The organism is Flavobacterium sp. MDT1-60, assembly GCF_014844035.1.
In the GTDB taxonomy this organism is placed as follows: Bacteria; Bacteroidota; Bacteroidia; order Flavobacteriales; family Flavobacteriaceae; genus Flavobacterium.
The window spans coordinates 2,191,152-3,113,897 of sequence record NZ_CP062159.1 but is presented as its reverse complement, the minus strand read 5'-3'; the positions used below and the strand labels follow the sequence as shown (position 1 = coordinate 3,113,897).

General features: G+C 34.5%; 693 protein-coding genes, 8 tRNA genes, 3 rRNA genes, 2 other RNA genes and 9 pseudogenes. 315 read left to right on the top strand and 400 right to left on the bottom strand.

Annotated features, from left to right (window positions below; genetic code table 11):
* Positions 1-180 precede the first annotated feature (180 nt).
* Both IHE43_RS12965 and IHE43_RS12960 read right to left on the bottom strand, forming a co-directional pair.
* On the bottom strand, positions 181-2,439 hold the full coding sequence (locus IHE43_RS12965; RefSeq protein WP_192184271.1) for a GH92 family glycosyl hydrolase: 2,259 nt from the start codon (positions 2,437-2,439) through the stop codon (positions 181-183).
* A gap of 96 nt (positions 2,440-2,535) precedes the next feature.
* The gene (locus tag IHE43_RS12960) at positions 2,536-4,689 is read right to left on the bottom strand and encodes a glycoside hydrolase family 3 N-terminal domain-containing protein (RefSeq protein WP_225585098.1); all 2,154 of its coding nucleotides are present in this window, start codon (positions 4,687-4,689) and stop codon (positions 2,536-2,538) included.
* A gap of 459 nt (positions 4,690-5,148) precedes the next feature.
* On the opposite strand from IHE43_RS12960, the gene IHE43_RS12955 reads away from it, so the two are divergent.
* The 3 genes from IHE43_RS12955 to IHE43_RS12945 all read left to right on the top strand — a co-directional run bounded on the left by IHE43_RS12955 (position 5,149) and on the right by IHE43_RS12945 (position 9,343).
* Positions 5,149-6,822 carry a GLPGLI family protein gene (locus IHE43_RS12955; RefSeq protein WP_192184270.1) on the top strand — a complete coding sequence of 558 codons (1,674 nt, stop codon included), beginning with the start codon at positions 5,149-5,151 and terminating at the stop codon, positions 6,820-6,822.
* A gap of 202 nt (positions 6,823-7,024) precedes the next feature.
* Positions 7,025-8,356: an alpha-L-fucosidase gene (locus tag IHE43_RS12950; protein WP_192184269.1), complete on the top strand. Its 1,332-nt coding sequence runs from the start codon at positions 7,025-7,027 to the stop codon at positions 8,354-8,356.
* A gap of 18 nt (positions 8,357-8,374) precedes the next feature.
* Positions 8,375-9,343: a M20/M25/M40 family metallo-hydrolase gene (locus IHE43_RS12945; protein ID WP_192184268.1), complete on the top strand. Its 969-nt coding sequence runs from the start codon at positions 8,375-8,377 to the stop codon at positions 9,341-9,343.
* A 286-nt stretch (positions 9,344-9,629) separates the two neighbouring features.
* Here IHE43_RS12945 and IHE43_RS12940 read toward each other — a convergent pair whose 3' ends face one another.
* From IHE43_RS12940 to IHE43_RS12910, 8 genes are all read right to left on the bottom strand, one after another.
* Positions 9,630-11,195, bottom strand: coding sequence for a SusD/RagB family nutrient-binding outer membrane lipoprotein (locus IHE43_RS12940; RefSeq protein WP_192184267.1), 1,566 nt, complete (start codon positions 11,193-11,195; stop codon positions 9,630-9,632).
* Positions 11,196-11,226: 31 nt separating this feature from the next.
* Positions 11,227-14,565, bottom strand: coding sequence for a SusC/RagA family TonB-linked outer membrane protein (locus IHE43_RS12935; protein ID WP_192184266.1), 3,339 nt, complete (start codon positions 14,563-14,565; stop codon positions 11,227-11,229).
* Positions 14,566-14,842: 277 nt separating this feature from the next.
* Positions 14,843-15,859, bottom strand: coding sequence for a LacI family DNA-binding transcriptional regulator (locus tag IHE43_RS12930; protein ID WP_192184265.1), 1,017 nt, complete (start codon positions 15,857-15,859; stop codon positions 14,843-14,845).
* A gap of 542 nt (positions 15,860-16,401) precedes the next feature.
* Complete coding sequence (locus IHE43_RS23645; RefSeq protein WP_225585096.1) at positions 16,402-16,653, bottom strand: hypothetical protein; 252 nt, start codon at positions 16,651-16,653, stop codon at positions 16,402-16,404.
* Positions 16,654-16,709: 56 nt separating this feature from the next.
* On the bottom strand, positions 16,710-17,738 hold the full coding sequence (locus IHE43_RS12925; protein WP_225585094.1) for an alpha-L-fucosidase: 1,029 nt from the start codon (positions 17,736-17,738) through the stop codon (positions 16,710-16,712).
* Positions 17,739-17,791: 53 nt separating this feature from the next.
* Positions 17,792-18,571: an SDR family oxidoreductase gene (locus IHE43_RS12920; protein ID WP_192184264.1), complete on the bottom strand. Its 780-nt coding sequence runs from the start codon at positions 18,569-18,571 to the stop codon at positions 17,792-17,794.
* A gap of 67 nt (positions 18,572-18,638) precedes the next feature.
* Positions 18,639-18,986, bottom strand: coding sequence for an L-rhamnose mutarotase (locus tag IHE43_RS12915; protein ID WP_192184263.1), 348 nt, complete (start codon positions 18,984-18,986; stop codon positions 18,639-18,641).
* Positions 18,987-19,416: 430 nt separating this feature from the next.
* Positions 19,417-20,283, bottom strand: a complete 867-nt coding sequence (locus IHE43_RS12910; protein WP_192184262.1) for an AraC family transcriptional regulator — start codon at positions 20,281-20,283, stop codon at positions 19,417-19,419.
* Between the two features lie 266 nt (positions 20,284-20,549).
* Here IHE43_RS12910 and IHE43_RS12905 point away from each other — a divergent pair, with 266 nt between their 5' ends.
* The 4 genes from IHE43_RS12905 to IHE43_RS12890 all read left to right on the top strand — a co-directional run bounded on the left by IHE43_RS12905 (position 20,550) and on the right by IHE43_RS12890 (position 27,794).
* Positions 20,550-23,003 carry an alpha/beta hydrolase-fold protein gene (locus IHE43_RS12905; protein WP_225585092.1) on the top strand — a complete coding sequence of 818 codons (2,454 nt, stop codon included), beginning with the start codon at positions 20,550-20,552 and terminating at the stop codon, positions 23,001-23,003.
* A gap of 165 nt (positions 23,004-23,168) precedes the next feature.
* The gene (locus tag IHE43_RS12900) at positions 23,169-24,173 is read left to right on the top strand and encodes an isoaspartyl peptidase/L-asparaginase family protein (RefSeq protein WP_192184261.1); all 1,005 of its coding nucleotides are present in this window, start codon (positions 23,169-23,171) and stop codon (positions 24,171-24,173) included.
* 33 nt (positions 24,174-24,206) lie between these two features.
* Positions 24,207-25,655, top strand: a complete 1,449-nt coding sequence (locus IHE43_RS12895) for an alpha-L-fucosidase (protein ID WP_192184260.1) — start codon at positions 24,207-24,209, stop codon at positions 25,653-25,655.
* A gap of 15 nt (positions 25,656-25,670) precedes the next feature.
* Positions 25,671-27,794 carry an alpha-L-fucosidase gene (locus tag IHE43_RS12890; RefSeq protein ID WP_192184259.1) on the top strand — a complete coding sequence of 708 codons (2,124 nt, stop codon included), beginning with the start codon at positions 25,671-25,673 and terminating at the stop codon, positions 27,792-27,794.
* Positions 27,795-27,999: 205 nt separating this feature from the next.
* Here the strand turns inward: IHE43_RS12890 and IHE43_RS12885 are convergent, their stop codons facing one another.
* The 7 genes from IHE43_RS12885 to IHE43_RS12855 form a co-directional block, all read right to left on the bottom strand.
* A complete protein-coding gene (locus IHE43_RS12885) occupies positions 28,000-30,234 on the bottom strand; it encodes a GH92 family glycosyl hydrolase (protein ID WP_192184258.1) in 2,235 nt (744 codons plus the stop codon).
* Positions 30,235-30,265: 31 nt separating this feature from the next.
* Positions 30,266-32,587, bottom strand: a complete 2,322-nt coding sequence (locus tag IHE43_RS12880; protein WP_192184257.1) for a beta-N-acetylhexosaminidase — start codon at positions 32,585-32,587, stop codon at positions 30,266-30,268.
* Positions 32,588-32,591: 4 nt separating this feature from the next.
* A complete protein-coding gene (locus tag IHE43_RS12875; protein ID WP_225585090.1) occupies positions 32,592-35,615 on the bottom strand; it encodes a glycoside hydrolase family 2 TIM barrel-domain containing protein in 3,024 nt (1,007 codons plus the stop codon).
* Between the two features lie 342 nt (positions 35,616-35,957).
* Positions 35,958-37,040 (bottom strand): putative glycoside hydrolase, encoded by a 1,083-nt coding sequence (locus IHE43_RS12870; protein WP_192184256.1) that lies wholly within the window; start codon positions 37,038-37,040, stop codon positions 35,958-35,960.
* A gap of 6 nt (positions 37,041-37,046) precedes the next feature.
* Positions 37,047-38,114 (bottom strand): carbohydrate-binding family 9-like protein, encoded by a 1,068-nt coding sequence (locus IHE43_RS12865; RefSeq protein WP_192184255.1) that lies wholly within the window; start codon positions 38,112-38,114, stop codon positions 37,047-37,049.
* A 7-nt stretch (positions 38,115-38,121) separates the two neighbouring features.
* Entirely contained in the window at positions 38,122-39,087 is a 966-nt protein-coding gene (locus IHE43_RS12860; RefSeq protein ID WP_305038513.1) for a glycoside hydrolase family 130 protein, read from the bottom strand.
* Positions 39,088-39,267: 180 nt separating this feature from the next.
* On the bottom strand, positions 39,268-41,145 hold the full coding sequence (locus tag IHE43_RS12855) for a sodium:solute symporter family protein (protein WP_192184254.1): 1,878 nt from the start codon (positions 41,143-41,145) through the stop codon (positions 39,268-39,270).
* 429 nt (positions 41,146-41,574) lie between these two features.
* Between IHE43_RS12855 and IHE43_RS12850 the strand changes: the two genes are divergently transcribed.
* Together IHE43_RS12850 and IHE43_RS12845 are read left to right on the top strand one after the other, a co-directional pair.
* A complete protein-coding gene (locus tag IHE43_RS12850; protein ID WP_192184253.1) occupies positions 41,575-42,633 on the top strand; it encodes a sensor histidine kinase in 1,059 nt (352 codons plus the stop codon).
* Positions 42,634-42,695: 62 nt separating this feature from the next.
* A complete protein-coding gene (locus IHE43_RS12845; protein WP_192184252.1) occupies positions 42,696-43,409 on the top strand; it encodes a LytTR family DNA-binding domain-containing protein in 714 nt (237 codons plus the stop codon).
* A gap of 258 nt (positions 43,410-43,667) precedes the next feature.
* Here IHE43_RS12845 and nagB (IHE43_RS12840) read toward each other — a convergent pair whose 3' ends face one another.
* The 5 genes from nagB (IHE43_RS12840) to IHE43_RS12830 all read right to left on the bottom strand — a co-directional run bounded on the left by nagB (IHE43_RS12840) (position 43,668) and on the right by IHE43_RS12830 (position 49,624).
* Complete coding sequence (gene nagB, locus IHE43_RS12840) at positions 43,668-45,581, bottom strand: glucosamine-6-phosphate deaminase (protein WP_192184251.1); 1,914 nt, start codon at positions 45,579-45,581, stop codon at positions 43,668-43,670.
* Positions 45,582-45,804: 223 nt separating this feature from the next.
* Positions 45,805-46,695 carry a TonB-dependent siderophore receptor gene (locus tag IHE43_RS23640; RefSeq protein ID WP_225585089.1) on the bottom strand — a complete coding sequence of 297 codons (891 nt, stop codon included), beginning with the start codon at positions 46,693-46,695 and terminating at the stop codon, positions 45,805-45,807.
* Between the two features lie 5 nt (positions 46,696-46,700).
* The gene (locus IHE43_RS23635; RefSeq protein ID WP_225585088.1) at positions 46,701-47,297 is read right to left on the bottom strand and encodes a hypothetical protein; all 597 of its coding nucleotides are present in this window, start codon (positions 47,295-47,297) and stop codon (positions 46,701-46,703) included.
* Positions 47,207-48,217: a TonB-dependent receptor gene (locus IHE43_RS23630; protein ID WP_225585086.1), complete on the bottom strand. Its 1,011-nt coding sequence runs from the start codon at positions 48,215-48,217 to the stop codon at positions 47,207-47,209. The genes IHE43_RS23635 and IHE43_RS23630 overlap by 91 nt, the downstream gene beginning before the upstream one ends.
* Positions 48,218-48,409: 192 nt before the next feature.
* Positions 48,410-49,624 (bottom strand): MFS transporter, encoded by a 1,215-nt coding sequence (locus tag IHE43_RS12830; RefSeq protein WP_192184250.1) that lies wholly within the window; start codon positions 49,622-49,624, stop codon positions 48,410-48,412.
* 117 nt (positions 49,625-49,741) lie between these two features.
* On the opposite strand from IHE43_RS12830, the gene IHE43_RS12825 reads away from it, so the two are divergent.
* Positions 49,742-51,133 carry an IS4 family transposase gene (locus tag IHE43_RS12825; protein WP_225585084.1) on the top strand — a complete coding sequence of 464 codons (1,392 nt, stop codon included), beginning with the start codon at positions 49,742-49,744 and terminating at the stop codon, positions 51,131-51,133.
* Position 51,134: 1 nt separating this feature from the next.
* Here the strand turns inward: IHE43_RS12825 and IHE43_RS12820 are convergent, their stop codons facing one another.
* From IHE43_RS12820 to IHE43_RS12790, 7 genes are all read right to left on the bottom strand, one after another.
* Complete coding sequence (locus IHE43_RS12820) at positions 51,135-51,716, bottom strand: TetR/AcrR family transcriptional regulator (RefSeq protein WP_192184248.1); 582 nt, start codon at positions 51,714-51,716, stop codon at positions 51,135-51,137.
* A gap of 85 nt (positions 51,717-51,801) precedes the next feature.
* Positions 51,802-52,887 carry a nitronate monooxygenase family protein gene (locus tag IHE43_RS12815; RefSeq protein WP_192184247.1) on the bottom strand — a complete coding sequence of 362 codons (1,086 nt, stop codon included), beginning with the start codon at positions 52,885-52,887 and terminating at the stop codon, positions 51,802-51,804.
* Between the two features lie 17 nt (positions 52,888-52,904).
* A complete protein-coding gene (locus tag IHE43_RS12810) occupies positions 52,905-53,357 on the bottom strand; it encodes a nuclear transport factor 2 family protein (protein WP_192184246.1) in 453 nt (150 codons plus the stop codon).
* A gap of 1 nt (position 53,358) precedes the next feature.
* The gene (locus tag IHE43_RS12805; RefSeq protein WP_192184245.1) at positions 53,359-54,093 is read right to left on the bottom strand and encodes an SDR family NAD(P)-dependent oxidoreductase; all 735 of its coding nucleotides are present in this window, start codon (positions 54,091-54,093) and stop codon (positions 53,359-53,361) included.
* Positions 54,094-54,098: 5 nt separating this feature from the next.
* Complete coding sequence (locus IHE43_RS12800) at positions 54,099-54,317, bottom strand: 4-oxalocrotonate tautomerase family protein (RefSeq protein ID WP_192184244.1); 219 nt, start codon at positions 54,315-54,317, stop codon at positions 54,099-54,101.
* Between the two features lie 4 nt (positions 54,318-54,321).
* Entirely contained in the window at positions 54,322-54,876 is a 555-nt protein-coding gene (locus IHE43_RS12795) for a YceI family protein (RefSeq protein ID WP_192184243.1), read from the bottom strand.
* A 305-nt stretch (positions 54,877-55,181) separates the two neighbouring features.
* A complete protein-coding gene (locus tag IHE43_RS12790) occupies positions 55,182-55,754 on the bottom strand; it encodes a Crp/Fnr family transcriptional regulator (protein ID WP_192184242.1) in 573 nt (190 codons plus the stop codon).
* A gap of 161 nt (positions 55,755-55,915) precedes the next feature.
* Here IHE43_RS12790 and IHE43_RS12785 point away from each other — a divergent pair, with 161 nt between their 5' ends.
* The gene (locus IHE43_RS12785) at positions 55,916-56,305 is read left to right on the top strand and encodes a DoxX family protein (RefSeq protein WP_192184241.1); all 390 of its coding nucleotides are present in this window, start codon (positions 55,916-55,918) and stop codon (positions 56,303-56,305) included.
* A 236-nt stretch (positions 56,306-56,541) separates the two neighbouring features.
* Positions 56,542-57,339, top strand: coding sequence for a thioredoxin family protein (locus IHE43_RS12780; RefSeq protein ID WP_192184240.1), 798 nt, complete (start codon positions 56,542-56,544; stop codon positions 57,337-57,339).
* Between the two features lie 342 nt (positions 57,340-57,681).
* On the opposite strand, the gene IHE43_RS12775 is transcribed toward IHE43_RS12780, so the two are convergent.
* The 9 genes from IHE43_RS12775 to IHE43_RS12735 form a co-directional block, all read right to left on the bottom strand.
* Positions 57,682-58,449 (bottom strand): LytTR family DNA-binding domain-containing protein, encoded by a 768-nt coding sequence (locus IHE43_RS12775; RefSeq protein WP_192184239.1) that lies wholly within the window; start codon positions 58,447-58,449, stop codon positions 57,682-57,684.
* Positions 58,430-59,446: a sensor histidine kinase gene (locus IHE43_RS12770; protein ID WP_192184238.1), complete on the bottom strand. Its 1,017-nt coding sequence runs from the start codon at positions 59,444-59,446 to the stop codon at positions 58,430-58,432. The genes IHE43_RS12775 and IHE43_RS12770 overlap by 20 nt, the downstream gene beginning before the upstream one ends.
* Positions 59,447-59,572: 126 nt before the next feature.
* Entirely contained in the window at positions 59,573-59,719 is a 147-nt protein-coding gene (locus tag IHE43_RS12765) for a hypothetical protein (protein WP_192184237.1), read from the bottom strand.
* Entirely contained in the window at positions 59,716-60,489 is a 774-nt protein-coding gene (locus tag IHE43_RS12760; RefSeq protein WP_192184236.1) for a thioredoxin family protein, read from the bottom strand. Before IHE43_RS12760 ends, IHE43_RS12765 begins: the two co-directional genes overlap by 4 nt.
* Positions 60,490-60,522: 33 nt before the next feature.
* The gene (locus IHE43_RS12755) at positions 60,523-61,548 is read right to left on the bottom strand and encodes an alpha/beta fold hydrolase (RefSeq protein WP_225585082.1); all 1,026 of its coding nucleotides are present in this window, start codon (positions 61,546-61,548) and stop codon (positions 60,523-60,525) included.
* A gap of 289 nt (positions 61,549-61,837) precedes the next feature.
* On the bottom strand, positions 61,838-62,257 hold the full coding sequence (locus IHE43_RS12750; protein WP_192184235.1) for an organic hydroperoxide resistance protein: 420 nt from the start codon (positions 62,255-62,257) through the stop codon (positions 61,838-61,840).
* A gap of 103 nt (positions 62,258-62,360) precedes the next feature.
* Positions 62,361-63,644 carry an epoxide hydrolase family protein gene (locus IHE43_RS12745; protein ID WP_192184234.1) on the bottom strand — a complete coding sequence of 428 codons (1,284 nt, stop codon included), beginning with the start codon at positions 63,642-63,644 and terminating at the stop codon, positions 62,361-62,363.
* 36 nt (positions 63,645-63,680) lie between these two features.
* Positions 63,681-64,091 (bottom strand): cupin domain-containing protein, encoded by a 411-nt coding sequence (locus IHE43_RS12740; RefSeq protein WP_192184233.1) that lies wholly within the window; start codon positions 64,089-64,091, stop codon positions 63,681-63,683.
* Between the two features lie 363 nt (positions 64,092-64,454).
* Complete coding sequence (locus IHE43_RS12735) at positions 64,455-65,198, bottom strand: SDR family oxidoreductase (protein WP_192184232.1); 744 nt, start codon at positions 65,196-65,198, stop codon at positions 64,455-64,457.
* Positions 65,199-65,526: 328 nt separating this feature from the next.
* Here IHE43_RS12735 and IHE43_RS12730 point away from each other — a divergent pair, with 328 nt between their 5' ends.
* The gene (locus IHE43_RS12730; RefSeq protein ID WP_192184231.1) at positions 65,527-65,892 is read left to right on the top strand and encodes a helix-turn-helix domain-containing protein; all 366 of its coding nucleotides are present in this window, start codon (positions 65,527-65,529) and stop codon (positions 65,890-65,892) included.
* Positions 65,893-65,910: 18 nt separating this feature from the next.
* On the opposite strand, the gene IHE43_RS12725 is transcribed toward IHE43_RS12730, so the two are convergent.
* The 10 genes from IHE43_RS12725 to IHE43_RS12680 form a co-directional block, all read right to left on the bottom strand.
* Positions 65,911-66,459 carry a hypothetical protein gene (locus IHE43_RS12725; protein WP_192184230.1) on the bottom strand — a complete coding sequence of 183 codons (549 nt, stop codon included), beginning with the start codon at positions 66,457-66,459 and terminating at the stop codon, positions 65,911-65,913.
* A 360-nt stretch (positions 66,460-66,819) separates the two neighbouring features.
* Positions 66,820-67,089 carry a hypothetical protein gene (locus tag IHE43_RS12720; RefSeq protein WP_192184229.1) on the bottom strand — a complete coding sequence of 90 codons (270 nt, stop codon included), beginning with the start codon at positions 67,087-67,089 and terminating at the stop codon, positions 66,820-66,822.
* Between the two features lie 41 nt (positions 67,090-67,130).
* The gene (locus tag IHE43_RS12715) at positions 67,131-68,474 is read right to left on the bottom strand and encodes a S41 family peptidase (protein WP_192184228.1); all 1,344 of its coding nucleotides are present in this window, start codon (positions 68,472-68,474) and stop codon (positions 67,131-67,133) included.
* Positions 68,475-68,520: 46 nt separating this feature from the next.
* Positions 68,521-69,294, bottom strand: coding sequence for a hypothetical protein (locus IHE43_RS12710; protein ID WP_192184227.1), 774 nt, complete (start codon positions 69,292-69,294; stop codon positions 68,521-68,523).
* 58 nt (positions 69,295-69,352) lie between these two features.
* Positions 69,353-70,081 carry a hypothetical protein gene (locus IHE43_RS12705; protein ID WP_192184226.1) on the bottom strand — a complete coding sequence of 243 codons (729 nt, stop codon included), beginning with the start codon at positions 70,079-70,081 and terminating at the stop codon, positions 69,353-69,355.
* Positions 70,082-70,404: 323 nt separating this feature from the next.
* The gene (locus IHE43_RS12700) at positions 70,405-71,703 is read right to left on the bottom strand and encodes a hypothetical protein (protein ID WP_192184225.1); all 1,299 of its coding nucleotides are present in this window, start codon (positions 71,701-71,703) and stop codon (positions 70,405-70,407) included.
* A 547-nt stretch (positions 71,704-72,250) separates the two neighbouring features.
* On the bottom strand, positions 72,251-75,103 hold the full coding sequence (locus IHE43_RS12695) for a TonB-dependent receptor (RefSeq protein WP_255513796.1): 2,853 nt from the start codon (positions 75,101-75,103) through the stop codon (positions 72,251-72,253).
* 20 nt (positions 75,104-75,123) lie between these two features.
* On the bottom strand, positions 75,124-75,489 hold the full coding sequence (locus IHE43_RS12690) for an STN domain-containing protein (RefSeq protein ID WP_192184224.1): 366 nt from the start codon (positions 75,487-75,489) through the stop codon (positions 75,124-75,126).
* 211 nt (positions 75,490-75,700) lie between these two features.
* Positions 75,701-76,510 (bottom strand): FecR family protein, encoded by an 810-nt coding sequence (locus IHE43_RS12685; RefSeq protein ID WP_225585081.1) that lies wholly within the window; start codon positions 76,508-76,510, stop codon positions 75,701-75,703.
* Between the two features lie 126 nt (positions 76,511-76,636).
* Positions 76,637-77,218: an RNA polymerase sigma factor gene (locus tag IHE43_RS12680; protein ID WP_192184223.1), complete on the bottom strand. Its 582-nt coding sequence runs from the start codon at positions 77,216-77,218 to the stop codon at positions 76,637-76,639.
* 323 nt (positions 77,219-77,541) lie between these two features.
* Between IHE43_RS12680 and IHE43_RS12675 the strand changes: the two genes are divergently transcribed.
* Positions 77,542-78,126, top strand: a complete 585-nt coding sequence (locus IHE43_RS12675; protein ID WP_192184222.1) for a helix-turn-helix domain-containing protein — start codon at positions 77,542-77,544, stop codon at positions 78,124-78,126.
* Positions 78,127-78,303: 177 nt separating this feature from the next.
* On the opposite strand, the gene IHE43_RS12670 is transcribed toward IHE43_RS12675, so the two are convergent.
* The 5 genes from IHE43_RS12670 to IHE43_RS12650 form a co-directional block, all read right to left on the bottom strand.
* On the bottom strand, positions 78,304-79,989 hold the full coding sequence (locus IHE43_RS12670; protein ID WP_192184221.1) for a DUF4983 domain-containing protein: 1,686 nt from the start codon (positions 79,987-79,989) through the stop codon (positions 78,304-78,306).
* 171 nt (positions 79,990-80,160) lie between these two features.
* Positions 80,161-80,841 (bottom strand): phosphonatase-like hydrolase, encoded by a 681-nt coding sequence (locus IHE43_RS12665; RefSeq protein WP_192184220.1) that lies wholly within the window; start codon positions 80,839-80,841, stop codon positions 80,161-80,163.
* Between the two features lie 308 nt (positions 80,842-81,149).
* Positions 81,150-82,307 carry a TIGR03364 family FAD-dependent oxidoreductase gene (locus tag IHE43_RS12660; protein ID WP_192184219.1) on the bottom strand — a complete coding sequence of 386 codons (1,158 nt, stop codon included), beginning with the start codon at positions 82,305-82,307 and terminating at the stop codon, positions 81,150-81,152.
* A 296-nt stretch (positions 82,308-82,603) separates the two neighbouring features.
* Positions 82,604-83,884: a DUF5690 family protein gene (locus IHE43_RS12655; RefSeq protein ID WP_192184218.1), complete on the bottom strand. Its 1,281-nt coding sequence runs from the start codon at positions 83,882-83,884 to the stop codon at positions 82,604-82,606.
* A gap of 147 nt (positions 83,885-84,031) precedes the next feature.
* A complete protein-coding gene (locus IHE43_RS12650) occupies positions 84,032-86,908 on the bottom strand; it encodes a TonB-dependent receptor (RefSeq protein ID WP_192184217.1) in 2,877 nt (958 codons plus the stop codon).
* 828 nt (positions 86,909-87,736) lie between these two features.
* Between IHE43_RS12650 and IHE43_RS12645 the strand changes: the two genes are divergently transcribed.
* The 9 genes from IHE43_RS12645 (at position 87,737) to IHE43_RS12605 (ending at position 97,533) form a co-directional block, all read left to right on the top strand.
* Positions 87,737-88,423 carry an AraC family transcriptional regulator gene (locus IHE43_RS12645; protein WP_192184216.1) on the top strand — a complete coding sequence of 229 codons (687 nt, stop codon included), beginning with the start codon at positions 87,737-87,739 and terminating at the stop codon, positions 88,421-88,423.
* 242 nt (positions 88,424-88,665) lie between these two features.
* Positions 88,666-89,031, top strand: coding sequence for a carboxypeptidase-like regulatory domain-containing protein (locus IHE43_RS12640; RefSeq protein ID WP_192184215.1), 366 nt, complete (start codon positions 88,666-88,668; stop codon positions 89,029-89,031).
* A 2-nt stretch (positions 89,032-89,033) separates the two neighbouring features.
* On the top strand, positions 89,034-91,520 hold the full coding sequence (locus IHE43_RS12635; protein ID WP_192184214.1) for a TonB-dependent receptor: 2,487 nt from the start codon (positions 89,034-89,036) through the stop codon (positions 91,518-91,520).
* A gap of 98 nt (positions 91,521-91,618) precedes the next feature.
* A complete protein-coding gene (locus tag IHE43_RS12630; RefSeq protein WP_192184213.1) occupies positions 91,619-92,434 on the top strand; it encodes a tyrosine-protein phosphatase in 816 nt (271 codons plus the stop codon).
* 200 nt (positions 92,435-92,634) lie between these two features.
* The gene (locus IHE43_RS12625) at positions 92,635-94,278 is read left to right on the top strand and encodes an FAD-dependent oxidoreductase (protein WP_192184212.1); all 1,644 of its coding nucleotides are present in this window, start codon (positions 92,635-92,637) and stop codon (positions 94,276-94,278) included.
* 503 nt (positions 94,279-94,781) lie between these two features.
* Positions 94,782-95,228 carry a hypothetical protein gene (locus IHE43_RS12620; RefSeq protein ID WP_192184211.1) on the top strand — a complete coding sequence of 149 codons (447 nt, stop codon included), beginning with the start codon at positions 94,782-94,784 and terminating at the stop codon, positions 95,226-95,228.
* 184 nt (positions 95,229-95,412) lie between these two features.
* Entirely contained in the window at positions 95,413-96,300 is an 888-nt protein-coding gene (locus IHE43_RS12615; protein ID WP_225585080.1) for an SDR family oxidoreductase, read from the top strand.
* A gap of 31 nt (positions 96,301-96,331) precedes the next feature.
* A complete protein-coding gene (locus IHE43_RS12610) occupies positions 96,332-96,985 on the top strand; it encodes an SRPBCC family protein (protein WP_192184209.1) in 654 nt (217 codons plus the stop codon).
* 239 nt (positions 96,986-97,224) lie between these two features.
* Positions 97,225-97,533: a hypothetical protein gene (locus tag IHE43_RS12605; RefSeq protein WP_192184208.1), complete on the top strand. Its 309-nt coding sequence runs from the start codon at positions 97,225-97,227 to the stop codon at positions 97,531-97,533.
* Between the two features lie 77 nt (positions 97,534-97,610).
* Here IHE43_RS12605 and IHE43_RS12600 read toward each other — a convergent pair whose 3' ends face one another.
* From IHE43_RS12600 to IHE43_RS12590, 3 genes are all read right to left on the bottom strand, one after another.
* Positions 97,611-99,413 (bottom strand): glycoside hydrolase family 2 protein, encoded by a 1,803-nt coding sequence (locus tag IHE43_RS12600; RefSeq protein WP_192184207.1) that lies wholly within the window; start codon positions 99,411-99,413, stop codon positions 97,611-97,613.
* 305 nt (positions 99,414-99,718) lie between these two features.
* Positions 99,719-101,992 carry a catalase/peroxidase HPI gene (gene katG, locus IHE43_RS12595; RefSeq protein ID WP_192184206.1) on the bottom strand — a complete coding sequence of 758 codons (2,274 nt, stop codon included), beginning with the start codon at positions 101,990-101,992 and terminating at the stop codon, positions 99,719-99,721.
* A gap of 424 nt (positions 101,993-102,416) precedes the next feature.
* Positions 102,417-102,959, bottom strand: a complete 543-nt coding sequence (locus tag IHE43_RS12590; protein ID WP_192184205.1) for an NAD(P)-binding domain-containing protein — start codon at positions 102,957-102,959, stop codon at positions 102,417-102,419.
* A gap of 193 nt (positions 102,960-103,152) precedes the next feature.
* Here IHE43_RS12590 and IHE43_RS12585 point away from each other — a divergent pair, with 193 nt between their 5' ends.
* Complete coding sequence (locus tag IHE43_RS12585) at positions 103,153-106,173, top strand: ATP-binding protein (protein ID WP_192184204.1); 3,021 nt, start codon at positions 103,153-103,155, stop codon at positions 106,171-106,173.
* Here IHE43_RS12585 and IHE43_RS12580 read toward each other — a convergent pair.
* Complete coding sequence (locus tag IHE43_RS12580) at positions 106,170-106,799, bottom strand: response regulator transcription factor (RefSeq protein ID WP_192184203.1); 630 nt, start codon at positions 106,797-106,799, stop codon at positions 106,170-106,172. The two genes, IHE43_RS12585 and IHE43_RS12580, sit on opposite strands and share 4 nt — an antisense overlap.
* Before the next feature lie 156 nt (positions 106,800-106,955).
* Positions 106,956-108,566, bottom strand: a complete 1,611-nt coding sequence (locus tag IHE43_RS12575; RefSeq protein ID WP_192184202.1) for a family 43 glycosylhydrolase — start codon at positions 108,564-108,566, stop codon at positions 106,956-106,958.
* A 201-nt stretch (positions 108,567-108,767) separates the two neighbouring features.
* On the opposite strand from IHE43_RS12575, the gene IHE43_RS12570 reads away from it, so the two are divergent.
* On the top strand, positions 108,768-109,898 hold the full coding sequence (locus IHE43_RS12570) for a hypothetical protein (protein WP_192184201.1): 1,131 nt from the start codon (positions 108,768-108,770) through the stop codon (positions 109,896-109,898).
* 80 nt (positions 109,899-109,978) lie between these two features.
* On the opposite strand, the gene IHE43_RS12565 is transcribed toward IHE43_RS12570, so the two are convergent.
* From IHE43_RS12565 to IHE43_RS12530, 8 genes are all read right to left on the bottom strand, one after another.
* Positions 109,979-110,464: a nuclear transport factor 2 family protein gene (locus IHE43_RS12565; RefSeq protein ID WP_192184200.1), complete on the bottom strand. Its 486-nt coding sequence runs from the start codon at positions 110,462-110,464 to the stop codon at positions 109,979-109,981.
* Between the two features lie 111 nt (positions 110,465-110,575).
* Positions 110,576-110,977 carry a PPC domain-containing DNA-binding protein gene (locus tag IHE43_RS12560; protein WP_192184199.1) on the bottom strand — a complete coding sequence of 134 codons (402 nt, stop codon included), beginning with the start codon at positions 110,975-110,977 and terminating at the stop codon, positions 110,576-110,578.
* Positions 110,978-111,241: 264 nt separating this feature from the next.
* Positions 111,242-112,462, bottom strand: coding sequence for a response regulator (locus IHE43_RS12555; RefSeq protein ID WP_192184198.1), 1,221 nt, complete (start codon positions 112,460-112,462; stop codon positions 111,242-111,244).
* 27 nt (positions 112,463-112,489) lie between these two features.
* A complete protein-coding gene (locus IHE43_RS12550; RefSeq protein ID WP_192184197.1) occupies positions 112,490-118,849 on the bottom strand; it encodes a HAMP domain-containing protein in 6,360 nt (2,119 codons plus the stop codon).
* Positions 118,850-118,935: 86 nt separating this feature from the next.
* Complete coding sequence (locus IHE43_RS12545) at positions 118,936-119,367, bottom strand: response regulator (protein ID WP_192184196.1); 432 nt, start codon at positions 119,365-119,367, stop codon at positions 118,936-118,938.
* Positions 119,368-119,370: 3 nt separating this feature from the next.
* Positions 119,371-120,813: an ATP-binding protein gene (locus IHE43_RS12540; RefSeq protein ID WP_192184195.1), complete on the bottom strand. Its 1,443-nt coding sequence runs from the start codon at positions 120,811-120,813 to the stop codon at positions 119,371-119,373.
* 141 nt (positions 120,814-120,954) lie between these two features.
* The gene (locus IHE43_RS12535; RefSeq protein ID WP_192184194.1) at positions 120,955-121,377 is read right to left on the bottom strand and encodes a response regulator; all 423 of its coding nucleotides are present in this window, start codon (positions 121,375-121,377) and stop codon (positions 120,955-120,957) included.
* A gap of 104 nt (positions 121,378-121,481) precedes the next feature.
* Entirely contained in the window at positions 121,482-122,054 is a 573-nt protein-coding gene (locus IHE43_RS12530) for a phospholipid scramblase-related protein (protein WP_192184193.1), read from the bottom strand.
* A 754-nt stretch (positions 122,055-122,808) separates the two neighbouring features.
* Here IHE43_RS12530 and IHE43_RS12525 point away from each other — a divergent pair.
* The 5 genes from IHE43_RS12525 to IHE43_RS12505 all read left to right on the top strand — a co-directional run bounded on the left by IHE43_RS12525 (position 122,809) and on the right by IHE43_RS12505 (position 128,280).
* Entirely contained in the window at positions 122,809-123,177 is a 369-nt protein-coding gene (locus tag IHE43_RS12525) for a response regulator (RefSeq protein ID WP_192184192.1), read from the top strand.
* 379 nt (positions 123,178-123,556) lie between these two features.
* Complete coding sequence (locus tag IHE43_RS12520; protein WP_192184191.1) at positions 123,557-126,358, top strand: CheR family methyltransferase; 2,802 nt, start codon at positions 123,557-123,559, stop codon at positions 126,356-126,358.
* A 561-nt stretch (positions 126,359-126,919) separates the two neighbouring features.
* On the top strand, positions 126,920-127,384 hold the full coding sequence (locus IHE43_RS12515) for a hypothetical protein (protein ID WP_192184190.1): 465 nt from the start codon (positions 126,920-126,922) through the stop codon (positions 127,382-127,384).
* A gap of 28 nt (positions 127,385-127,412) precedes the next feature.
* Positions 127,413-127,712, top strand: a complete 300-nt coding sequence (locus IHE43_RS12510; protein ID WP_192184189.1) for a hypothetical protein — start codon at positions 127,413-127,415, stop codon at positions 127,710-127,712.
* Positions 127,713-127,794: 82 nt separating this feature from the next.
* Positions 127,795-128,280, top strand: coding sequence for a hypothetical protein (locus tag IHE43_RS12505; RefSeq protein ID WP_192184188.1), 486 nt, complete (start codon positions 127,795-127,797; stop codon positions 128,278-128,280).
* A gap of 97 nt (positions 128,281-128,377) precedes the next feature.
* On the opposite strand, the gene IHE43_RS12500 is transcribed toward IHE43_RS12505, so the two are convergent.
* Positions 128,378-129,607: a PQQ-dependent sugar dehydrogenase gene (locus tag IHE43_RS12500; RefSeq protein ID WP_192184187.1), complete on the bottom strand. Its 1,230-nt coding sequence runs from the start codon at positions 129,605-129,607 to the stop codon at positions 128,378-128,380.
* Between the two features lie 462 nt (positions 129,608-130,069).
* Between IHE43_RS12500 and ligD the strand changes: the two genes are divergently transcribed.
* A complete protein-coding gene (gene ligD / locus IHE43_RS12495) occupies positions 130,070-132,619 on the top strand; it encodes a DNA ligase D (protein WP_192184186.1) in 2,550 nt (849 codons plus the stop codon).
* Here ligD and IHE43_RS12490 read toward each other — a convergent pair.
* Positions 132,616-133,395, bottom strand: a complete 780-nt coding sequence (locus tag IHE43_RS12490) for a Ku protein (RefSeq protein WP_192184185.1) — start codon at positions 133,393-133,395, stop codon at positions 132,616-132,618. The genes ligD and IHE43_RS12490 overlap by 4 nt on opposite strands.
* A 249-nt stretch (positions 133,396-133,644) precedes the next feature.
* A complete protein-coding gene (locus IHE43_RS12485) occupies positions 133,645-142,668 on the bottom strand; it encodes a gliding motility-associated C-terminal domain-containing protein (protein WP_192184184.1) in 9,024 nt (3,007 codons plus the stop codon).
* A 734-nt stretch (positions 142,669-143,402) separates the two neighbouring features.
* On the opposite strand from IHE43_RS12485, the gene IHE43_RS12480 reads away from it, so the two are divergent.
* Genes IHE43_RS12480 through IHE43_RS12470 form a run of 3 tightly spaced genes read left to right on the top strand, consistent with a single transcriptional unit; the run spans position 143,403 to position 144,496 of the window.
* Positions 143,403-143,774 carry a hypothetical protein gene (locus IHE43_RS12480; RefSeq protein WP_192184183.1) on the top strand — a complete coding sequence of 124 codons (372 nt, stop codon included), beginning with the start codon at positions 143,403-143,405 and terminating at the stop codon, positions 143,772-143,774.
* Positions 143,775-143,789: 15 nt separating this feature from the next.
* On the top strand, positions 143,790-144,188 hold the full coding sequence (locus IHE43_RS12475) for a hypothetical protein (protein ID WP_192184182.1): 399 nt from the start codon (positions 143,790-143,792) through the stop codon (positions 144,186-144,188).
* A gap of 38 nt (positions 144,189-144,226) precedes the next feature.
* Positions 144,227-144,496, top strand: coding sequence for a PrgI family protein (locus IHE43_RS12470; protein ID WP_192184181.1), 270 nt, complete (start codon positions 144,227-144,229; stop codon positions 144,494-144,496).
* Between the two features lie 234 nt (positions 144,497-144,730).
* Here the strand turns inward: IHE43_RS12470 and IHE43_RS12465 are convergent, their stop codons facing one another.
* The 7 genes from IHE43_RS12465 to IHE43_RS12435 form a co-directional block, all read right to left on the bottom strand.
* Complete coding sequence (locus IHE43_RS12465) at positions 144,731-145,105, bottom strand: STAS/SEC14 domain-containing protein (protein ID WP_192184180.1); 375 nt, start codon at positions 145,103-145,105, stop codon at positions 144,731-144,733.
* 224 nt (positions 145,106-145,329) lie between these two features.
* Positions 145,330-145,809 carry a hypothetical protein gene (locus IHE43_RS12460; RefSeq protein ID WP_192184179.1) on the bottom strand — a complete coding sequence of 160 codons (480 nt, stop codon included), beginning with the start codon at positions 145,807-145,809 and terminating at the stop codon, positions 145,330-145,332.
* Between the two features lie 43 nt (positions 145,810-145,852).
* Positions 145,853-146,503 (bottom strand): outer membrane beta-barrel protein, encoded by a 651-nt coding sequence (locus IHE43_RS12455; RefSeq protein WP_192184178.1) that lies wholly within the window; start codon positions 146,501-146,503, stop codon positions 145,853-145,855.
* Positions 146,504-146,794: 291 nt separating this feature from the next.
* The gene (locus tag IHE43_RS12450) at positions 146,795-148,564 is read right to left on the bottom strand and encodes a RagB/SusD family nutrient uptake outer membrane protein (protein ID WP_192184177.1); all 1,770 of its coding nucleotides are present in this window, start codon (positions 148,562-148,564) and stop codon (positions 146,795-146,797) included.
* Between the two features lie 5 nt (positions 148,565-148,569).
* The gene (locus IHE43_RS12445) at positions 148,570-151,854 is read right to left on the bottom strand and encodes a TonB-dependent receptor (protein ID WP_192184176.1); all 3,285 of its coding nucleotides are present in this window, start codon (positions 151,852-151,854) and stop codon (positions 148,570-148,572) included.
* 73 nt (positions 151,855-151,927) lie between these two features.
* Positions 151,928-152,851: a FecR family protein gene (locus IHE43_RS12440; protein ID WP_192184175.1), complete on the bottom strand. Its 924-nt coding sequence runs from the start codon at positions 152,849-152,851 to the stop codon at positions 151,928-151,930.
* Positions 152,852-152,934: 83 nt separating this feature from the next.
* On the bottom strand, positions 152,935-153,459 hold the full coding sequence (locus IHE43_RS12435) for an RNA polymerase sigma-70 factor (RefSeq protein WP_192184174.1): 525 nt from the start codon (positions 153,457-153,459) through the stop codon (positions 152,935-152,937).
* Between the two features lie 263 nt (positions 153,460-153,722).
* Between IHE43_RS12435 and IHE43_RS12430 the strand changes: the two genes are divergently transcribed.
* Positions 153,723-154,784, top strand: coding sequence for a phosphatidylinositol-specific phospholipase C1-like protein (locus IHE43_RS12430; RefSeq protein WP_192188214.1), 1,062 nt, complete (start codon positions 153,723-153,725; stop codon positions 154,782-154,784).
* 168 nt (positions 154,785-154,952) lie between these two features.
* Here the strand turns inward: IHE43_RS12430 and IHE43_RS12425 are convergent, their stop codons facing one another.
* Positions 154,953-156,896, bottom strand: coding sequence for a metallophosphoesterase (locus IHE43_RS12425; RefSeq protein WP_192184173.1), 1,944 nt, complete (start codon positions 156,894-156,896; stop codon positions 154,953-154,955).
* Between the two features lie 348 nt (positions 156,897-157,244).
* Here IHE43_RS12425 and IHE43_RS12420 point away from each other — a divergent pair, with 348 nt between their 5' ends.
* On the top strand, positions 157,245-157,619 hold the full coding sequence (locus tag IHE43_RS12420; RefSeq protein WP_192184172.1) for a YdeI family protein: 375 nt from the start codon (positions 157,245-157,247) through the stop codon (positions 157,617-157,619).
* An 87-nt stretch (positions 157,620-157,706) separates the two neighbouring features.
* Here IHE43_RS12420 and IHE43_RS23625 read toward each other — a convergent pair whose 3' ends face one another.
* The 7 genes from IHE43_RS23625 to IHE43_RS12385 all read right to left on the bottom strand — a co-directional run bounded on the left by IHE43_RS23625 (position 157,707) and on the right by IHE43_RS12385 (position 174,507).
* The gene (locus tag IHE43_RS23625; RefSeq protein WP_225585079.1) at positions 157,707-160,586 is read right to left on the bottom strand and encodes an RICIN domain-containing protein; all 2,880 of its coding nucleotides are present in this window, start codon (positions 160,584-160,586) and stop codon (positions 157,707-157,709) included.
* A gap of 222 nt (positions 160,587-160,808) precedes the next feature.
* Complete coding sequence (locus IHE43_RS12410; protein ID WP_192184171.1) at positions 160,809-162,446, bottom strand: glycosyl hydrolase family 18 protein; 1,638 nt, start codon at positions 162,444-162,446, stop codon at positions 160,809-160,811.
* Positions 162,447-162,700: 254 nt separating this feature from the next.
* Complete coding sequence (locus tag IHE43_RS12405; RefSeq protein ID WP_192184170.1) at positions 162,701-165,373, bottom strand: beta-1,3-glucanase family protein; 2,673 nt, start codon at positions 165,371-165,373, stop codon at positions 162,701-162,703.
* 121 nt (positions 165,374-165,494) lie between these two features.
* On the bottom strand, positions 165,495-169,454 hold the full coding sequence (locus tag IHE43_RS12400; protein ID WP_192184169.1) for a family 16 glycosylhydrolase: 3,960 nt from the start codon (positions 169,452-169,454) through the stop codon (positions 165,495-165,497).
* Between the two features lie 539 nt (positions 169,455-169,993).
* Positions 169,994-172,924 carry a triple tyrosine motif-containing protein gene (locus IHE43_RS12395; RefSeq protein ID WP_192184168.1) on the bottom strand — a complete coding sequence of 977 codons (2,931 nt, stop codon included), beginning with the start codon at positions 172,922-172,924 and terminating at the stop codon, positions 169,994-169,996.
* Positions 172,925-173,325: 401 nt separating this feature from the next.
* Positions 173,326-173,964 carry an HAD family phosphatase gene (locus IHE43_RS12390; protein WP_192184167.1) on the bottom strand — a complete coding sequence of 213 codons (639 nt, stop codon included), beginning with the start codon at positions 173,962-173,964 and terminating at the stop codon, positions 173,326-173,328.
* Between the two features lie 78 nt (positions 173,965-174,042).
* A complete protein-coding gene (locus IHE43_RS12385; RefSeq protein ID WP_192184166.1) occupies positions 174,043-174,507 on the bottom strand; it encodes an NUDIX domain-containing protein in 465 nt (154 codons plus the stop codon).
* Between the two features lie 185 nt (positions 174,508-174,692).
* Between IHE43_RS12385 and IHE43_RS12380 the strand changes: the two genes are divergently transcribed.
* Complete coding sequence (locus IHE43_RS12380) at positions 174,693-175,862, top strand: DUF4861 family protein (RefSeq protein ID WP_192184165.1); 1,170 nt, start codon at positions 174,693-174,695, stop codon at positions 175,860-175,862.
* A 145-nt stretch (positions 175,863-176,007) separates the two neighbouring features.
* Here IHE43_RS12380 and IHE43_RS12375 read toward each other — a convergent pair whose 3' ends face one another.
* Complete coding sequence (locus tag IHE43_RS12375; protein WP_192188212.1) at positions 176,008-177,015, bottom strand: LacI family DNA-binding transcriptional regulator; 1,008 nt, start codon at positions 177,013-177,015, stop codon at positions 176,008-176,010.
* Between the two features lie 226 nt (positions 177,016-177,241).
* Here IHE43_RS12375 and IHE43_RS12370 point away from each other — a divergent pair, with 226 nt between their 5' ends.
* From IHE43_RS12370 to IHE43_RS12315, 12 genes are all read left to right on the top strand, one after another.
* Positions 177,242-177,691 carry a YhcH/YjgK/YiaL family protein gene (locus tag IHE43_RS12370; RefSeq protein ID WP_192184164.1) on the top strand — a complete coding sequence of 150 codons (450 nt, stop codon included), beginning with the start codon at positions 177,242-177,244 and terminating at the stop codon, positions 177,689-177,691.
* A 246-nt stretch (positions 177,692-177,937) separates the two neighbouring features.
* On the top strand, positions 177,938-178,750 hold the full coding sequence (locus IHE43_RS12365; protein WP_192184163.1) for an SDR family oxidoreductase: 813 nt from the start codon (positions 177,938-177,940) through the stop codon (positions 178,748-178,750).
* A 218-nt stretch (positions 178,751-178,968) separates the two neighbouring features.
* Positions 178,969-180,153 (top strand): mannonate dehydratase, encoded by a 1,185-nt coding sequence (gene uxuA / locus IHE43_RS12360; RefSeq protein ID WP_192184162.1) that lies wholly within the window; start codon positions 178,969-178,971, stop codon positions 180,151-180,153.
* Between the two features lie 316 nt (positions 180,154-180,469).
* Positions 180,470-182,152, top strand: coding sequence for a glycosyl hydrolase family 28-related protein (locus IHE43_RS12355; RefSeq protein WP_192184161.1), 1,683 nt, complete (start codon positions 180,470-180,472; stop codon positions 182,150-182,152).
* Positions 182,153-182,369: 217 nt separating this feature from the next.
* Positions 182,370-186,464, top strand: a complete 4,095-nt coding sequence (locus IHE43_RS12350; protein ID WP_192184160.1) for a two-component regulator propeller domain-containing protein — start codon at positions 182,370-182,372, stop codon at positions 186,462-186,464.
* A 214-nt stretch (positions 186,465-186,678) separates the two neighbouring features.
* A complete protein-coding gene (locus IHE43_RS12345) occupies positions 186,679-189,681 on the top strand; it encodes a TonB-dependent receptor (protein ID WP_192184159.1) in 3,003 nt (1,000 codons plus the stop codon).
* Positions 189,682-189,693: 12 nt separating this feature from the next.
* Positions 189,694-191,211 (top strand): RagB/SusD family nutrient uptake outer membrane protein, encoded by a 1,518-nt coding sequence (locus IHE43_RS12340; protein WP_192184158.1) that lies wholly within the window; start codon positions 189,694-189,696, stop codon positions 191,209-191,211.
* A 282-nt stretch (positions 191,212-191,493) separates the two neighbouring features.
* Positions 191,494-192,666, top strand: coding sequence for a glycoside hydrolase family 88 protein (locus IHE43_RS12335; RefSeq protein WP_192184157.1), 1,173 nt, complete (start codon positions 191,494-191,496; stop codon positions 192,664-192,666).
* A 111-nt stretch (positions 192,667-192,777) separates the two neighbouring features.
* A complete protein-coding gene (locus IHE43_RS12330) occupies positions 192,778-195,198 on the top strand; it encodes a glycoside hydrolase family 2 protein (protein WP_192184156.1) in 2,421 nt (806 codons plus the stop codon).
* A 147-nt stretch (positions 195,199-195,345) separates the two neighbouring features.
* Positions 195,346-197,160: a glycoside hydrolase family 2 protein gene (locus tag IHE43_RS12325; RefSeq protein ID WP_192184155.1), complete on the top strand. Its 1,815-nt coding sequence runs from the start codon at positions 195,346-195,348 to the stop codon at positions 197,158-197,160.
* A gap of 97 nt (positions 197,161-197,257) precedes the next feature.
* A complete protein-coding gene (locus IHE43_RS12320; protein WP_192184154.1) occupies positions 197,258-197,821 on the top strand; it encodes a DUF2911 domain-containing protein in 564 nt (187 codons plus the stop codon).
* A gap of 121 nt (positions 197,822-197,942) precedes the next feature.
* On the top strand, positions 197,943-199,337 hold the full coding sequence (locus IHE43_RS12315) for a serine hydrolase (RefSeq protein ID WP_192184153.1): 1,395 nt from the start codon (positions 197,943-197,945) through the stop codon (positions 199,335-199,337).
* 120 nt (positions 199,338-199,457) lie between these two features.
* Here the strand turns inward: IHE43_RS12315 and IHE43_RS12310 are convergent, their stop codons facing one another.
* The 4 genes from IHE43_RS12310 to IHE43_RS12295 all read right to left on the bottom strand — a co-directional run bounded on the left by IHE43_RS12310 (position 199,458) and on the right by IHE43_RS12295 (position 204,437).
* Entirely contained in the window at positions 199,458-199,913 is a 456-nt protein-coding gene (locus tag IHE43_RS12310) for an Hsp20/alpha crystallin family protein (RefSeq protein ID WP_192184152.1), read from the bottom strand.
* 686 nt (positions 199,914-200,599) lie between these two features.
* Complete coding sequence (locus IHE43_RS12305) at positions 200,600-202,810, bottom strand: xanthine dehydrogenase family protein molybdopterin-binding subunit (RefSeq protein ID WP_192184151.1); 2,211 nt, start codon at positions 202,808-202,810, stop codon at positions 200,600-200,602.
* 8 nt (positions 202,811-202,818) lie between these two features.
* Entirely contained in the window at positions 202,819-203,799 is a 981-nt protein-coding gene (locus tag IHE43_RS12300) for a xanthine dehydrogenase family protein subunit M (protein WP_192184150.1), read from the bottom strand.
* Entirely contained in the window at positions 203,796-204,437 is a 642-nt protein-coding gene (locus IHE43_RS12295; protein WP_192184149.1) for a (2Fe-2S)-binding protein, read from the bottom strand. The genes IHE43_RS12300 and IHE43_RS12295 overlap by 4 nt, the downstream gene beginning before the upstream one ends.
* A gap of 169 nt (positions 204,438-204,606) precedes the next feature.
* Between IHE43_RS12295 and IHE43_RS12290 the strand changes: the two genes are divergently transcribed.
* Positions 204,607-205,740, top strand: a complete 1,134-nt coding sequence (locus IHE43_RS12290; RefSeq protein ID WP_192184148.1) for a cysteine desulfurase family protein — start codon at positions 204,607-204,609, stop codon at positions 205,738-205,740.
* Between the two features lie 152 nt (positions 205,741-205,892).
* Here IHE43_RS12290 and IHE43_RS12285 read toward each other — a convergent pair whose 3' ends face one another.
* Entirely contained in the window at positions 205,893-206,480 is a 588-nt protein-coding gene (locus IHE43_RS12285; protein WP_192184147.1) for an NTP transferase domain-containing protein, read from the bottom strand.
* An 11-nt stretch (positions 206,481-206,491) separates the two neighbouring features.
* Positions 206,492-207,613, bottom strand: coding sequence for an XdhC family protein (locus IHE43_RS12280; RefSeq protein ID WP_192184146.1), 1,122 nt, complete (start codon positions 207,611-207,613; stop codon positions 206,492-206,494).
* Between the two features lie 233 nt (positions 207,614-207,846).
* Here IHE43_RS12280 and IHE43_RS12275 point away from each other — a divergent pair, with 233 nt between their 5' ends.
* On the top strand, positions 207,847-208,179 hold the full coding sequence (locus IHE43_RS12275; protein ID WP_192184145.1) for a YegP family protein: 333 nt from the start codon (positions 207,847-207,849) through the stop codon (positions 208,177-208,179).
* Positions 208,180-208,231: 52 nt separating this feature from the next.
* Here the strand turns inward: IHE43_RS12275 and IHE43_RS12270 are convergent, their stop codons facing one another.
* The 14 genes from IHE43_RS12270 to IHE43_RS12210 form a co-directional block, all read right to left on the bottom strand.
* Positions 208,232-208,621 (bottom strand): helix-turn-helix transcriptional regulator, encoded by a 390-nt coding sequence (locus IHE43_RS12270; RefSeq protein WP_192184144.1) that lies wholly within the window; start codon positions 208,619-208,621, stop codon positions 208,232-208,234.
* 216 nt (positions 208,622-208,837) lie between these two features.
* Positions 208,838-209,257: a hypothetical protein gene (locus tag IHE43_RS12265; protein ID WP_192184143.1), complete on the bottom strand. Its 420-nt coding sequence runs from the start codon at positions 209,255-209,257 to the stop codon at positions 208,838-208,840.
* 388 nt (positions 209,258-209,645) lie between these two features.
* Positions 209,646-211,583: a family 43 glycosylhydrolase gene (locus IHE43_RS12260; protein WP_192184142.1), complete on the bottom strand. Its 1,938-nt coding sequence runs from the start codon at positions 211,581-211,583 to the stop codon at positions 209,646-209,648.
* Positions 211,583-212,956 carry a glycoside hydrolase family 27 protein gene (locus IHE43_RS12255; RefSeq protein WP_192184141.1) on the bottom strand — a complete coding sequence of 458 codons (1,374 nt, stop codon included), beginning with the start codon at positions 212,954-212,956 and terminating at the stop codon, positions 211,583-211,585. The genes IHE43_RS12260 and IHE43_RS12255 overlap by 1 nt, the downstream gene beginning before the upstream one ends.
* Positions 212,957-213,276: 320 nt before the next feature.
* Positions 213,277-215,700, bottom strand: a complete 2,424-nt coding sequence (locus tag IHE43_RS12250) for a sugar-binding domain-containing protein (RefSeq protein ID WP_192184140.1) — start codon at positions 215,698-215,700, stop codon at positions 213,277-213,279.
* Positions 215,701-215,868: 168 nt separating this feature from the next.
* Entirely contained in the window at positions 215,869-217,452 is a 1,584-nt protein-coding gene (locus IHE43_RS12245) for a glycoside hydrolase (protein ID WP_192184139.1), read from the bottom strand.
* Between the two features lie 130 nt (positions 217,453-217,582).
* Positions 217,583-219,220, bottom strand: a complete 1,638-nt coding sequence (locus IHE43_RS12240) for a glycoside hydrolase (RefSeq protein ID WP_192184138.1) — start codon at positions 219,218-219,220, stop codon at positions 217,583-217,585.
* On the bottom strand, positions 219,220-219,762 hold the full coding sequence (locus IHE43_RS23620; RefSeq protein WP_225585078.1) for a RagB/SusD family nutrient uptake outer membrane protein: 543 nt from the start codon (positions 219,760-219,762) through the stop codon (positions 219,220-219,222). The genes IHE43_RS12240 and IHE43_RS23620 overlap by 1 nt, the downstream gene beginning before the upstream one ends.
* Positions 219,759-220,820, bottom strand: a complete 1,062-nt coding sequence (locus IHE43_RS12235; protein WP_225585073.1) for a RagB/SusD family nutrient uptake outer membrane protein — start codon at positions 220,818-220,820, stop codon at positions 219,759-219,761. The genes IHE43_RS23620 and IHE43_RS12235 overlap by 4 nt, the downstream gene beginning before the upstream one ends.
* 11 nt (positions 220,821-220,831) lie before the next feature.
* Positions 220,832-223,864, bottom strand: a complete 3,033-nt coding sequence (locus IHE43_RS12230) for a TonB-dependent receptor (protein WP_192184137.1) — start codon at positions 223,862-223,864, stop codon at positions 220,832-220,834.
* A 23-nt stretch (positions 223,865-223,887) separates the two neighbouring features.
* Positions 223,888-225,306: a hypothetical protein gene (locus IHE43_RS12225; RefSeq protein ID WP_192184136.1), complete on the bottom strand. Its 1,419-nt coding sequence runs from the start codon at positions 225,304-225,306 to the stop codon at positions 223,888-223,890.
* Between the two features lie 767 nt (positions 225,307-226,073).
* Positions 226,074-228,869, bottom strand: a complete 2,796-nt coding sequence (locus tag IHE43_RS12220; RefSeq protein WP_225585071.1) for a glycoside hydrolase family 2 protein — start codon at positions 228,867-228,869, stop codon at positions 226,074-226,076.
* Positions 228,870-229,002: 133 nt separating this feature from the next.
* Positions 229,003-232,413 carry a DUF5107 domain-containing protein gene (locus IHE43_RS12215; RefSeq protein WP_192184135.1) on the bottom strand — a complete coding sequence of 1,137 codons (3,411 nt, stop codon included), beginning with the start codon at positions 232,411-232,413 and terminating at the stop codon, positions 229,003-229,005.
* 14 nt (positions 232,414-232,427) lie between these two features.
* On the bottom strand, positions 232,428-233,804 hold the full coding sequence (locus IHE43_RS12210) for a sugar porter family MFS transporter (RefSeq protein ID WP_192184134.1): 1,377 nt from the start codon (positions 233,802-233,804) through the stop codon (positions 232,428-232,430).
* 365 nt (positions 233,805-234,169) lie between these two features.
* On the opposite strand from IHE43_RS12210, the gene IHE43_RS12205 reads away from it, so the two are divergent.
* Positions 234,170-235,054, top strand: a complete 885-nt coding sequence (locus IHE43_RS12205; protein WP_192184133.1) for an AraC family transcriptional regulator — start codon at positions 234,170-234,172, stop codon at positions 235,052-235,054.
* Positions 235,055-235,115: 61 nt separating this feature from the next.
* Here the strand turns inward: IHE43_RS12205 and IHE43_RS23615 are convergent, their stop codons facing one another.
* The 11 genes from IHE43_RS23615 to rhaT all read right to left on the bottom strand — a co-directional run bounded on the left by IHE43_RS23615 (position 235,116) and on the right by rhaT (position 250,933).
* Positions 235,116-236,717 carry a response regulator gene (locus IHE43_RS23615; protein ID WP_225585069.1) on the bottom strand — a complete coding sequence of 534 codons (1,602 nt, stop codon included), beginning with the start codon at positions 236,715-236,717 and terminating at the stop codon, positions 235,116-235,118.
* Positions 236,718-236,785: 68 nt separating this feature from the next.
* Positions 236,786-239,164, bottom strand: coding sequence for a two-component regulator propeller domain-containing protein (locus tag IHE43_RS23610; protein WP_225585067.1), 2,379 nt, complete (start codon positions 239,162-239,164; stop codon positions 236,786-236,788).
* A gap of 211 nt (positions 239,165-239,375) precedes the next feature.
* Positions 239,376-239,852, bottom strand: coding sequence for a GNAT family N-acetyltransferase (locus IHE43_RS12195; RefSeq protein ID WP_192184132.1), 477 nt, complete (start codon positions 239,850-239,852; stop codon positions 239,376-239,378).
* Positions 239,853-240,221: 369 nt separating this feature from the next.
* Entirely contained in the window at positions 240,222-240,809 is a 588-nt protein-coding gene (locus IHE43_RS12190; protein ID WP_192184131.1) for an LUD domain-containing protein, read from the bottom strand.
* The gene (locus tag IHE43_RS12185) at positions 240,802-242,202 is read right to left on the bottom strand and encodes a lactate utilization protein B (protein WP_192184130.1); all 1,401 of its coding nucleotides are present in this window, start codon (positions 242,200-242,202) and stop codon (positions 240,802-240,804) included. The genes IHE43_RS12190 and IHE43_RS12185 overlap by 8 nt, the downstream gene beginning before the upstream one ends.
* Positions 242,203-242,239: 37 nt before the next feature.
* On the bottom strand, positions 242,240-243,610 hold the full coding sequence (locus IHE43_RS12180) for a glycoside hydrolase family 28 protein (protein ID WP_192184129.1): 1,371 nt from the start codon (positions 243,608-243,610) through the stop codon (positions 242,240-242,242).
* A 133-nt stretch (positions 243,611-243,743) separates the two neighbouring features.
* Positions 243,744-244,481: a (Fe-S)-binding protein gene (locus IHE43_RS12175; protein ID WP_192184128.1), complete on the bottom strand. Its 738-nt coding sequence runs from the start codon at positions 244,479-244,481 to the stop codon at positions 243,744-243,746.
* Positions 244,482-244,782: 301 nt separating this feature from the next.
* Positions 244,783-246,144 carry an FGGY-family carbohydrate kinase gene (locus IHE43_RS12170; protein ID WP_192184127.1) on the bottom strand — a complete coding sequence of 454 codons (1,362 nt, stop codon included), beginning with the start codon at positions 246,142-246,144 and terminating at the stop codon, positions 244,783-244,785.
* 107 nt (positions 246,145-246,251) lie between these two features.
* Positions 246,252-247,526: a TIM barrel protein gene (locus IHE43_RS12165; protein ID WP_192184126.1), complete on the bottom strand. Its 1,275-nt coding sequence runs from the start codon at positions 247,524-247,526 to the stop codon at positions 246,252-246,254.
* Positions 247,527-247,716: 190 nt separating this feature from the next.
* Entirely contained in the window at positions 247,717-249,855 is a 2,139-nt protein-coding gene (locus tag IHE43_RS12160) for a bifunctional aldolase/short-chain dehydrogenase (protein ID WP_192184125.1), read from the bottom strand.
* Between the two features lie 28 nt (positions 249,856-249,883).
* Positions 249,884-250,933 (bottom strand): L-rhamnose/proton symporter RhaT, encoded by a 1,050-nt coding sequence (rhaT, locus tag IHE43_RS12155; protein ID WP_192184124.1) that lies wholly within the window; start codon positions 250,931-250,933, stop codon positions 249,884-249,886.
* A gap of 392 nt (positions 250,934-251,325) precedes the next feature.
* Between rhaT and IHE43_RS12150 the strand changes: the two genes are divergently transcribed.
* The gene (locus tag IHE43_RS12150) at positions 251,326-252,366 is read left to right on the top strand and encodes a GntR family transcriptional regulator (RefSeq protein WP_192184123.1); all 1,041 of its coding nucleotides are present in this window, start codon (positions 251,326-251,328) and stop codon (positions 252,364-252,366) included.
* A 309-nt stretch (positions 252,367-252,675) separates the two neighbouring features.
* On the opposite strand, the gene IHE43_RS12145 is transcribed toward IHE43_RS12150, so the two are convergent.
* From IHE43_RS12145 to IHE43_RS12135, 4 genes are all read right to left on the bottom strand, one after another.
* Entirely contained in the window at positions 252,676-254,553 is a 1,878-nt protein-coding gene (locus IHE43_RS12145) for a rhamnogalacturonan lyase (RefSeq protein WP_192184122.1), read from the bottom strand.
* Between the two features lie 254 nt (positions 254,554-254,807).
* On the bottom strand, positions 254,808-256,934 hold the full coding sequence (locus tag IHE43_RS12140; protein ID WP_192184121.1) for a hypothetical protein: 2,127 nt from the start codon (positions 256,932-256,934) through the stop codon (positions 254,808-254,810).
* A gap of 205 nt (positions 256,935-257,139) precedes the next feature.
* Positions 257,140-258,000: a hypothetical protein gene (locus IHE43_RS23605; protein ID WP_225585065.1), complete on the bottom strand. Its 861-nt coding sequence runs from the start codon at positions 257,998-258,000 to the stop codon at positions 257,140-257,142.
* Complete coding sequence (locus IHE43_RS12135; RefSeq protein ID WP_225585063.1) at positions 257,975-260,551, bottom strand: DUF4450 domain-containing protein; 2,577 nt, start codon at positions 260,549-260,551, stop codon at positions 257,975-257,977. The genes IHE43_RS23605 and IHE43_RS12135 overlap by 26 nt, the downstream gene beginning before the upstream one ends.
* Positions 260,552-260,796: 245 nt before the next feature.
* Here IHE43_RS12135 and IHE43_RS12130 point away from each other — a divergent pair, with 245 nt between their 5' ends.
* The 3 genes from IHE43_RS12130 (at position 260,797) to IHE43_RS12120 (ending at position 266,797) form a co-directional block, all read left to right on the top strand.
* On the top strand, positions 260,797-262,164 hold the full coding sequence (locus IHE43_RS12130) for a rhamnogalacturonan acetylesterase (protein ID WP_192184120.1): 1,368 nt from the start codon (positions 260,797-260,799) through the stop codon (positions 262,162-262,164).
* A 21-nt stretch (positions 262,165-262,185) separates the two neighbouring features.
* The gene (locus IHE43_RS12125) at positions 262,186-265,041 is read left to right on the top strand and encodes a glycoside hydrolase family 2 TIM barrel-domain containing protein (protein ID WP_192184119.1); all 2,856 of its coding nucleotides are present in this window, start codon (positions 262,186-262,188) and stop codon (positions 265,039-265,041) included.
* A gap of 247 nt (positions 265,042-265,288) precedes the next feature.
* Positions 265,289-266,797: a rhamnogalacturonan acetylesterase gene (locus IHE43_RS12120; protein ID WP_192184118.1), complete on the top strand. Its 1,509-nt coding sequence runs from the start codon at positions 265,289-265,291 to the stop codon at positions 266,795-266,797.
* A 138-nt stretch (positions 266,798-266,935) separates the two neighbouring features.
* Here the strand turns inward: IHE43_RS12120 and IHE43_RS12115 are convergent, their stop codons facing one another.
* The 15 genes from IHE43_RS12115 to IHE43_RS12050 all read right to left on the bottom strand — a co-directional run bounded on the left by IHE43_RS12115 (position 266,936) and on the right by IHE43_RS12050 (position 290,885).
* On the bottom strand, positions 266,936-267,112 hold the full coding sequence (locus tag IHE43_RS12115; RefSeq protein WP_026983373.1) for a histone H1: 177 nt from the start codon (positions 267,110-267,112) through the stop codon (positions 266,936-266,938).
* A 231-nt stretch (positions 267,113-267,343) separates the two neighbouring features.
* The gene (locus IHE43_RS12110; protein WP_192184117.1) at positions 267,344-268,726 is read right to left on the bottom strand and encodes a sulfatase-like hydrolase/transferase; all 1,383 of its coding nucleotides are present in this window, start codon (positions 268,724-268,726) and stop codon (positions 267,344-267,346) included.
* A 1-nt stretch (position 268,727) separates the two neighbouring features.
* Positions 268,728-271,136 (bottom strand): glycosyl hydrolase 115 family protein, encoded by a 2,409-nt coding sequence (locus tag IHE43_RS12105; protein ID WP_192184116.1) that lies wholly within the window; start codon positions 271,134-271,136, stop codon positions 268,728-268,730.
* A 142-nt stretch (positions 271,137-271,278) separates the two neighbouring features.
* Complete coding sequence (locus tag IHE43_RS12100; RefSeq protein WP_192184115.1) at positions 271,279-272,607, bottom strand: glycoside hydrolase family 28 protein; 1,329 nt, start codon at positions 272,605-272,607, stop codon at positions 271,279-271,281.
* Between the two features lie 33 nt (positions 272,608-272,640).
* Positions 272,641-273,981, bottom strand: coding sequence for a hypothetical protein (locus IHE43_RS12095; protein ID WP_192184114.1), 1,341 nt, complete (start codon positions 273,979-273,981; stop codon positions 272,641-272,643).
* A gap of 242 nt (positions 273,982-274,223) precedes the next feature.
* Entirely contained in the window at positions 274,224-275,576 is a 1,353-nt protein-coding gene (locus IHE43_RS12090) for a glycoside hydrolase family 105 protein (protein WP_192184113.1), read from the bottom strand.
* Positions 275,577-275,607: 31 nt separating this feature from the next.
* Entirely contained in the window at positions 275,608-276,894 is a 1,287-nt protein-coding gene (locus IHE43_RS12085; protein ID WP_192184112.1) for a DUF4861 domain-containing protein, read from the bottom strand.
* 61 nt (positions 276,895-276,955) lie between these two features.
* Positions 276,956-277,021 carry a hypothetical protein gene (locus IHE43_RS24050; protein WP_370526744.1) on the bottom strand — a complete coding sequence of 22 codons (66 nt, stop codon included), beginning with the start codon at positions 277,019-277,021 and terminating at the stop codon, positions 276,956-276,958.
* A gap of 4 nt (positions 277,022-277,025) precedes the next feature.
* Positions 277,026-277,286, bottom strand: coding sequence for an L-rhamnose mutarotase (locus tag IHE43_RS12080; protein WP_370526660.1), 261 nt, complete (start codon positions 277,284-277,286; stop codon positions 277,026-277,028).
* A 27-nt stretch (positions 277,287-277,313) separates the two neighbouring features.
* Complete coding sequence (locus tag IHE43_RS12075) at positions 277,314-278,384, bottom strand: glycoside hydrolase family protein (protein ID WP_192184111.1); 1,071 nt, start codon at positions 278,382-278,384, stop codon at positions 277,314-277,316.
* Position 278,385: 1 nt separating this feature from the next.
* The gene (locus IHE43_RS12070; RefSeq protein ID WP_192184110.1) at positions 278,386-279,918 is read right to left on the bottom strand and encodes a sialate O-acetylesterase; all 1,533 of its coding nucleotides are present in this window, start codon (positions 279,916-279,918) and stop codon (positions 278,386-278,388) included.
* Between the two features lie 751 nt (positions 279,919-280,669).
* Complete coding sequence (locus IHE43_RS12065) at positions 280,670-282,613, bottom strand: RagB/SusD family nutrient uptake outer membrane protein (RefSeq protein ID WP_192184109.1); 1,944 nt, start codon at positions 282,611-282,613, stop codon at positions 280,670-280,672.
* A gap of 22 nt (positions 282,614-282,635) precedes the next feature.
* Complete coding sequence (locus IHE43_RS12060; protein WP_192184108.1) at positions 282,636-285,755, bottom strand: TonB-dependent receptor; 3,120 nt, start codon at positions 285,753-285,755, stop codon at positions 282,636-282,638.
* A gap of 447 nt (positions 285,756-286,202) precedes the next feature.
* Positions 286,203-287,735 (bottom strand): RagB/SusD family nutrient uptake outer membrane protein, encoded by a 1,533-nt coding sequence (locus IHE43_RS12055; protein WP_192184107.1) that lies wholly within the window; start codon positions 287,733-287,735, stop codon positions 286,203-286,205.
* 6 nt (positions 287,736-287,741) lie between these two features.
* Positions 287,742-290,885, bottom strand: a complete 3,144-nt coding sequence (locus tag IHE43_RS12050; protein ID WP_192184106.1) for a TonB-dependent receptor — start codon at positions 290,883-290,885, stop codon at positions 287,742-287,744.
* 568 nt (positions 290,886-291,453) lie between these two features.
* Between IHE43_RS12050 and IHE43_RS12045 the strand changes: the two genes are divergently transcribed.
* The 6 genes from IHE43_RS12045 to IHE43_RS12025 all read left to right on the top strand — a co-directional run bounded on the left by IHE43_RS12045 (position 291,454) and on the right by IHE43_RS12025 (position 301,652).
* Positions 291,454-292,509 (top strand): GntR family transcriptional regulator, encoded by a 1,056-nt coding sequence (locus tag IHE43_RS12045; protein WP_192184105.1) that lies wholly within the window; start codon positions 291,454-291,456, stop codon positions 292,507-292,509.
* 438 nt (positions 292,510-292,947) lie between these two features.
* Positions 292,948-293,634, top strand: a complete 687-nt coding sequence (locus tag IHE43_RS23600; protein ID WP_225585062.1) for a glycosyl hydrolase — start codon at positions 292,948-292,950, stop codon at positions 293,632-293,634.
* A 55-nt stretch (positions 293,635-293,689) separates the two neighbouring features.
* Entirely contained in the window at positions 293,690-295,753 is a 2,064-nt protein-coding gene (locus tag IHE43_RS12040) for a glycosyl hydrolase (protein WP_225585061.1), read from the top strand.
* A 22-nt stretch (positions 295,754-295,775) separates the two neighbouring features.
* Entirely contained in the window at positions 295,776-296,894 is a 1,119-nt protein-coding gene (locus IHE43_RS12035) for a glycoside hydrolase family 88 protein (RefSeq protein WP_192184104.1), read from the top strand.
* Complete coding sequence (locus IHE43_RS12030; protein WP_192184103.1) at positions 296,894-299,860, top strand: glycoside hydrolase family 2 protein; 2,967 nt, start codon at positions 296,894-296,896, stop codon at positions 299,858-299,860. The genes IHE43_RS12035 and IHE43_RS12030 overlap by 1 nt, the downstream gene beginning before the upstream one ends.
* Positions 299,844-301,652, top strand: coding sequence for a prolyl oligopeptidase family serine peptidase (locus IHE43_RS12025; RefSeq protein WP_192184102.1), 1,809 nt, complete (start codon positions 299,844-299,846; stop codon positions 301,650-301,652). Before IHE43_RS12030 ends, IHE43_RS12025 begins: the two co-directional genes overlap by 17 nt.
* Before the next feature lie 115 nt (positions 301,653-301,767).
* Here IHE43_RS12025 and IHE43_RS12020 read toward each other — a convergent pair whose 3' ends face one another.
* From IHE43_RS12020 to IHE43_RS24045, 3 genes are all read right to left on the bottom strand, one after another.
* Positions 301,768-302,217 (bottom strand): hypothetical protein, encoded by a 450-nt coding sequence (locus IHE43_RS12020; protein ID WP_192184101.1) that lies wholly within the window; start codon positions 302,215-302,217, stop codon positions 301,768-301,770.
* Between the two features lie 219 nt (positions 302,218-302,436).
* Positions 302,437-303,021: a phospholipid scramblase-related protein gene (locus IHE43_RS12015; RefSeq protein WP_192184100.1), complete on the bottom strand. Its 585-nt coding sequence runs from the start codon at positions 303,019-303,021 to the stop codon at positions 302,437-302,439.
* Between the two features lie 230 nt (positions 303,022-303,251).
* A complete protein-coding gene (locus IHE43_RS24045) occupies positions 303,252-303,572 on the bottom strand; it encodes a YcxB family protein (RefSeq protein WP_370526659.1) in 321 nt (106 codons plus the stop codon).
* A 911-nt stretch (positions 303,573-304,483) separates the two neighbouring features.
* Here IHE43_RS24045 and IHE43_RS12010 point away from each other — a divergent pair.
* The 6 genes from IHE43_RS12010 to IHE43_RS11985 all read left to right on the top strand — a co-directional run bounded on the left by IHE43_RS12010 (position 304,484) and on the right by IHE43_RS11985 (position 307,654).
* Complete coding sequence (locus IHE43_RS12010) at positions 304,484-305,017, top strand: DMP19 family protein (protein WP_192184099.1); 534 nt, start codon at positions 304,484-304,486, stop codon at positions 305,015-305,017.
* 179 nt (positions 305,018-305,196) lie between these two features.
* Positions 305,197-305,334, top strand: a complete 138-nt coding sequence (locus IHE43_RS12005; RefSeq protein WP_192184098.1) for a hypothetical protein — start codon at positions 305,197-305,199, stop codon at positions 305,332-305,334.
* On the top strand, positions 305,328-305,486 hold the full coding sequence (locus IHE43_RS24040; protein WP_192188210.1) for a GreA/GreB family elongation factor: 159 nt from the start codon (positions 305,328-305,330) through the stop codon (positions 305,484-305,486). Before IHE43_RS12005 ends, IHE43_RS24040 begins: the two co-directional genes overlap by 7 nt.
* A gap of 100 nt (positions 305,487-305,586) precedes the next feature.
* A complete protein-coding gene (locus tag IHE43_RS11995; RefSeq protein ID WP_192184097.1) occupies positions 305,587-306,087 on the top strand; it encodes a hypothetical protein in 501 nt (166 codons plus the stop codon).
* Positions 306,084-306,566 (top strand): AraC family transcriptional regulator, encoded by a 483-nt coding sequence (locus IHE43_RS11990; RefSeq protein ID WP_192184096.1) that lies wholly within the window; start codon positions 306,084-306,086, stop codon positions 306,564-306,566. The genes IHE43_RS11995 and IHE43_RS11990 overlap by 4 nt, the downstream gene beginning before the upstream one ends.
* A 68-nt stretch (positions 306,567-306,634) precedes the next feature.
* Positions 306,635-307,654, top strand: a complete 1,020-nt coding sequence (locus IHE43_RS11985; RefSeq protein WP_192184095.1) for a helix-turn-helix domain-containing protein — start codon at positions 306,635-306,637, stop codon at positions 307,652-307,654.
* 65 nt (positions 307,655-307,719) lie between these two features.
* Here IHE43_RS11985 and IHE43_RS11980 read toward each other — a convergent pair whose 3' ends face one another.
* The 15 genes and pseudogenes from IHE43_RS11980 to IHE43_RS11915 all read right to left on the bottom strand — a co-directional run bounded on the left by IHE43_RS11980 (position 307,720) and on the right by IHE43_RS11915 (position 333,771).
* The gene (locus IHE43_RS11980) at positions 307,720-309,348 is read right to left on the bottom strand and encodes an OmpA family protein (protein ID WP_192184094.1); all 1,629 of its coding nucleotides are present in this window, start codon (positions 309,346-309,348) and stop codon (positions 307,720-307,722) included.
* 377 nt (positions 309,349-309,725) lie between these two features.
* Positions 309,726-310,640 carry a type IX secretion system membrane protein PorP/SprF gene (locus IHE43_RS11975; protein ID WP_192184093.1) on the bottom strand — a complete coding sequence of 305 codons (915 nt, stop codon included), beginning with the start codon at positions 310,638-310,640 and terminating at the stop codon, positions 309,726-309,728.
* 27 nt (positions 310,641-310,667) lie between these two features.
* The gene (locus tag IHE43_RS11970; RefSeq protein WP_192184092.1) at positions 310,668-311,954 is read right to left on the bottom strand and encodes a gliding motility-associated C-terminal domain-containing protein; all 1,287 of its coding nucleotides are present in this window, start codon (positions 311,952-311,954) and stop codon (positions 310,668-310,670) included.
* 275 nt (positions 311,955-312,229) lie between these two features.
* Positions 312,230-317,419 carry a collagen-like protein gene (locus IHE43_RS11965; protein WP_192184091.1) on the bottom strand — a complete coding sequence of 1,730 codons (5,190 nt, stop codon included), beginning with the start codon at positions 317,417-317,419 and terminating at the stop codon, positions 312,230-312,232.
* A gap of 550 nt (positions 317,420-317,969) precedes the next feature.
* Positions 317,970-318,712: pseudogene (locus IHE43_RS11960) on the bottom strand (rhamnogalacturonan acetylesterase).
* A gap of 175 nt (positions 318,713-318,887) precedes the next feature.
* Positions 318,888-320,237, bottom strand: a complete 1,350-nt coding sequence (locus IHE43_RS11955; RefSeq protein WP_192184090.1) for a glycoside hydrolase family 28 protein — start codon at positions 320,235-320,237, stop codon at positions 318,888-318,890.
* 26 nt (positions 320,238-320,263) lie between these two features.
* Positions 320,264-322,276 (bottom strand): pectate lyase, encoded by a 2,013-nt coding sequence (gene pelA, locus IHE43_RS11950; RefSeq protein ID WP_192184089.1) that lies wholly within the window; start codon positions 322,274-322,276, stop codon positions 320,264-320,266.
* 7 nt (positions 322,277-322,283) lie between these two features.
* Complete coding sequence (locus tag IHE43_RS11945; protein ID WP_192184088.1) at positions 322,284-323,882, bottom strand: glycoside hydrolase 43 family protein; 1,599 nt, start codon at positions 323,880-323,882, stop codon at positions 322,284-322,286.
* Between the two features lie 86 nt (positions 323,883-323,968).
* Positions 323,969-325,192 carry a glycoside hydrolase family 105 protein gene (locus IHE43_RS11940; protein ID WP_192184087.1) on the bottom strand — a complete coding sequence of 408 codons (1,224 nt, stop codon included), beginning with the start codon at positions 325,190-325,192 and terminating at the stop codon, positions 323,969-323,971.
* Between the two features lie 21 nt (positions 325,193-325,213).
* Positions 325,214-326,440: a glycoside hydrolase family 105 protein gene (locus tag IHE43_RS11935; RefSeq protein WP_192184086.1), complete on the bottom strand. Its 1,227-nt coding sequence runs from the start codon at positions 326,438-326,440 to the stop codon at positions 325,214-325,216.
* A gap of 12 nt (positions 326,441-326,452) precedes the next feature.
* Positions 326,453-327,388: an alpha/beta hydrolase gene (locus IHE43_RS11930; protein ID WP_192184085.1), complete on the bottom strand. Its 936-nt coding sequence runs from the start codon at positions 327,386-327,388 to the stop codon at positions 326,453-326,455.
* Positions 327,389-327,484: 96 nt separating this feature from the next.
* Positions 327,485-328,396: a RagB/SusD family nutrient uptake outer membrane protein gene (locus IHE43_RS23595; RefSeq protein ID WP_225585499.1), complete on the bottom strand. Its 912-nt coding sequence runs from the start codon at positions 328,394-328,396 to the stop codon at positions 327,485-327,487.
* 186 nt (positions 328,397-328,582) lie between these two features.
* A pseudogene (locus IHE43_RS23590) lies at positions 328,583-329,157 on the bottom strand (RagB/SusD family nutrient uptake outer membrane protein); the annotation flags it as partial.
* A gap of 11 nt (positions 329,158-329,168) precedes the next feature.
* A complete protein-coding gene (locus IHE43_RS11920) occupies positions 329,169-332,300 on the bottom strand; it encodes a TonB-dependent receptor (RefSeq protein WP_192188126.1) in 3,132 nt (1,043 codons plus the stop codon).
* A gap of 31 nt (positions 332,301-332,331) precedes the next feature.
* Entirely contained in the window at positions 332,332-333,771 is a 1,440-nt protein-coding gene (locus tag IHE43_RS11915) for a glycoside hydrolase family 28 protein (RefSeq protein ID WP_192188125.1), read from the bottom strand.
* Between the two features lie 286 nt (positions 333,772-334,057).
* Between IHE43_RS11915 and IHE43_RS11910 the strand changes: the two genes are divergently transcribed.
* The gene (locus IHE43_RS11910; RefSeq protein WP_192188124.1) at positions 334,058-335,086 is read left to right on the top strand and encodes a LacI family DNA-binding transcriptional regulator; all 1,029 of its coding nucleotides are present in this window, start codon (positions 334,058-334,060) and stop codon (positions 335,084-335,086) included.
* Positions 335,087-335,361: 275 nt separating this feature from the next.
* Here the strand turns inward: IHE43_RS11910 and IHE43_RS11905 are convergent, their stop codons facing one another.
* The 9 genes from IHE43_RS11905 to IHE43_RS11865 form a co-directional block, all read right to left on the bottom strand.
* Entirely contained in the window at positions 335,362-336,978 is a 1,617-nt protein-coding gene (locus tag IHE43_RS11905; RefSeq protein ID WP_192188123.1) for a UxaA family hydrolase, read from the bottom strand.
* 29 nt (positions 336,979-337,007) lie between these two features.
* Positions 337,008-338,450: a tagaturonate reductase gene (locus IHE43_RS11900; protein ID WP_192188122.1), complete on the bottom strand. Its 1,443-nt coding sequence runs from the start codon at positions 338,448-338,450 to the stop codon at positions 337,008-337,010.
* A gap of 221 nt (positions 338,451-338,671) precedes the next feature.
* On the bottom strand, positions 338,672-339,340 hold the full coding sequence (locus tag IHE43_RS11895; protein WP_074661805.1) for a bifunctional 4-hydroxy-2-oxoglutarate aldolase/2-dehydro-3-deoxy-phosphogluconate aldolase: 669 nt from the start codon (positions 339,338-339,340) through the stop codon (positions 338,672-338,674).
* Between the two features lie 10 nt (positions 339,341-339,350).
* Positions 339,351-340,373, bottom strand: coding sequence for a sugar kinase (locus tag IHE43_RS11890; RefSeq protein ID WP_192188121.1), 1,023 nt, complete (start codon positions 340,371-340,373; stop codon positions 339,351-339,353).
* A gap of 94 nt (positions 340,374-340,467) precedes the next feature.
* A complete protein-coding gene (gene uxaC, locus IHE43_RS11885) occupies positions 340,468-341,874 on the bottom strand; it encodes a glucuronate isomerase (RefSeq protein WP_192188120.1) in 1,407 nt (468 codons plus the stop codon).
* 24 nt (positions 341,875-341,898) lie between these two features.
* Positions 341,899-342,687: a gluconate 5-dehydrogenase gene (locus IHE43_RS11880; protein WP_192188119.1), complete on the bottom strand. Its 789-nt coding sequence runs from the start codon at positions 342,685-342,687 to the stop codon at positions 341,899-341,901.
* Positions 342,688-342,692: 5 nt separating this feature from the next.
* Positions 342,693-343,529, bottom strand: a complete 837-nt coding sequence (kduI, locus tag IHE43_RS11875; protein WP_192188118.1) for a 5-dehydro-4-deoxy-D-glucuronate isomerase — start codon at positions 343,527-343,529, stop codon at positions 342,693-342,695.
* 88 nt (positions 343,530-343,617) lie between these two features.
* Positions 343,618-344,934, bottom strand: a complete 1,317-nt coding sequence (locus IHE43_RS11870) for an MFS transporter (protein WP_192188117.1) — start codon at positions 344,932-344,934, stop codon at positions 343,618-343,620.
* A 42-nt stretch (positions 344,935-344,976) separates the two neighbouring features.
* Positions 344,977-346,446 carry an MFS transporter gene (locus tag IHE43_RS11865; protein ID WP_192188116.1) on the bottom strand — a complete coding sequence of 490 codons (1,470 nt, stop codon included), beginning with the start codon at positions 346,444-346,446 and terminating at the stop codon, positions 344,977-344,979.
* A gap of 436 nt (positions 346,447-346,882) precedes the next feature.
* Here IHE43_RS11865 and IHE43_RS11860 point away from each other — a divergent pair, with 436 nt between their 5' ends.
* From IHE43_RS11860 to IHE43_RS11815, 10 genes are all read left to right on the top strand, one after another.
* The gene (locus IHE43_RS11860) at positions 346,883-347,821 is read left to right on the top strand and encodes an alpha/beta hydrolase (protein ID WP_225585482.1); all 939 of its coding nucleotides are present in this window, start codon (positions 346,883-346,885) and stop codon (positions 347,819-347,821) included.
* Between the two features lie 929 nt (positions 347,822-348,750).
* Positions 348,751-349,065: a hypothetical protein gene (locus IHE43_RS11855; RefSeq protein WP_192188115.1), complete on the top strand. Its 315-nt coding sequence runs from the start codon at positions 348,751-348,753 to the stop codon at positions 349,063-349,065.
* Positions 349,066-349,285: 220 nt separating this feature from the next.
* Complete coding sequence (locus tag IHE43_RS11850; RefSeq protein ID WP_192188114.1) at positions 349,286-349,975, top strand: hydrolase; 690 nt, start codon at positions 349,286-349,288, stop codon at positions 349,973-349,975.
* A 147-nt stretch (positions 349,976-350,122) separates the two neighbouring features.
* Positions 350,123-351,907, top strand: a complete 1,785-nt coding sequence (locus tag IHE43_RS11845) for an amidohydrolase (protein WP_192188113.1) — start codon at positions 350,123-350,125, stop codon at positions 351,905-351,907.
* Between the two features lie 3 nt (positions 351,908-351,910).
* The gene (locus IHE43_RS11840) at positions 351,911-352,072 is read left to right on the top strand and encodes a hypothetical protein (protein WP_192188112.1); all 162 of its coding nucleotides are present in this window, start codon (positions 351,911-351,913) and stop codon (positions 352,070-352,072) included.
* 172 nt (positions 352,073-352,244) lie between these two features.
* Positions 352,245-354,506: a CocE/NonD family hydrolase gene (locus tag IHE43_RS11835; RefSeq protein ID WP_192188111.1), complete on the top strand. Its 2,262-nt coding sequence runs from the start codon at positions 352,245-352,247 to the stop codon at positions 354,504-354,506.
* Positions 354,507-354,522: 16 nt separating this feature from the next.
* Entirely contained in the window at positions 354,523-355,086 is a 564-nt protein-coding gene (locus IHE43_RS11830; protein WP_192188110.1) for a 2'-5' RNA ligase family protein, read from the top strand.
* A gap of 250 nt (positions 355,087-355,336) precedes the next feature.
* On the top strand, positions 355,337-356,260 hold the full coding sequence (locus tag IHE43_RS11825) for an AraC family transcriptional regulator (protein WP_192188109.1): 924 nt from the start codon (positions 355,337-355,339) through the stop codon (positions 356,258-356,260).
* Between the two features lie 169 nt (positions 356,261-356,429).
* Entirely contained in the window at positions 356,430-357,152 is a 723-nt protein-coding gene (locus IHE43_RS11820; protein WP_192188108.1) for an SDR family oxidoreductase, read from the top strand.
* A gap of 103 nt (positions 357,153-357,255) precedes the next feature.
* Positions 357,256-358,020 carry an SDR family NAD(P)-dependent oxidoreductase gene (locus tag IHE43_RS11815; RefSeq protein ID WP_192188107.1) on the top strand — a complete coding sequence of 255 codons (765 nt, stop codon included), beginning with the start codon at positions 357,256-357,258 and terminating at the stop codon, positions 358,018-358,020.
* Positions 358,021-358,189: 169 nt separating this feature from the next.
* On the opposite strand, the gene IHE43_RS11810 is transcribed toward IHE43_RS11815, so the two are convergent.
* Positions 358,190-358,663: a PepSY-like domain-containing protein gene (locus tag IHE43_RS11810; RefSeq protein ID WP_192188106.1), complete on the bottom strand. Its 474-nt coding sequence runs from the start codon at positions 358,661-358,663 to the stop codon at positions 358,190-358,192.
* Between the two features lie 197 nt (positions 358,664-358,860).
* On the opposite strand from IHE43_RS11810, the gene IHE43_RS11805 reads away from it, so the two are divergent.
* Positions 358,861-359,589: a DUF4386 domain-containing protein gene (locus tag IHE43_RS11805; protein ID WP_192188105.1), complete on the top strand. Its 729-nt coding sequence runs from the start codon at positions 358,861-358,863 to the stop codon at positions 359,587-359,589.
* A gap of 204 nt (positions 359,590-359,793) precedes the next feature.
* Here the strand turns inward: IHE43_RS11805 and IHE43_RS11800 are convergent, their stop codons facing one another.
* Positions 359,794-360,492: a LytTR family DNA-binding domain-containing protein gene (locus IHE43_RS11800; protein WP_192188104.1), complete on the bottom strand. Its 699-nt coding sequence runs from the start codon at positions 360,490-360,492 to the stop codon at positions 359,794-359,796.
* The gene (locus IHE43_RS11795; RefSeq protein ID WP_192188103.1) at positions 360,492-361,529 is read right to left on the bottom strand and encodes a sensor histidine kinase; all 1,038 of its coding nucleotides are present in this window, start codon (positions 361,527-361,529) and stop codon (positions 360,492-360,494) included. The genes IHE43_RS11800 and IHE43_RS11795 overlap by 1 nt, the downstream gene beginning before the upstream one ends.
* A 163-nt stretch (positions 361,530-361,692) precedes the next feature.
* On the opposite strand from IHE43_RS11795, the gene IHE43_RS11790 reads away from it, so the two are divergent.
* The 8 genes from IHE43_RS11790 (at position 361,693) to IHE43_RS11755 (ending at position 373,529) form a co-directional block, all read left to right on the top strand.
* Entirely contained in the window at positions 361,693-363,078 is a 1,386-nt protein-coding gene (locus tag IHE43_RS11790) for a TolC family protein (protein ID WP_192188102.1), read from the top strand.
* Between the two features lie 12 nt (positions 363,079-363,090).
* A complete protein-coding gene (locus IHE43_RS11785) occupies positions 363,091-366,372 on the top strand; it encodes an efflux RND transporter permease subunit (RefSeq protein WP_192188101.1) in 3,282 nt (1,093 codons plus the stop codon).
* A 104-nt stretch (positions 366,373-366,476) separates the two neighbouring features.
* Positions 366,477-367,565, top strand: coding sequence for an efflux RND transporter periplasmic adaptor subunit (locus tag IHE43_RS11780; protein ID WP_192188100.1), 1,089 nt, complete (start codon positions 366,477-366,479; stop codon positions 367,563-367,565).
* Positions 367,566-368,291: 726 nt separating this feature from the next.
* Entirely contained in the window at positions 368,292-369,410 is a 1,119-nt protein-coding gene (locus tag IHE43_RS11775; protein ID WP_192188099.1) for an SIR2 family protein, read from the top strand.
* 167 nt (positions 369,411-369,577) lie between these two features.
* Positions 369,578-370,105 (top strand): hypothetical protein, encoded by a 528-nt coding sequence (locus IHE43_RS11770; protein ID WP_192188098.1) that lies wholly within the window; start codon positions 369,578-369,580, stop codon positions 370,103-370,105.
* A gap of 272 nt (positions 370,106-370,377) precedes the next feature.
* Complete coding sequence (locus IHE43_RS11765) at positions 370,378-371,613, top strand: hypothetical protein (RefSeq protein ID WP_192188097.1); 1,236 nt, start codon at positions 370,378-370,380, stop codon at positions 371,611-371,613.
* An 11-nt stretch (positions 371,614-371,624) separates the two neighbouring features.
* The gene (locus IHE43_RS11760; RefSeq protein WP_192188096.1) at positions 371,625-372,218 is read left to right on the top strand and encodes a hypothetical protein; all 594 of its coding nucleotides are present in this window, start codon (positions 371,625-371,627) and stop codon (positions 372,216-372,218) included.
* Positions 372,219-372,800: 582 nt separating this feature from the next.
* Positions 372,801-373,529 (top strand): hypothetical protein, encoded by a 729-nt coding sequence (locus IHE43_RS11755; RefSeq protein ID WP_192188095.1) that lies wholly within the window; start codon positions 372,801-372,803, stop codon positions 373,527-373,529.
* 233 nt (positions 373,530-373,762) lie between these two features.
* Here IHE43_RS11755 and IHE43_RS11750 read toward each other — a convergent pair whose 3' ends face one another.
* The 3 genes from IHE43_RS11750 to IHE43_RS11740 all read right to left on the bottom strand — a co-directional run bounded on the left by IHE43_RS11750 (position 373,763) and on the right by IHE43_RS11740 (position 376,446).
* Positions 373,763-374,311 carry a type 1 glutamine amidotransferase domain-containing protein gene (locus IHE43_RS11750; RefSeq protein ID WP_192188094.1) on the bottom strand — a complete coding sequence of 183 codons (549 nt, stop codon included), beginning with the start codon at positions 374,309-374,311 and terminating at the stop codon, positions 373,763-373,765.
* A gap of 494 nt (positions 374,312-374,805) precedes the next feature.
* Positions 374,806-375,039 carry a hypothetical protein gene (locus tag IHE43_RS11745; RefSeq protein WP_192188093.1) on the bottom strand — a complete coding sequence of 78 codons (234 nt, stop codon included), beginning with the start codon at positions 375,037-375,039 and terminating at the stop codon, positions 374,806-374,808.
* A 261-nt stretch (positions 375,040-375,300) separates the two neighbouring features.
* Positions 375,301-376,446 carry a hypothetical protein gene (locus IHE43_RS11740; protein ID WP_192188092.1) on the bottom strand — a complete coding sequence of 382 codons (1,146 nt, stop codon included), beginning with the start codon at positions 376,444-376,446 and terminating at the stop codon, positions 375,301-375,303.
* A gap of 313 nt (positions 376,447-376,759) precedes the next feature.
* Here IHE43_RS11740 and IHE43_RS11735 point away from each other — a divergent pair, with 313 nt between their 5' ends.
* The 4 genes from IHE43_RS11735 to IHE43_RS11720 are packed head-to-tail and all read left to right on the top strand — an operon-like array spanning position 376,760 to position 379,109.
* Positions 376,760-377,242 carry a hypothetical protein gene (locus IHE43_RS11735; RefSeq protein ID WP_192188091.1) on the top strand — a complete coding sequence of 161 codons (483 nt, stop codon included), beginning with the start codon at positions 376,760-376,762 and terminating at the stop codon, positions 377,240-377,242.
* 31 nt (positions 377,243-377,273) lie between these two features.
* On the top strand, positions 377,274-377,636 hold the full coding sequence (locus IHE43_RS11730) for a hypothetical protein (RefSeq protein ID WP_225585481.1): 363 nt from the start codon (positions 377,274-377,276) through the stop codon (positions 377,634-377,636).
* Between the two features lie 59 nt (positions 377,637-377,695).
* The gene (locus IHE43_RS11725; RefSeq protein ID WP_192188090.1) at positions 377,696-378,301 is read left to right on the top strand and encodes a hypothetical protein; all 606 of its coding nucleotides are present in this window, start codon (positions 377,696-377,698) and stop codon (positions 378,299-378,301) included.
* 34 nt (positions 378,302-378,335) lie between these two features.
* On the top strand, positions 378,336-379,109 hold the full coding sequence (locus IHE43_RS11720) for a hypothetical protein (protein ID WP_192188089.1): 774 nt from the start codon (positions 378,336-378,338) through the stop codon (positions 379,107-379,109).
* A 166-nt stretch (positions 379,110-379,275) separates the two neighbouring features.
* On the opposite strand, the gene IHE43_RS11715 is transcribed toward IHE43_RS11720, so the two are convergent.
* Positions 379,276-379,485: a hypothetical protein gene (locus IHE43_RS11715; protein WP_192188088.1), complete on the bottom strand. Its 210-nt coding sequence runs from the start codon at positions 379,483-379,485 to the stop codon at positions 379,276-379,278.
* Positions 379,486-379,835: 350 nt separating this feature from the next.
* Here IHE43_RS11715 and IHE43_RS11710 point away from each other — a divergent pair, with 350 nt between their 5' ends.
* From IHE43_RS11710 to IHE43_RS11700, 3 genes are all read left to right on the top strand, one after another.
* Positions 379,836-380,630 (top strand): AraC family transcriptional regulator, encoded by a 795-nt coding sequence (locus IHE43_RS11710; RefSeq protein WP_192188087.1) that lies wholly within the window; start codon positions 379,836-379,838, stop codon positions 380,628-380,630.
* Between the two features lie 86 nt (positions 380,631-380,716).
* Positions 380,717-381,148 (top strand): DoxX family protein, encoded by a 432-nt coding sequence (locus tag IHE43_RS11705; protein ID WP_192188086.1) that lies wholly within the window; start codon positions 380,717-380,719, stop codon positions 381,146-381,148.
* Between the two features lie 12 nt (positions 381,149-381,160).
* Complete coding sequence (locus IHE43_RS11700) at positions 381,161-381,505, top strand: dimethylsulfonioproprionate lyase family protein (protein ID WP_192188085.1); 345 nt, start codon at positions 381,161-381,163, stop codon at positions 381,503-381,505.
* A gap of 235 nt (positions 381,506-381,740) precedes the next feature.
* Here IHE43_RS11700 and IHE43_RS11695 read toward each other — a convergent pair whose 3' ends face one another.
* The gene (locus tag IHE43_RS11695) at positions 381,741-382,715 is read right to left on the bottom strand and encodes a DUF1080 domain-containing protein (protein WP_225585480.1); all 975 of its coding nucleotides are present in this window, start codon (positions 382,713-382,715) and stop codon (positions 381,741-381,743) included.
* Between the two features lie 405 nt (positions 382,716-383,120).
* Here IHE43_RS11695 and IHE43_RS11690 point away from each other — a divergent pair, with 405 nt between their 5' ends.
* The 4 genes from IHE43_RS11690 to IHE43_RS11675 all read left to right on the top strand — a co-directional run bounded on the left by IHE43_RS11690 (position 383,121) and on the right by IHE43_RS11675 (position 385,344).
* Positions 383,121-383,441, top strand: a complete 321-nt coding sequence (locus IHE43_RS11690) for a helix-turn-helix transcriptional regulator (RefSeq protein WP_192188084.1) — start codon at positions 383,121-383,123, stop codon at positions 383,439-383,441.
* Entirely contained in the window at positions 383,438-383,938 is a 501-nt protein-coding gene (locus tag IHE43_RS11685; protein ID WP_192188083.1) for an SRPBCC domain-containing protein, read from the top strand. The genes IHE43_RS11690 and IHE43_RS11685 overlap by 4 nt, the downstream gene beginning before the upstream one ends.
* Positions 383,939-383,943: 5 nt before the next feature.
* Positions 383,944-384,384 (top strand): VOC family protein, encoded by a 441-nt coding sequence (locus IHE43_RS11680; protein WP_192188082.1) that lies wholly within the window; start codon positions 383,944-383,946, stop codon positions 384,382-384,384.
* 108 nt (positions 384,385-384,492) lie between these two features.
* Positions 384,493-385,344: a hypothetical protein gene (locus tag IHE43_RS11675; RefSeq protein ID WP_192188081.1), complete on the top strand. Its 852-nt coding sequence runs from the start codon at positions 384,493-384,495 to the stop codon at positions 385,342-385,344.
* A gap of 68 nt (positions 385,345-385,412) precedes the next feature.
* Here IHE43_RS11675 and IHE43_RS11670 read toward each other — a convergent pair whose 3' ends face one another.
* The 3 genes from IHE43_RS11670 to IHE43_RS11660 form a co-directional block, all read right to left on the bottom strand.
* Positions 385,413-386,831 carry a gluconokinase gene (locus IHE43_RS11670; protein ID WP_192188080.1) on the bottom strand — a complete coding sequence of 473 codons (1,419 nt, stop codon included), beginning with the start codon at positions 386,829-386,831 and terminating at the stop codon, positions 385,413-385,415.
* A gap of 8 nt (positions 386,832-386,839) precedes the next feature.
* Positions 386,840-387,283, bottom strand: coding sequence for a cupin domain-containing protein (locus IHE43_RS11665; protein WP_192188079.1), 444 nt, complete (start codon positions 387,281-387,283; stop codon positions 386,840-386,842).
* 98 nt (positions 387,284-387,381) lie between these two features.
* A complete protein-coding gene (locus IHE43_RS11660) occupies positions 387,382-388,395 on the bottom strand; it encodes a zinc-binding alcohol dehydrogenase family protein (RefSeq protein ID WP_192188078.1) in 1,014 nt (337 codons plus the stop codon).
* A 178-nt stretch (positions 388,396-388,573) separates the two neighbouring features.
* Here IHE43_RS11660 and IHE43_RS11655 point away from each other — a divergent pair, with 178 nt between their 5' ends.
* The 3 genes from IHE43_RS11655 to IHE43_RS23585 all read left to right on the top strand — a co-directional run bounded on the left by IHE43_RS11655 (position 388,574) and on the right by IHE43_RS23585 (position 391,611).
* Positions 388,574-388,801 (top strand): hypothetical protein, encoded by a 228-nt coding sequence (locus IHE43_RS11655; protein ID WP_192188077.1) that lies wholly within the window; start codon positions 388,574-388,576, stop codon positions 388,799-388,801.
* Positions 388,802-389,661: 860 nt separating this feature from the next.
* The gene (locus tag IHE43_RS11650) at positions 389,662-390,585 is read left to right on the top strand and encodes an SMP-30/gluconolactonase/LRE family protein (protein ID WP_192188076.1); all 924 of its coding nucleotides are present in this window, start codon (positions 389,662-389,664) and stop codon (positions 390,583-390,585) included.
* 105 nt (positions 390,586-390,690) lie between these two features.
* Positions 390,691-391,611 carry a bifunctional helix-turn-helix transcriptional regulator/GNAT family N-acetyltransferase gene (locus tag IHE43_RS23585; protein ID WP_225585479.1) on the top strand — a complete coding sequence of 307 codons (921 nt, stop codon included), beginning with the start codon at positions 390,691-390,693 and terminating at the stop codon, positions 391,609-391,611.
* 38 nt (positions 391,612-391,649) lie between these two features.
* Here IHE43_RS23585 and IHE43_RS11635 read toward each other — a convergent pair whose 3' ends face one another.
* Positions 391,650-392,486, bottom strand: a complete 837-nt coding sequence (locus tag IHE43_RS11635) for an AraC family transcriptional regulator (RefSeq protein WP_192188075.1) — start codon at positions 392,484-392,486, stop codon at positions 391,650-391,652.
* 98 nt (positions 392,487-392,584) lie between these two features.
* Between IHE43_RS11635 and IHE43_RS11630 the strand changes: the two genes are divergently transcribed.
* On the top strand, positions 392,585-393,523 hold the full coding sequence (locus tag IHE43_RS11630; RefSeq protein WP_192188074.1) for a ketopantoate reductase family protein: 939 nt from the start codon (positions 392,585-392,587) through the stop codon (positions 393,521-393,523).
* A 121-nt stretch (positions 393,524-393,644) separates the two neighbouring features.
* Here IHE43_RS11630 and IHE43_RS11625 read toward each other — a convergent pair whose 3' ends face one another.
* Positions 393,645-395,036, bottom strand: a complete 1,392-nt coding sequence (locus tag IHE43_RS11625) for an IS4 family transposase (protein WP_192188073.1) — start codon at positions 395,034-395,036, stop codon at positions 393,645-393,647.
* 455 nt (positions 395,037-395,491) lie between these two features.
* Here IHE43_RS11625 and IHE43_RS11620 point away from each other — a divergent pair, with 455 nt between their 5' ends.
* From IHE43_RS11620 to IHE43_RS11540, 17 genes are all read left to right on the top strand, one after another.
* The gene (locus IHE43_RS11620; RefSeq protein ID WP_192188072.1) at positions 395,492-396,085 is read left to right on the top strand and encodes a TetR/AcrR family transcriptional regulator; all 594 of its coding nucleotides are present in this window, start codon (positions 395,492-395,494) and stop codon (positions 396,083-396,085) included.
* 189 nt (positions 396,086-396,274) lie between these two features.
* Positions 396,275-397,492, top strand: a complete 1,218-nt coding sequence (locus IHE43_RS11615) for an efflux RND transporter periplasmic adaptor subunit (RefSeq protein ID WP_192188071.1) — start codon at positions 396,275-396,277, stop codon at positions 397,490-397,492.
* 11 nt (positions 397,493-397,503) lie between these two features.
* Positions 397,504-400,671, top strand: coding sequence for an efflux RND transporter permease subunit (locus IHE43_RS11610; protein ID WP_192188070.1), 3,168 nt, complete (start codon positions 397,504-397,506; stop codon positions 400,669-400,671).
* 130 nt (positions 400,672-400,801) lie between these two features.
* The gene (locus IHE43_RS11605; protein WP_192188069.1) at positions 400,802-402,220 is read left to right on the top strand and encodes a TolC family protein; all 1,419 of its coding nucleotides are present in this window, start codon (positions 400,802-400,804) and stop codon (positions 402,218-402,220) included.
* Between the two features lie 636 nt (positions 402,221-402,856).
* Entirely contained in the window at positions 402,857-403,237 is a 381-nt protein-coding gene (locus IHE43_RS11600) for a DoxX family protein (RefSeq protein WP_056192491.1), read from the top strand.
* 12 nt (positions 403,238-403,249) lie between these two features.
* Positions 403,250-403,459: a hypothetical protein gene (locus tag IHE43_RS11595; protein WP_192188068.1), complete on the top strand. Its 210-nt coding sequence runs from the start codon at positions 403,250-403,252 to the stop codon at positions 403,457-403,459.
* Positions 403,460-403,533: 74 nt separating this feature from the next.
* Positions 403,534-403,920, top strand: coding sequence for a VOC family protein (locus IHE43_RS11590; protein ID WP_192188067.1), 387 nt, complete (start codon positions 403,534-403,536; stop codon positions 403,918-403,920).
* A 9-nt stretch (positions 403,921-403,929) separates the two neighbouring features.
* The gene (locus tag IHE43_RS11585; RefSeq protein ID WP_192188066.1) at positions 403,930-404,439 is read left to right on the top strand and encodes a DinB family protein; all 510 of its coding nucleotides are present in this window, start codon (positions 403,930-403,932) and stop codon (positions 404,437-404,439) included.
* A gap of 44 nt (positions 404,440-404,483) precedes the next feature.
* A complete protein-coding gene (locus IHE43_RS11580) occupies positions 404,484-404,951 on the top strand; it encodes a DUF1440 domain-containing protein (protein WP_192188065.1) in 468 nt (155 codons plus the stop codon).
* A 417-nt stretch (positions 404,952-405,368) separates the two neighbouring features.
* Complete coding sequence (locus IHE43_RS11575; RefSeq protein ID WP_192188064.1) at positions 405,369-406,448, top strand: pesticidal protein Cry7Aa; 1,080 nt, start codon at positions 405,369-405,371, stop codon at positions 406,446-406,448.
* Positions 406,429-408,699, top strand: coding sequence for a glycosyltransferase (locus tag IHE43_RS11570; protein ID WP_192188063.1), 2,271 nt, complete (start codon positions 406,429-406,431; stop codon positions 408,697-408,699). The genes IHE43_RS11575 and IHE43_RS11570 overlap by 20 nt, the downstream gene beginning before the upstream one ends.
* A 266-nt stretch (positions 408,700-408,965) precedes the next feature.
* Positions 408,966-409,730, top strand: a complete 765-nt coding sequence (locus tag IHE43_RS11565; protein ID WP_192188062.1) for an ABC transporter permease — start codon at positions 408,966-408,968, stop codon at positions 409,728-409,730.
* Positions 409,727-410,506, top strand: coding sequence for an ABC transporter ATP-binding protein (locus IHE43_RS11560; protein WP_192188061.1), 780 nt, complete (start codon positions 409,727-409,729; stop codon positions 410,504-410,506). Before IHE43_RS11565 ends, IHE43_RS11560 begins: the two co-directional genes overlap by 4 nt.
* A 25-nt stretch (positions 410,507-410,531) precedes the next feature.
* Positions 410,532-411,398 (top strand): MlaD family protein, encoded by an 867-nt coding sequence (locus IHE43_RS11555; RefSeq protein ID WP_192188060.1) that lies wholly within the window; start codon positions 410,532-410,534, stop codon positions 411,396-411,398.
* Between the two features lie 18 nt (positions 411,399-411,416).
* Positions 411,417-414,221, top strand: a complete 2,805-nt coding sequence (locus tag IHE43_RS11550; RefSeq protein ID WP_192188059.1) for an AsmA family protein — start codon at positions 411,417-411,419, stop codon at positions 414,219-414,221.
* Positions 414,222-414,227: 6 nt separating this feature from the next.
* Complete coding sequence (locus IHE43_RS11545) at positions 414,228-414,758, top strand: low affinity iron permease family protein (RefSeq protein WP_192188058.1); 531 nt, start codon at positions 414,228-414,230, stop codon at positions 414,756-414,758.
* Positions 414,755-415,954 carry an FAD-binding oxidoreductase gene (locus tag IHE43_RS11540; RefSeq protein WP_192188057.1) on the top strand — a complete coding sequence of 400 codons (1,200 nt, stop codon included), beginning with the start codon at positions 414,755-414,757 and terminating at the stop codon, positions 415,952-415,954. The genes IHE43_RS11545 and IHE43_RS11540 overlap by 4 nt, the downstream gene beginning before the upstream one ends.
* 233 nt (positions 415,955-416,187) lie before the next feature.
* Here the strand turns inward: IHE43_RS11540 and IHE43_RS11535 are convergent, their stop codons facing one another.
* Positions 416,188-417,222: an AraC family transcriptional regulator gene (locus tag IHE43_RS11535; RefSeq protein WP_192188056.1), complete on the bottom strand. Its 1,035-nt coding sequence runs from the start codon at positions 417,220-417,222 to the stop codon at positions 416,188-416,190.
* Between the two features lie 212 nt (positions 417,223-417,434).
* Here IHE43_RS11535 and IHE43_RS11530 point away from each other — a divergent pair, with 212 nt between their 5' ends.
* From IHE43_RS11530 to IHE43_RS11520, 3 genes are all read left to right on the top strand, one after another.
* A complete protein-coding gene (locus IHE43_RS11530; RefSeq protein ID WP_192188055.1) occupies positions 417,435-417,923 on the top strand; it encodes a DNA-deoxyinosine glycosylase in 489 nt (162 codons plus the stop codon).
* A 405-nt stretch (positions 417,924-418,328) separates the two neighbouring features.
* Positions 418,329-418,763 (top strand): DUF6526 family protein, encoded by a 435-nt coding sequence (locus IHE43_RS11525; RefSeq protein ID WP_192188054.1) that lies wholly within the window; start codon positions 418,329-418,331, stop codon positions 418,761-418,763.
* A gap of 548 nt (positions 418,764-419,311) precedes the next feature.
* Complete coding sequence (locus IHE43_RS11520; RefSeq protein WP_192188053.1) at positions 419,312-420,226, top strand: hypothetical protein; 915 nt, start codon at positions 419,312-419,314, stop codon at positions 420,224-420,226.
* A 317-nt stretch (positions 420,227-420,543) separates the two neighbouring features.
* Here IHE43_RS11520 and IHE43_RS11515 read toward each other — a convergent pair whose 3' ends face one another.
* The 6 genes from IHE43_RS11515 to IHE43_RS11490 all read right to left on the bottom strand — a co-directional run bounded on the left by IHE43_RS11515 (position 420,544) and on the right by IHE43_RS11490 (position 430,482).
* Positions 420,544-422,568, bottom strand: a complete 2,025-nt coding sequence (locus IHE43_RS11515; RefSeq protein ID WP_192188052.1) for a glycoside hydrolase family 97 protein — start codon at positions 422,566-422,568, stop codon at positions 420,544-420,546.
* Between the two features lie 25 nt (positions 422,569-422,593).
* Positions 422,594-423,838, bottom strand: a complete 1,245-nt coding sequence (locus IHE43_RS11510) for a glycoside hydrolase family 71/99-like protein (RefSeq protein ID WP_192188051.1) — start codon at positions 423,836-423,838, stop codon at positions 422,594-422,596.
* A 382-nt stretch (positions 423,839-424,220) separates the two neighbouring features.
* Complete coding sequence (locus IHE43_RS11505; RefSeq protein WP_192188050.1) at positions 424,221-425,723, bottom strand: RagB/SusD family nutrient uptake outer membrane protein; 1,503 nt, start codon at positions 425,721-425,723, stop codon at positions 424,221-424,223.
* 24 nt (positions 425,724-425,747) lie between these two features.
* Complete coding sequence (locus tag IHE43_RS11500; protein ID WP_192188049.1) at positions 425,748-428,750, bottom strand: TonB-dependent receptor; 3,003 nt, start codon at positions 428,748-428,750, stop codon at positions 425,748-425,750.
* 121 nt (positions 428,751-428,871) lie between these two features.
* Complete coding sequence (locus IHE43_RS11495; RefSeq protein ID WP_192188048.1) at positions 428,872-429,954, bottom strand: hypothetical protein; 1,083 nt, start codon at positions 429,952-429,954, stop codon at positions 428,872-428,874.
* 6 nt (positions 429,955-429,960) lie between these two features.
* Complete coding sequence (locus IHE43_RS11490; protein WP_192188047.1) at positions 429,961-430,482, bottom strand: DUF5004 domain-containing protein; 522 nt, start codon at positions 430,480-430,482, stop codon at positions 429,961-429,963.
* Positions 430,483-430,964: 482 nt separating this feature from the next.
* Here IHE43_RS11490 and IHE43_RS11485 point away from each other — a divergent pair, with 482 nt between their 5' ends.
* A complete protein-coding gene (locus IHE43_RS11485) occupies positions 430,965-432,563 on the top strand; it encodes a DUF6377 domain-containing protein (protein ID WP_192188046.1) in 1,599 nt (532 codons plus the stop codon).
* A gap of 300 nt (positions 432,564-432,863) precedes the next feature.
* Here IHE43_RS11485 and IHE43_RS11480 read toward each other — a convergent pair whose 3' ends face one another.
* The 11 genes from IHE43_RS11480 to IHE43_RS11430 all read right to left on the bottom strand — a co-directional run bounded on the left by IHE43_RS11480 (position 432,864) and on the right by IHE43_RS11430 (position 442,276).
* Complete coding sequence (locus IHE43_RS11480) at positions 432,864-434,087, bottom strand: sterol desaturase family protein (RefSeq protein ID WP_192188045.1); 1,224 nt, start codon at positions 434,085-434,087, stop codon at positions 432,864-432,866.
* A 119-nt stretch (positions 434,088-434,206) separates the two neighbouring features.
* The gene (locus IHE43_RS11475) at positions 434,207-435,493 is read right to left on the bottom strand and encodes a Glu/Leu/Phe/Val dehydrogenase (RefSeq protein WP_192188044.1); all 1,287 of its coding nucleotides are present in this window, start codon (positions 435,491-435,493) and stop codon (positions 434,207-434,209) included.
* A gap of 462 nt (positions 435,494-435,955) precedes the next feature.
* Positions 435,956-436,810: a DMT family transporter gene (locus tag IHE43_RS11470; protein ID WP_192188043.1), complete on the bottom strand. Its 855-nt coding sequence runs from the start codon at positions 436,808-436,810 to the stop codon at positions 435,956-435,958.
* Positions 436,811-436,855: 45 nt separating this feature from the next.
* Positions 436,856-437,236, bottom strand: coding sequence for a hypothetical protein (locus IHE43_RS11465; protein ID WP_192188042.1), 381 nt, complete (start codon positions 437,234-437,236; stop codon positions 436,856-436,858).
* Between the two features lie 40 nt (positions 437,237-437,276).
* Positions 437,277-437,870 carry a 2OG-Fe(II) oxygenase family protein gene (locus tag IHE43_RS11460; RefSeq protein ID WP_192188041.1) on the bottom strand — a complete coding sequence of 198 codons (594 nt, stop codon included), beginning with the start codon at positions 437,868-437,870 and terminating at the stop codon, positions 437,277-437,279.
* 164 nt (positions 437,871-438,034) lie between these two features.
* Positions 438,035-439,498, bottom strand: a complete 1,464-nt coding sequence (locus tag IHE43_RS11455; RefSeq protein ID WP_192188040.1) for a sigma 54-interacting transcriptional regulator — start codon at positions 439,496-439,498, stop codon at positions 438,035-438,037.
* 91 nt (positions 439,499-439,589) lie between these two features.
* Positions 439,590-440,708 carry a VWA domain-containing protein gene (locus tag IHE43_RS11450; RefSeq protein WP_192188039.1) on the bottom strand — a complete coding sequence of 373 codons (1,119 nt, stop codon included), beginning with the start codon at positions 440,706-440,708 and terminating at the stop codon, positions 439,590-439,592.
* A gap of 106 nt (positions 440,709-440,814) precedes the next feature.
* The gene (locus tag IHE43_RS11445) at positions 440,815-441,192 is read right to left on the bottom strand and encodes a YchJ family protein (protein WP_192188038.1); all 378 of its coding nucleotides are present in this window, start codon (positions 441,190-441,192) and stop codon (positions 440,815-440,817) included.
* Positions 441,182-441,415, bottom strand: coding sequence for a hypothetical protein (locus IHE43_RS11440; protein ID WP_192188037.1), 234 nt, complete (start codon positions 441,413-441,415; stop codon positions 441,182-441,184). Before IHE43_RS11440 ends, IHE43_RS11445 begins: the two co-directional genes overlap by 11 nt.
* A gap of 172 nt (positions 441,416-441,587) precedes the next feature.
* Positions 441,588-441,737 carry a hypothetical protein gene (locus IHE43_RS11435; protein ID WP_192188036.1) on the bottom strand — a complete coding sequence of 50 codons (150 nt, stop codon included), beginning with the start codon at positions 441,735-441,737 and terminating at the stop codon, positions 441,588-441,590.
* Positions 441,737-442,276, bottom strand: a complete 540-nt coding sequence (locus IHE43_RS11430; protein ID WP_192188035.1) for a hypothetical protein — start codon at positions 442,274-442,276, stop codon at positions 441,737-441,739. The genes IHE43_RS11435 and IHE43_RS11430 overlap by 1 nt, the downstream gene beginning before the upstream one ends.
* An 86-nt stretch (positions 442,277-442,362) precedes the next feature.
* Here IHE43_RS11430 and IHE43_RS11425 point away from each other — a divergent pair, with 86 nt between their 5' ends.
* From IHE43_RS11425 to IHE43_RS11405, 5 genes and pseudogenes are all read left to right on the top strand, one after another.
* Positions 442,363-442,614, top strand: coding sequence for a hypothetical protein (locus IHE43_RS11425; RefSeq protein WP_192188205.1), 252 nt, complete (start codon positions 442,363-442,365; stop codon positions 442,612-442,614).
* A 297-nt stretch (positions 442,615-442,911) separates the two neighbouring features.
* Positions 442,912-443,352, top strand: coding sequence for a KTSC domain-containing protein (locus tag IHE43_RS11420; RefSeq protein ID WP_132036946.1), 441 nt, complete (start codon positions 442,912-442,914; stop codon positions 443,350-443,352).
* A gap of 259 nt (positions 443,353-443,611) precedes the next feature.
* Positions 443,612-444,373, top strand: a complete 762-nt coding sequence (locus IHE43_RS11415; RefSeq protein ID WP_192188034.1) for a DUF4369 domain-containing protein — start codon at positions 443,612-443,614, stop codon at positions 444,371-444,373.
* Between the two features lie 18 nt (positions 444,374-444,391).
* A pseudogene (locus tag IHE43_RS24035) lies at positions 444,392-444,778 on the top strand (peroxiredoxin family protein); the annotation flags it as partial.
* Between the two features lie 186 nt (positions 444,779-444,964).
* A tRNA-Tyr gene (locus IHE43_RS11405) sits at positions 444,965-445,045 on the top strand.
* A 410-nt stretch (positions 445,046-445,455) separates the two neighbouring features.
* Here IHE43_RS11405 and IHE43_RS11400 read toward each other — a convergent pair.
* Entirely contained in the window at positions 445,456-446,286 is an 831-nt protein-coding gene (locus IHE43_RS11400) for a M57 family metalloprotease (protein ID WP_192188033.1), read from the bottom strand.
* Positions 446,287-446,848: 562 nt separating this feature from the next.
* On the opposite strand from IHE43_RS11400, the gene IHE43_RS11395 reads away from it, so the two are divergent.
* Entirely contained in the window at positions 446,849-449,563 is a 2,715-nt protein-coding gene (locus tag IHE43_RS11395; RefSeq protein ID WP_192188032.1) for a S8 family serine peptidase, read from the top strand.
* Between the two features lie 348 nt (positions 449,564-449,911).
* Here IHE43_RS11395 and IHE43_RS11390 read toward each other — a convergent pair whose 3' ends face one another.
* From IHE43_RS11390 to yiaA, 9 genes are all read right to left on the bottom strand, one after another.
* On the bottom strand, positions 449,912-450,424 hold the full coding sequence (locus IHE43_RS11390) for a PRC-barrel domain-containing protein (RefSeq protein WP_192188031.1): 513 nt from the start codon (positions 450,422-450,424) through the stop codon (positions 449,912-449,914).
* Between the two features lie 94 nt (positions 450,425-450,518).
* Positions 450,519-450,671: a hypothetical protein gene (locus tag IHE43_RS11385; RefSeq protein WP_192188030.1), complete on the bottom strand. Its 153-nt coding sequence runs from the start codon at positions 450,669-450,671 to the stop codon at positions 450,519-450,521.
* Positions 450,672-451,406: 735 nt separating this feature from the next.
* Positions 451,407-451,853, bottom strand: coding sequence for a hypothetical protein (locus IHE43_RS11380; protein WP_192188029.1), 447 nt, complete (start codon positions 451,851-451,853; stop codon positions 451,407-451,409).
* Positions 451,854-451,876: 23 nt separating this feature from the next.
* Positions 451,877-452,206, bottom strand: coding sequence for a hypothetical protein (locus IHE43_RS11375; protein WP_192188028.1), 330 nt, complete (start codon positions 452,204-452,206; stop codon positions 451,877-451,879).
* Between the two features lie 51 nt (positions 452,207-452,257).
* The gene (locus IHE43_RS11370; RefSeq protein WP_192188027.1) at positions 452,258-452,857 is read right to left on the bottom strand and encodes a transposase; all 600 of its coding nucleotides are present in this window, start codon (positions 452,855-452,857) and stop codon (positions 452,258-452,260) included.
* A gap of 349 nt (positions 452,858-453,206) precedes the next feature.
* Positions 453,207-453,653, bottom strand: coding sequence for a hypothetical protein (locus IHE43_RS11365; RefSeq protein WP_192188026.1), 447 nt, complete (start codon positions 453,651-453,653; stop codon positions 453,207-453,209).
* 24 nt (positions 453,654-453,677) lie between these two features.
* Complete coding sequence (locus IHE43_RS11360) at positions 453,678-455,906, bottom strand: RHS repeat domain-containing protein (RefSeq protein WP_192188025.1); 2,229 nt, start codon at positions 455,904-455,906, stop codon at positions 453,678-453,680.
* An 801-nt stretch (positions 455,907-456,707) separates the two neighbouring features.
* Entirely contained in the window at positions 456,708-457,025 is a 318-nt protein-coding gene (locus IHE43_RS11355) for a hypothetical protein (protein ID WP_192188024.1), read from the bottom strand.
* 74 nt (positions 457,026-457,099) lie between these two features.
* Positions 457,100-457,573 (bottom strand): inner membrane protein YiaA, encoded by a 474-nt coding sequence (gene yiaA, locus IHE43_RS11350; protein ID WP_192188023.1) that lies wholly within the window; start codon positions 457,571-457,573, stop codon positions 457,100-457,102.
* 126 nt (positions 457,574-457,699) lie between these two features.
* On the opposite strand from yiaA, the gene IHE43_RS11345 reads away from it, so the two are divergent.
* Positions 457,700-459,220 (top strand): hypothetical protein, encoded by a 1,521-nt coding sequence (locus IHE43_RS11345; protein WP_192188022.1) that lies wholly within the window; start codon positions 457,700-457,702, stop codon positions 459,218-459,220.
* Positions 459,221-459,385: 165 nt separating this feature from the next.
* Here the strand turns inward: IHE43_RS11345 and IHE43_RS11340 are convergent, their stop codons facing one another.
* The 8 genes and pseudogenes from IHE43_RS11340 to IHE43_RS11305 all read right to left on the bottom strand — a co-directional run bounded on the left by IHE43_RS11340 (position 459,386) and on the right by IHE43_RS11305 (position 471,541).
* On the bottom strand, positions 459,386-459,886 hold the full coding sequence (locus IHE43_RS11340) for a GNAT family N-acetyltransferase (RefSeq protein WP_192188021.1): 501 nt from the start codon (positions 459,884-459,886) through the stop codon (positions 459,386-459,388).
* Between the two features lie 325 nt (positions 459,887-460,211).
* A complete protein-coding gene (locus IHE43_RS11335) occupies positions 460,212-460,586 on the bottom strand; it encodes a hypothetical protein (RefSeq protein WP_192188020.1) in 375 nt (124 codons plus the stop codon).
* Positions 460,587-461,093: 507 nt separating this feature from the next.
* Positions 461,094-463,531, bottom strand: a pseudogene (locus IHE43_RS11330) (DUF4982 domain-containing protein).
* 105 nt (positions 463,532-463,636) lie between these two features.
* On the bottom strand, positions 463,637-464,668 hold the full coding sequence (locus IHE43_RS11325) for a glycosyl hydrolase 53 family protein (RefSeq protein WP_225585477.1): 1,032 nt from the start codon (positions 464,666-464,668) through the stop codon (positions 463,637-463,639).
* A gap of 3 nt (positions 464,669-464,671) precedes the next feature.
* Positions 464,672-465,769 carry a glycosyl hydrolase 53 family protein gene (locus IHE43_RS11320; protein ID WP_192188019.1) on the bottom strand — a complete coding sequence of 366 codons (1,098 nt, stop codon included), beginning with the start codon at positions 465,767-465,769 and terminating at the stop codon, positions 464,672-464,674.
* Positions 465,770-465,881: 112 nt separating this feature from the next.
* On the bottom strand, positions 465,882-466,949 hold the full coding sequence (locus IHE43_RS11315) for a SusE domain-containing protein (RefSeq protein ID WP_192188018.1): 1,068 nt from the start codon (positions 466,947-466,949) through the stop codon (positions 465,882-465,884).
* Between the two features lie 31 nt (positions 466,950-466,980).
* Complete coding sequence (locus tag IHE43_RS11310; RefSeq protein ID WP_192188017.1) at positions 466,981-468,588, bottom strand: RagB/SusD family nutrient uptake outer membrane protein; 1,608 nt, start codon at positions 468,586-468,588, stop codon at positions 466,981-466,983.
* A 10-nt stretch (positions 468,589-468,598) separates the two neighbouring features.
* Positions 468,599-471,541 (bottom strand): SusC/RagA family TonB-linked outer membrane protein, encoded by a 2,943-nt coding sequence (locus IHE43_RS11305; protein ID WP_192188016.1) that lies wholly within the window; start codon positions 471,539-471,541, stop codon positions 468,599-468,601.
* Between the two features lie 1,080 nt (positions 471,542-472,621).
* On the opposite strand from IHE43_RS11305, the gene IHE43_RS23580 reads away from it, so the two are divergent.
* The 3 genes from IHE43_RS23580 to IHE43_RS11295 all read left to right on the top strand — a co-directional run bounded on the left by IHE43_RS23580 (position 472,622) and on the right by IHE43_RS11295 (position 478,101).
* Entirely contained in the window at positions 472,622-473,428 is an 807-nt protein-coding gene (locus tag IHE43_RS23580) for a two-component regulator propeller domain-containing protein (RefSeq protein ID WP_225585476.1), read from the top strand.
* Between the two features lie 46 nt (positions 473,429-473,474).
* Positions 473,475-476,693 (top strand): hybrid sensor histidine kinase/response regulator transcription factor, encoded by a 3,219-nt coding sequence (locus tag IHE43_RS11300; RefSeq protein WP_225585475.1) that lies wholly within the window; start codon positions 473,475-473,477, stop codon positions 476,691-476,693.
* Positions 476,694-476,811: 118 nt separating this feature from the next.
* Positions 476,812-478,101, top strand: coding sequence for a M20 family metallopeptidase (locus IHE43_RS11295; RefSeq protein WP_192188015.1), 1,290 nt, complete (start codon positions 476,812-476,814; stop codon positions 478,099-478,101).
* Positions 478,102-478,146: 45 nt separating this feature from the next.
* Here the strand turns inward: IHE43_RS11295 and IHE43_RS11290 are convergent, their stop codons facing one another.
* The 19 genes from IHE43_RS11290 to IHE43_RS11205 form a co-directional block, all read right to left on the bottom strand.
* Positions 478,147-479,199: an exo-alpha-sialidase gene (locus tag IHE43_RS11290; protein ID WP_192188014.1), complete on the bottom strand. Its 1,053-nt coding sequence runs from the start codon at positions 479,197-479,199 to the stop codon at positions 478,147-478,149.
* Between the two features lie 91 nt (positions 479,200-479,290).
* Entirely contained in the window at positions 479,291-480,877 is a 1,587-nt protein-coding gene (locus tag IHE43_RS11285) for a SusD/RagB family nutrient-binding outer membrane lipoprotein (protein WP_192188013.1), read from the bottom strand.
* Between the two features lie 17 nt (positions 480,878-480,894).
* Positions 480,895-483,981, bottom strand: a complete 3,087-nt coding sequence (locus tag IHE43_RS11280; protein ID WP_192188012.1) for a SusC/RagA family TonB-linked outer membrane protein — start codon at positions 483,979-483,981, stop codon at positions 480,895-480,897.
* A gap of 399 nt (positions 483,982-484,380) precedes the next feature.
* Positions 484,381-486,390, bottom strand: a complete 2,010-nt coding sequence (locus IHE43_RS11275) for a DUF2264 domain-containing protein (RefSeq protein WP_192188011.1) — start codon at positions 486,388-486,390, stop codon at positions 484,381-484,383.
* 115 nt (positions 486,391-486,505) lie between these two features.
* Positions 486,506-490,105 (bottom strand): family 78 glycoside hydrolase catalytic domain, encoded by a 3,600-nt coding sequence (locus IHE43_RS11270; protein WP_192188010.1) that lies wholly within the window; start codon positions 490,103-490,105, stop codon positions 486,506-486,508.
* 36 nt (positions 490,106-490,141) lie between these two features.
* Positions 490,142-491,683: a glycoside hydrolase family 2 TIM barrel-domain containing protein gene (locus IHE43_RS23575; RefSeq protein WP_225585474.1), complete on the bottom strand. Its 1,542-nt coding sequence runs from the start codon at positions 491,681-491,683 to the stop codon at positions 490,142-490,144.
* Complete coding sequence (locus IHE43_RS23570) at positions 491,592-492,575, bottom strand: sugar-binding domain-containing protein (RefSeq protein WP_225585473.1); 984 nt, start codon at positions 492,573-492,575, stop codon at positions 491,592-491,594. The genes IHE43_RS23575 and IHE43_RS23570 overlap by 92 nt, the downstream gene beginning before the upstream one ends.
* A 117-nt stretch (positions 492,576-492,692) precedes the next feature.
* Positions 492,693-493,814: a glycoside hydrolase family 43 protein gene (locus IHE43_RS11260; protein ID WP_192188009.1), complete on the bottom strand. Its 1,122-nt coding sequence runs from the start codon at positions 493,812-493,814 to the stop codon at positions 492,693-492,695.
* A 2-nt stretch (positions 493,815-493,816) separates the two neighbouring features.
* On the bottom strand, positions 493,817-494,671 hold the full coding sequence (locus tag IHE43_RS11255) for a family 16 glycosylhydrolase (protein ID WP_192188008.1): 855 nt from the start codon (positions 494,669-494,671) through the stop codon (positions 493,817-493,819).
* 117 nt (positions 494,672-494,788) lie between these two features.
* Entirely contained in the window at positions 494,789-498,673 is a 3,885-nt protein-coding gene (locus IHE43_RS11250) for a glycosyl hydrolase (RefSeq protein ID WP_192188007.1), read from the bottom strand.
* A 438-nt stretch (positions 498,674-499,111) separates the two neighbouring features.
* A complete protein-coding gene (locus IHE43_RS11245; protein WP_192188006.1) occupies positions 499,112-501,094 on the bottom strand; it encodes a RagB/SusD family nutrient uptake outer membrane protein in 1,983 nt (660 codons plus the stop codon).
* A gap of 11 nt (positions 501,095-501,105) precedes the next feature.
* Positions 501,106-504,435 carry a SusC/RagA family TonB-linked outer membrane protein gene (locus IHE43_RS11240; protein ID WP_192188005.1) on the bottom strand — a complete coding sequence of 1,110 codons (3,330 nt, stop codon included), beginning with the start codon at positions 504,433-504,435 and terminating at the stop codon, positions 501,106-501,108.
* A 525-nt stretch (positions 504,436-504,960) separates the two neighbouring features.
* Positions 504,961-506,118: a glycoside hydrolase family 88 protein gene (locus tag IHE43_RS11235; RefSeq protein ID WP_225585472.1), complete on the bottom strand. Its 1,158-nt coding sequence runs from the start codon at positions 506,116-506,118 to the stop codon at positions 504,961-504,963.
* A gap of 24 nt (positions 506,119-506,142) precedes the next feature.
* Positions 506,143-507,387, bottom strand: a complete 1,245-nt coding sequence (locus tag IHE43_RS11230; RefSeq protein ID WP_192188004.1) for a DUF2264 domain-containing protein — start codon at positions 507,385-507,387, stop codon at positions 506,143-506,145.
* 37 nt (positions 507,388-507,424) lie between these two features.
* Positions 507,425-509,938 carry a response regulator gene (locus tag IHE43_RS11225; protein WP_192188003.1) on the bottom strand — a complete coding sequence of 838 codons (2,514 nt, stop codon included), beginning with the start codon at positions 509,936-509,938 and terminating at the stop codon, positions 507,425-507,427.
* A gap of 38 nt (positions 509,939-509,976) precedes the next feature.
* Positions 509,977-511,494: a two-component regulator propeller domain-containing protein gene (locus IHE43_RS11220; protein WP_192188002.1), complete on the bottom strand. Its 1,518-nt coding sequence runs from the start codon at positions 511,492-511,494 to the stop codon at positions 509,977-509,979.
* A 155-nt stretch (positions 511,495-511,649) separates the two neighbouring features.
* Complete coding sequence (locus tag IHE43_RS11215) at positions 511,650-514,766, bottom strand: glycoside hydrolase family 2 TIM barrel-domain containing protein (RefSeq protein ID WP_192188001.1); 3,117 nt, start codon at positions 514,764-514,766, stop codon at positions 511,650-511,652.
* Positions 514,767-515,164: 398 nt separating this feature from the next.
* Positions 515,165-516,409 carry a BNR repeat-containing protein gene (locus IHE43_RS11210; protein ID WP_225585471.1) on the bottom strand — a complete coding sequence of 415 codons (1,245 nt, stop codon included), beginning with the start codon at positions 516,407-516,409 and terminating at the stop codon, positions 515,165-515,167.
* 84 nt (positions 516,410-516,493) lie between these two features.
* Complete coding sequence (locus tag IHE43_RS11205; RefSeq protein WP_192188000.1) at positions 516,494-518,173, bottom strand: beta-xylosidase; 1,680 nt, start codon at positions 518,171-518,173, stop codon at positions 516,494-516,496.
* 324 nt (positions 518,174-518,497) lie between these two features.
* Between IHE43_RS11205 and IHE43_RS11200 the strand changes: the two genes are divergently transcribed.
* Positions 518,498-519,100 carry a nucleosidase gene (locus tag IHE43_RS11200; RefSeq protein WP_192187999.1) on the top strand — a complete coding sequence of 201 codons (603 nt, stop codon included), beginning with the start codon at positions 518,498-518,500 and terminating at the stop codon, positions 519,098-519,100.
* Between the two features lie 70 nt (positions 519,101-519,170).
* On the opposite strand, the gene IHE43_RS11195 is transcribed toward IHE43_RS11200, so the two are convergent.
* Positions 519,171-520,229: a cellulase family glycosylhydrolase gene (locus IHE43_RS11195; RefSeq protein WP_225585470.1), complete on the bottom strand. Its 1,059-nt coding sequence runs from the start codon at positions 520,227-520,229 to the stop codon at positions 519,171-519,173.
* A gap of 1,130 nt (positions 520,230-521,359) precedes the next feature.
* On the opposite strand from IHE43_RS11195, the gene IHE43_RS11190 reads away from it, so the two are divergent.
* From IHE43_RS11190 to IHE43_RS11160, 8 genes are all read left to right on the top strand, one after another.
* A complete protein-coding gene (locus IHE43_RS11190; protein WP_192187998.1) occupies positions 521,360-522,121 on the top strand; it encodes a LytTR family DNA-binding domain-containing protein in 762 nt (253 codons plus the stop codon).
* Between the two features lie 59 nt (positions 522,122-522,180).
* The gene (locus IHE43_RS11185) at positions 522,181-522,555 is read left to right on the top strand and encodes a PAS domain S-box protein (RefSeq protein ID WP_192187997.1); all 375 of its coding nucleotides are present in this window, start codon (positions 522,181-522,183) and stop codon (positions 522,553-522,555) included.
* On the top strand, positions 522,552-523,019 hold the full coding sequence (locus IHE43_RS11180) for a PAS domain-containing protein (RefSeq protein WP_370526743.1): 468 nt from the start codon (positions 522,552-522,554) through the stop codon (positions 523,017-523,019). Before IHE43_RS11185 ends, IHE43_RS11180 begins: the two co-directional genes overlap by 4 nt.
* Entirely contained in the window at positions 523,004-524,461 is a 1,458-nt protein-coding gene (locus IHE43_RS11175) for a PAS domain-containing sensor histidine kinase (RefSeq protein WP_192187995.1), read from the top strand. The genes IHE43_RS11180 and IHE43_RS11175 overlap by 16 nt, the downstream gene beginning before the upstream one ends.
* A complete protein-coding gene (locus IHE43_RS11170) occupies positions 524,455-524,859 on the top strand; it encodes a response regulator (RefSeq protein WP_192187994.1) in 405 nt (134 codons plus the stop codon). Before IHE43_RS11175 ends, IHE43_RS11170 begins: the two co-directional genes overlap by 7 nt.
* Before the next feature lie 699 nt (positions 524,860-525,558).
* Complete coding sequence (locus IHE43_RS11165; RefSeq protein WP_225585469.1) at positions 525,559-527,079, top strand: secretion protein; 1,521 nt, start codon at positions 525,559-525,561, stop codon at positions 527,077-527,079.
* Positions 527,037-527,375 (top strand): T9SS type A sorting domain-containing protein, encoded by a 339-nt coding sequence (locus IHE43_RS23565; RefSeq protein WP_225585468.1) that lies wholly within the window; start codon positions 527,037-527,039, stop codon positions 527,373-527,375. Before IHE43_RS11165 ends, IHE43_RS23565 begins: the two co-directional genes overlap by 43 nt.
* Positions 527,376-527,433: 58 nt before the next feature.
* Positions 527,434-528,933, top strand: coding sequence for a hypothetical protein (locus IHE43_RS11160; RefSeq protein WP_192187993.1), 1,500 nt, complete (start codon positions 527,434-527,436; stop codon positions 528,931-528,933).
* Between the two features lie 351 nt (positions 528,934-529,284).
* On the opposite strand, the gene IHE43_RS11155 is transcribed toward IHE43_RS11160, so the two are convergent.
* From IHE43_RS11155 to IHE43_RS11120, 8 genes are all read right to left on the bottom strand, one after another.
* Positions 529,285-529,370 (bottom strand) — tRNA-Leu (locus IHE43_RS11155).
* Positions 529,371-529,381: 11 nt separating this feature from the next.
* Positions 529,382-529,454, bottom strand: a tRNA-Phe gene (locus tag IHE43_RS11150).
* Between the two features lie 68 nt (positions 529,455-529,522).
* Positions 529,523-529,632, bottom strand: a 5S ribosomal RNA gene (gene rrf / locus IHE43_RS11145).
* 181 nt (positions 529,633-529,813) lie between these two features.
* Positions 529,814-532,697, bottom strand: a 23S ribosomal RNA gene (locus tag IHE43_RS11140).
* A gap of 192 nt (positions 532,698-532,889) precedes the next feature.
* Positions 532,890-532,963, bottom strand: a tRNA-Ala gene (locus IHE43_RS11135).
* A gap of 92 nt (positions 532,964-533,055) precedes the next feature.
* A tRNA-Ile gene (locus IHE43_RS11130) sits at positions 533,056-533,129 on the bottom strand.
* Between the two features lie 124 nt (positions 533,130-533,253).
* Positions 533,254-534,767, bottom strand: a 16S ribosomal RNA gene (locus tag IHE43_RS11125).
* Together the 16S, 23S and 5S rRNA genes with 4 tRNA genes alongside form the textbook arrangement of a ribosomal RNA operon.
* An 869-nt stretch (positions 534,768-535,636) precedes the next feature.
* On the bottom strand, positions 535,637-536,656 hold the full coding sequence (locus IHE43_RS11120; RefSeq protein ID WP_192187992.1) for a hypothetical protein: 1,020 nt from the start codon (positions 536,654-536,656) through the stop codon (positions 535,637-535,639).
* Positions 536,657-536,853: 197 nt separating this feature from the next.
* On the opposite strand from IHE43_RS11120, the gene IHE43_RS11115 reads away from it, so the two are divergent.
* The 8 genes from IHE43_RS11115 to IHE43_RS11080 all read left to right on the top strand — a co-directional run bounded on the left by IHE43_RS11115 (position 536,854) and on the right by IHE43_RS11080 (position 544,345).
* A complete protein-coding gene (locus IHE43_RS11115) occupies positions 536,854-537,369 on the top strand; it encodes an RNA polymerase sigma factor (RefSeq protein ID WP_192187991.1) in 516 nt (171 codons plus the stop codon).
* Positions 537,370-537,419: 50 nt separating this feature from the next.
* Positions 537,420-538,319 (top strand): FecR family protein, encoded by a 900-nt coding sequence (locus IHE43_RS11110; RefSeq protein WP_192187990.1) that lies wholly within the window; start codon positions 537,420-537,422, stop codon positions 538,317-538,319.
* Positions 538,320-538,346: 27 nt separating this feature from the next.
* Complete coding sequence (locus tag IHE43_RS11105) at positions 538,347-540,854, top strand: TonB-dependent receptor plug domain-containing protein (RefSeq protein ID WP_225585467.1); 2,508 nt, start codon at positions 538,347-538,349, stop codon at positions 540,852-540,854.
* A 332-nt stretch (positions 540,855-541,186) separates the two neighbouring features.
* The gene (locus IHE43_RS11100) at positions 541,187-542,062 is read left to right on the top strand and encodes a hypothetical protein (protein WP_192187988.1); all 876 of its coding nucleotides are present in this window, start codon (positions 541,187-541,189) and stop codon (positions 542,060-542,062) included.
* 118 nt (positions 542,063-542,180) lie between these two features.
* Positions 542,181-542,576: a hypothetical protein gene (locus IHE43_RS11095; protein ID WP_192187987.1), complete on the top strand. Its 396-nt coding sequence runs from the start codon at positions 542,181-542,183 to the stop codon at positions 542,574-542,576.
* 2 nt (positions 542,577-542,578) lie between these two features.
* Positions 542,579-543,424 (top strand): DUF5777 family beta-barrel protein, encoded by an 846-nt coding sequence (locus IHE43_RS11090; RefSeq protein ID WP_192187986.1) that lies wholly within the window; start codon positions 542,579-542,581, stop codon positions 543,422-543,424.
* Between the two features lie 11 nt (positions 543,425-543,435).
* Positions 543,436-543,786: a cytochrome c gene (locus IHE43_RS11085; protein WP_192187985.1), complete on the top strand. Its 351-nt coding sequence runs from the start codon at positions 543,436-543,438 to the stop codon at positions 543,784-543,786.
* Positions 543,787-543,799: 13 nt separating this feature from the next.
* Positions 543,800-544,345 (top strand): YceI family protein, encoded by a 546-nt coding sequence (locus tag IHE43_RS11080; protein ID WP_192187984.1) that lies wholly within the window; start codon positions 543,800-543,802, stop codon positions 544,343-544,345.
* Between the two features lie 78 nt (positions 544,346-544,423).
* Here IHE43_RS11080 and IHE43_RS11075 read toward each other — a convergent pair whose 3' ends face one another.
* Together IHE43_RS11075 and IHE43_RS11070 are read right to left on the bottom strand one after the other, a co-directional pair.
* Positions 544,424-545,113: an SIMPL domain-containing protein gene (locus tag IHE43_RS11075; RefSeq protein ID WP_192187983.1), complete on the bottom strand. Its 690-nt coding sequence runs from the start codon at positions 545,111-545,113 to the stop codon at positions 544,424-544,426.
* A 52-nt stretch (positions 545,114-545,165) separates the two neighbouring features.
* Entirely contained in the window at positions 545,166-545,813 is a 648-nt protein-coding gene (locus tag IHE43_RS11070) for a rhomboid family intramembrane serine protease (protein WP_192187982.1), read from the bottom strand.
* Positions 545,814-545,925: 112 nt separating this feature from the next.
* Here IHE43_RS11070 and IHE43_RS11065 point away from each other — a divergent pair, with 112 nt between their 5' ends.
* Both IHE43_RS11065 and IHE43_RS11060 read left to right on the top strand, forming a co-directional pair.
* Positions 545,926-546,798 carry a lysophospholipid acyltransferase family protein gene (locus IHE43_RS11065; protein ID WP_192187981.1) on the top strand — a complete coding sequence of 291 codons (873 nt, stop codon included), beginning with the start codon at positions 545,926-545,928 and terminating at the stop codon, positions 546,796-546,798.
* Between the two features lie 230 nt (positions 546,799-547,028).
* Entirely contained in the window at positions 547,029-548,513 is a 1,485-nt protein-coding gene (locus IHE43_RS11060) for a glycosyl hydrolase (protein WP_192187980.1), read from the top strand.
* Between the two features lie 79 nt (positions 548,514-548,592).
* Here IHE43_RS11060 and glmM read toward each other — a convergent pair whose 3' ends face one another.
* Positions 548,593-549,981: a phosphoglucosamine mutase gene (glmM, locus tag IHE43_RS11055; protein ID WP_192187979.1), complete on the bottom strand. Its 1,389-nt coding sequence runs from the start codon at positions 549,979-549,981 to the stop codon at positions 548,593-548,595.
* Positions 549,982-550,221: 240 nt separating this feature from the next.
* On the opposite strand from glmM, the gene IHE43_RS11050 reads away from it, so the two are divergent.
* The 10 genes and pseudogenes from IHE43_RS11050 to IHE43_RS11005 all read left to right on the top strand — a co-directional run bounded on the left by IHE43_RS11050 (position 550,222) and on the right by IHE43_RS11005 (position 566,506).
* Positions 550,222-550,806 carry an ACP phosphodiesterase gene (locus tag IHE43_RS11050; protein ID WP_192187978.1) on the top strand — a complete coding sequence of 195 codons (585 nt, stop codon included), beginning with the start codon at positions 550,222-550,224 and terminating at the stop codon, positions 550,804-550,806.
* Between the two features lie 37 nt (positions 550,807-550,843).
* Positions 550,844-552,520 (top strand): gamma-glutamyltransferase, encoded by a 1,677-nt coding sequence (ggt, locus tag IHE43_RS11045; protein ID WP_192187977.1) that lies wholly within the window; start codon positions 550,844-550,846, stop codon positions 552,518-552,520.
* Between the two features lie 86 nt (positions 552,521-552,606).
* Positions 552,607-554,390 (top strand): annotated as a pseudogene (locus IHE43_RS11040) (chloride channel protein).
* Positions 554,391-554,453: 63 nt separating this feature from the next.
* A complete protein-coding gene (locus tag IHE43_RS11035) occupies positions 554,454-555,407 on the top strand; it encodes a Fic family protein (protein ID WP_192187976.1) in 954 nt (317 codons plus the stop codon).
* Between the two features lie 101 nt (positions 555,408-555,508).
* Positions 555,509-558,340, top strand: a complete 2,832-nt coding sequence (uvrA, locus tag IHE43_RS11030; RefSeq protein WP_192187975.1) for an excinuclease ABC subunit UvrA — start codon at positions 555,509-555,511, stop codon at positions 558,338-558,340.
* 101 nt (positions 558,341-558,441) lie between these two features.
* Positions 558,442-559,347, top strand: a complete 906-nt coding sequence (locus IHE43_RS11025) for a hypothetical protein (protein WP_192187974.1) — start codon at positions 558,442-558,444, stop codon at positions 559,345-559,347.
* A gap of 200 nt (positions 559,348-559,547) precedes the next feature.
* Complete coding sequence (locus tag IHE43_RS11020) at positions 559,548-559,907, top strand: cupin domain-containing protein (RefSeq protein WP_192187973.1); 360 nt, start codon at positions 559,548-559,550, stop codon at positions 559,905-559,907.
* A gap of 226 nt (positions 559,908-560,133) precedes the next feature.
* Positions 560,134-560,862 carry a TIGR00730 family Rossman fold protein gene (locus IHE43_RS11015; protein WP_192187972.1) on the top strand — a complete coding sequence of 243 codons (729 nt, stop codon included), beginning with the start codon at positions 560,134-560,136 and terminating at the stop codon, positions 560,860-560,862.
* A 290-nt stretch (positions 560,863-561,152) separates the two neighbouring features.
* The gene (locus IHE43_RS11010; protein WP_192188201.1) at positions 561,153-563,906 is read left to right on the top strand and encodes an aminopeptidase; all 2,754 of its coding nucleotides are present in this window, start codon (positions 561,153-561,155) and stop codon (positions 563,904-563,906) included.
* Positions 563,907-564,094: 188 nt separating this feature from the next.
* Positions 564,095-566,506, top strand: coding sequence for a thiamine pyrophosphate-dependent enzyme (locus IHE43_RS11005; protein ID WP_192187971.1), 2,412 nt, complete (start codon positions 564,095-564,097; stop codon positions 566,504-566,506).
* A 240-nt stretch (positions 566,507-566,746) separates the two neighbouring features.
* Here the strand turns inward: IHE43_RS11005 and kdsB are convergent, their stop codons facing one another.
* On the bottom strand, positions 566,747-567,481 hold the full coding sequence (gene kdsB, locus IHE43_RS11000; RefSeq protein WP_192187970.1) for a 3-deoxy-manno-octulosonate cytidylyltransferase: 735 nt from the start codon (positions 567,479-567,481) through the stop codon (positions 566,747-566,749).
* Between the two features lie 296 nt (positions 567,482-567,777).
* On the opposite strand from kdsB, the gene IHE43_RS10995 reads away from it, so the two are divergent.
* On the top strand, positions 567,778-570,855 hold the full coding sequence (locus IHE43_RS10995) for a non-ribosomal peptide synthetase (RefSeq protein ID WP_192187969.1): 3,078 nt from the start codon (positions 567,778-567,780) through the stop codon (positions 570,853-570,855).
* A 94-nt stretch (positions 570,856-570,949) separates the two neighbouring features.
* On the top strand, positions 570,950-571,600 hold the full coding sequence (locus IHE43_RS10990; protein ID WP_192187968.1) for a 4'-phosphopantetheinyl transferase superfamily protein: 651 nt from the start codon (positions 570,950-570,952) through the stop codon (positions 571,598-571,600).
* Here the strand turns inward: IHE43_RS10990 and ygiD are convergent.
* Positions 571,584-572,417: a 4,5-DOPA dioxygenase extradiol gene (gene ygiD, locus IHE43_RS10985; protein WP_192187967.1), complete on the bottom strand. Its 834-nt coding sequence runs from the start codon at positions 572,415-572,417 to the stop codon at positions 571,584-571,586. The two genes, IHE43_RS10990 and ygiD, sit on opposite strands and share 17 nt — an antisense overlap.
* Before the next feature lie 82 nt (positions 572,418-572,499).
* A complete protein-coding gene (locus tag IHE43_RS10980) occupies positions 572,500-573,924 on the bottom strand; it encodes an ATP-dependent RecD-like DNA helicase (protein WP_192187966.1) in 1,425 nt (474 codons plus the stop codon).
* 405 nt (positions 573,925-574,329) lie between these two features.
* On the opposite strand from IHE43_RS10980, the gene IHE43_RS10975 reads away from it, so the two are divergent.
* A complete protein-coding gene (locus IHE43_RS10975; protein ID WP_192187965.1) occupies positions 574,330-575,151 on the top strand; it encodes a DUF3822 family protein in 822 nt (273 codons plus the stop codon).
* Positions 575,148-575,753 (top strand): RsmD family RNA methyltransferase, encoded by a 606-nt coding sequence (locus tag IHE43_RS10970; RefSeq protein ID WP_192187964.1) that lies wholly within the window; start codon positions 575,148-575,150, stop codon positions 575,751-575,753. The genes IHE43_RS10975 and IHE43_RS10970 overlap by 4 nt, the downstream gene beginning before the upstream one ends.
* A 15-nt stretch (positions 575,754-575,768) precedes the next feature.
* On the opposite strand, the gene IHE43_RS23880 is transcribed toward IHE43_RS10970, so the two are convergent.
* Both IHE43_RS23880 and IHE43_RS23875 read right to left on the bottom strand, forming a co-directional pair.
* Positions 575,769-576,722 carry a TonB-dependent receptor domain-containing protein gene (locus tag IHE43_RS23880; protein WP_255514111.1) on the bottom strand — a complete coding sequence of 318 codons (954 nt, stop codon included), beginning with the start codon at positions 576,720-576,722 and terminating at the stop codon, positions 575,769-575,771.
* Entirely contained in the window at positions 576,640-577,884 is a 1,245-nt protein-coding gene (locus IHE43_RS23875; protein ID WP_255514110.1) for an outer membrane beta-barrel protein, read from the bottom strand. The genes IHE43_RS23880 and IHE43_RS23875 overlap by 83 nt, the downstream gene beginning before the upstream one ends.
* 296 nt (positions 577,885-578,180) lie before the next feature.
* On the opposite strand from IHE43_RS23875, the gene IHE43_RS10960 reads away from it, so the two are divergent.
* Complete coding sequence (locus tag IHE43_RS10960; protein WP_192187963.1) at positions 578,181-579,539, top strand: sensor histidine kinase KdpD; 1,359 nt, start codon at positions 578,181-578,183, stop codon at positions 579,537-579,539.
* 10 nt (positions 579,540-579,549) lie between these two features.
* Positions 579,550-580,239 carry a response regulator transcription factor gene (locus IHE43_RS10955; RefSeq protein ID WP_192187962.1) on the top strand — a complete coding sequence of 230 codons (690 nt, stop codon included), beginning with the start codon at positions 579,550-579,552 and terminating at the stop codon, positions 580,237-580,239.
* Between the two features lie 33 nt (positions 580,240-580,272).
* Here the strand turns inward: IHE43_RS10955 and IHE43_RS10950 are convergent, their stop codons facing one another.
* The gene (locus IHE43_RS10950; protein WP_192187961.1) at positions 580,273-580,815 is read right to left on the bottom strand and encodes a DUF3575 domain-containing protein; all 543 of its coding nucleotides are present in this window, start codon (positions 580,813-580,815) and stop codon (positions 580,273-580,275) included.
* Positions 580,816-581,010: 195 nt separating this feature from the next.
* Here IHE43_RS10950 and IHE43_RS10945 point away from each other — a divergent pair, with 195 nt between their 5' ends.
* On the top strand, positions 581,011-581,205 hold the full coding sequence (locus tag IHE43_RS10945) for a hypothetical protein (RefSeq protein WP_192187960.1): 195 nt from the start codon (positions 581,011-581,013) through the stop codon (positions 581,203-581,205).
* A gap of 3 nt (positions 581,206-581,208) precedes the next feature.
* On the opposite strand, the gene IHE43_RS10940 is transcribed toward IHE43_RS10945, so the two are convergent.
* The 3 genes from IHE43_RS10940 to rnpB form a co-directional block, all read right to left on the bottom strand.
* On the bottom strand, positions 581,209-582,123 hold the full coding sequence (locus tag IHE43_RS10940) for a ketopantoate reductase family protein (RefSeq protein WP_225585466.1): 915 nt from the start codon (positions 582,121-582,123) through the stop codon (positions 581,209-581,211).
* A gap of 113 nt (positions 582,124-582,236) precedes the next feature.
* Positions 582,237-583,487, bottom strand: a complete 1,251-nt coding sequence (locus tag IHE43_RS10935; protein ID WP_192187959.1) for a cation:dicarboxylate symporter family transporter — start codon at positions 583,485-583,487, stop codon at positions 582,237-582,239.
* A 30-nt stretch (positions 583,488-583,517) separates the two neighbouring features.
* Positions 583,518-583,835: RNase P RNA component class A (gene rnpB, locus IHE43_RS10930), an RNA gene on the bottom strand.
* 124 nt (positions 583,836-583,959) lie between these two features.
* On the opposite strand from rnpB, the gene IHE43_RS10925 reads away from it, so the two are divergent.
* Positions 583,960-584,253, top strand: coding sequence for a hypothetical protein (locus tag IHE43_RS10925; RefSeq protein ID WP_056194495.1), 294 nt, complete (start codon positions 583,960-583,962; stop codon positions 584,251-584,253).
* 315 nt (positions 584,254-584,568) lie between these two features.
* On the opposite strand, the gene IHE43_RS10920 is transcribed toward IHE43_RS10925, so the two are convergent.
* The 5 genes from IHE43_RS10920 to IHE43_RS10900 form a co-directional block, all read right to left on the bottom strand.
* Positions 584,569-584,940 carry a LysM peptidoglycan-binding domain-containing protein gene (locus IHE43_RS10920; protein WP_192187958.1) on the bottom strand — a complete coding sequence of 124 codons (372 nt, stop codon included), beginning with the start codon at positions 584,938-584,940 and terminating at the stop codon, positions 584,569-584,571.
* 7 nt (positions 584,941-584,947) lie between these two features.
* On the bottom strand, positions 584,948-585,424 hold the full coding sequence (locus IHE43_RS10915; protein WP_192187957.1) for a BON domain-containing protein: 477 nt from the start codon (positions 585,422-585,424) through the stop codon (positions 584,948-584,950).
* 175 nt (positions 585,425-585,599) lie between these two features.
* Positions 585,600-586,049: a nuclear transport factor 2 family protein gene (locus tag IHE43_RS10910; protein WP_192187956.1), complete on the bottom strand. Its 450-nt coding sequence runs from the start codon at positions 586,047-586,049 to the stop codon at positions 585,600-585,602.
* A 99-nt stretch (positions 586,050-586,148) separates the two neighbouring features.
* Positions 586,149-586,652 carry a LemA family protein gene (locus IHE43_RS10905; protein WP_192187955.1) on the bottom strand — a complete coding sequence of 168 codons (504 nt, stop codon included), beginning with the start codon at positions 586,650-586,652 and terminating at the stop codon, positions 586,149-586,151.
* A 10-nt stretch (positions 586,653-586,662) separates the two neighbouring features.
* A complete protein-coding gene (locus tag IHE43_RS10900; RefSeq protein WP_192187954.1) occupies positions 586,663-587,457 on the bottom strand; it encodes a peptidase in 795 nt (264 codons plus the stop codon).
* A 258-nt stretch (positions 587,458-587,715) separates the two neighbouring features.
* On the opposite strand from IHE43_RS10900, the gene dnaX reads away from it, so the two are divergent.
* Together dnaX and IHE43_RS10890 are read left to right on the top strand one after the other, a co-directional pair.
* Complete coding sequence (dnaX, locus tag IHE43_RS10895) at positions 587,716-588,801, top strand: DNA polymerase III subunit gamma/tau (protein ID WP_192187953.1); 1,086 nt, start codon at positions 587,716-587,718, stop codon at positions 588,799-588,801.
* A 311-nt stretch (positions 588,802-589,112) separates the two neighbouring features.
* Positions 589,113-589,529 carry a DNA polymerase III subunit gamma/tau gene (locus IHE43_RS10890; RefSeq protein WP_225585465.1) on the top strand — a complete coding sequence of 139 codons (417 nt, stop codon included), beginning with the start codon at positions 589,113-589,115 and terminating at the stop codon, positions 589,527-589,529.
* Positions 589,530-589,550: 21 nt separating this feature from the next.
* Here the strand turns inward: IHE43_RS10890 and IHE43_RS10885 are convergent, their stop codons facing one another.
* From IHE43_RS10885 to IHE43_RS10860, 6 genes are all read right to left on the bottom strand, one after another.
* The gene (locus IHE43_RS10885) at positions 589,551-590,129 is read right to left on the bottom strand and encodes an NAD(P)H-dependent oxidoreductase (RefSeq protein ID WP_192187952.1); all 579 of its coding nucleotides are present in this window, start codon (positions 590,127-590,129) and stop codon (positions 589,551-589,553) included.
* Between the two features lie 56 nt (positions 590,130-590,185).
* Positions 590,186-590,746 (bottom strand): Crp/Fnr family transcriptional regulator, encoded by a 561-nt coding sequence (locus IHE43_RS10880; RefSeq protein ID WP_192187951.1) that lies wholly within the window; start codon positions 590,744-590,746, stop codon positions 590,186-590,188.
* Positions 590,747-590,906: 160 nt separating this feature from the next.
* The gene (locus IHE43_RS10875; RefSeq protein ID WP_192187950.1) at positions 590,907-591,482 is read right to left on the bottom strand and encodes a TMEM175 family protein; all 576 of its coding nucleotides are present in this window, start codon (positions 591,480-591,482) and stop codon (positions 590,907-590,909) included.
* Between the two features lie 182 nt (positions 591,483-591,664).
* Positions 591,665-592,555, bottom strand: a complete 891-nt coding sequence (locus IHE43_RS10870) for a Ppx/GppA phosphatase family protein (RefSeq protein ID WP_072976074.1) — start codon at positions 592,553-592,555, stop codon at positions 591,665-591,667.
* 35 nt (positions 592,556-592,590) lie between these two features.
* The gene (gene ppk1, locus IHE43_RS10865; protein WP_192187949.1) at positions 592,591-594,672 is read right to left on the bottom strand and encodes a polyphosphate kinase 1; all 2,082 of its coding nucleotides are present in this window, start codon (positions 594,670-594,672) and stop codon (positions 592,591-592,593) included.
* Positions 594,673-594,677: 5 nt separating this feature from the next.
* Complete coding sequence (locus tag IHE43_RS10860; RefSeq protein ID WP_192187948.1) at positions 594,678-595,163, bottom strand: histidine phosphatase family protein; 486 nt, start codon at positions 595,161-595,163, stop codon at positions 594,678-594,680.
* Between the two features lie 996 nt (positions 595,164-596,159).
* Here IHE43_RS10860 and IHE43_RS10855 point away from each other — a divergent pair.
* From IHE43_RS10855 to IHE43_RS10845, 3 genes and pseudogenes are all read left to right on the top strand, one after another.
* Entirely contained in the window at positions 596,160-608,099 is an 11,940-nt protein-coding gene (locus IHE43_RS10855) for a gliding motility-associated C-terminal domain-containing protein (RefSeq protein ID WP_192187947.1), read from the top strand.
* Positions 608,100-608,260: 161 nt separating this feature from the next.
* Positions 608,261-609,178 carry a type IX secretion system membrane protein PorP/SprF gene (locus IHE43_RS10850; protein ID WP_192187946.1) on the top strand — a complete coding sequence of 306 codons (918 nt, stop codon included), beginning with the start codon at positions 608,261-608,263 and terminating at the stop codon, positions 609,176-609,178.
* Positions 609,179-609,190: 12 nt separating this feature from the next.
* A pseudogene (locus IHE43_RS10845) lies at positions 609,191-611,112 on the top strand (OmpA family protein).
* Positions 611,113-611,242: 130 nt separating this feature from the next.
* On the opposite strand, the gene IHE43_RS10840 reads toward IHE43_RS10845, so the two are convergent.
* The 8 genes from IHE43_RS10840 to pyrR all read right to left on the bottom strand — a co-directional run bounded on the left by IHE43_RS10840 (position 611,243) and on the right by pyrR (position 616,445).
* Positions 611,243-611,749, bottom strand: coding sequence for a CAP domain-containing protein (locus tag IHE43_RS10840; RefSeq protein ID WP_192187945.1), 507 nt, complete (start codon positions 611,747-611,749; stop codon positions 611,243-611,245).
* 174 nt (positions 611,750-611,923) lie between these two features.
* Complete coding sequence (gene pdxH / locus IHE43_RS10835) at positions 611,924-612,568, bottom strand: pyridoxamine 5'-phosphate oxidase (protein WP_192187944.1); 645 nt, start codon at positions 612,566-612,568, stop codon at positions 611,924-611,926.
* Positions 612,569-612,646: 78 nt separating this feature from the next.
* Positions 612,647-613,552, bottom strand: a complete 906-nt coding sequence (locus IHE43_RS10830) for a ribonuclease Z (protein ID WP_192187943.1) — start codon at positions 613,550-613,552, stop codon at positions 612,647-612,649.
* A gap of 95 nt (positions 613,553-613,647) precedes the next feature.
* A complete protein-coding gene (locus IHE43_RS10825) occupies positions 613,648-613,980 on the bottom strand; it encodes a ribonuclease Z (RefSeq protein ID WP_192187942.1) in 333 nt (110 codons plus the stop codon).
* A 165-nt stretch (positions 613,981-614,145) separates the two neighbouring features.
* On the bottom strand, positions 614,146-615,072 hold the full coding sequence (locus tag IHE43_RS10820; protein WP_007805228.1) for an aspartate carbamoyltransferase catalytic subunit: 927 nt from the start codon (positions 615,070-615,072) through the stop codon (positions 614,146-614,148).
* An 85-nt stretch (positions 615,073-615,157) separates the two neighbouring features.
* The gene (locus IHE43_RS23560; protein ID WP_225585464.1) at positions 615,158-615,316 is read right to left on the bottom strand and encodes a hypothetical protein; all 159 of its coding nucleotides are present in this window, start codon (positions 615,314-615,316) and stop codon (positions 615,158-615,160) included.
* On the bottom strand, positions 615,301-615,798 hold the full coding sequence (locus IHE43_RS10815) for a hypothetical protein (RefSeq protein WP_225585463.1): 498 nt from the start codon (positions 615,796-615,798) through the stop codon (positions 615,301-615,303). Before IHE43_RS10815 ends, IHE43_RS23560 begins: the two co-directional genes overlap by 16 nt.
* 107 nt (positions 615,799-615,905) lie before the next feature.
* Positions 615,906-616,445 (bottom strand): bifunctional pyr operon transcriptional regulator/uracil phosphoribosyltransferase PyrR, encoded by a 540-nt coding sequence (gene pyrR / locus IHE43_RS10810; protein WP_192187941.1) that lies wholly within the window; start codon positions 616,443-616,445, stop codon positions 615,906-615,908.
* A gap of 266 nt (positions 616,446-616,711) precedes the next feature.
* Between pyrR and IHE43_RS10805 the strand changes: the two genes are divergently transcribed.
* From IHE43_RS10805 to IHE43_RS10780, 6 genes are all read left to right on the top strand, one after another.
* On the top strand, positions 616,712-617,788 hold the full coding sequence (locus IHE43_RS10805; protein ID WP_192187940.1) for a topoisomerase II: 1,077 nt from the start codon (positions 616,712-616,714) through the stop codon (positions 617,786-617,788).
* Between the two features lie 62 nt (positions 617,789-617,850).
* Positions 617,851-619,098 carry a hypothetical protein gene (locus IHE43_RS10800; RefSeq protein ID WP_192187939.1) on the top strand — a complete coding sequence of 416 codons (1,248 nt, stop codon included), beginning with the start codon at positions 617,851-617,853 and terminating at the stop codon, positions 619,096-619,098.
* A gap of 47 nt (positions 619,099-619,145) precedes the next feature.
* On the top strand, positions 619,146-619,739 hold the full coding sequence (locus tag IHE43_RS10795) for a dihydrofolate reductase family protein (RefSeq protein WP_192187938.1): 594 nt from the start codon (positions 619,146-619,148) through the stop codon (positions 619,737-619,739).
* A gap of 215 nt (positions 619,740-619,954) precedes the next feature.
* Entirely contained in the window at positions 619,955-620,362 is a 408-nt protein-coding gene (locus IHE43_RS10790) for a hypothetical protein (protein WP_192187937.1), read from the top strand.
* Between the two features lie 344 nt (positions 620,363-620,706).
* Positions 620,707-621,165 carry an IS200/IS605 family transposase gene (gene tnpA, locus IHE43_RS10785; protein ID WP_192187936.1) on the top strand — a complete coding sequence of 153 codons (459 nt, stop codon included), beginning with the start codon at positions 620,707-620,709 and terminating at the stop codon, positions 621,163-621,165.
* Positions 621,166-621,637: 472 nt separating this feature from the next.
* Positions 621,638-621,811 (top strand): hypothetical protein, encoded by a 174-nt coding sequence (locus IHE43_RS10780; RefSeq protein ID WP_164502527.1) that lies wholly within the window; start codon positions 621,638-621,640, stop codon positions 621,809-621,811.
* 66 nt (positions 621,812-621,877) lie between these two features.
* On the opposite strand, the gene IHE43_RS10775 is transcribed toward IHE43_RS10780, so the two are convergent.
* The 3 genes from IHE43_RS10775 to IHE43_RS10765 form a co-directional block, all read right to left on the bottom strand.
* Positions 621,878-623,497 carry an ABC-F family ATP-binding cassette domain-containing protein gene (locus tag IHE43_RS10775; protein ID WP_192187935.1) on the bottom strand — a complete coding sequence of 540 codons (1,620 nt, stop codon included), beginning with the start codon at positions 623,495-623,497 and terminating at the stop codon, positions 621,878-621,880.
* Positions 623,498-624,110: 613 nt separating this feature from the next.
* Positions 624,111-624,884 carry a TlpA disulfide reductase family protein gene (locus tag IHE43_RS10770; RefSeq protein ID WP_192187934.1) on the bottom strand — a complete coding sequence of 258 codons (774 nt, stop codon included), beginning with the start codon at positions 624,882-624,884 and terminating at the stop codon, positions 624,111-624,113.
* 77 nt (positions 624,885-624,961) lie between these two features.
* Positions 624,962-625,192 carry a helix-turn-helix domain-containing protein gene (locus IHE43_RS10765; protein ID WP_192187933.1) on the bottom strand — a complete coding sequence of 77 codons (231 nt, stop codon included), beginning with the start codon at positions 625,190-625,192 and terminating at the stop codon, positions 624,962-624,964.
* Positions 625,193-625,274: 82 nt separating this feature from the next.
* Here IHE43_RS10765 and IHE43_RS10760 point away from each other — a divergent pair, with 82 nt between their 5' ends.
* Complete coding sequence (locus IHE43_RS10760) at positions 625,275-625,505, top strand: hypothetical protein (protein WP_192187932.1); 231 nt, start codon at positions 625,275-625,277, stop codon at positions 625,503-625,505.
* 207 nt (positions 625,506-625,712) lie between these two features.
* Here the strand turns inward: IHE43_RS10760 and IHE43_RS10755 are convergent, their stop codons facing one another.
* The 5 genes from IHE43_RS10755 to IHE43_RS10735 form a co-directional block, all read right to left on the bottom strand.
* Entirely contained in the window at positions 625,713-631,208 is a 5,496-nt protein-coding gene (locus tag IHE43_RS10755; protein WP_192187931.1) for a glycosyl hydrolase family 18 protein, read from the bottom strand.
* Between the two features lie 500 nt (positions 631,209-631,708).
* Complete coding sequence (locus IHE43_RS10750) at positions 631,709-633,775, bottom strand: beta-N-acetylhexosaminidase (RefSeq protein WP_192187930.1); 2,067 nt, start codon at positions 633,773-633,775, stop codon at positions 631,709-631,711.
* 151 nt (positions 633,776-633,926) lie between these two features.
* Complete coding sequence (gene nagB, locus IHE43_RS10745; protein ID WP_192187929.1) at positions 633,927-635,864, bottom strand: glucosamine-6-phosphate deaminase; 1,938 nt, start codon at positions 635,862-635,864, stop codon at positions 633,927-633,929.
* A 106-nt stretch (positions 635,865-635,970) separates the two neighbouring features.
* Positions 635,971-637,539 carry a RagB/SusD family nutrient uptake outer membrane protein gene (locus tag IHE43_RS10740; protein ID WP_192187928.1) on the bottom strand — a complete coding sequence of 523 codons (1,569 nt, stop codon included), beginning with the start codon at positions 637,537-637,539 and terminating at the stop codon, positions 635,971-635,973.
* A 10-nt stretch (positions 637,540-637,549) separates the two neighbouring features.
* A complete protein-coding gene (locus IHE43_RS10735; RefSeq protein WP_192187927.1) occupies positions 637,550-640,582 on the bottom strand; it encodes a SusC/RagA family TonB-linked outer membrane protein in 3,033 nt (1,010 codons plus the stop codon).
* A 263-nt stretch (positions 640,583-640,845) separates the two neighbouring features.
* On the opposite strand from IHE43_RS10735, the gene IHE43_RS10730 reads away from it, so the two are divergent.
* The 3 genes from IHE43_RS10730 (at position 640,846) to IHE43_RS10720 (ending at position 644,235) form a co-directional block, all read left to right on the top strand.
* On the top strand, positions 640,846-641,898 hold the full coding sequence (locus tag IHE43_RS10730; protein WP_192187926.1) for a sensor histidine kinase: 1,053 nt from the start codon (positions 640,846-640,848) through the stop codon (positions 641,896-641,898).
* On the top strand, positions 641,888-642,589 hold the full coding sequence (locus IHE43_RS10725; RefSeq protein ID WP_192187925.1) for a LytTR family DNA-binding domain-containing protein: 702 nt from the start codon (positions 641,888-641,890) through the stop codon (positions 642,587-642,589). The genes IHE43_RS10730 and IHE43_RS10725 overlap by 11 nt, the downstream gene beginning before the upstream one ends.
* Before the next feature lie 176 nt (positions 642,590-642,765).
* Positions 642,766-644,235 (top strand): MFS transporter, encoded by a 1,470-nt coding sequence (locus IHE43_RS10720; protein WP_192187924.1) that lies wholly within the window; start codon positions 642,766-642,768, stop codon positions 644,233-644,235.
* Positions 644,236-644,329: 94 nt separating this feature from the next.
* On the opposite strand, the gene IHE43_RS10715 is transcribed toward IHE43_RS10720, so the two are convergent.
* The 4 genes from IHE43_RS10715 to ffs form a co-directional block, all read right to left on the bottom strand.
* Positions 644,330-644,824, bottom strand: a complete 495-nt coding sequence (locus IHE43_RS10715; protein WP_192187923.1) for a hypothetical protein — start codon at positions 644,822-644,824, stop codon at positions 644,330-644,332.
* 87 nt (positions 644,825-644,911) lie between these two features.
* Positions 644,912-645,568 carry a fructose-6-phosphate aldolase gene (gene fsa / locus IHE43_RS10710; protein WP_192187922.1) on the bottom strand — a complete coding sequence of 219 codons (657 nt, stop codon included), beginning with the start codon at positions 645,566-645,568 and terminating at the stop codon, positions 644,912-644,914.
* 43 nt (positions 645,569-645,611) lie between these two features.
* On the bottom strand, positions 645,612-646,415 hold the full coding sequence (locus IHE43_RS10705) for an SDR family oxidoreductase (protein WP_192187921.1): 804 nt from the start codon (positions 646,413-646,415) through the stop codon (positions 645,612-645,614).
* Positions 646,416-646,588: 173 nt separating this feature from the next.
* Positions 646,589-646,686: signal recognition particle sRNA small type (ffs, locus tag IHE43_RS10700), an RNA gene on the bottom strand.
* Between the two features lie 88 nt (positions 646,687-646,774).
* Between ffs and IHE43_RS10695 the strand changes: the two genes are divergently transcribed.
* Together IHE43_RS10695 and hutI are read left to right on the top strand one after the other, a co-directional pair.
* Positions 646,775-647,827 carry a glutaminyl-peptide cyclotransferase gene (locus tag IHE43_RS10695; protein ID WP_192187920.1) on the top strand — a complete coding sequence of 351 codons (1,053 nt, stop codon included), beginning with the start codon at positions 646,775-646,777 and terminating at the stop codon, positions 647,825-647,827.
* A gap of 95 nt (positions 647,828-647,922) precedes the next feature.
* Entirely contained in the window at positions 647,923-649,161 is a 1,239-nt protein-coding gene (gene hutI, locus IHE43_RS10690; protein WP_192187919.1) for an imidazolonepropionase, read from the top strand.
* A gap of 89 nt (positions 649,162-649,250) precedes the next feature.
* Here hutI and IHE43_RS10685 read toward each other — a convergent pair whose 3' ends face one another.
* Positions 649,251-650,129: a hypothetical protein gene (locus IHE43_RS10685; protein ID WP_056194348.1), complete on the bottom strand. Its 879-nt coding sequence runs from the start codon at positions 650,127-650,129 to the stop codon at positions 649,251-649,253.
* 96 nt (positions 650,130-650,225) lie between these two features.
* On the opposite strand from IHE43_RS10685, the gene IHE43_RS10680 reads away from it, so the two are divergent.
* The gene (locus IHE43_RS10680; RefSeq protein ID WP_192187918.1) at positions 650,226-651,263 is read left to right on the top strand and encodes a formimidoylglutamase; all 1,038 of its coding nucleotides are present in this window, start codon (positions 650,226-650,228) and stop codon (positions 651,261-651,263) included.
* Between the two features lie 135 nt (positions 651,264-651,398).
* Positions 651,399-652,650 (top strand): annotated as a pseudogene (locus tag IHE43_RS10675) (DEAD/DEAH box helicase).
* On the opposite strand, the gene IHE43_RS23555 reads toward IHE43_RS10675, so the two are convergent.
* The 4 genes from IHE43_RS23555 to aroC all read right to left on the bottom strand — a co-directional run bounded on the left by IHE43_RS23555 (position 652,647) and on the right by aroC (position 657,625).
* Positions 652,647-653,399, bottom strand: coding sequence for a response regulator (locus IHE43_RS23555; protein ID WP_255514078.1), 753 nt, complete (start codon positions 653,397-653,399; stop codon positions 652,647-652,649). The pseudogene IHE43_RS10675 and the gene IHE43_RS23555 sit on opposite strands and share 4 nt — an antisense overlap.
* Before the next feature lie 32 nt (positions 653,400-653,431).
* Positions 653,432-654,832: a histidine kinase dimerization/phospho-acceptor domain-containing protein gene (locus IHE43_RS23550; RefSeq protein ID WP_225585461.1), complete on the bottom strand. Its 1,401-nt coding sequence runs from the start codon at positions 654,830-654,832 to the stop codon at positions 653,432-653,434.
* A 391-nt stretch (positions 654,833-655,223) separates the two neighbouring features.
* Positions 655,224-656,513 (bottom strand): dicarboxylate/amino acid:cation symporter, encoded by a 1,290-nt coding sequence (locus IHE43_RS10665; protein WP_192187917.1) that lies wholly within the window; start codon positions 656,511-656,513, stop codon positions 655,224-655,226.
* A 53-nt stretch (positions 656,514-656,566) separates the two neighbouring features.
* On the bottom strand, positions 656,567-657,625 hold the full coding sequence (aroC, locus tag IHE43_RS10660; RefSeq protein WP_056194335.1) for a chorismate synthase: 1,059 nt from the start codon (positions 657,623-657,625) through the stop codon (positions 656,567-656,569).
* A 188-nt stretch (positions 657,626-657,813) separates the two neighbouring features.
* Here aroC and IHE43_RS10655 point away from each other — a divergent pair, with 188 nt between their 5' ends.
* Complete coding sequence (locus tag IHE43_RS10655) at positions 657,814-658,641, top strand: UDP-2,3-diacylglucosamine diphosphatase (protein ID WP_192187916.1); 828 nt, start codon at positions 657,814-657,816, stop codon at positions 658,639-658,641.
* Positions 658,642-658,800: 159 nt separating this feature from the next.
* On the top strand, positions 658,801-659,298 hold the full coding sequence (locus tag IHE43_RS10650; RefSeq protein ID WP_192187915.1) for a hypothetical protein: 498 nt from the start codon (positions 658,801-658,803) through the stop codon (positions 659,296-659,298).
* Positions 659,299-659,400: 102 nt separating this feature from the next.
* Here the strand turns inward: IHE43_RS10650 and IHE43_RS10645 are convergent, their stop codons facing one another.
* The 8 genes from IHE43_RS10645 to IHE43_RS10610 form a co-directional block, all read right to left on the bottom strand.
* Positions 659,401-659,823 (bottom strand): protease complex subunit PrcB family protein, encoded by a 423-nt coding sequence (locus IHE43_RS10645; protein ID WP_192187914.1) that lies wholly within the window; start codon positions 659,821-659,823, stop codon positions 659,401-659,403.
* 27 nt (positions 659,824-659,850) lie between these two features.
* Complete coding sequence (bshA, locus tag IHE43_RS10640) at positions 659,851-660,987, bottom strand: N-acetyl-alpha-D-glucosaminyl L-malate synthase BshA (RefSeq protein WP_192187913.1); 1,137 nt, start codon at positions 660,985-660,987, stop codon at positions 659,851-659,853.
* A gap of 581 nt (positions 660,988-661,568) precedes the next feature.
* Positions 661,569-662,051 carry an ABC transporter ATPase gene (locus IHE43_RS10635; RefSeq protein WP_192187912.1) on the bottom strand — a complete coding sequence of 161 codons (483 nt, stop codon included), beginning with the start codon at positions 662,049-662,051 and terminating at the stop codon, positions 661,569-661,571.
* A gap of 81 nt (positions 662,052-662,132) precedes the next feature.
* Positions 662,133-662,729: a hypothetical protein gene (locus IHE43_RS10630; RefSeq protein WP_192187911.1), complete on the bottom strand. Its 597-nt coding sequence runs from the start codon at positions 662,727-662,729 to the stop codon at positions 662,133-662,135.
* 1 nt (position 662,730) lies between these two features.
* Entirely contained in the window at positions 662,731-663,522 is a 792-nt protein-coding gene (locus IHE43_RS10625) for a (Fe-S)-binding protein (RefSeq protein WP_192187910.1), read from the bottom strand.
* Between the two features lie 136 nt (positions 663,523-663,658).
* Positions 663,659-664,990: a (Fe-S)-binding protein gene (locus IHE43_RS10620; protein WP_192187909.1), complete on the bottom strand. Its 1,332-nt coding sequence runs from the start codon at positions 664,988-664,990 to the stop codon at positions 663,659-663,661.
* 6 nt (positions 664,991-664,996) lie between these two features.
* Positions 664,997-665,962: an MlaD family protein gene (locus tag IHE43_RS10615; protein ID WP_192187908.1), complete on the bottom strand. Its 966-nt coding sequence runs from the start codon at positions 665,960-665,962 to the stop codon at positions 664,997-664,999.
* A gap of 50 nt (positions 665,963-666,012) precedes the next feature.
* The gene (locus IHE43_RS10610) at positions 666,013-667,134 is read right to left on the bottom strand and encodes an N-acetylmuramoyl-L-alanine amidase (RefSeq protein WP_192187907.1); all 1,122 of its coding nucleotides are present in this window, start codon (positions 667,132-667,134) and stop codon (positions 666,013-666,015) included.
* 82 nt (positions 667,135-667,216) lie between these two features.
* Here IHE43_RS10610 and IHE43_RS10605 point away from each other — a divergent pair, with 82 nt between their 5' ends.
* A complete protein-coding gene (locus tag IHE43_RS10605; RefSeq protein WP_192187906.1) occupies positions 667,217-669,913 on the top strand; it encodes a putative LPS assembly protein LptD in 2,697 nt (898 codons plus the stop codon).
* Between the two features lie 25 nt (positions 669,914-669,938).
* The gene (locus IHE43_RS10600; protein WP_026984483.1) at positions 669,939-670,319 is read left to right on the top strand and encodes a RidA family protein; all 381 of its coding nucleotides are present in this window, start codon (positions 669,939-669,941) and stop codon (positions 670,317-670,319) included.
* Here IHE43_RS10600 and IHE43_RS10595 read toward each other — a convergent pair.
* The 5 genes from IHE43_RS10595 to IHE43_RS10575 all read right to left on the bottom strand — a co-directional run bounded on the left by IHE43_RS10595 (position 670,300) and on the right by IHE43_RS10575 (position 678,548).
* Positions 670,300-670,674, bottom strand: a complete 375-nt coding sequence (locus IHE43_RS10595) for a methylglyoxal synthase (RefSeq protein WP_056194557.1) — start codon at positions 670,672-670,674, stop codon at positions 670,300-670,302. The two genes, IHE43_RS10600 and IHE43_RS10595, sit on opposite strands and share 20 nt — an antisense overlap.
* A gap of 10 nt (positions 670,675-670,684) precedes the next feature.
* Positions 670,685-671,536 (bottom strand): N-acetylglucosamine kinase, encoded by an 852-nt coding sequence (locus IHE43_RS10590; RefSeq protein WP_192187905.1) that lies wholly within the window; start codon positions 671,534-671,536, stop codon positions 670,685-670,687.
* Between the two features lie 129 nt (positions 671,537-671,665).
* Positions 671,666-672,670: a type I glyceraldehyde-3-phosphate dehydrogenase gene (gap, locus tag IHE43_RS10585; RefSeq protein ID WP_026984486.1), complete on the bottom strand. Its 1,005-nt coding sequence runs from the start codon at positions 672,668-672,670 to the stop codon at positions 671,666-671,668.
* Positions 672,671-672,765: 95 nt separating this feature from the next.
* On the bottom strand, positions 672,766-673,752 hold the full coding sequence (pfkA, locus tag IHE43_RS10580; RefSeq protein ID WP_192187904.1) for a 6-phosphofructokinase: 987 nt from the start codon (positions 673,750-673,752) through the stop codon (positions 672,766-672,768).
* A 308-nt stretch (positions 673,753-674,060) separates the two neighbouring features.
* Entirely contained in the window at positions 674,061-678,548 is a 4,488-nt protein-coding gene (locus IHE43_RS10575) for a translocation/assembly module TamB domain-containing protein (protein ID WP_225585460.1), read from the bottom strand.
* Positions 678,549-678,754: 206 nt separating this feature from the next.
* Here IHE43_RS10575 and tsaD point away from each other — a divergent pair, with 206 nt between their 5' ends.
* The 8 genes from tsaD (at position 678,755) to IHE43_RS10535 (ending at position 685,839) form a co-directional block, all read left to right on the top strand.
* A complete protein-coding gene (gene tsaD, locus IHE43_RS10570) occupies positions 678,755-679,777 on the top strand; it encodes a tRNA (adenosine(37)-N6)-threonylcarbamoyltransferase complex transferase subunit TsaD (RefSeq protein WP_192187903.1) in 1,023 nt (340 codons plus the stop codon).
* Positions 679,778-679,780: 3 nt separating this feature from the next.
* Positions 679,781-680,494, top strand: coding sequence for a 16S rRNA (uracil(1498)-N(3))-methyltransferase (locus IHE43_RS10565; RefSeq protein ID WP_192187902.1), 714 nt, complete (start codon positions 679,781-679,783; stop codon positions 680,492-680,494).
* A gap of 142 nt (positions 680,495-680,636) precedes the next feature.
* A complete protein-coding gene (locus IHE43_RS10560; RefSeq protein WP_192187901.1) occupies positions 680,637-681,275 on the top strand; it encodes a DUF4159 domain-containing protein in 639 nt (212 codons plus the stop codon).
* Positions 681,276-681,285: 10 nt separating this feature from the next.
* A complete protein-coding gene (locus IHE43_RS10555) occupies positions 681,286-681,780 on the top strand; it encodes a TrmH family RNA methyltransferase (protein ID WP_192187900.1) in 495 nt (164 codons plus the stop codon).
* Positions 681,781-681,938: 158 nt separating this feature from the next.
* Entirely contained in the window at positions 681,939-682,889 is a 951-nt protein-coding gene (locus tag IHE43_RS10550) for a zinc metalloprotease (RefSeq protein ID WP_192187899.1), read from the top strand.
* A gap of 108 nt (positions 682,890-682,997) precedes the next feature.
* Positions 682,998-684,089: an AI-2E family transporter gene (locus IHE43_RS10545; protein ID WP_192187898.1), complete on the top strand. Its 1,092-nt coding sequence runs from the start codon at positions 682,998-683,000 to the stop codon at positions 684,087-684,089.
* A gap of 2 nt (positions 684,090-684,091) precedes the next feature.
* Positions 684,092-685,273: a class I SAM-dependent methyltransferase gene (locus IHE43_RS10540; RefSeq protein ID WP_192187897.1), complete on the top strand. Its 1,182-nt coding sequence runs from the start codon at positions 684,092-684,094 to the stop codon at positions 685,271-685,273.
* 2 nt (positions 685,274-685,275) lie between these two features.
* The gene (locus IHE43_RS10535) at positions 685,276-685,839 is read left to right on the top strand and encodes a hypothetical protein (RefSeq protein WP_192187896.1); all 564 of its coding nucleotides are present in this window, start codon (positions 685,276-685,278) and stop codon (positions 685,837-685,839) included.
* A gap of 4 nt (positions 685,840-685,843) precedes the next feature.
* On the opposite strand, the gene IHE43_RS10530 is transcribed toward IHE43_RS10535, so the two are convergent.
* The 24 genes from IHE43_RS10530 to IHE43_RS10415 all read right to left on the bottom strand — a co-directional run bounded on the left by IHE43_RS10530 (position 685,844) and on the right by IHE43_RS10415 (position 718,751).
* Complete coding sequence (locus IHE43_RS10530) at positions 685,844-686,497, bottom strand: M15 family metallopeptidase (RefSeq protein WP_192187895.1); 654 nt, start codon at positions 686,495-686,497, stop codon at positions 685,844-685,846.
* 337 nt (positions 686,498-686,834) lie between these two features.
* Positions 686,835-687,173: a hypothetical protein gene (locus IHE43_RS10525; protein WP_192187894.1), complete on the bottom strand. Its 339-nt coding sequence runs from the start codon at positions 687,171-687,173 to the stop codon at positions 686,835-686,837.
* Positions 687,140-687,475 (bottom strand): hypothetical protein, encoded by a 336-nt coding sequence (locus IHE43_RS10520; RefSeq protein ID WP_192187893.1) that lies wholly within the window; start codon positions 687,473-687,475, stop codon positions 687,140-687,142. The genes IHE43_RS10525 and IHE43_RS10520 overlap by 34 nt, the downstream gene beginning before the upstream one ends.
* A gap of 153 nt (positions 687,476-687,628) precedes the next feature.
* Positions 687,629-688,333 carry a YD repeat-containing protein gene (locus tag IHE43_RS10515; RefSeq protein ID WP_192187892.1) on the bottom strand — a complete coding sequence of 235 codons (705 nt, stop codon included), beginning with the start codon at positions 688,331-688,333 and terminating at the stop codon, positions 687,629-687,631.
* Positions 688,272-688,502: a hypothetical protein gene (locus tag IHE43_RS10510; RefSeq protein WP_192187891.1), complete on the bottom strand. Its 231-nt coding sequence runs from the start codon at positions 688,500-688,502 to the stop codon at positions 688,272-688,274. Before IHE43_RS10510 ends, IHE43_RS10515 begins: the two co-directional genes overlap by 62 nt.
* A 625-nt stretch (positions 688,503-689,127) precedes the next feature.
* A complete protein-coding gene (locus IHE43_RS10505) occupies positions 689,128-689,532 on the bottom strand; it encodes a hypothetical protein (protein WP_192187890.1) in 405 nt (134 codons plus the stop codon).
* 42 nt (positions 689,533-689,574) lie between these two features.
* Entirely contained in the window at positions 689,575-699,333 is a 9,759-nt protein-coding gene (locus IHE43_RS10500) for a SpvB/TcaC N-terminal domain-containing protein (protein WP_192187889.1), read from the bottom strand.
* Positions 699,334-699,416: 83 nt separating this feature from the next.
* On the bottom strand, positions 699,417-701,381 hold the full coding sequence (locus tag IHE43_RS10495; RefSeq protein ID WP_192187888.1) for a T9SS type A sorting domain-containing protein: 1,965 nt from the start codon (positions 701,379-701,381) through the stop codon (positions 699,417-699,419).
* A gap of 32 nt (positions 701,382-701,413) precedes the next feature.
* Entirely contained in the window at positions 701,414-702,145 is a 732-nt protein-coding gene (locus IHE43_RS10490) for an outer membrane beta-barrel protein (protein WP_192187887.1), read from the bottom strand.
* A 14-nt stretch (positions 702,146-702,159) separates the two neighbouring features.
* A complete protein-coding gene (locus tag IHE43_RS10485) occupies positions 702,160-702,861 on the bottom strand; it encodes an outer membrane beta-barrel protein (protein WP_192187886.1) in 702 nt (233 codons plus the stop codon).
* Between the two features lie 269 nt (positions 702,862-703,130).
* Positions 703,131-704,234 carry an acyl-CoA desaturase gene (locus tag IHE43_RS10480; RefSeq protein ID WP_192187885.1) on the bottom strand — a complete coding sequence of 368 codons (1,104 nt, stop codon included), beginning with the start codon at positions 704,232-704,234 and terminating at the stop codon, positions 703,131-703,133.
* A gap of 116 nt (positions 704,235-704,350) precedes the next feature.
* Positions 704,351-705,172: a phospholipase A gene (locus IHE43_RS10475; protein ID WP_192187884.1), complete on the bottom strand. Its 822-nt coding sequence runs from the start codon at positions 705,170-705,172 to the stop codon at positions 704,351-704,353.
* 245 nt (positions 705,173-705,417) lie between these two features.
* Complete coding sequence (locus tag IHE43_RS10470) at positions 705,418-706,266, bottom strand: DUF4249 domain-containing protein (RefSeq protein ID WP_225585459.1); 849 nt, start codon at positions 706,264-706,266, stop codon at positions 705,418-705,420.
* Positions 706,266-708,878 (bottom strand): TonB-dependent receptor, encoded by a 2,613-nt coding sequence (locus tag IHE43_RS10465; RefSeq protein WP_192187883.1) that lies wholly within the window; start codon positions 708,876-708,878, stop codon positions 706,266-706,268. Before IHE43_RS10465 ends, IHE43_RS10470 begins: the two co-directional genes overlap by 1 nt.
* Before the next feature lie 101 nt (positions 708,879-708,979).
* Positions 708,980-709,831, bottom strand: a complete 852-nt coding sequence (locus IHE43_RS10460; protein WP_192187882.1) for a FecR family protein — start codon at positions 709,829-709,831, stop codon at positions 708,980-708,982.
* A 268-nt stretch (positions 709,832-710,099) separates the two neighbouring features.
* Positions 710,100-710,621 (bottom strand): RNA polymerase sigma factor, encoded by a 522-nt coding sequence (locus IHE43_RS10455; RefSeq protein ID WP_192188196.1) that lies wholly within the window; start codon positions 710,619-710,621, stop codon positions 710,100-710,102.
* A gap of 556 nt (positions 710,622-711,177) precedes the next feature.
* Positions 711,178-712,179 (bottom strand): NADP-dependent oxidoreductase, encoded by a 1,002-nt coding sequence (locus IHE43_RS10450; protein WP_192187881.1) that lies wholly within the window; start codon positions 712,177-712,179, stop codon positions 711,178-711,180.
* Positions 712,180-712,202: 23 nt separating this feature from the next.
* Positions 712,203-712,970 (bottom strand): SDR family oxidoreductase, encoded by a 768-nt coding sequence (locus tag IHE43_RS10445; protein WP_192187880.1) that lies wholly within the window; start codon positions 712,968-712,970, stop codon positions 712,203-712,205.
* A gap of 102 nt (positions 712,971-713,072) precedes the next feature.
* Positions 713,073-713,663: a TetR/AcrR family transcriptional regulator gene (locus IHE43_RS10440; protein WP_192187879.1), complete on the bottom strand. Its 591-nt coding sequence runs from the start codon at positions 713,661-713,663 to the stop codon at positions 713,073-713,075.
* A 172-nt stretch (positions 713,664-713,835) separates the two neighbouring features.
* Entirely contained in the window at positions 713,836-714,027 is a 192-nt protein-coding gene (locus tag IHE43_RS10435) for a cold-shock protein (RefSeq protein WP_056194237.1), read from the bottom strand.
* Positions 714,028-714,696: 669 nt separating this feature from the next.
* Positions 714,697-715,620 (bottom strand): NAD(P)H-binding protein, encoded by a 924-nt coding sequence (locus IHE43_RS10430; RefSeq protein WP_192187878.1) that lies wholly within the window; start codon positions 715,618-715,620, stop codon positions 714,697-714,699.
* A gap of 30 nt (positions 715,621-715,650) precedes the next feature.
* Positions 715,651-716,574, bottom strand: a complete 924-nt coding sequence (locus IHE43_RS10425) for an NADP-dependent oxidoreductase (RefSeq protein WP_192187877.1) — start codon at positions 716,572-716,574, stop codon at positions 715,651-715,653.
* Positions 716,574-717,647, bottom strand: coding sequence for an alkene reductase (locus IHE43_RS10420; protein ID WP_192187876.1), 1,074 nt, complete (start codon positions 717,645-717,647; stop codon positions 716,574-716,576). Before IHE43_RS10420 ends, IHE43_RS10425 begins: the two co-directional genes overlap by 1 nt.
* Before the next feature lie 120 nt (positions 717,648-717,767).
* Positions 717,768-718,751: an AraC family transcriptional regulator gene (locus IHE43_RS10415; RefSeq protein ID WP_192187875.1), complete on the bottom strand. Its 984-nt coding sequence runs from the start codon at positions 718,749-718,751 to the stop codon at positions 717,768-717,770.
* Between the two features lie 265 nt (positions 718,752-719,016).
* Here IHE43_RS10415 and IHE43_RS10410 point away from each other — a divergent pair, with 265 nt between their 5' ends.
* From IHE43_RS10410 to IHE43_RS10380, 7 genes are all read left to right on the top strand, one after another.
* Positions 719,017-719,805: an SDR family oxidoreductase gene (locus IHE43_RS10410; RefSeq protein WP_192187874.1), complete on the top strand. Its 789-nt coding sequence runs from the start codon at positions 719,017-719,019 to the stop codon at positions 719,803-719,805.
* Between the two features lie 86 nt (positions 719,806-719,891).
* The gene (locus IHE43_RS10405) at positions 719,892-720,185 is read left to right on the top strand and encodes a putative quinol monooxygenase (RefSeq protein ID WP_192187873.1); all 294 of its coding nucleotides are present in this window, start codon (positions 719,892-719,894) and stop codon (positions 720,183-720,185) included.
* Positions 720,186-720,236: 51 nt separating this feature from the next.
* Entirely contained in the window at positions 720,237-721,091 is an 855-nt protein-coding gene (locus IHE43_RS10400) for an AraC family transcriptional regulator (protein ID WP_225585458.1), read from the top strand.
* Between the two features lie 307 nt (positions 721,092-721,398).
* The gene (locus tag IHE43_RS10395; protein WP_192187872.1) at positions 721,399-721,980 is read left to right on the top strand and encodes a Crp/Fnr family transcriptional regulator; all 582 of its coding nucleotides are present in this window, start codon (positions 721,399-721,401) and stop codon (positions 721,978-721,980) included.
* Positions 721,981-722,119: 139 nt separating this feature from the next.
* A complete protein-coding gene (locus IHE43_RS10390; protein ID WP_192187871.1) occupies positions 722,120-722,959 on the top strand; it encodes an MBL fold metallo-hydrolase in 840 nt (279 codons plus the stop codon).
* Positions 722,960-723,024: 65 nt separating this feature from the next.
* Positions 723,025-723,414: a nuclear transport factor 2 family protein gene (locus IHE43_RS10385; RefSeq protein ID WP_192187870.1), complete on the top strand. Its 390-nt coding sequence runs from the start codon at positions 723,025-723,027 to the stop codon at positions 723,412-723,414.
* 47 nt (positions 723,415-723,461) lie between these two features.
* Complete coding sequence (locus tag IHE43_RS10380; protein WP_192187869.1) at positions 723,462-724,043, top strand: Crp/Fnr family transcriptional regulator; 582 nt, start codon at positions 723,462-723,464, stop codon at positions 724,041-724,043.
* A 61-nt stretch (positions 724,044-724,104) separates the two neighbouring features.
* Here IHE43_RS10380 and IHE43_RS10375 read toward each other — a convergent pair whose 3' ends face one another.
* From IHE43_RS10375 to IHE43_RS10360, 4 genes are all read right to left on the bottom strand, one after another.
* Entirely contained in the window at positions 724,105-724,569 is a 465-nt protein-coding gene (locus tag IHE43_RS10375; RefSeq protein ID WP_192187868.1) for a cyclophilin-like fold protein, read from the bottom strand.
* 8 nt (positions 724,570-724,577) lie between these two features.
* Positions 724,578-725,621, bottom strand: a complete 1,044-nt coding sequence (locus IHE43_RS10370; protein ID WP_192187867.1) for an alpha/beta hydrolase — start codon at positions 725,619-725,621, stop codon at positions 724,578-724,580.
* An 11-nt stretch (positions 725,622-725,632) separates the two neighbouring features.
* Complete coding sequence (locus IHE43_RS10365) at positions 725,633-726,193, bottom strand: sugar O-acetyltransferase (protein ID WP_192187866.1); 561 nt, start codon at positions 726,191-726,193, stop codon at positions 725,633-725,635.
* 94 nt (positions 726,194-726,287) lie between these two features.
* Positions 726,288-726,725: a nuclear transport factor 2 family protein gene (locus IHE43_RS10360; protein WP_192187865.1), complete on the bottom strand. Its 438-nt coding sequence runs from the start codon at positions 726,723-726,725 to the stop codon at positions 726,288-726,290.
* A 126-nt stretch (positions 726,726-726,851) separates the two neighbouring features.
* Here IHE43_RS10360 and IHE43_RS10355 point away from each other — a divergent pair, with 126 nt between their 5' ends.
* Positions 726,852-727,256: a helix-turn-helix domain-containing protein gene (locus tag IHE43_RS10355; RefSeq protein ID WP_192187864.1), complete on the top strand. Its 405-nt coding sequence runs from the start codon at positions 726,852-726,854 to the stop codon at positions 727,254-727,256.
* Here IHE43_RS10355 and IHE43_RS10350 read toward each other — a convergent pair whose 3' ends face one another.
* Complete coding sequence (locus IHE43_RS10350; protein WP_192187863.1) at positions 727,257-728,084, bottom strand: AraC family transcriptional regulator; 828 nt, start codon at positions 728,082-728,084, stop codon at positions 727,257-727,259.
* Positions 728,085-728,380: 296 nt separating this feature from the next.
* Here IHE43_RS10350 and IHE43_RS10345 point away from each other — a divergent pair, with 296 nt between their 5' ends.
* Positions 728,381-729,388 carry a zinc-dependent alcohol dehydrogenase family protein gene (locus IHE43_RS10345; protein ID WP_192187862.1) on the top strand — a complete coding sequence of 336 codons (1,008 nt, stop codon included), beginning with the start codon at positions 728,381-728,383 and terminating at the stop codon, positions 729,386-729,388.
* A 176-nt stretch (positions 729,389-729,564) separates the two neighbouring features.
* On the opposite strand, the gene IHE43_RS10340 is transcribed toward IHE43_RS10345, so the two are convergent.
* Positions 729,565-729,897, bottom strand: a complete 333-nt coding sequence (locus IHE43_RS10340; protein WP_192187861.1) for a helix-turn-helix domain-containing protein — start codon at positions 729,895-729,897, stop codon at positions 729,565-729,567.
* 115 nt (positions 729,898-730,012) lie between these two features.
* Between IHE43_RS10340 and IHE43_RS10335 the strand changes: the two genes are divergently transcribed.
* The 4 genes from IHE43_RS10335 to IHE43_RS10320 all read left to right on the top strand — a co-directional run bounded on the left by IHE43_RS10335 (position 730,013) and on the right by IHE43_RS10320 (position 733,117).
* A complete protein-coding gene (locus IHE43_RS10335; RefSeq protein WP_192187860.1) occupies positions 730,013-730,777 on the top strand; it encodes an MBL fold metallo-hydrolase in 765 nt (254 codons plus the stop codon).
* A 24-nt stretch (positions 730,778-730,801) separates the two neighbouring features.
* Positions 730,802-731,698, top strand: a complete 897-nt coding sequence (locus tag IHE43_RS10330) for an SDR family oxidoreductase (RefSeq protein ID WP_192187859.1) — start codon at positions 730,802-730,804, stop codon at positions 731,696-731,698.
* A 179-nt stretch (positions 731,699-731,877) separates the two neighbouring features.
* A complete protein-coding gene (locus IHE43_RS10325; RefSeq protein ID WP_192187858.1) occupies positions 731,878-732,240 on the top strand; it encodes a DoxX family protein in 363 nt (120 codons plus the stop codon).
* A 73-nt stretch (positions 732,241-732,313) separates the two neighbouring features.
* Complete coding sequence (locus IHE43_RS10320; RefSeq protein ID WP_192187857.1) at positions 732,314-733,117, top strand: pirin family protein; 804 nt, start codon at positions 732,314-732,316, stop codon at positions 733,115-733,117.
* A 135-nt stretch (positions 733,118-733,252) separates the two neighbouring features.
* Here IHE43_RS10320 and IHE43_RS10315 read toward each other — a convergent pair whose 3' ends face one another.
* The 14 genes from IHE43_RS10315 to IHE43_RS10255 form a co-directional block, all read right to left on the bottom strand.
* The gene (locus IHE43_RS10315) at positions 733,253-734,158 is read right to left on the bottom strand and encodes a carbohydrate kinase family protein (protein WP_192187856.1); all 906 of its coding nucleotides are present in this window, start codon (positions 734,156-734,158) and stop codon (positions 733,253-733,255) included.
* A gap of 23 nt (positions 734,159-734,181) precedes the next feature.
* Positions 734,182-735,735, bottom strand: coding sequence for a glycoside hydrolase family 32 protein (locus IHE43_RS10310; protein ID WP_192187855.1), 1,554 nt, complete (start codon positions 735,733-735,735; stop codon positions 734,182-734,184).
* Between the two features lie 21 nt (positions 735,736-735,756).
* Complete coding sequence (locus IHE43_RS10305; RefSeq protein ID WP_192187854.1) at positions 735,757-737,154, bottom strand: DUF4960 domain-containing protein; 1,398 nt, start codon at positions 737,152-737,154, stop codon at positions 735,757-735,759.
* A gap of 19 nt (positions 737,155-737,173) precedes the next feature.
* Positions 737,174-738,865 carry a RagB/SusD family nutrient uptake outer membrane protein gene (locus IHE43_RS10300; RefSeq protein WP_192187853.1) on the bottom strand — a complete coding sequence of 564 codons (1,692 nt, stop codon included), beginning with the start codon at positions 738,863-738,865 and terminating at the stop codon, positions 737,174-737,176.
* Positions 738,866-738,887: 22 nt separating this feature from the next.
* A complete protein-coding gene (locus tag IHE43_RS10295) occupies positions 738,888-741,992 on the bottom strand; it encodes a TonB-dependent receptor (protein WP_192187852.1) in 3,105 nt (1,034 codons plus the stop codon).
* Positions 741,993-742,010: 18 nt separating this feature from the next.
* Positions 742,011-743,279 (bottom strand): glycoside hydrolase family 32 protein, encoded by a 1,269-nt coding sequence (locus IHE43_RS23870; RefSeq protein ID WP_255514178.1) that lies wholly within the window; start codon positions 743,277-743,279, stop codon positions 742,011-742,013.
* Positions 743,252-743,617 carry a hypothetical protein gene (locus tag IHE43_RS23865; RefSeq protein WP_255514052.1) on the bottom strand — a complete coding sequence of 122 codons (366 nt, stop codon included), beginning with the start codon at positions 743,615-743,617 and terminating at the stop codon, positions 743,252-743,254. The genes IHE43_RS23870 and IHE43_RS23865 overlap by 28 nt, the downstream gene beginning before the upstream one ends.
* Positions 743,580-744,938 carry a sugar porter family MFS transporter gene (locus tag IHE43_RS10285; RefSeq protein WP_192187851.1) on the bottom strand — a complete coding sequence of 453 codons (1,359 nt, stop codon included), beginning with the start codon at positions 744,936-744,938 and terminating at the stop codon, positions 743,580-743,582. The genes IHE43_RS23865 and IHE43_RS10285 overlap by 38 nt, the downstream gene beginning before the upstream one ends.
* Positions 744,939-745,168: 230 nt before the next feature.
* Positions 745,169-747,880, bottom strand: a complete 2,712-nt coding sequence (locus IHE43_RS10280) for a substrate-binding domain-containing protein (RefSeq protein ID WP_225585457.1) — start codon at positions 747,878-747,880, stop codon at positions 745,169-745,171.
* A 443-nt stretch (positions 747,881-748,323) separates the two neighbouring features.
* A complete protein-coding gene (locus IHE43_RS10275; protein ID WP_192187849.1) occupies positions 748,324-749,091 on the bottom strand; it encodes an SDR family NAD(P)-dependent oxidoreductase in 768 nt (255 codons plus the stop codon).
* A 123-nt stretch (positions 749,092-749,214) separates the two neighbouring features.
* Entirely contained in the window at positions 749,215-749,631 is a 417-nt protein-coding gene (locus IHE43_RS10270; RefSeq protein ID WP_192187848.1) for an OsmC family peroxiredoxin, read from the bottom strand.
* Positions 749,632-749,747: 116 nt separating this feature from the next.
* Positions 749,748-750,644 carry an AraC family transcriptional regulator gene (locus tag IHE43_RS10265; protein ID WP_192187847.1) on the bottom strand — a complete coding sequence of 299 codons (897 nt, stop codon included), beginning with the start codon at positions 750,642-750,644 and terminating at the stop codon, positions 749,748-749,750.
* A 58-nt stretch (positions 750,645-750,702) separates the two neighbouring features.
* On the bottom strand, positions 750,703-751,521 hold the full coding sequence (locus IHE43_RS10260; protein ID WP_192187846.1) for an SDR family NAD(P)-dependent oxidoreductase: 819 nt from the start codon (positions 751,519-751,521) through the stop codon (positions 750,703-750,705).
* Positions 751,522-751,709: 188 nt separating this feature from the next.
* Positions 751,710-752,471, bottom strand: a complete 762-nt coding sequence (locus tag IHE43_RS10255; RefSeq protein ID WP_192187845.1) for an NADPH-dependent F420 reductase — start codon at positions 752,469-752,471, stop codon at positions 751,710-751,712.
* Positions 752,472-752,627: 156 nt separating this feature from the next.
* On the opposite strand from IHE43_RS10255, the gene IHE43_RS10250 reads away from it, so the two are divergent.
* Both IHE43_RS10250 and IHE43_RS23535 read left to right on the top strand, forming a co-directional pair.
* On the top strand, positions 752,628-752,945 hold the full coding sequence (locus IHE43_RS10250) for a helix-turn-helix domain-containing protein (RefSeq protein ID WP_225585456.1): 318 nt from the start codon (positions 752,628-752,630) through the stop codon (positions 752,943-752,945).
* Positions 752,946-753,231: 286 nt separating this feature from the next.
* Positions 753,232-754,182, top strand: a complete 951-nt coding sequence (locus tag IHE43_RS23535) for a carboxymuconolactone decarboxylase family protein (RefSeq protein WP_225585455.1) — start codon at positions 753,232-753,234, stop codon at positions 754,180-754,182.
* Positions 754,183-754,414: 232 nt separating this feature from the next.
* Here the strand turns inward: IHE43_RS23535 and IHE43_RS10240 are convergent, their stop codons facing one another.
* The 8 genes from IHE43_RS10240 to IHE43_RS10205 form a co-directional block, all read right to left on the bottom strand.
* Positions 754,415-755,923, bottom strand: a complete 1,509-nt coding sequence (locus IHE43_RS10240) for an aminotransferase class V-fold PLP-dependent enzyme (protein WP_192187843.1) — start codon at positions 755,921-755,923, stop codon at positions 754,415-754,417.
* 23 nt (positions 755,924-755,946) lie between these two features.
* Positions 755,947-757,950, bottom strand: a complete 2,004-nt coding sequence (locus tag IHE43_RS10235) for a cytochrome c biogenesis protein CcdA (RefSeq protein ID WP_192187842.1) — start codon at positions 757,948-757,950, stop codon at positions 755,947-755,949.
* 119 nt (positions 757,951-758,069) lie between these two features.
* A complete protein-coding gene (locus IHE43_RS10230; protein ID WP_192187841.1) occupies positions 758,070-760,862 on the bottom strand; it encodes a pitrilysin family protein in 2,793 nt (930 codons plus the stop codon).
* Between the two features lie 84 nt (positions 760,863-760,946).
* Positions 760,947-762,077 carry a TlpA disulfide reductase family protein gene (locus IHE43_RS10225; protein WP_192187840.1) on the bottom strand — a complete coding sequence of 377 codons (1,131 nt, stop codon included), beginning with the start codon at positions 762,075-762,077 and terminating at the stop codon, positions 760,947-760,949.
* Between the two features lie 188 nt (positions 762,078-762,265).
* The gene (locus IHE43_RS10220) at positions 762,266-763,456 is read right to left on the bottom strand and encodes a TlpA disulfide reductase family protein (protein WP_192187839.1); all 1,191 of its coding nucleotides are present in this window, start codon (positions 763,454-763,456) and stop codon (positions 762,266-762,268) included.
* Positions 763,457-763,518: 62 nt separating this feature from the next.
* Entirely contained in the window at positions 763,519-764,925 is a 1,407-nt protein-coding gene (locus IHE43_RS10215; protein WP_192187838.1) for a RagB/SusD family nutrient uptake outer membrane protein, read from the bottom strand.
* 17 nt (positions 764,926-764,942) lie between these two features.
* Positions 764,943-768,395 carry a SusC/RagA family TonB-linked outer membrane protein gene (locus IHE43_RS10210; protein WP_192187837.1) on the bottom strand — a complete coding sequence of 1,151 codons (3,453 nt, stop codon included), beginning with the start codon at positions 768,393-768,395 and terminating at the stop codon, positions 764,943-764,945.
* 306 nt (positions 768,396-768,701) lie between these two features.
* On the bottom strand, positions 768,702-769,853 hold the full coding sequence (locus IHE43_RS10205; RefSeq protein ID WP_192187836.1) for a FecR family protein: 1,152 nt from the start codon (positions 769,851-769,853) through the stop codon (positions 768,702-768,704).
* A 288-nt stretch (positions 769,854-770,141) separates the two neighbouring features.
* On the opposite strand from IHE43_RS10205, the gene IHE43_RS10200 reads away from it, so the two are divergent.
* Positions 770,142-770,792 (top strand): RNA polymerase sigma factor, encoded by a 651-nt coding sequence (locus tag IHE43_RS10200; RefSeq protein ID WP_192187835.1) that lies wholly within the window; start codon positions 770,142-770,144, stop codon positions 770,790-770,792.
* Positions 770,793-770,909: 117 nt separating this feature from the next.
* Here the strand turns inward: IHE43_RS10200 and IHE43_RS10195 are convergent, their stop codons facing one another.
* From IHE43_RS10195 to IHE43_RS10175, 5 genes are all read right to left on the bottom strand, one after another.
* Positions 770,910-771,599: a DUF4397 domain-containing protein gene (locus IHE43_RS10195; protein ID WP_192187834.1), complete on the bottom strand. Its 690-nt coding sequence runs from the start codon at positions 771,597-771,599 to the stop codon at positions 770,910-770,912.
* Positions 771,600-771,635: 36 nt separating this feature from the next.
* The gene (locus IHE43_RS10190) at positions 771,636-772,082 is read right to left on the bottom strand and encodes a DUF2141 domain-containing protein (RefSeq protein ID WP_192187833.1); all 447 of its coding nucleotides are present in this window, start codon (positions 772,080-772,082) and stop codon (positions 771,636-771,638) included.
* 263 nt (positions 772,083-772,345) lie between these two features.
* Positions 772,346-773,116, bottom strand: coding sequence for a LytTR family DNA-binding domain-containing protein (locus tag IHE43_RS10185; protein WP_192187832.1), 771 nt, complete (start codon positions 773,114-773,116; stop codon positions 772,346-772,348).
* Positions 773,097-774,155, bottom strand: coding sequence for a sensor histidine kinase (locus tag IHE43_RS10180; protein ID WP_192187831.1), 1,059 nt, complete (start codon positions 774,153-774,155; stop codon positions 773,097-773,099). Before IHE43_RS10180 ends, IHE43_RS10185 begins: the two co-directional genes overlap by 20 nt.
* 165 nt (positions 774,156-774,320) lie before the next feature.
* A complete protein-coding gene (locus IHE43_RS10175) occupies positions 774,321-774,905 on the bottom strand; it encodes a porin family protein (protein WP_192187830.1) in 585 nt (194 codons plus the stop codon).
* A 681-nt stretch (positions 774,906-775,586) separates the two neighbouring features.
* On the opposite strand from IHE43_RS10175, the gene IHE43_RS10170 reads away from it, so the two are divergent.
* From IHE43_RS10170 to IHE43_RS10100, 15 genes are all read left to right on the top strand, one after another.
* Positions 775,587-776,405 carry an alpha/beta fold hydrolase gene (locus tag IHE43_RS10170; protein ID WP_192187829.1) on the top strand — a complete coding sequence of 273 codons (819 nt, stop codon included), beginning with the start codon at positions 775,587-775,589 and terminating at the stop codon, positions 776,403-776,405.
* A gap of 74 nt (positions 776,406-776,479) precedes the next feature.
* Entirely contained in the window at positions 776,480-776,797 is a 318-nt protein-coding gene (locus tag IHE43_RS10165; RefSeq protein ID WP_192187828.1) for a phosphoribosylpyrophosphate synthetase, read from the top strand.
* Positions 776,798-776,808: 11 nt separating this feature from the next.
* The gene (locus IHE43_RS10160; RefSeq protein WP_192187827.1) at positions 776,809-777,441 is read left to right on the top strand and encodes a hydrolase; all 633 of its coding nucleotides are present in this window, start codon (positions 776,809-776,811) and stop codon (positions 777,439-777,441) included.
* A gap of 48 nt (positions 777,442-777,489) precedes the next feature.
* Positions 777,490-778,887, top strand: coding sequence for an alginate export family protein (locus IHE43_RS10155; RefSeq protein WP_225585454.1), 1,398 nt, complete (start codon positions 777,490-777,492; stop codon positions 778,885-778,887).
* A gap of 214 nt (positions 778,888-779,101) precedes the next feature.
* A complete protein-coding gene (locus tag IHE43_RS10150; RefSeq protein WP_192187826.1) occupies positions 779,102-779,842 on the top strand; it encodes a M17 family peptidase N-terminal domain-containing protein in 741 nt (246 codons plus the stop codon).
* A 7-nt stretch (positions 779,843-779,849) separates the two neighbouring features.
* A complete protein-coding gene (locus tag IHE43_RS10145; RefSeq protein WP_192187825.1) occupies positions 779,850-781,736 on the top strand; it encodes an amidohydrolase in 1,887 nt (628 codons plus the stop codon).
* 10 nt (positions 781,737-781,746) lie between these two features.
* A complete protein-coding gene (locus IHE43_RS10140) occupies positions 781,747-782,175 on the top strand; it encodes a DoxX family protein (protein ID WP_192187824.1) in 429 nt (142 codons plus the stop codon).
* A gap of 1 nt (position 782,176) precedes the next feature.
* Complete coding sequence (locus tag IHE43_RS10135; RefSeq protein WP_192187823.1) at positions 782,177-782,650, top strand: Dps family protein; 474 nt, start codon at positions 782,177-782,179, stop codon at positions 782,648-782,650.
* Positions 782,651-782,661: 11 nt separating this feature from the next.
* The gene (locus tag IHE43_RS10130; protein ID WP_192187822.1) at positions 782,662-783,324 is read left to right on the top strand and encodes a YoaK family protein; all 663 of its coding nucleotides are present in this window, start codon (positions 782,662-782,664) and stop codon (positions 783,322-783,324) included.
* 55 nt (positions 783,325-783,379) lie between these two features.
* On the top strand, positions 783,380-785,659 hold the full coding sequence (locus IHE43_RS10125; protein WP_192187821.1) for a histidine kinase dimerization/phosphoacceptor domain -containing protein: 2,280 nt from the start codon (positions 783,380-783,382) through the stop codon (positions 785,657-785,659).
* 9 nt (positions 785,660-785,668) lie between these two features.
* Positions 785,669-787,018, top strand: a complete 1,350-nt coding sequence (locus tag IHE43_RS10120; protein WP_192187820.1) for a sigma-54 dependent transcriptional regulator — start codon at positions 785,669-785,671, stop codon at positions 787,016-787,018.
* A gap of 4 nt (positions 787,019-787,022) precedes the next feature.
* Positions 787,023-787,313 carry a GNAT family N-acetyltransferase gene (locus IHE43_RS10115; RefSeq protein ID WP_192187819.1) on the top strand — a complete coding sequence of 97 codons (291 nt, stop codon included), beginning with the start codon at positions 787,023-787,025 and terminating at the stop codon, positions 787,311-787,313.
* Positions 787,314-787,434: 121 nt separating this feature from the next.
* The gene (locus tag IHE43_RS10110) at positions 787,435-788,055 is read left to right on the top strand and encodes an alpha/beta hydrolase (RefSeq protein WP_192187818.1); all 621 of its coding nucleotides are present in this window, start codon (positions 787,435-787,437) and stop codon (positions 788,053-788,055) included.
* Positions 788,052-788,402 (top strand): hypothetical protein, encoded by a 351-nt coding sequence (locus IHE43_RS10105; protein ID WP_192187817.1) that lies wholly within the window; start codon positions 788,052-788,054, stop codon positions 788,400-788,402. Before IHE43_RS10110 ends, IHE43_RS10105 begins: the two co-directional genes overlap by 4 nt.
* Position 788,403: 1 nt before the next feature.
* Positions 788,404-789,021, top strand: coding sequence for a TMEM175 family protein (locus IHE43_RS10100; RefSeq protein ID WP_192187816.1), 618 nt, complete (start codon positions 788,404-788,406; stop codon positions 789,019-789,021).
* Between the two features lies 1 nt (position 789,022).
* Here IHE43_RS10100 and IHE43_RS10095 read toward each other — a convergent pair whose 3' ends face one another.
* Complete coding sequence (locus IHE43_RS10095; RefSeq protein WP_192187815.1) at positions 789,023-790,615, bottom strand: sigma-54-dependent Fis family transcriptional regulator; 1,593 nt, start codon at positions 790,613-790,615, stop codon at positions 789,023-789,025.
* Positions 790,616-790,933: 318 nt separating this feature from the next.
* On the opposite strand from IHE43_RS10095, the gene IHE43_RS10090 reads away from it, so the two are divergent.
* The 3 genes from IHE43_RS10090 (at position 790,934) to IHE43_RS10080 (ending at position 793,591) form a co-directional block, all read left to right on the top strand.
* Positions 790,934-791,872, top strand: coding sequence for a ring-cleaving dioxygenase (locus IHE43_RS10090; protein ID WP_192187814.1), 939 nt, complete (start codon positions 790,934-790,936; stop codon positions 791,870-791,872).
* A gap of 223 nt (positions 791,873-792,095) precedes the next feature.
* Positions 792,096-792,656, top strand: a complete 561-nt coding sequence (locus IHE43_RS10085; protein ID WP_192187813.1) for a Crp/Fnr family transcriptional regulator — start codon at positions 792,096-792,098, stop codon at positions 792,654-792,656.
* Positions 792,657-792,727: 71 nt separating this feature from the next.
* Positions 792,728-793,591 (top strand): SDR family oxidoreductase, encoded by an 864-nt coding sequence (locus IHE43_RS10080; protein ID WP_192187812.1) that lies wholly within the window; start codon positions 792,728-792,730, stop codon positions 793,589-793,591.
* A 157-nt stretch (positions 793,592-793,748) separates the two neighbouring features.
* Here the strand turns inward: IHE43_RS10080 and IHE43_RS10075 are convergent, their stop codons facing one another.
* The 4 genes from IHE43_RS10075 to IHE43_RS10060 all read right to left on the bottom strand — a co-directional run bounded on the left by IHE43_RS10075 (position 793,749) and on the right by IHE43_RS10060 (position 797,140).
* Positions 793,749-794,105, bottom strand: coding sequence for a nuclear transport factor 2 family protein (locus IHE43_RS10075; protein WP_192187811.1), 357 nt, complete (start codon positions 794,103-794,105; stop codon positions 793,749-793,751).
* A 120-nt stretch (positions 794,106-794,225) separates the two neighbouring features.
* Positions 794,226-795,362, bottom strand: coding sequence for an NADH-dependent flavin oxidoreductase (locus tag IHE43_RS10070; protein WP_192187810.1), 1,137 nt, complete (start codon positions 795,360-795,362; stop codon positions 794,226-794,228).
* A gap of 258 nt (positions 795,363-795,620) precedes the next feature.
* The gene (locus tag IHE43_RS10065) at positions 795,621-796,256 is read right to left on the bottom strand and encodes an SDR family oxidoreductase (protein WP_192187809.1); all 636 of its coding nucleotides are present in this window, start codon (positions 796,254-796,256) and stop codon (positions 795,621-795,623) included.
* A gap of 23 nt (positions 796,257-796,279) precedes the next feature.
* A complete protein-coding gene (locus tag IHE43_RS10060; RefSeq protein WP_192187808.1) occupies positions 796,280-797,140 on the bottom strand; it encodes an AraC family transcriptional regulator in 861 nt (286 codons plus the stop codon).
* Between the two features lie 336 nt (positions 797,141-797,476).
* On the opposite strand from IHE43_RS10060, the gene IHE43_RS10055 reads away from it, so the two are divergent.
* Entirely contained in the window at positions 797,477-797,761 is a 285-nt protein-coding gene (locus IHE43_RS10055) for a hypothetical protein (protein WP_192187807.1), read from the top strand.
* A gap of 267 nt (positions 797,762-798,028) precedes the next feature.
* On the opposite strand, the gene IHE43_RS10050 is transcribed toward IHE43_RS10055, so the two are convergent.
* From IHE43_RS10050 to IHE43_RS10040, 3 genes are all read right to left on the bottom strand, one after another.
* Positions 798,029-798,102, bottom strand: a tRNA-Arg gene (locus tag IHE43_RS10050).
* Positions 798,103-798,133: 31 nt separating this feature from the next.
* A tRNA-Pro gene (locus IHE43_RS10045) sits at positions 798,134-798,208 on the bottom strand.
* Between the two features lie 15 nt (positions 798,209-798,223).
* Positions 798,224-798,307 (bottom strand) — tRNA-Ser (locus IHE43_RS10040).
* Positions 798,308-798,545: 238 nt separating this feature from the next.
* Here IHE43_RS10040 and IHE43_RS10035 point away from each other — a divergent pair.
* Positions 798,546-799,724, top strand: coding sequence for an acetyl-CoA C-acyltransferase (locus IHE43_RS10035; RefSeq protein ID WP_192187806.1), 1,179 nt, complete (start codon positions 798,546-798,548; stop codon positions 799,722-799,724).
* Between the two features lie 70 nt (positions 799,725-799,794).
* Positions 799,795-800,556: a C40 family peptidase gene (locus IHE43_RS10030; RefSeq protein WP_192187805.1), complete on the top strand. Its 762-nt coding sequence runs from the start codon at positions 799,795-799,797 to the stop codon at positions 800,554-800,556.
* A gap of 87 nt (positions 800,557-800,643) precedes the next feature.
* Here IHE43_RS10030 and IHE43_RS10025 read toward each other — a convergent pair whose 3' ends face one another.
* A complete protein-coding gene (locus tag IHE43_RS10025; protein WP_192187804.1) occupies positions 800,644-801,489 on the bottom strand; it encodes an AraC family transcriptional regulator in 846 nt (281 codons plus the stop codon).
* Positions 801,490-801,608: 119 nt separating this feature from the next.
* Here IHE43_RS10025 and IHE43_RS10020 point away from each other — a divergent pair, with 119 nt between their 5' ends.
* From IHE43_RS10020 to IHE43_RS10000, 5 genes are all read left to right on the top strand, one after another.
* The gene (locus IHE43_RS10020; protein ID WP_192187803.1) at positions 801,609-802,595 is read left to right on the top strand and encodes an aldo/keto reductase; all 987 of its coding nucleotides are present in this window, start codon (positions 801,609-801,611) and stop codon (positions 802,593-802,595) included.
* A 164-nt stretch (positions 802,596-802,759) separates the two neighbouring features.
* Positions 802,760-803,362, top strand: a complete 603-nt coding sequence (locus IHE43_RS10015; protein ID WP_192187802.1) for an NAD(P)H-dependent oxidoreductase — start codon at positions 802,760-802,762, stop codon at positions 803,360-803,362.
* Positions 803,363-803,388: 26 nt separating this feature from the next.
* Entirely contained in the window at positions 803,389-803,667 is a 279-nt protein-coding gene (locus tag IHE43_RS10010; RefSeq protein ID WP_192187801.1) for a putative quinol monooxygenase, read from the top strand.
* Positions 803,668-803,682: 15 nt separating this feature from the next.
* Positions 803,683-804,669: a zinc-dependent alcohol dehydrogenase family protein gene (locus IHE43_RS10005; protein ID WP_192187800.1), complete on the top strand. Its 987-nt coding sequence runs from the start codon at positions 803,683-803,685 to the stop codon at positions 804,667-804,669.
* A gap of 53 nt (positions 804,670-804,722) precedes the next feature.
* On the top strand, positions 804,723-805,190 hold the full coding sequence (locus IHE43_RS10000; RefSeq protein ID WP_192187799.1) for a DUF3291 domain-containing protein: 468 nt from the start codon (positions 804,723-804,725) through the stop codon (positions 805,188-805,190).
* 124 nt (positions 805,191-805,314) lie between these two features.
* Here IHE43_RS10000 and IHE43_RS09995 read toward each other — a convergent pair whose 3' ends face one another.
* Entirely contained in the window at positions 805,315-806,022 is a 708-nt protein-coding gene (locus IHE43_RS09995; RefSeq protein ID WP_192187798.1) for a class I SAM-dependent methyltransferase, read from the bottom strand.
* A 256-nt stretch (positions 806,023-806,278) separates the two neighbouring features.
* Here IHE43_RS09995 and IHE43_RS09990 point away from each other — a divergent pair, with 256 nt between their 5' ends.
* Together IHE43_RS09990 and IHE43_RS09985 are read left to right on the top strand one after the other, a co-directional pair.
* Positions 806,279-807,163, top strand: coding sequence for a LysR family transcriptional regulator (locus IHE43_RS09990; protein WP_192187797.1), 885 nt, complete (start codon positions 806,279-806,281; stop codon positions 807,161-807,163).
* A 242-nt stretch (positions 807,164-807,405) separates the two neighbouring features.
* The gene (locus IHE43_RS09985) at positions 807,406-808,683 is read left to right on the top strand and encodes a DUF2130 domain-containing protein (protein ID WP_192187796.1); all 1,278 of its coding nucleotides are present in this window, start codon (positions 807,406-807,408) and stop codon (positions 808,681-808,683) included.
* A 123-nt stretch (positions 808,684-808,806) separates the two neighbouring features.
* Here the strand turns inward: IHE43_RS09985 and IHE43_RS09980 are convergent, their stop codons facing one another.
* A complete protein-coding gene (locus tag IHE43_RS09980; RefSeq protein ID WP_192187795.1) occupies positions 808,807-809,577 on the bottom strand; it encodes an META domain-containing protein in 771 nt (256 codons plus the stop codon).
* A 293-nt stretch (positions 809,578-809,870) separates the two neighbouring features.
* Between IHE43_RS09980 and nirB the strand changes: the two genes are divergently transcribed.
* From nirB to IHE43_RS09925, 11 genes are all read left to right on the top strand, one after another.
* A complete protein-coding gene (gene nirB / locus IHE43_RS09975; RefSeq protein WP_192187794.1) occupies positions 809,871-812,384 on the top strand; it encodes a nitrite reductase large subunit NirB in 2,514 nt (837 codons plus the stop codon).
* A gap of 125 nt (positions 812,385-812,509) precedes the next feature.
* Complete coding sequence (gene nirD, locus IHE43_RS09970) at positions 812,510-812,890, top strand: nitrite reductase small subunit NirD (RefSeq protein ID WP_192187793.1); 381 nt, start codon at positions 812,510-812,512, stop codon at positions 812,888-812,890.
* A 172-nt stretch (positions 812,891-813,062) separates the two neighbouring features.
* Positions 813,063-813,647, top strand: a complete 585-nt coding sequence (locus IHE43_RS09965) for a DUF4202 domain-containing protein (protein ID WP_192187792.1) — start codon at positions 813,063-813,065, stop codon at positions 813,645-813,647.
* 15 nt (positions 813,648-813,662) lie between these two features.
* The gene (locus IHE43_RS09960) at positions 813,663-815,468 is read left to right on the top strand and encodes an ATP-binding protein (protein ID WP_192187791.1); all 1,806 of its coding nucleotides are present in this window, start codon (positions 813,663-813,665) and stop codon (positions 815,466-815,468) included.
* A 684-nt stretch (positions 815,469-816,152) separates the two neighbouring features.
* Positions 816,153-816,815, top strand: coding sequence for a response regulator transcription factor (locus IHE43_RS09955; protein WP_192187790.1), 663 nt, complete (start codon positions 816,153-816,155; stop codon positions 816,813-816,815).
* A gap of 98 nt (positions 816,816-816,913) precedes the next feature.
* On the top strand, positions 816,914-818,392 hold the full coding sequence (locus IHE43_RS09950) for a nitrate/nitrite transporter (protein WP_192187789.1): 1,479 nt from the start codon (positions 816,914-816,916) through the stop codon (positions 818,390-818,392).
* Positions 818,393-818,739: 347 nt separating this feature from the next.
* On the top strand, positions 818,740-820,008 hold the full coding sequence (locus IHE43_RS09945; protein WP_192187788.1) for an alginate export family protein: 1,269 nt from the start codon (positions 818,740-818,742) through the stop codon (positions 820,006-820,008).
* 137 nt (positions 820,009-820,145) lie between these two features.
* The gene (locus tag IHE43_RS09940) at positions 820,146-820,511 is read left to right on the top strand and encodes a hypothetical protein (RefSeq protein ID WP_192187787.1); all 366 of its coding nucleotides are present in this window, start codon (positions 820,146-820,148) and stop codon (positions 820,509-820,511) included.
* 137 nt (positions 820,512-820,648) lie between these two features.
* Positions 820,649-821,350: a hypothetical protein gene (locus tag IHE43_RS09935; protein WP_192187786.1), complete on the top strand. Its 702-nt coding sequence runs from the start codon at positions 820,649-820,651 to the stop codon at positions 821,348-821,350.
* Positions 821,351-821,381: 31 nt separating this feature from the next.
* Positions 821,382-822,095: an endonuclease/exonuclease/phosphatase family protein gene (locus tag IHE43_RS09930; protein ID WP_192187785.1), complete on the top strand. Its 714-nt coding sequence runs from the start codon at positions 821,382-821,384 to the stop codon at positions 822,093-822,095.
* Between the two features lie 3 nt (positions 822,096-822,098).
* Entirely contained in the window at positions 822,099-822,722 is a 624-nt protein-coding gene (locus IHE43_RS09925) for a bifunctional 2-polyprenyl-6-hydroxyphenol methylase/3-demethylubiquinol 3-O-methyltransferase UbiG (protein WP_192187784.1), read from the top strand.
* Positions 822,723-822,784: 62 nt separating this feature from the next.
* On the opposite strand, the gene IHE43_RS09920 is transcribed toward IHE43_RS09925, so the two are convergent.
* From IHE43_RS09920 to IHE43_RS09900, 5 genes are all read right to left on the bottom strand, one after another.
* Entirely contained in the window at positions 822,785-823,591 is an 807-nt protein-coding gene (locus IHE43_RS09920) for an ABC transporter ATP-binding protein (RefSeq protein WP_192187783.1), read from the bottom strand.
* Positions 823,592-823,694: 103 nt separating this feature from the next.
* Positions 823,695-824,582 carry a nitrate ABC transporter permease gene (gene ntrB, locus IHE43_RS09915; protein ID WP_192187782.1) on the bottom strand — a complete coding sequence of 296 codons (888 nt, stop codon included), beginning with the start codon at positions 824,580-824,582 and terminating at the stop codon, positions 823,695-823,697.
* 173 nt (positions 824,583-824,755) lie between these two features.
* Positions 824,756-825,982: a CmpA/NrtA family ABC transporter substrate-binding protein gene (locus IHE43_RS09910; protein WP_192187781.1), complete on the bottom strand. Its 1,227-nt coding sequence runs from the start codon at positions 825,980-825,982 to the stop codon at positions 824,756-824,758.
* A gap of 28 nt (positions 825,983-826,010) precedes the next feature.
* Positions 826,011-827,450: an alginate export family protein gene (locus IHE43_RS09905; RefSeq protein ID WP_225585453.1), complete on the bottom strand. Its 1,440-nt coding sequence runs from the start codon at positions 827,448-827,450 to the stop codon at positions 826,011-826,013.
* Positions 827,451-828,063: 613 nt separating this feature from the next.
* Positions 828,064-828,768 (bottom strand): Crp/Fnr family transcriptional regulator, encoded by a 705-nt coding sequence (locus tag IHE43_RS09900; protein ID WP_192187780.1) that lies wholly within the window; start codon positions 828,766-828,768, stop codon positions 828,064-828,066.
* 187 nt (positions 828,769-828,955) lie between these two features.
* Here IHE43_RS09900 and IHE43_RS09895 point away from each other — a divergent pair, with 187 nt between their 5' ends.
* A complete protein-coding gene (locus IHE43_RS09895) occupies positions 828,956-832,474 on the top strand; it encodes a nitrate reductase (RefSeq protein ID WP_192187779.1) in 3,519 nt (1,172 codons plus the stop codon).
* A 106-nt stretch (positions 832,475-832,580) separates the two neighbouring features.
* On the top strand, positions 832,581-834,011 hold the full coding sequence (locus tag IHE43_RS09890) for a rubredoxin (protein WP_192187778.1): 1,431 nt from the start codon (positions 832,581-832,583) through the stop codon (positions 834,009-834,011).
* A gap of 104 nt (positions 834,012-834,115) precedes the next feature.
* Here the strand turns inward: IHE43_RS09890 and IHE43_RS09885 are convergent, their stop codons facing one another.
* A complete protein-coding gene (locus IHE43_RS09885) occupies positions 834,116-834,493 on the bottom strand; it encodes a hypothetical protein (protein ID WP_192187777.1) in 378 nt (125 codons plus the stop codon).
* 7 nt (positions 834,494-834,500) lie between these two features.
* On the opposite strand from IHE43_RS09885, the gene IHE43_RS09880 reads away from it, so the two are divergent.
* The gene (locus IHE43_RS09880; RefSeq protein ID WP_192187776.1) at positions 834,501-834,809 is read left to right on the top strand and encodes a hypothetical protein; all 309 of its coding nucleotides are present in this window, start codon (positions 834,501-834,503) and stop codon (positions 834,807-834,809) included.
* Between the two features lie 192 nt (positions 834,810-835,001).
* Here the strand turns inward: IHE43_RS09880 and moaA are convergent, their stop codons facing one another.
* From moaA to IHE43_RS09795, 17 genes are all read right to left on the bottom strand, one after another.
* Positions 835,002-836,009 carry a GTP 3',8-cyclase MoaA gene (gene moaA / locus IHE43_RS09875; protein WP_192187775.1) on the bottom strand — a complete coding sequence of 336 codons (1,008 nt, stop codon included), beginning with the start codon at positions 836,007-836,009 and terminating at the stop codon, positions 835,002-835,004.
* Positions 835,996-836,910, bottom strand: a complete 915-nt coding sequence (gene moaCB / locus IHE43_RS09870; protein ID WP_192187774.1) for a bifunctional molybdenum cofactor biosynthesis protein MoaC/MoaB — start codon at positions 836,908-836,910, stop codon at positions 835,996-835,998. The genes moaA and moaCB overlap by 14 nt, the downstream gene beginning before the upstream one ends.
* On the bottom strand, positions 836,903-837,340 hold the full coding sequence (locus tag IHE43_RS09865) for a molybdenum cofactor biosynthesis protein MoaE (protein ID WP_192187773.1): 438 nt from the start codon (positions 837,338-837,340) through the stop codon (positions 836,903-836,905). The genes moaCB and IHE43_RS09865 overlap by 8 nt, the downstream gene beginning before the upstream one ends.
* 205 nt (positions 837,341-837,545) lie before the next feature.
* The gene (gene moeB, locus IHE43_RS09860; protein WP_192187772.1) at positions 837,546-838,625 is read right to left on the bottom strand and encodes a HesA/MoeB/ThiF family protein; all 1,080 of its coding nucleotides are present in this window, start codon (positions 838,623-838,625) and stop codon (positions 837,546-837,548) included.
* A gap of 8 nt (positions 838,626-838,633) precedes the next feature.
* Positions 838,634-838,870: a MoaD/ThiS family protein gene (locus IHE43_RS09855; RefSeq protein WP_192187771.1), complete on the bottom strand. Its 237-nt coding sequence runs from the start codon at positions 838,868-838,870 to the stop codon at positions 838,634-838,636.
* Positions 838,870-839,661: a uroporphyrinogen-III C-methyltransferase gene (gene cobA, locus IHE43_RS09850; protein ID WP_192187770.1), complete on the bottom strand. Its 792-nt coding sequence runs from the start codon at positions 839,659-839,661 to the stop codon at positions 838,870-838,872. Before cobA ends, IHE43_RS09855 begins: the two co-directional genes overlap by 1 nt.
* 5 nt (positions 839,662-839,666) lie before the next feature.
* Positions 839,667-840,239, bottom strand: coding sequence for a molybdenum cofactor guanylyltransferase (locus IHE43_RS09845; protein ID WP_192187769.1), 573 nt, complete (start codon positions 840,237-840,239; stop codon positions 839,667-839,669).
* A 179-nt stretch (positions 840,240-840,418) separates the two neighbouring features.
* Positions 840,419-841,165, bottom strand: a complete 747-nt coding sequence (locus IHE43_RS09840; protein ID WP_192187768.1) for a sulfite exporter TauE/SafE family protein — start codon at positions 841,163-841,165, stop codon at positions 840,419-840,421.
* Between the two features lie 191 nt (positions 841,166-841,356).
* Positions 841,357-842,529 (bottom strand): gephyrin-like molybdotransferase Glp, encoded by a 1,173-nt coding sequence (glp, locus tag IHE43_RS09835; RefSeq protein ID WP_192187767.1) that lies wholly within the window; start codon positions 842,527-842,529, stop codon positions 841,357-841,359.
* 251 nt (positions 842,530-842,780) lie between these two features.
* Positions 842,781-843,026 carry a DUF6755 family protein gene (locus tag IHE43_RS09830; protein ID WP_192187766.1) on the bottom strand — a complete coding sequence of 82 codons (246 nt, stop codon included), beginning with the start codon at positions 843,024-843,026 and terminating at the stop codon, positions 842,781-842,783.
* Positions 843,027-843,049: 23 nt separating this feature from the next.
* Entirely contained in the window at positions 843,050-843,562 is a 513-nt protein-coding gene (locus IHE43_RS09825) for a ubiquinol-cytochrome c reductase iron-sulfur subunit (RefSeq protein WP_192187765.1), read from the bottom strand.
* 10 nt (positions 843,563-843,572) lie between these two features.
* On the bottom strand, positions 843,573-844,142 hold the full coding sequence (locus IHE43_RS09820; protein WP_099708769.1) for a 4Fe-4S dicluster domain-containing protein: 570 nt from the start codon (positions 844,140-844,142) through the stop codon (positions 843,573-843,575).
* 19 nt (positions 844,143-844,161) lie between these two features.
* Positions 844,162-846,378, bottom strand: coding sequence for a molybdopterin oxidoreductase family protein (locus IHE43_RS09815; RefSeq protein WP_192187764.1), 2,217 nt, complete (start codon positions 846,376-846,378; stop codon positions 844,162-844,164).
* A 102-nt stretch (positions 846,379-846,480) separates the two neighbouring features.
* The gene (locus IHE43_RS09810; RefSeq protein WP_192187763.1) at positions 846,481-847,530 is read right to left on the bottom strand and encodes an MFS transporter; all 1,050 of its coding nucleotides are present in this window, start codon (positions 847,528-847,530) and stop codon (positions 846,481-846,483) included.
* Between the two features lie 27 nt (positions 847,531-847,557).
* Positions 847,558-849,150: a magnesium transporter MgtE N-terminal domain-containing protein gene (locus IHE43_RS09805; RefSeq protein ID WP_192187762.1), complete on the bottom strand. Its 1,593-nt coding sequence runs from the start codon at positions 849,148-849,150 to the stop codon at positions 847,558-847,560.
* Between the two features lie 21 nt (positions 849,151-849,171).
* Positions 849,172-850,644 (bottom strand): nitrate/nitrite transporter, encoded by a 1,473-nt coding sequence (locus IHE43_RS09800; protein WP_192187761.1) that lies wholly within the window; start codon positions 850,642-850,644, stop codon positions 849,172-849,174.
* 203 nt (positions 850,645-850,847) lie between these two features.
* A complete protein-coding gene (locus IHE43_RS09795) occupies positions 850,848-852,320 on the bottom strand; it encodes a nitrate/nitrite transporter (protein ID WP_192187760.1) in 1,473 nt (490 codons plus the stop codon).
* A 1,020-nt stretch (positions 852,321-853,340) separates the two neighbouring features.
* Between IHE43_RS09795 and IHE43_RS09790 the strand changes: the two genes are divergently transcribed.
* From IHE43_RS09790 to IHE43_RS09720, 17 genes are all read left to right on the top strand, one after another.
* Positions 853,341-856,472 (top strand): TonB-dependent receptor, encoded by a 3,132-nt coding sequence (locus IHE43_RS09790; RefSeq protein ID WP_192187759.1) that lies wholly within the window; start codon positions 853,341-853,343, stop codon positions 856,470-856,472.
* A 16-nt stretch (positions 856,473-856,488) separates the two neighbouring features.
* Positions 856,489-857,961 (top strand): RagB/SusD family nutrient uptake outer membrane protein, encoded by a 1,473-nt coding sequence (locus tag IHE43_RS09785; RefSeq protein ID WP_192187758.1) that lies wholly within the window; start codon positions 856,489-856,491, stop codon positions 857,959-857,961.
* A gap of 27 nt (positions 857,962-857,988) precedes the next feature.
* Entirely contained in the window at positions 857,989-859,557 is a 1,569-nt protein-coding gene (locus IHE43_RS09780) for an arylsulfatase (protein WP_192187757.1), read from the top strand.
* Positions 859,558-859,644: 87 nt separating this feature from the next.
* The gene (locus IHE43_RS09775) at positions 859,645-861,570 is read left to right on the top strand and encodes an arylsulfatase (RefSeq protein WP_192187756.1); all 1,926 of its coding nucleotides are present in this window, start codon (positions 859,645-859,647) and stop codon (positions 861,568-861,570) included.
* Between the two features lie 350 nt (positions 861,571-861,920).
* Positions 861,921-862,979 carry a sterol desaturase family protein gene (locus IHE43_RS09770; protein WP_192187755.1) on the top strand — a complete coding sequence of 353 codons (1,059 nt, stop codon included), beginning with the start codon at positions 861,921-861,923 and terminating at the stop codon, positions 862,977-862,979.
* A 71-nt stretch (positions 862,980-863,050) separates the two neighbouring features.
* On the top strand, positions 863,051-864,109 hold the full coding sequence (locus IHE43_RS09765; RefSeq protein ID WP_192187754.1) for a sterol desaturase family protein: 1,059 nt from the start codon (positions 863,051-863,053) through the stop codon (positions 864,107-864,109).
* 107 nt (positions 864,110-864,216) lie between these two features.
* A complete protein-coding gene (locus IHE43_RS09760; RefSeq protein WP_192187753.1) occupies positions 864,217-864,936 on the top strand; it encodes a rhodanese-like domain-containing protein in 720 nt (239 codons plus the stop codon).
* Positions 864,937-865,040: 104 nt separating this feature from the next.
* Positions 865,041-865,256: a hypothetical protein gene (locus IHE43_RS23530; protein WP_225585452.1), complete on the top strand. Its 216-nt coding sequence runs from the start codon at positions 865,041-865,043 to the stop codon at positions 865,254-865,256.
* Positions 865,241-866,656, top strand: coding sequence for a sulfatase-like hydrolase/transferase (locus IHE43_RS09755; RefSeq protein ID WP_255514018.1), 1,416 nt, complete (start codon positions 865,241-865,243; stop codon positions 866,654-866,656). Before IHE43_RS23530 ends, IHE43_RS09755 begins: the two co-directional genes overlap by 16 nt.
* Positions 866,657-866,904: 248 nt before the next feature.
* On the top strand, positions 866,905-868,167 hold the full coding sequence (locus tag IHE43_RS09750) for a YeiH family protein (RefSeq protein ID WP_192187752.1): 1,263 nt from the start codon (positions 866,905-866,907) through the stop codon (positions 868,165-868,167).
* 630 nt (positions 868,168-868,797) lie between these two features.
* A complete protein-coding gene (locus IHE43_RS09745) occupies positions 868,798-870,456 on the top strand; it encodes an arylsulfatase (protein WP_192187751.1) in 1,659 nt (552 codons plus the stop codon).
* Between the two features lie 34 nt (positions 870,457-870,490).
* Positions 870,491-871,402 carry a cysteine synthase A gene (cysK, locus tag IHE43_RS09740; protein WP_192187750.1) on the top strand — a complete coding sequence of 304 codons (912 nt, stop codon included), beginning with the start codon at positions 870,491-870,493 and terminating at the stop codon, positions 871,400-871,402.
* A gap of 74 nt (positions 871,403-871,476) precedes the next feature.
* Positions 871,477-872,397 (top strand): family 2A encapsulin nanocompartment shell protein, encoded by a 921-nt coding sequence (locus IHE43_RS09735; RefSeq protein ID WP_192187749.1) that lies wholly within the window; start codon positions 871,477-871,479, stop codon positions 872,395-872,397.
* Positions 872,381-874,312 (top strand): family 2A encapsulin nanocompartment cargo protein cysteine desulfurase, encoded by a 1,932-nt coding sequence (locus IHE43_RS23970; protein WP_192187748.1) that lies wholly within the window; start codon positions 872,381-872,383, stop codon positions 874,310-874,312. The genes IHE43_RS09735 and IHE43_RS23970 overlap by 17 nt, the downstream gene beginning before the upstream one ends.
* Before the next feature lie 366 nt (positions 874,313-874,678).
* Complete coding sequence (locus IHE43_RS23520) at positions 874,679-875,470, top strand: TonB-dependent receptor plug domain-containing protein (protein WP_225585451.1); 792 nt, start codon at positions 874,679-874,681, stop codon at positions 875,468-875,470.
* Positions 875,419-877,677: a SusC/RagA family TonB-linked outer membrane protein gene (locus IHE43_RS09725; RefSeq protein WP_225585495.1), complete on the top strand. Its 2,259-nt coding sequence runs from the start codon at positions 875,419-875,421 to the stop codon at positions 877,675-877,677. Before IHE43_RS23520 ends, IHE43_RS09725 begins: the two co-directional genes overlap by 52 nt.
* A 10-nt stretch (positions 877,678-877,687) precedes the next feature.
* A complete protein-coding gene (locus IHE43_RS09720) occupies positions 877,688-879,082 on the top strand; it encodes a RagB/SusD family nutrient uptake outer membrane protein (protein WP_192187747.1) in 1,395 nt (464 codons plus the stop codon).
* Positions 879,083-879,201: 119 nt separating this feature from the next.
* On the opposite strand, the pseudogene IHE43_RS09715 reads toward IHE43_RS09720, so the two are convergent.
* Positions 879,202-879,653, bottom strand: a pseudogene (locus IHE43_RS09715) (DUF1810 domain-containing protein).
* 236 nt (positions 879,654-879,889) lie between these two features.
* Positions 879,890-881,143, bottom strand: a complete 1,254-nt coding sequence (gene rocD / locus IHE43_RS09710) for an ornithine--oxo-acid transaminase (RefSeq protein ID WP_192187746.1) — start codon at positions 881,141-881,143, stop codon at positions 879,890-879,892.
* Between the two features lie 222 nt (positions 881,144-881,365).
* Between rocD and IHE43_RS09705 the strand changes: the two genes are divergently transcribed.
* From IHE43_RS09705 to IHE43_RS09680, 6 genes are all read left to right on the top strand, one after another.
* Positions 881,366-881,818 carry an Lrp/AsnC family transcriptional regulator gene (locus tag IHE43_RS09705; RefSeq protein WP_192187745.1) on the top strand — a complete coding sequence of 151 codons (453 nt, stop codon included), beginning with the start codon at positions 881,366-881,368 and terminating at the stop codon, positions 881,816-881,818.
* Between the two features lie 26 nt (positions 881,819-881,844).
* On the top strand, positions 881,845-882,708 hold the full coding sequence (locus tag IHE43_RS09700) for a cyanophycinase (protein WP_192187744.1): 864 nt from the start codon (positions 881,845-881,847) through the stop codon (positions 882,706-882,708).
* 2 nt (positions 882,709-882,710) lie between these two features.
* Entirely contained in the window at positions 882,711-884,909 is a 2,199-nt protein-coding gene (locus IHE43_RS09695; protein WP_192187743.1) for a penicillin acylase family protein, read from the top strand.
* Between the two features lie 101 nt (positions 884,910-885,010).
* Complete coding sequence (locus IHE43_RS09690; protein ID WP_192187742.1) at positions 885,011-885,784, top strand: dienelactone hydrolase family protein; 774 nt, start codon at positions 885,011-885,013, stop codon at positions 885,782-885,784.
* A 45-nt stretch (positions 885,785-885,829) separates the two neighbouring features.
* Positions 885,830-886,738: a DUF3667 domain-containing protein gene (locus IHE43_RS09685; protein WP_225585450.1), complete on the top strand. Its 909-nt coding sequence runs from the start codon at positions 885,830-885,832 to the stop codon at positions 886,736-886,738.
* Between the two features lie 71 nt (positions 886,739-886,809).
* Positions 886,810-887,826: a M28 family peptidase gene (locus IHE43_RS09680; protein WP_192187741.1), complete on the top strand. Its 1,017-nt coding sequence runs from the start codon at positions 886,810-886,812 to the stop codon at positions 887,824-887,826.
* Positions 887,827-888,000: 174 nt separating this feature from the next.
* Here the strand turns inward: IHE43_RS09680 and rho are convergent, their stop codons facing one another.
* On the bottom strand, positions 888,001-889,836 hold the full coding sequence (rho, locus tag IHE43_RS09675) for a transcription termination factor Rho (protein ID WP_192187740.1): 1,836 nt from the start codon (positions 889,834-889,836) through the stop codon (positions 888,001-888,003).
* A gap of 183 nt (positions 889,837-890,019) precedes the next feature.
* Between rho and IHE43_RS09670 the strand changes: the two genes are divergently transcribed.
* The 3 genes from IHE43_RS09670 (at position 890,020) to IHE43_RS09660 (ending at position 892,199) form a co-directional block, all read left to right on the top strand.
* Positions 890,020-890,436: a DUF4293 domain-containing protein gene (locus IHE43_RS09670; protein WP_026984590.1), complete on the top strand. Its 417-nt coding sequence runs from the start codon at positions 890,020-890,022 to the stop codon at positions 890,434-890,436.
* Between the two features lie 148 nt (positions 890,437-890,584).
* A complete protein-coding gene (locus IHE43_RS09665) occupies positions 890,585-891,247 on the top strand; it encodes a response regulator transcription factor (protein WP_192188193.1) in 663 nt (220 codons plus the stop codon).
* 40 nt (positions 891,248-891,287) lie between these two features.
* Positions 891,288-892,199 carry a sensor histidine kinase gene (locus tag IHE43_RS09660; protein WP_192187739.1) on the top strand — a complete coding sequence of 304 codons (912 nt, stop codon included), beginning with the start codon at positions 891,288-891,290 and terminating at the stop codon, positions 892,197-892,199.
* A gap of 5 nt (positions 892,200-892,204) precedes the next feature.
* On the opposite strand, the gene IHE43_RS09655 is transcribed toward IHE43_RS09660, so the two are convergent.
* The gene (locus tag IHE43_RS09655) at positions 892,205-892,699 is read right to left on the bottom strand and encodes a metallophosphoesterase (protein ID WP_192187738.1); all 495 of its coding nucleotides are present in this window, start codon (positions 892,697-892,699) and stop codon (positions 892,205-892,207) included.
* Positions 892,700-892,887: 188 nt separating this feature from the next.
* A complete protein-coding gene (locus IHE43_RS09650; protein ID WP_192187737.1) occupies positions 892,888-894,804 on the bottom strand; it encodes an SPFH domain-containing protein in 1,917 nt (638 codons plus the stop codon).
* A 416-nt stretch (positions 894,805-895,220) separates the two neighbouring features.
* Between IHE43_RS09650 and truA the strand changes: the two genes are divergently transcribed.
* The 6 genes and pseudogenes from truA (at position 895,221) to IHE43_RS09620 (ending at position 902,375) form a co-directional block, all read left to right on the top strand.
* A complete protein-coding gene (truA, locus tag IHE43_RS09645) occupies positions 895,221-895,955 on the top strand; it encodes a tRNA pseudouridine(38-40) synthase TruA (RefSeq protein ID WP_192187736.1) in 735 nt (244 codons plus the stop codon).
* An 89-nt stretch (positions 895,956-896,044) separates the two neighbouring features.
* Positions 896,045-897,799 carry an ABC transporter ATP-binding protein gene (locus IHE43_RS09640; RefSeq protein WP_192187735.1) on the top strand — a complete coding sequence of 585 codons (1,755 nt, stop codon included), beginning with the start codon at positions 896,045-896,047 and terminating at the stop codon, positions 897,797-897,799.
* 143 nt (positions 897,800-897,942) lie between these two features.
* Positions 897,943-898,527, top strand: coding sequence for an NUMOD4 domain-containing protein (locus IHE43_RS09635; RefSeq protein WP_192187734.1), 585 nt, complete (start codon positions 897,943-897,945; stop codon positions 898,525-898,527).
* A gap of 344 nt (positions 898,528-898,871) precedes the next feature.
* Positions 898,872-900,260: a dihydrolipoyl dehydrogenase gene (lpdA, locus tag IHE43_RS09630; RefSeq protein ID WP_192187733.1), complete on the top strand. Its 1,389-nt coding sequence runs from the start codon at positions 898,872-898,874 to the stop codon at positions 900,258-900,260.
* Positions 900,261-900,579: 319 nt separating this feature from the next.
* Positions 900,580-900,846: pseudogene (locus IHE43_RS09625) on the top strand (DUF1214 domain-containing protein); the annotation flags it as partial.
* 38 nt (positions 900,847-900,884) lie between these two features.
* Positions 900,885-902,375 (top strand): DUF1254 domain-containing protein, encoded by a 1,491-nt coding sequence (locus tag IHE43_RS09620; RefSeq protein ID WP_192187731.1) that lies wholly within the window; start codon positions 900,885-900,887, stop codon positions 902,373-902,375.
* Positions 902,376-902,455: 80 nt separating this feature from the next.
* Here the strand turns inward: IHE43_RS09620 and IHE43_RS09615 are convergent, their stop codons facing one another.
* Positions 902,456-902,671: a helix-turn-helix domain-containing protein gene (locus IHE43_RS09615; RefSeq protein WP_192187730.1), complete on the bottom strand. Its 216-nt coding sequence runs from the start codon at positions 902,669-902,671 to the stop codon at positions 902,456-902,458.
* Positions 902,672-902,759: 88 nt separating this feature from the next.
* Between IHE43_RS09615 and IHE43_RS09610 the strand changes: the two genes are divergently transcribed.
* The 23 genes from IHE43_RS09610 to IHE43_RS09495 all read left to right on the top strand — a co-directional run bounded on the left by IHE43_RS09610 (position 902,760) and on the right by IHE43_RS09495 (position 919,501).
* Positions 902,760-902,954 carry a SymE family type I addiction module toxin gene (locus IHE43_RS09610; protein ID WP_225585449.1) on the top strand — a complete coding sequence of 65 codons (195 nt, stop codon included), beginning with the start codon at positions 902,760-902,762 and terminating at the stop codon, positions 902,952-902,954.
* Positions 902,955-902,991: 37 nt separating this feature from the next.
* The gene (locus IHE43_RS09605; protein ID WP_192187729.1) at positions 902,992-903,891 is read left to right on the top strand and encodes an arginase family protein; all 900 of its coding nucleotides are present in this window, start codon (positions 902,992-902,994) and stop codon (positions 903,889-903,891) included.
* A 113-nt stretch (positions 903,892-904,004) separates the two neighbouring features.
* Positions 904,005-904,664, top strand: a complete 660-nt coding sequence (locus tag IHE43_RS09600; protein ID WP_192187728.1) for a carbonic anhydrase — start codon at positions 904,005-904,007, stop codon at positions 904,662-904,664.
* Positions 904,665-904,977: 313 nt separating this feature from the next.
* Positions 904,978-905,367, top strand: coding sequence for a DUF1801 domain-containing protein (locus IHE43_RS09595; RefSeq protein ID WP_192187727.1), 390 nt, complete (start codon positions 904,978-904,980; stop codon positions 905,365-905,367).
* 64 nt (positions 905,368-905,431) lie between these two features.
* Positions 905,432-906,061, top strand: coding sequence for a hypothetical protein (locus IHE43_RS09590; RefSeq protein ID WP_192187726.1), 630 nt, complete (start codon positions 905,432-905,434; stop codon positions 906,059-906,061).
* Between the two features lie 131 nt (positions 906,062-906,192).
* A complete protein-coding gene (locus IHE43_RS09585) occupies positions 906,193-906,624 on the top strand; it encodes a hypothetical protein (RefSeq protein WP_192187725.1) in 432 nt (143 codons plus the stop codon).
* Between the two features lie 74 nt (positions 906,625-906,698).
* Complete coding sequence (locus tag IHE43_RS09580) at positions 906,699-907,439, top strand: hypothetical protein (RefSeq protein ID WP_192187724.1); 741 nt, start codon at positions 906,699-906,701, stop codon at positions 907,437-907,439.
* A 454-nt stretch (positions 907,440-907,893) separates the two neighbouring features.
* Positions 907,894-908,994, top strand: a complete 1,101-nt coding sequence (locus IHE43_RS23515) for an NAD(P)H-dependent oxidoreductase (RefSeq protein WP_225585448.1) — start codon at positions 907,894-907,896, stop codon at positions 908,992-908,994.
* 12 nt (positions 908,995-909,006) lie between these two features.
* A complete protein-coding gene (locus IHE43_RS09565) occupies positions 909,007-909,363 on the top strand; it encodes a DUF4180 domain-containing protein (protein ID WP_192187723.1) in 357 nt (118 codons plus the stop codon).
* 60 nt (positions 909,364-909,423) lie between these two features.
* Positions 909,424-909,765 (top strand): nuclear transport factor 2 family protein, encoded by a 342-nt coding sequence (locus IHE43_RS09560; protein ID WP_192187722.1) that lies wholly within the window; start codon positions 909,424-909,426, stop codon positions 909,763-909,765.
* 151 nt (positions 909,766-909,916) lie between these two features.
* Entirely contained in the window at positions 909,917-910,402 is a 486-nt protein-coding gene (locus IHE43_RS09555) for an SRPBCC domain-containing protein (RefSeq protein ID WP_192187721.1), read from the top strand.
* A gap of 80 nt (positions 910,403-910,482) precedes the next feature.
* The gene (locus IHE43_RS09550) at positions 910,483-910,896 is read left to right on the top strand and encodes a hypothetical protein (protein ID WP_192187720.1); all 414 of its coding nucleotides are present in this window, start codon (positions 910,483-910,485) and stop codon (positions 910,894-910,896) included.
* Positions 910,897-911,087: 191 nt separating this feature from the next.
* Entirely contained in the window at positions 911,088-911,456 is a 369-nt protein-coding gene (locus IHE43_RS09545; protein ID WP_192187719.1) for a nuclear transport factor 2 family protein, read from the top strand.
* A gap of 125 nt (positions 911,457-911,581) precedes the next feature.
* Positions 911,582-912,628: a serine hydrolase gene (locus IHE43_RS09540; protein ID WP_192187718.1), complete on the top strand. Its 1,047-nt coding sequence runs from the start codon at positions 911,582-911,584 to the stop codon at positions 912,626-912,628.
* A 3-nt stretch (positions 912,629-912,631) separates the two neighbouring features.
* The gene (locus IHE43_RS09535; protein WP_192187717.1) at positions 912,632-913,057 is read left to right on the top strand and encodes a DUF1801 domain-containing protein; all 426 of its coding nucleotides are present in this window, start codon (positions 912,632-912,634) and stop codon (positions 913,055-913,057) included.
* Positions 913,058-913,340: 283 nt separating this feature from the next.
* The gene (locus IHE43_RS09530) at positions 913,341-914,438 is read left to right on the top strand and encodes an MBL fold metallo-hydrolase (RefSeq protein ID WP_192187716.1); all 1,098 of its coding nucleotides are present in this window, start codon (positions 913,341-913,343) and stop codon (positions 914,436-914,438) included.
* 168 nt (positions 914,439-914,606) lie between these two features.
* Complete coding sequence (locus IHE43_RS09525; RefSeq protein WP_192187715.1) at positions 914,607-915,137, top strand: GNAT family N-acetyltransferase; 531 nt, start codon at positions 914,607-914,609, stop codon at positions 915,135-915,137.
* A gap of 26 nt (positions 915,138-915,163) precedes the next feature.
* A complete protein-coding gene (locus tag IHE43_RS09520; protein ID WP_192187714.1) occupies positions 915,164-916,288 on the top strand; it encodes a lactonase family protein in 1,125 nt (374 codons plus the stop codon).
* Positions 916,289-916,494: 206 nt separating this feature from the next.
* Positions 916,495-917,019: a GNAT family N-acetyltransferase gene (locus IHE43_RS09515; protein ID WP_192187713.1), complete on the top strand. Its 525-nt coding sequence runs from the start codon at positions 916,495-916,497 to the stop codon at positions 917,017-917,019.
* A gap of 80 nt (positions 917,020-917,099) precedes the next feature.
* Entirely contained in the window at positions 917,100-917,681 is a 582-nt protein-coding gene (locus tag IHE43_RS09510) for a TIGR00730 family Rossman fold protein (RefSeq protein ID WP_192187712.1), read from the top strand.
* 173 nt (positions 917,682-917,854) lie between these two features.
* On the top strand, positions 917,855-918,322 hold the full coding sequence (locus tag IHE43_RS09505; protein ID WP_192187711.1) for an SRPBCC family protein: 468 nt from the start codon (positions 917,855-917,857) through the stop codon (positions 918,320-918,322).
* Positions 918,323-918,445: 123 nt separating this feature from the next.
* Positions 918,446-918,814 (top strand): iron chaperone, encoded by a 369-nt coding sequence (locus IHE43_RS09500; protein WP_192187710.1) that lies wholly within the window; start codon positions 918,446-918,448, stop codon positions 918,812-918,814.
* A gap of 6 nt (positions 918,815-918,820) precedes the next feature.
* Positions 918,821-919,501, top strand: a complete 681-nt coding sequence (locus tag IHE43_RS09495; protein WP_192187709.1) for a 2'-5' RNA ligase family protein — start codon at positions 918,821-918,823, stop codon at positions 919,499-919,501.
* A gap of 119 nt (positions 919,502-919,620) precedes the next feature.
* On the opposite strand, the gene IHE43_RS09490 is transcribed toward IHE43_RS09495, so the two are convergent.
* From IHE43_RS09490 to IHE43_RS09480, 3 genes are read right to left on the bottom strand one after another with little or no spacing between them, the layout of a single operon-like run.
* Positions 919,621-919,980 (bottom strand): VOC family protein, encoded by a 360-nt coding sequence (locus IHE43_RS09490; protein WP_192187708.1) that lies wholly within the window; start codon positions 919,978-919,980, stop codon positions 919,621-919,623.
* Between the two features lie 36 nt (positions 919,981-920,016).
* Entirely contained in the window at positions 920,017-920,445 is a 429-nt protein-coding gene (locus IHE43_RS09485) for an SMI1/KNR4 family protein (protein ID WP_192187707.1), read from the bottom strand.
* Between the two features lie 35 nt (positions 920,446-920,480).
* On the bottom strand, positions 920,481-922,628 hold the full coding sequence (locus IHE43_RS09480) for a cation:proton antiporter (RefSeq protein ID WP_192187706.1): 2,148 nt from the start codon (positions 922,626-922,628) through the stop codon (positions 920,481-920,483).
* Positions 922,629-922,746 lie beyond the last annotated feature (118 nt).

Below are 922,746 nucleotides of genomic sequence, written 5' to 3'. Positions count from 1 at the left end.
ATAAAAATATAATACCTGAGGTATAATAATTAATTCAATATTACCCTTGTTTAATTAGTAATTATCTTTTTCCCTAAAATTAGAACAAATAAAAATGCACTTACAAAAAATCCGGAAAACATTTCTATTTGTAATAAATAAAAAACATCTTCCGGACTCACTACTCACTCCTTCAAAAAATTATTCTGCAGAATAAGGTCTGTCTTTAGTCGAAACACCCCAGGTTTTAGAAGGTTTTTCACCCATAGTAAAAATCAATTCTCCTCCCTTCATGATATCCGAATGAAGCAGGTAACTTTTGGTATACGCCTTTCCGTTCAAAGTTGCTTTTTGAATGTATATATTTTTTGAACTGTTGTTGATGGCTTTCATTGTAAAACTTTTTCCATCAGCTAAATTCAACACTGATTCATCCATAGTTGGACTTCCGATAACATAAATTCCGTTGAAAGGATTTACAGAATACATCCCTAATGTGCTCCAAACATACCAGGCAGACATTTGTCCAACGTCTTCGTTTCCACACAATCCATCTGGTTTGTCGCTATATAAATTATCAACGATATAACGTACTTTTTCGGCTGTTTTCCAAGGCTGTCCTACGAAATTGTATAAATAAGTAATATGGTGACTTGGTTCGTTTCCGTGAGCATATTGCCCAATCAAACCTGTAATATCGTTTGATGCTTCAGCTCCCATATCGCCTTTAACGGTAAACAAGTTGTCTAGTTTTTTCGTGAAAGGTTTTTCTCCTCCCAACATTGCAATTAGTCCTTCAACATCGTGAGGCACTAACCACGTGTATTGCCAGGCATTTCCTTCTGCAAAATCATCTTTCATATGTGCTGATTTAAACGGATCAAAAGGTGTTCTCCATTGCGTATCGCTTACTTTTCCGCGTACAAAAGTGGTTGAAGCATCATAATATCTTTTATAAGCTTTTGAGCGATTGAAGAAATAATTATAATCTTCCGTTTTGCCCATTTTTTTAGCCATCATGGCAATCGCACCATCCGAGATTGCATATTCCATTCCGATCGCTACTGATTCTTTCAGACTATCTGCCGGAATGTAGCCTATTTTTTTGACGAAATTTAATCCGCGGTCGTCCTGCATAGCAGTTGCTTTTACTGCTTCGAAAGCCAATTCAGCATCAATTCCTTTGATTCCTTTTAAATACGCATCAGCAACAATCTGAATGGCGCTGTTTCCAGGCATACAATAGGTTTCATTTCCCATCAAATGCCAAACCGGAAGATGTCCCGTTTCCTGATAAATCGCCAACATCGTATTGACCATATCCGAAACTTTCTCTGTTTGTGTTAAGGTAAACAAAGGGTTTGCACCCCGATAAGTATCCCACAATGAAAAAGTAGTCAAATTGGTAAATCCTGCTGCTTTATGAACTTGTTTGTCTGAACCATAATAATCGCCATTACTGTCATTGTAAATCGAAGGCGCAATCATGGTGTGATATAAAGCAGTGTAGAACGTTTTTAATTTGGCATTATCATTTGATTTTACCGCAATTTTATTCAGCTCTTTATTCCATTTTTCATCAGCCTGATCTGCTGTTTTTTCAAAGTCCCATCCTGCGATTTCTTTTTTAATGTTCATCAAAGCATTATCCATGCTTACTGCCGAGATTCCTACTTTAATTTTAATCACTTCATCTTTTGAAGTTGAAAATTGAAGTACCGCTTTTGCACTGTCTCCCAAAACCACTTTGTTTATCATCTCCTTTGTACTGTTGTACAATTGAATTTTTTTTGCCGGCTTAGATAATATTGCCGCAAAATAAATTCGTTGGTCATTTGCCCAGCCTTTCGAAAAACGATAGCCTTCAATTAAAGTGTCATTCTTTACACGGATGTAAGTATCTACAGCTTTATCCCAACCAATTCCTTCAACCAAATCTAAAATGATATGTGATTTGTCTGAAGACGGAAAAGTATATTTTTGAAAACCAACTCTTTCCGAAGCAGTCATTTCAGCTTTGATTCCGTTTTTCTTCAAAATAACCGAATAATAACCCGGTTTTGCTATTTCATCTTTATGATCAAAACCTGAAATATATCCGTTCTCCATGTCTTTCGCGCTTCCTTTTTTCAGATTGACTTTACCAACCGCGGGCATAAAAAGAAAGTCCCCAAGATCACCAATTCCCGTTCCACTTAAATGCGTGTGCGAAAATCCGATAATAGTCGGATCAGAATAATGATAACCCGAACACCAATCCCAACCTTGCGAAATATTGACAGGCCCTAACTGAACCGCCCCAAAAGGAACATTTGCCCCCATAAAAACATGTCCGTGAAATCCCGTTCCAATAAAAGGATCTACATATTGGGTTAAATTTTGCTTAGAATTCTGACTGTGCAATTGCAGCGAACAAACTCCTAGAATTGCAAAAAAAGCTGATTTAAAATTTTTATTCATCTTTCTTCTGTTATTTTATACAAAGAGCAAAGCATAAAATCTTGCTTCTTACTTCTTGCTTCTCTATTCTATTTTCTATTTTCTATTCTCGTTTCCTTACTTCGCAATTTCAAAACTCGTTTCCAACATTACATCTCTCGAATTCGAACCGATTTTTACTTTGTATTGTCCTTCGTAAATTTTAAACTGTTTTTTAGTATCATCCCATTTTTGAAGTTCTGTCAGTGGAATTTCTAAACTGATTGTTTTTGAATCCCCTTTAGAAATTGATATTCTTTTAAAAGCTTTCAATTCTTTTAATGGCATTCGGTCTACATTTGGATATTCGATATATAGCTGAGCTACTTCATCAGCATCGTAATTTCCGTTGTTTTCAATTTTTATTTGCATTGAAATTTTATCCGAAGTCGATTTAATATTCTCCGGTTTTTGAATCCAGTTGTATCCAAAAGTCGTATAGCTTAATCCAAAACCAAAAGGATATTGTACCTCTTTGTCGAAGTAACGATAGGTTCTGCCTGCCATAGCATAGCTATTATAATCTGGTAAATCACTAAAAGATTTATAGAAACTAATTGGTAAATGTCCTGATGGCGATACTTTTCCGAAAAGAAGATTAGCCAAAGCAGTTCCGCCTTGTTCACCTGGATACCAGGCAAAAACAATAGCATCAACATAAGGTTCAATTGCCGAAATATCTACTGCACTACCACCAGTAATTACGGCTACAAGAGGTGTTTTCGTTCCTTTTCTAAGCGCTTTAATGTAGGCAATGTGTGAAGCAGGCAAATCCATATTTTTTCGGTCACCTTTTCCATCAGCCAGGAAAGCATCTCCTTCTTCGCCTTCGTAAACAGGTGTAAAACCAATTACTGCAATTGTTAAATCAGCCATAGAAGCAGCCCACACTCCACCAAAATTGGTTGTATCTGTAAAGTCGCAACCCATATCGTATTCTATACGGGTATCAGGATCAACAGCTCCGGCAATTCCTTCCACAAAATTCACCGCTTTATCAGTAATTCCATGATAATTTCCTAGTAGAGCATCCAAAGAAGCAGCGTTTGGCCCTACCACCATCAGCGATTTATAATCTTCTTTTTTCAGAGGCAGTAACTTTGTTTTCTTCTCACCTACTTCTCCGTTTTTCAATAAAACCATACTTTGCTCTGCCATTTTTCGGCTAAGATTTCTATGGTAAGTATTGGCTATACTATCGATACCATATTTTCTATACGGATTGTCTTCAGGTTTGTCATAAAACCCAAGTTTGAATTGTGTTCGCAACGTTGGAGCCAAAGCATTATCAATGTCTTTTGCAGTAATCAATTTCTGATTCAGGGCATTGATAGCGTCTTTTTGCAGCAATCCGCTGCAATCCATATTCACGCCTCTTTTTATTGCTTCTGCAGCAACTGTTACACTATTTGGCAACGTTTTATGTCCTTCATAAATGTCTTGTAATGCCCAACAATCGGTTACTACATGTCCACCGAATTTCCATTCTTTTCGTAAAATATCCTGTAATAATGTTTTTCCCGTACAACAAGGTTCAGAATTCACGCGATTGTAGGCGCACATTACTGTTTCAACTTTCGCGTCAACAAGCTTTTTGAAAGCATACAAATAGGTTTCTCTCAAATCTTTTTCATCTACAATAACATCTATTGAATGTCTTGTTTTTTCAGGCCCGCTATGCACAGCGAAATGTTTGGCACAAGCTGCAGTTTTCATGTATTTTGGATCTGTTCCCTGCAATCCTTTAATGTAAGCCGTTCCCATTTTTCCGGTCAGAAAAGGATCTTCTCCATAAGTTTCCTGTCCTCTTCCCCAACGCGGATCTCTAAAAATATTGATGTTTGGCGACCAAAAATTTAATCCCATATATTGCAAACGACGGTCCTTGGCAACCGCCATATTGTTCTTTGCTCTGGCTTCAGTCGAAATAGAATTTGCTACTTCATTTAATAAATCATCATTAAAAGAAGCTGCCATCCCGATAGCCTGCGGAAAAACAGTCGCTTTACCCGCTCTGGCTACGCCATGTAAGGATTCATTCCACCAATTATATTGCGGAATATCCAATCGCTTAATTGCTTTGCTTTCAAATCCTAACAAAGAAATTTTCTCCTCAGTAGTCAATTGTTTCAATAAATCTTCTACTCTTTTATCAATTGGTAAATTCTGATTTTTATAAGGAAATGCTTTTTGCTGGCCTTGCAGCATACTTACGCCGAAACAAAAAATCATTATTAAACTGTAGCTTTTTAAACAATTCATTATTGTATTTTAATTATGTTAATACTAAAACAATGGTAACGCTTTAAATTTAAGCGTTTTATATAATACACAGAAAAAAGCATTCTACTGTATTTTCTGCCAATTTTATATTCTTTTAGAAATTGAAAGATATAGGGACTTCCATTTATATATTAATTCAATATTATCTTTGTTTAATCAATTTTTACCTTTTGATAAAACAAAACAGTGTTATTTCCTGTTACAATTCAAAAATATTTATCTTAGCTTTTAATAAAAAATCAGCTCAGATCATAATCTCTATTTCGTAATCCTATAATACTAGAACACAATGGAATCAGAATTTTATTCGTCTTTAGTTAAATCGATTTAGTAAAATAACGAAACCTCTTTTAATTTACCAAATAACCGTCAGTTTTTATTCAGGGAGCTGATCAACAAAACCAAAACATGAAGAAAACTTTATTTACATTCTTTGCTCTTTGCTTAATCAATTTATCTTTTGCACAAAAAACAAACAAAGCGATTAAAGTTACATACCAAAGAAGTTATAACGGAAAAGTGACTCCAAATCAGGATCCTTTATTTTTATACGCATCGCAAGATCTGAGTTTGATCACAACAGATAAAATCATGCAACAAAAAGCGGATCTTCCGTTCGAGCAGACTTTTGTTGATTTCAAGACCAAAACCATTTTGCAATTGGCACAACTTAAAACCAATAAACTGATTCTCAATCGGGATAATGAAGCTTTGGGAAAACAAAAATTTGAATTCACAGCTGAAACCAAAAAGATTCTAAATTTCAATTGCAAAAAAGCAATAACCATAGTGAATTCGAATAAAATCGAAATTTGGTACACGAATGAATTGGGACTAAAAGGCGGACCAAGTGTTTTGGGACAAGATTTAGGTTTGGTTCTGGAAACTATTCGTAACGGGAATAGCATTGTTACAGCTACCAAAATTGAGAATTTAAAAACAGTTCCGGCAATTCTTTCAATACCAGCAGTTCAGGAAGTTGACCAATTGACCTATAAAGATTTATTGTGGAAAAGCCGTTTTGTGAATATTTCTGTTTTTAACAAAGAGCAAATTCATTTTGTAAATGATGCAAAATCGAATGACAGTATCTTTAGATACGCCAGTGGAACGGTAATTGTTCGAAAGGTAAAATTCCCTGAAATAAAAAAAGGAAGTTCTATTTATGTAGATGTGACGCAACAATCGAACGGTGATGCCTATGACAGAACCGGTTCGGTTTTTATGATTCCAATGGATAAAAAAAGTTCTTTTCTTGACGGATTAAAAAATGGAGTCAACACATTACCGGTTTATGAAAACGGGAACGGTAAAAAATATCAGGGTGTTGCGGCGACAGACGATTATACACCTTTGCTGGAATTGATGCGCTTTTTTACTCCTTTTGGTGTGAAGCATTTTAACTATCTACAATTAAAAAATAAGGTTTGGCAGGATAGTGTTTTCTATCGTCAGGACATTTCGCTTCTACAACCCAAATTGAGTAATCAGGAAGTGTATATCGGAATGTTTATAGGAAATTATGATGCGGGCGGACATAAAGCAAGTTTGAACATTACGATTCATCAGGGCGAAGATAATAATCCAAAAGGCGATTTTATTTTACCCCTTTTCAATACATTAAATGTAATGGAAATGGCCGGACAAGAATATGCCACCATGTTTGATAACGAAAAAGGATTGGAAATGACTTTTGAGGTGCCGGAAGGATATAAAAATTTCAAATTGAGTTACACCACAACGGGCCATGGAGGCTGGGAAAATGGTGATGAATTTTTACAAAAAAAGAACACAATTTTTATTGATGGAAAAGAAGTTTTTGGATTCACACCATGGCGCACCGATTGTGGTTCGTATCGATTGAGCAATCCGGCTTCGGGGAATTTTGGAAACGGATTATCATCTTCTGACGAAAGCCGTTCTAACTGGTGTCCGGGAACCACTACTAATCCAAATCTAATTGATTTAGGAAATCTTTCGCCTGGAAAGCATACTATTCGTGTATCCATTCCACTTGGAAAACCCGAAGGAACCAGCAGCAGTGCGTGGAATGTTTCCGGATTTTTGATTGGAGAAAGGTAATTGATGATTATATTTAGATAATATCTACTTACTGGCTATGAGGAAGTCTTTATATATTTAAACTTCAAAAAAACGTAAATTAATTAAGCGCAATGAGTTATGGCTTTTGTTAAATCTATCGTCATCATTCTAAATCCTTATTTAATTCTGGTTTTTAATCACTATTAAAACTTTACTATCAAACCACTTAACTTTAAAAAACATGAAAAAAATCACACTTTGCCTGCTGTTTTTCTCGATGAGCTGTACGACATTATTAGCACAAACCTATACTCCATCAGAAGGAAATCTAAAAAACAGAAAAGAATTTCAGGATAATAAATTTGGAATGTTCATTCACTTTGGACCTTATAGTGTTCTTGGGAATGGTGAATGGATTATGACCAACCAAAATATAAAAGTTACCGAATACGGAAGATTGCTTAACGTTTTTAATCCACAGGATTTTGATGCCAAAAAATGGGTTGGCACTGCAAAAGCGGCCGGAATGAAATACATCACTTTTACAACCCGCCACCACGACGGTTTTAGCAATTTTGACACCAAATTATCCGATTGGAAAATAACAAATACGCATTTCAAAAGAGATCTCTTAAAAGAATTAGCCGACGAATGTCATAAAGAAGGTATTAAACTCTTTTGTTACTATTCACTTCTGGACTGGACCAGAACAGATTATCAATACGAAACAGGAAAAACAGGACAAGGAACTGGCAGAACTAAAAAGAGCGACTGGAACAGTTATATCGCTTTTATGAAAGGTCAGTTAACAGAATTACTGACCAATTACGGAGAAATTGGCGGAATTTGGTTTGACGGACATTGGGATCAATTGGATAACGACACCGATAAAACATTGACATCAAAAGTAAACTGGCATTATGACGAGATTTACAAATTGATTCATTCCATCCAGCCGAATTGTTTAATCTCTAACAATCATCATCTTACTCCAATTCAGGGTGAAGATTTTCAGGCATTTGAAAAAGATTTGCCAGGTGGAAATACTTCTGGATTTGGAGGACAATCTATTTCTCAATTGCCTTTGGAAACCTGTGAAACCATGAACAATTCGTGGGGTTTTAATATCAATGACAGAAAATACAAATCAACCAAAGATTTATTGCATTACTTAATAAACGCTGCCAGTCTGAATGCCAATTTTCTTTTGAATGTCGGGCCAATGGCTGACGGAACGATTCAGCCCGAATTTGTTGCAACTTTAAAAGAAATAGGAATCTGGATGGATAAAAACGGAAATAGTATTTATGGAACAAGAGGCAATGTGATGAAGCCACAAGATTGGGGCGTATTTACTGCTAAAGATAAAATTTGGTTTGCACATATCATTAATACACCAAAACAGACTACTTATATTTTTATTCCTGAAATGAAACAAAAAATTAAAAAATGTTATTTGATGGACAGTAAAAAAGAACTAAAATTCAAACAACAACCAGAAGGAACTTTTGTGTATTTGGATGGCACAAAGATGGATGCAATCGATACGATAGTTGAAATGCAAATACAATAAGATCATAATTATTATAATATGTTTAAAAAAATTCTTTTCCTCTCTGTTTTAGCTTTTATGGCAACCGAAAAAGGAACTGCACAATCTACATTTTCAGTCGAACAATTCCTGAAACACGATACTTATTTGGCTTCGGATAAATTAGAAGGACGTCTTGCCGGAACAAAAGGCAATAACGAAGCGGCAGCTTACATTAAAAAATATTTTAAAAAATTTGGACTGAAAAAATTCAATAACGATTATTATCAACCATTCAAAATATTCATAAAACCCGACATCAACAAGATGAAATCGGACAGTGTAGCAACTCAAAATGTTGTGGGCTATATAGAAGGCTCTGATGAAAATCTAAAAAAGGAATTCATCGTCATTGGGGCGCATTATGACCACTGGGGATGGGGCGGAAAAGGTTCTGGCAGCAAGAAAAAAGATACGCTTGCAATTCATAACGGAGCAGATGATAATGCCTCAGGAGTTTCCGCACTTTTATCTATTTTAGAAGAATTTCATCATAACAAAATGGCTCCAAAAAGAAGTATTATTTTTATTTCTTTCAGTGCTGAAGAGGAAGGTTTATTGGGTTCTAAGTATTTTGTTAATCATCTTCCTGTAGATAAAAATGCCATAAAAGTAATGATCAACATGGATATGGTAGGAAGATTAAATGATAAAAAAGAACTTTATATGGGCGGTGCCGGAACTTTTCCTGGCGGTGTAGAACTGATGAAAAAACTAGGCGAAGGCAGCGGACTAAATCCGATTGTTTTTGCAGGTGATGTAGGTGGTTCTGATCATGTTACTTTTTATAAAAATGATATTTCCGCTATCGGCTTGCACACAGGCGGGCATCCACAATACCATACACCAGAAGATGATACCGCTTTGATAAACAGCGAAGGAGCTATTTTAGTTTCTAAATATATTTACAATGCTTTGACCGCAATTGCTAACTACGGACAACCGCTAACTTTTATCAAGCAGAACTAAAATACAGACAATCTTTCTCTACTGTCTTTTTAGAGTAAAGATCAAAAATAAAAAATCGGTGAACTGCAGTACAATCAACTGCAAATTCGCCGATTTTTTTATGCTATACAGTTCTAATATTCAGAATTGAAATTGATAAACATTTGTTATTGATATTGCAATTGTCATTGATATTGATATTGTCATTGAATATTGCCATTGATATTCAAAAGAAACCCCATCCTCCGTGATGATCCGGACTCTGGGGTTTCTTACTAATAAACAAAATAATTAATTTAAAGGAGGATTATTTTACATCCCAGAAAATTTTAGTACCTAAATTATCTTTATCCTTAACTGTGTTATAATTAGTTGTATTATAAATACTTTCATTAGCTGGATAGGTCCAACGCGTTGGAGGAGTTTTTCTGGTAGGGCTTGTCTCATCTTCGATGAAAGTTAAAGCTGGTAATTTTAATCTTCTTTGTTCAGCCCAGGATTCATCAACCTGCATAATATTGTAATGAATATACTTTTGGAAAGCAATCAATTCCAATTGAGCAGCAGCTGTTGTAGCACCTGCAAAATTAATTTTAGCAATATAAGCTTCAATTTCTACTGTCGTTGGTTCGCTGGTTGGTTTCCATGTAGTATCATCAGCTTTATCACCTAATCTTACATAGTATTCAACCGATTGTCTGATTGCTTTTTCGAAATATGTTTTTGCTGTTGCAGCATTTCCACTTCTTGAATAATACTCTGCCAAAAGTAAGTTTACCTCTGCCGAATTTACCAAAGTACCTGGTAACCAGTCGTTTCTACTAATTACAGATCTGTTGTAGATCGCAATTTTACCAGTGCTTACTAAATTATCCTGAGCTGCTGATCCCAATGCCGGATCAAGTCCCGTATAGACAGTTGCAGTTGCTCCTTTTTCAAACAACCAGGCTTCACGAGGATCACTATTCGCATTCATATGGTCAATCATAGGTTTTGGAGCCAGATTGTTATTAAAACTCTCTAAAGCATCAAAGAACCCTGAAGTATCTAAATCCGTATCTTGTGTATATATTCTAAATGCGATATTTTCTGCATTTTCGTCTACAATTTTTGCTTCAGCAATAATTTCAGCAATCTCACTATTTGCTCTTGCAGTAAAGGCAGGGACAGCAGAAACTCTGTTCAGTAATTTCAAACGTAAAGAATTACAATAGTTTTTCCACATTACCAGGTTTCCTTTGTTGATCAGGTCCTGATTCTTGAATACTGTTTCTACTCCCGCAGACAAGGTTATTGTATTTAGCTCCGTAGAAAAAGCTTTCAAATCATCCAGCATCTTAACATAAAGTTCTGTCTGGTTGTCATACTTAGCTAACGCTGCAGTATAATCTCCCCCTGTCATGCTAATTTTACCTGCTTCAGAAAAAGGAATATCCCCAAAATTATCGATCATTTTTGCAGTATGATCATACAAGTAAATCGTTGAAGTTACTGTGAAGATTCTGTTAGCTGCCTGATCTGCTGGAGACAAAGAGCCCATAACTTTTTCCAACTCTCTATATTGGGTAATAAATTTGTAATATCTGGTCCATCTGTCATTTACAGCTGCGCCTGGAACGTAACGTCCAGTGGTATTAGTAAATCCGTGTCCTTGTGTATAACTTAGAGAAGTTGATCTTAGAACCGTAAAATAATTCCAATATGCTGGAATCACATCCTCAAAGTTAATTTTCATAAATCCTGCATATTGTTTAGGCACAGTTGTCTGGGTTACAGTAGCTGGGTTTCTATAAGCATCTGCAAAATCCTCATCTGAACAAGAGCCCAGAAAAATTGCTGCTGTTGCTAATGATATATATAATAATTTTCTCATGTTATCTATTTTTTAATTATAATTTATAAAATTAGAAAGATGCTCTCAACATTACTCCATAACTTCTGGTTGATGGGCCTAATCCTGCATTGTTCACATTTTCAGTCCATCTTGATCCTGAAGTAGTTGCTTCAGAGTCCATATCTTTAATGGTTCTATAGAAATAAAACAAATTACGTCCGAAGAAAGACAAACTTAATTTTGTAGCTCCAAATTTACTGGCGTATGATGATGGCACATTAAAAGCAAGTGAAACTTCTCTTAATTTAACATAATCATTCTTTTGAATGTACAACTCATAACGAGAAATACTACCATATTGTGGACCACCCCAGTTGTAAGTAAGAGCATAATATCCTGCCTGAGATATAACATTTGTATTTTGTGTACCATCTGGAGCAATACCATCCATCAACATACCATCACGGTATAATGGTTGACCAGCTGGCCCTGCAGTAGCACTATTAGGAACCTGAACTCCTTTTCCACCATCCAAATAATAAGTCAAACCACCACGCTCATTAGTACTATAATTCAGAGTCTCTTCTGTCAAACCTCTAGAATTCATCCAATTAACACCTGTAGGCATTAAATAACCTCCATAAGAGTAATCGATACTTACATCTAATGTAAAACTTTTATAGGTAAATGAGTTCAACAAACCTCCAACACCTTTAGCCATAGCAGATCCGTATTTTTCCCATTTGTCTCCATCAAGCATATAATAACCATCAGCATCAACCATTTTATTACCATTTGCATCTGTTTTTACCGGGTGTGCATAAATACCTCCCATCTGTTCACCTACCACTGATTTTAGCTGTGCAGCTGATCCATCATAATCTTTATGTAATAATTCGGTTGCACCGTTAGCTAATTTCACAACTTTATTCGTGTTTTTTGCCCAGTTTAAAGTTACATCCCATGAAAAATTCTCTGTTCTAAACGGAGAACCAGTCAGAGCTACTTCAAAACCTTGATTGCTCAACTCCCCTACGTTAGCTAATATCTTATCTGCTCCTGAAGTCTGAGCCAGACTTAAATCAAGAATTTGATCTTTAATCTTTGCATTGTAGTAAGAAAAATCTAAACCTAATCTTCTATCAAAAAATTTAGTTTCAAAACCAAGCTCATACTCATTTTTCATTTCAGGTTTGATTCCCTCATTTCCATATCTATCCCACATTGAAGTTGTAGTCAAAACTGGACTAACAGTCCCTTGAGACCCCAAAGGTGTTTGAGTAAATGCAACATTAGCAGCATAACGATCTGGATAGTTACCAACTATACCCCAGGAACCGCGCATTTTTGCATAACTAATGAATTCTGGCAACTCAACTGCATCTGACAATACGAAACTTGAATTTACAGATGGGTAAGTAAAAGCATTGTTATCTGGATTCATTGTAGAAGTTCGGTCTCTTCTTATCGTTCCTTCAATGAACAAATAATTTCTGAAGCTACCACTTAAAGTTCCAAAAACTGCATCTTTAATCGTTTTTTCTCTTTTTGAAGTACTTGTAGCTATTCCGATAGATGAATTCATATCATACCATCCTTCAACACTTAAACCTCCATTGGTAGAACGCGTTAAAGTTCTAAAAGTATCCTGTGTACCTGAATAACCAGCAACAGCGTTTATCCCAAAATCCTCATTTATTTTTTTATTATAGGTCAATAATAAATCGCCATAAAGAATATTATAATCCTGGCCCTCCATCATAAATGAACCTGAACTATCTCCTCCAAATTTATAAATCAAAGGTATTTCTACAGGATTTTTATCTTCAATGTTTATTGAACTTAAATCAGTTGAAATACGACCTCGTAAGGCTAAATCTTTAGTAATTGAAAGCGTTTCTGTAACACTGGCAATTATACGATTTGTAACCTCCGTTTGCTGTTTAGCATTTGTATTCCAAAAATAATCTCCAATATCAGCTTTAAAACCATTATAAAAAATATTTTCATCTGGAGTCAAACTTTGAGTTTGCATACCTGTAACATATTTATATCCTAAACTGGTTTTATATTTAGCTTTGTACCAATCTCCATTATCAAAAGGACTCATCATACCTGTAAAGTTATTAACCAAACGATCCATACCAAAAGTTCGATTATTTACACTCTGATTTAAATAACTTATAATTACATCTGTTTTTAATTTACCTGTTTTAAATGAAGTATTTAAGTTAAAATTGTTCTTTTTGTTATGGTTACCCATGCTTAAACCTTCAGACTCAATATGTGTATAAGAAAAACGAATACTGCTATTTTCTGTATTGTTTGTAAGTGCAAAGTTTGTCGTTGCATCCCATGCATTTTGGAACATATTTTTATATCCATCTCTTTGAGCAGAATACGGGCGTATAACACCGTCCCAAGATCTAATTGGCTGTCCATCAAACCAGTTACCAAAGTTAACTGAACTAGCAGGTACCTCTCTCATGTCAGTAATACCATCCTCATTTCTATCAAGATGCGCAAAACCATCTGGTGCGCGATATGCTCCAGGATTGAAGGCTGGATTAGCATATCCCGGACCTCTTTCGTATTGAAATCTTGGCAAATAGGCAATCTGATTTCCTGAATAACTGGTACTGAAATCAACACCTAAACCTTTTTTTCCCTTACCAGATTTAGTAGTAATCAAAACAACTCCATTTACTGCTTCAGAACCGTATAATGCAGCAGCAGAAGCTCCTTTAAGAATGGAGATGTTTTCAATATCCTCAGGGTTAATATCTGCTAATCCATTATTTTTAACACGTGGTGCATTCCAGTAGTCATCGTTTTTAATCTCCTGATCACGAATTGGCACACCATCCATTACTATAAGAGGCTGGTTTCTACCTGTGATCGAGTTAATTCCACGGATCTGAATATTGATTGCTCCAGCTCCACCCGGAGTAGAACTAATACGCACACCCGGTGCTTTACCGTATAAAGAGTTAGCAATTGTAGGCGAAGCTGTTTTTACAATGGCATCTGCTTTAATTACACTCGTAGCATAACCAATTGATTTATTCTTTTTAGATTGCCCCAATGCAGTTACCGTAACACCTTCAAGTTCATTAGTTCCACTAGCTAACCTGATTTTCATTCCATCAGCAGCTTTTAATTCTGCTGTTTTATACCCTATTGAACTTACAATAAGAGTAGCACCTTCTCTTACAGAGATTGTAAAAGCTCCGTTCTCATCTGTAATCGTTTCTGCTTTTGTTCCTTTTTCTTTAACAATAACTGATGGAACGGGCAAATTTGCATTATCTGTAATAACCCCAGAGATTGTTGTGTTTTGCGCTTTCGCATTCTGAAAGCACAATACCATTAGAAAAACTAACAGCGATTCATATAACAGTTTTCTCATAATTAATATTAGTTTGGTTTGGTTTTTAAATTTTGTTTTTCATTGAAGATTTCGATTTCTAAAAAATAGGGAATACTAAAATCTTTAATTTTAAATTACCGGCTTCTCCTTATCAGAATCAGGTAATAATTTTCTCGATTAATACTCTGTTTTTTTTATATCATAAGCTTTTTGTTTGTTTAATAATTTGTTTAAGTTTTCTGAATTATTTTCTGAAATTGTGGTTTACCAGTACTATAACGTTTTAGTGTTTTGATTTTAAAAAAAGGCTTTTTAATTATGAAACTGATTCCCTTATAATTAGATTGCCTTTTTTCTTCTCTTTTTCAATTTTATAATTACTTCCGTCATTCATTTGCATCATTAATAACCTTACAGCTTTTTTTCCCATTTCTTCAATTGGTTGGGATAAAACGGTTATAGAGGGCGAATGCAATCTAAAACTGTCGTGATCATCAAAACTAATTACTGCTTTATCAGTTGGGATTTTTAATTTCAATTTACTTAAGGACTGCAAGCCCGCCAGCAACAAATAATTTGCCCCAAACAATACAGCATCTATTTCGGGACTACTACTCAAAAAATCAGCAATCTTTTCTATTCTTTCCTCTGCAGGAATACGGTATTCCAAATCAAGTATTTTAGTTTCATCATACAAGCCCGCTTTTTTCATCGCATTACTGTAACCCTCTTTTCTGAACCGCATCTGAATTAATTGTGAGTAATTACTAATAAACGCAATTTTTTTAAACCCTTTTTCCAAAAGATAATTGGTTGCTGTTTCTCCTCCCTCAAAATTATCCAGCACGACATGGCTTACCTCTTGTTCTTCAAAATAACGATCAACTAAAACAACCGGACATTGAAGTTCTGATAAGCGGTCTATAGTTGCTTTCATGTTTTCTGTAGGGGTGATAATAAAACCATCAACATTAGCCTGTAATAAGCTATTCACTAGTTCAATTGCCCGGGCATCATCTCCGCCTGTACTACAATAAAATACTCTGTAATTTAAATTTATTGCCTCTCTCTCAATTACTCTTGCCAAATCAGAAAAAAACTGATTTGAAATATCTTCGACAATAAGCCCAATAGATCTTGTTTTACCAGTTCTTAAACTACTGGCGATCATATTGAGTTTGAATTTCATTTCTCCACTAATTTTAAGAACTTTTTCAATCACTTCCTTGCTGATCCCCATCTTCTCTCCCTTATCGTTCAGTACAAATGAAACCGTAGTTACCGATACATTTGCTGCTTTCGCGATATCTTTGATGGTGATCTTTTTTTTCATGAAACGTTAACTTTATCTTAAACCTTCGTTAATTATTATTAGCAAATATATATTTAATAAAACGATTTACAAAAACGTTTTAGTAATTTTTTATTTGTTATTATTACTTTTTAACATTTTATAGGAATAATTCCTATTTAAAGTTACAATAGTCTACAGATTAAACAAATACAGATTATTCAACGAATAGCTTTTTATCATAAATACAGTAAAAACCTATCGCATTTTGATAAAAATTAAAGCCTCAAAAAAAGCACCTGTAAAATCAAAAAAATTATGATATTGTTAACATAAATAGAGAATACTTAAAATTCATTTAACTTTTTTATTTTAACAGTTTTCCAGAACTTTTTTTGCAAGCATCATTTCTTTTTTTTTTACTTTTCTTAAAAATTGATTCGATAAATTATTTTCATCTCCTGCTCCTCGTTTTTACTTCAATTTTAGTATTTTCAAAAGTTTTAAGTATTTTTTTACATTTTAATAATCTTACTTTTGAAACACCACTGAGGCATGAATTATAATCTGTTATTTTAATGATATTAGTTAGTTAAAAAACCACCCTGACCTCTGTATAATTTAACTGGCGTATTTAAAGTAACTTTAATACATGTCACATATTTATCGACAGCGTTCTCTGGCAAATCAATATAAACCAATCCGGGAACGGCGCTCCAGGAGATTTTACCTACTACTTTATGAGTCAATTTTACGTTTGATCCCAAAACCGTAATATCTTCAATTTTATTATCAATACCTTTCAGCATCAATTGTCCTGAAGTTTTTCCGTGCACAAATAAATAAAGTGTTTTTGAATCTTTAGAAAGTGTCGTTGGTCCGTAAAAATGTCCTAATGGAATTCCAGGAATGGTTCCGAAATCCCTTCACCATTTCTTCTGTTCCAATCACCTAGTTCTTTCAATGTAGAAACAACAGTTTCGGGATAAGTTCCATCAGGTTTTGGGCCGATGTCTAATAATAAATTTCCTCCGTTTGAAACAGCATCCACAAAAATAGTGATGATTTCATAAGGCGTTTTCCAATTGGTGTCGCTTACGCGGTAACCCCAGTTTTCATTCATGGTCATACACAATTCCCACCATTTGAAAGCTGGACGCACAACCGGGAAATTTTGTTCCGGAGTATCATAATCGCCATAACCCTGCAAACGACCATTGATAATTGTATTCGGATTTCTGTCTAACATCATTTTACGCGTTTTTTCAGCCTGCCATTCTTCTGCGCTGTGTTCCCAGTCTCCATCAAACCACCATAAATCAGGGTTGTACCAATCTGAAATTTCTTTGATTTGCCCCTGGAAGAACTTTTGAAAACGTTCCCAACGAGCCGGCTCTTTTTTGATGTCATAACGCGCTTTATCTTTCAGAAATCCCGGATAATCATTATGAGTCCAGTCGATTAATGAGAAGTATGCACCGCATTTTATATCTCTTTTACGCAATTCTTCAAAAAAAGGCTTCACCATATCTTTTTTAGCAGGACAGGTTTTTACCGAACTTAATTTTCCTAATTTGGTATCGTACATCGCTACACCATCATGATGTTTTGTTGTAATTACTGCATATTTTGCACCTGATTCTTTAATCATATCCGCCCAGGCCGCAGGATCATAATGGCTTAAGGTGTAGCTTTTTTGTTGTTTCATATAATCTTCAACAGAAATATTTCCGTTGTGAAAACTCCAGGATTCAGAGACATCGGCAACCGAATAAATTCCGGCATGGATGAAGATCCCTAATTTGGCATCTTCAAACCATTTCATTTTTTCAGCAATATCCTTTGCCGCGATTTTGTTCTGCGCATTCCCTGTGATAGTTGTTCCAACGACCAAAGCCGCTAAGATTATTTTTTTAATCATTTTTATCTTTTTACAATTATTTACTATTTAATTCTAAAGGCTTCAATTAAAAATTATAACGAACGATCTAGATGTGTATAGCCTCCATCTACATAAATCAACTGACCAGTGGTGTGGCTTGATTTATCAGATAATAAAAACACGACCATATTGGCAATTTCTTCTGCAGTTGTCATTCTGTTTTCTAACGGAATATTAGCCATAATTTCTTTTAATTTTTGCTCCGGATTTTCAAGTGTTTTAATCCACGTATCATATAATGGCGTATAACATTCAGCGACTATAACCGAATTTACACGGATTCCGTATTTCAATAATTCAACAGCCCATTCGCGGGTTAAAGCATTACGCCCACCATTTGAAGCGGCATAAGCTGAAGTATTTCCCTGTCCGGTATCAGCAGTTTTTGAACCAATGTTTACAATTGCTCCTTTTGTTTTTTTCAACTCCGGCAAAGCGTGTTGTGCCATCAGATAATAATGTATCAGGTTTTTATGAATTGATGCCACAAATTTTTCGTAATCACCACTTTCTAAACCTACCCCATCATTTACGCCTGCATTATTGATTAACCCGTCAATTCGACCGCACATTTTGACTACTTGATCTACTGCATTTTTACAAGCTTCCGGATTCGTTAATTCAGCAACTACAGACAAGGCTTTTCCTCCGTTCGCTTCTATTTCTTTAACCGCTATTTGATTGTCGGCATCTGCTCTGCCAACTATTACCGGAATCGCACCTTCTGCAGCTAAAACTTTACAGATTCCAAGACCAATTCCTTTTGCGCCACCCGTTACAATAATTATTTTGTCATTAAGATTAAGATTCATTTGTTCTGTTATTTTTGGTTGGATAGTTAGTTGTTATACGATTAAGATGAACTTGCCATCAAATCGATTATTTATTCTTATGCAGGTCAAATATTTTTTCCATCAACATCCATTTTTCACCTTGTTTCGCTCCTGGCAATGCTTTTTGATATTTCCACATGAGTTCTTCCCATTTCTGAACCACCGGATTATTAGCATCCATCTCCCCTTTTCTTTCAAAAGTAAAAGTTTCGTTCGCCTCGATGATCATAAACATTCTGTTGCCTGCGCAATAAATATCAAGATTTTCAATCCCGGAATTGACAATACTTTCTGTGATTTCCGGCCAGATCTTTTCATGATATTTTTTGTATTCAGCGATTAAACCCGGATCGTCAATCAAATCTAATGCGAAGCAATATTTTTGAGTTACCATAATTATTCTATTTAAAAATTTACGCTTAAAACCTAAAAATGAGTGATTAAACAATTGACAAATTTGCCAAACATGAGATGCTTTTTGCTTTCTCCATTTATTAATGAAAGGAAGCTGATTCACTAAAACGTTTTACATGCTCATGTACAACATTTTGACACAATCTCAAAAAAATAAAATTATTTCATTATTATATTAAATATTAGCTCAAAATTATCATTAATTAAGCAATTATTATCTTTATAATTAATTTCACAATTAAACGAGAAATAGCTGCACATTTTAGAAATAATTTAGGAACTAAAAAAATAAAGATTATTTACAAAATAAAGATTCAAAAAAACATATTAAAAAACAAAACAGATCTAACAAAATGATATTGCATCACTGCCTAATATTATTTTAATTAAAAAAGAAGAATTCTCCAATCTTAAACTAAAGCATTTTTTCGATATTCCTTTGGAGTTGTTCCAATTAATTTTTTGAACAGCTTATTGAAGTTGGAAGCTGTTTTATAACCACATTCGTAAGCAATTTCAGAAATTCCCAAATCGGTTTCAATTAAATATTTACAAGCATTTGAAACCCTGATTTCATTAAGGTATTCTACAAATGGTTTTTTGGTTTTGGCTTTAAACATTCTGCAAAAAGACGTAGGCGTGAGATTAGCGATTTTAGAAATTTCATCAAGTGATATTTCTTCTTTATAATTTGTTTTTACATATTGAAAAACAGCAGCAAGCCGATCATTTTTATTTTCGTCGCTGACAGAAACATACGAATCATCATTGATATACCTAAGATCTTTGCTTTTTGATAAAAGAAATAAAATTTCAATCAGTCCCATAACGACTTCAAAACCTTTCTTTTTGAGCAGTTTTTCCATCTTTTTAGAAATGATTGCATTAGTTTGTCCGGTAATAGATACACCTTTTATGGCCTGAGAAAAAAACTTTTTGACTTCCAGCGCTTCCGGTAATTCATAAAAAGAATCTCCAAAAAGATCTCTGCTAAAATAAATCACTATAGCTTTAGCTTTTAAACTATTTATTCCTTTATAAAAAATTTCATCATTAAGCCAAACATGTGGAATATCATCTCCCAGAAAAACCATATCTCCGGATTCGAAACATTCTACAGAATTTCCAATGATACGTTTTCCGTGACTTTCTAAGATATAAACCAACTCAAATTCCGGGTGCGAATGAAAAGGCGATTGGAAAAAAGATTCCTCACGTGAAAACACAGATAGTGACGTATTTGTATAAGAAGCGATATTTGTTTTAACAATTTTCATTTTTAGAATAACAATGATAATTAATAACTAAATAAGGATAAAATTGGAGTATTTATTAAATTAATTTAGATATAATTTTATATTTCATAAAAAACAAAAATAGCAAAAAATCTTTAAGGCATTACTAAATCGATTTAATAAATTTAAAAAAATGTAAAATTATCGGAAATAAATTGTTAAATCATCAATTTTATTATTTTTTAAGTAAAACGATTTAGTAAAAGTCTGAAAAATTGGAATAAAATAAAAAAATTATACCCGAAAAAATGAAAAAAGGACTCTTGATTTTCTTGATTATGTCATGCATAAATTCGATTGCACAGACAAAAACGACCGGAAATGTTGTAGAATATTTTGGAAAAGAAAAAATCGTTAGTACAGCCGAAGGAAATGTTTTATATCAATTTATAAATGGATTTACACTGCAAACCGAAAATAAAACAGGAACCCTTTTTAATGGACAAGATCCTATAGCCTGGCAATATGCGGTTGGTAAATTTGTAAATCCGAATAAAAAAAAAGGAGACTGGCAGGAAATCAATGTAGACTCTGCAAAAGTTTTCAGCGGAAAGCCTATGAGATCAGCTTTTCTTTATACCCAATATACTGCTTCAAAAGAACAAATTGTTCTCTTAGAAACTACGGGAGGCACACGTACTTATATAAACGGTCTGCCGCATGAAGGTGATCATTATGATTTTGGATATTCTTTGATTCCTTTTAAACTCCGAAAAGGCGTAAATGAATTTATTTATACCAAAGGTCGTTTTGGTCGTGTGAAATCAAAAATTATTGTTCCTTCAAAAAGCATTCAGTTTACCAAACGTGATTTGACACTTCCTGACGTTATTAATGGCGAAAAAGATGAGAAATGGGCTTCCGTTCGTGTAATCAACGCGACTGAAAAAGAGTTGAAAAATCTTGTAATCACAGCTACTTTATCAAGCGGAGAAAAAGCTACTTATGCAACAGATGCCATCATGCCTATGTTTGTCAGAAAAGTAAAATTTAAAGTTCCGGCTGCAAAAGCCGATTTTACAGGAGAATTAAAAATGGAAATAACACTTGCAAATAAAAATGGAAAAGTAATCGACAAAACAGAAATCACAATCCAACAACGATCTGCGACTGTTCATCATGAACGAACTTTTGTAAGTAAAGTTGATAACAGTGTTCAATATTATAGTATCGCCCCGGCATTGAGCACTGGACCAAAAGCATTGGTTCTTTCTGTTCACGGTGCTTCGGTCGAAGCCAGAAATCAGGCAAGAGCCTACAAACAAAAAGATTGGGTCCATATTGTCGCCGCTACAAATCGTCGTCCTTTTGGTTTTAACTGGGAAGATTGGGGAAGAATTGATGCGCTGGAAGTTTTAGCCGAAGCCAAAAAAGTTTTTAATACTATTCCGGCCCAAACCTATTTAAGTGGTCACTCCATGGGCGGACACGGCACCTGGTTTCTGGGAACAACCTATCCTGGTAAATTTGCAGCCATTGCTCCTTGTGCCTCCTACCCTGACATTTCAATGTACGGATTTGATAAAGGCGATGAAATGCATGATATGTTCAAAGCATTTGAACCAATCAAACGTTCGGCTAATTCTGGCCGTGTTAAAAGTATTGTTCAAAACCTAAAACAAACAGGAGTTTATATGCTGCATGGCGATGCCGATTCGACTGTTCCGATTTCGCAAGTGCGGGAAATGCGCCAGATTTTAGGCACTTTTCATCCTAACTTTTGTTATTATGAATATCTTGGTGGCGAACATTGGTATGGTGATCATTCGGTTGATTGGTTTCCGATATTTGAATTCTTCAAACGTCAAACGATTCCAACCAATAAAGAAGTTAAAGAAATTGATTTTCACACCGCAACTCCGGCAGTTTCTTCAACTGATTACTGGATCAAATTACAACAGCAGATTCACCCTTTTGATTTTTCTAATATCAATGCAAAAATTGATAAACAGCAAATTAACATCAAAACGGTAAATGTTTCGATAATGGAACTTGATTTGGCTTCTTTAGATTTAAAAGGAGAAATTACATTAAATATTGATGATCAGCTTGTAAAAACAACTTCAGATAAAAAAGCTATTCTGAATTTAAAAGATGGTAAATGGGCTTTCATAAACGAAATCAACACAGCTGAAAAATATGCTGAACGTCAGGGCGGATTCAAGTTTGCCTTCGATAATAATGTCGTTTTTGTATATGCGACAGGTGGTTCCGAATCAGATCGTGAATGGTATTTAAACAGAGCCCGTTTTGACGCAGAAACTTTTTATTACAGAGGAAATGGAAGTATCGATGTGATTGCAGACAAAGAATTTTCATTAGAAAAATACAAAGACAGAAACGTGGTAATTTATGGAAATGCATCAAACAACAGCGCCTGGAAATTACTATTGAAAAATGCTCCAATTCAGATTGACAATCAACAAATAAGAGTTGGTGATAAAGTGTTAAAAGGAGATGATTTGGCTGCCTATTTTGTAGTTCCAAGAAAAGACAGTAAAACAGCCATGGTAGGCGTTGTTGCCGGAACTTCAGAAAAAGGAATGAAAGCAACCTGGGCAAACAATTATATTTCCGGAATTACAGGTTTTCCCGATGTTATGATTTTTAAAGCTAATTTGCTTTTGAATGGATTGCCAGATATGAAAGTGAGTGGCTTCTTTGATAATAACTGGTCAACCAAAACGTTAGAGTTTTTTTAATTTAAAAAACAAAAGGCAAATCCAGAGAGAAAGGATTTTCTATTGAAATTTTAAAGAAAACAAAAAGTACAAAATAGTGTAGCAAATTATTTTACTAATACGATTTAGTAATTAAATAAAAACACTTATTTTTAACAACAAAAGCAAAATAAAAAGATACAACATATGAACAATCGTAGAAATTTTCTAAAAACCGCTGCAATGGCTTCGGCTGCTGTGGCGCTGAGCTCTTTCACTGGGAAATCAGAAGAAGACGAAGATCACAATACTCTTTCCGCCGGAAAAATAAGAAAACCAATTGTACTCTCTACCTGGAATTTTGGTTTAAAGGCCAATGAAGCTGCCTGGGAAGTATTAAAAAAAGGTGGGCGCGCCCTGGATGCTGTAGAGGCAGGAGTTAAAATTCCGGAAGGTGATCCAACAGAAAGAAGTGTTGGGTATGGAGGAAGACCTGACAGAGACGGACGCGTAACTTTAGACGCCTGCATCATGGACGAAATGTCTAATATTGGTTCTGTAGGTTGTCTGGAATTTATTAAACATCCTATTTCTGTTGCGCGTGCTGTGATGGAAAAAACACCACACGTAATGTTAGTTGGCGATGGAGCACTTCAATTTGCTTTAGCACAAGGTTTTCCAAAAGAAAATCTATTAGTTCCCGATTCTGAAAGAGAATGGAAAGAATGGCTAAAAACTTCGGAATACAAACCAATTGCTAATATTGAAAATCATGATACCATCGGAATGATTGCTTTAGATGCTGATGGAAATCTTTCAGGAGCTTGTACTACTAGCGGAATGGCTTTCAAAATGCACGGCCGTTTAGGAGACTCTCCTATTATTGGTGCTGGTTTATATGTAGATAACGAAATTGGTGCCGCAACTGCAACGGGTCACGGTGAAGAAGTAATTAGAATTTCAGGAAGTCATTTGGTTGTTGAATTGATGCGTCAGGGAAAATCTCCTCAAAAAGCATGTGAAGAAGCCGTTATGAGAGTCGTGAAACTGATGAAAAACAGAAACAAAGATTTAAAAGATATTCAGGTTGGATTTATTGCTTTGAACAAAAAAGGGGATTACGGTTCTTATTGCGTACAGAGTGGTTTTAACTATGCTGTTTATGACGAAACCGGGAACAAGTTGATCAATCCTGAGTTTTACATAAAGTAATCGAAAACAAGTACTCATTAAAAAGATATAAAAATGAAAAATAGATTCAAATTATTATATACAGCATTTGTCTGTGCCAGTGCACTTTCAGTTCATGCACAGGGCGATTTCAGTATGAAAGCTGACAAATCAGAAGAAGCGGGTTATGTGTGGACAAAAGATCCTTTAGTAAAAGCTAATCTGGACAAATGGCAGGGTTACAAATTTGGAGTACTAATTCACATGGGACTTTATTCTCAGTTGGGAATTGTAGAATCCTGGGGCCTGGCTCCGGAAGATTGGGTCACCAGAGACGGCTATGACGATTATTACAAATATGCTACGGATTACAGAAATACCAAATTTAAATTAAATCCGACGAATTTAAACTCTGAAAAATGGGCCAAAATGTTCAAAAATGCCGGAGCAAAATATATGATTTTTACATCGAAACATCACGATGGATTCTGTATGTATGATTCTAAATTTACAGATTTTAAAATCACCAATCCGAAATTGCCGTATGCTAAAAATCCTAAAGCCGATGTCTTAAAAGACGTTTTGGATGCTTCAAGAAAAGAAGGACTGGCAGTGGGCGTTTATTTCTCAAAACCGGACTGGACTACAGAGAACTTTTGGTGGTCGTATTATCCTCCAAAAGACAGAAACCCTACTTACGATATCCAAAAATTCCCGGAAAGATGGCAAAGTTATGTACAATACACACAAAATCAGTTGAACGAATTGACTACCAATTATGGAAAAGTTGATATTCTCTGGCTGGATGGCTGTTGGGTTCGACCGTTATCAACTATCAATAAAAAAGTAGAAGATTTTTGTAAATATCCTTATGATATGGATATCAACATGAAATTAATATCCGAAACAGCCCGCAAAAAACAACCCGGAATGTTGGTTGTAGATCGTTGGGTTCCGAGCGAATATGAGAATTATTTAACGCCTGAGCAAAAAACGCCAGAGAAACCATTAAGTGTGCCTTGGGAAAGTTGTATTACTCTTGGAGGAGCCTGGGGATGGGTGCCAAACGACAATTACAAATCTTCAAAAGAAGTAATTCAATTGATGACCAGTATAGTGGTAAAAGGGGGAAATCTATTATTAGGTGTTGGACCAGATGCTAAAGGAGAATTTGATCCAAAAATTGAAACAACTTTAGCTAACGTTGGAAAATGGTTATCAGTAAATGGTGAAGCTATTTACGATACTAAACCTGTTGCCCCATATTTAGATGGAAAAGTTGGTTATACACAGAAAGGAAAGTCGATTTACGGAATTTATATGCCTGCCAAAGACGAAAAAGAATTACCGGCGGAAATCAGCATCAAAACTGATATTAAAGGAAATTTAAAAGCTTCTTTACTGAACAACAAACAAAAATTGACCAGTAAAAAAGTGAATGACGGAATCGTTGTCACCATCCCAAAAGAATTGAGAACTTCATTAGCCAATCAGGAAGCGGTGGTCATTAAAATAACGCAATAATTGATATAAGATCAAATGAAAAAACTAGTATTAACTTTCTTAGGATGTTTTGTCTTTTTGTCAATTTCGGCACAGAGAGTTGGCCCTCCGGCTCCTTATGGGGCTTTGCCAACTGAACCGCAATTGCGTTGGCAGGAATTGGAACAATATGTTTTGGTGCATTTTACGCCAACCACTTTTCAGAATAAAGAATGGGGATATGGCGATGCCGATCCTAAAATTTTTAATCCTGCAAAATTTGATGCGAGCCAAATTGTGAACGCTGCCAAAGATGGTGGTTTTAAAGGTGTAATTTTTGTGGCCAAACATCATGACGGGTTTTGTTTATGGCCAACGAAAACAACAGCTTACAACATTAGTGCAAGCCCTTTTCGTAATGGAAAAGGTGACATGGTAAAAGAATTTGAAGTTGCAGCACGTAAGGCCGGAATGAAATTCGGGCTCTATTGCTCACCTTGGGATCGAAACAATGAAGATTATGGAAAACCTGAATATGTAGAAAAATACCGAAATCAGTTAAGAGAATTGTATTCCAATTATGGCAACTTATTCATTACCTGGTTTGATGGTGCAAATGGCGGCGACGGTTATTATGGCGGTAAAAACGAGAAAAGAAGCATTGACCGATCTACGTATTACGGCTGGGATAAAACCTGGGGAATATCTCATGAATTACAACCCGGAGCTGTTATTTTTGCTGATAATGGCGATGTGCGCTGGGTTGGAAATGAAAGAGGTTTTGCTAATGAAACTTCCTGGGCAACTTTTACTCCAGAACCAATAGCGGGCAAAGCAGTAGCTGTTCCCGGAGAAACAGATTCGGAGAAAGCTCAGGGCGGAACACGAAACGGTAAGTTCTGGAAACCAGCTGAATGTGATGTACCTCTTAGAAATGGCTGGTTTTATCATGCCAATGAAGACAATAATGTAAAATCAGTTTCGGAGTTATTCGAAATTTACTTAAAATCTGTTGGAAGAGGCGCTGGTATGGATATTGGAATTGCACCAAATACTGACGGTGTATTACATCAAAATGATGTTAAGGCTTTGAAAGATTTCGGTGATTTTCTGAAGAAATTATTTACAGATAATCTTGCACAATCGGCTGTGATTACGGCTTCGGAAATTCGAGGTGAAAATCAAATATTTTTCGGAACCAAAAATCTTACTGATAACGACCGTTATTCATATTGGGCAACCAGTGATGAAGTAAAAAAAGCAACCCTGACTTTAGAATGGAAAACAGCACAAACGTTTAATATCATTCGTTTAAGAGAAAACATCAAATTGGGTCAACGCATTGAAAAAATCGAAATTGATGCTTTTATCAATGGAATTTGGAAAAAAGTAGGCGAAGCTACCAGTATTGGTGCCAACCGATTGGTCCGTTTACCAAATTATATCACAACTTCAAAATTGAGAATTAGTATTAAAGAATCTCCAGTTTGTATTGCTTTAAGCGATGTCGGTGTGTTTAGGGAGCCTGAACATTTAGCACTTCCAAAAATTAAAAGAGATAAAGATGGGAATGTTTCTATCACTACTGAAACACCCGTACACCAAATCCGTTATACAATTGACGGAACAGAACCTACTGTACAATCTCCAATTTATGTAAGTCCATTTCCATTTTTAACCTCAGGTGATGTGAAAGTAAAATCATTTGGAACAGACATGAAATCAAGTGAAACTGTAGTTCAAGCCTTCAATGTTTACAAAAAAGACTGGAAAATAGTTACCGCTAGTTTTGAAAATGAGGAAAAGGAAAAAGCATTAAACGCTATTGATGAAAATACTGAAACTTTTTGGAGTACGGCTGATAATACGTCCTTAACGCCTTTACCACAATCCATGGTTATTGATATGGGACAAGAAATGGAAATCACATCTTTATCGTACTTGCCTCGTCAAAATGGAACGGGTGGAATTGTAAAAAATTACCAATGGGAAGTAAGTACAGATAATATCACCTGGAAAACTGTTGCAGAAGGTGAATTTGCTAATATCAAAAGTAATCCGGTGGAGCAAAACATCACTTTAAAAGCATCGGCGAAAGCCAGATATATTAAATTCATTGGAAAGACCAGTGTAGATGGAAAATATATTACTGTTGCTGAAATTGGTGTAAAAACGAAATAATCCTGTTTCTTTTACATAGTTAGATAAAGACAAAAAAGTCCATTCGCCGCAGCGAATGGACTTTTTTTTAAGATTCTAAGTGGCTAAGCTTAAATTCGTTATTCGTTATTCGTTATTCGTTATTCGTTATTCGTTATTCGTTATTCGTTATTCGTTATTTTTTATTTTTTATTCTATTTTCTTTATTCTATATTCTTTATTCTTATTATTCCTGAATCACTTTCAAGGTAGTTCCATTTACAAAATCATCATGTGAAATAAAGAAACTATTCAGGCTTTTTCCATTTAACTGAATGTCTTTAACTTTTCCATCAGTATTGATTTCTCGCTGAATTACGATATTTTCTTTCTTGTAATATCTTGGATCTAATTGAATCGTTATTTTATCAAACATTGGCGTTGTAATGGTATAAATTGGATCTCCGGGTGATATTGGATAGAATCCCATCATAGAATACACCAGCCAGGCCGACATAGTTCCTGTATCGTCGTTTCCGGGTAATCCTTTTGGTTCATTCTTGAAATATGCTGCCACTAATTTCTTTACCATATCCTGACTCTTCCACTCCTCACCTTTTATGTAATTGAATAAATAAGGATAAGCAATATCCGGCTCGTTTGCCATATCAAATTGTTTGCTATCAAAAACTTTTTGCAATTGATCAGAGAAAGGTTTATCACCGCCCATTAATTTTATCAATCCCCTGATATCGTGTGGTACCATAAAAGCGTATTGCCACGCATTACCTTCAATAAAGCCAACATTGGCCTGAAAATTAGCTCCTGCTTCAGGATCAAAAGGTTCATACCATTTATCGGTAGCAGTTCTTGGTCGAAGTAATTTTAAATCTTTGTCATATAATTTTCGGTACGATAAGGAACGTTTACTAAAACGCTTAAAATCTTCTTTTTCACCTAAAGCTTTCGCTAAAAGTGAAATCGCATAATCTGAAGTATTATATTCTAACGTTGTAGAAACAGGTCCAGGATAATTGGTTGATAAATATCCTTTGTCGAGATATTCTTTAAGCCCGGGACGCAAGGGATTATCTTCAATTTGATCTGCACCTTTTAACATGGCATGGTAGGCTTTGTAAATATCAAAATCCTGAATTCCTTTTAAGCAGGCATCTACAATAACTATACTTGCAGGATCGCCAACCATTGTAAAGGTTTCTGTTGAATTTAATTCCCATTTTGGTAACCAGCCGTTTTCATCATACATTTCCAACATGCTTTTTATCATATCCGATTGTTGCTTAGGATAAACCAAAGAAGTTAACGGATGCATGTTTCGATACGTATCCCACAAAGAAAATACTGTATAACGTGTATCTGCAGTTTTTCCAATCTTAGTTCTTTTTATTCGGGGATATTCTCCATTACTATCATTTAAAGTATTAGGATGAATTAAAGTGTGATACAATGCCGTATAAAAAATAACTTTATCCTGATAGGAACCACCTTCAACTAAAATTTTAGAAAGTTCCTTATTCCATTCATCATACGTTTCTTTATAAACAGTGTCAAATGATTTACCTCCGGTTTCTTTTTCTAAATTCTCACGGGCATTTTCAATACTAACATAAGAAACTCCAATTTTAACTTCAACTGTTTCTTTTTTATCAAATTCATACGTAAAATAAGTTCCGATACTATCTCCAACAACTGTTTTAATGGTATTTTTCATCATTCGGGTTTTACCATTGTACCCCATCCATTGTGCTTCTACACCTTCATATTTTGGTGTTTTTTTCCAAACTCCATAATGGTTCGCCGGTTTTGAAAATTTAGCTACAAAATAAACCGGATATGCTTCTTCAGGACTATTATAACAAAACGAACCAACAGTACGCATTCCTTCTATTTCTGTTGGAGAAACCACTTTTACCATCGCTCCTTCTTCATTTGTCAATCCTAAACCAAGATTCAGTAAAATATTAGATTGTCCTTTTGGAAAAGTAAATTTACTTACTCCTACTCTTTTCGAAGCCGTAAATTCTCCCTTAACTTTATATTTATCAATATTTACGCTATAATAAGCCGTTTTGGCCACTTCATTAGAATAAGTAGAACCATATTTCATATGATTGGTTTCAACCGCTCCGGTCGTCGGCATTAGCAAGAGCACACCCAAATCAGGACAACCTACACCGCTTAAATTCACCTGACTAAATCCGGTTAAAAATGTATTTTCATTTACATAAGGATTAGACAGCCATTGACTGTCTTTTTCTAAAGGTCGGTTTTTAGATCCCGCTACATTAAACGGACTAATACTTGCCATTCCTCTTGGTGCGATTGGTCCCGGAGATGTAGCACCATAATTTGAAGTGCCTATAAACGGATTCACAAGATCTGCGGGCTGCTGCCCAAAAATACTTATGCTAAAAAACAGCATGTAAAAAAAACATGCTGTTTGGATTGTTGTATTTCTCATTTCTTTTTTAGCTATTATTACTTCAGCTACTCTAATTCACTACTATTTCATCTACAAATAACCATGAACTATCGCCCTTTGGACTTTTTCTTAAGTTAACTGCAATTATTTTTACAAATCTCGCATTTTGTTTTTGAAAATCAATTTTAAAATCTTTTAATTCTGAAATTGGATTTGCCGCATAAGCACGGCTCACTTTTCCAACTTCTTTATAATTGATACTATCATTTGAAACCAACACTTTTATTTGTGTAGGAAAATTAATTCCCGCTCCCTGACTTTCCAGTGTTCCAACCGATACCTGCTGTATGCTTTCTTGTTTTTCAAGATCAATTACAATTTCCATATCATTGACTAACCAGGCCTGCCATTGTCCATCGTGAAAATTTTTAGAACCGCGAATTGTATTTACCATTCCAAAAGGTCCATCGCCTTTGTAATTTTCATTGTATGGCGTAAGGTAACTTACTTTATGCGCCACCGCTTTATGAAAAACTATCGTATCCGTAAATGTTTTTCCAACTGGCTTGTCATTTTGAAATAAGGAGGCTTTTAGAATCGTTGTTTCGTTAAACGGAATTGGATTGGTATATTTTAAAGCCTGTTGATCTAATGGTTTATTGCCAATAACATAGCGAATATCCGGATTTGGGAATTCATTTTTTAGTGTAATATTAATTTGTTTATGAGCTAAATCTGCACTTGAAGAAGCCGTTACTAAATAAGCACTTTTTGCATAATTGATACCTAAATAATTGTAACGCTGAAATAATGAAGCTAATCTTGTAGTAAAATCATTCCAGTTGCGACTTTCTTTTGGACTCCATAAAACTTCAGATAAAGCAGCCAGTCTCGGGAAAATCATATATTCTGAAGCACTTGGATTTGAAAGATGTTCTGCCCATAAATTCGCTTGTCCACCTAAAACATGTTTTGCCTGCTCCGGTGCCATAGTAGGTACAACAGGATCAAATTCGTAAACTTTGTTTAATGGGTTATATGCATCAAAAGCCAAAGGTTCTTCATTTTGAGGCCCCTGATAAAAATTAAAATAACAAGGTGATTCCGGTGTCATAATAACATCATGACCTTGTTCTGCCGCTTCAATGCCCCCATTGGTTCCTCTCCAGCTCATTACAGTTGCATCAGGAGCCAGACCGCCTTCTAATATTTCATCCCAGCCAATTATCTTTTTGCCTTTAGAATTGATGTATTTCTCCATTCTTTTTACAAAATAGCTTTGCAGTTCATGGGTGTTTTTCAAACCATTTTCCTGCATTCTTTTTTGACAATGCGGACATTTTTCCCAATTGGTCTTAGTTGCTTCATCACCTCCAATATGAATGTATTTTGAAGGAAAAATGGTGATTACTTCGTCTATTACATTTTGCAAAAATTCAAAAGTAGTTTCTTTTCCGGCACAATAAATATCAGTAATTGGCCATAAACCTCCTGACGGAACTCCAATACGCTGATCAAAACAAGCCAGTTCCGGATAAGCGGCAATTGCACTGCTTACGTGTGCCGGCATTTCGATTTCAGGAATAATTTCAACGTTTTTTGATGCCGCATATTTTACGATTTCTTTTAATTCTTCCTGAGTTAGAAATCCTCCATAAGTTCCTTTTTCGTCTGGATTTGTGGTAAGTCTCGCATTCCATGACAAATTCTCCTGATCGACCCTCCAGGCACCAACTTCGGTTAATTTTGGATATTTTTTAATTTCAATTCTCCATCCCTGATCATCAACCAAATGCAAATGCAAAACATTCATTTTGTGCATGGCCAAACGATCTATCGTAGCCAGAATATAATTTTTATCGAAGAAATGACGTGACAAATCCAACATTAAACCTCTCCATTGAAAACGCGGTTTATCATTGATAACCACACTCGGAATTTGCCATTTTTGCTTTGCTATCACATTTTTACTTTCGATAACTACCGGAAGCAACTGTCGAATACTTTCCAATCCGTAAATAAAACCTGCCTGTCCTTTGGCGGTAATGGTAATGAATTTAGAATTTACATCTAGTACATACGCTTCTTTCTCTAAAGTTTCATCCACTTTAAATTGTACATAATTGCTATTCGGAGTCGCGGTAGATACTTCAGGACGAAATCCTCCTGCTTTTTCAAATTTATTTATAAGAGCATTTGAAATTTCCTTTTGAAAATCAGTAACAGCTATAAATTTTGTGCTTTTAGAAAATTCAAACACACCTTTGTTAATTACTAACTGCGTTGGTTTCGGAATAATTTTAATGTCTTTTTCCGTGTAGACTTTTTGACTGTAACCCGCAGTTAAAACGGTTAAGAAGATTAAGACAAATAATGGTTTTAATGTTCTCATACTATTATTTTAAAGATGGTGTAATTTTAAATTGATACTGATAAATTTTGTCTTTCAAAAGATATTTTTCCATTGGCCACGCTTGCCAGCTATCAATACCTCCCACTCCCATTTGTTTGTAATCGATCTTTAAACTGGTTAAATCTCTTTCTTTTAATTCGGCTGCGTGTCTTTGATCTTTTTTCAATCCGTCATCTAAATCTTCGTTTAGATAATGTAAAGCTGTTATTGACAACAAATCATCTGATTTTACAGTTAACTTCAATTTGTCGTTTGATAATTCAAGCCAACGAACATCTGTTTTATTTCCTGTTTCCTGCGGGCGAATATAAGGATAATATTGCTCTGAAACCGTTTGATTATAAAGACCGACTTGCGAACTGTAATTACGGTCGATATAATTTTCATGGGGTCCTCTTCCATAATAACTCATATTGTTAAAATCTTTCGGAACAATTATTTCCATACCAAATCTTGGCAGCATTGGCTGTTCTTTTGCTTTATCAATATTGATTTGCTCTTTCACGCTTAATTCTCCACTGCCGCTAAGTTCGTAATTCAAAACTAATTTTGAAGCAACCTGAGGTAAATCATATGTTGCGGTAACACTAATTTTATTGTCTTTAGATACGGTATAAGCCCAATTTACAAGCATCGGATTTTCTGTTGCGTCTTTCCATGCTTTTAATTTTTCCTGAAGATAGGCCCCAAAATCATTGTCGTTTGGCGCTCTCCATAAATTAGGACGCAATTGATAGCCTTCTTTTATAATTGGCTGATTTTGGAATGAATAACCACTTATGAATCCCGTTTTTTTATCAAAAGCAATCTCCGTTTTATCACTTTTAAATACGGTACTTTTTTCTTTTTTCTCTACCATTATTTTTGAACCGCCTTCGATTTTAATATCGTTTTTCCAGCTTCCTTTAAATGCCAATTGATCTGTTGCAATCTGAAAATCTTTTGGTAAAAACGGTTCGTCTTGTTTTATATGATAAGTCAAATTTATAAAAGCTTCCTGAAACTGTTTTCCATCTAAATTAACAGGTAATTTATACGATTTTGATTCATTAGATTTTATTTCTAAATTATCAATAACACCACTTTCGACCTCTTTTCCATCCAAAATTAATTCCCAATGCAAACTTACATTACTTAAATCTTTAAATGAAAATTCATTGTAAACTTTTATAGTTGCAGTCTCTTTATTTTCCCACGTAGTAAGAATATTTTGATACACATTTCGCACTTCAAAAGCATGCGGATTTGGCTCTCTTTCTACAGTAAAAACTCCGTTGTTTACAAAGTTGTTGTCATTTTTCATGTCTTTGGGACCAAAATCTCCACCATACGCCAAAATTCGGGTTCCGTCAGCAGTTGTTTTATAAACCGACTGATCAATCATATCCCAAATAAAACCTCCCTGTAAATTTGGATATTTTCGAATGATATCCCAATAATCTTTAAAATTCCCCATCGAATTCCCCATCGCATGTGCGTATTCACACAAAATATATGGTCTTGACGGATTTGGGTTTGCCAATATATATTCTTCCATTTTATCAGGTGAACTGTACATTGGATCGATAATATCAGAATTCCATTCGTACTTCAAATCTTTTCCATCCCATGCTCCGGCTGTAGCTCTTTCGTACTGAATTGGTCTTGATTTATCGCGATTTTTAATCCACAAATAACCTCGGTAAAAATTGTAACCGTTACCCGCTTCATTCCCCATACTCCAGATAATTATAGAAGTATGGTTTTTATCCCTTTCTACCATACGCTGCATACGCTGTAAGTGCGCCAGCTCCCAATCTGGTTTATTACCTAAGGTTTTGGTAATATCATAACCCATTCCGTGTGATTCTATGTTGGCTTCATCAACCACATAAATTCCATATTTATCGCATAATTCATAAATATATTCATCGTTTGGATAGTGCGACATTCTCACCGCATTGATATTAAATTCTTTCATGATCTTAATATCCTGTTCCATGCGCTCTCTTGAAATTGTTTGCCCCGTTACCGGATCAACTTCATGACGGTTTACTCCTTTTATATAAATGGCTTTTCCGTTTACTAAAAGCTGTCCACCTTTGATTTCTACTTTTCTAAAACCAACATTTTGGTTAATTACCTCTATTAAAGTTCCTTTTTTATCTTTTAAAAGAAAAGATACCTGATATAAATTCGGAATTTCGGCGCTCCATTTTTTAGGATTATTTACAGCAAAATCGAACGTTTGTTTTTCGCTTAAAGCGGAAATCACTTTTGAGGTAATGATTTTATCTCCGTCTTTTAATTGAACCTCTAAAGTATAATTGTCTTTTTGATTTAAATTTGAAAATTCAGTTGAAATTTTCAAGCTTCCATTCACATAAGAAGGATCTAAATCCGGAATAATTTCATAATCTTTTAAATGGGTTTTATTTCTCGCAACTAAATAAGAATCACGTGTAATTCCGCTCATTCTCCACATATCCTGACATTCTAAATACGAACCGTCATTCCATTTCATTACCTGCAAAACGATCGTGTTTTTACCGGTTTTTACATATTTGTTTAGGTTAAATTCAGAAGGCAGTTTTCCATCTTCGCCATAACCCACATAAACACCATTTACCCAAACGGTAAGGTTTGATTTTGCTGCACCAACATGCAGAAAAATGTCTTTTCCTTCCCAGGATTTATCAATGGTAACTTCTCTTCTGTAAACTCCGGTTGGATTAAATTTTGTTGGAACAAACGGCGGATTTGGTGCCATTAAATAATCAAAATCATAAGTGGTATTTACATAAACCGGATAGCCATAACCATTTACATCCCAGCTTGCCGGAATTTTAAAATTATCCCATGACTGGTCGTTAAAATTACTTTTTTCAAATTCCTTCGGAAGATCTGCCGGGCTGTCAACATATTTAAATTTCCATGCTCCGTTGATATCCAAATAGTTTTTTGATGATTTCCAGTCGTTATTGGCTGCTGATTTTTCATTCTCAAAAACATAATAGGCCGCGTGCATCGGCTCTCTATTATCTTCATTGATTTTTTCATTTTGCCAAAAAGGAGTACTTTCCTGCGCCTGAACAGAAAATATAGAAACTATTGTGAGTGTGGCTATGAATACAGTTTTTTTTCATTATTTAATTTTTATTCTTGTGTGCTGAATCTTAAATTTTATTTCTTCAAAAAAAATAGTATAACACCCTCTTTACTCACAAAGAATGAATCCTATCTCAATAAAAACAAACAGAACCACAATTACTATCATGGTTCCTGCAAATATATAAAGTTACTTTTGATCAAAATCCGAATATCTACACTAACCAAAAATTGCAGACATCCGGATTTGATAAAAAAACCACTAATTTTTTAAACTTGCTTTTGTTTCCTTAATTGTTTTCAGATTGCTTTCAGATAAAGCACCACCATCAAAAAAAGAAACTCCTACAGCACCATTTTCTTTTGCTAATAAAATGGCTTCTTTTAATTCCTTGTCCGATTTTAATCCCGGAATATAAATTCCCGTATTAATTTTCGTTTGTTTGCCTTGTAAATCGGCTACACCTTGTTTTGTTGCATAGCCAACCCAGTCAATTTCTTCGTCATAGAAACTATGATAAATCATTGGATATACTTCATCAATATCCCATTTATCCCAACGCTGACGTACCATATGATCTGCCATTTCAGGATAAGGAAATACGGCTGCTGTTAGTTTTTTATTGTGTTTGTGTACAATTTTGTAAGCGTCATTAACTACAGCTTGTATCGCATTAAGTCTGAAGTTTTTCCACTCCATATCAATAGAAGTATTATGGCTCGTTTTTGGATTTTTATGATGGATTTTTTCAAACGCTTTCACACATTCATCACAATAACAAAAATCAAACTGAGGCAATTCTACATCCTGAACCAAGTTGTATTTTGGCAATAAACTGATTGGTAAAAAGATGTCCGGGAAACGAATGTAATCTAAGTGAACGCTTTCGATTCCTTCTACTTTTGCCAGTTCTTCAACTAAATGTAAAACGTGCTCTCTTGATTCTTTTCTTGTTGGACATAACCATTGATAATAATCTACATAAGGACGGTTATCAAAACAAGATTTTCCTTCTTTACTTACCTGATACCAATCCGGATGTTGCAAAGCAATTGAATCTCCGGGTCTGTTCATCGCCATAATCCAGGCGTGCACTTTTAGTCCTTCTTTTGCTGCTAAAGGTGCTATTCTTTTTAAAAGTTTTGGATCAGTTCCTGTATTTATTAATACTTCATCAATTCCGCCATCTTTGTATTTTTTGAATTCTTTTTTGTAATCTGCATCAGATTTTTTAGCGTCTGCGGTTGTCCAGACTCCAAATTTAAAAGTGGTTTGTTCTTCTTTTTTTGCACATGAAAAAATACTTAGTGCCAATAAAAAAAGTAATAATTTTGGTAATTTCATAGTGGTTTATTTTGATATTATTTTGCCGTCTTCTTCTATAATTAAAGTGTTATTAGAAAAGGGACTTTTTACTGAAATATTAAATCCGGAGGCATGATTTTCAAGTACTGGTTTTAATACTTTTCCATCAACAACAATCGGTTTTTTAGTAAGATCTGTTACCGATTTTGCCCAGGTTTTATGCTTTCCGTGATATTCTTTCTGCGCGCGGTAAAGTGTGTACAATTCCCATTTTACTTTTTCATCCTTCGGAATTGCAAAACTGTCTTTTCCTTCTTTAGAAGAAAAATAAACATAGCCCCATTTTTCAGGTTCATGCATGTTGATTACGCCCATTGGCGACCACACCCAATTGTATTCCGGAAGAAATTTTCCGCCAGTATCTTTCTTACGTTCATAACTGCCATTTTTAATATCGTGCTGCCAGTTTACTCTTGAGAAATTAACTCTCCAGAATTTGTCTACAGGAACATTTTGATCGAAATAAGATGTTTTATAAGATGCCCAAGGAATAGCCATTTCTAAAATCCAGCCTTCATCAGTATCATTTGGGTTATTTAAAGTTCCGTTGATTTTTACAGCCGATTTTAAACCCGGAATATTCCAGTCATTTAAAACAACTTTATCATCTTCTCTATACGGTTTTGTTAAAAATAGATCCCAAGCTGTATTTAAAGCATTAATTTCTAATTCATAATAGTTAAAAGTATCGCTGTCGGGATCTATGAAAACTTCAAAATCATTGTTATAAAAAATAATGGTATCACGTTGTTTTAGATTAGCCCAAACGTGCGGTTCTTCCATTTTTGCCAGTATGTAAAAGTTGGTTTCGTCCCAAAGCATTTTTACTTTGGTTGCATATTTTGGTTTTATATCATTCTCAATATCTTCAAAAAGAGCAGTCCATTCTACTTTATTCCACGAAGCATCCCTTTCCTCTCCATCAATTACAATTGGAGTTGAAGTTTTAGCAGCTACATACGTTTTTGGTACAACATCCTTTTTCGGTTGTGAATAGCCACTTATCGAAAAAACACCTAAAGCAATCGTTAACCATCTAAATTTTAAAAGCATATTTTTTCTATAAACTGTTATCTTTTGTAAACTGCACCACTTCGCTTAATTTACCAAATGCGATAGCCACAACTGTATCAGCAGCACCATAATAAACAGCTAATTTATCTTCTTCTGTATCGTGCAAAGCAGCACAAGGAAATACTACATTTGGTACATCTCCAACCATTTCATAAAGTTCCGCAGGTCCTAATAAATAAGGTTGTGTTCTGTATTTTACTTTATCCGGAGAATTGACATCTAAAAGCGCCGATCCCATTGCATAACGGAAACCGTTGCAAGTATTAATAACTCCATGATAAATCATTAGCCAGCCATCCTCTGTAAGAATCGGGATTGGTCCTGCTCCTACTTTTGTACATTGCCACGCACTATCTTCAAACGGAGTTGGCTTCATCACCAAACGGTGTTCTCCCCAATATTTCATATCCGGGCTGTAACTGATCCAAATATCTCCAAAAGGTGTATGACCATTATCACTTGGACGGCTTAACATTGCGTATTTTCCGTTAATTTTCTGTGGAAACAAAACACCATTTCTGTTGAAAGGCAAAAAGGCATTTTCACATTGGAAAAATTCTTTGAAGTCAAAAGTATATCCAATTCCGATTGTTGGTCCGTTGTATCCATTACACCATGTAATCCAGTAACGATCTTCGATAAAAACCACACGAGGATCATATTTGTATGCCGATTCGATCATTTCAGTATTACCGGACTGCATTACAATTGGTTCGTGATTAATGTCCCAATCGATTCCGTTTTTACTGAAACCAGCAAAAATATTCATTTGAACCGCTTTGTTATCACATCTAAAAACGCCCGCAAAGCCATCGCCAAATGGAACAACAGCACTGTTAAAAATACTGTTTGACGATGGTATAGCATATCTTTCTATAATAGGATTTTCAGAATATCTCCACATTACATCATTACTATTTACGGGTCTGTCTTGCCAAGGAATTGTACTCATCTTTTTTATTGTTTGTTGTTTTTTGTTTTTTATAATATAAAGCTTTGTTCTCAATCTTGTCATCCTGAGGAACGAAGGATCACACTAGAAACTCCGCAATCTAAATCGTTAATCTTTGTCGAGTTCCGTGTGTGATCCTTCGTTCCTCAGGATGACCAAACTGCGACTGTTCTATCTAGGCTAATCCTCTATTTTCCGAACTTTATCCAACCATGTAAATTTCAAGATTGTTGTAGTCACTAAAAAGACTACTAACGCTATAATCGCTTTTGGATAATCTCTGATAACGAAGAAAATCGGAAGCAAAATCATACTGGATTGCCACACAATTCCGATAACACAATTCAGCATATCTTTCCAGAAATCATTATTTTTTTCGAAAGTCTGATCTTCGATTTTTAATGTTTTATAAACCGGACTCCACCAGCCCCAAGGTCTAACATTGGTGTAGAAAGATCTTAAAACATCCATGTCTGTTGGTTTGCTTAAGAAAGTTCCTAAAAGACATCCCAAAATAGAGAAACCAAATATCACCGGAAATAAGTAAATCGCCTGCACAGCTGCCAAATCAAACAAAAATGATCCTTCTGTAAAAGTTCCTTTGTATTGTCCTAAAACAAACTGTAAAGAAGCTACAATTAATCCTGCAAACATTCCCCAGAAGTAACCCCAGCCATTAAAACGCCACCAAATCCATTTTAGAAAATTGGCTGCAACATAACCTCCGTACAAAGCGCTGGTAATCCATAAGGTTAAGGAATTAATAGAATCTGCAAAGAATCCCATAAAAACACCTAAACCCACAACTATGAAAGAAGAAATCTGGCTCACCTTTATATAATGTGCGTTTGTGGCAACCGGTTTGAAGTATTTTTTATAAATATCATTTACAATATAAGCTGGTCCTGCATTTACAAAAGCAGAGAACCCGGACATAAATGCCGCCAATAAACCGGCAAGTAAAAGTCCTTTTATTCCGACAGGAAGATATAAGTTCACCACTTTAGGCATTAGCAATTCTAAATCGGCTCCGGTTAAACCTGTATTTGCATTTAGCTCTGGTGCCAGGTTTATCAAAGCAATTACCACAATTCCGGTAATTAATAAATATCTTGGAATGAACAAAATCAAATTCGTAAAACCACTCATATAAGCCGCTTCTTTTACCGATTTTGTAGACAGAATTCTTTGTAAATCATAACTTGGTGTTGGTCCGGCAACACTGGCGAAAAAACCTTTGAATAATGTCATTCCGATAAAAGCGCCAAACATTTTATAACCTTCAGAATCAATTAAATTATTGAAAGTCTGAAACTTTTCACTCCATTGGGTTTCAAACTGCCATCCGAAGAATACATTTTTCCATTCTTCACTGATTACGGAGTTGATCTGAATATCAGTATAATTTACAAAGGCATAACCCGCGATCAAAACACTGGCAATAATCATAATTAGATATTGCACCACTTCTGTAGCTACTACAGAAAACATTCCGCCTTTAACGGTATAAATTGTTGTTAAAAAGATAATTATTAAAGCATAAGATCGCTCTGATGTCAATAGAATTAAATCTCCATACTGAAGCGTTAAATCCCAGGGAAGAATAATAGTTATGAATTTCCCAATTCCTTCAAAGAAGTAAGCAATAAAACCAATTGTAGAAATTATGGCAAAAATGGCCACAATAATATGAGATGCTTTTCCGGCTTTGTCGTTTCCAAAACGGGTTAAAATCCATTCAGAACCAGTCATTACTTTTGATCTTCTGATCCAGACCGCAAGGAACATCATCACAAAAATCTGATTCCAAATCGGCCAAAGCCACATAAACATGAAACTTTTTACTCCATATAAAAACAGGACTCCAATCATCCAGGAAGTTCCTGAAACATCAAACATTCCTGATCCGTTACTCAAACCTAAAAAATACCATTTGATTGTTTTTCCGCCAAGGAAATAATCATCTAATCCTTTTGATGCTTTTCTTGAAATCCAAATTCCTATTCCTACTGAGAGCAGAATATAGGCTACGATGATCGATACGTCAATGATATCCATTAATTTTAGTATTTATTTGTTGGTTAGTTAATTGTACTTCTTCTTTTGGTGCTTTGTGTGATTGTTATTTTGTTTGGTAATCTCTATAATAAACTAGTACTACATTGATTTTAAGATCCTCAGGAAAAACCTGTTGATGATGCGATATTGTTTCTTCGTTAACATAACTATATTGTTTTTTTATGTAAATTGATTTAGTGAAGAAAACAGGATTAAAAAAAATCATGTCGACTTTTATTTTTATACACTTTTATTTTACAACTTGCAATCAGAATTGGCAGTAAAATAAAAGACCGATTTCTTCAAATAAAAACAATCTTAATTTAACTCTAAATCTAAACAAATTTGATTTTTGGTAAAACTATTTTAGACGGACGACATATAAACGAAGATAAACATCAAAAAAAGTCACAAAAAAACACTCCTATCATGAATTTCAATTCTGGCAAACTTTATCGTATACCGTTGCGTTATCATGTCTTTTTTTGGCTTACCTACTTTTTATTTAATACTTTTCGCTGGGGAAGCTATTTCAATGATTACTGGTATTCCTTAAAAACAAATTTACTGGGTTTTCCTATTCATATGACTTTATGTTATCTGAATATTTTGATTTTTATGCCTTATCTGGTTTATAGAAAAAAGTATTTTCTGTATGTAGTTGCGATTCTATCCTCTATTTTTTTAATGGTGATTCTAAAATACAACCTTACGTACTTATTAATAGCGCATAATGTTTGGCCTGAAGGACCAGAAGTCATAAGCAAACTGACACTCAATTACAGCATTGAGATGATGATGGGAGAATTGTATGTAATCACTTTTGTGGCAGCAATTAAAATCACCTATGATCTTTTAAAAGAACAAAAAAGAGTTACGGATCTTGAAAAATCGCAACTGGAAACAGAATTGCTTTTTTTGAAATCTCAAATTTCTCCGCATTTTTTCTTTAATACGCTGAATAACATCTATTCTTTAGCTGTTGAGAAATCAAACAAAACGCCAAAAGTTGTCATAAAACTTTCTGAATTAATGCGTTATATGTTGTATGATACCAAAAGTAAAAGACAAACTTTAGAAAATGAAATATTGTGTATTCAGAATTATCTGGATCTCGAAAGGATTAGAAATGATGATCGATTAGAAATAAACATGTCAATTTCCGGTGATATCCATGATAAGGAAATTGCTCCAATAATATTATTGACCTTTATTGAAAATGCCTTTAAACATGGTGTCAACAAAAACACGGGTAAAGTTATAATTAATATTAACTTCAAAGTAAAAGGCGATTATCTGCATTTTACAATTTTCAACCCAATGCCAGAAATTACGCAACATACAGACAATTTTAACCAGTCAAGTGGCATAGGAATTGAAAATGTCAAAAAAAGACTGGAATTAGGTTATAATAAAAATGAATACAAACTTTCTTTTAAAAATAAAAAGAATATTTTTGTCGTGAAGCTTAAAATTAAAGTCGCTTAATACAAGCTTAGTTTAAGAAATACCACCAAAATTATTTCGCTCAAAAAATAATATTTATAAAGATGAGAATAAATTGTTTAATCATAGATGATGAGCCATTGGCAATTAATGTCATTAAAAATTATTTAGAGCCAATTGAAAATTTTGAGGTAATAAATACTTTTAGTAATGCGATAGAAGGTTTGAATTTTTTGAAAAACAACAATGTTGATGTCATTTTTCTGGACATCAACATGCCGGTTCTTGATGGCATCAATTTTATAAAAAGTCTTGAAAATCCACCGCTACTTATTATTACAAGTGCTTACAGCCAATTTGCTATTGAAACTTACGAATTAGATGTTTTAGATTATCTGGTAAAACCGATCGAATTTCCAAGATTAATGAAAGCTTTAAATAAAGTAAGTAAAAGGCTTGAAAATAAAAACAATATCTCGCCGGAAAGTAGCCCGGAAAGCCCTTTTATTTTTGTAAAGATTGATAAGAAAAGAATGAAGAAAATTTTCTTTAATGAAATTTTGGTCATTGAAAGCTTAAAAGACTATTTAAAGATAAACACCCTAACAGGTAAATATATTATTCACAGCACCTTATCTGATTTCACCGATTTACTTCCCGAAAGAAATTTTTTAAGAATCCACAGATCGTACACCATTGCCATTGACAAAATCGACGCCGTTGAAGGAAACAGCATTGAAATTGAAGGCCTAAGATATGTAATTGGAAGATCGTACATGGATCATGTGAAGCAAAGAATTTTGAATTCTTCGATTTAGATTTGTTATAACGCCATTTGTCATCCTGAGCGAAGTCGAAGGATCACTAGCAGCTCGACAAGATTGACGACTCTCATTGCGGTATTTCTTTGCGTTCTTTCCACTTCACTCAGATAAAGAAACAAATAACCTTTGCGTGCTTTGCGGTTAAATACCCCTACATAAAAAAAATGCAGCCTTACCAGGGCTGCATTTTCAAATTGGTAACTAACCACCAAATAAACCACATGAAAATAGTTTATTATATTTTAAATCAATCTAGAAATAATAACGTTTAAAGGCTTCGATAGCCGAATAATCTGCTAATCCTAAAGCGTGATATTTTTCTGCTGTTAATCTGTTTCTGTCTTCTACTCGTACCCAGAATTCTCTACTGTCATCTCCCTGGAACATAACGCCGTCTTTTTGTGACTGGTGATAGAAAATAGCGTGACGTTTCTTAAGAACCTGATCAGGACTCATCGGTACTGCCATTTCAATTTGGTATGACTCCCATTCATGCCAAGCCCCTCTGTATAACCAAACCCAGCAATCATCCATATAACTGTTGTGTTTTAGTCTTTTTAAAGCTTCAAACAAACTATCCAGACACACTTTATGCGTTCCGTGCGGGTCTGCTAAATCTCCGGCTGCATAAATTTGGTGTGGTTTAATTCTTTCGATTATATCACACATAATTTCGATATCCGCTTCGCCAAGATTGTTCTTCTTTACTGTTCCGGTTTCATAAAAAGGAAGATCAAGGAAATTTACATTTGAATCCGGTAATCCTAAATAGCGGGTTGCGGCTAAAGATTCACTTCTTCTGATCAAACCTTTTAATTTTCTCACTTCTAATGAATCAATATCATTACTTTTCTTGCTTTTCAAAAAGTTGATAATATTCTCAGATTCAACTGAATTGCTATTTAATGCTTTCGAAATCTCCGCAAATTTTAAAGCCTCTTCATTCGAAACGGCAATATTTCCAGACGTCTGATAAGCGATATGAACATCGTGACCTTGTTCTACAAGTCGGTCGAAAGTTCCTCCCATTGATATAACATCATCATCCGGATGTGGACTAAAAATGATAATTCTTTTTCTCTCAGGTGTTGCACGTTCTGGTCTGTAAGTATCATCTGCGTTTGGTTTTCCACCTGGCCAGCCTGTGATAGTTTGCTGCATTTTATTAAACATTTTAATGTTTAAATGATACGCAGTTCCTTCTTCGGTTAACACGCTCGACATTCCGTTATCGTTATAATCTTTGTCGGTCAGTTTAAGGAAAGGTTTTTTGGTCAATTCGCTCAACCAGGCAACGGCTTTTAATTTTAATTCTTCTGTCCAGATTACAGATTTTACTAACCAGGGCGTTTTTACTCTGGTTAATTCTGATGAAGCTTCTGTATCTAAAACAAATGTTGTGTTATTATGTTGTTGTAAATAAGTTGCCGGAACACGAGATGAGATTTCACCTTCAATTGTCTTTTTTATAATTTCTGCTTTGCTGATTCCCCATCCTAGCAATACAATTCTTTTAGCATTTTTTACGGTCCCAATTCCCATTGTAATGGCTTTTCTTGGGACATTATCTATACCTAAAAATGAAGAAGCCGCATCAACACGGGTTAGATGATCAAGCGTAATACTTCTGGTTCCTGAATTTATGTGAGATCCCGGCTCATTGAAACCAATGTGACCTGTTCTTCCAATTCCCAAAAGCTGAAAATCAAGTCCACCGTAATCTTTAATCTTCATTTCGTAATCAATGCAATATTGCTGAAGATCTTCACTGCTAACATTTCCGTCCGGAATATTAACATTTTGAGGTAATATATTGACATGATCAAAAAGATGTTCATGCATAAAGTGCCAGTAACTCTGAATATTATTTTTATCCATCGGATAATATTCATCTAAATTGAAAGTGACCACATTCGCAAAACTCAAACCTTCTTCTTTATGAAGTCGTACTAATTCTTCGTATACTTTTACAGGAGAAGATCCTGTTGCCAAACCTAAAACACAAGGTTCATTTAGTTCTTCTTTTCTCTGAATTATATTGGCAATCTCCTGAGCTACTAATATCGAAGCTTCCTGAGACGATTCAAAAATTACATTATGAATCTTCTCAAAACGGGTTTCTTCAAACTTTCCTGCTTCTTTAAAATTGATGGTTTCTTTAATCATTTGTGTTTTGTCATTTAATTAGTCAGTATAAAATTAAATATTACATATTCTAAACAATTAAAAATTCGACAGATGACTTCTAACCTTCGGCAAAAAGCATAAAATAGAAACTTAAAGAAAATTTCCAACTGTAAGATAAAATAATAAAAGGGTTTAATTCATTACCAATGAATTAAACCCTTTTATATATATTCTGAAATAGCCTTAACAGCAATAACTAAGCTTAAAACTTAAATGTCACATTTGCAGTAACACGGGTTGGATTTTGGGCTGCAAGCCTGTATGACCAATATTTTTCATTAGTTAAGTTGTCAATTTTAAGACCAATTCTGTATTTTGGCTGATCGTAAAAAAGAGAAGCATCTAAAACGGTATAAGACGGAATTGAGAATTTGAAAGTTGTTGTATTTGTCTGATAATATTCACTTCCGTAGATACCTCCAAAACCAATTCCTAAACCTTGTGCACTACCTGTAACCAATCTGTAACTTGCCCATAAATTGGCAGTTCTCGGCGATCCTGCGGTAGTTGGCCTTAGCCCCTGAACACTTGCATTACTCTTTTCGTATTTACTGTCATTATAAGTATAACCTGCCACAATATTTAATCCTGAAATTGGATTGGCAATCAATTCGGCCTCAAAACCTTTACTCACCTGCGTTCCATCCTGAATTGAAAAATTAGCATGATCCGGGTCATCACGTGTTATATTTGTCACAGCAATGTCATAATAACTTAAAGTTGCTGATATTTTATTAAGATCAAATTTAAAACCACCTTCCCATTGATTAGCTTGATTTGGTTTGAAAGTATTACCATCAAAATCTGAACCTGAAACGTTACTAAAACCATTCATGTAATTACCAAAAGCAGCAACTTTATCTTTCACAATTTGGTAAACTACCCCAAATTTCGGTGATACCGCAGTTTGATTGTAATTTCCTGCTATCGAATCTTTACTAGGATAATACGTTCCATGATTCTCATATTTATCAATACGAACACCGCCCATTACTAATAATTTGTCCGTTACATTTAAAACATCAGAAACATAAGCGCTATAAGTATCTTCATCATTTGAAACAAAATTATTAAAAGTAGCATTTGCAAACATTGGCTCTACTTTTGGACATTAAAATTATTATAAGCATCACCCGGTTTTTTATAATCCATTGCAGGCATATTAACAATAGCATCGTTTCGGGTAGCACGCAGACTATAAAAATCAAAACCGGCTACTACCCTGTTTTTAAGTTTGCCAATATTAAATTTCCCAATAAAATTTTGCTGAATATCAGTTCCATAAAATGGTGATTCCTGATAGGTTACCTGTTGTCTTAATGTTGTAGGCGACCTCATTTGCAAAGCCACAACATAGCCATCAGACGATGATCTTGTTCTTGACAAAATAGTTTGAGACGTCCATTCATCAGACATTTTATATTTTAACTGAGCAAAAATATTGTATTGCTGACTGGTATAATTAATCGTATTATTCGCAAAAGATAATTTATAAGGCATCTCAAGTTCCTCAATACTGCTTTGTGTATTTGCGACTACAAACGGCGCAAGTCTGGTTGGCGAAGTTGCTTTGTACATACTAAATTCGGCATCAATTAACAGCGTTAATCTATCATTGATTTCATAGGAGAAACTTGGCGCAATTGAAAAGTTTTTATTGAATCCTGCATCCTGAAAGCTTCTTTCACTGTGCAAAGCCGTGTTGATTCTAAACAGAGCTGTTTTGTCTTCGTTAGTGGTGTATTAATATCAAATGTCAGTCGGTTCAAATCCCAACTTGCTGCAGAATAGGAGACTTCACCTTTAAAAGTATCAAAAGGCTTTTTGGTAACACGGTTAAATAATCCACCAAATGATGATAATGTACTTCCGAAAAGTGTTGCAGATGGTCCTTTGATAACCTCAATACGTTCTAAATTTGAAGGGTCGATTGTAGTATAGGTAAAACTTCCTACACCGTTTCTAACGACTTGCGGAGTTGGAAAACCTCTTGAAATAGAAGTGGTACGTCCCTGGTTTCTCACTTCTGCAATACCGGCTCCCGGAACATTTTTAAAAGCACTATTATAGTCTGTTACTACCTGCTCTTTCATTAATTCCTTACTTACGACGATATAAACCTGTGAGTTTTCGATGTTCTTTAAAGGCATTTTAGCAACGTCAAAACTTTCTTTTTTGGCAAAACGATTTCCTCCTGTACGGATTACAACATCTTCAAGATTCTGAACAGATGAATTTACTTTGATGTCGATTGAAACTGATGGATTCTGCTCTGTAATCTCAACAGTTTCGGTAGAAGATTCATAACCTGACATCGTAACTTCTAAAGTATATTTTCCAAAAGGAACTTTTTTAAACTCAAAATTACCCGCAGAGTTTGTTACTGCGTTTTTATTTGCTTCTATTAATTTCACAATTACACCCTGGCTGGCATTTCCGTCATTTGTAATTACACTACCGGAAATTGATCCCGTAGATAATGCCTGAGCCTGAATAGATCCGGCATTAAATAATAAAAACATCAGCAATACTAGTGCTGATGTTTCTGGTAAATCTGCTATTTTTTTATTGGAAGATTTTATAAAATCGAAAATTAATTGTAATAGTACTTTCATGTTTTATATTTATTTAAACTGATTCTAAATTAAAGCGCAAAAGAACAATATATTTCTAAATATATCAACAGCAAACCATTATTTTTTAAAAATAAATTTGGATCAAAATTTATAGAAAACACTATTTAAATTGTGCCTTAAATAATTTTATTGAATAAAAAAAGAGCCTATTTAAGCAAGCTCTTTCACTATTTATGCTCTAACAGTCGCTGCTATAACATTTCTCGATCTGTATCTATTAAAAACAAGAAAAATAAATCCCATAATAAATAGTAACGAAATGTTTGCTGTCCCAAGCAGTAATTGACTTTTAACCGCATATAAATTAACAAATCCATAGCTGAAGACGGAGCTGACCATATAAGTAGCGCCACCTGTAAGTCCGCTTGCTATACCTGTATTTTTTGAAAAACGACTTAAGCAGTATCCGTAAATAATATTAAAGATAAAACCTCCACAGACATTCAGCCCCATTGTAAAACCAATTACAGTATAGATATTACTTTCAAACTGTGCCGTAAATATCATTAGTAAAACTAACGCAAGTTGTACAGAAACCGCAATTGATACTTTTTTTGACAAAGGTTTATGAATAAGAGATTTGGCAATGATACCGCCTGTCATAACAGATAAACCGGACAACAAAGAACTATAACCTGTTGTAATTGCTGAATACCCAAATACACGTTCAATAATAAAAGGGCTTACTAAATTATAAATGACTACTAAGCCAAAACAAATACCAAGGATAACGATTCCTAATGTAAAGTCGGCAGTTTTTAACATAACTGAATAAGTTTCCGCAATAGATTTTAATTTAAACGGATGAAAATATTTTAACGATTCTCCACTATATAAAAGCTCCAGAATCAAAAAAAGTAATGATAATCCGCCAAGGAAATAAAAATTAGATCTCCAGCCAAACAAACTTTGCAAATAACCTCCTAAAAACGGAGCCATAATTGGCGCGCAGGCCCAAATAATAGAAAATAAACTGATATAGCTTTTTAATTTGTCACCTGAATACAGATCGACAAAATAAGCACGTTTCGAGACTACAATAAATGCAATTGCAATTCCCTGAATGATACGCATGGCGTATATAACATAGATATTAGGCACAAAAGCAATAACAAAACTCGTTACTGAAAATACGGCCAGTGAAGCAATACTGATTTTAAAACGCCCAAAACTATCCAATATACTTCCTATAAAAATCTGGCTTACTCCCAAACTGAACATAAAAAAGACTAATGAAAGTTGTATTGCCCCGGCTGTTACATTTAAGTCTTTTGCCATGGCAGGAAGTGATGGTAAATAAATATCTGTTGCAAACCCGGATAGCGGAATAAGTGCCAGGGCTAAAAGGGTGCTGAAACCTTTATGGTTTTCTTCTAAATTTCTCATTTTGTAAAATTATCATTAATTAAAATAGACCAATCGGTCTAAAACTGTTTAAAAAAAATAGGCTATAAAACCTACCGTCTGGACACAAATATTTTTTTTAATTATATTTGAGAAAAAGTGCAGACTAGATATTTTGAAAATTTAAAAGACAAGCGATTGTTGAATAGAGGTAATTCTATTCTCAATCGCTTGTTTGCTAATAGTATTTATTCGATAAGACAATTAGCAGAAAGTGACGCTGAAGCCAAAGCGATTTACCGATTTTTGCAAAATGATAATGTCAGTGAGGCTGATATTATAAAGAACATGTCTCTTAATTGTGTAAGCTGCGTTGAAGATAAATCTGTTTTGTGTATTCAGGACAGTAGTGAAATAAACCTTTATAATCACAGAAACAGGATCAAAAAGGATGAGTCAATTGGACTGACCAATGCTTCTGTTGGTGGACTTGGCTTTTTTATTCATCCGAGTTTTATCATAGATGCAGATACTTTAATGCCATATGGTTTTTCAGATGTGAAAATATGGAATAGAAGTCATGAACTGCCACCTAAAATGAAGACCAATACTCACAATCGTATACCCATTGAAGAAAAAGAGTCTTACAGATGGATCGATTCTTCTCTTGAAACTAAGAAAAGACTAAGTAAAGCAAAAGAAATAATCATTATTCAGGACAGAGAGGGAGATATTTTTGAACAATTTTGCCTTGTCCCAGACAGTAAAACACATTTATTGATTAGATCCCGATTTAATCGATTGTTGGGTAATAAAATCAAACTTTTCGATCATCTAAGTTCTCAGCCGCTTCAAGGGATGTACACAATTGAACTAGAAGGAGACAAAAGGAGAAATATCCAGAAAAGAACAGCTACTATAGAAGTACGCTTTTCAGAAATAACAATAGGCAAACATCAATATTCAGGTAAACATCTTCCTGATAAAATCAAGCTTTACGCTATTGAGGCAAAAGAGGTTGGAGAAAACATTGAAAACCCAATACTTTGGAGATTACTAACGACAAAGAAAGTTGAAGATCTGCAAACTGCATTACTTTGTATCCAATGGTATACCTACAGGTGGACTATCGAAGAAGTATTTAGAATTTTAAAGAAAGAGGGCTTCAACATAGAAGCTAGCGAATTATCCCAAGGCAAAGCAGTTCGTAAACTATGTCTTTTGATGCTGGAGACTATTATAAAGCTCTTTATTATGCAAATCGCCTATGGCTGCGAAGAAGAGACTGAACCCAGAAGCTGTTTTTCAGAGCAAGAAATGGAATGTTTAGAATTGCAAATCACACAATTAGAGGGTAAAACAGAAAAACTAAAAAACCCATATAAATCGTCAGATTTGAAACGATATATATGGGCTATTGCTAGATTAGGAGGATGGAAAGGTTATCTTTCAGAAAGAAAACCAGGCATCACAACCTTTTGGATTGGCCTGCAAAAATTCAATTCAGTCATGCAAGGTTGGATACTCTTTAGAGATGTGTCCAGACGGTAGGCTATAAAACATATTTTTTAAATTCATTTTTGATACTGTCCAGAACAATGTTCATTTGATCATCGTTCCCAAATACTTTACGGCACAAAATAGCACCTTCTATCAATGCGAAAGTCCTGATACTAAATTGCTCCGGATTTATTTCTGAAGACAATTCTTTATTCTGAATACCGTCTTCAACTATGTTGAAAAATCTTTTCTGAGCAGAAAGAATTGCTTTTTTTACTTGTTCTCTCATGACCGGATTTGTGTCATCGGCTTCTGTTCCAAAATTCAAAATCGGACAGCCTCCTGCCATATTTTTGTCATTGCCATAAACATCTAGCAAATTAAAAAGTTTTTCTTTTGCTGATTTACCTTTAGAAACAGCTAAATCTAATTTGGAAGCTAGTTGTGTCCTTAGATATAAAAAAGATTCCATACAGATTTCCTCTTTATTCTCAAAATTACCGTAGATACCGCCTTTGGCTAACTTTGTAGCTTCCATAATATCACTCAATGAGGTACCGGCCATGCCTTTTTTATTAATAAGAGGCGCCGACGTTTCAATTATAAATTGTCTGGTTCGTTCTGCTTTACTCATGATTCTCAATTCTAAGCTGCAAATATAGACCGAACGGTCTTTATTTTGCAACTATTTTAACTATTAATTTAAAAATGTATTTTGATTACCCTTTTAAAGCATCAAAATAAGCCGTCGTTTCTTCAATTAAAGAATGCATTAATTCACCGGCTTTTGTATGTTTTAATATAGGAGCAATTTGTCCTCCCCAAAACAATATCATATCCCATTTTTCCTGATCCAGGGCTGCTTTACGTAAGGGTGACATAAAAGTAGTTTGTAATGGAAATGGCAAAACATCAGCTTCTTTACCCATAATTTCTTTTGCAATTCTGCTGGTTAATCCACGCCCCAATCTTCCCGTGTAGGCGCGTGACAAAGTAGAATATTTTGCTGCATCCGAGAATAACATTTGTTTATGGATTGGTAACGCATTCGATTCGTCAACGGCTAAAAAAGCTGTTCCGATTTGGGCTGCACTTGCTCCCAAAGCTAATGCCGCTGCTACCCCTTTTCCGTTTGCAATTCCACCAGCCGCAATCACCGGAATTTTTACTTTCTCCCGAATTAACTGCAGCAAAACAAAAGTTCCGTTTAAAGAGCTTTCTGCCGAAGCTAAGAAGGAAGGTCGATGTCCGCCAGCTTCAAAACCTGAAGCAATTATCATATCAACACCTGAATTTTCTAAAAAAATGGCTTCGTCTAAAGTTGTTGCTGCACCAACTGTTACAATTCCTAATTTTCGGCATTGTTCTAAAACATCAGGAGGCAACGCACCAAACATAAAACTGAAAACTTTTGGACGAACATCTAATATCACTTCCAATTGATTTTCAAATCTGGATTGAAATGACGCTGGTTTCTCCGGTAACGAAATTCCAGCTTCATCAAAATAAGGCTTGAATAATGCTGCAGCTTTTTTGAATTGTTCATCGGTTAAACCGGTTCCGGGAATATCATGATCAGAAACCCAAAGATTAAGATTATAAGGTTTATCTGTTGCGGCCTTTATTTGTTTATCAATCTCAAAAATTTCCTGAGGTGTCAGTGTATAAGCACCGTAGCCGCCAAGTCCGCCAGCATTTGAAACCGTCGCTGTCAAGGCCACAGAGGATAAATTACCTCCAAATGACCCTTGTAATATTGGATATTGAATTCCTAGTAATTCTGTTGCTTTTGTATTGTACCACATGACTTTACTTTTTAAAGTTATTCACTTATATTGGTTAGTATTTTATTGACTATAAACCATTTTCCATTAATCCTATGGAAAGATAAAAAATCCCGATAATTAAACTCGTACATTTTTAAATTAATCTCCGCCATCGCAATTGAATTTACGACTTTTATGTTCAGAATTTCACCCTTAAAAGGTTTCCCTGAATCTTTCGGACTTTGTCTGTTTTTTACACCATTTAAATAAAGGTCTGCTGTTTTAAAGTATGGCTGTCCGTTTACATCTCCATAAACTAATGTTCCAGGATAAAAAATACTTTCCAATAGTATTGCATCTCCTTCATAAATACCTTTAAAATAGTAGTTTTCTATTGCGTCTGTGATGGCTAATACATCTTCGTGTTGATTTTCCATTTTGATATTGTTTTGTGCTTTTATGCCTTGGAATGTCCAAAGCATAAAAGCAGTTAATAAAATAGTTTTCATCTTAATTTAAATTATGACCAGCTGCTTTTCCACCATCAACATTGATAATTGATCCGGTAATGAAAGTACTTTTGGCAACAACGTATACCATTTCGGCAACATCATCGATTTCCCCTACTCTGTTTAATAAGTGCAGACCAGCATTCTGATCGGCTTTATCTCCGTGCATTGGCGTTCTGATCACCCCTGGAGCAACAGTATTAAAACGAATGTTTTGTTTACCGAATTCTGCTGCCAATTGAATCGTTAAAGCATGAATGGCACCTTTACTTGAAACAGGAGCCGAAGCTGGCCATCCGCCTAATCCGTGATTTACCAATGGTGTCCCGATATTAATGACAACACCATCTTTTTGTTTCAACATTTGAGGAACAACTGCCTGAGTAGTAAAATAAGTTCCTTTTAAGTTTGTAGTTAAAAATTTATCCAGATACGCTTCATCCACTTCCAAAAAGGGTTTGCTGTCAAAGATTCCGGCATTGTTCACCAATACATCTACAGAACCAAATTTTTCGATTGCGATTTTTACCAGTTGTTCACCAGTGTTTTTATCGCTGATATCTCCGGCATACATTGCCAAATTATCTCCTGCTCCAAATTCGTTATAAGCAATTTCTAATGAAGCCGGAGTCACTGAATTGATGACTACATTATCGCCTCTGTCTAAAAAATATTTAGCGATTCCTTTTCCTATACCAGATGCTGCACCTGTTACAATTATTGTTTGTTTTTTCATGATAATTATTTTTTATCGGCAGTTATGCCTTTTTCTCTTAATACTGATACTTGTTCTCCTGCATAACCCCAATCGTCTAAATCTACTTCCTGAATCACGATATGAGTTAAATGCGGATCTTTGTTTAATACTTCTGTAATCAGGTTGGTTATACCACTGATTAATTCTTGTTTTTGCTCGCGGGTTACTCCTTCGCGGGTCAATTCGATTTTTACGTAAGGCATGGCTTTAGTTTTTAGATTGTCCTGAAAATATGGCTTCGGCAGTAATATTAAAATCAAGCTCAAAGTCGTTGTAAATCAATGTATCTCCTAAATCTTTGAAGAAATTCCCTGAACGGAATCTGATGTCATATTTAGTACGATCAATAATCAATTTACCAGCAAGTTTAATTGCATTTCTATTGTTTTCAACCGTTGCTTCAAAACCAACAACGTGTGTAATATCTTTTATAGTAAGATTACCTTCAAGATAAAAAATACGGTCTGATAATTCTTTTACTGAAAGAATATCAAAAGAGGCTGTAGGAAATTTTTCGATTGAGAAAAAATCATCTGAGGCAAGATGGCCTGCGAATTGTGTATTAGTTGCCGGATCTGTTACATCCAGGATTTTAATGGAAGCTGTATCGATAACAACTTTTCCATTGCTTACTTTTCCATTGTTTAAGATGAAATTACCTTCTTTGATACCAATTGTACCATTATGAGCACCGGTAACTTTTCTACCAGTCCATTCTACGTTGCTATTTGAGCTTACGATTTTAAAATTTGTTGTTTCCATTTTTATTGTATTTAAAAGTACAATACAAAGGAACGGCGACTATAGAAATTGGTTACGTGATGTAGATCACATTCTGATTTTTGGATTTAAATGAAAAATTATACCAACTTATTTCACGCAGATTAAAAAAGATTTATACAGATTAGCGCAGATTTATTTTAACTGATCTACAAATTAAATCTGCAGAATCTGCGTGAAAAAAAAATCATTATAATCCTTTAATCTGTGACATAAAAACGGAATTTATCTTTTTAAATCTCCGTGAAACATTTTTTATTTACAGCTCCAAAAAATTAAAGCTTCTTTTACGAACTATGCAATCGGCTTAAAGTTTCTCTTGAAACACCAAGATATGCGGCAATCAAATGCTTTGGAACAAGATTATATAATTGAGGATACAATGCCAAAAGCTCTTCATAGCGTGTTTTGACATTATTATTCATAAAGGACAAAAGCCTTTTCTGAGAAGCAATATATCCTTTATTGGTACGCCAACGGAAAAAATGCTCTAGCTGATGAAATTCCCTGCATAGTTTTTCGCGATCTTCACTAGAAAGACAAAGCACTTCTGCATCTGTAATACAATCTACACTTATGGTTGCCGGCGTCTGGTTATATAAAGCAGCATAATCTGAGGCCCACCAGGTTGGCATGGCGAACTGCAATATATACATCTTGATTTCGTCATTAATAAAGAAAGCTTTCAGACAACCTGAAATTACAAAATACTCGCAATCTACTTTATCTCCTTCACTGATAATAACCTGTCCTTTTTTAAAAGACTCGCGTTTAAAATGAGAAAAGATATAACTGAATTCTTCTTCTGTTAATGAAGCCGTTTTCGCAATATGTTGTTGTAATAGTTCTTTGGCTTCCATTTAATAAACCGATTTAATTTCAAATTGTAAAGTTATAAACAAATCAACTTATTGATTGTCTATTTAAACATCGAAATTGTCCACTTCACTAAATTATCACTATTTAATGAGAGTGTTCTGACGCAAATTTGTCCTGTTTAACAACTTAAAAATTTAAAATCATGAATGCAAAAACAACAAAAATTATTTATTGGACAGGTGTTATCTTAACTTCTTTATGGTTTGGCGCCAGCGGTTTTTTTGAACTTACAACAAATCCAATCGTTTGGGGAATTACACAACAATTAGGTTATCCGGAACATTTCATTTATTTATTGGGCGTATTCAAAGTAGCAGGAGTTATCGTGTTATTAATTCCGAATAAATTATTGCGATTAAAAGAATGGGTATTTGCCGGTGTTTTCTTCGACATCACTTTCGCTTTCTTCTCAAAACTGGCTCTATTAGGTTTTTCTGCAACAACCGACGCTATTATTGCTTTTATAATGGTAAGTGTGACTTATTTCATGTTCAGAAAATTATATAGCGTTCAGTATAGTGTTAAATACTGAGGGCTTTATAAAAACGCAAAGGTCGCAAAGCTAGTAGATAGCTTTGCGACCTTCGTAAACCCTTGCGCACCTTGCGGTTAAATTCCACGTACCAATTATCTTTTTATTTCTACACCAAAGATTGAACTATTCAACTGCTATTATGGACACTTGACACTTATTAGACTTTAGAAACAGAGACTACGGTTTTACCTTTGAGGTTATTAATAGAATATGAAATTTTAAAAATAGAAATTATGAAAAATAGTATCCTGATCTTCTTTGCTATAACACTTTCCTCACTCTTCTTTTTAAATTGTTTTATGTTTCCGGAAAGCGAAATAGCCGGGACTTTTAAAACCGAAAAAGCAAAATTAGAAACAGTCAATAACAATGGTTTTGCTGTTGTAGAACTTTTTACTTCCGAAGGATGTTCGAGCTGTCCTCCTGCCGATGAATTACTGGCAAAATTACAGCGTGAAGCGGGAGAAAAAAACATTTACTTACTAGCTTACCATGTAGATTATTGGGATCGTTTGGGCTGGAAAGACCAATTTAGTTCAAACGATTTTACAAAGCGTCAACAAAAATACCAGGATTGGCTTAATTTGTTTGTGATGTATACACCACAATTCATTATCAATGGAACTACTGAATTTGCAGGTTATAATGAAACTTCATTATACGGAAAAGTTTCAGATGCCTTAGAAGCCAAAACAACGGCTGATTTAAATCTTACAGCAAAAACCAGTAAAGATTCTTTAGAAATCCATTATACAACTCATCAGTTTCAAAAAGATATTAATTTGTTTGTTGCCACGATTCAGAAGCAAGCCATTTCAAAAGTATTTCGGGGAGAAAATCAAGGCGCTACACTACAACATGTTCAGATTGTAAAACACCTTAATTCTTTTCAACTAATCAAAAAAGAAGGAAAAGTAAAGATCGTACAACCCTACAATTTCAACTCAAAAGATTTTGAAATAATTGGTTTTATTCAAAATACCACAACGGGAAAAATCTCCATAAGCACAAAAGCTGATCTACATTTATAATTTGTTTTTTCTTACCAATTAGCGTAGATAATTTATTAGCCACAGATTAGAAGATTAAAAAGATTAATCACTATAATCTGTGAAATCTGTGGCATCTTAAATGAAAAAATTATCTATTCTCTAACCATCTCAAAAATGCAGTGGCTTTCTCTTTTTCCTACCAGTAATTTTTCTTCCTTCGGGATGGTTAACTTCGAAGATGTGAAAAATTTTAACCGCAAAGTACACAAAGAATTACGCAAAGGTCGCAAAGTTAACATTTAGCTTTGCGACCTTTGCGTAATTAAAAAGTACTCTACTTCAAAAAAAACTTTGTTCTTTGCGGTTAAATTCAACGTACAGTTATCTGTTTTCCAACCAGCTCAAAAATGCTGTGGCTTTCTCTTTTCCTACCAATAATTTTTCTTCTGTTGGAATGGTTAATTTGATGATTAATTTACGGGAGAAATAATGTTCTGCTTCTCTTATTGCTGCGAAATTCACCAAATATTGTCTGTTGATTCTAAAGAATTGTGTTGGCGATAATAGTTTATGAACCTCATCCAGGGATTGCGTAATTTGATACTCAGTTTTATCAAAACACATAATTGTCGGGGTTTCATTTTTAATATAAAACAAGGCAATATTCTCTGTTAAAACGGTTTGGTATTTATTGTTTTTAAAAACCAAAAAACTGCTTTTTCCTTTATTTTCGCCAGTTCGAGTTAATAAGTACTCGAAATCCGGCATCATTTTTTTATTTCTCTGGAAGAAATTCTTTAGTTCGGCTGCTTTTTTAATAGCCTGAGCTATACTTTCTCTTGAGAATGGTTTTAATACATAATCGATTCCGTTTGATTTAAAAGCTTCAATAGCATAATCATCAAAAGCGGTACAAAATATTACAGGGGATAAAACGGCAACATTCTTGAAAATCTCAAAACACAAACCATCTGCCAGCTGAATATCCATAAAGATAAGATCAGGCTGATCATTTTCTAACAGATAGCTCACGGCTCCGTCTATGCTTTGTATATACGACAAAATTTGAGTATCTGGTCTGATGCTCAAAATTAGCTGGCCAAGTGCTTTGGCTGTTTTTACTTCATCCTCAATTATTATGATAGTCATAGATCATTGGTATTTTTACTTTAAAAATAGTTTCGGTTTTGTCAATTTCAATTTCCTTATGAATCAAATGCATAAAGCGCTGATTGATATTGTCAAGACCAACACCTGTTGACAAAACACCTCTTTTGAGCTGTATTGGATTTTCAATAACTAAAAAGTCATTTTCAGAATATAATTTAATCTGCAACGGTTTATCCAAAGAAACCACATTGTGCTTAATGCAATTTTCTATCAATAATTGCAAAGTAAAAGGCGGAATAGCCGAATCATATTGTTTTTGATCGACTTCATTTATTAAAACGAATCCGTCTTCAAAACGCGCTTTCAGCAAATAGACATAAGAATCTAATATTTGAAGTTCTTCTTTTAGAGGTATTAAATCTAATTTTCGACTTTCGAGTGTAAATCGGTAAAAATCAGATAATTTCAGAATAAAATCAGCACTCTGCGGATCCTGAATTTCTACCATCGATTTCAACGTATTCAGACTATTAAACAAAAAATGCGGATTGACCTGCTGTTTCAATAGTTCGTACTGTGCTCCCAAATTTACAGCATGAGTACGTTCGAGTTCAACTCCCATTTGTTGTGTCTGATAATTTTGAAAAAGCAAATGCAAAAACATATAAACGATCAAATTGATTAAAATACCGCGCAACTCGAACATAATTGGGGCATCCATTTTAGAAATTTGAAAAAGCTCCTGGTGTCCAATTACAAGGATAACCATAACTGCTATACCAAGGATAACACTCAATAAAAGTTTCCAGTTGAATAATTTTGTATTCGTACGTTGCGACGAAAATTTAGGCAGGCTGTAAATATTGTAATACCAAATAAAAACAGAGAACATCAACGTAATTGAAGAATTGATTACAATATCTCCCGGAGTCGAAACGCCGTCAAATAATTTTGGTATTGAAGCAAGAATCGCCAATGCTATAGAACTTCCCCAAATCACCTTTTGGGAAACGCGAAAGTTTTTTACTTTTTCCATATTTTTTTATGTGTTTTTAGATCTCGCTTTGTCAAAGATAGGATATTTTGAAAAGGATTTTTTAATGACGGAAAAAATCGGAATAAAATATTTTATCCGATTTCATCCTCTTTCTAAATTAAAATTTTAGAGCCAAAGTGCTTTGTTTTCCTGCATTAACTGCATGATGTTTTCTTTTATAATAAGATCATTTTCATGACGCTTTAAATTATTACTGCGTTTTACTTTTGTCGTTTTACTGCAATAGGTTAAGCTTAAGAATAGCGTTTTCATAAGATAGAAGATGGTTTAAAAATAGCTCTTGTTGCTCCCGAAATAGTACCATTATTTTTGTCCTGAACAAAACCAATCACTTCAAAATCTTTTTCACTAAAACTTTTTGGCAAATGAATAGAAACTGATCCTTTTTTATCTTTCAAACTTACTGAATGTAAATGATGTACAATTTGATAATGTGATAAAACGCGATTTGCATTTTCCCCTCTTTTTACATTAGTTTTAGCTGCTTTTTGAACAATTGCAATTAGTAAATTGCTGTTTTTAAAAGTTCCTTCGATATTATAATTTACATTAAGATTATTAGTGGTCTGGCTCGCTTCCAAAGATAAATCGGTCGTAACAGGTTTTGAAAGCGCTGATTTGATTCCGTTTCTAACCATCGTTTCCTGTGAAGCAATATAATCTGCTTTTCCGTTTACAATTAGCTGTGGCGTATAAATTGGTTCTTTTCCCAGAAATTTTGTATAATCATATTGTCTTTGGGTATAATCTGCATTACTAAAAACATCTTTCCAGCCCTGTCTGTCCCAATAATCGACATGATATGCTAAAACATAAACATTGTCGTCTTTATATTCATTTTGGATCCTTCCCATCAATTCATCTGCAGGCGGACAGCTTGAACAGCCCTCAGAAGTATATAATTCTAAAAGTGCAAAACCTTTCTGAGTAGTACTATTTTTATTATTCTGACCGAAAGAATTTATCACTATTAGTGAAAATAGTGCAACAAAAAAACGGGGTATTAATTTTATCTTTTTCATGATATTGAGTTTTAGATTTTAGATTATTGAATTTTATTTTTTAAAGGCATCCACATCAATAATTGCCTGTGCAAATGCTTTTGGATCTTCCTGAGGTACATTGTGTCCGATGCCTTTTAGGATTCGATGTTCGTATTTACCGGTGAATTTGTCTGCGTACGCTTTTCCATCCGCGAAAGCGCCATCAAAATCACTTGCAATTGTAATCGTCGGAACTTTAATTACCGGTCTTGTTGCCAAATGTTTTTCTAAACTATCGTATTTAGATTCTCCTGCTTCAAGAGATTGTCTCCATCTGTAATTGTGAATTACGATTGCTACGTGATCCGGATTATCAAAAGACTGAGCCGTTTGATCGTAAGTTACTTTGTCGAATTTCCACAATGGAGAAGCTATTTGCCAAATTTGTTTATTAAACTCGTAGGTATTTTGAGCGTATCCTAATTTCCCTCTTTCTGTAGCGAAGTAATATTGATACCACCATCCTAATTCTGCTTTTGGAGGCAATGGTTTTAAATTAGCTTCAAGATTTACTACCAAATAACCGCTAACTGAAACCAATCCTTCTAAACGTTCCGGCCAAAGTGCCGCCATAACTACAGCTGTTCTTGCTCCCCAGTCAAAACCTCCAATAACAGCTTTATCAATTTTAAGTACATCCATCAAGGCAATAATATCGGTTGCTAACGCTGCTTGTTGTCCGTTTCTAAAAGTATCTTTTGATAGAAAAGTTGTAGTTCCGGATCCTCTTAAATAAGGTGTGATTACTCTGTAGCCTTTTGAAACTAAAATCGGAACCACTTCATTATAGCTATTAATGTCATAAGGCCAACCGTGAAGCAGAATTACTGGTTTTCCGTTTGAAGGTCCGGCTTCAGTATAACCTACATTTAATAAACCGGCGTTGATTTGTTTTAATGTTCCTAAAGAAGGGTTCACTTCTATTTGTTTTGCTGATTGCGCATTAATCACTGTTGCTACGAAAAGGACTGCGATTAAAACTAATTTTGAAATTGCTGTTTTCATTGTGTTTCTGTTGATATTAGATATTGTTTTCATAATTTCTGATGTTTTAATTATTTGATTATTAGTTAATTTCTTCGTCAAAAGTATGTCGACAATAGTCCTTATACAATCAGAAAATAGCTCAAATGGACAAAGTAAAAGGTGAAATGGACGGGCATAAAGTTGAAGTTTTATGCTTGATTGGGTATGAGATTACAACAAACTCTAATTGATAATAGAATAGAGATAAAAGACCGATAAATCGTAAAACAGACATCTTAACTAAAGAAAAAAGGCCCTGTTCCAAAAATTGGAATCAGGACCTTTTTAGAAAATCTATTTATTAGATAAGATTATACTCTGTTTTAATATTGCCTTTTATAGCTTTAGAGTAAGGACAAGTTTGTGATGCACCTTCTATAATACTTTTGGCTATTTCAGGATCTAAGCCTGGCAGGCTAATGTTTAAACGTGCCTGTAACGAATACCCATCATCACCTGAAACTAAGTCAACCTCTGTACTAACGTAATGTCCTGCAGGAAGCCCCACTTGCAAATTTGCTGCCGCTTTTCCCATCGCTCCAATAAAACAAGCTGACCAGCCTGCTGCGAATAATTGTTCCGGATTAGTACCCGGACCTGTAGAGCCCGGAGTTGAAAGTTTGATATCTAATTTACCATCTGAACTGCGAGATTCGCCTGTTCTACCCCCTGTTGTGTGCGTTACAGCTGTGTAAAGCACTTTTGAATTGTTTGTTTCCATTTTTGTGTTTATTAAAATTATTGTTTGTTTTTAAGATTCTGAGGTACTAAGGTTCTAAGGTTCTGAGATAAAAATCTTGTATCTTAGCCACTTAGCATCAAAATTATCGAAGTGTTTTGAATGCAAGGCGTAATTCTGCTGTAAACAATTGTGGTTGTTCCCATGCTGCGAAATGTCCGCCTTTATCAACTTCGTGAAAATAAATTAGGTTTTTGAATGCTTTGCGTGCCCAGGTTTCTGGTGACGTGAAGACGTCTTCCGGAAATACTGTAATTGCAACCGGTAATTTAATCTGATCGGTCTTCATTGAAGCCGAACTAACGATCTCGATGTTTCTGTTTTCCCAATAAATTCGTGATGCAGAAGTTGCACTGTTAGTAAGCCAGTACAATGAGATATCATCCAAAACTTCATCTCTGGTAGGCGATTGTTTAGAATCTGTACCATAAGACCAATTAGCAAAACCAGGATGTAAAAGAAGCCATGCTGCAAGACCGGCAGGAGAATCATTAAGAGCGTAACCCACTGCTTGCGGTCTTGTGGTCATTGTCATTTTATAAGTAAAATCACCACCTCTGATTGATTTACTCAGATGATCAAAAGAAGCACGTTCCTTTGCAGAAAAACTTTCCGGAGCTATTCCACTTCCTAGAGCCTTTCCGGCTTCTGTTGGTAATGTTGCCGGTAAGTTGCTGTGAATACCCAGTAATCCTTTTGGTGTTTGTAATGCCATAGAATTTACAATCCCAGCTCCCCAATCTCCCCCTTGTGCAACATAGTGTTTATACTCCAAACGATTCATCAACACTGCCCATGCTTTTGCAATTCGGTCAATATCCCATCCTGCTTCTGTTGGTTTTCCTGAAAATCCAAATCCTGGTAATGATGGTATGATCACATCAAAAGCATCTTCCGCTTTTCCTCCATAAGCGACTGGATTAGTTAAAGGTCCGATAACATTTATAAATTCAAATACTGATCCCGGCCATCCGTGACTTAGAATAAGGGGCATTGCATTTTTTTCTTTAGAGCGCACATGAATGAAGTGAATATCTACACCATCAATTTTTGTTATAAACTGTGGATATGCATTTAGTTTAGCCTCTGCTTTTCTCCAGTCGTAACTTGTTCCCCAATAGTGTACTAAATCCTTCATTTTAGAAAGATTTGCTCCCTGAGACTGATCAGTAACAGTTTCTTTTCCTGGCCATTTCGTATCCTGAATGCGTTCTTTAAGATCTTGCAAATCTGCATTCGAAATATTTACGCGATACGGACGAATTGCCTCATCTGTTTTATTTTTTTCTTGTGCTGTAACTTCGCTCAACACTAGCGCGAATAGTATTACCCATAAGGTATGAGCAATGATTTTTACTGTATTTTTCATTTTGTATCTTTTTTATTTTTTTTGTTGTTAAATGTTTTATTTTTTTAGTACAAAAATCGGCTTCCCTTTTTCTACAATATAAGTTGCCAGTTCTGAAGCTTTTACATTACTATTATTTCTTGCTGAATGAATTACGCCTGCCGGAATAAAAAGTACTTCTCCTGCTTTTAGTGTTACAGGCTTATCCTCATTGATCTGATATTCTAATGAACCTTCAAGTACATAAATAACTTCTTCACCCGGATGAGAATGTTTACCGAAAGCAGTATGCGGTTCAAAATCAATTCTCGCCTGTAACGTTTCGTGTCCTGCAATACTAAGATCATGTTGTTGTAAATTGGTACGTTTTATTCCTGATTGTTGTGCCGAAACACTGCCTGAAATAATTAATGCAAAAAAGCTTAGAATAGTGATTGCATTTGATCTGAAATTTTTATTTGTTTTCATATTATTTGATTATTAAATTGTTTGATTATCAGTTAATTTCTTCGTCAAAAGTATATCGACAATCCTGTTTACGAAATCAAAAAATAGCTCAAACGGACAAACTAAGAAGGGAAATGGACAGAGAGAAATGCGAGATTTGAAATGCTTTGCTATTTAACCGCAAGGGACGCAAAGTTTTTTTTAGCAGGGTGTTCTAAACACGTAAAGATCGCAAAGCTATGCAGAATAACTTTGAGACTTAATCGCAAAGACTGCAAGGATTTTTTTAAAGTAGTGTTTTATAAAAACGCAAAGATCACAAAGCTATGGAGAATAACTTTGCGACCTTTGCGTAAATCCTTGCGCACCTTGCGGTTAAACCTTTTAAGCTAAAACCATTCCGCCGTCCATAATAAAATCGGCACCGGTGATGAATTTTGAAGCTTCACTACTTAAATGCGAAACCATTTTTGCAACATCCTCTGAAGTTCCCATTTGTTTTAGGGGGATTTTATCAACTACAACATCCATAATTGATTTTACGGTTTCTTCATCTAAACCTACTTTTTTCATTACTTCTGTTTCTGTCGGGCCAGGGCTAACTGAATTTACTCTGATTTTTCTTGGCGCTAATTCCACGGCCGCTATTCTCATTACTGCATTAAGAGCCGTTTTACCTGAAGAATAAATGGAAGATCCGGCTCCACTCATACTGGCTGTATTAGAAGAAAGAAATACTACGGATGCACCATCTTTCAAGATTGGAATAAATCGGCTAAGGGTAAAATAAGCTCCTTTTAAATTGATATTCATGATATCATCATATAAGGTTTCTGTTGCCTGTTCAATTGTTCCCAAACCGGCTATTCCGGCATTAATGAAAAGAATATCAACTTGTCCAAAATCCTCTTTTACTTTTGAAGCCAGGTTTTCAATGTCTGAAACACGGGATTGATCCGCAACAATGGCATGCACTCCTAAATCTGAAGCTGCTTTTTCAATTGCTTCTTTTCTTCTTCCGGTAATGATAACCGTTGCGCCTTGCTCTTTAAATTGTTTTGCTGTTGCGTAACCAATTCCGCTATTTCCTCCGGTAATTACAGCAACTTTATTTTTTAAATTGTCCATTATTTATGTTTTTAAATTAACGATACAAATTTAAATCTGAAAAGACATTGTTTTATCAGCGGTATCATGGAGTATACTGCGGTGTGTGTTTTTCACCATATAAGTTATATAAGTTCATACAATAGTGCTTGTTTAGCAACCTTATGTAGCAATCGAGATCATATAAGAGAATAGTAATGAGTTTTTAACACTTAAACTAAATGCGATAAAAATCCAGCTTAAATGAGCTTATCCGCAAAGATTAGTCAAACTAAACACACAGTTTAAATGAACTTATATAACTTATATGGTGAAAAAAAAAAAATATCTTAGTGTTAAAATACTACGAATGGCGAGAAATCAGAAAGAAGAATTTCAGGCGCTTCAGGATACTTTATATGTTTTGGGAGGGAAATGGAAATTGCCTATTATCAACTCCATTTGTAATGGAAATACCCGATTCAAGGAAATTCAGCAAAGTATTCCCGGAATTACGTCACGTATGCTTTCGAAAGAATTAAAGGATATGGAACTCAATAATCTGGTTAAACGAACGGAAGACCATGATGCAAAAGTGCCCATACTTTATGAATCGACTCCCTATTGTAAATCTTTTGGGCCAATAATTACCGAAATGATCAATTGGGGAATATCGCATCGGGAACACATTCGGAATAATGAAAATACTTCTTTGGTAAAAAAAATAAAGCCCTGAAATTTCAGGGCTTTATTTTTATTTTTTCTTTTTCGATTTTGATTTCGATTTTTTAGCTTTCTTTTTAGCAATTTTTTTCGCCTTAGCTTTATCTTTTGCTTTTTTTGCTTTGGCTTGCTTTTTAGCTTTTGCTTTTTGTTTTGCCTTTTTAGCTTTCTCTTTCTTTTTATCCTCTTTCGCTTTTTCTTTTTTCTTAGCTACTTGTTTTTTCTTTTTTGCTTTTTCTTTGTCCTTGTCTTTTGCGTCTTTTTCTTTCATCTTTTTCTTCTTCGTTTTATTTATACTATTATTTTCATCTTCTGAAACAATTTCTTCAGTTTCTTGCGAAACATCAGCAGAAACAACTTCTTCTTTTTTTTCTATCACTTTTGGTGTTGAAACTGGTGCTTTTCTTACAGGTTTTTTAGCTGTAACAATAGTCTTTGGCTTTGCTGGTTCTTTTGGTTTTGAATCAGCTACTTCAGTTTTTTCATTGTCAGAAGCAATTTCATTTTTAAGAGTTTGCTCACTGGCTTTTAAACTATCATTTTCAGAATTCTCATTTAATTCATTTTCTTTTTCTTTCATGTGCAGATATATTTATTAGAGTGAAATTTTAAATAATTTCCAATGTTACTTTTGTTTTAACTTAATGTTAATTAATTATTAACAAATATACCGTTAAAAACAACATCCCAATGTTAAGTTTTGCTTCAGAGTAAAAACTTAACATTGGAAATAAACAGAATGAAAAAAGGATAGGGAATTGACAAAATTTTTAAAGTATCCGAATTAAAAATGGCTTTACATCAAATTTAAAAACAGCTATAAAAATCAATACCAGTTATTAAGAAATAAAGTATATTAAAAGTATCGTATTACTTAAAAACCAATTAAAATAAAACCCGTTGTAAAATGTTTGCTACAACGGGTTTTATTTTATACTAATTAAACAAAAATGGGAATCAATTTTCGGAGGCACCTATTAATAATACTTCGTGTTGATTTCTTTTTGAGTTCATATTGTTTGGCACAATTTTCAAGCTCAGCAAATAATATTTGAAATTTATCGTAGAGCGCATCGAGTTCTTCCATGGCTCGTCGTGTATTAGCATCTTCGTTTTCCTCTACTTTATTCCTGGAAATTGCAGACATCTGTTCGAATTTGCGGAATGCAGCCAGCAAAATCCGATGCTCTGAAGAATTTATTCCTTGCATAATTAGATATTATACTATAAAAAATTAAAAACATTTTTAATTTAACGTGCAATCAGCAACGGATCTGCATCGATATAAATTTTAGAAAGTGGTAATGATCTTGATGTTGCAGTTTTCATTTTACTTGTATTTCCTGAAATTGAATTAATGGCTGTACTTAACAAAATTTCAGAGCGATTGCCTAAAGGAAAAATTTCAGGATTGCGAAGTTCATCAACAGCTACTGATGGGTATATTCCGCCTGAATAATTACCTTCGTGTCTGGCGTTGAATAATTTATAAATAGATGGATATAAAATCCAGCCTTTAGTATTTGGAATCCTATCGTCTTCAATAGGAAACCCCGCCACATCTTTACCAACGGTTTTCTCGCCTATTGTAATGACATTCATAAAAGGACGAAGATTGTTAATCATTATTTCTGAAGCAGAAGCAGTATGTTTTCCGCATAAAATATAGACGCTTTTAATATTGGGATGCACATTTTTAAGCAGATCAAAACTTACATTGCTTTCATTACTTTGTAAAGCCTGCTGAAAAGATTGTTTGACAATACCTCCGTTTTCGTTTCCTTCAAATTGTATAAAAAGATCGTTTGATTTTATATTAGGTGCCAAAATTATGCTTAATGCTGTTGCAGAAGATATATCTCCGCCTCCATTATATCTCAAATCTAAAATTAATTCTGTTATATCTTTATTTTTTAATTCCTGAAAAATCTGCAGAAACAATGTTGCCTGACCAACATCAAAATGAGGGATTTCTACATAACCTATTTTAATATTATTAGCTGTAATTATTTTATTAAGAACAGGCTGAGAAAATGAAAAACCTTGCAATAAAGAAACTTGTTCCGGTTTTGAAAAGCCCATTTCTTCTGAATAGGAAACTACCATCAGATCTAAATGGGTTGCTGTTATCATATTTTTGTAAATCTGCTCATAATTATTTATACTGAGTTCAACGCCATCAATTTCAGTTATTAATTGTCCTCGTAATAATCCGTTATTTTTAGCAGGAGAATCATACAATGCATATAATATTACTCCGTAAATTTTGTTTTGATAAGCTACAAAAGAAATATCAAACCCAAAATTCCTTCTTAAACTTTTTGGTGCAGTTTCCGGCAAATTAGGATGTAAAGCATATGAATAAACATCGTCCTCGTGTAGTAATCTTCCAAAATATTCTTTTGGATTTATTGATAAATTCCCCTGATCAGGCATTGTTTCATTCCATTTATAATATTTTTTCATTTGATCATACATCCAGTCATTTACGTATTTATTTGAACCTTCTTCGTATACTTCCGGCCTGTCATCAACTTCACAGGAAAGTACTAATAGTGCCAGAAAAAGTATTTTAATAAGAGAAGAATATTTCATTTTTTACTTTTAAAATTAATGGACATACACTCTTATCATAATTCAATTAGAAAGAAAAAAAATCTACCAGATTCAAAGTTGCATCAATACCCGAAAATTGACCATTATCTGCCTTTTTTTCATCCAGTACAATCAATCTTGATTTGTTTTTTGTCATCAACATAGTAACAAAAACCTGCTTTCCGGCTATATAAGATTCTGTTGTGCCGTGTTTCACCAATTCCATTTTTATAACTGGAGGCAGCGAAGCAGGAAATTCAACAAAACTGCTGTATTGATCTTTCCCTATGTTTTTTGCTACAGCGATTGTTTCGCCGCTCAATTTTCGAATAATGCCGTCTAAATTTCCACTATACCCGCTGGCTGAATAACGATTAACGGTGGGAAAAATAAATTTGAATCCCGCATTTCCGGTCGATGTTAGCAGTCCGGGTTTTGTGGACAAGACCTTATCAACCCATAAATCTTTTTTGGTATAAAACGAAATCGTATCTATGTCTTTTTCATTTCCTATTTGATAGGAATGCAAAATTTCTTTGGTTCTTTTATTTGTAATCACAACATTTTTGGGCTTATTTTCATAGATCACAAAATCATAATCTTTGACAATATTTTTGACGAATGCATCCTGCTTTCCAATTTTTATTACTTTGCCATCAACAGCAATCTGAATAGAATCCCGCCTTGCATTATAACCTCTAATCACTAACTTACCAGGTTCTTGCTGTTGGTAATAAGGCACTAATTCGTCATTTGCGCATGACCCTAAAAAGAGAAGCGCCATTAAAGGAAAAAGTATTTTAACAATCTTGTTTTTCATTTTATATATGTAATGGGCAACTGTTTTGCTCTGCGGCTAAAACAATTACTGATTTATTTTACTTTTTGATAAATTTAAACTTCGGTGCTTTTTTCGAAATACCATTTTCTAAAAGTGCTCCGGCAGTAATCCATATTTTGTCAATTTCATAGCCAATAAATGTCACGTTTGCATTTACTAGTGAAATATAAACTTGGGTTTTACCAACAAATTCTGAAATATCTACTGTGTAATCTTTAAACTCTGCATCGAACATTGTTTCTCGCTTTAAATGTATTGTAGCCAAAGGTTTAAAAGTTGCTGGATCCGGTGATGTTGAACCATATACTAATAAATCCTGCGGGCCATCATAAATAGAAGTTTGCGCATTAATAATTAATTCTATTTTTCCTGAGTAATACGAAAGGTCAATTGGCGCTGTTGTAGCCCAATTTTCTTCCATTACACCAAGCGGTGCACCATTACTAAGATCTATATTATATGTTCCTAAAATATTTATAGTACCCTCGACTACAGCACCGGTACTTTGGTCTAATTGAATATTTTTTCTGGCAATCCAGCTGCTATTATTTCCATCCTTATCCAGAAAAACCCAATCAGAAACGTCTCCATCCTCAAAATCGTCTTCCCAAATTGTAAAACTCCCCTGTACAGGATCTACTTCTTCAGGGTATTCAGGGTCAGGATCTACAGGTTTTGGAGTACCAGTAGAATCGTTAAAAGGATCATCATTTTGACAAGAACTCACAATCAGAATTATGAGTGCGAATAAATAAAAATTTTTCATAATAAATTAATTGTTGCATTTGCTGCTATTAAACCACGTTATTGGAGAGGGCAGCAAAATTCCTTTCCTTAGGTCTCTCTATATCGTTTTTGGTAAATACTTTTATATAAACTTTTCCGCTTTACCACCAGAGGTTTACGTTTAATCTATCCGACAAAGCCTGATCAGAAACATTACCACCATCAAATCATCTTCCCACATTGTAAAGCAGGCAAATGCTATATTTAAAATTTTCTAACGTATAGTTCTTTTATTTTTTATTTTTAAAAAGCATGGGCAGAATTTCTACCCATGCTATTCAATAATTTATTAACCAAAAAGTATTAGAAATTTGTAAATTTAGTCCAGGTATTAGTCCAAAGTGCTTCTGTTTTAAATGCACCTGTTGCCCCAGTAAAGTCTAATGCACCATTGTTAAAGAATGGTTGTGTAAGTGCCCAATTTGTAGCAGGATTAACCGTTGAAGTTGTGTTACCAAAACCTAAAGTTGTTCCTACAGGCAATACTGGATTAACAAATCCGTGAATAGATAATGCTGTCCAAGTAGAATTACTTGGCAATGAAGGAGACTCCCAGTTGATTCCTTTATTGTATCCTGTAACAGTAACGTTAGAAAGACTGATTTGTCCTAATCTACGAACGTGGATTGCATTTTCGTATAAGTTAGCAACTGTAGCAGAGCTAACTCCAATGATAGACAATTGAGAAATTACAGGACGAGTGATTAATGTTGTTGCAGTACCTCCAGCGTTGTTATCTAATTCGATACCGTTTGAATCTGGGTTTCCTCCACTCAAACTGTGAGTAGAATTACTATCAGCAAGTGCAATAGCTTTTGTAATTGTTCCTGTGTAACCAAGATCAAAATCAAAGTTATCGTCATCTGGTGCAAAAGAAACTAAATACGAAGCGTTTACTCTTCCTCCAAAAAACTCAAATGAATCATCTCTACCGTAGGATACCTGAACGTGGTTCACGGTTGTAGCAACACCTACACCACCAAAAGTAAGACCATTGATTTCGATACCATCATCTAAAATTCTACCAGCAAATTCGATACGTACATAACTGATAGTTCCTGCGTTGTGAGCAGCATTAGAACCACCATAATAAAAATCAGAAATAGCAGGCTGATCTCCTAATCCTTCGATAACATTGGTAGTCAATCCGTTATTTACCTGATCGTCACCCAAAATCACTACACCTGCAAAATCTCCAGGAGTTGCTGTTGTTGTAGCATTACCATCTAATAAGTTATAACTTGTAAAAATAATTGGAGCATTTGCTGTTCCTTGTGCATCAATTTTACCTGTTTTAGTAATTACAAGAGCTCCTGTAGCAACCCCTGGCGCGAGAGGTTTAGCTTTAATAAACGTTCCAGCCTGAATTGTTAATGTAGCCCCGGCTTTCACACTCACCACTCCGCTAATTTCCCAAACTTTGTCGCTCGTCCAGGTTGTGTTTGTTGTGATATCACCACTTACCGTTTGTACTGTTGCAGGATATCCTGAATAGTCAGCACCAGCAGCTTTCATAGAAAAAGAAGAATCAGCAGAAGAATCATCATTTTGGCAAGAACTCACAAGCAGAGCTACAATTGCGAATAAAAAAAAGTTTTTCATAATAATTTAATTATTTCTATATTTGCTGCTATTATACCAGGCCTTTGGAGAGGGCAGCAAAATTCCTTTCCTTAGGTCTTTCTCGTTTTTGGTAAATACTTCTTTTTCTATAAACGATTCCGCTTTACCACCGGAGGTTTACGCCTACTCCATCTTTCATTCTTAGGATTTTATTTAATGAAAGGATTCAATGTCATTTCTCTTTAAACTTTACAACAAACAAAAGCTAGATGTTTATGGATATGATGAACCCGACGCCATTAAATACACATTGGCTTTTTTATTGAAGATTCCGAATATCTGCAACCTTTACAATTTTGTCTGTTTAAAGTTTATCAAGGAACTAATTAGAGATTCTGCTAAAACAGAATCTTTACCAACACCAGTGTTTAGATTTATCTAAGTAGAAAATGTCTTATCTTCTATTAGGTATTAGCTTTTAAAGAAGCAAAAAATCATGTCTGTTTTTTTGTTAACGGTTTCTTAATATCCGTGAAAAGAACGCCCACAATTCTCTGCCATTGATTTTAAAGTATGACTAAGAATGCTAAAACCCATAATTAAGAGATACACTTATAGTTCTTCCACTCCAGGCTTTAAATACAACCTGATCAATATCTTCATCATACTTATCTGTTGCTCCTGCTCCCAGATTAAATCGTTCTCTTGGATTTGACCCATAGGGAACATCCGTAATTTTACTGTAACTATTAGTGTTATTATAAGTTTCTATACCTGCATCAAAGATATTTTTCATGCTGCATTTTAGTTCCAGATTTTTCTCTTTAAAAAATTTGAAGCTTACCTGAGCATCCGTTATCGCATATGGTCTTCGAATTTCCTCGGCACTGTATTCAAAACCTACCAGTATATATTGATCTCCAATAGCATTATGCCTAAGACTAAAGCCCAAACGGTCACCTACATAATCCAGACCAAGATTGTAAGTATAAGGTGATTGCCCGTACAAAGGCCTGTTGGCTTCATAAAGTCCTCCGGTTCCGTCTATATTAACATAGGATGTTACTTTTGTATCATTAAAAGAAGCGTTCCCATAAACAAACAGATCTTTTAAGATTTCTCCTTCGCCTAAGAAAGAAAGATCTTTATAAAACTCAAATTCAACACCCCAAAGTTTGGCATTGTTTGAGTTCAAATTGTAGATATCCCTTGTCCCTGAAGGATTGCGGAAACCAACTGATTCGATTGGATCATCAATGTTTTTATGATAAATACCAAAAGACAAAATCTCAGCACCGGATGGAAACCATTCTACTTTAAAATCATAATTATTAGCTACACTTGAAACCAATCCATCTGAGTAATTGTAGATTTTCGCCGAACGAATTGGGTCGTAATAAGGAATACCCAAACGCTCTGCAAATTGTGGACGCAAAACAGATTTATTATACCCCAATCTAACATTCATTTTATTAGTTGGACTAATTATTAAACTTGCTGATGGCAGAAATTGCCAAACTTTATCATCTGCCTGGTCTTTTCCTAAACCATTGGGAGCTTCAGACTGACTTTGTATTTCTGTATAAATGTAACTTTCTGCTCTTACTCCCCAAACCAATCTTACGTATCGGCCAATTTTATCATCGAGCATTAAAAATGGTGAATGTATTTTTACATCACCTTCATACTTATTGCCGTATGTGCCATAATCCTGCCATCCAAAACCTCCCCAATAATAATTTGATACGTCTAAAAATTCAGAAAGTGGTTCATAAATCTTAGCTCGGTCAGTTCCCTGCCCAATAACAACCATTTTGGCAGATTCCTGTTGATTTGTTGCTTTTTTATAGGTTCCAAAATAGCCCCCTTTTATATCATTTGTAAAAGAATCACCAAAATTAAAAGTGTATTTGAAATTAATGGCCCAGTTATAATCGGCCTCATCATTGGTGAAATTGCTTCTGCTAAACGGGAATCGGCCGTTTGCAGCGTTATAAACATTATAGTACTCCAGCACATCATCACCTACCTTCTCACGGCGAATTTCTGCAAATGTTGCATCTTTGGTATCTTTTGCTACATTTCCATAGGCGCCATACCAATTAACTTCAAGCTTATCGAATTTGTGATTTCCTTCAATTTTATTTTGGATGAAAGTCGTATAAACAGGATAATTAGATTCTAACGTTACAGGTAAATTAGTACCATCTAATATTTCTGAAATAGCATTTTCATTTTCAAAACCTGTGATTTGGGTTAATTGATTGTTATAAATATGCATAACAGTATTACGCATTGTAATTTTATGATTATCCAACTGAATAGCCGCATTAAACATACCGCCTAAAGTTGAATTATAATTATAATTGGCTCCTGAATTTTTAAATCCATATTTTCTGAAAGTTGAATACAACTCTTTCTCATTCTCCGCAGAAAATTCGGTATTACTTTTATTATTTCTTTCTGTATGCTCAATTTCAAGTTTTTCCTGCGTATTCTTAAAAATTAAAGAACCAACAAATCCCCATTTGTTATTGTCTTTCAATTTATAGACACGTCCTAAACCAAATTGCAATGTCGTTCCCGGAGCACCGTAGGTCTTATAAGTTGAAAAATTATCCTCCGTAAACTCTTTTGATTGTTGAATAAAAAGATCAGATGTTGCCTCAGTTGTTGGTACTTCTAGCGCTATAAGGTTATTAGGATAATCACGTCGTCCGTCATCAAAACCAAAATAATCATAATCGCCTTCCTGCCTTGTTAATCGCTCCTTAAAAGCACTTTTGCTATTATAAGAATTACTGATAGAAAAATTGTTAAAATTTTCCTTAGGAATATCCATTGTCTTAACTTCAACATAACCTCCGGCAAAATTGGCGTACATATCCGGCGTTGCAGATTTGCTTACCATAATACTTTCGACTATAGAAGTTGGAATAATATCAAAAGAGAAACTTTGCTGATAAGCGTCTGTACTTGGTAGTGCGATTCCGTCCATAACCGCCTGATTCCATCTCTCGCCCATAGAACGTACCACAACATATTTATCGCCAATTGTTGTTACACCCGTAATACGTTTTAATGAACTTGCCACATCTCTGTCTGGTGTTCTGGCAATTTGCTCTGCCGAAATACCATCAGAAAACTGAGCTGCTTTTTTCTGTTGCAGCAACATACCACCAACTGAGGCTGTTGCTTTTTTATAATCCTGAATAATGATAACTTCATTCAGTGATTCGGCATCTTCTTTTAAGGATACAACAAGTGGTGTTTCCTGATCTTCAACGACTTTTACATTCGTTATTTTTTGAGTCTGAAAAGAAATTACACTTATTTCTATCGTGTATACTCCCGGTTCGAGGTTCAAAACATAATTCCCATCGATGTCTGTTTGAGTTCCTAAACCTGTTTCGACAACTTTAATATTTGCACCAGGCAATGAAAGTCCTTTGTTGTCAACTACCTTTCCGGTAATTTTCCCATTCTTTTTTTTTTGACCACATCATTTCTCTTAACCGCAATATTATTTTCGGTTCTTTTGAAATTTAAGTTTGTCAGATTTTGTAAATCATCTAAAATCTCATCAATCGAGACATTGTCTTTTTTTAATGTTACTAAAGGAGTGCTTAAGTCCAAATCTTTCTGATAAACAAACTGATAAGGAGTCTGAGTCTTTAAATTATCAATTATTTTTTGTGGGGAAGAATTTTTAAAATCAACCGATACGGTGCCATTTTGTGCATAAATCGTGCTTGTTCCAAGAAATAATCCGAAAAGCAAAATCCAGAAGGCAGTAATAAATTGCCTGGAAGAATCATTGTTCATAATTGATAAATATTTAGTTTAATTAGAATTTATTTAATAGTTCTTTTTTGATTTAATTTCATTTTTGTATTCGAACAATTGCATAACAGCTCTTTCAAACTTTTTTGCAAAAATTTGAAAATCGCTACAATCACATTATGATCTAAATGTATTTTTGAAAATATGGAAATCCCTTACCGACTAATCAGATAAGTGTTATTTCCGGTGGGTCTTATTTTATTTCCAATGCAAAAGCAATAGTTTGCAGCATCTCATAAAAGCCTTGTCTGGTATCAAGAGTTCCTTGAATTTTCAGATTTTTCAGATCGTCTTCTAAATAATTTACAGAGAATGAATGCTCTTTTTTTAGCTTTGCTATGACTTCTTCCAGTGTTAAACCATCAACATAAATCAGAACCTTTTTCCAGTCCGGTTCCAGAATTTTTGTTTTGTTCTTATTTACGGTAAACGTTTCAGGACTATAAACTGCCTGGTCACCTCTTAGTAGAAAAACGGTATTATGTGCACCCTCAACTTTTACTTTACCGGTTCGTACATTCACTTCAGATTGTTTGTCACCATAAGCTTTAATGTTAAATGACGTTCCAAGAACAGTTGTTTTAACAGGTCCCGAAGTAATAATAAACGGTCTGGAAGTATCACGTTTTACTTCAAAAAAAGCTTCCCCCTTTAAAGTAATCGTTCTTTCGTTTTTTGAAAAATGCGATGGATATTCTATTTCCGTATCCTCATTTAACCAAACCCTTGTTCCGTCAGGCAGACATAAAATACGAACATCTTTTTTAAATGTTCGAACAGAAGCAATTTTATTTGCCGCTGTATCCGGAGACGAAAGAAACTGATGGCCAGTTATCGATAATGCAATTACAGCACAAGCAGCGGCGGCCCACTTATAATAGTTTTTGTACTTATCAGTAGTGCTTTTCCGAATTTTGCTCCACATTCGCAATCTAACTTCCGAGGGAAGAAATCCCTCATTGGGTATTTCATCCCATTCGTCTCTAAATCTATTTGACTTCATTTAAATTAAATTTAATAGCTGGAGAAAACACAGTTGTTTATCGCCATTTAGTACATTAGATTTGCAAGGCTTCAAATATCACCCTTACGGTTCAGACTTAACTATTTCTTAATAAACGAGAAGTTTTTAGCAAACAAATGCGTCAGACTGACTCATACAAAATAATGCGAACCAATAGAGTTCATGGTTTTTTACTGAGTTTTTTTTGAGGTATTGTAATGTTTTTGAAATTTGATTTGCTACAGCACTTGGAGACATATCCATTTCGGCAGCAATCTCTTTGTAACTAAGGTCTTCAAACTTATGAAGGTTAAATATCTTTCTTCTTTTTTCAGGAACCTGATCGAGAAGATATTGTATTTTTTCAAGCTTTATATCTATACTATCGTCGGACTCTTCGGAAGAATCAAGTTCCCGAATCAATTGATCGTTTTCTACTGAAAAAATCCTGTTTTGCTTTTTATACCATTTTGAAATTTCTTGTTTTGAGCTTTTAAACAAGATGGCTTCCAACTCAACATTTGGATCTAGTTTAGTTCTATATTTCCAAAGATGAATAAAGACATTTTGCGTCACATCTTCTGAATCTGCCAGTTGAGCAGTATATTTTTTTACAAAACAAAATACTTTAAAATGATATAAATCGTAGATTTCTTTAAAACAAGAATCATCACCCTCCCGTAACCTTAATATCAAATTAGAACTCATAATGCAAATTTAAATTGTTAAAGAAGACCCTTACAAAAATAAGACAAACCGTTATTGATAATTTCGCGATTCATTCATTTAATAATTTATTAATATTGCCTGACTGTTTCTAGGTTTTTTTAATTTATTTCTAAGTTTCTTAATATTAATCAATTGCTGTTTTACTTTTGGCTATTTCATTAATTTCAAAGCATAAATTCATTTTAGACACAACTACGCGGAGTGCTTAGACATTTTTAGAGAAGTATTTTCTTCTCTGGAATTTCTTAAAAAGTTTTAATGCTAATTGTACTATATTTACAATTCAAACTACAGGTTTTATTATGGACGATTTTTTAATTGGTATTGGAAAAAGATTAAAAGAAATTAGAAAGAAAAATTCGCTAACCATTCATGAAGTTGCCAACAGAGCCGGAGTTAGTAATGGATTAATTTCGAGAATCGAAAACGGACGAACTATCCCGTCATTGCCAGTTTTAATTGAATTGATACAATCCTTAAATACCGATGTCAGCTATTTCTTTGAAGGCGTCGAAAACACCAAAAATGCCAAATACATTCATATTAAAAAAGAAGACTATCAAAAGATAGAAAAAGAAGACAGAGCTGAAACTACTGGTTTTAATTACTATCATATCTTCAGTAAAAGCATTAATTCTATTGGTTTTGAAGCTGTAATTCTTGACGTTGAACCTAATTGCAAACGTGAAAAAGTAATCACAGATGCCTGGGAATTTAAATATATCATCAAAGGAAGTGTAACTTATCTTATAGACGATGTTGAAGTTATTGTAAACGAAGGCGATTCGTTATGTTTTAATGGTAGACATCCTCACGTTCCTGAAAACAGAACGACAGAAAATTGTGTTATGTTAGTGCTTTACTTCTACTCTGAAAGTAATAGTTAAATCTACGTTATACTTAACCGCAAAGAGCGCAATGAAATAAACCGCAATGTTCGCAAAGCTTTGGTTATAAAACTTTGCGAACATTGCATAGACCTTAGCGTTCCTTGCGGTTAAATCATAAAAAGGTCGTCTCCACAAACAGAGACAACCTTTTAACAATAAAAAACACAAACTGAATTAATTTCCCGCCGGAAGCCAGGAGCGTCCGTCTAACGACCACGCTGAGTTGATCGGTACTCCAAACCATTGTAGAGAAGAATAGGCAATATCTGTCATTTTTGGAACTACTCCTGTAGCAGTTCCGCATTTTAAAGTAGCTGTACTTGTTGTCCATGTTGGCGCATTCGGAAAAGTAAGCGCTATCTGTTTGCTGCTCGAATCGGTAAAACTGTTTCCTGAACCATTATTTCCTTTCCAATAACCGATAAGATTGGCATAATCCGGATGCGAAGCTGTGACAGATGAACAGGTATAGTTTAAAATCGAAGCTTCAGACAAAGCTTTATTCCATACACGAACTTCCGCTATATTTCCGTTTACATTGGCACCGTACGTTAAAGTTCCGTCCTGACCAACAGCAAACGGCAATCCCGAAGTTAAACTTCCAAAATTATTCACAATTGATGCCTGTCCAACAAAAGCACCATCCTGATAGGTTTTAACCAATTTTGCTGTACGATCCACTACCATGGTTAAATGATGCCATTTCCCGTCATTGATTGTTCCTCCGGAAATATCAACACGATTTTGAGTATCACCAATATTTACTTTCCATGTTCCTCCGGTATTGGCACAAATCACAAATCCGCGATTTTTACCACTTACCCAATTTTTGTTCGATACTAAAGAAGGATCGCTAGAGTAACCAGAAGTTTTCACTCTGCATTCTACCGTAAAACTTGAAGTCCCAAAATTGTAAAGCGTATTTGTTGTTGAAGCGTATTTGTTGTTCGAATTAAAATTGGCAAAACTACCTGTAATCGATGTGGTTGGATCAACTGCTTTTTCAATTTTTGTTGAATTGAAATTTTTATTATTGAAGATGGTAAAAATATTTCTTTCTTCATAAGATGATCCTCCGTGAGATCCTGTTGAACCCGTAACTATTCCGCCATGATCTGGTGCTACAATAACCAGCCAGTCTTCGTTGGCATAATTGGGCCTGTTTTTTAAAGCAGTCAAAATTTCTCCGATATAACCATCTGTTGTTTCGATCGTAGCTTTGTATTGTGGTACATTCAATGAAAATCCGTAGCTATGACCTGCGTGATCTACATCGTCAAAATGTAAAAATAAAGCATCCGGATTGTCGTTTGTAAGTGCTGCTACTACTTCATTTTTTACAGCTAAATCTGTGGTAACTGTTTTCTCCAGATCAATTCCGTCAACAATATAAGTATTGATTGGAGCCCAATGTACAATCGACATGGTTTTCAAAGCAGCATTATATGTTTCCAAACGCTTTAAAAAACTTGGATAAGTTCCAAATTTCGGACTTGAAAAGGAATTATCTGTTACACCATGTTTTAAGTGCGTTACACCACTAAGCATCGTCGACCAGCCATTTCCGCTCCATGTTGGTGCTTCTGTTAAAGCATCAAGACTATAAACTGAATTGGGTAATAAAGCATGTACATTTGGCGTATTGGCCCCCATTAAAGCATCTCCGCGACAGCCATCAATACCAATAATAAGCAGTTTTTTAGTACCACTACTTAGGAATGCTGTTTTAGCCGTTTTTGAAATTGTTTTAGTATTTACTGCATTTTCATCTCCCAAAAACGCAGGATCATTGGTACAAGATGCGATTAAAAATACACTTGCCAGAATTGTAACGTAACTTAATCTAAAAATCTTTTTCATTGAGTTGAATTGTTTTATGGGTTACTATTTATTTACTTATTAGAGATTCTAGGTAAGGCTGCAAGATTTATTCACAGATTAAAAGATTATAATGATTAAAAATGTTTGCCAATAATTGCACTAATTTTCACTAATTAATTCGTGCTAATTAGTGAAATTAGTGGCAAAAAATCAATTTTCAATACTGTATAAAGATGCCAGAGAATCTAAAATATAATCCGGCTTTGCTTCTTCGAGTTGTGATCGTGTCTGCGCTCCCGATAAAACGCCAATTGTAATACCACATTTTGCATTTTTTCCTTCTTCAATATCAATAGCCGAGTCTCCCGCTTTTAATACTTTTGAAGCATCTCTAATATCAAAAAGCTGCATCGCTTTGTGGATCATATCCGGAAAAGGACGCCCTAGTACAACATCATCAGCCGTAATTAAAGCATCAAACTGATGGTCTTTTTTCCAGTTTAATTTTTGCAATAAAGTATTGGCAACATGACTGCTGTAGCCTGTATTTAAAACTACTTTTACGCCATCTTTTTTAAGGTTCTGAAGTACATTTTCAACTCCTTCAATCGGTAACACTTTTGCAGATAAATATTCCTGATTCAGTATTTCCCTGAAATATTCAAATATTAAATCTGATGTATTTGAATCCGTGTTATTGATATGCTTCAAAATATCTTTTATCGCTTGGTGTTTTTCTTTTCCTGCTCCTAACGACAGCACCAATTCCAGCGAAACATCAAATCCAAATTTATTGATTGCTTTATGAAGCGATTTGTAAACTATATTTTGTTCGTTTATTGTTGTTCCGGCCATATCAAAAACGACCATTTCAATTTCATTAATTTTCATTTTGTGTGTTTTATTTTTTGAACATGTTTTTACATGTTGAGAATATTATAATTGAAATAAAATAATCTGTCCAGCTTCGCTTTTTTTGCTTATGAAAAAGCAAAATCAGTCATGCTTCTTTAAAAATTAGCATGCCTTAAAATTCTCTCGCAGATCTGGCAGATTGAGCAGATTTTTGAATAATTTAGGATTGAGACTTCTCTTTGTAATTGTTTCATGCAGATTTTAAAAATAATTTAAGCAGATTAAATTGATGAATTTAAATCTCCAAGATCTGCTAAATCTGCGAGAAAAATTAATTCGCAGCTTTAAGCATTAAAAATTTTATCAATGTTATGTTTGGCAAATCCTGCGCTTCCGGTCATTCCTTTGCCTCCTATTCCGGTTATGATATGAATGTTCTCATCAACGGTATGTTCAAAAATATCTTTGGTTTTGCATTGCGAATACATTCCAAACCATCTGTTTTGAATTTCATACGTTGGCAAATCGATTATCTTTTTGGCTTCTTCAATCATGAAATTGTCAATATCCATATTCAAATCAAATCCCAGAGCATCAATATCTTTTGCCGGTGCATACTCGTGCGAATCGCCTAAAATTACAGATCCGTCCAGCGCCTGTTTGAATAAGATGTGAACACCATATTTTTTCTCAAAACTATCCGGGTCTTCTTTTGCCTTAATTGCGGCATACGATTTACATTCTTCAAAAGATTCATATCTTCTAATCGTTAATCCTGTCAAAATAGAACCGTCTAATTTGTAATTGTTCTGAGGTTTGGTCTGTAGCATCTGAAGTTTAGAAACAACCAAATCACTATTATTATAAATTTCAGGGTATAGAATTTTGAAATCACTTCCGTTACAAATAATGATTTTTGAAGCTTTGTATTCCAATCCTGTAGAAATCGTTGCCACTACTCCATCATTTCTGTTTCCAACATTCAAAACAGTGGTATTCATAAATAAATCAAGGCCTAAATTGGTAGTCATATAGTGATGTAATTTATGAATCATTGTTGAAGGTTCAACTGTTACTTCCTGTGGAAAAAATAAACCGCCAGTGCAATAATCAGATCGTAATCCGGCATATTTTGACAAACATTGTTCTTTAGTCAGCAAACTGGATTCATAATCATTTGAAATATTTATTTGATGCAATTCTTCAATTAACTGCATTTCCTCTTCGTTTGAAGCCAAATAAACAGTCCCATTCTCGCGAATGCTGATATCAAATTGCGACTGAATATCTTTGTAAAATTTTAAACTTTCTTTTCCGAAGTTTTGCCATTTTCTGTCCATTCCTGATGGTACAACCTGTCCAAAATTTCGAACGGTTGCACCTTCCGGTTTACTGTTTTTTTCCAAAATAGCAACCGACATTCCTTTTTGTAAAGCGTGATAAGCATGAAATGTGCCTAAAACTCCCGACCCTACAATTATTAAATCATATTTCTCTTTCATATGTTTGTGTTTGTGTGATTGTTTGTGTGATTGTTTGTGTGATTGTTTTTATGGCAATCCGCAAAGAGTACCAAATTTGTTTTTTTGCCACGAATTTCTCTAATTTCCTCTAATTTTTATTCTGAAAATGCTTAAAAAAACTAACCACAAATTGCACAGATTTGCGCAGATTTTTAATCTGTACAACCAAGATAATTCGGGGAAATTCGGGAAATTCGTGGCAAACTTTTTTATATTATCATAGCTAGGTATTCGTCATGGATATTCATATTTATTTTTTATTCTATTTCTTTATTTCAAGTGTATAAAGGTGTTGTACTAATTTTTGATGTTTTTTTGAATTTGCGTTTAAAGTAATTAAACGACATTATGGTTGTAATTATCCCTACGAAGGATAACAGATATATACAAGTGGTAAAAAAGCTTAATAGTGAAATATTCTTGTCTCCAAAATTTTTGAAAAACAGAACCAAAACACTTCCCAAATAACCAAAAGCATCGGCGATATAAATTAAGAATCCAGTGTTTCCGTCTATTTTGTAAGTCGCAATCATTCGGTCAAAAAATAAACCGTTAAACGGAATGTAACAGACATACATACCAAAACCTGAAATGATCATCCACGGAAGTGGTCCTATTAAATGTTTTTGAAATAAAAAAGTCGTGATCCCGATAAGTAACGAACCTAAAAATAGAACCAAATGATAATTTTTGAATGCTTTATAATTGTTTTTCATGCTTCCCAAAAAACCCAGGATCAACAAAACCGATATGGCGATAGGAATTTCAGAATACATATAAATTGAAATACTCTCTTTATATCCTAAAGTATCCCACAATTCCCTGGCAAAATTATCTCTGAATTCCCTCATTGCTGTTAGCATCGCATAGAAAATAATAATTGCCGTTAACGGAAAAGCAAATTGCTGAAATAACGAAGCACGTTCTTTTTTGCTCAAGGGTCTTCTTTTTGATCGTAAAGCCAAATCTTCGCTATCCGGATTTGGGATTTTCTCCAAAAACAATGAAAATGCAATTAACGGAATAATAAAAATTAATCCAGAAACAAAAGGCATCCAAAACTCATTGCATCCCAAAACCTTCAAGACAAATATCCCCACAGACTTTGCTGCTCCGGAGGAAACAATAAAACTCGAACATAAAATAACGCCTAGTAATTCAGTTGTTTTTCTTCCTTCGATATAAGAAAAAACGATTCCCCAGATCATTCCCAAAGGCAATCCGTTTATAAATAAAAACAGAATATTATAAGGTGCCGGCACTACTGCAAAACCTAATAAAGCTAGTTCAGAAATGGCTATAAAACTTATTAAATAAAGTATTCTTCTTGCCGATTTTAATTCTGAAATGACCTTGATTCCCAAAAACTTAGAAAACGTATATCCCAGGACCTGTGCTAAAATCAACAAGATTTTATAGTCAATTCCCCAGAAAGACATATGGTCGAATGTCGCTACTGTAAAAGGTTTCCTGAAAGCATACATACAAAAATAAGTACCAAATGCCGCTATGGATGTTTTTAATATAAACCTGAAATTAGATGATTTTGTAGACATTAGTTCCTTACGATTAAAATGATAATTGTGCTGTAAAATTGAGATTGAGTATTCTTTTTTAGAAACCCGTTGAATGCAGTTGATTAAAAAAAAAATAAACTGTAAAAATAAAATCTCCCAACATCCAACGGGTTAACTTATAGTTGTCTATAAATTATATTTAAGTCCAAGATTGAATTTCACTCCATAGTACTCCACCTGTTTTGGTCGGTTTGGAGTTTCTCCAAAATGATACATTAAAGGCTCATTTAATACATTATTTACATCACTGAAGATGGTGAAATGCTCACCTACTTTATAAGAAGCAGAAAAATCAAGTGAGTTGTATTTACCATAATAAATATCGTTCCTATCTGTATTTTTGGCATTGGCATCAAAACTGGTTGCATAGGCTCCTTTATGGTTAAAAGCCGCTCTCACATTAAGTTTACCACTTTCATAAAACAATTGTAAGTTGTATAATTCTTTTGCCTGATATGGAGTTGACACTTTTCTTCCGTTCGGATTATTAGCATTTTGTCCCAATGTCATTTCAGAATTCATGAAGGTTGCATTGATCTGAGTTCCAAAATATTTTAAGAATCCAGGCAGAAAACTGAATCTTTTTGTGATTCCGAATTCAACTCCGCTAATCCATGCGTTACCACCATTTGTTGGCGAACTGATTTCGATATCCGAAATTCCGTTAATAGTTCCCTGGTAGGTATCATCAAAAATTGGATCTGTGATTGATTTGTAGAAAACTCCTGCATTAATAATTCCCACTTCATCAAGGAAATATTCTCCCAGTAAATCAAAGTTCCAGGAATAAGTTGGATTCAAATTTGGATTTCCACCAGCATATTCGCCATCAATAGTATTCAAAGAACCGGCTGGAGAAATGTCTCCAAAGTTGGGTCTTGCAAAAGTTCTGGTTGTCGCAAAACGAAGGTTTAAATTCTCAACCGGAGTATATTTTACATGTAACATTGGCAATACTGATGTATAATTTTTGGTGTTTTCAGCATCAACAACTACATTATTCTCTACCGTTTTTCCTGTCACTTTTGTATTGGTATTCGTAACTCTCACCCCTCCTAAAACAGTCCATTTATCAGTTGCTAAATAGGTTGCCATTCCATAAAAAGAAGAGGTAGTTTCGTCTACATTAAAGTTTCTTCCCAATCCTTTTCCTAATTCCGGAATTTGAGAATCTGCAGGATTTAAAACCAAATTACCTTGTGAAGTGTTGAATAAATTCGTCATTCCATCCGTAGATAAAACCGGTCCGAAAGTATTTCCAATAGAAGTTCCGGTTTCTTTTCTCATATAATCTGTTCCGCTGGGCTGATTAATTAAATCAGCACTATAGTTGGATAAAAATGGTGTTGGAGATCCTGTCCAATTGTAATATTCATCTCGAAAAGTGGCGATACGATCTTTGTCTGTTAATTTCAGACCAAATTTCATTTTTAGTTTTTCATTAAAATTATGCTCATAGTTTACAGCCGCAATAATGTTATCTCTTTCTACAATGCTAATTTTATACAATTCTAAGGTTGAGAATTTCATTTTTGTCGGATCTGTTTTGAAATTTGGATCTGAGTAAAAATCAAATATTGATTTTGGATTATTCGGATCCAGCATTCCGCCATCAGCAGCCCAATACGCTCTGGGTCCTCCTGCTCCGCCATTAGCAACCGGAACAGTATTCATATATTCCGGCTTAACTCCAACTCCGGTTTGATTAAACTGAATTAAAAAATAACTGTTGTCTTCTGCATTTGGAATATTTCCATACTTAAACTGATTTCTGTAAGAAGCCAGGCTCCAGTCTAAAGTTCCATTTGCCAATTGATGTTTTCCACCTAAATCAATACCAATAAACTGTGTCATTAATTCGTTGTGAATATCCTGTTGTTCGACAGTCAACGCATTTGTTGTACTGCTGAATTTATCAAAACGGATTCTGTGTTTATAATGTGTTTCTTCATCTGTAAGTCCACCGTAAGTTGCTTTCAGGAAGATTTTATCTCTTGATGATGGATTAAATTCCATTGCACCATTTAAACCCGTTGTTTTTCTAACTCCGGTATAATCACGCAATTCTAATCTGTACACTCCCTGGTCACCTTGTCTTCTGGCTTCGTAATTATCCGTAGCCCAGTTTCTGTTCCAGTAAGTTCCGTTTACAATGTAACCGAATTTTCCATTTTTACTTTTATCACCAATAGTAAGCGATCCGCTGTAAATTCCTTTATCCGATTTTTGATTGTATCCGCTAAAAACGCTTGCTTTAATTGTTCTTTTTGTTGGAGCAGTCTGCGTGGTAAAATTTACGCTTCCGCCGATTGCATCTCCATCCATATCAGGTGTAATGGCTTTTGTAGCCTCAACATAAGCGATAAGATCTGATGGAAAAAAGTCGAATGCAGTTGCTCTTGAAGTTGTTTCTTCTTCAGCCGTTGGAATCCTGTTACCGTTAATTGTAGTTGATGACCAAAACGGTGGCAAACCTCTTACGGACACAAAACGTCCCTCACCCTGATCTCTTTCAATAGAAACTCCTGGCATACGCTGTACGGTTTCTGCTGCATTACGATCCGGAAGTTTTCCTATTCCATCGGCAGCAATTACGTTTACAATGCTCATGGATTTCTTTTGCATGTTTAGCGCTCTTGCTTCACTATTTCGTTGGGTCATTCCGCTTACCACTACTTCGTTTAATTCTTTTGAATTTGTAGCAAGTCTGATGATTCCCAGATTTAATTTTTGATTATCTTTTATTTCAATTGCAATCGTTTTTGTTTCATATCCTATATAAGCAATTTGCAATTCAAAATTTCCTGGTCTGACATCCTGAATCGTAAAATAACCACTGAAGTCAGTTGTTGCTTTTTGATTATTAGACAATATAATAGTTGCTCCCGGCAATGGAGATTGTGCATCGGTAACAGTTCCGCTAATAGTTGCTTTTTGCGCTGTCATGTTTTGTGCAAAGAGTATAGCAGAAAAAATAAAAATTGCCTTGTAAATTGTTTTCATGGTTAATTTGTTTACAAATATTAAATTTATTAAAGCAAATTAACAATGAATTTTACAAATAGTGAAAAAATGAAAATTATGTAATTGTTAAAAAAAGGGAAATTTAAGAGCTCTAATTTGTTAAGTATTTGTAAAAAAAACAGAAAATGCAGATCATTGAAAACCAAGACTTTTACAGCTTTTTCTCTTTAAAATTAAGGCTTTACAGCACTTTACAAAGCAATAAAAAGGAAGTGATTTATCGGGTTTTCCAAAAGCTCATGATAATCCATATTTTTACTATTAGTAAACTTTTAAAATTTTACAGCCTTAATATTTTATAATTTCATTTACAGAATGAAAACCAAATTGTCGTTTAATTTTTCACTATCAGGTAGCTTAATCTTTAGGTAACCTTTTAATAATTATCATCGAGTAGTTTTGTTTATCAATACAACTATTATGTTATTTCTCCTTTATTTAACCTTGATTCAATCTTTAATTACTGCTCTATTAATCTTCTTTAATAAAAAATTCAGACAGGAAGATTTTTACCTTAGTATTTTTTTCGGAACTATTTTTTTTCACCTTCTTTATAAGATTTCCATACTCTTCTTTTATCAGGATGCCAACCTGTTTGAAAAACTGCATGGAAGTTTCTCTTTTCTCTACGGTCCGTTGCTTTATTTTTATATGCTTTCGGTATTTGGTAAACAAATTTCGACCAGAAAGATATGTTACCATTGCATTCCGTTTTTCATCGGTTTTGCATTCAACATTATGATTGTTTTTATTGCGGTAACAAATCCTGTATTTCCAAAAATCATTAAACTTTCTAACCTCATAGTTATGTTGCTTCTAATGCCGTCTTTCCTGGGCTATAGCATTTATTGTTTGAAGTATATCCGTTCTTCTCAGCCAGATAATACCCGAATTTTCAATTTAAAAATCAGCATCGTAAAAGTTATCGGAAGTGTTTATTGTTCGTTGGGAATATTAACCGTTTTAGGACTTGTACTTTTGGCTTTTAATATGGAGATGAAAATAAATCTTCGATTCGTTTATTATTGTCTGATGCTTTTCATTTTCATTTATGTCATTCATATTCGGTTTGCTATATTTTTCGAAATTCAAAAACTGGTAATCGAACTTAAAAACGAAGAAAAATATAAAAACTACGAATTGAAATCGGATGAAATGAATGAGATCGTCAATGCTATTCAATCTTATTTCAAAACCAAAAAAGGCCATCTTGATTCTGAATTTAACCTGGACAAACTTTCGTCTGATTTAAATATCTCCAAAGTAAAAATCACACAAGCGCTTAATATCGAACTAAAAACGAATTTTTATCAATATATAAATTCCCTCAGAGTCGAAGAAGCAAAAAGATTAATTGATAAAAAACAAGATGCCAATTTTGTCACTATTGGTTATGAAAGCGGATTCAAAAACAAATCGACTTTCTATAAATATTTTAAACAAATTACCGGAGCAACTCCAAGTGACTATAAAAAAGTTCTTGAAGAAGCTTAATCATCAAAAAAAACATTCTTTTACAGTATGTTTTTTATAAGAAAAGTATTTCCATACCAAATTCAATTTCAAAATAACAAGTCCTTCATATTTAGTTAACCATTTGATATTATTCACAAGTGTTTAATTATCAATTAGTTGAAAATAATTTTAGCCTTTTTTGTACGCCTAAATTTAAAAAGACTTCCGGAAAATAACCATCAGATAGTTTTGCAGCAGAAAATAAAAATTAACTAAACACAATGAAAAAACTACTATTGTTATTTGCTTTGATTTTATCCGGAAATCAACTTATAGCGCAAAATTATGCTTCAATGATCGGAAAAGTTTCTGATGGGAAAACGTTTTTGCCGGGAGTAAATATTTCTATTTTAGAACGAAAAACAGGAACTTCAACAGACTTTGATGGAAATTTTCAAGTTTCGAATTTATCGGGAGAAAAGCTTACAGTCTCATTTAGTTATATGGGATATCAAACGATTACCAAAGAAATAAAATTAGTTTCGGGTATTAATAATTTGGGAACTGTTACTCTTGCTGCAGAAGAAGGTGCATTAAAAGAAATTATTGTAAAAGGTTTTACCGGACCTTCTCAATTAAAGCCCTAAGCATGAAAAAGAAATCATTGGCCATTATGGACGTGCTTTCTGCAGATGCTGTCGGGAAATTACCGGATCGTAATGCTGCAGAAGCGGTACAAAGAATGCCAAGTGTAAGTGTAAACCGTTATCACGGAGAAGCCAATCAGGTAAGTGTGCGAGGAACTCCTTACGGCTGGACATCAACTCTATACAACGGAACAAGATTGCCAAGTGCCTCTGTTGCCGGAACTAGAAACACGCTGTTAGATGCGATTCCTACTGAAATGATTCAGTATATTCAGTTATCAAAGGCAATAACTCCGGATATGGAAGGTGATGCCATTGGTGGATCTGTGAATTTTATATCAAGATCTGCACCTAAAAAAACAATGCTGAATGCCAGTCTTGGAGGTGGTTATAATCAAAAAGCCGAAAAGGGTTCTTACAATGCCTCTTTAGTTTACGGACAAAGATTCTTTAAAGATAAATTGGGAGTTGTACTTGCAGCTTCTGTATGGGATAGAAATTTCGCTACTGATGAAATGGTAGTGGATTACAATATTAATGCGCCAGTACAATCTCAAAAATATGGTATTAATACCGTTAATGCTAAACGTTATTTTGGAGAAAGAATTACAAAAGCTATAAGTGGTGCGATAGATTTTGAACTGAACGACAAGAATAAATTTTTCGCGAAATTCTTATATGATAAATTCAGGGATGTACGTCCGGTCTATGAATCTTTCTATGACTTTGCTAAAAAGAGATACACTTTTAGCTACCGTTATTCTGATTATAAAACAGATTTAAACGGAGTAGAAATTGGCGGAGAACACAGAATTGGTTCTAAATTGAAATTTGACTGGTCGTTTGCCAATAATGAAATGACCTATCTTTTAGATACTCCTCCCAATATGCCGTCGGATATGAGAGGGTTACCGATTGCACAGTTTTCTCAAAAATTAGTTGGCGATTTTGGTGTAAGGTCATCAGATGGAGCCGTTTATAACACCTTTGATTCTCCTGACGGAAATGGTGTAAACATTTATAACATCGATCCAAAACTGACCAATCCAACCGACGTTATGGATCCTGCACGATTAACTTTACAGCAATTGGTCATTACCAAATTAGATCAAAGAGATCACGATAAAGTGGGACAAATTAACTTTAATTACGATGCAACTGAAAAATTTGTAATCAAAGCAGGTTCAAAATTAAGATTCAAAGACTATCAGGGACAGCAAACGCCAATTGTTTATTTGCCAGGCGCTGCTTTAGGAATTCCGGGTTCGCCTGCCTTAATTCCGATGAGTAGTTTACAGACTGAGCCTTACCCAAATGCAAATAATTTCTTCTCAGAAATTGGAAGTCCGTTCAATAATCTAATTGTAAATCCAATTACAAAAAATCAATTGTTTGATATTTTTACACCATCGTATTTAAAGGCGAATGGCTTTGCAGATTATTCTCCGGCTTCTAATGTAACAACAAAGTTTAAAGGCGAAGAAAATGTTTTCAGTGCTTATGTAATGGGAGTTTATGATTTATCAGATAAAACAAAAATCATTGCCGGTGCCAGAAACGAAGAAACGAATGTTACGATGAGCAGTACTGCTTATAATTCTCAAACAAAAGTAGCAACGCCAATTACCAAAACATCATCTTATAATGCGTTTTTGCCAATGTTGCATTTGAAATATGCTTTCAATGAAAACATCAATTTCAGAGCAGCTTATACCAGAACTTTTTCAAGACCAAATTTACCGGATTTAAATCCGAGTGAGATTATAGACATCACGGCCGGAGTTCCAAAAATTACCAGAGGAAATACGGATTTGAAGCCTACTTTTTCTAACAACTTAGATTTCATGGGAGAATATTTCTTAAAAGATATTGGATTGATTACTGCGGGAGTTTTCTATAAGGACATAAGCGATTATATTTTCAGGGATATTTCTGCAGAAAGAATTAATAACGTTAATTATATCGTTACGCAGCCTAAAAACATTAAAGACGCCAGTTTATTAGGTTTTGAATTTGGAATCACTAAAAGATTTACAGAATGGAGTGGTTTCTGGGGCGGATTTGGAATTGATTTTAATACTTCAATTATTAAATCAAAATTAGAAGTTTCAAGATATGATGCGCAAGGAAATGTAACTACTACAGATAAAACTACATTGCCAAATCAATCTAAGCTATTGTTTAATTCTTCTCTTTTCTATGAGAAATATGGCTTCATGTTTAGAATCGCCGGAAATTACAGAGGAAAATCGGTAGAAACGATCAATCAAAATTTGGGTCCTGATTATTATATTTCAGCTAAAAACAATTTTACTGTTGATTTCTCTGCGGATTATTCTATCAGCAATAAAATCAAAGTTTTTATGGAAGTTAGAAATCTTACCAACGAACCATTCAAACAATATTTAGGAAATAATCAAGGCCGAATTACTTCTAGCGAATGGTCATCCATCAATGGTCAGTTAGGTCTTAAATACCAAATTTTATAAGATTCATTTCTTTTTAAATCCTTCTTAAATAATAAATGATGCAAGCTGAGAATTTCAGTTGCACTAAAAGTCCAATTTCTAATTTCAAAATAAATACTATGACTCAAACTCTTTTACGTACTACAGCGATATTTTTAATGATTGCTTTTCAAAGTCAGGCTCAAAAAAATATGGATATCGAAAACAGCCCAAATTTCAGATCACTATCCGGAATTCACAATAAAGACGGCAAAAAAATCAAGGAAGGAATTATTTATCGCTCTGGAAATTTCTCCAAATTAACGCCTTCTGATGTTACCAAATTTGATGCATTACACATCAATACCATAGTAGATTTTAGAAACGATGATGAAATAAAAAAAGATCCTGATTTTATTCCGGCAGGACAAAAAATTGAAACAACAAGAGCGAATATTGGTTCTATAAACGGAAAAGAAATGGGACAATTTATGAAAATCATGATGTCACCAACATTCAACGAAGCACAGGCCGATTCATTAATGGTTGCCGCCAACGCAGGATTCGCAGAAAGTGCAAAAGACTTTAAACCTTTCTTTGATGAAGTGAAGAAAAAAGAAACTGTTGTTTTGTTTCATTGTACAGCCGGTAAAGACAGAACAGGATTTGCTTCTTCATTACTATTACATATTTTAGATGTTTCTGATGAAGAAATCATGAAAGATTACCTGAGATCTAATGAAGCAATCGCAAAAACAGATTTGAGCAAGTACAAAGCATACGGGATTCCGGAAGAAAGAATGGCGAAATTAATGGGCGTAAAACAAACCTATTTAGAAGCTGCCTGGGCTACTGCTATCAAAAAATATGGCAGCATTGATAAGATGTTATTAGTTGAATATGGCATTGATAAAAAAGTCAAAAAACAAATTCAGAAAAAATATTTGGTGAAATAATTTTGTTTTTTATTTAGTGTTAAACCGCTTAAAGCAATTTAAGCGGTTTTTTTATTGTCGTAATTTCAATACAACTACAATGGTAATCCTATAAAATTTAGCATTAAACTTATAAGATTTCTGTACAAACCATTACTAGCTTTGATACCAATTACTTAAAAATCAGCATCTAACTCAGATAATTTCAAAAACAAACAATCATGGACAATAAATCGAATCATAGTTTAAAAAGCTCCAGTATTACTTCAGGCGACAATGTTTCGTTTTGGATTGATTCTACACAAATAATTTCCTGCAATATCCCTGACCAGGATATAGAGACTGAAGTATTAATTATTGGAGGCGGAATTGCGGGCTTAACAACCGCTTATAAATTACTCAAAGCCGGAAAAAAAATCGTACTGGTAGAAGATGGTTTTATTGGAAGCGGCGAAACCGGGCGAACTACAGCACATTTAACCTGCGCTTTGGATGACCGTTATTATTTTCTGGAGAAAATCTTTGGAGAAAACGCTGTTAAACTTGCAGCTGAAAGTCATACTGAAGCTATAGATGAGATTGAAAAAATTGTTACTGAATTAAATATCGATTGTTCTTTTAAAAGAGTAAATGGTTATTTGTTTCTTGATCCAACTGATAAGGAAGAAAATTTAGACAAGGAATTTCATGTCACACAAAAAGCGGGATTAAAAACTTCTATTTTAAAAGGTATTCCGTCATTGGCGAATGCCGAAAAACAACGATGCCTTGCCTTTGCAAATCAGGCACAATTTCATATTCTGCATTATCTAAAAGGGCTTACTGAAGCAATAACTTCTTTAGGAGGCGTAATTTATACAGAAGCACATGCTGAAGATATTACCAAAAGAGGTGCAAAAGTGAACGGATATAATTTTTCTGCGCAACATATTGTGGTAGCAACAAATAGTCCTGTTAATGATGTCCTGACCATGCATACCAAACAACATGCTTATAGAACGTATGTTATAGCCGGAAAAGTTCCGAAAGGGCAGCTTCCTTACTCGCTTTGGTGGGATACCGGCGATCAGAAATCAAAGTGGGTTTCGCAACCTTACCATTATGTACGTTTGGAAAATTATGATGAAAACTACGATTTATTAATTTCCGGAGGAGAAGATCATAAAACTGGTCAGTCAGATGAAGAAGGAATTTCGGCAGCTGAACGTTATGACAGACTCGAAGCATGGACCCGAAATTATTTTCCGATGCTTGAAAATGATTTAACTTACAGGTGGTCTGGCCAGGTAATGGAACCCGTAGATTCTTTAGGATTTATGGGGAAAAACCCAGGCGATGACAATATTTATATTATAACCGGAGATTCTGGAAATGGTATGACGCATACCACAATTGGTGCTATGATTATTTGTGATAGTATAATGGGTATTAAAAATAAATATGAAAGTTTATATAATCCCTCACGCATTACCCTTAAAATTGCGGTTGACTTTGCAAAAGAAATGGGGAATATGGCTTCGCAGTATGTTGATTGGATTACTTCATCCGACTTAAAAAATACGGCAGATTTACATGCCGGAGAAGGTGGTGTAATTTTGTCCGGATTAAAAAGAATTGCCGTTTACCGGGATTATGATAATTCGCTAAAAGCATTTTCTGCTGTCTGTCCTCATTTGGGATGTATTGTAAATTGGAATTCCGACGAAAAATCTTTTGATTGTCCTTGTCACGGATCAAGATTCTCCACAGACGGATCCGTTATAAATGGTCCGGCGCAAACAGATTTACATAAAATTCATATCAAATCAAAAACCAATGAAAGCAATTATATTTCTGGCCACACTAAAAAAGAAAGGCCGCTCTAATATTGAAATTCTCATTGAATGGTAAAAATGCCAAAGCTATGGCAGAATCCTTAAAAAAGTATCAAAGTAATGACTATGTTTAATTTTTTAAGGAGCTCAATCCCGCTATCCGTTTCAAACGAAGTTCACTGAATTCCAAATAAAAATTAAGTGAAGTAATCTTTTGTGTTCACCGCGGCGGGCACAAAAGGATTTCCACTTCTATCGGAGCTAGGGCACTCATTTTCAAAATAAACTTTTATTAACCTTAATAAAATTTAAAGTTTTTTCACGCAGATATAAAAAGATTTAAGCAGATGAAAGATGATCTGTAAATAGTGACTTTTGGAAAATTAAAAATATGTTAATTACATCATTACCAAACAATTATACTATAATAATAAATATAGTGTACTCCCTTTTCAATTGTTTTTGATTTTAATACTTACTGATTTTTTGACACAATTATTATTCGAAACGATGATAATTGGAGTACATTTTTTAATCACCAAAACATTCTACTTATGAATTTTTACATACCATCTCAAATAATAATTGCCTCAATAGCAGGAACCTCTGTAATGACTTTATTTAGTTATGCTGTTTCATCAAGTGCCAGAGAATTGTATAAAGAGCCTGTATTGCTTACCTACGTTCTGTCTTCGCTAAAAGTTGAAGTATCTCCGCAAATAAAAACTTTTTTAGGATGGCTGTTGCATTACTTAATTGGACTTTTCTTCGTAGTGATTTATCATTATTTATGGTCGTATGACATAATCGAAATGTCCTGGCCTGCAGCCTTTGTTTTAGGAGCTGTCAGTGGCATCATAGGAATTTTGAGCTGGTTTTTTCTATTCAAAACTGTACCTCAAAAACCTAATATCGATTTTAAAGGCTATTATATACAATTGTTTTTTGCACACATCATTTTTGCGATAGTTGCCTTTTTTGTCTACAAACTTTTTATCTAAATAATTGTTGCTTTTTGCCACAGATTAAAAAATTGAAAGGATTTAATCTTTGCGAGTCTGTGAAATCTGTGGCTAAACTTTTTTAATCAAGCTTAATTCTGTAAGAATCAAAATATAATGTTGTAAAGAAAAAATTTCATTAAACGCTTACTTTTAACTTGTTACAACTTTTAAAATGAAATATATGAAAACGAATAAGAGCCTGCAAAACCCATTGACCCAATATATAGAACCACCTTATACAGAAAAAAGACAAGAACCACCCGGATATGAAGTTTTTATGCAAACAAAACCGGACCACGGTGAAGATTCATATACCGGATCTGGGAAATTGAAAGGAAGGAAAGCAATAATCACTGGTGGCGATTCAGGTATCGGACGGGCCGTTGCCATTGCGTTTGCACGCGAAGGAGCTGATATTGTCATTTCGTATTTAGATGAACACGCAGATGCAAAAGAAACCGCAACCTATATTGAAAAAGCTGGTCAAAAAGCTATTTTACTGCCAGGCGATATAAGCAAGGAAGAACATTGTATTTCGATCGTTAATCAGGCAGTCGAACAAATTGGCGGTATTGACATCATAGTAAATAATGCCGCTTTTCAAATGTCAAGAGATTCTCTTCAGGATATTTCTGCAGAAGAATGGGATAAAACTTTTAGGGTGAATATTCATTCTATGTTTTATATCTGCAAAGCTGCAGAACAATATTTGCAACCGGGAAGCACGATTATTAACACCACATCTGTTAATGCTTACAAGGCGCCGCCTCAGCTTATCCCTTATTCAGCTACAAAAGCGGCGATACAAAATTTCACAGCTAGTCTGGCACAGCTTTGGGCAGAAAAGGGAATTAGGGTTAATTGTGTAGCTCCGGGACCAATCTGGACTCCTCTTATCTCATCTACACTTCCTGATGAAAGAGTTAAGAATTTCGGATCAGAAACACCTTTAAAACGTGCAGGACAACCTGCAGAATTAGCACCCGCATTTGTATTGCTTGCCTCACAGGATTCAAGTTATATGACCGGATCTACAGTTCAGGTAACAGGCGGATATCCTACAATATAAATTTAATTTAATAACAATAAAAAATAGAATTATGGAAACAGCAGCAAAATCTTCTAAACTTAAAACAAATGTTTCAGCACTCGAAAGAATTTTAATGGTTACCAGCGGTGGTTATCTTTTATATAAAGGGTTATCAAAAGAGGATAAAAGTATCTCACAAATTGGTTCTGGAGGCGCGATGCTTTTACGTGGACTTTCCGGCTACTGTCCCGTTTATGATGCGGTCGATCATTTAAAAAATGACAAAGCTTCAAATGTAAACATTAGAGTCAATAGTTTCATTAACAAGCCAATCGGTGAAGTTTACAATTTTTGGCGTGATTTTGAAAATCTTCCAAAATTTATGAATCATCTTGAATCTGTAAAACCTTTAAGTTATACCACTTCTAAATGGACAGCAAAAGGACCAGCCGGAATTGGCAAATTAAGCTGGAAAGCTGAAATAGTAAAAGATGAAAAAGAAAGATTAATTAGTTGGAATTCGCTTCCGGATTCATCGATTAAGAATGCCGGAAAAGTTGTTTTTAGACCCAGTGGAAAAGACACAGAAATTATTGTAACCATTTCGTATCATGCTCCACTAGGAATTGCAGGCGAAAGTGCTGCAAAATTGCTTAATCCGTATTTTGAAAAACTGGTAAAAAATGATATTATGAATTTTAAAACCTATTTAGAATCTATTTAGAATATATTTAATACTGATGTGAAATACTTTAAAATAAAAAACCTGTAATGAGAAATCCATTACAGGTTTTTTATTTTTCTCAATAGTTTGCTCTTATTTTAGAGTTGTTGTTTTTAGTTGTGTCTGCTCTTGTGAACAAAAATAAAAACCTGTAAATCATATAATTAAACCAGTTCATTTTGTAATATTTTAATTTTAACAACCTTTATTTTAGCATATTAATTATAAAATTTATTATTATGAATACTTCAAACCACAGAAACAGCAGATCAGATAATGAAGCGATTAATTCTGAAACGATGGAAAACAAAGATCCTGCAATTAATCAGCATCAAAATAATTATCAGAGCAGAAAGTCATACAACAATGATAATTCAGACGGTCAAAACCTGGATGACAATGATGATATTAATCTTCAAAAAAACAGCAATCGAACAATAGATGCTGAAAGAGATTTAAGCGACAAAAATGATCCGAACCGAAGAACTTTAGACGAATACAGCGCCAATAAAGCAGAACCGGATGACGATGAAGAAGAAGATGAGTAATTTAAATCAGATAAATAACAGCAAAAAGCCGTCTTAGACGGCTTTTTGTATTAATAGTACTTTCAAAGAAAAAATCCTTACTTATACTCTTCTTCTTTTTGAGTATACCAATCTTTCATTACATAAAAAGCTTTCTTTTTAATTCCTCCACTAGAAATTAATCCTTTCCGATTAAAGAAATCCTGAATATTTGGAAGTTGGCGTCGTGGTGATCTAAAATCAACCAAAATCCATGGAGACACTCCTGCTAAACCGTCTATATGATTGAACATTTGGGTATTTTGCTTGTACAATTCTTCCTGATATTCTTCTGTCCAGCGTTCGGTTTTATCTCCATGTCTCCCTTGTAAAGCCTCTCCTCCAAATTCACTGATAATAACCGGTTTGTTATAAGGAATAATCCATTTCATGTCTTTACAAGATTCATTTGTTCCTCTGTACCATCCTAAATATTGATTAAAACTAACAATATCTACAAACTCATTCATGTTATCGTGAAGCGTATTGGTGTTGTCTGCACTTTTAGTAACTTCCATCGCCATGCTTATCAAACGTGAATTATCTTGTGTACGGGCGTATTTGGCTAATTTACTCAGGAAAATATCTCTATCGTCACCATGTGGTGTTTCGTTTGCTATGGACCAGATTATGATTCCGCAACGGTTTTTATCTCTGTAAACCATGTCGTGCAATTGGCGTTCTGCATTGGCGTAAGTATCCGGATTTGTCCATGAAATAGTCCAATAAACCGGAACTTCTGACCAAATCATTAAACCCATTTTTTCAGCTTGTCTTACCATATTTTCGTTATGCGGATAATGTGCCAGACGTACATAATTGCATCCTAACTCCTTAGCCCAGGTCAATAAAGTAACAGCATCTTCCTCTGACCAGGCTCTTCCTTGTCTGAAAGGGGCTTCTTCGTGAATGCTGATTCCTCTTAGAAAAACCTTTTTTCCGTTAAGCAGAATTTCTTTTCCTTTGGTTTCTACTGTTCTAAAACCAATTTTATCGGCTATATTTTCATCGGTTTTCGTTATTAAAACATCGTATAATTTTGGTTTTTCCGGTGTCCATAAAACGGGTTTGGTTTTGATTTCAAAATAGGCCATTCCTTTGGCATCCGTACTAATATTTTTCTTGATTTTTAATTCGGGAATATTGATAGAAACCGATTGATTTGCTGTTTCGCTATTCAGTTTAATCCATCCTGAAATCTTCGTTTTGTCTTTTTTATCCAACTGAACCAAATAATCTTCGATATAAGTATTGGGAACCTGGGCTAGTACCACATCTCTCGTAATTCCGCCATAATTCCACCAATCCATATTCACCGTTGGTACGTTGTCTTTATGACGTTTGTTGTCTACTTTAACCACCACAAAATTATTGCCATCGACTAAAAGGTTGGTTACATCAAAATTAAAAGGCGTGTATCCGCCAACATGACTTCCTGCAAATTTGCCATTTACATACACTTTAGCATCATAATTAACAGCGCCAAAATAGAGAATTCCTTTTGTCTGTGCCGATTTTTTATAAGTGAAGTCTTTTTCAAACCAAACGGTTCCTTCATAAAAAAACAATCTCTCATCTTTACTGTTCCAGTCAGACGGAATATCCATAGTTGCAGAAGTCGCGAAATTATATTCGACCAAATCAGACGTTGAAAATGCTTTGTTTTGGAAAAATCCATTGTCTTTAAAAGGCATTAGACGATAATCATAATATCCGTTTTCTAATGGATCGACTATATAACTCCATTTTCCGTTTAGGTTTATGTTGTTTCGGGATGAAATATTCGATACCAACGGAACTTCTTGTGCTATTGTTTTTCCTATAAATAAAAAAGTAAAACATAACATTATTATTTTTTTCATATTCTAAAATCATTTAATTAACTATAATTCTGGTCTTATTTCTTATCAAAATATTGCGCCAATTATAAGCACATTATCATTATTGTTAAAGTTAAATGTTTATGTAAGCCGATATTATGCGAAGGCAACTTATTATCAGTAAAATAACCCATCAAAAACTTATCATTTTCATAGTGAAAAATGGGTTCATCGCTTTTTTAGGTAACCATCAAATTCTTTTTTAGTGTTTCTACTAATATTTTAATTTCTGGTCAATAAAAAAGGCGCCGAATTACCGACGCCTTTTAGCTATTTAATTTTCTTACTTAAGCAAGATCAAATCGATCCAGATTCATGACTTTATTCCATGTTGCCACAAAGTCTTTTACAAATTTTTCCTGTGCATCGCTACTCGCGTAGACTTCTGCAACAGCTCTTAATTCTGAATTAGATCCAAAAACCAAATCGGCACGTGTTCCTATCCATTTTGGCTGTCCTGTAGTACGATCGTTTCCTGTATAAAGTTCCTTATCGTTCGAAACAGATTGCCATTGTGTGTTCATATCAAGCAAGTTTACAAAGAAATCATTAGTAAGCTGACCCGGACGATGTGTAAAAACTCCGTTTTTAGAACCATCACTATTAATATCCAATACACGTAATCCTCCTAAAAGTACTGTCAATTCTGGTGCAGTAAGCGTTAACAAATGTGCTTTATCTATTAGCAATTCTTCGGTCGCTACTGATGATTTTGTTCTTCTGTAATTACGGAAACCATCTGCTTTCGGTTCTAAGTATCCAACAGACTCCACATCAGTTTGCTCTGCGGTTGCATCCATACGTCCCTGGTAAAAAGGTACACTAACTGAACTTCCGGCAGCTGCAGCTGCTTTTTCTACTCCTGCACAACCTGCCAAAACAATTAAATCTGCTAATGAAACTCTTTTTCCGCCTCCTTGTGATGCATTAAAGTCTGCCTGAATACTTTCCAGTTTATCTAAAACCACCTTAAGTTGCGCCGGATTATTTACGGACCAGTCTTTTTGTGGAGCCAGTCTTATACGTGCACCATTCGCTCCACCACGTTTATCTGATCCCCTAAAAGTAGAAGCCGAAGCCCAGGCTGTTCCTACTAATTGGGAAATGCTTAATCCTGAATTGAGAATTTTTCCTTTTAATTGCTCTATATCGTTCTGATCTATTAATTCATGGTTTAGTGCCGGAATAGGGTCCTGCCATAATAATTCTTCCTGCGGAACATCAGGTCCTAAATAACGCGAGATAGGTCCCATATCACGATGTGTTAGTTTATACCAGGCACGTGCAAAGGCATCTGCAAACTGATCCGGATTTTCAAGAAAGCGTCTTGATATTTTTTCATACTCAGGATCTAATCGCAATGATAAATCTGTCGTAAGCATGGTTGGTAAATGTTTTTTAGAACTGTCAAAGGCATCCGGAATAATAGGCTCTGCATTTTTTGCTACCCATTGGTGTGCACCTGCAGGGCTTTTAGATAATTCCCATTCAAAACCAAATAAGTTTTCGAAGAAGTTATTACTCCATTGTGTTGGTGTTGTTGTCCAGGTAACTTCAAGTCCACTAGTGATAGCGTCTGCACCTTTACCTGAACCAAAACTATTTTTCCAGCCAAAACCTTGTTGTTCTAAACCTGCAGCTTCAGGCTCTTTACCTACATGGTCTGAAGAAGCGGCACCATGCGTTTTTCCAAACGTATGTCCACCAGCAATTAGTGCAACCGTTTCTTCGTCATTCATGGCCATACGACCAAAAGTATCTCTAATATCTTTCGCAGCTAAAATAGGATCAGGATTTCCATCTGGTCCTTCAGGATTTACATATATAAGTCCCATTTGCACGGCTGCAAGCGGTTTCTCCAGATTTCTGGAATGAACATGTCCATCGGCATCATCATCTGACGATACTACTCCATGCCCTTTCGGTACTCCTTCAGATCCATCTTTGTAACGCTCATCTCCACCTAACCATGTAGTTTCTGATCCCCAATAAACTGCTTCGTCCGGTTCCCAAACGTCTGCTCTTCCTCCGGCAAAACCAAAAGTTTTAAACCCCATTGATTCCAAAGCAATATTTCCTGTTAGAATCATCAAATCGGCCCAGGAAATTTTTCTTCCATATTTTTGTTTTATAGGCCATAGCAATCTGCGTGCTTTATCAAGACTTACGTTATCAGGCCAGCTGTTTAAAGGGGCAAAACGCTGTTCCCCGGCACCTGCTCCTCCACGACCATCTTCTACACGGTACGTTCCTGCGCTGTGCCATGCCATTCGGATAAAAAGACCTCCATAATGACCAAAATCTGCCGGCCACCATTCTTGCGAATCCGTCATCAGGTCATGTAAATCTTTTTTTAGTGCTTCAAGATCAAGGCTTTTAAAAGCTTCTGCATAATTAAAATTACTTCCCATTGGGTCTGATAATGGAGAATGTTGTCGCAGGATATTTACTTTTAACTGATTGGGCCACCAGTCACGATTTTTTGTGCCTGTAGCTGCTACATTGTCCATACTGCCATTATGAAAAGGGCATTTGCTAATGTCATTTGAGTGGTCTTCCATGATTACAATTATTTTTTGTTTTTATTAACTTGTCTAAATTAATTTATGATCAGACTAATTTACAAACAAAATAAAAGAGTTAAGCGAAAGATGTATATTAAATCAATCTACTTTGATAGATAAAATCTATTATTACAAGGGGATAAGATTTTATATCTTGAGGATAAAATGAGGTAAATCAAAAGTTTACATTCCTTTTTTGCAGCAATAATTTATTGAAATTGGACTGAAATACGAAGTGATAATTATATAAGTGCAAATTTTAATTTTATAAACTTCCGTTATAGTAAGGTGCTATATTTGAAAATATAATTATCGAAATTAAAATCAAATTTTGTACTTCCGTGTTTGAATGTGTTTTTTTCATGCTGATATTTACAGAGGATAACCTGGAAGTACATTTTTAAATCTTAATGCTTACAATTTAGCATCGGTTTAATTGATAGTCTTCAAGATCGCAGCCTGAAAAATTTATAGTTTTTAAAAAACTTTTTACCTTATTTTTTGCCCTTGTATTTGTTCCTGTATAGAATATTTCATTTCCGTCTTGATTTTGAGATTCTGGCAAGAATATTCCCGGTTGCAAAATATTGAATATTTTAATCACATGAGCAGCTGGTAACAGAGAAGCTATAATTTCACTGGAAGATTTGGTATCTTTATCAGATTCCAGATATTCCAGACTAAAAAGGGGATTGTTTGTATGAAGTAATATCTTTTCTGTCATATCAGGCAAATCATCAAAAAAAGCTTTAAGATCCTGGCGAGGAATAAACAATATGATCATATTGGCTTTTATTGCTTTCTCTTTAGTAACTAATTTTACCTTATTTCCCATTTTTTCAATAATAGGTTTTAAACTTTGGCTGCAACGATTATGACTAATCAGTACCTCATGTCCTGATTTGGCAGCTCTGTCAGCAAAATCTAAAGTTATATTACAGACTCCTATAATACCTATTTTCATAATCTAATTTTTATTCATCTTTCTTTTTAATGCAAAAGTTTTAAGACTACGATTTTAAACAAATATAACCGTATCGGACATTGTAAAATTACGACAACTTGTACAAATAAACCTACAGTAATGTAGATTTAAAACTACAAAATCAAAAATTATGAATTATGTTTGTTAAGTTTGTGTGCCTAAAATCAGTCCGATGTCAAAAATGACGTTGTTTTCATCTTTTCGTTATTGCTTTCTTGTAGTATTACTAACTGCAATTAAAGTAAATTGTCAGGAAAACTATACAGCAAGATGGTATACGGCAGACAATAATGAATTACCTCAAAGTAGTGTAAAAGCAATCGTACAGGATAAATATAATTTTATCTGGATGACAACTGAAAATGGACTGGTTCGCTATGACGGCAATAGTTTCCTTACTTTTAATTCTTCTAATACAGACTTAAAACAATGTCGTTTTACCGAGATTTTAGGCAACGTACAAAAAGATAGTTTGTTCTGTTATAATACTGATAAAAAAGAACTTATTCTTATTCATCAGAGAAAAATACAGCTTATCAAAAAGGCAGGACCTGCCTATAATATTACCAGAAATGGACAGCGTTTTTACTATCATGACGGACTTCCTTCCAACAACACCATAAATCCGCGTGAGCCTTATTATATCAGAACGTCTACTGGGAATCTTTTTTTTATAGATACTGAAAAAATAGAACTCTGTGATGCTAAACTGCAGCGCATTTATAAAACAAACTACAAAAGCGATAGTGTCTTTAAGTTTTTTACCATTAACAACACGCTATTTTATCTCAAAGAGAACGGTGACATTGATTGCTTTTCAGAACAGGGAAAATCGGCAACGCTTCATTCTCCCCTTTTAAAAAACAAATATAAACTCTACTGGAATATTAGTGCCAATCAGGTATTTATTTATTCACAGAACAATATATACCTTCTAACAACACGTGCAGGTCATTTATCATTTATACCAATAGTAACATTCAAAGAATTTGAAAAAAGCAACATCGTTTCTCTTTTTTATGACAACAAAAACCTAAAGCTGTATTTAGGAAGTTATACAAATGGATTATGTATTATCACTTTTCCTGATTTTAATACTGTAAAAAAAGATTTACATAAATCAGCAGAAGTTTATTATGGAGCCATTTCCGCCAGTGACAATACAATTATTACTGCTGAGGGGTTGATCTTAAATAATAAAAAAGTTATTGATAGTATTTCATTTATTAAATCTACCTATTTAAACGAACACATAACAATTGCAAAAGATGATGATGAGAATTTATGGATCGGCAGAGCCTTTGATGTTTTTTGTTATTTAAAGAAATCTAATTATAAAAAATATACTACTTATAATTTTAGGCAATCTGCAAAAGCTATATTTAAGGACCAAAACAATACAATATGGATTAGTCTGGCAAAAGATGAATTTCGAAAAGCAAAATTATACAGTATTAAAAAAGGTGCTTTATCGCTTGTAGCGATATTTGAAGATAACATCAACCATATTGCTCAGTATGATGATAATACCTTGTACTTGGGAACTGAAATAGGTCTTTATAAATATAAAAAAGAGGAAAAGAAGTTATTTTTTATAAAGAACTCCAAAAAAATACATGTTAGGGGTATTTTTATTGATAGCGAAAAAAAAATATGGCTTACTACTTATGAAAAAGGTTTTTTCCTTTACTCAGACAAGGTTTTTCATACCTTCCCCAAAGATGAACACAATTATCTTAACTCCTCTCATTGTATAATCGAGGACAAAAATGGTTTTTTCTGGATTCCTACTAATAAGGGTCTCTTCCAGATGTCCAGAAAAGCATTATTAGATTACAGTAAAAATAAAAAGCAATCTATATATTACCATCAATACAATAAGACAGATGGTTTTTTAACCAATGAATTTAATGGCGGGTGCCAGCCTTGTGGAAATTTTCTCAGAAATGAGCAAATCGCTTTTCCGTCGATGAATGGTATCGTTTTTTTTGATCCTTATAAAATTACTCCGTTACTTCCCAGTCAGGAACTTTTTATTGACAAAGTGCTCGTTGATCAGAAAGTTTTTTATCCAAAAGATACTATTGTACTGAAAAACAATTTTCAAAGAATAAGCTTTTCAATAGTTTACTCGTATTATGGCAACCCGGAAAATATAAACATTGAAGCAAGATTGGATAAAATAGCCAATAGCCGCTGGGAAAAAATAAGAGAAGATAATTTAATATCCTTTACTACATTGCCTCCGGGAGAATACACGCTGACAATAAGAAACTTATCAGGATTTGATGGAAAGTATACCTATAAAAAAATTACAATCATTATACCTGCCAAATTTCATCAGACTATTTGGTTTCAGATTCTTTGTTATGTATTAATATTACTATTTCTAATTTTTATCTGGTATGTACGATTGTATTATATCGAATTGAAAAATATCGAACTTCAGGAGATTATTGCAAAAAAAACCAAAAAACTGGCACGAACTGTCAGTAAACTAAAAACCACAGAAAAAGATTTAAAACAGGAAATCAAACAACAAGAGACTTTGGTAAAAAGTATAAGTCATGATATAAAAAGTCCATTAAAATTTTTAACATCCTCTATAAATCACTTGTCTGATAATGAAAATATTCAGCAAGACGAAAAACTTAAACGACAAATAGAAACGATACAATTATCATCTGATCAATTATATGAGTACGTTGAAAACCTTATAAAATATTCGACGATATTTAGTGAAGGAAAAAAACTCGAAGACAAAAGTTATTCATTATACGATCTGATTGAAGAAAAAATTCAGATTTTCAAAAAAATTGCTGCAGCAGAAAACACGATAATTGTTAACAATGTCGATCAAAATCTATTCATCAGAACAAATAATAAAGCGTTATCTATTATCATTCATAATTTACTTGATAATGCCATAAAGAATACGAAAAATGGAAAAATAGAATTGGTGTCATTTACGCAGGATAATATGCTAACCTTAACTATTATGGATAATGGGAAAGGCATGAGTAGAGAACTGATTGATTATTATCTTGATTTTTACAAAAATCCAATCGTAAAAAATTATCATTTGGGCCTGCATATGATTATTGAACTTCTTCTAATTATTAAAGGAAATATCAATATTAAGAGTACCATTAATGAAGGAACCACTATAGAAATAATGGTGGATTTTAACTAATACTCAAAAGTTTTATACAGATTAATAAGTTCTACCAGATTATTAATTTTAAGCTTCTCAAAAACTCTTGCTTTATAAGTGCTCACTGTAGACATGTGGATATTCAGCATATTGGAGATTTCAAGATTACCATTACCATTTATTAATAGTTGTGCTATTTGAAGTTCTCTTTTAGATAAAACTTCCAGCGGGTTTATTGCCTTTTTGCGTCCCTTTGCTTCTACTAATTTGCTTACGAGTTCAGCAGAAATATAAGTCGAAGATTCAAAAATAGAGGTAATAGCAAACATCATTTTCTCTTCACTGCAAAGTTTATTCAGATATCCATTAGCGCCGGCAGAAATGTACTTTAAGGCATACTGCTCTTCTTCATGAGCTGAAAAAACCAGAATTCTAACACAAGGCTGAATGGCTCTCAAATCGGTAATCATCTCCGTACTTTTACCTCCCGGAATATTGATATCCAAAATAATCAGGTCAAAAGAATCTTCTTTTAAAAGCGCAATAGCTTCAAAAAAATTTTCGGCATTTGAGATCGCTACATCTTCAATTTGTTTCTCTAAAACCATAGCAACTCCATTTCGAACTACTAAATGATCATCAACTATTAGAATTTTTTTTGCCATAATGAATTACATTTCTACAAATGTAAATTATTTAGTTATTCAGCCAAATTTCAAACTAGAAATTCCAAACTAGAAATTCCAAATTCCAACTTCTTACTTCTTACTTCTTACTTCTTACTTCTTACTTCTTACTTCTTACTTCTTACTTCTTACTTCTTACTTCTTACTTCTCACCAAAGAAACATCATCAACTAAACAAAAAGCATTTGCATTTCCATCTGCCTTAAAACCTACTTCAACCCTGCCTCCTTTAACAATAATATTTTTAATCACAATTGTTTTCCAGTCTGCATTCTCGTTTTTAATAATAGAATTAAATGTTTTTCCGTTACTTAAAGCATACATTTCCAAATTCGTAAACCCATTACTGTTTTTAATTTTGGCAGTTAAAGTATAAGAACCGTCCTCCAATTTTACATAGAGTGAAGAGGATATAAGCTGAAAAATTTTTCTTTTGAAATTAACTTTATCGCTAATATTTAAACTCTTTTCGCCTATAACAATTTTTCTCTCGCTTTCTGTATTAAAATGATTTAAAACCGGTGAATTAATACTGTCTAATCCAATTTTATTTCCTTCCATAACTTCACTTGCCCAGCCTGTCAATTGAATTTGTATTGGTTTAACAGGACTCGGAATATGTCTTCTGTCAGCTTCGAAACTACCATTTTTTATATAATTATTGTCTGAAGCAACTTTCCAGTTTCCAGTTTTAGCATCGAGATTCCATGAACTTAAAGAATTAAAATAAGGTGTTTTTCCATCAAAAGAAATCGGACACCATTGATTGTATCCCAAACCGTTTCCTGCAAAATCTGCCCAACGATCTCCGCAATAAACAATTGTTTCTTTCTGGCTTCCTTTGACAGAAAAGAAAAATCCGGTTTGCGAAATATGTGCAAAATCTTCTTCACAACCTTTCATTATCAACATGTCATTTGTTGGGAGATAAGGTCCTCTGATATCATCAGCAACTAAATAATAAGCAAAAGAAGCATCCCAGCCATAAATGTTAGAAGCAAACATATAATACTTATTTTGATACTTGAACATACAATTTCCTTCACGACTTTCTCCTTTAAAAATTTCTGTACAATCTAACAGATTCACTTTTCCGTCTTTCAGGCCAATTTCAGAAACATAGATTTTGTTTCGGCCTCTTCCGTAAGAATAAATTAAATAGGATTTTCCGGTATCTTCATCTGTAAAAACGGTTTGATCGCCTGTATTACTCGTTCCGATCATTTTCTCCATATTTATTTTCTTATCCCATAAAAATTCTCCTGTAGGCGAATCTGAAAGCGTAATCAATACTTCTTTGTCATGCTGAACAAACATAGCATACTTTTTTAGCTCTTTGATATAACAGACACCTAAACGTCCCACCCAACTTTTACCAGTCGGATTAGCTTTTTCTTTTGTCAAAACGTTGCCTTCAAATGTCCAATTCACCAAATCAACTGAACTATAACATGTCACAGCTTCAAAAGTCGAAGTTGTAAGTGTAATAGCCGGATTAGCACGATAACGATTGGCTTCAACATACTGCACGCCATACCAGTAATATTTTTGTACACCAGTTACAGAATCAGCAAATTTAAAGATTCCACCACCCTGACTGTTTAAAGGAAGACCATCTTTGGTATTCCAGAATACATCATTTTTGATATTTAGTTCCTGAGCAATACTGTTATTTGATATTGTAATGATGAAGAAGAAAATCATCAACGAAATAAAACTAAAAGAATATCTTTTTTTAGTATTCATATGATTTTGGTTAGATTAGTCTTTAATAAAAGTATCTAATACTAACGAACTTAGCGTCATGTACTATCCTGTTTACTAAATTTTACAGAAAAAATATTTTGTACAAATAAGAAATTCAGATCTGAGCAAAACAGCCTATAATATTTTTTTATATTACTGATATTCATTAACTTGCAGTATATTCATCTAAACTCTTTTATTATGAAAAAACTTTTTTTGTCATTATTAGTGGTTGCAATATGTTTATCGAATCAGTCTGTGTTTTCTCAAACAAAAGATGAGGATGTGCCTCCATTGGGTTTGCCCGGAGATAATCTGGATTTATATGCTGTTCTTGATCTTTTTCAAAAGTCAAAAACCATTGAGGATTTTGAAAAGTCATTAAATCAAAAAGAGACAAAAATCAATAATCTGGATCTGAATCTTGACAAAAAAGTTGATTTTATTAAAGTAGTTACTAAAAAAGATGGCAATGCTTTTACGTTTGTTCTTCAGGTAAATGTAAGTGATAAAGAAACCCAGGATGTTGCTGTCATTTTAGTGAATAAAGACAAAAACGGAAAAGTCTCTTTACAAATGGTTGGAGATGAAGATCTCTACGGTAAAGATTATGTTATCGAGCCCAAGACTACAAGTTCTTCAGTAACTGCCAATCCGGCTTATGTTGGTTCAAACCCTGTTACAGTTAACGTTCCTGCCACAACTACTGTTGTCGTAGAATCGGCACCAATTGTACAGTATGTGTATTCTCCGGCCTATGTACCTTATTATCCTCCTTATTATTATGGATATTATCCTCCTTATTTTGCAGCATTTACTGTTTTGGCAGTAGGTATTTATCGTCATAATAATTGGTATCATGGTGGTTATTATGGCGGACATTATGGTGGTGGAAATACGGTAATCATTAATAACAGAAATCAAATTAATCATTATAATAACGATAGAAACCGATCCAATACCGTTTCAGATAACAGAGCAAATGGAAAGTACGGCAATAACCGTGGAAATAACAGCAATCGACCGACAGCAGGTACATCCGATCGCGGATCTAACACAAATCGGGCATCAAATGCAAATCGGGCATCAACATCAGATCGATCATCAAAAGTGAATCGTCCTTCAGCAGGTACCTCAGATCGCTCCTCAAACATAAATCGCCCTTCAGCCGGGACTTCAGACCGATCTTCCAACATAAATCGTCCGTCGACTTCAAATCGTTCAGCATCTCCAAGTTTTGATTCTGGTCGTACCAGAAGTAGCGGAAGTAGTTTTAGCGGAGGTAGCAGAGGTGGTGGTGGCTTTGGAGGCGGAGGTGGAAGAAGACGTTAAAAAGGTTTCTTTGAAAAAAATAAATGGACTAAAACTTAATACGTTTTAGTCCATTTATTTTATCTGCAAATTTGGTTTCTTTATTTTGCCTCCACATCTGAAGCGCTCATATCTCTGACACAAACATATTTACCGTCTCTTTTTTCAAATAAACTAAGATAGTTTCCGCTATTTAAAACAGTTTTGCTAGAATCTGTTACGGTAAAAGAACCGCTTTCTACAACCTGATTTCCATCATTTGAAACAAAAACTTCATTCGTTTTAAAAGAAATTAAATTAGAATTTGCTCCTAAATCAGCTATCAAAAACTCAGAAATTGCCTGCTTACCAACTAAAGGTTTCCTGTGTTGATAATAACTTACAGCATCATCAGCATAATAGCCAATATTTTTAAGTTCTCCTGAATTATAAGTTGCTGCAAATTCATCTTCTTTTGCCTGAATTTCCTTTTTTATCTGTTCTTTATCAACTACCACAGGTTTTTCTTCCTCTTTTTTTTGATTACAGGCGAACATTGAAATCAGTACACTTCCTAATAATAATCCATTTAAAATCTTGTTTTTCATATGATAAAAAATTAAAATATTACAACTTAAAAGTACTATAAAAATCTCAATATCAGATGGTTTACCTCTAAAAATATTAAAAAACAGGTTTTAAACTTAAAATTTGATAAGTTAATTTTTCATACAAGGTAATTGTAGCACATTTGCATCCAATGGCTGTTCCATTTTTCTTTCTAATTTTTCCTGATTTACGGTTACATAAATTTCCATTGAACCTGTTCCTACTTTAAGCGCCAAAATATGTCCGCCATGTGCCTGAAACTGATCATCGGTTGCGACGCCATGAATATGTAAAGAGGGTTTTCCTTCACTCCACGCAATAGATCCGGTAAGGCTTCCCAACTCTACCTTGTTAAATGTCTTCGGATTGAATTTCTTCTGATTAAAGTCAAAAAAACCAAAGGTGGCTTCTTCTGCAAAACCAATTCCGGTAAAATTTCCTGAAGGAATTTGTTGCTCTTTAACGAGATTTTCTATTGATGTAATAACGTTATCTCCTTCGCGTAATACCATCAGGAATCCGGTGGATGTTTTACTATAACGGCAGGGAGAATTTGTTGTGTTTTTGCTGTGCGTTTACGAAACCACAAGTCAAACAAAGAACTACTGTAACGATTCTATTTTTTATAGATAAAAACATGGTGATTTATTTTAAAATTAATCTTTAAACAAAAAGAATAATCATTTCATTTTCAGAACCTTAAAATTAATTCACCACACGTTTTAAATTTTATATAAATCCAAAATAGTATTACAGGAATTCAATCCTAACCATTATTAACAAGGGATATAAATATTAAAAGTTGCGCCTTGCATAGGCTCACCAACAGCATTTATGTGACCATTATGATTTTCGACAATTTTCTTGACGATCGCTAGTCCAATTCCCGTTCCTTCGTACAAATCCCTTCCATGCAATTTCTGAAAAACACCAAAAATTTTCTCGCTGTGTTGTGGTTCAAAACCAATTCCGTTATCTCCAAAACTAATGTGACAATAATTTACATCTGTCGACAAGTTTTCAATTTTTAAATCAATACCATATACCAAACGGCTTTTAATATTGATTTCTAATGGTGTTTCTGTCTTGGCAAATTTGATAGCATTATGAATAAGATTTTCCATTAACTGAACAAACTGAAAAGGGATTACCTTTGCCGTATCATGAAAATCAGTGATAATGGTAGCTCCTTTTTCGTTTAAATTTTCGTTTAACGCCTCTTTTACATCGTTAATTATCACATTAAGATCAACGGTTTCAAATCTTCTGTCAACAAGTGTGGCACGGGAGAATGTAAGAAGACTGTTAATCAGTTCACGCATTCTGTTGCAGGCATACAAAATCCTGTCAAATTTTGTCTTTCCATCTTCTGATAAATTACCATATTCATTAGACATAATGAGATTTGCAAAAGTCTGAATTTTTCGCAGTGGTTCCTGAAGATCATGGCTTGAGATGTATGTAAAAGCGTCCAACTCCATGTTTTTCTTTTTCAATTCTTCGGCATGTTTTTCTATCGCTGCATATTGAGAAGCAAGTTCTTTATTGGTCTTTAGAATGATTTCGTTAAGCGCATGGGTTTCTTCTTCTTTCTTTCTTAATTCCTGGTTTTTTCGGAACAATTCGGTAAAAACCATCACTTTTGCCTGCAAGATTTCTGGCGACAAGGGTTTAATCATATAATCAACCGCGCCAGACTGATACCCTTTGAAAATGTATTCATTGGTATTCATATTGGCAGTTAAGAAGATAATGGGAACGTGTTTTAGTTTTTCACTTTGGCGAATTAATTCGGCTGTTTCAAAACCATCCATTAATGGCATTTGAACATCCATGAGGATAATAGCAAAATCCTGATTTTTCAGGAGGATCCGCAAAGCATCTTTTCCTGATGTTGCTTCAACAAACTGATAACCACGTTCAGCCAGGATGACTTGTAAAGAAAGTAGGTTTTCTTTTTTATCATCGACTATTAAGATTTTAATTGCGTCTCCCATTCTTATTTTGCATTGAATATAAAATTATTATTTAAGCCATACGCGCATTAACGAAGACAACTGCTCAACATTTACGGGTTTTGTCATATAATCTGAGGCTCCTGATTCTATGCAACGCTGTCTATCGCCCTTCATTGCTTTTGCTGTTACGGCAATAATGGTAAGATCCTTATGTTTGGCATCTTTTCGAATGCGTTTCATCGTTTCATAACCATCCATTTCGGGCATCATAATATCCATCAGGACAATATTTATATCTTTATTTTGATTCAGAATATCGATTGCTTCCTGACCACTTTCGGCACTAATTACATCCAGGTCATATCTTTCCAGAGCTGTTGTTAGTGCAAAAAGATTACGTACATCATCATCCACTAATAAAACTTTTTTGCCCTGCAATACATCCTCTTTCAAATAAAATGATTCGATGATTTCTTTCATTTCACCAGGAAGTTCTTTATGAACACGATGCATAAACAAAGCGGTCTGATCAATCAATTCCTCCATAGAACCAGCACTTTTCGTAATGATACTATGAGCGAATCTGTTTAGTTTTAGTCTTTGTTTTTTTGTAACATCGCCAGCCGAATGTATAATAATAGCTGTTTCCTGTCCGGCAATATTATTCTCCAAATCCGTAATTATCTCAAGACCGTCTGCATCTGGCAAAACTAAATCTAAGATAATACAATCAAATGATTTTTCCTGTATTAATGCAACTGCTTCGCTGGCTGTTTTTGCACTGGATATCGTAATATCATCGCCATCAATAGCATTTATTATTCGGCTCAATTCAAGTTCATTATCATCTACTACTAACAGATTTTTTATCTTTTTATTCTTAAAGTCGTGAATATCGTTAAAAAGATAAGACAGCGAATCGTTTTTAACCGGTTTTAAGAAAAAGTTTCTTGCACCACGTTTAAGTCCTTTGTTTCTCTCGTCTTCACCAGAAATAATATAAACCGGAATATGGCGTAAATTGAAATCGGTTTTTAAACGGTCCAGGATTTTCCATCCACTGGTGTCCGGCATGTTTAAATCCATTGTAATTGCGTGCGGATGAAACTGATTAATGAAATCTATAACATCATTCCCTTTTGTGGTTACAATCGCCTTGATTCCGTTGATATGGGCCTGTTCCAGCATAATCTTAGCAAATGTCAGATTATCTTCCGCAATCAATAATACTTTGTCGCCTGGTTTAATATCAGTTCTGTCATCGCCAATTTCATCTACAAAAAACAAATCAATATCAGATCGGTTGAATTTTTCAGAAGGCAATGATTTGATACGGCCTTTTACATCTATTTCTTCTTCTACATCAATATCTTCTATTTCAGAAATATCTACATATTGCAAAGGAAGGAATAGGGTAAATTTACTTCCGATATTCATGTCACTTTCCAATTCGATACTTCCTCCCAATAAATCAGAAAGTCCACGGCTAATTGATAATCCCAAACCAGTTCCTCCATATTTACGGCTGGTTGAACCTTCGGCCTGTTGGAATGCTTCAAATATGATGTTTTGCTTTTCTTTGGAAATTCCGATTCCAGTATCCGAAATCTCAAAAGCAACCACTGCTTCTGCTTTATCTAAACTAAGATTTGTTGTTTTCCAATTGTTATTGGCTTTGTATATTTTTAATTGTACTTCTCCTTTTTCAGTAAACTTGAAAGAATTCGACAGCAAGTTTTTCAAAATTTGATTTAATCGTTGTGAATCGGTTTCAATCAATTCCGGAAGTTCTTTATCCATGCTGATTTTAAAGCGTAGATGTTTGGCCTCCGCAATTGGATTAAAGGTTGACTCCACAAATCGACTGATTTCATCAAAACTAATCGGATTGTAATCCACAGAAATATAACCGGATTCGATTTTCGAAAGATCCAGAATGTCATTAATCAACTGAATTAAGTCATCTCCACAAGAATTGATTGTTTTGGCAAACTGAATTTGTTTTTCTGAAAGGTTTCCGTCTCTGTTGGCGATTAATTCGTTGGCTAAAATCTGTAAACTGTTCAATGGCGTTCTCAACTCATGCGACATATTCGCCAGGAATTCCGATTTGTATTTGGATGTTAAGGTCAGCTGATCTGCTTTTTCTTCCAAAGCTTTTCTCGCCACCTCTACCTCTTGGTTTTTAAGCTCTACTTCCTCTTTTTGATTTGCTAACAAGAATGCTTTTTCTTCCAGTTCTTCGTTCGTATTTTTTAGTACTTCCTGTTGGCTTTTTAGCTCTCCTGCCAAAGATTGAGATTGTACCAATAATTCTTCGGTTCTCGAGTTGGATTCAATCGTGTTCAATACAATACCAATACTTTCTGTCAATCCTTCAAGGAAATCTAAGTGCGTCTGGCTGAAAGTATCTAAAGATGCCAATTCAATAACGGCTTTTAATTGTCCTTCAAAAAGTACCGGCAGAATAATAACGTCCTGTGGCTTGGCATCTCCCAAACCTGAATTAATTTTAATATAATCCTTGGGCACATTACTCAGAATAATTCTTTCTTTTTCGATTGCCACCTGACCAATAAGTCCTTCTCCCATTGCATATTGCGTAGGTGAATTTTTTCTTTTGATGTAAGCATAAGAAGCAATAAGATTCAGTTTTGAATCTTCAAAATTTTCATCTTCCTGCAAAATATAAAACAGTCCGTGTTGTGCTGTTACAACCGTTGCCAGCTCAGAAAGAATTTTTCTGGTAACCGAATTCAATTCTTTTTGCCCCTGAAGCATTTGTGTGAATTTAGCTAAATTCGATTTCAGCCAGTCTTGTTCCTGATTTCTTAAAGTTGTTGCTTTCAGATTCGAAATCATCTGGTTGATGGTATCTTTAAGAGCTTCTACCTCACCTTTAGCTTCAACACCAATTGTTCGTGTTAAATCCCCCTGTGTTACCGCAGAAGCTACCTCAGAAATCGCACGTACCTGAGTCGTTAAGTTCGCCGCAAGCTGATTTACGTTTTCTGTTAAGTTTTTCCACGTTCCTGAAGCTCCGGGTACATTCGCCTGCCCTCCCAATTTTCCTTCCGCTCCTACCTCACGTGCCACGGTTGTTACCTGATCTGAGAAGGTTGCCAGCGTATCAATCATTTCATTGATCGTATCTGTTAATTGTGCCACCTCACCTTTGGCATCAATTGATAATTTTTGTTTCAGGTTTCCTTTTGCCACAGAGGTTACAACTTTTGCAATTCCACGTACTTGTGATGTTAAATTGGATGCCATCAAGTTAACCGAATCCGTTAAATCTTTCCACGTTCCGGCAACACCTTTTACTTCAGATTGTCCTCCCAGCTTTCCTTCAGTACCTACTTCACGCGCCACACGAGTTACCTCGGATGCAAACGAGTTCAGCTGTTCCACCATGGTATTGAAAGTATTTTTCAAATCCAAAATCTCCCCTTTTACGTCAACCGTAATCGGTTTTGAAAGGTCGCCATTTGCCACGGCTTTTGTTACCTCGGCAATATTACGCACCTGATCCGTTAAGTTCGATGCCATTTGGTTCACCGAATCCGTTAAATCTTTCCAGGTTCCGGCAACTCCCGGTACGAAGGCTTGTCCACCTAATTTTCCATCGGTACCCACCTCACGCGCCACGCGAGTTACCTCAGATGCAAAGGCACGAAGCTGATCCACCATCGTATTTACGGTTTCTTTTAATTGAAGAATTTCTCCACGAACGTCTGCGGTAATTTTTTTCGACATATCCCCGTTTGCTACGGCAATCGTTACCTCGGCAATATTACGTACCTGAGTCGTTAAGTTACCCGCCATTTGATTAACCGAATCTGTTAAATCTTTCCACGTTCCGGCAACTCCGGGAACATTTGCCTGGCCTCCCAGTTTACCTTCGGTACCCACCTCACGGGCCACACGAGTTACCTCTGATGCAAATTCACGAAGCTGATCCACCATCGTATTCAGGGTTTCTTTTAATTGAAGAATTTCCCCACGAACGTCAACGGTAATTTTTCGGGACATATCCCCATTTGCTACGGCAATCGCCACATCGGCAATATTACGTACCTGAGCGGTAAGGTTTCCTGCCATCTGGTTAACCGAATCCGTTAAATCTTTCCAGGTTCCGGCAACTCCCGGCACATTTGCCTGACCTCCCAGTTTTCCTTCTGTTCCTACCTCTCTTGATACCCTGGTTACCTCCGAAGCAAAGCCTCGAAGCTGATCCACCATGGTATTAATTGTATTTTTAAGCTCCAGGATTTCTCCTTTTACGTCTACTGTAATTTGTAATGATAAATCCCCTTTTGCCACCGCTGTGGTCACCTCGGCGATATTACGCACCTGCCCCGTTAAGTTCGATGCCATCTGGTTCACCGAATCCGTTAAATCTTTCCATGTTCCACCAACACCTTCCACCTGTGCCTGACCTCCCAGTTTTCCTTCGGTACCAACCTCACGCGCCACACGGGTTACCTCTGATGCAAATGAGTTTAGCTGGCCAACCATCGTATTAATGGTGTTTTTAAGCTCCAGGATCTCTCCTTTTGTATCTACGGTAATCTGGCGTGATAAATCTCCTTTTGCTACCGCTGTGGTTACCTCTGCAATATTACGCACCTGACCGGTTAAATTCGAAGCCATCTGATTTACAGAATCCGTCAAATCTTTCCAGGTTCCTCCAACTCCTTTTACTTTGGCCTGACCTCCCAGTTTTCCTTCGGTACCCACCTCAAGTGCCACACGGGTTACCTCAGAAGAAAACGAGTTCAGCTGATCCACCATCGTATTAATGGTTTTCTTTAACTCCAGAATTTCTCCTTCGGCTACAGCAGTAATCTTTTTCGATAAATCCCCATTGGCCACCGCAGTGGTTACTTCGGCAATATTTCTTACCTGCCCTGTTAAATTCGATGCCATCTGATTTACCGAATCGGTTAAATCTTTCCAGGTTCCACCAACACCTTTTACTTTTGCCTGACCTCCCAGCTTTCCTTCTGAACCTACCTCTCTTGCCACACGGGTTACCTCGGCACCAAAAGAGTTCAGCTGATCCACCATCGTGTTGATGGTATTCTTAAGTTCCAGGATTTCTCCCGCAACGTTTACGGTAATTTTTTTAGATAAATCTCCTTTTGCTACCGCCGTTGTTACCTCGGCAATATTACGTACCTGACCCGTTAAATTCGATGCCATCTGGTTTACCGAATCGGTCAAATCTTTCCAAACTCCTCCAACACCTCGTACTTTTGCCTGACCTCCCAGTTTTCCTTCAGAACCTACCTCTACCGCCACACGCGTTACCTCAGAAGAAAAGGAATTCAGCTGATCCACCATCGTATTAATGGTATTCTTCAACTCAAGAATTTCTCCTTTTACGTCTACGGTAATTTTTTTAGATAAATCCCCTTTTGCTACTGCCGTTGTTACATCGGCAATATTACGTACCTGACCCGTTAAGTTGGATGCCATCTGATTTACCGAATCCGTTAAATCTTTCCAGGTTCCCCCAACTCCTTTTACCTGAGCCTGACCTCCTAATTTTCCTTCAGTTCCTACCTCTCTTGCCACACGGGTTACCTCAGATGAAAAAGAGTTCAGCTGATCCACCATAGTATTGATGGTATTTTTTAATTCTAAGATTTCTCCTTTTACGTCAACCGTAATTTTTTTGGATAAATCCCCTTTTGCTACCGCTGTTGTTACATCAGCAATATTACGTACCTGACCAGTAAGGTTACTCGCCATTTTATTTACCGAGTCGGTTAAATCTTTCCAAACTCCACCAACACCTCTTACTTTTGCCTGACCTCCCAGTTTACCTTCTGTACCTACCTCACGTGCCACACGCGTAACCTCCATCGAAAACAGATTCAGCTGTTTTACCATTCCGTTTACCTCTTTTGCAATTCTGAGGAATTCTCCCTGAAGCGGGTTTCCCTCAATAGAAAGTGGCATTTCCTGAGATAAATTTCCTTTTGCCACCGAGGTAATTACGTGCGCAATTTCGATAGTTGGGTGCACAAGATCTGAAATCAGTGTATTTACCGAATCAACGCAGGAACTCCATGAGCCTCTTGCACCATCGAGGGCAACTCTATTGGTTAGTTTTCCTTGTTTACCGATGCTCTTTCCTACTTTCTGAAATTCAAAAACCATGCGTTCGTTAAGATCTATGATTTCATTTAAGGTATCGCAAATTGATCTTTTAGTTCCATTCTGATCCGTTGGGAAACGCTGGGTGAAATTACCATTTTTAACTTTTATCAAAATCTTTAAAAACTCTGCATCGGTCAAAATAGATTCTTCAGCATCTGCCTTTTTGCCCCTTTCTTTTGATGGTTTTTCTGCCAAAACAATCGGAAACTCAAGAACATCCTGAGATTCTGTCGTTTTAATTTCTTTTTTATTTTTCATATTCCCAACTTTTATCGAATGATTTAAAAAATATGCCCCTTATTTTTTTACTAATCTACTATTTTTTACTATAAAAAACACTTTGTTTATATACCGTCATCAAACAATATTTTCCTTAAATGAAATTGCACAAAAGCATCCATAGAATCGGAACGTTTTGTGTTATCATTGTAATTCAAAGGTTTTATAATATAACCTGATATTCCCAACTTTTCTGCTTCTGAACGATCCATTTCTTCTGAAGAAGTTGTCATAATAAAAACCTTCAAATCCTTTAGTTTTTTATCTTCTCTCAGTACTTTCAGGAATTCTATTCCATTCATTCTTGGCATGTTAATATCCAGTAAAACAACATCCGGAATTAATCCCAAATCAGGATCTCTAAGAAATTTTAATGCTTCAATTCCGTTATAAGCGGTGTATAATACATACTCGCTTTTTAATTTTTTTAAAGAACGCTTTACACTTATCACATCCAGCTCGTCATCTTCAACTAATAAAATTGTTGGCTTTTTCATAATTTAATTATTTCTCCATGTAAAAATAAATTCGGCACCTTGACCCAATTTCGATTTAACTATAATGGTTTCCTGATGATCATCAATTATTTTTTTCACGATTGCTAATCCAACTCCGGTACTTTCCTGTTCATTTTGCTCACGAAGCGTCTGAAATATTTCGAATATTTTATCATGATATTCTATCGCAATCCCAATTCCGTTATCCTTTACTGAAAATTCATACACACCACCAAATGTTTGACAGCTGATCTGAATCAATCCATTTTCTTGTGGTGTATATTTTACGGCATTACTAATCAAATTAGCAAAAACCTGTTCGAGTTTAATTCTTTCCGTAAATAAATTAGGGAGATTTCCTATTTCGAGTTTGAAATTTCTCGGAACAATCGAATCCGCAATTTCGTGCACCAAAACATTTGCATCGATATTTTCTGAAGCTGCTTTTATATTTAATCTGGCATAATCTAATAAACCATTTATAAGCGCTTCCATGCGTCTGGTTTTTTGCGGAATAATCCTGAGATATCTTTTTAATTCTGGCGATAACTCGTTTTCCATGTCTTCCTCTATCCAGCTTACCACATTATGAATACCACGAATGGGTGCTTTAAGATCATGAGAAACGGCATAGGCAAATTTATTGAGCTCTGCATTTCTGTTTTTCAGCTCATGAATGTTTTTGTCCAGTTTACCTGACATTCTGTTGAGTGATGTTGCCAGGGCAGTCAGTTCATCGTTTCTGGTATCCTTCACTATAGTGAAATTTCCTTTGGAAATATTTTCGGCAAGACGAACCATCGAAGTAATTCTTTTATTAGTGACATACATAATAAAAATGGTACTTAACAGCCCGACGATGACGGTTAAACTTAGAAATATAAATGAAAAAGTATGTGCATATTTTAAAGAAGTGAGCAACATTTCTGTATGATGTTTCCTCTTCTTATATTCGATTTTATCAAATCGGGAAAATTTTTCGGCAATAGCGTCGTTTATTTTTTTTCCAACATGCCTTTTTAAAGAAGTATTGAATAACGTTTTATACGAATCCGGCATTTCTTTTCTGGATTTTATCAATTCTTCAGAATATTGAACCCAATTAGTGTGAAGTGTACTGATAGAATCTAATGTGGCACGCTGATCATTCTTATTTCCAATGCGAAGTTGCTGTTCTTTGATTAATGAAGGTACTCTTTTTAGTCCTATGAAATAAGAATCCAGAAAAGTATAATCATCAGTAAGTAAAAAACCTCTAAAAGCGCTTTGCATTTCGATTATAGCTTTATGGGTTTTATTAGAATTACGAATGATCTCTTCAGATCTGGCGAGAAACTGCGAGTTAAGCTGCACCTTTTTCGATAGCATATAATTCGTGTATGAGTCCGCAATAGACAACAAAATTACAAGGGTAAACGCAACTAGAATTTGAGTAGATAATTTCATCTAATTACAATTAAAGGACCATATACACGATTTGGTACTAGATTATCCAATAAAAATAACAAAATCTTCCCTGAATATTTTCTTAGCATCATTTGCACTGATGAACCTTTTATGGCTACAATAATATTTAATTAATAATGGTTAAACTGAAAAAGTATATTGACTTAAAATCCGTTTTAAATCATTAAAATTGTTTGGCTTGGATATAAAATCATGAGCTCCATACAATTTGGCTTCGCGAATAATATCATCTAATTGCGAAGTCGAAAAAACGATAATAGGGATTTCTTTTAACTCTTTCTCTTTTTTAATTTCGGTCAAAAATTCAAGTCCTGACATGATGGGCATGTTTAGATCTAGAAAGATAACATCCGGGTTAATTTCTTTCTGCATTAATTTTCGCAATGCTTCTACCGGATCATAAATAGCAGTGTAGTTAGCGGCAGATACCGCTTCCAGTGCTTCCATGAATAATTCACAATCGTCTGAATCGTCATCAATTTGTAGTATATTACTATAAGTAACGCGTTTATTTTGCATTTCTGATGTGTAAAGTTCTTTCAATAATTCTAATTTTTTAAAATTAAAAATAGTTTACTTACTATTTTAATAGGCTTATAAATATGAATGTCTACTTTTTGAATTTGAAAATATAAAACATTATTTAATCAATTAAAATAAAGCATATTGATTGCAATAGCACTGGTTAAAATCGCAACCCTATTTTCATTTTCTGAATAATTTGTACTCATATTTACATTATAACTGCGATTCGATTTTACAAAATTCCTCATCCGTCCAGTCCATTTTTTATCGATAGAACCAATTTGTTTTTCTGTTGTATCATAAACAACAAAATTTGGTCCATGCCAGGCGTCACGGATTTCGGCTATAACTTCATTGGCAGTATTTAAGACTTTAAACTCAGGTTTAAAAAAATTTCTTTTATTAATTGTCCCTACTTTTTTACCATGTGCATCATATAAAGCAATTTCAGACATGAGTGAAAAACTATGTTTTGCAATTGAAGATTCAAGACCTCCATTTGCATTTCTAATTTCTATTAAAAAAGGAAACAAAGTTTTACACGGAATTAATTTTAATATTTTTTGCCTAAATGTTAAGTTCTGTCTTATACTTCCAATACGCTCACGTTTATTATTATAAATGTGATAGTTTTTACGTAGACTACTTCTATTATCAACGAAATAGTTATTTATTTCAAAGAAATCTGAATTCATATAATTAAGTTTAACAGGTTTCAAAATCTTTATTTGAAGATTTGTTTTTTAAATATTCAAGTATATGAATCTCATTATGCAATTATTTTTCAGGTTTTCAATTTGTGTTTTTTTGGCTTTATATCTATCATTTTTAATTACAATATCCATTTTTGATTCCAGTTTATCCCAGGTATTTACGACAACAAAATTGGACATATATATTTGCTGGTTTTTTACATAATTTGATTTAAATATTACAAGGTTTCAATCTTCACCTCTTCACTTTAGGCTTTTAATTTAAATTAGAAATTTACTAAAAATAATGCACACTTCATCGAACATGGGAATTATGTAACTAAAAACAAAAATTATATAAAATCGTCTTTTATCATCAATTTATTTTTATAAAAAATCAACAATTAAAACTTAACTTTTTTACAATGAATAATTTAACTTTAAGATTATTACCGGCGCAATCCTTTTAATAATTGCATCCATGAGCTGTAGTAAACATTGTGATGATGAGATTCAAAAGCTAAAAAGCTATAACTTGAGATTCTTTTAAAAGTATTTTCAACCCATCACAACGAAACCTAATATAAAATTGAGAACTTGTTTTAAAAGCAAGTTTTTTTATCCCTGCTCAAATTAAAAAATCATGATAATCTTTTAACTTACTAAAAAACAGGACAATAAATTACTTTATTACCTGCAAAAGATTTAATTTTACTAGGAAGATCATCTGACAAAACAATCAAACCAAACAAACTATATGAAGTATAAAAATATTTTGCAAATTGATGATGATTTTGATGATTGCGAATTCTTTCAGCAGGCGCTGGAAGGAGTGTCAACTGCTGCATATATGGCACTTCATAATCCCATAGAGGCTTTACAAAAATTGGTTGATAGAGAAATAAAACCAGACTTAATTTTCCTTGATATTAATATGCCCCTGATGAGTGGTATTGAACTTTTGGCAGAAATTAAAAAAAGAGATATTATTAAAAATATTCCTGTCATTATATTTTCAACGGCTCCTATATCTGAGAATCTGGCAAAAATGCTCGATGCAAAAGATTGTGTAACAAAACCGAGTAATTTTAATGACCTTAAGAACATTTTAAGAGGGCTTTTATAATTTCAAAGATGCCAAAAAACAACAAAGAAAGCCTGAATTTTGCAGGCTTTAATGTTCATTCTACAATTAACCGAATCTGTCTTATACGCAGAAGATTTTGTTGTATCACTATTTTTTGTTTTTGCTTTTTTAGTTGTTTTTAGGAGTTTCTTGTGCAGAGACAGTTCCAACAAAAAGAAGCAAGACTAATGTCATTATAAATTGCTCATAATGTTGATTTTAAATATTATATTTTTTTAATACTTGTAATTAGATAAATTTTAAAAAGATTTTTACCAATTTTTACATATTTATTATTTAAGGATTACATCATTTCCATATTTTTCTTAAAATGAGATACTTATCCTATCTTTAATATAGGTAATTAGCATATAAACCCATGAAACTTACTGATACAAAACACCCAAAAAAAGCAGAACAGAATTTTCCCGTTGTTGGCATAGGCGCCTCTGGAGGGGGATTAGACGCTGTTAAAAGATTACTGAAGGCAATACCTGCTGATTCTGGAATAGCTTATGTAATTCTGCAACATTTATCTCCTAATCGTTCTGTGAGTTTATCTGAGGTTTTGGCGCAAAACACAAAAATACCCCTTCACGAGATTATAAATGATATTAATCTTGCTCCTAATCATATTTATATTATTCCTGAAAATAATAATCTTATCGTACAAAACGGAGTATTAAAACTTCACCAGAGAACGCGTGGTGAAAGAAAAAATGCAAGTATTGATATTTTCTTTGAATCTCTGGCAGAAGTACATCAAAGTTTTACTATTGGCGTTATTCTTTCCGGAACTGCTTTTGACGGCACTTTTGGATTTAAAAAAATAAAAGAAGTTGGCGGAACAACAATTGTTCAGAATCCTGAAACGGCAGAATTTAAAGGAATGCCACAAAGTGCCTTAGATGCAGATATTGTTGATTATGTATTAGAGCCTGAACGTATTCCTGAGCAACTATTGGAAATACGAAAAAGCTATACGGCGAATCACGCCTATAGTAACGAAGAACATCTTCCAAAAAATGAAGAAGAAATATTAATGCAAATTATAAACCTAATTTTTCTAAGAACAGGAAATGATTTTCGTCATTATAAACAACCTACAATAAGAAGACGTATTGCCAGAAGAATGGTAATGAATCACAAAGAGACCCTGCAGGATTATTATTTCCATCTTCGAAATGATAAAGTAGAACAAGATTTGCTTTTTAATGACTTTCTTATTCCTATAACGTATTTTTTTAGAGATCAAAACTTTTTTGATACTCTGCCAGAACTGGTATTCCCACAATTAATTCAAAATTCAGTCAATAACAATTTACGTATCTGGGTTGCCGGATGCGCCACTGGCGAAGAAGCTTATTCATTGGCAATAGTACTTCATGAATATTTATCAGAAAAAAACAGCGATTTAAAAGTTCAGATATTTGCTTCTGATATTTCAGAAAAATGTATTTCAAAAGCGAGAGCTGCCATTTATTCTGCTCAGGATGTACAGCAGGTTTCACAAACCAGATTACATCATTATTTTACCAAAAGAGACGGTCATTATCATATCAATAAAGTTATCCGGGACATGTGCATTTTTGCCGTACATAACTTTATAAAAGACTCTCCTTTTGCCAGATTAGATTTAGTTTCTTGTAGAAATGTGCTTACATACCTGGATTCCTTTTTACAAAATAAAGTTTTAAACTCGTTTCATTATTCCCTTAAAGACGAAGGTATTTTGTTTCTCGGAAAATCTGAAAACATTCATAATGGAACGTATATATTTACAACTCTCGTAAAACCTGAAAAAATATTTGTTCGTAAACCTTCGCCTGAAAATTATTTGCCCGATCCTTTGGAACATACCAATACAGAGAAAAATGAAGAGATCTCAGATAAAAAGAAATCTCAGGAATTGCGAGTTAAGGAACTTGAAAATGAGTTAGCTGAAGCTCATGAAAAGCTTAAAAGAATAAGTATAGAACTGGAAACTGCTACGGAACAATTACAATCAAATAATGCCGAGTTAGCATGTGTAAATGATGAATTAATGAATCGTCAGGAACAACTCATTTTAATGAGGAATTATTCTGAATCTATTGTCAATACTATTCATGAACCTTTGTTAATTATTGATCAGGATTTTTTTATAAAAAGTGCCAATCCCGCATTTTATAAATATTTTGAAACCACACAAAAGGAAACAGAAGGTCATTCTTTTTTTGAAATTGGTGACTGTCAGTGGGATATTCCTGAATTTAAAGAATTACTCTTTAAAATGCTTGTTGAAAAAGATATTGTAGAAGATTTTAAAATCGATACCATTTGTACTGGTCTCGGTAAAAAAATTATGGTCGTCAATGCTCATCGTATTATGAATACACAATCATCCGGAATGATACTTCTCGCTATTGAGGATGTTACAGATCTTATCACAACCAATAACTTATTAACTAAAAAGAATCTGGAACTAGAGAAATATAATGACCAATTAGAAATTATTACTTCTGCAGCAAGTAATGATCTGCAGGAACCACTTCGTAAGATTCAGATGTTTTGCAACAGAATTATTGATCATGAAAAAAATTTAACAGAATCCGGTATTCATAATCTCGATCGAATTCAAGTTATTTCAAGTAATATGAGCCAGTTAATTGCAGACCTAATTACTTATTCGAGAATTAAATCTATTGAAAAAGCATACAAAAAGATCGACCTGAATGTGCTTTTAAAGAAAATAATTGCTGATTTAAAGCATCGCATTCTGGAAAAAAATGTACTCATTACTATTTCATCTCTACCACAGGTAAATGTTATTCCGTCTCAAATGCAGCAGTTATTCATTAACTTGATTGTGAATGCAATTAAGTATACAAAAGATGAAGTTATACCTCAAATTAAAATTGATGCAGAACATCCATTGAAGGAAGAAATAGTCAAAATTGGTGGAGATCCGGAAATCAATTATGTAAAAATCAATGTAAGTGACAATGGTATTGGGTTTAATGAAGAATATGAAAAGAAAATTTTTGATCCATTTTACAGATTGCACAGTAATGATCAATATAGCGGAAGTGGCCTTGGATTAACTATTTCTCAAAAAATTATTTCCAATCATCACGGATTTATTACCGGAAAGAGTAAAATTAATCATGGTAGTACATTTTCTGTTTACATCCCATTGTAGATCCAAAGTTTAAAAACACATACTATTTTCAAAACCACCACCAATTCACTGATAATTATACAATTACTAACTAAAATTTTGTAAATAAAACTATCAGGACAGTTTTAAATTTGAATTACAACATTTAGATAAGTAAAGAATGAATTTATAATTCAGACCATTTAGAATTGATTTTGTACTTCCGGTATCCATAATAACTTTTTTCATCACAAATAAGAATTAGTAAAATGTACCTTAAAATTCAGTTGAATTTCAGGCACTAATACCAGGAAGTACATTTTCATATTCAAAACATAAACATCTGAAAATTATAAAATTACAAATTATTATAAAAAATTTATTTTCTACCGATTCGAATTTGTAAACCTATTATTTATTAATTAAAACTAATTATCATGAACACTTCAAATCAAAAAAGCGGTAGCACTACGAGTGCAAAAACTTCAGACAAAAAATCTGATTCTAAAGCAAGTACTTCAAAGAGCAGTACAAAATCAAATAGCGATGATAAAAAATCGGCTTCGAAAAAAAAATATTTTTTTTTTAACAAAAAACTCAAATATGAGAACAGAAAATCCAGAAAATTACGGTCAGGCTGACCGTGATTTTCATTTTAACGAATCAGCAGTTACAGATCCTCAGTCAGATGAAAATTCTAGTTACGTTGATGAATATGAAAGTAATAAAACCGATACTGATTATGATCCTAATGAGGAAATCGTTAATGAAGAAGATTCTATTACAAATGATCAGGATAACTTAGACCAGGAATTTTTAGATGCTTTAAAAGAAGATGACCTGGATAAAGAAATCTATGATGATCCAAATAATCTTGACAAAGGTGATCCTAATGCTTATGATAATGGAAACACTGATGTAGATGATCTCTTCAAAAACGAAGATGCAGATGATGATGATCTTGTAGACAATAATCTTAATGATCTGGAAGGCGATCATCTTAATAATCCGGATCTGGACAGAGAAGAACAAAATATCCGTAATAAAGATTCGTCAAAAGTTGACTAATCTCTCTCTAACAAATAAATCTAAAATCATGGAAAACATTTTTAATCCCGAAAGCATGGGAAATTTTGGAGAAACCTTAGAAAAGAAATTTTCAGGTCTTTCATCAAATTCGTTACTGTATGCGGGAGCCAGCTCTTTGTTTCTGGCAGCAACTTTAAAACTGGCAGGAAAAGGTAAAGCCAGTTCATTCTTTGGAAAATGGGCTATTCCGTTACTAGCCATTGGATGTTATAAGAAATATTCAGACTCTTCTTTTTCTAAAACCAATGAAAATAAAGAAGGAGAAAAAGAAAACCAGAAAGATAATGATCCAATTGCGAGTACTTAATAATAATTGATGTGTTTTTTCTATTTCACTAATCAATGGTAAAAGTGAAACACATCAATTTTATTATTTCAAAATATCTGTTATGGATCTTTATATTATTTTTCAAATAATAATTGTATCAATTGCCGCAACATCGACCATGACCTTATTTAATTATGCTGTCTCAGCAAGTTTTAGAGAAATGTACAAAGAGCCTTTATTACTTACTTATCTAATGCATAATTTTAGAATCAATCTCTCAAATGCTTCCAAAAACACATTGAGTTGGTTGCTACACTACGGAATTGGAGTGTTTTTAGTAATTGTTTACCATTATTTTTGGGCGCGTAATATATTAGAATTATCCTTTTTAGACGCTCTTTTATTGGGCGTTGCAAGTGGTTTTGTCGGTGTCTTCAGCTGGATAATTCTCTTTAAAATTTCACATTATCAGCCTCCATTCAATTTGAGAGGTTATTACATACAATTATTCGTCGCCCATATTATTTTTGCCCTTACTGCGACTGCAGTCTATGCTATTTCCTTAACGGTCATTTTGCTAACAAATACTTATTTTGCCCCAAAGTGATCTAAAAATCCAACAAGGAAAATCTTCTTTCACACTAATTTACAAAACAAAAAATGGCGTATAATAACGCCATTTTTATTTTACATTTCTAATATTTTTATTTCTTGTCAATTTTATAAAGTCGACCCTGATCTGTAACTGCATATAACGCGCCATCATTTCCTTGTGTAATATCTCTAAAGCGTTGACCTTCTCCGGCAAGAAGTCTTTCTTCGCCAACAACTTTATTGTTTTCTATAGCCAGACGAACAATGTGCATACCACTTAATGCACCAATAAAAAGGTTATTTTGCCATTCAGGAACACGATTTCCTGTGTAGAAAGTCATTCCGCTTGGCGATACTACCGGATCCCAATAATAAACAGGTTGTTCCAGACCATCTTGTTTTTGAATTCCGGCTCCTACTTTTTCTCCGCTGTATTCGATTCCGTAAGTAATCGTTGGCCATCCATAATTTGCACCTGCTTTCAGGCGATTAATTTCATCTCCTCCTCTTGGTCCGTGCTCAGACAACCAGATTTCTCCAGTTACCGAATTAAGTGCTAATCCTTGCGGATTTCTGTGACCAATACTATATAATTCCGGTAAAGCTCCGGCTTGTGTAAAAGTTGGATTACCTGTTGCAGCTTGTCCATTTTTTGTAATTCTGATTACTTTTCCCAATCCCGCTGTAACAGATTGTGCCAACGGTCTTGTTTGTAATACAGAGCGTTCTCCGGTACTTACAATCAAATTTCCGGTTTGGTCAAAAAGTATACGTCCACCATAATGCAAATCACTCGGATTTGCAGGATTAGCGCGATAAATTACCACCGCTCCTTCTATTGTTTTTTCATCTGCTGATAATTTTCCTTTGGCAACTGAAGTTTGATTTCCTCCTGTTGATGCTTCAGAAAAAACCCAGTAAATCATTCGGTTTGAAGAAAATTCAGGATCAAGACATAAACCTAATAATCCGCCCTGCCCTGCCGGATTCACCGTTGGAATACCTGTAATTGGAGCACTTACCTCTCCGGTAACTTTAACAATACGCATCGTTCCTGCTTTTTGAGTAATCAGTAATCTGCCGTCAGGAAGACTTTTTACACCCCAGGGAGCAGTTAGTGCTGAAGTAATAACTTTTCCTTCATAACTAGTATTCGTTTGTAAACCACCAATTCGCGTTTGCCCTGAAAAAGCCGGACTATAAGTTGTATTAGCCGGATTATTTTCTACCGGATTTGTCGGTGTTCCGGGATCCGGATTTGTAGCAGGATTATCGTTAGAGCAGCTACATGCAATTAGCAAAGCGCTCGAAAAAACAGCAATATAATTAAAGTGTCGCATTGTATTTAGTAGGTTAAAGGTTAATATAAATTATTTGGTAATAAAATTAGAGACGAAGTTCTAAAATAAAATATAGAAAATCTTACATAATTAATCGTAGAACTTATACAATTTATTGTAAGTCAGTGCAAATAATTTTAATAAGAAGGTACTTTGTGATACTACATTTCGTTTCCCAACGGTTGAAACCGTTGGCTATGTTAAAAACAAATTAGACTGTAGCATAACAAATCGTGACAATAATTATCTCTGGTGACTCAAACCGTTGGCAATAGCAGGCTGATTATTTGCAATAAAATCTGATAATTATGAAATCGTCAGACAGAATCTTATAAAAAAATTCTTCCTTTTCAATTCTATATTTGTTATATTAACCAGTATAATAATCATTTAAAATTTTAAGCTATTATTTCTATAGTTTGAGACAGTTCACTCATTTATCTAACTCATCAATTCTAACCTATGTCACTTTCCAAATACAATAAAAAAAGAGATTTTAAACAAACACAGGAACCCAAAGGTAAAGTTGAAAAATCACTAAACAAATTAATTTTTGTGGTGCAAAAGCATGCAGCTTCGCATTTGCATTATGATTTTAGGCTGGAAATGGATGGTGTTCTTAAAAGTTGGGCAGTTCCAAAAGGACCTTCAATGGATCCTGATGTTAAGCGTCTCGCTATGATGGTTGAAGATCATCCGTACAGTTATAAGGATTTTGAAGGTACTATTCCGGCTGGAAATTATGGTGCCGGAAATGTTATTGTCTGGGATAACGGAACTTATACTCCATCAGAAAAAACAACATCACCTGAAAAAACGTTATTGGCAAATTTAAAAAAAGGCCGGTTGAGCTTTGTTCTTAATGGCGAAAAACTTAAAGGTGAATTTTCATTGGTAAAATTAAATGGAAAACAGGAAAATGCCTGGTTATTAATCAAGAAAAATGATAAATATGTCAACGATAATGACATATTACGAAAAGATAAATCGGTTATTTCTAAAAGAACGTTAGATCAATTGGGAGAAAAAGCTACTGAAATAATTCCTGATTCTAAAGAAGAGGAAAAACAAACCGAAAAAACAGCTAAAAAGTCTGGTAAAGCTGCTGAATTCATTAAACCGATGTTAGCCACAATTACTGATAAGGCATTTGATGATGAAGATTGGATATTTGAAAATAAGTATGATGGTTACAGAACTATTGCAGTTATCAACCCAAATGATGATGTTGAATTATATAGTAGAAATGAAATCTCTTTCAATACTAATTTTAAACCCATTGCAGAAGAATTAAAAAAAATTGATCATGCGGTTGTGTTAGATGGAGAAGTTGTCGTTGAAGATGAAAAAAGCAAAGCAAGTTTTCAATTGCTTCAAAATTACCTTAAAACAGGTTTTGGAAACCTAAAATATTATGTATTTGATTTACTTAGTTTAGACGGAAATCTTGTCACCAATTTGTCTACTCTTGACCGAAAAGAACTATTGAAAATTTTATTTAATAAATATAATTTTTCAAATATTTTTTATGCCGACCATACTATTGGCGACGGTATAAAACAATTTGAACTCGCTACAAAAAATACAGACGAAGGTATTGTTGCTAAAAAAGCAGATAGCATTTATCTATCAGACAAACGCAGTCATGACTGGCTTAAAATTAAAACCGCCAATCAGGAAGAAGCGATTATCATAGGAATTACAGAACCAAAAAATTCGAGAAAGCATTTTGGTGCCATTTTGATGGCGCAATATTATGGAAAAAGACTTCAATATATTGGAAAATGCGGAACCGGTTTTACGGAACAAATACTTGAGGAATTGTACACTAAACTACAACCCTTTTTTATTACCGATTCGCCTTTGAGCGAAAAAACGGGCCTTAGAGATACCATTCAATGGGTAAAACCAAAATTAGTTTGTCAGATAAAATTTTCTGAATGGACAGATGATAAACGCCTCAGACATCCTGTCTATCTCGGTCTGAGAATAGATAAAAAGCCGAATGAAGTTTTTTTACCAACGAATGTTAAAAATCCAACTGAATTAAAAGAAGAAGAAAAAATGGAGGATATTAAAAAAAATAAAACAGAGGATGATTATGATTTAAAAGTGGGCAAAACAGTACTTCATCTAACCAATCAGAATAAAATTTATTTTCCTGATGATAAAATTACCAAGGGAGATGTTGTTCAATATTATAATGAAGTTGCTGATTTGATGCTTCCATATTTAAAAAACAGACCACAATCAATGAATCGTTTTCCTAACGGAATTGATGGCACCAGTTTTTATCAAAAAGAAGTTGATATAGAAAAAAGTCCGTCCTGGTTAAAAACAAAAAAGATATTCTCTGAATCGAATGATGCAGACATAAACTATCTTATTTGCAACAATAAAGAAACCTTACTTTATATGGCCAATTTAGGCTGTATTGAAATCAATCCGTGGAATTCTACTATTCAGCATCTTGATAATCCGGATTGGCTCGTTATTGATATTGATCCTGACAATCAAGATTTTACCGAAGTCGTAAAAACAGCTTTGACCGTAAAAGAAGTCATGGATGAATTGGAAACCGAATGTTTATGCAAAACTTCAGGATCTACCGGACTCCATGTTTATATTCCGTTAGGAGCACAATACGATTACGATTCAACAAAGATTTTAGCTGAATTAATAGCCAAAGAAGTGCAATCGCGTTTACCGGATACAACAACTTTAGAACGCAGCATTAAAAAAAGAGATCGTAAAATTTATATTGATTATTTACAAAACAGACGTGCTCAAACTTTAGCGGCGCCGTACTCTGTTCGTCCTAAACCGGGTGCGACAGTTTCAACTCCTTTAGAATGGAGCGAAGTAAATAACAAATTACATCCATCGCAATTTACCATAAATAATGTATTAAACCGTTTTGAAAAAAAGGGAGATCTATGGACACCCGTTTTACAAAAAGGGGCTAACGTTAAAAAGATCATTAAAAAAATTGAAGATCGCGACAGAGGTTAAGAAGACTTTTTCTTTTTAGTTTCTAAACTTGCTTTCAGCATTTCCATAAGATCATCAGATTGTTTGTGAACCACTTTAAGTTCTGCCGGTTTTTTGGTTACTTTTCCTTTGGCTTTCTTTTTAATAATATCCAAAAGTTTAGCTGTATATTCATCTTTAAAACTACTGATGTCAAATCTTTCGGTAAGCTGATCAATTAATTTTTCAGCCATATTAATTTCTTTCGCGCTGGTTTTAGCAACTGGAGGAAGTTTTAATTCGGATGGATCTCTAATTTCCTGTTCGAATCGGATTCGGTTTAAAACAATAACATTTTTATAGGGTTTTAAAATAGCCAGACTTTCTTTATTTCGGAGAACAAAACTGGTTACCCCTACCTTTCCAGATTCTGCAAGTGCATCACGAAGCAATGCATAGGCTTTCATTGCGCCTTTGTCAGGTTCCAAAAAATAAGGCTGCTCATAATATATACTGTCAATATCTTTTTCAGCCACAAAACTTTGAATATCTATTGTTTTGGTTTTTACCGCATCGGCAGCCTGAAAATCTTCATCTTCCAGAATTACATATTTGTCTTCAATTTTGTAGCCTTTAATGATATTTCCATATGTTACTTCTTTGCCTGTACTTTCATTAAATCTTTTAAAAGTAATGTTTGAATGATCTTTTGAATCCAGCATATCCAAATCGAGGTTACTTTCCTGTACGGCTGAAAATAATTTTACCGGAATATTTATTAAACCAAAACTGATTGAACCTGTCCATATTGATCTCATGATTTCTCCATTTAAAAATTAAGCTTAAAATTAAACTTACAGCGTGTATTATCTTTTATACGATCTTCAGAATCTTTTATAAAATACCGAGTCGGTAAAACGCTTAAAATTTTATAAGATTTCTGATTTTTTCTATAATTCCTACTTTTTGATAAACAGTAAATTTATTTTCATGAAAATTATCAATATGGAAAATTTTATTCCGGGCATTTTTAAGCACGTAGAAAATTATTAAAATTAATATTCTAATTAATTCTTCCCGGAAAGATATAAATATCCCGTTTTACTTACTGGTTCATTCATATATGTGGTGTAAGTAATGACATAGAAATAAGTTCCGTCCGGCAATCCTTTTTGCTTATTGATGGTGGCCCTTCCTTCAGAAATACCTCTAAACGCTACTGCATTGTTATCATAGTTATAAGCATCATAAACCAGAACTCCCCAACGGTCATAAATTTGTACATACGCGTTAGCATAACATTCGATGCCATCTATTTTAAAGATCTCGTTTTTACCATCACCATCTGGAGAAAAGGCATTGTGAATTGTAACTTTACAAGCGTTTAAAGGAAGAATTGTAGGGTTATCTTCTGAAATAGAATTATCATCAGAAAGATCTTTTACTGTTAGCCCGTTAGCGCTCAAGGCAGTAACCTCAGCCTGATTTTCTACAAGGCCGGCATCAATATCAGCTGCAGTTAGCACATAGTTGCCAACAAAAGCATTGGTATTGCTTTCTTCCTGTTTCAAGCTGATCGGAACTTCGGAAATGGTAATTCCGGGTTTAGGATCTTTTACAACAATGTTTACTAAGTCAACATTTCCGGAATTGGTAACTGCAAAGCGGTAGGTTACTGTCTCTCCTGTTTCTGCATAACCATTTTTGTTTTCATCATTAAATAGTGCTGTCTTAACCAGGGCTATTGAAGGTCGTACCGTCAAATCAATAACTGTCGGATCATCATCACCGGCTAGTGTCGGGTCGGTACTATCAGAAACAGCTGTAACAGGTTTTCCCTGTAGATCATCACCAATCGCAAGGGCGGTATTTATTACTTCTCCATTCGCAACATCGCTTGCTTTTACTGTATAAGAAGCCGTCGCAGTTCCTGTTGCGCCAGGTGCTAACGTGCTTGGCGTTACCAGTATTGAACTTGTAGTCAACATCGGATCTGTTATAGTAACATTCGAAAGAGGTACGTTTCCTGAATTTCTCACGGTGAAGCTGTAATTTATTAGAGAACCAGCGTCTCCGTTTCCAGTTAATTGTCCTCCTTTAATTAACGTTAAATCTTTAAGCTGAATAACTGGCGTTACCGTTGGATCATCATTCCCTATAAGTGTCGGATCATTACTGTCTGATAAATCCTGAATAGCAGTTCCAACAGTAGGTTGAGCTCTAACCAAAGCCTGATTAACAACAAATCCTGCATTGATATCAGCTTGTGTTACTATATAAGTTCCTGTGTAATTGGTTGTATTAAACTGTCCTGCTGCCAACGTTGCGATTGGAGTTCCGGCAATAGTTACTTTTGGATCTGTAACCGTAACATTAGTCAAATCTATGGTTCCTGTATTTGTAATACGGAAAGAATAGCGAATCAATTCTCCGGGTTGCGCGTAACCATCGCCATTAGTATCAGAGAAAACACCTTGTTTAACCAATGCAATTCCAGGTTGCGAAACCGAGATTTTAATGACCGCCTGATCACAATTTACAGCATTCAGATTCTCACAAATTCCATAAACAATAGTATATATTCCGGATGATGTACCGACCGGAACACTTACCAAACCTGTTGTTGCATTCAGTACCGGAACTACTGCTCCGGAAACAGGATTCGCAGGAGACAAAACCGTTATTTTAACCTGAGATAAAGTTGGTGCCACATTCTCTAATAAATCATTTGTTAAAACATTTACCACATTGACAGCTCCGTCTAAACCATTGATTCCGGTTGCGGCATCGTCATTGGCTATAATTGGCCCTGAAATAACCGTTACAATAATTTCTGCCTGACTGCAATTTATTGGATTTAAATTTTCGCAAATAGAATAACGAATCGTATACGTTCCGCTTGGCGTGCCTGCCGGAACACTTACCTGTCCTGAAACAAGATCTAATATTGGTATTGGGCCAGCATTAATTGGTGTAGCTGGTGTCACAACTCCAATAGTAATCTCAGATAATAGCGTTGCCAATCCATTTAAATTATCATTGGTAATGGCATTTACAACATTGGCCTGACCGTTAAAACCATTTATGTTTAACACAGTATCATTATTGGCTTCAATTGCCGTTGCTGTAACTGTAACAAATACTGTAGCGTCATCAAAATTTGATGGATTTAAATTCTCTGCAATCCTGTATTGAATAGTATATAATCCAGCCGGAGTTTGCGGAGGAACATTTATGATTCCGGTTGCAGGATCTAAAACAGGAATATTTGGATTTCCGTTAATAGGATCTGCCGGATCTAAAATTGCAATGGTGATTTGGCTACTATTTATAGCAACTACTTTTGCTTTTTTAGCTTCAATTGAAGAATCATTAAAAAAGTCATTCTCTAAAACATTTAATGCATTTGGATTTCCAATATAACCGTTGACAGTGATATCAATATCATTATTAGCAATTATTTTAGCTGCATTTACGACAACAATAATATTTGCTTCGCTACAATTTGTTGGATTCAGTTTTTCGCAAATATTATAGTGAATTGTATACGTTCCTGCTGAAGTTTCTGCAGATACATCTACACTTCCTGTTTCGGTATTCAGAACCGGAACAGGATTTCCTGCAACATAATCTGTCGGAGTTGCAGTATTTATTGAATTGATATTTATTTGCGTTAATTGAACTGTCGCTCCGTTTAGCAAGTCATTTGTAATTGCATTTATAACATTGCCTGCACCTATATACCCATTAACATTGGTTGCTGTGTCATCAACAGCAAGAATTGGTGCTCCAATAATTTTAATATAGACAGTTGCATCATTACAATTGACTGGATTTAGATTTTCGCAGATATGATATTTAATCTCATAATTACCTGCCGGAGTGCCAGCCAGAATATGCACTTTTCCAGTTAAAGGATCGAATATTGGAACTGGTCCGTTATTAATTGGCGTTGCAACACCATCAACCCTGATAGTAATATTGCTTAAACTGGCTGATACCCCGTTAAGTGTGTCATTTGCTAAAACATCGATCGCATTATTTGTTGCGATATACCCGTTACTATTTGCCAAAATATCATCGTTGGCTTCTATAACAAGCGGAGCAACTACAATTGTAACAGTAGCTGTATCATTATTGCTCAAGGTTGATACTTCCCGAAGCATGTATGTAATTGTATAGGCTCCCGGAGTTGTTCCTGCCGGAACATTAACAATACCCGTTACAGCGTCTAATACTGGTACTGCTCCTCCGTTTATTGCTGTTGCCGGAATAACATTGCTAATAAGTACAGCTGCCGGAATAACTAAAACTCCGTTTAAAGTATCATTATCTAAAACATTAATAGCATTTGTTGTCCCAACAAATCCATTGATTCCAGAAGCGTTATCATTAACTGCGTCTATTGGTGCGGGAACCACTCTAATTTTAATCACAGCTTCATCACAATTAAATGGATTTAATTTGCCGCAAATTTTATAAACAATAAAGTATTCTCCCGCATGCGTACCTGCCGGAACATCTACATTTCCTGTCACAGCATTAAATAAAGGAACGGGAGCACCGTTGATAGTAGCTGGTCCGGAAACTAATGTACCTCCTGAATTCAAAATTGTGATAGGATTGCCATCTAAAGTATCATTATCATAAGCGTTTAATACATTATTTGCCCCTGTATTTCCGTTAATATTATCTACAAAATCATCATTTGCAACAATTGGCGGCACTACTACAAGAACAGTGATAGTTGCTTCATCACAATTTAAAGGATTTAACCTGTCACAGATTGCATATTTAATTTGATAAGTTCCCGCGGGCGTTCTTTGCGGAATAGTAACTAGCCCGGTTGCAGGCAAGAAGAAAGGAACTACACCTCCATTAATTGATGTTGCAGGAGATACAATAGTACTTATTACTAAATTAATATCACTTAAAAATGCTCCGTTATATTTATCATTGCTAGTTAAAGCATTCACTACTTCTGGTGCACCGGGAAAACCCCCAACGTTAGAAATTAAATCATCTTCAGCTTTAATTTGAGGCGCGTTCACAATAACGACAATTATTGCCTGGCTACAATTGACTGGATTTAATTTTTCGCAAATTTCATATTGAATTGTGTAAGTTCCTCCCGAAGTTCCAGCTGGAATGTCAACATTTCCGGTAGACAAATCTAATACTGGCACAATTCCATTTGTTGAAGTTGCAGGCACTATTGTGTTTATTAAATGAATATCAATTTGAAGTGCCTGAACAGGCACACCATTAAGCTGATCATTTGTTACAGCATTAATAACATTGTAAGCTCCTGTATATCCATTAATATTACTCGCAAGATCATTATTGGCATCAATTATTGTTGCTGAAACATTTAAAACAATATCTGCTTCACTGCAATTTGAAAGGTTTAATTTTTCGCAAATTTTGTAATGAATGGTATAAGTTCCTCCTGATGTTCCTACAGGTACGTCTACATTTCCCGTTATTACATTCAGTACCGGAATTGGATTTCCTGAAACATAATTTGCAGGCGTTGTTGTACTGACTGATGTAATATCAATTTTAATTAATGGAATATCCATGCTGTTTAATCTGTCATTTGTAATAGCATTTATTACATCATTTGCTCCATTGCATCCATTAATATTAACTACAGAATCATTATTAGCAATAATATTTGGAGCTGTAACAGCGATCGTTATGGTTGCAGTATCAAAATTTGAAAGATTCATATTCTCGTTTAGACGATAAGTAATAAAATAAGTGCCTGCTGTTGTACCTTCAGGAATGCTAACATATCCGTTTGTTGCATCTAATACCGGAATTGCCCCACCATTAATAGCACTCGCCGGAATGACATTACTTATGGTTACCTGGGACAGAATTATAGCAATTCCGTTAAGAGTATCATTAGTCAAAGCATTCACCACATTTGCTGATCCTGCAAATCCATTAACCGGAATTGAAGAAATATCATCATCAACTGCGTCAATTGGTGCGCCAACTACATTAATAAATACTATTGCATCATTACAATTGGCTGGGTTTATTTTTTCGCAAATGTGATATTTGATTTCATAATTTCCCTCAGGAGTTCCTGCCGGGACCCTTACAATGCCGGTTAATGGCTGCAGGACAGGAACCAGCCCACCATTGATTGATTTTGCAGGAGCATCAACTGTAACAGTTACCTGATTTAAGTTTGTACTTAGTCCATTTAGCGTATCATTAATTAAAACATTGATTGCATTCCCTGTTGCGATATAACCATTAATATTAGCAACGGTATCATCATTTGCTTCAATAGCCGCAGCTATAACATCTATTATTATAACTGCTGTATCGTTATTGGCAAGATTTAATTTCTCAGTTAAACGATAAGTTATAGAATAGCTGCCTGCCGGAGTACCCGCCGGAACATTAACATTTCCGGTTAGGGGATTTAAAATTGGAACAGGATTTCCATTTATAGAAGTTGCCGGTATTAGAACATTTATTTCAACTTCTGAAGAATTTACTACAACACCATCTAAAGTGTCATTCCCTAAAGCATTTATAGTGTTTGAATTTCCTGTAAATCCAATTAAAGCTTCAAAAGGAACATCATCTTCTGCAACAATTGGAGCCGCAACAACAACAATAGTTATGATTGCATCATCACAATTGTTTGGGTTTAGCTTCTCACAAATCTTGTAAACAAATTTATATTCTCCTGCAGACGTTAGCGGAGGAACACTTACGCCCCCCGTTGCTGTATCAAATGACGGAATTGGGTCTCCGTTTATTGCGCTTGGACCAGATATAAGAGTAGAGGTTACAGTATTAAGATCAAGTGTACCTCCATTTAATAAATCATTATCATAAGCGATCAGAAGATTTGTTTTACCACTATAGCCATTTACAGCTGTTATTAAATCATCTGTTGCTGTAATTGTCGGTGCAATTACATTTATTGTAATTATGGCATCATTACAATTACCGTAATTAAGATTTTCACATAACTGATATTTGATCTGATATTTTCCCGCCGGAGTTCCCGCCGGAACATTCACCCTTCCGGTAGTGACAATCAATTCAGGGATGGGGCCACCATTTATAGAAGCAGCCGGACTTAGAATTTTTGGTGTAATAAAACCTGCTAAACTTATATTAACAATAGCTCCGTTAAAAAAATCATTATTCGCGTAAACATTAATTACATTACCAGCTCCCTCAAAACCATTAATATTATTCACAATATCATCATTAGCGACAAGCGGACTGGCATCTACAACAATTGCGATACTGGCATCTGAACAGTTGGCTGGATTCAATTTCTCACAAATATGGTAGGTAATAAAATAAGTCTTTGCCGGAGTTTCCGCAGGTACACTTACATTTCCTGTTGTTGTACTAAATAGTGGGACGTTCGCTCCTGAATATAAAGGAAGCGCAGCAGAACCTTGCGTTATCGTTATGTCATTAAAAGTTGCACTACTAATTGGCACATTGTTTAATTCGTCATTTTCGATCGCATTAATCACATTCAGCCGACCAAGAAACCCATTAATATTTTCAATTACATCATCATTAGCATCAATATGGGCTACTCCTACTGACATTACAATTCTTGCTGTATCGCAGTTTCCGGGAGCAGCTAATTCGCATATTTTATATTCTATTTCATACATTCCAGTTACAGTTCCTGCCGGTACATCTACATTTCCTGTTGCCGTATTTAAAACAGGAACCAAAAGAACATTAGGATCAGCAGGCAAAGCAGGATGAACAACCGAAATCTGAACATTTGAAGTTGTTGCTGGTATACCAACCAGTTTATCATTTGTTAAAACATTTACAACAGCTAAATTTTCTATAGATCCATTTAATATAGTAGGAACAATATCAGTTATAGCATCTATTCCATCCGTAGTTACTTGTATTACTTCTGTAGCGGCTGAGCAATTGGAAGCATTTGCATTTTCACAAATTGTATAGTTCAGTGTATAATAATCTGCAGGTGTTCCGGGTAATACTGAAATAGTGTTTGTAACAGCATTAAATGTTAAATAACTCGAGATAGAATTTACAGTTACAGTCACATCTGCCGGATTTAAAATTACTCCGCTCAATAAATCAGAATCTAAAATACTATGTGTTCCTGTGGTTCCTCCTGAATTTCCTGAAATGGTTGCAAAGACTTCAGGAACTGCGCATAATCTGTCGAAAATTGTGAATTCGGTATTAGGAGAGATACAAGTATTTAAACCAAGCTCTCTAACAGAGACTTGTTTAACACCGGATGCAAGATTGGTAAAAATATTACTTGTCTGGAAGTTAACCCCATCTATACTATATTCGTATCCTGTTCCCAAATCGGGATTTGAAATTGATATTGTTCCATAAGCATACTCACATGATGGCTGTTGCGTAACACTGCCAATTGGGGCTACTGCTCTATCAGAGACATTCAAAGTAACCAGATTTGAAATTGTACTACAAGCTGCTTGCGATTGAGAGATTAAAACCTTAAAATATCTATTTCCTGCTGTTGCATAAGTTGGTGTTGTGTAAGAGGCTGTTGTACCTCCTGTTCCGTCAGTTACATTTAAATATGGTCCTGATGAAACTGTTGCCGTCTGCCATTGATATAATATACTTCCCGGTAGAATATTTCCGGAAGCTACTACTGTAAATGTATTGGTTTGATTAATACAAACTTTTCCATCTATAGGCTGTGTACTTATTATTGGAGATTCGAAAATATCAACTTTAGCCGGATTTGAATTTGCAACACCACAACCAATGCCTGAATCAATCGCCTTTAATCTATAAAAAGTATCCATACTAACAGGGCCAGTTGTATAACTTGTTGTATTGGCACCTGTACCATTAGTTACATTTGTCCATCCTGTTAATCCATCTAATGATTTTTGCCACTGATAAGTAAAATTTCCGGAACCATTTGCAGCAGCGGATGACATTGTAAAGGTTCCTCCTTCACATATATCTCCGCCAATTGGCTGCATTGTAATTGTTGGATCAGGAATAACAGTTGCCATAACTGTATCAGTTATGAGTGTACATCCTGGATTTGAAGACGTGATTACAGCCCGATAATATGTTGTGCCTGTTAAACCTCCAGAAGTATAATTTGCTGTTGAACTGCCTGTCCCGCCCGAAATGTTGGTCCATGCTGTTGTGCCATCTAAAGAACTTTGCCATTGATACGTAAATGTTGCTGAACCTCCATTTGCAGAAGCTGTAGCAGACAGTGAAATTGTTCCTCCAACACAAACAGTAGCAGGAGTTATGGGCTGTTTAATAATACCCGGAATCATAACTCCTGAAACATTTGAAGTAACGGGATTACATCCCTGAGTAGTATCTGAAATTTCAACTACATAAAAAGTATTTTGTGTTAAAACAGGAGTTGTATAAGATGCTGAATTAGCATCTGAAATAGTAGTATAAGGGCCGGCTAATACCGTAGAATTTTTCCATTGATAACTATAATTACCAGAACCTCCGACTGCTGTTACATTTAAAGTTGCTGTTGAACCACTACAAATATTTGTTCTTAATACGGGTTGCTTAGTAATTAAAATATTTGGCAGAACAACCACAGGAGCAACAACTGAGGTTATTGCCAATTCATTTCCACCAGTTGAAACAGTTACTTTGTAATAAGTCGTCTGTGTCAAAGCTGGTGTTATATATGTTGCTGATGTTGCTCCGGAAACAGCTGTAAAAATAATATTATCTGTACTCTTAAACCATTGATACATTAAGCCTGGCGTATCGTTAGTTGCTGTTACAGATAATGTATGGTTTCCTCCGGAACAAATTGTTGTTCCGGCTGGCTGAACCGTAATTGTTGGTTCAGGAACAACAGCTTTTAAGGTACAATTCAGACTAGTTTTCTCAGTATATGCTGTTCCAGATAAATCGAAATTATCTGGCAGAAGCGATGGTTCTCCCTCTGGACATATAATTCCGGGTGTATTTGCATTTACGTCATTAGAAATTGTATAAATTGGTACAATAAAAAACAGATAAACTAAAACTTTTTTAATCGTTTTAAAATCAATCAAAGAGTGAATTAATATCATAAATTCTTTGTATTAAAACTGTTTTGGCGCTTTTTGCAAAAAAATGGGCAACTGTTATGTAAAAGGCAGGCGTTTAAAAAATTGTATATCAACGACTATCAATTATTCTAAAAAAACTTTTGGGGTTCATTTTTTTAAAATAAAATTTAAATTTTAGTAACGCTTAGACTATCAATTCAAAGGAGCGTCAAGGCTTATGTTGTAAATAGAAAAACTGGCTTTTATTTGAAGAATATAAAAAAGAATAAACAACGACTCTATTTGCTAAATATAAGAAATAAGTACTTATTAATAAAATTTTCTACTTATTTTTTTAACGAAAAACCTTTCATTTATATTACTTTCGGTTTTACAGTTAAAATCATAGATGTTCAATCCTTTTATTTCTTCTAAGAGCTTTTTAAAACAATAACAATAATGTAATCGATGACTTAAATAAAAAATTATTCGGTAAAATCTTATTTATCTAACATTTTTCTTTTAAAAGGGAGAATTTAAATGATAACAAACAATTCCGCCAATTAAAATTTTTCTCGAATCAATAACGGTAGAAAACTCATAATTAAGTTTTCCGGCTGAAGCATTCTATTTTTCGTTTCAACTGATAATTATAGAAATAGATTCCAATTTTCTGTAACAATTTCAAACGATCCAAAAGCTAATTTTGTAAAATACAAGCCTTTAAAGTAAAAATCGGAAGATTTCTTCCAGGGAAATAATTAAATTTAAACGTCATGGAAAAGTATAACAACGAAAATTATGGTCCGAAAGACCCGGATTTTATCGATCAGGAAACACTTATTGATACTGATAATTATAAAAAAGACGAAGATCCATATGAGCAACAGTATCGCGGGGAATTTATAGGAGATGTTAATCATGAGACAAATGATTCTAACCGTAATGAAAACATTCCGAATGAAGAAAGAATCATTAATGAAGATGGTTTAATTACTAATGATGAAGAAAAGGATACTGAATACATTCCGGACGATGTCGATGATCATAGCCAGCCCGAAGACGAGGAAGAGCATATAGATGACGACACAAAGGATATGGACGATTTCGAGGCAGAACATTTTCCTGAAACGCATCCGAGAGAATAAGCAAAACATCTATTTATGGATCTTTTAACCCAAATTATTTGGCTTTTTGTTTTAGCAGTTCCAATTGCATGTATCAGTTGGACTGTAACGCATGAAGAAATATTTAGGGAACCTCGCGAATGGTGTGTCAGACATTCTAAAAATGACAGGACATTATTGTCACGAAAAGCGTTTTATCTTTTTACGTGTGAATACTGTTTTAGTCATTATGTCACAATTGCCTGTTTATTCTTTACAGATTATAAACTTTTGTTAAATGACTGGCGTGGCTATATTTTGGCAGGATTCTCGCTGGTTTTTGTAGCAAATATTTATATGAGTCTTTTAGCCTTATTAAGACAAGCCATTAAAAAAGAAAAAGTAGAAATTGAAAAAATTGAGATCGAAACAGATCATGAAAAGATCTCCTCATAAAATACAAAAAAGTTTAAACAAATAAAATTACAATAATCATGGAAAATTTAAATTTTATAGACCCTTTATTGCACGGAATTACACCAAACCCGGCATCAAAACTTTCAGTTAAAAATTTAGTTTGTGCCGGTATCAGTTCAATTGTTATTGGTGCTGTATTAAAAAAAGTAGGGCACAATAAAACAGCAGCAGTTGTTGGAGGTCTTGCACTGCCATTATTAGCTTCAGCCTGCTATAAACATTTAGAAAAATCTTCGAAAGCAAAAAGAGAAGTTACTGATAGTAGTGGTATCGAGTATAATCACTAAAAATTTTGTTTGCTTCGCCAATTCGGCTAAAGCCTCGTGTCAGGTTTTTCAGGTTTCAGGTTGAATGCTGCATGTGATTCTGAAAACGAAAAAAAATAAACAAAAAATTAGCCACGAAAAATTCATGAGTTTCTATAGTTCTGTAGAAGATTCCTGAAGGCGTGGCTGATTTTTTAACGTTCGCAGAGAACCTGAAACTTGAAACCTGAAACAAAGAAAACCTTGAAACAAATTTTATGCTATATTAATATTTCCCTCGACCCAGTTTAAGGCTTTATTAAATTCTAATTTTTTGAATCCGTGGAATTCTCCCGGAACGACATAACTAAATCCGTTGGTAAAAGAAATAATATCTTCTGAATCTGTAATTATAGCTGCTCTGTTCCATTTTCCAAGATGTTTTAATCCCAGTAATGCATCTTCAAGCCAGGCACCGGCAGTAAAATTTTCAAGATCGGTATCCAGAACTAATAAAAAATTAATTTCATTGGTTTGTTTCACTAAATGCTCAACCGCAGGAACTACTACACTCAGAAAATCGTCTTTAGTTACTTCTGCCAATGCTCTAAAAGCCACTATATTATCTGTTGTATCAATTTGATGTATCATGATGTTATATTTTGAATTATTTTTAATTTGTCAAGTTGATAAATTATTTCTTTTTCACAGTCAATATGAAATGCTATCAAAAATACCACTAGTATACCATTCAAATATTATATCATTGCAATCCTTTTTTATAAAATAACTATCTTTTGGAAGCTCTAAGGTACTGAGGTTCTAAGGCTCTAAGGTTTTATGAAAAACAGTAGAACCTCAATACCTTAGAACCTTTATTTACTAATTTTTGATTTATCAATTTCACCAATAAAAGGAATCGAATCCTGAATTTCCGCTCTTATGGTTACTTGAAGATATTGTTCTAATTGTGCAAATTTAGCGGCGTTTATACCTCCAATTGCATTTTTAAGTTTACTGAAAGTCGAAGACAAAAGTTTATCCAATTCTATATTATTTTTAAGATTGGCTTCCGTCAATTGTGTTGCTTTTGCATCATCCAGTGTTGCATAATTAGTCGCATAATCATTAATGATTTCAATTTTTTTCTGACCTAATGCTTTTCTTTCTGTTTCATATTTATCATAAATAGGCTGAAACGCTGCGGCCTGAGCATCGGTTAGGCTCAAATATTGTTTAACTAAATCTGTTTTAGATTTACCGTATACAGACTGAATAATAGCCACATCTTCTTTTGATTGTGCAAATGCACCTGTTGTCATAATAAGGACAAATAATAAAAATATCTTTTTCATAATTTAATTTTTAATGGGTAAATTTTTTCTATGGTTTTCTTGTTTATTTACTGAAGTCGTAGCTTAGAGAAGCTCCCAGTCCAAACTGAAATGTTGATGCATAATCAGTAACTCCCACAGGGCCCCAATAGTAGTCCCAATAGTAATCATATCCAACAGCTGCCGACATAGATTGCAAATAAGCATGAAGATTAATTGATAATGGTGAGTTAGTTTTTACTTTTACACCCGCTTTAATTTCCCACGCAAAATAAGTTCCGTTTCCACTTTGAGGTGATTCCAGAATCGCTACACCTGCTCCTGCTCCTAAAAATGGTAATGCTTTTTGAGAACTTGACCCGAAATAATACGTATAATCAGCTAATATATAATTAATAGCACCTTCATCATCTCCGGCATTAAGCTGAGTCCCAGCGGGAACAGGATTATTAGGTGTCAAAGCCTTCGTGTATAAAGGCATTTTTGTATCAAGTCGGTTATATTTTAATTCTATAGAAGCATTATCCATTATAAAATATTCAAAACCTGCACCGTATTCAAAACCATCTTCTACATAAGCATAAGAGTTGTCAAATTCCACCTTGTCCTTAAAAGTATAACCTCCGTACAAATTAAGCAAAAATGCCCCTGAACTCTGTGCCGACATTGCCAGCGAAAAGAAAAAAACAACGAATAATAAATGATACTTTTTCATGATTTCTAATTTTTGTTTGATTTATAATTTTATTTGTTTTTAAAGTGAGAATGTCAATTAAATATTACATTTTTTCTTAAAATTAGCCCAAAGCTAAATAGAATTAAAAAATAAATATTTGAAATATTCGGCTTTAATGGTTTCAAATTATAACTTGAAACCAATAAGTTAGATAAAAACTTAGGAAAAAATCTTCTTTAATATTCCTGATTCTTTGAAAAAAACAAAAGCCTGTTTCGAAAGAAACAGGCTTTTTGTAAAAAAAATAAATAAAAATAAACTAACACAAAACTAATTATATCCTTGATTTTGTTTGAATTCCTTAGTCACATCAATTGTTGACTGCGGAATTGGGAATACTCTTCTAAAGGGTTGTGAAGCTGCTTTTGCAGTTCCTGGTAAATCAAACTTTCCAAAACGGATCATTTGTGGTCTTCTGTACAATTCCCAATACAATTCGAAACCTATTTCTTTATACAATTGTGTTGCATCTAAAGATGTTAAGGCTTTTCCCGGGGCACTTGCATACAAAGATTCTCTTTTTCTGCTGGTACGTAATTTATTCAAATCATCCATTGCTAATCCGTTACTTCCTTTTCTGAAATAAGCCTCAGCTCTCATCGTGTACATTCCGCCTAAACGAAACAATGGAATATCAACATTACTATTTCCGTTTCCTCCTTCAGGATCAAATTCATATTTAAAAACACGAGCTCCCTGATTAATTTCGTTTTGAGCAAAAACAGCCTGAGCAGGATTCTTAAATGTTAATGATGGCGTGAAATTCATTCTTGTAGTGCTGCTTTTTTCCATATATAAAGGAGAAACTTTAATACGATTACCTATCATTTCTAAAGATCCTGATGGCAATAATATTGGACCATACTGAAGTCCGGCCTGAATTCCTCTGTTAAAATGAAACCATGGTAAATTAGTACTTTTAGGTACAATATCTGTCGCAGGAACGCTTACATCTGTACCGTCATTCATAAACCATGTACCATCTGCGTATTGGTAATGTTGTTCAAATCTAGGATCATCGTGATTTCCATCCCATGTTGCATAAAATTCAGGAGTTGTACAAGCTGCATTTGTTCCTCTGTTTGCAGCAGATGCTCTCTGGTTACGTTCCATACACACATACGCAAAACTATTAGAACCGTTACGGATATAATCTATCTTTTGAGAAATAGCAAAAATAAGTTCCTTACCATTTTCGTTATCTCTTGCAAAGTTTTTGAAATAATCACTTTCTAAACTGTATTTTCCAGAGTTGATTAATAATGAAGTGTAATAAATAACACGGTCCATATCAGTTCCTCCACCACTTACTGCAGGCTCACTAAAATTAAAACTTGAATTTGCATTAAAACGATCTTTAAAAACAGCACGGTTCAAATACATAGTAGCTAAAAAACCATACGCTGCTTCTTTTGTAAAACGTCCGTGGTGCGTTTGCTGCTCTCCCATAGGAGCTAAATCAGGAATCAAAGCTTCAACATCTGTAATTAATTGATCGATTTGAGTATCGGCTTTTAAAATTTGCAAAGGCGCATTCGGGTTCATTGGATCTCTGTATGGTGTTTGTCCGTACAAATCCAAAGTTGTGTATAAATAATACGCTAAAAGGGCTTTGGCCTCAGCCAAAAACAATTTTTTCTGCGGAATAGAACTTTCTTCAATCGACTGAATTGCTGTTAAAGAACGTGTAATTCCGTTAGTCAATTTGTTCCAGTTGTCACCTACAACCGCATTATCAGATTTCCATGTAAACTCGTGCATGTCTCTCCATTTTCCACCATCTCCCCAGTCACTTCCACGAGTTGGCAAAATAGCTTCATCAGTTGTATATTCCTGTAAAGAAAAAATTGCTCCGTGATCTGTAAAAGTTCCGTCTCCCAGTCGATCGTAAGCTGCAGCAAGTGCACCAGCAGGATTAGAAGCATTATTTCCTAAAACCTCATCAAGAACAACTTCATCAAGATCAGTACAGCTGGCAAACAACCAGACGAAAGAGAAAAATGCGATTAATTTTATATTAAAAATTTTATTTGTCTTCATAATAATTATAATTTTAAAGTTGCTCCAAAACTGAACGTTCTGGAAGTTGGATAACTAGCGTAATCAATACCAATAGACTGATTTCCTCCGTTTGATTTCGGACTGTTGATTAAAGGATCATAACCAGAATAATTCGTAATTGTAATTAAGTTTTGTCCTGTAACATAAAGTGTCAATCCGTTTATCCAGTTTAATCCTTTTAAATCAAAATTGTAACCAACACGCGCCGTATTAAGTCTGATAAAATCTGATTTTTCTAAGAAAAGTGTAGATAAAATTGGAGAGTTTGTAGCATTTGCACCAGACTCATAATATCCTGTAGCAACGTTTCTGTCAGAAGCTAAGTTGTTTATATTCAAAGCATTTAATCCTGTGTTATTCAATAAATAACCTCCGGTTTGACCAATGATAGAGAAAGAGAATGTAAAGTTTTTGTATCTCATGTCACTATTGAATCCGTAGTAGAAAGTTGGCAATGCACCTTCGATAATTACTCTGTCGCTGTTATCAATTTTTCCGTCTCCGTTTTGATCTTTAAAAACATTAGCTCCGTTTGCATCAAAACCAGTATGTTGTAACAAATAGAAAGATCCCGCAGCATAACCGCTTTTGTAAATATTAGCATTAACTCCGGATTGTCCTGGTCCTGAAATAGTCCCTGTCAGGATTTCTGAAACTGGAAGATCTTCAATTTTATTATCTAAAGTTGCTCCATTCACATCAATATTCCATGAGAAATCTTTTTTATCAATTAGCTTAGATCCTAACATAAACTCAAAACCTTTATTGATAATTTTTCCGTCGATATTCGTCCAGATAGTTGTTGTTGGGCTCAAAGCTTGTGAAGGAACATTCAAAATTGCATCCGTTGTCGTTTTGTTGAAATAATCTAAAGTTCCGTAGAATTTATCATTCCAAAAACTAAAATCTAAACCAGCATTATATTGTGTTACAACTTCCCATTTTAAATCAGGATTTGGTGTTCTGTTTACAGAAACTCCGTTTACCAAATTCAAGTCGTTGTACAAATAATATCCGTCAGCACCTGCCAATGAATAACTTGCCTGAGTGATTTTGTTTTCTACTTCCTGATTTCCAGTTTGTCCCCAGCTTAATCTTAATTTTAAGTTACTTAGGGCTGTAGCGTTTTCTAAGAATTTTTCTTTAGAGATATTCCAACCCAAAGCAGCTGAAGGAAAATATCCGTACTTATTATTTTGACCAAAACGAGTTGAACCGTCTGCTCTCATCGAAGCTGTTAAAAGATATTTTTCATTGAAAGTATAATTTACCCTTCCAAAATAAGACTGCAATTCATTTTCCTGAGCATAACCGGAAACTCCGGATTGTGTTCCCGCAAATCCAGGATTAATAGATGGTGGTACACCCACTCCCTGATTTGAAATTCCGTCAATACTGAAACTTGTTCCTGATCTTTCAAACTTCTGATAAGAAAATCCGCCTAAAGCTTCTATTTTATGTTTGTCTAACAATAGATTGTAAGTCAGATAATGTTCGATCAAAGAGTTTTTTGAATCTAAATTGTTCTGAACATATTTCCCTTTTGGATTCAAGTCCGTTAAATTTGGAAAAATCGTCGTGTTTCTTTCCGCTGCAGAACGGTCAAAACCAATGTTTACTTTATATTCCAATCCGTCTACAATTCTCAATGACGCTTCTAAATTGGCCAAAACTCTTATTGTACGGGTTTGGTCATCGTAAATACTTAATAAATAAGCCGGATTGTAATGCGCGTTCATATTGAAGTTAGTATACTTTCCATTCGCATCAAAAACAGATCTTGTTGGATTTGCCATTAAAGTATGAACGATCAACTGTCCGTTTGAACCTCCGTCATCACTTGTAGGAACTCCATCATCTTTGGTTTCACTCGCAGTAAGATTCATTTTTACTTTCAAACGTTTGTTATCCAAAAATGATTCAGCAGCGTTAATTCTACCCGACATACGTTTAAAATTACTGTTTCTGATAATTCCTTCCTGATTCATTTGCGCTGCAGAAGCATAATAATTTCCTGTTTCTGTTTGTTTAGAAAAAGCCAATGAATTATTTGTTGTAATAGCGGTTCTGTAAATTACATCTTGCCAGTCTGTATTTCCTCCGTGGTCAAATGCAGGATCTTTAATCGCTTTTCTGTATTGACCAGCATCCAAAACATCTAATTTATTAGCTACGGTCGAAATTCCTGTGTAAGAATCAAAAGTTAAAGTTCCTTCGCCTTTGGATCCTTTTTTCGTTGTTACCAAAACAACACCATTTGATCCTCTTGCACCATAAATTGCAGCAGCCGAAGCATCTTTCAAAACGGTAATAGATTCGATATCACTATTATTCAAAAAGTTCAATGGATTTTTTGCCTGTGAGCTTCCAAAACCAACATTACTTGCACCAGGGCTAACATCGTCATTTGATAACGGAACGCCATCAACTACAAATAAAGGTGTACTTCCGCTTCTGATAGAACCAACTCCACGAATCGTAACATTTACTCCTGCTCCTGGCTCACCGCTTGTGCTAACCACACGAACACCAGCAACTTTTCCTTGTAATAATTGGTCTGGAGAAGTAGAAATACCTTGTTTAAAGTTGGAAGCTTCCAACTGTGTAACAGCCCCAGTAACATCTTTTTTAGATTGCTTACCGTAACCAACAACTAAAACCTCTGCCAATTCAGATGTATTTGGTTCTAACTGAATTGTTATAAAACCACTTTGTGCAGCAACTGTTTTTGTTTTATAACCTAAATACGAGATTTCGATTGTTTTTCCTTCTCCAACCGTAAGTTCAAATTCACCATCAAAATTTGTAGTTGTTGAGTTCGATGTACTCGTTTCTATAATTGTCGCTCCAGGAATTGGGACTTTGTTTTCGTCAACAATTTTTCCTTTTACTTTTATTCTGTCAACCGCTTTATGTGTTGTCGTTTTTGGAGCTTCTGTTTTCTGAATTAAAACTAATTTTCCATTAATGTTATAATTGAAATTAGCTTTTTTAGAAAGGTCACTTAAAATTAACGAAACAGATTCGTTTGTATAATTTACCGTATAAACAGTATTATCAGCGATAATAGCCTGCCCATAGCTAAATTTATAATCTGTTTGCTGACTTAATTTTGAAAAAATAGAAACTAGCGTAGCTTTTTCTACTTTATTTTTTACGTTTGATTTTTCAGGGAAATTAGTTGTACTGTAACCATTTTGAATGGCCAGTAACGCCATTACTAAAAAGACAATTCTCTTTAGATTTAAATAGGAAAGTTTAAAATACATGATTTAAGTTATTGGTTTTTTATCGATACTTACTTATTAATCCAGTTGTTCTCAGCAACTGCTTTTTTGTTTTTTAATCCACTTTTACTATTTCGCCATAAACTTTAAATTTTAGGTTTGTGATATAATTTATTTGTTCTAAAACATTCTCTAATGATGCGTCTTTCTTAATAAACACCGTTAACGGCGTTGCTAATACTTTTTCATTATCATACTGAAATGAAACTCCGTATTTATATTGTAAAATCGTAATAACATGTTTAAGAATTGTCTGATTTAGTGTGATATCAGTATTGTACCAATTGACTAAATAGGATTTATCTGCCAGTTGTTTGGTCAGTTTTTGAGATTCAAACAAAGCTTCTTCATTCGGAACCAAATCAACACTCTGTCCTTTTGAAGTAACATTTACTTTTCCCGTTACGACGATCACTTCGCATTTTGATTTTGATAACTGAATGTGGAAAGAAGTCCCAACCACTCTTGTTTTAATTTCGCCGGAAGTAATAATAAAAGGATGTTTTTTGTCTTTGGCCACTTCAAAAAATGCATTTCCTTTTAATAGCGAAACCTTTCTTTCGTCTCCCAGAAATTTTTCAGGATATTGAAATATAGAATTTGCTGCCAGATAAATTTTCGAGCCATCATTTAACTGGATAGATTTGGGGATATCTAAAGTTTTAAATGTTAAGTGCTTTTCAACTGAAAAACCTGGTTTGAAAAAGAATCCCAAACCAACAAGAAAAAGAATACTGGCAGCGGCCATGTATTTTAAATAAGGATTGAAGCTTCTCTTCTTTCCTATTCGAAGTTGAATTCCTTCATATATATGTCGCGAAACTTCATTAGGATTTCCCATTGCAGTTTCGTTCCATTTTGAATTTTGATATTGATCAAAAGCAAAATCATTTAATAAATTTTCTTCTGCAATTGAAGTTTTATTTCGTGAACTTTTATCTATAAGATGTTCTAAACTATGTTTGATTCTTTTTATCATATTACTTATTATTACAAGTAAGTACGGGAATCATAAAATCGTACTATCGGGAAATATTAGGAAAACATTAACGGAAAGTTATCTTAAAACTTTTGATGCAAAATAATGTATGGAGCCAGCCAGGCCAGGTCTTTTAAGCCTTCACGAAGCTGTTTTAAGGCAGAAGAAATTTGGTTTTTAACTGTTTGTTTCGAAATTCCGAGTTCATCGGCAATCATATCGATTGACATATCCTGAAATTTGTACATCAACAAAACTTCTTTTCTTTTCTCCGGAAGTTTATCTAGTAAAGAATAAAGTAAATCCATTAATTCAGGATCAATCGAAGCGAAATTATCAATAATATAATCTTCAAACTGATCTTCCAGAATGGTCTTATCAAACCGATTATTTTGATAATGTTTGAAGACCTGATTTTTTACGGCACGAAATAAATACGGTTCAATCGCATTAATATTCAGATCGTCTTTTCGCTCCCATAAATCAATAAAAACATCCTGAACAATGTTCTGCGCCAAGTCTTTATCCTGAGTCATCGTATACGAAAACGCATTGAGCTTTTTCCAGTATTCGGTATACGTTTGTTCAAAAATTTCAGGATTCTTCATAACTGCTTTTGGTAGTATTTGTTGATGTAAAATAATAAAATGTTATACCAAAGTTTTTTGTCTGAAGGTTAACTTTAAATTAAATAATGAATTCTTTGCTGTATAAATACTACTATTTTAAGGCAAAAATGATAATCGGTTTGCGATTTCTTTTTCTTAATCTAACATAAAATTGAAATTTTTCTTTTAATTTAGTCATGGATAAAAATGTATTCTCTTTTGATGCGTCCCTTAATCTGGAAACACTTTTTATACCTTACATCATGAAACAAATTCTGTTTACATTATTTCTTGCCGGCGCTATAAACACCAGCGTTCAGGCACAAAACGACAATCTAAAAATCAATCAAATTCAGGTCATCGGTTCTCATAACAGTTATCGTCAGGCTATTGAGACCGATTTGTACAATTTTATTCAGGCCAAAGACACAAGTCGTTCTTTAAAAGGTCTGCAATACACTCATATTCCAATTACAGAGCAGTTAAACAAAGGTTTAAGAAATCTTGAAATTGATGTTCAGGGTGATACTAAAGGCGGAAAATATGCACACCCAAAAGGTTTAGACCTTGCAAAATCTGAAAAAGCTTATGATCCAAATGGAGAAATGCAGAAACCGGGTTTTAAAGTTTTTCATATGATCGATATTGATTTTAGAACATCCTGCTACACGCTTCAAAATTGTCTTGCAGAATTAAAAAAATGGTCTGATGCAAATCCGGATCACGTTCCGGTTTTTATTACGTTGGAACCAAAAGATGACGATAGCTTCTTAGGAACGAAAGCTGAAAAATTTACACCTGAGTTATTTGATGCTTTAGACAAAGAACTTCGAAAAGGTTTAGGAAATAAACTAATCACGCCAGATATGGTACGTGGAAAATACAAAACATTGGAAGAAGCCGTTTTGAACAACAATTGGCCAACACTGAAAAAAGCAAAAGGCAAATTCTTGTTTATTTTGGATAATAACGGAGCGAAAAGAGATTTGTATGCTTTGAATCACCCTTCACTTAAAGGGCGCGCTGTTTTCATCAACGCTGAACCTGGAAAACCGGAAGCGGCGACCTTGTTTAGAAATAATTCTGAAGATCCTCAAATAGCCGATTTGGTTAAAAAAGATTACATCATTAGAACCAGAGCTGATTCTGATACTAAAGAAGCCCGCAAAAATGATTATTCGCACTTCGAGGCAGCCAAAAAATCAGGAGCACAAATCATCACAACAGATTATTATTTGCCAAGTACGTTTTTCAATTCTCCTTATCAGATCAAATATGATGACGGAACTTATGTGAGAGTTGATCCGATTAATGGTGTTAAATAAGTTTTCAGTCTCAGTGACAGTTTTCAGATTGAAATGAGTAAAGTTTAACCGCAAGGTTCGCAAAGGTTTACGCAAAGGTTCGCAAAGTATTTATTGACAAAGCTTTGCGAACTTTGAGTTTTCTAAACATCAGCTGCGACAAAAACCCTTGCGAACTTTGCGGTTAAATTACTTCAATCCAGTAACCGCACCCGTTTTCAAATCAACTGTAAAATGATCTGCCGGGACTTCATGCATGAATTTATTGAAGATGATTAAAAACAATCGCATTTGGTTTTGCAAAGGTTTTTCTTTCGAAGTATCAGCTGCATGATTTTCAAAAAACAACTGAGACAATATTTTATATTGTTTGGCTCTCGCTGTTCCAACATCGGCTAAAGCCAATTCATCGGCACTTCTGAAACGATAAAAATCGACCAGTAAATCGTAGCCTGTCCAATTGAAATCTTCTTTTTTAAGTTTGTTTTCTTTTAAATATTGAGCCGATTTAAGTTGTGCCTCACTCCATTCTTTTTGGAATCTTTCCTTATTTTTTAAAACTTCATTAAAATCACTATCCGATTGAACGCTCGCTAAAACCAATAAATCCTGCCCGGAAAGTTTCAGGAAAAAATCTTTGAAACTAGATGGCCAATCGTCTGATAAAAAGCGTAAACGAACCAGCTCTTTCAAATGAAAATCGGTAAAATCATGGTAGTTTTTAGTTTTTAGAATATCGATATTCCAAATGCCTTTTGTCTGCTGACTTTGCAGAAACTGATACTCCATTTTATACAAATCAAAAAGTTCGTTGTATCCCGGAACATTATCAATGGTGATGGTTTGAATATCAACTACATTCTCTTTTTTAATCGTCAATAATTTATAGGCTGGAATATAAGCTGCCAAAGACGGCGTTTGAATATTCACCAAAGTATTCCCTTTTTCTGTCGTGCGTATTCCGGTATCGTTGATATGCATATGTCCGCCAAAATGAATTTTCAATCCGGCATCTGCAAACTTCTTCGCTACTTCTTCAACCGGAACCCGGTTCAACTGCCATTTGTTTGGTCCAAGTAGTTCTTTTATTTCTGCAGAAGCATCATCATTAAAATCAATCATCGGAAAATGACTGAAAGCAATTAAAGTTTTGCCTTGTTTTTTGGCTTCCGCCGAAATATCCTGAACCCATTTTATAAGATGCTTTTTGTTTGAAAGCACATTATTGTACCCCGTACTCGCCTCTGAATAATTTTTAGGATCTTTTGGATCTCCATCATTTTTCTTCGGAACATAAACGTTTCCGTCAATCGCCATTAACCATAATCCGTCAATTGGTTCAACAACATAACTCACATCCGGAACTTCGTAACCCGGTGTTACGTTATAAACTCTGTTAGACAGTAAAGCGGCTTCAGAAGCTTTTTCAAAACTATAATTTTGGCTGTTATAAGTTGAAAATGGAGTTGCCCAGAATTTGTATTTTTTATTCGGATAAAAACCAAAATCTTTTAATCCGTCTGTGATTCCTAAATAACCCATTTTGGCAATATCGGCTGTTACAATTACAGGCTGTTCGGTACTTAAATTTGGCTTATAAAGGCCGTCTTTGCTATAAATGGGCTGGCTTTTTCCGTCTTTACCAAGAAAATCTTCTTTACCGGAATCTTGTGCAAAAGGTCCAACGGGATCGTGATTTCCTGTTGTGATAAAAAACTCGATGTTATATTTTTTGCTGTATTGCGCTAAGATCTTTTCTAAACCTCGAACGTGAATGGGCTGACCGTCATCGGTATAATCACCGGGAAGCGCGACGTATTTTATTTTTCGCTTTGCGATATCCTCCAAAGCAGCAATAAAAGCAAAATAATTTTCATTGAAGATTCTGGTCGAATGCAATTGAGAAGCCATCGTTCGCAGTAAAACATATTGACCGGTTTTCGGATTTAAAACACCTTTATACGCATTGTCTGAAAAGGTTCCGAATAAATCCTGTAAATGTACATCAGATAAAAAAGCAATTTGAGTGCCGTTAAGATTCTTTGGATTTTGGGCTGAGATAACAAAGGTGAAAAAAAGGAAAAACAATAGGAAAAGATTGTTTTTATATAATAAAGCATATTTAAAATTCATTGATTAAGTTTTAAAAGGTGGGATTTGCAATTTTATACATTAATGAATGAAATGTCTTTACCTAATTGTTATTTAATAATAATTTTTTCTGAATGATTTCAACGGATAAATTTTTATTAATTCACAAGCTCCAGAGGAGTAAAATATGTATAGTAAATATCTAAGATTGCGAAATAAAGCTCCATCGGAGTGATATACTATTTTTACATGAAATTTAAAAATATCACCCCGCTGGGGTTACGTAATATATATTCTAAATTTTCTATAAATATATCGTCCCTCTGGGACTTAAAATTTCTACATCAATGAATTATTTATTAAATTTATTCATTTCAATTCGTATTTATCATGGAAACAAAAGACGGAAAACTAGCCATTTATGCCCAAACCAGAAAAGAATGGCGCGATTGGCTTCAGCAAAATTCCCAAACAGAGAAATCAGTCTGGTTGATTTTATACCACAAAAAAAGTAAAGTAGAAAGCATCAATCTAAATGATGCTACTGAAGAAGCCTTGTGTTTTGGCTGGATTGACAGTTTGTGTAAAAAAAGAGATTTTGAAAGTTTCTATCTGACCTTTACACCCAGAAATCCGAAGAAAAGCAAATGGAGTCAACCCAACAAAGACCGCGCAGCAAAAATGATTGAACAAGGTTTAATGACCGAACACGGCCAGCTTATGATCGATCTTGCAAAAGAAAACGGTAAATGGGAATCTGCATAAAAAAAGGCTGCCATTTCTGACAGCCTTCCATTACATTAAAACCTTAAAATTAATGTATCTAAAACCATTATGGCGAATGGGTTAGGATTATTTTTTAATAAAACGCTTGATCGTCTTCTCTCCATCCTTCTCAAAAACAACTAAATAAATTCCTTGTCTCAAATTCGAAACATTCAAACTATTGTCATTTATTTTTTGAGATAAAACTACATTTCCTGTTTGAGAATCAACAACATTCAGATTTCCTCCCGAAACGTCTTTTGTAAAGAATAACGTCTCTGAAACCGGATTTGGGTATACATTAAATGCAATATCAGCTGGTTTTTCTTCTTCAATAATAGATGAAGTTTCACGAGTTATGGCAGCTGCACCAATTTTGGTAATTTTAATCCAGTTGATGTTCATACCAGTATTTTGAATGTAGATTCCGAAATTATACGTTCCGGCATTTACGTTTACCGTTTGTGTAACGGTTTGCCAGTTTTGCCAGCCTCCTGTATTGGGTATATCAACATTTCCCAGAACAATCGTTCCTCCGTTTAAATCAGATGATAATCTGCCTCCGGTTACGCCACTTGCTACTCTGTATTCAATTAAATAAGAACCTGTGGTTGGAAAATTGATGTTATTGTACGCAATCCAATCACCCGTTTCAGTATAACCAACGTTTGATCCTCCTCCGCTATCTGTTGTAGCTTCTACCTGAATGCCGCTCATAGCAGAATAATCTTCGGCCTGAATTAAAGTTGAAGTTTGGGCAGTTGTGGTGGAGATTAATTTCCATTGTCCGCAAGTCTGGCCATTATCCTGCCATTGCTGTACATTCGCACCATTTGCCGTGCTCGCTCCTGCCACTTCAACCAGTTTACCGCTGTGTCTGGCAATAATCTTGTAAAATCCGTCACCAGCTGCAAATAAAATAAATTGCTGATTGGTGGTTCCGTTGTATGGATATTGCTCCACATTGGCACCATTATCTTTATTAAAATTATTTACATCTAAAGATTGCCCGCTGTGATTGGCAATAATTGTATACATACCATCCCCTAAATGCGTCAAAGTAAATTTTTGATTGTTTCCTGTATTTACAGTTCCCTGCGCTACATTGGCTCCGTTAGCTAAACTGGCATTCCAGACATCCATATTGAGACCGCTGTTTCTGTTTTGTAAATAGAAAGTCTGATTTCCTAAAGTCGTAACACCATTGGCAAGAATTCGAATCGAACTTACTTTATCATTCCACGTTGTATTTAAACACGAATTATCAGAATTAATTACAGTCGAGGCTCCGGTAAAATTATCATCCTGATATAAAATCGCCTGAAAGCCCTGCGTAATTCTAAGTGACGAAATATCATCATTTAAGATTCCCAAAGAATTTAAGCGTGCCAGATTATAATCACCGATGGTTAATCCACCCGAAAATCCGGTGTAATTACAATCTTTGTAAGCCGTAATAACATCGGTTGAAGGGGCTATATTTCCTCCTGGCGGAATTGTTCCGGTAATCGAATAACTCCCGATAGAACCGTAAGCCGAATATCCTCCGTAACCCGCACTTCCTGCTCCGTTACCGTCAACACCGACAAAATATTTTCCGGCAGGCAAATTCACATTCATCGAAGCATTTAAAGCAAATGGATCAGAATTCCAATACGTTCCCATTTCGGTTCCAGCCGAATTATACAATCGAAGCAAAAGATGCAGATTTCCGTCTCTTGAAACCGTATTTACATTTATTGAAACATTTCCTCCTCCCGTCGTAAACGTAAAGAAGTCATAATCGGCTTCACTTGAAATAATTCCGTTTTTCTGATTAATAGCGCCACTTCCGTTATAATCTAAAGTGGCTGCAGCTGCTGTAGTATTTCCATAATCATCGCCTCTGTATCCCACTCCAAATTTAGCACTTGCTATGGTTGCCACATCATCTTGTTTGTTATTGGCATAATCATACTCTCCTTTGCTCCATTGCACAACGGGTCTGTAATAACCTGCTCCCATAATGGGTGCCCACGAAGTATTGTTTATTCCGACAAAATAATCCTCTTTGGGAGTGGTACGGCCATCATGACCAAGATCAAAAGTATGTCCAACTTCATGCGCTGAGGCATCTCCACCCGATTTACCTGAAGTAATAAATACCCAACAAGGTACATCATTGTCCCAATTGAAGGAACCAATATAAGCGACACCTCCTGCTCCCGGAGCTGCAGTATTGGTTGGAGTTACCACCACGCGCATTCTTCTGTTTCTTGGATACGAATTAAAAACGGCTTCACTTGTTGTCACGTTCAGATTAAAAGGTCTGTAATCTTCTGCAACGACTTCCCAATGTTGCTGTACATCGGCGTCGCTCATTCCGGATGGTGCTGCGTTGATTGCGTTTCCGTTATTCCAAAGATTTCCTGCAGGCATATTATAACCGTCAAAATCTAACATCACACAGCCTGCCGCACCCGGTAAACTTTGCAAATTCAATAAAGCAGGTGCAATTGCAGCAGCGACTGCTGTTTTATTTGTTGCTTTTTTAGTATTTTCAGGTATATCTTTAAAATTGATACAAACGATTGTATTGATATCCACTTTAGAAACATACGCATTTCCCTGAGCGTCTGAATAATATTTGTAGGCTTCTTTTGTTTTCTTTAAAATAATATGACCTTCCAACTTTTTATCCAACACTTTGACGAAAAAAGAAGATTCAGGAACATCTTTGATTTCTCCAATCAGAAATTCACTTGATTCATTTGATTCTTTATAATTTATTTTTCCTTTAAAGTTTTTTGAATTATCGACTTGCAGCAAAATTGTTTTCTCTGTACTTTTTGCAGTGGTATTTACTAACTCATTCTTTAATTTATTCATGAAGGTTTTACTAGAGCCTAAAGAAGTCTGTGCAATTGCAAAACTGCTAAAAGCCAGAAATAAGAATAAGCTAAACCGAAATTTGTAATTGTTTTTCATATGTAAGGTAGGATTTGGGGGTTACTTTATTTTTCACGCAGATTTAAAAAGATTTAAGCAGATACACGCAGATACTTTATCCAAATTTAAATCTGTTCAAATCTGCAAAATCTGCGTGAAATAAAAATCTTTTTAATTCTCTAATCTGTGGCTTTATTTTTCCCCACAGACTGAACAGACTTTTAATTTTTAATTCTCAATTTTTAATTCAAACCAGAAATGCTATTTCTTAATAAAACGTCTCACTGTTTTGATTCCGTCTTTTTCAACTAAAATCAGATAGATTCCCGATTTTAAACCAGAAACATCAAGACTGTTGTTACTAATTTTTTGTACCGAAACCGTATCGCCACCCTGAGAATTTATAACACTCACATTGGCTCCTGAAACTTCAGCAGTAAAGAAAATAGTACTTTCTGTAGGGTTTGGATAAATAGTCAGACTTTCAATTTTTTCTTCAGAAACTGTTTCTGTTAAAGCTGTTTTCGCAGCCAAACCAGAAGCCGATTTTGTGATTCTAAACCAGTTTAAATTCACACCAGAACTCTGAATGTAGATTCCGAAGTTATACGTTCCTGCGTTTACATTAACCGTTTGAGTGATGGTCTGCCAATTTTGCCAGCCTCCTGTATTGGGTACATTAACTGCACCAAGCTGAATTGTTCCTGCACTTAAATCTGATGATATTCTGGCACCGTTCACAGCACTCGCTACTCGGTATTCAATTACATAATTACCGGAAGTTGGAAAATTGATGTTGTAGTATGCCATCCAATCACCTGTATCTGCGTAACCTACATTTAAACCTCCACCAGTATCCGTCGTCGCTTCGGTTTGAACACCACTCATTGTGGAGTAATTTTCTGCCTGAATTAAAGTTCCGCCTGTTGGTGGCTGACTTCCGGTAATAACCTGATTTACGGCTGTTAATAATGATTTAGAACCAACCGCATCCTGAGATAATTCCCAAATCATGACACCACCGGCATTTTGAATCGCAAAAGTTGTTTTTGCTTTGATAGTTGGAATTCCGTTATAATAAATAGTATTTCCAACCTGATCTACATTTTCTGCTCCAGGATATTGGGCCACAATATTAGCATAAGAAATTCCCTGATTTGCTGAAGCTCCAAAACCATATCCGTAAAACGGAAGACCAATGATGGCTTTACTTGCCGGCAATCCTCTTCCTGTCCAGTAATTAAACTGATTAACCGCCATACTGTATGGAGAATGTTGTCCTGGACTATTTGGTGCCCAAGGACCTGTTGCATCATAGGCCATGATATTGATCCAGTCATAAGCGGCAAAAGTTGATGCAGGTACATTGGCACCACCATATCCTTCTGAAAGTGCTGCTGAAATCAATTTACCATTGGCATGCAGTTTATTCGCCAAAGCGATTACAAAACCGCCATAATCGCCATTAATTGCCGGACCTTCTAAATCGACATCAACTCCGTCAAAATTGTGGGCAACAACATAGTCATAGATTTTTTGAACAAAAGCGGTTCTGTTTGCGGGCGTAATCAGATTAAAATAATTGTCACGAATGGCACCGCCTTCGGAAACTGAACCTCCTCCAAGGGAAACAAAAACTTTAATATTCTGACCGTGTGCTGCATTAATAATGGTATTACTTCCTGAATTGAAAGTCAGATATCCATTTGCATCCGGATTTTCAAACGCAATATTAATGTGCGTTAATTTACTGTACTGGATACTGCTTGAAAAAGCATTCAAATCTATCCAGTTTGGAATATAAGCGATAACTTTTTTCTGGGCTGTTGCTAAATTAAAAATACCCAACATTAAAATAATTATGCATTTCTGCAACATTCTTCTGTAATTGTTTTTCATAATAATTGTTTTAATAGATTAATAAACTCGTAAATAATGGGGACGGCTTTTGAGTTGTATTTTGGTTTTAGATTTTAGATTTTAGATTTTAGATTTTAGATTTTAGATTTTAGATTTTAGATTTTAGATTTTAGATTTTAGATTTTAGATTTTAGATTGGAATTTGGCTGTGCCAAATTCCAATTAGTTTGCTTTACAACTCATTCAAAATCAATCTAAAATCTATCCCGACACTTCGGGACTGCCATCTAGAATTATTTTTTAATGAAACGTTTGATCGTCTGTTTGCCCTCTTTTTCAAAAACAATCAAATAGATTCCTTTTCTTAAGTGCGAAACATCGATACCGTTATTATTGCCTTTTTGAGTTGAAACAACCGCTCCGGTTTGTGAATCCACTATTTTTATGTTTTCTCCGGAAATATCTGTGGTAACAAAAAGTGTGCTTTCAACCGGACTTGGATAAACATTTAAAACTGTTTCAATCGGAGTTTCTTCTTCAGCGGAAGCTAAAGCCGTTTTAGCAGCTAAACCAGCCCCAACTTTTGTGATTTTTATCCAGTTAATATTCATTCCGGTATTCTGAATATAAATTCCAAAATTGTAGGTTCCGGCATTCACATTTACCGTTTGAGAAACCGTTTGCCAGTTTTGCCATCCTCCAGTATTCGGAATATCTACATTACCTAATACAATAGTTCCTCCATTTAAATCAGATGATAATTTACCGCCAGTTACGCCACTTGCCACTCTGTATTCGATTAAATAAGAACCAGTAGTTGGAAAATTTATGCTGTTGTAAGCAATCCAGTCACCTGTTTCAGTATAACCTACATTCGAACCTCCTCCTGTATCTGTAGTTGCTTCAACCTGAATTCCGCTCATGGCAGAATAATCTTCGGCCTGAATTAAAACAGAAGTTTGAGAAGTTGTAGCGGGAACTAATTTCCATTGTGCACAAGTCTGACCGTTATCCTGCCATTGCTGAACATTGGCACCATTTGTCGTACTTGCACCTGCAACTTCTATTAGTTTACCACTGTGTCTGGCTACGATTTTATAAAAGCCATCGCCTGTTGCAACCAATATAAATTGCTGATTTGGAGTGGCATTGTATGGATATTGCTCTACATTGGCACCATTATCTTTATTAAAGTTATTTACGTCTAAAGACTGGCCGCTGTGGTTGGCAATAATTTTATACATACCGTCACCCAAATGTGTAAATGTAAATTTCTGATTGTTTGCTCCGTTTACAGTTCCCTGTGCAACATTGGCACCGTTTGCATTACTTGCGTTCCAAACATCCATATTCAAATTACTATTTCTGTTTTGTAAAAAGAAAGTCTGATTTCCTAAAGTAGTGGTTCCGTTTGCAAGAATTCTGATAGAAGTTACTTTGTCATTCCATGTTGTATTCAAACAAGAATTATCCGAATTGATTACGGTTGAAGCTCCGGTAAAATTATCATCCTGATACAAAATTGCCTGAAAACCTTTTGTCACTTTAAGCGAAGAAATATCATCATTTAAAACGCCCAAAGTATTCAAACGTGCCAAATTATAATCTCCAATAGTTAATCCTCCGGAAAACCCGGTGTAATTACAATCTTTATAAACCGTAATCACATCTGTTGTCGCAGGCACTGAAGGAACTGATCCGGCATATCCTCCAAAAGCAGCAATTACTTTTGTTGGTTGTGGAGAATGAAGAGAAGGTGATTGATCAGCCACGTCATCATATGCAAATCCATAAGCCAGATTATCAACACTAATGCCTGGCAAATGCCAAAATTTAGAATAATGATTCGTTGGATTTACCTGATAGAATTTTGAGGCATCATACCAGTTCTGCTGTCCCGGATTTGCAGTGGTTGTGTTTACAACATGTCTGTTGATTGCCGCCGTTAATTGGGCCTGAATAACAAGATCTAAATCTCCGTCGACCAGTCTTCTGTCCAGAACACCTTTTCCTTCGAGCGCTTCCTGAGTCGAAGGTCGGTTTTGAACTCTTCCGGTACGGCCTGTAAAACCTCCTGATTGTCCAACCATTTCAAGTTGTTCTCCAATTACTCTTCCTTTGAAAACTCCGGCATCTCCGGCATAAAATATTAAATCTTCATTTTTATATTTGTTCCAAATGGCATCAATATAAGATTTTAGATAATTGGCCTGAGGTCCTACTGAAGTTCCTCCGGTTCCATCTGCAAATGCAGGCGTTTTTGATGGCGCTGTAATTTCTCCTGTCGCATCATTTACACAACCCTGAAACTCTGATGGAACATTAGCTTTAAAAGACGCCACAATATCAGCATGCTTTTTTAATTCACCTACTCTTTTCTGATAGCCGTTTGCTCCAAATAACTCTAATCCCATTGGGTATTTATACGAATCAACTCTTGAAGGATTTCCGAAGAAACCATATTGATTATTAGTCAATTCGATGATTTCATATAAAATTCCCTGATTCGGATCGGTTGCATTCAACGGGTTCGGAGAAGTATAACCAGAAGGGGCTCCAGTGGCTCCAAAAAAGTAAAAATACAGCTGTTGTCCTTTGGCAATAAAAACTCTACAGCCTGCAATTTGTGGCAGTGTAAAAGTCTTATTGGGAATCTCACTCAATTTGGTAAAACAATTGGCATATTTTGAGTTTTGTCCCGGACCGGTGTTGCCGCCAATTGTTGGTCCTGTAACCGTGTTATAAGACGAACTCATTGGTAAAACCTGACTCGTTTTGGCATTTACCCAAACGTGATTTCCGGTGGTGTAATCAATACCCACAATAGCAACATACAATTCGTTGTCGTTAAAGGTGGAGGTATTGCTGATGGTAAAAGGTATAGGTCCCTGCCCATACATAAAATTGGATAGCAATGCGAAGAGCACTACTGCAAAAAAGGTTTTTAGTAATTTAAAATTTCTCATTTTTCATTCATTTTTAGTTAATAATTGGTTTGTAATTAATTAGTTAGTAATAATGAGAAAATATTTATGCGTAAAAAGCCGGGTGTAACTATTTAGGATCATCACACCCAGCCTGTTTTAATTATTGCTTAATCAGTTTTTTAGACCAGCTTTTTTGATCTGATTTGAAATTCAGAATATAAATGCCTCTTTTAAATTGACTAATGTCAATCTGACTTTCATTAACATCAGCATCCAGTTTTTTATCTAGCAGTAATGTTCCTGATTCATTGTAAATTGTGATCACTTTATTGTCTAATTTTTCAGGTATTGAAAGTTGAATATAATTACTCGCCGGATTTGGATACATCACAAATTCTGTTGCTATCACTTGCGTATCTTCCAGAGCTACAGCAGCTTTTTTGGCTGTCGAAGCAGCTCCGTACGCTTCAATTTCGAATAGCGAATACCCGTATGGAGTCAAAGCTTTAGTGTTGCATAAAATTCGGATATATCTTCCTGTTCCGCTTACCGCTAAATCATCGGTTCCTCCATCGCTGGCCGTTTGTGTATTTACAGTTTCATTTTCGGTGAAAACATTATCTGTAGAAATCTGTATTTTATATTGGGTTGCAAAAGCAGCTTCCCATTTCAAAACCACGCGGTTAATGTTGTAATTGCTTCCCAAATCAACATAAATCCATTCGCTTGTATTGGCAAAACTACTTGCCCAACGTGTTCCTGCATCTCCGTCTGTGGCTTTCGCCGAAGAATAAGTAGCATTTTCTTCTGTAGATGCTGTAGTTGTTTTTGCCAAGGCTAAATTGGTATTAGTTGGAGCAGTGATATTTCGAACGATAACATCGCTAAAAACTCCCGTTGCCAAAGTTCCATTTGCATGGGATGTTACAGCCATACCCACATAAATAGTACTTGCCATGGCAATCGTTCTTGGGCTACCAAGTTGCGTCCACGTCGTTCCGTTATCTGAAGTATAAGAGGTGAAAATGTTTCCTGATCTGACAATACGAATCCATTTTGGAGCCGTTCCTGCCGCTACAGAAGCAGTTGTGATTCCTGAAACAGCATCTCTTGATAGAAATTCTACACCTGCCGCCGCACTTACATCGGTCATAGCATGTTTAGAAGTTGGCGTAAGTGTTTCTCGGAACATTACTCCTGCTTTTGCGTAAGTATTGGTATTGGTTAACGAATTTACTTTGGCAATAATTTCAGCATCACCTGTAATCGGTTGGTTTACAAATTGAAATTGGTCGCTGGTTTCCCAAATGTCATTTCCTGAACCTTTGATGGTAAAAGTCCCACTGGCATGCGTTGCTTCTCCGGCTGGAGTTACGGCACCTAAATCGGTACTAACCCATGGTGCTGGCAAAGTTGCTGGCGGATTTTCTGTAGAAACTAAATTTAATGCTCTTAGATTATCAAAATAATAAGTATTTCCAGAACTCGTTCCCGGTTCTAACAAGAAAACAAAACGATTTACTTCGCTGTCTAATGTCGATGCATCCGGCGAACTTGCATACGTAAAAGTAACGGTGTGCCAGGCATTACTTTGTTTTACTACACCTTGATAAATACTATGTCTTCCGACAGGATAATTTGACGGAATTGAAGCGCTGCTTTCTGCCTGCCATGAAATTATAGATCCAACCGGTGCAGAAGTGTATACATCCATCGCAAACTTTTTAGTACCCGCTTTGAAATCTCCAATGTTGGTTAAAGTGGTATTGAATGAAAAATTATCATACAATTCCGTTGCTTTTCTAACATATTTTCCAACGTTTGAAGAAGTATTAATGCCGCTTGCGTTTGGATTAGCCGTGTTTGGCGTATAAGTTCCGATGGCATCTCTAAAAGTGATATTGTGAACGGTTTGATAATCTTCATAAACTACTCCGGGTGTAAATGTATCCGGAAGTTTGGTTGAACCAATTCTGATGTTATCAAAATAATAGGTGTCGCTGGTGTAAGAACCTGAGTTGGCTAAAATAACCATTTGGTTAATCGCCAGATTTGAAGTTCCCGCATCTGGACTTGAATTATAATAGAATGTAAGTGTTTCCCATTGATTTTGTTTGGTGGTAATCGCGACATAATTACTGTTTCTTCCCGTTGGGAAATTTGCCGGAAGCGATGTTGCACTATTCTCTAAATTCAAACTTACAACCGTACCGATTGGTGCTGAAGTATAGACATCAATCATGATTTTATTGGTCTGATTTTTCAGTAAACCTGCATCTTCAATTGTGCTTTGTGTGTTGAAGAATAACACATCGTATTGTTCGGTTACATTTCGAACATATCTCGCGACATTAGCAGAGGAGTTAACTGAATTTGCTCCCGGATTCGCTACTACAGTATACGTTCCGGTTGTAGTTCCTTTTATGATTTTATTAATGCCATCGTAGTTTTGCAAAACATCGGTAGCAATAATTGGTTTCTCGGGTGCTGCTTTTGTGAGCAGATTATCGAAATAATAAGTTGCACCTGAATTCGAATTCGATTCAAAAAGAAATACAACATTATTGATCGTCAAGGCACTTGTATTTGGGTCAATTACTTTTTCGAATTCAAATTCAATTGTTTCCCATTTGTTTTGTACCGTTGTCGTGGCTTTGTAACCACTATGTCTTCCTGAAGGAAAATTGGTTGCTGTTGTTACGAGGCTATTCTCTAGCTGCATAGAAATCTTCGTACCAACCGGTGCTGATGTATAAATATCAAAAGAAAGCTTTTTTCTGCCATACACATAATCATTTGCATTGCTGATTGTTACATTTTTGATATTCAAAACATCATATAATTCAGAGGCATTACGAACATATTTTCCAACTGAAGCAGAAGTATTAATTCCCGTAGCCGATGGATTCGCAACAGCTTCAGTCAAAACTCCGGTTTTGTTTCCGTAGACGATATTACGGTTTGATTGAAAATCTTCGTGAATTCTCTCCACTGGTAATGGCGCTTCTGTTGTTACCGCTAGTTTATAAGTATTTGCGGCACAGCCCGAAACTGTTGTAGCTACAGCAACATCTCCCCCAGATGTTCCCCAGTTAACAGTAATCGTGTTTGTACCTTGTCCTGAAGTAATTGTGGCTCCAGCCGGAACCGTCCAGTTGTAAGTTCCTCCTGCGATTGCATTTATAGAATAGGTTTTACCCGTTTCATTATGATATACTTTTGCATCACCAATAACTCCGTAAGTAAAACTACCGCTGTAAACGCGAACGTAATCAACTTGTAGTTTGGCCGGAAAATCAGCCGGAATTGGCTCCACTCCTGCACCGTTTACACTTGTATAAGGCGTTCCTACACTACCAACAGCCAGATTTAAAATAATATAAAACTGCTGATCATTAAAAGGCCATCCGCCGTTTACGGTTGTATTTGGTGTAGCGGTGTGAAATAAATTTCCATCAATAAACCATTTGATACTATTTGGTCCCCATTCTACCGCATAAACGTGAAATTCAGTCGACAAATCAGTTGGTGAGCTATAGCTTCTTCCTGTATAATGATAGCCGCCCCCGTCGTAATGAATGGTTCCGTCTATAGATTGCGGATTCCTGTGCTTGGCTTCCATGATATCAATTTCACCTGTAAAAGGCCAATTTGATGTGCCTGCCGGTAACATCCAGAAGGCCGGCCACGCTCCCATTCCCGAAGATAATTTCATACGAGCTTCAATTCTACCATATTTAACGGCATATTTTCCTTCCGTTGTCAGTTTTGCAGACGAATACGGTTGCTGCGGGAATGATGCATTTGGCTCGTACTTCGCCTGAATATTTAGGTAACTATTTGTTCCTTCTTTTACAATTGTAGCCTGATTAGGATCGTAACGTTGTGCTTCCCCATTTCCAAATCCGCAAAGCGAAGGACAGCCGTTTCCGGAAATACTTTGCCATTTGGTTAAATCTACAGTTGTTCCGTTAAACTCATCAGACCAAATTAAAGTGTTGCATTGTGCCTGAAGTTTAAGAAAAGGTGTAAGAAAAAATAGTATCAGAATGGCACACCTTTTTAAAAAATAATAATTGTTTCCCGGTGGTCGGCCGAAAAAAGAGTCTTTTTGTTTCATTATTTGTAGTTTTTTGTTAGTAAAGCTTATTAACACAATAAATCTTCTATTTTTTAAAAAACAGAACTATATTGTATTAATAAGATGACAATATTAACAAATAAACTACCCATGATGTCAATTTTGGGCTACGGTTTGACTACGGTATTTATAAAAAAATGTAATAAACAGCTTTCAAAAAGCGTAAAACTACTTAGGAATTAACTGATAGGAAAAGAACTCGTTTTTCAGCATTTTAAGGAGTTAGAGATCGGTTTTAATTTGTAAGAATAGAAAAAAATTAAAAATTGAGAATTAAAAATTAAAAATGTGCCAGACCTGCGCGAGAAAATATAAATAGATAAAAAATCTGCTCAATCTGCCAAATCTGCGAGAGGTAAAAATCTTTTTAATCCTTTACTCTGTGGCTAAAAATTTCTCTCGCAGATTTGGCAGATTAAGCAGATATTCATCATCGTTGTAGAGCCACTCGCGAAGATTTCTCCTTCGTCGAAATGACAAAAATGAGGGTAAATCTTCGTGAAATATTTTAAACACACTTAAAAATTAAGAATAAACTCCGTAATGTTAGCATCTGACGGAAGTTGTAATTTTTTACGAATTCGGTAACGGGTGTCTTCAACGCCTCTTACGGAGATTCCTAAAAGTGGGGCAATTTCTTTAGTATTGAAATTCATTCGCAAATAAGCACACAATCGCATATCGCGAGGAGTCAATTCCGGAAATTTCGTTTTTAAACGCTGCATAAAATTATCATGAAGCTGATTAAAGATTTCTTCAAACTCATTCCAATGCTGATCTCCCTGAAGTTCATGATCGATTATCCGGTTTATTTTGGTCAGCAAACTGAAATTAGTATTGGAATCATTTTTCTTATCAATCTGACCAATAAGCTCTTTAATAGAAAGCAGTATTTTATTTAAATGGATGAGATTCACCGTATTCGAAGCTACTTTAGCATTTTTAAGATTAATAGTAGCTTCGAGGTTTTCCCTCATAATGACCATATTTTCCTGTTCCAAGGTTAATTTCTGCTCATTTAATTCGGCACGATTTCTCAACAATTCTTTTTCCTGATTCAGTATTAATTGTTCGCGATCGCGTTCTGCCAGGTTTTTTTGGTATTTGATAATCGCATAAATCAAAACTCCAAAAAGTACTAAATACAAAATATAAGCCCAGGTGGTTCTGTACCAAGGCGGCAAAACTTCGAATTTAAAAACGGCTTCTTCACTTACAACATCGTATATATTTTTTGCCCTTACATGAAAAATATATTCATTTTCAGGCAAATTGGTATATTCTTTTTCGGTCTGAAGACTCCATTCTGACCATTTGGGTTCAAAACCTTCCAGCCAATATTCGTATTTCGTAGCATCGGCTTCATCATAACAAAGTGATGCAAACGAAAAATGCAAGGCGTTATTCGAATAGGGTAAATCCGGACAAAATACTTTCTCATCTGATTTTATATTTGTGGAAAGTACATCATATCGACTTGAAAACAACAGACTGTCTTTCGGAAAAATGCATTTAACCTCTGAAATAACCGCTTTATATTTAAACTGATAACTTTTAGTTTTCATCTTATTATAATGAATCAAACCGTCCTGGGTTCCAAAAAATACATCTCCGTTTGTTGTGGTTTGAATATTTTCAAAACCTGGGACATATAAGTATCTCAATTTCCTAAAGGGCAATTCTTCCACATCAAAATTGCCTCCTGTTTTTTGACTCATTTTTCCGGTATTTTCTCCAGAAACGTACCAGATATTATTTTGATGATCCTCTTTTAGCAAACGAATATGATTTTGCATTCCAAGATATTTTCTGAAAACAGGATCCGGAATCATTTTGTTTTGAGCCGAATTTTGTTTGTAAACCCCTTTTGTTGTTCCAAAAAGTATTTGATTATTTATCTTGAAAGTATTCAAAAACAAACTCGACGGAAAACCAGCTTCCTGATTGTAAAACTGAATATTTAAAACGGTATCAAAGGTTTTATTGAATTTTAGTTTATAAATTCCTTTATAACCGTGAGCGATCCAGATATTTCCTGCTGCATCCGTTTCAATTACCCTGCTGCTTTCTTCAAATCCTTTTATTTTATGCTGAAAGACCCAGGAGTTATTTATTTTCTTTAATAAATATAATCCGTTATAACCGCCAACTAATAATAAATCAGCATGATTCGGAACAATCACACCTTGCCAGGCACCATCAGTCTTGGCTAATAATTGAGCCGAATTGCCTTTTATTTCGAAGATCCCGTTTTTTTCAAAAGCCAAAAGCGAATTCCCAAAAACACCAATATTCCATACATTTTCAGACATTCCCGAAATATGTTGGAAGTGTACGTTTTTATGCTGATCCTTTTTATAATCCTCCCAGTCCATCCAAAAAACGCCATTATCCGTCGCAATGTAGAGTTTGTTCTGATAGATTTTACTGCAGTATATTTTGGTTTCAGAACTTGAAGCATCCAATATTTTGGACAAAGGAGATGAAATCTGAATCAATGAAACCCCTTCTTTTAAAGTTACCCACAAACTACCAGCGACATCTACTTTCAGATTGGTAACATATTCGTTCTGCAAACCCATTTGTTTATTAATATGCTGAATAAGATTTCCTGCACTATCCAGAACTATCAACCCCGATTGGCGCGTCCCAATTCCGAAATAGCCATCAGAAAGTAAAATAGCTGTTGAGATTTGATTTTGCTTAAGTAAAGCATCAGCTTTGGTAACAAAAGGTTTTAGCTCGTTTTTTTTGTATGTAAAAAGTCCATTTTTTTGCGTCAGAAGCACTAAACCGTCTTTTGTATCAAAGATTTTCCTGATCTTCAATCCGATAAATTGCATGCTATTAGGAATTGTAACCAAAGTTCCATTTTCCAGTTTTAATAATCCTCTCGCATTATCTGAAACATAGATTACTTTGCCGATTTCAAAAAACGCATCAAATTTAGCGGGAGATTGTATTACTTTGATTTTGTTTTTCCTATAAATAAAAATCGCTTCATTAGAAAAAAATATGACTTCGTTATTACGGATAACGGTATGTAAAACATCACCAAAATTTTTGGCTGAAGCGGGAAGTAATTTTACCAGAGAAGTGTATTTATATTGTCCGTTGGGCAATTGCACGGCATAACCAAAATCACCCTGAGCGCCCACATACATTTTATCCTTTTTGTCGATGGCCAGAGAACGAACCATGCTTTTATTTTCCGGCTGTGTAACGATGTTCCATCGTACGCCATCAAACTGCATAATACCAAAATGATTGGCAAAAAACATCATGCCTTTTGAATCTTGTACAAGATCACAGTTTTCTGAAGCTGCTTTATACGTTTTCGGATTGTAATTTGTGATAAAAGGGACTCCAATTTTCTTAATTTGAGCGTTAACAATTGAAGGCAAAAGAGATATTGTCAGAACTAAAATTCTAATTATAAATTTCGTCATTTTGTTTCTTTCTGTAGGTTAGTTTTGTGGTGTTTGAGAACCACAATCCAAAAATCAGCTCTTGGGGAAAAGTCAATTTTCAGGCAAAAAGAAATTATTTTATCAAGGCTTCTACAATAACATTTTGACAATTTGAAGCACTAAAAAAAATGAATCTCTATAATCAAATATATAAAAATTTATTTTAGTGTAACAAATTGCATTTTAATTAGATAATTTGGTAATTAGAGAATTAGATAATTTTTAACGCAATCTTGTCATCCTGATCCCGAGCCTTCGGGAGAAGGATCACACACGAAACTTTACAAAGATTGGCGATTTTGATTGCGGATCTTCTCGTGTGATCCTTCGTTCCTCAGGATGACAAACTATCGCAACCTGAAACCTGAAACTAAAAAAAACTAAATCCCAAGCAAACTGCTTAGCTCTTCGTACGTATGAAAGAGAATCGCTCCTTCAATTTCTAAGTCTTCGTTGTTGTATCCGTTGGCAAAACCGTACACTTTAAAACCGCCGCTAATGCCTGCTTTTACTCCTGCCTTGCTGTCTTCGAGAACAATACAATCCTTTACCTCAAAACCCATTTCTTTTGCGGCAAACAAAAATATTCCCGGTTCTGGTTTCCAGCTTTTTATTTGGTAGGAACTGAATATTTTACCTTCAAACTTGTCTAATAAACCAGCTACTTCAAGATTTAATCTGATTTTTTCAACGGGACCACTCGAAGCTACACAATACGGAATTTTTAATTTTTCGATAAATGCGACAACGCCTTCCATCGGTTTCACCTGTGTTTTGAAAGCCTCAAAGCTTTTTTCCCGGTATTCATTCTCAAAACTATCCGGAAGTTTTTTATCGATTGCAGTTTCTATATGCTGAAAACATTCTTTTAAATTACGACCATTAAAATCGCGATATGCATCTTCAATTTTCATTTCGAAACCATGTTCCGCAGCCATTGACAGCAGAATTCCGTTCCCTATTTTTTCTGTATCTACAAGAACTCCGTCACAATCGAAAATAATACACTTAACTTCCATACTTTATTATTACATTTTTAATTATCCTATTGACAGGAAATGTAAAGTACAAAATTATTTTTATAAAGCCATTGGGGTTTAAAGTGAAGTTGAAATTTTTGAAATGATCTGAATTATAAAATCAGCCTGAGCAGGATTGATTTTTTTCAGAGCTTCTGCGGTTTGAAACCATTCGGCTTTATCAATTTCAGGAAAACTTTTCATGCTTCCTGATTTTGGCGGCCATTCTATTTCGAATTCATTACTTTTTACCAAAGTAACATCAATGTCAAATTCTACGGCCCAGGCAAAAACTGTTTTTCCTGATTTAAGTTTAACCCATTCAAGTGCTATAAAATCACCATCCACATCAAAACCAGTTTCCTCCTGAAACTCGCGTTTTGCAGCCTCAAGCGGATCTTCATCGTCTGTAAATTCGCCTTTAGGAATAGACCAGCTTTCCAAATCTTTATTTTTCCAAAACGGTCCACCCGGATGCACCAATAAAAAATAAATAGTTGAATCTACAAACTTGTAAAGTAATAGACCGGCGCTTTGTTTCATAGGAATAGTAATGATTTCTAGTTATAAAGATACTGTTTTAGAAGAAATTTCTCTATTTAAAATCTTTTAATAATCAGCTCCCTGTACATATTTATCCTCATTCTGTACTTATCTTCAAAAATTGATTCGTAAATTTAAACTTTCGTGATGATAAACATACACAAGAAAATTAAACCCTATATATTTTGAAAAAACAGATTCTATTAACCACAATCCTCGCAAGTAGCTTTGCCCTTCATTCACAAATTAAAACAGCTACGGTTACCAATTCACTTCCAATTGACAGGGAATTTGAAACTGTTGAACTAACAAAAAAGTTACTCAAATTACCTCATTCGGTTAAACTGGAAGAACTTGCCGTGAAAGAAAAAAATAGCGATTTGTTTCTCGAAAGTCAGACTGTAGATAATGATGGCGACGGAACTATGGACGTATTATTATTTCAGCCGAAGATAAAGGCTTCTTCTCAAAAAGAATTTGAAATTGTTCCGGCAGCCAATACATCAGCATCAAAAAACATTAATTGCTATTCGAGATTTGTTCCTGAAAGAACCGACGATTACGCCTGGGAAAACAATAAGGTAGCTTTTAGAACCTACGGTCCGGTGGCGCAAAAAATGGTGGAAGATAAAATCGCCGGCGGAACTCTAACCAGCGGAATTGATGCCTGGCTAAAAAGAGTCGATTATCCTATTATTAATAAATGGTACGAAAAAACCGTTTCCGGAACGGGATCGTATCACAAAGATACTGGCGAAGGTCTGGATAATTTTCAGGTTGGTCCCAGTCGTGGAATTGGCGGTATTGCTGTAAACGTAGATGGAAAATATTATTTTTCGAAGAATTTCATCAGCTGGAAAACCATCACAACAGGTCCAATCAGAACGAGTTTTATTCTAACTTATGCCGATTGGGATGCCAACGGCAATAAAATAACCGAATCAAAATTGATTAGTCTGGATTACGGAAGTTATTTATCGCGTTTTGAAATTCATATTAAAGGCACAAAAACAATTGCTGCCGGATTAACACTTCATGACAAAAAAGGAACTATCGGAACCAATATTAAGGAGGGCTGGTTAAGTCAATGGGAACCAATTGATAATTCTGAAATTGGGATGGGTTTAGTTGCTCCAAAAAATACTTTACTCAGTTTTGATAATCATATTACGGATGAAAAAGACTTAAGTAATTTGTACGGGAACTTAAAAGTGAAAAATAAAAAAACGGTTTATTTTGCTGGTTTTGGATGGAAAAAAGGAAGCCCGTTTCAGACGAAAGCAGAATGGGAAAAATATTTAAGCTCTTTTGCTGAGAAGGTAAATAATCCGCTTGAAGTGAAGGTGAAGAAGTAATTTGTTCTCATTTTTTGTCATCCTGATCCCGAGCCTTCGGGAGAAGGATCACACTAGAAACTCCGCAAACAAAATCTCCAATCTTTGTCGAGTTACGGGTGTGATCCTTCTCCCGAAGGCTCGGGATCAGGATGACAAGATTGGGTTAATTCCTTGCGGGAAAATAATTCTCTTTCAGAATAATTTCCAACGGAATATAATGCGTCTTTTCAACCGATTCCTGAAGGACCAATTTTTTATACAAATGATTAACCGCCATATAACCTTGTTCTTCTGGTCTTTGGTTAATCAGGAAATCGATAATTCCTTTATTTAGGTATTCGATATTTTCTTTCAATAAATCGTAACCAATAATTCGGACACCTTTGATATTGTTTTGTTCTAAAAATCGCGCCAAAATGTAAGCTCTTGAATTAGGTACAAAAACACTATTTATTCCTGAAAACATTTCCAGACTTAGTTGATCAATTCCCGAATCTTTGATGGTAACTTCTGAGAATTTAAAATTGGTCAATTCGTTATGGTCTTTAAAAAAAGAATAAAAACCATCAATGCGTTGCAAATAAACTGATGTACTTTCTATTTCACGGGTAATTTTAAAAATTAAAACGTGTCTTTCATTGTTTACAGCAAAACTAATCAGTCTTCCAGCCAAATAACCGCTCTGAAAAGCATCCTGACCAACATACGCATGCTCTTCATCACTTGAAATATTTGAATCGATCATTACTACGGGAATATTTTTCTTTTCATATTCATTTAAAAAACGAACCGATTCTTCATAAAAAATAGGGGCAAACAATAATCCGTCACATTCAAAATTCAAAACTTTTTCGGTTGATTCCTTAAAAGAAGTGGCGTTAAAATCATAGAAAAAATAGTCTAACATCACACCAAATTTTCTAAACTCTATAGCAGCTTTCTCTATTCCCGTCACCTGGCTTTTCCAATATTCAATGTTTTCATATTTAGGTAAGAAAACGGCAAATCGGAATTTCTTATTTAGAGCCAGATTGCTTGCCAGAATATTTCGTTTATAACCGTATTGTTCGATAATAGCATTTACCTTATCTACATTTTCCTGTGCTACCTGACCCCGATTGTGGATGATTCTGTCAACAGTTCCGGGTGAAACATTGGCTAATTCTGCTATTTTTTTTATTGTTATGATATTCTTACTTTTTAAGTTAAAACGATTTTGAAACCTTCTAAATTTAATTTTTTTAAGTAAAGATAAGTTGTTTTACTTAACTTTTTCTATACATTTGTAAAAGCCCGTGTGCGTACACGTAAAATTACATAATTTACATACAAAACAATAATTTGTTTGCATAATAAAATAATATCTCTGTAAAAAAACCAAATAGAAAATTTAAAATATGATTATAGATGTTTTAAGTAATGCCGCAAAATATTGTGGGTTACATCCAAATTTCAAAAAAGCATTTGATTATTTGAGTCAAAATGATTTAATTAATCTTGAAGATGGGGCATTTGAAATTGCAGAAGGTTTAAAAGTAATCGTGATTTCAGGAGAAGGAACAACTAAAGAAGAAAGTATAAAAGGTTTTGAATGTCATGATCAAAACATCGACATTCAGATTTCGCTAAAAGGGCCTGAAACCTTCGCCTGGAAACCAAGAGAAAAATGTGTGAATCCAAATGGAGAGTATAGCGACGAAAGAGATGTTCGCTTCTTCCATGACAAACCAGATATGTTTTTTGAATTGCAGGAAGGACAATTTGCAATTTTATTTCCAACAGATGTTCACGCTGCCATGATTGGTGAAGGAATATTGAAAAAAATTGTTATTAAAGTCAAACTTTAAAAAGAGAAATTCCAATATTCGAAATTCCAAATTCCAAACCTTAAAAATTACAAACTCCAAAATTCCAATATTTGAAATCCCAAATTCCAATTTTTAAAACTTGAAACAATAAACGCAGCTCTTTTTTTAATTTGGAATTTGGAATTTGAGAAAATTGGAATTTAAAATTTGGAATTTGTTCTGAAAATTAAACATGAAATTTAAGTATAGAGGTGCTTAAAAAATATATAATCATAAAACTTAAAAATGAATCCAATATTTAATCTTGAAGGAAAAATTGCTCTTATTACTGGCGGTGCAGGTGTATTGGGAAGCAACTTTGCAAACGTTTTGGCTAAACAAGGCGTAATCGTCGGAATTGTGTCTCAATCGATTGAAAAAGCCAATAAAACTGTAGCGGCCATAGAAAGCAATGGCGGAAAAGCTTTTGCTGTACAAGCCAATGTTTTAAGCAAAGAAGAACTGGAAAAAGCAAAAGATTTAATTGTAGAAAAATACGGCCGTCTTGATATTTTGATCAATGCAGCAGGAGGAAATATGCCGGGAGCTACGATACAACCTGATCAGGCTATTTATGATATGAAAACAAACGATTTACAACAAGTAGTCGATTTAAATATCATTGGAACAATGCTTCCGTCACAGGTTTTTTCTGAACTTTTTGCAAAACAAAAAGAGGGAAATATTATCAATATTTCATCAACATCGGCACAAAGACCTTTAACGCGTGTAGTTGGTTATTCGGCAGCAAAAGCGGCAATTGATAATTTCACCAAATGGATGTCGGTTGAACTGGCTTCAAAATATGGAGAAGGAATTCGTGTCAATGCTATTTCTCCGGGTTTTTTCATTGGAGAACAAAACAGAGCTTTATTGTTAACTCCGGAAGGAAAATTAACACCAAGAGGTGAAAAAATTATTGATCATACCCCGATGGGAAGATTTGGAAAACCGGAAGATATTGACGGTGCGCTTTTATTTTTATGCAGTGACATGTCCAAATTTGTAACGGGAACCATTATAGTAGTAGACGGTGGATTTGCCGCTACAAGTATTTAAAATTGAATTAGGTATACTCGTCTTCATACAAATTGAGATTTAATGAAATGAGAAACCGAATTATGAAAATGAGTACCCTAGCCCCGATAGTAGTGGAAATCCTTTTGTGACGGGGTTCGGCACAAAAGATTGAAACGGATAGCGGGAAATAGCTCCTGAAAAAATTAATAAATACCTACAAGGTTTTGAAAACCTTGCAGGACAAAAAACGAATAAAAATGGAACAAACATTAAGATGGTTCGGACCAAACGATCCGGTTTCTTTACAAGATATTAAACAAACCGGCGCTACCGGAATTGTTACTGCATTACATCATATTCCGAACGGACAAGTATGGGAAATTGAAGAAATCATTAAACGAAAAGTTGAAATTGAACATGAAAACGGTGATCCTAAAAAAGGTGCTTCCGGTTTGACATGGTCAGTTGTAGAAAGTATTCCGGTTCACGAAGACATCAAAAAACAAACAGGAAACTATCTTCAATACATTGAAAATTATAAAGAAAGTATTCTAAATCTGGCCTTGTGCGGTATCAAATGCATCTGTTATAATTTCATGCCAGTTCTGGATTGGTCACGAACTGATTTATCTTATGAAGTGAAAGACGGTTCAAAAGCTTTGCGTTTTGACATTAATGCTTTTGCTGCTTTTGAATTGTTTATTTTGAAAAGACCCGGAGCAGAAAGAGAGTACTCGTCGATACAAATCGAAAAGGCTACAAAATATTTTCACGCCATGACGGAGGAAGATAAGGTGAAATTACAACAAAACATTTTGGCAGGACTGCCGGGTGCTGAAGAAGCCTATTCTGTAGAGGATTTTCTGGTGACTTTGAGCGCTTATAATCATATTGACAGAGATGCTTTAAAGAAAAATCTTTTCCATTTTTTAAAGGAAATTATTCCGGTTGCTGAAAGTAAAGGCGTTTTAATGGCAATTCACCCTGACGATCCACCCTACCCTATTTTAGGTTTACCAAGAGTCGTAAGTACGGAAGAAGATTTAATAGAATTGATGAATGCTGCTCCGTCTAAATCAAACGGATTTACAATGTGTACGGGTTCATATGGCGTTCGAGCTGATAATGATTTACCGGGAATTGTAAGACGTCACGGTGATAAAATGAATTTTATTCATTTAAGAAGTACGCAACGAGATGAAGAAGGAAGTTTCTACGAAGCCAATCATCTTGAAGGCGATGTGGATATGTATGAAGTTGTAAAAGCCATTATCGAAGTAGAAAAAAGAAATAACAGCCAATTGCCAATGCGTCCGGATCACGGGCACCAGATGCTGGATGATTTAAAGAAAAAGACAAATCCGGGTTATTCTGCCATTGGGCGTTTAAGAGGTTTAGCCGAATTACGAGGGCTTGAATTGGGGATTAAAAGAACTTTATAAAGTTTTTGCTTTTTGCCACGAAGACGCTAAGGCACGAAGTTTTTATTTATAGCCACAGATTAAAGGATTGAAAAGATTTTTTTAATAGTCTAACATTTAGTTTGTCATTTCGAGGAACGAGACTCGAGCGATAGCGACTGGCGAAGCAAATCTCCGCAAGTAGCTCCGCACAGAAAATACCCAATCTTTGTAGAGTTACTTGCGGAGATTTCTCCTCCGTCGAAATGACAAGATTACGCTAAAAAACCTTTGTGTCTTAGTGCCTTCATGGCAAATGGCAAACAAAAAACTAACTACCACCAATAACCACAAAACCATGAACCATCAAACCATTATTATTTGTTGCAGTCTTTTTGTAAATAGTATTGTAATGGCGCAACAAACACCAAAAATACTAACCGATTCAAAAACAAATTATCTTCCTGATTTTAGTTATGCGGGCTATCATTTCGGCGAAAGCCAAATTCCGGAATCAACTGGAAAAATAATTAATGCTACAGATTTTGGCGTAAAAGCAAATGATGGTTTAGATGACTCCAAAGCTTTATTAAAAGCTATAAAAGCAGCTAATTCAACTGAAGGAAATGTAATACTGCAATTGCCTGCAGGCCGAATTATTCTCAGTGAAATTTTATACATCGAAAGAAGTAATTTCGTACTTCGCGGCGCAGGTTCAGATGAAAACGGAACCGAGATTTACTGCCCAAGACCGATGATGTATCTTAAAGATCCTGAATCGCTTGCAGAACTTCGCGAATATTTAACCACTTTTGATAAAAGACAACGCGAAGCTGAAAATAATATCGATTTGCCTTTTTCGCAATATGCCTGGTCAGGTGGCTTTATCTGGACGCAGGTGCCAAATGAACGTGTAAAATCGTATTTGGATAAATATGAACCGACTCCAAATGTTTTGGCGAAAGTGAGTTCGGGAAATATGGGCGAACACGTCATAAATGTTTCTGAAGTAAAAGGATTGAAAGTTGGTGATATTGTCGAACTTCAATTATTCAATAAAGACGGAGAAAGTGGAGAAATCATTAATGATTTATATAAAGGAGCCAAGGTAAAACCGGGTTCTCATCACTGGAAATTCCCAAAATTGCCAATCGTGCGACAACAAGTTGAAATTACTAAATTTTCAAATTCAAAAATTACCATCAAAACACCTTTGACCATTGCGATAAAACCAGGTTATCAGGCGCAATTGGTGGAATGGAAACATTTAAACGAAGTGGGTATTGAACATATCCGCTTTACTTTTCCTGATATTCCGAGAGTGGCGCATCATGTTGAACCGGGGAATAATGCCATATTTTTAACGCGTTTATTTAATAGTTGGGTTAAAGATATTGTTATCACAAATTCAGACAGCGGGATTCTGGCGGAAGAAGATTCCAATGTTACGATTCAGGATATTGTAACTGATGGACCACATATGGCACATTATACCGTAACTTTAGGCGGTGTACATAATATTTTGGTAAAGAATCTTAAAATTTATAATAAAACAGTTCACCCTTTGAGCTTCAATACGTTTGCTACAAAAAACGTATATCAGAATTGTGAAATATTTGCTGAACCTTTATTAGATCAGCATTCAGGAGCGAATCATCAAAATTTATTTGACCATATTACAGTTCATATCAATCCGGATAAAAACAATAGTTACCTATTGTTTGGCGGTGGAGGCGCTGATTATTGGAAACCGTCACACGGACCTTTCAGTACGTTTTGGAATTTAAATGTTCAGGTTGAAAAACCAGCTGATAGTGCAAAACCGGTTTTATTATACGGAATGAAAGATGGTCCATTCGCGAGAATTATTGGCGTAAACGGTAATGCTAAATTCGAAGTAAAATACGAACCTGATCCTTATATTGAATTTTTAAATACATCCTTGGATAAAATTCCTTCGCTGTACGATTATCAATTGCAAAGGCGCTTAAAAAATAATCTCGCAAAGTCGCGAAGTCGCAAAGTTTTTTTATGTAATTAGTAAGCGCGTAGTTTGTCATTTCGACGAAGGAGACTCGAGCGATAGCGACTGGCGAAGCAAATCCTCGCGAGAAGCTCTACAAAGATTGGCTTTTAGTAACGGAGTTACTTGCGAGAATTTCTCCTTCGTCGAAATGACAAAAATGAGATAAAACTTTGCGACTCTGCGACTTTGAGATTAAAAACCTTTGTTGCTTTGCACCTTAAAAAAAATCACCATGAAATACAAAATAGCTTTTCTGGTTTTATTATTTATTTCCGGGAATATATTCTCCCAAAATAAATATCGTCTCAAAAATATTTCTACGACTGACGGGCTTTCGCAGAGTTCTGTTATTGCCATTCATCAGGATAAATTTGGGCAAATGTGGTTTGGTACACGCGACGGACTTAATAAATATGACGGTAGTCACTTTACGATTTTCAGAAATGATGTTGCTAATAAATTGTCTATCAGCAACAATGATATTTTGGCTATTGAAGAAGACAATTCAGGAAAGATTTGGGTCGGGACATATAACGGGTTGAATTGTTATAACCCTGTTACCAATACTTTTACAAGATATTTGCACACTAAAACCAATCACACGATAAGCGGAAATGCCATTTGGAGTATCGAAGAAATTGGTGATGAAATGTGGTTTGGAACGTCGAAAGGGTTGACTGTTTATAATAAGAAAACGGGACAATTTACTTCTACATTTCATTCTGATACCGACAATACAACGCTTCCAAGCAATAATATTCTCAGTATTTTAAAAACCAAAAAGGGTCAAATCTGGATCGGAACGACAAAAGGTTTGTGTGTACTGACGAATAGAAAAAACAGAAAATTTTCGTTTAAAAATTACCCTTTAAATACTACTGATTTGTTGACGGTACAAGCACTTGCTGAAGATCGCGACAATAACATCTGGGTTGGAACTAAAAACAAAGGACTCTTAAAATTTAATCCTGCTACAAACAAATATATTTCTTTTTTATCTGCTGAAAAGCACCGTGAACTCAACACTGATATCCGCGCTTTAACTATTGACAAAGAAGGCTCTTTATGGATTGGCGCTTATGACGGAATTTATATTTTGGGTCAGGATAAAAGCATTGAAAAAATAAATAACAGCAACAATAACAACGGAATTGATAAAGTAAAATCGGTTTTTTTGGATAAAAAAGGTTCCGTTTGGATTGGCTGTTATTACAAGGGTGTGAATATCTGGGATGTTTCGAATGTGAACTTTTCTAACTACAATCAGAATTCTAAAAAGATTCCGATGAGCTTTGATGTCGTAAGTTCGATTATTGCTGATAAAAATAAAAACGTCTACTTTGGAACTGAAGGCGGCGGAATCACAATTTACAATGCAACTACCGGAGCTACGAGCTACATCAACAGCAAAAGCGGGCAAACGACTAAAAACGATATTAAATCGATGTGTCTTGCTGAAGATCATATTTTGTGGATGGGAACTTTCTCCAAAGGAATTTCGGCCTATAACACTATTTCTAAAAGAATTGAAGACAACCGAATTTCATCTGAATTAAATGATTTATTGAAAGACACAGGCGTTTATTCCATCAAAACAGAAGGAAACGGCATATTGTGGATTGGTACTTTTAGCAAAGGATTGATTCGGTACAATACAATATCTAAAACTTTTCAGGTTATTGGAAATGATAATACAAAACCGAATTTTTTAACCAATAATATCGTCAGAACAATTTTAGTCGACAAACAAAAAAGACTTTGGGTGGGAACTCAAAACGGACTAAATCTTATTGGGCTTCAAAATTTTCAGCCCAATAAATATGCTATCAAACATTTCTTTTTTGATGCTGCAGCTTTAGCAGGTGATGATATTTTGACGTTGTTTCAGGATTCTCAAAATAAAATTTGGGTGGGAACAAAAGCAAAAGGATTGCATTATTTTGATGGAAAGAAATTCAACAGAATAAATCTTAAAATAGGAAATACGGTCATCACATCGATACACTCTATTTTAGAAGATAATGACAAAAACCTTTGGATCAGCACCAATCAGGGCATTATAAAATACAGTACCACCCGAAAAACAGTTGTGATTTACGATCAAAAAGACGGTTTGGCGAGCAATGAATTTAATGACAATTCCGCTTTAAAATTAGATGCCAATAAGTTTTATTTCGGAAGTCCGTCCGGAGCCACTTATTTTGATGCCAGAAAAATTTCTTTAAATCAATATGTACCTCAGGTTTTAATTACTGATTTGAAAATCAAAAATGAAACGATTAATCCTCAGGACTCGACAGAAATTTTAGAGAAAAGCATCGGTTATACAAAAAACATCACATTGGATTATGACAAAGCCAATTTCTCGATCAATTTTGCGATTCCGAATTACATTCGATCAAAAAACAACCAATACAGTTACCGCTTAACCGGACTGGAAAATAACTGGACCATTACCAAAAATACCGAAGCCATTTATGCGATTCAGAATCCGGGAACTTATGTTTTTGAAGTACGGGGCGCTAACAATGATGGCGTTTGGAATAGAGTTCCCACTACCCTGACTGTTGTTGTAAAACCAGCTCCTTGGCGCAGTATCTGGGCGTTTTTATTGTACGGAATTATAATTGGTTCAGCCTTATACGGTTTGATCTGGATTATGAAATCGAAAGCCAGATTGAAACAAAAACTCGAATTAGAGTACCTTGAAACCAAACGTATTGAAGAAAACAACAGGGCAAAACTGGATTTCTTTACTAATATTTCGCATGAATTCAGAACCCCTTTAACTTTGATTTTAGGACCGTTGCAACAAATTTTATCCAATTATAACGGGACGAATGAAATGTATAAAAAGTTGTTGGTTATCGAAGGAAGTGCCAATCATCTTTTGAGTCTGATTAATCGTTTGATGGATTTCAGGAAACTCGAAAACGATCAGGTTAAATTAGAATCGGCAAATGGAAATATTGTAAAATTCACCAAAGAAATCTTTTTGTCTTTTATAGAATATGCCAAAGACGGCGGTTATGATTATACTTTTGAAGCTTCTGAAGATGAGATTCTGGTCTATTTTGATCGCTATAAACTCGAACGTGTTTTTTATAATTTGATTTCGAATGCATTTCGTTATACGCCAAAAGGTGGAACTATCAACATCAAAATCAATCACGATCACGAAAACTTATTTATTGCCGTAGAAGATTCAGGAGCCGGAATTGCCGGGGAGCATATTGACAAAATTTTTGATTTGTTTTTTGAAGTTCCGTTGCACAACAATGTTCAGAAAAACTATAATAAAGGAACCGGAATTGGTTTATCAATCGTAAAAAACATTGTCAAACTTCACAAAGGAAACATTGATGTAACGAACAAAGAAACTGGTGGTGTTGTTTTTAAAGTAACGCTACCTTTAGGCCGTGCCCATCTTTCAGACGATGAAATTATTCAGGATTTTAAAATTAGTGATGACATTGTTCAATACACGAATCAACTGGAAACTGCAGAAATAACAGAACCGGAAGATATCGAAGACTTTGTTGTAAGTACTGAAAAACAAACTATTCTGCTGGTTGAAGATCATAAGGTTTTACGAACCTTCATGAAAAATTTACTCAAAAAAGAATACAATATTATTGAGGCTGAAAACGGCAAAATTGCTTTTGAAAAAGCATTACAATTTGTTCCGAATTTGATTATTAGTGACGTTATTATGCCCGAAATGGTTGGGACAGAACTTTGTTCAAAAATAAAAGAAAACCTAAAAACAAGTCATATTCCGGTCATATTACTGACTTCCAGATCATCATTAGTTTATAAATTTGAAGGACTAGAAAGTGGTGCCGATGATTATATCAGTAAACCTTTTAATTTAATGGAATTTAAACTTCGCGTTAAAAATCTTTTGAATTCAACAGAAAGACTGAAAAACAAATTCGCAAGCGAGGATAATTTTATACCGTCGGAAATTACAGTTTCTTCTTTGGATGAAGAACTATTAAAAAAGGCATTTAAAATTGTCGAAGAAAACATTTCAAATGAACAATTTGATATTCCGTTTTTCTGTTCCGAATTAGGTGTGAGCCGAACCATGTTATTCTTAAAAATAAAAGCATGGACGAACTACACGCCAAACGAATTTATTCATGAAATACGATTAAAACGTGCTGCTCAATTATTAGAACAAAACAAACTTAATGTTTCTGAAGTGAGTTATAAAGTTGGTTTTAATAATCCGAAATATTTCAGCAAATGCTTCCAGAAAAAGTACGGAGAGACTCCGTCGCAATTTGCTGACAAATTTTCAAAACCTATGTCGGTAATTTAAAAAATCTACTGTTTTCAAGGCTTAAAAAAGGGTATCTGTATTTTTAGATACCCTTTTTTGTATTTCTATATCGTTTTCGCAACCTACATTTGCCTTATGAAAATCAAGAAAACAAAATTCTTATTGCTGCAAATCCTCTTCATGCTGCTAATAATCGGAATGAGTCTATTGCTTTTTTATTTTATCTAACATTAACCTTAAAACCAAAAAATGAATGTTTACAAACCAAACAATTAAATCGCTTAAATGGTGTTTTCCGGTACTCTTCTTACTAGTCAATATCGTGATGAATGCACAGGAAAGAAAAGTCACCGGAAAAGTTACTTCCAGCGAAGATTTACTTGGCCTTCCTGGTGCAAATGTTTATATCAAAGGATCTTCTGTTGGAGCATCTGCAGATATGGACGGGAATTACACTGTAATCGTTTCAGAAAAAAATGCTGTCTTAGTTTTCAACTATGTAGGATATCAAACTGTAGAAGTTCCGTTAGGAAATAAAACAGTTGTAAATGTAAGTTTGAAAGCAGATACTAAAAATCTTGACGAAGTTGTCGTTGTAGGTTACGGTACCCGTAAAAAGAGCGACATTACAGGTTCTGTATCTTCAGTAACAGCAAAAGAGCTAACAGCTTATCCTTTATTAAATGCAGAAATGGCTTTACAAGGTCGTGCTGCAGGGGTTTCTGTACAATCGAATAATGGTGGTGAGCCAGGTGCTCCGGTAAAAATCAGGGTTCGTGGCGGAACATCGATCAATGCAAGTGGAGATGCCCTTATTGTGGTTGACGGTTTTGCAGGCGCTTCTATGCCGGCTCCTCAGGATATTGCTTCTATTGAGATTTTAAAAGATGCATCGGCTACGGCTATCTACGGATCAAGAGGTTCGAACGGGGTTATTATGGTTACGACTAAAAAAGGAAAACCGGGAGCACCGGTTATTGAATTCAGCAATTCGACTTCGACTCAATCGGTAAACAACCAATTAGATTTACTTAACGGAGATCAATTTGTGGCTTACAGAAAAAGTTTTACAACGCACACTTCAGGCGGAGCAAACACAGACTGGCAGGATGTTATTTATCGTGACGGAATGATTTCAAATTCACAATTATCGTTTTCAGGTGGTTCAGACAAAATCAGATATTATGTTTCCGGAAATTATTACAATCAAAATGGAGTTGTTATTAATTCAGGAATTGATAAATACACGATCGTAAGTAACCTTGAAGCTGATTTGAGCGACAAGTTTAAAGTGGGATTAAATTTATTCACCAGCAAACAAAACAAAGACGGAATTATCAGCCAGACTGGAGCCGGAGGAACTGGTGCTGCGGGTGTAATTGCTGCTGCTTACCGTTTTATGCCGGATAAAGGAATTTATAATGCAGATGGTTCTTATACAACTACAGCTCCAATTGGAGATGATATTGACAATCCGTATGCTACTGCAATGGAAAATATTCTGGAAGTAATCAATATTACCAACAGAAGTAATTTCTTCGCTTCGTATCAGATTACTAAAGATTTAAATTTCAAAACTACGTTAGGATTAACAGAATCTAATTCTCAAACCGGAAGATATATTCCATCTACTTTAATTGCAGGAAAAAACATCAAAGGAGAAGCTTCTGTAAACAACACCAGATTTTCTTCTTTCTTAACAGAGAATTATTTGACATATAAAAAAGAAATTATCCAAAAAGGAATTTTAACCGTTCTTGGAGGTTATTCATATCAAAAAAATACCAACGAAAATTCGTATGCCGCGTCAAGAGGGTTTCTTACGAACACCAATTCTTATCATAATTTAGGTGCCGGAACAGTATTTTTAAAACCAGATTCAGGTTTATCTGAAACAGAATTAATTTCTGCTTTCGGAAGGCTGAATTTTGATTACGATGATAAATACTTATTCACTTTCACAGCACGTCGTGACGGTTCTTCAAGTTTCAGTAAAAACTACAAATACGGAACTTTCCCTTCCGGAGCCGTGGGTTGGAATATTGCTAAAGAAAACTTCTTAAAAGATAACAAAACAGTTTCAAACCTTAAATTGAGAGCGAGTTACGGAGCAACCGGAAATCCATCGATTGGTGCCTACTCTACTTTATCGAGATTCTCAGAAATTTATGATGTCAGTGGTGACGTAATTGTAAATGCGGTTCAGTTAACGTCTTTGGATAATCCGAACTTAAAATGGGAAACATCGTATCAACAGGATTACGGAATTGATTTAGGTTTATTCGATAACAGAATCAGTCTTACGGCAGATTATTACAAAACAATTACTAAGGATTTGTTGTTCAACAGACCTTTGCCTGGAATTTCAGGAATTGCTTCTCAGCTTCAAAATGTGGGAGAATTAGAAAACAAAGGTTGGGAATTAGGTATCAATACTAAAAACTTTATTGGAGCAGATTTCACATGGTCTACGAATTTTAATATTTCGTCAAACAAGAATAAAGTATTGAAATTAGCTGATAATAAAGATTTATTAATCAACTCTGCACCAGGGCATTTCCTTGCAACAGAATCTCAGATCCTGAGAGTTGGTCAGCCGGTTGGTTCTTTCTTTGGATTTATTTATGATGGTGTAATTCAGCAAGGAGAAACTGTACTTCCGGGGAATTTTGAAACGGCTGCAGGTGGTGAAAAATTCAGGGATGTAAATGGTGACGGAAAACTGGATTCGAATGATAAAACAATTATCGGGAATCCAAACCCGGATTTCATCTTCGGATTGAACAATGATTTCACTTATAAAAATTTGGACTTGAATATTTTCTTTCAGGGTTCAGAAGGAAACCAAATTCTAAATTATACTTTAATGGAATTGGCTTCAGGAAACAATAATGCAACGACTGAGGTTTTAGATGCCTGGACACCAACAAATACGGATACAAATGTTCCAGCAAATGCAGCAAGAACCAAAAGAATTACTTCAAGATTTGTTTATGATGCAAGTTACATCCGTTTGAAAAACGTTTCTATTGGATATAGTTTAGATGATAAAGTGGTCTCGAAAATGGGATTGAGCAAAGTTCGTTTTTACGTTAGTGCGCAGAACCTTTGGACTATTACAGATTATCCGGGTTCAGATCCTGAGGTAAATTACCTAAACGACACTAACGCCAGAAGTAATACCAACTTAGGATTGGATTATGGAAGTTATCCAAACGTGAAAACATTCACTTTCGGTTTCAATTTAAAATTTTAACAGAATCATATTATGAAAAAATATATAGCCTTATTTTTCTTGGGAATATTCGCTTTTGGCTGCTCTGATCTTGAAGAAAAGCCGGTAGGAATCATTCGCCCTGATAACTTTTTTAACAATACAAATGACCTGCAAGCTGCTGTAAACGGAGCTTTTGCCAACATTGCCCACAATAATTATTGGGGAAGAGAATTTACAATCGCTTTGATGTTGCGAGATGACATGGCTGATATTGGTGACAGAACCACTCAGGCCGCGCGTATCGATGTAAATGATATGACGATGAATGATACCAACGCACTGGTTGCCAACTTTTGGCCACAATCGTATATCATTATCACTGCAGCAAATCAGGCCATTGAAGGTGCTAAAAAAACACCTGGAGATCCTGCAAAAGTAAATGCCATTGTAGCTCAGGCTTATTTTGCAAGAGCTTTTGCTTACTACCATTTGGTTCGGATTTTTGGAGATATTCCGTACGTTGATTTTGTTGTAAACGATGTTAATCAGGTAAATACGTTAGGCAAAACCAAAGAAGCTGAAGTATATGCTAAAATTATAGCCGATTTAGAATTTGCAAAACAATGGCTGGAAGACAAACCAAAAGTAAAAGCGGTTCCGGGAAAAGGTACTGCTGCAGGTTATTTGGCATCGGTTCATTTAACATTAGGAAATTATCAAAAAGCGTATGACGAAGCTAAATATGTCATTAACAATGAAGCTAAATTCGGTTTAGGTCTGGATGCTGATTTTCAGGATTTATTTAACGCTACAAAAGCGGCTTCATTAAAAGAACCCTTATTCACAATTGATTTTAATAACTTAGTATCAGGAAATTACGGCCAGGATTATACCGCATTTTTTACAGGTTCATTAAAAGACGACAGTTATAGTTACGGACAGGGATTTTCTGTAGCAGTTCCTTCTTTAAAAGTGTTTAATGACTGGGATAAAAGAGATTACAGAAGAGCGGTAAGTTTTGATACCATTATAAGAAAGAAAACCGGTCCAGGCGGAGCTTTACAGATTTATCCTTCAAGCGATAATGAAAAAGCACCTCGTCCGCATATTGCTAAATATTATCGTTTTCCGGGAAAAGCCGGTGCAAACGGAAGAACATCAGAACACAATTATATCACGATGCGTTATGCTGAAGTTTTACTGACTGCTGCTGAAGCCTTAAATGAAATTACACCCGGAACCACAGAAGCTGATGGTTATGTAAACCGAGTGCGTGCAAGAGCGAGAAATAAAGCAGGGAAACAAGTTTCTTTTCCTGCCAATGTAACTCCGGGACTTTCTAAAGCCGATTTTAAGAAAATGGTTATTAATGAAAGAAGATTAGAATTGGCTTTTGAATATATAAGATGGTATGACATCAAAAGGTTGAAAAACGGACCGGAAGTATTTGGACCAAATGGTTTTGAACCACATGCAAACTTTGACCCAAACAAAGATTATTTATTTCCATTACCAGGAACTGAATTAGCCATAAATCCTAATTTAAAACCGAACAATCCTGGTTATTAAAACAGTAGATTAATTAAAAATTTAGAATTAAAAATTAAAAATCTTTGAAAAATGTAATTATGTAAAACTCATGTTGTCATCCTGACGAAGGAAGGATCACACTAGAAGTTCCTCATGCAAAATCGCCAATCTTTGTCGAGTTTCTAGTGTGATTTCTCCTTCGTCGAAATGACAACTCTGAGAAATCTGCTCACTCGATAGCGAACAGGTGAAGCAAGGTTCAGTAGATTTTAATTTTTAATTCTCAATTTTTAATTTAAAACAAAAAATTAATTAGTAAGTATGAATAAATTTAATTCATCAGTTTTAATTCTTGGATTTGCACTACTGGCATCGTGCAAATCCGGGATTAATTCTCAGACCAAAACCACATCAGCTCCGGAAAATCTTCTGGAGAAAAGATATAAAATGCTGCTCGATTATCCGGTTGACTCAATGTCAATGCCACGCAGCATGACCATAAAAACCAATTTAATTAAAAAAGTTCCTTCACGAGACTGGACAAGCGGATTCTTTGCCGGAAACTTATGGCAATTGTACCGATTGACAGGCAATGAAGCTTATAAAAATCAGGCAGAAAAATGGACGCCTTTTAGTAAAAAAGAAAGTGTAAATAGTAATTCGCACGACGTTGGATTCAAAGTGTTTTGCAGTTTTGGAGAAGCGCTAAAAGTGGAAAACAAAGAAGAATATAAAGCCGTCATTATTAAAGGTGCCGAAACATTATGCACGCGTTTTAATGCCAAAGTCGGTGCCATCAGATCCTGGGATTTCAACAAAGAAATTTGGGATTATCCGGTAATCATTGACAATATGATGAATTTAGAATTGCTTTTTGAAGCCTCAAAATTATCAGGAAATAAAAAATATCAGGAGATTGCGATCCAACATGCCAATACCACTTTAAAAAATCAATTTAGGGAAGACAATAGCTGTTATCACGTTATCGATTATGATCCAGCTTCAGGAGCGGTAAGAAAGAAAACAACACTTCAGGGTTATAATGATGACTCTGTTTGGGCACGCGGACAAGGCTGGGCCGTTTACGGATTTACGATGTCGTACCGATATACCAAAGATCCGGCTTATTTAAAACAAGCCGAAGCGACCGCAAAGTTTTTCATATCCAATAAAAATTTGCCTGAAGATGGAATTCCTTATTGGGATTTTAAAGATCCTGCTATTCCAAATTCGGCACGCGATGTTTCTGCTGCAACCGTTATTGCATCTGCTTTATATGAATTGTACGGTTATACTAAAAATAAAACTTATTTGGCTTTCGCCGATAAAATAATCACTTCTTTAAATTCAGATAAATACATTTTAAGTGATGCTGTAAAAGCGCCTTTTATTTTAGATCACAGCACCGGAAACTGGCCAAAACACGACGAAATTGACGAACCTATAATCTATGCCGATTACTATTTTCTGGAGGCATTATTAAGAAAAAAGTAACAAATAAGTTGCAAAGGGACAAAGGTGCAAAGAGACAAAGGTTTTGAACCTCGGAGCCTTTGAACCTTTGAGCCTTTGAACCTTTGAACCTAAAAAAAAGCTTTATAAGCAATGAGAAACCAACCGCAGCACAATAACACATTTTTTACTTTTGCACTTTTTGTTTTTTTTCAGATTTGTCTGAGCAGCAGTTTTGCTCAGACAAAAATGAATATTAATGACAATTGGCTGTATTTAGAAAATCATACTTCTACCCTTTCCGAAGCTCAAAAAGCTACAAACTGGAACAACATAAATTTACCACACAGCTGGAACGCCGAAGACGCCACCGATTTAAATCCGGGATATAGACGCGATGCAAGCTGGTATCAAAAGAAATTGAATATTTCTCAAATAGATAAAAACCGACGTTATTCTATATATTTTGAAGGTTCAAATGTGACTACAAAAGTGTATGTAAATGGCAAAGAAGCCGGCGGACATATTGGTGGCTACATTGGTTTTACTATTGATATTACCAACTTAATAAAAGAAGGGAACAACGATGTTTTTGTACGCGTGGATAATAGTTATGACATCGAAATAATTCCGTCACAAAAGAGCGATTTCTTTATTTACGGCGGAATTACAAGAGATGTCTGGCTGTTATCTCAATACAAAAATCATATCAATAATCTCAAAATTACTACTCCTGAAGTTTCTGCTAAAAAGGCTTCAGTACAAATTCTGGCTTCGACAATAAATCCTGAAAATGCTAAGGATCTCTCATTAACAGTGATTCTTAAAAATCCGAAAGGGAAAAAAGTAGGCAGTAAAACGATTCCGGTTTCAGATAAAACATCAAATATAACTTTTGAAAACATCAAAAATCCGGAATTGTGGGATACAGATAATCCGAATTTATATTCTGTTACCGCTATTTTATCCGAGAAAAACCAAATCAAAGACAGTGTAAACGAAAAAGTAGGTTTCAGATGGTTTGAGTTTAAAGATCATGGTCCCTTTTATCTGAATGGAAAACGATTATTGATTCGCGGTACACATCGCCATGAAGAACAAGCGGGTGTTGGCGCTGCAATGAGCAATGAACAACATTGGGCAGATATGAAATCCATCAAAAATATGGGTGCTAATTTTGTTCGTCTCGCACATTATCCACAAGATCCCGAAGTTTATAAAGCTTGTGATGAACTTGGACTATTGGTTTGGGATGAATTGCCTTGGTGTCGTGGCGGAATTGGCGGTGAACTTTGGCAAACAAACACCAAAAATATGCTGACAGAAATCATCAGTCAAAATTACAATCACCCAAGTATTATAATCTGGTCTTTGGGGAATGAAATGAACTGGCTTCCTGATTTTCCCGACGGAGATAATACAGAAAAAACAAATATTTTTTTAACCGAATTAAACGACCTCGCACACAAACTTGATCCGACCAGAAAAACGGCTATCAGAAAGTATTATGAAGGGTCTCAGATTGTGGATGTCTTCTCCCCTTCTATCTGGTCTGGCTGGTATTCCGGAAGTTATAAAAGCTATCAAAAAGCGATCGATGTTTACAAGAAAGAATACAAACATTTCATACATGCCGAATATGGCGGAGACAGTCATGTGGGACGTCACAGCGAAAATCCGGTTACAGGTGAAAACGTCATAAAGGCCGAAGGCTGGGAAGAAGCCATCGTACAAACCAAAGTAGCAAATATTGCACAAATTGGAGATTGGAGCGAGAATTATATCGTTGATTTATTCGACTGGCATTTGCACATATCCGAGAATGATCCAACGTTTGTGGGCAACGTACAATGGGCGTTTAAGGATTTTGCAACGCCATTGCGACCTGAAGATGATATTCCGTACATGAACCAAAAAGGATTGGTGGACAGAAACGGAGTTCCGAAAGATGCTTATTATGTTTTTAAAAGCTATTGGAGCAAAGAACCGTTTACGTACATCGAATCGCATACCTGGACCGAGCGTCAGGGACCTGAAAATACACCAAGAACACTGAGTGTTTTCAGCAATTGTGAGAAAGTAACTTTATACCACGATGGAAAATCACTTGGTGAAAAATTGAGAAATCTTTCGCTATATCCTGCAAATGGTTTAACCTGGGATGTCAATTTTAAAAAAGGAGACAATATTCTGGTTGCCATTGGTGAAAATAAAGATGGGAAAACGGTTTCAGATACTTTAAAAGTAAACTATCGTTTCAACAAAAATGATACAGCGACTTCGTTACAACTGTCTTCTCAAAAATTAAAAAATGGCAATTATCTGGTTACGGCAATTGCAATTGATAATAATAATTTACGTTGCCTGGATTATGAAGAAAGCGTTTATTTTCAATGCCTAAAAGGTGGAAAAACCTTAAAAAATCAAGGAACACCAACTGGGAGTGAATCGATAAAGATGGCAAATGGAAAAGCGTCGATTGAGGTTGTACCGGATGGTTCCGGTGCACCGATTGAAATGACAGCTTTAAACCAGAGTTTTAAAGGCGAATATTTGAAGATCCTGATTGAATAAAATGCTTACTTAACCGCAAAGTTCGCAAAGTGAAAACGCAAGGTTCGCAAAGTTTAAAGAAAGCTTTGCGAACTTTGCGTAAAACCTTGGCGGTCTTTGCGGTTAAAAAACATAACTAATTACAATAAAATAAATACAATATTACCAATGAAAAAACTATTAACCGTAATCTTCTTAACCACATCTATTTTAGGATTTGCACAAAATCAAAACCTAATCTCAAACGTACCACACCGAAATACAACATCTTTAAACGGTGTTTGGAATTATATTATTGATCCGTATCAAACGGGCTTTTACAGCTTTCATCTTGATCAATACGATAAACAGGAAAAACCAGCAAAATCTGCTTTCTACAGTAATTATCATGCGGTAAACAAACAAGAATTGGTGGAATATGATTTTGATAAATCTCCACAAATCAATATTCCGGGCGATTGGACTTCACAAGTTCCGGAGCTTAAATATTACGAAGGAAACGTTTGGTTCAAAAAGTCATTCGATTATGATTTAAAAACAGGAAAACGTCTTTTTATTTATTTGGGAGCGATCAATTATAAAGCTGATGTTTATTTGAATGGAAAAAAACTAGGAACCCATATTGGAGGTTTTACACCATTCAATTATGAAGTGACATCGATTGTAAAACCAAAAGACAATTATTTGGTTATTAAAGTGGATAATACACGTCATAAAGAAGATGTTCCGACAATCAATACTGATTGGTGGAATTATGGCGGAATCACTCGTGATGTGACTTTAATTGAAGAAGAAGCGTCATTTGTTGAAGATTATAATATTCAGCTTAAAAAGAATAATCTGGTTTTGATTTCTGGTTTTGTAAAAATTAACAATCCTGATGCCGTAAAAAATGTTGTAACTATTACAATTCCGGAATTAAAAATCAATTACAAAGGAAAAGTAGGTTCTGATGGTCTTTTAAACTTCGAAATTCCGGCTAAAAAAATCTCGTATTGGTCACCTGAAAATCCAAAACTTTATGATGTAACAATTGATTTTAACGGACAAAAATTAAAGGATAATATCGGTTTCAGAACCATTGAAACCAAAGAAGATAAAATTCTATTGAATGGAAAACCAATCTTTTTACGTGGTATTTCAATTCACGAAGAAAATGCAAAAGGCGGACGCGCTAATTCTGAAGAAGATGCTTTGCGTTTGTTGAACTGGGCAAAAGAATTAGGTTGTAATTATGTTCGTCTGGCACATTATCCGCATAATGAAAACATTATCAGAACAGCTGATAAAATGGGCTTAATGGTTTGGGAAGAAATTCCGGTGTACTGGACAGTAGAATTCACCAATAAAGATACTTACAAAAATGCAGAAGATCAATTGACAGCAGCAGTTACCAGAGATAAAAACAGAGCTTCTATTATTATCTGGTCAATGGCAAATGAAACACCGGTTTCTGATGCCCGAAATACTTTTATCAAAAATTTAGCTGACCACACAAAATCTTTAGATAATACAAGATTAATCAGTGCGGCTTTACTAACAAAAAAAGAAACAATCAATGATGAAATTGGCGAATTTCTGGATATCATCGCGTTCAATCAGTATTTAGGCTGGTATGGCGGAAATCTGGAGGATGCTGAGAAAATAACCTGGAAAACCAAATACAACAAACCAGTTATTGTTTCTGAATTTGGAGGAGATGCCAAACAAGGTTTACACGGTGAAAAAAAGGAACGCTGGACCGAAGAATATCAGGAATACCTGTATATTCAAAACTTAAAGATGATTGAAAAAATACCTCATCTTAGTGGTTTGAGTCCCTGGATTCTGGTTGATTTCAGGTCTCCAAAAAGGCTTCTTCCGGGCGTTCAGGATGGTTACAACAGAAAAGGATTAATATCAAATGATGGTAATAAAAAGAAAGCTTTTTACATTATGCAGAATTGGTATGAAAAAAAGAAAAAAGAGCAAAACCAGAATTAAGAAACATTACCAATTCATTAACAAAAAACAAACTGTAATTATATGATTTTTCTTCATTATTAACTTACTTTGTAGTTATTCTAAAAATTGTAATCCTATGAAAAAATTATGCTTACTGGCAGTTATTTTATTTACTGCCGTTACAGTTCAGGCTCAAGATGCGGTAAAATTTGCTCCGTTAGATGCAAGTCCGGTTGATATTTCTTATTTCCCAAGCAGATCTGTTAAATTCAAAAAAACGGATACTCCTTCGCCTTCAATTAAAGTTATTTATTCAAGACCAGCTGCTAAAGGGCGTGTTATTTTTGGAGATTTGATTAAGTATGGTGAAGTTTGGCGTGTTGGTGCCAACGAAAATACAGAAATCAAATTCTACAAACCGGCTACTATCAATGGTGTTGCAGTTCCTGCAGGATCTTATAGTTTGTTTGCCATTCCTGAAAAAGACAAATGGACAATCATTATCAATAAAGAAGTTGATATGTGGGGTGCCTACGCTTATGATGAAAGCAAAGATCTGGTAAAAATCACAGTTCCGGTTAAAACAGTAACCACTCCAATTGAATTATTATCGATTGCTTTTACATCAAAAGATGGGATAACAAATTTGGTTATTGGTTGGGATAAAACAACGGTTGAAGTTCCTATTACGATCAAATAACAAATCGTTATTTTAACCTAAATATCAAAGAGACACTTAATTAAACAATAAGTGTCTCTTTTTTTTGTTTAATATTGAAGTAAATTTAACATTACCAAAAACTAACCAAAAACCACAAAGAATGAAAAGAACATGTTTACTTCTGTTATTTTTATTGTCCCTTTTTTCCGGATACTCGCAGCAAAAGTTTAAGATTACGTATGAACAATTAAAAGAGTATGAAGGTATTTATGAATATCAAAACAATACCACTTTACAAATAGCTGCGTCTCCAAAAGACACGATTTTATATGCTATTATCAACGAAAGCAAATATGCGCTAAAGCCTTCTGAAAAAGACATCTTTCTCAATATGTCTAAAGAAAAAATAACCTTCTTAAGAAATAATACTGCTGTTATTACCGGTTATACCTCTGACGGGAAAACTTTTAATCTCATTAATAAAAAAGTCAACTTTCCAAAAGAAATGTGGTATCCACGACTTAATTCAAAAGATTTTAAATATGTCTATCAACAACCCAAAAAAGATCTTGATGGTTTAGTAACGGAGTTGATCGATAATACCACATTAGATAAAGCATTGTTGAATAAAATGATGCAAAAAATAGTTGATGGTACGTATCCAAACGTGCATAGTGTTTTAATCATAAAAGATGGGAAGCTTGTATTTGAAGAGTATTTTTATGAATACAACAAAACGAAGTTACACGAAATGCGTTCTGCTACAAAAAGTCTGGTTTCTGCGCTTACCGGAATTGCGATTGATAAAGGTTTAATTAAAGACGCAAATGAAACAGTGCTTTCTTTTTTTCCGGAGTACACTCTTAAAAATCTAACAGAAGATAAAAGACAAATTACAATCAAAAACCTTTTAACCAACCAAAGTGGTCTTGATTGTGACTTGAGCAATCCCAAATCTGAAGGAAATGAAACTACCATGAATTATTCTGAAGACTGGGTAAAATTCACCTTAGACTTACCAATGGTTGATGTACCTGGCGGTAGAGGAATGTATTGTTCCGGTAATCCAATCACATTGGGTAAAATCGTTGAAAAAGCAACAAAAATGACACTTCCTGATTTTGCAAAAGAAACTCTTTTCAAAGATATTGGTATAAAAAACTTCAAATGGAATTTTAAACCAGATGCATCGAGTGCCGAAACATTTTGCCAAATTTATTTAACTCCCAGAGATATGGCTAAATTTGGTTTGCTTTATCTAAACAAAGGCGTTTGGAATGACAAACAGGTTATTTCTAAAGAATGGGTTAAAGAATCACTAACAAAACATTCTGTTGTTCAAGGTGTAAATTATGGTTATTTATGGTGGATTAAATACCTGGAAGTTAACGGAACTAAATATTATGGAAAAGCAGCACAAGGAAACGGCGGACAGAAAATTTACATTTGGGAAGACCAAAATATGGTTACAGTTATTACCGGCGGAAACTATAATTCGCAATCGCCAAGTGATGAAATAATTCAGAAATATATTTTACCTGCTTTTAAGAAGTAATAATTAGATTATTGGATCGTTGGATCTTGGAGAATGTTTTAAAATAGAAAAGGCTGTCAAAACTGACAGCCTTTCATGAATAAAAAACGGAGTAAATAATCTCAAAATCAGTTAAAATTATTATTCAATTTCAATCAATTTTGGACCTTTTTGTTTTGCTTCTTCTTTTTTAGGGATGGTAAGATACAGAAGTCCGTTTTCGTAACGTGCATTTATTTTATCTTCATCGACTACGTGTTTTGGCAATTCAAAACTTCTTTGAAACGATTGATAACTAAATTCACGACGAGTGTAATTTTCATCTTCTCCCTTGTCTTTTGTGTTTGTAGATTTCACACAAGAGATTGTCAATAAATTGTTATCCAGCGTAACGCTAAAATCTTTCTTGTCCAGCCCTGGCGCTGCGACTTCAACTTCATAGTTCTCAGCAGTTTCCTTCACATTTATAGAAGGTACCGTAGTACTGGTGGAAGAAAAATTACTGTTTCCCCAGTTAAAAAGCTCACGACTAAAAAAGTCATCAAATAATGCTGGTAATGCTTGAGAGTGATTCCCATTTCTTCTAATACTTAACATGATTTTTTCTTTTTAAAAAGTTATACATAGTAAATTAAATTCACATACAAAAAATGCAAAATAAATACCAAAGTAAAAAAACTGTCAATTTTTCAAGTTACTTGACATATTTTCAGACACATACGTAAAAATGTCAGTTTTGCAACTAAAACATGGTAATTATGTAACATTTAAACGAAATTATATAAGCATCGTATACACTTCAAGTGTATATTTGACACTTATCATGTTAATTTTCGATTTTAATTGTTCCACATACCTACTACAAATCGGAATTAATATTGTAAACCATAACCAAAACCAATGCGAAAATGGTGCAGTATTACACAACGTAATATAGTTTTATAAGTCAATAAAGAAACTATATTATGTCCCCCAAATAATGATGTAGTATTCTTCTATTTATTATAATTCTAAAAACTTTGTTTATTAGAAAACTGCATCATTTTTTTAATGAGCGTTTTCAATTTTCTTTTCTCAGAAAATAATCAAATCAGCAATATTTCCCATCAACAACTAGCAAGCATTCTTTTAATTTGTATCTTTTAAATCTGATGTTTTAGTTTAAGATGTTTTGTATCATTTTTTTATGATATTACAAAACTTATCCATTTTTCTTTTAATTAAAAAATCCCTTTAGGAAGTCAAGGCTTCCTAAAGGGATTTTTTAATTTTAGAATCAGGTATTACGCTGTTGCTACATTTGGTTCTAGTATCTTATCCAACGTAATTGGCAAATCTCGTACACGTTTTCCAGTGGCGTTAAAAACGGCATTTGCAATTGCAGGCGCCATTCCGACCAAAGCCGTTTCACCAAGACCTTTTGTTCCCATCGGATTACTGATTGGGTCTTTTTTATTGACGAAAAATACTTCTTGTTTTTCAATATCAGCATTTACAGGAACATGATAATCGGCAAAATTATTGTTTATCGGGCGACCAAAACGATGGTCAATTTCTAATGCTTCCATTAATCCCATTCCGATTCCTCCAACCGCCCCACCGTACATTTGTCCGGCAGAAGTTTTCTGGCTGATTACAGTTCCAATATCTGCGCAGGAAACCACATGTGCCAATCTTATTTTTCCTAAATTAGGATTCACCAGTACTTTTACAAAATGCACAGAAAATGAATAAATGGAATATTTTTTTGCTTCCTCGGTAGCTTTTGATACATTTTCTACTTCAAAATTTTCAAGCTTATTGGCACTCAGCAATGAGGCTAAAGAAACTGTTTTCGAATTGTCTTTTTTGGATGTTATTACACCATTGGCGAAAGCCAAATCAGTAATAGCTGTCCCTTTAAAAGTTGAAGTTTCAGCAGCCAAACCAAGTATTTTGCTGACCAATAAATTACAGGCATCGTGAACCGCAGAACCTACAGATGATGTTGTAGCAGATCCTCCCTGAGTTGGACCTTTTGGAAGTCCGCTTTTTCCCATTTCGATTACTACATTTTCTGTTGGTAATCCGGTAATTTCAGCTCCAATTGCGGTCATCATGGTTGCTGTTCCGGGTCCCATATCGTTTACACTACATTGTAATACTAAATTTCCATCGGATAAGAATTTTGCTTTTACAGAAGTTGGACTTCTATAACAGCCAAAAGTTCCGGTTCCCATTCCGTAACCTACCAGCCACTCACCTTCTTTAACTGAGCCTGGTTTATTTTTACGGTTTTTCCAGCCAATGCGTTCCATTCCGCCTTCATAACATTCCAGAAGATATTTACTGCTCCACGGTTTGTTTTGTTCCAAATCCTTTTCGGCATAATTTAGTTTACGAAACTCAATCGGATCCATATCTAATTTATGCGCCAGTTCGTCCATGGCACTTTCTAAGGCAAAAGAACCAGTCGCTTCACCAGGACCGCGCATCCAGATTGGTGTACAGGTATCCAGTTTTACAATACGATAGCGGGTAGAAACATTGTCACAATTATAAATAAATCGGGACATGTTTACCGTTCCTTCCATAAAATCTTCATAACTTGAAGTCATCGCTACAGCTTCATGCGTTAAACCAATCAATTTACCTTCTTTAGTAGCTCCTAAACCCATTTTTTGAATGGTGCAAGGTCTAAACCCAACATTGGTAAACATTTGCTCTCTGTGAAGCACTAATTTAACCGGACGATTTAATTTCTTTGATCCGATAAGAGCTGCAATTTCATAAGGCCAGGTGTGCAATCCCATTCCGAAAGCACCTCCAAGATATTCCGAATTTACAGAAACATCTTCTGGGGGAATTCCAAACACACCTCCTATACTTCTTCTTGTTCCTTCAACACCCTGACTTTTGGTATACACTGTTGGTTTGTTTCCGTCCCATTTCGCAATAATATTAGCCAATTCCATCGGATTGTGAACTTCAGTCGGAATAATGTATTCTTCCTCTAAAACAACGGCAGCATTTTTATAATTGTCGTGAACGCCGCGATGATAATCATCACCTTTATCGGTTTCTACTTTTTTCTCTTTGTCTTTTGCTTTTTGAAGATCTGTGATATGTTCTTCTTTGATATATTCCGCTTTAATTAAACTCGCTGCATATTGCATACGTTCAAAAGTATCAGCAATCACCATTGCGATCGGCTGATCGTAATACAGAATCGTATCGTCTTTAAAAACCTGAAGTGGTTGTCCAAAATTATGTGGATCTTTTGCTTTCTCGTATCCGGCGGGTTTATCTACATTCAAATGCGAAATAACAGCCAGAACTCCCGGCGCCCATTCGGCTTTTTTTGTATCTATGCTTTTGATTCTTCCTTTTGCAATCGTACTTCCAACCAGGCATGCATACACAATACCATCCGTTTTATACTCGGCTGAATAGGTTGCAGAACCCGTTACTTTAGCAAACCCATCTACTCTATTTATATTACTTGTCTTGCTCATAATTCAAATTATTTAGATGATGCTATAGTTAATGCTTCTACAATGGCATTTGGTCCGAGAACTAATTTAAAATCATTATCTCCATAACCTCTTGCTCCTTTCATAGCCAAATCAGCTGCTTGTCTGAAAATTGTTTCTGAAACTGTTTTCCCTTTTAAAAATTCTTCCGCTTCAGTAAGTCGCCAGGGTTTATGTGCTACGCCTCCCATTGCTAAACGTACGTCGTTAATCGTATTATTTTGAATATCTAAAGCTGCAGCTACCGAAATCAGTGCAAAAGCATAACTGCTTCGGTCACGAACTTTTAGATAGTGAACATTTTTAGTAAAGTTATTATTCGGGATTTCAACTGAAGTAATCAATTCTTTGTTTTGAAGTGTATTGTCTTTTTCCGGAGTATTTCCCGGAAGGCGATGGAAATCAGTAAATTTAATTTCTCTTTTTCCTTTTGGCCCTTCCACTAGGACTGTCGCGTCCAATGCTGCTAAGGCAACGCACATATCACTCGGGTGAACAGCGATACAACTATCAGATGCACCAAAAATGGCGTGCATTCTGTTTGATCCGCCAATAGCACCACAACCGCTTTTTGGAACTCTTTTATTGCAGGGCATATCGGTATTATAAAAATATGAACAACGTGTACGCTGCAACATATTTCCGCCAACCGTCGCCATATGTCTAATTTGCTGAGAGGCTCCGGCACTTAAAGCCATTGCCAGCAAAGGATGCTTTTCTATTATGGCGCTATCTTCGGCAACCTGACTATTTTTTGCCAACGCACCAATTGTTGTTTTCCCCGTTAGGAATTCTATCTTTTTTAAGTCTATTGCGGTAATGTCGACAAGTTTGTCAGGAGCGACCACATTTTTCTTCATTAAATCGACAAGATTGGTTCCTCCGGCAATAAACATAGCGGAAGATTCTTTACCGATGCTTGTAACAGCCGATTTTGATGATAATGCTTTTATGATTTGGAAGTTTTTCATGATAGCATCCCTCCTTCCTTAACTTCGGTAATAGCATCAACAATATTGTGGTAAGCGCCACAACGACAAATATTACCACTCATATATTCTCTAATTTCTTCTCTGCTGTTGGCATGACCTTCTTTGATGCAGGCAATTCCCGACATGATTTGTCCGGGAGTACAATACCCACATTGAAAACCATCATTTTTGATAAAGGCTTCCTGCATTGGGTGTAGTTTTTTCCCTTTTGAAAGTCCTTCAATTGTAGTAACCTGAGCATTTTGCTGCATTGATGCCAATGCTAAACAAGACAAAATTCTAGTACCATTAACATGTACGGTACATGCTCCACATTGCCCGTGATCACAACCTTTTTTAGTTCCGGTCAAATGTAATTGTTCACGCAGTAAATCCAATAAAGTGGTACGGGGTTCCACATTAAGATTTTGTTTTACTCCGTTTACTTCTATAGAAAGCGGAACCGTTTCAAGATATCCGGCGATTTTTTCATCCCATTTATTTTCAGAGGCCATCACCAATGAAGGCGGTGCCAAAGCAAGAGCGGTAAACAATCCAGACTTTTTTAGAAAGTCCCGACGAGATGCATTCGATTCATCTTCTGTCAATTTGTCTTTGGTTGATCTTTTGGCGGCCATACCTGGTATTTTTAAGTTAGAAAAAATCAAAAATGTTATTCCTAACAAATTTAACAATCCTACGCAATAAATACTTATAAAATTCACACAAAATCGTAATTTATTTGAGTAATAAATAAGAGATTATTTAAATTACAAAATTGTATTTTTACATCTTTAAGTAATATTTATGCCTCAATTACGCACTATATATTTAGACAATAATGCGACAACCCGTCTTGATGAACGGGTGCTCGATGCAATGCTTCCTTATTTTACGGATCTTTATGCCAATGCAAGCAGCAGTCATTTAGCCGGATTAGAAATTCAGGAAGCTGTTGAAAATGCCGCCTGGCAAACCGCTAATTTAATTGGTGCTAAAGAAGAAGAGATCATCTTTACTTCCGGAGCAACAGAATCAATTAATTTAGCCATTAAAGGATTGGCAATTGAAAACAAAAAACATATTGTAACTGTTGCTACAGAACACAAAGCTGTTCTTGAAACTTGCCGCTATATGGAAAGTATTGGTTTTGATGTTACCTACCTGCCAGTTGCTTCAGACGGAATTCTTGATATTAATATTTTAAATGAGGTAATTACAACTAAAACACTGATTGTCATAATAATGTTTGCAAATAATGAAACCGGAGTCATTCAGAATATTACTGAAATATCAACCGTTATTCATGCAAAAAATGCACTCTTTTTATGTGATGCAACACAGGCTGTCGGAAAGATTTTAATTGATGTAAAAAAACTTGGAATTGACCTTTTGGCACTTTCTGCACATAAGTTTTATGGTCCGAAAGGTGTTGGTGCCTTATACATTTCGGCGGAAGCCAAAATAAAATTATCGCCATTACTAAACGGCGGAAACCAACAACGAAAACTAAGAAGCGGAACTTTAAACATTCCTGGAATTATTGGTTTAGGTAAAGCAGCTGAAATTGCTGTTTTAGAAATAGATAACGACAACAATAGAATTATACTATTGAGAGATCAGCTAGAAAATGGTCTGTTAAAAATTAAAGGATCATTCATAAACGGAAATACCCATAACAGAATTTACAACACATCCAATATTTGCTTTCCGGGTGTCAATTCTGAAAAACTCATTATGGCATTGCAAAACATTGCTGTGTCAAATGGCTCTTCGTGCTCTTCTGTAACATCAGAACCTTCACATGTTTTAAAAGCTTTAGGATTATCTGATGAAGATGCTTTAAGTTCGATACGTTTTAGTTTAGGCCGATTTACAACTGCCGAAGAAATTGAAGAAACAATTGAAAGAGTAACTGCTTTGGTCGAGCAGCTTTCTTAATGCCATGAAGGCTAAGCCCCAAAGATTTTCAACTTTATCTAATTATAAAGACCAAAAAGAATTGTTTCTTTTATAGCTCACATTTACTTGTGCCTTTCCAGCTTGCACTTCAACAAAAAAACTTTGTGCCTTAGTGCCTTCGTGGCAAAACCCTACAATTCAGAAATGAGCTTATTATAATCTTCTTCTGTATCAATGTCGATATTACCTTTTTCAAATGGAATTGAAGCCGTATCGTCTAAAAATTGATTAATGATTTTTTTGGCTCCTTCCTGCCCTTTTAAATTCAGCAATTCGCCAAAGTATTTTTTATCAAATAAAACCGGCGTTCCTAATGTTTCAGCATAAGAAGAGGCTATAATTCCTTTTCCGTTTTTTTGGTGTTCAGCTATCAGATTTTCAAAAACAGAGTGAGAAACAAATGGTTGATCGCAAACGGCAAGAATGCATTTCTCTATTTCAGGAAATAATTGCAATGCTTTATTTATGCCTGTATTTATGGATGAAGACATTCCTAATTCCCAATCCTGATTAAAGGCCGTTTTTATTTTAGAAGAATCAATTTCCTTTTCTATTAATTCGTGATTTGCGCCGGTTACAACAATAACGACAGACTCTTTTATTGCAGAGGCTTCTGCAATAATGTGCTGCAAAAGGGTAGTGTCTTTATAAACCAGTAATTGCTTTGGCTGCCCCAATCTTGAAGAATTTCCTGCTGCTAAAATTATAATACCTGTCATCACTTCTTTTTTTAGATTACTATTTTTGAATCGTGTATTTTTTGTGTTTTGTGTTTGAGTGAAGTTCCTGTTTTTCCACTCATAACTGCTTTAATTTCTGCTATAATGGATAAAGCAATTTCTTCTGAAGTTTCAGCACCAATATCAAGTCCGATTGGGCCGTAAATACGATTCAATTGTTCTTCACTTAAAATTATTCCTTCCGAACTTAAATCGTCGAGCATTCGGTTTAATTTTGATTTTGGCCCCAGAATTCCAATGTATTTACAATCAACTTTTAAAAGTAATTTTAATACCGCCAAATCATATTTATAATCATGGGTCATTAAAACGAAATAAGTCTGCTCATCGATCTGAATATTATCGAGAAATTGTTCCGGTTTTACAACAAAAGTCTGTTTGGTTTCAGTAAATCGTTTTGTAGTCGCATGCGTTGCCCTTCCATCACCTATAATTGTTTCCCAACCTAATAAAGTAGCTATATTTACAAGTGGCTGAACATCATTTCCAGCGCCTGCAACAACAAGTGCAACAACCGGTTCTATGCACTCAATTAAAGCTTCATTTTCATCCTCGTCCTGTATTTGTTTTATGATGGTCGTCTTGCTTTCAAGTGCTTTTTTCACATCCGGAATAGTGTTTATTGCGATATCGTTACTATGTAAAATATCTGAATCTTTTCGATAAAATAACACTGTTCCTATTTGTGGTGCATTTCTTTTAAGCGAAAAAAAAGTTAAGATTATGGCGGCTTTTCGTTCGGTTTCTAATTGTTGTAAAAGCTGTATGGGGTTATTGATTAAATCATCATTAATATATTCAAAAAGAATATGAACAATTCCGTTGCAACCCAATTGTAGTCCAACTTCACTATCATTTTCATTAGTGGTATTGTAGGTAATTAATTTATTTTGCTGTTGATGAATAGACAGTAATGCTTTTCGTAAAGCATCACCTTCTAAACAACCACCACTAATGGCACCTGTCAGATTTCCATCCTCAGTAACCAACATGCGTGCACCGGGCTGGCGATAAGACGAGCCTTCTACTTTTACCACAGTGGCAAGAGCAGTCTTTTTTCCGGCTTTTTTCGCCACTGAATAGGCTTTTAGAATTTCATTAATTTCCTTCATAGTAATAACGGTTACTAACAAAAGTAGATAATTATTTTTTTGATGAAGACCTAAACCATTAAAAGTATTAACCCAAAAAAGTAGTGTTTAATTGAAATCTGCTTTCTGAGGTTTATATAATGTGTAATCTTCTAATTTTCAATTTTATTTTTCTGAAAGATTAATTTATACCATCAAGTTTTGTATTTTTATTAAAGCAAAGTTTATTAATACCTAACTTAAAAATAAATAATATGGGAAAATTTGTAATTACTAAAAGAGGAAACGGTGAATTCCAATTCAATTTAAAAGCAGGAAATGGACAAACAATTTTAACTAGTGAAGGCTATAGTACAAAAGCGGCCTGCACGAACGGAATCGAGTCTGTGAAAACCAATTCACAAGATGATAGCCGATACGATAAAAAAGAATCCAGCAACGGAAAACTATATTTTAATTTAAAAGCCAGCAACGGTCAAATTATCGGATCAAGCGAGATGTACGAAAGCACATCGGCCAGAGATAATGGAATTGCATCAGTAAAATCAAATGCTCCCGATGCAGCTGTAGATGATCAGACTTCATAAATCATAGCAATACAAATTAAAAAACGAGGTTTAGCACCTCGTTTTTTTTATATTATATCTGACCGAATTTTCTTTTATAACGATTTAATTCCTCTTCTGTTTTACTTAAAAGTTTTTCTAAAAGCCTTATTTTATCTTCATACAATTCTTTTAAGGCGGCACTGTTATCAGAGTTAATTAAAATATTTCCATTATTACTATTTCCTTTTACGGTATTTATGCTATTAAAATATCTTTCACTGTCAAAACTAATGATATCTTCTACGCTAACTTCTAAAATCCGGGCTATTTCAACCAATTTTACATAGGTTAAAATAGTTTTTCCTTTTTCAATTTTACTATAACCCGCCTGGGTGACACCAAGTTGATCTGCCATATATTCCTGGGTATAATTTTTTAATTCTCTAATGCTTTTAATTTTATTTTTTATTGAAGTGGCCATAAGTTTTATTTGGGGGACGTGTATAGCTAAATCAGCTGCTACTAAACTTAAGGATTGTAGCTATATTTTGGAAATCTGATAGCGCTTCAAATGTAGGTTAATGAAGCAGAATTTGTCTAGTTGTTTATTTTTTTCTAGTTGTAATGATAAAACCGTATACCAGAGCAACAATAATAAAAGCCAAATCATAATCAGAAATTTCATGTAATAATTGATTCATTTTAATACCTTATTTTTGGTTTGGTGCAATATTCGATAATATTCATGATTCAGGTACTGATCGATTTGCTTTCCAATTAATGGACGGTCCTGAACATCAATTTTAACCTTAATTTCTTTTTGATAAATGTCTTTTACAACCACATAATATTCAAATTCGATATTGGTGTGTAATCTTAAAATAATTAAGATTGCATAACAGAGTAAAGTTGGTATTACATAGTATAAATCCATTAAATTAGTAAAAAGCATGCAATAATAGGCCAAAGCCGTAACGGCAATAAAAGTACAATTTACAAGAAAATAGGTTTTCTTTTTTTTGAGCAATAGAAGCTCTTCAATTTCATTAAAATTGTATTGCCATCGTAGTGATCCATAATAAAATTGCACCTGGTCATGGGTAAGGGAAATGAACATAATAATTAATAGTATTAAAAATAATCGAATCTATCTTAAGAAAACCTACAACAAACCCTTAAAAAAGAATTAGTTACAGTGTAAAAAAGCTATTTGAAAGTATAAAATGTTACAGCAACACTTCATATCGCAATATTACGGAGAATCTCTATTTTTTTTCTTACAAACCATCTTATAGAATATAACCAACAGTTGTAATTAAATCCAAAACATCAATTTTTACTGACATTCTACAAAATACGTTTAACATTTTACTCATATAATTAAACAAAACTTACACTATTGCTTTTTTTATTACAATTATATTCTGGCCAATTGAATAAACGCAAAAAGCCATTTCTTTTGACAGAAATGGCTTTTTATATTTTAAAAAAATAATACTAATAAACTATTTTATTTCATTTATTCCGCTGTGGGTTGGAGTTACCTGCCTGATTGTTCCATCAGCATTAAACTCTAATTTATCGATACAAACTTCCCGGTGAAAACCACCGGCATCTCCCATTTTTATTCCTGTTGGATAAGAAAAACGGTGATACGTAATGTACCATTCGTCTTTCTTTGGAATTTGTAAAACCGAATTATGTCCTGTTGCATAAATTCCCTGATCAGGAATTCCCTGGATTACAATATTGTTTTCCGGAATTTCAATTGGTCCTAAAGGAGATTTTGATGTTCCATATCTTACTTTATAATTAGGACTTCTTGTATCGTCTTCACTCCATAAAAAGTAATAAATTCCTTTTCGATAGATGATATAAGTTCCTTCCCTGAAAGTTTTGTCAACCTGAATTAATTTCGTACTTCCCGCTTTAATCGAAATCATATCAGTATTCAATTCGGCTACAGCCATATACCCATTACCCCAATACAAATAACTTTTACCTGTTTTAGGATCTGTAAAAACATCCGGATCAATTTCCTGACCGCCTTTTACTCCATCGGGTCTTTTATTTATCAAAGCTTTTCCACTGTCTTTAAAAGGTCCCGTTGGGTTATCCGAAGAGGCCACTCCAATTTTTTGAGCCGCTGTGAAATAATAAAAATACTTGTATTTTCCTTTTATCTTTTTCTCTACAATACAAGGCGCCCAGGCATTTCGGTTGGCCCAGCTTACGTCTTTTCGCAGATCTACGATAATTCCTTCGTCTTTCCAGTCTGTCAAATTATCTGATGAGAAAGTTTTGAAATAATTTCCAGACCAGCCATCAAAACCATCACTGGTTGGATAGATGTAATACTTTTTTGTTTTGTTTGAATATAAAATTTCAGGATCAGCATAATATCCTTCTAAAACAGGATTATTGTTTATTTTTGGAAATTTTTCAGGCATTCCCCATTTCGCAATTAATCTTTTCAGTTCAGATCGTGTGATAGGTAAAATGGTTCCGTGACGCGGATTAAAATCCATTGAAATATCATTGTCAATTACGGCGAAATTTTCAAGATCTTTACTTTTTGTAAATTGATATTTCCCCTTTGTATAGACATCATACATCAAAATATAATCATCAGAATTGTTTAATTTAAAAATGCTTGAACCTTCGACAGGATCTTTTGTCTGTTGCAGATAATTGTCGTTTTCTGTCCAATTCCCGGAAGTCAAATCCGTTGTTGTGGCCACTTTTATTCCCGCTTTTTCGGTTTCAGTTTTATAAAAAAGATGATATACGCCATCTTTCTCTATAATATCGCCGTCAATACAAGATCTTTCAGATTTTGGAACAAATAACAATTTTGGAGCACTTTCTAAACCTGTAAAATCTTTATTGGCGTAAGCGTAATAAATTTTGTCCGGACCGCCTGCATGCTGCAAACTAAAGTAAATCAGGTATTTTCCTGTTTTGGCATCATAAATAGTCTGCGGTGCCCAAACTCTTTTCAGATTCTCGTTTCCGGGAAAGGTTGTTTGAATATTTACAATACTGCTTTTCCAATTTACAAGATCAGTGCTTTTTAGCAAAACCATTGCACGATTGCTATCCCAGCCTTTTGAAGATGTCATATCAGTCAAAACCATATAAAAAGTTTTGCCATCATCACCACGCAAAATATGCGGATCACGAACACCTCCAGTTGAGCTGATTACTTTGCTGTCTAAAACTGGTTTATTAGTATTGAGATGATAATAATGATAACCATCTGCACTAATGGCAAATCGAACAGCTTCATCTTCAACAGAATTTCCGGTGAAGTAAACAAACAAATAAGCTGTTAAATCTTTCTCAGCGATTATGGGCGGAACTCCTTTTGTATTGTTGTTTTGAGCTTGTAAAAGATTAAAAATCATTAAAAATAATACAAGGCAAAAATGTATTTTTCTCATTATTTTTTAGCTTTTAATTGATACAAAATTGAGCTGTGAGGTTTTAATTGTGCCGAAATTGCTCCTCCAACAGCAACTTTCGATTTCTCGCCTGTCCATATATTTAAAACTTCTGTATTTCCTGAAATTCCAAGATCAGAAAGATTTATCGAAATCGTTTCTGAAGCTGTATCCGAAATATTAAACAAAGCCAGATAAACACTTCCGTCTTTAGGATTCTTTGAAGTCACCGCAATTTTTCCGTCTTTCTGGAAAAGCTGTTTTACATCGGTACTTTCATTGTGCATTTTAACCACATCTTTATTGGTTAATAAGGATAAAGTAAAAGCATCGTTGCTTGGTAAATCTCCACCAAAAAACAATGGCGATTTAAAAATATTGAAAAAGGTAATTAAGGTATATTGCTCGTCTTTTGTTAAGCGTGTCATTCTGTCTTCGCCACGTTCTCCCCTAACTGAAATACGACCTAACGGAATCATATCGCAGTCTGGCCAGGTTCCGGGTGCAATATACGGGTACCATTTTTCGCTTACTTTCATTAAATGTGTAATATGAGGCCAGGTGTCCCAAACATCATCAACCATACGCCACATATTGGCATGTTCTTTTACGTGAGGAGCTGCGGTTATAGGAGTTTCACCTGGAGAAGTACTCAATACGATTTTGCGTCCAGATTTGTCGATCGCATTTCTAATTAAGTTGATTTCGCCTTCGTGATAGGGTCTGGATAAATCATCAATTTTGATGAAATCAACTCCCCAACTTGCATAAAGCTCAAATATAGAATCATAATATTCCTGTGCTCCCGGCTTATCAGCAAGAACGGTGTAATTATCCTTTAACCATTCGCATTGCAATGCTGTCGTATAAATTTGGTCTGCTGTGATTCCGTTTGCACCTTTAATTGGCATTTTGTCTTCCACCGCTTTTTTCGGGATGCCACGCATAATATGGATTCCGAATTTTAATCCTTTTTTATGAATATAATCTGCTAAAGGCTTGAATCCTTGTCCGTCTTTTGCTGACGGAAAACGATTTACGGCTGGCAAATATCTTCCATATTGATCGATTACATATCGTGGATCTGTTTGGTTATAGCCTCCTGCTTTATCATTTTCGACAAACCATCTGATGTCGACAACGATATATTCCCAACCGAATTTTTTTAGGTTTTTTGCCATATAATCGGCATTGGCTTTAACTTCGTGTTCTTCAACTGTTGGTCCATAGCAATCCCAGCTGTTCCAGCCCATCGGTGGCGTTTGTGCCCATTGTTTGAATTCCTCTTTTTTAAAAACTTTTGTCTGGGCATTAGAAGAAACCGATACTAAAACCAATCCCAAAATCAACGGAACTATATTTTTTATTTTCATTTTGATCTTAATAAGTGTTAACAATACACTTCAAATATAATAAACTTTTAGTCATTATATACAATTAACCTGTCCGCTAACCAAAAATGCTGACAGGTTAATTGGCAATTTAAAAACTAACTACTAATTTGTGTGAATTAGCTCCGGAGGAGCAACATATTTATAGCAAATCATAATCCCTTCCGGATATAGCTCCGGAGGAGCGATATGTAAAAAGATTTTCAGGTTTCGATGGGGGCTCTCACGCATAAATCTTTTATTTTCTATAAACATGTCGTTCCGCTGGAACTCAAAACTAATAACATATAACTTCTTACTTCTTACTTCACATTTACAATAACTTCAACCGGTTTTAACCATTGACTTGTAAACGTAACTTTTATAGGCTGAGATGATTCTCCCGTTGCCTGAACATAAGCCGCAATGTGACCGTGGAATACGCGCTGAACATTATCTGTATAATCTGTCATATCGCTGTTGTTTCCTGCCTCAAGTCCTAATAAAGTTCCCGGACCCGTTATTGTACAAGTTACTTCATTATCTGAAAGCATTACCGGAAGACCGTTTTGGTCTTTTAGCTGCACCATAATTTTAGCCACTCCCTTTTCTTTTGCAATTGTAATATTAGTATCAGTAATGGTTAATTCAACAGGTTGTTGTGTTGAATTAATCACGTATCTGCTTACTTCCTTATCATCCTTATTTAAACCAATAGCTTCTAATTTTCCGGCAGCAAACGGGATATCCCAATAAATAATTCCTGTTTTCTCATCATATGCTTTTGTTTCACCAATTACTTTTCCGTTTAATTCTAAACGTGCTTTTGCAGCATTTGTATAGCACACAACACGAATCTTTTCACCTTGAGTGTAATTCCAGATTGCCCATGCATCTTTAGAAATATCTTTATCATTTTTTAAAGGATAGGTTCCAATGTAAGCCATTGGTTTATCAGACCATAAAGATTGACGGAAATAACCTCTAGGTTTAATAATTCCGGCAAAATCAACCAAACCTGAATAAAATCCTCTTGAAGACCATCTTCCTGATTCTCCTAAATAATCAATACCCGTCCAAAGGAATTGTCCAAAAATATGTTTGTTGTTTTTTACAGCAAGCCAGGGTTCCATATCGTGAACATTCTCACTTCCGTAGATAACTCTGTTTGGATATTTTTCGTGATCCGATTTATATTTGCTTTCTGTATAATTATAGCCTGTGATATCCAAAGCTCCCGGATATTCTGTTTCGTTAGACATCGCAACACCTGCTAAACCTGCCGTTGTTGGACGAGATTTGTCGTATTTTTTTACAGCTGCAACCAAACGTTTTGCAATTACTCCAAGACGCATCGCATCTGGAGCATCTTTTTTATAACCTCCGTAAGCCGCTTGTCCAAAACCATCTTTTCCTTTGTCTAAAACTGGGTGAGAATAAGGATCATTTGGATAATCAACCTCGTTACCAATACTCCACGCAAAAACGGAAAGGTGATTTCTGTCACGACGTACAAAATCTTCTAAATCTTTCTCTGCATAGTCTGCAAAAATATCAAACGAACCTTCGAATCCCGGTGTTCCATAATTCCAGCCTTCTAACCATTTACGTTTTGGGAATTCCCATTCGTCATAAGCTTCATTCAATACTAAAATTCCTAATTCATCACACAATTCGTAAAAAACCGGTGCTTGTGGATTATGACTTGTACGAATAGCGTTTACACCAATTTCTTTCAATGTTTTTAATCTGGTTTCCCAAACTTCGCGAGGTACTGCAGAACCTAAAACTCCGGCATCGTGATGTAAACAAACGCCTTTCATTTTCATCCATGTTCCATTTAATGCAAAACCATTATTAGAATCGAATGTGAAAGTTCTAAAACCAGTTTTTGTAACCGTTTGATCTATTTGTTTTCCATCTTTCAGGACGGTTGTTTTAAGCTGATATAAGTTTGGATTATCTATGTCCCATAATTGTGGATTTTTGACATTTAATTTAGCTGCAATTTTACCACTCTGATTCGCTGCAACTTCTACTTTATTAGAAGCTTTTGCAACAGATTTTCCCTCTTTTGAAATCAATTCATTAATAACAGTTAAAGTTGATTTTGCTGAAGATCCATTCTCTACATCAACCTCAACATTCAAAGTTCCTGTTCCTTTTTTTATTTCCGGATACGCATAAACGCCCCATTGTGCAATATGAACCGGATTTGCATAAACTACCCAAACATTTCTATAGATCCCTGAACCCGTATACCATCTGGAATCGGCACTTTGACTATGGTCTACACGTACTGAAATGGTGTTTTCTCCTCCGTATTTTACAAACTGAGTAGCATCATAAGCAAAAGAAATATAACCGTTCGGGCGTTTTCCTAAAGAATGTCCGTTGATGAAAACTTCGCTTCTGTTGTAAACTCCTTCAAAATACAAATACACTTTTTCTCCAGCTTTGCTTTGCGGAATATTGATTGATTTTCTATACCAGGCAATTCCGCCCGGTAAATAACCTGTACAGCTTGCCAGCGTTGGGCTTAGCTGTCCTTTTACGCTCCAGTCGTGAGGCACGTTTACTGACTGCCATTTACTGTCGTCAAAAGTTGTATTTTTTGCATCTGAAACATCCTGAAGATTGAATTTCCAGTTGTCATTAATTTTCTTCGAATCTCCAAACGAAATCTGGCTGAACGCCGAGACGCACGAAAAGAGTAAAACAGGTAATAAGATTTTTTTTGTAAACATTTTTTTAAAGTTGCTAAGTTGCTAAGACTCTAAGATTCTGAGCTTTTTATTTAATACTTAATTTTGTTTCCGGTTTTCAGTTTTCAGTCGCAGTCTCAGTTTTCAGTTTCAAATGCAACTGCAACTGCAAACTGAGACTGTGACTGTGACTGAGACTGCGACTGTAAACTAATACTTCAATTCACCAACAAACGTTACAACTGATTTTGCCGGGATTTCCAAGTTATCAATTTTCTGAATATTGGTTCTTTTTAAATTTGAATTTTCTGAAGTTACATAGGGCATAACTTCATTATTTTTGAGTGTTCCTTTTGATAAATCAAACTTGTATTTCTGAGATGATTTTCCGCAATTTACGGCAACGACAATCAGTTTTTTGTTTGCTGTATCTTTGTAGGCTGTTAGCATAACATCATTTGCTGCATCGAGTTCATTTTGATTTGGAACATCAATTCTCAACATTCCCGGACGTACAAACAAAGAGTAATTTCCTAAAGCCCAAAGTAGTTTTGAATCATGAAATTCTCCGTCGTTTCTAACATAATCCGGTGTGGTTCCTCCGTTGCTTTTTCCATCATCCAGATAAATCAAACCGTCTTTGTAATCAACGCGGGTTATAGAAGTCCACCATTGCCACGAAGCTGCATTCGCCACAGCAATATCGTTATGAATCAAACGTGCTACGAATAACGCGGTCTGCATTCCTAAATCTCTTCCTCCTCCTGAACCACCCGGAATTTCAGCTTCACCCGGATTTTCTAAAATACAATATTCAGACTGCCAATACTTTAATCCCGGATTTTGTTTCACATTGGCAGCGATCAATTTACGGCTTAAAACTTGCTTTTCTATTGGCCAGGTTGTAAAATAACTGTGACCTAAAATTACATTTTTAACATTTGGAAGTTTAGCAATGTTTGTTTTTGTTTTTCCGAAAAAATAATCAATTTGATTGTCACGGTTTTCTCCATTTACATTCTCATATAAATAATTGATTTGTGCGGCTTCAGCAATTACAATCTCAGTACTCATTTTTTGAGCTTTGAGTTTTTCTGAAAGTGATTTGGTCAAATCATAAATTTCCTGATTGGTTGCCGGTGTTCCTTCCTGGCTGTTGGTATCACCATGTTTCGGCATCCATTCCCACTGCGGTTCGTTTATTGGACTTATATAATCGAATTTTATTCCTTCTTTTTTCTCCAACCCTTGAATACTTTGAACTAAGAAATCGGCAAATTTTGGAATTGCACCATCTTTTAGATTCAGTTTATTCTTTTGAGAGGCAAAAGATAATCCGTTATTTGTCATATAAACTGGCGGGCTATTGGTAAAAATCAGGAATTTTTCAACACCTCGTTTTTTAGCAGCCTGCAAAAACCATCTTTGTCCTTCTTGTTTAGAGAAATCATAAGTTCCATCCGCTTGCAAAAAAGATTCGCTTCTTCTCCATTCGTCCGAAACTTTACTCTTTTCGCCTTGTTCTGCACTTCCCGCACCCAAATTAAATCTCCAGATCGAAAGTCCAATTCCTTTGGGGTTTCCCTTTGCATCGATTTCTTTACTAAAAAGTAAATCAGCAATGGCATTCTTTTTCTGTTCCGGCCATTTACCCACAAACTGGCATCTCCAGGCATCAGAACCTCCAAAACCATCCATGGTTTGTACAACATTATCTGTGCTAATGGTTACGGTTCGCTGCCCATAAGACAGCGAACTCATTACCAATAAAAGCGAGATATATATTTTTCTCATTTTTTGTATTCTATTTTTCTATTGACACCAATCTTTGTCGAGCTACTCGCGGAGATCCCTCGTTCCTCGGGATGACATACTTGCCGGTTAAAAACCTTAGTCCCTCAGCATCTTAGTTCCTCAGCACCTTCTATTTATACGTCCCAACATAAGTCACAACAGACTTGGCAGGGATCACAAAATTAGAAGCATCGACAGCGGCACCTTTTTTCAAACTTAAAGTTTCAGAAGTCGTGTATGGCGTAAATTTATTATCGGTTAAAGCTCCTCCCGTAAGATTTAATTTGTAGGCTTTCGCCGATTTGCTAATGTTAACCGCAACAACAACCAATTTTTTTGTTGCCGCATCTTTATATGCCGTTACCATTACATCATTCACGGAAGTGGCATTATCCACACTTGGAATCTGAACTCTTACCATTCCCGGTTTTACGAAGAAGGAGAAATTTCCTAAAGCCCAAAGTGTTTTAGAATCTCTAATGTATCCGTCGTTTTTGCAATAATTGGCATCTCCTGCACCTTTACTCGCATTGTCGTCTACATGAATTAATCCGTCTTTGTAATCGCCACGGCTTATCGCAGTCCACCATTGCCATGACGTAACGCCTCCAATTGCAATATCTGTACTGATAATACGGGCTGTCCAAAGTGCCAGCTGAATTCCTAAATCTCTTCCTGCACCGCCACCACCTTGTAATTCTGATGTTCCCGGGTTTTCTAAAACACAATATTCTGAAGACCATAAACTAACTGCGCCAACTCCCTGAATTCTTGAAGCCGCTTGTTGTCTTGATGAAACCAATTCGCTCAAAGGCCATGCCTGCCAATAACTGTGTCCGGAAATAGTTTTCTTTACATTTGATAATCCTGTAATTTTTTTAGCAGAATTTGGTGCAAAGAAATAATCAATCTGATTAGATCTGCTTTCTTTTCCTGAAACTGTTTTATATAAAGCATCATAAGCTCCGGCTTCTCCCACAACAATTTGAGCAGTAAGCCCTTTTGACTGTAATTTTGGAGATAATACATTTACAAAACTGTAAATATTAGCATTGGTAGCCGGAGAACCTTCTTGTGCAGTTCCGTCCCATTCGTATTGCGGTTCGTTAAACGGACTCACATAATCGATTGTTAAACCTTGTTCTGTTTTTAATTTATCCAATGAAGTCGCCCAGAAATCAGCCAATTCAGGCATTTTTCCTTCTTTTAAATTATAGAATTCTTTGATGCTGGCGTGTGCTTTTCCATTTTGAGTCAAATAAACCGGTGCACTGTTGGTAAAAGCCAATAATTTCTCAACACCACGCTCTTTTGCTGCTTTCATAAACCAAACCTGACCGGCTTGTTTGCTCATGTTGTAACTAACTCCGTCTGTTGTAAAACATTCTGTACGTCTCCATTCATCTGTAATATCGCTGGCATCGCCTTGTTCTGTGCTTCCGGCTCCAAGATTAAAACGCCATAATGATAGTCCAATTCCTTTTGGATTTCCGTCAGCATCCAATTCTCTGCTGAAAAGCAAATCGGCCATTTTATTTCTTTTATCAGAAGGCCAGTTTTTTCCAATGAAATTACACTGCCAGGCATCAGAAGCACCAAAACTTTCCATTGTTTGGAGATTCATATCCAGATTTACACTTAATTCTGCAATAGCGTTTTCAGCACCTGAATCATCAGATTTTTCAGAGTCGCAACTAACGAACAAAGCGTTAGCGAAAAGTAAGCCTGCACATAGCAGACTTACTTTTTTGTTATTTATAAATCTCATTAGTAACCAGGGTTTTGTTTAATTAGTCCTCCACTTAAATCAATTTCTAATTGTGGAATTGGCCATAATAAGTTTTTAGCAGGGTTAAAATTGATTCCCTTATCCTGCGCTTCTCTTAAATTGGTTGTTTCATACGGATCTGTAGAATTCAAATTATATTGAACAAATGTTCCATTTGGTCCCATTAAACCTTCAATTACCCGTTTACCTGTCGTTGGGTCTTTTTCACGGCGAATGTCAAATAAACGCAAACCTTCAAAAGCCAATTCTAAACGGCGTTCTTTATAAATTTGTTTTAGCAGCGTTGGGCCTGATATTCCTGTTTTAGGATCTAATTTTACACGAGCTCTGATAATGTTAATATCCCCTAAGGCATCTCCTGTTGTATGATAACTTGCTTCTGCTCTTGTTAAATACATTTCAGCCAAACGAATCAATGGTACATTTAATGGCAATTTACCGTCTTTTTGATCTAAAGCACGACGTGTTGCTATCGGAATATAATATTTACGGCAAATACGTCCTGATTTATTATCGTTCAAACTGAATTGTGTGTTGGATTTAAAACCTCATCTCCGTAAGCTGCTTCTCCCCACTTCGTAATAGTACTTCTGCGACGGATAACATCATTTTCAGAAAGATAGGCATTCTCTAAATCGCTGGTTGGCATACACCATCCCCAACCGTCAATAACATCTGCTGCGTCATTACTTGGGAAATTCTTCTTGTCTTCACCCCTTGCTCCAGAGAAAGTAGGAAGCATAGAACCTAAACTTTTATCTTGTACAGATGAAGATTGCGCCTCAAGAATTGACTCTACTCCATTATGATTATTTACATTCCAGATGTTTAGGAAATCTGCTTCAAGAGCAAAAGGCCCTTCGGTAATAACTTTGTTAGAATATAATTTGGCATCTGCCCATTTTTCCTGAAATAAAGATACACGCGCTAATAAGGCATAAGCTGCCCATTTATTCACTCTACCGCTTCTGTTTACCGGAATGCTTTCTAATTTTGCTGCCGATTCTTTAAGGTCAGCTTCAATTTGTGCATACACTTCAGCAGCCGGACTACGCTGTAATTTCAAATCAGCGGTTCCAAGCGATGTTGTATATAATGGAACATCTCCATAAAGATTTACCAACTCATAGTAGCAATACGCGCGAATAAATAATGATTCTCCCATATACTGATTTTTTTGAGAATCAGAAATTGGCGCTACGGCCATTTTCTCTAAACCTATATTTGCAGATTGAATCGTATAATAATGAGCCGTATAAATACTGTTCATTGATCCCATGTTTTCTGGCGTAATAAGGTATTGTGCAGCAGGCTTAAAAGCCCCACTGTCCTGTCCTGTATTACCCATCCAGGCATCATCAGTAGCCGATTCATTCGCTAACCTTGGGGCCAGCAAAGTATACCAGTCATTTGACAATAATATTCTATGCGTTAGTTCATTGACATAATTCTCGCATTCTTGTGCCGTTTGAAAGTAGTTCTCTAAAGTTTGAGTTCCTCTTTGTTCTTTTTCGATAAAATCATCGCAGGAAACTGCAATAAGGGAAAAAGTTAGTATTGATAATATGATTTTTTTCATGTTCGTTTATATTAAAATGCTACATTAAGACCCATCAAAATTGTTGGCTGAACCGGATAGTTCCATCCTCCAAAACCAGCTCCTTTAACTCTGTCACCTTTATCCGGATCTCCTCCTGCAACTTCAGGATCAACTCCTGAATAGTTTGTCCATGTCCACAAGTTTTGGCCTGATAATGATAATCTCAATTTATCTAATCCGAATTTGTTGTAAAATGAATATCCTAACTGAAGGTTTTTCATACGAACAAACGATCCGTCTTCCACATATAAAGAAGAGAATTTTGTGTAATTTTCGTTGTTATCATCTTTAGATAAACGAGGAACCGAATTTGAAGTTCCTTCACCATGCCAGGCCATTTGCTCTAAGTTGCCTACTTTATTTGATAAGCTAACTCCGTTATACAGATCGGAAATATTTTGATTCACGATATCGTTTCCAATACTTGAATAGAAGTTTGCAATTAAATCGAAATTTTTATAGCCAAAATTCAGGTTAAGACCAACATTGTAATCCGCCCACGGAGAACCAATTTTCGTTCTGTCCTTATCATCTAATTTCCCATCTCCGTTCACATCTTTAAAACGAATATCTCCGGCTTTTGCATACGGCTGTAATTTAGTTCCGTGTTCGTCTGTATGTGAGTTCAATTCTGTTTGGTTTTGGAATAAACCATCAGCAACATACCCGTAGAAATATCCAGGCTCATCTCCCTGAACAGTTAATGTTCTGTTACTTGATCCGTATAATTTTTCACCATCAGCGGATAAATTAAGCATGTCGACATTAACCGTTGTAAAAGTTACATCTACTCCATAAGTAAAATCACCTTTTTTATCTTTGTAAGAAACCAGTAAATCGATACCGCTTGATTCCATTGAACCAACGTTTGTCCACATTGTAGAATATCCAGGGAATCCGCTATAAGTAGGAAACTGTTTTAAGAATAACATATCCTCCGTTTTCTTTTTATAATATTCTAAAGATCCTGAAAGTTTGTTTTTCCATAATCCGAAATCAATACCAAAACTCATGTCTTCAACAGTTTCCCATTTAATATCTTTATTGGCCATAGTTGATGGATATGCTGTATCGGCAATATTGTTCCCAATAGGATAGAACCCTTGTCCGATATTCGATTGGTAAACAGCGTCTGGTAAATTTTGGTTTCCGACTTTACCCCAACCCGCTCTAAATCTTAAATCACTAAGTACATCTTTAGTAGATTCCATAAAACCTTCATTTAAAATTCTCCAGGAAACAGATGCAGATGGAAAATTTGCCCATTTATTATTTTCCATGAATTTAGAAGAACCGTCACGTCTAAAAGTACCTGTGAAATAATATTTATTGTCATAATTATAAGAAAGACGTGAAATATAAGACATCAGAGAATTAGACCAGGTGTTACCACTGCTGTTACGGTTTTTGGTTGCTGCACTTAGCTCTCTCATTAGATCAGAGTTATTTGGAACACCTTCTCCATAACCCCACACCTCTTTACGATTGTACTCTTCCATTGTGTTACCAATCATGAAAGATGTATTGTGTTTTTCAGCAAATGTTTTAGAATAGGTAATTGTATTTTGCCATGTCCAGTCAACATTTGTATTGTTTCTTCTTTCCACGCTATTGATTTCTGCTTTTTCATGCGCTGCATCAATCTCAAAATCAGGTTTAAAAATGTCCTGTGTTTTATCTCCAACTTCAATAGATCCTTGTGTACGAATTACCAAACCTTTAATTGGCTCATATTGTAAATACCCGTTCGTATTTAAATTATACTGGTCTGTAAAATCATCATATCTTTTTACGGCTGCAATTGGATTCCAGACATAAGATGGAGAACGTGCGTAAATACTATACTCATTTTCTAATCCGGTTAATTGACTGGCCGGTTTGTAAATTGGCGTAATGGGATCAATTCTATCAAAATCAGCCCAGTTTCCGGGACCTCCCCATGTTTCATAACGAGGGTTTAAAGTGATTCCTGCAGAGAATTTATCTGTGAATTTAAAATCATTTGCAATTCTCATTGTAATTCTTTCCCATCCTCCTACTTCATAAATAGACTCTGAGTCGTAGTAGTTTAAACTAATGGCAAACGTATGTTTTTCAGAACCTCCGCTTACTCCTAAAGAAGCATTTGTAACGGGTGCACCTTGCTTAATTCCGGCTTTCCACCAATCTGTCGTTTTTCCTCTGTATTGAGAAGGATTAGGCAAATAATCAGCATAACCCGAATTGTTGTAAGCCGTATTCATAATTCTGGCATAGGTTTCACCATCTGCCATACGATATGGATTGTTCATGAGTTGCATACCCGAACTTGTATCAAAGTTGAATCTTGTTTTTCCAACTTTACCCTTTTTGGTAGTAATCAAAATAACTCCATTAGAAGCACGAGAGCCATAAATAGCACTTGCAGAAGCATCTTTCAAAACCTCCATAGATTCAATTTCATTTGTGCTCAAAAAGTTAATACTGGTTCCCATCGGAATACCGTCTACTACATAAAGCGGATCAGTACTTAAATTTAGTGTAGAAATTCCACGAATCAAAACTCTTGGCTGAGCACCGGGACCCCCTTGCCCTGTAACCTGAACCCCGGAAACTTTTCCCTGTAATGATTCGGTTACATTACCAACTGTCATGGTTTGAAGTTCTTTTCCTTTTATGGAAGAAATAGAACTTGTTACGGTGCTCTTTTTTACCGAGGCGTAACCTACAACGACAATCTCATCTAGTGCCTGGCTTGATTCCTCCAGGACAACATCAAGAGTTGTTTTATCGCCAACCTGAATTGTTTTGTTAGAAAAACCAACAAATGAGAATTCGATTTGAGCATTATTATTGGGTACGCTGATAGAATATTTTCCATCAAAATCTGTTGATGTTGTTGTTGATGTCCCTTTTACTGTCAGATTAACTCCGGGAATTGGCACATTGCCTTTATCCTTAACAGTTCCTTTTACTGTTATTTGCCCAAATGTTGCAACAGTGCACAACATGGTGAAAAATAACCATATAAATTTATATTTCATATTAATATATTTTTTTATTAATGCTAAAACTTAAGTTCTAACAAACTATTTTTTGTGATAAAGACTCTTTCCAATTCCGTATCCAGTACAACTTTGTATACTCCCGGAGCAGCTGGATATTTTGCATTTCCATTTTCACCAGGTGACATTGTAGCGATACCATTTTTGATTAATCTCCATGACGGATTCCACCACTGACCTGTAAAAGTTGCCTCCATTTGTCCTGTCAGGGTATATTCTCCAAGTAATTGATAGGGATTGTTTGCATTATTTGCCAAATGCAATCCGGTTTGTGTCCAGGCCGTCCATGTATCCCAGTCCGCACCCTGAATACCACCTCCGCATACGCTCACAAAAGGTCTTCTTTGAGCTTCATCATCGTGCCATAAACCGTTGGCTATATTAGCCCAAACTTTGCTTGAAGGTGTATATTTTGTTGCAGTATAAACCAATGTATTTGGATTTACTTTTATTTTGTAATATCCTTTTGTTGGTAAAATGATTGGAGTTGAAGCCACATCGTCTACTAATCCTCCACTTGCATTTAAACCAAAACAATGTGGACCAAAATCAGATTCCTGACCTAAGAAATACACTTCTTTATTGTCTTTATCAGCATAATATTTAAATTCGAAATCCTGTCCGTTTTTCTCGTGGAAATACATCGGAACCCCAACAGCATCAGTAGTAAGATTTGTTCCTTTTGGCTGATCACATAAGTATAGCGCAGGATATTCGTTTGTCGCCACGATATTGATATTTAAAGTTCCTGTATTAGGAATTGCAAATTTATCTTTGGCTGTAATTGTCAATACATAATTTGCTGCAGTTACAGGCAAAGTATACGTTTTATTAAAAGTATAAGATTGAGGTGAGCCCGTTAACTGAACCGTTTCATTAATACCTAAAGCAGCACATTGTACCTGAATATAGTCGATACCAGAATCGTCATTAACAATAAAATTCACAGGCATTTCTTTGCTGGTAGATAGTAAAATAACAGCTCCTTCTTTTGGCGTAACCATGGTTATTGCCGGTGCAGCAAATTCTCCATCCAGACGTAAATTGATATTTTCATCTATGACATTCCCTGAAACATCTGTGATTGTTAATTTAATTTTGAAAGATTCTGAAGTTCCCCTGTCCGAAGGCACTTCAAAAAAATAGCTTAAATCATATGATTCAAGTAATGGGTCACTAGCAAACGTGATTAGTTTATCTAAGGATAATTCAGGAATTTGAATTCTCACACTTTTCAGTCCTAAATCGTCAGTAAGTGCAGCTTTAATTTCGAATTTTCTATTTGGTGCTCCGTAAATTTCCTTTGTTGTCACTACAACTGTAGGATCATCAGAAGAAGGATAACCAGATTCGTTATTTTGACATCCGGTAACAAGGACGGCAAAAAGGGCGAGAAAAAATAAAAATACATTTTTTTTCATTTCTTTAATTTTAAGGTTAGGTTAGTTAGTTTGTTGTTATGCTAAAAAAAATTGTTGTTGAAAATGAGATAAACTCATTTTTGAAGAGAATCTAAATTGTCTTTCTCTTTTTGATAAGGAGAGTAAACAATAAGAAAGTAATGGTGTGGTTTTTGTCATTTGAGTAAAGTTTGGTTAATATTCTTTTTTTTATTTTTTGTCTCTCTAAACGTATTGATGATACTCAATACAAAAAGTTTTTATTTTTAATTTTTAAACCCGCAATTTTTTAACTGCGGGTCGATAAGTAATACGTAAAACCAACTCTTACTATCTTATCTTAAAGAAGGCTCAGTTCTTTAAACAGATTTAAAACTTACCCAAAAAAAATAAACACTTAATTTATTACACAGTAACAACTTAAAACTATTACTATAAGTGCAAAGAAATATGTATTACAGATTTCTAAGGAGGGGTAAAATGGAAAAAAAAGGAGGTCAAAATGGCAATTAACTATTATTTTAGAATAAAAATTACCAAGTATGAAAAAATAACAGGAATTTTTTACACAATACACAATTACCATCTCAAACTTATTTTTTTTACTCCAACGTTTGAGTTCTAATTCCGTTATATACAAACTTTAACCCTAATGCTAAAATTTGTCTTTAAGCAGCTGTTTTTTTACCTCTTTTTTATTTCAATTATTAAAAAAAAGAAACCAAACCTATTCACAAATTTAAATTACTGCAAATAGATTTGTCTTAGTTTTTTTTAAAAAACCTGAGCTAATAAATACTGATCGCTGCTTCTTTTCCTTTTTCCTTTTGATCTGCTAGTATTGTTTTCAAAACTTCCGGGTTTTTAATTTCTTCCGGGTTAAATGCTGCACTATTCATGTACTTTAATATTGAAATCAGCATTTGTTTTGCAACCGGGCGTTTCTCTAAATCAGTATTTAGATCAAAAGAGGCAACTATCAATTTTCCGGATTTCACACTTCCTTCATAAAGCGATGCCAGCTTGCGGTTGTTCGCAAAATTGTCTACCATCTCTACAATAGGATTTCCTCCCACTATCGCATCCATTATTAACGTAGTAGAATTTACATTTAAATCCCACCATTGCCAATCGGTATGCATGTCGGTTGGAAAATCGGCTAAAGCCCTGTGCGAAGGATCACAAAGTACGCCCATGGTACCGGCTTGTTTTGGAAAATGAACCGGACTCCAGAATACAGGAACAAATTTTCCTTCGATACCTTTAATTTTTTTCCAATCCGGATTTAGTAATACTTTTTTACCTGCGTTTAGCAATTTGTACGCTTCATCAAGACTTCGGGTATAAACAACTTTTCCGTAATCAATAGTTTGCTTTTGAGGATAGATCCAAACATTCCATTGGTTTTTATAGTGTGTCCCTTTTAGATTTACTTTAATTGTTAATTTGGTTGCTTTAATTATCTTTTGAAGGCTTTCGTTTATATTTAAAACTTTATGATTGTATCCGGGCGCAATTGTTGCTTTTGTACTGCCGGAAGCTAACACAGCATTTCCGTCGTTGATACTCCATTCGATTTGCTGATCTTTCAAACTGCTTTCCCCATAATTACTTACATCTAAAGAAGCGTCAAATAATTCATTGTTTAAGTAAGTTGCTTTTGCAAAACGTAAAAGTGGTACCAACGGAGCTGAAAACTCTCTGAACTCTTCTGCCGAAATTAAGCCTTTACTATCCCAGAAAGCATCTAAAAGCCCTACTAATGCCGTTCCCTGTCCTGGAAAATCATGTAGATCTAACAATTGAAATCCGCTTATTCCGGCTGTTTTTAGCGCTCTTTCAATTTCTTCTTTATAAAGTATTACTGCCAATTTACCTGAGGCTTTTGTATAATCTGAGGCTTTGCTGATTAGTCCTTTGCGTTCTAAATCTTCTTTAACCGATTTAAAATTGATGGGATCTAAAACTCCTGTGTATTTAGCAATTTCATCTATTTTAGGATAGACTGCATACTGTCCTATTTCATGTGTTATCAAAGGCACTGTCATTCCTTCCACAGAAGTAACATAATCTTTATTGAATGTTGGCGATTCGCTGTTAAACACACCTTGCCCGCGTACCCAGCCTTTTTTTGTCCATTGCGTAATGAAAAAATCATCTTCAGGTTCCGGCCAAACGCCATGTTCTTTTTCGAAAGTAAAAGAAGTTGTTGTGTAAAGATGTCTGCTATCCTTCTCCTTTAAACTATTCATTAATTTTGTTAAAACTGTTATATCGCCTTGTAATTCATTCCCCATTGACCACATGCAAAAGGAAGGATGATTACCATATTCATCGATCATTCGTTGGGCTTCGGCATATAAAAAATCGGTTGTTTTTTGATCTTCTCCAATTTTTAACGTCCACACCGGCAATTCAACCTGAAGATAAAATCCCATTTCGTCTGCTACTTCAAACGCAGCTTCCGGAGGACACCAGGAGTGAAAACGCAAATGATTCAATCCCCAGTTTTTTGCTGTTCCAAATACTTTTCTCCAGCCTTCTTTATCCATTGGCGTATGTCCTGTAAGCGGGAAAATATCACATTCTAATGTTCCTCTTAAAAATACAGGCTGATCATTTATCGTCAAAACCGATCCGTTTTTAGAAAAACTGCGCATTCCAAAATCTACAGCCGTTTCTGATTTATTTTTTCCTGCTTTCAGCTCCGCTTTCAGTTCATATAACTCAGGAGAAAATTCACTCCATAGTTTTACATCTTTGCCCATATCGTAATCCACTTCCAACACAGATTGTCCCGCTTTAATCTGGATATCTTTTTGAAGTGCATCAACAGCGACTTTACTTTTTTTATGTACCGCAGTAATTCCTAAAACTCCTTTGTCTAATTTTTTAGTATTGTTATTTAGTACTAAAGTCAACTTTGCTTTTCCTGCTTTTATGTCTGGTTTTACCTGTAAATTTGCAATACGAACAGCATCAAATGCCTCAATTTCCATTTTGCCAATGATACCGTTCCAAATGATTTGCGTTTCATTAGTATAGGCATGCGCCATATTATCTACACTGATATCAAATTGTTTACGATTATCAACCCGAATAGTTATGCGATGTGTTTTTCCGGCAGTTAAATATCCTGAAAGATCATAATAATGAGGTGCAATCAGGCTGTTTTGTCCAGTTTCTAATTCTTTACCATCGATCCAGACATTTGTTTTCCAAATAACACGTTCCAGTTTTAAAATAAGTTTTTTTCCTTTCCAATCTTTCGGTATTGTAATTTCACGAGTGTACCAGGCTGCGCCCAAATAACTATTTTTTCTGGTTAAATGGCTCATTTGAAGTTTTTCTAAACTTGGTTTTAGCTTGTTTGGAACTCCAATTCCGGCATCATCTGTAGTTCCCGGCAATTTCATTAATTGCAAAAAACGCTTATTCTGCCAGCCATTCTGAAGCCCAATATCGGTGCTGTCAAGCTGAACAGTCCAATCGCCGGCTATATTCATTATCCTTCTGTCTTCGGAATCCCAGGAGCAGAGAAAAAGTAAAAGCAAAACTGATGTTATAATAGATTTGATTTGCATTCTTTCCATTTTATAATTATTTCTATATACTATTTAGATGGCATTATAATAAAATAACGCGTTGGTTATAATTAACAAACAATCCTACACTATGTGTTAATAATATTACTCCCAACGAGTTAAAACTATTTTTCTATTTGCGAAATGTCTGTTTATTTTGATCTAACTGTTTCACTTTTTGATAATATTTTTCAGATTCGGTTTCATTCCCTAATCCGCTATGACCTAGCGCCATTACATAATAACAATGCGCCTGATTTCGAATATTTAAATCATCTTCCCATATAGCAAGATCCGGTAACGAAACTGCAAAATAATCGATTCTGCATTTTTCGAACAAATATTTTTCGCCATGTGCAAGCAATTTGTTGAAACGGCTGCGGGCCTTATCTTCATCTCCTAATTCACGCCAAGCCAATCCCTGATAAAAAATCTTATCCGGCTGTTGATCGTTATAGAAAAAAGCCTGAACCGGTTCTGATGATCCAAGAGTAGCCTGCATAAAATTGGCAGTGGCGTTTTCTACATCTCCAAGTCCTTTATAGGCTAGTCCTTTATAATAAAATACTTCGTTTTCTTCGGCATTTTTAAGTTTACCTTCTCCTAAATTATGCGGATAAAATTCGGTTTCTTTCAATAACTGTAAGGCTTCTGCAAAACGATTTTCTGCTATGGCAATTTTTGCCAATTCTACTCTGCATAAGGTGTATTCTCCGGTTACTTTTCCTTCTCCTCCTTCCCAGGGGTGGAATTTTCGTTTCGAAATCAAATCTTTTGCAATAGCATATTTTCCTGCCTGATTGTAAAGCGTGATGCGTTCTATGCACAAATCGTCGCGTTCTTCTACTAAATCAGGATATTGATTCAAAATTTCCAATCGATCTTCAGGAGATTTACCTATTTTTTTATAAAGCTGATCCAATTCCATAAAAATCCTTGAATCTGTTGTGTCTAAAGCAAAAGCTTTTTCCAGCATTTCCTGTGCTGCCACTTTATTGTTTGTTTTATTGAAATAAGCCAATGCGAGATTTCGTAGTAAAGTTGAAAACTTCGCATCTATGCTAAATGACAATTCCCAATTCTTGACAGCCTCATCGTATTGACGAAATGCATACCAGAAATTCCCTAAATAATAAGGTGCTTTTGCATCTTCAGGATTTAATCGAATGGCATCTTGCAGAATATTCACTTCTTCAATTCGGTTAGGGAAGCATTTTTCAGACGACTGTACGGCTGCTTTTTTATACCAGTCAATTGCTGTATTTGTATTTCCTTCTATCGAAGAAAAATAACCTAAAGTATAATATACCATTGGATAAACGTTCTCGGTATCTTGTATCGATTCCTGCAATAACTCACTCGCTTCCTGGTACAATCCGGCTGAGGCAAAGTCAAGTGCGTACTCGATATAACCGTGCGGCCATTGACGCATGATTGTATTCATTTCACTTACTACAGTCTGATCTTTTGTGATCAAATATTTCTCAAAACGGCATCCCATATTAAAACGGTCGATTTTGAGGGAATCTTCAATCCACGCTAAAGCTTCCTGATTTCTATTTAATTTTCTTAAAATAGACGCTTTCAACTGACGTGCTTTATGATTGTGCCAATTGCGAATTAGAGATGATTCTACTCTTTCTAAAGCTTCTGTCCAATCTCCTTTTATGCTGTCAATTTGCGCCAGCGCGTAAAAGGCGGCATCTTGCCAGGCAGCGTTCCAGGTCGATTTAAAAAGAGAATTGTAAGCCTCATCATGTTTTCCCTGTAATTTTAAACAATATCCCAGATTGTAAAGCGGTTCTCCATCAATTGGATTGGGATTACGTTCTGTCAAAACCTCAACTGCCGTTCTAAAATAAGCTTCCGCTTTTTCAAATTGTCCTCGTCTTAATAATAAAAGACCAACAGCATTGTTGCATCTTACATCTTTTGAATCCCGGTTTAAGGCTTCAAAATAGTAATCCAGCGGGTTGTAAGTCGCGTGTCTGTATTGTTCCAAATGCAGACCTGTTAAATAAAGCTGTTCCATTGATGCAATCTCTTTTGGGTCTAATGCCGCTTTTGCAGGATCCGGAACGGGTTTTATTTCTGATTTTTCTTCCTGATACTGAACCAAAATTTTTCCGTCAGAACTATAAACTGTAAAGACTAAATGCTCTGATAAAACATTTCCAATCGAAACTCTTTTTTTATACGGATTTACAGGCGAAATTGTAATTTCATCCTGAAATAAAACTGTATTCTCTTTGTCTTTCAATTCTATCTTTAAATTTTCATAAAGGCTTGTGGTGTATAAAACTAAATCGGCTTCCGTGCCCTCAACTTCAATATTGATGATGGCATCTTTGGTTGCATTCTTTACATAACCCACTTCAGCATAGGGCATGAAATATTGTACCCAGGACTTTTCTTCGTAAGCTTGTAACCACGAAAAATCAGGCTGATTGTCTGTAAAAACGCCCGTCATTAATTCAATATACGGCCCATCTTTATCAGTCAAATTGCGGTCCCATGCTAATCCAAAATCGCCATTACCCCAAGTCCATTGTTTTTTACCAGGCGATACATGATGATTGGCTACATGCAGTAATCCCGCTTGTGCATCATCTTCATAACCTCCCACAAAATTATATTTGGACTGCACCGCCATATAAGATGTTGGAACCGGAATATTTTTGTATTTCGAAATATCAACACCTGCAGAATAATCTTGTTTGTAATATTCGCCTGTTGCAATCGGAAATTTAGAAACATCTCTTTTTCCGTGATCAAATACCGCATTTACATCCGGAGGAAAAACCGATTTATAGCCATCATTCACAACCACCGCAGGATTTGCCCACCAAAGAAACGTTTGAGGAAAAGCGGTACGATTGTATATTTTCACTTTGATTTCGATGTAAGCCTTGTCAGGATGCAGCGTAAATCCCTGCATTCCTTTGGTTCTAAACATTCTCTCTACTTCATTACACCAAACCGTTTTACTGCCGTCTTCGTTTTCTTCGATACTAAAATCTGTTGGTAAAAAAGTACTGGGGCGGTGGTGTTGCGGCCAGTTGAATTCAATTCCACCTGAAATCCACGGTCCTGTAAGTCCCACAAGAGCAGGTTTAATGACCTGATTGTAATACACAAAATGGCGTTGTTTCACTTTGTCATACGCCATATGAACGCGCCCTCCCAATTCAGGAAGAATCATTATTTTAATAAATTTATTTTCAATGAATAGGGCATGATACGATTTATCAACCTTTTCATCTGATAATTTTTCTACTACAGGATACGGATAAACTGCTCCTGAACTTCCCTGATACACTCGTTTTTCAAGAAAGATTGGATTTTTTTCTTCTTCACCTATTTGATAAGTAGGCAACAATATATCTTCTTCCCAAACACGCACTACTCCATCTTCATTAACCGTAGATTGAATTAAGTATGCTGTGATTTTCTCGTCTTGTACATTTTCATTTATTATTTGCCCTGAACGTAAATCTTCTTTAATTGAATGAGTTGGATTTACATCTGAAATTATATTTTCCATCTTATTATGCTTTATTATTTTGTCAATTCATTTTCAATTTCTTCTAAGGATTTCCCTTTCGTTTCAGGCAAATAAATACGCAGGAAAAGATATCCAAGCAGGCAAACAATTCCGTACAGCCAGAAAGTTCCGTAAGATCCCAGACTATTATTTAATAATGGAAAAGTATAAGTCAGAATAAAACAGGCTGTCCATAAAGAAAAAGTAGAAACAGCCATTGCCATTGCTCGTATTTTTGTTGGAAATATTTCAGATAAAACTACCCAGGTTACAGGCGCCAATGTCATTGCATAACAGGAGATCGCTGCAATTACCAAAGCTAAAACGGCAATACCGGTTACTCCAAAGTAATAACAAGCTCCTAATAGAGCATAAATAAAAGTTAATCCGATAGATCCAAAAAGCATTAAAGTTCTTCTTCCTAATCGGTCCACAAAGTACATTCCCACAAATGTGAAAATTACGTTCGTTAAGCCTGTAATAACAATATTGAATAAGATATCTGAGACGCCATAACCTGCAGCAGAAAATATTTCCTGTGCGTAATTAAAAATTACGTTAATACCGCACCATTGCTGAAAAGCGGCAATGACAATTCCGAGTAAAAGAATTTTGGGCATTTTGCCTTCAAAAAGCATTTTATAGTTTACGTTCTCTTTTACAAGACTAACTCTTGATTTTAGTTCTTCTATTTGTTGCGCTGCAAAAATGCTTCCGCCAATTTTAGAAAAGATTGATTCTGCTTGGGCATATTTATATTGACTGGCCAACCATCTTGGACTTTCAGGAATAATCAATATTAAAGCAAAAAAAGCAACGGACGGAATTGCTCCTGCCCAAAACATATATCTCCATCCCCATTGTCCGTTCCAGGAATTCAAAATATCCTGTCCTTCTATAATGGGATCTGCGATTAACCAATTTGCAATTTGAGCTGCAAGCACACCAATAACAACCGTTAACTGATTGATAGAAACAAATTTGCCTCTGGATTCACTTGGTGCAATTTCTGCGATATACATAGGTGAGAGATTCGATGCAATTCCAATACCAACTCCACCAACAACTCTCCATATAATAAACCACTCGATAGTATTAGCCATACCAGTACCTACTGCTGCAAGAGTAAAAAAGACAGAAGCTACAATCATTAAAGGTTTTCTTCCGTATTTATCAGATAAACTTCCGGAGATCATTACACCAAGCAAACATCCTAAAATAGCACTTCCCATTACCCAGCCCTGCATTGACGGCGAATTTGCAATATTAAAAAAGACTTCATAAAAAGGCTTTGCACCTCCAATAACAACCCAGTCATACCCAAATAACAAACCGCCCATGGCTGAAACTAGTGCGATGAAAAGCAAATAAGAAGAATTATACTTACTCATATATTTTATATTTAAATTTATTTATCGTTTACAAATATCGTTACTTACCTTTCCTTTCAAAATGTAATATTTCAATAAAACATGTATAAAAGCATGATTATCCAAAATAACCTATCATACTAAAAATAAAAAAACACTTTTTTTATAGTAAATGTAATATTTCAGTAAAAAACTCAAATTAACTACATAAAGAACATACAAAATATCTGACTAAACCCTCCATTATTTGGCAATTTAGCCTGATTTTTAAAAATAAGAATACATAATATGTAAATTACCACGGTTTAGTATAATTTTGCATTTGATACTTTTTTTTAAAATATGATAGATGGTAATTCTAAATATATCATTTCAAAATATTCTACATGGATCAAATAGCGGATGGTTTTAAAGGCGAAAGAGCAATAGTAGTACCTTACAGTGTGCGTAATTTTCAATCGGAGAATGAAATTGCAAAAAACTTATTTATTACACATATTGGCTATTATCCCAATGCAAAACATCATTTTAGGAAAAGATCAAAAGGGGCGTTGGAACATATTTTAATTTACTGCGAAAACGGAAAAGGGTTTATCACATTTGAGAATGAGCAATTTTCACTTACTAAAGATCAGGCCTTTATTATTCCCGCACATAAAGCACATAGTTATGAAGCTGAACTATCAAAACCCTGGAGTATTTACTGGCTTCATTTTAAAGGTACTAGCAATTCTTTACACGCGTCTATTTCTGGAAAAATTATAAATTTAAGCGACACCAGAGTATCTGACCGCTTAAATCTTTTTGAAGAGATTTATCAAAATTTAGAAATGGGATTTTATCCTGATAATCTCGAGTATGCAAGCATTTGTTTGCAACACTTTTTAGCCAGCATAAAATATACTGATCAGTTTTTAAAAATAAAAACGGCTGACACTGAAGTTTTAGATGTAATACCTATGAGCATCATTTACATGAAAAATAATCTGACAACCAAAATAACGCTGCATGAAATTGCACAATATGCAGGGTATTCGAGCTCGTATTTTGGGGCATTATTTTTAGAAAAAACATCGTTTACGCCAATGGAATATTACAACCAATTGAAAATCCAGAAATCGTGTTCCCTATTGCAATTTAGTACCATGAAGATAAAAGAAATCGCTTATCATCTAGGTTATTACGATCCATTTCACTTTTCAAAATCCTTTAGATTGGTTATGGAAATATCGCCAAGAGAATATCGCCTAAGGTACAAGAGCCAGGTTTAAAATTAATTGGAAAGACATAAAAAGTTTTGAAAACAGACTAGTTGTTCGCGAAAGAACCCTTTTATTTAATAATATTCAAATCAGAATTAAAAGAACTTTTGTACTTTTTAATATACTCTGAAGGCGTCATTCCAAAAAGTTTAACAAATTGCTGTCTAAAATACTTTGGATCTTCAAAACCAACTTCGGCACTTGCCTGCGCAATATTCATATCTTCTGTCAACATTAACATCGCCGCTCTTCGAATTCTTAGCGAACGAATAAAAGCATTTAAAGTCTGACCTGAAATGATCTTGATTTTGGTATAAAGTGTTCTATGGCTCATTCCCATTTCGAGTGCAAAATTCTTAATCGTAAAATCTTTTTTATGAATATTGGCTTCGACAATATCGATACATTTTTTTAAGATTTCCTGGTATTCAACCGGAACCTTTTGTGAGTTTTCCCTAAGCGTTATACTGTCTAAGAAATAAGTACGCAGGTTGCTTCTGTTTCGCAATAATGACTCCACACGCGCTACGAGTATATCATCATCAAAAGGCTTTGTAATATAATCATCAGCACCATCTGTAATACCCTGTAAATGTGTTTCCGGGTTTTTAGAAGCTGTTAATAAAATAACCGGAATATGAGATAAACTTTCGTTTTCTTTTATTTTTCGGCATAATTCCAGACCATCCATATGTTCCATCGTAATGTCACTGATGACCAGATCAGGCATATGTTTCCTGGTCAGCTTCAGGCCTTCTTCTCCATTTTCAGCATTATAAACAATATAATTTTCCGAGAATAATTTGATCAGATAGGCCCTGATTTCTGCATTATCATCTATTATTAAAACCGTACGTTTATCAGTAAGCATGATTTTCTGAAAATCACTTTCTGAAACTGTATTATTTAAAGACTGATTATTTTGTTCTGAATCATCAATGATAAGTTCATCAAATAACTGACTTCTTTTTGCAACAACATCAGTAATTTCAATATTTTCAAAATGACGGTTTCCTTTCAGGAATGCCAATGTAAAAGTGCTTCCTTTTCCTACTTCACTGCTGCAGCTTACTGTTCCTTTATGTTTGTCAACAAAATATTTCACAATATAAAGTCCAATTCCGAAACCCGTTCCAACGGAAACTTTTGAATTGATCTGTTTGAATTTTTCGAAAATAATGTCAATATCTTTCTTTTCAATTCCATCACCATTATCGGAAATTTCTAATATAACTTCATGATCATTTTCAGAAAGCTTTAGGTTAATCTCTCCCCCAATTGGTGTGTATTTAAAGGCATTTGACATTAAATTAAATAAGGAAATTTCTATTTTTTCATAATCTCCAATAATTTCAATATCATGCTGCGGAATATCAAATTTATATGTGATGTTTTTCTCCTTTGCCTGATTTACGAAGCATTGATACACTTCATTGCAAAGATTATTTACATTTATATTCGATAATCTGAGAGAATCAGCATCATTTTCAGCTTTACGGAAAAGAAGCAACTGATCAACCAGACTCAATAGTCTACGGGCATTTCGGTGTGCAATGGCCAAATCACTTCCAGAAGAACCGTTTTGAATACTTTCTTTCTGAACTGCTTTTTTCAGCGGATTTATAATCAGCGAAAGCGGCGTTCTAAACTCGTGCGAGATATACGTAAACATCGACGATTGTTTTTCGGCAACCTCCTTTTCTTTCTTGCTTTCCAGTTCAGCAATTTTTACTTTATATTTTAGTTTTTCTTTATTTTATGATATTCCAAATAGGCAAAAAGAATCCCTGCCAAAGCCAGTAAATACAAGGTATATGCCCACCAGGTTCTATACCATGGCGGTAAAATTTCGATTGTTACAAGGCTTATTTCCTTATTCCAGCCTCCTTTAAAATTGGTTGTTCTTACTTTAAATGTATATTTTCCTTCGGTTAGACGGGCATAATTTGCTTTTCGGGCCTGACCCACATAATTCCACTGTTCGTCCCAGCCTTCTAAATAATACGCATAATTTATCTTGTCGGCATTGTTATAATCTAAGGCCACGAACTCTAATGATAAAGTTGTTTGATCATAAGGCAGGCTAACTTCTTTAATTTTACCCAATTTCCATTCTGATACTACGTCATTTTTATTTTCTTCGATTGGCTGATTGTTGACATAAAAATCAGTTAGTAATAAATTGTTTTCCTGATTAAACCCTTTAATCGCTTCCGGGAAAAAGATATTGAAACCGTTTATTCCACCAAATAAAAATTCTCCTGTTGATAATTTGATGCCTGCATTAAAACTAAATTGATTGCTTTGAAGCCCGTCATTGACAGAAAAATTACGGAAGGTTTTCATTTTTTTGTCAAATCTGCAAATTCCGTTGTATGTACTCATCCAGAGATTTCCTTCCTTATCTTCTAATAATCGTAAAACAGTATTTGAAGGCAAACCATCGTCTGTTGTGAATCTTTTAAAAGTACTGGTTTTACGGTCAAACAATACTAGTCCGCCTTCCTGCGTACCCAGCCACAAATTTTTGTCTTTGTCTTCATGAATGCATCGAATAGGATTCCCAAAAGCCTTTTTATTAACTTTTCTGGTATTTTTTTCTATAGAAAACAAGGTACTGTAATTGGCTCCCCAAAGTTTTCCATCACTGGTTTCTATCAAACATTGCAAGTTATTGATTGTGTTATCAAAAAGTACAAAACTATTTTTATCGCGATCATATATATATAAAGACCCCTCGTTTGTTGCACTTGCCCAAATATTAGCTTTTGAGTCTTTGTACACAAACCAAATGTTTTTTTCAACTTGTTTAGTATACGGATTGTAACAGGAAAATCGTGTTACTGTATTGTTTTTTTTGTTAATACGGTTTACGCCGCCCGCCCAGGTAGAAACCCAGATATCGTTATTATTATCGCGTACTATCCCTGTAATAAAAGTACTTGAAAGTGCAATGCCATAATTTACGTAGGTATTATTCTTTCGGTTCCAATATTTTAAACCTGCTCCATCTGTTCCTACCCATAAATTGTTTTTTTCATCTTCACAAAAAGATAAAATAAAATTCTCAGCAGAATTTTTTGCATTGTATCGTATACTTTTAAAATATTTGGGCGTACTGCTCAGCATACTAATTCCACCACGTAATGAGCCAAACCATTTGTTTCCGGATTTATCTTCGTATAAACTCCAAACCGAATTACTTTTGGCTAATTGATTGTCATTTATGGTATTATAAGCGATTGCTTTTTTATTTATTGCATCGACTTTAAAAATTCCGCAACCGTCTGTAGTAATCCAGATTTCTCTTTTTTTATCCAAAAGAATATCGGTAACACTGCATTTGATCGAAAAATAATTATCAGAAAGCAAACCTGATTTGGTATTAAAAAGAAAAAGTCCTTCGTCAGTTCCCAACCAAAGATTTTCATCTGACGATAATTTCATTGCTTTCACTTCTTTAGAAAGTGGAAAAACAACTTTTAAGCGTTTAGAAGAATAACTGTAACTACAAACCCCAACGTTTCTGACGTAAACCCAGCAATTCGCTTTTTTTTTATCGTCCTGAAGTGCAATAGCATCATAATTATTGACTGCAATTTTGTTTTCTAACAGGTTTAACGGAATATGTTTTCCAACAAAAGAGCCATTTTCAAAAGTAATTAATCCCAAATTCTGTGATGCGACCAAGACCAAATTATCAGAAACAGATCTCATTTGGTGAATAATGTCTTTTAATACTTTTTGTTTTGAATTACCTAAAGAAAACTGGACAGGATTAAATGTGGCATTGGTTTTATTATAAACACATACTCCATTAGCACCTCCAACCCAAATATTTTTTCGGGAATCTCCTTCGATGCTATAAATCGTATTAAAGAGTAATGATTTCTTATCGTTGATTCTGTTGCGGAAAACTTTGAAATTATAGCCGTCATAGCGGTTCAATCCGTCATAAGTTCCAAACCAAAGATAACCGTCGCTGTCCTGAAAAATGGTGGTTACCGAATTATTAGACAAACCATCAGAAATATCAAGAAATTTTATGGGATTATCCTGTGCAAAACTTACAGAAGAAAAACCTATTAAAAAAAGAAGATGTAAAACAAAATACCTCAAAATAAATATTTTTTTGTTTGGTGTAAAAGGTACAATTATAAGTTAATTTTATAGATATTTCATAAAAATGAGTATATAAAAATTAATATACTTCTTTACTTATAAGATTTTATCCCTAATCTGTATTTTTAATAAAGTTATACCTGCAAAAAAAAGTATCTATATGTTCAATTGGCATTTTTATAATTCTTTACTTCTCAACTGTCCCGCTTTAGCTTATATCGCAACGCATCGTTGTCAATATCTGCTTAAAACCGGCTTTTTCATAAGCTCTGATTGCTGGCTCGTTTTCAGAGTAAACCTCGAGTCTAACCTCAGTTATTCCTTTAGATAAAACCCATTTTTTAAGATCATTCAGCAATAGATTATTAAACCCATTTCCTCTAAATTCCGGGCTTACATACATGAAACCAAGATAACCGAATAATTCATGGTTTTGATACGGTTTTGCTGATCGAATCTGGGCATATCCACAACCAATGATTTGATGCTTATAGTCGATAACCAGAAGTTCTGTTTTCTCATCGGATATAAAATCTTCTATGTTATAATAGAAGATTTGACCCTCTTTAAGTGTTGGGTCAAATGGTCGCTCTGCAGCAACAAGAAACTGCAGAAATTCTACCAGTTTAGGTAAATCAGCAGTAGTGGCACGTTTGATAGATATGTCTTTTATATTTACATCCATATTTCAAATATACGAAAAATGCTTTTTGGATAAATTAAGAAATATTTTAAATTTGCGTTCAAGAACGGGACGCCTGGACTAGCAAGGAGTTTTATTTTGATTTATGATGGGAATTATTTTTTATGGCTCTACTTTTTAAATAGAAAAAAAACTTTTTATTGCCCTTCGCTTTCTATTGCGTACAGACGCGATTTATCGCGTCTCTGCAGTTCCATAATCAATTAATCGGCAAATGCGCATTTCATCATCAATTAATCGCCATTGCACATTTTCATTTTAAGAGTAGAGACGCGATGAATCGCGTCTCTGCGATTTACACAATCCGAATCAAATCCTAATATTATAAATTCTTTATGAAACGATATATTTTTATTCCATCAAAAAAACAACCAATCCTCTTGCCCCATGTGCACCCAAAACCAAAGACTGTTCAATATCCGCAGTCTTAGAAGGTCCGGCGATAAAAGTTCCGAAACCATATTCCTGATTTCCGATTCGATCGTAAGCCTGATGCATTGTTGGAATAAGGTCTTTTTTATTTACTATGATAGCCAGATATTGTGTAATAAAAGGTGCTACACGTTGTCCTAAAATAGCATCGGTTACCCAAAGGGCACTATTTTCAGCAACACCAAAATGTGCTTTTATAATCGTTAATTCTACATTTTGAAGCGAATGCGGATCATCATTGGTCCAATCTAAAACAGCGATTTCAGAAAGCTCCGAAATTGTCGTTATAATGCGTTTCTCCAGTGGATAATTATTCCTGATATAAGCTAGTATTTCATTATAATCAGCCACTTCTACCGGATTTCCTCCAATGTTTTTTAATACCGTTTTATACATTTCCAGCACATCAAACTGTTCTGAACCCAAAACTTTTAGATCAGGTAATTCAGCAGTTAGATTAGGCTGACTTTGTTTTATTTTATTTAAAATTTCAGCTTTACTACTCATCTTTTTTCGCTTTAGATTCCCTTGAATTTTTCTTGTACCATTCTCTAAAAGATTCTTCCGGAACGTCTGGCATTTCACGTTGATCGTACCATTTGTTCATTTTATTATTCACTAATGCCGGAATATTTTTCATTACAAATCTTCCTGATTTTCCGGCTAAATTAAATACGGTTGGATTCGCTAAAACGGTTGCCATGGTTTTCATCGCAATCGTTTTTGAAGTTGGCGTATGACCCTCCTTCACCAAAACCTGACGCCATTTGTACAACTGATCGTGAATATCAATTTTTACCGGACATACATTCGTACACGAACCACAAAGTGTGCTTGCAAAAGGTAAATCGGCATTTTTGCTCATGTCTAAATTAGGGGCTAAAATAGACCCAATTGGTCCTGCCACCGCATTATGATAACTATGTCCACCACTTCTTCTGTAAACCGGACAAGTGTTCATACAAGCGCCACAACGAATACATTTTAAAGAGTTTCTAAAATCGGGTCTTCCTAATTGTGTACTTCTTCCATTATCAACAATTACAATATGAATTTCTTTTCCGTCTCTTGGCTTTTTAAAATGACTTGAAAAAGTGGTAATCGGTTGTCCTGTTGCACTTCTGGCCAATAATCTCAGGAAAACACCTAGATGTTTGCGTTGCGGAATCAGTTTTTCGAATCCCATACACGCAATGTGAACATCTGCTAAATGCGCACCCATATCAGCATTTCCTTCATTGGTACAAACTACAAATTCGCCTGTTTCGGCAACTGCAAAATTAACTCCGGTTAAAGCCGCTTTACGAGTTAAAAATGTATCACGAAGTTCACGCCTTGCTGATTCGGTTAAATATTGAGGATCAAAATTTCCTTTTTCCGTACCCAGATGTTCGTGAAATGTTTCACTTACATCTTCTTTTTTTAGGTGAATTGCCGGCAATACAATGTGGCTTGGCGGTTCTTTACGGAGCTGAACAATATATTCTCCTAAATCAGAATCGATAACTTCGATACCTTTATCCGCTAAATAATCATTCAGGTGACATTCTTCTGTAAGCATTGATTTTGATTTCACCATTTGCTTTACATCGTGTTTTTGCAAAATCGAATGCACAATTTCATTATGCTCTTTTGCATCGGCAGCCCAGTGCACGATGATTCCGTTTTTCTGAGCATTAGCTTCAAAATCACTTAAATAATCGTGCATATTGGCCAGCACATTATTTTTGATTCGAGAAGCAGTTTCACGAAGCAGTTCCCAATCCTGAATTTGATTCGCCGATTTATCACGTTTTTCACGAACAAACCAAAGCGTTTCATCATGCCAGTTTACCCGTTCAACATCTTTATTAAAACGTGTTGCGGCTTCGCTGTGTTCTATTATTTTTTTTGAAGACATCTTTTATTACTTTACTATAAAACAGTTAGTCTTATAATTAATTTTTATTCTCAAAATTCACTGCATTTTCATGAATATTCTGATTTCCCTGAACCGCATCTGCATGAACATTTTTCAGAAATATATTTTCTACAGGAAGTTCTTTCTGACCTAAAATTCTCGAGATAAACTTCACATCTGTTGCTTTTACATTCTCCAGATACACATTTTTTATGGGAGTCAGTTTACGTTCAATTGTCGGAACTAAATCACGCCATTGATATAAAACATCGGTTTCAATTCCCAGAATTCCGGCATCAATTTTTCCTGCTGTGATATTCGTCATATGAATGTTATTTACAAATCCGCCTCTTCTTTCATTTGTTTTAATGAATAAAAGATGATTCAATTTTGCGCCATCCACGACAGTGCAATTATCAATAAAAACATTTTCTATTCCGCCCGAAAGTTCACTTCCGATGGCTACTAATTGATGTCCATTTTTAACGGTACAATTACGCATTACAATATTTTTTGAAGGAGTATGCAATCTCCAGGCATCCTGATTACTCCCTGATTTTATCGCAATAGCATCATCTCCCTGATCAAAAATACAATTTTCAATTAATACATTCTGACTCATTTCAGGATCGACACCATCATTATTGTGACCGTGTGCATAAACTTTCAAATTTCTGAGTACAACATCCTTCGATAGAAAAGGATGAATCGTCCAGAATGGACTGTTGGTAATGGAAACGCCATCCATTAATATATTTTCACATCGATTGAACTGAATAAACTGCGGACGAAAATGAGCGCTGTCATTTACCATTTGACGCTCTTTTAATGGTTTGTTGTAAGAAGCCAGATAATACAATCTTTTCAGGCTTTCCATATGCGCTTTTGGACGCGCAAACCAAACTTGCCAAACATCCATTTTGGCTTTTAATTCGCCCTCGCCAGTAATGGCAATATTTTTACATTTATAGGCATAAATCAAAGGAGAATAATTATAACATTCATACCCTTCCCAAGTCGAGCTTACAGCCGGTAAATAATCGTTTGGATCTTCTGAAAAAAGTAAAACCGCTCCTTTATTCAGATGTAAGTTTACATTACTTTTAAAGTGGATTTTCTTCATTAGCCATTCTCCTTCCGGGATCACAACCGTTCCTCCTCCTGCTTTATTGGCTTTTGCAATCGCTTTATTTATGGCTTCTGAAGTTTTTTCTTTATCGCCTTTAACAGCTCCAAAATCAGCAATAGAGAATTCTTCGCATTTGCTAAAATCAGGAATTTTTATGGCTGGCATTTCAAAAGGAGCCTTTACTATAACTTCCTGTAAAGTCACACCAGACTTGTCTTTTTTAAAGGATAAAAAAACAAGTGAAAGTAATAGTGCAAAACAAAGCGTTATTTTTTTCATGATTACTTTTTAAATGGACCACGGGTTTTGCGGGTTTAAACGGGTTGACGCGGGTTTATTTTTAATATATTGACAAAATAGGTTTAAAATCTGTGTTAACTCGTTTAAATCCATTTAATCCGTGGGCAATTTTTTATACCAACGTATTCAATATTTCAGCAATATGGATGGTTTTTACATTGCTATTTTGTCTTTTCAGAATTCCTTCTAAATGCATTAAACAAGACATGTCGCCTCCGGTAATATAATCCACATTATGGTTTTCATGGTCTTTAATTCTATCCTGACCCATTTTGACAGAAACCGCTTCTTCGGTCACACAGAAAGTACCTCCAAATCCACAACATTCATCTTTTCTGGTTAAAGAAATCAAATCGAGTCCTTTTATGTTGTGTAATAGTTGCTCTGGTTTCGAGAAAAATGGAGCGTTTAATTCGGTCATCTGCGAAAGCTTTAAACCGCGTTGTCCATGGCAACTATTGTGCATTCCGACTCTATATGGAAAGTTTCCGTCTATATGATCTACTTTCAAAATATCAGTAATAAACTCTGTCAATTCGAAAACTTTTTTACGAATTTCGGTTGCAACAACTTCAAGTTTATCATCGTGTAAATGATCTTTTACATGCAAAACACAACTTCCTGAAGGACAAACGATATAATCAAAACCAGCAAAATTGGCTATAAAATTGGCATCGCAGCCTTTGGTTAAATGCTGATATCCGCTATTTGCCATTGGTTGTCCACAACAGGTTTGTCCCATCGGAAAATGAACATCACAGCCTAATTTTTGTAAAAGTTCATAGGTTGCAATACCCACTTTTGGATAAAACTGGTCGACGTAACACGGTATAAAAAGTCCAACTTTCATATTCTTGATAATTTTTTAAACACATAGAAATATAGACTATGTGTTAAATATTTTTTCACGCAGATTTGAATAGATTTTATTTTAATCTTTTTAATCCTTTAATCTGTGGCTATTATTTTATTTCACGCAAATTTAAAAAGATTTAGGCAGATGCACGCAGATCATTATCAAAATTAAATCTGCTCAAATCTGCTGAATCTGCGTGAAACAAAATCTTTATAATCCATTAATCTGTGGTTATTATTCCTTTTCACAAATTGAGTGGATTTTTAATTTTTAATTCTAAATTTTCAATTCTAATCTAGTGTTTGTAAAACTTCAAATCAATTAAATCATTCTGGATTGGTTTTGGATTCCAGTTTTGATGAATCGCCAATGCAGCTCCCAATGCACTCGCCTGTGCCATAGATGCGGCATATACTTCTACATCCGGGAAAGCTTCTGCCAGTAAATTCATGAAAATTGAATTTTTACTGAAACCTCCATCCACAAAAATTTTCTTTACAGGGCTGTTGTTAATCACTAAATTAGTTGAAAAAACCTGTTGCTCAACAAGATCTAACATCAATTGATGATAGGCGATGTCGTAACTTTTGAAAGTATTTAGATCTCTTTTTTGAAATGGACATTCCTTAAGAATATCAAAATCATATTTCTTTGGATAAACAATCTGGAAGTTTAAAGCCCTTAGATTTGATACTATTTTTTTATCAAAATAAATATCTTTAAACGTATCAAACGGCACATTAAAATGCTCTGCCAGTCTTTTGGCTTGTATTTCATGTTCGTTACCTGAAAACAAACGGGCCGCTTTTACAGGCTTTTCCGTGTATTGCATGTAACACAAACAATCGTATTTTAATTCTTCGAAAGTTAAAGGTCTATTATTGAAAGGATTTAGCGAAATACTCCAGGTTCCTGTTGATAATAAAACAAAAGGTTCTGTAAAGTTGATCGTGTACGGAATTATTGCAGATGAACTATCGTGCAAGCCTACCCCAACGGCCAAACCGTCTTCTTTTTTTATGATGTCTTTTCCAAAATGAAGTGGTGGAATCTTTTCGATTATGGCTTCTTTTTTCAGCCATTTGTGATACTTCATCTTTTTAAAATTCCAAAGATTCGTATGACATCCGATGCTTGTAATATCAGAATAAGCTTCACCAGTTAAAAGAAAACTAAGGTATTGCGGCAAATGAAGACAATATTTAACCTTATCAAAGAGTTCTGGTCTTTCTTCTTTCAGCCTGTAAATTTGCATTCCGGAATTAAGACTTCCTAAAACAGGAGAAGCTGTTTTTACTGCAAAAACTTCTTCTCCTTTATATTTTTTATAAAATTCCTGCTTTAATTCCTCCGGATAATCTTTTAGATAATTATACAAAGGTGTCAAATTTTTGCCTTCTTCATCGATATAGACAAAACTGGCTCCGTAAGTGCTGAAATTTATTGCTTTCAGAACATAGTTTGTCAGATTTTTTATTTCTGATAAACACTCCAATATCCAGTTTTTAAGTAACTCAATATCCTCGCAGGGAAAACCGTCTTCGTCGACAGTTTCATCGAAATTCACCGATTTTTCCCAAACAATTCTATAATTTTCATCAAATAAAAAAACCTTTTTGTTTGTCTTACCAATATCAAAAATTGCAACTACATTCATTTAGTTAATTATAAATTGTGAATTGTAAATTGTGAATTATTGAATTATGAAACCGATATAAACTCCAGGAGTTTACTAACTCATAATTCATAACTAATAATTAATAACTATAAGCCTGTTGCTATCGTTTTTAATCCTCTTTCTCCAATTAGATTTTTTCTAACATCAAGGCCACGATACAATGCAACCGGATTTAGTGCCGCACCTGAACGTAAACGAGCTTCAGCAACTAATGCGCGAACATCTGTACGGAAAGCATTTTGCAGGATTTCCTGTGCTTTTACAACATCATTTTCGTCTTGTGCAACTTCCAATGCTTTTCTGTCAACTAAAAGTGCCTGAGCATAAGCAATCATAATCGCTTCAACAGATTGTAATAAATCTTCTAAAGGATCTTTAATGTTGTGAGAAGCATCAATCATCCATCCTAAATCTTTAGCGTGATTCATTCCTCTTTCATCCATTCCTTCAACCAATTCATTGAAAATCAAGAATAATTGATATGGTTTTAAAGCTCCGGCAGTTAAATCATCATCTCCATATTTTGAATCATTGAAGTGGAAACCACCTAATTTTCCTTCCATTAATAATAAAGAAACAATTTGCTCGATATTAGCATTTGGTAAATGATGTCCTAAATCAACTAATGTCTGAGCTTTGTCTCCTAATTTTTTCACATACGAATAAGATTGTCCCCAATCTGCTACTGTAGTCGAGTAAAAGTTCGGCTCTGCACATTTGTATTCTAAGAATAATTTCCAGTTTGAAGGTAATGCTGCGTAGATTTCTTCTAAACTTTCTAGTGTATTTTGATAAGCACGACGGAAGTTTAATTGTCCAGGGAAAGAAGATCCATCTGCCAACCAAACGGTTAACGATTCTGATCCTAAAGCGATTCCTTGTTGAATAACTTCTATATTGTGAGCAATCGCCTGTTTGCGAACTGCTTTATTTACGTTTTGTAAGGATCCGAATTTATAGGTATGATCCTGACTTGACTGATCCTGAAAAGTATTAGAGTTTACAGCATCAAACTTTAAGTTATGTTGTGCTGCCAAAGCTTTAATCGCATTATGATCTGTTGGAATATCCCACGGAATGTGCAACGAAATCGCTCCTGAAGCATTGTTTAAAGCATGAAGCAAACCTACATCTTCGATTTTTTCTTCTAAAGAACGTGGTTCTCCGCCTCCGGGAAAACGCCCGAATCTTGTTCCTCCTGTTCCTAAGGCCCAAGATGGAATTGCGATTTGAAAATCGATTAATTTTTGAATAATTGATTCTGTTTCACCAATTTCAGATGCTGTAAAGGCAAATTTATTTTGGTGTTTTTTTAATAACTCATCATTATGAGATTCTATTTTGTTTGCTCCAATTAACATATTCTTTTTCTTTTAATGGAATTACAATCGATAAATATATACAATCAATTCCTGTTTAACTAACCTATTTGTGCAATCTTGTTTGTTTAATAATTTGTTCATCTTAAAAAAAATCTAACGTCCGAGGGCTGTCGGACGTTAGATTCACAAAAAACCACTTTTGCTTAAACAAACTTAAAAAAAACTATTTTTATCTATAGAAGCCCATTGATACTCCGCCGTCTACGTTTAAGGCATTTCCTGTCGATTTACTCAACAATCCTCCTGTAAACGCAAAACACGCATTGGCAATATCATCAGGCAATATGATTTCATTTAATAAGGTGCGTTTGGCATAGTAAGCCGGTAATTCTTCTACCGTAATACCATACGCTTTGGCACGACCTTCTGCCCATCCTCCAGACCAGATATTCGAGTCTGAGATTACAGCATCCGGATTTACCGTGTTCACACGGATTTTATCAGCTCCAAGCTCCGCTGCCATAAGGCGAGTCAAGTGAGCCTGGGCTGCTTTGGCCGATCCATATCCAGGGTTGTTCGGACCTGCAACAACAGCATTTTTAGAAACAATGTTTACAATGTCTCCGCCAAAGCCTTGTTTACGCATTACTTCAGTTCCGGCTTTCGATACAATAAATTGTCCTTTTACCAGAATGTCATATAATCTGTCCCATTCTTCAAGGGTATGTTCGGCGATTGATTTTGAGATACTGATTCCGGCATTGTTTACCACGATATCCACGCCTCCAAAAGCAAGGCAAGCTTCGTCTAATGCTTTTTCAGTGCTCTTTTCATCTGTTACATTCAATAGTGTACTTGATACGGCATCTTTTCCGAATGACTTGATAAAGTCTTTTGTTGCTTCTTCCAGTCTTTCTTCATTGATATCATTGATAATGACACAGGCGCCTTCCTGAGCAAATTTCCTGGCAATTGCCTTTCCTATTCCTCCGGCTGATCCGGTGATTAGGGCTACTCTTCCTGAAAGTGCTTTTGGTTTTGGCATTCTTTGAAGTTTAGCTTCTTCGAGTAACCAATATTCAATATCAAAAGCTTCCTGATGTGGCAGTGAAGTATATTCTGAAACTGCCTCTGCGCCTTTCATTACGTTCACTGCATTCACATAATATTCTGATGCCAGACGTGCCATGGTTTTATCCTTGGCAAAAGTGAACATTCCAACTCCGGGATATAAAATTACCACAGGGTTTGGGTCACGCATCGCTGGTGAATTATCTTTTTTACATTTGTTGTAATAATCCTTGTACATCGCTCTATAGCCTTCAAAAGCAGGTTGTAATTTTGCTTTGATAGCGTTTACATCTGACAGGTCTTCGTTTGGATCCAGTTCCAAAACTAGCGGACTGATTTTAGTTCTTAAAAAGTGGTCAGGACAAGAAGTTCCAAGCGGGGCCAATTTCTCTAAATCATTAGAATTGATGAATTCCAAAACTCGTGCATCATCGGTATAATGTCCGATCATCTGGCGCTCTGATGAGCAGAATCCTCTCAGGATTGGAGCTACTTTTGCAGCTTTTAATCTTCTTTGGTCCAGCTCAAGGCTTTCTATTTTTTGTCCTCCAAAAACAGGACGTTTTTTTCCATAGTTGTTCTCAAGGTAAGTCGCACATTTCTCGATTACTTCAAGTGTATTGATATAACTTTCATACGCGGTGTCTCCCCAAGTGAAAAGTCCGTGAGAACCCAGCATGATGCCTCGTAATTTTTTTCCTTTTTTCTCTGCTTCTTCAAGACAAGATCTTAACTGAAGTCCAAGGTCGAACCCAGGACGCTGCCAGCCCACCCAGCCGATTTCACCATTGAATAATTCTTCGGTGATTTTTGCCCCGTCTTTTGCTGCTGCAATGGCAATAGCCGCATCAGGATGCAGGTGGTCAATATGTTTGAAGGGTAAAAATCCGTGTAATGGTGTATCGATAGAAGGCGCTTTTGAAGCCAGATCGAAAATACAGTGGTTGAATAATTCTACCATCTCATCTTCGAATTCAATGCCTCTGTAAACATTCTCCAGATTACGAAGTCTCTCTAAATAAAGTGCCGCACAACCTGATTTTGTCAGTGTTCCGATATCTCCCCCCGAACCCTTGATCCACATTACTTCTGAGTCTGCTCCCGTTAAAGGATCCTTGTCCGTAATTTTAACTGAAGTATTTCCTCCTCCGTAATTGGTCAATCGCAAATCAGCTCCCAGTAAATTGGAACGATAAATGAAAAGCGCTACTTCATCTCCTGCCAAAGCTGCTGCCTTAGACTCATCCCAAAGGTAGCTTACATGCTTAAAATTCAAATTTGTATTTATATTCGACATTGGTTATAATTGGTTGGTTATTTGTTTTTTATAATGAATTTCCGATTCCGACTAAAACAATCGAAAGCATAATTAATCCGATTCCCCATAAAAAAGTTCTGAAAGTCTTTTTCGACACTCCTGACCATTCTTTCAAATAGAATCCCCAGAAATTTGCAGTAAGGATAATCGTTGCCATGTGTAGAATCCATGAACTTGCTCCGTTTCCTAATTTGCTCTCTCCCATTCCGTAGAAGAAAAACTGCAAAAACCACATGGTTCCGGCAAGAGCAGAAAAAAGAACATTTTTAGTAATTGGAGTTGCTGTATTCGTATAATCTCCAAAAGTTTTATTCTTGAAGTTAAGATACATACACCAGATAAAATTGGTTGTAAGTCCACCCCACATCAAAACGATATAAGTTACATTATTTTGAAATAAAGGATTACAGCCCGCTACAACAGCTGCTTCTGCCATTGGTTTTCCGGCTTCAATTCCGAAATTGAAAAATGAACTCAAAATACCTGAGATCACTGCGATAATAAGACCTTTTGTAAGACTGAAATCTTTGTCTTTATCTTCGTGTCCTGTTGCAAAATCTTTTTCTTTCAAAATCCCTGCTTTCCCTGAAATAGCAATTCCTAAAAGGCAAACTACAACTCCCAATAAAACGAGTTGTCCACCTTGATTTGAAAGCATATGACTAAATGAAATTTTTCCTTCAGTAGGATATATATCATAATAAATAGAAGGTACTAAAGCTCCAAAAGCAGAACAAAATCCTAAGATAATAGAGTTCCCAAGAGACATTCCAAGGTAGCGAACCCCTAACCCGTAAGTTAGTCCACCAATTCCCCAGATTAATCCCATTGTATAGGTAAACGCTTTGATTGTTGGCGATGCTGCCGCGATAACTTCTGTAAAATGTGGAATCGTTAAATAAGCTGCAATGGGTGGTACAATTAACCAGGAAAAAAAACCTCCTACGATCCAGTAGCTTTCCCAAGCCCAGTCTTTAACTTTTTTGAATGGCATATAAAAACTCCCTGAAGAAAATCCTCCAATGGAGTGAAAAATGATTCCTAATAATGATTCCATTTATTGTTTTTGTTTGTGGTTATTTGTGATAGTTAATCTCGTTTTGTAAAATAAGAGAATGTATAAAACAAAACTATCCTGTACTATCCTTTATGATTTGCATTTATGTTAAAACCGAATAATATTGCAAAGAAGAACGCATTTATAGTCGATAAATAAATTTAAAATTTCTATTTTAGCAATCGATTTCGCAATTGTTATATCCACAATTAGCCTTTAAATTAGCAAATCACCAAAATATGAAAGTATTACCTTATTTAATTGGATACTTTTATCGAAAAAGCAGCAAAAAATGGTGTTGAGAAATTTTTTCGAATTCAGCTTTTAATACAAATTATAATTCAGAATTATGTTACGCTTTTATTTAAAACATAATTTGCAAGACTTACAAAATGATTAAACTTATTAAAATCGATGAAGATTCAAGGGTTCCTAAATACAAACAAATTGTAGACTCTATCCTGCAAAATATTGCTAACGGAAATTTGAAGATAAATCAAAAAATACCTTCCATAAATAGCTTTAGCGAAGAGTTTTACATGTCTCGCGATACGGTTGAAAAGGCGTATAACATATTAAAGGAACGAAAAATCATTTCTTCTATCAGAGGAAAGGGCTATTATATTACCCGAACCAAACTTGAATCTAAAGTAAACATATTGTTTTTATTTAATAAACTGAGTGCGTATAAAATGAAAACGTACAACTCGTTTATTGATACTGTTGGTGCCAATGCACATACCGATTTACATATTTATCACTGCGATGAAACCTTGTTTTTGAATTTATTGGATAAGTTTGAAGGTGCATACGATTATTATGTTATCACAACACACTTTAAAACGGATGAACTGAAACATTTAAGTTTTACGGATGATGTTGTAAAAGCCATTCAAAGAATTCCACAAGAAAAACTGGTTATCATGGATAACATCAAGCTAAATATGGATGGTGAAATTATCAAGATTTATCAGGATTTTGAAAATGACATATACAACGCACTAAAAGAAGGGCTTTCTAAAATAAAGAAATACAAAAAACTTATTTTGGTTTATCCGGAAAAAGCGGTTTATCCTTACCCACGCCGAATCTTACACGGATTTAGAAAATTCTGTGTGGAATACGAAATAAATTTTGAAATTCTCGATGAAGTTTATGACGATATGATCCTTAAAAAAGGAGATTTATTTATTACTATCGAAGAATCTGATCTGGTTAATTTGATGAAACAAATCAGAGATGAAGAATATGAATTAGGAAAAGATATTGGCGTTATTTCGTATAACGATACGCCATTAAAAGAACTTCTAGGTATCACTGTAATGTCCACCGATTTTAATGTAATGGGAGAAACTGCAGGACGAATGATTTTGAATAAGGAAAAAGGATCTGTAAAGGTGCCTTTTAATTTTATTGATAGAAATTCGATTTAGAGTTTTGCCACGAAGACACAAAGTCGCCAAGTTTTTTTCTTTTTAATCTCGCAAAGACGCAGTCCCGAGGCTTCGGGAGCAAAGTTTAAGTTTTTGACTATTAAAATGAGTTGCCTCCTGCTTTAGCTGAAGGTTAAATGAATCCTATTTGAAAAGGTTTTAGCCAAAAAAACACTCGTTTTTGACTAAAGCCTTTTTTACTTACCTATATTAATTACCTCCAGCTAAAGCAGGAGGCTATTCAATATTTATTTAAAAAACTTCGCTCCCGAAGCCTCGGGACTGCGTCTTTGCGAGATTAAAAACTCCCTACAACCTTTGCCCCTTTGCCCCTTTGTCACTTTGAACCTTAACTAAAACTATATTCGGTTTAGGTGCCGGTTTCATGTCTTTTCCCATATAAAAACTCGTGTGTGGTGGCTGATTGTATCCTACATTTTGCCAGGCTATACTTAATCTGTATTGTGAATCGTGCATTAGCGTATATTGCCTAACTTCAGTTGGAATCGTTGTCGAATAAATTCTTAATTCTTTATTGTCTTCCGATCTTAAAATTAATTCTTCTCTCCAGTCTCCCAAAATATCTGCAGAAAGTGCCGGTGTTGATTTTGTGCCATTATTGGATGCGGCTCCAGTGGCGGTAAATAATCTTCCTGCATTATACTTATCAATGTAATTTGAATTCAGGAGTTCTCTTGAAGTATCACCATCCCAATAAATTAAAAAATTTGTTGATGTTGGTGCTTTTCCAATCGCATTTCCTTTCATATCATGTAAGTCCGGAGAGCCCGACCACCAACATTGTGCACCCTTTCTGGTCGGGTCGATATTGTCTGCAACACCACGACCAACATCTTCATTTAGAGAAGCAGTAAACAAAACTTTTCCATCAGCGGCTGAAAAGAATGTCACTCCCGGACCTGTTGTTCCGTTTTCGATTTCATGTATTCCGAAAACTTCTAAGCCCGGAACATCCAAATCGAGATCCGTAACGTGCAAAGCGTCGCCATGTCTAAAACCAGTGGTATACAAACCTTGTCCGTTATCATCAACACACATAGAACCGTAGACAATTTCATCTTTTCCGTCATTATCCACATCGGCTACTGTAAGTCCATGATTTCCCATTCCGGAATAAGGATTTTCAGCATCTTTGCTATCAAAAATCCATCTTGACGTAAGTTTTCCATTTTTAAAATCCCAGGCCGCTAAAACCGTTCTTCCATAGTAACCACGACACATCACCACACTTGGATGAATGCCGTCTAAATAGGCAATACACGCTGTAAAACGATCGATTCTGTTTCCTTTGGTATCATTTCCACCGCTTCCGCCATGTCCACCCCAACCTCCAAGATCACCACGCTCTGCGATATAATCTACAGTTGTAACTAGTTTTCCGGTTCTTCCATCAAAAACCGAAAGATATTCCGGGCCTTTCAAAATTTTTCCATAAACAGGAGAATTTGGATCTCTGTCTACCCAGTCTTTCGAGGCATCTCCTACTACATTATTTTGGCTGTCGGTTGTTCCATCTGCTGTTTTACAAACGAATTCTGAAATTCCATCGCCATCTAAATCGTACACCATAAACTGTGTATAGTGTGCGCCTTCGCGGATGTTCTTTCCTAAATTAATTTGCCATAAAAGTTTTCCGTCCAAAGTATAAGCCTGAAATATGGGTGGATCTGTTATTCCGGTATGCGAATTGTCGTGGGCTTTTCCAGTCATATGCACAATCAAATCATATCTTCCATCGCCGTCTAAATCGCCAACAGAAAGATCATTCGGAATGTAACCTTCAACTGGTTTTAAAACAATTGATAAATAATCTTTATCCGGACTTGCTGCGGGAATAGTAAAACTTCCTTTTGCATCTGTTTCTTTTCCTTTTAAAACTGTTTTTACAAACCAGGTATTTTCTTCTTGCGGATTTGCTTTGGTATCTATAAAATTTGTGGCACCCGAAATTGGTTTGTCATTTAATTTGATTGCTTTTTTAGTACCGCTTTTTCGATATAAATTGAAAGCCAGATCATCAGCATCAGTTCCTAAAACGCGCCAGCCAATAAAAAACTGACCTTTATCTTTAACGGCAATAATACCACGGTCCAGGTTTTCCATTTGTCGTTGCGCAAAAATGGAGCAAGATAAAAATAACAGTAATAATAGAATTCTATTTTTCATAATTGTCTTTTTTATGTGGATTAGAAAGTTTCACGCAGATTTAAAAAGATTTAAGCAGATCAGCACAGATTTTTATTTTTAAAGCAATCTTGTCATCCTGACGGAGGAAGGATCACACTAGAAGCGCCGCAAAGTAATTTTCCAATCTTTGTCGAGTTTCTAGTGTGATCCTTCGTTCCTCAGGATGACAAACTGGATGCAAAAAACTTAGAACCTCAGAACCTCAGAACCTTAGCAACTTAGTATCTTAAAAATCAAAACATCTTTTTAAATCCTTCACTTTTTACTTTCCATGTTCCATCTTTTGGGAAGCCCGGGTTTTCTTCTGTGGTTCCATCCCAACCCGCGCACATCATGGCAACAGCAGTCAATAGTCCTCCGTTTCCGGGAAGGTATAAAGTCAGTCTTTCTGCCTGATAATTATGTCCGTTTTTTAAATATGTATTCGTGGTAACATTCATAAATAAGGCATCAATTGCTTTATCCGGCATGTTTAAACGCGCTGCAGACATTGCGGTCATTGGGAAGTCCCAACCCCATGTTTTGTCCCATGACCATGTTTTCCAAACCAGATCAAACGTATTTTTCATGATTTTTTTATCCAAAAGAGAAGTTTCAGGAAGCATTCCGAAAGTCCCTAAAACGGATGGATGATCGGTTTTGAATTCTGGATTGGTGTACGAATCTGTTGCACTTTCAGTAGCCAGATAAACCTGATCAGCGATTGGCAATGGCGATAATTTATCCAAAACCGTTTCCCATTTTTCCGGTACTTTTTGGTTTAATTTTTTCTTCCAGGCGATTGCTGTTTTTAGAGCCCAATTCCAATACGCTAATTCATATGTTGGGTTAAAAGTTTCCATTGCTTTGAATCTTTCCTGCGCCGGAATCACGCCTGGTCCTAACACATAACGATCCTTTTTAGCGTCGTAATTGGCAAACGAAGCCATAAAATCAGCTGTTGCAAAAACTCTTTCACTGTATAAATTTAAAGTTGAAGTTGTTGGTTTGTCACGATACATTAATTCGGCATACGTAATAAAATGTGGTTGTTGCCAGATCAAAAATGAACCGACAGATGACGGACTTTCATTCCCGTCAGGATCTGTCATTTTTTGCCATCTTGCTCCTTCAAAACCTTGTCTTTTGGCAATATTTTTAGCTTTATCAAAAATCTTTTGATACCACGGAAGACTTTTCTCTAATAATTCCGGTCTGCTCCAAAGTGCAAAATGAACACCATGCCACCAATGCATTTCTAAATGCGGTTTTCCATACCAGCTGTTGTATGTCAGACCCGTTTCCTGAGGCGGCACTTTTCCTGTACACTGTACTTTTGTTAAATATTGAGATAATATAACTCTTCGCTCTAATTCAGGAGCACGTTTGTCTGTACTTCCTGAAAAATCTACAGCTGCTCCGCTTTTCCAGAATTGTTCCCAGCCTTTTATACTGCTACTTTCAATATCCGAAAAAGAAGAATTTGTAGCCGATTTTTTATCGGCTAAAGCAAAAAGACAACTTACTTCCAAAGTATTGGTATTCGATGCTTCAATCACAAAATAATGATCTGCAATCTTTTTAATTTGCGCATTTCCTTTCCAATTCAAATTGACATTATACGAAATGCTATCCATCACATGTGTTATAACCGCTTCTGTTTTTGATTTTTCAACTAATGTGCTTTTGTAATCGTCTTTTCCTTCCCATTTTGTTCCCATATCCGCCCAATCTCCGGTTGGAAACGGAATTCTTAAACTGATTTTTAAACGTTTTTGCGGCAATAGATCTGATTTCACTTTCACGCCAATCGCGTCTTTTTCCTGATGTGAAACCGTTAAAACCGTTACCGGAGTTCCTTCTACTTCAAAATAACTTTCGATTTCTCCTGTCCATAAATTCAGTTTTTGTGAAATGGATTTGATGTCTTCCGGTTTTGCCTGACTTCCATCTTTTTTAGTGACTTCAAAACCTAAATTCCCCAACTGCAATAAATGCGGATTTTGTCTGAACCAGTTTACAGCTTCTACTTTTCTTGCTGGTTCCTTAATCTGAACCGTATACGATATGTCCCTCCCATACTGTTTGTAATCACGTAAAGTTTCAGAGAATTTATATCCTTTGGTATTTTTATAACTGTCCCATCCCCACTCTGACTGCGTTCCTAAAGGAATTCCATTTTGGTATTTCTTAGGAAAAGTCTGCAATCCGGTAGCATCAACAGTAAAAGCAAATGCACCGTTCCCGACAGTTAAAGAAGCCAGAGTATCGATGGCGGTTATTTGAACGTTATGTCTGGTTACCAAAGCTTTTCTGTCTATTTTTTGGGCAAATAGCGAAGCCGAAAATAGCATTCCAATAAGTAAGAGGTGTTTTTTCATTTGGTTATTTTTTGATAGTTTCAAGTTTTATTTTTTGTTTCAGGTTTCAGGTTTCAGGTTGAAATGAGAAAAAATTTAACCGCAAGGTGCGCAAAAGTCTACGCGATGTACGCAAATCTTTGCGAACCTATTAAAGCTAACTGCAAACACACCAAAATAAAAACTTTGCGTGCTTTGCGGTAAAAATTTTATACTACCCATATCTTTATCTAATTAACGTAAGCCCCATCAAACCAATAACTACATCATTTGCAATCGTTCTCAAAGTAAGATTCTTTAATGTTTTATTTTTATTTAATGGCAATTCCAAAATCGTTCCCCCACCGCCATCAATTCCGTAATTTGAAAATCCTTTTATCGTTTTAAAATCTTTAAAGTTTCTTGAAATTTCTCCCGATTTAAAATATACTCTTGGAGGTTTTGGAGCATCTGTGGTAAAAGCCAGGCCGTCTACGAAATAATCCTGTTCAATCGGCCACCAGTTTTCCGGATTTTTTAATGGTAAAACTTCCGATGTTCCATCTGTATATTCTACTTTAATTTCACCATTTACCATTCGGCTTTGCATTGGGTTCGTTGTTCCGGTCATCATAAAATAAGCATGTGAAGCTTTTCCGTCAAGCGGAATAATAACACTTTCCGGGAAATTATCCCACATTGAAGTGAAAACTATATTCTTCAAATTTTCATCAGAAGGCGTTTGAAAGGGAATCCCATTAGGAGTTGTAATTTGTCCGTTTGCTTTTGCTTTTTGGCGTAAGCCTGAATCATCAATTTTTACCGATACATTTGGATAACACCAATTCCCAATTCCTTGTTTTGGTAGTTGTAAGGTTACCGTTTTTGGTCTTGGTGAAAGATATTCGTAACTAAAAATATCGGTTACTTTCGAATTAAAAAAGGATGAAAGCGAAACGGTTTCTATTTTTGTGGATTTATCTAAAGGAACATCCCAATTTGTTTCCGTTTTATTTGATTTCTCTGCAGCTTTAATACTCAAATCAATGGGATTCCACCACGATAACTCACCTTGTTTTAATTCAATAAAAAAAAACTTTATGTCCATCACTATTGATTTTCGCTTTAAGTGAATTATCTGTTTTTGAAATCGCACTTAAAATCAATTGCGGATCATTAACAGAAACAATTTTAGCTTTTGAAGAAGTCAGATTCAATGATTCACCAGAAGTATAAAGTGTTTCCGATTTTAATTCTTCTAAAACATTTCCTTTCCAATTAATGATCACATCATAAACAGAATTATAAGGTACTTCAATACTTATTTTGGGAGTTCCAATACTTTCCGGAATCGCTTTCCAACTTACCGTTTTTCCATTTACTTTGATACTTTCAATTCCGTCAAAAGGCGCGTTTAAAATCAATTTTAAGTTCATTTTTGACGCCAAACGATTCTCAATTTTATAAGCATCTTTTTTATTTTCTCTTTTGAAAGAAAAAGAAATATCCGGAATTTCTAAAGAAGCTTCCTTCCATTTTGAAGGAAAACCGGGCTTAATCGTTAAAACTCCTGCAAGCGCGTCTGGCTGGATTCCGTAAAGCCCTTCCACTAAAGTACGTGACGCCATACCAATCGGATCTGCAAAATCACGATACAATTCACCACGAATGGCATCCTGATATAACAGCTGTTCAAAACCTCCCGGAGAAGCTCCCAAATACATACTTTCAATCAAAGCGCTTTCCCACATTTTGTACGCTTCTTCCGTTTTTCCACCTTGCCAGAAAGCCAATGCCGTATGCAATTGTTCAGCCAAAGCCACATTGTTGATGGACCACGTATAGGGCTGCCAATTGGTTGTGCTAATTACATAAAGGTCTTTTTTATCAAGACCTTCTGCTGAAATCGGGATATGCGGAATGTAATTATCGACATAACCCAACATTTGATAACTTTCAAACGGATTCGACAGCTCCGAATCTATTGTATGGTAAATGCTCCAAATACCAGGCGTGTCATGTAATAATCGGTTTCCGTGTGCGTCTTTATATTCGGCGAAAATTCCCTTATTCGGAATCCAAAGCTGTTCGTTTGTGGCTTTTAAAATTTTATCTGCTTCTTTAGAAAATGGTTCTGGATTTGCATCTATTTTTTTTGCCGTTTCAGCAACTGTTTTGTTGGCATAATAATTATAGGCCGAAGAATGAATAACGCCGCCACCGCTGTATTGCAAGGCATCGCTGGCCCAAATAGACGCGTAAGCATCGTAGACTCCATCGCCATCTGCATCAAAATTTCGTTTTTCCCAATTCAAATGTCTTTGAATCGTTGGCCACATTTCTTTCATAAAGGCAGTATCACCCGTCCATTTAAAATGACGCAGCATCTGATCGATAAAAACCAAATTCATGTCATAATGATGTGCCACAGTATTTTTATTCGGATGTCGGCTAATGTATCCACTGCTGAACATTGAGATTCCGATTTCTTCTTTCTGGCGTGCTAAATTCTTTTCTTCATCAAAAACCACCGGTCCATTTTCCGGCGTTGTAACCTGCGATTTGCTATAACTCTCAAAATGTGATTTTGCTCGATCGTGCCATCCTAAAGGATCCGCAGTATAAGCACCACGCCAGGCATTTAAGTACATTCTCCACGCAATCGCACCATGAAGATACGCGGGCCTTTCCCAAATTCCGTCAGAAGCAATCGATAGTGCGGCACCTAAAGTATTGATATAAGGATCCGGCGTTACAACCTTAACTCTATTAGCCAAAACCTGTGTTTGCTGTACTGATTTCTCATATAATGCAGCCAGGCCTTTTTGCGAAACATCAATTTTTAACTCTTCAGTCGTTAAAAGCCAATAGTTGCTTTTTTCAGTAATTGAACTTATTTTTCCTGTAATAATGGGCAATGTTTCAGCATTAGAAGCAAACAGTTCAAAAGGTGTTTTTTGCTGATTTGCATTGGCTAAATGTGCTTCTGATTCCGAAAAAAATCCAACAAGGCTTTTGTTATTTCCTGTTTTTTGTCTGTTGCTTTCAGAGCCGTATTCCAATAAAAAAGATTGTTTTTGGATTGTATATTTATTATTGATGCAGTAATTCGGCTGTAAATAAAACACCGATTCCGGATCAGCACCAATATCGCCATCACGACTAAATTTCTTGCCTGTTGCGCCACCAAAAGCCCATATTAAATTGGCATTTTTAGAAATGTTTTTTCCATAAACTTTTACAATAAAACCTTCTTTTTCTTTTAGAGCAACAACATCAACAAATAATTTTCCGTTTCCTAAAATAGCATCTTCAATTGTATACTGCATAATTCCCAAAACATATCTCGTGTCAATTTTAGAGGCTTCGGTAATCCATTTGCTTTCTTTCCCGTTAATAATTCCTAGTTTGAAATTCCCTCCCATTCCCGGCATATACATGGCAAACTCAGGCAAATCGCCGGTTTCAACCCTAAAACCTGTGTTAGAACCATATAAAGCACGATTGAATTTTCGTGTTCCATTTTTTAAAACAAAACTATTTCCTTCTGGTGCATAATGTATTTTACGTATTACATTTTTTTCCTGACCAAATGAAACCATTGAACAGAGAAAAAATGTTGCGATAAGAAAGAAAATATGTTGTATTTTGATTTTCATAAAATTCATGCAAAAAGGCGTATTAACACTATTTACCAAACAAGTAACTTTATCAATTTATTCCTAATTATTTGATAATTCAACCGCAATTTCTCTGTTTTTTTATGGTATAGTATCCTGTACCTACCTGATTTTTATAATATAATAATTTATAATCCTACAACATTTTAACATCATAGTACAGGATACTATATAATAAAGGAACTGTTAGCTTTGAAAGTGAAATAAACTTAAATTCAGAAAAATTGATAAAAATCAGTACTTTTTTATGTGTCTTTTGTTTGGTTATGCCTGCTCCTTTTTTTGCAATGCATGTTGACAATCATTTAAATAACAATCACTTTCAATCAAAAACACATTTATCTGATAGCGTCAAAAATACAAAATCACTTTTGTTTCATTTTGGCACTTCAAAAGCTTCGAAAGGAATTGCAATCGATAAACCGATAGTTTACGATACTAATACAGGATTTGGTTTCGATTTTAATTCTTCTTCGAAAGTAAAAATCAATAGCAATTCTTTCTCTACAGAAAAACCAACCTACTTCTCCGTCCAACTTCCAGAAGGAAATTATCAGATTGAAGTTACCATGGGAGGCAACGAAAAAGCTTCAAACGTTTCTATAAAAGCCGAATCAAGAAGATTGATGTTAAATCAATTGTCTGTACCAAAGGGACAAAAAATAACCAAAACGTTCAATATAAATGTCAGAACACCCAAAATAGATGATCAATTAAATGTTACACTTAAAGACAGGGAAAAAGATATTTTGGATTGGGATGATAAACTGACACTTGAGTTTTTAGGCCAAGTTGCTATTCAGGATTTAAAAATTACGGCAAAAGATAATCTAACTGTGGTTTACTTAGCTGGAGATTCAACCGTTACCGATCAGGATGTGGAACCTTGGGCTTCCTGGGGACAATTTATTACCAACTATTTTGACGAGAGTGTTGTTGTCGCTAATTATGCTTATTCCGGTTCTTCGTTAAGTTCTTTTAAAAACGGAAATCGTTTAAAAAAGATCCTTACCCAAATTAAAAAAGGAGATTATCTGTTTGTGGAGTTTGGTCATAATGACGAGAAAATAAAAGGCGAAGGAAATGGCGCCTGGGGATCGTATTCAGATTTATTGACGGAGTTTGTACAATCAGCAAAAGATAAAGGCGCCATTCCGGTTTTAGTGACGCCAACGCAACGTCGTTTCTTTAATGAAAATGGTAGTTTGAAAGATACGCATGGAGAATTTCCGGATGCAATGCGTGCCGTTGCTCAGAAAAATAATGTTGCTCTTATTGATATTACTAAAATGACAACCGAATTATACGAAGCCTGGGGCGACGAACCTTCACGAAAAGCTTTTGTACAATATCCTGTCAATACTTTTCCGGGACAGGAAAAAGCATTGGATGACAATACCCATTTTAATAGTTTTGGCGCTAACGAAATTGCGCTTTGCGTTCTGAAAGGAATTCGCGAACTTGATATTCCGTTAAAGAAACAAATCAAAAAAGAAACACCAAATTACAATCCGAAGAAACCAAATTATATTTCGAGTTGGACACTCCCTATGAGCGACCAATTTGAAATAGCTAAACCAGATGGTAATTAACCATCGAAGAATTAACCAATTATGCAACTAAAAAATACTATCCAAAATCTCTCTATTGCTGCCTTTGCGCTTTTTATGACCCAAAATGGCCATGCACAGCAAACTGACAAAGTGTATCTTTCAGGTAAAGATTTTGAACATCCTGTACAATGGGATTTTTATTGTACGGGTGGCAATAACAGTCAAAAATGGTCCAAAATAAACGTTCCGTCCCAATGGGAATTAGAAGGTTTTGGTGAATATACCTACGGACGATGGTACAAGGAATTAGAGCAAAAAGAACCCAGTAAGGAAGAAGGTTTGTATAAATATGAGTTTGATGTTCCTGCTGATTATAAAGGCAAAGACGTTTTAATTGCCTTTGGTGGTGCCATGACGGATACAGAAGTTAAAATAAACGGAAAATTGGCCGGAGCGATTCATCAGGGTGGTTTTTATGAATTTAAATATGACATCTCTTCTTTACTGAAATATGGTTCTAAAAATCTTTTGGAAGTTCATGTTTGGAAACATTCTGCCAATAAATCAGTAAATGCAGCTGAAAGAAGAGCAGACTGGTGGTTGTTTGGCGGAATTTATCGTCCGGTTTGGCTGGAAGTGTCTCCTAAAACACATATTCAGAATATCGCTGTAAATCCAAAAATGGATGGTTCTATTACTGTTGATTTGAATCTTAAAGAGGTTCCGAAAAATACCACTTTAGAAGCTACATTAAAAGGTTTAAATGGAGAAAATTTCCAAACTTTCACTTTCCCTGTAAAAGCAAAAAGTACTGTAGCGAAGATAGCTGCACAATGGAAAAATATCAAACCGTGGAATCCTGAAACTCCAAATTTATATGATTTACAATTGGTTTTAAAACAAAACGGAACTGTAATTCATCAATATGATAAACGCATTGGTTTTAGAACATTAGAGTTTAAAAAACAAGACGGAATTTATATGAATGGTACTAAAATTATCATGAAGGGAATTAACCGACACTCGTTTTGGCCAGAAGGCGGACGAAGCACCAGCAAACGCATCAGCGAATTGGACGGAAAATTAATCAAAGACATGAATATGAATGCGGTTCGGGGGCACTACCCGCCAGACGAGCACTTCTTAGAAGTTTGCGATTCATTAGGTCTTTTTGTTTTGAATGAATTGGCCGGCTGGCAAAACTCTTATGACACAGAAACCGGCAAAAAAGTAGCAACTGAAATGATTACGCGTGATGTCAATCATGCCTCAGTTATTATTTGGGACAACGGAAATGAAGGCGGCTGGAATTATGACACTGATAAAGTTTTTGCAGACCTTGATCCGCAAAAAAGAATTGTGATTCATCCCTGGGCCGATTTTAATGGCTGGGATACCCACCACTATCCTACTTACTTAACCGGAATGCACCGTTTTAATGCTGGTGAAAATGTATTTTTCCCAACTGAATTCATGCACGGAACTTACGATAACGGACATGGAGCTGCTCTGGAAGATTTCTGGAATCGCTATAAAGAAAGTCCACTTTTTGCAGGAGGTTTTATGTGGGCGATGTTAGATGAAGCCGTAAAACGATCTGATTGGACGGGAGATGTGAAATTTGACTCGAAAGGTTCATTAGCCGCAGACGGAATTCTAGGACCACATCGTGAAAGAGAAGGTAGTTATTATACCGTAAAAGAAGTTTGGGCACCAATTCAGTTTCAGCCAAAACAGGTTTCTGAGAATTTTGATGGTTCTTTCTTCATCAAAAATGATTATCTGTTCAGCAATTTGAATAGCTGCAAAATGGAATTTAAAGTAATGAAAGCAGAGAATAATGTACTTTATTCTAATGGCGTTTTGTTAGCCATAAGTTCAGGAAAAATTGAACTTCCGAGTATTGATCCGGGTGAAACTCGTAAAATTCAATTTGCTGTTCCGAATAATTTTACTGAAGGCGATGTTTTATCAATCACGGCTTACGATCAGTTCAACAAAGAAATTTATACCTGGGCATGGCCCATTCACAAAGCTTTGTTTTATGCGAATAAATTCCTGGCGGTTCAAAACACAAAAGCTAAAGCTTCAGCAATAAAAACCGGAAATGAAATTACTTTAAAAGGAAGCGATATCACCGTTTCTTTAAACGCTACAACAGGAGAAATTACTTCTATTAAAAATGGAATCTCAACTATTCCGTTGACAAATGGTCCTCGTCCAATTGGAATGAAAGCCAAATTAAAAGATATTCAGGTTTCGCAAGATGGAGATAAAGCCATCTGTATTGTAAATTATTCTGGTGGTTTATCATCCATAAAATGGATTATGGAACCTGACGGAAGATTTAAAATGGAATTGGTTGCCCTGAAAAATGCTTCGGGCGGTGAAGGTTTTGATGGTGCTTTTTTTGAAGATAAGATCAATTCTTTCGGAATTACATTCAGCTTTCCGGAGAAAGAAGTTACAGGAATTAAATGGTTTGGAAGAGGCCCGTATCATGTTTGGAAAAACAGAATTAAAGGAACGACTTACGGCATTTGGGAGAAAGACTATAACAATACGATTACCGGAGAAAGTTTTGAGAATTTGATTTATCCTGAATTTAAAGGCTATCACGCCAATTTATTAGGAGCGAATTTAAAAGCCGGAGCATCATCATTTAAAGTTTTCAGTGAAAATGATAATTTATTCCTGAGATTGTTTACACCTGATTTGCCTAAAAATGGTTTCCCTGGAAGTTATCCTCAGCCGGCATTTCCGGAGGGCGATATCTCGTTTATGTATGAAATTCCAGCGATGAGAGATTTTAAACCTTTAGAACAACAAGGACCGCAAAGCCAGCCAACAAACATCCGAATCAAAAGCGGGGATGACGGAATTAAGATGAATTTGTGGTTTGATTTCAGAAATTAATTGCCACGAAGGCACAAAGGCGCAAAGTCTTTTATCTCTTTGTGCGAAGACACCGTAAAAGTTCACAAAGCTTGCGTACATCGCGTAACCCTTTGCGAACTTTTTAACCGCAAAGGCCGCTAAGATTTTATCTCTTTGTGCTAAGACACCGTAAAAGTGCGCAAAGCTTTGCGTACTTGGCGTAACCCTTTGCGAACTTTGCGGTTAAATGCACACATTTCACAACTCACAATTCACAATTCAAAATATGAAATCAATTAAAATACTCTCTGTCTTATGCCTTACGGTATTATTTTTCAATTTCACTTCAAAGCAAGATAATAAACCAACTGTTTATATGGTTGGGGATTCGACTGTGAAAAATGGCAAAGGTGACGGAGCTGGTGGGCTTTGGGGCTGGGGAGATTATATTGGTCAATTTTTGGACACTACCAAAGTCCATATTGAAAATCATGCTTTGGGCGGAACCAGTAGCAGAACTTTTCAGGATAAAGGTTTATGGATAGAAGTTTTAAACAAACTTAAAAAAGGCGATTATGTTTTGATTCAGTTTGGTCATAATGATGATGGGCCAATCAATGACACTATTCGCGCCAGAGGAACGATTAAAGGCATTGGAAATGAAACTCAGGAAATCGACAATCTAATAACCAAAAAACATGAAATCGTTCGCAGTTACGGCTGGTACATTCAGAAAGTGGTTCGCAAAGCCAAATCAAAAGGAGCTATTCCGATTATTTGTTCGCCAATTCCGAGAAACGACTGGAAAGATAGAAAAGTACCTCGTAACGATAAATCATATGGATTATGGGCCAAACAAATTGCTGAAAAGGAAAAAGTAACTTTCATCAATTTGAATGAAAGAATGGCACTTGAAATGGAAAAAACCGGCGAAGCAAAAGTAACCGGAACTTATTTCTACAAAAAAGACCATACGCATACGTCTGCAAAAGGCGCGGTGCTCTCGGCTTCAGTTATTATTAATGAATTGAAAACAAGCAAAAATTCTTTAAAAAATTACATTTTAGAAAATCCAAAAATTATACTTCCTGCAAAGAAAAAATTGTTTTTAATTGGAGATTCGACTATGGCAAGTAATGACGGTAATCCCGATGCTGTAGGTTGGGGAGTTGCTTTTCCGCAATATTGCGATACCACAAGAATTGAGGTTATCAATAAAGCCCGTGGTGGCAGAAGTACCAGAACCTTTGTTTATGAAGGACTTTGGGATGAAGTAAAAAACCAATTACAACCCGGGAATTTTATTCTGATTCAGTTTGGACATAACGATGCCGGCGCTGTTGACAAGGAAAAATTAAGAGGTTCACTAAAAGGAAATGGAGACGAAACACAGGAAGTGACGCGTCCTGATGGCTCAAAAGAAATCGTAAATACTTTTGGGTGGTATATGGCGAAATTCATCAGAGAAGCCAAAGAAAAAGGTGCGATCCCGATAGTTTTAAGCCAGACGCCAAGAAACGAATGGCCCAACGATAAAGTAGAACGCAGAACTGATACCTACGGAAATTGGTCTAAAATTGCAGCTGATAAAGAAGGTGCTTATTATATTGATTTGAATGAAATTGTCGCCCTGAAATACGAAGCTTTAGGAAAAGAAAAAGTAAAAGCATTCTTCCCGAAAGACCACACGCACACAGGTTTGGAAGGTGCTACACTAAATGCTTTGACCGTTGCCGAAAGCATTAAAAAAATTAAGGAATGTGGTTTGAAGGATTATATTGAAATTGGAAAATAATTGTAAATGGTGAATGGTTAATTGTGAATTATAAATGCAGAATTTATTCCTTTCAGAATTCACCATTTACAATTCACAATTAAAAAAAACCTCGTTTAATTGCTTAAACGAGGTTTTATCTTTTTAGTTCAAAAAAGATTATTTTTTTGATTCTTCGATAGAAACTTTTCTGAACTCTTTTAAAAGTTTTTCAAGTTCTAAAGTTGATTTACGTGCTCTAGCTCCGGCAGCTTTAATACCTTTTTCAGTTAAAGATTCAGCTTCTGCTTTGAATGTGTCAATTTCGGCGTTGATTTTTACTAATAGATCTTTCATGCTTATAAGTGTTAAATTAAGGCGCAAAAATAAAAGTTTGCTTGATAGATAACGCATCTTTAATGTTAAAATTATAACTCTTTTTGCCCTTTCCGTTAATAATAAATTAATCTCGACGCTTTACACTTTATTATCAATTACTTACCTCAAATAAATGCCAATCTTTTTTTCTTCTTAAATACTTTATACCACCTCTTAATACCTATTTACCTTAATTTCTCTATCCCTATCTTATTTAATATTCTCATTATTAACTTTTTTAGCATCCTTTTTAAACTGATTTTCGAGAGCAATTTTCATTTGTGCTCCAATTGCTTCATTTTGGCTCCAGACATTATTCTTTTCTTCCGGATCCTTTTCTATGTTATACAATTCATAATCTGCAGGTATTGCTTTGGGATGCCTCGTTCTGATTATTTTCCAGGGTTTGCTGATTAAACATTCCTGCAAATGGCCTCTAATGTAAATTTCCTGATTGGAAATTGTTTTGTTTTCAGCAATCATTGGCCAGATATTTTTTCCTTCTACAGTTTGAGGTAAATTCTTGTCACCAGTCAAAAATAAAATACTTGGCAACAGATCAATAACTGAAATATAATTTGAGTTTTTATAACTCTTCAAGTGATCTTTCCAATATAGCACACAAGGCACTCTTATAGCACCTTCATAGTTGGATGTTTTCCAGTCCCTAAGCGGCTTATTGTCTCCAAGTGTATTATTAGATGGATGAATGCCGTTGTATTCGTTTTTAGAATCCCAATTTTCCATAGCGCCATTGTCACTCATAAAAATTACCAATGTGTTTTTATCCAGTTTTTGCTGTTTTAATTTTTCAAGCAGTAAACCTATACTGTTATCCATATGGCTTACTGCCGCAGCATAATCTCTACGCGAAGGATCTTTGATAGAATTCAAATAAGGGTCTTTCCACCTTTTTTCTTCCTGCAAAGGAAAATGCGGGGCACTATAAGCAACCTGCAAAAAGAAGCTTTTATTAGGATCTCGTATTTCCGAAATCCATTTGATCGTTTCATCTGTTATTAAATCGGTGGCATGACCTTTTTCTTCAATAAATTCACCATTTCTATGCCAACTCTTATCTCCATTTTTGTACAGATGTGTGTATTGATCCAGCTGTCCGTGTAAAAAACCGTACGAATAGTCAAACCCATATGCTTTGGGACCGCTGCTGAGTTGCAATCCTAAATGCCATTTTCCGATAAGTGCCGTCTGATACTTATTTTGATGCAATAATTTCGGCAAAGTAGGTATTGAATCAGGCAGTTTGGTCTGATCCCGATCTCCAATTGGGGCAACAATTCCCATGCGGCTCGAAGGCCTTCCTGTTAAGAGACTGGCTCTCGTAGGTGAGCAAGTAGGATTAACATAAAACCGGTTGAGTTCTATACCGTTTTGAGCTAAATAATCAATGTTTGGTGTTTTGATTACTGAACCATGATAGCCAACATCATTCCATCCCATATCATCGGCAATAATCAAAATAATATTAGGTTTTTCTGCTAATCTCTTTTTAATTTCCTGACTATACGAAATTGAAAAACAAAACAATAGCGTGATTAACAACTGTATTTTTGTATTCCTCTTTTTCATCATTTTAATTAGCTTTTACCGTTATGTAATCCAATACAATTCCGGTTTGATTGACTTCTACTTTAACACTATGTTTTCCTTTTTGCAAATTTGACGCTGCTACTTTTACAATGGCACTGTTTCGCAACACATTTTCCTTCCAGGTTTTATCTCGATCTCTGGTATTGATTTTGAAAAACTGGGCTTTATTCCTATCCAATTGAACTCCTATTTCATCATCAAAATTGTTGGAATGCGTCGGAAGCAAATGAATGTCAATTTCGTAGTCTCCTGCATTTTCTATTTCAAATTCATATAAAACAAAAGGCTTTTCAGTTTTAAAATACTGCTGTTTTAACGCAAATAAGGTAACTGCATTATTGCTGTATCCCAAACCGTTAATAGTCTTCCAGTTATAATCTTTAAATCCTTTTTCAGAAATAAATTGATTCGCCTGAATAACAATTTGTTTTGAGCTTGATTTTGGGGATTCTTTAGAAAATGTATTCTTTTTAACCGCATCAAAAACAGGCAAATCCCTCGGATGCATCGACATCATATGCTTCCATTTTCCATTACTTAATTTGGTATTATAATAGTCCGTCAATTCTTCAATTTTCTGATAAGCTTCTGAGGCTAAAACCTGATATTTTTCCTTTTGATTTTCATCAGAAGTTGTCGCTTCTAAATTCCAATATAGAAATTTGTGATTCATATAGGCAGCACCTTTTACAGGATAAACTACCAATTGAAACCAGGCATCTTTTCGTTCTGCCGGAATCAAATCAGATAAATTATTTACCTTATCAATAAGTTTATCATACGCTTTAATTCTGTTCCAAATTTCTTCTTCAGAGAAATCTGAAAGTTTTACAGGCGTTGTTGGTTCTGTTTGACTCCAACCCATATATTCGGGCTTTCTGAGAAATGCTAAACGATAATATTCTTCGAAAATCACACTGACTTCTGCGCTTACTTTAGACGAAAATTCTCTTGAAGCCCAATCCTTTAAATAGTCGTTTAATCCATCTGATTTTATACTGTTGATGTTCCATGCTAAATCTAAAAAAAGTTCTGTGTCATATTCCGCAGGTTTGATGTCGCCAACATTTACAATCCACATTTTCTTTGCTCCGTTTTCGTATGCCTTATTCATTTCATACCAAATTAAACCCGGCTGCGTTGTACTTAACCAAAGATAATCATGTGGTCTTCCCCAGTAACTGATGTGATAATAAACACCACTCCCTCCCGTTCTTTTCTGTTCCTCTTCGTTACTCAAACGACGGATATATCCATAATTATCATCGGGCCAAACTAACGTAATATCATCCGGAACTTTGAGTCCGTTATCATATAATTCCAACACTTCTTTATACGGAACAAAGGCTTGCGGAATGGCTGACAGCCGCTTTTTGAAAGTATTCGAAAGCATTTCACGTTGATTAACAATGATTTTTTCGACCATTTCAATTGATGCTGCTAAATCTTTTGCGCCTTCCATTTTGCTGTCGTGTACGCCACGCATTCCCACTGTCATGATCGTCTCGTTCTGAGCCGATTTTAATTCGTCCAAACGATCCTGCCAATATTTATCGACTTGGGTTTTATTGGTAAAATAATTATACTCGCCGTAAATTTTTGGTTTCCATTCGTCAACATTATTCCGAAGCATTGGTTCTGCATGAGAAGATCCGATAATGATATGGTATTTTTGCGCCATTTCTTTATTCCCCGGAAGGGTAAAAAATCCTTTTGTAGACGGATGCATTGCCGACCAAATCGTGTTGGCTTTTAATCGCAACAATAACTGAAATATTTTTTCATACGTTTTTGGACCGATATCACCTGTTTCCGGTTCAAATGTTTTGGCCGCCCAAGGCTGCAATGCCCAATCTTCATCATTTAAAAAGATGCCCCGATATTGTACGGATGGCGCTGAAATTATTCCCTTACGGGGAAGTTGTAATGCTACCTTTTCTTTTTTTAGAGGATGTACATCTGCCCACCATTTCCATGGAGAAATTCCAAGTCGTTCTGCGATTTCAAAAATCGCATAAACGGTTCCGCGTACATCACTTCCTATAACTAATAAATTCTCTTTTTCTTTTTGGATGGAAAATTTCTCCCATTGATTTGCTACTTCTTTACTATTTTTTTGTGATTGAAATAGATTGGAAGACGATTCTCCAATATAAATACCACTTTTCAAAAATGAATTTGTTGGGATAATTTCTGGTCGTTTTCCAGTTATTTCCTTAATATTATCAGCCAAATCATTTACCGCCCAAACAATTAAAGCATCGGTATTTTTATCGATATAAATAGTTGCTGTTTGATTGGCATCCGCAATTGAAAAGTCAACCGAATTTTTATTTTGACTATAGGATGTCAAAGTTAAAATTGCGAAGATAAATGCTAGAAATTTATTCATAAATAATGTTTTTTTGCCACAAAGGCGCTAAGGCACAAAGTTTTCTATTCAAGCTTTGTGGTTACTTTGGGTTAGACGCACTGCTGTGCGTCTCTACAGACAACCTTTGTCCCTCTGAGCCTTTGAGCCTTTGAACCTTTTTTCAATCAACAAGCACTTTATTCACATACACATTTTTAAAAGTCACTCCGTTTATAATGCTTTTATTAATCTCTGTTTTAGTAGATTCTATATTTAGATTTTCGAAAGTGAAATTGGACAGACGCACATTCGGGTCGTTTTCAACTCCGTAAAAATTGTCGCATTTTATTTCGATGTTTTTTAAAGTCACATTATCACCATACGAAAGTGGGATATCAGGACGGCCTTTTAAGTCGAAAAATTGTTTCCATGCAAAAACTGCCAAACCAGTTTTTGCTGAACCTTTGATGTCTTCTACTCTAATGTATTCATATCTTTGAGGCGTATCCGGACGCATTTTTAACCATAGTAATCTTGATACTCCGTCGATTTTGCAGTTACGCATAATCACATTTCTGTTGTGAATCGATTCGCTTCCGTTGGTTAAAGAAGAATGGCAAAATCCGAAATTACAGTCTTCGATAATGATATTTGAATTTGGTCCGTTGTTTTTGTCCTGATCTGCATAAGGGCCTTTTCCGCCCTTTAAAGCAATGGCATCATCGTTAACTGACAAGAAGCATCCTTTTACTAAAAAGTTGCTGCAAATGTCAATGTCGATAGCATCTGTACTTGGTGCTTTATCTTTAAGATGCGGTGAAAAAATATACAAGTCCAACATTTTTACATTATTACATTTGTAGAAATGATTCGTCCAAAAGCCTGAATTGATCAGTTTTACATCTTGCAATTGTACGTTGTTTGAATTCCATATAAAAACCAATCGTGGTCTTGAAACCTCAAGATTGGTACATTTTGGATTCTCTTTACGGCGCGCCCAGAAAGCATCCCAATATTTTTTTCCGTTTCCGTTGATAGTTCCTTTTCCTGAAATTGAAAATTTATCAACGCCATACGCATTTACAAGTGCCGGAAAATAATCCAGATTTTGACCTTCCATTCTGGATGGCATAATTGGATAATTGGCAATATCGTCAGAACCTTTTAAAACTCCGCCTTCACTAACGTACAAAGCCGTTTTTGGTTTGAAGAATAAAGCTCCACTTAGGAAAACTCCTTTCGGAATAATGATTACACCTCCACCATTTGCAGACGCTTTATCAATTACTTTCTGAATCGCAACGGTTTGAATTTTGGTACTGTCTTTACCCACTCCAAAATCCGTTATCGTGTATTTTTTGCCTAAATCTTTTAATTGAAGTTTGGTATAGTCTTTAAACCAAGCTGTGATTTCGCTTCCGTCAGGAAACTTATCATTGGCATATTTTTGCGAAAATGTAACCTGAGAAATTCCCAGAACACATAGAGCTAAAGTGAAAAACTTTTTCATTGTCGTTGTTTTATTTTAATATTTTTTGATTTCTTATTTACGTTTCAGCCATTCTTTTGGAACGTTCACAATGCAGATATTCATCGTTTTATTATCTGCAGAAAGCATTGCGGACTGAATTTGAATTTTTGCTCCGGCTCTGTTAAAAGTTGGATGAATGTGATCTGCAGCTGTTTCTTTGTGGCCTGCAGTCAGCAGCAGCATTTCGTTTGTTTTTCTGTCAATTAAATATAAGCTTCTTGAAAAATCATCTCCAACAGCCCATCTTCCATCTGCAGAACCATGAACGTGCCATAAACCGCTGCCACTTTTCGTTTGTCCGGCGATAATCATTTCGCGGGTTCTTAAATTTACAATTGCCAAGCCTGTTGGCTTTTCACGTGTTCCTGAATTTCCCCAATTACTTTCCTGTCCTGGATTTTGAGGGTTTTGCACTTCTGTACTTGTAGTAACTTCAACTGGTATTTCTTTCTGAATATCTATTTTTCTATGTCCCATAATTGCCATGGCAACCTCATCTTTCGAAATAACAGCTTCATGCGTTACCCATTCAAAATCAGATTCGGGATATAACGGTCTCAAACCTGTTCCATCAGCCATAACCGTCCACGTTCTTTGAGGAGATTTGCCACCTGTTTCCCAACAAAAAACCAATTCTCCCGGATTCCAAATGTTCGACTGAATATGCCCAACCTGAAATGGAACAGAAATCACATGTTTGAATTCGCCTGTTTTGATATCCATACTGGCAATACCACCCGGGCCTGCACCCATATTTCTTGGCCCAAAATTCTTTTCAATTTTTACATTTGGGTCTATATGTCTTGCTGCTTCTTCTTTTCCAATTCTAAAGTAAACACGATCTTCATTAGCATCCAAAGCCATATCCCCAGAAGCTCCCATTTCTGAATTTGTAATGCCGCAGACACGTTCGTAAGACGAAACCTGTTTCATCTTTCCAGCCTGACTGTCTTTAAAAACAGCTTCCAAATTTACTTCCATAATTTGCATTTTATCGCCATCTGCCTTACGCATAAAATACAGTTTCATCGATTTTTGAGCTATACATAATGTTCCAGTATAACCGCCTTCGGTAACCTGAACTATTATTCCTGATTTTTCGTTTACCGCCATCGCTTCATCATTGGCTCTTTTGCTTCTAAAAATCAACCATTCTCCATCGGCAGTCCATTGCGGATGCGTTGGGTAGGTTTTGGAATCACCAGCGGATTTCGTGGTCAGAAAAATTAAATCAATACCTGTAACGGGATCTTTTATGATCTTTTTTTCTGATGGGAATCTGGTTCCAATCTGACCAAAAATTGTTATGGTGAATAATAGGAAAAGTATATTTATGGATGTTTTTAATTTCATAGTTTTTGTTTGTGATTTAATCTCGCAAAGGCGCAGAGTCGCAAAGTTTTTTGTACTTTAATTTTGCCATGGAAGACAAAGGCGTGAAGTGTTTTTGCTTTGAATAATTTGGCTAAAGCCGATTAACTAAATTTTTATCTCCAGCTAAAGCTGGAGGCTATTCAATTTAAAAACTTTGCGACTTTGCGAGATTAATTCGCACAGTACATAAACTTCTAACACTTAACTTTTAACTCTTCACATTACTTATGTAAATTATTTTTTCCTTCTATTTTTAATTGAATGGAACTGTCATTTATTTGGAACTGACTATCATTCAATAATAAAATCACTTCGGCTCCGGCCAATAAAACCGGACCGTAACCGTGAGCTGCGAAAACATTTACAGGACGATAATAATAAAATGCAGGATCAAAACCCATTCCCGTTCCAACACAGGTTCCTTCTACCTGACCTTTATCATTTACTTTTGTCGCCACTGCATTCCACGCCAATAAAACGGCCGGAGCGTATGTCATTTTATCCACGTAACCGCGATTAATAGCTCTCGCAATAGAATAGGCATAAATGGCTGTCGCCGATGTTTCTAAATACGTATCATTTCTATCTAATAATTGATGCCAAAAACCAGTTCCATCCTGATATTGTACCAAACCTGCGATATGTTTTTGCAATTGTGCCAAAACCTGAGGATATCCCGGATGATTTTTTGGTAAAACTTCTAACAATTCAACCATTGTCATAACTGCCCAACCATTGGCTCTTGCCCAATGAAACTGCGGATGCACTGTCATCGACTCTACCCAGCCGTGCATGTAAATACCTTTTTGTTCGTTAAACATTCTTTTAGAGAACTGATTTACTTGTTTAACGGCATCATCAAAATATTTTACATCGCCCGTATAACTTCCCATTTGAGCTAGTGCCGGTACACTCATAAACATATCATCCAACCAAAGTGTATTGTCCTGTGGTCTGTTTCTGGCCAAGGTTCCGTCTTTTAATCGAAATTGTTTATTGCTGATAAAGTCGATATAATTATTTATCAAAGGATCAGCATTTGCTTTTAAACCTTCTTTTTTTGCTTTGATGAAGGCTGCACAAAGCGCTCCTGCAAAATCTAATGCTTCCGGATGAAGCGTCTTGAGCATGTCTTTGTCTTTGATATTTTTTTCGTTGTAATTAGCCGCGATATCCGCAATCAACTGTATTCTTTTATTGGAATAATCTGCAAAGTATTTTTCACCTGTGGCTTTAGATGCCAAAAGCATTCCGGCATATGTCACACCCCATTCGTAACTAGTCAAACGAAAAGCTCCCGGCTCAAACACGATGTCCTGCTTACCTTTTTTATAATCTGTAATGGCAACTTTCGTATTGGCATCTACAATTTTAGAAGCCGTATTTTTATCTAAAAAATTATAGACTCTGTCTAATACAACTTTTATATTTTCTTTTTGCGGAATAACATATGGCGTTGGATAATCCGGCTGCATTAAGTGCAATGGCGCAGTGGCATCCGTTTTTTGCGCATTTATTGCAGTACAAATTCCGAACGCAAATAATGTTATAATTTTGGTCGATTTATAGTTCATAGTTAGTGTGTTAGTTTAAAATGAGATTATTTTATTTTCCTATTTCAACATTTATTTTGGCAGAAAGCTGTTTAGCCAAAGTGGTTACATAATTGCTGAAATAAGCGGAATCTTTAAAGTTTGGATCGGCACTCAATTCCCAACCTGCTATTGCATAATAGCTGATTTCTTTATTGTTCTCTACCGATAATTTTGCCAGATAAGAATCTGTTAATTGTCCGGTTTTAGGAGCTTCGATATACCCTTTGTATATTTTCTTCGGAACCAGAATTGCTGTTCCTAAAATCCATTTGTGTTCGTAGGTTAAATAATCATGCTGAATCAGACATACCCAATCTCCAGCCTCAACCACTTTCAATGGATTTTTATTATTCAGATTTGAAATGGCTGCCAGAAAAGTTTCTTTTCCTTTAATCCCATCAATCTTAACCGTGTTTTTATAACCGTACATTCCCGGCCAGATTGAGGTAGTTTCCTGAACCTGATATTTATTTCCTGAGGCTTCCCAATTTTGATATTTATAACTTAATACCGAATTAACCGGACCTTCACTTACGATCTTAAAAGTTGTTTTTTCGACATTATTCAACGTATCATTCGTTAAAATTCCAAGTCGGTTGATTTTATCATTGATTAATAAAGCATAACCTCCTAAACCAGCCGAACTTCCAACCGGAAAAATATCCCTTCCCCAATCGTACATTACATGATAATTGTCTTCAACAGCGCCTTTGCTATTTATCCCGACGTCTTCTGGTGTCATCGCAGGTGTTTTTTTTCCGAAAACATCTTTTGAATTTCTTCCATCCAAATAATGCCTGAAACCTACTTTATCATTTTCCCAGGTTGGGCCGTCCGTTTGATATTTTTGAAAACCTAACTTTTTGTGTACCTGATTAGCCATCAAAACTTCTTCGGTTGCAGGCTGAACCGGCAGGTCTTTGGCTTCTCTTTTTCCAAAACGAACACTTGTTTTTATTGGAAATTTAGGATCAACTGAGGACCATTTTAGTTCCACCGTTTTCTTTTCGTTTGGCGTAAAATCAGTTACCAGAAAAAGTTCGTCCCATTTTCCGTCTCCATCTAAATCATTTAATTGCGCTGGAATCGTATCTTTTTTGTGGATTAAAATTGGATAAACTTTCGAATCCATTTTTACAGAAAGTTGACTTCTCTTTATTGCAATAGCTTTTTGCGGCACCGACAATTCAGAAGTATTCTTTAGCGTAATTTTAATTCCTTCTACTTTTTGTTGCGCTTTACAACTTGCTAATATCGTTGCCGTTAATGCGATTGACAGATAAAGATTCGTTTTCATTTTATTTAGTTTCAGGTTTCAGGTTTTCTTAGTTGTTGTTTCGGGTTTTCAATTTAATCATTTAATCCAAATGAAAAACTTCTTTTAACGGAACTGTAACTGGCGAATTATTAGGGTATGTTTCCATTATATCAGCCATATAGGCCCACCATTTTTTTTACGATTGGATGATTGGGTAACAGTTTTTCATCAAAATCCGGGCTGATTTTTTGAACTGCAAAGAGCGATAAAGTATCTTCATCTAAAAAAATACTATAATCCTGAATTCCTGTTTCTGAAAGCAGCGACTGTAATTCAGGCCAGATTTCGTCGTGTCTCTTTTTATATTCTGCTTCAAAACCTGGTTTTAATTGCATTTTGAAAGCGTTTCTGATAGTTTGGTTATTTTTCATTTTTTTGGGGTTAAAAATTAATTTTAATTAAACTATTTTAAAAATAAATCCGGAAGACGTTTCATACTTTCCTCCTTGTGAAGCCATAAATAAATAAGTTGCTTTTCCGTTTTGAAATAATAATTGCGGGCGTTCTCCACGACCGTATCGGTTTAAATGTTTTGGTGCTTCAGGCTGTTTTATATATTTATTTAAAGGCTGATACGAAATCAAAGGATCGCTCCAATGAATGCCATCATCAGAATCCATATACAAGCCATTGTCAATTCCGAAAACGCCCATATCCCGTGCTAACATTTTGAATTTTTTATTTTCATACCAGACAAAAGCGTCTTCGCATTGTTTATTATCTCCGAGTTTAGAAAAATCTACTACCGGATTGTTTTTGTATTTTTCATAAGGACCTTGTAATGATTTTGAAATGGCTAATCCATATTTTCTGTTTCCTTTAATGGGAAATTTTGGATGTTCATAATTCTCCGTATCCAATGATTTGTAATAAAGCCAGTACTCGCCATTTGGATGTTTTAGGAAAGAAGGATTTGTAGTCAAAAGATCGTCCCATTCTCCTTGTTTTCCCGGAAGCAATAAGGGTTTATCAGGTCTTTCCCATGGGCCATAAAGCGAATCTGCAGTGGCTAACCCTACACGTTTGGTATTCATTTTTCCATTGGAATTTCCCATAAAAAACAGCGCATATTTTCCGTCTACAAAATGAACACTCGGATTATGACAGGTTGTTGCATCCCAGAAGCCTTCACCTCGTGGCGCCAAAATAGTACTTACATATTCGTATGGGCCTTCAGGTTTATCAGCAACAGCGTGGGCAATTTCAGAACTGTTTATCCATCCGCTCATGCCTTTTGCTTTTGGCCATCTTGAAAAGAACACATGAATTTTACCATCCGGGCCTTCAATCGGGCTATTGCACCAAACGTAATAATCTTCAAATTCGAGCGCGCGACCAACTGGCCGAAGTCTTTTTTCAAAATCTGAAAGTTTTGGATCATCCATAAAATCATTTGCCATACCCGGAAACGGAAGACAAAGCGCCATAACAGCAAGGGAATTTCCTATTATAAATTTTCTACGATTCATTTTATTTCTTTTGAACTCCCACTTCCCAATCATCGGTTCTGAAAGGTGATGCAGGTAAATTTTCATTATTGAATAAATTGGGTTCCGGAACGGCTTTCCAGGCAAAACGAACTGCCGTTGGATTTTTTACTTTTGATGAGGAAACCACAATCATTTTTCCATCTATTTTTGCTTCTGCAGGATAGAAAACCTGATCATTTCCGGCAATTTCAAATTCTTTTAAATCTTCTGATGGCTTTTTAAAACCCGAATCTACATTATCAAAAAACAACTGAATTTTATCCTTTTTGACTTTCAAATGGTTGTATATTGGGCCAGAATACACCAGTTTATTTTCTCCGTATGTTTTCGCTCTTGCAATTAAAGCCAAACGATAACCTACGGTTTGTTTGTCTATAGGATGAATATTGGTGGCATTTCCAACATCAGTCGTAACGACCATTCCTGTATTTGAAATTGTTTTTGACGCAATTAATTGTGCTTCCCTAATGTCTGGATTTTGCCCTTTGTGGGGTGCGATCTGAACAAAATAAAATGGAAAATCGCCTTGTTTCCAATCGTCCCGCCAGCTTTTTACCATTGCCGGAAATAAACTTCTGTATAAAAATGCTTTTTCTGCATTGCTTTCACCCTGATACCAAATCACCCCTTTCATGGTATAATTTACCAAAGGATGCAGCATCGCATTATAAAGTACGTACGATGTTTTATTCTCTTCTTTTTTAGGCTTTTTAAGCTGACTTTTAAAACCTTCAATGTTGTTTGCAATACGCTCCTTTTTTAAATCGGCGTAATACGTTTCTAATTTTTCCTGAAAGAGTTTTTCATTTTTTGCATCTTGTTCCAGTAGAGGCAGAAAGTCTGTATTCCCTTCTAAAACCGTCTGAGAAGTCCAGGCCTCGGCTTTTGTTCCTCCCCAGGAAGAAGAAATTAAACCGATTGGAACTTTTAATTTTTGATATAAATCCCTTCCAAAAAAATAAGCAACTGCCGAAAATGTTTTTATAGAAGACGGAGAACATACTGCCCAACTTCCGGTCACATCCTCTAATGGTTTTTGAGAGGCTTTTGTTAATACTGTAAACAATCTGATGGATGGGAAATTGGCATTCTGAATCTCTTCTTCATAATTTTTCACTCCTGTTTTCCAGGTTCCATCTTCCTTCTCAACAGGGAAATACATATTGGATTGTCCGGAACAAATCCAGACTTCACCAATCAGAATATTTTTCAGTATAATTTTATTTGAAGCTTCAATTGTAATGTCATATGGTTTTTCATTTCCAACTGGTGTACTTACAGCGGTTTTCCAGTTTCCATTTAAATCTGTTATAATTTCTACAGGAGTATTTTGCCATCCTAACTGAATGTTTATTTTTTCATTTGGAGCAGCCCATCCCCATAAATTTACCTTTGAATTTTGTTGTAAAACCATATTATCACCAACCAAAGCGGGCAATTTTACCTGAGCGTTGAGTGTCAATTTAAATCCTAAAACAATGAGTAATAAAGAAAGCTTTTTCAAATAAATCATCAGTAATGTAATTTTAATACTAAAGCTTTAAAGATATGTTAGTAAATCGATATCGGTATCCTGTTCTACCCTGTAAATTTGGAGAATATTATGGAACAGTTTGATATAATTCAGGACTTACTTAAACACGTAGAAATATAGTTTATAAGAAAAAAAGAATCACAATTCGTCATATAGATAACGCTGTGCATTTTGTCCAGACGAAATGTTAGCTATTTTTTTTAACATAGCCCACGGTTTCAACCGTGGGGAGCATAATTTTATTCCGATCCATTTCTCATGATACGTATTTTAAGAAACGTCTCTTATGATACGTCTCCCACGGTTGAAACCGTGGGCTATGGTTCACATAGGGTAATGAAAAATGCTTTTTTCATTTTCATATTAATTGGTACAAAATGTTTCCTATGATACGTCTCTTAAAATACGTCTCCCACGTTTGAAACCGTGGGCTATGATTGAAATAGGGTAATAAAAAATACTTTTTTTTATTTTCATGTTTAATTTGTACAAATTGTATGATGTAATAAAAACAAAAAAGGCAGTAACCGAGTTACTGCCTTTTGTAAAATTAAAACCACTTAATTTTACCAATTACCACTTAAATTCCAAACCATTCTTATTGAAAAATTTAATAATCAAATTTACTTATTAAATAACTGATAACTATCCTGTTGTACCCTGCCTTGACATAAAAAAAACCGTCTCACAATTGAGACGGTTTTCAACAATAAAAATATAAAATAGTATACTAATAACCAGGGTTTTGCATAGTTGCTTTTTCTTCAGCAGTCAATGGTCTGCCATTTGCATAAACAGCATCAAGGAAAGTTTGAGGAACAGGGCGTAAATTATGATATTCCTGAATATTAGCAGCCGCTTCAATGTTATACGCTTTTGCTCTTGCAACCAAAGTTTTAGTTCTGCTCAAATCTCCCCAACGGTGAAATTCTCCACAAAGTTCTCTGGTACGCTCGTTTAATATCAAACATAACATTCTGTCGTAATCACTACCGTATCCCAGTTTTGTAATTACTGCCATATCTTCTAATGGTAAAGCATTCACATTCGCAATTGTTAAACTTGTTGCTGTTGTTGCAACTGCGATATTATTAGATTCGTAATATGAGTTTTCAGGAATATACGAAATTGGGATTCCAGCCTGACCCGTAACTGTCCAGGCCGCTGAGCCATCTACATAAGCAGCACGATTTTCTCCAGATTTGTAGGCCGCACGAGTACGAACTGTGTTGATATAGGGTAATGCATCAGCAAATGATGCAGATCCTAATTTTGCAAGACGTACTTTTGCTTCAGCAGCCATTAAGTACGTTTCTGCAGAACGTGCCAAAATGATATCACGAGATCCTTTAATATTACTTAAATCGATCCTGTTTCCATCCATATATTTACTTAGAGACGGGAATCTAACATCGGCCATTAGACCTACTTTATCTGCTGCATAAGCAACATAAGCACTTGGAATTGTTTTTCCTGTTTTTGGATAAATTATAGCATCTGTGTTTTTAGTTTTGGCAAAACGCGTGTCAGCCGGTGTATTTACAATATACATAATTCCCAAATCTCCATTTTTATAAACAGCACCAGATTGGTTATTCACGATACTTTTTGTTTGAAAACTTTTCCAGAAACGAGAGTCGTTTACATGATCAAAAGTATCATATACAAAATAAGTTGGTGCCAAACGGCTAAATGGTCTTCCTCCTGCAAGATTACGTCTCATTTGAGGTAACTGATCATAAGTAGAAAGGAAATATAAATGCTGTTGATTTCCTCCCGTAGTCAATGTACTTGCATTGAACTGAGCAGATAAAATTAACTCCGGAAGTTTTTCGTTTGCACCATCTGCAATCGTATAATTCCATAAATTATCATAATTTGCTGCTAGTGGATGATGAGAAATTACCTCATCAGATAACGTAACTACTTGTTGCAAATCTGCCGCTTTTGTAGTTCCGTTCCAGCTGTCATTAATTTCACTGGCACGCATCAAATAAGTTTTTGCTAAATAATGTGCAGCAGCGTCTTTAGTAATTTTAGCAGGAGCTCCGGCATTACCCAACAAAGCATAAGCCTGTTTAAAATCTTCTATTACTTGTGCTAAAACTTCCTGAGGCGCTGTTCTTGTAAATTCTAATTCAACTGTAGAACTAGTTTTTAATTTTAAAGGAACAGCACCGTATTGGCTTACCAATTTTAAATAATTGAAAGCTCTTAAAAAATAACCTTCACCTAAAGCTGTTTTTTTGATAGCGTCATTTGTTGAAACAATATCTGTAGCAGATTCAATCAATTGATTCGCATTTCCAATTCCGATATATAAGTTATCCCAATTGGTATTTGCCGCTACAGTATTAGCGTTTGATACGGTTACAAAAGCTTTGAAACCTGAAGAATAAGAATTCCAGATCCAGTTTGACGGATCTCCTCCGGCATGGAATTCATCTGTACCAGATTCAGTTGCCGAAAGCGGAACCTCACCTTGGAATTCTGCAGCAAAAACCTGATAATAGGTACCATTTGCTAATGCCTGAATTCCTGCTTCGGTTTTATAATAGTCTTTACTATAAGCTGTGGTCAGCTCTTCATCAAGAAAATCTTTGTTGCATGAGCTTGTTAAAGTCAATGCTGCAACAAGCATCAAATTGATATATAGTTTTTTATAATTTTTCATAATGATCTTTTTTAAAATTAATTTAGAATTCTACATTTAACCCTAAAGTTACACCTCGGTTTGAAGCCGTTGTCTGTGTATCCAAATCAGTCCATTTAACTTTTGTGAAAATCATACCCGGATTGGTTGCCTGGCAATACAATCTCAATTTAGAAAGTCCTAGCTTTTGTACTAGCTCTTTATCAAAGTGATAAGCTAAAGAAATATTTCTCATTTTTAAGAAAGAACCGCTTCTATATCCTAATATTGGGTAGTAAGGATCTCCCGTACCGGCAGAATAAATTGGTTTTTGATATTCGGCATTGGTGTTATTATCTGTATAATAATTAATTGATCTCTGGCTTCCTTTAGCTCCTTCGTTTTCTCCTAAAGTATCATAATAATAGCCCATACGACCATAGATAAAGAATGACAATTCTACATTTTTATAAGAAAAGGTATTTGTTAGTCCCATGATATATTTTGGATCTTTAGAACCTATAATCACACGGTCGTTATTTGCGTCAATTTTATAATCACCGTTTTGATCTACCGGTCTTGCATTACCAAATGTAAAAATAGTCGAACCTGCAGCGGCGTTGAATTTTGCCATTTCAGCAGCATCTTCAGGTTTCCAGATTCCGTTTGATTCGAAACCGTAAATTACATTTTGAGAATCCCCAATAAATAAGTTATTGTTGATATCATCAAATTTTCCATTTTGAAGTGATACAATTTTACTTTGTTGGTACGAAGCACTAAGGCTGGAAGTCCACTCAAAATCTTTTGTTGTTACGTTTACTGTATTCAAAGTAAGTTCTACTCCACTTCCTTCCGTTTCTCCTACGTTTTGATACGTATCTTTAACTCCGATAACTGTTGGAACACTACTTTTTAATAATAAATCGGTAGTTTTACTTGTATAATAATCTAAGGCTCCTGATACTCTGCTGTTAAACAAAGAGAAATCGATACCATAGTTAAACTGAGCTGTTTGCTCCCAACCTAATTCTATGTTTCCTAAAGAAGTATTATTTACCACTCCGGATCCATTTGGATAAACGATCCCTGTTAATGGAGGCTGAGTAGCGTAAGCCGGAACTGCAGCATTTCCGGTAACACCATAACCAGCTCTTATTTTTAACTGATTGATCCAGGATACGTTTTCAAGAAATTTTTCTTTATTGAGAACCCACGCCGCAGAAGCACTCGGGAAAAATGCCCATCTGTTCTCTGATGCTAATTGTGAAGCTCCGTCAAAACGGCCAGATGCTGTGAATAAATATTTATCGGCATAACTATAATTTGCCCTTCCCATATAAGATAATAAACCTGTATCTGTCAAACCTGAAGAATAACCTGCGAGTGTAACATTTGCTGGATTTAAAGCATTCCATTTGTTTTCAGGATTTTTTATATCATTAGCAGACATAGCACTTTGTTCATTGTGATATTCAGTCTGGCTCATTAACAAGGTTCCTCCAATAGTGTGATTACCAAAAGTTTTATTGTAAAAAATCAAGTTATCTAATGTATATGAAATTGTCTGTTCTTTAGCTAATGAAGCAAAACTTGTTCCTGAACGAATCGCTGACTTACCATCTAAAAATACACCATCACGGAAAGAAGTAAGATCAGGTCCAAAATTAATACGGTATTTTAAACCATCTAGTTTAGAAGAAAGTCCTCCTAAATCAAACTGTGCATATAAACTAGCAAAAGCCCTTAATGTTACACGTTGATCCTGAGATAATTTGTATTCATCCACAGGAGTTCTAATCGTAGAATCCCCACCAGGGCTATCAATTCTGTTTCCGTTAAGGTCATAAGGAACAGCGTATGGAAGATTCGTACGAGCCGTTGCGTATATTCCTGTAGAACTTGTAACAGCAGTTCTACCTGTGTTAGATTGTCCATATTCATTTACACCGTAACTAGTATTAAGACCAACTCCCATAGAGAACCATTTTGTTGGTGTAATATCAACATTGGCCGTACCACTGTAACGTACATAACTTTGCCCAAATAATGTTCCTGTATTGTCTAAATATCCAAAAGACCCATAAGCTTTCATTTTTTCAGTACCACCACTAACACCTATTGTATGTTGTTGTGTAACTCCGGTACGGGTTACAAATTTAGTCCAGTCTGTAGTTGCTACTTTAGAACCGTCCCAGGTACCTCCTGCCCATCCTTTTTCGATGTTTGCCCATGCAGCAGGATCAGCAGAAGCAAGGAAAATTAATTTATCATTTTCTATTGTAGGAGCATCTCCTTTAGGAAAAGCTGATGGATTAGAATAATACCTTCCCCAACGGCGAAATTCGATATATTCGCCCGCACTCATCATTGGTGCATTTTCATGTATCGTTTCCATTACAATAGAAGTATCATAGTTTAAAGTAAACTTTCCGTTTTTACCTTTTTTAGTAGTTACGATAATAACTCCATTTGCACCACGAGAACCATAAATAGCTGTAGCAGATGCATCTTTTAATACGTCAATTGTTTCAATATCAGTAGGATTTAAAAAGTCAATTCCACCAGAATTGGCATCTACACTAATTTTTCCGGTAGATGAATCTGTCACAAGTCTTGAATTCAAAGGAATACCATCAACCACATAAAGCGGCGCATTTGAAGCAGAAATAGAACGGGCTCCACGAATGGTGATGGCGCCTACCGTTCCAGGGCGTTCATTTGAAGCAACATCAACACCGGCTGCTTTTCCCTGCATGGCTTGTACGGCATTAACAACTGGTCGTGAAGCTATTTCTTCAGCACTTACACTAACAATAGAACCGGTAAGATCTTTTTTCTTCCTTGTACCGTATCCTACAACAACAACTTCCTCAAGGGAATTGTCTTCTTCTTGTAATACGACATTAACAGTAGCCGCGCTTCCAACAGTGATTTCCTGTTTTTTAAAACCGATAAAACTGTAAGTAAGAACATTTCCCGGAGCAGTATTGATGGAATAACTACCATCAAGATCTGTACTCACTCCATTTTGGCTCCCTTTAATGAGGACGTTTACTCCTGGCACCGGTAGTCCTGATGCATCTTTAACGGTACCTTTAACTACTTTGCTCTGTGCGTAGCCTGATGCATGGAATAATGCGATCATTGCTATCAGCAACAGAACACTAAATTTGTTTTTCATAAAAGTTAAAATTTGGTTAATTAATTAGTTAACCAAATTTATCCAGAAGTAAACTCCGTAGCGTCCTGTAGTATCCTGTAAAATAAATTAGTAGAGATCTAATTTATAGTATATTATACATTTTAATTAAGTTTTTTTTAACCATAAAAACCTTCAAACCCTTGATTTTCAAAGAAAATTAAATAAAAATTACAAAAATACACATATCAAAATTTAATAATATAATTTTTCAACATACAGTAATTTTGTTCAAAAATTTTTATTGAATAAAAAAAATATTACTAAAAATATTACATATTTAACACCAGAATAACTTCAATTGAAAAACCATAAAAAGTTGCTTATGAATGACAAAAACACCATCTTGTTCTTCACTGAATAAATTAAAAAAACCGCCTCAAAAAATGAGACGGTTTCAAAAAAAACAAAAATTTAAAATTTTATTTATTAATCATATCCAGGATTTTGATCGTAAAGTCCAGGAACGGCCAAAAGCTCCTGCAATGGAATAGGATACAATAATGAATTATTATCAATTACTCTAATTTTATTACCTGTATCCTCAGCTATTCTCCATGCATTCATAATGGTCACCGCTTTTCCTGATCTGATTAAATCAAACCATCTTGTACCTTCTGAAAAGAATTCTTTTCTTCTTTCATCAAACAATTGATCCAAAGTGATATTTACAGCATTTGCCGGTACACCCGCTCTGGTTCTAACCTGATTAACAATTGCATCTACATCTGCCTGAGTTCCACCACCGCCATGTAATGTACATTCTGCCATTAACATCAAAACATCAGTGTAACGAGTTACCATAAAATCGACACCCCAGTCCTCACGACCGTTTCCGTATCTTGTCGGGTCTATATATTTTATGAAAACCGGCTCTGTATAACTTCCTTTGTAAGTTCCCGAAGCTACTGTATAACTTGTAGCAATACCCGCAATTTTTCTTTTATCTGTCGCAGCAAACATATTTAAAAACCCTTTCGAAATTGGTTTAGCTTCTAAAGATCCCTGTGCAGATAAATTTACCGAAGCAAAATAAGGCTCGTATCCAACTTCAACCATAAAATTTCCTCCAACCGGAGTTGAAATATTTTGTGTATACGGAATAGTTAATACATTCTCTTTGTTTGCAAGACCTTCTGTTTTAAAAATGGCTGCGTAATCTGTTCCGAAAGTGTATAATCCACTTATCTTAATATCATTTAACTCTTTATACGCTTTATCCCATTCGTTTAATCCAAGCATTGCGCCATCAATTCCGTATTTTGGACTAGAGCGTGTCATGTATACCAAACCTAATAACGATTTTGCACCATATTTCGTTACTCTTCCAAAATTAGCAGCATCATAAGTCGGGCTAAGACCTGCAATAGCCAAATTCAAATCAGAAAGAATTAAATCATAAATTTCAGTTACGGGAGTTCTGCCCACTTTAGAGGCTTCCTGAACCGTCATTGTTCTGTCAATTAACGGAACTCTTCCAAACCATCTGATCAAATCAAAATAACAAAACGCTCTTAGAAAACGAGCTTCAGCCACCATTGCTGTTTTGTCTGCAGGATTTGTAAAAATTGCGTCTCCTTTTTCTGCAAGTTTTTCCAATAACTGATTTGCTTTGTATATTGCATTATAATTACTTGTATAAGCCTCTTTTACATAAGTATTAGAACTGATAGAAGTATAAAAACTATTGATTCCCTCCCAATCTCTTGATGCTGTTGTTGTTGCCAACAAGTTATCAGATCTTACTTCGCTCAGATTCAAAACCCTGTTTGCATAACCATAGGTTCCTGCTCCGTGAAAAGCTACTGAATAAGTGGCGTTTCTCGCCTGAACAAAGTCACCCGGAGTAGCATAAAAATTCTCAATTGTCCCTTGTGATAACGGCAATTGATTCAACTCATCTGTACAAGATGTCAGCGCAAATAATACAGCGCCTGCCATTAAATAAATATATTTTTTCATTTTCTTTTAATTAAAATTAATGTTAAGTCCGATAACTAAAGATTTTGCCAAAGGCGCTCCACCGTAATCAACTGGTACAGCAAAATCAGAGCTTGAACTTGCTGAAGTATTTACCGCTTCGGGGTTAAAACCAACTTTGTATTTGTTCCAATAAAACCAGTTCTCACCTGTTACATATAATCTTGCTTTATCAATTCTTTTAATTCCTTTTAATGCTTGTCTTAAATTATATCCGATAGAAATATTCCTAACACTTATATAGTCTGATTTATATAACCAGTCAGAGTTTGCCTGATAACCAAAAGAAGTTCTCCAGTTTCCTCTAACTGCAGGGTCAACGTTTAGAGAATTCTCCACAGATCCCATTCCGGTACGGTCAATAGCGCGACCTGTTAATCCGTAAACTGTTCCTCCATTTTGTCCCTGAACTAAAATATTCAAATCAATGTCTTTGTATTTAAAAGTATTCGTAATTCCCCACGTATATTTAGGAGTTGGATTTCCTAAATCTATACGATCTTCTGAGTTAATTTTTTTATCTCCGTTCTGATCTACATATCTTGGATCTCCAAGAACCAATTTGTTCCCGCCAATAGTGGTTCCACCTGTATCTATATCCGCCTGACTAACTACTCCATCTTGTTTTAATCCAAAAATGGTATACATTGGCTTGCCAACTTCTAATTTTATAAAAGGGATTCCTCCATCAAAAGAATTACTAATTTCAATTTTGTTTTGACCCGGACCTAAAGCCACCACTTTATTTTCGTTATGGCTAATATTTGCTGATGTTCTCCATTCAAAACTAGGTGTTATAACGTTTAAAGAGTTCATCTCAAATTCCCATCCCTGATTTTGCACTTCACCAATGTTGGTTTGAAATGTTCCAAACCCGGAAGAACTCGGAGTTGGAACTCTTAAAAGTAATTCGTTATTATTTTTTCTATAGACTTCAAATGTTCCGCTAAGTCTGTTTTTTATGAATGCGAAATCCAATCCAAAATCTATACTTTTTGATTCTTCCCAATGTAAGTCTGAATTCGGAATTGAGGCTGCTCCCTGACCAGCTGCCGCTGCACCACCAAGTGAATAATTGAATGACCCAAGGGTTGCATACTGAGCATAACTTCCAATATTATTACTTCCGTTTGTACCTGCACTGGCTCTTAATTTTAATTCTGTTAACCAGTCAACATCCTGTAAAAATGCTTCTTGTTTTACTCTCCATCCCAGAGAAAGAGATGAAAAAGTTCCCCATCTTCTATCAGTACCAAATTTCGAAGAACCATCACGTCTTATACTTGCTGCCAGAATATATTTTTCCTTGAAATTGTACTGAAGACGGGTAAAATAAGAAAGTAATGTGTTTTTTTCGGCAGTTGTTGAACCGATAGATCCTGCGGGCAATGTCTCTATAGTTGAGCTATTATAAAGCGCTCCTGAAGACATTGTAGATTTTGTAATTTCATACTTATTAAAAGATTGTCCTAAAAGCACATTAAAACTGTGGTTTCCAAAAGTTTTATCATAAGTAAGGGTGTTTTCATTGACAATATTTTGTCTTCTGTATGTATTATAAGCTCCTCTGATGCTGGCAATTACATCATTTGGAGTATAACTTTCATTCACATTATCAGAGTTATCAAAGTTAATGGTGCTTTTGAAGGTAAAACTTTTAGCAAATTGATAATTCGCATATCCAGAAATCAAAGTTCTATACATTGAATTTCTGCCTGTTCGGGCTAAAGCATTCAACATATTTGTTGTACTAGATCCCCATGCATATCGTGTTGTGTATTTTTCTCCAGCAGCATTTGCCGCGCTTTCAAAAACCGGAGTTGCGGTAAGGGCTTTAAACAAAGTATTGTCTTTTCCTTCAACTCCCGGATCATTTTTAATAGAATAAGATGGCGCTAAATTGATCCCCATCTTAAAGCTATCTGATAATTTAACATCAATATTTGCTCTTCCTGAAAAAAGAGTATAATCAGTTCCCACGATATATCCTGTATTTTTCTGATAGTTTGCAGAAACATAATAATTCACAGCATCCGTAGCACCGGAAGCAGTTAACTGATAGTTACTAAATTCTCCGGTACGAAAAACTTTATCCTGCCAATCAATATAATCTAATCCCGGGTGGCCTGGAATATCCCATCTGTCGTCATACAAATACGTATAATATCTGCTGTTACTTGGAATAAGAGGCGCTGTTGGGTTTTTTAAATTATAAGCAGCTATTCTTTCAGCATTAGTCTGACTGGCAGAAGCACCTGTAATTCCAGATCCAAGCCACTGTCCGTCAATCATTGTTTTTGCACGATCAATCCATCCCTGAGCAGAGAGCATATCAACTCTGTTTGCTTCTTTATTAACTCCTCCGTATGTATTAAAAGTAAATTGTGGCTTTCCTTTTTTACCTTTTTTTGTTGTGATGATAACCACACCATTAGAAGCACGGGAACCATAAATTGCTGCAGCTGCAGCGTCTTTTAAAACTTCAACAGAAGCCACATCATTAGGGTTCATATTATCTAGTGGACTTCCGTTTGAAAACCCTCCATTAGAATTTGATCCCTCTGTATAAATAGGAAATCCATCTACAACGTACAATGGCTCGTTTCCGGCAGTAATAGAACCTGAACCTCTAATTTCGATACTAAAAGGCTGTCCTGGTAAACCTGTTGTTTGTTTAACACGAACCCCTGCTACCTGTCCGATCAAACCCTGATCTATTCTTGAAATTGGCCTTTCTGTAAAATTCTCTGTTTTAATTCCAGATATGGCACCACTAGTTAATTTTTTCTTTTGGGTACCATAACCAATAACTACTACTTCATTTAAATTTGAACTTTCAGCATCTAAGGAAATATTGTAGCTATTTGAAGCTCCAACTACCTGTTCTTTTTTGATAAATCCCACAAACGAAAAAATCAAAGTTTCTCCCGGAGCTACAGAAATACTGTATTTTCCATCAAAATCGGTACTCGCTCCTCGATTTGTTCCCTTAACAATTACATTAACTCCCGGAATAGAGAGTTTGGACGGATCCGTAACTGTTCCTGTAACCGTTTTGTTTTGCCCATAGCCTGATGTATGCAGAAGTGCAAACAAGGCCATAATCAGCAAAAGATTAAATTTGTTTTTCATAAAAGTTAAATTTGGTTAATTAATTAGTTTAACCAAATCTATTTAGAAGAAGACTGCACCGCATCCTGTAGTATCCTGTTAACACTCAGTATCTTATAAACTATTTTATATTTAATTTAACTAAAAAACCATTCAACTTATTGATTTTCAATATTAAACAAAGCATTACCGTATCAACTAATAATATCAAAATAAAAGATCATTTTTTTTTCATATATCATATTTATCTTCTAAAAAAACTGAGAAATAAAAACATTACAAGAAACTTTTACAATATTTTCCCGCATTTTTGAGCAACTTCAATTCGTTCTCAGTCGTTCAATTAGTTGTTAACCTTTTGTATTTTTTAATTGCTTAAATTTTAGCATACAGTACGGGATACTATATAAAGAATTATATAATATATTGCGGCAAATTATAAGATTATTTTAAGATTTTAAATGCAACTAAATCAAAAAATTAACTATTTTACAGAAATAAATTCAAGAGCAATTGCAAATACTTTGTGGTATTACAATGAGTCTAAATCTTATTGTTTATTGTCCAATTATTACATTTATTATTCAGTATGATCCCAGAGACAGAACACATTATAGTCAACATCAAAGAAAATTCAAGCATTCCTAAATTTATTCAGGTAGCAAACAGTATAGCCGCTGATATCGAATCCGGAATAATAAAAACAGGGCAGCGCCTCCCATCAATTAATGAATTAAGTGACAAAAATTCGATGTCAAGAGATACTGCCGAAAAAGCATACAAAGTTTTACGTGACCGTTACCTCGTTATATCTGTAAAAGGAGTTGGAAACTTTGTCCGTGATATAAATTCAGATATTAAAACTGATGTTTTCTTTCTCATCAACAAACCCAGTTCTTATAAAATGGAAGTTTATAATGCTTTTGTTGATACTATAGGTCTAAAAGGACGCGTAAATATGTATATTTATTATTGCGACGAACAGCTCTTCATTAATTCCCTGAAAAAAAACATTAACAACTACAATTACTTTATCATTATGCCTCACTTTATAGGCAAAGGGAAAAGCCATGTTAACTATACTCCAAAAGTGATTAAAGCTATTGAAGCTATTCCAAAAGAAAAATTAGTAATACTTGACAATTCTTATTCTGAAATATCAGGAACTTTTACCGCTATTTATCAGGATTATAAAAAAGATATTGCTCAGGCTCTGGAAGAAGGTGTGGAGAAAGTTAAAAAGTATAAAAAATTTATACTAGTTTACCCCAGCAAATCTCTTTTTCCGTATCCTAAGGCAGTTTTACAAGGATTTGTACAATTTTGCAAAAAACATCAAATGGATTTTGAAGTTCTTGACGAAATCTATCCTGATCAGGAATTTGATTCCAGTGAAGCTTATATCACGCTTGAAGATAGTGACCTTGTAAATTTGATACAGCAAATCAGGGCGAAAAATTTGACCATGGGTGTTAATGTAGGCGTTATTTCGTATAACGAAACTCCATTGAAAGCGCTTTTAGGGATAACGGTTATTAGTACTGATTTTCAGGCAATGGGAGAACAAGCGGCGAAACTACTCCTAAGCGGTAAAAAAGAATTCATTAAAAATCCCTTCCAGTACATAGAACGGAATTCCTTATAAAAAACCATTATAATTTGGCTGTAAATTCTATGTTTTGCTCGTTTAAGATTTAAATATTCTTAGCGATATTTTTAATAAATAATACTCCTGAGGAAAATAAATCAAGTCTCTTTGAGGGTTTGCTATTTTTGATACACGGTTAAGATTAGATCCCGGTGTTTTTCTTTATTTTATATTTCATTGTAACTAAAAATGAGTTCAACCCATTTCCTTTAAAATATTAAATTCATAAATATATTATATAAACTTTTATTGAAATATTTTTTAGCATTTCACATCTATTTTACTCAAAAAATAAGAATTAATAATAAAAAACATAAATTCATTATCCATTTTACTTTTTTACAAATTCGTTTTAAACAGGATGCTACAGGATAGCAATTTTACGAACTACTGCTACTTTTACTTTTAACTAACTGACAACCATTTGAAACGATAATGATGAGATTTACTAAACCAAATTGCTCCCTTATTCTTCTGTTTTTTTATTGCTTTATAAATTCGTTTGCTCAGGAAACAATTTCTCCATGGCCAAAATCAACGAATATTAATCAGCCATGGGCGCGCTGGTGGTGGATGGGAAGTGCTGTAGACAAACCTAACTTAAAGAAGAGTCTTGTTGATTTTCATAAGGCCGGAATTGGTGGCGTAGAAATTACCCCTATCTATGGTGTTAAAGGAGAAGAAAGTAATTTCATTGATTATCTCTCTCCAAAATGGCTGGAAATGTTAGATTATACCATTCATATTTCTGACAGTCTCCATATGCAGGTTGATATGGTTTTAGGAACGGGCTGGCCTTATGGAGGTTCACATGTCACTTTGCCTTATGCTGCTACAAAGTTGGTTGTCGAAAAATACCAAGTGAAAAAGAATGAAACAATTGATCGAAATATTAAACTGGAAAACGCCAAAGAAAAACAACCTGCAGAACTGTTATATGTGGTTGCTTATGGAAGTGATGGTTCTTTTATCAACTTAACAGATCAACTGAAAAAAAATGGCTCCAAGCCAACGGATAAAGGTATTGACGGAAAATCCGTTTCTATTCCCAATCCATTAGAACCAAATAAATTAAAATGGAAAGCAAAAAAAAACAGATTATACCTTATATGCTGTTTTTAGCGGTAAAACCGGACAGCAGGTAAAAAGATCTGCTCCCGGAGGAAGCGGTTTTACATTGGACCATTATTCAGAAGAAGCCTTAAATACTTACGTCGTTCCGTTTAATAATGCTTTTAAAGGCCGTGAAGGAAAAATCAGAGCAATTTTTAATGACAGTTATGAAGTTTATGGAACTGATTTTACGCCTAATTTTTTCGAAGAATTTCAAAAACTCAGAGGCTATGATTTAAAAAAACAAATGCCATTATTATTGAGTGAAACGGATAATGAAATTGGTAACCGAATAAAAAGTGATTACAGACAAACTATTGGCGATTTATTACTGAATAAATTTGACAAACCATGGACACAATGGGCAAATTCAAAAAACTTTAAAACCAAACTTCAGGCACATGGATCTCCCGGAAATTTAATTGATTTATACGCTTCCGCGGATATCCCGGAATGCGAAACTTTTGGTTCCATGCCATTTGATATTCCGGGTTTCAGACGCGAAAAAGAAGATATCCGTGAAGGAGATGCAGACCCTGTAATGCTGAAATTTTCTTCATCTGCAGCGCATGTTTCAGGAAAAAACCTTGTTTCTTCTGAAACATTTACCTGGTTGAGAGAGCATTTTAAAACAGCTTTATCACAATGCAAACCTGAAGCAGAAGATTTAATGCTAAACGGAGTCAATCATATTTTCCTTCATGGCTCAACTTATTCTCCAGAAAGAGCAGCCTGGCCGGGATGGAAATTTTATGCCTCTGTAAATTTTAATTCCAATAACAGTATCTGGGAAGATGCCCCTGCTCTATTCTCTTATATTGCAAACTGTCAGTCGATGTTGCAACAAGGAAAATCAGATAATGAAATATTACTTTATTGGCCCATTTTTGATACCTGGGACAAATATCAAAATGGAACTTTGTTTTTTCAATTCAAAATACATTCTCTATCTGAATGGTTATATGAAACTTCTTTTTATGATACAACCAAAAGTTTAATAAAAAAAGGATACGGAGTAGACTTTATTTCAGATAATTTTATTGCTGAAGCTAAAGTGGTAAACGGAAAAGTCAGTCTGCCAGGCGGAACTTTTAAATCACTGATTATTCCGGCATGTAAAAAAATGCCGCTTTCTACTTTGCAGAAACTTATTGAGTTGAAAAAAGCGGGTGCGAATATTATATTTGAAGGACTTCCGGAATCTGTTCCCGGTTTTAATGATTACCAAAAGCAGGAACTAGAGCTTAAAACACTTTTAACTGCAAACAGTGAATTGGTTAAACCAACAACTGATATATTTACAACATTAGAAAATGCTCAAATATATCCTGAAACACTTGTAAATACAGGTCTAAAATTCATTCGAAGAAATATTGACGGTGAAAAAATCTACTATCTGGTAAATCACACTCCTAAAACGATCGATGAATTTATTCCGATTCAAATTGGTAATAAAGAGGTTGTAATTTTTGATCCATTAAACAGAAATTATGGGAATGCTATTGTAAAAAAAGACGCGAATACAACATTAGTAAAAATCAAAATAGAACCAGGGCAATCTTATTTTCTAAAAACAGAAAACACGGTTTCTCAAAAGAAATGGAATTACTATGAACCAACTGCTGCTGCTATTCCGTTAAAAGGAAACTGGAAAATTACTTTTGATAAAGGCGGTCCTCAATTGCCTCCAAGTGCAACAATTTCAAATTTAGAATCCTGGACAAAATTGGGTCCTGAGGCAGAAGCTTTTTCAGGATCTGCAACGTACGCACTTCAATTTGATAATCCGAATACCAAAACAAAATCATGGAGTTTAAATTTGGGAGATGTCCGCGAAAGCGCTAAAGTTTGGCTAAATGATGAATTTATTGGTACGGCCTGGTCAGTTCCATATAATTTGAATATCAGAAAATTAAAATCTGGAAAAAATACCCTGAAAATTCAGGTTACAAATCTTTCTGCTAACCGAATTAGAGATAAAGAATTAAAAGGCGAAGAATGGAAAATTTTCTACGAAATCAATATGGTTGATAAGGATTATAAGAAATTCGATGCAACAAAATGGAGCCCAATGCCTTCAGGATTATTAGGACCTGTTACTCTAACGCCATTAAAACAACAAAACTAACTACTAAATAACGAATACTAAAATGAGAAAATTACTTTTAATCCTCGCTATAGGCTTTTTATATACGACAAATGCACAACAGCCATTTGATAAAAAACTGGTGCTGAAACAAATGATTTTGGCCAATGATTATTTTATGCAAAAATGGCCGGAAACAGGCAAAACTATTATTACCAATAAAGAACGCCCTAGTAACATTTGGACACGAGGAGTTTATTATGAAGGACTAATGGCTTTACACGAAATTTTCCCAAAAGACACCTATTATGACTATGCTTATTCCTGGTCAGAATTCCATAAATGGGGATTCAATAGCGGCAACACAACCCGCAATGCCGACAATTATTGCGCCGCGCAAACCTATATTGATTTATACAATTTAGAACCAGATTCTAAAAAACTAAAAAATACAAAAGCTAATATCAATATGCTTTTGAATACAGCTCAATTGGACGATTGGTCCTGGATTGACGCCATTCAGATGGGAATGCCGGTTTTTGCAAAAATGGGAGTTTTAGAAAAAGACAATCGTTATTTCGAAAAAATGTACCAAATGTATATGTATTCCAGAAACAAACATGGAGACAATGGACTTTTTAATCCGAAAGATGGTTTATGGTGGCGAGATGCCGATTTTGACCCTCCATACAAAGAACCAAATGGTGAAGATTGCTACTGGAGTCGTGGAAATGGATGGGTAATTGGTGCATTGGCAAAAGTATTGACCATCATTCCTGAAAATGCACCTCACAGAGAACAATATGTAAAGGATTTAAAAGCAATGGCAGCAGCGCTTGTTCCTATTCAAAGACCTGACGGATTCTGGAATGTAAGTTTACATGATCCAACAAACTTTGGCGAGAAGGAAACTTCAGGAACTGCATTATTCGTTTATGGAATAACCTATGGAATAAATAGTGGGATTTTGAAAAAAGAAACTTATTTGCCTGTAGTTCAAAAAGCGTGGAATGCAATTACAACGGAGAGTTTGCATACTAATGGATTTCTAGGCTTTTTACAATCAACCGGAAAAGAGCCTAAAGACGGTCAGCCGTTATCATACGATAAAATTCCAGATTTTGAAGATTACGGATTAGGGTGTTTTTTACTGGCTGGTTCTGAAATTTATAAAATGAAATAATGAAAAAAGCGTTATTGTATTTTATTTTAATTCTTTTTAATTCACCTTTATTTTCTCAGGAATTTAAGAGAGAAAAATACAATTTCAATGCCGATTGGAAACTAAAAACAGGAGACTCTAAAAACGCAGAGTCTCCTTCTTTTAATGATAATTCCTGGAAAAAAGTAACACTTCCTCATGCTTATAATCAGGAAGAAGCTTTCGAAAAAGATATTGAACATCTTACTACCGGACTTGTCTGGTATCGAAAGAAATTTAAACTTCTAAAAGGAATCAAAGACCGTAAAGTTTTCTTAGAATTTGAAGGAATTCGTCAAGCAGGAGTAATTTATCTAAACGGTCAAAAAGTTGGTCTCCATGAAAATGGTGTAATGGCTTTTGGCTTTGATATTTCAAATTTGGTAAAACCTTTTCCGCAGGAAAACACAATTGCCCTTAGAATTGATAACGACTGGAAATACAAAGAGCAAGCTACAGGAGCTCCCTATCAATGGAATAATATCAACTTCAATGCAAATTATGGAGGAATTCCAAAAAACGTTTTTCTGCATATTACCAGCAAATTATATCAGACACTTCCTCTCTACTCCAATTTAAAAACGACTGGAGTTTATATTTATCCATCTAAAATTGATATTCAGACACAAAGTGCTGTGATCAATGCTGAAACAGAAGTTCGTAATGAATTTGAAACTTCAAAAACAATTCAATATGATGTTGTCATTGAAAATTTCGACGGGAAAAAAATCGCTAATTTTTCTGGTGACAAAACGACTATTCTACCAAATGAAACAAAAATTTTAAAAGCTAATAATGTAGTTAACAATCTGCATTTTTGGAGCTGGGGTTACGGTTATTTATATACTGTAAAAACGATTTTAAAAGTAGATGGGAAAATTATTGATGAAGTTTCAACTAAAACTGGTTTTAGAAAAACAGATTTTAAGGAAGGTCAATTTTGGCTAAATGACCGTGTGCTTCAGATAAAAGGATATGCACAAAGAACCAGTAATGAATGGCCAGCAATTGGAATGTCAGTTCCTCCCTGGTTAAGTGATTTCAGCAATAGATTAATTGTTGAAGGGAATGGCAATTTAGTTAGATGGATGCATGTAACGCCATGGAAACAAGATATAGAATCCTGTGACAGGGTTGGATTATTACAAGCAATGCCGGCTGGTGATGCTGAAAAAGATGCACAGGGAGATATCTGGAAACAACGTGTAAACTTAATGCGTGACGCTATTATCTACAACCGAAATAATCCGAGTATTATTTTTTATGAAAGCGGAAATGAGTCCATCAGCGAAGCTCACATGCACGAAATGAAAAGTCTTAGAAATACGTATGATCCTTTTGGAGGACGCCCTATTGGCTCTCGCGAAATGCTGGACAGTCAAGAAGCCGAATATGGCGGAGAAATGCTTTATATAAATAAAAGTGCCAGAAAACCATTGTGGGCAACTGAATATTCCAGAGATGAAGGCTTGCGCAAATATTGGGATGAATTCTCACCTCCTTATCACAAAGAAGGCGATGGTCCTTTATATCGCGGAAATCCTGCTAATGATTACAATCATAATCAGGATCATCACGCTATTGAAGATGTTGTACGGTGGTATGATTATTATAAAGAAAGACCCGGAACAGGAATAAGAGTGAACTCCGGTGGCGTAAACATTATTTTCTCAGACTCAAATACACACCACCGTGGTGAAGAAAATTACAGAACCAGTGGTGAAGTCGACGCTATGCGTATTCCAAAAGATGGTTATTGGGCACATCAGGTCATCTGGGATGGTTGGGTAGATGTTGAGAAACATCGTACGCATATTTTAGGACACTGGAATTATAATGAAACTGTTACAAAAAACATCTATGTAGTTTCAACAGCTGTTAAAGTTGAATTATTTATCAATGGAGTTTCTAAAGGTTTTGGAAAAAGAAGCAATGAATTTCTTTTTACGTTTGAAAATATCGCTTGGAAATCTGGAACAATAAAAGCTATTGGTTACAAAGAAGATGGAACTGTTTTAAGTGAAGATGAAAAATCAACAACAGGTGAACCAGCAGAAATTAGACTAAAATTAAGAACACAGTCAAAAGGCATGCTGGCTGACGATGCCGATGTTGCCTTAATTGATGTTGAAGTTGTAGATAAAAATGGTAATCGCTGTCCGATTAGTAATAATCTAATTTCATTTTCAATTGAGGGACCTGCAACCTGGCTGGGTGGAATTGCACAAGGGCCAAAAAATTATATTCTTTCAAAAGATATTCCGGTAGAAAATGGGATTAATCGTGTTATGGTTCAATCTTTGGCGAAAGCCGGAAAAATAAAAATTACAGCAAAATCAGCCGGATTGAAATCATCTGAATTGTTTTTTGAAACAAAGTCCGTTATAGTAACAAATGGTCTTTCAGAAGAAATTCCCGGAATAAACCTTCCATCAAATTTAGAACGTGGCCCAACTCCAAAAATAGCTTCTTACACACAGAAAAGAATTCCTGCATATATTTTAAATGCTGTTTCACCAGCCAATAATAACGATACCTATAAAAGCTATGACGACAACGAGCTAACCGAATGGAAAAACGACGGGAATATTAATACCGGAACAATAACTTATACCCTTTCAAAACCTTCAATCGTAAATGAAATTGTAGTAAAATTAACTGGCTGGAGAACTAAAATATACCCTATTCGAATTTTGGCTGATGAAAAAGAAGTTTTTAAAGGAAGTACAACCCAAAGTTTAGGATACATTACAATTTCGTTAGAACCAGTTTTGGCTGAAAAAATCACGATCGAATTAATCGGTGTGAATACAGAAAAAGACGGTTTTTCAAAAATTGTTGAAGTAGATCCAACAAAAGAATTAGATTTATATAAAGATAAAGCAGCAACAGACGCTACCGGACAATTACGCATTGTTGAAATAGAATTTTATGAAAAAATCAAATAATTTAACCCCGGCTAAAACAGTTTTAATTCTTGTCTCTTTTGGGATGAGCCTTTCTGTTTTCTCTCAAAAAAAGGAAATCTCTCTATGGGATAAAATTCCGGATGAAATTATATCCAAAGATTATTCAGAAAAAATAGTGACGGATAAAAACGGAATTGAAGAAGATGTTCGAAAAGTTACCAAACCAACCCTTACAGCTTATTTTGCTGATTCAGAAAAATCTAATGGAACATCGGTTATAATTTGCCCTGGAGGCGGTTATGGCATGCTGGCTATCAATAAAGAAGGATTTAAAGTTGCAGAATGGCTTAACGGTCTGGGCATAAATGCTTTTGTTCTCAAATATAGATTGCCTAGTGATCTAATTATGAAAAATAAAACGGTTGGTCCACTACAGGATGCGCAGGAAGCTGTGAGGCTGGTTCGTCGAAATGCCGTTAAATGGAAATTGAATCCTAACAAAATCGGTGTTATGGGGTTCTCCGCTGGCGGTCATTTGGCCTCTACTTTATCTACACATTACAATGATATAGTTTATGTTTCAGCAGATACTACGAGCGCCAAACCAAACTTTTCAATTTTAATTTATCCGGTTATTTCAATGCAGGAAGAAATTACACATCAAGGATCTAAAGATAATTTATTAGGCAAAAATGCTGACACAGAAACAGCGTATAAATATTCAAATGAAAAACAGATAAATGCCAACACACCAAAAACATTTTTAGTTCATGCCACAGATGACAAAGCGGTACCAGTTGAAAACAGCATTAATTATTATCTGGCTTTGAAAAAAGAAAAAGTTTCTACTGAAATGCATTTATATGGAAACGGGGGCCATGGTTTTGGTTTGGACTTGAAGGGAACAAATATGTCCTGGCCAAAAACCTGTGAAAAATGGCTAATAACTAATGATTTCATGTTAAAACCTGATGGTTATGTATTTACTTATTTTAAAGGAAACGGTGAGGACGGTCTGCATTTAGCTTACAGTGAAGATGGATATAAATGGACCGCTTTAAAAAATGACGCTTCATTCTTAACTCCGGAAGTAGGTAAAGATAAACTCATGCGAGATCCTTGTGTTATAAAAGGTGGAGACGGATTATATCATATGGTTTGGACTGTTAGTTGGACAGATAAAGGGATTGGATATGCTTCATCAAAAGATTTAATTCATTGGTCAAAACAGGAATTTATTCCGGTAATGGCATTTGAAGAAAAAACAAGAAATACATGGGCTCCTGAAATTACATATGATGAAAATTCTAAAAAATACATGATCTATTGGGCGTCTACAATCGACGGAAAATTTTTAGAGACAAAATCAGCGGAAGAAAAAGGTTATAATCATAGAATTTATTACACCAGAACAAAAGATTTTAAAAAATTCTCCAAAACTAAATTACTTTATGAACCGGGATTTAATGTTATAGATGCTTCAATTGTAAAACAAGATCAGGGATTTGTAATGTATTTAAAAGATGAAACCCGAAATCCGGTTCAGAAAAATATTAAAATAGCTGTTAGCAAAAAATTAAAAGGTCCATATAGTAAAGCGAGCGATGCTATTACAGGCAATTATTGGGCAGAAGGTCCAACAGCAATTAAAGTAAACAATAATTGGACTGTTTATTTTGATAAGTACACCGAAAAGAAATATGGAGCGGTCAAAGAAACTCCTGAAGGTTGGAAAGATATTTCAGAACAAATTAGTTTGCCTGCAGGAACACGTCATGGTACGGTTATAAAAGTTTCTGAAGAAGAAATTGCTGCTCTTAAAAAAGAATAGAAAATATTAAAAGGCTCCTAAATAAAAATGTAGGATATTGAGCAACCTTTATCCTACATTTTAAAGTGAATTAATATAAAATAACTTTTAATTAATAAAAGCCCTCTAATACAAGCTAAAGCAGAAAAAATAATGCATTATATGAATTATAAAATTGCGTTTGAAAGATTGCTGAACTTTCAAGTAAAGTTTTAGATACTTGCTCGGCAGGCTCCTGAGCCTTTTTAAAGTGGGCTTTTAAATCTTTTAAAATCTCTGGCTTTGTTTTAGATTCATCTAATAGAATTAGATTATTAATTTCCTGAAAAAAAGCTAAACTGCCATATAACTGCTTATTGAATAAACAAACTAAAACATTTGCTCCTTTCTTTTCTAATTTCAGATAGTCAATCATTTCAGTTTTATCATAAACCACAAATATCGAACGATCGAAATCTTTATAATCATTTTCATTTTCGATCAGAAATGAATTTCCAGAGAAATCAAATTCATCTTTAAACTTTCTTTTAAACATTTTAAGGAAAACCCCTTTATTATCACGTACTAAAACTTTTTCTCTCTCCATAATACTAATTGTCTTTGTCAAATTTTTTTTTGGATAGTTACCTAATCATTAATCAGTTATAACCGCTTCTTAAATAATGATACAAAGGTATAATCGATATTTATATCAATATTGTCACAATAAGTCAAAAAACAATTAAATTAAGCCATATTTTCAATTTAACAACTTGTTAACTAAACAATTGAATAGTGGATCTAAATAAATATGCATGACTTAAATTTATTTTTTCATAACCATATCAATAATAATTGCACTTGATAAAATGGTAATTTTTTTCTTTTTATCAACATAATCAGCCTCAAAATTCACATTATATTTATCGGCCGATTTGAATAATCCTTTCATTGCTTCGATCCAGTTTTTGTCTATTGAACCAATTTGTTTATGAAAAGGATCGCTAATAATAAAATTCCATTTTTTCGAATCCCCAGAAATTTCAGCAATTATTTCATCTGATGCGTTTAATATGCTGAAAACTGGTTTAAAAAAGGCAAAATTTCGTTTTATACTCCCTATTTTTTCTCCCTGTGCATCATGAATAATAATCTTTGATTTTAAAAAAATCCATCCTCTGGAAATTGATGCTAACAACGCCCCGTTACAGCTTCTTATTTCAAATACAAAAGGTAATAAAGTCTTACTAACAAAGGATCTCAATATCTTTTGTCTTAATGTAAGTCTTTGCTTAATGAGACCAATGCATTCCCGTTTTTCATTATAAATTTGATGGTGTCGATAAAACTTAAAAAAGAGACGTTTTTGGTCTACAAAATAACTATTAGCATTAAAGAAATCTGTATTCATTTTTATATTTTATAAAAAGACAGTATAAAGTATTTACTATCTTTTGTTCGCAAGATGTCTGATATTATATTTGATAAATTCAAAATGAGATTTAGAAACTGAACAGTAAAAATTATCTCAATAAATTTAAAAAGACTAAATCAAACATTAAATATTTACATTCATTTAAGAATTAACATAATTGAAATAAAGTTTACTTACCGACACTAAATTCAAAATATAATCATCTATTAAACTTTCGTAACCTGGATTACATTCCTTTCTACAAAAGTTATTAGTTCTTTTATATTTCTATTCTCGTTCTTATTCGAAATAGAAATTATATATCCGTTTTTTTCTTTAACATATAAAAAGAAAAAATCTTTAGTTAAAATTGCTTTTTCAATCTGAGTCCATTTATGAACGAACTCCCCTAACGGAGAATGAACGTAAATAAAGGAATTTGTAAAATTGAATTTGTATTTTACTAAGAACCTGTCAAATCTTAAAAGCTTTTTAATTAACTCAAAAGTAATTTTGCAGGTCGTATTGACAAATGAATACTGAAACATAAAAAAAATAATTACGAAAGTCAGATTCCGTATTATCCATATGATTAAATCACTGCCACTATTCAGATCAAAAAAAGAGTAAAAAATATAAAAGATTAAAGCAAATCCGAAAAAAATCTGAACTCGTCCCTTATACAGATTTTTAAAATACATTTTATTTAACTTCCGTACTTCATCTGCATTTAATCGAAACTCTAAAGAAAAATCAGAAGCATTCATATTGTTTAAATTACTTAATATATAACTTTTTTAATTCCTTAATTTTTTTTCAGAAAAAGAGAAAATTAATAACCAAAAGTATAAGACAAAATTAAAAAAGGTTAGAATATTAATTTTCCCATTCCCGTCATTAGAATATCAAAATAAGACTTAATAAAAAACGATAATGACAGCTAAATCTAAAATAAAAATTGTTTTTTAGTCAAAGCATCAAAATAGGGAAGTCAATAAAACCTATGGATTCTATCGCTTAAAAAAAAAGATATCAATACTGCAAAAAGTTCAAAAAGTATCAGAAAAAGACTTAAAAAACAATATTATTTAGTTTGTTTTCAAATAGTTAAATAAACAAACCTTTTTTAAATTGGAATTCAAATATTTAATTACATTTGAATTTGATTGAAATTAAGTGTAAATATTTACTTACATTAAAAACACCTTGATTTAAAGAAAACCTCAGTGTTAAAAACAAATAATAAAAAGTCAATTATAAAAAAATAAAAGCAAATAATATTATTTCTAATATAAAAAGAGAATCTAAATTATTAAAAATTGGCCTTCCTATTAAATACAAAATGAATCTAAAAACATATAGCTCTTTTGAGCTTTATTTTATTTATATAAATGGAATTTCAAAAAATATTACAAAATACATTCTCAAATTAATTATTAAAATAAAAATGCAAACGAAGATGAAAACAGAGAAAGAAAGAATTGAAAAAATCAAAAGACACAAAAAAACACTGCCGTACATTAAAAAAGAAGAATTGCTAAATTACAATGATAATACATGGGATTTATTCTTTCTACTACTTTCCAACTATTATGAAATCATGGACATTGAAACAGAAGATGATTTTACGGATTCACAGCGTACCCTAATTGCATATAATATTATGTATGGCGAAATTACAACAGGCGGGTTTTTAGAATTGATTAAAAACGGATATGGCAGTTATATTTTTGAATCGATATTTTCTGAGACATTAAAAAAATGGGGGGCTACAGAGATGGCAGTTCATATCAATAAAGCTAAAGAAATTTACTTTCAGAATAAAACCGAACTTGAAATAGTGAGAACATGTGAAGATCTTTTTGATATGTATCAGCAGTATCCCGAATTTAATGTTTTAGATAATGAATTCTTTAAAATCATGAATTCAGAGTCCGATAAAATTAAACAATATATTCAACAGCACATCAATGAATTTGCTATTGTCGCTTAGGTACGCAGCCAAAAGATAATAAAGAGATAGTCCACACAAAATGCAGGCTAATTTATGAAGATGCAGTAATAAATAGTAAGATGAAATATGATCAAATAATTATCGAAGAAAAAGATTTAAAGCTATTAAAAACAATAATATCTAAATCTAAAATATTTAAAGGCAAAAATTATTATTCATTGATCAAAAAACTCAGAAAAGAACTTGAATATGCCCAAATACTTTCAAACGATGCAATTCCGGAAGATATTATAAGAGTAGATTCTACTGTAACAATTCAAATGTCTTCTAATGTTATCAGAAGTTTTCAATTGTAACACCTGAGACATGCAATGTTATTCAGGACAAATTATCCATACAATCACCAATTGGACTGGCTGTGATTGAATATGCTGCTAATGATGAAATTTTATGGCAGTTTACTTCCGGTCCAAATAAGCTCAAAACATTAAAAGTTATGCAAAATTAAAAAGATTCATTCCAAATTTAAAAACACCAACCTACTAAATACTAAAACATTACAAAAATAATAGTAAATTAAACTAACTTTATATATAAAAAATATTTGCGTGAAAACAATCGAACATTCTTATGGTGCAGATTTATCATGGGTTGAAAATTTTGCAAAACAATTTGGAGGAAAAATTGAAGGCAATTTTATCATTATGCCTGAGGAACTTCAAACAGGTACACGATATTTTCTTGATTGCGGAGAAGGTATAATAGCATATTATGTAAATGTATTATACAATAAAAATTTTCGCTTTATTCAAAAAAATAAAAACAACGACTTTGTTGGACTTTATTATAACCTGACAGAAGGTGAAGCAACAGTTTCAAGTAATAGTTCCGTTTATGATGTTGGTCGTTGGCGCTATAATTTATCCGTACTTGATGGATCATTGGAAACTGATTATAATGTTAAAGCAGGGAGTTGCACTTTTGCTCTATGCATTTTCATAAAGAAATCCATGATAGCGAAATTTGTAAAAAAAAACAACATTCCCCTTCCTGATGTTGATAAAATAACTGATCCTTCAAAAATACCATTGTCAGATTTGACAGAATGAGTAGTGACAGCTATCATTTATTAAATGATCTACGAAAATTAAAAGTTGGCGGATCCATATTTAACCTAAATATGATAGGGACAGTACAAATGCTGATCTCAAATTATTTAAAAAAAATGTCAACTCACAGAATTATAATCCAAACGGTTAATTCCAGTGATCTCAATGGTATCATTACCACACAAATGTTTTTAATAGAACATATAGACGAACATTTTCCAAGTATTGTTCTTATGGCAAGAATGGCCAATATGTCTGAATCAAAGTTTAAAAACTTATTTAGAAAAATAACGGGACTAACTCCAAATAAGTTTTTTATGGATAATAAATTACTCAAAGCAAAAGAGCTCCTTGAAAAAAAACAACTATCAATATCTCAGGTGTCAGATCAGTTAAGCTTTACTAACAACTCTTATTTTGCTTCAAAATTTAAAGAGAATTTTGGAATATCACCAAAGACATTTATCAAGCAATTATAATTATTTCAGGTATTGAGACTGTGTAATAGCAAACTAAACTTCTTTCATTAAAATATATTCATTTACACATGAAAAAAATTACACATTATTATAGTTTGACCCCAGAATGGCAAAAAGAGTTTGCGGAAAAAATCGGTGCAGAATTTATCGACAATAAAATCATTAAATTTCCGGAAACAATCGGTAAAGGGCATTCTTATTTTACTCAGATTATCCCAGGAATTTCAGTTTTGTTTATTGACTTTTTAGTAACCTCACCATTAAAAATAACCAGACTTGCATCTGATAGCGAATTGTATATTTTTCACTTTGATTTAAGTGAGCATGTCAATTTAATAAAGATTAACAATAAGGACTATGAAATTGGTTCTTACGATAAATTAGATCTTGCCATTATTGATAATGAGATAGAAAGTTCTTTTAAGCCATCGGTTAACGAAAGAACGATTGCAATACGAATACTAGTTGACAAAAGTTTGCTAAATGATTTTATAGCAAAGCATTCTAAAAAAGAAGAAGTCAAAGCAAAAAGCAAAGACGGTAAACGGGTATTTTATCATTATGGCAATATTGACAGCAACAGTATTTTACTGATTCGGTCAATCAAAAATAAATCTATTAATGATCTCTCATTTGAACCACTACTTAAAGGTGTCTCATTAAAATTGTTAGGTAATTTTTTTAATAAATTTTACGACACGCCAGTCACAAAAAACAATATGACCACAAATGAACAAGAAGCTATTGATAAAACCAAAGAATACCTTCTTAATAATTTGTACGGCTCCTTTCCTTCTGTAATATTTTTAGCCTCAATGGCAGGAATGTCTGAATCAAAATACAAAATATTGTTCAAAAAATGTTTCAATAACACTCCAAACAATCTTTTTATTAAAGAAAAAATGTTGTTAGCACAACAACTTTTACAGAGTGGAAAATTTAATTCCCTTACTGATATTATTTACGAATTGAACTATACCAAATTAAGTTATTTTTCATCCAAATATTATGAACTCTTCCATAAAAAACCATCACAAGATTTTGTAAAAAAAACTGGTACAAAAATTCAGAACAAAGAAATTAAATAGTAACAAATTAGGGGATATTTTTCAGATACCCCCTAATTTTATCAGATGCTACAGTTTCAAAGCTGTTATTTTTTATTTAACTGTATAATAAACTCTGAACGCCTGTTTTTCTGGTGTTCTGCTTCAGAACATTTTACTCCATTTGAACATTTGTTTATTAAGCGTGTTTCTCCAAATCCTTCAGCACTCACCCTTTCTTTCTCAATTCCGTGCGATACGATGTAATCCATAGTTGATTTAGCTCTGTTTTGTGATAATTTCATATTAAAATCATCTTTTCCTCTACTATCTGTATGGGAATTAATTTTTATAGAAATAACAGGACGAACCTTCATTACTTCCACAATCTTATCCAATTCAGTTTTAGAAGATTCTCTTATTTTATATCCATTATAATCAAAATAAATTGGGTTTAATTTTAATTTATCGGTAAGATCATCTCCTTCATGTATTGCTACTTTCTCATTATTTACAATTACCTCCATCTCATTAATAAAATCAAATGAATACTCTCGTTTCTCCGCCGGTTTAAAAGGTGGTGCAATTTGTTCTTTTTCAGTAAGTCCTGCTTTTTTATATGCCAGTTTATAATCTGTAAAAGGTAGCAAGTCAGCTGAATATTTACCTTCTTTATCACTATATACAGTATTTATTTTTTCATTTTTAGCATTATAAACCTCAACAACAATTCCTTCAATTGGTTCACCAGTTGTATATCTTAATGTTCCAAATACTAAAGGTTTTATATTGAAATTAAAATCAATCGGTTTGTTCTCCGTAAAGCCATAGATGTCATCATTACCACTCCTGTTGGAAGAAACATAACCTTTTTTTATATCATCTTTAAACGTATAAGCAAAATCATCTGAATTGGTATTCACACCATCTCCAACATTTACGACATGATATTTACCAGACTCATCTTTAATTGCTGCAAATACATCAAGACCACCAAGACCAGGATGTCCGTCTGAAGAAAAATACAATATACCGGAAGCATCCATAAATGGATAAGTCTCTCTTCCTAATGTATTAATTTCATCGTCTAATCTAGTTATATCATTACCAATAAAACCACCTTTTTTAAGACTTACTTTATACAGATCGGAGTTCCCAAATTTATTATTTCGGTCTGAAACAAAATAGAGTTCGGTTTCGTCCGGGCTTAATGCAGGATGTGCAGACGAGAAGCCATCTCCATTTAGAGGATAACCTAATTCTTTTACGTTTTTCCATTCACCATTAACATTTTCAGCTACATAAATTTTCAAAAAAGTAGTTCCGTTTTTATCAACTCCAAGTTTACCTTCAATATAATTATTTCTGGTAAAAAACATTGTTTTACCATCTTTTGTTATTGCTGGAGTACTCTGATGATATCTTGTATTTACCTCCCCTTTTAAAAGGGCTGGATTCTGCAATCCTCCATCGACTGTTACATCTGCAGTATATAATTTTAAAAATGATTTATCATTCCAGCTGTGTTTACGTTTGATAATCACACCAGTATCTTTTGCTGAAGCATACATTACTTTTTCTTTATTCAGATAGGAAGTTCCAAAGTCCGAAAATGGAGAATTAATTTCTACTGCTTTTAAATCATAACGACCCGATTGTTTTTGTATATCAGCTAATAATTTTTTTTCACCCCAGCCTTCACTTAAATCTTCTTTTCCAGACTTTGAGTAATACATTTTCATTATTGATTCTGAAGTCTTATACTCTTGCGCATTATTAAGGCATTGGGCATATCTAAAATAGTACTCCGGCGAAACATTATTTGAAGCTGTTACCACTTTAGCATAACACTTTGTCGCTTCCGGATAATTTCCATTATAATAATAACAATCCCCAAGTTTTGTATAAATCTCTATTGTACTGGTTCCTTTATTTAATTCTTTCTCATATAATTTTATCGCTTCAATAAAAGCAAATTAATTATAAGCTTCATTTGCTTTTTCCAGTTTTTTATCCTGAGCTGTAATACTTCCTATATGCATTATACAAGCCGTAAGAAAAACTAAAACAATTTTTATTTTTTTATAAATCATCTTATTTTTTAATTAAGTTATTAAAAGAATCTTGGACTTACCAGCCTCGTTTTCGATTTACTTAATAAATCAAATCTTAAAAATATTTCGTGAGAACCTGAATTGTAATGTCCAAGATTTGTGGTATCATGATCATATGCATATCCTATTTGAATACCATCTGTTACTTGAAAACCAGCTAAACCACTAATACTTGCATCCCAACGGTATGCTGCTCCAAGCGTCAATTTATCATTAATCAAGAAGTTGGCTGACATATCAACCGCTACTGGTGCCCCTACAACAAACTTAGCCAACACTGCAGGTTTAAATCTTAGATATGGGTTAATATCAAAAACGTATCCACCCATAAAATAGTAATGTGCTTTAGTCGAATATACTGATGCAGCTACATCATCATAAAATTCAGTCTTTAATAATTTTGGAACAGATATTCCCGCATACCATTTAAATGTGTGAAAATAAACGCCGGCACCAACATTAGGTGAAAACTGAGATTCGGTCCCTGTCATATATGGATCTTGATATTCCGGATTTAATTTTGTGTAATCAACTTCGAAATTGTCAAAACCTCCGGAAATACCAAACGAAATTTTCAATTCATCTGATGGCATAATGGTGTACGCATAATTAACTGTAAAGCCAGTATTTTTTGTCGGTCCAATCTGATCACTTGCTACATTTAAACCAAGACCATTTCCATGATACCCTAAAGGTGTCTGAACTGAAAAATTCATCGTTTTTGGAGCTCCGTCCAAACCAACCCATTGGGTTCTGTATAATGCCATAGCACTTAAAACCTCTCTTGACCCTGTATAACCAGGATTAAAAGTCATAGTATTATACATGTATTGTGAATATTGTGATTCTTGTTGCGCAGAGGCTCCGAGAATACCTAAAAACAATAATGATACTATATAAAAAAGCTTTTTCATTATTTCTATTTATTACGTTCTGTTTAATTATTGATTATTGATGTACAGATAGCCTGATTGCTCCACTACCTTCTTAGTATTATTATATTTCAATATGTAGAAATAAGTTCCTGTAGGAAGTTTTTCTCCTCTATTTATTGTTGCTCGTCCATCTGAGTATCCTCTAAACATGTTATCTGACTCATTGTAAGATTTTGTTTCAAATACTTTAACTCCCCAGCGGTTATATATTTCAACCATATTGTCTGGATACTTATCAATTTCCTTTATATGAAAACTATCGTTGATTCCGTCACCATTGGGAGAAACGGCATTGTAAACGATAAGTTTTTCATCTATGATAATCTCTTTAACAATGGCCATGGTAAATATTCCATAACCTGTTACCTGAGCTGTTAAAAGTTTTTCATAATTCAATGTTTGAGTTGGATCACTCGACTCCCCATTGCAATTAGTCCATTTTTGAAGTATATCGTCCCAACGCACGATTGCTAATTTTGTATTTGGAGGTATATTAAAAAATTCAGATGGTGTTGTCTTATCGTTTAATGTCAGACTTAATACAATTTTTTCGTTACCACTATCTTGTGTTACTTTCCAGTATTCACTGTCATTTATGCTTAAAATTGTCTCCTCTTTTTGAGAATGAGGATAAAGCGCATTCGAGTTTTGATAAAAATATTGTGTTGTAAAAGCATTTTTCAAATCAGAAGTTACTCCAGAAATTGCCGGTCTGTAATAAAGCTGATTTCCAACCGGAAATTCAAACATCGCATTCCCTTTTTTCTGTACTTCTCCGTCTACAAAACTCTGATTTCCAGCATTTGTAAAAGAGGCTTCCGTATCAAAAATCATTCTACTACTATACTCTCCCGCATTTACAATTCCGTTTTTAAAATCCGCATTCTTACCAACTTTAACGGCTGTTTTGAGCTGAAAAGGCATTAATGATGTTACATTATTAAAAACAACATTCTGAAAGTCAGACACCTGGGAACCTGCAATTATTTGTTCTTGTTCTCCTGTAAAAAATGTTGTTCCCGAGCTTTTATCTGTATAAGAAATTGAACCGTCATTATTATAGTTTTCAAAAGCATGGACTTGGCCATCATTGACAAAATTTCCTGTGATTTTATTATCATAGTTCATATATACTGACAATATGGTATTACCACTTACTTTTAAATCTCCTTGATTTATAAATTGCGCCTGTCCTTTTTGAGACAAAAGCAGGATTGCTATAAAACTAAATATGCAGCTTAAATCTTTTCTGTTTTTCAAGACAAACTGAAATTGTTGTAAATCTTTTATCATTTTATATAAATTTATTTTTTATACTACTACTTGAAAATCATTCTAAATGAAAGTGCAAAATTAGAAGCATAACTATCATTTATTGACCCTTAGAAGTTATTGATATATCACAATAGGGTCAATTTACTATTTGAAACATCACAACTTCTAAAGAAAAAAAGGAGTATAATCTTAATTAAAAGTTATACTCCTTTTGCATTACAATTTTCTTTATTAGTGGACTGTCACTTATTTTAAGATTTGTACACTTTATCTAAAAAAGTGTGATTTCTCCATTATTTTAAGTAATCAATTATAACATTATCGTTTGCCATCAATGCATATGAACCATTGTTTGTAGGGTTATAAGAAACCACACTTCCATTTATAGTTAATGCATCTTTATCAATACGCACGCCATTTATATAAAATTTCACTTTAGATAAAGAAGATGGCATCGCTGCTAATGTAAAACTTGACTGACCAGCCATAGCAGTAAATTCATCAATTGCCTGGGTCAATTGTTGAGGAACTGTTGCATTTACTATGTATGGACTTGCATCTGTTCCTGCTCCTGTTATTGTTACATTTGTTCCAGCAGTTGTTTTTCCTCCGATTCCTGCAAGACCTTGAATTCCCTGTGGTCCTGTAGCTCCAGTCAATCCAATTGGACCTTGTAAGCCTTGAAGTCCCTGCGGACCTGTGGCTCCAGTTAATCCGATTGGACCTTGTGCACCTGCAGCTCCAGCTGTCCCAGTATCACCTTTGTCTCCTTTTAATCCGGCCAATTGTGTTGGAGTAAAATCAGTGTATTCGAAATCTTTACCAGCATCTCCCTTATCACCTTTGTCTCCTTTTAATCCTGCCAATTGTGTTGGAGTAAAATCTGTGTATTCGAAATCCTTACCGGCATCTCCTTTATCACCTTTGTCTCCTTTTAATCCTGCCAATTGTGTCGGAGTAAAATCTGTGTATTCGAAATCCTTACCAGCATCTCCTTTATCACCTTTGTCGCCTTTTAATCCTGCCAATTGTGTTGGAGTAAAATCCGTGTATTCGAAATCCTTACCAGCATCTCCTTTATCACCTTTGTCTCCTTTTAGTCCTGCCAATTGTGTCGGAGTAAAATCTGTGTATTCGAAATCCTTACCAGCATCTCCTTTATCACCTTTGTCTCCTTTTAATCCTGCCAATTGTGTTGGAGTAAAATCCGTGTATTCGAAATCTTTACCAGCATTTCCCTTATCACCTTTGTCTCCTTTTAATCCTGCCAATTGTGTTGGAGTAAAATCCGTGTATTCGAAATCCTTACCAGCATCTCCTTTATCACCTTTGTCGCCTTTTAGTCCGGCCAATTGTGTTGGAGTAAAATCAGTGTATTCGAAATCCTTACCGGCATCTCCTTTATCACCTTTGTCTCCTTTTAATCCTGCCAATTGCGTTGGAGTGAAATCCGTGTATTCGAAATCTTTACCAGCATCTCCTTTATCACCTTTGTCTCCTTTTAAACTTGCCAAGTATTCCGTTACAGTTTTTCCCTCATTTCCAGAAATCTCTTTCCAGATTTCAAAAGCTGATTTTCCATCTGCTCCTGCAACACCGTCAGCACCTTTCAAGCCATCAAGGTATTCCGTTATTGATTTTCCGTCATTACCCGGAAGTTCTTTCCAGATCTCAAAAGCTGACTTCCCATCTGCTCCTGCAACACCGTCAGCACCTTTCAAGCCATCAAGGTATTCTGTTATTGATTTCCCGTCATTACCCGGAAGTTCTTTCCAGATTTCAAAAGCTGACTTTCCGTCTGCTCCTGCAACACCGTCAGCACCTTTCAAGCCATCAAGGTATTCTGTTATTGATTTCCCGTCATTACCCGGAAGTTCTTTCCAGATTTCAAAAGCTGACTTTCCGTCTTTTCCATTGATGGAAGTCCAGGTTCCGTCAGGATTCTGAACGTAAACCGTACTGGTTTCTGTATCAGTATAAATATTAACGTCTTTTCCAGGAGCACCAGGTGTTCCTGCAATTCCAGGAACACCAGCACCAGCAGCAGTTCCTACCTCGCCGTCTTTTCCATTGATAGGAGTCCAGGTTCCGTCAGGATTCTGAACGTAAACCGTACTGGTTTCTGTATCAGTATAAATACTAACGTCTTTTCCAGGGGCACCAGGTGTTCCCGCAATTCCAGGAACACCAGTACCTGCCGCAGTTCCTACCTCGCCTTTATCTCCTTTTTCTCCTTTAAGGCCATCCAAAAATTCCGTGATCGATTTCCCGTCATTACCCGGAAGTTCTTTCCAGATTTCAAAAGCTGACTTTCCGTCTTTTCCATTGATGGAAGTCCAGGTTCCGTCAGGGTTCTGAACGTAAACCGTACTGGTTTCTGTATCAGTATAAATATTAACGTCTTTTCCAGGGGCACCAGGTGTTCCCGCAATTCCAGGAGCACCAGCACCAGCTGCAGTTCCTACCTCGCCGTCTTTTCCATTGATAGGAGTCCAGGTTCCGTCAGGATTCTGAACGTAAACCGTACTGGTTTCTGTATCAGTATAAATATTAACGTCTTTTCCAGGGGCACCAGGTGTTCCCGCAATTCCAGGAACACCAGCACCAGCAGCAGTTCCTACCTCGCCTTTTTCTCCTTTTTCTCCTTTAAGGCCATCCAAAAATTCCGTTATTGATTTTCCGTCATTACCAGGAAGTTCTTTCCAGATTTCAAAAGCTGACTTTCCGTCTTTTCCATTGATGGAAGTCCAGGTTCCGTCAGGGTTCTGAACGTAAACCGTACTGGTTTCTGTATCAGTATAAATATTAACGTCTTTTCCAGGGGCACCAGGTGTTCCCGCAATTCCAGGAGCACCAGCACCAGCTGCAGTTCCTACCTCGCCGTCTTTTCCATTGATAGGAGTCCAGGTTCCGTCAGGATTCTGAACATAAACCGTACTGGTTTCTGTATCAGTATAAATATTAACGTCTTTTCCAGGGGCACCAGGTGTTCCCGCAATTCCAGGAGCACCAGCACCAGCTGCAGTTCCTACCTCGCCTTTATCTCCTTTTTCCCCTTTAAGTCCATCCAAAAATTCCGTGATCGATTTCCCGTCATTACCCGGAAGTTCTTTCCAGATCTCCAAAGCTGATTTTCCGTCTTTTCCATTAATAGAAGTCCAGGTTCCGTCAGGATTCTGAACATAAACCGTACTGGTTTCTGTATCAGTATAAATATTAACGTCTTTTCCAGGGGCACCAGGTGTTCCCGCAATTCCAGGAGCACCAGCACCAGCTGCAGTTCCTACCTCGCCTTTATCTCCTTTTTCTCCTTTAAGGCCATCCAAAAATTCCGTGATCGATTTCCCGTCATTACCAGGAAGTTCTTTCCAGATTTCAAAAGCTGACTTTCCGTCTTTTCCATTGATGGAAGTCCAGGTTCCGTCAGGGTTCTGAACGTAAACCGTACTGGTTTCTGTATCAGTATAAATATTAACGTCTTTTCCAGGAGCACCAGGTGTTCCCGCAATTCCAGGAGCACCAGCACCAGCTGCAGTTCCTACCTCGCCTTTATCTCCTTTTTCTCCTTTAAGGCCATCCAAAAATTCCGTGATCGATTTCCCGTCATTACCAGGAAGCTCTTTCCAGATCTCCAAAGCTGATTTTCCGTCTTTTCCATTAATAGGAGTCCAAGTTCCGTCCGCATTCTGAACATAAACCGTATTGGTTTCTTTATCAGTATAAATATTAATGTCTTTTCCTGGGTAACCTGCCTCACCTTTGTTTGCAGGTACTCCGTTACCTCCAGCTGTTCCAACTTCCCCATCTTTACCATTGATCGGTGTCCAGGTTCCATCAGGTTTCTGAACATACACATCTCCGCTTGAATTGTCAACATACATATTGATATCTTTTCCCGGGTAACCTGCCTCTCCTTTGTTACCAGGTGCTCCGGTTCCGCCGGCTACGCCAACTTCTCCTTTATCTCCTTTTGCTCCTGTAATAGGAGTCCAGGTTCCGTCCGCATTCTGAACATAAACCGTATTGGTTTCTTTATCAGTATAAATATTAATGTCCTTTCCTGGGTAACCTGCCTCACCTTTGTTTGCAGGTACTCCGTTACCTCCAGCTGTTCCAACTTCCCCATCTTTACCATTGATCGGTGTCCAGGTTCCGTCAGGTTTCTGAACATACACATCTCCGGTTGAATTGTCAACATACATATTGATATCTTTTCCCGGGTATCCTGCTTCTCCTTTATTGCCAGGTGCTCCGGTTCCGCCAGCTATGCCAACTTCTCCTTTGTCTCCTTTTGCTCCTGTAATAGGAGTCCAGGTTCCATCCGCATTCTGAACATAAACCGTATTGGTTTCTTTATCAGTATAAATATTAATGTCCTTTCCTGGGTAACCTGCCTCGCCTTTGTTTCCAGGTACTCCGTTACCTCCAGCTGTTCCAACTTCTCCATCCTTACCATTGATCGGTGTCCAGGTTCCGTCAGGTTTCTGAACATAAACATCTCCGGTTGAATTGTCAACATACATATTGATATCTTTTCCCGGGTATCCTGCTTCTCCTTTATTGCCAGGTGTTCCGGTTCCGCCAGCTACGCCAACTTCTCCTTTGTCTCCTTTTGCTCCTGTAATAGGAGTCCAGGTTCCGTCCGCATTCTGAACATAAACCGTATTGGTTTCTTTATCAGTATAAATATTGATGTCTTTTCCAGGGTAACCAGCTTCTCCTTTATTTCCAGGTACTCCGTTACCTCCAGCTGTTCCAACTTCCCCGTCTTTACCATTGATCGGTGTCCAGGTTCCGTCAGGTTTCTGAACATACACATCTCCGCTTGAATTGTCAACATACATATTGATATCTTTTCCCGGGTAACCTGCCTCTCCTTTGTTACCAGGTGCTCCGGTTCCGCCGGCTACGCCAACCTCTCCTTTATCTCCCTTATCTCCTTTTAAACTTGCCAAGTATTCCGTTACAGTTTTTTCCTCATTTCCAGAAATCTCTTTCCAAATTTCAAAAGCTGATTTTCCATCTTTTCCCGGTGTTCCTCCACTTCCATTTATAGGAGTCCAAGTTCCATCAGAATTTTGAACGTAAACCGTACTAGTTGATTTATCTGTATAAATAGTGATATTTTCACCCGGATATCCAGTCTCACCTTTAGCACCAGGCACAGAATTACCGGCGATAGCAGTAAGATCTCCAGAAATTAACATTCTATTCCATCTATTATCAAACCAATAATAGTAACCTGGGGTAATGTTAGCATTATCAGTAGTATTATAAACCAACAAACTAATAATATTACCATTTACAATCGTCTTATTATCAGTTGTACTTGTTAAGGCAATCTGTGGTATCAACATACCTTTGTTGTTGGAAAAAACTTCCAGCTGAGCAGAAGATTTCGGATTTAATGTTCCGACACCTACCTGCGAGTGAGCAGAAAAAGTTCCTAAAACAACAAATAAAGGGAGTAATCTATTTTTCATAACCTTTTAAATTATTATGTGTTTAATTATTTTCTTAAGTGTTTATAATTCAAACATCTAAATTTGAAAGTGCAAAGTTCTCCTTAAATACCTTTTTCCTTTGCCACCATAAGTTTTTAAAGTTATAAATTAGGGTATTTGAAGTACAGCCCTATAATCCAATCAAATATGAAGGATCGTTTGGTAATAAAAACAATCAATTGAATTTATGACATTAATACAACTGTCTTTCTTATAAATAATGAATCCAATACGTTCTATTAAAAACAAAAAATGGGAGAACCTAAGCTCTCCCATTCTTGCGAAAAAAACATCAAAATATTTAAAAGGTTAAAATATTAAGACTAAAACAATAAACATTCTATCAAGATAAGGGTTCTTAATAAAGTGATACAAAATTGAGATATACAGAAAATTAAATTGACCTCTTTAAGTTATAATACTTACAGATTAGGGTATTATTTATTTCGATTGCTATTGTTCATAAAAAAAACTATAACATAGGGAACTCTAATGTTATAGTTTTAAAAATTGTAAGAATGTATAAAATCTATTTAATAGATTTCCTGAGTTTTTCTATGGTGGGGTCTTCTAAAATCTTAAGCTGATTCATAACAATTGTAGCAATCTTCGTTGCACCTAATAAAGACAGATGCGTATCATCAGCCTTATCTTTATCATAATAAGGATTTTCGCCTGCTTTGAAATGCAAATGCAGTTGTTTTGATTTTCTGGTCCATAAGATTGCTCCATTAATTCGGTATAATATTCTAAATCAATAAATGGCACTTTATATTCCTGGGCTACTAATCTCGTTTCTAAAGGATAATCACCATGTGTTGGTACTAATACTCCTTTTTCATTAAAATTTCGTCTGGCGATTGAGGTAAGCAATATTGGAGTTGCACCTTTAGCTCTTGTTTCTTTTACAAACCGAATTAAATTGTATCTGTAACTCGTATGTGGATTGGTATATCTGGTAGAATCTTCTATTTTTTCATCATTATGCCCAAACTCAATCAATACATAATCTCCTTTTTTTAGCTTTTTATATATCGAATCCCATCTTTTTTCATTTATAAAACTTTTGGTACTTCTTCCGTTTACGGCTTTATTTTCTACAATAATATTGTCTGTAAAAAAAGGCTGAAGTACTTGTGCCCATCCATGTTCAGGATTGCGGCCCGGGTCTTTTTTATTTGCCATGGTTGAATCACCAATGCAATAAACTGTTGTTTTTTGTGCAAAACAGGTTGTTGCAATTAGGAAGAAGAGTAGTATGTAATGTCTCATTTTTTAGACTTCTTAAATTGTTAGGTTTTAGATTGTTATTTTTGATAACCTTGTTGATTTACTTTGGCGATTTTCTTTTGTAATCCTTCCTTCGTCAGGCTGACAAAATTGCAAAAAAACATTTGCCCTGAAGCCTCGGGGTTACCTCTATGCCTCTTTGAACTTCCCAAAAAAATTATTTAGCAGCTGAAGGAACAGTCGCTCTTTTTCCAATAAAAACATCTGTCATTAGAACGTTTTCGGCATTTTCGTTTGATATCGCGTTTTTAGCTGACTTTATCTCAATAGTATTTAAGGAAATATTTTTGATTTTTTTGTCTGGAAATCCCTGAATTACAATTCCTGATTCTGATGCTTTATTACAGATAATATTTGAAAAATGGATATTTGAAATTTCTGATTGAAATCCTTTGCCTTCTCCATGATAATTCGCTGTCATATATAAACAATCTTCAACTTCATCTAACTGAATGTTTCTAACAAAAATATTTTTTATAAAACCACCGCGATCGGCATTCGTTTTTAAATAAATTCCCCTTTTTAAATAGCCAACTGTTTTGCAATTTTCTACATACACATTTTGGACTCCTGCCGACATTTCACTACCAATAACCACTCCATGGAGCCCTTTAAAATTACAATTTCTAATTACTATATTCTCACTTGGCGTTGCCGTATTTGCTCTTCCCTCATGATCTCTTCCTGCTTTGATTGCAACATTATCGTCGCCATTATCAAAAGTTACTTTTTCGATTAAAACATCTTTAGCATATTCGGGATCAATTCCATCATTATTATAATTTAATGATTTATAACTTATACCACGAACTGTGATATTTTGTGACTTCAGCAAATGCAGACACCAAAAAGGAGAGTTTTCTATGCGAATATTTTCTACCAAAATAGTTGCGCAATTAAAAAACTGAATCATTTGCGGGCGTAAAAAATAACCTTCACCAAATTTTCTGTCTTTTAAAGGAACGCTATTGTGATTCATATCTCGGCTTCTGTTTTTACCTGCTTCTTCTTTAGCCTTAAAGCCTTTCCATGTTTTACCTCCTTCTCCATCAATTGTTCCTTCACCTGTTATAGCAATATTAGAACAATCATATGCATATATTAATGGACTATAGTTGTACAACATTGTACCTTCCCAACTTGTTAAAACCATAGGCAGATAATCTTGTGGATTATCACTGAACTTGATTTTTGCACCTTTTTCAATCTTAAGATTTACATTGCTTACAAAATGTATTGGTCCGTTTATCTTGTAAATTCCTTTAGGAACTATAATAGTCCCGCCATTGTTCTTTTTACACAATGCCATTGCTTTGTCGAAAGCAGTTTTATTATTGGTTACGGAATCACCCTTAGCGCCTAATTTTGCAATATTTATTTGATAAGAAGGGAAAACCGGCAACTGGATCCTATTGACAATTGAGTCAACTTTTGCCGTTGGAAATTCGGTATTCTGAGCAAAAGAAAAGCAAGAAACCAATAAAAAAATGATACATTTAAAATTCATATTTTTTGTTTTTTTGAAGTCAAAATTTATTTAGAATACCACTTTGCATCTGAATCTTTAAGAATGTTTTCTATAGTATATTTGTCTGCTTCTGATTTTTTAAGCTGATGTGACCATGACACTCTTTTGGTGGGTTGAAAACCTTCGCCTTTACAATTGTATTCGGCATAAAAAGAGTTTTTTTCTGCATCAGATTTAGACCAATTTTCCCAACCTTCAGGTCTGATCTGTTTTCCCATATCACAATTTATGTAAACTGTTTTAGCATAAATTCTCCAGGGTCTTCCTAAATAAACTGTTGTAGCTTCAGTATTTGCTATTAGTTTGCAATTTTTAAAAACAAAACCAAATGTTATTCCTTCTGGTGTTGAAGCTGCTGTTATATAGGAACTTTTAATACTATTAATAATACAATTTTCGAATAAGGCAGTTGCGCTTCCAAAAATAAAATCAGTTGTACCTTCTATATAACAATCTTTGAAGTATTGTTTTGCTTCTTTTCCTGATAAGTATAAAGTATCCTGATTTCCTAAAATAGCACAGTTTGAAATCTTTGCGCGATCGGCCACCACTGACAATGCAATCCCTTGACCGTGATCTCCTGAAGTATTTTTAATAGTTAAATTTGATGCTGAAAAATCATCGCCTTCAACTAAAACTGTATAGGTATAAAAAGTACTATTTCTACCTAAATTGATTTTCTTGAAATTGTCATCAAAAGCTATAATCGTGTTTTCTTTACTTTCTCCAATCAGCGTTAAATGTGTGTTCCATTCCGGAATTCTAACTTTCTCATTATAGACTCCGTTTTTGATATTTATTACCACTTTTTCATATGGAAAAGCCGGTGATGCATATATCGCATCCTGAATTTTAGTAAAATCTCCGGAACCATCTTGCGCAACAGTTAAAACAACATTGTCATTTTTTTTTGCAGGAGTTTCTTTAGAACTAACTTTTACTCCATTTTTGATTGCCCAGGCAGGATATTTCTTTAATACTTCTTTTGGTGCATCAGAATACCAGGAATAGCCATTTCGCCTTTCAGAACCAATTTGATCTAAAGATTTTTTCCTGATTCCGTCACGGTCACAAAAGAAAGGTTCATTTGTTTCAAGATCCATAAATCTGGCCCAAATAGGATCAGCATTTTCTTTTGGAATCATTTTTTTATCAATGATTTTTCCGGCTTCATTTAAAACTCTTTTTTCTTCTAAATTGGTAATTTTTGTTTTTTCGAACCATGCCTGTGCACTTTTTACAGCTGTAATGATTTCCGGTGAAGGTTTTTCAATCGACATCAAAAGCAATACAATCTTTGCAGATTCAAATCCGCTTAAAGAAGCCAGTTCAAAAGCTCTTGCATTCGCCGGGGCTAAAGTAACTTCATCATGTTGTGCACACCACGCAGTTAAAGCTCCATTTTGTTTGTATTGCGTTTTTAGAATACAATCAATTCCTTTATCAAAAGCCTTCTTCGTTTTCTCAACTATTTCTTTAGAAGGTTTTATGCTGTAATAATCTGTTTCTTCTTTGATTTCTTTCAATATTATTAAGATGTTAACCATCGAATTATCATTGTAAGTGATGTGCGTATAATAGCCTTTTTTTAATGGGTAAAACTGTGGCCAGCCTCCATTAGCATATTGAGCTTCTAATAAATAATTTAAGCCTTTTAAAAAAGATTCTTTATAACGTTCATCTTTCACCTGAGCATACATTCTGGATATAAAAAGCATTTCCTGACTGGTTGCGCTATTATCAGTTGTTACTTCATGGTCATCATTTTTTAATGCAATCAGCTTTTGCTTTTCTGCTTCACTAAGCGAATTTTGCATTTGGATATTTTTTGGCCAGCCACCAATATTTCTTTGATATAACAACACGTTTTCTGCAATTGCTTTTGCCTCTACCGTACCAAACCACGCTGCATCATTTTTACGAATAATGTCCGGCCAGTTTTTATAACTGTTTTGAGCATTTACAGCAACACCCACAACAAATAAAAAAAGCAATATAATTTTTCTAAATTGAGTCATTTTCATCTTATTTAGTAATTCTAAACCAATCTACCGCAGCATTTCCTGAGTCATTTGTAACTTTTTCGCTCAAGGCAAAAAGCCCTACTTTCGCACCAATCCATTTTCCTTCTTTTGAAGTAAAATCAGTTCCAATTGGTTGGTATTTTTTATCATCTAAACTGTAATAAAAACTACAAATACCTCCTTTTTTAACCTGAACTCTAAGGTAAATTGTATTGTTTGAAATCAAAATTGGAGCTGTTTCTGTTTCAGAAATTTTCTTGTCAAAAGTTCCTGTTTTCTGGCTTAGATACAATTTTCCGTTATCATTTTTAAGACACAAATAACTATAGTCCAATCCCATGATCAAGAGCCCTGTTGATTCACCATTTAATCTGGTATTAAAAGTTAATTTAGTTGTCGTTGTAAATTCTTCAGCAGGAAATTTTTGCAATAATAAATTTGGAGCTTCGAAGATTTTGTTGCTTTCTTTGATTGTTGGTAAACAAAACAAATTCACATAGCCTAAACTTGTTGGAAATCCCCATTGTACCTGAGCATTTGCCTGCCATTGCCATTGCAATCCTAATTTTGGTTCATTAAATTCATCTGATTCTGCCGGAGTTTCAATTGGATATTTCTTACCAACGTTTGGCTTTTTGAAAGTCGTTACCGGTTCTCCAATTCCGTTTTTATCAAAATCCTGTCCCATTACAGGCCAATCCTTTTCCCATTTCATAGGCTGAAGATGAACAATTCGTCCGTATGCTCCTTTATCCTGAAAATGTATAAACCAGTCTTCGCCTGTTTGTGTTTGTACCCACGCTCCCTGATGCGGCCCATTTATAGTAGTTTTACCCTGCTCTAAAACTTTCTTTTTCTCATAAGGTCCAAAAACATTTTTAGATCTTAAAACGGTTTGCCAGCCTGTCGATACTCCACCAGCCGGAGCAAAAATATAATAGTAACTATTTCGTTTATAAAACTTTGGCCCTTCTATTGTGCCTTCACTTTCATGACCGTCTATCACCATCACTTCATCATTATTAGCAATAGTTCCTTCGGCATTCATTGTGCAAACCGTAATTAAACTTTTAATCTTTGCACGACTTCCTGCGTAAGCATGAACCAGATAAACTTTACCATCATCATCCCATAGCGGGCTAGGGTCTATCAATCCTGATCCGCCTTTTACTAAAATCGGTTCTGACCACGGTCCTTCCGCTTTTTTAGCTTTGATCATATAAATTCCAAAATCAGGATCCGGATAATAGATATAAAATTCATTATTATGAAAAGTTATACTCGGCGCCCAAACTCCATTACCATGCTGCACTTTATCAAAAGTTTCTGTTGGTATTTGTTTGGTTATTGCATATCCAATAATTTTCCAGTTGACCAAATCTTTAGAATGCAAAATGGGCAAACCCGGAATGCAGTTAAAAGAGGATGCGGTCATATAAAAATCATCACCTACTCTAACAGCGTCTGGATCTGAATAATCAGCATGAATTATTGGATTTGTATACGTTCCATCTCCATTATCAGACACCCAAACCTGGGCGTAATTCTTTTGTGCTGTGAACACTGATAATAAAAGAATAATGACTTTTATATTTTTCATTCTGTAATAATTAAAGGCTTTTTAATTAGACCTGATAGTTTTAAAAAACTCTCAGGTCTATTGTGAAATCAAAAAAATGATTCAAATTATCTGTTCAATTCTAAAGCTGCCAAAATAAAAGGACCAGTTGCTTTAGGATCGTTATCTTTTTTTCTTTCGTTTATGTAGTACTCATATGAACCATCTCTGTAAGGAGTTCCGCCTAAACCCGCTACCTGACAGCAATTTGTTAACGTGATACCACCATCTTCGTCTACCTTTTTAATTAAAACTTTAGTCAAACCATCGAAAGCTTTATTAGCCAGTTTTTTATATTTTGCAGGTAAATATCCTTTGTTTGCTCCTTTTGCAAAAGCATAAGCAAACATTGAAGATCCTGAAGCTTCTAAATAATTTCCTTTTTCTCCACCTTTATCTGTTACCTGGTACCATAAACCAGATTTATCCTGATATTTAGCTAAAGCTGCGCAAGCATTGTTTAAATACTTTACTAATTCTTTTTGTTTTGGATGCTCTTTTGGCATATAATCCAATACATCAACCAAGGCCATAACATACCATCCTAAAGCTCTTGACCAAAAGTTTGGTGAGTTTCCGGTTTGTTTATTTGCCCAAGGCATTTGTTTACTTTCATCCCAGGCGTGGTATAACAGTTCTGTTTTTGGATCTGTTGCATGTAGTTGAATTAACTCAAATTGTTTTGCGATATCGTCAAAACTTTTACCTTGTTCGAAAGTAAGTGTGTATTGTGCATAAAATGGTTCTCCCATATATAATCCATCCAGCCACATTTGGTTTGGATAAATTTGCTTATGCCAAAACCCACCACTTGCCGTTCTTGGCTGTTCTGATAATTGTTTGCGTACTAATTGCATTGCTTTTAAATATTTTTCTTCTTTAGAAGTTTGATAAACATCAAAAAGCAAGCGTCCAGGCACAACCAAATCGATATTGTATTTGTCAAATTCATACGTTTTAATAGAGCCGTCACCTTCTACAAATTGGTCTACATAACTTCTTACGTAGGCATTGTATCTAGGATCTGGATTTTTTTTGTATAATTCTTCGAATGAATGTAAAACTAAAGCATGTACATAATCCCATTTCGGTTTTTTAGAATCATCTATCATGTAACTTTCAGGATGACGTTTCATCAAAGTTAACGCCATTTTATCAGACCACTTTAGATCTTTAGAAATTACGATATCTTTACTTGCCGGCTCTTGCGAAATCACTTTACAGCTCGTAAAAGCCATAACACAAACTAATAAAGCCGATACAAAATAACCTTGTTTTCTCTTGTTCTTCATTTTAAATATATTTAAATTCTACTATTTTTCTAATTCTAATGCGGCTAAAATAAAAGGCCCTAATCCATGAGAGTTGTCTACTTTTATTTTTTCTTTTATATAATATTCATAAGAGCCGTCACGATAAGGATTACCGCCTAAACCTGCGCTTGCACACACTTGTGTAATATGTATTTCACCGTCAGGATCAACCGTAATTAACTTCTTTGTAATACCGTCAAAACCTTTTATGGCCAACTCTTTGTATTCTTTTGGCAAGTATCCTTTGTTTACTCCTTTTGCAAAAGCATAAACAAACATTTCTGAACCTGAAGCCTCCAGGTAATTTCCTTCTTTTGACCCCGAATCAGTAACCTGATACCATAATCCTGATGGATCCTGATATTTTGCAACAGCTACTGAAATTTCACTTAAAAACTGAATCAATTCTTTTCTCTTCGGATGGTCTTTTGGCATGTAATCTAATACATCAACCAAAGCCATCATATACCAGCCAATAGAGCGAGACCAAAAATTAGGTGAAGTTCCTGTTTCTTTGTTTGCCCACGGCATTTGTTTGCTTTCATCCCAGGCATGAAATAATAGACCTGTTTTTTTATCGATGGTATGCAAATGAATTTGCTCAAACTGTTTTGCGATATCATTGAAATCCTTTCCTTTATCAAATTCTAAGGTGTAATGAGCATAAAATGGTGTTCCCATATACAAGCCGTCCAGCCACATTTGGTACGGATATATTTTTTTATGCCAAAAACCACCGGAATTCGTTCTCGGATGCGTTTCTAATTGTTTTCTTAAAGTCTTTATTGCAGTCAGATAACGCTCATCTTTTGTTCTTTTATAAAGATCAAAAAGCATTTTTCCGGCATTGATGTTATCAATATTATAATCTTCAAGCTTATAATTCAGAATTTCGCCTGAAGTATTTACTACTGTTTCACCGTACTCTTTAATGTAATCACCGTAAACCGGATTGTTTGTTTTGTGATACAATTTTTCAAAAGAAGTCATTAACAATCCCAATTTATAATCCCACTTTGGCTTTTCGTTATTATCAATCTGCCAGGCTTTAGGATCACGTTTGATGATAGAAAGTGCCATTCTCTCTGACCATTTTAAATCTTTGGAAATAACGACCTCTTTTTTTTCAGGTTGCTGACCGATAACTTTAAAACAAAAAAATAACATCAAACAAATCGACATTACTGATCTGGAAAATAAGCTTGTTATTGTGATTTTTGTTTTCATTTTTTATGATAACTATTTAAAAATTTTATCTAAGAATTGGGTTGTACAAAGAACTGTCTCTGTAAACCATGGGTTGAAAAACCAAAAAGAATGAGGAGAATTCTGAATTGTTTTTACTTCATTATAAATTTTGTATTGATTTAAAATGGCAATCATATCATCTCTTCCGGCATGAAACCTGTCAAAACTACTGTTTATAAAAAGTATGGGAGGCGTGCTTTCATTCGTATGATTTAAGGCCGAAGCATTATTCCAGTTTTCAGGTTTTTCATCATAAGTTCCACCAAGCCAAAATGAAGCCATATCTCCTTCTGAAGATTCCGGGTGTTTAAATGCTAAAACGCCATCAATATCAATAATTGCCTGTACTTTTGAAGAAGATTTACTTTTAAATGATTTATCTTCAAAATCTAAAATTTCATTTGTTGTGCCAATCAAAGCTGCCATTTGTCCTCCTGAAGAGCAACCTAAAACGGCAATTTTGTTTGGATCTACATTGAATTTTATGGCATTATCTTTTATAAATTTTATTGCATTTTTTACATCATAAATTCCTTCCGGATATTTTGCTTCTAATGATAATCTGTATTCAATTGCAAAACAAGAATAGCCTTTTGAAGCAATTTCTCTGGCCATGTCGTGCATTTGGTTTTTATTTCCTGATCTCCAGCCACCACCGTGAATCATGATTACAGCAGGGTTCTGTTTTTGTTTAGTATTGAAAAGAGCATCAAAATGCAATGCTCTATTTTTATCTTCCTGATAAATAACCTCTTTAATTTCAGTAACTGCAGTATTATTTTGCTTCTGTGGAATCGTTATAAAAGGATATTTTTTGATTAATTTATTGTAAGTACTCTTTATAGTATAAGAAGTATCGATACTATAATTGCTCTGGGCAAGAATAGTATTTGAGATTAACAACATTATAAAAAGTATCTTTTTCATCTTAAAAAAAATTTAGTTAAGAGAGGAGTTCGGGCAATTTGCCAAACTCCTTCTTAACTTCTTCAAAAAACAATTTCTCAAAAAATCATCAAATTACTAATAACCAGGATTCTGAGGAAAATCTTTATTTTGATTTAAATCTAACACACTCTGTGGAATTGGTCTTAAAATTTTAAGCTTGCCATCAACACCCACAAAATTAGCAGCTTTAATTTTATAATTATGTGTAGAAGCTCTTGCAACTAGCGTACCAGTGCGTTTCAAATCGAACCAACGTTTGTATTCTCCAAGCAATTCTCTTCCTCTTTCATCTAATATATAATCAATATTAAATTGTGCAAGAGTTGCATTTGCCACGCCAGCTCTTCTTCTTACTTCATTTAAACGATCTAAACCTGTTGAAGGAACTCCCGCTTTTAAATAAGCCTCGGCAGCTATTAAATACGTTTCTCCAAGTCTTGAAACAATTATATCTCTTGTACTTACAGGACCTGTACTTGATGGAGTTGTTGGATCCGGATCATCAAATTTCTTAACCGGAATAGTATAACAATCCAAATTTTTAATTAAAGTATATGCCGCTGAATATTCTCCATAAGGATGATATACAAAAGTAGCTGATTTTCTTGATGCATTAGCTGTTTCCCATGCTAGTCTGTCTGCAGCTGTAAACCATTTTGGTGCATAAAAGTGTCTTACTTTTAAAGAAGCAGGATTTGTGCTTCTGTAATATGGATAATACAAAATATTTTTTGTTACTCCGTTTGTCGTTTCAGGTCCTTCAAGGATTTCTGTCATGAATGTAGCTTCCCATCTTTTATCTCCTTTTTCATATAATCCTAAAGCATAATCTGTTGGACATAAATTATAGCTTCTTAATGGAGCTCCAGTCTCTGCACCTCCTAAATAAGAACTGAAATAGTAAAACTGATTGTTTCCTAATTTTGTTGGATCAGTACTTGTTGAAGCTTTATCGTATTGTACAGAGAAAATAGTTTCTGCATTCAAATCATTTCCTGGTTTGAATAATTGGTCAAAAGCTACATTTAAGGCTTGTCCTGCAATTGCTGCATCTGCATAAGCAGCCGCTTTTGTAAAATCAGCAGCAGTACCGAAAGTTTCATAACCTTTTGTCAAATAAACTTTTGCCAATAAATCATTTACGGCTCTTTTGTTTACTCTTCCAGTTGTGCTGTAAACTCCAGTACCAACACTTGCAAGTGAGGCATCTAAATCAGTAATAATCTGAGCATATACTTCTTCAGCCGTGTTTCTTTTAAAGGATAAAACCGGAGTAGTAATATTATCCAAAACAATCGGCACACCTCCATAAGTCTGAACCAATAAAAATAAGCGTTGGCTCTTAAAAATTTTGCTTCACCAACAAGCGTATTTAAATTTGATGTTTGCTCTGTTATCGTTGAGTAATACACTGTTTTGTTTACAGACTGAATTAACTGATAACAGGAATTATACAACTCATCAACATTTGAAGATGACGGAATTAACTGTGTGTATTGACTTAAACCAGCCGGTTCAGGAGTTCTTCCTTCGGCATACATATCTGTACCAGATTCAAACAACCATGGATTTCCTCCATAAATTCCTTTAAGCCATGCATAATTAGTGTTTACTAATAATTGAAATCCTGATGCTGTTTTATATGTTGCATCAGCAGGAACATTAGAAAGACTTTCTTCTTCAATATAATCATTACATGAACTAAAAATGGTAACGATTAATCCTAAAATTAATATTATTTTTTTCATTTTATATCTTATTAAAATTTAACACTTAGTCCCAATTGCGTAGTCACAGATGCCGGACGGTTTACACCAAAAGCTGAACCAGCCCACTCCGGATCGTATCCATCAAATTTTGTAAATACGAATGGGTCTAAAACATTTACATAAATTCTTAAATTACTCATTTTAATTCTTTTAAGCAATTCTGAATTGAAAGTGTATCCTAGAGATATATTTTTAATTTTCACATAAGATGCGTCTCTGTAATAAGCAAATAGAGAAGTCCAATAAGCTCCTGCTCCAGTTGCAACTGGTCCCGGACGTGGATTTGTCCCATTTGCATTAGCCTCAATACCTGCCCCATTTGTTGGAATAAAATAATCCATTGCAATTTTTTGGCGACCTCTGTCACTTACATCAGCAAAATTCTGGTGAAAAGTACTTAATACAGTCTGACCCTGACTTGTCAATACAGAGAAATTGAAATCGAACTGACCCACATTCAATTTAGAATAAAAACTTCCTTGCCATTCCGGGTTCGGATTACCAATTACCGTTCTGTCATTCTGATTAAATTTGCCATCACCATTTAAATCTTTTGGTCTTGCCTGTCCGGGAGCCATTCCGTAAGTAGCTGCCTGAGCTGCTTCGCTTTCCTGCCAAACACCATCATAAACATAATTATAATTAGGGTTTAATGGAGAACCAAGAATTAATGTGTTTCCGATATCACTTACTTTATCCTGATTGTAAATTGATTCTAGTGTATTAACATTTTTAGTAAATGTAAATGTAGTTTCCCAGCTTACGTTCTTAGATTTAATGTTTTTTGTAGTCAATAAAACCTCAATACCTTTGTTACTTACTGAACCAACGTTTGCATAAGTATTTTTCCAGCCTGATTCAGAAGGTAATTGTTGTTTGTAAATCAAATCATCTGATAATCTGTCATAAACATCGATTGTACCTGTAATTCTGTTGTTTAAAAATCCATAATCAAGACCTAAGTTGAACTCTCTTGTTTTCTCCCAGCTTAAAAGTGGATTTGCCAAAGTTTCAGATTGCCATCCAGGAACGACATTAGAACCATTAGCATAAAAGGTTTGTTGGTTTAATAATGCTTGTGAAGTATAAGGAGCAACGTTATCATTTCCTGTATAACCAACACTCGCTCTCAATTTCAAATCTGAAATAGTAGAATTACCAGCTAAAAATGATTCTTTACTTATTTTCCAGCCTAAAGCCAAAGATGGAAAACTTTCCCATTTTGCACCTTCTGCCAATACAGATGAACCATCCCATCTATTAGATGCCGTTAATAAATATTTATCTTTAAAACTATAATTCAAACGCAATGCATACGAGTTAAGCGTGTTTTTTGTATATGCTGATTTCACAACATAACTTGTCTGAACTCCTGAACCAATATTATTTATATCAGTATCAAAAGGTTGTGTATTCGAATATAAGTAAGAACTTTCATCAACATTTGAGTACAAACTTTGCAATAATAAAACACTAAAATCATGTACTTCATTAAAAGTATGTTTCAAATCTATCTGATTATCCCAAGTGTAATTAAAGTTCTCTAAATTTTCAATTGACGATGAATTTTTACCGTTTAATGTTACACCGGCATTCGATTGCGCCCCATAAGCAGCTCCTCTTTTTGTATTGTTAATTCCGGCAGCAAAAGTTGTTTTAAAAGACAACCACTTAATAGGTTGGTATTGAAAATAAACATTTCCAACCGTTTGCCATGTTTTTTCAGTTTGAGAAGAATTTGCAATCTCCACCAATGGGTTAACCGCACTTGTTTTATTGATTGCCCATGAACCATCAGGGTAAGTTAATTTTCCAGGAAGAAAAAAGTTTGTACCAACTAACTCATTTCCGGCTGCATCAATAGCCCATGGCGACATAAGCGGACTTAATCTAAAAGCGTCCTGCATAGCCAGATCACTACCTAATTGTGTGTCAAGACGAGCAACAGTAACATTTGCTCCTGTAGAGAATTTGTCGTTTATTTTATGATTTAAACCTAATTTAAATGAGTATTTGTCTGTTGAATCATTATCAATAAGACCTTCATCGCTTTGGATACCAAAACCTAAATTATAGCTTAATCCAGAATCAGAACGTCCCGAAACATTCAAATAATTATTTTGAGTCATACCCGGTTTAAGTACAGCATCATACCAATCAAAATTATAACCAGCTTTTGCTCTTGAAACTAATAGCGGACTTTGATTTCCGGCCAATGCAGCCAATTGTGCAGGAGTTTGAGTTAAAGGAGTAGCACTCATATAAGCTACCTGATGAAATTTCCACCATTCTTCGCCGCTCATCATCTCTGGCAATCTTGCCGCAGTTTTAGTTCCGTACGAAGTATCAAAAGTAACATTCATTCCTGCTTTAGCACTTGTACCACTTTTAGTTGTTACGATGATTACCCCATTTGAACCTCTTGATCCATAAATTGCAGCAGAAGAAGCATCTTTTAAGACATCCATTCTGGCAATATCCTGTGGATTCAAAAAATCAATTCCGTCCATTGGCACACCATCTACTACATATAAAGGAGATGAACCTACCATTTTTGGGTTACTTGAATCGGCTACTAATGAGTTATTTCCTCTAATCACCACTTTAAATCCGTCACCGGCACGTCCTGAACTAGATGAAATCTGTACCCCAGGAGTACTTCCCTGAATAGCTTCTAATGCATTTATGGTATTTCTTTCTGTGATTGTTGCAGCACTGATCGTACTTACAGAACCTGTAAGATCTGTTTTCTTTACAGATCCATATCCTACTACAACAACTTCTGTAAGTGCATTTGATTGCTCTGCAAGGCTAACATTTACTTTAGATTTTCCTGCTACACTAACTTCTTGTGTCTGAAAACCTAAATATGAAATTACTAAGATTGCTTTAGAGCTTGATACGTTTAATTTAAAACTTCCTTCAAAATCTGTTGAAGTTCCGTTTTTTGTCCCTTTTTCAAGAATGTTCACACCCGGCAAAGATAATCCGGCAGCATCTGTAATTTTTCCTTCTACTACACTCGACTGAGCGTTTATTGCATTACTGCAAAGGAGATTTAAGAAAAATAAAAATACAAGATTGTATTTTATTTTTTTCTTTAAGAATGTTTTAATTTTCATAAGTTTTGGTTATTGGTTAAAGTGATTGTTATTAATTTTTAAATGGTTCTACTTTTTTTTCATTGATATAAGTGTCAATGAAATTTATATTTTTTACATTTTTTAACTTATAAAGGGAATCTACTTTATGAATTACCACATTCTTCAATGTGATATTTTCCACGGGAGATTCTTTATAGCCTTCAGCCCAAACGCTATATTTTCCTCCGTTTTTTACATTTATATTTTCCAGATATATGTTTCTTATTACAGGTATAAAATTCCCTGTTTGTGATCCGTATACATTATAAAACATGTTCAATTTTAAAACACATTCCTTTACTGTTCCTACTTCAATATTGCGAACAAAAATATCTTCTATAACTCCTCCTCTTTTTGAATTTGTTTTAATACGAATTACCCTGTCCAGATTTGGGCTGTCCATTACACAATTTTCTACAAAGACGTTATTTACACCCGCAGAAATTTCACTGCCAATAACTACACCTCCGTGCCCGTCTATCATTTTACAATTCTGAACAATGATATTTTTACTTGGTATTGCCACTCTCCTGCCATCAGCATCCCTTCCTGCTTTAATAGCAATACAGTCATCACCGGTATTAAAAGTGCAGTTTTTAATAATTATGTTTTGAGAATATTCAGGATCACAACCATCGTTATTAGGTCCATGACTGTTTACTGTAACTCCGTCAATAATTATATTATTCGATTTTAAAGGATGTAAAATCCAAAATGGAGCATTTATTATGGTTACGTCTTTAACAAGGATTGTATTGCACTCGAAGAATTCAATAAAATTCGGGCGCAGATAGCGTCCATCACCAAAAACTCGTTCTGAAACCGGTATACCTTTTTCGGCCATATCAACCAAAACTTCTCTGTTTGTCGGATCGTTTTGTGACGGAATTCCTTTTTGCCATCCATAACTTTTACCTCCAGACCAAATCCACCAGTTTGTGCTATTGGCCTGACCATTTAAAGTGCCTTTTCCGGTTATAGCAACATTGGTTTTATTTTTAGCATATATAAGAGGTGAATAATTCATTACTTCTGTTCCTTCCCATGAGGTGTGAACGATTGGATAATCTTTTGGATTTATACTAAAAAGAATTTCAGCTCTATCTTCTAAATGTAGATTTACATTGCTTTCTAAATGTATTGCACCAGTCAGAAATTTTCCATTTGGAACAATTACTTTTCCGCCTCCATTTTCTGAGCAAGCTTTAATAGCCTTTTCAAAAGCTGTAGTATTCATTGTTTTTCCATCGGCTACAGCCCCAAAATCATTTATGTTGTATTCCTTATCCAAAAAGTGAGTTTCAGGAATACTTTTTACGATTAAATCCATTTTATTCCATGGATTAGTTTCAGAAACAGCAGAAACTTGTTTACCACAAGATAAGATCAGCGTAGTTACAACACTAAAAATCACAATTGATTTTAACATTAAAGCCTTATTTGTAATCATTTACGTTGGGTTTAGTATTTTTTGAAATAAAAATCAATAAATATGTAATCGATTACACGAAAATAGAAAAATACATCGGATGCACCAAATTAATTTAGAAAAAATTTATATATTTAATTTTTATTAGTAATTTTATTTACACTTTGTGCAAAAAAAGATATAATTTATTATCATTGTAGAATCTAAAACGATATAAATATAAATTATGGTAATCGATAACATTATATATTGGATTATATAAAAAAAATGTATTTTTGTCTATAAATTAATCAAAAACTATTTTTGAATGAGCGAAAAAATAACCATCTATGATATTGCCAAGAAATTAAATATCACCGCAGCTACTGTTTCCAGGGCATTGAACAACAATCCCAAGATAAAAGAGAGCACGCGTGACCTGGTAATTAAAACCGCTGCTTCAATGAACTACAAGCAAAACAAACTTGCTTTAGCATTAAAAAGTGGTCGAAGTAATAATATAGGTGTTATTGTTCCTCGTATTGACAGTAATTTTTTCGCTTCGGTAATCCGCGGTATTGAAGAAGAGCTACAGCCTCATGGTTATCAGGTAATTATATGCCAGACTCACGAAGATCTTAAACGAGAAAGCGAAAATTTATATACTTTAATAGATGCTCAGGTAGACGGCATACTTATGTCTGTTACCGCTGTAAGCACTGAGAATGATGCTGCTTTTCGGAATGTTTTAGAAAAAAATGTTCCGCTTATCTTTTTTGACCGTAGTAAACATATTGATGGCGTAAGTTCTGTAACAATCAATGACTTTAAAGGCGGTTATATTGCCACAAAACACTTAATAAGTGAGGGTTGCAAATCTATTGCCCATTTATCAGGAGATCAATCTCTTGAAATTTTCAAAAACAGATTTTTAGGCTATAAGCAAGCTTTATTAGATAGCGGAATGACATTTAAAGAAGAATATGTTGTCCCGGTTAGAAGTAGTGTTGAAGCCGGAAAAGATGCCGTTGATATTTTATTACAGCTTGAAACCCCACCTGATGCTATATTTTCTTCGAGTGATTTTGCTGCGTTAGGAGCTATTCAGGAATTAAAAGAAAGAAACATCAGTATTCCAAAAGAATTTTGCGTGGCTGGCTTTAGTAATGAGCCTTTTACCAAATTCATGGAATTATCAATTACTTCTGTAGATCAGTCTCCGCTTGAAATGGGAAAAATGTCGGCACGCGTTTTCCTTGAACAGGTAGACAAAACAGACACTATTAAAATCGAAAAAAAGGTGGTTCTTGCACCAGAATTACACATTCGCAAGTCATCGTCCAGAACAACATCTTAATTTCTTTTATTTTCCACCATATAAGTAAATAAGTTCATTTTACTTTATCTATATTTCCATATCGCAGCTTATAAATTTCACCATATAGGTCATATACTTTTTTTTGACTAAACTAAAAGGTAGCTCTTAAATGAGCTGCCTTTTTTACTAAGTAAAGTATATAATATGAACTTATATGGTAAAAAGAAAAAGCAGCCCTTAAATGAGCTGCCATTTTCATTAAACTATAGTATATAAATTAAATGAAACTTATATTACTTATATGGTGAAACATTTTATAAAGAAACTCCTCTTTTCCAAGGAATAAAATCGTTTTGATTTAAAATTGCAGCTTTCGTTTTGATAGTTCCACTTGCAACATCAATAATAAATTCAAGCATTTCATCAGCCATTTCGTCGATTGATTTTTCTCCGGTGATAATTCCACCAGTGTCAATATCGATAATATCTGACATCTTTTTAGCTAATTCTGTGTTAGATGAAATCTTTACTACCGGCGCAATTGGATTTCCTGTTGGAGTTCCTAAACCTGTTGTAAACAATACCATATTGGCACCCGAACCTACCATCGCAGTTGTACATTCAACGTCATTTCCTGGCGTACATAACAATGTAAAGCCTGCTTCATTAATATATTCTCCATAATCGTAAACACCTACAATTGGTGAAGTTCCTCCTTTTTTAGCAGCACCAGCCGATTTCATTGCATCAGTAATCAAACCGTCTTTAATGTTACCCGGAGATGGATTCATATCAAATCCTGAACCTGCATCAACAACTGTTTTTTCGTACCATTGCATTAAGTCTAAGAAACGTTTTCCATCCTTATCATCTACACAACGGTTTACCAATTCCTGTTCTACTCCACATAATTCAGGAAATTCAGAAAGAATTGTAGTTCCTCCTAAAGCAACTAAATGATCAGATAAAACTCCTAATGTTGGATTAGCTGAAATTCCGGAGAACCCGTCAGAACCACCACACTCTAAACCAATTCTTAATTTAGATAAAGGAGCTGGTTCTCTTTTTATTTCGTTTGCCTTTTTAATCGCTTCAAAAGTATCTTTTACAACACTGCTCAACATGGTCTCAATTGTTCCGATTTGTTGTTGGTCGTAGATTAAAACAGGCTTTTTACTGTTTGGATTAATAGCATCCAATGCATCTTTGAAGATCTGAATTTGAAGATTCTGACATCCTAAACTCAAAACGGTAGCTCCTGCAACGTTTGGATTGTTTACATAACCAGCTAACAACTTAGCCAAACTATGCGAATCCTGACGAATTCCGCCACATCCACCCTGGTGTGTAATAAATTTTACTTCAATATTATTGAATAAATTAGCATCGTTAGAAGCTGCTTCGTTTCCAGTACCACCCGTTTCTGTTTTTACCAAAGAACGCAATAACAATTGGTAATCGTTTTCCTTTGGTTTTAATAATTCTTTCTCAAAGATATCTTTTAAGATTTCGATATTTCTGTTTTCACAAAAAACCAATGGAAAAAACAACCAAACATTTTCAGTTCCTACTTGCCCGTCTTCTCTATGATAGCCCTGCCACGTTCTGTCTTTCCATTTATCAATATTTGGAGAGTTCCAGCCGATAGTTTCAGTTTTACCCGTTACTTTATCACTTTCGTGTTTTACGTTTGCAGTAGAAAGCAATCCTCCTTTTTCGATTCTGGCACTTGCTTTACCCACCAAAACACCATACATAATAATACGATCTCCTACATTGAAGGGAACCATCGCAATTTTATGTTTCATTTTCACATCAGATTCGACAGTGATATCTTGTCCTTCAAAGTTGATTACTTCGCCGGCAACCAGATTAACCAATGCAACAGCAACGTTATCTGAAGGGTTTACTTTTATTAATTTTTTTTGCATGATCGTAATTTTTAAAAAGTGTAATCTAATTAATATTGTTTGCTGAAATTAGCAAATCCTTTTTCTATTCCGTTTTCTTCAATTTCATTTAAGGCCAATACTAAAGCTTCTGATAAGCCTTGCACTTTGGTTAAATCTTCACCCCAGAATTCAGCATTAGCTAATACCTTAGCTACAACTAAATCTGCAGATCCTAATTGCCAGGCGTTTTTAAATGCTTCAACTATCTCTGGAGAATCTTTTACAGGTAATGCTTCGTTATTCCATGTTCCTTTGTAGAACTGAATTAAACTCGCTAATGAAAAAGTCAAATTAACAGGCAATTTTTTGTTAGCATTATAATATCCTAATAAACTAGGTAAAACTCTTACTTTGAATTTTGATATAGAATTTAATGCAATATCAGCAAGTGCATGTTTGATAAATGGATTTTTAAATCGGTCCATTACCTCTTCAGAATAGGCCGTAATTTCATTTTTGTCCATATCAAGAGTTTCACTAATTTCACTAATAACACTGTTTACGAATTTTCCGGTAAAATCTCCGTTAACAGTTTCCATTACTAATTTGTTACCGTACAAAAGTGAAAAAGGAACCATTGCCGTGTGTGCACCGTTTAGAATACGAACTTTAATCATTTTAAAAGGACGTATATCATCAACGATTTTTACATTCAAATCCGTTTTATGAAAAGGCAATTTTGCTTTTAAAGCATCGCCACCTTCAATAGCCCAAAGGAAGAAAGGTTCAGCAGCAACAATTAAATTGTCCTGGTAATCTAATTTATTATTGTATTCTTCAATTTCAGCTCTTGGATATCCAGGAACAATTCTGTCAACCAAAGTACTGTGATACGTACAAGCATCTGATACCCAAATTTTAAAGGCATCCTCTAGCTTCCATGTATCGCAATATTGCAAAATATATTTTTTTAGCGTCTCTGAGTTATAATCAATCAATTCACAAGGAATGATAGTTAATCCTTTAGAAGCATCTCCATTAAAATGTTTGAATCTTTCATATAATAAAACAGTCAACTTTGCAGGAAATGAAACTGGCGGTTGCATATCCGGCGTATCACTTTCAATGAATTCAATTCCAGCTTCAGTGGTATTTGAAACAATAAATTGAAGTTCTTCTTCTTTCGCTAAAGCTAAATAATCGGCAAATTCAGTATATGGATTTATAGCTTTTACAATGTTAGTAATCAACTCAATATCTTGTATTTTTTCGCCTTTTTTAATTCCGTTCATAAACAAGGTATAAAGACCATCCTGATCATTAATCAGGTGTACCATACCGTCTTTCAAAGGTTGAACTATTGCAATACCGGCATTAAAATCAACTTCTTTATTTAGTTTGTGAAAAGCGTAATCAACAAAAGCTCTTAAGAAATTCCCTTCTCCAAACTGAACTACTTTAATTGGCTGTAATTTTTCTAATCCTGTATTTTTTCTATTTAACTGTTTCATTTTAATTCATTAAAGTGTTATAAATAACCACGATAAATACCTTATTGCTTTATAAGAAGTCCTTTTTAATTGTAAAAGAAACATTACACTTGTAAGAGTAAAATACAATTTGCTGTGAGGAGTGACAAATTATATTTAGCAAGCGTAATGCTCAATTACAAAACGTTAAAATCTAAAAAAAACTGCAATCTAAATAAGGAATCGGTATGATTACTCCTTATTTATTTTCTAATATTTTTGATGATATCCAAAACCTGACTTACTTTATTTTTCAAGCCGTCAAAGTCATTTTTATCTAATATGTCTTTCGAAATTAATTGAGATCCAAGACCCACACAAGTTGCTCCTGCGTTCAGCCATGAAGACAAACTTTCTACTGTTGGGTAAACACCTCCGGTAGGCATAATATTCGTCCATGGACATGGCCCTTTTATGGCTTTTATAAACTCAGGTCCGTAAATATCAGCAGGGAATAATTTCACAATTTCGCAACCTAATTCTTCTGCTCTTGCAATTTCAGAAAGCGTTCCGCAACCTGGCGACCACAATACTTTACGACGGTTACAGGCAATTGCAATATCTTCTCTAAAAACCGGTGTTACAATAAAATTAGCACCCAAACTCATATATAAAGAAGCTGAAGCGGCATCAGTAATCGAACCAACTCCTAACATCATCCCCGGCAATTCTGCCAAAGCATATTTGTTTAAAGCTCCAAAAACTTCATGAGCAAAATCTCCTCTGCTGGTAAACTCCATTAGTCGAGAACCACCATCATAACAGGCTTTTAAAACTTTCTTGCTTATTTCTATATCTGAATGAAAAAACAAGGGTACCATCCCGTTATCTTTCATTTGCTGTGCTACTTCAATTCTTGAATATTTTGCCATTTTTTATATTTTATCTTGATACTAATCCCGCTGAATCACCACCAAGCATATTTTCAACTTCTTTTAAGGTCACTAAATTATAATCTCCTGCAATTGTATGTTTTAAACAACAAGCTGCCACTGCAAAATCTAACGCTTTTTGATTATCATTTTTATATTGTGACAATCCGTAAATCAATCCTCCCATAAAGGCATCTCCACTTCCTACTCTGTCTACAACAGGGGTTACTTCTTTTACAGCAGCGTGATAAATTGCTTTTCCGTCAAACAAAACACCACCGATTCTTTGGTGTGAAGCACTTACAGAATAACGTAAAGTTGTTGCTACAGTTTTTAAATTCGGAATCAAATCAAACAACTTCGTGTATAAAACAGGAAGCGATTTTTCATCCTGATAATTTGGATTCACTTTCGGAATTCCCAACATGAAATAGGCTGTGTCGATGTCTCCTAAAATAACGTTGCTATATTGCAGCATTTCCGGCATAACCTCACTTGGAGTTTTACCATACTGCCATAATTTTGATCTGTAATTCAAATCACAAGAAATAGTAATGCCCATTTTGTGTGCCACTTTAATAGCTTCTAAACAGGCTTCAGCAGCACTTTCAGAAATCGCTGGTGTGATACCACTCCAGTGAAACCAATCAGCACCTTCCAAAACTTTTTCCCAGTCAATAAGTCCTTTTTCAATAGTTGCCATCGAGCTATGCGCGCGGTCATATACTACATTACTTCCTCTTGTTCCGGCACCGGTTTCAAGAAAATAGATTCCTAAACGCTCTCCTCCAAAAATTATATTTTTAGATTCTACGTTCATTTTTCGCATTTCTTTCAACGCAGATCCACCTATTTCGTTCTCAGGCAATCTTGTTATAAACTCTGCATTTAAGCCATAATTTGCCAAAGACACACAAACATTAAACTCACCACCTCCGTAAGAAGCGCCAAATGCCGTAGATTGTGAAAAACGCAGGTGTCGTTCTGTAGAAAGACGTAACATAATTTCACCGAATGCAACTATTTTACTCATTTTTTACTTTTTTACCAGTTAAAGATTTCTCTTTTATCATTAAAAATCTTTCCTCTTTATTCTATACTCTTTACTCTTTATTCTTCCCTCTCAATTAAAATTTGAAATACTCTTTTGCATTGTTATATGAAATATCAGAAACTAATTTTCCAATCCATTCCATATCAGCAGGAAGTTCTCCTCTTTGAATTTCATCTCCTAAAAGATTACAAAGAATACGTCTGAAATATTCATGTCTCGGGAAAGACAAAAAGCTTCTTGAATCTGTCAACATTCCAACAAAACAGCTAATTAATCCCATGTTTGAAAGGGCGTTTAATTGTTTTGTCATTCCGTCTTTCTGATCTAAAAACCACCATCCTGAACCAAATTGTACTTTTCCTCTAACGCTTCCGTCATTGAAGTTTCCAATCATCGTAGCCATAACTTCGTTATCAGCAGGATTCAGGTTATAAATGATTGTTTTTGTCAACTTATCTTTGCTGTCTAATGCATTTAAAAAAGAAGATAGTTTTTGTGCCTGTGGATAATCACCGATAGAATCCCAACCTGTATCAGGACCTAATATTCTGTGCATACGAGCATTATTGTTTCTTAAGGCCCCTAAGTGAAATTGCTGAACCCAACCTAATTCATGATACGTTTCTGATAAGAACAACAAGATGGCACTTTGGAATTTCAATGCTTCTTCAGGCGTTATAGTTTGATTTTCTCTTTTCTTTTTGAAAATTGAAGCCACTTCGGCTTCTGTAAAGTTTTCAAAATAAATTTGATCTAAACCGTGATCACTTAATTTACATCCATTTTGATTAAAGAATTCGATTCTCTTTCTCAAAGCATCGCGTAAATCAGCATAAGTATTAATCGCAATTCCGGACACATCCCCCAATGTGTCCAGATATGCGTTATAGCCATCATTTGAAATAAGGATAGCTTTATCAGGCCTGAAAGCAGTACTCATTTTTGTTCCAATTGGATTTTTAGTCAGTTTCTGATGAAACTCTAAATTATCAATTGGATCTTCAGTAGTACAAACTAATTCAGCGTTTACCTTTTTAAGTAAGTTTTGTGTGCTGTAAGCTTCTGATTTTATTTTTTCAGAAGTTTCGATATATATTTTCTCAGCTGATTTCTCATTCAATAAATCATAGATATCAAAATAACGGGCCAATTCTAAATGTGTCCAGTGGTACAAAGGATTACGCATTGTATACGGAACCGTTTTTCCCCAATTTAAGAACTTATCTTTATCTGAACCATTTCCGGTTACAAATTCTTCCTTGATTCCTAATGTACGCATTGCACGCCATTTGTAGTGATCACCATTAATCCAAACCTGTGTGATATTATCAAAAATTTTATCTTCGGCAATAAACTGTGGGTTTAGGTGATTGTGATAATCTATAATAGGCTGATTTTTTGAGTAATTATGATATAACTCTTCAGCGTATTTATTTTCAAGTAAAAAATTGTCGTTTATGAATGTCTTATTTGAACTCATGTCTTTTTAAATATAATTTGGAAATTATTCGTTTGATGGTTTACCAATAGTTGCTAAAATTCCGCCATCAACATATAAAATATGCCCGTTAACAAAATCACTTGCTTTTGATGATAAAAATATCGCAGCTCCGGCTAAATCACCTGCATCTCCCCATTTTGCTGCTGGAGTTCTGCTGATGATGAAATCGTTAAAAGGATGTCCGTCTACTCTGATTGGTTTTGTTTGTTCAGTAGCAAAATAACCAGGTCCAATTCCGTTGATTTGAACATTGTGTTTTGCCCACTCCGTCGCCATGTTTTTAGTCAGCATTTTCAAACCGCCTTTTGCAGCAGCATAAGCACCAACCGTACTACGACCTAATTCGCTCATCATCGAACAAATGTTGATTATTTTTCCTTGTTTTCTTTCAATCATTCCTTTAGCAACATGCTTTGAAACAATAAAAGGAGAAACTAAATCAATATCAATAACTTCTTTAAAATCGGCAACTTCCATATCGATCAACGGAATTCTTTTGATGATTCCCGCGTTATTAATCAAAATATCAATTGGTCCAACTTCACTTTGTATTTTTGCTACGGCAGCCATAACTTCCTGCTCATCGGTTACATTAAATCTATAACCAACAGCATTTATTCCCTGGTTCTGAAGATCTTTTACAGCATCATCAATTTTTTGCTGGGAAGAATTACCATTTACAACAATCGTTGCTCCTGCCTCACCTAATCCTTTTGCCATTGCCATTCCCAGTCCGTGTGTACTTCCTGTAATCAAAGCAACTTTTCCTTTTATATCAAATAAGTTTGTCATGCTTCTTATCTTAAATCTGTTATTTTACAAACATCCATATCACCATAATCCAAATTCTCACCGGCCATTCCCCAGATAAAAGTATAATTACTAGTTCCAGAACCAGAATGTATAGACCATGGCGGAGAAATAACTGCCTGATGATTGTTCATCCAGATATGTCTTGTTTCTTGCGGTTGTCCCATAAAATGACAAACAGCCTGATTTTCCGGAATGTCTAAATAGAAATAAACTTCCATTCTACGATCGTGTACGTGCGCCGGCATTGTATTCCAAACACTTCCTGGTCGCAACTCCGTCATTCCCATTTGCAATTGGCAAGTCGTAACCACACCACCAATAATCATTTGATTAACGGTACGGTGATTCGCTGTTTCCATTGTACCTAATTGCAATTTATTAGCTTGTTCTAAACTTACTTTTACAATTGGATAATTAGTATGAGCTGGCGCAGAGTTTATGTAAAATTTAGCCGGATTTTTACTGTCGGCACTTTTAAAAATCACTTCTTTATTTCCGCTTCCGATATATAAAGCATCTTTAAAATCTAGTTCATAAGATGTTCCTTCAACAACAACAGAACCACTTCCTCCAACATTGATGATTCCCATTTCTCTTCTTTCTAAAAAATAACCTGCTTTTAGAGGGTCAATAGTTTCCAGAGTAAGATCTTTTACAGGAACAACAGAACCGGCAATATATCGATCATAGTGAGAATACGTTAATACGATTTCATCCTCCTGCATTAAGTCATCAATTAAGAATTCATTTCTCAACTGTTGAGTGTCATATTGTTTTACTGCTTCAGGGCTTGACGCGTATCTTGAACTATATTTTGTCATAATTTTTATTTTAATGTAATCGATTGCACAAAATTATATTTTTATCTTCAAATATCATAATACAAATGACAGTTTATTTGTGTAAATTCTACACTTCTACTTTTTTCATTCGGGGAACTAAAATATGCATGATTAGCCAAGCCAGTAAATACGAGGCTCCGCAGATACAAAACATAATAAAATAGCCTGTTTCTATTTTTCCTAATTTAGTATAATAAACAAACATGTTTTTTTGAACCACTAAAGTTAATAAAATTCCTCCAAGTGCTCCGAACATTCCGCCAATTCCTGTTACTGAGGCAGTTGTCTTTTTCGGAAACATATCTGAAACTGTTGTAAAGATATTAGCGCTCCAGGCCTGATGCGCAGAAACAGCCAAACCAATAACTAAAATTGCCAACCAGATACTTATCGCTCCTAAATATTGTGAGAACAATACAGGCAACACTGCAAAGGCATAAATTAACATACTTGTTTTTCGTGCTTTATATGCCGGCCAATTTTTGTTCATTAATTTTAATGGCAGCCATCCACCTCCAATACTTCCGATACTTCCAATAACGTAAACTAAAGCACAAGGCCAGATAATTCCTGTCGCCGAAAGTTTATATTCCTTCATTAAGAAATCAGGCAACCAGAACAAATAAAACCACCAAACCGGATCTGTAAGTAATTTTCCGATGGCAAAAGCCCAAGTTTGACGAAAACTTAATAATTTAAACCACGAAACTTTTTCTGTATCTTCAACTTCAGTTGTTATTACTTTATCTGAATTTATATAGTCTAATTCAGCCTGAGATAAACGCTTTTGTTTTTCAGGAATTTCATAAAAAATAAACCATAATATCAGCCAGGCAAATCCAACTATTCCGGTTAGAATAAAGGCCCATTGCCAGCCATAATTCTCTGCTATAAAAGGCACAGATAATGGCACAATGATAGCGCCGATATTACTTCCCGAATTAAATATACCCGTTGCTAAGGCTCGTTCCTTTTGTGGAAACCATTCGGCTGTAGCTTTTATAGCTGCAGGAAAATTTCCAGCTTCTGTAATTCCTAAAAATACACGAGCGATTAAAAATCCGCCTGTTCCAGTTGCCAGTGCATGTCCAATTGCTGCCAAACTCCATAAACCAGTCGCAATGGCGTAACCAATTTTAGTTCCTAATTTATCTATAATTCCTCCGGCAACCAACATTCCAAGTGCGTATGCAATTTTGAAAGCCAGTTCTATATTTGAATAATCTATTACTTCCTGTTCCGGTGTCCAATGAAAGGCCTCTGCTAAAAAAGGTCGAAGGTAACTAATTACATTTCTGTCTAAATAATTTACTGTCGTAGCAAAAAAGACTAAGCTACATATTGTCCAGCGATACTTTCCTATTGCTGCATTGGCTTCATTCATAGTTTTTGTGGTTTGGTTAGTTAGTTTGGTTGATCAGAACCTCTAAAGATCTGTAATCGGACTATACTTTGGAACTAAGCTTTTCATTACAACCCAGCCTGTTAAATAACAAACGGCACAAATTGAAAAGATGATAAAATAGCCGGCTTCAATTCCTTTAAAGCCCATAAAAGCCATATTAGTTTCTTTTGTATAATCGAATAACATTCCTGATCCTTTATTAATTAAAGTCGAACCAATACCTCCTGCCAAGCCACCAATACCTGTAATCGTCGCAATTGCTTTTTTAGGAAACATATCTCCAACCGTTGTAAAAATATTTGCTGACCATGATTGGTGTGCAGCACCTGCAATACCAATAATGATAACCGGCAACCAATAACTAATATAACCCAAAGGTTGTGCAATTAGTGCCAATAATGGGAAAAATGCAAAAATCAACATGGCTCTCATTCTTCCTTCATACGGATTCATTCCTTTCTTTTCTACAAAATAAGTTGGCAACCAACCTCCAATGATAGAAAGTAAAGTAATCATGTAAAGCACAAATAATGGTAAAGCTGCTTCTGTAGAATCCATTCCGTAAACCGAACTCAAATAGGCTGGTGTCCAGAATAAAAAGAACCACCAAACACCATCAGTCATAAATTTTCCGAAAGCAAAAGCCCATGTTTGTTTGTATTTAAAACAATCTATAAATGAAACTTTTGTTCTGGTATCAGGAACATATCCAACTAATTTACTGTCAGCAATATCATCTTGTTGAATATATTCTAATTCGGCAGCGCTAACTTTTGGGTGTCTTTCCGGTTTATCATACATAAAAACCCAAAATCCCATCCATACAAAACCTAAAGCACCAATGATGATAAATGACATTTCCCAACCAAAAGATTTCGCAATAAACGGAATCGAAATTGGAGCGGCCAATGCACCTACAGTTGCTCCTGCGTTAAAAATACTGGTAGAAAATGCTCTGTCTTTTTTAGGAAAATATTCAGCAGTAGTTTTGATCGCTGCAGGAAAGTTCCCTGCCTCACCTATTGCCAAAACAAAACGGGCAAAAATAAACAAGCTTACACTTACATTAATTACCATTCCGGTATCGTTAACTGTTCTGATAGCCTCTTTTGCCCCTTCAAAACCTACAAACCAATCGCCTGTAATAATTCCTGATGTTGCAATTCCGCAAAAGGCATGTAAACAAGCCCCAATAGACCATATTCCAATTGCCCATAGAAAACCTCTTTTGGTATCTAACCAATCCACGAATCTTCCGGCAAAAAGTAAGGATACAGCGTAAAAAATCGAAAATAATGCGGTAATATTTCCGTAATCGTTATTTGTCCAATGAAATTCAGGAGCGATAAAATCATTCCATGTCAAAGAAAGAACCTGTCTGTCTAAGTAGTTTATAGTAGTTGCAAAAAACAACAAAGCACATATACTCCAACGATATCTTCCTGTTGATTTATTAGTTTTACTAATAGAAATTTCATTTGTTTGATTCATGGTAACGGTTTTATTCTAAATTTATATTTTTTGGTCCTCGGGTTTATCAATTTATTTCTAACTCAGATCTTCAAAATCAACAGATTAATGCAATAAAAACAAATTAATGTAATCGATTGCACAAATATACTTTTAAATCTTAATAATACAAATAAATTGTTTAAAAAATTATTTTAATACGTTAAATTAACATTTCACATAAAAAAATGAACTCAAAATTACACATTAAACAATATATATGTTAAATAACGACATGTGAAATTTGTCCGTTTCGTATGTCAAAATTGTACTAAAATCACTATTTGCAAATCGATTTATAAAGACTATTCCTATCGAATATTAGAATTATCTAATATATCATAAAATTGAAAAATCAATAAAAAACTCTAAATTTGAGTCTTTCCATAAAAACTCAACTTAAATTAAACTTTATAAAGTGAAAAAACTGACACATTTAATAACTGCAAAATCAATATTTAACCTGATACTGCTTTTTGGAATCACAAATCAATTACAGGCTCAAAATCAGGTAGTCCCACTTTGGAAAACGATTCCACAAGAAATCAAAGCTTCTGACTATCAGGAAAAAGAAATCATAAAAGACGGAAAAGTACAAAGTACAAGTCAGGTTTCAATACCCACATTAAGTATCTTTTTTACAAAAGAAATCAAACAAAATCAAACCGCTGTAATTATTCTGCCTGGTGGTGGCTATTCGCATTTGGCAATTGATAAAGAAGGGACTAAAGTTGCAGAATGGCTTAATAGTTTAGGAATTGTAGCATTTGTTTTGAAATACAGATTGCCAAACGATTTAATCATGACAAACAAAATAGTTGGCCCCTTGCAGGACGTGCAGGAAGCCATGCGTATTGTACGACTAAATGCTGCAAAATGGAATATTGATCCGAATAAAATTGGTATTATGGGATTTTCAGCAGGCGGACATTTAGCATCAACGTTATCCACTCATTATGATGAAAGAGTATATGAAACTTCATCAAAAATAAGCGCTCGTCCTGATTTTTCTCTTCTGATTTACCCTGTTGTATCTATGGAAAACGATATAACCCATAAAGGATCACAAACGAGTTTATTGGGAAATAATCCATCAAAAGATTTAATTGATTTTTTTTCGAATGAGAAAAAAGTAACAGCCCAAACGCCAACTACTTTTATTGTCCATGCTACTGATGATACAGCTGTTTTACCGGAAAACAGTATCAATTATTATTTGGCACTCAAAAAAAATGCAGTTACATCTGAGTTACATTTATACGAAAGCGGCGGACATGGTTTTGGTCTTGGTGTAAAAGATACCAGTAAATTCTGGACCAGAGATTGCGAGGAGTGGCTTAAGAGCCATGGATATTGATATTGGCTCGTCTTTTTAAACATAGCCAACGGTTTCAACCGTTTAGACACAAATCAAGGCTCAAAGAGTATAATAACATTGCGATCATTGCGTAAATCTTAGCGTTCCTTGCGGTTAGGCTTTAGATTTTCAGAATTTGTGAAATAAAAAAGGGTTTTTAAATTTAGTTAACGTGTAACCAAATCTAAAAACCCCATAAAAATTAGACTTCTTGTATGTCTTGCAAACTTACACAATGCATCCACGATCAAATGAACTCGTCAAATTTTCATTAAAAAATGTTTCTCCAAAAACAGTTTTAAGAAGAACATTATGCTGTTAAAAAAGGCAAAGCAGCATAACTTTTTGATCTTCTACGGCACAAAACTACAAGCTACTTTCAAAAAAAACTTACGGTTTTCCTCATTTTTGTGCATTTTTTTTACTTTTAACATTTTGTGTTTTTTCAATATGTTGTGTTTCTTCCAGTTAAACTTTTTTTCTAAAAAATGAAAAAAAAAATTCTTAAAAACTTTGCAAGTAAAATACTTCAAAGGTTTTAAAAAATTACTGAAATACTAAGTTGATAAGATGCTAAGATTTGTTTCTTATCCTAGATTAAGCTGGAACTTTGAATTATGAAATACATTTGTTTTTATAAAGTGGCTAAGCTACTAAGGGACTAAGATGCTAAGATTTGTTTCTTATTCTAGATTTAAGTTTAAACTATGAATTAAGAAATAAATTTGTAAAGTAGATTACAAGTTTTGTCACAAGCTGAAATAAAAATAAAATTTAGAAACTTAGAAAGAATTTTTCTTATTCTAGATTAAGTTGAACTCAGAATTTATGAAATACATTTGTAAAGTAAATTAGAAGTGTTATCGACAGATGAAATGAAACTTAGTGCCTCAGAACCTAAGAATCTTAGAACCTTTAAAGTAAAAATTATGAAAATATTTGAATTCTTAATACTCGGAAAAAACGAACCAATACTGGAGATTTTACTTCGCTTGGTGAATGCTTACGAAGACTGGAATGCAGTAGGCTTCAGTGATGAAAAGTCGGCTCAGGAATATTTTCTAAACAACAAAATCGATATTGTTCTTTTGAGTTCCGGAATCGAAGATCATGTCGAAAAAGAGTTTACTTCTTTTTGTTTAAAACAGCAACCCGATGTCGAAGTAATTGAGCATTTTGGCGGAGGAAGCGGTTTATTAAAATCAGAAATACAACACAGATTACATCTTAAAGGAAAAATTTAGGTACCAAAATTTTTCTCATCAATACCTTTTTATTAAAACATTTACGAAGATCGCCTAAAAATTGACGATATATCGTTAAAATCATTATTGCCTTTTTTCAAAAATTCGCTATAAATCAACACCTTACAAACAAGGCACTGCTTTTGAACGCAATAAACTGAAAATCAAAATGAACATAAATTTTTAAAAACCTTTTATTAACACACAAAATTACATTACCATGAAAAAATTAATCTCAACAGCAGTTTTATTATTCTTAACATTTATTGGTTTCGCGCAAAAACCAAGTCCGGCATTATTAGATCCAACAAATCATACTTTGGTTTTAATTGATTACGAAAGCCAAATGGCCTTTGCAGTAAGTAACATTCCAATTGATCAGCTTCGTAACAATACCGCTTTAGTTGCCGGTGCTTCAAAAATATTTAAAGTTCCAACTATCGTAACAACAGTAGCAGAAAAATCATTCAGCGGACCTGTTTTCCGTGAAATTGAAGAATTCTATCCACAAAAAAGTTCAAACTATATCGATCGTACATCAATGAATACCTGGGAAGATGCTCCTGCTCACAAAGCTATTACTGGAAAAGGTAAAAAGAAAATCGTATTTGGCGGTTTATGGACAAGTGTTTGTATCGTTGGGCCAACATTATCAGCAATTAACGAAGGTTACGATGTTTACGTAATTACAGATGCAAGCGGAGACGTTTCTAAAGAAGCACATGAAATGGCTGTTACCCGTATGGTTCAGGCTGGTGCTCACCCAATCACTTCATTGCAATATTTATTAGAATTACAACGTGACTGGGCTCGTCAGGAAACTTATGTTGCCGTTACGGATTTGGTTAAAAAATACGGTGGTGCTTACGGTGTTGGTGTTCAATATGCACACGAAATGCTTAAACACTAAATTATTTATAAATTAAAAATTGAGAATTAAAAATTAAAAAAAACTCCTAAATCTGCGAGAAATAGTAAACTATGTCTTTAAACATTTTTAATTTTTAATTCTCAATTTTTAATTAAATCTACCCAAAACCTAAACAAAACCACTCTCATGAAACCAAAAACCTTATTATCAGCTTTACTTTTAATTCTTTCACTACCAATTTTTGCTCAAGGCAAAAGTGCCACACTTATCGTTCATCATGCTGTTATTCACACTTTGGATGATAAAAACACAATTGTTGAGGCTATGGCTGTCGCCGATGGAAAAATCCTGAAAACAGGAAAAAACAATGAAATTTTAAAATTAAAAAACAAAAACACAACGATAATTGATGCTAAAGGAAAAGTAATTATTCCGGGAATATTTGATTCTCACATGCACATTATCCGAGGAGGAAGATTTTTTAATACCGAATTACGCTGGGACGGCGTTCGTTCCCTAAAAAGAGCTTTGGCAATGCTAAAAGAGCAGTCTCAAAGAACACCAAAAGGACAATGGGTTCGCGTTGTTGGTGGTTGGAATGCCTATCAGTTTGAAGAAAAAAGACTACCCACTTTAGAAGAAATAAATGAGGCAACTGGCGACGTTCCTACCTTTGTTTTGCATTTATACGGACACGCTTATTTGAATAAAGCAGGTATAGAAGCCTTAAAAATTGATGCTAATACCCCAAATCCAAATGGAGGATTGGTTGAAAAAGATGCTTCTGGAAATCCAACCGGATTATTGATTGCAGAGCCAAATGCATTCATCTTATACTCTACCCTTTCAAAACTTCCGGAATTAACTCCTGATGAAAAAATAAATTCAACCAAACAATTTATGTCTGAAATGAATCGTCTTGGTGTAACAGCAATCATTGATGCCGGAGGCGGATTTCAAAACTTCCCTGATGATTATGGAGTGACAAATGGTTTATGCAAAGAAAGCGATTTGACTGTCAGAATGCCTTATTATTTATTTGCACAAAAAGCAGGAAGCGAATTAAACGATTACACCAAATGGGTTAGTACCGTTGAAATTGGCGAAGGCTGTGACGATCATGACGAAGATAAAGTAGAATACCATGCACAAGGGGCAGGAGAAAATCTGGTCATGAGTGCCGGAGATTTTGAAAATTTTGACAAACCCAGACCCGAATTAAGTCCGGCGATGGAAGGGCAATTAAAATCGGTTTTGTCATTGTTGATTAAAAACAGATGGCCGTTTCGAATTCATGCCACTTATAACGAAAGTATTACCCGTTTTTTAAATGTCATAGAAGAGATTGACAAAGAAACACCATTAAACGGATTATTGTGGTTTTTCGACCATGGAGAAACGGTTTCAGTTGAAAATCTAAAAAGAATCAAAGCTTTAAACGGAGGTTTGGCAATTCAGCACAGAATGGCGTACCAAGGGGAAAGTTTTATAAAAAGATATGGAAAAACGGCTGCTGCAAACACAGTTCCGCTTAAAAAGATCCTTGAAATGGGAATCAAAGTCGGAATGGGCACCGATGGAACCCGTGTTGCCAGTTACAATCCCTGGGTTGGTTTATATTGGCTGACAACCGGAAAAACTTTAGGAGGTACAAAATACATGCTCCACGAAAATATTCAGGACAGAACAGCCGCTTTAAAATTATTCACTTACGGAAGCGCACAATTGATTAATTTAGAAAAAGACCGTGGTATGCTGAAAGCAAATAATTTAGCTGATTTCGTAATTCTTTCTGATGATTATTTCAATACTTCTGAAGAGAAAATTTTAAACATAGAATCAAAACTGACTGTTGTAAACGGAAAAGTGGTGTATGCGGATAATGACTTTAGAACATTCGCAAATCCGATTCCGAAAGCCATTCCGGAATGGAGTCCTGTAAATTATTTTGGAGGTTATCAAAAAAACTAAATCATGAAGATTATAATCCGAATATTGTTGCTTTTGGGATTCTTTTATAGCGCAAATGCGCAACAAAAAATGACATTCCAAAAGCTGCGATATGACGATGATCTAACTTATTTGAAAGATTTTACCAGAAATTGGTATGAAAAAATCAAATATATCCCAATTTAATGCAGGTTCTTTTTAAAAGAAGTAGGGAACAGGAAAAGATTATTTTTATGCAGCTTTCTCCGCTTAGTTTAAATTTTAAATACAATTTAAACCGTTATCTGATTAATAAGAAATTTATACTATTTTTGAGAAGACAAATTTAAACCAAAACCTCAAAAATAAATTTCCCGGCATGACAAAGAGTATCATAATACTATTGATTTGTTTCTCCTTTCAAATAGGAACTTCACAAAAAATATATTTCGATAAAAGTAAATTCAGTGACAGTCTAAGCATTAGTAAAAATATGCCTTTATTGGCAAAAAAAATACTGCCGATCTATAAAAATGCAAACAAAGCAACGTTTTTGGACAGCTATGCCAGAATACAATTTGTTGCGGGAGATTACAAAGACATGGAACGAAATTTTGTTACCTACTCACAAGAGGTACTAGGTGATAGCATCGCAAACAGACCTATGGGATTTATCTATAAAGCGTATGCCAGAACAATTACAAAAGCACCTAAATCAAATTCAGATTTTGAAGGGACTTTTACGGCTGAATTTTACAGATTATACAATAGCTTTGACAATAATGGGAAAAACTGGGCTGAAAGTTATTATGAAATAAAATTGGCTGAAATGAAAACCAATTTTGAATCACGCTTAAAAACCGCCCAGGCAAGCGACAGTATTAGCACCGAAGATGCAGCGGTTTTATGCCGCCATTATTCACGATATTTTATTTACAGTAAAACGCTTTCTATTGCAAATAAAATAATTGATAAAATAGAAGCAGATACTTACATAATCGATAAAAACATCATTATTACGTTACCAAACAAAAGTACAATTTCCGGTACTATGGTCAGATATAGAAATGTATCCCAGCCACAACCGGTGGTAATGAAATATAATATCTATGCTGGAAATGAACTAAGCCAATGCAAAGAAATAGCTAATATGGGTTACGTTGGTTTTATTGCCAATACAAGAGGTAAAAATTTAAGCAATGATCCTATCGAACCTTACGAACACGACGGCGATGATGCTTATTACATTCTGGATTGGGTTAGCAAACAACCGTGGTGCAATGGCAAAATCGGATTATATGGCGGAAGTTATCTGGGATTTGCACAATGGAGTGCCATGAAAAAAGTGCATCCTGCCTTAAAAACAATTGTTCCTTTAGTATCTGTTGGTGCAGGAATTGACTTTCCGATGCAAAATGGTATTTTTATGAGTTATGCTTTAAGATGGATTCATTATGTCGCTAATAATAAATTGACAGATCTTGGTGATTTTCAAAACAGCAAAAAATGGGATGAAGTTTTTTCTCAATATTATAAAAGTGGCAACAGCTTTAGGAGCTTAGATTCAATAGAAGGTAATCCTTCACCGTTATTTCAAAGATGGTTAGATCATCCAACATATGATACTTATTGGCAAAATATGACGCCTCAAAAAGAAGCTTTTGCCAACATAAATATTCCCATTTTAAGCACTACTGGCTATTATGACGACGATCAGCTCGGTGCTATGTACTATTATAATCAATATCAAAAATACAATAAAACAAACAACTATTATTTAATAATTGGGCCTTATGATCATGGAGGTTCACAGGGACATCCAAAAAAAGAATTAGGAGGATATGTAATAGATGAAGCGGCAAATATTCCAATTAATACTATTATTTTCCAATGGTTTGATTATATCCTAAAAGATGCGAAACGTCCGGATATTTTAAAAGATAAAGTAAACTTTGAAATCATGGGCAAAAACGAATGGAAAAGTGTTGCATCATTAGAAAAAATGCACAATCAGGATCTTACTTTTTATCTAAGCAGCAAAGACACCAAATATTCTTTACAAAAAACAGCTCCTAAAAAGACAACCTCTATTAATCAAATAGTGGATTTTAAAGATCGTTCTGAGATTAATATTTACAACGACAATTACATAAATGGATTTCCTAATGTTATTGATTCTATTATTAAGCCCGAAAAACACTTATTAGTTTTTGAAAGTGACCCAATTTCAGAACCTGTAATTATAAGTGGTTCATTAAAAGCTTCCTTAAAAATAAGCAGTAATAAAAAAGATATTGATGTTGAATTACAGCTTTATGAAAAAACTGCAAAGGGTCAATATTTTGCTTTAAGCAATAATTTACAAAGAGCAAGTTTAGCAAAAGACAGAACTAAAAGGCAACTATTACTGCCAAATAAAATCGAAACTATCGATATCAATCAAACTTTTATAACTTCGAAAGAGTTACAAAAAGGAAGTTCTATTGTTATTGTTATGGGAGTTAATAAAAATCCAAATTGGGAAGTGAATTATGGTTCAGGAAAAGATGTTAGTTCTGAAACACTCGCCGATGCCAAAGAGCCATTAGAAATAAAATGGTATACAAACAGCACGATTACATTACCAATCCTGAAATTATAAAATCATTTTTTATATAATGGAAAAGAAATATTCAGTTGCCATTTACCCTTCGCAAGAAGCTATCGATGCTGTCAAAACGATAAAAGATTATCTGAAAAATAAAATAGATTGGTATAACAGCTGTAATTCTGTTGCACATATTACGATTTGTGAGTTTACAATTTCGGAAACTGAAATGGATAAATACAAACAAAAACTATTTAAAATCTGCGACACGTTTACTCCATTTCAAGTTTATTTAGATCACTTCGGATTTTACGAAAATAGCGGTGCCTTTTTTATTGCTCCCAATGAAGATTCGAAAGCAAAATTAAAACCGATCCTCAAAAAAACACAAGAAATATTAAAACCTTTAAGCCTTAAAAAAAGCGACGATCCACATATGTCCATTGCCCGAAGATTAACTCCCGAAAATCTTAAAATAGCGGCACAGCTTTTCACTACAATTGATATTGATTTTTTGTGCTGTGAAATTGTATTACGAGAATTGGATCCAATTAAAAAGCAGTTTTTTGTAATTGATACGATTCCATTTGGAAGTAATCCTCAGCCGGAATTAATTCAGGGAACTTTATTCTAACCGCAAGGTTCGCAAAGATTTACGCGAGGTTAGCAAAGCTGCCTTATTTAATCTCGCAAAGTCGCGAAGTCGCAAAGTTTATTTTCTTTACGACTTCGCGATTTTGCGAGAAATTACTAGCGCCCTTTGCGTAAACCCTTGCGAACCTTGCGGTTAAATCCACACAAACCAAAGAACCTGAAACAAAGAAAACCTGAAACCTGAAACTAAAATCAATTTTTCGTATATTTGAATTTTACAATTCAAGCATATGAAATCCCTAGATTCATTTTACCAGGATATTACCAAAGGCACCTCTATTGAACCAAGTTCCTTATTACCCAACGACATCAAAAAAGAAATTGGTCATTTTAATGTATTTGACATTAAAGAACTGCTGGAGAGAATGCAGGGAAAATCAGCTATGCCTTATGACAGAAGAGCTTACTACAAAATAAGTTTGATACGAGGCAAAAACAGATCTGAATATGCTGATAAAATAATTGAAATCGAAAAGCAGGGACTTTTATTTGCTACGCCTAAAATCCCGTATAATTATATACCGCAAGACACCAATCAATCCGGGCAATTTTGTGTTTTTACAAGCGAGTTTTTATCCAAAAATAAAAGCGGAATTGATTTGGATGATCTTCCCATTTTTGCTTCTGACGGGTATCCGATTTTTCAGCTTACCAATGAAGAAGTTGTCGAAGTTGAATTGATTTTCAACAAAATACAAAAAGAAATCAATTCAGATTATATCTATAAATACGATTTGATCCGAAATTATGTTGCCGAGTTAATTCACTTTGGGCAGAAATTACAACCTATAACTGCACTTTATTCCAAACATAATTCGGCTGCGAGAGTTTCTTCTTTATTTGCCGAATTATTAGAAAGGCAATTCCCTATTGAATCTCCGCATCAGCGATTAGAACTAAGAACGGCCAAGGACTTTGCAGAAAGATTATCCGTTCATGTGAATCATTTGAATAAGGTTTTAAAAGAAAATACCGGAAAAACCACAACCGAATTAATTAGCACACGTTTGATAAACGAAGCCAAAATCCTTTTAAAACAAACCGACTGGAACATTTCTGAAATTGCTTTTTCTCTAGGTTTTGAAGAACTAGCGCATTTTTCTAATTTCTTTAAAAAACAAACTTCTTTTACGCCTTTAGCATTCCGAAGTTGATTTTTGTTTCAGGTTTCAAGTTTAAAGTTTCCCAATTTGGAATTTGGAGTTTTAAAAATTGGAATTTATTATTTCTGATTTGAATTTCGCAAACTTCGGTTTGAAATTTACAATTCCCCAACGCTGCTTTGCTCCTACCTTTGTCTTATCAATTTAAAAGATCAAAAAGATGAACTTAGCAAACAACAAAATTTTAATAACAGGCGGTGCAAGCGGCATTGGACTTGGCCTGACTGAACGCTTTATTCAGGAAAATAATACCGTAATTATCTGCGGAAGAAGAGAATCTGTTTTAAATGAAGTTAAAGCAAAATTTCCAAGCGTAATTACAAAAGTATGTGACTTATCAGATGAAAAAGAGCGCATCGCACTATACGAATGGATTACAGAAAATCACCCTGATTTAAATGTATTAATCAACAATGCCGGAATTCAGAAATGGGTTTCTGTTACCGATGCTGATTTCTACGAGAGCATGAAAACAGAGCTTAATACTAATATCGAAGCGCCTTTGCATTTAACTTCGTTATTTATTCAGTTAAAATCGCTTACAACAGTAATGAATGTAACTTCCGGATTGGCCTTTTCGCCTTTTGCAAAAGTTCCGGTTTATTCGGCTACAAAAGCTTTTTTCCGTTCGTTTACGCTTTCACTTCGTCATATTTTAAAAGCAAAAAACATTGAAGTAATTGAAATCATTCCACCTGCTTTGAATACAGATCTTGGCGGCACAGGCTTACATGATGCGCATCCAAGTGTGGCCGACTTTATTGTTTCAATTTTTGAGCAATTAAAACAAGGCAGAAACGAGCTTACTTTCGGCACCAGTGAAACCAGACTAAACGCAAGTGTCCCGGAATTAAAAGCTTCATTTGAGGCATTACATTCATAAGATGCAAGAAGCAAGAAAAAAGATATGATGTAAATCGTAAAACATCTTACTTCTTGCATCTTACATTTCACCAATAACAATCAACAATAAACATTATATAAAAATGGCAATAAATACAAAAATCGCCTTAGTAACAGGCGGCAGCAGAGGTTTAGGGAAAAATATGGCAATCGCAATTGCAAAAAAAGGAATTGACGTCATCATTACCTACAACAGTAAAAAAGAAGAAGCTGACTCAGTAGTAAAAGAAATCGAAAACTTAGGTCAGAAAGCAGCTTCACTTCAATTAAACGTAGCGGATTCAGGTACTTTTGATTCTTTCTTCGGAAGTGTTTCAACAACATTAAAAAGTACTTTTAAAACTGATAGATTTGATTTCCTGGTAAACAATGCCGGAATCGGAATTCATAATTCTTTTATCGGAACTACAGAAGCTGAATTTGATCAATTGACCAATATTCAGTTCAAGGGACCGTTTTTCTTAACTCAAAAAGCATTGAATGTAATGAATGACGGCGGCGGAATCGTAAATATTTCAACTGGTTTGGCGAGATTTTCTTTCCCTGGTTATGCGGCTTATGCTTCTATGAAAGGCGCTATCGAAACTTTAACCAAATATCAGGCAAAAGAATTAGGTGAAAGAAAAATAAGAGCCAATGTTGTAGCTCCGGGTGCCATCGAAACTGATTTTGGCGGAGGTGTTGTTCGCGACAACGAACAAATGAATCAACAAATTGCATCAGTAACTGCTTTAGGAAGAGTTGGTTTACCAGACGATATTGGCGGTGTTGTTGCTTTTCTATGTACTGAAGACGCGCGCTGGATAAATGCGCAGCGTATTGAAGTTTCTGGAGGAATGAATCTTTAATAATTGTGAATTATGAATGGTTAATTGTAAATGGTAAAAAGTGAAATGACAATTCCTTCAATAAATGAAACCTAACAGTTTTATAATTTAAAAAACAAAACCCGATAGATTTTTAATCTCTATCGGGTTTGTCGTTTTAAATATATTTGAATTAGTAAGCAAGCGTATTTTAATTTTTCTCTATAATGACATCAAAACCGCCGTTGTTATCGAAGACTACATCATAAAATCTGGCATCTTTTTCTACTATAACTTCATAGGTTGTTTTGTTTTTATAATCTACTACAACCGCAATTTCACGAATGGCTTTTGGTGGATAATTTTTCTTCAGATAAGCCTGTGCTTTTGCTGGCAACTGACTTAACGGAATCTGTAATTCGTAAGCTTTTAAAACACCCAAATTGTCATAAACGGCAAGCGCTTCGGCATTTGTATCTGTTTTGAATTTCGCTTCGTATCGCACTTCATCATTATCATCTCCCACATATTCCATTGCCCAAACGGGTACTTTATTTGGATATTCTTTCTGAAAAGTGAATAAAACTTTCTCAGGCGGTGTAATTTTCTCCTTCATATTAATTCCTTCCTGCGCCATCAAAAAGCCGCTGCATAAAAAGAAAACAGCTACAAATACGTTTTTCATGATTTCAATTTTTTTAAATTTACCAATCAAATCAGCGTATTAAAATTACTACTTTTTTTATAACAAAAACTAGATTTTAAAGATATTTTTTACACATAAGCTTATTTTTAAAAAGTATAAATACACTTTTAAAAAAATGTTAAAAAATCAGTAACAAACTGAGAATTAATACGTCTTACCTTAAACTACCAACCACTATGAAATTTAACCTTAAAAAATTTGAAGATTCGCCTCAGCTTTATATCAGAATTGGCGGAATACTCTATCTCATTATCATAATTGCCGGCATATTCGGACAACTTTTAGTTCGGAATAAATTATTGGTTTATGGAGATCCAACTATGACTGCCAACAATATTATCCATTCAGAATTTCTATGGCGAATCGGAATTGCGGGCGATTTAATCATGCACATTTTCGACCTGCCTATTATGATTCTTTTGTATTACTTATTGAGACCCATAAATAAAAAACTGGCTTTACTGAATTTATCTTTTAATTTAATTCAAACCGCAGTATTGGCCCTCAACAAACTAAATCTTCTGGCTGCTTTATTTTTCCTTGGAGATGCTGAATATTTAAAATCATTTAGTCACGATCAACTGAATACCTTATCGTATTTGTCTATTAAATTACACGATTTTGGATTTGCCATCGGATTGATCTTTTTTGCATTTGTTTGTCTTATCGAAGGTTATTTGATCTTCAAATCGGGTTATTTGCCAAAAGCTTTGGGAGTCATGATGGCAATTGCAGGCTTGTGTTATGTAACAAACAGTTTTGCGTTAATTCTTGCGCCAGAATTTTCTAATCTTGCCTTGTTATTACCCTGCTTTATTGCAGAATTATCATTGACTCTTTGGTTTATTTTTAAAGGCGTAAACCTGACGGTCTGGAAACAAAAAATGCTAAAAAATTCGGTATAAAAAATATACAAATCAAAAAAGCCTGCGAAAAATTGATCTTCTACAGGCTTTTCCTTAAATAACTGAATTAGTAAGCAGTATTTTTTTGAATTGTGAATTGTGCAAGTCTAATTTCTTTTTAAATCTTAAATTTTACATCATCCATCTTGCCTCTGACATCTGCCTCTTGCTTCTTGCATCTAGCTTCTTGCGTCTAACAATTCATTATTTTTTAATCCGATCAGAGAGTTCTCTTTTATAGGTAATCCCAATGGGGAGTTTTTCATTTTTAAGGATCACAAAGTCCTTTTCCGTAGCATCAATTTTATCCAAAGCAACGATATACGATTTATGAATGCGCATAAAACTCTTTTCCGGCAGGCATTTTTCTAATTCGCTTGTGGTTATTGAGGCCAAATACGTTCTTTTAATTGTGTGCAGTTTCACGTAATTCCCAAAACTCTGTGCGAATAAAAGCTGGTCTAATTCAATATCCATAAAATAACCATCCACTTTTACACTGATCGAATTTACAGTTACTTCCTCTTCTTTCACTTTTGCATTTTCTGTTGAAAAAAATCGGTCTATCGCTTTCAAAAATCTCGGAAAATAAATCGGTTTCAAAAGATAATCAATCACGCCATAATCATAGCTTTCTAATGCAAATTCAGAATAAGCTGTAGTTAAAATAGTATGAGGATGATTCGGAATAATCTTTAATAATTCCATTCCTGAAATCTCCGGCATATTAATATCCAGAAACATCAAATCGACTTTATTTTCACGCAGGTAATTCATCGCTTCGATTCCGTTATAACCCTGAAAAACAAGTTCCAATTCGGGATTTTGTTTGATATAATTCGCCAAAACATAATGTGCCGCCGGCTCATCATCTACAATAATGCATTTTTTGGTTTCTTTCATTACACAAACTTTTTCAGTTGTAATTTCAAGTCTACGATGTAGGTATTTTTATCGTCCTGAATATTTAATTTATAGTCTTTTCCGTAAAGTAAATTCAAACGTTCAATAGTGTTTTTCAAGCCGATTTTAGTCGAAACAACATCTGTTTTTTTATTAGGAATTGAATTTACAACATGCAAATGCAGTAAACCGTTTTCGACCGTAACAATAATGCGGACAAAACATTTTTCAATCGCGCAGGTTCCGTGTTTAAACGCATTTTCTATAAAAGCAATCAACAACATTGGCGACACTTTATAAGCATTTTCATTGTCAATTTTACAATCGTAAGTAATGTCACAACGGTATCCAACACGTTCTTTTTCGAGTTGGACGTAACTGTTTATAAATTCCAGTTCATCTTCTAAAGATACGCATTGTTTGTTGTTACTTTCCAATTGATAACGCATCAATTGCGACACTTTCATAATCAAATCCGGCGTTCTTTCCGGAAATTCTAAACTGATTCCGTAAAGCGTATTGAAAGTATTGAATAAAAAATGTGGATTTAATTGCCCTTTTAAGGCATTCAACTGCATTTGGTTGAACAATAATGTTTCGTCAGTTTGTTTTCTGTGAATTCTGTAGAATTTAAAAACGATAATCGGACTCAATATACAAACCAAAGTTCCTAAAACACTGGCCAATTGATACACATAACTTCTTTGATGCGAGTTTTGATACAAGCGGCAATTGCTGAACATATCGAGCATTGTGATCTCGTACAAAATTAGCGAAAACACGAACACTCCAAAAAGCGTTAAAAAAATATAAGTTAAAGGACGTTGGGTTTTGAATAATATCGGAAGAAGAAAAAAACGATTGAACTGGGCGTGCATATAGAGAATGAAATAGAAAAAAATGCCCATTAAGACTGATGTAAGTGAACTAAATAACATCCAGTCATTTTTTAAAGTATATATGGTAAAGGAAAATGCGACGACGGCAATCTCCTGCCACCATTTGTTATCCAATATGTTATCAAACTTTTTATTCATTTTAATTTTTAAATAGTTTACAAATTAACCACAAATATTTAATTATTATCCCCAATAAATGACAAATTCAATTGGTCATTTTTAATTGCATTACATCATTTAAGAAGGCTTATATCCGCGTAAGAGAAATAATTTTGGAATATAATTTCACACTTTGAGTTTTATGTATTTCAAAAAAATTACTTTATTATTTTTCTTGATTTTTGCCTCAATTGGTTATTCACAAACCTTGTCTTTAAAAGAAGCGATAAAAACAGGTCTTGAAAACTACGGTTCTATCCGGGCAAAAAGCAATTACACCAATGCCTCGCGCGAGACGCTGAAACAATCCAAACGCGATTACTTGCCGAATCTGAACTTATCAGCTCAACAGGATTACGGAACGATCAACGGGCAAAATGGTGCTCTTTACGGATTAAATGGTTTGGCCGCTGCTTCTTCAGGTCCTGCTTTACCAAACCAAAACTGGAACTCCGCTTTTGGTGCCCTTTATTTAGTCAATATGAACTGGGATTTTTTCACTTTCGGAAAAGCAAAGGAAAAAATCAATTTGGCTAAAGTTGATGTTCAGGCTAAAGAAAAGGATTTGCAACAGGAAATGTTTCAACAGGAAATCAAAATTTCTGCAGCTTATTTGAATCTACTGGCAAGCCAAAGATTATTAATCTCTCAGCAAAAGAATTTAAGCCGCGCAGAAGTTTTCAAAAAGACAGCTGTTGCCCGGGTTAAAAACGGATTATTGGCTGGTGTCGATTCTACATTGGCTACAGCCGAAGTTTCAAAAGCTAAAATTTCTTTGAATCTGGCTCGTAATTTCGTCAAGGAACAAAACAATAAACTAGTCGATTTAATGGGTGTTGCGCCTCAGGATTTCAAAACAGACACTTTGTTTGTGAATCAGATTCCGAAAGCCATTTTAACAGCCGAAAAAACTACTGATAGCCTTCATCCTTTACTTCAATATTACAAAACAAGAATTGATTACAGCGATCAGCAAACGAAATTATACAAACGTTTTTATTACCCAACCATGAGTGCATTTGGTGTTTTACAAACCCGTGCTTCTGGTTTTGATACGAATTATGTTCAGGATCAGACAGCTTTCACCAGAAATTATTGGGATGGCGTAAATCCGGATCGTTCTAACTATTTGGTCGGAATTGGAATCAGCTGGAATTTGACCACTCCGTTTAGAATGAGTAGACAAGTAAGTGCTCAGAAATTCGTTTCTCAGGCTTTGAAAGAAGAATACAATCAGGCGGACAGAGAATTAAAATCGCAAATGAGTTTTGCCGAAGATAAAATAAAAATCACGCTGGAGAATTTTGCCGAAGCGCCAATTCAGGTGAATGCAGCTCAAAAAGCCTACCTGCAAAAATCGACTTTATACAAAAACGGATTAACCGATTTAACCGATTTGACCCAAACTATGTTTACGTTAAACCGTGCCGAAATTGACCGTGATATCGTCAACAACAATGTGTGGCAATCGTATTTGCTAAAAGTAGCCGCAACAGGCAATTTCGACTTATTTATAAATGAATTTTAATTATAAAGCCTAATGAATTTAATACGTTTTGCACTCCGCAAACCCATCTCCATATTAGTTATGGTGGCTGGTTTATTTTTCTTCGGAATTGGTGCCATCAAGGACATTAAGGTAGATATTTTACCAAAAATGAACTTGCCGGTAATTTATATCGCGCACCCTTTCGGAGGTTATACGCCAGACCAGATGGAGGCTTATTTTGCCAAGACTTATGTCAACATTTTACCCTTTGCAAACGGTGTAAAATCAGTTGAAACCAAGAATATTCAGGGGTTAATGATTATGAAATTAACCTATTATGAAAACACAAATATGGCTCAGGCTGCTGCCGAGCTGAGTTCACTTTCGAACAGAATCCAGGCGGCTTTTCCTCCGGGAACACAGCCTCCGTTTATCATTCGTTTTGATGCTTCTTCGTTGCCAATCGGGCAATTGGTTTTGAGCAGTAAAATCAGATCGAACAATGAATTACAGGATTTAGCCAACGTTTACGTTCGTGCGTCGTTTACTTCGATTCCCGGATTATTATCACCGGCACCTTTCGGCGGAAGCCCAAGAACAATTGAGGTTAACGTTGATCCGGATTTGTTGCGTTCGCACAATATGACACCGGATCAAATTGTGGAGGCGATTCGTATCAACAATCAGACGGCTCCATCCGGAAACGTTAGAATGGGGAATACCAATTATATTACACCAACGAATAATACGATTAAAGAAGTTAAAGATTTTGAAAATATTCCGTTGTTTAAAGGAAGCGTTCAAAACTTAAAATTAGGCGATGTGGCAACCGTAAAAGATGGTGCCGATATTACACAGGGTTACGCTTTGGTAAACGGAAAACGTTCGGTTTATATCAGTATTGCAAAAGCCGGAGATGCTTCGACCTGGGATGTGGTTCAGAAATTGAAAGCCGAATTGCCTAAAATTCAGAGTACACTTCCGGAAGACGTAAAATTATCATACGAATTTGACCAGTCGGTTTATGTAATCAACTCGGTTAAAAGTTTAATTACAGAAGGAATTATCGGTGCGGTTTTAACCGGATTAATGGTTTTATTATTCTTAGGTGACAGACGTGCGGCTTTGATCGTAATCTTAACCATTCCAATTTCGATTATTTCCGGAGTTTTATTCCTGAAATTATTCGGGCAAACCATCAACTTAATGTCTTTAAGCGGACTGGCTTTGGCAATTGGAATTTTGGTGGATGAAAGTACCGTAACAATCGAAAATATTCACCAGCATCTCGACATGGGAAAACCCAAGGCACTTGCCATTTGGGATGCCTGTCAGGAAATTGCGTTGCCAAAATTATTGATCTTACTTTGTATTCTGGCCGTATTTGCTCCGGCATTTACGATGGTTGGTATTCCCGGAGCGTTGTTCTTGCCGTTGGCTTTAGCAATTGGATTCTCAATGGTAATTTCGTTTTTATTATCCCAAACTTTTGTGCCTGTAATGGCCAACTGGTTGATGAAAGGACATGCAAAACACGAACATGGTCCGGAAATTACAGATGATGAAGCAGAATTTAATAAGTGTGGATTAACGCCGGAATCTGAAAAACAACTGATCACTCAGAAAAAAGATTACGTAGAAAGAACCGATACAGATGGAAACGGAAAAATTGGCGCTTTCGAGCGTTTCAGAATTCGTTTTATGCGAACTTTAGATCGATTGTTTCCATACAAAAAAACAGCCGCTTTGGTCTATCTTATTTCTGCTACAATTTTGGCTGTTACCTTTATTACTTTCATTGGAAAAGATGTTTTCCCGAAAGTAAATTCAAGTCAGTTTCAGCTAAGAATGCGTGCTCCCGATGGAACCCGTTTAGAGCGTACCGAAGAAAAAGCTGTTATTGTATTGAAAGAATTACAAAAAATGGTGGGTAAAGAACATATCGGAATTTCCTCTGTATATGTGGGGCAACACCCGTCGTTGTTCTCGATCAACCCGATTTATTTGTTCATGGCTGGTTCACACGAAGCAGTATTTCAGGTGAGTTTGAAAGAATACCATGTGGATATGGACGAGTTTAAAGATGATTTCAGAGCCCGAATTAAAAAAGTATTACCAGATGTAAAACTTTCTTTTGAGCCAATTGAATTGACAGACAAAGTTTTGAGCCAGGGTTCTCCTACTCCAATTGAAGTTCGTATTGCAGGAAAAGACAAAAAACGAAATGAGTTATACGCAAATCAAATTGTAGCCAAACTACAGAAAATAGCCTATTTCAGAGATGTGCAAATTGGCCAGCCAATACACTATCCGGCAATGAATATTGATATTGACAGAACCCGTGCTGCCGAATTGGGTGTGGATATGAATGATATTTCAAGATCGCTTGTCGCTTCAACCTCATCTTCAAGATATACGGAGAAAAATACCTGGATCGACGAAAGAGCCGGATTGTCCTACAACGTTCAGGTTCAGGTTCCGTTAAACCAAATGAAAAGCAAAACTGATATTGGAGAAATTCCGGTATTGAAAAATTCGCTTCGTCCGGTTTTAAGTGACGTTGCTAAAATTACACCCGGCTTTGTAAGCGGTGAAAATGACAATTTAGGGGCTATGCCATACATTACTGTTACAGCAAACATCAACCAGACTGATTTGGGGACGGCGGTTAAAGATGTGAATGCAACAATAAGCTCATTGGGAGAATTGCCACGTGGTTTGTTCATTTCTCCAATTGGTTTAAGTAAAGTATTGGAAGAAACATTAAGTAGTTTACAAGTAGGATTATTGGTTGCCATTTTTGTAATCTTCTTAATGTTAGCCGCTAATTTCCAATCCTTCAAGGTTTCGCTGGTTATTTTAACAACCGTTCCGGCGGTAGTTTTAGGAGCGTTATTAATGTTAACTATTACAGGTTCAACCCTAAACTTACAGTCGTATATGGGAATCATCATGTCGGTTGGGGTTTCGATCGCGAATGCCGTTTTATTGGTTACCAATGCCGAGCAATTGCGCAAAATAAACGGAAACGCCTTAGAGTCGGCACGTGAAGCTGCGGCGCTGCGTCTTCGTCCAATTATCATGACTTCGGTGGCGATGATTGCCGGAATGTTGCCAATGGCAATTGGTCATGGCGAAGGTGGCGATCAGGTTTCTCCGTTAGGTAGAGCGGTTATTGGCGGATTATTATTCTCGACCTTTGCCGTATTGCTAATCCTGCCACTTATCTTTGCGTGGGCACAAGAACATACAACGACACAATCGGTTTCTTTAGATCCTGAAGACGAAGAAAGCATCCATTATATCTCATCATTAAGTAAGTCGAAAGTTTGAAAGTCATAAAGTTGAAAGTCCAATCGTGGTGAAAAAAAACTTTGATACACTTTTATTCTTTACGTTTTTTATTAAACAAGACAATAATTATATAAAACCAAAAAATGAACACTAAAATTATAAAATATAGCGCGCTGTTTTTTGCAGCACTATTTTTCCTGAACAGTTGTAATTCTAAGAAAGAAGAAGCGCCTGTTGCAGAATTGGAACCTAAAACAGAAACGTTTCTGTTAGAAAAAGAAAAACTAACAACCGAATTGCGTTTGCCGGCCGAATTAACCGGTTTTCAACAAGTAGATTTGTATGCTAAAGTAAGCAGTTTTGTAAAATTACTTAAAGTTGATATTGGTTCAAAAGTAAAAAAAGGACAGCTTTTGATTGTTTTAGAAGCTCCTGAAATCAGTTCGCAACTGGCTGCAGCCGAATCAAGATTAAAATCGATGGAAGCTATTTACGCCACGAGCAAAAGTACCTACAACCGTTTGTATGAAACCAGCAAAGTGGAAGGAACCATTTCTAAAAATGATTTAGAAATGGCCAGCGGAAAGAAAAACTCTGACTACGCACAATATCAGGCTGCAGTTGCGGGACACAAAGAAGTTTCGATTATGAGAGGTTATCTTGAAATCCGTGCTCCGTTTGATGGTGTTGTAGCGGCAAGAAACGTGAATTTAGGAACATTTGTAGGTCCGGCAGGAAAAGGTTCAGATTTGCCTTTATTGACGATTCAGCAGCAGGATAAATTGCGTTTGGCGGTTTCTGTTCCGGAATTGTACACGGGATATTTACACACGGGCGACGAAATGAGTTTTAATGTAAAATCATTGCCGGAAACCTTTAAAGCAACTATCACAAGAATGTCCGGTGCTTTAGATTTAAAATTACGTTCGGAGCGTGTAGAAATGGACGTTCAAAACACTAAAAAAGATTTATTACCCGGAATGGTAGCCGAAGTGCTATTACCGCTTAACGCGAAAGACAGCACTTTTGTAATTCCGAAATCGGCTTTGGTGAGTTCTGCTGAAGGTACTTTTGTAATTAAAGTAATCGATCACAAAGCCACAAGAGTGAATGTAAAAAGAGGAAGAGAAATCGACGATAAAATGGAAATATTTGGCGACTTAAATCGCAAAGACAAACTGGTAAAAATTGCCAGCGAAGAAACTAAGGAAGGCGATATCATAAACGAATAACCTGCGTTTTGCTTTCTGTTTAGTGATTACCAAAAACTGTACGCATCTTCGAATGCGGCATTCTAAAATTTGATTTGGTTTTAGAATGTAAATTAAAATTTTCCTAAGAGGGCGGTGCTATTAGTGCCGCCCTCTTTTTGTTTTGGGAGGTTTCGCAGAGATTCGCTAAGATAGCACGGTCCCGAGGCTTCGGGACGCGAAGGTTTTTTTTGGTTTGTGAATTAATCTCGTAGTCCCGATAGCTATCGGGAGCAAAGTCGCAAAGTTTTTTACTCTCATTTTTTGTCATCCTGATCCCGAGGCTTCGGGAGAAGGACCACACTAGAAACTCCACAAAGATTGGCGAATCACTATGCGCAGAATGGATTAAAAAATTCCATAAGCATAATCTACAAGTACAGTTTGTCATTCCGAGGAACGAGGAATCCCCGTAAGTAGCTCGACAAGGATTGGAATTTTAATTTGAAGCTATTCCTGCTGTTCCTTCCAATCTTTTGTAGTGAACCCCATCACAAAAGGATTTTCCTCCCGACACTTCGGGGCTAAGGGTTTAGTTTTCATAATGAATAATCAGGTATAAGTACGTGGTTGTTTAGATTGGTAAATTGATATTTTTGCCAAAGAGAGTATGAAACAAACTTCTAAAATAAAGCCAAATTTTATTATAATTAGTAAAGGTTTGTTTCGACATATAGCAAGTAACTTGCTATATTAAAACATAACAATATGAGTACAACTTATACATTATCTTCAGAATATCTTTCAAAAGAAAAAATTGAAGAGGCATTTCGAATATTGAATAATGCTAAAACAAAATCTGATTTTATAAATAACCTTCCTAAGTCGAAAGCGATCTCTAGAAAACAAATTGTCAAAGAGTTAATAGAACATTACGAGAAAGAAAAATTAGTTTTTGTTTTGGGTGCGGGAGTTTCGATGAGTTTTGGTTTACCTAATTGGGATACTCTACTTCAAAAGCTGATGATTACAACAATTGAGAAAGAACAGAATGTGTCAACAGTTCTCTCAAAACTTTTCACAAATGTTTTTTCTCCTAGCCCATTAATCGCGGGTAGATATCTACAAAAATTTTACGATGATAAAAATTTGTCGTTTGAAAATGCTGTTAGAAAAGTCTTATATGCTGAGATTGATATAAATAAGAAATCTCTATTAATGGATGAAATAATCAATTTTTGTGTTTCTCCAGGAAAAAGTCCTAATTTAGATAGCATTATAACATATAATTTCGATGATATATTAGAACAAAGATTAGTGAACGTTGGTGTTGAAGTACCGCATAAACCAATTTATGGAATTGGTATGAACCCAGATGGCCACTTACCTATATTTCATGTTCATGGATTTTTGCAACAAAATGGGGAATTAACTGAACAAAATCAAATAACTTTTGGTGAACTTGTATATCATAAGCAATATATTGATATTTATAGTTGGAATAATATAGTTCAGATCAATAAATTTCGCGATTCGAATTGTCTTTTTATTGGATCTTCACTAACTGATCCAAATACTAGAAGGTTACTTGATATTGCAAAGAAACAAAATGGCGAGAATGAAGGAAATCATTATATTTTTAAAATGCGTCATAAGGAAGATATTGTCAAAATTAAATTGCAAAGTTTACTTAAAGAAAACAAAGAGCTTTTAGGGGAAAAATCTTCTGCTGAACTAAATTTTGATGAAACAGTAAAATTTCTAATTGAAATTATTGAAAGATTCGAAGAATCAGATACTACTTCTTTTGGAGTGAAAACCATTTGGATCGATAAATGGGATGATATTCCTGAAATTATGAAGGAAGTAAGATTACGCAAAAAATAAAACAACAGATAACAGCGGCTATATGCAATTGCTGCTTTCGGTAAATTGAACATTTTATTTTCATAACTTCGTTTGCGGTAACAAAGAATGCTCTGATTCGAAATCCCACAACTTACGTGTAGTCGCGAAACGTTAGCAGAAATCATACAACACAAATAATCTAAAAAATGATACAAAATTCATGGAAAGATCCTGTATGGAGTAAAGTAATATCTGCAATAATAATATCTGTTGGAGCATTCTTTATTTCCTTTACATATAGCCAACTAACGGATTTAACAATTAAAGAATCTTTTCTTGTTCTCTGGAATTATAAAATATTATTAGGTCCAACTATAATAATTCTAATTTTGCTATATTTAATTGTTTCAATAATTAAATCAATTAGAAGACGGAAACCTAATAATTCGAACAAACTTGAAAATATATTTCATAAAAAATACAGTAAATATGTAGATTCTGAAAACAAAGTTACTTATCGTTTTAATGCGTATATAAGTAGTTATAACAAATTTCCTTTTATTTCTGAATTAAGAGTCTATTGTAACAATCACAATCCAGAGGCTTTAATGAAACCTTATAGTGGTTGTAATAGACAAGGTTGTATACATTTAAATAAAGGATATAATGAAACAGAATTAAAACAAGAAATAGAAACATATCTTTTGAATGAATGGGAAAAAATGAAAGCCTAAAACCCCGCTCCGCAAAGTCTCCCGACTTTGCGTTTTTTTATCAGTTCTTAAAAAAAAGTCTCCCGCTCGCACGAGCGTCTCACTCGTGAACGCAAAGAATGGCTACAATCTAACTTAAAAATTAAAATTTGGAAATCCTTACAAAAGTTTTTTATGTAAATAAAAACTTATTTTGATATTTTTTAGGCTTTTTAGTCGGATTCTTCTTTCTTCTTTTATCTAATTTAGGGATAAATAATTGTAAGAATTTAACCAATTAAAACCTTTAAAAGATGAAGAAAAAAATTAAAAAATTATCAGTTTTACTATTGACCTTACTTGTCGCTTTCTTGCTGGCGAAGTGTGCCCACGATGAGCAAACAGGAAACAATGGCGTAGCACAAAATTCAGATGTCAATGCTGCGAAAAAATGGTTTGCAAAGTATGAATCGAGTAACGAGAATTATTCTTTATTTCAAAACTTAGATTACGATTGGGATGAAGCAAAACTTACAACTTCAGAAGACGGAACAAAGACCGTTATTGTGTCCATTAATGAATTGAAGAGCGACCCACGCGATTTTTGGGAACAAAGATTGTATATTTACAAAACAGGCAAAGAAGTTTATAGAGCACTAGTTTACGAAATTTATACAAATAAATATGTTGAAAAGAAAAACCAGTCTTTAGAAGGTGGCAGCTTTACAGGATATATTAGTGTTTGGGATTTAAAAACTGGTTTTATCAGAGCCGCTAGATTTGAAAACAATAAAGTTGTAGAAACTGGAACTGTTGAAGTTGTAGACTACTCACAGAGAAATATAACGAACAAAGCACCAATCGAAGCGCCTTGCATATACGCTGATTTTGGCGATGGGGGTTGCGGAGGCAAAAGTAACGGAGGCAACGACACAACACTAAACGGTGGTGTATTAAGAGATGTTCCTGTATTTGGACCTAGTAATGGAACTCAAGGGAGTCCTGTTGAATATTATGGGCCACGGTCTCCTGTAATTGGTGGTGGTGATACCGGCAATTATACTTCGCCAAATGGTGGTGGGGCGAGTACTGGTGGTGGTGGAACTAGTACGGAAGCTACTCCTCCTAGTTGTGAAAGTTTTAACTTCTTAAAAGTTGCTGGGCTTTGGCAAGAATCAGCTGTTAAAAATATTTATTTTAGAGTGATTTTGGTAAATGAAAAGGGACTTGAAATACTTCATGTAATTAGCTACTCACAACCTGTCCTTTTTGGAACTCCAACAAATGTACTGGTGGGTAATACAAATATAACAGCTGGAATAGCCGCTAATTCCTCGGCAAAAGTTTTACGTGATACAATGCAGGAGGTTATTGATAAATATGGAGGACAAAGGGTATCCGAATTGACAGTAGATCTCTATTTTAGAGAGCGATTAGAAAGAAATTATCCTTTAGCTATTCCTGGTGGTAGGGTACAATTTAATTCAAAAACAACATTGTCTGCGACGGAATATAAAACTAATTTCTTATATTCCAGTGATTGTAGATGAAAATAAAAGTTATGAATGAAAAAGATTTAAAAAATATAGTATATGCATTTTACCCTAAAAATATAAGTTATAATGCAGAAAATGATAGGTATATTGTTACCGAGGAGTTTCAAAGATTAAATCAGGTAATAAATGATTTTGATTGTAAGTACAAAAAATCTATTTCGGAAAAAATTCTAAAAGAGTTTGAAAATGATTATACATTGAAGAATTTTCAAGATTTTACATTGTTTCATTGGGGGGATAGATGTATGACATTTAATTTGAGTATAATAGAGAATAGGGAATTGTATACAGTATCATTATTAATTAGTGTTTTAGCTCCTTACTATACTATTAAATGTCAAAAAAATATGATAGAACTACTTTTCTCTGAATCTAGAATTGCAGAATTGGAAGAAAAGAATTTAGAGAAAAGAAATTTAAAAGATATTATCTTAAAAATTGAAAGCATTGTAGAGGAAAAATTACTTTATAATAAATTTCCTAATGAAATTCTTAATCTTATTGTGGAAGATATAAGTTTTCAAGAAGCAGAAATTGGATACTTCAAAATGTTTAATGCTTTTTTTAATAATTTAATGATGACAGAAAATGAAGAATAAATTTTTAGTATTTCAAGCCATCGGTATTTCAATTTTTGTGTTTTTTTATTTTACAAAATACTATTTTGATATTTTTATTTATGATACAATTTATATTATAAGTTCTTTTTACATTCCGTTGCTTATTCTGCTAATTGGAAATATTTACTTTTTTGTTAAAAAGGTATTAGTAAAAAGATAAAATTGTTTAATTCAGTTTAAAAAATTAAGACCTCGAAAGAATTTTTGAGGTTTTTTTATGCAAAGTAATTGCTAATATTTGTGTATTTAATCCTGCCCTGCTCCGCAAAGTCTCCCGACTTTGCGCTTTTTTATCAGTTCTTAAAAATTCAAAACGCAATAAAAGTCTCCCCCTCGCGCGAGCGTCTCACTCTTGAACGCAAAGAATGGCTACAATCTAACTTGAAAATTAAAATTTGGAAATCCTTACAAAAAATTTTTATGTAAATAAAAACTTATTTTGATATTTTTTAGGCTTTTTGATCAGATTCTTCTTTCTTCTTTCATCTAATTTAGGGATAAATAATTATAAGAATTTAACCAATTAAAACCTGCTGTATATTGTAATTAAATTATTTTCTTATGAATAATAAATTTGTAAATATTAATATTGATGATCTTTCTCACAACTTTTCGGAGATAAGTGATTGTATAAAGAAATATTATCCAATAGGACTAACAAGTGAAGATGAAAATTACTTTTCTTATTCAGGAATAGTTGCATTAAATAAAATAATTAAAAAAAATAGTATAGTAGATTATTATGAAAAAGAATGGAATATTGGTTTTTTGGAAAAATTAAAATCAAATTTTCCTGACGTATATGGCACAACAGCGGGATTAGTTCCCAATTTTTCGGGAGTTGTTAGATTAAAAAATACTTTAGAGAGTAAAACAGAATTACATTTTTATAAAAGCTTGATAGGGAATTATTTTACTATTGAAGTTTTAGAGAACATCCATAGTAAGGAAATTTCACATCCACTTTTTGGCAAACGAAAGATTTGGGCTATTGAAAATATAATTGTTTCACCTGTTGGAGATTATGAAGAAGTTTTTCTTAAAGTATATCAATCAATTGTTGATAAATATAAAGGAGTTAAATTCCTTCCTTATATTTTTGATTTATATAAAGTAAACGATTTATACGTTCCCTACAACTCAAATAATAAAGAGGTAACTATTGCTGGAGCATTTTTTCAAAAATTTTCTTCTTATGATGAATCAATTACAATAATAGGGGATATCAATTACCATATTAATCGATTAAAAAAAGATGGCGACAATACTCAAAATTTACCCCGCTCGTGAACGCAAAGATTGGCAGGAGCCCCGTTGTACGATGTGTTCTTCCCAACCGTTGCGCGAACATCTCTGACTTCGCACCCGCAAAGTAATTAAATCCTCAACCACATGAATTGGAGAATAGAAAACACCGATAACTATTTAATTACGAGTAATTAAACTGGAAATAAAAAAAAATGCAAGACCAAAATTGGTCTTGCATTTTTTGTAACTTCATAAATCTAAATAAAAAAATCTTTTTACACTGTCTGACGTTCGTGTTTTCCTTCTTTAATTTCTTCCACCATTTTTTTATTAAAAGCGGGCAAATCATTCGGATTTCGGCTGGTCACCAATCCATTGTCTACGACTACTTCTGAGTCTTCCCATTGTGCTCCGGCATTTTTCAAATCGTTTTTAATAGAGAAGAACGAAGTTACTTTTCGACCTTCTAAAACATCTGCATCTACCAGAATTTGAGGACCATGACAAATGGCTGCTACTGGTTTTTTACTTTTAAAAAAGGAACGTACAAAATTTACTGCAGCCTCTTCTCTTCTCAATAAATCTGGGTTTATAACTCCTCCCGGAAGAACCAAAGCATCGTAATCTGCTTCATTTGCCTGATCTAATACTACATCAACATTATATTCCTTGCTCCAATTACCGTCTTTCCAGGCTTTGATAGTTCCTGATTTCAAACTGATAATATCGGCATTCCAGCCTTGCTCTTCGAGATAGGCTTTAGGCGATGATAATTCTGATTCTTCAAAACCGTTTGTTGCTAATATGGCTATATTCTTTTTCATAATTTTAAATATTTAAAACGTTATTAATTTGATTTAGCTAAAATTAGTTATTTCAGACAGCCAGCAAAAACAGAGCATGTTAAACCTTTCTTTAATAAAAGTTAATTAATTGATATTCAAATTATTATTAAAAATTAAATTGAAATTATATAAGATTGATGTCACTTTAGTTAATTATTTTATAGGATGAAAGCTAAGAAATAATTGTATAATATTCCTTTACCTGACAGCTTCTAAAAACCCCTATCAAGATGGCAAATCTTTGTCGAGCTACTAGCGAGGATTTGCTTCGCCAGTTTCTATCGCTCTAGTCTCGTTCCTCGAAATGACAAAAATGAGTATAAACTTTGCGAATCTCTGTGTTAACTCTGTGAAACTCTGTGAAATTAAACTTAACGTTTTGCATGATTATTTTTTAAATTTCAAAACCTAAAATAAAAAACCTCGGTTTTAAAAATCGAGGTTTAAACTTTATTCAAATTCTAAAGAAAATTCTATTCCTTATCCAAATAAGGATTTAAGATTTCGGCTAGTTTATTCAGCCAATAATAGCCGTTTTCTAAATTGGCAATTTCGTTTTGAAGCGTTTCATGTTCTCTCATAACGCCTAAAGCGAGTATATAATTGACTTGCCTTAGTGTCTTAGCCATAGTTTCCGGCTCTATTGTTTCGTTGAAAAAATTCATCAGCCTGGTTTCGGCTTCTTTTGAAAGGGTGTTTGTACTCATAATATCTTTAAATTAGGAATAATAAAACCCTTGCATGTTAGTGTTCCTAACACCTACGACAGCGTTTACGGTCGTTTCCGATACCGCACACATAATACAAAGGCAATTTCATTTAGTTCTTAATGTGAAGATTTAAGAACTTCAAATATAAGAAAAATCATTAAAAATATATTCTTTTTCTTACAATATTTATTATTCTAACAGAATAAATCTTCTATGAAACAAACTCTCTTAACCTACTGGGAAGGAAAATACTTAAAGCTAATTTAAACTTGGATCAAGAGGAAAATCTTTAATAAGAGTAAAAGAATAAATTTCATCATTCCTTTTAACAACTATTTCTAATCTGTCCAGCCAGCTAGGGTCAACAAAAAATGGATCTCTTTCAAAATTTTGTTCTACAATTTGTTGCTTTAAATCATTGCAAAAAACAGCAAACATTTTTATGAAATTACTTCTGTAATTCTCAAAAGCAGGAATAGCACGAAAATGAAAATTAATTCCTGTTTTTTTTGATAAAGTAATAACCATATCAATATTTTCAGGTCCGGTAACAACTAATTCATCGTACTCAGGAAGTGCAACACGTGTGTCGTCACCATTTAATTTTAAAGCATATCCTAGTTTTCCTAAAATGTATGAATAACAATCAGAACAATTGGTATGGTATTCTTTCAGAGCGCCTAGTATATCAGATTCATCAAAGGTCATTTTCTTTTCTCCATTCCACCATAGAAAATATTCCTTTAACTTTTCACCTTCAATTTTTTGACCTTCATCGTCTAAAGTAAAACTATTTGAATCAAAACTTACAAATTCAATTTCTTTTTCTTCATCTTTAATTGTATCTGGATCTGTGGTAGCATAATAAATTAGATCCTCGAATCCTTCGTCTAAAAAATAGTTCTTTAATTTATTTATATAATGTATTGATTCTGATCTATCGAACAATATAACGGCATATTTTTTATAATCGTCAATTACAATTCCATGTGTTTTAATAATTCCTTTTGCAAAAACTTTTTCAATACAAAAACTAGTAGCGAATCTGTCTTTTGATTCTAGTAAAGAGCTTCCAAATGAATTTTCAACTGATTTACTTGTTTTTGTTAAAAGCCATTGATTTAATTTACCTATTAACACCAATGAGTTAACCATAAACATTCTTTTTCTCAAAATAACATCTCCTGTTTTTTCATCAAATGTATTGCTGAATTCTTTATTACTACTCAAGAAATCATTGATAACCACAGGCCAGTGTTCAGGAGCATTTGTAAAAAAAGGATCGCCTGCTGGTGGAATAGTTTGCTCTATTTTTTGTTCAGGTATTATTCGCTTTCCTGAATTTGTTGTTAATGGAGTTGGTGTAGGCATATCACGCCCAAATAATCTTGAAAAGAAACCCATAATATTATAATTAGTTATAGCTGTTTTTAAATAGAATTTATAAAGAATAAAATGAGATTTTAAATCTTTCGTTTTAGCTAATATAGAAACATTTTCAATTAAAAAAATGAATATTTTATAGAATTCTTTGAATATAATTTCTAAATTCTACGAAGTAATTTTTAATAATATTACGATAATACAAGAATGTCAAAAATCTTTCTAAAAATTAAAATTAGCCAAAAATAAATATAACATTACTGAAAAAAATGCTTTCTTTGAATTACGACCAGAGAGAAGCTCGTGCCAACAGAATAACGTTATACGACACTTTATGAAAATCTATCTTAGACTAGTATTGCTTTTAACATGTTTACACATTAGTGCTCAGGAAGACACTACGGGTATCAGGATTGACACTGTTTATAACAACTTACTCAACAAAACACCAAAAGGCTTTCGAATTAATGAAGCTAGTAAACCCAAAAACAGATACTTCGAATTCAATATGAATTCAATAGGTGGATTAGAAACCATTTATGGTTTTCAAAAAGAATTAAAGTTGAATGCAATAGAGATAAACTGGCTGAACGAACAAATTGATCAAATTGCTTTAGCTTTCTATTTAGAAGGAAAACCTATTTTAATCAGAGCAGTTGGAGGTTATGACGGTTGTCCGGATGAAAACATTTATACCGAAAAAATCAAAGCTAGCAATGTAACCATATTGAACTTTTGTTTTACTTGTACAGATTCAAGAAAATTAGATGATTTTATTAGTGTTTTTAATAACAGAACTAATTCGTTGTTGAGATAAAACAGCTAACACAAAAAACAATCAAGAAAACATGAAGAAAATTAATCAAATCACTCTAATTGCTATTGTAATACTATTTCTGTTTTTTGGACTACGCGGAAAAATATCCGGTGAAAAGTTCGATTCTGAAAAATGGAAAACTGCTGATTTAGCTTTAGAAGACAATTGGTCATTACGCTGGGATATGATGAATAGTTTGCGAAACAATAATAACTTAATTGGAATGTCTAAAACTGAAATCATTACTTTGTTAGGAAAACCAGACGGAAGTTTAACAACAGGAAGTACTTTTAAATATTATCTGGGTTACAGTCATACAGGAATAAATACGGGATCACTAGTTTTAACGTTCGATAATGGAATTGTCTCTGAAATAAGTGTCTGGCAAGGATAAAAAAACAGAAAATAGAAGTAACTAAATTAAAAAACAACTAAATATTCCATTAAAAATTTATGGCTGATAATCCTGAAGATTGGGAGAAAAAACAAAAAGATTATTTAGCGGTAGCTATATTATGCTTAATTGTTGGAACATATTTCTTTATGAAAGTGATAACCGGAAGTTACATAATAAAACAATCAGACCTTGAAGTTTATGAAAATCTAATAACTTCCCAAGTTCCTAAATTCAAAGAAACTAAAGGAAAACGTGGTCGAAGATGGATAGAATTCAAATGTGTAGATAACTGGTCTACTTTTGAGATAGAAAATTTTGATTATCGTTGTGCCAATAGAAATGAAATACTTAACGAAATAAAAGCGGGAGATACCATTTCAATTGCGATTTTAAAAGAGGACATAGAAGACTTTGATGCTGAAACTGCTTGTAAAATTCATTCACTTATAAAAAACGATAAGGAATATTTAAATATCCAATGCAGAAATAAAGTGGATAATAAGGATGGAAAGATGGGGTTTCTATTATTATTTGCAATCTCTATTATGACAGCAATAGTATATTCTTTCTCTCAAAAACCTAAATTTTTTAATGAAGTTAGTCCAGAAATCATAATTGGGATCATAGTTGTAATACTTTTTATTATTCTGCGATCCAATTAAATTTCTTTAAAAAATAAAACCTACCTAAATAAATATGGATACAATTCTAATTCTTTTTGGAATACTAATGTTCGTTCTAGCACTAATACCTGTTGGGGCAATCGCATTTTTAATATTTTATGTCATAAAACGATCAACAGAAAAGAAAACACCTCAATTTTTACAAAATGAAAAAGTAAAAATGGAGGAAAAGGTACAAGAATTAAAAAAGGATATTCAGAATTGGAAAAATTATACACCACAGGATATAACTAATTATCTGACCTATTCGTTTGCAAAATCAATGTCAAACAGATTAACGGGGCATTTATATTCAAATGATGGTTCGGCTATAATAGCCTTCCAAAGAATAGACAGAGGACTTTATGCTAATACCAGAATAGTTGCAAGCTCTACTGACTTTAAAATTTATATTGAATTTTATAACAATGAAAAGATGTTCTTTTTTGATGATGTTTATTTAGGTAAAATAATAAACAACTCGATAATACTGGATTCGTTACACAAACAAATTGGAATTTGCAATCGACAAAACTCATCTAATCAACCTTCTTATAAAATAGAAATTCATTCAAAAATAATAGCGGAAATAAATAGAAATTCAGACCGAAAAACGATTGTAAAAACTCAATATTACAAGCCAAGCAGGTCTGGGAGTAATTATAAAACCAGGCTGGATTTTAGAGAAGCCGGACCGTCTTATTCCTTAATACATTCGATTGATACCACAGATAGCGAAGACTTAAAATGGATAATTTCAATTGCTGTCTTTGAGTCAATTTACTATGGATTTGATTTTGTTTCATAAGGATTTACTAATTTTTAAAAAATCAAACCTTCTTATGAATCGAGTCCCCTAGCCCTGATAGTCCCGAGGCTTCGGGAGGAAATCCTTTTGTGTCTCGTTTCTTTAACGAGACACAAAAGATTGTAACGGATAGCGGGATCAGCTCCTAAAACTTCTAAAGCGTTATCTAATTTTTAAAATTTTCAACTCGTCTGGTATATATATTATTACCAAAAATAATTGCTGACATTACGAACGGAACAAAATGAGAAATTTGCCAAAAAAGAGCTACGCCTGTTTTTAATCCTTCGTCTAGAGTTTCGAATATACCCAGACCAATAAAGAACAAGCAAAGAACAAATAGAGCAAATTGAATTTTATAATTTATTTTGATCATAGGGTTTTGTTTTTGTAAAAATAAGATAAATATGTCAAAATATCTGATGTAATAAATTTTAAAAACCTATTCTTAAATGAGAAAATTTTGTTTTCAAAAGCCTTCGACTTCGCTCAGGGTGACAATTGTGTTTACTTAAAAATGAGAATAAAAACTTTGCGACTCTGTGCCTTTGCGAGATTAATTCACAAGCCTTAAACAAAAAACTTTGCGAATCTCTGTGCCTTCTTCGAGCAGCTCTGTGAAACCATAAAACTTTGCGTCTTCGCGACTTTGAGAGATTAATTCACAAGCCTTAAAAAACAACTCTGCGAAATAAATCTTATTTTTGATAAAGAATTATTCCCACTATGGTTTCGATAAAAACATTTGATCAGGCGACAGATTTAGAAAATCCGAGACGTGTTTTAAAATACGTTTTAGTTTTTTGTACTTCAGGTACAACGACTATTTCTGTCGATGAAAATGAATTTATACTGACCGAAAACGCTGTTATTACCATTACTTCCGGGCAAATTCATTATTTCAAAAACATCCGGAATGCAACCGGATTTGTTCTGGAATTTACCTACGCTTTCTTTTGTAAGGATGATAATGATATGGAATTGATTTTCCACAACGGTTTATTTTGCCATTTTGCAATGAACGAAATGATTACCGTGGATCATCCTGAAATTATTGTTAGGGAATTAGAGGAAATCAGCAAAGAAATTACCGAAACGCCGTATCAATATTTAATTTCTATTCACAGCCGAATCGAATTGATTTTGATTGAAATCAACCGCACCAAAATTAATCGCGGCGACGAAATCTACAAACCCGATGCGCTTTTTCTGCATTTTCTGGAAACCACTTTGCAGAATTTCGAAAAGAATTTATCGGTAAACGAAATCGCAGCTTTAATTGGTACTACCGAGTCCAAACTAAATGAACTTTCGAAACTCCACACCAACAAAACGGCACAAAATGTCATCTTCGGGTTGGTTATTTCTGAGGCTAAAAGGCTTTTTACTTATGAAAAGCTTTCGGTGAAAGAAGTGGCTTATGCTTTGGGTTTTAATGATCCTTTTTATTTTTCAAATTTCTTCAAAAAACACACGGAGATTTCTCCAAAATCATTTAAAGGGAAAGCGGTTAATTTGTAATTACATGCTTTTTCCGGAATTCTCTATTCTTTAGCAAGCCTACTTGCAACATCTTTGTATCTCAATAATTACTAACAAATTAGTATATGAAAAGATATCAGGATTATGCAGCTTTTCTTTTGCGTATTGCATTAGCAGCAGGATTTATGTCCGCTGTTTCGAGTCGGTTAGGATTTTGGGGAAATTATTCTTCGGGCTGGGAAAATTTTCTGACTTACGCCGAAAAAGTAAATTCCTTCGCACCAAAAAATTGTATTCCAACAATCGCCATCATCGCCACTATTGCCGAATCGGTTTTGGCTTTACTCCTATTGGTTGGTTATCAAACCCGATTGGCTTCTTTTGCTGCGTCAATTTTGACTTTGCTGTTTGCACTTGCCATGACGTATTCTTTTGGCGTAAAAGATCCGCTTGATTATTCTGTATTTGTATTTGCTATGGGCGCTTTTCTTTTGGCGACTATGAAAAACTGCAAATGGAGTTTAGATGAAATTAGTATGAAAAATAAAAACAATTAAAACGGAAGTACAATGGAAAAACAAATCACAAAAAGCAGTGAAATAGACTGGAAACCTCTTATTGAAGAAGGTGTAAATACGGATGGTATTTATTCAAAGGCATTATCTTTTGATGAAGCCACAAACAGACCCAATGCCTTTTTATTAAAATTTGAAGCCGGCACTTCGTACCCCAATCACATTCACCCCGCAGGAGAAGAAATTTATGTTGTCGAAGGCGAAGTCCGCTCTGGAAAAGACGAACTCAAAAAAGGCGATTATATGTACATGCCACCCGGAAGTACGCACTCGGTCTTTTCGAAAAACGGTTGTGTATTGTTGTTTAAAGTCCCGGAGGAAGTTGTTATATTGAAGTAAAAAAATTTCCACCATATAAGTCATATAAGGTAATTTAAGGTTTGGGTTGAGTTTAAAATTTTAGAAATATAAGCTTTGATATTTTCTTTGCTATTGCAAAGAAATAGCATTAAAAACTTTACGCCTTTTCGTAATTTCTTTCCGAAAAGAAATAAAAACAAACTTATATTCCTAAGCTTTTATCCTGCGCACAAAAACTTAAATTTTCTTATATGACTTATATGGTGGAAAAAAATTATTTAGCTGGTGTTATGATAATATTGCGGTATTCTACAGGACCGTGATCACCCTGAAGAAATATTGGTCCAGGTTCTGCTTCGTTGCTGTCTATGGCTCCGCCGGTAATTCCGGGAATATACTGATTGTTGATTACGGTTTTACCATTAGCAACAACGGTTACCATTTTACCGATCAGGGTAATATCATATGTATTCCATTCGCCGGCTTCTTTAGCAACCATTTCATTTGGAACCAGAAGCCCATAAATGGCTCCCATTTGATCCAAAGCAGGTTCCATTCCCTTGCCGTCGGTTACCTGCACTTCGTAGCGACCGCGAAGATATACGCCGCTATTACTGCCTTTTGGAATACGAAATTCTATATGGAGTTTAAAATCATTAAATTTCTCGTTGGTCACGAGATTGACACCCGATTTTGGACTGCGTAAAATACCATTTTCTACAACCCATTGACTGGTGCCTTCTGTGTGCCAATCTTTTATTGAATTGTCTTTGATAAGGTGAATCGGTTTGCCCCAAACGGGTGCAGCAGTACGACGAAGTGTAGGCGCACGAACACCCGTCCAGCTTTGCGTTTTGCCATCAACAGTCTGGAGGGTTCCGAATATTTTTTCACCTTCAATTTTACCTTCCACACGAAGATCGTTGCTTCCATTCTCCCATTGCTTTGGTATTGCAAAACTAAATTTTCCATCTTTCAAATGGATTTCAGATATAGGGCGGGCGCTGCCTACTACGCACATAAATTGCCCAACAAGCGTTGTTCGACCCGAGCGCCTGATTTCAAGCCAGGCTGGCGCCGGTTTTCCGTCGACATCAATTGTTATGTCCCAACTGCCTTTCAGAGTGTCTTTTTCGACTGCATAAAGAGTATTGCTGATTATAGTTATAAGAAAAATAAATAATAAGCTCATTCCCTTATTCTTGCTAAAGAAATTAGCGAATGATTGGCTTGTGGTTTTCTGGTTCATAAAGTTTTTTTTTTGGAAATTAAAGTTAGTCAATTTACGATAAATATTGATTCGCGTGAATAATCGCATTCGCGCCAAACTTAATTTACCATATAAGTCATATAAGGTAATTTAAGCTTTGGGTAAAGATTAAAATTTTAGAAATATAAGCGTTGTTATTTTTTTGCTATCGAAGGAATAACTTAAAAACAAAAACTTCGCGACTTCATTTCCGATAACTATCTGGATTGTGAGATTTTCTTTCGCAAAATCAAAACTTATATTTCTAAGACTTTAGCTTACGTACCAAAACTTAAATTTCTTATATCACTTATATGGTGGAAAAAAATCATCAAAAAATTTGCGAAACCGAATAGTTGCACTTATATTTGCAACTGATTGGCTTCATAATTAAATTGCGACACTATGAGACGAGACATTTTTCAGGCAATAGCCGATCCGACAAGAAGGTCTATTCTAACCTTGATTGCGCTACAGGCAATGACACCAAATGCCATTGCGGAGAACTTTAATACGACACGCCAATCTGTTTCTAAACACCTTCGCATCCTTACGGAATGTGATTTAGTAAAACAAGAACAGCGTGGCAGAGAAATTTACTATTCACTTGAAATAGAAAAGATGAAAGAGATTGATAAATGGATCAAACAATTCAGAGAAATTTGGGAAACCAAGTTTAATCAGCTAGATGAACTATTAGTAACACTAAAAAAACAGAAAAAATGAAAAACGATTTGCTATTTGATTTTACCGTTGATAAACCTAAGAAAACGGTATATATAACAAGAGAATTTGCAGCAGAATTACCGCTAGTTTGGGATGCTTTTACCAAAGCAGAACTTTTGGATCAATGGGTTGCACCAAAACCATGGTCGGCCAGAACAAAACATATGAATTTTGAAGTTGGCGGGCGAAGATTTTACGCGATGGTAAGTCCGGAAGGCATGGAACGCTGGGCGGTTCAGGAATTTACTTCTATTACGCCAAAGACCAATTTTAAAATGTACAACACATTTTCGGACGAAAATGAAAACCGCGAATTACCGGGTTCTGATTGGGATTATACTTTTACTGAAGAAAACGGCATTACAAAAGTGAGTATTAGCATTTTTAATGAATCGCTTGAACGTCTGGAGAAAATGATTGAAATGGGCTTTGTACAAGGCTTTAAAATGTCTGTTGAAAAATTAGAAAAATTATTGGAAACATTATCTAAAAAATAGAAATTATGGCAGCGATTAATCCTTATGTACATTTCAACGGAAATGCCGAAGAAGCTTTTACGTTTTACAAATCTGTTTTTGGCGGCGAGTTTGCCAATATCAGTCGGTATCGGGACATCTCGAGTGATCAATATCCAATACCGGAGAATGATCAAAACAGCATTATGCACATTGCCTTGCCTATTGGTAAAACTGGTGTATTAATGGCAAGCGACGTCATGCAGGCTATGGGAAAAGTCAACGAAACCGATAACAGATACACTGTTTCCATCATTGCAGAAAGCAAGGAAGAAGCCGATAAACTTTTCAGCGGACTTTCAGCAGGCGGTAAAATTGAAATGCCCTTAATTGATGGCCCTTCAGGAAATTACTTTGGAATGTTTGCGGATAAATTTGCCGTTCAGTGGATGGTAAATTATAATCCGAAATTCAGCGGAAAGCTATAAGATTGCATTGTGATATTCAATATAAATTTTCATAAAAAGCATATATATTTATTAAACAAACGCAACCATTTAATTAAAAACACATCTTTATAGTAAAATCAATAAAAAATGAGAAAAATTTTAACTTTAATTATTGTAGTATTATTTTTTAGTTGTTCTTCAGAGAATTCGAATTCAGATGTTCCGCCAACTGGTGAAAATTCATCCGAAGTAAATCTTGCTATCGGAATCAAAAAAGATGCTGATTTAAATTTAGTATTTAAAACCTTGAACGAATTGAAATTTGATATTCGACAAATGAGTGGCTTTGTTTATAATTCGAATACTGCAGAAAGTGGAGTTAGTAATTTAATGGCCGAATTAAACAAGAAACCTTATATAAAAACAAGTGGCTGGAGTGCTACACCTTATACTGTTTATTTTAATCAGACAGAAAATAAAACTATGATTCTGAATAGTTATTTCGAAATGAATGCTGCCAACCAAACTGATTTGCTAAATTTAATTTCTTCATTAAAATGGCAAGACAGATTAAGTGAATATAAAAGTATCACCTTAAGCATTCCTGAAGGATCACAAACGTATTGGAAAACTAAAATGATGAAATATTCATTTGTAAAATGGACAGAAACATTTGATCAGGTTTGCATATCTTACGAACACGCTCCTGTACTGTCGGCAAATGTTCCCGATAGCGGAAATAGAAATCAGGTAATTCCAATTCCATTGATTTTTGTAGTTCATAATGGCTGTGGAGGCTTTAGTGCTATTACTGAAACAAATTCAGGAAATACAAAAACGATAACCGTAAAAGCTAAATATGAAGGATGTCTCTGCACTCAAAGCATTGGAAATATTCAAACAACCTATAATTTTACCTCTACAACAACAGGAATCCACACTATAAAATTTTTACAGCCTGATGGGAAGTTTTTAACGTACTCTATTACTATTCAATAAAAAACACTTTATAAACGTTTATTCTAAAGCCAGAACAATTTCAACAATTTTCGAAATTGTTCTGGCTTTTATAAATCTCTCAATATTGGATACACTTTTTTAAACTTAGTAAAAGCAGCTTCATAAACACTTTTATGATCTGTATTAGGATAAAAAGTATTTCCGGTATTGTTTTCATAACTAATATCTTTGTCCATAGATTTCATACCTATTAAGACAGCGCCCCAGGCAGAACCTTCAATAGTTTGCGAGGTTTCTACCTGCATCTGAAAAATATCGGCAACCATTTGGAGCCAAAGCTCACTTTTACCAAATCCACCACTGGCCATTATTTTGGTTTGTTTTCTTTTTTCAGGATCGGGTAGTAAAATTTCTGTAATCTGAAAGAGTCCAAATAAAATACCTTCTAAAGTCGCCCTTACCAAATGTGCCTGAGTGTGGGTAATCTGTATTCCTAAAAGAGCTCCTTGTGCTGCTGCATCCCAAATTGGAGCTCTTTCACCTAATAAATAAGGCACGAATAGCAATCCTTCAGAACCGGCGGAAATTTTTTCTGCTTCTTCAAAAAGCACTTCAAACGACTGATCGGTTTTCAATAAAGTTTCCCTGAGCCATTGCAAAATAATAGCGCCGTTATTTACAGCTCCTAAAACAAGATATTGGCCGTCCATCAAATGGTAACACTGGGTTCGCATTTGCTCGTCGAGATATGGTTTATCGATGGGTAATCGTACGGCTCCACTGGTACCAATGGTTAGAGCTATACAACCTTTATTCATCGCTCCTGTTCCCAGATTAGCCAAAGCGCCGTCGCCACCGCCTATTATGTACAGAAAATCATCTGAAACTCCTTTGCATTGATGGGTTACTTCACAAACTGTAGATAATTGCTCTGGTTTTAGGTTTAAAAAATCTAAAATTTCGGGATCCCATTGTAAAGTATGAATATTTAACAATCCGGTTCCGGATGCCATTGAAGTATCTGTACAATATTCATTCGTAAGATGGTGCCAAACATATTCTTTAATACTAATGAATTTATAGGTTTGAGAAAAAATATCGGAATCAAATTCTTTAAACCATGCAATTTTGGTCATAGGTGAAAAAGGGTGAATTGGGATTCCGGTTTTTTGATAAAAATGCTTTCCCTTTTCAGAATTCTTAATTTTTTCAGCAATGGTATTAGCTCTGTTATCGGCCCATAAAACAGCATCAGTTAAGGGGTTACCGGTTTCATCAATAGCGATAATACTTTGCATGGCTGAACTGAAACTAATAAACTGTGGCTGAATTCCTTTCGTAATTTCTGCAATACAATCTAGGACAGTCTGTAAAATCTCTTGCGGATTTTGCACACTCCAATCCGGTTTTGGATGATACATCGGATAGGCATTTGAAACCTGTTTAATCACATTTCCGTGTATGTCAAAACAAATGGCTTTTGTGGCCGTGGTTCCAATGTCGATTCCTATATAAAATGATTCCATGTTTTTTACTACTTCAAATCCTTCTTAATCACCAAATACTTCAAATCCGTTTTTCCAACATTACTAATTCCGTGTTCCATATTGGAGGGACAATAAAAACTGGTATTGGGACCAGCGGTTATGGTTTTTCCGTCAAGATAGAATTGAGCTGTACCTTCGAGAATGAAAAAGAATTCTTCTTCGACATGGTGATGCGGAGCGTGTGTTGATTTCCCAGGCTCGACGATACTCATTTTGAGTGTGTTTTCCTGAGTGAAGTTTTTATCGGCAAACCAATATTGATAACCTACTTTTGTTTTGGTGGCTTTGTCTAATTCAAAGTGGTTAACACAATTTTCAATCGTATATTTTGGTTCTGTTGAAGTCGTTTCTTTTTTTACTTCCTGTGCTTGTGCAGATTGCTGTATGAATAATGTAAGAACTGCAATGGTGATGGTTGAGGCTAGTTTCATTTTCTTTTTTATTGTAATAATACAAAAAATGCTTTTACGCAGCTCCTAAAAACAAAAAACAAGCTTTATTAGCCTGCTTTTTGTTTTTATAATTTCCTTTAAAATTTAATCGCAATTTTTCCGATCGTAGTTCCTGATTCCAGTAACTCATGCGCTTTTTTGAAATTGGAAACAGTTAGACCATTCAGTGTCGTTTTTAAGGTAGACTGAATCGTACCATTATCTAATAAATTGGCTAATTCGTTTAAAATATGATGCTGCCTGATCCTGTCTTCTGTTTGAAACGTCGAGCGTGTAAACATCGATTCCCAATGAAAACTGACACTTTTACTTTTTAATTGAAGAAGATTCACATTTTCGTCAGGAGTACTAATAGAACCAATATGTCCCTGAGGTTTTATTAGTTGTGTAAATGCATTCCAATACTGATTGGCGTCAACCAAATCCAAAATAAAATCAACTTGCTGAAAACCTGCATTACGAACTTCTTCAATCAAATTTTTATGATTTACTACGAAGTCGGCGCCTTGTTGTTTACACCATTCGATAGATTCAGGACGCGAAGCTGTAGCGATTACTGTTAATCCCGCCACTTTCTTGGCCAATTGAATGGCAACCGAACCTACTCCGCCTGCGCCGCCAATGATTAAAATACTTTTGCCTTTATCTTTCTCCGGATTGATACGAATTCGGTCAAATAAGATTTCCCAGGCTGTTAAACCGGTTAACGGCATTGCGGCCGCCTGTTCTGTTGAAAGTGATTTGGGCCTTCTACCCACAATACGTTCTTCAATAATTTGATATTCGGCATTACTGCCTTGTTTGGTAATATCGCCTGCATAGAAAACTTCGTCTCCTACTTTAAATAAACTAACCTGATCACCAACAGCTTCGACAGTTCCCACAGCATCCCAGCCTATAATTTTTGGAGTTTCTAAAACAGTTTCTTTGGCACTATTCTGGCGAATTTTAAAATCAACCGGATTAACAGAAACAGCTTCGATCTTAACTAACAAATCATGCGCTCCCGGAATTGGTTTTGGAGTTTCAAATTCAATGAAACTATCTTCTTTATCTATGGGTAACGAGGTTTTAAATCCTATTGCTTTCATCTTTTTTATCTTTTGATTTAAACTAATAACACAAAGATATTCACAAAGAAGGATTTGAGAATTGTACAAATTCGTTATGAATTGGTACATGTTTATCTTTTAGGATTTATTATTTTTATATACTTATTAATCTTGCAAATTCCAGTGCCAACAATCTATACTTAATAAGCTTTAAATCATGCACCCAATTAATATCACAATATATACCGAAGATACTTCTCAGATAGAAGCTGTAAAAACTTTTATGAAATCAATGAAGATAAAATTTGAGATCGCAAATATAAAATCTTATGAGCTAACTGCTGAACAGCAGCAAGTTTTAGATAGTCAAATTAATTTAAATAAAAATTTATATAAAGATGCTGAAACAATTTATACTGATTTGAAAAATAGTTATAAGCTATAAATCATATTTAAAGTCTATATTTCTATAATCTACGCTTCTAAATTAATAATAAAGTTGCAATACAAAAAAATACATGAAACTACTTATAAAACTAGTACTACTCACGATCATTGACTTTATAATTATTTGGTTTTGGCTAAAAGAAAACGAACCAGATCCTAGTAGTTCTCTGGTGCTTTTATTATTAATTCCATATGTAATTTTAATAAATCTTCTTATTGCTTTAGTCCTTTATTTTATAAAACGAGAGTATACAAAAGCTTTTGTAATCAACTCTTTCATTTCTGCTGTCCTAATGTATTTTTTATTTATTAATGCAATTAACATACATCAACAAAAAATAGTTGAGAGCTGGAAGTTTAATATAAAAGATACAGTATTTTAAATAAACCATTGGAAACTAGACAATACTTTTAGCATTAGTGAAAGTACTGATCCAGGCTCATCAACTGGTTTTTTGGACGGGAAATTTATAACAAGAGGAAATGAACATTATTTAACAACTGACTCTACAAAATATTACATAAAAAAGGGATACTTCTATGGTTTTAGAAATATTAACGACAGTATTAAATTGACCAAGATTGAATGATCTCCTAAGGACATTTCCTAAATCTTATAAAAAACAAACCTCTAGTCTAGCCCCGATAGAAGTGTAAATCCTTTTGTGGCGGGGTTCGACACAAAAGATTGAAACGGATAGCGGGACAGGTCGTCTTAAAAAAAATAACTCTTCTGCTCCTAAAAAAGAATATCCTCAATACTAGCAAGTGAATCTTACTTATGAACACAAAGAAATTAACTTGAGAACTATATAAATCATAGTATATTAGCCTTTCATTTTTTTTAAAGCAACCTATATGACTCCATTCCAACTTAAAATAAAATCACACCTTCTATTTGTTATTGCTTTTACTTTTACAAATTTTATATACGCTCAGCTATCAGCAGAAAAAAACCATAACTTAATTGCAAAAGGCGCAGTTCTGACAAAACTATCCGATCAATACAGTTTTACCGAAGGACCTGCCGCAGATAAAAAAGGAAATATTTATTTTACCGATCAGCCTAATAACAGAATCATGAAATGGTCCGTTAATGGCGAACTTTCTGTTTTTATGGAAAATGCAGGAAGAGCTAACGGTTTGTACTTTGATCACGAAGGCTACCTTTTGGCTTGTGCCGATGAAAAAAATGAAATTTGGAAAATAGACCAAAACAAAAATACTACTGTACTAATAAACAACTACGAAGGAAAAAGGCTGAATGGCCCCAATGATCTTTGGGTAGATCCAAAAGGCGGTATCTATTTTACTGATCCTTTTTACAAAAGAGATTACTGGATACATACCTCCAAAGAAATAGAGAAAGAATGTGTTTACTATTTATCTCCGGATAAATCCAAAATTATTAACGTTGACGATGAGCTTGTAAAACCCAATGGAATTATTGGGACTTCGGATGGAAAAACGTTATTCGTAGCGGATATATCGGCAAATAAAACGTACTCTTACACCATCAACAGTGATGGTTCTTTAGGCAAAAAAACGCTGTTTACGGAATCCGGTTCAGATGGAATGACAATAGACGAATCCGGAAACATTTACTTAACCGGAAAAGGAGTTACCGTATTTAATCCACAGGGAGAAAAAATAACCCATATTGAGGTTCCTGAACCGTGGACAGCAAACGTTTGTTTTGGAGGGAAAAAATTTAAAACATTATTTATTACTGCCGGTAAAAGTGTTTATACGTTAGAAATGAACGTTCGGGGAATGAAATAATACACCCATTTTAGAAACCCAAACATTATAAATAAAACTTAAATTTCACTTTTGATTTTGAACATATGTAGTTAACTACGTAAATTTGCATACAAATTATTTGTTATGGTATTAGAAAAATCAAAATCATTAGTATTAGGGAATCTTTTGCAGCGTTTGACAGAGAACTTGCGGAAAGAAGCACAGCTATTTTACAGGAGTCAGAATATTGATTTTGAACCGAAATGGTTTCCGGTAATTTATGTGCTTTCGCAAAGAAAGGCGATTAGTGTAGTGGAACTATCACAGGAAATTGGGTATTCTCATCCGACGACGATTTCTCTTTTGAAGGAATTAGAGAAAAAAGAACTTATTGGTTCTACTAAAGATGCCAAAGACGAAAGAAAACGACTGATCACACTCACAGAAAAAGCAAATGAACTCATACAACAACTGCAACCGTTGTGGGCTGTTATGACGCAGGCTTTAGTGGAATTGACTGATACCGAGAATAATTTGTACAAAGCCATAAACGAAGTAAATCAAAACTTAAAAACAAAAAACCTTTTTGACCGAATGACAACAATTAAAGAAATGAGCCTTAATACTCCTGAAAAAGCAATAGTTAATGATATTAAAGTAGAGAAAATTGAAGATCCTAAACTAGAATCGATCGCATTTGCTATTAGAAGGCAAGTTTTTGTTGAAGAGCAAAATGTATCGCAGGAACGCGAATCTATGGATGATGCCGAGGCGATTCATTATCTCGCAACGGTAAACGGTTTGCCTGCCGGAACGGCGCGCTACAGAATTATGGAGAAAGGAGCAAAAATTGAACGTATTGCGGTTTTGAGTACTTATCGCGGAAAAAAAGTTGGAGAAGCTATTCTGAAAAAAATTGTGGAAGATTTACGCGACGAAAAGAAGATTTACCTTTATGCGCAGGTCAATGCCAGTCCGTTTTATATTAAAAACGGATTTACACAAACCAATAATTATTTCCTGGATGCCGGAATTGAGCATGTCGAAATGGATTTGGTTAAATAAAAGTGAAATAAAGTATTTCTTAGCAGAGGATATTGCTGCTAAGAAATGCTTAACGATTTTTTAAATTCGGATGGTGAGATTCCGGTGCTTTTCATCATGAATTTATTAAAATGACTACTATCAATAAAACCTAAATCGTTACCAATTTCTGAAAAAGTTAAATTGCTTTTGGTCATTTTTTCGGTTACAACTTTAAGCTTGGTCTGCACAATATAATCTCTTAAAGTAATATTTAAATGATTTTTAAAATATTCGCCAATGTAATGGATCGAAACATTAAAATGACTGGACATTTCTTTTTTCTTCAGCAAATGCGGGTTTGCAATGTTTGATCGAATATAGCTTAAAATTGTATCAATCTTTAATATTTCAGTAGTTTGTAAATTTAAATTGTTTTCATTTAAAGCGGCATTTCGGCGAATTATTTGAATCAATGCCGTCATTAAACTTTTGATTATAAGTTCGTTTTGCCCTTTTGGTTTGGCAACTTCGTCTAATATTTTTACAATAAGTATTTCGCAAAACGCTTTATCATCTTCAAGAAAAATTAAATTTCCATTGGTTTGATTGTGGTAATAAAACAATTTTTCGATCTCTTCGATTTCTTTTTTATTCGAAAAGAAATTAGGTAAAAAGCGCAGGCAATGAAACTTTGTTGGTTTTAGGGTTTTAAACGAATGATAATCTTTTGGCGTGAGCAAATAAATATCGTGTTCTTTATAATCGTGATGAATTGAATTTAAGATGTGATTTCCTTTTCCGTATTCAATGTAGAGTAATTCGAAAAAATTGTGTCGGTGGACTTCCTTCTTCCACGTCAATTCTTCGACAGAATAAATTTCGAAATCTTTGTATATAAAAAAGGTGTCTTTCATAATCCTTAATTTTTACAAATATAACCTATATTTTTACATCCTATAATAAAACTTAACGCACTTACTTTGCATCGATAATTAAAACCTAAAACGACAACATGAACTCAGAAACAATAAAAATAGGAATACTTGGAATTGGTGGAATCGGCGGATTTGTTGGTGCTCCATTGGTAAAAAAATACAAAGACAGTACGACCAAAATCATTTTTATTTGCAGAGGCGAAACTAAAAACGCCATTCAAAATGAAGGTTTATTGTTTGAATCTAAAGGCGAAACAGAAATACTATTTCCTAATTTAGTATCTGATAATCCGGCAGAAATAGGAATTTTGGATGTATTAATCCTTACATCGAAATCTTATTCCATAAAAGATGTGTTGTCTACTTATAAAGATTGTATAAATGCTGAGACTATTATAATCACTTTGCAAAACGTGGTAAATGCCAAAGAAATTATCCGTGAGACATTACCTCACTCAGGTCAAATTATGGAAGGTTGTATTTATGTTGCTTCGAATGTAAAGAAACCAGGACATATACAGCATGTTGGTGGTCCCGGAAAAATTTTCGTTGGCGGAAAAGAAAATAAACCTTTGATCGATTTATTAGCAGCTGGAGGTCTGGACATTACTTATCTGGAAAATATTAATGAAACGTTATGGAAGAAATATTTGTTTGTTGCGCCGGTTGCAGCCATAACTTCTGCTTATAAAGTTAGTTTTGGTGAACTTTTGGAAGATCAAAATTTAATGCATATTTTGGAGAATATGATGATTGAGATTCAATTGCTTGCTCTCAGAAACAATATCAGTTTGACAAACGAAGACATTGAAACCGCTAAAAATTTATTGACTAAATTTCCATTTGAATCGAAATCGTCTTTGCAATTGGATTTTGAAAACAACAATCAGACTGAAAAACAATTTTTGGTTGATTATGTAATTGAAAATGCCAATAAATACGGAATTCAAACTCCATTTTATAATAATGTGAATGAGAAAATAAGAGCTTCTTATATCGTTTCTAAATCAGAATGAATTATTAAAACGAAATCTTTATATATTTTAAATGGACTAAAGTCCAGTTTAACGTATAGTTTTGCATTTTTTTAGTATCATTTTATGAAAACTGAACCTCTCGTCTAGCCCCGATAGAAGCCTACCGTCTGGACACATCTTGGAATAGTTGCCATCCTTGCATAATTGAAGTAAATTTCTGCATTCCAATCCAAAATGTAGTTATTCCAGGTTTGCGTTCTGAAGCATATCCTTTCCATCCACCCAATCTGGCAATTGCCCAAACATATCGTTTTAAATCTTTACTTAAATATGGGTTTTTCAATCTCTCAGTCTTCCCTTCTAAAGCTATTATTTGATATTCCAGACATTTTATTTCATCTTCTGAAAAGCAACTACTGGATTCTATTTCTTCTTCAGGACAATTATAGGCTATTTGCATTAAAAATAACTTCACAATAGTTTCCATCATCAGTAAGGAAAGTTTGCGAATCGATTTAGCATAAGTCAATTCACTTGCCTCTATGTTAAAGCCTTCTTTTTTTAAGATTCTAAAAATCTCTTCTATAACCCAGCGGCAAGTATACCAAGAAATACAGTTCAAAGCTGTTTCTAAATTCTCAATATTTATAGTGGTCAATAATCTCCAACATATTGGATTTTCAACATCGGTATTTATTTCTTTGGCTTCTATGATATTAAGTGTGATATTTTGCGGAGCAGTTTTAGAACTTAAATCATTTTTGTTTATTGTTACTCCAGAGTAGCGAACTTCTAAAATTGCTTCTCGCTTTTTTATATTTCTTCTCTTGTCGCCCTCCAATTCTATACAATAAGTTCCTCTGGGTGGTTGGTTTGCGATATAATCAAAAAGTTTTGTCTTATTTGAAAGAGTTCTATTGGCTCTTGCTCGAACTAATAGATGTGTTTTTTGGTCGGGAACAATCCCAAATTGCTCATAAATATCACCTTCTCTATCCTGAATGATTATAATTTCTTTTGCTTGACTTAATACCTTTTTTGAGTTTTGTGAAGATTCTATCCATTTATAAGATTCTTTTTCTTCTATTGGAAGTTTATTATAATCCCGCTGTTTTTTAGTTAGTTTCTCCAAAGGTCGATTCCATATCCTGACATCAGAAAAACCATAGGGAACTAATGTCTGAGCATCTAAAACAAAACTGGGATGAAGTAAAAATCCAATACCTCCCTTAACGGCATTGGTTGTACCAATGTAATGATCCTTTTTTACTCTGTTTTTATGGTTGTATAAATTAACTTCGGTAGTATCCTGAATACACAAAAGAACTTTGTTTGAGCAAGATGAAACGCAATTAGCCCTCATATTGCGTATAATATCTGATTCGGAAACATTATCATTTTGCAAAAAACGGTAAAAAGATTTTGCTTCAGAATCACTTTGAGTAATTTGACGAATCGAATGAACACTATTCTTAAATAATTTGTCTAAAATTATGTTTCCTCTCTTTAATAAACGCTGATCCTTTATATCGCTTAATTGTCTTTCTCTCAAAATTTATTTTTTGCCAAATATAAATATTTGTGTCCAGACGGTAGGATAGAAGCGGTATCTCCCGATTTAGAAAAACAAGGCTTTTTAGCCGTAGTTTTTGTTAATCGGGAATATAGCGGATAGCGGGACTAAACGTTTGAGAATATGGAAACTTCTGCTCCTAAAAAATCAAATTATTTTAAATTTTGAACGAATTTTTATTCGTCACGAAGAAAATGAGACGTTTTTCTGAATTAAAAAGTATCCAAATGATCTTAATCGGAACTGAATTTTAGTTAAACTTTAATTAAAATTAGACTTTCAGAAAATATAAAACCTTTCGTAAACCCTTATTCTACAGCTATTTTAATATTCTCTATGGCAAAATAAGAAAAAATTATAATGAAATTATATTATAATTAGAAAAACCGACATACATTTGCCTAACGGTGTTAGATTATTTAATACTTATCAAAATGGCAAGTAAAGATCGTATTTTAAGACAAAAAGAAGAGACAAGAAATAATATTCTTGGCGCTGCTTATGATATCGTAAAAGAAGAAGGTTGGAATGGTTTGAGTATGCGTAAGATTGCAGATAAAATTGAATATACAGCTCCTATCATCTATGAGTATTTTTCTAATAAAGATGCCATATTAACAGAGTTGACAGGCAAAGGTTTCATTAAGTTATCGAAAGAACTTCAGGAAGCCAGAGCAAAATTTGACAAACCAGAAGATCAATTAGAAGCCATGTGGATGGCCTATTGGGATTTTGCCTTTACAGACACTGAAATGTATCAGGTAATGTTTGGTGTACAAATGAATTGTTGTTCGCAGCAATGTTCAGCTGCAGAGGCGCCTTATAAATTATTTACTGCGGTCATAGCGGAAATTATGAAAAACAGTAATCCGAGTGAGGATATTATTAAACAGAAGTATTTTACTTTCTTTTCTGTTATTCACGGTTTAATTGCCATTAATATCATTAATAAAAGTGATGTCATGGCAACCATAAATGCTCAAATTTTAAAAGATGCCATTAGTGGTATCATCAAATCAATACAGTAAAAAAATTTTCCATTCTACTTAACAGTGTTAGAAAATTTAATTAGAGTAATTTAGTAACCTTTTTTTACTATTTACTTAACAATGATAAATAATTTAATACCGATTTTTTTAAAGGATCGGAATGGGCTCACTATATGGAATTTTGCCCTCTTTAACTTAACATCGTTAGATAATTTAATACAATTAATTATGAATCCCGGGAATACAAGAATACAAAAGATTTTAACTCAAATAAATGTCCAACAAATTAAAACCAATATGAAAATGAAAAATGTAATTATAACCAGTTTTATTCTGGCACTTGTACTAAGTAGTTGTGCAGATAAAGCGCAGGCTCCTGCTCCGGCAGCTCCTCTCCTGCCTGTTTTAGCGATTCAAAACTCTGATGCTGTTACTGATGCTGAATATCCAGCTTCGATACAAGGAACAGTAGACGTGGAGATTCGCCCGCAAGTAAGCGGAAACCTTGATCGCGTTTTAGTAGATGAAGGTGCTTATGTAAATAAAGGTCAAACTTTATTCAAAATAAACGAACGCCCTTTCCGTGAGCAATTAAATAATGCTTTGGCCAGCCTTCATGCTTCTGAAGCAGCTTTAATAAACGCTCAGTTAGAAGTAGACAAATTAACTCCTTTAGTACAAAATAAAGTAGTTTCTGATTATCAGTTAAAAACTGCCAAAGCTTCTCAAAAAATTGCTGCTGCTAATATCGAGCAAGCAAGAGCAATGGTAGAATCGGCTAAAATTAATTTAGGATACACTAATGTAACAGCCCCTGTTAGTGGTTACATTGGAAGATTACCTAAAAAACAAGGAAGTTTAGTTTCGGCTACTGATATTGAACCGTTAACCAAACTTTCTGATGTGCACGAAGTTTTTGTTTACTTCTCTTTAGGTGAAACTGATTTCATCAAATTCAAATCGCAATATGCAGGAAATACCCTTGGTGATAAAATCAAAAAATTACCTCCTGTAACTTTAATTCTTGCTGATAATAATGCTTATGCACAATCAGGAAAAATTGATATGGTGGATGGTCAATTTGATAAAAACACGGGTGCGATTACTTTAAGAGCGACTTTCCCAAATGCAAACGGAACTTTACGTTCTGGAAATACAGGAAAAATTCGTTTAGGAATCAATCATGACGATGCGATTCTGGTACCACAATCGGCTACGATAGAAATGCAGGATAAAGTGTTTGTTTATACCCTAAACAAAGGAAATAAAGTAAACAAAATGCCTATCACGATTCTTGGTAAAAGCGGAACCAATTACCTGATTAAAGATGGTGTAAAATCTGGCGACCAAATTGTATTGAGCGGAATCGATAAACTTCAGGAAGGACAAGTGATCCAACCTCAAAAATCAACTGCTGAAGTTGCCCAAATAATTAACAAAAAATAATTTTTACGACAATGTTCAAAATATTTATACAAAGACCTGTACTGGCAACCGTAATCTCCATTTTATTGGTGATCCTGGGTGTACTTGGACTTACAAAATTGCCCTTACAACAGTTTCCTGATATTGCGCCACCATCGGTTTTAGTAACGGCGGTTTATCCGGGAGCGAATGCCGAAACGGTTTTACGTTCGGTTGCACCGTCTCTGGAAGAATCAATAAATGGTGTTGAAAACATGACGTACATGAGTTCAACAGCGAGTAACGATGGTACATTAGCGATTACTGTTTTCTTTAAATTAGGTACAGATGCCGATCAGGCCGCAGTTAACGTTCAGAACAGAGTTGCTCAGGCGACAAGTCAGTTGCCTGCAGAGGTTGTTCAGCAAGGTGTAATCACCGCAAAACAACAAAACAGTTTCATCATGGCGATTGGTATATATACCGAAGACGAATCGAAATACGATCAGACTTTTGTTGCCAATTATGCTCAAATTAATATTATTCCGGAGATTAAACGTATTCCGGGTGTTGGTTCTGCCAGTATTTTTGGTGGAGTTAAAGATTACTCGATGAGAGTTTGGTTAAACCCTACTCAAATGTCGACTTATAATGTTACGCCAAATGAAGTTATGGCAGCTATTCAGGACAAAAGTTTAGAAGCTGCTCCGGGTAAATTTGGAGAAAGAAGTAAAGAAGTTTTTGAATATGTAATTAAATACAAAGGGAAACTTACCAAACCGGAGGATTATCAAAACATTGCGATTCGTTCCAATGCTGACGGTTCTATTCTTCGTTTAAAAGATGTTGCCAGAGTTGAGCTTGGTGCTTATTCTTATAACAGTTTAACTCGTTTGAACGGTAAAAAAGGAGTTGTAATTGGTGTTATTCAGTTAGCAGGTTCTAACTCAAATGAAATTCAGATTGCGATTAATAAATTGATGGTGAAAGCCTCTAAAGATTTCCCAGCTGGGATAAAACACAATATTTTCTATAGTACAAAAGTATCGTTAGACCAATCGATCGAACAGGTTGAACATACTTTGATTGAAGCTTTTATACTGGTATTTATTGTGGTATTCATCTTCTTGCAGGATTTCAGATCAACATTAATTCCGGCCATTGCTGTACCTGTAGCAATTTTAGGAACGTTCTTCTTCATGCAGTTATTCGGATTTTCGATCAACCTTTTAACGCTTTTCGCTTTAATCTTAGCGATTGGTATTGTGGTGGATGATGCGATTGTCGTCGTCGAAGCCGTGCATGCGAAAATGGAGCACAAACATTTGTCTCCAAAAGTAGCCACACATGAAGCAATGCACGAAATAACGGGTGCTATTATCTCGATTACGCTGGTAATGGCTGCTGTATTCCTGCCGGTCGGTTTTATGGAAGGTTCAACGGGAGTATTCTATCGTCAGTTTGCTTTTACAATGGCAATTGCAATTGTAATTTCAGCCGTCAACGCTTTGACATTGTCCCCTGCCCTTGCCGCTTTATTCTTAAAAGATAATCATGCTGCACACGAAGGAGATGCTCCATACAAAAAACAAGGATTTAAAGAAAAATTCTTTACCGGATTCAACAATAGTTTTGAATCATTGACCAACCGTTATGTAGGCGGATTAAAATTCTTAATTCGTAACAAATGGGTTAGTTTAGGTGGATTGGCTTTAATTACTTTCGCAACAATTGTAATGGTTAAAACCACTCCTGCAGGATTTATCCCAACAGAAGATCAAGGTTTTATCGCCATTGCAGTTAATACACCATCCGGAACATCTCTTGACGGAACTCAGAAAGTAATGACGCAGGCGGAAAACACTTTAAAACGTTTAGATGCATCACGATTTGTAACAGCTATCTCTGGTTTCAACTTATTGACGAATTCTACAAGCCCTTCATCGGCAGTTGTTTTCGTATTGCTTAAACCAAATGAAGAACGTGGTGATGTTAAAAATATTGAGGAAATCATGAATCAGGTTCGTGGCCAATTGGGCGCGATTTCAGGTGGAAGTTTCTTCGTATTCAGTTTCCCAACCGTTCCTGGATTTAGTAATGTTGAAGCTTTGGATTTAGTTCTTCAGGACAAAACCGGGGGTAAGCTGGACAAGTTTAGTGGAATCTCACAAAACTTTATTGGAGAGCTAATGAAACGCCCTGAAATCGCGGTAGCTTTTACCAGTTTCAAAGCCGATTATCCTCAATTACAATTGGATATTAACGATGAAAAAGCAGATCAGTTAGGTGTTAAAGTAAAAGATATTCTGCAAACGATGCAGGCTTATTTTGGTAGTGCACAAGCATCCGACTTTAACCGATTTGGTAAATATTACCGAGTTGTAGTTCAGGCAGATATAGCCGACAGAGCAGATCCATCAGCAATTGACAGAGTTTTTGTAAAAAACAAAAATGGCGAAATGGTCCCAATAAATACTCTGGTAAAACTAAGCCGTATTTATGGCTCTGAAACCGCTTCAAGATACAACTTGTTTAATTCGATTTCAATTAATGCGATTCCGAAACCTGGATTTAGTTCCGGAGATGCCATTAAAGCGATTGAAGAAGTAGCAGCTCAACAATTACCTGCAGGTTATAGTTATGAATTCTCAGGACAAACCCGTGAAGAAATTTCTTCCGGAGGTCAATCGGCAACAATTTTCTTACTGTGTTTGATATTCGTCTATTTCTTACTTGCTGCACAGTACGAAAGTTACATCTTGCCTTTAGCAGTAATCTTATCAATACCTGCAGGAATTTTTGGAGTATTTGTAGCGATTGGTTTAACAGGAATTGAAAACAACATTTATGTACAGGTTGCATTGGTAATGTTAATTGGATTGCTCGCCAAGAACGCGATTTTGATTGTCGAGTTCGCCGTCCAGAAACGAAAATCCGGACAGGCCTTGGTTAAAGCTTCTATCGATGCAGCTAAACTACGTTTACGTCCAATTATCATGACGTCACTGGCTTTCGTAGTAGGATTAATTCCGATGATGAGTGCCAAAGGACCATCAGCACAAGGTAACCACTCGATTAGTATTGGTGCCGCCGGAGGTATGATTTCAGGAGTAATTCTTGGGTTGTTGATCATCCCGGTTTTATTCATCGTATTCCAACATTTACAAGAAAAAGTTACTGGAAAACCGGTAGCTGTAGTTCATAACGAAGAAGAAAAATAAATATGGAAAATTATATAACGACAATTCTGGTGGCCATTATATTTGGCATCGGCTATATATCGTACAGAATCTCAAGAGATCTTGAAACTAAAAAAGATACTTGTACAGAAATTTAATGACAAAATATAAAATGAAAAAGTATATAACCAAAATCGTGATGGTCGCTATTTTGATCACCACATTGATATCCTGTTCTGTTTCGAAGGATATTGAAACTCCAAAAGATGCACTTCCTGAGAATTTCAGGAATGCATCGGTTTCAAAAGATACGACGAGTATTGCCGATTTGGAGTGGAAAAACTTCTTTACAGAAAAAGATATTATCAAGCTTATTGACAGTGCGGTAGTTCGAAATAACGATTTACAAATCGCTACTAAAAACATCGAAATTGCGCAATACCGATTTACACAATCAAAGTGGAACAATGTTCCTCAGATTAATTTGGGTGTTAATGCCAGCACAAGCAATCCGTCAGACAATAGTTTTACAGGAAAAAACCTGGGTCAGGCTTTGGGTCAAAATCATATTAATGATTTTACAGCCGGAGCAACACTTTCATGGGAAGCTGATATTTGGGGGAAAATCAAAAATCAGAAAAAGGGGGCCTTTGCAGAATATCTTCAATCTGAAGAAGTAAAAAAAGCATTGCAAACCACTATTGTTGCCAATGTTTCTAAAGGATATTACAATCTTTTGATGTTGGATGCACAATTAGAAATTGCCAGACAAACTCTAAAACTGAACGATAGCACAACTACTATCATCAAATTGAAATACGATGCAGGACAAGTTACTTCATTGGCTATTCAGCAATCGGAAGCACAGAAATTAAACTCAGCGCAATTGATTCCGTTATTGGAACAAAACATTGCCATTCAGGAAAATGCTTTGAGCGTATTGACAGGATCTTTTCCTGATTCAAAAGAAAGAACGATTCGTTTGAGCACTATAGCTGTAAAAAACAATGCCACTATCGGAATTCCGTCTTCATTAGTAAGCAGAAGACCAGATGTAAAAAGTGCTGAATTGGCTTTAAAAGTAGCCAACGCTAATGTCGGAATCACAAAAGCAGATTTTTATCCTGCACTTAGAATTACAGCACAAGGTGGCGTGAATTCATTCGAAACCAGTAATTGGTTCAATATTCCGGCTTCATTATTCGGAACGGTTGCGGGAGGTTTAACACAACCTTTATTGAACAATAAAAAAGTAAGAACACAATATAATATTGCTGTTGTTGAAAGAGAAAAAGCCGTTATCAATTTCAGACAGTCTGTTTTGGTAGCAGTGAGTGAAGTTGCTGATGCTTTGGTGGCTGTTGAAAAATTACAGCAACAGGAAGCTTTTCTTCAGGAACGTGTTAAAACGTTGCAACAAGCGATTAAAAATGCCAATCTGTTATTTAAAAACGGAATGGCGGAATACCTTGAAGTACTTTCTGCACAAGCCAGTTTATTGCAAAGCGAATTAGAATTAGCTGATATAAAAAGAGCACAACTTTCTGCCAATACCGAGTTATATCGTGCATTGGGCGGTGGTTGGAGATAATACCCGTTTTAATTATTTATTTATTTGAGATGACGCTGTAAGACTTCGGTTTTGCAGCGTTTTTTTTGACTTAACCGCAAGGGACGCAAAGAGGTTACGCTAAGTTCGCAAGGGTTTGTTTTGGATTGTGTTGAAAATGGTACGCGGATGACGCGGATTTGAATGGATTGTCACAGATTTTTTGTTTTTTGTTTTTGTTACATTTTGAGATTTATCGCTATTTTGTCACCCTGAGGAACGAAGGGTCGCACTAGCTGTTCGACAAAGATTGGCGATTTCTACATTGACAAGATTGACGAATTCTGTGTAGAGTTTCGTGTGCGGCCCTTCGTTCCTCAGGGTGACAAAACTTTGTGGTTACTTTATTAAAAAAGCCTCTCGCAGATTTTGCAGATCCAGCAGATTTCTTTCTTCTTGTTTCTTGCCTCTATATTCTATTCTCTATGTTCTATTCTCTTGCTTCTTGCTTCTTGCCTCTATTCTCTTTCAAAATCTAAAATCAACCCTCTAAAATCTAAAATCCTTCAATCTGTCCCAAATGCCCCTAAAATAGTCGTAAATAACTATTCCGTAAGAAAAATAACATTAGTAGATTTGTATAAATAATTAACTAATAACTATTTAAAACAAAACCACATGAAAAAAGCAAAGATTATTTTCTGGATTACTACAACTATTATTTTCTTGTTTGAAGGCGTTATGCCGGCTTTGACTTCTCAGTCTGAAATGGCTAAAGAGGGAATTCGACATTTGGGCTATCCTGAATATTTTGGAAATGCTTTAGTTGTATTCAAAATTTTAGGAGTTTTAATTCTGGTGATTCCATCAATTCCTAAAAACGTAAAAGAATGGGCTTATGCCGGATTTGGTTTTGATTTTATATTTGCCTCTATAAGTCATTTTGCAGTTGACGGCGTTAATTTTCAATCTTTCTTTCCGTTAATCTTTTTAGTGATTTTGGCTATTTCATACCATTACTATCATAAAATAGAACGCTATAAAAATATTGCATTATAAACTTTTAAGACGATGATAGAAGTTTTCAAAACAAATGTTCAGGAAGTCGAACAATCTATTTTGATTGTGGGGAAACTTCTTGAGCATTTTCCAAACAGTGCGATCAATTTTGATTTGGAAGATTGTGATAAAATTCTGCGAATTCATGGCGCTTCCATTTCACATAAAAAAATTATCGAACTTCTTGATTCGTACGGTTTTCATTGCGAAGTACTTTTGTAATAAAAATATAATCATTTGATTTTTAAATATTTAATTATAAATTTGGTTAATCACTAATCATCAAATCATACAAAATGAATATTCCAAAGAATCATCAAACCGTAATGCCATATTTAATTCTAAATGGTGCATTAAACTTTATTGACTTCACAAAAAATGTTTTCAATGCGACCGTGTTACATGCACCTAAATTACGTGATGACGGCACTGCATTACATGCTGAAATTACCATTCACGGAAGTACTATCATGGTAACGGACGCAACTAATGATTGGAAACCACAAACGGCAAACTTATTTGTGTATGTCCCAAATGCCGATGAAAGTTTCAAAAAAGCAATGGAAGAAGGAGCCACAGAATTGATGGGATTAAGTGATCAGGAATATGGCCGTACTTGTGGCGTAACAGATCCTTTTGGAAATGTCTGGTGGATCACATCAGTAAATGAATTCACAATTTAAATCAGAAAAATGAAAACAGCTCTTCAAGCCAACATTGTCGAAACATTCAAAAATTTAAACGAAATTCATTCTAAGTTTTCTGAAGCTGAGCTCAATACCGTTCCTTATCACGGAAGCTGGACGGCAGGACAAACAACGCAGCATATTCTTAAGGCCTGTTCCGGTTATGCCACATTATTTTTAGGAAAAACAGAAAAGACGAACAGAAAGCCAGATCTGTACATTAAAGATATCGAAGCTCTGTTTTTAAACTTCAACATAAAAATGAACTCCCCGGATTATCTACTACCTGAAATTACGGACTACAATAAAAATGAACAAACTCTGGAACTGCTCAATAAAGAATCTGATTTATTGACCTTGGCCGAAATCCATAATTTAACATTAACTTGCCTTGATTTTCAAGTTCCCGGATTTGAAAAGTTTACCATTTTAGAATGGATTTCTTTCGCACTCATTCATACCCAACGACATACCAAACAATTAAATGATATTTTTAAGATGTTAACTAAAGTGTAATATAAAACCAACCTTTCCATAACCAAACCTCAAAACCACAATATATGAAATCAAAAAACGGAACAATATTTTTATCTGGTTTAATTGCCGGCACACTCGACATACTTGCAGCTCTTATTATTTATTCGGTTATTTTGCAAAAAACAACTGCCATTAAAATCCTGCAATCCATTGCTTCAGGAATATTTAAAAAAGATGCTTATACTGGTGGTTCGCAAATGGCATTGTATGGCTTACTATTACATTATTTTATAGCGCTTACCTTTGCCTGGTTTTATTTTACGATTTATCCGTATTTTAATTTTCTAAAAAAGAATACCTTACTATCAGGGATTTTATACGGAATTTTTGTCTGGATCATAATGAATCTAGTGGTTTTGCCAACGGTATTTCCAGCCCTTCCGGAAAAAAATCTTGACTTCCCTTTAATTTTATCCATATTGATTTTAATTTTTTGCATCGGAATTCCTATTGCCTTTATTACAAGAAAACATTATTCGTTTCATCGTTAGAAGTTTTTAGTCTCAGTCTCAGTTTTCAGTTACAGTGTCAATTGCAGTTCAACATTGAAAAGTACAACGTGAAACTGACGAGTGAAAACTGTGACTGAAAACTGAGACTGTGACTGAAAAACTGTGACTGAGACCAAAACCTGAAGCTTAAAACTTACAGAAACAAAACTTTTAATACCTAAAAAAAGCGAAACTAATAATCTGGTTTCGCTTTTTTATGAATAGTATAAAAGGGTCATACATTAACGTTAATTTATCACTGCAACACCTTATAAACCAGTTTTTTGCATTAATTTTATAATCCCCCACTTCTTATTACATAATTCCCACATCAATCCTTTTGAGTCAATTTTTTGATCGATTGGATCAATTGAGCCTGTATTCGTAAAGTAATTTTAGCAAAATAAAATTTAAGAGATGGAATTGGCAGTAACGCAAAGTTTAATTGCAAGAAAACACGGTGTAATTTTAGAAAAAACAGAAAGAGCATTTGAAGAATTAGGCGTTTTAAATCCTGCCATTTATCAGGATGGGAATACAGTTCATATGTTTTACAGAGCTGCTAAAAGGGGAAATTTTTCAACAATAGGATATTGCCGTTTTGAAGGTCCGACGACTTTAGTCGAAAGACATAAAGAGCCCATTTTTGTACCAGAATATATTTATGAAATTCATGGGGTTGAAGATCCTCGTATCACCAAGATTGATGATACTTTTTATATGACTTATGTTACATATGATGGTATAAATGCTAGTGGTGCACTGGCGACATCAAAAGACCTGATTAAGTTTAAAAAGAAAGGAATTATAACGCCAAAGTTCATATTACATGAATTTACAAACTTTATTAGAAATCATTTACAAAATCCAAGTATTGCAAAAATACTGGCTGTTAACACCGCACGAAATTATCCGTTAACGGAAACAATGAAAGAGCATTTATTGGTTTGGGATAAAAATGTAGTGCTTTTTCCGAAGAAAATAAATGGAAAATTTGTGGGTTTACACCGATTATTTCCATCCATACAAATTTTTTCCTATGAGAAAAAAAGTGAATTGACACCAGAATACTGGAAAGAATACTTGAAAAACCTGCCAGATCATATTGTAATGGAGCCAAAATACGATCATGAAACAAGTCATATTGGTCCGGGTGCTCCTCCAATAGAAACAGAAGATGGCTGGTTATTGATTTATCATTCAGCAGAAAAAAGAGAAAAAGGATTGGTTTATCATGCTTCGGCAGCTTTATTAGACCTTGAAAATCCGCAAAAAGTTTTGGCCCGATTGCCAAATCCCATTATCACACCTGCAGAACATTATGAACGACACGGTTATGTAAATTATGTGATTTTCCCAACAGGAACAGCCATTTTTGATGACCAATTATATATTTATTACGGTGCCGCCGATGACAAGATTGCGGTGGCTTCTTTGAACCTTAACGACTTATTAACGGAACTAAAACAGAATCCCAATGAAAACGATATCAAATAAATCGAAAATAGTTTTTCTATCTACGTTTCCACCAACTCAATGTGGAATAGCTACTTACACGCAGGATACCATTAAAGGAATTACAGATGTCTTTGGTAAATCAGTAACTTGTGAAATTTGTGAATTGGTCAATGAGCCAAAAGCAAAACCAACACAGGCCTTTACCTTAAACACAAAAGATAAAGTGGAATATGCTAAAGTTGCCGAACAAATCAATAATGACAAATCGGTAAAATTGGTTCATATTCAACATGAATTTGGTTTATTTGGAGGAAATTATGGCGATTATTTGCTGAACTTTTTAAACGTAATCAAAAAACCGCTTACTTATACATTTCATTCTGTTATTCAAAATCCGAATAATGAATTGAAAACTTTTGTGAAATTATTGTTGAGCTACAGCAATTCGGTTTTTGTAATGACCAATCAGTCAAAACAAATTTTGATGAGAGATTACGACATCGACGAAAAAATAATTACTTGCGTCCCACATGGAACTCACATTGTAATTTATGAAGCTCCGGATCAGGCAAAACAAAAATTCGATATTCAGGACAGAAAAGTGCTCTCGACTTTTGGACTTTTGGGTGAAGGAAAAAATATTGAAACGGGACTTCAGGCTTTACCGAAAATCATCGAAAAAGAGCCAAACGTATTGTATTTAATTATTGGAAAAACACATCCAAATTTAATAAAAGACGGTGTTGACACTTATCGCGATAAATTGGAAGGCATAGTTGAAGATCTTAATTTAAAAGACAATGTCCGTTTTATAAATCAATATCTGGATACCAATGAACTTTTGGATTATCTGAAAGCAACTGATGTTTATCTTTTTACTTCAAAAGATCCAAATCAGGCAGTAAGTGGCACTTTTTCTTATGCAATGAGTTGTGCTTGTCCAATGGTGGCGTCAAAAATCCCGCATACTTTAGAAGTTTTAACTTCAGATTGTGGAATTCTGGTTGATATTGGAAACGTAGACCAATTTTCAAAAGCAACTATCAAATTGCTTTCAGATGATAATTTGAGGCGAGAAATGGGAATTAACGCGTTTACAAAAACACGTGCTTCTTCTTGGGAAAATGTAGCAATTATACACATGAACACTTATAAAACTTTAATGGAGAATACTGCTGAAATTAAATTCAGCTATCCTTCAATTCAGTTAAGACACATCAAAAAATTAACTACAGATTTAGGAATTATTCAATTTAGTAAAATCTCGATTCCTGATCTTTCTTCAGGATATACTTTAGACGATAATGCCCGTGCTTTAATAGCTTTTTGTATGCATTATAAACTGACAAAAGATAAAGATGATTTACCTTATATTCTAATTTATCTGGACTTCATTGAACGTTGTCAAAAACCAAAAGGTAATTTTATCAATTATGTAGATCAGGAAAACAGAGAACATATTGAACAAAATGCCGAAGTAAACTTAGAAGATTCAAACGCAAGAGCTTTATGGGCATTAGGAACTGTGGTTTCAAACGCTGATATTCTGCCGGAAGCCATTTCTAAAAAAGCGTCAAAAGTTTTATTGAATTCATTAAAGTGGGCCGAAACAATTCAGTCGCCACGTTCAATTGGTTTTGCTACAAAAGGGCTTTATTTATACCATACCGCTGTTCCAAATTTATATGTTGCAGCGATTATCAATAAACTGAATGCAAAATTGCTTTCTAATTATGAAATTCATGCTTCGAGTGATTGGAAATGGTTTGAAAATTATATGACGTACGGAAATGGAATTTTACCAGAATCAATGTTGTTTGCTTATTTAGTAACCAACAAGCCAATCTACAAAAAAGTAGCCATGGATTCATTGGATTTCTTAATGTCGAAAATGTTTGTCAATAAAAATTTCAAAGTAATTTCGAATAACGGATGGCTGCACAAAGGTGAAGAGCCAAAAGAATACGGTGAACAACCAATTGATGTTGCATACACCATTCATACTCTGAATTCATTTTACGACGCTTTTGGAACACCAGAATACAAACATAAAATGAAAACAGCCTTTAACTGGTTTTTAGGAAAAAATCACCTGAATCAAATTATGTATAATCCTGTAAGTGGTGGTGGTTATGACGGACTTGAAAAAGAGAACGTAAATTTAAATCAGGGTGCAGAATCAACAGTATGTTATTTAACATCCAGACTGTTAATGGAAAATCTTAAATTATCTGATACGAAAGTAATTCCGTTACTGAAATCAAATTCAGGTGTAGCAATTAACTTGTAAAAATAATAGCTATAATAAAACTGGCCAAACGCTATAAACCCAGGAAATCCCTTTTTTTTAAGGGATTTTTTGTTTTATAAAACTGTACTTAACGCTTCTTCTTTAAAATTATTGTGTCTTACAATGTTAATTATATAAACTTCCTAAAAAGTTCTGTAATAGTTTTCCTTTCGTTATAAAATACCTTTAATACTTGATAATCAAGACATAGTCGATTTTATAAAGAGTTGATATTTAAAGGTTTTCAAACAAAACTAAAACATAATATGATTTTCACTTTAAAAAATACATTCAACGAAATTGGAAGTGCAACTTTGTTTGCAAAGCAGTTTTTTAAGGAGGTTTTCGTTCCTCCGTATGAAGCCAAAGAGTTTTTGAAGCAATGTTACCTCATTGGATATAAATCATTGCCTTTGGTGGCGATAACTGGTTTTATTATGGGTTTAGTACTTACGCTGCAATCAAGACCAACATTGGTTAAATTCGGGGCAGAATCCTGGTTGCCAGGAATGGTAGCACTTTCGCTGATAAGAGAAATCGCTCCGGTAATCACAGCTTTGATCTGTGCGGGGAAAATTTCATCAGGAATTGGGGCCGAATTAGGTTCAATGAAAGTTACAGAACAAATTGATGCCATGGAAGTTTCAGCAATCAATCCTTATAATTACTTGGTTGTAACCCGAATTTTAGCCTGTACTTTAATGGTTCCGGTATTGGTGTTTTTTGCCGATGCTATTGGAATTTTAGGAGGTTATATTGGTGTTAATATTCATGGTGATGTCAATTTCTACCGTTATATGACCCAAATTTTCCAGTCCCTTGAGTTTTTAGACTTATTTCCAGCCACAATCAAAACATTCTTCTTCGGATTTTTTATTGGAATGATTGGATGCTATAAAGGATTTAATGCTGCAAATGGAACGGAGGGTGTGGGTAAAGCAGCAAATTCTGCAGTAGTAACGGCATCTTTAGCCATTTTTATTCTTGATATGGTCGCAGTTCAAATAACTGATTTATTCTTTATACAATGATTAAAGAGAAAGAAAATATAGAACCAAAAACAAAAGAAAAAGCAAAAACTCCGATGATTGAGATCAGGGATTTGTACAAAACTTTTGGTAAAGACAATAAGGTCCTGCAAGGCGTAAATCTGACCGTAAATAAAGGTGAAGATTTAGTGATTTTGGGTCGTTCCGGTTCCGGAAAATCGGTTACGATCAAATGTATTGTCGGCTTGATTGAGCCTGATAAAGGTGAAATTAAAGTGTTTGATGAAAATGTTTTAAATCTGACAAAAAAAGAATTAAACGAAATCAGAGTCCGAATTGGGTTCCTATTTCAAAGCGGCGCTTTATACGATTCGATGTCGGTTAGGGAAAATCTGGCCTTTACTTTAAGAAAGCACAAAAGTGAGTTGACAGCCGAAGAAGTTGAAAGTGAAGTAATAGAAGCATTAGATAACGTTGGTTTAGCTGATGCCATTGACAAAATGCCATCTGAATTATCCGGAGGAATGCAGAAAAGAATTGGCCTTGCCAGAACTTTAATTTTAAAACCGGAAATTATTTTATACGATGAACCTACAACAGGTTTAGATACGATAACATCGAGAGAAATCAGCGAATTAATTTTAGATATCAAACACAAGCAAAAAACAACATCAATCATCATAACACACGATATGGCCTGCGCAAAACTTACCGCCGATCGCATTATGGTTTTGAAAGACGGAAAAATACACGCTGAAGGAACATACGAAGAACTAGAAAAAGACGAAGACGAATGGGTTCGTTCTTTTTTCGAATAAACCAAAAAATAAACTATTAGAAATCATGGAGAAGCAATCTGGATATACTTGGAAATTAGGAATGTTTGTAACAATAGGCTTACTGCTTTTTATACTGGCCGTTTACTTTATTGGAAAACAAAAAAACCTTTTTGGCTCAACATTCAACATTACCTCGCAATTTAAAACCGTGAGCGGTCTGGAGGTTGGAAACAATGTACGTTTTTCAGGAATTAATATCGGAACGGTCGAAGAAATCAGGTTAATAAACGATTCTTCGGTTGTCGTTTCAATGGTGATAAAAGATGAAGTTCGCGAATTTATCAAAACAGATGCCCGTACCAGTATTGGTTCTGACGGATTAATGGGCGATAAAGTTTTAACCATTTCTCCGGGTGTAAAATCAACTAAAATAATAGAAAATGGAGGGCAATTGGCTTCTCTTAAGGGAATCGAAATGAATGACATTATGAAAAGTGTTAAAAAAAGCATGGATAATGTTGGTGTAATATCTGAGGAATTAGCGGTTTTCAGTCATAATATGAACCACGGAAATGGAGCTTTGGCAAGACTGGTTCGTGACGATAAAATGGCAAGCAGCGTTAGCAATACACTTTCAAATCTGGAATCCGGAACAAAAGGTTTTAGTGAAAACATGGAAGCCGCTAAAAGTAATTTCCTTTTAAAAGGATATTTCAAGAAAAAAGAAAAGCAAAAGGAAAAAGCAAAAGAAGAGGCTGAGGAGCAGAAGGAAGAACAAGCTGAAAAACTTGAAAAAGCCAATAAAGAAAAAGAAGAAAAGGCTAAAGAGGAAAAGGAAAAAGAAGAAAAAGCGAAGGAAGAAAAAGCTAAAGAAGAAAAGAAAAAGCTGGAAAAGCAAAAAGAAGAAGAGGCTAAAAAAGCCAAATCATAAACTTTTGAAAATAATGTTATGAAAGCCACGTACAAAAATATAAGCCTTAAAATTTTAAAAGTTACAGGAGTAGTAATAGCAGGAATTTTGCTATTACTATTTTTGATTCCGATGCTTTTTCCCGGCAAGGTGGCAGCAGAAGTAAAGAAAATTGCTAACGAACGTCTGGATACGAAAATGGAATTTTCGAAATCCAGACTTTCCTTTTTTACTCATTTCCCGTCATTAACCGTTTCTCTTGACGATTTGTCGATGACAGGATCGGCACCATTTGGAAATGATACTTTGATTAAGGCAGAACAAGTAGCATTTGGAATCAACCTTAAAAGATTACTTTTTGATAACGAAGTAAAAATCAACAAACTATACGTATCAAAAGCCCTGATCAATATAATGGTCAACCAGAAAGGTCAGGCCAATTATAATATTTATGTTTCTCCGGATAAAAATAAAAGTGATAAATCCGAAGAAGGAACTGCTATTCGACTAGAGCGTATTGACTTAGAAGACTGCCGTGTAAAATACAATGACCGTTCCGCCAAAATTCTGGTAGATGCGCACGGATTTAATTATGTGGGAAAAGGTAATTTGAGCGAAGATATTTTTGATTTAAATACCGATGCACAAATTGATAAACTGGATTTTTATTACAAAAAAACAGGTTATTTAAGAAGAAAAGCAGTTCATGCTGATTTAATTACAAGAATCAATACGAACGCACTTTCATTTATTCTTCGAAAAAATGAATTGCAAATTAACAAACTGCCGCTAAAATTCACAGGGCTTTTAACCATTTTAAGAGATGGTTATAAAATTAATATTCAGGCTGCTTCTGAAAATACAACTGTAAAAGATTTATTATCGGTTATGCCTCCCGAATATCTGACGTGGCTGGAAGAAACTGAAATTTCTGGCCGAAGCGATTTGCTTTTCACTTTTAAAGGAGATTATAATGTGGCGAAAAAACTAAAACCCAACTTAGCTTTCGACTTAAAAATAGACGGAGGCGCCATAAATTATCAAAACGCCCCAGTTCCGTTAACAGATTTCCAAATGGATTTGAAAGCCATGCTCCCCTCACTCGATATAGAACAATTAAAAATAAATCTTCAGAACTTAAAATTTAAAGTAGGCGAAAAAGATTATTTTAATGCCTATCTGTACAGTAAAGGATATACTGAAATGACGGTCGATGCGGGTGTAAAAGGCGCTCTGGATCTTGCCGTGGTTGACGCAGCTATAGGTTTAAATACTGTTGAATTAAAAGGTCTTTTAAAAACCGATATTAAGGCAAAAGGTCTTTTTAGCACGTCAAAAAAACTTTTCCCGCAGACTATCGGAGGTATTTCACTTCACAATGGCTGGCTTAAAACGGACTCCTACCCTAACCCAATTAGCGACATTACATTTGTCGCTAACGTACTCAACAAAGCAGGAACTTTTCAAGATTTGATTGTGGCGGTTGCTCCGGCTTCCTTTGTTTTTGAAGGAAATCCAATGTACGTCAATGCAACGTTATCAGATTATGGGAATTTAGCTTATAATGCAAAAATAAAAGGCGAACTAAACGTAGGCCGAATCTATCAGGTATTTTCTAAAAAAGGAGTTGATGTTACAGGTTATGCAAAAGCAGATCTTTCGCTAAAAGGAAGACAAAGTTATGCAACAACCGGACAATATGATAAACTGGACAACAGGGGAACTTTAATCCTGAAAAATATAAAAGCAACCTCAGAACTTTTTCCGAAAGCTTTCTTTATCAAACAAGGAAATTTCCGTTTTCAGAATGAAAAAATGTGGTTTGAAAAATTCAATGCCACTTATGGAAAATCTGATTTTGATATTAACGGATATCTTTTAAATACCATAAATTACTTTCTGGAATCGCATGGAACTTTGAACGGAAACTTCAACATGAAATCAAAATTGATTAATGTGGATGAATTTATGGCACTTGAAAAAGGCGAAAATAAAGACCGAAATATTGAAGTAGAATACGCTAAAGAAGATCATCCAAAAATGAGCGGTGTTGTCATTATTCCGAAAAACTTAAACGTAGTGCTTACTACAAATGCTGATAAAGTTGAATATAATGGGCTCACTTTAAATAAACTTGCCGGTAAATTAGGCATTGCAAAAGGCAGTTTCTTTTTAGAAAATACCACTTTTAATATTATTGATTGTATTTTAGGAGTCAACGCTTCTTATAAAGACGAAACACCAGCATCTGCCCATTTTGATGCTCATTTTACAGCCAAAGAGTTTAGCATACAAAGAGCGTACAAAGAAATCCCTATGTTTCGTGAAATGGTTTCTGCAGCCGAAAAAGCACAGGGTATTATTTCTGTTGATTATACCGTTAAAGGAGATTTAAACGGAAATATGGGACCAATATATGAATCTCTTGAAGGTGGCGGGACTATAAATTTACGTGATGTTCAGGTTAAAGGTCTTAAATTATTTGACGGAATTAGTTCGCAAACAGGGCAAAAGGGTTTAAACAACCCTGATATGAAAGGAATTGAAATTATATCGACAATTGATAATAATTTAATTCATATTGAGCCCTTTACCTTTAGCGTAGCGAGTTTTAGACCGACCATAAAAGGCACAACAAGTTTTGACGGGTTATTAGATTTAAGAATGCGATTAGGGCTTCCGCCTTTTGGAATTGTCGGATTTCCTATTGTTATTACGGGAACGCATGAAGAACCGAAAATCAAAATTTTCAGTAAAACAGGACAAAAAATATACGATGCCATATATGACGAAAAAAATAACAGGGTTGTTCGGGAAGAAAAAGTAAGCAAACGAAAAAGTTAAGAAAAAATGGAAAAGAAAAAATCAAAAGGCAATAGTGCCTTCGAAGAATTTGCAACCAAAGTTTCAAAAGCTGCAGGGAGTACAACTGCGTTTATTGGTGCTTTTTTAATTGTCGTTGCATGGGCAGTTTCCGGTCCAATTTTCAATTATTCCGAGACCTGGCAATTGGTAATCAATACGGGAACTACGATTATTACTTTCCTGATGGTTTTTTTAATTCAGAAAGCGCAAAATAAAGATTCACTTGCCATTCAGTTGAAGTTAAACGAATTAGTTGCTTCAAGTGAATATTCAAGCAACAGTTTGGTTGATATTGAAAGTATGACCGAAGAAGAAATGATTATTGTTCAGAAATATTATCAAAGGCTGAGTGAATTAGCTAAAAAAGAGGAAAGCATCAGAATTTCTCATTCTATTGGCGAAGCATACGATCAGCACGAAAGAAAAGGTAAAAACAGAATCCAGCAAAAATCTGCTAAGAAACCTGCTGAATCTACAAAAACTATTAAAGCTGCAAAAAAAACAAATAAGAAATGAAACTCCGGTCAACAGAAACCTTCTGGCCTTTAAAAAGCGCCATGACCTACAGTTATCCGTCGATCGACCAAGATTTAAACACTGAAATTTTAATTATTGGCGGCGGTATAACGGGCGCGCTTATTGCGTATAAATTAATAAATGAAGGTAAAAAAGTGGTACTTGCAGACCGACGTGACATCTGTAACGGAAGTACGGCAGCAAGCACTGCATTGCTTCAATATGAAATTGATGTTCCCTTGCATGAACTCATTAAAATTAGAGGTGAAGAATGCGCCGTTGATAGTTATAAAAATGGAAAACAAGCCATTTTTGATTTGCGAACTATAATAGATGAGATTAAAAGCGATTGTCAGTTTGAATTCAAAAAAAGTATCTATTATTGTTCTTTTAAAAAAGACATTCCCTTTTTAAAACACGAATTCAAAGCCCGAAAACAGTTTGGTTTTAATGTCAATTGGCTTGAAGAATCAGACTTAAAACAAATGGGGTTAAACGCTATGGCAGCCATCGAATCGAATACGGCCGCAGTTATGGATCCGTATGCTTTGGCAAATGATTTATTGCATTATTGCCAACAAAAAGGAATGCAGATTTTTGACCGAACTAATATTACTTCCATTCAAAATCAAAAAACAAAACTTATTGCCCATACCGAAAGCAAGCATCTTATTACCGCAAATCATATTATACATTGCAGCGGTTATGAAAGTACCGAAACACTAACAGAAAAAGTCGTAGATCTTAAAAGTACTTACGTTATTGCTTCTGAAGCCTTACCGGAAATTCCAAATTCTTTTAAAAACGCTATTTTTTGGGATACAGGCGCACCTTATTTTTATTTTAGAGCTACATCAGATAACCGAATTATTATGGGAGGCGGTGACGAGGAATTTAAAGACCCTAAAAGAAGAGATAAAATATTGCCTAAAAAAGAACAAATGCTTTTAAGACAATTCCAAAAAAAATTCCCTAATATAAATTTTAAAATAGATTATTCCTGGGCCGGAACTTTTGGAGAAACACAAGACGGACTACCTTATTTTGGAAAACCAAATCCAGACAAAAACGAACATTATGTTTTAGGCTTTGGCGGGAACGGAATTACATTTAGCGTTCTGGGAATGAATTCTATTATGGATTCGATTAATAATAAAAAGAATAAGGATTTGGAGTATTATAGGTTTGGACGTTGATTTTAGGTTCAAAGGAGCAAAGGTTCAAAGGGACAAAGGTCTTTTTCGCTTCGCTCCTTCTTATGAAAATGAGTGCCCTAGCCCTGATAGGAGCGGTATCCTTTTATGGTCTCGTTTGGAGAACGAGACCATAAAAGATACAAGCGGATAGCAGGTATCAGCTCCTAAAAAAACTAAAAACCTAATAATTAAGACCTCTGTCCCTTTGAACCTTTGCTCCTTTGAACCTGCAATTACGCAGTAATCGCCAAAGGATTCAAATTAAATTTATACTCTTTTGGACTACAATTAAATTTTTGTTTGAAGATTTTTGAGAAGTAACTTCTGCTTGTAAAACCAATGCAATATACGATTTCAGATATATTTAAGTCGGAAGTTCTGATTAACAATTCGGCTTTTAAAACTCTCATATGTGTAATATAATCGTTTACGGTGCGATTGTGAATCATTTTAAAACCTTCCTGTAATTTATTAGGAGACAAACCTGATTTTTTGCTTAATGATTTAATGGTGAAAGGTTCTTCCGGAGAATTTTTTATAAATTCTGAAAGCTCTTTTATTTGTTCCATTTCTTTCAAGGTCAAACAATTTGCATCTTTTGAAAAAGCATTTAAATCGTCAGTATGTTGTTGAATTTCCATTGCCAGGATAATTCTTAAAATACCTTCTTTAAGCAATTTTCTAACAATTCCGGTTTGTGATACAGCATTTAATTGTTCAATTTTTTCAGCAATTTGAAGATTGTATGAGCCTAAATAAAAGAAATCTTCGTCATTATTATTTTCAAAAAAGGTCTCTTTTACTTTATCACTCAAAGAATTATCCAGAGCATAAAGTTGGTTATCAGCAGCCTGAGTTCCAACAATAATTAACGTGAATTTTGTATTCTTATCTTTCTCAAAAAACAAAACAGTATCCTGATTTACTTTTGAGGTTGCAATGGCGGTCTGAAAAGTTTTAAACTTTCTTTCTTCGCCCAAAACACCAAAACTATGCGACAAGCTTCCCTGAGAACAATACGCAAAATAAATTGGCGCCGATTGTACATTAGTAATATCAATTCGAACATCAACAGCAAAATTCAAGTCGAATTGCACATACGAAATGTTGTCATTAAAAGAAGCTCCAATAATAGATCCTCTGCCAGTACTATTATTAATTTCTAAAGTAAATTCATCTAAATCAGAAGTTACTTTTCCTCCTAAATTAGAGTGTAACTGTTCAAAAATAGCATTAATTTTTTCTGTATTAATAGTAACTGTTTTCATTTTGCTTGTAATTAAAATTGAGATTCTACGTTTATAGATTTCCAATAAAAACGAATTCTTGTAAGGTAGCAGAACTCTAAAAATCTAAGATTCAAAGTTCGTCACACAATACCCAAATGTGTTATACAATTTTTCGTTTTTGTTTTATAATTCCCTATAAATGACTATTTTAACATTTATTAATTTTGAATTACATCACAATCTTAAAAAGCATGAAAAGTTTTTCATTCGCCCCAATCACTTCGCAAGATGCTAACATTTTGATTTTAGGCACAATGCCCGGAGCAAAATCGTTAGAACTGAATCAGTATTACGGACACAATCAGAATAATTTCTGGAAATTTATGTTTCTTATTCTACAAGAAGATTTCTCAAATGATTACCAAACCCGAAAAGTATTGTTGCAAAAAAACAATATTGCGCTATGGGATGTACTTCAGTTCTGCGATCGCATAGGAAGTTTAGACAGTGCCATAAAAAACGAAATAGCCAATGATTTTGAAACGTTTTTAGAAGAACATCCAAATATAAAAACCATCCTTTTCAACGGTCAAAAAGCCGCTGCCTTCTTTAAAAAATATGTTCCTCTAAAAAAAGAGTATCGCCTGATAACATTACCATCAACAAGTCCCGCAAACGCAGGAAAATCGTTTCAATCAAAACTGGAAGAATGGGAAAAAGCTGTAAGCAATAAGCTTTAGGCAATAAGCTTTAGGCAGTAAGCTTTAGGCGATAGCCTTTAAGCTTTTCTCTTGCCTCTTTGTTCTTGCCTCTTATTTCTAAAGTCTATTTTCTATATTCTATTATCTATCTTCTTAAAAAAAATATTGAAATCATATAACATTATCAAATTAAAGTATAACAAGAAACATCTCCAATCCATCTAATTTTACTTTAAAGAAATAAGAAATAAAAGCCATTTGAAACGGATTACATGCAATTGAGGCTTTTTTAAAATATAGATATCGTATAAGAAAACTCAAAAGAAAATCTTTCGGGTTTATATATAAAGAAACATTGGTTATGTTAGTTTATTTTGAAAAAAAAGCTATTCTATTCATAGGGTAGCTTTTTCTTATTTAACTTTAAACCTAAATACAAAAACTATGAAAATTCAAACCTATTACAACCACATACGTTTTTACACTCCCCATCATTTTGTTTATTATCCCATTTTAATTATTTTTTTGATTGCCAGTATTTACTTTGCGTTCAATACAGATCAGCCATTAATTTGGTCCTTTATAAGCGTTGCTTTTATTTTTCTATTTTGCCTTGCCTTCATGTTACGCCAACATTACGCCTTAATTTTACAAAACCGAATCGTAAGACTAGAACTCCGCTACCGTTATTTCACCCTAACCGGAAAAAGGCTGGAAGAATTCGAATACAAATTAACAGACGATCAAATATTCGCCCTGCGATTCGCACCTGATAACGAATTGCTCCCTCTTATAGAAGATACCCTAAAAAACAGCCTAACCGGTGACGCCATAAAAAAAGCCATCGTTCACTGGAAAGCAGATTATAATAGGGTTTAAGAAAAAAAAACAATTTTTTAAATTTAATAGCAGGGCGTGCCACCATTTAAAAAAAGGCCCAATCAACTTTGCGTTCATTGGGCCTTTTCTTAAAAGCTGTCGGGCTATCCGCGCTACTTTGGTAGCGTGCTTCTATCCCTCACGCGATCCCGTTTTCATAAGAACGATTATTGAATTATAAATTTCAAGACCATTTCAAACTAACAAAAAAAGACACACTACTGTACGCCTCTACGTGTACTTCTACATGAATATCTTAACGTTTAATTTGGCTAAAGCCTTTAAATATGTCAATTTAAATCACCAAAGAACTGACTTCAATCTGTTCATCAGGAGCTTTACCAAATGGTTTTGAATTTGTATCTGTTTAATGGTTCAAAAACATAAAAAAAAGAGTGATGTGTCAATTAACTTCAACCAAAAAACATATACTTATCTGATAATCAAAAAGATCATCAATAATAAAACAAAGAAAAAAAATAAATGAATGATTTTTTTTGTTAACTTTAATTGTTAAAATTATCTACCAAAACTTAAAAATAAATCTTATGAAAAAATTATTTTCTTTATTGATTATTTCCCTTTTTTGGTTTTCGGCAAACGCTCAGAATACTGCTGAAATCTCCGCCGAGAGTACTTTACCTACCGTACAAAATAATTCCGATAAACCTCAGGATTATAATCCTGAAGATTTACCCTGGCATGCAAGACGTTTTAAATTTAATGCCGGCGTTTTTTTTCCAACTAACAACACTCAGGTAAAAGTTGGCAGCAACAACGGTAATGGTGGAGATATGATTGATTTTGAAAAAGATTTGGGCTTTAATAAAACTTCTACATCATTTGCAGGTAGTTTTGAGTGGAGAATCTCCAGAAGATCAAGACTTGGAACCGAGTTTTTCTATCTAAAAAGAACCTCAACTAAAACTCTGGAAAAAGACATCGAATTTGGTGATAATACCTACCATGTAAATACAACTATTTCAGCATTTCAAGACAGTCAAATCGCTCGTATATATTATGGTTATGCCTTTATATCAAAACCAAAATACGAAATTGGAGCACTGATTGGAGCGCATGTTTTATTTGGCGATGTTGGTTTAAGAGTTGTCGGCGAAACACAACAAGCTGAATTCAAAGATAATTTTGACTTTACTGCTCCACTGCCTGACCTTGGACTTTGGGGAGAATTTGTTTTAGCACAAAGATGGGGACTGTATGTAAATACAAATTATTTTGCCCTAAAAATTAACGATATTGACGGTCGAATACTAAGCTATAACATATCTGTTTTATATAATGTCTACAAAAATTTAAGTTTAACTGCCGGGTATACAGGATTAAATATAAGAGTTGATGTCGAAAAAGAAAGACTTAACGGATTCTTTAAATGGGGATACAATGGTCCGACTTTAACTGCTACTTATTCTTTCGGAAATCATGTTAAACTATATAAACACTAAAATTTTGTTTCAGGTTTCAGGTTTCATGTTGCCTGGCTTTGAACATAAATTTAACCGCAAAGTTCGCTAAGTTTTTTATCTAACAGTCGGTTCAGAAAACACAAAGTTCGCAAAGCGAGATCAACTCAAAGCTTTGCGAACTTTTCGTTTTTAAAAAACAACGCAAGTAAAAAACTTAGCGAACTTTGCGGTTAAAATCACTCGCCTAGATTGCAACCTGAAACCTGAAACTTAAAATAAATAATAAGCCCGATAACTTTTACAGCTATCGGGCTCATCAACTCAAACTTAAACTAAAAAAACTTCAACTAACTCAATTATTTCTGTATCGGAGAGAATTTTATAGCTGTTCCTCCACCAGCTGCGAGTTTGATATCTAATACTGTTTTACTGTTTACTTTTTGCTTTGAAATCACTACCGGACACGGATTTGTTTTATAATTCGCTCCTGCACCATCAGCATAAATTTCGGCTTCATATTCTTTTCCTGCATCTAAAAATGATAATTGCACTTTAAGATTTCTGGCGTCTTTGTTGGTAATAGATCCTAAGTACCAGTTTTTATCGTCCCAGTCTTTTCGGGCAATAGTTGTATATTCTCCAATCTTAGAATTTAAAACTTTGGTATCCGACCACGTGCACGGAACGTCTTTTATGAATTGAAATTCGGGTTTCCCAACATAATTCTCAGGTAAATCTGAAGCCATTTGTAACGGACTGAAAATAATAACATACAATGCCAATTGATTTGCCAAAGTCGTTTGCACTCTCGCTCCCGATGGTGTTTTATAATCAAAATTGAAATTCCCGGGTGTATAATCAAATGGTCCTGACAACATTCTTGTAAAAGGCAAAGTTGTCAAATGTTCCGGCGTATTTCCACCATCAACAGACCATGCATTATATTCCTGACCTCTTCCGCCTTCCTGAGACATAAAGTTCGGATAAGTACGTTGAATTCCCGTTCCTTTCATTGGTTCGTGGTTGTCAATCATAATATGATATTTAGCTGCCGTTTCGATTACTTTTCTGTAATGACGTGCTCCATACTGACTGTCGTGCCATTCTTTTTTGTCCAAGTATTTATTGACATAACCCGTTTTAACCGAATTCACGCCCATTTTCTGATACAGTTTAAAAGCATCTTCTAATTGGCTTTCATAGTTTTTTGTAGCACCTGCCGTTTCATGATGTCCAATTAAACGAACATTTTTGATGGCCGCATATTTAGTGATTTCCTCCAAATTAAAATCCGGATACGCTTTTACAAAACTAAATGCAGTTCCATCAGCTGTCCAGTCTCCATCCCAGCCTTCGTTCCAGCCTTCTACCAGAACACCGTCAAAATTGTTTTTCGCAGCAAAATCGATATATTCTTTTGTGTTCTTTGTTGTTGCACCGTGTTTTGGTCCTTGTCCCCAAGTGAATTTCTCCAGATGCATTCCCCACCAAATTCCGATGTATTTTGATGGCGTAATCCACGAAAGGTCTTCAATTTTTGAAGGCTCGTTCAGATTCAGCATTATGGTTGAAGTGGCAACATCACCAGGCGTTTTTCCAACAACAATAGTTCTCCAAGGCGTGTGAAAAGGTGTTTCAGCATATACTTTTACACCATCTGCCCACGGCACCAAATCGCTTTTGTATTGTTTATCACTTGTCTTTAAAAGTGTCATTGATGCAAAATCAGTCAAATTGGCTTCGTGAATCGCTACAAACAATTTCTCTTTTGTTTCAAAAGTGGCCGGAGTATTAATCGTATCGGTTTTACTGATTGGCGTTTTGCGATAGGTACTTTCGTAATAACTGTTTTCACGATGCACCGGAATCCACCAAACATCATTATCAGACTTAAAAGTAAATTGCGTGATTTCATTCGAGATCTTTACTTTACCTAAATGAGGTTGTTTTGGAAAAGAATATCTGAAACCTACTCCATCATCAAAAACCCTGAAAATAATATCTACCAAACGCTCTTCTCCCTTTGACTCTTTCAAATGAATAATCAATTCGTTATGATGATCTCTCACTTTTTTGAATTCTCCCCACGGTTGTTCCCAGGTTTGATCTGACGTTTTTTCTTCGGTTGAAACCACTTCAAAACCTTCTGTCATTTTCTGGATTTCCTGAAATTCAAATCCCATCAAAGAAGGTTCGATTACTGATTTCCCATTAGATGTAAAACTATATTGTGGCTGACCTGAAGCTGTTAATTCAAAAACTAATTCGGTGTTTTTACCCGGAGAGCTGATTTTGTATGTTTTTTTAGTACTGGCACTGCAAGCGTAAATCAAAATTGACGCAAAAAGAATAAGACAGTATCTATATTTTATGTTTTTCATTATTTAATTGTATTAATTACAACTCTTATTTTATTTCACTTATTAACTGTTTTGCTTTTGCAGGCTGCATAGAAACAAAATAATTAAAGGCCTGATCTAATTTTTTCTGGGCATCGGAATTGCCTTTCTTTTCTACTCGCAGATTGTACATTTTGCTAATCTCAGGAAAAACAGATTCGGTATTTTTTACACCTGCAAAGGTTTTTACTTTTTCGATGTAAGTATATCCAAATTCTACTGTTGGTTCGAACATAGTTCCTTCGCCAAAGTCATTCCACGTGATTAGCTGCAGATAGCTTAAATTGGCATTTTTGGCCAATGTAAGCGTTTCATCCAAAGTAGCTCCATTATTATGTTCAATTGTCCAACCTATTGCTGCACCTCCTCCACCTTCGGCATAAAAATCTTTAAAACCAGGATAAGCACTTCCCATGGCAACTGAGAGTTTAGGTTTTGTATTGGTATAAAAATTGGTCAAATAGGTACTGTTTTTATATACCCATGCATACTCTCCTGAAGCATTCGCACCTGCCTCAACAGATTGATCCCAAAGGGTTAAAAAAGTAGGTTTTGTAGTCAGCGTACCAAAAACATTTGTCCATTCCGCTGGAGTTTGCAATACAATTGGGCCGAAATTCAACAATAAAGGTTTACCGCTTATTTTGATATAATTGGCATCATCAAAATAATTTTTGTCCATATACGCCAGATCCGTTTTAGCAGCACTGGTAACCGAAATTGCTTTTCCGGCATTGACAACATTTGATGTTACTCTGTCTTCGTAAACAATGGCATATTCCAATCCCACTTTGTCTAACATGGCAATTAATTGCTCTGTGTTTTCTTTGACCATTCTGTAATCATTAACATCATAAGTGCCATACCAATCGATTAATACACCATCAATTCCTGAATATTTCATCAATAATAAATGATTTTCAATCACATTTTTATCGCCCGAATGATAAGGACCAATTAGAGGATAATAGTACGATGCGATTTCTCTTCGATTGTTTGCACCTATAGTATTCGGATTCTTGTTTGCCATTGTCCAATGATATCCCCATTTTTTATCGGCACTACTTTCATTGGTTTCAAACCAGGGCATGTAATGCACATAAATTTTGGTGCTATTTGTTTTTTCAATCGCAACAGGCTGAATTGTTTCTGGTTCTGTGGGTTTATCTGAACCTTTGTCATCTCTGCTGCATCCAGAAGCCATGAGAATGTTCATTATTCCAAAAAACAATAATGTGATAGTTTTTTTCATCTTAGTTTAATGTTTGTTTTTGTTTTTTTGCCACAGATTAAAAGATTATCACAGATTTTATAATCATTTTAATTCTCTAATCTGTGGGTAAAATTTTCTCTCGCAGATTTTGCAGATCAGGCAGATTTTTTAATTCTTATCCTTAACCTTTAGCTAAAAATATTGCACGCAGATTTAAAATTATTTCACGCAGATTTAAAATGATTTAAGCAGATTCAGCAGATTTTTTATAACTATATTTTTTTAAATCTGCCTTAATCTGCAAAAATCTGCGTGAAATCTTTTTTTAGCGTTTGAATCTTATAATCTGTGGCATAAAATCTTTTTTAAAATATGTCAGCCTTCCACGACTAACCAACATGGAAGACTGACATTCAATAACCTAATACCCGGGATTCTGTACCAGGTTTTTATTTGTAGTTAAAACAGTGCTTGGAATAGGGAAAATTGCTCTGTATTTTTCTGTAGTTCCTTTTTCCCACCATGGCAGGAAGAATGTTCCAAAACGAATATTATCCGTTCTTCTTCTTCCTTCAAAAGTGAATTCTTTAAGCAGTTCTTTATCAATAAAATTAAGATCTATCGTTGCAGGCATTTCTTCTCCGGCACGAGCGGTTACTTGCTGTAAAAATGGTTTTGCCAAATCAGCAGATCCTAAACGTACATAACATTCTGCCTGCATCATCAGGATTTCGGCATAACGTATTACAACTAAATCATGGTCACGCTCCCATTGTTCTCCTGCTTTCATTTCATATTTCCCAAGACGAACTCCCTGATTTTCTTTTGCATCAGCAACACTTGTTACTTCTTCTGTATACGTTAAAGGTTCTCCATTATCCATAACAATAACCTGCCCGTTTGCTAAATTGATCTGATCTCCGGCAACCATGCATTTTTTTCTTCTGTCAGTATCTGCAAAAGCAGAATAAACTCCTGGCTGTGCACACATTCCGTTAGCGCTCCAAGGATAATCTCCAATTGGAGAAAGCGTTAATTTATGCAAGTAATGACAAGACATTGAGGACATGTAGTTTCCTACTGTTCCTGCTTTTGAATCGTATGGAATTGCAAAAATGATTTCAGGTGACTTTTGATTCTCTGTAGCAAAATTGGCGAAGAAATCCGGAGCTAAAGAATAACCCGTTACTTTCTGACACATATTGATACAATCCTGCCAACGCGCTGTTCCTATAAAAGCTTGTGAATTTAGATATAATCTCGCCAACAGAGAATAGGCAACATTTTTTGTGAATTTAGAGTAAACCACATTTGAAGTTAAATGCGGAATAGCATCCAACAATTCTTTCTCCACAAAATCATAAACTTGTTTACGGGTAGAATTTGACGGTAATGCGGTATCTTCAAAATTGGTTACAATTGGCACATTTCCGAATAAATCCAAAAGATTATAATAGTAATACGCTCTTAAGGCTTTTAATTCAGCATAAATTGGAGTTTTTGCAGCATCTGTCAAAGATGATTTATCGATTTGATAAATGATCGAATTGATCTTTGCAATTCCGGTATAATTGTAACGCCAGGCGGATAGAATCATACGATTGTCTGCTTTCCAGGTGTGTTTTTGTGCATCTTGATATTGTCCGCCATCATACCAGTTTGTTCCTCTGGTAGGTATGGTAGCTTCATCAGAAACCGTTTCGTTCAAAAAGAATACATACTCGCACGTTGGATAATTATTTGATATCCCATCTGCAAATCCTCTTAATGAAGAATAGGCTCCACCAACTAATGCATCAATTTCTTTTGGCGTATTTCCAAAATCCCCATCTTCTACTCTATCATATAATTGTTCATCCAAATTGGTACATGATATCGTAAAAAGCATGCTTATTAATAGTGCTGCTGTTATTTTGATTTTCATTTGTTCTATTTTTGAGTTAATCGCTTAATTATTAAACGTAAAATTTAATCCAACAGAAATCGTTGTTGGTCGCGGATAATTATTGTACTTATCGATTCCGGGCGCTGCTAATCCGGTTTGATCTACACCATCTTGTGCATTTAGACCAATCTCAGGATCAACCCCTTTGTAACCTGTAATTACAAACAGATTCTCTCCCATAGCATACACTCTGAATTTTGATGATTTAGATTTCAAAGGAAAAGTGTAACCAACTGAAAGAGTCTGAAGTCTGAAGAAAGAAGCATCTTCTATCCAATAATCTGAATATTTTGGAGATGAAGTAATACCGCTATTTAAGAAATCATCCGGAACATTATACGCTGGTAAACGGTTAGGATCATTTAACATCATATTAGTAGCATTTAATGCTTTTTGGCCAAACATTCCGTAACCTGAAACACCTAAATCAAAATTTCCGTAGGTAAAATTCATTCCGATTCCTAAAGTCAAATCTGGCTGAATATTTCCTAAATCGCCTTTATCAGCGTCAACTAAAGCATCACCTAGAACTTTATCACCGGCTGCATTGTAGTATAACATTTTTCCATCAGCGTCAAGTCCTGCATTTTTGAATCCCCAGAAAGTTCCAACAGGATATCCTTCCGCTATAATTTGAGAATATTGTCCTGACATTCCAGATAATCCGTGCAGAGATCCACTATAGATAACATCTGTTTGATAAGTTGGATTCGATAATTTTTCTATTTTCTGAACGTTGTGTCCTAAAGTCAAATTAGCATTCCATGAAAATTTATCTCCTTTGATAACATCTGCATTCAGCGTAAGCTCAACTCCTTTATTTGACATTTCACCAACGTTTGCTAACATTGTTCCCACTAAATATGGAGGCTGAGGCACTTCATAAGTGTATAACAAATCTTCTGTGTTTTTTGAATAATACTCGAATGATCCTGTGATTCTGTCAAACAGCGTAAAGTCAACACCAATATTTAATTGTTTTGTAGATTCCCATTTCAAGTCCGGATTCGGATTTTGTTTTGGAGAATAAGCCAAGCTCCAGGTTTGTGTAACCGGATCGTAGTAACTGTCATTTCCAACTCCTAATATTGAAAGCGATTTATATTCGCCAATTCCATCCTGATTACCTGTAACTCCGTAACCCACTCTTAGTTTTAAATTACCCAACCAGTCTTTTGTCGAGCTCATAAATTCTTCGTTAGAAATTCTCCAAGCTGCAGAAGCTGATGGAAAAGTTCCCCATTTATTGTTTTCTCCAAAACGGCTTGAACCATCTCGTCTTACTGTTGCAGTAAACAAATATTTGCTGTCAAAACTATAATTAGCACGAGCATAAAAAGAAACCAAATTTGATTTTCCTTTATAAGAATACACATCACCTAAACGATAATTATATCCGGCTCCTAAATTGTTATAACTAAATGCATCGGATACAAAACCGCTTCTTTGTGCGCCAAAACCTTCATAAATATTTTCCAAATAAGAGTATCCGCCTAAAGCACTAACCGTATGTTTTCCAAAAGTTTTATTGTAATTCACATACAGTTCTCCTTGTGCATTGGTGTATTCTGCATATGTTTTTTGAGCGTAACCATCTTCTGTTCTTCCTTCCATAACAGCATAACTTGGTTTGTAAGTACTTCCCTGAACTGCGTTATGTTCTAATGAAATATTGGCCACAGCCATAAAATCATTTAAAAATTTAACTTCAGTTTTAAAATAGCCTAACAATCTGTGTCTTTCGTTATCAACAGTTCTGTTGGTTAAAATTTCAACCGGATTTTCATAAATTGTTCCTCCAACTGATGTGAATTCTCCATTAGCATCGTATACCGGAATCGTTGGGTTTAAGTTATAAGAACGCTCAAAAATTCTGTAATCTAACGGATGCCATTTGTCGATATTAGCAAATAAACCCATATCAAATTTCACCTCTTTATTGTCTCCAAGATATTGGTATCCGCTAACGTTTCCGCTCAATCTTTCAAGTCCTGTCGATTTGATAACACCTTCATTATTCAAATAAGAGAGTGACATTCTAAAACCGCTGTCTGCTTTACCAGAATTTATACTTAACGTATGCGATTGTGAAATAGCCGTTTGTTCGATTGCTTTTTGCCAATCGGTATTTCCACCGTAATCAATGGCATCTTTATTTCCGGTTTGGCGTACATATCCTCTCCATTGATTGGCTGATAAAAGATCTAAGTTGTCATTCACATAACCAATGCTTGATAATCCGCTATAGGTAACTGAAACACCTTTTGTTCCTGATTTTGTAGTAATAATGATAACTCCATTTGCTCCTCTTGATCCGTAGATCGCTGTCGCCGAAGCGTCTTTCAAAACATCTACCGATTTGATATCAGAAGGCTGAACAACATTGATATCAACACCGGCAATTCCATCAACTACAATAAGCGGACTGTTGCTTGCTGTTAATGAAGTTCCTCCACGTAAACGCAAAGTTGAACCCGTTGCAGGATCTCCTGAAGGACGAATAACATTTAAACCCGCCACTTTTCCTTGTAAAACCTGTTCTGTAGAAGAGATTGTTCCTTTTACTAAATCATCTGCCCGAACGGTTGAGATGGCACCAGTTAAATCTGATTTCTTTTGAGTTCCATAACCAACAGCAACAACCTGAACTTCTGCCAACTGATAACCATCGTTTTGCAGACGAACATCGATATTGGATTTCGTTGCCGATGTAATCTGTACTTTTTGAGTTGTTGATCCAATAAATGACACTTCAATCGAACCTCCTACGGCTACAGACAAAGTAAATTTTCCGTCAAAATCTGTTGTGGTGGCATTTTTAGTATCAACCTCAATTACCGATGCACCTGGTAATACAGTCCCTGTATTATCATAAACGGTACCTGATACCTGCTTTTTTTCCTGAGCAAACGTTCCTGCCGAAAGAAAAAGCATGAAAATCAGGAATACCACAGTTTTAGTAGTCCACATTTGATGCAGGACTATTTTTTTATTTTTACTATTCATATGTAGTTATTTTTTGTTTTTTTATCGGTCATATGTAATTCGCATATCCAATATTGGAATCATGACCCTTTTTTGGTTTATGCTCATTTCATTAGAATTGATGTTTTAATTCGATAGTGAATTATTTGTCTAAAGTTTTAAGAGGAATTGTGGTATCCGAAATTGTTTTGTCTTTATTGTCTTTTACCAAAACATGAATTTCAGTTAAACCAGGAATTCCATTAAGTTCAGAAACCAAATTGACAAATCCTTTAATCTCAGCTGTTCCTCCGGCAAATTCACCTGAAATTACTTTACTGCCCGCGTTAATCTTATAAATTAATTTATTTACACCCGGCTCGTTATTTTTACGAGACATTCCCAGAAAATCTTTCTGACTGATTTGTAAAGGAAAAAATCCAAATACTGGTGACGGTGGCGGAATGTATTCTCCAGCGTATAAAACCTGATCCGGAATCGTTCCTGCCCAATCGTCTTTTACCATCAGGAAAACCAAATTTTCCATTACATAACCATCTGGTGCATTGTAATAATCTTTTGGAACTAAATCCATTTTATAAAAACCGTTTCCTAAATCTTTTAGTTTAGTTTTTTCTACGATGTCCGGAAGCCATGATTGGTATTCTTGTTTAATATCCCAATTGTTCAGTCCACTATGCATGTGTACACTCGTAGCACCAGCAAAGCCCGGAGCCAAATTGGCATTAAACAAAATACTAACTCCTTTGTCTATTGTTGGTTTTGTAGGATAGGCTCTGATTAACTCATTAGCTGTATAAAATGAGGAGAAATCAGTGTACGCCACATTGGCTACACCACTTTGCTTCGATCCGTTTTTGTTTTTTAAACGAAACCAAAATCCAGCGCTTGCTGCAATTTCAGCTGGTGTTTTAGAAAAATAAGTAGTTGGTGTTAAAGTGAAACTCCAGGTTTTATCTTTTACGTGAGTAAGTTTTGCAAAATCGGATGAGTTCTCCCAATGTCCTGCATCCGGTTCAGATGGTGACCAAATCCAGATATAAAGATCTTCATTTTCAGCAAATGTAGTTTCTGAAAGATCAAAGTACCATGTTACTTTTTCATCGTATTTGTAAACTACAGGAAATGATGTTATACTGCCTACAGCTCCGGCTTCTTCCTGAGCCTGAATAAAATTAGGAGCCATCAAAAGGGCAAGTAAAATTGTATATATAAACTTTTTCATATTACTTTAATTAATAGCATTTAATTTGAATACATAAGACACAAAAGGAGTTCCGTTAGAAGAATGCACTAACTGAAATTCCATTTCGTCGTTGCTTCCCGGAACTGATGTTAATCGAAGTTCATCTGTTTTTTGTGTTTTTTGAGCATCGCTGTACAGATAGATTCTTACTGCACTTGCATTAGTCTGCTGAAAATCTGAGCTTAATTTCCAATATCCTTTCGGGGCAAATAAAGGAGGAACATTGCCCATAACTTCGTAACTTGTTGGTTGGTTCTTTTCGTCTACACTAAATCTGATTTTAAAATCCTCGTAGTTAAAGTACGTACTCAAGTTTTCTTCGTCTGGCTTGATCGCATTTGCTTTCGCAGATTCATCTACCATTTTCAAATTTGTTAATCCCCAATCTCCATTTACTTTCTCATAAATGGTAATCGGATCGACATAGCTTCCGTCATCAATATTGTCACAGCCAATGGCAACCAGACACATCATAACAGCTAACCAATAAATACTTTTACATCTCATAAATTTGTGGTTTGTTTGTTAGTTTTTTTATCCCTTAAAAGGACAAGGCGAAGCTAGATGTTAAAAAAACCTAAAAAAAAATATCTGATAAAAATCAAGATGTAATTCAAATATTTCAACAATCAATAAACTGACAATCAAATATTTACAATATTTTAACAAATACAAAAATCAAGATGTTGTTTAGATAAAAACTGACATCTAAATAATAGTATTTATGACAATATGTAAATTAAAGCCTATATTTTTTTCACTATACATATATATTATTGCTTTTTATTGTATAATTGCAAATTATTAGACTACTTTTAACATTTAGATCTTGTTTTTGTTCGATGATCCAAATTTTATAGCTTTGTTATTAAGAGAATTACCAGAATCTAAAAAGCTATGTAATCATTATCGATTACCATTTACCCTGAATAAAAAACGAATTAACTCAAACTCACCAAAATATTTTACCCTAAACCAAAAACAAAACCATGCGAAGAATATACATTCTGTTTTTTTTTATTACAGGTTTTTCTCTAACTGCGAAAGAGACAAATCCTGTTCTGGAAGAATTAGATAAAGCGCTTCTTAAAAAAGATATTTACTTAAAACAGAAGTATCGAAAAATAGAATCATTAAAAAAAGACGTATCAAAATTTACCGTAAGTCAAAACAACGAGCAGCTTTATAATAGTTATATGTCGTTGTTTGACGAGTATAAATCATTTAAATACGATTCGGCTTATTATTATTTAGAAGAAGCAAAAGTTAAAGCAATTGTTTTAAAAGATCCTAAATATTTGGCTAAAAGCCGAATTAAAGAAGGTTTTGTACTACTTTCATCCGGACTTTTTAAAGAAGCTATTGACACGCTGAATGTAATTGATGACAACAAACTTGATCAAAAGAACAAATTCGAATATTATTCCATAAAAGCCCGCGCGTATTACGATTTAGCCGATTACAATAAAGATCAGCGTTTTAACATTCATTATGTGCAACAAGGAAATCATTTCCTCAAAAAAGCTTTAGAATTGATTGGAACCAATACCAATGAATATTGGGCCGCCGAAAGTTTAAAAAGATTAAAACAACAAGATTGGCGTGGCGCCGAATTTGCCTTCAGCTATTGGATCAACAATTACAAATTGCCGCCAGATTATTACGGAATCGCAACGTCGAGCCTCGGTTATATTTATTCCGAAAGAGGCTATACAAAAAAAGCCATTTATTACCTGGCACTTGCCGCTATTGCCGATGTTAAAAATGCGACGAAAGAAACCGTTGCACTTCGGAATTTAGCCAATGAACTCTTTAAAATGGGGTATTTGGATAAGGCTAACGAATACATCAATATTGCGATGGATGACGCCACTTTTTATAATGCCAGACATAGAAAAATTGAGATTTCGTCGATCTTACCTATTATTGAAAAAGCACAGTTAAATAACGTAAAAGATAAAAATGATAAACTTGAAAGAATCATTATTTTATTGACGATCCTTACTGTGATTATTGTTTTGTTCCTGATTATCATTTTCAAACAATTAAAAGAAAGAAACAAAGCCAGAAAAATAATGGCTTCTTCGTATGCACAGCTTCAGGAAATGAACATTAGTCTGAGTGAAGCCAATGCCATTAAGGAAGAATATATTACGTATTTTATTAAGGCAACCTCAGCTTTCATTAATAAAATAGATCATATCCAGAAAAGTACGCTTCATAAAATCATCACCAAAAGAACAGATGAAGTTATTGCGAGTTTGAAACGTTACAATGTGAAGGAAGAACGCGAGAATCTTTTCCATCAATTTGATGAAATCTTCCTGAAATTATTCCCCACTTTCGTGACCGATTTTAATCATTTATTCCCAAATGATCATAAATGCACCGTCAAAAAAGGAGAGCTTTTAAATACTGAACTCAGGATTTTTGCCTTATACCGATTAGGAATTCAGGACAGTAATCAAATGGCTGAATTTCTGGAACTTTCTGTAGCTACCATTTATACGTACAAAACAAGAATCAAAAGCAAATCTGATTTTAAAGATACTTTTGAAGAGAAGATAATGGCGATTAAGACGATTTAAAAAGTTTGCCACTAATTGCACGAATTTTCACGAATTATAAAATCGAAACGGGACTATATATTTATAGGCAATTATTACACGTTGACAAGGTAAAGCTCCAGCGAGGCATTATGTTTATAGCAAATATATTTAGGTTTACCAATAAAGCTCCAGCAGAGCGAAATATGTCACCCTGATGGGGTTCGATCGCATGATTTAAACATTTCTATAAACATTATGTCCCGCTGGGACTCTATATCATAAATTAAAAAATCTTTTTTTTTCTTTACTCTTTACTCTTTACTCTTTACTCTTTACTCTTTACTCCGAAGTCTCTAACTGCAGCACGACATTTTGATAACGTTTGCTCAATGAAAACAATTGCTCGGCAAAAATCATAATCGCTAATGGTACAAAGAAAAATACTGTCAAATCTTCTTCATATAAAAAATAGGTTGTAACCATAAAAATTCTGCCATATTCCAAATAGTAAATCCATTTTCGCTGTTCTAATAAAGCACCGCAATTAACCAATGTAATAAGAATAAAGAACAACACAAAAGCTTTATCTAAAGCATTTAAATACTCAAAATAATAGGTAAAAACGGTTAAAAGCAAAGTGCAAACTCCTAATTGAATATAAAGATAATTTCGGAATCGAAGTCGTTGATGGGGATTCTCCTTGTCTTGTAAAAAGCGTTTTTCTAATGTTGGTCGAATATCCTGATCCATATGTGCCGGACTTCCAAAAACGGCTTTCCATCTGGCTTTAAATCCATTGGAACGTCTCCATAATTCATAAATCTCAAAGTAATAATGAAAATGCTGCCAAAGAAAACTGTAGCTTTTTAGCGGATGGGTCAATCCGTATTTTGGTTTTTCTTCCTCTTCCTGAAAAGTTCCAAAAAGACGATCCCAAAAAGTAAACATATCTCCGTAATTTTTATCCAGATATTTTTCATCAGAAGCATGATGAACACCATGAACAGAAGGCGTTACAAAAACATATTCGAGCCATTTTATTCTGCCGATAAGTTGAGTATGCGTAAAAAAAGAATACGCACCATGAACAATCAGCATTGTAATAACCATAGCCGGATGAAATCCAACGAAAGGCAAAACACACCAAAATCCTGTTCGAATAACTGCCTGAAAAGTCGTAATTCGGGCAGCAGCCGTAAAATTAAATTCTTCACTATGATGGTGCACGATATGCGCGGCCCAGAAAAAATTAACTTCATGTCCTAATCTATGATACCAATACCAAACAAAATCGGTAGCGAGGATTAAGGCAAACCAAACAAAAATAGTACTCGGAATATCAAAAAGCCTGTAATTATCATAAATCAAATAGTACAATTGATAAAAACTGGCAGCGATAAAAAGATTAATTAATCTTTCGGCAATACCAATGCTAATGTTTGAAACAGAACTTTCATAATTGAAAATCTCAGGTCTTTTTTTGCGTTGTGCCAGCTTATATTCTAAAAACAGAAACAGAAAAAAAGCAGGCATTGCGAAAGCGAGAAAATTAATATGTCTCATTTTAAAGATTACTTTATATTGATTTGATACAAAACGAAAAAAGACATTTTCATCAATCAAAAAATTGCAATCGCAAGTTTTGTAACTGATGAAAATAATCTTAATCTTATTACAAAAATTTAATTCTGTTTGAATTTTGGTTCTTCTAATGCTACCTCTTTTACAGCTTGCGTATCAGCCACTTTTTGCAAAGCAATAATATACGCTGCGATTCTTGGCGTCACATTGTGTTTTAATGCAATTCTAAAAACAGTTTCAAAACCTTTTTCCAAAATATCTTCCAAACGTGTATTAATCTGATGAATTCTCCATGATTCTAAAAGCGAATTCTGAAGCCATTCAAAATAAGAAACGGTTACACCTCCGGCATTCGCCAAAATATCAGGAACAACTAAAACTTTATTATCATGCAATATTTTATCTGCATCTGACGAAATAGGTCCGTTTGCTCCTTCCACAATGATTTTGGCCCGAATATCCTTTGCATTTTTCTGTGTAATTACATCTTCTTTAGCCGCCGGAATCAATACATCAACATCTAAGAGCAACAAATCTTCGTGTTTAATAGCACCTGAATTCGGATACCCTTTAATGTTTTTGTTGTTCAGGTTGTAATACAAGATTAACTCTGGAATATTAAGTCCGTCAGGATTATAAAAAGCTTCTGAAACATCACTAACCGCAACAATTTTTACTCCTTTTTCATATAAAAACAAAGCCGAATGCAATCCTACATTTCCAAATCCCTGAATAGCAGCAGTAGATCTTGCAGGCCTTAATCTTAATTTTTGAAGGGCTAATAACGTAATAATACTCACACCTCTTCCGGTTGCTTCTACTCTTCCTAAAGAACCTCCGGAATGCAAATGTTTTCCGGTTACCACAGCATGAATTGGTTTGCCGTGAAGTAACGAAAATTCATCCATTAACCAGCCCATTTCGTCAGGACCTGTTCCCATGTCCGGTGCCGGAACATCTTTATTTGGTCCAAAAATATCAGCTAATGCTTTGGTGTAGCCTCTGGTAATTTTTTCTAATTCTGTTTTAGAATGTTTTCTGGGATCACAAATGATACCGCCTTTTGCTCCTCCAAAAGGAATTCCAATAACGGCAGATTTCCAGGTCATCCAGGCTGCAAGTGCTTTAACTTCATCAAGATTTACGGCTGTATCATAGCGAATTCCACCTTTTGATGGTCCCAAAGCTGTATTGTGAATAACGCGATATCCTTCAAAATTTTGAACCTTTCCGTTATCTAACACAATCGAAAAATTAACGACAATTTGTTTTTCGGGACGTTGTAATTTTTCTCTGATTGATTCCTCTAAATTAAGAATATCAGCTGCGACATTAAAACGATCAATCATCGATTGAAAGGGGTTCTGTTTAATTATTTCTGCACTCATAGTGTATATATTTTTAAATTTGAATATTTGATTTGTATTTTTTTTCATCATTAAAAACTCCTTTTCATTCTTTTATGAAAAGCGTTTATTCCACATGCACATTCGACAACATGGAATTTTTATCAGACAACACTGCATCATAATATTCGTATTTCTATTTGATCTCATTTCCTTAATTTTTTAATAGTTCTAAAAAAAGCCTTTCATGGTGCATGAAAGGCTAAAAAAAAAATAACTAACAAGTGATTTTCTATTAACGCCATTTCACTGCATAGTTCATCATGCAACACAACGTGGTGGCGCACATGACCTGAATGATATATTGACTAGAGTATTTCATTGTTGGGGCAAATTTATAAATATATTTCTTAAATTCTATAGAATTAGTAGAGTTTATTTTTGAATAATTTAAAACTTAACATTAAAGAGCCTGTAAATTAACGAATTAAGCTACAGAAAAAATTACTTAAATTGCGAAATAACGATAAAAACAATCGCAATTAAGGCCAAAAAGAGACCAATGAAGTTAATTTTGGATAATTTTTCTTTAAAAAAAAGCAAGCCAACAAGACTTCCTAAAATAATAACACCCATATTCATTCCGGCAAAAACAGTTGACGGATTATCTGAAAATGCCTTATGTGCTTTTAGGTAAAACAATATATTTCCGAAATTAAAAATTCCGACCAAACCTCCAAAAAGAATATTTTTAGCTTTCAATTTTACCTTTCTCAAAACGATTTCATAAACAACAACCAGTAAAGAAATGGCTAAAGAAATATCAAAAACTACAAATAAAGAAGTTGTATAAGGTAAAGTGGTATAAAGTGCTATTTGTTTGAAAAGAATATCAATCAAGCCAAAACCAAGTAAAACAACCGTTGGATAAATCCACTTATTTTCTGTATTTGCTGATTGTTTTTTGAGAATGAATAAAAGAGCCACAAAGCCTATTAGGAGTCCGATAACTTTATAAGAATTAAATTCTTCCTTAAAAATAAACCAGGCAGCCAGTATAGGGATAAAAAGTGATAATCGTTGTGCGGCATCGGTTTTTACGATTCCCATATGTTTAATCGAAGTAATTAAAAACAGGAAAACGATTGGTAGTAAAACACCAATGGCGATGTAAATATTCCAGGGAGCATTTCCATCGACCTGACTTATATCAGGTTTAAAAGTAAAGTAACAAAGCAGTAGAGCAAATATGTAATTGAATGCTACAATTTGAATGGGACTAACATTATATTTTCGGGTAATTTTGAATATAACACCAACTATTACACTACACAGAATACTTAAAATAAGGAATAACATAGGTTCAAATTTTGAGTGCAAAAATAAGACATATGTTTCTGGTTTTTATTCATGCTTATAATATCTTATATAATGATGTTTAAATTCAGTTTGCATTAACTCAGAAGAAATACCTCCAAATTGAATTTCAAATTCATCAGAATCCATTCCTGAGATTGCTCCGCCCCAACCGTGCAATTGATTTTCATTTTGCAAAAACACTTTTAATTGAGGAATTATAGCTGTATCAATAAACTTTTCGTTAGGGAAATCTGTATTTATCTGAACATTAAATTTTTTACAATGATTTTTAAAAAAGTCATACGGAGAATCAATTTCATCAAATATTATTTTTCCATGCACTACCCCCATTGGTGGGTCTGCAAATTCAAATTCTGTATAACCTATTATTATACCGTTGAGTTCTAAAATATATTTGATTTCCATTTTTTCATTTTTATCAAAATCAAAAATAACATTTATAAATTTAATCACTTTTCAGCCAACCCGTAATACTCATTCGGGTATTTTGAGTAACCAAAACTTCATGAACTAATTCATTGCTTTTAAAGAAAACCGTTTTGCCCTGAGTAGGCGAAATTTTTTGATTGTTATTTTCCTGATGAATCATTAATTCACCGCCATCGCTTTCCAGCCAATTACTATTAAGATAACTGATCATAGAATACTTCCGACTCGGATTATTTTTAAACTGATCTAAATGTTGTAGATAAAAATCACCTTTTTCATATAACGAATAATGGAATTCATATCCCGTAATTCCGGCATAACAGCTTTCATTTAGATAAACGATAAAAGCATCAATTTGAGCAAAAAAGGCATTTTCAAAAACATTATTATGCTTTTTATCCAGCCAATATATCGAATCACTCCTAACAGCGCCATCATAAGAAAGCTTCTCTGAATTCCCTATTCCCGCCTCTGACAATAAACTTCTCTTCTTTAAATCGAGCAGATTTTGTTTGAGATTATCAGCCAATTCGTTGCTTAAAAAATGCTCCGAAATACCTACTTTATTCTCGATATAACTCGCAATCAAATCTTCAAAACCTTCTTCCATTTTAATTTTGGGAAAGACTGCAAATACAGCCAACGGAGCAAGGTAGAGGAAATAAAACTGGTAATTACCTTATTTTCAACAAATAAAAAACCCGAAAGCTTTTTAAAAGCTGTCGGGTTTGATTTTTATGCAATTTTATTAATTCCTAATTTATAATTCACAATTTATAATTTGCTAATATAGCTTCCGTACATATCTTTAAACTGATGTCCTTGCGCAAAACGATCTTTGCTTAATTTTTTGTATTCAACCAAAGCCCATAAAATAAATTCTTTCATGAAATAGTTATCTTTTTTATCTAATTGAGGCTGATACTTCTTCACTAAAATATCCAATGGCGTTACTTCATCAAGGATATTTTGATATTCTGCATCAGTAGCATCGTCTAATAACTCGAAACCGCTTTCGGCAAAAAACCATTCTATCAAATCAGAATATGGTGTTTTTTCTCCTGGTTTTTCTAATTTTTCAATTTTTGGAAAGAAATCTGAAAACAAAGTTCGAATCGCAGAACCAATTAAATTCTGCGCCACCACAGCCGCTCCCTCCTGCTCTCCTTCATAAACCAATTCTACTTTTCCGGTAATAGCGGGGATAATTCCGATGAAATCAGACAAACGCAAAATGGTATGATCCACTCCGGCTTTTAAGGCACGACGCTCTGCAGTACTTATTAAATTCTCAAAAGCTGTAATACTCATTCTGGCACTTACACCACTTTTATTATCTATATATTCGCTGTCACGAGCTTCAAAACTAATTTGCTCTAAAATATCTTTAGCCAGACTTGGCACATACACTATTTCACTTTGCGTTTCGTCCAGTTTAGCTTCCTGCTCTGTAATTATTCGTGCAATGGCAACACTTTCGGGATAATGTGTCAGGATTTGAGAACCAATCCTATCTTTAAGAGGTGTTACTATACTTCCTCTGTTGGTATAATCTTCCGGATTTGCGGTAAATACAAATTGCATATCCAACGGCATTCTCAATTTAAAACCTCTTATCTGAATATCACCTTCCTGTAAAATATTAAATAAAGCCACCTGAATTCTGGCTTGCAAATCGGGTAATTCGTTGATTACAAAAATGCTGCGATTCGCTCTCGGAATCATTCCGAAATGAATCACACGATCATCTGCATACGATAATTTTAAATTCGCTGCTTTAATTGGATCCACATCCCCAATTAAATCGGCAACGGTTACATCTGGTGTGGCTAATTTTTCAAAGAAACGTTCGCTTCTGTGTAACCATGAAATTGGTGTTTCATCCCCTTTTTCGGCAATCAAATCTTTTCCAAAACGCGAAATCGGATTTAACGGATCGTCATTAATTTCAGAACCCGTAACAAACGGAATATATTCATCTAATAATTCGATCATTTTACGCGCCAAACGTGTTTTCGCCTGACCGCGAAGTCCCAATAAATTGATATTATGTCTAGATAAAATAGCGCGTTCCAACTCCGGAATTACTGTGTTTTCAAAGCCATGAACACCTTCAAAAACTGGCGCTCCAGACTTAATTTTCTCGCGAAGATTATTTCGCAATTCATCTTTAATACTAATGCTTTTATATCCTGAAGCCTTTAATTGACCGAGTGTTTTTATATTATTTATTTCCATTTTATTGAAATGTCTTGTTGTTATTTTATTTAGATTGTGTTAGACGCACTGCTGTGCGCCTCTACACTGAGACTGAGACTGCGACCGAAAACTATCTAACGCGTTTTTTCCTATTCGTTTCGTAATCTTCAAAAATCATTTCTCCCAAACCTTTTAGTCCGGTATAAAATGCTTTTCCTTGATTCGCTTCTGTAAAATGATTCACAAAACGCTGTAAATACGGATCGTTTGCAATCATAAAAGTGGTAATCGGAATATGTAATTTTCTGGCTTGTTGGGCCTGAGTGTAACATTTATCAACTATATACTCGTCAAGTCCGTTACTGTTCATATAATAGGAACCGTCGCGTTCGCGCACGCAACTTGGTTTTCCGTCGGTAATCATGAAAATTTGTTTGTTGGTATTTCGTTTTCTCCGCAAAATATCCATCGCTAATTGAAGCCCTGCCACGGTGTTGGTGTGATACGGGCCAACTTGCAAATAAGGTAAATCCTTAATTGGAATCGTCCAGGCATCATTTCCGAAAACTAGAATATCCAATGTATCTTTTGGATAACGCGTTGTGATTAATTCGGCTAGAGCCATTGCCACTTTTTTGGCAGGCGTAATTCGGTCTTCACCATACAAAATCATACTGTGACTGATGTCAATCATCAAAACGGTACTCATTTGAGCTTTGTATTGTGTTTCTTCGACAACCAAATCATTTTCGGTCAGCATGAAACCTTCTACGCCATTGTTGATTTGTGCATTGCGCAAACTTTCAGTTAGCACAATACGCTCTAAACCGTCACCAAAATTAAATTCGCGAAATTCTCCAGTATGTTCATCGCCATTTCCGGCATGTTTGGTTTTATGGTTTCCGTTTCCGGAGCGCTTCAAATTTCCGAAAATCTGATCTAAAGCTTGTTGTCTGATTGCCCTTTCTGTTTTAGCAGTAATTCCAAAACCAGACGTGCCATCGGGTTTTGCTTCGTCTTTTATGTAACCTTTCTTTTTTAAATCTTCGATAAAATCATCGATAGTGTAGTTCTCATCCGTCAGTTTATATTCTTTATCTAACTCCCGAAGCCAGTCTATAGCTTCATCAAAATCGCCCGAAGTATGGGTGATAAGCTCTTTGAAAATGCCAAAAAGTTTTTCAAACGGAGACTGAAATGGGGCTTCGTACGACTTAAAATAAAAACCTTTTTTAAATTCGTTTTTCATAATTCTAAAATTACACTATTTTAGAATTACGAAAAAAGAAACGTTTATTAATTTTTAGTTAAAATATTAAAGCAAAAGTAGTTGAAACCGAGGCAAATTCTGTCAATTATTCAAACTTTCCGTCAACATAATACCAGGCATTATTCTCTTGTTTAAAAGTGGAAAATTCATAATGCGTTTGTGATTTTCCATTTGAATCCAAAAAATAAGCTTTAAATTCTACTGTATTTTCAGTAAAATTTCTAATTTCTAATTTTTGCCATTTATTGGAAGTTGCCCATTTTAGAATTTCTGTTTTTGAATAATAGGGTCTTTCTGAAATATGAGTTGTTTCCAATAGATAATCTGCATTATGAGTCGCATATGCAGAATATCTTGAGCGCATTAAGGCCAATGCGGTTGGTGCTTTTTGATTGTTTTCAAGATACAAACCACAGCAATCTTCAAACGGTAATCCTGTATCGCAAAAACATTTATTCTTCATCAAGTTTTTCTTCGCCGTTAATCTTCACATGTAACTGATTCAATAAAACCTGATATCTGCTGATTTCTCTTAATTCTTCATCTTCTTCGGCATGATCAAGCATTTCGTCTAAAGTTTCATTTACTTCAAGCAATTTATTATTAGCTTCTCTATCTTGTTTTGCAGTGATCAAATCAATGATTTCCTGTACACTTACTTTTAAATCTTCAAATTTTGTGTTCATATGGTTGTTGTTTTTTCGCCACGAATTTGCTTCGCCTGTTCGCTACAACTCGAGTCACTAATTTACACTAAATTATCTGTGTCTGAAAAAATTCGTGCTAATTTGTGAAATTCGTGGCAAACTTTAATTTTTAATCTTTGCTAATCTCTTAATCTGTGGCTATAAATCTCTTTTATTGTTCAGAAGCTTTGTCCTCATTAAACTTTTTAATGATTTCTTTCAGCTTTTCTTTACGTGCAATTTCAGCCTGTTTTACTTTGTTTTGGGCTTTGTGCAATTTGTCGTTGTGTTTCTTAATATTTCTTTCGTTGTTGCGTCCCATTATATTTCTCTTTTAATTTCTTCTAAAGTTTTCTCGGTATAAATCAATTCAGTAATAATCGTTTTCCTCAAAACATCAATATCTTCATCAAAATGTTTTGCCCAGGAAGTCAGTTGCTGCAGATTCCTAATTTGTTTGATTCGTTTTGTGGTTTCAAAACTCGTTCTCAGAATCGCTTTTTTATCATATTCCGAATTATTTTTGTGCTGATAGATTACCGTGTTTTTATCAAAATAAGCTTCAATATAGTATAATTTTTCTTCGGCATTATCCGGATGAAATTCGCTCCAGGCCGCAAAACCAATTTTAGTTTTTGAAGGAGTTTCAGGTTCCATTGCAATCAAACGCCATTTGCTGTTGGCTAATCTTCCCCAATGATTCGAAACGCGATACATTCCTGCTTCTGTATAATAATAGGTACTTCCGGCTTTACTTTCGAACTGTTTTTTTAAACCCGCAATTTCATCTGGAAGCACTTCATGAAAAACACAAAAGGTATTTTTAAATGAATTTGGATGTGGCTTAAAGTTTTTTTGCATGTGCAAATATACTCAGATTGTCGCGAACTCCCTAAAACAAACATAAAATGCTTAACTTTGCAGCATCAATTTTAAATTTAAAAGTTATGTCTAAAGATTCACAAGAAAAAATGCCCCAAAAAGGAGTTTATACCGGTATCATCGAAAAAGATGAAAACAACAATTATTTTTGTGGTGAATATCTTTTAGATTATAAAATCGCTCATTCAAATTTTAATATTGGAGACTGGGTTACCATTAAATCAGTAATCGAAAACCCAAGCGACATCAGTTATGATAAATATCCAAAGAAGTCTAAGAACTTCGATAAGGCAAATCATAAGCCTGAGAACAAATAATTTGTTTCAGGTTTTTATTGTTTCAAGCTTCAAGTTTTGAAATGATAAAAAAAAATTAACCGCAAAGTTCGCAAAGCTTATACATACAGCTTTGCGAACTTTGCGGTTTATAAATACTACATGGTTAAAAAACTTTGCGAATTTTGCGGTTAAATCAAGACGCATACTTTATTTTTTCGAATATTTTTTGCTTCAAAAGTAAAAAGTTAAAAAAAAGTGTACCTTTGCAAAAAATTTGTCGTTTTGAAGTATAAAACACTCATTTCAAACTAATAGACAATACGTTACCTTTTATTTATGAAAAAAATAGTTGAATACCGCAAGTTACTAAACGTAGAAAAAACTGCTGAGTTAAAAGATTTAAAAACCATTTACCGTAATGCAATGAAAGAATCTCATCCTGATAAATTTCAAGGTGATGATGCTGGTTTGAAAGCGGCTGAAGAAAAAAGTAAAGCGATTATTGAAGCTTATCACTTTTTGGTAAGTATTAATCCTGAAACGATTAAAGCAAATTTACCTGAATATACAGAAACGATTTCAACTTGTTCAATTACTGATTATAAATTTGTTGACGGTCGTTTAATTATTGATTTCTCTAACGGAAGTGTTTATGAATACATTAGTGTTCCTAAAGCAACTTACGTAAAAATGGTTAACGCTGATTCTCCTGGAAGATTCGCAAAAAGACACATTTTGAACTCTTTTACCTGGAGAAAGAAAACAAATCAAGAATAGTTTTTTACTATTATATACCCAAAAGCACTCTATTATCAGAGTGCTTTTTTTATGCCTGAAAATTAAGAAATCGTAGCTTTTTTATCAAAATAAAAATATATTTAATAGTTTTAAATGGAACAAAACAAACAAATCCCTTGATATTAGGGACATTAAGCACATAAAAACTATAACAAAATTTTAGGTTACAAAATTCTTTCTGTTTTATATTTTTAGATACTTTTGTTGCACAAATCAATTAACTAATTAATATTTAATAATGAAAAAAATATTTTTTTTACTTACAGCTTCTGTAGCGATTATTTCATGCAGCAAAGTTAAAGACGGAGAATACCTAATTACAGGAACTGCAAAAGGAATTGCGAACGGAAAAACAATCATTCTTCAAGGTCAGGATCCAACAACAAAAATGACAGTTGCCCTTGATACAGTAAAAGTTGAAAACGAAAAATTTGAAATAAAAGGAAAAGTAGCTGAACCAGCTTTCCATACATTAATTCTTCAGGATGCACAGGGACCAATTCCTTTCATCTTAGAAACAGGAGAAATCACTGTTGCAATTGATAAAGACAGTATTCACAAATCTAAAATTGCAGGTACTTACAGTAATGAAGAGTTTGTGAAGTTCCAGGATGAATTAAACAAAACTCAAAAGAGATTGGTCGATTTTCAGAAAAATAACACTCAGAAAATGCAACAAGCTCAACAAGCTCAGGATACTGCCACTATCAACGGTTTGATGAAACAATATATGGCTATCCAAACGGAAGTTCAGACAGATTCTAAAAAGAAATATCTTACTTACGCTGAAGGTCACCCAAAATCGTTCATTTCTGTTTTGATCATTCAAGGTATGTTAGGTGATCCTACAACAGATATAAAAAAGGCAGAGTCTTTATATAACTCATTAGATGAGTCATTAAAAAGCACTACACCTGGTAAAGAAATCAAAACAAAAATCGGTGCAGCAAAATTGCCTGCAGTTGGTGCATCAGCTCCTCCTGTTGGCAGCGCTAAATGAAGATCAGATTTTTCTGCTCCAAATCCTGAAGGCAAAGTAGTTTCGCTTAAAGAAAGTTTAGGAAAAGTAACTATTGTTGACTTTTGGGCTTCATGGTGCGGACCATGCAGAAAAGAGAATCCGAATGTTGTAGCTATTTACAAAGAATTACACGCTAAAGGATTAAATATAATTGGAGTTTCTTTAGATAAAGAAGTTGGCAAGTGGAAAGAAGCCATCGCTAAAGATGGTTTAACCTGGACACATGTTTCGAACCTAAAATTTTGGGACGAACCAATTGCTGCTCAATATGGAGTTCAATCAATACCGGCAACTTTTATTCTTGATGCATCAGGAAAAGTAGTTGCTCAAGACTTAAGAGGTCCTGAATTAAAAGCAAAAATTCTAGAACTTTTAGCCAAATAAGAACAATATTCAGTATAAAATAAAAAAATCTCCCTAGTGGAGATTTTTTTATTTTATTCAATACCAACTAATTAAAAATTAATTCAAAAATAACTTAAAATTAAGTGCTAATTTAGTTTGTAAACATCAAAAACGTTTATATATTTGCAACCGCTTAGAACAACAAAGCGCATCAATGCTGAGATCGGGGAGATACTCAAGCGGCCAACGAGGGCAGACTGTAAATCTGCTGTGTGAACTTCGCAGGTTCGAATCCTGCTCTCCCCACAAAAAGTCCTAATGAAAATTAGGACTTTTTTTATACTCAAAATTCAAACTAAATAGTTGTCTGAATAGAATTCAAAGGATTGCCATTTTTTTCATTTAAAACACTTTTCAATCTTTATAAAAACACTCAAAAGTTTTGTGGCAGAATCGTGGCAAAACTTAGATTTTTGAAAACTACGGTGAGTTATTGAATTTCATATTCTTTGATTTTAAATTTAAAATCCTCAAAAAGTGTTTAAAATCTGCTTGCTCATGTTAAGAAAAGCAACATTCCCAAATACTCTTATTGTTAATTAATTCTAGATATAGTAAGAATCGATTCAGAACAGACATCCAATAAAAGAGAGGCTGCTTCACAAATTGTGTGAAACAGCCTCTTATATTTTGTAAAGACAACTCTAATTCAACTTTTAGTATAAATAATTCAGAGCTGTAATATCGTTAGCATTGAAAGCTCCTGTTACGCTTGAATTGAAACATGCTAACATGTAAGATGTAGCATCATATCCTGAAGGTGTTCCCGGGATTTGAATTGCTCCAACACCAGCTGTTCCTTCGTTTGAATTCTGTCCACAGCTTTGACGGCTAAACCAGTCTGTATGACGTAAACCAATACAGTGTCCTATTTCGTGTGCAGCTACGTGTGCATTTACATTTGTTGAATAAGAATCTAATCCTGAATATAATGTAACTGAATTATAAGGATTCCCTCCTGAAGGGAAACCTGCTACTCCACCGGCAGACCCTGTCTGTCTTCTTACAACAATATTTGCACCTGAAGTACTTGAACTAAAGGTTAACGTAAAATTAATAGACAAACCTAAATTATTGTATCTATTTATAGCCGCTTGCAGTCCATTCCGCATATTTGTACTCAAGGCTGATGTACCAGTTCCTGTTAATCCAACAACTCTGATAGTTCTTGGAGCAGAAACTAAATTAGTAGTACGGTATTGTTCTGTAGTAATACCTCCGTGAAGATCCATTTTGTCTAATTGATCTTGTGTGATGACAATATCACCTTCTATAAGGAAGGCATCCTCAGTTGTACCATCTAAATTAGTATTTTTAATAACCTGAACATCTGTAGTATTAAGTGAAAGAGATTTAATTTTACTTAATACTTCTGGTGTTACTTTAAGAGATTCCTGATTTGTTTGAACTGTCTCATCTTCTTTATTACAAGACAGCACTAGTAGCACTATAAGCGACACGGCTAAAATTGATTTAATTTTTTTCATAAGTAGTTTTTTTTGGTTGTTAAATTCAGTTGATAAAAAGGGGGTCTTCACAAAATATTGTAATATTTGTCATCAAATTTATATAATTTTTAATCTTAAAATACTTATAAATTTAAAATTTAACACTTTTAACATTTTTTCGCAGTTATTTTTTTGGCAATTATTTAATAATAATTATCTGATTATTACGGCAAGCCCAGTAAAATCAGTAATTAAATACAAATCAATCATTTAAGCATCATTATGCTACTTCCACGTTTTTTTTTGAGCAGTGTTAAAAAAATTATTTTTCATCTTTCAGAATAGCATTAATTATAAAAGACGATTACTATAGAATTTTATTCTCACAGATTTTGAAGATTTTCAGTGAAATAAAAAATCATAAAATTTTTACAAATAATTTAATAACTTTGATTTTACTACATGGATAAATATTTCAAATAGAAACCATTAAGTACAATTTCATCTTTGCCTTATCTAATTAAAAAGCGATAAACATATTTGAAAGTTAACCTTTGTTGCAATTGACAAGAATGTTTATAATTTCTAACCTATATAGTAAATGAAGAAACAAATTACCTTCCTCTTTTTTATGATAACTATAATCAGTTTCTCGCAAAGTGCTGAAAAATGGAAACGATACATCAAAAAAGAAAACGAAAGAAAATTTGAGAAATACTATTTTACATCTTTAGAAAATGCACATCAAAACAAATACAAGGTTGTAAAAAAACTGGACAGTACTTTTTGTATTATTGAAAATGAAAATTTACGATTTGACCAGTCTTTAAAAAAAAATCTTCCCGTTAATAGTTTATGGAAATTACCCTCAAATTTTTCAAATCATGAGGAAAAAAAACAGTATATAATTGCAACTGATACAATCGAAGCTTTAATTACTGAATTGAAATCAGTTCGTATTTCTGATATTAAAATACTCGATAACCATCTTGTGATCATAAACAGTGATTCGAAAAAAATTACTGATGAAATCATAGGGTTGAACAATGTGTCTTCTATTTCGCAAGAATCCCTACATCCAAAAGCTGAATCTAAAATAATAGATCAAAATTTTAGTATAAATTCTATAAATAAAGCGAATATTAATTTTCCTCTTTTAACAGGCGAAAATCAGGTTGTTTCTATCAAAGATGATTTTTTTGATCTAAATGATATAGACCTGTTAAATAAACACATTACTTCTCAAACACAATCGGCTAATGTAACGAGCCATGCAACAGCTATGGCAACTATAGTTTCCGGATTAGGAAATAGTTCTGCATTAGGAAAAGGAGTCGTTCAAAAGGCTAAAATACAATCGTCTGACTTTTTGAATATTTATCCCGATGAAGTAGCAACTTTAGAGGGTGCAGCCACCCAAAATCATTCCTACGGCACATTGATTGAGAATTTTTATGGCTCCCTCGCTAATGCCTATGACTTTCAATTATTCTCAAATGCAGATTTGACGCATTGCTTTTCCTCGGGTAATAGTGGACTCCAGGGTTATAAATCTATTACGGGTAATTTCAAGCAATCTAAAAACAGTATTGTATTGGGTTGTATTAACCAAAATGAAATAATTATGCCGTTTTCATCAAAAGGCCCAGCCTATGACGGACGTGTAAAACCAGAGTTAGTGGCCTTTAGCACACAGGGAACTTCAAATTCTACAGCATTAGCTACAGGAATTATTACGTTGATGAAGCAACATTATAAAACAATAAACAATACCTCTTTGACGAATGCGCTCACAAAAGCAATTTTAATTAATAGTGCAAAAGATTTAGGCAACACAGGCCCGGATTTCACCTATGGCTATGGTAATATCAATGCTAATAAAAGTTTAAAAACCATCAGCGAAAATAGAATTATATCTGGTAATTTGACATCTGGACAGACTAATTCACATACCATTAAGGTTCCGTCAAATGCAGAAAACTTAAAAATCACATTAGTATGGAATGATTTGCCCGCTGCAATCAATAGTAATATAAGTTTGGTAAACGATTTAGATATAGAAGTAATTTCGGCTGACAATACCACTTTTTTACCCTGGATTCTTAATCCTGATGCTCCAGAGCAACAAGCTGTAAGAGGTAAAGATAAAATTAATACTATAGAGCAAGTAACTAGTGAAAACCCAGTATCCGGATCTTATACTATCAACATTATTGGTTCATACGTCTCCAATACGTCTCAGGAATACAGCATCGCTTACGAGTATGAATTGGAAAATCAATTTGAATGGAACTACCCTATTCATAATGATAATTTCCCTTATGACGGAAAAACTATTTCGCCTTTCAAATGGGATTCTTCATTTTCTGGTATTCAAGGACAATTGTCTATTAGTTACAATAATGGACAGACTTGGGAAATTATTGCGAATAGTATAAATCTGGATAGTGAACAATTTACTTATACCCCTGCAGAACAAAAATTTTCAAAAGCAAAATTAAAAATGACCATTGCTAATACCGATTATATCTCTGATAGCTTTACGATTTCTTATGATTTGAATATCAGTACGAGTTTAGTTTGTGATGGTACAACAGAAATTAATTGGGACAAACCTGCCGATGTTGCTTCATTTAATATTTATCAACTTACAGGAGATCATTTAGAATTTAAAGAGCAAATAACAAACGCTACTTACACCTATACTGACGGAAAAACTTACACTGTTATTCCTGTATTTGACAATAGCGAAGGAATAAAAAGTGAATCAACATTACAGTATGCTCAAAACTCAAATTGTTATTTTGAGTTGGCTTTGGCAGAAATTTTTGAAGAGAATAATGTAAAGATCAATGCCAGTCTTTTTAGCTTGTACAATATTAAAAGAATTGAGTTAGTAAAAATGATTAATAATGCCGAAAGTGTTATTAGCACCATAAATGATATCAATTCAAAAACATTCTCCTTTTTAGATGCTGCCCCGATAAAGGGCAGCAATAAATATAAAATCAATATAATTTTAGAAAACAATAATGTAATAAGTTCTCTAATTCTTGATGCTAATTATTTAGGCAATGATTTGTTTTTTGTCCAGCCCACACTATTAAGTAAAAATGAAGAATTAAATATTGAAGCAAAAAAAGAGCAAAACGCTATTTTCTATTTATATAATATTAGTGGACAAAGTATTATTACGCACCCCTTACTTTCTAAAACCACTAACATCAATCTGAAAAATACTGCTTCAGGAATTTATATCTATAAAATAATTACAAGCTTAGGCGAAATGCAAACAGGAAAAATTGCAGTTTTTTAAGCTATTACAAAAGTCACTATCATTGACTATCTTATATCAAAATTAAATTACCAGCAAAATTCGATTTAAAATGACCAGCAAATTTTTATCACTATTTAATCCGTTTTCATATACAAATAAATACGATTTGTATGTCCAAAAGATGACTTAACAGAATTCAAATCATAAAGTGTTGGTTTACTTTTAATATAAAAATATAAATGTTAAAATATAAGGCTATACTTAGTTTGATTTTATTGCGCAGGATACTGCAAAAAAAAGATCAAACATTATTAAACGTTTGATCTTTTTAATCTTATTTTTTAATATAACAATTCTCCCTGATATAAGATACGCTAATCAATAACACTAGTGGTTATCAAATTCCCTGCGGTTGTAAAAAGCGTCATCATCACTATCATAGCCGGGGCCAGGATCATTTTCAGGATAATAGGACTTCATTACTCTTCTTTCATAGTCCCTGTCAAAATTATACTGCCTGTTATATCTGCTTGTGTTTCTAAATGTATCATAACCAATACTGTTAGCCATAACAATTTTCGTATCTTTATTTATGTTTACAGATCCAATTGGTATGATTATATGGCTGTCTCCTTCTTTATAGATAAATCCCTTTCCATTGTCGTTCGCTATAACATCACGCACCTCATTACGGTTGTCGTCTATTAATCCTTTATCTAATTTCACATCCAGGTAGACTACGCGCTGCATATCTTTATTAACCCACAGATTATCAATTTTGCCTATTGTATGGTTGTCAGCGTCTACTATCTTCCATCCTCTTACATCAGAATAATTTGAAGCAATTTTATAATTAGATAGTTCGTCCAGTCTATATAAGTTTTTGTCTTTATTTTCCATAATTTTTTATAAATAATATTATCAACTGTTTTTTCAATTTTACCTAATACGCGAAAAAACCAATATTGATTTCAATGTTTCCTGTTATTGTGTCCTATTGTGCACTTGTAGTATTTTCGATTTCAGTGCTTTCACTGTGAACTTCATGATCTTTTACAAAGATGTAGTATATAAGTGCTCCGATTATCAGCACTGCCGCAATCCACGGCCATATCGGTTTCTTTTTCTCAATTTTAATTTCTGCCATAACTTATTTTTTTGATTATAAAATGGTTTTAAAATACGATTAAAGATACAAATGAGAAGATGCTAAGAAGTATTTAATTTCAGCAGGATGTTACAAAATTCCCAGTAGATTGATTGGAAGATCATTTTATAATTATACACAAAAAACCTATTCGAAACTGATCGAATAGGTTTTTCTGTTTTTTTTAAAGTCTGTTATATTCTGTCTCCTCCGCTCTTTGAAGTGTTCCTTATTCACGCTGCTCAAATGTCTCTTACTTTGCGCCATTTTAAACAAATGTAATTGGAAAACGAAAACATCTCAAAGCCTCTGACTTTAAAACTAATTTTCTTAAATGTTGTTCCTGAATAACAAAATCAAGGCAATAAGAATTAAACGTAAAAAGTCGGGAGACTTTTATCAGGTTTGCAATTTCTAAGAAACAAAAAAAATTGCGCAAAGTCAGAGACATTTGCGCAGCTTTTCATAAGGAAGACCTCGGAGAGCAGGGGTCTCTGACTTTAAAACTAATTTTCTTAGAATATCGTTTCCTGAATGAAAAAAAATCAAGATAATATAAGAACTAAACGTAAAAAGTCGGGAGACTTTTAGCAAGTTTACAATTTCTAAGAAACAAAAAAAATTGCGCAAAGTCAGAGACATTTGCGCAGCTTTTCATAAGGAAGACTTCGGAGAGCGGGGACATTTGCGCAGCTCTTCATAAGGAAGACTTCGGAGAGCGGGTAACTACCGTTCTTATATCAATCCTTTTTCTTTAAAATAATCTTCTAAATCTGTTTTAAAATTTATCAAATCGAAGTCTTTAATTTTAACTTTCATAGTTTCTATAATTGCTAATGATTTTATAATTTCTGATGATAAATATTTTTTAGCTTCGACTTCTGAAGAGCTCTTAAATGTTTCAAAATCTAATTTTATACTATATTCTAGGCATTTTTCAACTTCATATTCAAATCCCTCACTTTTTATATGTTTTTTTTCCTTTGTATATTTTGGTGGCTTTGGCTTAAAAAATTGCTCAAATATTGGACTGACACATATAATTCCAATTACAATTTCCATTAAATCATTGCCATATTTTTTTTCTGAAAACCATACTTCCAAGTCATTTGAAAAATCAATTAAAAATCTAGTTTCTTTTTTTATTTCAGCTGATGTATATTGTGCTAATGCTACTTTCATATATAATTGTCATTAATTTATCATTATCTAAAAATTGGATTTCCTGGAGGCCTTTCACCATGCAAAAAATAATATCCGTATATGTAAAATTTTTCTTGAATTAATATTTCCATTTGATTTCCCCCAGGTGGAATAGGTATCATTTCTAAGCCTTTAGCTTGAAGTGATTTTTCAGAATATCTTCCAAAACCTTTAGTAGTTTGACCGTACTTCCATACATCACCAGTATTAAGATAAGTTGTACCGCCAGTATTTAAATTTGGATAATAACCATTTTTTGTTGCTACCAGCTCTACGAAGTGTTCCTTACTCTCGCTGCGCAAATGTCTCTGACTTTGCGCCTTTTTAAACAAATGTAATTAAAAAACGAAAACCTCTCAAAGTCTCCGACTTTACAACTAAAGTCAATATAAATCGTAAAGAGCTATTGATCTCGGATCTAATACATTTACTATTGGGTTATCAACTTTTTCAATTTCCAATAATCCCGAATCATTAACATAATTGCTTGCGCTTGAGTAAATATAATCTGAAGCTTTTGCAACCAATCCTGATCTCACAGGATTCAAATGTATGTAATGCAACTTAGACCACATAAATGTCGTGGAATAAATTTCCTCAGCATGATTACCATATTGCCACAATTGATATTCTTTATTACGCTGATGTTTTTGAGTTGCAAGCTTAAAACGTTCCAGCATCCATTCTCTTCTGCTTTCAGGACTATTCTGAATTTTATCTAAAATGTTTTTTGCTATAAATTTTTTAAAATCTCTTATTAAATCAGATAGCTTACCTTCTTCAGACTGAACAATTAAATGAATATGATTACTCATAATAACATAACCATACAAAATCATTCCTTTATTTTTAATACAATAATCTAAACATTCAATAACAATATCTCTATAAGTTTGACGTGTAAAAACATCAATCCAGTCTACAACTGTTGATGTTATAAAATGAGGTAGCTTTTGATCCCGAATTACATATCCGTCTTTCATTTCAAATTATATTTCTTTCAAAAATAATAGATTTTTCTTACTTAATTTATTCTTCAGAAGTAATCGTAAAAAGTCGGGAGACTTTTGTCAGGTTTACAATTTCTATGACGCAAAAAAAATTGCGCAAAGTCTAAAGACATTTGCGCAGCTTTTCATAAGGAAGACTTCGGAGAGCGGGGACATTTGCGCAGCTCTTCATAAGGAAGACTTCGGAGAGCGGGGGAATAATTAACTACCAACACATCTGATACATTCCCTTTTTTTATTTCAGCTGATGTATATTGAGCTAATGATATTTTCATACTTAATTGTTATTAATTATCAATATCATACAATGCTCTATTATTCTCTATATTATTTTTTTTTCTTTAAAATAATCTTCTAAATCTCTTTTAAAATTTATCAAATCGAAGTCTTTAATTTTAGCCTCCATAGTTTCAATGATATCTAATGATTTTAAAATTTCTTGGGCCAAATATTTTTTTGCCTCACCATTAGAAGCTATTTTAATTATTTCAAAATCTAATTTTAAATCAAATTCCAAATATTTTTCAATATCATACTCAAAACCTTCACTTTTTATATGTTTTTTATTTTTTGTATACTTTGGTCTTCTTGGTTTAAAAAAAAATTCAAGGCTTGAGCTAACACAGATAATTCCTATAACAATATTCTTTAGACCATCTCCATATTCTTTTTTACTAAAATGAGATTTTAAGTCGTTCGAAAAATCAGTTATAAAATTTGTTTCCTTTACAATATCTGCCGAAGTATATTGAGCCAATGCTAATTTCATATATATATAATTTTATAATTATCATTATCTAAAAATTGGATTTCCTGGAGGTCTTTCACCGGTATAGAAATAATATCCATATATGTAATATTTTTCTTGAATTAATATTTCCATTTGATTTCCTCCAGGTGGGATTGGTACCATCTTTAATCCTTTTTCTTCAAGTTTATTTAATGAATATCTTCCAAATCCTTGAGTGGTTTGACCGTACTTCCAAACATCTCCAATCTTTAAATCAATTGTACCTCCTGTATTTAAATTCGGATAAGGACCATTTTTTGTTGCTACTAATTCATAGACAAACCCTTGTGGGCCTAATGTTCGTCTTTTTATTCCCTCAATTTCACGAGTCATTTTCTCAATATAATCACCTGAATAAAGATAAGCTGCAGCACCACCACCAGCTATTCCATATCCTACCCATTTAGGCCAGGCAGCATCTAATGGATCAGGCGTCACTGCATCCAGAGCTATCCACTCCAATGTGCCTTCTGCCAAGGCCGTTCCTGCTGCTCCTTCTGCCCAAGTAGCTCCTGCTATCGGTAAAGCTCCTGTAATTCCCAAAAATGAGTCACTAGTTTTAGGACCAACAACAGGTGCATTTTGAGTAACACCAGGAATATGATTTTTCGAATCATCATAACCAAAATCAGTAGTTACGGTTGCACTAAAACTAATTCCTGCATTATTTGATGCGGCGTTCCAATCTCCTGTTTTAGTATATTCAGCATATGCAGCACCAAAATGTGCTACTCCAGCTCCAATTAATACAGCTCCAACTGGAGCCCAAACTCCAGTTGCAGACAAAACTGTTCCAACAGCGATTGCCACTCCCGCAATTATGTCATTCAAGTTAATTTTAAACTCCCCACTAGGATCCGTGTATTTTAGAGGGTTGTTTAGTACATACCCATAACGATTGTAATTTTGGGTATTACCAGGATCTTGTACATAATTATCAGGCTGCAGGAAACGGTGGAGTTTAGGATCATACAGACGTCCATTCATGTGTATTAGACCTACGCTTTGTAAGTGTTCATGCCCTGTGTAACCTCTGTCAAGAATAGTAAGATCGTTTAATATATTACCTGCACCATCCTGTACTTTTTCAATAGCTCCCCAAGCGTCAAACTTTCTTTTTTCTACTATAGCTCCTGTCTCATTGGTTATTGCCAAGATACTCCCTTGATAATCTCTATGCAAATATAATGTTTGTTCTTGTATAGCTCCTACATTACTATATGCTTTTTTATAAACAACCGGCGCCGAGTACCCATCACCACCAATATAAGTTACGAACTCAATCGCTCCTGTTTGGGTATTTTCTTTGATCTCCATAGTACCATCGGCACTGTAATGTTTACGATAAGTTCGTGTTTCTTTAAGCCCTAATCCTCCATAAAACATAACACTACGATTGTTGTGGGCATTATACACAAAGCTTATTTTGTCTTTACCATCTTCTACTATTTCTACAGGACTCTTAAAAGTGTTATAACTAACCGTCTGTAAGGGTTTGTTTTGATAATCAGGTAAAGCCGAGGCAGTTAATGCTATCGAGGTATTTTGGTATTTTTTATTTGAATTACCATAATTGTACGTTCCTAATTTGTTAGATTTAATACGCCCATCGTCTTCATAGGTCTGATTTTCCTGCACACCTTGTGCATTAGGGTACTGTATAAGACGATCCTGGCTATCATAATCAAAATTTTCGGTAACATTTCCAAAAAGGCTATTTTTACGCCACTTAAGATTGCCACGTTGCGTGTCAAAATTGGTCCCTAATTCCATAGTGGTGGTCATGCCCAAAGTGTGCTTTGCGGTAGTTACATAACCATAGCTGTCATATATATTATTAATAGCAATTCCATTTCCTAGTGTCGCTTTTGTCAGCTGCCCTTGAGCATTTACCTCAGTTGTTTCCCAAAGAGTTTTGGTCTTTTGGCCATTTTTTATTTCGTATATTTTATATGCAAAGCCATTTTTGTACTCATTTTGCGTACCAGAGGTGCTAGTTTTTCCGTTTAAAGATGCCGTTTTGGTTTCTTTTTCAACCCTGCCCCAAGCATCGTATTCTAATTTAATTTTAAAAACAGCACCATAGCCTGTAGTTTCTGTCGTGGTCTCTAGTCGTTTTTTAGCGTCGTAGGTAAAATCGGTAATAATTGTTTTCCCTGCATCCCCACCGTCAGTATACTCAATTGTGTACAAGGTCAATTCTTCAATTTTCTGTAAAAGTTTAATATTCATTTCAGATAAATTAATTCCGTCTTTCTCCGTATCGGCAGCTGAAGCAATTTCAGGTAAATTTATTTTCTTTGATATAATTTTCTACTTCCTATAATGATTTTAGTTTGTGGTCTTATTTAAAAATATAATCAGGGACTAAATCTTTCATTTCATAAAAAAAATAAACACTTGTTAAAAAAATGCAAATAAATAAAAATTATAATATAATTCCTAGGTAAAAAAAATAGTATTAAAGAATATTAATAAAAATCCAATTACATCATTAAAATGCTTTTCCAGTTTTATCACATACAAAACTCCCTGTCAATATAAATCCATAATCGGCTGTTGGCTGGGCATCAAACAGATAATCTGCATGGGTACCTCCATATGATTTTTCCCAAAGGATGTCATGGGAATAACTAAGTAACGGTAAGAAAAGAGGAAGTAGTAAGTAACGTTTTTTCATACTCAATATTCGATAAAAATTTGGTGAAATTTAGTTTTACGCGCAAATCTAAGTTACTCATTTGTTAAAATTTTACGGGAAACCACATTTTGGATTTTATCATTCTTGCTTCCCAATAAACATGCGGAAAATTCTATTTTTATTTTTTATAAAAATTAAAAACCTCCGAAATCAAAACTGATCTTGAAGATTGGATGTTTATCCAAAAGTGAAATACTATTAAGCTTAAATATTATGTATTTAAAGTCAAGTTATCAATAAAATGGTTCGAAATTTGTCCCGTTAGGGCTACTAAATAAAAAAGCTTCAGAAAATCTGGAGCTTTTACTTAAACCTAAAAAAAAATGAATCTTTCACATTAAAGAAAAAACACTCCATCCAAAAAGAATTAAAGAAATTATCATCAAAATTTTGGATGCTTTTTTTTGATAAATAGCCTTTTTAGATTCTGAAAAGATAATCGCTGCTACTGCTAATAGAAGTATTTCAATGACAGTTAAGAGAAAAGCATTCTGAAAACGCTCAGGAAACAAGCTAAGGTAAGCAACCCTGCACTCCTCAAACTCAGTGTATATGGTGCATATATATAGCCACCAGAGTTTGTCTAAAACACCAACTGTAAGTAATAGTACACCAATACTATAAATAATCGATTTGTATTTAGATTTCATAATCATGCAAATTAGACTTTAGAAAACCTCAAAACTCCACAGTGTTGTGAAAGTAATGAGGCTCCGCTAAAATATTATACCGTAATGGATTCAAATTGCTTAAGGTCTCGGGTATTTTTTTGCACAGCAAGGGCCGAAAACAATCCTAATACAAACGACATTCCGAAGAAACCTTTTTCACTAAGCAGTAAACTAGCATTCCACAGACCGATAACGAGCAATACTATAGAGGCAATAGTACTAAACCAGCTTATACTGTAATACAAATCCGTTACGGGTATGCCTTCCAGCCTGTCGCGCACACTTTTTTGTACTGATATTACCGAGAAAAGACCAAAAAGAAGAATTGTAAAATAATAGCCTTTTTCATTGTAAGCCATTTCCGAATTATAAAGACCAATACAATACGAGGTCATACCTATAATTAAGGCCATCCAGGAAGCTCCCACAAAGGCAGTACTTGGTTTTAAGGCGTCATATCCAATATTTAATCCTGCATTTTTTGATTCTGAATTGTTGTTTGATTCATTTGATTTTAGCGGTTCCATAATTTTATGTTTTATAATTATGAGACAAATCTCAGAAAGAAACGGGAGTTGCCAAAACTAATTTATTTATAAAACTGACGATATAAAGTTCATTTTTATTATTTTTATCTCAGTAAAACCATATTTATGAATGCACTACACGAAATATCAAATATGATGAATAAAAATGATAGAAAAGCATTCATACACTATTTATCAAAGAAAAACAAACGCAAAGATACAGGCAATATAGAATTATTTAATTCTTTAAAAACTGACGATATAAAGCTTAATAAAAAAAAATTATCAGATAAAAAAAGTACCGATGCTTATCATGCTCTAAGAAAAAGACTTTACGACAACATGATTGACTTCATGGCTAATCGAAATTTTGAAAATGATACTTCGCAGGAAAATACTATACTCCGTCTAATTGTTGTGAGCCGTCTGTTTTTCGAAAATAAACTTGAAAAAACGGTCTTTAAATGTTTGGCAAAGGCTGAAGTGCTCGCAGCAAACATTGAACATTTTAGTCTGCTTAATGAAATATATCTCACTCAGATACAATTTGCCCATTTTGATCTGTCACTGCCAATTGAAAAAATAATACAGAATTTCAAAACAAATAAAAAACAGCTTGAATATGAGCAGCAGCTTAATTTGGGCTATGCTGTTTTGCGCCGTGAACTGGCTGCTATAAATCATGAAAGCCGAATTGTAGATTTCGAGTTGCTTATAAAAAACACTATTGAAACCTACGGAATATCATTAAAACAGGGATTAACTTTTAAATCTCTTTACCAGATATTATTTATTGCCAATGAATATGCCTCTATAAATAACAATTACGCACTTATAGAGCCATTTGTTGTTAAAAGCTATCGGTTTATTAGTAAAAAAGCAAATTTGACCGATAAGCATTTGTACTATCATATCTACATATTGTATTTTATAGCCAACTTCTATTTTCGTAATGGGCAGTTTACAACGTCTTTAAACTATCTTAATTCAATGTTTACGGAAGTGAAGAAACAGTCTGACAAATACTATCAGCGTTTTTGTCTGAGGTATTTTTTACTGCTTTCTTTCAATGAAAATTATCTTGGGAATTTTCAAAAAGCGATAGCGATAGCCGAAAAATCTTTAGCTTTAAATAAAAAAACAGATCCTAATGACAATAACGACATTCGTCTCATGCTTATCGTTTTTTATATACAGCAAAATACGGGACGTAATGCCGTAAAAGAAATGGCAAAACTAAACCATACCGACAGCTGGTACGAAAAAAAAATGGGCATGGACTGGACAATAAAAAAATGTCTTGTAGAAATCTTACTTCATATACAGGAAGAAAACACAGAACTGGCGATATCCCGAATAAAAAGTTTTAAACGGCGTTATAAAAAATACCTTTTAACTGTGAATGAAGAACGCGTTGTACACTATCTCTTGTTTGTAGAACAATATGTAATGAAGCCAGAAATTATAAAAACTGAAAAATTTCAAAAAACAATAGAAGGATTTATAATTACATCGCAAAACGGACCTAAGGACATTTTAATCATGAGTTTTTTGGCCTGGCTGCTCGCAAAAGTGAGACAGAAACCGATTTATGAGACAACCTTAAATCTTCTAACTACCTATTTCCCCGCCTCGCATTCAATATAAACTATACAATATTCTACAGTAAGCATCTAATTTTGTTCTTAATCAATGAATTTACTTTGCTCTTGCAAGGGCAAAGTAAATTCATAATTCTTTCATTTGAAACTGTGGTATCTAAATGAAGATAATGAAAAGCGTTTATAAAAAAAATAGTATGATTAAATGACATTATAATCTTTCTATCTTAAAATAAGCTACTTCTTCTTCATTTCTTATTAAATTATTTAATCGTTCAAATCCGGCTTTTTGCAATACATTCTGTGATCCAGTATTGTAAAGGTCCGTTATAGCTACAACTTCTTTCGTATTTGTATTTGCAAAACTATATTGAGTTATAGCCTTACATACTTCTGTAGCAATACCTTTTCCCCAATATTCCCTACTAAGCACATATCCTATTTCTATCTGGTTTGTATTGTGTACAAAAATACGAGCCACACATATTCCGATAAAATTATTATTTATAGTATCGAATATTGCCCAGCGACTAAGCCTTTTATTTTCATAATTTTCAAGCAATTCAGTAAACATCTCCACATATCTTTCCGGTGAAACATCAGGTAAATATTCTGTAACCTGACTGTCCTGAAAGAGCTCTAAAAATGTTTGCTGTTCATGAGATAAAAATTCACGAATTAGTATTCTTGGGCTTTGATAAAGAGTAGACATTAATTACGATAGTATTGAGATAAATAATTTAGAAGTTTTTTAAGTTTTTCGTTAAAAACTTTCTTTTGCAATACAAACGAATTTAGATTAAATAATAAAGCAATACAAACCTTTTTGAACTTCAAAAAAACAGAGGTGATAAAGCATACAAGCCAAATGAAAAGGCTTTGTGAAGGCGTGAAATACCTTTTAAAACCCAAAATAAATAGAGGCGAGCTGTCGCTCACCTCTATTTATTTAATTTCTTTTAATAAAACATTCTTTTGAAGCAGTTATATTACATTATGTCATATGACAAAACTAATCTTGAAATATTGCACTACTTTTAGTTAAAACAAGCAATATAGGTAACTAACCCTGACGAATTAACCGAAACAACTGTTATTGATGTCCCCGCAACTAACTTATAATAAGTTGACGTAGCCCCCGTCCATTTTGATGAAAGAGATGAATCAGTATACAATTGTGTACCTTCTGAAATAAAGGAAGAATCCGTATATAAATTTCTTCCAAGGTTTACACCCAAGTTACAAGTATCACTCCCCCCTTTATCATACAATGCAAAAGCATTACTTACAACATATTGAGTACCCTTCGAAAAGGAAAATAACGATACTTTTGGCAAAGGTTCACAGTTAGGTATTTTACCAAAAGAAATTCCAAAAGCAAATAATGCGATAATTAAAGCTGTTTTTTTCATTTGTTATTTTTTAAAATTATGTATCTCAAATATAAGAAAATTTATACAGTAAAATTAAATATTTTATACTTTTATCAATAAAAATCACAAAAACAAGACAAAAATAAAACGAAAACACAATTTAACAGAGATATATTTAAAGTGTGTTTTAAAACAAAAAGCTCTTACTAAATCAATTTAGTACTACAAAAAAGTTACACGAAATTCTCCCAGAAAATTTAATAAAAAGCGTAATTATTAAAAACATCGATTGGAACAAAATTCTTCAATATGCATTCATTTGAGTATAATTTAACAGATTCTTATGCTTGATTTGAGGTCAAAGTATTGCTTACGATAAAAAAGTCTTACTTTTTTCACTTTTTTTTACAAAGTAATACTAAAAACTATCCATAAAAATGAAGGACTTTTCATCAGGTTTAGATTTGCTAAGAAACAAAAAATGCGCAAATAACTTTGCGCATTTTTTATAAGAACATTGTTTCATCTAAACAGCAAGTCTGATTATTAAAGTTCCGACTTTAAACCTATTTTACCTTTCTGAAGTCCTTTAGCTGTTACTTCCAATTGAATGGCACCTGCAGTTTTAACTGCTTTAACCAAAACTACAAGTTTACCGCTGAAAAGCTTCATTTTATTCTGGTGAAATATTTCCAATGACGTAGCATCGCCATTACATGCAGCTCTGTACGTTGCTGCACCGGTTACTTTAAATTGCAGTTCATTAACTGCTGTCGGACATGGAATTCCGTTTTTATCTACCACTGATACCGTTACAAAAGAGATATCCTCTCCATCGGCCTTGATAATTTGGCGATCTGCTTCGAGAACAATTTTATAGGGATCTCCGGCCGTTTTAACCTCACTTTCTGCGGCTATCTTCCCATTTGAATCAAATGCTACTACTTTTACCGTTCCTGGCTCATATTTCACATCGTTCCACATTAAACGATAGCGGTTTTGTGGAGTAGAATTGTTTTTTTTCTGCACACCCATACTTTTTCCGTTTATAAAAAGCTCTGCACTGTCATAATTTGTGTAAACGAAAATCGGAGTAATTTCTCCTTCTCTTCCTTTCCAGTTCCAATGTGGCAGTATATGAAGCGTTTTATCCTGTGTATTCCATCTGCTTCTATAAAGATAAAAACGGTCTTTAGGAAGTCCTGCTAAATCTGAAATTCCGAAATAAGAACTTCTCGATGGCCATTTTTCATCATAAGGCGTAGGCTCTCCCAAATAATCAAAACCGGTCCAGACAAATTCGCCTATAACCCATGGCTTGTCATCCTGAAGCACAAAATCTTCATCAGGAACATTCGACCAGCTGCAAGCTTCGAGATCATAAGACGAACATTGAAGATCATCGTATTGCTTTTCTTTTTGCTGTACGACAGGAAATTTATAAATTCCTCTTGAACTCACAGTCGAAGCAGTTTCTGACCCTAATATAAATCCTTGTGGAAATGATTTGTAAGCTTCTTCGTAAAGATGCACTCTGTAATTCAGTCCCGGGACATCTAATAAAGATCCGAAACCTGACGCCATAGTCTGTTTTACCTGATCCATTCCCACCGTTACCGGACGCGTAGGATCTTCTCTATGAAAAACATCCTGCAAAAATTTAGCTCTTGTCAAACCTTCAGCTCCATATTGATCCGGAACTTCATTTCCTGAACTCCACATTACAATACAAGGATGATTACGTGTGGCTCTCACTAAATTTACAATGTCTTTTTCTGCATATTCTTCAAAAAAGCGATGATATCCGTTTTGTACTTTTGGTTTGGCCCATTCGTCAAAACTTTCAGCCAGAAACATAAATCCCATTTCGTCGGCCAATTCAAGCTGTTCAAAAGAAGGCATATTATGAGAACTGCGAATCGCATTACATCCCATATCTTTTAGAATCGTAAGCTGTCTTCGAAGTGCCGCTTTGTTTACCGCAGCACCAAGAGGCCCCAAATCATGATGAAGACAAACTCCTTTAAATTTCGTCACTTTTCCGTTAAGACTAAAGCCAACATGAGGTTCGTATTTAATTGATCTGATTCCGAATTTTATACTTTGTTCGTCTTTTAAAGTTCCGTCAGCTGCGTATAATTTGGTAATGGCTGTATACAAATAAGGTGTCTCAGGACTCCACAAATGAGGTTTGGCAACAGAAATAGTCTGATGAAATTTTCCGTCTTTCATTTCTGTATCTTTCTGTGTGGCTACAATAGTGTTATCTGCATCTTTTATTTCCGTTACCATCGACAAATTATGGCCATTAACCTCCGCTTTAAGATCAACAACAGCAGTATTCTCTTTGATGTCCGGGGTTGTAATAAAAGTTCCCCATTGTACAAAGTTTTCCTCTTCTTTTATGACAATACTCACTTTTCTGTATAAACCAGCTCCGGGATACCATCTTGAAGAAAATGGCATATTAGTCAGTTTTACAGCCAATACATTTTCTGATCCGGCTATTAGATCTTTGGAAATATCAATATAAAAATAGCTGTATCCATAACCCCAGTTTCCTATCTTTTTTCCATTTAAAAAAACCTGAGGTTCGCTCATGGCGCCTTCGAAATAAGAAGTGCTTTCTTTCCCTTTTTAAACTCGGGAATAGAAAATGTATTTCGATACCAACCTGTACCAATGTGAGGAAGTGCTCCGGTACGACCCGTTTTTTCGGTTGGAATTTTTTCTCCGTTTTGTTCAATTGCCGAAACTTGTTTATCCCATTCTTTATCAAACGGTCCGTAAATGGCCCAATCATGAGGTACACTGACTTTTTCCCATTTGGAAGCATCGAAATTTATTGAAGATGCCTCTTCTTTTACGGCTTTAGAAAAACGCCAGTTATCTTTTAAAATAACTGTAGTTGATTGTGACATCATTTTTCCAGACGAAAAAATCAGTAGAAATAACGATACTATTGATCTAAAAATTAATTTCATTTTCTGTTTTATTTTTTCACCACTAAGATATTAAGACAACTTATTAACGGTAAAATTTAATTTTTAATTTTTAATTTTTAATTTTTAATTTTTAATTTAAAAAAATCATTCTTTAAAAGCATCCAGTGCCGGTGATGGTTTTCCGTCAGGAAGCCAGGCGTTTAATTGATAACCGCTCCAGCTTTTTTCGCCTTGTGGTTCCCAATAAATAACGCCTAAACCTTTGTTATCAGGCACGCTTTTTACGGCTTTTATAGTAGCTTCTAGCATTTCTTTGGTGTTTTGTACTAATGTATAATCACCTCCAACTTCGACCACCATCACTTCTTTGTTGTAGCGGGAAGCCATGTCTTTTAGATTATTTTCTAAATCTAAAATGGTACTTTGATAATCAGTCTTGATCCAGTACGGATAATACGACAAACCAATTACATCATATTTCACTTTATTTTCTGTGGCTTTATCAAAAAACCATCTGAATTTTTCGCTTTTATTTCCTTCGTCCAGATGAACTATTACTTTAATTTTTGGGTCGATGGCTTTGGTCGCTTCATATCCTTTATCAAGTAATTGTGCCAGCTGATTAAAATTGTCTGTGTGTCCTTCCGGCCAAAGCATTCCACTTGGAATTTCATTTCCAACCTGAACCCATTCCGGAGTTACGCCTGCTTTTTTCAACAGTTGCAAAACATTGTAAGTATGTTGGTAAACATCGGTTAACAATTCCGGAAAAGAATGTTTTGCCCATGCAGCCGGTTTATTTTGTTTGCCGGGATCTGCCCAGGAATCACTGTAATGAAAATCGATCATGATACGCATTCCCATTTTTTGCGCGCGAACTGCCATGACAACCGTTTCTTCCGGACTGCAGTGTCCGCTGGCTTTATCATCATTTGGATTTACCCAAACGCGTAACCTGATGGTATTTATTCCGCGATCTTTTAATAATTGCAGACAGTCTTTTTGAGAACCGTCTGCATCATAAAATTTATAGCCTGTTGCTTCCATTTGTGGCAGCCAGCCTACATCTGCACCTTTTGAAAAAGAATATTTTTCACTTACCATTTTAGATTTACAGGAAGTAAACAGAACGGCAGTTATTATTAAAAAAGATACAATTTTTAGTGATTTTTTCATGTTTTAGTCTTTACTGAAAGCTTGCATTACGGATAAGGCATTGTTATCAAAACTATATAAAGCCTGATTTTCGAATGTAGAACCGCTTGTCGATTGTGGTCCTTTAAAAGCAACCCATTCCCCTCCCCAATACGCAAATCCTTGCCCAAATTCTGATGTTTTTACGATGTTTTTAATATCCATAACAAAAGTTCGTTGTCCTGCCGGAGTTGCCGGATAACCTGGTACCAACTGATCGTTTGTCCCTACAATATTATTAGTCTGATCATTGTGTAATAAGGTAAAAGGATAAGCAGTTTCTGCAATCAGGACTTTTTTAGTGAATTTTTTTCCTAAAGCATCAATTGTATTTTTTACTACTGTTAAATCTTTACCGTGCCAAACAGGGTAATAAGATAGCCCTATATAGTCGTAATCAACACTTTTCATTTTGGTGAAAAACCAATCCGTAGCACCGCCATTTACACCCGCATAATGAATCATTATTTTTGTGTTTGGTGCTTTACTGCGAACTGTCGCGCTGGCAGCAGTTAATAACGCAATACATTGTTGTTCGTTATTGATTAGATTTCCTTGCGGCCATAATAATCCGCTATTTATTTCATTACCAATCTGAATAATATCCGGATTGATTTCTGTAATTATTGTAGCGGTATAATCAGAAACTGCCGTTTTTAAATCGGTAAAAGATAAGTTTTTCCATTCTTCGGGAATGGTCTGCACTGCCGGATCTGCCCAATTATCAGAATAGTGAACGGTAAGCCAGACTCTTAAACCGGCTTGCCTTGCTTTTTGAGCCAATTGTTTTACTTCACTTAAACCAGAACGCCCATTTACAGGATTTTTCCATAAACGAATTCGGACTGTATTACAACCTGCATTTTTTAGTGTTGTAAGCATTTCTTCGGCTTTGCCATTGCTGTAAAATTTAGTTCCCAAAGATTCCATTTGAGGAAGAAAAGAAACATCTGATGCTCTGATAAAAGTATCACTTGCATCTGGCGGGTTAACAGCTTCTGTGTCTGCAGCATCATTACCTGAACACGAAACCTGAATTGCCGTTATAGCAAGTAACCCAAGAATTTTTATATATTTTTTCATGAATATGAATTATAATTAATGAGATTTTAAATTTAAAAATAAGTTCTTTTAATGTAAAGAAGAAGCCTCAAAATAAGCTTATTGAGGCTTCTCTTATTTTTTTAAATTCAATTTATGGAGTTGCTATGAACATGTAACGACCATCCAGGTCATTGAACCAGATTTCATATTTTCCAGCCTCAACAATAATATCTCCGCCATTATCGCCCCAGCTTACATCCCAGCTGTTGTTTGCTTTGAATTTCATTTTTCCGGCTTTTAAGGTTTGAGTAACTTTCCAGATATGGCTATCAAATGCAGATTTCACTAAAGGAACCTCTGTATTCCAACCCGTATCATCGCCTGTTAATACAGATCCGGTCAAACCAATTGTTGCATACGTTGTCATTGGTCCTGTATAAGGCGTGATTTTGTACGTTAATTCTTCAAGATTAACTTCAAAACTATAATAACCTGCAGCTGCCGTAGGGAATACACCCGGATCAGTATCGCTTTCTGTTGCTCTGTATTGTACTTTGGCTCCATTTGTTCCGTAAGCAGGAGCCCAGAAACCAATTTGTTCTATTAATTTAAAACCATCTTTATTAAAATATCCTGTATAATAAAACTTTACGTTTTCTTTTGTATCTCTGTAAATTGGCATGTTGTTGCTTGTTACACTCCATCCCGCTGCGGAACCAGGTCCTACTAAAAACAAATCAATTCTAGGAAATACACCTCTGTAAGGAGTCAATGCAATCGTAATTGGTGTAGAAAGTTTTGGCTCTGAAAGTGTTGTTCCAACCGTTGATTTAATTCGAACATCGATTGTTCCTTCAACCTCAGCTGTAAGACCAAGTTCAAGTGCTTTTGCATTAAGCTCAGCCACTGAAATAGAGGCATGAGTAGAAGTAGAAGAAGTAATATCTACCGGAGCTGCAAACTCTGTATTACTGGCTGCAAACTGTACCGTATAGGTAACGATTGTAGGTGTTCCGTAACTCACTTTTTCCCAGGTAAAAGTCAGGGCAGTATTGTTAGGTGTGTCTTTATTTAAAATAGTCGAAGAACCATTATCAGGTGTAATCATGGAAAAAGCAGCTTCCTGAGGTTCTAAGATCATCAAATTCTCTTCGTTTTCACAAGACCAAAGTCCTGTAATTATGGCAATAGCTATAAAAATTTTATATATGTGTTTCATTTTTTGTATCGTTTATGTTTTTAAAAAAGTTTTAGTAACCCGTGTTTTGAGTCAAATTTCTATTGGCTCCCAATGATCCTTCCGGAATAGGAAAAACGCTCATGTAAGAAGGAATAGAGATTCCTTTTGAAGAATTTCCTTTCCATGCCCAATTGTAAGATCCTCCGGTATATTTTCCAAAACGAATTAAATCTTGTCTTCGGTGTGCTTCCCAGTGTAATTCACGTGCTCTTTCATCAATTAAAAAATCAAGTGTTAATTCGCTTAGCGCAATGTTTCCAACAGTCAAGTTACTATTAGCCCTTTGTCTTAAAGCGTTTACATAATTTAAAGCCTGAGTAGTTGTCCCGTTTCCACCTCTTAAAGTGGCTTCTGCATACATTAAATATACATCGGCTAATCTGAATAATGGAAAATCAGTATCAGCATATGTAGAACTGATCCCGTTAACTCCTGTGGAAGTTTTATTAGAAAATTTAGATAAAATATAGCCTTGTGTTTTTACTCCAATATCTTCAATATCAATAGATCTTTGTTTGGCCGGATCGCCCTGAACACCTTTCCCTATAGTATTTCTGGTATCCTGACTGAATTTTGTCCCGTCAAATTTTTGAGCAAATTCTTTTCTTATTCTAAGTGCTCCTGTCCAGCCGCCAATTCCAAAGTCGGCACCATTGTTTTCCCATGCACCAATTTGTCCGTTTGTTAAAACCGTTGTTGCGCCCCAGTTTTGAGAAACTGCTCCATCTGACTGGATTCCGAAAATGATTTCTGCAGAGGTGTTGTTATCTGCTTTAAAGTTATCCAGGTATTTTGGTTTTAAAGTATAAGCGCCTGCAATGATTTCATTACACATTGTAATACAGTCATTAAAACGATTTTCCTGAATATATACCTGGGCATTCAAATACATTTTTGCCAAAATCATACGTGCCATAGATTGGTCCAGTCGCCCGTATTCATTCGTTCTGGCCGCTTTTAAATCTGGTAAAACAGCTTTAAGTTCCGTTTCGATAAAATCAAATAATTGTTTTCTGTTAAACTCAGGTCCGGTAAAATTTACAGGATCATTTTCGGTATACATTGGTGCTTTTCCAAATAAATCCATCATGTTATAATAAGCGTACGCTCTTAAAACACGAACTTCTTTACGGTAAAGTTCAATATCGGCCAAAGTTGCAGCATTAGTAATACCTCTTGAACTTAGTTTTTCAGGTGTACTCTGACGTAAAAATTCATTTGCATAAGAAACAGAAACCATCGTTCTGCTAAACATTCCTAAAATAACAGGATTTGCGGCCGTCCAGATATTACGTTGTAATTCTGCGGTTCCTCCGTCATTTTCATAACTCCAAACCAGTTCGTCTGTTGTTAATTCCTGCATGTACAATAAACATCTCGTAAACTGGCTTGTTCCTGCATCTACACCTTCAAGCGAAGAATTATCAGGGCCCAATACTCCGGTTAAAGTTAAATTTCCGTATACTCCTGCAAAAGCTTTTTTATATCCGTCCGGAGTCGAAAATAAAACATCAGACGAAAGAACGTCATCATCTTTAGAGACTACGTTTAAGTCATCAGTACAAGACTGAAAAACGGTAGTCAATGCTAAAATTGTTATTAAAATATATTTTTTCATCGTTTCGTTATTAAAATTTAAGATTAAGACCAAATAAAACAGATCGTTGTCTAGGGTAAATTGTTTTGTCTACACCGTTATTTGTAATTTCAGGATCTAAACCGCTGTATTTTGTAATTACAAAAACGTTCTGAACTCCAGTCGACATTCTTAACGATGCTTTGCTGTTTAGCCAGTTGTTTAAAGTATATCCTAACGTAATATTGTCCATTTTTAAGAAAGAAGCATTCTCTATATAAAGATCTGACAACACAACATTTGAGGTAGTCTGAAAATTAGTTTCTGTTACCTGAGACGGAATATTACTTAAAACTCCTCCGTTTTCCATAGCATCATATTGTGCTCTGCTGGCATCTACCGCATTAAAAATTCGGTTACCAATACTGGCTCTTAAATTAAATGAAAAGTCAAACTTTTTATAATTCATGTTGGATGCAAATCCTAAAGTGAAATCCGGGTCCGGATTATTATAAATGTATTTATCGGAATCATTTTTAATATTATCACCATTTAAATCTACAAAAGCGCCTTCAATTGGCTTTCCTTCGTTGTTGTATAATTGTTTGTATACGTAGTAAGAATAAGGAGTGTAACCTTCTCTGAAAATTTGTCCCGGAGTTCCTGTTCCTGCGATGTTGTCTCCTAAAAAGATATCAGTTCCGTTAACCAGATTTTTGATTCTTCTTTCGAATTTGGCTATATTAAAATTCATATTCCAGTTAAAATTTTCTGTTTTAACGGCATTTGCATTAATCGTAAACTCGACCCCTTTTGTGGTAAAGCTCCCTACGTTTTGATACACACGGTTAGAAAAATTACTACCATCAGATATTGCTGCATTTACTAATAAATCTTTAGATTCTTTGTAATAAACATCAAGTCCGGCAGATAAGCGATTGTTTAAAAAACCAAAATCAAGACCTGCATTATATGAAGTGGTTTCTTCCCATTTCAAATTGTTTGTTCTTTTTGAAGGAAGTGCAACCGGAACTGGACTTGTACCAAAATAGTATTCAGAATTTCCACCGCCAACCTGGTACTTTTGCAGGTATCCGTTTGGTTCAGGAATATCCTGTTGTCCCGTTATACCCCAACTTAGCCTTAATTTTAAATCAGATAATGTATTGCTTTCTTTAAAGAAATCTTCTTTGATTTTCCATGCAAAAGCTACAGAAGGAAAATTTCCCCAACGATTAGCTTCTTCAAATCTTGATGAACCATCTCGTCTGTAAGACATCGTTAATAGATATTTGTCTCTAAAATTTAAGTTTGTTCTGGCAAAGAATCCCAATAAAACAACATCTGTATCCAAAGTGGTTTCAGGAAATGTTGATGGTAAATCCGGATTTAGGATATTACCGGTTTCAAATCTTGAGCTTTGAAATTTTTGATACGAATAACCACCAGTCGCTTCAAAATTCAATGCATTAAAAGTTTTGTTATAAACTAAATAAGTATCTAGTAATTTATTTTTTCTGGTTGCTTCTGTATATTCATTTGTCCCATACGGAATGTTGTTGTTTGATGGAGCAGAACCGGCATCAGCACCAACCAATCTTCTTCTTTCTCCATTCGATTCATCATAACCAACATTTACAACAGCTCTTAAAGCGGGTAAAAAATGAAATTTATAATCCATTTCAAAATTTCCAAAAATTCTGTCATTCGTTCCTCTGTCATTTGTGTTCAACAATTGCGAAACAGGATTTCTAGCTGCAGTTGATACTAACGGGTAATTTCCGTTTGCATCTACACCAGTAGTATATTCAAAATAACCTCCATAAGGTGCACCATCAACTTTTATAGGCTGTGTTGGGTCAAAACCAATAGCAGCTCCTTCAACAGCATCTGTAAATCTGTTTTTTTCGTTTGTATAATTGGCCGAAAGCCTTAGTTTTAAATGATTGTCTAAGAATGTAGGATTCATTACCAAACCAATCGTATTTCTTTTAAACTCATTCGTCAGACGCAATCCTTGCTGATCTGTATTTCCAAGCGTTAAACTTGTTGGAATGATATTGAATAAACTTCCTCTAACGGCTAAACTTTGATCTACCGTTCCGGTGTTTCTGTAAATTGCTTTTTGCCAGTCCGTATTTGCAGTTCCCAGTTTACTTAGATCATCGCTTCTTCTGTCTGCAATAACACTTCTAAATTCATCTGCACTAAAAACATCGACAGTTTTAGTCAGCGTACCCGCAGCATATTGTACATTATAATCTACGGATAATGTTTTGCTTCCTTTTTTAGTCGTAATTATAATTACTCCATTTGAAGCGCGGGAACCGTAAATTGCTGAAGCAGATGCATCTTTTAAAACCGTTATGGATTCGACAGTTGCCGGATTTAATGATGCTAAAAAGGAAGAAGAACCTGTATTTGTAGCATTATCAAGAGGTAATCCGTCGATGACAATAAGAGGATCATTACTTGCAAAAAGTGAACTTCCTCCACGAATTCTAATTTGAGAACTAGAACCTGGAGCACCCGTTGAATTTACTGTTAAACCAGCTACTCTACCGCTAAGCAGATTTTCTGTTGTAATATTATTTCCTTTGTTAAAGTCTTTGGTAGTAAGTGCCGTAACAGATCCTGTGGCATCTTTCTTTTTAACGCTTCCGTAACCTACCTGAACAACTACTTCTTTCAGCTGGTTATTATCTTCCTCAAGATATACGGTTATGTTTTTCTGTCCAGAAGCCGGTACAGTCTGATTGGTATAACCGGTATAAGAAAATGTAATTTTACTATCTGCTTTTACTCCGGATAATTGAAATTTTCCGTCAAAGTCAGTCGTGGTACTGATATTTGTTCCTACTACTTTTATGTTTACTCCTGGTATGGGCTGCTTGGTAGAATTTTCCAAGACAACTCCGCCAATTGTGTTTTGAGCAAAAACACAAAAAGGAAGTAAGAGTAATAAAAGTAAAAATTTGGTTTTAATTATTTTCATACTTTTTAAATTGGGTTGGTTTAAGTTAGTGTTTATTAATATAAGTGTTGGTTACAAAATGATTGAAAGAATAATTAGTCTACTCTTTCTTTTACAATGAGAAAAGATCTCCGGCTGTAAATTTTAATTGGAATGTTGGTCATGTTTAAATTGTTTTTGGTTAGGATATTTGGTTAGTTTGTTTTCATTGACTTACGCTGAACAAAAAATAATGTATTACTCAAACGTTATAGCTTATCAACTCACTCTGCAAATTAAGTACAGAGCGAGATATTAAGACAGGGAAAAATTCATTTATAAAAGGGGACAATTTCGTAAAAGTGTACACACAACACTTTATAAAAGCATATTCTGTATTTTTTTGCTTTAAAAAAAATGATAATATGAATTATTAACCTTTATAATGATAGATTTAATAATCAAGCATCCTCTAATTTTAATCGGTATATTTTCAAAAAAAATAATTGCAAAAGATCTCAAATCTTAATTTTTAGAGGAGAAAATTCAAAAAACGACAAAATCAGAAGCTATCACGTTGGGTGTAATTGTTTTAACACATCCCGATGTTTCGGGCAATGTCATTAAGTAAGCTTTTAGAAAATAAAATTATTGCAAATAAAATCCGTTTTTATCCGCGTTTTTACGAAGTAAATCTGTTTTATCCGCGTCAAAATTATACGCTGATTTTACTGATTCGCTAAAGCGAAAACGCTGATAAAAACGGATTTTTATAATTCCTTTCTTGATTAAACTGTAGTAATTTTATATATTTCCGTTTAACCTATTGACATTGTGCTTTGGGACTATGTGTGAGAAACGAGTTTCTTTTTTGATTTACCTTTTTCGAAATCATAAAATATATGTTTCTATGTGTTTAATTAAATTTTTATGCACAATTAACAGGTTATCGTTAATCTAAAAAAAACAGTAGTGTTTTTTAAACATTACATAATAATTGTGTTAATTTCGCAAAGTACACAGATTTCAAATATATTCACATAAAAAATTGATCCCGCTTTCTGATCACATCCCTTTTATTTTCGTATATCAAAGAGCAGCACGCTTTTTAAAAAATTTTCTATGAATAAGTTAATGTTCTTTCTTGTTATTAGTCTTTTGCATATACAGGCATCCGGACAGAACTACCCGATAAGACATCTTGATATTTCATCAGGACTTTCTAACAATTCTGTTGCCTCAATATATCAGGATCAAAATGGCTATATGTGGTTTGGAACTTTTGATGGACTTAACCGATATGATGGAAATGATTTTAAGATTTACCGCCATATTCACACTGATCCAAATTCTATTCAGGGAAACGCCATTAGCTGTATAGAAGGTGACTTTGAAAATAATTTGTGGGTAGGTACAACTGCCGGGCCAGTGGTTTTTAATGCAGAACGATCTTCTTTTAGTCCATTGCAATATTATGATACAAACAAAAAAATCAAACCTTTAAACGTTACAGCCTACGAAATAATTGCTGTACATGGGCTGCATATGATTCTTGTCGCGACAAAAGAGGCAATTGTAGTTTATAAAGAAGGTGAGAAAATTGGAACCGCTATACCTTTCAACGGAAAATTAAATTATATCGCAAGATCAATATCTTATAATGCGAAAAAACAAATCTTCTATGTTTTTATAACGGGAACCGGTCTTTGCCAGTACGATATTAAATCAAAAAAACTAACACTTCTCAACAATACCATTACGGGTGCAAATTGTATTAAACTAACAAATGAAGGACTCTGGATTGGATCAGACGAAGGGGCGTACTTATATAATGACCGCCTGAATACCTTTTCTAAAAATTACTTTTTGGAAAAAAACAGTCGTACGAGATTTTTTTCAGCAGGAAAACAGACTTTGGATTGCCACTGACGGAGCTGGTCTTTACACCCTTACAAAAAATCAGACTGCTCCTGTTTTGTATCGTGCCAGCGGCCCTGTTTCATTGCTTAACAGTAAATCACTGTATGATATATTCGAAAGCAAAACCGGAGAAATGTGGTTCGGAACCCTGCGTGGGGGTGTGAGTATGATGGGGAAGAATCCGCTCTTCTTTAATCATTTTAAAAGCAAAGACCCGCTGACCAATAAAGAAGACGAAGATCCTGCTGCAAACTTCATGCTTTCTTTCTGCGAAGATGAAAAGAAAAACATCTGGATTGGCACTGATGGCGCCGGAATGCGGTACTGGAACAGAAAACAAAATACCTACGATGTTTACTCGACAACCTCAACTGCGGGCAGAAAAATTCAGAGCAATTTTGTTACAAGTATCGTCAGAGATGCTGATAATGCGATCTGGGTTGCTATGTGGAAAGGCGGAGTCTGCCGTATTGATCCCCAATCAAAAGCAATTCAGAATTTCTCCATTTATAATCCATTTACTAAAAAAGCAGAACAGGAATCATGGCTGCTGTTTATAGATTCAAAAAAAACATTATGGCTTGCCGTTACTAACGGCGGAGCACTGTATCAATTTGATAAAAAACAAAATAAATTCATTTGCTATAGTACAACTTTGCGGGATGTTACTTGTCTCTACGAAACCAAAGACGGAAAAATCTGGGGCGGAACCTTTAATTCCTTTTTTGAGATAGAACCCAAAACAAAAAAAGTAAAAAACTATCATTCAGCTTATACTATTAGATGCATAACGGAAGATCAAAACAAAAATCTTTGGATTGGCACCGTTGAAGGTGGTCTGCTTTTATTTAACCGAAAAACAGGCACTTTCAAAAAGTATACTACACAAAACGGTCTTTCAAGCAATACAATACTTCGCCTTTTAGAAGACAAAAAAGGTGATTTATGGATGAGTACGTATCACGGGATTTCAAGATTAAATCCTAAAAACAATACTTTCAGAAATTTCGTAGTCTCTGATGGGATTCAGGGCAATCAATTTAGCTGGAATGCAGGTACAAAACTTTCTACAGGAGAATTTATTTTTGGCGGTATAAACGGATTCAATGTTTTTGATCCTGACAATATAAAAGACAAAAAAAATACCAGTAAATTTTTATTAAATGATTTGCTGGTAAACAATCAGTCTTTAAAATTGGACAGTCCTTATATCATAGAAAAAAAACTCGAAATGATAAGTGGTGCCGAACTTCCTTATGAAAAATCGGCATTGAGTTTTGATTTTGTTTATCTTGATTATGTCAATTCCGAAAAAAATACTACCGCTTATTTTCTCGAAGGCTGGGACAAAGACTGGAACTATACCTCAAAGAATAACAGGGCAAATTATTCAAGGCTAACAGAAGGCACTTATCTTTTTAAAGTAAAAACAACAGATGTTTTTGGAAATTGGACCAATGAAGTAACGCTCGCGACAGTAAAAATCCTTCCACCCTGGTATAGAACATGGTGGGCCTATACCTTTTATCTAATTGCTGCTGCCGGTGCCATTTACGCCTACGTAGGTTATCATAAAAACAAGGAAAGACTTCGCTATGAAATAAAATTGGCCCGTATGGAGCATAAAAAAGACAAAGAACATGCTGAAAAGCAGTTTTCTATGTTTACTTATATGGCTCATGAATTGCGCACTCCCCTATCTTTAATTATAAATCCGCTAAAAAGCGCCATTGACAGAAAAAACCGTTCTGAAGATGATCTCGACCTGAATCTCGCCTATAAAAATGCCAAAAGGTTATTGAGTCTCACCGATCAGTTACTGTTGTTTAGAAAAGCAGAAACGGATCTTGATGAACTCAAAATTTCTAAGATTAATTTAAACAGCTTGTGCCGTGAAATCTACGACAGCTTTACGCAAATGGCAGCCGTTAAAAGTTTGAATTATCTGTTTATTGAAGAAAAAACACCCGTTGAAATATATGGTGATTATGAAAAAATAGAAATTACGCTGTTTAATTTAATCTCAAATGCTTTCAAATTCACACCTAACAAAGGATCTATAAGTATTGAGATCATCGAGAAAACTGCTGATGTTTCTATTATTATATCGGACACCGGCAGCGGAATTGATCAGAATGATATTGCTACTATTTTTGAAGAATTCAGACAGATTAAGTCTAAAGCCAGCAATGGGTTTGGAATAGGTCTTTATGTTGCCAAATATTTTGTGACTAAACATCATGGCGAAATAAAGTGTGAAAGTAAAGTTGGAAAAGGTACTTCGTTCACTATTACGCTTCCAAAAGGAAAAAGTCATTTTTCAGAAATGAGCATTAATGAGAATCATCCGCAAATGTCGCCTCTTGTAGGTGAACTTCTTGAAGGAATGCCGGCAGATAATCAAAATACATCTAAAAACAGCAATCAGCCATCAAATCCTGAAAATATACAGTCAGCATTAATCAGTACAAAAAAAGTATTGCTCATTGTTGAAGACAATCCCGAAATGAATCATTATCTGGTACAGCTTTTCTCCAAAAACTATATTGTTTATTCGGCAGCAAATGGACTCGAAGGGCTTAAACTTGTCGAAAAACACTTGCCTGATATTGTACTGAGCGATATTTCTATGGAAGGTATGAATGGTTTGGATTTATGCAAAAAAATCAAACAAAATGATGATTTAAGCCATATTCCGGTGATACTTCTCACGGCTACAACCAGCAATGATATTCATTTGCAGAGCATTACTGAAGGTGCAGACGACTATGTTACCAAACCTTTTGACAGTGAAATACTTCTGGCACGAGTTGATTCCGTTATTCGAAACAGAGGGCAATTGCGCAAGTATTTCCTGGACAGCATAACACTTCGTGAAAATGTAAATAAGGTTCCTACTGAATACAAAGAATTTCTTGATAAATGTATCGAAATCGTCGAAGCCAATCTTGAAAACAGCGAATTTAACCTAAAGAATTTCTCTGCTGCAATGGGTATGAGTCATTCAAGTCTTTACAAAAAGATTAAGGCAATTTCGGGACAAACCGTAAATGTTTTTATCAGATCTATAAGAATCCGCAGAGCCGCAGTAATTATGCTTACAGAAAATATTAATATCGCGCAGGTTGGCCCTCAGGTTGGTATAGAAGATCAGCGCTATTTCCGTCAACAGTTCGTAAAATTGTTTGGGATGAAACCTTCAGAATATATCAAAAAATATAGAAATTCTTTTAATAAGGAATTAAATATTATTCAGAAAAAAGATATTACATAATTAAAAATCTTTAAGGATAACTATATTAGCTAAAAAATGAATTAATGCTTAAATCTTTGTAAAGTATGGAGATTGAAGTGTATATAATCAGGTTAACTGGCATTTTAACAAACTCAAAATGAACAAACAAATTCTATTGTTATTACTTGTTGTAAACACATTTTGCACGCAATACATTGTTTACGGACAGGGAAAAAAGAGTGAAATTGCTACTCATGAATCTATTCGACTTGAAACTGATAAAATTTTTGAGAGGCTCGTTCAAATTAGAAGAGATTTTCATGAAAATCCGGAACTTGCGGGCAAAGAAAAGAGAACACAGGAAATAATAAAAAAATATTTATTGGACTTAGGACTTCAAGTTGAAACGGACATCTACGGCTATGGTGTTGTTGGAATTTTGGAAGGTGCTAAAAAGGGTAAAAAAATCGCCTGGCGAGCAGAAATGGATGCATTACCAAATGACTTTCCCGATAAATCTGATTTTAAATCTAAGGTAAAAGGTGTTCAACACGGATGTGGACATGATATACACATGGCGATCGCAATAGGAATTGCAGAAGTTTTGGCAAAAAACAAAAAGTCATTGCACGGCACAGTCTATTTTATTTTTCAGCCAGAAGAAGAAACATTTGCAGGAGCAAAAAAAATTACTGAAAATGAAATATTTTCTAAATTTAAACCTGATGAGATTTATGGGCTTCATGTAACAGCATTACCGGTGGGACAGATAATGGTAAAACCAAATGAAATGTTTGCCTACCAAAAAGAAATAAGAATACAATTTAAAAATACACTATCTGCCGAAGAGGTAAAAGAGCTTACAGTAAAAATCCGCAATTCCTTAGTTAGGTCGAAAAATGGAAGCAAGCCATGGGAGATCCAGTCTATTACCGATCCAAAAATTGGATTAACAAATCCAAACACAATATTTAAAGATTATTTAATTGCTGAGGAAAATTTTAGGGCTTATTCTAAAAACGATGTGTTCCGTATAGATGCAGAAGTATATGAAACTGATGCAGCCCGATTAAAAAACATTATTCCTACCATTGAACAGGTAATGAAAGATAACAATTATGCTTCTCATTTACTTTCTATTATGTACATAAAAGAAAATCCAACAGTTTTAAACGATCCAAATTTAACACGAAGCTCTATAAATACTCTTGACAATATTTACGGAAAAGGATTTGTTACACCTGACTATGGGCAAGTCCCGTATTTTAATGATGATTTTGCCTATTTTCAACAAAAAATACCCGGAGTTTATTTCTTGCTCGGAGGTTCTAATTTCGAAAAAGGAATTATAGCAATGAATCATGCTCCTAATTTTGAAGTCGATGAAGAATGTATTAGAACGGGAGTCAGAACATTTTCTTCGTTGTTATTTCAAAAGGGTAAATAAAGCAAAGTTTTTTTTACTCGAGTAAAGAATTATTTTAAAACTCAATTATTTCATCAGTTTAAATACAACATGCTTAATGTACTTTCTATTATAAGTATACAATACATGAATTTTATGATCTGACGTTTGAATAATAGCCGGATAACTGAATTCACCTTCGGATTGGTTTTCCAGATTAAATATTTTCTTCCAATGCACACCATCTTTTGAATATTCTACATCTAAAACATTTCGGCCATTAAACCAATCTTTTCCCATTTTTAGAGGATTATTCACTAATAAAAATGATTTGTTAGACAATGTCACAGCATCAACTCCTGAATTTGAGTTGACAACATTAATACTATCCGTTCGTTGCCATGTTTTGCCGTAATCATCTGACCAGCTTGAAATTAATTTATTATGCCTGCTTCGGGATAAAATTTGAATTTCTTTATCTGAATGAACCAGGAATGTTGGCTGAATAATATCAAAGTTTTTCTTATCCTGAATATCTGTTATAAGCCAGCTATCAGTTGCTTCTGTATAGGTTTCTATAAATACCCGCCATTTATTATCAGTAATGCTTTCGGTACTGCTTCCGCATAAAATAATTCCCGGACTTGTTTCGATTGGTTTATTTCTGATTGGCCCCAATATTCCTTTTGGCAGATATTTAGCATTGCTCCAGGTCTTTCCGTCATCTTTTGAAACGATCATAGCGCCAAACCATTCTCTCGGGTTTTTCCCCACTTTATAAAACAAATATAGATTCTGACTTTTACTTTTAAACAAAACCGGATTCCAGCATGGCAGGGTATCGCCATCTTTTATTAAAGGATTTATAATTTTTTTAGGAGCTGACCATTTTTTTTCTTTATATGATGAAATATAAATGCCGACATCTTTTGCGCCTTCATATTTTCCGCCAAACCAGGCTGCTAAAAGCGTATTGGGTTCGATTTCAACTAATGTTGATGCATGACTAGCCGCCGTTACCGGATTTTCGGCAATATAATTTTGGGTAATAGTAACTGCTTTAGGTTCGTTTTTAATTGATTTACAAGCAAGAAAAACAGAAACTAATAAAACAATCAAGCAATATTTTTTTAAATTCATAATCTAACTTTTATATAAAACAAAAGGAGAGTTCCCTCTCCTTTTGCATTTTTAAGTAAAGAATGTGTTTGTCTTTACTCAACCAAATTAATTATTTAGTATCCCACCAAAGTTTAGTCCCTCCGGTATCCGGACCTTTAAGTTTTGTGATTCCGTCTGTAACAGCATCTTTATTAGCAGAATATTCATTTGTTGTATAAATAATTCTTTTCATTAAGCTTTTACCAACTCCGGCATCATTATTATCTGTGTTAAGAACCGGATAAATTACTTTTGCATCACTTCGGCGTAAATCTGCCCAGGATTCCCAAGATTCAGGGAAAATCGCCAAATATTTTTGAACCGCAATTTGTGTACGTTGATTTGCAACTGTAGCTGACCATGCAACAGGCAATTTTACAGGTATATCTTGTAAGTCTAAAGTTGGATAAACTGTTAAGATGTTTGGTAAAGTTGGTAATGTATTTCCAGCCACATAAGCATTGATTGCTGCTGTATCTGTAATTCCCCATTGTCTTAAAGACATTCTGATACCTTCTTCATACAAACTCTGAGCACTTCCACCCATGTTCCATCCTTTCAAAGCACCTTCTGCTCTGCTGAAATAGTTTTCAGAAGCCATGAATACTTCGATATTTTTAGTTTCACTTAGGTTTCCTGCAGCACCATTCCCCATAATATCATTGTTAAAAGCAGAGAATTTAGTAGTTCCAAACTGATCTTCTAAACCTCCAACAGGCTGACCACGGTAAACACCCGTATCAATTTTAGCAAACCATTTTGCTAACCTTGGATCATTATATCCGACAAGTATACTTTCCATAGAAGCTGTCATCGTATAACCCCAGCTGTTTACAATCATGTTTAAATTGTTTGGAGTAATATTACTTGCTTTAAAGAAAGCTCCCTGCTCGTTTGTTTGCATAACACCTGCAGCTACAGCAGCTTCAGCTTGTGTTTTTGCTTTATCTGGCTGAATATCAGAGATTCTTAATGCTAAACGTAATCTTAAACTGTTTCCGAATACTCTCCAGTTAGCAACATTACCAGCATATAAACGATCATTTGGCTGAAAAGCAGCCACTGTTGTTAGAGAAGAACTACTTAAAGAAGCATTTGCTTCGTCAAGTAATTTAAAAAAGTCTTCATAAATAGATTCTACACTGTCATAAGGTACCTTTTCTTTACCGTTTCCTGCCTGAGTGTATGGAATTGGCCCGTAAGCATCTACCATTTGATTGTACATGAAAACTTTCCAAATTTTAAGAATTGCCAAAGCTTCGGCGTTTCCTTCAGATGCTTTAACAGCATTGTTTAAAGCGGGCACGGCAACGGTGTAAAATCTTGTCCATCCACGTCCTTCGTATCCATTTACAAACGCATTTCTCTCAGTACCATATCCACAATTTAAATAGTGAATAAAAGTTGACGATAAAATACCCGTTGCAATACCCCAGGTTCCCTGATCATCTACACCTGGTGATGAATAAGATCCGTTGTGAATACCTGCATAAATTGCAGATGCAAATGATGGTCCTGCCAGCGTAGCATCTAACTGATCTTCAGTAAGCGAATTAGGATCTGTGTTTATTTCATCAAAATCGCTATTACAACTTGACAAAATAACAGCTGTCATTAATGCAGCTCCTAATGTTTTTATTTTAAAACTATATTTCATGATGTCTCTTTTTTTAATTAAAATCCGAATTTAACATTAACTCCATAATCTCTCGTTGAAGGAATGTTGAAAGATTCTATACCTTGTAAGTTTCCTGTACCAGCCCCTGCTTCCGGATCAAAATATTTAGCTTTATTTACAAAGAAAAATAAATTTCTTCCTACCAATGAAAAGTCAATACTTGTAAAACCTGTATTGCCTAATACACGTTTTGGTAATGAATATCCAAAAACAAGCTCTCTTAATCTGATGTTTGTTGCATCATAAATAAAAGGTTCTGCCACAGGTGTTCTTTGTCCAATTGCTGTCCAGTATTGTTCAGATGTAATACTTGTCGTATTCGGAGTATAAGTTCCGCCTGCTCCTGCAACAACACCATCAACAATGATACCTCCTTCTCTTCCTGCCAAAGTAATATCACTAACCCCTAAACCTGCTTGTCTGGCCTGAGTATATGAAATAACTTCTCCGCCAATTCTAAAATCAACTAAGAAACTGAAATTGAAATCTTTGTATTTAAAGTTGTTTTTTAAACCTCCGGTCCAGTCTGGGTTAAAGTTACCCGCACGAACATCAAAACCGTTTGTTGCTAATGGAAGACCTGCACTGTTTACAATAATTTGACCATCAGGATTTCTTTGGAAACCTTTAATGTATAAATCACCATATTCACCACCTACAACAACTTTACTTCTAACTAAACGTCCTTCACCAAGAACTAATTCATCTCTTCCTTCAAAAATAGATTTTACTTTTGATTTATAAGAAGCGTAGTTTGCTGTAATATCCCAGCTAAAATTTTCTGTTTGGATAGGAGTTGCAGTAAGTGTAAGCTCAATACCTTTATTTTCAATATCCCCACCATTTACGATAGCTCTTGAATATGAAGAAGACTCAGGAGTATTGATATAGAAAATTTGGTTATCTGTTAATGTATTAAAGTAGGTAAAATCTAAACCTAAACGATTATTAAAGAATCTAACATCTGCACCAAACTCTGTTGAAGAAGATATTTCTGGTTTTAAGTTAGGATTTGCAGCCGTTGTTTGTCCGTATAACATACCGCCATTTCCACCAATATAAGAAAATCTTTGTTGTGTTTGGTAAGGATCTGTATCGTTTCCAACCTGTGCGTATGAAGCTCTTAATTTTGCAAAACTAATTACTTCAGGTAATTTAACCATGTCAGAAATAACAGCTGAAAGACCTACAGAAGGATAAAAATAATCCGTTGGTAAAGTAGAAGACCAGTCATTTCTGGCAGTTAAATCTAAGAATAAATAGTTTTTAAAACCAAGCTGACCAAAGGCGTAAACGGAATTAATTCTTTTTTCTGAAGATGTAGATGTAGATTGAATTGTTTGTACATTAGACAATGCAAAAAAGTTTCTCTTACTTAAAACTCCTCCTGAATTTAAAGCTGAACTGTTTTGTTGCAGTGAACTTGCACCTCCATTAAGCCCAACAGAAAAATCTCCAAATTTTTCATTGTAAGAAAGTAAAGCATCAATATTCAATTCACTTACTGTTTCATACGATTCGCTGTATGAACCTAAGTTATTGTTAAATGCAACTGTAGCATATCTGTTTCTAACATTTTTATTTGTCATTTGGTCTAAACCAGCTCTACCTTGTAAACTTAGCGTTTTTGTAAATTCATATTTAAGAGAAGCTAAACCAATAAATCTGTTTCTTTTATCTGTACGCGCATCATCTCTTAAGGCAGACCAGAATGGGTTTCCTCCTGGTGCTCCAGTTTCATCGATGAAATAATTCATTTGTTTTTGTCCTGCAGCATCGGTGTATTCATAATTTCTGTAATCATTATACGCAATACTACGAGGCAGTAAATAAGCTGATGTACCAATAGATTCTTCTCCGGTTCTCAATAAATTATCGATATCCTGAATGATATAATTTGTTTTTACATCCAATGATAATTTATCAGATATTTTACTTGTCAATCTTAAATTAAGATTATGTCTGTCTAATTGATTCCCGCCCACAATACCTTCAGCACGTGTGTTTGTATAAGAGAAATAACCTTGCGCTTTTTCATTTCCTGCCGTAACAGTTAATGTATTAGCTAAATTATAACCCATTTTATAAAAATCAATAACGTTATTTGGTTGTGGAGAATAACTTTGTGTAGCCGGTCCTGAATAATTTGGATTACGAACTAACTGCCAGTTTGAAACCTGGCTTCCGTCTAATTTTCCTCCCCAGCTTGAACTGGAAGTTGGATTGTAAACACCATTTGTTCCCTGACCGTACTCATTTTGCAAATTCATCAAATTATAAGCAGATGAAGCCATAAAATTAGTTGACAATGAAACCGATGTTTTTCCTGCTTTACCAGATTTTGTTGTTATTACAATAACACCATTACTCGCTCTGGAACCATAAAGAGCCGCAGCTGAAGGTCCTTTAAGAACTGTCATCGAAGCAATATCTTCCGGGTTAATGTTTGAAATACCATCTGGCTGTGTAGTTCCTCCTGTATCAATATCAGGATTTGTTGTTGTTGTACCGTTACTAATTGGTACACCATCTACTACATACAGAGGCTGATTGTTTCCGTTAAGAGATCTGTTACCCCTTAATGTAATTCTCGATGAACTCCCCACACCATTTGATGTTGTAGAGAAGTTAAGACCGGCAACCTTACCCGAAAGTGAGTTGGCAACGTTTAATGATCTTGCCTCCGAAAGTTCGTCTACAGCAATGTTTTGAGCAGAATACGTAATCGCTTTTTTCTCTCTTTTAATACCAAGAGCTGTTACTACTACTTCTCCTAATTGTTGTGTAGCTGCACCCAAAGCCACATCAATTGTAGTTTGTGTTCCTACTGCTACTTCTTTTGGAGCGGAGCCCACATAAGTGAAGATCAAAACTGCTGAGTGATTTGGAACTGTTATACTGTACTTCCCATCAAAATCTGATGATGCACTTGTCTTTGTTCCTTTAACAATAACATTTGCTCCAGGAACCGGAATTCCGCTCACACCATCTGTTATCGTTCCTTTTACTGTTGTTTGTGCTTGCAGACCTGTAAATCCGAATAAGCATATAACAAACAGTAATTTTAGTACGTCCTTAATCATATTGGTTGTTTTTTAAGTTAATATCATGTTAAACTTAAGAATACGTTGTGTAAACAAATTATTATTTCGACAAATGACATATTTGAAGAGGTGTAGGTTATACATTTATAAAAAACTTAGAATTTTACTGTTAAAATTGTATCCTTTACGCCTTATGGGTGATGCATTATGAATGTTTGTGATTTATCAGATATTTATAGTTTTAAGAATAACATGAACACCTTTAGCAGGGTTACCGTCAGAAGTGGTAATTTTTCCTTTTTTTTTCGTTGTTTTGTTGGCAACAGTCTCAAATACAAATCACAAGAAAATGAAAAAGCCTGTAAAGTATTAATTTACAGGCCTTTTATTTAGAAAAATTTCAATGCAGTTGAATCATTGTTACATATCGATATTTTTTTAATTAAAATCAATTACTTTCTTTGTTCCATTATTAAATTGAATGGTAATAACATTATCAGTCTTATCAAGAATTTTTACAGGAACTAATTCATTTTTCGTCCATTTTTCACCGGATTTTTTCCAAAGCATTAAAGTGGCATAAATATTTGATTTTTCTGATTTGGAATCACTTGTAACATTAATAACAGTACTTTCATTACTCTCCGGATGTAACCCTTTTGCTTTTACAACTTCAGATTTTTCCCATCCTAAAACCGGAATCATAGCTAATTGATATTTTCCATTATCAATAATGGTCACATCATATCCTTCAACGTTTCTTTTAGTCGTGATAATTTCTTTGTTTAATTTTGGTAAAGCATAATGCCCTAAACGTATTGAAATTGGCTTGTTACTATTATTCTTATCAATTCTTAAAATTCCATTAGGCAGCGGAATATCAGCTAAATTAAATTGAATACTTTCATCTGTTTCTAAAACTACATTTCTATAGTAAATACCGTTTTCAAATTTTTTAAAAGTGTACAATCTAAAGGCTTCCCAGAGATTATTTTTATTTTTAACAACATAATTCATGGCAACTTCTCCATTTTCACCATCTGCCTGCCACGGAAAAGCACTATTGTAAGACAACCTGTTATAGTTTTCTGTTGCTCTAAACTTTTGCCAATCGCTGCTTACTTTTTCATGACACCAGGCTCTTACTTCTGAAGCTCCAATGTTAGTGTAATCTGTAATTAAAATTTGTGAATCTCCCTGATACTTATTGTAAACAGTATCTTTTTTAAATTTCGTATCCCAATCACCATTATTTTCTTTGGCATTCCAAAATGGATTGTCATCCGGAACCAGCAAACCTAAAAATATTTTGCCCATCCAATACACACTTCCCCTGCAGCTATAAATTTGAACCGAGGGTTCAAAAGCGCCATAAAATCCGAGTGTTGGCACATTATCTTTCATAAAATCAGGATGCGTTAAAAATTGCTTAATCACTCCTGATGAAATTCTTCGCATCCAGCCATAATTGGTATTTGGATCATTTTTAAATCCCATCAATGGAAAAGGAACAACAGCTCCGGTTCTGTAACTTATGCTTCTTCCCCACATAATCATTTCGCCATCTTTGCTAAACAAGTATGGGTAGTTGTCTTTTAAATCACTGAAATTTGCTGTAAACTTAGCAGCGAGTTCAGGATAATATTTTTTTCCAAAAAATTCAGACCAAATTGTACCGTACATCTGAAATGCCCACATGCTGTAATAATCAAAAGCAGGACTGTCATTGTACCATCCGTTGCCTCTGTAATGTTTAAGTGATTTTTCTAAATATTCAACAAGTAATTTTTCATTGACGCTATAACCCTGTTCTTTAAAAAAGCTTAACACAAAAATGTTGAAAAATTTCCAGTTAGAATCTACAGTCGGCCCATCGCCATAGCTAAGCATTATTTTAGCCAGTTCCTCTTTTTGAGATTGTGGCAAAGGTTTCCATAAAACATCCGGATTTGTAAGCATTGAAAGTGCTAACGCTCCAAATTCAACTAATTTTTGGCTTGGCCCTCCATTTTTAGCACGAGGTTCAATATAAGATGGACTTGCCGGATCTGTTAATTTCCCTATTTGATATCTATAATAATCTGCTACCTTAATAGTATTGATAACTAATTCCGGATTCTCTTTTAATAATGGAGAAGCGATGAATAAAGTTCGGCAAAGCCCTTCCAGTTTTTCTGTTGGAATCTGGGTTTCATTTACAGGATAACTTTTTCCTTCTTGTTTAGGAAACTTCATCGGATCATCCAATGTATGAATATAACTAAAAGCGCCTTCTAACAAATAAAGAGCAGCATCCTTCCAATGCTGTTTTGTCATTCCTGTATAAGGACTGATAGTATAATTAGGATTTTTTATCTGAAAGACATTAGACGTATTTTCTTTTTGCTGTGAAAACAAAGACACACTGAAAATACTGGCTAAAAGCAACAATGTTTTTAATTGATTCATTTTTTAAAGGATTTTGCAATGCTGGTTTTTACAAACAAAATTGTAGAAAATCTAATTTCAATTTAATTTAACCAACCTGTTTTATATTTATTATGCTGTACTTTTCCATCCTAATTTAATTCCTAACAACTGTTTCTAACCTATATTCTCCGGATTCTACTTTAAAAACAGCCTTATTATTCTCTATATTCAAAAATTGGATTCCGTTCTTTTTACCATTTATCGTCACATCACTTTCTTTTAAAGCTGGCAGGTAAAGCATTGCATTTGTATTTGTCGGAACAACAAAATGAAAATAATATTTGCCATTTTTTCTTTCCCAACTGCTTTCAATACGTCCGTACATCGAATCGTAATATCCATTTGCAAAGGTCATTTGTCCGGTAGTATCGGGTTCTGGCTGCAAAATAAAATGTTTAAATCCCGGAAAATTGTCATCTCTTAGAATTCCTAATGAATAATTATACATCCATGCGCCTACAGCACCAAAAGCATAATGATTAAAAGAATTCATTCGATTATTACCTCCAAACCCGTCTTTATGCGTATACGAATTTAATCGTTCCCAAATAGTCGTTGCTCCCTGACTAACCGGGTATAGCCATGATGGATAAGAAGTTTGCTGCAATAATTGATAGGCAATATTTGAATATCCATTATCTGAAAGCGCTTTATTCACCCATGCAGTTCCAATAAATCCTGTCATTAATGAATACGGCGGACATACAGTACCCTGATCTGTTTTGTTTTCTCTTTGTACAGAATTTACAAACTGCTTTATAGCCAGATCTGAATTCTCTTTATCCAAAACGTTAAAAGCAAAAGGCAGCACATAAGAAGTTTGTGTATCTATAATTTTACCTCTAAAGGAAGTTTTTCCCGTTGTTTTATCAATGTAGGTTTTATTGAAAAAATCTTTTCGTTGCTTATAATATTCTGAAAAATATTCCTGATCTTTCTTTTTTTCTAATAAGGCTGCCGCTTTAGACATAATTTCCAAATCATAAATAAAATAGGCTTCCCAAAATAGTGTTTTTTCATTTTTAGAATCTTCTAAACTCAACCAATCTCCTAAAGAACCCCAGGTATTTCTTTCTTTTTCTTTTAAAACACCCGTTTGCTTATCGATATCGGCTATTAGGTAATTGGCGTAACTTTTCATAGCATTATAATGCTCTTCTAATAAACCGAGATCTCCATACTGCAAATAATTTTCCCAGACAACAGTAATTCCTGCACTTCCCCATAAAGTTTCTCCAAATCCTACACCTATAGGAGCTACATCCGGAAAACGTCCATCTTCTCTCTGAATATCCCGCATTGCCAGCATGTGCCTTTTCAGAAATTGTTTAACATCTGATAAATGAACTGCAGTTCGCGAAAAAACCGAAATATCGCCACTCCATCCTAAACGTTCGTTACGCTGAGGACAATCGGTAGGTATCGACAAGAAATTTCCATACATAGACCATGTTATATTTTCCCATAATTTATTTACCAAAAGATTTGAGGTTTGATAATAAGAAGACAATTGATGAATGGAACTTAAGACCGTTCCTTTAACATCTATTAGCGGTAAAGGTTTTTCTATTCCTGTTATTTCTACATAACGATATCCATGAAATGTAAATCGCGGCGTTATGGTTTCGTTACCTCCTTTGGCTATGTAAATATCTTGTGACATAGCCGCTCTAACATTTTCAAGCATCAGTAAATCTTCATTTCCTTTGTATTCAGGTAAATTAGGATACAAAACTTCGGCATAACGCAATGTGATTGTTTTTCCTTTTTCTACATTAGTCAGCATAATTTTTGGCACGCCTACCATGTTTTGTCCCATATCGTAAACAAATACACCCGGACGAACTTCTGTAACCGACTGAGCCGTTAATTCTTTTATTGGTTTAACTGTTGTACCAAACTGCCCTATTAACTGAGCATCACTAAAATTATTAAAGTGGGGTAAATTGGCCGTTCCTTCTGAACTTACGAATCCATTTGTTCCTATAGCTATCGCCTGATGCCAATTGGAAGCATCATATACAGCTGTATTCCAGCCTTCAATTGCTTTTTCTTTTCGTGCATCATAAACTTCACCCTGAAAAAAACTACTGTATTTTACAGGTCCGTCATTAAAATACGTCCATGTTTCAGGATCACTTATGATATTTTTTTCGCTTCCATCGGCATAAGTAACTACCAATTTGGCAAGTATGGATTGACGATCACCAAAAAAATTCCAGTTTTCACCGGCATAGGTGCTACCGCCACTCCACCACCCTTCACCAAGAATTGCTCCCAATACATTGTTGCCTTCCTGAATATTTGCCGTTACATCATACGTTTGGTACAAATGGGTTTTATTGTATTGTGTTAGTCCGGGATTAAAATAATCGTCTCCTATTTTTTTACCATTTAAATACACATCATAAATACCACGTGAAGTGACATACAATCGTGCTTTACTTATTTTATGGGAATCTATTCCAAAAACGGTACGCAACATCGGCATGGAATTCTGACTTGGGTCCGCCAGAATAAAAGCCCCTTTTTTTCCGCCAATTACTGTATAGCTCTTATTTTCATTAGTTACTTCTTTAAATGACGAAAATAGGCCTGGCGAATTACTATCATCAGAAAAAATTACATTCGATGGGCTTCGGTAATTTTTAATTTCAATTTTCGAAAACTGCGCTTTTTCTCCCTTAGGAACTAAAAAACCAATATCACCTACGACAGGAAAAGCTATAAAATCTCCTCCGGCTCCTAATGGATTTAAATTGATATCAGCCACCAGATTTTCTTTTAAATTCCCATCAATATAAATCTTAGTTAATCCCAAACAGCTTTGAACACTTACAGTATGCATATTATACTGGTTTTCTTTATTAATAATCGAATTCGGAATTGAAAAACTTTTAAAAGGGGTTTCTTTTTTATCATCTGGATGATAACCTACCCGATAAACATTCAATTTAGCCAGCCCGTCTGAATTTAAGAGTGTAATATTCAGTTCAACCTGGATATAACCCTCACCATCTTTGTTTTCCAGTTTATATTGATTTTTATTTCGGTTCATTAAACGCTGATCGTTAGCACCATAAATTAAAGATGCCTTTGTCGATTTTAGCTTTTTATCCAATTGAATCGCACCATTGATAACAAAAACAGGAAGATATTGGGAGTGCAAAACCATATCATTGGCATTACCACCAATCCATTTTGCTCCAGACCATGCGGTTGTTTCTTTATCTGAATCTTTATTCGTTACCATTTTGGGGTTCAGCAAACCCGTCTCAAACCATGACTTTGCGGAGTACTTTTTTCCTTTTTGATCCCAAACGTTTACTGTCCAGTTATACAAAGTTGCAGGTTTTAATTCTTCGCCTTTATATTTGATATTAATAGATTCTCCGCTTTTAACTTTCCCCGTATTCCAAACCTCATTCCCCAGATTATTTGTTGCAATAATTTGATAAGCATTTTGATAATAACTGCTGTTTTTGTTAACTGTTTCCATTTGCCAGCTAAAAACAGGCTGAGCAACATCAAGACCAATTGGAGTTACTGCATTTTCTACCTTAAGATTACTAATTTGGATATCAGTATCAAAAAGCGATTTAGACAAAGCATTAGCATTATTTTCTTTTTGCTGCGAAAACAAAGACACACTGAAAATACAAGCTAAAAACAGTAACATTTTTAATTGATTCATTCTTAAAATAATTTTGTAATTCGTGATATTTGCCTTTTATTTTTTTCCTGTAGATTGTATCTTAATTACACTTTTGTTTAATCCCGGTGAAGTCACTTCAAGATTAATAGTTCCCGATTCTCCATTACTTTTAATAATTACCATAGCACGTCCATGCCAAGCTTTTCGGGTATTGGCACTATATAAATCAGCATCTTTTAAATTCGCATTATCAACTCCTGCTATTGTTCCGGCACCGGAAACTTTAAAAGTAAGTTCATTTTCCGCATTTGGATTCAAAATACCTTTTTCATCTGTAATTTCAACAGTTACATATACCAAATCCTGACTATCAGCTTTTATGGTTTTGCGATCTGCTGTTAATTTAATTTTCGATGGCTGACTGGCCGTTTTTAATAAAACTGATTCCCTTTCTTTTCCATTTTCCAAACCAACCGCTTTTAATTCACCGCTCTCATACGGAATTACAAAAGTTGCTTTAAATTCCTGGGCTTTCGTAGTTTCTTTCTCTCCAATGTTTTTTCCATTCAGATATAATCTAACTTTTGGATATTTTGAATATATTTCTACTTCAATATTCTTTCCTTCATGGCCAGGCCAGGTCCAGCTTTCCCAGGTTGGCCAAACAGCCCACAGTGTAAGTTTAATTTCTCCGCTTTCAGGATTTGGTTCCTTTACAGCCATGTATATTTTTTCGTTGTCGTTATACAGCATACTTCTGTAATGCGAAATTGGTTTTCTCCAGCCCATTAAATCGACATCACCACAATAAGCACCATGCCATGGATATAAATTTCTTTCCCAATGTTCGCCAATAGGCTCACCCGGATATATATAACGGCCAATACCAGATTCACCTAAATAATCCATTGCTGTCCACACAAAATCACCTAAAATATAATTGTGTTTTTGAACTAAATTCCAGTTGGCAAAAGCATCTTTAGGATATGATTCTGTTTGCAGAATAATTCGGGATGGCACTCTTTCATGGTCTGATTCTGCACGATGCAGCTGATAATTATATCCTGCGACATCATGAGCAGCCATTAAAGGATCAAAAATTTCCCATCCCTGATCCCAGGTAGTCATTGCTGATGTTACGGGACGAGTAGCATCTATATTTCGAATAGCGTTTGCCAGCATTTTTGCTGTTTCAACCGCCTCAGGTTTGGTTCGCTCAATAATTTCATTGCCAATGCTCCACATGATTATAGAAGGATGATTACGGTCTCTTAGTACCATAGATTCTACATCATGTTTCCACCATTTATCAAAAATTATGGAATAATCGTAAGTGTTTTTCTTTTCTCGCCAGCCATCAAAAGCCTCATCTATTACAAGCATCCCTAATCGATCGCAGGCATTCAGAAAAGCTTCTGAAGGAGGATTATGTGAGGTTCTGACCGCATTAAATCCGGCAGCTTTGAGTAATTCTACTTTTCTTTCTTCGGCGCGATCATAAGCAGCCGCACCCAACGCGCCATTGTCATGATGTACACACCCGCCGTTTAAGAGGATTTTTTTTCCGTTTAATAAAAAAACCACTTTTGGTACTAAATTCAAGTGTTCGAATTCCAAAATCAGTGGTTAAAGCATCAATACTCTTTGATTCTTTCTTAATTATTGAATTAACCTGATATCTATTTGGTAGTTCAACCGACCATAATTTTGGATTTTCGATTGTTATAGTTTGAATTACTTCTTTTTCTTCGTTTGGCTGTAATTCTATTTTACTTGTCGAATTTCCCGTATCTTTTCCTTTTTTATCAGCAATAACAGTGGAAAGCAATAAATTTTGCAGAGCCGAACTTTCATTTTTAACTATAGTTTTAACCTGAATCGCAGCTTTGTTATTTTTTACCTCCAAAGTAGTAATGGCAACGCCCCAATTTTTAATATGAACCGGATTTTTTACTGTTAACCACACATTCCTGTAAATACCTGAACCGCTGTACCATCTGCAATTTTTTTGTTGAGCGTTATCAACCTTAACCGCTATTACATTTTTTTGTCCGAATTTTAAATAAGGCGTCACATCATACTCAAAAGAAGTATAGCCATAAGGTTGTAGCCCCACTGATTTCCCGTTGACAAATACCTCAGCATTCATATAAGCTCCTTCAAAATAAATGGCAATCTTTTGATCTTTCCATTCAGAAGGAACTGAAAATGTTTTTCGATACCAGCCTGCTCCCATTGGGTAAAAACCTCCATCTCCTCCACTTACATTATCTTTTTCCGATTTCCCTTCAATACTCCAATCATGGGGTAAATTCAATTTTCTCCAATTACTATCATCAAAATCTACTAAACGATAATCAGAAGAATCTCCTAAAGAAAATCTCCAATCAAAATTAAAAAGTTGTTTTCGTTTACTATCTAAATTTTGTCCCGTACTTTTTGAGACACAAACAATTATTAATAAATGAATTAAAATTAATGTTTTTATAAATGGTCTCTTTTTAATCATTGGATATACTATTTTGACTATTAACAATTGGCAAATATTTTTCACTTATTCTATTATGCTCCTAATTTAAAGATTTAAATACAATAAATGTAAAATAAACACCTGTTATATAGCTCGTTATTTTTCAAAAGAAGTCAGGTTCCATTCGTCAAGCCATTTTAAAATTGGTTTTTGATCTGTGATTGTTATCGGCAACCAGACATAACTGCCATCTATAGGATTATCAGGTTTCCATCTGTCAGCCATAAAAATAAATTGATCTTTTTCTCCCTGAACGGGAAGAATATAAGTGCTTTGTGAATGAAATGTAAGTTCCGCATCTTTACCCACACACGGATTTCCTAAAGCCTGCCATGGTCCCCAAATAGAATTAGATTTAAACGAACGTGCCGCATTAGGATCCCAACCGGTACAGCCAGAAGTTATCATATAATAAACCCCATCTTTTTTAAAAACTGCAGGAGCTTCATTATGACCTGTCGGCGCAACTCTTGTCCATTTTCCGGTAAAATCTAAATAGTCGTCTGTAAGTTCTGAAATATGAAGTGTCAAATTTTCTTCTGAAGAGCAAATAAGATACCCCTTAGCATCATCATCAATATATACAGTCATATCTCTGGACATTTGTCCCTTATCAAAATCCTTACGAACCAACATTCCGTTTTTTACTGCTGTAAGCCATTCGGGGCTCCAGGATTTCAAACCAGCCTCATTCGTTGAAGCCGTTTTATATTCATCTTTAAAATCTATTGGCCAAACTCCTTTATTAGGGCGATATGATTTTTTATATTTAAAGGGGCCTTTTGGAGAATCACTTACGGCAACAGCTGCTCTTGCAGCATTATAACCTTGTCCTTTAAGTTCCAAATGAAACCACATAATATATTTACCCGTTTTTTTATTAAAAACAACTTTTGGACGCTCTATTACACAGCCTTTTGTTATTTCGGAATTAGGATCTTGTTCCACTTTTAATACAATACCTTCATTTTTCCAATTGTATAAATCTTTTGAGCTGTAACAACTGACACCCTCTAAAGATGTATTTCCTTTGCGGCCCGAAGTCTTGTATTCTCCGTACCAATAATAAGTCCCGTCAACAAAAACAACACCACCTCCATGGGCATTAATATGCACTCCATCTGTATCTTTCCACTGTTTTCCCGGAGCAAAATAATTGTTTTGCGAGAAAACAAAAGAACATACAAAACTTATAATTATCGAATATTTTAATTTCATTTTCACTTACTTTTTTGATAAACCCTGATATAATCAATTATGTATTTTGATGGAAGATTGGCTGTCGTAAATTCTCCTCCATTTATTCCTCCTACAGCCAGATTCACTAACAAATAATGAGGCTGCTGAAATGGAATTATCTTTTGATTTTTATCCCGAATTGTTTCTTCCACATTAATTTCGTTTAGCAGTTGATCATCAACATATAATTTAATCCACTGTGCATCCCAATCCATTCTCCAGATATGAAATTTATCAGCCCAGGAATCATCTTTAAATTCACTCAGCATAACTGTTTTACTATCCCACGCGGTCTGTGCCTCATTTGATTTCCAGGCTGCATTGGCTAATATTTTTCCCGTATAATATTCCATGATATCAATTTCGCCATTTGCAGGCCAGTTTCCTTTTACACCCAAAGTCCAAAAGGCTGGCCACATTCCTTTTTCAACGGGAATTTTAGCACGCATTTCAAAACGTCCGTATTTCCAGGAATGTTTTCCACGGGTAATTAAACAAGAAGAAGTAACTTTTATAGAATCTCTGCTTTTTACCCAATCTTTATGGGTTTTAGATACAAAATCTGGATTGGCTCTGTTTTCATTTCTGGCTTCAATAATTAGAAAACCATCTTTGCAATAGGCATTTTCTTTTTGATACCACTGATTTTCCTGATTTCTCACAAAACCTGTTTCGTAATTCCAATTCTTTTCATCCGGAGAACCATTTGTATTAAATTCGTCTGCCCAGACTAACTTATAATCTTCAGAAAATGAAGGTTTTTGTTTGAACTTTACAAAACTAAAAAGAAGCATCAGGACAATTCCTGACACCAAAAACTTACCAATAAATCTCATTTTGAATTTATTTTTAATGTCAAATTCTAAGGATTTCTTTATTATGATAAGGGATCCCGAAAGACCCCTCATCATTTCTACACTAATTAAAACCAAACTTTACTTGTATGCAATGCATTATTTTTTAATAATTCGGAATGTTATATCCGGATGCGATGGAATCTTAATCAGATAAATTCCCGGCGGCTGATTTTCAATATTCAGATGGATTTTACCATTTTCACTTATGTATTTTGATGTTGAAATTAATTTTGCATCCGAAGCATAAATTGCAATTGTAACTAAATCCTCATTTGCTGGTAAAATAATATCGAATTGACCTGTAGTAGGATTTGGAAAAGCGCTAATCGTTTCAAAAGATTCCTCTTCCAATGTATTTAAAGCCAATGTATTTGAGTTTTTAGCGGTTAAAGCACCCGAAGTTGTCAATGTTTTAACCTGTAAAGCGTCAGAATACTGACTTTCACCTCCCGCATTTTCTGATGCAATTTTATAGAAGTAATCTTTATTTGCTTCTAAATTTGTATCACCAAAAATGCTGTCCTTGACATAAGCAGATATAATTTCATAAGCACCGTTAACAGTTACAGACCTTTTAATTTTATAAGATTCTGCTCCTGCTACAGGCGTCCATTTTAAATTGATTGCTGATGCTGATACTGCCTCACCCTGAAAATTTGTTGGAACCTCAGAAATCGCAGGCTGATCATAAACCAATATCGCTGAGTATGCTGACTCAACATTGTCTTTACCAACAACTTTAATTCTGTATTCGGCATGTGTACGAACCTGATCGATTTTTTCAACAACATTGTAATTGGTGGATTCGTAGAAAACTGAAAAGGCGCTTTCGCCACTTAGCTTTCTTTCAAGAACATATTTATTTACTAACTCCTGATTAGTTCCTGTCCATTTTACTGTAATATTTTTATAATCTGAAGAAAGGGTGTAACTCAACGTTTCTACTTTTGTTTTCCATAATGGAATGTATTCTTTAGCAGAATTATAGGCTTTCGCCGATGCATTTTTGGCGTAATATTGCCCTGCCGGAGTTAAAACTGTATAATCAGTTGCTGTACTGGAAATTACTGGCGCTGTTTGCAGCCAAACATAATTCTGCCAGTTTGGGTTTCTTGTTTTAAACGCATCATTTATGGTAACATACATTGCCCTGGCATCTTGTACCCAATTGTAGATTGAATAGCGCTCTACATAATCGGCACTTTCCAAAACAGTTAATATCGCTGCCAGGTCATTTTTGTGTTTCGTTGCGTTAGCATCAGTAAGTGTAGTAACAGCATCCGGAAAATTATTAGCTGTCCAGTTTGCACCAATATTCCATTCTGTTATCCAAATAGGTCTTTTGTATTTATCGTATATGTTCTGCAAATCACTTTTCCATTGTGCTGCCGTTTTATACCAGTAACAGTGAAGTGCTACATAATCAATTCTATAATTATTAGCCTCTGCCTGCGTCATAAAATTAGCCATCCAGGGATTATAAGGATCTGACGTTGCCGGAGAGCCTACTCTTAATCCTGATTTCAAAAGAGCCGGCCAGGAACTTATCGCCGCTTCAACTGTCATATTGGATTGATCAGGACGATCTGGTTCGTTAAATCCTAATAAATGAGTATAGCCATCTTTAGTATAAGCTGGTGTAAATGAAGGCCACCATTGGGTTTGGCGTATTGGTACATATTCTACGTTTGGTGTAGTATCCATTCCTGTATTCCAATTGTAATACCAGGTAATATTTGTTGAATTGATCGCTTCTGTACTTCCACCGGCCAGTCCTTTTTTAGTGACCTGGTGCCATCTCATTGTTCTGACAAATGAAATTGTTCCTTTCAAATTAATTGGTAAAACCGAAATTTCAAGATCTTCATTTTCTGCTATATAAACTCTGCTGTATCCTGATCCGTCTGCACTTGTGGCAAAAGTTGCCATATAACCTTTTTTCAATTTAAAGGATTTGATCGCATTATCAAATGCTCCTAAATTATCAAATGGAGTTACTGTAACATATTGCTGAGATGCGCCTGCAAAATTTTCGTCGGTAAAAACTTGTAATGGCTGATAATCTACAACATAAGGCGAGACAACTGTACCTGATCCATAATTTGTGACATTGGCGTTTGTACCATTACTTGCCATAACACCGTTTACAGAAACATATTGTAACTGCGAACTGATAACTTCACTCGGTTTAATATTTTCAAAATACAAACGGTTATCTGCTGAACTTAAATTTACTGTCGAATTGATTAAAGGATTATATCCGTTTTTTAGATATAAGGAAGCCGTTCCGCTTAACACAACTTTTGATTTTGTATAAGCAGCAACATTTGTGTTGCTCGTAATATCTATAGTTTGTAACGACGGACTACTAATTTTCTCCGGTGCATAAGCCACATTCTCAAAAGTAACTGAAGTAACTGCCATGTCAACAGCGCCGGTTGCGTAATTTTTACCAATAACAATGTTTGCTGTCTGCTGTCCCTGAACTTTTAAATCACCTATTCCGAAAAGCGCTTTGGCTCCGGTTACGTTTATATAATAAGTACCTGCACTTTGAGATTGAAAAGACAAATCTCCTTTTCGTAATTTATTAGCAGCTCCTGTTACAAAACTTTTTGATGCTATAACTGTTCCTCCGCCATTTGCAGCTGTGGAAACAGATACTGTCATTTGAGAACCAGGACTTAAATTCGAAATGTATTCATATATCCATGAAAACTGATAACCTTTTGAGGCTTCTAACTGTACCGGAAAAGAGTAAACTGAATTTTGAATCGCAGTACTGTCCCATCTGATATACATTAACCTTCCGCTGTAAACTGAATTATCTGATTCGAAAGTATGACCTGAAGTTACATCCATAAACCGTGCTCCGGTAGTACTGTTTGCTGTATTAAAAATAGATGGCGAAGTAACATTTGTCCACCCATAAGCAGCAGGAGTTCCTGAATTATCATTAAAAAATCCGTCCCAGTTATTAATTAAATTTGAAGATTTAAGTTTTAAATCGGCAATCGCCATAAGTCCGTAATCACCAGTGATTGTCAAATAATAAATACCGTCAGAATTTGAAACAAAAGATAAATCTCCTTTTCTTAATTTGTTGGCATTACCAGTTGTAAATGATTTAGAAGTTATAACACCTGATCCGTCTGCACCTGATGAAATCGCTACATTAATTTTCGCGCCGGGAGCAGCATTAGATATGTATTCGTAAATCCATGAAAATTCATATCGCAAGCCCTGTTCCAACTTAACCGGATAGCTATATGTTGAAGTTGAATAACTTGCATTATCCCAACGTATGTACATTATTCTTCCGCTGTAAACTGAATTATCCAATTCAAATGTATGTCCTGAAGTTACATCCAGGTATCGAACCCCACTGGTTGAATTTGCTGTATTCCACGGAAGACTTGCAGCCGTATTAGCCCAGCCATAATCGTTAGGTTTGCCAGAATTATTCCCGGTGACTCCAGCCCATCTTCCTAATAGATTATCAGTGCCATATGCGATTGTTGTTCCTGAATTATCATTTAAAAAATCAAGCGTTTTAGAAGTTAAATAATTTCCATCCTGATAAATATTGGCAACACCGTCTTTGATTGCATACCTGTAAGTTTGTTCCTGAGCATTATCTACGGAAGTACTTAAATTCTCTGGTATTGATAAGATTGTGGTAGTATTAAAAGTAGTTTTATCTAAAGATGTTCTAAATCCGAGACCAATTGTATTCTTAACCTCGACATCTAATCCTCTGCCTACAGCAGCATTAACTTTGGCTTTTACTTCTAAAGTAAATTCAGTTTGACTGCTTAAAGGAAAAGATATAATATCTGGATTCGTACCATTAGTAAAAGTCTTAGAAGCACTCAATGTCGTAGCCAAATTGACTTTGACAGGCAAATTAGGCGCTTGTGCAAAAATTTGGTGTACAAAGACCGATAACCATATAAATAAAATTGGGTAGAGCTTTTTCATATGAAATTTTGTTTTAAAAATTATTTTAAAATTTTGATCAATACTCTCTTTAGCAACCATCACAATTATTTACCTGAGTCGCTAAAGCATTCCTCTTTAAAAACCAAATAAGAATAGCATCTGGTTTTTTATTACTGTAAAAATTTTATTGAAATTTTATATTATCATTTTATACATTGCTAAATCCGTGATTTTTCTTTAAATCATAGGATCACAATATATTTTTGAATCGAAATTTATTCATGCGAATTATAATGACTACCAGTATTATCCCTTATAACCAAATCAGGGATAATACTTAGTCATCAACACACACACTTATAAAAACTACTAATTAAGAAGTTGGAAGTTTAAAATCTTTATGAATGTATCTTCATCTGCAGTAAAAGAAAAAAAATCAAATTACTGCAGTTTAGATATTTTTAATTGGGCAGCTAATTAAAGTTGAGTTTCATCTGCAACAGCATCCTGCCATTTATCCCAAACCTTAACGTTAGGATCGTAACCATCATAACCGAAGTTCTGACTTAATTTACCTTTAATATTAGCCGTTATAGCACTGTTTGGAATAGGCCAGTAGTTATTACGTTTGTCCATAGTATAAAACTTAGTACCGTTTGGAACAACAATTCCACTTGGATATTTGTTGTAAAGGGTATAATGCGAAATACGCTGGTACCAATAACTACCTCCGGCTGCATCAGTTCCGGATTGTTTATCCCAATTGGTTTTATTGTAGGTCTGACCCCACTCATCTGGTTTTCCACTCAGGGCGAGGCAGTGTGAAATACGTTTTAACTCTGCATTTCTCCACTCTTCCAGATAAAGTTCTCTTCCTCTTTCTGCACAAATATCACCAATAGTTACCTGCCCGTACATTTGAGAAGCTCCGGCTCTGGCTCTGATAACATTCACGTCCTGAGTTGCTCCGCCTACATTACCCTGATAAAAACGTGCTTCTGCTCTTAGCAAATAAGTTTCAGCTAAACGATATAAATACCAATGTGCTTTACTTCCGGTACTAGCTCCTTGAAAATCAGTTGCATTTGGATTAGTTTCATTTACAACATCATGCAAATAGATTTTATACAAGGGAAAATCAAACCATTCACGAAGCGTATCTTTTGACAAAAAAGTGGTACCATTTTTTAATCTAAAATTTTGTTGGTAGAACGCAGAACTCTTATCACTGTATTTAAGATCTTCCATATTTACCCAGTTCCCAACAGCGCTATTATGTCTAAGATCCTGCTTATCCTCAATACCGTTTACAACCCACATAGGGTGTTGTGAATAATAGGAAGCGCTAATAGTACCAATACCACGTCCTAATGCTCTTGCATAATCATATTTAGCCTGATAATTAGCATTATTTGAAGCAAAACGATTTGCTGCTTGTTTTCCATCAGGAGTGGTAAGAGTACCCGAATTCCAGTTTGGACCAAAAATTCTCATTGAAGCAAACGGTAAAAATGATTGTACTCCTCCATTCGGCATAACCAATATGGCTTCTCTGTTACCAGCAATAACCTTATTTTCAGGTCTGTGTAAATCCCAGATTACATTTCTGTTTATCGCCCATGTTGTTGGATTTCCTCCTGGGTCAAAAGTTCCAAAAGAACCCTGCATTAAAGAATAGCCAGATTGATTAATCAGTAAATCTGCCTGTGTTTCTGCGTCTTTAAATCTTCCGGAAGCCAGGTAACACTTAATCAATAACTGACGACATGCGCCTTTGTTTACCACACCCACATACGGTAGTTTTGACTGATCCGGTACCCATTCTACAGCCTTTTCCATATCTGCTGTAATCATTTCAATGATAGCTTCTTTTTTAGTAGAATAATAACTCTGCTTTGGAACCTCCAGGATTTTAGTAATCAATGGTATATCTCCAAATTGATATACCAGATTAAGATAACGGTATGCTCTGTGAAAATAGGCCTGACCGATATATTTACGTTTAACTTCTTCAGTTAAACTTGTCACATTATCAATGTATGTCAATACGGTATTAGCATATTTAATACCTGTATAACCTTCATCCCAGTAAAATCCAAGATAAAAATCATCATTTGTTGCTGTTTTAAAACTTCCGGTAGGCACTATAGTGTTAGCAAAATCAGAAATAGTGCTACTATTATCCGTTTTTCCGTATTTTGCCATATCAGAGAAAACATATTCCGTACCGATAGGCACACTGTTTGAGGCAGCATTATAATGAATATAATTATTACGCAACCCTTTATCAGCAATTGCCAAAGTCGCCTGCAACCCAGATTCAGTAGTAAATGTAGTTTCTGGTTCGTAAAACGAAAGCGGATCCGGCTCCAGAAAATCCTCTGAACAGGAAACCAAAAGAGCAGCCACTACTACTAAAGGTGCAAGTGTTGAGATTTTATTTTTTATATATCTTTTCATTGTTGTAATTATTAAAGTGAAACGTTAAAACCTAAATTAAACATTCGTGTTGCTAATCCCCCTGTTTCCGGGTCTCCGTAATATTTCCATTCACCAGAAGCAGACCATGTTGCAGCGTTCTGAACTGAAGCATAAATTTTAAAATTTCTAACATGCAAGCGATCTATTAGGTCTTTAGGAAGTGAATAGGCCAACGAAATATTGTCCAGACGTATAAAACTACGATCGTATAATTTTGCTGTTCCGGCTCCTGCAGGCCCTCTTGCATCAAGACGCGCCCAGTCATTGGTTGGGTTGTCAATTGTCCAATATGGATTTACAAACGGATTGTAGTTGTTTGTATATAAACTACCATCGTTATACGTATTCATGTAACGTCCATCAAGCGATTTGTGCCCCATGTAGGAATACATATTAATTGCCAAATCCCAATTTTTATAAATTTTAAAGTCATTACGCAGCGACCAGTTGATTGGAGGTGCTGTCTGGCCTAAAAACTGTCTGTCTTTTTCATTATAAGTTGGTTTTCCATTCACATCATCAGCAGTGTAGCTGTTTTCCACTTTTGGGTCACCAGGACGCTGTCCGTATTTTGCAGCTTCTGCATACTCATCCTTTTGCCAAATTCCGGTTACTTTATAATCCCAGATTTGAGAAATAGGTCTGCCAATAAACCATCCATTTGTTTTATCATCTGCTTCTTTTGTTCCGATTACATTTCCATTGGCATCCTTAATATCTTCCATATTACCATATAATGCATTAATCGTATTCTCATTGTATGAAAAAGCAACGCTGGTAGTCCATTCAAAATTTGGATTTTTTATATTTAATGTAGTAAGGCTTATTTCAATCCCTTTATTTTCAACCTCTCCAAGATTGGTTGCGATTGATCCAAATCCAGAGAAACCAGGAAGACGCTGACTCATGATCATATCATTAGTAACCGATCTATAAATATCGATTGTACTCGTAATTCGGTCATTTAAGAAACCAAGGTCAAGACCAATATTAGTTGCCGTTGTTTTTTCCCATTGCAAATTTGGATTTGCCATACGATCAATTGCCAGGTATTTCATATCAACAATGTTTCCTGAAGCATCTATATATCCCATTGTTGCTCCTGTACCTGAACCTAAATTTGCCAAAGCTAAGTATGGATCAGCAAGCGATCTATTTCCGTTTTTACCCCATGACAAACGTAATTTACCTGTGCTTAAAGGATCCCAATGGAACCAGCTTTCCTGATTAAAGTTCCATCCTAAGGCTACAGAAGGAAAGGTCGCATAAGGATACGAAGCTCCAAATGCCGAATACCCATCTCGACGTACAGTTCCTGTTATCATATAACGATTATCAAACGAATAAAAAAGTCTCGCCATTAATGCATCGGCTGTTTGATGTGTATCTGTACTGGAAAATGTACTATTTAAAAGCGTTGCATTAGCAATATTATGAAAACCTAAGGCATCTGAAGGCTGAATATTACGTGCATAAACAATATCTGACCATGTTTTAAGATCTTCAGCTTCCTGAACAAAAGTTGCTATGATATGGTGTTTCTCATTAAACGTATGATCCCATGCTATTGTATTGTTCAAATTCCACGTAAATTTTTTACCATTACCTCTATCTACTCCTATGTTAACCGGATTCCAATTTTTATTACCTGCTGACTGAAAATAACGATTGTAAAAGAATTCATATCGTGGTGAAGCATTAAACGAATACGTAATACCTAAAGGTAAAGTTACCTTTGTATTGAAAATGGTATTTAAGACAGTATACCCTTTTTCAAGCTCCATATACTGGCGATCATAGTAATAATTATATCCTCCAATTGTTGGTCCCATTGGTTGTCTCGCAAAATCACCATTCGCTTCTTTAAAGTTAGAGAACGGGCTGTTTCTTAACATATTTGCATCCCAATAATTAGTACCGGTACCAACAGCTATGTCTCCATCTGAACGATCCTGAAAATTAACGTTTGCTCCAAATTCAAGCCAGCTTGTAATTTTAGCATCCACTTTCATATTCGCACGAACTGCAGAATAATCATTACCCTGAATAGCTCCTTCTGACGTTAAATACCCCAAAGACATATAATAATTTACTTTATCGCTTGCTCCGGAAACACTTAAATTATTGTCGTGATTTATTCCTGTTCTAAAAGTACTATTATACCAATCGTGTGTTTTTCCTTCTGTAAAATTCTTTAAAAGTGAAGCATCAGTAATACCCAAACGCAATCCCCATACTTCATTTAAGCTTTTCCCTTGTATTTGTCCAGCTGGCTGATACGCTAACCATTGAGCCTGAGATATACCATACTGATCTAATTGATTAGGGTTTGAAAAATACCCTACCTGACCAACACGGGTTGCAATATAAGGTTCGTATTGCCCTGTTGTTGTATTTGCACCATACGTTTTAGCAACTTCCCAATCTTCACGATATTTTACATACCCTTCTGGAGAATACACATTGCGATAAGCGCTTTCATTAACAACCGTCGTGTTTGTAGTAACATTAATAATAGGCTTACCGGTTTTTCCTTTTTTTGTTGAAATAACAATAACCCCTGCTGCCGCTTTAGATCCATAAACAGCTGTTGCAGACGCGTCTTTCAAGACATCTATCTGGCCAACATCATCAGGATTAATTTCTGAAAGCTCACCGTAGAATTGCATTCCGTCTAAAATAATAAGCGGTGAATTATGATTGGCACCATCAGGATTGTAAACAGAAGTCTGCCCACGAATTTGCAAAGACCCTCCTCCTTTTGCATCAGCTGAATAGCCAACTTTTAGACCAGGAACGCCTCGCAATAAATCCTGAACGGTCTGTGGATTTTGATTGGCTAAAGCTTCTGGTTTAACCTGAACAATTGCGCCCGTTAAATCCTTTTTCTTCATTTTACCATATCCTACAACCACCACTTCATCTAAAGAAGCAGCACTTTCTTCTAATTGTATGATAATATTTGTTTGGCCATTTACAGGTACTTCCTTGGTTACATGACCAACATATGATACTACTAGTATTGCATTCTCATTTCCTGCCAGCGTAAATTTTCCGTCAAAATCTGTTACAGTTCCTTTTTTTGTACCTTTTATCATAACTGAGGCGCCGGGAAGCGGAATCCCCTTGTGATCTTTAACCTGCCCGGTTATGCTAGTTTGTGGCTGTACTTTTTCTGCCCCTTTTGTACTGGTAGAAGTACCAGTGTATGCCTGTACCTGAGATAATGAAACCAGTACGCAAAGTATTGTAAGTTTCTTTTTTAAATCAAATCCAGATGCATAATCAGGAGTCTTAATCTTCCTAATAAAGTTTGTCATGTTGGTTGTAATTTTTTTGGTTAATTGATTAGTTTAAGTTCGCAAACTATTGCAACAACAAGTAAATAAGTGTGTTTTTTACAATTTTGTTTTTCAAAATTTTTTAAGCACCAATTTAATATGTGTTAACATATAGTTTGCAATGCAAATCTAACGTAAGACTAATAAGTAAAAGGGGGTAATTACGACATTATACAAGGGGCAAATCAGCATTTTTACATGAATTAAGCATTATTTTTATAAGTATGATAAAAAAACCATATTTAAAATATACTTTACATAATTATTTAAGAACTAATTATGACATGCGAAATATTATAACACATTACTATTTTAGTAAAAATTAAAACTATTACAAATGTTACTTTTATAAGTTGATTCAATAGAATACTCTTTTTATGCGAACTTTCGTTACTCAAAACAATGTCATTTGATAGGAAAGAGCAATAAGATAACCAAACTTGTATAAATGCAAAGAGGCAGTCATTTTAGACTGCCTCTTTGCATAATAAAAAAAGAATAAAATTATTTAGTATAGCGATACACCTCAGCAGCAGCTAATAAAAAAGCGCCTACACCAAAATCAGACGTAGAATTTTTATCTACCACTTGTCCCGGAATAGCTTTTTCGCCTATCGGCTGTATGTATCCAATTGTTCCATCTGCCTGAAGAGCAAATGTTGTTAAGTAATTCCATGATTTTGATGCTACTGGCAAATAAGTTTTTTTGTCCAGAATTCCATTGTTAATTCCCCACATAAAACCATAGGTAAAAAATGCTGTACCGCTGGTTTCTGGTCCCGGAGCATGTTCAGGATCCAAAATACTTCTTGTCCAGTACCCCTCTTTTTGCTGCGCAGCTGCAAGGGCTTTAGCCATTTCCTTAAAACGGATGATGTATTCATTTCTGTGTTTAGCCGTTTTTGGCAAATCCTGAATAATTTTGGCATAACCGGCAAAAATCCAGCCATCTCCCCTCGCCCAGAAATCTTTTTTCCCATTTGCACTTTTATGCTTTGGATAGATATATTTTGCATCACGAAAATATAGTTTTGCTTCATCGTCGTACATGATACCATTGGCATACGTTAAATAAGAATGTAATTTCTCTAAATACATTTCGTTACCGGTCACGTTGTACAACTTTGTCATCACCGGCATTACCATATATAATCCATCTACCCACCACCAATAGTCATTAGCTGCGGTACTCATTTCATACTCCATAACTTCGCGGGCACGTGCAATTTTTTGCGGATCATTCTTACCGGTAAAATTGTATAAATCAATATACGTTTGAAAGCAAATCTGCCAGTCTCCAAACAGTACGTGTTTATCATTCTCACCGTAATTGTATTTCCATTCTGATTTGTCATTCGATTTGGCCCCCATCCATTGATTTTTTTCGGCCCAGGCCAATGAATAATCCAAATACTTTTTGTTTTGGGTTACCTTATAAGCTTCCATATTTCCGGTATGATATGCCGCAACATTCCAAAAAGCATTTCCCAATTCCAGATGCGAATTTAGCCAATGATTATTTACTTTGTCAATAATTGCAATAACTTCCTGCTTAGATTCTTTTATTGCAGTTCCCTGCTTTACAGCACTGCTTTTACAACCTACAACTGTAAGTGAAACAAAAGTCATTACTATAAAAAATGAGTTCTTAAAATTCATCATTATATTTTTAGATTAAATGTTTAATTATTTTGATGCATGGTCAATTGGAATCTCTTGTCCGGACCAAATCTTCTTTTGTGTCCAGGGCTGATAAGCATCACTCCAAAATGAATCAGTTGATGGCAAACCGAGTACCAAAAATGCTTCTGCACACAAATACAAACTTCCGGTTGAAATATAACCTTCGCCAATATTAGGCTGATGTCCGTATAACCCTATTTGAAGCCAACCGTTTTTATCGAAAGTTCCAGGTACATTAATTTGATTAAAAATCATAGTATACAATGCCGAACGAACCTGAGCCGGAGCAACTTCTTTTGGTAATTCTTTCCAGAGTGCTATTTGAGATAACAATTGGAAAGCGCCAAAACGATAGGCTAAAGACCTTCCGATAGGCGGATAAGTTCCGTCAGGAGAAATTAATCTTTCCTGAATAGCTGCATAGCGCCTGGCTCTATTTAACTCCGTAGTATAATCCGTTTTGTAATCGTTACTTTTTTCTTTAAGTACGTTTAATATGTCCAATTGCATCGGATGAATCACGAAACTATTATAATAATCCCAATGAAAATCAGGACCGTCACCATAAGTTCCGTCACCTAAATACCATTTTTTATGTTCTTCCAAGGCATAATTCAGGCGATTAGTATCGGGATCTTTATCGAATTTAATTATTGTTGCTTCAATCATTCCCGCAAAAAGAAGCCAGTTGCTGTGATAAGGTTCAATTTTTCTGGATGATTTTAATGCTTTGATTACATTCTCTTTTGTAATTGCATCCAGCGGTTCCCATAGTTGTTTTGGAGCGCGAAGCAGCGCCTGGGCAAAAAAGGCAGCATCAACTAAAGGCTGTTTATCATTTACAAAATTCATAAAATCCGGAGCACTGGGATCGGTTGCATTATGAATGCATTTTTGAGCCAAATCAATATACTTTGCCCTTAATTTTCCTTCGGATGTCCCGTCTTTACCTAATTCTAACCAAGGCGCCATTCCTGAAAGCAATCGACCAAAAGCCTCCAAATAAGTCACATGAGTTCTATCATCCCAGGCACCTGGTGATTTTTCTACAGGCATTAACTGTTTGAGCTGATTTTTACTTAAAGCATTCAAAACAGGATCTCCAATTTTAACTAAAGAAGACACAAAAAATTCCCGAACCTTTTCAGGTGAATCTTTTTGAAGTTTCTTTGATTGTGATTGAATGCTATAAATGGCTGTAAAATAAACAAACCCTAATAAAACAGCTTTTTTCAAATAATTATTCATACTCTTTTTTTAATTTTTTCTTCGTCTAAGCTCGTAATCAGGTTGATTTCCAAAAGCTTTCGTTTAATATATATTTATTATCCTTGACGTTTTGGTACTTCTTTTTAAACTCAGAAGGATTTAGATTATAAAATTGCTGAAAGTGTTTTCTGAAATATTTAATATCACCAAAACCTGCAATTGACGCAGCCTGGCTTATTTGTAAATCTGTCGTAATCAGCAATGTTGCCACTTTTCGTAATCGGACATTTCGGGTGAATTCAGAAACCGATTTACCGGTTATTTTTTTAATTTTTTTATAAACTAGAGAATAACTCATTCCTAAGTGAAATGCCAGATCATGCACATTAAAATTTTCTACATCTAAATTGGCATCGATTACTTCTACGATTCTTTCAATAAGTTTTTTATCCTCATCAGATAGCTTTAGACTTGCGTCTTTTTTCGTAACTGAATTAAGCAGATAATTCTGCTCACTGTCGCGTCGGGTTAATATTCCGCTGATTCTGGCCAGTAAATACTCGTTATCAAATGGTTTTGTAATATAATCATCGGCTCCTACTTCAGCACCTTTAAGTTTTACATCTTCCGAAGTTCCTCCCGTGAGTAATATTACAGGAATATGCTTTAATTCTTCATCCGATTTAATATGCTTGCAAAAGGCTACTCCATTCATTTCTCCCATTACAACATCAGAAATAATTAAATCGGGCTGTACTTTTTTAATTATGGTTAAAGCTGTTTCTGCATTTTCAGCCAGCGTAACATGGTATTTTGGGGTTAATATTCGCTTTAAATAATTTCTTATTTGGGCATTATCATCTACAACTAAAATACTTTTAGCATCTTTAATTAAATCGTTACCATTTTCAGGTTCATTAATGGTCTGCAATACATTTTCCTGTATTACTGTATCCTCTAAAGCTTCTTCTAAAAACAAGGTTCTGTCACTTAAGTCTTCGCGGATTTCTATATCACCAAAATGTTTTTTCCCAAGTGGCAATTTAACCTCAAATATTGCTCCTCCATTTTTATTATCGAGGCAGCTGACCGCTCCATGATGTTGGGTAACAAACTGTTTTACCAGATAAAGTCCAATACCAAATCCTTTGCGGTTATTTTTTATGTTATTATTTGACTGATAAAACAAATTAAATATTTTGTCTTTATCGGCATCCAAAACACCTTCTCCATTATCAATAACTTTTATAATAACTTCAGTATCTGTACATCGTAAATTGACAGCAACTTTTCCATTTTCTTTCTCGGTAAATTTTAATGCATTCGCAATCAAATTAAACAAAGCCATTTCTATTTTTTCCCGATCGACATAAACCAATAGTCTTTCTTCAGAAATACTAAAACTGTAATCTATTTTTTTTGTTTTTGCATGATGCACAAAACAGCTAAAAACCTCTTTGGCCAGTTCTACAATATCAATTTGTCCTATTTTAAGTTTTCCGGTCTCTGTTTCTGTTTTTCTAAAAAGAAGCAACTGATCAACCAGACTCAATAATCTTCTGGAATTGCTGTAAACCATTTCAATAGCACCCGGATCTATTTGTTGATCTGTTCCGTAAATTATATCTTTTAAAGGATTAATAATCATTGTTAAAGGCGACCTGAACTCATGAGAAATATTGGTGAAAAAGGTTATTTTTTTCTCATTCAGTTCCTTCTCCTGCTTCGCCAAATTCTGCGAAAGCTGTACTTCGTATTTTAATTTCTCCCGTTCACGTTGGTACTTGTCAACCATATAAATAATAAAACAGAATGCAAGAAAATAGATAAAATAAGCCAGACCAGTCCTATACCATGGCGGTAAAATCGTAATAGGCAGTGAAATAGATTTGGTACTCCAGATTCCTTCAGCATTAGTAGATTTAATTTTTAGCACATAATCTCCTTCTGTTATTCTGGAATAATTGGCACTTCTGACATTATCAACATAATGCCATTGTGAATCCCATCCTTCTAAAAAATAAGCATAAGATATTTTTTCAGGCAAACTGTATTCTAAAGCTGCAAAATCAATGTTTAGCATTGATTCATCATAAGGTAATTTTAATTTATCAATTCCAAAAGAAGTCAAATGAGATTGGTCATAAACCTTATTATTTACTTTTATAGAAGTTATTACCAGCTTTGGAAAGTCATGGATTTGACTGCTAATTTTCGTATCTATAATATTAAAGCCCTTAATTCCGCCAAAAACGATTTCGCCAGTTGAAAGTTTGAGAGCCGCATTGTAATTAAACTGATTGCTCTGAAGTCCGTCAGCATCATGGTAACTTGTAATTTTGCCGCTATTTGCATTATAAGTAAATATTCCGTTGTAAGTACTGCCCCAAAAAGCGCCCTGATTATCTTTTACAATGTTTAAAACTGAATTATTTGGAAGCCCATTTCGCTGCGTCAGGAATCTTTTCGTTGAAGTTTGGGGATTAAAAATCATCAAACCTCCTCCTTCGGTACCGGCCAGTATTTTTGTTTTAGAAATAGAAATAACAGACCGCACTGGATATTTTACATCAATCTCTTTCTTTTTCATTGTTCCTGGATTGAACTGAAACAATTTTGTAAAATTTCCTATCCAAAGATTCCCATTTTCATCTTCTGTAATCGAAATAATTCCTCTGATTTTTGCATCAACAAAATCGAATTGGTCACTTGTTCTATTATAGCGGTAGAGTCCCTCATCATCTGGAGAACTGGCCCATAAGACATTATCTTTGCTACGAAACAGTACCCATATATTCTTTTGAAATGAATTGTATTTTGGATTAAAAAACTGTATTTTTTAAAATTACGGGTCTGAGAATTAAACAGACAAACGCCGCCGCCATAAGTAGCAAACCAGGTTCCTTTATTATCCTTTACAATTGCTGAGACAAAATTATTAGAGATCGAATTCGGGTTATTTGAATTATAAGCGTAATTCGTAAATGTATTATTCTTTTTATTCCACAAACTTGCACCTGCTCCGTCTGTTCCTATCCATAAATGTTCGCCATCCTGCTCAGATAAGGAAAGAATAAAATCACTTGGTAAAGTATTTTTTATTTTTTCATTTTTCGAAATTGTGATAAAAGGGCTTTTTCTTTCCTCAATCTTATTCACTCCTCCCCTTAAAGTTCCAATCCAAACCCTGTTTTCATTATCTAAAAACAATGACGAAATGGCGTTACTATTCAGTTTTTCTTCATGTGAAGTTTCATTAAATAAAGAAAAGGTGTCTGAAGCATAATTGTATTTAACTATTCCATTACCATTTGTAGCAATCCAAAGTTCCTTTTTATCGGGTTTACACATTAAATCAGAAATGGGATACTGAATTTCCTGATTCGTATAATTACGGTATGTTCTATTTAGGATATTGTATTTCAACAAACCTCCTTCAATCCCTACCCAAACATTCGAAAATTTGTCACATAAAATACTATCCCCATTAACAAAATCAGCAAAAACAACAATAAGTTTCCCGGCTGCTGTGTCCATGGTTACAAGACCTATTCCCTGAACAAAACACCACAATTTACCCGTTTTATCAAAATCCATTCCCTGAACATGGTAATCCCACCGTAATTTCCCTTTTACATAAAGTGGTATCTGGATGATTTTTTCCTGATTATCTGCACAATAAAGCAAGCCCTGGCCTGCGGTACCGATATACATATTTGATTTATAATCTATAATTTTATTGACTACAAAATCTATCGGCTCACTTTTAGAAGTCTTAGCATTTAAATAATACTTTGTGTTAAACTGATTGCTCAAGTAATTATAAACACTTATTCCGCCTTTTGTACCAATCCAAATCTCATTTTTAGTTCCACAAATACTTACAACCCTGTTATTATTTAACGAATTAAGATCATTAGGTTCATTTCTAAAGTTCAAAAAATTATACCCATCATATCTGCTTATTCCGTCATAAGTACCAAACCACATTAAGCCTCTTTTGTCTTTATAAACAGAGGTTACAGCATTATTAGCAAGTCCATTTTTGATGCCGATGTAACCAATGCTATATTTTTCGTTCCCAAATTTTGAAACAGACGATCCTGCAACCGACTGTGGTTTAGACGGAGAACAAACTAAAAGCATTAAAAATAATAAGATTTTATTTTTCAAAATACATTGTGCATGGAATTAAGTATAAAATTTTTCAATAAATTAATTCTTAAAAATCTTTAAAATCAGAAAAACCTATGACTAAATATCATAGGCCCTTCTGTACAAACATAAAGAAAAACACTAAACTAATTGACTAGTGAAATTGTATATGAATAACTGTATTGCTTATCTAATAATCGATAAGGATCATGAGGAGGACGTCCCCAGCTATCATCACCTCCCACACCTCTTTGCTTATAATCTAAATGCAGGTAAACTGCTTCTTTAGAATCTAAATCCAAATCTGAAGGATGGCGTTGTGCCTTAGTTTTTCCAGGATCCAAATCTTCTGTCGAAATATTCAATGCACTAAAACTAACCGCTTGCTGGCCTTCAATTTTTATACCTTGTCCTTTATCATTTTTTAAAGTCAGCCAACGAACATCTGTTTTGTAACCTGATTCCTGTGGGCGAATATAATTTCTTGCATATTGATTCATTACCTTATCTGAATACTCCCCAACAAACGAAGCCGAATTTCTATCTGAATAATTTTCCCATGGGCCTCTTCCATAATAACTCAAATTATCATACGAACCATTTAATTTCAAGCGCATTCCGAAACGAGGTATTTCTGGTAAATCTTTTCCAGTCAAATCAATAGATGCGGTAAGTTTTATAGCGCCATTATTTTGAATCAAATACTCAACGGTGTAAGGGACATCGGCCTGAGCTAATTTATAGGCCACTTTTACAAGTAAACCTTCCGCAGTATTTTTATCCATAGTAACACTTACAACAGTCGGATTTTTTGAAGCTTCTTTCCAAATTGCCAATTTATTTGGCATTCCGTTTCCAAAATCATTATCTGTTGGAGCGCGCCAGAAATAAGGTGTTGGAAAATTGGTAATAACTGTATTATTGCCATTTTTCAGGTTATATTTCAGGATTTCTCCTTTTTGTAAATCAAATTCTCCTACACTATTTTCAGCCTCAAAAGACAGTACATTATTTTTAACAGCGTACTTCAATTTTGTCCCACTTTTAGCAACGGTATTAGTATTAAAATAAGAACCTTTCCCTACTTTAAATTGCTCTCTTGCAAATTCATAACCTTTAGCAACCAAAGGCGCATCATATTTTGAAACTGCAAAAACATTTAAAAAATACTCTGATTTCTCATCAAGTGATCCTAAATCTAAAGATATTTTTTTACTTTCTTCAGGAGCTGCCTCCAAATTAAATTCTCCTGATTTTGTTTTCAATCCGTTTTTAATTAGTTCCCATTTAAAGGTGTAATTAGAAAGATCGGTAAAATTATAATGGTTTGTGACTATTAAATCAGTTTCATTATTGAATTGAAATTGAATGTTTTGGTACACTTTTTTTACTTCATTTAATGCCGGTTTTGGAGTTCTGTTAGAAAACACAAGACCATCTGCGCAACCATTCTCATCATTTTGCAAATCGGCACCTCCTAAATCTCCGCCATAAGCCCAAAATGTAATTCCTTTTTCATTTTTCGTTTTCAGTCCCTGGTCAATCCAATCCCAAATAAACCCGCCTTGCATACGTTTACTGTTATTTATAATGTCCCAGTATTCCTGAAAATTTCCACTACTATTTCCCATAGCGTGTGCATACTCACACATAATATAAGGACGTGTTTTATCAGAATTTGCATAATCCTTCATACTTTTAATACCTGGATACATAGGAGCTACGATATCTGTATTTCTATTTTCTCCTGCCTGCTCAGACTGAACCGGGCGGGTAGAATCTGTTTGTTTTAACCAATCATAGGCATCATAAAAAACAGGACCATTTCCGCATTCATTTCCTAAGGACCAGATTATAATAGATGGATGATTTTTATCTAGTGCAAACATTCTTTTTATACGATCCAAATGAGCTGGTGCCCATTCTGGCAAATAAGCAGGGTGTTTTGCTTTATCAAACCAATTTTGCCACTCTGCGCCCATTGCATGACTTTCGATATTAGCCTCATCAACAACATAAAAGCCGTATTCATCACATAAATCATAGATATGGTTATCATGCGGATAATGGCTCATTCTAATAGCATTAATATTATATTCCTTCATTAACTGAAGGTCTTTCAGTGTTGTTGCTTCAACAGGAACATGTCCTTTTTGATCGTCATGCTCGTGTATATTAACTCCTTTTACAAAAATGACCTTGCCATTCACTAACAATCGTGCATCTTTGATTTCAATTTTTCTAAAGCCTGTTTTTTTAGAAACTATTTCTAACGTTTTTCCTTTATTATCCAATAATGAGATCATGTATCGATATAAATTTGGTGTTTCGGCATTCCATTGTTTTACATTTTCAACTGTCTTTTCAAAGCTGATTTTTTGTTCTTTATTGTTTACTTTTTTATTTTCTGAATAGACAACATTTCCCTGATTGTCAAATAATTCAACTTTTACAGAAGGGTTTTTAACTTTGTTATTCTCAAAATATTTTAAAGTAACATCAAGACTAAAAATTCCGTTTTTATATTGATTGTCTAAGTCACTTTTTACAAAATAATCCCAGATAGTAGTTTTAGGCATTGCCTGCAAATAAACATCGCGCTCAACACCGCTTAATCTCCAAAAATCCTGATCTTCTAAATAACTTCCATCATGCCAGCGAAATACCTGTACTGCAATCAAATTATCTCCTTTCTTTAAAAAAGAAGTAATATTAAATTCTGCTGGTGTTTTTGCTGCTTTTGTCATTCCCACTTCTTTTCCGTTTAAAAAGACTTTGGCATAACCACTTATAGATCCAAAATGAAGTATAATTTCTTTGTCTTTCCATGAATCAGCAATGGTAAAAGTGCGTCTATAACTTCCTACCGGGTTATAATCGCCATTTATAAAAGGGGGATTTTTAGGAAATGGATACGTAATGTTAGTATAAATAGGAATATCATAACCTTGTATTTCCCAGTTAGAAGGAACCTGAATGTTTTTCCAATTGCTATCATCCAAATTTACGGCATAAAAATCCATGGGTCTTTGAGAAGGATTTTTGACAATATTAAATTTCCAGTCTCCATTCAAACTCTGATACAATTCTGATTTTTGAGAATTATTGCCTTTCAATTCCGCTTCATTACTGAATAAAAGAAAGGAACTTCGGCCTTCTTCTTTTCCTCTGTCTAAAATTTGAGGATTTTCCCATTCATTATTCTGGGCATAATTATTTTGCAGACTCAAAAACAAAGTAAGCGCTAATACAATTTTTTTCATTTAATTATTTTAAAAAATGGGAATTAAAAATTTAATACTCCTAAAATTTATTTCAAATTAGCCCTATCCATAATCTTAAAAAAAATAACAGGGTTAACACAGAAATAAAAAACAACTTCACAAATTTAGATAACACCATATAAGACAAGAGGGACGCTACAATAAATTAGAAGGGGCATATCAATATAAACAGCCAAAAAGCAAGTTAATAAGGCGATATTTCGCATTATCCATAATTATTAAATTAAAAAATGTTGAAGGGAAAATTTACGTTATATGAAAAAAAACACTTTTTTTTTGATTTGTGAATTACTCTTCTAAGATTGGCGTTCGCATTAATTCTAAAATTTGTACGGGCTGAGGATCTGCTTTACTTAATCCTTCTCCATCTGCCTGGGTTACATTTTGAGAAAAATGTGCAATTGTTTTTTATCTCTCCAAAGTTCTTTATCAAAATTAGGTTCCCATTGTCCGACAGAAAGTCGGCTGAGATCTTGTATTTTCCATTGTGTTTTTTGCAAATTGGTATAGCCTAATGTTATTTTATTATCCCTTTCTTCATCTCTAAAAAGCAAATACAACATTGCTTTATTTACCAAAATTTCAGGACGTGAAATAGGGATTCTTTTGGTGCCTCCTCCCCCTAAAGTAAATGGTTTGACATGAAAATCGGTATTAATTAAATTCCATTTTCCGCCAGACAAATACACCACTTTATATTGTGGAATTCCATTATTGTCCCAATAAGTCGCAATAAATGGATTTCCCTGCTCATCAACAGTCATTGCCGTTTGATTGATTAAACTGCTGTTTTGTGGTACTTCCCAGGCATGTTCAGCGGTTTCTTTTGTAATAGGCAAAATGTATTTTTCTCCAGTAGATTTTTTCCATGTTTTTCCTCCATCAGCAGAAAAGGCATAACAAATATCATGGTTCGTAGATACGTCCCAGCTTTCTCTCCAAACCCATGAAATATAAATTCCTTTGTCACCTACGCACATTTGCCAATATGCACTGCGTTGATTTTCGCCGTCAATTAAATTATTTTGTAATGAAGTCCATTGCTGCGTTTTTACATCGTAAGATTTCATAATCATATTTCCTCGTCCCGAAGCCCCGGAACGATAACAAAACAATAAATTTCCATTAGGTAAATTATGAAATTCAGGATAAGTTACTTTAGCCTCATCCTCTCCTGTCATTGGTTTTTCTTCTCCTAGTTCTAAACTAAATGGCATTTTACTTCTCGCATAACGCAAACGGGTATCATGATGATCCCAACTCACATGAAGGTAACCATCAGAATCTATTACAATACTAATATCATTATGAGCATCTTTTACATTACCACTGTATGGAGTGACAACTCTGTCCCATTTTTTTGAATTTAATTTACGCTTCGCTAAAACCATCCGCCCATCTGGATCGTAGTATGCAGTATATTGATTTCCTTTAAAAGAAGTCAGCGCACTGTTTCTAAAAATAACGGTATTAACAGAATTATTACTCCATCCTAAACCGATTTCACTCTCAGTAGTTTTTAGCTGAGCACTGACACTGAATGAAAAAAACAGCATCACTAAAAACAAACTTTTAACAATGGCTAATTTTCTTTTTAATTGGCTATTTAAAGCTATATTCATATTCTTTTCATTATAAAATCATTATTATTTTATCAGCAAGAAAAAATCTAAAAGATTATTCGAGATCAATTTCTTTATTAAATATTACCATTCCAGTTTCACCAAAGCCACTGCCTGACGCTCCATTTTTAAAGCTACAACTGTTTTGTTGTCCCTTATTTTTATTTTTTTTGCAGATATGTTTTTTAGTTTTCCAGATTTTTCAAGTACCTCGATCTGTTGTTGCGTAGGATTTTGTGGCGATCCCATTTTTTTCCATACCTCATAAGAATTGCTGTTTTCTTTATCGATTAAGTAAATAGTCAGAGAAGCTTTTTTAGACGGAATGTTTTCAATAAAAAGATTAACAATTTCTGTTGGTCCGGGTTTGTCATCATCGTGATAATTCCAAACCATTATAGCTGCCGATTTTGAGTCTTTGGATGCCAGTGCGCCAATATCAGACTGAGTACCACGAACACTAGATTTCAGAATATCTTCGACCGGATACATACGATTGCTGACAACATTTAAACGCGTGCCGGACATCATTCCAAACATTCTGAAAACATTTAACACCGGTTTGTCAACTCCATTGGTAGCAAGATCACGAAAACCATAAAACCAAGGTTGGTTTTCAAACTCAAAAGACCAGGAAACCGCACCGAGAAAATTGGCTTTTGTCTGATCTGCCAATATATATTTTCGTGCAAAAGAGGCCGCTGTATAACTTGAATACATAATACCATTACGGTAAGCATTCTCCGGATTGGTTGCCATTCCGCAAGCAGCACAACCTTCAGGATCCGACTCCCCGATAATAATCGGCAAATCTTTTGTTTCCGGATATAACATCGTGAGTTTAAAACCAGTTTCGATATCATTTAATTGGGGAGCCATATCCATTCTAACCGTTCCATCTACCAATTTAGGCCATCCTTTAGCATGAAAAAGTATAGCATCCATTGGTGAACCTTTCTTGCCTGTAGCGTAGTTAATACCACTTATACAATGTTTAATAAAATCATTGGTCCATTCCTGAGCGCCCTTACCCCTTGTTCCGGCAATATTAATACCTCCTATTTTTGCAGTTGGCAATGCTTTTTTAAGTCCGTCTGCAGCATAATCATACATCTTAAAAAATTCTTCACGAGTGCCTTTCCAGTAATGTCCGTTTGGTTCATTCCAAACTTCCCAATACCAGCTTTCTACTTCTTTTTGTCCGTAACGCTCTACCGAATGTTTAACCCATTCATATACAAGATTTCTCCATTTATTATAATCTTTAGGCGGATAAGCCCATCCCGTAATAATATCTGTATAAGGATCTCCGGGTTTCCAATAATGTCTGTATGGAACTGGATGTGTAGATAAAGCTTCAGGCATAAAACCGATTTGTGCTAAGGGTTTCATACCACGCGAAACATAGGTATCAAAAATACTATCAATAATTCTCCAATTGTATATCGGATTGCCCTTATTATCTTCGGTATAAGCATTGGTAGATCCCCACTTCAAAGCGGCACTACCATCACCTGTTACTAACAAACTGTGTGTACGCACATAAACTGGCACGGGACTTAATGCTGCAATTTCACTAAGAAGTTTTTTACCATCTTTCATATAAGTATAGTTGGGTTCATCATACCCAAACCATGCCCATACTGGTTTCATAGTACCTATTTCCTGTTTAAGGTCAATTTTAATTTCAGGACTCTGAGCATAGGAACTAACACAAAATTGAAGTGCAATAACTATCAGCCAATACTTTATTAATTTACACATAACATGGTTTTGTTTTATAGGATATCTTCATCGCTTATCATAAAACGAGTTTCTGTACTTCATTACCATTGATTATCATTATTAAATATAATTGTAAAACCAACACTTATAGAAAAGAGCAAATTTTTTTATGATTTGTGTTTTTTATCTTTAACTAATTTATATAAAATTTTATCAAATACAGATTATCTGCAAACAATTTAAATTATTTCAATATACAGAAATAATAAAAGCATCCTAAATTAATAACTGAATCAAATTCATTGCTATCATAACATTTTATTTATTCTAATTGAGCATCTTTGTATTAAAATAAATTTACAAATGATAAGAATTACAAAAGAGCTATCATTCCCGTTAGAAAATATATTGTTTTCATTTGCACTGAAATCTGAAGCAGCTGATGTATTTGATGGTCATAATACGCTCATTACCGGAATTGGAAAAGTAAATGCAGCTTATGAATTATCCAAAGCCATTCAACATAAAAAACCATCACTCATTGTAAATCTTGGATCGGCAGGAAGCAATTATTTCCAGAAAGGTGATGTTATTTGCTGTTCTAAATTTATTCAAAGAGACATGGACGTCAGAGGTTTAGGCTTCGAACAATATGAAACTCCGTTATCAAATTTGCCCATACTTCTTGAATATGGATTTGAGATGGAGGGTTTGCAGACAGGTATCTGCGGAACTGGTGATAATTTTGAGATGGGGCATAATACCAGGATTTATAATGTTGTAGATATGGAAGCCTATGCATTGGCAATGATTGCAATGAAAGAAAATATTCCATTTTTGTGTTTAAAATATATTTCAGATGGAGCCGACGATAATGCAGCTGACGATTGGATGATTCAGGTTCACAAGGCTGCAGTAGCTTATGGAAATATTCTGAATTTGAACAAAAACAACATTTCTATTTAGTCGTATCGGATCTTCACTCCAAATATAAAGAAGGCCATTGAAGGCCTTCTTCTAAAATATTTTTTTTCAATTAATTCTCACCCCAGCCATATCTTACACGAAAAATACCAGAACTGTTAACCGTATTAATTGTAATATTAGTTCCGCTCCCACCTCTGGTAAACAAACTGTAAGAATCTCCATCTCTCAATCCAGGCCAATAAACGCTGGCAATATTATCTGTTCTGCATACATCGCTGGTTGCTACTATATAAGCAATTTCATTGTCAGATTGATTTCCGTTTTGATAATCCTTACCGGAGTTCATCCCGGCACCAAATTCAGTAATTACTGTACGACTGGCATAACTTCCTACTCTACTACGCCAATCTGCTCTCCATTGTGTAACTGATCTGGTGGCCCAAAAAGCATAATTATGTAATCCCAGTAAACATCCATTAAAACGGGTATCTGCTCCGACTCCGGTAACATTTTCCGAATATCCTGTTCCTCCCAGAATTATTCGTCCTTTTGGAACATTCGGATAAGTGGAAAGAAACTGAGCATAAATAGTCGTTAACTGAGCTAAAGTATATCCATGAGGCTCGTTGAATGGTTCAAAATATACATTTGAGTTACCTTGATATTTATTTACAACTGTAGTCCACATACTCCAAAAAGCAGTTGTATTATCAATGATACCATTTTTTGATGATGAAGACTCCCAACAGGCAATAATTACTTTCCAGCCTTTACTGGTAGCCTTATCTATCACCCCTTGATAACTAGCCCACCAACTCTCAGAAACAGAGGGTGGATTAATTGGAATACGAATCGTATTAACCCCGCTTATTTTACTTGTAAAACCATTTAATACTGCATCTGTTTTTGCCACAACTGTACTATAATTATCACCTGCTTCTAAACCCGATAGAATAACCCAGCCATCCACAAAATTATCTCGCCCGTCTGCCCAGTTCAGTCCGGCAATCGATGCCGCTCCTACTTTAGCAGTAGCATTATTATTTTTCACCGTATTTTCAATTACGGATTCATTTTCTGCTAAACTTGTCTGATTCATTTCAGTAACATCATCTTTTGAACATGCACACACAATGATGCTTAACATAAGTAAATATCTTTTTTTCATTGACATAAAATTGTTTGAATTATTAAATTAATATTCTGAATTTATTCCGACTATTTATGCAATACCTACATTCTATTTTTATAGTTTGCGTAATAGCCAGCCAACGCATTAAAATAACGAGACCACTTTAATTTGAAGTTTATTTTCAAAAATTAGCAGGAGCCCCGAATTATATTAAAATGCCATTTTACAATTAATCATAAGGTTTTTTCATTGGTTTGTTTGGTTTTAGTTAATAAAAAAATATATAAAATGGTAATTATACCAGGTAATAAAGTAAATCAGACACTTCCATTTTTTGTTTAGTAATTCTGCCTGAGACGGGATTTTAACTTATCAGAATGAATATTTTATTATATAAAACTGATACTGAATTCTTGATGATAATAATACAAAGTAATGCTTATCTTACATCTTGTAGCAGGGGTAAATTGGAAAAAAAAGGAGGTCATAATGGTAATTTGATATTTTTTTAGCATTAAAAAAACTTAATACATAAAAAAACATATATTTTTTTACTTAATAAGTAATTATCAAATTATCATTACATCTATAGGCAAGACTAAATATTTAAAAATGTAACATAGACCAGGCTTCTAAACATTGGTTCAATTTTTCTCTCCTTAATAAAATTTATTATTAAATTCTGAAATTGAAGATTTCCTGGTCTTAGATTTATTTATTAATCTCTTAAAACCAATTGTTTATATATAAAATTTAAACCAAATGATATAAAATAAACACTTTTTAAATTAATAAATTTGATATATGTCGTAGCAAATATTATTTAATAAAATTGAAAAAATTGATTCAGCCAAATGCAGGTGCAATTGTTGAAAAAACAATTTGATACATAAATTTTTGACAGGATGCCTATCTGTTGTCTTTTGCGCAAGACCAATATCAAAACAGCAATAATTACATAAATAGACCATTTTCCCCCACTTGTACTTAATTAAGCACATTTATTACTTTCCATTAAATATCGTACCTATTTATTAAAGAATTAGCGAATGTTGCAATAATTAATACCAACATTTGACACTATCCTAAGTGATTAACAAACAAATAGTTGACTTATCTTATTATTAAATAAATTACAATTTAAATTAATGAACTAACAAAAAAAGATGACTCCAATAAATGCCATAATCATATCAGAAGAAAAAGAGACTCTCCTTATTTTAAAAAAATTTGAAGAGGAAAACTCTATGATTATACAAATAGTTGGTGATGCAAAGTGTATCAGCGATGGAATCGTCATAATAAAACAAAAAAAACCAAATGTGATTTTTTTGGATGTAATACATAATGATGAGCTTTTTTTTGAAATGCTTGAAGAATTAGAATTTAGCATTCCAAAACTCGTATTTATATCAGCGCAAAAAGAATATGCCTTCAAAGCATTTAAGCATAATGCCATTGACTTTTTATTAAAACCAATTGATTTTAATACAATTATTTTGGCTGTATATAAAGTAATTAAAAGAAGAGAAATGGAACTTTCGTATCAGAATCAAAAAATTAATAATACAAGTACCCTGAATTCATTAACTCATTCCAATGACTATGTGGCTGTTGCATCCTTGGAAAAAATAGAATTAATACCAATGGCAGAAATTTCTTTTTGCAAAGCCGATGGAAAATATACTGTCTTTGTCCTTTCTAATGGAAATAAGATCATGTCCAGCAGAAATCTGGGAGAGTATAGTGCTATTCTGGATAACAGTTTTTTTTTTCGAATACACCATTCTTATATTATCAACATTCGTCATATCGCTAAAATTTCAAAAAAAGATGGGTATTTCTGTGAATTTTCTAATGGAGCAATTATACCGGTTGCCAAAAGACGACAAGATGATTTTAACAAATTCATAAAACTTAAAGAATAAATACAATCTGCTATTTTAAGCTAATTTCAATCAATACTTCAACGAATAGAAATAATATAATGAAAACCAAAAAGGCAAAACATAAAAATAATAGTATCACTAATTATTTTCAGGAACCGTTAATTGACCTTGGTAAAATCTTAGATTTTTCAATGGATCTGATTTGCTCTTGTGATGAAGAAGGAAAGTTTGTTTGGGTAAACAAAGCTTCAGAACGCATTTTAGGCTACCAGCTTGAAGAATTAATCGGCAAAAAATACAACGATTTAATATGTCATGAAGATGTTAGTAATCCGATAAATGAAGATTTTGATTTTAGTAACGGTTCGCACGTACCTATATTTGAAAAAAAGTTCATACACAAAAACGGGAATATCATTTATTTACAATGGTCAGCTGTATGGGATGATGTAAAAAATTATGCTATTGTATAGGCCGGGATATTACTGAGAAAAAAAGCATAGAAAAAGCTTTTGAGATTGAGAGACTACGGTTCTATAATTTATATTCGCAAGCACCTTCCTGTATGGGTATTTTAAAAGGACCTGATCATGTCTATGAATTGGCAAATGAACTTTATCTACAATTAATAGATAAAAGAGATATTATTGGTAAGACAGTAAAAGAAGTTCTACCGGAACTAGAAACACAAGGGATTTTTGAAATTTTAGATACTGTTTATAGAACAGGAGAAACCTTTTCAGCTAATGAAATGTTGATAAAACTTGATCGTTATGGAAATGGAAAATTAGTGGATGCTTATTTAAATTTCATTTATCAGGCACATAGGGATGCTAATAATAATATTGATGGTATCCTTTTCTTCGCAAATGACGTAACGGAGCAGGTTTTATCCCGAAAAAAATCGAAGAAAGAGAAAAAATGTATAAGGATTTAATTCATAAATTACCTGTTGCCACCTACTCGTGCGATATAGAAGGACGAATAGTACTCTATAATAAGGCTGCAGTTGCTTTATGGGGAAAAGAGCCTGAATTAGGAAAAGATGTATGGTACGAATCATGGGATGTTACCAATAATAAAAATAGTCATTCAACTCTCAATTTATGTTCGATGGCTACAGCATTAAAAAATGGTGATCCAATCCTTAGAAGGGAAATCATTATCGAACGCCCCAATGGAGATAAGCGGAATGTCTTGCCATACCCTGTTCCGTTTCACAATACAGAAGGTCAGATAACAGGAGCGGTTATTGTCCTCGCTGATATTACCGAAATTAAATTGGCACAAAAAGAGTTGCGGAAAAGCGAAAAAAAATATAGGTATCTTTTTGACAATAACCCAATGCCAATGTGGATTATCACTTTAGAAACTTTTAAATTTCTCGATGTAAATAAAATGGCTATTTTGCAATATGGATATAGCCGTGAAGAATTTCTTTCTATGACTGCTTTGGACATACGTCCAGATGATGATAAAAGTCATTTCATAAAATCGAGTGATACTTCAAAAATTAATAAATCAAATTATAACAGGGGAATATGGAATCATTTGAAGAAGGATGGAACTATTGTTCAAGTTGAAATTATTGCACATGATATTATGTATGAGGGGATCCCGGCGAGGTTAATTCTTTCGAATGACATCTCCGATCGTAAAAAAGCAGAAACAAATCTGGAAAAAAGAAATAAAGAACTCATCAAAACCAATTCAGAACTGGATCGATTTGTATACAGTGTATCTCACGATTTACGTTCTCCCCTAACTTCCATTCTTGGTCTTCTTTCCTTTATTGAAACAGAAAGTCAGGAAAGCGATACTCTTAAACATGCTGAATTAATACGCAGTAGTATTAATCGTTTGGATGACTTTATTAAAAATATTTTAAGTTACTCACGAAACAACCGTACAGGACTTGAAGTGGAAAAGATTTCACTTAATGAAATATTCCATGGGATAGTTGATTCGCTACAAAGCATGAAAGAAGCTAAAGGAATTCGTTATGAAATTGAAGTCAGGGAACAGCAGCCTTTTTATACAGACAGACTTCGCTTTAATACAGTCTTAGAAAATCTTATTTCAAATGCAATAAAATACCATAAGAAGGAAGAATCAAACAGGTATATAAAAATATTTGGTTATTCAGATCATGAAAGTCTACATTTGACCATAGCAGATAACGGAATCGGAATTGCACCGGAATATCATAAAAAAATATATGATATGTTTTTTAGACTTTCAGGCAAAGATGGCTCAGGCATCGGTTTATATATTGTAAAAGATACAATAGAAATATTACAGGGTTCTATAAAAGTGCAGTCAGAAAAAGGGGCTGGAACCACATTTACTATCACACTAAAAAATTTGAAACCATGTTAAAAGAACTAGACCCAAAATTTGAAACCGTTATGATTATTGATGATAATCTGGTTGATTTATATATTATATCACGTATGATCACTAAAAATAATTTTGGGAAAAATGTATTACATTATACCGAGGCAGAAGAGGCCATAAAATATTTACAGGAGAATCAGGAGAATGTTTCTAAGTTACCTCAGATAATATTTGTGGATATTTACATGCCCTTAATGTCCGGATTTGAATTTCTCGAAGCATATGATTTATTATCATCTACTTTAAAAAATTATTGTAAGACTTATATTATATCATCAACAATCGACAATGAAGATATTGCACGATCAAGCAGTAATAAGAATGTAGTTTCATTTCAGGTTAAACCGATTACCAAAGAATTTCTTGATCGAATTATTTAGGACTAATTAAAATTAAACCAAATTATCAGGATTTATATTTCACCATTATGTGGGCAATTTGTATTGACTTTTAGAATTTTATTTGAATCGTTTTTTAAACCCTAGTCAACATCCTTCACAGACCCCGCTTTTTACTCTCAAAAACTCCATCTGTATCAAATTTAGCAGGATTTTGATACTTCAGTTGCTTTAAATTCCATTATATAAATGATTATGTGTCGAATTAAGTAATCATTTTAGATTTTCATTTTTTTCAACTTCAGCTATACTAATGGCATGGCACCGCATATAATTATATCATAATCAGTTCCTTGTGACAAACAGTTATACCCCATAGCTGTCAGTTATTACTTCTCCCTTTTAAATTAAGAGACATTCCTCTTAATTTGTACACAAGCTATTAAAAAACAATCCCTTACCCAATCTACCAGATCTTTTTATCGTTTAACTAACTGCTATCCCCAATAATGAAAAAACTAGTTTTCTATTTAATTTTTCTTATTTCAATAATAGCCAAATCATCAAATCCCCCTCCTCCTGGTCTACCCGACGATCCAGTCGCAGCACCTATCAACTCAATGCTTTTTGTACTATTTACAGCAGCTATTGTATTTGGGAGCTATACCATTTTCAAAAAGAAATAAACGTACACTTTAAATTCAAAACAATCTGACTATAATAATTAAAACCAAAAGAAATATGAAAAAAACTTTACTATTGCTATCTGTTTTATTTTCTTTTCAAAGTTTTTCTCAAATATATGTGGGAGCCAGCACACCAATCTATGTTAAGAACGAGGTGTTGTATGTCGGGCAGAATATAAATTTAGCCTCCAACTCTATTCTTTATTTAAGAAACAATTCTCAGTTGCTTCAGGGAACAACTGGTACGTCTGGAAATACCGGAACAGGAGTTTTATCTCTTTACCAGGAAGGTAGCTCAGATAATTTTGATTATAATTATTGGTGCTCTCCTGTTGGTAATACGGCCGTATCTACAGGCAACAATAATTTTGGAATTACTTTATTATATCAGCCTACAGATGCAATCGCTTCTGCTGGTGCAACTATACTCCCTATAGGGAGTTACAATGGCATTGCAAATCCATTGGCGATAGCGTCACATTGGATTTATAAATTAACCAATGCCAATAATTATTCGCAGTGGGTACAAGTTGGAACCTCCACTATGATTGCTCCTGGTGAAGGATTTACAATGAAAGGAACCAGTGGTACTGATAGTACAAACCCGGAAGGAACTGGCATGGTAAACAATCCCGGAAGCGCACAAAGATATGATTTTAGAGGAAAGCCTAATGATGGAAATATTACGGTTACCGTTGGTTCTAATAATGCGGCAACGTTAACAGGAAATCCCTACCCGTCTGCATTACATTTAAATGCTTTTCTTCTGGATCCAACAAATACTGCTGCAACCGGTATTGCTTATTTTTGGCAGCAGGACAAAAATGTAAACTCTCATTACCTCTCTGCTTACAGAGGAGGATATGCTGCGTACTCTCCAATTGACCTGGGATCAAATGGTATTTATACAGCAGCGACATTTAGATCTTACAACAGCGATGGTACCGTCAATAATAATCCACCAGCGGGAACAAGTCCGGTTATAGCCCGAAAATATCTTCCAATTGGTCAGGGATTCGTAATAAACGGAACTTCAAATGGAACAGTAACATTTAGAAATTCTCATCGGATATTTTATAGAGAAGACAATACTTTATCACAATTTGAAAAACCGTCCAAAAATTTAAGCTCCAAAACAAATAATACTACAGGCTTTGAAGATGGCCCTCTCCCTCCTCCTTCTCCTGTCCTTTATTTTAAGCTAAATACCATAATAAATAATGAGTTTACAAGACAGCTCGCTTTGGCCTTTGTTCCAACAGCTACGGATGCCGTAGACAGAGGGATTGATGCCAGGAATATGGATGAAAGCCTACCTAACGATGTTTCTTTCTGGATCGAAAATGGAAATTATGTAATTCAAGGCGTTACTTTCGATTTAAATAAAAAAATTCCGCTGTCAGTAAAAGTGACTACCAATACAAACTTTAAATTTACATTTCTGAAATTTCAGATTTTGATAAATCGCAGCCTATTTATTTATATGATTCATTTGATATGTCCTACCATGACATTAAAAATGGCAAATACGAGGTGGCAGTTGCTCCCGGAACCTACACAGAACGTTTTAAAATAAGTTTTACTAATGGAACACTTGGAACAAATAATACTATGAAAAGTGTTTTTTTTATTGGCCAGGACAATAAAAACCAGGTTTTAAAAGCAACGAATCCAAATAATAAGATTATGCAATCATTTGTACTTTATGATATTCTTGGAAGAGCTGTGATTTCAAAAAATAATTTAGGTGCTGAGCAAAACTTTAGTTTTTCAACTTCAGGATTGAGTTATGGCGTATACATCGCGACATTCTTAACTGCCGATAATGCAAAAATCACTCAAAAAATCATTATTTCAAATTCTGGCAGCTAGCGACAATTAAAAAAACAAAACTCTTACATACTATTTTAAAAAATCTTAATACGAAATTATGATAACTACATTTACTTTGCAAAACATTAGACCTACACTATTGCTGTTTTTATTCTTTTCAACATTTCTGATGCATGCACAAATTGGTATTGGTACTGTTACACCAAACGCAAGTTCTGTTTTAGATATTTCTTCTACTACTCAAGGTATACTGGCACCGAGAATGACCACAATACAGAGAAACGCAATTGCATCTCCTGCTGATGCATTGCTTGTTTATGATACTGATGTTAAATCATTTTACTATTATAATTCCACTACTTCGTCCTGGGCAATTCTAAGCGGCGGAACCCCTCCAAGATTAAATTTCAAGCGTATTAGAGCCGGCGACAACCTGGCTGTTGTTCTTGCTACAGAATTAGCAGCTGGAGGAGGCGCCAAATATGTTTTAACTGCCAATACATTGTATGAAATTAATGGCCAGATCGTATTTAATTTCCCTATAGATTTAAATAACGCCTATCTGGACGGTTTGGATGCTAATGAAGATATTATAGTGAAAACATCAGGCATTCTTTTCGATGGTACTACAGGCGGCAGCATTAGAAACCTTACTATTACAACACCAGGTGCAACTGTCTTTAATTTAAATGCTGCGTCATCGACCTCGACCTTTTTGCTTAGAGATACTATAATTGCAAATGCAACAAGTGTTGGAACTATATCTGGTTATGGATTAGTTTTTTTGAGTATCGTTAATTTTTCAGGAAATACAAATGGTATTACTTATACTAATATAGGGCAATTACTCTTGAGTAACCAGGCATGGTTTAGCAATAATGGAGGTACCTATGAGAAATTTACAGGAACTTTTAATCTGATAGAAAAACAAGGAGGTTTCTCTAATGTTGGCACTGGTGCCTTTGGTGTGGATGTATCTACAGCGGGGCTTACAATTAGTGGCGATGCTGTTTTAGAATCTGTTGTTTTTACCGGAGCGACTCCTGCTAATTATGTTAAACCTTACACTACAGGAACTTACACAGGGTATAATTTTAACAACAGCTGGTCAGTTAGGGCTGCAGGAATTCCTAATGAGACAGATGCAAATGCTGTAGGAGATTTAGCTATTGACTACGCTGTAGGTACTGGCATTGGTGTTTCTTTTACAAACAATTTAAATCCCAGTAATATTGTAAGAGTCGGAACCGGAACTACAGTCTCGACAGCATCAAATTTATTTCGCTTTTCTACAGATGCTGTTCCTTACCGTCTGAAATATCTTGGAAAAAAGAAAAGAATTTTTCAAGTTACAGGTTCTATTTCTTTTCAGGTTCCAGCGACGGGCATTTATATAATTTATATTGCTAAAAATGGAACTACTATATCCCAGTATAAAATTTATGGTAGAGGCTCGGCCGCACAAGACATTGTAGTCCTTCCGTTAAATGCTTCAACTGAATTAACTACCAATGATTATATTGAGGTATTTGCACAGCGTTACTCAGGAGGAAATGGCGATATTGTTGTCCCAAATATGAATATAACTGTTAAATAATTAGAAAAAAAATATCTCCATTTCACTTATATATTTATAACAGATTATCATCATAAAAATATAATTCACCGGATTCTTATTATATTAAAAGATTTTGCAGTAAACATAAAATGGAAGATTATGTTTATTATGGACACCCGCCTTATACGCAAATATTTGGCGGGTATTTCATTTAAAAGTGCCTCTTGTTAATGAAGTTGCTTTCTAATTTGCAACAAAAAGATAAGGCACTCTTCTTGTAAACATCAAAAAGTTTAAAAAGGACTTACCATTTAATGGAGTATAGTTATTTCTTAATTAAAACCGATTTAAAAACAAAAAACCCCTTATAAGAATAAGAGGTTTTTCTTGTACTCAGAGCGGGACTTGAACCCGCACGAACATTGCTGTTCACTGGATTTTAAGTCCAGCGTGTCTACCAATTTCACCATCCGAGCATTATATTATGTGGTACCTCCAGGGATCGAACCAGGGACACATGGATTTTCAGTCCATTGCTCTACCATCTGAGCTAAGGTACCTTGATATTTATATAAATTATACAAATAAAGAATAAAAAAACCCGTTCTTGCGAACAGGGTTTTCAAAAGAAAGGCGACGACATACTCTCCCACATAACTGCAGTACCATCTGCGCAGGCGGGCTTAACTACTCTGTTCGGGATGGGAAGAGGTGAGCCCCGCCGCAATAACCACCTTAAGGTTGTTAGTCTAAAGTCCAAAGTCATAAAGTTGTAAAGTCTTTCGACTTTGGACTTTAATCTTTCGACTTAAAGACTGCTCTGCGTCGAGCAAATATCTTAACATACTGAGATAAAGAAAGTTTTTTATTTATTAGAAAGTTTCTTCTCCCCCGTCTTTTGGACGGGAGAGAAAAGGGTGTACATAAGCTTACGGATTATTAGTACTACTCGACTATGACATTACTGCCTTTACATCTATAGCCTATCAACGTGGTCATCTTCCACGATCCTTAAAAGAAATCTCATCTTGTGGTGGGTTTCGCGCTTATATGCTTTCAGCGCTTATCCCTTCCAAACGTAGCTACTCTGCGGTGCCCCTGGCGGGACAACAGATACACTAGAGGTTTGTCCAATTCGGTCCTCTCGTACTAGAATCAGATCCACTCAAATTTCTAACGCCCACAGTAGATAGAGACCGAACTGTCTCACGACGTTCTGAACCCAGCTCGCGTGCCACTTTAATGGGCGAACAGCCCAACCCTTGGGACCTTCTCCAGCCCCAGGATGTGACGAGCCGACATCGAGGTGCCAAACCCCCCCGTCGATATGAGCTCTTGGGGGAGATCAGCCTGTTATCCCCGGCGTACCTTTTATCCTTTGAGCGATGGCCCTTCCATGCGGAACCACCGGATCACTATGCTCTACTTTCGTACCTGATCGACCTGTATGTCTCTCAGTCAAGCTCCCTTATGCCATTGCACTCTACGCACGGTTACCAAGCGTACTGAGGGAACCTTTAGAAGCCTCCGTTACTCTTTTGGAGGCGACCACCCCAGTCAAACTACCCACCAAGCAATGTCCCCCGCAAAACGGGGTTAGGCCTCAGATAAACAAAGGGTTGTATTTCAACAATGACTCCACAACGCCTGGCGACGCCACTTCACAGTCTCCAACCTATCCTACACATCATTTATCCAAGGTCAATACTAAGCTATAGTAAAGGTGCACAGGGTCTTTTCGTCCCACTGCGGGTAAACGGCATCTTCACCGTTACTACAATTTCACCGAGCTCATGGCTGAGACAGTGTCCAGATCGTTACACCATTCGTGCAGGTCGGAACTTACCCGACAAGGAATTTCGCTACCTTAGGACCGTTATAGTTACGGCCGCCGTTTACTGGGGCTTCAATTCAATGCTTCTCCGAAGATAACATCTCCTCTTAACCTTCCAGCACCGGGCAGGTGTCAGGCCCTATACTTCATCTTACGATTTTGCAGAGCCCTGTGTTTTTGATAAACAGTCGCCTGGACCTCTTCACTGCGGCCCTGTATTGCTACAGGGCGACCCTTCTCCCGAAGTTACGGGTCTATTTTGCCTAATTCCTTAGCCATGAATCTCTCGAGCACCTTAGGATTCTCTCCTCAACTACCTGTGTCGGTTTACGGTACTGGTACTAATTACCTGAAGTTTAGAGGTTTTTCTTGGAAGCCCTTAGGCGCACTATCTCTTTGTCCGAAGACTCCGAGTACTATCGTATTTCCCCAAGACGCGTGGATTTGCCTGCGCATCTTATAGGTAGGTACTTCAACGAACTATTCCGTCAGTTCGCGGCGCTTTCATCACTCCGTCACCCCATCACAGTAATTAGTAGTACGGGAATATTAACCCGTTAGCCATCGACTGTCCCTTTCGGGTTCGCCTTAGGACCAGACTAACCCACAGCTGATTAGCATAGCTGTGGAAACCTTAGTTTTTCGGTGTGCGGGTTTCTCGCCCGCATTATCGTTACTTATGCCTACATTTTCTTTTCTAACCAGTCCAGCATACCTTACGATACACCTTCAACCCTGTTAGAATGCTCCCCTACCACTTACAGTTACCTGTAAATCCATAGCTTCGGTAATACGCTTATGCCCGATTATTATCCATGCTCGTCCGCTCGACTAGTGAGCTGTTACGCACTCTTTAAATGAATGGCTGCTTCCAAGCCAACATCCTAGCTGTCTGGGCAGACAAACCTCGTTCTTTCAACTTAGCGTATATTTGGGGACCTTAGCTGATGGTCTGGGTTCTTTCCCTCTCGGACTTGGACCTTAGCACCCAAGCCCTCACTGCTGAGAAACATTATATAGCATTCGGAGTTTGTCAGGAATTGGTAGGCGGTGAAGCCCCCGCATCCAATCAGTAGCTCTACCTCTATATAACTTAATTCAGCGCTGCACCTAAATGCATTTCGGGGAGTACGAGCTATTTCCGAGTTTGATTGGCCTTTCACCCCTACCCACAGGTCATCCGAAGACTTTTCAACGTCAACCGGTTCGGACCTCCACTGTGTGTTACCACAGCTTCATCCTGCCCATGGGTAGATCACACGGTTTCGCGTCTAACACTACTGACTAAAGCGCCCTATTCAGACTCGCTTTCGCTACGGATCCGTGGCTTAACCACTTAACCTTGCCAGCAACGTTAACTCGTAGGCTCATTATGCAAAAGGCACGCCGTCACCCCACGAAAGGGCTCCGACCGCTTGTAAGCGTATGGTTTCAGGATCTATTTCACTCCGTTATTCACGGTTCTTTTCACCTTTCCCTCACGGTACTGGTTCACTATCGGTCTCTCAGGAGTATTTAGCCTTAGCGGATGGTCCCGCCAAATTCAGACAGGGTTTCACGTGCCCCGCCCTACTCAGGATACCACTATCTATTACACTTGTTACCCATACGGGACTATCACCCTCTTTGGTGTCACTTTCCAGTAACTTCCGGTTCCTTGTGCATAAAATGTCGTGGTCCTACAACCCCAGCATTGCCGTAACAACACTGGTTTGGGCTAATCCGCGTTCGCTCGCCACTACTTACGGAATCACTTTTGTTTTCTTCTCCTCCGCCTACTTAGATGTTTCAGTTCAGCGGGTTTGCCCACCTATCGGTGTACTATGTCTTCAACATAGTGGGTTGCCCCATTCAGGTATCTACGGATCAATCGGTGTGTGCCCGTCCCCGTAGCTTTTCGCAGCTTATCACGCCTTTCATCGCCTCTGAGAGCCTAGGCATCCCCCATACGCCCTTATTTTGCTTATTGTACCAATCATAAAATAAATTACGACCGTTTTTTTTTTGTTTTCTACAATAAATTGTAAAAAACGCTTTCTACTTTTTATTATTTTCTTATCTCAATATGTCAATGAACTTTATTTAGTCGAAGGTCAAAAGTCGAAAGTCGTCAAGTGAATCACTTTGGACTTTATAACTTTAGACTTTAGGACTAAAATCGTGGAGAATAACGGAGTCGAACCGTTGACCTCCTGCGTGCAAGGCAGGCGCTCTAGCCAGCTGAGCTAATCCCCCATTTTTTAGTTGTCAGTTAACAGTTTTCAGTTAACAGTACTTAAAACGGTTACTCAACCTCTAAAATTTCCTTTTTTTTAAGACTAAAATAGTTGTCTCGGACAGACTCGAACTGTCGACCCCTACATTATCAGTGTAGTACTCTAACCAGCTGAGCTACGAGACACTCTTATTCTTAAAATTTATTATTTGAACTAACAGCAAGAGTAATTGAATCTTAATTTTCAGAATTCAATAGATAATCATCTTTTTTCCCCATCGTGTGCAAGCACTAACAATTGGGGCTCTAGAAAGGAGGTGTTCCAGCCGCACCTTCCGGTACGGCTACCTTGTTACGACTTAGCCCTAGTTACCAGTTTTACCCTAGGCAGCTCCTTGCGGTCACCGACTTCAGGCACCCCCAGCTTCCATGGCTTGACGGGCGGTGTGTACAAGGCCCGGGAACGTATTCACCGGATCATGGCTGATATCCGATTACTAGCGATTCCAGCTTCACGGAGTCGAGTTGCAGACTCCGATCCGAACTGTGACCGGTTTTATAGATTCGCTCCTGGTCGCCCAGTGGCTGCTCTCTGTACCGGCCATTGTAGCACGTGTGTAGCCCAAGGCGTAAGGGCCGTGATGATTTGACGTCATCCCCACCTTCCTCACAGTTTGCACTGGCAGTCTTGTTAGAGTTCCCGACATGACTCGCTGGCAACTAACAACAGGGGTTGCGCTCGTTATAGGACTTAACCTGACACCTCACGGCACGAGCTGACGACAACCATGCAGCACCTTGTAAATTGTCTTGCGAAAGATCTGTTTCCAAACCGGTCAATCTACATTTAAGCCTTGGTAAGGTTCCTCGCGTATCATCGAATTAAACCACATGCTCCACCGCTTGTGCGGGCCCCCGTCAATTCCTTTGAGTTTCATTCTTGCGAACGTACTCCCCAGGTGGGATACTTATCACTTTCGCTTAGCCACTGAGATTGCTCCCAACAGCTAGTATCCATCGTTTACGGCGTGGACTACCAGGGTATCTAATCCTGTTCGCTACCCACGCTTTCGTCCATCAGCGTCAATCCATTAGTAGTAACCTGCCTTCGCAATTGGTATTCCATGTAATCTCTAAGCATTTCACCGCTACACTACATATTCTAGTTACTTCCTAATAATTCAAGTTTAACAGTATCAATGGCCGTTCCACCGTTGAGCGATGGGCTTTCACCACTGACTTATTAAACCGCCTACGGACCCTTTAAACCCAATGATTCCGGATAACGCTTGGATCCTCCGTATTACCGCGGCTGCTGGCACGGAGTTAGCCGATCCTTATTCTTACGATACCGTCAAGCTGCTTCACGAAGCAGTGTTTCTTCTCGTATAAAAGCAGTTTACAATCCATAGGACCGTCATCCTGCACGCGGCATGGCTGGATCAGGCTTGCGCCCATTGTCCAATATTCCTCACTGCTGCCTCCCGTAGGAGTCTGGTCCGTGTCTCAGTACCAGTGTGGGGGATCTCCCTCTCAGGACCCCTACCCATCGTAGCCTTGGTAAGCCGTTACCTTACCAACTAGCTAATGGGACGCATGCTCATCTTTTACCGTTGTGACTTTAATAGTAGAATCATGCGATTCAGCTATACTATGAGGTATTAATCCAAATTTCTCTGGGCTATCCCTCTGTAAAAGGTAGATTGCATACGCGTTACGCACCCGTGCGCCGGTCTCTCTATCCGAAGATAAATACCCCTCGACTTGCATGTGTTAAGCCTGCCGCTAGCGTTCATCCTGAGCCAGGATCAAACTCTTCATCGTATATTGTTTGCTCTAATCTCTTAAAGCTAATTATTATGCGACAATTCTCTATCGGTTCCTCTCGAATCTCTCGATTCCATTACTCTTATTCTTTTGTCTCGTTGTAAAACGAGACGGCTGTCAATTCAATATGTCTACGAACGTGTTTCAATCTTGTTTCGCTTGTCTCTCAAAGCGGGTGCAAAAGTACACCCTTTATCGAGATCTGCAAGGCTTTTTGAAAAGTTTTTTACCTCTTTTTTTTAAAAATTCCTTAACTTTCTGATAACATTACATTTAAGTCTGAATTATTTTCTACCATATTAAAGTATTTTCCTACTTATGATATATTGTTAAAAAACACATCCTTCAAAAATGATGGTTTTTATGAGTTCCTTACTATTATATATAGTTTTATATGAACCTACATATATAGACATTCGGACAATTTTTTACTTTATAATCCTAAAAACTTATTTAAATTCATAAAAGAATCAAAAAATTTAAATAGTATATATTAGATTCCTCCAAAAAAGTTTTTAAAAATCAAGTGATCCGTCAGGTTTACACATTTTTTTTGGCGATTTATTTAGTACGAACTGAACTTTCTTTTTTATTATCTGCGCCAAGCAATTTAAAAGAAGCTTAAGTATAAATGCATCTTATTGTTTTACCCCAATAAAAAATTATGATGTCTTTATTGCGGTCAGTGAAACTGCAGGCAGAAAAATTTATGAAATTACTATTGTCTGTTTTGAAAAATACCATAAATACAGAAGTGTATTCTACTATCAAAATGACTTCAAATAAAGAATAGAAATTAATATGATCTTTTCTATTCTTTTATATTATATATACTTTAATTTAGTGGACAGGTCCGCTATCAAAACTTATTTTTTTTCAAAATAAAGATAATCGGTACTATTATTTACATCGCGTAATCTTATTTGCGAATTATTAAACTCAAACAATTTCCAGTTATAATTCAATTTACCAAGTAATTCTGTACTGAAATTTAGTTTTAATTCCTTCACACCATTTAGCATACTGCATTCCCATTGACCTGTTTCTGAGATCATACCTTTGGTAGCAACTACTGATTTGTCACTTTTAAAAACAAATGAATACCCGCTGTAAGAGGCAGTTTTTTCTGAGTCATTAAAGAAATAAGGTATTATCCAGGAACCATTTGTTATTGTTGCTTCAAAATCAAGTGATACAAGATTGTTTTCAGGGCAATAATCAATAGCATATTTAATAGCGTTTTCAAAATCTGAATTGTTTGTAATTGATTTTGTCTGATTATGGTAATTAACTATAGAAATCGGATATTGCAATGAAATATACTGACTGCTATTTAAATTTTTTATAAAGTTGAAAAACGCCTGGTCACTTATAATAGATACAGAGCTTGCTATTTGATTTAAGCTATTATATATATTGATTGTTATAGGATAATTAATGTTTAGTCCGTTGATTTTAGATAAAAGATCAGGGTAAAGATTCCAATAATCAATTAAAGAATCAAAATCAGCTTGATTGGGAATATTTTTTTCAATGTAATTATAATACAACATGGTTACAGGAAAATCTATTTTTACAATATCATCATCATAAACACTTGAATTGATATTATCCAATACTTTTTGATAATCGGCAGTAGTGTTAATTGCAAACTGAGTATTATTAACAGTAACGGTATAAGGGAGTTTTATAGTGCAATACGTCGACCCGTCTATTATATTATCCTGCACAGTAGAAACCATCGCAACCCTTTGCATATAAGTGGTTAGAGGAGAAATATTTGTAATTGTCCCCTGTCCATCGTTCTTTTGCTCATCCATGTCACTTTGACAAGACAATAAGAGTAACAAGGCTAATATCGATAAATATTTTTTCAAAAGGAACATAATTATATTTTTACAAAGATAATAAAATTTAAAGAAACTGGTTTTTAATAAATTAACATCAAGGATATCAGCCTCCTATTCAATACTAAATTATCAAAAGCCAATAGCATTTTATTCTTCTATAAAACAATCAGCTTTGCATTTACCCTACTTACATTAAAAACAAATACTTTTGTCACGTACAAATTGAAACCACAATGCCAAATAAAAACCAATCAAACACTTGTGATGAAATAATTTTTTCGTCTTTTTTTAAAAGTCACATAAAAGCACTTCGAAATTTTCTTTTCTACAAATTTGGCAACATAGACCAGGCAGAAGATTTGGCACAGGAAGCATTTGTAAAACTTTGGCAAAACTGTGCTTCGGTACCACTGGAGAAAGCAAAATCATATATTTATACGATTGCAAACAACAGCAGTCTCAATCAAATTGCGCATCAAAAAGTGGTTTTGAGATATGAAAAAAACTTTACCGGTTTAGACAAAACAAATGAAAATCCCGAATATATTTTAGAGGAAAAACAATTTCAGTCCAAACTTTTAAAAGCTATTGAAAGCTTAAATGAAAAACAACGTATTGCCTTTTTGATGCATCGCATTGACGGAAAGAAATACAGCGAAATTGCCTTAGAGTTAAACATTAGCGTGAAGGCAGTCGAAAAACGCATTCATTTGGCTTTGTTAAGCTTGCGTAAAGAAATTGATTTATAAAAAGTAGGGTAAATTTAGTTCCAACTGTTTAATGATATAACACCAGTACAATGAAAAAAAATCGCTTACTAGCAAAATGGCTCAATAATGATTTGTCAGAAGATGAATTAGCTGAATTTAAAGCAAGCCCCGATTTTGAAAAATACCAAAAAATAAAAAATTATACCGATCATTTAGAAGTAGGTGATTTGGATGAAAACGCTATGTTGTCGAATATTCTGAGCCAGAAAAAAGCAACTCCTAAAGTGATTCCGTTGTATAAAAAATGGATATTTAGAGCTGCAGCCATATTTGTTCTGGCTCTTGGAATCACCTTTGCGCTGAAATTTTTTGTACCTCAAACCGAAACAGCAAATTATGGAGAGAAAACAACTTTTTCATTACCTGATCATTCTGAAGTGGTATTAAATTCAGGTTCTGAAATAAACTATAAAAAATGGAACTGGAACAACAACAGACATCTTGAACTAAAAGGAGAAGCTTATTTCAGGGTAGCCAAAGGCAGACGATTTGAAGTACAAACCAATCTTGGAAAAGTTTCGGTTTTAGGAACTCAGTTTAACGTTAAAAACCGAAAAAACAGGTTTGATGTGGTGTGTTATGAAGGACGTGTGAAGGTAAATTATGCCAATACTCAAATTCTGTTGACTCACGGACAAGGCGTTAGTTTTGAAAACGGAAAACAAACTAAAATGGAAATACGTTCATTAAAGCCGGAATGGACGGAAAATCAAATATGTTTTTATAAAGAAAACATCAGAACCCTGTTAGACGAAGTCGAAAGACAATACAATATTAAGATCGAATTAAACACAAAAGATACAACTTCCTTATTTACAGGAAAATTACCTGCTAAAAACCTGGATATAGCCTTGCAAATTATTAGCACAACCTATCATTTAGAGGCTAAAAAAGTCTCAGAAAATAAAATAATTTTTGACGAAAAATAAATGTTGCTCCCCAAACAATTTCATTTTTTGTTTTTTATATTTTTCCTTGCCCTGAATCTTTTTGCTCAGGACAAAGGAAAAACTATGCCTTTTAAAAAAATCATAATTGATATTGAAAAGCAGCATCAGGTTAGTTTTAATTATACTGAAGATAATATTGCCACACTACAATTAAGGCCTCCAAAAAAATCTTTTTCTTTAGATCAGAAACTTCAATATCTGGCAAAAAACACCAATTTATCTTTTGAAAATATAGGAAACAAATTCATTAATATTTATAAAAAAGATACTGAATCTAAAATGATTTGTGGCTATATTTTTTCTAGTTTTGATAAAAAACCTATTGAAAACGCAAATATTAGTTTATCTGACAAAACTCAGATTACAACGGATTCAAATGGTTATTTTGAGTGCAAACAAGACGATGCAACTCTATTTTTGATTAGTCATGTTGGATTCATATCCAAGAGAATTGTCAGGGATATTCCTGACTCTAAAAATTGCATTAAAATAGTATTAGAACCTGAAATCACAGAACTTCAAGAAATTAAAACCAATGCTATTCTGGCTTCAGGAATTTCAAAAAACAAAGATGGCTCATTTGAAATTAAACCCAAGAAATTTGGTATTCTTCCGGGACTTATAGAACCCGATGCTTTGCAAACAATGCAGCAAATACCGGGCGTAAACAGTATTGATGAAAGTGTATCGAGCATTAATGTACGTGGAGGTACGCACGATCAGAATTTGTTTTTATGGAACGGGATACGAATGTTTCAAACAGGACATTTCTTTGGTTTAATATCGGTCTTTAATCCTAATTTGGCACATACCATTTCTATTTATAAAAATGGGAGCTCTGCATTTTTTGGTGAAAGTGTATCGAGTGTAGTAGCTATTTCTTCTACTCCTGAAATAGCTGAAAAAAATGCTTTCAGTGCAGGAATAAATATGATTAATGCTGATATTTATGCGAAATACAATCTTTCGAAAAAAAGCTATATCGAAATTTCAGCACGTAAATCGATTACTGATTTTGTAGAAACACCTACGTATAAAGAATATTTTAATAAAGTATTTCAAAACACTACGATAACTGATTTTTCAGAAAAACAAAATGTCAATTATCGAAGTGACAAAAAATTTGATTTCTATGATGCTACATTTAAATATGCCCAAAAAATTGGAAGTAAGGATCAAATAGTATTAGATTTAATTACGATTAAAGATAATCTGGATGTTTTTCAAAGTGCAACTGTATATGACATGAACAGATCGGAAAACAATGTTTTGCGCCAACAAAATTATGGTGGAAGTTTATTGTGGAAAAGAAACTGGAACAACTTCAATACCACCAAAATTAATGTTTACAACTCCTCTTATGAACTTTTAGCCGACCAAAAAACAACCAATGCAAATCAAATCGTCATTCAGGAAAACACCGTTAACAATAATGGGATTAATTTAGAAAACAACCATACGATTAGCTCCAAATTTAGTTTTAATGATGGGTATCAATATAATGAAATGGGTATCACTAATTTAGAGCAGGTTACTAATCCGGATTTTTATCGCAAAGTTAAAGATGTACTGAGAACCCACGCCTTAATTTTTGAAGGAAAATACAATGACACACTTTCCAGAATATATTTTAAAGCCGGAACCCGAATTAATTATATTGAGAAATTTAAAAAATATAGTGTAGAACCCCGAATGCAGTTTAGTTATGGTATCAATAAAAATTTAAATATAGAACTGCTTGGCGAACTAAAAAGTCAAAATTCACAACAAATCATTGATTTGCAAAAAGATTATTTTGGTATTGAAAAAAGACGCTGGATTATCTCAAATGACTCAACAATTCCTATTCAAAAAAGTAAACAACTATCCCTGAATTTATTCTACAAAAAGAATGACTGGCTTTTAGATATAGAAAATTTTTATAAAAAAGTAAACGGAATTACAACCTCAAGTCAAGGTTTTCAGAACCAATTAGAATTTATTCGAACAACTGGCGATTATGAAGTTTGGGGAACAGAAATGTTGATTCAGAAAAAAATGAATCATTTTTTGACTTGGTTAAGTTATACTTATAACCATAATAATTATCATTTTTCTAATTATGAACACTCAAGTTTTCCTAACAATTTTCAATTAATGCATACTGTATCGTGGGCAGGAATTTATGAGAAAAACAATTTTAAAATTGCTTTAGGAACAAAATGGTCTTCAGGCAGACCAAAAACCTCACTCAACAGTTCTCAAATAGATCCTTCAGATCCTGTACTGGTCTACAATAAACCAAACAATATCAATTTGCACATTTTTTCACAGGTAAATATTTCCTCTACTTATAAGTGGGAAACCGCAAATGGAATTCAATACAAATTAGGTGTATCTATCTTAAATATCCTAAACAGGAAAAATGAAATCAGCGAATATTACAGAATAAGTTCTTTCACAAATTCTATAGAAGAAGTTGAGACATTTGCATTGCAAAGAACTCCAAATGTGAGTTTTAGAATTTCTCTCTAAAGCTATTTATACAGGATTTATAGAAAATCCCATTCCCCTTTTTTATTTTTTTTCATAAAAATAACAATTCTTTGGTAGGGTAATCTGCGTTAAGGCTGTTTTGCTATTGAATCCTATCAAAAGAATAAAACATGACGCCCCTAAAAAATTTGATACCAGGCCATGAGGCTAACTTTTTTTATAACAGTTCGTAAAAATAACGATCTGACTATTGAAGAAAATACTTATAAAAAGTTAGCACAATTTCCCCCTATACAATTATTACAATAACGAATTTACCAATACTGGTAATGTATATTTTTCCCTTTCGATACAAACTAAATAAAAAAACTATGAAATTAAAACAAATTAAAGTCGCTTTTGTTGTCTTTGCAGCAACAACATTTTTCTTAAGCTGTAGTAGTGACAAGGATAATGAAACTCCAACTCCAGAAGTAAAAAAAGAGATTTCACTTTCTACAAGTACTACATTAGGTTCTTATCTTTCAGATAAGGATGGAAGATCTTTATACTTTTTTTCAACAGATTCAAAAGACCAGATAACCTGTACAGGAGGATGTGAACTGGTTTGGCCTCCATTTTATTTAGACAATTTAACTGCTGATAAATTAGGTACAGGATTAACATTCTCAGACTTTGCTACTATAACCACTGCATCTGGTAAAAAACAAGTAACCTATAAAGGATGGCCATTGTACTATTATGCGCCAAGTGTAAACGGAACCAATACAGCAGAAGCTGCCAGCCAAACGACCGGAGACGGAGTTGGTGGTGTATGGTTTATTGCAAAACCAGATTATTCTATTATGATAGTAAGAAGCCAGCTTGTAGGCCATGATGGTAAAAATTACAAATCAGATTACACTGCTGGAGATGGTTTAACTACCTACTTTACAGATGCGAAAGGGATTACACTTTATACTTTCAAGAATGACAATTTCAAGAAAAATAATTTCACAAAAGCCGATTTTTCCAACAATACTGTTTGGCCAATATATGAAACAGATAAAATTGTCGTTCCTTCTACACTTGACAAATCTAAATTTAGTGTTATTACAGTATTTGGTAAATCCCAACTGGTTTACAATGGCTGGCCTTTGTATTATTTTGGACAAGATGCCAACGTAAGAGGCGCAAATAAAGGAATTAGTTTCCCAAGTCCGGGAATTTGGCCAGTACCAGTAAAAGACATACCTCTAGCCATATAAATAGGATTATTGCAACTAGAGCATTTCAAATTAGTCCAATTTCTATTGGGCTAGTTTGAAATAATAAAGATCGAAAATCCCGGTAAACTACAGCAAAATTAAAAATCACAAAATCAACATGAATAAAACAAGAATCAAGATTCTGATCTTTTTATTAGTGATAAGTTTTGGCCCTTATTATATCTATCAAAATGTTTTATACAAAGATGCCAGAGACATCAACAGTGAAAAATCAATGTTAACAATTACTGCTGAAAATTTAGAAAAAAAATATGCTGTAAATCCCTCACAGACTGACTCTAAATACTTAAATAAAACAATCGAAATTGAAGGAATAGTTTCAGAAGTTACCGATTCTTCGATGGTCATAGATAAAAAAGTATTTTGCAAAATGAATGGAAAAGTACAAAAGACTTTGATAAATAAACCGATCAATATAAAAGGGAGATGCATTGGTTATGATGATTTATTCGAACTAGTAAAATTTGATCAATGCAGTATTCAACAAAATTAAATATGAAAAAAAAAATATTCCTAATAGCCAGTTTTTTAATCTGTCTCTATAGCAATGCTCAGGATGATCTACTATCTACTTTGGATTCAACACAAGTAGTTGATAAAAGTGTGACTGCCACATTCAAAGCTTTACAAATTATAACCCTACAATCAACCAAATTAGCCGCCAAAAAAGAATTTTACATGGTAATATCTCATCGATTTGGTTCTGTAAAAGGTGGGATTTCTGAGTTTTTTGGTTTTGATGACGCCACTACAAAAATTGGTGGAATTTATGGAGTAACAGATTGGCTTTCAGTAAGTGCATCACACCATACTTTGCTAAAAATAAATGAAGCATCAGCAAAATATAGGCTTATAAGACAAAGCGAAAAATTTCCTGTTGATATTGTAGGTTACAGTACAATAGATTTTAATAGTGGATTAAAGAAGGACGATTACCCGAAAATTGAATTTTCTGATCGATTGACTTATATCAATCAAATTTTGATTTCAAGAAAATTCTCTGATAAACTATCTTTAGAATTAGCCCCTTCCTTCATCCATAAAAATCTGTACAATCCAGACATAGAAAACGATAACCAATTTACTTTAGGAGCTGGCGGACGATTAAAATTAACCAAAAGACTTTCTCTTAATTTAGAATATGGTCAAAATTTTAATAAACCAGACTTTTATAATAACCCATTATCCGTTGGACTTGACATAGAAACGGGAGGTCATGTTTTTCAATTGCTATTTACAAATTCCCAGTCAATGACCGAAAGCGGTTACCTGACGAGTGCTGCCGGGGATTGGGGCAAAGGCGATTTTTTCTTTGGGTTTAACTTATATAGAGTTTTTTAAAAATATAAAATATGAAAAAATATATTTATTTATCAGGCCTTATTCTGTCATTATATGGTTGTGAATCGAATACTTATGAAAGTCTGCAAGAACCAACTGTTATAGTTGGCAAAGTTACTTACAATGCAAATGTTAAATCCATTGTCGATGAAAATTGCATTGGCTGCCATTCTGCAGGTGGATCACTTTTACCGTTAGTAACTTATGATCAGGTAAAAAATGCCATGTCTAATACTAATTTATTAGATAGAATTCAACGTCAAAACGGAACACCCGGAATAATGCCAAGAGCAGGAAGAATGCCGCAGGATAAAATAAATACAATTCTGCAATGGAATACAGATGGATTATTAGAAAATTAAATCAACACTAAAAATGAAAAAAATAATTGTACTGCTATTTTTGTTTGTTGGAATTTTACATGTTTCGGCTCAAAAGTATGCCACCAAAACCGGAAATTTAAAATTTGAAGCTTCTGTTGAGTCTTTTGAGGAAATTACGGCGGAAAACAAAAATACTTCTGCTATTTTGGAATCATCTACAGGAGAAATTGCCGTACTTACTCTCATGAAAGGATTCCGATTTAAAATTGCATTAATGGAGGAACACTTTAATGAAAATTATATCGAATCAGATAAATTTCCAAAAGCAACCTTTAAAGGAAAAGTTGAAGATTTTGATACATCAAAGCTTTCATCTACCACTAAAGCATTTAAGATCTCGGGAGATTTAACTCTGCATGGAAAAACTAAAAAGATAATTGCAAACGCTAAGATTTTAAAATCTGGCGATAAGATTACAATAACCGGAAATTTTGATGTAAAACCAGAAGACTTTGATATCGAAATTCCGAAACTGGTTAGTAAAAAAGTGTCTGAAAAAATCAAAGTGAGTTTCAGCCTCTTGCTTACAAAGATGTAAAATCCCAAATTAAAAAAATCCCAAATTCAAATTGTTAAGATGGAATTTGGGATTTTAAATATTGGAATTTATTTATGTTTAGTCCAGAATAAAACTAACACTAACATTTGCTGTAATTTCGATTTCTCCAATAGCAAGAGTTTCGTTTGAAGGTACCGCATCTGCAGATTCTTTCATTCTCATAGCAGCATACATTGGCTGTGGATGATAGATTTGTGAATTATCTGAAATGGTATAAGCCTTACCTACTTTTTGCCCTAAAACAGAAACATAATCTTCTGCTTTTGCTTTAGCATCTTTAATTGCTAATTTTCGAGCTTCTGATTGATACTGGGCTAATTTAGACGATTCAAAAGAAACGTTATCTAAACGGTTAATTCCTTGTTGAACCAAACCTTCCATCAATTCATCGTATTTAGATAAATCTTTTACTAAAATTTCAACTGTCTGAACAGCATTATAGCTTGTTTTCTTTTTTTCGTAATCATATTGTGGATTAAGTGCCACTTGTTTTGTTCTGAAATCTGCAGTCGGAATATTCATTTTTTTAATGAATTTCAAAACAGCATCCATTTTTTCGTCATTTTGCTTTTTGACGTCTTTAGCATTATTTCCTTTTGTTTCAACTGTAGCTGAAATAGAAACCTGATCAGGAGCTATTTTTACTTTTCCTTCTCCATTTACATTGATCTGTGGAATTTGTTTGGTTTCCTGGCCGTAAGACATAGTCATAAACATGATTGTTAAAAATAATACTACTTTTTTCATTTTTGTTATATTTAAAATTATTGATGAGAGCATTTCAAAAGTTATGCCAACCTTACAATTTCCCCAATTTAGCCATAACAAAAAGAATCAAAATCGGAATTGCTAATAAAATAACCATCAAACTATGATCTACAATTAAGGAAGGTTCTTTTACCAAAGTAATCAAATAACCACCTATGGCACCTCCAAAGTGTGCTGTATGGCCAATATTATCATTTTTGGCTTTCATACCATATATAGAATACAATAAATATAAAATACCGAAAAGATAAGCCGGTATCGGAATGACAAAAAAGATTCCCAACATCATATCCGGTTGCAATAAAATGGCAGAGTATAAAATTCCTGTCACGGCGCCAGAAGCTCCTACTGCGCGATAACTATAATCATTTTTATGAAACAACATGGTAAGCAGACTCCCAAAAATCAAACTTCCAAAATAAATCAGAACGAAAGAAATTGTTCCAAGCCACTCAATTACAACTGGTGCAAAAAACCAAAGTGTAAGCATATTAAATATTAAGTGCATCATATCAGCATGTAAAAAACCTGATGATAGCATTCTGATTTGTTCACCAGAACGAATACTTCCAACATGAAATTCGTATTTTCTAAAAAAAGAAAGATCATTAAAACCTTTGTAACTAATTAAGGCATTGGCAACTATAATCCCAATCAAAACGGTATTAACGGTATTCATAAAAGATATTTAAAGTGAGCTGTAAATATAGTCATTCTCAAACACAACTTGAGTACACTCCAAAACATGTAACGTTATTCATTTTTACTTTATCTTTGTAAAAAAAAGTTAGATGCAGTTTCTTGTTTATATTTTAGCCTATCCCATTCTTTGGCTTATTTCTATACTTCCTTTCCGAATATTTTATTGGTTTTCAGACTTCGTTTATTTTCTCGTGTATCATGTTATTGGGTACCGCAGAAAAATAGTTCGGGCAAATCTCGCACTTACTTTACCACATATAAGTGATGCTGAAAGAAAAGAGATCGAAAAGAAATTTTACCAGCATATGTGTGATATGTTTCTGGAGATGATAAAAACGATGAGCATTAGCCCTGAAGAAATGGAAAAAAGGTTTACTATTACCAATATGGATCTTTTTCATGAATATGAAAGAAAAGGAAAAAGCGTTGTTTTAGTAGCTTCACATTATGCGAGCTGGGAATGGCTTTTGACTCTTAATAAAAGAATGCTTTTTAATGGAGTTGGTGTTTACAAAAAAATTGCCAATCCTTATTTTGATAAATTAGTTCGCAAAATAAGAGGTAAATATGATGCTGAATTGGTTGAAACCAAACAAGCAATTCCGTTAATGGCACAAAACCAACGCGACGGAATCCTAAGTCTTTATGGTTTAGCCAGCGATCAATCGCCAAAACTGGACAGAATTTTTCATTCGATGAAATTTATGGGGATTGAAGTTCCGGTTCATACAGGAGCTGAAATGCTTGCTAAAAAATATGATTTAAGCGTCATTTTCATCAAAGTAAAAAAAGTAGGAAGAGGTTATTATGAGGCAGAAATTGTACCTATCGCTGATAACCCTAAAGAATACGATAATTTTGAAATTACAGAAAAATATTTAAGAGAAGTGGAAAAACAAATCTGTGAAGCTCCCGAATATTATTTATGGACGCATAAAAGATGGAAACATCGCGTTGAATAATAATTTTGATTAAAATATTTAAAAGTCCAAAAAGCAATGATTGCTTTTTGGACTTTTAATTTTATGTAAGTCTGGTAAAACTCAAAACTATCTTTTTAAGACCTCTAAAACAGATTTTGATGGGTTTTTGTAATGATTTTTTCTGAATTTGAGCAAATGGTAATTTGTATAAACAGTATACATTTGAAGCTGATTAAAATCTATCCAAAAACCACATTAAAATTATTACCATGTTTAAAAAATTACTTTTTACATTTTTTATATCGGGCATCTGCCTAGCCACTTTTGCACAAAGTCCGAAAAGAGGTATTGCTTATGTAAATAACTCTAGTGCTGACTTATTAGCGCTAAAACCAGGAATTTCATGGTGGTACAACTGGGGTTCAATACCTGAAAATGATACAAATGACAATTATGAATCAATTGGTCTTGAATATGTACCTATGGCATGGGGAAAACAAAGTGATACCGATGTTCAGACTTTTATAAGTAAAATAAAACCCGGTGCTAAATATTTATTAGCTTTTAATGAACCCAATTTTAATGACGGTGCAAGATTAACACCTCAGGAAGCCGTAAATGCATGGGCTAACGTAGAAAAAATCGCTGCTGCTAAAAATCTGGAAATCGTTAGTGCTTCGCCTGCTTACAACGGCCCTAATAATTACGGAGGCTTTAGCGATCCTGTAGCCTGGCATGATCAATTTTTTCTTTTATGTCCAAACTGCAAAGTAGATTACATTGCTTTTCATACCTATGACAATTCTTCCGGTGCGGTGATTGGCGTTACAGGACTTCTCAAAAAATACAATCGTCCGGTTTGGGTAACTGAATTTGCCAACAGAGTCATTCAAACTGCGGCTGAGAAAACAACCTTCATGAAAGAAATCATTACCAGTTTTGAAAACGATCCGGATATTTACAGATATTCATGGTTTACAGGAAGGGTTCCTGCTGATTGGATTGATATGCAGGAAGGACAATTACTGGCTCCTCAAAGCGGTGTTTTAAAGCCAATTGGTACTGAATACATAAATACAAGCTACACTACAAAAAAAATGAATGTCCCTGGCCGAATTACAGCCAACAAACATTATAGAAGAAAAGGTACAGGTTTACAAAATACGACAGATTCCGGAACGGGTCAAAATGTTTGTTTTATCGAAGCCGGAGACTGGAATGAATTTATGCTAAATGTTGCTGATGCCGGAACTTATAATTTAAACTTTAGAGTAGCATCGCCAACAGTTCCCGGTAAATTTGACATCTTGATTAATAATGTAATCGTAAAGACAGATGAAACTTTCCCAGTTACAGGTGGTTATCAAACCTATGCTGATAAACTTGTAAGTGGGGTTGCATTACCAAAAGGAGAAGTTTATCTTAAAGTTAAATTCAAATCGAATGATATGAATTTCAATTTTATTGATGTTACTGCGGCAAATTTAAGTGTTAATGATCCTTCAATTGATAAAGATACTTTTACTGTTTATCCAAATCCTGTTAAAAATCAATCAACGCTTCATATTAAATCATTTACTACAGAGCCTTTAAGTCTGAAAATAGTCGACATGAAAGGAATGGTTTGCTATTCATCAAATGACCATTTTACAAATGAAGACATTAAAATTGGTGATAAACTTTCGACAGGTGTTTACATTATAACTGCCATTTATGGATCGATTAAAAAATCAATAAAAATTGTCAAAAACTAATAACCAGTTCTCCAAAATAGTTCAAAAAAAAACTCTTTCATTAATTGAAAGAGTTTTTTGTTTTATGCAAAACCGAAAATTAGATTCCGGCAATCGCTTTTATTTCATCTATAATTCGAAGTGCCAAAACATCTGCTTTTTCCTGAGAAGGAGCTTCAGTATAAATACGAATAATAGGTTCTGTATTTGATTTTCTCAAATGAACCCATTCTGTAGCGAAATCAATTTTCACGCCGTCAATTGTAGTAATATCTTCGTTTTTATATTTTTCTGTCATGGCAACTAAAATCGCATCAACATCAATTTGTGGTGTCAATTCAATTTTATTTTTGCTCATATAATATTCCGGGTAGGAAGCACGCAATGCAGAAACTGACATTTTTTTGTTTGCCAAATGTGTTAAGAATAAAGCAACTCCAACTAAACTATCTCTTCCGTAATGAGATTCAGGATAAATAATTCCTCCATTTCCTTCACCACCAATAATAGCATTGTTTTTTTTCATTAATTCAACCACGTTCACCTCACCTACAGCACTTGCTTCATAGCTTCCATTATGTGCTTTAGTGACATCGCGTAATGCACGTGATGATGACATATTTGAAACTGTATTTCCGGGAGTTTTACTCAAAACATAATCGGCGCAAGCCACTAATGTATATTCTTCTCCAAACATTTCTCCGTCTTCGCAGATGAAAGCCAAACGATCAACATCGGGATCTACAACAACTCCTAAATCTGCTTTTTCCTTAACAACCAACTCTGAAATATCAGTTAAATGTTCTTTTAAAGGTTCAGGATTATGAGGAAAATGTCCGTTTGGTTCGCAGTATAATTTTACTACTTCAACACCCATTAATTCTAATAATTTCGGAATAATAATTCCGCCAGAAGAATTCACTCCGTCAACAACAACTTTAAATTTAGCAGCTTTTACAGCTTCAACATCAACCAAAGGCAAGTTTAAAACCTCGTCGATATGAATATCCATATATGCATCATTAACCGTAATTTCGCCTAAATTATCGACATCCGAGAAATCGAAAGCCTCAGCTTCTGCAATTTCAAGAATTTTTGCTCCTTCAGCTCCGCTTAAAAACTCTCCTTTTTCATTTAATAATTTTAAGGCATTCCATTGTTTTGGATTATGCGATGCCGTTAAAATAATTCCACCATCCGCTTTTTCTAACGGAACGGCAACTTCAACAGTTGGCGTTGTCGAAAGCCCAAGATCAATTACATTAATTCCTAAACCTATTAACGTATTTACAACCAGATTGTGAATCATCGGGCCAGAAATTCTGGCGTCACGACCAATTACAACGGTTAGTTTTTCTTTTGAAGTATTATTTTTTAGAAAGGTTCCGTATGCCGATGCAAATTTCACAGCATCAACCGGAGTCAGGTTATCTCCTACTTTTCCTCCGATAGTTCCGCGAATTCCGGATATTGATTTTATTAAAGTCATTTTTGTGAGTTATGGTTACCAGTTACAAATATAGAAAAGTTACTAAGGTTCTTGTGAAAAAAGTTACTAAGGTTCTAAGAAGCTAAGATTCTAAGATTTTTAAAAAAGTTGCTAAGGTTTAAAATATAATAAATTTAGAAGCTCTGTATCATTCATTAAAACGATCTAAAAAAGTTTTCATACTTTTACTAAAATAACTTAGGATCTTAGCTTCTTAGAACCTTAGCAACTCAAAAAAAAATGAACTTCCTAGCCCATATATATCTTTCAGGTGATAATGATTTTATCAAAATCGGCAATTTTATGGCAGATGGCATTCGTGGAAAACAGTTTGAACATTTTCCGGAAGATGTACAAAAAGGAATTATTTTACATCGTTTTATAGATACTTATACCGATTCGCATGATGTTTTTAGGCAAAGCACCAAAAGATTACATGAAAAATACCATCATTACGCAGGTGTGATTGTAGACATTATTTACGATCACTTTTTAGCTAAAAACTGGACAAAATATTCTGATGAAAAGTTAGAAGATTTTATCAATCGATTCTACAATTCTCTTCATATAAATTATGATATTTTAACCGAAAAAACGCAAGGTTTAATGCCTTACATGATTGAAAGAAACTGGCTTTTGAGTTATCGAACAGTCGAAGGCATTCATCAAATTTTGACGCAGATGGATCGAAGATCGAAAAACATATCCAAAATGCAATTTGCCAACGAAGAACTAAAAGAATTTTATGCCGAATTTGAGCAGGAATTCACCACTTTCTTTGAAGACATTCAAAAGCAATCCAAACAAAAATTACTTTCCTTATAAATCAAGACGATTTTATAAAAACCAATATTTTCTCGTTATGAAAAAAATTACATTTTTATGCTGTTTCATTTCCGCATTTAGTTTCGCACAACAAAATCCAACCGGATTAGTTACTTCAAAAGCTATGGTCGTTTCTGCCAGAGAAGAAGCTTCTAAAATAGGTGCTGACATTATGAAAAGAGGCGGAAATGCATTTGATGCGATGGTGGGTACCGAATTGGCTTTGGCAGTAGCTTTTCCGTTTGCCGGAAATATTGGCGGAGGCGGATTTATGGTATACCGAAAAGCAAATGGGGAAACAGGATCTTTAGATTATCGTGAGAAAGCACCTTTGGCAGCTTCAAAAGATATGTTTTTAGACAAAGACGGAAATGTAATAAAAGGAAAAAGTACCGAAACTGCATTAGCAATTGGTGTACCCGGAACTGTTGCCGGCGTTTTTGCTGTTCATAAAAAGTATGGTTCTATGCCAATGTCAGAAATTTTAAAACCTGTTATTGCTTTAGCTGAAAGAGGAGTTGTGGTAACGAAGAAACAGGAAAAAAGTATGAACGATTATCGAGAGTCAATTGTAAAAGTAAATGGCCCGACAACACTTTTAGCCACTAGCTTTAAAGAAAATGATACGATTAAATATCCTGCTCTTGCGGCTACTTTAAAACGAATTTCAAAGAAGGGAAGAAACGAATTTTACAAAGGTGAAACAGCAAAAATATTAGTTGATTATCTTCAGAAAAAAGGAGGAATTATTACACTTGAAGATTTAGCCAAATATGAAGCAAAATGGAGAAAACCACTTCAATTTACCTATAAAGATTTAAAAATCACATCCATGTCTCCGCCGAGCAGTGGTGGAATCTGTCTTGCACAAATTCTGAAAATGATTGCTCCTTATGATTTATCAAAAATGGGCCATAATTCACCCGAAGCCATTCAGGTCATTGTTGAGGCCGAAAGAAGAGCTTACGCTGACAGAAGTCAGTTTTTAGGTGATCCCGATTTTGTAAAAATTCCGGTAAAAGCATTACTCTCGGAGGATTATTTGAAAGAAAGAATGTCAACTTTTAATGTGGATAAAGCCAGTTTATCATCAGAAATAAAAGAAGGAAAAGTAACTTATAATGAAAGTACTGAGACTACACACTACTCTATTGTCGATAAGTTTGGAAATGCTATTGCGGCAACAACGACCCTAAATGACGGTTATGGATCAAAATATTATTGTGATGAATTAGGTTTCTTTTTAAACAACGAAATGGATGACTTCAGTGCCAAACCGGGCTCTCCAAATATGTTTGGATTAGTTGGAAACGAGGCCAATAGTATTGCCCCTCAAAAGCGTATGTTAAGCTCGATGACACCAACAATTGTAGAGAAAGACGGAAAACTTTTTATGGTTGTGGGAACTCCCGGAGGGTCTACCATTATAACATCGGTTTTGCAGACTATTTTAAACGTTTACGAATATAAGTTCAGCATGCAGGAAGCAGTAAACGTTCCAAGATTTCATCATCAATGGTTACCGGATCTTATTACTTTTGAACCCAATACTTTTGATAATACAACTATCGACAAACTAAAAGCAAAAGGATATTTGATTAATGAAAAAGCCACTCCTATAATCGGTAAAGTTGATGCCATTTTGGTTCTGCCAAACAAAACTCTTGAAGGCGGTGCTGATTTTCGAGGCGATGATACAGCGGTTGGTTTTTAAATTTTATAAATATTTGTACTTAAATTTATACAAATTTGAATGTTAAGAGCTAAATTTGCACTATTCCCCTAATTTTTACAGATAGAATGCTAAAAAAATATTTCAGAAAACTAGAAAGCATTATTGCTTTGGCGCAATCCTTAATGACTCCAAAGCAGTTTATTTTTTTATCAAGTGTTTTAATTGGTATTTCATGCTCTTTGGCAGTTATCGTTTTGAAAACTTTTGCCCATAGCGTTTTCTCATTTGCAACTTACATCAATGCCATTTTGAAGTTGAGTTTTATCAACAGTATCCTGCCTATTATTGGTATTGTGCTTACTGTTTTTGTTGTAAAAAGAGTTCTGAACGGCAGTATTGAAAAAGGTACTTCACAAATTTTATATGCCGTAGCAAAAAAGGCAAGTATAATTCCTAAAAAGCAAATGTATGCACAAATTGTAACCAGTTCATTAACGGTTGGTTTGGGAGGTTCTGCTGGTTTAGAGAGTCCGATTGTGATAACAGGAGCGGCATTTGGGTCTAACTTTGCGCAGAATTATAAATTACCTTATAAAGATCGAACATTACTTATTGGCTGTGGCGTTGCGGCTGGAATTTCGGCTGCTTTTAATGCTCCAATTGCAGGGGTTTTGTTTGCAATTGAAGTTTTATTGGTTGATGTCAGTATTTCAGCTTTCACTCCTATTATGATTTCGGCTGCGACCGGAGCTTTGGTTTCAGCAATATTATTAGACGAAACCATTTTATTGTCTTTTAAAAAACAGGAAGTTTTTAACTTTCATAATATTCCATTCTATGTTCTCTTAGGTTTACTAACTGGCTTTATAGCAGTTTATTATGCACGAAATTTTCAAAAAGTAGAGCATTATTTTGCTAAGTCTAAATGGAGTCCGTATAAAAAAGCATTGATTGGTTCTTCTTTATTAGCTTTATTGATCTTTATTTTTCCAACTTTATTTGGGGAAGGTTACGAAAGCATTAAAACTTTATCTGAAAGTGATCCCGGACAATTATTAGACAATACTTTATTTGCTGATTTTAGAAATAACCAGTGGGTTCTATTGCTTTTTGTTGGCTGCACGATGATGGTAAAAGTATTCGCCTCCGGACTTACGATTGGAAGTGGCGGAAACGGAGGGAATTTTGCTCCTTCTTTATTTTTAGGATCCTATTTAGGCTATTTCTTTTCAAAATTTATTAGCCTTATTGGCTTATCCAAATTGCCAATTAGCAATTTCACTATGGTTGGAATGGCTGGTATTTTGAGCGGATTATTTCATGCTCCGTTAACTGCTATTTTCTTAATTGCTGAAATTACTGGTGGTTACGGTTTGATGATTCCGCTTATGATTGTTTCTTCTATTAGTTTTGCTATTTCAAAACGTTTTGAGAAATATTCGCTTGACGTAAAAATCTGGCTAAAAAAGGGCATGCCTTTACTAGCAATAAAGATTCTAATATTCTTTCGACTTTAGATATTGATACTATTATTCAATGTGACTATTTGACCGTTCATCCTGAAGAAAATTTAAGCAAATTAGTTGATCTTATTTCACATTCAAATCAGGTAGTTTTTGCTGTTGTCAACAACGAAAAAGAACTCGTTGGTGTAGTTCATTTTAACGATATCCGGGAAATTATATTTAATACTTATCGGGTAAAATATACTTTGATAAAAGACGTCATGAAAACTCCTCCAGCCACTATCTCCTCTTTTGACAGCATGGAAATTGTGATGAGCAAGTTCGAAAAATCGAAATCGGCATTTCTTCCGGTTTTACGAAATGAAAAATATTATGGCTTCATTTCTAAATCTATAGCACTTGAAGCTTACAGAATGAAGTTGCGTTCTATGACTATAGAATAAGATTAATATCGGATAGATTAATATTTTGTTTTATCCGATATTAAGAAGTACCTTTGTTTTATAATGTGGAATATAGACTTAACATATAGAACTGAATTTCAATCAACTTTCGATAGATTGTACCAAAAAAGGCTTGATTTGCAAAACAGCAGACCATTGCCTAATATAGCTTTGCACAAAATCCGGGAGAGTTTATCTTTAGAATGGACTTACAATTCGAATAGTATCGAAGGAAACACTATGAGCTTGCGAGAAACCCAAATGGTAATCCAGGAAGGAATTACGATTAAAGGAAAATCGCTTCGGGAACATTTTGAAACTCACAATCACGATAAAGCGATTGATTATTTATATTCCATTGTAGACGATAATTACAAACTTCGAAGCATTGATATTCTTTCACTTCATGGGTTGGTATTACGTTCTATCGAAGATGATTTTGCAGGACGTATCCGCAATGGTGGCGTTCGAATTTCAGGAGCTAATTTTATGCCTCCAAACGCTAATAAAGTTTCAGATTATCTCGATGAATTAATTGATTTTATCAATACGAATCCATTAGGTTTAAACGATATTGAACTAGCAACTATTTATCATCATAAATTAGTCTGGATTCATCCTTTCTTTGATGGAAATGGCCGTACGGTTCGTTTGAGTATGAATTTGCTTTTGATGCGCTGTGGTTTTCCGCCTGCTATTATTCTCAAAAATGATCGTAAAAAATATTACGAAGCACTTAATCAGGCTAATAATGGCAATTATCAAAAACTAACCCTTTTGATGTGTCAGGCTTTGGAGCGCACGCTTAATATTTATTTAAGCGCGATGCCGGGAAGTACTTATGATTATCAATCGATACAAAATATTGTAAGCGAGCCCGAAACTCCTTACGGTCACGAATATGTAAGCTTATTGGCCAGAACCGGCAAAATAGATGCTTATAAAGAAGGCCGAAATTGGTATACCACAAAAGAAGCCATTGAAGAATATATGGCAACCAGAAAACGAAAACGCTAACTTAGGTTAGCGTTATTTTGTTACTAATTGTAACATAAAGTTTTGTACTCTAGCATAAAAAGAATAAATCAAAGTGGTAACTTTGCGTTTTGCTCAAAATTATGTTAGAAAAAGACAATACTATTGAAGTTCTTGGTGCAAGAGTTCATAATCTAAAAAATATCGATATTTCTATTCCGCGTGAAAAACTGGTTGTTATAACTGGTTTGTCTGGCTCGGGAAAATCATCTTTGGCGTTTGATACGATTTATGCTGAAGGACAACGTCGTTATGTGGAGACTTTTTCGGCTTATGCCAGACAATTTCTTGGGGGTTTAGAACGTCCGGATGTTGACAAAATCGACGGACTATCGCCTGTAATTGCGATTGAACAAAAAACAACCAGTAAAAGTCCGCGTTCGACTGTAGGAACTATTACTGAAATATATGATTTCCTTCGACTTTTATACGCTCGTGGCGCTGACGCTTACAGTTACAACACAGGCGAAAAAATGGTTTCCTATTCTGATGAACAAATTAAAGATTTGATCATGCAGGATTTTGCAGGAAAACGCATTAATATTTTGGCTCCAATTATTAGAGCCAGAAAAGGTCATTATGCCGAATTGTTCCAGCAAATTACCAAACAAGGTTTTTTAAAAGTTCGCGTAAATGGTGAAGTACAGGATTTAGTTTCAGGGATGAAACTGGATCGTTATAAAACCCACGATATTGAAATTGTAGTCGACAGAATGTTGATTGAAAATACTGAAGATAATCAAAAACGATTATCAGAAAGTATCAATACAGCGATGCATCATGGCGAAAATGTTTTGATGATTTTAGATCAGGACACCAATGAAGTACGTTATTTCAGCAGAAATTTAATGTGCCCTACAACGGGAATATCCTATCAAAATCCGGAGCCGAATTTATTTTCTTTCAACTCTCCAAAAGGAGCTTGCCCACATTGCAATGGTTTGGGAACGGTTCATGAAATCAATATTAAAAAGATTATTCCGAATCCTAAATTATCTATTAAATCAGGCGGCTTTGCTCCGCTTGGCGAATATAAATCTTCGTGGATTTTCAAGCAATTAGAAGTTATTGGAGAAAAATTCGGGTTCAAAATTACAGATCCGATTGAGAAAATTCCAGCGGAAGCGATGGATATGATTCTTCATGGCGGAAAAGATAAATTTACTGTAAACTCAAAAGATTTAGGTGTTACACGTGACTATAAAATTGATTTTGAAGGAATTTCGCATTTCATCAAAAATCAATATGACGAAAGCGCTTCGACAACGATAAAACGTTGGGCCAAAGATTTTATGGACGAAGTTAATTGTCCTGTTTGTGAAGGTTCACGTTTGAAAAAAGAAGCTCAGTTTTTTAGAGTAAACGGGAAAAATATCACCGAATTGTGTGATATGGATATCTCTGATTTAACAACCTGGTTTCATGATTTAAATAATCATTTATCAGACAAACAACTTTTGATTGCTTCTGAAGTGGTCAAAGAAATCAAAGATCGTCTGAACTTTTTGATGAATGTGGGTTTGAATTATTTGGCTTTAAGCCGAAGTTCAAAATCACTTTCCGGCGGGGAGGCACAACGTATTCGTCTGGCTACTCAAATTGGTTCGCAATTGGTTGGTGTTTTATATATTTTGGATGAACCGAGTATTGGTCTGCACCAAAGAGACAATGAAAAGCTAATTCATTCTTTGGAACAATTACGTGATATTGGCAATTCAGTTATAGTCGTAGAACATGATAAAGATATGATCGAACGTGCCGATTATGTAATTGATATTGGTCCGAAAGCGGGGAAATATGGTGGAGAAATCATCAGTATTGGTACTCCGGAAGAAACTTTAAAATCGAACACGATTACCGCCCAATATTTGAACGGTACAATGAAACTGGAAATTCCGAAAGAACGCCGTAAAGGAAATGGAAAGTTTTTAAAACTAAGCGGAGCAACTGGAAACAACCTGAAAAATGTATCAATCGAATTACCTTTAGGACAATTGATATGCGTGACAGGAGTTTCAGGAAGCGGAAAATCGACTTTGATAAACGAGACACTTTACCCCATTTTGAATGCCTATTATTTTAATGGCGTAAAAAAACCACAACCTTATAAAAAAATAGAAGGTTTAGAACATATCGACAAAGTAATTGATATTGACCAAAGTCCGATTGGGAGAACGCCACGTTCAAATCCGGCGACTTATACGGAGGTTTTTACGGAAATCCGAAACTTGTTCACCATGACTTCTGAAAGTATGATTCGTGGTTATAAAGCCGGACGTTTTAGTTTTAATGTAAAAGGCGGACGTTGTGAAACCTGTGAAGGTTCTGGAGTTAGAACTATTGAAATGAACTTTCTACCAGACGTATATGTAGAATGCGAAACTTGTCAAGGGAAACGTTTTAACAGAGAAACTTTGGAAATTCGATACAAAGGAAAATCCATATCGGATGTATTGAATATGACGGTTGATGAAGCCGTTCCGTTTTTTGAAATGATTCCGAAGATTTACCGAAAAGTAAAAACAATTCAGGATGTTGGTTTAGGATATATCACGCTTGGTCAGCAAAGTACAACACTTTCGGGTGGAGAAGCGCAGCGTATCAAACTGGCGGGAGAATTGTCTAAAAAAGATACCGGAAATACGTTTTATATTTTGGATGAACCTACTACAGGACTGCATTTTGAAGATATTCGTGTTTTAATGGATGTGATCAATAAATTGGTTGATAAAGGAAATACAATTCTGGTTATCGAACATAATATGGACGTGATTAAACTTGCCGATTATATTATCGATATTGGTCCTGAAGGCGGAAAAGGCGGTGGACAATTAATTGCCAAAGGAACTCCTGAAGAAGTCGCGAAAAATAAAAAAAGCTATACAGCTAAGTTTTTGAAGAAGGAACTGGAATAACCTTTTCATCTTTGTCAAAATTTTAAACTTTGACAAAGATTTATTCAATTTTAAAATTAACAATAATAATTTTATATTTTAGCTTAAAAATATAAAATAATATGAAGTCAATTTTATTGTTTATTTTAATATTATTCTCAATAACGAATTACTCACAAACACAAAAAGACAGTCTTAATAAAGTAGTTCATGAACGAATTAAAGATATACAGGCAACACAATCAGATAATCCCTACTTTACGAAACAAGAAATTGAGAACGAATATATTAATGAAAATAATACATTTCAATCTTTAGCGCAACCAAGTGAAAATAGCCCTTTATCGGATTATTTTAAAATATATCTGGAAACAGAACTTCTAAAAAAGATTAACTTTTCTACAATTAAATCTTCTTATTTATTCAAGGATATTTCAAATAATAAATTTAATTATTCTATTCGATTAACTTTTGAAATAAATAAAAAAAACAAAGCAACTAATTTTCATATCAATACTGGAAATAAAGAATTAGATAGAAAAGTTATCGAAGTTTTTAAAAAATATCCATTAGAAAAATTAGCCCTGAAAGAAAATGACAAACTTGGAAAAATCAGTATACAATTGTTTACTAGAGAGGATAAAAAAAACATCATAAAAGCAAGTACATTTCCTGTTGTCGATCAATTACCGGTTATAAAAGGCTGTGAAAATGCGAAGGTAAATTGGGAACTAAATAATTGTCTTTACGCCAAATTATATCAATATATTTTAGAAAATATTTCACTAAAAAACATTAACAATCAGAACCTAAGAGGCGAAATAATTATTAGACCGCGTTTCTTAATTAATACTGATGGAAAAATTACTGGTGTAAATTCTATAGCTCCAAATAAAGTTATAAAAGATGAAATTGACCGTTTAATTGAGTCATTTGATCAGGTAGAAATTCCAGGAAAAAGAAATGATAAACCTAAAAACACATATTGCGACACTTATCGAACAATAACAATTGTAAATATAAAATAAACCTATATTTTATTATCTCTTCCAATCTTTTTTTATTTTAATTACCTGATTATGAATTAGCATAATAAAATCTACTATTATTTCTATATTACTTTTAGATTATAATTCATGTTTTCTGTAACAATTCTCAAAAAAAGACTTAATTTAGCTAGCCGTTTTTGAAAAAATTTTTGACTTCGGCAAAGACTAATATAAAAATTATGAATCTAAAAGATAAGTTCAGTAACGTAGACCAATATTTTTCGCCTAAAATAATTGATGAAGTAAATGATCAATATATTAAAGTGGCTAAAATAAAAGGTCAGGAAATACCGTGGCATAATCACGAAAATGAAGACGAATTATTTTATATTGTTGATGGTGAACTTTTAATGGAAATTGAAAACGAACCCTCTTTCCTTATGAAAAAAGGTGAATTATTCGTTGTAAAAAAAGGAATCAATCACAGGGTTTCATCTGTTGAGGAATGTCTGATAATGCTTATAGAATCTAAAACCACAGAACATACCGGAAAAGTTAAAAGTCATATTACAAAATCAATTGAAGAACAAACCTATTAGTAAAGGATTTTTCTTTTGAAAACGACTGCCCTAGCCCTGATGGCCCCGAAGTGTCGGGAGGCATCCTTTTGTGTCCGCCGCGGCGGACACAAAAGATATAGCAGACAGCAGGACACGAGCGATAGCGACTGACGAAGTAAACAGCTCCTCCTTTGACTATGCTCAGGATGACAATAATTAAAACGACACAGCTAGAAATAAAAATATAAATTATAATATACCAAAAATGAGATTAGAAGATTTTGACAATGATGAGGATAAAGTAATTCAGGATCGTTTGAAACAAAAAACGTGGAACGAAATTAGAACCAATGACAGCTGGGCGATTTTTAAAATCATGGCCGAGTTTGTAAACGGTTACGAAAGTATGGGGCGTATTGGTCCATGTGTTTCGATTTTTGGATCTGCGAGAACAAAACCAGACGATAAATACTATTTACTTGCCGAAAAAATTGCTTATAAAATTAGTAAAGCCGGTTATGGCGTGATTACGGGCGGTGGTCCCGGAATTATGGAAGCTGGAAATAAAGGTGCACATTTAGGTGGCGGAACTTCCGTTGGTTTGAATATCGAATTGCCTTTTGAACAGCATTTTAACCCTTATATCGATCACGATAAAAACCTGAATTTTGATTATTTCTTCGTTAGAAAAGTAATGTTTGTAAAATATTCTCAGGGATTTGTAGTTATGCCTGGAGGTTTTGGAACTTTAGACGAAATGTTTGAAGCGATTACTTTGATTCAGACGAAGAAAATTGGAAAATTCCCAATTATTCTGGTTGGAGTTGAATTCTGGTCAGGCTTAATCGATTGGGTAAAAACGGTTTTGGTTGAAAAAATGAAAACAGTAAGTCCGGACGATTTGAACTTATTTAAAATCGTAGATACTGAAGATGAAGTAGTCGACGTACTCGATAAATTCTATAAGAAATACGATTTAAGTCCAAATTTCTAATTTTTTTTCCACCATATAAGTAATATAAGTTCATTTAATCTTTGCGTAAAAACCAAGCAAAACTAAATTTTCTTATATTACTTATATGGTTAAATACATAAAAATTGAAAGCTGTTTTTTAAAACAGCTTTTTTTATGCTATTTTTACAAAAAACCAAAACAACTTTAAGCTCGTAACTTAAGTATATCTCTTAATTTCTAAGCCATCCTTGAAATCATTTTATAAAATCATATTTTTCATTTTAGTTTTATTCAATTCGATAAAACAATACGCACAACATCAGTCTAAGATGGAAGTGGCGGTGAACCTTGAACTTAAAACACTGAATGTAAAACAGGATATTACGTTTTATAATACTTCTAACGATTCGTTGACTTCGATCGTTTTGAATGATTGGAATAATGCATTTTCGGATAAAAATACGCCGTTGGCCAAACGTTTTTCAGATGAATTCTACAGAGGTTTTCACGTTGCAAAACCAGAAGAAAGAGGAAATACAACTATTTTAAATCTTACGGATTCAGAAAATTTGGCTTTGGAATGGGAAAGAACCGATAAAAACCCTGATTTTATTATTGTAAAGCTGAATCGAAAATTAAATCCAGGTGAGAAAATCGATTTGCATCTGACTTATATTTCGAAGATTCCGAGTGATAAATTTACGCATTATGGTTTTGATCAAAATGGCGGAATGAATCTCAAAAACTGGTTCTTAACCCCTGCCCGATTTGAAAATCATAAGTTTATCAAAAACAACAATTTCAATCTGGACGATATTGCTAATGCGAGTTCAGATTATGAAGTTGAAATAAAAATTCCGAATAACTATTCTGTTACGACCGATTTGAATTCTGTTTCGAAAGATGTTTCAAATTCAGCTTTTAGCTCTTATTTGTTTTCCGGAAATAACAGAACTGATTTTAATTTATTTATTGAAAAGCAAAATAGTTTTAAAAGTTATATTACTGGGGATTTAGAAGTAATTTCAGATTTAAAAACGAAGAAACTCAACGAAATTCAGAGAGCCATTGTTATTAGCAGAGTAGCTACTTTTGCTAATGAATTTATTGGAAAATATCCGCATCAAAAAATCACGGTTTCTCAGGCTGATTATGATCGAAATCCGTTTTATGGACTGAATCAATTGCCGTCATTTATTAGTCCGTTTTCGGATGAATTTATTTTTGAAATTACTTTCTTAAAAACCTATCTGAATAATTATTTAAAAACGAGTTTACGTTTAGATCCCCGAAGAGACAATTGGGTTTATGACGGAGTTCAGATTTATACCATGATGAAATACATGGAAGAAAATCATCTGGATCAAAAAATGTTAGGAAGACTTTCAGACTTGAAACTCTTTAAAAGTTACAATATTACAAATCTGACATTTAACGAGCAATACAGCTATTATTATATGCTGATGGCTCGAAAAAATCTCGATCAGCCGCTTGGTGACCCAAAAAATACGTTGATAAAATTCAACGAACAGATTGCCAGTAAATATCGCGCCGGTTTAAGTTTGAGTTATTTAGACGATTATTTAAATCATAATATCGTGCCTCAAAGCGTTCAGGAATTTTATAATCTGAATAAAAAGGAACAAACAAACCGATATGATTTCGAAGATATATTAACTAAAAACAGTCCAAAAAAAATAAATTGGTTTTTTGAAACCATTATAGATTCCCGTGAAATTATCGATTATAAATTCACAACTGTTTCCCGAACCAAAGACAGCATTCAATTTCAGATAAAAAACAAAACCGGTATTTACGCTCCAATTCCGATTTATGGAATCAAAAAAAATGAAATCGTTTTCAAAACATGGATTGAACCAAAAAACAACAATGATTCAATTTATAACTTTGAGCGAAAAAATGCAGATAAAATTGTCATTAATTATGATAATGAAGTTCCGGAATACAATCAAAGAAATAACTGGAAATCGTTAAAAAATGTCGTAATAACGAATCGCCCAGTCAAATTTAATTTTGCTAAAGACCTGGAAGATCCCTATTACAACCAAATCTTATATATACCAACACTTACCTATAATTATTATGATGGATTTACACCTGGAATCCGTTTTCACAATAAAACGATATTAGACAAACCGTTTACGTTTGACATAAATCCGGCCTATTCTCTAAAAGCCCAAACAATTTCAGGATCTTCTGCCTTCGCGTGGAATCAATATTACCGCAACAGCACCTTATATAATGTACGATATTCTTTAAGTCAAAATTATTACCATTATGCGCCAGATGCCGCATATTTAAGATTGAATCCGATGGTTCAGTTTAGAATTCGGGAGGAAAATTTCAGGGACAACAGAAAACAACTTTTCTTATTTCGTCAGGTTATTGTAAATCGTGAAGCAACCGAGTACATTACAGATAATTCAACACCTAATTATTCTGTTTTTAATGCGCGATATTTAAATACCAAAACCGAATTAATCAATCATTTTAATTTTATGACTGATGTTCAATTTTCTGGAAATTTCGGAAAAGTGGCTGCAGAAATTGAGTACAGAAGATTATTCGAAAACAATCGTAAACTAAATTTGAGATTATACGCTGGAAGTTTCCTATACAATACAACAAATTCGGACTATTTCAGTTTTGGCTTAGACCGCCCAACAGATTATATGTTTGATTATAATTTTTACGGAAGATCTGAAAGTACAGGATTTTTCAGTCAGCAATTTGTAATGGCAGAAGGTGGTTTTAAATCGAAAATTGCCCCTTCTTACGCCAATCAGTGGATGTCAACATTAAATGCCAGTTATGCTTTATGGAACTGGATTGAACTTTATGGAGATATTGGTTTTATGAAAAGTAAACACCAAAGTGCTGATTTTGTTTACGACAGCGGTGTTCGCTTAAATTTAGTTCCGGATTATTTTGAACTTTATTTCCCTGTTTATTCAAATAATGGATGGGAAATTACCCAAACGAAATATAACGAAAAAATAAGATTTGTTATAACATTGTCTCCTAAAACATTAGTCAATCTTTTTACCCGAAAATGGCTTTAATTAAATAAATTTTAATCAAAAACATATGTAATTCTCATTAAATTGTGTTTTTTAATTCATAATACATAAATAAAATACGTAGTTTTTTGATTTTAAATACAAATAATTAAATTATATTTATTTTAAAGAATTATGATTATTGATTGTTTTTAAGTAATTTCGCAGTCTTAACATGACCATTCCAGATTATGATTACAGAAAAAAACAATACTACATTAACATTTGAGGATTTCAAAACTGAGGTATTAAACGACTACAGAATTGCAATAACCAGCCGTGAATGTAGCCTTTTAGGTCGTAAAGAAGTATTGACAGGAAAAGCCAAATTTGGAATATTTGGTGACGGAAAAGAAGTGCCACAGCTTGCTATGGCAAAAGCCTTTAAAAATGGCGATTTCCGTTCTGGATATTACCGCGATCAGACTTTTATGATGGCGATTGGCGAACTGACTCCAAAACAATTTTTCGCAGGTCTATACGGTCATACCGATTTAGATTTTGATCCAATGTCAGCCGGAAGACAAATGGGCGGACACTTTGTAACGCACAGTTTAAACGAAGACGGATCCTGGAAAGACTTAACAAAACAAAAAAATTCAAGCGCAGATATATCACCTACAGCCGGACAAATGCCAAGATTATTGGGATTGGCTCAGGCTTCAAAAATTTACAGAAATGTTGATGGCATTACCATCAAAGATAAATTCTCTGTAGATGGAAACGAAGTGGCTTGGGGAACCATTGGTAATGCAAGTACTTCTGAAGGCTTGTTTTTTGAAACAATAAACGCCGCAGGAGTTTTACAAGTTCCGATGGTTATGAGTGTTTGGGATGATGAATACGGAATTTCGGTTCATGCAAAACATCAAACTACCAAAGAAAATATCTCTGAAATTCTAAAAGGATACCAACGCGACGAAGATTCTAAAGGTTATGAAATTTTTAGAGTTAAAGGCTGGGATTATGCTGAGCTGGTTTCGACTTACGAACGTGCCGGTGCTATTGCCCGCGAAGAACATATTCCTGTTTTAATTCACGTTAATGAGTTAACACAACCACAAGGACATTCGACTTCTGGTTCTCACGAACGTTATAAAAATGGAGACAGACTGGCCTGGGAAAGAGATTTCGATTGTATTCGTCAGATGCGTTTATGGATGATTGCGATCAATATTGCATCTCCTGAAGAACTGTCAGAAATTGATTTTGAATTGAAAAAAGAAGTCCTGGAAGCTAAAAAAGAAGCCTGGAACTCTTTCATCAACCCAATTATTGAAGATCAAAAAAATCTTTTGGCTTTATTGGAGCAAATTGCAGAAGCAAGCATCAATCATAAAGAAAGAATTAGAAAATATATTTCAGAATTAAGCGCTATTAAATCACCTTTAAAAAAGGAAATGTTGGTTATAGCGCGCAAAATATTGCGTTTTGTTGAAGTCCCAAACAGTAAAGTTTTATTATCTAACTGGATTACGGATTACATTTCAAAAACACAACCAAGATTCAGCAGCCATTTGCATTCTGATTCAGAATTAAATGTTTCGTCAGTAAAAAAAGTACTTCCTGAATATGCAGATAATGCAAAACCGGATTCAGATGGCCGAATGATTCTTCGTGATAACTTTGACGCTTTGTTTACCAAATATCCTGAAACATTGATTTTTGGTGAAGATGTTGGAAACATTGGTGATGTAAACCAAGGTTTAGAAGGCATGCAGGAAAAATACGGAGAACTTCGTGTTGCCGATGTCGGAATTCGTGAAGCTACCATTATAGGTCAGGGAATCGGAATGGCTTTGAGAGGTTTACGCCCAATTGCTGAGATTCAATATTTAGATTATTTACTATATGCGATTCAAATCATGAGTGATGATTTGGCTACATTACAATATAGAACTGTTGGAAAACAAAAAGCACCATTAATTATCAGAACCCGTGGGCACCGTTTAGAAGGTATCTGGCATTCTGGTTCTCCAATGGGAATGATTATCAACGCTATTCGTGGAATCCACGTATTGGTCCCAAGAAACATGACCCAGGCTGCAGGATTCTATAATGCTCTTTTAGAGACTGATGAACCAGCTTTAGTAATTGAATGTTTAAATGGATATCGTTTAAAAGAAAAAACACCTTTGAATTTTGGTGAATTCAAAACGCCAATCGGTGTGGTTGAAACATTAAAAGAAGGTTCAGATATTACTTTAGTTTCATACGGTTCAACGTTGAGATTAGTAGAACAAGCGGCAACTGAATTATTAGATTTAGGAATAGATTGTGAAGTAATTGATATTCAGTCATTACTTCCATTCGATATCAATAAAGACATTGTAAAAAGTATCGCTAAAACAAATCGTTTGTTAGTAATCGACGAAGATGTTCCTGGTGGAGCTTCAGCGTTTATTTTACAACAAATTTTGGAAGAACAAGATGCTTATATTTATTTAGACAGTAAACCGCAAACTCTGGCTGCAAAAGCTCACAGACCGGCTTACGGAACTGATGGTGATTATTTTTCAAAACCTTCTGCTGAAGATATTTTTGAAAAAGTGTACAGCATGATGCATGAGGTTAATCCTTCTAAATTTCCTGATTTATACTAAGGATTTAGTTTGGTTTTAGATATAAAAAAGCTCCAATATTTGGAGCTTTTTTTGTGCTCTTTTGTCATTTCGACGAAGGAGAAATCACAAGCGTTGATCGACAAAGATTGACGATTTTCTTTGCGGAATTTCTGATGTTATTTCTCCTCAGTCGAAATGACATAACATGCGCATATCAACTATTTTGAAAAAAACCGTTTAAACCCGCGTCATCCGCGTGCCATTTTCAAAACAATCAAACTATTTCGACCCCAAAATTGCTCTTGCTTTTTCTAAATCTTCAACCGTATCAATTCCGATTCCGACATGAGTCGTTTCGACCATTTTAATACGTTTTCCGAATTCTAAATATCTCAATTGCTCTAACTTCTCAGAAGCTTCCAAAGATTTCATCGGTAAGCTATAAAAATCCAATAAAGCTTGTTTTCTAAAAGCATAAATTCCGATATGCTGAAAGTAACGCACACCAACAGCTGCATCTCTTGGATACGGAATAACCGAACGTGAAAAATACAACGCAAACTGCGATTGATCCACCACCACTTTTACATTATTTGGATTGTTGATTTCGTCTTCATCTGTAATTTCACGCATTAATGAAGCTAAATCAATTTTGCGATCTTCATCGTTTTTAAATACAGACAAAACCTGTTCAAGAGGCCCCGCTTCAGTAAAAGGTTCATCACCTTGTACATTTACTACAATATCAACATCTAAACTCCCAACAGCTTCTGCAATTCGGTCACTTCCTGATTCGTGTTCTTTGATGCTCATGATGGCTTTCCCTCCATTAGAAACAATCTCATTAAAGATTAAATCAGAGTCGGTTACAACAAATACATCATCAAACAATTTTGTTGCAACAGAAGCTTCGTAAGTTCTTAGAATTACAGTTTTACCGCCAAGATCCTGCATCAGTTTAGCAGGAAAACGTGTTGAAGCATATCGTGCCGGAATTACAGCTATTATTTTCATTTTGGAATTTATTTTAAACGTAAACAAATGTAACTATTCAGATTCAAGTTTAAAAGAAATTACTTTATCAATAGATTTCCCTAATTAAATGAATTGGTCACATTTCTCCACGCTTCCACAGCTATTTTTATAAACATTAAAAAAATTACAATTTGATATTCAAAACTTATCAGTTTAATTACAAATTGTAAGATTTTTTTTAATTAGTTTTGTATGATTTTAAATACAAATATTTCGTAATCAATTGTTATTAAGATTTTTACAAAAATATAATTCTCACTTAAATTTCAGAAGCCATGAAAGAAGAATTTAAAATTAAGAATGCAGAAACTAGTGATTCTTTAAAAAATGAATCACAAAATGATACTGCAAATGTTGTAAAACTGATAGAACAAATTGCAGAGCGTTATCCTAAAAAAAATGCTTTAATTGATCATTCAAAAAAGATTACTTATCAAAATCTTAATGAAAAAGCAAATCAGTTAGCACATTTTTTACAGAGCAGGGGCATCAAAACGAGCAGTAAAGTTGGAGTTTGTATTCCGCAGTCAGCAAATCGTATAATTGCTTTTTTGGCTATTTTAAAAACAGGAGCTGCGTATTTGCCTATTGACGGTGATCTGCCTCAGGCCCGAATAGAAATGATGATTTCTGATTCAGAAATTGATTTAATGCTGACAGTAGATTCTTTTCCAGATAAAATAAAGAGCTACGAAAATATATGTGTACCAATAAACTTATTGTTTGAAGATAAATCCTTTTTAGAATTATCAGTTGAAACCCTTCCAATCCCTATTACACCCAACAATCCTGCCTATATAATTTATACTTCAGGAAGTACAGGAATCCCAAAAGGAGTAATTATCGGCCATCAGTCGTTCTCAAATTTTGTACAATATCAGGCTGATATTCTGGGCTTATCGAATGAAAGCATAACACTTCAATTTGCCTCTCCCAGTTTTGATGCGGCGGTAATAGATATTTGGACACCTTTAATAAAAGGTGCAACAATTTATTTATATCCAAATAATAAAATTGTTGGAGAACCGCTTTTAGATTTCATTATCAATAACAATATTGACACTATTCCTTTATTACCTCCTATGGTTTTAGCTTCGCTGCCACACAACAGACCAATTGGAAACCTTAAAACTATAGCAATTGGCGGTGAAGCCTGTAGTGAGAACACTGTAAAAAATTGGTATAAAAAAATTCGATTAATTAATAGTTACGGACCTACAGAAGCTACAGTAGCAGTCACCAATTATGAATTCAAGACCGAAGTAAATCCAAGAATTATAGGAGCTGTAATGCCGTTTACTAGTTTATTGCTATTAGATGAAAATTTAAAACCTGTAATCGAAGGTACCGTAGGAGAACTTTATATTGGTGGTGATCAATTAGCTTTAGGATATTTAAATCGTCCCGAGGACACTAAAAAAGCGTTCATAAAAACTCCAGAATGGCTTTTAGAACAAAGTAATTTAAAAAAAACACTCTATAAAACCGGAGATATGGTTTTATTAAGAGAAGATGGCAATTTAGAATTCTTTGGCCGAAAAGACGATCAGGTCAAAATAAGAGGATATAGAATTGAACTAGCTGAAATTGAACACAATATTTCGAAACTGCCTCAAATTTCGAATGCGGCATTAAAAGTTCACAAAAAAGAAAATGGACTACCTGCCTTAGTTGCTTTTGTTCAGTTGAATAAAACAAATGATGATGAGATAAAATCATTACAAAATATAAGAGCAAAACTACAGCAGGTTATGCCCACGTACATGTTGCCCGATAAGTATGTGATAGTAGAAAAAATGCCAATAACACACACAGGAAAAATCGATAAATCTATCCTCAAAATTCCTGATAACCAAATAAAAAATAATAGCACTCCAAAATGGAAAGAAGATAATCTCTCGGAAATTGTAAAACACATCTGGAAAGATTTATTATCAGTCGAGGCTGTAGAAGAGCATGAAGATTTTTTTGAATTAGGAGGTCACTCTTTACTACTGGCTCAACTTCATACAAAACTTCCTGAACCGGTACGAAATCGTATCAGCCTTCCTGAGCTTTATATTTTTACTACCATTTCGTCTTTTGTAAAAGAGGTTGAAAAAAGAATGCTGGAGACAGAGGTCTCTCAAAAAAAGAAAGCAGAAGAAATGGTTAACGAATTAGTTAAAGATGCTGAACTTCATATCGATTTTACGGTAAATGACCTACCTGATCCGATAGTCTTAAAAAATCCAAATTCAATTTTTTTGACTGGCGTAACAGGCTTTGTGGGATCTCATTTATTAGAAGAACTTTTGCAGCAGACAACAGCAAAAATTTATTGTTTAGTGCGTGCCGCAACTCCGGAAGAAGGATTAGAGCGAATTAAAAAAACTTTTAAAAAATTTAAACTTTCGTGGCAGTCTGATTATGAAAATCGAATTACTGCTGTAATTGGAGATTTGTCATTACCTCGTTTTGGTATGGATACAGAAAATTACAATTTTATTACCGAAAATATTGAAGTGATTTATCATTCCGGAAGCTCGGTAAGTTATGTGCAACCGTATCCGTTAATAAAAAAATCAAATATTGATGGCTTGCATAATGTTATTGCTCTTGCTGTAAACAAAAAGATAAAATATCTCGTATTGTTGTCTTCAATGGGCGTTTTTAGCTGGGGAAGACCATTTACAAAAAAAACGTGGATGTATGAAGATGATGCTATAGATCAAAATATGGATGCAGTGTCTCGCGATTTAGGTTATATAAAAAGCAAATGGGTAATGGAAAGTATTGCTGAAAAAGCTAAAATGAAAGGGCTTCCAATCATAAATTTCAGACTGGGTTTTGCCGTTTGCCATAGTACTTCCGGCGCTACAGTTATGAATCAATGGTGGGGCGCATTAATTAGAAGCTGTGTGAAGCTTAGATCATTCCCACTCGTTATGGGACTAAAAGATGAATTAACCACAGTAGATTATATGTGTAAGGCGATTATGCATATTAGTAAAAAGAAAGAAGCTGTTGGTCTTAATTTTCATCTTTCTCCTTTGGCAGAAAACGATGTTTCTCTAACTGATTTTTGTTCTAAAATGAATGAGTATTACAGTACAAATTTAGAAGGAATGGAATATCATCAATGGCTTAGTCAATGGAAACATGATACCAATTTGCCTATTTATCCTTTACTCAGCTTGTTTACAGAAGATGTACACGAAGGGAAATCATTAGTAGAAGCTTATGAAAACACCTATTATTATGATAGAAGCAACACCAGGCAATTTCTGGCAGATACTAATCTGACACCACCGATTTTTGATAAAAATTTAATGACTCCTTACTTAAAATTTATGGGGATTTTTAAAGATTAAAATTGCTATAATAAAAGGGATAACATAAAATCATGTTATCCCTTTTATTATTTCTATAATTCTTTATCTAACAAATTTTAATATCAATACCATTTTGATTTATATCTGCTACTCTTATTTATGTGAAGAAAACCACGAAAGTTTATTAAAAAATGAACTTCCAAAATTCCCGATTGATTTCATTACTAAAATAAACAAATTTAGAAAATGGCAAGACGCGCAATTGTCTATTTTGGGGAGAATACTATTATTTCGAAGTATTAAAGAAGTTTTCAATATCGAACTTAATAAAAAGAACATACTTTATAATGAGTATGGAAAACCTTATTTTAAAACAAATCCAATTCATTTCAGCATTTCTCATTCAGAAGAAATTGTCGTTTGTACAATAACAGTCGATTCTGAAATTGGTATTGATATTGAAAAAATAATCCCCATAAATATTTATAATTTCGAATCGCAAATGCCCCCTAATGAATGGTTAAAAATCATTTCTTCTGAAACCCCCCAAGTAGCATTTTATGATTATTGGACAAAAAAAGAAGCTATCGTAAAAGCTTATGGATACGGCCAAACAGTAGATTTTGCGTCTTTTGAGATTTTACAGAATACAACAACAATTAATACTACTCAGTTTTACTATAAAGAAATTAAAATTGATGAAAACTACAAATGCAATATAGCGAGTAAGAAACCTATAATTGATACCTTTCTTTCCAAAATAAGCATCATGAAAAAATCTTAACCGAAGTCATGCTCAACGAACCAGCCAGCAATTTATCATTAAACAAACTTAATTCTTCTGACTTTTCTTTTAAACCTAAAGTATACAACAAAGGCAAATAATGATCCGGAGTTGGTATTGCCAATTGAACTGCTTTATTCATTTTTTCATAATCCATTAGAGGCTGAAAATTTCCATCCAACAAATAATTATTGATGGTTTCTCTGGCTTCAATTGCCCAATCAAAACCGTAATTATCTTTATCAAAATTCCTGAAATCAACCAAACGTAAATTGTGAACAATGTTTCCACTTCCAATAATTAAAACACCTTTATGACGAAGTGATTGCAGTTTTTGCGCCAGTTCAAAATGATATTGACCGGATTTCGTGTAATCAATACTTAACTGAATTACCGGCACATTTGCTTCCGGGTATAAGTGTTTGATAACGCTCCATGCCCCATGATCTAGCCCCCAATGTTCGTCTAAATCGACATGAACCGGTTCTAATATCTTTTTAGTTTCAATAGCCAATTCGGGACTTCCTTTTGCAGGATATTGCACATCAAAAAGTGCCTGCGGAAAACCTCCAAAATCATGAATGGTTCTTGGCATTTGCATCGAAGTAACCTTCGTTCCATTGGTAAACCAATGTGCCGAAATACACAAAATTGCATTCGGCTGTGGCAATGTCTTGGCCAAATCACGAAAACCAGCCACAAACTGATTTTCTTCTATCGCATTCATCGGACTGCCGTGTCCTAAAAACAAAACCGGCATTTTATCGGTATTCGAAAACGTTGATGAAATCGAATGTAAGTCGTTTAGTGTTGTCATCTGAATATATAATTAAACACGGATTTCACGAATTATCACAAATGCACTGTCAAAATAAATTCGTGCTAATTCGTGGCAAACTTTACTCTATAAAACTCTCGTCTTTAAATCCTATCAAATATAACTTATTTTTAGCACGTGTCATCGCTGTATAAAGCCACCTGATATAATCACGATCGATTCCGTTTGGTAAATAGGGCTGTTCGATAAAAACGGTATCCCACTGCCCTCCCTGCGATTTATGACAGGTTATGGCGTAGGAGAATTTCACTTGTAATCCGTTGAAATACTCGTTTTCTTTTACTTTCTGGAATTTCTTATATTTTGTACTTTCATCTTCATAATCTTTCATCACCTCCTCATACAAACGATTTGATTCTTCATATGTTAAGGACGGAGATTCACTTTTAATCGTGTCCAAAAGTAAAACTGTTTCAAAAGGTTTTTGATCCGGATAATCGACCATTCTGATTTTTACTTTCGCAAAAGTAAAACCGTACAGTTCTTTGATTCCGAACATCTCCAACACTTCAATAATATCTCCGTTGGCAATAAATCCGGCTTCATCGGTTTCTTTTAACCAGAAATAATTATTCTTCACTACCATCAAAAAATCGCCAACTGAAAGTTCGCTTTCCTTAAATAAAATTCGGGTTCTAATCTGTTCGTTATATTGATTCGCCCTTTTATTAGAACGCACAATAAATGCCGTATCTTCTATACTATAATTGCTGTAAGCAGTATTTATCGCATCCTGAATATCATAACCATCCGTTAAACGAACGATATCTTTAAACTTTTTAACGTTGAATTTAAACTCCGTAATAAAGCTTTCTTTTAGTAATTCCCGTAATTCAGTCGCATTGTATAAAATTCCGGAATTTTCTTCCTGACGCATTACTTCGTCGAGTTCGATATGTTCAACTTCCTTATCGTAGTGAATGCCCAAAGTTTGAATATCAAGCGCAGGGCTAATATCTAGATTCACCGGAGGCAACTGGGCGGTATCTCCCAAAAGAATCATTTTGCAATTGGTTCCCGAATAAACATACTGAATCAAATCGTCCAAAAGGGATCCATTATCGTACAGCTTCGAATCCGAATTACTATCAGAAATCATCGACGCCTCATCGACAATAAAAATCGTGTTTTTATGTTTGTTGACCTGTTTGGTAAAAGCCACGCCTCCGCCAGATGATTTTTTAGGGAAATATATTTTTTTATGAATTGTAAAAGCAGGCGTATTCGAGTAATTGGCAATTACTTTTGCCGCACGACCTGTTGGTGCAAGCAAAACAAACTTCTTATTAATTTCCCCCAGATTATTTACAATAGTCGAAATCACCGTTGTTTTTCCGGTTCCCGCATATCCTTTCAATACAAAAATGGTATCATTAGCAGGTTCGGTTAAAAAAATGGCGATTTTTTGAAAAAAAATATCTTGTTTATAAGTAGGTGCAAAAGGAAATTTTCTTTGTAAAACGCCGTAAAACAGTGCTGAATTCATAAGGTAAAATTGAAATACAAAGTACGGTTTTTTAAATGGCAATATCAATTTATAAAATTCCAATTTTAAACTCCAAATTCCAATATAATGACAATTTCAAAAAAATAAAATTAAATCATAAGTATTTAAAACGATACAAATATTAAAAAACAAACTGACGCATTAAACTGATTCATTAAAGCAAAGAGCTTCAAAAAAAGATTTATTTGAGGTTGGAATTTAAAAAATTGGGATTTTATTTTTTTACCACTTATGTGGTGGAAAAAAGCTTAACATTGCCTTAAAATCTATTTAAAATTGTTTTTTGAAATTGCAATTATTATTCTTGCTTTTTAATTTGTAAGTTTGTGTTCGAATTAAATTCTTTCTTGATACCACAACAGGTAATGAATTGAAAATCAAATTATGGCATTTCAAAATACTAATATTACATCAAAAAATTATAAAAAGCTTTCTATTCAGGTTTCCCTGACCGGATTTTCTTTTTGTTGTTTTGACACCTTAAATAATACCATTACTTCGTTTAATGAAATTCATTTTGATCCGACTCAAAAGGCAAATAAAATTGAAGAATCATTTAGTGATGCTTTTAAAAAATATCCGGAACTAAAAGATACTTATGACGAAATTATGGTAATTCATAATAACAATCTTTCGACTTTTGTTCCAACTGCGCTTTTTGATGAAAATTATTTGGGCAGCTATTTACAATACAATACAAAGGTATTTGAAACTGATTTTTTTACTTTCGACACCATTTCAAATTATGAAATGAATGCAGTTTACATTCCGTATGTAAACATCAATAATTTCCTGATTGACAATGTTGGATCTTTTGATTACAAACATGTTAATAGCATTTTAGTCGAAAAAATTCTTGACGCTTCAAGAAATAATGACGACAAAAAAATGATCGTTAATTTTAATCCGGAGCATTTTGAAATTATCGTAGTTCAAAATCAAAAACTATTGTTATTCAATTCTTTTGAATATCAGACGCCTGAAGATTTCATCTATTATATCCTTTTTACGGCCGAACAATCGAATTTAAATCCAGAGGTTTTTCCACTCGAATTGTTAGGTACTATAGAAAAAAATGACCCTTTTTATGCCATCGCGTATAAATACATTCGTAATGTTTCCTTCTTAGATGTAAGCACATTACAAGAAAAAAACAATTTTTCTGTCGCACAAAATCAAAAACATTATATCTTATTTCAATCATGAGAATCATTTCTGGAAAATACAAAGGACGCCGCATTTTTCCGCCAAAAAACCTTCCTGTAAGACCTACAACTGACATGAGTAAAGAAGCATTATTTAATGTTTTGAACAATCATTTTAGTTTTGACAGCTTAAAAGTTTTAGACTTATTTTCAGGAACTGGCAATATTAGTTTTGAATTCGCTTCACGCGGAAGTGCACCAATAACCTCTGTTGACGGTGATTTTGGTTGTGTAAAATTCATCAAACAAGTTTCATCAGAATATGATTTTAATATCGCTGCAACCAAAAGTGATGTTTTTAAATTTCTGGAAAACTGCAAAACCTCGTACGACATTATTTTTGCCGATCCGCCTTACGGATTAGATCAGGCTGCTTTTGAAAAAATAGTGCTGACTGTTTTTGAAAGAGATTTATTGCATGAAGATGGCATGATGATTATCGAACATTCAAAATATACCAAAATGGAGCATTTAAGCAATTTTTCTTTTCAGAAAAATTATGGAGGTTCTTTTTTCAGTTTCTTCGAATTGAATTCTACGGATGATGATGAAGAATTACCGGACGATTCATCTGTAAAAGTTACCGAAGAAGACGAAGGATAGTTTCCTTTTTATGTTTTATCTAACTCTGTCTTGATTTTCGTCGTTATTTTTCTCTTTAAACTCTGTCTCTTTTACCTTTCCAAAAGAATATTTTATTGTTAAAGAAATCTCATGATTATCGACGACATATCTTGCCTTAGAATTGACAGTATTAATAGTAAATTTTTCTGTTTCAATATTATTTTTAAAAACGTTATTACAGCTTAAGGTGCAATTCCATTTTTTAATAAACGTTTTTGAAACCGCCATATCGACTATAAATCTGGGGTTTGTCACAAAAACACCAGTATATTGCTTTGTTAATCCCCAAAAATTCAAAACAAAAGAATACTCTTTTGGAAGTTTAAATTCGTTATTTGAGCTATAATAGCAATATGGTTTTGACGCCAGGAATGCCGCAGATTTATCTTCAATTTTTTCTAAAATAAAAACCAAAGAATTAGAGGCTGTCCAAAATTTATGCGTGAACGGCAATGTAAAATCGGCTGTAAATCCAGAACTTTTATCAAAATTTATATCTTGAAAAGTCATTATATTTTTTTGATCGTCAAACGAAAAACTGTTGTGGACAGGATCTTTGGCGTAAGTATAACCCAATTTAACCGATTTATCATGATATTGAAAAGTGGTCGAAATTTCGTTAATAATTGTTGGACCCAAATTAATATTCCTTGCATATAAAAAATAAGGATTAATGTAAGTGGCTCCCTGACTTAGAGATGAATAATTGGGCCTTCTAATACTTTTAGCGTAGTTAACAGAAATACTTTTAAGACTGTCGATTGGAAATGTAAACTGTGCTTTCGGAAAAAAATTTGTGTACTTTTTATCCAATAATGGTAAAGCATCATCTCTAAATTTTCCAATTATACTTGAGTTTTCAACCCTAAAACCAAGCGAGAAACCGGCTTTTTTTAATTTTACCGGACAATTGAGTATATCCTGATAAATTTTCCTCTTTAAAGTCATAGTTGCTTAATTGATTCTGATTGTTTTCCGTATAAAAAATAGCAACATCAGATTTAGAATTTGCGGATGAATACAGTCCGCCTATTTCAAATTTCATTTCATTTTTGAGCTTTTTCTCAATATCAATTCTTCCTGAAAAATAATTTATTTGAAATTTCTGATCCCTGATTTGAGCCAATTCAAATTGTGTATCGTTATAATTATTATTTACTTCCGTAAACAATCTCTGATCGAAATTAGAATATTGTAAGCCTGTAAAGATCTGCGCATCAATCGGTTTTATTTTTTTCTGATAATTTAAAAATGAGTTTACAAAATTCTTTTTACTATCATTATCGCTAAAAGTCAAAACTTTATTTTCTGTATCTTTATTCTTATTATCCGTTATCGTATTGATCGGAAAAGCATCAGATTGTAACTTACCATTAATATTAATCGAAAAATAATCATCTTCATTTATTTTGTAAAATAACCCACTGCCAAAAACATATTGTTTTCTTTTTGTATCGGCCGTCACATCATACTTAGAAGCAATTTCTGCTGTTGGAATTTGATAATCGATACTATGACCTTCCCAAGGATTTAATCGATTGTAGTTAAAATTAGCTTTCAACTCCAGTTTATTTTTTTTGAAATTAGAGTTGAATCCGAGATAATTGTTATAGTTTTTTTTAAACGAAGCTACCTCAGAAATCTTCGTTCTAAAACTGTCTTTTTTACTAAACTTTCTTGTAATCAAAATCACAACGCGACCCTCTGCTTCATACTTAGAAGACGGATTCTGAATAATTTCGATCGTTTTGATATCGGCGACAGCCAAAGCATTTAAATCGTTCATACCGACCTTTTGATTGTCAATATAAATTAGCGGGTTTCCTTTTCCGATAACCGAAATACTTTCCCGATCAGCACTAATTTGAACCGTTGGCATTTTGGCTAATAGATCTAAAGTATTCGGGATCGCATTGTAAATTGAATTAGAAACATCCAATTTTATATTCCCATTTTGATTCGAAAATGATTTTTTATTTTGAGTAATAACAACTTCGTTTAGGTTATTCGAAATACTATCTTTTGGTGTTTTATTTTGGGCATTTCCAAAAAGAGAAAAACAAAACAACAATAGGATTATAAAAAGTTTTAGCGGCAAATAAACATTCATTTAAAAAGATTTTGGTTTAGATTGAATACAAAAGTGCTTCTAAAAAAAGGTTGCGAAGGTTAATTGAAGGTTAATGCGGAGTTAACGTGCTTTTTATACCGTAAAAGCATTAATTTTGAATTGAGAAAATTTGCCCACAGATTTTACTGATCAGCGTTCAGTAATCTCACGCAGATTCCGCAGATTGAAGCAGATTTAAAAAGATCAATTTTAATCTGCTAAAATCATTTTAAATCTGCGTGAAAAATAAAATAAATCCGTGTAAATCCGCGTCATCCGCGAGCCATAAAAAACTAATGAAACAAAGAATCAATTTATTAATAGCATTTTCGATTGTCGCGCTGATCGTTTTATCGACTGTGCAATGCTATTTGGTAAAAACCACTTATGATTTTAAAGTGGCGCAGTTTCATACTGAAATCAAAAATGAAATTGCTCAGATTTCAAATAATTACAGTGATATAGATTCCGTTATTGTCTCTAAAAAAGAAGCACTATACAAACAATTATCAGAGAATTATCTTCAGGGAAAAACGAATAAAATTGACATTAAAAAAGCCATTCTTGAAAGTGAATTTAGCGATGCATTAACGCAGAAAATCAAACGGAAATTTGAAAGAGACTTACCCAATCTGAAAATTGATTTTGCAATCGTGCTGAACAAATATATACTGTATAAAAACGCAAAAAAAGCAGATACTATTTTTTCTGAAAAACCCTTTATTCAAAACAAATTATACGGCAATTTAGCTTCTTTAAATCATGCCTTTTTGGTTCGCAATTATGTTGGAACAACAAACGGAACTTTTGAAAATCAGGATTATAAATTATTGACGGAAGATTCGATGTATGTTTCTGTTATTGATTGGGAAATGATTATTTTAAGACGGATGACTTTAGTTTTAATTTTATCCTTACTTTCCATTTTAACGCTCATAACTCTTTTTGTAATTGCCATTAAAGCTTTAATCAAACAGAAAAAAGTGAGTGATGTTAAAACTGATTTTATCAATAATATCACGCATGAACTCAAAACACCATTGGCAACTTTAGGTATCTCTACCAAAATTTTGGAACAGAAAAACATTCGTGACAACGATGAAAATTTTAATGCGATAGTCAATACGATTTCGCGCCAGAACAATCGCCTTCAAAATTTAATTGATCAGGTTATGGCAAATTCATTGGCAGAAAATGAAATCGAATTGCAAAAAGAAAAAATAGAAACCGAAGATTTTTTGCTCTCAATTGTAAATGATTTTAAAATTACATTTCCAAAAATTAATCTTAAAACCGATTTTCAAACTCAGAAAACAATTTTGGTTTTAGATAAATTCCATCTGACAACCGCTTTTTTAAATGTTTTGGAAAATGCTGTAAAATATGGTTCAAAAACGATTACAATAAAAACCAGAATCATAGAAAATCAGTTTTCTATCAGTATTGAAGATGACGGAATCGGAATTGAAAAGAACAAGCAATCGCTTCTTTTTGACAAGTTTTATCGCGTACAACAAGGAAACCTGCACAATACAAAAGGGTTAGGTTTAGGTCTTTATTATGTAGATCAAATTATAAAAGCGCATCAGGGCTCTGTTAATGTTGTCAGTGATTTAGGAAAAGGAACGCAGTTTACTATTTTATTAAAAGTTTAATTACCTTATTTTGAAAAAATTACTTTTAGCCGAAGACGATTTTGATTTTGCTGCAATTTTAAAACAATATTTAGAACTGCATCAATTTGAAGTAATCTGGGCAGAAAATGGAGAAATAGCTTTAGACTATTTTAAAAACCAAGCTTTTGATATTTGTGTTTTTGATGTAATGATGCCCAAATTGGACGGATTTTCATTGGCCGAAAAAATAATTACAATCAATCCCGAAATTCCATTCATTTTTCTAACGGCAAGAAAGTTAAAAGAAGACAAAATCATTGGATTAAAACTAGGTGCAGACGACTATATCATAAAACCTTTTGAAGTCGACGAACTAATTCTGCGTTTGCAGAATATTTTAAAGAGAATCGAACAAAAGAGAAGTCTGGATGGAAATAATATAATTGAAATTGGCTCTTATATTTTTGATAATGAAAGATTAACCCTCAATAATAAAAACCACGTTCAGCAGCTCACAGAGAAAGAAGCTTCTCTCATTGAGTATTTATATCTAAACAACAACCAGTTATTAAAGAGAGATCAAATTTTAATGTCTGTCTGGAAAAAAGACGATTATTTCTCAGGGCGAAGTATGGATGTTTTTATCAGCAGGCTTAGAAAATATTTTAATTCAGATCCAAAAATCAAGATTGAAAGTGTTCGTAATATTGGTTTGGAATTTAAAATAGAAAAGCCCTGACGAATCAGAGCTTTTAAATGTTTTCTTATAAAATTAATTCCCAATTACCCAGCCTAAGGTAAAGTTTACAAGGGGCACAAATTCAGTATCGTATTTATCAAAATTCACTCCCGGGCCTGCACTAAACTCCAGATTAAACTTTCTTTTGTAAGTACGTTGAAATCCCCAAAGCGCCCCTACTGTGAATGAAGGAACCGCTTCGCTATATTTATCATTTGTCGAAATAGATTCAAAATTATAAGCCGCAACTAAGCCAAGATAATTTCCCGAATTAAAAGCGGTTCTTTTCCCTTTTGCAGCTCTTTTTTCAAGATTGTAATAATGACGAAATTGTTCAACGATTTGTGGAAAAAAAGCAAAATTTGAATCGTAAGAATTCGCAGAGAATCCTAAACCTAAACTTGCTTCAGAGTACAAAGTGTTTTTAGAATCAAAACCATGTTCATAAACGAAGCCTGGTAAAAACATATTAACCTTAAATTGATTTTTTTGAACGGATGTAACTGCTTCATCCTGTGCCTGAATAGTATTTAAAAAAAGAACAGCTAGAAATAAGAACAAGTATTTTTTTTTCATTTTGGTTTTTAATTGGTTGTGGCAAAAATAGCATTTAAACAATACAACCCACTTAAAGCTTAAAATATTTTCTTACAGATTGAATTTTATAATTGACATGTAATACTGCAAATCATATAAGCTTGTTAAATAATTGTATAACAGTTCTGAAGAATTTTGAAGTTACATTTGATGTGAATCTTAAAAACATAAATCATGAACCTAAAAAGACTTTTTGGAGCAGTGCTTACCATTCTGGGAATTGTGGGCCTTATTTACACCGCAGTAATTTTTGCTGATACTTCAGGAGGAGAGCGAGATATTAAATCGCTAATTATTTACGGAATCCTTGGAATCGTTTTCTTTACATCCGGAATCAGTTTAGTTCGAACTACAAAAGACGAATCATAGCATTTACATTAATGCTATTGTAATCTTTTCGTAAAGAGGAGTTTTTACACCATATTTTAAGCCTTCGTTGACTACAAATTGTGTCAACGAAGTTACTTCTGTTTTTCTGCCTGCCAATAAATCCCTGTGCATAGACGAAGTCGCTTCTTTAGGCGATTTTTCAAGTTTTACAATAGTTTGATTTACAATATCTTTTGGCAATTGCAAACCTTTTGCTTTGGCAACCGCTTCAATTTCATAAAGCAATTCTACATACACTTTCATCGATTTCTTGTTCTTTAGTACTTCTCCAATGTTTTGGTTCAAATAAGAAGTTACTGAAGCCAATGCCGAGATAAAAATAAATTTTTCCCAAACGATTTCCTCAATATTGTCAACCAAATAACTTTCAATTTTAGCTTTTTGAAAGATGTTTTGTAATTCTTCTAATTTAGCATTTGAAGTCATTTTAGAACCAAAAAATAACTTTTCATAAAAGCCCATTTTCCTAATAGTTCCTGGTGAAGCAATCATCGAAATAATATAAACACAACCCTGTAAAATCTCATTTTCAGGAAATATTTTTTTGATACGTTCAGGGGCATCAACTCCATTGTATAAAGGAAGAATTATCGTTGCAGACGTAATACATTTTTGCAGCGAAAGCAAACTTTCTTTAATATCGTACGTTTTTGTGGCACAAATTAAATAATCTAAAACACCAATTTCATCCGGATTATTTGAAACCAGTTTGGGATGCGCAACCATTTCAGAATCGTCGTTGACAATTTTCAATCCATTCTCAGCGATTGCCTCTTTTGTTGCTCCTCTGGCTATAAAAACAATCTCAACTTCAGCTGAGTTATAATAGGCTTTCGCCAAAAGTCCACCGAAATATCCTCCTACTCCACCAAGTCCTAAAATTCCAATTCTTTTCATAATTATTTAAAATTCCAATTTTTAAATTCCAAATTCCAACTAGCTACGATAACAAAAGACAAAATAAAAAACAGCGCAAATCCGATTAAATCCGCGTCATCCGCATGCCAAAACTACTCCTCTATAACAGGATCCAAATTCAGTTCCGTAAAATCATGCTCTGTTTTCGAAATTATAATTGTGGCGACTGTATTTCCAATTAAGTTTGTTATTGCCCTTGCTTCACTCATAAATTTATCAACGCCTAATAAAAAAGCCAAACCTTCAACCGGAATTTTATGAATCGCTGTCAAAGTCGAAGCCAGAACAATAAATCCGCTTCCGGTAACGCCCGCTGCGCCTTTAGACGTAATCATCAAAATTCCTATGACACTCAGAATTTCTGCGAAACTCAAATGCACATCATACAACTGCGCAAGGAATATCACTGACATCGACAAATAAATCGAAGTTCCGTCCAGATTAAAAGAATAACCCGTCGGAATCACCAGTCCTACAACCGATTTACTACAACCCATTTGTTCCAGTTTCACCATTATACTTGGTAATGCCGCTTCCGAAGAGGAAGTTCCGAGAACCAATAAAAGTTCTTCTTTAATGTATTTTAGAATCGAAAGAATATTGATTTTATAATATCTCAGAATAGTTCCTAAAATCATAAATACAAATAAGGCCATGGTCAGATAAACACAAAGCATCAATTTTCCTAGCGGAATTAATGTTTCTAATCCGAATTTACCAATCGTATAAGCCATTCCTCCAAACGCACCAATAGGAGCCAAATACATTACATACTTTAATCCTGTAAAAACTACTTTTGAGAAACGTTCCAGAATCAAAATAGTCTGTTCTCTTTTTTGATAAAAATTCAATGCAATTCCACAAACAATCGCAGCCAAAAGAACCTGTAAGGTAAAATTAGAAAGGAAAAACTGCAGCCATGAAAAATTCTCTGCAGCATGATTTGTGTACTTACTTGCATCCTGCAAAGCCAAACCTGATTTATCAATTTTGCCTGGTTGAAAGAAATAGGCAACACCAACACCAATTGCCAATGAAATGGTCGACACCACTTCAAAATAGAGTAATGCTTTCACACCAATTCGGCCTACTTTTTTCAAGTTCCCCATCCCTGAAATTCCTAAAACAATTGTCAGAAATATAATTGGCCCAATAAATAGTTTGATAATATCAACAAATGTTTTACCGACAATTTCCATTTTCACACCATTTTCAGGTGAAAAATGTCCGAGCAAAACTCCGGCAATTATGGCAATCAAAACCCAAAAAGTAAGATTGGTGATTATAGAATGAAGCGTGCTTTTCTTAGTTTTCGGAGAAGCATTTGGAGTAGTGATATTCATGAAAGTGATTTAGAGCTTTCACAAATATATAAAAAATGCAGACCTATAAGCCGGATTCTGTCCCTGATAAATCAGGGCCTTATCATTTATCTAGATCCAGCATTACTACTGGACTCGAGCTACCTACCCTTCAACAACGGACGAGAAGCCCTTAAATGCTGATATACTTGGTATTTCACCGCATAGAGTTTACCTGGTTTCACTACAGCATTACCTGTACATACTTTCTGTTGCACTTGTCCTTGCCCCGACGAATCGGGACCGACGGGTGTTACCCGCTATGCTTCTCTTTGGTGTCCGGACTTTCCTCCCCCCAACGAATTGAGCGACGATAAGGCGGTCTGCGGTGCAAAAGTAGCGATTTATCAACGAAGAATAGGGCATTTAAATTTCCGATTTTTATAATTTTTTCATAACAATTTAATTTTAAATTGGTTACCTTTAAAATCCTTAATTTTTAAATTCACTTATCATGACAAGAATGTATCACTACGCAACTGTTTCAAAAGCTTTAGATCAACTTCATGAAAAAGGATTTACATGTGATTTTAATCTGAACTCGGACATGATTAAAAAAAATCCTGAAAAATTTGAAATTGTACATGTGTATCGATACGAAGGGGAATCAGATCCAGGCGATGAGGCAGTTGTATACGGAATTAAATCGAATTCAGGCAAAAAGGGCGTTTATGTAGCAGGCTTCTCCGCCGACTCCGACCAGGAAACCGCAAAATTTTTATTTGATTTGAGTATAAAGGGAAGGTGATTTTTCAGGAGCTAATCCTGCTGTCCTTCCAAATCTTTTGTGTCCGCCGCGGCGGACACAAAAGGATTTTCCCTCCCATCAGGGCTAGGGCACTCAGTTTCAAAAGAAGTTAATAATCTTGTCATTTCGAGGAACGAGAAATCACATCCAGAGAGCACGAACTGTAAATCCGTAATGTGATTTCTCGTTCCCCGAAATGACAAAAATGAGAATAAAACTTTACGACCATTGCGAAAATTCCTTGCATTCTTTGCAGCTAAAAACAAAAAAGTCTATCATAAAAATGACAGACTTTCAAAACAGCACGCAAATAAATTACGCCGTTGGTATCTTTAGTTTCCAACCCGGTTGAATCAAATCCGGATTTTTAATAATATCTTTATTCGCTTCGAAAATATCCTGCCACGAAACGCCATACTCTTTTCCTATTTTTGACAAAGAATCTCCACTTTTCACTGTATATTCTGTAGTCGTTCCTTCTGCCACTTCAATATTCATCACTACATCAGCCGATCTGTAATCAGGATCTAATGTTCCGTAGCTATCCCAAAGTTTCTCTTTATCATCTGCAGATTTTGCTGTGCCATCAATGTACAATACATTATCTTGTTCTCTTACTTGCAGGTTTTTTATACCTAAAGAAGAAGCGAGATTTGTTAACTCTTTATATTTCTCTTGTAAACTCATAACATTATTATTTAATAGTTAATTTGTTTTCTACTTTTTTAGGTTTCAATTCCTGCACGCTTTGAATAAGTGGGGCCAATTGGCTTCTTTTAATTTCACCGGAAAGCGTTACAACACCTCCTACAACAGTAGCACTCACGCCATCGTAAGCTTTTACAACATCACTTACCGATTTATCTAAATCAGCATCTGAATTAATTATAACAGCTGCAGCAGCAGATTCAACATTAGGAACCGGAATTTGGCAGTTATTGATTACTGTTTTTACTCCTTTAACTGCTTTAACAGAACTTTCAATATTTTTTTTGAAAGCATCATCATCGCAAGTTCCCACAATAGTGGCAACACCTTCGTGAACTGTGACTTGCACACTTGGCGTGTTTAGTTTTTCATTAATTTCTTTTTGAATGTCTGCATCCTTAGGAGCACATGCTACTAAAGAAAAAGCAAGACTCATTCCCAATAAAATAGATCTGATTTTCATAATGATATTTTTTTAGTTTTTTAACCTCTTAAAGTTAAAGAATTAAATATCAATATTTTACAAAATAACATTATCAAATTTATATTATTTCCAGTTTATTAGTGATTAGTCTCAGTCCCAGCTTTCAGTGCATGAGACTGAGACTGTAAACTGAGACTGTGACTGAGACTAAGACCTATTCATGCTGCTTCACATCATTATATTGCCAAAGTACATTTATTATTTTCCATTCTCCATTTTCCTTTACAATATGCATATAATCTATCCAGGTATCTGCTATTAATTTAACAGATGCTGTTCTTGCAGAAACATCCAATAACTTTACTTCTTTTCTTGGGTTTTTCGGAAACTTATCTCCTTTTACATTATACGTTTCCGCAAGAATAATCATGTTCTCTGCAAAATATTCTGATACAAAATCTTTCTGGGCAGTCTTATTTCTAAAAACCGATCTTTTTACCAAACGAGGATGCAAAGCACTTTCCATCAATTTTGGATTTGGAGTATGCTGTGACTCGATATAAGCTAAAGCAACACGCTTGATATCAATCGAATCCTGAGCCGTTTGAGCCTGAAGCTGAAAAGAACAAAGTACAATTACAATTAAGAATAGATGTTTTTTCATAAAGTAAGTTTTATTGATTAGTGAATGGTTGTAATATAAGCAGTAATAATTCCAAATCATTCATAGAAAATTATGATAAACATTTTGGAAAGAAAAAAACTAAAATTCAATAGAAGGCGACTTATTGTTGTCATGACTTTCAAATATCACATCTTTCCTGTTTTGTTTTATGCAAACTTCATTATACTTTTTGATAGCTACAAAAATCTGATTTTCCACAGCAGCTAACTGATCAGCTAATGAAAGTATTGATTCCTGCCTTTTGAGTTTAAAATCAGACTCCAAATTAACCAAAGTTCTTACTAAATGGGTATTCAATAAATCATTTGCTTGTTTTACTTTACTAACTGCATCTTTATACAATAATTTATTCTCGCACATCATACTGAATTTCTTGGCGTAAAATGCAGTTTGTTCTAATTCTTTTTTATCTATTTTTTTTGACTTTTGAAGTTTAGATGTGAATTCAACAACCAACTCTGTTTTATGTTTAAATTGATCTTTTAGTTCTACCCACTTTTGATTAATTTCGGATTCATCCTGAGCAAAAAGATTTAAGCTTTGTAAAAGAAAAAATATCGTTATAATAATTATGTTTTTCATATATACTCAATTAACTTCCTAATTTACCGTATCGCTGTTGTTCCGAAAAATATATTATTATCGTTTTTCCATTCTTTTTGTACGGATAAAACAATTCATAAGTTCCGTCGCTGGCACTATATCGTAGCTCATTACTATTCTTATCAAATATTGAATTTAAATATTCTCTTTCTTCTTTCGTTGTTTTATGGATATATCTTATTTTTTGAGGATGTATAGTGTCCTTCAAATTACCTTCAAAATAGTGATTAAAACCTAAATAAACCGGAGAGCCTTTAAGCGAATCTTTGACAATTAATGTTACGCTTGGAAAATTATCATCAGTACTCGATAAAATTTTTAAGGTGTTTGCCGTTTCTTTAATATACTCTTCAGAAAAAGTATAATTGACTAATTTGTCATTGTTTGCTTTGTTGTTATCCACTATCGATTTAGCAGATTCAATCAGCATTTTTTCTTTTTTGCTTGAAGTCAAATAGTCTCCTCCAAAAAGAATTAAAGCTAGTAATGGGAAAATTAAAAGCAAACCAATAAACTTCAATCTGTTCGATTTTTGATTAATAGCGTCCAGATTATGTTTTTCGGCAATTCTGGTTAGATTAAACATAATATTAATAATTAATGAGCCAAACATAAGCGCAAGAATTCCGAAAACACTGAAATAAAAAGTTTCAGTCATATTTTCTCTAAAAACTTTCAACCCAAAAACCTGAATCATTATAAAAGTAAATACCCAGTAAACTAATAAAAGTATTGAAGTGATTCCGATAACATTGCTTAATTTAATTATTTGTTTTGCGTTCATTGGTTTTTATAGTGTTTGTTTTTTTCAGTAAAAAAGATTTTTTGTTTCGGATTAAAAATAGTCCATTTTTTATTACAAAATAGTAATCAAACAATATTTCATAAGAAATAATTAAAGCAAAAAACTTCAATTGCAAAACGCAACTTTCTCTAAAAAAACAGGTTACTTTTTAATGTTCAAAACACTTAAAATCTTTCAATTTTTAAATTTTCAAATCATTAAATTATACCCTATATTTGCTATCGAATAAAAAAGAATATGGAACAATTTGTAGTATCGGCTCGTAAATACCGCCCACAGACCTTTAAGGATGTTGTAGGCCAGAAAGCCATTACCAACACTTTGCTAAATGCTATAGAAAGCAACCATCTTGCTTCTGCCCTTTTATTCACAGGACCGCGTGGAGTTGGAAAAACAACCTGTGCACGTATTTTAGCCCGTAAAATAAACCAGCCGGGATATGACGATCCAAATGAAGATTTTGCTTTTAACGTTTTTGAGTTAGATGCGGCTTCAAACAACTCGGTTGATGATATTCGTAATCTGATTGATCAGGTTAGAATCCCGCCCCAAACCGGACAATACAAAGTGTATATTATTGACGAGGTTCATATGTTGTCTTCGGCTGCTTTTAATGCTTTCCTTAAAACATTGGAAGAACCGCCAAAGCATGCTATTTTCATTTTAGCAACAACAGAAAAACACAAGATTATTCCAACGATTTTATCTCGTTGCCAGATATTTGATTTCAAAAGAATTACCGTAAAAGATGCTAAAGAACATTTAGCTGATGTTGCAACAAGTCAGGGTATCAATTTTGAAGACGATGCGTTGCACATTATCGCTCAAAAAGCAGATGGTGCCATGCGTGACGCTTTATCGATTTTTGACCGTGTGGTTTCGTACTGCGGAACTAATTTAACACGTCAGGCCGTAACTGAAAACCTAAACGTTTTAGATTACGAAACCTACATCAGCATTACCGATTTACTTTTAGAAAATAAAATTCCGGATCTTTTATTAGCCTACAATGATATTCTGGCAAAAGGTTTTGACGGACATCATTTTATTGCAGGTTTGGCTTCGCACTTTAGAGATTTATTAGTTAGTAAAACTCCGGCAACTTTAAGCTTGCTTGAAGTAGGCGAACAAGCACAACAAATGTATGGTGTTCAGGCTCAAAAATGTTCGCAAGACTTTTTATTAAAAGGAATTGACATTGCAAACGACTGTGATTTAAAATACAAACTAAGCCAGAATCAGCGTCTTTTGGTCGAATTATGTTTGATGCAATTAGCCTCTATCAACTTTGATGGAGAAAAAAAAAAGTTGAGCAATTCATAATTCCGCCTACTTATTTTAAAAATGGAGGATATTCTATTGTAGAAGTTCCAACTGCTATAACTGAAATTCCAAATTTAAAATCCCAAAATCCAAATAATACAACAGCTAACACTGAAATTTCAAATGATAAATCCCAAATTCCAAATTCGGAAAATGGAAATATCAGTGCTTCTGTCGGAACCGTAAATATTGACGCTCAAAAAGCGATTAAAAATCCTGTTGCTCAAGTTGAAAATCAAAATACCTCCACTGAAGATCAACCTAAAAAAGTTTCTGCTTTTTCTCTCGCCAGTATTCGTGCGAAAAAGGAAATGGAAGAGAAGAATAAATCGTATGTAAAACCTTCTTCGGTTTTGCCTACAGAAGATTTTACCGAAACTGAAATGTTAGTGCAGTGGAATAAATATGCACAACGTCTGGGTGATAAAGGTTTTAAAATTATGGAGTCGTTATTATTGATTAACGATCCAAAATTAAACGGTACGGTAATTACACTTGAATTGCCAAATGAAGGTTCTAAATTAGATTTTGAAGGTCAGATTAATGGACTTTTAGGGCATTTAAAAGGGCATTTGCACAATCACGACATTACAATTGAAATTATTGTAAATGAAGCAATAGAAACTAAAAGAAGTTTTAACGATCAGGATCGTTACAATCGTTTGTTAGAAATCAACCCAAATATTGAACTTTTACGTTCAACATTTGGATTGGATTTACTCGGTTAATTTTTTCTGCCACTACATTTTTTATTTATTTCGTAATCCGAAATCATAGACTTTTCTCAGCCATTTTTCTCTTTGAAAATCATTAGCTGTTTTTACAATTCCGACATAACTAACTTTTACGGGTTTTACACCACAAAATTCCAACGTTGATTTTTTAAGTTGATTGACGCTTGGTCTTCCAAAAAACAATCTGTAATACCAGCCAGGCTGATCTAAAGTTGTGATGATGTGCGCTGTTTTCCCTTTTAAAAGTTTATCCCACCAAACTGAATTTTCGCGGTATTGAAAAGCCATTCCAGGCAAAAATAACCGGTCGATAAATCCTTTTGTAATTGCGGGCAAACCACCCCACCAAACAGGATGAATCCAGACTAAGTGATCTGCGTTTTGAATTTTTTCCCACGACTTTATTAAGTCAGGTTCCAGTTCTGTTCGCTTTTGATAACCAAATTGTAAATTTGGATTAAATTGTAATTCAGCAATAGTTATGGTTTCAACTTGTGCGCCTGAGGCAATTGCGCCTTTTTGGTACGAATCTGCAATACCAAAATTGAAACTTGCCGGATTTGGATGGCCATTTATAATTAGTATTTTTTTCATGATTAAACTTTTTACAAAAATACCATTCACCTAAAAAATAGTACTGGACAAATGTCCTATAAAATCGCTTTACGGATACGACTTAAATGTCTTGGAGTTACGCCTAAATAGGAAGCTAAATATTGAAGCGGAATAAGCTGAATGTATTTTTGATGATTCTGATAAAGTTCTTTATAACGTTGCGATCCGGATAATTTCTGAAAAGAAATCATTCTTTTTTGAAGCGTTACATATTCGATTTCAGTTAATTTTCGCCCAATTTCCTGCCAATGAATTCCTAGTTTATAAAGCTTCTCTAAACTTTCACGGCTTATAATCTGCAATTCTGTATCGACTAATGCCTGAATGTTTTCTTCGGCAGCATTTTGTGTTATAAAACTGGAAAATGAAGCCATAAATTCATTTTCGAAAGCAAAACAATTGGTGATTTCATCGCCTTGATGATTGAAAAAATACGATCGTAAAATTCCTTTTTTGATAAAATAAATTTCATTACAAACCTGATTTTCCTTCAATAGAACTTCCCCTTTTTTTAGTTTTCTAAAAGTAATCAGATCATCTAACTGATCTAATTCATTTTGAGGTAAAACATGAATAGATTGAAAAATAGATTTCATTTAAAAAATATTTATTACAAATGGGAAAAATAGGTTTGCCACTAATTTATGTATGATAATATCTTGAAACAATTCGTGAAAATTAGTGTAATTACTTCGCCAGTTCGCTATCGCTCGGGTTGTGACAACTTTTTTATTCGTAAGCTAAATCAAAAAAAAATTACTTAGCAAAAACTCTTTCAATTCTTTTATCAGGAATAAGCCAGGACATTGCAACGATAAAATAGGCTGCACCGGACACCCATTCGTTGTAGAACGATGCTGCAATTCCAATAATATATAAAACTGCAGAAGCTTTTCCTTTCAAATCTTTTGCTAAAGCTTTTGCCAATACAGAATCTTTTCCTTCTACATCTAAAACAGTTTTTTGAAGGATTACGTAAGCAATAGCACAAAGCAGTAAGATACCTCCATAAAATGCCATTGCTTCTTTTGCAAAATTATGCTCGCCCATCCAGCCCGTAGCAACGGGTATTAATGACAACCAGAACAACAAATGCAAATTAGCCCAAAGTATTTTTCCGTTTACTTTTGATAAACCATGAAGTAAATAATGATGATTGTTCCAATAAATTCCAACATAAATAAAACTTAAAACATAGCTTAAAAACTTTGGAACAAGTGGTTTTAAATCGGCAAATTCATGTCCATGAGGCACTTTGATTTCTAAGATCATTATCGTTATAATGATTGCTAAAACACCATCACTAAAAGCTTCAAGTCTGGTTTTGTTCATTGCTAATTAGTTAAATATAAAAAAAAGGTTTGCCACGAATTTCACTAATTTTTTTATTCGTAGTGAATATATTAATTCGTGTAAATTATTGAAATTAGTCGCGAATATTTTTTTTGCCACAGATTAAAAGATTTCACAGATTCTTTAATCTTTTGAATCTGGGCAATCTGTGGCCAATATTTTTAAATTTTACCGTAATACATTGCTTTTACGATTCCGTCAGAAAGTCCAATTTTTGGAACGTAAATTTGGCGCGCTCCACTCCATTTCATCGCATTTAGGTAAATACGGGTTGCGTGGATAATTACGTCGGCACGGTCAGAGTTTAATCCTAATTCGGCGATTCTTTGTTCGTATGTCAATGAATTTAAGAAAGCATATTGTGAATTGATATAAATGTATGAAAGTGGTTTTTCTTGTTGTTTTCCAGACATTTTAAACAATTTATTGATGTTTCCACCAGAACCAATCAATGTTACCTCTTCATAATCTGCTGTATTGGTTTTAATCCATTTTTCGATTTCATCCCAAACAACATCACAAACCATATCATTTAGCAAACGAACTGTTCCTGCTTTAAACGATCTTGAATTAATCATTTTTCCATCAGAGAATAAGGTAAATTCGGTACTTCCACCGCCCACATCTACAAATAAATAAGTCTCATCTGTTTTTAATAAATGATGCAAATCTGTAGAAGCAATAATAGCGGCTTCTTTTTTACCATCTATAATTTCGATTTTTATGTCTGCTTTTTTCTTAATCAAAGCCACAACTTCTTTAGCATTATAAGCTTCGCGCATTGCCGATGTAGCAAACGCCATATAACGTTCTACTTTATGTACTTTCATTAAAAGGTTGAATGCTTTCATGGCATCGACCATTCGATCTATATTTTCTTCTGAAATTTCACCTACAGTAAAGGCATCTTGTCCCAAGCGAATTGGCACACGAACAAGGGAACTTTTATTAAATTGTGGTTCTTTGCCTTCTTGTTCTACAACATTCGATATCAGTAGCCTCATGGCATTTGAACCGATATCTATTGCTGCAAATTTCTTTATATTAATCATGCTCACTTATGATTTGAAATTGATTTTGGTTTTTATTAATTTATTTTCTGTGCAACCTCTTCTAATACCGCAATTTTATTTTGGTAATATTTATAAGTTTCAAGCTGCGCTCTAAATGGGGCATGATGATTTCGAGGCTTGTATTTATTATCCAGTTTATAGGAATGATATCTCACTTTAACATTCCCTTTCCATGCAATATTAAAATTGTCTATTAGTTCTTTTTTAATTTCCAAATCATAAATCGGGCAGGTAACTTCAACTCTTCCGTCAAGATTTCTGGTCATAAAATCGGCCGATGAAATATATACTTCGGTTAAACCGGCATTCCCAAAAATATAAACTCTTGAATGCTCCAGGTAATTATCAACTATACTAATAGCTTCGATGTTTTCGCTCATTCCCGGAATTCCCGGAATCAACGAGCAAATTCCTCTCACCTGCAACTGAATTTTTACTCCGGCATTACTTGCTTCGTATAATTTATCGATCATTTTAAAATCGGACAAACTATTCATTTTAAGCTTAATATGGGTCTTTCTACCCGCCAGTGCATGTAGAATTTCACGATCTATTAGTTTAATAAATTTGGTTCTTGTATAATGTGGCGATATTATTAAATGTTTGTATCGGTGTACTCTATAATTAATATCAAAGAATTCGAAAATTTTAGAAATGTCTTTCAAAATTCCCTGATGGCAAGTAAATAACGTAACATCAGTATAAATTTTTGCAGTTGATTCGTTAAAATTTCCAGTTGAAATAAATCCGTAACGTCTTGTTTTTTCGTCCTCAACTCTCTCAATCACGCATATTTTACTATGTACTTTTAGACCTTTTATACCGAAAATAAGTTCGATGCCTTCTGTCTGCATTTGCTCGGCATACGAAATATTCGTTGCCTCATCAAAACGGGCCTGAAGTTCGATCTGAACCGTTACTTTTTTACCATTTTTAGCCGCATTAATCAAAGAACTGATAATTTGCGAATTCTTAGCCAAACGATATAACGTAATTTTTATACTCGTTACGTGTGGATCTAAAGCAGCTTCACGCAAAAACTTTGTCAAATAAGAAAATGACTGATATGGGGCATGAAGTAAGTAATCTTTTTTATTGATTTTCTCTAGTATACTTCCACCTAAACTTAAACCAGGAATAGGCAATGGTTCGTTTGGTTTATAGAGTAAATCGTATCTTCCTAAATTGGGAAAACTCATATAATCACGACGATTATGGTATCTTCCTCCGGGGATTATACTATCGGTTTCTACAATTTTCATTTTATCCAGAAAGAAACGCAATGTATCTTCTTCAATTAAATTATCATAAATGAAACGAACCGGCTCTCCAATTCTTCTGTCTTTTACTGAAGTTGCAATTTTTTCGAGCATACTTTTGCTCAAATCACTGTCGATATCCAACTGAGCATCTCTGGTAATTTTGATCATATGTGCCGAAACGCTCTTATAATCGAAAATGTTGAAAATATTTTTCAGATTATATCGAATTACGTCATCAATCAGAATAACATAATGTTTATCATCATGTGATGGCAGTACAACGAATCTGTTTATTGTTTTAGGAATTTCGATAACCGCATAACGAACTTCGTCATTTTTATTCATCTCTAACCGAACAGCCAGATATCCTAATGTATCTTTAAGAATTGGGAATTCTGCCAAATCATTCAAGATAATAGTTACCAATTCCGGACTCAATTTCTGGATAAAAAAGTCTTTTAGAAATCTTTCCTGATCCTGCGTAATTTGATCTTCATTAATAATGAATATGTTTTCGGCTTCAAGTTCAGCTTCAATATTACCTAAAATACGAAGACTTTCAGATTGTTGCTGAATAACGATTTCTGTAATATCCTTTACTAACTGATGGGCAGAAACCCCGCCTAAATATTTTTCGCCAGAAATTCCCGAAAGACTTAATCTCCGGATTGCGGCATAGCGAACTCTAAAAAATTCATCTAAATTGTTTGAAAAAATCCCAACAAAACGCAACCTGTCTAAAAGTGGCACTGTGTTATCTCCTGCTTCCTGAAGCACTCTTGCATTAAACGCTAACCAACTTTTTTCTCTATCGATATATTTCTGTTCGTACACTTTATTTATTTTAAATCTTTGGGAAAAATTGTTTTATGGGTTTTGCCTTTATTTATGTTATCCCAGCTTTCACTATCAAATTGAAGTGATACAAAACCTGAAGTTGGAACATTTTCGATAAAAACATCACCAAATTTATTAACAAAATTTGTAATAGCCTCGTTATGTCCGAAAAGAATAATGCTTTCTAAACTATTATCACATGATTTAATAACCTTTTCGAGCTGTTTATCATCAAAAGTATAAAGGTCGTCTTTATAAATGATACTCTCAATAGGATATGAAATATTTTGGGCAAAAATAAGAGCAGTTTCTGAAGCTCGTGCTGCGGTACTACTCCATATGATATAGGTTTTAGGAAGAAATTTTGAAATATTTGTCGATACATCATGCGCATCCAAAATTCCTCTTTTCATTAGAGGCCGGTCAAAGTCTTTTAATGGTGCTTCCCAACTTGATTTAGCATGACGTATTAAAATTAAATTTTTCATATAATGGAGTATTTAGAAACATCTAAAAAGAAGTTCTGAATTATTGAAGTTCTAATTTACAAAAGAAATTTTAATAGTTCTCACTTTTTTATTTCCGTTAACATTTGAACAAAAATTTTAACAAGAAAAAATTAGAAGAAGAATTGATTAAAATTAAAAAATCAAAAACTATCATTTAAAAAAACGTGTACTTCATCTATTAAACTACTCATTTAGTCGATTATTCAAATTAATAAATATTTAACTAAATATTTGATTAATAAGCATTTACGATATCAAAAAAAATGCTATTTGTGATAAAAATCAAAAAAAACACAGCTTTTTTATTTGTTATAAATGACCTTAAAAATTCCTTTTTTGATCATTATTTAACAAAAAAAAGTCATTTCAACGAGTTTTTAGGTTAGTTGCAGAGAAAAAAAATCAAAATAAAATAGTGTATATAACTTTGATTGTGTTAAAATTAAGCAGATCTCAACGAAGCAAAATCCAAAGTTATGATAACTAAAACTACTCTGATAATAGCTATAAAATTTGTAAACAATTGTAAGTATATTTTTTCGTTCAGAAAAAACATCTTCAAAAAAAACATTTTTTCCATACTGTTCTGTTTCATTATACCTATTTCATTTGAACATGCCTGGTCGCTCGATCTTAATCTAAAAATTGAAAGCAACAGAAGTAATAAAATTTCTTCTTTAGATGTCTACAGCAATTCAAATATTCCAAATATTGCACTTATTAGGCCTTTTACCGATTCTTTTAAAAGTACTATAACGGAATTTAGTATTGCTTTTCAATATAAATCCAACAATTCTATAACTGCTTAATTAATTTCATTTAAAAGTATTAAAAGAAATATGCTCCCAATCGAAAACAGGAAAAGTCTTTTTAAACATCAATATTACCGATCGATAATTTTTAATCAAAATAAAAAATTGATTAAAAAAAATATAAGTCTCATAATAAAAGTATTAAAGTTAAAAATTAGAGATTATGAAAAACATTACTTCTTCTTTTAAAAATATTAATATTAAAGGCGTCCTTATAGCGTTACTTTTAATATTTATTACAAATGGCTATTCTCAAAACACATATGATGGAGATTACTGCCCAGGACCCGGTGCAGTTGGTGATGAATATGCAACTGGAACTGTTTATAGCACACTATTATTAGCAAGTCCTTCTTCAACGTGTCAAATTGGAACGATTCGCGCTAAAATTGACACTCAAAATCAAGTATTAAGATTAGGTATGGACATTGGTAATGGTGGTTCGGCACTTTTTAGGTTGTACTTAGATACCGATAACAATCCTTTAACCGGATTAACATCGGATTCATTTGGAGGTACCATTAGTGTAGCTGGTGCCGAATATATCTTAGAAATTAATTCTAATGGAAGTGGTTTTACTTTATATACAGGAAATGGAAATGTTAAAACTCAAACTAACGTTATCCCTCCAGGTCTTGCTGTTCAGGCTGGTAACGCCAATTGTAATTCTGGTGCTACATTTTTAGAGTTTAATATTCCTTTTGGAAGTTTAGGAATTAACATTTGTGATCCAAATAACCCTGGTATAATCAATGTTACAAAATTAGCCTCAGTTAGTGGTAACTCACCTAATTCAAATCAATGTATTAATACCCCACTTACTTTTGGAATTCCACTAAAAGGAACAGTTGGACCAAGCTCAACTATTTGTTCAGGGGCTAGTAGCGCTTTAACAATAACTGGCCTTAATGCTAATTCTACTGTAAGTAAATGGCAATCATCTGTTGCTCCATTTTCAGTGTGGGTAGATATCCCTAATACCGCAGGTTTAACAGCTTATAATACTTCTAATTTAACAGAAACTACAAAATTCAGAGCAATATTTTCTAATTCAGGTTTATGCTCTGGAAATAATATTGCTACAAATGAAGCAACCGTAACGGTAAATACTCCTACTAATTGTTCCATTACTGGTACTACTGGTCCCGTATGTTTGTCTTCTTCTAATGTTTATTCAGCTCCAGCCAGTATGACTTCTTATGCGTGGTCTTTGCCTGCGGCAACTGCAAATGGTGCCACAATTACATCTGCTTTAAATACACAAAACGTAACTGTTTTAGCAGGTTCTACTTGTAATACAACATTTAAATTATTATTAACTACTACTTTAAATGGATGTAGTTCTACTTGTGAAAAAATAGTTACTGTTAACGACACAACGGCACCAATCTGGACAACTCCAGTAGGAACACTTAATACAACTTTGCAATGTAGTGATACTGCCGGTTTAGCAACTGCTCAAGCTAATGCGCCCGTGGCAACAGATAATTGTGGAGGAACAATCACTTATAACAAAACCAGCGGTCAGTTTGTAGCATCTCAATCTTGTAGCAATGCCGGAACGTACACTAATACCTGGATTGCAACTGATGCTTGTACGAATGAATCAACAGCATTTACACAAACAATTACCATTCAAGACACTACTAAACCAACCTGGTCAACAGTTGCCGCCACTTTAAACAGAACTGTAGAGTGTAGCAATGCTCAGGCTCTGACAGATGCTCAGGCCCTATTCCCTGTTGCTTCTGATTTATGTGATACCGATGTAAGCAATATTCAAAAAACAAGCGGCACATTTGTGGCTTCCCAAGGATGTGGCAATGCAGGGACTTACACCAATACATGGACGGTAACAGACGATTGCGGAAATATCTCTGATACTTTTACTCAAATAATCACTATCGAAGATACTACTGCGCCAACATGGTCAACAGCTGCCGCATCTCTTAATGTAACATTGCAATGTAGTGATTTAAGTGGTTTGGCAACGGCTCAGGTTTCATTCCCTGTTGCGTCTGATTTATGTGATACCGATGTAACCAATATTGTAAAAACCAGTGGCCAATTTGTGGCTTCCCAAGGATGTGCCAATGCCGGAACTTACACCAATACCTGGACGGTAACAGACGATTGCGGAAATATCTCTGATACTTTTACTCAAATAATCACCATCGAAGATACTACCGCGCCAACATGGTCAACAGCTGCTGCCTCTCTTAATGTAACGTTACAATGTAGTGACTTAAGCGGATTGGCAACGGCTCAGGCCCTATTCCCTGTTGCTTCTGATTTATGTGATACCGATGTAACCAATATTCAAAAAACAAGCGGCACATTTGTGGCTTCTCAGGGATGTGGCAATGCCGGAACTTACACCAATACCTGGACGGTAACAGACGATTGTGGAAATATCTCTGATACTTTCACTCAGGTAATTACTATTGAAGATACTACTGCACCAACCTGGTCAACAGCAGCTGCATCGCTTAATGTAACTTTACAATGTAGTGATACTGCAGGATTGGCAACGGCTCAGGCCCTATTCCCTGTTGCTTCTGATTTATGTGATACCGATGTAACCAATATTCAAAAAACAAGCGGCACATTTGTGGCTTCTCAGGGATGTGGCAATGCAGGTACTTACACCAATACCTGGACAGTAACAGATGATTGCGGAAATATCTCTGATACTTTTACCCAAATAATCACTATTGAAGATACTACTGCACCAACCTGGTCAACAGCTGCCGCCTCTCTTAATGTAACTTTACAATGCAGTGACTTAAGCGGTTTGGCAACAGCTCAGGCCCTATTCCCTGTTGCTTCTGATTTATGTGATACCGATGTAACCAATATTCAAAAAACAAGCGGCACATTTGTAGCTTCTCAGGGATGTGGCAATGCAGGAACTTACACCAATACATGGACGGTAACAGACGATTGCGGAAATATCTCTGATACTTTTACTCAAATAATCACTATCGAAGATACTACTGCACCAACCTGGTCAACAGCAGCTGCATCGCTTAATGTAACTTTACAATGTAGTGATACTGCAGGATTGGCAACGGCTCAGGCTTCATTCCCTGTTGCATCTGATTTGTGTGATGTTGATGTTTCCAATATCGTAAAAACCAGCGGCACATTTGTGGCTTCCCAAGGATGTGCAAACGCAGGAACTTACACAAATACATGGACAGTAATAGACGATTGTGGAAATATCTCTGATACTTTTACCCAAATAATCACTATCGAAGATACCACTGCGCCAACATGGTCAACAGCTGCGGCATCGCTTAATGTAACATTGCAATGTAGTGATAGTGCAGGATTGGCAACGGCTCAGGCTTCATTCCCTATTGCATCTGATTTATGTGATACCGATGTAACTAATATTCAAAAAACCAGTGGCACATTTATGGCTTCTCAAGGATGTGGCAATGCAGGGACTTACACCAATACATGGACAGTAACAGATGATTGCGGAAATACCTCCGATACTTTTACTCAAATAATTACCATCGAAGATACCACTGCACCAACATGGTCAACAGCTGCCGCATCGCTTAATGTAACATTGCAATGTAGTGATACTGCAGGATTGGCAACGGCTCAGGCCTCATTCCCTGTTGCATCTGATTTGTGTGATGTTGATGTTTCCAATATCGTAAAAACCAGCGGCACATTTGTGGCTTCCCAAGGATGTGCAAACGCAGGAACTTACACAAATACATGGACAGTAATAGACGATTGTGGAAATATCTCTGATACTTTTACCCAAATAATCACTATCGAAGATACCACTGCGCCAACATGGTCAACAGCTGCGGCATCGCTTAATGTAACATTGCAATGTAGTGATAGTGCAGGATTGGCAACAGCTCAGGCTTCATTCCCAACAGCTTCTGATTTATGTGATACCGATGTAACCAATATTCAAAAAACAAGCGGATCATTTGTAGCCTCTCAGGGATGTGCCAACGCCGGTACTTACACCAATACCTGGACGGTAACAGATGATTGCGGAAATACCTCCGATACTTTTACTCAAATAATTACCATCGAAGATACCACTGCACCAACATGGTCAACAGCTGCCGCATCGCTTAATGTAACATTGCAATGTAGTGATACTGCAGGATTGGCAACGGCTCAGGCCTCATTCCCTGTTGCATCTGATTTGTGTGATGTTGATGTTTCCAATATCGTAAAAACCAGCGGCACATTTGTGGCTTCCCAAGGATGTGCAAACGCAGGAACTTACACAAATACATGGACAGTAATAGACGATTGCGGAAATATCTCTGATACTTTTACTCAAATAATTACCATCGAAGATACCACTGCACCAACATGGTCAACAGCTGCCGCATCGCTTAATGTAACATTGCAATGTAGTGATACTGCAGGATTGGCAACGGCTCAGGCCTCATTCCCTGTTGCATCTGATTTGTGTGATGTTGATGTTTCCAATATCGTAAAAACCAGCGGCACATTTGTGGCTTCCCAAGGATGTGCAAACGCAGGAACTTACACAAATACATGGACAGTAATAGACGATTGTGGAAATATCTCTGATACTTTTACCCAAATAATCACTATCGAAGATACCACTGCGCCAACATGGTCAACAGCTGCGGCATCGCTTAATGTAACATTGCAATGTAGTGATAGTGCAGGATTGGCAACAGCTCAGGCTTCATTCCCAACAGCTTCTGATTTATGTGATACCGATGTAACCAATATTCAAAAAACAAGCGGATCATTTGTAGCCTCTCAGGGATGTGCCAACGCCGGTACTTACACCAATACCTGGACGGTAACAGATGATTGCGGAAATATCTCTGATACTTTTACTCAAATAATCACTATCGAAGATACTACTGCGCCAACATGGTCAACAGCTGCCGCATCGCTTAATGTAACATTGCAATGCAGTGATTTAAGTGGTTTGGCAACAGCTCAGGCCTCAATCCCTGTTGCTTCTGATTTGTGTGATACCGATGTAAGCAATATTCAAAAAACAAGCGGATCATTTGTAGCTTCTCAGGGATGTGGCAATGCAGGAACTTATACCAATACATGGACTGTAACAGACGATTGCGGAAATACCTCTGATACTTTTACCCAAATAATCACTATCGAAGATACTACCGCACCAACCTGGTCAACAGCTGCTGCCTCTCTTAATGTAACATTGCAATGTAGTGACTTAAGTGGTTTGGCAACGGCTCAGGCCTCATTCCCAACAGCTAGTGATTTATGTGATACCGATGTAACCAATATTCAAAAAACAAGCGGATCATTTGTGGCTTCTCAGGGATGTGGCAATGCAGGAACTTATACCAATACATGGACTGTAACAGACGATTGCGGAAATACCTCTGATACTTTTACCCAAATAATCACTATCGAAGATACTACCGCACCAACCTGGTCAACAGCTGCTGCCTCTCTTAATGTAACATTGCAATGTAGTGACTTAAGTGGTTTGGCAACGGCTCAGGCCTCATTCCCAACAACTAGTGATTTATGTGATACCGATGTAACCAATATTCAAAAAACAAGCGGATCATTTGTGGCTTCTCAGGGATGTGCCAACGCAGGGACTTACACCAATACATGGACGGTAACAGACGATTGCGGAAATATCTCTGATACTTTTACTCAAATAATTACCATCGAAGATACTACTGCACCAACCTGGTCAACAACAGCTACAGCCTTAAACATTACTTTACAATGTAGCGACACTGAAGGTTTGGAAACAGCGAAGGCTTCATTCCCAACAGCTTCTGATTTATGTGATGTTGATGTTTCCAATATCGTAAAAACCTGTGGTCAGTTTGTGGCTTCTCAGGGATGTGCCAACGCCGGTACTTACACCAATACCTGGACGGTAACAGACGATTGTGGAAATATCTCTGATACTTTTACTCAGATAATTACCATCGAAGATACTACCGCGCCAACATGGTCAACAGCAGCTGCATCCCTTAATGTAACTTTACAATGTAGTGATACTGAAGGATTGGCAACGGCTCAGGCTTCATTCCCAACGGCTACTGATTTATGTGATACCGATGTAACCAATATTCAAAAAACCAGCGGCACATTTGTGGCTTCCCAAGGATGTGCAAACGCCGGTACTTATACCAATACCTGGACGGTAACAGATGATTGTGGAAATATCTCTGATACTTTTACTCAGATAATTACCATCGAAGATACTACCGCGCCAACATGGTCAACAGCAGCTGCATCCCTTAATGTAACTTTACAATGTAGTGATTTAAGTGGTTTGGCAACAGCGCAAGCCTCAATCCCTGTTGCGTCTGATTTATGTGATCTTGATGTTACCAATATCGAAAAAGTAAGTGGACAATTTGTTGCCTCTGAAGGATGTGCAAATGCCGGGACTTACACCAATACCTGGACGGTAACAGACGATTGCGGAAATATCTCTGATACTTTTACCCAAATAATCACTATTGAAGATACTACTGCGCCAACCTGGTCAACAGCTGCTGCCTCTCTTAATGTAACATTACAATGTAGTGATTTAAGTGGTTTGGCAACAGCGCAAGCCTCAATCCCTGTTGCGTCTGATTTATGTGATCTTGATGTTACCAATATCGAAAAAGTAAGTGGACAATTTGTTGCCTCTGAAGGATGTGCAAATGCCGGTACTTATACCAATACATGGATTGTAAAAGACGATTGCGGAAATACCTCTGATACTTTTACACAAATAATTACTATCGAAGATACTACTGCACCAACCTGGTCAACAGCTGCTGCCTCTCTTAATGTAACATTACAATGTAGTGATTTAAGTGGTTTGGCAACAGCGCAAGCCTCAATCCCTGTTGCGTCTGATTTATGTGATCTTGATGTTACCAATATCGAAAAAGTAAGTGGACAATTTGTTGCCTCTGAAGGATGTGCAAATGCCGGTACTTATACCAATACATGGATTGTAAAAGACGATTGCGGAAATACCTCTGATACTTTTACACAAATAATTACTATCGAAGATACTACTGCACCAACATGGTCAACAGCTGCTACTGCCTTAAACATTACTTTACAGTGTAGCGACACTGAAGGATTGGCAACCGCTCAAACCTTATTTCCTATGGCTTCTGATTTATGTGATGCCAATGTAACCAATATTCAAAAAACAAGTGGATCGTTTGTTGCCCAACAATGTTTAAACACTGGGACTTATACCAATACATGGACTGCAACAGACGATTGTGGAAATATCTCTGATACTTTTACCCAGGTAATTACTATTGAAGATACCACTGCGCCAACCTGGTCAACAGCAGCTACAGCCTTAAATATTACTTTACAATGTAGTGACACTGAAGGATTTGCGACGGCTCAAAATCAAGCGCCAGTTGCGACAGATAATTGTGGAGGTACAGTAACTTATACTAAAACAAGTGGTCTATTACAAAAAGGAAGTTGTGGAAGTACCGGAACTTACACTAATACATGGGTTGCTAAAGATGTTTGTAATAATTCATCAACAACTTTTACTCAGGTAATAACTATTGAAGATAATGCTGCGCCATCCTGGATTACTACAGCTGGAACTTTAAATGTGACTTTACAATGTAGCGATAATGTTGGATTGACAGCTGCCCAAAATCAGGCTCCAACTGCAACTGCAAATTGTACAATTGTTACTTACATTAAAACAAGTGGGGCATTTGTAGCTTCTCAATCCTGTGCCAATGCCGGAACATATACCAATAGTTGGATCGCAAAAGATGATTGTGGAAATATTACGGATGCTTTCATTCAGGTAATTACTATCGAAGATACTACAGCACCAACATGGTCAACAGCTGCTACTGCCTTAAATGTAACATTGCAATGCAGTGACCTAAGCGGTTTGGCAACTGCGCAGGCTTCATTCCCTGTTGCAACTGATTTGTGTGATACTGATGTTGTCAATATCGAAAAAGTAAGTGGACAATTTGTTGCCTCTGAAGGATGTGCAAATGCCGGAACTTATACCAATACATGGACTGTTAAAGACGATTGTGGAAATATCTCTGATACTTTTACTCAGGTAATTACTATTGAAGATACCACTGCACCAACATGGTCAATAGCTGCTACTGCCTTAAATGTAACATTGCAATGCAGTGATCTAAGCGGTTTGGCAACTGCGCAGGCTTCATTCCCTGTTGCAACTGATTTATGTGATACTGATGTTCTCAATATCGAAAAAGTAAGTGGACAATTTGTTGCCTCTGAAGGATGTGCAAATGCAGGAACTTATACCAATACATGGACTGTTAAAGACGATTGTGGAAATATTTCGGATACTTTCACTCAGGTAATTACTATCGAAGATACTACGGCACCAACATGGACCACACAATCTTCTATCTTAAATCAAACAATAGAATGCAGTGACACCGAAGCTTTGGCATCGGCGCAAGCCACATTCCCTGTTGCAACTGATTTGTGTGATACTGATGTTGCCAATATCGAAAAAGTAAGTGGACTATTTGTTGCCTCTGAAGGATGTGCAAATGCCGGTACTTATACCAATACGTGGACTGTAAAAGACGATTGTGGAAATACCTCTGATACTTTTACTCAGGTAATCACTATTCAGGATACCACCTCTCCAATATTTATTGGAGATCTTCCGCAAAACATTACAGTTTCATGTGATGCCGTTCCTGAACCTGCTACAGTAGAAGCTTCTGATAATTGCAATGGAAATTTACCAATTGTATTCTCTGAAATCAAAAGTGGTATTCAAAATGAATGCAATACCAACTATACTTTAACCCGTAAATGGACAACAAGTGATTGTGGTGGAAATATAGCTTCGTATACTCAAATTATAAAAGTTGAAGATACAACGGCACCAACAGGAACAGCTCCAACAGATGTTGCTAATTTGCAAAGTATAGCTGATATTCCAGCAGGAAGTCCAACTGATATTAAAGATGCTGCAGACAATTGTAGCACAAATGTAACTATTACCGTAAGCGACACTAATAATGAAGCAAGTGGTTGTGAAGGAAATGCCTATATTCTTACCAGAACATACACTTTAACAGATTGTGCCGGTAATAAAACAGAATTAAAACAAACCTTTACTGTAGAAAATAAAGTTGCTGTATCTGGTGTTGTTTCAAACGTAACTTGTTTCGGAGAAAAAGATGGTTCAATTTTAGTGACCAATACTCCCGGATCAACAGTTGTTATAACCAATGAAAAAAATGAAGTTGTTGGAAATGCTAATTTACCAGCCGGAACTTATACGCTTACAGCAACATCATCTGTAAATAGTGGCAACCAAACTTGTACAGCCATTGCTACAGTAATTATAACTGAGCCTAGTTATAGAATTAAAATCTCTGGACAAATAATAAATGTCGACACCAATACACCAATTGCAAACGTACCTGTAACACTGATTCCGCAAGGAACAACAGCAGGCCCTATTTTGTTCCGTTTAACGGGAGAAAACGGAATGTATACTTTCTCAGGTATGGCTGCTGGTAGTTATTTAGTTCAGGTTCAGGATGCCAATTTAAATAGTGCTTATCAATTATATCCTGTAGATAGTAGTTTATTCTTTACTACTCTTGAAGACTGCAAATTCCAGGTTCATAACTTTGAATATGGAAAATCAAATCTTCCAGTATTAGGCGATTATGTTTGGTACGATACAAATGCAAACGGAATTCAGGATGAATGGTATGATGCCAATAATGATGGTGTTGTAACTAAAAACATTCCGGACAGCGAAGGTGCTATTGTATACAGCCTTTGGGAATGGATCGATTTTAATGGAGATGGAAGTTATAAAGGTCCACAAAATGTCGGTGAATTAAATGCAGGTGGTTTCGGAAATGCATCAAGTCCAAATGTTATTGTTGATGGTCCAAACGGATATCATGCAGAAGTAATTATAGGAATTCAGGGATATTGGAGAAACCGACCAGAAAGTGAAAATCCATATGGCGTTTACAATGTGAAGTTAGTTCACGATACAAACTTAGATGCGATTGCAACTGCCTTAGGAATTACAGGCTTAGTAAAAGTACTGCCATCAGTTGCAGACAAAAAAGGACCTTCTAAAACGAATAAAACACAATTGCACACGGTTTGTCAAACGACAACAAACGCAGGATATATTGTAAATGTGACACCCGAAGATTTAGTACACTTAGATATTGACTTTGGTGTAAATTGTAAAGAATACCAGGATATTGTTGCCAACGACGATAGCGCAGGTCCAATAGCCGGTGTTAATCATACTACAACAAATGTACTGAATGTGTTACCAAATGATACGATTGAAGGCGTACCTGTAACAGCTTCAGCTATGATAGTAACGACTGTAACACCAAATGAATTTTTACAATTAAATCCTGATGGTTCTGTAGATGTTTTACCAAATGCACCAGTTGGTACATTAACAATGGTTTATCAAATTTGCGAAGCAGATCAAAGTTCAAATTGTGATACTGCAACCGTTACCGTTACAATTGTAGCACCGGTAATGACTGTTACAGCAATGGCGATTTGTGTAAATGATGTTCCATATGTAGATTATGTTGTAACACCTGGCAATTTCACACCGGTAAATGGTGTAACAATAACCTGGGCAGGTACTGGTAACAATGTTATTGCTACCATGAACAACTTACCACTTAGTGGCCGCGTATTATGGCCAGGAGCTGTAGTAGATCAGGCTGGCAATGGTGTCGATTGGCCTGGATGGTTATTCCAAAACAATCAATGGGTTCAGGGTGCTGATGGTTTTGAAACCTTACGTCCTACAGCTACTTTAACTATATCTGTTAATCCGTCAGAAACTATAGTAGTAAATTATCCGCCTGCAGATCCTTATTGTATTGCCAGACCAACATTTGCAATAGTAGCCAATGATGATAACGCAGGACCAATAAGTGGTAACAATGGAGGCACAAACGTAGTAAATGTTTACACTAATGATACTTTGAATGGTAATGTGATCAATCCTGCTGATGTGACTTTAACAACCGTAACACCTGACCCAACCGGAACTTTGACACTAAATCCTAACGGCTCAATAAATGTGGCTGCAAACACGCCTACAGGAACTTATACATTAACCTATCAAATTTGTGAAAATGCCGACTTTGGAAACTGTGATACTGCTACAGTAAGTGTGACTGTAATCTTTATACCTCCTGTGCTTACAGCTTTTGCTGATACCTATAGTGTTACTTGTAATGGATTTGGAGTTGTTGGAAATATTTTAAGCAATGATAAAATAGATATTGGACCAGCTACAATAGACCTATTAAATCTAACTATACTTCCTGGTTCTCAAGGCAATGCCGGAATTACAGTAGATGCATTAGGAAATGTAAACGTTGCAAGTACAACGCCTCCTGGAACGTATAGTTATGAGTATCAAATCTGTCTTAAAAAATTCCCTGCGATTTGTGTTACAAGAAGCATTTCTATAGCTGTTCTTCCTACTGTATCAAATCTTACCGGGGAGGCTTGTGCTGACGATTCTACCCTTATTGATTTACTTTCTTTATTACCGGAAAACACATCAATAAATGGAACCTGGGTTGATACAAATAGTAGTAATGCTTTACAAGGAAATATTCTTAACCCATTTGGTCTTGCTCTTGGTAATTATGCATTTGAATATAAAATAACAGATCAAAATTGTCCAAGAAGCATATTCCTTTCGATGGAAATAAACGATGACTGTAAAGTATTAGCTTGTACAAATGTCGTGATACACAATGCTTTCTCTCCAAATGGTGATGGAATAAATGATGTATTTAAAATTGACGGTATTGATGAGATAACCTGTTATCCTGAAAATACGGTTGAAATTTATAACCGTTGGGGAATATTAGTATTTGAAACTTCTAATTACAACAATACAACCAACGCATTCGACGGAACTTCAAGAGGAAGAACGACTATTAAAAAATCTGACGGTCTTCCAACCGGAACGTATTTCTACATTATTAATTATAAATCCTTAGATGGAAACAATGTAATACAATCTAACAAAAGGGATGGTTACCTTTATCTGTCAAAATAAAGACACTTATTATGTATTTCGCTGTAAAACCTACTTTGTAGCGAAATACACAATAATTAATAAAAAAAACCTTAAATTTAAAAAAGCGAATGTACAGGTTTTTTATTTTTAGAAGTTCCATAATAAAAATCAATAGTAATAATAAATAATAAATATCTACTATGAGAACAAAATTATTTTCCTTCGTCATAATGTTTGTTACAATTGTAGGTTTTGCACAGCAGGACGCGCAATTTACACAATACATGTACAATACTATAAATATTAATCCTGCCTATGCAGGTTCTCGTGGAGCTTTAAGCGTTTTTGGCCTATACCGCACACAATGGGTCGGACTAGATGGAGCTCCTGAAACTAGTAGTTTTTCAGTCAATACACCAATTAATAATAGTAATATAGGAATTGGAGCTTCGCTATTAAATGATAAGATCGGACCAACAAATGAGAATAATATCTCCGTTGATCTTTCTTATACTGTTCAGACATCTGCTAATTTCAAACTTTCTTTTGGTATTAAAGGAACTGCTAATATCTTCAATTTAGATGTGAGCAAACTAAATCCGGAAGATCAGGGAGATCCGCAGTTTCAGGATCTCGACAATAAATTCTCTCCAAATGTGGGAGCCGGGATATATTGGCATTCTGATAAAGCATATATTGGTTTGTCTGTACCTAATTTTATTGAAACCAATCGATATGACGATAATGACGTAGCGATTTACAAAGATAAAATCAATTATTATTTGATGGCCGGTTATGTATTTGATCTTGATAAATACCAATACATAAAATTCAAACCTGCTGTACTTACCAAAATGGTAGAAGGCGCACCACTTCAGGTAGATGTATCAGCCAATTTTATGTTTTATGACAAATTTGTAGTCGGTGTTGCTTACAGATGGAGCGCCTCACTTAGTGCTATGGTAGGATTTCAGATCACAGATGGACTTTATTTAGGTTATGGTTATGATCGTGAAACCACAAACTTAAATAATTATAATTCAGGATCGCATGAGATATTCCTTCGCTATGAATTCTTCAAAAACAATAGTAAAATGACAACTCCACGTTTCTTCTAAAAAACTACGATTATGAAAAATTATCTACTTCTTTGCCTAATAATTGTAAATGTTTTTTCATTTGACAGTTATGCACAGCAATCAAAAATAAAAGCTGCCGATAAAAAGTACGACAGTTACGCTTATATTGATGCCATAAAAACCTACGAGAAGGTAGCAAACAAAGGATATAAGTCTGAAGATATGTTTAAGAAACTTGGGAATTCATACTACTTCAATTCAAATTTTGAAGGAGCCTCAAAGTGGTATGGTGAACTATTTGCCATGAATACTTCTGTCGAACCTGAGTATTATTACAGATACGCACAATCGTTAAAATCTACTGGAGAACCTAATAAGGCCAATAAACTTTTGGGTGAATTTAATGCGAAAAATAAAACAGATAATAGAGGAAAACTTTATCAGGAAAATGTAAATTACCTTGATCAGATTAAAGCTAATTCAGGGAGATATGACATTGAAAATGCCGGAATCAATTCGAAATATTCTGACTACGGAACCTTTGTTCATGACAACAAAATATATTTTACCTCTGCACGTGATACCGGTAATTTTTCTCAACGAAAACATAAATGGACAGGAGAATATTTCACTAATCTGTATATTGCTGATGTAGATTCGGCAAAAGTCAAAAAATTCAAAACCGATCTGAATACTAAATTTCATGAAGCATCGCCAGTTTTTACCAAAGATGGGAAAACAGTATATTTTACGAGAAACAATTATGCCAATGGAAAAAAAGGAAAAGATGAAGAAAAAACTACTTTAATTAAAATATACAAAGCCACGCTTGAAAATGGAAAATGGACCAACATTATCGCGTTACCTTTTACCAGTGACAATTACAGTACAGCGCATCCAGCGTTAAGTCCTGATGAAAAGACCTTGTATTTTGCATCTGATATGCCTGGAACGTTAGGCCAATCTGATCTTTACCAAGTAAGCATTAACAGCGATGGTGGTTACAGTACACCTGTAAATATGGGTAAAACCATTAATACCGAAGGAAAAGAAACATTTCCTTTTGTAACCAATGAAAACGAAATCTATTTTGCTTCAGACGGACATCCGGGACTTGGAGGATTAGATGTTTTTGCGGGAAAAATCGAAAAAGACGGAACTATAAGTGACATTCAGAATCTTGGAGCCGATATTAATTCACCAAAAGACGATTTCGCGTATGTTATTGATCCGGTTTCCCGAAAAGGATATTTCAGCTCTAATAAAGATGGCGGACAAGGATCTGATGATATTTATAAATTTTTAGAGAAAAAGCACTAAGATGCATACAGGAATTAAGCGGTACAATAACCGATTCTGAAACAGCTGTTATTTTACCAGGAGCAAAAATTTCACTTTACGAAAATATGGTAGTAATAAATACTATAATTGCTGACGTTAACGGACTTTATAAGTTTCCGGTTGATTGTGGTAAAACCTATAATGTGAGAGCTGAAAAAGAAGACTATGCAACCAGGGAAGTTAGCATAACAATTGCAAAACTCTCAGGAAAAACAAGTTTACCAATTGCTTTGGATCCTACAACTTGTAAAGTAACAATTGGTGATGATTTGGGAAAATGCTTTAAAATAAAAATGATTTATTTTGATTTGGATAAGTCTAACATTAGAACAGAAGCAGCCATTGATTTAGAAAAAATATTGGTTGTCTTAAATGAAAACCCAGGCATGAAACTGGATATTCGTTCGCATACAGATAGTCGCGCAACCTTTAAATACAATGAAGCACTATCTGACAGAAGAGCGAAATCTACCATAGAATGGCTAATTAAAAATGGTGTCGCTACCAGCAGATTAAGCGGTAAAGGGTATGGCGAAACACAGCTTGTTAATAAATGTGCCGATGATGTACCATGTACAGAAGCAGAACATCAGGAAAACAGACGAAGTGAATTTATTATTACTGCATTGTAATTTAGTTAATTAAGATTTTTATACATTTTTAAAGCTGTCTTTTTAGGCAGCTTTTTTTTATAAAAAAAACCGCTGTAACCCCGTAAAGGGCTACAACGATCACTAAAAAACCAACCAGTTTTAAATTATCTTAAATTCTAACGAATATATTAGTATAGTATTTATTTCCTGTTGCAGGATCTGTCGTAACAGATAATCCGAAGTGGGTAAAATTACCTTCGATATTTTCTTTGTGTCCAGGACTTTCTAGCCAGGCTTTTAATACAGCCTCAGAAGTTTTATAATTGTAGGCTACATTTTCACCCACATTTTTGGCACCAAGTACTTGCATAACATTTTCAGATCGCGCCGTAAAATCATTATGATTTACAACATTATTGGCAATCATGTAAGCATTATGTTCCTGACATTTATAAGAGATATGATTTATTCTTTGCAATGCATTTAAACCAATTCGTACCCGGTAATCGTTTATTAATTGCATGGTTTGTAACTCTGAATCGTTGTAAGTATAATTCGTTATCAGAGCTTCAGTTGTAGTACTACTCTCCGTTCCTTCGGCAGTATCTGCAGAGCATGAGTTCATTGCAATAAAAATTGCAATGAACAGCATGGTGTGCATAATTTTCTTCTTCATAGTCATCAGTAGTTTATGCAGGCTTAAAGTAAATGTTGGGGCAAATCCTTTAAATTTTTATATTTAATTAAATCGTTTTTTTCTTACACCAAACGTATTCAATTTACCGGTAAACTACAAAAATAATCGACGAACTACATGTTAATTTTTTCTTTTAAGATAATTTTCTTACAACTAAGACGATAATCGCTCAATTTTCCACGAATAATCAGATTGACTTTGGTATCTAATCCTGTCATGTAATCTATTTGGTCTTCCTTGCCAAAATTCTACTTCCAGAGGAGTTACTAAAAATCCACCCCAATTTTCAGGTCTCGGAATCGGTTTTCCTTCAAATTCTGCTTCTAATTTCTTTAAGTTTTCTTCTAAAAAAGTTCTCGACGGAATCACTTCACTTTGATTCGAAACGATAGCGCCTAACTTACTCCCGTCCGGGCGGGAATCAAAATAGCCGTCTGATATGTTTTCAGAAGTTTTTTGAGCAATTCCTTTAATAATCACCTGACGTTCCATTTCGGGCCAAAAAAAAGACAAACAAACATGTGGGTTTGCCGTAATTGCTTTTCCTTTTTCAGAATTATAATTGGTATAAAAAATAAACCCTTCTTCAGAAAATTTCTTTAATAAAACTACTCGGGATTTCGGAAAACCATCCAAACCAATTGTAGAAACGGTCATGGCGTTTACTTCTCCGCTTCCGCCAAAGTCCTCCACTTCATGAAACCATCGGTTAAAAAGATTGATTGGATCTTCCGGAATATTACTTTCTAATAATTCGCTTTTCTCGTAAGACTTTCTATAATTGCTTAAATCGTTCATTTTTTTAGATTATTAGATTGTTAGACTTCTTAGATTTTTAGATTTGACTCATAACTTCTAACTCATAATTCATAACTTTTACCACTCAAAACTTCTTCCGTCATCTGCAAGAACCACATTTGGAAAAACAGTTTCTGCTTCTTCTTTAAAACGTTCCAGGCCGTCATATCGTGTTGAATAATGCCCTAAAACCAATTGTTTTACATTTGCTTTAAGCGCAATTCTCGCAGCTTCTTTTGCTGTGGAATGCAGTGTTTTTTCTGCTAAAAGCGCTTCTGATTCTAAAAATGTTGATTCGTGATATAAAACGTCTACATTTTCAATAATCGGAATTATGGCTTCATTATAAACCGTGTCTGAGCAAAAAGCATAACTCATGGACGGAATTGGGTCGAAAGATAATTTTGCGTTTTCAATTACGGTTCCGTTATCCAGTGTAACATTTCCTCCACCTTTTATTTTTTGATAATAAGCTGTGTGAATATTATAATGTTGAACGGCTTCCACATTAAGTTTTCTGTCACCAGGCTTTTCCCTAAACAGAAATCCATTTGTGTACACTCGATGTTTCAACGGAATCGTTTTTACAATTACTTTGCTGTCTTCAAATATAACCTCACTTTCAGTTGATTCCAATTCATGAAAAAACAGATTATAAGTAGTCCAGGCATTCGATAATCTCAATTGTAACGTAATGATTTCCTTCACTCCTTTTGGTCCGTAAATATGTAAATCGGTTGTACGTCCTAAAAGTGCAAAAGTCGAAATGGTTCCGATTAATCCAAAGAAATGATCTCCATGCAAATGCGAAATAAAAATGTGATTAATTTTGGAAAATTTAATCTTGTTTTTACGCAATTGAACCTGAGTTCCTTCGCCACAGTCAATTAAAAACAATCTGTTCTTAATTTCTAAAACCTGCGAAGTCGGGTTTGTAATGGTTCTGGGAGTTGCGGCATAACAGCCAAGTATGGTTAATTTCATTTTAGATTTTAGAATTTAGATTGCAGATTTTAGATTAAAAAACATTTTAGATTCAGTATTAAAAAAATCTAAAATCTAAAATCAGAAACCTAAAATTAAAACCCGAGGTCTCTTTCAATTTCTTCCATTTCGATAATATCATGCGCTTCCAAAAGAGAAGGAACCACCACTAATTTATCAGAAATCGAGTTGAAATCAAGATCAGAAACTACAATTACAAATGATTTTTTTGATTTCTTTTGTTGTTTAGAAAGTGGTAAAAAAAGTTTTAAATCGCTTTCAGACAAATTAGAATCTGCTGACAAATCGATTATAATATTTTGTTTTTCAAAGGTTTTAAATTGTTGCGTCACTTTCTCCAAAAAAGAATTAAAATCTCCCTGGGTGTTTTTAATCGTAACGGTATGTCCTTTTTGATCTACTTTCATTTTACTAAGGTACGAAGTTTTTTTATTTTATGTTTTTGTTTCAGGTTTATCAGGCTGAGCGGAATCGAAGCCCTTTTTACCTTTCAAGCCTTCGACTCCGTTCAGGATGACACCTAGTTAGAGACAAAGTTAAATCCTGAAAACTGCGACTGCCACTGAATACTATTACTGAATTTTAGACGCTAAAAGATAAATAACCGCCATTCTAATCGCTACTCCGTTCTCTACCTGATTCAGGATTACAGAATGATCTGAGTCCGCTACTTCAGAAGTAATCTCTACTCCCCTGTTGATTGGTCCCGGGTGCATGATGACGATTTCTTTTCCCAGAGAATCCAGAAGCGGTTTATCTACTCCGTACTGCTGTGCATATTCTCTTGTTGAAGGGAAAAAGTTCACATCCATACGTTCGTTTTGTACACGAAGCATATTGGCAACGTCGCACCATTCTAATGCTTTTCGCAAATTCGGCTCGACCGTAACTCCAAGTGATTCGATATATCTCGGAATTAGCGTTTTTGGCCCGCAAACTTTTACTTCTGCGCCTTGCATTTTTAATGCATATATATTGGATAAGGCAACTCTTGAATGCAGAATATCGCCTACAATAACTACTTTTTTTCCAGCAACATCACCCAGTTTTTCTCTGATCGAATAACTGTCTAATAATGCCTGTGTTGGGTGTTCGTGCGCGCCGTCGCCAGCGTTTACGATACTTGCTTTGACATTTTTAGATAAAAAATAAGCCGCTCCGGGATTGGAGTGGCGCATTACAACCATATCCACTTTCATTGAAAGGATATTGTTTACAGTATCAATAAGTGTTTCTCCTTTTTTAACCGAAGACTGAGCTGCAGAAAAACTAATCACATCTGCCGATAATCTTTTTTGGGCTAACTCGAACGAAAGTTTGGTTCTGGTACTGTTTTCGAAGAAAATGTTAGCAATGGTAATATCTCGTAATGAAGGAACTTTTTTAATTGGTCGGTTAATGACTTCTTTAAAATGATCTGCCGTTTCAAAAATTAGGTTAATATCATTCTCGTTGATGTATTTAATTCCTAATAAATGATTTACGCTTAATTCTTTCATTTTTATTTCTTTAATATTTATTTGTCAAATTCCTGAATTTCTGAAACATTCAGTCCTTCAATGCTTTTTTTAAGAGCAGTTCCTTTTATTGAATCATTCGCTCTACAACCTCGCCGTAATCCTGTAAATCTCTTCCGTCTTCATCAAAAATATGCTGCCATCTAAAACCCGGAATTTCTATTTTCGTTCTTGCAGATGGACTCCACTTTATTTGAAAACCGTTGTTTCTTAAAACTTCGGCCACTTTTTTCCAACTTCCATTGCAATGGCATCATCAGAATTATCTACTTTCTGAAAAGCGATAAACAAACCCGGATCTTTTACTGCCACAGCTCTCGCCAAATCTTGTTGATGATAAAAACAATAACCGTCAGACCAGACTTCGTTTTCCTGCAGCTCTCTTTCCACCTCAACTACTTCATATTCACCTTCTGTAGTCGTATAACCTGCATTGTGAAGCGCAACGATATTTTCATCACCTAATTCATCAAACGCTTTTATTAGTCTTTCAGTATCTGTTGGACTTTTCCATTGTTTACTTTCTGCAAGCAACTTTTGGTATTCTTCTTTTATGGTATCAAAAGCCCACTCTTCTGAAATTTCATCTTCAAATTCGTTGTCTTCAATTTCTTCTATGATGTTCTCTTTGATCTCATCAACAGAAAGAAACCCCATTCTAACCTGATTAAAAATTGATTCGTAAATAAACGCTTTGTTCTCTGTCATTCTTTTTTGTTTAATCGTTTATTTTATTGTTTAACCGTTGATTTGTTAAATTGTTTAATCGTTTAGTTTTTGCGATTAAACGGTTAAACGATTTACCGATTAAACTTTTAATTCGTTATCAGATATACGGCATCTTCGCCTTCATTTTCTTTCCAGCTTACTTTTACTTTTTCATCGTTAATGGCATCTACCTGACGACCGCGATAATCGGGCTGAATGGGCAGGTTTCTGCTAAAACGTCTGTCGATTAATACTAACAATTCGATTTCTGACGGTCTTCCGAAAGACTGAATTGCGGTTAAGGCAGAACGAATGCTTCGTCCGGTAAACAAAACGTCATCGATAAAAATGACTTTTTTATTTTCTACTATAAAATTGATTTGAGTTTTATTGGCTTCAAGCGGTTTATCCGTACGACGAAAATCATCTCTAAAAAAAGTGATGTCTAAATATCCCAAAGAAATTTCAGGAGTCAGGTATTCGTTTTCTAATATTTGTTTTAAACGTTCAGCTAAAAAAACGCCTCTTGGCTGAATTCCGACTAAAATAGTATCAGAGAAATCAAGATGTTTTTCGATTAACTGACAAGCCAAACGATGGAGTATGATAGTAACTTCTTTTGAATTAAGTAATACTTTTTGGCTCATAATTAAGTGTGATGTTTGGTTGGGCAAATATACGAAATCAGAATTTATTTGTTGGGGTGTTGGGTGGGGAAATATTTTTAATGAAATTAAAATCGATGAATCATTTTCTTTAGCAGTTATTTTTTCACATAATAATCTTACTTTTTACAATCACTATAGTATAAAATCATATTTTAGCTAAGTAAAAGAATATTTTCAAATCAAATATTCTATAAAATATAAAAGAAGTAAATCAATTAATATCCTTAAGATTTATCAGATAAACCATGAGTATATATTCACAACAAGAAATTGAAAGTTTAAAACAACTTGATGAAGAAATGACTTCAGAATTAGAAGCTATGCTACCAGAAGTATTACATAACTTTAGTAAAGAAAAAGGACGAGCATGTTCTGTTCATTCATTACATGGTACAATTGGGGGAAAAAATAATACTTATGTTGATAGCATCCGTACTCAATTTAGTGATCCAAATGATTTTAAAGCGAAATGGCTTGAAGGATTTATAGCTTATATTGGAGATAAATCATATTCACCATTAAGAAATCTTATGAAAGATAAAACTTTTAGAAACTATACATTAACTTTTCTTGAACGCAATTTTTATAGAAATCTTTTAGCACGAACTAGAATAAAACCTAATGAAAGTCTGTGGAAAATTTGGTTTGGTGGAGGGAAATTCTTTTGGGGGTTAATAATTGCTCCAACATTTAGAGAAAAGATTTGGACTAATGATGTGAGTGAAATTAGAAGAGCAAATTATATGTATTGGACTGTAGGGCATGTAATGGAAACTGGTTTAATTGATCCTGAAAATAATGGATCATACAAATTTGATAAACTTGATGATTTACTAAATTTTTATAGGAGTATTTTGAAAAGGGTTTCTAACTCACAATATGAAAAAGAAATTTTTGATCATTATGTAGAATATCTAAAATGTTCGGAAGATCCATTTTCGGAACCATTTTTAATTCCAGAATTAAGATATGCTGGATTAGAAGTTGACCACGAACATCGATTAGATTTTACAATTTTAAATTCGCACACAATGGACATGATAGGATTTGAGTTTAGTCCCCACTCTACACATATGTCAGTTTCAAAAATTAAAGACAAGCTCCAAAAAGATGTAAATTCAGAATTAAGTATTAAATGGAACAAAGAAATGATGAAAAGAAATAAATATTTTTCAAATTTCGGAATTACTACAGTAACGTTTACAGATGATAACCTACTAAATATTCCTAATTGTTTTGAAACAATGAAACATTATTTATCTACCAGACCCAAAACCAAAGTTAATCTAGATGAACAAATAGCTAGATTAGAAAATATATAACCTTTTAATAATTCAATCATCTTTACTGAAAACTCCATATTTAAAATAATATTTATATACAAATGCAATTAACAAAAGAACAATTACTTGAAATAAACGAAATTGGCAGATACATAATTAAATTATCTGATTATTTTACTGATTTTGAAGATGATCTACTTTATTCAGAAGAAAGAATAGAAGAAATAATTAGCAATGAAGAAGATATTGATTATATACATATAGATTTTCCTGGTGAGCATGAGAACGCATCCATTGAAACATCTGAATTTCTAAAACTTGGAGATGAAATTAAATCGATCAAAGTAATTAACAAATCTCATATAAAAACCAATCTACGAAGTTATTATATTGTCGCTGCGACAGATTCCGAAGAAACACATGTTTTGAGCGAATATAGCGACATTAAAACAACTTCAATAAACGGAACTGAAATAAATATCTTAACTGAATCAATAATTGTTGGCTTAGCAGCAACAAAACTTGATGAATACGATAAAGATTATTGGGGGACGTTTAGTCAATATTTTTCAATTGAAATTATTTACGGTAGTAAGGAAAACGTCTTATCACAAGAAAAGGAAATTGACTTACTAAATGCTTTTATATTTGAAGTTGCTGATACCACAGGAATTGCTTTAAATTTATCAGAAATTAATAATCCTATGAATGATTATTATGAATATGATGAGTCCGTAAATGTAACTCAAACTCTTAGAGAATTAGAACCGTTTAATGAAGGAATGAAACTTTTTGTTTCTGCTGTACAGATAAAAGATTCAGAATTAAAATTTCTAAATTTTTATAAAGTTCTAGAACATTTTGCACCAATTGCTGTAAATATTGAAGCTAATGAGTTAATGAGAAAAAAATTAGATGCCCCAAAAAATTTATTCGAGGATGGAGACTTTATTAGATCAATTTTTCAATTGGCTAATTCTATGCGCGATAGATATAATGATGAAGATTTAATTAAAGCCGCATTTAATACATGCTTTGATTTTATTGGGTTATTTGAAGAACTTCCTACATCAATACAAAAAAAAATAACTAATCATTTGAAAATTAAAAAATTAGAATATGGCGGAGATAGACAACAATTAACAACAGCAAGCAATATTGCTGCAAAAATTATATATAAAACTCGTAACAAGGTTGTTCATGCAAAATCAAACTTTATTCCAGATGGAGAAGAAATTCAAAATCACGAATTTGAAAATTTAAATCATTTTATGAAATCAGCAAGTTCACAAGCTATAAGATGGTATTCACGACAGCCAAATCATTTAAAAAGAGAAATTATAAAATAAATCTATCCTACCATTAAATTTGATAAAACAAAAAAACACCAAACATCATGAGAAAAATAATCGTCATAACCATGATTACAATCGATGGCGTAATGCAGGCACCTGGTGGTCCTGAAGAAGATACTTCGGGTGGTTTTGAATACGGAGGCTGGGTGGCGACTTTTGGAGATGAAGAATATGGCAATGTCATGCAGGAACAAATGAAACCTGCCGATATTCTTTTGGGCAGAAAAACATTTGATATTTTTGAAGACTATTGGCCAAAACATGCAGAAGGCTGGCCGGGAATTAATGAAGTTACTAAATACGTTTTGTCTTCCTCCAGAAAAAACTCTGACTGGGAAAATACCGAATTTCTTTCTACTATCGAAGACATCAAAAAACTCAAAAATTCAGAAGGCGGAGACATTAAAGTTTGGGGAAGCGCAACACTTGTTCAACTCTTGCTTCAACATGATTTAGTTGATGAACTTGGACTCTTAATTTATCCCATCATTTTAGGCAAAGGAAAAAAATTGTTTGATGATAGTTCAACTCCGGCGGGATTTACCTTAATTGAAAGTACGGTTACGCCAAGCGGTGTTATTGCGGTGAGTTATAAACGCGGTGGAGAAGTTAAGACCGGAACTATTGGAGAGTAAAAAATCGAATAGTTTATAAGTCCCATCGGGACGTCATATTTATAGAACTAAATAAGTCGAGTTCAAAAAAGCCCCATCGGGGTGATATTTTACTACCACAATAAAAACGATATGTCGCTCCGCTGGAGCTTTTTCTCTCTTACGAAAATTAATTATCTATAAACATTATGCTCCGCTGGAGCTTTCTAATTTGAGATCAGAAAATAAAAAAGTTTATGAAAGAAAACCTTAAACAGTTTATAGCGGAACCTAAAAACATATTTCTCATAGACGCTTTTGGTGCGATACTTACGGCTTTTTTACTTTTTTTCGTTCTCAGAACTTTCAATACCTACATTGGTTTGTCTAAAACCACTTTGGAATATCTTTCTTTGATAGCCCTGACATTTTCAATTTATTCCTTTTCATGCTTCTTTCTGGTAATTAATAATTGGAAATCCTACTTAATAATAATCTGCATTGCCAATACATTCTATTGTGTTTTGACTTTTGGAATCATCCTTTATTACCAAAGTATTTCACTTTTGGGTATCGCTTATTTTCTGGGCGAAGTATTAATTATTGCAGGACTTGTATTCTTAGAAATCAAAACAATAAGGAGCAAGACTCTATTTAAAAATTAAATTATTTCTGAAGATATTTTCAATAATAAGATGAAAATTAATATTTCGCTTCTCTGGAGTTTTTTCTTTTACGTATAATTAATTAGCTATAAATATTATGCTCCGCTGGAGCTTTTGTCTTAACAAAATTAACTTGCTATAAAGATTTGCTTCTTTGGAGTTTAATTTAAAACTTCCTAATACAAGTATGCTTTTTATATAGATGTTATTCATTAAATTCCAAGTTAAATAATTGACTAAATTTAATACAATTAAGTCCCATAGGGACAGCATGTTTATAGCAATTTTGTAGATTTATTTTATTGAACCCCATCGGGGTGACATATAATTTAAATATACAATTTATGGCAAATACGTATTCGCAATTATACATTCATATTGTTTTTGCAGTCAAGGGAAGACAAAGCCTGATTTCAGCAAATTGGAAGGAAGAAATTTATAAATATATTACTGGTATTGTTACAAATAAGGGACAAAAGCTAATAGCTATTAACGGAATGCCCGATCACATTCACATTTTAATAGGTTTAAAACCAGATAAGTCGATTTCAGATTTAGTTAGAGATATAAAATCAAATTCATCAAAGTTTATAAATGATAGAAAATGGATTAACGCAAAGTTCGAATGGCAAACTGGATTTGGAGCTTTCTCATGCAGTCATTCTCAATTAAAAAATGTTATAAATTATATTCAACGTCAGGAAGAAAATCATAAAACAAAAACTTTCAAAGAAGAATACATTGAATTTTTGCAATTATTTAATATTGAGTTTAAAGATGAATATCTATTTAGTGAGATTTAATAATCAAATGTAATCGGATAATATATTTCGCTCCTCTGGAGCTCTTCTCAATCATTCATAATGAATTAGCTATAAACATTATGCTCTGCTGGAGCTTAAATCCAAGATCTAAAATTTATCTATAAATAAAATATCCTCCGGAGCTTTTCTCAATCACTCATAATGAATTAGCTATAAACATTATGCTCCGCTGGAGCTTAAATCCGAGATCTAAAATTTATCTATAAATAAAATATCCTCCAGAGCTTTTCTCAATCACTCATAATGAATTAGCTATAAACATTATGCTCTGCTAGAGCTTTCAATTTTGAATATCTTTCACATTTACTCTTCATTATTTTAAAACAAATCTCCAAATCATAGAACTTTTCAACTAAATTATATAAAACATTTTTTTGCTGATTGAAGTAATTTTAATCTAACGATAATTAGAATACTAGATTCTTTTTAAAACATTTAAAACAGCAAAATCATGCAAAAGAACATTACACGTTTGTTAATGGTATTTGTAATACTATTTTCATTCACAAGTTGCGAAGTTATTGGAGACATTTTTAAAGCCGGAATGGGATTCGGGATCTTTATCGTAATCTTTATTGTTGCGATCATTATTTTCATTTTCGCTAAGCTCTTCGGCAGAAAATAAAACATAAAAAAATCCCAAATTCCATTTTTAATTGGAATTTGGGATTTTTTATATTGTAATTGTACATTAAAGATTGTACATTTTCTTTCTTAATTCCTGGATTTTATCATCTTCCAAGTATTCGTCAAACGTCATGTAACGGTCGATTGCTCCGTTTGGCGTTAACTCCACTACTCTATTACCAACAGTTTGTGCAAACTCGTGATCATGCGTTGTAAAAATCACAGAACCTTTAAAATTTTTCAATGAGTTGTTAAAAGCGGTAATCGACTCCAAATCTAAGTGATTTGTTGGTTCGTCTAACATTAAGATATTAGCGCGTTCCATCATCATTCTGGATAGCATACAACGTACTTTTTCTCCTCCTGATAACACACGGCTTGTTTTTAAAGCTTCTTCTCCAGAGAAAATCATTTTCCCTAAGAAACCTCTAATAAAAACCTCATCGCGCTCTTCTTCTGTTTTTGCATATTGACGTAACCAGTCTACCAAAGTCAAATCATTTTCAAAGAAAGAATGATTTTCAGCTGGCAAATAGGCTTGGTTGGTTGTAATTCCCCAATCAAAAGTTCCGGCATCAGCTTGCTGGTTTCCGTTTAATATTTCGTAGAAAGCGGTTGTAGCACGTGAATCTTTAGAGAAAAGAACGATTTTGTCGCCTTTCGCCATATTCAAATGAACACCTTTAAACAAAAGATCACCTTCTACAGAAGCTTCTAAATTTTCAACATTCAAAATCTGATCTCCTGCCTCACGATCCTGATCAAAAATAATTGCAGGATAACGACGGCTTGAAGGTTTGATATCTGAAATGTTCAATTTAGAAATCATTTTTTTACGAGAAGTTGCCTGTTTTGATTTAGCAACGTTTGCACTAAAACGACGAATAAATTCTTCAAGTTCTTGTTTCTTCTCTTCTGCTTTTTTGTTTTGCTGTGCACGTTGTTTTGCCGCTAATTGGCTAGACTCGTACCAAAACGTATAGTTTCCTGAATAGTGATTGATTTTTCCGAAATCAATATCAGAAATATGTGTACAAACCGAATCTAAAAAGTGACGGTCGTGAGATACTACGATTACTGTGTTTTCATAATTGGCTAAGAAATTTTCTAACCAGGCGATTGTCTCGAAATCCAAATCGTTGGTAGGCTCATCCATAATAAGCAAATCCGGGTTTCCAAAAAGCGCCTGCGCCAAAAGCACTCGAACTTTTATTTTCCCCTCTAGATCTCCCATTAATGTATAATGATGCTCTTCGTTGATTCCTAAGTTAGACAACATTGACGCAGCGTCAGAATCTGCATTCCATCCGTTCATTTCTTCAAACTGAACCTGAAGCTCTCCAATTCTGTCAGCGTTTTTGTCGTTGTAGTCTAAATAAAGTTCATCCATTTCTTTTTTAACAGCATACAAAACTTTATTTCCCATCAAAACGGTTTCCAAAACCGTATGCTCGTCGAACATGTTGTGATTTTGGTTCAAAACCGACATACGTTTTCCTGGTTCTAAATGAATGTGGCCAGAAGTTGGGTCGATATCACCCGAAATGATTTTTAGAAAAGTAGATTTTCCAGCACCATTGGCTCCAATAACGCCGTAAATATTTCCGTGAGTGAAAGTGGTATTTACTTCGTCAAACAAAATTCGTTTGCCAAATTGAACTGATAAATTATTGACTGTTAACATGAATGTCTTTTTAATTAATTTTGCGCAAAATTACGAAAAAAGGTTCAGTGGTGCAAGTGAACTTAGCAGCTATGTTTTTTTATTGTTGGCGCTTATTTTTTCACCGTATAAGTGATATAAGTTCATTTAAAACTAAGCTTGTGATTGTATTGGCTATATTAAAATCATATAAGCTTTATGACTATTAAACGTTTTTCACCACATAAGTAATATAAGCTCATTTAAAACTAAGCTTGTGATTGTATTGGCTATATTAAAATCATATAAGCTTTATGAATATTAAAAGTTTTTCTCCATATAAGTAATATAAGTTCATTTAAAACTAAGCTTGTGATTGTATTGGCTATATTAAAATCATATAAGCTTTATGAATATTAAAAGTTTTTCACCATATAAGTAATATAAGCTCATTTAAAACTAAGCTTGTGATTGTATTGGCTATATTAAAATCATATAAGTTTTATGAATATTAAAAGTTTTTCATCAAATAAGTAATATAGGTTCATTTAAAACTAAGCTTGTGATTGTATTGGCTATATTAAAATCATATAAGCTTTATGAATATTTTAAGCAAGCCTTACATTTCTTATATTACTTACATGGTTTAAAAAAACTACAGTTTACTTTCCTTTGCCAGCGCAACTTCCAAGCTTTCGAAATTGGGCAAGACTTTCGAAATCAAACCTTCTTTGTTCAGGATAAAATGCGTAGGGAAAGCATTTAAATCCAATGTTTCGTTCATGTAGATTTTCATGTTTGGAATAACAGCATAGGACAATGGCTTTCTTGCTAAAAAGGCCTTTAGTTGTTCTGGAGAATCTTCGGCTAAACTTATAAAGAGAATGTCTTTTCTGTCTTTATATTCTGCTGCTAAACGGTTTACCTGTGGAAATTCTCTTATACATGGCGTGCAGTGAATGTACCAGCATTTTATCACAATGATTTTTCCTTTCATGGTTTCGTTTGAAACTTCATTTCCGTTTAAATCTTTAAATGAAAATTTAGGAAAAGCACTGCCTTCCATTTTATAGTTTTTAAGGGCATCAAAACCTATTTGATTGATGGTTGCTTTTATACTTGAATCTGTTTTTGGGTCAATTTTGAACAGTTTGTAATAATAAATCGAATCATCCGATTTTAATCGGATTGGAATAAAATTTCCGTTGGTCAATTCGCTCAGAAAAGTTTCTTTTGAAATTTCTTTCGAATCAAAATCAAATGCCTTAAAATCTCTGGAAAGCATTATTTTTTTCCGTTGATAATTTGACCAATCGCTGTATTTACTTTGAATTTGAATGGGATCGACTTCTGGTTTTCCGTATTTGGTTTGGCTGAAGGAAGAAGTAAAAATGAAAAGAAGTGTAATTAGACTGATGAATTTCTGCATGGATTCTATTTGATTTCAAAAATAGTAAAAAGTTTCACGCAGATTTTGCTGATTTGAGCAGATTTTTTTCCGTTGCTTTATTTTAATTGAAAACTGAGCAATTCAGTAAGTTCAATATCTAAAGCATTTGCAATTCTTATAAGAGTTTTTATACCTGTATTTATTTTAGCTCTTTCAATTCTGCCAATCTGATTCCTTGGAATACCACAATCATCAGCTAAATCCTGTTGAGATAAACCTTTTTTTTCACGTAATTGCCTAATATGAATTCCAAGATTCATAATAAAAGTTTCTTCTGAAATATCCATATTTCAAAAGTCATAACAATTATTTTTTAATATGACACAAATTTGTGTCAAAAATTAATATATTTACTAAAAAAACAAGATAATGATTACAAATAACATTTCGAATAAAATTGAAAACAGATTAAACGATTTTTTTACTGATAAGATCGATTGTAAAGAGATGGCAAAAATGATAAGGGAAGTAAATAATGCACTTTCATTATGTGCTATGAGAGGATGTGAAACTTTAGAATCTGAAATAAAGAATATTGATGATAATTTTTACTGGCTTAATAAACTTGCAGAAATTTTAGATCCTTATTTGGACGCTTAAATAATTAATAGAAATTATTTTAATCCATAAAAAAACCCGGCAATAAATTGCCGGGCTTATAATGCGCTCCTCTAAGTGAAAACCAAATAACAAATCACTTAAATTCGATGCATTTATTCGAAATAAAAACCAGATTAAAAAATAAATAACCAAACTCAATTTTAACCGTCCCAATTTTTTTATTTCTAAATTTTCCATTCGTCGTAACTAGTTTAAAAAGTTCATTACTTTGAATGATTTTCTGTTTCCTGCTTTGTCAGTTACTACAACGATGAACAATTGTTTTGTTGTAAAACTTTGGTTTTGAAGCAGGACTTCTTTACTATTTTGAATGTTTTTATAACTTACTAATGATTGTCCGATAGTATTAAAAACGTCTACCTGAGCAATATCTTCTGAGTCATTTGTAACTGCTAAAGCATCATTTTTAAAATAAGCTACCGTAGCATTGCTTTTTGAAGAAATATCATTCAGAGCTAATGTTTTTGCTGCCGACTGCGAAGCGAAATAAGCGGCATACGCTTTAGATAATTCAGATGAATTACCACAAGAAGATGCATCCCAGTTTACAGACCAGGTCATTAAACCTCTTAAAGAAGGATATGGTCCGCCTGGCTGCATAGTGTATGTTCTTCCTGAAAAAGTGGTTCCGGTTCTTAAATAATCCATAGCACTAATTCCTTCTGCCGGCGTTATATAACCGCTACCTGCTGCACTTGGACAAGCTGGTAATGCAATAAGAACTTTTGAGGCCGGTAAACCATCAAAATGCATTCCTGTTGTACCAATGTTATACCCTTTTATCACCATATCAGTTAGGGCTGTTACCATGTTTGCTCTCTTAGCTGAACCATAGTATTGACCATCTAATCCGTTTTCTCCTCCTGTATTATACAATTGTACTGCTAACAAATCCAATTCACTACGTAGGTTTTGAATGATTGGCAGGAAAGAACCAAAAGTATCAGTATAGGTCGAATATCCTCCTTGTACGTATTGTGTTTCCGGAGCTGCAGTTAATAAAAATCCAGGGCCATAGTACGCTTTTAATTCTTTGAAAGCATCTACTACGTTTTTTAATCTTGGATAAGCAGAAATACCCGCATAAGAAATATCTCTTAAACCTCCTGCATTAAAATTCATCGATCCGCCTTCAAAATCAATATCAACACCATCAAATTGATACTCATCAATGATTGCTTTTAGACCATTAACAAAAATATTTTTTTGAGTTACATTGTCCAAAACAACATGACCATTTTGACCTCCAATAGAGACAATAACAGGAACTCCGCTATCTCTTAAGGATTTTATATCATTTTTCAACAATTGCTTATTGAAAACACCATTGGTCAGATATCTAGTGTCATTTGTAGTTAATACTGGTGTATAACCATCACGATTAACTGTTTCTACGAAAGAATAATCAACTACGTTAAATTTACTTCCCACCATTTGAGAAAAATATAAAAATGGCGCAGAAGTATTTTCCCAAGAATGTGCATATCCTAAAATAACTTTAGATGGGAGCGGAATGAATCTATTAGTGCCCACTTGAGCAATTTTAATTGTATTGTTTAATGTAGTTACACCAGATTGATTATCGGTTGCTTTGATTACAACTGAATAATCCTGATAAGCAGATGGTGTAAAATTATACGTATAGGTATTATTTGCACCTGCTGTCATGTTAAATGTACCGCCATTTATTGTAATACTAACACCTGAAACCGATCCGTCACTATCAACAGCTGTAACTGAAATTGGCACAACCTGGAAAGAATTCTGGTATACAGTAGTATTCGATGGTGAATTCCAAGTAATTACCGGCAATGAATTAGGACAAGTTGTTCCTGAACATTGTAAAAAGAACGCTTTTGTGTTTTCGGCAGTTGCACCGCTTGAAGCGGTTACTGTTGCTTTCAGCGTATAATTTTTATTAAAATCTGCTGTAGTCGGAGTCCAGTTTGCTACATATTCTGTTCCTGAAAGTGCTGCTGTAATATTTTGTCCGTTTATGTTAAAAATTACTGACGAAATAGTTAAGCTAGCGTCGACACTTGCCGTTGCCTTAAGCTGAATGGCAGTTCCCGGAGCTATCGCTACAGTTGCCAATGATGGACTTGTAATTGTAACCTGAGGTGGCGAAACAGTGTTTGTGTTGAAGTTGTAAACTTGTGGCGTTGTTGGCACCGCGAAGTTTGTCAAATTATTTGGAAAATAGGCCGTTTCACCATTTTCCCATGAATTCAATTTTAAACTTGTGATGATTGAATATCCAGCTAAAGCCGAATTGTTATAGCTGAAATTTCCTGAAGCATCTGTGGTTGCGATAATACTTACGTACCCATGAGTATTATCCGTCCAAGGTAAAATCAATTCTACTTTAGCACCAGAAACTGGAGTTGAACCATTTTTAACTGTTCCGCTGATTAAGTTTCCACTTGTAACATTTTGAGTAAAGTTCAACGTTTTATTTGCGTTAATTGCAGTATAAACTGTAGTAGCCGGACTGAAACTCAAACCTGTTTTAGCCGCTGTTACAGCATAATCTGAACCTGCAACTAAATTGGCAACACTGTAATTTCCTGAAGCATCTGAAGTTGCTGTTAAAGTTGTAGTTCCTGAAGTAGCAGAAACTATTACTCCTGAAACTGCTGTAGTTCCATTTTTAACTGTTCCGCTTACTGTGTAATAAACAGGAGTTACAACCTGAGTAAAATTCAAGGTTTTATTAGAGCTAATTGCATTATAAACCGTTGAAGCAGGTGTGAATGTCAATCCTGTTTTAGCAATAGTTACCGTATAATTTGATCCTGAAACCAAATTAGCAACGCTGTAATTTCCTGAAGCATCTGAAGTCGCTGTTAAAGTTGTAGTTCCTGTAACTGCTGAAATCGTTGCGCCAGAAACTGGAGTTGCTCCGTTTAAAACTGTTCCGCTAACAGTATAATATACTGGCGTTACAACTTGTGTAAAATTCAGCGTTTTATTAGAACTGATTGCGTTATAAACTGTCGAAGCTGGTGTAAATGTCAATCCTGTTTTAGCAATTGTTACTGTGTAATTTAATCCTGAAACCAAATTAGCAATACTATAATTTCCTGAAGCATCTGAAACCGCTGTTAAAGTTGTAGTTCCTGTAACTGCTGAGATTGTAGCTCCTGAAACTGGAGTGGCTCCATTAAGAACTGTTCCACTAACCGTGTAAGTTGTTGTAACTGCACCTGTATTAAAATCATAAACAGTTGGATTTGCTGGAACAGCAAAGTTCGTTAGATTATTTGGTAAATAAACAACCTCTCCGTTTTCCCAAGTGTTTAACTTTAAACTTGAAATAGTGCTATATCCCGTTAAAAGAGCATTGTCAAAACTGTATTTTCCTTGCGCATCTGTAATTGCAATTTTACTTAAATAAGGATGTGTATTATCTGTCCAGGGCAAAATCAATTCGACTTTTGCACCTGAAACTGCAATTGTACCATTCTTAACTGTTCCACTAATTTTACTTGCACCAACTACAATAACATCTTGTGTAAAATTCAATGTTTTATTGGCCGTTAAATTAGTATAAACTGTTGAAGCCGGAGTGTACGTTTGTCCTGCTAAAGCAGCAGTAACTGTATAATTTCCGCCAGATGGTAAATTAGCAATCGAATAAACTCCGCTTGTGTTTGTAGTTGCAGTGAAAGTTCCTCCTGTAGAAGTTGCTGTAACTGTAACTCCTGAAACCGGAGTTGTATTGTTTAAAATAGTTCCGCTTACCGTATAATATACAATTGGTGCGCCCTGAACAAAATTTAATGTTTTGTTCGCATCGATTGCATTATAAACTGTAGAAGTTGGCGTATAAGAGAATCCAGATTTTGTTGCCGTAACTGTGAAGTTAAGTCCGGCTGTTAAACCTGCAACACTATAAACGCCACTTGCATTTGAAACTGCTGTTAAAACTGTAGCTCCTGAAGTTGCAGTAACAGTAACTCCGGATACTGGTGTTGTTCCGTCTAAAACTGTTCCACTTACAGTATAGGTTGGCTGAGTTCCGTTAATTACAACAGCAGTTTGGTTAACTGTAACATTCGTTAGAGTTACCGGAGTAAAAGTATAAGTCGCTTTTAGAGCTGTTAACTTATAAGTCTGTCCGGAAGGTAAATTATTGAATGTGAAATTTCCCGCTGTAGAAACCACTGTTTGTAATACCGCATTGCTTGCATCACGCAACTCAACGGTTACATCAGAAACCAGAGCTGATCCGTTTTTAACAGAACCTGCAATACTTACTGTTCCGGGAACAACGCTTCCAAAAGAAGTATCAATTTGGTTTAATAAGGCATTTGGAAGAGAACCTCTTGTATCCTGAGATAATTCCCAAACCATACCACCGGCAAGGTTTCTCGATTTAATATATTGCACCTTTAAATCCATTGATTGTTTATCCTCATAAGAGATAAACTGTTTTAAAGTCGCATTGTATAAGTAAGGAACTTTAGTTGTATTGTCAAAATACCTAACCCATCCAGCAGCAGCGGCGGTTGGTGTAACTAACATGGTATTTGGATCTAAATAAGGATGTGAATTGGTAACAGGATTTCCAACTAAATCACAAATTTCAATACTTCCTGATCGTTCACAGGCAGCGGGTCCGTCCCAGGTTCCGATTGGATTTTGTGGATTTGTACATCCTGAAACGATATCACGTGGTGCAGAAACAAATAATCCAGGTAAATTTGGATTGGTTCCGTTATTAGCAACATGATCAAATTTTTTCCCGTAAAAAGGTAATCCCATGATTAATTTATTCGCAGGAAAACCAACAACATTCAAATATTGGCTCGTCAATTCGTCAAGTGATTCAGATTGAGTTGCTCCGTATAGCGGATCATTTGAATTTCCACTTGAATATAAAGGAGCGTTAAGACAGGTTTTATCGTACCAGTTTCCACCAAAATCATATCCAAAATAAGTAATGTAATCGCAATACGTCGAAATATCTTCTGACATTCCGTATTGTCCTCTATTCAGTGGGCCAAGATATTGTTTCGCTACATTTCGAACATTATTTCCGGCAGCGATTGTAACCAATTTATTCGGCATTGCCTGACGCATTGCTTTCAATAAATACACTAAGTTTTTGTTGTCGTCCGGGCTGTACTTTTGTGGAGGAATTGGAGCTCCGTTAATTACTTCAGTACCGTCTGTTCCTCCGGAAAGAGGATATTCCCAGTCAATGTCAAATCCGTCAATAAATGGATAAGTTACAATGAAGTTTGCCATATCTGCAGCCAAAGCGGCTCTTGCAACAGGACTTGCAGCAATTGGAGAAAGATCCTGACCTTTAGTCCATCCTCCAACAGAAATTAAAATTTTAAGATGCGGATACTTTTCTTTTAATTTTTTCAAATCATAAAAATTTCCTTTTACCGGAGCATCCCAAGGGATTCCGCCTTCCATATGCTCGAAATCAGCATACGAATCTAAACATAATAACTTTGTATTCTCCGGATGGGCAGGATCATAAGTTGTCCCATAAAAAGAATAATTCAAATGCGTCAATTTACTTCCGTCGATCTTTGGGACATTAAAATCCCGGGCATAGATAGACCATTGCGCATAATACCCTACTACCTTTTTTCCGTGAGCCGGTTGAGCTAACGCGAGTAAGGGAAACAGTAACAAAAAAAGCAATCTGTAATAATGTTTCATAATTAATAAATATTGGTTAATAGAAAATAAATATTCCGGTTACTAAATAATGCATGCCATAACGTAGCATATAAAAAACAATAACTGGGGTTTCAGCCAACTGCAACGTGGAAATTGCAGTCAAGTGGAATTAATTCATATTACTTCTATAAATAAATATTACTATTACCGATTCTACCATAATCATTAGCAAATAGTATTGATTGATATTTAGATATAATTTTTTAAAAATTAGTATTAAATACCAGAAGATAAACTTGGGGATTCATCAATCTGAAATTCTATTTTTGTCATGTTTTGTTTTATTCTTTTTATTTGGTTTTAAAATGTTAATACTCCTTTAATGGTTATTTTCTTTAAGATTTTATTGATTTGTGTGTTTAGAAAAAAGTCTGAAAATTATCCTGATTACCTGATAAATATCTCTACCAGAAATTCCGGTAGAGATAAATAATTACTAAATAATCATACTAACTAGACATACTAATTCAAACCAAACTTCAAATTAATTTTTTAAGACTTTCATATACTGATAATTCAACATCTGCATGATCCTTGCTATTACATTGCTCTATTAAATTCTTTAAATCATCATTCTTTAATGTTGATTTGTTATCTAAGACAAGTAACAATTCCTGTGATGCATCGGTTAACTTTTTAGACAAAGGTAAAATTGGCTGTACTAACGGCGCAGTGGAACTCAGCTCAATTAATCCTTTATTCATAGTAATCCATTTGTTGAAAAATGCAATCAATTTTGCTTTATTTTCAGGCGATTTGTTTGCTAAATATTGGGTAACTGCCGCATCAAAAGCTAAAGAGTCTTTAGCGTCAGGTGTACAGGCATCTGCAAATAATGTAAATGGAGAATACATTTGGTATTCAGTTCCGCCTTTATTACGTTTATATCCTTTTAAAGGTTCGCAAACATTTGTGAATTCATTTAATGCTTGTGTATTTTGATTGTTGGCGACATTTCTTAAGATTACTTCTTTATTGCGAATATGCGTCAATCCTAATTCTTCCAGTCTAAATGAAATTACATCAAGACGTTTACGCATGTTCTCAACATCTGTAATATTTTCTGCCGACCAAAGTCTTTCTGCGATAGCAGCTGTTCTTGGCCAAACTCTGGAATCTATTGTTGTTGATGTTGCAAGCTCTGTCCACATAGTGGCTTCACCTCCTAAGATTCTGGCTTTTTCTTCCGTTGATAAATCGGCGCCTTTTGGCATTGGATCATTCAAATAATGACTCTCAACCGGATACATCAAATCAATATAATATCCATTTGACAATACTGTTTTATATCCTTTTTTTACCGCATCAACTAATGATTGACCAGCTACTACGCCTTCGTTAGGCCCTCTCCAGGAATGGATAATAGCCTCTTTTGACATGTTTTTTGTCAAAATTTCTTCCCAGCCCATTAATTGCTTACCGTGTTTTTTAAGCATCGGTACTAACTGCATGGTAAAATAAGTCTGCAATTCGTGGTTTGTCGCTAAGTTGTTTTTCTTTTTGAATGCTTGAATTTTCGGGTTTGCATCCCAGTCTTTCCCTTCATTTTCATCTCCCCCGATATGAAAATAAGCTCCGGGAAACAAAGGGCAAACCTCATCAAAAAGTTCGCTTAATAATTGGTATGTTTTAGGATTTGAAGGATCTAATGTTGGCGAAAAAATACCGGCATTTCTTTCAATTCCATAGGTAGCGATTGCTGTACCCTGAATATTTTTTTCTGAAGTTCCACCAGTCAGCGTAATCACTTTGCTACCAATTTCCGGGTAAGCCGTAAGTATTGCAGATCCGTGACCAGGAACATCTATTTCCGGAACTATCAAAATACCGCGTTCATCAGCATATTTTACGATATTTTTAATTTCCTCTTGTGTGTAATACATTCCATCTGAAGCTAATTCAATTAGTTTTGGATGTTTTTTCATTTCAATTCTCCAACCCTGATCGTCTACTAAATGCCAGTGAAAAACATTCATTTTCATTGCAGCCAATCCATCAATATTTCTTTTGATAACGTCAACCGGCTGAAAATGTCTTGAAGCATCTATCATCAAACCTCTCCAGGTAAATCTCGGAAAATCTGAAATTTGTGCATTTGGAAAATAAAATGAGGTATTATTATTTTGCAACAGCTGCAATAACGTTTCAAGACCATGTAAAGCTCCTAAATCGCTTGTTGCATTAATTGTAATATTATTTTGTTTAATGTCTAAATGATAGCTTTCATCCTCATACAAACCAATTTTCCCGCTTTTAGTACAGTTAATCTGAAGTTCTGCTGTTGGAACTTCATTTAACTTTGTAATAAAACCCTGTTCGAAAAAAATACCGGCTCTACCATCTAATCGTCGTAAGAAACGGGTCACACCTCCAAAAATTCTTGGATTTGGATTTCCGGTAATATTTACTTTAAAATTTTTGGTTAAAGTAAAATTTCCATCGTTTAAAACAACACTTTGAGGCCAGGGCATAAGATTTAGTTGCTCTTTTTGAATTTGAGCACTAGAAGTTAAACCCGCTAGTAGTAGGACTAATAAATATTTCATTTTATTGTGTTTGAAAGATGCTATCCTGGGATAACATTAATAAATAGATAAAAGAAACAAAACTCAGAATGACTTCTATTGAACCTCACTTTCGTTATAAAATCAATCTGAATTTTGAAATTTGATTCGCTAACCGAATCTGAAATTAATTTTAGTAATCAAAGCGTTTGAAGGCTTCAATTGCTTCGTATTCTGCCAAACCTAGTTCATCGTATAAGATGGCTGTATTTTTATTACGGTCTTCTGCCCTAACCCAAAATTCTCTTGAATCGTTTCCTTGAAACATAACCCTGTCTTTTTGAGACTGGTGATATAAAATTGCATGACGTTTTAATAATACTTCTGATGGAGAAAGCGGAACGGCCATATCAATTTCATGAATATCCCATTCATGCCAGGCTCCTCGGTACAACCATAACCAGCAATCATCCATATATTTTTCTGGCTTCAATTCTTTCATGGCTGCGAAAATAGCATTAAGACAAACTTCATGTGTTCCGTGTGGATCGGCAAGATCTCCGGCAGCAAATACCTGGTGTGGTTTTATTTTAGCGATAATATCTTTTACGATAGCAATATCTTCCGGCCCTAGCGGATTTTTCTTCACTTGTCCTGTTTCATAAAAAGGAAGATCCAGAAAATGTGTATTTTCATCTTTTAAGCCAATGTATCTTGTTGCGGCATAAGATTCTCTTCTTCTGATTAGTCCTTTTAATTTTCGAACTTCTAAAGAATCGATTTGATTTTCTGATTTTTTATTCAAAAATTCAATAACAGATTTGAAATTTATTCCACTTCCTGCTTCACCAATAAAATCTTTGGCAACTTCAGCAAATTTTAATGCCTCGTCATCTGTAACCGCTATATTTCCAGAGGTTTGATATACAACATGTACATCGTGACCTTGTTTTATCAATTTTGAAAAAGTTCCTCCCATAGAAATCACATCATCATCAGGATGTGGACTAAAAAGAATTACTCGTTTTTTTGCAGGATTGGCTCTTTCCGGACGATGTGAATCATCTGTATTTGGTTTTCCACCTGGCCATCCTGTGATGGTATGCTGTAATACATTGAACATATTAATGTTCAAATCATAAGCAGAACCTTCTTGTGCCAAAAGATCAGACATTCCGTTGTTGTTGTAATCCCTGTCTGTTAATTTTAAAATAGATTGTTTTGTTTTTTGGCATAACCAAACAATCGCTTTGCTTTTTAATTCTTGTGTCCAGATACATTCTCCAACTAACCAAGGTGTTTTAAAACGCGTTAATTCTACCGCTGCAGACTGATCTAATACGAAAGTTGCATTTGGATGATTTTGTAAAAATGTAGCAGGAACTTCTGAACTGATATCACCCTGAATAGTTCTTTTGATGATATCGGCTTTGTTTTGTCCCCAAGCCATTAATACGATTCTTTTTGATCTCATGATCGTAGAAACTCCCATGGTAATCGCTCTTTTTGGAACGTTATCAATACCATTAAAGTCAGATGAAGCATCTACTCTTGTAATATGATCCAATGTAATAATTCTTGTACCAGAGTTAATGTGAGATCCCGGTTCATTGAAACCTACGTGACCTGTACGTCCGATACCTAATAATTGAAAATCAAGACCTCCGGCGCTTTTAATATTCATTTCGTAATCGATACAGTATTGATTTAATTCATCAATTGCTACTGTACCGTCAGGAATATTTACATTTTCAGGCTTTATATCAATATGATTAAAAAGGTGCTGATGCATGAAATAATGATAGCTCTGATTGTTCTCTTTTGTCATCGGATAATATTCATCCAAATTAAAAGTGATTACATTGCTAAAACTTAGTCCTTCTTCTCTGTGCATTCTAACTAATTCCTCATATACTTTTATAGGAGAAGAACCTGTTGCTAAACCTAATACACAAGATTTATTTTTTTCTTGTTTAGATCTAATTAACTGAGCGATTTCATGCGCTACAATTACTGAAGCTTCTGCAGAACTTTTGAAGATCTCATTGTGGATTTTTTCAAATCGGGTTTCTTCAAATTTCCCTGCACTTTTATAGCTAATATCAGGTTTTATTTCTAAAGCACTTTTCATTTTTTTCTTTTTTGGTAATTATTAAGTTGGTTTTGAAATGGTATAAGCAACTTGCATCGCTTATACCATTTACTAACCAAACTAAAATTCTTTTGATCTTATATTCTTAGAAGTTTGCTTTGTTAACATCCCACCAAAGTCTGGTGGCTCCGTTATCTGGACCGCCTAGTACTGCAACTCCTGACTCAACTCCTTTAGGGTTGTTTGCACCTTCAGACTGTGCAAAAGGAAGTCTTCTAACTCCAAGTTCAGTACTAATTACACCACCACTTTTGTTATTTGTAATTCTAAATAATTTTGGGTAACCCGTTCTTCTGAACTCAGACCATGCTTCTTGTCCATCAGGATAAGTAGCAATCCATTTTTGAGTAATAATTTTTTCTAAATTGATTTCATTTGTTACGCCCCACGCTACAGTTACTTTAGAAACTGCTGGTGCATTATTTGCTGGGAATAATGGATCTACATAATCTTTAGCTACTTTTACATTATCTGCAATATAAGCTGCTGCACCTTCAACACCATTTTGATCAAAAGAAGCCTTGATACCTGCCTCATATAAATCTTTACCTGTTCCACCCATATTCCATCCTCTTAAAGCTCCTTCAGCTCTTAGGAAATAAACTTCAGCAGTAGACATCCATGTAACCTCTCCAGTAGCAGTTCTAGAACCTGTTTGAGAAAATTTAGCATAAGTAGTTCCGGACGGATAAACAATACCTGTTCTTACTCCTTTGTATTGTCCAGGTGTAATTTCAGCAGTATTCCAGTACTTAGCCATACGAGGATCTCCGTAACCACCTAAGATAGACTCCATGTCAGCTCCCATAAATAAACCTACCCATGAGTGGCTCATTTGATCAATTACGTTAAGGTCAACCGGAGATTTAATTTTCATTACGTCAGCGTTAACTTTGAAAACACCAATTGTATTATTTACAGCTTTTTCAGCTTCTGTTTTAGCTAATGCAGGATCAACTTTAACAATACGCATAGCCAATCTTAAACGAAGTGAATTTGCATATTTAACCCATTGTGTGTAATCTCCATTATACGAAGACAAGTCAGTTCCTTCGAATGTAGATGCCTCGCCTGCATTAATTCTCTTCGTTAGTTCTGCAACTGCAAAATCTAAATCTTTAAACATTTGAGTATAAATGTCTTTTTGAGAATCATAAAGAGCTCCGCTTTCGCTTCCATATTTAGAAAATACTGCAGGTCCATACATATCTGTAATTCTTTGCATTGTAGCAGTTTTAAAAATTAATGACCATGCATAAAACTGATCATATTTTCCTTTTGCTCTTTGCTCTACTTTATAAAGATTTGCAATGATATTTACATAAGCATCATCCCATGCATATCCGTTCCAACCTGGATTTAAAGCGTAATCGTGGTTATTTAAGTTTCCAAAAGGAACTGGAGTAGTCATGTAACCCGACCATCCATCGGCCTGCAAACTTTGTTGCAATTGATATTGCCAGGTAACATCAGAGATAAATAATCTATTAAAAGTTGGTTTGAATAAACTTTTAATGTTATTAAAATCTTGTTCTAATTGTGGTGTCGTAGCCCCCACAGGGTTTGTATTTATCTCCTCAAAATTATCTGTACAACTAACCGCTGCAAGTAAAGAGAAGCATATTGCTGTTCTTTTAATTATATTTATTGTCATGATTGTAAGATTAGAATGTTAAGTTTAAATTAAGACCGATACTTCTTGTTGAAGGCAAACCGAACACATCAACACCTTGTAAACCTTCACCTGTACTTAGCGCAACGTTTGGATCAAATGGTGCATCTTTATAAATAAAGAATAAGTTTCTTGCTATTAAAGAGATACTAGCAGATTGTACTAAAGGTAGTTTATCCTTTTTGAAAGTATATCCAATAGAAATCTCTCTTACGCTTACATTTGTAGCATCGTAAACATACTCGCCAGAAGCTCCATTTCTGCCAGCAGTATTCGTATAATAATCGAAAGCATCCATCGTAGTTACCGGAGTTCCGCTACTAGCTCTAACACCATTAATGTTAACTCCCCCAGCATTTCTTGCATCTCCAGAAGCTTTAGAAACACCATTGTAGTCATTGATAGCTTGTGTTAAACTTAAAACCTCACCGCCAAAACGTCCATCAAGTAAGATATTTGCTGTAAAAGAACCTATTTTGAATGTATTTGACCAGCCTAACATGAAATCAGGATTTGCATTACCTACTTCTTCCCAATCTGTTCTTTGAATTGTGTTATCATCATTTACTAAAATTCTTCCCTGATCATCTTTTTTCAAATTGATTCCTTCAATTACTCCAAAAGGTCTTCCTTCAATTAATGAATATCTATAGCTGTTAGATCCTGGATCAGTAAGAACAATTCTTCCAGATAAATCCTCTGCAGGAATATCATTTACCCTACTTTTATTTTGAGAATAATTCACTCTTGATTCCCAGTTGAATTTATCTCCTTTGATAACATCCGCATATAAAACAACCTCAAAACCTTTATTAGAAATACTACCAGCATTTATAGCATAGTTTGTAAATCCGTCAGGATTTGTAGATGGAGCCGGAACCTGAATAAATTGATTTTTAGTTTTTGAATCATAGTAAGAAATTTCAAAACCTAATCTGTTATTAAACATTCTCCACTCTGTACCAATCTCAACCTCTGATTTCAATTCTGGTTTTAATGTTGTTCCCGGCATTGGACCAACTGTTGGATTCACAATACTTCCAGCAACAATAGTAGCCGTTGGAGTAGTTATGAAAGCAGAAATATCATTACCAACCTGTGCATAAGTAGCACGAACTTTACCAAAACTAATCCATTCTGGCATAGTAGTCATCTCACTAATAATACCTGTAAGACCTACAGAAGGATAAAAGAAACTTGGATCATCAGTATTAACTAAAGTTGATGACCAGTCATTTCTGGCAGCAGCATCTAAGAATAAGAAATCTTTGTATCCAAAAGTTGTAGCGGCAAATACTGATTGAACTTCTCTTTGAGCTCCCATTTGAACATTCCCGTTATTATTGACAAAATTTCCTAAAGTAAAGATATTAGCATAATTTAATCCCCCACCAATTCCTGAATCAACAGTTAAACCAGAAACTTTAGAATTATTTATACTGGTACCAAGTGTACCTGTAAATGAGAAATCTTCAGAAAACTTAGTATTAATTAAAGCTAATAAATCAGCATAATTTTGTGTTCCAATTGTATTTGCATTAATATATCTACCTGTTGTATGAACTAAAGAAGTTGCTGAAGTTGCATACATTTCTTTTTGAAAATTACTTTCACTTCTGTTATAGCTATATCTTGAAGTTAAGTGAAGCCATTCGTTAACTTTGTAATCTAAAGCAATTGCACCGTTGAAGAAATTGTTTGTATCAACAGATTGTTGCTTATTAATTTGCCAATATGGATTTTCGTTACTTTCGTTTATTGACGCAATACCTGGATAATTTTGAACCATCATATTTCTAACAGGATCAAAAACTTCATAAGTCTTCAAATCATTTAGACTGAAAGCTCTAGGATGAGAATAAACACCACTAACCGGATTAAAATATAATCCATTTGTTGGTCTGTTATTAATTGTTTGACCAACATAGTTACCTGTTACCGCAACGTTTAATCTGTCATTCAAGAATTTACTTGTTTGACGAATTCCGAAGTTATTTTTTTTCAAATGATTTCCTGGAATTATTCCAGAAGCATCAGTATTAGCATAAGTTAAGCTTGTAGAATTTCCGTCCGTAGCTTTTGAGAAAGACATAGAAGTAATTTGAGTTACTCCGGTTTCGAAGAAATCATCTACATCACCTTCTACTTTTTGTTTAGCACCCCAAGTTCTAATATCTCCATCAGCAGATGTATAATCATTTTGAAATTTTGGTAAATAAGCTGCACTCTCAATATTTGTTACAGAGTTAACATTAAAAGATTCAACACCCGATTTTCCTTTTTTAGAATTTAATAAAATTACCCCGTTTGCTCCCTGGCTACCATATAATACAGAAGCAGCAGCACCTTTAAGCACAGTCATTCCTTCATAATCATCTGGATTTATTAACGAAACAATGTCACCACCATCACGGTTACCACCTGCTAAATCCCCAAAAGTACCATTTGGCTGACCTGTACCTTGATTATATAATGGAATACCATCTATAACATATAAAGGTTGATTGTTAACGAAAGAAGAATTACCACGAATTACAACTTTTGTAGAACCTCCTGTTCCTGAAGCACTCTTTGTTACTGCAACACCAGCAATTTTACCCGCTACAGTATTAATAAGGTTAGCATCTTTTACACGAGTTAACTCTTCTCCTTTTAACTCTTGCGCTGCATAAGTTAAAGATTTTCTCGTTTTTTTGATACCTAATGATGTTACTACTACTTCATTTAATGAATTTGAAGCTCCTTGCGCCATTTTCACATTAATTGTAGTAGCATCACCTACAACTATACTTTGAGTTTCAAGACCTACATAGCTAAAAACTAAAGTTTGTCCTTTTTGTACTTCAATAGCGTACAAACCGTCAAAATCGGTAGTCGCACCTTTTTGACCTCCTTGTACAGCAACAGATGCCCCTGGTAACGGCATTCCGTCAGAATCTGTAATCACACCCTTGACACTTTTTACCTGAGCAAGTGAAACTTGCGCAGTAAAAACAATCATAAAGATTAAGAAAATTTTTTTCATGTTTATTTTTATTTGTTAGTTATGAGGTAAAATTATTCTTAAGGTATTGTTAAAAAAAATAAATTATACAAACAGCTTTATTTTTTAAACAAACGACATAAAACAATCAATAATGCGTTTTTCGAAAACGTTTTCACTTAAAAATATTATTCTTTTTTAAGTTATTATTGCTTTTTTCTTTAAAACAATTGCGTTTTACCAACTAATTGTTTAAAGTTGCATTATATTAAATAATAGTTAAAAAGCTAATCCTATCAATTAAGTTGAACGAAATTCAAAAATTAAACTTTGACATAAAACTTCAAAATCATTTCTGGTTTTGGGGCAGTTACTTTACTCTGAATTTTTTACGTTGGGGTGCGTACTTCAATGACTATCCGTACTCTTTTAAATCAAATTTAGTTGAGTTTTCACTGCACATTCCTTTGGTATATTTCAATCTCTTTGTTTTAGTTCCTCGTTATGTATTGAAACAGAAGTACATCACCTATACCTTTTCGTTACTATTAAGTTTGTTTGCTATTTATTTACTCAAAACAGCTCTTACCTATTATATTATATCTGAAAATATATGGCCAGAAGCAAATCGTGAATATCATCCTTTTGAGATCAATCACATTGTGGCCGTTTGTATTGGGGAATTATATGTTTTGGCGATGGCTTCCTCGGTTTATCTAACTTTAACATGGCTTAGGGAACGGGAAAGAAACAGATCGTTAAGAGAGAATCAATTCAAAATCAAATTAAAATATCTTGAAAATCAGATTCAGCCGCATTTCTTTTTCAATACTTTAAATAATTTATATGCTTTATCATTAGAATCTTCAAACAAGGTTCCTGATGTTATCATTAAATTATCAAATTTGATGGAATATGTTTTATATGATGTAAAAGGAACCAAATTTGTTCCTTTAATAAAAGAAATAGATTATATTCAGAATTACATTGAAATTGAAAAGTTACGCTTTGAGAATGTAGAAGTTACGATCAATTTAGAATCTAATATTGAAGACATTGTTGTACCTCCTTTAATATTTATTTCATTGGTCGAAAACGCTTTTAAACATGGTGGTTTAAACAATCGAAACTTAAAAATTAAGATCAATTGTAAAGTTATCGATAATAAAATGTTAGATTTTGAAATCCTAAATAATTTTGTAATTTCACAAAGTCTTAATTCAAAAGGTGGAATTGGATTAACTAATACCAAGAAAAGATTAAAGTTAATTTACAAAAACAATTTCAGCCTAAAACAAAAAACAAAATTGAACTACTATATAATCCGCTTGCAAATACCTATTTATAATGAAAATTAAATGCGTGTTGGTTGATGATGAGCCATTAGCTATCAAAGTCTTACAAAATTATTTTAATAATTTTACTGATTTTGAGGTTATCGGCACATTTAATAATTCTTTAGAAGCACTTGATTTTATAAACAGTACAACTGTTGATGCTGTATTTTTGGATATCAATATGCCAATGATGACCGGATTTGAACTTATTAGTCTGATCGAAAACAAAACCAAAGTAATCATCACAACTGCTTTTAGGGAATTTGCTGCCGAAAGTTACGATCTGGATGTTTTAGATTATTTGGTAAAACCTATTCCGCTGCCAAGATTTATAAAGTGTATCAATAAAATTACAACCGAATACAATTTAAAAAACAATATTAAAGTTGAAGCCACAAAAGGTGATTCTCACATTTTTATTAAAGTTGATAAAAAAATGATGAAAATTAATATTGAAGAGATTTTATTTGTTGAAGGAATGAAGGAATACATCAAAGTTGTCACTCCTGATAAAACCTATATTACACACAAATCCTTAACTTCATTATCTGAAGAATTACCTGCAGATCGTTTCCTTCGCATCCATAAATCTTACGTAATTGCCCTCAATAAGGTTAAATCTATTGAAGGAAATCGCATTCAGATACAATCGTACACTATTCCGATTGGCAGAAATTACAGTAAAGATGTAAAAACCAAAATTCTTGAATAAATACTATTTCTTTTTCGTTTTCTAAGTAGGTAAAAATTAACACTTTGTTGAAAAAATGATGTTGTTGGTTTAAATTTAACATTATTTGTGCCTTTTTATTTTTTTTTGATATACTTAACAAATATATTTACGGTCTTCAAAAAACAATAAATTAAAAAATTAACCTTATTACAATTATGAGTTCAGAAAATGTGCAAACCAAGTGGGGGCAATTTATCTCATTGATAATCGTCTTCTTCTTTTGGGGTTTTGTTGGATCTGCCAACGACATCTTAATTCCAGTATTCAAAAAAGTATTTACCTTATCTCAGGTACAATCACAGTTAGTAGCCTGGGCATTCTACGTTTCTTACTTTGTAGGATCGATAATCTTCTTTTTGGTTTCTCTAAAAGTAGATGTTTTACAAAAATTTGGATACAAAAAAACACTTTCAGCTGGTTTAGTTCTTTCAGCTGTTGGTTCTTTTTTATTCATTCCAGCTGCAACAATGGAAAGTTTCCCTTTCTTCTTAACTGCTTTATTTACTGTAGGTTTAGGATTTTCAATTCAACAAATTGTAGCCAATCCTTTAGCTATTAAAATGGGAAGTCCTGCAACAGGAGCGCACCGTTTAACATTGGCAGGAGGAATTAACTCTTTCGGAACAACTATTGGAGCTATTTTATTAGGAATTGCTTTGTTCGGAATGGGAGATAATAAAAAAACTTCACTTTCATTAGAAGATATCAAATTGCCATTTATCATCTTAGGTCTTGCTTTTATAGCTGTAGCTATATTCATGAATTTTTCTAAAATTGAAGATCCTGCAAAAGAAGAGGAAGAAGTAGTTAAAGTAGCTCACGAAAAATTCAACATATTAGACTATCCACAACTATATTTAGGAATGTTAGCTATCTTCATTTATGTTGGTACTGAAGTAACTATTATTAGTAATTTACCCGCTCTTCTCCATACTGCTGAATTTGGTAATGTTTTAGAAGATGCTATTGCTCCGTTTATTGCCCTTTATTGGGGAAGTTTAATGATTGGCCGCTGGAATGGTGGTGTAAACGTTTTCAATACTTCAAACCTGGTAAATACAGCCCTTAAGTTTATTGTTCCTGCTATTGCATTTGGAGTAATTATTGGAGCTAATATTTTTGCCGGACATGACGTTTCTGCGTTTTATATCTATCCAATCTGGATTTTATTATTTATAGCGGTAAGTTTTGTGGGAGGTAAAAATGCCGGAAAAACTTTAATGCTTTTCGGTATATCAGGTGTATTAATGATGTTGATTGGATTGGTTTGCCCAGATCCTTCAATTGCTAAGTTCTTCTTTATTTCCGGAGGTTTATTCTTATCTATCATGTGGCCTTCTATCTTTGATTTAGCGATTGCAGGTTTAGGAAAAAACACAGGAAAAGCATCTTCATTCCTAATTATGATGATTCTTGGAGGAGGAGTTATTCCTTTGGTTCAGGGAAGTATCTGTGATATTGACCTTACCAGTCCGGAAGGAATTTTCGGAATCACATGGACACATTTCTCTTACATCGTTCCATTAATTGGTTTTGCATACTTAGGATTTTACGGTTTTTACTGTCCTAAAATATTAAAAAGACAAGGAATTAATCACGTTGAAGGCGGTGGCGGAGGTCACTAAACGATAAAATAACAATAAAAAAAATCCCAAATTCCAATTTTCATCAATTAGGATTTGGGATTTTTTTAGTTTAATACTATAAAACTAATTATGCCTATTTCGCAATAATAATGTTGTTCAGATTCTTCTTAAAAATAGCTTTATTTTGTTCTGATAATGTATAAACAACTTCTTTATCGGCATGAACAATAACTTTATCTATATTGGCTTCTAAAAGCGCTTTAGGATCTTTAATTTTTAATGTACAGGCACCATCAAAAAAACCATCATCTTCAATTATTTTTCTGGCTTCAATAACAGTTCCGTCACTTAAAACAGCCGAAATGGTCATTTCCTTATTTAATGTTTTAGAATAAAAACCATCCATTACCAGAAGCAAACGATAGGAATTTTTCATTTCCGGACCTTTAAATTCATGACGGGTAATGTTATATCTCAACCCTTTGGCGAGTGTTTGAAACTTTACCGTGCAATCTAATTCAAAAGTAGCAACATCACCCGCTTCATTTACTGATTTCAAAACTTTAGCTTGTGCATTTATCTGCAAACCAGACAATAACAACACGAATAATATTATTTTTTTTTTCATATGTGGGTTATTTAATGAATAAAAATAATAAAAAAAACGCCACCTTTTACAAGAAAAGATAGCGTTTTAATAAACGTTTAAATCTTATTATTTATTTCCTTTTTCGAAATCAGCAACAAATTGAGCTAATCCAATATCAGTTAAAGGGTGTTTCAGTAATCCATAAATTGCAGAAAGTGGTCCTGTCATAACATCAGCACCAATTTTAGCACAGTTTACAATGTGCATTGTATGACGCACAGAAGCTGCTAAAATTTGAGTTTCGTATCCGTAATTATCATAAATCAATCTAATCTCTTCGATTAAATTTAAACCGTCTGTAGAGATATCATCTAAACGACCAATAAAAGGAGAAACATAAGTTGCTCCTGCTTTTGCAGCTAATAAAGCTTGTCCAGCTGAAAACACTAGTGTTACGTTTGTCTTAATTCCTTTATCTGAAAAATATTTCGCAGCCATTACACCTTCTTTCGTCATAGGTAGTTTCACTACGATTTGGTCATGCAATTCAGCTAATTCTTCACCTTCTTTGATCATTCCATCATAATCCAGCGCATTTACTTCAGCACTTACATCACCTTCTACAAGATTGCAAATGTCAACATAATGTTTCAAAATATTGTTCTTTCCGGTAATACCTTCTTTTGCCATCAATGATGGATTCGTTGTTACACCATCTAAAACACCTAATGCTTGTGCTTCTTTAATTTGCGCTAAATTAGCTGTATCAATAAAAAATTTCATAATCTATATTATTTAATTGTGTGTTTAAAAATTCGGTGCAAAATTACAACTTATAATGGTTCATTAACATTTTTTCATAAACTTTATCTGGTAGAGCACGTTTTAACACAATCGAAAATTTCTGCATAAAGACTCCAACTTTGTAATGAACTTTAGGGCTTTTTTGCTGCATAATTTTAAAAATAGCTTCCGCCATTTCATTCGGATTACTTCCTGCATCAACATGTTCATTCATTGTTGCCAGCGTATCGCCATAAACCTTTTCATAAGCAGAACCCTGAATAACCGGTGCATGATAACGCCCTGAAGCAATATTTGTAGCAAAATCGCCTGGTGCCACGTTTGTAATCTCAATTCCAAAGGATTTCACTTCCATTCTCAAAGCTTCTGTGATTAATTCCAAAGCACCTTTTGATGCCGAATAAACACTTCTGTAAGGTAATCCCATATAACCTGCAATTGAAGTAATATTAATAATTAAACCTGATTTTTGTGCACGCATTTGTGGTAAAACAGCTTTCATTACTTCAATTGGACCAAAAAAGTTGGTTTCAAAATTGTTTTTGATTTCTTCCATCGGAATTTCTTCTAATGGTCCGGTAATTCCAACTCCCGCATTATTAATAACTACATCTAAACGCCCCGAAATCTCAATAACTTTTGCTACCGCCGACTTAATAGATTCGGCATTTCGAACATCTAAAGCTATTAACGGGAAAATTGAGTTCAAAACTTTTTCGGGATTTCTACTCGTTCCGTAAACAACGAAACCTTTTTTATGCAAAAATTCTCCAATAGATTTTCCAATCCCTGAGGATCCTCCGGTAATTAAAACGACTTTACTCATTTTTTGGTTTGATGTTAAATGTTATAAGTTAAACGTGATTATCTATAAGCAGAACGTGATGTAGGATAAAAACTTCTAACCTCTCACATATAACTTCTAACTTACGACAGGTCCAAAAATAAAAAAATCCTCCCGAAGGAAGACTACTTTTGTATTAAATCTAAAAAATAAAAAAATGGCAAGCGACCTACATCGCACCGCTCAACCACGTACCCTTGCTATGTTCCCATCCTGGGGGAGTCTGCAGGAGCTGGTCGTGTAGGACTTGCCGGTGCAAATATACAATCTTTTTATATTTTTGCAAGAGCTTTGTTGCTATAAAAATATCGTCGTATATTGGCTTCTTCAAATTTTAAACTATGAAAAAATATAACTTCCTAACTGTCATTTTATTAGGAATCACATTAATTGGATGTGGAGATAAAAATAAAGGTGAAAATTCTTTTTTTACTATTGATGATTCTGCTTTTCCAGCACATTTTTCACAAAAAGAAGCGGTATCAATTGGAGTTTTAAACCCAAAATCGAAAGAAATTGATAGCATTGCCTACTTTGTAAATGATAAAAAGGTTGGAAGTACAAAAGGTGCTGAAAAATTTAAATTTGAATTGAAAGATCAAAAACTGGGTTACCAATATTTAAAAGCAACCGTTTATTTTGGATCGGACTCTTCGGATGCAACCAAACGAATTGAATTAATATCGGACGTTGAACCTAAATTATTAAAATATAAAATCGTTAATACTTATCCTCATGACACAGCTTCTTTTACAGAAGGTCTGGAATTCTATAAAGACACTTTGTACGAAAGCACAGGAAAAGAGGGAACTTCTTATTTAAGAAAATACGATTACAAAACAGGAAAAGTTTTCAAACAAATTGATTTAGATAAAAAATATTTTGGCGAAGGAATTACCTTTATTAATGGTAAATTATTTCAATTAACCTGGCAAAATAAAACGGGGTTTATCTACGATGCAAATACATTGAAACTGGAAAAATCTTTTACTTATGAAAAAGATATTGAAGGTTGGGGAATGACAAATGACGGAAAATTCATTTACCAAACTGATAAAACAGAAAAAATCTGGAAAATGGATCCATCAACACAAAAAATGGTTGATTACATTAATGTTTACTCAGGGACTTCTAAAATTAAAGCAATCAATGAATTAGAGTGGATTAACGGAAAAATATATACAAATGTCTGGTTGAAAGATGCTATCGCAGTTGTTAATCCAACCTCAGGAGCTGTTGAAGGAATCCTTGACATGTCAGGTTTGCGAAAATTTATGACAGACATAACCAAAGATGATGTTTTAAACGGAATCGCTTACAATCCTAAAACAAGAACCATTTTTGTAACTGGCAAAAATTGGAGCAAAATATTTGAAATCACGGTTTCAGAATAAAATAAAAAACGAATAATTTAAACACGAATTTCACAGATTTCACGAATTGGTTCGTGATAATTTGTGAAATTTGTGTTTTATAACAATATTAATATATGACAACTTTAATTATCAACATAAAAGAATTACTTCAGGTTCTTGAATCTTCCATCACAAAAGTTTCCGGAGCTGAAATGGCAATTCTTCCAACCATCAAAAATGCTTTTTTAATTTTAAAAGATAATTTAATTGAGAATTTTGGATCAATGGAAGATCTTGCTGAAATCAAAGCAGATAAAATTATTGATGCGACTGGTAGAATTGTTTTACCTTCCTGGTGCGATAGCCACACACACATAGTTTATGCAGGAAATCGCGAACAGGAATTTGTTGACAGAATCAACGGTTTTACCTATGAGGAAATTGCCAATCGTGGTGGTGGAATTTTAAACTCTGCTAAAAAACTCAACGAAACTTCTGAAGAAGAAATTTACGAGCAATCCAAACTTCGATTGGAAGAAGTTATGCATTTAGGAACCGGAGCTGTCGAAATAAAATCAGGCTACGGACTTACTGTTGAAGGAGAATTAAAGATGTTGCGTGTTATAAAAAAACTGGCAGAAAATTATCCAATTGCAATTAAATCCACTTTTTTAGGTGCACATGCTTTTCCATTACATTACAAAGAAAACAAGCCAGGTTATATTGATGAAATTATAACGAAAATGCTTCCGGAAATTGCTCAAAACAAATTAGCCGATTATATTGATGTTTTTTGTGAAACCGGTTATTTTTCTACAGAAGAAACAGAGAAAATAATGGAAGCCGGAATTCAATTCGGCTTAAAGCCAAAAATTCACGTGAATCAATTCAACTCTATAGGAGGAATTCAGTCTGGAATCAAATTTAAAGCCCTTTCTGTCGATCATCTCGAAATTATGAACCCCGAAGATATTGAAGCTTTAAAAGACACTGAAACGATGCCTGTGGCATTACCCTCGTGTTCTTACTTTTTAAGTATTCCGTATACACCAGCTCGTGAAATGATAAAAGCTGGCCTACCACTTGCTTTGGCTACAGATTTCAACCCAGGCTCTACTCCATCCGGAAATATGAATTTTGTGGTTGCAACCGCGTGTATTAAAATGAAAATGACTCCTGAAGAAGCTATAAATGCAGCAACAATAAACGGCGCTTATGCAATGGGACTTTCCGAAACCCATGGAAGTATTACAAAAGGAAAAAAAGCAAATTTAATCCTCACAAAACCAATTTCGTCTTATTATCAGATTCCATATGCTTTTGGTAGTAATTTAATTGAAAGTGTTTTTCTGGAAGGAAAAATTCTCAACTAATTTTTAAAAATGCTTTTAATAAAAAAAGGTCTGTGAAAAACTTCACAGACCTTTAATATTTTAGTGGTATTGTTATCCCGCTGGATAAATTATCTCAAAGTAAAACTAGTTTTAGAAACTAATTCATCATTATCAAAAACATTGATAAAATAAGTTCCTTTTTCGAAATCTTTACCAATTAAATCTTCAGAAACATTTACAGATTTATTTTCATATTGAACAGTAGTTTTAAAACTATAAGTCAAAGTATTATCTCCAAAAGTTTCTGTTTTTTTATCTCCTAAAACATTGTTTTTACTGTCAATAACCTGTACATAATAGGTTTTATCTCCAGATTTTGCGATTTGATTCTCAGCAATTGTAAAACTAACTTTTAAAACATCAGCACGACTTGCTTTATCAGTTTCAACTTGTTTACCAGAACCTTTTACTTTGTAAGCAATTGTTTTAGTATTTAAAACTGATAATTTAGAACCTTTTTCAACCGTTTTAGCCAATTCTTCGTTTTGACCAACTAATACTTCATTGTATTTTTTCGACTCTCCTAAAACCACAATTGTACTGTCTCTTTGAACTGTAAGAACACCATTTTGTTTTTTCAATTCATCGTTTTCAGCAACTAAAGTTTTCATTTTACCTTGCATTGCCTGAACCTGAGATCTGTATTTAGATACATCTCCTTTAGATTTATTCAAATCATCCATCAAAGCGACTACTTTGTCTCTTTCCTGAATTAACTCATCAGACATTGATGTGTTTTCAGCGATAGCAGCATCATAAGTTGATTTCAATTCTTGTAAATCTTTCATAACAGATTCTTTTTCTGTCATGGTTGTTGTAAGCTCTGTTTTAACCACTTCTGTATCAGAAGATAATTTAAAAATATACACTAAGCTACCGATCAATAGGACTGCTAAAACTGCGATTACCGCTTTTAGACTTGAGTTGTTGTTCTTTGGGTTTTCCATATTTAATAATTTTCTTTAAAAACAAATTTAAGAATTAATATATCCTAATAACGTAAGTTAATACAATTATATTATTTTTGAGCAATATTTTTTTTTATGGAGAAATTAATTCCTTTTACTGTTACTGATTTAGCAAAAGTTACAAACCACAGAAGTGGCGAAATAAAGTTTGGCGAGAAGATGATTGTCATTCCCAAAGGTGTTGACAAAATTACTTTTCTAAAAGAAAGTGAGGCTAAATATGTGCTTTTGGGAATTCCTGAAGATATTGGCGTGCGTGCCAATTACGGCAGACCCGGAGCAGCATCGGCATGGCAATGTGCTATAAAAAGTATCGCTAATATTCAGCATAATCGTTTTTGCAAAGGCAGTCAGATTATTGTTTTAGGCCAAATAAATGTTGCCGAAGAAATGCGCGATGTTGAAAATCTGGATTTTAATGACATCGATGACCGTTCAAAATTAAGTCAGTTAGTTGAAAAAATTGACAAGGAAGTTTCTCATATTATTTTTACTATTGTCAAAACAGGAAAAACACCTGTTATTATTGGTGGAGGGCATAACAATGCCTATGGAAATATAAAAGGTTCAGCTTTAGCCAAAGGAAAACCTATAAATGCCATTAATTTTGATGCCCATTCTGATTTTAGAATTTTAGAAGGACGTCACAGCGGAAACGGTTTCTCATATGCTTATGAAGAAGGTTTTCTGAAAAAATATTTTATTTTTGGTTTACATGAGAATTATACCTCAAAAAGCGTTCTGGATATCATTAAAAAATTAGAAGATCGTGTACGTTATAATACATATGACAGCGTAAACATTCGAAAAGAAAAAGAATTCAATAAGGAAATGATTATGGCCTTAGATTTCATAAAAAATGATTCTTTCGGTATTGAAATTGATTTGGACGCCATTCCAAATATTGCTAGTAGTGCTATGACTATAAGTGGTTTTTCTGTAGAAGAATTAAGACAGTTTGTATCGTTCTTTGGACAACATAAAAATGCTGCCTATTTGCATATTTGTGAGGGTGCACCAGATTTAGCTGATTCTCCAAACAACAATTTAATTGGAAAACTAATTGGCTATTTAATAACTGATTTCATTAAGGCAAACAATGAAAAAATCTAATATTAACTGAAATTTTGATAAGTAATAATTAGTACATTTCCCAAATAAACTCCAATTCAAATAAACGATTGGCTGAATAAACCTATCTTTGCACAGAATTTTAGTACTTTAAACTAAAATCTTAATACCTAAGATATGTTATTCGAAGATTTATCACTTTCAAAAAGTATACAAAAAGCCGTATTTGAAGAAGGCTACCTAAACCCCACTCCTATTCAGGAACAATCTATACCGATCGTTTTATCAGGAAGGGATTTAATTGGGTGCGCACAAACAGGTACAGGAAAAACAGCAGCATTTGCAATTCCAATTATACATCAGTTACACCGAATTGTTGGTTCAACAAAAAAAGCCAAAGTAATTCGTGCCCTCATAGTTACACCTACACGTGAATTAGCGGTGCAAATTGGACAAAGTTTTGACACTTATGCCAAATATACCAACTTAACCCAATTAACCATTTTTGGTGGAGTTTCTCAAAATCCACAAGTAGACACTTTAAAAAATGGAGTTGACATTCTGGTTGCAACACCGGGAAGGTTATTAGATTTACAAAAACAAGGATTTCTAGATTTGGACCATTTGCACACTTTGGTTTTAGATGAAGCCGATCAGATGCTGGATATGGGATTTATAAACGATGTGAAAAAGATCGTAAAATTAACTCCTAAAAATCGCCAGACTTTATTATTCTCTGCAACGATGCCTATCGCAATTCGTGAATTGGCTGAAATGTTCTTGCAAGATCCTGCAAAGGTAGAAGTTTCGCCAGTTTCATCAACTGCTGAAACTGTTGAGCAACGTGTTTATTTTGTTGAAAAAAACCGAAAAAAGAAATTTATTATATCATTTAATAAAAAATGAAAATTTATCAAATGTGCTTGTCTTCTCAAGAACAAAACATGGAGCAGATAATGTTGTAAAAGCGCTTCGTAAAAAAGATATTCCGGCTGAAGCAATTCACGGTGATAAATCACAAAATGCGAGACAACGTGTTTTAGATGCATTTAAAAATAAAGAAGTTGGTGTTTTGGTTGCAACAGATATTGCTGCAAGAGGAATCGACATTGATCAATTGCCATTTGTAATCAACTTTGATTTACCAAATATTCCAGAGACCTACGTTCACCGAATTGGTAGAACCGGGCGTGCAGGAAATGGCGGAATTGCAATTTCATTTTGCGGTAAAGATGAAGAACCATATTGGAAAGATATTCAAAAACTAATAAAAGTAGATGTAAAAACAATTACTGACCATCCTTATCCATGGCATTCAGGAAGTCCCGAAGCAATAGCTGAAAAACCTAAAAATTCAAACCGAAGCGGAGGTGCTCATAAATCAAGAAAGTCAAATGCTTCTAAGCAAAATAAAAAACGTTGGTACTAACCAACGTTTTTTGCTTCTTTTATTAAATAACTGATAATTTTAAATAACTTAATCGGTTCAAACGGCTTCACTATAATATCATTAATTCCGGATGAAATGGCTTCATCCGTTATTTCGTCCTTATCAAAAGCCGTCAATGCTACAATTGGTGTTGTAACCTTCTTTAAGCGAATTCTTTTTGTAGTTTCAAATCCATTCATCAAAGGCATATTGATGTCCATTAAAATCAGATCAAAATTTTCTTTCTCTATAATATCCAATGCTGCAAAACCGTCATCAACTACTTTGCAGACATAATTGTTTTTTTCGATAATCTTTTTTGTAACCAATTGATTAATTAGATTATCCTCGACAATTAAAATTTTATAAACCTCACTGGATGTTAAATCCACCTCTATTTCGTCAATAATCTTTTTTGTTTTTTGAGGATCGTGTTCAAATGGAATTACAAATGAAAACGATGTCCCTGCACCAATATCACTTTCGAGATTAATTGTACTTCCAAAAAGGCCTAAAAGCCTTTTTACTATACTTAATCCCAAGCCTGTCCCTTGATAATCTTCGTCTTTTCTTCCTACCTGAACAAATTTTTCAAAAATTTTATCCTGATCTACAACTGCAATTCCAACACCATTATCTATAATATGAAACTCTAAAAAATAAAATCTTTCTTCAACTTTATTAAGTCTCACAATGATTTCTACTTCACCATCTTTCGTGAATTTTAGTGCATTACTAACCAAATTCATCAGAATTTGAGCCAATCTTAATTTATCACCAATCAGATATTCCGGAATGCAAGGATCGATATCGATCTTAATTTTATTATTATTTTTTGAGAAAGAAAAGAAAGTGAATTTTTTATCATTGTTATTTCATCTGAGATATTGAATGTCAGATTTTCAAGAATAACTCTATTTTCTTCAATTTTATTAATCTGTAAAATATCATTTACCAGAGAAAGTAAATATCGGGCCGAAAATTTTAAGGAGCTCAAGTGTTGACTTTGAGATAATTCCTTATGTTCTTCCAATAACATATTTGTTATACCAACAACACCATACAAAGGAGTACGCAATTCATGACTTATAGTAGAAATAAACTGCGTTTTGAGTAAAGAAGCTTCCTCTGCAATTTCTTTCGCTTGTAAAAGCTCTATATTGGCCTTCTTCTTTAACCGAATGTTTTTAATTAAGGTGATAATTAGCAATAAGAAAATCAAAGAAACAATAACAAATAAAACGACAATTATCCTTGATTTTTTAAGACTCCGATATTGCTCAATTTTTTCATTTTCTATTTTATCAATTTGTCTTTTGTACTCATCTAATTCACGATTAAATCCTGCTATAGAAGCTCTTTTAAGTTTCTCTTTATCAGTCAATTCATCTCTAATTTTACTATAGGAAAGCAAATTCTTATAAGCCTCCTCAGATTTGCCAATCTTGTTTAAAAATTTCGAATACTCTAAATATGCATATACCAAATCCGTTTTTTCATCTTTAGATTCGCCAACAGAAATAGCTTTTAAAAAATACTCATTTGCCTTAACAGTATTATTTTCATTAGCCCAATACATTCCGTTTAAAAAATTCAAAGCAATATCGTTTGATTTTCCCTCTAAATCATTCTGATGTTTATTAATATAACGTAAGTAAGGCAAACCTTCTTTATAATTTTCAATCTTGAAATACGACCAAACTATGTTAAGGTTTGTTATAGCGATTTCTTTCAAATATTTTTGTTGCTTACCAAATTTTAATGACTCCTTGTAATAGGTAATTCCGGTGCTATACAACTTTTTTTCGAAAAAAAATAAGTTCCCTAAATTACTAGTTATCATCATTCTTAAACTAACAATATTAGATCGTTCTGCGTAAGATAATGCTTTCTTGTAAAAAAAAACTGCCTTATCAACTTCACCTAAATCATGAAAATTAATTGCAATTATATTGTAGTTTCTGGAAATCAAAGTATCATTTTTTAAATCAAATGCATACTTTAGGGCGATTCCTGACTTCTCTAAAGATTTTTCATAATTAGTATCATCTAAATAATCACAAGCCTGTTGCGTTAAATCTTTAACTTTTACAACGGATATAGAGGTAATCTGAGCTGATAACTCAGGGCAAAATATATTTAGAAAAATAAAAATAAAAAAACAAAATCTATAATGAGGCATAGTTAGTAGTATGTTTATTCAAATATACATTATTATAATAATACAAAATATAGTATTATTTTAATAAGATAAGATTCAATAATCAGTTTTTTTCTATTGTATCCGCTAAAACATTTAGCATGTTCAACAAGAAATTTTGAAAAATTTATGGGTTTCAACATTTTGGCATGAAAATTTATATTTTCATAAAGAAACTTTTAAATTCACAGAAACAGAAAAATCAACTAAAGAGCAACAAAAATCGAATTCGGAGAAACTCCTGAGGAAAAAACTTAGAAAAGAAAAAGTAGCAGCTTAAATTTTTTGTTATTACTCATTTAAAACCTGTAATTAAAATAAAAAGCCATAACAGTTAATTCTATTTCTGGCTTTTTATATGAAAAGAAGCAAATTAGTTTTCTTCTATAATCCCTAAATTCTCTTCTTTATTATTTTCCCATTGCCCAACTACAGAAGTTGCAAGAGCATTTCCCAGAACATTTGTAGCGCTTCTAAACATATCACAAAAGTGATCAATAGGTAAGATTAATGCAATTCCTTCAACCGGAATATCAAACATACCACATGTTGCCGCAACCACCACTAAGCTAGCTCTTGGAACACCTGCAATTCCTTTACTGGTCAACATTAAAACCAAAAGCATTACCATCTGGGTACCTATATCTAAGTGAACACCATAAAATTGCGCGATAAAGATACTTGCGAAAGTCATGTACATCATACTTCCGTCCAAATTGAATGAATATCCCAGTGGAAGCATAAATGACACGATTTTATCTTTTACACCAAATTCTTCCAGTTCCTCAGTTAATTTTGGAAAAACAGCTTCACTACTAGTTGTTCCAAAAGCAATTGCCAGTGGTCCAATAATACGTCTCAATAACTCTGTCATTCTTCCTTTCAGGAAAATATAACCAACTGCTATTAAAATAACCCATAATGTACTGATTCCTATTAAGAACGATCCAAAGAATTTAAAATAGGTAATTACTAATTCCTCAGCATCTCTAACAGCAAATACACCTGCAATGGCTCCAAAAACTCCAATTGGAGCAAAGTTCATTACATAGTTTACCATTTTCAAAACAATGTGTGACGCTTTATCTAATGCATTAATTACTGGTTTTACAGTACTTCCTAATGAAGCCGCAGCCAATCCAAAAAAGATTGAGAATATTACAATCTGTAAAATCTCATTAGTTGCCATTGCTTCAAAAATACTTTTAGGAACAATGTGCTCAACAAAATTCTCAACAGAAAGTATTTTAGTTTTACCGGTTACTTCTGAAGCTGCTGCCATGTCAACATGATCCAATTTTAAACCTACTCCTGGTTCTAAAATATTGACATAAAACAAACCAATTAATAAGGATATAAAAGAAGCTGTAAAAAACCATCCAAGCGCCTTTCCTCCAATTCTTCCAACCGTTTTTATATCTCCAAGTTTGGCAATTCCAACTACTAAAGTGGTAAATACTAAAGGTGAAATAATCATTTGTACCAATCGGATAAATACGGTAGCTAACATTTTTATTTTATTGCTAAACGATTGCGCTGCTTCTGGCGAAATATAATTGTGCAATATAATTCCTAAAGTAGCTCCAAGAACCATTGCAATTATAATTTGCCCGGTTAGTCCTGAAAGAAATGATTTTTTTTTGGTTTCTGTAATTTGTTGCATTAAACTGTTTGTTTTAAATTAAAATATTAAGACCCTCACTGCCTTAACTTTTATCAATATGTTTTGTTGATCAAATAAAAATCAGCCAAAACAATCGCCGCCATTGCCTCAACAATTGGCACTGCACGAGGTACTACACACGGATCATGACGGCCTTTACCTGTCATTGGTGTAATGTTTCCTTTATTATCTAATGAATCCTGGGTCTGCATGATAGTTGCAACAGGTTTGAAGGCTACTCTAAAATAGATATCCATACCGTTACTGATTCCACCCTGAATTCCGCCAGAAAGATTTGTCTTTGTAGTTCCGTCAGGATTGTATAAGTCATTGTGCTCACTTCCTTTCATTTCAGATCCTGAAAATCCGCTTCCGTATTCAAATCCTTTTACCGCATTGATAGAAAGCATTGCTTTTCCAAGTTCCGCATGCAATTTATCAAAAACAGGCTCACCTAAACCAACCGGAACATTTTGAATTACGCAAGAAACAACACCCCCAACAGTATCCCCTTGTTTACGGATATCGCGAATATATTCTTCCATAATTGCAGCCGATTTTTCATCTGGACAACGAACAGGGTTACTTTCAATTTTTGAAAAATCCAAATCCTGATAAGGTGTATCTAAATGAATTGGCCCCACAGACGAAACGTAAGCATTAATTTTAATCTCAGGCAACATTTGTTTTGCAATAGCGCCTGCTACTACTCTGCTTGCGGTTTCTCTTGCAGAACTCCTTCCGCCTCCGCGATAGTCACGAAAACCATATTTTTGATCGTATACGTAATCTGCATGACTTGGTCTGTAATTATCTTTGATATGCGAATAATCATCTGATTTTTGATTGGTATTCGGAATAATAAAACCAATTGGAGTTCCGGTTGTTTTTCCTTCAAAAATTCCAGATAAAAACTGAACTGCATCTGGTTCTTTTCTTTGCGTTACAATTGCTGATTGTCCTGGTTTTCTTCGGGACATTTCAACTTCAATTGCTTCTAAATCAAGTTGTATTCCTGATGGACATCCATCTATAATTCCGCCTAAAGCTTCACCATGAGATTCTCCAAATGTTGTAACTTTATATAGGGTGCCGTAGCTATTTCCTGCCATTGTAATTTGTTTTGAGCAAATGTAAGTTTTATGAATTAAATTAAAAAATTTAAAGTTGGTATTATTAAGCAAAGGTTAAGTTGTCTAAAAATCATAATTTATTAAAATTGAAGCCAAATTGATAACCTTTTGATAAAACAAAACCACTTCAGTTTTCTTTTATTTGCTAAACTTCAAATCAAGAAAAATTGAAAAAAAGAAATGTCGAATTGGTTATTCTTTCTGATGTTCATTTAGGAACTTACGGAAGCCACGCCAAAGAACTAAACAACTACTTATCAAGCATTAAACCCAAAACTTTAGTCTTAAACGGCGACATTATTGATGCATGGCAATTTAGAAAATCATATTTCCCTAAAGCGCATTTAAGAGTCATTCAACGTATTATTGGGATGGCTACTAAAGGCACAAAAGTGTATTACATCACTGGAAACCATGATGAAATACTTCGTAAATTCAGCGACATGAATATGGGGAATTTTGCGTTGCTAGATAAACTTGTTTTAGATTTAGACGATAAAAAAGCCTGGATTTTTCACGGAGATGTTTTTGATGCCTCTGTACAGCACTCCAAATGGATTGCAAAATTAGGCGGTTTAGGTTATGATTATTTAATCCTGAGCAATCGATTTGCCAATTGGTGTTTAGCAAAATTAGGTCGCGAACCATACTCATTTTCAAAAAAAATTAAAGCCAGCGTAAAAAAAGCAGTTAAGTTTATTTCTGATTTTGAAACTACCGCTACAGATTTAGCGATCGAAAAAAAATATGATTATGTAATTTGCGGACATATTCACGAGCCAAAAATTGCTACTATAGAAAACAAACACGGATCGACTTTATATTTAAATTCCGGGGATTGGGTTGAAAACCTAACTGCCTTAGAATATCATAAAAAACGCTGGAAATTATTTTCTTACGCCGAATCAAATTTAACCGGAGAAGATGAAAATTTATTTGAAATGGAGGATATTGTTGCTTCTCAGCTAATTACTTCATTTGTCACCAAAAGATAAATAGCTATAAATAAAAAACTTAGCGCATTAGCGGCATCCAACTTATATTAGTGAGTTAGAAATTCATAAAAATGTGAATTATATAACAATTTTAAAGAATCTTATACGTTCTATGATTGGTCCTAATTATATATTTGACAAAAATTAATAACCATTTTTATGAAAAAAATCATTTTATCAGCCATTATGCTATTTGGATTAGCGTTTACAGCTCAGGCACAAGACATCGCTAAAAACGCCCTTGGATTACGTTTAGGAGACAACAACGGATTTGGAGGAGAAGTATCGTACCAAAGAGGATTAAATCAAAAAAACAGACTTGAATTCGATTTAGGATGGAGAAACAGTAGTGATGTAGACGCCATTAAAGGAGTTGCTCTTTACCAATGGGTTTGGAACATCGACGGAGGTTTTAACTGGTATGCTGGTGTTGGTGGTGGTATAGCTGCCTGGGACCACGATTATTATAACAATAATGTTAAATACAATGACAGCGGAACTTACGTTTTTGCTGCAGGAGATATTGGTATTGAATATGGCTTTAAAGAAGTGCCAATTTTATTATCATTAGATGCAAGACCAGAAATTGGTTCCGGATATTATGACGATGACAACTTTGGATTTGATGTTGGTTTAGGAATCAAATTCAAATTCTAAAATAAAAAATAATTGTAAAAGAAAACCTGTCGCTTTAATTACGACAGGTTTTTTTATTTGTTACACTGAGCGAAGTCAAAGTGCTTGTCTTATATAAAGAACTTATTTAATAATAATCTCTTTTTTTGAATGAACTTTCACGACTGTATAAGGATAAGTAATCACTTGCATCGTCATACCATCCGGAGCCGGGCTGTTTTCTTTCACGGTAATAATAATATTCTTATCCGTTTCTTCCACTTTTTCAACTCCAATAGAATATCCTCCAGTATTTTTTTCTCCCATGTTCAAAATAACGTAATTAGAATTACTAATGTCAGCCTGTTTCATTTTATCAGCCAAAAGAGGATCGTTTTCTAACATTTTGATCTCATTTGGTTCAGTCAAAATCTCATAAAATTTGATATTTCCTCCACCGTCAGATTGCGTTGTTAAAACTTCATATAATGCATTTGAATCTGATGTTTTTTTTGCTCCGCAAGAAATTAAAACAAAAACTGCTACAACCGAAATTACTTTTTTCATTTACGCTTACTTTTAAAATTATTGTTTCTACTCTTTATAATCATCAATTGCTTTTTGATACAAAGCTTCGTATATTGGAAGTATGTTTTTGATATCAAATTTCTTTGCAACTTCTAGAGCATTCTCTTTGAACTTATTTAGAACTTCATCATTTTCCAGGATTTTAATCGCATTTGCAGCCATTTCCTCAACATTTCCAACATTACTCAAATATCCGGAAACACCATCAAAATTAACTTCCGGCAGTCCACCCGAATTACTAGAAATTACTGGGACACCACACGCCATTGCTTCTAAAGCAGCCAAACCAAAACTTTCTGTTTCAGACGGAAGTAAAAATAAATCTGTCAAACATAAAATCTTGTCGATTTCATTACTGTTTCCAAAGAAAATTACTTTATCGTAAATTCCCAATTCCATGCATAGAATTTCTGCTTTCTCTTTTTCAGGACCATCACCAACCATCATTAATTTAGCAGGCATCACTTTCTGAATATTATAGAAAATCTTAATAATATCAGGAATACGTTTTACTTTTCTAAAGTTACTGATATGAGTAATAATGCGCTCATTTTCCTTCGCCATAACATAACGATGACAAGGAGCAGTCGGGTCTTTCTTAACTTTATCCAATTCTATAAAATTAGGTATTACCTTTATTTTATTCTTGATTTTGAATAATTTCAATGTATCATCTTTCAAACTCTGCGAAACCGAAGTTACATAATCTGATTTGTTGATACTAAAAGTCACGGCAGGTTTATAAAAAGGATGATTTCCCACCAATGTAATATCCGTTCCGTGAAGCGTCGTAATCATCGGAAGATTAATTCCTTCATTTTTCAGCATTTGCTTCGCCATATAGCCCGCATATGCGTGTGGAATTGCATAATGTACATGAAGAACTTCTATTTTATATAATTTAACCATATCAACCAATTTGCTTGACAAAGCCAATTCGTAAGGCTGATAATGGAAAAGAGGATATTCAGGAACGTTTACTTCGTGATAATGAACATTAGGATTTAAAAGTGCCAGCCTAACCGGCTGACTGTAGGTAATAAAGTGGATTTCGTGTCCGCGTCTGGCTAATTCGAGGCCTAATTCTGTGGCTACAACCCCACTACCGCCAAATGTCGGATAACAAACTATTGCTATTTTCATGTATTAAATTTAATACTACGAAAGTACTCAAAAATCACGTTTAATCGAAGTTTTCGATTGTTAGATTTTTGTGAATTATTGATTTATCAGATTATTAGATTGTTAGATCTTAAGTTTTTTAGACAATTAGATTTTATGTCATCTTGAGAAAAACCACAATTTTGAAGAAAACTGCCAACTCATAATTCCTAACTCATAACTTATAATTTTCATCAGGAGCAGAAGTTTCATTTTCAAAAGACAACCTGTCCCGCTGCCCGCTATATCTTTTATGCCGAACCCCGCCATAAAAGGATATCACTCCCATCAGGGCTAGATTAGAGGTTTTTATTTTTTATAACAACTTAATGTTTGAAAATTTGGTACGTACTTTTTTCAATTAGGCGGATGCAAACCATAAAACATTCTACCGGTATAATAATCCAATACTAAATATCCAATCGTAATGAGAATGAAAAGTATTATAATTATTTTTATAGTTCTTAACTTCATTTTTTATGTTTTTTAACTAGTATATAATCTAACAAAAAAAGGCACAAAATCAAAATTTTATGCCTTTTCAAATATTATATAAATTTCTCTTAGAAAAATCTGCTGTGCCAGCTATCAGCAGCAGGAACTTCCCAGGATTCATTGAATTCTTCGATGTTGTTTACTAAATTATTAAACACAATCGTATTCTCAGAAACTGATTTATCTTTAACCATTTTCTTGAAATCTATTAATGTTTTGTGCGCGATATGTTCGCCATTTTTAAAAGTTACATTCATTTTATCTAACAAATCAACGCTGTACTTTTTCTCCAGACTCTGAATAAATTCAACAGAACTATCTATAGAACATCCTGTAGCAGCCTGCACGTCCTGATTTACAGCCAAAATAATAAATCGGTTGTATTTCAATAAATACGAAGCTTCTAAACTTGTTCCATGTGCTGCCCATTCTTCAACAAAAGCTTTTAGGTCAGTTTCAATTTCAGAAAATTCTTCCTCAGAAAATTTTCTGTTTGATTGATAAATCCAAACTCTGGATTCACCAGGTAAATTTTCAAAAGGTATATACATTTTAATTTTAGATTTTAGATTGTTGATTTTAGATTCTTTGAAAATTTCAGTTTTAAAGTTTCAAAAAACTTATAACCTTACTTATTGTTTTTCTAATTTTGTAAGGATTTTAAAGTATCTAAACTCTTTAACTTTAATATCAAATAATTCAATTTCGGTATAACTTACTTTAAGCTTGTCTTTTTTCTTAATTTCATTATTAGTTAGCAATGATGCTGTATCAAAATAATCCAATAAAAGGAGACTATAATTTCTTCCATTTTGATCTTTCATTTGTAAGGTCATAAACTGTTCCGATTTTATATCAATTACCTCACCAATAACAAAAGCATCTTCTTCTTTAACATCGTCTTTTGAACCTTTCCCTAATTCCAAAATCATACTAGGACAAATTTCCAGCATTTTTACACCAACAGTTTCCCCTAACTTAGTCATTCCGTCTTTATCAGTAAACTTAACCTTTTCATCAGCTTTAAATTCTGACATATGATCGGAATAGCTTTTAATCATGCATACTCCAACTGCAGCTTTTAATTCATCTCCTGTAAAATTATCCGATTTAAGCTTTTTAGCATCCAGACATTCACATGTTTCTTTTGCAATAATATTTAAAACATCCTGAGAATATGTAACGATACTAGAGAATAAAACAATTAGCAAAAATATATTTTTCTTCATTTTAAAAATCCTGAGCATTAGCAATTAGTTCTGCAATATCCATAACCTTAACCTGTCCTTCTTTCTCCTGGTGTTTGATACCGTCGGTCAACATGGTGTTACAGAACGGACAGCCTGCTGCGATTATATCTGGTTGTACTTCTAACGCATCTTCTGTACGCAATACGTTCACTTCTTTGTTTCCTGGTTCAGCATCTTTAAACATTTGTGCTCCGCCTGCTCCACAACACAATCCGTTTGCTTTTGAACGCTTCATTTCAACTAATTCAACATCTAACTTTTGAATTAAATCTCTTGGCGCTTCGTATACTTTATTCGCTCTTCCTAAATAACAAGGATCGTGAAAAGTGATTTTTTTCCCTTTAAACTGACCGCCTTCAACAGTCAGTCTTCCTTCATCAATTAATGACTTTAAAAATTCAGTATGATGAATTACATCATATTGACCTCCTAACTCAGGATATTCATTTTTTAAAGTATTAAAACAATGCGGGCAAGCCGTAACAATCTTTTTCGCTTCATATGCATTTAAAACCTCGATATTCATCATGGCCTGCATCTGAAATAAAAATTCATTTCCAGCACGTTTTGCAGGATCTCCGGTACAACTTTCTTCTGTACCTAAAACCGCAAATGAAACATTGGTACGATTTAAAATACGTACAAATGCTTTGGTAATTTTTTTTGCTCTATCATCAAAACTTCCTGCGCAACCCACCCAAAATAAAACTTCTGGCTGTTTTCCTTCGGCTAGCATTTCAGCCATTGTTGGCACTACTAAACTTTCTGACATCTTCTTTTGTTGTTAAATCGGTTAATCGCTTATTTGGCTAATCGTACTCTTTACTATAACCTCCACTAAAAAAACCTCAAATATTTTATTCAATAGATTAAACGGTTAAACAAATAACCAATTCAATCTTACTTCTCTAATTCTCGTTCTTCCAGTTCAATCTATCTTGCTGACTGTATTGCCATGGTGCTCCATTATTTTCAATATTTGTCATCATAGCATTCAACGACATTGGAGCAGCACTTTGTTCCATCACTAAATAACGACGCATATCCATAATAATAGACAACGGACTAATATTTACCGGACACTCTTCAACACAAGCGTTACAAGATGTGCAAGCCCAAAGCTCTTCTGGTGTAATATAATCGTTTAGTAGTGTTTTGTTATCCGGAACAAAAACACCTTTATTAGTGTCAATATTTTTCCCTACTTCTTGTAAACGATCTCTCGTATCCATCATAATCTTACGAGGAGATAATTTTTTACCCGTTTGATTTGCCGGACATGCTGATGTACAACGTCCACATTCTGTACACGTATAAGCGTTTAACAACTGAACCCAGTTTAAATCCTGAACATCGCTTGCACCAAATTTACCCGGAGCTGCATTTTCATCAACCGGAGCTGCTGCAAACGGATCAGCATTTGGATCCATCATTAACTTTACTTCTTTGGTAACCGACTCTAAATTATCAAATTTCCCTTTCGAATTTAAATCTGCAAAATAGGTATTTGGAAAAGCCAAAAGAATATGTAAGTGTTTTGAAAAATATAAATAGTTCATAAAAACCAAAATACCCACAATATGAACCCACCAGAAAATTTCAAATAAAAGAACAACTAATTCATTTGAAAGACCATTAAAAATTGGCGCTATAAACTGACTCACCGGAAAAGTTCCTGCTTTATGAAAAACTCCTCCCGGAACATTCTGTAAATGCAAATCAGAGGCGTTCATCAATAAAAACAAAATCATCAATACCGTTTCAAAATACAGAATATAATTAGCATCACTTTTAGGGAAACCTTTTAAATCTGAATGTATAAAACGTTTCAATCTAATACCATTTCTTCTAATCCAGAAAACTGTAACGGCAAAAATTACCAGTATTGCCAATATTTCAAATGAAGCAATTAAAACATCATAAACTACACCCAAATAAGGCGCAAAAATTCTATGAGTTCCAAATAATCCATCAATGATGATTTCAAGTAATTCTATATTTATAATAATAAATCCAACGTATACAACAATATGCAATACACCCGCAACAGGACGTTTCACCATTTTAGATTGTCCAAGAGCAATCAATGCCATGTTTGCCCAACGTGCTTTCGGATTGTCTTTTCGATCTACATCAACTCCTAATTTTATGTTCCTGATTATTTTTTTCACACTTGAAGCAAAAAAGCCAAAACCAGCTATCAGAAGTATAGCGAATAAAATATTATCTAAATAACTCATTCCTTATTATTTTTTGTCGGTTGTTTTGGCATCTTCTACAGGTGCAACGTATGGTTTATTTTTCTTTCCAAAAAGAGAAACATTTACATAACGTGTTGGATATAATCGAACATCCTGCAATAATAATTCAAGCTCTTTTGAAGTTTTAGCTAAATTATTATATAAAGCATCATCATTCAATAATTTACCTGCAGAACCTTTTCCTGAGTTTAAGTTAGTCATAATACCATCTACTTTTGTTAAAGTTTGGTTTAAGTTTCTAACTGTTTTTCCTAAATCGGCTTTATTTAAAGAATCTGATATTTTGTTGAAGTTGCTTGACATTTTATTAAAGTTTGTCACAACTCCATTAATCTGCGCTTTGTTAGTATCTAAAATAGAATTAAGACTTCCTGAAGCTCTATGAAATTGTTCCATGGTCTGACTCAATTCTGACAACGATTTTTTCAAATCTTCCTGACCTTTTTTATCTAAAACATTGTTTAACCCGCCAACCAGCGTATTTATGTTTGCCAGCATTAGATTTAATTTTTGCTGAATTGGCTCTATTTTACCGCCTAAAGATTCGGTTAATCCTAATTCAATAGTTGCTTCCAAAGTTTGCCCATCAACCGCAGGATCTTTATCCGCAAGATTCGGAATAATTTTAATTTGTTTTCCTCCAATTAAACTCGGAGAATATAATGCCGCTTTACTGGTTTTAGAAATTGGAAAATCCGTTTTTAACTGAAGTTCAACTAATAATCTACCTGTTGTTTCGTTGATTGTAATTTTATTTACCTTACCAATTCCCAGTCCGTTTAAGGTTACCGGAGCTGATTGTGATAAATCTTCAACATTATCATATTCTACATATAATGTTTTATAATTTGTAAAAAGATCTCTGCCTTTTAAAAAGCTGTAGCCCCAAATAAATAATAAAATTGACGCGATGACTAAAATAGCCGTTTTAATTTCTCTTGTTAGTTTCAAAATTCTAAGTGTTTGTACAAAATTAATATAAATATTCGAACTTGTGGCTATTATTTAGTGGCGTCCTGAATACTGATTTTTTCTCCGTCTTTATATACTATTAAAAAAGAAGCTCCATATCCTTTACTTTTAGCTTCTTGCAAATATTTTTGTGCTGCCTGATAATCTGAAGTTTCTTCGTAGAAATATTTATAAATATTATTTTCATACAACATCGTCACATTTTTCAGTCCTTTAAAGTTCTTTGGTTCTAAAGGAGTCTTTTTAATACTGGCAATCAATTGTACTTTAAAAATAGTTCCTTTTGTTGCATTTTTGTTTGTTGCCGGAACAGCTATAACCGTCTTTGGTTTAGCAGTGTCTTTTACTGGTTTGGCATCCATTACTTCCGGAACTCCAGAACCAAAATACTCTCTTTTGTAACTTATAATTGCTTCAGCAATAGCTTTGGCGATATCATTTTGACCTTCTTCTGAATTTAAAATATTTCCTTCAGTAGGGTTCGAAACAAAACCAGTTTCAACCAAAACCCTTGGCATATAAGCTTTATGCAGTACCATAAATGGTGCTTGTTTTACTCCACCCTGACGAAGTTTTTTTCCCAATCTGTCAAAATTATCTTCGATTTTACTGGCCAATGCAATACTATTATCTAAATATTCTTCCTGCATTAAGGTCATTCCAATCATAGATTCCGGAGAATTCGGATCGTAACCTTCATACTTACGTTTATAATCCTTCTCCAAAGTAATTACCGAGTTCTCTTTTTTCGCAGCTTCAAGATTCGATGCTACTTTACTTAAACCCATTACGTAAGTTTCTGTCCCGTCTGCCGCTGTATTTTTGTTCGCATTACAATGTATTGAAACAAAAATATTGGAGTTGGCTCTGTTAGCAATATTGGCTCTTTCGACCAAATCGATAAAAACATCCGTCTTACGGGTATAAATGACATTAACATTTGGACTGTCTTCTAAAATTTTTCCAACTTTTAACACAATGGCCAATGCAATATTTTTTTCGATTCTTCCGCTATAGACGGCTCCAAAGTCATGATCACCGTGTCCGGCATCAAGTGTTACCTTAAAAACATTTGCCTGACTGTATGCGCAAAATGAAATTATAGTTAGAAAAAAACTAAATGTTAGCCTAGTTTTGTTAAATATGTTCATAAATCTAAAAGTTAATTTTAATAAAATGCAACTGCTATAATTTTTACAATTGATTATTTTTGCCAAAAAATTATATGTAAGTTTGACATGTCAAAAAACAAGCCATACTTTTACAAAAATAGCATTTAAACCTTTGCATACAAACTTATTTAATATCGTTTTATTATCATTTTTCCTAACACTAGGATGCGGTAAATTATATTCGCAAGAGATAAAAACCAAAAAAAACGCATTACCTACTGAAAAACAAACAGATAAAACCACAACTACTGTACAAGATACAGTAAAACTGGACACTGTTAGACCTAAAAAGACTTTTCTTGATGGAAAAGTAAAATACAGGGCCAAAGATTATGCGAAAATCGATCAGAAAAACAAACTCATTACCTTATATAACGAAGCTGAATTATATTATAAGGACGTAGAGTTAAAATCGGGTATAATTGTTTTGAATTATGAAAAAGATGAAGTCTATGCAGGAAGAATAAAAGATTCAGCAGGTGTTTTGAGTCAGTTTCCAAATTTCAAGCAAGGAGCAAGTGAAGTACAACCGGACTCTATTCGTTTTAATTTCAAAACAAAAAAAGCTTTAATCTATAATTCCAGAACGGAACAAGGTGAATTTAAAATCAAAGCCGCTGTTACTAAAAAAGAAAATGATTCTGTTTATTTCTTAAAAGGTGCGCGTTTTACAACTTCAAGCGATGTAGACAATCCTGAATATTACTTTCAGACCAATAAAGTAAAGTTTATTCCGGGAAAGAAAGTAGTTACAGGTTTAACCAATATGGTCATTGCAGATGTCCCTACTCCTCTTGCCTTACCTTTTGCATACTTCCCGATGAGTCAGGAAAAAAGTGTTTCAGGAATCATTATACCAAGTTACAATGACTCCAACACAAGAGGTTTCTCTTTACAAAATGGTGGTTATTACTTTGCATTAAGCGATAACTACGACCTGACCGTTTTAGGAGATTACTATACGAACGGAAGTTATGCGATGCGTTTTGAATCTTCATATGCTAAAAAATACAAATATCGTGGAAATGTGAATGTTCGTTTTGAAAATTTGATCAGTAGCGAAAGAGGTTACCCTGATTATTCAAAGCAAAATATTTACAATATCCAATGGTCGCATTCAAAAGATACTAAATCAAACCCCAACTCAACTTTTTCGGCTTCTGTGAATATGGGTAGTAGTAAATACTTTAAACAATCTATTAATCAGGCAAACGTTGGATCAAATCTGAACAACACTTTAAGTTCGTCTATCTCATATAACAAAACCTTTAATACAATTCCAGGAGCTCGTATTGCATTAACCGCAACACACCAGCAAAATACACAAACGGAAGAAATTCAAATGACATTACCTTCCTTACAAGGTAGTATTGATCGTGTTTATCCTTTTGTTGGTAGAGATGGTGTTAAAAAAGGTTTAATTAAAAACATCAACTTACAGTACAATGTTACCGGACAAAATAGATTCGTTACAACCGATTCTTTATTCTTTAAACCTCAAATGTTTAAAGACGCACAAATTGGACTACAACAATCTATTCCAATTAGTACCAACTTTAAAATATTCAAATATTTTAGTGCAGGAGCATCAACAAACTATCAGGAAACCTGGGTTACAAAAACAATAGAAAAAAATTATGATTCCGCTCAAAATAAAGTTGTAGATAAAACAATAAATGGTTTTGATGCTTACAGAACCTACAATTTCAGCACTAATTTAGGAACTACGATTTATGGTACTTTTAACTTTGGAGAAGACAAAAGAATTCAATCTATTCGCCACGTAATGAGACCCTCTATTACGTACGCATATACTCCTAGTTTCGAAAAATACTACGATAATTACTATGTAGATGCTTCGGGAAGAATATCAAATTCCTATTCGCGCTTTGATGGAGGTGTTTACGGAGCCCCTGGTAAAGCAAACTCAAACATCGTAGGTTTTGCCTTAAGTAATACTTTTGAAGCGAAAGTAAGAGATAGTGACAGCACAAAGACAGAACCTAAGAAAATAATGTTATTAAACAACTTAAATTTTAGTACCAGCTATAATTTTAATGCTGATGGCAAAGACATTTTAGGCTGGCAACCAGTTCTTGTAAGTGGAGGAACGCAGCTTTTTGACAATAAAATGAATGTCAATTTTGGTGCTACTTTAGATCCTTATGCAATTGATAATTCCGGAAAGAGAATGGACGTCTACAATATTGACAATGGTGGAAGTTTATTTAGAATGACAAGTGCTAACTTAACATTAAATTACTCTTTTTCAAATAAAGGAGTCAAGGAAGAAAACAAACAAAGTGAGCGGAATGGTGGTCGTAAAGATGACCTTTTTGGTACCAATACAGATTTAAATGACAGCCGTAACAGTCAGTTTGCAAAGGAAAAAGATGACGGAGAAGATGTTATAACCGAATTCTTTAATTCGAAGATCCCATGGGATATGACAATGGCTTATTCCTTAACTTATTCGAACATCAATAGAGAAAGCAAAATAACCGGAAATTCTGTTATGGTTTCGATCAATATGGATATTACACCTAAATGGAAAGGCGGAGTTTCTTCCGGTTACGATTTCGTTCAAAAAGGGGTTACTTTTACACAATTTCGTTTTGAAAGAGATTTATTAAGCTGGAGAATGGCTTTCAACTGGACACCACTAGGTCCTAACTCAAACTGGAATTTCTTTATTGGAATCAAATCTGGTATGTTAAGTGACATTAAATGGAATAAACGAAGCACTTCAAACCGATAATTTACATTCTATTAAAATAATTATTATGAAAAAAATCATATTTACCGAAAAAGCTCCCGCTCCAATCGGACCATACAATCAGGCTGTATTATCAGGAAATACACTGTATGCCTCTGGTCAGATTGCTATAAATCCAGCTTCAGGAGAACTTGTTACTGAAAATATCAATGACGAAACAAAGCAAGTAATGGAGAACATTGCCGCTATTCTGGAAGCTGCAAATATGACTTTTGAAAACGTTGTTAAGGCGACTATTTTCATTATGGACATGAATAATTTTGGCGCTATTAATACAATTTACGGATCTTATTTTAACGAAAAAACCGCTCCAGCTCGTGAAACGGTTCAAGTGGCATGTTTGCCAAAAAATGTAAATGTTGAAATTTCTATAATTGCTGTGCAATAGCATCTAATAATAATTGTGCCGTTGCTTCATTCGTTGCCAGCGGCACATTATGTACATCGCAAACACGAATCAACATATTGATATCTGCCTCGTGCGGATGGCTCGATAAGGGATCTTTAAAAAAGAACACCATTTGAGTTATTCCTTCTGCAACTCTTCCCGCAATTTGCGCATCACCACCAAGAGGTCCTGAAAGCATTCTTTGCGTCTTAAAACCCGCAGCCTCAGCTTTTCCTCCTGTAGTTCCTGTACCAATTAATTTTATTTTTTCATGATGTAAAACATCTGAATTCTTAATTAAAAAATTAATTAAATCAGCCTTTTTACCATCATGAGCAATAATTGCAATCTCCATAAAACCAGAACTATTGATTAGCAACATGGTAGGCTATTAATCCATCAATTGGTCTTCTTAAAACGTTTCCTAATTGAAGTTCATATTTATCAAATGTTTCTTGTAATTCGTCTTTTAAATAAAAAGCAATAGAACCTACGAAATGCACTGGAACTTCTTTACAATTATCAAATTGCTTGATATAATTTTTAACGAAAGATTTCATTCCTTTGAAAATAATTTTTTTGCAGAACTCAGTATCTTTATGTTTGATTAAGAACTTTGCAAAAGTCGCCAAATAAGCGTTTGGATTTTGTTCTTTATATAGTTTGTTTTTAATAAAATCAGGATCTACATCATATTCCTTTTCAAATTCAATAGCTAATTCCTTAGGCATTTTATTGAAATAGTATTTCCTGATTAATTCTTTTCCAAAAACATTTCCACTACAATCATCCATAACAATATAACCTAATGACTGAACTTTTTGATGCAATACTTTTCCATCAAAATAACTGCAGTTAGAACCTGTTCCAAGAATACTAACGATTGCTTCTTCTCCTTTTGGAGTTGTCGCATAAACTGCAGCATAAGTATCTTCATGAACCTCTACAATTGCGTTAGCAAAATACTCCTGAAAGATTTGTGTCAATGCAATTTTCATTCTGTCAGTACCACATCCTGCTCCGTAAAAAAACAAATGTGATGCATTTTTTTTATTTTGTAAAATATCAAAACGATCGTTTAATCTTTCAATAATTTCCGGACCATCAAGAATTTCAGGGTTTAATCCCAAAGTTTGTGTCGTGAATAATACTTTTCCATTATCATCAATTGCAATCCAATCGGCTTTCGTAGATCCACTATCAACTATTAATTTCATTTTTTTTTGTTTTTGGATTAGTTTTTCTTCAATAAATTAAAAGTGTATTTTTTACATTAATTAAAGACGAAACAAAATAAGAAAATCCCGTTACTTTGAAATAACGGGATTTTGCAAAATTATATAATATTATTTTAAACCTGCAATGTGCACAGATAAATCAATCAATTTACTAGAGTATCCATACTCATTATCATACCAGGATACTAATTTGAAGAAAGTTGAATTTAAACCAATTCCAGCTGTAGCATCAATGATTGAAGTTCTTTTATCAGAAATAAAATCCTGAGAAACAACTGCATCTTCAGTATATCCTAAAATACCTTTCATTGTAGTTTCAGAAGCATTCTTTAAAACAGCCATGATTTCTTCATAAGAAGTTTCTTTAGCTACTTTTACAGTTAAATCTACTGTAGAAACGTCAGCAGTAGGAACACGGAAAGCCATACCAGTTAATTTTCCATTCAATTCAGGAATTACTTTTCCAACTGCTTTTGCAGCACCAGTAGATGACGGAATGATGTTTATGCTTGCAGCACGTCCACCTCTCCAGTCTTTTCTAGAAGGACCATCAGCTGTCATTTGAGTTGAAGTTGTAGCGTGAACAGTTGTCATTAAAGCTTCTACAATTCCAAAGTTATCATGAATAACTTTAGCTAAAGGAGCCAAACAGTTTGTAGTACAAGAAGCGTTAGAAACTACTAAATCTGTAGCTTTTGCTGTCTCGTGGTTTACTCCCATTACAAACATTGGAGCATCTGCTGATGGAGCAGAAATAATTACTTTTTTAGCACCACCTTTAATGTGCTCATTTGCAGTTTCAATAGTTGTGAAGATACCAGTACATTCAGCAACCACATCAACATCAACTTCATTCCATTTTAAATCAGCTGGATTTCTTTCTGCAGTGATACGGATATTTCTTCCGTTTACATAAAGTTTTCCTTCTTTTACTTCTACAGTTCCGTTGAAACGACCGTGAACTGAATCATATTTTAATAAGTAAGCTAAGTGATCAACATCTAACAAATCGTTGATTGCAACTACTTCTACATTATCTCTATTGAAAGTTTCTCTAAAAACGATTCTTCCGATACGTCCGAATCCGTTTATTCCTAATTTTACTTTTGACATTTTACTAAATTTTTTGCTTTTGTTTTTGTTACACTAATTTAAAGTCTAATTTCCTCACAATAAACTTCTTTCCTTTTTAAACTTTTTTATTTATTTTATGTTGACATGATGTCAGACACTCTTAATAATTCTCTATCAATTTCAGATTTACCTTTAATTGCCTGCTCTAATGGTGTCAAAGCCACTTTATCTTCACGAAGTCCCACCATATAATTTGATTTTCCCTCTATTAAAGATTCTACTGCTTTTACTCCTAAACGGCTTGCCAGAACACGGTCAAAACAAGATGGAGAACCACCACGTTGCATGTGTCCCAATACAGAAACTCTTACGTCGTACTCAGGTAAATTAGCTTCAACGTAATCTTTTAATTCAAAAACGTTTTTACCAATTTTATCACCCTCAGCAATTACCACTATACTTGATGATTTTCCTGAAGCTTTACTTTTTTGAAGAGAGTCTAGCAATCTATCTAAACCTAAATCTTCTTCAGGAATAAGGATTTCTTCGGCACCAGCTCCAATACCAGCATTAAGAGCGATATGCCCTGCATCTCTACCCATAACCTCTACAAAAAACAGACGATTATGTGAACTTGCAGTATCTCTGATTTTATCGATACAATCTACTACAGTATTTAAAGCCGTATCATAACCTAAAGTATGAGTTGTACCAAAAATATCATTATCAATTGTACCTGGAATTCCCATTACAGGAAAACCATATTCAGCATTAAAAATTAAACCTCCGGTAAAACTCCCATCTCCTCCGATAACAACTAAAGCATCAACTCCGGCTTTTATAAGATTTTCATGAGCTTTTTTTCTACCTTCAGGTGTTCTAAACTCAACAGAACGAGCAGATTTTAAGATCGTTCCACCTTTGTTTACAATGTTATTTACACTTCGAGGTCCCATTTCTTTGAAATCTCCTTCGATCATTCCCTGATACCCTCTATAAATTCCGATGCATTCTATATTATGATAAGCACATGTTCGAACAACTGATCGTATTGCGGCATTCATTCCAGGTGAATCTCCTCCTGAGGTTAGAACACCAACTTTTTTTATTGTTTTTGGCATTATTTAAGTATTAAAGTGTAAAATTAGCAAACATTCACCACTTTTCAGGTTATGATTGTAATAAATTAATAAAATATGTTAAATTCAAACGTTTTCGTTAATAAGTTTTTTGATATGAAAAAATTCATTTAAAATAATAAAAGCACCTTATTTTAATTAAATCCTTAAAATTAACAATATATTAATGAAGTGTTATAAAATTATGCAGTTTCCTTATTTGACGAAAAAAATTGGAGCATCTAAAATTAGCACAAAAAAACCATTCGTTGCAGCGAATGGTTTTTTAATTGTACTTTTTTAACAAAAGCTTAAAAATCGTCATTATCCGGAATTAATCCCTGATTGTTATTTTGAGGCTGTGGTTGTTTCTCCTCCTCCTTTTTATCTGTCTTCTTTTTATTTTTATCAGCATCTTTTTTACTGGAGAAATTTATATAATCCGGATTCAAATTAGAATCTTGCAAATCATCTTGGGAATTTTTTAAAGATCTTTCCAGCTTATGGCTTTTAAATAGTTTATTTACCAGTTCACTAAAAGTATCAAAATCTACTTCATATGAAATACCAACTCCTTGTGTATAACCAACTCCTTGACCTATATAATTAATATCGTTTTCTTTATTAAACAAACGGAGGTTCATAGATCCGTCTTCATTTACCCTGTAAAGTATTTCAATATCTCCTACGATTGCCGATTCATTTACTCCTCCGACAGGAACACCTACTTTTCCGTTAATTGAAATTTTCTCATTAATCTGTGACGAAATGTTTGCCACAAACTGACCATCTGCTTCCTGACCTATTCGTTTATCTGCGGATATAAAGTTCAGGTCGATATTAAACTTATCATTATCAGATTTTATAATTCCACCCAATAAACTGGCAGCTGTTTCTGCAAATGTTCCCGACAAATCACTTTGATTAAATCCGTCCGGACTCATAAACGAACCTGTTGACAATAGATATAAAGCCTGAGTCTGTCGCACATCTTTATCGTCTAACTTATATTGTATCTCAGATTTCAAAACACTGCTTACGGATGGGAACTGAATATCAAAATTTGGCTCCGGACTTGCTAAATCTCCTCTCAAGCCAATAACCACTTCAACAGGAACTTTTTTATTGAACGAAGAATTTTCCAACAATACTGCTGGATTTGCCGATGTTCTGTAAACAGCTTCCAGATTCAGCTGAGCTTTCATCGGGTTTCCTTCCCAAATAATTGATCCTCCTTTTTTAACCGCAAACTTTTTATCAATTAAACCACCGTATTTAAAATTATACGTTCCTTCATATGCCTGAAAATCTCCCCACATATTAAATTTACCGAGTGTATTAATTTTAAATAATAGCGATCCGTATCCTTTTCCTTTCATTCCATGTCCGGAATTTCGATCCAGAATTACCTCTACTTCTGCATCAGGCGTAATATCAAAATCAAATTCCAGTTCAAGTCCATTATAATTTCTGGTTTTTTCTACAATACCATTTGCTAAATTGTATTTTTCTTTTGGCGTAACAAAATGTATCCAGCTGCTTTCTCCAACACTTTGTACATTATTGATAGGAATTTTGACCTCTGTACCTTTCTCTGATTTTGCAGCAACTTTTATAAATAAATTTTCTGTCGGCCCTTTTATACTTGCTGTACCATTTATATACGCAGTACCAAAATAAGCTGCATCGTCACTATCTTTAGTATCAAGTGCCAACAATCGTTTTGAAGTAATGGTTAAATCTAATTTCCAGTCACCAAAATTATGATGTTCGATACTTCCGTTTAACAATCCTTTTGTTCCGTACTTTGTGTCTGTTAATTGATTATTTCTGAATAAGAATTTCTCATCAGTTAAATCAATTACAGTTCGATCACTCAACTCATAATCCGTATTCAGATAAGGAATAGTCATCCCCGCTTTCTCAACATACAGCCTTCCGTTAATTTCCGGTTTTTTTATATTCCCCACAACGGCAGCATTTCCGGAAACAGATCCGCGAACATTTGATAAAACATCTTTACCAACTGTTCCTAAAGTTGCCAGATTAAACCCTTCGAGTTTTAGATTTAGATCCAGAAAAGTTTCTTTGTTTTCAATTGCAAAGGTTCCACTAGCATTAAATGATTCTGTAAAACCATTATGAATGGATGAATTTATAGTAAATTTTCTCAGATTCTCATCTCCGGAAATATCAAAATCTAAAGTTCCTAATTCTGTATTATTTAAATTAAGATGATCAATAACAATGGAAGCCGTGGGTTGATAAACATCTTTATTTTGTTTAAAATTGATGTTTCCATTTAAATTACCATTAAAAACAAATTTTGAATTTAACGGAGTAATTTTATTGATATCAACATCTTCAAAATTCAGTACAATATCTTTATAATCACTGCCTTTTAAAACTCCGTTTAAATCAATTTTTTGATCTTCATGGGACAAAACAATATTGTTAATCGTAAAGTTTTTAAAATTTTTATCAAAAACAATCTGATTATCTTCTGCTGCTGCTTCATTTAAATACCATAAGTAGTCTTTAAATTTCATCTCAGATTTTTTGATACCAACTATATTATTTTTGTTTTTATCTATAGTATGAAACAAATCAAGATTAAAATAATCCTGGCCTTTTTCTCCTCCTTTAAATTCTGAACGAACAAATAAAGTATCTTTTGAAGTTACATTAATCAAACTAAAATCGCGTATCTTGTAATATGGTGTTTTAATACTATCTAACTCTACAAACGCATTATAAAGTGGGTTTTTATTATCAATACTAACCCGGATATTATCGAATGTGTTTTTTGCAGCTGTAACTTTTTGCGATTTAAATCTAAACTTAAATTCATTTAAATCGGCATCAATCTTACCACGAACAACGGTAGAGGAATCAACATTTATTTCAGGATATAACATCTCAACAACTTTATCATACACATGAAAATTGAAACGCAAAAATTGTCCCTTTTTAACTTTATAAGGTTTGTAATTTGTATAAAGACTTCCAACGGAATTCATTACGAGTTTATCTAATTGTGCAAACTGAAATTTACCTACAATATTACCATCGACAATATCAGTAGAATTAATAGTTATGGTTCGTAACCTATCAGCATCAAAACTTGAATTGATAGTTACCTCATCAAATTCGTAAGTTGCTTTTGGATTTTGGTAAACAGCATCCTTTATATAAATATTTCCCTGAAGATTTTCTATTGAATTTCCTGAAACCTGAACAACTGCATCGCCTGTAAAATGCGAAATAGAATCATTTATAAATTTAAGCTTACGTAAATCTGCATTCTCCACATTGATATGAAAATCATACTTATTCTCACGCGTACTTAAATCTACTAAACCATCGAATGTCAAAGACAAGTTAGGATCATTTACAGAAATTTGTCCTTTATAATAAGGCAATTTAAAATTACCATTGACTACTATATTATTATACGTGTACTTATTATAGTCTAATTTAGTAATATCACCTTTTATAATGGTATTAAGGTATTTCTCAGTAAAACCTACACCATCAACATCTAAATCTAAGGTTGTTCTTCCTATATCTTTTCGATTTAACAAAGCACCAACATCAAAATTCTCCAGGACAATATTTCCCGAGTAAGATGCTTTATCAATAAAATCCATATTATTTAGATGGAGATCGACCTGGCCACCACCTATATCGGTAACCATTTTAAAATCGGCTTCCAATGCAATTGTAGAAACTTTTGCTTTTCCTATAATAGTAAATTTACCAACTCTTTTTAGTTCTTTAGGAAGCTTCTTTCCTAAAACAACTGGAAGCAAAGCAACCAAATTATCATAACTGGAAACCAATCTGTCAAACTTACCATCCATCGAAAACTTCTGTTCTTTGGAACCTAAAAGATTTTTAAAATTTATGGTACCAACAATTCTAGAGCCATTGGTATCTGTAAGCCTCAAGCCTCTTAAATTAAGATTATTAAGAGGACCGTTTAATTTTGTCTTAAGCTTAAAATGCTGGTTTTTACCCAATCCGTCATAAAAGTAACGAAGATCATTTGTTGCAATTGAAGAAGAGTCAATCGTAACATTAAACTTTACCTTGTCAGTAAAATTTAAAAAATCCTCTACTTTATAATTTAAAATTGCCTGACCATAAATAGATGATCTTTTAGTTTTTATAGCTAAATTTTCAACTTTTATTTGCTTTTTGGTATAACTGAATTTCCCGGCAAAATTAGAAACGTAAAGACCACGATGATCCAAAAATGAAAAGCGATGAATTGTAGTATTTACATCGGGCCCATATAATTTAAAATCACTGATGTAAGCATTAAGCTTTGTGAATGCTAAAAATTTAGGTGTTTTTTTATTTTCGTCAGTGACAGAAAAAATTCCTTTTGAAATATAAGCATTTTTAGCTGTCAGTAAAAAATGTTTATTGGTTTTTGAAGGTTTATCAGAATCAAAAAGTCGTATAAACTTATTAATATTGTTTTCATTTTCATTTTTATACGTTTTCAAATTAAAAATCAAACCTGTTAAACGTAAATCGCCAAAAATTAAATCGCCGTCTAATAATCTTTTGATGCTTAAAATGTCTGTAGAAATAATATCAGAGTAGATTAAAACCTTTTTGTGATGATCATAAATCAAAACCTTTTTAAGTTTTACTCCGCCAAAAATGTTTATCGCAACCTTATCAACGTGAATATCGGTTTTAAAATCTTCATTTAGGGAAGTAGTAACATATTGGGCAATTTTTGTCTGAACTATAGGCAAAGACAGCGTTATAGCAAGTGCTAACAAAAGTAAAATTAACCCAATTAGGGTCCTTGATATTATTTTCTTTACTTTTTTGATAGCTTCTTAATTTTAGTTTTCTTTTAAATTCACTTTGAACAGACAAAGAGCGACTGTTTTTGATAAAAATTCTTTAATTTTGGCTTCTCCTTACAATCAAAGAAAATTAAAAATTTGATTTGTCAAATATAATCCAAAATTCGTGCCTTTATATGCAAAATTCAGAGGTTTTTATTCTTGCCATCGAAAGTTCCTGCGATGATACTGCTGCTGCAGTTTTACATAACGATAAAGTACTCTCAAATGTTGTGGCCAATCAGCTTATTCACAACCAATACGGTGGTGTCGTACCTGAGTTAGCCTCAAGAGCGCATCAGCAAAATATAGTTCCTGTAATTGATGCCGCATTACGCAAAGCAAATGTACAAAAAGAACAATTAACAGCCATTGCCTTTACGCAAGGGCCTGGTTTAATGGGATCATTATTAGTAGGAAGTTCATTTAGCAAATCGTTATCATTGGCATTACAAATTCCGTTGATTGCTGTAAATCACATGCATGCCCATATTTTAGCGCATTTTATTGATGAAGAAGGATTTGACAAACCTGAATTTCCATTTTTAGCCTTAACGATTAGTGGAGGACATACGCAGATAGTAAAAGTAAATGGCTTTTTTGATATGGAAATTATTGGCGAAACCACAGATGATGCAGTTGGAGAAGCTTTTGATAAAAGTGCCAAAATTCTTGGACTTCCCTACCCTGGCGGACCATTGATTGACAAATATGCGAAAGAAGGAAACCCAAAAACTTTTGCGTTTACAAAACCAAAAGTACCGGGATTAGATTTTAGTTTCTCTGGATTAAAAACGGCCATTTTATATTTTATTCAGAAGAAAAAACTGGAAAACCCAAATTTCATTGAAGAAAACCTGAATGATATTTGTGCTTCTATACAATATACCATTATCGAAATTTTAATGGACAAATTAAAATTAGCGGTAAAAGAAACCGGAATAAAACAAATTGCAATTGGCGGAGGAGTTTCTGCAAATTCCGGAATTAGAACGCGATTGAAAGAAAGTGAAGGCAAATACGGATGGAAAACTTTCGTTCCTAAATTTGAATACACTACAGATAATGCTGCAATGATTGGCATTGTTGGTTATCAAAAATATTTATCAAGTCGTTTTGAAACTTCTGCAGTAGTTTCTAAAGCGCGAATTCAATTTTAAATTATGCAATTATTTTACAATCCTGATATAGACGAAACTACTGAAACTTTTTATTTTGATAAAGAAGAAAGCAGACATATTATAAAAGTTTTACGCAAAAAAGATTCAGACATTTTGCACGTAACAAACGGTTCAGGTTTATTGTTTGAAACTGAAATCACATTGGCTTCTGACAATAAATGTATTGTTGAAGTACTTTCGATAAAAAAAACTCCAGAACCAAAATTTCGTTTGCATCTGGCCGTGGCTCCAACCAAAATGAATGATCGATTTGAATGGTTTTTAGAAAAAGCTACAGAAATTGGAATCCAGGAAATCACTCCCGTTTTTTGTGATCGTTCTGAGCGAAAAACGATAAATAAAGAACGTTTTGAGAAAATAATTCTTTCGGCAATGAAACAATCCAATGAAACGTATTTACCTAAATTAAATGAAGCAATTTCGTTTAAGGAATTCATCAAACAAAAAAATGAAGGTTTACAATTGATTGCGCATTGTGAAGAAACTGATAAAAAATCATTGAAAGAAGTTTTAAACCCGAATGAAAATGTAACAATTCTGATTGGTCCCGAAGGTGATTTTTCAGATAAGGAAATTACATTGGCTTTAGAAAATAATTTTCAGCCGGTAATGCTAGGTAATACTCGTTTACGTACAGAAACTGCTGCTGTTGTGGCTTGTCATAGTGTTGTTTTTTTTAATGAGAATATTAATTAAATCGTAATCTTGTCATTTCGACGAAGGAGAAATCACATAACGTAACCACAGCGTTGCTCTCTGGATGTGATTTCTCCTTCGTCGAAATGACACAAAAAGCCACATATATAAAAAGCAAATTACCCAGATAATTTATAATTATATGAAAAAAATATTTTACTTATTATTCTTCGTTTCCATTTCTTCCTTTTCACAAGAAATTGCTTTATTAAAATATAGTGGCGGTGGCGATTGGTATGCAAATCCCACTTCATTACCAAACCTTATCCGTTTTTGCAATTCAAACATCAATACCCGAATAAAAGCAAAACCATCAACGGTTGAGCCAGGCAATCCTGATTTGCTCTCCTATCCTTTCGTACACATGACCGGACACGGAAATGTTGTTTTTAGCGATGCTGACGTAACCAATCTTAGAAATTATCTAACAGCCGGAGGTTTTCTTCATATTGATGATAATTACGGAATGGATCAATACATTCGAAAAGAAATCAAAAAAATATTTCCAAATAATAATTTAGTCGAAATTCCCGCAAATCATCCTATTTTTCAAAAACCCTTTCCTTTCCCGAATGGCTTGCCAAAAATTCATGAACACGATGGAACGCGTCCGCAGGCTTTTGGAATTTTCGTAGAAAACAAACTTGTCTTATTATATACTTACGAATGTGACTTAGGCGACGGCTGGGAAGATCCGGAAGTACATAATGATCCCGCTAATGTTCGTGACAAAGCCCTTAAAATGGGTGCTAATATCATCAATTATATTTTTACCAATTAATTATAAAAAAGTGCAACTTACTCACGAAGAAAATCAATTTGAGCGAAAAACGTTTCCCATAACACTGGTTTGCGATAATATCTATTTTCAGCAAAACATTGGTTCTCTTTTTAGAATAAGTGAGGCTTTTGGCGTAGAGAACATCATTTTTTTAGGAAAAGATATTCCATTAACTCCACGAAAAATCAATAAAACTTCACGAAGCACTCATCTTCATGTGCATCATACTGTAATCGAACAAACTTCTGATTTGGTTACCTACTTACTTCAAAATAACTTCGAAATTATTGCTTTGGAAATAACTAGTACCAGCAAACCACTAAAAGAAGTCAATATTCCTGAAAATCAAAAAATTGCACTTGTTATAGGAAGTGAAATTGATGGGATTTCAGATGATCTTTTAAAAATTTCCAATCAAATTGTCCATATTAATATGTTTGGTAAAAACAGTAGTATGAATGTTGTGCAAGCTGCGAGTATAGCTTTGTACGAATTTACTTCCTAATAATTTGGCTTAAATTTTTGTAAGAATCAAGCCGTATGGGCTGTTGTAAAATTCTCACAAAAAAAATGTTATAAAAATTTGGTACGAAAATCATTTTGTTATAAAATTGCTACATAATTAACCAAATTTAATTTTTTATAACAAAAACCCAAATTATTATGAAAAAAGTTCTTATTACCGCATTTACAGCTTTAGTGCTGTTTTCTTGTCAAAATGACCAAACAGAACCAACAGGTTCAGATGCTAGTGCTGCTACAGAGCGTCGTTGTGCTTCGCAAGAAGTTTTAGAAGCACAATTAAAAGCAGATCCAATGTTAGCCATTAAAATGAATGAGATTGAAGCTTTTACTACAAATCGAATCTTAACGAATCGTTTAGTAAATGGTAAAGTCGAAATTCCGGTTGTAGTAAATGTTTTGTATAAAACGACTGCACAAAACATTTCAGATGCACAAATTCAATCACAAATTGATGTGCTGAACAAAGATTTCAATGCTTTAAACTCTGATTATAATAGTGTTCCGGCACTTTTTGCAGGAGTAAAAGCCAATGTAGGAATTACATTTGTTTTAGATCAGATTATCCGAAAATCTACAACAAAAACTTCATGGGGAACTAATGATGCCATGAAAAAAACGGCACAGGGTGGAATCGCTCCAACTTCTCCAACAACAAAACTTAATCTTTGGTCATGTGCTATTGGCGGAGGAATTTTAGGTTATGCACAATTTCCTGGTGGAGCATCATCTACTGACGGTGTTGTAATCGATTCCAGATATTTCGGTTTATCTGGTGCTGCAAATGCTCCATTTAACTTAGGAAGAACTGGTACTCACGAAGTGGGTCACTGGATGAATTTACGCCATATCTGGGGAGATGCTACTTGTGGAAGTGATTTAGTATCTGATACTCCAACGCATAATACTGCAAATTATGGAGTACCAACTTATCCTCATTACAGCACTTGTTCAGGAACTCCTGTTGAAATGACCATGAACTACATGGATTACACAGATGATAATGGAATGTATATGTTTTCATTAGGTCAAAAAAGCAGAATGGCAGCCATATTTGTTTCCGGAGGCCCAAGAGCAGCATTTGGAATATAAACCCAAATATAAATCAATACAAAAGCGAGATCTGAACCATCTCGCTTTTTTTTGCTCTGTCCTGAATTTTAAAAGCTTTTTGTTATATTTATAGTCTAAAACATAATCATGATAACATCGAAGATCATTTCCAACGGAATCTTAAGAGCTTTAGCAACCATTTTAGTTATTAGTGCCGTTTTATATTTTTTATATGAAATTCAAACCGTAATTGTTTATTTATGTATCTCATTGATATTGTGTTTGATTGCAAATCCTCTAGTACAATTTTTAAAAAATAAATTAAAATTCAGCAATTCTATAGCGGCGACTACAACAATTCTGGTATTTATTTTAGCATTAGTTGGTTTTATCTTTTTGTTTGTGCCCTTGATTATTTCACAAGCTAATAACTTATCCTTATTAGATACAGATAATCTACAGGCACAGTTTATGGAAACAGAACGAAGTATCGAAACTTATTTCAACATTCAACACGTTGATTTAAGTAAAGCTCTTAAGGATTCAAAAATAATGTCAGCTTTAAATGTTGGCTTTTTTACAGGCTTTATCAATTCAATAATGAATTTCTTAGCCAATATGGGTATGGGATTTGTTTCTGTATTCTTTATTACTTTTTTCTTCATCAAAGACCAGGAGGATTTTAAAGCAGGTGCCAAAAAAATTCTTCCCGATACGAACGAAGATAAAATCTTAAATTCTATTACCAAAATAAATCATTTACTGACCCGCTATTTTATTGGCTTGCTACTTCAATTAACGGTTGTTTTTATTTTATACTTAATTGTATTACTTGTTTTCGGAAATAAGAATGCCTTCGTTATTGCTTTTTTATGTGCCATTTTAAATATTATTCCATACATAGGCCCAATTATCGGAACGATACTAGCCGGAATATTAACAATGATTAGCTTGATTGGAAGTGATTTTCAATCTGAAATTTTGCCAACCACTATTTATGTAATTATTGGTTTTTTACTTGTTCAGGCTATTGATAATAATATTAGTCAGCCTATAATTTCATCAAAAAGTGTAAATTCGCACCCGTTAGAAATATTCCTGATAACTTTAATCAGTGGAATTACTTTTGGAATTGTTGGGATGATTATTGCCATTCCGGTTTACACTATGCTAAAAGTAATTTTAAAAGAATTTTTTCCTGACAATAAAATTGTTTCCGTATTAACTGAAAAAATCTAACATTGAATTCGTCTCTTTTAAGCAAAAACATTCAGGAATTTATAACAAAAAATACCGGTGTAGAAATTACGAAATTTGCACTTCAGAAGAATCCTTTTCCAGAAATTGACTGGATTTTGATTTTGAACCAAATAGAAGCAAAAACAAAGGCAAAAGACAAATTACCCACTTGGTTTTCAACCAAAAATATAATTTATCCGAGTAAAATATCGGTCGAACAAACCTCATCTGAAAAAACAGCTGCCTATAAAGCTTCCTTAATTTCCGGCGAAAGTTTAATTGATCTTACAGGAGGTTTTGGTGTTGATGATTTTTACTTTTCAAAAAGATTTAAAAATGTAGCCCATTGTGAGATAAACGAAGATTTATCTGCAATCGTTAAACATAACTTTGAACAATTACAAGTAACAAATTGTAATTTTTTCGCCAATGATTCCACAAATGTTCTAACAGAATTGAATCAAAAATGGGATTGGATTTATATTGATCCCTCAAGAAGAAATGATGCAAAAGGCAAAGTTTTCATGTTAAAAGACTGTTTGCCAAATGTCCCTGAATTATTGGATTTCTATTTAGAAAAAACAGATTCTATATTAATAAAAACTGCCCCTTTATTAGATATTTCAGCAGGTTTGTCAGAATTAAAATTTGTCAAAAACATTCATATTATTGCTTTAGAAAATGAAGTAAAAGAATTGCTTTTTGAAATCCACAATCATTATACAGGCGAAATTACAATCAAAACTGCTAATATCTTAAAAGACAAAATCGAAACATTCGAATTTATTTTGGATGATAAATCTGATTTACCTTCTTATGATTTACCTCAAAAATTTTTATACGAGCCAAATTCGGCCATAATGAAATCTGGTGGTTTTGATGAAGTGAGTTCTATTTTCAAAATAAATAAACTTCACAAACACTCTCATTTATATACTTCCGTAGCGTTAATTGATTTCCCGGGGAGATCTTTTGAAATAGAAAAAGTGATTTCATACAACAAAAATGATATGAAAACAGAACTTTTAAATCAGCAAGCAAATATTACGACCCGAAATTTTCCGGACACGGTAGAAAACATTCGAAAAAAGTGGAAAATAAAAAATGGTGGAAATTTATATTGTTTTTTTACAACAGATAAAAATGATAACAAAATAGTTTTAATTTGCAGAAAAATAATTTAAAAATGAAACAACTAATTACGCTAACTTTTTTTCTATTAACCCTTACCGCATTTGCCCAAAAACCATGTGAATACAGTGCCAACGTTACAGATTCTATTGGCACTTACAAAATTACAAATGAATATTTAATGAGTGAAAAGAACTTTGGAGGTTCGTTTAGCTATGTATTCTTTTCATTGGCACAAACAGATGGTCTGCCAACATTAAATTTACAATTGATTCAAAAAAGTAAGGATTTTATAAAGGCAAATTGTTTTGACAAAAACTCAAAAGTTTTTTTACAATTACAAAACGGCAAAATTGTTACTTTAATGCACATTGAGCAGGAAAACTGCGGAACACTTATTCGTGATAAAGGTTTTGATAATCGTGTAAATACAGGAATTTTTGTATTTATGAAAGATAGCTACGATGAACTGAAAAAATCTCCGGTTAATATAATGCGTATTAAATACCTGACGACTACAGAAGATTATATTGTAAAAAGTGAATTAACGTCTGAGATGAATGGAAAAGTATACAAACCAGATACTTATTTCATTGAAAATATAAGATGTGTGGAATAAATAACTATTCGCAATTCCATTTTTGATTCGAAACTTTATCTTTTAAACCTGTTTTTAAATTATAATGCCACCACTCCGAATCAAATGAATTAAAGCCATTTTTAATCATCACCTTTTTAAGAAACTTTCTGTTTGATTTAACTTCATTTGAAAGTTTAGTATAATTATGGCCGGCCTGTATTCCGAAGAAATCAAAAGGAGTTCCCATATCCACTTCTTTTCCATTCGAATCAACTAAAGAAATATCGACGGCTCCTCCTCTATTGTGGATGGAGCCTTTTTTTGGATCTGCCACATACTCCGGATTCGAAACAATCTCCCACATCTTTTTCTGGATTGACAAAGGCCTATAGCAATCATACAATTTAATTTTAAAGCCTTTTTTCTTAAAATCATTATTGGCAGCAATTAGCGACTGAACGGTTTTGAAACGCAAAAGACATTCGGCACAATCATAAACTTTGGCTTTCAGAAAATTATCTTCTGTAGCATATTTCATGTCGTAAATAAAATCCTGACTAAAATCTTTTAGATTAACAAAAGTGGTATCGGCAATCTCTTGCTTAACTTCGCTTGTATAAACTTCATTTTGGGCATTGGAAGTAAATCCAAAAAAAAGAAAAACTAAAAAAAACAAAGAATTAATGGATTTTGACATGAACAGACATTTTTAATTGAGAAGCTTTCTGAAAAGTAAATATAGGAATAAATAATGCAACCTTAAATTTTTGAAAATCCTTTAAACAAAAATTATGCTTATTTTTTAAGTTCACATCCTATAATAATTTGATATTTTTTCATTAATTAAACTTTATAATCCTTTTAAAATCAATTGTACAATTCAAAAAACTACGACTATGAACAAAAGAGCAAAACATTTATTTATAGTTGGAATGAGTTGTTTTATATTGATTCATGCAAAAAAGAAAAAGAAAAGTTATCAAAAATAAAACCCACTCGATTGAAAGTGGGTCTTAGTTTATTGAATTTTAAATTTATTTACATTTATATTTTTCGAAGATTGCTTTTAATTGATTCAAAACATCTCCGTTTTTGAAGTCTTCTTTTTCAATTGCATCAATTAGTTTAGGACATCCTGCAAAAGCTTCTTTTGCCATTTTTCTGATTAATGAATCAGTTCCTATTGCAAAACCGTTTGAGGCTGTGGTCGCATTACCAAAAACTAATTCTTCACTGTTCTTTTTACCAAAATAATAAGCTGTATTGGCAAAAGTCACCACTGTGCTGGTACCGCCTGCGTTTGGTCTTCTGCCGCCTTCAGCACCAATACCGCCAATTTTTACATCTTTATCATAGATAATATAAAACCACACCTTTTTTTGGATCTTGAAAATTTCCCTGTCAAAAGATTCGCTGTAGTTGCATATAATCTTTCGGCAACATACTTTTTATCATCAGATTCAAATTCGATTTTTTTAATGTCAGCACTTGCAATTTTTTCTTTTTTAGCTTCTTCATCGGTTTTAAAAACGACTTTAGAATCATAGCTTTCTACCATTTCAGCAAATCCTTTTTTTGTTGATCCGTCTTCCATATACAAAACTGCTTTGCTAAATTTGGCATGCCCTGTAATTGTAAATAAAACTGCAATTGCCAATAAAATTATTCTTTTCATGTTTAATTATTTTAATAGTAAATATAGTATAAAATTGTTTTGTTAAACAAATAAAAACAGAATAAAATCAAGCAAAAAAGAGAAATTAAAAATAATTATTTTAAATAAATTGCTATCTAATATTAGCAGACTATTGATCGGTTGCCTTTTTTGTTAAAGTACTTCCCAAATGATCGGATGGAAATAAAAAATATCATTCTCCGGTAAACCAATTCCGGTAAATCCTTCTCCTGGTTTAACGGTTGTCGGTTCTACTGGGGGTCCAAATTGTACGGGGGGTCCGGGAACATCACCCGGAGCATTAAAAACAGGATTACGTGGCCAGCCTTCCGGTGGGTCCTGATTTTCTTCAACAGGTTTAATTACTTCACTCGGGTATGGATCGCCTGTGAATTCTGGTGTGGCATAGATTCCTTGCTGTGTTGGTGGTCCGGGAGGAACTCCTAAACTTTTTACATAATTATCCAAAGCTTTTTGCTGCTCAGCAGTAAGTTTAGAATAATTTACGCCTCCCGCCGTTAATTTTAGCGGCTGGGCAAATGATCCATTTCCTAGTTTACTTACGATACGACCCGCGCCTTCAAAATAATGTTTCGTGAATTTACCTTTGCTAATTACGAAATACGGAGAAACATAACCCGTGTAATCATCCGTATGTACAATCGTAGCCGCTGTCTCTCCGTTAATGGCAACGTTTTGTGAATCGCCTGAACTTTTAATTACGCGTTCACCTGAAGCATCATATGTAAATTGATGAATTCTTCCGTTATCGTTAATACCTGATAAACGGTTTTCTTCATCCCAGGTCTTTTCTGAAACTTTTTTCTTCCGTATAACCTGTTGGGTTTCCGTTGCCATCGTATGCATGTTCTCTAGGAAGAGTTTTCCCTGTTTCCGCAATTTTGTTTGGTGCATTAGGGTGCAGTTCGTTATCGTAATTATAATCTAAAACATACCCTTTCTGCTCATTGTTTACGGTATGGACTAAATCTTTCTTAGTAATATTATGCATTTTGTTATAGCTCATATTCAGCTCATAACTGGCTTTGGTAAACTCGCCCTGATACGTTGCTTTTGCCGATTTTAACCTGTAAAAATCATCGTATTGGTATTCGTTGCTTTTATCATTCCATACTTTATCATGTTTCGAATATCACCAACAAAGCTGTAACACGTAGTCCCGTTTCATCTCATTTTTTTTTCGATTTAAGACATTTTAAAATTAAAGAAGCCGTTTCAAAACAAATTTGAGATATTTTTTAATTTTTACACATTTTTAAACCACATCAAGGCTATGTTACATAACACATTTATTTAAGACCTCTCTCATTCCCAAGCTTCTGCCACCGCACTAGGATTTTTTTTATTTGCTCAGTCGCCGCAATGGCTACGCTTGTTTTTTTTGAGGGAAGAATGCCAAATATTTTAAACAAACCAAAACCTAGCATTTTTGCAAGCCTTCTCCCAAAAAACAAACAGATCTCAAAATGTTTTTCTTTGATGATTTGATTTGCAAGCATAAAAAAAACTCACCATTGCTGACGAGTTTTGATGTCTATTTTCTTGCAGATAAACTTTACGGATTCAAATTTAGGAGACATTCACACAGCTTTTCATAAGAAATCTTCAAAGAGCAGGGAATCACTTACTATTTATTTTATAAGTAAAATATTTGAACAGATCGGATAATCTATTTTAACTTGCCCTCTTTTTGTGTCATTTGCATCAAGACCAACTTCCAAATACTGACTTACAGCGGTTAAATCTTTTTTTGACATACTATTTAAAAGAATAGAAAATTCTTTATCGCCATATCTTTTCATTAATAGATATAAAATATATCCGTGATCATATCCACCAGCATCATAAATGTAATCAACCTTTAAAATTTTCAATGTTGCACTATTATCTTTGACAAAAGCTTTATTTAAATTTTCAACATAGGAAGAATAATTATCTCCTAGCGCCAATTCTAATGTATTTGAAATTGGTATTTGGGATTGTTCTTTACATCCATAAAACAACAAACAAATTACTATAATTAAACTTTTTTTCATATTTGATTATTTAATTTTATTTACAATTAATTTCATTTTTTCCTACTCAGTAACTTTAATTGTACCAAATTTCTTCTGGGTTGTAAAGGGAACATATTTTTGTTTACCTCTATTATCCGGAACATCTTCAGATGAAGTTTTATTAATCATAGTGTTAATAACACTCCATTCTTCAGCTCTTTGCTCCGTAGTCATTTGCGCATCATCTTTATTTATAGTAACACAACCCCAGCTAACCCGTCCTGGATGCAAATTATACCCATTACGTTTTTTTCCTTGTGCATTTATTTCTCCTGGCCTATCATCTTTTTTATCATACGGGTTACTATCTTTTGGGTCTAAAACAAAGAAAGAATCATGATCCGGGTTTGTATTTCCTTTATTTTCTAAAATATTATATTCCCCCTTTGAAATTGGTTTCTCATTTGGTCTATCTGGATCATTACGTACAATTTTACCATCATCTGAATGTCCACCAGTAAAAACATTTTCAACAACTAAAACTTGGTTATGAGTTAAATTTCCTTTTTTATCTCTAACACCATTCAGCTTATAATTTTTAGCATTAACATATAAAATCGGAAGTCCTGATTTATATTGGTCACGGTCAATAAGAGTAAGTCTACCTGTTGTTTTATTAAAAGCCCCGATTATATCCTTACCATCTGGATCAATTAAGTTAATAGGATTATTAGCCACAAAAACATACGCTCCTATATTTGGATATTTTTCCATTTTAGGATCCGTATTAAACCATAAACTAGTTTTCATATCCAAATACCTGGCTCCATAATAACTCAAATTCGTTTCCCTATCCAATTCCTTCCCATTAAACAAATAAGGACTGGAAAAAGAAGAACTATGCTCCTCAAACAAAATCTCCCCAAAAGCAATATATTCTACATGTTGGCTTATGCTTCCATTTCGGGCTGTAATATACGAAGTACTTCCCAAATGATCGGGATGGAAATAAAAAATATCATTCTCCGGTAAACCAATTCCGGTAAATCCTTCGCCCGGCTTTACAGTCGTAGGCTCTACAGGTGGCCCAAATTGTACAGGTGGCCCCGGAACATCTCCAGGTGCATTAAAAATAGGATTTCTAGGCCAGCCTTCCGGAGGTTCCTGATTTTCTTCAACGGGTTTTAATACTTCACTTGGGTATGGATCTCCTGTAAATTCCGGTGTGGCATAAATGCCTTGTTGTGTTGGCGGTCCCGGAGGAACTCCTAAACTTTTTACATAATTATCCAAAGCTTTTTGCTGCTCAGCGGTAAGTTTAGAATAATTTACGCCTCCCGCTGTTAATTTTAGCGGCTGGGCAAATGATCCATTTCCTAGTTTACTTACGATACGACCCGCGCCTTCAAAGTAATGTTTGGTGAATTTACCTTTGCTTATTACAAAATACTTAGAAACATAACCCGTGTAATCATCCGTATGTATAATCGTAGCCGCTGTCTCTCCGTTAATGGCAACGTTTTGTGAATCGCCTGAACTTTTAATTACGCGTTCACCTGAAGCATCATATGTAAATTGATGAATTCTTCCGTTATCGTTGATACCTGATAAACGGTTTTCTTCATCCCAGGTCATTTTTCTGAAACTTTTTTCTTCCGTATAACCTGTTGGGTTTCCGTTGCCATCGTATGCATATTCTCTAGGAAGAGTTTTCCCTGTTTCCGCAATTTTGTTTGGTGCATTAGGGTGCAGTTCGTTATCGTAATTATAATCTAAAACATACCCTTTCTGCTCATTGTTTACGGTATGGACTAAATCTTTCTTAGTAATATTATGCATTTTGTTATAGCTCATATTCAGCTCATAACTGGCTTTGGTAAACTCGCCCTGATACGTTGCTTTTGCCGATTTTAACCTGTAAAAATCATCGTATTGGTATTCATGCGAAGCTGTTCCGCCTAATGTATTGTTTACAATTGGCGCTGTGTTTTTTATGTTCAATACATTTCCAACCAAATCATAGCCATACGAATTATTCATAATTTGTCGTGATCCGCTTTTTACCTGCAATTGCTGTAACCTTCGCATTACAGAATCATAACTATAATTCGTTTCGGTATCGTTCCCGTATTTTAAATATTTACGCTGCTCGAATTCATCATAACTTAATTGTTTGATATAATCGTAGGTATGACTTTCTTTTTTACCCTGCATGCTTTGCAGGTTACCGGCACGATTATAAGTGTATTCTACTACTTCACCATCAGGATAGGTCATTTTCTGGATTCGGTTCCAGGTATCGTATTCGTACTGCGAAATATAGGTTTGCACATCAGTTGGTGTAATACGAAGTGTGCGAATCTCTTTTTCGACTTCGCCTAATTTTCCGTAGAAAAATTCCTGTCCGCCACTGGCGTCTTGTACAAACCATAAGCGGCCACGGCGTGCTGCTGTTCCGTCGGCTTTACCATAATTGTATTGTACATTATTTTGTGGGTTTTTAGGATATTTAATAGACTCCAATCTGTTAAAATTGTATTCATATTGTATAGCACCTCCATTAGGCACGGTATTTTTTATATCCTGCGTAATACGGGATGTTAAATTACCGGCCAAATCGTATTGCATCGTTGTGGTTCCTGCATCAGGATGTGTGAATTCAATTCGTCTTCCCAACCAGTCATAACTGCTTTTGGTAACATGATCCATTGCATCAGTTACTTTTATCATTTCACCCAATGCGTTAGTCTCAAACTTCGTCAGCAAATCATTTTGCATACTGGCCATATTTTGTCCGGTGGCATCAGTATAGGTCTGACTTGTTTTATTTAAGGCATCGGTTTGCATCGTACGCAAAACTGGCACACCATCATAATTTTCTAAAGCAAAAGTTGTCGTATTGCTGCTTCCATCCGGCAACGTAACTTTTACAGCGCGTCCCACTTCATCATACTCTGTTTTAGTTGGTGTTACATTTGATATCGCGGTACTAAAATTATTATCAATAGTGGTAGTCGTTGTTGGGTAATAACTTGTTGTGGGTCTTCCCAATCCATCATAAATTACTTTTCCGGATACTATTTGTGCTTCCTGATCCGGACTCCCGGCTTGTGTAAACAAACTGGCTGTTTTCTTTACCTGCAACGCTCTGCCTAATCCATCAGTATAAGTGAAGGTTTCAATATCTTTATTTAATTCCGGATCATAGTTTTTAGTTTTGGCGTACGGAACTTTTGCCTCAGGGAAATATTCATACGCAATGGTATAGGGTTTTCCTGAAGCGATTTCGTAAGGTGCCTTGATTGTAGCTATACGTCCTTTACTATCGAGCGCATAAATTGTACTTTGGTCGTTACGATCCGTTGTTTTTAAAGGTGCTCCAAAACGATAATCATATTCCATTTTGTTCTGATAACCAAATGCATCTTTAATTTCGGTCATGTATTGATGATTGTCGGCATCAAATATATACTCCAAAGTCATACGCTGCCCTTTGTAATTGGCGGGACCGGTTATTTTTTGAAGGTTTCCGTAAGTATCATAGGCTATATCTGTTAAAGCTATTTTATCGGCAGCACTATAGTTTTTAATTTGGGTAACTTCAGCCGTTGTTGTATTGATGGTAGTGGCTCTTTTACGTCGCAAACCATCCGTTGTAAATACTTCGAGTTGTCTTGGTATTCCGCCATAATAAGGTGTTGTACTTTCGTAATAACTAATTTTAGCCGTTACTTTATCAGTAGCAGTCCCGTTTCCTAAATCTTCATACTGCGTAATGTTTCCGTTGTCATCATAGGTATTAAACGTATTGGTTTCGAGGTAATCACTTCCTCCTTCATATACTTTTTGATTGGCGTGAATCAATCCCACAAAAATACGTTTGGCATCGCACGAAGGTAAATTCAACTCTGATAACGGAACACTTGCCTGTGTCTCCACATCAATAAAACTATATTCGTTTTCTGACTCCTGGCGCATTTTGTTGTTTTTATCCAACGTGTAACTGTGCTTCAAAAGATTTTTACGGAAATAATCCTGATTGTAAAATTCCTGAATCGTAGTCGAGAAAACCGAATTATCTGCCGCATCAATTTGTTCCTGAATTACTTTTGCAAAACCATAAAATTCTCTTTCACGACGATCATGATAACCGTCTTCGTATCTGAATTTTGCAATCGAATGATCGATACCATCACCAACATGTCCATCAAAAATATCGACTGATTGCAAAACCCATTTCGCTGAAGGGTTTTCGTAACTTGGTTTAAGTAAATTATAATCAACAACATAACTATTCCCAGCAGCGTTAGTAACACTCTTAAGTTTATTGGTTCTTTTAATATTAGAAAGTTGCACGGTAAGATTATTATCATCTTTAGAGACGATATAATCCAGGTTTCCATCACCGTCAATATCCATATAGGTTCCTTCAGAACGGCTTGTACTCCATCCTTTACTTCCTCCCACGGTTGGTGTAATACGCAACAGCCAAACGGTAATATCAAAGGAGAAATTGGCATTCATACCGTAACTTACCCCTTTGTTTAAATTCATTTCTGAATATTTTGGATAAACAACCGGTGTGTCAAAAGAGCCCCCTAAGTTAAAGGCTACCCGCATCGTATTGCCCTGATAGCTTATTTTATCTGCTAGTCCATCGCCATTTATATCTAAAAATGATTCGTCAACATCAGATTCTGATCTTGCATAATTGGCTCCTCCTGAAATAGATCCCTGTTTAATGCTAAAACCTAATCCGGCACTCCAATCGGTAGAAAATCCTTTATTTAAACTTCCCAGATTCCAGTTTCCGCCTGGTACAAATCCGTAACCTGTGTTTAGCAAGACATCTCCTGAATCTGTAATTTTATCCGGCAGGCCGTCACCGTTAATATCACTGTGCACCATCACGGCACGATCTGTTCCTTTGCCTTGTGAAGCACTAACAGAAATCTGATCTTTTGCTTTTTCTGCTTCTTCATCAGCACACGTTTTTGAAGCTTCTCTTTGAGCAGCAGCTTTCCCTACTGTCATACCTAATCCACTTTTGGCTGAACCGTGACTGTAACTTCCTCCAAAATTAGGGCCTTCAGATGTTGTCTTTGCATGACTAAAATTGTCTCCAATGTCAATGATTTCATCTGATATTTTTCCAACCGGAGCAGTAAGCTGAACACTTCCACCACGAATATAATCCGGAAAACGATCTCCGTTAAAATCACTCATCGTCTGAGTAACATATGAATCGCCATCTATCGACTTACTATAACCAATATTAGCCTGACCAGCAGAAACTCCGGCAGAAATACTTTTACTTTTACTTTCGCTAATCATATCAAGTGCCGTCGTGCTTCCTCCCTGTAAAGTTGGCAAAGAAAAATCGGCATAATCTGCAATATCATCTTCTCCCAATCTTGAAGTTCCGATGGTTTGTCCTTTTATATAAATTCCTTCTTCAAGACCTTCCCATTTCAATTTTGTATAAGATGGATTTAAAGAAACGAAATAACTATCTGCCACTTCATAACCTTTTCCGTCATAATTATCAGGATCCGTATTGTTTAGATCCGGTTCTGTATTATAAGCGTCTGACTGTTTTAATTGCATCTGGTCTATGGTATTTGAGGCTAAATTTCCATTAATAACAAATCCTCCCCAATTTCTATGGTACAATCCTAAAGTTCTTTCATCCGGATTTAAAAGACTATAAATAGAAAAATCATCTGTTGCGGCATTCCAAATTACATCATCTGTAAGATCAGCCAGATCTTTTAAATCTGTAACCTGCACCTGAATATTTAAAGCATTTTGTTTTGGATAATTTCGAAGTATAGCCGTTGAGGACGGATTAGAAATGGTTACTTCTAACTGAATTGGAACTCCCGCTACTGCTGAAGGATAATCAACTGTATTGTCAAAAGCATTAATCACTTCTGCCAAAGTCCCGGCTGTCAATTTATATCTTTTACGGGCTAATAAAGTATTATTTTGTTTGGCCGAAACAATTACATCTCCATTATATGTATTCAAAGATCCCGGAGGAAAAGCTGTTGCCAAAACCAAATCAGCAGGTAATATATTTAGTTTTACCTTTCCACTTGTCGTTGAAGTAATACCCGGCATAGTATAATTTCCTTCTCTTTTGTTGTATAGCAAATGAGAAACTTCCATAGGGACCTCTTCTGCAATTCCTCCCTGATAAGCGGGTACCGTTACTGTTGGTGCAAAAGAAATAGTCTGCCAATTGATATTGGTCGCTGTTTCTAAGGCAAGGCTAATTTGCGTTTCGGCTTCGAATGCGGGTAAAGCAACTGAGGCCAGATTAAAAGCAGCAACTTCATTTGCTAAAAAAGTCTTTTCGAAAACAACCACAGGAGTACTGGACTGATCCAGATACGTTTTGGTAATGACAAGTCTGATGTGATCTGATGTCACAGGTTTATTTAAAATTCCTTTCACTACAACATTTCCGGCTGTGGCTATTGTTTTTCCTGCCAGGGAACTACTAAGGAAATCTGTACTGGCCTGATAGGTAGCTAGTGAATAAGAATTGACATCTTTTAAATTGGCAGCTACCGCAACATCACTATCCACTAAAGTTCCGTTGACATTCCTGTCAAATTGTTTTACTTGTGAATACGTAATAACCGGATCCCAAATTACGGTATCAAAGCTTCCGTCTTTTAGAGAACTAACCCTAAAATATAAGCGTTCGCCTTTTTCTACAGAAATTGCTGTGTTTTGTTTGCTTTTACTGCTATAATCAGTGGCACTAATAGCCTCATTCCATACTAATTGATTTCCTTTTTGAAAATACAAATGAACACCGTCTGCTTTATCATTTCCGGCATTATTAATATATTCTGCGCGGGCTTTAATTCCTTCGGGCGTTGCTTCCTGAACCAATTGATATTGATGCGAAACAGAAACAATTCCTTTCACAGGTGCTTCCCACATACGCACGACATCATGCAGCGGATTTTGTTTTTCTATTTCCTCTGCCGAAATGGATGTATAACCCGGAATAGTTACATTTCCTCCTCCAAAAACAGGTGATGGGGTTCCTGTACTACTCGCTTTAAATGTTGGAATTCCGTTTTCTAATCTATTATAATATACTTGTCCGTTTCGAACAAAATCAATCAGTCCATCTCCATTAAAGTCCATAAAATAGACTTTAGTTTTACTGCTTGAACGCTGCTGATCGTAACCAATGTTTCCGTATTTTAAATTTAAATCGACACCCCAGTTAAACGAAGTTGATTTTGAAAATCCGACATCACTAATATTAATGGACTGCAATTCTCCGAAACTATTTTGCCCGGATGCTGCCAAATTTTTTCGGTAATAAACACCATCTTTTGTTTTAAAGACTTTATCCGGCAATCCGTCTCCGTCTAAATCTTCTAATATTACAGCGGTATCCGAGGTTCCCCAGCTATTTCCTCCATGACCTCCAACGGTAAAACCTTTTAAACTTCCGGCATTTGTTACCAAACCTACTCCAAGCCTGTAACTAACACCAACTGTAGATCCTTCAGAACTGCTTACCAATGAGTGTTTTCCTGAAAACAACAAATCACTAAAGGAGGGAATAGAACTGTTTCTAAGATTATCATTTGGCACACTCCAACTTTGAGCTGTTCCAAAAGGATTATATTTCCCGGAAGCATCACGCACATCATCAAAATAATCCATTGTATTGGTATAGAATAATTTGGATTCAGAATCGTATTCTGAAACTGATTTTAAAAGTGTTTTCTTAAAAGCTCCTTCTTTATAATTCAGTTCGTAACTGCGAATCATATCCCTTTTGTAGCGTACTTCTATTTTTCGTAATAATTGATTGTTCAGTTGTTTGAAACCCAGTCTGGCAGAAACCTGAACATCCGGACGGTTTGCTTCACCTAAATCACCACTTTTTACAAAAGTGATATTGTAATTCCCTTTTTCAGAACCAAAACCGGTGTAGTATACTTTTTTAAGATACAGTTCGCCATCTCGCTTGTCATATTCATATTCGACCGTATTTCCTTTTAAATCGACCTGAAGACAAAGTGCCCAATGTCCAACATTTCCATTGGCATCCTGTAGAACTCCATTTGCAGAAAGTCCCGAAGCGGTTCCTCCGTAATAACTCGCAACTCCACTTTTATCTTTTACAACCCAGTAATAATTTTTAGGAGATGATCCTTTACGGATGATTTGCTGAAAAGCACCTTCTCGTCTTGGATAAAATTGTTTGTCTGTTGTTCTGCCAATCCATTCTGCTCTATGCGAATTTGGTATTAATTGTTCTCCTGCAATTGCATAGGTTTCCGTTTCTTTTGATGCGTCATATCTTGGTGCTCCCCAGCGGGTTTCGATACTAACAGCCGGTGCCGAAATATCCCAGCCCATTCCTGCCCAGCTATGACCGCCATCACTATCGTATTGCAGGTTAAGCGAAGGCTGCATACCGCCTCTTCCTCCTGGAATTGCGATAGAAAATCCAGTGCTTGCTGTTCCTCTTCCGTTTGCAGAAGGTGGTGCTATTGACTGAATTCCAACCAAAGGACTTGCCGCTTTTAAATCTTTTATGCTTGTTGGCGTATATCCTGAAGTTTCCGGAGATTCCGGCATTTTAATGATTCCGGCAATAAAATCGGTAAAGTGAGTAGTTTTTGCCTTGATGATCCCTTGTTTGATATCCAAAGAATCTTTGGTTACTTCCTGCCACAATCTTTTGTTTTCATCAAAATAAAATACGTTGATATCTTTCTCCGTGTATCCTTCCGGAATTGCTTTTTTATCAAATGGCAGTGATAAGGTTACGGCTTTTTCAAAAATAGTTCCGTGTGGCAATAATCTAAAACCTGCATTTGTACCTGTAACATTCACCATTGCAGAATTTAACGGTGCAATGTCAATTTTTCTTAAAGCACTTACCGATACTGAAACATTGTTTTTTAAAGATCCCACAGGAAAAACGGCCAGAAATTCTTTGTAAACCAGCTTATTTTCAGTCTGAAAATCGATTATTTTTGAAATTCTTTCTTTGGCATTTTCGATTGGTCGAAAGCGATCTACTTTCAAAAATTGATTGACATCTAATTTTTCATTTAAAAGTACACCGGAAGTAGTTTCTTTTGTAACCTGAATTGATTTACCTACAGTTGAAGCTTCTAAAACTAATTCAAACTCAGGCTGATTGACGTCAATAGCCATTCCGCCAATACTCATTTTTTTTATCTGCGAAGGAAAATTAATTCCTTTGATGTACAGTTTATTCTCCGATTGTAATAAAGTATACTGAAATGAAGGAGTAGATAATTTATAAACAATTCGAACATTTTTAATTCGATAGCCATTCGAAATTCCTTCCGGAGCGGTAAACAACAAAACGTTATCACCTGCTCTCAAAGATTTTTCAGAAAGCAACTCAGACTGTCTCGTCCAGTTTTTATTTTGAGATAAAAATTGCCCTCCAATACTGGGCTGATTGTTTAAACTTCTTGAAACGGAAGCGGCCTGATCATATCCATACAATTCATACTCTAAATAAGCACTTTCATTTTGAGAAGGCAATACATCAATTTTCAAATGAAAAACGTTATCATACGCATCATCAACATCCGATTCGCTTTTAATACCAATAATTCCCTCAGCAATATCTGCACTGAATGATTTTGTGTTTTTATTTTCTTTATGAAGAACTGCGATAGAATCGGTTACTGAAACAATTGACTCTTTTTCTGAATTATTTTGGGTAAATAAAGAAGCTATTTTGTATGGACCAAAATTGGCTGCAAACAAAAAAGAACCTATTAAAAACACCAATACTATAATTTTATTTTTCATAAATATGATAATCGATTATGGGGAAATCGGTTTATTTTTTAAATTATTTCAATATCCACTTCGTATTCTGAGAAGAGCTTAAATTACTTTACAATGACTTTAAAAGTTTTTGTTCCAAAATCAGATTTCACCGTAACCAGATACAGACCGGCAGCGCTTTCTATAACCTCATCATGCAAATAGGTTTCTATTTGTGTAAATTGTTTCTGCTTTATAAGTGCTCCGCTTGGTGAATAGATGCTAATTGTTGCATTTGTCTTTGTTGGAAATTGCATTGCTATAGAAAAGTGACCATCAATTGTTGGGTTCGGATATAAAATCAAAATACTTGCATCAGTTATCTCTTTTCCATCGCTTGTAATTGCAATTTTAGAAGCCGTTTTACATTCCTGATCATTCAGTAGTCTTAATTCGTAGTTACCTGGCTGATCCACCAATATTTTAGGGTTATTATCTAAAAAATCACCTTCATAATACCATTGATATTCGTAATTTCCTGCTGGCAGACCGGCGCTTGCATCAAGTGTCAGAGCATTTCCATCGGTCAGTTTATAATCTGATTTCAAATTCGGAAATGTTCCTTGTTTATCTGCAACAAACACAGTTTCAGCATACAAATTTCCTTTTCCATCCCTTACGACATAATCATAAGTTCCTGATGAAAGTTTCAGTCCGGAAGTACTTTTTGCAGCCTGATTCCATTGTTTTACAATAGCTTCGCTGCCTTCTTTTTTTACAGTAACGGTAAATGGAGCTTCACCACCTTCTATCGTATAATTTAATTCACCAGATCCGGCTACCCCACAAGTCGCTTCGGTAATCCAGACTCTGCTAAACATTGCCGGTGCTACTTTGATCGTAAATTTCGCTTTGCCAGATTTTTGTTTGTCCCAGTTAAAATCAGTCAAAACCAATTTCTCTTTACTGGATGTCTTTGCTAAACGGATGTATTCTGAATCTTTTTCGTCATATGTTCCCTTACCCGAGTAATCTACCAATAACCAGTAATAGGTATCTTTTGGCAAAGCACTTTTAATAAAGTTTGGATTAAAACTCCAATCCAGACTTAGATCAGCTGGATTGCTAAAATCTAACTGCCATTCTCTTGCAATACCAATTGGTTCTCCTTGTTCGTGTTTTTTGACCAGAAGATTTTTTCCATTGTCACTCCAAAAAGTAAAATAGTTGTCCGGAATTGTATTTGATTTACTTTTTACTCCAATCGTCAAAAGTCCTTCTTCGATCATATTACTACTTTTGGGTTGTAATAATCCGCTGTTATCATCACGGCCAATTCCGGTAATCGAATTTTCGAATCCCTTATGTTGGTTTATATCCCAAATGGTTTGTCCCTGGCTATTTAAATAATTTTTAATATCAAACTGCGAAAGTGAAACACCATATTTTATCGCTAAATAACTGGCAACTTTTTGAGATTCAACACCGGATAAAACTCTGTTATAAACCAGTATTTCACTTATATTTCCTTTAAATTCTTCTGGCGGAAGCTTTTCAAATTTTGATTTTTGTCCGATAGTCAAAGAAGATAACTTCGCAACACTATCTGTTACGTTTTGCTGAAAAAAATGAATGTTGGCTTTATGCGGTTTGATTTTTTCCTGATACGTTTGATAGGAGTATTTTTTTAAATCGACCAATCGTTTATTCGTTGCTACCGAAAGTATTTTTTGAGGATCATTTATAGTCCATAAAAATTGTTCTTTCAAACTATCTTTTACTTTGTAAACCATAAACAAAGTCTGCTTTCTTTTACTTTCTGATCCCAATGGCAAAATCAAAGAATCCTGTGTCGTATCAAAAACAATACTTGGATTGAAATTAAAAACTGCACCGTTGTGTTTTTTTCCTGATATTTTGGCTTCTTTTTTTGTCAGGCTTTCCCAATAATATGCGTCATCACTATTTCTGGATTTTATCCAAAATTGTGGTTCTTCTACTAATCCCGGTAAGATTTTCTTTTGAGAATAAACGGAATTACCTGCCATGAAAATTCCCAAAAAAGCTATTATAAAAATCTTTCTACACATAATTTCTATGTTTTTTAAAGGATGGGCAACTATTAGAAATTGGCTAAGTCATCAAAGTCAAAAGAATAACCGATAATCAATGAAATACTATTGATTTTGTTTTTATTCTCGCTGTAACGGTGACCGTTTTCTTCAGTGGCCAAAGCATCTGTAAGCCCTAAAGTATAGCGTGCTCCTATGCTTAAATTGGAATTGAATTCATATCCGGCGGCTAACATTCCATAAAAGTAATTTTTGCCTGTCAGGGATTCTTTTAGCACTTTTTGCACATTGGTATCCGGTTCAAAGTAGGTTCCGGAATTCCCAAAAACTTCCTGCGCATTAGAGGTATATTTGATATTATCACTAGCGATATTGAAACCCACATACGGGCCAGCTCCAATATAAAATCCTTCAACCGGATAATACTTAAATTGTGCACCCACATTGATATAGCTATAACCAAAAGTCATTTTATATTTAAGCCCTTTATTGTCTTCATAATTCAAATCAGTACCTTGACCTGAATAGGAAATTTCAGTCTGTATACTTACTTTGGCATACGGATATTTCCAGTTGATTACCAGACCAGCCGTACCTCCAAATTTGCCTTCTTCCTTTAATGTATAACCTTCATAAATCCCTTTTGGAACTATCACGTCTGGTAGATTTGACATTTTAGAATAAATTCCACCACCAAAAAGGCCATATGTAATCTCTCTGTCACCTTGCGCGAATAGCGATTTTGTACTTACTAATAAAAGAAGTAAAATAATTTTTTTCATGTTTTTTATTGAAATTACCATTGATGAAAACTATAGCCTAACGAAAAACAAATAACACTGCTTTTGTTTTGGTTTTCGATAAACTGAAAGGAAGAAGAATTACTTTTAACCACATCTTTTACGCCTAAATAATAGCGTAAATCGAAGTGAATACTCTGGTGTAATTCATACCCAACTGCAAAGCATAAAGCAAAGTCGTCTTTTCCCTCCAGACCATCTATATAAAACTGTCTGGTGGCAACGTCGTACATTCCATCAGCTTCATTGGATTTATAAGTAACATTATTAGCTGATAAACTGATTCCGTAGAATGCCCCAAACCCTAAATTTAAGCCTTCATAAGGATAAACTTTATACAAAGCCCCAAGTTGCAAATAGGAATAATGTAAGCCTAACTCAAATTCTTTTCCTGTGGTATCATGGTAGTTTACAGTTTCGCCCGATTGTCGGAACAAAATTTCGGGTTGAATAGCCACACGAGTATCATAAAGTTTACAGTTCATGAAAAATCCGCCTTCTAATCCGTAAGTACCTTTGCTTTCCATTACACTATTATCAAAAGTGTTATCGCGGCCTTTAATGCTTTCCGGCAAATTACTAATTTTAGAAGATAGTCCTCCCAACTTTAAACCGTAGGTAATATTGGTCTCATTTTGACCATGAAGTGCAACGTTAAAAAAGCAGCTAAATATTAATAAGTGTAATATTACTTTCATCCACAAAAATTTTTGCGAATATATGTATTAATATCCAAATAACTGTTGGATAAAAATCGATTAAAATCAAAAAAACAGGACGAATTATACATTCTTAAAAACAGGAAAGAAAACGAAGGAATTGACAAAAATGATCTTAATTTGTAATCAAATATTTTGATTCAGGGTAGATCGATTAAAATAAACTTGAAAAACGGGTAAACTACTTTGGAAATAAAAAATCCGCTCTAAACAGAGTGGATTTAATCGAAACTTTTATAAAAATATACTTATATCTCCCCCGTCATCAAAATATTCTCCTGTACACCTTTCTGCTTAAGCATTCTAAAGTGTGAGCGTACGGCATGGTAAAAAGGATAAGAAGTATAAGGGAGATCATATTCTGCAGCATAGCGTCTTATAATTGGTGTAATATAAGGATAATAGGTATGACCAACTCCCGGAAAAAGATGATGTGCCACATGATGTGTAAAGCCTCCGTATAAAAAATTAGCCAATTTACTATCAGTACTGAAATCTTTAGTTACAATCATTTGATGCGTTGCCCATGTTGCCGAAAGATTGCCTTCTTCGTCTGTACCCGGAAAGTGCGCATCTTCATCAACATGTGTAGATACAAGTGCAACAACGCCAAGTGCACTACCACACATATGCATAGCGAGCCAGGCATATAAAACCAAATACCAAGGCTGGTTTAACAGGAACATTGGAATAAAAAGCAGGTACGCCAAATTAATTATTTTAGCGGCAAACATTTTATAAATTTCTATGGTTGGAATTTTGTCAACTACTTTTTTTACATAGTTGTTTTTCTTCCCAAAAAAATCTTTAAAATCTCTGATATAAATCCAATTTAGACTATAAAGCGGATAGATAAGCCACATGTAAATATGTTGGTATTTATGATAATTAAATAAAGGACTATTAGGAAAAATCCTTATGATATTACTTTGTTTGATATCAACATCCCAATCCTGAACATTTGGATAAGCATGATGAAGATTGATATGACGACGCGCCCAGAGCCAGTGATTGCCCCCAAAAAGCTCCAAAACATACATAAACCATTCGTTGTGTTTCGATTTTTTGAACAATGCACCGTGAGCAGCATCATGAAATGCATTAATAAAAAGTACGATCATGGTTATACCGCACAAAATATAAAAGAGAAATAATAAAGGTGTGCTGTTTCCGAACAGCAAAATACAAGAATAAAACAAAAAGAAAAGTACTACTAGTCCTAAAGACTTAATTACATTAAACCGATACAGAGATGTTTTTTTTAAAACCGTTTCATTTACTTCCTTTCGAATCTTTTTAAAAAAATCATCAGTACCTGGTTTTAAGTAAACCGGGCGAATTAATTTTTCCATAATGATTATTGGCTAGAAATTCTTACAACAAATTTAATAAAAAAAGTTAAAACACAACATATCAAATAATTACAATTTTAAAAAGAAAAAACACTTTACTTTAAACATTAAAAAAATTAGAAAATTCCCATATTTTCAGGTTTAATCGTAAATCCAACCCGTATCATACTTTTGTGCTCCTGATAATCAATCAAACTTTCAGTATAACCTATAAACCATTGAAGTGTGAGGTAGTAATTTTCTTTTTTGTACGGTTTCCAGTTTACCTGTGTCTGCAAAGAGCCATAATTGATAAGGCCGCTTCCCTTCCTGATAAGAATATCGGCACTCCATCTACCCGGTTGTATCTGATAAGTTGCACTTGCTTCGCCATAACCTACATATTTAGTAAGTTCAGGATTATCTTCCTTATCAACAAGTGGAATCCATCCTCTTAATCCGACAATCCATCTCGGAGAAATCTTTGATTTTAATGAGAAAGCAAGCATATTCCAGGTTCTTGAATAAATAGAATCCTTGCCGTTTGATTCGTGTTCTAAAGAGATTGTGCCATACGTCAGCCTTCCCCCTTTTAAATAAAACGGACGAACAACGGCAATTCCGGGATTAAAATTAATTTCGGCAAATGGTTTTGAGTTTGCATAAATGTCCCAAAAAGCTTTTTGTGTATACATTAAATAAGGAAAGAAACCACCCCATAATGGTTTTGATTTTAATCGGAGTTTAAAACTCACCTGATATTTTACATCAGCAGAGTTCCGATCAACGGGCTCATCAAGCGGAACGCCTGTTAGAAAATAATTGTCTTTGTGAACAGAAAAACTAGGTTCCTTCAAAAGTGAATCTGCGGCCCGGAAGTTTTTCTTAGGTTCTAAAATTTGTGAATTTGCCTGGAATGAAAAGAGAATCAAACAAAGGAATAGGTATTTTAAGTACATTATTATAGTTTAAATTGTAGCTTCTTTTTTGCTTTTAAACTAATGTACGTTATTATTAGAAATCATATTAACTCAATAAAATAAGAGTTAACTCAATAAAATTAATCTTAGCAATTGTTCGTTTCCTATAACAAAACCTGGAAAAATTTGACTCCACAGTTAAATATTTTCATAAAAAAAATACATCTGACATACATTATTTATATGCCAGATGTAATTACAAATCAACCTTCAATTAATTTTTTTTATTTTACCACATAAGAAACTTTATCAGCTTCGCAAAGCCTGAAATAACCGAAGGCAAAATTATTAGAGTCGCTTGTATTTACAATATTTCCTCTGATATTTCCCGGAGGAATAGAAAACGGACTTCCTCCGTATACCTCTAAAAGTAAATTCATATAGTTATAAAAGTTCTTAGAAACTCCCCGATGCGTAATCTCAACAATACTTCCCGGTTTCATTTTATCTTCGTCTGAGAATCTCGTGCTAATTTGATTTCCATTAAATAATTCGTCATTTGTCAACTCATATTCAGGAAAAAGAAGAAATCCACTTTTATAATCTGTAAGATAATAATTAACCTCATCAGCCGGATCTTTATAATAAAACGTAAGTTCGATTATATCTTCTCCTCCAAAATCAGGAACAATATTTTGTTCTACTTTATCAATTGGTGTCACAGAAGTCAGCTTTTCAACAGCTGTAAAACTTTGTCCCTCTGCAGTTACATAAAGTGTATAATCCATATTGATAACCGGAACAAAATTAGTACATACATATAGGCCAGGTCCCGTTTCATTAAAAGTAAAAATATCACCATTTTTATTTTCAATTCTTACTTGTGCTCCGGAAACTTTTGGTGTAGTATTATTATAATAGGGAGCCGTTTTACTAATTTTTATGGTTTGCTCATTGCCAGTTGTTCCTTTTTGCCAAATAATTTCTGCATCTACAACTATTTTTGTTTCACCAGTTTCTAAATCAAGAGTTACCGTATCCTCACAAGATGAAAAAAACAGCACAAAAAGAAAACTTACTAAAGTCAGTGCTTTATTTTTAAAATTATATTTTTCAAGCCTTTGCATATTCATTAAAATTTAAAATTATAAGAAATACCAGGAACTATTCCAAAAATAGACAGTCTTCTGGTCTCATTCACTCCCGTATCGTCATTTGTTGCAAATGTCATAGAAGCTGCATTTTTTCTGTTGTAGATATTATAAATGCTAAACACCCAATAGCTCTGCCATCCTTTCTTTTTATCTGGTTTAGGTGTATAAGTCGCGGCCAGATCTAAATGATGGTAAAGTGGCAGCCTGTTTTCATTTCTAAGTGAAAAATTCGGTATATTGATTCCTCCAAATTCATAATATCCATTTGCATAAGTTACCGGCTGACCAGACTGCAATGAAAAATTAGCATTAAAAGACCATTTTGGATTGTATTGATAACTCCCTACAATATTTAAATTATGCAACTTATCGTATCCTGATAAATACCAATTACCATTTGCTATTCCAGGTTCTTCGGCGGTTCTGCCAGGAGTTTTTTGTTCTGCCCTTGACAAGGTATAAGAAACCCATCCTGTAAAATTACCTGTATTTTTTCTGAATAATAATTCCATACCATACGATCTGGCTTTACCGTTTAGAATAACCTGTTCTATATCATTATTAGCCAATATATCTGCTCCATCTATATAATCAATACGATTTTTGATATTCTTATAAAAAAGTTCTCCCTCAAAGGAATAACGATCATCATTAAAATTCTTAAAATATCCCGCAGCATATTGATCAAGAAGCTGCGGTTTTGTAAAAGGTCCGCTTGGAGTCCAAATATTCATTGGTAATGGAGACTGTGTATTCGATAAAATATGAATATATTGTGCCATTCTGTTGTAACTAAGTTTTACTGAAGCATTTCCATTAAAAGCATATGATAATGCAGCACGCGGCTCTAAATTATCAAATTTACTTATCGTTTCTCCACTTTTATAAGATATGCTTCCTGTAGGAGTTCCTTCCTGATAAATATTATATAACGGATTATATACTACGGCTTCATCATTTTCGTAAGTATTAATATTCTCACCTCCTAAACGGTAAAACATACTGTAACGAAGTCCGTAACGAAGATTCAGCTTCTCTGTAATCTGATGTTCAAAATCAAGATAAACAGAAGATTCGAAGGCATATTTTTTATCAAGCTGTTTGTAATTAAACTGTGAATCTGAACTGGTAGGCTGTACGGTTCCAGGATTAAAATCATAATATTGGCCATCAAGTCCATAATTAAGTTTAAGTTTTTCAGATAAAGAGTGGTGCCATTTATAAGTAAGACCATAACTTTTTATGACATTGTCCCACTCAAAATTCTCTGTATTAATACCAAGGTTAAATTTATAATCACTGTAGAAAACTGATAAATTCGTATTTATCGCATCAGAAAATTTATGTTTCCAGCTTAAAATTCCCATAGTATTTCCGTAGGTACTGGCAAAACGATCATTAATATCAAAAACATCATTGCCCAAATATCCTGAAAAAGCAAGTGTATTATTGGCATTCAGCCGATAATTCAATTTAGCATTAATATCATAAAACATTGCCGAATTTTTATTATCGGCCAATTTCAAAAATAAATGCGCATATGATGTTCTCCCTGCAATAAGAAATGAACCTTTTTCTTTTTTGATAGGTCCCTGTACTAACAAACGGCTTGATATTAAACCGATTCCGCCATTTACTTTGTAATTTTCAAAATCACCAATTTGCTGGCTTACATCGAGAACGGAAGAAACTCTTCCTCCAAATTTAGAGGGAATTCCTCCTTTATATAAATCCAGTCCACTGACTACATCGGCATTAAAAATCGAAAAAAAACCAAACATATGAGAGTCTCCATAAACTGGAGCACCATCTAAAAGAGTCAAATTCTGATCAGCTGCACCTCCTCGGACATTAAAACCAGAAGAAAGCTCTCCGGCATTTGTAACTCCCGGCAATGTTAATATTGATTTTAAAGGATCCGGCTCGCCCATTGCAGAAGGAATCCTTTTGATTTCTTCCATTGTAAGCTTATTGACGCTCATTTGAGTATTTCTTACATCAACCGCTTTAGAATTTGTTATGATAACCTGCTCTAATTCCTGACTGTCTGCGTCCATAGTGAAATTTATTCTTGCATCATCAGAAACCGTAATTTGTGTTTCCTTGTCTTTCAGACCAACATAACTAATCTGCACAGTATAGTTGCCTTTATTTAGCTCAATAGAAAACTTTCCCTCACTATTTGTGGATGCGCTGGTAGAAAGTTCTTTTATGAAAATATTAGCACCAATAACAGGCTGCCTGCTGTCATCAAAAACCTGACCCATCAGTTTAATTTTTCTTTTAGACGCTTTTGTAGATTTTTGTCTAACAAAAATATTACTGCCTACGATTGAAAACTGAAATGGAATGCTTTTGTTTAGTTCGCTAACAAGTTCTTTTATTTCGATACGGTTATAAGTCTTTTTTTTGGTAAAATACTTTTGACTGGTATCGATCTGGTCTGTAAAGGCGAATTTAAAATCCGTCTGATTCTCAATTTGTTTAAATAATTCTTTTAGCGTTACAGTATTATCAACAGTTATCGTTATATTTTGAGAAAACACACTCCAACTGAATAAAAAAAAGCATGCTGAAATTATATGCTTCATGAAATTTCGTATTTTTGAATATTATTAAATGGGATAGTTTTATACTATCCTGACGATGAGGAAGGATGTTTAGTTTCGCGGCTAGTGCATCCTTTTCTTTTCTATTGAAAAGTAACTTCTTTTAATTCTTCATTTATTTCAAAGTTTAGGTTATACATTTCTGATATTAATTGCACAATTATTTTTAAATCTTCTTTTTTATTGATTCGGACTGTAATTTTCTGGTTACAATATTCCTGCGGAAGCGTCATTTTATAACCATAATTCTCCTTAATATAGGCACTAACATCAATTAACTTTGCGTTATCAAAATCAGTAAACCTGTTAAATTCGGATACTAAGGCTGTATTGTTTTTTCCATAAGTAAAGGTCTCACCTGGTACCAAAATCCATTTTTTATCCTGATTTTCTATGCTCATCTGAACGCTTCCTTCATAAAGTGATACACTTACTTCACTTTGTTCATTACTTTTTACTGTAAAAGAAGTTCCTAAAACGGTAGTTGTAGTTTCATCGCAAAAAACCTGAAAAGGATGGTTTTTATCTTTTTTTACTTTAAAATAACCTTCCCCTTCAATTTCAATTTTTCTGTTAGTCTCAAAATTGTTAGCATACCTAATTTTGGAATTCGGACTTAATTCTACCTTCGAACTATCCGGTAAGAAAACCGTTTTTATTTTTGAAGTCGTATTTTCAATTACATTTGAAGCAAGTTCAATATTTTGCACTACCGGACCTCTATTAAAATAAATCCCGGTTCCAATAAGTACAAAAATTAAAACTGCCGCCGCTGCCACATAACGCCAAACTCCAAATTTCTGTTTCTGTTTCTTTGGAGGAAAGGCTTTAAAATGAAAATCATCCCACGAAGCCTCTTTCACATCATCTGTATGTGAAATGGGAGTTTCATCCCAGATTTTTTTTAATTCTTCTTCTATTTTTTTCTCATCCATGACTTTGGAGCGTTAAAGTTTCTGACAATAAAATCCCTGCTTATTAAAAACACCATAAACCATTTCTTTAATTTCCCTGTTGGTTTCGATTCTTAGAATTCTTTGACGATTTTTGAAGTCAAAATATATAATACAATCGGAAATAATGAACTGTAAGTGAACCACAATTAAGCTTGCGTCTTTCTTAGTTCTAACATTTGTTTTATACGTCTCAATATGCATTTTTATGTTCTGTTTATATCTATAACAAACGAGAACATAAAAGTTCCTAATGGTCTTCGACTTTTTTTCGAATAAATTTACTGGCGAGATAAATATGATTGGCAATGGTCTTTTCAGAAAGATCTGTCATTGCTGCAATCTCCTTATAGCTAAGGTTTTCCAGTTTATGTAAAGTAAATATTTTTTGCTGCTGCTCAGGAAGCAGATTTATGAAAGTATGTAATTTTTCTTTTCTTTCTTCAAAAATTCCTGTATCAGAATCCTCTTCTTCCATTTCGAATTGTAAAGGATCAAGTTGAATTATTTTATTTTCGCGATTAACGTGGTTGATAATGATGTTCTTGCATATTGTAAACAATTGTTTATCAAATAAAACATCTTCATTAAGTAATTCTCTTTTATTGTATAATCTTAAAAAAGTTTCCTGAACAAAATCCTGCGGAGTAAGAACTGTAAAATTAAAGCGTCTGGCAATGTTTATTAGTTTATCATAGTAATTCAGGTAAGCTTCCCTGAAAGAAGCTTCGTTACCTTTTTTTAAACTTAATATAAACTTTTTATTGTCCATCCTAATATAGTCATTAGCCATAACTCAATGCTCAGAATAATATTGTACTGTAAGCGATAGCTGAAGATTGCCTTAATAAACTTTGACTGCAAAGAACTGAAATTTTTATGCTAATATTATCTAACTGAAAAAATATAATTTTAAAAATTTGTAATCTTAATATTAACTTTGTTCACACAGTTCAATTTTGGCCTGAGCACAGCGGATTAGAACCTTCTCTCACCCGATTAGAAATTGGGGGTATTCTTTCAACGGAGTTAACACATAAAAATAATTTTGGCATAAAAAAACCCTCTCAAAATAAGGGTTTTGATGTGAATATACAGGGAATGAATTCGAACTTTTAATCACACACTTCCAATTCAAAACAAGCATTCGGTTTTTGGTTTAAATCAGTTAAATCCAATTCCCGAATTTAAATCATAATTGATTTTCATTTAAATTACGCATAGGGCCACAATGAATGAAATCAAAAAAAATCATTTATAACTATTTGTAAATTAGATGCTCATTTTAAATTGAAAATGGTGATTAATCTTCTAAAAAAAAAGAATATTTATTTTATTTTAATAACAACTTTTCCCTTGGCACGTCCACTTTCTACATACGATAAAGCTTCATTTGTTTTTTCGAAAGAAAAGATTTTATCCAGAACCGGTTTAATTATTCCAGCTTCAATAAGTGTTGTAATGCTGCTTAATTGTTGTCCATCCGCTTTCATAAATAAAAAAGAATAGTCAACATTTTTATTTTTTGCTTTTTTACGAATCCCGGAACTTATTAGAGAAAGAATTATTTTTACAAACCATGGTGCTTTAATTTCTTTAGCAAAATCTGGTGTTGGTGGCCCTGAAATCGAAATAAGTTTTCCCCCGGATTTTAGTATTTTCAATGATTTTTCAAGCGTTTTTTGATCCTGACTATTTAATACAACGTCATAATTACTCAACCTGTTTTCGAAATCGCTATTCTTATAATCAATAATAAGATCTGCACCAAGTTCATTAAGTAAATCAAAACTTTTGGCACTTGCAGTTGTAGCAACTGTCGCACCCAAATGTTTGGCTAACTGAATTGCAATTGTTCCCACTCCTCCTGAACCTGCCTGAATGAATACTTTTTGCCCTTTTTGGATTTGTGCCCTTTCAACCAAAACCTGCCAGGCCGTTAATGCTACCAGGGGAATAGAGGCCGCTTCTTCCATCGAAATATTTCCGGGTTTAAGTGCTACATCTCCTTCATCTATTGAAATAAATTCGGCAAATGTACCTATTCGATGATCTGCCGGTCGGGCATAAACTTCATCACCAACTTTAAACTTTTTTACATTTTTTCCAACCTTCGTAATTACTCCGGCCACATCATGTCCTAAAATTAATGGAAGCTTATACGGTAAAATGAGTTTAAATTCTCCCGTTTTTATTTTTGAGTCTAAAAGATTTACGCCAGCGGCATGAACCTCAACCAGAACATCATTGTCTTTTACTTCTGGCTGAGGCATTTCTGCAAACTGCAAACCTCCATTTTTACTATATTTCTTAATTGTGAATGCTTTCATTTTATATCTTTTTAAAGTTCTCATTATTGCTTTAAGCTCGCATATATTTTTTTAGGATTTACCAAATTGAAAGCTAATTTTGGGAAAAACCTGCTTACAAAATATAATAATTTTGCATCTCCCACCCGAATCGTAAATTGATCTTTTTTGATTCCTGAAATAAGTGCTTTTACCAATTGCTCTGGAGTCATTTTTTTGTCATTTCTTTGAGCCGTCATCTCTGTTGCTACAACAGGCGGAAGCAGTTCAAACACTTTTACATTGCTGCCCAGTATCTCTAAATTCTTTCTAAGTGTTCTCGTATAAAAACTTAAAGCTGTTTTTGTTGCCGAATAAGTTGGTTCTTCTAAAGCTGGTACCAAACTCAAAATAGATGTAGTATTTATTATGGCACTTTCTGTTCTTGATTTTAGCATATCTATAAAAAGAGTATTCAGTCTGATAACACCAAAATAATTGATATTCATTTCATAAATCGCATTCTTCAGAATTTGTTCATTTGCAATTCCGAGATTAAGCATCGGGCTTCCAACGCCTGCATTATTGTACAAAATATCAATTCCGCCTAAAGAAACCACTTTCTCAAAAAGTGCTTTTGAATCTTCGGGATTTTCAACATCACTTTTTATAACCGTTAATGATGGAAACATTTTTTTAGCTTCATCTAATTTGGCCTGATTTCTACCGGTGATAATTACATTTGCTCCTTCAGCTAAAAATTGTCGCGCCGATTCTAAACCAATACCAGAACCACCTCCGGTAATTAATATCGTTTTACCTTTTATATTCATTGCTGTTTTATTTAAAAAATTGTTTTACTTTTTAAGTTCTTTTTAGACTTTTTAGTTTATTTTAAAATATACTAAAAAGTATATTTTACCGCAAAAAAAAAGTTATATTCTATATTGTTCTAATTCCGTTTTTAAACTTTTAATAAGGCCTTGCATAGGCTTTGCTGTATCCATCACTCTACACATTACAATGCCTCCTTCAACTGAAGCTACCAATTTAAAAGCAAAAACTACAGGATCGAGAGTCTTAGAAAATTCACCATTATTAATTCCTTCCTGAAGTAAAGCAGTCAACTCTTGCTGACCGATTCTTAATACCTTTGCTACTTTTTCCTTTATAATAGGATAATTATCATCCACTTGCACGGCAGTATTAAATATCGGACATCCACCAGAAACATATGTTTCAAAAGGATTTTTATAAAAATCTAAAAAGGCAAATATTTTACCTTTAATCGTTTTTCCTTTGTAAACTTCTGCCCTGATTTTATCCGAAACCATTTTAAGCGCCAAATCAATAACTTGTTCAGACAAATCATCTTTACCTTCAAAATGACCATAAAGGCATCCTTTTGTAAGCTTTGTCGCCTCCAATACATCATCGATATTTACCCCAGAAATACCTTTTTCATTATAAAGAGGTACTGCAGTTTCAAGTATAAATTGTTTTGTTTTTTCTGCTTTTGTGAGCATTTTAGTTTCTAGATTAGATTGCAAATATACTAAAAAGTATATTTTAACAACATGAAAATTTAAAAATAATTTAATTTTTTTCTCAATTTAATGTTTTGGTAAGTGATATAAAACAAAAAGCCGTCTCAAAACAAAATTTGAGACGGCTTCTTATATTCTTTCTTGTAGAATGTTAAGCCACAACTACATTTACTGCATTAGGACCTTTTTTTCCTTCTGCCACGTCGTAACGTACTTCATCGTTCTCACGAATATTTTCTGATAGACCCGAAACGTGAACAAAGATTTCACTTCCGCCATTCTTTGGTGTTATAAACCCAAAACCTTTTTCTTCATTAAAGAATTTTACTGTACCTTCTTGCATATTATAATTATTTATTATCTACAAATGTAAGACTTTTAACATTATAACACTGAAAAAGAATAACTTATATTCAAATATTTTTACGTATGATCGTATTCTTTTTTAACTATAATAAAAATATGCCCATTAATATATTGAAAATAGATGTTCTGAAACCTTTTTTATATACGACTAATATGCCAAAAACATTGAATACAATAATAAAAACAGATTCATAATCAAGAGAATACAACTTATCTTTCTATATAATTTTCTTTACATATTCATCAATAATTTATATTTTTTAATTTTCCGATGAAAATTAAGGATGGAAATTATAATTATCAGCATCAAAGAATATAAAAATATCACTTGATTAAAATTCACCTTTGAATGTTGCAAGTTGAAACTTATTTACTCTAAATCACTTCTGGTACTATTAGAACACTATTTTTGGCAATAATTTAAGTATATTACAACCGCCTTTTCAAAAATTCAATAAAGAATCTTTATATGCTAAAAGTTATAACATAATATAATACATTAAAAGTAATGCATTAACAAAGATTTTAAGTAAACATAAAATGGAAGATTATGTTTATGGACGGCCCGTCATTTACATAACTGTATCTGGCGGGTTTTCCATTTTTATTATTTTAAATAAACCGATAGTAAAAGGAAAGCAAATATCTAACCCTGGATCAGCCCCCGATCAAGGCAATATTGCCTTACACTTTCTTCAACAGTTGGCAATTCTCCAAAAAGTTCTTTTTGTCTTTGTGGACTTCTACTAATATACACGCCAGTATCAATCCACTTGATCATTTGATACATATCATGAATGTTGTCATTAAACTTTGCGATGATCGGTAAAATGTATTTCAGTGCAAATGACGGGATAACGGGCTTAGTCTGAATGTTCTTTTTAAGGACACTTGCAAACGCCGCTCTCAATATGTCTTCGTTAACGGGTTTCTCCCAGCCTATATCTATAGAGGTATTTAACTCTGTATCAGGTAAATATACCGCTGCCATGGCAGTATATTTGGCTAATTGCGGCGTATAAATAATTCCGTAAGTTCCGGTCAGGAATGTTGGTAATATTCCTTTCTTAATTTTATCGATTATAAAATCAGGTGTCTGATCCAGAAACGCACCCGGCCTAAGGGTAATAAAAGGCTGCTTTTTTTCTGTCAGGTATTTCTCGATCAGGTATTTATTATAAAAGTGCGGTACCGATTTGGCTTTGTCAGATTCGAGAATGGAAATCAATATAAAACGCGGAATGCCCGCCTCTTTGGTAGCATCCACCAGATTCCGATACCCAATTGTATCGGTTGTTGCGTTATCGCCTTTTTTTCGGCGTGTGTATCCTGCTGCACTGGCGACTATGGCATCAAAACAATGCTTAGCGGAAAGGGCCTGTCTTAGAGAAGGCGCATCCATCATATCTCCCACCACAAAATTTTTGACACCCATTTTGGTAAGCGCACTTCTATTGCTGCTTGCCCTGACCATAGCAGTAACTTCTGCACCCTGCTCAAGTAATTCTTTTACGATCTGGCTTCCCAGCATTCCTGTTGCACCAGCAACTATAACTTTTTTAATATGCATTTTTTATATATTTACATTATTTTATTGCCTTTATTCTACGACCAGAACAACCTTACCATTTACTCCTCCTGCAGTTAAATAATCCTGAGCTATAGCCGCTTCTTCAAGCTTAAATATCTTGGAAACAATTGTTTGAAATTTTCCAGCTTCTATCAAATCAATTCCGTTTTGCAAGGTTTTAGACGATATATCAGAAACTACAAAATTGGCGTTCACATTGTATTGCCCGGCCAACGCCTGTGAAGGTGGAGTGGCTATACTCAATAGTTTCCCTCCAGGTTTTAAAACCTGAAAAAGCTTTCCCTGAGTTTCACCGCCAGCGGTATCTGCGACCAAATCAATATCTCTGGCAATCTTGGTCACATCCTGTAATTTATAATCAACCACTTCGTCGGCACCAAGTTTTTCTGCCAAAGCCACACCTTCTCCAGATGCAGTTGCAATAACGTATGCCCCGGCAGCTTTTGCCATTTGCACCATAACACCGCCAACTGCTCCACCGCCACCCTGAATTAAAACTTTTTGACCTTTTTCTAATTTACCTTCTGTAAATAATACCGATTGTGCACTTCCTATTGTAACAACTATTGAAGCTGCTTCTTCAAATGACAGACCTTTCGGTTTGGGTAAAACAGAATCTTCGTTTGCAGTCACATATTGCGCATAAGCATTTTTCTTGGTAAGAGCGATGACTTCATCACCCACTTTAAATTTAGATACATCCGCGCCAACGGCAACAATTATTCCCGAAGCTTCACCCCCAGGTATAAATGGCATTTCTACGGGGCGAATCTCTTTCATAATTCCCATTCGTATTTTCATATCGATCGGATTTACTCCTGCTGCCATAACCTGGATTAAAACATCATTTTCACTCTGGATGGTCGGTCTCGAAATATCAACCAGTTCAATCACAGCTGAACTTCCATAATCTTTATATTGAATTGCTTTCATTATTTTGAAGTATAAAGTGAATAATCGGTATAACCTACTTCACCCGGAGAATACAATGTGCCGTAGTCTACATCATTGAGGGGGGCATTTTTTTCGATACGGCTAATAAAATCAGGATTAGCAAGGAATCCACGTCCAAAAGCAACAAGGTCTGCAGCGTTATCCAACAACTTTTCTTCTGCTGTTTCAGGAGTCAGTCCATTACAAATTATGATCGTATTAGTAAATACTGCGCGGATTGCCTTATATGTTTTTTCAGGAATTTCCGGGTTGGTTGAAAGATGGATATAGGCAATCCCTAATTTATCCAATTCACTGCTTAGATAGGTATACGTTTGATGCACTTCTTCTGTATCGTAAGCCCTCTGATCGCTTAATTGAGAAAAAGGAGAAAAGCGAATTCCGACTTTATGCGGTCCAATTGCTGCTGCAATTGCTGCAGTAACCTCTAAAGTGAGTCGGCTTCTGTTTATAAGGTTCCCTCCATAAAGATCAGTCCTGTTATTTACATTTGGGTTTAAGAATTGTTCCAGCAAATACCCATTGGCACCATGAAGTTCTACCCCGTCAAAACCCGCAAGTATTGCATTTTTGGAAGCCTTCACAAAATCGGCAATAACATCCGTTATACCCTCTAAACTAAGCGCTACCGGAACCGAGTGTTCCTGCATACCAAGAGAATCAGTAAAAATTTCACCAGCAGCCTTAATATCGGAAGGTCCGACAGGCTGAATTCCACCAGGTAGATTGGCAACATGTGCAATACGTCCCGTATGCATGAGTTGTAAGAAGATCTTTGATCCGTTCTGATGTACTGCATCCGTTACCTTTTTCCACCCTGCAACCTGCGCTTCAGAATAGATTCCGGGGATACGCGGATAGCCCAGCCCTTCAGGACTTGGTGAGGTACCTTCTGTAACAATCAAACCAGCACCAGAGCGTTGTGCATAATAGTTTGCCATCAGTTCATTTGGAAGATTATCTATAGCTCTGCTTCTGGTCATCGGTGCCATCACCAGATGATTTTTAAATTTTAGGGAGCCTTTCTCAAAAGGCGTTAGTAACTTTTTCATTTTTTCATATTTAAATTATATGAGCAAATTTAAAAATTAATATATGGGTAAAATAACCGAAAAAGACACAAGAATAGTCCTATCCGACAACTTTAATTTAGGATTAGGTACAAGTAAAGGTTATGCAGTATAGGAGAATTTCTTAGGTGTAATGCCGTACTGCTTTTCAAATAATCTGCTGAAGTGGCTAAGATTTGAAAATCCCAGCTCATAGCCAACCTCAGAAACAGAATGTTTAGCCTGTTTCAAAAGAAAAGCGGCTTCTTCCATCCTGACTTTCTGATAATAATTATAGATTGTATCACCAAATGTCTGTTTAAAGAGCTGTTTAAGTTTGGTTTCGCTCATCGACGCAATACTGGCCAGCTCGCTTAAAATTGGCGGAGTACTAAGATCATGCAATATTTCGTTGCGAATAACCAAAAGTTTCTCGGCATCGTTGCTATTTATACTCTTAAAGGTTGTGTTTTCCCTTAGCGAAAGCTTACTAAAAAGCAGGTACATTAATTCCTGTACTTTAATCTGTACGTAAAAATTATTCATAGAATTATTCATGTCAACAGACACAATATTTTTAAGAAGCAATTGCATTTCAGGATCCAAACTTTCAAAAAAGAGAAAGGACGCGTTTTCTGCCGTAATCGTTTTTATTGTACCGTTAGGTTTTTCAATTGATAGAATGGATTTTAATCTATTGGCAGTAATACCCACTACTACATATTGAATATTACTGCCGGCAGGAAAACGAATTTCTGTACGCAAATCATTTGTAGACAACAAAATGGAAGAATCATTTTTTTGTGAGAAAGGTATGTTTTCCTCATTATTATATTTAACTTCAAGATCTTCCTTATTATTATAAAAGAAAATGGTACGTACGTTATTAGACTGTATGGCTGGATTTCGTTTAATAATTAGATCTTCCTTTAATATATACCGATGGATCGTTAATCTGAAATCATCACCAAATCCAACTTTGCGCACATAACCTTCTCCCATGCTCTTTGGAATTTTCAATACATTATCCCTTACAGGAACATTAATTTGTTCTGCAAACTGTATTATAAAGTCAAAACCTGGGGCTGCTGTAAATTCAAAAATCATATAGATAGCTATAGAAAACACTAAATTAACGCAAATAAATATATTTTAATGTTTTTACCGAATCTATTAAAGTAGGAGCCCCTATTTTTCATAAGATCTGTTAATCTAATAAATTCAGCTGTTTTTTATTTTAACACCAAACTTCTATTACAACGATAACCAATACAATTGTAAAAATGTATCACGTCTTCCGACTTTTGTATAAGTAGTAACGATCACTCCTACTCTAAATTTGCCTCATTATTAATCACATAAAATAAAAAAAATGAGCAAAACAATTTTAATCACAGGAGCATCATCAGGTTTTGGATTGATGCTGGCAACCGACCTTCATAAAAAAGGTTTTACAATAATTGGAACAAGTCGCGAACCGGAGAAATACAAAGTTCCATTTAAATTAATGCGTTTAGATATTGATGACGATAATTCGATTAATGAGTTTAGAGAAGAATTAGCTAAAGAAACCAGACAATTAGATGTTTTAGTTAACAATGCGGGGTTTATGGTAACTGGTATCGCAGAGGAAACACCTATCGATGTAGCAAGAAAACAATTTGAGACTAACTTTTGGGGAACTGTCAAAGTCACAAATGCATTACTACCCTATTTTAGAAAACAAAAATTTGGGCAAATTATTACTGTAAGCTCTATTGTTGGTTTGATCGGGCCTCCAAATTTATCGTACTATTCTGCTTCGAAACATGCAGTAGAAGGATACTTCAAATCATTGCGTTTCGAGCTGGATCAATTCAATATCAAAGTAAGCGTAGTAGAGCCTGTATGGTTTAAAACAAATCTTGGCCATAACGCAATTTCTTCAACAGGAGGTATCGAGGATTATAATAAATATAGAAAACTTGTCAATGCAACTACTCAAAAAGGATTGGATGAAGCTGAATCGCCAGATGCCGTAGCTAAAATTATAACTAAATTAATTGGCACAAAAGAACCAAAATTCAGCAATCCGGTTGGTAAAATGTCTGGTATGATCGTATTTCTACAGCATTTTGCACCGAAAATGTTTGAAAATTCTATACTAAAAAGCATCAAATAAATAATTCTGACAAAGAGTGTAAATTAATCTATAATTGGAATGTTTTAAGATTGTTAGCATTCCAATTTATATTTAAACCAGGAAAAATGAAAAATAAAATTATAACAAACGCGACACTTAAAATTGATCCGAAGTTTATTAATGAAGTACTTCCTCTTGCAATTGAAACCAGAAATCATATCCTACTTGAAGAAGGATGCGAAAGTTTTGTTGTGATGAGAAAAACTGAAGAAATAAATACGCTGGTAATTTTTGCTATTTATACTTCAAAACAAACTTATGACTGGCATTTGGAGCAAGATTATGTAAAAAGCTTTTTTGCTTTTTTAAATGGAAAACTAATTGCCGCACCAGAAGTAACTTATCTTGAAGAAATTTAAGTAATGATAAACTTTTTAAACGTAGATTTATGATGTATAAAACTGTAAAGTATGAAAAATTACAAAACTATAAGTGAACTCTATACTTCCAATGGATTTCCCCCACCAGAAAATCCTTTGCTTGGTTTAGTAACTTTTGAAGAACTACAAAACTGCACTTTTGCTGAAACAGAATTCACGATGGATTTTTATAAAATAGCTTTAAAAAAAGTAAAATCCGGTACCATTTTATACGGAAAAACAAAGTACGATCATGATAATGGTTCGATGGCATTTGTAAAACCCGGTCAGAAAATTACAATGAGTGATATTGAGCTAACGGAGAAAGGTTTTATGATTTATATTGATGAAGATTTTTTAATGAATACTAATCTTTATTCAGAAATAAAAAAATATGGTTTTTTTGACTATGAAGTGAATGAAGCGTTACACTTATCCCCAAAAGAAGAGGAAACTATCTGGGATTTATTCCATAAAATAAAGTTGGAATATTACAACAACCAGGATGACTTCAGTAAAGATATTATGCTAACCCATATTGATTCGATTTTAAAATATTCTCAACGCTATTACAAGCGACAATTTCTAAACAGAACCACATTATCAGGAACAATAATTACCAGGTTTACTGAGATTCTTAAATTTTATTTTGAAAGTGGAAAACTTCAAAAAGAAGGATTGCCAACCGTAAAGTATATGGCATCAAAGTTATCGTTATCTGCAAGATATCTAAGTGATTTACTTAAGCAGGAAACTGGTAAAACAGCTTTAGAGCACATCCATATTTCTCTGGTTACAGAGGCCAAAAATCTGTTGGCAAGCACTAACAATACAGTCGCAGAAACGGCTTATCAATTAGGTTTTGAGAATCCACCCTATTTTTCCAGGTTATTTAAAAAGAAGTAGGATTAACTCCAACAGAATACCGGGAACAATTTTTAAAGTAGTATACAAATCTCACATGTAAAATAGTGTTTTTTTTTAAGTAATTCATAAAATTTTAATTTTCACTACAAACAAAAAAACCACTCAATTGAGTGGCTTTTTATTGAAGCTAATGGTACAAAATTCGAACCTTTTACTGGAAAATTTAAAGCTATTATGTAAAAACTACAAAATGCAATGTAACTATCCTTTGTGAAGGTCAATGCATATTTATGTACCTTAGCTAAGCTAAAAAAAATACTTTAGCAGCCTTTTTGCATATTGTTATATGAAAGCACTTTTAAAACAAAATATCACCAAACATATTTCTCTTTCAGAAAATGAAACAGAAGAGTTTTGTAATTTATTTGAACAAAAGTTAATCCCAAAAAAGAGCTTTTTACTCAGAGAAGGCGAGATTTGCAAATTTGAAGGTTTTGTTACCAAAGGGCTTTTTCGGGTTTATCATATTGACAAAAATGGTTTTGAACAAATACTCTATTTTGCTATTGAAAATTGGTGGATTACTGATATTGACAGTTTTACTACTGAAACCCCTTCACAACTTTTCATAGAAGCGCTTGAAGACAGCGAAGTACTTATAATTTCTAAAAAAGACAAAGAGTTTGCCTATGCTAATTTACCTAAAATTGAAAAGCTATTTCGGGTAATGACACAAAAAACGCACGTTGCACTTCAACGAAGAATGATTGATAACCTTAGTAAAACGGCAGAATCCCGTTATATAGAATTTACAGAAAAATACCCACAGCTTGTCCAACGACTTTCTAATATCCAAATAGCTGCCTATTTGGGAATTACCAATGTTTTTTTGAGTAATATTCGAAAAAAAATTGCTGTAAAAAAATAAGATTTCCCTTTATTTATTAAACTAGTTTAATGTTTTGAGATCGCTTATCGTTTCATCTTTGCAGTGTTAATTTAAACCAACACAAAAAATGAAACACACTATCTCAACAGTATTTATAACAATTTTAATTTTATTTAACATGGAATCACAAGCACAAAGTTTCAAAACAATTGAAACTAAAGATTTGAAACTTCAGGTTTACAACGCATCAGAAAACAGCTTTGGTGTAGCATCTGTAATTGTATCGGGAAAAACAGATGCTGTTTTGATTGACGCCCAATTTACTTTGGCGGATGCCGAAAAAGTTGCACAGGAAATTAAAGCAAGTGGCAAAAAATTAACTACTATTTATGTATCTCATGCTGACCCTGATTACTATTTTGGATTGGAAATATTTAAAAAATATTTTCCAGATGTAGTTGCTTATGCATCACCTGCTTCAGTAGAAGCAATTAAGGCTACGGCTCAAAAAAAATTGGACGTTTGGGGCGAACGATTAGGTAAAGCTATTACGTCAAATGTTGTTTTGCCTCAGGTTTTAAAGGGAAATAGCATTGAACTGGAAGGCCAGAAATTAGAAATCATTGGTTTGGAAGAATTTCCGAATAAGACTTTTGTATGGATTCCTTCTATCAAAGCAGTTGTGGGTGGAATCAATATTTTTGGAACTACTTTTCATCTTTGGATGGCAGATGCACAAACTACTGAAGCCCGTAAAAACTGGATCACTGTTTTAGATAAAATCTCGGCTTTGAAACCTGAAATTGTAATTCCGGCTCATGCTAATTCCAATTCTCCATTTGATATCGCTGCTGTAAATCATACTAAAAGTTACATTCAATTCTACGAAGAAGCTTTGAAAACCAATAAAACATCTGAAGCTTTAATTACAGCTTTGAAAACAAAATATCCAACACTTACTTTTGAAACTGCCTTAATGATTGGTGCAAAAGTAAATACTGGAGAAATGAAATGGTAAAATCTATTCTTTACAGCCTGACAGCACTTTTTGTATTGTCAGGCTGTTCTTTAAATAAAAAGACAATGACAAATCTTGAAATAGTTAAAAGCACTTACGAAGGAAAAACTTCGGAAGAAAACGGTCAAAATCTCGCTAAATATGTTGCCGAAGATATTTCGTGGACAGAAGCAAAAGGCTTTCCCTACGCAGGAACTTACATTGGATTAGACAATATAACCAAAAATGTCTTTAGCAGATTAGGAAGCGAATGGATTGATTATAAATTTACTCCGGAAGGTTACGTTGCCAGCGATGATAAAGTAGTAGCTTATGGAACTTACACGGGAACTTATAAAATTACAGGCAAATCATTCACCGCCAGAGTAGCTCACATTTGGAAATTGAAAGACAGTAAGATTATCAGTTTTGAACAATTTGTAGATAGCCAGACTGTAAATGATGCTGTGAAATAAAGTCCTTTTTTTTATACCTTGCATTGTTTTAATGAATCATCAAACTAATGCACGAAAAATTAATAGCCTATATCAGCCAATATGCAAACTTACCACTAACAAGTGAAGAGCAAGCCTTAATTGTTGCAACTTTTCAACCTAAAAAGCTACGAAAAAAACAATACTTTTTACAGGAAGGCGATGTGTGTAAATATGCTGGTTTTATTGTAAAAGGAGCTATGCGTCAATATAGTGTAGATGATAAAGGTGTTGAACATATTGTACATCTTTTTATTGAAAATTATTGGGCAAACGATCGTGAAAGCTCAACGATGCTGACTCCATCAAAATATAATATTGATGCTTGGGAAGACACCGAACTTCTTATTATTACAAGAGCTGAAATGCTGGATTTGATGGACAAAATACCTGCATTGGTGCAAATGATACGTTTAATGGATGAAAGAAATGCCATCGCCAACCAACGAAGGTTAAGCTCTACGATCAGTAATGCTGCAGAAAAACGCTATGAAGAGTTTGCTACTCATCATCCACAATTTATCCAACGTTTTCCGCAACATCTTATCGCTTCTTATTTGGGTATTACTAAAGAAACTTTAAGCCGAATTAGAAAACAAGGAACGAAATAACTTCTCTTTTTAGTTTAAGTATATAAAAAAACCGTTGATGAGTGTCAACGGTTTTTATTTGTTATTCCAATTCAAAAGTTACTGTAGCATTTCCTGAACCTAATGCCGATGTTAAACCCGCTGCATCATCTACCTTTCCTAATTTTGTGTAACTATAAGATGTTGAAATTGATTTATAAAACAATACCAAAGTTTTTGAACCATACAACATTAAGTCACCATTATTTATAGTTCCGGGATTAGAAGCGTTTGTTGGAATACTGTTTGGCAAATCATAATATTTTTCATTTCCATTCAATTCAATCATATTAATTGTCAGAGGTAGCATTTCCTTAAATGCTCTTGCTGAATTATTCTCTAAAAGCGAAGCTTTAAAGATTTTTGAATTGACCGTTATTTTAATTTTATTATTTGTCATTACGGTACTGTTTTCAGTGTCTATAGTATCGCTGTCTTTATTACAAGATGATGCACCGCTAATAATAACTGATATAAAAGTCAAGAAAATTAAAACTGAAAATTTCATATCTATTACTATTTCAAATATTTTTTAAAGAAAGCATCTAATTTATCAAAAGGAATAACATCCACTTTGTCATACAAATCTACGTGTACAGTATTCGGTATAATTATTAATTCTTTTGGTTCATTTGCCGCTTTAAAAATGTCTTCACTAAAATATCGTGAGTGCGCATTTTCTCCTGCGATTAAAAGCATTGGTCTTGGCGAAATTTCTTTTACATAAGTTAGTATTGGCATATTCATAAAAGATATTGGATTGGTCATCAACCACGCTCCATTTGAGTTCACAGAATTGGGATGAAAGCCACGTGGTGTTCTGTAATAATCAAAATATTCTTTTATAAATTGTGGTTCGTCACCTTTCAATGTTTCAGGTAAATTTCTTGGACCGTCTGCCGGTTTTCCTGCTTCAGCATCTTTCCAACGTTGCTGTCCCAAAGCTTCCAATGTTTTGGTTCTTTGTTCCGGAGTTACTGAATCATTATATCCTTTCGACATTACTCTGGTCATATCATACAAACTGGTCGTAGCAACGGCTTTCACTCGCTTATCAATAGCAGTTGCGTTTAAAGCAAAACCGCCAAAACCACAAATCCCAATGATACCAATTTTATTTCTATCTACATTTTTCTGTAATCCTAAAAAGTCAACTGCAGCGCTAAAATCTTCAGTATTGATTTCTGGAGAAGCTACATTTCTTGGTTCACCACTGCTTTCTCCTGTATAGGATGGGTCAAAAGCCAAAGCTATAAAACCGCGTTCTGCCATTTGGTTAGCATACAATCCGGAAGATTGTTGTTTCACTGCTCCAAAAGCCCCGCTAATTGCCAGAGCTGAAAGTTGTCCATTTCCTGCATTTTTTGGAAGATATAAATCACCCGAAAGCGTAATACCGTAACGGTTTTTGAATGATACTTTTTGACGGGTTACTTTATCACTTAATTGAAAGGTATACTGTTCTGTTGTTTCCATTTTTTTTGATTTAGATTTTTTGTCTTGTGCAAATGCTTGTCCTGTTAAAAGAAGCATCATTGCGATTACCAAAGTTTTTTTCATTTTATATTTATTTAGATTGTTTTTAAAATTTTCGCAGGAATTCCTCCCACGATGGTATTATCAGGAACATCTTTTGAAACGACCGAACCCGATGCTACAATAGCATTTTCGCCAATTGTTACGCCTTGCAAAATGGTTGCATTGGCGCCAATCCAGGCATTTTTTTTGATAAGAATTGGTTTTGGAATTAAAGAATGTCGCTCTTCGATTGAGGTTGGATGTCCTTCGGTTAGCAAACTTACTTTCGGAGCTATTAATACGTTGTCTTCTATCGTAATTCCACCTAAATCAAGAAAAACGCAATCAAAGTTGATGAATACATTTTTACCAATTTTGGTGTGTTTTCCGTAATTGATGTGCAACGGAGTAAATACGGTTACACTTTCGTCAATTTTAGTATGCGTAATTTTGCTTAAAAAATCTCTGATTTCAGCAGGGTTTGATGAATTATTCATCTCAACCAATATTTTTTTTGTAACAAAGGAAGCTTCACGCATTTCATAAGCGTCATTGTCGGTTGACGAAATAATTTCTCCGTTTTTTAATCGATCGAATATAGTTGTTGTTTGCATTGTCTATTAAGATTTACAATGCAAAATTAAACACAAAGCCTCGCAGTGGCTTTACTGCGAGGCTCAAAGAATCTTTCTGAGAAGCTCAATAAAATTAAGAAACAGGTCTTGCTTCGATAATCAGAAAATGAGCCACACGGTCTTTGATGAACCATTTCCCATTTTGTAATACATAATTGTCATCATATTTTACGCTGTAATCAGTCAAAATATCTTTTCCTTCAATGGTTCTGATCATTTTGATTTGAGTAAAAGAAATTGCGGTAGCAGTTTCGCTCTCGATATTTACAGTATGTTGACCATTCAATGTAAAATAGGTCTTTACGAGAGAAGCATGATAGTTGAAATCTTTTTCCATATTTTCCCTTCCGGAAACATCGGCCACCAAAGCACCACCCATATAAACTTTATACGTAACATCCGGTGTGAATAGATCCATCACTTCAGCGATTTTTTTGTCATCACTTAAATAAGCATAATCGTCAATTAAGTTTCTTAAATCTTCTTTTGTTTTTAAAAGTTCTAGTGTCATAATTTTGTTGTTTAATTAAAATTGAGAATTAATTTTCTGTAATTATTATAAGCCAAAATTATATTATATTTGCTTACATTTTATTAGTCGTTACCTAAAGGTTAGCGAGTAACAAACAACATAGTGATGGATAAAACACAAGAAAATCAAACAGATAACAAAGAATTTACAGAAGAATGTCATAAGGTTTTAATGGCCGTTTCAGATGCATTATATGCCATTGGCGGTAAATGGAAACTGATGATTATCATCGCGATGGCAAGAGGGAATAAACGATTTACCGAAATTCAAAGGCAGGTCACAGGAATTTCCGCACGAGTTCTTTCAAGCGAATTAAAAGAACTGGAAATGAATGGTTTTATCATCAAAAAAGTAGAAAATGGCTATCCCGTAAGAATAGAATATGAACTTCTACCCTATAGCCATACATTAGAAGAAGTTGTGGGAGCAATGACAAAATGGGGAATGCAACATCGCGAAAAAATTAAAAGCGAACAGTCCGGAAAATTAAAAAATGATCTAGTTAAATAACTAAATTTCTGTTGGTGGAATTCCGTATTGTTTTTTAAATGCGGTTGAAAAATGAGAAGGGTTTTTAAAGCCAACTTCCATATAAACGTCCTGTACTTTTTTGCTTTCTTCTTTTAGTTTTATGTAAGCCATTTCCAGGCGTTTTTTTATCAGCCATTTTTGAGGTGTGAGGTTGCTAATTTTTTTGAAATCTCTTTTGAAAGTTGCCAAACTTCTTCCTGTGAATGAAGCAATTTGTTCCATCGAAAGTTCTTCCATATAGTTAGCGTTGAGGAATTCCAAAAGGTCAATTTTCCAAGGTTCTGCAAAGTCAAAAAGTATTGGATAGAGTTGTTCGTTGCTGTTTAGTAAAGCATAAATTCCTTCCAATAATTTCAAATGTGTAACGCCTTCCGTTGGTTTAATGTTGCTGTCAAAATAAGGTGTTAGCGATTGAAATAAACTTTCTATTGCGGGACTTGGATCTAACTTGAAGACCGTTTTATCAGAAATTTTTACAGCTGTAGGAATTTCAGATTTGTTCATTTTGCTGTAAAAATCACGCAATACATTACGTTTGAATGTTAACGAAATACCTTTGTATAAATCTTCGCCTTTGCTGTTTTTGTACATTTTCAAACGATGGTCTCTTCGAATAAAAGCACAATCCCCCGCCTGAAGTTTTATTTTTTTGTTTCTGTCTTCTATTATCTGTTCGCCAGAGTACAAGTAAACCAAAACATGTTCAGGTGTAGCGTGAATACACTTCTCACTATAATCCGCAAAGCAGGAAAGAAATATTCCTGAATAACTTAACGTTTTTAATTTATCGTCTGGTTGCGCCTCCATAATCTATCTGTTGTTTTACTAATGTACAAAAGTAAAATTTATATTTCTGATTTTCTTTGCTGTAAGGTTCATTTTATCTTTCTGTGAGGCTCAATTATATTGTTGAACTTTACCAAAGAAACCCAGAGCCGAATTAGAAAACAAGGAACGAAATAAACGCTGTTTTAAGTTTTAATCTATAGAAAACGTTGATATATGTCAACGGTTTTTTTTATCAAATCTCATTGTTGCGACACCTGTCTTTGATGCAACTTTGCCTTATCAAAATCAATTAAAAAATTATAAAAAATAAAACAATGAGTGATTTATCAAAAATGTCTAAAACAGTAGTTTTCCACGAAGCCGGAACTCCGGAAGTATTGAAAGTTGAACAAGTAGAAGTGTCTTATCCCGGACCTCAGGAAGTAAGAATTCAGGTAAAATCAATTGGGATTAACAGAGCCGATGCTATGTACCGTCAGGGAATGTATATTGAGAATCCTGTTTTCCCGGCCCAGTTAGGATATGAAGCAGCAGGAATTGTTGAAGCAATAGGTTCGGATGTTTCTAATTTAACAGTGGGTGATGTTGTAAATGTTATACCAGGGTTTTCATTACATAACTATTCCTCTTACGGAGAATATATTATAATGCCAGCTTATGCGGTGCATAAATATCCAGCCAATTTATCTTATGATGAAGCCGCATCTTTGTGGACAAGCTATTCTACTATGTACGGAATGATCGTAAATTCCGGAAAATTAAAAGCAGGTGAATTTGCAGTTATCAATGCTGCATCAAGCAGTGCTGGACTTGCTGCCATTCAAATAACAAATTATGTTGGGGGAATTTCAATAGCCTTAACTACATCATTAAAGAAAAAAGAGGCATTACTAAAAGCGGGAGCTTCTCACGTAATTGTAACATCAGAAGAAGACATTGCAACTGAAGTTTTAAAAATTACTAATAATGTAGGTGCTCATTTAATTTTAGATCCTGTTGTCGGTGCTAAATTTAGTACTCTTTTAAGCTCAGTTGCCGAAAACGGAAAAGTATTTGTTTATGGTGTATTGAGCCACGAACCAGCCAGTTTTCCTGCATTTGATGTTCTTATGAAAACACCAACCATTAGGGGTTATTCTGCTATAGAAGTTTTAGGCAATATGGATGTTTTGACAGAAGCCATAACTTTTATTGACAAAGGTGTAACCGAAGGAAAATTGAAACCAATTATTGATAAGGTTTTTAATCTGGATGAAATTGTTGCCTCTCATAACTATTTAGAGTCCAACCAACAATTTGGTAAGATTGTAGTGAATATATAATTTGATTACTGTTTCCATACACATTTTAAAAAAAAACCGTTGACAAATGTCAACGGTTTTTTTTTAAAATCAAATTTCGCAAAACTACTTTTAGTGGTTCGTACCAGACCGTCTTTGAAATATTTCTCTGATATAAATTTATTGTTTTTACAATTTACCAGTATAAGACAATAATTTCAGACTAAATTTTCTAATCCAAATTGAGCTAATTGATCCACAATCGGTAATGTCTTCAATCCTAGTTTAGTCAATCGATATTCTACTTTGGGAGGAATTTCGGGATAAGCTTTTTTACTGACTAATTTATTTTCAACAAGCATATTTAATTCTTGTATCAGCATTTTTTCACTAATGCCAGGAACAGCTCTTTTTAACTCACCATAGCGCATTATTTTGTCGTTGATTTGAAATAGTATCATCAGTGTCCACTTACCGCTTAACAGGTTCAAAGATGCTTTTACAGGACAATTTTCATCACAAGGCGGAATTTTTTTTAAGTTTTTTTCCATTGATATTCAATTATTCTAACCATTTGGTAAGTACCCAACCATTGGGTAAGTACTTGTGCAAAAGTAAGTACTTGTTTAATTTTGTACAAGTTTTAATCATAAAAACAATAAGAAAATGAAAATCCATCAAATACGAAATGCCACTATTATAATAGAATATGCAGGAAAGAAAATTTTGGTGGATCCAATGCTTTCCCATAAAGGAACATTATCAGCATTTATTCCATCAAAAACATGGAGTTTTAAAAAAAATCCATTGTACGATTTACCTATTTCCAAGGAGGAAATTGTAAAAGATGTTGACTTTGTTTTTGTGAGTCACTTGCATTACGACCACTGGGACAAAGAAGCTATAAATACTCTACGCAAAGGAATCAAAATATTTGTACAAGACGAAGGGGATAAATTAAGGATTGAAAAATCAGGATTTACCAATGTAGAAATTCTTACTGAAAACTCATCTTTTGGAGAAATTAAGCTCAGCAGAACCAAAGCCCAGCACGGTAAAGGATATATTCTGAAAATTGCAGGTTTTGTTTGCGGATTGGTATTAAAACATCCGACAGAAAAAACTTTGTACATAGCTGCAGATACCGTTTGGTACAAAGGAGTTCAGGAAGCTTTAGACCAACATAAACCTGACATAATAATTTTGAATGGTGGCGATAATCAATTTGCTTTTGGAGGTCAGCTAATAATGAATAAGAAAGATATTTATGAAGTTCATAAAGCCTCTCCCAATGCTGCAATTGTAGTAAGTCATATGGAAGGAGTTAATCACAATACCCTCACAAGGAAAGATTTGAAAGAATTTCTTACTGAAAAAGGAATAACTGATAAAGTGAACGTTCCTGAAGATGGGCAATCATACACTTTTTAATTATCAACATCAAAATAAAAGAAAATGAAAATTCTAGTATTCGGAGCCACTGGCTCACAACAATTCAATGTTATAGGAGAGGCTCGAAAAAAAGGGGCAGAAATAATAGCTGCCACAAGCTCAGAAACTAGTTTCGAAAAATTAAAACAAGCCGGGGCAACACCAATTTTGGCAAACATGAGTGATGTAGTTAAGATGCAGGAGATTACCAAAAACATAGAAGCGATAGCTTTAATGATCCCCGTTTCTCTACCCAATCCACTGGACGGCTTGCAATATGCCAAAAACGTGATTGATGCCGCCAAAGCAAATGGCGTAAATAAAATAGTATGGAATACCAGTGGCTGGTTAGCTCCGCAAAAAATAGGAATACCCGGTGAAGATGTGAAATTGGATATTAGCAATTATCTGAAAAATAGTGGATTGAATTACGTAATCATTGAACCTACTATTTATATGGAAAATATGATGGGACCATTTTGCGCCCCTTTTGTAAAAAACGAAAAGAAATTGGCTTATCCAACTCCAGAAGCAATGCCTATAGGCTGGATAGCTTCCAGAGATGTAAGCGCCTTTGTGGTGGAAGCTATTTACAACACACAGTTAAAATCTGATACTTTCCAAATTAGTGGACTAGAAAATCTAAGTGGAAATGATTTGGCTAAACAGTTTTCTAAAGGTATAGGCGAAAAAATAATATATTATCCACAACCCCCAAAAGAATTTGGTGATATATTAAAACCATTTGTGGGAGAAGCGGGAGCGGCTGGCGTTTCATCTTATTATGAAAGTCTCCAAAACGCAACTGAATATCCACCAAAATTCAATCCCAATATGAGTGAAGTATTAGAAAAACTTCCTGTAAAAATGACCTCTCTGGAACATTGGGCAAAGCAGAATAAGGATTATTTTTTAAACTGATGAATTAATTCAGTAAGAACTTAGAACATATTTATCTAATCATTATTATGAATAACTTAAAAACCGTTGACAAATGTCAACGGTTTTTTTTATCATATCGCATCGCTTTAGGGTTTGTTTTCGATGCAATTTTACAGCATAGAAATAAACAAAAATTAACTCTCAAAAATTAGAAAAAAATGAACAAGAACAAAATTATTTATTGGACAACTACAGGAATTATTACAATTATGATGCTTTTCAGTGCATTCAGCTATCTAACTAATCCTGATATGAAAGCAGCATTCGTACATTTAGGCTTTCCTGATTATTTCAGAATTGAACTGGCTATTCTAAAGGTTTTAGGAGCTTTAGCTTTGATACTTCCAATGGTTTCAGATAAAATCAAATCGTTCGCTTATTTTGGATTTGCATTAACATTCATTTCTGCATTTATTGCACATTCCGTGAGTGGAGACCCAATATCTGTAGTAGTTGCGCCTATTGTTTTTATAGTCATTCTGGGAGTTTCCTATATTTTTTATAATAAAGTTAAAGCGTAAATACAATGAAAAAGGAAATCAGTTTTTCAACAAAGGAAATAGAGCCGATTTAGGACCATTGACTATCAATCGAATGTTGCCAAACCGGTATACTCATAAAGTTGGCCCTTTTGTATTTCTGGATTATGTAGCTCCTGCTGTCAAGGAGATCATAAATAAAGACGGTATGGGCGCACATCCACATCGGGGTATCGCTACGTTGACTTATATTCTTCAAGGTGAAGAAGAGCATTTTGACAGTGCAGGGAATTATGCCAAAATACATTCAGGTGGCGTTCAATGGATGAAAGCAGGTACAGGAATAGTTCACGATGGAAATTTGAATTATGATTCTGAAACCGATAGCAAGATGGTTCAGGGTTTTCAATTCTGGATTAATTTACCTGCAAAAAACAAAGCAGAAAAGCCAGCACATTTAGCAATTCAAGCCAATGAAGTGCCTAAAAAAGCATTGCCTGACGAGAGCGGATGGATAAAAGTAATTGTTGGCAAATATGAAGACCTGAGTTCGAAAATCCCTAATTATTCCGATCAGTTTTTGTATCATATTCAATTGGAAGCAGGAAAACAGTTTTCTATCAGTCTGACAGATGAAATGGAGGTTGCCACTTTTTTGACTACACAAAATGCAATTCTGAACGACACCGAATTTGGAGCTGGAGAATTTATAGAATTTGACAGAAAAGGAGGTGAAATAGAAATAAAAAATACGGCTCAGATTGCGATCGATATTCTATTATTTGGCGGTGAAGAATATATAGAACCTGTTGTAGCAGAAGGTCCATTTGTAATGAACAATCAGGAAGAAATAGTTCAGGCTTATCAGGATTTTTACGCCGGAAAATATGATAAAATTAATCTGTTAAATAAAAAATGACCGCATTAAAAAATTCTGAATTGGCAATAATTAAGTATTACAGGTGACTTTTGGTCCAATAAAAATGCCTCCAAATAATTACTAAGTTTTGGAGGCATTTCAAATTTAAATAGATTTTTTTTTAAGTTTAAAATATTATAATTTTACCTTAAGGATCATATTTTCAATTTTAGAATACGAAATCTCGGGATTGGCGCCCGGTGCTTCTGCCACTAAAGCTCCTACTGCACAAGCAAAGTCAATAGCAGTTTGGGGTGCTTTTCCGGTAAGTAAAGATGTTATCAGAGCTGCTAAAAACGAGTCGCCTGCTCCTACTGTATCTGCAACTTCAACAGGATAACCACCATTTTCGTAAAGTTGTCCTTCCCACATTAACAAAGCGCCATGTTTACCTTTGGTTACACACATAGCTGTTACATTGGTTCTTTCTGCAATGAAGTGCATATTTTCTTCCAAACCCGTAAATGACGACTGCATGGCTGCGCTAATTTCTAATAATTCCTCATCATTGAATTTTATAAAATTGGCCGAATGCATTAATTGTTCCAGAATTTCATATGAATAATGAGGCTTTCTTAAATTAACATCAAAAACCTTATAGGTCTGTGTTTGCAACAACTCTTCCAAAGATTGCCTTGATACCTCATCCCTGCAAACCAAACTTCCGTAAATGAGAACATCAGCATCAGCAGCTATTTTTCTCGCAAAATCGTTCAACACAATTTTATCCCATGCTGATGGATAATTTATTTCATAACTCGCAGAACCGCGCTCATTTAGTGTTACGTTTACTAATCCGGTTGCAAAATTTTCGGTTTGCATAATAGCATTCGTTTCAAGTCCTAAACTTTTTACCTGATCGATAATCGCTTTACCATCTTCATCATTTCCTACGCAGCTAATCATGGCCACATCACAACCTAATGTTTTCATGCGCAAAGCCACATTTAGCGGTGCTCCGCCAATCTTTTTTTCATTGGCAAAAACGTCCCAAAGCACCTCTCCAAAGGCCACTGCCTTAAGGTTTTTTCCGTTATTCATTCTAAAATTATTTTATATTAATGTTATTCTGGTTGCGTAATCTGAAGATTTGAAATTACGATATTTTGTCCTTCAGCAATTAATCCCCATTTATTCTTATCTCTTCCGTAAATACGATTCGTCAAAGCCGCTTTTCCGTTAATGTATAGTACGACAACGCTTCCCTCAGTAATTATTTCAACAGCATATTTTGTATTTATTTGAAATTGAAAAGGAATTCGGGTTACTTCTTGTGACGCAGAATTATATCCTATGATTTTTCCTTTCGCTATATCAAAAACAATCTTATAATAACTTCCGGAATCATTGGTATGAAAAACAAATCCTGAAATACCATTTGCATTTCCTAAAGTAACCTCTGCTTTTATTCTGGCTTTTTTGCCTATAGCTTTAAACGTTGCCAATGCTTTATTTGTTGCACCGGATAAAGTATAATTACCTGAAGTTATAGTTACATTTTCAGAAACCGCATCAATCTCAGCAATTCTATTTTTAGAAAATAAATCCTTTACTTTTTGAGGAGCCTGAGTGCCTAAAGTTCCATCAGAATTTTGAATTAATTCATGGATCACCATATTTCCGGCCCAATCTTTATTTCCGAGATCGTTTTCAGGTGTTTTTCTGGCATTCCATCCAAAAACATATCTTTTATTTCCATCAGAAGCTGTTTTTCCGGCATAAAAATATTCTCCGTCAATCCTGTCATTTTCTGGCGTTGTCCAGGGTCCGTTAATAGATGTTGCCATTCTGTAATGGGTTCCTTTATTACCACTCCAGTTTTCAGAAAATAGCATATACCAGTAATTTCCCATTTTAAAAATATCGGCACATTCCATCATCAAATAATTTTCCTGCGGAGTTGTGGTGTAAATTGGCGTTTGAACATCCCACTTTCCAGAAGTCGGATCTGCACTTGTAAAATGCAATAAAACGGCTTTTCTGCCCGGTTCTGTTTGTGTGCTAACCAACATCGAATACTTTTTCAGTTCATCATTGTAAAACACATGCGGATCTCTGAAATCATAATTATAATATCCGGCAGGTGCAGTGATTTTAAACGATGGTACTTTTGTCCAGTTTTTTAAATCAGTACTAGTAGCACACAACACACTTTCTCTGGCATTTGATTGCACAAAAGCCGGTGTTTCATTGTGTCCGGTGTAATAAAAGTAATAAAGATTACCCACTTTTACAACTGATCCTGTGCCAATGGCAAAATCAGGATCAGCAGTTTTTCCGAATGGAATTGTTTGCCCTTCGTAGGTAAAATGAGCCAAATCTGTACTTAAATATTCATGAATATCATGAAAACCTTTTCCGGCAGGTTTATTCTGCGCATCATGAAGAAAATAAATATGAAATTTTCCGTTATCAAAAAAGGGCATAATATCGCCTGTATAACCCGCACTGTAATAGGGATCATTTGTTCCCATCCATTGTGCCGGCGGTACAGGGTAAATACTTGTCATTTCAGACTCGCCTCCTGAAGTAGAACCTCCAATATACGTATCGTCCTGACTACAGGAAACAAGCGAAAAGAAAATGGAAGCGATTGTTATTATATTTCTATATTTCATTTTTGTCGATTTCAAGATAGATTACTTTTTAGCCAGATAATTAATACTGTTTTGTGTCAAAAGCTTAATATTATTAATGAATTCATTAGCCTGGCTTGGTGTACCACTGCTATTGGTTTCGTTATACCAGTCGTAGGCTCCCATCGAAATTACTACCACATTTTTATTGGTTGCGCTGTTTGGAAATTCTGCAATGGTAACTCTTCCGTCAAGATTATTATCCCAGGCCTCACTGGCTAAATTAGTTCCACCTGTTTGGTTTCTCCAGCCTTCTCCATTAACATAACCTCCCCATTCCGGTACAAACCACCATGCGGTATGGTTTAGTCTAAAAGTTCCGCTTTGCAATAGATTTGCTTTTCCAGTTTCATAAGTTGTTAATCCTTCAAAAATTGGATGATTTTCATGCCCTTTAAAAGACATTCCCCAAGAGTTTCCATCAACAAATCCATTCGGAGGAAAATCTCCAAAAACATTATTAGGTCCTTTCCCTGAAGGAACAATTCCTAAAGCATCTACATATTGAGAGGCAAAAGACGTTAAAAGTAAATTCCCTCCATTAGCTCTGAAATTCTTTAAAGCTGCTGTTACTACAGGATTGTAAGCAACAGAAGGTAAATTAGCAGCCGAATCAAAATGCCACCAAATCACATCAACAGCACTTAAATCGGTATTATTTAAAATACTATCGAAAGAAATATATTTGGCTCCGCTAAAAGTTGAAAAGAACCAATTAGCAGCCGTAATTTCATCCATATTTGTAATTTCAGCTCTTGTAGCAGCTGTTCCTAAAAAAGCAACTACTAAACCTGTTACCGGAACTCCAACTTTAGCGGTATAGTTCACACTTTTTCCGTTAGATGTTATTACAAAAGTTACCGGATTACTAAAATCAATCGTAGTCCCTGAAGCCGGTGAAATAGAAACACCATCGGTTAATTCGATTACAGGTTGAAGTGTTTTTAAATTGGTACCTTCAGGTAAAGTCATTGTAATAGTTTTGCTCATATCATTAATTGTTGCAGCAACTCCATTGATTTTAAAACTTTTAACAGGACTCAAAACTACGGTCGTAACCGTATAATCTTTATACAAATTACCATTTATTACTCTAAAGGTTACCGGATTTGTAAAATTGACTGGCGTTGTTATATCCAGATTTGATGTTGCTCCGGCTTGTAAAACAATTTCAGGTGTTACTGCCGTAATATCTGATCCATAAGGCATTGTTACACTTATTTTTCCTGTTTTCTGATCAATTTCACCCGATGTTCCTTTTATTTTAAAAGAAGTAACATTAGAAGGCGAATTGACATCAAAACCACCACTCTCAAAGCTATTTTCGCAGGCAGTAATCATAAAAAGCAATGACAATATCACAGACACTTTGGTCCAATATTTATTTATATGTTTTTTCATACTAATGATCTTTAAAAGATTAATAACCTGGATTTTGTTTGTACAAGCCCTGACTGAAATTAATTTGCTTCAACGGAATTGGGCAATACTCTTCTTTATGCGCATCAAAAAAGGCATCCTGATAATAAGTGCGTTTTGTTTTTTCTCCAGCATAAAAGTCATTCAGTACCTGATCTGTTACTCCCCAACGAACTAAATCAAAGAAACGATTTCCTTCCATAGCCAATTCTAAACGACGTTCGAAACGCATTGCTTTACGTGCAAAATCCTGTGTCCAGTTGCAATTAACTCCATTAACATAAGTATTGATTTTAAAGTTGTTCACATACGGAAGTCTTCCTGTACTTTGAGCAGCTCTCTGTCTAATTTGATTGATCAATGGTAAAGCTTCTGATTGTCTTCCTAATTCAATCAAAGCTTCGGCGCGCATCAAAATCACATCGGCATAACGAATCTGGATTCTGTTTTTTGAGTTTCCATAAAACGGATCAATATTCACCACACAGCTGCAGCTTGGCGCCACATTTTCTTTTAATGAAGCAAAATAGCCATACGTTCCCGGAGATCTTACCCAGGCTTCAACATATAAAAATTCCGGATCGTATTTATAAGGCAAGCCAGGCATGGCAACAGTATGATACAATCTCGGATCAACCGTATTGGCATCGATATTTTTATAATCAAAATCCTGATTGTTATACGTGTCAAATTCCGGTAAACCATTGGCGCCTGTTTTAAAAGCGTTTACTAAGTTTTGACTTGGTTTATGAAAATCGCAGCATCCTAAACCCTGAGGCGTTGATAACACATCTGAAAAATTTAATCTTCCGTATAAAGTTCCGTCGTTATCTGAAAATTGAATTGAGAAAATCGATTCAGCCCCGTTTTCAAAAGTTCCCGGTAAAAAGTTATTAGCAAAATCAGGCTCTAAGCTTGCTTTACCAATTACTTTATCGGTCGCTGCAATTACTTCCTGTAAATGTTGCTGATTGATTCCTGTAACTTTATATGTTTCGTCTTGCGTATAAGCCTGATACAAACGGGTTTTGGCCAAATAAGCATAAGCCGCTTTTTGAGTTGCACGGCCAACTTGTGGCTGTGTTTCCGGCAAATTATCGGCTGCAGCCTGAAAATCTTCAGCAATTTTATTCCAAAGTTCTTCGTTTGAAAGTGCTTTATTTGAGATCGTTTTATACTCTTCTACCGGAATATCTTCAGTAATGTAAGGAACGTTTCTGAACATAATTTTAAGCATAAAGTAAAAATGTCCTCTTAAAAAACGCATCTCGGCAATACGGGTTTTCTTTAGCGGATAATCAGCTTCTGAAATTTGTTCTAACGCTTTCAAAGCTTTATTTGCTCTGGAAACCCCAACATAACTGATGTACCAAAAAGAATCCAGCTCTCCAAAATCCGGTCTGATATTATTCGAAACTTCAAAAAAGTGAAAATCCTGAATATCATTAGTTCCGCTTCCGCCTTTGTAGGCATCGTCAGAGCGAACATTTCCAAAAGGCCACAAACTATAAGGCGAATCATAATGATCATTTCCTAACTGTGCATAAGCTGCATTCATAAATCCTTCTACCGACTGTGGGGTTACAATATCTTCTTCAGACAACACACCACGCGGATCATTTTCAAGAAAATCAGAACAGGATGCCATTAATCCCAGCACTAAAAACCCTGTTATATATATTATTTTTTTCATGTTTTTTTGATTTAATCTTTTATTATAAAGTAAAACTAAGACCAGCGGTAAAAGTCGTTGGCTGAGGATATCCAAACCCTGCATTTTCAGGATCTACACCAGTGAAACTTTTAGCATCAATGATCAGTAAATTTTGTCCGCTGATGTAAAATCTAAAACTGTCGAAATTCAATTTTTTCAATAAATCTTTCGGCAAACTGTAACCAAATTGCAAAACACGAAGTTTAAGATAGTTTCCATTTTCTACATAATAAGTTGAAAACCTTGATTCTGCATTTCTGTCTACCGTTGTTAAAGCTGGAATTGTAGAATTTGGATTATCCAAAGACCAGGCATTTAACAAACGGGTTCCCTTGTTAGAACCTACGTCATCAACACTCCAAAAATCAGTTTGATATTTTGTATTGTTAATTACCTCAACATCACTTGCTCCTTCCCAGAAAGTGGTGAAATCCCAATTTTTATATCCTAATCCTAAATTAAATCCGTACAACAGACCCGGGTTTGGATTTCCAATCCAGGTACGATCTTTATCCGTAATAGTTCCGTCACCGTTTAAATCTTTATAACGAATTCTTCCAAGACCTTTCCCTTCCTGATTGGCCGAGTTATCAACTTCGTCCTGACTTTTAAATAATCCGTCAGTAACATAACCATACATAGAGTTAATCGGGCGACCTAAAATATTATCATTTAATCCGTCTCCTCCGTAATTATTTTTCACTTCATCCGGTAATTCTGTAATCTTGTTTTTGTTTGCAGAAATATTCGCAGAGATATCATATTTCAATCCGAATGAGGTTTCGTCATGGTATCCTAAAGAAACTTCCCACCCTTCATTTTCCATAGAAGCACCGTTTACCCAACGATTTCCACCTTCGCCAATTACTCCTAAATAAGGCGGTAAAACCAGAATATCTTCTGTTTTCTTGATATAGTAATCAACAGAACCGCTTAATTTTTGTTTGAATAATCCGAAATCTAAACCAATATTGGTTTGCGTGGTTGTTTCCCATTTTAAATCATCATTTCCAGATTGTGTTGCAATAAAACCAGAAGGAAGTAATCCGTTTCCGTTCCCTGCAATGTCATAAGCTGTTCCGTAAGACGTAGCCCAGGTTGGACTTCCACCTGCATAACTAGCCAAATACAGACTGTAAACGGCAGTATTACTAATTTCCTGATTTCCGGTTTGTCCCCAACCTGCACGTAATTTTAAATCTGAAATAATCGGTGCGTTATTTTTTATGAAACTTTCATTACTGATTCTCCATCCTGCCGAAACTGCCGGAAAGGTTCCGAATTGATTGTTTTTACCAAAACGAGAAGAACCATCTCGACGAATTGTAGCTGAAACTAAATAACGATTATCAAACTCATAATCTGCTTTTCCAAAATAAGAAAGCAAAGAATATACGGTTGAAGTTCCGCTTGTAAACGATTCTCCTGTTCCTGCATCAGGATACATATAATCAGGTGTTTCGATCAAAAAGTCATTTTTACGTAAAGTTGTGGTGTCAAAAATATCTTTATACATCTCGGTTCCTACCATTAAATTCAAATTGCTTTTTCCGAAATTCAAGCTATAAATTGCCGTATTTGTCCATGTCCATTTATCACTCACCGATTGGTCAATTGTAACCGATGTCTGATCATTTTGCAAATAACCAGATTGGTAACTTCTTTGCAAAGTGCGTTTTTTATAAGACCCGTAATCAACACCAAAACTACTCTTGATATGCAGGTTTTTAATGATTTCTAAATCGGCATACATATTTCCAAAAAGACGTAAATAATCGTATTTATTGTCTTTGTTATATTCTAAAAGACGAACCGGATTTTGCCTGTCATTCATTCCTCCAACTGGCCCACCCCAGCCTTTTCCATCTACAGTTCGTACCGGAATAATTGGTAAAGCACGGAGTGCAGGATCTAAAACTCCCGGATCTGTAACTTCATTCGTACGATTGAAACTAAAATTTTCTCCGATAACCAACTTACCGTCAAAATATTTATAAGAACCATTCATTCTGGCCGAGATTCTTTCAAAATCAGTTGTTTTTACAACACCTTCACTTCCGTAATAACCTAATGAAAAAACATAGCTTCCTTTGTCTGATGCGTTTGAAACTGATAAATCATAAGAATTTGCTATACCGGATTGTGAAATGGCATCGTACCAGTCTGTATTAGAAGCTTTCAGTGTTTGATTAGCATCTAAATATTCAGGAACCAAAACTTTGTTTAACTCTGGTTTATTATTGTTAACCGACCAATCAAATTGATAACGCAGGTTATTATTGTTCGGATTTAATCCGTCGTTGATATTCGCCTGCCATAAAGCCTCACCAAATTGGTTGGCATTTAGTACTTCCTGTTTTCTGGAATAATCAGAAATTGAGGTATAAGTACTAAAATTGATTCTCATTTTACCCTCTTTTCCTTTTTTGGTTGTAATGATAATTACTCCATTTGAAGCACGAGAACCATAAATACTCGCTGAAGAAGCATCTTTTAAAACCTGAATGGTTTCAATATCATTTGAATTTAATTCGTGCATTCCTGATTTGGTTGGCATTCCGTCAATTACATAAAGAGGATCTGTGTTGTTTAAAGTTCCTACCCCACGAATCACCACTTTTGTATTTCCTCCACTTGGAGATCCGTCAGACGAAACTTTCACCCCCGCTACTCTTCCCTGCAGCGCTTTAATTGGGTTTGGCTCCGGCTGTTTCATGACTTCCTTCATGTTTACAACAGCAACCGCTCCGGTAATATCTGTTTTCTTTTGTTTTGAATATCCTGTTACAACAACTTCATTAAGTTGATTGTTGTCTACTTTTAAAATTATATTAAATGTTTTTTGTCCTTTAACGGGAATCGATTGTGGCGCATATCCGATAAAAGAAACTACAAATGTCGCATCAGAAGCTATGGTTGAGAAGGCAAAATTCCCATCAAAATCAGTAACTGTACTGGTATTAGTTCCGGAAATAATTATGGTTGCTCCCGGAAGTGGCATTCCGTCATCTGACGAGATTACCGTTCCTTTAATTCCGCTTTCCTGCGCTGTCATAATCAGCATTGGAAAGAAGAAAAATAGAAAATAAATAATTTTACTTTTCATGAGGTTAGTGGTTTTTAGTTAGTTTATATTTAATTGGTTAAGTACGAGGTTGCTCAATTCAATTCCTTCGTTTGAAGAAACCGAGAGAGAAGTAAATGGCTGGTTTGTGAAAAAGATTTCCGTTATTACTTTTTCGCCATTATTGTAAAATATTTCAATAGATGTTTTGTCTAAAATGATTTTAAAAACGCCCTCTTTTAGATTACTGTCTATAGCTGCTTTAGTAATTGTTGAAGCAAATTTTTCTGAGAAATCATTTTTTCCTGCCTTCGAACGATCCACAAATAAATAATGATCTGAATTATTGATCCCGAAAGTCAAAGCTTCTCCAGCAGCATTCGAAAGTGTAAAAGTGTAGGTATCCTGTTTTAAGTTTTTTAAATTAAAATTGACAATCGCCTGGGTTAAATCAATTTTTTCCGCTTCAGGAATCGAAAGTTTTCCTTTTCCTTTAAGATTTTTTCCTTTGATCGTTTTAGAAACATATTTATTGATTTCTTTTACCGGATTGCTAACCAAACTATAGTCCGTTCCTTTTTTGATTAACTGAATTTCACGTGCAATTGTCGTACTGCTTCTCCAGGCATTAGTGGGTACTTGTTGTGCATAATCCCAATTAGACATCCATCCAATAAATAATCGTCGCCCGCCGGCATTTGGAACATTATTCCAGGTTACTCCTGCATAATTATCTTTTCCATAATCAATCCAAACGGCCTTTTCCTGTTCTACTCTTTTGGCAAAATTTGAATCTAATGTAAAAGTCGTTCCATCAAAATCTCCAATAAAATATTGTGTTCCTGAACCGCCATTTGCTCCACCCGGATTTAAACTCTGAATTAAAACCCATTTGGTTTCATTGCTATTTTTTACTTTTATCTGAAAGAAATCCGGGCATTCCCAAACACCTCCGTGAGCTCCAATATTCTTTCCAAAATCAGATAAATATTCCCAGCTTTTAAGGTCTTTCGATTTATAAAACTGAGCTCTGTCCTGGGCTGCCAAAACCAATATCCATTGTTTGTGGGTCTCATCCCAGGTCATTTTTGGGTCACGGAAATCACGAATTCCAGGGTTTTTTATGACAGGATTTCCTTCCTCAAATTTCTGCCAAGTAAAACCGTTATCGTTCGAATAGGCAATATCCTGCTGCTCTACATCAATTTTATTTTCTTTTTCCTTTGTCATATTATGCAAAGTATAAATCGCAACAATTGGGGCCGTTTTTCCGGTACCTAAACCAGAAGTATTGTTTGAATCTACAACCGAACTTCCCGAAAAATATATTTGTCATTATCCGGATAAATGGCAATGGGCTGTTCTTCCCATTTTATTAAATCTTTACTAATCGCATGTCCCCAATGCATTGGCCCCCATTTATTTCCATCAGGATAATGTTGATAGAATAAATGATAATATCCGTTTGCGTAGAACATTCCGTTAGGATCATTCATCCAGCCTTTTTTTGGTGTAAAATGAAAATTAGGGCGGTACATTTGTTCTTCTGTAGAAGCTGATACCGAAACAGCAGTCGTTTGTGCAACAACCGAATATGGTTTACAGCCTCCTATTGATAATAGTATAGCACTATAAAATGCCAGCGGTAGATGTTTCTTTGATTTCATTTTTTTTGATATTTTTTTTGGTTAGATTCTCGCTTAATACTTCTAAAGAAATTCCTTTAGTTTCCGGCATTATAAAAATTACAAACAGTAACTGCAGCACCATCATTAATGTAAAAACTAAGAATACGACTTCCGGACCAATTTCTGAAAATAACATCGGAATTAAAGATGGAATAATTGCTGCTAAAACCCAGTGCACCGAACTTCCAAAAGCCTGTCCTGAAGCACGAATGTGATTTGGAAAAATTTCTGAGATGAAAACCCAGATAACAGCTCCCTGGCCAATGGCGTGAGAAGCGATAAATAAGAAAAGGAAAATTGGTACTGATAATCCTCCCCAATTGAAATAAAACGAAGCAGAGACCAATCCTAAAGAAATAATATATCCAATAGAACCAATGTACATTAACAACTTTCTTCCTAATTTGTCAATTAATGCCACTCCGATTAAAGTAAAGATAAGATTTGTAATCCCGATTCCGATACTGCTTAATAAAGCTGTGTTTTGTCCTAAACCTGCTTCTTCAAAAATTCTTGGCGCGTAATATAAAAAGGCATTGATTCCCGAAAACTGATTAAAAAATGCAATTAAAAAAGCAAGCATTAACGGAAAACGGTATTTTTTCATGAAGATATTTTCGTGTCTGGTAACGCCATTTTCTCTCGAGTCGTCCATTATATCTGTAAGATTTGCTGACGGATCAATTTTGAATAATACTTTACGCGCTTCTTCATCACGGTTTTTAGATAATAACCATCTTGGGCTTTCCGGTATTGTAAGTATAAAAAGAATATAAATAAAAGAGGGGATCGCCTGAACTCCCACCATCCAACGCCAGGCATTTTCTCCAATATCTTTTAAAAAGTAGTTTGAGATAAAAGCAATTAAAATTCCGAGTACAATATTAAACTGATACAAGGCTACTAAACGTCCGCGTTTGTCTGCAGGAGCAATTTCAGAAACATAAGCCGGAGCAGCGATAGTAGAAGCACCAACACCTAAACCTCCAATAAAACGGAAAGCAGCAAATACAAATGGATCATTTGCAAAAGCAGCACCTACAGCTGAAATGAAATATAAGATCCCGATCCAGAATAGTGTTTTTTTACGACCTATTTTATTGGTTGGGATTCCTCCAAAAATAGCACCTACAACGGTTCCCCAAAGTGCCATTGCCATAACAACAGATCCATGGAAAGCATCAGAAGAATGCCAAAGAAGCTGTAATTGTTTATCAGCTCCAGAAATAACTACGGTATCAAAACCGAATAGAAAACCTGCCAGTGCAGCAGTAACAGACCAAATCAATATCTTATTCATTGTAGATGTATTAAAAACTTGTTGCTAAGATATTCGCAAAAAAAACAACTTATTTTTAATGATGTTACAATTTAATTCTATAATTATTGATGGTTTAATACTTTAACTATAAAACCTTTGTTTATAAGGCTTTACAGAATCTAAAATATATTTACGAAAACCGTGTAGTTTCGATTTTGTTACATTAGGTTTAAAATTGATACACGAATTGTATCAATTTTAAACCAATATCAATTTGAAGATTTGTATTCCTTTGGTGAAATTCCAAATTTATTCTTAAAAGCTGTAGAAAAATAGTTTGGAGAAGAGAATCCAAGCGAGTATGCAATTTCAGAAATATTCATATTATTGGACTTTAAAAGCTCTGCCGCTTTCTCCAATTTTACGTTATTAATGTGATCGCTGATATTAATCCCTATTATGGCTTTTACCTTTCGATACAACTGAACTCTGGAAACACCAAGTTTATCAGCTAAATCCTCAACAGAGAATTTAGGATTTTCAACATTCATCTTTATAATATCATTCATTTTAGTAATAAATGATTGTTCCTGATTACCAAATTTAGACTCAGGCTCAACACGGTAAATATTATTGGTGTAATAATAACGTAGTTTTTCTCTGTTGAAAAGTAAACTCGAAATAGATTGTTTTAAAATCGAAAGACTGAAAGGTTTCGTAAGATATTGGTCAACTCCGCTCTGCAATCCTTTTAAAACAGATTCTTTGTTACTTTGCGCCGTTAAAATAATAATTGGAATATGCGAAGATCTTAAATCCTTTTTCAATTCTTTACTAATTTCATAACCGTCTTTGCCTACCAAATTAATGTCGCAAATGATGATATCCGGAACAATTTCCATTGCTTTCTCAATAGCATCGCTTCCGTCTGAAGTATGAACCACATATTCGTTCGATAATTTAGCTTTTAAAAAAGTAACCAAATCGATATTGTCTTCAATAACCAAAAGCGTATGTTTTTCTGAATCAGAAATTACGTGTGCTTCATTTATATCAGCTTCAATATCAAGATTATCTGCTATTAAATTTGGCGTTATATTTAGTTTTTCAGCTTTGTTGATAATTTCAGAAGGCTGTAAATGACTATTTCCTTTTAATAACGTAATCACAAACTCGCTTCCTTGTTTTGATTTCAATTCGATTATTCCCTGATGTAATAGTACAAATTCTTTTGACAAATGAAGTCCAATGCCTGAGCTGTTTTTATTATTATTTGAGGCTCTAAAAAAGGGATTAAAAACATTAGACAATTCATTCTCAGGTATCCCGATTCCAGAATCTTTAAAACTAATTTTAACTGTGTTGTCTTGATTTTCGACAATCGAAATACTTATTTTTCCGTTGTCAGGCGTAAATTTGAAAGCGTTAGAAAGCAAATTGAAATATACTTTATCCATTAATCCTCTATCAATAAACAACTCCAGATTTTTGTTTTTGCAGGTAAGCTGAAAATCAATATTTCTACGGGCTGCTTCGCCTTTAAAGTTCGTCATTACTTCATTTGTAAAATCATAAATCTTAGTATTTGAAGCTCTTAATGTAAATTTTTGCTCTTCGATTTTTCTAAAATCCAATAACTGATTTATTAATCGCAATAATCTATTCGAATTTTTATGAATCAGTTTCACCTCATCAATAAGCGCGGTTCCTTTGATTTTCTCATTTTCAATTAACGACTCCACATAACTCATAATCAAAGTTATGGGCGTTTTAAATTCATGCGAAAGTCCGGTAAAGAAATTCAATTTTGCTTCATTGCTTCTCTCAGCAATTTTTGCCATTTCCTGAATTTCATTATTCTGATCGATTACCGTTTGATTAATTCTTTCGAGCTGTTTTTTCTTTCTTGAAATAGAAATAGTCGAGTAAATGCTGTAAATCGTCAAACTCAAAATAATCACTAAGAAAAAACTCAGTAACCGAACCAGATTGTTTTGTGAAGCATATTCTCTTTCCTGTACTTTTATTGCTCCTTGCTGTGACTCGATAACGGCTTGCTGCTGATCAACTTTATCCATTTGATTCTCGATAATTTCAGCATTATTCTTGTCAATAACAATAGTGTTTAGGATATTATTTTTAGAAATCGGTTCTTTATTATACATTTTAAGAGCCAATTTCAACGCTTCGTTTCCTCCTGTGGGATACAAAATAGTCCCGTCTAAAACACTACTTTTTACCAATTCTATTCCGCCATTCACGGTATTCAATCCATCAACACCAATAAATTTAATTTTCTTCTCTAATCCAACAGTTTTAGCTGTTTCCCAAGCACTTAATGCCATACGATCGTTATGGGCAAAAATGTATTCAACATCCGGATTTTGCAATAGAATCGCTTTCAAAGGTGCTTTAACAGATTCTCCTTCCCAATCGCCATGAATGGTGTTTTCGACTTTGAAACGCTTGTTTTCATTGATTACCTGTTCAAATCCAAGACTACGCTCATACGCTGGAGATGAACCATTTGCACCGGTAATTTCGATAATTTTACCAGAGCCTTTACTGTGCGAAATAATATATCGGGCAGCAATTCTTCCAATTTCAATATTATCGGCTCCAAGATAAGCGGTGTAATTTTCGCCGTCAATTTTACGATCTACAACAAGAACCGGAATTCCGGCTTTTATCGATTTTTCGACAACTGCAGTTAAGGGTTTGGATTGAATTGGAGATACAATAATTACGTCTACTTTATTAGATATAAATCTTTCAATATCTTCGATTTGTTTCTCGATATTGTTATCAGCATCTTTAATGGTCAGATCAACTTCAGGTCGTAATGAAGCTTCAATTTTTATCGAACTATTCATTTGTTTGCGCCAATCGTCAGTAGCCATAGCTTGAGAAAACCCGACTTTTATTTTATCTCCTTGTTTTTGTCTACAGGAAACTAAACTTAATGATACTATAATAAGCATCAAAATATATTTTACAAATTGATACATGAAACTAAGAATTAATGTAAATAAAAAAAGATTTTTACAGTACCTTCCGGAACAGGCAACTTGTCAAAATAATTAGGAAGGATTATTTTGTAATGACAAGTAAGAAGGATATATATAAACGTAAAGGTAAAATTAAACTTTTATTTCATCTACACAAATCAGTAATAAGATATCTATAAACAAAAAATGGAAGCCGATGGCATTAAACTTATATAAAAACAAGGTTGCACGCTAGCAGTAATGGGTTCGGTTCTGCTATTTTTTTTATCGTCAAATTATTGATTATTGCCTACACATTTATATAGTTTCTAAATTTGGCATTAAAGTTAGTTTTCTTTCTTTTCTTTTCTTCTAATTACAACAAAAACCCATTCAAAATTAATCGAATGAGTTTTTCTAATTTATTTAAAAGTCTATTATATTCTATATCCACCGGAAACTTCTATACGTTGCGCGTTAATCCATTTGGAATCATCGGAACAAAGGAATGCTACCACACTTCCAATATCATCCGGCAAACCAACTCTTCCTAAAGCTGTTTCAGAAGCTAAATATTTATTCAAATCTGAAGTATCACGAACAACACCGCCACCAAAATCAGTTTCAATGGCGCCCGGAGCAACGGAATTGACTCTTATCTTTCTGCTTCCCAATTCCAAAGCCTGGTATCTTGATAATGAATCGACTGCCGCTTTCATTGCACCATAAGCGGAATATCCAGCAAAAGAAAATCTTGCCAAACCAGAGGACGTGTTCACAATGCTGCTTCCATCATTCAGTAATGGTAACAATTTTTGTGTTAAGAAATACGGCCCTTTGAAATGGATATTTGTCATTGCGTCCAAAATTTCTTCTGTTGTTGTTTCAAAACTTTCATTGATTCCGATACCTGCATTGTTTACCACTGCATCTAGTTTTGCAGAAGAAAATTGAGTATCTAAAACACCTCTTACTTCAGTTACAAATTGGTCAAAACCTGCAGTTGTGGAAATATCCAAACGCAATGCAAACGCTTTTTGTCCAATAGTTTCAATTTCTTTTACCACTTCGTCCGCAAATTCTTTTTTGGTTTGATAAGTAAGGATGATATCAAATCCTTTTTTTGCTAATTGTAAAGCCGAATCTTTACCAAGTCCACGGCTTGCACCTGTTACTAATGCTATTTTATTTTGATTGTTTGACATTTCTTGTTATTTTTTAATATTTATGTATTTTTAAATTAATTCGTTATTTAGACCTCAGCCTACACATTTTCTTTATAAACTTAACTATCAGACAAGTCTCAAGGATTTTTTCAGGTTAAATTCTTAAGAAATAAAATGTGCTTCTGAATGTATTGGTATATTTAAAACCTTGGAAATTAAGCAATTCTTTTCAGCATCTTTTGTAATGGTTTCAAATTCATCGGCACTAATTCCCGACACAGAACCTGTAATTGAAAGATGTATTCCTGTTATATCAAAACCCTCCATTGACAAAGTAGCTTCTGTATTTAATGATGTTGGATCCAGTCCTTTCTCTGTTAATGCAAAACTGACAGCCATCGTAAAACAACCTGCATGTGCTGCCGCTAACAACTCTTCAGGATTTGTGCCTTTTACGTCTTCAGAAATACGAGTTTTAAAACTGAACTTCGTTTTGTTTAAGGTTCCGCTTTGGGTGGTCAATTCACCGTTGCCTTCTTTTATAGTACCTGACCAATAAGCTCTTGCTGTACGTTTCATTTTTTTGTATATTAATTTTTAAATGTCATTATTGGCGCTGTTTGATTGCATCGCCCTGGTTTTAAGATAAAATTACAGAGAGGCTTTCTCTTACTGTTTTATAAGATTTATATTTGTTAGTTTAAGATATTTCCTCTGAATTCATTTGGAGTGCGACCTACTTCTTTTTTAAACAGGCGTGAAAAGTAGGTTGTATTTTCAAAACCAAGTAAATGTGAAATTTCAGATATATTTAGTTCTCTTTCGGTCAATAAGTTTTTTGCCTCACCAATCAAAAAAAGATGAATAAGTTCTAATGCCGTCTTTCCTGTTTCTTGTTTGAGCAAATCGGTTAAATAGCGGGAAGATATATTTAGCTTCTCTGCCATCAGGGATACCGTTGGTAATCCTATGTTTTTTGTTTTTCTTTCTTCAAAATTAGCAGCCAGCAGTGCATTAAATTTTGTGACTGTAGAACCGGTTAGTTGTTTACGGTTAATAAACTGTCTTTTATAAAAGCGCTGTGCATATTTAAGCATGGAATCCAGATGACTTACAATTATAGCTTTGCTTAGTTCGTCAGTATTATTATGGTATTCTTTTTCAATGCTGAAATACAAATTCCAGATGATATCCTCTTCTGCAGGTGAAAGATGTAATGCCTCATTGACCTCATAATCGAAATAACTATATTTCCTGATTTCGTTGTAAAGTACTGTTCCCGGCAAAAAGTCTTCATGAATAATAATTAGGAATCCCTTTTCCTCTAGTTCTACATTTTTAAAAACCACTTTCTGCTGGGGCTTTACAAACGACATGGAGCCAAGGTCATGGTCATATTTTGTTTTTCCATAATGCATACTGCCGGATTTTAATTTTTTAAATCCTATTATGTAAAATTCTGATGAAAATTCAAGAATACTATTACCGTTGCAAGTGTCCCTTTCACCGTATGCCACACTAAAAAGTGGGTTCTCCGGAGGTTTTACACCAAGAGCTTCATGCAGATCGCTGATTTTTTTGAAATGTTTCATTGTTCTCAATTTTAAAAACAGAATCCGGCAAATTCAGATTCTGTCAATTTAAACTCTATTATCCATGTGCTGCTACAGAAACATCCTGCCATGATTCCCATATTTTCAGTCGTTCTTCGTAAGTGTATTTTACCCAAGGGTAAACAGTTTTTCCCAACAGCAGTCTTAATGGAGGGTTTTCCGAATCTACCAAATTAAAAAGAGCATTAGCAGTTGCTGCAGGGTTTCCCGAATCCTGTTCCTTAGCGTGCTCATAAAAATCTTTTCTTATACCATCGTAATCTGCTATTGATTCGCTCAATGCAAGAGAAGTGTTACCGAAGAAATCTGTGGAAAAACCTCCCGGTTCTACTATGGTCACTTTAATGCCAAATCCGGTAACTTCACCAGCCAGGGTTTCAGTGAGCCCTTCAACTGCGAACTTGGTTGCACTATAGAGTCCCATTAACGATACAGTATTCAATCCCAAGGCACTTGAAAGTTGAATGATGTGTCCGGAATTTTGCTCACGCATAATAGGCAAAACTGCCTGAATAGTCCATAATGACCCCAGTACATTAGTTTCAAACTGCGCTCTTACGTCCTGCTCTTTTAATTCCTCAACAGCCCCAATGTGTCCAAAGCCTGCATTGTTGATTAATACGTCTATGGTACCAAAGTGCTTTTTTGCAGTTTCAATTGCTTCAAAACTTGCGCTCCTATCAGTAACATCCAGTTTTAGCACCAATAGGGTTGATGAAAATTCTTTGGTTAGTTTGGTTAGTGTTTCAGGATTACGAACAGCCGCAACTACATTATCGCCACGTTTTAAGAATGCCTCTGCCCAAATTCTCCCGAATCCACGGGATGCACCTGTTATAAAAATTGTTTTTGCCATTATATTATTTTTGATATTTATAAGTACAAAGTTCTGCCAATTAATTATAGCGATTGTGATACATAAGTAGGCAATAATGAAACGTTTTTACGAAATTTGGCTATGGCTGTGGTCCGATGTTTCCATAATGAAATATAAAAAAACAAAATCCCATCACATTTATTGAGAGGGATTTTGCAGTTCGATCTTTATAATTTATTAGACTTAGGATTTTTTTGAAATAACCCTCTGTTGTATTCTACTACATCTGGATGTGATGGATATGAAGGCAGGGAAGAAAGATCAGCAATAGCCTTATCTCTTAAGGAAGGTGCTTCTTCTTTTACTCCATCAGAAAGTGCCTGTTTTAATTCTTCTGCAGTAAGTTCTGTGCAGTAAGCAGGAGTTCCCGGCTGATGTCTCCAGGATTCAGAAAGTTTGCCAGAGTCAACGGCATCGTAACCGGCATCATTAATTAATCCCATAATTATTTTTTTTGCCTCTTTGTCATTACCTGCGACAGCCATTGCTATTCTGTCTTCAGAACCTGACTCTTTTCCGCCACTTGCCAGTGTTTCTGCCAATAAGTTGTTGAAGGCTTTTATCACCGGTCTCCCTAATTGTTCAGATACCCAAACACTTTCCACTTTTCCATTTTTGATCTCTTCAATGTCGGCATCACGGAATGGATAATAATTTGATGTGTCTACCACAATTACATTTTCCGGAACGTCTGCTAACAAATCTTTAGGTAAAGTTGGGATTGCTATGGTTGGCAATGATAAAATGATAACATTTACATTTTTTACAACATCCTTTATACTTGCAGCTGCAACACTTAACTCCTCAGCACGAGCCTTTAATTTATCACCTTGATCTGAATTATTCACTTTCACTTCATGACCAGCTGCCGCCATTTTTTTTGCGATCGTACCACCTATTGCACCGGTACCTATTATTCCTATTTTCATATTCTCACTATTTTACTATTTTACTATTAAATCGTATTGCAAAATTAAACAAAATTACTTTCCTTTGTATAGTCATTTCCCAAAGGAAAGCGAAATAAACAATTTATTATGCCGAAAAAGAAACCTTACTGTGAGTGCTTAAATACCGTTAAGCCAGTGCGGGACACACTGGAAGTAATTAATGGAAAATGGAAATTATCGATTATTATTTCAGTCGGTGTAGGCAACAGTCGATTTACGGAAATCCAGGAGAGTATTCCGGGACTAACTCCCAAAGTGCTGTCTAAGGAACTTAAGGAACTCGAACAGCACCAATTGATCAAAAGGGTTATAACACACGATTATCCTGTCAAAATTTCCTATTGCCTGGAACCCTATGCGGATACCTTAACCCCAATAATCTATGCTATGAAAGATTGGGGTCTAAACCACAAGAAGAAAATTTTCCAGGAAGTTAATCCTGCAGAAGTTTAGAAGATTCGAATTCAAAATAAGTAAAAATGGTAAATACATCTGTATAAAATCAGGTCCTTTACAATCCTGAAATTTGTAATAGCTAAAATCAGTTTTATACGATACTTAAGTATAAGTCTCTCCTTAACTGAAATTCTTAAAATATTAATTTTTAAATCAGCACAATTATGATCAATAAGAAATTTAGAAACTATAGATACCTATTCACTTTCTTCATAATTCTCAATACAATGAATGCACAAGACAACAATAAAAAGATCAAGTCTTAAATACACATCAGCAAAGCATGGCAACTATTGCCGCACTTACAGCAACAGGAAATTTAGAACAATTAAAACCTGCCATAAATACTGGTCTTAAAGCCGGACTTACTATAAATGAAATAAAAGAAGCTTTGGTGCAACTTTATGCCTATTGTGGATTTCCCCGAAGCTTAAATGCTATCAACTCGTTAATGGCTGTTCTCGAAGAAAGAAAATCCCAAGGCATAAAAGATACTGAAGGTAAAGATGCTTCTACAGCTTCTGTAACTGAAAAATACAAATCAGGAAAAGAGAATCTGCAAAAATTAACGGGTAAAGAAGAAACAGGTCCAAAAACAGGTGCCGCTGCTTTTGCTCCTGTAATAGATACTTTTTTAAAAGAACATTTGTTTGCAGATATTTTTAATCGTGATGTGTTGGATTTCCGCCAAAGAGAGTTTGTAACTATCTCTGCACTCGCTGCAATGTCCGGAGTTGAGCCACAGCTCCAAGCACATCTATTTATGGGTAAAAATACCGGGATAACAGATGCCCAGCTTTTGGAACTTACCACTATTATCGAAAAAACAGCAGGAAAAACACAAGCCAATATTTTAAGAAATGCCATTGGTCAGCCTGTTACACCAATTATTGAACCTGATATGCTCGTAAGAATTTCTGAAATCGAAATTATTCCTGAATATTTAGAAGAATACAAAACTATACTCGAAAAAGAATCTTCAGAATCAGTAAAACTTGAAGCAGGAGTCATTGCAATTTACCCTATGTTTCAAAAAGAAAATCCTGCTCAGATTAGGATAATAGAGATATATGCTAATCAAAAATCCTATAAATCTCATTTGCAGACACCCCATTTTCAGCATTATAAAACCACAACCTTAAAAATGGTAAAATCATTAAAATTAGTAGATATGACCGCCTTAGACCCGGATACTATGACACTTATTTTTGAAAAGACTGGAAAGCAATTCTAATAAAATATAAGCCAATTTTTGTAGAAGGCATCCATGAGCCACTTATTTAATATAAGCTTTTTAAAGAAGTTCCTTACCTGCTAAACAGCTATACACATTAAAATCAATACAAAACAAAAAAGTCACTCAAATTGAGTGGCTTTTCGTGAACGCAGAAGTCTCCAAATCCCATAATAAATTTTCAATTATAATAATAAAATTAATATTCAATACTTCTAAATCATTTTTGAATTTAAATGTTTTGATCCATACAAAACCATTCCTTTACATCTTCGGCAATTGTTTCCTGATTTATAATACTTTCAAACTCATTATTCTTAGGATTGTATTGATACACTTCCTGCCATTCTTCATAATAAAAAGCTACTTGTTTAATTGCATCGCAAATAAACAAAAGTTCTTCGTTGGTCATTGTCGGATGTAAAGACACTCGCACCCAGCCCGGTTTATTGCTTAGGTTTTTCTGAAGCAATTCGTTTGTCATTTTTGTAGATTCCAGCTGATCAATATCAAATAAATAATGGGCATAGGTACTGGCACAGGACCAGCCTCCACGAACCTGGATTCCAAAACGATCATTCAAAAGTCGGACGATTAAATTATAATGGATATTTTCAATCGTAAAAGAAACACAGCCAATTCTTTCCGTTTTTAAATCTCCTAAAATTGATAGACCTTCTATTTTTTGAAGTTCAGAATAACAAAGTTCAAGAAGCTCTCTTTCTCTATTTTTCATGTTTTCAATTCCCATTTGTTCTTTTAACTCCAGACACAAAGCTGTTCTTATTACTTGCAAAAAACCCGGAGTTCCGCCATCTTCTTTAATTTCAATAGCATCACTATAATGATAGCCGCCCCAGGGATCGGTACATTTTACATTTCCGCCACCAGGATTATCTGGAAAACTGGATTTATATAACTTTTCATTAAAAACTAAAACCCCGCAAGTACCCGGACCTCCTAAAAATTTATGGGGAGAAAAGAAAACAGCATCCAATTGTTCCTCTGGATCTTTAGGATGCATATCGATTTTGATATACGGTGCTGAAGCCGCAAAATCAACAAAACAAAATCCCCCGTTTTGATGCATGATTTTTGCCAATTCATAATACGGCGTAATAATTCCGGTAACGTTTGAACAAGCTGTAAAAGAACCGATTTTTAAAGTTCGATGAGCGTATTTTTTTAGTTCTTCTGAAAGGATTTTGGAATCAACCAAATTGTTCTCTCCAGCCGGCAAAATTACCACATCTGCAATAGTTTCATACCACGGAACCTGATTCGAATGATGTTCCATGTGTGTGATAAAAACTACAGGTCTTTCATCATCATATTTCAGATTAACATTATAAATATTATCCACAGAACGCAATCCCATAATGCGTTGCAGCTTGTTTAAAGCCGCTGTCATTCCGGTTCCGGTTGTAACCAAAATATCCGATTCCTTAGCGTTAACGTGTTTTTTGATTAAGTATCTGGCATGTTGATAGGCATACGTAGAAGCCTTGCCTGTTTCACTTGAAAAAGAATGTGTATTGGCAATCATAGGGCCAATTTTGTTCCGTAAAATATCTTCTATCGGAATATACAATCTTCCACTGGCAATCCAGTCGGAGTACAACATCTTTTGTTTCCCGTAAACCGATTCGAAAGTATGATTCACTCCAATTATATTTTTCCTAAACTTCGAAAAATATTGCTCTAATTGGGTTAATTCAGTTTTGTTCAGAATAGCATCCATTACTTTATTTCTTTTAAAACAGCTTATTTCTTAAAATTTTTAATCCCTGTGTTCAGCCAATTGTAATAATTTTCAATATCAGGATTGTAAGCAGAAGGTGCTGTCAAATTAGCATTGTTATGATCTACAATTACATAAAATGGCTGTGCATTTGCCTTATAGGTTTTGATTTGTAAATCACTCCATTTGTTTCCAACAGTTTTAATTTTTTTACCTGTTGTTTCAGAAACATATTGCTCACTTTCAGGAAGTTCTTTTTTATCGTCCACATAAAGAGAAATCAGAACTATATCATTTTTTAAAATGCCTAAAACTTTTGGGTCAGACCAAACCAGCTCTTCCATTTTTCGGCAGTTTACGCAAGCATATCCTGTAAAGTCAAGCAAGACAGGCTTTCCTGCTTTTTTGGCAAATTCGATTCCTTTTTCGTAATCATGAAAAGTGATAATATCCTGGGGACCAAGCTCTGCTCCTTCCGGCAAACTTTCAGTATGTGTTTTTTCTGTATTTTTAGCAGCCCCAACTCCATACGGTGATTCACTGTATTGCATTGGCGGAGGAAAACCGCTGATTAATTTTAAAGGTGCTCCCCAAAGTCCGGGAATCAAATAAATGGTAAAACTCAAGATCAAAAGACCAAAAGTCAATCTCCCAACTGAAATATGATTAATTGGAGAATCATGAGGTAGCGTAATTTTCCCGAATAAATAAAATGCCAAAACACCAAAAACAGCAATCCAAATCGTTAAAAACACTTCTCTTTCCAGCCAATGCAATTGCAGAACCAAATCCGCATTGGATAAAAATTTGAAGGCCAAAGCCAATTCTAAAAAACCAAGAACCACTTTTACGGTATTCAGCCAGCCGCCAGATTTTGGCAAGGCATTCAGCCAGCCCGGAAAAGCAGCGAACAAAGAAAAAGGCAATGCAATTGCCGTTGAAAATCCTAACATTCCAACAATTGGGGCGATCCCGCCTTTTGAAGCTGCTTCAACCAATAAGGTTCCCACAATTGGGCCTGTACATGAAAAAGATACAATGGCTAAAGCTAAAGCCATAAAGAAAATTCCAATTAATCCACCACGGTCGGCTTGAGAATCAACTTTGTTGGCGAGTGCATTTGGCAACATAATTTCGAAAGCTCCTAAAAAAGAAACCGCAAAAACAACTAATAAAATAAAGAAAATAAGGTTGAACCAAACATTCGTCGAAAGTGCATTTAACGAATCGGCACCAAAAACGGCGGTTACAATTGAACCTAATAAAACATAGATAATGATGATTGAAAATCCATAAATTAAAGCATTTCTGATTCCTGCGGCTTTAGTTTTACTTTGTTTGGTAAAATAACTTACCGTCATTGGAATCATCGGGAAAACGCAAGGTGTCAGCAAAGCGGCAAAACCAGATAAAAATGCAATGATAAAAATGCTTATTAAACCTCTTGATTCATTTTTTTTCGCAGAATTTACAACTACTTTTTCAACTTTTCCTTCTTTGCTAACGACTTGACTTTCTTCTGAAATTGTATTGTTATCGACAATTGCATTTTCTTCGGCTACAGCCAATTTTTTAACATTCGGAATTTTAAAAGATAATTCCTCAGATGATGGCGGCAAACAATTACTGTCATCACAAACCATAAATTCAACTTCTGCTGCAATAGTGGTAATTTCGTCTGAATTGAATTTTATTTTCTGCGAAAAAAGCGCTTTCTTTTCAAAATATTTGATTTTCATATTGAAAATTTTATCCACAACTTCATGTCCTTTTCCTTCTTCGGTTTTTCCCACTGAATCAAAGTTCTTTTTTGGATTTTTGAAGGTAAAAGCTGTCGCCGATGGACCTCCTTCTTCAATATATTGCCCGTACAAATGCCAGCCTGGCTGAATTGCAGCTTCGGCTTTTAAAATATATTCTTTATCTGATGTTTTTTCAACGGAAGTAGTCCATTTTACCGGATTGTACATTTGGGCAAACATACTTCCCGAAAGAAGTAATAACCATGCAATTAAAAAATTTTTCATTTGTTTAGTTTATGTTTTTTAAAAAGAGCTGCTTGCCGACAGCCCTTAAAAGTCTTTCATAGAAACTTGCTTACTAATTCAGATTCTAAAAATGAAATAATGAAAGACTATTATTAAATTTATTGTAACGGATTACCATCTTTATCAAGCGAACCGGATTTAATGATAATCATTTTGTCTAATTGAATGTATTTTTTTATCGCATCATTAACCTGTTTCAAAGTCACTTTCTCGATATCTTTTGGATATTGTTCAATATAATTTGGCTCTAAACCTCTTTCAACAAAACTCAAAATAGTTCTGGCCATACCATTTGTTGTCGACATACCCACTTTAAAACTTCCAATTAAATTGGTTTTCTTGTTCTCTAATTCTGTCTGTGTAATACCATCATTTACCCATTTATTTACCTGAACCATTGTGGCATCCAGCCCTTTTTGGAATAAAGACGGATTGAAAGATGCATTCACCATCCAGTATCCTCCGGTAGTGATATTTCCTCCCATTCCTGATGAAATACTATATGTTAAACCATCATTATCGCGAACTGTCTGCATCAAACGACCTGCAAAACCGGCTCCTAAAGTGTAATTTGCAATATAAAACGGAATATAATCGGCATCAGCTCTTTTTAAACCTGAGTATTGTCCAATGTATAATTCGGCACTTGGTTTTTCAGCAATGGTAATCACTTCTGTTTTGGAAGATACTTTTGCTGCTTCTTCAAATTTTAAAGCTTCTGAAACACCACCATTCCAATTCTTAAATGATTTTTTTAAAGAGGTATTCAAATTCGCTCCATCTGTATCTCCCACAATTACTAAATGCATTGACGCAGGACCGAAATATTTTTTATGAAACGCCTTTATCTCATCAAGGGTTGCATTTTTGATATTGGCTAAATCTTCTTCAACACTTAAACTGTAATTTGGATTTCCTTTTGGATAAATTGCCTGAGACAAGGCAATACTGCCTCTTTCGCCCGGATCATTTAAGTTTTGCTGTTTATTTCCGATAAACTGCTGTTTCAGGTTTTCGAATTCTTTAGCATCAAATAATGGGTTTCTTAACTCTTCTGCCAATAATGTAATGACCTGATCTAAATCTTTTTTCAGGCATTTAAAACCAATATTTATTTTAGTTACAGAAGCATTTACATTTAAGTTCACACCCAATTTTTGAAGTTTTTCAGAGAATTTAAACTTATCATTAAGCGTGGTTCCTTTTGACAGCATTGACGCCGTTAAAGACGAAATCATTGGATTTTTATTTTCATTGACAAAATTTCCTAACGAAATACTGGCAGCAACGGTTACGAAATCTTTAGCCGAAGTTTTTACTGAAACCACATCAATTCCGGCTACTTTTTCTCTTTTGTATGAAGAAGCGTTTTTTTCGATTATATTTTCATCTAAAGCAATTTCTGTAGTACTGCTTTTTTGTTCCGATGAAACAGCTGATGCAGCTTCTTCATGCAAATCTCCACCTTCCGGATGTCTGTAATAAAACGGACCATTTTCAGGAATGAAATTATTTGCCTGCGCTGCATCCTGACCTTGAGCACCACTTTGTTTTGGAATAAAATATCCTGTTGTACTTTGATCTTCTAACAGGTATTTTTGTGCTACGCGAAGAACATCTGCCGGAGTTACTTTTTTCAATCGGTCAACTCCTGTAACAAAATCTGTCCAGTCACCTGCTGCAATTGCTTCATTCAGTTCTGATGCAATAACACCGGAACCATCACGTGCTAAAATTGTTTGCGAACTGATTTTAGCTACCACACGATTTACCTCATCCTGTGTAACGCCATCTTTTTGAATTTTAGCAACAACCTCACTTATTTTAGCATCGATATCTTCATGTTTTGAAGTGGTTGGAAAACCAACGCCAATAGTAAAAAGACCAACTTCCTTAAAATTTGTCGCACTCGCATAGCTATAAATCCCCATACGCGTATCAACAAAAGTTTTATTTAAAATTGCCGAAGGTCCGGATCCGATAATTTCGCCCAGAATATTTAATGCCGGCAAATCTTCGTGTAAAGCTCCCGGAATTTTATAAGCTTTATTCACAACGCTTAATTCTCCCGGTTTTTTTATGATAATTTTTCGAGGTCCATATTGCTGAGGCTCTTCGGTATAAGGCTGAGGCATTGCGTTTGGCGCTTTTGTAATTCCTCGAAAATACTTTTCGATTAATTCAAAGACATTCTCTTTTTTAAAATCGCCAATAATGGTTAAAGTCGCATTATCAGGCCAATAATAGGTATTGTAGAAATTACGCAGAACCTCAATTGGCGCTTTTTCAATATCCGATTTCCATCCAATTGTAGAATGATGATACGGATGTGCAATATAAGCCGATGCCCAGATTTCTTTATCCAATAAACTGTTTGGGTCGTTCTCGCCACGTTCAAATTCATTGCGAACCACTGTCATTTCAGCCTCTTTATCTTCTTTCAGTAATAAAGAATTGCGCATTCTGTCGGCTTCAATTTGTAGTGCCAATCCAATCTTATCACTTGGCAGTGTTTCAAAATAATTGGTTCGGTCGTACCAGGTTGTTGCATTTAGCTGTGCTCCTGTATTTTGAAGTACATCAGTAATTGTAGTTCCGCTTTTTTTATTAAAAGTTGGGGTTCCCTTAAACATTAAATGCTCCAATAGATGCGTTGAGCCTGTGTTGCCTAAAACTTCATTTTTAGAACCTACACGATATACGATTTGAACGGTGGCAACCGGCGAAGCGTTATCCTGCAAAAGCAAAACATTCATTCCGTTTGGCTGGTACAAATATTCCTCTATACCACCTAATTCTTTGATTTTTTTAAAGTTTTCAGATTTGTCCTGCGCTGAAATCAGGGTGCAGAAAGCTAGTGAGCAATAGCCCAGAAAGATGTATTTTTTCATTTTTTGTGATTATGAAATTTATGAATAGGGATATAAAACGATCATTGCTACAACAATCGTTTTATATTTTATAGGAAGAATTAATTATGACTTACTGAAAATTTCTTTCAATTTTGATTGAAGTTCAGCTTCTCTAAGGTTTTTCGCAACGATTTTTCCGTCAGGCCCAATTAAGTAATTTGTCGGAACTAATTTTACACAGTATAAAACAGCTGCTTCATTTTTCCATCCTTTTAAATCAGAAACGTGTGTCCAGGTTAAACCGTCTTTTTCGATTGCTTTTTCCCACAGCTTCTTTTTATCATCAAGAGAAACTCCTAAAACATCAAATCCTTTATCATGATAGGTTTTGTAAGCCAAAACCACATTTGGATTTTCTTTTCGGCACGGACCGCACCAGCTTGCCCAAAAATCAACGAGAACATATTTGCCTTTGTAATCAGATAATTTTACGATTTTTCCGTTTACATCTGTTTGAGAAAATTCAGGAGCTCTAACTCCAACAGCAGTTTTATCATTAAGATCAATTGCTGCTTTTAGTTTTTTTCCATAAAATGATTTCTGAATTTCCGGAGTCAGAATTGCATAATATTCTTTTACTTTTTCCGGAGTTCCATAAGTCACTATTCGTTCATCAATAACCAATGCTGCTGCCAGTTTATCTTTGTGTCCTTTGATGAATTTATCTGTTAAACCATCAGCAAAAGCCTGTAAATCTGCCCAGCGTTTATCCATTACCACTTTTTGTTCTGCAGTAAGTTTTACTTTTCCATTTTGTGTTAAAGAATCGGAAGTTTTATAAACGGGTCCCGCCAATCCTGAAATCTTTTTGAATTCATTTTTATAAAAAGATTTGTAAATAGAATCCTGGACTGCCCCCAAAACTTTTGCCAGATACATTGAATCTTTTTTAGCCTCGAAAGTAATCGTTTCATTGTCTAATAAAAATGCTGTTCCATAATCTGAGCCTTTTAGTTTTATGGTGTACAATAAAGGTTCTGCTATTTTCCCTTTGAAAGTAAAATTACCTTCTGCAATTTTAGCCGAATCTTTGATTGTTTTATCACCATCTGTAAATTCCAAATAAACAGTTCCGTCTTTTACGTCTGTAAATTTTCCGTTAATAGTATAACCTTCTTCTTTTTTAGAGCAAGAGGTTATCGTGCTTATCAGCATTACTGTCAATAAACCTAATTTTAATACTGTGTTTTTCATTGTTTGATATTTTTTTATTTGTAAAACTTTGTATTCATTTTTCAACATATAGAATCTATGTGTTTATTTTTTTCTCTCGCAGATTTAGCAGATTCAGCAGATTTTTTTTAATCTTTTTAATCTTCCAATCTGAGCTTATTTTTTCACCACATACAATCATCATTGCAAATCTTAAAAATAAAACCAGATTATGATTTTAGTAATTCTTTTAATTTTTCTTCTAATGCTGCACCTCTTAAATTATCACTGATGATGATACCTTTCCCATCTACTAAATAGGTAGCCGGAATTGTTTTTACATTAAATGCTTTACTCACTTTATCATCATCATATAAATTTGGCCATTGCATATTTTCTTGTGCCAATGCTTTTTGCCACGCTTTTTCGTCTTTATCTATGGAAATGCTTAAAACTTCAAATCCTTTTTCAGCATAATTGGCATAAGCTGTTTTTAAATTCGGAATTTCTTTACGGCATGGTGCACACCATGAAGCCCAAAAATCAATTAAAATATATTTTTTTCCTGCCACGATTTCTTTCACGCTAAGTGGTTTACCGTCTTTATCGTTTAGTTTGAAATTGGCAACACTGGTTCCTATTAATGATTTAGGATTCAAGTCTTTATCTACTAATTGTCCATAGTAGCTTTTTTTAGCTACTTCTGAAAACTGCTCAAAAACCGGTTTTTGATCCGGAGTGAAATAACTGTATTGCGTCATCATGAAAAAAGGTCCCCACCAGGTCGCTTTGTGTTTTGTTATTAAATTCTCTGAACTTGATTGTACTTTTGCAAAAAATGCTTTTTCTTTTGCTTCAAAAGCTTTCCATTCTGGTGTATTACCAATAGAATCCGTTACTTTTTTATTACCAGCCACTCTTGCTTTCGAATATAATTTTCCTAATTCCTCCGTACCTTTATGATATTCTACGTAGTCCTTGTTTAATTGTTCTTTAAATGCAGTTTCTTTTTTATAATAATCATGTGATTTTGATCCTGAAACAACTTCATTTTTAAAATTGATTCTTCCGTCTTCCTTTGAAACTTCGGCTTCAGCTGTTAGTTTTATTTTAGAATTTTCAACTAAAACCGGAATTGATCCTTTGTTTTTTCCAAACGAAACATAAAATAAGCGAGGTTCATTTAGTTTTCCTGTAATAGAAAATTTGCCTTCCTTAATAGTTGTTTCGGCAACTGCAACCTCAGATAAATGTGTAGCACCTGGAATTAATTTTACTGCCATTCCGTCTTCAAGTCCTTTGATATTTCCTTCAAGAGTATAAGACTTTGGAATAGCTTTTTTGGTCTGCGCCTGATGATTATAGGAAACCATAAACATGCAAATGCACAGTCCTGTTATTTTATTTTTGATAGTGTTCATTTTGATTGATCTTTTAAAAAAACTCCCCTTTCGGAATAGCTACTCAGGAAGTTTTGGTATTTTTATTTATCTACATTTTGAGTAATCGTTCCGTTACCCGGATTTTTTACAGCCCCCTGAGGGAAAGGCATTATCCATAAATGAGAATTTGAAGATAAAGTATGGGTTGTTCCGTTTGCCACTTTTGAGTAACTAACCGGATAAACACCTTCGGCATTTAAACGACGAGCATCTGCAAAAGGAATCAACGTGTTAGTAAGTTCGTTGTTTTTCGTTCTCAAAATAGCTCTCAATGCAGTTGTTTTGTCTGTAGTCGAAATATCCTGATAAGAAGCCGGTAAAATACGTGTTTTACGAACTGTATTTAAGACATCCAAGGCTCCACTAATTTGATTGGCACGAGCCAGACATTCTGCTTTAATCAAATACACTTCGACAGTTGTGATTCCTCCAAAATTAAAAGCGCCGGACAAGGTTCTTCTATAATAGGTTTCAGCACCAACAGTATAAATTTTCCAACGTGACAGGAAACGTGCATCTCCGGCTTCAAACCGCTGTGCACGTTCTACAGGAATACTGTTTTCCGTTGTTAAATTAGAACTAGCTCCATGACGATAGGTGTAATTCTCTACATAATTATATCCCATTGGAGATGTAAATGTTGTGTAATTACCAGGAGTTTCAATTAGTGTTTTATTAGCATTATAAAACGCAATCCAGTCGTACAGTTTATTGTTTTCTGCCAATGCTAAATCTGCATATTTTAAAGCTTCTGTATAATTATTCATCTGCAGATAAACTCTTGAATATAAAGCATAACCAGCACCTAAATTGGGATGCAGGGCAGTTTGAGAAACTTTTGGCAAATACGGTAAAGCTTCTTTAACATCATTCAGTATAAAATCATACAGTTCCTGAATAGTAACTTGTTTACTAGGCGCATTTATATTGGCACTGGTAATTAAAGGCACTGATAATTTTGTAGAAGCTGCTGAAGCCACATAAGTATCTGCATAAAAATTAACCAGATTAAAATAGTTCATGGCACGAAGTACTTTTGCTTCTGCCCAAACCACTCTTTGTTCTGCCTCAGTTGCTTTAGTTGATGTTAATGCATTTTCGATAATTAAATTAAAAGTCGAAATTCCGGCATAACCTGAATAATAAGCCGTTTCATCTGAAACCTTTATTGCAATACGGTCTGCATTTTCATCCCACATATAATTTGCATTGAACAATCTATTACTTGCTAAAGAGGCAAGAGTTACATATTGGTCATTTAATAATTGTGAAGCCCCGGTAATATCAACTCTGTGATTGGTATATTCGTCACGAAGAAAGGCTTCATAATCTGCTAATGTTGTTGGTGTTTTAAATCCTTTTGGAGCATCATCAAGATAATTTTCGCAAGATGCTAAAGTCAATCCTAAAGCTAATAGGCACGCTGCTTTTTTATATATATTTTTCATCGTCTAGTCTTTTTAAATTAGAAATTAACATTTACACCCAAAACAAAACTTGGAGATTGGAAACCATTTAAAAGATATTTAGCATCTGTACTTTTGGCAAAAGTGTATACGTTTTCTGCGTTTAGATTGAAACGTACACCATCTAATTTTACTCTTTTAATAAGTGCGCTTGGCATTTGATATGCCAATGAAACATTGCTTAATCTCACATTTGATGCATCAAGAATATTAATATCTGCATACGAATAAATAGTACGGGAATCTGAGTTAAATTCCGGATCGTATTCATATACTGCTCTTGGAACATTTGTAAAAGCTTCGTCACCTGGCTGCATCCAACGGTTTGCAATACGATTGTTTACTATTGTAATATCGGTTACGTAACCTCCTGCTGCACCATTGTAATTATTATTTAACATTGGCAGAAAAGTATTTCTAATTTTATGTCCTAACTCGTAAACAAAAAGTGCTGAAAGCGAGAAGTTTTTATAGTTAGCCGAAGTATGAAAAGAACCACTGTGTATAGGAACTGTTGATCCATAATCCTGAATAGCATCCAATTGAGCAGGATTATATTTTACTGCAGTTCCGGATGCATCATAAACCTGAGGTATTCCTGTACTGCTTAATCCAGCCCATTTGTAACCATAAATGGAGTTAAAGTTTGTTCCAACTCTTGGAAAAGACTGAGCATGATCTAACTGCAAATAATAAACAGGAGCTTCCACGCTCACATACTCTACTTTGTTTTTGTTGTTAGCATATAAAACAGCGGCATCCCAAGAGAATGAAGGCGTTTTTACGATAGTTCCTCTTAAACTAACTTCAATACCTTTATTGGTCATTTCTCCGTTGTTAAGCGTGTAAGTAGAATAACCCCATCCTTCTGTTGGAATTCCCTGACTGCTCGCTAATAAATCCTCTCCTTTTTTGTTGTATAAATCTACAGTACCGCTTAATCTGCTTTTAAATAATGAAAAATCTAAACCAATGTTTGTGGTAGTTGTTTTTTCCCAGGATAATTCAGGGTTTGGCCTCTTGTTAACGGTTCCCTGATTTCCTCCAACATTTGAATTAGAATTATAATAAGCCGTAAGATATGGAGCTGAATCTTTGGCAATATTTCCTGCGATACCATATGATCCGCGAACCTTAAGTGCATCTACCCATGAAACAGCAAAAAATGATTCTTTATCAATATTCCATGCTGCTCCTGCAGACCAGATTGGTTTATTTTGGTATTTACTGTCTGTTCCCCAAAGGTTAGAACGATCCCAACGTATACTTCCTGTTAAAGAATATCTTTTGTCATAAACATAACCTCCTGTTCCATAAAGTGAAACATAACGATTTTGCAATTCTTTTTCTAACGAAAATTCGTCTTGTATCATGTAACCGCTAAAAACAGTTCCATACACTTTAAGTAAATCTGCCTGGTTTATTGGTGCAAAACCTAAAGTCTGTGAGTCATAGCCATAACGTGTATTGTCGCTATATTCTTGTTTTGAATGGCGAATTTCCATACCGGCAATGGCAGAAAAGTCATGTTTTTCAGCAAAAGTCTGATTGAAATTTAACTGCTGACGGAAATTGTAAGCATTAGAAAACTGATTGGTTTCTTTTATAATGTCTCCGTATGGTAAATTATAAACGGCTTTATTATTTACAATTGTTACCATTCCGTTTACCTTACTTCTCACATAATAGGAGTCCTTATCAAATAACTGACTGGCACGATCAGAGCCAAATTCATATTGGAACATCACATTGTAAGTAAATGCTTTACTGAATTTTACATTAAACTTAGCATACGTTCTGTTTAAGAAATTTTTATTTTCAATAAGATTTCTTCCCAACTCATCCATTGGAGTAATGTTCATACCATAAAGACCATAGTTTTTGATAGAATTTAGCGTAAAAGCATTGTAGCGAGATTCTGGTGTCGAAACAAAATTAGTTCCGTCGCTATTAACCAATTGATTATACGGCTGGTATTTAAATCCAGGTCCTGAAGTAAAATTAGGGCTCGAAGCAAAATAACTCTGCGTATCTCCTTTTCCAAAATTCACATAAGTTCCTAAGTCCAAGGATAACCAGTTGTTAATTTGAGTTGAGTTTTTCAAATTAACACCAACAGACTGGTTTTCAGAATACATATCCTCAAGCTGATTGTCTTTATAAGTCAACGAAGCATTAAAAGCATTATTCTCAGTAGCTTTTCCTAAACTAAGGTTGTGCTGCATAAAATACTGATCGCGTTTTGCATATTTCGCAATATCATCAAAGTATTTATGACCTTGAGAACCAAGTTCATCCAAACGGCTGTTCATTTGTGCTATTGAAGTTTTTCCTGCATAACCATTTAAAATAGTCTGCATTCCCTGGCTTGTAAATACGGCATTAGTTAGTAATGATTGTGCGTAAGTAGCACTATTCGCTGTCTTTAAATTAGGATTTCCGTCTGCCCATCCTCTTTCTAAGCCAATAATGTCTCCAGAATCAGTAAGGTTTCCTGTATAATTTCTATAAGGTGTAACCGTCAAATTGCTTGAAAATGAAACAGTTGTTTTTCCTGCTTTTGCTTTTTTAGTCGTAATTACTACGACCCCATTTGCAGCACGTGAACCATAGATAGACGAAGCCGCCGCATCTTTTAAAACAGTTATGGTTTCGATATCTTCTAAGTTAAAACCAGGTACGTTTTCTTCTATAGTTGCATAAGGTGTTAATTTTGTATTTTCAACAGGAAAACCGTCAATAACATACAAAGGTGTTGTTACACCACGCATAGAAGTTGTTCCACGAATTTTTCCGTCCTGATAACCTACAATACGTCCTTCTAAAATTTTATCTAAACTGCTTAAACGCTGTTCCTGAAAATCTTTTGCTTTTAAATTTGAGAAAGATCCTGTAGCTTGCTCTGCCGAAATATTTTGATATCCTGTAGTTAGTACAACTTCGCCTAATTCAAGTACATCTTCTTTAAGTACAACATTGATTACACTTCTGCCAGCTACTTTTATTTCCTGTCTTACAAAACCCAAATAAGCAAAAGCTAATGTCGTTTCGCTATTAACCGCAATAATCTGATATTCTCCGTTAAAATCGGTCTGTACACCTCTTCCTGAGCCATTATCTGAAATTGCAGCACCAACTAATGGTATCCCTTTTTCATCTGTAACTCTGCCTTTTACAATAAAATCCTGCTCTTCTTTTTTGATTGGAGCGGGTTTATCTGCCGGCGCTTTTTTAGGCGTTAGAATAATATGAGAGCCCGAAATTTTATAATCAGTGCCTGTATCTTTAAAGATCGTATTTAAAATCGTTTTAATGGAAACATCTTCTAGTCTAATGTCTATTTTACGTTCCAAATCAACCGATCTTACATTATAAACAAATCTATAATCGGTCGTATATTCAATCTTTTCAATTATTTTCCCAACGGTCATGTCGCTGGCATTAAATGACATTTTTGCTTTTTGAGAATATGTTACCCCCGCCTGCATAACTGTCATAGTGGTCAATAAAATAATGTAGTCAGTTTCATTTTCAAATCAAATTTCAAAAAAGGCTTGTCGAACCTGATTTTGTTCAATACTTTTTTCATACTTTTAAATGTTTTTAATTGTGGTTGGTTAGGTTTACTGATCGCATTTTATTCTACCGGGAAATGTTGGCGCATTTTCCGGTTTTTTCTAAATAACGATCTTTTTTTCTGAACGTTTTGTTACATAGGCATTTACTTTTTATTTTAGATTATCACTTTTTACTTCTTTTTATCTAATCGTAATTTTATCTTCATTTATCTCATAATCAATAGCATAACTATCGCTGAAATATTTCAGCACCACTTCAATAGGTTCATTATCAAAACGGGCATTGAAAATTTCTTTTCCGAGTATTTTATTTTTGTTTATAAAAGTCACATTGTAATGACGTTCCAGCTTTTTAATAATAGCATTAAAAGGCTCATTTTTAAACACTAAACTTCCTTTTACCCAAGCCGTGTAATAATCTGTATTTACATCTTCCGTCGCAATTTTTTGTTGTCCCCGTGTGTTTGAACCTTTTAATCCCGGCAATAAATACACTTGATTTTCCGGAGTCTTTTTGTCTTTATATAATGATACTTTTCCTTCAACTAAAACGACATCGGTACTTATATCTTCTGTATATGAATTCACGTTAAACTTAGTTCCCAAAACTTCCACATTAACTTCCTGCGTATTTACCGTAAAAGGATGTGCTTTATCTTTTGATACTTCAAAATATGCTTCACCGGTCAAATAAACCTGTCGGCTTTGATTTTTTATAAACTGAACCGGATATCGCAATGATGTTCCTGCATTTAAATGCACTACTGTTCCATCTGATAATTGAACTTCGAACTTTTTACCGTACGGAATTTTCAATGTATTGTAAACCAATTTCCCATTCGAATACACATTGGAATATACCAATCTGTTTTTCTCTTGTTTTCCAATTATATTGCCTTCTTTGTCGCTGATATTTCGCGATTCAGATATATTAATTGTTTCTGCAGATTCGCTGCCCAATTGAAGCACAATTTCATCTTGTCTTGGTACCACAACATTTTCCTTACTCTGAAATAAATTTGAACTTTTATAGAAATATAAACTTCCTAAAACCAAAATGAGAACAGCGGCATATTTATAATACGATGAGAATCTTCTTTTCTGGAAAACATTATTTTCTTTTTTAATTCTTTCTGAAAGTTGTTTTTTAACCTCAGTTGAATCAAAATTATTCATCACAGTATCTATTGCATAATTTGTTTTTATAAAATTCTTAAACACAATTTGATGCTCTTCTTCCTGAAGCCATTCCGTCAATTTTTCTATTTCATCCTGACTGGCTTGATTTGTAATGAATTTTACGATTAGTCTCTCTGACTTTTTCACTGTCATTTTACTCTTTTTTAATATTATTACGAAGCTAAAAAACAAAACCCTAACAATTTGATAATCTTTTTTTCATTTTGATGATTTTTTTATTTTTTGGAATCATTTTCTCTCAATATAAAAAACAAAAACTCTACTAATTACATGTAATTAGTAAATAAATTGATATATCTTTGCCTTTATAAGCCTTTTTTATTTGTAATAAAATTCGATAGAAAACAAAAAAAATGATGTTTTTAGCAAAAAAAACACCATTTCAGGTTATAAAAACTATAAATTTATATATTTGTTTCCATGAAAAGTGAAGATTTTAACAATAACGATATACTAATTGATTCTCTAAAAAATGGAGATGAAAGAGCGTATACGTATTTGATCGACAGCTACCATCATAAACTTTGCGTATATGCCAACAGCCTTGTAAAAAATATTTACAATGCCGAAGATATCGTGCAAAATGTATTCATAAAAGTATGGGAACAACGTGAAAGATTAAAATCAGATCATGCTATAAAAAGCTTTCTTTATAAATTAGTGTACAATGAATTTATTGATTTGTACCGTAAAAATCAATCTTTATTTTCATTAGAAAAATCATATTATGACGCGTTAAATTCAATTGTTTTAGAGGATGATTCCGAATCTTTGCAGCGTGTTATAAATGTGGTAAATAAAGAAATTCAAAGCCTTCCTCCAAAATGCAAGGAAGTTTTTATTTTAAGCAAAAAAGAAGGTTTAACCAATATTGAAATTGCAGAACATCTTGACGTTTCAATAAAAACAGTCGAGGCACAAATAACCAAAGCCTTTTCGATTTTACGATCTTCTTTAGAGGAAAAAATAAAAAGCTTTTTATTTTTACTTTTTGGTATGAAACTGCAACAGCTACCACAAAAAAATCTCTTTATTAAACATGCAAAGGATGATTTACAACTTGCAAAGTAATTAGGTTACTTAAACATTGGACAATTTTTAAAGGACAATGAAATATTTTCAGAAAAAAAGATCAATACATCTCATCTAAAATTATTCTAGATTTAAGAGGTATTGATCTTTTAATTTTTAATTATGCGAAATCTGTTCAATTTTATATCCTGACGCAGATGATCCGGCAATAAAAACAGTATAGACTTTTCCTGCATCAAAATTAGTGGCCGGCAAAGTTGCCAGATTATCAGATCCTCCAGTACCGCGGACCTGAATACCTAAAGAACCTGCATTAATTTCAGAATAACTGCTTTGACTGTAGCGCGCAACATTTAAAACAAGATTGTTGCCTTGTGCATCAAGAAAATCAATATTAGCTGGGGCTCCACTGCTTAAATGAATAAATTTCACCTTGGCTTTTCCGCTGGCTGGTGCACTTATATTGTCTTCGTAGAGTCTCACTTCCGCATCGTCTCTTGATTCTCCCGTCAGATATACGGTATATCTTTTATCATCGCTCAGATCTAGTTCTTCACTGGCATACAAATCATTATCATTTTCATCTCTAAACTGGCTCGCCAAATTGTTCCCTACAGCCACATCGTGATACGAAACCGAATGATCCAAATACTCCAGATTACCAATATAGGGAATGTTGGCCATAACAAATTTTTGAGACCCTGAGTTAGGTGCAGCATTTACTACTTTAAGGCGTGCAGAACCAAAAGGATCAACTTCATTATTATCACAAGAAGATAGAATTATCAGTGCAGCTGCAGCGATTACTTTAAAAGAAATCAATTTCATTAAGATTTTAGTTTTCATAATTTTAATTTTGGGGTTTACTTCGTTATAATTGTATTACATGTATTTTACCTTAATTGTAATTTTGTTGTTTTGATTTTCTATCATGATTTTAAAGTCATCAAAGACAGGTTTTTTCATTTTTTCCATAAAGAAATTAGAGAAACCAAAACCTTCTTTGGGCATGCCTATGAAGTTTTTATCAAGTTCTCCATTTTTGTTTTCATCATCAATAATGGTTATGCCGTATGAACCTGGATCGAGATCACAATTAATACTCATAATGCCGTTATCGAATGTTTTTTTTTCAAAGATTAATTTTTTAGAGACTTTTTCCTGCTCGTAATCTTTGCTGTTTTTGAATACATTAAGTATAATTTGACCTTTTTCTGAACGGATGCCCGAAATTTTAATATTGGTATTTTGTCCGTAGGAACTGCAAAGGCATAAGAGGACTGTCGAGACCGTAAGGCAGACTGTTGAAGAGATTTTTGTTTGAATCATTATGTTTAATTTTAAGATATTGTACTGCGAAATTAAGGGTGCAGTTTCTTAAAAGACATAAAAAATAAAGTCAAACGGACAATTTTACGGGTGAAGCGTTTTGTAAAGAAAAAAGATGCTTTAGGAGAGAATTAATAATTGGTAAAGCTCTGTCTACAAAAAAATAGCTATAGCTTATTCTAATTTTTGATTGGATCTTAAAAGTATTTAACGGAGTCTGTAAACGCTGATTTATATTGTTTTTTCTTTTACCAGTTACTTTTTTACGAGGATTTGTTTGCTAACCAGGCCAATACTTTTGATCTTTTTTCTCTGCTGACAAAAATGTCTTTATGGAATGTAAATGAAAGGTTTATTTTTAACTTTCGTGGAAAATAATCTGTCACATCAGCTATTGAATTGCGGTTTACGAGAATCTGCCTGTTCATTCGAAAGAAAAATCTGCTGGTTCTTTTTTCCAGATCTTCGAGACTTTCGGTCAGGACATAACTTTTACCATTATGTGCCAGCATCACTGTGGTTTCGGCTTCGACAAAAAACAAAGCGATTTTGTCGAGTGTAAAAGGGAGAAGCCGATCTCTGTATTTCACCATTATAGTACCGCTGTGTGGCTGCTGAAGATTGGAGATTGTTTCCATTGCCTTTTGGTACTGCTGGGCAACCTGACCGCTCATTAACTTTTGCATGTTTTGAAATTTAGACAATGCCATTTTTAATTCCTCAGTACTAAAGGGTTTTAGAATATATTCTATACCATTAGCTTTAAAAGCATCAAGTGCATATTCATTAAAAGCCGTACAAAATATAACTGGAATATTAAGAGGAACGGTTTGCATAATTTCAAAACTAAGACCATCTCCTAGCTGAATATCACTAAAGATAAGATCTGGCTGCGGATTGTTTTTGAAATAAGCAACTGCTTCCTTAACAGATCCCAATAAGGCTGTGATTTCGATTTGCTCACTGCAGTTTTTCAAGCTGGCTGCAAGTTCTTCCGCTACAAGAGATTCATCTTCAATAATTATGATTTTCATCGGTATTTATTTTAAAGCTTACAGTAAAGGTAACGCCATCGTTTTGTATTATAATCTCATTTCCAGACCAAATAAGGCATCGTTCAGCCAGGTTTGCAAGACCGCTTTTTAAAGAAGTTTCGCTGTGTTTTTTAAGATTCATTGTATTTGATACTAATATGTAAGCTCCCTTTTGTTCTATTTTAATGTGTAAGGGCTGCTGTTTGGTAAATCTATTGTGCTTGATGGCATTTTCGGCCAATGGCTGAAGAGAAAAAGTGGGTATACTGCATTTGAGCATGTCCGGATTATTTATTTTAATATCCCATTCTAAAGCCTCGCTAAAACGCATTTTCTGCATTTCAAGATAGTTTTGGCAAAAATCGATTTCTTGCTCAAGTGTGGTAGCCATAGCAGCATTAAGCGTTACTGCAGTTCTTAAAAATCCGGCCAGCTGTATGAGATAATGCTCCCCAAGAAGAAGATCTTTTTTGTAAAGTGCTTTTAAGGTATTGAGGGAATTAAATAAAAAGTGAGGATGTATCTGCTGTTTCAAAAGCAGATTTTCAGCTTCTGCCGTTCGAAGCTGTAATCTTGAATTTTCGAGTTCAGTTTGTGTTTTAGCTAATCTTAAAATGGCAAAATCCTGTAAAAGGAGTACTAAAGTAGATATAAAAACAGCTTCCATTAAAAAAGTCATAATAAGCTCAATATCATAAGGGCTCCATTCGACATGTGCCATGTAGGCGAAAAAAGGCCATAATAACATTTGAAGGATTATGGAGGTACAAAAGCTGGCTACGTAACGCCAGATTCTAAACTGAACAATATCATTTGGGAACTTTAAAGAACAAAATTCAAGTATTGCTGACAATGAAAAAGTTACCGTAAAAATGTAAAACAGACTTTTTAAGGTCATAAAAAGAATCAAAGAAGCCGAATTCTTAAAAAGAATCAGGAAAAATAAAGCAATCAAAGATATTAACAACGTCAAAAAAACGTTCATTTTATAAATTTCCTTCAAAATAAAAGGAGAAAAAGATTTTGCGATGTTGTTCATAATTGTTGTTTACATTTTTTGATACAAACCTTATTTCATTTTAATTTCTTATTCAAAATTGAGGGAAAGTACAAAAAAACAGTAATACTGGTCTGATAATTTTGATGAACAAATAATACCTCCTGCTTACAGGCGGTATTATTTATTATTAGTTTATAAAGAGAGTTATTCCGCCTTAAAAAATATAAAAAGACTGACTTGTGACATTTGGTTTTGAAAGTCAGTATTCACAGTCGTTGATTTTATTTTACTCACATTCGTTAATCCCATATAATATCGGGCTCCAATACCAATACCTTTCGAAAATTGATAACCAATTCCGCCAACCATACCGGCATCAATTTTTTCTGCAAAATCATCATTGGTTATTTCTTTAAAATCTTCAGAAACTAAAATTCCCACTTGAGGACCTGCTTCAAAATACAGCCCAAAATCTGTTTTGTATTTTACGACAATCGGCACTGAGATATAAGAAAGTTTCAGTTCTTTTCCGTCCGAGAATCCACCTTTTAGTTTAACACCTTGAGTAGAGTACAAAAAATCTTCCTGAAGAGACCAGTTTTTATTGATATCTAATGCAACAATTGCACCGGCATGAAATCCAGGGAGACCGTCGGTATCGAAATCAGCATTGTAAAAATCACTGTAATTACCACCAGCTTTAAGACCAAAATGAATTCTGTTAAAAAAACTTTGGCTAAAAGCGCTTGAGGATACCAGAACAATGCAGAGCAAAAATAAATTTTTCATGATTTACTATATTTTAAATGTTAACAGGCAATAGCCTTTTTTTAATTTTATGATGCAAACATAAAAGGCATTACTGACAGAACCTTTAAAAATTTGGCTCAAACGGACAAAATTCGGGGTGAAACGATCACATTTTTTAAGAGCTGCACTGGTTGTAGATTTAGCAATACTATTAAATAACATCAATTAATGCATACATAATAAATCTATTTTGCATTATAAGCAGTTGGCTCATTTAGTTTGTTGCCGTTTTTATCAATCAAAACCTATAATTGAAAATACTGTTACCTTTTTATATCATTCAAAAAATCAGCGTCATAAATTTACGATATATCGTAAATAAAAATAACCGAATAAATCGATAAACCTTTCATTCAAAGGAACTTTTGCTTTCGGCACATTCATTGGCTTATGTCTGGCATCCAATTATTAATTTAAAAGATGTAAACATGAATAATATTATTACAATTAACAACTGAAATAAAGCAGTTGTCTTTAAATATTAAACAGGCAGCGTATGAGATTAACTTTTTTCTTAATCTAGATTAACCGATAGACTTTTGCACCTTCTGTAAGTTTGTAAAAGAAAATCAGAACAGCTTTTAAATCAAAAATAGATTTAATCACTATACAAGTTTTCAAATTTAACTCTAAAATTTAATAATCTAAAACCATAAAAAAATGAGCACATTTAAAGTACAAGACGGAACAGAAATTTTTTACAAAGATTGGGGAACAGGACAGCCGATAGTTTTTCACCACGGATGGCCATTATCAAGTGATGATTGGGATGCACAAATGATGTTTTTCCTAAAACAAGGATACAGAGTTATTGCACATGATCGCCGCGGACACGGTCGCTCTGGTCAAAGTGCAGAAGGAAACAATATGGAAACTTATGCAGCAGACGTAGCTGAATTGACAGCTGCCCTTGATTTAAAGGACGCTATCCACGTAGGTCACTCAACCGGAGGTGGTGAAGTGATACGTTATGCATCAAAATACGGAAAGGGACGTATTGCAAAAGCAGTAATTATTAGTGCTGTAACACCAATTATGATTCAAAATGAATCAAATCCTCAAGGTGTGCCATTAGCTATTTTTGATGAAATCAGACAAGGTACAGGATCAAACAGAGCACAGTATTTTTATGATTTCCCAATACCTTTCTACGGATGGAACCGCGAAGGAAAAACAGTTCAGGAAGGTATTAAACACAATTGGTGGCGTCAGGGAATGATGGGATCAGTATTAGCCCATTATGAAGGAATAAAAGCTTTCTCTGAATCAGATTTTACAGAAGATCTTAAGAGTTTAGATATTCCAGTTTTGGTATTGCACGGAGAAGATGATCAGATAGTACCTTTCGGACAGGCACCAAGAGCAGCAGCCCTTTTGAAAAATGGAAAACTAATTTCTTATCCTGATTTTCCTCATGGTATGCCGACTACAGAGGCGGAAACAATCAATAAAGATATTCTGGCTTTTATTAAAGCATAAGTAGAAATTTCTTAAAATTAATCAAAACTGCCTTTAATGGTTCCTTACAAAGGCAGTTTTTAAATTTTTCAACTATGAACTCTTTTCAACAACCCTCTTTTGATACCGTTACAGAAGCTTTACAATGGCTGTATCAGCAAGGTTTTACCGAAAACTTTAATCTTGATGAAAACTGTATTCGTTACAACAATAACAAACAAACTATGTCTCCGGAAGAATTCAAAATTGAATATTTATTTCGTTTTGAAGGTGATACAGATCCCGGTGATGAAGATATAGTATACGGAATTATATCTGAAGTTTATGCTATAAAAGGTGTTTTAACGAGCGCTTTCGGAATCTATGCAGACGCTGTTTCTGCTGAAATGATAAGAAAACTTTCAATCCATTAAAATCAATTTTTATGAAACCATCCACTAACTTATTATCACCGGACAATCACGCTTTAGTCTTAATTGACTTTGAAGGACAAATGGCATTTGCTACAACAAGCATTGCATTAAGCGAATTACGTAACAATGTTGCCATTATTTGCGGTGCATCTAAAATTTTCAACGTTCCGACAATTGTAACAACTGTTTTTGAAGAAAGCTTTGCAGGACCAGTTTTCCCGGAAATTGAAGAATATTATCCAATTGCTACTTCAGGATATATTGACCGTACAACAATGAATACCTGGGAAGACGAAAAAGCGTATAAAGCCATTACAGGAACAAAAAAACAAAAATTAGTTCTTGCCGGATTATGGACAGGTGTTTGTATCGTTGGCCCTGCTTTATCAGCAATTGAAGAAGGCTATGAAGTTTATGTAATCACGGATGCCTGCGGAGATGTAAGCAACGAAGCTCATGAACGTGCAATTCAGAGAATGATTCAGGTTGGCGCACAACCAATAACTTCTATCCAATATATACTAGAACTTCAAAGAGACTGGGCACGTCAGGAAACGTACGTTCCGGTAACGAATTTAATGAAAAAACATGGCGGTTCTTACGGTTTAGGAATTCATTATGCACATAATATGCTTAAACATTAATTCAGCTTTTTCATTCAATTTATTATAAATCTCTTACGCTTCATTATTTTGGAATCATCAAAATCCATATCGTCAAAAAATAAGAACTTCGGAATCATCGTAATGTGTTTTCTTTTAATGGGAAGCATCGCATCAGCACAAAATTTTAAACTTTTGCGTTATGATGAAAACTACGAATTTCTAAAAGATTCGAGCAGAAACTTTTATCAGAATCTAAAATTCATTCCGTTAAACAAACAGAAAGATTTTTATATGTCTCTTGGAGGTGAAGCACGATATGAATACGTTGATTTCAATAATGAAGATTGGGGAAGACTCAATATTGGTCACAACAATTTTTTATTACAACGCTACGATCTTTATGCCGATGTTCACTTAGGAAAAACCTTTAGGGTATTTGCTCAATTAAGAAGTGCTTTACAAGACGGAAGAATCAACGGCTCGCGCGGTATTGATGAAGATCAGCTGAATGTTCAGAATCTTTTTTTAGATGTTAATTTATATCAGAAAGAAGATAAAAAACTAACCATTCGTGCCGGAAGACAAGAACTCGATTATGGTTCCGGAAGATTAATTTCTGTTAGAGAAGGTCCAAACGCGAGACTTTATTTTACAGGAGGAAAAATAATGTATTCTTCTGCCCGATTCTCCATTGACGGATTTGCTATGATGGCAGACACGATTTATACAGGTGTTTTTGATAATAAAATGTCGAAACAGTTGAATCTCTGGGGCGCTTATTCTAAAATAATATTCCCAAAAGCAGGAAATCTGGATCTCTATTATCTCGGAATTAGAAGAGATCAATCGCTTTTTGAAGAAGGAATTGCTCCGGAAAAACGACACACCATTGGTACAAGACTTTGGAAATACGGCGGCGGTTTTATTTACAATCTGGAAGCAGCGTACCAATTCGGAACTTTTGGTTCAGGAAATATTAATGCCTGGACAGGATCTATTGACATTGGTTATTCTTTTGAAAACGTGAAGTTTAAACCCACAATAAACCTGAGAAACGATTATATTTCAGGAGATAAACATCAAGGTGACGGAAGTCTGCAAACATTCAATCCGTTATATCCAAAAGGAGGATATTTTGGTTTTAGCCCGCAGGTTGGTCCCGTAAACCTTATCGATATTCATCCTTATGCCACGATGGATTTACTGCCACAGCTAAAGATGCAGGTCGATGTGGTTTTTAACTGGCGATACTCACTGCAGGATGGTGTTTACAGACCAAGCGGCACATTGAATCTTAAAGGAAGTGCTTCAGAAGAACGATACATAGGGACAGCTTATCTTGCCAATTTTTCTTATAGCGTAAACAAATATATTTCAGTCGTAAGCGGTATTCAATATTTTAAAACCGGTGCTTTTATCAACGACGTAATACCAAATTCTAAAGACGGTGTTTTTTTTAATGCCAAACTTGGATTTAAATTTTAAAAACATCATTAATTCATCAACATAAATAATTAAACACATAGAAACATAGAATTTTGTAAACTCAAAAAGGCGTTTCACTTGCATTAATACACATAACTATGTGTGAGAAACTAGTTTCTTTTTATACTCTCTTTTATTCATTTCAGAATATAATCTATGTCTCTATGTGTTTAAATATTTTCAGAATATATTAACGTTACATAAATTCACAACTATGAAAAATTTATCAGTTTTCTCAACATCCAGACTTAGATATACTCTAACTCTTTTTATTGCAATGTTATTTGCAGGTTCATTCACCAACGCTATTTTTGCTCAGACGGCAGCACTCGGATCAACAACTACCTGGGGAAAAGTAGACGGAGTTGCCATAAACGGATTGGTTCAGGGACCATCTGCAGCCGAAGCAGAATTACAAGTTGCCTGCGTTTTTGAATACACAGAAGGTGACATTTTTAACCCTCCTGCCCTTCCCGCAAACCTAAACGGAATGGTGCATTTAGACGATGCCTTGAAAGGAATTATTACCGAATTACGCAAAAGCGGAAAATTTACAGGCCATTCACTTGAAACATTATTGATTACACCTCCAAAAGGTACTTTGGCAGCCAAACAATTATTGCTTATTGGTCTGGGCGATCGCACTAAGTTTACTCCAGATTTAATGATCAGTGTTGGAAGTACCGCTATGCGAGAAGCACTACGATTGGGAGTTTCTAATTATTCTTTTGCAAGTGATATCAAAGATGCGGGAATTGATTCCCCAACAGCTTTAGTGGCAACAAATGTAGTTTTGGGTTCTTTTGAAGCTTACAGAACGCAAACGTATTTAAAAGATAAAAAATTAGCTGATTATAAGCCTTTAAGCAAAATTATTCTGCTTGCCGGACCAGCATTTTATAATGTCGCGGGCGAAGGAATAAAAGAAGCTATTGCAAAACTTAACGCTAAATAACCGAATTATGAAAGCAGATCTAATTTTATTTAACGGTAAAATTCACAGTTTCGATGCTGAAACGCCAAATATCACGGCGGTAGCAATCAAAGACGGGAAATTTATTGCGGTTGGAAATGACAGTGATGTTATGGAATTTGCATCTGAGGAGACCAAAATAATCGACCTTCAAAATAAAAGAGTGGTTCCGGGAATCAACGATTCACACATTCACCTTATACGAGGCGGTTTAAATTATAATTTAGAGTTGCGCTGGGATGGAGTTCCTTCTTTAGCAGATGCGCTTAGAATGTTAAAAGAACAAGTGGACAGAACTCCAAATCCGCAATGGGTTCGTGTAGTTGGCGGCTGGTCTGAGTTTCAATTTGCAGAACGCAGAATGCCGACTTTAGAAGAAATCAACGCAATTGCTCCTGAAACTCCTGTTTTTATTCTGCATTTGTACGACAGAGCGATTATGAACAGAGCGGCGCTAAAAGCAGTTGGTTATACTAAAAATACACCCGCGCCTCCCGGAGGACAAATTGAAAGAGATTCAAATGGCGAACCAACCGGGCTTATTATTGCCACGCCAAATGCCATGATTTTGTATTCGACTTTGGCTAAAGGTCCCACGCTTTCTTACGAACATCAAATCAATTCTACGCGTCATTTCATGAAAGAATTGAACCGTTTCGGAATCACAAGTGTGATTGATGCCGGAGGTGGATTTCAGAATTTTCCGGATGATTATAAAGTTGTTAATGAATTGAATGAGAAGAAACAATTAACGGTTAGAATTGCTTACAATCTTTTTACTCAAAAACCAAAACACGAATTTGAAGATTTTGAAGATTGGATTGATACCGTAAAATTATATCAGGGAGATGACATGTACCGTCATAATGGTGCAGGCGAAATGTTAGTTTTTTCTGCTGCCGATTTTGAAGATTTTCTACAGCCAAGACCAGATCTTCCTGAAAACATGGAAGCCGAACTGGAAAAAGTAGTTCGACTGTTAGTAGAAAATCGCTGGCCATTCAGACTTCACGCGACGTATAATGAAAGCATTACAAGATTTTTAAATGTATTTGAAAAGATCAATCAGGAAATTCCGTTTAATGGATTACCGTGGATATTTGATCATGCCGAAACGATCGATGAAAGAAATATCGAACGCGTGAAAAATTTAGGAGGCGGTATCGCAGTGCAAAGCAGAATGGCTTATCAGGGCGAATATTTTACAGACAGATATGGTGCAAAAGCAGCCGAAAATACGCCGCCAATTAAAAAAATGCTCGAAATGGAAGTTCCTGTTGGCGGCGGTTCTGATGCTACAAGAGTCAGCAGTTACAATCCCTGGTTTTCAATGTATTGGATGACAGTTGGAAAAACGGTCGGTGGTCTGCAATTGTATAATGAAAGCAGATTAAGCAGAGAAACCGCTTTAGAATTATACACCAGAGGAAGTGCCTGGTTTTCGCAGGAACAAGCTAAAAAAGGAGACATTAGAACCGGAATGTTTGCTGATTTAGTGGTTTTAGATCGCGATTACTTCAATATTGAAGACGAAGACATTAAAAAAATAGAATCAGATTTGACTATTGTCGACGGAAAAATTGTGTATGCAAACGGAGATTTCTCTTCTTTTTCGCCGCCACATATTCCGATATTGCCAGACTGGTCGCCAACGAATATTTACAACGGTTATCCAACCAGAAGTAATTTGCAAAGCGCAATCGAAAAGAACTCAAAAGCAGACGCAAAACCAAGTCTGACTTCTCAAATACACAGTTGCAGCGGAAGTTGCGACGTTCATGCTCACAGTCATGATGTTGCCAGAATGAGTAATGTGCCGGTAAATAATTATAACGCATTTTGGGGCGCTTTGGGCTGCTCCTGCTTTGCTTTTTAAATTTAAAAAAATGATCGAAATTATAAAACAAATCCTTTATTCAGATTTAGGAACAACACTCAATAACGGGGCACTTTTAGTTTTTAGAATTTTATTGGCTGTTGAGCTATTCAGAGTACACGGCATGAAAAAATTCAGAGTCGAAAACGGACAAAGAGAACACGTTCCGAATCCGTTGCATTTGCCGGAAAAACTAAACGCAATAGTCGCTACCTTTTCTGATACTGTAGTTCCGTTTCTAATTATTCTGGGTGTTGGAACCCGACTTATAGTCTTACCAACCATTGGCGTTACAGCCGTAGGATATTTTGTCGTCCATAGAAAAGATTCACTCGAAGTACGCGACGTTCCTTACATGTATACTTTGTCCTTATTATTAATTCTTGCGCTTGGAGCAGGAAAATATTCACTTGATTATTATTTATTAAACTTAATTTAAAATGAAAGCAAACATCGGAATTAAACAAGAAAGCATTACCAAAGTAGTTGAAGTATTAACCAAAGTTTTGGCTGACGAATTTGTACTCTATACGAAAACAAAAAAAGCACACTGGAATGTTGAAGGTCCTGACTTTTACAACAAACATCTTTTTTTCGAACAACAATACGAAGCACTTGACGAAATTGTAGATGCTGTTGCAGAAAGAATCAGAACTTTAGGACATTATGCGCCCGGAACTTTAAAAGAATATCTTGCACTAACACATCTTACTGAAGAATCAAGAGAGAAAAATGACAGCGCCGGTTACATCAAAGAATTACTAGCTGACCATGAAAGCATTTTGATACACTTACGTGAAAATATCAACAATTTTGCAGCAGAATTGCACGATGCCGGAACTAGCGATTACATCACAGGACTTCTTGAAAATCACGAAAAAATGGCCTGGATGCTTCGTGCACACTTGAAATAAAAAACATACTTATGGAAATACAAAAAAATATTTGGTACGTTACCCTGCTGCTCACCATGATAGCAGGGTATTGTGATACCGTAACTTTTGTCGCTGCCGATTCGATATTTTCGGCACACGTTACGGGTAACTTTATTGTCTTTGCTTATCAAATCATTAAAGGTTCAGACCTGCATGCGTGGGTAAAACTATTGACTTTTCCTGTTTTTATTTTAGCAGTAATTGTGGGAGGAAGAATTGCTTTAAAAGCAACAAATCATTACACTATTTTATTTTGGGAGGGCATCATATTGGTTTTAAGCGGAATTGCTTCTTACGTTTTCGGTTATTTAGAAATCCTTTCAGAATGGACAATTTACACTGTTGCCATGACAACCGTTTTTGCAATGGGGCTTCAAAATGCTTTTGGAAAATTGTATGCTAAAGAAACACACGGTCCGACAACCATGATGACGGGAAATGTAACCCAAGCCTCTCTTGATTTAGGAAATTTATTAAAAAATGGATTGAAAGATGCTGAAGTGCTATTAAGTTTTAAGAAACAATTAGTTACTATAATCGGGTTTCTTGTGGGTTGTTTTTTAGGAGCCGTTGCCGGAAAATTTTTCGGATTATGGACTTTAGTTCTGCCTGGAGCTGGTATGATAATATGCTATTTCTATCACCGTGAATAGGAAACAAAGCTGGTTGTAAAGTTGCGGATTTCTGATAATATATTATCTTTAAAAAATGAATTTTATCCCTCTTATTTCTGTCAAAAAACAGCTGTGCATCTGGCGTACAGTGTCATTATTTTTACTCGTACCTCTTCAGGGAACAGCACAGTCAAAAGATGATCCGGATCAGTTAAAAAAGAAAATTGCTTCTGCTGAAAGTGACAGCCAAAAGGTCGAATTACTTTTGGCTTTAAGCAGTTATTATCTAACCAAACCAGGTGAGTTTAAAGCAGATCTTGACAGTGCGGATAATTTAAATTTTGAAGCAGGAAAATTAAGCAATACGTTGGGTTATAAACTCGGAAAAGGAAAATCGATTCTGTTATCTGCTCAGATTTGCAGAGAAAGAGGCGATTCTAAAAAAGGATTAATTATTACCAATAATGCTTTAACCTATTCTGTAAAAAACAATTTACCTGTTCTTAAAGCAGATGTTTACAGAGAACTTTGTGCGTACAAAGGTTATGAAGAAGAGGATGTAAAAGAAAAGATAAAATATCTTGAGATCGCAATTCCGCTTTACAAAAAAAGTAAAGCGTACAAAAAACAAGCCGATGCCCTAAAAGATCTTGCTGATTATTACGGAAGTATCGAAGAAAATCAAAAAGCATTAGTGCATCTGGAAAACGCAGTTGCTATTTATAAAGCGATTGGTTTTAAGGAACTTCAGGGTGTTTATACCTTGATGTCTGATAATTACGGAATATTGCAAAACACACAATTATCACTGCAATACGCATTAATGGCCGAAAAAACAGCCGAGGAAACTCATGATACAAGTTATCAACTGTGTACGATTTACAATCATCTTGGTCTTGCCTATTATGATCTTCTGAAATATGATTTAGCATTTTCTAATTTTGAAAAAGCACTAAATATTGCATTAGAGAATAAAAATGTAAGCGACATTAATACAATTAGTTATAATCTGGCATCGTTGTATTGCCAGCAAAAAAATTATCGTGAAGCATTGCGAACGCTCAAACGAACTGAAAAGGATTATCCGCCACAAGATGAAATTACCAAAATAAGACAGCGCTTTATATTTGTAGTTTGCTATTCGATGCTCAAACAACTGGACAATGCCAAACCTTATTATGAGCAAATATTAAAAGATTATCAGGAATCTGATACCGGCCTTGCCTATAAACTAACCGGAATTATCATTTATTTACAACAGTCAGGTCAGGTCGAAAAAACGTATGCTTACATTGAAAAGTTCAAAGAATTTGCTAAAAAATCGAACAAGCTTATTCTCTATTCACAGATCGAACTTTTGTCTTTTCAATCGGATCATGCCAGTAAAAAATACGAATCTGCCATAAAACATTTACAGAGGCATCAACTTTTTAGAGATTCTATTTTTAATGTAGAGAAACTAAAACAGTCTGCAGCATTGCAGCTTCAATTTGAAACAGAAAAAAAAGACAAAAATATTAAACTGCTTACCCAGCAGGGAAAATTACAAGAAATAAAAATTCATAACGATCAGATTATCCGTTATGTTTTTATAGGAAGTGTTGCGGTTTTGGTACTTTTTCTAGCGTTCTTATACAATAGTTTCAGATCAAAAAAGAAGAAGAACGAAGAATTAGAAATTCAGCGACAACAGATTAATGAACAGAATGAACTGAATAAAAAAATGCTGCTTGAAAAAGAATGGCTTTTAAAGGAAATTCACCATCGCGTAAAAAATAATCTTCAGATTGTCATTAGTTTACTAAACACGCAATCGGCTTATTTGGATAATGAAGATGCCTTAATGGCGATACAAAACAGCCAGCACAGAATGCATGCCATGTCATTGATACATCAAAAACTATATCAATCTGATAATCTGGCGAATATAGATATGTCCTGGTATATATATGAGCTAATAAGTTATATGCGAGAATGTTTTGATACTGATCATAAAATCAATTTTGTTCTGGATACAGAAAAAGTGTATCTTGATGTAGCACAAGCAGTTCCACTGGGATTAATTATAAATGAAGCCATTAATAATGCTATTAAATACGCTTTTCCTTTTGACAAAAAAGGAGATGTACATATTGAGCTTAAAAATATCGGGGAGAACAATTATCAGCTGGTAATTACCGATAACGGAGTTGGTCTTCCGGCTAATTTTGAAGATACAGAGAGAAATTCGCTTGGAATGAATTTAATGATGGGATTAACTGATCAGATTGATGGAACTTTTGATATGAAAAATGATAACGGTTTGAACATCAAAATTACATTTACCAGAAATACAGAATTTGAAGGATCAACTGAAAAAGCTGAAATTATATAACTTATATTGATGAAGGAGAAAATTCTAATTGTTGAAGATGAATTTATAGTCGCAAATGATTTAAAAATCATGTTGTTGAAAGCGGGTTATGAAATAATCGGTATCGCTTCTTCTGTGGTTCAGGCACGTAAATTAATCGAGACAAAAAGACCAGATTGGGTTTTGCTGGATATTATGCTGAAAGGCGATCTTACCGGAATTGATCTGGCGTGGGAGCTTCGCGAAATGCAATTGCCATTTCTCTATATTTCTGCTAATACCAACCAATCCACTCTTGAAGCAGTTAAAGCAACCCATCCTTATGGATTTATGGTAAAACCGTTTAGAGAAAGAGATCTTATTGTCATGCTGGACATTGCGAAATACAGATTCGGTCAGGAAAAAGGAACTTTAGCTGAGATTCCACTTGATAACGAAATTGAAGGAATTATTGGAAAAAGCAGTCTTTTAAGAGAAGTAATTGAAAAAATTAAAATTGTAGCTCCAGCCGAAACTTCCGTATTGATTTTGGGTGAAAGCGGTACCGGAAAAGAAAGAGTAGCGCATTCTATACACGATCTTTCGGCACATAAATCAAATGCAATTGTAATTGTCAATTGTGCTGCTTTGCCGCATTCGTTAATAGAATCAGAACTTTTCGGACATGAAAAAGGTGCTTTTACAGGAGCGAATACTTTACGAATCGGAAAATTTGAACAAGCAGATAACGGGACTATTTTTCTGGATGAAATTGGCGAATTACCTCTTGATTCTCAGGTAAAATTATTACGCGTTTTACAGGAAAAAGAAATCCAGAGACTTGGTGGAAATAAAACGATTAAAATCAATGTTCGAATTGTAGCCGCAACGAATAGATCTCTTGAAAAAGAAGTTGCCGAAGGACGTTTTAGACTTGATTTATATTATCGCTTAAATGTATTTCCGATTCAGCTTCCAACGTTAAAAGAGCGCAAAGAAGATATTGAAGCATTAGCCAATTATTTTCTAAAAAAATATGCCGCAAGTTCCCGCAAAAATGTGAGCACTATTAGTTCAGCGGCTTTAGAACAATTAATGCAGTACGAATGGCCGGGAAACATTCGAGAATTAGAACATTTGATAGAAAGAAATGTACTGCTGGCCAAAACAAACGAAATCGAAAAATTGGATCTTCCATCAAATAATTCAAATCCGTTAGAAGTCAATAACGGCAAAATGAAGTCGATGGAAGAAATGGAAAAAGAGCACATTATGAATGCCCTTCAAATTTGTAACGGAAAAGTTTCTGGTCCTGGAGGTGCAGCAGAACTGCTGAAAATGCAGCCACAGACTTTGCATTCAAAAATGAAAAAATTAGGTATAAAACAAGGATATAATTAAAGATATGGAAACAATAAAACTAGAATTAGACGAGAAAAAACACGGTGCTTTTAATCTTTATATTGATGACAAAAAACTTGGCGAAATGACGGTAAGCATCAAAGATGATGTATTAACTGTTTATCATACAGGAGTTGAGCCGGAAGCCGAAGGAAAAGGCTATGCAAAAAAACTTCTTGAAGAAATGGTTTCGTATGTACGCAGCAACAATATGATGGTTTTGGCGCTTTGTCCGTACGTACACGCGCAATTCAAAAGACATCCGGATGAGTATCAGGATATTTGGAAAAAATAACTAATACTTAAGCGTTTAAAAATATAGCCACAGATTAAAGGATTAAATTGATTTTAAAAAAATCTGCTAAATCTGCGTGAAAAATAATTACGCGCAAACAATTAATTAAAAAATAGAAATCATGAATACAGAAATTATAACCGACGGTATTCCTTTAAATATAGCTAAAAAAGCTTTAATTATGATTCACGGGCGTGGTGCAGGCGCTCATGATATTCTTTCAATTGCAAAACATCTTAAAGTCGATGATTTTGCATTGGTTGCACCTCAGGCAGAAAACAGAACCTGGTATCCGTATTCGTTTTTAGTTCCGATTGAAGAGAACGAACCATCATTTTCAAAATCATTAGATGCCATTCATCAGGTTGTTGTCGCTATTCAGCAAAACGGAATCGAAAAAGAAAATATTTACTTCCTTGGATTTTCGCAGGGAGCTTGTCTTGCTTTAGAATTTACAGCCAGAAATGCTGCAAAATACGGTGGCGTTGTAGCTTTTACAGGCGGACTTATCGGCGATAAGGTTTATGAAGATCATTATGCAGGAAACTTCGAAAACACACCGGTTTTCATCGGTACCAGTGATCCTGACTTTCATGTTCCTGTAGAAAGAGTAAATGAAACTGCAGCACTTTTAGAAAAAATGGGTGCTTCGGTTACTAAAAAAATCTATGACAATATGGGACATACTATAAGTCAGGACGAAATAGATTTGGCTAACAAACTTGTTTTTGCAAAAAAATGATTCAGATAACCCGGGTTTACAGTGATACCAATGGCGAAAGTCATTTTGAAGACTTCGAAGTTCCGTTGAAAAACAATGGCAATATTGGATTTTTATCTGATGATGAACCTGTAAAATCAATTGTATTTAGAGAAGTCAGTCCGTCTTATGATTACGATTTTCATAATGCGCCAGACCGTCAATATATTGTTTTATTAGAAGGCGGCGTAGAAATCGAAACTTCATTAGGAGAAAAAAGAACCTTTGAAACGGGTTCGATTTTATTGGTTGAAGACACAACCGGAAAAGGACACAAAACAAAAAATATTGAGGCAAAACTTCGAAAATCAATATTTATAAAATTATAAAATGGAAAAAGAAACCGTAAGAATAGAGAATTTCAGTGATGCTGTATTTGCAATTGCTATTACGCTTTTGATTCTGGATCTCCATACTCCAGATACAAGTACGATAAAAAATGGCACTGAATTATTGATTTTTTTAAAAGGTGAATGGACATCGTATCTTGCTTTTACGCTTTCTTTTTTCAGTATTTTTATCATGTGGGTCAATCATCACAAAATTTTCAAACAGATTTACAGCCGTAATACGGCAATTATGTTCTCAAACGGATTGATTCTTTTTCTGGTTACGGCAGTTTCTTATCCTACAGCTTTACTGGCACGTTTTTTTGAAGGCGAAGCTTCAAATATTGCTGTAGCGATTTATACGGGAATATTTGTACTTATCAATCTTTCGTACAATTTGTTATGGTTTACGGCAAGCAGCAACAAGAAACTTTTGCGTCCTGAAATCACAAATTCGGTAATAAAAAAAATCAGAAATAATTATTTATACGGATTTCCAACGTATGTAATTGCGTTCGTAATTTCATTTCAATTTCCTGCAATTGCTTTATCAATCAACATTATTTTATTAGTTTTCTGGGCCGTTTCTTCAGGAAAAATAAAGATGATTCAGGAATAAATCAATCTGAAAAATGTTCTTTTTTAATGCCTAGTTTCTGCATTCTCGAAATCAAAGTTGTTCCCGGCAAACCTAATAAAATTGCAGCCCCTTGTGGTCCTGAAATTCTTCCGCCGCATTTTTTAACTACTTTTAAAATATGTTCTTTTTCTATTTCCTGTAATGTTTTAATATAAAAATCATTTTCGATAGCAGCAGATTCAGTTTTAAAATTTTCAGGAAAACTCATTTCTTTTATCGTTTCTTCTTTAGCAAATAAAATACTGCGTTCTACCATATTTTCGAGTTCACGCACATTTCCGGGCCAGACGTTAGCCGTCATACTTTTGAGTACTTTTTTTGAAAACCCATTTATCTTTTTACCGATTCTCTGCGAATGTCTTTTTAAGAAAAAATTCCCTAAAACTTCTATATCTTCCGGACGGTCTCGTAAAGCCGGAAGCGAAATCGGAAAAACATTCAATCGATAATATAAATCACTTCTAAAACGACCTTCGGCAACTTCTTTTTCAAGTGATCGGTTAGTTGCAGCAATCACCCGAATATTAACTTTTATCGTGTTTCTGCCGCCAATTCTTTCTATTTCTTTTTCCTGAAGCACCCGAAGTAGTTTTCCCTGCAGTACTAATGGCAGCTCGCCTATTTCATCCAGGAAAATAGTTCCGTTATCAGCTTGTTCAAACTTACCTATTCTTAAATCTGAAGCCCCTGTAAACGCACCTTTTTCGTGGCCAAATAATTCACTTTCAATTAAATTTTCAGGAATCGAAGCACAATTTACTTTGATCATTCTTTCCTTAGATACTAAAGATAAGTTATGAATAGCAGCTGCAATCAATTCTTTTCCAGTTCCCGTTTCACCAGAAATTAAAACGGTCGATTGAGAAGCTGCAACCTGCGAAATCAATTCGTAAACATTTTGCATTGCCTCGCTCTTTCCAACAATTCCTTGAAAATCTTCGTTATTTTCAATTATTGGTTCTTCTTCATTTTCAACCGGATTTCTATTCGGGATTGTAAGTCCGTTGATTTTACTTTCATATTCCTGTCTCAAAATAATATTTCTGACCGTTATAGAAAGTTGCATCGCAATTCCTCTAATAATTCGGCTGGATTCTCTGTTAAAGGTTTTCGCATCTTTAAAGAACAAAAAAAGTACATTTCTGTTTCCTTTAATATAAGGAAGACAAATGCCTATTCCGTTTTTAAAACCTTTATTATTTGCAAGAGTAATGTGTGGAGGAAAATTATTCTTTTTTTCGCTTATCGTTTTTAGATCAAAAATAACCGAATCGGCAGAATCTATGCAAAGATCAAAAAAACCATCATTAATTATATGTTTTTTTAACGCAGCATCTTTCTGCAAAAATTGATAAAAAATGTGATATTCAGTTTCACTTTCTTCAGCGGAAGCGAGAATAAAATCATCAAAAGCAAACTCGTCTTTTAAAACGCCATGTACAACATGACCGAATTCTTCTTTTGTCAAAGCCTGAGAAAGTGTACTGCAAATTGACAAAATCAAAATTTGTTCTCGTTCTCTTTCCTGCAATCGGTTCATTAAAATTACAGTTTGATCTGTCGGCTTTTCCATAAATAATAATTCGCACGGTATTTTGTGCAATAACAGCGTAAATTTAAGAAATAGCTTTATTAAAATAGTATTGATTTTTTAAACAAAACATATTTCGACCCATAAAATTACGATATATCGTATAGTCAGGAAACATATTAAAACCATAAAAAACTAATTTACAATGCATTAATATTTACGGAATAACATTTGACTCCAATTAAACAATAAAAAAAATAACGGCTTTTTATTTCTTAATCTAGGTTAATCGATGCACAGCCATAACCGAAGTAAATTTGTAAAAGAAAATCAATAACAATTTAATACATATAAAAAACCATGGAAAATAAAATTTTAGGCTTACACCATATTACTGCAATTGCAGGTGATGCTAAACGCAACTTCAACTTTTATTCAAACATATTAGGATTACGTTTTATCAAAAAAACAGTAAACTTTGACGATCCCGGAACATATCATTTTTACTTTGGTGATGAAGTTGGAAGCGCCGGAACAATTTTAACTTTTTTCCCTTGGGGAGAAGGAATTCAGCAAGGAAGAAAAGGATCCGGAATGGCAACAGAAATCGGATATTCTGTTCCAAAAGGAAGTCTTGACTTTTGGCAGAAACGTTTTGAAAAATACAATGTAATTTACAATAAACCAGCTGAAAAATTCGGCGAAAAATATCTTACTTTCTTAGATCCGGACGGATTAAAATTAGAATTAATCGAATCAAAAACAGACGATAACAGAAAACCCTGGGAAACGGATGAAGTAAAAGCAGATGTGGCTACAAGAGGTTTCCATAACATTACTTTGACTTTAAACAGCATAAAAGCAACTGCTGCAATCTTAACCGAAATATTTGGTTATAAATTGATTGAACAAGATGTAAACCGTTACCGTTACGCAACTGATGCAGTAGAAAATGCCGCAATTGTTGACTTGGTAGAATTGGCTGAAGAAAAACGCGGCCATGTTGCTAATGGATCTGTACATCACGTAGCTTTCAGAGTTCAAAATGATGAAATTTTAATGCACTTCCGTGAAAAAATCGAGGAATACGGATTGTCTATTACACCGCAGATTGACAGACAATATTTCCATTCGCTATATTTTAGAGAACCAGGCGGGGTTTTGTTTGAAATTGCAACTGATAATCCCGGATTTACAGTTGATGAAAGCTTAGAAGAATTAGGTCAAAACTTAAAACTTCCTGCACAATACGAATCTCAAAGATCAAGCATTGAAAATCATTTAGTTAAAATTAATTAATCTCAAAAGGTTGGTTAAATCATAGAATAAGAAAATATAAAGAATCATAATTTGTTATTAAAGCTGTCTAGTATTAGGCAGCTTTTCTTGATTAATATTAGATCAACGTAAAATTGTAATAGGAGAAAAGAAGTAAATTTTCTCGATTAGTTTGTGTTATACCGTTGTCTTACCTTTACAATAGCAATTTAAATCAGAGACTTATAATAACCCGTAATAAAAAATGAACGCACTTATAGAAAAATTTAAACAGTATGGTCCCCTCAGTGCCGAAATTGAAAATGAACTCCTAAAAAAGATAAAAATTCAAACCAGGCCAAAGGGTGATTTTTTCCTCAAACAAGGACAGATTATCACCTGTCTGTTTATGCTGGAAACTGGACTCGTTCGTTCTTATTATACTGTAGAGGACCGAGAAGTGAATTCTTGGTTTGGTTTTGAAAATATAATTTTAGGGTCGATAACCCCACTATTCCATCAGCGTCCATCCTCTGAGAACATTCAGTTTTTAGAACTCTCCACCCTACATTATATAGAGAGCAGTGATATGAATGCTCTCTACAGAAAATATACTGAAATGAACACGATCGGCAGATTAATAGCCGAAGAGTGCTGTCAGTTTCTGGAAGAGCGTGTAAACTCCCTGCAGACCCAGTCTGCCGAAAAAAGATACCATACCTTATTATCCTCTCAGCCTGATGCGGTCCAAAGAATTTCTCTGGGACATATTGCCTCCTATCTGGGTATAAAACAAGAAACCCTCAGCCGGATTAGAAAGAAATAACGGATTTTGACTTTTGTCAAAAAAACACGTCAAAAGTTGCTTTTACTTTGCAGTATTAAATTAAAATAATTATGATATTAATAACAGGAGCATCCGGAAATTTAGGCACAGCAGTACTTGAGAATCTATTAAAACAGGTATCTGCAAATGGGATTTCAGTGTTAGTAAGAAATCCAGTCAAAGCAGCATCATTTGAAAAAAGGGGCATTAAGGCACAGATTGGCGATTATAGTAATAAAGCGTCAGTTATAAAGGCTTTACAGGGCGTAGAGAAACTTTTACTGATCAGCAGCAGCGGTGCTAATGCATTGCAGGAACATAAAAACGTAATAGATGCTGCAATTCAGTCAGGTGTGAGCCATATTTATTATACAGGCGGAGCTTTAAACAGAAATATCAAGGAATCGCTTCTTGGACCTTTGGCTGACTCTTATATAACAACTGAAGATTATATAATGGCAAGCGGTTTAAAATATACTGTCTTCCAAAATGGACTTTATTCGGAAACTATTCCTTATTTTATCGGAGAGCAGGTGATCGAAACAGGGATTTACTTTCCTGCTGGAGACGGAAAGGCATCTTTTGCTAAAAGAGATGAAATGGGAGAAGCCATTGCCAACGTAATGGCAGAAGAGGGACACGAAAATAAAATTTACGTTACCACAGTTGTTCCATCATATTCCTTTTCAGAAATTGCCGAGATGATTACAGAACTCTCCGGTAAGACAATAACGTACCAAAGCCCCGAGCCGCAGGAATTTGAAAACCAATTAAAAGAATTCGGCCTGCAGGATGAAGACATCTACTATTCACAAATACTGGCGGCAATAATAAAAAATGAGGAGTATGATATTGCCGTGTCAGATCTTGAAACCTTATTGGGAAGAAAACCAACTGATTTGAAAACGTATCTTAAAGAAACATTTTTACCTTAAAGTATTATGAAGTATTTATTTTTTTGAAAAACAAACCCCAAAAAGATTCTTCATCCAATAAAAAAGGGATGACTTTTTAATCATCCCTTCCTGTAGGCGTTAAGGCATCTCAAATTTTATTTGAATGAATTAATATCTAAATAGTTAAGTTTTGTACTTATTTTGACTGATAAACTTTACTCACTATTTTCCACTGTTCTCCATCTTTTACCAATGTAAACATATCGGCAAATTTGTTCTTACCAAACTGAGATTCAATTCTGGCAATAGCAACATTTTTTGCAACATTTAAATAAGTCAATTCATAATGAGCGTCCATCGGTTCGCTGCTATCAAAGCCGTCATACAATACCTTTATTGGTACACTTTTCAAAACACCATTCTCAGTCCATGACATGGTTGCTGTATCAGCAAAAGCTTTTGCGGTAATTTTACCGTCAGCTTTACGGCCACCTTCTACATAAAAATCTATGGCACGAATGACACCTTCTTTTTCTTCTTTTGTAACTTCCATAACTTGATTGTTTTTAATTGATTTATTTTGATTATTGCATGACAACAACATGCTTGATACTATTACGAGTAATGCTGGAATTTTTCTTTTCATTTTATAGCTTTTTATTTTGATTATTAATTAAGCTTCTACCTGTACCCATCCTTCTAGTTTTTCGAATATGGTCATTAATTTTGATGGGATTTTTTTGTCTTGTACTGTTGCTAGTTTAAGAATTGAAGTGATTTTATCTTCTTGTCCATTTTGAGTTAATTCTACCCAATCAGGATTAACAATCAAAGTCCTTCCGATTGCCACCATAGAAACACCATAGTCTAGAACTTGATCAGCCATTACAGGTTTTGTAATACCTCCGGCAACCAAAACAGGAACTCTGTTATTAACATAATTATTTAATAGAACTGATATTGGTTCTTTAGAAAATTCTGAATCTATTGGTTTTTGATTGACAGCATCCAGCAGAGAGAAATGTAAATAATCAATCTTTTCTTCAATTAGCTTATCCATTAGACTGAACGTATCTGGAAGTCCATAAGTTTGCTGAGGCATTTCCTCTGGTGATATTCTGTACCCTATCAAAAAAGGACGATCAGCATATTTTGAAACTACATCTTTTACTTCTCTTAAAATTTCCAAACTAAGTCGCAAACGATTTTCCAGAGAACCTCCCCATTGATCATTTCTATTATTGAAAAAAGGCGATATAAAATTTTGAAGTAAGAATCCGTGTGCTCCATGAATTTCTACGCCGTCAAAACCCGCTTCAATTGCTCTTCTGGTGGTTTCTCCAAAGGCCTTGATAATTTCCAGAATTTCATTGTCGCTCAATTCTTTTGGAAGATTTTCTTTTTCAAAAAGCACTATAGATCCACTTGAAACTGCACTTGCACTTACCACTTTACCATCTGGAATAAGTCCGGGAATTGCTTTATTTCCCGCGTGAAACATCTGCAAAATTGCTGGAGCTCCACCACTTTTTGCAGCTTTGGCCAACTTCTTTAAACTTGGAAGAAAAGTATCATCATATCCTGCAAATTCGTGGGTAAAACCAATACCATTTGCCGTAACATGGGTACATCCTGTGATTACTAATCCAACACCATTTACTCTTTTCTTGTAATATTCAACTTCTTCATCGGATATGGTGAAGTCTTCATTAGATGCCCAAGTAGTCATAGGCGACATCACAATTCTATTTTTCAAACTAATTCCGTTCCCAAATAACAAGGGAGCAAACAACTTATTATATTTATTCATTACTTAATTTTTTTGAGCATAATTTACTGTCTGCCTGACAGAATAGTTAAGCTCCATTTCCAAAACAAAGGTACAATGACTAAAGTGTGGCGTTTTTTCTAATTAGCTCAAAGAATTTTACTAATTAGTCCTTTTTTAAGAATTGGAAATATTAAATGCGGGAGTTTATCCATTAAATAAGATTTGTTATAAAAACTTTTAATGAGAAATTGAGAATAAGTTGGAAGAAAGTAATTCAAATAAATAGAATGCTGTATTTTATTTGATTTGATCTAAAGCTTCAGCAATCGGAGTATTGCCGTCGTGCATTAAAATGACTTTACCAATAGTTGAATTATTTTGTAATATTGATACAAGAGTATCTACAACATTAGCAATAGAATTAGATCCGGGGTTGGTCACATTGGTCTCTATTTTTCCTGTGCCCGCCTCTTCTTTCAGTGCTCCGGGCTGCAAAATAGTATAATTGAGTTTGGTTTGAGTCGTAAGGTAAAGGTCAGCATAATGCTTGGCAATGTTATAATCTGTTAAGTTACTCAGGAAAGATTCATTCCAACGCTCCGGCTGCAAGGCGAAAACAGAACTTAGCATAATATAACGTTTAACTCCTGCTTTCTCTGAGGCCTGCATCGATTTTATCGCTCCGTGTAAATCAATCTGTAAAAGGTTTTTCCCTCGTGATCCGGAAACAAAGTAAATGGCATCAACACCATTCATACTTTCTGCAATCGTATCAACATCGCTTAGTAAATCAATATAGACTTGCTCAATATTATCAAAATTATTTTCTGCCTTTGGGTTTCTTGAGCCCGATAAAACCTGATGTTGAGAAGCTAATTTATTAACTAAAAGAGATCCAACCCTTCCATTTCCTCCAATAACTAATACTTTCATAAGTTTTATTTTAAAATTATCTACTAACGAGAGATACTTGGTGCCTTCCCGTGAAATTCTTTGTAAATTCTGGAAAAGTGAGAAATATTTTCAAATCCTAAGGAATAACAAATATCTGAAACCGACAAAGCTGTAGTTTCCAGCATATCTTTTGCCTTTTCCAATCTTTTTTCTCTGATCCAGGTTGCCGGTGCCACATTGTATATATTCTGAAAATCTCTTTTAAAACTTGACAAACTTCTTCCGGAAAGATAAGCGAGTTCGGCAACAGAAACCGGTGAAGCATAATGCTGTTCTACCACATTACGGATATCAGTTCTTACAGGCTCGTGCAGCTGGAGAATTTGTAAAAACATATTTCGGTTACATTCCGCAACATCATAAAGTAATTCCATAATCTTCAGGCGAAGCTGTCCGGGATGAACCACAGAATAATCAAAAAAGTAAGGCTTTAGAGAATGGGCAAATGCAACCAAACATTCATTCATTGGATAAACTCCTGTCTTAATTTCTCCCTCAGGTTTTGATACCTTAATTTCTGAGGTTGATAAAAATGATTTTAGAACGTCATCTTTGATACTGAACATGAAACTATCGTAAATATTATCATTTTCAGCATTCCCGAATTTATGATACTTTACAGCAGTTGCTTTTTTAAGCAAAATCATATCATTCTTGCCTAACTTATATTCCTGTTTTCCATAAGTCAGAACAACGGATCCTTCCAATACAATTAAGAGCAAATGCTGTTCTAAATACATGATTCCTTTAACTTCAGTGCTGTGTATGCACTGCTCAATTACGGAACAGCCATCTAACATCAGGAAGTTTTGCGGAGCATCGCAGCCAATCAAAGAAGTTGGAACTTTAATCATTTTTTTCATACTACAACTATTAAAGTTATAAAGCAGTTTTAATTTCGTTTTGGAAATTCTTTTGGAATTAATCCTCAATATCATAACTTCAGTTACAAAGATACAAGCATTAAGAAAAACGTATTTTTCTTTTTAGTCCAAATATTTTGCTCTTTTAGTCCTTAAACAATTCATCCATTTATAAGTAGAAAATATTCTACTTATAGTAATTTAGAGAAATCTGTCCTTCTAAATCATATTTGTATAGATATTCGCAAATCAATAATTAATTTTTAGTTTCTGATATTAATTAAATAATAATCCAAAAAGCATCAATCTTCGTATATATAATTAAAGCAATTGTATATGGAATCTCATCTATCTTTTTTTATAAAAATTCTTCAGATACTTGCTGATAAATACAGCATGAGCTACACTTTAGAAGAGTTGACAAAACTTGTAACATCAGTTTCTAATGTTTCGAAATTTACTGATAATATTGTTACTGAAAGGAAAAATCAAGCAAAACTGCTAGATAGTTTAATCTTGCTGGATTATGATGGTTATATATTTCTTAATTCAGATACTAACGAAAGTTTAATAACGATAAAAGGTCTTATTAAAATAAATAATAAAATATTATGGAATTAACTTTTTTCAAAAAATTTGATATTAAAAGTGGTTCGAATCCTGTTACCTCATCGAACGCGGACATCGAACCAATTACATAAAAAAGTATAAGATAAGGACGTAAAAGCAGTAATTATAAAGGGTGCAGCAATTTCCTGATAAAGAAGGTTATTTTCGTTGAGTGGTGGTTAAAAAAACGACAAACAGCACATAACTCAAATAAAAATCAAATAATTGAAAATCAATTATTTAAAAACAAAAAAGCCACTCAAATTGAGTGGCTTTTCGTGAACGCAGAAGGATTCGAACCTTCGACCGCCTGCTTAGAAGGCAGGTGCTCTATCCAGCTGAGCTATGCGTCCATTTGTTTTAAAACTTATGGCAAAGTTTCTGTCGGGGTGGCAGGATTCGAACCTGCGGCCTCCTGCTCCCAAAGCAGGCGCGATAACCGGGCTACGCTACACCCCGAAGGCAAAAATTAAGCGGAGAGACAGGGACTCGAACCCTGGCGACGGTTACCCGTCGACAGATTAGCAATCTGCTCCATTACCGCTCTGGCACCTCTCCAAGCTCAAGGAACGTGTCCTGTTTTGCGGTTGCAAATGTAAGACAACATTCCATATCTCACAACTATTTCTACGCTTTTTTTAATCTTTTTTCAATCTTTTTTTTAAACCACTTCACAATCAAACGAATAGAATTAACAAAAAATTCATTTAAACTTAAAACTTAATCGAATTGATACAAAATTTGAAATTATTCAAATAAAGAGTAAATTTGCTTGATTAACTAATATTAACAGAAAATGAACAAAAGAGTTGTTATCGTTTCTGCCGTTAGAACACCTATCGGAAGTTTCATGGGAGGGTTATCTACCGTACCCGCACCAAAATTAGGTGCTGCCGCTATTAAAGGCGCACTTCAAAAAATTAACCTTGACCCAAAATTAGTTGATGAAGTATTTATGGGCAATGTTGTTCAGGCAGGAGTTGGACAAGCTCCCGCACGTCAGGCCGCGCTTTTTGCAGGTTTGTCTGAAGAAGTTGCCGCTACAACTGTAAACAAAGTTTGTGCTTCCGGAATGAAAGCTGTAATGTTTGCTGCACAGGCTATCGCTTGTGGCGATGCAGAAATTGTAGTTGCCGGAGGAATGGAAAACATGAGTTTGATTCCGCATTACGTGCAAATGCGTAACGGAACTAAATTTGGTCCTGCAACAATGCTTGACGGAATGCAAAAAGATGGTTTGACAGATGCTTACGATAACAACGCAATGGGAGTTTGCGCTGATTTATGTGCGTCTGAATACAACATCAGCCGTGAAGAACAGGATAATTTTGCTATTCAATCGTACGAAAGAAGTGCAAAAGCCTGGGATGCCGGAAAATTCGACAATGAAATTGTACCTGTTGAAGTTCCGCAAAGACGTGGTGAACCAATCATTGTTTCTAAAGACGAGGAATACACTAATGTAAAATTGGACAAAATTCCTTCATTAGCAGCTGTTTTTACAAAAGACGGAACTGTTACTGCCGCAAATGCATCGACAATAAACGACGGAGCAGCCGCTTTAGTTTTAATGTCTGAAGAAAAAGCAATTGCATTAGGATTAAAACCTTTAGCTTATATCAAAGGTTACGCAGATGCCGCTCAGGAACCAAAATGGTTTACTACAAGTCCGGCAAAAGCATTACCAAAAGCTTTAAACAAAGCTGGAATCGCAATTGGTGATGTTGATTATTTCGAATTCAACGAAGCTTTCGCTGTTGTTGGATTGGCCAATTCAAAAATTCTTAACTTAGATAACAATAAAGTAAACGTAAACGGCGGCGCTGTTTCATTAGGACATCCTCTAGGTTGTTCCGGAGCCAGAATCATCGTAACTTTACTTAATGTTTTAGAACAAAACAATGCCAAAACCGGAGCTGCTGCAATTTGCAATGGCGGTGGAGGTGCTTCTGCAATTGTTATCGAAAGAGCTTAAATAATAATACAATAGATTGGGAGTTATTGCTTTAAGTAACTCCCAATTTTCAACTTATAAATTACCCTAAATGTTCGGAATTTGCAATCTCGCCATAGTACCCGTTCGATCTGAACCAAGTGACAGAAGTGAAATCGTTACACAACTTTTGTTTGGTGAGCACATCGAAATTTTAGAACGCCAAAATCAGTGGGCACGAATAAAAATTCAGTTTGATGATTATGAAGGCTGGGTAGATTCTAAACAATATCAGGTAATTTCTGAAGCAAATTATAATCAGTTAAGCAAAGAAGCTATTATTCTAAATGCTGATTTGATTGACTACATTACTGCTCCGGAAAATTTGTTGTTGCCAATTCCGCTTGGCGCTTCCCTAACCTTTTTAAATAATAGCGAAATCAATACCTCAAACTTTGATTTTGAAGGAACAAAAACCAGCGGTGTCAAACCAAAAAGTGCTTTAATAAATACTGCTTTCATGTATTTGAATGCTCCGTATCTTTGGGGCGGAAAAACACCTTTCGGAATAGATTGTTCGGGTTTTACTCAAATGGTTTATAAATTAAACGGCTACAAAATACACCGTGACGCCTCACAACAAGCACTTGACGGAGAACCTCTAAGTTTTATTGAAGAAAGCGAAGCAGGAGATTTAGCCTTTTTCGATAACGACGAAGGAAACATCATTCATGTCGGCATTATTATGGAAAACAACTACATCATTCACGCCAGTGGAAAAGTACGCATTGACCGTTTAGACCACTTAGGAATTTACAATCCAGAATTGAATAAACATACACATAAACTTAGAGTTATAAAGAAAATCATTTAAAAACACAAGTTCCACGAAATAACACAAATTAAAAAATCATTTTAATCTGTGGCTAAAAAAATTCGTGCAAATTCGTGCAATCCGTGTTTACGCACTAATTCTAATCGTTTTCCTAAACTCCGAAGGGCTATTCCCTCGTTGCTTCTTGAAGAATTTATTGAAATGACTTTCATCCGTAAAACCAAATTCATAAGCAATTTCATTGATTCGTTTATCACTAAACTGCAAACGATGCTCAATCAACTTCGTTTTATAATTGCTGATATATTGTTGCATAGTTTCATCAGCATGTTTTTTAAAATAGCGTCCTAAATAAGTATTCGAAATTCCAAAATAATCACTTATTGATTCTGCTTTAATTTTCTCCGGATAATAAATATTCGTCTGAATATATTGCAAAATATCCATTGCTTTAGCTTCAGTTCCCACATTTACCTGTTCCGGCAAATACTTTGCAATATTTCTGGCAACGATAATAATCAAAGTATTAACCAATTGCTGAATCAACTCCTGATTGTAAACATCTTTATCCTGGTGTTCCCTAATAATAGCTTCTACCATTACTTTTACCAAACATTTATCAGCCTGATTTTTCAAAATACAGCCCGGCTGATGATTCGCATTTTGTAAGATATATTCTAAACGCTGAATATTTTCATTTTGCAGACTCGAATTTTTCAAATAAATATCATTGAATCTCAAAAAGAAAAACTTCGTTTCGGTCTCAATTGTAAAGTTATGGCAATCTTCAGGCGTCAATAAAAACATATGTCCCGCATCATATTTAAAAATATTTTTGTTGATGCATTGCGAGCCAGTTCCTCCCAAAATATAAACCAATTCAAAGAAATTATGGCGATCTCCAACATCCGGATATTCATCTAAAGTTTCAAAGGAGACGGTAAACGGCTCGTATAAGTTTTCTTTTTTCATGAGATGTAAATTATTTGAAGTTGCAAATTTACATAAAAAAGACAAATATATACAAGTTATCACTCTTAAAAATGGTATAATTTTGCCAAGTGAAATTTAAGATTTAAAAATACAACATTATGGAATATAGAAAATTAGGCAATACTGAACTTGAATTATCCACTATTACATACGGTGCATTTGCCATTGGCGGAAACATGTGGGGCGGAAACGAAAAGAAAGATTCAATCGATTCTATTCACGCCTCAATCGATCACGGCGTGACTACAATTGACACCGCTCCTTTTTATGGATTTGGTTTAAGCGAAGAAATGATTGGCGAAGCTTTAAAATCTCAAGACCGTTCAAAAGTGCAGTTATTAACCAAATTTGGTTTGGTTTGGGACGGAAGCAATAACGGAAAAGGCGATTTCTTTTTTGATGCTGATGACAACGGAAAAAAAATCCCAGTTTACAAATACGCTTCAAAAAACAATATTATTAAGGAAGTTGAAGAAAGCTTAAAACGCCTTCAAACGGATTATATCGATTTATTGCAAATTCACTGGCCAGATTCAACAACGCCAATTCACGAAACAATGGAAGCGCTTGAAAGTTTAATTCAACAAGGAAAAATCAAAGCAGCCGGAGTTAGTAATTATAGTGCTTCACAAATTCAGGAAGCGCAAAAAACAATTCAATTAGCATCAAATCAGGTTCCGTTTAGTATGTTAAATCGCAAAATCGAAACTGATTTAATTCCGTTAACCCTTGCAGAAAACATTGGAATTATCGCTTACAGTCCGATGGAAAGAGGTTTGTTAACCGGAAAATATTTCACGGACAGCAAACTGAAAGACAACGATCACAGAAATGGGTATTTCAGTCAGTTTGATCTTCAAAAAGTAAAAACTTTAGTCGAAGAATTAAGTTCTTTAGCAAATGCAAAACACATTTCGATTTCACAATTGGTTTTACGTTGGACAACGCTACAAAAAGGAATTACAATCATTTTGGCCGGTGCAAGAAATGCAGAACAAGCAATTTCAAACGCGAAAGCAATAGATTTTGATTTATCGGTTTCCGAATTAGAGTTCATTAACCAGGCTATTTCTAAAGTAAAATAAAAATATTTAAACACATTTTACAAAAACAATAAAAATAATTAGGGTGTGTCCCCGCAGAAAAAGCGGGGTCGGGCTTTCGGCTATATCTTTTGTTCCGTTCCACTTCACAAAAGGATACCGCCTCTATCCCTCACACTCACGAATTCATAAGAAGATATAAAGACATGAAGAAAATATTTATTATCAACGGAGGACAAAATTTTGCACATTCAGGCGGAAGATTCAACCAAACCGTTACCGATTGGACAATCGAATACTTAACAAACAGCAAGCAATTCGAAATCAAAACAACCAGCATAAAAGAAGAAATAGACCTGGATAAAGAAGTCGAAAAATTCGTTTGGGCCGATTTAGTGATTTACCACACCCCTATTTGGTGGTTTCAATTACCCAATCTTTTCAAAAAATACATTGACGACGTTTTTACAGCCGGCCACAACAAAGGAATTTACAAAAGCGACGGAAGAACAAGAACCAATCCGGACATTAATTACGGAACCGGCGGGCAATTACACGGTCGTAAATATATGCTAACCACAAGCTGGAATGCTCCTGCAACTGCTTTTACAATTCCGGAAGAATTTTTCGAAGAAACATCTGTAGATGATGGAGCTATGTTTGGTTTCCATAAAATGAATAAATTTGTAGGTATGGAAAAACTAGACAGCTTCCATTTCCACGACGTTGAAAAAGGTGCCACTGCCGAAAACATTGACATCTTTAAAGAAAATTATACGAAACATTTAGAAAAAACGCTTAACCTTTAACTTCTAACCCTTAACACTTTACAATCATGATATCTATTACTGCAATTATCAAAAGTAAACAGGAAAACATTGAACAAGTTCGAAACATGATTCATCATTTGGTTACCGAAACCAGAAAAGAAGCTGCATGCGTGCGTTACGACCTGCATACAACCGAAAATGTTTTTATCATTTGGGAAGAATGGAAAGATCAGGTAGGATTTGACACACACAATAATCAGCCTTACTTACTGGATTTTATTAAACAAAGTGAAAGTTTAGTTGCCTTGCCTATTCAGGTTTATAAAACAGTTCAAACACTTTAATCAAAAACAAAACTAATGAAAGCACTTTTCACAAATACATATGAATCCGATTTTGTAACAACTGAAATCGCAAAACCAAGTCCGAAAAAAGGAGAAGTTTTGGTAAAAATTTACGCAAGTGGCGTTAACCCAATCGATAATAAAATCAGATTAGGACTTTCGCCTTACGCATCACCTGTTTTGCCTGCAATTTTAGGAACTGACCTTGCCGGCGTTATTGAAGGAATCGGCGAAGGCGTTACCGAATTTAAAATTGGTGATGAAGTTTACGGACTTGCCGGAGGGGTTTTAGGCCTTCAGGGAACTTTAGCAGAATACACGGCTGTTGATGCAGATTTATTGGCTAAGAAACCGAAAAACTTAACCATGAAAGAAGCTGCCGGAATTCCACTCGTTTTACTTACTGCCTGGGAGGGTCTAATAGACAGGGCAAAAGTAAAAAAAGGCGATAAAGTTTTGGTGCACGCCGGAGCGGGCGGAGTTGGTCATATGGTCGTTCAGCTTGCCAAAATTTTTGGTGCCGATGTTTATGCAACTGTTTCATCTCAAAAAGCTGATATTGTAAAAGGATTTGGCGCAACGCCAATTGATTACAAAACAGAAACCGTTGAAGATTACGTAAATCAATATACGGACGGAAAAGGTTTTGATATTATTTACGATACTGTTGGCGGTCCATCGCTGGACGATTCATTCAAAGCTATTCGTCATTATGGACAAATTGCGAGTTGCTACGCCTTTGGAACCCATACTTTAGCAACAGGATCCCTACGTTCTGCAAGCTTGCATGGTATTTTTGTTTTACATCCGATGATTAGTGGAGAAGGTAGAAAACATCACGGAGACATTTTGAAAGAAACTACAAAACTAATTGAAGAAGGAAAATTAAAACCTCTTATCGACTCCAGACAATTTACTTTAGACAATGCTATAGAGGCTCACAAAGCCGTTAGCGATGGTTCTTCTGTCGGAAAAATTGTTATAGATATAACTAATCGCTAAAAATAATTACTCAAAAAACGATTAACTTGCTTCCTATTCAGAAACATACAAATATGAGTAACTATCATCTTGCCGAAATTAATATTGCCAAAATGAAAGGAGTCACGATAAATGATCCGATCATGAAAGAATTTGTAGACAATCTGGATCTTGTTAATACATTAGCCGAAAAAAGCGAAGGTTTTGTCTGGAGATTGAAAGACGACAGTTATAATGCGACCAATCTCAATCCGTATAATGATGAACAAATCATCGTGAATGTTTCAGTTTGGGAGAATATTGAGACTTTAGAGCATTATATGTACAAAACGTTTCATAGCGAGTTTTTAAGACGCCGTAAAGAATGGTTTCTTAAATTTGGGAAAGCAGCAACAGCAATGTGGTGGATCCCAAAAGGACATATTCCAACACTCGAAGAAGCCGTAGAAAAATTAGATTATTTACAGCAAAACGGCCCGTCGCAACTGGTTTTTGATTTTAAGAACAAGTTTTCTAAACCAGAATTAGAAAATAAAATATAAATAGTTTGCCACGAATTACACTAATTTCCACTAATTTTTTGTTTTGCAATAAAGCTTTGCTTTATTGCGAATGATAAACAAAATTTTAATTCGTGAAAATTAGTGTAATTCGTGGCAAACTTTTTTACTTAATCCCGCCAAAAGCACCAAAACACATATTCTTGTGTAAAATTTCAACGCTTGTAAAGCCAATTTTCTTCATCAAATCCAATTGATAGTTCATCGATCTTGGTGTGTCTTCTTTTTCGACATAATCCAAAACTTTCTGACGGTATTCTGCACCACCAATTCCCTCTAAATAATCACCATAACGTTGCCAGGTATATTCATTTAATAAGTCAGTATCCTGCGTAATCAAATCCGAAATCATAAAACATCCTCCGGGTTTCAATAATTTGAATATTTTAGTAAAAGTCGTTTCCCAATCTTCATCATCTCTTAAATGATGCAAAACCGCTCCGGCCAAAATAATATCAAAATGATTTTCCGGTAATTCAACTTCACGAATATCGCCTTGCTTCACTTCTACCCGACCGTTGGTTTCTACTGAAACCCTTTCAAAAGCTTTATCTAACATGGGCAAACTCAAATCAACCAAAGTGCAATTTAAATTGGGCAACTTAGACAACATTTTCAAAGTATAATTCCCGGCACCACAGCCAATATCCAAAACATTGATAGCATTCGGAACAATCCTTTTGGACGCTTCCGTAATTAATTCTAAAGAAATGGTAGCGTCGATTGTAGCGACTTGCCCCGTTTCTAAATTTGAAAATCGTTCGACATCATTATCAAACCGTTCCCTGATCTCTTCAATAGTTGATTTTTTCATAATTTTATTTTTTACTTTGAGTTTTAAGTTTCACGCAGATTTAAAAAAGATTTAAGCAGATTAAAAAGGATTTTTTCTTTTGATATATTCATCTACAGCTTTAAAATAAATTTAAAAATTTTGCATCAAAAATATCTGCGCCAATCTGCTTAAATCTGTTTAAAATCTGCGTGAAAATTTTTTTATCAAAACTAGCATTATGATATATACTTCAAAAATACTTATTTTGTCAATTATTAATACTTAATAGGTATTTATGGAATTACGTAACTTAAAATATTTTTTGGCTGTAGCCGAAGAATTAAACTTTACTAAAGCTGCTGAAAAATTATTTATCTCGCAACCGCCTTTAAGCAGGCAGATTATGGAATTGGAAGAAGAACTCCAGGCGCGTTTATTCAATCGAAATAATAAAAAAGTTGAACTTACTGAAGCAGGAAAATATTTTGAAAAAGAAGTAAAAGAACTTTTTCAGAATTTGGAACGCATTTCCTTAAAAGCAAAAAAAATAGCAGAGAATGTTTCAGGAGAATTCAGAATTGCCTATATCAGTTCGATTTATTCGTCTGTAATTTCAGATTTGATTAAACAACTGAAAGAGCAATTTCCATACGTCAATTTTAAACTTTTTGAAGTATCGACAACCAAACAAATCTTAGCTTTGGAACAGGGGAAAATTGACTTGGGAATTATTCGATCCCCTGTAAAATCTCCTAAAATAAAATCGCAATTGTGGTTTCAGGATGGTTTTTCGGTAGTTTACAATAAGAGTTTGATTCAAATTAACTCTGAAGAAGAGATTCCGAATTTAAAAGACGAAACTTTTGTGTTTTTCAATAAAGATTACGCCCCGCATTATCATGAAGTTTTATTGGAGCTTTGTGCATTTTATGGATTTGAACCCAAAATCATTCACGAATCAAACAACATCAATTCAATTGTTCAATTGGTAAAAAATGGCTTGGGAATTTCGATTGTTCCCTCCAACATTGCGAAGAATAATTCGGATACAAAAATTGGTTTTATAGAATTGAAAAAAGTCAATTTATTTACTGACGTTTCACTAATAACCTCAAAAGAAGACGATTCTGAAATCACAAAATCTGCAGTTGAGTTTTTATTGAATTTTTCTAAAAAATAAGTTTGCCAGTAATTACACGAATTTTCACGAATTAATTTAGAACTATGGAAATCCGTAAAATTTAAAAGCTAAGAGTAATTAAATTGCACGCATTATGAAGGACGAACACAAAATAATTTAGTGGAAATTCGTGCAGTTCGTGGCAAAAAATCGTTACAATTTATCACCACTTACTTTGCACTTAAAAGAGAACTTTTAAATACCTTAGCAAATTATAATTCTCGTTAAAAAATCAACAAAAAATGGCTGAGCAATCTTCAATTATATGCCCAAATTGCGGGACACCAATCGACGTAAACGATGTTTTAAAACATCAGTTAGAAGATAGTATCCGTAAAGAATTTCAACAAAAAGCCAATACTCAAACCAGAGAACTGGAACTTAAAAATGAGCAATTCGAAAAAGCCAAAGCCGACTTTGAAGCGAAAAAGAAACAGGAAAATGAACTTTTCGCTGAACGTTTAGAACGCGAAAAAAAGACAGCTGAAAAAGAAATTACCGAAAAACTAAAAACCAAACTCGAAGAAGAAAATAAAGATCGTTTGACGTTGATGGAAAAAGAACTTTCTGAGAAATCAGAAAAACTTCGGGAATTGAATAAAATGACGGGCGAAATCGCAAAACTACAACGTGAAAAACTGGAAATGAAAGAAGCGATCGAAGCTGAAGCGCAAAAACAACTGAACGCTACTTTGGTTTTGGAGCGTGATAAAATCCGCAAACAGGAAGAAGAAAAAAACGAACTTAAAATAAAAGAATACCAGAAACAATCTGACGATCAGAAAAAGCTAATCGAAGAAATGAAACGCAAGCAGGAACAAGGTTCTATGCAATTGCAAGGCGAAGTAATGGAATTAGCGATCGAAGAATGGCTGGCGAATAATTTCCCGCTTGACAGTATTGATGAAGTTAAAAAAGGTGCCAACGGTGCAGATTGTCTTCAGATTGTAAACACACGTGAACTGCAAAATTGCGGTTCTATATATTACGAAAGCAAACGTACCAAAGCTTTTCAGCCAGCCTGGATTGAAAAATTTAAAAATGATATTCGAACCAAAAGAGCCAATATCGGTGTTTTAGTCACTGAAGTAATGCCCGCCGGAATGGACCGAATGGGAATGCGTGACGGTATCTGGATCTGTACCTACGAAGAATTTAAAGGTTTGAGTGCCGTGTTACGTCAATCTTTAATTCAGGTAAGTCAGGCGGTTCAGGCGCAGGAAAACAAAGGCGATAAAATGTCAATGTTGTATGACTTTTTAACGAGCAATGAATTCCGCTTGCAGATCGAAGGAATCGTAGAAGGTTTCACCCAAATGCAAGGTGATCTTGATGCCGAAAAAAGAGCGATGCAAAGAATCTGGAAACAACGCGAAAAACAAATCGAAAAAGTAGTTCATAATACTTTAGGAATGTACGGATCGATTCGTGGTATTGCCGGAAATGCAGTTCAGACGGTGCGCGCTTTAGAACTGGATTTTATTGAAGAGGAAAACGAAGATCCTAAGGAATTGGAATAACTGCTTAATGGCACACGGATGAGACGGATTCGCTAAAGCGAAGACACGGATTTATACTGATTTTTATTTTTTTCGTACCGTATTGTCATTCCGAGAAACTATTCGATAACATCATATATGTAATTAATCAACCTTCCTAAAAACCAATAATTTCCCTGAAGGATTTGAAAGCGTCAATCGATTATCGCCAATTGAATATGTCGTGGTACTTTGAAGCGCTTTTGTAAATTCGCTTTCTTTATTACCAGGCGCGCAGGCCATTAGAGTCGAAATTACTTTGGTAAATCGTAATACGTCTTTTTCATAGAATAGTGTTCCGCTGATCGAATTACAGCCCCCAAAACCCATAAATGTATTTTCCTGTGCATGAATTTCGATTCTTGGTAACTCCTTTTGATAATCGGCTATAAAAACTTTATAACCGTTTAATTCTTCCAGAACCCAAATATCGTGCAGGCGATAATCGGTGATATATTTTCCACAGCCTTGTACTTTTTTAGACTCCAGTTCTGAATTGTTTTTAATTTCAACTGATACTCTATAAGGTGAAATTGCACCGGACATTGAATCCTGACAATCCAATTGCTGAATGGTAACTGTTGCGGTTGCCTTTTCATTACTTAGTTTATACATTTTGACATTGGCATCCATTGCCTTAATCGGTTCAACCGATGAAAAAATGATTTTCTCTTTACCTGGAATCAATGAAGTAAAAATGGTTTGTTCCTTCCCTAGTGTTATTCCCCAAAAAGGTTCATTTCCGGTTGCTTTAAAATAGATGGTCATATCGGCTTCCTGAGTGTTAGATGTCGTAGCATCTGAAACTAATCCTGATGTTGGTTTACAGCTTGTTATTAAAGACAATAAAAACAAGAGTGAAACTATTTTTTTCATGAGATTTCTATTTAAGAATGAATTTGATTTTGAGAAACAAATCCAAAAATTCAATTGAATTTACGACAATTTTTCGAAATCCTTATTTAGAATCCTTTCAAATTTAAGAAAATCTGTACCAAATTGATAAAATATAAAAGGATGAAAAACCGCCTGAAATCCGCACTACTTAAGAGATTACGATAAAATACGTATTTGTTAACGTTATTTTTCTAACAAAAAAGCAAGCTTATTACGTATTTCTATAAGTATAAATACTTATATTTGCGTAGTAATACTTAATTAAAGGAATCATGATAAGAGTAATAGTAGTTGGAAACGGCATGGTTGGTTATAAATTTTGCGAAAAATTCATTGCAAAATCAGGACAGGAAAAGTATCAGATTACCGTTTTTGGTGAAGAGCCAAGACGTGCTTACGATCGTGTTCACTTAAGTGAATACTTTGGCGGCAAAACAGCAGATGACTTGTCAATGTCAACAAGCGAATGGTACGCAGAAAACAATATTACTCTGAATACTTCTGAATTAATTACAGATATTAACAGAACAGAAAAAACAATACATACGCATTTAGAAAAAACACATACGTACGATTACTTAGTTCTTGCCACAGGATCTTCTGCATTTGTACCACCGATCGACGGGGTTGAAAAAGAAGGTGTTTTTGTATACAGAACCATCGAGGATTTAGATGCGATTATGGCTTACGCCAAAAAAATAAAACAAAAAGGGGCTACAGAAGCGGCAGTTTTAGGTGGCGGATTATTAGGTCTTGAAGCTGCAAAAGCAGTTCGTGATTTAGGTTTAAATCCACATGTAGTCGAATTTGCTCCAAGATTGATGCCGAGACAATTGGACAAAGGCGCCAGCGACATGTTGCAGTCTAAAATTGAAGAATTAAATATTGGCATCCATTTAAACAAGGCCACACAATATATTGACGGAAAAGAATGCATAACGGGAATGATGTTTGCCGATGACGAATTGTTAAAAGTAGACATGTTGGTTATATCTGCCGGAATAAAACCTCGCGACGAATTAGCCAGAGTTTCAGGATTAGAAGTCGGTTTACGAGGCGGTGTTGTGGTAAACAATCAGATGCAAACATCAGATCCTTCTATTTATGCGATTGGCGAAGTGGCTTTATACAATCAAAACATTTACGGACTTGTTGCTCCAGGTTACGAAATGGCCGATGTAGCCGCTGAGCAAATCTTAAATGGTTCTAAAACCATGAGAGAAACCATCGATATGTCGACACAATTGAAATTAATTGGTGTTGAAGTTGCGAGTTTTGGTGATCCTTTTATCGAAAATAACGATGTAACTGCCATTATTTATGAAAATAAATTATCAGGTGTTTACAAAAGAATCAACGTTACTAAAGATTCTAAAACCTTATTAGGCGGAATCCTGGTTGGAGATTCAAGCGATTACAATTCTTTATTTCAGATTTACAGCAATGCTATGGCTTTGCCTAAAAATCCGGAAGATTTGATTTTAGGCTCAAGAGACGGTTCTGAAGGTTCAAGTTTAGGAAGCGTTATGGATTTACCGGATACTGCGGTAATCTGCTCTTGCGAAAATGTAACAAAAGGTTCTATTTGCTGTTCGCTTTTAGATGAAACCTGTTCCAGTTTTTCAGATGTTGTAAAACATACCAAAGCAACTTCTGGTTGTGGAGGCTGTAAACCAATGGTTTATGACCTGGTAAAAGCAACTCAAAAATCATTAGGAAAAGAAGTAAAAGAGGTTATCTGCGAACATTTTGCTTATACAAGACAAGAACTTTTCGATTTGGTAAAAATCAACAAATACGAGAATTTTTATGACGTGATCGATCATCATGGAAAAGGTGACGGCTGTGAAGTTTGTAAACCGGTCGTGGCTTCTATTTTCTCCAGTATTTACAATGATACTGCCAACAAACACGTTACAACACAAGATACAAACGATAGATTTTTAGCCAATATTCAACGAAACGGAACGTATTCAGTTGTACCTAGAGTTGCCGGTGGAGAAATTACGGCTGAGAAACTAATTGTTATAGGTGAAGTAGCCAAACAATTCGATTTATATACTAAAATTACCGGCGCACAGCGTGTTGACTTATTCGGAGCCCATTTGAATGATCTTCCAAAAATCTGGAAAATCTTAATTGATAATGGTTTTGAAAGCGGTCACGCTTACGGAAAATCACTTCGTGCCGTTAAAAGCTGTGTCGGAAACGCATGGTGTCGTTACGGAATGGATGACAGCGCCGGATTTGCAATTGAATTAGAAAACAGATATAAAGGAATTCGTTCTCCTCACAAATTAAAAGGTGGTGTTTCGGCCTGTATTCGTGAATGTGCCGAAGCCCGCGGAAAAGATTTTGGTTTAATTGCTGTTGAAGGCGGATGGAATCTATACATCGCCGGAAATGGTGGGGCAAATCCAAAACACGCTGTTTTATTAGCTGAAAAAATTGATAAAGAAACGGTTATCAAATACATGGATCGCTTTTTAATGTATTACATCCGTACGGCTGGTCCGCTAATCAGAACTTCAACCTGGTTAGAAAAACTAGACGGTGGTTTAGAGTATTTGAAAGAAGTAATTATTGAAGATAGCTTAGGCATCTGCGAAACCTTAGAAGCTGAAATGCAAACTCTGGTAAACACTTTTGAATGCGAGTGGAAACAAGTATTAGAAAAACCAAGATTATTAAAACGTTTCAGTCATTTTGTAAACTCTGAAGAGAAAGATGACAATGTTGTTTTTGTTCCGTTAAGAGATCAAAAAGCGCCAAAAGCCTGGTCGTAACAGCTCCAAAAAAAAAAAAAAAATCACAAACGTTTGCTGTCCTCTTACCCTCTTTTTTACTGCGCCATCAAACTCTCTTGATTGTAAAAAGAGGGATAAGAAACAGGAACCAAAAATTTACTCAAATGGAAGAAATCTTAAGTCAATACGAAACAGTACATCCAAACGATGCTACAATTTGGTTCAAAGCTGGAAAAGTAGAAGATTTTCCGACCAACCGCGGGGGCTGCATCAAATACAAAAACAAGCAAATTGCGATTTTTAATTTTACGCGTCGCAATGAATGGTACGCTTGTCAAAATGCATGTCCGCATAAAATGGAAATGGTTTTGGCCAGAGGAATGACAGGATCTGCAGATGATATTCCGAAAATTGCGTGTCCCATGCACAAAAAAACTTTTTCATTGGTTGATGGTTCAAACTTAAATGGAGATGACGATTTAAAAATTGCAACGTATCCGGTTAAAGTTGTTGAAGATGAAGTATTCGTTGGGTTTGTAGATTAGACTTTAAGAGGCAAGAAACAAGAAGCAAGATTTGAAAAATGCAACCTTTAATATTGGATGTAAATTTTAACCTTTTTCCTCTTGCTTCTTGCTTCTTGCCTCTCACTTTCGACTTTAGACTTTCGACTTCTCTACTAATTCCGTATATTTGAAATCTATTACTAAACCAACAATGAATACACCTTTTCAAAAAGCAAGTGAATGGATTGATGCCGAAAACGCACAGGATCCAAATATCGAAATCGATCAAAACAACGAATATCCTAAAGAATTACTTTATTCAAACAGGATGTACGAAAGGTTGATGCAATTTGAGCCTGAAGCTTCAGAAGAAGTTCAGATCGCTTCAAAAGCACAACATATCTGTCGATGGAAAGTCGCTCGAGAATCGTACCCAATGGATCGTGTGGGCTACTTGCGATGGAGAGAAGAATTGAAAAAATTTCACGCCAAGCTTACTGCTGAAATCTTAGAAAAAGCAGGATATAAACAAGATTTTATTGATCGCGTTTCTTTTTTAATCGAAAAGAAGTTACTTAAAAAAGATGCCGAAACACAATTGCTTGAAGATGTTATTTGTTTGGTATTTTTAGAATATTACCTGGATCCTTTTGTACACAAACACGATGCCGAAAAACTAAAGAATATCATCAAAAAAACATGGGATAAAATGTCAGATAAAGGGCATCAGGAAGCCTTAAAAATCAACTATTCTGAAGAAAATCTAAACTTGATAAAAGCATCTTTAGGACTGTAATCTGATTTTTTTATTATGAAGAAGAGCAATCAGGAAGCTGCAGAGAAAATTACTTTCAAAAATTTACGCCGACTGTATTTTTTTGCACTCTGGACTATTGCTGTAACCATCATTTTAAGTCAGGTTTTAGTTCAATATAATTTAAAACAACAGTTTAGCGATTCTAAAATCATCAATATTTCAGGGAAGCAAAGAATGCTGAGCCAGAAAATTGTCAAAGAAGTTTTGATTTTACATTATGTTTCTGACACTACTTCTCAAAAACAGATTTCCCATCTAAAAAATGTTTTATCACTTTGGAAAAACAATCAGAATTCACTCGAAAACGGAAGTGATAGTCTGGCTTTTCCAAAAGAAAAGAGCGAGACTCTTGATAAATTTTACCTTGAAATAAAACCAAGCTTCAATAGTATTGTAAAAACCACCGATTTGTTTCTGCTAAATTTAGAGCAGAAAAACACATCCGCTGATAATCAAAAACTGGTTAGGATTATTCTAAAAAACGAAGGTGTTTTTCTTTCGAAAATGAATCAGATTGTAAGTCAGTACGATCTTGAAGCACACGAAAAAGTTACCGAACAGCGCAGAATCGAATATTGGATTTTTGCCTTTACCCTATTTATTTTGCTGCTGGAGTTTTTCTTTATTTTCAAACCTACCAACAAAAAAATTGAGAGACTAATTGCCAAACTTTTATCTTCTGAAAAGAAAGCCCTAAAACTCGCTTACGACACCGAGATTATCAGTGAAATAAAGGAAAACTCCGTTAAAGAATTAAAATCGCTCAATTATGCGATGGAAAATACGCTGCTCTATTGCCGTATTGCTCCTGATGGTTCTATTATTCATATTGGAGAAAAATTTGCCAAACTTTTAAACTACACCAAGTTTTCGTCCAACAAAAAATTCTCTGAAGTTTTAACTACTGACGAAAAAGAACAATTAAATATTGATCGCATCATTTTTGAGAAACAGCGCAGTGGCTGGCAGGGTGAAATTAATATTATCAATAAGGAAGGACAAAATATCTGGCTGGATTTATCAATGGTTCCGGTTACCATAAAAAAAGACGAATTAGAACTTTTGATTATTTGTTTCAACATTACCGAACGCAAAAAAGCGCAACGCGAAGTCGAACGTCTGAATATTGAAAACAGTACCGAAAAAATCAATCAGCAAAAAGTTATTTCAAGTAAAATTGTCGAAAATCAGGAAAACGAACAAAACCGAATTGCCAAAGAAATTCACGACGGAATTGGGCAAATGTTAACTGGTTTAAAATTTAGTCTGGAAAGCATCAATTTGGATGACAAAGAAAAATCGGCACAAAAAATTGAATATTTAAAGAAACTATCGCTTGATATTATCAAAGGAGTTCGCACGGCAACTTTCAACTTAATGCCTCCGGAATTAAGCGATCACGGCATTGTTTCATCCTTAGCAAAATTAACTCAGGAACTATCAAAACTAACCGGAAAAGAAATTCTGTTTTATAATAAAACCGATTTTAGTCAGCGTTTGGATTCTCTAATTGAAATCAACATTTATCGTCTTACACAGGAAGCAATAAACAATGCCATAAAATACGCTGAATCTTCACATATTATAGTTCAGCTTTCACATAGCAGTACTTTACTAAGTATCATTGTTGATGACAATGGTAAAGGTTTTGATGTAGCCGCTGTCGATAAAAAACGAAACAGCGAATCCGGAATGGGAATGTTGTTTATGAAAGAAAGAATTCAATACATCAACGGGCGCGTTTTCTTTAAATCGATTCCGGGTGAAGGAACGAGGATTACTTTTAATATTCCTATCTGATAATGTGGTAATTAGGAAATTTGATAATTAGATAATTTCTAGTTTGCTATTTAAAATTCCTACTGCACACAAACTTGTCATTTCGAGGAACGAGAAATCCCCGCAAGTAACTCCGCAATCAAAATCGCCAATCTTTGTTGAGCTACTAGTGTGATCCTTCCTCCGGATGACAAGATTGAACAAAAAATAACCCATCAACAGCGTTATTTTCACATTATCTAATTCCCACATTATCTAATTATCTAATTCCCTTTATCAGGGCGAGACAGCATTAGAGAAAGGGGCTTAAAATACTTTGTCTACAGCAGCCCCTTTCTCTAATACTGTCGGGCTGTCCACGCTACTTCGGTAGCCAGTTCCCATCCCTCTCGCGGCAAACGTTTTCAAAAGATTTATAAAGTTATTACAAGTTCTAAAATTCAATGTTGGCTTCAGTTTTATACAATAATAAGAAACTCGCAATCAAAATTACCAATCCTCGTCTAGCTATTATCGGATTTTCCTTTATCAATCACAAGATTGGACAAAAAAATAACGGATTAACAACGTTATTTTCACATTATCAAATTCCAACATTATCTAATTATCTAATTGACCCATTATCTAATTTAAAAAATTACGTATATTAGCATCTTCTATATAGATGAATATACGTAAAAATTCAGAATCAAAATTAAGTAAAATATGAGTGCTACTATTCGAGTTGTTCTAGCTGATGATCATGTATTTGTAAGAGATGGGATAAAATCTTTACTGGAAAACGAAGCAAACATTGAGGTTGTAGGCGAAGCAATTGATGGTGCCGATGCTCTTGAAGTTGTTGCTGACAGTAAACCAGATTTACTTATAGTAGATATTCGTATGCCAAACTTAACTGGTATTGAGGTAGTAGAAAAACTTAGAAGCGACAATAATGAGGTGAAAATCATTATGCTTTCTATGCACGAGTCTGAAGAATACGTATTGAAATCGATTAAAGCCGGAGCCGATGGTTATTTACTAAAAGGTTCAAGTAAAGAAGAATTCCTAAAAGCTCTTCATACTGTTGCTGCAGGCGGAAAATATTTTAGCGGAGACATTTCTTCTATACTTATTGGACAATTAACAACAAACTCTTCTACTTCATTAGAACCTAAGCAAAATTTAGGCGAAGAAATGATGATTACCAAAAGAGAAAAAGAAATCCTGACACTTTTATTATCCGGAAAAGGAAATAAAGAAATTGCCGAAGCCCTTGATATCAGTAAACGAACTGCAGAAGTACATCGTTTTAACCTGATGAAGAAACTGAAAGTTAAAAACTTAATGGAACTTTCGAATAAAGCCACCGAGTATTCTTTATTATAAAAACTACGTATAATTACGTAATTATTTTTCAAAAACTGCGTTTTCGCAGTTTTTAACTACGTTATAGTACTTATTTTTGTTAAAAAATATTAAGTGCTATGAAAAATACAAACTCACTCTCGCAATCACACAAGATTTTATTTTTAAATACCCTGGCTTTCACTGTGTGTTTTGCCTGTTGGACACTAAATGGCGTTTTAGTAACCTTTTTAGTTGATAATGGCATTTTCCACTGGAGCGTTGTTCAGGTGGGATGGCTTCTTGGAATTCCAATTCTTACGGGTTCTATTATGCGTTTACCAATTGGTATCCTTACTGATAAGTTTGGAGGGAAATATGTTTTCTCATTATTGCTTCTCCTCTGCTCGATTCCTTTGTTTTTACTGCCTTTTGCAGATAGTTTTATAACATTTGCTTTGCTAAGTTTTTTATTCGGAATGGTAGGTACCAGTTTTGCTGTCGGAATTGGATATACTTCAATTTGGTATCCAAAAGAATGGCAGGGACGCGCTTTGGGAATCTTCGGAATGGGGAATGCCGGTGCCGCAATCACCACTTTTTTAGCGCCTTCATTACTAAATCATTTTTCTATAGAAGATCCTCAAAATGGCTGGAAAATACTTCCTGTAATTTATGGTATAGCTTTGGTTGTTATTGGAATTGCTTTTTTAATTTTTGCCAAAAACAAGAAAATAGAAAACAATACAAAGAGTGTTTCTCAAATGCTTCAATCTCTTAAATCTGCTCGCGTTTGGCGCTTTGGAGCTTATTACTTTTTAGTTTTCGGATGTTTTGTGGCTTACTCACAATGGTTATTGCCGAATTTCATGAACGTGTATCAAACAAGTTTAGTGATGGGTGGATTATTTGCAACACTTTTCAGTTTGCCTTCTGGTGTAATCAGAGCTTTTGGAGGTTATTTGTCTGATAAATTTGGAGCCAGAAAAGTGATGTATTGGGTTTTAAGCTCTTCAGTAATTTTAAGCGCTTTATTGATGATTCCCAAAATGGAAATTACTACAACCGGACCTGGAGTTTTAGCCAGCAAAAAAGGAGTTATCACTGCTGTTTCTGATCAAAATATTAAAGTTGGTGATACTGATTTTGCCGTTGCTCAAAAGAAAGAAACCGAAAGTGAAAATGCTATTTTCCCAACCAGAACTTCATGGCAGCAAGTGGTTGTTCAACAAAACCAAACGGTAAAGAAAAAAGAATTACTGGCAAAAGGAATTACAGTAATTAAATTCGATGCCAATATGTGGGTTTTTCTTGTTTTGGTTATCCTAATCGGGATTTCCTGGGGAATTGGAAAAGCAGCGGTTTACAAACATATTCCGGAATATTTTCCGACTGAAGTTGGTGTTGTTGGCGGAATGGTTGGAATGATTGGTGGTTTGGGCGGTTTCTTTGGGCCAATTATCTTTGGATATTTGCTAACCTCAACCGGAATCTGGTCAAGTTCATGGATTTTTATTTTAGTGTTTTCAGTTATTTGCCTGATTTGGATGCATTATACCATCACCAAAATAATGAACGAAAAACAGCCTGTTTTAGCCCGTGTAATTGACAGACAATAATCCATTTATTAAATTAATTTTACTATATTTAACAAACTAAACTCGACGAAAGTCAGATAGTTCTAATTCTCTCTATTAAAAGGAGCTTTTGATTCATTTCAAAAGCTCCTTTTATTTTTTTTAATTTCATTATCCTATCACAAAAACATAAAATTACACTCTTTTTATATTAATTTTTGTAGAAAAACGAACAGGTATTTCGTGAAATTTAATTGTATCTTTCTCATTTTCAATTATAAAAAAAACGACTTATTACCAACAGCAAAATAATTTACAAATATGATTTTTATCATTTAAGAAAATCCTATTAATCTTATAAATTTGCGACTCATCAAAATAAAAAAGAAATGAAAAAACTAAGAATACTCATTTTATTAGTATTAGGAGGAATGAGCGCTTCAATTCAGGCGCAGGAATTAGATGTAAACTTACAAGTTAGACCACGTTTTGAATACAGAAATGGATACAAAACACTTTTACCCGAAGGTCAGAAAGGAACTTCTCAAATTTCACAGCGTTCCCGTTTAAACTTCAATTACAAACAAGAAGACTTAACCGTAAAATTGACGCTTCAAAACACCAGAACATGGGGCGATGTTGTACCTGCAGCGACAGCAGATAAAAATGGAGTGGCAGTTTTTGAAGCTTGGGCACAATACAATTTTACTCAAAAATGGAGTGCAAGAATGGGTCGCCAAGTGCTATCTTACGACAATCAACGTATTCTTGGAGAGCAAGATTGGGGACAGCAGGCGCAAAGTCACGATGCATTGACAGTAAGTTATCATACTGAAACACAGAAATTAGATTTGGGAGGAGCTTACAATTCAACTGCTGAAAATGTTCTTCAGACTCCTTATACCGTTAATACTTATAAAACATTGCAATATGCATGGTATCATAACCAATTCAATACTGAACTAGGTTTAAGTTTTTTATTGCTTAACACCGGTTACGAATATGCAAATCCCGATGCTAAATTATTAGTAGATTACAAACAGACATTTGGACCATACCTTACATACAAAAATAATAAAATAGACAGTAATTTTTGGCTTTACGGGCAAACGGGGAAAAGCAACGATTTACAAGTGAGCGCTTGGAATGCTGCAGCTAACTTTGGATACCAAATAACCGAATCATTCAAAGCTGGATTAGGATATGAATTCCTATCTGGAAAAGCGTCAAATGATGGAAGCACCGTTATAAAATCATTCAATCCAATATTTGGAACCAACCACGGTTTTAATGGTTATATGGATTATTTTTATGTTGGGAATCACTTAAATAATATTGGTTTGCAAGATGCATTTTTGAAATTAAACTATAATATAAACAAATGGCAATTTGCTTTGATTCCGCATGTATTTTTGTCAGCTGCTGATGTTGTTACACCTCTACCTCAAAGTGCCAAACTTGACTCGTATTTAGGAACTGAAATTGACGCTACTTTTGGTTATAATTTCAAAAAAGACATTACGGTATCAGGAGGTTATTCTCAAATGTTTGGATCTAAAACTTTAGAATTTATAAAAACCGGAGATGCTGACCATACCAACAATTGGGCCTGGTTGATGATTTCTGTAAATCCAAGAATTTTCAGCTGGAAAAAATAGTTTTTCTGTAAAATTAACTTATATATTTTACCCTTTTCCTATTTCGGTAAAGGGTATTTTTTTTTGTCTTAACAAAATGTTATTATTTGCTTTAATTGATTATATTTGAATCGATTATGAACCCCAATTCTATCCAAATGAAACAATTTTTAAAATTATCCATGTTAACCTTTTTTGTAACTCACACTGGTATTGGCCAAAAATTCAATGAGACTTTAATTTCAAAAAACTCAGAAATTAATTTTGCAAAAACACAAAAAAGAGGAATTAAAAAAAACAACATTATTTATTATGTTGAAAACGACCTACAAACCATATCTGCTTACAAAGGAAGTAAATTGAAATGGCAAACCAATGTAATTTCTGTTTGCGGAGAACCAAAACGTGGAGAAGCTCAAATAAGATATGTAGGATATAATACAGACAAACTACTTATCGTGATGGGAAAACACAATTTTGCAGAAATTGACATTAATAACGGTGTAACAAGACTTGTTGGTTAAGATTAAAAGTTTAAAGCAATATTTAATCTAATTTTCTAAAATATACATTATCAATTTACCCTTTTTCAGTTTTGAAAAAGGGTATTTTTTTGGTTTACATAAATTATTTTGCTGTTTTTAATTGATATATTTGGTAAATGAATAGAATTATAAAGCTAAGAGTCATACTAATAGTTATTCTTTTTTCTAGCTGTGAAAAGAAACTTACAGATTTAGAATTTGAGAAAAATGTTATGACAGAAATTTTTCCAAGTTTAATCGATTCAACGTGTATTGATATGAGAATGTTTTTTAATCCTCCCCCTATTGTTGGAGAAATTTTATATGACAAAGAAGGAAATCATATTGGTATAGATTCAACAAAAGGAACGAAAGAGCAAAAGCAAAAATTACTAGAATGGAAAATGCAATTACGTAAAATTGAAAAAGATACTTCGAAAATTATTGTTGCTTTTGACCCATTATTAAAAGACAACAATCAAGATCTATCTGAAGATTTTGAAAAACACTTTAATTCAAAAATCTTTATATCAAAAGAAAAAAAAGAAACTGAATATATTTTTGATTTTAAAAAAATAAAACTCGACAATAAATTTTTAATTAAAGATATTGCTCAATTTCCAAAAGATAAAAAAACAATTTGGAAAGCAAAATACGATTTTATATTTGGAGGGGTGGTTTCATTTTCTAGAATACAATTTGATAAAAATAGACAATTTGGAATTTTAGATGGCGGTTTTGTTTGTGGCAGACATTGCGGACAAGGATTTAGAATTTATATAAAAAAAATCAATAATAAATGGATTATTGATGAAGTTGAAGGAACTTGGGTTGCTTAATCTTTTATTCTCTTTTTAAAATTTCTTGTAAATGAAACTCATAACCTGGAATTGCAACATGGCATTCAGAAAAAAGGCAGAATTCATTCTGCCTTATCATCCTGATATTGCCGTAATTTCTGAGTGTGAAAATCCTGAAAAATTAAAATTTACCGGCCATACAAAATTACCAAACGACATTCTTTGGTATGGTACCAATCCGCATAAAGGAATTGGTGTTTTTTCTTATGGTGATTATCGCTTTCAGTTGCTCGATTGCCATAATCCAATCTTCAAAAACATTCTTCCAATTGCCGTTACAGGTGGTAAAGTTGATTTTACTTTGTTTGCTGTTTGGGCCAATAATCCGGCGGATAAAGATGGCGCTTATGTAACCCAGGTTTGGAAAGCCATCAATTATTATGACGATTTAATTAGCGAAACCAAAACGATTTTAATTGGCGATTTCAACAGTAATACGATTTGGGACAAGCCACGTCGCGAAGGAAATCATACCACGGTCGTCAACAAACTCGAAGCAAAGAAAATCTATAGTACTTACCATAAATTTTTCAATCAAATTCAGGGTAAAGAAGAGCATCCTACTTTGTATCTTTATCGTCACGAAAACAAACCGTATCATCTTGATTATTGTTTTGCTTCCAATGATTTTATAGAAGTTCTGGACAATGTCGAAGTTGGAACTTATCACGACTGGACAATGCACAGTGACCACAAGCCTTTAATTATTAACTTTAATCTATAAATAATGAATGACACCTGGACGGAAAGATGGAACGACCGCTACAGCAACGAGGAATTTGCGTATGGCGAAGAGCCCAATAACTTCTTTAAAGAACAAATCGAAAAATTAAACCCCGGAACCATTCTTTTTCCTGCCGAAGGCGAAGGACGAAATGCTGTTTACGCCGCTAAATTGGGTTGGAAAGTTGCTGCTTTTGATATCAGCGAAGAAGGAAAAAATAAAGCTTTAAAATTGGCTGAAGCAAACAATGTAACAATCGATTATAAAGTGGGTAAACTAGAAACACTGAATTATCAACCGGAACAATTTGATGCAATCGCTTTGATTTATGCTCACTTTCCAGCCGAAATCAAATCCGATCTTCATAAAACCCTTGAAACTTATTTACGAAAAGACGGAATCATTATTTTTGAAGCTTTCAGCAAAAAGCATTTGGAATATCTTGCTATAAATGATAAGGTTGGAGGACCAAAAGATATTGAATCTTTGTTTTCCATTGAAGAATTAAAAGCTGATTTTCCGAACTACGAAATCATCCAATTAGAAGAAACAGAAATTGAATTGAACGAAGGTTTATTCCATAACGGAAAAGGTTCTGTAATTCGATTTGTTGGTAAGAAAAAGTAAATCAATATCATGTTGAGACGCAAAGATTTGCGTCTCAACAGAACATCTCAACTAAATTCTCTTTAATTTTTATATTTCATTCCCATATCTTCAATAGAGAATTTATCTGTCAATAAATGCAATAATTTATCTCTTAAGGTAATATATTCAGGCATTTTTACAATTTCAATTTTGTTTCTCGGCCTTGGCAAATGTACTTCTACAATTTCTCTTATCGTTGATGCCGGACCATTATTCAACACCACAATTCTATCGGATAAAAACAAAGCTTCTTCAATATCATGCGTGATCATTACGATCGTTTTTTCCCTGTTGTCTAAGTTCCACAATTTCAAAACTTCCAACTGCATCGATCCTTTTGTTAAGGCATCTAAAGCTCCGAAAGGCTCATCTAAAAGTAATACTCCCGGATTGATTGCAAAAGCTCTCGCAATGGCAACACGCTGTTTCATTCCGCCTGAAAGTTGTCCCGGTAATTTATCTTTATGCTCAAATAAATTGACCATTTTAAGATTCTGAATCACAATTTCGTGTTTCTCTTTTTTCGAGCAATTCATAACTGAATCAACAGCCTGAAAAATATTCTGCTCTACTGTTAACCAGGGTAAAAGTGAATAATTCTGGAAAACGATTCCGCGATCCGGTCCCGGTCCTTTTATCTTTTGATTGGCCAATTCAACAGAACCGCCAGTTGGTGTCAGCATGCCTCCAATGGCATTCATAATAGTGGATTTTCCACAACCTGAATGCCCGATAATCGAAATGATTTCTCCTTTTTGAATGGATAAATTAATATCACGAACGGCAATGTATTTCCCTTTTGGAGTTGGAAATGATATCTCTAAATTTTTGATTTCTAAATAACTCATAATGTTAGATTTTAGATTGTTGATTTTAGATTTCTGGAGGTTTCGAAGTTTCAGGTTTCAAGTTTAAAAACCTTTGTCCCTTTGGTCCTATGAACCTTTGAACCTATCCTTTATAAGACACTTTATTTTCTATAAAAGTGAAGAATTTATCGAATAATAAACCAACTATTCCGATGATGATGATGGCTGAAATTACTTTTTCTAAACTTAAGGCATTCCAGCTGTCCCAGACAAAAAATCCGATTCCTGCGCCACCTGAAAGCATTTCTCCGGCAACAATTACCAACCACGCAACGCTAATACTCAAACGCAATCCGGTGATAATGTGAGGCAAACTAAACGGAATCAAAATTTTAGTCAGATAACGCATTTTTGAGAAACCGAATGCCTTTGCTACATTTTTATGATCTTGTGGAATTGAAGCGATTCCGAAAGAAGTGTTGATCAAAGTGGACCATAAAGACGTTATGAAAACGATAAATATGGTCGCCAGGCCAGTGTCCTTAAAAACAACCAAACCAATAGGAAACCATGCCAAAGGCGAAACTGGTTTTAAAAGTTGTACAATTGGATACATAATTTGTTTGCAAATCGTACTGGCTCCCATCAAAATTCCGATCGGAATCGCTACAAACGAACCTAATAAAAAGCCCAGTAAAACGGTTTTTATTGAATTAAACAATTGCAGTCCAATTCCTTTATCATTTGGTCCGTAATCATAAAACGGGTCACTTAACATTTCTTTCAAAACGGCAAAAGTAGCCAAAGGTCCAGGCAGTGCATCTTTCGTATAGAAACTCAATAAACTCCAAAAACCAATAAACAAAGCAATTCCGATTCCTGCAAACGCAGTAGATTTTAGTTTAATCAAAACTGAATTTAAAATCAATTTTAATTTCTCATTTCTTCCGTTATCAATTGCGGTGTTTTCCATCAAAACTTCCGTTTGATCCGCAATATCGTTTAGCGTTAAGGTATCTTTATTAGACATGATATTCTGATTTAAATTAAAAAAAATATGTTGGTGTTTTCCGCCCCTAATTCACGAATTAGCTTTTTCTATTAAATAAGACAATAAATAATTCGTGAATTACTTCGTCTATTCCCTTCGGTCGGGTCGTGACGGAAAAAAATTAATCTTTATCCACTTAAAAAATAGTCTTTCTATTTAACTACTTTTAAATATGCCGCTGGATTTGAAGGATCAAAAACTGTTTTATCCATCGTTAACGAGAAAGGCTTCATGTCATCATTTGGCACTTTTACTTTCATGCTTTTCGCTACTTCTTCATATAAATCCTGCAGAATCAATTTATCGGCAATTGCTTTGTAATTTGGCGCTTCTTTCAAATATCCAAATCGAACATACTGTGCCATGGCCCAAATAGCATAGGATTTTCTAGGGTAATTCACCAAACCGCCTTTGTAAAACAACATATAATCTTTGGCATAAACTTCCGTCCCTTGATTGCAACCCAAATCGTAATTCCCCATTAATCTATTTTCAATAACATCCGCAGGAGCATTTACATAAGGCGCTTTCCCTATTATTGCAGCTGCTTTTTTACGATTGGCCGGATTATCTAACCATATGCAGGCTTCTAAAACCGCTTTCATCACTTTTACAAGATCAGTTCTTCTTTTTTCGCTGAATTCTTTATTGACAACCAACGCTTTTTCAGGATGGTCTTTCCAGATATCTTGCGAAGCTACTTGTGTAAAACCAATTCCTTGTTTTACAGCGACTCCTCCCCAAGGCTCTCCTACACAATACCCATCCATGTTCCCCACTTTCATATTAGCCACCATTTGAGGAGGCGGAATCGTAATAATTTTAGATGTTTTTTGACTTACACCTGCAATTGCCATCCAGTTTCTTAGCCATAAATCGTGTGTTCCTCCAGGAAAAGTCATGGCAAAAGTCACTTCTTTCTCTGCCTTTAGTTTGGCAGCCACAACGGGCGCAATTTTATTCATTTGTTTGAAGCCTACTTTGCCACAAAAATCATTCGAAAGTGTAATCGCCTGGCCATTAACATTCAGCATCATGGCGATTTTCATTTCAGAACCTGCTTTTCCTCCTACCCCGGTGTAAACCGAAAACGGCATTGAATACAGACAGTGCGCTCCGTCTAATTCACCGGTTAAAATTTTATCACGAACATTAGCCCATGAAGATTCTTTGGTTACCACAACTTCAACTCCGTATTTTTTAAACAATCCTAATTCCTTTGCCATTACGATTGGAGAGCAATCTGTTAATGGAATAAATCCTAGTTTGACAGGGTCATTCTGAGCTGAAACTTCTGAAAAAGAAAAAGCTAAAACGAGCATTAAAGTCAATATTATTCTTTTGAAAACTTCTGTTGTATTTATCTGTATTTTTTTCATTTTTAAGAAATTTAAAAGTTATTTGTTTTTATTTTTTAGCTAAAAAGTTTGGTTTGATATTTAGCATTACATAAGCAAACTGTGGACTCAAATCGGCATTGGCAACATTTTTAACCGCTGCAGAAGCCATAGAATTTGTTGCTTTCATGAAAGAATAACCTGCTTCGATATTGATGATTTTGGTTAAGTTGTATTTTACCAGTAAATCAAGTTCAGTTCCAAGATAAGAGTTTATTTTTCCGCCAGCACCGTTAGACAGCGTATTTGCCGACTCAAAACCGTGAATATCCAATGCGAAACTTAAATTGTCTTTGGCATTATATTTTATTTTGAAGAAGTAATCCAGCAAGCCTTGTTTTCCAAAACCATTCGCTGCATAAAAATAATCCATGCTTCCCCAGAATTTATGCGGCGTTCCGTAAAGCGGATCAAATCGATTGTCTTTTGAATCAGCTGTAACGGTTTTAGTTCCGTCATCTCCAGATAAAAAATCAACTCCGGGACCAATAAACAATTTTCTTCCCACTTGTAATGTTGATGTAATCGAGAATAAATTGGCATTTAATGATCTTCCATCTTTATTTTTTCCACCTTGATAGTAGTAACTTCCCATCAAATTTAATTTTCGGGTTACATTGGTGTTGAAGTAAATTCCGGTTGTATTTCTGCTCCAAACTCCTGTTCCATTTACTTTAGTCGTTACGGGTGGCGTTCCTGCAGTCACTAAAGTGTATTTATTGAAATCATCCTTAAAGAATAAAAAAGATAAGTCACCAAAGAAGAATTTTCTGCCCACATAAGCATATTGAAACGATTTGTACATAGTACCAATTCCGTTAGTTCCTGCACCGTAAGCCGGATTTGTCCCATTGTAAATCGTTCCTGCATTATTTTCCTTATTCTGATTAAAAGCAGCTCCAACATCTGCAATCCAGCCTTTGTTGGCAAATTTGAAAACGATCGCATCGTGGCGTCTTCCTTGTTGTAACCAGTCTAAACCGCCTAAAACCTTTTGATCATCATAAGAAATTTCCTGACGCCCTGCTTTTATAGACAGATTCTGAATCGTACTTACCGTGTCATTCAAAAAAATCTCAGCCCAGGCTTCGTGCAATAAAATTCCGTTATTAGCTTCTGTTGTTGTTCTGCTAATAGAGGAAGCATCTTGCCCCCAAACGCGAACATCTTGCAGTGCCGTAAAAATTTTAAATCTATAGCCAGAATATCCTGCATTTAATCTTGTTCTCTGGCTTGTAAATAAAGCCGCTTTATCGCTTTCTTGTTGTAAAGTTCCTTGTCCGGCACGCATTTCAACACGGTCTCTTAACTGACCTGTAAGTGTAAATTGCGCTTTTGCTTCATAGCTTCCTAACATTGTAAGTACAAAACCCAATAGAATAGATTTTGAAAGTTTAGATGTAAAAACAGTACTGTGGTTTTTTAATATTGGGTTGGTTAATTTGCTCATAATAATTTGTTTTGATTTGTATGAAGCAAATTTATATACGTATAAATACTTAAGTACAATACTTATACCATGTCAAAACATTTTTTTTAACCGATAAAAAGCGTTTGAAAGTCAATTTGTTTTCTGCGTTTTCGCATGAAGTTGGCTTGAAGCCCCATGAAACAAGAGGATTTGGGGATTACGTAATTTAACTTAATTAGATAATTTTTGGAAGAAAGAGAATAGAATATAGAGAATAGAGTATAGAGAATAGAGTATAGAGAATAGAATATAGAGTATAGAGTATAGAGTATAGAGAAATGTGACTTTATTATTAGAATAGAAATGATGGTAATACGCTGGATGATGGGACCTAGCTAACGGTTAAACACTGTTGGAGCATGAAACGATTAGCGATACGGTTCCCGAGGTTGAAACCTCGGGCTATATTTGAAGAATGTATATAAAACATAGCCTACGGTTTTAACCGTAGGGAGCATGAGACGATTAACGATAGGTCTCCGAGGTTGAAACCTCGGGCTATATTTGAACATGAATTCAATAAACATGACCAACGGTTTTAACCGGAATAGGTCAAAACTTGAAACAGAGAAAACCTGAAACTTTTCCTCTCCTAAAAGTATTTATGTTCCATAATTTCTGACTGAAGTTTAGGAATGGCGAGGATGCCAATTCTTTTGCCAACTGTTTTTATTAAGGACTCTTTTTTAAGACTTGACAGAACACGAATCACCTGTTCTTCAGTAGTTCCGGCGAAGTCTGCGATTTCTTTTCTTGAAAGTTCTATTTCAATTAGGCCGTTTATTTGTCCAAATTTTCGGTGGATGTACAATAACAAATCAATAACGCGCTCACGTACATTCATATGGGCGATTTTGCGGATATTGTTTTCGCTTTTATTGAGTTCATCGGCATAAAACAACATTAAGGCATACGTAAATTCAGGAACATTCTGAAGAATTTCCATCATGGTTTCATTGCTGAAATTGCACAAAACAGTATCTTCAAGAGCATAAGCACCAATTAGATAGCGCTTACTTGTTCCGAAACCACGAAAGCCAATTGTGTCTCCATTTTTAGTAAGGCGAACAATTTGCTCACGGCCGTTAATTCCGGTTTTAACTGTTTTGACTTTTCCTTTACATATAAAATAAAGTCCCTGAATTGGAGCGCCTTCAATGATAAACTGCTGCGATTTTTTGCAAACAAAACTATGTTTCTTCTGAACATATTGTTTCATTTGTTCCAAATGCAGGTGCTTTTTAATAAAACAGTTTTCGTTGGCGCAGGAATAACAAATGGCTTGCTCTTCTTTCATGAGTCCTAAATTTTAATCGATTTAAAAACTAATTTGTTGTTCCTCATTTATTTTCATCAAAAATAGAAAAATAATTTGAAAAAATACGTATTTATACGTAAAAATACTTATTTTTGTCTAAGTCAAATACGTGAGGCATTTAGGACTGGGCATAATTACTATAGTTGTATTTAAAAAAGAAGCTGTAATGCAAAATACCAAAATAAAAACTACCTGTTCATATTGTGGCGTCGGCTGCGGAATTATCGTCACCAATGATGCCAAAAATGGTGTGATGGTAACGGGCGACAAAGATCATCCGGTCAACAAAGGAATGTTGTGTTCTAAAGGGATGAATTTGCATTACGTAGTCAATGATACTTCAGACCGAATTTTATATCCGGAAATGCGAGGCAGCAAATCTTATCCGCTGGAACGCGTTAGCTGGGATACTGCTCTTGATCGCGCCGCAGCGGTTTTCACTTCTATCATAAAAAAGCACGGACCAGACAGCGTTGGGTTTTATATTTCAGGCCAATGTCTGACAGAAGAATATTATTTAGTCAATAAATTGGTAAAAGGTTTTTTGAAAACCAATAATATAGACACCAATTCCAGACTCTGTATGAGTTCTGCGGTTGTAGGTTATAAAAAGACTTTTGGAGAAGATTCTGTTCCAATTTCTTACGATGATATCGAACTGGCGGATACTTTCCTGATTACTGGTGCCAATCCGGCCTGGTGTCATCCGATTTTATTTAGAAGAATCGAAAAACACAAAGAGAAAAATCCAAAGACAAAGATCATAGTTGTTGATCCGCGCCGCACAGATACCGCCGCTTTTGCCGATTTGCATTTACAGATTCTTCCTGGAACTGATATTATTTTATACCACGCCATTGCCAAACGTATAATCGAAAAAGGATTTGTAGATCATGATTTTGTAAAGAATCACGCTGAAAATTTTAAACAATATAAAGACTTAGTTTTGAGCACTTCTTTAGAAAAAGCTTCTAAACTTTGTGGTATTTCTGTAAACGATATAAAGCTGGCCGCCGATATTATCGGAAAAGCAAAAGGTTTTATTTCGCTTTGGGCAATGGGACTAAATCAAAGTGCAGTTGGTGTTGATAAAAATACTGCTTTACTAAATTTATCTTTATTAACAGGACAAATTGGGAAACCGGGTTCCGGACCATTTTCATTAACCGGACAACCCAATGCAATGGGCGGACGTGAAGTAGGCGGCATGGCCAATTTATTGGCTGCACACAAAGAGCTGGCTAATCCGGAGCACCGCAAGGAAGTGGCTGATTTTTGGGGCGTTGACGAAATTTCAGACAAACCGGGATTGACCGCAACGGAAATGTTTGAAGCATTGGAATCTGGAAAAATGAAAGCCGTTTGGATCATCTGTACCAACCCAATGGTGAGTCTACCTGATTCTCGTCGTATTGAGAAAGCGTTACAAAATGCCAAATTTGTTGTGGTTCAGGATATTTCACATAACGCTGATACCTCAAAATATGCCGATCTTTTATTGCCTGCCGCCGGTTGGTTAGAAAAAGAAGGCACCATGACGAATTCAGAGCGTCGTATATCGTATTTGCCAAAAGGAATCAATGCACCCGGAGAAGCACTTCCTGACATTGAAATCTTAATTCGCTTTGCTAAAAAAATGAATTTCAACGGTTTCAATTTTAATAGTGCCGAAGAAGTTTATAAAGAACATTGCGCACTGACCAAAAACACCAATATTGATATTTCATTTTTAAATTATCATCGTTTAAGAACCGAAGGCACTTTTCAATGGCCAGTTCCTGATTATGGACATCCGGGAACTCCCCGCCTTTTTACCGATAAAAAGTTTTACACGCCATCAAAAAAAGCAATTTTCAATTTACCAACGGCTATTGAAAATACTTCGGAACAACCAAGTCCGAAATTTCCATTTATCCTAACTACAGGAAGAGTTCGTGACCAATGGCATACGATGACCAAAACCGGAAAAGTATCCCGTTTAATGACGCATACTCCAAGTCCGGTTTTAGAAATTAATCCGATTGATGCTTATAAAAACGACATCAAAAATGGTGATATCGTAATCGTTTCCAGTAAAAATGGAGAAGTTAGAGTAAAAGCAAAAGTGACCGATTCTATCAAGGAAAAAGTGGTTTTCTTGCCAATGCACTGGGGAAAACAGCTTGATAATGATTTGAACCGAACCAATAACTTAACCAATACAGTTGTTGATCCTGTTTCAAAAGAACCGGATTTTAAATATACAACGGTTTCTATTACAAAATATATAAAACCTTTCCAAAAAATTGCCATTGTTGGAGCAGGCGCCGCGGCATTCCGATTTATTCAAAATTATCGCGAATTTAATTCTACCGATGAAATTATTGTTTTTTCGAATGAGGTAAATCCGTTTTACAATCGCGTTTTGCTACCGGAATACATGACAGGCGAATTTACCTGGGAACAATTATTAAAAGTAAAAGATGGTGAAGCTTTAAGTAAACTAAAAATTACCATGAAAACTGGTGTTGCCATCGACAAAATAAATGCTGCCGGAAAAACCATAACAGATAGTTTAGGTGAAACTCACACTTTTGATTCTTTAATTTTAGCAACAGGAAGTCGTCCTTTTATTCCTGAAAATGCGCAGCTTCATTTACCCGGACGTTTTACTGTTCGACGCAAAGAAGATGCTGACCGACTAAAAGCCTATCTTGACAATACCAATTTACCTCCTGAAGAACAACATGTTGTTATTATTGGTGGCGGTTTATTAGGATTGGAATTGGCTGCAGCCTTAAAACATAAAAAAGTAAAAATTACCATAATTCAAAGGGCTTCCCGTTTGATGGAGCGTCAGTTAGATTTGATTTCAAGTAAATTATTAGCCGAAGAAGTTCAGCTACGTGATATTCAGATTTATTTTGATAATGAAGTAAGTACCGTTTTTGAAACCAATAATCCAAATGAATTAGAAATTGCCCTTAAAAGTGGCAGAATCATTACGGCAAACACCATCGTTTATACAATCGGAACCATTCCTAATATTGAAATTGCCCGCGAAACCGGACTTGCCTGCGGTCGTGGCGTAAAAGTAAATCAGTATTTACAGTCTTCAAATCCTGATATTTATGCCATTGGAGAAATAGCCGAATTTGACAATAAACTGTTCGGGATCACTTCTGCTGCTGAAGAACAGGCCGATATTTTGGCTAATTATTTAGCTGGTGATATTAGCAGTTATTACAAAGGTTCGGTTTTAATGAACATTCTGAAACTGGAAGACATCAATCTGTGTAGCATTGGAGATATTGAGATTCCGGAAAACGATGATTCTTACGAAGAAATTGTTTTTGCCGATTTAAAACAACGGTATTACAAAAAATGCATTGTTAAAAACGATTTGCTTGTTGGAGCCATTTTAATGGGTGACAAGAATGAATTTGCTGAGTTCAAAACGATGATCGAAAGCAAAATCGAATTATCAGACAAGCGAAATTCATTGTTAAGGGGCAGTTCAAATGCTAAGCCGGTGTTAGGTAAATTAGTCTGTTCCTGCAGTCAGGTTGGAGCAGGAAATATTGAAGAAACTATTAAAAGCGGTGTCAACAATTTTACCGATTTATGTAAAAACACCGGAGCCGGATTAGGCTGCGGAAGTTGTAAAACGGAAGTAAAAGAAATTTTAGCGAAATGTAAAGTATAGTTTTTAGTCGCAGTTTTCAGTCACAGTCGCAGTTGACACCGAAAACTGAGACCGAAAACTGAGACTGAGACTGAGACTGAGACTGAAAACCGAAAACTAAAGAAAAATGGAATTGACAAGATTAATAGTAAAAGGAGGCGTTATTTCGCCAGGTGAATTACGTGAAGTAGTCAATATGGCAATGGATCATGGTTTGGATTCGATTTCATTTGGTTCAAGACAGGATATCATTTTCCCAAAAGGATTAAATCTATCCAGCAAAGAAAAAATCGGGAAACATCATTTTGTTTTTCCAAATGAAAAAAGCGGCAACAACATTGTTTCATCGTATGTTTCAACTGATATTTTTAGAAATACCAATTGGCTTACAGGAAACAAATTCTTATATATTTTAGAACAGTTTAAAGAACAACCAAAGCTAAAAGTTAACATTAATGACCCTAAGCAACAGTTGGTTCCGTTATTTACAGGCCATTTAAACTTTATTGCTTCCGAGCATGAAGATTACTGGTTTTTATATATTCGTTTACCAAAATGGGAGCGTATGGAAGTTTATCCTGTTTTGATTTACAGCTGGGATATTGCTACTTTTTATTACGAAATCGAAAAAATAGTTTCTGAAGAATCGCATGGAATCGATATGATTTTTAGTTTAGTCAGCGAAGCATTAGATACCAATAACAGAACCATTGACAAACCCTTAAATGTGCCGTTTTATCCTTTTCCGTATTATGAAGGAATGAACCGTATGGGAATTGATCAATATTGGTTAGGTTTATATTGGAGAAATAACTTGTACGATTTAGATTTTCTAAAAGAAATGTGTGATTTATGTTTTGATTGTAAAATCGGGAAAATATGTATTACGCCATGGAAATCGTTTATTGTAAAAGGAATTCCGAAAGATCGAAAATTGGAATGGGAGAAATTCCTGGGAAAAAAAGGAATCAATGTTCGACACTCTTTATTAGAATTAAACTGGCACTTGCCAGTGGCAATGGAATGGGCTTTGAACCTGAAAACCTTTTTAGTTCGAACACTTGATCAGTTTGACATCAGTACGTACGGATTGAATTTTGGAATCTCTGAATACAACCGTGATGGGCATTATTTTACTTCGATTGTAGTAGAAAAAAATGAATTGCCAGCAGCCTTAGAATCAATTAAAATCAGAGATACTTATAATGTTTTATTTGCGAAGAATTTCGATCCAAATACACGTGAATACATCGTGCATTCTCAGGATATTGACAAGCTTGAATTGCCAACAATTTTGATTGAATTAAGTCGAAAATACTTCGAAGAACTTGGAAATACAGTTCCGGAATCTACCGAAAATACGCAGAAAAAAGAAAAACTACAATTGGATATTTATCAATGCCAGGAATGCCTGACACTATATAATTCAGAATACGGTGATGAAAGCCAGGGAATTCCAAAAGGCATTTTATTTACGGATTTAGCTGAAAGTTATTGCTGTTCCTTATGTGAAGCACCGAAGAGTAATTTTAAGATTTTGGAGGTTGTGGAAAATTAATTTTTATTGTTTTCCGTGATTGTATTTTCTTATTCATTATAATTTTAAGGGAAATCTTAACAATATTGTATTTAATAATTGCTTAAATTTAGCTTAGCTAAGAATTACGAAATAATTGATTTCCAACTTCTTCTTAGTTCGAGACTATTATAATCAATAAAACATACAATTATGATAAAAAGAACAACCAGAACCCCAGCCGTAAAAAATACTGAAACAACAACTGCAGAACCTGCCAAACAAGCAACTGAAAATACTGTAGAAGCAAAACCAGCTGCGCAAAGTGCATCTCCAAAAGCTCCAGTTAAAAGAGCTCCAAGAACAGCTGCAAAAGCACCAGTAGCAACTGTAAAAGCATCTGCTAAAACTCCAGTAAAACCAGCTTCTAATGCAACTCCAAAAGCAGTAGTTAAAAGAACAACAACCACTCCACCAAAAGGCTCAACTGTAACTCCGGAAATTATAGAAATTGAAACTCTCAAAAAGAATGTGAGTGATAAACCTCAAGCGATTTTAAATATTGATGAAATTGCAATAGAAATTGTAAAAAACAAATCGAAAGAAAAAAAGGTAAAAGATAAACTAAAGGAGAAAAAAGAAAAAGCTAAGAAAAGAGAGAAAGCTATAAAAGCAGTGATAAAAAAGCTGGAAAAAGCCAAAAAAGCAAAACTTAAGTCTGATACTAAAAAGAAAGAAAAAGCTAAAAAAGAGAAGGAAAAGAAAGCAAAGGCAAAAGCTAAAAAAGCAGAAAAAGAAAAAGATAAAAAGGGTAAATCAAAAGATAAAAAGAAGAAATAATATTTAGGGAAGGTTTGACTTAAGTTGAACCTTTTTTTGTTTTTGTTTGAACGTATCGTTTGTCATCCCGAGGAACGAGGGATCACACTCGGGATTCGACAAAGATTGGCGACATTTTTTGCGGAGTTTCTATTGTGATCCCTCGTTCCTCGGGATGACAAGATTGTGTAAAGACTTAGAAGTAAAAAAAGATTACCCCCCAATCGCAATCATACTACGATTATCAAAATGCAAAGCCGGATCATCCATTTCAGAAATAGTAACCATTCCGGCTCTAACTTTCTTTTTATTTTTAATAGATGCTGAAATCAAATCTGTAATTGATTCGCCATTTCTAAAAGCTGTCAACAAATCGGTTTCTGAATTAGAGAAAAGACAATTTTTGATTTTTCCGTTTGCCGTCAGGCGGATTCTGTTGCAGCCGTCGCAAAATGGATTTGTAATGGAACTTATAATTCCGAAATCGCCTTGAAAACCTTTTATTTTATAAGTTCTGGCAGTGAAGTTTTTTTCGTCTTCTAATTTTTGAATTTCTTCAGATGAAAACACGTTGTTTACTTCTGATAAAATCTCATTTTGGGATACCATTTTGCTTCTGTCCCACTCGTTTCCGGCAAAAGGCATAAACTCAATAAAACGAACTGAAATCGGTAAAAACTGTGTTAATTGAACAAAATCAGTAATTTCATTTTCATTGAAACCCTTCATCAAAACTACATTTACTTTTACCTGAAAATCATTATTCAAAAGCAAATGCAAATTATCAATTACTTTTTCAAACTGATTTCTTAGCGTTATCGTGTGAAATTTAGACGAAACCAAAGTATCTAAACTCAAATTGATTTTTTTGACATTAGCTTCTTTCAAAACATCAAGGTGACGGTCGATTAAAATACCGTTTGTGGTAATAGAAAGTGAAGTTTTTAAAGTTGATAATTTCGAAATAATCTCCGGAAAATCTTTTCTTAATAAAGGTTCTCCGCCTGTTAATCGTATTTTATCAACACCATTTTCTACGAAGATTTGAGCCAGTGAAAAAATCTCGTCTGCCGTCATTAAACTGGCTTTTGGAGACAATACGATTCCGTCAGCAGGCATGCAATACGTACAACGCAAATTGCATTTCTCCAGTAACGAAATACGCAAATAATTGTGTTTTCGCCCAAAATCATCCGTTAAAATGGTTTTAGAGGGTGTCATGATTTTTTCCTTTTAAAATATGAAAAACGTGCATTACATGTGGAAAAACAGCATCCATTGATTCTCTGGCTCCGTTAGTTGATCCAGGCAAACCCAAAACCAAACTTTTCCCTAATGTTCCTGCAACAGTTCTTGATAACATGGCATACGGCATTCTTTGTTGACCGTAATTGCGAATTGCTTCTTCGATCCCCGGAATCCTGCTTTCCAATAATGGTGACAATGCTTCCGGTGTTACGTCTCTTGGAGATAAACCTGTTCCGCCGGTAAAAATTACCAACTGGTGTTCTTTGGCGAAAGCCTTTGTTTTTTCCTGAATAATATCAATTTCATCCGGAATAATCTCATAATGTGCTGTTTCAACTCCGTAAGAATTCAATTTTTCAACAATTATTTTTCCGGAACGATCTTCTTTATCGCCTGCAAAAATAGAATCGGAACAAACAAAAACTGCCGCTTTTATTACGTTTGGAAATTTATTTTTAAAAGAAGATTTTCCGCCTTCTTTATTAATCAATTTAATGGTTGAAATCTCGATTTCTTTATCAATCGGTTTCAACATATCGTACATCGTCAAAGCTACAATCGAAGCGCCATGCATAGCCTCAACCTCAACTCCCGTTTTGTAAACTGTTTTTACATTGAAGATAATCTGAATGGTCAGACCTTCAATTTTATATTCCACCGAAGTAAATTCAATTGGAATGGGATGACAGTCCGGAATTGATAGATGGGTGTTTTTAACCGCAAATAATCCCGCCGTTTTTGCCATTTCAAACACATTGCCTTTCGGAACCAGATTGTTAACCACAGCATCAATTGTTTCCTGTTTGCTGACTTTGACAATTGCTGTGGCTGTTGCGGTTCTTAACGTGCTTATTTTATGCGTAATATCAACCATTATTGTTTTGTTTCCATGTGAATGTATCGTTTTCAAACATCTCTTTACCAAAAATTGGCACATCCGTTTTGATCCAGTTTACAATAGCTTCTGTTGCTTCATAAACTTGTTTTCTTCGCATTGCCGAAACAAATACGAACAAGCAAATTTCACCTGCTTTTACAACGCCTAAACTGTGATAAATGTGCATGCAGGTCAAATCGAATTTAGCGAAAGCTTTTTCACGAATCGCATGTAAAGCTTCATTTGCCATATCAGTATAAGCTGAATAATCAATCGCAACAACAGTATTGTCGTGAATAAGATCAGCACGAACCTGACCCAGAAAAATATTGTGTGCACCAATCGTATGTTTCGATTGGTGTTTGGCTATTGACTCGGCAATAAATTCAGGAGCAATTGGTCCTTCTACAAATACATTTTTACTCATTTTCTTTTATTTTTTTGCCACTGATTACACAGATTAAAAGGATTTTTTAAATACTGTCTTTTTGTTTGCCACGACCCGCACGACAGTGAACAGGCAAAGCAATTACACTAATTTTTATTTTGATTGCGAATATTAAAACTTTTTAATTCGTGGAAATTAGTGTAATTCGTGGCAGAAAAATCTTTTTAATCTGTGAAATCTGTGGCTATACTTTTATTTTTTCTTCTTGTAATATTTGGCTTAAAGCCAAAGCGCCTCCAACAATACTTTTTACGTTTTTAAAACGCTTCTTTTGAAGCAATTCAGCTGCTATTTTGCTTCTGATTCCGGATTGACAATAAATGTATATTATTTGATTTGGGTTCAGTTTTTTGAATTCATTTTCCAAATTCATCAATGGAATCTGAATTCCATTTTTAAAACTAATTTTTGGAAGCTCCTCTTCATTTCTCACATCCAAAAACAAAACCTCATCATTATCCATTTCATTCAAAATTGCTGATACTGAAATTTCTTCAATCTGATTTTCAGTACTATTATATTTTTTCTGAAAAGTTTCTATCGTCATTAAAACATCCATATTCTTTTCAAAGTCGTACTTTTGCTGTTCGTTATTTAAAATATTATAAACCAATACTTTACCACTCAACACCTCTCCTATTTCCAGAATCATTTTTATTACTTCATTAGCCTGAAACATTCCTATAATTCCAACTGAAATTCCAATTACTCCAGCGTCCGTACAATTTAGAGATTGACTGTTTTCGTCGGGATACAAACAGCTGTAAGTTGGTCCATTTTGATAATTGAACACCGAAACCTGTCCCTGAAATCTAAAAATAGATCCGTAAACCATTGGTTTGTTTGTGACTAAACAAGAGTCATTAATAAGATATTTTATCGAAAGATTATCTGTTGCATCAACTACAATATCATATTTTTCGAATAAAGAAATTGCATTTTTTCCTGAAAGTTTTTCTGCAATCGCATTCACTTTCACTAACGGATTTAATTCGGAAACCATTGCTTTGGCTTCCTCCACTTTGTATTTCCCAACAGCCGAAGTTTTATAAATCACCTGACGCTGTAAATTGGAAACTTCAATAACATCATCATCAACAATACCAATTTCACCGACTCCAGCCGCAGCCAAATAAGGCAAAACAGCAGCGCCTAAACCGCCTGCACCAATTATCAAAATTTTTGCATTTGATAATTTATGCTGACCAGCTTCTCCTATTTCAGGAAGAATTATTTGTCGGTTATAACGTGTTGAATCTTTCATAAAATTATTTATCCGCCTGCGAAAGGTGGCAACAGAGCTACAACATCAGTTGTCTGTAATTTATAATCTGTTGCTTTTTGTACTATTTTTTGATTGACAGCCACACTAAAAGCAAGCGAATCGAACTGATATTTTTCTTCTAAATCCTGCAATAATTGTTGCAGTGAAAGTTCTGAAAAAGGGATTTTTTCGAATTCACATTTGGTTTTTTCAGCCACAGCTCCAAAATATTTAACTTCAATCATTACTCTAAATTTAAATTCTGAAAAATAAATTCATCATCAAAATGCTCCTGAAAATAAGAAGTCAATTTTGAAGTATTTTTTACCACTTCTCCAATCACAATAATTGCCGGTGAAGAAATCTTCTTTTCTGATACCAATTTAGTAATTGAACTGATAGTTCCAACTACTTTTTGTTCCGTATTTTTTGTTCCGTTTTGAATGATAGCAATTGGTAAATCATCAGTACGGTTTTCTTTGTAAATAGAAATGATTTCTTCCAGTTTATGCATGCCCATCAAAATCACAACCGTTGCAGCCGATTTTGATGCTAAATGAACATCTTTAGACAATTCATGATTGGAAGTCGTTCCGGTAATTACCCAAAAACTCTCTGCCACCTGACGCTGTGTCAAACTGATTCCAACCGAAGCCGGAACACCCAAAGCTGATGAAATACCTGGTACGATTGCTGTTTCCAGACCAAATTTCTCTACATAATCTATCTCTTCGCTTCCTCTTCCAAAAATAAAAGGGTCGCCTCCTTTTAAGCGCACCACATGACCGTGGCGATTTGCCATCGAAACAATCAATTCATTAATCTGATCCTGCGTGTAGGCATGACAACCTAATCGTTTACCGACAAAAACAATTTCTGCATTTGTAGCGTATTGCAATAATTCTTCGTTTACTAATGCATCGTATAAAACAACATCAGCATTTTCTAACGCTTTTATCGCTTTTAATGTAATCAATTCAACATCTCCAGGACCTGCGCCTACAATTGTTAATTTTGGTGTTTTTGAGTTTCGCATAACTTCTAACTTAAATTGATATTCAGGTCGTTTAATTCGTCAACCGAATTGATGTTTGTTAAATGAAAGTTTTCACTTTCGTCAATATTGAGGATCTGATGCGGAATTTTCGTCAACAAATCCATCATTTTTAATTCATCGTTATCAATTGCGCTTTTGATAACGGGCAATACTTTTTTAGAATAAATCCCGATCAACGGATGTAATCTGCTTTCTGAAGCAAAAACTGAAATTTCAGCTTCATTATTATGTTTTGAGATCAGTTCTGATAATAATTCGGTTGAAATTAACGGAATATCACAACTTAAAATCAAATTAAATTCGGTTTCAGAACTAGTCAATGCCGTATATATTCCTCCTAATGGTCCTTTATCTAAAATGATATCAGGTATTTTTTGATACGGTAAATAATCATATTCTTTAGTTGCCGTAATCAGTTTTATTTGATCTGTTATAGGCAAAATCGCCTGAATTATATGCTCAATAAATGGTTTATCCTGAAACAAAACCAATCCTTTTTCTGACTGCATTCGGGAACTTTTTCCTCCACAAAGAATAAATACTGTTAGTGTTTCCATGACTTTTTTGTTTCACGTTTCAGGTTGAAATGGGAAAAAATTTTACCGCAAAGAGCGCTAAGGTTTTATTCATTGTCAACTTTAAAATTAAGTTCGCAAAGCTTTGCGAACTTTGCTATTTCTAAAAACCGCTTTGTAAAACCTTGCGTACTTTGCGGTTAATTTTAATTTATTAGTTATTAAGGAAAAATCAATTTGATGCTTGCCATTAAAATCACCGTTCCTAAAACAATTTTTAATGTTTTATTGGAGAAATAACCGCTGCCATAATAGCCACCCAAAACACCGCCTACAACGGCAATCGGAACCAAATAAAAACTTTCTGTCGGAACTGTTTTTCCTCCTAAAAAGAAACCCATAATTCCGGCAAATGAATTCACAAAAATGAACAAACTTGAAATCGCTGCCGATTCTTTAATAGAGGCCCATCCCAAAAACAATAAAATCGGACTCAAAATAATTCCACCACCAATACCCAGCATTCCCGATAATAATCCGATAATAAAACCAATTGCCAATGCAAATGGAATGTTAATCGTCACTGTTTCTTTTTCTTTAAAATTGAATATTCCGAACAATCTTAGTGCTGCAAAAACCAAAACAACTCCCAAAATAATTTTATAAACTGTATTGTCTAAAGTGATAAAACCACCAATAAATGCAGCTGGTATTGAAGCAATTGCAAACGGATAAAACAATTTTGGTTTAAAATAATTCATTCTGTAATAAAAGAAAAACGAAATACTCGAAACAAATAAATTTAATAATAAGGCCGATGGTTTCATAACCGAAATCGGAAATGCAAAAATCGTCATCAAAGCCAAATATCCTGATGCTCCACCATGTCCAACACTCGAATATAAAAATGCAATCACAATTAATGCGAAGCTGAAAAGGAGAATATTTTCGGAACTAAGGAGATTCATTTTTTATTGTTTAATCGTTTTGTTTCAGGTTTCAAGTTATGCTATATGTTTAAAATTACACACTGCCATATAAGCTTGAAATTCTTTATTCTTTATTCTTTATTCTTTATTCTTTATTCTTTATTCTTTATTCTTTATTCTTTATTCTTTATTCTTTATTCTTTATTCTTTATTCTTTATTCCAAAATCCTCTAATCAATTGGCAACAACGTTACCAGTGCACCTTTTTTAAGGTTTTCTGTATCATTTGGTACAATTAGTAAACTGTTGGCAATGGCAAATGTATTAAGCATTGCTGAACTTTGGCTATCTAAAACGTTGACATGAGTTTCATCATACAAAGCTTTTAAAAATAATGTTTTACCAGTTGAATTTGTAATTTCACTATTCAATTTTCGCATTAATTTTGGTAAATGAATTTCTGCAAAACCCATTCTGTTTTTAATCGCCGGATAAACGTAAACATAAAAATTAGTTAGTGAAGACGCTGGATTTCCAGGTAAAGCAAAAACTAAACTATCCTTTTTACGTCCGAAAAACATTGGTTTTCCAGGCTTTTGATTGATTTTATAAAAAAGTTCATCAACATCATTAGCCAATAAAGCTTCTTTTACAAAATCATAATCTCCAACTGAAATTCCGCCAGAAATCAAAATTATATCATTTTTTTCAAGAATGTTTTTTAAAGCTTTTTTCGTTGCTTTAAGATTATCTTTAACCTTATAACTTTTTATTTTCTTTATTCCGATTGTTTGCAGCGCCGCCTGAAGCATAACCGAATTACTTTCATAAATCTTTCCTTTTGGCAATTTTTTACCCGGCTTCACCAATTCGTTTCCAGTCACTAAAATAGCTACTTTAGGTTTTTTATAAACCGTTATTTCGGTAATTCCCAGACAAGCTAAAAAACCAATTGCTGCAGGTGTAATCAAAGTATTGGCTTCAAAGACTACCTCTTCTTTTTTTATCTGCTCCCCTTTTGCACGAACATTTGTAAATTGTTTTGGCATGCTGGCGATCAAAATGGAATCTTTATTTGCCAAAACATGTTCCTGCATTACTACAGTATCTGCATCATCAGGGACAAAAGCACCTGTAAAAATGCGTACCGCTTCGTTTTCTTTTAATTTTATATTAGCATGATCTCCAGCTTGTGAACTACTCACAACATCATACTGATGTTTTTCACCATGAATAAAAGCGTAACCATCCATAGCCGATTGGCGAAAGGGCGGCATATCAATTGGCGAATAAACTGTCTCGGCTAAAACATATCCTAATGCTTTATGAACCAGTATTTTCTCAATCGGCATTTTAGTGCTATTTTCCGCAATAATCGATAAGGCTTGTTCAACTTGAATCATGGCTGCTATATTATAAGCAAAAAATACTTATTACAAATATAAGTATTTTTACTTAGTTTAAATCGTTAATAATCTAAAATATTTAAAGATTATAAATTTATGCTTAATTCTTTAAATACGTTCAGAAAAAACAAAAAATAGCATTTTGATGGTGTTTAAATTTGGAATTAAGCAATGAGTTTGAATTGTATTTTTAGTGAATTTTTAAAAATAAAATAAAATCAACCCAAAGATATTTCAAATTCGCTAACTTATTTTTTGAAGTTCCCTTTTGGAAGATAATAAAGCCACGCAAAACCAATCAAAAATAATATGGCTGAGGCTATAAATGCGGGAAGTAAAATCTCTTTATTGTTATCTAATGCATTGTTCAATGAAGCATATAACAGCCAAATTTGAATACTCACATTTAAAATTAGTATAAAAATAAGAGTCGAAAGAATATTGTTCAGTTTATTAGGATTGGCGCGATTCTGACTTCGTCTAAATGTACTCATGATAATTCATTTTTAATTCATTTCTAACTTTCTTTTTCTTCGGTAAAAGCCTTGACATATACTTTATTTTCTTTAAAAAAAACGTCTAATTGAGGCAAGGCCCGTGGTGGAGGGCCGGCAATTACATCACCCGTCATGGCATCAAATGAACCTTCGTGACACGGACAATGAATAATTCCGGTTCCTGGTTTATAAAAAACAGAACATGATAAATGAGTACATTTTTGTTCATAAGCCCTAAAATCGCCACTTTCCAAGTGAATTAATATATAGGGAACAGTACTTCCTTCAATAACAAAACCTCTGGTTCCGCCAATCGGAATTTCATTTTTATTGCAAATAAAATGCTCGCCTTCTACTCCGTCTTTAGGCAATAAATAAGCTTTTGCAGCAACGAATCCGCTTCCTATCATTAATCCGCCTGAAACAAAAGTCAGGAATTTTGCGAAATCGCGACGGCTTACCTGCGTTGATTCCTGCTTTTGTATTGGGAAATCTTTTTTCCAGTTTTTATTTAAATTATCTTCTTTAGACATGGATTTAGATTTAATATATTCTTAATTCATTACTGCCTTTAGGCATCATAATATTCACTTTAGTATTGACCGTTTCTTTTCCAAAAATGAATGTGTTGACCGGAGAACTGTTGGGTCTCATTTCTTCTATTTCCGCTCTTGTGCCATAAAATAAAGCTCCACTAGGGCAAACTGTTGCACACATTGGTTTTTTACCCACACTCGTCCTGTCATAACACATGGTGCATTTCATCATCAAATCGTACTCTTCCATTTTTTTCGGAACTCCAAACGGGCACGCCATAACACAATTGGAACAACCAATACATCTTTCTGTATTTGCTGTGTGTACAACACCAAATTCATCTTGCGAAATCGCATCAGCAGGGCAGACATTGGCACAAACCGGATCTTCGCAATGCATGCAGACCTGTACTGTTGTTTGTATGGTTGAAGAACGCTCTACATAATTCACACTGATTAATGATTCCTGCCCATTTGTTTCGCATTCGGCGCAAGCCATTTCACAAGCTTTACAGCCAATGCAACGTTGCAGATCTACAAAAAACTCTTCATTTTTATTAAAATTAGTTAAGTTCATAATGCCCTTTTTTTATAGATTAAACACTTACATAAGCTTCAGATTCTTTTGATGAGGGCGCTATTTTTCCTGATGGATCGAGTAAACAGGCACAAACTTTAAATTCCGGTATCTTAGAAATCGGATCTAAAGTTCCCGGGGTTAACTGGTTTGCAGATTTTGCTCCCGGCCAATGATAGGGTATAAAAACAGTATCCTTTCGAATGGTTTCAACAATATTTGCCGGAAAAATTCCTTCTCCTCTTCTGGTTACAACTCTGACTAATTCTCTTTGCCTGATATTATATTTCAAAGCTAATTCCGGATGAATTTCTAACATCGGTTCCGGAAATTGATCAACCAGTTTACCAATTCGACGTGTTTGTGTTCCACTCAAATATTGCGAAACTACACGGCCTGTCGTCAATATGATCGGATACTCCTCATCAGTAACTTCGCCAGGCAATTTATAGGGAGCGGGATTAAAATGTGCTTTCCCATTAGGAGTTTTAAACTTTTTATCCTCCCACAATCTGGGAGTTCCGGGATGATCTTCTGATGGGCAAGGCCAAAAAATACCCATATTATCCTCTACTTTTTTATACGTTATTCCAAAGTAATCTGCTGTTCCTCCTTTCGAAGCAACTCTTAATTCATTAAAAATGGCTTCACTATTATCGTAAGTGAATTTATCTTTTTCTCCCAGACGCTCAGCAATTTCCAATAGTATTGAAGTATCCGTTCTTGCATCTCCCGGAGGCGTCACAGCCTGTCTAATTCGGATAACACGCCCTTCTGCAGAAGTTGTTGTTCCTTCTTCTTCTTCCTGTAAAGAGCCGGCCAATACAATGTCCGCATGACGGGCCGTTTCATTCAAAAAGAAGTCAATGCAGACATAGAATTCTAATTTTTCGAGAGCCGCTCTTACATAATTATTGTTTGGCAATGAAACCAATGGATTGAAACAGATTGAAATTAAACCTTTGATTTCATCCCGATGAATAGCTTCTATAATTTCATACGCTGTAAGTCCTTTTCCGGGCATGTCTTTTTCATCAATTCCCCAAACTTCAGAAATATATTTCCTGTGTTCCGGATTTTCGATGTCTCTGTTTCCTGGTAATTGATCACATTTGTGGCCATGTTCTCTTCCGCCCTGTCCGTTTCCCTGGCCGGTAATTGTTCCGTAACCACAATAAGGTCTACCAATTCTTCCGGTTGCCAAAACCAAATTAATACAACCTAAAACATTGTCAACTCCTTTTGAGTGATGTTCTATACCACGTGCGTGAAGCAGGAAACTCGTTTTGGCCTTGCCCCATAATTCGGCTGCAGCTTTTATTTTATCTTTATCAATTCCGGTAATTTCTTCAGCCCATTCTAAAGTATAGTCTTTTACCGCATCGATTGTTTCCTGAAATCCAGATGTATAATTATCTATAAAATCATGATCCAGCATATCATTATCTACGAGATATTTTAACATTGCACCGTATAAAGCCGAATCTGTTCCGGGCTTTACATCTAAATGAATATCTGCCGTTCTGGCTAGCGGAATCATTCTGGGATCAATAACAATTAATTTTGCTCCGCGATCTCTTGCTTTCCAAATCCAATGCGTTAAAGTTGGAAAAGTTTCACTGATATTGGCACCAGCCACGATAATCACTTCAGCATATTCTAAATCCGAGTAATTATTGGAAGCTCGGTCCAAACCGAAAGCTTTTTTATTTCCTGCTCCGGCACTTACCATGCAAAGTCTTCCGTTATAATCCAAATTTCTGGTTTTTAAAGCAACACGCGCAAATTTTCCAACCAAATAACTTTTTTCATTGGTAAGCGATACGCCTGATAGCATTGAAAAAGCATGTTTACCATATTTTTCCTGAATTCTTTTTATTTCAGAAACGGTTTTATCCATAGCTTCATCCCATGTTGTTTTTTCAAAACCTTTTCCTTCTACTCTTTTTATCGGATGCAAAAGTCTATCCGGATGATTATTTTGTAAATAGCGTTGTACTCCTTTTGGGCACAAACGTCCTTCATTAAAAGGAAATTCCATCCATGGTTCAAAACCTACTACTTTATTATCTTTTACTGACAATTGAATACCGCATTGCATTCCACAGAAACAGCAATGTGTTTTTACAAGCTCATCCGGTTCGTCTCTACCTTCGTAACCGTCTTTTGGTGCATAATTTAGATGAGGACCGAAAGCCTCAATTATTTTTTCAGTTGATATAGGTAATTTTGCCATTTTTGTTTTTGTTTTTTTTGTTTCAAGTTCCATGTTTCAGGTTTCAAGTTGTCTTAGAGAACCTGAAACTTGAAACAAAAGAAACCTGAAACTATATTTTTCTTATCCAAATAAGTTTCCACCCGCTAATCTGGCTTTTAAGTGTGCCTGTGCTAAACGGGATCTTTTTCCTTCCGGACTTAAATCTAAATGTGAAGTTCCATCTTCGTGTGTAAAGTCGAAACCTAATTGTTTGGTAACGATTTTTAAATCGTCAATATGAAGTTGTGTTGCAAATTCTTCTCCGGTGTGTGGACAAATCGCCATTCCTTTTTTGATTCCTTCTTTCTTGTATATATGAGTTCCAATTTGTGCAGGACGCTGTATAATGTGAAAGAATTTTCCAAACGGAATCCATATTAAAAACATAATGACCGTTACGGCATGAATTACCGCTAAGAAATCATATGCAAATCCTTTCATGAATTGATAGGAATAGGTCAAACATAATCCTGTAACTGAAATTGCAATCAATAAAATAAGGGGTAACAAATCACCTTCAAAAGTTTGTGTTGCTATTAAACCCGGATTTGTTAATCGTCTTCTTAAATAATAGACAGATCCAATTATTACCAACCAGGAAGACCAATTTAAAGCGTGAAAAATCAGAAATGCGAGAAAAGATCCTATTTTAAAATCCATCATTTTAAAACCGAAAAAATGAGCTTCGTAAATAGAAATGGAATTTGGAGCCAATGTAAAATGTATCCAGCCAAATGTTAGCGGAATGGTTATCGCAAAAGCTGACATACATCCTAGTGCAATACAAAAATGGGCGAACCAACGGTATTTACTTCTTGGATAAATGAATTTTTGAACTACAATATTTCCGACAGATTCTTTACCCAAAAACCACAAGTGCGAAAGTATTTTTCCTGTGAATAAAAATTGAAGACTGCGTTTGAAATACATCCACGTTGGTGGTCTTTGAAGCCAAACGGAATATCTATATACAATTCCGAAGAAAGCAAATACGGTTCCGAATAAATAAGTGATTAGCGCGGCATCAAAATTTTGCAGTTTTCTTGAACCATAAAAAACAAAAACAATGGTCAGTGCTGATACTGCAGTTGCTATAAGTAAAGCCTTGGTATTAAATGTTTTATTTTTCATCCTTAATTAAAATTTAATGATTACTTCTTAACTCGGTCTTTCACAATTCTTACGATTATAGAACCACCAATTGATACCTGTAGCTAATATAGTGAAAAAAGCCACACCAATAAAGAATTGATTTACGGTACCATTAGCAGAAATATTATTTCCTATCAATTTCGAAAAGATAAAAGGTCCAAATGCAGCAATTGCAGCTGTCCAGCCAATTACTCCGGCTGCCTGACGCTGATTCTCTGCGAAAATAATTGGATACTGTCTAAAAGTACCTGCATTTCCGATTCCTGTAAAGAAGAACATCGCTAAAATTACTGCTACAAAAAGCGGAAATTGATCCATGCTTGTTGGCGCAACAAGTCCTTGCGTTATCAAAATGATTGCTCCAGCCAAAATTCCTAAACCGGTAATTGTAGTTAGTATTGCGCCACCAACTTTATCAGCAACAAAACCAAAAGCAATTCTGCTTGCAGAGCCAATAAGCGGACCATAAAATGCATAAACTAAAGGATCCGGTGCATTTGGGAAATCTCCATATAAAAATTTAATCATTAAGGGAAAAGCGGCAGACAAACCAGCAAAAGTTCCAAAAGTCATTAAATAGGTTATCGTGCAATACCAAGTATGTTTATTGGAGAAAATATCCATTTGTTCTTTAATGGATGCTTTCATCGGAATACTTCTTAAATAAAACCAACTTATAATTGACAATAACAATAAGAAAGGAACAAACCAAAAAGCAGCTGATTGTAAATATATTTCCTTGTTTTTAACCGCAGTATTTTGAGGGTTTATATCATTAAGTATTTTCTCTGCTAATTTCGGGTTTGCGTTGGCAATAGCTTTTGCCTTCGCTTTTATTGGTAACGAACTAAAAAGAACAACTTTATCATCTGAATTAATTGATGTTTTAACCGAGTCGATAATAGTTTTCTTTACGTTTGATAATATTTTAGTTTGTACGTCGGCATCAAGTAAGCCAAAAACTTCTTTTTGTTTTTCGATGGTTGAATGCTGAAAAGTAGTAATGGTTTCTTTTTGATCAATGCTTGTAAATACAGAAGCTGTTCCGTAAATTCCAATACTTATGATAAGGGGCGTAACAAACTGCGCTACAGAAACACCAAAATTTCCTATTCCGGCTTGTATTCCGAGCGCCGTTCCTTTTAATCTCTTTGGAAAAAATAAACTTGTACTGGGCATGTAAGAGGAGAAATCGCCTCCTCCAAAACCTGTTGTGACTGCAAGAACAGCAAATACCCAAAAAGGCGTATTTACATTCATTACTGCAAAACCAATTCCGATTACGGGAATTAATTTAATTGCTGTTGCAAAAGAAACGACATGTCGAGTCCCAAATATGGGTAATATAAAAGTGTGAATGATTCTTAAGAATCCGGCAGCCAATCCCGGAATGGCGGTCAGCCAGAATAATTGATCTTTCGAAAAATTAAATCCTAAGCCTGGTAATTTTACGGCTATTACGCTCATCATAAACCAGGATGCAAATGATAGAATTAACGTAAGCGTTGTTATTGTTAAAGTTCTCCAGGCAATTTTACTTCCTGCAGTATTCCAATATATTTCATCTTCGGGCTCCCATTTATCTAACCAGGTTTTCATAATATTCTTTGTTTATTTTTATTATTTAGCTTCTATATCTCTGATAAAATCCGGTGATTTAATCCGCATTGTTTTTATAATTGTTCGGTGCATCCAAAGCAAACAAAGAACCGATACTGCGAAAATGAAGATCCAGGAACTGGTCCATAATCCGGTAGCATTGAGCAGGTAACCAAAAATTATGGGGCCAAAGAAACCGCCAAGTCCGCCAATTAATCCAACCATTCCTCCCACAACTCCAACTTCATTTGGAAAATATTCCGGAATATGTTTGTAGACAGCTGCCTTTCCAATTCCCCATGAAATCCCTATCAGGGTTACCAAAACCACATATACCCAAAGATTGGCGCTAAACTTAATTTGCGTAATACCTTGTGCTAATAATTCTTTCTTTTTGACTTCCTGATTTTGTTTTACCACTATTTCCTGCCATGAATTTTTTACCGGAAAAATTGAGGTCTCATTTTTGTTGCTGATTTGTTTTTCTGAAACTTTATGTGCTTTTCCGTTTACCATTATTTCATTAGCAGAAACTTCGGTAACAATTCCATTTGAAGAAGCCATGACTCCCGGGCCGGTCGTAAACACTTCCATTTTTGGAAACATCAATAAAAAACTGATTACTATTGAAGAGCCTAAAACCCAATACATTACTTTTCTGGCTCCGAATTTATCTGATAAATAACCTCCAAAAGCCCTGATTACGCCAGATGGCAAACTAAACAAGGTTGCAAACATTCCGCCCATCACTAAAGAGGTATGATAGACATTCATAAAATTGGGTAAGAGCCATTGTGAATAGGCTACGAAGAAACCGAAGACTAAAAAATAATAAGCTCCAAAACGCCAAACGCGCATATTTTTAAGTGGAGACAATAAATCGGTCATTGATTTGGAAGGCACCTGATTGGTTTTGTTTTTAGCTGCAACAATAAAAAGCAACCCTATAATAACTAAAGCCCCGCCATAAATAACAGGCAAAGTTTTCCAACCATTTATTGGATCTTTTTCTGAGAGATTATTTAATAAAGTAGGTGCGATAAAAGTGGTAATCGCCGCACCTGCATTCCCCATTCCGAAGATGCCTAAAGCCCTTCCCTGCCAATTTTTTGGATACCATACAGAGGTATAACCTATTCCGACAGCAAAGCTGGTTCCTACTAATCCAAAAAAGAAACTTAAAACAGCAAAACTCCAAAATGAATTGGCCAATGGAAGCAGAAAAAGGGGTATGGAACATAACAATAGTAAAAATGTAAAAACAATTTTACCGCCGTATTTATCTGTTAAAATACCAATTGGAAGACGGAATATAGAACCGGATAAAATGGGAATTCCCAACAGCCAGCCCGTTTCTACAACTGTCCAGTTAAAAATACCTTTATCGACCAAATAAGTCACAAGGACACCATTTAATGTCCAACAGGCAAAACATACTGTAAAGGCAAGTGTGTTTAAAAATAAAATTCGGTGAGATTGAGATAAACCACTCATAATAGGCTTTTAAAATATACTTAACTAATGAGACAGTTTGTTCTCATTTGAAGCAAAATTATAGCCTTCTATTTTGGAAGAAAATGACATATATCATATAAAAGACTTTTTTGTCTCCTATCCGAAAATGAATTAATAAAAAAGCTTGTCTCATACTAATTATAAGACAAGCTTTTATAAAATATTGATGATACAAAATCCGTTTAACTTTTTCTATCCATGTCTTTTGCAAATTCCGGAGACTTCTCCTTCATTAAATTAACCACAACACGATGCATCCAAATAAGACATATTAACGAAATGATTAAAATAAACATCCAGGAACTCGTCCAAAAACCGGTAAAACTTAATAAATATCCAAAAATAATCGGCCCAAAAAAACCTCCTAAACCGCCCAGCATACCAACCATTCCCCCAATTACTCCCACTTCATTTGGAAAATAGTCCGGAATATGTTTGTAAACCGCAGCAGCACCAATTCCCCAGGCGGCTCCAATTAAAATAACCAATGCCAGGTAGATCCACATATTGGCTTCAAAATGAATTTGGGTTACTCCTTCTGCCAGTAAATCTTTCTTTTGAATTTGTTGATTTTGTTGCACAACGACTTCTTGCCATGTTTTTTTTGAAGGTAAAATTTTGCTGCTTTTTGCCTCTTTATCCTCTTTTGTTATGGCATACGTTTTATCACCAACCACAATCTGATCTTCTGAAACCTTCGTAACTGTTCCTGCTTTAGAAGCTAATAAACCGGAACCGGCAGTTGTAATTTCCATTTTCGGAAACATTAATAAGAAGCTTAAAACGACTGAAGAACTCAATACCCAATACATTACTTTTCGAGCTCCAAAACGATCTGATAAAAAACCACCGTAGGCCCGAATTACGCCTGTTGGTAAACTAAAAAATGATGCAAACAGACCTCCTGTGACTAATGTAGTATGGTAGACATTCATAAAATTGGGCAATAACCACTGTGAGAAACTAACAAAGGAACCAAAAACCAGAAAATAATAAAGTCCAAAACGCCAGACGCGAACGCTTTTTAAAGGCTGCAGTAATTGTTTAACTGTTTTTGATGTTGCTTCTACTTTCTTATTTGTTGTAAAAATAAAGAATACAATTCCTGTCGCTAATAAGGCAATTCCATAAATAACAGGCAGCCATTTCCATCCATTTTCCGGATCATTCTCTGTAAAATTATTGAGTAAAGTTGGTGCTAAAAATGTTGTCAAAGCCGCTCCTGAACTTCCCATTCCGAAAATTCCTAATGCCCTTCCCTGCCATTCCTTTGGATACCAAATTGAAGTATAGCCTACTCCAATGGCAAAACTGGTACCAACCATTCCGAAAAGGAAACTTAAAATTGCAAATGTCCAAAAGCTCGTTGCAAAAGGAAGTAAAAATAGCGGAATTGAACTTAGAATTAATAAACATGAAAAAACTGGTTTTCCTCCGTATTTATCAGTTAAAATTCCCATTGGCAATCGCATAATAGAACCGGTTAAAATCGGAATTCCCAATAACCATCCTATCTCAACGACACTCCATTCAAAAATACCACGATCATTTAAAAAGGTAACCAAAACCCCGTTGAGTGTCCAACAGGCGAAACAAACCATAAAACCTAGTGTATTGAAAAAAAGAATGCGATGAGATTGTGAAAGATTTGCCATAAAATAGTATTTAGGTAGATTTTTTTATAAAACGTAAATCGTTATATATCAAGCAAAAAATAGGTAATATTTTGCTTACGAAAATTAAGCATTATAAATTTAAGCAAAAATATATTACTAAATAACTAAATACCAAGTATTTAAATCTTGTTGCTTTTTGGAATTAACTTTTAAAAAAATATTCCTTTCTATTTTTTTAAATGTTTGAAATATTGAATTTTAATTTGCTCAAAAAACCTAAATATTTTTAAATAATTGCTTTTCAGACGTTTTTATATCCGTTTCCCGAATTACACAAATAATCAAAACATAAAAAACAAGTATAAAATACTACATTTTAAAGCCTTTTACGAATCGGTATTTAACATTTTTAACTTATTAAAAAAAATATTTAATTATCTAAAAATCAATTATTTAAAAACAAAAAACTTCTAGATTTAGTTCTTTATTTCTTGCTGTAAAAAAAAATATTAAGTTTTTTTTTGGTTTTTATTAGATTAAAATTAACTTTGTCTATAGGATTAGTAGAGTTTAAAATCATATTTAAAACCAAAAAAACTATATTTTGAAAACAACCGAAAGCATATCGTATTTAAATCTTCCAAAAAAATATACTTATAACACATTTTGTTATATGTGCTTCTGTTGCTAAATCTCAGCAAATTTTTTTCGTTTAACGATTTCCTTATTCATTATTAAATCGGAACCAAAAACGAAACTATATAAAATTCATCACAAAAATTCTTATTGAAAATTCCAAAAATCTATCTGATGCATTTATTTGTATTGAAATGATTCTTGAAACTATACCTATAAATCAAAAAAAAATAATTAATAACTAAATACCCTAAAAAATGAAAAAGATGCATCGCTGCTGTATATAAATAAAAAAAGCCATTTCTGCGGCAACAGAAATGGCGAGGCTTAAAGAATATTTATCGCTAAATCAAGAACACAATTAGAGTGCTGAAAAATCAGTGCCCAGGGCGTCTTGTTAATTACTTAAACCAATACAAAGAAATGAAAAAAAAATTAAAGATATACTCAATACTATTTCTCCTGCTTCTGACGGCCGGAGTTAATGCTCAAAATACGACGCCACTTATACAATCTAAATTGGATGGAACTGTTGTAGATGATGTTACCAATCAACCGATTATTGGAGCGTCTGTTATTATTAAAGGAACAACACACGGAGTTCAAACCGACGCAGAAGGAAAATTTTATTTCCAAACAGGTCAAAAATTACCTTATACTTTAATTGTAAGTTATATTGGATATAAAAAAACTGAAGTAATCGTTGACAAAAATCCTGTAACGATCCATTTAAAAGAAGAACGTCAGGAATTAGATGAATTAGTAGTTGTGGGATACGGTTCTCAAAAGAGAAAAGACATTACAGGTTCTGTTGCATCGGTTCCAAAAGCAAATTTATCTCAGGTTACCTCATCGGCAGATAATTTATTACGTGGTGCAATTCCCGGAGTAGTAGTTACACAAAGTTCTGGTCGTCCGGGAGCTTCTTCAAGTGTGCGTATTAGAGGAGGAAACTCAATTACAGCAGGTAACGAACCCCTTTATGTGGTTGACGGAGTTTTAATTTACAATGACAATAACAATAGTACTGCCGGAGTAGCTAATGCAGGAGCAACTGTCAATGTATTATCCACTATTAATCCCGCGGATATTGAATCGATTGAAGTCCTAAAAGATGCCTCTGCAACTGCAATTTATGGATCTCGTGGAGCAAACGGAGTTGTAATTATTACTACCAAAAAAGGAACAAAAGGTCAGGATAATATTTCATATCAAGGCTATTTTGGATTCCAGAATGTTTCAAAAAAATTACATGTAATGAATGCCAGTCAATGGGCAAGTTTACGTAATGACGTTCAGGCAAGTATTAGTCAGGCTCCTTCATTTTCTGCAGCTCAAATAGAAGCTTTTAAAACTTCAGGAAGTTATGACTGGCAAGATGCCGTTTTTAGAACTGCGGCACCGATTCAAAATCACCAATTGTCTTTTTCAGGCGGAGATGAACGTTCAAGATATGCCATTTCAGCAGGTTATTTTCAACAGGAAGGAATTGTAATCGCTTCAGATTTCAAAAGAATTTCCCTTCGTGTCAATTACGAAAGAAATTATTCTCAGAATTTTAAATTTGGTGTAAATGCCAACTATAGTAATTCGGTTGCAAATGGTGTTGGAACAAACGGCGGGTCTTCTGCCGGCAGACAGCCAAACCCGTTAGTGGTTGCCTTGTATCAACCTCCTGTGGTTCCTATTAAAAATGCAGATGGAAGTTACAATTTAACTAATAATCCATATGCAACTGCAGTTAATGGAATTATTGCAAATCCAATTAATGATTTGGAGAATACCACTAATGAAACTAAAATCAACAGAATTTTGACCAATTTATTTGGTGAATACAAAATAACCAAAAAACTTACTGCAAAAGTTGCTGTTAGTGGAGATGTTCTTGATACCAAACAAAATTATTATGCACCAGCAACTACAACTTCAGGAGCCGGAACTAAAGGTTTAGCCTCAGTTGGAGATCGCTTAGTAAGTTCAGTATTGAATGAAAACACATTGAATTACAACACTAATTTTGGTGATAATCATAAATTTTCTGCCTTGGGAGGATATACACTTCAATACACAAAAGGTGAAGTGGTAAATGCAGGCGCAAACACTTTTGTAAATGATGCTAATACATACAACGCTTTACAAGATGGTGTACCGGTAAAACCCTATAGTGACGCTTTCGAAAGTGTTTTAAAATCATGGCTAGCGAGAGTAAACTATTCTTATAAAGGAAAATACAACTTCACACTTTCAGGGCGTGCAGATGGTTCTTCAAGATTTGGATCAGAATCACTTTGGGGTTATTTCCCGTCAGCCGGATTTTCATGGAATATTACCGATGAGGATTTTGCTAACAACATTAAAGGTGTAACGGAAGCCAAACTGAGAATAACAGCAGGAACAACAGGAAATCAGGAAATTGGAAATTATCTTTCTCTGGCTCAAATGGGTTCTGTAAACTACGCTTTTGGAGGTACATTATATACAGGTTTAGCTCCTACCCGATTGGCAAACCCGGATTTGAAATGGGAAAAAACAAATCAATATAACGTTGGTTTAGACTTATCATTATTAGACAGAAAAATCAATTTTGTTTTTGATGTTTATTACAAAAAAACAAACGATTTGTTAATCAATGTACCAGTTCCGTTGACTTCAGGATTTGCAACTGTCTTACAGAATATTGGAGGAGTTGAAAATAAAGGTATTGAGATTGGTTTGATTACAGAAAACATCAAAACAGAAAACTTTTCATGGAATTCTAACTTCGTTTTCTCTGCCAACAAAAACAAAGTTGTTTCGATAGGAAATGGAGTTGATCAATTTTTCCCAATCGTTCCAAATGGTTCATTATTACAGCAACAACCGGTAACCGTAAAAGTAGGTTTGCCTTTAGGAACTTTCTGGGGATACAAAACCAATGGAATCTTCCAGACTCAGGAAGAAGTTAACACACAACCAAAAATAAACAGTTTAGCCAATACAAGAGTGGGTGACAGAAGATATGTTGATACTAATGGAGATGGCGTTATTACAGCCCTTGACAAAGGAAATCTTGGAACTTCCCAGCCAAAATTTGTTGGAAGTTTCAGTAACACAATTTCTTATAATGATTTTGATCTGAATTTCTCTTTCCAGGGCGCTTATGGCGGAAAAATATTTAATGCTTTAAATCAGCAATTAGAAATTTCGACTCTGGGAACAAATGCCAATGTTACACTTGAAGACCGTTGGACACCAGCTAACCCAAGCAATGAAATTCCGAGAGCTACAAGTTCTCCTCTTGGAATCGTTTCAGAACGTTATGTCGAAGATGCTTCTTTCTTAAGATTAAAGCTAATCACTTTAGGCTATACATTACCTAAAAGTGTTTCTAAAAAATTGGGAACCAAGAGTGTAAAATTTTATGTATCTGCTGAAAACCTAATTACATGGACTAAATACACTGGCTATGATCCAGAGGTAAGTTCATACGAACAAAACAACTTATACCCGGGAATTGATTTTGGTTCTTATCCAAACTCTAAAACATTCATTTCGGGCCTGAACGTAACTTTCTAAGTAAAAAAAATATAAAATGAAAAAGATTATTATAACATTCATACTAAGTGCAGGACTATTTGTTTCGTGCGCAGATCTGGAGGTAACACCAACCTCTTTCGTAACCGAAGATAATTACTTTAAAACGCAAGATGATGCTATTGCAAGTGTAACTGCAGTTTATGCTTCGTTGAGCCTTGATCCGGGAGAACAGAGTTTATTCGGCAGAAATCTTTATTTCCTCACTGATATGGCTACTGATTATGCATCGGCTGGAGTTTCGGCAACCAATCCGCAGGTAAGAGCTTTAAGTAGTTTAACTCATGATGCCACATCTGATCGTGTTCAGGTAGCCTGGCGCCAAATTTATGCTGGAATCAACAGAGCCAATGTTTCAATCGATAACATTCCTAAAGTGGCCGGTACAGATGCTGTTAAAAACAGGTTGATTCTGGAGGCAAAATTCATCAGAGGATTATTGTATTTTCAGGCAGTTCGTCTTTGGGGCGGGGTTCCAATTGTTTTACATGAACCAACTTCTATTCAGTTAGAAAGCTTAAAATCTAAAAGAGCTTCAGTTGAAGAAGTGTATACTCAGATTATTTCAGATTTAAAGGACGCTGAAGGTTTACCATCAACTTATCCTGCGACTGATGCCGGACGTGCAACATCCGGAGCTGCAAAAGCGATTTTAGCCAAAGTATATCTGACCAAAAAAGACTGGCCAAATGCGATTGCAAAATCCAGAGAAGTTATTAATGGCGGATACGGATATGCACTTTTTGAAAGTTTTGGAGATATTTTCGCGAAAGCAAAAAAGAATGGAAAAGAACATATTTTCTCTGTGCAGTTCGAACCAAATCAGGCAGGAAACGGATCTAGCGGAAGTACTTTTCAAGCGACGTCATTTACAGGTTTTACAGCAACGGAACCCGCAGATATTATTTCAGATGTAGCTTTATTTTATGACATTTTTGCTGCGGGAGATTTACGCAGAGATGTCACTTTTGCCAAACAATTGCCAAATCCTGCTACAGGAACACTATATACTTTCCCAAAACCAATTTTTAAAAAATATCTTGATTTAACCAATTTAGCAACTCCTTCAAACGTGGCAATCAATTTCCCGCTTATTCGTTATGCCGATATTTTATTGTCTTTAGCGGAAGCGATAAATGAACAGGGAGCGCCAACGCCTGAAGCGTATGAATTAATTAATCAGGTGAGAAGAAGAGCGTTTGGAAAACCAATTACAATACCAGATGCCACTGTAGATTTATCAGGATTAAATCAGGTAACTTTTAGAGCTGCCATTCAGGAAGAACGCAAAAAAGAATTTATGCAGGAAGGTCAAAGATGGTTCGATTTAGTACGTTGGGGAACTTTAGTTACTGAAATTAAAAAAGTAACAGCTAAAAACTCTGTTTCGGAAAGAAATAATTTATATCCGATTCCGCAAAGCGAAAGAAATATTGATCCTGTTGGATTACCACAAAACCCTGGCTATTAACAAAAGGCCTACATACGAGTAAATAAAATGATCAAAAAACTTTTCATACTTGCCCTACTGGTTGTTACACAATTTCAGCTATTTGCACAGAAAAAACAACCTAACATCATCGTCATTTTGGCGGATGATTTAGGTTTCTCAGATATTGGTGCTTTTGGCTCAGAAATTAAAACTCCAAACCTGGATAAACTCGCTAAAAACGGGCTTATTCTAAAGCAGTTTTACAATGCAGGGCGTTGCTGTCCTTCCCGGGCTTCATTGCTTACGGGTTTGTATCCGCATCAGGCAGGTGTTGGGGACATGGTGCAAGACAAGGGGTTTCCTGCCTATCAGGGATATTTAAACGAGCATTGCATCACGATTGGGCAAGCACTCAAACAGGCAGGATACAACACCATTGTTTCAGGAAAATGGCACGTTGGTTTAGTACCATCAGCCTGGGCGGTTAATAGAGGATTCGATGATTCTTTTACTTTACAAAACAATGGGAGCAGTTATTTCAATTCGGAACCTCTGTATAACGACGGTAGAAAGATTACTTTTTTGAAAGGAGATAAAGAAATTATTCGCACAGATACTTCTACCTATCTGACTCAGGAAATTACCAATTTTGCCATTAGTTCTTTGGAAAAACAACGAAATCAGCAACAGCCTTTTTTTCTTTATGTTGCTTATAATGCTCCGCATTGGCCCATTCAGGCATTGCCTGAAGATATTGCAAAATACAAAGGCAAATATCTGGAAGGCTGGGATAAATTGAGAGCAAGACGTTTTAAAAAATTAAAAGAACAAGGAATCATTGATGAAAATTGGGACTTATCAAATCGTTTTGAAAAAGTGCCGGATTGGGAAAAACTAAGTACTGAAGAAAAAGACAAATGGGATACCCGAATGGCAATTTATGCCGCCATGATCGACAGAATGGATGCTGGAATTGGAGAAATCCTGCAGAAAGTAAAGTCTTTGGGAGAAGAAAATAATACCCTTGTTCTTTTTCTTTCAGATAATGGCGGAAGTGCCGATGATGTGAAAAACTGGAATTATGTTACACAAAAAAACGGAACAGCAGGTTCGGTTGCGTCGATTGATAGTTACGAAAGCCCATGGGGAAATGTGAGCAACACGCCTTTTCAATTATTCAAAAAGAACACTCACGAAGGTGGTATTGCTTCACCTTTTATAGCTTATCATCCAAAGCATATTAAAGCAGGTACAGTAAGCAACAGAGTAAGTCATTTGATTGATATTTTCCCAACTTGTCTGGAGTTTGCCGGTTTTCAATATCCTGATTCTTTTCAGGGAAAAAAACTCACGCCCTTAGAAGGTATTAGTTTAAAAAAGGAATTTGAAGGACAACAATCTCATGTGCATGAAGCTTTGTTCTGGGAACATGAAGGCAGTAAAGCAGTAAGAAAGGATCAGTGGAAAGCGGTAGCCGAAAACAATCAGCCTTGGGAATTGTACAATCTTGCCACAGACAGAACAGAAACAAAAAATCTGGCAAAATCAGAACCAAAAGTACTCCAAACCCTCATTGAATTACATCAGCAATGGTCCGTAAAAGTAGGTGTCGAAGATTGGAATAAAATAAAATAGCATCGTTAAAATACGGATTACAGAATAAAATTTTAGCTTAAAATCATACTAATCCATAGAATAAATAAAATATTTAAAAAAGAAATGATGAAAAAATTTAAAATTAACTCAAAAATCATAAACCCACAAAAGGGGCTTTTGATTACTGCAATTCTTATTGCACAATTTGGTTTTGCACAAGATAAACCAGAAGAATTTAAAGGAGTGGTCGGAAAAACTTTAGCCGATTCTAAAGAATATTGGCCAGAGCCGGTAAAAGCGCCAAAAGGTGCACCAAATGTCATTTGGATTTTATTGGATGATGTTGGATTCGGGGCTTCAACTGCTTTTGGAGGTTTAATTCAAACGCCAACTTTTGATCAGTTAGCCAATAATGGTTTACGTTATACCAACTTTCATACGACGGCTATTTGTGCTCCTACCCGTGCGGCACTTTTAACCGGAAGAAATTCAGGAAGAGTTCACGTAAGTGGTTTTTCACATACCATATTATCAGCAGGTTTTCCTGGTTGGGATGGAAGAATTCCGTCAGATAAAGGAACAATTGCAGAGATATTGCGTGCGAATGGCTATAACACTTTTGCCGTTGGTAAATACGGAGTTACTCCAGATGAAGAAGCTTCTGACGCAGGTCCGTTTGACAGATGGCCAACCGGAAAAGGTTTTGATCATTTCTACGGATTCTTAGGATCTCAGACTGATCAATACAATCCTGATTTAGTTGAAGATCAGGTTCATGTTACTCCGGACGGACGTCATTTAAATGAACTTATTACTGACAAAGCAATCGGTTATATAAAGACTCAGCAAAAAGCGGCGCCTGGAAAACCTTTCTTTTTATACTACGCCCCTGGAGCTGCTCACGCACCCCATCAGGTGGCTACAAAATGGAGTGATCCGTACAAAGGAAAATTTGATAAAGGCTGGGATGCTTACCGTGAAGAAGTTATCGCGAACCAAAAGAAATTGGGTGTAATTCCGGCAAATGCTGCTTTACCAGAACGCAATCCGTTAATTACTGACTGGAAAAAACTGACTCCGGAACAAAAGAAAGTGTATGCTCGTTTCATGGAAGTTTACGCCGGATTCCTAACGTATACAGATTATGAAATTGGAAGAGTTGTGAATTATCTGAAAGAAAGCAATCAATTAGACAATACGGTAATTTTTGTTGCCATTGGAGATAATGGAGCAAGTAAAGAAGGTACTACTGAAGGAACAATTAATCAAAGCCTATTTTCTCAAGGAACATCTGACGATGAAAATTTGAAGAAAAACCTGGCTAATATAGACGAAATTGGAACTGCAAAAGGTCTAAACACCAATTATCCTTTAGGATGGGCACAAGCAACCAATGTACCTTTCAAAAACTGGAAACAAGATGCACAATCTGAAGGTGGAACTCATAATCCGCTGATTGTTTTTTATCCAAACGGAATTAAAGACAAAGGCGGTATCCGAAATCAGTATAGCCATGTAACCGATTTGCTTCCAACAACACTGGATATTGCGGGAATCAAAGCTCCGGAATATATCAAAAATGTGAAGCAGGATATTATTCAGGGTTCTTCTTTTTATGCTTCTTTAGATAATGTTAAAGCAGAATCATTACACAAAGTTCAGTACTACTACATTTTTGGAAACAGAGCAATTTATAAAGATGGATGGAAAGCGGGAGCCGCTCATTTACCAGATTCATTTGCAGTAAAAAAATCTTTGGGTAAAAACGATAAACCAGCAGAAAGCAATTTTGATGCAGATGTTTGGGAATTGTACAACCTAAACGAAGACTTTAACGAGCGTAATAATCTGGCTCAGAAATATCCTGAAAAGTTGGCTGAGCTTAAAAAATTATTTGATGAACAAGCTAAAGAAAATAACGTTTATCCGTTAATCGACTGGCAGGATGTGTACAACAGAAGAATACACAATTCTGGAGCAGATAAAGGTAAAACGCTTCAGGATTTGATTAAACAAGCTACTAAACCGGGAAGTGCCGGAAGTTCTAACTAATAATATCTTATCCTGCAAGATTCAAAAACTTGCAGGATAAAATTCAATTTGAAAAAATAAAAGAAAGCAAAAATAAAATTTGGTCGACTTATATAACAAAATTTTACAAAACAAGCAAATTAAACTATACTAATTATATAGAATTAATAGTTTTATTTTTAAATTTACAACTTCTTGATATACAACAGAAGTTTTAAATTTTTAGTAACAGAAAAAAGGAAATCATGAGAAAAGCAGATTACGAAGTAATAGGAAAAAAAATTATCGTCGGGGCGATTGTTTTTTTGGTGCCACTTGTCATTTTGGCGGGAGGTTTAGCATTAATTAATCAATTTTTAAAATAAGAAATTATGGCATTAGATCAAACAAAATTAAAAAGAGACTTAGGGATTAGTCTTTTTATTTATAGTTTGCCGGTATTGGCAATATTCCTTTATTTTAAACTAAACAATGGTCATGTATCAGAATCACATCTTACATTGCCAACTTATTTAGAATTTTTACAACCCGCATTTACAAACATCAGAAGTTGGGGATTGATTGCCTTTTCGATTGTTTTGGGAATTGTCGAATTTACAGCAGGTTTGTATGACGAGCACTGGACAGGACGCGAACGTAAAGTAGACATTATCTGTTTTTTAGCACCGAAATTACTTTTACCACCCGTAATTACATTTTTCAGCTTAACTGCTTTACCTTATTTGCTTCCAAATTTAGCGAATACATTATCATGGGTTCCATTTTGGGGTGGTTTTTTCTTAATTGCAATAGCTGATGATTTAACCCAATATTGGTATCACAGACTTCACCATCAGGTTCCGTTTTTATGGCGTTTTCACAGAACCCATCACTCGGCTCCCTATATGGGAATGGCGATGGCTTCGAGACAAAACTTCCTTTATACTGTGTTTTTCTCTCAAATTTATTTGACTGCAACGCTAACTTATTTAGGGTTGGGAATTCCTGCTTTATTTGTTTTGGTTATTAAAAGTATCATCACTTTGGGAGCACACTCAAGCCTTGCCTGGGACAAACCATTTTACAAATACAAAATATTGCACCCAATTGCGTGGGTTTTAGAACGTTTGATTTCGACTCCGGCTACGCATCATGCACATCATGCAGATACAAGCGGAGATGGTGTTGGGCACTTTAAAGGCAACTTCGGTAACATGTTTTTCATTTGGGATGTGATCTTCGGAACGGGTTTAATCACACGTAAATTCCCTCAATCCTACGGAACTAAAACCTATAAAAGTGAAGAGTGGTATGCTCAATTTTTATGGCCAATATTCAAATCTAAAATTGAAGGAAGCCCTTTAGCAGATGGTGTTCTTGCTCTGCCAACTTCTCAAAAAGAAAATACGGTGGCAACAAATCAAAACGTTTACGAGCCAGTTCAGTCGTAAAAAATCAAATAAAATCTATGCAGGACTATTAAATGTTCCATTTGATAGCCCTGCTTTTAAAATAAAAAATCATGGCAGCAATTCCAAATTCAAAGCTAACAAGAGATTTAAGTATCAGCCTTTTACTATACGCTTTGCCTGTATTGGCAATTTACCTTTATTTTAAATTAAGTAACGGTGTTGTAAGTGAATCGCATATTACACTTCCTTCTTTTTTAGAATTTACAAAACCCGCATTCGAAAACATTAGAAGCTGGGGATTAATCGTTTTTATGCTTGTTCTGGGAATCATCGAATTCACAGCAGGTTTATACGATGACGAATGGACAGGCGAAGAACGCAAAATTGATATTATAAGTTTCCTTGCTCCAAAACTAATTTTACCTCCAATAATTGCTTTTTTCAGTTTAACGATCTTACCGAATTTAATTCCGAATCTTGAAAACTCTCTTTCATGGGTTCCATTTTGGGGAGGCTTTTTCTTAATTGCCGTAGCCGATGATTTGACACAATATTGGTACCATCGCTTACACCACCAAGTTCCTTTTTTATGGCGGTTTCACAGAACACATCATTCTGCTCCTTATATGGGAGTGGCGATGTTAAACAGACAAAATTTTATTTACACGGTGTTTTTCTCTCAAATTTACTTAACTGCTACTTTGACCTTTTTAGGTTTGGGATTACCAGCTTTATTTGTTCTGGTTATCAAAAGTTTCATCGTTTTGGGAGCACATTCCAGTGTTGCCTGGGATAAACCTTTTTACAAATACAAAGTACTGCATCCGATTGCATGGGTATTAGAGCGTTTAATTTCGACTCCTGCAACGCATCACGCGCATCATGCCGATACCAGCGGCGACGGCGTTGGACATTTTAAAGGCAACTTCGGAAACATGTTTTTCCTTTGGGACATCATCTTCGGAACTGGTTTAATTACCAGAAAATTCCCGAAATCCTATGGAATGAAGTCCTATAAACAAGAAGAATGGTACGCACAGTTTTTATGGCCCATATTCAAATCTAAAAAAGAAGGAAGCGCTTTGGCAGATGGCGTTTTATCTGTGCCGCTGAGACCAAAACCAGAAAATGTTACTCCGGGTTCGGTTTACGAACGGGCTCAATCTTAAAAAACACAAATGAGTTTTAAATAAATTAAATGAAGCAATGCAGTCAAAATTAAATCTTGAAGCATTGCTAATTTATTTCATTCTAAAGAAATTCAAAATCAAAAATCATGAAAAATAAAATATTCAAAAATAGTTTCACAATCGTATTTTTTCTTTTAACCATAAGTGGTTTTTCACAGGATAAAAGCTCCAGTAGTATCGTTTTATTAGATGCCTTTTATACGAAAATTAAAAGTCAAAAAAATCCACAGATAATTGATGCCAGAGGTCCTGAAGAATTTGCTTTAAACCATATTGAAGGCGCTTTAAATTTCAATCTTAAATCAGAAGATTATGAAAAACAGGTTGCGGCTTTAAATCCTTCACAACCTGTATTTATTTATTCTATTGCAGCTTACAGAAGTGGTCTTTTATCAACTGAATTAATAAAAAAAGGATTCTCTGAAGTCTATATTTTAGAAGGCGGAATCGCCAGCTGGATTGGCGGCGGAAAACCTTTTTATACGAATTTAAAAAGTAAATTAACTTTACCTGAATACAAAAAAATCATCGCAGACAACAGTTATGTTTTGGTAGATATTGGTTCAAAATATTGCGCAACCTGCAGAACAGTAAAACCAATTTTAGAAAATCTTAGAACACAATATGGAAAAAAACTGAAAATTGTTCAAATTGAGCTGGAAGAAAGTCCACAAGTTATTGCCGATTTAAAAACAGTAAAGGTTTTCCCGACTTTGATTTTATATCAAAATGGAAAAATCATTTTCAAGAAAGATGGTTTAGGCGATTTGAAAAATGATGTTGATGTGGCTTTGGCATCTAAATAACAATTTAGTAGCTAAATATTTTCTCGCAGATTGAGCAGATTTATTTCAATCTGTTTAATCCTTTAATCTGTGGCTAATATTACAACGCATTAAAAAATAAAACTATGGCATTATCCAAAACAAAAAAAGTCGTTTTCTCAATTCTAATTGTATTATTAATCACAGCTTCTTTTTTATTCTGGCCCATCAATACAGATGGAACATTGATAAAACCAAATGAAAAATTAGTCGAAGGGAAGGCAGCGTTTTTAGCTCAAAAAGACACTTCTAAAACAGCTGAAAAAAACCGAATATCATTATACTATTGGCTGATGATTTAGGTAAATATGATATTTCGCTCTACGGTGGAAAATCGACTCCAACACCTCAAATTGATTCGTTGGCGGCTTCCGGAGTAACTTTTACAGATGGTTATGTATCTTCTTCTATTTGTTCGCCTTCGCGCGCCGGATTGCTGACGGGACGTTATCAGGAACGTTTTGGACATGAATTTCAGCCGGGTGACCGTTATCCAAAAAATAACTTAGAATATTACGCTTTTAAATATTTGATCAACACCAATAATTGGAGATTAAATGATAAAATCGAATACCCAAATGAAGCGTCTATAGCCACTCAAGGTTTGCCACAATCTGAAATTACGTTTGCTGATTTGGCAAAAAAAGAAGGTTACAGTACGGCAATTATAGGGAAATGGCACTTGGGACACAACAAAGGATTTTTTCCATTAGACAGAGGTTTCGATTATCATTATGGGTTTTATCAGGCGTTTTCGCTTTATACGCCAGAAGATGATAATCCGGATATTATCAATCATCACCATAAAGATTTCACAGACAAAACAATTTGGGGGAATGGCCGTGTTGGTATTGGTCAAATTCGCCGTGACACAACCATTATAAAAGACAAAAAATATTTGACCGAAACGTTTGCTGATGAAGCAGAAGCTTTTATTGATAAAAATAAAACGAAACCGTTTTTGCTTTACGTTCCGTTCAATGCACCGCATACACCTTTTCAGGTTCGTAAAAAATACTACGACCGTTTTCCGAATGTAAAAGACGAGAACAAAAGAGTATATTTTGCTATGATCAATGCCCTGGATGATGCCATTGGAAGAATTGTTGCCAAAGTAAAAAAAGAAGGTCTGCAAGAAAACACTTTGATCATTTTTGCCAGTGACAATGGCGGAGCCGATTATACTTTTGCTACAACAAATGCACCTTTAAAGGGTGGTAAATTTTCTCATTTTGAAGGCGGCGTAAATGTTCCGTTTGCATTATCATGGAAAGGAAAAATCAAACCGCACACTATATACAAATCTCCGGTAAGTACTTTGGATATTTTTACTACAATTGCTGCCGTTACACATTCCGGTTTACCAAAAGATCGCGTTTATGACGGAGTAGATTTAATTAGTTTCGTAAATGAAAACAAAGTAGCACACAAAACTTTGTATTGGCGTTCCGGAGATGCAAAAGCGATTAGAAGCGGAGACTGGAAATTAATTATCAGTGGAAAAACGCATCAGGAATGGCTTTATAACCTGGCTTCCGATAAATCGGAAACTACAGATCTTGCTCAAAAAAATCCGGCAAAAGTTAAAGAACTTCAAATTGCTTTGCAGAATTGGGAGAAAGGTTTGGTTAAACCTTTATGGCCCAATTTAACGCATTATGAATTTGATTTTGGACAGCAGAAATACTTTGTTGATTTGTAGTCATAATCTACAAACCCAGAATATCTTTTAAATCGATTTTTTGAATTGCCTCCAGCTTTAGCTGGAATTTAAAAATGAAATAGTCAAGGCTTTAGCCGAATAAAAGTTCGGCTAAAGCCGATTTCATTGATACAATATTAATCTCCAGCTAAAGCTGGAGGCCATTCAATTACAAATACCAACAAGGTTTTCAAAACCCTGCGGAAAACAAACGCTTTTCACAAAACTATAATAAGATTAAAAATAAAATGTCAACCAACCCAAAACAATTAACCATCCACGAAGATTGGACCGTCGTTATTTTAGGATTTATAATCATCGGAATTTCGCTATTTATTTTTCTTCCCGAAGTTCCCATTTTTAAATGGTCAAACGGAACCGATTTAATTTCAGATGTTTTTAATTTCGAAAACCTGAAAATCCTCGGAATACAATTTTTATACCTGATTTCGATTGGCGCTCTCGGTGCTTTTTTAATTGGAAAGTCGGTAAAATACTTTTTGTTCGTTTTTCCGATTGTTTACATTTTAACGATTGTTGCACTGATTATTGCCGGAAATACAGAAGTAAAAGCACTTAATTTAGAAGCTGTCATTTTCAGTTTGATTATTGGTTTGGCTATTGGCAATTTTTTTAAACTTCCTGAATGGTTTCGCTCTGCCCTTTCTACAGAAGTTTTTGTAAAAATCGGATTGGTTTTATTGGGAACCAGTGTAATTTTTTCAGATATTCTAAAGGCCGGTTCCTTAGGATTGATTCAGGCTTTACTTGTTGTTTTGTCCGTTTGGTATTTTGCTTTTTGGCTTTGTCGAAAATTAAAAGTTGACGACGAATTGACGATGATGATTTCGAGTGCGGTTTCCATCTGCGGTGTTTCTGCGGCGATTGCAACTTCTGGGGCAATTAAAGGCGATTCAAAAAAACTCTCTTATGTTATTTCGATTGTATTGGTAACGGCCATCCCAATGATGATTTTTATGCCGATGATTGCCAAATATTTCAATTTCCCTGAAGAAGTAACCGGTGCGTGGCTCGGAGGAAGTATTGATACTTCTGGAGCAGTGGTGGCTTCCGGAACTTTGGTTGGTGAAACAGCTTTAAAAATTAGTACAATTGTAAAGTTTTCCCAGAATGTATTGTTAGGATTAGCGGCTTTTGCAATCTCTGTTTATTGGACATACACACATAATAATTCGGCAGAAGCCAAAGCATCAAAACCAACATTAGGTGTTATTTGGGAGCGTTTTCCAAAGTTTGTGATTGGTTTTATTCTGGCTTCCGTTGTGTTTTCTTTTTTTCTTACTTCTGAAATCAGAGACGGAGTAAAAGACAGTTTAAAAAATCTGCAGGGCATTTGGTTTGCATTAGCCTTTACTAGTATTGGATTAGAAACTAATTTTAAAGATTTGCTTCAAAATAATAGTAGAAAACCTTTATATGCTTTTTTAATTGCGCAGTTGTTCAATGTTGTTGTGACTTTGATTATTGCCTTTTTACTTTTCGGAAACTAATTTAAATCGCTTTAAAACTACAATTCACTCTTCTTAAATAGTGCAGTTTAACTTTTTTGAGAAGATTAAAAAACATAAAAGCCTGCAAAAAATGTAGTTTTAATACATTTTTTGCAGGCTTTTTAAATTTTATTTAGAACTATCAAAAATTAACACAATTATTTAAATATCAATTAATTAAATCAGTAAATTACAATATTAAATTACCTGCTCTCCAATCTTATTTAAAAAAAACTAAAGATTAATTTGGATATTATTATATTAAATTTAACTTTGTCTATATAATTAGTAGGGTTTAAAATATAAAGAGCTACATTTTGAAAACAACAGCAAACAGATCAAATTATTTTCTTCCTAAAAAATACACTTATAACAGCTTTTGTTATATGTGCAGCTGTTGCTAATTCTCCATTAATTTTCGTTTATAAATGTTTCTTCCGAATCAAATAGCAAAAAACGAAACCTTATTACACTATCTAAAGTTCTTGTTGAAATTCATTATTTATTTGATGCTTTTACATCAAATAGATTACTGATGATATAATAAAAAGCTCATTTCTGCGGCAACAAAAATGGCAAAGCTTAAAGAATATTTTATCGCTAAAAAACAACTAACAAAACAACATTAAAATGAATACCAAAATAAAAAACATCTTCCTTTCCTTCCTTTTGGCAGGAACATTGGGTGCAAATGAATCAAATGCACAAAACGCATCATCAAAACCCAATATCATTTTGATTATGGTGGATGATATGGGATATTCTGATTTAGGAAATTATGGTTCCGAAATTAAAACACCAAATCTTGATAAATTAGCCAGCGAAGGTTTACGCTTACGCGAATTTTACAATAATTCGATTTGTGCGCCAACTCGCGCTTCCCTCCTTACAGGACAATACCAACACAAAGCAGGAGTAGGATTTTTTGATGTTAATTTAGGGTTGCCGGCTTATCAGGGTTATTTAAATAAAGAATCTTTGACTTTAGGAGAGGTTTTCCGTTCCGGAGGTTACAGCACTATTTTATCCGGAAAATGGCATGTTGGTTCTGAAGATCAGGCACAATGGCCGAATCAAAGAGGTTTTGACAAATTTTACGGAATTTTAAAAGGCGCATCCAATTATTTTGATACCAAACCTTTGCCTTTCGGAAAAACTCCATATCCGGTAAAATTAATTCGTAATAATGAAGAGCTGCATCCAAAAGATGATTCGTATTATTTTACAGATGAAATCGGAAATAACGCTGCCACTTTCTTAGACGAACAAAACAAAGAAAATAAGCCTTTCTTTTTATACTTGGCTTTTACAGCACCACACTGGCCGTTGCAGGCAAAACCAGTTGACATTGCCAAATACAAAGGTAAATTTGATGAAGGCTGGGATGTTTTAAGAGAAAAAAGAATTGAAAAACTTAAAGCAAACGGCATTTTACCGGCTGATCAAACGGTTGCACCAAGAGATCCTGAAGTTCCGGAATGGAGCAAATTGACTTATGATGAAAAGCAATTCTGGAAAGCAAAAATGGAAGTGTACGCCGCAATGGTTGACAATATGGATCAGAACGTGGGAAAAGTTTTGGATAAACTAAAAGCACTTAAAAAAGATAAAAACACGCTGATAATCTTCATTTCAGACAATGGCGCTCAGGGCGGATTTAATACTTATAATCCATTAGGACGAGGACTTGTTCGAAATGACGGACCTGTTGGAACTTCAGGGTCTTTTGATTATCAGGAACAAAACTGGGCTTATTTATCTAATACGCCACTTCAGCAATATAAAAACAACATGCACGAAGGCGGTTTCAGTTCGCCATTTATTGCCTGGTTTCCATCAAAAATAAAAGCAGGCCGAATCGATAAAGGAACCGGGCATATTATTGACCTCGCTCCTACTTTTTATGAATTGGCCGGAATTGAATATCCCAAAACATATAATGGTGTGACGACAAACCCTTTGGTTGGAAGCAGTTTGTTACCTGTTTTATTTAATAATGTTTCGCAGGTCGACAGAGGCGCACCATTATTTTGGGAAAGAGCCGGAAACAGAGCTGTGCGAGATGGCAAGTGGAAATTAGTTTCGACTTACCCTGCTTACGAATGGGAGCTTTACAACATTGAAACAGACCGTGGCGAAACAACCAATGTCGCACAACAAAATCCGGGAATTGTAAACAAACTTTCTGCTTCTTATTTTGAATGGGCAGACCGAACCGGAGTTGTCGAATACAGCAAATTCAAACTAAAACCAGAGGTAATGCCTGGTGGCGCTTCTCTCAAAAAATAAATAAGTACTCCATTTCTTCAAAAATATCAAAACAATGAAATATCAAAACATTCTGGAGACGATTGGAAACACGCCTCACATTAGATTAAATAAACTTTTTAAATCGCATGAAGTTTGGATTAAATTAGAAAAATCAAATCCAGGATCGAGTATAAAGGATCGAATTGCACTGGCGATGATTGAAGATGCAGAACAAAAAGGGCTTATAAACCAAGATACCATCATTATAGAGCCAACTTCTGGTAATACCGGGATTGGCCTTTCATTAGTTGCTGCGGTTAAAGGCTATAAAGTTATTGTGGTCATGCCCGAATCGATGAGCGTCGAGCGCAGAAGAATTTTGAATGCGTATGGTGCCGAATTCGTTTTGACTCCAAGAGAAAAAGGAACTTCAGGAGCGGTTGAAAGAGCAAAAGAATTAGCCGCGACGATTAAAAATTCGTTTTTGCCATCACAGTTTACCAATAAGGCTAATGTTGAAATTCACGAAAAAACAACAGCTTTAGAAATTTTGGCCGATTTCCCGGATGGAATCGATTATCTGATAACGGGAGTTGGAACTGGCGGACACATTACCGGTGTTTCAAAAATTTTGAAACAGCATTTTCCAAATCTAAAAACCTTCGCGGTTGAACCTGCATTATCACCGGTTTTAAGCGGTGGTTTGCCGGCACCTCATCCTTTTCAGGGAATTGGTGCAGGGTTTATTCCGGAAGTTTTTAACCGCGAATACGTCGATCAAATCATAACGGTTGATAAAAATGAGTCGTATACATTCACTAAAAGGATTGCAAAAGAAGAAGGCATATTTGCCGGAATTTCAACCGGAGCTGCTCTTTCTGCAATTGCCAAAAAATTAAAAGATATTCCGGAAAATGCCGTGATTCTGACTTTTAATTATGATACGGGCGAAAGATATTTATCTGTAGATGAACTATTTGACTAAAAAATTAAATTTTATCGATAACTTTAAGCTACCAAAAAGAATAAATTATTAATTAATAAAAAACCAAAAACAAAATGGCAGAATCTAAACAACAACAGACCGCATTAGGCGATGTTGCAGCAAGACAATTAGCAATTGCAACACGTACAGTACCACAAATCGGAACTATTTCACCGCGCTGGTTAACGCATCTATTGCATTGGACACCTGTAGAATCTGGTGTGTTTCGCTTGAATAAAGTAAAAGACGGAAGTCATATTGAAGTCGATTGTTCTGCACGCGACGAAAGAGTTTTACCAAACACTTTTGTCGATTATATCGAAAATCCTAGAGAATATAATTTAGCTGCAGTACAAACTATTGTCGAAGTTCATACCCGTGTTTCAGACTTGTACAGCAAACCATACAATCAGATTTCAGAGCAACTTAGATTGGCTATCGAGACAATAAAGGAACGCCAGGAAAGCGAATTAATCAACAATAAAGATTACGGATTATTAAGCAATGTCGCTCCATCTCAAATTATTAAAACACGAACTGGTGCACCAACTCCGGATGATTTAGATGAATTGCTTACAAAGGTATGGAAAGAGCCTGGCTTTTTCTTATTGCATCCGTTGGCGATTGCTGCTTTTGGCCGTGAATGTACGCGTCGTGGTGTTCCGCCTCCTACAACTTCATTATTCGGATCGCAATTTTTAACCTGGAGAGGAATTCCGCTTATACCTTCAGATAAATTGCCTATCAAAAACGGGAAATCAAAAATCATTTTATTAAGAACCGGAGAAAGCCGTCAAGGTGTTATTGGGTTAATTCAGCCTGGTTTACAGGGAGAACAATCTCCAGGATTATCAGTTCGTTTTATGGGCATCAATGAAAAAGCGATTGCTTCGTATTTGGTATCTCTTTATTGCTCTTTGGCTATTTTGGTTGATGATGCAATCGCTGTTTTAGAAGATGTAGAAATAGGAAAGTATCATGAGTACAAATACTAACGAAAACGGTTTACCTAACATTGACGATTTGCAGCTTTTAGCCAATGAGTTGTTCCAAACTTTACCCAATGAATTTCCTAAAGAAATTTCGTTGAGTCCGGATAGAGCAGAACATCCTCGCGCGACAAAAATTGCAGAAACACTTTTGCATGCCGGTGGTGCAAATGTCATTGCGCCATTCCCAACGCAAAGTCCGTTAAATGTACAACCAGTTCCAACTTCATTTAGCGGTTTTGGAGCTTCTCCTTCAATTGCTGCTCAAAGTTCGAGCGCTTCGGCATTATATCCGAATGCTGGTGCAGGTTTTGATCCTCAGTACGGTATTCCTTCATCGGGAGTCCCGGAAAATAATGCATTAAATATCAATAATCCTCAAACAGGATTTAATGATATTAATTTAAAAAACGGAGGTGCATCACAGATTAATGAAGATTCTTTTTTTTCGTCATTACTTTTGAATAATCAGTATTTGCCTTTTCAAACCCAAAATTCTTCTTTTGAAGCGGAATTAAAGTTAGCATTAGAAACGGTTGATACGCAATTCAGAAAGCGTGTTGATTTTCCGTCAAGCGGAAGTGAAAGTGCAAATTCGTATTATTTTTTAGATCAGAATCCGTTCGCTTTTGATCCAAAAAATACTAATGCGATAGTTGGGAATACTTTCGGATCAAAAGAAATTGTCGGTATTACGGGGACAAATTTTAATGCAGAATTAATCAAAAAAGATTTCCCAATTCTGCGTGAAACTGTAAATGGAAAACCTTTGGTTTGGTTTGATAATGCCGCAACAACTCAAAAACCACAAGCTGTAATTGATCGTGTTGCCTATTTCTACGAACATGAAAATTCAAATATTCATCGCGCTGCACATGAATTGGCCGCAAGAGCATCTGATGCTTATGAAGCAGCTCGTGAAAAAGTAAAAACTTTTTTAAATGCCGGTTCTGTAAATGAAATTGTATTCGTTCGCGGCGCTACAGAAGGAATTAATCTTGTTGCACAAAGCTGGGGCGATCATAATTTAGTTGCCGGAGATGAAATTATTGTGAGTAATCTGGAACATCATGCCAATATAGTTCCGTGGAAAAGACTCGCCGATAAAAAAGGATTGAAATTAAGAGTAATTCCGGTTGACGATGACGGTCAGATTTTACTTGACGAATACAGTAAATTACTGAATTCGAAAACTAAATTAGTTGCTTTTACTCAGGTTTCAAACGCATTAGGAACCGTAACACCGGCCAAAAAAATAATCGAAATGGCTCGTTCTGTTGGAGCAAAAGTTTTAATCGACGGCGCGCAATCGGTTTCACATATGAAAGTTGATGTCCAGGATTTAAATCCAGATTGGCTTGTTTTTTCAGGACATAAATTATTTGGACCAACTGGAATTGGAGCATTATATGGCAAAGAAGAATTATTAAACGAAATGCAGCCCTACCAATCTGGTGGCAATATGATTCAGGATGTTACTTTTGAGGAAATAAAATACCACAAAGCACCCAATCGTTTTGAAGCCGGAACAGGCAACATTGCAGATGCAATAGGTCTTGGAGCTGCCATAGATTATGTAACCAAAATAGGTATCGACACCATCGGTCAATACGAACATTATTTGTTGGAATATGCCACTCGCTTGCTGAAAGATATTCCTGGTGTACGATTAATAGGAACTGCGAAAGATAAAGCAAGCGTATTATCCTTTAATCTGCAAGGTTATACCAACGATCAGGTTGGGCAGGCTTTAAATAAAGAAGGAGTCGCCGTAAGAACCGGACATCATTGTGCACAGCCGATTTTACGACGAATGGGAGTTGAAACCACTGTTCGTCCTTCTTTGGCATTTTACAACACGACACAAGACGTTGATACATTCATTAAAACTTTGTGGGAACTTAAAAAGGTTCGATTTTAGATACAAAAAATAATTACTTTTTTTGATATTTTTAGTAATTATGACCAAAAGCGATTGTTTCCGGAAACAATCGCTTTTTTATATTCAACCCGATCAACAATTAACCAATTCTTTGAAAAATTAATAAAATACAGACATTAGATCATATAAAATGTTAATTTCTAAATTTTCACAAGTAATAAAGTTTTTTTTCATTCAACATTAAATAATTTATTGGCAGTTTTTTAAAAAATATGTCTATACATACATCTTATTGTTATAAATACTACAAAAACAAATAAAATTGTTGTATTTAATGTTAATAATCGTATGATGTTTAACATATATTTAAGATATTTGAGAAACTAATCCAAAAACATTTGAAAAATGAAAATTAAGGTAAAGCATTTTTTATGGCTCGTATTGACACTATTTGTACAAATAGTGGCCGCACAGGAAGGATACATTTCTGGTAAGGTTACTGATAAAAAAGGAGTTCCGATTCCTGGAGTAAATATTATTATAAAAGGTACCAGTGCAAGTACACAAACCGATTTTGATGGAAATTTCAAGATAGCGGCCAAAAAAGGCGATGTCTTGACTATAAGTTATGTGAGTTTTGCTACTACAAATGTACCCGCTTCAAATGGTATGACAATTGAATTAGTTGAAACTCAAAATGAATTAGAAGCCGTGCTTGTTGTGGGCTACGGTACTCAATCAAAAAAGAATTTAACTGATAATATTGCCCGCGTAACAGCCAAAGATATTCAGCAAATACCAGTTTCAAACTTGCAAAATGCATTAGTAGGAAAGCTGGCAGGGGTTCAGATTACTCAGACAAATGGTAAAGTTGAAGGCGGAATTAATATTAGAGTTCGTGGTGCGGCAAGTATCAGTGCCGGAACACAGCCATTGTATGTTTTAGACGGAATTCCGCTTATCAATGACAATGAATCCAGTAATGGTGCCCCAACCAACCCATTATTGACTTTAAGTACCAACGAAATAGAATCTATTGATGTCTTAAAAGACGCTTCTTCTGCTGCGATATATGGAGCACGTGGAGCAAATGGAGTTGTTTTAATTACTACTAAAAAGGAAAAGAAGGAAAAGGAAATTTCTCAATCAACTTCTCACAAGGTGTTAGTGAAGCTACACATAAAAAGAAATGGCTAAACGCAAAACAATACGTCGAATTGTTACAGGAAGCGGGAAGAAATGTCGACGATTTAGAATCTGTTGAAGATGAATTGGAATATCTGTCTCAGGGAACAGACTGGAGAAATGGCGAAGTTAATACAGACTGGCAAGATATTGCGCTGCGAACAGGTTATACAACCGATGCTGATTTTTCTGTTTCTGGCGGAGATGATAAAACAAAATACTTTTTCTCAGGAGCCTATAATAACACAACAGGAATTGTTGACAGTAATGATCTGGAAAGAATTACAGCGAGATCAAATGTATCTCATAAAGTTTCTGATCGCTTTACAGCCGGAATGAACATTGGTTTTTCAAGATCTGTTATCAACAGGGTTCAGGACGACAACTCCTTCTCTACTCCTTTGCAATCTGTAGCTCAGGCTCCAATTTCGCAAGCCAGATTAGAGGACGGAACTCCAAACCCTAATACAGAATATGTCAACTATTTATTAGCTAAGGACAATACTTCATGGGAAACTATTATGCGCAGAGTGACCGGAAAAGTTTTTGGGGAACTAAAAATCGTAAATGGCTTGAAATTTAATTCTGATTTCTCCTACGATCTTTTAACACAAACTGAAGATTACTGGCAAGGTAAAGATGCACCATTTATGGCAACTGACGGAGCTGTGTATGCCAGCTCAGTAAATACCGAAAATTATGTTTTTAGTAATTATTTTACTTACGATAAAACATTTGCTGAAAAGCACGTTTTAAATCTAGTGGCCGGTATGGAATTCAACAAATACAACAGAAGATATCAGGATGTAAACAGTATTTATTTCCCAAATGATGATTTTCATACTATTGACGGTGGTGCCGAAGTAAATGAAGGACATGGTAGTGAAACAGATTATGCTTTCGTTTCCCAATTTGGAAGATTAAATTACTCGTTCGCTGGCAAATATCTTTTCAAGGCCAGTGTTCGTCGTGATGGTTCGTCTCGTTTTGGAAAAAATGAAAGATTTGGAGTTTTCCCTGCATTTTCTGCTGGTTGGGTAATGTCTCAGGAAAGTTTCCTAAAAGACAATACTGTTTTAACCTATTTAAAATTAAAAGGAAGCTGGGGTAAATTAGGAAATGCTGAAATCGGAAACTTTGCTTCCCGTCAATTATACAGACCAAATCCTTATAACTTAAAATCAGGACTTACTTTTGATCAGGCAGGAAACAATGATTTGACCTGGGAAAAATCAACTCAGACTGATTTTGGTGTAGAAGTTGGTTTCTTAAACAAAATCACTTTTGAAGCCGATTACTATCAAAAAGACACAGATGGTTTACTTTTTGAAGTGCCTTTACCTCTAAGTTCTGGTGCAGCGTTTGTAAATAAAAACATCGGAAAAATTAGAAGTAATGGTTTTGAGTTTACCTTAAACACAAAAAATATTGAAACACAAGATTTCAGATGGAATACCAGTTTCAATCTTACTACTAATGAATCAAAAGTAAAATCACTTCCAAACAACAATACAGATATTATCTCTGATTATACTATTAACAGAACCGGAGAAAACATTTCTTCTTTTTATTTAGTAGAATATGCCGGAGTTGACCCTGCTAATGGAGATGCCCTTTTTGTAAAAAATACAGCAAATGCTGATGGAAGTATTGATAAAAGCACCACTAACGATTACAGTGAAGCAAAAAGAATTATTGCCGGTAATCCTTTTCCAACTTTAATGGCTGGTTTAACGAATACAATGACATACAAAGGTTTTGATTTTACGTTTACTTTCCAGGGTGAATGGGGCGCTAGTATTTACAATTCGGCTGGTTTATACCAATCAACTGCTGCTGATTATTTTGATAACCAAACACTGGATCAGTTAAATCGCTGGCAAAATCCTGGTGACATTACTAATGTTCCACAAGCAAGATTTGGTGGATCAAATGGTACTCAGGAATCTACGCGTTATTTAGACAAATCTGATTTTGTGCGTTTGAGAAACCTTACAATAGGTTATTCACTACCGAAAGAAACGGTAAATAAAGCCGGAATGAGCAGTCTGAGAGTGTATCTTACAGCTGTTAACCTGCTTACTTTTACAGGTTATGAAGGAACCGATCCGGAAGCAAGAAGAGACGATATTACTAAAGGCAGTCCGCGTGTTGGAGAAGATTTTTACTCTGCACCACCCGCAAAAACATTTGCAATGGGAGTAAATATTAATTTTTAAAAAGAACAAGATGAAAGCAAATAAATTAATCTTATTTATAATTTTCGCAGTCTTTTTTGCAAGTTGCGAAAACGAATTAAACTTAGAGCCTAAACAAAGAGAAGATGCATCAGTAACTTTAAGTACTGAAAGTGGTGTTACAAATGTACTTACTGGTGCTTATGCCCTGGCTGCAAATGGCAATGCGTATGGAGGAAGAATTTTACTTTATGCCGATTTACTAGGTGTAAGTGGCGTACTAAACACAACCGATTTAAGATGGAGAGGCTCTTTTGGTGAACTACGCCAAATGTATATTAAATCGATGCAATCTAATAACATAATTATTGAAGGAACTTATGCAAGATGTTATGAAATCATAAATGCAGCAAATACGGTTATCGAAAACATTGACAAAGTTAAAGACCCGGACAAACAAGCAAGAATGATTGGTGAAGCCAACTTTTTAAAATCGCTGGCTTACTTTGATTTGGTACGCTTTTTCGCAAAACCTTATGTAAGCGGTCAAGCCAACAGCCAATTGGGAGTTGTCCTCAGACCAAATGCTATTTACGATTTTAATGCTGATCTTTCTAAAGAAAGAAGTACTGTTGACGAGGTTTACAAAGTAATTATTGACGGATTAAATCTGGCCTATACCAACCTTCCGGAAGAAAACAGCTTTTATGCTGATAAATATGCTGCGAGAGCCTTGTTGGCGAGAGTGTACCTGCAACAAGGAAATTATGCCTTGGCAAGAGATGCTGCAAACGATGTGATCGAAAATAGTGGACATTCATTATCAGAAACCTACGCAGGTGCTTTTAATCATGAAACGGATAAAGACGAAGATGTATTTGCCATTCAGATTACAAAACAAACTGGTGTAAACGATGCAGTAACTTTTTATGCTTCTGAAGATAATGGAGGTCGTGGTGGTGATTTTACTATCAGAGATGCCTATTTAGAAAAATTTAGTGATCCTGATGACAGAGCAACATTTAATTATGTAAATGAAGATAATGGCAGACTTTTGACCTCTAAATTTACAGATCAGTTTGGGAATGTTGGAATCATTCGTTTAGCCGAAATGTATTTAATAAGAGCGGAATCTAATTTAAGAGCAGGAACAGCATTAGGAAATACACCTCTTGACGACATTAATATTATCAGAACAAGAGCAAATGCTGATGATTTAGCTACAGTAACAATTGATGATATTTTATTGGAACGCGAATTAGAATTGGGAATGGAAGGGTTTTTAATCCATGATATTCGCAGAACAAAACGTTCTATCGATATTAGTACAAATGGAGATGGTTCTAATGTGTTGCCTTTTGATGCTGATGAATTGGTATTCCCTATTCCATTAAGCGAAACAGATGCCAACAAAAAAATTACACAAAATCCAGGTTATAGCAGTTAATCTGAAAATTGTATAAACTTAAAAAATCATCCCGCCTTAGGTGGGATGATTTTTTTTATATGATTTTATAAATAAGGTTGAAAATTAATATAAAATCTATTTTTTACAGAAAGCAAAATTTACGATGCCATAGCAATTTCTCCAGACGCTTCAATAATTGACAAAGTTAAGGTATCTGAATAACCGGAGAAAAAAGTATCTAATATTTCCTGAAATACCGGATTGGCATTTTCGACCTGAGAAAAAAGAGTCATTGAAGAGCGTAATTTGCGAGCATCTAATTCTCCCAAAATTGCTTCAATTGATTTTGTTTTAAATGTTAGCAAAAGCGCTGAAATTTCAATCAAATGTTTTGCCAAAACCGGATGATTAAGAAACTCTTCTGCCTCGTTAAGATCTGCCAAAGCATAATATTTAGCGATAGTACTTTTTCCTAATCCTTTTACTTGAGGAAAAATAAACCACATCCAGTGTGTCTCTTTTTTCCTTTTTTAATTTCAGAAAAAGCGGTCAGATAAAGTTTATTCTGTGCATCTAAAAAACGTGTTAAATCAGTATTTGAATAAGCCATTTGTGAAATTGAATTTAAATTTATAATTCAGTTTTTGATTGTCTGCCTATCTCTTTTGAAATGAAATAAAAAACGATTTACGATTAGTTTTCCTTTTCTTTTGAAGATATCCAAAACTACTTATGATACTGGTTTAAAAATTATATAATTATTTTCACTTGTTACATAATTTCATACTGCTATAAAAAAAAGCTGCAAGAAGATCTTACAGCTTTTGTCTCTATGATAGAATAAATTTAATCTCTAAAATCATTCAATGATTTCTCAATAATTTCAAGACATTCCTGAATTTGAGTTTCTGTCATTACCAACGGCGGAGCTAATCTGATTTTATTTCCGTGTGTTGGTTTTGCTAATAATCCGTTGTCTCTGAATCTTAGGCAAATTTCCCAGGCTAAATCAGAATCTTCTCCGCAGTTAATTACGATGGCATTCAATAGACCTTTTCCGCGAACGAGTGTAATCAGATTATTTCTTTCAGCAATTTCATTTAATCCTTTTCTTAAAATGATTCCTATACGTTCTGCATTTTCTGCTAGTTTCTCCTCTTTTATCACTTCCAATGCTGCAATGGCAACAGCCGCAGCAACAGGATTTCCTCCAAAAGTAGATCCGTGTTGTCCAGGTTTAATCACATTCATAATTTCGTCATTACACAAAACTGCTGAAACCGGATAAACACCTCCGGAAATTGCTTTACCTAAAATTAAAATATCAGGTTGCACATTTTCATGATGAACGGCTAGTAATTTTCCGGTACGAGCAATTCCGGTCTGAACTTCATCTGCAATAAACAAAACATTATGTTTCTCACACAAAGCTTTTGCTTTCGCCAAATACCCTTCTGACGGAACATAAACTCCGGCTTCTCCCTGAATAGGTTCAACCAAAAATCCGGCAATATTTTTTGATGACTCTAAAGCTTTTTCAAGAGCTTCAAGATTATCGTATTCAATTTTTATAAATCCATCTGTAAAAGGGCCAAAGTTTTTACGGGCAGTTTCGTCATTTGAAAAGGAAATAATTGTAGTGGTTCTTCCGTGGAAATTATTTTCACACACAATCACCTGCGCCTGATTTTCAGGAATTCCTTTTACTTCATACGCCCATTTTCTACAAACTTTCAAAGCTGTTTCAACAGCTTCGGCACCGGTATTCATTGGGAGTACTTTATCAAATCCAAAATACTTCGTTACATATTCTTCGTAATTTCCTAATTTGTCATTATAAAAGGCACGTGATGTTAAAGTCAGTTTTTGAGCCTGATCAACCATTGCCTGTACAATTTTCGGATGGCAATGCCCTTGATTTACCGCAGAGTAAGCAGACAAGAAATCATAATATTTTTTTCCATCAACATCCCAAACGTATACTCCTTCTCCCCTTTCCAGCACAACTGGAAGCGGATGATAATTATGAGCGCCGTATTTATTTTCTTTTTCAATCAAAATTTCTGATTTTGACGAAAGGGTATTTTCAGTATGAATCATGAGCTGTATTTTTTAGAGTTACAAAAGTATCAAAAAATATTAATTCACGGTATTAAAAACCAATATTTGACTTTAATTTTAATCAAATAAGTCAAAATGTAAATTTTTATAACCGAAAAAGTAAAATATGATTTTAGCACAGCTGATATTTTATCGCTTTTTATTAAAAAAAATAATTACTTTTATGGATGTAAAAAGGCAGTTTTAAACTCAATATAAAGAATGGAAACATTAGACGAATTTGATATCAATATAATTAAGGAATTAGAAAAAGACGGGAGAATGGCTTTTTCGGCAATTGCTGCTAATTTAAAAATATCAAACACGATGGTGCATCAACGTATCAACAGAATGATTGAACAAGGCGTAATTGCTGGCATAAAACCAATTATACAAGAAAAAAAGATTGGATACGACTGGGCTTCTTTTACCGGAATAACACTAAACAAAGATTCTGATTCTGACCGAATTATTGAAGCCTTGAAAGATATTCCAGAGATCACAGAATGTTATTATGTTACAGGTTCATTCACACTTTACATCAAAATTATTGCAAAGAATCACGAACACATGCGAAGAATTCTTTACGAAAAAATAGATAGTATTCCGGGCATCGCCAAAACGGATTCAATTATTGAATTGGGCTGTGCTTTTAAACGAAATATTACTTTATAAGAAATCTATTTAACCACAGCAATCCAATGAAAAACAAATTTATTTTTAGATTTTCTTCGAATCAATTTATTGCATTTCTATGTCTTTTCGTTTTTAATTTTCTACAGGCACAAACTCCAAAAGGAAAATTATTTATTATTGGCGGCGGAGATCGTTCTGATGCTTTAATGAAACAGGTTTTGGCTGTAGCCGAATTATCAAAAAAAGATTATATCGTGGTTTTACCAATGTCAAGCGAAGAACCGGATAGTTCGTTTATCTTTTTTAAAACTCAAATGGTAAAGCTGACTTCGAACCCGATTGTGATGCTGAACTTTAATGCAGCAACAGCGCAAAATAAAGTTCTTACAGATTCAGTTCAAAAAGCAAAACTAATTTTTATAAGCGGTGGCGATCAAAGTCGTTTTATGAATGTGGTGCAAAATACACCAATCAAAACAGCAATACAAAAAGCATACGAAAACGGAAGCACAATTTCCGGAACAAGCGCAGGAGCTGCTGTAATGTCTGAAAAAATGATTACCGGAAACCAGAAATTACAAAAAGAATATTCTGGCACTTTTGACAATATCCGATATGATAATTTAGAAACTTCCGAAGGATTGGGATTATTGAAAACGGCTGTTATTGACCAACATTTTTTAAAGAGAAACCGTTATAACCGTTTACTTTCTGCTTTGGTTGAATTCCCAACTTTAACCGGAATTGGAATTGATGAAGCTACCGCAATTATTGTTCGAAACAATCAAATTGAAGTGGCTGGAGAAAGCCAGGTTATTGTAATTAAAAATCCGAAAGGAATTATAAAATCTAAAAACAACAACCTGATTTCAATTGAAAAATTAGAAGTGAGCATTTATACCGCCGGACAAAAATTTAATATCAAATAAGCATGTTTACCTCAAAAATACTAAAGTTAGCTTTTTTATTCTGCTGTATAACTTTTCATATTTCGGCACAAAAAATCAACTCAAAAGAAGTCAGCCGATTAGAAAAACTAGCACAACAAACGACCATAATTCGTGACAATTGGGGCATTCCGCACATATATGGAAAAACCGATTCAGATGCCGTTTTCGGTCTACTTTATGCGCAATGCGAAGATGATTTCAAGAGAATCGAAATGAATTATATTGAAAAACTGGGACGTCTTTCTGAAATTAAAGGACAAGCTGTTTTATATAATGATTTAGAAATTAAACTTTTAATTGATGTAAATGAAGCAAAAGCCGATTATAAAAAAGCACCGTTATGGCTTAAAAAACTGCTGAATAGTTATGCTGATGCAATCAACTATTATCTCTACAAACATCCTGAAGTAAAACCGTCACTTTTAACACATTTTGAACCCTGGTTTCCATTGCTTTGGACAGACGGAAGTATTGGTGCTATTAGTACGGCTGATCTTTCTACAGCAGAATTAAAAGCTTTTTATTCCGGAAATAATGATAAAGTCGCTTACGTAGAAAGAGAAAAATACGTTCAGACTGGCTCCAACGGATTTGCTTTTGCACCGTCAAAAACAGCTGATGGAAATGCTATTTTATATATTAATCCGCATACCACTTTTTATTTCAGACCCGAGGTTCAGATTACCAGCGAAGAAGGTTTGAACGTTTATGGAGCGGTAACCTGGGGACAGTTTTTTATTTATCAGGGATTCAATGAAAATTGTGGCTGGATGCATACCTCATCAAATGTAGATGTTGCGGATATGTATGCCGAAAAAATCACCAATAAAAACGGAAAGCTATTTTACGAATTCGACAAAAAGCTTTTGCCTGTTATCGAAAAGGAAATCACGATTAATTATACAGAAAACGGAAAACTAATTCCGAAAAAATTCAAAACCTATTTCACTAACAACGGTCCAATTATGGCCAAACGCGACGGGAAATGGATCAGTTTAAAATCAAATAATCGTTCAATGACCAGTTTGATTCAGAGTTGGGTTCGAACAAAATCCAAAAGCTTTGACGATTACAAAAAAGCAATGGATTTAAAAGCCAACACCTCCAACAATACTGTTTATGCTGATAGTAAAGGGAATATTGCGTATTGGCACGGTAATTTTATTCCGATAAGAGATAAAAATCTGAATTGGTCAAAAGTTGTTGATGGTTCAATTTCATCAACACAATGGAAAGGTTTACATGAAGTAAACGAAACCGTTCATTTATACAATCCCGTAAACGGCTGGCTGCAGAATTGTAATTCTACTCCTTACTCTGTTGCTGGAGAAAATAGTCCAAAAAGAGAAAATTATCTACCTTATATGGCACCAGATGGAGAAAATTTTAGAGGAATAAATGCTGTTCGAATTTTCAGTAAAGGCGATAAATATACTTTGGATAAAGTAATCGCAGACGGTTATGATTCGAAATTATCCATTTTCGAAATTTTGATTCCGAGCCTGGTAAATGTTTTTGAAAAAAATATAAAATCTGATTATAATGATTATAATGAATTATCAGAAGCAGTAACAATTTTGAAAAACTGGGATTATTATACCAAAGAAAATTCAGTAGCAACCACATTAGCGGTTGAATGGGCGTATAAATTAGACCCAATTATTCTAAAAGCCTATATTGATGAAGGTGAATTAGATCAGGTTGAAAACACAAAACAATTCGCAAAAAACGCAGGAGTTGATCAACTTATTCCGCAATTGCAAACAGTGCTAAAAGAATTAAAATCGAAATGGGGAACCTGGCAGGTTGCCTGGGGAGATATTAATCGTTTTCAGCGTTCAGGCAGTGCTATCGATTTAAAATATGATGATGCCAAATCAAGTCTGCCAATTGGTTTTGGTCCCGGTTCCTGGGGAAGTTTACCTTCATTTAAAAGCAGTTATCAAAATGATTCTAAAAAACGTTATGGTTATAACGGAAACAGTTTTGTCTGTGCTGTTGAATTTGGTCCAAAGATAAAAGCAAAATCGTTACTGGCCGGAGGAAACAACGGTGATGAAAACTCAAAACATTTTACAGATCAGGCTGAAATGTATCGAAAAGGTGAATTTAAAGACGTCTTATTTTATAAAGAAGATGTTGAAAAAAATGCCGAGAAAACTTATCATCCAGGCGAATAATTTCTGGCTTAAATCGCATAATTTACAAACCTCGTAAGAAATAGCTTTCGAGGTTTTTTTGTAACATAATATTTCTGATATTTGTTTAAAATTGTAAAACAATGAAAAATTCAGCCCTTCTTATTTTTGCTACTATACTGTTTTCTAACACTATAAACGCACAATTAAAACCAGTAAAATACGCTGACGGAAGTCAGGCATTAAATGGTTTATCTATAAAACCTGCTAAAAAAAGCAGTAATAATCCCGGTATTTTACTTTTACCGGCATGGCTCGGAATTGACAATGCCTCAAAAGGAATTGCAGAGAATTTATCAAAACTAGGCTATACTGTTTTTATCGCTGATATTTATGGAGAAGGAAACTATCCAAAAAATACTTCAGAAGCAGGAAAACAAGCTGGCTTCTATAAAACGAATTATGAGGCTTACCAAAAACGAATCAATCTTGCTTTACAGGAATTAATCAAATCCGGAGCAAATGCAGATAATATTGTGGTTATTGGCTATTGCTTTGGAGGAACCGGAGTTTTGGAAGCTGCGCGCGGTCATCTGAACGTAAAAGGAGTTGCTTCATTTCATGGAGGTTTAGGCAAAGATGCTGCACGACCTGCTACACCTATTACTGCTAAAGTTTTAATTTGTCACGGAGCCGACGATCCTTATGTTTCTAAAGAAGAAGTTACTGCTTTTCAGCAAGAAATGAGAGATTCAAAAGCCGATTGGCAAATGATTTATTATGCGGATTCTGTTCACTCTTTCACCAACCCCGAAGCAGGAAACGATAATTCTAAAGGAGCGGCTTATAATCCGGTTGCTGCTAAAAGATCATTTGAACATTTGAAATTGTTTCTCGATGAAGTCCTAAAAAAATAAAAACTATAACTAAACCAAATCAAAACAAAACCAATAAATTAACCAATGTCACATAGTCCGATTAGAAAAGATAAAACCTGCCTCAATTGCAGGCATGTTGCCGAGCAGAAATTTTGCCCAAACTGCGGGCAGGAAAATACAGATTCGCGAAAGACCTTTCATCATTTGTTCGTTCATTTTTTTGAAGATTTAACGCACTATGAAAACGCATTTTGGAAAACAATCAAAAATCTTCTTTTTAAACCTGCTACTTTAACTAAAGAATATTTATCAGGAAAAAGATTATCCTATCTGGCACCCGTTCGTCTTTATATTTTCATCAGTTTTATCACTTTTTTATTGATTGCCATGTTTCCGAATAAGGTAAGCGAAAATCTAAGTAAAAGCGAAAAAGACATTACTTCAAACCTTATAAAACAAGAGAAAAAAGGAAAAATTAAAACTTTTAATGACGAGAAAATTTTTGACTTAAGGCCGATGAAAACAATCGACTCAATTCAGAAGTATGGAAAAGAAAGTGAAAAATTTTCAGATTTTGAATATTGGGCTTATGAAAAAGTGGTAACTGTTACTGAACACAATACCAAAAGGGAAATTATCGAAAAATTCATTGAATCATTTTTACATAACATCCCTAAAATATTATTCATAATAATGCCTTTCTTTGCCTTCTTTTTATGGATTTTCCATAGCAAAAAAAGATGGTATTACTTTGATCATGGCATTTTTACCCTTCATTATTTCTCTTTTTTACTTTTAATATTTCTCATCTTATTCATTGTCCAAAAGTTATTTGGATTATTGGGAGAAAACAACCCCGTCGCTTTTATAGCTGATATTATCAATTTTGTCGGAATACTTTGGATGTGTTATTATTTTATCCTGCACATCATCGTTTTTATGGAGAATCAAGATTTGTTTCATTTGTTAAAAGTGTTATGTTATTTTTTATAAACTTCTTTTTTACCCTACTTTTACTCATTTTCTATGTTTTCTACATATTTATCAATTTACACTAACCAAAAATGAAAAAAATTGTAATTCTATTACTAATTGCTTCAGCATTTTCATGTAAAAATGCACAATCAGTTGCTTCGAAAGACAACTCAGATCCAACCAAATACGTGAACAGCATTACAGCAAAAGACTTAAAAAAAATGCTTTACATTGTTGCGTCTGATGAAATGGAAGGCCGCGAAACTGGCTCGAAAGGACAGAAAAAAGCAGGTCTTTACATGATTGAACAATACAAAAAAAATAAAATTTCGTTCCCAAAAGGAGCAACAGATTATTACCAACACATTTCGGCAGCATTTTTAAATGCAAAGCGTAATGAAAATTTACCCGATTCAGAAAATATCTGGGCGTACATTGAAGGTTCTGAAAAACCAGATGAAGTTTTGGTAATTTCAGCGCATTATGATCACGTTGGAATTAAAAATGGAGAAATCTATAACGGAGCTGATGATGATGGTTCCGGAACTGTTGCAGTTATGGAAATTGCTAAAGCATTTGCTAAAGCTAAAAAAGACGGACACGGACCAAAACGTTCTATCTTATTTTTACATGTAACCGGTGAAGAACATGGTTTGCATGGATCTCGTTATTATTCTGAAAACCCATTGTTTCCAATTGCAAATACTATTAGTGACATCAACATCGATATGATCGGACGTCGTGATGTAGAACATGCGAAAACCAACAACTATGTTTATGTAATTGGCGCTGACAGACTTTCGTCAGACCTACATAATGCTGTCGTAGCTCAAAACAACAAATACACCAAATTAGATTTAGATTTTAAATTTAATGATCCAAAAGATCCTAATCATTTCTACGAGCGTTCTGACCACTACAACTTTGCAAAATTTGGTATTCCTGCCGTTTTCTTCTTTAATGGAGTTCACGAAGATTACCACGGAAAAGGCGACGAACCAGAAAAAATCGAATACGATGCCTTAACAAAAAGAGCACAATTAGCGTTTGTTGTAGCCTGGGATTTAGCCAATAGAGAGAATAGACCGGTAGTGGATAAAAAATAAAAAATAGATACAAAGCAACAAAGGTTCAAAGGAACAAAGGTTTTGAATCTTGTAATCAAAAAAAAAGGATGAGTTAATAAAACTAACTCATCCTTTTTTATATATCATTCAGAATTTTCAAATTAAACCTTTGAACCTTTGAACCTTTGAACCTCTGAACCTTTGTTCCTAAAACTAGTCATTCATAGAAATCAAAAACTCCTCATTATTTCTGGTTTTCTTGAAACGGTCGTTTACAAAATCCATAGATTCTACCGGGTTCATATCGGATAGATATTTACGCATAATCCACATTCTTTGTAATGTTTTCTCGTCTAATAATAAATCATCACGACGTGTACTTGAAGACGTAAGATCGATTGCAGGGAAAATACGTTTGTTCGCAATTTTACGATCCAATTGAAGCTCCATGTTACCAGTTCCTTTAAATTCTTCAAAGATAACCTCATCCATTTTAGAACCAGTTTCAGTCAATGCTGTTGCGATAATACTTAAAGATCCTCCGTTTTCAACATTTCTTGCTGCTCCAAAAAAGCGTTTTGGTTTTTGTAATGCATTAGCATCAACACCACCACTTAATACTTTTCCAGAAGCTGGCTGTACTGTATTGTAAGCTCTTGCCAAACGTGTAATTGAGTCTAATAAAATTACAACATCGTGTCCGCATTCTACTAAACGTTTTGCTTTTTCTAAAACAATATTGGCAATTTTCACGTGTTCTTGTGGCTCTCTGTCAAAAGTAGAAGCAATAACTTCTCCACGAACACTTCTTTGCATATCTGTAACCTCTTCAGGACGTTCATCAATCAAAAGAACGATTAAATAGACTTCAGGATGGTTGGCTGCAATCGCGTTTGCAATGTCTTTTAGCAACATTGTTTTACCAGTTTTCGGTTGTGCGACTATCATACCACGTTGTCCTTTTCCTATTGGAGAAAATAAATCGATAATACGGGTTGAAACTGAACTGCCTTTCTCGGCTAATTTAAATTTTTCAGAAGGAAAAACAGGAGTCAGGTGCTCAAAAGAAACTCTGTCGCGAACTACCTGCGGATCGTGACCATTAATTTTTAGTACACGAACTAAAGGGAAAAATTTCTCACCTTCTTTCGGAGGACGAACCACTCCTTTTACAGTATCTCCGGTTTTAAGACCGAATAATCTGATTTGTGAAGTTGATAAATAAATATCATCCGGAGAAGCCAAATAATTATAATCTGATGAACGCAGGAAACCGTATCCGTCAGGCATCATTTCAAGAACACCTTCACTTTCAATAATTCCGTCAAACTCAAAGTCTGAATCTCTGAAATTATTCTTTTTATTTTTATGGTTTGGATTTTGGTTTCCGTTATTCCCATTTCCGTTTCCATTTTGGTTTGGATTCTGATTTGGGTTTTGGTTCGGATTTTGATTTTTAATCTGATTTGGATTAATCTTTTTTACCGGAGCTGTTCCTTCAACTTTTTCAGCTACCGGAGCCGTAGCTACAGTTTCAGTTTCAGTTTCAGTCTCAGTCTCAGTTGTTTCTTCAGACGGAACCTCTTTTTCTTTTTGTAAAGCTACCTTTTTCTCGTAAGCTGATTTATTAAACTTTACGATTTTCGGACCCTTTTTTTCTACCGGTTCAGATTCTGCAACTTCCTGAACTTGTTGAGTCGGTTGAATTTTCGTGTTGGGTTTTGAAATTTTAGGTGTTGCAGCTTTTTCAGGTGTTTCGGCTATTTTATCAGCTGGCTCCTCTACTTTATCAAATTCTAAAACGGGAGCATTTTTACTAATTGCTGCTTTTTTAACCGGAAGAATCCTTGCCCTTTTAGGTTTATCATCTGTTATTTCTGCCTGAGGCGCAACATTGACAGGCGGCTTTTCAGTCGCTTCCTGATGTGCTAAAATCTGACTGATTAAAGTCTCTTTTTTAACGCCATTAAACTTTATAGTTTTAGCTAACTTAGCTATTTCTTGAAGCTCAGAAAGCTTCATTTCTTTTAATGCAGAAATATCAAACATGAATATTCTATGAATTTAATTATTTTAAAGGAAATACTGTAAAAAGAATAGGTAGATAATTGTTTTCAATTGACCGCAGTATGAAGTGCTTACGGTATTATGATGCAATAATACGAATAAAATTTAATCATACAATAGTATTTATAAAAAAGAAAATATATTTTTGTAAAACAATTTTAGACCATGATACAAAGAATTCAAACCGTTTATTTACTTCTTACCTTTGTTGTAACAGGGGTTTTAATGTTTTTTATTCCGCTTTGGACATTAAATACAGGAAAAGCATTCTATTTTATGCAAGACCAGTTTTACACTATTTTATTAGGCCTAAGTACAATGCTTACTATTGTTAGTATTATTTCATTCAAAAAAAGACAAAATCAGTTTGTGATGAACAGACTGAACATAATATTAAATTTAATTTTATTAGGATTATTTGTATATCGCTCTCTAAATTTATCTGGAGAGACAGCTAACGCTGTTTCAGAGAAAGGTATTGGGATGTTTCTACCGATTGTTGCTATCGTGTTATTAGTGTTAGCTAATAAGGCCATCAAGAAGGATGAAGATCTCGTAAAATCTGTAGATCGTTTGAGATAAACCTATAAACTTAATTTTTTTGTGCGAAGAGAACCCGAATTTATATTCGGGTTTTTTTGTGTCTTAAAATGATACAAAAGAACCTTATCATAGCATTTTTACAAGATCATCTCTTTATAATTTTGCCGTTTCATTTCCGAAAACAATGATAACAAACAAAATAAGAATTCATCTTGCCGATGACCATCAGGTACTTATTGATGGGCTTACCAATTTATTACAAACAGTTCCCAACTTTGAAGTCGTAGGAAGTTCTCTTAATGGCACTACTGTACTTCAAAATGTCATTGAAAACAAGGCTGATATATTAGTTTTAGATATAAGCATGCCTCAAAAAGACGGAATCGAAGTTTTACAGGAGTTTAATAAAAATGAAAGTCCTTGTAAAATCATTATTTTATCCAGTTATGATGAATTAAAAATCATCAAGGAAGTAATGAAATTTGGCGCCAAAGGTTATCTAACCAAAAAATGTGCAGGCAAAAACATTATAGAAGCCATCAAAACTGTTTATCAGGGACAAGAGTATTTTTCTGATGCTGTAAGAGAGAAAATTTTCAACACTTTTACACACAATAATCCGAAATTAAATAAAAATATTTACATCGAAAACCCTATTTTGAGTCCACGGGAAATTGAGATTGTTACTTTAATTTCATTAGAATATACAGGAAAAGAAATAAGCGAAAAACTTTTTATCAGCACCAATACAGTCGAAACACATCGAAAAAACATCATGAGAAAATTACAGACTAAAAACACTATTGGTCTGGTCAAATATGCGTTAAAAAACCATTTGATTAATCCATGAATGTGTCATAAAATAAAATTAATTTTAATAAGTACTGACTATGTATTTCATTAGATTTTTAGTTCTTTTTATTTTCTTCATTTCTTCTAATGAAAATGCTGTTTTTAAAACTTCAAGAGAAGAAAGCACTATATCTATAAAAAAAACAAAAGAACGCACTCCCACTCAACTTCATCAATACGAACAATTAAGAAATAAAAAAGTAGTCAGTCTATCAATTATTCTGGTAATAATCCTTTTTTTTTTATTTTATTTCTTTTATCAGAATACTAAATTAAAACAGAAAATCAAGCGAAAAGACATCAAACAAAAAATACTTTTGGATGTTATAAATTTCGGAATCGACACTCAGGAATTGGAACGTAAAAAAATCGCTTCGTTTTTACATGACAACATTAATTCGCTATTGTCAACTGCGGGATTGCATTTAAATGCTTTCACTAATCAAAATAATATAGCGTCAGATGAAATTCAGAAAACAAAAGTTATTCTGACTGATGTTCATGACCTTTTGCGTGATATGTCACATGACTTGGTTCCGAGTCTTTTGGTTCGTTTTGGTTTGATTTATGCCTTAGAAGATTTATGCGAAAGAAATTCAAATTCGATTATCACTTTTGAATTTACAACTACAATTCCAACAGAAAAAAGATACATCGAAAAATTTGAGATGAAGCTTTATTTTATTGCATCAGAGCTTTGTAATAATATCATAAAACATAGCGGAGCAAAAAAGGCACACATAAAATTAAAAGAAAAAAACAATCATTTTATTTTAACGATTCAGGATGATGGAAAAGGATTCAAAACAAAAAAAATAAAAGATGAAGGTTTCGGACTTAACCGAATAAGAGCCCGAATTAAAAAATTCAAAGGAAGTTTTAATGTTATTTCTAATCCTAATGAAGGAACTACAATCAAAATAAAAATTCCTTTACCACATCAGCACTAAAAAACTTATTTTTTTCCTATTTCGATAATCTCTAAATCTTTTATTTTATCATCATCGATAACAAATCGCAACATCGTACGCATTTGGTGGAAACCACTTTTTCCGCACGCACCAGGATTCATGTGCAACAAATTATGCTTTTTATCGAACATGACTTTTAAAATATGTGAATGCCCGCAAATAAATAATTTGGGAGGATTTGAAGTCATTTCTTCTCTTATCGCCGGATTGTATTTTCCGGGATAACCTCCAATATGCGTAATCCAAACCGAAACATTTTCACATAAAAAACGATTGTGCAATGGGAATTCCAATCTTGCTTCTGCCCCATCAATATTACCATAAACACAACGCAAAGGTTTTAGTTTTTTTATAGTATCGGTAACATGCAAATCTCCAATATCTCCGGCATGCCAAACTTCATCGGCCAAAGCCACATATTTTAAAATAGTATCGTCAATATGACTGTGAGTATCGGAAAGCAGGAGGATTTTTTTCATTCTTTTTTTAAAGGGACAAAGGTTCAGAGGTGTAAAGGTACAAAGGTTTTTTTTAAAGACCCTAAGGTTCTGAGATGCTAATAAAAAATCCGATTGCTTTCGCAAATCGGATTCTTAAACTAGATGCCAGAGATATTAGATAAACTACGTTTCACATTTTACATCTAACATTTTACACCTATATACAATTACTGTTTCTTAGGGTTTTTACCATCTTTAGAATCTTTCGTATCCATCATTTCCATTAGTTTTAATCCTAACAGACCGCTAATTGAACCATCAGATCCGGCATTTCCAGAAATTAATACATCCGGAATTACTTTGATATTTCCTTTACCAATTTCTTCGGTAACTTTATATCTTGTAAAGTTGTCTCCACCCATTGCACTAACCTGCAATTGATACGATTCGGCTGTTGATTTACCAATTGCCATGATTTTCTCTGCTTCAGCCAAACCTGTTTTAGATATTCTTTCAGCTTCAGCGCTTGCGTTCAATTTAGTTGCTTCTGCCTGTGCTCCTGCTCTCGCTTTTGTAGCTTCGGCTTCTGCATTGGCACGCATTTTTGTTGCTTCAGCTTCAGCGTTTACATTCAGTTTTAAACTGGTTGCATCTCCTTCTGCTTTTTTAACTGTTGCATCTGCAGTCCTTTGTGCAATTTCAACACTTTGCGAGGCACGAACGATTTCTTTTTGCATATCGGCAATCGCAGTTTCTTTCTCCATTCCCTGACGCTGTTCTTGCGCCATTTTTTGGGTTTGATAGGTTTTTTGTTCTTCTTCCGCCAGTTTTCTGTCTGTCAAAGTCTTCATCAATGAATCTGGCGGCACTATATCTCCAATTAAGGTATCTACAGCATTCACATTATATTCATCAAGAACAACTTTAATATGATTTTTAGCAGATTCCTGACGCTCTTTTCTGGTACTTAAAAACGAAATTACATCACTTTCCTGAGCTGAGTTTCTAAAATAGTTACCAATAGTGGGCTCCAAAACCTGAGAAACCAAATTGGTCATACTTCCAAAACGGGCAATAACTTTTGGTGCTTCGTTTGCCGGAACATGAATAATCTGTGATACATCCAGATTAAAAGGGAAACCATCTTGAGAACGGACCGTAATAGTTGATAAATTATGATCTAAATTGTGAGATTCGCTTCGTGCATCAGCCCAATTCAGAACCAGATTAGTTGTAGGTACAGATTCCAGTTTAGTTGTATATTTATTCAAAGCATATTTTCCAGGACCCAGCGGTTCCATCCAAACACCGCGTTGTCCTTTTGATACAATGTTTCCGTGTTTGAAATGCTCACCGGTTACATCTAATCCGTCTTCACCAATATATGAAATAACGACACCAACATATCCGATAGGTACATCTGTCATTGGATTTTGCTCAATTTGAATTGCCCAAGTATTAATATAGTAAGAACCTGCCAATATTACCTGTGGTTGTAAACCTCTGTTTCCGCCAAGATTCAGGAATTCGTCGCAATCCTGAAAATTGTTGTGCCCTTCAACATATTTACCCGCAATCTGGCCAATCGGTATAGGTTCACCATCAAGAGCGGTCACAATACCAATCATGTTTTCGAAAATCTTGATTTGTTCTACAATTACGATTTCAAAAAGAAACGTATTGATACGATATGAACCCGTAGTAATAAAAGCAGTTTGACGTCCTTTTTGCCCGCCATTATCCAAGAAAGCCTGAGCATCCTGAAAGTTATCGCTTGTTACTTTTCGGGCTAGAATTCGTCCTGTTGGAATTTCTTTTCCGTCCTTACTTAAAACAAGTCCAATTTTACCTTCCGGCACAATAGTAAAACTTGTCATATCTATAGAATATTGCCAAATCCACATAGCCCAGTACAAACCCGGGGCAAGTGTTTGTGCCTGATAACCTGCCTCCCCTTTTGTCGCAATAATACGACCGTCAGGAAGCGATTTGTCTGCTCCAAACAAAACGAATTTTTTGGTTACTAAACCAATTTTATCCTCGGGAACCATTACCATTCCGAAGAAAACGCGTAAAATAAATTTGTAAAAAATAATGGAGAATAAGATTAAAATTATCCACCAATAAGAAGTAATTTCATTCATAGTTTTTGATATTTAGACTGCAAACATAGGAGAAATACTTCCTGTTAAAATGAAATATTTTCAAAATTAACGTTTAATATTTTTTAGCAAAAAAAGTTAAAATTTAATTGATTTTCTATCGTTGGAATTGTCAATTTCTGACACGATTTTTTGAGGAGTAAACTATGATTGGTATTTTGGGTTTTAACAGTTTTTTACGAAGGTTCTGAGGTTCTGAGATGCTAAGGTTCGATGTTTTCTTTTTGATAAATTTCCAAAACATTCGGTTTGTTATTTTTTCATATCGAATGTTAGACGCACTGCATTGCCTCTCTACAATAAAAACGGAAAATCTTAGAGCCTTAGCATCTCAGAACCTTAGCAACTTTTAAAAAAACCTTTGTACCTTTGCCTCTCTGAACCTTTGAACCTTTACTTTGAGATATTTTATTCAATTTGCTTATAACGGAACACATTATCATGGCTGGCAATTTCAGCCTAATGCCTCTTCTGTTCAGGAAACTTTAAACAAAGCGCTTTCGGTGTTACTAAATGCTCCTATAAATGTTATGGGGGCCGGACGAACTGATACCGGAGTTCATGCGGAGGAGATGTACGGGCATTTTGATTATGAAACTCCAATCGATGTTCCGAATTTAGTGCACAAACTAAACTCCTATCTCCCAAAAGACATTGCCATTTTTGATTTGATTTTAGTTCATGATGATGCGCATTGCCGATTTGATGCTACAAAACGAACTTATGAATACCATATCAATACTGTTAAAAATCCGTTTTTGGAGGAATTGAGTTGGTACTTTAACCAAAAATTAGATGTAGCTTTGATGAATGAAGCCGCGAAAATTTTGCTGAATCATACCGATTTTCAGTGTTTCTCAAAAGTAAACACAGATGTCAACACCTTTGATTGCACGATTTTTGAGGCTTATTGGAAACAAGAAAATAATAAATTGGTTTTTACGATTTCAGCGAATCGTTTTTTACGGAATATGGTTCGTTCTATTGTTGGGACTTTGGTAAATATTGGTTTACATAAAATTTCCTTGGAAGATTTTGAAAACATTATTGCCAGCAAAAGCAGAGAAAAAGCAGGTTTTTCGGTTCCTGCACATGGTTTATATTTAACCGAAATTGATTACGATTATTTATAGCTTTAGGCTGTAGGCTTTAAGCTTTAGGCATTAAGCCTTATTTGTAAGCCTATAGCTCAAAGCCTAAAGCTTAAAGCAAAAAAAAATAAATGAAAGCAAAAGCATTCGATACCGGATTATTCAAACGGATTTTAACATACACAAAGCCTTATAAATGGCGCTACTACGGCGTTATTATTTTTGCAGTCTCACTCTCGATTTTTGCAGCACTTCGCCCTTATTTGTTAAAACAAACGGTCGACGGCTATATCAAGACACATGATAAACATGGGTTATTGATGTATATTATTTTGATGGGAGTGGTACTTTTGATGGAAGTTTTCTCTCAGTTCTATTTTGTGTATTGGGCCAACTGGCTCGGACAGGATATTGTAAAAGACATTCGTACCAAACTTTTCAAACATATTTTGAGTTTCAGAATGAAGTATTTTGATTTGGTTCCGGTAGGACAATTGGTAACCAGATCCGTATCAGATATTGAGTCTATTGCACGTATTTTCAGTCAGGGATTGTTTATGATTATTAGTGATATGATGAAAATGCTGGTCGTACTGATTTTCATGTTTTATATGAACTGGAAGCTGACCTGGATTGTAATTGTCGCCATGCCAATTTTGGTTTATATTACCCGAATTTTTCAGCGTAAAATGCAGGTTGCTTTTGAGGAAGTTCGTACACAAATTGCTAATATGAATTCATTTGTACAAGAACGCGTGACGGGAATGAAAATCGTACAGCTCTTTAACAGAGAAAAAATCGAAGCTGAGAACTTTAAAGAAATCAATAATAAGCATAGAGTTGCCTGGATCAAAACGATTTTATACAACTCTATATTTTTCCCAATTGCCGATATTATTTCTTCTATAACTTTAGGATTAGTGGTTGTTTATGGCGGATTTAAAATTTTGAATGGAGACCATTTTACCACTTTCGGAGATTTATTCTCCTATACGATGTTCATAGGAATGTTGTTTAATCCATTGCGTCAGATTGCGGATAAATTCAACGAGATGCAGTTAGGAATGATTGCGGCGAATCGTGTTTTTGATATTATTGACACGCAAGATCATATTCAGGATACCGGAACGCTTGAGGCGCCTATTTTTGATGGAAGTATTGAATTTAAGGACGTGCGTTTTAGTTATATTCCGGAAGAAGAAGTGATTAAAGGAATTGATTTATCTGTGGATGCAGGACAAACGATTGCGATTGTTGGTTCGACCGGAGCAGGAAAATCCACCATTATCAATTTACTGAATCGTTTTTACGAAATTAATAGCGGCACTATTTTTATTGACGGACATAATATTGAAAATTATACTTTGGCTTCATTGCGAAAACAAATTGCGGTGGTTTTACAAGACGTATTTTTATTTGCTGATACGATTTACAACAATATTACTTTACAAAATCCAGAAATTACCCGCGAACAAGTTTTGAATGCTGCTAAAAAAATTGGCGTACATGATTTCATTATGAGTCTGCCTGATAATTACGATTTTGATGTAAAAGAACGTGGAGTGATGCTGTCCTCAGGACAACGCCAATTAATTGCTTTTTTACGCTCTTATGTAAGCAATCCGAGTATTTTGATTTTGGATGAAGCTACTTCATCAATTGATACCTATTCAGAAGAATTGATTCAGCGTGCGACCGAAACAATTACCAAAGGAAGAACTTCAATTATCATTGCGCACCGATTGGCAACAATTGTAAATGCTGATAAAATTGTGGTTATGGACAAAGGATTAATTGTAGAACAGGGTACACATCAGGAATTGTTAAATAAGGCAGAAGGCTATTACAAAAATTTATACGATTCACAATTTTCGGTTGCGAACTAGATTTTGAAATGCTAAAAAAGTTCTTAAAAAAGTTAAATTAGCGTTATAGTAATCATAAATGTAATAATCTTAGGAAATTATGTAACATTTAAAACTTTTGCTTTTTTTATCTTTGAGATAATAGAAATCAAATGTAAAAGAAAATGCCACAAAACAGATTTTATCCAAACGAACAATTCAAAGAAATAGAAATAAATGCTTCCTTACAATTACGTTATGCCATTTCAAACAGAGGCCGTTTAATAAGCTTTACTGACGAAATTGAAAACGGCCGCATCCTAAAAGGCGGTTTAAGTGATGGTTATCCTACCTTTAGATTTAAAGTCAAAAAAGACGACAAAATAGTCAACAAATACCTGTTTTTATATAAATTAGTTGCCCAATACTTTATCCCGAAAACATCTGAAGATCAAACTTATGTATTGCATCTGGATTATAACAGAAGTAATGATGATGTAAATAATTTACGCTGGGCAACAAAAGCCGAAATGATGGCGCACAGCCGCAAAAGTCCGCGTGTGATTCAGGCAAAGAAAAATCTTATTGAACACAACTTAAAAGCAGACGGAAGAAAATTAACCACAACTAAAGTGATGTTAATAAAGAAAATTTTAGCCCGACCAGAGCAAAAAACACGTCTAAAAATGATCGCCAAACAATTCGGAGTAAGCGAAATGCAAATCAGACGAATTGCAAGTGGAGAAAATTGGGGGCACGTTAAAGTTTAATTATAAATGGTTAATTGTAAATGGTTAATTGATCATTGCAATCACTTGAACGAAGTCGAAGATCTTTCATACGAAAGGACTTCGACTTCGTTTATTTTGATAAACAATTTAATTTGAGACTTCGCTTCTAAATCTGATTTACAATTCATAATTCACAATTAACAATTAACAATTACTTAAGTTTCTGTGAAAAGGTCAAAATCAGTATGGGTAAAAATAAATTTTAAAGTGTTTTTTAAAATAAATCCTTAAATTCGCAATCACAAATAACAAAAGAAAAATCGAAGAGTGAGTTTCGGAATTATAAACCTCATTTTCGGTTATAAATACTAAAAACCAAAAAAATGAAATACGACGTTATTGTTTTAGGAAGTGGTCCTGGCGGATATGTAACAGCGATTAGAGCTTCACAATTAGGCTTTAAGGTAGCTGTAGTTGAAAAAGAAAACCTTGGTGGTGTATGTTTAAACTGGGGATGTATCCCAACAAAAGCATTACTAAAATCAGCTCAGGTTTTTGATTACTTAAAACACGCTTCTGATTACGGATTGAAAGTTTCTGAATTCGATAAAGATTTCCCTGCAGTTGTACAACGTAGCCGTGGTGTTGCTGAAGGAATGAGCAAAGGAGTTCAGTTCTTGATGAAAAAAAACAAAATTGACGTTATTGAAGGTTTTGGAAAACTAAAACCAGGTAAAAAACTTGACGTTACTGATAAAGACAATAAAGTAACTGAATACAGTGCTGACCATATTATCATTGCTACAGGAGCCCGCTCTCGTGAGTTACCAAACTTACCACAAGACGGTGTAAAAGTTATTGGATACCGTCAGGCAATGACATTGCCAACTCAACCAAAATCTATGATTATTGTAGGTTCTGGAGCTATTGGAGTTGAGTTTGCTCACTTTTACAACTCAATGGGAACTGATGTGACTATTGTAGAATTTATGCCAAACGTAGTTCCTGTAGAAGACGAAGATATCTCAAAACAATTTGAGCGTTCTTTGAAAAAAGCCGGAATTAAAATTATGACGAACTCTTCTGTTGAGCGTATTGATACAACTGGTGCAGGAGTTAAAGCATTTGTTAAAACTGCAAAAGGTGAAGAAGTTCTTGAAGCTGATATTCTGCTTTCGGCTGTTGGAATCAAAACAAACATTGAAAACATTGGTTTAGAAGAAGTTGGAATCGCTGTTGACAAAGATAAAATCTTAGTAAATGCTTACAACGCAACTAACATTCCGGGATACTACGCAATTGGAGACGTTACTCCTGGACAGGCTTTAGCTCACGTAGCTTCTGCTGAAGGTATTAACTGTGTGGAGAAAATTAAAGGTTTACACGTAGATCCAATCGATTACGGAAACGTTCCTGGTTGTACTTACGCTACTCCGGAAATTGCTTCTGTTGGTTTAACTGAAAAACAAGCTAAAGAAAAAGGATACGAATTAAAAATTGGTAAATTCCCTTTCTCAGCTTCAGGAAAAGCAAAAGCTGCCGGAACTCCGGACGGATTCGTAAAAGTAATCTTCGATGCAAAATACGGAGAATGGTTAGGATGCCACATGATTGGTGCCGGTGTTACAGATATGATTGCTGAGGCAGTTGTAGCTCGTAAACTTGAAACTACAGGTCATGAAATCTTAAAATCTATTCACCCTCACCCAACAATGAGCGAGGCTGTTATGGAAGCTGTTGCTGATGCTTATGGCGAAGTAATTCACTTGTAATACAAAACCGTTTTACGGTTACATATAATTTTCAATTTAAAAATCCGATTTGTGAAAGCAAGTCGGATTTTTTTATGCCTTAATTTTAAAAACCAATAACAATTAATAATCAAATTACAAGCGAATTTTAAAGCAAACATAATAAGCCAAAGCTAATATGAAGCCTCTTTTATAGTTTGTTTGGTTTCAATTTATAAAATGAAACGTATTTGCTATCATTCAAATCAATTTCTGTCTGTCTATTGATTAAATTTATTTTGGAAACACTTGTCTTAAAATTAAGATATGAATATTAAATAGATAAAAAAAACAATATTGGTCAATGACAGTTTATGATCGTGATACACATACTTTCATACGAAATAAAAAATGGGCAGGACGCTCTTCACAAACACCAGGATTAAAAACAAACAGCGATGGTTCTGTTGACCTTTATTTTGGTCCAACTCCACCTGAAAGCGGCGAATCAAATTGGGTGCCAACAGATCCAAAAGGCAAGTTTGAAATATTGGCTCGTTTCTATGGCCCTAAACCAAACTTATATGATCAAACCTTGAAATTGAATGATGTTGAAAAAGTGAAGTAATTTAAGTGTTTACAATAACAAATTATTTATTCTTAAAAATGAAAAAGAGACTTATATCAATGATTGTCATTTTTGCTCTCGCATCTTGCAATCAAAACAAAAATACAGAAACTACCTTATCAACTTCTACAAAGCTTGACAGCACAACCTCAAATAAGTCAGTATTGCCACCCGGGCCAGATACCTCCGTAAAGATTACTGAAGCGTATGCAAGACAGGTAGCACAAGATGCCTATTTCTGGGCATGGCCTATGGAAAACATTTACAATCGCCGCCTCGCTTTTAAACAGGCGCCAAAAGTTGGATTAATGAATGGTGTTTTGCCTTTTGCTCCGCTTAATACTTTAGCCATGCTGCACGATTATATACAACCCGAGCAACGTTGGGTTGCGTGCCCAAATCAGGATGTAGTGTATGGTGCCGCCATTGCTGCACTTGATGAAACTCCTGTGGTAGTGCAAGTGCCAGATTTTGGAGACCGATTTTGGGTTTACCAGGTAGTTGACCTGAGAACTGATGCTTTTGCCCAACTAGGTAAAATGTATGGAACCAAACCCGGTTTCTACCTACTTGTTGGTCCTAACTGGAAAGGCGATGTACCGAAAGGAATTACAAAAATGTTTCGCAGCAAAACGGGAACAGCATTCATTGTACCACGAGTATTTCAGGATGATACTCCTGAAGACAAAAAAGCAATTCAAGGCATAATTAATGCTATTGATGTATATGCATTGGATAAATTTGATGGCAAGATGAAAAAGCAGGATTGGAGCAAACTTCCTTCTCTGGGGTCGCCTACAAAAGATGGTGACTCAGGCGAAACCAAATGGGTATTTCCTGATAAATTTTTCGATGAACTTCCCATGGTGCTAAAAGATGCACCGCCTTTGCCGGGCGAAGAATCGCGTTATGCTCAAATACTTGCTGTAATTGAAGCTGCAAAAAAAGATCCCGCACTAAAAAAAGCAATGATAGAAGAAGCCTTTAAAGCTGACAAGGAATTAATAGATCCATTATTGCAGTTTCGCAACTGGGGAATACCGCTAGCCGATAATTGGTCTACCGCCAATAACTGCGCTGCCTTTGGAACAGATTATTTTACACGAACAGCAATTGCAAAATCAAACATACTCGTAAACGCTGGTGCAGAAACAAAATACTTTTATCAGGATCTTGATTCGCAAGGTGCAAGATTGAGCGGTACAAAACAATATACCGTAACTTTTGCAAAAGATAAAATGCCCCCGGTAGATGGTTTTTGGTCCCTCACTTTGTATGATGAACACCACTTTTTCTCTCCCAATCCTTTAAAACGTTATTCGTTGGGTACAAAAAATAAGGATCTAAAATATAATACCGACGGCTCATTAACATTGTATGTACAAAATTCGGAACCTAAAGGCACTAAAAAAGCCAACTGGTTACCTGCTCCTAAAGGTATTTTCTGCTTATATTTCAGATGCTATGGACCACAGGAAAAAACTATAAAAAATGAATGGACGCCACCAGCAGTTATAAAAGTAAATTAAAAATATACTTAAATAGTATTAATCCGATTTGTGAAAGCAAGTCGGATTTTTTATTAAATCATATTTCCGGAAAGCCACTATTAGAAATCAACCAATTTAGATAGTGAAATCTCTAAAGCATTTGCAACTTCTAGCAAACTATATATTGTTGGATTAACTTTTCCGTTTTCAAGTTTTTCTATAGATTGGCGGTCTTTAAGACAAGCTCTCGCCAAATCTGACTGACTCCAACCCTTTTCTTCTCGTAATTTAATAATTCGTTGACCTATTTTCTTTTTTAATATATCTCTCGTCATAAATCAAATGTCATATAATTTGCTGACAATTTTGTCATATTAAAAATTGACAAATCTGTTTTTTGTTTTATATTTGTCATACAAATATATGACAATTGAAAATTCAAGAAAACTAAAAATTCATACCAAATACCAAACCAGAACACATACATGCACAACAATTCCTGTAATAAAACTACAAGGTAAATGGCTTAATAAACTTGGTTTTAAGGAAGGTCAAATGGTAAATATCAAACAAAAGAAAAACAAGCTGACAATTACTATTAACAAAGAAAAAAACTGAAACATATTTTAATAACTTTATAGTCAAATAAAATTTCATGAAAGAACTGTGCATTGTCGAATTTCCGTCGAACCTAGGCTTAAAAGAACCTCAACCCGGAAAACAACCTGGCGTAAAAAAATTACCAGACTGGTTATGGAAACACAATTTGCATAAATTCATTTCACATAAAGACATCATCAGAATTGATCCACCAAAATATTCAAATATCAAGGATCCCGAAACACAAATTCTCAATGCGAATTCCCTGGTTGAATATGCGAGAGAACAAGCTTATTTAATCAATAACTTACTAACTCAAAATAAATTTCCTTTTATAATTGGGGGAGATTGCAGTATTCTTTTAGGATCAGCCATTGCGTTAAAACAAAAAGGAAATTATGGTTTATTCTATCTTGATGGACATACTGATTTCATGGACATTTCCTTGTCTGATACTGGTGGGGTTGGCGGAATGGCAGCTTCTGTTGTTACCGGAAACGGACATAAAAAATTAACCGATATTCTAAATTTATCTCCATATATAAAAGAAGAAAACCTTTGGTGCGTAGGCAATCGCGAATATGATGAGGAATACGAAAATGAGATTCGGAATTCTACAGCCACTTATTTAAGTCTTGAAATGTTGCGCAAACAAGGCATTAAAAATTGTATTAATTCTTTTCTATCAGAAATTGCAGCAAAGAATCTGGACGGTTTTTGGCTTCATATCGATGCAGACGTCTTAAACGATTCAATTATGCCGTGTGTAGACAGCCGAACCCCTGATGGTTTAACTTACACTGAATTTAACGAACTTACCTCTTACCTATTTCAAAGTGAGAAATTAAGTGGACTCGAAATAACCATTTTAGATCCCGATTTAGACCCAACCGGACAATACACAAAAGAATTCGTCTCCAATATTTCAGCCACTTTCAACTCATTTAAAAAATAGATTTAATTGATACAATAAAAACGTCCTGTGGCTAATTAGTATGTAAAAGCAAAATAATTTTGCACGGTTCTATGCTAGAACACTGAATAAAACATAATTTAAAAAATCATAAAATGAAAACAAAGATTGCAATACTTGCTCTTATCATTTTTTCTGTAATTGGCTGCAAAAAACACAAGCCAACAGAAGAGAAAGACTTAACTTCTTTAGAACAATTAACCACAGGTAACGAAAGATTCCTAAACGGAAAATCAGTTCATCCGCATCAAAACAAAAAAACAGTTCTGGCTAATCAGGATGGGCAAAAACCATTTGCTGTTGTGATTACATGCTCAGACAGTCGTGTTTCACCTGAAATTGTATTTGATCAGGGAATTGGAGACTTGTTCGTAATTAGAAATGCCGGAAATCTAATTTCTGATATCGATATGGGAAGTATCGAATATGCTGTTGAGCATTTAGACTCCAAATTAATTGTTGTTTTAGGTCACACTGAATGTGGCGCAATAAAAGCGTACATCAACGATAAAGATGGTTCTTATAAAAAGCACTTCAATCATATTGATAATATCGTTGAAACGATTTCACAGGAAAAAGAAGAAATTGATGCCGATAAAACAACTCCAAAAGCAACTAACTATTTGGGAGCAATTAATGCCAATATCGTGCATTCTGTAAAGTTAATTCAGGACAATCCAATCGTAAAAGAACATCAGGTAAAAATTGTTGCTATGCGATATGATGTACACACCGGAAAAGTAGTTCAGTTGTAATTTGAATTCAGGTATAATATCAAAATCCGATTTGTGAAAGCAAGTCGGATTTTTTATTAGGGCGTGTCACCATCCCGATAAAAGGGCAAATTACTTTATATGTATACGCCCTTTTATCAGGCTGGTGTCGGGCTATCCGTGCTACTTCGGTAGCAAGCTCCTATCCCTCACGCAACACTCATTTTCATAAGAAGTTCTTTTTATCCCTAATTTTTGTAATAAAAAAAAGATTAATTTAGCTCAAAGCATTAATTTCAGAATTAAACCAAAAGCAACAAATTCAACAAATTAAGAAACTAAAAAGCTTATTAAGATGAATGCAACCGTACAAGATTATAACAATTCTCAAAGTGATTCAGATAAAGAAATCTGCAATCAGCTTGCCATAATAATAAATGAAAATCTTCCGGATGCCGAAAATAAAATCTGGCACGCACATCCGGTTTGGTTTCTGGATGGAAATCCAATTGTTGGTTACAGTAAACTAAAAAACAATGTTCGTTTACTCTTTTGGAGCGGACAATCATTTGAGGAAGAAAAATTGGCAAATGAAGGTTCTTTTAAAGCAGCTGAATTCCGTTATACTTCAGTTGAACAAATCATTAAAGAAGATTTAGAACGTTGGATCACAAAAGCAAGAGCAATACAATGGGATTATAAAAACATTGTCAAACGCAAAGGAGTTTTAGAGCGATTGAAATAATGAAATAACCTCTACTTTAATAATAGCCAGGAATTTACCTCAACCAAAAACTAAATCGCAAAAAATGATTTTAACAGAATTACCAATCGATCTTAAAAAACTAATTGAAAATGAAAAAGTTGAATTTTCTATAAAAGCAAAACGAAATTTACCTCTTGGTAAATCAGTCGAGCGTCTTATTTTCAGCATTGCTTATTGTGCTTTTGTCAGCATTTTTGTTGTTGCTTTCTTCGGTCCTTTACTTAAAAATGAAGAAGTACATTTTACATCCAACGATGTGCCGGTTACGGCAAGCTGGGATGATTTGGGCGAGTTGATAGTACCGGGTATGATTATAGGCCTGTTTGTAATCGTTGGAGTCGGACTTATCATTTCCTCTGTTTATTCCTTTTTTCAAAAAGGAGGTTATTTTATTGGAACAGAAACCCGAATGATTCAGTATCGAAATGGAAAATCAACTATCACAGATTGGGAACAGTTTTCCGGTAATGTGAAAATAAACGCTAAAAATAATTTTGGTGATTTAGAATACGAATTAAGAACAGGAAAACTACAAAGTCGAAAAAACGAATCAGATAAATTTGTACCGGATATTCTTTACATTTCGGCAATTGAAAATGTTTATGAGATTGAAAAAATATGTAAGATCAGAATCAAGGAAAACGACCCGACTCCGGCTGTTTTATCAGTTTAGAAACACTATCAAAGTGATTTACAAAACAAGTAATTCAAATAAATTATATAATTTTAAGAAATCACCCGCTTCATACGCAACCATTTAACAAAATTTACATCTATTAGTTAAACCGATATAAATTTTAACCCATGAAAAAATATTTCTTATTGTTTCTTGTTCTAATTTTTATTTCCTGTAATAGTAGCGAAGACACCATTAAAAATGCCAATACCAATACTACAACGGAGAAAAATCTGGAAGGACGATGGTTATGCGTTTCTACGACTGGGGGTTTTGGCGGTCCTACTCAGGCTACTTTAAATGAAAAAAAAGAAATTGAATTTTCGGGTTCTATTCTTAGAATTTATATTAATGGAAAATTGTCGCGCGAACAGCAATTTTTGATAAAAACTAAACCATCCATTTTTGGCGGTGAAAAAGAAATGCTTGTTATAGACAAAGGACTTTCCATTACTCAAGAATACTTTATTGATCGCTTAATTGAAATTAATGGTGAAAATTTGATTTTAACTGACGAATGTTTTGACTGTTCTACATCAAAATACGTAAGGGTAAAATAAATTATTATATCTTCTTGCTTTCAAATTGGACAGTTAGCAGTAATTGGAAGAAACATAACCAAAAAATAGAAATAATGAAAAGAACTCTAATTTTATTCAGTTTCATTTTACTAATTAGTTGTAACAATGATGAAGAAGTTGTCGAAAATGCAATCCAAGTTTCTGCAATGAAATATACTGTAGCAGAAGATGTTGAAAGTTTTGATACTATATACAGTCAAGAATATACTTTTGATAGTGATGGAAAAGTATTATCCGAAACTTTTACAAATTATTTAAATCCTCAATTCAATTACAAAAGTACATTTGAATACAATAACCAAGGAAAGCTTATAAAAGAAATAAGAAATGGTCAAATATTTTGTTATATAAATTGGAACGGGAATGTTGCTGAATTGTATAATGAATCAAATCAAAAAATTTCAGATTTTAAATTTAATAATGAAAATTTAATTGAATATAATGATGGCTACATCAATGGAAATATTAAAAATCATAAATATAATTATGACACTAATGGAAATGTAGTTTCAATAGAAAATCAAAACGAAGTTTTTGTTGAATATTTAAATTACAATAAAAGTATAGCAAATCCAATGAACTTAATTAAATCAATAGGAGTTTTAAGATTAGATTACAAACCATATTTCAAAAACTTCTTTGCCATAGAAAAAGCGTATCCTTATGAAGAAACAGATTATACATTTCCTCTTACACATTATGGCTACCAAAATACTTTAGATTCAAATAATAGAATAATTACTTTAACAAACAACAGAAATTTAATTTATAAAGAAACATTTGAGTATAATTAAAACACCTACTGCTAACAACAAACGCTATAAGGGATTTGGGCAATAGGAGACTGCTTAATTTCAAAATACGAACGAGTAAAATAATTATTATGAAAAAATTGATTCCAAATGGCCGTATTCTGTTTCTGCTCAGGGGGAAATGGCTTTAGGACAATCTTATGTCGATGGTAGTGATTTGTATTTTGTAAGACAATAAATTTCTGCGAATTCGTTTTCCTGGTTCTTATGAAAAAGAAACGTAATCGCTAGCCCCGATGGGAGTGATATCCTTTTGTGATCTCGTTTGAAGAACGAGACTACAAAAGATATAGCGGACAGCGGGACTGAACGTTCTTTTAAAAATGAAACCTTCTGCTTCCGAATAAAAAAATGCTCGTCAAAAATTGAAGAGCATTTTTTATTTTATTTCTACTCAGGTTTAATTTGTATTTTCGTTTAAGAAAAAAAATCTGTTATGGACCATTCTTTAAAAGAAATACTTTGGAGGCAATTTGGCGGAAGCATTGATATGTTAAAAAATGCTATTGAATTTTGTCCGGAATCACTTTGGGATACGGAACAGCAATTTGGATATAATGCCTTTCATTGTGCCTTTTTTCTGGATTATTATTTAACTCTTGATCCGAGAGGTTTTACCCCTCCAGCGCCCTTTTCTCTTTCAGAATTTGAAGACAGGATGCCTGAAAGAGTTTATACAAAAAAGGAAGTATTGACTTATTTAGAATTTTGCAGAGAAAAATGTCGTAATCTGATTGCTACGATGACGGATGAAATTTATAGAAGTAATTGGGAAAATGAATCGGGAACAATGCGCTACAATGTTGTTGAAATTTTACTTTATAACATGCGCCATGTGCAGCATCACGCGGCACAATTGAATTTATTATTGCGCCAAAATATTGATAACGCTCCAAAATGGGTTCGTGAAGCAAAAAAACAAACTTTATTAATATCGATTATGAATATCTTACTTGTTTACAGTCATCCGAGTAAAAAGTCCTACACTTTTCAGGTTCTGGAACATTTGAAATCCAAAATTTCAAAACAAAACTGGAATCTTGAAATTTCGGATTTATACGATATGAATTTCCAGAGCGATATGTCTAAAGAGGAATATGAACGAGAAGGATTTGCCAAAACAGAACTTCCAATTTCTAATGACGTTTTGGATGAACATGACAAAATCGAAAAAGCGGATTGCATTATTTTTCTTTATCCGGTTTGGTGGAGTGATTGTCCGGCAAAATTAAAAGGCTGGTTTGATCGGGTTTATTCTGTTGGATATGCGTACGGGCAAAATGATACTTCTCAAAAGATGAAAATCATTCCGTTTGGGCTTGTGATTTGCACAGCCGGACATCCAAATGAGTTTTTATCCGAAATAAATATGGCACAAAGTATGGAAACCATTATGCTGGAAGACCGACTTGGAAAACGTTTCGAAAATAAAGAAATGCTGATTTTAGGCGGGACTTTAGAATTGGAGAAAGTGATGGAGTATCATATGAAACAAATTGAAGAAGTTGTTCAAAAAATAAAAGATTATTTTGGCTAACTTATATCAAAAATGAAATTAGAAACCCATATCATAAACAATACAAGGATTGCCGAAATAGTTAGCGAAGAGATTCTAATTAATTCTATTGAAGAGGGCGCTCAGTTATTGGTCGACATTTATTATCAGGATTTTGACAGAATTATTCTTTATGAGAAAAACATAATGCCTCTTTTCTTTGATTTGAAAAACAGAATTGCCGGCGAAATACTTCAAAAGTTCTCCAATTTCAGGGTACGTTTGGCAATTATTGGTGACTTTAAAAAATATGAAAGTAAAAGCGTTAAAGACTTTATTTTTGAAAGTAATAAAAACCGACAAATCAATTTTGTGAGTAATTTGGAAGAAGGATTGGAAAGGCTGTCCTAATTTTTATTATTAATTTATTAATTGGACTAATAAGGAAAATCTAAAATATTTTATTTTAAAATGACAATAGAAGAAATCATTGACAGACAAATGTCTGCATTTAATAACAAAGACATTATAAACATGATGTCCCTATATACTGAAGACACCAAGATTTATAATTTTTCAGATTATTCATTAGTAATTAATGGCAAAAAAGAATGTGAAGAAATGTTTGTTAGACTATTTGAACAATCTCCTGATTTGAATGCCGAATTTATAAAAACTATTTACTTTAATAATAAAGCCATAGTGCATGAATATGTTTATGGGCGAAATGGAATTAATGAGAAAAAAGAACAAGTGGTTATTTTTGAAATACAAGACGAGAAAATAAGCAGAATGGATATTATGAGAGAGTAAAAATACTGATTAGCAGGTATTAAATTCAAAAAATCTAAAATCTAAAATTCCAACCTGTCTGAAACGCCCCTTAAAATTGTCTCACAAACACCCTAACATATTGATTTTTAGAACGTAAATTTGTTATTTAACTTTCTAAAAATGATATAAAATGAGTGCGCAAGATTTTACCACAACCCTAATAGTTGAACAATCTCCGGAAGAAGTTTTTAATGCCGTTACCAATGTTCGCGGCTGGTGGTCTGAACAAATTGATGGCAATACAGGCAAACTGAATGATGAATTTGACTATCATTATGAAGATGTACATCGCTGTAAAGTTAAATTGATTGAAGTCATTCCGAACCAGAAAATTGTTTGGCTGGTGGAGAAAAACTATTTCAAATTCACTGAAGACGAAACAGAATGGACAGGTACAAAACCAACTTTTGAGATTTCAGAAAAAGACGAAAAAACGGAGCTTCGTTTTACACATGTTGGCCTGGTTCCGGATTATGAATGTTTTGATATTTGTAGAGATTCCTGGACGAATTATATTCAGAATAGCTTAAAAAAATTGATTACAACCGGAAAAGGTCAGCCCAACGGCAAAGACAAACCGCAAACGGAAAACGAAAGAAAACTGAGCGCGAAGTAATTAGGATAACAGAATAATAGATTTGGTTCACTATACTATCGATAATTTTCATAAATTAGTGCAACTAAAAACCAAAATTTATGAACCCTGTTTTAAGAAATACTTTGGCCGTAATTGCTGGTCTTTTTGTTGGAAGCATTGTAAACATGAGTATAATTTTAATGAGCGGTTCTATTATTCCGCCCCCGGACGGAGCTGATAATACAACTATGGAAGGTTTGCAAAAAACGATGCATTTGTTTGAACCAAAACATTTTATTTTTCCATTTTTGGCACATGCAATCGGGACATTTGCTGGCGCAATCACAACCGCTTTATTGGCATTCAATCACAAAACAAAACTGGGTTTAATTATTGGAGCTTTCTTTTTGTTAGGTGGTATTGTAAGTGTTTGCTCTCTGCCTTCGCCAATGTGGTTTACGGTTGTAGATTTAGTTTTTGCTTATATTCCAATGGCTTATTTAGCAATTAAATTGGTCAAAAGAAGAGCCTAGAAAAGTAATTTTATTTCACCGATAAACATTTTTACATTACCGAATTAGGTTAAAAAGAATTTAAAAAATTGGGTATTGACACTTCTCAGATCAAATCAGAAAATCTCTAAAAAACTTCAAATTTCCGGCTTTATTTACTTGAAAACATACTTCTAAATTTCATAACTTAGTTTGTTTTTAATTTTAGAATCATGACTAAGAAATATATTGCCCAGGAATTTTTAAAACTCGCTGCAAATGGGCATTCACACGAAGCTTTCAGGCTTTATATAGGCGAGAATTTCAAACACCATAATGCTTATTTTAAAGGCGATGCCAATACTTTGATGATAGCCATGGAAGAATCTTCCAGAAAAAATCCGAATAAGACTTTCAAAATTCATCATGCTTTAAGAGACGGCGATTTGGTTGCGGTACACTCCTGTGTTAAACAAAATTCAACTGACTTAGGCGCGGCCGTCGTGCATATTTTTAGATTTGAAGCAGACAAAATAGTAGAACTTTGGGATTTGGGACAAGCGATTCCAAAAGAAACGATTAACGAAAACGGAATGTTCTGAAATGAGTTTTCAGTCGAAGTCGCAGTTTTCAGCCTCGTAACTGTCAACTGGGACTGTGACTGAGACTGAGACTGCAAACCTGAAACAAAAAAACTGAAATTAAACCTAAAACCAAAAAACTTTTAATGAGCTCAATTTTCCGTATTTCCTTCTTTATCTCTTTCGTTTTATTATTTTCGAACTACAATTCATTTGCTCAAAAAAAGAATTATGCTGCTCAAATTGACAGTTTAATTAAAGTTGCCGATCCTAAATTTAATGGTGTAATTCTGATTGGCCAGAACGGAAAAACCTTGTATAATAAAGCTTACGGTTTTGTCAATTTTGAGACTAAAAAACCTTTAAAATTAGACAGTCAGTTTGAAATTATGTCGAACACGAGACAGATTACAGCCGTTTTAATTATGAAAGAAGTCGAACAAGGGCGAATCAATTTGCAGGCACCCATTAAAAAATATTTGCCGGAACTGAAACAAACCTGGGCAGATTCTGTGACTGTTCATCAATTATTAAATCACACGCACGGAATAGTCGACTTAGAAAAACCGCTATTGTTTAAACCCGGAACCGAATTTAAATATGGAAATATGGGCTATCCTTTTTTGGGGAAAATAATTGAAGTTACCACTAAAAAAAGCTACTCCGAAGTAGCAAATGCATTTTTCAAAAAGTTAAAGATGAAAAATACATTTTGTTATTCAAAAGATAAAATTGAAAATTTAGTCTCAGGTTATATTAACACTAAAGGCACTTTCGAAATAGTGAATCAAACCATGATTACTAAAGAAAATACTCCTTCTTGCGGAATTGTTTCAACCGTTGGCGATTTAGCGATTTGGAATGAAAATTTCCATAAAGGAAAACTGCTAAAACCAGAAAGTTATCAATTAATGTTTAAATACAACATAACAGCACAACACAATTTCTTTGGAAAAGAAAAAGAAGGCTACGGTTATGGCATTAGAATAATTGAAAAAGATGCTGTAAAATATGTTGGACATACCGGTCTTGGGGATGGGTTTTCTTCCATAAATTTGTATTTCCCCGAAAGTGATATGAGTTTGATCGTTTTAGAAAATCAGATGAATGAAGATTCAAACTTGTTTTATGCTTCTGAAAGTAAAATCAAAAATATTCTCTTTAAAAGCGATTTACTTCATCCAAAAAAATAAGCCATGGCAAAAAATAAAACTACTGAAACAGAAACCAGTGTTATAGATTTTATAAACACTTTTGTAGATGATGCAGCAAAAAGAAATGATACTGCCGAATTGATTACAATAATGCAGAAAGTAACTGGTTTTGAACCTAAAATGTGGGGACCAAGCATTATTGGTTTTGGAAGTTACCATTACAAATATGCCAGTGGGCACGAAGGCGATGCACCCCTTGCAGGGTTCTCGCCAAGAAAAGCCGCTATTTCGCTTTATACTTATCTGTCTGAAGAAAATAGAGAGGATTTACTTTCTAAATTAGGAAAACATAGAGCGGCTAAAGGTTGTATTTACATCAAAAAACTAAGTGATATTAATGTAGAAATTCTCAAAGAAATGGTTTCCGTTTCAGTAATAGAATTACAAAAATTATATCCTCAAAAATAATCTTTACAAAATTTCATGAATAAAATATTTTTAGAGAATAGTTCTCAACAAGAAAATGATGCTTTTATATTAGAATTTATATTCTTTTTAATTTTTATAACGCTTCTTTTGTTTTGCATTTACAACCGTAAAAATGTTCTAAAATATTTTTTAAGAAATTTTCCTATCAATGAATTTCAAAGTCTTCGCTTATATTTGGGGTTGACAACCTTAACTATAATTGGCTTGATCTTATCTTTCAATTTTATATTAAAAATATTTTCATTCTTATAATCTCACAAAAATGATTCTCACATCAATAATTCTCTTACTAGCTGTAATTTTGTACTTTTTATTCCATCCAAGGTTTGGGAAACAACCTTCCGGAGAGAGACTTGCTTTAATACAAAAGTCACCTCAATATAAAAATGGAAAATTCGAAAATGAAAATTTTACTCCGGAACTTGCAGAAGGTTACGGGTATTATGATGTTTTAACCGAATTTTTATTTAAAAAGGTAAATAGAAAAACCCCAACTGATCTTATTCCTTCTGTAAAAACCAATTTAAAAGAACTCTCTTTAAATCAGGATGTTTTAGTTTGGTTTGGACATTCCTCTTATTTCATTCAGCTTGAAGGCAAACGTTTTTTAATTGATCCTGTTTTCAGCGGCAACGCCTCTCCTATTTACGGAACCACAAAAGCCTTTAAGGGAACTGATATTTATACCTATGATGATATTCCTGAAATAGATTATTTACTGATAACACACGACCATTATGATCATTTAGATTATAAAACTATTATGGAACTGAAACCAAAAATAAAAAAAGTAATCACGGCACTTGGTGTTGGTTCACATTTTGAGTTTTGGGGCTTTTCAGCAGAAAATATTATCGAAAAAGACTGGCACGAAAAAATAGAATTAGATCAAAATTTAACGCTCTATACAGCTCCATCGAGACATTTTTCCGGCCGAAGTATCAAACGCTGTAATACACTCTGGACTTCTTTTATTTTAGAAACCAAAGATTTCAAAATGTATCTGGGCGGAGATAGTGGCTACGATTCTCACTTTGCAGCAATTGGCGATAAACATGGCCCTTTTGATATTGTGCTTATCGATAATGGTCAATATAATCCGGCTTGGAAATACATCCACAACTTACCGGAAGATGTAATAAAAGCGATGAAAGATCTAAAAGCTAAAAGAGTGTTTCCGGTGCATAATTCAAAATTTCCTTTATCACTTCATTCCTGGGATGAACCTTTGATTAAAGTAACGGAATTGAATGCCAATTCTGAAAATCCTATTCCGCTAATTACACCGAAAATTGGCGAATTGGTAGAATTAAAAAATGAAAAACAAGAATTTCAACAATGGTGGAAAGGGATTAGATAATTTTAGATTTTAGATAGTAGATTTGAACCCTAACAAAAGACCATTTAGCTTGTCATTCTGAGGAACGAAGAATCACACTAGAAAATCCTCAAAGTAAGTCGCCAATCTTTGTCGATTCACTTGTGTGATTCTTCGTTCCTCAGAATGACAAAAAAACTAAAAAAATACATGAATACATCAAATCATATTATTAGAAACGCAAGTCCTTCAGAATTTGAAGAAATAGGAAAACTGCTTATTAGCGTTTATTCCCAATTAGATGGTTTTCCGAAAGAAGAGGAGCAACCCAATTATTACAAAATGCTGGCCAATATTGGCGATTTTACCAATCATCCGGAAACGGAACTTTTGGTAGCGGTTGACAGCAATAATGCTATTCTGGGTGCAGTTGTTTATTTTAATGATATGCAATATTATGGTTCGGGCGGAATTGCAACTCAGGAAAAAAACACAGCAGGATTTCGATTATTAGGTGTCGACAATAAGGCACGCGGCAAAGGAATTGGTAAACTTTTGACGCAGGAATGCATAAAAAAAGCAACAGAAAATAATTTAAATCAAGTTATAATTCATTCGACTTTAGCGATGCAAACCGCTTGGAAAATGTACGAAAACATTGGATTTCAAAGGTCTGAAGATTTAGATTTCATGCAGGGAGAATTAGCCGTCTTTGGCTTCAGATTAAAAATTAGTAACTAAAATTAATTTTCAAAAAAAACAATACTTTGAAACTAAAAATAACCTTTCTGACACTTGCCTTTCTTGTAACTTCTGCTATTTTTTCTCAAAATACTTATGTCTTTTTGGGAAGTTATAATAAAGATAAGAATGCTGAAGCAATTCAGGTATATCAACTTGATACTTTAAAAGGAAAACTGACCAAAGTTACTTCTGCAAAAAATGTCATAAATCCGTCGTATCTAACCATTTCTCCAAACGGAAAGTACGTATACGCTTGTACAGAAACCAAAACACCAAATGACGGAAATGTCAGCAGTTTTGAATTTAATCCTCAAAACAAAACTTTAACTTTTCTAAACAAACAAAGAAGCGGTGGTGAAAATCCGGTGTATGTTTCTGTTCATAAAAGCGGAAAATGGTTGGTGAATGCCAATTATACTGAAGGAAGTGTTTCGGTTCATCCTTTATTAGAAAATGGAAAAATAGATTCGCTTGCGCAGAATTTCCAATATACAGACGGAAGTGTTCATAAAGAAAGGCAAACGAGATCGCATGTGCATTCGGCTGTGTTTTCTCCTCAAAATGATTATCTTTTTTTACCCGATTTGGGGGCAGATAAAATTCGGTGTTATCGTTTTGATACAAAGTTGAAACAACCTTTGGTGGAAACAAAAAATCCGTTTACCAAAACAGATTTAGAAGCGGGACCAAGACATTTTACTTTCCATCCGAATCAAAAATTTGGGTATTGTATTGAAGAAATGGCCGGTGCGATTAGTGTTTATCAATATGACAATGGAACGTTGGACAAAATTCAACGCATCAATACCCATCCTGATAAAATTACGGGAGGTTTTGAAAGTTCAGACATTCATATTTCTCCTGACGGAAAATTTCTTTATGCCACAAACCGTGGAAAAGAAAACAACATCGCGATTTTTTCTATTGATGAAAATGGACTTTTGAAAAACATTGGATATCACTCAACTTTAGGAAAGCATCCGAGAGTTTTTGCTCTTGACGAAAGCGGAAAATTTCTTGTTGCCACAAATGTCAATTCCGGAAATGTGGTCGTTTTTAAAAGAAATGAGAAAACAGGTTTATTAAAGAAAACAGGAAACGAGATTAAAATGGAAAATGTTTCTTGTGTTCAGGTTAAGAGGATATAAATATTAAATTTCACGCAGATTTAAACAGATTTAAGCAGATCTACATAGATTTCCATTCCCATTTTGTTATCCTGACGGAGGAAGGATCACACTAGTGGCTCGACAAAGATTGGCGATTTTGATTGCGGAGTCTCTTGTGTGATCCTTCGTTCCTCAGGAGGACAAACAGTAACTTTAATCTGCGGTAAAATAAAAAACAGTAAAAAATGAAAAATACAGAATTCAATTTACAACCAGATTTCTTAGAAAACGAAATCACAAAATTAATTCCGTTAGAAGAAAAACATTTTGAAGCATTATTTGAAGCCGCTTCCGACCCACTAATTTGGGAACAGAATCCTGTCAAAGACCGGTATCAAAGAGAAGGTTTTAAAACTTTTTTTGAAATCATAATTACAAAAAGCCCATTCTTAATTCTCGATAAACAAACAAATGAAATAATGGGAACAACCAGTTTTTATGATTACAATCCCGAAAAATCGAGCGTTGGAATTGGCTACACATTTATTACAAGAAAATTTTGGGGTGGTCCGTATAATAAATCAAACAAAAGATTATTGATAGATTATGCTTTTCAGCATGTTAATTCGATTCTTTTTCACGTTGGATCGGAAAATTTCCGTTCTCAAAAAGCCGTTTTAAAACTTGGAGCCGAAAAAATCAATGATATGATGTTTAACATCAATGGCGTTGAAGTACCTTATTTTGAATACGAACTTCGAAAATTATGAATTGTGAATTGTCAGATGTAAAACGTGCAAAAACTATTATACCATTTTACATCTAACTTTTAACATCTAACACTAAATAAATGAAAAGAATAACTGTTTTCTGCGGTTCCAGTTTTGGAACCGAAGCCATTTATGCCGAACAAGCGACCTTACTTGGCGAAACTTTAGCTAAAGAAAATATAGAACTGGTTTATGGTGGCGCAAACGTAGGTTTAATGGGCGCTCTGGCTGACGGCGTTTTAAATAATGGCGGAAAAGCAATTGGTGTTCTACCAGATTTCTTAAGATCAAAGGAAATTGCTCATTTAGGTTTAACTGAATTGATTTTGGTAGAAAGCATGCACGAAAGAAAAACCAAAATGAATGATTTATGCGATGGCGTTATTGCGCTTCCGGGCGGCTTTGGAACGCTGGAAGAACTTTTTGAGATGTTAACCTGGGCACAATTGGGACTTCATAAAAAACCTATTGCAATTTTAAATATCAATGGCTTTTATAATTCTTTAATTGAATTAACCGAAACAATGGTCGAAAAAGGTTTACTGAAAGAAGCGAATCAGAAAATGCTTTTGGTAAGCGATGATATTGATGATTTATTAAAGCAAATGAGAAATTATACGCCACCTACAGTTGGAAAATGGATTGATAAAGAGAAGTTGTGAGTTAAATGTAAGATGTAAAAAGTTGAAAATTGAAAGTAAAAAGTTAGACACACATCTGACAACCTATATGTAATACTTTTAAAATTAAACAATTAGAGTTATATTTACATCTTCACTTTGATACAGCGCTAAACCCCTAACCTTTAACTCATAACCTTTAACTTCCCACAAAGATGAAAACAGAAAATAACAAATTCGCAAAAGCCGAAATGCTGATTAGAAAACCTGTTTCAGAAGTTTTTAACGCTTTTATTGATCCGGAAATCACGAGCAAATTTTGGTTTACAAAGGGCTCAGGCAAATTAGAACAAAATAAAAAAACAGAATGGACCTGGGAAATGTATGGTTTTTCTTTAACCGTCACGACTCATGTTTTACAGGAAAATAAGAAAATTGTAATCGAATGGGGAAATCCTGAAGAAAGCACTTTGGTAGAATGGGGGTTCACACCATTAAACGAAAATGAAACTTTTGTTAGTATAACAAATTCTGGCTTTAAAGGCGATTCAGATAAAATAATCGATCAGGTTCGTAATTCTACTGAAGGTTTTACTTTGGTTTTAGCCGGCGCAAAAGCGTATTTAGAACATAAACTTCAATTGAATTTGGTTTTGGACCGTTTTCCAAAAGGACTTGCCTAGAAATGCGAACTTAACCGCAAAGTTCGCAAAGATTTCCGCAAAGTTGCCGACTGTTTAGCACGCATTCTATGATAAAATGCGTGAGATTTATCAACCAGTTCTTTAAAATAAATTGAATTAACAATGGAAACTAAGAAACCATTAAACATCGACGAATACATTGGCGCTTTTCCAAATGATGTTCAGGAGATTCTGGAGAAAGTTCGAATGACGATTCAAAAAGCAGCTCCCGATGCGACTGAGAAAATCAGTTATTCAATGCCGGCTTTTGAGCAAAACGGAATAGTGGTTTACTTTGCGGCTTTTAAAAATCATATTGGTTTGTATGCTTTACCAAGTGGTCATGAAGCATTTCAGGAAGAACTTTCTCGATATAAATCCGGAAAAGGTTCGGTTCAATTTCCCTTTAATAAGCCGATGCCGTATGATCTGATTACCAAAATTGTAAAATTCAGAGTCAAAGAAAATCTCGAAAAAGCGAAAAAGAAATAAATATAAATGAATTTACAAGAACATTACAATCGACTTTATCAAAAATCTTCTAAAGCTATTTCTGAAGGAAACTATATCATTGAGAACCAAATTAATGATGTATCAGACTCAAGATTTGGAATAACTTTATTGATCCGCCCAAGCGATGAAATAAAAGCTAAAATTCAGTTGTTTTTAGAAGAATTAAAAGAAGTTGATTCTACACAATATTATTATCCCAATTCAGACATTCATATTACGGTACTGTCCATTATTTCGTGTTATGAAGGTTTTACTCTGGATAAAATCAGGATTGAAGAATATATCGAAATCATTCAAAAAAGTTTAATTGATGTAGATAAAATTAACATCGGTTTTAAAGGTGTTACAGCCTCACCTTCTGCAATAATGATTCAGGGTTTTCCAACGGATGAATCTTTAAATAACTTACGGGATAAATTGCGTGAGAACTTCAAAAAATCAACTTTACAACAAAGTATTGATAGTCGTTATGCCATTGCGACTGCACATTCAACCGTTATGAGATTTCAGGAAAAACTCCGAAATCCAAAGGAATTACTAGAAGTTGTAGAAAAATTTCGGGATTTTGATTTTGGAGAATTCGAAGTTGATAAATTGCAATTAGTTTGTAACGATTGGTATCAGCGGAAAAGCAATACCATTAATCTGGCAGATTTATATCTATAGATTTTTTTAGCCACGAATTGCACGAATTTACACTAATTAAATAGCAAAGTTTTAAGCTAAACTTAATTTAAACTCAATATAATTCGTGAAAATTAGTGAAATTTGTGGCAAACTTTCATTTACTTAAACTTCCCAAAATGCCATAAAACACCAGAAGGATCATGCAGAAAACATTCGCTTCCCCAATCTAAATGACGTGTTGGAGTTAGTTTTACGCCATATTTCTCCGTTAGGTTTAACGCTAAAAGTTCGTTGTAATAACGATTGACATCATCAACTTCTAAGAAAATCATGGTGTTTTCGATCCATTCTTTAGCATAATAATCCTGAAGATAAAAGGCAATTTCTCCTGTTTTAAAAACAGAAAACTTTGGATCTAAAATTGTTTCTTCAAATCCTAAATCTTGGTAAAAACTTCTGGAGATTTGAAAATCTTTAGCTCCAATAAATAGGCGTATGGATTGGACATTATGATTCATTTTTTTCAAATTTAAATTTAGAAAATCTTCCCTAATTTAAGGAAACCAATCAATACCATTATCAAGACGATCCAGAAAATCTGTAAAAGAAGTCCCAATTTCGATATGATACTTAGTATTTAAATCAATAAAAGGAGAAAGAATTATTTTGATATTCTCGTTTTTATCCAATGTAATTCCAATAAATTCTCCACTTCCATTTGAACCAATTCCGATAGTATGTTGTAATTCTTCTACTATATTGTAATTTTTATTGGTTTCAATAATTTCTTCTAAACTCCAAAGGTTTATAAATTCAACACCAATGAATTGATCTATACCGTGATAGTTCTCAAGATAAAACACATAATCTTTCGGAAGTTTTAATTTCGAATATAATTCAATATCAATTATTTCAACAGTAGAATTTACATCTCTTTTTGGAAAACTATATTTTTTAATTATTCTTTCTAGATGTTCTGTCATAATTTACTTTTCGAGCATTTTAGAAAACTTTTTTCTTATCCCTTCTTCAAAATATTCCCCAAACCTCTACCAATCTGTTCAATCGCTTCAAGGCCTTTGGTTAATGGCGTTGCGGTAAAATCTTCATAAGCATCCATAGAAGTTACTTTGTTATCATCTTGCGGGTACACCAAAATCAGGTTATTTTCATTAAATGATTTTTCAAATTTTTGAGGTAATTTATCAAAAATCGATTGGTATGAAACCGAACCTTTTCGCGATAAGTTGAAAACAATCAAATCGGTTGGTTTGATTTCATCTGAAATAGCTTCAAAATCATCCCAATCCAAAATACTTTTAAATCCTAATTTCGCGTTCAGTTTTAAATTATTAACAATTTGTTGAATGGTTTGATGCGTTTTATATTCGGCATAAATTACAATCGGAACACTTAATTCTTGCGACAGTCGGCAAATTTTTTGAAGTAAAAGTTGAAATCCGGCTCCTCTTTCAGAAAAAGGCGGACAAATAAAAACCAATCTTTTTTCTTCAATAAATGTTTTTTCGAAACGACAAATGAATAAACTTTTATCAACGTTATTGATAATTGAATCTACGTTTTCTCCAAAAATTTTATCTAAGAAACCTGTTTTTCTTGGCCAGCCAACAATCACAATATCCGACATGATTTCTTTTGAAGTTCTGGCAATTCCACTGGCAGGATTATGGTCAATTCTGGCAATTGTGTTGATTTTTACTTCTGAGGCTGAACCCTGAATTACAAATTTATCAACTGCTTTTCGGTATCTTAAAATATTCTTTTCAGCCTGGTCATTATTCGGAACAATCGTCAATAAAGTAATCGGATTTGACGATTTTTTATCTTTTATCAAAAGTGCAAAATCTAATAAACTTGCTGTCGCAGAAGTTTTTGCTAATGGGATCAAAATATGCTCGTCTAAAATCTGATCTTTATGCGCATCTTCATGAGAAATCTCTTCTTCGCAGATTGCAATTTTTTTTGCTGCTTTTTCTGTAGCAAAAGAAGCCACGATACAGGTAATCAATATTAAAATAATGGTTCCGTTTAAGATATTTTCATCCAGGATTTCGGCTTTATATCCAACTAAAATTACGGCCAAAGTTGCTGCGGCATGCGCACTGCTTAATCCAAAAATTAGTTGTCTTTCGGTCTTGGTATATTTAAAAACAATTTGCGTAAAAAACGCTGCAATCCATTTTCCAAAAATAGCCACTACACTCAATGTCCCGGCTACAATTAAGGCTGTTGGTCCGCTTAAAATTACGCTGATATCAACCAGCATTCCCACAGAAATAAGGAAAAACGGAATGAATAATGAGTTTCCAATAAACTCAATTCGGTTCATTAATGCTGATGATTGCGGAATCAAAGGATTCAATGCCAAACCAGCAACGAAAGCGCCGATAATAGGCTCTACTCCTGCTACTTCGGCTAAAAATGCCGCAAAGAAAACGACAGAAAGAACAAAAATATAATGGGCGTGTTTCTCACTTTCCAATTTCTTAAAAAACCATTTTGCAACTCTCGGAATTACTAAAAACATGATCGCAGAAAAAATTGCTAATGAAATGGTTAGTTTTATCCAGAAAGCCTGATTCAGATTTCCCTGACTGCTTCCCATAATTACGGCCAAAATTATCAGAACCGCGGTATCTGTCAAAATAGTTCCTCCAACAGTAATTGCAACTGCCTGATTTTTGGCAATTCCGAGTTTACTAACAATTGGGTATGCCACCAACGTGTGTGTCGCAAACATACTCGCCGTTAAAAAACTGGCATTAAAATCATAATTTAAGAGATAAAAACAAACCGGAAAACCAATCGTTAATGGGAAAATAAAAGTAAAAAACCCGAATAATAAACTTTTATTCCTGTTGGCTTTAAACTCATTCATATCGAGTTCTAAACCGGCAATAAACATGATGTAAAGAAGTCCAATTGTAGAAAATAAATCTACCGCTGAATTTTTGGCCAAAATATTAAGTCCGTGAGGGCCAATAATAACACCCGAAATAATCAAACCAATGATTCCCGGAATATTAATTTTTTTCAGTAAAATTGGCGATAATAAAATGATGAAAAGTATTAATGAAAAAATCAATACCGGATTGTTAAGTGGCAATTCGAACTCTTGTAATAAATTCCTGAAAAATTCTATCATAATGTGGTTTTAGCTCCTGGTATATCAATTGTCCTAAAAAGACATTTTTAGCATTCAGACAAAATACCCAAAGTTTGCAGTTTATTTCGATTATTAAAAAACTAAAAAGATCAGTTTC

What these genes read in the sequence shown, in the direction of transcription:
- IHE43_RS12965 (WP_192184271.1), bottom strand. Translation starts at nt 2,439, where the DNA reads ATGAATAAAAATTTTAAATCAGCTTTTTTTGCAATTCTAGGAGTTTGT.
- IHE43_RS12960 (WP_225585098.1), bottom strand. Translation starts at nt 4,689, where the DNA reads ATGATTTTTTGTTTCGGCGTAAGTATGCTGCAAGGCCAGCAAAAAGCA.
- IHE43_RS12955 (WP_192184270.1), top strand. Translation starts at nt 5,149, where the DNA reads ATGAAGAAAACTTTATTTACATTCTTTGCTCTTTGCTTAATCAATTTA.
- IHE43_RS12950 (WP_192184269.1), top strand. Translation starts at nt 7,025, where the DNA reads ATGAAAAAAATCACACTTTGCCTGCTGTTTTTCTCGATGAGCTGTACG.
- IHE43_RS12945 (WP_192184268.1), top strand. Translation starts at nt 8,375, where the DNA reads ATGTTTAAAAAAATTCTTTTCCTCTCTGTTTTAGCTTTTATGGCAACC.
- IHE43_RS12940 (WP_192184267.1), bottom strand. Translation starts at nt 11,195, where the DNA reads ATGAGAAAATTATTATATATATCATTAGCAACAGCAGCAATTTTTCTG.
- IHE43_RS12935 (WP_192184266.1), bottom strand. Translation starts at nt 14,565, where the DNA reads ATGAGAAAACTGTTATATGAATCGCTGTTAGTTTTTCTAATGGTATTG.
- IHE43_RS12930 (WP_192184265.1), bottom strand. Translation starts at nt 15,859, where the DNA reads ATGAAAAAAAAGATCACCATCAAAGATATCGCGAAAGCAGCAAATGTA.
- IHE43_RS12925 (WP_225585094.1), bottom strand. Translation starts at nt 17,738, where the DNA reads ATGATTAAAAAAATAATCTTAGCGGCTTTGGTCGTTGGAACAACTATC.
- IHE43_RS12920 (WP_192184264.1), bottom strand. Translation starts at nt 18,571, where the DNA reads ATGAATCTTAATCTTAATGACAAAATAATTATTGTAACGGGTGGCGCA.
- IHE43_RS12915 (WP_192184263.1), bottom strand. Translation starts at nt 18,986, where the DNA reads ATGGTAACTCAAAAATATTGCTTCGCATTAGATTTGATTGACGATCCG.
- IHE43_RS12910 (WP_192184262.1), bottom strand. Translation starts at nt 20,283, where the DNA reads ATGAAAATTGTTAAAACAAATATCGCTTCTTATACAAATACGTCACTA.
- IHE43_RS12905 (WP_225585092.1), top strand. Translation starts at nt 20,550, where the DNA reads ATGAAAAAAGGACTCTTGATTTTCTTGATTATGTCATGCATAAATTCG.
- IHE43_RS12900 (WP_192184261.1), top strand. Translation starts at nt 23,169, where the DNA reads ATGAACAATCGTAGAAATTTTCTAAAAACCGCTGCAATGGCTTCGGCT.
- IHE43_RS12895 (WP_192184260.1), top strand. Translation starts at nt 24,207, where the DNA reads ATGAAAAATAGATTCAAATTATTATATACAGCATTTGTCTGTGCCAGT.
- IHE43_RS12890 (WP_192184259.1), top strand. Translation starts at nt 25,671, where the DNA reads ATGAAAAAACTAGTATTAACTTTCTTAGGATGTTTTGTCTTTTTGTCA.
- IHE43_RS12885 (WP_192184258.1), bottom strand. Translation starts at nt 30,234, where the DNA reads ATGAGAAATACAACAATCCAAACAGCATGTTTTTTTTACATGCTGTTT.
- IHE43_RS12880 (WP_192184257.1), bottom strand. Translation starts at nt 32,587, where the DNA reads ATGAGAACATTAAAACCATTATTTGTCTTAATCTTCTTAACCGTTTTA.
- IHE43_RS12875 (WP_225585090.1), bottom strand. Translation starts at nt 35,615, where the DNA reads ATGCACGCGGCCTATTATGTTTTTGAGAATGAAAAATCAGCAGCCAAT.
- IHE43_RS12870 (WP_192184256.1), bottom strand. Translation starts at nt 37,040, where the DNA reads ATGAAATTACCAAAATTATTACTTTTTTTATTGGCACTAAGTATTTTT.
- IHE43_RS12865 (WP_192184255.1), bottom strand. Translation starts at nt 38,114, where the DNA reads ATGCTTTTAAAATTTAGATGGTTAACGATTGCTTTAGGTGTTTTTTCG.
- IHE43_RS12860 (WP_305038513.1), bottom strand. Translation starts at nt 39,087, where the DNA reads ATGAGTACAATTCCTTGGCAAGACAGACCCGTAAATAGTAATGATGTA.
- IHE43_RS12855 (WP_192184254.1), bottom strand. Translation starts at nt 41,145, where the DNA reads ATGGATATCATTGACGTATCGATCATCGTAGCCTATATTCTGCTCTCA.
- IHE43_RS12850 (WP_192184253.1), top strand. Translation starts at nt 41,575, where the DNA reads ATGAATTTCAATTCTGGCAAACTTTATCGTATACCGTTGCGTTATCAT.
- IHE43_RS12845 (WP_192184252.1), top strand. Translation starts at nt 42,696, where the DNA reads ATGAGAATAAATTGTTTAATCATAGATGATGAGCCATTGGCAATTAAT.
- nagB (WP_192184251.1), bottom strand. Translation starts at nt 45,581, where the DNA reads ATGATTAAAGAAACCATCAATTTTAAAGAAGCAGGAAAGTTTGAAGAA.
- IHE43_RS23640 (WP_225585089.1), bottom strand. Translation starts at nt 46,695, where the DNA reads ATGTTTGCAAATGCTACTTTTAATAATTTTGTTTCAAATGATGAAGAT.
- IHE43_RS23630 (WP_225585086.1), bottom strand. Translation starts at nt 48,217, where the DNA reads ATGAAAGTACTATTACAATTAATTTTCGATTTTATAAAATCTTCCAAT.
- IHE43_RS12830 (WP_192184250.1), bottom strand. Translation starts at nt 49,624, where the DNA reads ATGAGAAATTTAGAAGAAAACCATAAAGGTTTCAGCACCCTTTTAGCC.
- IHE43_RS12820 (WP_192184248.1), bottom strand. Translation starts at nt 51,716, where the DNA reads ATGAGTAAAGCAGAACGAACCAGACAATTTATAATTGAAACGTCGGCG.
- IHE43_RS12815 (WP_192184247.1), bottom strand. Translation starts at nt 52,887, where the DNA reads ATGTGGTACAATACAAAAGCAACAGAATTACTAGGAATTCAATATCCA.
- IHE43_RS12810 (WP_192184246.1), bottom strand. Translation starts at nt 53,357, where the DNA reads ATGAAAACTATTTTATTAACTGCTTTTATGCTTTGGACATTCCAAGGC.
- IHE43_RS12805 (WP_192184245.1), bottom strand. Translation starts at nt 54,093, where the DNA reads ATGAAAAAACAAACAATAATTGTAACAGGTGCAGCATCTGGTATAGGA.
- IHE43_RS12800 (WP_192184244.1), bottom strand. Translation starts at nt 54,317, where the DNA reads ATGCCTTACGTAAAAATCGAATTGACCCGCGAAGGAGTAACCCGCGAG.
- IHE43_RS12795 (WP_192184243.1), bottom strand. Translation starts at nt 54,876, where the DNA reads ATGGAAACAACAAATTTTAAAATCGTAAGCTCAAATAGCAACGTAGAA.
- IHE43_RS12790 (WP_192184242.1), bottom strand. Translation starts at nt 55,754, where the DNA reads ATGGAAGCCAAAGAACTATTACAACAACATATTGCGAAAACGGCTTCA.
- IHE43_RS12785 (WP_192184241.1), top strand. Translation starts at nt 55,916, where the DNA reads ATGAATGCAAAAACAACAAAAATTATTTATTGGACAGGTGTTATCTTA.
- IHE43_RS12780 (WP_192184240.1), top strand. Translation starts at nt 56,542, where the DNA reads ATGAAAAATAGTATCCTGATCTTCTTTGCTATAACACTTTCCTCACTC.
- IHE43_RS12775 (WP_192184239.1), bottom strand. Translation starts at nt 58,449, where the DNA reads ATGACTATCATAATAATTGAGGATGAAGTAAAAACAGCCAAAGCACTT.
- IHE43_RS12770 (WP_192184238.1), bottom strand. Translation starts at nt 59,446, where the DNA reads ATGGAAAAAGTAAAAAACTTTCGCGTTTCCCAAAAGGTGATTTGGGGA.
- IHE43_RS12765 (WP_192184237.1), bottom strand. Translation starts at nt 59,719, where the DNA reads ATGAAAACGCTATTCTTAAGCTTAACCTATTGCAGTAAAACGACAAAA.
- IHE43_RS12760 (WP_192184236.1), bottom strand. Translation starts at nt 60,489, where the DNA reads ATGAAAAAGATAAAATTAATACCCCGTTTTTTTGTTGCACTATTTTCA.
- IHE43_RS12755 (WP_225585082.1), bottom strand. Translation starts at nt 61,548, where the DNA reads ATGAAAACAATATCTAATATCAACAGAAACACAATGAAAACAGCAATT.
- IHE43_RS12750 (WP_192184235.1), bottom strand. Translation starts at nt 62,257, where the DNA reads ATGGAAACAAACAATTCAAAAGTGCTTTACACAGCTGTAACGCACACA.
- IHE43_RS12745 (WP_192184234.1), bottom strand. Translation starts at nt 63,644, where the DNA reads ATGAAAAATACAGTAAAAATCATTGCTCATACCTTATGGGTAATACTA.
- IHE43_RS12740 (WP_192184233.1), bottom strand. Translation starts at nt 64,091, where the DNA reads ATGAAAACAAATAAAAATTTCAGATCAAATGCAATCACTATTCTAAGC.
- IHE43_RS12735 (WP_192184232.1), bottom strand. Translation starts at nt 65,198, where the DNA reads ATGGACAATTTAAAAAATAAAGTTGCTGTAATTACCGGAGGAAATAGC.
- IHE43_RS12730 (WP_192184231.1), top strand. Translation starts at nt 65,527, where the DNA reads ATGGCGAGAAATCAGAAAGAAGAATTTCAGGCGCTTCAGGATACTTTA.
- IHE43_RS12725 (WP_192184230.1), bottom strand. Translation starts at nt 66,459, where the DNA reads ATGAAAGAAAAAGAAAATGAATTAAATGAGAATTCTGAAAATGATAGT.
- IHE43_RS12720 (WP_192184229.1), bottom strand. Translation starts at nt 67,089, where the DNA reads ATGCAAGGAATAAATTCTTCAGAGCATCGGATTTTGCTGGCTGCATTC.
- IHE43_RS12715 (WP_192184228.1), bottom strand. Translation starts at nt 68,474, where the DNA reads ATGAAATATTCTTCTCTTATTAAAATACTTTTTCTGGCACTATTAGTA.
- IHE43_RS12710 (WP_192184227.1), bottom strand. Translation starts at nt 69,294, where the DNA reads ATGAAAAACAAGATTGTTAAAATACTTTTTCCTTTAATGGCGCTTCTC.
- IHE43_RS12705 (WP_192184226.1), bottom strand. Translation starts at nt 70,081, where the DNA reads ATGAAAAATTTTTATTTATTCGCACTCATAATTCTGATTGTGAGTTCT.
- IHE43_RS12700 (WP_192184225.1), bottom strand. Translation starts at nt 71,703, where the DNA reads ATGAAAAACTTTTTTTTATTCGCAATTGTAGCTCTGCTTGTGAGTTCT.
- IHE43_RS12690 (WP_192184224.1), bottom strand. Translation starts at nt 75,489, where the DNA reads ATGAACAATGATTCTTCCAGGCAATTTATTACTGCCTTCTGGATTTTG.
- IHE43_RS12685 (WP_225585081.1), bottom strand. Translation starts at nt 76,510, where the DNA reads ATGAAGTCAAATAGATTTAGAGACGAATGGGATGAAATACCCAATGAG.
- IHE43_RS12680 (WP_192184223.1), bottom strand. Translation starts at nt 77,218, where the DNA reads ATGAGTTCTAATTTGATATTAAGGTTACGGGAGGGTGATGATTCTTGT.
- IHE43_RS12675 (WP_192184222.1), top strand. Translation starts at nt 77,542, where the DNA reads ATGGACGATTTTTTAATTGGTATTGGAAAAAGATTAAAAGAAATTAGA.
- IHE43_RS12670 (WP_192184221.1), bottom strand. Translation starts at nt 79,989, where the DNA reads ATGAAAAAGATTTTTAGATTAAGTTACGTTACAATTCTGGCAAGTGTA.
- IHE43_RS12665 (WP_192184220.1), bottom strand. Translation starts at nt 80,841, where the DNA reads ATGAAAATTAATGAAATTGAAATGGTCGTTTTTGATATGGCCGGAACA.
- IHE43_RS12660 (WP_192184219.1), bottom strand. Translation starts at nt 82,307, where the DNA reads ATGAAAGAGAAATATGATTTAATAATTGTAGGGTCGGGAGTTTTAGGC.
- IHE43_RS12655 (WP_192184218.1), bottom strand. Translation starts at nt 83,884, where the DNA reads ATGTCTACAAAATCATCTAATTTCAGGTTTATATTAAAAACATCCATA.
- IHE43_RS12650 (WP_192184217.1), bottom strand. Translation starts at nt 86,908, where the DNA reads ATGAAAACAATTTACAAGGCAATTTTTATTTTTTCTGCTATACTCTTT.
- IHE43_RS12645 (WP_192184216.1), top strand. Translation starts at nt 87,737, where the DNA reads ATGTTGCTTCTAATGCCGTCTTTCCTGGGCTATAGCATTTATTGTTTG.
- IHE43_RS12640 (WP_192184215.1), top strand. Translation starts at nt 88,666, where the DNA reads ATGAAAAAACTACTATTGTTATTTGCTTTGATTTTATCCGGAAATCAA.
- IHE43_RS12635 (WP_192184214.1), top strand. Translation starts at nt 89,034, where the DNA reads ATGAAAAAGAAATCATTGGCCATTATGGACGTGCTTTCTGCAGATGCT.
- IHE43_RS12630 (WP_192184213.1), top strand. Translation starts at nt 91,619, where the DNA reads ATGACTCAAACTCTTTTACGTACTACAGCGATATTTTTAATGATTGCT.
- IHE43_RS12625 (WP_192184212.1), top strand. Translation starts at nt 92,635, where the DNA reads ATGGACAATAAATCGAATCATAGTTTAAAAAGCTCCAGTATTACTTCA.
- IHE43_RS12620 (WP_192184211.1), top strand. Translation starts at nt 94,782, where the DNA reads ATGAATTTTTACATACCATCTCAAATAATAATTGCCTCAATAGCAGGA.
- IHE43_RS12615 (WP_225585080.1), top strand. Translation starts at nt 95,413, where the DNA reads ATGAAAACGAATAAGAGCCTGCAAAACCCATTGACCCAATATATAGAA.
- IHE43_RS12610 (WP_192184209.1), top strand. Translation starts at nt 96,332, where the DNA reads ATGGAAACAGCAGCAAAATCTTCTAAACTTAAAACAAATGTTTCAGCA.
- IHE43_RS12605 (WP_192184208.1), top strand. Translation starts at nt 97,225, where the DNA reads ATGAATACTTCAAACCACAGAAACAGCAGATCAGATAATGAAGCGATT.
- IHE43_RS12600 (WP_192184207.1), bottom strand. Translation starts at nt 99,413, where the DNA reads ATGAAAAAAATAATAATGTTATGTTTTACTTTTTTATTTATAGGAAAA.
- katG (WP_192184206.1), bottom strand. Translation starts at nt 101,992, where the DNA reads ATGGAAGACCACTCAAATGACATTAGCAAATGCCCTTTTCATAATGGC.
- IHE43_RS12590 (WP_192184205.1), bottom strand. Translation starts at nt 102,959, where the DNA reads ATGAAAATAGGTATTATAGGAGTCTGTAATATAACTTTAGATTTTGCT.
- IHE43_RS12585 (WP_192184204.1), top strand. Translation starts at nt 103,153, where the DNA reads ATGTCAAAAATGACGTTGTTTTCATCTTTTCGTTATTGCTTTCTTGTA.
- IHE43_RS12580 (WP_192184203.1), bottom strand. Translation starts at nt 106,799, where the DNA reads ATGGCAAAAAAAATTCTAATAGTTGATGATCATTTAGTAGTTCGAAAT.
- IHE43_RS12575 (WP_192184202.1), bottom strand. Translation starts at nt 108,566, where the DNA reads ATGAATACTAAAAAAAGATATTCTTTTAGTTTTATTTCGTTGATGATT.
- IHE43_RS12570 (WP_192184201.1), top strand. Translation starts at nt 108,768, where the DNA reads ATGAAAAAACTTTTTTTGTCATTATTAGTGGTTGCAATATGTTTATCG.
- IHE43_RS12565 (WP_192184200.1), bottom strand. Translation starts at nt 110,464, where the DNA reads ATGAAAAACAAGATTTTAAATGGATTATTATTAGGAAGTGTACTGATT.
- IHE43_RS12560 (WP_192184199.1), bottom strand. Translation starts at nt 110,977, where the DNA reads ATGGTATTACGCGAAGGAGATAACGTTATTACATCAATAGAAAATCTC.
- IHE43_RS12555 (WP_192184198.1), bottom strand. Translation starts at nt 112,462, where the DNA reads ATGGGAGACGCAATTAAAATCTTAATAGTCGATGATAAAAAAGAAAAC.
- IHE43_RS12550 (WP_192184197.1), bottom strand. Translation starts at nt 118,849, where the DNA reads ATGAAAAATAAAAAAGAAATTAAAACGACAGAATCTCAGGATGTTCTT.
- IHE43_RS12545 (WP_192184196.1), bottom strand. Translation starts at nt 119,367, where the DNA reads ATGAAAAAGCCAACAATTTTATTAGTTGAAGATGACGAGCTGGATGTG.
- IHE43_RS12540 (WP_192184195.1), bottom strand. Translation starts at nt 120,813, where the DNA reads ATGAAATTATCTACTCAAATTCTAGTTGCGTTTACCCTTGTAATTTTG.
- IHE43_RS12530 (WP_192184193.1), bottom strand. Translation starts at nt 122,054, where the DNA reads ATGAATTCAGATTTCTTTGAAATAAATAACTATTTCGTTGATAATAGA.
- IHE43_RS12525 (WP_192184192.1), top strand. Translation starts at nt 122,809, where the DNA reads ATGAAGTATAAAAATATTTTGCAAATTGATGATGATTTTGATGATTGC.
- IHE43_RS12520 (WP_192184191.1), top strand. Translation starts at nt 123,557, where the DNA reads ATGAAACTTACTGATACAAAACACCCAAAAAAAGCAGAACAGAATTTT.
- IHE43_RS12515 (WP_192184190.1), top strand. Translation starts at nt 126,920, where the DNA reads ATGAGAACAGAAAATCCAGAAAATTACGGTCAGGCTGACCGTGATTTT.
- IHE43_RS12510 (WP_192184189.1), top strand. Translation starts at nt 127,413, where the DNA reads ATGGAAAACATTTTTAATCCCGAAAGCATGGGAAATTTTGGAGAAACC.
- IHE43_RS12505 (WP_192184188.1), top strand. Translation starts at nt 127,795, where the DNA reads ATGGATCTTTATATTATTTTTCAAATAATAATTGTATCAATTGCCGCA.
- IHE43_RS12500 (WP_192184187.1), bottom strand. Translation starts at nt 129,607, where the DNA reads ATGCGACACTTTAATTATATTGCTGTTTTTTCGAGCGCTTTGCTAATT.
- ligD (WP_192184186.1), top strand. Translation starts at nt 130,070, where the DNA reads ATGTCACTTTCCAAATACAATAAAAAAAGAGATTTTAAACAAACACAG.
- IHE43_RS12490 (WP_192184185.1), bottom strand. Translation starts at nt 133,395, where the DNA reads ATGAGATCAATATGGACAGGTTCAATCAGTTTTGGTTTAATAAATATT.
- IHE43_RS12485 (WP_192184184.1), bottom strand. Translation starts at nt 142,668, where the DNA reads ATGATATTAATTCACTCTTTGATTGATTTTAAAACGATTAAAAAAGTT.
- IHE43_RS12480 (WP_192184183.1), top strand. Translation starts at nt 143,403, where the DNA reads ATGGAAAAGTATAACAACGAAAATTATGGTCCGAAAGACCCGGATTTT.
- IHE43_RS12475 (WP_192184182.1), top strand. Translation starts at nt 143,790, where the DNA reads ATGGATCTTTTAACCCAAATTATTTGGCTTTTTGTTTTAGCAGTTCCA.
- IHE43_RS12470 (WP_192184181.1), top strand. Translation starts at nt 144,227, where the DNA reads ATGGAAAATTTAAATTTTATAGACCCTTTATTGCACGGAATTACACCA.
- IHE43_RS12465 (WP_192184180.1), bottom strand. Translation starts at nt 145,105, where the DNA reads ATGATACATCAAATTGATACAACAGATAATATAGTGGCTTTTAGAGCA.
- IHE43_RS12460 (WP_192184179.1), bottom strand. Translation starts at nt 145,809, where the DNA reads ATGAAAAAGATATTTTTATTATTTGTCCTTATTATGACAACAGGTGCA.
- IHE43_RS12455 (WP_192184178.1), bottom strand. Translation starts at nt 146,503, where the DNA reads ATGAAAAAGTATCATTTATTATTCGTTGTTTTTTTCTTTTCGCTGGCA.
- IHE43_RS12450 (WP_192184177.1), bottom strand. Translation starts at nt 148,564, where the DNA reads ATGAAGACAAATAAAATTTTTAATATAAAATTAATCGCATTTTTCTCT.
- IHE43_RS12445 (WP_192184176.1), bottom strand. Translation starts at nt 151,854, where the DNA reads ATGTATTTTAAACTTTCCTATTTAAATCTAAAGAGAATTGTCTTTTTA.
- IHE43_RS12440 (WP_192184175.1), bottom strand. Translation starts at nt 152,851, where the DNA reads ATGATAAAAAGAATCAAACATAGTTTAGAACATCTTATAGATAAAAGT.
- IHE43_RS12435 (WP_192184174.1), bottom strand. Translation starts at nt 153,459, where the DNA reads ATGAAGAATCCTGAAATTTTTGAACAAACGTATACCGAATACTGGAAA.
- IHE43_RS12430 (WP_192188214.1), top strand. Translation starts at nt 153,723, where the DNA reads ATGAAACAAATTCTGTTTACATTATTTCTTGCCGGCGCTATAAACACC.
- IHE43_RS12425 (WP_192184173.1), bottom strand. Translation starts at nt 156,896, where the DNA reads ATGAATTTTAAATATGCTTTATTATATAAAAACAATCTTTTCCTATTG.
- IHE43_RS12420 (WP_192184172.1), top strand. Translation starts at nt 157,245, where the DNA reads ATGGAAACAAAAGACGGAAAACTAGCCATTTATGCCCAAACCAGAAAA.
- IHE43_RS23625 (WP_225585079.1), bottom strand. Translation starts at nt 160,586, where the DNA reads ATGAAAAACAATTACAAATTTCGGTTTAGCTTATTCTTATTTCTGGCT.
- IHE43_RS12410 (WP_192184171.1), bottom strand. Translation starts at nt 162,446, where the DNA reads ATGAAAAACAATTACAGAAGAATGTTGCAGAAATGCATAATTATTTTA.
- IHE43_RS12405 (WP_192184170.1), bottom strand. Translation starts at nt 165,373, where the DNA reads ATGAGAAATTTTAAATTACTAAAAACCTTTTTTGCAGTAGTGCTCTTC.
- IHE43_RS12400 (WP_192184169.1), bottom strand. Translation starts at nt 169,454, where the DNA reads ATGAAACAAAAAGACTCTTTTTTCGGCCGACCACCGGGAAACAATTAT.
- IHE43_RS12395 (WP_192184168.1), bottom strand. Translation starts at nt 172,924, where the DNA reads ATGACGAAATTTATAATTAGAATTTTAGTTCTGACAATATCTCTTTTG.
- IHE43_RS12390 (WP_192184167.1), bottom strand. Translation starts at nt 173,964, where the DNA reads ATGGAAGTTAAGTGTATTATTTTCGATTGTGACGGAGTTCTTGTAGAT.
- IHE43_RS12385 (WP_192184166.1), bottom strand. Translation starts at nt 174,507, where the DNA reads ATGAAACAAAGCGCCGGTCTATTACTTTACAAGTTTGTAGATTCAACT.
- IHE43_RS12370 (WP_192184164.1), top strand. Translation starts at nt 177,242, where the DNA reads ATGATTATAGATGTTTTAAGTAATGCCGCAAAATATTGTGGGTTACAT.
- IHE43_RS12365 (WP_192184163.1), top strand. Translation starts at nt 177,938, where the DNA reads ATGAATCCAATATTTAATCTTGAAGGAAAAATTGCTCTTATTACTGGC.
- uxuA (WP_192184162.1), top strand. Translation starts at nt 178,969, where the DNA reads ATGGAACAAACATTAAGATGGTTCGGACCAAACGATCCGGTTTCTTTA.
- IHE43_RS12355 (WP_192184161.1), top strand. Translation starts at nt 180,470, where the DNA reads ATGAACCATCAAACCATTATTATTTGTTGCAGTCTTTTTGTAAATAGT.
- IHE43_RS12350 (WP_192184160.1), top strand. Translation starts at nt 182,370, where the DNA reads ATGAAATACAAAATAGCTTTTCTGGTTTTATTATTTATTTCCGGGAAT.
- IHE43_RS12345 (WP_192184159.1), top strand. Translation starts at nt 186,679, where the DNA reads ATGTTTACAAACCAAACAATTAAATCGCTTAAATGGTGTTTTCCGGTA.
- IHE43_RS12340 (WP_192184158.1), top strand. Translation starts at nt 189,694, where the DNA reads ATGAAAAAATATATAGCCTTATTTTTCTTGGGAATATTCGCTTTTGGC.
- IHE43_RS12335 (WP_192184157.1), top strand. Translation starts at nt 191,494, where the DNA reads ATGAATAAATTTAATTCATCAGTTTTAATTCTTGGATTTGCACTACTG.
- IHE43_RS12330 (WP_192184156.1), top strand. Translation starts at nt 192,778, where the DNA reads ATGAGAAACCAACCGCAGCACAATAACACATTTTTTACTTTTGCACTT.
- IHE43_RS12325 (WP_192184155.1), top strand. Translation starts at nt 195,346, where the DNA reads ATGAAAAAACTATTAACCGTAATCTTCTTAACCACATCTATTTTAGGA.
- IHE43_RS12320 (WP_192184154.1), top strand. Translation starts at nt 197,258, where the DNA reads ATGAAAAAATTATGCTTACTGGCAGTTATTTTATTTACTGCCGTTACA.
- IHE43_RS12315 (WP_192184153.1), top strand. Translation starts at nt 197,943, where the DNA reads ATGAAAAGAACATGTTTACTTCTGTTATTTTTATTGTCCCTTTTTTCC.
- IHE43_RS12310 (WP_192184152.1), bottom strand. Translation starts at nt 199,913, where the DNA reads ATGTTAAGTATTAGAAGAAATGGGAATCACTCTCAAGCATTACCAGCA.
- IHE43_RS12305 (WP_192184151.1), bottom strand. Translation starts at nt 202,810, where the DNA reads ATGAGCAAGACAAGTAATATAAATAGAGTAGATGGGTTTGCTAAAGTA.
- IHE43_RS12300 (WP_192184150.1), bottom strand. Translation starts at nt 203,799, where the DNA reads ATGAAAAACTTCCAAATCATAAAAGCATTATCATCAAAATCGGCTGTT.
- IHE43_RS12295 (WP_192184149.1), bottom strand. Translation starts at nt 204,437, where the DNA reads ATGGCCGCCAAAAGATCAACCAAAGACAAATTGACAGAAGATGAATCG.
- IHE43_RS12290 (WP_192184148.1), top strand. Translation starts at nt 204,607, where the DNA reads ATGCCTCAATTACGCACTATATATTTAGACAATAATGCGACAACCCGT.
- IHE43_RS12285 (WP_192184147.1), bottom strand. Translation starts at nt 206,480, where the DNA reads ATGACAGGTATTATAATTTTAGCAGCAGGAAATTCTTCAAGATTGGGG.
- IHE43_RS12280 (WP_192184146.1), bottom strand. Translation starts at nt 207,613, where the DNA reads ATGAAGGAAATTAATGAAATTCTAAAAGCCTATTCAGTGGCGAAAAAA.
- IHE43_RS12275 (WP_192184145.1), top strand. Translation starts at nt 207,847, where the DNA reads ATGGGAAAATTTGTAATTACTAAAAGAGGAAACGGTGAATTCCAATTC.
- IHE43_RS12270 (WP_192184144.1), bottom strand. Translation starts at nt 208,621, where the DNA reads ATGGCCACTTCAATAAAAAATAAAATTAAAAGCATTAGAGAATTAAAA.
- IHE43_RS12265 (WP_192184143.1), bottom strand. Translation starts at nt 209,257, where the DNA reads ATGTTCATTTCCCTTACCCATGACCAGGTGCAATTTTATTATGGATCA.
- IHE43_RS12260 (WP_192184142.1), bottom strand. Translation starts at nt 211,583, where the DNA reads ATGAGAAAAATACATTTTTGCCTTGTATTATTTTTAATGATTTTTAAT.
- IHE43_RS12255 (WP_192184141.1), bottom strand. Translation starts at nt 212,956, where the DNA reads ATGAAAATAAAAAATATAGTTCCGTTGATTTTGGGATTGGTTTTAGTA.
- IHE43_RS12250 (WP_192184140.1), bottom strand. Translation starts at nt 215,700, where the DNA reads ATGTTTACAAAAAAAATCTTATTACCTGTTTTACTCTTTTCGTGCGTC.
- IHE43_RS12245 (WP_192184139.1), bottom strand. Translation starts at nt 217,452, where the DNA reads ATGAGAAAAATATATATCTCGCTTTTATTGGTAATGAGTTCGCTGTCT.
- IHE43_RS12240 (WP_192184138.1), bottom strand. Translation starts at nt 219,220, where the DNA reads ATGAGATTTATAAATAACAAAAAAGTAAGTCTGCTATGTGCAGGCTTA.
- IHE43_RS12235 (WP_225585073.1), bottom strand. Translation starts at nt 220,820, where the DNA reads ATGAAAAAAATCATATTATCAATACTAACTTTTTCCCTTATTGCAGTT.
- IHE43_RS12230 (WP_192184137.1), bottom strand. Translation starts at nt 223,864, where the DNA reads ATGAAATATAAATTTATATGGTTATTTTTCACCATGTTGTGCACTGTT.
- IHE43_RS12225 (WP_192184136.1), bottom strand. Translation starts at nt 225,306, where the DNA reads ATGAAAAAAAATGTATTTTTATTTTTTCTCGCCCTTTTTGCCGTCCTT.
- IHE43_RS12220 (WP_225585071.1), bottom strand. Translation starts at nt 228,869, where the DNA reads ATGCAAATCAAATCTATTATAACATCAGTTTTGCTTTTACTTTTTCTC.
- IHE43_RS12215 (WP_192184135.1), bottom strand. Translation starts at nt 232,413, where the DNA reads ATGGAAAATATAATTTCAGATGTAAATCCAACTCATTCAATTAAAGAA.
- IHE43_RS12210 (WP_192184134.1), bottom strand. Translation starts at nt 233,804, where the DNA reads ATGAGTAAGTATAATTCTTCTTATTTGCTTTTCATCGCACTAGTTTCA.
- IHE43_RS12205 (WP_192184133.1), top strand. Translation starts at nt 234,170, where the DNA reads ATGGATCAAATAGCGGATGGTTTTAAAGGCGAAAGAGCAATAGTAGTA.
- IHE43_RS23615 (WP_225585069.1), bottom strand. Translation starts at nt 236,717, where the DNA reads ATGTTTACGTATATCTCGCACGAGTTTAGAACGCCGCTTTCGCTGATT.
- IHE43_RS12195 (WP_192184132.1), bottom strand. Translation starts at nt 239,852, where the DNA reads ATGGATGTAAATATAAAAGACATATCTATCAAACGTGCCACTACTGCT.
- IHE43_RS12190 (WP_192184131.1), bottom strand. Translation starts at nt 240,809, where the DNA reads ATGAGTAGTAAAGCTGAAATTTTAAATAAAATAAAACAAAGTCAGCCT.
- IHE43_RS12185 (WP_192184130.1), bottom strand. Translation starts at nt 242,202, where the DNA reads ATGTCTTCAAAAAAAATAATAGAACACAGCGAAGCCGCAACACGTTTT.
- IHE43_RS12180 (WP_192184129.1), bottom strand. Translation starts at nt 243,610, where the DNA reads ATGAAAAAAATAACGCTTTGTTTTGCACTATTACTTTCACTTGTTTTT.
- IHE43_RS12175 (WP_192184128.1), bottom strand. Translation starts at nt 244,481, where the DNA reads ATGAAAGTTGGACTTTTTATACCGTGTTACGTCGACCAGTTTTATCCA.
- IHE43_RS12170 (WP_192184127.1), bottom strand. Translation starts at nt 246,144, where the DNA reads ATGAATGTAGTTGCAATTTTTGATATTGGTAAGACAAACAAAAAGGTT.
- IHE43_RS12165 (WP_192184126.1), bottom strand. Translation starts at nt 247,526, where the DNA reads ATGTTAATTGGAGCAAACAAAATAGAATCTCATAATGATGAGTTATTA.
- IHE43_RS12160 (WP_192184125.1), bottom strand. Translation starts at nt 249,855, where the DNA reads ATGTCGAATATAAATACAAATTTGAATTTTAAGCATGTAAGCTACCTT.
- rhaT (WP_192184124.1), bottom strand. Translation starts at nt 250,933, where the DNA reads ATGGAATCATTATTAGGAATCATTTTTCACTCCATTGGAGGATTTTCT.
- IHE43_RS12150 (WP_192184123.1), top strand. Translation starts at nt 251,326, where the DNA reads ATGATTAAACTTATTAAAATCGATGAAGATTCAAGGGTTCCTAAATAC.
- IHE43_RS12145 (WP_192184122.1), bottom strand. Translation starts at nt 254,553, where the DNA reads ATGAAAAATAGAATTCTATTATTACTGTTATTTTTATCTTGCTCCATT.
- IHE43_RS12140 (WP_192184121.1), bottom strand. Translation starts at nt 256,934, where the DNA reads ATGAAAAAACACCTCTTACTTATTGGAATGCTATTTTCGGCTTCGCTA.
- IHE43_RS23605 (WP_225585065.1), bottom strand. Translation starts at nt 258,000, where the DNA reads ATGGACATAAAGTTTTTTTTTATTGAATTAAAACAAGGTGAGTTATCG.
- IHE43_RS12135 (WP_225585063.1), bottom strand. Translation starts at nt 260,551, where the DNA reads ATGAAAATCAAAATACAACATATTTTCTTTCTTATCGCAACATTTTTT.
- IHE43_RS12125 (WP_192184119.1), top strand. Translation starts at nt 262,186, where the DNA reads ATGCAACTAAAAAATACTATCCAAAATCTCTCTATTGCTGCCTTTGCG.
- IHE43_RS12120 (WP_192184118.1), top strand. Translation starts at nt 265,289, where the DNA reads ATGAAATCAATTAAAATACTCTCTGTCTTATGCCTTACGGTATTATTT.
- IHE43_RS12115 (WP_026983373.1), bottom strand. Translation starts at nt 267,112, where the DNA reads ATGAAAGATCTATTAGTAAAAATCAACGCCGAAATTGACACATTCAAA.
- IHE43_RS12110 (WP_192184117.1), bottom strand. Translation starts at nt 268,726, where the DNA reads ATGATGAAAAAGAGGAATACAAAAATACAGTTGTTAATCACGCTATTG.
- IHE43_RS12105 (WP_192184116.1), bottom strand. Translation starts at nt 271,136, where the DNA reads ATGAATAAATTTCTAGCATTTATCTTCGCAATTTTAACTTTGACATCC.
- IHE43_RS12100 (WP_192184115.1), bottom strand. Translation starts at nt 272,607, where the DNA reads ATGAAAAAGTTTTTCACTTTAGCTCTATGTGTTCTGGGAATTTCTCAG.
- IHE43_RS12095 (WP_192184114.1), bottom strand. Translation starts at nt 273,981, where the DNA reads ATGAAATTAAAAACATCCATAAATATACTTTTCCTATTATTCACCATA.
- IHE43_RS12090 (WP_192184113.1), bottom strand. Translation starts at nt 275,576, where the DNA reads ATGAACTATAAATCGACCAAAATTATAACATTATTTGCGTTCGGAATT.
- IHE43_RS12085 (WP_192184112.1), bottom strand. Translation starts at nt 276,894, where the DNA reads ATGAAAACGAATCTTTATCTGTCAATCGCATTAACGGCAACGATATTA.
- IHE43_RS12080 (WP_370526660.1), bottom strand. Translation starts at nt 277,286, where the DNA reads ATGAAAAATAACCAAACTATCAGAAACGCTTTCAAAATGCAATTAAAA.
- IHE43_RS12075 (WP_192184111.1), bottom strand. Translation starts at nt 278,384, where the DNA reads ATGAATCGTAGAAAATTTATAATAGGAAATTCCCTTGCTGTTATGGCG.
- IHE43_RS12070 (WP_192184110.1), bottom strand. Translation starts at nt 279,918, where the DNA reads ATGATTTATTTGAAAAAGCTTTCTTTATTACTCATTGTTTTAGGATTT.
- IHE43_RS12065 (WP_192184109.1), bottom strand. Translation starts at nt 282,613, where the DNA reads ATGAAAAATTATAAAAAACTATATATCAATTTGATGCTTGTTGCAGCA.
- IHE43_RS12060 (WP_192184108.1), bottom strand. Translation starts at nt 285,755, where the DNA reads ATGAAAAACAAATTTAGTGTTCTGTTGCTGATAGCAATGATCGCATTA.
- IHE43_RS12055 (WP_192184107.1), bottom strand. Translation starts at nt 287,735, where the DNA reads ATGAAAAAATATATTTATTTAATGGCAGGCGCTGTATTATTTGCGCTG.
- IHE43_RS12050 (WP_192184106.1), bottom strand. Translation starts at nt 290,885, where the DNA reads ATGAAAAACAAATTTAATCTTTTGCTGATTATGGCCTTGTTTGCACTT.
- IHE43_RS12045 (WP_192184105.1), top strand. Translation starts at nt 291,454, where the DNA reads ATGATCCCAGAGACAGAACACATTATAGTCAACATCAAAGAAAATTCA.
- IHE43_RS23600 (WP_225585062.1), top strand. Translation starts at nt 292,948, where the DNA reads ATGATGAGATTTACTAAACCAAATTGCTCCCTTATTCTTCTGTTTTTT.
- IHE43_RS12035 (WP_192184104.1), top strand. Translation starts at nt 295,776, where the DNA reads ATGAGAAAATTACTTTTAATCCTCGCTATAGGCTTTTTATATACGACA.
- IHE43_RS12030 (WP_192184103.1), top strand. Translation starts at nt 296,894, where the DNA reads ATGAAAAAAGCGTTATTGTATTTTATTTTAATTCTTTTTAATTCACCT.
- IHE43_RS12025 (WP_192184102.1), top strand. Translation starts at nt 299,844, where the DNA reads ATGAAAAAATCAAATAATTTAACCCCGGCTAAAACAGTTTTAATTCTT.
- IHE43_RS12020 (WP_192184101.1), bottom strand. Translation starts at nt 302,217, where the DNA reads ATGGAGAGAGAAAAAGTTTTAGTACGTGATAATAAAGGGGTTTTCCTT.
- IHE43_RS12015 (WP_192184100.1), bottom strand. Translation starts at nt 303,021, where the DNA reads ATGAATACAGATTTCTTTAATGCTAATAGTTATTTTGTAGACCAAAAA.
- IHE43_RS24045 (WP_370526659.1), bottom strand. Translation starts at nt 303,572, where the DNA reads ATGTTTCAGTATTCATTTGTCAATACGACCTGCAAAATTACTTTTGAG.
- IHE43_RS12010 (WP_192184099.1), top strand. Translation starts at nt 304,484, where the DNA reads ATGAAAACAGAGAAAGAAAGAATTGAAAAAATCAAAAGACACAAAAAA.
- IHE43_RS11990 (WP_192184096.1), top strand. Translation starts at nt 306,084, where the DNA reads ATGAGTAGTGACAGCTATCATTTATTAAATGATCTACGAAAATTAAAA.
- IHE43_RS11985 (WP_192184095.1), top strand. Translation starts at nt 306,635, where the DNA reads ATGAAAAAAATTACACATTATTATAGTTTGACCCCAGAATGGCAAAAA.
- IHE43_RS11980 (WP_192184094.1), bottom strand. Translation starts at nt 309,348, where the DNA reads ATGTATTACTCAAAGTCTGGAAAAGAAGATTTAAGTGAAGGCTGGGGT.
- IHE43_RS11975 (WP_192184093.1), bottom strand. Translation starts at nt 310,640, where the DNA reads ATGAAAAAGCTTTTTTATATAGTATCATTATTGTTTTTAGGTATTCTC.
- IHE43_RS11970 (WP_192184092.1), bottom strand. Translation starts at nt 311,954, where the DNA reads ATGATAAAAGATTTACAACAATTTCAGTTTGTCTTGAAAAACAGAAAA.
- IHE43_RS11965 (WP_192184091.1), bottom strand. Translation starts at nt 317,419, where the DNA reads ATGAAAAATAGATTACTCCCTTTATTTGTTGTTTTAGGAACTTTTTCT.
- IHE43_RS11955 (WP_192184090.1), bottom strand. Translation starts at nt 320,237, where the DNA reads ATGAATTTTAAATGTATCATTTTTTTATTGGTTTCTTGCTTTTCTTTT.
- pelA (WP_192184089.1), bottom strand. Translation starts at nt 322,276, where the DNA reads ATGACTCAATTTAGAAAAATTATATTGCTTTTTTTATTTGTTGTGGGT.
- IHE43_RS11945 (WP_192184088.1), bottom strand. Translation starts at nt 323,882, where the DNA reads ATGAAAAATATAAAAGTCATTATTCTTTTATTATCAGTGTTCACAGCA.
- IHE43_RS11940 (WP_192184087.1), bottom strand. Translation starts at nt 325,192, where the DNA reads ATGAAGAACAAGAGAAAACAAGGTTATTTTGTATCGGCTTTATTAGTT.
- IHE43_RS11935 (WP_192184086.1), bottom strand. Translation starts at nt 326,440, where the DNA reads ATGAAAACAAAAATCACAATAACAAGCTTATTTTCCAGATCAGTAATG.
- IHE43_RS11930 (WP_192184085.1), bottom strand. Translation starts at nt 327,388, where the DNA reads ATGAAAAAGATACTTTTTATAATGTTGTTAATCTCAAATACTATTCTT.
- IHE43_RS11920 (WP_192188126.1), bottom strand. Translation starts at nt 332,300, where the DNA reads ATGAAAATTAAAACATTCTTAAAGAAAAAAATAAAATACAATCTTGTA.
- IHE43_RS11915 (WP_192188125.1), bottom strand. Translation starts at nt 333,771, where the DNA reads ATGATTACAAATAAGGCTTTAATGTTAAAATCAATTGTGATTTTTAGT.
- IHE43_RS11910 (WP_192188124.1), top strand. Translation starts at nt 334,058, where the DNA reads ATGAGCGAAAAAATAACCATCTATGATATTGCCAAGAAATTAAATATC.
- IHE43_RS11905 (WP_192188123.1), bottom strand. Translation starts at nt 336,978, where the DNA reads ATGCAAAAAAAATTAATAAAAGTAAACCCTTCAGATAACGTTGCTGTT.
- IHE43_RS11900 (WP_192188122.1), bottom strand. Translation starts at nt 338,450, where the DNA reads ATGAAACAGTTAAATAGAAAAAATACAGGATTAGAAAAATTACAGCCA.
- IHE43_RS11895 (WP_074661805.1), bottom strand. Translation starts at nt 339,340, where the DNA reads ATGGCAAAATATTCAAGAATTGAAGTAGCACAGCAAATGAAAGATAAC.
- IHE43_RS11890 (WP_192188121.1), bottom strand. Translation starts at nt 340,373, where the DNA reads ATGAGTAAAATAGTTGCATTCGGTGAAATTATGTTACGTCTTTCTACA.
- uxaC (WP_192188120.1), bottom strand. Translation starts at nt 341,874, where the DNA reads ATGAGTTCAAATAAGACATTCATAAACGACAATTTTTTACTTGAAAAT.
- IHE43_RS11880 (WP_192188119.1), bottom strand. Translation starts at nt 342,687, where the DNA reads ATGACAAACTTATTTGATATAAAAGGAAAAGTTGCTTTGATTACAGGA.
- kduI (WP_192188118.1), bottom strand. Translation starts at nt 343,529, where the DNA reads ATGACAAAATATAGTTCAAGATACGCGTCAAGCCCTGAAGCAGTAAAA.
- IHE43_RS11870 (WP_192188117.1), bottom strand. Translation starts at nt 344,934, where the DNA reads ATGAATGAAGCCAATGCAGCAATAGGAAAGTATCGCTGGACAATATGT.
- IHE43_RS11865 (WP_192188116.1), bottom strand. Translation starts at nt 346,446, where the DNA reads ATGAATCAAACAAATGAAATTTCTATTAGTAAAACTAATAAATCAACA.
- IHE43_RS11855 (WP_192188115.1), top strand. Translation starts at nt 348,751, where the DNA reads ATGAAAATATTTGAATTCTTAATACTCGGAAAAAACGAACCAATACTG.
- IHE43_RS11850 (WP_192188114.1), top strand. Translation starts at nt 349,286, where the DNA reads ATGAAAAAATTAATCTCAACAGCAGTTTTATTATTCTTAACATTTATT.
- IHE43_RS11845 (WP_192188113.1), top strand. Translation starts at nt 350,123, where the DNA reads ATGAAACCAAAAACCTTATTATCAGCTTTACTTTTAATTCTTTCACTA.
- IHE43_RS11840 (WP_192188112.1), top strand. Translation starts at nt 351,911, where the DNA reads ATGAAGATTATAATCCGAATATTGTTGCTTTTGGGATTCTTTTATAGC.
- IHE43_RS11835 (WP_192188111.1), top strand. Translation starts at nt 352,245, where the DNA reads ATGACAAAGAGTATCATAATACTATTGATTTGTTTCTCCTTTCAAATA.
- IHE43_RS11830 (WP_192188110.1), top strand. Translation starts at nt 354,523, where the DNA reads ATGGAAAAGAAATATTCAGTTGCCATTTACCCTTCGCAAGAAGCTATC.
- IHE43_RS11825 (WP_192188109.1), top strand. Translation starts at nt 355,337, where the DNA reads ATGAAATCCCTAGATTCATTTTACCAGGATATTACCAAAGGCACCTCT.
- IHE43_RS11820 (WP_192188108.1), top strand. Translation starts at nt 356,430, where the DNA reads ATGAACTTAGCAAACAACAAAATTTTAATAACAGGCGGTGCAAGCGGC.
- IHE43_RS11815 (WP_192188107.1), top strand. Translation starts at nt 357,256, where the DNA reads ATGGCAATAAATACAAAAATCGCCTTAGTAACAGGCGGCAGCAGAGGT.
- IHE43_RS11810 (WP_192188106.1), bottom strand. Translation starts at nt 358,663, where the DNA reads ATGAAAAACGTATTTGTAGCTGTTTTCTTTTTATGCAGCGGCTTTTTG.
- IHE43_RS11805 (WP_192188105.1), top strand. Translation starts at nt 358,861, where the DNA reads ATGAAATTTAACCTTAAAAAATTTGAAGATTCGCCTCAGCTTTATATC.
- IHE43_RS11800 (WP_192188104.1), bottom strand. Translation starts at nt 360,492, where the DNA reads ATGAAAGAAACCAAAAAATGCATTATTGTAGATGATGAGCCGGCGGCA.
- IHE43_RS11795 (WP_192188103.1), bottom strand. Translation starts at nt 361,529, where the DNA reads ATGAATAAAAAGTTTGATAACATATTGGATAACAAATGGTGGCAGGAG.
- IHE43_RS11790 (WP_192188102.1), top strand. Translation starts at nt 361,693, where the DNA reads ATGTATTTCAAAAAAATTACTTTATTATTTTTCTTGATTTTTGCCTCA.
- IHE43_RS11785 (WP_192188101.1), top strand. Translation starts at nt 363,091, where the DNA reads ATGAATTTAATACGTTTTGCACTCCGCAAACCCATCTCCATATTAGTT.
- IHE43_RS11780 (WP_192188100.1), top strand. Translation starts at nt 366,477, where the DNA reads ATGAACACTAAAATTATAAAATATAGCGCGCTGTTTTTTGCAGCACTA.
- IHE43_RS11775 (WP_192188099.1), top strand. Translation starts at nt 368,292, where the DNA reads ATGAGTACAACTTATACATTATCTTCAGAATATCTTTCAAAAGAAAAA.
- IHE43_RS11770 (WP_192188098.1), top strand. Translation starts at nt 369,578, where the DNA reads ATGATACAAAATTCATGGAAAGATCCTGTATGGAGTAAAGTAATATCT.
- IHE43_RS11765 (WP_192188097.1), top strand. Translation starts at nt 370,378, where the DNA reads ATGAAGAAAAAAATTAAAAAATTATCAGTTTTACTATTGACCTTACTT.
- IHE43_RS11760 (WP_192188096.1), top strand. Translation starts at nt 371,625, where the DNA reads ATGAATGAAAAAGATTTAAAAAATATAGTATATGCATTTTACCCTAAA.
- IHE43_RS11755 (WP_192188095.1), top strand. Translation starts at nt 372,801, where the DNA reads ATGAATAATAAATTTGTAAATATTAATATTGATGATCTTTCTCACAAC.
- IHE43_RS11750 (WP_192188094.1), bottom strand. Translation starts at nt 374,311, where the DNA reads ATGAAAAAGAATATAGCCATATTAGCAACAAACGGTTTTGAAGAATCA.
- IHE43_RS11745 (WP_192188093.1), bottom strand. Translation starts at nt 375,039, where the DNA reads ATGAGTACAAACACCCTTTCAAAAGAAGCCGAAACCAGGCTGATGAAT.
- IHE43_RS11740 (WP_192188092.1), bottom strand. Translation starts at nt 376,446, where the DNA reads ATGGGTTTCTTTTCAAGATTATTTGGGCGTGATATGCCTACACCAACT.
- IHE43_RS11735 (WP_192188091.1), top strand. Translation starts at nt 376,760, where the DNA reads ATGAAAATCTATCTTAGACTAGTATTGCTTTTAACATGTTTACACATT.
- IHE43_RS11730 (WP_225585481.1), top strand. Translation starts at nt 377,274, where the DNA reads ATGAAGAAAATTAATCAAATCACTCTAATTGCTATTGTAATACTATTT.
- IHE43_RS11725 (WP_192188090.1), top strand. Translation starts at nt 377,696, where the DNA reads ATGGCTGATAATCCTGAAGATTGGGAGAAAAAACAAAAAGATTATTTA.
- IHE43_RS11720 (WP_192188089.1), top strand. Translation starts at nt 378,336, where the DNA reads ATGGATACAATTCTAATTCTTTTTGGAATACTAATGTTCGTTCTAGCA.
- IHE43_RS11715 (WP_192188088.1), bottom strand. Translation starts at nt 379,485, where the DNA reads ATGATCAAAATAAATTATAAAATTCAATTTGCTCTATTTGTTCTTTGC.
- IHE43_RS11710 (WP_192188087.1), top strand. Translation starts at nt 379,836, where the DNA reads ATGGTTTCGATAAAAACATTTGATCAGGCGACAGATTTAGAAAATCCG.
- IHE43_RS11705 (WP_192188086.1), top strand. Translation starts at nt 380,717, where the DNA reads ATGAAAAGATATCAGGATTATGCAGCTTTTCTTTTGCGTATTGCATTA.
- IHE43_RS11700 (WP_192188085.1), top strand. Translation starts at nt 381,161, where the DNA reads ATGGAAAAACAAATCACAAAAAGCAGTGAAATAGACTGGAAACCTCTT.
- IHE43_RS11695 (WP_225585480.1), bottom strand. Translation starts at nt 382,715, where the DNA reads ATGAACCAGAAAACCACAAGCCAATCATTCGCTAATTTCTTTAGCAAG.
- IHE43_RS11690 (WP_192188084.1), top strand. Translation starts at nt 383,121, where the DNA reads ATGAGACGAGACATTTTTCAGGCAATAGCCGATCCGACAAGAAGGTCT.
- IHE43_RS11685 (WP_192188083.1), top strand. Translation starts at nt 383,438, where the DNA reads ATGAAAAACGATTTGCTATTTGATTTTACCGTTGATAAACCTAAGAAA.
- IHE43_RS11680 (WP_192188082.1), top strand. Translation starts at nt 383,944, where the DNA reads ATGGCAGCGATTAATCCTTATGTACATTTCAACGGAAATGCCGAAGAA.
- IHE43_RS11675 (WP_192188081.1), top strand. Translation starts at nt 384,493, where the DNA reads ATGAGAAAAATTTTAACTTTAATTATTGTAGTATTATTTTTTAGTTGT.
- IHE43_RS11670 (WP_192188080.1), bottom strand. Translation starts at nt 386,831, where the DNA reads ATGGAATCATTTTATATAGGAATCGACATTGGAACCACGGCCACAAAA.
- IHE43_RS11665 (WP_192188079.1), bottom strand. Translation starts at nt 387,283, where the DNA reads ATGAAACTAGCCTCAACCATCACCATTGCAGTTCTTACATTATTCATA.
- IHE43_RS11660 (WP_192188078.1), bottom strand. Translation starts at nt 388,395, where the DNA reads ATGAAAGCAATAGGATTTAAAACCTCGTTACCCATAGATAAAGAAGAT.
- IHE43_RS11655 (WP_192188077.1), top strand. Translation starts at nt 388,574, where the DNA reads ATGCACCCAATTAATATCACAATATATACCGAAGATACTTCTCAGATA.
- IHE43_RS11650 (WP_192188076.1), top strand. Translation starts at nt 389,662, where the DNA reads ATGACTCCATTCCAACTTAAAATAAAATCACACCTTCTATTTGTTATT.
- IHE43_RS23585 (WP_225585479.1), top strand. Translation starts at nt 390,691, where the DNA reads ATGGTATTAGAAAAATCAAAATCATTAGTATTAGGGAATCTTTTGCAG.
- IHE43_RS11635 (WP_192188075.1), bottom strand. Translation starts at nt 392,486, where the DNA reads ATGAAAGACACCTTTTTTATATACAAAGATTTCGAAATTTATTCTGTC.
- IHE43_RS11630 (WP_192188074.1), top strand. Translation starts at nt 392,585, where the DNA reads ATGAACTCAGAAACAATAAAAATAGGAATACTTGGAATTGGTGGAATC.
- IHE43_RS11620 (WP_192188072.1), top strand. Translation starts at nt 395,492, where the DNA reads ATGGCAAGTAAAGATCGTATTTTAAGACAAAAAGAAGAGACAAGAAAT.
- IHE43_RS11615 (WP_192188071.1), top strand. Translation starts at nt 396,275, where the DNA reads ATGAATCCCGGGAATACAAGAATACAAAAGATTTTAACTCAAATAAAT.
- IHE43_RS11610 (WP_192188070.1), top strand. Translation starts at nt 397,504, where the DNA reads ATGTTCAAAATATTTATACAAAGACCTGTACTGGCAACCGTAATCTCC.
- IHE43_RS11605 (WP_192188069.1), top strand. Translation starts at nt 400,802, where the DNA reads ATGAAAAAGTATATAACCAAAATCGTGATGGTCGCTATTTTGATCACC.
- IHE43_RS11600 (WP_056192491.1), top strand. Translation starts at nt 402,857, where the DNA reads ATGAAAAAAGCAAAGATTATTTTCTGGATTACTACAACTATTATTTTC.
- IHE43_RS11595 (WP_192188068.1), top strand. Translation starts at nt 403,250, where the DNA reads ATGATAGAAGTTTTCAAAACAAATGTTCAGGAAGTCGAACAATCTATT.
- IHE43_RS11590 (WP_192188067.1), top strand. Translation starts at nt 403,534, where the DNA reads ATGAATATTCCAAAGAATCATCAAACCGTAATGCCATATTTAATTCTA.
- IHE43_RS11585 (WP_192188066.1), top strand. Translation starts at nt 403,930, where the DNA reads ATGAAAACAGCTCTTCAAGCCAACATTGTCGAAACATTCAAAAATTTA.
- IHE43_RS11580 (WP_192188065.1), top strand. Translation starts at nt 404,484, where the DNA reads ATGAAATCAAAAAACGGAACAATATTTTTATCTGGTTTAATTGCCGGC.
- IHE43_RS11575 (WP_192188064.1), top strand. Translation starts at nt 405,369, where the DNA reads ATGGAATTGGCAGTAACGCAAAGTTTAATTGCAAGAAAACACGGTGTA.
- IHE43_RS11570 (WP_192188063.1), top strand. Translation starts at nt 406,429, where the DNA reads ATGAAAACGATATCAAATAAATCGAAAATAGTTTTTCTATCTACGTTT.
- IHE43_RS11565 (WP_192188062.1), top strand. Translation starts at nt 408,966, where the DNA reads ATGATTTTCACTTTAAAAAATACATTCAACGAAATTGGAAGTGCAACT.
- IHE43_RS11560 (WP_192188061.1), top strand. Translation starts at nt 409,727, where the DNA reads ATGATTAAAGAGAAAGAAAATATAGAACCAAAAACAAAAGAAAAAGCA.
- IHE43_RS11555 (WP_192188060.1), top strand. Translation starts at nt 410,532, where the DNA reads ATGGAGAAGCAATCTGGATATACTTGGAAATTAGGAATGTTTGTAACA.
- IHE43_RS11550 (WP_192188059.1), top strand. Translation starts at nt 411,417, where the DNA reads ATGAAAGCCACGTACAAAAATATAAGCCTTAAAATTTTAAAAGTTACA.
- IHE43_RS11545 (WP_192188058.1), top strand. Translation starts at nt 414,228, where the DNA reads ATGGAAAAGAAAAAATCAAAAGGCAATAGTGCCTTCGAAGAATTTGCA.
- IHE43_RS11540 (WP_192188057.1), top strand. Translation starts at nt 414,755, where the DNA reads ATGAAACTCCGGTCAACAGAAACCTTCTGGCCTTTAAAAAGCGCCATG.
- IHE43_RS11535 (WP_192188056.1), bottom strand. Translation starts at nt 417,222, where the DNA reads ATGAAAACAGTTACTATTAATACAGAAAAAATTAATGCTATTTTTGAA.
- IHE43_RS11530 (WP_192188055.1), top strand. Translation starts at nt 417,435, where the DNA reads ATGAAAAGTTTTTCATTCGCCCCAATCACTTCGCAAGATGCTAACATT.
- IHE43_RS11525 (WP_192188054.1), top strand. Translation starts at nt 418,329, where the DNA reads ATGAAAATTCAAACCTATTACAACCACATACGTTTTTACACTCCCCAT.
- IHE43_RS11520 (WP_192188053.1), top strand. Translation starts at nt 419,312, where the DNA reads ATGAAAAAATTATTTTCTTTATTGATTATTTCCCTTTTTTGGTTTTCG.
- IHE43_RS11515 (WP_192188052.1), bottom strand. Translation starts at nt 422,568, where the DNA reads ATGAAAAACATAAAATATAGATACTGTCTTATTCTTTTTGCGTCAATT.
- IHE43_RS11510 (WP_192188051.1), bottom strand. Translation starts at nt 423,838, where the DNA reads ATGAAAAAAACTATCACATTATTGTTTTTTGGAATAATGAACATTCTC.
- IHE43_RS11505 (WP_192188050.1), bottom strand. Translation starts at nt 425,723, where the DNA reads ATGAAAATCAAAATAACAGCAGCACTATTAATAAGCATGCTTTTTACG.
- IHE43_RS11500 (WP_192188049.1), bottom strand. Translation starts at nt 428,750, where the DNA reads ATGAATAGTAAAAATAAAAAAATAGTCCTGCATCAAATGTGGACTACT.
- IHE43_RS11495 (WP_192188048.1), bottom strand. Translation starts at nt 429,954, where the DNA reads ATGAAAAAGTTTATATATACAATTTTACTTGCCCTTTTGATGGCTCCT.
- IHE43_RS11490 (WP_192188047.1), bottom strand. Translation starts at nt 430,482, where the DNA reads ATGAGATGTAAAAGTATTTATTGGTTAGCTGTTATGATGTGTCTGGTT.
- IHE43_RS11485 (WP_192188046.1), top strand. Translation starts at nt 430,965, where the DNA reads ATGCGAAGAATATACATTCTGTTTTTTTTTATTACAGGTTTTTCTCTA.
- IHE43_RS11480 (WP_192188045.1), bottom strand. Translation starts at nt 434,087, where the DNA reads ATGAGACATATTAATTTTCTCGCTTTCGCAATGCCTGCTTTTTTTCTG.
- IHE43_RS11475 (WP_192188044.1), bottom strand. Translation starts at nt 435,493, where the DNA reads ATGAGTGCAGAAATAATTAAACAGAACCCCTTTCAATCGATGATTGAT.
- IHE43_RS11470 (WP_192188043.1), bottom strand. Translation starts at nt 436,810, where the DNA reads ATGTTATTCCTTATTTTAAGTATTCTGTGTAGTGTAATAGTTGGTGTT.
- IHE43_RS11465 (WP_192188042.1), bottom strand. Translation starts at nt 437,236, where the DNA reads ATGGAAATCAAATATATTTTAGAACTCAACGGTATAATAATAGGTTAT.
- IHE43_RS11460 (WP_192188041.1), bottom strand. Translation starts at nt 437,870, where the DNA reads ATGGAAGAAGGTTTTGAAGATTTGATTGCGAGTTATATCGAGAATAAA.
- IHE43_RS11455 (WP_192188040.1), bottom strand. Translation starts at nt 439,498, where the DNA reads ATGGAAATAAATAATATAAAAACACTCGGTCAATTAAAGGCTTCAGGA.
- IHE43_RS11450 (WP_192188039.1), bottom strand. Translation starts at nt 440,708, where the DNA reads ATGAAAAACGAATTTAAAAAAGGTTTTTATTTTAAGTCGTACGAAGCC.
- IHE43_RS11445 (WP_192188038.1), bottom strand. Translation starts at nt 441,192, where the DNA reads ATGAAGAATAAATGTTTTTGCGATACAGGATTACCGTTTGAAGATTGC.
- IHE43_RS11440 (WP_192188037.1), bottom strand. Translation starts at nt 441,415, where the DNA reads ATGAACACAAAATTTGAAGATTTAAAAGTAAGTGTACAGGAAATCATT.
- IHE43_RS11435 (WP_192188036.1), bottom strand. Translation starts at nt 441,737, where the DNA reads ATGGGACGCAACAACGAAAGAAATATTAAGAAACACAACGACAAATTG.
- IHE43_RS11430 (WP_192188035.1), bottom strand. Translation starts at nt 442,276, where the DNA reads ATGCAAAAAAACTTTAAGCCACATCCAAATTCATTTAAAAATACCTTT.
- IHE43_RS11425 (WP_192188205.1), top strand. Translation starts at nt 442,363, where the DNA reads ATGTCTAAAGATTCACAAGAAAAAATGCCCCAAAAAGGAGTTTATACC.
- IHE43_RS11420 (WP_132036946.1), top strand. Translation starts at nt 442,912, where the DNA reads ATGAAAAAAATAGTTGAATACCGCAAGTTACTAAACGTAGAAAAAACT.
- IHE43_RS11415 (WP_192188034.1), top strand. Translation starts at nt 443,612, where the DNA reads ATGAAAAAAATATTTTTTTTACTTACAGCTTCTGTAGCGATTATTTCA.
- IHE43_RS11400 (WP_192188033.1), bottom strand. Translation starts at nt 446,286, where the DNA reads ATGAAAAAAATTAAATCAATTTTAGCCGTGTCGCTTATAGTGCTACTA.
- IHE43_RS11395 (WP_192188032.1), top strand. Translation starts at nt 446,849, where the DNA reads ATGAAGAAACAAATTACCTTCCTCTTTTTTATGATAACTATAATCAGT.
- IHE43_RS11390 (WP_192188031.1), bottom strand. Translation starts at nt 450,424, where the DNA reads ATGGAAAATAAAGACAAAAACTTATATAGACTGGACGAACTATCTAAT.
- IHE43_RS11385 (WP_192188030.1), bottom strand. Translation starts at nt 450,671, where the DNA reads ATGGCAGAAATTAAAATTGAGAAAAAGAAACCGATATGGCCGTGGATT.
- IHE43_RS11380 (WP_192188029.1), bottom strand. Translation starts at nt 451,853, where the DNA reads ATGAAAGTAGCATTAGCACAATATACATCAGCTGAAATAAAAAAAGAA.
- IHE43_RS11370 (WP_192188027.1), bottom strand. Translation starts at nt 452,857, where the DNA reads ATGAAAGACGGATATGTAATTCGGGATCAAAAGCTACCTCATTTTATA.
- IHE43_RS11365 (WP_192188026.1), bottom strand. Translation starts at nt 453,653, where the DNA reads ATGAAATTAGCATTGGCTCAATATACTTCGGCAGATATTGTAAAGGAA.
- IHE43_RS11360 (WP_192188025.1), bottom strand. Translation starts at nt 455,906, where the DNA reads ATGAATATTAAACTTTTACAGAAAATTGAAGAATTGACCTTGTACACA.
- IHE43_RS11355 (WP_192188024.1), bottom strand. Translation starts at nt 457,025, where the DNA reads ATGAAATCTAAATACAAATCGATTATTTATAGTATTGGTGTACTATTA.
- yiaA (WP_192188023.1), bottom strand. Translation starts at nt 457,573, where the DNA reads ATGGAACCGCTAAAATCAAATGAATCAAACAACAATTCAGAATCAAAA.
- IHE43_RS11345 (WP_192188022.1), top strand. Translation starts at nt 457,700, where the DNA reads ATGAATGCACTACACGAAATATCAAATATGATGAATAAAAATGATAGA.
- IHE43_RS11340 (WP_192188021.1), bottom strand. Translation starts at nt 459,886, where the DNA reads ATGTCTACTCTTTATCAAAGCCCAAGAATACTAATTCGTGAATTTTTA.
- IHE43_RS11335 (WP_192188020.1), bottom strand. Translation starts at nt 460,586, where the DNA reads ATGAAAAAAACAGCTTTAATTATCGCATTATTTGCTTTTGGAATTTCT.
- IHE43_RS11325 (WP_225585477.1), bottom strand. Translation starts at nt 464,668, where the DNA reads ATGAAAAAATCACTAAAAATTGTATCTTTTTTAATAATAACTGCCGTT.
- IHE43_RS11320 (WP_192188019.1), bottom strand. Translation starts at nt 465,769, where the DNA reads ATGAAAAAATATATAAAAATTCTTGGGTTACTTGCTATAACGGCAATT.
- IHE43_RS11315 (WP_192188018.1), bottom strand. Translation starts at nt 466,949, where the DNA reads ATGAAACACATATATAAAATTTTTATAGCTATTGCCATAATTACAGGA.
- IHE43_RS11310 (WP_192188017.1), bottom strand. Translation starts at nt 468,588, where the DNA reads ATGAAAAAATATATTTTAATAACAATTTTAGCATTGACTACCGTTTTT.
- IHE43_RS11305 (WP_192188016.1), bottom strand. Translation starts at nt 471,541, where the DNA reads ATGAAAATAATTAAAACCAAATTTTTACTTTTATTACTCTTACTTCCT.
- IHE43_RS23580 (WP_225585476.1), top strand. Translation starts at nt 472,622, where the DNA reads ATGAATAAGTTAATGTTCTTTCTTGTTATTAGTCTTTTGCATATACAG.
- IHE43_RS11295 (WP_192188015.1), top strand. Translation starts at nt 476,812, where the DNA reads ATGAACAAACAAATTCTATTGTTATTACTTGTTGTAAACACATTTTGC.
- IHE43_RS11290 (WP_192188014.1), bottom strand. Translation starts at nt 479,199, where the DNA reads ATGAATTTAAAAAAATATTGCTTGATTGTTTTATTAGTTTCTGTTTTT.
- IHE43_RS11285 (WP_192188013.1), bottom strand. Translation starts at nt 480,877, where the DNA reads ATGAAATATAGTTTTAAAATAAAAACATTAGGAGCTGCATTAATGACA.
- IHE43_RS11280 (WP_192188012.1), bottom strand. Translation starts at nt 483,981, where the DNA reads ATGATTAAGGACGTACTAAAATTACTGTTTGTTATATGCTTATTCGGA.
- IHE43_RS11275 (WP_192188011.1), bottom strand. Translation starts at nt 486,390, where the DNA reads ATGAATCAATTAAAAACATTGTTGCTTTTAGCCAGTATTTTCAGTGTG.
- IHE43_RS11270 (WP_192188010.1), bottom strand. Translation starts at nt 490,105, where the DNA reads ATGAATCAATTAAAAATGTTACTGTTTTTAGCTTGTATTTTCAGTGTG.
- IHE43_RS23570 (WP_225585473.1), bottom strand. Translation starts at nt 492,575, where the DNA reads ATGATTAAAAAGAGACCATTTATAAAAACATTAATTTTAATTCATTTA.
- IHE43_RS11260 (WP_192188009.1), bottom strand. Translation starts at nt 493,814, where the DNA reads ATGAAATTAAAATATTCGATAATTATAAGTTTTGTATGTTCTTTTGTT.
- IHE43_RS11255 (WP_192188008.1), bottom strand. Translation starts at nt 494,671, where the DNA reads ATGAGATTTATTGGTAAGTTTTTGGTGTCAGGAATTGTCCTGATGCTT.
- IHE43_RS11250 (WP_192188007.1), bottom strand. Translation starts at nt 498,673, where the DNA reads ATGAAAAAGCTCTACCCAATTTTATTTATATGGTTATCGGTCTTTGTA.
- IHE43_RS11245 (WP_192188006.1), bottom strand. Translation starts at nt 501,094, where the DNA reads ATGAAAAGATATATAAAAAATAAAATCTCAACACTTGCACCTTTAGTA.
- IHE43_RS11240 (WP_192188005.1), bottom strand. Translation starts at nt 504,435, where the DNA reads ATGACAAACTTTATTAGGAAGATTAAGACTCCTGATTATGCATCTGGA.
- IHE43_RS11235 (WP_225585472.1), bottom strand. Translation starts at nt 506,118, where the DNA reads ATGATGAATTTTAAGAACTCATTTTTTATAGTAATGACTTTTGTTTCA.
- IHE43_RS11230 (WP_192188004.1), bottom strand. Translation starts at nt 507,387, where the DNA reads ATGAATAATTATTTGAAAAAAGCTGTTTTATTAGGGTTTGTTTATTTT.
- IHE43_RS11225 (WP_192188003.1), bottom strand. Translation starts at nt 509,938, where the DNA reads ATGAAAAAGAAAGAGATTGATGTAAAATATCCAGTGCGGTCTGTTATT.
- IHE43_RS11220 (WP_192188002.1), bottom strand. Translation starts at nt 511,494, where the DNA reads ATGCTTTTAGTTTGTTCTCCGTCTAAACCACAGTCGGTTGCAGGATCG.
- IHE43_RS11215 (WP_192188001.1), bottom strand. Translation starts at nt 514,766, where the DNA reads ATGAAAAAAATTGTATTAGCGCTTACTTTGTTTTTGAGTCTGCAAAAT.
- IHE43_RS11210 (WP_225585471.1), bottom strand. Translation starts at nt 516,409, where the DNA reads ATGAATATAGCTTTAAATAGCCAATTAAAAAGAAAATTAGCCATTGTT.
- IHE43_RS11205 (WP_192188000.1), bottom strand. Translation starts at nt 518,173, where the DNA reads ATGTGTAAATTAATAAAGTATTGGCTGATAGTTATTGCACTTCAATTT.
- IHE43_RS11200 (WP_192187999.1), top strand. Translation starts at nt 518,498, where the DNA reads ATGATAAGAATTACAAAAGAGCTATCATTCCCGTTAGAAAATATATTG.
- IHE43_RS11195 (WP_225585470.1), bottom strand. Translation starts at nt 520,229, where the DNA reads ATGAAAAAAAGATATTTACTTATGTTAAGCATCATTGTGTGTGCATGT.
- IHE43_RS11190 (WP_192187998.1), top strand. Translation starts at nt 521,360, where the DNA reads ATGACTCCAATAAATGCCATAATCATATCAGAAGAAAAAGAGACTCTC.
- IHE43_RS11185 (WP_192187997.1), top strand. Translation starts at nt 522,181, where the DNA reads ATGAAAACCAAAAAGGCAAAACATAAAAATAATAGTATCACTAATTAT.
- IHE43_RS11175 (WP_192187995.1), top strand. Translation starts at nt 523,004, where the DNA reads ATGTATAAGGATTTAATTCATAAATTACCTGTTGCCACCTACTCGTGC.
- IHE43_RS11170 (WP_192187994.1), top strand. Translation starts at nt 524,455, where the DNA reads ATGTTAAAAGAACTAGACCCAAAATTTGAAACCGTTATGATTATTGAT.
- IHE43_RS11165 (WP_225585469.1), top strand. Translation starts at nt 525,559, where the DNA reads ATGAAAAAAACTTTACTATTGCTATCTGTTTTATTTTCTTTTCAAAGT.
- IHE43_RS11160 (WP_192187993.1), top strand. Translation starts at nt 527,434, where the DNA reads ATGATAACTACATTTACTTTGCAAAACATTAGACCTACACTATTGCTG.
- IHE43_RS11120 (WP_192187992.1), bottom strand. Translation starts at nt 536,656, where the DNA reads ATGTTCCTTTTGAAAAAATATTTATCGATATTAGCCTTGTTACTCTTA.
- IHE43_RS11115 (WP_192187991.1), top strand. Translation starts at nt 536,854, where the DNA reads ATGCCAAATAAAAACCAATCAAACACTTGTGATGAAATAATTTTTTCG.
- IHE43_RS11110 (WP_192187990.1), top strand. Translation starts at nt 537,420, where the DNA reads ATGAAAAAAAATCGCTTACTAGCAAAATGGCTCAATAATGATTTGTCA.
- IHE43_RS11100 (WP_192187988.1), top strand. Translation starts at nt 541,187, where the DNA reads ATGAAATTAAAACAAATTAAAGTCGCTTTTGTTGTCTTTGCAGCAACA.
- IHE43_RS11095 (WP_192187987.1), top strand. Translation starts at nt 542,181, where the DNA reads ATGAATAAAACAAGAATCAAGATTCTGATCTTTTTATTAGTGATAAGT.
- IHE43_RS11090 (WP_192187986.1), top strand. Translation starts at nt 542,579, where the DNA reads ATGAAAAAAAAAATATTCCTAATAGCCAGTTTTTTAATCTGTCTCTAT.
- IHE43_RS11085 (WP_192187985.1), top strand. Translation starts at nt 543,436, where the DNA reads ATGAAAAAATATATTTATTTATCAGGCCTTATTCTGTCATTATATGGT.
- IHE43_RS11080 (WP_192187984.1), top strand. Translation starts at nt 543,800, where the DNA reads ATGAAAAAAATAATTGTACTGCTATTTTTGTTTGTTGGAATTTTACAT.
- IHE43_RS11075 (WP_192187983.1), bottom strand. Translation starts at nt 545,113, where the DNA reads ATGAAAAAAGTAGTATTATTTTTAACAATCATGTTTATGACTATGTCT.
- IHE43_RS11070 (WP_192187982.1), bottom strand. Translation starts at nt 545,813, where the DNA reads ATGAATACCGTTAATACCGTTTTGATTGGGATTATAGTTGCCAATGCC.
- IHE43_RS11065 (WP_192187981.1), top strand. Translation starts at nt 545,926, where the DNA reads ATGCAGTTTCTTGTTTATATTTTAGCCTATCCCATTCTTTGGCTTATT.
- IHE43_RS11060 (WP_192187980.1), top strand. Translation starts at nt 547,029, where the DNA reads ATGTTTAAAAAATTACTTTTTACATTTTTTATATCGGGCATCTGCCTA.
- glmM (WP_192187979.1), bottom strand. Translation starts at nt 549,981, where the DNA reads ATGACTTTAATAAAATCAATATCCGGAATTCGCGGAACTATCGGAGGA.
- IHE43_RS11050 (WP_192187978.1), top strand. Translation starts at nt 550,222, where the DNA reads ATGAACTTCCTAGCCCATATATATCTTTCAGGTGATAATGATTTTATC.
- ggt (WP_192187977.1), top strand. Translation starts at nt 550,844, where the DNA reads ATGAAAAAAATTACATTTTTATGCTGTTTCATTTCCGCATTTAGTTTC.
- IHE43_RS11035 (WP_192187976.1), top strand. Translation starts at nt 554,454, where the DNA reads ATGTGGAATATAGACTTAACATATAGAACTGAATTTCAATCAACTTTC.
- uvrA (WP_192187975.1), top strand. Translation starts at nt 555,509, where the DNA reads ATGTTAGAAAAAGACAATACTATTGAAGTTCTTGGTGCAAGAGTTCAT.
- IHE43_RS11025 (WP_192187974.1), top strand. Translation starts at nt 558,442, where the DNA reads ATGAAGTCAATTTTATTGTTTATTTTAATATTATTCTCAATAACGAAT.
- IHE43_RS11020 (WP_192187973.1), top strand. Translation starts at nt 559,548, where the DNA reads ATGAATCTAAAAGATAAGTTCAGTAACGTAGACCAATATTTTTCGCCT.
- IHE43_RS11015 (WP_192187972.1), top strand. Translation starts at nt 560,134, where the DNA reads ATGAGATTAGAAGATTTTGACAATGATGAGGATAAAGTAATTCAGGAT.
- IHE43_RS11010 (WP_192188201.1), top strand. Translation starts at nt 561,153, where the DNA reads ATGGAAGTGGCGGTGAACCTTGAACTTAAAACACTGAATGTAAAACAG.
- IHE43_RS11005 (WP_192187971.1), top strand. Translation starts at nt 564,095, where the DNA reads ATGATTACAGAAAAAAACAATACTACATTAACATTTGAGGATTTCAAA.
- kdsB (WP_192187970.1), bottom strand. Translation starts at nt 567,481, where the DNA reads ATGAAAATAATAGCTGTAATTCCGGCACGATATGCTTCAACACGTTTT.
- IHE43_RS10995 (WP_192187969.1), top strand. Translation starts at nt 567,778, where the DNA reads ATGAAAGAAGAATTTAAAATTAAGAATGCAGAAACTAGTGATTCTTTA.
- ygiD (WP_192187967.1), bottom strand. Translation starts at nt 572,417, where the DNA reads ATGACAACACTAAACGACTTACATTCGATTTCATCAACGTTTTCGAAT.
- IHE43_RS10980 (WP_192187966.1), bottom strand. Translation starts at nt 573,924, where the DNA reads ATGAATTCAGCACTGTTTTACGGCGTTTTACAAAGAAAATTTCCTTTT.
- IHE43_RS10975 (WP_192187965.1), top strand. Translation starts at nt 574,330, where the DNA reads ATGGCATTTCAAAATACTAATATTACATCAAAAAATTATAAAAAGCTT.
- IHE43_RS10970 (WP_192187964.1), top strand. Translation starts at nt 575,148, where the DNA reads ATGAGAATCATTTCTGGAAAATACAAAGGACGCCGCATTTTTCCGCCA.
- IHE43_RS23880 (WP_255514111.1), bottom strand. Translation starts at nt 576,722, where the DNA reads ATGACTTTAAAGAGGAAAATTTATCAGGATATACTCAATTGTCCGGTA.
- IHE43_RS23875 (WP_255514110.1), bottom strand. Translation starts at nt 577,884, where the DNA reads ATGAATGTTTATTTGCCGCTAAAACTTTTTATAATCCTATTGTTGTTT.
- IHE43_RS10960 (WP_192187963.1), top strand. Translation starts at nt 578,181, where the DNA reads ATGAAACAAAGAATCAATTTATTAATAGCATTTTCGATTGTCGCGCTG.
- IHE43_RS10950 (WP_192187961.1), bottom strand. Translation starts at nt 580,815, where the DNA reads ATGAAAAAAAAATACTTGTTCTTATTTCTAGCTGTTCTTTTTTTAAAT.
- IHE43_RS10945 (WP_192187960.1), top strand. Translation starts at nt 581,011, where the DNA reads ATGAACCTAAAAAGACTTTTTGGAGCAGTGCTTACCATTCTGGGAATT.
- IHE43_RS10940 (WP_225585466.1), bottom strand. Translation starts at nt 582,123, where the DNA reads ATGAAAAGAATTGGAATTTTAGGACTTGGTGGAGTAGGAGGATATTTC.
- IHE43_RS10935 (WP_192187959.1), bottom strand. Translation starts at nt 583,487, where the DNA reads ATGAATATCACTACTCCAAATGCTTCTCCGAAAACTAAGAAAAGCACG.
- IHE43_RS10925 (WP_056194495.1), top strand. Translation starts at nt 583,960, where the DNA reads ATGACAAGAATGTATCACTACGCAACTGTTTCAAAAGCTTTAGATCAA.
- IHE43_RS10920 (WP_192187958.1), bottom strand. Translation starts at nt 584,940, where the DNA reads ATGAGTTTACAAGAGAAATATAAAGAGTTAACAAATCTCGCTTCTTCT.
- IHE43_RS10915 (WP_192187957.1), bottom strand. Translation starts at nt 585,424, where the DNA reads ATGAAAATCAGATCTATTTTATTGGGAATGAGTCTTGCTTTTTCTTTA.
- IHE43_RS10910 (WP_192187956.1), bottom strand. Translation starts at nt 586,049, where the DNA reads ATGAAAAAACATCTATTCTTAATTGTAATTGTACTTTGTTCTTTTCAG.
- IHE43_RS10905 (WP_192187955.1), bottom strand. Translation starts at nt 586,652, where the DNA reads ATGAAAAACATAATTATTATAACGATATTTTTTCTTTTACAAAGCTTA.
- IHE43_RS10900 (WP_192187954.1), bottom strand. Translation starts at nt 587,457, where the DNA reads ATGAACGCAAAACAAATAATTAAATTAAGCAATGTTATCGGAATCACT.
- dnaX (WP_192187953.1), top strand. Translation starts at nt 587,716, where the DNA reads ATGGAACAATTTGTAGTATCGGCTCGTAAATACCGCCCACAGACCTTT.
- IHE43_RS10890 (WP_225585465.1), top strand. Translation starts at nt 589,113, where the DNA reads ATGGAAGAGAAGAATAAATCGTATGTAAAACCTTCTTCGGTTTTGCCT.
- IHE43_RS10885 (WP_192187952.1), bottom strand. Translation starts at nt 590,129, where the DNA reads ATGAAAAAAATACTAATTATAAATGGCCATCCAAATCCGGCAAGTTTC.
- IHE43_RS10880 (WP_192187951.1), bottom strand. Translation starts at nt 590,746, where the DNA reads ATGAAATCTATTTTTCAATCTATTCATGTTTTACCTCAAAATGAATTA.
- IHE43_RS10875 (WP_192187950.1), bottom strand. Translation starts at nt 591,482, where the DNA reads ATGAACAAAACCAGACTTGAAGCTTTTAGTGATGGTGTTTTAGCAATC.
- IHE43_RS10870 (WP_072976074.1), bottom strand. Translation starts at nt 592,555, where the DNA reads ATGATTAATATAAAGAAATTTGCAGCAATAGATATCGGTTCAAATGCC.
- IHE43_RS10860 (WP_192187948.1), bottom strand. Translation starts at nt 595,163, where the DNA reads ATGAAAAATTTAATTTTAATACGTCATGCTAAATCAAGTTGGGAAGCA.
- IHE43_RS10855 (WP_192187947.1), top strand. Translation starts at nt 596,160, where the DNA reads ATGAAAAACATTACTTCTTCTTTTAAAAATATTAATATTAAAGGCGTC.
- IHE43_RS10850 (WP_192187946.1), top strand. Translation starts at nt 608,261, where the DNA reads ATGAGAACAAAATTATTTTCCTTCGTCATAATGTTTGTTACAATTGTA.
- IHE43_RS10840 (WP_192187945.1), bottom strand. Translation starts at nt 611,749, where the DNA reads ATGAAGAAGAAAATTATGCACACCATGCTGTTCATTGCAATTTTTATT.
- pdxH (WP_192187944.1), bottom strand. Translation starts at nt 612,568, where the DNA reads ATGAACGATTTAAGCAATTATAGAAAGTCTTACGAGAAAAGCGAATTA.
- IHE43_RS10830 (WP_192187943.1), bottom strand. Translation starts at nt 613,552, where the DNA reads ATGAAATTAACCATACTTGGCTGTTATGCCGCAACTCCCAGAACCATT.
- IHE43_RS10825 (WP_192187942.1), bottom strand. Translation starts at nt 613,980, where the DNA reads ATGAAAGTAGATCAAAAAGGACATACCGTTACGATTAAAAACACCCAG.
- IHE43_RS10820 (WP_007805228.1), bottom strand. Translation starts at nt 615,072, where the DNA reads ATGAAAGAATTAAGCGTAAATCATTTATTAGGAATTAAATACATCAAC.
- IHE43_RS10815 (WP_225585463.1), bottom strand. Translation starts at nt 615,798, where the DNA reads ATGACAGAGAACAAAGCGTTTATTTACGAATCAATTTTTAATCAGGTT.
- pyrR (WP_192187941.1), bottom strand. Translation starts at nt 616,445, where the DNA reads ATGAGCCAAAAAGTATTACTTAATTCAAAAGAAGTTACTATCATACTC.
- IHE43_RS10805 (WP_192187940.1), top strand. Translation starts at nt 616,712, where the DNA reads ATGAGTATATATTCACAACAAGAAATTGAAAGTTTAAAACAACTTGAT.
- IHE43_RS10800 (WP_192187939.1), top strand. Translation starts at nt 617,851, where the DNA reads ATGCAATTAACAAAAGAACAATTACTTGAAATAAACGAAATTGGCAGA.
- IHE43_RS10795 (WP_192187938.1), top strand. Translation starts at nt 619,146, where the DNA reads ATGAGAAAAATAATCGTCATAACCATGATTACAATCGATGGCGTAATG.
- IHE43_RS10790 (WP_192187937.1), top strand. Translation starts at nt 619,955, where the DNA reads ATGAAAGAAAACCTTAAACAGTTTATAGCGGAACCTAAAAACATATTT.
- tnpA (WP_192187936.1), top strand. Translation starts at nt 620,707, where the DNA reads ATGGCAAATACGTATTCGCAATTATACATTCATATTGTTTTTGCAGTC.
- IHE43_RS10780 (WP_164502527.1), top strand. Translation starts at nt 621,638, where the DNA reads ATGCAAAAGAACATTACACGTTTGTTAATGGTATTTGTAATACTATTT.
- IHE43_RS10775 (WP_192187935.1), bottom strand. Translation starts at nt 623,497, where the DNA reads ATGTTAACAGTCAATAATTTATCAGTTCAATTTGGCAAACGAATTTTG.
- IHE43_RS10770 (WP_192187934.1), bottom strand. Translation starts at nt 624,884, where the DNA reads ATGCAGAAATTCATCAGTCTAATTACACTTCTTTTCATTTTTACTTCT.
- IHE43_RS10765 (WP_192187933.1), bottom strand. Translation starts at nt 625,192, where the DNA reads ATGGATATTTCAGAAGAAACTTTTATTATGAATCTTGGAATTCATATT.
- IHE43_RS10760 (WP_192187932.1), top strand. Translation starts at nt 625,275, where the DNA reads ATGATTACAAATAACATTTCGAATAAAATTGAAAACAGATTAAACGAT.
- IHE43_RS10755 (WP_192187931.1), bottom strand. Translation starts at nt 631,208, where the DNA reads ATGAAACATTATTACAGATTGCTTTTTTTGTTACTGTTTCCCTTACTC.
- IHE43_RS10750 (WP_192187930.1), bottom strand. Translation starts at nt 633,775, where the DNA reads ATGAAATATTTATTAGTCCTACTACTAGCGGGTTTAACTTCTAGTGCT.
- nagB (WP_192187929.1), bottom strand. Translation starts at nt 635,864, where the DNA reads ATGAAAAGTGCTTTAGAAATAAAACCTGATATTAGCTATAAAAGTGCA.
- IHE43_RS10740 (WP_192187928.1), bottom strand. Translation starts at nt 637,539, where the DNA reads ATGACAATAAATATAATTAAAAGAACAGCAATATGCTTCTCTTTACTT.
- IHE43_RS10735 (WP_192187927.1), bottom strand. Translation starts at nt 640,582, where the DNA reads ATGAAAAAAATTTTCTTAATCTTTATGATTGTTTTTACTGCGCAAGTT.
- IHE43_RS10725 (WP_192187925.1), top strand. Translation starts at nt 641,888, where the DNA reads ATGAAAATTAAATGCGTGTTGGTTGATGATGAGCCATTAGCTATCAAA.
- IHE43_RS10720 (WP_192187924.1), top strand. Translation starts at nt 642,766, where the DNA reads ATGAGTTCAGAAAATGTGCAAACCAAGTGGGGGCAATTTATCTCATTG.
- IHE43_RS10715 (WP_192187923.1), bottom strand. Translation starts at nt 644,824, where the DNA reads ATGAAAAAAAAAATAATATTATTCGTGTTGTTATTGTCTGGTTTGCAG.
- fsa (WP_192187922.1), bottom strand. Translation starts at nt 645,568, where the DNA reads ATGAAATTTTTTATTGATACAGCTAATTTAGCGCAAATTAAAGAAGCA.
- IHE43_RS10705 (WP_192187921.1), bottom strand. Translation starts at nt 646,415, where the DNA reads ATGAGTAAAGTCGTTTTAATTACCGGAGGATCCTCAGGGATTGGAAAA.
- IHE43_RS10695 (WP_192187920.1), top strand. Translation starts at nt 646,775, where the DNA reads ATGAAAAAATATAACTTCCTAACTGTCATTTTATTAGGAATCACATTA.
- hutI (WP_192187919.1), top strand. Translation starts at nt 647,923, where the DNA reads ATGACAACTTTAATTATCAACATAAAAGAATTACTTCAGGTTCTTGAA.
- IHE43_RS10685 (WP_056194348.1), bottom strand. Translation starts at nt 650,129, where the DNA reads ATGGAAAACCCAAAGAACAACAACTCAAGTCTAAAAGCGGTAATCGCA.
- IHE43_RS10680 (WP_192187918.1), top strand. Translation starts at nt 650,226, where the DNA reads ATGGAGAAATTAATTCCTTTTACTGTTACTGATTTAGCAAAAGTTACA.
- IHE43_RS23555 (WP_255514078.1), bottom strand. Translation starts at nt 653,399, where the DNA reads ATGAATTTGGTTAGTAATGCACTAAAATTCACGAAAGATGGTGAAGTA.
- IHE43_RS23550 (WP_225585461.1), bottom strand. Translation starts at nt 654,832, where the DNA reads ATGCCTCATTATAGATTTTGTTTTTTTATTTTTATTTTTCTAAATATA.
- IHE43_RS10665 (WP_192187917.1), bottom strand. Translation starts at nt 656,513, where the DNA reads ATGCAACAAATTACAGAAACCAAAAAAAAATCATTTCTTTCAGGACTA.
- aroC (WP_056194335.1), bottom strand. Translation starts at nt 657,625, where the DNA reads ATGGCAGGAAATAGCTACGGCACCCTATATAAAGTTACAACATTTGGA.
- IHE43_RS10650 (WP_192187915.1), top strand. Translation starts at nt 658,801, where the DNA reads ATGAAAAAAATCATTTTATCAGCCATTATGCTATTTGGATTAGCGTTT.
- IHE43_RS10645 (WP_192187914.1), bottom strand. Translation starts at nt 659,823, where the DNA reads ATGAAAAAAGTAATTTCGGTTGTAGCAGTTTTTGTTTTAATTTCTTGC.
- bshA (WP_192187913.1), bottom strand. Translation starts at nt 660,987, where the DNA reads ATGAAAATAGCAATAGTTTGTTATCCGACATTTGGCGGTAGTGGGGTT.
- IHE43_RS10635 (WP_192187912.1), bottom strand. Translation starts at nt 662,051, where the DNA reads ATGTATATACCTTTTGAAAATTTACCTGGTGAATCCAGAGTTTGGATT.
- IHE43_RS10630 (WP_192187911.1), bottom strand. Translation starts at nt 662,729, where the DNA reads ATGAAGAAAAATATATTTTTGCTAATTGTTTTATTCTCTAGTATCGTT.
- IHE43_RS10625 (WP_192187910.1), bottom strand. Translation starts at nt 663,522, where the DNA reads ATGTCAGAAAGTTTAGTAGTGCCAACAATGGCTGAAATGCTAGCCGAA.
- IHE43_RS10620 (WP_192187909.1), bottom strand. Translation starts at nt 664,990, where the DNA reads ATGAGTTATTTAGATAATATTTTATTCGCTATACTTCTGATAGCTGGT.
- IHE43_RS10610 (WP_192187907.1), bottom strand. Translation starts at nt 667,134, where the DNA reads ATGAACATATTTAACAAAACTAGGCTAACATTTAGTTTTTTTCTAACT.
- IHE43_RS10600 (WP_026984483.1), top strand. Translation starts at nt 669,939, where the DNA reads ATGAAAAAAATCATATTTACCGAAAAAGCTCCCGCTCCAATCGGACCA.
- IHE43_RS10595 (WP_056194557.1), bottom strand. Translation starts at nt 670,674, where the DNA reads ATGGAGATTGCAATTATTGCTCATGATGGTAAAAAGGCTGATTTAATT.
- IHE43_RS10590 (WP_192187905.1), bottom strand. Translation starts at nt 671,536, where the DNA reads ATGAAATTAATAGTTGATAGTGGATCTACGAAAGCCGATTGGATTGCA.
- gap (WP_026984486.1), bottom strand. Translation starts at nt 672,670, where the DNA reads ATGTCAAAAGTAAAATTAGGAATAAACGGATTCGGACGTATCGGAAGA.
- pfkA (WP_192187904.1), bottom strand. Translation starts at nt 673,752, where the DNA reads ATGCCAAAAACAATAAAAAAAGTTGGTGTTCTAACCTCAGGAGGAGAT.
- tsaD (WP_192187903.1), top strand. Translation starts at nt 678,755, where the DNA reads ATGCAAAATTCAGAGGTTTTTATTCTTGCCATCGAAAGTTCCTGCGAT.
- IHE43_RS10565 (WP_192187902.1), top strand. Translation starts at nt 679,781, where the DNA reads ATGCAATTATTTTACAATCCTGATATAGACGAAACTACTGAAACTTTT.
- IHE43_RS10560 (WP_192187901.1), top strand. Translation starts at nt 680,637, where the DNA reads ATGAAAAAAATATTTTACTTATTATTCTTCGTTTCCATTTCTTCCTTT.
- IHE43_RS10550 (WP_192187899.1), top strand. Translation starts at nt 681,939, where the DNA reads ATGAAAAAAGTTCTTATTACCGCATTTACAGCTTTAGTGCTGTTTTCT.
- IHE43_RS10545 (WP_192187898.1), top strand. Translation starts at nt 682,998, where the DNA reads ATGATAACATCGAAGATCATTTCCAACGGAATCTTAAGAGCTTTAGCA.
- IHE43_RS10535 (WP_192187896.1), top strand. Translation starts at nt 685,276, where the DNA reads ATGAAACAACTAATTACGCTAACTTTTTTTCTATTAACCCTTACCGCA.
- IHE43_RS10530 (WP_192187895.1), bottom strand. Translation starts at nt 686,497, where the DNA reads ATGTCAAAATCCATTAATTCTTTGTTTTTTTTAGTTTTTCTTTTTTTT.
- IHE43_RS10520 (WP_192187893.1), bottom strand. Translation starts at nt 687,475, where the DNA reads ATGAAAAGAATAATTTTATTGGCAATTGCAGTTTTATTTACAATTACA.
- IHE43_RS10515 (WP_192187892.1), bottom strand. Translation starts at nt 688,333, where the DNA reads ATGGCAACGGAAACCCAACAGGTTATACGGAAGAAAAAAGTTTCAGAA.
- IHE43_RS10510 (WP_192187891.1), bottom strand. Translation starts at nt 688,502, where the DNA reads ATGAGCTATAACAAAATGCATAATATTACTAAGAAAGATTTAGTCCAT.
- IHE43_RS10505 (WP_192187890.1), bottom strand. Translation starts at nt 689,532, where the DNA reads ATGAAAAAAAGTTTAATTATAGTAATTTGTTTGTTGTTTTATGGATGT.
- IHE43_RS10500 (WP_192187889.1), bottom strand. Translation starts at nt 699,333, where the DNA reads ATGAAAAATAAAATTATAGTATTGGTGTTTTTAATAGGTTCTTTTTTG.
- IHE43_RS10495 (WP_192187888.1), bottom strand. Translation starts at nt 701,381, where the DNA reads ATGTGTAGAAAGATTTTTATAATAGCTTTTTTGGGAATTTTCATGGCA.
- IHE43_RS10490 (WP_192187887.1), bottom strand. Translation starts at nt 702,145, where the DNA reads ATGAAAAAAATTATTTTACTTCTTTTATTAGTAAGTACAAAATCGCTA.
- IHE43_RS10485 (WP_192187886.1), bottom strand. Translation starts at nt 702,861, where the DNA reads ATGAAAGTAATATTACACTTATTAATATTTAGCTGCTTTTTTAACGTT.
- IHE43_RS10480 (WP_192187885.1), bottom strand. Translation starts at nt 704,234, where the DNA reads ATGGAAAAATTAATTCGCCCGGTTTACTTAAAACCAGGTACTGATGAT.
- IHE43_RS10475 (WP_192187884.1), bottom strand. Translation starts at nt 705,172, where the DNA reads ATGTACTTAAAATACCTATTCCTTTGTTTGATTCTCTTTTCATTCCAG.
- IHE43_RS10470 (WP_225585459.1), bottom strand. Translation starts at nt 706,266, where the DNA reads ATGAATATGCAAAGGCTTGAAAAATATAATTTTAAAAATAAAGCACTG.
- IHE43_RS10465 (WP_192187883.1), bottom strand. Translation starts at nt 708,878, where the DNA reads ATGAAGCATATAATTTCAGCATGCTTTTTTTTATTCAGTTGGAGTGTG.
- IHE43_RS10460 (WP_192187882.1), bottom strand. Translation starts at nt 709,831, where the DNA reads ATGGATGAGAAAAAAATAGAAGAAGAATTAAAAAAAATCTGGGATGAA.
- IHE43_RS10455 (WP_192188196.1), bottom strand. Translation starts at nt 710,621, where the DNA reads ATGGACAATAAAAAGTTTATATTAAGTTTAAAAAAAGGTAACGAAGCT.
- IHE43_RS10450 (WP_192187881.1), bottom strand. Translation starts at nt 712,179, where the DNA reads ATGAAAGCATTCACAATTAAGAAATATAGTAAAAATGGAGGTTTGCAG.
- IHE43_RS10445 (WP_192187880.1), bottom strand. Translation starts at nt 712,970, where the DNA reads ATGAATATAAAAGGTAAAACGATATTAATTACCGGAGGTGGTTCTGGT.
- IHE43_RS10440 (WP_192187879.1), bottom strand. Translation starts at nt 713,663, where the DNA reads ATGCTCACAAAAGCAGAAAAAACAAAACAATTTATACTTGAAACTGCA.
- IHE43_RS10435 (WP_056194237.1), bottom strand. Translation starts at nt 714,027, where the DNA reads ATGCAAGAAGGTACAGTAAAATTCTTTAATGAAGAAAAAGGTTTTGGG.
- IHE43_RS10430 (WP_192187878.1), bottom strand. Translation starts at nt 715,620, where the DNA reads ATGCATATTAAAAAAGTTATAGTTGCTGGTGCAACAGGAATGCTGGGA.
- IHE43_RS10425 (WP_192187877.1), bottom strand. Translation starts at nt 716,574, where the DNA reads ATGAAAGCAATTCAATATAAAGATTATGGAAGTTCAGCTGTGATTGAA.
- IHE43_RS10420 (WP_192187876.1), bottom strand. Translation starts at nt 717,647, where the DNA reads ATGAAAAAGTTACTAACGCCTTTTGAGAAAGGCTCCCTAAAATTTAAA.
- IHE43_RS10415 (WP_192187875.1), bottom strand. Translation starts at nt 718,751, where the DNA reads ATGATTTTTGAATTTACAGCAGCCCCAGGTTTTGACTTTATAATACAG.
- IHE43_RS10410 (WP_192187874.1), top strand. Translation starts at nt 719,017, where the DNA reads ATGAGCAAAACAATTTTAATCACAGGAGCATCATCAGGTTTTGGATTG.
- IHE43_RS10405 (WP_192187873.1), top strand. Translation starts at nt 719,892, where the DNA reads ATGAAAAATAAAATTATAACAAACGCGACACTTAAAATTGATCCGAAG.
- IHE43_RS10400 (WP_225585458.1), top strand. Translation starts at nt 720,237, where the DNA reads ATGAAAAATTACAAAACTATAAGTGAACTCTATACTTCCAATGGATTT.
- IHE43_RS10395 (WP_192187872.1), top strand. Translation starts at nt 721,399, where the DNA reads ATGAAAGCACTTTTAAAACAAAATATCACCAAACATATTTCTCTTTCA.
- IHE43_RS10390 (WP_192187871.1), top strand. Translation starts at nt 722,120, where the DNA reads ATGGAATCACAAGCACAAAGTTTCAAAACAATTGAAACTAAAGATTTG.
- IHE43_RS10385 (WP_192187870.1), top strand. Translation starts at nt 723,025, where the DNA reads ATGACAAATCTTGAAATAGTTAAAAGCACTTACGAAGGAAAAACTTCG.
- IHE43_RS10380 (WP_192187869.1), top strand. Translation starts at nt 723,462, where the DNA reads ATGCACGAAAAATTAATAGCCTATATCAGCCAATATGCAAACTTACCA.
- IHE43_RS10375 (WP_192187868.1), bottom strand. Translation starts at nt 724,569, where the DNA reads ATGAAATTTTCAGTTTTAATTTTCTTGACTTTTATATCAGTTATTATT.
- IHE43_RS10370 (WP_192187867.1), bottom strand. Translation starts at nt 725,621, where the DNA reads ATGAAAAAAACTTTGGTAATCGCAATGATGCTTCTTTTAACAGGACAA.
- IHE43_RS10365 (WP_192187866.1), bottom strand. Translation starts at nt 726,193, where the DNA reads ATGCAAACAACAACTATATTCGATCGATTAAAAAACGGAGAAATTATT.
- IHE43_RS10360 (WP_192187865.1), bottom strand. Translation starts at nt 726,725, where the DNA reads ATGACACTAGAACTTTTAAAAACAAAAGAAGATTTAAGAAACTTAATT.
- IHE43_RS10355 (WP_192187864.1), top strand. Translation starts at nt 726,852, where the DNA reads ATGGATAAAACACAAGAAAATCAAACAGATAACAAAGAATTTACAGAA.
- IHE43_RS10350 (WP_192187863.1), bottom strand. Translation starts at nt 728,084, where the DNA reads ATGGAGGCGCAACCAGACGATAAATTAAAAACGTTAAGTTATTCAGGA.
- IHE43_RS10345 (WP_192187862.1), top strand. Translation starts at nt 728,381, where the DNA reads ATGAGTGATTTATCAAAAATGTCTAAAACAGTAGTTTTCCACGAAGCC.
- IHE43_RS10340 (WP_192187861.1), bottom strand. Translation starts at nt 729,897, where the DNA reads ATGGAAAAAAACTTAAAAAAAATTCCGCCTTGTGATGAAAATTGTCCT.
- IHE43_RS10335 (WP_192187860.1), top strand. Translation starts at nt 730,013, where the DNA reads ATGAAAATCCATCAAATACGAAATGCCACTATTATAATAGAATATGCA.
- IHE43_RS10330 (WP_192187859.1), top strand. Translation starts at nt 730,802, where the DNA reads ATGAAAATTCTAGTATTCGGAGCCACTGGCTCACAACAATTCAATGTT.
- IHE43_RS10325 (WP_192187858.1), top strand. Translation starts at nt 731,878, where the DNA reads ATGAACAAGAACAAAATTATTTATTGGACAACTACAGGAATTATTACA.
- IHE43_RS10320 (WP_192187857.1), top strand. Translation starts at nt 732,314, where the DNA reads ATGTTGCCAAACCGGTATACTCATAAAGTTGGCCCTTTTGTATTTCTG.
- IHE43_RS10315 (WP_192187856.1), bottom strand. Translation starts at nt 734,158, where the DNA reads ATGAATAACGGAAAAAACCTTAAGGCAGTGGCCTTTGGAGAGGTGCTT.
- IHE43_RS10310 (WP_192187855.1), bottom strand. Translation starts at nt 735,735, where the DNA reads ATGAAATATAGAAATATAATAACAATCGCTTCCATTTTCTTTTCGCTT.
- IHE43_RS10305 (WP_192187854.1), bottom strand. Translation starts at nt 737,154, where the DNA reads ATGAAAAAACATATAAATAAATATTGGACCAAAGTGTCTGTGATATTG.
- IHE43_RS10300 (WP_192187853.1), bottom strand. Translation starts at nt 738,865, where the DNA reads ATGAAAAAAATAATATATATAACAGGGTTTTTAGTGCTGGGATTAATG.
- IHE43_RS10295 (WP_192187852.1), bottom strand. Translation starts at nt 741,992, where the DNA reads ATGAAAAGTAAAATTATTTATTTTCTATTTTTCTTCTTTCCAATGCTG.
- IHE43_RS23865 (WP_255514052.1), bottom strand. Translation starts at nt 743,617, where the DNA reads ATGAAATCAAAGAAACATCTACCGCTGGCATTTTATAGTGCTATACTA.
- IHE43_RS10285 (WP_192187851.1), bottom strand. Translation starts at nt 744,938, where the DNA reads ATGAATAAGATATTGATTTGGTCTGTTACTGCTGCACTGGCAGGTTTT.
- IHE43_RS10280 (WP_225585457.1), bottom strand. Translation starts at nt 747,880, where the DNA reads ATGCTTATTATAGTATCATTAAGTTTAGTTTCCTGTAGACAAAAACAA.
- IHE43_RS10275 (WP_192187849.1), bottom strand. Translation starts at nt 749,091, where the DNA reads ATGTCAAACAATCAAAATAAAATAGCATTAGTAACAGGTGCAAGCCGT.
- IHE43_RS10270 (WP_192187848.1), bottom strand. Translation starts at nt 749,631, where the DNA reads ATGAAACGTACAGCAAGAGCTTATTGGTCAGGTACTATAAAAGAAGGC.
- IHE43_RS10265 (WP_192187847.1), bottom strand. Translation starts at nt 750,644, where the DNA reads ATGAAACATTTCAAAAAAATCAGCGATCTGCATGAAGCTCTTGGTGTA.
- IHE43_RS10260 (WP_192187846.1), bottom strand. Translation starts at nt 751,521, where the DNA reads ATGGCAAAAACAATTTTTATAACAGGTGCATCCCGTGGATTCGGGAGA.
- IHE43_RS10255 (WP_192187845.1), bottom strand. Translation starts at nt 752,471, where the DNA reads ATGAAAATAGGAATAATAGGTACCGGTGCAATAGGTGGTACGATCGCA.
- IHE43_RS23535 (WP_225585455.1), top strand. Translation starts at nt 753,232, where the DNA reads ATGGCAACTATTGCCGCACTTACAGCAACAGGAAATTTAGAACAATTA.
- IHE43_RS10240 (WP_192187843.1), bottom strand. Translation starts at nt 755,923, where the DNA reads ATGGATGCTATTCTGAACAAAACTGAATTAACCCAATTAGAGCAATAT.
- IHE43_RS10235 (WP_192187842.1), bottom strand. Translation starts at nt 757,950, where the DNA reads ATGAAAAATTTTTTAATTGCATGGTTATTACTTCTTTCGGGAAGTATG.
- IHE43_RS10230 (WP_192187841.1), bottom strand. Translation starts at nt 760,862, where the DNA reads ATGAAAAAATACATCTTTCTGGGCTATTGCTCACTAGCTTTCTGCACC.
- IHE43_RS10225 (WP_192187840.1), bottom strand. Translation starts at nt 762,077, where the DNA reads ATGAAAAACACAGTATTAAAATTAGGTTTATTGACAGTAATGCTGATA.
- IHE43_RS10220 (WP_192187839.1), bottom strand. Translation starts at nt 763,456, where the DNA reads ATGAACACTATCAAAAATAAAATAACAGGACTGTGCATTTGCATGTTT.
- IHE43_RS10215 (WP_192187838.1), bottom strand. Translation starts at nt 764,925, where the DNA reads ATGAAAAATATATATAAAAAAGCAGCGTGCCTATTAGCTTTAGGATTG.
- IHE43_RS10210 (WP_192187837.1), bottom strand. Translation starts at nt 768,395, where the DNA reads ATGTCATTTAATGCCAGCGACATGACCGTTGGGAAAATAATTGAAAAG.
- IHE43_RS10205 (WP_192187836.1), bottom strand. Translation starts at nt 769,853, where the DNA reads ATGACAGTGAAAAAGTCAGAGAGACTAATCGTAAAATTCATTACAAAT.
- IHE43_RS10200 (WP_192187835.1), top strand. Translation starts at nt 770,142, where the DNA reads ATGAAAAGTGAAGATTTTAACAATAACGATATACTAATTGATTCTCTA.
- IHE43_RS10195 (WP_192187834.1), bottom strand. Translation starts at nt 771,599, where the DNA reads ATGAAAACTAAAATCTTAATGAAATTGATTTCTTTTAAAGTAATCGCT.
- IHE43_RS10190 (WP_192187833.1), bottom strand. Translation starts at nt 772,082, where the DNA reads ATGATTCAAACAAAAATCTCTTCAACAGTCTGCCTTACGGTCTCGACA.
- IHE43_RS10185 (WP_192187832.1), bottom strand. Translation starts at nt 773,116, where the DNA reads ATGAAAATCATAATTATTGAAGATGAATCTCTTGTAGCGGAAGAACTT.
- IHE43_RS10180 (WP_192187831.1), bottom strand. Translation starts at nt 774,155, where the DNA reads ATGAACAACATCGCAAAATCTTTTTCTCCTTTTATTTTGAAGGAAATT.
- IHE43_RS10175 (WP_192187830.1), bottom strand. Translation starts at nt 774,905, where the DNA reads ATGAAAAATTTATTTTTGCTCTGCATTGTTCTGGTATCCTCAAGCGCT.
- IHE43_RS10170 (WP_192187829.1), top strand. Translation starts at nt 775,587, where the DNA reads ATGAGCACATTTAAAGTACAAGACGGAACAGAAATTTTTTACAAAGAT.
- IHE43_RS10165 (WP_192187828.1), top strand. Translation starts at nt 776,480, where the DNA reads ATGAACTCTTTTCAACAACCCTCTTTTGATACCGTTACAGAAGCTTTA.
- IHE43_RS10160 (WP_192187827.1), top strand. Translation starts at nt 776,809, where the DNA reads ATGAAACCATCCACTAACTTATTATCACCGGACAATCACGCTTTAGTC.
- IHE43_RS10150 (WP_192187826.1), top strand. Translation starts at nt 779,102, where the DNA reads ATGAAAAATTTATCAGTTTTCTCAACATCCAGACTTAGATATACTCTA.
- IHE43_RS10145 (WP_192187825.1), top strand. Translation starts at nt 779,850, where the DNA reads ATGAAAGCAGATCTAATTTTATTTAACGGTAAAATTCACAGTTTCGAT.
- IHE43_RS10140 (WP_192187824.1), top strand. Translation starts at nt 781,747, where the DNA reads ATGATCGAAATTATAAAACAAATCCTTTATTCAGATTTAGGAACAACA.
- IHE43_RS10135 (WP_192187823.1), top strand. Translation starts at nt 782,177, where the DNA reads ATGAAAGCAAACATCGGAATTAAACAAGAAAGCATTACCAAAGTAGTT.
- IHE43_RS10130 (WP_192187822.1), top strand. Translation starts at nt 782,662, where the DNA reads ATGGAAATACAAAAAAATATTTGGTACGTTACCCTGCTGCTCACCATG.
- IHE43_RS10125 (WP_192187821.1), top strand. Translation starts at nt 783,380, where the DNA reads ATGAATTTTATCCCTCTTATTTCTGTCAAAAAACAGCTGTGCATCTGG.
- IHE43_RS10120 (WP_192187820.1), top strand. Translation starts at nt 785,669, where the DNA reads ATGAAGGAGAAAATTCTAATTGTTGAAGATGAATTTATAGTCGCAAAT.
- IHE43_RS10115 (WP_192187819.1), top strand. Translation starts at nt 787,023, where the DNA reads ATGGAAACAATAAAACTAGAATTAGACGAGAAAAAACACGGTGCTTTT.
- IHE43_RS10110 (WP_192187818.1), top strand. Translation starts at nt 787,435, where the DNA reads ATGAATACAGAAATTATAACCGACGGTATTCCTTTAAATATAGCTAAA.
- IHE43_RS10105 (WP_192187817.1), top strand. Translation starts at nt 788,052, where the DNA reads ATGATTCAGATAACCCGGGTTTACAGTGATACCAATGGCGAAAGTCAT.
- IHE43_RS10100 (WP_192187816.1), top strand. Translation starts at nt 788,404, where the DNA reads ATGGAAAAAGAAACCGTAAGAATAGAGAATTTCAGTGATGCTGTATTT.
- IHE43_RS10095 (WP_192187815.1), bottom strand. Translation starts at nt 790,615, where the DNA reads ATGGAAAAGCCGACAGATCAAACTGTAATTTTAATGAACCGATTGCAG.
- IHE43_RS10090 (WP_192187814.1), top strand. Translation starts at nt 790,934, where the DNA reads ATGGAAAATAAAATTTTAGGCTTACACCATATTACTGCAATTGCAGGT.
- IHE43_RS10085 (WP_192187813.1), top strand. Translation starts at nt 792,096, where the DNA reads ATGAACGCACTTATAGAAAAATTTAAACAGTATGGTCCCCTCAGTGCC.
- IHE43_RS10080 (WP_192187812.1), top strand. Translation starts at nt 792,728, where the DNA reads ATGATATTAATAACAGGAGCATCCGGAAATTTAGGCACAGCAGTACTT.
- IHE43_RS10075 (WP_192187811.1), bottom strand. Translation starts at nt 794,105, where the DNA reads ATGGAAGTTACAAAAGAAGAAAAAGAAGGTGTCATTCGTGCCATAGAT.
- IHE43_RS10070 (WP_192187810.1), bottom strand. Translation starts at nt 795,362, where the DNA reads ATGAATAAATATAATAAGTTGTTTGCTCCCTTGTTATTTGGGAACGGA.
- IHE43_RS10065 (WP_192187809.1), bottom strand. Translation starts at nt 796,256, where the DNA reads ATGAAAGTATTAGTTATTGGAGGAAATGGAAGGGTTGGATCTCTTTTA.
- IHE43_RS10060 (WP_192187808.1), bottom strand. Translation starts at nt 797,140, where the DNA reads ATGAAAAAAATGATTAAAGTTCCAACTTCTTTGATTGGCTGCGATGCT.
- IHE43_RS10055 (WP_192187807.1), top strand. Translation starts at nt 797,477, where the DNA reads ATGGAATCTCATCTATCTTTTTTTATAAAAATTCTTCAGATACTTGCT.
- IHE43_RS10035 (WP_192187806.1), top strand. Translation starts at nt 798,546, where the DNA reads ATGAACAAAAGAGTTGTTATCGTTTCTGCCGTTAGAACACCTATCGGA.
- IHE43_RS10030 (WP_192187805.1), top strand. Translation starts at nt 799,795, where the DNA reads ATGTTCGGAATTTGCAATCTCGCCATAGTACCCGTTCGATCTGAACCA.
- IHE43_RS10025 (WP_192187804.1), bottom strand. Translation starts at nt 801,489, where the DNA reads ATGAAAAAAGAAAACTTATACGAGCCGTTTACCGTCTCCTTTGAAACT.
- IHE43_RS10020 (WP_192187803.1), top strand. Translation starts at nt 801,609, where the DNA reads ATGGAATATAGAAAATTAGGCAATACTGAACTTGAATTATCCACTATT.
- IHE43_RS10015 (WP_192187802.1), top strand. Translation starts at nt 802,760, where the DNA reads ATGAAGAAAATATTTATTATCAACGGAGGACAAAATTTTGCACATTCA.
- IHE43_RS10010 (WP_192187801.1), top strand. Translation starts at nt 803,389, where the DNA reads ATGATATCTATTACTGCAATTATCAAAAGTAAACAGGAAAACATTGAA.
- IHE43_RS10005 (WP_192187800.1), top strand. Translation starts at nt 803,683, where the DNA reads ATGAAAGCACTTTTCACAAATACATATGAATCCGATTTTGTAACAACT.
- IHE43_RS10000 (WP_192187799.1), top strand. Translation starts at nt 804,723, where the DNA reads ATGAGTAACTATCATCTTGCCGAAATTAATATTGCCAAAATGAAAGGA.
- IHE43_RS09995 (WP_192187798.1), bottom strand. Translation starts at nt 806,022, where the DNA reads ATGAAAAAATCAACTATTGAAGAGATCAGGGAACGGTTTGATAATGAT.
- IHE43_RS09990 (WP_192187797.1), top strand. Translation starts at nt 806,279, where the DNA reads ATGGAATTACGTAACTTAAAATATTTTTTGGCTGTAGCCGAAGAATTA.
- IHE43_RS09985 (WP_192187796.1), top strand. Translation starts at nt 807,406, where the DNA reads ATGGCTGAGCAATCTTCAATTATATGCCCAAATTGCGGGACACCAATC.
- IHE43_RS09980 (WP_192187795.1), bottom strand. Translation starts at nt 809,577, where the DNA reads ATGAAAAAAATAGTTTCACTCTTGTTTTTATTGTCTTTAATAACAAGC.
- nirB (WP_192187794.1), top strand. Translation starts at nt 809,871, where the DNA reads ATGATAAGAGTAATAGTAGTTGGAAACGGCATGGTTGGTTATAAATTT.
- nirD (WP_192187793.1), top strand. Translation starts at nt 812,510, where the DNA reads ATGGAAGAAATCTTAAGTCAATACGAAACAGTACATCCAAACGATGCT.
- IHE43_RS09965 (WP_192187792.1), top strand. Translation starts at nt 813,063, where the DNA reads ATGAATACACCTTTTCAAAAAGCAAGTGAATGGATTGATGCCGAAAAC.
- IHE43_RS09960 (WP_192187791.1), top strand. Translation starts at nt 813,663, where the DNA reads ATGAAGAAGAGCAATCAGGAAGCTGCAGAGAAAATTACTTTCAAAAAT.
- IHE43_RS09955 (WP_192187790.1), top strand. Translation starts at nt 816,153, where the DNA reads ATGAGTGCTACTATTCGAGTTGTTCTAGCTGATGATCATGTATTTGTA.
- IHE43_RS09950 (WP_192187789.1), top strand. Translation starts at nt 816,914, where the DNA reads ATGAAAAATACAAACTCACTCTCGCAATCACACAAGATTTTATTTTTA.
- IHE43_RS09945 (WP_192187788.1), top strand. Translation starts at nt 818,740, where the DNA reads ATGAAAAAACTAAGAATACTCATTTTATTAGTATTAGGAGGAATGAGC.
- IHE43_RS09940 (WP_192187787.1), top strand. Translation starts at nt 820,146, where the DNA reads ATGAAACAATTTTTAAAATTATCCATGTTAACCTTTTTTGTAACTCAC.
- IHE43_RS09935 (WP_192187786.1), top strand. Translation starts at nt 820,649, where the DNA reads ATGAATAGAATTATAAAGCTAAGAGTCATACTAATAGTTATTCTTTTT.
- IHE43_RS09930 (WP_192187785.1), top strand. Translation starts at nt 821,382, where the DNA reads ATGAAACTCATAACCTGGAATTGCAACATGGCATTCAGAAAAAAGGCA.
- IHE43_RS09925 (WP_192187784.1), top strand. Translation starts at nt 822,099, where the DNA reads ATGAATGACACCTGGACGGAAAGATGGAACGACCGCTACAGCAACGAG.
- IHE43_RS09920 (WP_192187783.1), bottom strand. Translation starts at nt 823,591, where the DNA reads ATGAGTTATTTAGAAATCAAAAATTTAGAGATATCATTTCCAACTCCA.
- ntrB (WP_192187782.1), bottom strand. Translation starts at nt 824,582, where the DNA reads ATGTCTAATAAAGATACCTTAACGCTAAACGATATTGCGGATCAAACG.
- IHE43_RS09910 (WP_192187781.1), bottom strand. Translation starts at nt 825,982, where the DNA reads ATGAAAAAAATACAGATAAATACAACAGAAGTTTTCAAAAGAATAATA.
- IHE43_RS09905 (WP_225585453.1), bottom strand. Translation starts at nt 827,450, where the DNA reads ATGAGCAAATTAACCAACCCAATATTAAAAAACCACAGTACTGTTTTT.
- IHE43_RS09900 (WP_192187780.1), bottom strand. Translation starts at nt 828,768, where the DNA reads ATGAAAGAAGAGCAAGCCATTTGTTATTCCTGCGCCAACGAAAACTGT.
- IHE43_RS09895 (WP_192187779.1), top strand. Translation starts at nt 828,956, where the DNA reads ATGCAAAATACCAAAATAAAAACTACCTGTTCATATTGTGGCGTCGGC.
- IHE43_RS09890 (WP_192187778.1), top strand. Translation starts at nt 832,581, where the DNA reads ATGGAATTGACAAGATTAATAGTAAAAGGAGGCGTTATTTCGCCAGGT.
- moaA (WP_192187775.1), bottom strand. Translation starts at nt 836,009, where the DNA reads ATGACACCCTCTAAAACCATTTTAACGGATGATTTTGGGCGAAAACAC.
- moaCB (WP_192187774.1), bottom strand. Translation starts at nt 836,910, where the DNA reads ATGGTTGATATTACGCATAAAATAAGCACGTTAAGAACCGCAACAGCC.
- IHE43_RS09865 (WP_192187773.1), bottom strand. Translation starts at nt 837,340, where the DNA reads ATGAGTAAAAATGTATTTGTAGAAGGACCAATTGCTCCTGAATTTATT.
- moeB (WP_192187772.1), bottom strand. Translation starts at nt 838,625, where the DNA reads ATGAAAGATTCAACACGTTATAACCGACAAATAATTCTTCCTGAAATA.
- IHE43_RS09855 (WP_192187771.1), bottom strand. Translation starts at nt 838,870, where the DNA reads ATGATTGAAGTTAAATATTTTGGAGCTGTGGCTGAAAAAACCAAATGT.
- cobA (WP_192187770.1), bottom strand. Translation starts at nt 839,661, where the DNA reads ATGCGAAACTCAAAAACACCAAAATTAACAATTGTAGGCGCAGGTCCT.
- IHE43_RS09845 (WP_192187769.1), bottom strand. Translation starts at nt 840,239, where the DNA reads ATGGAAACACTAACAGTATTTATTCTTTGTGGAGGAAAAAGTTCCCGA.
- IHE43_RS09840 (WP_192187768.1), bottom strand. Translation starts at nt 841,165, where the DNA reads ATGAATCTCCTTAGTTCCGAAAATATTCTCCTTTTCAGCTTCGCATTA.
- glp (WP_192187767.1), bottom strand. Translation starts at nt 842,529, where the DNA reads ATGATTCAAGTTGAACAAGCCTTATCGATTATTGCGGAAAATAGCACT.
- IHE43_RS09830 (WP_192187766.1), bottom strand. Translation starts at nt 843,026, where the DNA reads ATGAGTACATTTAGACGAAGTCAGAATCGCGCCAATCCTAATAAACTG.
- IHE43_RS09825 (WP_192187765.1), bottom strand. Translation starts at nt 843,562, where the DNA reads ATGTCTAAAGAAGATAATTTAAATAAAAACTGGAAAAAAGATTTCCCA.
- IHE43_RS09820 (WP_099708769.1), bottom strand. Translation starts at nt 844,142, where the DNA reads ATGAACTTAACTAATTTTAATAAAAATGAAGAGTTTTTTGTAGATCTG.
- IHE43_RS09815 (WP_192187764.1), bottom strand. Translation starts at nt 846,378, where the DNA reads ATGGCAAAATTACCTATATCAACTGAAAAAATAATTGAGGCTTTCGGT.
- IHE43_RS09810 (WP_192187763.1), bottom strand. Translation starts at nt 847,530, where the DNA reads ATGAAAAATAAAACATTTAATACCAAGGCTTTACTTATAGCAACTGCA.
- IHE43_RS09805 (WP_192187762.1), bottom strand. Translation starts at nt 849,150, where the DNA reads ATGAAAACCTGGTTAGATAAATGGGAGCCCGAAGATGAAATATATTGG.
- IHE43_RS09800 (WP_192187761.1), bottom strand. Translation starts at nt 850,644, where the DNA reads ATGAGTGGTTTATCTCAATCTCACCGAATTTTATTTTTAAACACACTT.
- IHE43_RS09795 (WP_192187760.1), bottom strand. Translation starts at nt 852,320, where the DNA reads ATGGCAAATCTTTCACAATCTCATCGCATTCTTTTTTTCAATACACTA.
- IHE43_RS09790 (WP_192187759.1), top strand. Translation starts at nt 853,341, where the DNA reads ATGAAAAAAAAATTAAAGATATACTCAATACTATTTCTCCTGCTTCTG.
- IHE43_RS09785 (WP_192187758.1), top strand. Translation starts at nt 856,489, where the DNA reads ATGAAAAAGATTATTATAACATTCATACTAAGTGCAGGACTATTTGTT.
- IHE43_RS09780 (WP_192187757.1), top strand. Translation starts at nt 857,989, where the DNA reads ATGATCAAAAAACTTTTCATACTTGCCCTACTGGTTGTTACACAATTT.
- IHE43_RS09775 (WP_192187756.1), top strand. Translation starts at nt 859,645, where the DNA reads ATGAAAAAATTTAAAATTAACTCAAAAATCATAAACCCACAAAAGGGG.
- IHE43_RS09770 (WP_192187755.1), top strand. Translation starts at nt 861,921, where the DNA reads ATGGCATTAGATCAAACAAAATTAAAAAGAGACTTAGGGATTAGTCTT.
- IHE43_RS09765 (WP_192187754.1), top strand. Translation starts at nt 863,051, where the DNA reads ATGGCAGCAATTCCAAATTCAAAGCTAACAAGAGATTTAAGTATCAGC.
- IHE43_RS09760 (WP_192187753.1), top strand. Translation starts at nt 864,217, where the DNA reads ATGAAAAATAAAATATTCAAAAATAGTTTCACAATCGTATTTTTTCTT.
- IHE43_RS23530 (WP_225585452.1), top strand. Translation starts at nt 865,041, where the DNA reads ATGGCATTATCCAAAACAAAAAAAGTCGTTTTCTCAATTCTAATTGTA.
- IHE43_RS09750 (WP_192187752.1), top strand. Translation starts at nt 866,905, where the DNA reads ATGTCAACCAACCCAAAACAATTAACCATCCACGAAGATTGGACCGTC.
- IHE43_RS09745 (WP_192187751.1), top strand. Translation starts at nt 868,798, where the DNA reads ATGAATACCAAAATAAAAAACATCTTCCTTTCCTTCCTTTTGGCAGGA.
- cysK (WP_192187750.1), top strand. Translation starts at nt 870,491, where the DNA reads ATGAAATATCAAAACATTCTGGAGACGATTGGAAACACGCCTCACATT.
- IHE43_RS09735 (WP_192187749.1), top strand. Translation starts at nt 871,477, where the DNA reads ATGGCAGAATCTAAACAACAACAGACCGCATTAGGCGATGTTGCAGCA.
- IHE43_RS23970 (WP_192187748.1), top strand. Translation starts at nt 872,381, where the DNA reads ATGAGTACAAATACTAACGAAAACGGTTTACCTAACATTGACGATTTG.
- IHE43_RS23520 (WP_225585451.1), top strand. Translation starts at nt 874,679, where the DNA reads ATGAAAATTAAGGTAAAGCATTTTTTATGGCTCGTATTGACACTATTT.
- IHE43_RS09720 (WP_192187747.1), top strand. Translation starts at nt 877,688, where the DNA reads ATGAAAGCAAATAAATTAATCTTATTTATAATTTTCGCAGTCTTTTTT.
- rocD (WP_192187746.1), bottom strand. Translation starts at nt 881,143, where the DNA reads ATGATTCATACTGAAAATACCCTTTCGTCAAAATCAGAAATTTTGATT.
- IHE43_RS09705 (WP_192187745.1), top strand. Translation starts at nt 881,366, where the DNA reads ATGGAAACATTAGACGAATTTGATATCAATATAATTAAGGAATTAGAA.
- IHE43_RS09700 (WP_192187744.1), top strand. Translation starts at nt 881,845, where the DNA reads ATGAAAAACAAATTTATTTTTAGATTTTCTTCGAATCAATTTATTGCA.
- IHE43_RS09695 (WP_192187743.1), top strand. Translation starts at nt 882,711, where the DNA reads ATGTTTACCTCAAAAATACTAAAGTTAGCTTTTTTATTCTGCTGTATA.
- IHE43_RS09690 (WP_192187742.1), top strand. Translation starts at nt 885,011, where the DNA reads ATGAAAAATTCAGCCCTTCTTATTTTTGCTACTATACTGTTTTCTAAC.
- IHE43_RS09685 (WP_225585450.1), top strand. Translation starts at nt 885,830, where the DNA reads ATGTCACATAGTCCGATTAGAAAAGATAAAACCTGCCTCAATTGCAGG.
- IHE43_RS09680 (WP_192187741.1), top strand. Translation starts at nt 886,810, where the DNA reads ATGAAAAAAATTGTAATTCTATTACTAATTGCTTCAGCATTTTCATGT.
- rho (WP_192187740.1), bottom strand. Translation starts at nt 889,836, where the DNA reads ATGTTTGATATTTCTGCATTAAAAGAAATGAAGCTTTCTGAGCTTCAA.
- IHE43_RS09670 (WP_026984590.1), top strand. Translation starts at nt 890,020, where the DNA reads ATGATACAAAGAATTCAAACCGTTTATTTACTTCTTACCTTTGTTGTA.
- IHE43_RS09660 (WP_192187739.1), top strand. Translation starts at nt 891,288, where the DNA reads ATGTATTTCATTAGATTTTTAGTTCTTTTTATTTTCTTCATTTCTTCT.
- IHE43_RS09655 (WP_192187738.1), bottom strand. Translation starts at nt 892,699, where the DNA reads ATGAAAAAAATCCTCCTGCTTTCCGATACTCACAGTCATATTGACGAT.
- IHE43_RS09650 (WP_192187737.1), bottom strand. Translation starts at nt 894,804, where the DNA reads ATGAATGAAATTACTTCTTATTGGTGGATAATTTTAATCTTATTCTCC.
- IHE43_RS09640 (WP_192187735.1), top strand. Translation starts at nt 896,045, where the DNA reads ATGAAAGCAAAAGCATTCGATACCGGATTATTCAAACGGATTTTAACA.
- IHE43_RS09635 (WP_192187734.1), top strand. Translation starts at nt 897,943, where the DNA reads ATGCCACAAAACAGATTTTATCCAAACGAACAATTCAAAGAAATAGAA.
- lpdA (WP_192187733.1), top strand. Translation starts at nt 898,872, where the DNA reads ATGAAATACGACGTTATTGTTTTAGGAAGTGGTCCTGGCGGATATGTA.
- IHE43_RS09620 (WP_192187731.1), top strand. Translation starts at nt 900,885, where the DNA reads ATGAAAAAGAGACTTATATCAATGATTGTCATTTTTGCTCTCGCATCT.
- IHE43_RS09615 (WP_192187730.1), bottom strand. Translation starts at nt 902,671, where the DNA reads ATGACGAGAGATATATTAAAAAAGAAAATAGGTCAACGAATTATTAAA.
- IHE43_RS09610 (WP_225585449.1), top strand. Translation starts at nt 902,760, where the DNA reads ATGACAATTGAAAATTCAAGAAAACTAAAAATTCATACCAAATACCAA.
- IHE43_RS09605 (WP_192187729.1), top strand. Translation starts at nt 902,992, where the DNA reads ATGAAAGAACTGTGCATTGTCGAATTTCCGTCGAACCTAGGCTTAAAA.
- IHE43_RS09600 (WP_192187728.1), top strand. Translation starts at nt 904,005, where the DNA reads ATGAAAACAAAGATTGCAATACTTGCTCTTATCATTTTTTCTGTAATT.
- IHE43_RS09595 (WP_192187727.1), top strand. Translation starts at nt 904,978, where the DNA reads ATGAATGCAACCGTACAAGATTATAACAATTCTCAAAGTGATTCAGAT.
- IHE43_RS09590 (WP_192187726.1), top strand. Translation starts at nt 905,432, where the DNA reads ATGATTTTAACAGAATTACCAATCGATCTTAAAAAACTAATTGAAAAT.
- IHE43_RS09585 (WP_192187725.1), top strand. Translation starts at nt 906,193, where the DNA reads ATGAAAAAATATTTCTTATTGTTTCTTGTTCTAATTTTTATTTCCTGT.
- IHE43_RS09580 (WP_192187724.1), top strand. Translation starts at nt 906,699, where the DNA reads ATGAAAAGAACTCTAATTTTATTCAGTTTCATTTTACTAATTAGTTGT.
- IHE43_RS23515 (WP_225585448.1), top strand. Translation starts at nt 907,894, where the DNA reads ATGGACCATTCTTTAAAAGAAATACTTTGGAGGCAATTTGGCGGAAGC.
- IHE43_RS09565 (WP_192187723.1), top strand. Translation starts at nt 909,007, where the DNA reads ATGAAATTAGAAACCCATATCATAAACAATACAAGGATTGCCGAAATA.
- IHE43_RS09560 (WP_192187722.1), top strand. Translation starts at nt 909,424, where the DNA reads ATGACAATAGAAGAAATCATTGACAGACAAATGTCTGCATTTAATAAC.
- IHE43_RS09555 (WP_192187721.1), top strand. Translation starts at nt 909,917, where the DNA reads ATGAGTGCGCAAGATTTTACCACAACCCTAATAGTTGAACAATCTCCG.
- IHE43_RS09550 (WP_192187720.1), top strand. Translation starts at nt 910,483, where the DNA reads ATGAACCCTGTTTTAAGAAATACTTTGGCCGTAATTGCTGGTCTTTTT.
- IHE43_RS09545 (WP_192187719.1), top strand. Translation starts at nt 911,088, where the DNA reads ATGACTAAGAAATATATTGCCCAGGAATTTTTAAAACTCGCTGCAAAT.
- IHE43_RS09540 (WP_192187718.1), top strand. Translation starts at nt 911,582, where the DNA reads ATGAGCTCAATTTTCCGTATTTCCTTCTTTATCTCTTTCGTTTTATTA.
- IHE43_RS09535 (WP_192187717.1), top strand. Translation starts at nt 912,632, where the DNA reads ATGGCAAAAAATAAAACTACTGAAACAGAAACCAGTGTTATAGATTTT.
- IHE43_RS09530 (WP_192187716.1), top strand. Translation starts at nt 913,341, where the DNA reads ATGATTCTCACATCAATAATTCTCTTACTAGCTGTAATTTTGTACTTT.
- IHE43_RS09525 (WP_192187715.1), top strand. Translation starts at nt 914,607, where the DNA reads ATGAATACATCAAATCATATTATTAGAAACGCAAGTCCTTCAGAATTT.
- IHE43_RS09515 (WP_192187713.1), top strand. Translation starts at nt 916,495, where the DNA reads ATGAAAAATACAGAATTCAATTTACAACCAGATTTCTTAGAAAACGAA.
- IHE43_RS09510 (WP_192187712.1), top strand. Translation starts at nt 917,100, where the DNA reads ATGAAAAGAATAACTGTTTTCTGCGGTTCCAGTTTTGGAACCGAAGCC.
- IHE43_RS09505 (WP_192187711.1), top strand. Translation starts at nt 917,855, where the DNA reads ATGAAAACAGAAAATAACAAATTCGCAAAAGCCGAAATGCTGATTAGA.
- IHE43_RS09500 (WP_192187710.1), top strand. Translation starts at nt 918,446, where the DNA reads ATGGAAACTAAGAAACCATTAAACATCGACGAATACATTGGCGCTTTT.
- IHE43_RS09495 (WP_192187709.1), top strand. Translation starts at nt 918,821, where the DNA reads ATGAATTTACAAGAACATTACAATCGACTTTATCAAAAATCTTCTAAA.
- IHE43_RS09490 (WP_192187708.1), bottom strand. Translation starts at nt 919,980, where the DNA reads ATGAATCATAATGTCCAATCCATACGCCTATTTATTGGAGCTAAAGAT.
- IHE43_RS09485 (WP_192187707.1), bottom strand. Translation starts at nt 920,445, where the DNA reads ATGACAGAACATCTAGAAAGAATAATTAAAAAATATAGTTTTCCAAAA.
- IHE43_RS09480 (WP_192187706.1), bottom strand. Translation starts at nt 922,628, where the DNA reads ATGATAGAATTTTTCAGGAATTTATTACAAGAGTTCGAATTGCCACTT.